Source organism: Janthinobacterium sp. BCJ23 (assembly GCF_059617945.1).
Window position 1 is genome coordinate 169,158 of the sequence record NZ_JCAQAW010000002.1, and the last position, 920,457, is coordinate 1,089,614.

Genomic DNA, 920,457 nt, shown 5'->3' on the forward strand with positions numbered 1-920,457 from the left:
CGCCCAGGAAGTTTTTCAGGTTCTTGCCGGGAATGGTCGCCAGCAGGGCCGGGTCCGCTTACGCCTTGTCCAGCACGCGGCGGTACAAGGTGGCAGCCGGCTCGCCCAATGCCGCGTGACAAGCCGCATCCGCATCGCAGCGGGCCAGTACCTGCATGCCGACCGTGTTGACCACGTGCGAGCGCTGGCTCAAGTCCCAGCGCGCATCCGTTTGCGGCGGCACCAAGGAGTCGAGGATGATGCCCTGGACGGGCAGCGGCCCCAGCTGCAAGGTGCGCAAGACCAGCTGCGTGCCATACGACACACTGTATACATACACGGGCGGCTTCTTCTTGCCCTGTTCGCCTTCGATCAGGGCTTTCAAGTCGCGCGCCGCCATCGTGATGGAAAACTGGCCCGCGTATTCCGGCACCAGGTTGATGCCGGCAAAGCAGCTGCCCCATTCGGCCCCGGCCAGGGCGCGGCCGCCGGGACTTTGTTCGGATTCTTCCACCTTGCACAGGCGCGAAGAATGGCCCGTGCCCCGGTGGTCGGGAATCAGGAATTCAAAGCCGGGAAAGCTGCGGCGCAAGGTGGGCAGCAGGCTGTAGAACGCGGCGCCCGATTCGCCGGGACCGCCCGCCACCAGCCACAGAGTGCCTTTGGCCGGCTTGCCGGCAGGCACATCGGCGGCAAATTTGCGCACGAAGACGTGCATGGCATCTGCGTCGCCGATGGCGCGGCCCTGGGCATCGTAGCTGCCGGGAACGTTCAAGCCCGAGCACAGGCTGCCGGGCGCGGCCGTATCGGAGCAGAGCGTGAAAACGAGGGGTTCGGCATGCAGGCAGGTGCTGGCAAGCAAGGTAGCCAGCAGGGTCAGGCGGGGCAGGAGGGTCATCGGCTACTTTGGCGGCGGTGGAGATCAAGCGCCAAAGTAGCGTTTTTTACAGCAATTGTCCAGATGGAAATATTTCTGCTAGGGACTATGCTTGCTGGCTCTTGCGCAGCAAGCGCAGGCCGTTCGCCACCACCAGCAGACTGGCGCCCACGTCGGCGAACACGGCCATCCACAGGGTTGCCATGCTGGCCAGGGCCAGGCCGAAGAAGACGGCCTTGATGCCGATGGCAAAGCTGATGTTTTGCACGAGGATGCTGCGTGTGCGCTGGCTCAGGCTGATAAATTCAGGCAATTTGCCCAGTTCGTCATCCATCAGGGCCACGTCCGCCGTTTCGATGGCCGTGTCGCTGCCGGCCGCGCCCATGGCAAAGCCGATGTCGGCTTGCGCCAGAGCCGGGGCGTCGTTGACGCCGTCACCGAGCATGGCGACCACGCCGAACTGCTGCTGCAAGGCCTTGATTTCATCGAGTTTGTTTTCCGGCAGCAACTCCGCCTTGACCAGGCTGACACCGACTTCGGCGCCGATGCGCTGCGCCGTCAGCGCATTGTCTCCCGTCAGCATGACGGTGGTGACGCCCAGCGCATTCAATCTGGCGATGGCGGACGCCGCCGTCGGGCGCAGCACGTCGGCCACGGCGATCACGCCCAGCGCGCCGGCGGAGGTGGCCAGCACCATGGCCGTGTACGCCTGCTGCTCCAGCCGCACCAGGATGGCTTGCAGTGCCGGCGTCAGTATCTTCAATTCCGTCATCAGGCGGGCATTGCCCAGGTAATACGTCTGGCCATTGATCGTGCCTTGCACGCCGCGTCCGTGCAGGGCGGCAAACTGGGTCACGGGCAAGTGGCTGCCGGCGGGCGGACCGGCCTTGACGATGGCGGCGGCCAGGGGGTGGGCCGAGTTGGCATCGAGGCTGGCAGCCAGCAGCAGGATGGTGTCGCGGCTGCTGCCTTCCATGGCCACCACGTCCGTGACCGCTGGTTTGCCCATGGTCAAGGTACCTGTCTTGTCGACGGCGATGGCCTTGATCCGGTAGCCCGTTTCCAGGAATTGCCCGCCTTTGACCAGGATGCCGCGCCGCGCGGCCGCCGTCAGGCCGCTGACGACGGTCACTGGCGTGGAGATGACGAGCGCGCAAGGGCAGGCGATCACCAGCATCACCAGCGCTTTGTACACCCAGGCCATGAACGGCTGGTCCAGCAGCAGTGGCGGCAGTACGGCTACGAGGATGGCGAAGACGACGACTGCCGGCGTGTAGTAACGGGCGAAATTGTCGACAAAGCGCTGCGTGGGCGCCTGTTTGCCCTGGGTTTCCTCGATCACCTTGACGATTTTCGCCAGGGTGCTGTTGCCGCTGTTGGCCGTCACCGTGACGTCGAGCAAGCCCCGTTCATTGATGGTACCCGCATACACGACGTCGCCCACGGCCTTGTCCACGGGCATGCTTTCACCCGTGATCGGCGCCTGGTTGACGGACGATTCGCCGCTGGCCACCACGCCATCGAGCGCGATGCGTTCGCCCGGCTTGACGCGCATCAAGGCGCCGATGGCCACCGTGGCGACGGATACCTGCTGCCAGGCGCCGCTGGCGTCGGCCACTGTCGCCGTGTCGGGCGCCAGCTGCATCAGGCTGTGCACGGCGTTGCGCGCGCGGTTCAGGGACAGGCCCTCGATCAGTTCGGCAATGGCGAACAGGAAGATGACCATGGCCGCTTCCGGCCACTGGCCGATGGCGACGGCGCCGAAAACCGCCAGGCTCATCAAGAAATTGATGTTCAGCGTGAATGTTTTCAGGGCAATCCAGCCCTTTTTCAGGGTCGGCCAGCCGCCCGTGGCGATCGACAACAGGGCCAGGGCGATGACGAGTGGCGAACTGTCTTCATGCGTGGTCCACGCCAGCGCTTCGGCGGCGGCGGCAGCCAGGCCGGAGACGACCAGCAAGCCCTTTTGGAGGCCGCTCAGGCTGCCTTCGTTCGGATCCCGCGCGACAGTAGCGTTCGCTTCCATGGGAATGGCCTGCATGCCGATGCCGTGCAGGGCCGCTTCCACCGTGGCCAGCGAGGGCAGCGTGTGATGCACGTCGAGCACCCGGTTCATCAGGTTGAAATCGAGGCCCACGACGCCGGCCATATTGCTTAGCTTGTTGCGGATCAGCCGTTCTTCCGTGGGGCAATCCATGTTGGCGATGCGGTATTTGGCCGTGTTCGCGCCGGCAATGGCGGTGCTGGGGAGGGCCGGGCCAGACGGGGCGACAGGCGTGGACGAGCACGCATGCTGGCTGGAACAGCAGCTGACCGCCTTGGGCGCATGGTCATGCTTGTGCTCATGTTTGTGATCATGCTGATGGTCGTGCTTGTGCTCATGGTCGTGCGCATGGGCGTGGTCGTGATCGTGGCTATCGTGTGGCATCGCATCGTCCTTCCGGTTTCGTGTATGCTTCCATTAGAAACCCTGTAGCCGCTACAGGGTCAAGCGCAATTTGCGCGAAAGAATGAAAGGGGATGCCATGCGTATCGGAGAACTGGCCAAACGGACGGATTGTGACGTGGAAACCGTGCGTTACTATGAAAAGGCGGGCTTGCTGCAGGAACCGGGCCGCAACAGCGCTGGCTACCGCGAATACCGCGAAGAACACCAGGAACGGCTGCAATTCATCCGCCATTGCCGCTCGCTGCAGATCGGCTTGACCGATATCCGCGCCTTGCTGGAATTCAAGAATAATCCGGCAGAAGGGTGCCAAAGCGTCAATGAATTGCTCGACCACCATATCTTGCGCATTGCCGAGCAAATGGCGAATTTGCAGATATTACAGCAGCAACTCGTGACCCTGCGCCACCAGTGCGACCAGCCGCAGCCGTCGCAAGACTGCGCGATCCTGCAAAACCTGTCCGAGGCGGCCAGCGGCCACGACTGCGCCTGCCATACCGAACTTCATTGACGATTGCTGCATGCTGAAACTGACACCTGGAAGAACTTTACTGGCTTTATCCCTGCTGTCGCCGCTCAGCCATGCCGCCGATACGCCTGCGGCAGCCGGCCACTACCTGACCCTGTACGCCGCGCCCGGCGTGCCGCAGGACGATGACCCGTATACGTGGAGCACGGCTGGCGGCAAGCAGCTGGCGAAAGGCGTGACGAAGGCCGACGGCCGCGCCTATGTCAAAGGGGAGGAGGGCGAAGACACGTATATTCTGAAAACCGTCAGCATGCGCTGGCAGTTGAAGGTGCCCGCCGCATGCTGGCAGGGCGCGCCGGACGCCTTCCAGCAATGCATGCAACTGGCCAAGACCACGAGCCGCTATGACGAAGAGCAAGAGGCGCGCAAGCTGGCGGAGCAGCAGAAAGAAGTCAAGATGCAGGCCAGGATCGCCGCTTATGCGGTGCAGGCCCGCGCCAACGACGATGATCTGGCTTGGCTGGGACGCTTGCCTTCGAACTGGACCCTGGAAAGCTATGGCAAGCGCCTGCTGGGCATCGGCGACAAGGTGGCCGGGCAGATTGCCAGCGCGCTCAAGGATGGCGGGCTTGATGCGCGCCAGTTCGTCTGCCGCGCGCCCGCTGACTATGGCCCCGTGCCGGAACAGGCCTTTGTTGAAGCGTGGATGGCATTGCCGGGCGATGTGCGCAAGGTGCGCGCCGGCCCCGCCTGGGATGCGCTGGTGGCGGCCGGCGAAAAAGGCAACTGGATGGCCCGATTGGAACTGTATTACGCCTTGTCCAGCGTCAATGTTCACGCACTGAGCCTGCTGGAACAGTACCGCATCGTGCAATTGATGGAATGGTTGCACAAGAAACAGGTGGGCGGCCTGTATGGCTACTTCAGCATCGGCATACCTGTCACCCCCGGCAATCTCCCCAGCGCCACCTGGCGCAAGCAGGACCAGGCCTCGCTGTATGCGGCCATGCTGGGCAGTTACGAGGATCAGAACAGCCGGGGCAGCGCCTTGCAGACGGACCCGGACCCCGCGCTGGCCGAGGCGGGCAGGAAAATGCTGGCCTGCGCCAAGGCTGCCATGCCGCAACGTTACTGACGCGGCAGCAACGGCGGGCCGCCATCGCCCAGGCGGAAGGCGTCAACCACGCGCAGCAAGTCATGCGCCTGGTCTTGCATGCTTTGCGCGGCGGCGGCCGATTGTTCGACGAGGGCGGCATTGCGCTGGGTCAATTCGTCCATTTCCGTGATGGCATTATTGACTTCCTCGATGCCCTTGCTCTGGCGCTGGCTGGCTGCCGTGATGTCGTTCATGATCTCCGTCACCTGCTGGACGGAGGCGACGATATCTCCCATGGTGCGCCCGGCGCTGTCGGCCAGCTCGCTGCCCGTTTCTATCCTGGCGACGGAATCCTCGATCAGTTGCTTGATTTCGCGCGCCGCCGTGGCTGAACGCTGGGCCAGGCCCCGCACCTCGGTGGCGACGACGGCAAAGCCGCGCCCCTGTTCGCCCGCGCGCGCCGCTTCCACGGCCGCGTTCAGCGCGAGGATATTCGTCTGGAACGCGATGCCGTCGATGACGGCGATGATGTCGACGATGCGCCCGGAGCTGGCCTTGATCGAACCCATCGTCTCGACCACCTGGCCCACGACGCGGCCGCCCTCGAGCGCCACATTCGACGTCGACAGCACCATCTGGTTGGCCTGGTGCGCATGGCTGGCATTCTCGCGCACGGTATCCGTCAAGGCATGCATGGAAGACGCCGTTTCTTGCAAGGAATGGGCTTGCGACTCGGTACGGGCCGACAAGTCCGCATTGCCCAGCGCGATTTCACTGGCTTCCACCGTGATGGTGGAGCCCGCCTGACGTATGTCGCCCAATAAAGTGTTCCAGTTCTTCAGTACGGTGGCCAGGGCCCGGGTCAGCTTGCCCACCTCATCGTCGCCCCGGGCTTCGATGCGCGTGGTCAGGTCGCCGGCGGCCAGGCTTTCGGCCGCGCGGCAGGCATCATCGATGGGCCCTACCACGGAGCGCGCCACCCACGTGGCAATCAGGGCCAGCAAGGCAAAGCCGACAGCCATGGTGCCCAGCGATAGCCAGCCGGCGCGCTGGCCCGCATTTTTTGTTTCCTGCAAGGCTACAACCGTGCGCTGGTCGAGGTTGAGCAGTACCTGGCGCAGCTGTCCGCGCACTTGCTGATAGTGCCCAGCGGCATTTTGCATCGCGGCCACGCCCGTGTTCGGGTCCATGGACGCCAGGTCCAGTGCCTGCGCCACGCTGGCACGGTAGCGCTCGACACCGGGCAGCGCCTGACCCGCTTCCGTGGCGGCGCCCGAGAATTTCTGCAGCTCCTTCAAGCCTTGCGCGATGGCGTTCAGCTGGCCATCCGTTTGCGCGCCGAATTGCTTGAACTGCTCTTCGGACAGGCTGGCCGCGATGGCGATCTTCGCGTACACGTCGGCATGTACCTGGCCCAAGGCAATAGCTTGCTGGTTAGCAAGCCGTTCGGCCGTCAGGGTGACGTCTTTCAGTTCATGCATGCGCTGCTCATTCTGCTGCATGGCGAAGTAGGACAAGGCACCCATGGCCAGCAGGCAAGCCAGCGCGACCACCGGGACGATCAACATCTTCTGTGCGATTTTCATTGAGGCCCGTAGCGTTGAAAAGTTCGTTGAGAAATTCGTTGAAAGCTTCGTCGAGAGATCGGCGTGCCATCCCGGCGCTGGCCGCGCGGCGGCCGGCTACAGGTAGATGCCGCCGCAGACGACGGAATCGGCCAGTTTCTCGCAGTACATCACCTTTGGCTCGATCTTCTTGGTTTCCGGGTTCGTGAATTTGTATTCCTGCCAGAACGTCCCCTTGCTCTTGGCCAGGTCGACTCGTTCCTTGACGAAGGCCTTGCCGTCGATATCCTTCAGCTCGATCAAGTTCTTGCCGACCATTTTCGGGTTGGCGCCATGCGCGGCGACCGTGCCGTCGAGTTTATAGACGACCAGGTACAGGTCGTGCAGGATGAATTGGGGTGACTTGGCCGTGATCTCGCCATACGCCTTGGCGTCGCCGGCGCTCTTGATATAGGCCACGCCTTTCTTGACCATCGCTTCGGCATCGGCGCGCGTGGCGCCGCCTTCGGCAGCGCTGGCGATACCGGGCAGCATCGCGGCGGCAAGCATGGCCGACAGGCAAATGGCAGGGGTGAACTTGGGCATGAGAATCTCCTTCACATTGCGGCAGGGGGAAGCCGGCGGGGAACCGGTGCGGTGAGGCGGCGCCTATCGAAGTGCCGACGTTTCATAGTAGCGCGATGCCAGCAGACATGCGCTGGTGCAACAGTATTTTTTTGAGTGGGGCGTTTTTGCAACGTCGCGTGCAGATGGCCGCAATCGCGTTCACAGAGGGAAAAAACGGCTGGAAGCTATCGTATCGATAGTGTGGCGGCCGCGCCGCGCTACCAGCTGGCCGGGTCTTCCGCCGCAGCGCGCGCCAGGTCGTCGTGCCAGCCCTGCTGCACCAGCCGGTAAATGTCGGCGAAAAAGGCACGCGGATCGTCCATTTCATCCCACAAGGCGGGCAGGGCGTATGTGCTCTCGGGGTCGTGCTCGAGGATGGCCTGGAAATCGAAAGCGGGGTCTTGCAACGCCTGCGCCAGCACGGCCACCAGCGCATGGCGGTGGCGGTAGCTGAGTTCCTTGTATTGGGACGTGATGTCGCGCCGTATCAGCGCCGCGCGCTGGACCGGGTCGTTCATGTTCCAGGTGGCGAGCTCCGCGCCCAGGGTGTGTTCACGGTCATACACGTCGAAGGGACCGAGGAAATGGTAAAGCGTGGGCTCATATGGCACGTCGACCCAGGGGCTGCGCAGGCCCTTTGGTCTTTGCGTGCTCATCGACCGTTCACGCGCATACAGGCAAGGTCCAGCCTTCGTCACCGAGGTCGGTCGGGTAGATGGCGCGGGTCTGGTTCTCGCCCCAGCGTGCATGGTCGAGGATGCCGTCTTCATGCATGTCGAGCACCCATTCCGTGCTTTCCAGCAAGGTGCCATCCTTGTGGTAGACGCGGAAGAAGGTGGATGTGCTCAGCGCGCGCACGATGTTCTGCGGCACGCCGTTGCCGTAGTGCGGCACATAGGTCTTGATCACGCACGTGCCCTGGTTGTTCCACTGCTGTGCATACACGGTGGCATTGCGCGCCGCGCTGACTTTGATGAAGAGCCAGCCTGCCAGCAGGAAGATGAGCAGGAAGGCGGCGGCGATCAGGCCGGTTTTCTTGAGTAGCTGCATGAGGTCATGGCATGGCCGAAAACGAAGTTGCCGCATTGTATGTCAAGAGCAGACATGCTTGCCGTACGGCACGTACAGCAAGCATGTCCCCGCTAATTGCCGTCAACTTGGCTATTTGCCCACTGCCGCATGCAAGGTATTGGCCATTTCCAGGTGATGTTGCAACGCTGGCAAGGTCTTCGCGGCAAAGGCCTTGATCTCGGGATCGCTGGCCTTTTGGCTGGCATCCGTAAACAGTTTCACCGCGTCCTTGTGCGCCGCCACGCCGATGGTAGCCGCATATTCCTTGTCGAACTGCGCACCTTCCAGGCGGCTCAGCTTGTCGATCTGCGCCTGGTGTTTCTTGCCGGGCTGATCGCTGACCTCGATCTGCTTGCTGCTGGCCAGCTGTTTCAGCTCGTCAGCGACTTTCGTGTGATCCGTGACCATGGCATCGGCGAATTTCTTCACTTCCGCATTGGAGCTCTTGCTTTGCGCCACTTTGCTGGCGGCAATTTCCGTGCTGCCCGCGTCAGCGGCCTTGCTGAGGAATTGCTTGTCGTACGCGCCCGGTGCGGCAGCGGCGATGCTGTTGATGGCGATGCCGCTCAACAAGGCCACGGCGGCGCCGATGGCCACGCTTTTCAGGGAGGGGGTACGGGAACTGGTGGTAGGGATAGGCATGGCAAATCCTTTCGGGTGTGGTTTTTTCTACAAGCTGATGACAATGTTAAGCCAGCAGCCTGCGCACACCCATAGGACAGTCGCGATTATGCCCGTAGGACTAGTCCTGTTCGTTAGCGCACAATTCGACTTGTTTAAGAGCAAACAAAGCGGTGATGCCCGCATCGCGGCGCCAGGCGGGCATGCCGATATCGAGCCATTCTGCCATCGCGTCCAGGTGTGATGGTTCCGAAACGCTGTGTTCGAGTTCATCGAGCACCGTGTCGCGGTCGATGTACAGGCTGTCCAGCCAGGCGTCGAACGATGGCGCCAGTTCCATCAGGCCGTGGGCGCGCTTGCCCGTCCAGTCCGGCAATTCCTGCACATAGGCCAGCACGCGGCCGCCGCCTTCGTCCGTCAGGTCCAGGTAGACCATGGAATTGCCGCCATCGCGGGCGAACGGCAGGATGCGCACGGGCATGTCCGTGTGCTTGCGCGCGGCGCGGATTTCGCCGACCAGTGTTTCATCGCAGAAATCGCCTTCATCGGCGCTGAAGAAGGTATTGAAGCCCATTTTTTCCACGCCGCCATTGCCGTCCGGCACATCACAGGTGTAGTCAAAACAGGCGCCGTTGGCCACTTTCAAGAACGCCAGGAAGGCCGCCGGCAAGGGCGCTTCCAGCAAGGCCTCGATGGCGGCGATCTGCCGCGCCGTGGGGGCTGGCTTGGCGTCCTCGATCGCCAGGTGGCGGTAGCGCGTGTAATAGTTGCTCATTGATTATCCTTGTATTTATTCTTGTATTCCACTGGCGCCACATCGTTGCAACCCGTCTCCACCTTGGCCAGCGCATCGACGAGGCCCGCGCGCAGCACGGCCATCGAGCGTGCCTTGTCATCGATCTGGGCAATTTTCGTTTCCAGCATAGCTCGTTTGGTCTGCGCATCGAGCGCGTTTTCCTGCCAGACGGCAATCACGTCGGCGATTTCCTTCAGGGTGAAACCCAGCGCCTTGGCGTGGCCGATCAGCTCGATGCGCCGCAAGGCTTGCGCCGAATATTCCTTGTAGTTATTCGTCAGGCCCGGCTGCGGGGCTTCATCCAGCAGCCCCTGGCGCTCGTAAAAGCGCACCGTGTCCTTGCTGACGCCCGTCAGGCGGGTGATTTCTCCGATACGCATGGTTTTTTGACTTTCTACTAATTTGCGGGACGCGAAAAATGTGCAGGGCAAGCCTATGCAACGCAACCAGGTGCACTTTTTTGCATTTCACGCTTGACCGTGGACTAAAGTCTACAGTTTACATTGAAAACTTCTTCTACTCCACACCACTGCCATGACCGCTTTCAATTACACCAACCAGACCGTGCTGATCACGGGCGCTTCGTCCGGCATCGGCCGCGTCTTTGCGGAAACCCTGGCCGCGCGCGGCGCCCATTTGCTGTTGCTCGCACGTTCCGGCGCCGTGCTCGACAGCCTGGCCAAAGAACTTTCCCAGCGTCATGGCATCCGCGCCCATGCGCTGGTGGCCGACCTGAGCCAGCCCGGCGCCGCTGCACAAGCTTATGCGCAAGCCTGGTCGCTGGGCATGGCGCCCGACGTACTGATCAATAACGCGGGATTCGCCACGCATGGCCGCTTCGAAAGCATCGACCTGGCGCGCCAGGCGGCTGAAGTGACCGTCAATTGCACTGCGCTCATGGAAATGACGCACTGCGCCTTGCCGCACATGCTGACCAAAGGGCGTGGCGCCATCATCAACGTGGCCTCCACGGCGGCGCTGCAGCCCGATCCCTACATGGCCGTGTATGGCGCCAGCAAGGCTTTCGTGCTGTCGTTCTCGGAAGCGCTGTGGGCGGAAAACCGCAGCCGCGGCGTGCGCGTACTGGCCCTGTGCCCGGGCGCCACGGAGACGGCCTTCTTCGACGTCGTGGCCGCGCCCGAAGCGGCCGTGGGCAAGCGCATGGATCCGCAAGCCGTCGTCGATGAAGCGCTGCGTGCGCTGGACCAGGGCCGCAGCAGCCATGTGGCGGGCAGACCCAACCGGCTGCTGGCGTGGCTGCCGCGCTTGTTGCCGCGCCAGACCGTGCTGGGTATCGTGGAAGGCATGCTCAAACCGAAGGCGGGCTAGGGTTCAGAAGGCCATGATGCGCTCGCGCAACCAGCGGTGCGCCGGGTCCAGGTGCATGCGCTCGTGCCAGACCATGGCCATCTCGTAATCGGGCAGGCTGACGGGCGGCTCCCATGTGCGCAGGCCGCCCAGCGCGTTTTTCAGCAGGCGCGACGGCAGCAGGGCCACCATGTCCGATGCTGCCAGCAAGGGTGGGACGATGAGGAAATGCGGCACGGACAGCACCACCTTGCGCGTTCGGCCCAGCAATTCCAGTGCCGTATCGACATTGCTGCGGAAACCGCCGCCGTTGGGCGAGACGACAATGAATTCCAGCGTGCAAAATTGATCGAGGTCGGGAGCTGTTTGCAGCAGCGGATGGTCGCGGCGGCCCGCCAGCACGTAGTGTTCGGTAAACAAGGTGCGGTGGCGCAAGCCGGGTGGCGCTTCTTCCTGCGCCAGAAAGCCCAGGTCGACCTGGCCATTTTCCAGGTCTTGCGCCATGCGCGCCGGCACGGCCTCGAACACGGCCATGCGCGACAACGGCGCCTGCGCGCGCAAGGCGGGCAGCATGGGCAGCAGGATCGCATATTCGGTGGCGTCGGCCGCCGCCAGGTTCCAGCGCACCTCGGCCGTGGCCGGGTCGAACGCCTGTTCCGGCTGCAAGACTTGCTCCAGCTGCGCCAGCACGGCTTGCAACGGTGCGAACAGAGCCAGCGCGCGCGCCGTGGGCAGCATGCCGCGCGGACCGGGCAAGAGCAGCGGATCGTCGAAAGCGGCGCGCAACTTGCCCAGCTGCACGCTGACGGATGGCTGGCTTAAGTGCAGCCGCGCGGCTGCCCGCGTCACGTTGCGCTCGATCAGCAAGGCATTCAGGGTCAGCAGCAGGTTCAAGTCCAGCTTGTGCAAATCCAACTTATGCAGATTGTTCATGACTATACCTTGTATATTAACTATTCATTTCCACTATGATAGCGCAAGCCCTACAGTAGTTCCTGTGATTCTCACTCTTCATCTTTTACAGGAACTAACCGATGCAACTCCATGAATATACGAGCTTTGATGGTTTGGGGCTGTCCCAGCTAGTGCGCGATGGCGCCGTCTCTGCGGCTGAATTGCACGATGCGGCCGTGCGCGCCTGCGCCGCCGTCAACCCGCACATCAACGCCGTGGTCGAGTTGTGGCCAGCCGATTTCACACACATCGACCACACGGCGCCGTTCGCCGGCGTGCCATTTTTGATCAAGGATGTGGCCGTCACCATGGCAGGCAAGCGCAGCGAAGCGGGCAGCCGCCTGGGCGCCGGCCACATCGCCGCGCTGGATTCCCACCTGATGACGCAGTTCCGCCAGGCCGGGCTAATCACCTTTGGCCGCACGAGCACGCCGGAAATGGCCTTTGCCACCACCACGGAACCCGTGCTCTACGGCGTCACGCGTAATCCCTGGAACGTGTCATTAAGTGCGGGCGGCTCCAGCGGTGGCGCGGCGGCGGCCGTCGCGGCCGGCATCGTGCCGCTGGCACATGCGACGGATGCGGCCGGATCCATCCGCGTGCCGGCTGCGTCGACGGGCCTGTTCGGCTTGAAACCGAGCCGTGGCCGTGTCTCGAACGGCCCCGCCATGGATGAAATTTTCAGCGGCCTGGGCGTGCAGCTGGGCGTGAGCCGCACCGTGCGCGACAGCGCCGCCTTGCTTGATTGCGTGCAGGGTGTGCTGCCGGGCGAGCCATATGTGACGGCTGCGCCCGGCCACAGCTGGCTGTCGCAAGTGAGCGTGGCGCCGGGCAAGCTGCGCATCGCCGTGCAGCGCGCCGCGTGCAATGGCGCCCATCCCGTGCCCACCATCGATGCCGCGCTGGACACGACCGTGCGCCTGCTGGAAAGCCTGGGCCACCACGTGGAAGAAGTCCCGCCCGCGCTGGGCGTGTCGTGGGAAGCGTTCGTGCAGGCGAACGCCAGCATCTGGTGCGCCAACCTGGTGCCGTGGATAGACGCCCTGGCGCAAGAGAGCGGGCGGACCGTGTCACTCGACACCCTGGAAGCGGCGACCCTGGCCTGCTATCGTCATGGCCAAACGGTGTCGGCCGTCGACTTCGTGGCCGCCCTGGACGTGCGCAACACGGTCACGCGCCAGGCCGGCGCCTTGTTTGGCCAGTACGACGTGCTGCTGACGCCCACCATGCCGGATGTGCCATGGCAGCTGGGCCGCTATGGCGAAAAGGAGGAAAAACTTGACGGTGTTGGCTGGACAGCGCGCCTGTTCGAGCATTCGCCGTACACGCCGCTGGCGAACGTGGCGGGCTTGCCAGCCATGTCCGTGCCGCTCGGCATGTCGAATGACGGTTTGCCGATCGGCATGCAATTCATGGCCGGTTATGCGAACGATGGGATCTTGCTGCGGCTGGCGGGACAGCTGGAGCGGGCGGCGCCGTGGGGGCAAAAAAGGCCTCCCGTGTGGGCGGGCAAGGTGTCAGCATGCCATGAAGGCGGCTGAAACCGGCTGCCATATCGGCTTTAGCCTACGGCAAGAAGCCGGGGTCGGACCCGCCGGGTCCGGCCCCAGTCCTTGTTTTTGGGTGAAAAATATCAGGTGGGCAGCGTCGCCAGCGGCGCCGCGCTGCGGCTTTCCAGGCGAAAGCGGGCTTTTTCCCACAGCCGGTCGTGGAAGGGCAGGACGATCACATTGCAGATCGGCTCGACCACGGCCAGCAAGCCCCCAAACGCCAGGGAACCGGTGGCCCAGTACATGACGCCGAACGCCACGCCCATGTGCAGGGTCGTCTGGCTGAGCTTTTCACCGGCAAGGGCGGCAAAGCCCAGGCGGCTGGCGGCGTAGCGGCGGCGGATCGCGTGCCAGGCTTTTTCATGCCATGGCAGCAGGGCAACGTTGATGACCGGTTCGATGATTGCTGCCAAGCCACCGAGCGCCAGGGAGCCCGTGAGCAAATAGGCGAGGCCGAAGGCGATCGACATATGCGTGCAAACCTGGCTGAATGTTTTGATGGCTGTGAACAAGGGAGGCTCCTTTCTGTTGAATTCGCTTATCCTTGATTTAGATAGTAACGATTCTCATTTGCAAAAGGAAGCAAAATATTTTAACCGAATCAATAGAAATAAACTATCAACATCTGGCATTTCATTATATTTTCACGAAACCGGGCTGATCCCGTCCAAAACGCGCATTTGCTACCTACACAGTAAACCAGCATGTGCTGGGGTTTCTGGAGAACAGCATGCCCACCCTTTTTGACGATGTACTGACCACGCCACAGCCCTGGTCGCAGCAAGTGATTGCCGAGTGGCGCGACGTTTTTCCTGCGCAACACGGCGCCAATCTCGATGATTTCGTCGTGCGCGAGTGCCTGCGGCGCAACGCTCTCATGGACATGCGCAGCGTCGTCGGCCAGTCGGACCACTATGCGGGCCAGTCGTGGTGCGACGCGGCGCTGGCACCGCAATACAAACCGGGCAAGATGCGCGCCGTTTTTGCTCAATATGAACGCAATCCGGACTACTATTTCAACGGCGAACTCGACAATGGCATCGTGCTCAGTTCCATCGATGGCCACGATTGGTACACGGACGGCGGCGGCAATCACCGCACGGTGCTGGCGAAGTTCGCCTGCGACCGCATTGCGCGCCGCACCGGCCGCTATCCGCTGGTGCAGGGCGTGTCGACCTGCCGCTATGAGCCGGACATGCAGGCCTGGCGCCTGTTCTGCCAGCTGCAGCAACGCCATGCGCAGCTCATTTCCGTGGCCGTCACGCGTGAAGACAGGCAAAGAACCGATGTGGCCGGCGCGACGGTCATCACCTGGCGCCTGCGGTTCTTCGTGCTGGACCGTCGTTTTGGCGGTATCGGTATTCCTCGCGCCGGGCATCTCGACGCTGCCTGCTTTTGCGCCTATGCCCGCCATGTGCTTGCCCATGACGGCAAGCCAAGCTGGCGCGACCGCATGCTGGACCGCCTGATTGCCGACCCGGACCGTCTCGTGTACCAGCCCGTAGCGTAAGCACGCCTATCTATATAGTATGCAGGCCGGAGGAGGTGAGTGCTCGTCCGGCCTGTATGCTCCGTTACGGCAAGGTCTTCAGCACGGTCTTCGTCGGCACGGAGAAATTATAGTTGTCGTGGCGGTCCCAGTTGATCGACCACGTCATTACGCCGCGGAAGTCCGGATACGCCTGCAGCGGCTTGATGGTGCCGCAGTTGAGCAGACGCGTCAGGCAATTGAGGGCGTTGCTGACGTCGGCATTCGTCGTGAAACCCGAACCGGCCGAGCTGCGCCCTGACGGCACGCCGAAGCCCACCTGGTCCGGACGCAGGCCGGCGAAGGTATTGCTGCCGTAATTGAAACCTTCGATCAGCATGCGCGCCGTGGCCACCAGTTGGTCGGCCGAGCCGGCCTTGATGGGCCCCGTGGCGTACGGCGTATAGATATCGCCATTGTTGTAGTACTGCGGGTGCAGCACCGTCAGCTCCGAGCGCAGGGCGTTGATGATGGGAATATAGGCGCCCCAGATGCTGCCGTAACTGGTGTAACCACCTTCCACGTACACCCATTCCGGCGCCATCGACAGGTAAAAACTGCTGCCGACCTTGGTTTTCAGGTTTTTCACGGCGATCGGCAGATAGGTCTGGATGGCCGCGCCTTGCGCCACGCCGTTTTCCAGGTCCAGGTCGATGCCGTCGAAGCCATATTTGGTGATGATGGCGTACAGGCTGTTGGTGAAATTCGTCGCTTCGGCCGTGTTGCCGACGGAAACGGAGCCGTTCTGCCCGCCCAGCGACAGAATGACTTTCTTGCCCTTGGAACGCTTGGCGGCCACGTCGGCGATGAATTGCGCTTCCGTGCCGGCGCCCGGATCGATGGTCAGGCTGACATTGCCGCCGCCCGCGTTGTCGCCGAACGAGACGACGATCACGTCCCAGTCGTCGCTGACTTGGCTGATCGGATACGTTGCGCCGCTGGGGTTGGTGAAGTTGTGCCAGTAGCCGATCAGCGCGTGTTTCGCCAGGCCCGTGGGGGTAGGCGTCGGTGTTGGAGTAGGTGTCGGTGTCGGTGTCGGAGTTGGCGTCGGTGTCGGGGTGGGAGTCGGCGTAGGTGTTGGGGTAGGCGTTGGTGTCGGAGTTGGCGTAGGAGTCGGTGTCGGCGTACCGCAGTCTCCCACTGCGGTCCAAGGCTGGCCGCTGCCGGCGCCGCCGCTGCTGGTCGACGGGTTATTGCCTTGCGTCCACCAGTTGGCCGTGTAATTGACGTTGTTGTAGCTGGCCCGGCCGCCACCGTTGTAGGCCGTGCCGCTGTTCCACGGCGCGTAGCAGGCGACCGCTTGCGTGGCGCCGGCCAGCAGCTGGCTGGCGCCTGCGCTGGATCCTTCGCTGCCTCCGCCGCAGGCTGCCAACGTTCCCCCGAAGAGGGTAATGATGAGGGTATTCATGACTGTCCGGTTCATTGCGTCTCCTTGTGTATTTTTTTGCCGGCCGGCTGGACACCGTCCGATTTTTCAGAGTGCAAGCATTGCAGGTGGTAGTCAACTGGTTTTATTCTTTGCGCAAGATCACAATACCAGTTGCCACCTTTCCCCAGTAGACGGGCGATGCGGGCCATACCAGTGGCTGTTTTCCGGCGTGCTGGTATGGTGCCAGGAATGGCGCCGGGAGCAGGGTGGGGAAGGGAGGTGGACGCCATGCAGAGCGGCTGGGGCAGCGTCTGCCCAGGGCACGGTGACAGTTGTTGTAGATTTTCATTGTGACAATAAACGTATTTCCACGCTCATCTTCGGCGTATCGTTGCGCATATTGTTATTGCCTCAACACAGGGGATAAGAATGAAAACACTGCGCCCGCTGATCTTGTGGCTTTGTGCCATCGCCGCAAGCGCCATGCTTGCCGGTTGTGCAAGTTTGACTCCCGAGTTGACTCCCCAGCAAAAAAAGCTGGTCGGCGACGCGCAAGGCAGTTGTCCTGGCCTCACGGGAAAGGACGGCCGGCTGGCGTTCCAGCTCAAGCCTGTCATCGAGGGCAAGGAAATGAACCCCATCACGTCCAAGTGGAGTTCAATGGGCGTCGGTGACGAAGCCCTCGTCAAAACCCTGTTCGCGCAGCGTCTGTGCATCCTGGAAGAAGTTGTCGCGCGGCCTGACCAGGCGGCCATGACGCAGGTACATGAGCGATATATGGAGGAGATTTCCAAAGGCATCAATGCCTGGCCCGCCTACGATGCGGCGCAGTACGAGCAGCAGCTGGCGCGCTTGTCCGAGCAAAAAAAGGCGCACAAAGCAGCCGTCAACGCCAGCTTTTCAAACAAGCGCCATGAGATTGATTCCGTCGTGCTTGTTGCTGCGATTCCTTATTATGATTTCCTGCACATCAAGGAAGTGGATGTGGAGTGGAAAAAAGGAAGCTCGGCAAGCGGAACGAAAACAGTAAGTTCGGCTGCCAAGGTGTGTTTGACCAAGGACGATTTTTCCGTCGCCATCCGGCCAGCGCTCGACCAGACGCGCGCGATTGTCATCGGTCTGGGCATGGGAAAGTATGACGAAGCCCAGGCGCTGCGCCTGATGCTCGAGCAGATTTATGAGGCGGGCGGCCAGCGCCTGGTCAACGCCCGCGACGCCAGCAAGAATGCGCCGGCCGTGACATGCACGGTGTCCGGCGGCGAGAACGCCGTGGCCGCCGGCCTGGTCGCCAAATAATGAGTCCCTACCTGGAAGTGATCATCCCGGCGGCCCTCGCGCTGTATGCGGGTTTCCAGCACGAAGGCCGCTGCAGCATCGAACCGGCCGTGCATCCGCTGGCAGAAAACATGTGCCAGGGCTTGCGCGCCGCGTTTGAAGATGGCTGCAAGACGCTGCTTGAGGTACCGCTCGGCAAGACCGGTATCTATCTGGCCGGTTCCTATTCCATCAAACCGGTTGCGTTTGCGCCGCTGGTCAGGGAGAAAGTCCAGGAAGGTTATTCGGCTTGCGTCGGCTTCTGGAGCGGTTCGATCGACTATGACACCTATCAAACGGCGCTGGAACAAAAAGCCAGCGTCTTGAACGCGATGTTCAAGGCCGTGGGCAAACCGGGCAGCGCCGCACCGGTTCTCGACGCCGCCGTCGCCAACGGCGCCCGGCGCGACGACGTGTTGGACGCCAAGGTGGCGGCAGGGGACTTGCGGCAAGATTGCATGGGCCCGTCGGCCATCAAATGCGGGCACATCACGACGCCGCCGACAGACCCGGTGTTTATCCCGCCAGACCCGCAGACCGTCGATCGCCTGTCCGCCGCCGTGGCCGACCTTGCCCAGGAGATCAAACGCCAGAACGAGCGCGGCGCGCGCATCGTCGCCGGCGGCTCCGGAAAATGGACGTTGGCAGCCGAAATCAGCTTCGCGACGGGCAGTTCGACACCCAGGCAGGAAGAATGCGCACGGCTCGCCGCGAACGTGACAAAAGCGTCCCCGAACGCCCAGCGCGTGCAGATTGCCGGCGCCGCCGACGAGCGCGGCACACCGGCCGCCAACAACGCGCTCAGCCTGCAACGCGCCGCATCGGCAGCACTATGCCTGGCCACGCATGCGCCGGCGAAACGCTGGAGCATTGAAATTACCGGCGCAGGCAGCCTGGCCACATCGCCAGCCGAATACGCCAGAGCACGCCGCGCAACCGTGTTTGTTTGGGAGCCGCAGCCGTAGTGGCACGCGTGGACAGGCCTACGGGCGTGCTGGACGATCTGCGAAGCGCGACGCAAAGCAGCCGCCGGAAGCGAACTGGAACAGCCAATACCAAAGATCGGGGAACGTACGCGCTGTGTTCGAGCTGGGCGGTGCATCGAGGCGCGAAGGAACCGTGCAAAAAGCCATGGCACCACAGCAGTGCGTAGAAGGCTGAAATCGCATTTGCGATTATACAAGTTGCAAAATGAGGGATTTGACGAAACCATCCATGACTTCGCATAATTTATATTATGTCAAATTATGGGCGGAGGTGGGCGACACTTTTAGTACATTCAGACTCTCTTACGCATCACAAGAAAAGTAGCCAGGCGTTTGGACCTTTTGTCATCATCACCCAGCGCCACCTCGCCCTCATGAAAACCTAAAGAATGCCAAAATATAGAAAAATTTCTCAGCCATTGAAAAAACCTAATGGCCGAGAACCATTGCACCAACCTACTTAGGCAGCAGCCAACTTACGACGATTAGTAAAGTCAGTGCGCCACTGCTTAAGTAATTCAATATCTTCCTTCAATTCAACCGCTTCTGGAATGAAAGCTGGAACTTCTTGAGATTGGCTATGCTCATAAAATGAATATTTGGTCATCAATCTATCAATAAGATGGCAATCTTCCGCTTCAATTGAGTGTATTGTCCCAAGCCGGTTATCAGTTGTTATGCTTCGACGATGACGTTTAACGACCTCGTTGAAAAGATCGTCTTCGACAGTGCGCTCTAATAACTTCCGGAAATCGCTGCATATCCCCTGAGCTAAACCGCGATACGTCTCAGCACCATCCACATCACCGATCTTTTTTGCCGCATCAATTCGAGTTGTTAGTATATTATTTGCCTTCTCAGTCTTCCCATTCCATACGGCTTGTTCAACAGGATGACCCGCAGCACCCGAAAATGCTTCAATGCATAACTGAGTGAAATTTTTCTTTTTCCAATCTTCGCCTATTTTCTTTGCTGCGTCATCCATTAATCCATACAGTGAAAGTCTATGTGTAAACACCAAAACTTGTCGACTTTTTGCTAGCTCAGCCAGACGCACAGCAACGTTCCATTCAAAATCATGATCCAAAGAGGAAATAGGATCATCAAAAATAAATGGGGCAATTTGCGGCTTCTCCGCCACATCTGCTAAAAATGCTGCAAGTGAAATAATTCTTCGTTCACCTTCACTCAGGATGGCCTCAGGCATTGCTTGATCATTTTTTACGCCCTTCAATCTTAGCTGATGATATACCTTGGCTCGACTCGTTCGACTTTTCACAAGCTCAATTTGAATTCTCCGTGCGCCTAGTGCTTGCAATTCTTTATTGAACCTCGCCACATATGCTTGAGTAATGAACTTTTCTGAAACATCACTTGCTTTAACGGATATTTTCCTCGAATTAGTCAGCGCCTTCCAAGATTCATAGATTTTGATTTTCTTCAACCGCTCGATTTCTATAAGAACAGCTGCCGCCTGTTGCGATACCCATTTCTGTGCTTCCAACTCTAATTTGGCGTTTTCAGCTTGACCTCGATCAAATCCCATTGCATCCATATCATAGCGTTGAGCTTCCGACTCTAGCTGCAAAACATAATCACGAAGTATGCGTAAGTTCTCAGTCTGCTCATCAACAGGAATAGCTATTTCATTTGCTTCATCAGTCAATAAACTATTTCGAACCTGTATAACCATAGTCCAAAAACTGTAAAAATTCTGCTTCCATTCATCAGTACTAACGCCAGCGGCCTCACACTGCGTATCAATCTGTTGTTGATTTAAAGCAACAGGAAGATTTTTTAGTACGTCACCATAAAGTATCTCTGCAGACTTAGCCTCGGCTTCCAACTTGCTATGTACAAACGCCTCAAAATCTTTAAGTCGTTGTTGGGCGTCGATGTTTAACTCTTGATGACACAAGACACAAAATGCATCGTTAGTTACTGGAAAAACCTGTTGGGGATATGCGGTGGCAGAATATGCTTTTGCTGCAAGCCAGAGAGCGCGCCAGGTGGGTGATCCAACACCATCTAATCTTGCAGATACAACTTGCGCCGCTTCAGTCGCAATTTTCCGTTTAGCCCATGCGTCGCTTCGAAGCATTCTCACAAGTTCAATATGAGCCAAACCATAATTTTTCGTGGCGTGATTTAGGTTGGTGATTAAATGTTCCACCTGCAATTTTGTTGCTCTCTTTTTCCTGGCAAGTGCTGCTGGATCGACTACCTTTAAGCGCTCAACTAGTTCATCGAGCTTATTTCCATCCAGTTCTGTCCAACTAAGCAGGTTTTTGAGCGCTAATTCTTTTATCCCTTGGAGCGCTAGATACTGCTTTGCACACACAGTTGGAAGGAAATTAGCAGGAACTTTAGGAAGCACACTAATCAATCGATCCTGCTCTGCTTGCAAATAATCTTTAATACTATCGCTTGCGGAAGCCAACGATTCAAACATGGCCACCATAGGCGGTGTGTATGCCGCAGCATTTTCCTTGCTTAAATAATATCCAGCCTCGTCGCTATCAAAAATATCCGTGGCGCGAATTCTGTCAATTACTTCACCATTGGCAATCCATTCGATTGCGGTATCTTCGCCGCTGTACTTATAAGAAATAGTACATTTTTTATCGATAGGTATAGGCTGAAACACGTTGTGTTTTAGGTCTGTTGCCCTAGGCTTCCCAGATGCTCTTTTAAGAATCCGAGAATAACTAGATTTGCCCGATCCATTGTGGCCATAAATTATAGTTAAATTTCCTGGCCCAAAAACCAACGGCTGTCTCGGACAAAGATTTTCGATGCCGACAACGCTACCGATAGAATTCAGACGAAGTTCATGTCCACCATCTCCTCCGACAATCAGTCCTTCGAATATCCGATTTTTAGTGACGAGTTGACCGGCAGGAGTCTTGAGAATGGCCGTAATTTCCAACATATCGTCATCACTGAGTACACCTTTTCTCATTAGCCTATCAGCTGCGACTTGAAGCCACTCCTGTTGCGTCAAAAGCCATTCATGAACATCCTCTTGAATTGTCGACATCAAATTTTCCTTTATGGTATTTCATAAATTGGCATTAAAATTTCTATCATCTCAATTTTACTTAGTAACGATATCCATATTATCAGAAAAAAAACTAAGTCCGTGAGACAAATAATTTAATTTGCACAGATTTCAAAATCCATAAAGAAATAAATATGAACCGGTGGTTTTATTGCAACAATTTGTTGTTCTATTGAAATCAATATACATGCATACAATTGCAAAAAAAGTTATTTATTGAAGTCACCTCGTCTTGCGCGTTCAGAAATTCCATGGCAGCGAAACTCGTCCTTAAAACATCGCTCACATACCCGTAGACGCAAACAGTAACGTGCTTGTTGCCCCCCCCATTTCGGTACCCCAAGCATGTACATAAAATCTCCAAGCATCCTAGTCCGGTTGACCGCCCGCCAGTTGGTGCGCCTAGAATTGCGAATGATCCAGTACTGGTTGCGGAATTCATCCTCAATTAACTCAAGTATCCGCAGTGAATTAGCATCAAAATTTGCCATATCACGTCCCTCCTCCTCATCAATCAAGGTGGATAAACTGTCAGAACGGACAATCGTCCACCACTTGTGGCAATCCCGGAGCTGTCGCCAGGTACACGACGCCGAGATTGTTGTTGCACCAGGTCTGCAAGCCGTCCATGCAATGGCCGGAAAGCGCCTGAAATGCGACCTGTGCGGCGCGCAGCATGTTTGTACAGAACGGCACCCGCCATACGTCGACTTCCGGCACACGATGCCCCTGGAGCGGAAGTAGCGTTTCTGGTCAAGCGCCCTGCACTGCATTTCCTTGCCGCAGTATTTCGCTATGTAGCTGGCGATCTTGTGCGCGCCGGCCACGCCGAAGCCGAAACGATGCGGGTCACGGACGTGGACTTGCCCCATTTGTTCGCCGTTCGGGCCGCGCCCCAGGATGCCTTGCCAGATGGAGCGCAGCAGTGCATACATTTGCCGCCCGGCGACGGGCTACACCGACTATGCCCCCTATGAAGAGAGGCGCCGGCAATCAAACGAAAAAGACTACCTCAGGTCCTTGCGCAACCGACAGTTGATCCTTGCAAAGCGAAGCCAAATCGGCTTCTCGACCAGCATTCAGAGCACCTCATGCCAGCAAATATAGAACGTAATGATTCTCATTTATAGTATAGTGCGCACAGTTTTTCTTCTTATAACCTTGCGCCCATGCCATCGATGCCATCCTCACGCCCTACTCCATTCCCTGCCCATCATCCCCTCGCCGCCCGCCTGATCCTCGCCGGCCTCCTCATTGCCAGCGTGCCACCGTCCGTCTACGCGCAAGCAACGTCCAGCGCGCCCAACCCGCTTGCCACTGTGGTCGTCACAGGCCAGGCCGAAGCGGATGCCGGCGGGCAGATTGCCAAGAGTGCGCGGGCTGGCTTGCTGGGGGAAAAAGACTTGCTCGACACGCCGTTCAGCGTCAACAGCTACACCAGCCAGCGCATGCTGGACCAGCAGGCGCTGACTCTGGCCGAGGTGCTGGGCGGCGATCCGTCCACCCGCTTCACGGGCCAGATCGGCGGCGTCACGGATTCGTTTTTCATCCGCGGTTTTCCCCTCAACGAGGGCAATCTGAGTGAAGTGGCGTTCGACGGCGTGTATGGCGTCTCGCCCAATTACCATTTGTTTACGGAATACCTGCAAAGCGTCGAGGTGCTCAAGGGGCCGGCCGCCTTGCTGTACGGGATGTCGCCGAATGGTGGCGTGGGCGGCGTCGTCAATGCCGTGCCGAAACGCTCGCTGCCGCGCGACTTGACGCGTTTGACGCTCGATTACGGCTCGGGCTCGCAGGCTGGCGCGGCCATCGACGTCAGCCGCCGTTTCGGTGAAGAGCGGCGTTTCGGCATCCGCTTCAATGGCTTGCACCGCCAGGGCCATACGCCGCTCGACTACCAGACTTCGCGCGCGGAAGTGGCGGCCGTCGCCCTCGACTACCAGGGCCAGCGGCTGCGCGCCTCGCTCGACGTGATCGAGCAATACCAGTGGATCGACGCGCCCACGCGCCCTTTCCTCGTGGCCGCGCGCCTGCCCGTGCCCGAGGCGCCGGACGGCCGGCGCAACATCGCCCAGTCGTGGGGCTGGTGGAAGTCCAACGACCTGGCCACCTTGGGCAAGATCGAATACGATGTGAACGATAAAGTGACCGTGTTCGCCGATCTGGGCGGCACGCGCTCCGACGTGTCGCGCTATTCGGACCAGACGCCGACGATCACCAGCGCGGCCGGCGACATGACGGTCACGCCCATGAACTGGAAATTCCGCGTGCGGCGCGCCAGTGGCGACACGGGCGTGCGCACACGCTTTCGCACGGGCGGCGTCGAGCATGCGCTTGTCGTGATGGGCAATGTCTACCGCGACGAGTTTGGCAGCGTGAGCAATTCAGGCAAGCTCATCACCTCGAACATCTACCATCCCGTGGCCGTGCCCGACCCCGGCATTGCCGCACCGGCCCGCGTGCCGAAACTGTCCGCGTCCACCATCTCCAGCCTGGCCGTGGCCGATACGCTGGACATGCTGGACCAGCGCGTGCAGTTGACCCTGGGCGTGCGCCGCCAGCTGGTCGAATCAAAAAACTACAACGCCATCAGCGGCGCGCTGACCACGCACTACAAGCAAGGCGCCTTGACGCCGCTGGCCGGCATCGTCGTCAAGCCGCTGCGCCACGTGTCGCTGTATGCGAACTATATCGAGGGCCTGAGCAAGGGCGATATCGCCCCGAACATCGCCGACAACGCGGGCCAGGTCTTCGCGCCCTACAAGAGCAAGCAATATGAAGTGGGTACGAAGGCCGATTTCGGCGTCGTGCTGGCGACGCTGGCCGTGTTCCAGGTGACCAAGCCCAGCGGCCAGTTGTATGGCAAGGTCTACAGCATGGATAGCGAGCAGCGCAACCGGGGCCTGGAGCTGAACCTGTCCGGCGCCGCCAGCAAGGCCGTGCGCCTGCTGGCCGGCATCACCTTGCTCGACGGGCGCCTGGTAAAAACCAACAACGCCGCCACCATGGGCAAGCGCCCCGTGGGCGTGCCGACGTCGATGGCCAACCTGGGCGGCGAATGGGATCTGCCGTACTGGCCGGGCCTGACGGCCACGGGCGCCGTCAGTTACACGAGCAAGCAGTTTGTGGATCAGACGAATCTGCAATCGGTGCCGTCGTGGACCAAGGTCGACCTGGGCTTGCGCTACCGCACGGCCATCGCCGGCAAGGCGACGACCTTGCGCGCCGGCTTGATGAACGCTTTCGACCGCCATTACTGGGCCGGCGTGGCCTCGTATGGCACCGTTTCGCAGTCGGCGCCCCGCACCATGCAATTGTCGGCCGCCGTCGATTTCTGATTTGTCGATGCGCTTGCCGCGGGCTTGACTATCTTTCCTTGGTTTAATTTTTACTGCCTATGCCCATGCTTTCCATGACCCTGGCTGCATTGTCCTTGCAGTCCACATCGTCCGGTTTTGCATCGATCAGTTGAATCAGGGATAAAAGATGGGCCTTGTTCTGCGCCAATCGCACTTCCAGCGATTCGATATCGGCAATCTTCTTTTTCAGCGCGGCCATCAGCTCATCATGTTTCCATGATGAGCTATCCTCGGGCAAGACTTGCTTGATTTCGTCCAGGGAAAAGCCCGCCTGCTGCGCGTCGCTGATAATGGACAGTACCGCCACCGCTTCCAGAGGATAGTCGCGGTAGCCATTCGATTGCCGGCTCACGGCTTTCAACAAGCCCCTGGATTCGTAGAACCGAATCGTGGAGGCCGCCAAGCCGCTGCGCTTGGCCAATTCACCAATTTTCATCACTTCCCCGCTGATTTTTTGTGCTTGCCTGTCCGTGTCATCAGGACGCCATGCTCAACTATAAGCTTGAAGCCAGCTTCAATGTCAAGCGACGGGTGATGGCGCAAGGGAGATTGCAATTTTTTCGATTCAGGGCTTGACCTTCAAGTTAGCTTAAAGCTTATCGTGAGGCTATCGCAACCTTGGAGATCAGCATGAAACCCTTTACCGCACTGACATTACCGAATGGGACCGTCGTTCCGAACCGTCTTGCCAAGGCCGCCATGGAAGAGAACATGGCCGACAAGGACCACGCTCCCTCGGACGAGCTGATACGCCTGTACCAGTCGTGGGCGGACGGTGGCGTGGGCCTGATGATCACCGGAAACGTGATGATCGACCGCCGCGCCATGACGGGCCCAGGCGGCGTGGTGCTTGAGTCTGACGAATTTGGCGCGCGCTTCGAGCAATGGTCGCGCACCGCCCGTTCACGCGGCGCGCAGGTCTGGATGCAGATCAACCATCCAGGGCGCCAGATGCCCGCCGCCCTGGGACAGGAAACCATCGCGCCGTCAGTTGTGCCCATGGACCTGGGCAACTTTTCAAAGCAATTTTCGGCGCCGCGCGCAATGACGGAGGCCGACATTGCCGACGTGAAGCAGCGCTTTGTCAACAGCGCCCGGCTGGCGGAGCGCTTTGGCTTTACGGGCGTGCAAATCCATGCCGCGCACGGCTACCTGATCAGCCAGTTCCTCTCCCCTCTGACCAACCAGCGCACCGACCGCTGGGGCGGTTCGCTGGAAAACCGGGCGCGGCTGCTGGTTGACGTCGTCAACGAGGTGCGGCAAGCCGTCGGCAAAGGCTTTGCCGTTGCCGTGAAGCTCAATTCGGCGGATTTCCAGAAAGGCGGATTCAGTTCGGATGACGCCAAGCAGGTGGTTTCCATGCTCAATATCCTGGGCGTCGACCTGATTGAATTGTCCGGCGGCAGTTATGAAGCCCCTGCCATGCACGGCCAGACCCGCGACGGACGCACCCTGGCCCGCGAAGCCTATTTCCTCGAGTTCGCCAAGGATATCGCCACGGTGGCAAGCATGCCCATCATGGTGACGGGCGGCATACGCCGCTACCAGGTGGTGCAACAAGTGCTGGACAGCGGCATTGCCATGGCGGGCATGGGGACGGCCTTGGCAATAGACCCGCAACTGCCTGAAGCATGGCGTTCCGATCAATCGGCAAGCCCCTTGCTCCGGGCCATTACGTGGAAAAACAAGGTGCTGTCGTCCATCGCCTATATGGCAATGGTCAAGTATCAGCTGCGGCGCCTGAGCCAGGGCAAGCATACCCGGCCCAACGTGGCACCTGCGCTGGCGCTATTGATACAGCAATGGGACACCGCCATCCGGAACCGGCAGTATCGCCGCCGGATGCATAGCGGCTTTTAATGGAGTTTTTCCCAATCAAACATGGAAGGTGCAAGCAATGAACATGAAAATCGCCGCGGCGGTATCCGCATTGGTATTGAGTATTGCCACAAGCCCGTCCCGGGCGGAACACGCTGTCGAAAACAGGCAGCTCATCATTGATATCGCGGGACATGCCGTCCCGGTGGCCGCTGGCGGCCTGTATCACCGCTTTCGCTCGAATCCGCCTTTGTCCGTCATCGCAGCGGAAGCGCCGGAGCTTGACCTGAGCTGGTTCAAGGAGATGCAAAAAGAAAAGGTGTCCATCGGCTTTGACTCGTATTCGCCGAACTTCTATTACAGGAACCGCAAGATCACGGCCGTATTTACGGCCGACCTCGCGCGCTTGAAGGAGCTGATGCCGGCAGACATACTGAAGCAAGTCCAGCCGCTGCAAGTGTGGCCAGGCCGGGGCGCGGTGGCATTGACGGCCTATGCGTATGAGTATTGCGACAACGACAGCTACAATGAAATTTCATTGGCGATTGTCACCAGCAAGCCGGGCAGCGCCAGCTTTGGCCCGTTCACCTTGCTGGGCCAATCGCTGTCCAAGGATTTCTGGGGCTATGTGCTCAAGCTTCCCGTCAACACGGAACTGGCCAGGGTGCGTGGCGTGGTTGGCTACAATCTGCCCAAGTGGCTGACCGGTATCGAGGTGAAGGAAACGGACGCAAGCGTTTCCTTTGAAGTCATCGATAGCGCAACGGGCAAGCTCGATTTTGTTTTTGCAGGCAAAAAACTGGGCGACCTGTCGCACACGGCCGATGTGGTGAGCAACAGCTTCACCAACAAGGATGGCGCCGGGAAACTCACGTATGGCTATGCCGTTTCCCGCCAGTTGAGCCACGCGTCGAGCACGAGCGCGGAATCGGTCGGCCTGCAACTGGGCGACGGCAGCTTTTCGACCTATCTCAAATCATTAAAGCTGGGAAAGATGATGAAATATGAATACGTGCCGGAATTTCAAAGCGCGCTGTATGCGCCGAAGCCATTATTGTCAGGTCATTAAAAATAGGCCATTAACAGCCTACTTGCCCGGCGTTTCGTGATCCATGGCCGCCGTGGCAAGGGCGCGCACCTCTAGCGGCATGGACTCCTTGCGCTCGCTGTAGCGGCTGGTCAGGTAATCGGAGCGGTCGCGCACCACCAGGGTGAATTTATACAGTTCTTCCATGACGTCGACCAGGCGGTCGTAGTATGGCGACGGCTTCATGCGGTCGTTGTCGTCAAATTCCTGGTATGCCTTGGCAACGGACGACTGGTTCGGGATCGTCACCATGCGCATCCAGCGGCCCAGCACGCGCAAGCCGTTGACGGCGTTGAACGATTGCGAGCCGCCCGACACTTGCATCACGGCCAAGGTACGCCCTTGCGTGGGACGCACGCTCCCCATTTCCAGCGGCAGCCAGTCGATCTGCGACTTGAACACGCCCGTCACGGCGCCATGGCGTTCCGGGCTGCACCAGACCTGGCCTTCCGACCACAGCGACAGTTCGCGTAGCTCCTGCACCTTGGGATGATCGGGGCTGACGCTGTCGACCATGGGCAAGCCATGCGGGTCGAACACCCGCGTCTCGGCGCCGAAATGCTGGAGCAGCCGCTCCGCCTCCAGGGTCAGCAAGCGGCTGAACGAGCGTTCACGCAGCGAGCCATACAGCAAGAGGATGCGCGGTGGATGCGTGGCCACCGTCGGCGGCGCAAGTTTATCGAGGGTCGGCGTATCGAGGTGGGCGTCGCTGATGTTGGGCAAGTTATTCATGGTAAATCCTTTCTTGATTAGCTCAGGCGTAGTGCCGGCCAACGCGGCGATAATTAATTCTATAATTCCATAATAATCGAAACATGAAATTGATGTAAACCTGTTTTTCTGCGTACTTGGTACCTGGAAAGACTGTTTGACATGGGATCCGTCGAGACCAAGTGCAGGCCTCGACGAAGCGCCGCATTACATTGTCACAACATCGCCATCGCGGCGAATTTCGTCTGCCTGCACACTTTCATGCTCACACTGGTCTTTTGCCTTCGGGGCGAAACGCAGAATCAGGCAAGCAACGATGGCCGACAGGAGAGAGCCAAGCAGGATGCCGATCTTGGCTTCCTCGACATACGCTGGATGGCCAGGAAATGCCAGCCCACTGATGAACAGGCTCATCGTAAAACCGATACCACAAAGCATCGAGACCGCATAAATTTGCAGCCAGGTGCTGCCGCGTGGCTTGCCAGCAAGTCCACTCTTGACCGCCAGCATGACACCAGCGAACACGCCCAGTTGCTTGCCGAGGAAAAGACCTGCGGCAATGCCAAGCGGGAGCGGCGCCCACATGGCTGATGGCGAGAGTCCGGCGAACGAGACGCCAGCGTTGACGAAACCGAATACCGGGACGATCAGGAAACCGACCCATGGATGCAAGGCGTGTTCGAGCCGGTGCAGGGGCGAATCAGGCGCATCCGGCGTGCCTGGGGATGGAATGTAGGGGATCAGGAAGGCGCCCACCACGCCGGCGATCGTTGCGTGCACGCCCGAGAGCAGCGTGACATACCAAAGCAGGGCCAGGCCGATCAGATACGGCCATAGTTTCATCACGCGAAGCTTGTTCAAGGCAAATAACACCACGACGATGGCGGCCGCGGCGGCAAGTGCGCCGGCATTGATGGAGGCGGTATAGAAAACGGCGATGATGGCGACAGCGCCCATGTCATCGATAATGGCCACTGAAACAAGCAGCAATTTCAAGGACAAGGGGGCATGGCGTCCCAGCAGCGCCAGCACTCCCATGGCGAACGCGATGTCCGTCGCGGCAGGTATCGCCCAGCCATTCATCAGCAAGGGCTGTTTCGCAGTCAGTAAAACGTAGATCGCGGCCGGGAATGCCATCCCCAGCAGTGCGGGCAATGCCGGCAGGCGTCGCTGCTCCCACGTCGAGAGCCGGCCATCGACCAGTTCCCGTTTGATCTCGAGCCCGACCAGGAGGAAAAAGACCGCCATCAGCCCGTCGTTGACCCAGAGGTGGGTTGTCATCGGGCCCAGTTTGTCGCTGAGCACGGGACCTGTTTGCCAATGCAGAAAATGCTGGTAGGCGCCGGCCAGCGGACTGTTGGCGATAATCAGGGCGGCAACGGCCGCTGCCATCAACAGGATGCCGCCCGCCGCGTCACTGGCGAGGAAGCGCTGTAGAACGGAATGGTGTTTCGGTGATGTAGTGGTGCTCATGCCGCATGCTCCTTGAACGAATGGATGCCCACGACGCACCAGGCCCTCCGGGCGCAAGCACGCTCGGCGAGGTCAATGACGGACGAAGTGCCAATACAAGCGCAAGCACAAGCAGGCCGGGCAGGCGTAGACGAGGAGTGGGAAAGGAAAAAGACAGCGCCCGCGGAAAGCGGTGCTTCAATCAGTTGACGCCAATAGAGATGGAACGCTGCGCGCATCATAAAACCTCACGGAAAACGAAAATGTCGTTCTCCGTATTCGGGGTAGCCCCGGGCGCACGCAGCACACGCCGAGTTGTCATTATACCTCAGGCGGGGCTTTCCTTCAACGCGACAGCAGCGGACTGAATCGTCCTTCAAGGTGGCTGGCTTCCCGCTCAGTATGTTGATGTAGATCAATCAATTTTTGTATCGTGTGCAGCAGAATATGATCATTCGCAAGCTTCTGTTCAGCAAATCATGGCTTGCGCCCTGCTCTACGCCCTACCTACTTCATAAGGAATACCATGACACCCACTACCATGAAAGCCGCCGTTGTCGAGCAACTGGGCCAGCCGCTGGTGCTGCGCGATGTGCCTGTGCCGGTGCCCGGCCCCGGCCAGATCCTCGTCAAGACGGAAGCGTGCGGCGTTTGCCACACGGACTTGCATGCGGCACGCGGCGACTGGCCCGTCAAGCCGTCGCCGCCGTTCATTCCGGGCCACGAAGGCATCGGCCTGGTGGTGGCCGTGGGCACGGGCGTGACGGAAGTGCAGCTGGGCGACCGGGTCGGCGTGCCCTGGCTCTATTCGGCTTGCGGCCATTGCGAACATTGCCTGGCGGCCTGGGAAACCGTGTGCGCCGAAGCGCAGTTCGGCGGCTACACCAAGAATGGCGGCTTTGCCGAATACATCCTGGCCGACCCGCGCTACGTCGCGCATATCCCGGCGGGCCTGTCCGCCGTGCAGGCCGCGCCCATCATCTGCGCCGGCGTGACCAGCTACAAGGGCATCAAGGAAACGGGCGCGCGGCCGGGCGAATGGCTGGCCGTGTCCGGCATTGGCGGACTCGGTCACCTGGCCATCGAATATGCGCTGGCCATGGGCTTGCGCGTGGCGGCCGTCGACATCGATGACGGCAAGCTGGAGCACGCACGCGCCCTCGGTGCCGAAGTGACCATCAATGCGCGCCAGGGCGACCCCGTCGCGGCCCTGCGCGAAGCGACCGGGGGCGGCGCCCACGGCGTGCTGATCACGGCGCCGTCGCTCGACGCTTTCCAGCAAGGCGTGGCGATGACGCGCAAGCGCGGCACCTGCGTGCTCGTGGGCTTGCCGCCGGGCGACTTCCCGACGCCGCTGTTCGACGTCGTCGCCAATTGCGTGACGATACGCGGCTCTTTTGTGGGCACGCGCCAGGACATGGCCGAGGCGCTTGCCTTTGCCGCCACGGGCAAGGTCAAGGCCGACGTGGAATTGCAGCCGCTGTCGGCCATCAACGACATCTTCAGCCGCCTGGAACACGGCAAGGTTGCCGCGCGCGTCGTGCTCGATTTCAGCGCGAAGTAAACGCGACGCCAGCATTCCGGTGTGTCGTGCGACGGCAATTTAATTGCCGTTGTTATGATGACTTATCATAAAAACACAACGAGGACACACCGATGAAGCAATCCCTCTCGCGCCTGCTGGCCTGCGCCGCCCTCGCCTTCTCCATTTCGGCCAGCTGGGCCAGCGCGGCCGAGCCAGCCGCGTCGTCACTGCCGGGCCACTATTATCTGCAAGGCGTCATGGAAACGGGCTCCGAACTGCTGCTGAAAAAGGACGGCACGTTCGAATGGATGCTCAGTTATGGCAATACCGACCAGCAAGCGAGCGGCGAGTGGCGTGCTTCGGGCGACGTGGTGACCCTGGTGGCGGGCAATGGCGGCAAGGAACCGCAGTTCCGCGTGTTCGAGGAATCGGAAATGCGCATCCAGAAAGCGGCCGAAGCGGGACTGTGGGTGGCCATCGTCGGCTTCCCCCGGCTGGGGCCGATGGCCGGCGTGGAAGTGAAATTCGAAGCGCAAAGCGGCAAGACGGCCACGGCCGTGAGCGTGGCGAACGGCGACGCCATCGTCCGCATGCCGGCGTCGGAACGCTGGGTGCGGGCGGGCTTGCGCCGCCAGGGCTCGAAAGCCGACTATCAATGGCTGGCCGTGCCAGCGGAGCGCGCGCAGGAGCGCATCGCCGCGTTCGCCGTCACCGATCCCCAATGGCTCAGGGGCCAGGCATTCCAGAAGCTGGCCCTGCGTGTCGTCGAGGGCGGCCTGCAAGTCGACGATGCGGACAATGGCCTGGCCAGGGGCCTGTACGCGAAGCCGGCATCTGGCCAGTAGCACGCGTTTTCCGCCGTCCCATTCTCTGCCGCCTCCCGGCGCCTGGTCCGCACTATCGTCCAGGACAAGGTCCGTGCGCCGTTGACACCCCGCACGGTCTGTCCTATAGTCGCCGGGTTAACGACAAATGAGAATGAGAATCATGTTCAGTTCTATGAAGAAATGGCTCGTGTGCTATCCGCTCGTGGCCGCCAGCCTGTTGCTGGCCGGTGGCGCGCAGGCACAAACAACCGATCCCGGCGCCGGCGCCAAGCAGTTGTGGCAATTGATTGATTACGTTGCCGTCGATTACAGCGGCGCCGTCGAGCACGGCAAGGTGGTCAGCGAGGCCGAATACGCGGAAATGCTCGATTTCACGGACAACGCGACGACGCAGATCGCCGCCCTGCCCGCCCACGCCTCGCAAGCGGCCATTGCCGCCGCCATCGCCGACCTGCGCAAAGCCGTCGTCGCCAAGGGGGACGGCGTGGAAGTCAAGCGCCTGGCGCACCATGCGAACGGCTTGCTGATTGCCGCCTACCCGATACCCGTGGCGCCGAAAGTGCTGCCCAACCTGGCGCGCGGCGCGGCCCTGTATGCGGCCCAGTGCGCTTCTTGCCACGGCGTGGCCGGTGGCGGCGATGGTCCGCTGGCAGCCAGCCTGGAACCGAAACCGATCGCCTTCACGGATGGCGAACGGGCGCAGTCGCGCAGCCTGATGGCGCTGTACCAGGTCATTTCGCAAGGCGTGGCCGGCACGTCGATGGCCAGTTTCGGCCAGCTGTCCGAAAACGAGCGCTGGGACCTGGCTTTCTATATCGGCGGCATGTCGCACGATGCGGCGGCCAGCGCGCACGGTGAAAAGCTGTGGCAGGACGATCCACGGGCCAAGAAGCTGTACGCGGACTTGGCCGCCGTGACGACCCTGACGCAGGAAGCCGTTGCCGCCAAGCTGGGCGCGGACGAGGCCAAAGCGCTGACGGCGTATCTGCGCAACCATGCCGGCAAGGCCGAAGCGCACAAGCCGGCCGGCCTGGCCCTGTCGCGTCTGCGCCTGGCCGAAAGCCTGGCCGCCATGCACGCGGGCGACCGCGCGAACGCCACGCGCCTGGGCCTGTCGGCCTACCTGGACGGTTTCGAGCCGATCGAGCCGATGGTCGGCGCGCGCAACAAATCCCTGCTGCTGGCCGTGGAAAACGCCATGCTGGCCTACCGCTCCGCCGTGGCGAAGGGCACGGTAGCCGACGCCGAAGCGGCCGGTGAAAAACTGCAGCAACTGTTTACCCACGTGGAAGCGGAACTGGGCGACGCCAAGGCCGACCCGATGACCACCTTTATCGGCGCGCTGACGATCTTGCTGCGCGAAGGCGTGGAAGCGCTGCTGATCGTGATCGGCATCATCGCCTTCCTGCGCAAGGCCAAGCGCCACGACGTGCTCGCCTACGTGCATGCGGGCTGGGCCAGCGCGCTGGTGGCGGGCGGCCTGACGTGGGTGGCGGCGACGTATCTGGTGACCATCAGCGGCGCCAGCCGGGAAGTGAGCGAAGGTCTCGGTTCCGTATTCGCGGCCCTGGTCCTGCTCAGCGTGGGCTTGTGGATGCACCAGAAGAGCAGCGCCGGGCGCTGGCAGGAATACCTGCACGAGAAACTCACGGCCGCGATGAGCCGGCGCTCCGCCTGGGGCCTGTTCGCCCTGGCCTTCATCGCCGTCTACCGCGAAGTCTTTGAAACCGTGCTGTTCTATTCCGCCCTGGCGGCGGACGGCAATGGCGGCGCCCTGCTGGGCGGCTTCCTCGTGGCCATCGTGCTGCTGGTCGTGATCGCCTGGGCCTTGCTGCGCACGAGCGCCCGCATGCCGATCGGCAAGTTCTTCTCGTGGACGTCCGCCTTCGTGGCCGTGCTGGCCGTGATTTTGATGGGCAAAGGCGTGGCAGCGCTGCAGGAAGCGGGCTGGGTCGGCGTCACCCCAGTCGATTTCGTGCGCATCGACCTGCTGGGCATCCTGCCGACCATGGAAACCCTGCTCGCGCAGGCAGCCATCGTGGCCATCATCATCGCCGGCTATGGCTGGAACCGCGTTTCGGCAGGCAAGCGCAAGCTGGCCTGATCCTGAAATGCTGGCGTAGGCAGAGCCCACATGGCGCTGCCTACGCCTGGTGGATCGGTGCGAACGACTGGGCAAACAGATCGGGCTGATAATCGGCGGCACTGAACAGGTGTCCACACGATTCGTCGATCGCGGCGCGCAGTTTTGCCTGATCCACGCCCAGCACGACGCCACCGCGTTTGCGCACGCGCCCGCCAATGATGACGGTATCGATATTGCTGCGTTCAGCCGCATGCACGACGGTACCGATGGCGTTGTTGACAGGATATACATTGAGGTCGCCCGTGCGTATCAGCACCAGGTCGGCCTGCTTGCTTGGCCTCAAACTGCCGATGCGCTGTTCCAGTCCTGCCACCGCGGCGCCGTCTATCGTGGCGGCTTCCAGCAAGCGGAAGGCATCGGTGGGCGCCGCCGCATGGCGATGCCCCTGGCGATGTCCCATCACCCGCTGCAGGTAGAACGCCACGCGCATTTCCATGAACATGTCGCCGCTATACGAAGTCTCGTTGTCGACACTGAGGCCGGGGCGTATGCCGTGCTGGTGCGCCGCCTGCCAGGCGTTCATGCCATCCTCGATACCGTAGTGGGCATCCGAACGCGGGCATACATTGACGCGCACGCCCGCCTCGCGCAAGATGCGCCAGCCCGAATCCGGCAGGCAGGTGCAGTGGTTGAAGATATTGTCGCTGCCAAGCAGCCCCTGCCGGTGCAAGCCCTCCAGCTCGTCCGCCATGCCAGCGCCAAAAAACTCGGTCACGATGGGAATACCCAGTTTACGGGCGACGGCCCACTGCTCCGGTTCCAGCTGCGCCATCATGGCCAGCGTCACCAGGCTGTCGGGATTCGTAAAATACTTGGCTTGCAGGCGCGCCAGGTTGCCTGGCCAATGCGCCTTGTCCCACTCGCCCGAGACGGGCGCCCCCGAGGCGTGCACGGCGCGGATGCCCGCATCGAGCAGCGCTTCGACTGCCGCGTCGGCGTGCGCCCCCGTGCGGCTGTTATGGGAATTGTCGATCACGGTCGTGATGCCGGCATCGATGGCGCCCAGGGCCGTGAGCAGGTTGCCCACGTAGATGTCGCGCGGCCGGTAGTATTTGGCGAACGAGAAATGCGTGGCGTTGCAATAGTCCTCGAGCGTTGCCGCATTCGGGTTGATGCGGCGCAGCTGGCCTTCCCAGGCATGGCGGTGGGTGTCGACCATGCCGGGAATGGCGATCATCTGCGCGGCATCGATGACTTCGGCGCCGTCGGCTTGCAGATGCTGGCCGATGGCGGCGATTGCCCCATCGACAATCAGGATATCGCCCTTGGGCACATTGCCGACACTGCCATCCATGCTGATGATGGTGGCGCCTTTGATCAGCATCTTGCGGGGTGCCGGGGCCAGTGGCGCCAGTAGTTGATCTTGTTCAGACATGCTTGATTCCTGTTGTAGCTAATGAGTTGCACGCAGTCTAATGCAGGCAAACCTGCGGAAAAAGTAGCGCAGTGTGTTTTCAGCATGCAGAAAATCCGAATAATGTTGGGTTATAGTGCCGTTTCCCCTACTGCGACGAAGACAAGACATGGACCGCGTACAAGCAATGCAGGTATTCCTTCGCGTGGTCGAGAGCAGGAGTTTCGTGCGCGCGGCGCAGACCCTGGCTTTGCCCGCATCGTCGGTGACCGCCATCATCAAGCGGCTGGAAAAGCATTTGCAGACGCGCCTGCTGCACCGCTCCACCAGGAACCTCAGCCTGACACCGGAAGGCGAGCGCTACTTCCACCGCTGCCGCGAGATCCTCGATCTGATCGCCGATACCGAAGCGAGCCTGCAAGGCGCTAGCGAGCGCCCGCAGGGACGCTTGCGCGTCGATATGCCTGGCGGCATTGCCCATGCCGTGATCCTGCCCCAGTTGGCGCAATTCCAGCAGCGCTACCCCGACATCTACCTGATGATCGGCGTCAATGACCGCCAGGTGGACTTGATACAGGAAGGCGTCGATTGCGTGATCCGCACCGGCAGCCTGGAAGACTCGACCCTGGTCGCGCGCCGCCTGGGCGAGCTGCGCTGGATCACCTGCGCGGCGCCGTCCTACCTGGCCGAACACGGTGTTCCCGCAACCCTCGAGGATTTGCCGGGACACCGGGCCGTCCACTACTTTTTCAGCACCATGCGGCGCGGCAACGACCTGCATTTCATCGAAGACGGCACCAGCATCGCCATTCCCGTCCCCGGCACGGTCGCCGTCAACGAGACGGAGCTGTACATCGAGCTGGGCCTGGCCGGCCATGGCTTGATGCAGCTGGCCGAGATCCTCGTAAGCGACCAGTTGCAGGCAGGGGCACTGGTCGAGGTGCTGGCCGACAGGCGGCCGGCGCCCGTGCCCGTATCGCTGCTCTACCCGCATCAGCGCTTTCTCTCCCCGGCGATGCGGGCGTTCACCGACTGGACGGCCGGGCTGTTCTGAGCGCCTCGCGTGCACGCTGTTGAAAACTGCGATATGATGACCGTCATGCAGAACTCACCGAACAAACCGGCGGCGCAAAGCCGCAAGGAAGCCACCCACGAACGCATCGTCGAGGTGGCCACGCGCGCCATCCGCCGCAGCGGCTATGCGGGCACGGGCGTGGCCGACATCATGAAGGAAGCGGGCCTGACGCACGGCGGCTTCTATGCGCACTTCGCCTCGCGCGACGCGCTGCTGGCCGAAGCGGGCGACCGTGCGGGCGCCGAAGCGGTGGCGCTGGCGGCCAGGGTGGCGGCCGCCGCCCCGCCTGGCCAGGCGCTGCAGGCCATGCTGGCCGCGTATCTGTCACCCGAACACATCGCCGCCATCGAGGTGGGCTGCCCCGTGTCGGCGCTGGGCTCGGAAATGCCGCGCCAGGCACCCGAGGTGCGGCGCGCCGCCACCATCCATATCAAGGAAATGATCGACCTGTTCGCGCGCCAGTTGCCGAACTGGGGCCAGCCCGAAGCGCATGCGCAAGCGATGGCGACCGTGTGCGCCATGATCGGCACCACCATTCTCGCGCGCGCCGTGGACGAGCCGGCCCTGTCGGACGCGCTGTGCGCGGCCACCCTGGCGCAGTTTCAGACACCCAGCTAATTGCCCTGCCCGGGACCTTGATCTGTCCCGGGCTTTTTTTGAAACAACAATATGATGATCGTCATATACCATATCCAACGCTGTCAACCCCTGAAGGAATTGCCATGAACAACAAGAAGATTGCCCTCGTCACCGGCGCCTCGTCCGGCATCGGCGCGGCCACGGCCCGGCGCCTGGCGCAAGCGGGCTACACGGTGTACGGCACCAGCCGCCGCGGCGGACAAGCGGCCGCAGCCGGCCATGCGATGCTGGCGCTCGACGTCACCAGCGACTCTTCCGTCGCTGCCGCCGTGGCAGAGGTAATCCAGCGCGAAGGCCGCATCGACCTGCTGGTGAATAACGCCGGTTTCGGCGTGGCCCCGGGTGGCGCAGAGGAAAGCAGCGTGGCGCAGGCGCAAGCCATCTTCGACACGAATTTCTATGGTGTGCTGCGCATGACCCTGGCCGTGCTGCCGCACATGCGGGCCCAAGGTGGCGGGCGCATCCTCAATATCGGTTCCGTCCTGGGCTTTTTGCCCATGCCTTACGGCGCGCTGTATTCCGCCACCAAGCACGCGATCGAGGGCTACACTGAATCGCTCGACCATGAGGTGCGCGGCTGGGGCATCCGCGCCAGCGTCATCGAACCGGCCTACACGAAAACCACGTTCGAAGCCAATCTGCTGGCGCCCGATACGCCGCTGTCCGCCTACCGGCAAGTGAGCGCGGCCATCACCAGCCGGCTGCAAACGCTGATGGCCGGCGCCGACGACCCGGCCATCGTGGCCGACACCATCCTGGCGGCGGCGCAGGCAAGCAAGCCCAAGCTGCGCTACACGGCGGGGCCGCTGGCGGCGCGCTTGCGCCTGATGCGCCGTTTCATGCCGGCCGCGCTGCTGGATGCCGGCTTGCGCAAGGACCTGCGCCTGGCCTGAGCGCCGGCGCCTTTTCAGTCTTCAGAGAGAACATCATGCAAGCATTGCAACTCAAACAATACGGCGGCCTCGATTATGCGGCGTTTGCGGAACTGCCCCGCCCCACGCCCGGCCCCGGCGAATTGCTGGTGCGGGTGCACGCCGTGGGCCTGAACCCCATCGACAACCTGATCCCCAAGGGCGACTTCAAGCCGATCTTGAGAACGCGCTTGCCGGCCACCCTGGGCAGCGACCTGGCCGGCGTGGTCGTGGCCGTGGGCAGCGGCGTCACGCGTTTTACAGTCGGCGACGCCGTGTATGCGAGCATTTTCGACACGCCGCACGGCAGCCTGGCCGAATTTGCCATCGTGCCCGAACAGGCGGCCGCGCTGAAACCGGCCAACCTCGATTTCGTGCAGGCGGCGTCGATTCCCATGGTGGGCCTGACGGCGTGGCAAGCGATGCATGAGCGCATGCAACTGAAGCCGGGCCAGAAAGTGTTCATCCCGGCCGGTTCCGGCGGCATCGGCACGTTCGCCATCCAGCTGGCCAAGCACCTGGGCGCCCGCGTGGGCACGACCACCAGCACGGCGAACGTGGAACTGGTGCGCGGCCTGGGCGCCGATGACATCATCGACTACAAGAAACAGCCGTTCGAGGACGTGCTGCGCGATTACGACGCCGTGCTGGGCACGGTGCGCGGCAACGGCCTGGAAAAAGCCTTGCACATCGTCAAGCCCGGCAGCCGCGTCGTTTCGCTGGTCGGCCCGCCGGACGCCGCCTTTGCCCGCGCGCGCGGCATGAACGTGGTGCTGAAACTGGTGTTTGGTTTGCTCAGCCGCAAGATCATCGGCCTGGCGCGGCGGCGCGGCGCCAGCTATGCCTTCCACTTCGTGCGCCCCGACGGCGGCCAGCTGGCGCAGATCGCCGCCCTGATCGAGGCGGGAAGCATCCGCCCCGTCATCGACAGTGTGTTTCCTTTTCTTGAGGCGAAACAGGCGCTGGCTTACCTGGCGCAGGGCCGTGCACGGGGCAAGGTGGTGGTGCAGCTGCCCGTGTCCTGAGGCGTATCTGGCCTGCTTTCCACGCCGTGACCATGACTGTGACTATGTGTGAGTTTTGCGTTGGCAATTTGCTCCATACTCGTTGTCAACCCTGTGCCAATTGATACCGGTCAACCTCCATAAAGGTAGCTCATGCGCGTTTTCCCGGAATGCTGCTGGCTCGCTATCACCCTCGTGGCCGGCATGGTCCACGCCGCCGAACCGGGCGTCACCGATACGCACATCCGTCTGGGCATGGTCAATGCACAAACGGGCGCGGCCTCGGGGCTGGGGAAAGCCATGCTCGACGGCGCAACGGCCGTGTTCCAGGAAGCGAACCAGCGCGGCGGCATCCATGGCCGCAGCATCGAGCTGGTGGTCGCCGATGACGGCTACGATCCGGACCGCGCCATCAGCGAAACGCTCAGGCTGGTAGAGGAAAAACAGGTGTTCGCGCTGTTCGGCAACGTAGGCACGCCCACGACCAACGCCGTCATACCGATCGTCCAGGAAATGAAGGTGCCGCTGGTGGGCGCGTTTACGGGCGCGATGACCTTGCGCCGCCCCGTGGTGCATGAAATCATCAACTTCCGCGCCAGTTATGACGATGAGTCCGATGCCCTGGTGCAGTATTTCGCCAGCCGGGGCGTCAAGCGCTTTGGCGTGCTGTACCAGGATGACGGTTTCGGCAACGCCGTGCTCGACGGCACCGTGCGGGCCCTGCAACGGCGCGGCCTGGAACTCGTCGCCAAGGGTTCGTTCCAGCGCGGCACCACGGCCGTCAAGGCGGGACTGGCGGCCCTGATCGGACACGACCTGCAAGCGGTGGTCATGGCCGGCCCCTACACGCCGGTGGCGGCGTTCGTGCGCGAAGCCAGCCAGGCGGGGTTGAAGGCGGCCCTGTCCACGGTATCGTTTGTCGGCACGGACAGCCTGCTGCAACTGCTGGGCAAGGAAGGCAACAACATCGTCATTTCGCAGGTGGTGCCCCTGCCGGACGACCGCCAGCTGCCGATCGCCGCCGACTGCGCCGCGCTGCTGGCCAGGCATGTGCCGGTGGCCACGCTGTCTTTCGTCAGTTTCGAAGGCTGCATCTCGGCCACCCTGATGGTGGCGGCGCTGCGCCGCACGGGCGCGGACCTCACGCGCGAGCGCCTGATCCAGAGCTTCGAATCGTTCGACCGGCTCGATCTGGGCGGCATGCGGGTGACGCTGCGTCCCGACAACCACCAGGCGTCGACGGCCGTTTTCCTGACCCGCATCGCCGACGGCAAGATCGTGCCGGCGGACCCGGGGCCTGGCGCGAAGTGATGCGCACCCACTTTTCCAGCCCGCCCTGGAGCCAGGCATGAAAATCAGGACCAAGCTGATCATCAGTACCAGCGTCCTGCTGGCCGGCGTGGCGGCCATGGCGGCGGCCAGCCTGCTGCTGGTGAAAGGCATCGAAACCCATGTGCATGGCTTGACCGACCGGACCGTGCCGCTGTACACGGACGTCTTGCGCCTGCGCTACACCGTGCAGGACATGGCGTCGGACTTTTTTGAGCTGGGCAAGGCGGAAGACCTGGCGCAGCTGGAACAGGTGTCGGACAAGATCGTCGCCAATATCCAGGCCGCCGAGAGCATCCGCAATGAATTGCGGCGCCACGGCGAGCCGCAGGCGGCCCGCTATCACGCGGCCTTCGAACAGGAATTCCAGCGCATGCGCGTCGCCGTGCGCAAGCGCCTGGAAAACGAGGCCTACTACAAGGCGCAGGCGATGGAGATGGGCCGGGTCCTGGCGCAGATCAAGGCCGCCGCCAAGGCCGCGCGCGGCAAGATCCGCTTGGTCGACAGCCAGGCCCAGGCCACGGCAGCCGAAGTGCAGCTGCAAAGCCAGCGCCTGAACGAGAACGCGCGCTACCTGACCGACTTGCGCAAGAGCATCCTCGACATGCAGATTGCGCTGGCCGAAACGGAGGCCGTGAAGAACCGCTTCCGCATCGCACCCTTGCGCGAACGGCTGACGGCGGCCGTCGCCCATCTGCAGGGAAGCGGCGAGCGCGACATCAGCCCCGCCCAGCAGGCGCTGCGAACGACACTGCTGGCCACGGCGCGCCAGATGCTCGATCCCGCCGCCGGCTTGCTGGCCTTGCGCGCCGGGCTGCTGGCCGAGGCCGGCGCCAGCGCGGCGCAGCAGGTGCACTATGCCGCGCTCAAGGAGCAAGTCAGCGCCACCCTGGCCACCGCTCTCCTGCGCCTGGCCGAGGAACTCGATCCCATCGAACTGCAGCTGGCCATCGGACGCGACCGGTTGGCGCAGGCCAACCGCTACATGCGCACCTCGGCCCGCATCGAGGACGCCAGCGGCGAAATCAACCTGGCTGTCGACGCCATCAGCATCGACGTGGGCGAAGTCATGCTCGCCACGGCCGCTGGCGACGTCAAGCGCCTGGGCGCCGATATCGCGCTGCACATCGGCGCACTGCACCGCGACATGGGCACCATGCAGACCTTGCTGCAAAGCATAGGCCAGCTGGGCTTGCTGGCCGAAACACGCAGCGTCGACACCTACCTGGACGCGGTGGAACGGTCAGGACAGCGGCTGGTGCAAGCCAAGGGCAGCGTGCTGGACAGCCAGGCGGCGCTGGGCGAGGCCATCAACCACGTACGCGCCTTCGAACGCGAACAGGCCGCCCATTCCGCGCAGCAGGTGGCGCGCATCACGGGGCAGCAGCAGGATGCCGTGACCCAGGTGCGCGATGGCGTGCGCCATGCCTTCATGCTGATCCTCGGCATCGCGCTGGTGCTGCTGCTGGCCTGCGTGGCCATCACGGGACTGATCAGCGCATCCATCGCCAGGCCGCTGGCGCACCTGTCCCATGCGATTGCCCATATCCGCGGCGGCAAGCCGCTGTCGGTGCGCGTGGCGCAGCATGGCAGCGATGAACTGGGGCAATTGATCAAGGGCTTCAACGGCATGCTCGAGCACGTGGAACAGCGCGACCTGGCGCTCAAGCAGGCCAAGGCCGAGGCCGACGCCGCCAACCGCGCCAAGTCGGAATTCCTGGCCAAGATGAGCCACGAGATCCGCACGCCGATGAATGGCGTGCTGGGCATGACGGAATTGCTGCAGCGCACGGAACTGAGCCCCAAGCAGCAGCGCTTCGTGCACACGGTGCACCGCTCGGGCGAAAGCCTGCTCAGCATCATCGACGACATCCTCGACTTTTCCAAGATCGAGGCGGGCAAGCTGGTGCTCGAACATATCCCGTTCGACCTGCGCCAGGTGATCGACGATGTCGTGGCGCTGTTTGCCAACGGCATCCAGCGCAAGGCCATCGAATTTACCTGCCGCATCGCCTCCGACGTGCCGCAGCACGTGCGCGGCGACCCTGTGCGGCTGCGCCAGATCCTCACCAACCTGCTCAATAACGCCACCAAGTTCACGGAACGGGGCGAGATTTCCGTCGATGTCAGCTGCCCCGCCGCCGGCCAGATCCGCCTGGAAGTGCGCGACACGGGCATCGGCATGGCGCCGGAAGCGGCAGCGGCCGTCTTCCAGCCGTTCCGCCAGGCCGACAGCACCACTTCGCGCAAATACGGCGGCACGGGACTGGGCCTGGCCATCATCAAGCAGCTGGTGGAAATGATGGGTGGCAACATTGTGCTGAAATCCGTGGCGGGCCAGGGTTCCAGCTTCGCCGTCACCATCGCCGTGGGCATCGTGGCGCCCGAAGACGCGCCGCCGGCGGCGCCGCGCGTGTCGCTGGCCGCCTTGAACGTGCTGATCGTCGACGACCATGCCACCAACCGCAGCATCCTGCTGCAGCACGCGATCGAGTGGCAGATGGCCGCCGCCAGCGCCGCCGACGGCGCCGAAGCGCTGGACCTGCTGCAAGCCGCGCTGCGCGGCGGGCGCCCGTTCGACCTGGCCATCATCGACATGCGCATGCCCGTCATGGATGGCGCCGAGCTGGTGCGCGCGATCAAGGCCGACGCCGGCATGGCGGCCCTGAAAATTATCATGCTCAGTTCGCTGGACGCCTCGGCCGAGCTGCGCCAGCTGACGGCGCTGGGCGTGGAATACTGCCTGACCAAGCCCGTGCGGGCGATGGAACTGCGCCACTGCATCGAAGCTGTCTGCGGCTACGGCACCCTGGCGCCAACGAGTGCTGCCATGCCTGCCCTGCCCGCTCCAGCGGACACCGCGAACGCAGGCCAGGCGCCGCTGCGCATGCTGCTGGTGGAAGACAATGCGATCAACCAGGAAATCGCCCTGGCCATGCTGGAAGACAGCGGCTACGAAGCGACGCCGGCCGACAACGGCGCGCGCGCGCTGGCCCTGTGGGAGCGCTACCCGTTCGACGTGATCCTGATGGATTGCCAGATGCCGGAAATGGATGGTTTTGAAGCGACCCGGCGCTTGCGCCGCATGGAAAGCAAGCAAGGCCGCAGCCGCACGCCCATCATTGCCCTGACGGCCAATGCCATCCTCGGCGACCGCGAACTGTGCCTGGACGCAGGCATGGACGACTACCTGGCCAAGCCGTACACGCGCGCCGCGCTGCTGGAAGTCCTGGCCCGCTGGCGTCCGTCGCCTGCCGCGCCGTCGGCAGCGGAGTCGGTGGAGACGGTGGAGACGGTGAAGACGACAGAGACAGCGCCCGGCGCCATCCTCGACGCCGCCGCCCTGCAAAACCTGCGCGCCATGCGGCGTCCCGGCCGTCCCGACGTGCTGGGGCGCATCATCGACCTGTTCTACAGCGACGCCCCGCGCCTGCTGGGCCAGCTGGAAGTGGCCGCCGAAGCCAGCGATGCCGCGGCCCTGCAGCTGGCGGCGCATACGCTCAAGTCGAGCTGCGCCAACGTGGGCGCGCTGGGCTTGTCGGCCACCTGCCGTGAAATCGAACAATACGCGCGCGGTAATGACGTCGGCAGCGCACTGCACCATATCCGCGGCATCCAGCAAGAGCTCGACCGTGTCCTCGCTGCCCTGGCCATTGAGAAGGAAGCCATATGAATACCGCACTGTCCCCGCAAGCACTGGTCCTGGTGGTCGACGACGACACCATGACGCGTATCCTCGTGACGGAAGCGCTGGAGCCGGAAGGCTTCCGCATCGAGGAAGCGGCCAGCGGCCTGGAAGCGCTGGCCGCCTTCCAGCGCGGCGTGCCCGACCTGATCCTGCTCGACGTCGCCATGCCCGGCATGAGCGGCTTCGAATGCTGCCAGCAGCTGCGCCGTCTGCCCGGCGGCGCGCACGTGCCCATCGTCGTGCTGACCGGCAACGACGACGACGACTCCATCAAGCAGGCGCTGGAAGCGGGCGCCAGCGATTTCATTTCCAAGCCGATGCAATGGCGGCTGCTGGCGCACCGGCTGCGCTACCTGCTGCGGGCCAGCAGCGCGCTCACCGAATTGAGCCGTATCCAGGAAAGCCTCAACCACGCGCAGGCGCTGGCCCGCCTCGGCAACTGGGAATACCGGATCGCCGGCGGCGACGGCTACTGGTCGCCGGAGCTGTTGCGCATCCTGGGCCTGGATGCCGATGCGGGCCCCACCAGCTTCGACCGCCTGCTGCAGTGCCTGCCGGAAGACCAGCGGCCCCTGCTGCTCGATGCCTTCATGGAGCTGCATGCGAGCGGCACCAGCTATGGCCTCGAACACAAGGTGCTGCGGCCGGACGGCGGCGAGTGCATCGTCTTTCACCAGGCCGAAGCCGTGCGCGAAGGCCGCGAAGTGCTCTTGATGCGCGGTACCGTGCAGGACATCACGGACCGCAAGCTGCAGGAATTGCGCATTGAATACCTGGCCAACCACGACGCGCTGACGGACTTGTCCAACAGGCAATTGCTGAACGACCGCATCGGCCAGGCCATCGCCCATGCCCGCCGCACCCGCTTGCACCTGGCCACCCTGATGATGGACCTCGACCGTTTCAAGTTCGTCAACGACAGCTATGGCCACCCCGTGGGCGACGCGCTGCTGCGGGAAGTGGCCCGCAGGCTGAAGCTGGCCGTGCGCGAGGGCGACACCGTGGCCCGCCAGGGCGGCGACGAGTTCGTCATCCTGCTGACCGACCTGCCCGACATCGAGACGGCCGAACAGATCGTGAAAAAGGTGCTGGCGGTGTTCTCCGATCCTTTCGTCCTGGGCGAACATACGCTGCACGTCAGCACCAGCATCGGCGCCAGCGTGTTTCCATCCGACGGCGACAGCGGCGACATGCTGCTCAAGACGGCCGATGCGGCCCTCTACAGCGCCAAGGACAAGGGCCGCAACGGCTACCAGTTCTACAATCACAAGATGGGCGTGCTGGTGGAAGAGCGGGCCGAAATCGAACATGCGCTGCACCAGGCGCTGGCGCTGGGCGAGCTGGAATTGCACTACCAGCCCAAGGTCGACCTTACCAGCGGCAAGATCTATGGCATGGAAGCGCTGCTGCGCTGGCGCCGCGACGGCATCGGCCTGGTGCCGCCGGACCGCTTCATCCCCCTGGCCGAGGAAACGGGCATGATCGTGCCCATCGGCGAATGGGTGCTGCGCACGGCGTGCGCGCAACTGGGCGTCTGGCATGCCTACGGCTTTACGCACCTGACGATAGCCGTCAACGTGTCGGCGCGCCAGTTCCGCCAGGTCGACATGCCGCAACTGGTGCGCGAAGTGCTGGCCGACAGCGGCGTGCCGGCCCACTGCCTGGAGCTGGAGCTGACGGAAAGCGTGCTGATGCAGAACCGCGACCTCGTGGTGAAGGCGCTGGAAGAATTGAAGGAAATCGGCGTGACCTTGTCGCTGGACGACTTCGGCACCGGCTATTCGAGCCTGTCCTACCTCAAGCAGTTCCCCATCGACGTCGTCAAGATCGATCAATCGTTCATCCGCGACGTGACCGACAGCGTGGATGGCGCGTCGCTGACCCGCTCCATCATCGCCATGGCCAAGTCGCTGCACATGACGACGGTGGCCGAGGGCGTGGAAACGGAGGGACAATTGGGATTTCTCAATACCAACCAGTGCGACGCCATGCAGGGCTATTATTTCAGCCGCCCGCTGCCCGGCGCCGAGATGGATCTGATGTTGCATGCGGGCACCCATTTGCCGCCCGACAGCTGCCATGCCGAAACGCCGCAGCGCGTGCTGCTGCTGGTGGACGACGAAGAGCACATCCTGTCCGCCCTGCGCCGCTCGCTGCGCAAGGAGGGTTACCAGATACTCAGCACCAGCAAGCCGCAGGAAGCGCTGGAACTGGTGGCCGCCCATGCCGTGGGCGTGATCCTCACGGATGCGCGCATGCCGGGCATGTCCGGCAATGAGCTCTTGCGCCGCATCAAGGGTATCTATCCGGAAATCGTGCGCGTGATGCTGTCCGGCTACCCGGAACTGCATTCGGTCACGGCGGCCATCAATGAAGGCTCGGTGTACAAGTTCATCACCAAGCCCTGGGACGAGACCTTGCTGAAAGACCATTTGCGCGAAGCCTTCGTGCGCTTCGAATCGGGCGTCCAGCGGCCACCGGTCGGCCCGCATGGTATCGAGATCAGCAACCGTGCCGCCTAGCGCGCCACCAGGAGCCGCCATGCAGGATCAGCTGTTCTTCGAAGGCTTGCGCGCGCTGGCCGAAGCCGCCTTCCCCAAGCATTGCGCCTGTTGCGGGCGCGAATTCGCCACGGCGGACGATTTCATTTTGCAGACGCAATCGATGCGCCAGAATGTCTCGGGGCTGAAACAAAGCTTCGACGACAACAACGTGGCCATCGTCGAGGTCTACCGCAACTGCCTGTGCGGCTCGACCCTGATGGATTTCTTTTCAGACCGGCGCGACACCTCCGAGGCATCGCTGCAGCGGCGCCAGCTGTTTGAACGCCTGTTGCCGCCGCTGATGGAAAAAGGCATGGAACGGGCCGCCGCGCGCGAGTATCTGCTGCACATCGTGCGCGGCCAGCTGCCGTGACGGGGCGGCTGGCCGCTGGCCGCTGGTATTACCAGTAGCCCAGCACCTTCCACCACGTCGTGCCGACGACGGCAAAGATCAGCAATTCGATCACGCACATGATGAAGCCAACTTTCCACCAGTTGCCCATCGTCACGAAGCCGCTGCCGAAGATGATGGGCGAAGTGCCCGTCGCGTAGTGGGTCAGGGTCATCATGATGGCCGAGCCGGCCGTCATCATCAGCATGAACGGCACGTGGTATTCGGCCGGGATCAGGTGCAGGCCCACCGTCAGGAAGGCCAGCAGCATGGCGCTGATGTGGGCCGTCGTGCTGGCGAAGAAGTAGTGCGAGAAGACAAACACCAGCACGAGCACGCCGGCGATCGGCAGCCAGTCCATGCCGCTGGCAACGATGGCCGCCTTCATGCCGGCCGAGAACCAGGCGATCACGCCCGTCTTGTTCAGCTGCTCGGCCATCATGACGAGCGCGCCGAACCACACCAAAGTGTCCCAGGCGCTCTTTTCCGACAGCACGTCGTCCCAGTCGATGGTGCCGGTAATGATCAGCACGAACAAGCCGACAAAGGCGACCACCGTCGCATCGAGCGAAAACGCGGGGCCGAACAGCATGGCCGGCACGTTGGCCCACAGCAGCAGCAACAGGGCGAAGGTGCCCAGCATGACTTTTTCCGACGGCGACAGCGGGCCCATGCCTTTCAGTTCGGCCTTGGCATAGGTGACGGCGTCGGGCGTGGCTTTGAGTTCCGGCGGCGACAGCCAGTAGATAATCAGCGGCATCACCAGCAGACAGACCAGGCCCGGCAGCAGCATGCACAGGGCCCAGGTGGTCCACGTCAGGTGGAAACTCTGGCCGCTGGCCTTGGCCACGAAGTCGACCACGAGCGGGTTGGGCGCCGTGGCCGTGAGGAACATGGCCGAGGTGATCGGGTTGGCGTGGTAGTTGACGAGGGCCAAGTAGGTGCCGACCTTCTTTTCCGTGCCCTTGGCCGGGTCCGAATCGAAGGCGTTGGCGATCGATTTCATGACGGGGTGGACGATGCCGCCGCCGCGCGCCGTGTTACTCGGCGTAAAGGGCGCCAGCACCAGTTCGCAGATAGCCAGGCCGTAGCCGATGCCCATGGTGCGCTTGCCCAGCAGGGAGATGAACAGCAGGCCGATGCGGCTGCCCAGCCCCGTCTTTTTCAGGCCGCGCGAAATCAGGATCGCCACGACGATCAGCCAGATCAAGGGATTCGAAAAACTGCTGAGCGCATCCGTGATGGCGCCCTTGGACGAGGTCGACGTCACTTGCGACAGCGAAACGATGACGATGGCCATCATGGCCATCACGCCGATCGGCATGACTTTCAGGATGATCGCCAGAATCGTGGTGAGGAAAATCGCTACCAGGCCCCAGGCCTTGGGCGTCAAGCCATCGGGTGCCGGCAGCAATAGCATGCTCACCAGCAAGGCCGTGCAGATCAGGGCGGGGACGAGGCGGAATGGGACGGCTTCCTTGAAATGCAGGAACAGGTCGCGCACTGTTTTATACATCATGATTTCCTTTGCTGGACAGGCATCCTGGCGGGCGGTCGCCCGCGTGGATTGGTGATAATTCTTTTTAGCAACATCATACAAGCTCATGCGCCACTACCCTGCTCCGTTACGCCTGCGCGTGCCAGGAAATTCCCGAATCGTTGACTTGAGCGGTATCAGAGTGCCGGTAAATATTGTTGAGCAGTGACAATGGGTGACTTTTTTGTCAATTTTTCTCTGTATCTTTCCCGTAGCTGCCGCCAGATATGCCACCAGGATTGCCAACCTTTCAGGGGAAAACTTGATGAATAGCACGGAACAGTACTCGATACACCCATCGATCGGCGTTGCCCGCGTGGGCAACAGCCATGATTCGTTTTATCTGGCGCCGGAAACGATCGGCGGGCTGCCGATCGAAGTCGACAGCAACAACGATCCGCAGCTTGTCGATGGCAAGCCGGTCCGCGTTACCCAATTCAAGGATGCGGCCGGCCGCGTGCGGCGCCAGGCAGCCGGCTTCCGCATCTACAAGTCTGTGGCGGGACGTCCCGGCGAAAAAGTCCTCGTCGACCTGCAAGACCCGAACATTGCCAAGATCGAGTGGACGGTGCACGTGGCAAACAAGAAGGCAGCGTGGTGGAACTTCATTCCCCTGCTGGGCGACCTGATGTTTGGCCCATACAACAGCTATGAAACCTGGGAAAAGACGCCGCCCGCCTGGAATCTGACGCCCACGTCCTGGACCAATCTGCGCAATGACACCGTCAAGGGAGATGAGGCACGGCAAAAACTGATCGTCGATCCGGGACCGCGCACACTCGATGCGCCGCTGGGCAAGGCCCATTTCGACAAGGATGGCGCCGGTTCCTATGCGCACGTGTCCTTCCCCGATCCGCACGCCATCACGCAAGGCTATCCGGTGCGCACGCTCGGTGAAATGCGCACGGATTCACGCGGCAACCTGCTGGTGATCGGCGCCTATGGCCGCGCGGGCGGCTCCGAAAGCATCACGGGCTTTGGCGGCGGCGATACGTGGAATGACGACGTGGGCGATGGCCCCGTCAGCGCGACCATCCATTTCACGGATGGCAGCCCGTCCGTGGAACTGAAAGCGTGGGTCGTCATCGGCTCACCGAAGTTCGCGCCCGAGCTGGTGAATATTTCCACCTGGGATGACGTCGTGGCCGACATGGCCATCAAATACAAGAACGCGCTGCCCGAGGCCTACGACACGGCCCGCTGGAGCGGCAGCGATGGCTGGAATCCCGACTATGTCGTCAATTACGGGCAGGACATTCAGCCCTTCCTTGCCAGGATAGGCGATTACCAGTGGGTGGCGACGGTGCCGTCGATGACGGCCTTCATCCGCCCTAACTTCGACGTGGCCGATGCGTCGGAAGCGAACCGGCCGCAGCGCGAAAAATTCTTCAGCTATTTCAGGAAGCCATCGGCCATCCGGCCCGGCACGGAGGAGCAGGCGCCCGGATTCACCGGTGGCCAGGGCGGACAATTGTTCAGCGAAGCCACCACGGAGAACCCCGCCGCCGGCATTCCTCTCGTGCCCTTGAATTCAGGCAGCAATTCCGTGCGCAACAACGTCATCAGCAAGTTTTCCGTACTGACGGATACGCAATACTTTGCCCTGCAGCAATGGGCGGCCGGCAAATTCGCCCCTGACGCGCCGGGCCTGGCCTTGCCCGGCATCGACCCGCTCGATCAGGCGGCCATCGGCAATTGCGTGGGCGAACCCATGTGCCCCGGCATCGAAGTGACGTGGAGCGTACGCAATCCCGTCATCTATGCGAAACCGTACGCCATCCTGCACCGCGTGGATGCCGACTACGCAAAAAACGGCCTGTCGGCGGGCCGCGACGAGTGCGAACCGCTGGACTGGAACGATCCGACCGTCGGCACCGGCTGCGAACCGGGCGACCTGACCAAGCGCATGGCCATCCCGTGGCAGGCCGACTTCTATGACTGTTCCGTGCAGATGATCAACTTCGACAATCCGGACCTCGTCAAGAATCCCGACACGCTCATCCCCGTGCCGCCCACCTATTACGCCTACTGGTGGCCGCCGCAAAGCCCGTGGAACGTGATCAATGGCGCCACCACCAAGGAAGAACAGGCGCTCGCCGGCGTGCCGGCCGGCATGCAGGTGATGTACAGCCGCGGCATGAACAGTTTTTCGCAAATGATCAGCTCATGGCACTACCTCGGTTTCATCGTGAACCAGAACCAGGATGCCGAGTCGGGCCGCCAGTACCCGTACTTTGTCGAAAAGGAGCGCAATCACGCCAAGTTCGTGGCCGCCAGCGTCGGGGTCGGCAATGCCAGCAGCTTCATCACGGGCGACGATTCGAACTACCTGCCCGCCTGGTTCCTCAAGGACGAGGAACCGCAGACGGCGCCCGAGAAGGCATCGCAGCTGTTTGCCACCGGCGGCGCGCAAGTAGCCGTGCATGACACGCCGAAGAAAATCCAGCCTGCCAACCGGCGCCGGTTTTCCCATTGAGTGTCACGCCAAGCACGTCGTCATCGCGCGGCTACGACGTCGTCATTGTCGGCGGCGGTGCCGCCGGCACTGCCGCCGCCCTGACCCTGGCCCGCTACACGGGCTTGCGCATCGCCTTGCTGGAAAAGCAGCTGTTCGACGATTACCGGGCCGGCGAAACGGTATCGTCGTCCATCTTCTCGATGCTGGACTTCCTGGGCGTCGGCCGCGACCTGCTGGACGGCGCCCAGCTGCCCGCGTTTTCCCATGCGGCCGCGTGGGGCAGCGCGGAGCTGATGTCGCGCGAAGCCGTCTTCAGCAGCCACGGCCACGGCTTGCACCTGGACCGCCGGCAATATGACGCCATCCTGCTCGAACAGGCGCGCCTGGCAGGCGTGGCGTTGCTGCGCCCGGCGCAACTGGTACAGCTCGAACACGGCGACCCGTGGCGTCTGCGCGTGGCGAGCGAGGGGCAGGAAACGGACCTGACGGCCCGCTACCTGATCGATTGCAGCGGCAAGCAGGCGGCCATCGTGCGCCAGCGCAAGCGTCCGATCCACACGGAAGACTCGCTGGTGGCGCTGTACGCCTATTATCAGCTGGACGAGCCGCAATTCCTGCCGCACCGCACCCTGGTGGAAACGACGGAACATGGCTGGTATTACGCCGCGCCCCTGCCGGGCGAGCGCGTGGCGCTGGCCTTCATCACGGATGCCGACATCCTCAAGCGCCTGCGGCTGAAGGAAGCGGCGCCCTGGCGCGAGGCCGGCATGGGCACGCGCCATGTGGGCGACATCCTCGCGCGCCTGCCCCCGCCGAGCGCCCTGCGCCATTACGCCATCCACAGCCGGGTGGCGTCGCTGCCGGCCGATGAAAACTGGACGGCGGCGGGCGACGCGGCCGCCTGCTTCGACCCGATCTCGTCGCTGGGCATCGGCCAGGCCATGGCCTCGGGCATCCATGCGGCGCGGGTGGCGGAAGCTTATCTGGCCGGCGAGCGGGGCATGGCGGCCGGCTACCGGCGCAGCGTCTTCGCCGCGTTTGAAACCTATCTGCAGATGCGGCGCGGCTTCTACGGCGCCGAGCAGCGCTGGCGCGATGCGCCCTTCTGGCAGCGCCGGGCCGCGTCTTGACGCGTCCGGCAAAAAAACTGAGCCAGGTCAAGAGAGCGCATGTCCACGGCCCGTTTCCGGGCCAATTCCAGCCCCGCCTTGCCATTCGCACTATAATGTTGGCACCGTGTGCGGCAGCATTGGCGGCGATAGACGGTAACAATTTCGTGTGGAGGCCGGTACAATAGCGTCTGGGCCTACACAGGGTTTCACTTTTGCCAGCAGTTGCCAGCAACTAACCATTTTTTTGACCAGCCAACAAATACTATGAGTTCGATGAATGAAGAGCGCGTTTTAAGCGTGCACCACTGGACGGATACCCTGTTCTCCTTTACCACCACGCGCGACCCGTCGCTGCGTTTCTCGAATGGCCATTTCACCATGATCGGCCTGCGCGTCGACGGCAAGCCATTGCTGCGCGCCTACAGTATCGCCAGCGCCAATTACGAAGACCATCTGGAATTTTTCAGCATCAAGGTGCCGGGCGGCCCATTGACGTCGCGTTTGCAGCATTTGCAAGTGGGCGACACCGTCATCGTCGGCCGCAAGCCGACGGGTACCCTGGTCTCCGATTACCTGCTGCCAGGCAAGCGCCTGTACATGCTGTCGACGGGCACGGGCCTGGCGCCTTTCCTCAGCATCGTGCGCGATCCGGACATCTACGAGCGTTTTGACCAGCTGATCCTCGTGCACGGCGTGCGCCAGGTCGATGAACTGGCTTACCACGACTTGCTGGAAGAGCATTTGCCGAAGCATGAGTTCCTCGGCGAAATGGTCAGCGACAAGCTGCGCTACTACCCGACCGTGACGCGCGAAGACTTCCGCAACATGGGCCGCATCACGGAACTGATCGAGAACGGCAAGCTGGCCGAAGACCTGGGCGTGCCGGCATTGAACCCGGCCGAAGACCGCGTGATGATCTGCGGCAGCTCGGACATGCTGCGCGACCTGAAGGAAATGCTGGAAGCGCGTGGCTTCAAGGAAGGCAATACCTCGACGCCTGGCGACTTCGTTGTCGAGCGCGCGTTCGCCGAGAAGTAATCGACAGCAAACTCGCAGCAAATACAGGGGCCCGGCCCCGCCGCTTCCCGCGGCGGCGCCGGGCCTTTTCATTGCAACTTGTGCCATCAACTTGTGCCATCATTTCCTGCGCGCTCCTGACAGAAATTGTCAGTACTTTTTATTATGATTTCGGCACCCGCTGGCTAGCAAGCCAGTACTATTGATATCTCCATCTGCGACAGGACTTTTCATGACACGTGCCATCACCATTCTGACCGAGAACTTTGCCGATTGGGAAACCGCCCTGCTCAATTCCACGGCGCGGCTCTACTACGGCTTTTACACGCAGTTCGCCACGCCCAGCGGCTTGCCCGTCACCTCGTCCGGCGGCATGCTGGTCACGCCGCAACTGGCGCTCGAAGAGATCGTGCTCGACGAACTCGACTTGCTGATGGTGTGTGGCGGCAGCTTCTGGCAAAGCGGCAAGGCGCCCGACCTGGGTCCGCTGCTGCGCGCGGCCCGCGACAAGGGCGTGGTGCTGGCCGGCATTTGCGACGGCACGCGCGTGCTGGCGCAGGCTGGCGTGCTCGACACCGTGCGCCATACCTCGAATTCGGCCGAGAACCTGATGGATACGGACTATGCGGGCGCGGCCCTGTACCAGGACGTGCCGTGGGCCGTGGCCGACCAGCGCGTCATCACGGCACCGGGCACGGCGCCTGTCACCTTCACCAGGGAAGTCTTGCGCGCCCTCGGCATCGCTGATGACAACCTGGCCGCTTACCTGGCCATGCACGGGGCCGAGCACGGCCAGGCAGCCCGCTAATTGGCACCCAGCACGCGTAGGCGCGCCACGGCGTGCGCATTGCCCGGGTCCAGTTCCAGCGAACGGCGGTAATGCGTGACGGCCAGGGCCTTGGCGCCGTCCGCCTCGTACGCTTCGGCCAGGCTGTCGTGGCCATTCGCCCCTTGCGGGTACAGTTGCACACCCAGCTGGAAGACGGCCACGGCCTGTTTCGGCTGCTGCCGCCCCAGCAGGCGGTAGCCCCAGGCATTCAAGTCGTCTTCCGTGGGTTCTGGCAAGCCGTGCTGGCGCAGGATGGCAGCCAGTTTCTTGTCCAGCCCGTCGAAACCGGCGCTCGCCGCCTGCTTGCGCAGCAAGTGCGCGGCATACGCGCCGCCGCGCTGCTGGCGCAGGGCGGGAAGATAGAAGCCGGCGACGGTATCGATCAGCTGTTCCGGCTGGCCGCCAGCCAGGTTGCTGAGGATAATGACGGCCAGACCATCGTTCGGATACACATAAAAGGCCGAGCGGCCACCGCCGATGCCGGCCACGGCGCGGTGGCCATCGCGGCCGATGGTGGGCCAGCCCAGCGCCCACGGCGCCGGTTTGCCGTCATTCAAGCTGGTCGGCTGCCACAGCCGTTCCACACCGGCGGGCGCCAGCAAGCGCCCCGACTGCAGCGCGATGAGCCAGTTGGCCAGTTCGCCCGCATTGCTGTTGATGCCGGCCCCGGCGCGCATGAACACGGGAAAGTCTTCGATCACGTTGCGGTAGCCCTTGCCGCCCCGGTCCAGCACGTAGGAACTGGCCTTGTTGGCGACCACATCCTTCGCGTCGCCAAAGCCGCTGTGCCGCATGCCGGCCACGTCGAACTGCCGGCGCTGGATAAAAGTAGTAAAGGGCTGGCCGCCTAACCGCTCGACCAATTGCGCCAGCAACACATAATTGGTCTGGTTGTAGCGGTAGCGCTGGCCTGGTGGAGCTTCCACGGGCAGCGCCTGCACGGCTGTCCACGCCGCATCGGCGTCGTCCGGCAGCGGACCCACCAGCTTGCTGCTGCGCTGGTCCAGCACGTCGGGCAAGCCCGAGGTATGGTTGAGCAATTGCGTCACCGTCACGGCTCGCCAGGCGACAGGCAAGTCCGTCAGGTACTGGCCAACCGGTGCGGCCAGGTCGACCTTGCCCTCTTGCACCAGCTGCATCACGGCCACGCCCGCAAATGCTTTCGTTGCCGAGTTGATGGAAAACAGGCTCGTGTCCGTCACGGGCACCTGGTATTGCAGGCTGGCCAGGCCAAAGTTGCGCTTCAACACAACCTTGCCATGCTGTATCACGGCCAGTTGCAGCCCTGGAATCTGGCGCTCCTGCATTTCGCTGCGCACGAAGGCGGCAATATCGTGTTCGGCACGCGATGCCTGCGCATGGCTGGCGGGAACGGCGGCAAGCGCCATGACGAGCAGGACGGACGGCAGGCATGGCTTCACGATGCGGCTTTCGGCAAGAGAAAACGGAACCGCAGCATCCCATACCTATTTGTCAACGTCAACGATAATCTTGCCAGTCAGAAAGTTACTCGTCCAGCCACACATCCTCGTACCCTTCCCGGTCGAGAATGAACTTGGCACCGCTGGGCAAGGCCAGGTAATCGACCACCTGCGGCAGCATCTCGTGCAGGTGTTCCGCATGCAGGGGCTGGTAAAAGCCGCTGGCGTCGTCGTGTTCACCGCAATGGATAAACCAGCTGATCGTGCCGTTTTCCGGTAGCTCGATGCGCGTGCCGTAGATGGGCGATTGGTCCAGGCTGCCGATGGCCAGGGCCACCATGGGTTCGGGCGCCTGCGCCGGCAAGCCGAATTTGTCGCAGATACGCAGCTGTTTTTCGCTGATCAGTTCAGTCAGGTTCTTCATCATCTTGTTCTCAGGATCCGATGTAGCGGTAATGGAGGCGCAGCGCGCCATCGTGGCCGGACATTTCCAGGTGCAGGATCGCTTCGCCAGGCTTGCCATCGGCCAGCAGCAGGCACTCCAGGCCCAGCGGTCCCGCCTCGGTGGCATACACGTCGACGGCGGGACGGCCGCCCTTGCCCGGTACGAAAGCTTGCGCCAGCGGCGCCAGGGACAGCGCCTGGTCCGCCGCAAAATAGCTGTCGAGCATTTCGATGATCTCGTCGGCCACGGCCGGCGACAGGCCCCAGTCGCGTTGCAGCGCAACAGGATCGCGCCCGTCGAGCGTCTGCACGAAGGCCGCGGCCTGCGCATATGCCAGCTGACGCAGGCTGTCGGTAACTGCCATTTCCATCATGTGGCTCCTGCCCTGTCCATTCAACAGGCGCCATTATAGTGCGTGGCCGCGCGCCTAGGCTATCCGTTTGCCATCCATAATCAGACCGCTTGCCGTTCATTTAAAACGCCATCCTTATTATTTATCGCACTGCAATAATATAAATGGACCGCGTGATATTTGGTGAGTATTCCCAAAAGATAATCGCGAATACGATTGATTTTCAATTGACGCTTATTTATTCCGGCGCTAATATCGAATAGCCATAGACCATGGCATACAGTGCAAGCAGTACTTAACCATCACAAGAGGATAGTACAATGCAAAATCAAACCAAGTTGTTCGCATTCAAACTGGCTGAAAAACAGGTACAGAAACAGGCGGCGCCCGCAACTGCCTGGAAAGTGCGCGACGGCGTCGCCGTGGCTGGCTGCACCGCCGTCGGCACCCATGATCAATATCGCGACTCTTCGCGTCTCAGGCCGAACGACAGCGGCCAGTATTGCTGATCTTCGCAGCACCCTGGAACCTCGCCCTTGGCGGGGTTTTATTCCAATCCCGACTTGATGAATTGGCGCCAATTGCGGCGCAGTATATTTCTGCGCGCGGCATTCATAATAAATACCAACATTAACTGATTCTTTATCGACGAAGAATTTTAAAATCCGGCATTTAAAAACCGGCGCCACTGGATACTCAATAAGCGGCACTTAACCACGACAAGAGGATGACAATGCAAAAACAGAATCAAACCAAGCTGTTTGCTTTCAAACTGGCGGAGAAAGAAGCAGACAAGGAAGTCAAGCAACCATGGCAGGTGCGCGATGGCGTAGCCGTGGCCGGCTGCACGTATTACGGCGATCCGGAAGATTACAATCTGCGCGACAGTTCGCGTTTTTCCCCAAACGATACGGGCGTGTATTGCTGATACCCTAGCCAACTGAAGGCCTTGCCACGGCAAGGCCTTTTACTTTCCTTCCCCGCAGGCCCCTGAATGCATAAAAAGGTATTGATTATCAGCCATAGCGGCGATCTGCACGCCGACCTGGTCGAAGCCATCCTCGCCGAGCGCGGCCATACCCCCTTCCGTATCGATCTCGACGCCTTTCCCCGCGATTACCAGCTGTGCCAGCGCCTGCTGGACGGCCGCGCCAGCGCGCGCCTGCGCCGCTTGCCCGATGGCGACTGGATAGATTTGCAGCAAGTGGGCGCCGTCTGGCTGCGCAAACCGGCCGACTATGCCTACGTCAGCGCCGACCTGACCCCGCAGGAACGCGCTTATGCCCAGCTGGAAACGGAGCAAGCGATCTTCAGCGTGCTGTACAGTCTCGATTGCTACTGGCTCAGCCATCCGCTGGCCCTGCGCGGCGCCCAATGGAAAGGCGAACAGCTGGCGCGGGCCGCGCGCATGGGTTTTCGCGTGCCCGCCACCGTAATCACCAACGTGCCCGACGACGTGCGCGCTTTCCGCGCCATCGTCGGCGGCCCCATCATTTTCAAGAGCATGTCCACGCCCAGCCTGGCAGCCGAAGCCGTCGAAGACGTGGACAGGGTCAGCGCCGGCATCGGCACCACCATCGTAGACGACGCCATGCTTGACAGCCTGGACGCCGTCAGCGAACTGAGTTGCCAGTTCCAGGAATATATCGTCAAGCAATATGAATTGCGGGTCACCGTAATCGGCCAGCAACTGTTTGCCGCGCGCCTGTATTCGCAGGACGATGTGCGCACGGCCATCGATTCGCGCGACATGTCGGCCCCCATCCGCTATGAAGCCGCGACCTTGCCCGATGACATACGGCAACGCTGCCTCGCTTTCGTGCACAGCTATGGCCTCGAGTATGGCGCGCTGGACCTCATCGTCACGCCCGAAGGCGAATATGTTTTCCTAGAAAACAATCCTGTCGGTCAATTTTTGTATGTACAACAACTGGTGCCCGCCTTGCCCCTGCTGGAAAGCGTGGCCACTACCCTGATCGAAGGAGCCTTATGCCGCAGCCCGACCTGAGCCAGATCCCCGTCCAGCTGCGCGAACTGGAACTGGCGCGCGACAGCCGCGCCATCGTCCTGGCCGCCTCGCACCTGGACATGGAACTGCTGCCCGCCCTATATGAACTGTGCCAGGGCATCGGGCCCGTGGCGCGCCTCGACGTGGTGCTGCACGGCCGCGGCGGCATCGTCAACGCGGCGCGGCGCATCGCCCTTCTGCTGCGCCAGCATGCGCGCCACCTGAGCTTTATCGTGCCCTTCCACTGCCAGTCGGCCGCCACCCTGCTGGCCTTGGGCGCCGATGACATCATCGCCGGCGACCTGGCCCTGTTCTCGCCCATCGACCCGCAGCTCGACGGCGCCGACGGTGGCTCCATGTCCAGCCTGGACATCAAGGTGTTTGGCGACATGGCGCAGCAGTGGTTCGGCGTCGATGCGGCCGAGGCGCGCCAGCAATCACTGTCCTTGCTGTGCGGCAGCATCTTCCCCCCTTCCCTGACGGCCTTTTACCGTACCACCCTGGAGCTGGCACAGATCGGCGAGGAATTGCTGGCCTGGCAATTGCCCGATGCCACGCCAGAAGCGCGGCGCGCCATCGTCGCGCAACTGGTGACCGGGTACCACTCGCATAACTATGCGTTGACGCGCGAAGAGCTGGCCCAGTTGGGCTTGAACATGACGCGCGATGCCCATGCCGAACGGCTGGGCTGGGCCATCTCGACACAGTTGCAATCGAGCATAGGCGGCGCCCTGCGCAGCGCGCCAGACGAACCGTGGAACGATGCCCTGCTGGCGTCGCGCGACGGCGTGCAGCTGCGGCGCCAGCGTCCGGGCGGCTTTGCGCCGCTGTGGAGCACGCAATGCTGACAGCACTCCCCTTTTTGTCCGATATCGCACGCTATGTCATCGCCTTGCTGTTGCTGGCGGCCAGCGTGGGCAAGCTGCGCAGCTACAGGGAATTTCGCGGCAACCTGGCCACCTCGTTCGGCGTGCCGCCCGCCGCCGCCCAATTCGCTGCGCCAGCCCTGGTGGCGGCGGAACTGCTGCTGGCCGGCTGGCTGCTGGCGGGCGGCACGCAGCTGCCGATGCTGCTGTCGCTCGTGCTGCTGAGTACCCTCACGGCCGTCCTGGCCTGGCGCTACTTCACGCACAGCGTGGTGCGCTGCAGCTGCTTTGGCGAAGCGGCGCGGCCCGTCTCGCAATACGACCTGCTGCGCAACGTGCTGGCGGTCGGCATCAACGGCGCCTATTTCGCATCCGAGCAGACGGCATCCCTGCCCGTCGCCACCTCGGTCCTGGCCGCCGGACTGGCGGCCATCGTCTGCGTGGCCGTGATTTCCCTGCACGACATCGCCACGTTGGCAAGGGCCGGCTGATGGATGATACGACCTTGCAACTTGTGCTGGCAGCGCTGGCCTTTGCCCTCGCCGGCAATATCTGGCTGACCCTGGCCGTGCTGCGCGCCAGCCGCCGCGAACGCATCGCGCCTGCGGCGCTGGTGCCGGGCGAGCCCCTGCCGGCAGTGCAAGCCCGTCCCCTGGCTGGCGGCGCGCGTTTCCAGCCGGGTGCCGCGGGCCAGGCGGCCGTGCTGCTGTTTTTGGCCAGCCGTTGTCCGAAATGCGCGGAAAAGCTGGCTGGTATCGAACAGCTGCTGCCGCTGGCGCGGGACGCCGGCCTGGCCCTGTGGCTGATCAGTGAAGAACCGGCCCGCCGGCTGCGCGCCTTTTTGCCCAGTAGCATCTTGCGGGAAGCCACGGCGCGGCTGACGCTACGCGACTACCGGCGCGTGAACCCGCTGATGAGTTCGCCTTCCTATGTGTTCGTCAATCACGAGGGCACGGTGGAAGCGGCCGGCCTGATCGGCGATGAAGACTGGCTGGCCCTGGCCGAACAATTGAACGCCGAACCGTCGCAGGAGCGCGCCGCATGAACCATGTAAACATCGGCCCCCATCTGGAACGCCTGCGCCTGCTGTACCCGGTGCGCTGGCGCATCGCCGCCGGCCTGCTGTGCATGGCCCTCACCGTGGGTGCGCAGCTGGCCTTTCCGCAAGCCATCGCGTATTTCATCGATAACGTGGCGGAACTGACGCGGCGCGGCGTTACGCCGGGCATGGTGGCCGCCATGCTGGCCTTCAGCCTGCTGTATGCGCTGGCCTCGGCCGCCCGCTTCTATCTGCTGCAATCGGGCGGCCACATGATCGTCATGGGCGTGCGCCGGCGCTTGTTCGACGTGGTAATCAACCAGCCCATCGCCTTTTTCGACAAGCACCATGGCGGCGAGCTGAACAGCCGACTCACGTCCGACGTGTCGGCCCTGCATGAAAGCCTGACGATCGGCGCGGCCAATGCCTTGCGCTCGCTGTGCGTGTTTTTGGGCGGCATCGCCATGCTGCTGCATCTGTCGCCCATGCTGAGCTTGCCGCTGGCCCTGTTCATTCCCATCAGCCTGTATCTGGGCAAGTTATCAGGCAGTAATTACCGGCAGCGCGCGCGGGCCATTTCCGCCACCCTGGCCGCCAGCGGCAAGGTGGCGCAGGAATACTTTGCCCATGCGCGCCTGGTGCAGGCGTTCAACCAGCAAGGCGGCGCCATGGCGCGCTACGCGCAAGCGATGCGCGAACTGCTGGGCGTGTCATTGGCCGGCACGCGGCTGCTGGCCGTGTTCCAGGGCGCGCAGGGCTTGCTCGCCTTCGTTGCCCTGCTGACCACCTTGTGCTTCGGCGCCCACCTGATCGGCCAGGGCCGCTTGAGCGTGGGCGAGCTGACGGCCTTTGTCATCTATGCCAGCATGGTGACGGACACGGCCGGCTCCATCAGCGAATTCTGGAACACGTGGATGCGCACGATGGGCTCGACCGACCGCATCTTCGAGATCCTGCGCAGCCACCGCGCCGTGCCCGAGGCTGCGCCGCAGCCGCCGCTGGCCGGCCAAATCGCGCTGCGCGACGTACGTTTTTCGTATCCCGAGCGCACGCAGGTGACGGCCCTCGACGGCGTCAGCCTGTTCATTCGCGCGGGCGAGAAAATCGCCCTCGTCGGCGCTTCGGGCGCGGGCAAGTCCACCATCGCCAGCCTGGTGCTGGGCCACTATCAGATAGACGCGGGCAGCCTGCAGTTCGACGGCATCGATGCGCACGTGCTGGGCGTGACGCAGCTGCGGCGCCAGATGGCCGTGGTGGAACAGGAGCCGGCCCTGTTTTCCGGCAGCATCGCCGACAATATCGCCTTTGCCGTGCCGGACCGGGTCGTGGCGCGCGAAGCGATGGTGGCGGCGGCGCGCCTGGCGCATGCCCACGAATTCATTGCGGCCTTTCCGGACGGCTACGAGACCCTGGTGGGCGAACGGGGCGTGCAATTGTCCGGCGGACAGAAGCAGCGCATCGCGATTGCCCGCGCCATCCTGCGCGCGCCGAAAATCCTCATCCTGGACGAAGCGACGAGCGCGCTCGACGCCGCCAGCGAACAGCAGGTGCAGCTCGCGCTCGATACCTTGATGCAAGGGCGCACCACGATCATCATCGCCCACCGCTTTTCCACGATTGTGAAAGCGGACCGCATCATCGTCATGGACAAAGGCCGGATTTGCCAGCAAGGCACGCACGCCGAGCTGCTGCGCGCGGGCGGCCAGTATGCGCGGCTGATGCAACAGCAGCTGTCGCAATTCCAGCAGTTGCATGACAGTGCGGCAACCCTGTAAAGTGGGCTGCATGAAAAAAACCTACCATGGCAGTTGCCACTGCGGCGCCGTGCGCTTCGCGGCCGAGATCGACCTGGCGGCCCCCAGCCTGCGCTGCAACTGTTCCTACTGCCTGAAAATCCGCTGCTGGGCCAGCCTGGTCCCGCCCGCGGATTTTCGCCTGCTGGCCGGTGAAGGCGAGCTGAGCGAATACCGTTTCGGCGCTCGCCGCGAGCGCCATTATTTTTGCCGCCATTGCGGCGTGCGCCCGTTTGGCCGCGGCGATTCGCCCCGCAGCGGCCCGTTCGTCGGCATCGGCGTCAACTGCCTCGATCACGCATCGGCGGCCGAGCTGGCGCAAGTGCCCGTCACCTTTGTCGATGGCCGGCATGACGAGTGGAATAGGCCGCCGCAGGAAACGCGGCATCTGTAGTAGCAATCTAGAAATGGTTGTCATCCACCACGGAGTTTTCCTACGTGGCGACAAGTCGTGTCCCTATGGCTAAGCCCGACGCAGGCAGCGAGAATGGTCTCAACGGTGCAGCCAATGTTGAACCGGATGATTACGCAAACCAACCATAGGGGACATGACCATGACTTCGAACAGCAACGACAAATCGGGCGGCCAATCGGACAAACAGCAATCGGGCCAATCGGGCAGCCAGCAGTCGGACAAACAGTCCGGCACCCGCCAATCGTCGGGCGGCACCCAGGGCGGCACGCACGAGCAGCACGTCGAGGCAGGCCGCCAAAGCCACAAGAATGACGGCGACAAGCAATCGGGCTCGCAGCAATCGGGCCAACAGTCGGGCCAGCAATCGGGTTCCGGCACCGGCACGCGCGGCGGCACGCATGAGCAGCACGTGGAAGCGGGACGTCAAAGCCACAAGAATGACGACAAATCCTGATCCCGGGGACATGGCCAGAGGCGCCTTCTCAACATGAAAGCACTGACGGCCATGCTGTGCGCCGGGCTGGCCATGGGCCTAGCCGCCTGCGGCGCCAGGAATACGGCATCAAACGTGGAGGCTCCGGGCGCACCGGCCGGGGTCTCCACGCGCGTGCTGGACGCGGGCGCCGACGCATTGCAAGCCCGGCCGCCGATTGCGGCGCTGAACGCCTATCTTGACGGTTTTCATTTCTATAATGGCAATCTGCGCGGCCAGATGGAAGCGCATCATTATTGCGCCATCGTCAATGAAGAACTGATCCAATGTGTGATCTACGATGGCAATGTCAAAGATGCCAAGCTGATGGGCGTCGAATACATCGTCAGCGCCAGGCTGTACGAAGGTTTGCCCGCGGCGGAAAAAGCGCTGTGGCACAGCCACGTGCATGAAGTCAAATCAGGCCAGCTGATCGCCCCCGGCATTCCCGCCGTGGCCGAGAAGGCCTTGATGCAAAAACTCGTCGCCACGTATGGCAAGACCTGGCATACGTGGCACACGGATGTACACAAGACCTTGCCCTTGGGCGTGCCGCAACTGATGATGGGATTCACAAACGATGGCCAGGCCGACGCCGCCATGGTTGCCGCGCGCGACCGCCGTTTCCGCATCGATTCGGCCGAAAAACGCCGCCAGCGGGCCGATATCGCCGCGCCCGCCATCATAGACGGGGCCGATGCCTGGCAGCACGGCACGACCATTCAGCTGGCCGACCCGACGGGAACGCAGCACGGTTCCTCATCACTACCGTCACCCTCCACGCACACGGCCGAACCCGCCATTTCGCGTCCGGCCAGATAGCCGGCACGCGAAAGGCCGTTGTCTGTAACCGCATTCTGGGCGATAATGACGGCCATGAACGATACCACCACCTTACCCCCATTGCCCGATCGCCTGTCGATCGACCCTAGCAGCCCTTATCACGTTGCAGCCGTGTTCGAGAACGACGTCGGCATCCGCTTCAACGACAAGGAACGTCTTGACGTGGAAGAATATTGCATCAGCGAACGCTGGATCAAGGTCGCTTCCACCAAGTCGCTCGACCGCCGCGGCCGTCCGCTGCAGATCAAGCTCAAGGGCAAAGTCGAAGCGTTTTACCGTTAAGCAATACTTGTACTGACCATCGAGGCCGATTTTCATCGGCCTTTTTTGCGTGCGCCGCCGTCCGCTCACGCATCGACCGCGACCAGCCCCGCCGCGGCCGCCATCGGCAGCCACAGCATCGTGTCGGCCAGCACTTCGTCCGGCGCCCTGCCACTGGACTGCGCCGCCTGCCGCGCGCATTGCGCGAGCGGCGCGCCGCCGGCCAGCGCTTGCAGGCAGTAGAACTGCCACGGCGGCAACTCCTGCATGGCAAGCCGGTAATGCAGGCGCGAGATGGCGACAAAGGCGGGAGCGGCCACGGGCTGGGCCGGCACGGCGTCGTCGGGCGCCGCTTGCGCCTGCTGCCAGAAAGCACACAGGGGGAACGACAGCGCCAGCAGCCGCGTGCACGGCGCCAGGCGCCAGGCCGGCGCCATTCCCAGCATCAAGTCCAGGCCGGAAGGCAAGATTGGCGGCGGCCGTTTTTCCAGCCCCGGCGCCCTGCCCGCTTCGCTGCGCGCCCGCTCCAGCTGCGCCAGTTCGACGGCAAAGCGCAAGGCGTCTCCCTGTGCCCCGGCGCCACGCTGGCTGGCGGCGAGAAAATCGGCAAAACCGCCGCCCAGCTCATACAAGGTGGGGGAAGCGGACGGGTGGCGCCACACATAGGCGCGGGCAAAGAAGGCGAACAGCTCGTCGCCCATCACCTTGCGCAAGACGGGATAGTCGGCCTGCAGGCATTCGAGCAGGCGCTGCACGTAGCCGTCCGCATGGATGTGCAGCGGCGCAGGCCCACCCCGCGCCCGTTTCAATACTTGCTCCTGCGTCAGGCCGTGGCGCTCGCTGGCCAGCTGCGCCCCGTGCACGGCACCGCCGGGCGCCGTCGTGGCCGTCAGGAACCACGCCTGCAATTGCGCCAGCGGCGCGCCATTACCGTGCATGGGCCGCCTCCAGGTGAAAGCCCAGCGGCGTGGAGACGGCGGCGGCAACCTTGGCTGGCGCGGCGTCCGCGAATTCGCCCCGCACCGCCGCGCGCGCCTTGTCCAGTTCGACCAGCAGTTGCGGATACGGGGGAATCTCCGCATCCCATTCCAGCAGGGCCGACACGCCGCCCGTCAGCTGCTGCGCCAGCGCGTACAGGCGCCAGACGGCGGCCGGCACGGGCGCATCGTGGGTATCGATCAGCATGGCGCCGCAGACGGTCGGCCCGGCCAGGTGGATCTGCACGATGTGGTCGTGCGGCAACTGGCGGATGTAGGCGGCCGCCTCGTAGCCGTGGTTATGCGCACTGACGTGGACATTATTGACGTCGAGCAATATCCCGCAGCCCGTGTCCTCGGCCAGGCGCCCCAGGAATTCCCATTCCGGCATGCTGGACTGGGCAAACTCCACGTAGGTGCTGGGGTTTTCCAGGATCAGGGGACGGCCGAGGAATTCCTGCACTTGCCGCACGCGCGCGCCCACGTGGCGCAGGCTGGCCTCGTCCAGCGGCAGCGGCAGCAAGTCGTGGCTGTTGAGCGAGGCGGCGCCCGTCCAGCACAGGTGGTCGGAAATCCACATGGGCCGGATCTCGGCGGCCAGCTGGCGCAGCTTGCGCAGGTAGGCCAGGCTCAGGGGATCGCTGCTGCCGATCGACAGCGACACGCCATGCATGACGATGGGCACCTGCGCCGCCACCTGCTCGAGCACGTGCCGCGCATAGCCGTGGTTGTCGATGAAATTTTCGCTGATGATCTCGAACCAGTCCACCTGCGGCCCGTGGCGCAGGATGTGCTCGTAGTGCGGCGGGCGCAGCCCCACGCCCAGGCCCAGATTAGGCAGGCCCAGGCGCGGCCGCGCCTCGTGCAGGATGCCCCGCATCAGGTCGACGGCGGCAAGGCCAGGCGCAGGTCGGTGGGCGCCGGGGGCGCTCCCACTGGCGTGCCGCGCGCCGCCATCACCTTGCCGTAGGCTTCCCAGGCCTTGTCATAGACGTTGTCGCCCAGCGTAAAGCTCATGGTCTGGCCCAGAGGCTTGCTGCGGTGCTCGGGCGCGGGGCCGAAATCGTACAAGATCATGGTGGCGGGCTCGGGCGGTTCCTTGCCCGTGGTGTTCGGATACAGCTGCGAGGCCGAAATCGGCACGGCGCAGCCGCCGAAGCTCGCGCATTTGTTGTCGCTGGGCGCGCTGTAGACTTTATCGTCCGCCGGCGGAGGTGGCGGCACATAGCATGGCGAGCCCGGCGCTGCGGCGGCCTTGACCGAATGGCCGCAGGAGGAGCCGCCCGTGTCGGCCTGGGCAAAGCCGCAGCCGCCCTGGGCGTGGCAGCCGTTGGAGCCGCGGCACGTATGGTAGACGGCCAGCGCGGCGCAGGTGGACGACGCTTCGCCCTCGAGGTGCATGCCTTGGCAAGCGTGGTACAGCACGCTCTTGTCGGCCAGCGGCACGCCCGTCGCCAGGTTCGGCGCCTGGCCCAGCACGGCCCAGCAAATGGCCATGCGGTCGCCCGCGCCCACCATCGACGGATACGGGAAGTCCAGTTGCTGGTTCAGCCAGTACTGGTCCAGCACGGAAGTGATGCCGTAGATGGCGCCCGTTGCCACCGTGCTCAGCATTCCTAGGGTGCCGCTGGTATCCTTCAGGCGGTTCAGGGCGCCCGCCACGTCGGCCGGCGCGGGGATGTTCTTCGGTGCGGTGGCCGGATTGTAGCGCTCGTTGGTCAACATGGCTTCGCTCCAGCGCTGGCCTTCCCTGTGCCAGCCGGCCCAGGTCTTCACGGGCAGCATGGACTTGACTTTGCCGAAGCGCTCGTAATGGTCGAACGGGGCGCTGTCGTGGCGCGCCTGCGCGTCGCGCGATTCGGCCTCCTTGCCGTTGTTCGCGTAGGACGGGTAATCGCACTGCAAAGCGGCCAGGTCCTCGCGGTAGTCGGGCTGCACGGCCATCAGGCGCTGCGCCGCGTCGCGCCGGTAGCGCTGGATGGCCGCTTCGCTGCCCTCGCCCTGGTCCGTGATGGCCGCCATCATGTCGATGGCCTTGTTGAACGAACCCGTCTGGCCGCTATCCTGGTCCTGCGGGCCGAAGCAGGTGTCGAAGCAGGGAAATTCCGCCCGCGCATGGCCCTGGACCCGGCTGTTGAACATGTCCTGCTGCACCGAGCCGTTGACGAACAGTTTTTGCCACAGGGTCTGGCCATCCGTGTATTCGATGCTGATGTAGCGCGCATAGCATTCGTACATGTAGCCGATGGTGCCGAACAGGGGCAGATCGTGCACATGCTTGCCCGGCGTCCAGCCCGGCAGGGGCACTTCCGGGAAGTATTTCGTGTGGTCCTGGCTGTCGAACTCGGCCAGTTGCGCGCGGGCCTGCTGTTCCGGTTGCTCGATGGCGAGGAACAGGTCGCACTGGTTGTCGTTCAGTTCTTCCAGGTTGACGCGCACGTGGCGATAGCCGGATGTGTCCTGCAAGTCGACGATGTGCGGGATCACGGTGCAGTGCTCGCCGTAGCAGGTCCAGCCATGTTCCTGCGATTGCAGCTCCGACCCCGTGAAGCATGGCGCCGTACCGATGGCCGTGGCCAGGTTGGCAGCCATCTGCAGGTGCAGCATTTCCTGGATGAAGACGCTGAAGATGATATTGAAGGCTTTCTGCTCGGCCAGTTCGGGACGGGCTGTCGTGCCCATGCCCGGCCACTGGCGGCCTTCGTAATACGTGATGCCTTTCGAGTTGATCTGGTGCGTGCCCTGGATCGAATACATGGTGGCCATGTACAGGGGAATGGTGAACAGTTCCACGCTGACGGCCGCCTGGGCGATGGCGCGCACGGCCGCCGTATCGGTGGCCAGCATGTCGAGCGGACGGTTGCTGATGGCGGGCTGGGTGCTTCCTAAAACGGGCATTTTCATTCTGTCTCTCCACAGGAAGGATGCGTTTCGGATATCGGGCCGCACCGCGCCATCTGCGCGCGCTGATTACGGCAAGAAATCATACGCCTGGGAAAGATACTTTTGCGGCAAGATTTATGCGCTGATCAAGGGTCAATGCAGACCGCCTTACACCGTGAAAATAGGCGTTTTCAGCTGCCATTCGATGACAATTGAATAGAATCGGCAAAAGCTGTGCGTGTATAAGCGCCGCACCGGCAGGCGCCGGCGCGTGGCTTGCATGGTGATAGTCAGGCGGCGGGCGGCGGCTGGAAGGCGCAAAAGCCGGGCCACTGCTCGCGGCTGTCGCATACTTTCAGGCAGCCTTTGTTGTCCTTGAACGTGGCGACGACCTTGATGGGAAAACCATAGTGTGGCGTGGTGGCCAGGAAGGCCGATGAGCAGCTTTGCTCGTTGCTGAAGCGGAAAGTGATTTCTTCGCGGCGGCCCTTGCGCTCAAAGCTCAGCATGAAGGTTTCATTGCTGTTCCACTGCGCCTTGCCCGGCACGCGGAAGCGGTAGCGCGGGTTGCCCGCCTGCTGGCCATCCAGTTTCTGGCCAAAGACGCGGCTGCTGGCCGTGGCCGTCTCGACCTTGGCAACCGGATACACGACGCCAAAGATATAGGTGCCGGCAAACCCCTGGTCGAAGCCGAGTCCCTTCTGGTAAAACGGCACGACGATGTGCGGCGCGCCCGTGTACTCGACGGTATTGCGCGCCGTCACGCGCGACGTCAGCTTGTCATCGGGCTCTTTGCCGAAGACCACGTCCAGTTCCAGCAAGGCTTGTTGCTTGTCGATATCTTGCGCCAGATAATCCTTGGGGAACATTTCGCCGTGCACGCAGCCGGCCAGCAGGGAGGCGGCGCAGCAGCCGGCGATCAGTTTGGATATTGTCATGGCTGTTTTCCTTCCGGCGGCGCGGAAATGAGGCCCAGCCCCGTCACTTGCAAGCCGTTCTTGCCTTGTTTCCATTGAAATTGCTGGCCGAACCAGGCCAGTTCCAGCTCGCGCCGGATACGGATCGAATCCGTGCGGCCCTTGCCCGCCTTGATGGCGGCGCCCGCCTGCGCGGAAGCGGTCTCGGACAAGGGTTTCAACCACCGTTGATAGGTATCGGGCGGCAAGGCCAGCACGCCGGCCACGCCGTCGTCGCGCGTGGCGACGATAATCCCCACCTTCGTCAGCGCATTCGTCAGATAGGCGCCGCGCCGCCCGTCTGGCGAGACGGAAACCAGCATGGCACGCGGATAGTCGCCGCTGACGTTGCCCGGCACGTCAAACCACAGCAGCTCGCCCGTGCCCGTATCGAGCGCGCGGCCGTCGCGGGGAAACAGCAGCATCTCGGGACGGCCCGGCTGCGGCACGCCCCATTCGGGGTCGCGCTCCGTGCGCACCATATTGTCGCGCTGCAAGGGACTGATGGGGCGCATCAGCGGTTCGCCATTCTGCACGCCGATCAGTATCGTGCCCTGGCCCGTATAGCCCTTGGTAAAGGCCAGCAGCATGGGCTGGCCTTCGCGCGTGGCCTTGATGGGCCGCACTTCCACCACTTCGCGCGCGCCGCCGGGCCAGTAGCCGTGCCGGCGGAAAGACAAGGTGACGAGAGCGTCGTAACGGCCATTCGTGACGGCAAAGTCGCCGTATTGCCTGACCACCGGCATGTTGGGCGTCTGCGCCTGTGCGGCGGGCCAGATGGCGGCAAGCAGGCTGGCGACGGCCGCCAGGCGGCATAAAGAGAGGGACAGCATGGCATCCTGTAAAGGTCGCACTGGGCGAAGAATCAGAATTCTAAACGATTCCTCGCCAGCAACACTGCCCAATTGGAAACATCAACGGCGCTGGATTTCGATCAGCTCGATCTCGAACAGCTTCGGCCACAGTTTGCCCGTGACAAACAAGCGTTTGCCCCGTGCATCCCAGGCGATACCGTTGAGCACGGCATCGGGATTGGCCGTGCCCCGCTGTTCCGGCGGCAGCAAGCCTGTCAGGTCGATCCAGCCGACAACTTTACCGCTGGCCGGATCGATGCGGGCGATCACGTCCGCGCCCCACACATTGGCGTACAGCTCGCCGTCGACTATTTCCAGTTCGTTCAGGCGCTCGATGGCACGGCCTTCCGCCTTCACCTCGAAGCGGCGCACCTCGGCCAGGGTTTTCGGATTGAGCACGCGGATGGCGGAGCTGCCGTCGCTCATGTAGACGAACTTGCCATCGCTGGCCAGGCCCCAGCCTTCGCCCTGGTAGCTGAAGGTGCGCTTGAGCTTGAAGGTTTTATGGTCGAACACATAGCCGGTCTTCGACACCCAGGTCAGGCCCAGGATTTCATCGCCCACGTCCGTGATGCCTTCGCCAAACACTTTTTTGTCGAGCATGCTTTTCTGCAGCACCTTGCCCGTCGCCAATTCCACCTTGCGCAAGGAAGACTGGCCGTTCTGGCCCGTGCTTTCATACAGATGGCCATCCTTGAACAGCAAACCCTGGGTAAATGCTTGGGGGTCGTGCGGATAGGTATTCTTGACGAAATAGCCATACACGGGGATGGCGGCCTGGGCATAGCCCATTTCGCTCATCAGTCCCACCGTGCATAACAATCCCAGCAGCAGCGAGCCTGCCGTGCGTTTCAGTCTGGTTTTACCTGTGTTCTTCATATGCTTGGCGGTGGTTGGCGAGCGGCTATTGTAATCGCCCGGGCTGCGCCATGCGCACCCTGACGAGCTCGAGCCAGGCGCGGGCGGCAAACGACAGCCGCCCTCCGCGGCGCCAGGCCAGCATCAGATTCCACTCCACAGGGGGACCATCGAGGGGAATGACTGTAAATTGCGTTTGATCCAGGGTATCGCAATACATCTTCGGCAGCAGGCATATGCCCACGCCCAGCTGCACCAGCGAGGCAATGAAATCCCACTGCCCGCTGCGGCCCGTGATGCGCGGGGCGAAACCGGCCCGCTGGCAGGCGTCGAGCACGATGTCGTTCAAGGCAAACGCGGCGCCGTAGAAAATGAAGGGACTGTCGGCCAGCTCGGCCAGGGCCACGGAAGCGCGCCCCTGCCACGGCGAGCCGGGCGCGGCCAGCAGGCACAGCGGCGAGCGCACGAGGGGCAAGGCTTCGAAATCCTGCCACGTGGCCGCATTGCCCGGGTAGTCGAGCATGGTGCCCAGTTCCACCGTGCCGGTGCGCAAGTCGCGCTCGATCGCCTGTGTGCCGCTTTCATACATCTTCAGCTCGATACCGGGATAGCGCTGATGGTACTCGGCCAGCCACGGCGCCAGGGTCGAGTGCGTCTGCGGCGACACGCCAACGCGCAGTTCCCCCCGTTCCAGCTGCTGCAAGTCGCGCAATTCCACCTTCAGTTCCGCGTGCAGGGCCAGCAATTCATGCGCGCGCGACAGCACCACCTTGCCCGCGTCCGTCAGGGTAAAGCGCTTGCCCGCGCGGTCCAGCAAGGCCAGGTCCAGCGACTGTTCCAGCTGGGCGACCATCTTGCTGACGGTGGGTTGCGTCACGTGCAGCCTGGCGGCCGCGCGCGTAAAACTGTTCTGTTCCACCACTTCGACGAAGTAGCGCAGGGAGCGGATATCCATGATGCATTCCAAACTCGAATGATAATCATGAGTTTAAGTCATTTTATCTTTTGATGCGGGGTCCCTACAATGAAACCTTCCCCCTGCCGCTAGAAAGCCTGCCGTGAAAGCCGTCCCTTATTCCACTACCGCCCCACTCTCCGTCCCTGCCTGGCGCCAGCCCGCGCAGACCGTGTGGCAAGTGGGCATCTTGATCGCCGCCTGGTGGCTGGCCGACGAGGCCGCCTCCGCCCTGCACCTGCCGTTTTCCGGCGGCGTCGTGGGTCTGTTCGTGCTGGTGGCCTTGCTGCTGGCAGGCTGGGTGCGGCCCGCCGCCATCGAACTGGGCGCGAACTGGCTGCTGGCCAATATGCTGCTGTTCTTTATCCCGCTGGTCGTGTCGGTGGTGCAATTTACGCAGCTGTTGAAGTCACAGGGTGTAATGCTGTTCGTAAATATCGGTCTGGGCTTTGCCAGCGTGATGCTGGCCACGGCGTTCACCGTGGAATGGGTGTGCGGCTATGAACGCAAGCTGCGCCTGCAAAAACTGCTGCGCCAGCGCGCAGCGAGGGCCCAAGCATGAACACCGTGCTCCTGTCACTGCTGTTCTTGCTGCTGACCCTGGTGCTGTTCTACGCCAACCAGGCGCTGCACCGCCGCCATCCGCACTTTTTGCTCACGCCCGCCATCTGCACCTCGGCGTTACTGATCGTCATCGTGCAGGCCACCTCGACGCCGTTCGCCACGTATTTCGGCGAGACGCACTGGCTGCCGTGGCTGCTGGGACCGGCCACCATCGCCTTCGCGCTCCCGATCTTCCAGGAGCGCAAGCTGATCCGCAAGCACTGGCTGGCCCTGTCGCTGGGCAGCTGCGCCGGCATCGTCGCGTCGGTCGCCGCCACCCTGCTGCTGGACCGCTTGCTGGGCGTGCATGGCGACATGGCGCGCAGCCTGCTGGCCCGTTCCGTATCGACGCCGTTCGCGCTGGAAGCGTCGCGCCATATGGGCGGCTCGGCCCAGCTGACGGGCATCTTCGTCGTCATGACGGGCCTGTTCGGCCTGATGCTGGGCAAACCGCTGCTGAAACTGCTGCCCTTGCGCATGCGCATCGCCCGTGGCGCGCCGTATGGCGCGGCTGCGCACGGCTTTGGCTTGTCCGTGGCGCGCCGGATCGGCACGGAAGAAGGCGCCGTGGCCAGCCTGACGATGATTTTTTCCGGTGTCGTGACGGTGCTGCTGGCGCCGCTGCTGGGGCGCTTGCTAGCTTAACGTTCCCTCGGCTCGATTGCGGCAGGTCAAAGCGGCAAGCGCGGGTTGGGCGATAGTGTGCGGACTCCCGTTCGCCCACCCTCCCGGAAACCCTATGGCAAGCACATCCAATCCAGGGCCGCAGGCCCTGCAAGTCGACTATTTTTCCGCCAGCGACCAGTTCCTGTTCACGCAGACGGCCGCCGATCTGCTGGAGCAGCAGGCCAATCTCGACCTTGATGCCCAAGTCGATGCCGGCCTGGCCTACCAGGTCAGCCAGTTCCAGTCGCAAATGAAGAGCCGCGCGATGACCGCCGGCGACCGCATCTTGCCCGCCTACATCGGTTTGCTGAGCCAGGCGACGGCCTTTGCCGCGCTATGGAACGCCGCCTACCAGCTGCAACGGCCCCGGCTGGCGCAAGCGGCGCTGGATGCCGGCACACGCGCCGACATCGCGCAGGTCTACCGGCAACTGGCCGTGCAATCGGGGCACATCAACCAGCAAGCCCAGGCGCTGACGGGCGACATGCGCGTCAGCGCCGGCGAACTGGCGCCGCTCAACGCGGGCTTCAATACGGCGCTGTCCGCCACCATCGCCGCCCTCGGCGCCGCCGCCAGCGCGTCATCGGCCAGCATCGACCAGCTGAAAGCCGCCATCAACACGAATATCGCCGATATCGTCGCCGGTGCCAACAAGACGGGCGCTGCCGTGACGGAATTGATCGTCAAGACCATGACCACCATCAGCGATGCCCAGGGTGATGGAAAGACCGCGCCATCGGGCGACTTCGTGGTGCAAGGCATCGATGCGGCGGAACAGGGCGTGGCCGAAACGGCCCAGGCCCGCGCGGCCCTGAACGCCAACAATGCCCTGCTGGCCAGCGCCTACCAGCAGCTGGCCGGCGCCGATGCGCTGGTGGCCGTGGCCAAGGTGGTGCAGGTACAGAACAGCCAGTTCAGCAGCGCCTTTCACAACGCACTCGACACGGCCCAGGTACTGGCCGAGGACTGGGGCCAGTCGCCGCAAGCACCGCCAGCGACGGGCATCAGCGCCGGTCTGGCCGCCTTTGCCGATGCCGTCGCCGGCATGGCCAGCAGCGCCGACACCGAAACGCTGGGCGGGCAGCTCGACTACGCCAACACGGCGTGGCAGCTGCTGGCCGCCAGCTTGGCGCCGCTGGAGCAAGCCATGACAGGCGCTTCCTGAACGGTGCGCCACCGCTTGTTTATCCGACCGCCCACACAATGACCCATCCGACCAGGAGCCGCGCATGTCGAATCAAAACCAGGCAGCACAAGGCATCAGCACCGCCAACAAATCGCAGTGTTCACAAGCGCTGCTGATACAAACCTACGCCAACAGCATCAACGAGCAGCCCAGCGTGGATTTTTCGGGCGACGCCAATTTGCTGAAATACCAGTCGCAAATCAACGATGGCCTGAGCCAGGCGCAAACCCACGCCACGGCCTACCTGAATGTCATCCAGCCCACGATCATTGCCAACATCGCCAATATCGGCAATTACTACGCGCTCAACAACGCCGTGCTGACGGCCTTGCCAACCGGCTCGACGGAGGCGCAATGGATCGCTACCCTGACGGCGCTGCAACAGCAATCCCAGCAATACCAGACGGCCGCGAATGGCGTCGTCAGCGCCCTGCAGACCTTGCACGACAACCTGACCACGGATTCCGCCTCGTTTTCCACCACCGTCAGCGACTTGAACGCGGCCGTGAATGGCGACAATGGCGTGCTCAGCTCCATCAATAGCCAGCTCAGCACCATCCAGGGGCAGATCGACGGCGCCATTGCCGGCACCGTGCTGAGCGGGCTGGCCATCGTCGGCGGCACCTTCATGGTCGTCGTCGGCGGCGTGGCCGATTTCGTCACGGCAGGCACGTCGACGCCGCTGGTGGTGGCCGGTGTGGCCGTCGTGGCCGCCGGTATAGGCGGCGAAGTGGCGTCGGCCATCACCCTGAAAAACCTCAACGATGAAAAGGCGACCCTGCTGGGGCAGGAAGCGTCGCTGACGGCCGAAGTCAAGCTGGCCACCGGCATCAGCAGCGGCTATGCCAGCCTGTCGAACCAGGTGCAGGCGGCCGTGCAATCGGCCACGCAGATGGAAAACGCGTGGGAATTCCTCAGCAGCGACCTGGGCAGCCTGATCAGCGACCTGCAGCAAGGCATACAAAACACGGACACCATCCGCACCCTGTTCCTGACGGCCGCCAACACGGAAATGCAAGCCGTCACCACGGACATCACCACCATCAAGGGCCAGATGACGGGCGTCACCAGCATCGTGGCGCCCAAGGGCCAGACGGTGGGCGAAGCGGCCGTTGCCGCGGCGGCGTGAGCGCCATGGCCGGCCTGCTGACGCAAACCCTCGCCAACCTGCTGGCCGCGCAGCAGCAGATCGCGGCCCTCGGTGGCTTGCCGCCAGCCGCCCAGCAGATCCAGGCCGGATGCAATGCCTTGATCCAGCCCATGGTGATGCAGACGCGAACGCTGCAACAGGCTGTTGCCGCCTTCGTCCAGGCGGCAACGCCGCAGCTGGCGCAAGTGCAAAGCATGCTGTCGGCGCAGGCGCCGCTGCCCGATATCAAGGCGGCGATGTCGGCCCTGCAGCAGCAGGCACGGCAGCTGCAGGGCACGGCCAATGGCACGGCCGGCACGCTGACGGCGCAAACGGCGCAATTGATGGGCTATTTCAACCAGCTTGCCGGTGTCGAAGCGGGCTTGCAAAGCCAGGTCACGGCATTGCAGGGGCAACTGGGCGACGCGCAAAGCGAACTCGATGCGGCGCAGAAGCGCTATTACTATCTGCTGGCGCTGGGTCCGTTCGGCCTCGTCGGCCTGGCCGTGGCGCTGGGCCTGTACTTGAAATGGAAGTCCGATGTCAGCGACCTGCAAGGCCAGATCGGCGGCTTGAATGGCCAGATCGGCGCCTTCAATGGCATGAAGGCGGCGTGCCAGCAGCTGGGCACGGATTGCCAGGGCCTCGCCGCCAGCATGTCGGGCGTGCGCAACGCCGTCAATTTTCTCGTCAGCGACTTGCTTGAGGTCAGCGGCGACCTGGACGCGGGCGATGCCGCGGTCGTCATTGCCCTGATGGCGACGGCCGCCAGCACGGAACTGGCCACCCTGGGCACGGATGCCGCTTGAGCCGCCTGAGGTCCATTGCTTGCAGGGACTGACGGCACGGGCGTTTATCGGGGATAATACGTCTTTCCCCTTGCCAGCACCCGCGCCACGATGAAATACCCCGCAGTTCAGCCTTTCAGCGATATCCTGCCCCGCTTGAGCGAGTTCGATGCCATCATCGATGTGCGCAGCCCGTCCGAGTTCGCGGAAGACCACTTGCCAGGCGCCATCAACCTGCCCGTGCTCGACGACGAACAGCGCGTGCGCGTCGGTACCTTATACAAGCAGACTAGCGCGTTTGAAGCGAAGAAGCTGGGCGCGGCGCTGGTGGCGAAGAATATTGCGCGGCATATCGAAGACGGTTTGCTCGGCCACCCGCAGCACTGGAAACCGCTCGTCTACTGCTGGCGCGGCGGCAACCGCAGCGGCGCCATGGCGCACATCCTCGCGCGCATCGGCTGGCCCGTCACGCAGCTCGAGGGCGGCTACAAGGATTACCGGCGCCACGTGAACGCCGAGCTGGCCACCCTGCCCGAGCGCTTCGACTTCATCAATGTGCTGTGCGGCCCCACGGGCAGCGGCAAGAGCCGCTTGCTGCAAGTGCTGGACACGCAAGGCGCGCAAGTGATCGACCTGGAGCAATTGGCGGCCCACCGCGGTTCCGTGCTGGGCGGCTTGCCCGAGGAAGACCAGCCATCGCAAAAAGCGTTTGAAAGCGCGCTATGGCAGCAACTGCGCACTTTCGACCCGCAACTGCCCGTGTTCATCGAATCGGAAAGCAAGAAAGTGGGCCGTTTGCGCGTGCCCGATGCGCTGATGGACAAGATGCGCGCGGCCGATTGCACGGACGTGCTCCTGGCCACGGACCAGCGCGTGCAATTGCTGATGCAGGACTATGCGCATTTCGTCGGCGACCCGGCCCGCCTGAACGTGCAGCTGGCCCTGCTGACGCAGCTGCATGGCAAGGAGAAAATTGCCCACTGGCAGCAACTGGCCACCTCTGGCCGCATGGCCGAGCTGGTGGAAGAATTGCTGGTCCAGCATTACGACCCCGTCTACCGCCAGTCGATCGCCCGCAACTTCAGCCGCTACGCCCAGGCGACGCCGCTGGTGCTGCCCGACATTTCAGAACATGCCTTTGAGCAAGCCGCGCGTGCATTATGTGCTATCGTCGGCGGCAACCGTACTGCCAGCGCCGCGTGATGCCTGGCTTGCCACCCAATTACCTATTTCAGCAGGATGAAGACCATGTCCGATAGCGCAGCAACACCTAATACACCGATCCGATTGACCGAATTTGCCCATGGCGGCGGCTGCGGCTGCAAAATTGCGCCGGGCGTGCTGGCCGACATTTTAAAGGGCAGCGGCGGCTTTCCCCTGCCGAAGGAATTGCTGGTCGGCATAGAAACCTCGGATGACGCGGCCGTCTACCAGCTCAACGACGAGCAGGCGCTGATCGCCACGACGGATTTCTTCATGCCTATCGTTGATGATCCGTTCGACTTCGGCCGCATCGCCGCCACCAACGCCATTTCCGACGTGTACGCCATGGGCGGCACGCCCATCATGGCCTTGGCCCTGGTCGGCATGCCGATCAACAAGCTGCCCGTGGAAACCATCGGCCTCATCTTGAAAGGGGGCGAAACCATCTGCGCCCAGGCCGGCATCCCCATCGCGGGCGGCCACACCATCGATTCCGTCGAGCCGATCTATGGCCTCGTCGTGCTGGGCCTGGTCCACCCGTCGCAGGTAAAACGCAATGCGGGCGCGCGCGCCGGCGACAAACTGGTATTGGGCAAGCCGATCGGCGTGGGCATCCTGTCGGCCGCGCTGAAGAAGAATGCGCTCGATGCGGGCGGTTACGCTTCCCTGATCGACAACACCACCAAATTGAATACCCCGGGCAAGAAACTGGCCCTGCTCGATGGCGTGCATGCGCTGACGGATGTGACGGGCTTCGGCTTGCTGGGCCATACCCTGGAACTGGCGCGCGGCGCCAAGTTGCAGGCGCGTATCGCCATGGATGCCGTGCCGCTGCTGCCGCAAGTGCAGCAACTGGCGCAAAAAGGCAACATCACGGGCGCCTCCGGCCGCAACTGGCAGGGCTACGGCGCGCAAGTGGCGCTGGCCGACAGCCTGAGCGCCATCGACAAGGCGATTCTGACGGACCCGCAAACGGCCGGCCCCCTGCTGGTGGCCTGCGCGCCGGAAGCCGTCGAGCAAGTGCTGGCGATTTTCCGCGCAGAAGGTTTTGCCGACGCCACAGTGATTGGCGACGTGCTGGAAGGCACGACCGGGGTTTCCGTATTTTAATGAATAATTTTTTAAAGGCAGTCCCATGACCACATTCTCGAAATTTCCCGCCATCCTGGCCACCGTCGCCGCCACCCTGGCCATCCACAGCGGCCTGGCGCAAGCGCAGCAAGTGTTGCGCGTGTCCGCCATTCCCGACGAAGCGCCGACGGAATTGCAGCGCAAGTTCAAGCCGCTGGGCAGCTACCTGGAGAAAAAGCTGGGCATGAAAGTGGAATTTACGCCCGTCACCGATTACGCGGCGTCCGTGGAAGGCTTGATCAATAACAAGCTCGACATGGTCTGGTTCGGCGGTTTTACTTTCGTGCAAGCGAACGTGCGCAGCGGCGGCAAGATCGTGCCGCTGGTGCAGCGCGAGGAAGACACGAAATTCCGCTCGGTTTTTGTGACCACCAGCAAGGACATCAACCAGTTGTCCGACCTGAAAGGCAAGAATTTCACGTTTGGTTCGGAATCGTCGACCTCGGGCCACTTGATGCCACGCTACTACTTACTGGCAGCCAAGATCAATCCTGACACGGACATGAAGCGCATCGCGTTTTCCGGCGCGCATGACGCCACCGTGGCGGCAGTGGCCGGCGGCAAGGTCGATGCGGGCACCTTGAACATTTCTGTTTGGGAAAAACTGGTCGAAGCGAAAAAGGTCGATCCCAGCAAGGTGCGCGTGTTCTACACGACACCAGGCTACTACGACTACAACTGGAGCGTGCGCGCCGACATGAACCCCGCCGTGCGCAAGAAGCTGACGGACGCCTTCCTGGCGCTGGACCCGTCTACGGCCGAAGGCAAGGAAATCCTCGAATTGCAGCGCGCCACCAAGTTCATCCCGACCAAGGCCGAGAACTACAAGGATATCGAAGCGGCCGCGCGCGATGCGAAGCTGTTGAAGTAACTTTATTGCCGAACCTGTCGGATTACGTCCTGCGGACTAATCCGACCTACGCTGTCCGTTGTATGGCGTAGGTCGGATTAGCGGCGCAGCCGCGTAATCCGACACCGCCCCAAAAAAAACCGAAACATCGCATGACATTCCAACTTCACAAGGTCAGCGTCCACCACGCGGGCGCGCCCGGCAATGCGCTGGCCCTGCGCGAGCTTAGCCTGGACGTGGCCCAAGGTGAACAGATCGCCCTGATCGGCCCTTCCGGCGCCGGCAAGACCAGCTTGCTCCATACCCTGGCGTGTGCGCTGCGCCCCGAATCGGGCATATTGAACATTCTTGGCACTTCACCCTGGCAAGTCGCCAGCGCCGCGCGCCACCGCTTGCGTGCGCGCCTGTTCCTGGCGCCGCAAACGCCGCCGCTGCCGCCGCGCCAGCGGGTCGTCAACGCCGTGCTGGCAGGCCGCTTGCCGCAATGGAATTTGTGGACGGCCATCCGCTCGCTGCTGGCGCCCATCGACCCGCGCACCGCGTGGGAAGCGCTCGGTAAATTCAACCTGCAAGACAAGCTGTATGCGCGTGTTGACCGCTTGTCCGGCGGCGAACGCCAGCGCTGCGGCATGGCCCGCGCGCTCGTGTCGAACGCGGAAGTCTTCCTCGTCGACGAGCCCTTGTCCGCGCTCGATCCCACACTGGCTTTGCAGACGATCCATGTGCTGCAGGCCGAAGCAACGGAACGCAACGCCACCCTGATTTGCAGCTTGCACCAGGTGGAGATCGCCCGAGCCTGCTTTACGCGCATCGTCGCCCTGCGCGATGGCCAGATCGTCTTCGACTTGCCTGGCGCCGAGGTCAGCGACGCGATGATCGCAGCGCTGTACCGCAACAAGGCCGACCCCGCGCCGCAATTCGAGGCCGTGGAAACAAATCTGGACGCCGCGAGGCCCCTTTGCTGAAGAGCACCGCCATGCCGCGCGACCCCTCCTGGCGCGGCCGCCTGACCGGCGCTGCCGTCGTGCTGCTCGTGCTGTGGCCGATGCTGGTGCAGGCCGAATTCAAGCCGTGGATCTTATGGGATGCGCAAAGCCTGGCCGCCACCTGGCAATTCATCGCCAGCTTCGTGCCGCCCGCCCACTCGCTGGAATTCCTGCAACTGGTAGCTATTTCCAGCTGGGAAACCATTGCCATGGCCACGGCCGGCATGGCGCTGGCCATGCTGGGCGCCATCCCATTGACCTTGCTGGTGACTGAGCGGCTGTCGATTTCGCGCATCGGCTCTGGCCGAGTGTCGCCGCTGGCTGCCAGCGTGCGCCACGCCGTGCGCGCGCTGCTGGTGCTGCTGCGCAGCGTGCCGGAACTGGTCTGGGCCTTGCTGCTGGTGCGCATCGTCGGCCTGGGACCGACGGCGGGCGTGATCGCCATTGCGCTCACTTATTGCGGCATGCTGGGCAAGATCTACGCGGAAATCCTCGAGTCGTCGGATGCGTCCGCCTGCAACGCCCTGCTCCACAACGGCAGCGGCCGCTTGAAAGCCTTGCTGTACGGCGCCTTGCCCGAGTCGGCCGCCGAACTGGTGTCGTACACGATTTACCGCTGGGAATGTGCGATCCGCGGCTCCGTCGTCATGGGTTTTGTCGGCGCGGGCGGCCTGGGCCAGCGCATGGATGAATCGATGAAGATGATGGCGGGCAGCGAACTGGCCACGATGCTGATGGTGTTCGTGCTGCTGGTGGCGGGTGCAGACGCCGTGTCCGCCATGCTGCGCCGGAGGCTGGCATGAAGCATCACCTTGACGCCATGCTGCCCACCCCGTCGCCCGTGCGCTGGTCGACCTGGGCCTTGCTGGCCGGTTTGCTGCTGCTGGTCATCGCCAGCTTCGCCACCCTGCCCCTGAAATGGGGCGAATTCTTCAGCGCCGACGCCGTGCGCACGAGCGCCGACTTCCTGCACGGCTTCGCCCCGCCCGAGCTGGCGCCGAACTTCCTCATGAAAGTGGGCGTCGCCACGTTCGAGACCCTGGCCATGTCGGCCATCGGCACGGTGATCGCGACACTCGTGGGCGCGCTGCTGGCCCTGCCCGCCAGCGGCCGCTTTGGTCGCTTGGCGCGCAATGCCACGCGCGCGATACTCAACGTGCTGCGCTCGATTCCCGAACTGGTATGGGCTTCGATTCTGCTGATCGCCGCCGGCCTGGGCCCGTTCGCGGGCACCCTGGCGCTGGCGCTGCATACGATGGGCGTGCTGGGCCGATTGTTTGCCGATGCGTTTGAGAATTGCCCGCCCTTGCCCGCCGCCACCTTGCGCATCAATGGCGCGCGTCCTGCCGTGGCGTTCCTGTACGCCACCTTGCCCCAGTGCGGGCCGCAGATGATGTCGTACACCTTGTACCGCTGGGAAAACAATATCCGCGCCGCCGCCATTCTCGGCGTCGTCGGTGCTGGCGGCCTGGGGCAAATGCTGAAATACCATCTGTCGCTGTTCCAGATGCAAAACGCCGCTACCGTCATCGTCGCCATGCTGCTGATGGTGGCCGCCGTCGATGGCCTCAGCTACCTGCTGCGCCGCGCCATGACCCGTTAATTTTTTACTTTTCACAAGGAAAACCCATGTCAGGCTGGTGGACCATTATCTCGACAGACACGCCGGAGCAAATGGCCGACATGACGAAAGTCAACAAAGACGCTTTTCTCGCCACGTGGGAAGCGGGCCTGTTCGGCGCCGACTGGATCGCCCAGCTGTGCCACGATGGCAAGGCAACCCAGCTGTCGTCGAACGGCTTTCCCAACCGCTACACGGCGCCGGCGAACGTCGTCGTGCCCCTGCTGCAGGCGGGCATCGCCGAGGCGCAGGATGGCGAATTTCCACAGGACCGGCTCACAGGCTGGCCCGGCTGCATTACCGTGCACCAGGACCGCATCGCCGCCTGTGAACCCGGTCAACTGCTGACCATCGAAGTGTGGGATCAATCGTAAATGATGATCAAAGGCAAATGGTTTAGACTGATGCGCAGCCGCAACTAGAGGAGTTCATGATGGGATTGGCAATTTCGGTCGGCGCCCTTGCCGACCTGCAGGAAGAAGACCCGGAAGGCGCGCAGTGGCTCGTCACCGCTTTGGAAGAAGCCAATCTGCTGCTGCAAAAGGCGGGGCTGCCACAGCACAACGAACCGGCCACGCTGCCGCAACTGGACTCGCGCGTCATGCTCGATTCCTTTCCATACAGCTTCCTGCACACGCTGCGCCGCGCGTATGCCCATGCACGCCTCGATGCGCAATGGCGTGCCACGCCACTGGCCGACGGCGAGGATGCAACGGAGGATCCGGTGCTCGATGCCGCGCAGGATGACTTTGACAGCCACCTGATCTGCCATTCCGATTGCGAAGGTTTTTATTTCCCCCTCGTCTTCGAGGAAGTCATTTTTGCCGATAAGGAACACGCGCTGCTGGGTGGCATGCTAGGCTCCTCGTACAGCCTGCGCGCTGAACTGGTCACGGTCGCGCCCGCGCTGGGCATATTTCTGCTGGGCGACGAACTGAGCGATGAAGAAGCGGCCCGCATCAATGCGCGCATCGACGCGGAGGACGGCCTGGAACGCGAACTGGTCGCCTGGCTGGCCGCGTACGAGGCATGCCGGCTCAGCATCGAGCACAAGACGGCGATCGTCTTCAATTGAGTATGCTGATACGCACCACCACCGCCGCCGATTGGCCGGCACTGAAGTCCACGCGCCTGGCCGCCCTGCTCGACGCGCCCACGGCCTTTGGCGCCAGCCACGCCAGCGCCGCCGGTTTTTCCGATGCCGACTGGCAGCAGCGCGCCACCAGCACGCCCCAGCGCACGTTTTTCCTCGCCTTTGATGGAGAACACCCCATCGGCCTGGCCGCGCAAGTGGTGGCCGGCAATGGCGAGTGCCACCTGATCGCCATGTGGGTGCATCGCGAATATCGGGGCATGGCCGTGGCGCAAGGCCTGGTCGACGCCGTGAAACAATGCGCTGTCGGCAATGGCCATCGTCGGCTGGTGCTCGACGTGGCACCGGAAAATGCACGCGCGGCCGCGTTTTACCGGAAACAGGGCTTTGTCTTTTTACCGGAGTGGGAAGCGCTGGAAAGCCATCCGCATATCCAGGTGCAGAAGATGGAGTGGCTGGCGCCGGCATAGGTATTAATCAGTACAAAGGTGCAAAGTGATGCTGCGATCTATTTCCACACTCCTGATATTGACCGCCCTTGCCGGCAAGGCGAGCGCAGCGAATATTCCCGATATCGTTCTTGAATATGCCCATGCGTTTGCGCAAACACAGGCGGCGGACAAGCAAGCATCCACGCCGCCAGCCGACTACGCGCAATGGTTCTTTGAGGGCTTGACCCATCCCTCCGGCGGCATCGTGACGCAATCGGCCGCCATGCGAGATGCCTACGTGAATGGCCAACGCTATTGGCGCGATCATCCGTCCGAACGGACCAACATCATGGCAGGCTATGGCTACCGTGCCGTCGAGCGCGATGGCGTCTGGTCGCGGGGCTTTGAAAAGAGCGTTTTCCAACCGGCCCATGTTGACCTGGACGGTGACGCCGGCGCATGGTGGTTCAACTCCTTCGGCAGCGTCGCGTGGCGGGACGTCGGCCTGGTGGCGCCCAATTCAAGCTATGAGCAGCCGCGCGTGCATATTGCCGGTTATCTCAGTCCCAAAGGCCATTACGGCCATCTGGGCGCCTATGAACATGAAGTCCTGGTCACGTCGGGCGTCGCCGTGCAAGCTGCGGATCATTGATGGTGAATCCGGATAAACGCGATTTCAGGCACTCCATTCATCCCGATTGACATCCTGTCTTAAAAACCACCTGGCGCCTGTGTTTTTTTCTACACTCTGCCAAGGTGAGATTACTTGGGATTCAAATGAACAGGATGAATATGCGTGCAATAGCTGGTCTTATGCTGTGTTTATACGGCGCCGCGGTACAGGCCCAGGCGGATACGGCGCAAGCCACAGAGCCATCCGTGCAGGATGAGACAGCGTCCGTCAATGTAAAGGGCATCCGCGACCCGGACTGGAAGCCCTACAGTGCCATGCTCAAGGGCGTCAAGCGCTTCGAGGAAAAACAGGCGCTGGCGCCAGGCGCGCAGCTGCGCTTCATCCTGGAGCCGCGCCGTGCCGATGTCGACATGCACGCCATCGCGCTGCGGCTGGAAAGCGATGAAGCGGCTATGGCCATACCGCTGGGGGAGCGCAATATCTTCACCTTGCCCGTCGAACAGGGGCTGCTGTATGAGAAGGCCGAGCTGACCGTGAACCGCAAGGCGGGCTCGGTCAGGTGGATTCCCTACGTCAGGAGCGCGGCGGCCAGCGACACGTTGCGCCGCCTGGGCGACCTGCGGCTGGCGTGCGAAGTCCATTGGGCCATCGACAAGGACACCTTGCCTTTTGCCATGCGCACGGCGATGGGCGCATTGGGCGGACCCTGCAATTTCGTGTCGCAAAAGGGCACCTACAGCTTTTCCGAACCGCGGCGCATCACGGCCGCGACCATCAGTTACAACGGCAAAAGCGCGCCCGTGCCCTTCAGCGGTTCGTCGTTCACGCCGCCATTGCGGGAGCAGGATTGGAGCGATGACAGCGTTGTCGAGCTGACGTTCGACAATGAACAAGCTGCGCGGTGATTATTTCACCCGCTGCTTTTCCAGCTTCCTCGCCAGCGTACGCCGGTGCATGCCGAGGCGGCGGGCCGTTTCCGAGATATTGAAATCCGTCTCGGCCAGCATTTCGTGGATGCGTTCCCATTCCAGGGTCTTGATGTTGGTGGCGCGGTTCGTCAGTTCGATGTCGGCGTTGCCGGCCACGTGGCCGAAGGCAGCTTCGATGTCGTCCGTGTTCGACGGTTTCGCCAGGTACTGGCAGGCACCCAGCTTGATCGCTTCGACGGCCGTGCCGATGCTGGCGTAGCCGGTCAGCACGACGATCAGCATCTCCGGGTCGTGCTGGTGCAGCATCTGCACGCAGGCCAGGCCCGACGTATTGCCGTTGAGTTTCAGGTCGACGACGGCGTAGTCGGGGCAATGCTGTTCCAGCAAGGCGCTCGCTTCGTCGAAATTGGTGGCCAGGATGACCTGGTAGCCGCGCCGTTCGAACGAGCGGCCCAGGGTGCGTGCAAACGCGGCATCGTCTTCCACGATCAGTAACAGACGGTCATCCTGCATGGTGGTCGCTTTCTCTTTCCAGTTTGATGGCCGCCAGCGGCAAGGCCAGGTGCACCACCGCCCCGCCCTGCACCCGGTTGCGTGCCGTCACCGTGCCGCCCAGGGTACGCGCGACATTGACCACCAGGAACAAACCGAGGCCGCCGCCGGGCTTGCCCTTGCTGCTTTGGTACGGCTTGCCCAGGTGCGTCAGCATCGACGGCTCGAAGCCAGGGCCCGCATCGGTAATGACCAGGTGCAAGGCGTCCGCTTCGCGCGTCGCTTCGAAACGCAGCCACTCGGGCGATGCTTCCAGCGCATTGTCGAGCACATTGCAGATGGTTTGCTTCAAGGTCGAATCGAAGACGACGGGCACGTCGTGCTCGATGCGGTTATCGTACTCGAAACCCTGGATCGGGCGGCTGGTGCGCCACTCGTCGACCAGGTCGTTGAGGAAGGTATTGATCGTCGTTTTCACGGAAGATTCCCCGCGCGCCTCGCCCGCGGACAATAAAATGCCGCTGACAATGCTCTTGCAGCGCTGCAACTGGGCCTGCATTTCCGTGATTTCTTCCAGCAATTCGCTGTTCTTGCTCAATTCCGGCATGCGGCGCCAGTCGCCGAGGATGACGGAGAGTGTTGCCAGCGGCGTGCCCAGCTCGTGCGCGGCGCCCGATGCCAGCAAGCCCATGCGGATGATGTGCTCTTCTTCCGCCGCGCGCTGGCGCAAGTCCGCCACCTTGGCGTCGCCGGCGCGCTGGTTGCGGTTGATGCGCGTGATGAACACCACGAGCAAGGCGGCGTTCAGGATGAAACAGATCAGCAAGCCCTGCACGTACAGGCTGGAAAAGCCCCGCTCGGGGTCGATCGGCAGAATCAAGGGGCCGGGCAGCAAGGCCAAGCCGGCCAGGCACAGGCTCGTAATGGCCACCATGATCCACGTCGACCACACTTCCAGCAGGACGGCGCTGAGGATGACTTGCAACAAATACAGGAAGGCAAACGGATTGCTGATGCCGCCGCTCAGGTAGAGCTGGGCCGTCAACACGGTGACGTCGACCAGCAGCGCGAGGAACAACGCCGTGTTGGAGACGGGCTGGCGTTCATGCCAGCGCAGCAGGCTGGCAAGGTTAAAAGCGATGAGGCAGGACAACACTTCGAGCATGTAGGGCACGGGCAAGGCGATGCCCAGTCCCACGCCCACGCCGAAGATCGTGCTGATCTGGCCGATCACGGCCAGCCAGCGCAGCTGGATCAGCAGCTTCATGTTCTGGTGGCCGGCCGGATGTTCCATCTCGGCCGCCACCGCGCCGCGCTCTAACACTTCGCGGTTGGGCAGGATCTCAATCCTGCCCGGCATGGTCGCTCTCTTGCGTGCCTGCGCGACGGCGCGCGCGGCGGCGCTTGTCTTCGCGCACGATCCACCACGTGATGCCGGCCACCATCAGGGCCAGCGCGAACCACGTCAGGGCGTACACGAGGTGGTTGTTGTGGAAGGAAATCACGGTCAGGCCGCCGACCGGTGCGTCGCTGGCCGTTTCCGATTTTGCCTTTGCGTCGACAAAATATGGCGCCACGTTGGTCAGCATGTGCGAGGCGCAAATGGCGGCCACGTCGCGCGAATACCAGTGCTGCGTGGCAGGACTGTTTTCGCGCAAGAAACCGCCGCCCGTTTCGCTGACGCGCAGCAAGCCGTCGACGTGCACGATGCCGGCCGGCGTGCTGGCGGCGATGCCTTCGCGTTTCGGCACGAAGCCGCGGTTGACCAGCACGGTGCTGCCATCGGCCAGACGCAAGGGCGTCATCAGCCAGTAACCGCTGCCCAGTGCCGTCGTTGCTTGCACCAGGGTATTAAAAATGGGGAGATAGGTACCGGAGAGTCGCACATGGCGGTATTCGTCCGTTTGCTGCGTGATGCTGGCCCAGGCTGCGGGTCCAGGGGCGTCCGTTGCGGGCGCATGTACGCGTTGTTCGACGCGCTCGATCAGGTCAAGCTTCCAGAACAGGCGCTTGACTTGCCAGGTGCCCAAGGCACAGAAACCGGCAAACAAGATCCCCGCCAGCAAGGCTAATGCGTAGCGCACAGCCATGCCGCGTGGGCCTGGCGCGGCATCTTGCGATGCGGCGCCAGGGGCGCGCCCGGTGTTGCTTGGGCGCGTATTACTCATCATGGAGCCGTTTTCGTATGCATGTACTCAGGCATCAGATCCGGCATCATGTTGTGGTTCATGTGGTACATGACCCACAGGGAGCCGGCCATGGCAATGCCCACGATCATGATGGTGAAGATCAGCGCCATCATGTTCCAGCCGCCTTCGGACTTGGTGTTCATGTGCAGGAAGTACACCATGTGTACCACCACTTGAACAGCCGCGAACGCCAGCAGGACCAGGCCCATGGTGCCCGAGTTGGTGATGGCTTTCGTCATCACCAGCCAGAAAGGAATGGCCGTCAGGATCACCGACAGGATGAAACCGATCGTGTAGCTTTTCAGGCTGCCATGATCGTGGTTGTCATGGTGGTGGCTATCGCCGTGTGTGTGGTGGTCGCTCATGGCAGCACTCCCATCAGGTAGACAAAGGTGAAGACGCCGATCCAGATGACGTCCAGGAAGTGCCAGAACAGCGACAGGCACATCATGCGGCGGCCGTTTTCCGGGGTCAGGCCATGCTTGTTCAACTGGAACATCAAGGTCACGAGCCAGATCACGCCGAACGTCACGTGCAAGCCGTGGGTACCGACCAGCGCGAAGAACGACGACAGGAACGCACTGCGTTGCGGACCGGCGCCTTCGTGGATCAGATGAACGAATTCATACATTTCCAGCGACAGGAAGGCCAGGCCGAACAGGCCCGTGATGCCCAGCCAGACCAGGGTGCTGCGCAATTGCTTGCGCTGCATGGCCAGCATGGCGAAGCCGTAGGTGATCGACGACAGCAGCAGCATGGCCGTGTTGACGGCCACCAGCGGCAGGTCGAACAGCGCGGCGCCCGTCGGGCCGTCCGCGTAGCTGCGACCGACCACGGCGTACGTGGCGAACAGACAGGCGAAGATCAGGCAATCGCTCATCAGGTAGAGCCAGAAACCCAGCAGGCTGCCGTTTTCCGGGTGGTGCTCGCGCACAAAGTAGCTGCGCGTGCTTGGTGCGGCGCCAGCGGCGCCGGTGTTATGGGCGATGGTATCAGACATGGCTGCTCAGCAATTTAGTATAAGCGTCTTCGGTACGGACCACTTCTTCCGCAGGAATGTAGTAATCGCGCTTGTAGTTAAAGGTATGGACGATGATGGTAACCATCATGATCACGAAGCCAATGCTGGCGACGAGCCACATTTGCCAGATCAGGCCAAAACCGACCAGTGCGGACAGTGCGGCGATCACGAAACCAGCCCAGGTGTTCTTCGGCATGTGGATCTTCGTGAAACCGGACGTCGGACGCTGGTAACCGTGTTTCTTCATGTCAGTCCATGCATCGAGTTCGTGCACTTGTGGCGTGAAGGCGAAATTATAGTCTGGCGGTGGCGACGACGTCGACCATTCCAGCGTACGGCCACCCCATGGGTCACCGGTCACATCGCGCAGGGCGTGACGGTTACGGTAGCTGACGAAGAACTGGATCAGCATGGAAGCGATACCCAGTGCGATCGAGACGGCGCCAAACCAGGCGATGATGGTCCAGATTTGCAACGATGGATCTTCGAAGTGATTGACACGACGGGTCACGCCCATCAGGCCCAGCACGTACAGCGGCATGAAGGCCAGGTAGAAGCCAACGAACCAGAACCAGAACGAGCACTTGCCCCAGAACACGTCGAGCTTGTAGCCGAAGGCTTTCGGGTACCAGTAGTTAATCGCAGCGAAGACACCGAAGACCACGCCGCCGATAATCACGTTATGGAAGTGGGCGATCAGGAACAGGCTGTTGTGCAGCACGAAGTCAGCTGGTGGTACGGCCAGCAATACGCCGGTCATGCCGCCGATGGTGAAGGTGACCATGAAGCCGATCGTCCACAGCATAGGCAGTTCGAAGCGGATACGGCCGCGGTACATGGTAAACAGCCAGTTGAAGATCTTCGCGCCCGTCGGGATCGAGATGATCATCGTCGTGATGCCGAAGAAGGAATTGACGCTGGCGCCCGACCCCATGGTGAAGAAGTGATGCAGCCATACCAGGTACGACAGGATCATGATGACGCAGGTGGCGTACACCATCGAGGCGTAGCCGAACAAACGCTTGCTGCTGAACGTGGCGACGACTTCCGAGAACACGCCGAACAGCGGCAGGATCAGGATGTAGACCTCTGGGTGGCCCCAGATCCAGATCAGGTTGACGTACATCATGGCGTTGCCGCCCAGTTCCGTCGTGAAGAAGTTAAAGCCTGCAACGCGGTCCAGCGACAGCATGGCCAGCACAGCCGTCAGCACCGGGAAAGCGGCGACGATCAGGATGTTGGTGCACAGTGCCGTCCAGGTGAAGACGGGCATTTTCATCCAGGTCATGCCTGGCGCGCGCATCTTGACGATGGTGGCGATCAGGTTGACACCGGACAATAGCGTCCCGACCCCGGCAATCTGCAAGGACCAGATGTAATAGTCTACCCCCACGTCCGGACTGCCGACGATGCCCGACAGCGGTGGATACGCCAGCCAGCCCGTGCGGGCGAATTCGCCGACGAACAGCGACGCCATGACCAGGGCGGCGCCCATGGTGGTCATCCAGAAGCTGAAGTTGTTAAGGAATGGGAAAGCCACGTCGCGCGCGCCGATTTGCAGCGGCACCACGTAGTTCATCAGACCCGTCACGAAAGGCATCGCGACGAAGAAGATCATGATCACGCCGTGGGCGGTGAATATCTGGTCGTAGTGATGCGGTGGCAGGAAGCCGGCATTGTCGCCAAAGGCGACGGCCTGCTGGGTACGCATCATCAGCGCGTCGGCAAAGCCGCGCAGCAGCATGACGAGACCCAGGATCATGTACATGATACCGATTTTTTTATGGTCGATACTGGTGATCCAGTCGCGCCACAGGGTACCCCAGACGCGGAAATACGTCAGTGCCGCAACGAGTGCGATACCGCCCAGGGCAACCATGGCAAAGGTCACCAGCAGGATAGGTTCGTGAAATGGAATTGCATCCCAAGTCAGACGGCCGAATATAAGCTTCGTCAGATCAATATGGTCTAGCATTGTTACTCTCAGAGAAAAAAGGGAGGCGCCAGGCAAACGGCGCCAGTATCTGCAGCGCAATGCGCTGCGGGATTCATGCAGTTGTTACTTGGCTTGAACGCCCTTTTCAACCACTGCATCGCTAGCGACTACTGCCGTTACGGCCGCTACCGGGCTATTTGCCATCGTCAACTTATATGGCTGGACCGGCGTCACGCACAGGGCGTCGGAAACGATGGTGCGGTTCAGGATTGCCTTGTACAGGTCGTTAGGCACGGCGCTGTAGCGGCGGACCGGATCGCGTTCGCTAGGCTGGGCCAGCGACAGGTAGTCGTCGCGGTTCAGCGCGCCGCCACCGGCACGTGCCGATTCCACCCATTTGTCGAAGTCCGCATCATTGACACCGTGGAACTTGAAGCGCATGCCCGAGAAACCGGCACCGCTGTAGTTCGCGGAGAAGCCCTTGTAGACACCAGGCTTGTTGATGACGGCATTCAACTGCGTTTCCATGCCCGGCATGGCGTAGATCTGACCTGCCAGTGCGGGGATGAAGAACGAGTTCATGACGGACGACGCGGTGATCTTGAAGCGGATTGGACGATCGACAGGCGCGTACAGTTCATTCACGGAAGCGATGCCTTGCTCCGGGTAGATGAACAGCCATTTCCAGTCCAGGGCCACGACTTCGACGATCATCGGCTTGTGGCTGGCAGGAATAGGACGGTTGGCGTCGATACGGCTCAATGGGCGGTATGGATCGAGGGTGTGGGTACTGATCCAGGTCAGCAGGCCCAGCACGATAATGATCAACAGGGGTGCGCCCCAGATAATCAGCTCGAGGCGAGTCGAGTGGTCCCAGTCCGGCTCGTATTTGGCCGCGGTGTTGTTTTTTCTATAGCGCCATGCGAAAAGCAGGGTCAGGGCGATTACCGGAACGATAATCAACAGCATCAGCAATGTCGAGATGACAATCAAATTGCCTTGCTGAACTGCGATGTCACCAGACGCATTCAGTACCACCGTATTGCAACCAGCCAACAATGCGAGAGGTAAAAGAAGCAGTCCGCGACGAACTTTTAATGAAAACATACAGGAAAGTCCAGTACAGGGGATGAAGATATGGTACTGTATTCTCACTGGAGCGCGTTGGCAATTGGACGTTTTGTCCACCCCCTTGCTCGGATTTTCACTGGGTGGTTGCGGAGTTTTCCTACAGCTATCTATTGAATAGTCCTACTCCGGGCGTGAGACACCCGGGGTATGTTACGCGTTGGCCGAACTCGAAACTATATTGGAGACGATCATCATGTCCAGCACGCGCATACACAGCGGGGATGTACCCGCCGACTTTTCCCCCCACTCCCTGCGCGACGCACGCGGGGCCGGCACGGTCGAATCGCATATCGACCCCGGTGAGATCGCCGTCGGCGTGATCATCGGCCGCGCTTCCGAATACTTTGACTTCTTTGTCTACGCCATCGCCTCGGTGCTGGTGTTTCCACGCGTCTTCTTCCCGTTTGAAGAACGCCTGGAGGGTACATTATATGCATTCCTGATCTTTTCGTTCGCCTTCATCGCCCGTCCGTTCGGCACCGTGATCTTCATGGAGATCCAGCGCCGCATGGGACGCAGCGCCAAGCTGACATTCGCCCTCCTCCTGCTGGGCGTGTCGACGGCCGGCATCGCTTTCCTGCCGACGTATTCCCACCTGGGCTTTGCCGCCATCATCTGGCTGTCCGTGCTGCGCATTGGCCAGGGCGTGGCGCTGGGCGGTTCGTGGGATGGCTTGCCTTCGCTGCTGGCACTGAACGCGCCGGAAAACAAGCGCGGCTGGTACGCCATGTTGGGCCAGCTGGGCGCACCGGTCGGATTCCTGATCGCCGCCGGCCTGTTCTGGTTCATGCTGACCACCCTGACGGATGAAGACTTCCTCGACTGGGGCTGGCGCTATCCTTTCTATGTGGCTTTCGCCATCAACGTGGTAGCCCTGTTTGCCCGTCTGCGCCTCGTGTCGACGAATGAATATGCGCGCCTGCTCGACGAACGCGAACTGCAGCCCGTGAGCGTGTTTGAAATGAGCCGCGGCCAGGGCCGCAACGTGCTGATCGGCGCCCTCGCCGCGCTGGCCAGCTACGCGCTGTTCCACCTCGTCACCGTGTTCCCGCTGTCGTGGATTTCCGTCTACCAGACGCGTTCGGCCTCTGACTTCCTGCAAATCCAGATGCTGGGCGCCGTGCTGGCCGCCGTCGGCGTGGTGATTTCCGGCGTGCTGGCCGATAAAGTGGGCCGCCGCACCACGCTGGGCGTGCTGGCCGTGCTGATCGCCATCTTCAGCGCCTTCGTGCCGACCCTGATGGGTGGCGGCAATACGGGCCAAGACGTCTTCATCCTCGTCGGCTTCAGCCTGCTGGGCTTGTCCTACGGCCAGGCAGCCGGCGCCGTGACGGCCAACTTCCCTGCCCGCTTCCGCTACACGGGCGCGGCCCTGACGTCCGACCTGGCCTGGCTGGTCGGTGCCGGCTTCGCCCCGCTCGTGGCGCTGGGCCTGTCGGCCAACTTCGGCCTCGCCTATGTCAGCTTCTACCTGCTGTCGGGTGCCGTCGCCTCTCTGGCCGCGCTGAGCCTGAACCGGGCGCTGGAAATCCGCGACTGACATATAGACTGACATATATATAGAGGCAATCCGGGTGGCAGCGCGCCGCCATCCGGAACACCCCAAAAAACACCCCAAAAACGCCGGCACCGTCCGGCGTTTTTTCGTAGGTCGGCTTAGCCCGCAGGGCGTAAGCCGACAGGCGCCGCCACGAAGATGGCCGGATTGCGCTGCGCTAATCTGACCTACGCAGCTAAAACCCGGCCCGGCCCGGCTCACTGTATCGACAGTTGCCGCCCACCCGTGCCTTCCTTCTTCGGCAAGTCCAGCAACAGCACGCCATTTTCATAGCGGGCCTGCGCGCCGGCCTCGTCCACCTCGTGCGGCAGCACGAAGCTGCGGTATTGCTGGCCGTACTCGCGTTCGCTGCGCACGGTCTTGCCACCGCCATCGCGCGTCACTCGCTCATCCTTGAGTTCGGCGCTGATGGAGACGCGGTTGCCGTCGATGGAGACTTTGATATCGTCCTTGTTGACGCCGGGAATGTCCGCCTGTACCTGATAGGCTTGTTCGGTTTCGGAAATGTCGACACGCATGCGTGCCGAACCGCCATCGCGCAAGCGCAAGGCGGGTGCGAAAAAGTCGTGCATGAATTCTTCCATGTCGCTGAACGGGTCGAAACGTGCCAGCGGGTTTTGCGGATCGCGACGGATCAGTTGATTAGCCATGATGTCCTCCTGCATGGGCTGGTTTGCACACGGCGGCCGTCTGCTTGGACGTCGCCACCTCCTGCATCTTAGGATGTCAACAACCAATCTCTTTGATCTACCTCAATCGTGGCCAGCTTGATTTTTCCTCTACCTTCATCTGTGCGCTGCCCCGCATTGCACTACCTTGCGCCTGCGAAAAATGCCCCAAGGCTGTTATGCTAGCGCACGCTATGCTTGACCACCAGAAATCTTGCATTTCAATTAAAATTGATTTTTTCGCGACAGCCTTACACGGACATGATGAATACCAAGACCCCGATCGACTCCTTCAGCTTTCGCCGCATCCTCGCCCGCAACGTGACCTTGCCACTGGTCATCGGGGTCGTCACGGCCCTCGTGTTCGTCGCCCTGATCGCCTACCTGCTGTCGGCCCTGCGCTCGGTCGAGCATTCCGAACGGGTGATCGGCAATGCGAATGAAGTCATGAAATTGTCGGTCGACCTGGAAACGGGCATGCGCGGCTATCTGCTGACGGGCGATGAAACGTTTTTGGCGCCATATAAATCGGGCAAGGCCAAGATCGCCGTGGAAATGACCACCCTGCTGGATCTGGTATCCGACAGCCCCATCCAGGTGGACCGCTTGCGCCGCATCCGCGCGTTGCAAGGCCAGTGGCTCGATTACGCCGAAGGCGTGATCGCCCAGCGCCGCAACAACCAGGAATTCCTTGCGCGCGTGCGCCAGGGCGAAGGCAAGCTGGAATTTGACGAAATCCGCCGCGAATTCCTCGCCTTCCTGTCCATGGAACAGCGGCTGCGCCAGGAACGGGCCGATACGGCCGAAAGCCGCACCATGCTGGCCGTGGTCGTATTCCTCATCCTCAGCTTGGGATTGTCGGGCTTGCTCGCCTACCTGGGACGGCGCGAACTGCTGCGCCTGTCCGATATCTACAACGATGCGCTCGAGCAGCGCGGCAAGGACAACGATGTGCTGCAGGAGCAAGCCTGGCTGCGCACGGGGCAGACGGAACTGGCGGCCCACACGAGCGGCCAGCTGGGCTTGCCGCAACTGGGACGGCACGTGCTCGATTTCCTCGCCCACCGCCTCGACGTGGCCATCGCCACCCTGTACGTCGTCGACGAGGATGGCAGCCTGCGCCGCACGGCCGTGTACGGTTTCAACGAACAGGGCGTCAAGGAAAAACAGGTGTTCAAGCTGGGCGAAGGCCTGGTGGGCGAGACGGCGCGCGAAAAACGCCTCAAGCATGTGCAGCAAGTGCCCGAGAATTACCTGACCGTGACGTCGAGCCTGGGCCGCGGCGCGCCGCTGGAGCTGGTCCTGGCGCCCGTCAACAATGAAGGCGTCGTCAACGGCGTCATCGAACTGGGCTTTACGCATCCCGTCAGCGCCCGCGCCAAGGAGTGGCTGAACCTGATTGCGGCGAACGTCGGCACCTCGCTGGAAGCGGCCCTGTACCGCCAGCGCCTGCAAAACGTGCTCGAAGAAACCCAGCAATTGAATGAAGAACTGGAAGTGCAGCAGGAAGAACTGCGCACGGCCAATGAAGAGCTGGGCGAACAGTCGCGCGTGCTGGAACAGTCGCAAGCCCACCTGGAAGAGCAAAAGGCGGCGCTCGAGCAGTCGAACGGGCAGCTGGCCGTGCAGGCGCTGTCGCTGGACCAGAAAAACATGGCCATCGTCCAGGCGCACGCCCAGCTGGAAGCGCGCGCGGAAGAATTGCAGCGGGCCAGCCGCTACAAGTCCGAATTCCTGGCGAACATGTCGCACGAGCTGCGCACGCCGCTGAACAGCTCGCTGATCCTGTCGAAACTGCTGTCGGACAACACCAGCGGCAACCTGACGCCGGAGCAAGTGACGTTTGCGCAAACCATCTATTCGGCCGGCAACGATTTACTCACCCTCATCAACGATATCCTCGACATTTCCAAGGTCGAGGCGGGCAAGCTGGAATTGACGCCGGAAAGCGTGCCTTTCGACGAACTGCTCAGCAGCATGAAAATGCTGTTTGGCGCCCAGGCCCAGCAAAAGAAACTGACACTGAGCGTCAAGGTAGCGCCGGATACGCCGCCGTCGCTCGTCAGCGACCGCCAGCGCCTCGAGCAAATCCTGAAAAACCTGCTGTCAAACGCCATCAAGTTTACGGATACAGGTACCGTGAGCTTGCACGTGAGCAGCGGCGCGGATGGCCAGGTGCGCTTCCAGGTGCAGGATTCGGGCATCGGCATTGCCGACGACCAGCAGCACAAGATTTTCGACGCCTTCCACCAGGCCGACGGCACCACCAGCCGCCGCTATGGCGGCACGGGCCTGGGCCTGTCGATTTCGCGCGACCTGGCCGCCTTGCTGGGCGGCAGCATCGAGCTGGCCAGCACGCCAGGCCAGGGCAGCACGTTTACCCTGGTACTGCCGGCCGTCATGCCGGAGCGCGCCGTGGAAGCGGCGCCGGCCCCGGCCGCAGTGCCGCAAGCGCCTGCAAAAATCGCGGCCGCCGCGCCCAAGCCGGCGCCCGCCGCCAAGCCCGTGCCGCTGCCCACCTTCCAGGATGACCGCGACAGCGTGCCGGCCGCCAAGACGGGCCAGCGTTCCGTGCTGGTGATCGAGGATGAACCGTCGTTTGCCGGCATCCTGTTCGACCTCGCGCATGAAATGCAATACCGCTGCCTGGTGGCGCACGGCGCCGATGAAGGCTTGCGCCTGGCCGAGGAATTCCTGCCCGACGCCATCCTGCTCGACATGGGCTTGCCGGACCGCCCGGGCTTGCTGGTCTTGCAGCAGCTCAAGGAAAACCCGCTGACGCGCCACATTCCCGTGCACATTGTGTCTGGCAACGACCAGATCCAGGAAGCGATGCAGCTGGGCGCCATCGGCTACGCCACCAAGCCGCGCACGCGCGAGCAGCTGAAGGAAGTGTTCCGCAAGCTCGAATCGAAATTCACGCAGCAGATGAAGCGCATCCTGCTGGTCGAGGACGATGAACGCCAGCGCGAAAGCGTGGTGCACCTGATCAGCGACGACGACGTGGAAATCACGGCCGTGGCGCTGGGCGAACAAGCGCTGGAATTGCTGAAAACGCAGATCTTCGACTGCATGATCATCGACTTGAAGCTGCCCGACATCCAGGGCAACGAATTGCTCGAACGCATGGAGCATGAAGAGCTGTGCTCGTTCCCGCCCGTCATCGTCTACACGGGCCGCAACCTGAGCCGCGAGGAAGAAGCGGACCTGATGAAGTATTCGCGCTCGATCATCATCAAGGGTGCCCGTTCGCCCGAACGCCTGCTCGACGAAGTCACCCTCTTCCTGCACAAGGTGGAATCGGAACTGTCGAGCGAGCGCCAGGGCATGCTGCAGCAGGTGCGCAGCCGCGAACGCGTGTTTGAAGGACGCAAGATCTTGCTCGTGGACGACGACGTGCGCAATATCTTTGCCCTGACGAATGCACTGGAACAGCGAGGCGTGGTGGTGGAAATCGGCCGCAACGGCTTCGAAGCCATCAGCAAGCTCAACAGCGTGGACGATATCGACCTCGTGCTGATGGATGTCATGATGCCGGGCATGGATGGGCTGGAAGCGACGCGCCTGATCCGCGCCGATGGCCGCTACAACAAGCTGCCGATTATCGCCATCACGGCCAAGGCCATGAAGAATGACCAGGAAGAATGCCTGCAGGCGGGCGCGTCCGATTACCTGGCCAAGCCGATCGACCTTGATCGTTTGTATTCGCTGCTGCGCGTGTGGATGCCGAAGATGGAACGCATCTGATGTCCCAGCGCACCACGGACGCGCAGCTGCAGGCGCTGATGGAAGCGCTGTACCAGCGCTACAGCTATGATTTTCGCGACTATTCCCTGCCCTCGCAGCGGCGCCGCCTCAATCATGCGCTAGACCGCTTGCATTGTGCAGATGTGCCTGCCCTCCAGCAGCGCGTGCTGGACGACCCGGCCGCCTTTGGCGACCTGCTGCAGATTTTGACCGTGCCCGTCACGCAAATGTTCCGCGACCCGGCATTTTTCCGCGCCTTGCGTGAACACGTGGTGCCCGTGCTGAAAACCTACCCGTCGCCGACCATCTGGGTGGCCGGCTGCTGCACGGGGGAAGAAGCGCTGTCGCTGGCCATCGTGCTGCACGAGGAAGGCTTGCTCGAACGCAGCACGATCTACGCCACCGATATCAATCCGCAAGCGCTGGCCACGGCCGCACGCGGCGCCTATCCGCTGCACCGGCTTGAAGAATATGGCGCCAACTACCTGGCTGCGGGCGGCTTGGGCCAGCTGGCCGACTATTACATGGTCGAGCATGCCACGGCACGTTTCCAGCAGCGTCTGCTCGACAAGATCAACTTTGCCGACCACAGCCTGTCCACGGACAGCGTGTTTATTGAAACGCAATTGATTTTGTGCCGTAACGTCTTGATTTACTTTAATAAAACCTTGCAGGAACGGGCCTTGGGCCTGTTCCACGATTCGCTGTGCCACCGGGGATTCCTGGGACTGGGCAGCAAGGAAAGCACGCATTTCACGCGCTTTGCCCCCGACTTCGAGCCATTGCCGGGTCCTGAAAAGCTCTACCGCAAGCGTGCGCCGTCGCACGCCGCTTCCCACTACGCTGGACGGCACATGCCAGGAATGAAACATGATGAATGAAACAAGCACCAAACTGCTGATCGTCGACGACTTGCCGGAGAACTTGCGCGCGCTCAACGCGCTGATACGCGAGAGCGACCGCAGCGTCTATCAGGCCTCGTCCGGCGAAGAAGCGCTGGCCCTGCTGCTCGAGCACGATTTCGCGCTGGCCATCCTCGACGTGCAAATGCCGGAGATGGATGGTTTTGAGCTGGCGCAATTGATGCGCGGCACGGAAAAGACGCGCCACATCCCCATCGTCTTCGTCACGGCGGCCGGCAAGGAAATGAATTTTTCCTTCCAGGGCTATGAAAGCGGCGCTGTCGATTTCCTGCACAAGCCGCTCGACATCAATGCCGTGCAAAGCAAGGTCAACGTGTTTGTCGCCCTGCACCAGCAGCGCAGCGAGACACGGCGCCAGGTGCAGGCGCTCGAGCACAGCCGCCAGCAGCAGGAAGCGTTATTGAAGGAATTGCGCGCCACGCAGGCTGAACTGCAGCGCTCGCTGCGCCTGCGCGACGAATTCATGTCCATGGTGGCGCACGAACTGCGCACGCCGTTGAACACGCTGTTCCTGGAAACGCAGATGCGCACCGTCAACCTGGAACGGGGCAACCTGGCCGCCTTCGAGCCGGACAAGCTGGGCAAGATGGTGGCGCGCGACGGGCGGCAAATCCGCAGCATGGTGCGCCTGATCGACGATATGCTCGACGTGTCGCGCATCACCAGCGGCAAGCTGTCGATCCGCCGCGAAGCCGTCGACCTGACCTGCCTCGTGCGGCGCGTGGCAGACGACCTGGGCCCGTATGCGGCCGCCACGGGCAGCGTGCTGGAAGTGATGGCCTTCGAGCCCATCCACGGTTTCTGGGACGCCTTCCGCGTCGAACAGATCGTTGTCAATCTGATCAGCAACGCCGTGCGCTACGGCCAGGGCCAGCCCGTGGAAATCAGCCTGGCGCACACGCAGAACAGCGCCGTCATCGAAGTGCGCGACCATGGCATCGGTATCAACGCGCGCGACCAGGAACGCATTTTCGATGCCTTCGAGCGCGTCATCCACCAGGACCGCACGGGCGGCCTGGGCCTGGGCCTGTTCATCACCAAGCAGCTGGTCGATGCGCATGGCGGCGCCATCACCCTGCAAAGCCAGCCCGGCAATGGCGCCCTGTTCAGCGTCACCCTGCCGCTGGCCGGCAGCTGAGGCCGGCATGACCAGCACCCCCGTCCCCCGCAGCCAGGCCGGCGCCAGCGGCGTCGCCTTTTTGCTGCAACTGGAACGCCGGCTGCGCCTGCTGCAAGACACGGGCGAGATCCTTTCCCTGTCGGCCCAGCTGCTGGGACAACGCCTGGGCGCCCAGCAAGTGGCCTGTTTCGATATCGACCAGACCCTGCAGTGCCCCACCTTGCAGCATGCGTGGAGCGATGGCCTGGCGCCGGGCGCCGCCGGCGAGTATTTCCTCGGCGATTACGCGGCAGGCCTGGCCGATGCGCTTGCCGCCGGCCAGGCGCTCGCCGTCAGCGATGTGGCAAGCGACCCGCGCACAGCCATGCCGGCCGCGCTGGCCGCGTTCGCGCGTCTGGGCATCCGTGCCTTCCTGAACATTCCGATTGCCAAGGATGGCCAGCTGGCGGCCCTGTTCGTCGTGCACAGCAGCGCGGCACGCCTGTGGCATGCGGACGAGATCGAACTGGCCGTGCAAGTGTCGGAACGCGTCTGGTCGACCATTTTGCGGGCTCGGGCGGAATCGCGTTTGCGCGCCCTGACTGCCAGCATGGAAACGCAAGTGGCCGAGCGCACGCGCGAATTCGGCCGCACCTGGAACGTCAGCCCCGACTTGCTGGGCGTGCTTAACCTCGACGGCTATTTCGAACACTCGAACCCCGCCTGGCAAGCCACCTTGGGCTGGTCCGTGGAGGAAATCCGCACGACGAAATTTTTTGAACTGATCCATCCGGACGACTTGCCGCGCACCTATGCGGCCTGGGATGCGGCCAACCAGGGCCAGCCGGCGCTGCGCTTCGAAAACCGCTACCGCCACAAGCTGGGCGGCTGGCACTGGCTGTCGTGGGTGGCCGTGCCCGAGGGCGAGAAGGTGTATTGCAGCGCGCGCGACATTACCGTGGAAAAGAAGCTGGAAGCGGAACTGGCCGCGCGCAACAGCGAGCGCGAGCGCCTGTGGCGCAGCGCGCAAGACCTGATGGTGGCCATCGATGCCGAAGGCTGCTTTGCCGCCGTCAACCCGGCCGCCGGCGCCATCCTGGGCTGGCTGCCCGAGGAAATGCTGGGCCGCAGCCTGTTCGACTTCGTGCTGGCCGAAGATGCGGCCGCCACGCGCCAGGCGCTGGCGCAAGTGACGCAAGAGGCCAGGCCCAGCTTTGAAAACCGCTACCGGCACCGCGATGGCGGCCACCGCTGGCTGTCGTGGGTGACGGCCACCGAAGGCGACCTGATATTTGCCACCGGGCGCCATGTCACCCTGGAAAAAGAGGCGCAAAACACCTTGCGCCTCATGCAGGAATCGTTGCGCCACAGCGAGATGGCCCTGCTGCAATCGCAAAAGCTCGAAGCGCTGGGCAAGCTGACGGGCGGCGTGGCCCACGATTTCAATAACGTGCTGCAAATTATCTCGGGCAATCTGCAGTTGCTGCAACTGAGCCTGGACAGCGACCCGCTGGCCGCCAAGCGCATCGCCAGCGCCTCGGCCGCCGTGGAACGGGGTGCCAAGCTGTCGGCCCAGCTGCTGGCCTTTGCGCGGCGCCAGCCATTGAAACCGCTGGTGACGGACCTGGCGCAGCTGCTGCGCTCGACGGAAGAGCTGCTGCGGCGCGCCACGGGCGAAACCATCGAAACGCGCTGGCTGCTGGCCGACGACTGCTGGCGTGCCCTGGTCGACCCGCACCAGCTGGAAAACGTCATCCTCAACCTGGCCATCAATGCGCGCGACGCCATGGATGGCCAAGGCCAGCTGACCATCGAACTGAGCAACATCGTGCTGGACAGCGATTACGCGGCCCGCCATGCGGACGTGGCGCCCGGCGACTACGTGCTGCTGGCCGTCTCGGATACGGGCGCGGGCATTCCGGCCGAGCTGCTGGACAAGATTTTCGAGCCGTTCTTCACGACAAAGAAAGAAGGCGAAGGCACGGGCCTGGGCCTGTCCATGGCCTATGGCTTCCTGCGCCAGAGCGGCGGCCACCTGACGGTGGACAGTCTGCCTGGCCATGGCAGCACCTTCCGCATCTACCTGCCGCGCTCGCTGGAAGCGGAAACGGAACTGCCGCTGCAGTTGGACGGCCCCGTGCTGGGCGGCAAGGAAACCATCCTCGTCGTGGAAGACGATGTGCAGGTGCAGACGACAGTGGTCGACATGCTGCGCGGCCTCGGTTACGTCGTGCTGCGCGCCAGCGATGGCGAAAGCGCACTGGCCGTCATCGGCAGCGGCGTGCCCATCGACCTGCTGTTTACGGACGTGGTGATGCCAGGCAAGGTGGCCAGCACGGCGCTGGCGCGCCAGGCCCGCGTGCTGCTGCCGCAGCTGGCCGTGTTGTTTACCTCGGGCTACACGCAAGACGCCATGATGCAGGGCGGCCGGCTGGAACCGGGCGTGGAGTTGTTGAGCAAACCGTACCGGCGCGAAGACCTGGCGCGGCGCATCCGCCACCTGCTGGCCAATGGCCGCCACGTGACGGCCCTGCACCAGTACCGCGCGCAACTGGCGCCGCCGCAACCTGCTGCACCCGCACAGCCGGCGGGACGACATATTTTGTTGGTGGAAGATAATGCGGACGCGCGCGCGATGACAGGCGACCTGCTGGCCATGCTGGGCCACACGGTGCTGGCCGTGGGCACGGCCGAAGAAGCCTTGCCCCTGCTGGGCACGCCGGGACTGGAACTGCTGCTGACCGATATCAGCCTGCCGCGCATGTCGGGCGTCGAGCTGGCCCAGTTGGCGGCCCGCGAGCAGCCGCGGCTGGAAGTGGTGTTTTCCACCGGCCATGCGCCGGCCAATTCCGGCGTGCTGGACCCGCAAGCGCGCTTCCTCGTCAAACCATTTAGCGTCGAGCAGTTGCAGCAAGCCTTGCTGACACCAAACTAGTAAACGTCGAGCCGGCGCGCCTTCAGTGCGCTGGCCAGCTCTTCCAGACCAAACGGCTTGCGCAGGAAACGGGCGCTGGCGTCCTGCATCAGGCTGGCGCCCCAGTCGTGTCCGGAAGCAAACACCACGTCCAGCTGCGGCCAGTGCGCGCGCGCATGGCGCGCCAGTTCTAGGCCGGACATCGTGGGCAGGCTGATGTCCGTCACCAGCACGTCCAGGCCCGGCATGGCCAACAGCGGCATGGCCGCTTCCGCGCTGGCCACGCCGTGCACGGTGTGCCCCAGCATATTGAGCATTTCCGTCGTCATTTCACGCGCATCGTCATTGTCTTCCACCAGCAGGATGCGCCGCCCGGACGGGTCGGGCGCGCCCACGAGGCGGCGGTCGGCCAGCAAATGGCGGATGCGCCGCGCCAGGTCTTCGCGCTGGTACGGTTTGCTCAACAGCTCCACGCCCGGATCCAGCCGCCCGCCCTGCATGATGGCGTTGTGCGTGTAGCCCGAGGTAAACAATACGGCCAGTTCCGGCAGCAGCAATCTGGCCTGCTGCGCCAGCTGCTTGCTGCTGACGGGACCGGGCATGACCACGTCCGTAAACAGCAGGTCGATGGCCACGCCCGTGCCCAGAAGGGCCAGCGCCGAGGCGCCGTCATCGGCATGCAGCACGTCGTAGCCGAGGCCGCGCAGCATGTCGACCACCGTGTGCTGCACGGGTGCATCGTCTTCCACGACGAGGATGGTCTCGCCACCGCCCAGCACGGGGCCCGTCAGGCTCGGCGGCGGTTCGGCCAGTTTTTCCAGCGAACGGGGCAGATAAATCTTGAACGTCGTGCCGGCGCCCGGCGCGCTGTGCACCTTAATGTGGCCCGCGCTCTGGCGGATGAAGCCGTACGCCATGGACAGGCCCAAGCCAGTGCCCTCGCCTTCGCGCTTGGTGGTGAAGAAGGGCTCGAAGATCTGGTCGATCACGTCGCGCTCCATGCCGTGGCCCGTGTCGGTGATGGTCAGCAGCACGTATTGCCCTTCCAGCACGTCCGCATGCTGGCTGGCGTAGGCGGCGTCGAGTGTGACGTTGCTCAGGGTAAAAGTCAGCCGCCCGCCCTTGTCCATCGCATCGCGCGCGTTGATGGCCATGTTCAGCAGCACGTTTTCCATCTGGTTCGGGTCGACCAGCGTATGCCACAGGCCGTCGCTGATGAAGGTTTCCTCGGTAATCGCTTCGCCCAGCGCGCGGCGGATCAGCTCATGCATGCGGCGCAGCAAACGCCCCAGGTCCGTCACCAGCGGTTTCAACGGCTGGCGCCGCGCAAAGGCCAGCAGCTGCGACGCCAGCTTGGCGCCCCGGTCGACGGCCGAGGCGGCGGAATCGAGGCGGCGGGCCGCCTGCGGATTGTCGGCCACCGTCAGTTTCAGCAACTGCAAATTGCCGGAAATGATTTGCAGGACGTTGTTGAAATCGTGGGCCACGCCGCCCGTCAGCTTGCCGATCGATTCGAGCTTTTGCGCCTGCAATAAAGCTTGCTCACTGCGCACCAGCGCCAGCCGCGCCTCTTTTTCATCGGTGACGTCGCGGCCGATGGCATGGATCAGCTTTTGCGCCGGCACGGCCGTCCAGGAAATCCAGCGGTAGCCGCCATCGCGGCGCCGGTAGCGGTTTTCCATGCGCAAGGTGGGCGCGCCATGGGCCAGGCGCGACAAGTCCTGCAAGGCCACCATGCGGTCGTCGGGATGCACGAGGCTGATGAAGTCCATGCCCAGCGATTCGACTTCCGGGCGCTCGAGGATCTTGCTCCAGGCGGGATTGACGGCGATGATCATGCCGGACAGGTCCGCCACCAGCATGATGTCGGTCGACAGCCGCCACATGCGGTCGCGGTCGGCCGTGCGGTTGGCCATTTCCACTTCCAGCGAGGAATTCAGGTAGGCCATCTTTTCCAGCACGTTCTTCTGTTCCTGCACGTCCGTATTCGTGCCCACCCAGCGCAGCACCTTGCCCGCCTCGTCGAACAGGGGCAAGGCGCGCGCGAGGAACCAGCGGTAGGCGCCATCGCTGGCGCGGCGCATGCGGAACTCCTGTTCATAGGCGCTGGCGGTGGCGACGGCCCGGTCCCAGCTTCTCTGCGTGGTCTGCACGTCGTCTGGATGCACGCAGTGGCGGAAACCGCTGGACACGAGCGACTTCATCGATTGTCCCGTGTATTCGCACACCTGTTCGTTGACCCAGTAGGTGGCGCCGCTGCCATGCGCGAGCCAGGCCTGGTTGGGCATGGTGGACGCGAGCGAACGGAACTGCGCCTCGCTGTCTAGCAAGGCATTGCGCGCCTGCCAATGTTCGTCGATATCCTCGCACGAGCCATACCATTTCACGGCCTGGCCGCGTTCGTCCCGGCGGCAATATGCGCGCGAATGCACCCAGCGGTACTGGCCATCCTGCTGGCGCACGCGCATTTCCTGGTCGAAAGGCTGGCCGCTGCCCACCGCTTCGCTCCAGGCCGCCAAGGAATGGGGAATGTCTTCGGGGTGGATGGCTTCCAGCCAGTTGGTGCCCAGGCCGTTGCCGCCCGTCCATTCGCGCCAGCGCTGCGCGACATAGTCGAGCTTGCCGTCGATATCGGCCGTCCACAGCACTTGCGTGTTCAGTTCGATGGCGTAATGAAAGTGTTCGCGGCTGTCGTGCAGCGCCTGTTCCAGCTGGCCCCGCTCGATGACATGCGCGGCCACGCGCGCGGCCAGCGCCAGCAGTTCGATCTCCGGTTGCGTAGGGTGGCATGTCGCCTGGAAAAACAGGCCCAGCACGCCCAGGATATGCCCCTTGGCGCCAAAGACGGGGGCGACCCAGCAGGCGCGGTAGCCGTGCAGCAAGGCTTCCTTGCGTCCCGCGCTCCAGTGCACGTCGCGCGTGATGTCGCCGCAATACACGGGCGCGCCGGAAAAGGCCGCCGTGCCGAACGGGGATGGCTGGTCGCCGCCGTGGCGCAGGGCCAGGCACAGGTCTTGTGGCAAGCTGGGCGCGGACAAGCCGCAAAAGCGGTCGGACTCATCGATCAGCACGAGGCAGGCATGTGCGCCGCCGTCGGCCAGCGCTTGCAGCGCCAGCAACAAATGCTCCAATGCATGGGCCAGGTCGGCGCCTGCCGCGATGCTGCCCAGCGCACTATGCTCGGCGTCCAGCAAGGAAAGAATGTTGTTTGCGTGCACCGTGTCGATAAGGGGAAAACTGATGCCCGGAATATACCATGTGGCAACCCTCTTGCAGGAGGAAACAGCGCATCGCTTGATCTCTACGTGCACCTGCCCCTATGCTAAAGTGTTGCTCTCTTCTCAAGCGAATTCCAGCATGCCTACTTCCCTGCCGTCCTCCCTGATCGCCACCGCCCTGCTCGCCTCAGTCCACGGCGCCGTCGCCGCCCCCATGAGCCTGGACGACTACCTGGCCCTGAACGGCCCCCCGCCCAAGGCGCAGATCCCCTATGGCCCCGCGCCGTCGCAATACGCACAGCTGTTCCGGCCCGAAGGCAGCGGACCGTTCCCCGTCGTCGTGCTCGTGCATGGCGGCTGCTGGACGGTGGCCTTCGGCGGCATCAAGCAGATGCGCAACGTGGCCGGCGCCCTCGTCGCACAAGGGATCGCCGTGTGGAATGTCGAGTACCGGCGCGTCGACGAGCCGGGCGGCGGCTACCCGGGCACCTACGAAGACATGCACGCGGCACTCGACAGCCTGCAGCAGCACGCGCCCCAATACCAGCTGGACGTGAATCGCATCCTGGCGATGGGCCACTCGGCCGGCGGCCAGCTGGTGCAATGGATCGCCGGACGGGAAAAACTGCCAAAGACCAGCCCCCTGTACCGCGACAAGTTCCTGCCAGTCAAAAACATCGTCAGCCTGGGCGGCCTGGCCGACCTGCGCCATGAAAAGGACTTGATCAAGACCAGCTGCGAGCGCGACATCGCCCAGCTGGCAGGCCAGCCCAGCGCAACGCGCCCCGACATCTACAGCGACACCAACGCCGCCGACCTGATCCCCAACGGCAGCCGCACTGTGCTGGCCACGGGAGAACTCGACACCATCTCCCCTCCCCGCGTGGCGCACGACTATGCGGCCAAGGCCACGCTGGCTGGCGACCATGCGGAAGTGCTGATTTTGCCTGGGGCAAGTCATTATGACGAGATTGCGGCGACGTCGAATGCGTGGGGGATGATTTTGGTGGTGGTTCGGGGGATGTTGGGGATGGAGGCGCAACGATGAAAGCGCGGCCTGAAGCGGGTGGCATAAGCCGTGCATTTGTAGTTCTTTAAACTTTTTCTTTAGTGCCACCCAGCGTAACAATACGAAAATAGATCAGGTGCTACCGGCAAGGCGAGGCCGTGAGATGTGAAATTTAGATCAACAAGAACTTTTCAAATAAATCGGAATCATACGAATGTCAAGCTTTGATCAAACACCATTTTCGGCTAGAAATAGAGGCGTGCACCGCAAAATCGATACGGAATTTCCTCAAAGTGCGCAAGTAGGGCTATTGCATCTTCTTTTAGATTTAATAGACCGTGATTATATTGCCGGGTGGGCCCCATTGGCACGAGAGATCCAACGTATCGCACGTCTACCACCTGTCGAGTATAACAATTCGAAGTCCGCTAGTATTCAACAAGCGAAAATCGACGTTGAGGTAGCGCTTGCTACGCTAAGTTGGGACAAAAACTATGACTTTTGTGAGCGTTTACATAACCACTTGGCAAAGGAAGTTGGGTATAGCTACAACGACATATACGAAGTGACCACTCCAAAGTCCGAAGTGCAGGCATTTATCACGGCTGAATTACAGCGGCTATTTTCGGAAGAGGAATTGGCTTTTGAATTCACAGAAGGATTAGTTCGCAGGAGAGGCAGAAAACATACTGTTGAGGTGACTACTAGGGCACAGGTAGTTCTCGGTGATAGCCGGCTCGCAAGTGCTCGTCGACACTATGACAAGGCAATGCAATTCTTTCGCAGTCCAGCAAAGCCGGACTATGAAAATTGCGTGAAGGAGGTAGTTTGTGCTGTCGAAGCAGCGGGGAAAATTCTATTCCCTGCTGCGAAGGCTGCTACATTGGGAGACCTAGCGAAATGGTTCTCGTCAACAAAAGACGTTTCAGTACCTAAAGCAATTGCTCAAACCATAACTGGAATTTATGCATATCGGAGCGGAGGAGATGGAATCGGGCATGGAGGCGCAGCGGGAGGTATTGCAACAGCGGAAGTGGCTGAGTACGTATTAGCAGTTTGCGCATCGCAGATTATTTATATGGTTGATGTGTCAAACCATTACGAAGGTGAAGTCCCATTTTAAATGTGCCAGGTCTGCTCCGCTATCACGCTATAGGTGCGGCGCGAGCTTCAAAAATGCTACCTGGTTACTTCAACAAGGTGCTTTGGCGTATAAACGCTCTTCAACAAAAAACATATCCAAGATCAATACGAATAGGCTCCCGTCCCAAACTCAGGCTCCCCGGGCCCAGCGGGCCTGAAAAATGGCCAGGGCAAGGCGCGCGGGCGAAGACAGTACGCATGTACGGCGAGCCCAAGCAACGCAGCCATGGGCATTTTCTCAGGCCCGCGGCTCTGGCCCGCTGTTCAAAACAATACGATCACTGAACACGCGCCAGGTACTGGGCCAGCTGGGCGAAGGTCGCCTTGAACCCCTGCGTCATCGACTCAAACCCCTGCTTGAAAGTCTCATGCTGCTCATCCGTCGCCTTGTGCGGCGTCGACCGTAACGTCATCGTCGTCTTGCCATTCTCTTCGCTAAGCGTCATGACATTGAACGATTCCAGCGGCCAAGTAGCGCTGACGGGGTGCTGCACGGCATTCCCCTGCTTGTCGGCAAACGACAGGATGGAAACGATGCGTTCGGGCGCTTCGATAGACTGGTAGGTGAACTTGCCCCACATCTCGTAGCCATTGTCCGCGCGCATGCCGTAGTGGAAGACTCCGCCCGGTTTGAGGTCCAGCGCCAGCACGCTCAATTCGAAACCGACGGGGCCCCACCATTGCGCCAGGCGCTCGGGCTCCACCCACGAGCGGAACACGAGATCGCGTGGTGCGTCGAAAGTCTGCGTGATGACAAAGTCGCTGCTGTCGCGGTGCTGTCCTTCCTGCTTCTGTTCTGCGGTGGCCATGCTCTCTCCTGTGTTGGTGGACTGGCAGTTAATGTAACAGTGGCGCCGAAAATGGGAAAGGCCCGTACGCCATCTTGAGCGTAGGTCGGGTTAGCGCACAGCGCGTAAGCCGACACCATCACCAGCGGCTCAGGCCAACGATGGTGTCGGATTACGGCCCGGAGGGCCTAATCCGACCTACCCGACCTACTTTGCCTTGCCAGCAGATGCCACCTGGTCGAGGATATGCTTGGGCACGGCCGCATAGTGCTTGAATTCCATCGTGTAGGTGGCACGGCCCTGGGTCAGCGAGCGCAGGCCGGTGGAATAGCCGAACATTTCGGCCAGCGGCACAAGCGCCTTGACGATGCGGCCCGCGCCGCCGGGAACGTCGTCGACGCCCTGCACCATGCCGCGGCGGGCCGTCAGGTCGCCCATAACGTTGCCCATGAACTCTTCCGGCGTTTCCGCCTCCACCTGCATCATCGGTTCGAGCAGTACGGGATGGGCTTTGCGCATGCCATCCTTGAAGGCGATGGAACCGGCCATGCGGAAGGCGTTTTCGTTCGAATCGACGTCGTGGTAGGAGCCGAACGTCAAGGTCGCCTTCACGTCGACGACCGGGTAGCCGGCCAGCACGCCCGACTTCAAGGTTTCGACGATGCCCTTGTCGACGGCGGGGATGAATTCGCGCGGCACCACGCCGCCCTTGATGGCATCGACGAACTGGTAGCCGGTGCCTGGCGGCAAGGGTTCAAGTTTGAGCACCACGTGGCCGTACTGGCCCCGCCCGCCCGATTGCTTAACGAACTTGCCCTCCACGTCTTCCACCGCGCGCGTGATGGTTTCGCGGTAGGCCACCTGCGGCTTGCCGACATTGGCTTCCACGCCAAATTCACGGCGCATGCGGTCGACCAGTATCTCCAGGTGCAATTCGCCCATGCCCGACATGATGGTCTGGCCCGATTCCTCGTCCGTATGCACCCTGAACGACGGGTCTTCCTGCGCCAGGCGGTTCAGGGCGATGCCCATCTTTTCCTGGTCTGGCTTGGTCTTCGGTTCGACCGCCTGCGAAATCACGGGTTCCGGGAAGATCATCTTTTCCAGCACGATGATGTGGTCGATGGCGCACAGAGTGTCGCCTGTGGTGACGGCTTTCAGGCCCACGGCGGCGGCGATGTCGCCCGCATACACTTCCTTGATTTCCTTGCGCTCGTTCGCATGCATCTGCAGGATGCGCCCCAGCCGTTCGCGCGCGCTCTTGGTCGGGTTGTAGACCATGTCGCCCGAGTTCACCACGCCCGAATACACGCGGAAGAAGGTCAATTGCCCCACGAACGGGTCCGTCATGATCTTGAAGGCGAGCGCGGCAAAGTGCTCGTCGTCCGTCGGATGGCGCTCCACCTCGTTGTCGTGTTCGTCATGGCCCATGATGGGCGGCACTTCCATCGGCGACGGCAGATATTCGATGATGGCATCGAGCATCGCCTGCACGCCCTTGTTTTTAAACGCGCTGCCGCACAGCATGGGCACGATTTCGTTGCGGATGGTACGTGCGCGCAAGGCTTGCTTGAGTTCGGCTTCCGTAAACGTGTCGCCATTCAGGTAGCGTTCCGTCATCTCCGTGCTGGCTTCGGCCGCGTGTTCGACCATGTGCTCATGCCACTGCTGTGCCTGCGCCTGTAGCTCGGCGGGAATCTCGCCATAGCTGAACTGCACGCCCTGGCTGGCGTCGTCCCAGGTGATGGCGCGCATTTTCAACAGGTCGATCACGCCCGTGAAATGGTCTTCGGCGCCGATCGGCAACTGGATGGGCACGGCCACGCCCTTCAGGCGGTCGGCGATCTGCTTGCGCACGCGCAGGAAATCCGCGCCCACCCGGTCCATCTTGTTGATGAAGGCGATGCGTGGCACGTGGTATTTGTTGGCTTGCCGCCAGACGGTTTCCGACTGCGGCTGCACGCCGCCGACGGCGTCATACACCATCACGGCGCCGTCGAGCACGCGCATTGAGCGCTCGACCTCGATCGTGAAATCCACGTGGCCGGGCGTATCGATGATGTTGATGCGGTGTTCGGGGAAATTGCCGGCCATGCCTTTCCAGAAGGCCGTGGTGGCGGCCGAGGTAATGGTGATACCCCGTTCCTGTTCCTGCTCCATCCAGTCCATGGTGGCGGCGCCATTGTGCACTTCGCCGATCTTGTGATTGACCCCCGTATAAAACAGGATGCGCTCGGTGGTGGTGGTCTTGCCGGCGTCGATATGGGCGCTGATGCCGATGTTGCGGTAGCGCTCGATAGGTGTTTTGCGGGTCATCACAATCTCCATGGCTAGCCCCGGCACCCGGTTTTCCAGTGTAGCAGACATCGATTTGGCCGGCACGGCAGCGGGCTGTTTACCATGCACGCAACACTGGCAGGCGCACACACGTCAGGCGCACGGAGACTAATTGCGGATTCGGCTATACTTCCAGACGTTAATTTTTGAACTTTAATTCAACAAAGATTAATAAAAATCAATACGCATGGCATCCGGCCATGCAAGGCGACGCCGCCGGCATGCAGCCCAGGTGCGCACCGAACGACATGCCCTACTCAGCCTATGACTATCCAACTAAGAAAAATAATCCTCTCTTCCCTGCTGGCATCGCCGGCGCTGGCCATGGCCGGCGAACTGGAACAGCAAATGCAGCGTTGCGCCGTACTTGGCGACGCCAGCGCCCGCCTGGGGTGCTTCGACACCCTGGCCAAGGCGGCGGAAAAAGCCACCATCGCGGCCGGCGGTGATTCCGCCACCGCGGCCGTCACCCTGGCAGCGGCAGCCGAGGCCGCCCCCATCACTCCCGTCAGTCCGCCTGGCGTGGCCACGCCGGACGCTGTCAACGCGGCCATTCCTGCCGTCGCACAGACAGGCGCGGCGCCGCCGGAAGCGCCGATTTCGCGCACCCAGCAATCGTGGGAACTGAACGAGGCCTCGAAACGCGGCCTGTTCAACTTCCGCCCGCACCGCGACACCTATCTGCTGCTGGCCAATTACAGCGATGCGTCCAACGACGAGCCGTTCCAGGATTTCACGCCGGCCGGCATCAAGAGCCAGCATGTGGAACTGACGTTCCAGCTGAGCTTCAAGATGAAGCTGCTGGAAGACATCGCCGGCACGCCGCTCGACATGTGGTTTGGCTACACGCAGCAAAGTTTCTGGCAAGCGTATAACCGCAAGGCCTCGAGCCCGTTCCGCGAGACCAATTACCAGCCGGAACTGATGCTGATCATGCCGATCAACAAGAATTTCGCGGGCGTGGAATTCAATTACCTGAACTTCGGCCTCGTGCACCAGTCCAACGGTCAGACGTCGACGCTATCTCGCAGCTGGAACCGCGTGTATGCCGAACTGGGCATGGAAAAAGACAATCTGGCTGTCACGGCCCGTGTCTGGCACCGCCTCGACAATGGCAAGACCGACAATGACAATATCGACATCACCGATTACCTGGGGCATGGCGACTTGCGCGTGAGCTACCGCAACAAGGGCCACGAGTATGCCGTGACGGCCCGCCGCAATTTCAGCAAGAAGCATGGCTCCATGCAGGCAAGCTGGGCTTTCCCATTGAAGGCCAACCTGAAAGGCTATCTGCAACTGTTCTCCGGCTATGGCCAGAGCTTGATCGACTACAACTATTCGCAGAAATCGATAGGCGCCGGTTTCATGGTCGACCTGTAAGCCAAGCAGTACCGCAAACAAAAATGGCGCCGAGGGCGCCATTTTTTATGGAAAATATCTGATTTATCGCGGGCTGCCACCCAGCACGCGGGCAGGCAGCATGACGATGGCGCGCAGCAATTCGAACACGCCTTCGACGCCGATGCCGATCAAGCGGAATGGCAGCAACAGCAGCCAGGCCAGCGGATACAGCACGAGGGCCAGCAAGGCCAGGGGCCAGCACACGAGCAAGAGCAGCAGCCACAGCACAAATCCCAGCATTGCGTCCCCCTAGAATGAAATGTGCGGAGCAAGCCGTGCTTGCCCCGCTACCGTGAGGCCACTATATGCAAGCGCCGCCACGGCGGCAACGGCCTTGCGATGAACTGCGTGCTGGGGGGATGAACGGTGCAAAAACGGGAATGAACGGCGCCTGCGGAGACTTTTATTGACCGACGCAAATCACTTTCGTGATGTATTCATGGGCGTTCGGCTTCTTGCTGGTGGCCCATTTGATGGCCTGGTTGGCATCTTCGATGGTCAGGATCGAGGCCTTGTCCTTCGACTTGATGAAGGACACGCCTTCAAACACGCCTTCCTTGCTGCGCATTACCTTGGCAAACACGGGCGGCTTGGTCTCGCCATCGCTGATTTTGTTCTGTTGCACGAGGTAACGCTGATCGATCTGTTCCATGATAGTAAAGCTGTCCAGTGGGTAAAAGACGAAATATACCCTGAATGGACAAACGCCGCAGGACGAAATCGCTGCGGCGTTGCCTTTACGTTAATGACACTCAGGCATAGACTGCGTTCTGCGTAACAGGCTGCAGATTCACGTCATAGATCACCTGCGCGCGGATCGACGTTTCCAGCGAAGGAATCGAGCCGCCGGCGCGGTACTGGAAGCTCACTTGCAGCACGTCGCCCGCCTTCACGGCGACCGGCGTGGCCAGAGGCAAACACATGTAGTGGTTCAGCCAGTCGATCGTGGTCGAGCGCTCGGACACGACGGCCAGGATGTTCTTGGTGACGAAACGCAAGGCATTCAAGGTGCCGCTGCGCTCGACGACGAACTTGCCGTCGAAGCCGAAGACGCTGTCCGTCAGCTGGCTGAAGTCGATGATGCTGTACACGGAGGGCGGCGCCAGCTCCTGCACGCCCGGGTGGATGGCCGTGGTTTCCTGGAATTGCACGATGGGCGCATAAAAGCCCTCGAAATCGTATTCCTGCTGCATCGGCTGCACGGCCATGATGACGGCTTCGGGCAGGAAGATGGGCAGCGGGCCGCCAAAGCGGGCCAGGTAGCGGCGCTTGAACGATTCGATCACTTCCACCTGCTTTTCGCGCAGCATGCCCACATGGATCATTTCACAGATGACCACGTCGACGGGCTCGGGCGGCAGGTATTCGAAGGCGTCCGCGTGGACGACTTCGACTTTTTCACCGTTGGGATTGAGCGCCAGCATCTTGCGCGCTTCCTTGACCATGTCAGGATTGAACTCCACGCACCACACCTTGTCGGCGCGCGCGGCCGCAAACCACGACAGCACACCCGTGCCGCCGCCCAGCTCCAGCACTTTCATGCCAGGCTTCACCGCGTAATCGATCGCCGACTTGAACCCGTGCATGCGGTTCTGGTCCATCAACATATTGTGGTGGTAATGGACGGGGATAAATTGCCCCAGGTAACAACTCTCGATTTCTCGTTCATTCAGCATGTCTGTCCTCTTGGAGTCTGGCTCCGATGGCCGATCGGTTTTGTCATTCCAGAAAGCAGTGTTATCGCACGGGCTGCACGAGGGGCGGCGACAAACCAGCCGGCGCCTGACGTTGATGTGATTGCCCATGCGAAAAATCTCCTGATTAATGCGACACGATCATTATCGTTAATCGGCACGGAGAACAAAGGGCTGAGCTGAGAGGCAATTCCATGCCAATTTCAGCGCTGGCATGGAAAATATTGCTAGAAGATTACTTTCGGGCCGCGCGCGCCTTCTGTGCCGCTTCGATGATGGCAACCACGCCCGGCTTGTCGCCGGCCTGGGCGAACTGCGCGGCCGTCCAGCCATGGTCGCTTTTCAGGCTGGCGTCCGCACCCCAGGACAGCAGCAGCTTGACGGCGCCCTCCTGTCCCTCGCGGGCGGCAAACATCAACGGCGTGACGTTGGCGGGCGCACGCGCATCAACGGCGGCGTCGCGGTCGAGCAAGATCTTCATGATCGGCAGGTCGCCCGCCGAAGCCGCATAGTGGAGCGCCGTCCAGCCGCTCTGGTTGACCTTGGCGCCCTTGGCCAGCAAGGCTTCCACGGCATCCTGCTTGTGTTTATAGGCGGCCATCATCAGCGCCGTGTTGCCGTTGGCCGAACGGGCTTCGATGTCGATGCCGGGTGCGTCGAGCAGCACCTTGAAAACCCGGTCCGCATCGTCGCGCAAGGCCAGCACGAGGGGAATGTCGCCGCGTTGCGCGTCGGGCTGGTTCGGGTTCATGCCCTCGGCCAGCATGTCGCGCACGCCGCTGGCGTTGTTGACGGACACGGCGCGGAAGAAGGCATCCGGTTCCGGCGCCGCCTGGCTGGCGGTGGCGCAGCACAGCAGCATCGCCAGCGCGAGTTTTTTCATCATGTCTGACCTTAAGAAGTTATGGCAACTGATTGAATAACTTGAAGAAATTGCCCGTCGTCTGGCGTGCCACCTGCTCCAGCGGGATGCCTTTCAGGGTCGACAGGTATTCCGCCACGTGGGCTACATAGCCCGGTTCGTTCATGCGGCCACGGAATGGCACGGGCGCCAGGTACGGCGAATCCGTCTCGATGAGGATGCGCTCGAGCGGCACTTCCAGGGCCACGGCTTGCAAATCCTTGGCGCTCTTGAACGTGACGATGCCGGAAAACGAAATATAGAAACCCATGTCGATGGCGGCGCGCGCCACTTCCAAGGATTCCGTAAAGCAATGCATGACGCCGGCCACGCCGCCGTCGGCCACGCCAGCGCCCTCTTCGCGCATGATGCGTATCGTGTCTTCACTGGCCGCTCTTGTGTGAATAATCAAGGGCTTGCGCGTGATTCTTGAAGCTTTGATGTGAGTGCGAAAACGCTCGCGCTGCCACTCGAGGTCGCCCGTCAAACGGAAATAATCGAGGCCCGTCTCGCCGATGGCGATGATCTTCGGGTGGTCCGCCAATCGCACCAGGTCTTCCACGGACGGTTCAGGCGTGTCTTCATAGTCGGGATGCACGCCGACGGACGCAAAGATATGCGGATACTGCTCGGCCAGGGCCAGCACCTGCGGGAAGTCCGGCAAGTCGACGGACACGCACAGAGCGTGCGTCACCTTGTTCTCCGCCATCTTGGCGAGGATCTCGGGCATGCGAGCGGCCAGCTCGGGGAAATTGATATGGCAATGGGAATCGATATACATAAGGCGGGATTGTACCGGAGGGAGAGAAAACTGGCAGGGGAACGGCGGCGGCGCGCATCCCCTGCCGGAGCGGTTCGGAGGCTTGCAGCCGATTACATCTGCGAGGCCGGGTGTTCCGCGAGCGGCACGAAGTTGCCGGTCGACTCGTCGAGCGCGTCGAGAGAACCGTTCTCGATGTCGTACACCCAGCCGTGCAGGGTCAGCCGGTGTTGCGCCATGGCCAGCGCCACCGAAGGATGGGTGCGCAGGTTATTGAGTTGCGCGACCACGTTGGCGCGCACCATGCCGTCGATGCGCGACTGCTCCGTCGGATGGTCGACCGATTCGTTGATCATGCGCGCCGCGTCCGCATGGTGCAGCCAGCTGCGCACGGCCGGCATGTGATCGAGGCAGGCACAGGTGGCGATCGCCTTCATCGCGCCGCAATCGGAATGGCCGCAAATGACGATGTCGCTCACGTTCAAGGCGGACACGGCAAATTCGACCGTGGCGCTGACGCCGCCCGGTTCCGGGCCGTACGATGGCACGATGTTGCCCGCGTTGCGGATCACGAAGAGTTCGCCGGGTTCGCGCTGCGTCACCAGTTCCGGCACCATGCGGCTGTCCGAGCAGGAAATGAACAGGGCCTTCGGGGTTTGTCCCGTGGCCAGGGTCTTGAACAACTCGCGGCGCTCAGGAAAAACCTCTTTTTGGAAGCGTAGGAATCCAGCAATAATGTCGCGCATAATAAATAGGGATCGTTATCTGAGCCGGTATTATCGCTGAACGAGGCAGGTTCCGCCTACTGCCCCTGTGGCGGCTGCCACAGCTCCACCTTGTTGCCTTCTGGATCGATGACCCAGCCGAACTGGCCATATTCCGAATCGGGCGCCTTGTCCAGCACCGTGCAGCCTTCATCGCGCAAGGCTTGCAACAGCGCATCGAGGTCGTCGACCCGGTAATTGATCATGAAGGAAGCCTTGCCGGGCAGGAATTGCTCGCTGCCCTTGGCTGCTACGGACCAGATGGTGGTGCCCGCCGTGGGCTGGCCGTCCGCATCCGTCCAGCTAAAGGCGGCGCCGCCCCACGGCTGCACGTCCAGACCCAGGTGGCGCTGGTACCAGGCGCGCAGCGAGGCCGGGTCTTGCGCCTGGAAAAAGATGCCGCCGATGCCAGTGACTCGTTTCATGCACGCCTCCATTGCTGTCCAGTGCCTTGACTGTAACACCAGGGGCCAAGCGTGGCAAACGAAACAAAGAGAAGTTACATTAAATCAGCAACGCAAGCACTTGATTTTATTGGCAACTGGAAGCGTAATCGAGCAGCATATCTTCGAGGAACAGCTTGGGCGACAAGGGGTGCTCGGCAATCGCCCGGCGCTCGTTCGCCGCCTTGATAGCGGCCATCAAACGGCTCACGTTGATGCGTCCTGCCAAGGCTTCCAGTTCGCGCCTGTGGCGCGGGTAGTAGCGGATGGTGCCCGACAATTTGACGGAAAACACATCGTACAGCCAGCGCTGGAGCGATGCCACCAGCGGCGCCAGCGGCGCCTTCTGCAATTTGTCGGCAGCCTTCAGGGCCGCTTCGACGCCGGGATTGGCCAGCACTTGCAGCAACTGTTCCGTCTCTTCGCGGCCGCCCGACTCGGACTGGGCCAGCGCGGCCAGCGGTGCGCCGCCCTGCTCGCGCAGCCAGCTGTCCGCATCGTTCAAGCCTTGCTGCTTGAGCCACGTCAAGGCCTGCTCGTGGCTGGGCATGGGCAAGGCGAATTTCCTGCAGCGCGACAGAATCGTCGGCAGCAAGCGGTCCAGGCTGTTCGAGGCCAGCAGGAACAAGGTACCCGGCGGCGGCTCTTCCAGCGTCTTCAGCAAGGCGTTCGACGCGGGCGTGTTCAGCGCCTCGGCCGGGTACAGCACCACCACGCGCAAGCCCTGGCGGTGCGTGGAAATGTTCATGAAGTCGGCCAGGTTGCGGATCTGCTCGATCTTGATGTCTTTCGACGGCGTCTTGGTCTTGGCGCTTTTCTTCGCGCCTTCGCCCTCTTCGCCGTCGTCGGCCACCTCGTCTTCCAGCGCTTCCGGACGGACCCGGCGGTAATCGGGATGGTTGCCCTGGCTAAACCAGCCGCACGAGGCGCAAGCGCCGCAGGCATGGCCGTCGGCGCGCACGTCTTCGCACAGCAGCGCTTGCGCAAAATGCTCGATGAAGTCGGCCTTGCCGATGCCCTGCGCGCCATGGAACAAAATGGCGTGCGGCATGCGCGGGCGCAAGGCTTGCAATTGCTGCCAGGCGTCCTGTTGCCACGGATAGAGAGAACTGGTCATTTTATTCTTTGTAAATCAGCGTGTTACAGAGCTTTGTTCGAGCAAAGCATCAAGCAATTTTGCCAGCTGCACTTGAATGTCGGCAATGCTTTGCGTCGAATCGATGATGCGGAAGCGCCCGGGGAACTGGGCCGCGCGGCGCAGGTACTCGTTGCGCGTGGCGGCAAAGAAGTCCGATCGCTCCTGCTCGAACTTGTCGAGCGCGCGCGTGGCGTCCAGGCGGGCGCGGGCGACAGCCAGCGGCACGTCGAATAAAAACGTCAGGTCCGGCTGCAGATGCGGATGCACCCACGCTTCCAGCGCTTCCATCTTGCCCAGGTCCATGCCCCGCCCGCCGCCCTGGTAGGCGAAGCTGGCATCGGTGAAACGGTCGGAAATGACCCACTCGCCCCGCTCCAGGGCGGGTGCGATGACTTGCGCGATGTGTTCGCGGCGGCTGGCGAACATCAGCAAGGCTTCCGTTTCCAGATGCATTTTTTCATGCAGCAGCAGTTCGCGCAGCTTTTCGCCCAGGCTGGTACCGCCCGGTTCGCGCGACGAGACGAGGCTCACGCCCCTTTGCCGCAGGTAGTCGGTGACAAAGCCGATATGCGTCGACTTGCCCGCGCCATCAATGCCTTCGAAGGTGATGAAGCGGGGTTGATAGTGTTGTGTCATGAAACTCTTAATCTTGTGATGATATTAACGCTGATACTGGTTCACGGCGCGGTTATGGTCGGGCAAGTTGGCCGAGAACTGGCTGGTGCCGTCGCCGCGCGCGACGAAATACAGCGCCTGCGTGCGGGCCGGTGCCAGCGCCGCCGTCAGCGATTGCGCACCGGCCAGGGCGATCGGCGTGGGCGGCAAGCCGCCGCGCGTGTAGGTATTGTACGGGGTGTCCGCTTCCAGGTCGCGTTTGCGGATCTTGCCCTGGTAATTGTCACCCATGCCATAGATCACGGTCGGGTCCGTCTGCAGCAGCATGCCCATCTTCAGGCGGTTGACGAACACGCCGGCGATCATGGCGCGCTCGGACTTTTGTCCCGTTTCCTTTTCCACGATGGAAGCCATGATCAGCGCTTCGTACGGGTTTTTATATGGCAAGGCCGGATCGCGCTTGTCCCACGCTTCGGACAGGCGGCCGATCATGGCCGTGTGCGCCTGCCTGAAAATCTGCATTTCGCTGGCGCCCTTGGCAAACAGATACGTGTCCGGGAAGAACAGGCCTTCCGGCAGCACATATTCGGGGCTGATCTTCGCCATCAGTTCCTTGTCGGACAGGCCCACGGTATCGTGCTTGAGGCCTGGATGATTGGCCATGGCCAGGCGCATCTGCTTGAACGTCCAGCCTTCGATGATGGTCAGCGACTCTTGCGCGAACTCGCCGCGTGCCAGCTGCGTGATCAAACGCTGCGGCGTCGTGCCCGGTTTCAGCTCGTAGGAACCGGCCTTGATCTTCGACGTCTTGCCTTCGATGCGCGCCAGCATGTTGAACAGGATGGGCACGATGGGCACGCCCGCGTCCGCGATCTGCTGGCCGGCCGCATGCGCGCCACTGCCCGGGCTGATCGTAAACGGGATCGCTTCGCCGTCCGTGGTGATGGGCTGCTGCGCCCAGTACACAAAAGTACCGCCCACGCCGATGGCGGCGATGACTGAACTGACTACAAGTTTTTTAAAGAAAGCCATTGTTCCGATTCTTGTGATGCGCTCGCTGGCAGGCAGCGCGCGCTTGTTATGATCGTTCATTTGTGAAGCAAGTGCGCGCAAAGCGGCGCCAACACTGGCAATCTTGCCGCTGCCGACGCAATTTGCGCGACATCACTATAATGAACCCGTAATGATAATGCTTAATCGCTGATCTAATGGAAATTATGAATAACTGGAATCAATTTTTAACCGCTCAAGGCGCCCGCCCCGTTGCCGCCGATGGCGCGCCTGACGGCACCGCAAACTCCCCTGTCGCCGATTTCGGCCAGTCCCTGACAGTGCCCCAGCTGCAAGAAGGTTTTGTCGCGGCCATCACGGACCGGGGCTTGATCGGCTTGAACGGCGACGATGCAGCCAGTTTCCTGCACGGCCAGCTGACCAACGACGTGGAACACCTGAACCAGGAGCAAGTGCGCCTGGCCGGCTACTGCACGCCGAAAGGCCGCCTGCTGGCCAGTTTCCTGATGTGGCGCAACGCCACCACCATTTATCTGCAATTGCCGCGCGCCATACAGCCGGCCATCCAGAAGCGGCTGCAGATGTTCGTGCTGCGCGCCAAGGCCAAGCTGCACGATGCGTCCGCCGATGATGCCAATCAAGTCGTCCTGGGCCTCGGCGGCAAGCAAGCCAGCGCGGCCCTGTCCGCCTGGTTCCCGGCGCTGCCCGCCACGCCGTTCAGCAAGGTCGAGCATGCACTGGGTACCCTGCTGCGCATGGCCGATGCGTTCGGCAGCGCCCGCTATGAATGGCTGACGTCCGCCGCCACGGCGCAGGACGTGTGGCCGCAGCTGGCTGAAACTCTCGCCAAGGGCGGCAATGACGCCTGGCAATTGTCCGATATCCATGCGGGCATCCCGCAGATCACGGCCGCCACGCAAGAGCAGTTCGTGCCGCAGATGGTCAACTTCGAGCTGCTGGGCGGCGTCAATTTCAAGAAAGGCTGCTACCCGGGCCAGGAAATCGTCGCGCGCAGCCAGTACCTGGGCAAGCTCAAGCGCCGTACCACCCTCGTCAGCATCGCCGATCCCTCGGTAGTGGCCGGCGGCGAACTGTTCGCCGTCAGCGACCCCGAGCAACCGTGCGGCATGGTCGTCAACGCGGCGCCGAACGGCGTGGGCGGCATCGACGCCCTCGTTGAAATGAAGCTGGGGGCGATCGAAGAAGGTTCAAGCGCCGCCGGCGCCGTGCGCTACGGCTCGGCCCAGGGCGTTGCCGTGCAATTCCTGCCCATGCCTTACGTGCTCGACGCACTCGACTTGTGAGAATGCCATGAAAGATCTGTACGTTTACTATCAGGTAAAAGAAGAGCACGCCCAGGCGCTGGAAGCCCGGGTCCGCGCCATGCAGGCGAAACTGGCGGCCGCGTCCGGCGTGGCGCCGCAGCTGAAGCGCCGTCCGGAAGCCAAGGATGGCTTGCAGACGTGGATGGAAATCTACCCTGTCGTCGGTGAAGGTTTTACGGAGCTGCTGGCCGGCGCATCCGACGAAGCGGGCTTGCTGTCGTTGACGGCTGGCGCGCGCCATACGGAAGTGTTCATGGATTTGCCTCCATGTGCCTGATCGTTTTTGCCTGGAAAGTCAATCCGCACATCCCGCTGATTGCCGCCGCCAACCGCGACGAATTCTATGAACGCGCCAGCGCCCCCGCCGGCGCCTGGCCCGAACATCCGCAAGTGTATGCGGGCCGCGACCTGCAGGCGGGCGGCAGCTGGATGGGCATCACCCAGGCCGGCGGCGGCAGCTCGCGCTTTGCCGCCATCACGAATATCCGCAGCCCGCAAGACCGCAACCCGGACGCCCCCTCGCGCGGTGCCCTGGTGGCCGACTATTTGGCCGGCAATATGTCGCCGCAAGACTACATCGCGCAAATCCGCCCCGGCAGCGGTGCCTACAACGGTTTCAATCTGGTGCTCGGTGACGCCGATACCCTGATCTGGTTTTCCAACCGCGGTGATGGCGATGCGCGCAATGGCCAGCCTTTGGAACCGGGCATCTACGGCCTGTCGAACGCCCTGCTCGACGCGCCGTGGCCGAAGGTCCTGAAGACCAAGGCCCAGTTCGCCAGCCTGCTGTGCCAGGGTGCGCCCGATGAAGCGTATTTCGACATGCTTGCCGACACCACGCGCGCGCCCGACTTCCGCTTGCCGGACACAGGCGTGCCGCTCGACCTCGAGCGCGTGCTGTCCGCCGTCTGCATCGAAACGCCGGGCTACGGCACGCGCACGTCCACCGTCGTGAAACTGTTCCCGGAGTCTCCCGGCGAATTGCATGAGCTGGTGATACAGTAGGTCGGGTTAGCGCGCAAGCGCGTAACCCGACACCACCACCACACTCAACCGGCATCACGGTCCCCAACGTCGGATTACGCGCGCCTGCGGCGCGCTAATCCGACCTACGCCCGCTTCCCGACTCGCATCAAAAAACCTCTATCCATCCGCACGCACAAAAAAGAAAGCGCTTGCGCAAGCGCTTTCTTTTGTTTACGATAGATTCAAACGCGGCGACACAGCCGTACTCAATCGCAGCACACAATAATAATAAAACCATCAGGAGACACCATGGCCACCATGGAAGATGTAGCGCGGGCGGCGGACGTATCGCTGTCGACCGTCTCGCACGTACTCAACGGCACCCGCAAGGTCAGCCCGAAAACCGTCGCCGCCGTCAACGCGGCCATGCAGCAGATCGGCTATGTGCCGAACATGCTGGCGCGCGCCCTCGCCGGTTCCTCTTCTGGCACCATCGGCGTGGCCATTTCCGCCTTCACCAATCATTACTTCAGCGAAACCGTGCGCGCCATCGAGGCGGCCTGCACGCGCCACGGCTTGATGATGCTGTTTTCCGATACGCATGACGATCCCGAGCAGGAACTCAAAGTGGTGCAGAACTTGCACCAGCGCCGGGTCGACGGCATCGTGCTGGCGCCGTCGGGCGACACGCACCACCGCACGCTCGACTATTTGACCAGCAACAAGATCGCTTCCGTGCTGGTCGACCGCATGTCGGCGCAGCCGTTCGACCAGGTGGGCGTGGAAAATATCGAGGCGACGGCCGGACTGGTCGGCCACCTGATCACCGTCCACGGCCACCGCCGCATCGGCTTCATCGCGGGCGCGCCCGGCCTGTCCACGACGGACGAGCGTATCGATGGCTACCGCCTGGCCTTGCAGCGCGCCAATATCGTTTTCGATACAGCGCTGCTGCGCTCGGGCGACTCCAACCTCGAGCGCAGCGGCGCGGCCACGCGCGAATTGCTGGCCCTGCCCGCCGGACAGCGTCCCACGGCCATCGTTGCCGGCAATAACCTGATGACCATCGGCACCATGCACGCCTTGCGCGACGCGCACATTGCGGTACCGCAAGACGTGTCCCTGGCAGGCTTCGATGATTTCGACTGGGCCGATTATTTCAGCCCCCGTCTGACGGTGATGGCGCAGCCGCTCGAAGAGCTGGGCGCCATGGCCGTCGACCTCTTGATTGACCGCATCGCCAATCCGGGCCGCGCCCGGCACGTGCAGCGCTTGTCGCCGACCCTGCGCGTGCGCAATTCCTGCGGCTGCCCCTGACCTTTTACAGTAGATCAACATGCATCCAGCGATTTCCCTCGGTATCGATCTCGGTACCTCCGAACTGAAAACTGTGCTGATGGACAGCATGGGCACGGTATGCGGCCAGGCTTCCGTGCGCATCGATACCAACCGCCCGCAGCCGGGCTGGTCCGAACAAGCGCCGCAGGACTGGTGGGCCGCCTGCGTCAACGCGCTGGGCCAGCTGCGCGCCGGCTGGCCGCAGGAATACGCGCGCATCGCCTGCATCGGCCTGTCGGGCCAGATGCATGGCGCCGTACTGCTCGACAGCAACGACAACGTGATCCGTCCCGCCATCCTGTGGAACGATGCGCGCGCCGAAGCCGAAGCGGCCAGTCTGGCGCGCGACTATCCCGCCTATGCGGACGTGACGGGCAGCCTGCCCATGGCAGGCCTGACGGCGCCGAAACTGCTGTGGCTGCAAACGCACGAGCCTGACGCTTTCAATGCCATCGCCTGCCTGCTGTCGCCCAAGGATTATCTGCGCCTGCAGTTGACGGGCAACAAGGTCACCGACATGTCCGACGCGGCCGGTACCCTGTGGCTGGACGAGGCCAAGCGCGCCTGGTTCGCCCCCATGCTGGCCGCCTGCGGTTTGATGCCGGAACAGATGCCGGCGCTGGCCGAAGGCGACGCCGCCACGGGTACCGTGCTGGCCGCCGTCGCGGACAAGCTCGGCTTGCCATCGGACGTGGTGGTGGCAGCCGGCGGCGGCGACAACCCCGTCTCGGCCGTGGGCATCGGCGCCGTCAATGGCGGCGATAGTTTTATCTCGCTGGGCACCAGCGCCGCCATCGTTTCCGTCACCGAAGCGCCTTTGGGCAACCCGGCCGGCGGCGTGCACAGCTTTTGCCACGCCCTGCCCGGCCGCTGGTATGCGATGGGCGCGATCCTGTCGGGCGCCAGCTGCCTGCGCTGGTCGACCGGTGTACTGGGCCAGCCCGACGAGGCAGCCCTGCTGGCGCTCGTGGAAACGGGCTTTCCGCTCGACGCCCCCGTCGCGCCGTCCGCGCCCTTGTTCCTGCCCTACCTGTCGGGCGAGCGCACGCCCCATAACGACCCGCAAGTGCGCGGCGCCTTCCTGCAGCTGGGCCACGACAGCACGCCGGCGCAGCTCGGCTATGCTGTGCTCGAAGGCGTGGCCTTTGCCTTGCGCGACGCCATGGCGGCCGTCACGTCGACGGGCGCCGTCGTTCCCCACTGCATGCTGGTGGGCGGCGGCGCGCGCAGCCAGTATTGGGCACAGTTGCTGGCCAATGTGCTGGGCCGCGAGATGCGCACCTTGCACAACAGCGAACTGTCGGCCAGCCTGGGCGCGGCCAAGCTGGGCTTTGCCGCCATCGGCCAGCGCCAGTTGCTGGCCACCAGCTTACCCATCAAAAACACTTTCCTGCCCGATGCCGCGCATAGCGCAGCCTTGAGCATCCGCTACGCTCGCTACCGTAGCCTGTTTCCCGCCGTGCAAGCCTTGCACCAACTCAGTGATAAGGAATAGTAATGAATCAGCTGCAACAACTAAAACAGTACAGCACCGTCGTCGCCGACACGGGCGACTTCCTGCAACTGGCGCGCTTCGCGCCGCAAGACGCGACCACCAACCCGTCGCTGATTTTAAAAGCCGTGCTGCAGCCCGATTACGCGCCTTTGCTGGAAAGCACGGTCGCTGCCCACAAACATGCGTCGCTCGACGATATCGTCGACCAGGTGCTGGTGCGCTTCGGCCTGGAAATCCTGAAAGTGGTGCCGGGCCGCGTGTCGACGGAAGTCGATGCCCGTTTGAGCTTTGACCGCGAAGCCACCGTGGCCCGCGGGCGCCGCCTGATCGCCTTGTACGAACAAGCCGGCATCAGCCGCGAGCGCGTGCTGATCAAGGTCGCCGCCACCTGGGAAGGCATCCAGGCGGCGCGCGAGCTGGAAAAAGACGGCATCTTTTGCAACCTGACCCTGCTGTTCGCGTTTTGCCAGGCCGTCGCCTGCGCCGATGCGAAAGTGCGCCTGATTTCGCCATTCGTGGGCCGCATCTACGACTGGCACAAGAAATCGATGGGCGCGGCATGGGACGAAGCGGCGCGCAGCCTGTCCAACGATCCGGGTGTACAGTCGGTCACGCGCATCTTCAATTACTACAAACAACATGGCATCGCCACGCAAGTGATGGGCGCCAGCTTCCGCAACGTGGGGCAGATCACGGCCCTGTCCGGCTGCGACTTGCTGACCATCAGCCCCGACCTGCTGGCGAAACTCGAAGCATCCGACGTGCCATTCGAGCGCGCCCTGGGTGCCGACCTGGGCGCGGCACAGCCTGCCGTCACGTATGACGAGGCGGCTTTCCGCTACGCCTTGAACGACGACGCGATGGCGACCGAAAAGCTGGCTGAAGGCATCCGCGGCTTTGCCGTCGACGCGGGCAAGCTGGACGCCATGATCGAGAAATTACGCAATCAATAAGTTTGCACGCAGTTTTTTACCCGTAGCACCGTTTGCTTTTGACAATAAAAACCCTTGGAGATCCTCATGAAAAAAGTCATTACCGCCTCCCTGTTGCTGTCCGCCGCCTGTGGCGCTTTCGCCGCTGACAAACCGCTGAAATCCATCGGCGTGAGCGTGGGCGACCTGGCCAACCCGTTTTTTGTCGCCATCGGCCGCGGCGCGGAAGAAAGCGCGAAAAAGCTGGGCGGCCCTGGCGTGAAAGTCACCACGGTGTCCAGCAAGTATGACCTGAACACCCAGGTGGACCAGATTGAAAACTTTATTGCCAACAAGACCGACATCATCATCCTGAACGCCGTCGATTCCAAGGGCATCGCCCCAGCCATCAAGAAAGCGCGCAATGCGGGCGTGGTCGTGATCGCTGTCGACGTGGGCGCCGTGGGCGCTTCGGCCACCGTGATGTCCGACAACACCATGGCGGGCGACGTGTCGTGCGCCTACCTGGCCAAGCAGATCGGCGGCAAGGGCAATGTCGTGATCCTCAACGGCCCGCCGGTCACGTCCGTGATCGACCGCGTCAACGGCTGCAAGAAAACCCTGGCCGCGTTCAAGGATATCAAGATCCTGTCCGACAACCAGAACGCGGGCGGCAGCCGCGACGGCGGCATGACCGTGATGTCGAACTTGCTGACGGCCTATCCGAAGATCGACGGCGTGTTCGCCATCAACGATCCTACCGGCATCGGCGCCGAACTGGCGATCAAGCAAGCGAAGCGCACGGACGTCAAACTGATCACGGCCGTCGATGGCGCGCCCGATGGCCAGAACGCCCTGAAAAACAAGGCCGGCCTGTTTGCCGCCACCTCGGCGCAAAACCCGTACCGCATGGCCACCGACGCCGTGCAAATGGGCTACGACATCATGAACGGCCGCACGCCGAAACAAACGATGGTGCTGTTGCCGACCCCGGCCATCACCAAGGAAAACGTCGCCACCTACACGGGCTGGGTAAAGAACTGATCTGCCTGACCTGAACCACGTGTTGCCCGCCCCGGCCCCGGGCCAAGGGCGGGCAACAGTTTCAAAAGCAAGGAAGGACAGTCATGAGCGACAACATTATTTTTGAAATGCGCGGCATCGAGAAGCGCTTTGGCGCCACGCGCGCGCTTCGCGGCGTGCACCTGACGGTGCGCAGCGGCGAAATTCATGCCGTGATGGGCGAGAACGGCGCCGGCAAGAGCACCCTGATGAAGATTTTATCGGGCGTGTACACGCCGGACGCGGGCGAGATCATACTCGACGGTAAACCGATCCGCATCCGCAACCCGGGCGAGGCACGCGCGCTGGGCATTAACCTGATCTACCAGGAACTGAGCGTGGCCAAGAACATGACGGTGGCGCAGAACGTCTTCATGGGCAGCGAGCCGAAAGGACCGTTCTGGACCGTCAAGGGCGGCGAAATGCGCGCGCGCACGAACGCCATCCTGGCCGACCTCGGTTCCCGTTTCGACGCCGACACCATGGTCTCGACGCTGTCGATCGCCGAGCAGCAGCAGGTGGAAATCGCCCGCGCCCTCGTGCACGAAAGCCGCATCCTGATCATGGACGAGCCCACTGCCGCCCTGTCCGACCGGGAAACAGAACAATTATTCCGCATCATCGAAGAGCAGCGCGACAAGGGCCTGGCCGTGCTCTACATCAGCCATCGCATGGCCGAGGTGGAACGCCTGGCGCGCCGCATCACGGTGCTGCGCGACGGCGCCTATGTGGGCGAGCTGGGCAAGGATGAACTCGATCAAAAGAAAGTCGTGCAAATGATGGTGGGCCGCCCCGCCGACGACTTTTATTCGCACCAGCGGCGCACCACGCGCGGCGCCGAACGCTTGCGCGTGGAAAACGTGGGCGGCGGCAAGGTCAAGCCGGCCTCGTTCACCCTGCATGCGGGCGAAGTGACGGGTCTTGCCGGCCTCGTCGGCGCAGGCCGCACGGAACTGGCGCGCCTGATCTTTGGCGCGGACAAGAAACAAACGGGGCAAGTATGGCTCGACGGCCAGGAAGTGCACATCCACCGGCCGCTGGCCGCCATCCGTCACGGCATCGGCTACCTGCCCGAAGACCGCAAGAGCCTGGGCCTGTTCATGCAATTGTCGGCCATGGAAAACATGTCGATGAATATCCTGTCCAAGCATGCGACGGCGGGCGTCGTCAACCGTGGCGCCCTGACTCAGCTCACGCGCGAGGCGATAGCCAACCTCAACGTGAAAGTGTCGGGACCGGACGGCATCGTCGGCGGCCTGTCCGGCGGCAACCAGCAGAAAGTCTTGCTGGCGCGCTGGCTGGCCATCGCCCCGAAAGTGCTCATCCTCGACGAACCGACGCGGGGCGTGGACGTGGGCGCGAAGAGCGAAATCTACAAGATCATCCACCAGCTGGCGGACGCGGGCACGGCCGTGCTGTGCATTTCCAGCGAACTGGCCGAGCTGGTCGGCATCTGCGACCGCGTGATGGTGATGTGCGAAGGACGCATGACGGGCGAAGTCACGGGCGACGATATCACGCAGGAAAACATCCTTGCTTATGCCACCCATCTGGAAGCGGCATAAGAACGCACAACAAAACCTACTGCGCGTCGCGGGTCGCGGTTTCCGATGCTCACTGTGCATTCGCACAGTTCCGCTTCTCAACCACAACTCGCTTCCGCTCGCTACGGTTTTGTTAGGCGTTCCAAGAATAGTATTAGCATAATCATTCAGGAGATAAACCATGACAACGAGTACCACCAGCGGCGCCGCGCGCGCCGGCGAACCCTTCAATGCCTCGAACCTGATGCGCCGCCTGGGCATGCTGCCCGTGCTGGTGGTGCTGTACCTGGCCATGTATGGCCTGACCGTGTATTTCTCTGCCGACGGCACGTCGACGTTCATGACCAGCAATAACACCATGAACATCTTCCGCCAGGTGTCGATCAACATCGTGCTGGCATCCGGCATGACTTTCGTCATTCTGACCAGCGGCATCGATCTGTCCGTCGGTTCCGTGCTGGCCGTCTCGGCCGTGGCGGGCATGCTGATGTCGCTGTCGGCCCAGTTCGCCGGCTTTTCGATTCCCACCTTCCTCATCGTCGGCCTGCTGCTGGGCGCGCTGAACGGCGTGCTGGTCGCTCTCGTCGGCCTGAACCCCTTCGTGGTGACTTTGGGCACCATGACGGCCCTGCGCGGCGCCGCCTACCTGCTGGCCGACGGCACCAGCGTGCTGAACACGGAAATCCCTAGCTTTGAATGGATGGGCAACGGCAGCTTCCTGGCCGTGCCCTGGCTGATCTGGCTGGCCGCGGCCGTGGTGCTGCTGACCTGGTTCATCCTGCGCAAGACGACACTGGGCCTGCATATCTACGCTGTCGGCGGCAATATCCAGGCGGCACGTTTGACCGGCATCAAGGTTGGCCTCGTCCTGATGTTTGTCTACACGATCAGCGGCCTGTTCGCCGGCCTGGGCGGCGCCATGTCGGCCAGCCGTCTGTATGCGGCCAACGGCAACTGGGGCACGGGCTATGAGCTCGACGCCATCGCGGCCGTCGTGCTCGGCGGCACGAGCCTGATGGGCGGCGTGGGCTCCGTCTGGGGCACCGTCATCGGCGCCCTTATCATCGGCGTGATGAACAATGGCTTGACGATTTTGGGTCTGTCGTCGTTCTGGCAGTATGTGGCCAAGGGTGTCGTGATCGTGCTGGCGGTGATCCTCGACAAATGGCGCCAGTCGCACGCGCAGAACTGATTGTGACGTGGTGCGTCGGGTTACGCGCTTTGCGCTAACCCGACCTACCATTGACGTAACAGGTCGGCGTAGACAACACCCGAAACACTGCTTAAAACACCAGCCGCATCTCCACATGCGCAATCCCCGCCTCTTCAAATTGTTCCCCCTGCTGCACGAAACCGTGGCGCGCATAGAATGGCGCGGCCACGGTTTGCGCATTCAGCACCACCGCCTTGTCGCCCCGCTCGCGGGCTTTGTCCATCAGCAAGATCAAAATGGCGCCGCCCACGCCCGTGCCGCGGCCCGGCTGGCGCACGGCCATGCGGCCGATGTGGCCGTCTGGCAATAGCCGGCCCGTGCCGATGGCGGCACCAAAGTCGTCATAGGCAACGGCATGCAGGCAGACGGCATCCATGTCGTCGAGTTCGATCTCGGCCGGCACTTTCTGTTCATCGACAAAGACTTCAAAACGGATGGCGGTAGCGTCGGGGCCCAGGGTGGCCCAGTCGCCGAGGCGGATGATGTGCTTGGTCATGGGTGTACGGTAATAAGAAACAGGCCACCATTGTCGCACGGCCTGCCACGCCTTGGCAGCCGGTGCGGCTCAAGCGTTCGATTTCAGGTAACGTCCAGGTGTTTCACCGAGTATTTTGCGAAACATGACGACAAAATTGCTCGCGTTCTCGTAGCCCAGGCCCTCTGCGACATGCTGGACCGTGGCGCCCCTGGCCATCCATTGCAAGGCGAGCAGGATATGCAGTTGCCTGCGCCAGCGTCCGAAACTCATGCCGGTTTCCCGGGACACGAGGCGTGACAGCGTACGCGCACTGATGCCCATCCGCTGCGCCCATGATTCGATGTTGCCGGGATCGGACGGACGCGCCATGATCCACTCGACCAGTTTGCGTAGCCGCTTGTCTGTCGTCAGGGGAAGATGAACCTGGCCGGGCTGCGCCAGCGCCATTTCGTCGAGAAGCAGTGTCATCAGTCGTGACGCCATGCCGCCCTCTTCATAGCGCATCGGCAATGCCGCTGAACGGATCACCAATTCACGCAGCAGCGGCGTGGTCGACAAGGTGCAGCACTCCCGCGGCAAGGCGTCGTCCACCGCAGGGTCGACATACACGACATAACAATCGACCGTGCCGGCCCCATCCATTCGATGTTGTGTGCCGCCTGGTACCCAAATGGCGCTCCCCGGCGGCACCAGCCAGAAGCCGCCGTCGACCTCGCAGGTGAGAACGCCGCGCATCCAGAGCAGGAACTGGCCTTTTCGATGCTGATGGAAATCCTTTTCCTGGCGGCTATCCATCTCGCGGCCAACGGCGCCAAGCGTGACCACCGGCCTTGGCACGCAGTCGGGATCTTCCCAGTCGCTGGACGAATCGTCGCTGAAAACAGGCATCGGGCACCTTTCAAGGGTCAGAATCAGTGGCAAGAATTCAATATAATATGGCCTGTTGGCTCATTGTGACCAACACGTGGCGCGCCTAAGATGGGCGCTGACATCACAACCACGAAAGCTGTCATATGGAACAAACAAAGAAAATCCTGATCTGCGGCGGCGGCATCGCCGGCCCTGCGTGTGCCTGGTGGCTGACCAGGTACGGCTACTCCGTGGTGCTCGTCGAAAAGGCCGGCGCGCTCAGGGTCGGCGGGCAGAACGTCGATGTGAAGGACGCCGCGCAGCAGGTCATCAAGCGCATGGGTTTGACGGAACAGGTCGAGGCACGCGACACGCTGGAATGCGGACAGAAGTGGCTCGACGCGGCCGGCAAGGTGGTGGCTGTTTTTCCCAAAGGTAGTATCGGTGGACTGACCTGCGATTTCGAAATCCTGCGCGGCGATTTCGCCCGTATTTTGTTCGATGCGACCCACGGCACCTGCGAATACCGTTTTGGCACGTCCGTCAGCGGCGTTGAAGAGATTGAAAATGGTGTGCGGGCAACTTTTGCCAATGGCACGGCAGAGGACTTCGCGCTGGTGATCTGCGCCGACGGCGTGAGCTCGCCGACCAGAGACCTGGCGCTGGCCGCTGAAACGCGCATGCGTTACCTCGGCGCCTACATGGCGTTTTTCAACATTCCCCGGCGGCCGGAAGACGACTTCTGGGCCTGCTCCGTCAACGGCATAGGCGGTACGATGATCAACCTGCGGCCAGGTGGCTTGACGGAAACTACCGTGCTGATGACCTTTCCAGCCGCTGAGCCTGGTGTGCGGAGTCCGACGGCGCCGTTGCCGCGCGAGATGTTGCGCACGGCACTGGCAGGCCGGGGCAAGGTGGCCGATCGTATCATCGCCGAGCTGGATACCGTCCAGGACTTCTACTTCGGACCGATGAGCCAGGTGCAAGCATCGACCTGGTCAAAGGGCCGGCTGGTCTTGCTGGGCGATGCGGCGCATTGCCCGACGCCATTCACGGGCAAGGGCACGGCGCTGGCGCTGATGGGAGCCTACGTGCTGGCGGGGGAAATCAAGAGGTGCGCGACCCACACCGAGGCTTTCCAGGCATATGAACGCATCCTGCGCCCGTATGCCGAGCATACGCAGCAGGAGCTGAGCCCTCGCCTCATCCGGCTCATGCACGTGCGGACGCGGTTCGGCATAGCCATCGCGCATCTGCTGCAACGGTGCGTCGGCAGCGCCCTGATCCAGTCGCTGTTGCAAGCGAACGCCAAGACCAGGGCGCGCAGGATCGACGAGGATTTCACGCTGCCGATGTATTGAAAGCATTGCTGTGCTACCGGGCGCAGCCGGGCAAGGAACTGGCGGCGCGCTCGGTCATTTCAAAACAGCCCGCTTACAACTTCACCAGCTGCTTGCCGAAGTTGCGCCCTTTTAAGAGGCCGATGAACGCTTCCGGCGCGCTGGCCAGGCCATCGGCCACGGATTCGCGGAATTTCAGCTTGCCCGTCGCCACCAGGCTGCCCAGTTCCGCCAGTCCCTGCGGCCAGAATTCTGGCTGCTCCGAGACGATGAAGCCGCGCACGGTCAGGCGGTTGGTGAGGATCAGGCGGGCATTGTCGAGCGGCGTCGGTTCGCCGTTGTAGCCGGCGATCCAGCCGCACACGGCCACGCGGCCAAACGCATTGGTACGCGCCAGCGCCGCATCGAAGATCGCGCCACCCACGTTTTCAAAGATGGCGTCGATGCCGTCGGGCGTCGCCGCCGCCAAATCGGCCTCCAGATTGCCCGCCTTGTAGTCGACGCAGGCATCGAAACCCAGTTCCTCGACAACATAGCGGCATTTCTCCGCCCCGCCCGCGATGCCGACGACCCGGCAGCCTTTCAATTTCGCCAGTTGGCCCACGACGCTGCCCACGGCGCCGCTGGCGGCCGACACGACCACCGTTTCGCCCGCCTTCGGCGCCATGATCTGGTTCAAGCCATACCAGGCCGTCATGCCCGGCATGCCGACGGAACCGAGGTAAGCCGAAGCAGGAATGTGCGTCGTATCGACCTTGCGCAGCATCGTGCCGTCCGATACAGCCACTTCCGTCCAGCCCAGGGTACCCACGACCATGTCGCCCACGGCGAACTTCGGATGCTTCGACTCAAGCACCACGCCCACCGTGCCGCCGATCATCGTTTCATCAAGCGCCTGCGGTGCCGCATAGCTTTTATTGGCACTCATGCGCCCGCGCATGTAAGGGTCGAGCGACAGGTACTGGTTACGCACCAGCAACTGGCCATCCGTGATGGCGGGCATCTCTTTCGTTTCCAGGCGAAAATGTGCCGGGTTGACTTCCTCCGTGGAGGCGGGGCGCGAGGCGAGGACGATGCGTTGGTAGGTGGTCATGGTGCTCCTTGACGATAGAGAAGATCAGCGGAAGACTGGGGTCAGACCCGCCGGGTCTGACCCCGGGTGTCTGTTGCGTAACGACTAAATCTCGTAATCCATGCATTGCCGCGCTTCACGCACCGCCCCAAAGAACGGCTTGATTTTCACGTGCTCTGGATGGTTCTGGTAGGCGTCGAGCGCTTCGCGGCTGGCGAATTCGCTGTACAGGACGATGTCGTAGGTCGCTTCCAGGCCCGGCTGGGCCACGGCCGCTTCGAATTTCAGGATGCCGGGCACCAGGCCGGAACAGGAATCGAGCAGGGCCTTGAGCTTCAAGGCATTCGTGGCGCGGTCGGCGCCTTCGGCGTGGTCTTTGAGTTTCCAGAAAACGATGTGCTTGATCATGGTGGCAGGGCTGCTTGTTTATTAATGAAGCATTACTGTAACCGCTATCGGCGCATCTTGCAGGAACCGGGCGCCCAATGCAAACGGGCGGCCCTGGAAGCCGCCCGCAGACTGGGTTCACGCAAACATCACAGCACTTCGAACAGCCCGGCCGCGCCCTGTCCGCCGCCGATGCACATGGTCACGACCACGTATTTGACGCCGCGGCGCTTGCCTTCGATCAAGGCGTGGCCCGTCAGGCGGGCGCCCGACACGCCGTACGGGTGGCCGACGGCAATTGCGCCGCCGTTGACGTTCAGGCGGTCCATGGGGATGCCCAGGGTGTCGGCGCAGTACAGCACTTGCACGGCGAACGCTTCATTGAGTTCCCACAGGCCGATGTCGGCGACAGTCAAGCCCGCCTTTTTCAGCAGTTTCGGAATCGCATAGACGGGGCCAATACCCATTTCATCGGGTTCACAGCCGGCCACGGCAAAGCCGCGGAAGATGCCCAGCGGCTGCAAGCCTTTCGCTTCGGCCACTTTGGCGCTCATGACGATGGCCATGGACGCGCCGTCGGAAAATTGGCTGGCATTGCCGGCGCTGATGACGCCGCCAGTAATGGCCGGGCGGATCTTCGCCACGCCGTCATACGTCGTGTCGGCACGGATGCCTTCGTCGGCGGCAATCGTCACTTCGCGTGACACGAGCATGCCGCTGGCCTTGTCGGCCACGCCCATGATGGTGGTCATCGGCACGATTTCCGCGTCAAACAGGCCGGCCGCCTGGGCCGCGGCGGCACGCTGCTGGCTTTGCGCACCATAGGCATCCTGGCGCTCGCGCGAAATCTGGTAGCGCTTGGCGACGGTTTCGGCCGTCTGCAGCATGGGCCAGTACAGTTCCGGCTTGTGCTGCTGCAGCCAGACTTCGCGGTACATATGCGTATTCATTTCATTTTGAACACAGGAAATCGACTCCACTCCGCCCGCCGCATAGATATCGCCTTCGCCGGCGATGATGCGCTGCGCCGCCAGGGCGATGGCCTGCAAGCCCGACGAGCAGAAACGGTTGACGGTCATGCCGGCCGTCGTGACGGGACAGCCGCCGCGCAAGGCCACCTGGCGCGCGATATTGCCGCCTGTCGCGCCTTCGGGAAAGGCGCAGCCGACCAGCACGTCTTCCACTTCCTCCGCCTCGATGCGCGCGCGCTCGACGGCGGCCGCCAGCACGTGGCCGCCCAGGGTGGCGCCATGCGTCATGTTGAACGCGCCTTTCCAGGACTTGGCCAGGCCCGTGCGGGCGGTCGATACGATGACGGCTTCATTCATGCTGTGTCTCCTTGTGGGGATATTATTGGGTGGGGTATCTGCGGAATGAGAATAGCACATTTAAGTACGGTCGTTCGCAAAGTTCTGCCGGACTTCGATTTGTAAGCTTGGTGTAAGTTTCAAGCAAGCATGACGTAAGGTTCGGAGAACACACTCGCCTCCAGCTGTTGCAAGAATGGTCAAAAAGACCGCGGCAACGGTTCACTATAAAACATAGGGAGACAAACCATGGCATCACCATCCGGCTCGGCCGACGTACGGAAAATTTCCACCAAGGGAACGCCGATCACGCCCGAGGAACGCAAGGTCATCTTTGCATCCTCGCTCGGCACCGTTTTTGAATGGTACGATTTTTATCTGTACGGTTCGCTCGCTTCCATCATCGCCAAGCAATTCTTCATCGGCGACCCGACCACCACCTTCATCTTCGCGCTGCTGGCCTTTGCCGCCGGCTTCATCGTGCGTCCGTTCGGCGCGCTGGTCTTCGGCCGCCTGGGCGACATGATCGGCCGCAAGTACACCTTCCTGATCACCATTCTGATCATGGGCGGCTCCACCTTCATCGTCGGCTTGCTGCCGGGCCATGCGTCCATCGGCATCGCCGCACCGATCATCCTCGTCATCCTGCGCATCCTGCAAGGCCTGGCGCTGGGCGGCGAATATGGCGGCGCAGCCACCTATGTGGCCGAGCACGCGCCTGAAGGCAAGCGCGGCGCGTTCACGGCGTGGATACAAACGACGGCAACCCTGGGCTTCTTCCTGTCGCTGATGGTCATTCTGGGCACCCGCCTGGCGACCGGCGAGAAGGATTTCGAAGCATGGGGCTGGCGCATTCCCTTCCTCGTCTCCGTCATCCTGCTGGGTATTTCCGTGTGGATCCGACTGGCCATGAATGAATCGCCGGCGTTTTCCAAGATGAAGGCCGAGGGCAAGACCTCGAAAGCCCCGCTGACGGAAGCATTCGGCCAGTGGAAAAACCTGAAGATCGTCATCCTGGCCCTGATCGGCCTGACCGCCGGCCAGGCCGTCGTCTGGTACACGGGCCAGTTCTACGCCCTGTTCTTCATGATCCAGACCCTGAAAGTGGACCTGGCAACGGCCAACGTGCTCGTCGCCATCGCCCTGCTGCTGGCCACGCCGTTCTTCCTGTTCTTCGGCAGCCTGTCCGACCGCATCGGCCGCAAGTACATCATCCTCGGCGGCTGCCTGATCGCCGCTGCCACCTACTTCCCGATCTTCAACGGTCTGACCCACTTCGCCAATCCGCAGCTGGAAGCGGCACTGAAGAACTCGCCAGTGGTGGTCGTGGCCGATCCTGCTTCCTGCCACTTCCAGTTCAACATGACGGGCACGAAGAAATTCCCATCGTCGTGCGACATCGCCACGGGCTTCCTGTCGAACAGCTCGGTGAACTACACGAAGGAAGACGCACCGGCCGGCAGCATCGCCAAGGTACGCATCGGCACGAAGGAATTTACGTCGTTTAACGCCGTCATGACACCGGACGGCCTGAACTTCGATGCGGACAGCAAGGCAAAAGAAGGGGCACTCAAGAAAGAACTGGGCGCCGGCATCAAGGAAGCGGGCTACCCTGCGAAAGCCGACCCGGACCAGATCAACAAGCCGATGGTCGTCTTGCTGCTGTTCATCCTGGTGCTGTACGTGACCATGGTGTACGGCCCGATCGCAGCCATGCTGGTGGAAATGTTCCCGACGCGTATCCGCTATACATCGATGTCCCTGCCCTACCATATCGGTAACGGCTGGTTCGGCGGCTTGCTGCCGACCACGGCCTTCGCGCTGGTGGCTTTCAAGGGCGATATCTATTACGGCCTGTGGTATCCGATCGTCGTCGCCCTGGCGACTGTCGTGATCGGCACCCTGTTCGTCAAGGAAACGAAGGACAACAATATCTACGCCGACGACTGATACGGCGCAAGCCCCGGCCGCAAGGCCGGGGTCCGCAAAGCAAAACGCCGCTGACTGGTCAGCGGCGTTTTTTTATGTGGTTGCAAGCTTACTTGTCGCTCTTGCTCTTTTTCAGCTGGTCGCGCTGCTGCACGTATTCCTGGTAGCTGGTCTGGTTGCGCTTGCGGCAGGCATTGCGGTCGTCGAAATTATTGAGGCTGTTGCAGTACTCGCCGATCTTGTCCCGGTTCGCGTCATACAGTACTTCGCAGCCGGTCATGGCCAGCAAGAAGGGAACGATCAGATATTTCATTGCTACTCTCATGGATAGGAACGGGATTGCGCGAAAAAACACCAGATTGCCCGCTGGATAAGCAAGCAGCTTTATCTTAACGCGATCCCGGCGGAAAGTACAAGCGCTCGGTATTACTAAATGGAAAGGATTCCCGGCGCAACGAGCTGACCGGCGCCGGCATCCTCGCTCAACAGCGGATTGCCGGCCGCGAACGCCGCCAGGTGCTCGAGCAGCACGCGCACGCGGGCCGGCAGATAGCGCCGCTGCGTCCACACGGCGTACACGTGACGCGGCTGCGGCATCCAGTCGGGCAAGACGCGCACGAGGCTGCCACTGGCCACTTCGTCGCGGCATTGCAGAAGCGGACACAGCAGGATACCAATGCCCGCGTCGGCCATCTCCACGGCCAGGCGCATTTCATTGACGCGCAGGCGCGCCTGCGGTTCGATCACCATTTCGGCGCCGTCGCCGGGCCGGCGCAAGCGCCAGCTGCGCAGCGGCTCGGCCACGATCAGCTCGTGCTTTTCCAGTTCCTGCAAGTCGCGCGGCACGCCCGCGCGCGCCAGGTAGGCTGGCGCGGCCACCATCACCAGCGAAGCGCTGCCCAGCCGGCGCTGCATCAGCGAGGAATCGTCGAGCGCGCCAACGCGGATGGCCAGGTCGGCGCCGCTGCCCACGAGGTCTTGCAGCAGGTTCGACAGCTCCAGTTCCAGGCGGATGTCCGGGTACTGCTGCATGAAGCTGACCCAGGCCGGCGTCAGCAAGCCGCTGGCGAAGTTGACGGGCGCCAAGACGCGGATGCTGCCAGAGACGGCCGACAGGCTGGCGTCGAGCTGCTGCGTCGCCTGCCGCAAGGCGTGTACCAAGGGACGGCACTGCTCGTAGTATTGCCAGCCTTCCGCCGTCGGCTGCAGGCGGCGCGCGCTGCGGTTGAGCAAGCGGTAGCCAAGCTGGCTTTCCAGCTTTTGCAGCCGGCGCGTGACGGTAGCGGCGGGCAAGTCTTCCTTGACGGCCGCCGCATGCAGGCTGCCCGCCTCGACAATGGAGACAAACAGGGCTAAGTCATCAAGCATGATTCGTCGAGCATGATTGCATTTTCGGAATTTGAAATTAAAAATATGGCTCTAGTATAGATTGCTGCAAGTCGTTACGCTGCCATATCTTCACCATTTGAAAGTGCTCCATGTCCGAAGCCCTGCGTTTGCGCTGCGTATTTGCCTTCCTGATGTCGCTGCTCATGACCCTGCTGATGAGCGCCTGGGTCACCTGGCTCAATATCGGCCTGCAGGCCGATTTCCTGCCCCGCTGGCGCCATGCCTTCTTTGCCGCCTGGCCCGTGGCCTTCTGCGCCGTGATGCTGTTCGCCCCCCGCGTGCAGCTGATGAGCCGCAACATCGTGGCCCGGCTCGCCAGCAGCGCTTGACCGGCAGTCGTCCGCCGGCAGTACCACTCGGTCACTCCCGCCCACGGCCGCCCTGATCCGGGCTATGCTATAGCCGTCTTCTTTACTGCGGAGTGCCCATGCTCGATCACGTTTCCCTCACCGTCAGCGACCTGGAACGCGCCGAGCGCTTCTACGACGCCGTCTTCGCCGCGCTGGACGTGCCCAAGGTGGGCAGCGACCACGCCAACGCCTGGATAGGCTACGGCGAGCGCAGCGACGCGCAGCATCCTGAGCGCAGCTACTTTTCCGTGCGACTGGGCCCGCAGCCCGACGACGCGCCGCGCCGCCATTGCTGCTTCAAGGCTTCCTCGCGCGCGGCCGTGGAAGCGTTCTGGCAGGCGGGTCTGGCGCATGGCGGCATCGACTTGGGCGCGCCCGGACTGCGCCACTATCACGCCAGTTATTACGCGGCCTTTTTGTTCGATCCGGACGGCAACCGCATCGAAGCCGTCTGCCATCGCGCCGACGCCGGCTGACAGGACGGGAAACCCGGCTCTGTTCGGCATTTCCACTTCGGGACGATTTGCCTATAATGGCTGGCACGCCATACCGGTCCGTGAACAAAGAAGGAGATTCATGCATCATCTATTCGTCGGCCGCCCCGCGCGCACCATGCTCCTCTCCAGCGCCGGCTTGCTGCTGGCAGGCTGTTTTTCCGGCTGTTCCCTGTTGCCATCGTCGCCAGTCACGCCAGGCGTGCCCGCGACGGCGGCCCTGCCCGACGCCAGCATCGCCTATACCTTGAGCGGCCAGGGCGGCTTGCCCGTGGTCTTTCAGTCGGCCATGGGCGACGGCAAGGACGTGTGGTCCAAGGTCGTGCCCGAAGTGGCCAAGCAGCACCGCGTGCTCGTGTACGACCGTCCCGGCTACGGCGACAGCCAGAAAACCACCACGCCGCGCGATCCCTGCACCATCGCCGCCCAGCAGCGGGCCCTGCTGGCGCAAGCGGGCCTGAAGCCGCCGTATGTGCTGGTCGGCCATGGCTTGGGCGGGCTGTACCAGTATGTGTATGCCAGGTTGTACCCGCAGGACGTGGCCGGGCTGGTCCTGCTCGATCCCACGCACCCGCAGCAGTGGAACCGCCTGCAGACGGACGCGTCCACTTACGCCATGCTCGTCAAAACGCGGCGTAAACTCATGTTCAACAGTACGGAATCGACCGAATTCGATGCCCAGACGCAGTGCCTGCAGCACGTCGACATGAGCAGCCCGCTGCGCGTGCCCGCCATGCTTCTGGTGCGCGACAAGTTCGGCATCGAGGAAATGGGTTCGTTCGAGAACGTGGTGCGGGCCCAGGAAAAGGATTGGCAGCGCCTGTCCGGCGCACCCGCCATCGAGCGCATCACGGGCGCCGGCTATTACATCCAGAAAGACAACCCCGTCATCGTCAACGAGGCGGTCAAGATGGTGGCGAAGAAGAAGTAAACATGGTTGCTGGCGTCCGTGGTGGTGTCGGATTACGCGCTTGCGCGCTAATCCGATCTACCCGGCTCTTGAGCCCTCGTAGAGGCGTAGGTCGAATTAGCGCGGCAAAGCCGCGCGTAATCCGACAATATTGTTGGCGTCGGCTTAGCTATTAAACCCCTTGCCCTCGCCCGCCAGCTTCACCAGCAGCGGCGCCGGCGTCCACGCTTCGCCGTGGCGGCCCTTGGCATAGCCGGCAATCGTGTCGAGCACGTTCGGCAAGCCGACCGTGTCCGCATAGAACATCGGGCCGCCGCGGAACAGCGGGAAGCCGTAGCCCGTCAAATACACCATGTCGATGTCCGAGGCGCGCAGGGCGATGCCCTCTTCCAGGATGCGCGCGCCTTCATTGACGAGCGCATACACGAGGCGTTCAACGATTTCCTGGTCGCTGATCTTGCGCCGCGCCACGCCGATGTCGGCGGAGTGCTGGATGATCATGGCGTTGACCTGCTCCGATGGATACGCCTTGCGGTCGCCCGGCTTGTAGTCGTACCAGCCGGCGCCCGTCTTCTGGCCGTAGCGACCCAGTTCACACAGCAGGTCGGCCGTCTTCGAATACGTGACGTCCGGTTTTTCCACGTAGCGGCGCTTGCGGATGGCCCAGCCAATGTCGTTGCCGGCCAGGTCGCCCATGCGGAACGGGCCCATGGCGAAGCCGAATTTCTCGACCGCCTTGTCGACCTGTTCCGGCAGACAGCCTTCTTCCAGCAGGAAACCGGCTTGGCGGCTGTATTGCTCGATCATGCGGTTGCCGATGAAGCCGTCGCACACGCCCGAGACGACGCCTGTCTTCTTCAGCTTTTTCGACAGCGCCAGCGCGGTCGCCAGCACGTCCTTGCCCGTTTCCTTGCCGCGCACGATTTCCAGCAGTTTCATGACGTTCGCGGGGCTGAAGAAATGCGTACCGATGACGTCTTGCGGGCGTTTGGTGAACGCGGCGATCTTGTCCAGGTCCAAAGTCGATGTGTTCGAGGCGAGGATGGCGCCCGGCTTCATGACGGCGTCGAGCTGTTTGAACACGGTTTCCTTGACGCCCAGCTCTTCGAACACGGCTTCGATGACGATGTCGGCTTGCGCAATGTCGGCGTAGGCCAAGGTACCGGAAACGAGCGCGATGCGCTGCTCGGCCTTCTCCTGCGTCAGCTTGCCCTTCTTCACCGTGTTCTCGTAATTCTTGCGGATCGTGGCCAGGCCCTTGTCCAGCGCTTCCTGTTTGGTTTCCAGCAGCATCACGGGGATGCCCGCGTTGGCGAAGTTCATGGCGATGCCGCCGCCCATGGTGCCGGCGCCGACGATGGCCGCGCTGGCGATCGCGCGCACTGGCGTGTCGGACGGCACGTCGGGCACCTTGCTGGCGACACGCTCTGCAAAGAAGGCGTGGCGCAGGGCTTTCGACTCGGGCGACTGCACCAGCTGCATGAACAGTTCGCGCTCGTACTTCAAGCCGTCGTCGAATTTCATCGTCACGGCGGCCGCCACGGCATCGACGCATTTGAGCGGTGCGGGGAACGGACCGGACATGGCTTTGACGGTATTGCGCGAAAACTGCAAAAACGCTTCGTGGTTCGGGTAGTCGACCTTGCGCTCGCGCACCTTCGGCAGCGGACGCACGTCGGCCACTTTCGTGGCGAAGGCCACGGCGGCGGCCAGCAAATCGGCGCCAGGCGCGATGACTTCGTCGAACAGGGCCGTGCCGGCCAGTTTTTCGGACGCGGCGGGCGTGCCCGAGACGATCATGTTCAGGGCCATTTCCAGGCCCAGCACTCGCGGCAGGCGCTGCGTGCCGCCCGCGCCCGGCAAGATGCCGAGTTTGACTTCCGGCAAGGCCATCTGCGCGCCAGGCGCGGCCACGCGGTAGTTGCAACCGAGCGCCAGCTCCAGGCCGCCACCCATGCAGACGCTGTGGATGGCCGCCACGACCGGCTTGGTCGATTGTTCGACGACGTTGATCAGGGTGTGCAGGGTCGGTTCCGTGAGCGCCTTGGGCGAATTGAATTCCTTGATATCGGCGCCGCCCGAAAAGGCCTTGCCGGCGCCCGTGATGACGATGGCTTTGACGGCCTCGTCGGCCAGCGCCTGGCGGATGCCGGCCACGGCGGCCGTGCGCGTCGCCAGGCCCAGGCCATTGACGGGCGGGTTGGCCAGGGTAATGACGGCAACGGCGCCGTTTACTTGATATTCAGCACTCATGTCTCTTCCTTATTGATTTTTGCTCAGCGATGAGGTGGTTGCAAGGGATGAAGCTTCACTATACCGCATAAAAGAACGCTCGTATTATTTTTGTCGTGACGCGCCCGGCGCCAGCATGCTACGCCATGGTACAACATCGTTTGCGGAAAGATTCTCCTGCAAGCGGCAAGCTCTTGTAGAAGCTATCACTTGGATATTCATTTAAATAATAAAACCACAACAATAATAACAACGTTTTATTATGTAGAAGAATGGGTTTGTTATATGCCGACATGGGGCAATTACGACAGTTTTTACATTATTTATTCCCGCCCCTTGTTTTTCGCCAGACGCTGGGGAATAATAAAATTGTTGATTCAAATCAATACTCTACAATTTATCTACTAAAGGCAAACCGCAGGGCGAACACTGGCGGCCGTTGATCGCGCACATTCTCACCGATTATCACCAGATGCCGGCAATGCAATAACATCGCCGCCTTAATCCCTGCCTTAAACCGATAGCGGAAAAAATAATAACAGCAGCCTTATCGTTCCCATTCCTCTTCTCACCCCGAAGGAAATACTATGGACGCAGCCAGCCATGTCAGCCACTCGCAGGATCTGGACTTACAAGCGATAAATACTGCATTGAACCGTGTCCAGGCCGTCATCGAATTCGAGCTTGACGGCACCATCCTGCATGCGAATGACAATTTCCTGCGCGTCGTCGGCTATACCCTGGCCGAAGTGCAAGGCAAGCACCACGCCATCTTCTGCGACCCCGAGTATGTCAAAACGGACGAATACAGCAACTTCTGGGCCAAGCTGGGACGCGGCGAATTCGACCAGGGCGAATACAAGCGCCGCGCCAGGGATGGGCGCGAAGTGTGGATCAATGCTTCCTACAATCCCATCCTCGACGCGGACGGCAAGCCGTATAAAGTCATCAAGTTCGCTACCGACATCACAGCCCTGAAAAAACGCAATGTCGAATACGAAGGCAAGGTCAGCGCCATCGGCAAGGCGCAGGCCGTGATCGAATTCGACATGCAGGGCAATGTGCTGGACGCCAACGACAATTTCCTCGCCGTCATGGACTACGACTTGAGCGATATCCAGGGCGAGCACCACCGCATGTTCTGCGAACCCGAGTATGCCAGCAGCACCGAGTACAAGAAATTCTGGCAAAAGCTCAACCGCGGAGAATTCGACGCGGGCCGCTACAAGCGACTGGGCAACCATGGCAAGGTGGTGTGGATACAGGCCACCTACAACCCCATCCTGGACCTGAACGGCAAACCGTATAAAGTGGTCAAGTTCGCCATCGACATCACGGACCAGGTGAACCTGGAAAACAGCATCCAGGCCAAGGCCGCCAACGACAGCCGCAAGGTCAATGCCCTGCTCGACTCGGTGGCGCGCGCGGCGCAAGGCGACCTGACCTGCAATATCGTGCCCGAAGGCAGCGAACCGATCGATTTGCTGGCCGGCGGCATCAGCAAGATGATCGTCGACTTGCGCGGCGTGATCGGCAACGTGGTGTCGGCCGCCAACGGCTTTGCCGACGCGTCGAACGCCATCGCCGAACGGGCCACGGGCGTCGCCGTGGGCACGCAGGCGCTGGGCGCCACGGTGGAAGAAATGAACGCGTCCATCGACGGCCTGACGTTTTCCATCAATTCCATCGCGGAAAACACCTCGAACGCCGATTCCCTGGCGAAAGCCACGCAGCAGGAAGCGGAAGCGGGCGCGCGCGCCGTCGCCAAATCGATCGAAGCGATGGACTTGATCAACCGCTCGTCGGAAGACATCGGCGAAATCGTCAAGGTCATCAGCGAGATCGCCAACCAGACCAACATGCTGGCCTTCAACGCGGCCATCGAGGCGGCGCGCGCGGGCGAACACGGCCTGGGCTTTTCCGTCGTCGCAGACGAGGTGCGCAAGCTGGCCGAGCGCTCGTCGCAGGCGACCAAGGAAATTTCCAAGCTGATCAACGAATCCGTCAAGCGCGTGTCGACAGGCAGCGAGATTTCACGCCAGGCCAGCGACGCCTTCGACAAGATCGTCTCGGGCGTGGCGAAGACCACCCTGGCCATTTCCGACATCTCGAAGGCGGCCAACGAGCAACTGCTGACGGCGCGCGAAGTGTCGACGGCGATCCAGTACATCGCCGAGGAAACGGAAAAGTCGGCCGCCAACTGCGACAGCATCGCCCGCTCGACCGATGGCTTGAACGAGCGCGCAGGCAGTCTGAACCAGACTGTCTCCGGCTTCGTGGTGTAGGCGATGAGCCACGCGGCCACCTTGACGCCCGAGGTGCTGACGACCCTGATCGCGCTGGTACGCCAGCACACGGGCATCGCCATGACGGCGCGCAAGAGCGTCTTGCTGGAACGGCGTTTGCAGCCACGGCTGCAGGCACTGTCCCTGCACAGCTACCAGGCTTACCTGGAGCGCGTGGCCAGCGACCGCGACGAGGTGGCCCATTTCATCGACCTGGTGACCACCAACGACACGCTGTTCTTCCGCACGCCGCAGATCTGGGATTACTTCCGCGACCGCTACCTGCCCGCCTGGGCGCGCGCGCATCCGGATGGCTGCCTGGCCATCTGGTCGGCGGCGGCGGCCAGCGGCGAGGAGCTGTATTCGATCGCCATGCTGTGCGAGCAATTCAGGCTGCAAGCGCCGTCTTTCCGCTACCAGATCCTGGCCAGCGACATTTCGCAGCAGATCCTGGGCGCGGCGCGGGCGGGCCAGTACAGCGGGCGCTCCGTCGAGCGCATCCGCTTGTCGCACCCGGACTTGCTGCGCAAATATTTCACGCCAGCACCGTATGGCGTCCAGGTCAACGAGGAATTGCGGCAACACGTCAGCTTTGCCCAGCATAACCTGCTCGAAGCGCTGCGCCCGGCGCGGCAGTTCGACCTGGTGTTCCTGCGCAATGTGCTCATCTATTTCGATGCCGAGCACCAGGAAACCGTGCTGCGCCAGGCGCGCGTGAGTCTCAAGGATGAAGGCCGGCTGATCCTGGGCGAATCGGAAACCATCACCCGACTCGGCACCGGCTACCAATTCGAGTTTCCCATGATTTATAAGGCGGGTACCGCATGAGCATCATCATCGATCATCGCCTGCCGCTGCACCATGTCGGCATGGGCCAACTGAGCGTGGGCACGCACGGCGAGCAGCTGCAAGCGTTGCTCGGCTCCTGCATCGGCATCGGCTTCATCTGGAAAAATGGCCCATGCTGCGGCCTGGCCCATTGTCTGTTGCCGGAAGCGCCCGGCGCCGACAGCGCCCCTGGCGCGCGCTATGTGAGCCAGGCCGTGCCTTCGCTGCTGCGCCTGATGGGCGTGCGCCAGGCCGATTACGCCGACATTGACGTGGTGCTGGCGGGCGGCGCCAGCATGTTTGGTCCGCGCAACGGGCGGCTGCAGATAGGCCGGCAAAACGCGGAAGCGGCGCAAAAATACCTGGACCAGTGCGGCTTGCACGTCAGCTTTTGCGCGCTGGGCGGCCGCCACGGGCGCCAGTTGCTGATCGATTGCGCCCGGCACAGCTACGCCGTCACCGATGTGGTGGCGCAACCTGAATTGATTCCACGCAAGGAAGGCGCATATGGATATGCATGAAGCGACGGGCTTGCAAGCGCAGGGCACAAGCGACACGGCCACCGAACTGTTCGGCTCCTTCCACCTGGGCGGCGATGAATTCGCCCTGCCCGCCAGCTGCATCCGCGAAGTGGTGAACTATCCCGCGAAAGTCACCGCCCTGCCCCTGTCGCCCGCGTATCTGGAAGGCATGTTCACCTTGCGCGGCAGCGTCATCCCGGTGGTCAACCTGGGCCGCTTGTTCCGCGCCGATGCGCCACGCGCCATGGCCACGGACAAGATCGCCATTCTGGACTTCCAGCAAGTGCTGATCGGCATCGTCTTCCAGGATACGGGAGAGATCCTGCGCGTGCCCGCCAGCGCCCGCAGCGCCCTGCAATATGCGGCCGGCGACAGCCACGCCGTCATCGCCGGCACGATCCTGCTCGATGGCGGCGCACGCCTGCTGCAGGTGCTCGACCCGCACGCCCTGCTGCGCATTGAAAACGTGCCCCATGTGCTGGCCCTGCAGGCAACGGGCGCCAAGCTGAGCACGGCCCGCTACCACGCGCAAAGCGAACGCCGCCAGTGCGTCAGCTTCCACGCGGCCGGCGCCACGTTTGCCTTCGAAATGCTGGCCATCCAGGAAATCATCCGGGTGCCGGAACTGCACAGCTCCCTGCTGAACAGCGAACTGTGCCTGGGGCGCATGCATTTCCGCGGCAGCCAGGTGGCCGTCGTCGACTTCGGCGCCCTGCTGCAGGCGCCCGCATCCGGCACGGCGGCGACTGGCGACCAGCGCGTCATCGTCGTGCGCCTCGAGGATACGACCGTGGGCTTCCTCGTCGACTCCGTCGACAGCATCGTGCATTTCTTTGGCGACGAGGTCTTGCCGATTCCCCTGCTGAGCAAGGCGCGCGCCGCCATGTTCGCCGGCTGCATCACCAAAGAAGGCCTGGGCGACATCATTTTCCTCGACCACAAGGGCATCCTGTCGCAGGCCGAGATCGTCGAAATGCGCGACGGCCATGCGCGCCTGTATCCGGCCGAGACGGAAACGGCGGCCGCCACGCACAAGGCGCAGCGCCGTGTCTACATTACGTTTACGGTGGAAACCCGCTTCGCCGTGGAAATCGGGCAAGTGCGCGAAATCATTGATTTCAGCGGCGCCATCACGCCGCCGCCGGGCATGCCGGCCTGCATGCGCGGTATGCTGAACTTGCGCCAGCAAATGATCAGCATCATCGACCTGCGCCAGCTGTACGCGATGCCGGCCTTGCCGGACGATAGCACCGGCAAGATTCTGATCGTGGAACGGGGCGCCGAGCGCTACGGCTTCCTCGTCGACCACGTCGACAACATCATGACCATCTCCGACAGCCAGCGCTTTGCCGCGCCGCAAATCATCCGCACGGGAGAACATGAGGACTTGCGCAGCGAAATGGATGAGATGATCGATATCGGCACGGATGCGCAGCGCCAGACCCTGTCCGTCTTCCAGTGCGACCATCTGCTGGAAAAACTGGGGGCGGCGCTGCCGCAGGCGGCCTAGCGCTACATGCCGGGCAGCTGGTGTCCCTTGAACTGCTCGCGCAGCTTGTTCTTCTGGATCTTGCCCGTCGCGCCCATGGGCAAGGCATCGATGAACAGCACGTCATCGGGCGTCCACCACTTGGCGATCTTGCCTTCAAAAAATTGCAATAGCGCTTCGCGCGTGACCGTCATGCCGGGGCGCAGCACCACGACGAGCACGGGGCGTTCGTCCCATTTCGGGTGGAACACGCCGATGCAAGCCGCCTGCAGCACGGCCGGGTGCGCCATGGCCAGGTTTTCCAGGTCGATGGTGCCGATCCACTCGCCACCCGACTTGATCACGTCCTTGCTGCGGTCCGTGATCTGCATATAGCCGTCCGTGTCGATGGTGGCCACGTCGCCCGTGGGGAACCAGCCATCCTGCAATACGTCGCCTCCCTCATTCTTGTAATACGCGGAAATGATCCACGGCCCTTTCACCAGCAGATGGCCATACGCCACGCCATCCCACGGTAATTCCTTGCCATCGTCGTCGACGATCTTCATGTCCACGCCGTAGATCGCATGGCCCTGCTTTTGCAGGATCTTGCGCTGCTCGTCCTTCGGCAAGTCCAGGTGCTTGGTCTGCAAGCCGCCCGCCGTGCCCAGCGGCGACATTTCCGTCATGCCCCAGGCGTGGATGACTTCCACGTCGAACTTGTCGATCAGGGTATCCATCATGGCTGGCGGACACGCCGCGCCGCCGATCACGGTGCGGCGGAAGGTGGAAAATTGCAGATTATTCTGCAAGGCATGGTTGAGCAGGCCCAGCCAGACGGTAGGCACGCCGGCCGAGAACGTTACTTTTTCCGCCTCGAACAGTTCATACAACGACTTGCCGTCCAGTGCCGCGCCGGGAAACACCATGCGCGCGCCGGACAGGGGCACGGAATACGGCAAGCCCCAGGCATTCACGTGGAACATGGGCACGACGGGCAGCACGGTGTCCGAAGCGCGCACGTTCAGGGCGCTGGGCATGGCCGACGCGTACGCGTGCAGCACGGTCGAGCGGTGCGAATACAGGGCGCCCTTGGGGTTGCCCGTCGTGCCCGACGTGTAGCACAGGGTGGCGGCTGAATTCTCGTCGAACAGGGGCCACGTGTAATCGTCGGAATGCGTGGCGATCAAGTCTTCATAGCACAGCAGATCGGGGATCGTGCTGGTGGCAGGCATGCGTTCGCGGTCGCACATCAGCACGAAATGGCGGACGAAGGTGCAGTCGGCGGCGATCTTTTCCACCACGGGCAAAAAGGTCAAATCAAACAGCAAGACCTGGTCTTCCGCATGATTCGAGATATAGGCGATCTGGTCGGGAAACAGGCGCGGATTGATCGTGTGCAGCACGGCACCCGAGCCGGACACGGCATAGTACGCTTCCAGGTGGCGGTAGCCATTCCAGGCCAGGGTGGCGACGCGGTCGCCCATGCCGACACCGAGGCCATGCAAGGCGTTCGCCAGCCGGCGCGCGCGCTGGTGGCAATCGCGGTAGGTATAGCGGTGCATATCGCCCTCGACCCGCCGCGAAATGATTTCGCTGCCCCCATAATGACGCGCTGCAAACTCGATAAGGCTGGAAATCAGCAGGGGCTGATTCATCATCTGGCCCATCACTGGACTCAAGGGGAATGCCGACATCGTGTCTCCTGGGTTGGATACTTGCTTATTGTTGGAAATTAAAGATTTTCCCTAGTTTCGTACGGTCGTGCGGAAATCGTCAACGCATTTCGATATTGCGATGCAGCATGGAATTTTCGGTTCCGTTTTTTGCCGTGCGGATACCCACTACCGCGCCCGCCACGCGCCTTGGCGCTGTGCGGTAAAATCGCATTCCAGGCTGGCGCACCGTGCCAGTCCATCTTACTGACTGGAATTGCCATCACCGCTCATACCTTACCACTGGATAACGCCTTTGCGGCCTTGCCGCCCGCGTTCTATACGCGCTTGATGCCCACGCCCCTGCCCGCCCCGTATTTCGTGGCCGCGAGCGCGCCAGCCGCGGCCCTGATCGGCCTCGATGCGGCGCGCCTGGCCGAACCCGACTATGTGGCGCTGCTGAGCGGCAATGCCGTGGCCGAGCGTTCGATGCCCCTGTCGGCCGTGTATTCAGGCCACCAGTTCGGCGTCTGGGCCGGCCAGCTGGGCGATGGCCGCGCCATCCTGCTGGGCGATATCGCCACGGCTGATGGCCCGATGGAACTGCAGCTCAAAGGCGCCGGCGCCACGCCGTATTCGCGCATGGGCGATGGCCGTGCCGTGCTGCGCTCGTCCATCCGCGAATTCCTGTGCTCGGAAGCCATGGCGGCGCTGGGCATTCCCACGTCGCGCGCGCTGTCCATCATGGGTTCGCAGCAAGGCATCATGCGCGAAACAGTCGAGACTGCCGCCGTCGTCACGCGCATGGCGCCCACTTTCGTGCGCTTCGGCTCGTTCGAACACTGGTTTTACCGCAAGCAGCCGGACGAGCTGAAAATCCTGGCCGATTACGTCATCGACAGCTTCTACCCCGACTTGCGCGCCGCATCAAATCCATATCAAGCCTTGCTGGCCGAAGTATGCGTGCGCACGGCGCACATGATCGCGCAGTGGCAAGCCGTGGGTTTCATGCATGGCGTCATGAATACGGACAATATGTCGATCTTGGGCCTGACCCTCGATTACGGTCCCTTCGGCTTCATGGAAGCGTTTGACGCCGAGCACATCTGCAACCATACGGACCAGCAAGGCCGCTATTCCTACGCCAACCAGCCGCAGGTGGGCCACTGGAACTGCTATGCGCTGGGCCAGGCGCTGCTGCCCCTGATCGGCGAAGTGGCATTGGCGCAGGCGGCGCTGGACAGCTACCAGCCCGCTTTTGCGGAGAAGATGAATGCCTTGCTGCGCGCCAAGCTGGGCTTGCGCACAGTGCAAGACGACGACACGACGCTGTTCGACAGCATGTTTGCGCTGATGCAAGCCAATCACGTGGATTTCACCAACTTCTTCCGCGCCCTGGCGACACTGCAGGTGGCCGCGCCCGAGCACGACACCGTGCTGCGCGACATGTTCATCGACCGCCCCGCCTTCGATACGTGGGCGGCACAATACCGCGCGCGCCTGCGGCAGGAGCACAGCATCGATGCCGAGCGGCAAGCGGCCATGAACCAGGTCAACCCGAAATACGTGCTGCGCAACTACCTGGCGCAAGTGGCCATCGAGAAAGCCCAGCAGCAGGACTACACGGAAGTGGCGGCATTGCTGGAAGTTTTGCAAAAGCCATTTGACGAACAGCCCGAACACCAGCACTATGCGGCCCTGCCGCCCGACTGGGCCAGCCACCTTGAAGTCAGTTGCTCATCCTGAGGAGTCATTATGACCACGAATAAAGTCAAGAAAACCGACGCCGAATGGCGCGCCATGCTCGATTCGATGCAATACGAAGTCACGCGCCACGCGGCCACGGAACGGGCCTTCACGGGCAAGTTCTGGGACCACCATGAACACGGCGTCTACACCTGCGTCTGCTGCAACACGCCCCTGTTTGCTTCGGACACCAAGTTCGACTCGGGCTGCGGCTGGCCCAGCTATTTCCAGGCACTCGACCCGGCCAACGTGACGGAAATCGTCGACCGCAGCCACGGCATGGTGCGCACGGAAATCGTCTGCGCCGTCTGCGACGCCCACCTGGGCCACGTGTTCCCGGACGGCCCGCCGCCAACCGGCTTGCGCTATTGCATCAATTCGGCATCGCTGCGCTTCGATCCGCAACCGTGAGACACTGGAATGGCGGGCGGGCATCTTGCTCCTAAGCCATTCCTAAGATGAATGTAACAAGACCCGTGTAAAGTCTCGCCATGAAATTTCTATTCGACCTATTCCCCCTGCTCGCCTTCTTCGCCGCCTTCAAGCTGGGCGGCATGTATGAAGCGGCCACGCACGATTTCGTGCAGCAATATCTGTCCGGCTTCGTGTCAGGCGGCTTGATCAAGGCCGACCAGGCGCCGTGGATACTTGCCACCCTCGTCGGCATCGTCGCCACCGCTTGCCAGGTCAGCTATCTGCTGCTGCGCGGGCGCAAGGTGGACGGCATGCTGTGGCTGTCGCTGTTCATCTTTGTCGTGTTCGGCGGCGCCAGCATTTATCTGCATGACGATTTCTTCCTGAAATGGAAGCCGACCCTGATCTACTGGCTGTCCGGCCTGGCCCTCTTGATCGCCCACGTGGGTTTCAAGAAAAACCTGATCCGCAAGACCATGGAAGCGCAAGTGCAATTGCCCGAAGTTGTGTGGAACCAGCTGCTGGCCGCATGGATCATCTTCTTTGGCGCCATCGGCGCACTGAACCTGTTCGTGGCCTTCGTGCTGTACAAGGGAGACATGGCCGCCTGGGTCAGCTTCAAGGCGTTTGGCGCGACGGGCATCTTCTTTGCCTTTATCGTGGCGCAAACCCTGTTCCTGGCAAAACATATCAAGGAAGACGCATGATGAACTCCACCACCGAAAACACCGCGCCGGAAACGCGCATGCAGCGCATTCGTACCCGCCTGGAAACGGCACTTTCCCCTCTGGAATGTGTGCTGGAAGATGACTCGGCGCGCCACCGGGGCCATGCGGGCGCCGCCTCGGGCGGAGGCCATTACAATCTACGCATAATTTCTAGTCAATTTGAGGGGCTCAGGCTCGTCATGCGCCATCGACTGGTGTATGATTCCGTGCACGATATGATGCATAATGAGATACATGCATTGGCGATTGTGGCCCTGGCGCCGTCCGAAGTAGTGTAAGGACGGCGTTTTTGGCGTACCGGGGCAACCTGGTATGCCGTTTGCCGCAAGCGCCATGCACGCGTTTTCTTCCCATGCGTTTTTTACGAAACTTTCCCTAACAGGATTTAATAATGACTTTTAAGCCAGCCCGCTTGCTGATCGCACTACTCGCCGTTGTCGCGGTACCTGTTTTTGCGCAAAATGTTGCCGTTGTTAATGGCAAGCCTATCCCATCGTCGCGCGTTGATGCAGTCGTCAAGCAAGTCGTCGCCCAAGGCCAGCAACCGGATTCGCCGCAACTGCGCGAAATGATCAAGAAAGACTTGATCGGCCGTGAAGTGCTGATGCAAGAAGCGGAAAACAAAGGTTTCGGTAAAGATGCAGCAGTCAAGCAGCAAATCGAGAACGCACGCCAGGCCATCGTCATCAACGCCCTGGTCGGCGACTACCTGAAAAAGAACCCGGTCAACGACGCTGAAATCAAGGCCGAGTACGACAAGTTCGTGGCCCAGACCGGCGACAAGGAATACCACGTGCGCCACATCCTGGTCGGCACCGAAGCGGAAGCGAAAGACATCATCGCCAAGCTGAAAGGCGGCGCCAAGTTCGAAGATCTGGCCAAGCAATCGAAAGATACCGGTTCGGCCGACAACGGCGGCGACCTGGACTGGGCAGCCCCATCGTCGTTCCCGAAAGTATTCTCGGACGCCTTCGTGAAACTGCAAAAAGGCCAGGTCACCGACACCCCGGTGCAAACGCCTAACGGTTTCCACGTGATCAAGCTGGACGACACCCGCGCGGCAAAACTGCCGACCCTGGAAGAAGTCAAGCCACAGATCGCCGAAGCGCTGCAGCAAAAGAAACTGCAAGCGTATCAGGAAGAAATGATCAAAAAAGCGAAAGTTCAGTAAGAACTGACCTCCCCGGCGCCCTTTTCGGCGCCGGTCGTGTATTCTGCGCCTGAATGCGCACTGCGCGACAGCCGCGCGTATCGATTTTTAGTATATTTATTAGGAATGAACATGATTTTGAAGCCAGCCCGTTTGATCTTAGCCCTGGTCGCCGTTGTAGCGATCCCTGCGTTCGCGCAAAACGTCGCCACCGTGAATGGCAAGGCCATCCCGTCGTCGCGCGTCGACCAGGTCGTCAAGCAAGTCGTCGCCCAAGGCAAGCAAGCGGATTCTCCGCAATTGCGCGAAGCCATCAAAAAAGACCTGATCGGCCGTGAAGTGCTGATCCAGGAAGCCGACAAGCAAGGCTACGGCACGCGTCCGGAAGTCAAGTCGCAGATCGACAATGCCCGTCAAAGCATCATCATCAACGCCCTGCTGGCCGACTACGTCAAGAAGAACCCTGTCAAGGACGCTGAAATCAAGGCAGAGTACGACAAGTTCAAGGCACAAGCGGGCGACAAGGAATACCATGCACGCCACATCCTGGTGGCCACCGAAGCGGAAGCGAAAGACATCATCGCCAAGCTGAAAGGCGGCGCCAAGTTCGAAGAACTGGCGAAAGTATCGAAAGACGGTTCCGCAGCCAATGGCGGCGACCTGGACTGGGCTAGCCCAGCTTCGTACGTGAAGCCATTCTCCGACGCCATGGTTGCTTTGAAACCAGGCCAGGTCACGCAAACGCCAGTGCAATCGCAATTCGGTTTCCACGTGATCAAGCTGGAAGAAACCCGTCCGACGAAGCTGCCGGCACTGGAAGAAGTCAAGGGTCAAGTGGCCGAGTCGCTGCAACAGAAGAAACTCGCCGCTTACCGCGATGAGCTGATGAAGAAAGCAAAAATCCAGTAATATCGGATGAAGATGAAAAGGCGCTCCACGGAGCGCTTTTTTTACGTCTGAACATGGGAAAACAGCATGGACTTGCACACGGAATTAAAAATCGCACTCGAAGCTGCTGCCGAACCGGGCCGCGCGGCGCCCATGCAGGCGTATATGCGCGACCAGTTCGTTTTCCTGGGCGTTGCAGCGCCGCTGCGGCGACTGGCCGCCAGGGACTTGCTGGCGGGTCTGAAGGGCATCGATGCCGCGACCTTGCTCGAGCACGCGCAGCTGCTGTGGCAACAGCCGGAACGCGAATACCAGCACGTGGCACTCGACATGCTGGCCCTGCACTGGCGCCAGCTGAACATCGGGCAAATCCCCGCCCTGCTCGGCCTGGCACGCCAGCGCGCGTGGTGGGACAGCGTCGACGGCATGGCGGGTATCGTCGGCGAGGTGCTGCAGGCGGAGCACCAGCGCGGCGGCGACGGCCATGCGCACATGGATGACGCGCTGCTCCATGAAGACTTCTGGCTGCGCCGCATCGCCATGCTGCACCAGCTGGGCTGGCGCGCCGACACAGGTGCCGGCTGGCTATTCGGCGCGGCGCTGGCGCTGGCCCATGAAGACGAGTTTTTCATCCGCAAGGCCATCGGCTGGGCCCTGCGCGATTACGCGCGCCACGCGCCCGAAGCCGTGACGGCGTTTGCCAACGCGCACCGCCAGCAACTATCGCCGCTCAGCTACCGCGAAGCGTTGAAGCACCAGCCACGGTGAACGCCTGCCCGCCGCAGCTTTACAACTGCTTGTGCATGCGCGCCAGCGGCAGCTTGATGTCATCGGGCAAGTCGAGGTGAAACTCTTCCGTCACGGCAAAGCCGCTGGCCAAATACAGCGGCACGCCGGGCAAGGTGGCGGCCAGTTCCAGGGCGGTAAAACCGGCGGCCAGCGCCTGGCGTTCGCAATGGCGCATCAGCATGCTGCCCAGGCCCTGGCGGGCGGCGCCTGGATCGACAAAGAAGGCGCGGATGCGGCCCGGCTGGCTGGCCGGATCGAGCAGCGGATCCGGCCCGCTCTTGGCGCGGTCGGCGCCATACAGGGTGGCGCGCTGGCTCCAGCCGCCGCAAGCCAGCATGGCGCCATCGCGTTCGATCACGAAATACGTCCGGTCCGCCACGAGCTGCGTATCGACGCCGAACACGTGGCGCGTCACGGCCTCGGCCTGTTCCTGCGTATAAAACCCCGCGCTCAGCGCCACGCCGGAACGGGCGATCAGCGCATTCATTGCCGGCACATCGGCCGGCAGCGCCACGCGCAAGCGCGTCAACGCGCCAAAGTTGAACCAGGCACGGTTGATGCGTCCCTGCTCTACCTCATACGTCGCCACCAGTTCCTGTGCCGACACGCCATCGTCCGTATCGCCATGGACGATTTCATGGTCGATCACCAGCTTGCCGCAGGCTATACGATTGAGCAACTGCGCCCGCGGCCGGCTTGCCGCGAAACGGGCCGTGAAACGGGGGCCGATCTGCGCGCCGCCCTGCGCCAGCAAGGTATCGGGGTGCTGGAATTGCTGCGCATCATCTGCGTAGATGGCCAGCAAGGCCGGCACGTCGTGCGCGTTGTAGGCGTCCAGTTGCGCCTGGACCACCGCCGTTGGCGAAATGAGTGTATCGTTGGCAAGCGCCATGCGTGTACCTGTTGTGGAGTGGGTGGAAAGTTGCAAAGGGTAACATTGTCACCTCTTTCGCGACGCAGTTTACTGCGATAATAACAAGATTCGTCGCAAGAAACATATTCAGGCGTCACCAATCAATCGCAAATCGCAGCAGGAGTAAATATCATGAAATGGGAAGGCAATCGCGAAAGCGACAATGTGGAAGATCGCCGTGGCGAAGATGGCGGCGGAGGCGGCGGTGGCGGCTTTGGTTTTGGCGGGCGCTCGATCGGCATCGGCACCATCGTCATCGCCCTCGTCGGCTCGTATGTACTGGGCGTCAATCCCTTGACCTTGCTCAATCTGCTCAGCGGCGGTGGCGGCCAGGTCAGCACCCAGCAAAGCCAGGCGCCGGCGCGCCAGCCGCCCGAATCGGACGAGATGGCCCGCTTCGTGAAAACCGTGCTGGCCGATACGGAAGACACGTGGGGCGCCCTGTTCAAGGCCGAGGGCGGCAGCTATGTGAAACCCAAGCTGGTGCTGTTCTCGGGCAGTATCCCGACGGCCTGCGGCACGGGCCAGAGCGCCAGCGGGCCCTTCTACTGCCCCGGCGACCAGAAAGTCTATCTGGACCTCGATTTCTTCAACCTGATGCAGCAGCGCTTCAAGGTCTCGGGCGAATTCGCGGAAGCGTACGTGATCGCGCATGAAGTGGGCCACCACGTGCAAAACCTGATGGGCCTGTCGGAAAAGGTCGACAATGCGCGCCGCACGCAATCGGAGCGCCAGGCCAACGCTATGTCCGTGCGCCTGGAGTTGCAGGCCGACTGCTTTGCCGGTGTATGGGCGTATCACGCGAACAAGGACCGCAAGATCCTGGAACAGGGCGACGTCGAAGCGGCCCTCAAAGCGGCCACGGCCATCGGCGACGACGCGCTGCAGCGCCAGGCGCAAGGCCATGTCGTGCCGGACTCATTTACACACGGCACCTCGGAGCAGCGCGTACGCTGGTTTACCAAGGGCATCGAGAGCGGCCAGATTGCCCAGTGCAATACCTTCGAGGCACGCCAGTTGTAAATGATTCACGAGGACCCACGCATGCCGCCCTGCCGGCCGGCATGCGTCTATCAGGGCAAGCTGACGTCGTAGCGCTTGCCCAGTCTTTTCAGCTCGCCCGTCTCAATCAGGTTATTCAGTTCCTGGTCGAACTGCACACGCAGCTTGTCGAAAGTGGGCGAACGGGGGAAGGCAAAATAGCCGTTTTGCAGTTCGATGATTCTGGGCAGGGGTTTCACCTGGCGTCCATAGCCGAGGCGGGCGATGACGGGATCGGTATTGCGACGGTTGCTGACGAACACGTCGACGTGATTGTGCACCAGCATCTTCAAGCCATTTTCCACGTTGTTGGCCACGCTGACCTGCAAGCCGGGCCGCACGCGCTCCCATTCCGCGCCATAGGCCCAGCCATTGAGCAGCACCACCCTGCGGTTCTTCAGCACCGCGTAGTCGCCGTCCCAGCTGAAGCTGGCGTTCTGGCGCGTATAAAAAACCATCTGGTCCTGGTAAAACGGCTTGTCGGAAAAGGCCATGCTGGCAATGCGCTCGGGCGTCTTGTAGGGACCGATCAAGATATCGGCCTGGCCCTGCACCAGCATGGCTTGCGCGCGCGCCCACGGCACCATGCGAAAACGCACGGTGTTACCCGTGCGTGCCGCCATCAGGCGCAGCAGTTCCGCGCCCAGTCCGCCATACTCGCCACCCTCCTGGTATTCGAACACGCGTTCGAACTGCGCGCCCACGGCCAGCAGCTCGCGTGCCTGCAGGGGCACGGCAAATGCCGGCCACAGCAGCGCCAAGGCCAGCAGGCGCCGCCCTGCTTTTTTCATCAGCCGACGATGCGCAAGGAGTAATCGGTGGCCCGCACATCCTTGGTCAGGCTGCCGATCGAGATGCGGTCCACGCCCGTTTCGGCAATGGCGCGCACGGTGTCGAAATTGATGCCGCCCGACGCTTCGAGCAAGGCGCGGCCACCGGTCAAGGCCACGGCTTCGCGCATCATGTCGTTGCTGAAGTTATCGAGCAAGACGGAGACAGCGCCCGCATCGAGCGCTTCGCGCAATTGCGCCAGGGTTTCCACCTCGATTTGCACGGGCACGCCCGCGTCGAGATTGCGCGCGTTTTCCAGGGCCTGGCTGACGCCGCCCGCGGCCGCGATATGGTTTTCCTTGATCAGGATGCCGTCGTACAAGGCCAGGCGCTGGTTCTTGCCGCCACCGACGCGCACCGCATACTTTTGCGCCAGGCGCAGGCCTGGCAAGGTCTTGCGCGTGTCGAGAATGGACGCTTTGGTGCCGGCGATCACGTCGACATACTGGCGCGTGGCCGTGGCCACGGCGGACAGCAGTTGCAGGAAATTGAGGGCGCTGCGCTCGGCCGTGAGCAAGGCGCGCGCCGGCGCTTCAATCGTGCAGACAACGCTGTCGGCCGTCATCATGTCGCCTTCGGCGTAATGCCAGGCAATGTCGATGCTGCGATCCAGGCTTTTCATGATGCCTTCGAACCACGGCGCGCCGCACAGCACGGCCGCTTCGCGCACGATCACACGGGCAGTGACGATGTGGTCGGGCGGCACCAGCTCGCCCGTCAGGTCGCACTGGCCCACGTCTTCCAGCAAAGCAGCCAGCAAATTGCCTTCGAACGCGCGCGCCAGGGCCGGATCGAAAGGGGCGAAAGAATTAACGAGGGTACTCATGCTGGACCGATTCCTTGGAACAATGTGGTTTCTTTTGCCAGGTCCGCGCCCGGCTTGAGGCCCGCCTTCTTGGCGGTGGCGAAGTCGAGCATGCGGTTGATCGAGCGCACGGCAAGCTGGCCGACGGCAGGATCGACGTGGATTTCGTTGTGCATATTTTCCAGCGTCTGCGCCAGGTTCAGCAAGCCGTTCATGGCCATCCACGGGCAGTGCGCGCAGCTCTTGCAGGTGGCGCTGTTGCCGGCCGTGGGCGCTTCGATGAAACGTTTTCCTGGCGCGGCCGCGCGCATCTTGTGCAGGATGCCGTTGTCGGTGGCGACAATAAAAGTGTCCGTGTCCATGGTTTGCGCTGCCGCAATCATTTGCGACGTGGAACCCACCATGTCGGCCAGCGCCACCACGTTCGCGGGCGACTCCGGGTGCACGAGCACCTTGGCTTGCGGATACTCTTCCTTGAGCAGATCGAGTTCGATGCCCTTGAATTCGTCATGCACGAGGCAGCTACCCTGCCATAGCAGCATGTCGGCGCCCGTTTGCTTCTGGATGTAGGAACCCAGGTGCTTGTCAGGTGCCCAAAGGATTTTCTTGCCCTGCGCATGCAGGTGGGCCACGATGTCGAGGCCGATGGACGAGGTCACCATCCAGTCCGCGCGCGCTTTGACGGCCGCGCTGGTGTTGGCGTACACCACCACCGTGCGGTCCGGATGGGCGTCGCAGAAGGCCGTGAATTCATCGACCGGGCAACCGAGGTCGAGCGAACAGGTCGCGTCGAGGTCGGGCATCAAGACGGTTTTCTCGGGACTGAGAATCTTTGCCGTTTCACCCATGAAACGCACGCCGGCCACGACGAGGGTCTTGGCCGGATGGTCGCGCCCGAAGCGGGCCATTTCCAGGGAATCGGAGACGCAGCCGCCCGTGGCTTCGGCCAGGTCTTGCAGGTCGGCATCAACGTAGTAGTGGGCAACGAGCACGGCTTCGCGCTCGATCAGCAGGCGCTTGATGCGCGTGATCAGTTCGGCTTTCTCGGCCGGGGACGGCGTCGCTGGCGTGCGTGCCCAGGCGTGGGCAGTGCAGCTGGCTCCGTCTTGTGGATGTTCGTACTCGACGGATTTGATGGCTAAAGTTTGCATGGCTGTGTCAAACAAAAACGGGATAGACCGGCACGATTGCAATAAAGCAGTTGCGCCGGAACGAATGGACCGCGGCGCGTCGGTGTGGTGCTGGGTGGCCTCGCTGGCCGGAATTGTCGGATTACGCTCCGCTAATCCGACCTACATGGCCTGCCTACTAGCGTAGGTCGGATTAGCGCACAGCGCATAATCCGACACAACGTTACCCTACAAATTAATCAATACCCTGGCTCTTCAAATAGTCTTCGTAATTGCCACGGTAATCAACCACTTCATCTTCCTTGATCTCGATGATGCGGTTGGCCAGCGAAGAAACGAATTCGCGGTCATGCGACACGAAGATCAGGGTACCCGCGTATTTTTCCAGCGCGATGTTCAGGGATTCGATCGATTCCATGTCCATGTGGTTGGTCGGCTCATCGAGCATCAGCACGTTGTGGCGGCCCAGCATCAGCTTGCCGTACATCATGCGGCCTTTTTCACCGCCGGACAGCACCTTGACGGCCTTCTTGACATCGTCGCCGCCGAACAGCAAGCGGCCCAGGATGGAACGCACGGCCTGGTCGTCGTCGCCCTCTTTCGTCCACTGGCCGATCCAGTCGGTCAGGTTCGTGTCCTTGGCGAAATCTTCCGTCGGGTCTTGCGGCATGTAGCCGACGTTGGCGTTTTCCGCCCACTTCACGCGGCCTTGGTCAGGCTGCAGGCCGGCGATGTCGCCCGCGATGCAGCGCAGCATGGTGGTCTTGCCGGCGCCGTTGGCACCGATGATGGCGATGCGTTCGCCCGCTTCCACCATGATGGAAAAGTTCTTGAACAGCTGGCGGTCGAAGCCTTTCGAGATGTTCTCGACTTCCACGGCCAGGCGGTGCAATTTCTTTTCGCCGTCGAAACGCACGAACGGATAGGCGCGCGACGATGGCTTGATGTCGTCGACCTTGATCTTTTCGATCTGCTTGGCGCGCGACGTGGCCTGGCGGGCCTTCGACTTGTTCGCGGCGAAGCGGCGCACGAATTCCTGCAGCTCGGCAACCTTGTCTTTCGCTTTCGCGTTGTTGGCCAGTTGCTGGTTGCGCGCCTGGGTCGAGGCGAACATGTATTCGTCGTAGTTGCCTGGATAAATCTTCAGGGTGCCGTAGTCCATGTCGGCCACGTGGGTGCACACCTGGTTCAGGAAGTGGCGATCATGGGAAATGATGATCATGGTGGAGTTGCGCTCGTTGAGCACGTCTTCCAGCCAGCGAATCGTGTTGATGTCCAGGTTATTCGTCGGCTCGTCGAGCAGCAGGATGTCCGGGTTCGAGAACAGCGCCTGCGCCAGCAGCACGCGCAGCTTCCAGCCTGGCGACACATTGCTCATCGGGCCTTGATGCAGGTCGATGGCGACACCGGCGCCCAGCAGCAGTTCGCCGGCGCGCGATTCGGCCGTGTAGCCGTCGTATTCGGACACTTTTCCTTCCAGTTCGGCCGCCTGCATGTAGTCGTCGTCCGTCGCTTCCGGGTTCGCGTAGATCGCGTCGCGCTGCTGGATGGCGGCCCACATTTCCGTGTGGCCCATCATGACGACGTCGAGGACGCGCATGTCTTCAAACGCGAACTGATCCTGGCGCAGCTTGCCCAGGCGTTCGTTGGTATCGAGCATGACGTTGCCGCCCGACGGGTCCAGGTCGCCGCCCAGGATCTTCATGAACGTCGACTTGCCGCAGCCGTTCGCGCCGATCAAACCATAGCGGTTGCCGTCGCCGAACTTGACGGAGATATTCTCAAACAATGGCTTGGCGCCAAACTGCATCGTAATATTTGCTGTAGATAGCATGTGATATTGGGTCTTTATTCAGTTAAAACAGCTAGTTAAATACTTTTCTCCCATTATACAGCACCCACCCTCATCACTCTATAGTGGTCCGCCGAGGGCGCCCCGAGTGCATGCGGAGAAATAATGGCAAGAAAATATGATTGCCGTATTTCCATTTAGCAGATACGCTGCGTGCCATCCATTTTCCACCCTCCACCTAGCAGGCTTCACTTGAAAAAAATCACCATTGCCGCGGCCGTGGCCATCGTTGCCATCGCCGCCACCGCCTATGCCTCGCCGTATTACGCCTTGCACCAGATCAAGGCTGCGCTGGCCGAGCGCAACGCCGAAGCCCTGGCCGAACACGTGGACTTCCCCGCCCTGCGCGCCAGCGTCAAGACGCAGCTGGAGGCCAGCATGGAGCGCAGCATCGCAGCGACCGCCGGCAGCGACAACCCGCTGGCCGCCCTGGGCCAGTCGATCGCCAGCGCCATGCTGGGCAAGATGGTCGACACCATGGTCTCGCCTGCCGGCGTCGTCGCGCTGGTCAACAAGAGCGCCGTCAGCCCGCAGGCGGATGCGAATACGAACGCGGATGCACCCGCCGACGGCGCGCAGAAAAAGGCCGGGTATTCGGCAGGCTATGCCGGCTTGAACACCTTCGTCGTGCGCGCGAAGGATGGTAATGCACAGGAAGGTGCGCTGGTCCTGCTGCGCCATGGCGTGTGGGGCTGGAAACTGAGTTCGATCGAGATTGCGTCGGCGATGGCTGCACGTTAACCGGGACATTTCATGCTGAAACACCCAGCTTTATCGCTGGCAATCGCCCTTGCCAGCGCCACGTCACTCGCCCATGCCCTCGATGGCACGGCCGGGAGCAGCCACTCTGTCGCCTCGCGCATGCGGGCGGAAACATCCAGTGCGGCCGATCCCGACGCGCCCGCGCCGCTGCCCGTGCCCAGCGACATCTCGCTGGCCGAACTGGAGCGCCGCCTGGCGCTGGGTCAGGCGCAGGCCGTTGAAAAACACCATACGAGCGCGCTCGATCCGGCAACGCTGACCGGCCTGGCGCGACAGATGGGATGCCAGGATATCGTCGGCGTGCAACCGTTCGGTTTCCCGCTCGATCCAGCGCAGCCCACCGTCCTCAGCGGCGCCCACCTGCTGGCCCGCTGCCCGGACCGGGCCTACGTGACGATCACGGCGATGTCGATGGCGGGCAAGACGGGCAAGCGCGCCAGCATGGCGGCGCAATCGTTCAAGCAGACGGTGGATGGCAGGCCCGCGCGGCGCCTGTACTACAAGGCGCCCAACGGCCGCCAGAAGGAAACGCTGACCATCATTGATGGCAGCTATGCGTATGCGCTTGAGTACTGGTCGCTCGACGACAGCCAGCAAGGCGGCATGGTCGGCAAGCGCCGCATGGACACATTGACGTTGCAATAATAAGCGGGCGAAAATAGTCAAAATACTGTATATTTATACAGTTATTTACTATTTGCCTGCCCAGCATGCCTGCACACCCGCTCAGCGAATTACCCTACACCATCTGTGTCAGCGCCACGATCGACGCGGAGGTCGAACAAACCATCCTCGAGGGCTTGAACGCCTATAACGATGCGATCACGGGATACCAGGACAGGCAGGTATTGAGCGTGGTCGTGCGCGACCGCGACAGCCAGCGGGTGCTGGGCGGCGCCATGGGCCGGACCTCGCTGGGCCTGCTGTTTCTCGATTTGTTTTACTTGCCCGCCGCCTTGCGAGGCTTGGGCCTGGGCAGCCAGATACTGGGGCAGTTCGAAGAAGAAGGACGCCGGCGCGGCTGCGGCTCGGCGGTGCTGTACACCATCAGTTTCCAGGCGCCCGAATTTTACGAGCGCCGCGGCTGGCGCCGCTTCGGCGACATTGCCTGCAGCCCCGAAGGGACGAGCCGGGTGTTCATGAGCAAGACCTTGTAGGCTGTAAACAGCAATGGCTGGCGGCAAAACTGCCGCCAGCCATTGTCAACCACGGTCAACAAGCGCTGCTTACATGCCCAACGACTTGAGCAGGTCGGCGTTGTCGTCGTCTTCCGGTTCCGCCGCAGGTGCCGGGGCGGCGTTACGTTCGCGGTTCGCGAATTCGCCATCCATCAGCGAGTCGGCATCGACTTCGCGCGAATCGAAATCGTGCAGCTTGATGAACTCGGTACGGTCGATCGCCAGTTCCAGATAGAAAATATTGTTCTTTTCCGTGTAGAAAGTGACGCGGCGCATTTCCGGGCGGTCCAGCGGGGTGTCGACGCTGAGCATCACCTGCTTGTTCAGCACCAGCATCTTCGGTTGGCTCTGGGTGATGTTCGTTTGCAGTTCGCGGCGTACCTTGCCCGTGAAGTCGCCCACGATCTGGTTCATCAGCTCGCCCATGATGTTCGACACTTCGTCCGACGTGTAGAAGCTGGCCAGCTCCGACTTCGGCATACCCATGTGCAACATGTAGCGCTCGTAGATTTCCATCGCCGTATCGGCGGCAAAATTGAGCACGACCAGGCCCGTGAAACCGCCATCGAACATCACGAAGCAGCCGATGTCCGGCTTCAGGCCCGTCTTGGTGATGCGCTGCACCATGCCCGAATAATTGACCTTGCTTTGCGTTGCAACGTTGAGCACCCGAACCACCGAGTTGCACAAACTCATCAACAAATCTTCTGTACCGTACACAACATCCTTTTCTGCATCCATGAGCAACCTCTCCTACTATTTTAAAGATGACAGCACTGTTCCCTGCCCGCCGCGAGCCGAAACACGACCGTTTCGCTCAGCAAGCGGACGACTTCACCTTTGCATGCCTGACCTTGCGTGGCAGCGCGCGCCGCGTTGCCGCCGGCCCGAACCGCCCTCTTACCTTTTTCTGTATAGAAATAAGTATCATGCGCAGAATACCGAGATGTAACATTTCCGTCCAGCCATACCTGCATTTACTTGACGATCTGTGCGGAAATACCATACCTGGCCAAGGCGCGCGCATCAGCGCAGGAAAAAGTGACTAGAAATCAAGGGCGCGCAAGACCACGCCGCTGACCAGCAAATCGCGGCTCAGGTAGGCGAAGGCGCGCTGGCCGATGCGCAGGCGATGGGTGTCGAAAATGGCCAACAAGTCGCCGCCCTGTCCCTGATCCAGGCTGCGCAATGCCGTGACAGTGATACGGCAAGTCTTTTCCACCCCGAAGACGGACAAATGGAAGCGGATGGCGTCACCCGCCTGCTCGAGCGCGATGCTTTCGCGCAGAATTTCATAGGGCATGGGCAGACCTCCCGTTCATGTGGCAAACATGGAGGCCGGATCGGCATGCCGTGGCAGGTCGATGATGAAGACGCAGCCATGACCAAGGACGCTTTCCACGCTCAACACGCCGTCATTCGCCTCCACGCTGCGCCGGACAATCGACAGGCTTAATCCCGGGCCGCTATTGTTCGCGCCGCCTTGCGTAAATGGCAGAAACATGTCATCCGCCGCCTCTGGCGACAGGCCGGCGCCGTTGTCCTCCACCTCGATCTTGAGCCGCTCGCCGCTGGCATACGCGCGCAGAACCACGGTGCCATTCCGCGCGCCGAACATGAAGGCATTCTGCAGCAGGTTCCCCACGGCGGAGAGCAGCAAATCCTTGTCCGCATTGAGCCGCAGCAAGGGGGCGACCTCTTCCACGACCAGGGTGCAGCGTAGCAAGTCCGCTTCCAGGCGAGCCGAATAGCTCAGTTCACTAATGAAGTTGTTCAAGAAAAAAAACGAACGTTGCAAGGTCAGGCCCGCCTCGACCCGCACGTCCGCCAGGGAACGGTCAATCAGGGTGCGCAAACCCACCAGACTGCGGTCGAGCACGGCGCCAGTCGCGCCCGACAGACCCATGCCACCGTGCTTGAGCGCGGCGACGGCGAGGCTGGCCGTTCCCAGGTGATTGCGCAGTTCATGGCCCAGGTAGCCGATGCGCTGGCTCAGTGCCAATGCCTGTTCGTCAGCGATCAGCACATCGCGCCGCTGGATAAATTCGGACACGGCTTCGGCGATGCCGTTGTCGAGGCAACGGTTCAGCGTCCTGAATTCCTCGACGGAGAATTGCTCCTCCATGACCACGGCAAGGTCGCTGACAGCCTGGCACAGGTCGCCGTAGTCGTGTACGACCTGGCTGACGGAATAGCCGAGCGCCAGCAATTGCCCGCCGTGCGTCGCGGCACTGTGGGCCAGTTCCGATGTGCCTTTCGCACTGCCATCGGCGGGGCCGGAAATGGCCAGGCTTTGCGCTATCTTGCCTGCTTCTTCCGCCCTCAGGGTACGGATCAGCTGATCGAGAAAGATGGGAACGCCATGTTGCAACTGACGCTCGCTCGGCAAGCGCAAGGGCCTCTTGGCGACTTTTTCACGGCAACGGCGCTCAAGCTCGGCGCGATTATCCGCTAGGAATAAATGCATCATGCTGTTTCCTGCTATCTATAATGACTGACAAGCAACCAAGACTACCGGTAGCACACGCAAGCCACCGTCTGTTACCGAACATAGTTGTTTACCCGCATATCGTTGCGCACAGGACGCATCCGGCATCCCCATATGCTATTGTCATCGGACACATCACCAGGCAGGAGCCATGCATGAGCAACATCGTTACCAGCGTCTCGTTCCGCTACATCGATCCGCGCCACAAGGAACCGGGCCCGAGCAGGGAATTCATCAATCAAAACATCCTGCTGCCGCCAGGCGCCCATCTGCCGCGCATGGGCGAAGCGATCGAACTCATGCACTGGGACTTGAACCGCGACATGAAATCCGGCGTGTATTCGGTCCTGTTCGTCCACACGCGCATAGCTTTGTTTGATGGCAACGACAAGCCTTCCGGCTGGCATACCACGATCACCGTGGGACCGCAGTCCGATGAAATCGACGAGCGCTTCCTCACCGCCCCCTCCTGACAACCGTGCGGCCCTTGTTGCGATCAGGTCCGGCCACCTAAAATAATGCTTTATATTAAACATGATCGTGACGGCAACCGGTGGCGCTGCCGCGCGCAATGCAAGGAAGTCAATGAGCACACTGTTAGAGCAGGCAACACAAGAAATGACGACGGCCATCCACGCCTGGTTCGATGAGCGCCTGCAGCGCACGGACCTGGAAGACGCTGTGAACCGGACCACCTTGCAGATGGGTGTCTTCAATGATTTATTACTCGACTACAAACCGGGCCGCACCACTGCCGATGAAATCGACCTGGGCTTCGGCGACGACGTGCGTCCCCGGACGCCGGCGCGCCTTGATGATGCGCAAGTGCGTGACTTGATCGCGCCACAGTTGGTGGCGCTGGTGCAAGCCCGCCTGGCGCCGCTGGTGGACACGCCGATGATCGACTACCGCTTCACCTTGCGCGGAAAGTTCCAGACGGCGCAGGGCAAGCTGCACCTGACCTTGCTGGAACACGTCAACGACGGCAAGCGCCAGGCCTTGCTGAAAAACATACATGCGTATATCGAACAAAAGCTCACGCATGGCAGCAGGCCGACGAAAAAGCTGGAAACCTTCTTCCTGACGCGCCACCTGCTCGATCCCCAGCTGTTTCCGCAGCCCGATATCGCCTGGACGATCGCGCAATTCGAACGCATCGAGCAGCTGAACAAGTCACGCCCGCAGGCACTGACCGAACATCGCGGCGATATCATCCGGGCCGTGTCGGCGTGGGCGGAAAAACAGTTCCTGCCGCGATTTTATGATGTGCAGAAATCAAGCTACCGCAGCGCGGAGTACACCTTGAAAGCGGACACGGCGCCCGATGCGCAAGCGCTGCCAGCGATCGACCTGCTGCTGTATGGCGCTGTGATGATCTTGCGTCACGAACCGAGCTATGCCAAATCGACCGGCCTCACATTCCTGGAAATCGCGCGCGAGCTGGGCAGCGAACGGGCCGTGCGCATGCTCAAGGAAGGCAGCGGCACCTTCCCCGATGCCGACATCCACGTAAAAAATACGCTGCTGGAATGCCGCGCCAACGATGTGTTTGCCACGATCAACATCACCATCACGCAGGAAGAAGAAGGCGCGTATGCGCAGGCGCTGGCCTTCATCACGCATTTGCTGCAAGCCGGTTTCCCGAAAAGCTACCAGATCAAGCTCAAATCCAAGGCCAAGGCCTATTTGCCGATCAAGGGACTGGCGAAATCCGACACGCACCGCTTCTTTGCCAACGCCCTCGCCCATGCGTCCCTGCAACCGCAGCTGGAAGCGTATGCGCGCGCGGCCATCGAGCAATTCGAATTCTATGCCGACACGGAAGGCGAAAAGAATTGCATGCCTGGCAGTTACGCCGTGTTTGGGCTGGGCTTGCTCGATGCCCGCTATTTCCCGCTCGTGCAGCACTACATGGCCAACGTCGACGAGGAACACCAGTCCGTGCAGGACCAGTTCACGGCGGCCTTTGCCGAGCAACACGGCGTCACGCGCGACTCCGCTCCGGTGCTGGCGGCGTGCCTGCGCGTATGCACGGATAACGCAAAGGTCAAGATCCAGGCGGAACTGGAGGAGATGGAAAAATTGGAGCTGTTCTGCCAGCAACTGCAAGGGCTGGACGGCTATCTGGTGGAACACATGCTGTATCCCGTCTGGGGCAAGCTGGAAAAACTGGCTGCCCTGGCGCGCAAGGCGGAAGGACGGCGCAAGGAGCTGCTGCTGTCCTTGCTTGAAGCGGCCAGCAAGGGGGACGCCTAAGGTGTGCAACGTTATGACTTTCACCATCTATAATGCGCGCGCCAGAGTTGCTATGGAGCATCTTTTGGCTCCTGACATTGAATCGTGGAGAAAATACATGCACAAGCAATTCCCTGCCGCCAGACTGCTGGCTGCCACCTTCGCCGCCGCGCTGATGCAGCCCGCCATGGCCGCCGACGCCGCAGAGCTGGCGCCGCTCGAAGTGACCAACCTGTACATCAAGACCATCATCAACCAGGATGAAGCCAGCGTCGCCAAGCTCAACGCCTACCTGCGCCCTACCCGTCTGGCGGGTCAGCAAAGCGCCGAGTATGCGTCGTACAGCGCCCTGAAGGAAGCAGACGCCCAGTTTCCAACGCAAACGGGCAAGCTGATCGCGGACCTATTCCCCGCCGACATGCGCGCGGCCCTGACGCCGACCGCTGAACTGCTGGCCGCGAACGTCATCGCTGCCAAGAATGGCGCCGCCTGCCAGGCCACCAAGGCGGACCCTGTGACGGTGGAAAACGGCATGCAGACGGCCGCCGTCAGCTTCGAATGCCAGGTCGTCAAGGTCCCGGTGGCATGGGCAACCGCCGCCCAGCAACTGGCGAAGAGCGGCTGCAAGGTCGAGCAATGCAAGGCCGGCCTGGAAAAGATCGCCGCGACCTACACGAGCTCGCCGAAGCAGACGTGGCGCGCCGTGTTTGCCGTCAGCCGCGAAAAGAACTCGGAAGCGTGGCGCAACGATTTCGCGCGCGAAACCTTCGATGAAATCTGGGAATACCTGTAATCCTTTACGGAGCTCTAAACTGCCGATGGACAAGCCCAAACTGACCCCAGTCGCCCAGCCAGCAGGCCTGGCCTTGCTGCGCATGCTCGCCCCCGAGCATGTGGAGGTCACGCTGGGCGCGCAAGTGCTGGCGCAAGATTTAACTGCGCTGCACGGCAAGCAATTGCTGGCGCTGCTGCGCCGGCTGCGCGCCGCTCAATCCAACCAGCAGCACTATGCGGGCGCCAGCGTCGAGCAGGCCGAACAACTGTTCGGCGCCGCCATCGCCGCCGTCAAGGCCGAGCTGGCCATGCGTCCGCACATCCCCAACAAGCAGGAAGCCAAGGCCTTGCGCCAGGCGGCGGCAAAAAAGCGTTAATCGAGGCGCAAGCCGGACGTTCCGTGCGCGCTTGCACGCCAGCCCCCTTCTATAATCGGCAACTCTTGTTTCCGCTATTGAAAGACGTCCATGCTCACACGATTTTCCCGCCACGTATTTTGCTGCGCCATGCTGGCCTTATCCAACCTGGCGGCCGCGCAGGCGGCCAGCCTCCCGCCCATCGGCCCCATCGACGCGCGTGCCGTCTGGCAGGAACGCTCGCTGTCGGCTTGCCGCAGCGAACAATCGCCCACGACGCCCGACGTCTGCCTGCTGCGCACCATGCAGCGCAGCGGCGCGCATCCGCAAGCCATCGCCGCCGCCAGGATGCTGGTGAAGGCAAACAAGGCCGGCTTCATCTCGGCCTGGCGCCCGCTGGGCAAGGCGGCCCTGGCTACCGTCACCTATCCATTCCGCGCCAACACGAACGAAGGCACCTTGCTGATCGGCAGCGATGGCGCGGCCATCGACGTCGACGAAGGTTCCGTGCGCGAGGAAGACCGCGCCACACAGGCCTGGCGTGCGTTTGCCGCCGCCCATCCGGACTCTGTCCCGTTTGCGCCCGCCGATTTCGTCGGCAGCACGGCCACCGACGATGGCGGCCAGCGCCTGCTGTTTTCCACGCCCCTGATGACCTGCCATGCCTGCGCCGAGGATGGCGCGCTGCTGATTGCCTACACGGTCGACAAGGCCGGCATCGTACGCGAGCGGCAACTCTTGACGATCAAGTAATGCTGCATCAAAGATAAGATAGAATCGCCCGATGGCATGTTCATACGCGTACATGCCATCGATCCAACTATTATCACAGGAAAACATGCGCCGCCCCTGCCTTGCACTGCACCTCACCGCCGCCCTGCTGCTGTCCAGCCCCTTACATCTCGCCACTGCCGCGCCCACCGTTACCGCGGCCTCCAGCGCGGCCACGCCGCTCGTCATCGGTGAAAGTTTCAGCATCGATTCGCAGGCGCTGCAGGAAAAGCGCCACATCAATGTGTACATGGCGCGAGCCTGGGATACCGCGCCCGATGCACCGCTGCCCGTGCTGTACATGCCGGACGGTGGCGTTGCGGAAGATTTCCTGCACGTGGCCGGCTTGCTGCAAGTGTCGGTAGCGAATGGCACGATGCGCCCCTTCATGCTGGTCGGCATGCAAAACACGCAGCGCCGGCGCGACTTGACGGGGCCGACGAACAGCGCCGAAGACCGCAAGATCGCCCCCGTGGTGGGCGGCGCGTCCGCCTACCGGGCCTTCATCCGCGATGAACTGATGCCGGAAATTGCGCGCCGCTACCGCACGACGGGCGAAACGGCCATCGTCGGCGAATCGCTGGCGGGCCTGTTCGTGGTGGAAACGTATCTGCTGGAACCGCAGCTGTTCGACCATTACCTGGCATTCGACCCCAGCCTGTGGTGGAATCGCGGCGCCCTGCCGCGCCAGGCGGCAGCCTTGCTGGCCAAGGGCAAGCCAGGCAAGCGCAGCCTGTACCTGGCGTCGAGCAGCGAGTCAGGCATCGCCATCGAAGTGCAGCGCCTGGCCGACGTGCTGGAGAAACAGGCGCCGTCCGGCTTGCAATGGCATGTGGAAAAAATGCCGGAAGAAACCCATGGCACGATCTATCACCCGGCAGCCCTGAAGGCTTTCCGCGCCGTGTTCAAACCGCAATAAGCAGCCGGGCAGCAAGACATGGACAAACTGTAATCTGGCGCAAGGGGCCAGCACGGGACCTGGCAGGTAAAATCGGCGGCCCTTCTTTCCCCGCCCGATTACCGATACCCATGAGTTTTCTTCAACTATTTATTCTTTCCATCGTCCAGGGCTTCGCCGAGCTGCTGCCCGTGTCCAGCTCCGCCCACGTCATCATGGCGGAGAAATTGATGGGGCTGGACCCGACATCGCCGGAACTGACCATGCTGCTGGTGATGCTGCACACAGGCACCATGTTCGCCGTCATCGTGTATTTCTGGGCATCCTGGCGCGCCACGTATTTCAGTTCGGCCAGCGCTTTCCGCAGCAACGTCCTGCTGCTCGCAGCGTCCACGGCCCTGACGGGCATCGTCGGTTTCGGCTTGCTGAAGGGCATTACGCACGTCATGAGCAAGGATGCGCCCGGCTTTGAAATCGAACACCTGTTCGGCAATGCGAAACTGATGGCCGCCGCGCTGGCCGCCGCCGGCGTGCTGATCATTGTGTCCTCACGCCAGCAAGCGCGCCAGCATGGCACCTTGTCCATCGGCAAGGCGATGGTGATCGGCGCCGTGCAAGGCCTGTGCCTGCCCTTCCGGGGATTTTCCCGCTCGGGCGCCACCATTTCCGCCGGTATCGCCATGGGCGTGCCGCAGCGCCGCGCCGAGGAATTCAGCTTCGCCCTGGCCGTCGTACTGACGCCGGCCGTGCTGGCCAAGGAAGGCTGGCGCTTCTACCAGGCCGTGACAAATGGCAGCCTGGACCATGTGGAACACGGCAACAGCCTGCTGCATCTGCTCGGCCCCAGCCTGCTGGGCATGCTGCTGTCGTTCCTGGCCGGCTTGCTGGCCCTGCGCTGGCTGTCGCGCTGGCTGGAACAAGGACGCTGGCATTTCTTTGGCGCGTATTGCCTGCTGGCCTCCTTGGTGGTGCTGTACGTAGGGTAAAATCGCCGGGTTTGCAATTTTCAACCATCCATCCCAGCCAGGTTCTACTGAAAGCCAACGATGAATTTCGCCGCCACCGCCGCCCTCTCGCTTGCCATGTCCACCGATGCCTTCGCGGCCGCCGTGGGCAAGGGCGCCGCCCTGCACAAGCCGCAATGGCGCGAGGCGCTGCGCACGGGCCTGATCTTTGGCGTCATCGAAGCCATCACGCCCATCATCGGCTGGGCCCTGGGCAGCGTGGCAGCGCCCTACGTGGAAGCGTGGGACCACTGGATCGCCTTCAGCCTGCTGGGCATCATCGGCTTGCTGATGATACGCAATGCCTTGAGCGATAGCGACGAAGAGGAAGCGCCGGCCCAGTCGCACTCGTTCTGGGTACTGGCCATCACCGGTCTGGCGACCAGCATCGACGCCATGGTCGTGGGCGCGGGCCTGGCCTTGCTGGGCGCGAATATTGTCGTCACAGCCGCCGCCATCGGCTTTTCCACCTTCGTCATGGTGACCCTGGGCGTGATGCTGGGCCGCGTGCTGGGCACGGTGGCGGGCCGGCGCGCCGAACTGATGGGCGGCCTCGTGCTGATCGTCATCGGCTGCGTGATCCTGTACGAGCATATCGGCCATCCGGCCTGAGGTCCGGACAACCGATGCGCGCGGCCCCGGCGGCGCGCTTTGTGCTACATTCAATGCTCTGCATTCCTGTCTCACAAGGTGACCATTATGGAAACTATTGAGCTGCTTTTTGCCTCGCTGGTGCGCGAAACGGCCGAATCGATACGCGACCACCACGTTCCTTTTGCCATCAAACACGACGAGCGCGCCTATTTCGAGTGGATGGATGGACACCCGATCAATGGCTATATCCAGGAAGCGTATCGGGAGATCGAGGAAACCGCCCAACAGATCCGAGCCATTCGCGCGGGGTGAGGACGCTTGCCGCAAGCTACTGCGCGGGGCGCCTTGCGGCTGGCGATGCTCACCGCACTTCAGTGCGGTTGCGCTTCTCAGCCACACATCCCCTCCGCTCGCTACGCTTGCGGCAAGCATCGATACGTTCGTTAAAGCTTTTCTGTAAACGTATTGATTCAGATCAAACACTCAACCATTCCAATCAAATGGATAGTCCAAAGCCATGACAATCAGGTCTGGAGGCGGGAGACATGGATCAGGGACAAAAACACCAGATCAGGGGCTATGAATTTCATGTCGCGGGGGCGCTGGAAAAGGATGGGCGCTACCGGGGCATGATTTTGATCAGCAAGCGCGGCGATACGCAGCAGGTATATGCCAAGCCCGTATTGATAGAAACGGCGAGCAGTTTCAAGTCCGTGCATGCGGCCTTGATCGAGGCCTCGGCGTATGCGCAGGAACTCATCTATAACGGCGCCATCAAGGCCTTGCTGCCGGCCGACGGCCAGCTAGCCGGAAAACAGGCGCCGCAGCCGCCGGATTTCGTCGGCAATTGACGCAGGCAAGCCCGTCCGGTTATTCGGGACGATGCGTATAATGACGCGCTTTCCCGGATGAAAACTCAACACCATGGAATTTGTGAATTTACCGCTGGTCTTCCTCGTCGGCTGCGCGCTGATCGCCTTGCTGGCCAAGAAAAACGGCTACTCGTGGTATCTGTTTTTCTTCGCGATTGCCGTGCCCGCTCCCCTGCTACTGCTGGCCTTGCCCCATGTGCTGGGCGTCGAGACCGCATCGCTGACCTCCGTACGCCTGGGCGCCGCCCTGCTGCTGCCGCTCGCCGGCCTGGTGTTGGCCCTGCGGGGCAAGCGCTAAGGCCGGTTCAGCGTGCCGGCACGCCATCGGCCAGGCGCCAGCCGATCGACAAGGCCAGTTGCTGCGCTTCTTTTTCATTGCTGCAATCGTCATAGTCGCAGGTGTCCGCATAGGCGCCGCACGCCTGGTTCTGGCTAACATACGAGCCGACCCAGCGGCCATCGCGGCGCTGGCTGGCCGTGGCGCTGATAATAAAACCTTTGTGGATGGTGGGATTTTCAAAAGACATAATTCCTCCGATACAAGAATAACGTCAGGAACCTGACTGGCCTCCACTGTGCGCCGCCTGTCGCAAGCAGTCTGTACGTTTGACCACACACAGAAAGCACGCACGCGCCTGCCTCTCGGCGCCCGGCAATCGGGTATGATTTCAGCATGTGTGGACGACTCGATCAAAATGGTACGGCGCCCGAGCTGGCGTCATCGTTCGGCTGGACCGACGCGGTATTCGACAGCGAGGCCGAGCCGCACCTGAACGTGTCGCCCGGCACTTACCGGCCCGTGCTGCATATCCAGGATGGCGTGCACAGGGTCGACGATGTCTTCTGGGGCTACCGCCCCGCCTGGGCCGCGCAAGCCGTGCCCGCGCCCGGCAAGAAAAAAATCCCCATCGCCATCAATGCCCGCCTGGAAAAACTCGCGGGCGCCTATTGGAAACCCTTGCTGCGCGCGGGGCGCGGCATCGTGTGCGTGCATGGCTGGTATGAATGGACGGGAGAAAAAGGCAGCAAGCAGCCGTGGCACATCCACCGCAAGGACCGCGCGCCCCTGTTCCTGCTGGCGCTGGCCCAGTTCGGCCCGTACAAGCACAGCCGCGAAGAAGCCGGTTTCGTGCTGGTGACGGCCGACAGCCTCGGCGGCATGGTCGATATCCACGACCGCCGCCCTGTGGCCGTCAGCCTGGAAGACGCGCACCGCTGGCTCGACCCCGCTTTGACACCGGAGCAGGCGCTGCACCTGGCGCGCACCTGCATGCACGACGTGGAGCTGTTCGAATGGCATGCCGTCGACAATCCGCTCGTGCCATCGGCCAAACCCAAGCCGCCGCCACCGGCCGCGGCGCAAGGCGCGTTCGACTGGGGCGACTAACTCAGGCGGGCAACCGCGCCAGCCGGCGCCACAGCGCTTCCATCGGCCCCTGGCGGAAGTGTTGCAGCCAGTAACGGCTCAGCAGCACCTGCCCCGCCATGATCAGCACGGCCAGTCCCAGCATCTCGGCCGGACGCAGGCTTGCCCCCCAGCCCAGGCCCGGTCCCTGCAGCAGCCAGGTGCCGATCAGCGATTGCAGCAGATAATTGCTGAGCGCCATGCGTCCCACGGGCGCCAGCCATACCGCTAGCCAGCGCAGCATGAAAGGACCGGCCAGCATCAGCGCCGCCACATAGCCGGCCGCCAGCACGGGGCCGCCGGCGAACAGGCCCACTTCGAACAGGGCCGTGTCGAATACGGTTTGATACGGATCGGCCACCTGCCACGCGACGGCGCCCGCCGCCAGCAGGTTGAATGGCAATCCTACGCCCAGCCCCACGGCGCGCACGCGGCGCCACAGCAGCTGGTGGCGCTGCGGCTGCGTCAGCCAGCCCAGGCGCACGGACAGGATGCCCAGCAGGAACAGCACGATGATGTGCGGCAGCATGACGATGGCGTACAGCAAGGAGACAAGAAAATCGTTGGCGCGCAGTCTGGCCACGGCCAGCACATTGCCCTGCGTGTAGATGGCGTAGCGGTCCGCAAAACCTTGCAGGTCGCGCGCAATGTCCGGCGCGCCGCCCTGCTGGCCCACGGGAATGAGCAAGCACATGAACAGCAGGAAACCGGCGGCCACCAGCCAGGCGCGGTTGCGTATGCGGCTCAGTTTGGCCGCTGCCAGCGGCAGGATCAGCATGCCGGCCACCGCATACGAGGTCAGCACGTCGCCGCTCCAGATAAGGAAACCATGCAGCAGGCCAAACACGAGCAGCCAGCGCAGCCGGCGCCGATAGGCCGCCTGCGCCGGCTCCCAGCTGCCCAGTTGGCGCTTCAGGGAACGTGTCTGCAGGGCAAAGCCGGCGCCGAACAAAAAGGCGAAGATGGGATAGAACTTGAATTGCGCCAGCGCCGCCACGCCGAAAATGACGAGCTGGTCCAGCACGGGCGGCTGCGCCGGCAAGGTACCGTAGCGCAGGGACAAGGTGCCCCAGGCAAAGCCCCAGATATTCACCAGCAGGATGCCAAACACGGCGATGCCGCGCAGCACATCGAGCTGCAGCAGCCTGCCGGGCTTGGCGGACATGGAGCTCAAGGCGTTCAGGGGCGCGCCAGGGTCGGGTAGTCGGTCACTTGCAGACTGAAGCCGGACGCATCCGATTGCAACTGCGCGTGGCCGCCGAACGGCAAGGTGACACGGCGGCGGATATGGCCGAACTCGAGCCCCGTCAGCACGGGCACGGGCAGGCGTTCGCGCACGTAGGCCAGCATGGCGTCGAAATCGTAGCCATTGTCCATCGGACTCAATTTATAGGCGGAAAAATCACCGAGCACCACGGCTTGCTGGCGGCCAATCACGCCCGCATGCAGCAATTGCAACAGCATGCGCTCGACCCGGTACGGGTGTTCGTTGACGTCTTCCAGGAACAAAATGCCGCCATCGATCTCGGGGAAATACGGCGTGCCAAGCAAGTGGACCAGCATGGCCAGATTGCCGCCCCACAGCTTGCCTTGCAGCGCGACCTGCGGATTGCCCGCCGCCGTGCCCGTGACCGTGTGCGTAGGGCCGGCCAGGCACGACCACAGTTGATCGAGCGTAAACTGCTCGGGCTCGTCACGAATGAAATCGTCGCAGATCATGGGGCCGGCAAAGCTGGCGCGGCCCGTTTTCGCCATCAAGCCCATGTGGAAGGCCGTGAAGTCGCTGTAGCCGACAAACAGTTTGCCGCTGTCGGCCATGGCAGTAAAGTCGATCTCGGGCAGGATGCGGCTGATGCCATAGCTGCCGCGCAAGGCGATCACCACTTGCACGTCCGGGTCGGCGGCGGCCGCGTTCAGCTGCGCCAGACGGCCCGCATCCGTGCCGCCGAAGCGCTGGAATGTGTGGTCGGGGTCGTAGTAATTGTGGACGGTGGCGCCTTGCGCCTGCAAGCGGGCGATGCCGCGTTCCAAAGCCGCCGCGTCGGGCGCATAACCGCCCGGCGCAACGATGGCGATGCCAATCTCAGGTGTCTTCAAAATGCCCGTGCCTTCAAAAAAATGGTGGCGCGCCTAGGCTGGCTGGGAGCGCATCTGGGGCGCCATCTTACCTTGCAGATGCACATCGATCAAGGCAAGCAGGCGCTCGATCAGCTGGGGCGGCATGTCGTGCCCCATGCCTTCGATCACCTCGAGCCGGGCGCCCGGGATCAGCGCCGCCGTATCGATGCCGCAGGCGACGGGGATCAAGGGGTCGGCCGCGCCATGGATCACCAGCGCCGGACAGCTGATACTCGGCAACAAGTCCGTGCGCTCGCCCGAGGCGGCGATGGCCACCATCTGCCGCGCCACGCCTTCGGGGCAGCTGCCGCGCTGCAGCGCCGCTTCGATGCGCTGGTACAGCAGTTTTTCCGACACGGGATAGGCGGGGCTGCCGATGACGCGCACGGTGGCCGCCATCTGCGCCATCAGTTCGGCGCGGCTGGCATTGCGTTTCGGACGTTGCAATAACGCATTGCGCGCGGCCCGCGTCGGGCCGGGCAAGCCGCGCCGGCCGCTGCTCGACATGATGGACGTCAGGCTGAGCACCTGCAGCGGCGCGCGCGCCGCCATCACTTGCGCGATCATGCCGCCCATCGACACGCCGATCACGTGCGCTTGCGCAATGCGCAGGGCCGCCAGCAAACCGAGCGCGTCGTCCGCCATGTCGTTCAAGGTGTAGGAAGTTTTCAGGGGCCAGCCCAGCAAGTTTTTCACGTAGGCCAGCGGCAGATACGGTTTGCCCGCCAGCGCCATCTTGCTCGACAGGCCGCTGTCGCGGTTGTCGAAACGTAGCACGTGAAAACCTTGCTCGACGATGCCTTCGACGAAGTCCGCCGGCCAGGCAATCAGTTGCATGCCCAGGCCCATGACCAGCAGCACGCACGGATCATTGGGGTCGCCGTGGCTTTCATAAGCTATGTTGAGGCCGTTCGCCATGATGGTTGCCATGATTGCCTCTCTTACAGGAACCAGCACGCAGGCACGATCGCTGCGGCCTTGCAACCAGCATACCACTATTGTGCTTCAGACATGAGACCGGCACGCGGCACTCACACTGAAGTGTTGCTCTGCTTGCACATGACAGAACCTACTGCGCGTCGCGACTTGCGGCCTGCGATGCTCACCGTACCTAAAGTACGGTTGCGCTTCTCGACCACAATTCGCTTCCGCTCGCTACGGTTCTGTCACGTGCTGATACTCATCAACTTGCAAAAAACATTATTTTTCCTTTGGCAGGCTGTCAGCCAAGTCCACCCACGCTTGCGGCTGCGGTTTGCCGCGTTCGCGCACGCCGAAGAAGGAGACCACTTGCGTGCCTTCCTTGTCGAAGAATTCGACGGAAGTCACGCCGCCGCGCTTGACGACCCAGCCGCTGCGCAGGGCCGTGTCGCGGATGTGCAGGTTGAAGTCCGGGTCCAGCACGTTGAAGAAGCCGCCGACGGCCATGGTTTTTTCGATCTTGCCGCTGTAGATCTGCGTCAAGCCTTCATTGCCCAGGAACACCATGATGGCGACCTTGTCCTTGGCCGCGTTTTCCAGCAGGGTGCGCAGCGCTTCCGGCGTCACGCGCTCGACCACGCCGGCCGGCGCCAGGCGCAACGCCTGTTCGCGCGACATATGGAATTCGCGCATGATTTGCGCAAACTGGTGCACGTCCGTCATGTCTTTCCAGGCCAGCTGGAATTCCTTGACGTCGATCTCTGCGTCCGGCTTTTCAGCGGCCTTGGGCGCCACGGCCAGCACGTTCAAATCCGCGCTTTGCTGTGGCATGCGGAACGTCGCCACCAGCTTGTCGTAGACAGGCACGCCAGGCTCGTTGCGCAGGTATATCTTGTGCACGGCCGTGCCGTTGGCATCAAAAAATTGCAGGCTGCGCGTCGGCTTGCCGTCGCGGCCCGCTTGCTCCACGGCAAATGCATATTTCCAGTTTTCAAAGTGGAAACGCAGGTCGATCTGGCCGCCCAGGTAGCCACCCGCGATATTGCGCTGGCGCGCTTCCGTTTCCGGATCCTGCTTGGCGTCGGCCTGTTCCGACTTGTCGCCCGCCTGCTTGAACTTGCTGGCGACGCCCGTCGTTTCGATGACGCCGTTTTCATTGCGCGTGATCGCTTGCACGGTGCCCAGGTCCAGGGCGGCGCGCATGATTTCGCGCGGCTGGTTGCCGTCGGCTTGCAGGCGCGTGACGCCTTTGCCGATGTTGGTTGCCAGCAATTGTGCTTCGGACACACCCAGCGCGCGGGCCGCGTCGCGGATCTGCAGCTTCGGCTGTTCCGTGCGCAAGGTGGACCAGCGTTCCGCCAAAGTGGCTGGGGCCGCGGTTGCGTTTGCGATCAGCAGGCTGCCTAGCAGGGATAGAACGAGTTTGGATAACTTCATAGAGAGACCATTCAATCAAACATGGAAAAACAGAGGGGCAAGCACCCCTCCCCGGTAAAAAATTTAGAAGTTCAGGCTCAGGCTGGCCGCCACATTGCGGCCCGGCTTGGCGTAGCGCTCGATCTCGGCACGGCTGGCGGCCGTGGTGCCGGCGGACAGGCTGCGCGAAGCCGCGTAATCCCAGTACTTGCGATCCGTCAAGTTGTACACGCCGACGACGATCTTCGCGTTCTTGTGCACGTTCCAGAAAGTCGACAAGTCGAAGATGGTGTACGACGGCACCTTGAAGCGCGGCGCGGTCGTACCCATCAGCAAGTCGTTCGGCGCCTGCTTCTCGCCGGCATGCAGCGCCGTCAGTTCCAGGCCGAACAGCATGTTGGTGTGGTCGTAACCGAAGGTCAGCGCCGTCTTGGCTGGCGCCACCGAGGCCAGGCCGCCGCTCTCGCCCGTCCGGGTATTGAAGGAGCGGCCCTTGACCACGCCCGTGGCCAGGTCGACGCGATAGCCCTGCATGGCGGGTGCCCAGGCGCCCAGCTCCGCGCGCAGGGTCAGCTCCCCGCCCCAGGTACGGGCATCGCCGATGTTTTCCGGGCGGAACAAACCCTGCACGATGGTGGGATAGTTCACGGGATCATCTTCCTGCATCACGTACTCGATCATGTTCTTGTATTCCGTCTGGTAGACGGACGCGTGCATGCTCAAGCCCTTGACGATGTCGCCCTTCAAACCCAGTTCATAGGCCTGGCTGGTTTCCTTGCGCAAATTCGCATTGCCCAGCACGGCATAGCCCGTCCCCCTGCCCGTGTAGCTGAAGGAATCGTAGGTACCGGTGCGCTCGGCCGCCGTCGGCAGGCGCGTGCCGCGCGTGAAGGTGGCATACGCGTTCATTTGCGGCAACACTTCCACGGACAGGCTCAGGCTCGGCGTGAAATACGTGTCGCTTTCCTTGCGCACTTCCTTGGCCGCGTTCGGCACGGCGATCACATAGTTTTGCAGATTTTTCGGCTCGTTCTTGCGGTAGTCGGCACGCAAGCCCGGCGTCAGTACGGCTTTCTTGCCGGCCAGATTGAAACTGAGATCGTCGCGCACGTACAGGGCCAGCTTGGTCGTGTCCATGTCGGCCATGCGGTTCTTGTTGGTGATCTGATGCTGGCCCGTGGCAATGATGACACGGTCTTCGCGCCACGGACGGCGCGTTTTCAGCTGTTCCAGCTGCACGCCGTACAGCAGCGCGTTGTCCGCATTGAGCTGCTTGAACGCTTCCGACGTCAGGCCGATGCTGTCGTTCTTGAAGCTGGTGTCGATGGTACGCTGTGCCGGGCTGCCGAAGGTGTAGAGGCCTTGCGTCTTGTCATCGGTTTTCGCATTCTGCAGATACACTTTCGACGTCAGGCGGTCGAACAGGGCGAAATCCTTGAGCACCACGTCGTGGCCCAGGCTGACGCGCGTGCGCTTGGTGATGGAATCCTGCTGCACGCCCGTCGGATAATACGTGCTGACCTTGTTGCGCAGATCGCGCTTGTTCTTGCGCTCGAACATGTCGACCGTCAAGTCCAGCTTCTGTTCGCCAGGCAAGGCCCACACCAGTTTGGACAGCAAGGCGTTCGAATGCCAGTCGTCGGGGTTGACGCTGGCGCTGCCGCGGCTGTCAAGCTGCTCGCCATCGCGGTGCACGTACACGGCCAGGCCTTGCAGGCTGGCACCGAGCTTGGCGGCGCCCGTCAGGGTGTGCGCATTGCTGCGGTCGGCCGTGGCGCGGCCGTATTTATAGGCCACGTAATGGTCTTGCCCTTCACCCAGATAATCCTCGGGCGACTTGGTGACAAAGGCCACGCCACCGCCCAGGCCAGGGCTGGCGCCGCTGATGGCCGTCGTGCCCGAATCGATGCGTACTTCGCGGAAGGTTTCAGGATCGAAATAATCACGGCCCGTGCCGAAGGCGTTGAGGGTATTGCCATCGGGCTTAGGTGCCGCGTCGGGCAAGGAAATGCCATCGACGTCCAGGCTGACCCGGTTGCCTTCCAGGCCGCGGATGTTATAGCCAGTGTTGCCCGAACCATCCCACACGCTGCCGCTGCCCGAAGCCGCTGCCGGCGCGCTGATCAATGGCAAATAACGCACGATGCCGCCCATCCCCGTGACATTGCGGCGCTCCAGGTCTTCCGCCGTGACGACCGTCTTGGTGCCGGCGCGGCGTTCGTAGTCCTGCTTGGCGTTCACGACGATTTCCGGGAAAACCGGCAGCTTGGCCGGTTCCTGGGCTGCCGTGCCCGCGTTGATGGCGGCATTTTGCGCAACGGCAGGCAGCATCGGCGCTGCGAACAGGCCCAGCAAGGCGGCGCGCAGCACCAGGTTGTGGCGGCGGGCAGGCTGATGGGCTGAAGATACGACGGGTGCAGCGGTGCGCTGCGGAAGCACAGTAGTCATGATGGTCCGGTCTAAGAGTAAAGGCTGGCTCTTGAACCCGGATCGATAACGATGCGCAAGGGAAGTTTGCTGGCGAAAACAATACTGTAACACGAATCATTCTCATTTGAGAATGACAATTGGTCTAGACAGATGTTATTTCGCAACAATTATAAAAATGCCAGCCTGGAGGGCTGGCATGGCTGGCATCTTGGGCTGATGTCAGGCTGGCGGATGGGCCAGCTTGCGCGCCTCGGCCTGCGCGCGGCGGCGCTCGGCAAAGAAACGCTTGAGAAAAGCGCCGCACTCATCGGCCAACACGCCGCCGACGATGGCCGTCTGGTGGTTCAGCGCCGGCTGCTCGAACAGGTTCAGCACGGAACCGCAGGCGCCCGTCTTCGGGTCGCCCGCGCCATACACCACGCGGGCCAGACGCGCATGCAGCATGGCGCCCGAACACATCACGCACGGCTCCAGGGTCACGTACAGCTCGCAGCCGGGCAAGCGATAATTGCCGAGCTTTTCGGCGGCCGCGCGCAAGGCCATCACTTCCGCGTGCGCCGTGGGATCGTGGCGGCCGATGGGCTGGTTGTAGCCGACGGCGATGACTTCGCCATCCTTGACGACAACGGCGCCGACGGGCACTTCACCGAGGTCCCACGCATGCTGGGCCTGCTCCAGGGCCAGCTGCATGTAGCGCGCGTCCTGCGCGCTAGCGTGCGTTTCAGTCATCGGTGACTTCTGCCCAGCAATTCGGTGTTTCATGCAGCACCAGCTTATGCAGGTGCAAGCCCGTGCCGAAATGGTCGGTAAATGCGGCCTTCAAAATATCGAAGGCGATGCGCGCCAGGTTTTCCACGGTCGGGATGCGGTCGATGACGACGGTTTTATGGTCGGGCAGGCTGGCCAGGAAGTCGCGCACGGCCGTGTCTTTTTCGTAGACGAGGAAGGCGTGGTCCCAGACGTCGACCAGGTGCTGCTTGGCCAGGGTTTTCACGTCGGAAAAGTCCATGATCATGCCATTGTCGGAATTGCCTTCCGCTTCGATGACCTTGCCGACCAGGGTGATTTCCACCGTGTAGCGGTGGCCGTGCAGGTTGCGGCACTGGCTTTTGTGGTCGGGAATGCGGTGGCCCGCGTCGAATTCGAGCTTGCGTGTGATAGTCAGCATATGTGTTGTTAAGGTATTTGCAGGAGTTTATGGGTTTGCAGGCTCAGCTTCCACTTCGGGTTGCTTTTGCACGTTTCGATGGCCAGCTTCATGTTGTGCGCGGCCAAAGGGCCATCCATCGCCTGCACGAAGAAGTTCTCGAAATCCAGTTGTTCGTAGGCGGCCAGGTCTTGCTGGAACTGGGGAATGACCACCTTGATTTCATTGCCTTTGTGGACGACCAGTGTCGAACCCATCTTCGGGCTGACGCAGATCCAGTCCACGCCGGCCGGCACGGGCAAGGTACCGTTGGTTTCGATGGCGATGGTAAAGCCGACCGCGTGCATGGCGTCGATCAGGGCCGTATCCAGTTGCAGCAGCGGCTCGCCGCCCGTAAACACCACGTATTTGCTCGGTGCGTAGCTGGCCGGCCACAGGCTGTCGATCAGCGCGGCCAGGTCCTCGGGCGTCTTGAATTTGCCGCCCAGTTCGCCGTCCGTGCCGACGAAATCCGTGTCGCAGAACTGGCACACGGCCGTGGCGCGGTCGCTTTCGCGGCCCGTCCACAGGTTGCAGCCGGAAAAGCGGCAAAACACGGCCGGGCGGCCCGCGTGCGCACCTTCGCCCTGTAGGGTGTAAAAAATCTCTTTGATGCTATAAGTCACTGTATTTCCTAAGAGCTGGCTGGCGTCCTCGCGCAGGGCGTACGCAGCGATGCCGGCGCATACCGCCGGAACCGCAAAAGCCGATTGACAACCCTCTATTATATGCCGCCACGACACTTCCCGTGCAAATGCCGTGCCCATCACCCGGCCGTGCGGCGCCAAAGGACCAGAAAGCCACGGCGAAAGGCATAACTGCGCGGCTTTTGCGTTTAGACAATATAAATAGCCCACAGTTAATATATTTTCTGTAATAAGATTGCCTTCTGGAAAACATTTAGGGAGCGAGAAATGATGCAACGCTGGCTACGCCTGCCGTACCGTCTGAGCATTCTGGCCTGTCTGGCGGCCAGCGCACTCGCCACCCTGCACGCCGGATACGCGGCCGGGCCAAAGCTGCCGGCCGGTGCGCCCTCCCCTTTGATGCTGGCCTGCGCTATCCTACTCGGCGCGCTCGCGCTGCTGCTGTGGCGCCAGCACCGCCTGGCGCTGCGCCTGCAGGCGCTGGAACAGCTGCGCGAAGAGGCCGAGCAGGCGCGCCTGACCAGCGGCCAGCAGCAGGCGCGCGAACAGGAACGCCTGCGCATCGGGCGCGACATTCACGACGACCTGGGCCAGCATCTGCTGACCCTGAAGATCGACCTGTCCATGCTGCAGACCAGCACGCATGAGGCGGCGCCCCAGCTGGCGCAACAGCTGGCCGTGATCGCGCGCAATGTCGACCTGACCATCGCGGCGCTGCGCTGCGTCATCCATGACCTGCGCCCGCCTGCCCTCGACGCGGGCCTGCAAGCGGCATGCGATGAACTGCTGGCCGACTTTACGCGTACCACCGGCATCGGCTGCGGCTGCGACTACCAACTCGACGCCGCCGCCGGCCGCACGCATGGCGCCTTGCTGTATCACGTGGTGCAGGAAGCGCTGGCGAACATTGCCCGCCATGCGCACGCCACGCATGTCCAGCTGTGTCTTCAGCAAACGGGCGCCACCGTGGCTTGCCGCATCAGCGACGACGGCATCGGACTGTCGGGCTCGCCGCCGCGCCTCGGTTGCGGCCTGTCCGGCATGCATGAGCGCGTCGCCGCCGCCGCCGGCAGCCTGCACATCGACAGCCGCAGCGGCGCCGGCACCACCTTGCGCGTGTCGCTGCCCCTGCCGGTCTGCCACGACGAAGCAATGGTCCATCACTGAAAATATTGCTCAATATCAACACCATCGCTACCCCACGCTGCATCATGGCCAACGAGCCAGCCCCATTCACGCCCAAGAAGGATGCTTTCATGCCGGATAGCCACGCACATGCCAGCCCATCGCCGTATGGTGAAGCCCAGGGTTTCGCCGTCAAGATGATGGAATTGCTGGTCGTGCCCACCTTTGTACTCGATGTGCATGGCAAGGTGATGATCTGGAACCGCGCCTGCGAGCAGCTGACGGGCGTGCCGGCAAGCGAAGTGCTGGGCGCACGCGAGCCAGGCCGCTGCTTTTACAACGACGAGCGCCCCACCCTGGCCGACCTGCTGTTGGCCGGGCGCGGCGGCGACATGCGCGCCCTGCATACCCAGCAGCAATACCGCAGCAGCACGGGTAGCAACCTGTGCGCGGAAAACTGGTGCGACATGCCGCGCACGGGACGGCGGCGCTACCTGGCCGTCGACGCCAGCCCGATTTACGGCAATCACGGCGAACTGATCGCCGTCGTCGAAACCCTGCGCGACATGACGGACGAAAAGCGCGCGCACGTGGAACTGGAACGCCTGGCCACGCGCGATGGCTTGACGGGACTGGCCAACCGGCGCTGCTTCGACGACACCATCCTGGCCGAGTGGCAGCGCGCCCAGCGGCAGGAGCAGCCGTTGTCGCTGCTGATGGTCGACGTCGACAATTTCAAGGAATACAACGATAGCCACGGCCACCAGGGCGGCGACCTGTGCCTGCGCAAGGTGGCCGGCGCCGTGGCCAGCGAAATGCGCGCCAACGACCTGGTGGCCCGCTACGGCGGCGAAGAGTTTGCCGTGATCCTGCCAAACCAGTCGCTCAAGGGCGCGGCCATCGTGGCTGAACGCATCCGCCAGCGCGTGGAGCGGCTGCAACTGCCGCGCAAGCGTCCGGACGGCGCCTGCGTCACCGTCAGCATCGGCGCCGCCACGGCCCTGCCAGGTCCCGGCACGGAACTGGGGCAGCTGATCCATACGGCCGACTGCGCCCTCTACCGCGCCAAGCACCTGGGCCGCAACCGCATCAGCCTGCCGGAAACGACGCTGACGTAAGCAACAAGTACCAGCATCAGGAAACACGACCAAATTTGGTGTATATTTGGTCCTGTCACAATTTTTCGCATCCGGAGCCGCCATGAACCTCAAGGAACGCATCAAGCCGATTTCCTACCTCAAGGCCAATACGACGGAGATCGTCAACGGCTTTGACGCTGGCCAGGACGAGCCCATCATCATCACGCAAAATGGCGAAGCGAAAATGGTCGTGCTGTCCATGCACGCGTATCAGGAAGGCAAGCGGCAAGCGCAGCAGATGCAGGAACAGCATGCGTTCATGAAACTGATCGCCATGGGCAACCAGGACATCGCGCGCGGCGACGTCGTGTCCGAAGAAGATTTCCTGGCCAGCCTCGACCAGGCTTGAGATGACGCGCATCGTCGTGCTGAAAAGCGCGCAAGCCGATTTCAATGAGCTGCGCAGCGATTTCAGGGCGCGCCACACTGCCGCCGCCCATGCGCAGTTCATCGTCGCTTTCCGGCAATTATTCTCTGATCTGAAAACCTTTCCCGACAGCGGCACGCCCGTCGAAGCAGCCCGCGAAGTCGGCATGGATGTGCGGCAACGCCTGTGCGAAGAGATCCGCGTCGTCTACCACCATGACCGCGCGCACGACATCGTGTACATCCGCATGTTCCTGCCCACCCGGCGCGATTTTCTCAGCCATCTCACGGCCCGCATCCTGCGGCCCGACTTGTAGCCCCTATGCAGGGCGGCACGAATATTCTATGCTGCGGCGTTGCACTTTCCACATTTCCAAAAAAGAAGGAGCCCCCGTGTCAAGAATCATGCCCGTTTTATTACCCGCTTTCGCCCTGGCCCTGTCGGCCATGGCCTCGTCGAACTTGGGCGCCGCGCCCGTCAAACCGGCCGCCGCGCATAGCGCCGCCGCCAGCAAGGCCGATTTGCTGCCGTTCAAGGCCACGGAAAAGACCTTGCCCAACGGCTTGAAGATCATCATCGTGCCGACCGGCTTCCCGAACCTCGTTTCCTTGCAGATTCCCGTGCAGACGGGTTCGCGCAATGAAGTCGAGCCAGGCAAATCCGGCTTTGCCCACTTCTTCGAGCACATGATGTTCCGCGGCACCAAAGCGTATCCGCCCGAAAAATACCAGGAAGTGATCACCCGCGCCGGCGCACGCCAGAACGCGTATACGAGCGACGACCTGACCAATTACCACACGACGTTTGCCAAGCAGGACCTGGAAACCGTGCTGAAGGTGGAAGCGGACCGCTTCCAGCACCTCGACTATGCGGAAGACGCATTCAAGACGGAATCGCGGGCCGTGCTGGGCGAATACAACAAGAACAGCGCCAATCCCGTCTCGAAACTGTTCGAAGTGATGCGCGACAGCGCCTACACGACGCATACCTACAAGCACACGACGATGGGTTTTATCCAGGACATCGAAGACATGCCGAACCAGTACGCGTATTCGAAGATCTTCTTCGACCGCTGGTACCGTCCCGAGCGCACCACCATCATCATCGCCGGCGACGTGGAACCGCAGCAAGCCATCGCGCTGGTGGAAAAATACTGGAGCGGCTGGCAGCGCGGCAAGCAGCAGGCGGCCGTGCCCGTCGAACCCTCGCCGCGCGGCCCCGTCTACAAGCATGTGGCCTGGCCCACGCCGACCCTGCCATGGGTGGCCGTCGGCTTCCACGCGCCCGCGTTTTCCGTGAAGGACAAGGACCAGGCGGCACTGGCAACGTTGCTGTCGCTGTCGTTCGGCCGCACCTCGCCGCTGTATAAACGCCTCGTGCAAAACGAGCAAAAGGTCGACCAGCTGTTCGAGATGACGCCAGACCGGGTCGACCCAACCCTGGCCGTGCTCGGCGCGCGCGTGAAAAACATCGATGACGCCGTCTACGTGCGCGACGCCATCCTGGCCACCGTGGCGCGGCTGCGCGACACGCCAGTGAGCGAAAAAGACCTGGCGGACGCCAAGTCGGCTGAAAAATACGGTTTGATACGCTCGCTCGACAACACGGAGCAGATCGCCGGCACCCTGGCTTCCTTCGTGCATTTCGACCGCTCGTATGCCACCATCAACCAGTACTACCGCCTGATCGATACGCTCACGCCGGCCGACCTGCAGGCAGCCGCGCGCAAATACCTGACGGACGAGGGCCTGGTGGTCACGACCCTGTCGCATCAGCCAATGGCCGCCGCCATCGCCACCACGCCGAAGCTGGCCAGCCTGCTGCCGGCCGCCTCGAGCGCGAAGTTTGACGTGCTGGTGCAAAAGTCCGCGCTGCCGCAAATCCGCTACAAGCTGCTGTTTATGGCAGGTTCCGCGCAAGATCCGCAAGGCAAGGAAGGTTTGGCCGCGCTGACGGCGTCCATGGTGGCGTCCGGCGGCTCGTCCGAGCGCAAGATCGACGAAGTCAACCAGGCCCTGTTCCCGCTGGCCGGCAGTTTCAGCCAGCAGACGGACAAGGAAATGACGACGTTTACGGGCTCCATCCACAAGGATAACTGGACGCAGTTCAACACCATCGCCCTGCCGCTGCTGCTGTCGCCCGGTTTCCGCGAAGACGACTTCCGCCGCCTGAAAGATGCGCAAAAGAACGCGCTGCTGCTGGACCTGAAAGACAATAACGAAGAGGAATTCGCCAAGGAACGCCTGCAAACGAATGTGTATGCGGGCACGCCGTACGGCCACCCGGTGCTGGGCACGGCCGCCGGCATCGACGCCATCACCCTCGACGACGTGAAACAGTTCTGGAAGAGCGCGTATGCGCAAGGCGCCGTCAAGGTGGGCATTTCCGGCGACGTCTCCGAGGCCATGACGGCGTCACTGACGCAGGCGCTGGCAAGCTTGCCGGCCGGCCCAGGCTTGCCTGCCACAGTGAAACCCGCGGGCCGCAAGGCAAACGGCCTGGAAGTGGAAATCATCGAGAAAAACACGCGCGCCACGGCCATTTCCTTCGGCCTGCCTTTGGAGGTGACGCGCACGCACCCGGACTTCCCCGCCTTGTGGCTGGCGAAGACATGGCTGGGCGAGCATCGCGCCTCGAATTCCTATCTGTACCAGCGCATCCGTGAAATCCGCGGCATGAACTATGGCGATTACGCGTACATTGAAGCCTTCCCGCGCGGCATGTTCCAGTTCTTTCCGAACCCGAACCTGGGCCGCAAGGCGCAGCTGTTCGAAATCTGGATCCGCCCCGTGGCGCCGGACAACGCCCACTTCGCGCTGCGCGTGGCCCTGACGGAATTGGGCAAGCTGATCGACAACGGCCTGACGCAGGACGATTTCGCCACCACGCGCGACTACCTGATGAAGAACGTCTTCGTCATGACGTCGACGCAGGACCAGCAACTGGGCTATGCGCTCGATTCGCAATGGTATGGCACGCCCGAGTTCACCAAGCTGATGCGTGATGGCTTGTCGACACTGACGCTGGCGGACGTCAACCGCGCCATCAAGCAGCATTTGTCGGCGAAAAACCTGTCCGTCGTGATCGTCGCCAAGGATGCGGCCGGCCTGAAGGAAAAGCTCGTCAGCGACGCGTTTTCCCCCATCAAGTACGACGGCAACAAGCCGCAAGCCTTGCTCGATGAAGACAAGGTCATCGGCGCGATGAAGCTGAACATCCAGCCGGCAGCCGTCACGGTGACACCGGCGGCGCAGGCGTTCGCGAAGTAAGCGCAGCAAAAAATAACGCACCAAGTAAATGCAATCATGGCCGCCAGCATAAAGCTGGCGGCTTTTTTTATGCACAGAAATGGCGCATCGCAACATCAGATTACGATTATCTGCCGATATTATCTCGCCTCGCCGGGAACATCATAGAGGCTCTGCCGCCGCACCAGAATAGTGCATCTGCAACATATTACAAATGTAAAAGTTTGCAACTTGAATGGACATCCGCAGAACAACAAAAAGTAACAATGACAGAGAATAATTTTAAATTATTCCTTATAAAACAATAAGTTAATAATATTCTGTTGTGTCTTTTTCATTAATTATTTATCAATTTCAAGACATTTCTTAACATAAAATCTTTTTCCTGCCATCAATTTTTTACCAAATATGTAAGCATAAAAATATTCTGTATAAACTGTTGTGTCAACGTGACAATGTTGAAAAAAGCATGGCGCAACTTTTCTGAAAATGTTTTGATAAAGGTCTAGGCAATACTGTTTATACGGTTTTGCAACAAAAATCGCTGAAGCGATCCACTAGACCGGGAAAGTCGCGCATCGTACAACGATGTCCGACCATGTGTTCAGCAGTTGAAATTCGATGGAGAATATTTTGCTTAAAAAAATAGTCTTAAAACAAAGTGTGATCGCAGTCGCCTTGACCTTGTCTTCCTCGCAATTGGTCTACGCGCAACTGGCACCGCAGGAGCCAGCGCTGCAAAAAATTCTCATTACCGGTTCGAACTTGAAGCGGGCCGACAAGGAAGGCACCTCCCCTGTCGACGTGATTACCGCCAAGGATATCAAGGACAGCGGCGCATCGACCGTTGCCGAACTGATGAAACTGGTGCCATCCATGGGCACCGATACCAACCAGGACCAGCTCGGCGGTTCCGGTTTTGCCAAGGGTGTCGCCACCGCTTCGCTGCGCGGCCTGGGCTCAAGCTCCACCCTGATCCTGTTGAACGGACGGCGCATGACGCCATCGGCCTACGCCGACCCGAACAACGGCAACTCCACTCTGTATGACTTGAACAGCATCCCGTTGTCCGCCCTGGACCGCGTCGAAATCCTGAAAGACGGCGCATCGGCCGTCTACGGCTCGGACGCCATCGGCGGGGTCATCAACTTCATCACCAAATCGAACTATCGCGGCGCGCAAATCGCCGGTAACGCGGGCGCCAACGACGATGGCCTGTTCCGCCGCAAGAACGTCAGCGGCTTCTTCGGCACGGGCGACCTCGAAACCGATGGCTACAACGTCTTCGTCGCAGCCGACTTCTCGCAGCGCGACCGCGTTGCCCGCCGCGACGCCAAGGATATCGCCTACTCGACCTACCAGGACTTGAACGGCCGCTTCCGCTCCAACTACTCGAGTTCCATCTCGAAGTACGCGACCGTGTACCGCGAATCGTCGCCAGGCTCGCGCAACTTCGGCGTGACCCAGGCGAACGCGCCACAGCGCGTGACGTTCAATCTGGGCTGCGACCCGTCGGAACGCATCACGGGCGGCACCAAGGATGGCCTGCTGCCGACGAGCATCCTGATTGGCCGCACCTTCTGTAATTACGATGCCGACCGATTCCTCGAAAGCCAGGGCGACGGCCGCGATGCCAGCGTGCTGAGCCGCGGCACCTTGAAGCTCAGCAGCAGCGTCACCGGCTACGCCGAAGCGGCTTACACGCGCTCCTCGCGTTCGTACACGGGCGTGCCGATCACCCTCGGCACGACCTCCGTCACCAACTACATGGCGACGGGCCTGGCCGATCCATTCCAGGCCATCCTGCCGATTGGCCATCCGGACAATCCGCTGACGAATGCCCGCGCCTCGGTTGCCTACCGCTTTGAAAACCTGCGCGGCGGCTCGGAAACGGTCAACCAGAACATGCGTTTGCTGACGGGCCTGCAAGGCGATCACTTCGGCTGGAGCTGGGACACCGGCCTGCTGTGGAACCGTTCGGAACGCGATGAAACGCAATATGGCCGTTTGTACCTGCCTACCTTGCGCAAACTCAATACCGGCACATCGCTGGCCCAACTGGCTGCCGACCCGACCATCGGCTACGATCCGAAAAGCGAAGGCTTGGCGGAAATCTTCCAGCTCGACGGCAAGGCCAGTACGGAATTCGGCAAGCTGGGCGGCGGTGCCATGGGCTTGGCCGTCGGCTTCGAACTGCGCCAGGAGAAAATCCGCATAGATCCGGACAGCAAGGTGGCCAAGGGCGAGATCTACGGACAGTCGAATACCATTATCGACGGCCAACGCAACGTCAAGTCGGCCTTCGTCGAGCTGCGTACGCCATTCACCAAGAGCTTCGAGATGGACTTTGCCGGCCGGGTAGACAAATACCCTGGCATCAAAACCAACTTCGTGCCAAAAGTGGGCGCCAAATGGACCGCTACGGATACGCTGGCCTTCCGCGGCACGTATGCCGAAGGTTTCCGCGCTCCGGCACTGTCGCAAGTGACACCAGGCGGCGCGCAATTCTTCCTGTCCGGCGTGTGGGATCCGAAACGCTGCCAGGAAGATGAAAGCACCCCGCGTCCAGGTGGCGTGACGGCCGACTGCAGCAAATCGATCTCTGGCGTCGGTGGCGCCAATCCGGACCTGAAGCCGGAAACGTCGAAAAGCTACTCGCTGGGTCTGATCTACTCGCCGACTTCCAACATCGACTTTGTCGTTGACGTGTATCGCGTGCGCAAGGAAAAAGAAGTGGCGCTGGGTACGGCCAGCGAAGCGCTGAAGAACGAAGACCGCGCGCCGGAAAACGTCCTGCGCGATCCGAATCCAGCCAACTTCATCACCGATGCGAACGGCAATGCGATTCCCGGCACGGGCACCTTGCTGTCGGTCAAGACTCCTTGGTCCAACCAGGGTTCCACCGAACTGCGCGGCGTGGACTTTGAAACGCGTCTGCGTAACAAGCTCGGCGAATGGGGCTCGCTCAGCACCGCCTTGCGCGGCACCTACGTCTACAGCTACAAGCTGGAACAGCATGAAGGCGACACGGTCAGCAACGTCACCGGTACGCGTCCAGGCATTTATGACTGGCAATTGTCCACCGGCACCGACATGCCGAAGGTCAAGGCTTCGCTGACCACCAACTGGACGCGTGGCGACCATAGCGTCAATGCTTCGCTGAACTTCGTTGGCAGCGTATCGCTCAAGCGCAACCGCGACGGCGCCGAGACCTACGACCAGCCTTTCTGCTACTACGGCACGAAGAAGCCTACCGACGCGGCGCCGGATCGCAATACTACGATCCCTGGTTATGAAGCAGCCTTCCCGGACTGCAAAGTCGCCAGCTGGACCACCGTGGGTCTGGGCTATACGTACACCGGCTTCAAGAACCTGAGCCTGGGCATCAATATCCAGAATCTGTTCGACCGCGCCGCACCATACGATCCAGCCTACCCACTCGAGGGTTACAACGAAGGCTTGCATAACGCCTATGGCCGTTACTTCACCTTTAATGCGCGCTATACGTTTTAATTAACAGCACGCAGAGACCAACGCCTCCTTCGGGAGGCGTTTTTTGTGACCACTACTCGAAGGGATTGGCCACCGACGTCACCTCGGGCGGCGGCAGCTGGTCAGGCAGTTCCTGCTTTTCCAGCTGCGCCACCACGTCGGCCAGCAGTTTTTGCAGCTGTTTGGCCAGGGCCAGGCCCGGCTTGTCCAGGGTCAGGTCGATGTCGCCGCTGATGCTGATGCGGTCGATCCGGTTTTCGATGGTCAGGCTGCCGATTTCCAGCACATCGCTTTCATTGGCATACGGGACGAATTTCTTTGCGCACATGGGATTTCCTTTTTGACGGTCTTATTTTTTGGACTTGCTCTTCACCTTGGGCAAACTCAGCATGCGCAGCTTTTGCTGGCGCGTCAGCGACGGTAACAGATCGATGCCGATCCTGTCTTCCAGTTGCGCAATGCTCAGCACTTCATACGTCTTGGTATCGACGTTTTCAATGAAGTAGGCGGCGCCGGCGCGCTGGCGCGGGCTGTACACGGCCTTGTACAGATGGCTGGGCACGATCACCCGGCCCACCTTGCGCAAGTTGCCGCCAATAAAAGCCGGCCCCGTGATCACGTACAGGTCGCCTTCTTTTTTCGCCATCTTGCGCACGGCGCCTTCGATGCCGGCCCACACATAGCGGTTGTTGCGCGAATCTTGCGGTACCATGTTGGCCAGGGTAAAGCTGTCGCGCTGGCTCTGGCGGTCCGGCATGTCGCCGTTGGGCGCCATGTGGCCACGGTCGAAGCCGCTGCGCGCATAGTCGGCCAGCTCGGCACGCTGGGCGGCAGGCAGCTTGCGTTCGGCGTGGAAGGAGTTTTCGCGCGACAAATCCTGCGCCACTTCGAGGTTGTTCGCCGTCAAGTGCTCGGCCGACCACAGCGGCGTGCGCGTGATACCCGAGTGCATTACGCCAAACACGTTGTAGCACAGCTCCTTGGTCGCCACGTCCAGCTTGGGGTTGGTGATTTCCGGCTTGCGGCCATCGACGTAATGGGCCGGACAGGCATCGGCATGCGCCAGGTTCGCGGCAAAGGCGGAAGCCAGCAAGCCGCACGCCAGGGTCAGCCTGGCGATCGATCGTTGAATCATATTTCCCTAAGTGAAATCTTTGCAGGCCAGCATTCTAGCGGACGGCGGCCGTCACCACAAACCTGCATAACCTGGCGTGCGCACCTGTGCGCGACGTGCAGATGGGCGTACGGGCGGCTCTGCGCAGAGCTGGCGCAAATAAAGGCCAACAGGCCGCGCACAGCCATTCATATCTGCTAAGATTGCCTAGATTCGTTCGCATCGACCATTCAAGATTTGGAGAGCATATGATCAAAAAAACCCTGCTGCTGATCGTTGTCGTCGTCGCCGCCATCCTCGGCTATGCCACCACCAAGCCCGATACTTTCAGTGTCCAGCGCGAAATCACCATCAAGGCCCCGCCCGAGAAAATCGCCGCCCTGATCACGGACTTCCATTACTGGGCCGCCTGGTCGCCGTGGGAAAAGCTCGATCCCGTCATGCGCCGCACGTTTACGGGTCCGGCCAATGGCCTGGGCGCGCAATATGCATGGCAAGGCAATGACAAGGTGGGCGCCGGCCGCATGGAAATCACGGAAGCGGCCCAGCCCGAACGCACCGTCATCAAGCTGGACTTCCTCAAGCCCTTCGAAAGCCACAACACCACCACGTTTACCATGACGCCCGAGGGCGACGGCACCAAGGTGAACTGGACCATGACGGGCCCCAGCCCTTACGTCAGCAAGGTCATGACGGTCTTCGTCAGCATGGACAGGATGATCGGCAAGGATTTTGAAAAAGGCTTGAACAACCTGAAGGCGGCCGCGGAACGCTAAGCCCGCTCGCAGCAAATGGAAACAGGGCCCGCGTGGCCCTGTTTTATTTGGCGCCGGCCCCTTGCGGGCCGGACTGATCAGAACTGCTCGATCCAGGCCGCCAGGTGGTCTGGCGTAAGCGCCGGTTCAGCCTGCACTACCTTGCCCTGCAAGCCCAGTTCCGTCTTGCTCAACTGCAGGGACCAGCCGCGCCGCGCCAGCCACAGCAAGCTGGCCAGCCAGAACGCGTGGATGGCTGAAACGGGCGTGGTGGTCGGCGTTTCCAGGAATTCCGTCAGCAGCCGTCCATCGAGGAACAGCGCCGTGCCGCCCTGGTTTTGCAGCGCCGCGCCGAACACGGGCAGCAGCATGTCGATCGCCTGCTCCACGCCACGCCCCGGATGCTCGCGCTCGAGCGTGTCGAGCTGCTGGCGTACGGCGGCGGCAAAGGCAGTGCCGCGGAACGCTTCCGAACTGACCAGGTCGGCATAATCCATCAGCAGCCAGTCCGGCTCGGGCGGCGTGACGCCGGCCGTCAAGGCCGCCGACAAATACGCTTCCACGGGCAGTTGCTGTTCCGGACCGGCCAGGCTGGCGCACAGGGCGTACAGGGTGCCGATGCGGTTGGCGACGGCTTGCCGCTGGCGTACCATCAGCTTTTCACGCAGCAACTGCGCGTGTTCATTTCGCAAGCGCGCCAGCTCCAGCGCCTGCTTGAGTTCCATGCGCAGGGCCGCGATATCCCACGGCTTCTGGATGTAGCGGTGGATCTGCCCCTGGTTGACGGCTTCCACCGTGTGCTCGAGTTCGGAATACGCGGTGGTCAGAATGCGCACGATGTGCGGATGGCGGTCCCAGGCGTACGACAGCAATTCGTTGCCGTAGGCGCCAGGCATGCGCTGGTCCGACACCAGCACGGCGATGCGGTCGGCCTGCTCGTCGAGGATGCGCTTGCCCTCCTCGACCGAGGTGGCCGTCAGCACGTCGGCCAGCGGCGCGATGGCGCGCTGGAAGTATTTGAGGGCGTTGGCCTCGTCATCGACATAGAGTATCGTCGGCAAGCCTTGCGCCGGCTCACGCTGAGCCGGTAAACGCAGATTGGCGTCAATCATGCTCGTTCCTTATATGTACTGGAAAATTCAGGGTTACCGTGGTGGACGTGCCAAACTCGGTGGCGATATCGAGGTTGCCGCCGAACGACTGCATCATGCGGTGGCAAAACACCATGCCCCAGCCCTTGCCCTCGCCGCCGCCGGCACTGACGGGGTCGATCAACAGCTGTTCCACAATCTCGGGGGCGATGCCGGCGCCATTGTCGCGCACCGTGATGCGGCCGGCATCGATGCGGATGCCGATCGCAGGCCGGGCTTGCTCGCCCGCCGAACGCAAGGCATTCGCCAGCACGGACGATAATATCAGCGCGACGCAATTGGGCGACTCGGCTATGGAAAAATCTTCGCCCACTTCGACCGTGATGGCGGCGCGCTGGGCCGCGCTCAAGGGATAACTGTCGAGCAAGGCGTCCAGCAGCTGGCGCGCGCTGCCGGCGCGGCGTCCGCCCTGCATGCCAGGTCCGGCGCTGGCCAGACGCACCGTGTCGATAAAGCTGGCCAGGACCGACAGGCAATAGCGCGCATTGTCGTGCATCAAGGCGGCCGCTTCGCCGATCTCGGCCTGCGGCGCGGCGTCCGCCTGCGCGCGCCGCGCGATGCCGCGCGCAAAATTGGCAATGGCCGCCAGCGGCGTATTCAATTCATGTGCGAGGAAAGCCAGCGATTCCTCCATCGCCACCAGGCCCTGGCGGCGCGCGGCCCGTTCGCGGCCCGTCTGCACGGCCAGCTGCAGCGCCGTTTGCATGGCGGCCAGGTCGAGCGGCTTTTCCAGCAAACGGAACAAGGTGCCGCCATTGATCAGCTCGAGCAGCACGTCCTTGTCCGCATAGGCCGTCACCAGCATGCAGACGATGTGCGGATAGCGCTGCGCCACTTCCTGCAGCAATTCGCTGCCCAGGCGGTCCGGCATGCGGTAATCGGTGACGAGCACGTCGATCTGGCCGGCCTCGTCTTCCAGCAAGGCCAGCGCCGCATCGACGCTCTGCGCCGTCAATACGCGGTAACGGGGACCGACGGCGCGCTCGAAATACTTGCAGGCGAGCGCTTCATCGTCCACGTACAGCACGCTGGCGCGGCTATCGCTGTCCATGCTAGCGGCCCTCCCAATCGGAGCGCTGCAAGTCGAAATTCATGCTGGCCCATTTGCCCAGCTCGCTTTCGGCGCTCAATGTTCCGCCGTGGCGCTCGATCACGCCATAGCTGATGCTCAAGCCCAGGCCCAGGCCCTGCCCCACTTCGCGCGTGGTAAAGAACGGCTCGAACACACGCGCCAGGTTTTCCGGGGCGATGCCGGGGCCGTTGTCGCGCACGCTGATGCGCAGGCGCTTGTCATCCCAATGGGCCGTGATGCGGATCTCGAACGGCGGCGCATTGCCCTTGCGCATGGACAGGACCGCATTGCCCAGCAAGTTGATCAGCACGCCCACGATGGCCGCCTCGTCGCCGCGCACCAGGGTGTCGACCGGCAAGTCGTGGCTGATGCTGACATTCTTCGTTTCATGCCCCACCAGGCGGATGGCCGCGTCGAGCGCGCTGCGGAACTGGAAGTGTCCCGTTTCCAGCTGGTTGCCGCTCTTGCGGTAGGCAAAGGTCTTCAAGTCGGACACGATGTGCTGCACGCGCAGCATGCCCTGCTTGGCGTCGGCCAGACATTCGCTGACCAGCGCGCTTTGCTTGGCGACCGGGTCTTCGATGGCCACTTCGATGGCCATCATGCAGAAATTCACGGGGTTATTGACTTCATGCAGCATGCCGGCGGCCAGGGTGCCGATGGCGGCCATTTTCTCCTGCTGCAGCATCTGCCCTTTGATATCGGCCAGGCTTTTGTTGGTTTCTTCCAGCTGCGTGTTCTTTTGCGCCACTTCCGCCTTCAGCTGGAACAGCATGAAGCGGGCGCGCTCGTTGAAATACGTAAAGACGGCGCTGATGCTGGCCGACATGATGAGGAACAGACAGTTGACGACAAACGTGCCCGGCAAGTCGAAGCCGCCCGCATGCCAGGCGCAGGCGCCCACGTACAGCAGGCAGGAGATGGCGCCAAAGACCATGTTTTGCCACAAGCCGAAAGCGAGCACGATGCCCGACGAATAGATGGCCAGGGTCATGCCCACGTAATAGATCGAAGTGGCGCCTTCCGTGATGGCGATCATCCAGGCGATCATGATTTGCGGCAGGATCAGCCAGACAAACGTCAGCCCCTGGATGCGGTCTTGCGCCCAGCGCGTGCGCATGGCCAGCACGACACAGAAGATCAGCACGGAGACGACGATGCGCGCGCTGGTAAACGCCGACTGCTTGTCCGGATACAGGGCCGAATCGAGGCCCATGCCCAGCAGGATCAGCACGATGCCCGTGTACGCCCCGCCGCGGCTGAATTCCAGGCGGAAGTCGCGCAAAACGGCCGTGTAGCCGGCGTGCAGGCCTGGGGTATCCATCAAGGAATGCTCACTTCCGCGAACACATTCACGCCCGTCGCGTCGACATAGATCAGCGGATCCGTCGCGTGCTCGGGCAGCAAGGCCGACAGGCCCGCTTCATTGCGATAGATCAAATGCCATTCGAGCAAATGCTCCATGCCGAATTTGCCCGGATTATTCGCATGCACATTGGTGACGAGCAAACGTCCGCCCGGCCCCACGCGCGAGGCGAAGTGCATCAGCAGGCGCGCGCACACCTTGTCGGACAGGTAGTCGAACAGGCCGGCGCAATACACGGCGTCGAAACTGCCGGGCAAGCCCGTGATGCCAGAGCCATGGCGGCGCTTGAGCAGGTTATGCACGGAGTCGTGCACATAATCGATCTCGACCACTCTCCCCGTGCGCTGCATGATGGTGGTCAGGCGCGCGCGCGTCCAGTCCAGGGTCTCGCTGCTGAAGTCGACCAGCTCGAAGGCCAGCCACTGCGCATCGGGGCACGTCTCGAGAAAACGCTGCACCTCGATGGCCGGGCCGCAGCCCACGTTGAGCACCTTGTACACACGCCCGGCGGCGCGCGCTGCGGCCGCCTTTTGCGACAGGAATTCCGTCAGGATATCGATGCGGTTGCGGTGCGCGGTGGCTACGGCCGCCTGCAAGAAGGCCGCATTGACGATCTGAAAATACGTGCTCGGACCCTGGCGCGGATCGTCGAGCAGCTGGTTGACCATCTGGTAATCGCCCGCATAGCCGAGCGGCTTGGTAAACGTGCGGAAGACGAACGGCGCGCGCAGGATCAAAGGATGCAGCGCCGCCTGGGCAAATGCGCGGTGGGCCGGTGCCCGCTCTTCCTCGACGAGCGAGGCTTCTACCTCGAGCTGGCGCAAGTAAAGCTGGGTCTGCTCCATCAGCGGCAAGGCCAGCTCATCGAAGATATCGGGGCGCAGCCGGCCGTTTTCCTTGGGCAGCGAGTCGGACAAGTCGACCTGTTCGACCCAGCGCGCCACTTCCGACAAAAAGGCGCGCATTTCGTTGACGACGATCTGGTAGTCGCGGCGGATGCGGAAGCGCTCGCCCCAGCCGGCGACAAAGGCGCTGGACTCTTTCAATACGGCGCCCTTGACGACGACCACGTCGCTCAATTCGCGCCACTCGTCGATCAGGGTCACGGAAACGATGGCGGTCAGGCCCGTATTGACGCTGCTGATGACGACGGCCTTGCCGACGTAGGCGTTTTTCGCCCCCATCCTCACCGTCACGTCATTGAGCACCTCGCTGACCTGCACAATCGAGTATGGATTGTAGATTTCCATGACCAGCGAATTGCGCTGCAAGTTGAAAATCGTGCCGCGCACCGCCTCACCCTGGGTGTTGCGGAAACTGACGACTGGATCGATCTGCGATTGTGAATACACGATTGAGCATTATCAAGTTGCCCGGTTTCCGGCGCACCACACTGGTGACACCAGATTCCAGGCTGGGTTAAGGCACGGCATACCGGTCGTTTGCCGCCGGCTCCGCCATCGCAATGGCGGTATTGCGGCGTCGCGCGACGCCGTGCCGGAGCGCCTCAAAGCGCATCTGTTCGCTCTCTGATCGAGTGTACTATGGATGTAGCAGAACGGGCAATTGTTCCCTCAGGAACGACTCTCCGTGGCGCTGGCGCGCAACGCCGGCGCTCATCCCGCAATAAACAGTGCCAGCGCATGACGCAGCAACTGTGGCGTTTGCCCCGTCCAGCGCTTGAACGAGCGGCGGAAGTTGGTGGCATCATGAAAGCCGAGATAGGCTGCTACGGCGTCGTTGTCGTAGCCATGCGCCTGGAACAGATAAATCGCCTTGTGCGCGCGCACCTGGTCCAGCTCGGCCTGAAAATGCGTGCCATGGCGCGCCAGGTGGCGTTTCAGGGTGGCGGGACTGACGCCAAACTCGTGCGCCGTGCGCTCCAGAGTTGGCGCGCAGCGGATATTGGCCAGCAGATAATCGTACAGCGCACCGAGCAGGCTCGCTGCCGGTATGGGCGCCAAGGCCGCCGCGCGCAAGGCCAGCGCGGCCGCGGTGGCATTGCCGCGCGGCCAGGGTTTGTCGAGCCAGCTGGAATCGATGAGCATGGCGTCGACCTGGCAATCGAAACGCAGGGACTGCCCCAGGTGCACTTCGTGCTGCTCGACGTGACGGGGCCGCGCGCGGTTGAAACAGAAGCGCCACGGCAAGGACTCTCCGGCCAGCCAGCGGCACATGGCCGCCAGCGCCGTCATGTGCATTTCCACGAGAAATGGCAGCTGGCTCGGTGCACCGAACGCGTCAACCCAGTACAGCACATGCATGTCGCCCGCTTCGCGCAAACGCGGTTGCAGCAGCGGACACAGCAAGGTATGAAAATCGCACAGGATGGTCAAGGCTTGGCGCAGGTTCTGTGCCTGCAGCAAGGCATGGCTGGCCGCGCCGTAATGGCCGGGCAGCATTTGCTGGCCCAGCATGAAACTCGTGTCGGCACTGTCCAGGCCGCGCGCCACGTTGGCCAGCAATTGCAGGTATTGCGCGGCGCTGACCTGGCTTTCCGCGGACGGCAGCGCACCGCCATCGAGGCCCGTGCCCTTGAGCAGCGGCGCCACGGGCAACTCGCGGCTGCGCGCGTAGTCGAGCACCAGCGCCGGCTGGTGGTGGGCTGCGATGCTGGGGTCGCTTTGCTGGTTCAGCGGCATCAGGCAGGCGCGGCGGTGCCGGCCCGGGGACCGGTGCTCCGGCCCGGCGTTTCCACGGCACGGCTCAGCTCGGCCAGCACCACTTCCGGCACGCCATCGGTGAGCGAGCAGGCATGGCGCAGGCTCAAGCGGATTTCACGGTTGTCGTTGGCGTGGTGGCGCATCTGCCCCACCATGGCGCACAGGTGGCGCGCCTTCACGGCTCCATCCTCGCGCGACACGCCCGGCATCAGCACGGCGAAGCGGTCACCCGCATAGCGGCACAGCAAATCGTCATTGCGCAGGTTCAGCAGCAGCATGTGGCCCACGGCTTGCAGCACGCGGTCGCCTTCGCGGTGGCCGTATTCGCGGTTAATCAGGTGAAAACTATCGATATCGAGCAAGACCAGCGCGCAATCGAGGCCGGGCCGGCGCTCCTGTTCCAGGCGCATCTGCGTGCGCAGGTAGCTGGCGTCGGCCAGCTGCGTGATGCGGTCGAAGGCGCGATGGTCGCGGAACAGGCGCTCGCGCTTTTGCAGGTGCTCGTTCAGGCGGAACTGTTCCTGGCGCCAGTAATACATGCCGATCGTTACCAGCAGCATGCCAAACGGAATCAAGCCTTCGAGCCAGTTATCCCACACGGCACTCTTGTCGACGGCGAAGAATTCGTCGAGGCAATCAGCCCAGGAGCCCAGCATGATGGCGCACAGGCCGCCGGCGATCAGGCTCGTCACCAGCCCGCGCGGGCGGCTGCTGAGGGTAAACAAAAACCAGATGCCCGCCATGACGGCCGTGCCGCCTTCGCAGACGATGTCCATCCACTTCCAGATGGCAATCGGTTTAGGGTGCCCTAACGTGGCGTACAGGAACAAGAACAGGGGCAAGGCCAGTGCGGCGGCAATCAGGCTGTTACGGTGCAATGGCAGCATGTGGGAAAACCTTTAAAAGTGGTGCTGTCGCCACGATAGCGCCCGCCCATGACGGCACGATGACATGCCCCGCGCCCGTGCGGCAGGTGCAAACGGCTCAGCATTACCATGGCCTCCCATGCAAATCCGGCTAGCCATTGCCCATGCGCCCTGCCGTGGCAGGTCATTTCAGCTCACCACGGTCCATTTCCAGCCGGAAAGCGTTCACGGGCCGTTGTTTTCAGGGTGGCAAGTCCTTGCCTGTCACGCAACCGTCATATTTGCTGCCTAGAATCCGCCCGGTTCCTTCCCCTAACCGAGCTCTTCATGAAAACCATGCACACTTCCTTACCCTCCCCGCTGCGCCTGACGGCCCTGGCCCTCGGCATCATGGCCGTCTTCAGCGGTCAAAGCCATGCGCAAGTGCAAGATGCGGATGGCCAGCCAGCCGCCACGGTGGTCGTCAGCGGCCAGCGCGCCAGCCTGCGCAACGCCATCGCGGCACAAGAGAAAGCCGACAACATCATCAGCGTCATCAGCAGCGACGATATCGGCGGCTTGCCCGATAAAAACGCGGCCGAAGCACTGGCCCGCTTGCCGGGCGTGTCCGTGCAGCGCGACCAGGGCGAAGGCCGCTACATCACGGTGCGCGGCCTGGGCCCGGATTTGAACGCCGTTACCATCAACGGCGCCCTCGTGCCATCGCCGGAAGCGGGCCGCCGCGCCGTGGCGCTCGATATCCTGCCAGCCGGCCTGATCCGAACCTTGGAAGTCTCGAAGACCTTGCTGCCGGAAATGGACGCCAACTCGCTGGGCGCCACGGTCGAAGTGAAATCGCTGTCCGCCTTCGACTTGCCGGGCAAGCTGCTGTCGGCCAACGTGGGCGCCAGCTACGATGAAAAGACGGGCAAGACCAGCCCCAGCGGCGGCGCCCTGTGGGCCCAGCGCTTCCTCGACGGCAAGCTGGGCGTGGCAGCCGGCCTGAGCGCGGAAAAGCGCTCGTTCGGCTCCGATGACGTGGAAACGGGCGGCGCCTGGAGCAAGGGGAAATTGTCCAGCCTGGAATTGCGCGACTACCTGCCCGTGCGCAAGCGCGGCGCCCTGGCCGTCAATCTCGATTACCGCCCCGAAGCGGGCAACAGCTGGTTCTTGCGCTCGTTCGTCAGCGAATTTTCCGACAATGAAGTGCGTGACCGCCTGACCATCAGCAATATCGCGGGCGGCAGCCTGGCCGAAGACCAGACGGCCAGCGCGCGCGCCGAGCGCCGCATCCGCCAGCGCAAGTACACGCAGCAAGTGCGCTCGCTCGTGCTGGGCACGCAACAGAAATCGGGCGACTGGACCCTGGACGTGAAAGGCGGCATGAGCCGCGCCACGGAAGACACACCGGAATCCCTGAACGATGGCCGTTTCCGCGGCACCAGCAATTTCGCCGGCATCAGCTTTACGGATACGCAGGAGCCGAAACTGAGCGGCCCCGCCTCGTTGTACGACCCGGCCAGCTACGCGCTCAACGCCATCACCCTGCAAAAGCGCTACTCGAAGGACAATGAACACCATGCGCGCATCGACCTGGCGCGCAAGTTCGACATCGCCACCCTGAAATTCGGCGCGAAGGTCAGCCGCCGCGAAAAGACCAATGACACGGATCAATGGGCGTATAACAGCAGTAAGGCGACCAGCGGCAATTACTGGGGCACCGGTTCCACGTCGATGAGCAATTTCGTGCAGGGCCACAATCTCGACTACGACCTGGGCAACATCGGCGTGGCGCTGGACCCGGCCCTGATACGCGCCCGCGTCGCGGGACTGGACCGCGCCAAGGCGCGCCTTTCCACGGAATCGATCATCAACGACTACCGCATGCATGAAGACATCAACGCCATGTATGTGCAAAACAGCTACGACTTCGACGCCTGGCACATCCTCGGCGGCGTGCGTGCCGAACGTACCAGCTTTGAAGCGGCCGGCTCGCAAGTGGACAGCGCCGGCGTGGCAACGCCCTTGACGCGCGAGCGTTCGTACACCAACTGGCTGTCCAACCTGCAAACCCGTTATGACGTCGATCAAAAGACCAGCGTGCGGGCTGCCTGGACGCAAGCCGTCGTACGCGCCAACTTCAGCCAGCTGGCGCCGGGCATCAGCCTGGCCAGCAATACGGAAGCCGTGATCGGCAACCCGGACTTGAAACCGTTGAAGGCGAACAATCTGGACCTCGGTATCGAGCGGGTGCTGGGCAATGATGGCGTGATGTCGGCTTACGGCTTCTACAAGGACATCAAGAATTTTACTTACACGACGAACCTGGCCGGCACGGGCCAGTGGGCGGGCTACACGACGGCGACATCGTATGCGAATGGCGACGCGGCGAAAGTGAAAGGCATCGAACTGGCCTATATGCAGCCGCTGCGCATGCTGCCTGCACCGTTCAACAAGTTTCTTGTCGGCGTGAACGGCACCCTGAGCACGTCGAGCGCGCAAATCGGCCGTTTCGACAAGGCGACGAACAAGCAGCTCAACCGCGACATCCGCCTGCCGGGCCAGTCGAACCAGGTAATGAACTTGATGCTGGGCTATGAAACGGGGCCTGTCAGCGCCCGCCTGGCCCTCAACTACAAGTCGCCGTATCTGCTGGAAATGGGTAACGATATCCTTGACCAAAGCCAGGACCATATCGTCGCCAGCCAGAAGCAGCTTGATTTTTCGCTGTCGTACCAGATCAACAAGCAGTTCCAGGTACTGTTCGAAGCGGCGAACCTGAACAACGAGAAATACTATGTCTACCAGGGCACGAAGCAATACAACGTGCAGAACGAACAATACGGCCGCACTTTCAAAGTGAGCCTGAAAGCCAGCGCCTTCTGATGATGATTTCAACTAACATGAAAAAAAACGTACTCTGCGGCGCCTTGCTGGCCGCCTTCTGCGCCACCGGTGCCGTCTTCGCCGCCCCCGCCAACACTTTGCCTTCCTTCACGCAAGAGGCCGAGGAACTGGCGCGCCTGCCTGGCGGCGGCTGGCTGACCCTGGACAAGCACGGTTTGCGCCTGCTCAACGCCAGCGGACAGGAGCAGGACCGTATCGCCGTGCGCGCCAAGCAGCTCGACACGCGCATCAATGGCGGCAAAGTGCTGGCCGTCTTCCTGGAAGCGGACACGCAGCGCCCGCTGCCCGTCTCCGTCGACGTGCAGGCCGGCAAGCTCAATCGCCTGGCGCCGTTTCCCATTCCCACGTTCTCCGTGGAAGCATCGTGCTTGTACCGCGACGCCCAGCAACTCGACCATCTGTTCTTGATCGGCAAGGATGGGCAAGCGGAACAGTGGGTGATGCAAGGTGAACAGCGCAGCCTGGTTCGCAAACTCGCTTTGCCGCCCCATGCCAAGCATTGCCGCGCCGACGATGGCGCCCGGCGCCTGCTGGTCAGCGAGGCCAACATGGGCGTGTGGTCGTATGAAGCTGATTCCGAAGGCATGGGCAAGCGCGAAGTGGTGGCCCTGCGCAAGCCGTATGGCCAGCTGGATGGCGGTGCCGGCGCCCTGGCCGTGCTGCCGGGCGGCGTGGCCGTGCTCGACGGCAAGGCGGAAAAACTGCACCTGTACTCCCATCAGGGAAGTAAATGGACGGCACAGCCAGCCCAAGCCGTCGCCTTGAACGTGCGCAAGGGCGACAGCCAGCTGGCGCTCGACGGAAATTCCTTGATGTTGCGCGGCAAGAACGGTTGGCATGCGCGGCCCTTGAAATGGGCTGGCCAAGCGGAAACATCGCCTGCGGTGGCCATCATCGCTCCGCAAGCCCAAACGGAACCGATGGCGCGCCAGGGCGACGCGGCCGACGATCCGGCCATCTGGCTGTCCAGCAACCCTGCCGATGCGCGCATCCTGGGCACCAACAAAAAGCAGGGGCTGCTCGTCTACGACCTGCAAGGCAAGCAGACCCAGCTGCTGGAAGTGGGACGCCTGAACAACGTCGACTTGCGCCAAAACATCAGCCTTGGCGGCGGCAAGGTCGACCTGGCCGTCGCCACCCAGCGCGACGACAACAGCATGATGCTGTTCACCATCAATGCCGATGGCGTCGTGGCGGAAGCGGGCCGTTTCCCGACCGGACTGAAAAGCATCTACGGCATGTGCTTGTACCAGCCAGCCAGCGGCGGCGTGGAAGCGTTCATCAACGACAAGGACGGCACTTTCCAGCAATACAAGGTTGAAATGAGCGGCATGAGCGGCAACAAGTTCAGCGCCACCCTCTTGCGCAGCTTCAAGGTCGCCACCCAACCGGAAGGCTGCGTGGCCGACGACGCCAACGCCAGATTGTTCCTCGGCGAGGAAACGCGCGGCATCTGGACCACCTCGGCCGACGCCGCCAAACCCGATGCCCTCGCCATGGTCCTGCCCGTGGGCGCACAGTTGACGGCCGACGTGGAAGGCATGGCCATCTACCGCCAGCCTGGCGGCAAGGCTGATTCCGGCTACCTGATCGTCTCCAGCCAGGGCGACAACAGCTACGTGGTGCTCGACGCCAAAGCCCCCTACAAGGTGCGCGGCCGCTTCAAGGTGGGCTTCAACCTGCCTGCCGGCATCGACGGCACCTCGGAAACGGATGGCCTGGACGTGACCTCCGCCAACCTGGGCGGCGCATATGCACAAGGCATGCTGGTGATTCAGGACGGCTACAAGCGTCTGCCTGATGGACCGCAGAACTTCAAGTATGTGGCGTGGGGGGATGTGGCGAAGGCCTTGAAGCTGGAGTAATCACCATGGGGCGGCTAGCAATGGCTGCCCCATGTACGATAGGAGTGTTAAAGATTGCCGCTACCTTGTACGCGGCATATCGATGACAAAAGGCAGACTTTTTCCAAAAAAGTCCACGCTGCCCGTCACTGCCAGGCGTTGTGCCGACAATTCCTCCAGGCGCAGATCCGCGACATCACGGTATTTCATCATGTAGAGCGCGGATTCACACTGTGGATTGCCGGCATCGACGGCAAGCATCTGCACGGGCGCGGCATCCGGTCCCGCGACGAGCAAGCCCTGCAAAGAGAAGGACGGCGGATACAGCGCCCACGACCAAGGCGCATCGTCCTCTTCCGTCAGCCGCATGAACACGTCGTCGTCGGCCTCGATCGTGATATTAATTTCCCGCATGCCATCGGCGCGCGCCTCAAGGCTGATCCGGGATTTCGCGACATCCACTTCAAAATTGGTGTCGCCGATACTAAATATATACATTGCCCTTCTACTCCTGATTGACACGTTAATGCACTGCTCGACAGGCCAGCAGATTAGCGAAGCGCTCTGCCAATATGTTCACATTTCGCTGAGATCGGCATCAGCGTTCAATGCATAGGCCTTGCAATAGGCAAGCAGCTCTTCCCTGCGCGTCTTGCCGAGCGAAATGGTCCCGATTCCATACGGCATCCATGCCGTGACATGCGCCAGCTGTTTAGCCATGTGATCATATTCCTCGTCGCAACATGGCCCTGTTACGTGCCGGAGCTGTGCTTGACGAGTTGATAGGCGGTTTGCCACCGAGATCGTCCCATCGGTTGCAGCACATCGCATAGACTTCAGTCCATGAACTCACGCATTCCCGCCCAAGCCCGCACCACCCCGAAGATCCGGCAGGAAATCAAGGACTCCGGACTGTCCGACCGCGAAGCCGCCAAGGTCTTCAATATCACCCGTGCACGGCTGCCAAGTGGCTCAAGCGGGACGATGTACAAAACCATTCGCACCGGACCCATACACTGCATACCACGCTGAGCGCGACGCAGGACATGATCAAATGGGACTGGACAGTAACAGTCTACATGGAAAGATTACAGCTAAATTTCTTGCCATAAACAGGAATAATCTTGGCTGCGTTACTTTTAGGGATTTTTATTGCCTTCCCATTAAACTTCACAACGGCATTTCCTTTTCTCAGATTCTCCAGCAAGGAAATAAAGTTATTATCACCTGCGCGGCTGTCGGCGCTGAATGGCCCATCATAAGAAATGCCATTGACGTCAACGGTAAATTTCTCAACTTCCTTATTATTATTCAATTGCGAAAGCGATACGCTCGATTGGGATTCTGCACTGCCATCTTGCGTTGGACAGCCAATATACAGCCGCATTCCATCCTGATCGATAAAGTAATCGAGATTTCCCTGCCCAAAACCTTCAGTCCACCGCCCCTGAGCCGCAAACGAGTTAACGCAAATGATGGTACCAGCGAGACCCACGGCAATTTTTCCAACCTTACTCATTTTACTGCTCCTTTTTCTACAATATCATGACACATGCACAGCCGTCCCGACGACCAGTGCAGCAGCGAAAAGGGTGCTCCGAATAATGCAAATGGCGCACCACAGCTTGAGCATGAGGTGTTAGACTTTTTCAAAAAACAATCTTGTAATATATCTTTCTCAATTGCAAGCATTGTGACAATATTAAAGGATAAATATCGCCACGAGAGCGACTCTCGCAAGCTGTCGCCCCGCCGCACGCGATTGCAAGCAAGGATTAATGGCTGCCTGATTGGCACGAAATGGGGTTGATAGCAGGACTTGTAACCCGCCGGCCTCGCAGACTTGGCACTTTCATACGCCACTCGCGTATGAACACATGCTGCCCAGTTTAAGTGCACTGGGTATTACCACTTATTACACAAATAATATTATGATAATAAAATCTTTGTTCAAACGCGATGCAGCAAACCCATCCATTGCGTTCCGACCTTCCGTCCAGAAAATCGCGACGATTATCCGCTTCTTGCAAAAAACGGAGGCGTTTGGAAAGAATTGGTTTCTGTCGCAGGAGACAGAAGCAAAGTCGTTTCTGTATCCGGTTTTCGATGCTTCGGGCGAACTCACCACTGCGGCCGAAGCCGTACTCGAGGCCGAGTTCAAGGATGAACAATTTCGATATCTCAGTGCTTGGAATGGCGAGCTCGCAGACGGTGAGGGTGCAAGTATGGCGCTTGGGTTCAGCGACAGTGATTGGCCCGCCCGGACTTTCAAGATCAGCGATTACGGTCAAGCCGCCAGACGGCTCGGCATTGATGGTGTGAAAGAACTGCTATCCATTATCGGTGGCTCCCTACGGCCGGTCTTGATCACGGTTGCACGTAATCAGTATTTTAAAAAACAAGTCTTCAAGGATCGTCCGGGTGTGGGCTGGATGTTGTACTTGCCGCGTGTACTGACGATCCAGCAAGTACCAGAAGCCCGCGCCTTGATCCCCGTGATGGCGATGGACGAGCAAGGTGAAGACCAGCAGATCGGCACCGTCATCGTCAGTGTCACCGACGAGCCTTTTTCTGATGAGAACCCCGAGCATGTCAGGATCGCCAACGCCATTGAGATTCGTCTGGTCGAGCAGAACTTGCTGCCTCGCTATGTCGATATTTAATGAAGGATAACTCGTTTTGTCCGCAGGGAAATACCCTGCCATGCCGGCAGTGAACACCAAAACGACTGGCATCGCCATCCATCTGCAATATCGGCTGCCAGTACAGGCCAATAAATTACGGTCGCTTGCATGTCTACCAGCGACTGGCGGCCTGTTGCGTATTAAAATGGCGTCCCATGACCTCCCCCGCCTCGACCTCTTCCCTCCCCGACAGCATCCTGCTCCCTTCCCTGGCCGTATTGGGAGGGCAGATTTCCGTCAACCTGGGGGCGGCGATTGCGAAGAATCTGTTTCCTGTCATCGGGGTCGAGGGGATTACGGCGTACCGGGTGGGGTTTTCTGCGCTGATCCTGCTGGCTATCTTCCGGCCGTGGCGCTACCGGCTGACGCGCAAGGATGTGCTGAACTTGCTCGTCTACGGTTCCGTGCTGGGGTTGATGAACTTGCTGATTTACCGGGCGTTTGCGCTGATACCGATTGGCATCGCGGTCGCCATCGAGGTGACGGGGCCGCTGGCCGTGGCCATGCTATCGTCGCGCCGGCCGCGCGATTTGCTGGCCGTGGCGTGCGCCGTGTTCGGCTTGTATTTGCTGCTGCCCCTGCAAGGCAGCCCGGGCAGCCTGGACCCTGTCGGCGCGGCGTATGCGCTGGGGGCGGCGCTGTGCTGGGCGTTGTACATCATCTTCGGCAAGCGGGCATCGACCTTGCAAGGCGGCCAGGCCGTGGCCTGGGGCATGACGGTGGCAGCCATGGTGACGGTACCCATCGGCGTCGCGTACTCGGGTACGGCACTGCTGGCGCCATCGATTGCGCTGATGGGCCTGGCCATCGCCATGCTGTCCAGCGCCCTGCCGTATTCGCTGGAAATCTTTGCCCTGCGCCGCTTGCCGCAAGGCGTGTTCGGCATGTTCAGCAGCGCGGCGCCGGCCGTCAGCGCGCTGGCCGCCATGGTGGTGCTGGGAGAAATGCTGAGCTTGACGCAGTGGCTGGCCATCGCCTGCATCGTGTTCGCGTCGGCCATGGCGGCGCTCGGCGCACAGGGCGGCAAGCGCTAGCGGTGCTCGACGGGCAGGCAGGTTTTGATGCCCGCCTGTAAAATGCGTCATTGCTTGCCATATCGCGCACTCTGTCCCACCGATGACATCGACACTTCTTTTTCGCCTGCTCTCCCCTTTCGCTGCCGCAGCCGTGCTGCTGGCGCCAGCCGCCGTCGCGCAGGCTGCCGCTCCGGCCGCCCTCAAGGGTAATGCGGAAGCAGGCAAGGCAGCGTTTCGCAAGTGCGCTTCCTGCCACCAGGTGGGACCATCGGCGCGCGGCGGCTTTGGCCCCAAGCTGACGGGCGTGATCGGCCGCAAAGCCGGTGCCACCACCGACTACAAGTATTCGGCGGCGATGAAAAACGCGAATATCGTCTGGACCGAGCAAAACCTGGCCGGCTTCCTGAAAGCACCGAGCGACTTCATTCCCGGCAATAACATGCGCTTCTGGGGCATCGGCAATGCGCAGCAGGTGGCCGACTTGCTGGCTTACCTGCGCACGCAGTAAGCCCAGCCCATAACGCATGCACGGACAGGCGCACATCGCATCCAGCCTTTGACGCCGGATCAAGCTTCCAGCGCCTGCAGCACGCCCTTGCGCTTCTTGTGCGCCGCTTCATAGGCACGCAGCCGCTTGCGCTGGGCGGTGGACAGGCCATCGAGCTTGTCGCGGATCTGCGCCACCGTCAATTGCTGGTAGCCGGCGATGGGCAAGTCCGGCGATGACGCATCCGAGGCAGCGCCGCCGGCTTTTTTCCGCCCCTGCGCTTCCTTCGCTTCACCGGACTGCGCCCTTTGCTTGTTCACGATGCGCGCCGCGACTTCTTCCTCGCGGCCCGGATAGCGTCCTTCCTGCTTGAAATCCCGTTCCAGCTTCTTGAATTCGCGTTCACGCTTGGGGCTTGCACCGACAGGCATGTCCCCTCCCGTCTACGTTTTGGCCGGCAACTTGCGCAGGCACAGGTAAATGGAATACAGCGCCGCCAGTCCCACCAGTACATACACGCCGCGCGAAGCGGCCGTCATGGCGCCGAGGATGCTGGCCACGATGTCGATATCGAACAAGCCCACCAGCGCCCAGTTCAAGCCGCCCACGATCAAGAGGATCATCGAGATCCAGTCGACCACGTTCAAGCGCTTTGCCGACATTTCCTGTTTTGCCGCACCGTCCGATCCTGCCTGGATATTCGCCATATCAGCCTCCTGTAAGAAGAAAGGACCCGCCGCCGGGTCTATCAAGGAACAGTGTAGGCGCGGCACCGGCACGCGCCAGTCGGACGATGCCGGGCATTCAAGTAGGAAGACTCTGTAATCAGGCGGGTGATTTTATCTGGCAACAAGCCAGACGGCAGCGCGCATCGGGTAACTGCAGCTCATTGCCGCAGCTGCTTGTACATGATGGTGGTGGCATCCAGGCGGTTGCCGTCCGGCGCCAGCGCATAAGCGGGGATGCTGCCGGCCACCAAGTAGCCGAGCGACAAGTACAGCGCTTGCGCATGGTCGCCGCTGCGCGTGTCCAGGGTCAGCAGGCTGCGCGGCAACTGGCGCGCCTGTGCTTCCAGCGCCTGCATCAGCTGGCGGGCGATGCCATGCCGGCGGAAAGCGGGCGCGACCAGCAGCTTGCGCACTTCGGCCCGGTGCGCCTGGTTGGGATTGGTGTCCCAGTCCAGCTGCACGGCGCCCGCCACCTGGCCATCGACTTCGGCCACCAGCAACAGGCGCACGCCGCGCGTGACGGCCGGCAACACATTATCGGTCCAGAACGCCTGGCTGGCCGCCGTATCAAAGGGCAAGATAAAACCGATGCTGGCGCCGTCGTGCACGCAGTCTTGCAGCAAGACGCCCAGTTCCGGCAAGCGTTCACGGATATCGGTGCATGAAAAATGGCGTAGCGATGCGGACATGGCGACCTCAGACAAGAAAGAGAAAATAGCGGGCGCCGCTGTCTGGCGGCGTCGTGAACGCGCTGGGGCCGTGCAGCTGGTAGCGCAGGCAGTCGCCGGCCAGCAAATCGTACGCGCGGCCGTCGACGGTCACGTTCAGCTTGCCTTCCTGCAGCAACAGATGGTGTTCCATGCCGGGCCGGGGCGAGGCGGCATAAGTGATCGTCACGCCCGCATCGAGCTCGCATTCGAGCGCTTCGCCGACCAGCGCGCGTGACGGGGGCGAGACGGAGCGGCGCCGGAAACCCGTGTCCGGGTCCGTCCATACGCTTTGCTGAACCCGCCGCAGCAGCGGCGGAAAATCGTCTTCCACCATGCGCAGCAGGCGCGACATGGCCAGGCCATACGCGGCGCACAGCTTGCCCAGCACGCTAGTCGTCGGGCTGACTTCGCCATTTTCCAGGCGTGACAGGGTGGCGCGGCTGACCTGGCTGGCACTGGCCAGCTGGTCCAGCGACCAGCCCTGCTCCACGCGCAACTGTTTCAAACGCGCGGCCAGCCGCTGTTCCGTCTCGTTATCAGTCAATGTTGGATTTTCCATATATGGGAATTTATCCCACAAAAGAGAATTTGGCAAGCAGTTGCTGCACAGTTGTTCAGCGCACAGACCAGCAAGCCCTCCCCAGGCACGATACGCCATCACTTCAAGGAAAAGCCATGGCCTCCACTCCCGCCACTCCCCAGCCACGTCTGGGCCAGGCGCCCGCGCCGCTGGGCAGGGTCGAATTCCATTTGCAGTTCATTCGCTCATATGCCGATCCCGCGTTCGACGCCGTGCGCGGCGCCTTGGTGCAGGTGGAAGAAGTGGCGTGGAAGAATTACCAGGAAGGCCGCAAGGCGCCCGTGACACAAAAGGCCGGGCCCGGTTTTCTTGACCCCGATTACGACTTGTCCGTGGAGTGGAAAGCCACGCGCGACCGCCTGCTGGCCGCCGAAGCGCGCCAGAAAGATCCCGCCACGGCATCGCGCGTGCTGCTGATCTGCGGTGCGGCGCGCAATGACGGTTCTTGCCCTGGCGAGATGTCGAAAACCTGGCGCATGACGCAATGGACCAGGGAAGTACTGCAGGCCGATAATATCGAAACGGACGTGCTGGACCTGAGCCTGCTGACCTCCTCTTATGATTTGCACATTCACCCGTGCAAGGGCTGTGTCTCGACGGCCATGCCCCTGTGCCACTGGCCATGCAGTTGCTACCCGAACCATGGCGAACGGCAGACGAATGACTGGATGGCGGAGATTTACGAGCGCTGGACTGCCGCGCACGCCGTCATCATCCTCACGCCCGTGTACTGGTACCAGACGCCCAGCGTGCTGAAACTGATGATAGACCGGCTCGTGTGCGCCGATGGCGGCAATCCCGATCCCACGTCCACGCACGGCAAGAAAGCCATGGAAGCGAAGGCCCTGGAGTTGCAAGGCTGGAATTACCCGAAACACCTGGCCGGGCGCGCGTATGGCCTCGTCGTGCACGGCGACGTGGCCGGCATCGAAGGCGTGCGGCGGGGCCTGTCCGACTGGCTGGACTGGATGGGTCTGGTTGACGCAGGCGCCAAGGCGCGGTTGGACCGCTACATCGGCTATTACGACAGTTACGCGCAAAGCCACGATACTCTCGACCATGACACCAATCTGCAGGAAGAAGTGCGCAACGTGGCGCGCGCCGTGGCGGTAGCCGTCCAACGGCTGCACGCAGGCACGCTGGCGCCGCCCGATGCGGAACTCCAGCCTCCACGTCCAAAATAAAACCCGGCACCACTACCCCGCCATGCGCGATGCGTGGCGGCACAGTTCCAGGAAACCGGCCAGGCGCGGCGACAGTATCTTCTTGGACTGGCGGATCAGATAAAAGTTGCGCTCCAATGGCGGCAACATGGTTTCCAGTTCCACCAGTTGCCCGCTAGCCAGCAAATCGGCCACGACGACGCGCGAAAGGCAGGCAATGCCCAAGCCCGCCGCCGCGCCATATTTGATCGCTTCCGAATTGCTGAATTCGCCTGCGGCGCGCAGATAGTGCAGATACGGCACCAACGCCTGCTCCACGGCTTCGCGTGTGCCCGAGCCCGCTTCGCGCAACAGCCAGCCTGCCTGGTTCAGTTCCGTAAAGCTGAGCAGATGGCGCAGTTGCGCCAGCGGATGCGTGGGTGCGGCCACGATCAGCATCTGGTCCGTCAGCCACGGCTCGACCAGCAAGCCCGCTTCGTGGCACGGCCCTTCGATCAGGCCGATATCGACACGGAACTCCGCCACGGCGGCGGCGATGTCGGCCGTGTTGGCAATCGTCACTTGCGGAATACTGCGCCCGTATTGCTGCGCCGCCTGCGCCAGGATCTGCGGCAGCAAATAGATGCCGATGGTGGTGCTGGCGCCAATTTGCAGGCTGACGGGCACGGACGGGTCGGCACCCGCAAACTGGCGCTCAATGCTGGCGGCGCCGTCGCGCATCTGCCGCGCCTGCGGCAACAGCAGGCGGCCATTGTCGTTGAGCAGCAATCGCTTGCCCACACGGTCGAACAATTGCGCGCCCAGCAAGGTTTCCAGCTCATTCAGGGATGCGCTGGTGGCCGATTGCGACAGGGCAATCAGGTCGCCCGCCGCGCTGGTGCTGCCCGTGTCCGCCACGGCGAGGAATATCTGCAACTGCCGCAAGGTCAACGCCATCTCATCTACCTATTTTTTCAGTTAAACATACAAAAACAATCCGTTTTACCATTTAATCAGCGAACTGTACAGTCATGGCATACGAATACAGAACACGGAGTACGGTATGTCATCCCTCTCAACAACGAACACAACAAGCTTCAGCGACCGCTATGGCCGCCTTCTGCCTGGCCTGCTGCTGAGCGGCGCAATCGCTTGGGGCGCCATTCAGTTGGGCAAGCTGGAATGGATGCAAAGCCACGGCATGAGTGCCCTGACCCTGGCCATCATGCTGGGCATCGTGCTGGGCAACAGCATGTATGGCCGCCTCGCGCCCACTTGCGGCGCGGGCGTGGCCTTTTCTAAGCAGACTTTATTGCGACTTGGCATCATCCTGTACGGCTTCCGTTTGACCTTCCAGGATATCGGCCAGGTCGGCCTGGCCGGCATCGCCATCGATGCGCTGGTGCTGGCGTCCACGTTTGGCCTGGCCATGTTCCTCGGCACCAGGGTGTTCAAGCTGGAACGCAACAGCGCCATTTTGATCGGCGCGGGCAGCTCGATCTGCGGCGCGGCGGCCGTGATGGCGACCGAACCCGTCGTCAAGGGACGCAGCGAGGATGTCACCGTGGCGGTTTCGACGGTCGTGGTCTTCGGCACCATCGCCATCTTTTTATATCCTTTGCTGTACCAGCTGAACCTGGGCTGGCATGTACTGGGTGCCACACCTGCCGCCTTTGGCGTGTATATCGGCTCGACCGTGCATGAAGTGGCGCAAGTGGTGGCGGCCGGCAAGTCGATCGGGCAGGAAGCGGCGAATGCGGCCGTGATCGCCAAGATGGTGCGCGTGATGATGCTGGCACCGTTCCTCGTCATCCTGTCGGCCGTGCTGGCGCGCGGCAAGGCCAAGGCCGGTGGCAAGGAAAAAGCGGCCAAACTGGCCATCCCCTGGTTCGCCTTCATCTTCATTGCCGTGGTCGCCTTCAATTCGCTGGGCCTGCTGCCAGAGGGCACCGTGGCCACCATTACCGAACTCGACACCGCCTTGCTGGCCATGGCCATGGCGGCCCTGGGCTTGACGACGCATATGTCGGCCATCCGCCGCGCCGGCATCAAGCCCCTGCTGCTGGCCGGCCTGCTGTTCTGCTGGCTGATCGCCGGTGGCGCCGCCATCAACCACGTCGTCGCCAGCCTGTTTGCCTGATCTCGAGCCGGATTCAAGCCGGGGCCGCTGACGCGGGAGCCGAAAACTTCGTACAATACAGGTGTTTTGACTCTCAAACCGGCTTCGGCCCCATCCAGGAACATCCATGCACCTCTCGAACTGGCTGCTTTTCTGCAGCGTCGCCCTGCTCGTCACGTTTTCTCCCGGCCCGGCCGTCTTGCTGGCCATCTCGAATGCCATCGCCGTCGGCCCGCGCCGCGCGATGATCAGCAGCATGGGCAATGGTTTTGGCCTGTTCATCATTTCCGGCGTGGCCATGGCCGGCATGGGCGTCGTGCTCGCCACCTCGGCCACGGCCTTCATGCTGCTGAAACTGGCTGGCGCCCTGTACCTGGTCTATTTGGGCATCAAGCAATGGCGCAGCAAGACCAGCGTCGTGGCCGATGCCCCTGTGGTGGCTGGCGCGGCGAATCCGAATTCCTTCTGGAAACTGTTCCGCCAGGGCTTGACGGTGGCGCTGACCAATCCGAAAGCCATCCTGTTCTTCTCGGCATTGTTCCCGCAATTCATCACGCCGGGCGAACCCGTGGCCATCCAGTTCACCGTGCTGACGACCTCGTTTGTTGCCTGCGCCATGCTGGCCCACTTGTTCTACGCCAACCTGGCGCGCCTGCTGAAAACCCAGCTGGCCACGCCGGGCCGCGCCAAGCTGTTCAACCGCATCACGGGCGGCGCCTTCGTCCTGCTGGGCCTGAGCCTGCTGCGCCTGCGCAGCAAGGCCGCGTAATTACGCCAGTAGAAACGCCTCGATGCTGGCCGCCAGGGCCAGCGGCGTTTCATTCATCGGATAGTGTCCCGCATTGCCCAGCACCTCGAGCCGGGCTTGCGGGTACCACGCCAGATACGTGCGGCGCATCAGGGCCGCATCAAAACGGGGGTCATGCTCCCCCACCAGCGCCAGCAACGGTAGTTCCACGCGCGCCGCCTTGATGTCTTCACTAAAATCCGTCCCGCTCCACGCGAGAAAATAGGCGGTAAACGCGGTCGGATCCGCACTTTCCCAGGAGTATTGCGCCTTCCAGTCCAGCCAAGCGGCCGGCAAGCGTTCGCCCGTGCTGCGGTCGATGATGGCGCGCCGCGCCTGCACATTGCCACTGGCGTCGAGAAACAGTTGCCGCACCGCCCCATCGAGCGCCACGCCGCAGCTGGGCACGGGTGCCACGGCCACCAGCTTGCGCAGGCGCAAGGGCGCCAGCAAGGCCAGCCGTTCCAGCGCCATGCCGCCCATCGAGTGACCGACCACGCTGAACGTGGCAAAGCCGAGCGCATCGGCCAGGGCCAGCGCGTCGCGGGCGACCTCGTCCATCGAGTAGCTGCCATGTGCGCCGCGCATGCCGCCATAGCCGCGATTGTCCATGAAGACATAGCTGAAACTGGCGCCATCGAGGGCCGCTTCCATCGGCCCGAACGCGTGCGCGTCGCCAAACCAGCCGTGCAGCACGATGACGGCGTGGGGGCCATGGCCCACGCGAAGATAGGTGTTGTGCATATTCACTCCTGAAAAAGAGTGTGATGGTAAGCGGCCAGCCGTCGGCCCGCCTTCGATGGCAGGTCAAATACTGTAGAGTACGGGCCATGGATGATTTTTATACGGAAGTGCCGCGCCCCTTGATCGTCACGGCGCGCGACTATGGTGCAGGCGCGATGTTTCCTAGCCACAGCCATGCACGCGGGCAATTCGCGTATGCGGCGCACGGCGTCATCAGCGTGCACACGCCGCAAGGCAGCTGGCTGGTGCCGCCGCAACGGGCTTGCTGGGTACCGGCCGAGCTCGTCCACGGCATGCGCATGCATGGCGCCGTGACCATGCACAACGTGTTTATCGGCGCAGCCGCCATCGACGGGGCCGGCTTGCCGCCCCACTGCCAAGTGCTGGGCACACCGCCGCTGCTGCGCCAGTTACTGGCCGAGGCCGTGACCGTCGACGCCCTGTATGCGGAACAATCGCGGGCAGGACGATTGATGGCCTTGCTGCTCGATGAGATTGCTGCCGCCAGGCCCCTGCCCCTGAGTGCGCCCCTGCCGCAGGAACCGCGGCTGGCAAAGCTATGCATGGATATGCTCCAGCAACCGACCCTGGACAGCAATCTCGATGCGATGGCGGCGCAGGCAGGCATGAGCCGGCGCACCTTTACGCGGCAATTCCGCATCCAGACGGGACTGGCCTTTGCCCAGTGGCGCCAGCAAGCGTGCCTGCTGGCCGCCATCACACGGCTGGCCGAGGGACAAGCCGTCACCCGAATCGCACTCGACCTCGGTTATGCCAGCCCCAGCGCCTTCACGGCCGCCTTCCGCCGTGTGCTGGGCCAGACGCCCAGCGATTATCTGGACTAGGAGATGATGGCGGCGATGCGCTGCGCCAGCGCCAGCGCCAGTTTCTGCACATGGTAACCGTCAACAAAGCCATGGTGGGCTTGCGCGGAAAACGGCACGCGCATACGGCCATCGTCCTGCGCGGGGCCGAACTTGCCCCAGGTAAAAGTCGGGATGTCGGTGTCTCGGTGACGGTAAATCGGGTGCTCGATGGCCGCCAGTTCCAGCCATGGCAGGCAGGTGATGAAGATATTGTTGCGCTGCTCGCGCTCGGTTTCTCCCTCACCCGTGTTGATCAGCGCGCTGCTCGCTTCGGCCAGGCGTTTCGCTTCCAGGCTGCGCGCGATGAATAGATCGAGCTGGTCCGTCATCGCGAAGCGCGTGTAGTTGAGGTTCTCGTCGCCGTTGATGACGGTGTACGAGGCGGGGAAATCATCGATCCTGATCACTTCGCCCTGGTGGATGCGGTACATGAAATTGTCGATCTCCCTGACTGTATTGAGCAGGCAGAACAGGAAAAAGTGGAATACGGGGATTTTCCGTTCCTTGCACCAGGGCCGGAAGTCCGGCACGTCGAGCTGGAAGTTGATGTTGACGAGGGGATTGTCAAACGCCCGGAACAAGTCATAGCGGTCGCGCCGCTTTTCAAAATTTTTCATGCGGCGAGTGTAGACGATGGGGTGATCGCGGGCAAGCTGTGCTGCCATCGCCCCGGATGGTTCAATTGGAAAACGGCAGGCAGACAAAGTATTCGCTGCCGACGTCCTGGAACAAGGTAACTTCTTCAGCGCCTGCCTGCCTGGTGAACGCAAAGCTTGCATATTCACCCGAACGGGTGCCATCGGCATGCGCCATCTCCTGTGCATAGCGCATCGCATACACGGCCTTGATGTCGCTCATATTTGGCACATTCGTGAGCCGCCGGATGCGCCCCCTGTCCAGCGAAACGCCGAGCGTCCAAAACGATCCGGCACGAAACTCCGCCAATCCGGCCTGGTCCGAGTAATGCAGCAACAGGACAGGCGCGATGCCGCTGTTGCCGAATACCGGTTTGCTGCCCAAGGCAGCAAGAAGACGGCCGCAGAGCAAATTATCGCCCTCATGAAAGAACATATTTTTGTAGAACAATTCCTTTTGCGCAAGTATATGCGCGCAGGCCAGTTCAGCAGCCTGGGCATCCCCAATGTTAGCGAGTTGTGGCATGTTTAGCTCTTGAAATGCGTCAAATGATAATTTAAAGGCAATTTTCCATACCCCTCAGTTTGCCAAACCCCGCTGCACCTTCCACGCCAGCGGCAAAGTGAGCAGCAATACGGCCGCCAGCGCCAGCAAGGCCGTGTTCACGCTCGTATGGTCGCCCAGCGCGCCGAACAGCACGGGCGACAGCGCTCCGCCGCCGATGCTGCCCGTGTAGAACAGGGCAAACGCGTGCTCGCGCTTGCCGGGCTCGGCCAGTTCCGGCACGGCGCCGTACAGCACGGACGAGGTGCCGTTCAGCGCCAGCCCCAGCAGGGGCAGCATGGCCATGACGCCGGCCAGCGGCAGCCACAGGGCCAGCACGATCAGCAGCGAGGTCATCGATTCCGTCAGCCACACGGTCTTCATCATGCCGATGCGCGCGCCCAGATAGCCGCACAGCAGCTTGCCGAAGGCGCCGCCCACGAACAGCATTGATAAGGCCACGCCGATGCCGGCCGTGCCCGCCCCCTTGCTTTTCAGCAGGAATGGCAGGAAAGTGAGAAAACCCATGCGCACGGCGCTGTCCAGGGTGCCCGTGGCCAGCAAGGCGCGGAAACTCGCTGGCGAGCCATTACTCGCGATGGGCTTGCTGACTTTTTTCTGGCTGGCCTGGATGTCGCCGGGCTTGGGCAGCAGCCACCACAGCAAGCCGGCCGCCGCCAGCCCCAGCAAGCCCAGCAGCGAGACGCTGGCTTGCCAGCTGCAGACCAATAACAGCAAGCCTACCAGCGCGGGTATCAAGGTCTTGCCGATATCGCCGGCAAAATTGTAGTGCGACAGCGCTTCCTTCACGCCGCCGCCCGCCTCATGCGTATCGGTGACGATGGACGAGGCCAGCGGATGCTGGGTGCTGGCGCCCAGACCGCCCAGCAGCAAGGCGAACAGCAGCACGGCCAGGCCGCCCGCCTGCCCCGCGACCAGGTAGGCGACGCCGGCCAGCGCCGTGCCGCCCACGAGCAGGCGCTCGCGTCCCCAGCGCCTGGCCATGCGGCTGGCCAGCAACTGGAAACCGGCCATCATGCCCGAGTACGAACCGCGCAACAGCCCTACCATGGCATAGCTGATGGCAAACTGCGCCTGCCAGATGGGCAAGAGCACATAGATCACGTCCGTCAAGCCGTCATGCACGGCATGCGCGCTGCAGGCGGCGAACAGCGAACGGCGGCGCAGGGACTTGTCGGTAGCGGTGGACGTGGCGGACAGCGCGGTGGCGGAGGGGTCGGTCATGAATGACGATACATGCGGGAAATCACGAGGCGATCAGCTTACACCAATCGGCGCGGATCATCTTGATTTGGCAACGCCAAGCAAGCTTGCGCCGCACTAGCATTGATTGCCTAGCGCCTGGCGCCACGCCTGCTCGAAGTCCGCCTGGCAAATTTCCACCCCGGAAAACTCGGCATGAGCATTGATCTCGTCTAGCGGTGGGACTGGCACGCTCCCCAGTTCGACAGCCATCGATGCCGCTGTAACATGGGCGAAACCGACGCCGCCACCGATGAAAAATTCCAGTTTGCGCGTTTCATAACCATTACGGTCAAGCTCGGACATCAGGCGCACCGGATCAGCCTTGTTCTCATGGAACCATGTGACGTCGATATAGCGCATCGGAAAATTCCCGCATTGAGAGAAAGATAATGCAAATATAGCATGCCCCAATGGAACTCTGATGCAACTAGCGTCGCTGTCAGCTTCGGTCGAGGCTGACAGCGGCGCAAGGCAAGCCGCCTTACTTATCCTTACTTGGCCATCGCATCCTTGGCCATGCCATCTTTCTTCATTTCATCCTTTTTCATGCCGTCTTTCGCCATGCCATCCTTGGCCATGTGATCCTTTTTCATGTGTTTCTTGGCCATCGGCTTCTTCATACCGTCCTTGCCCATAGCATCCTTGTGCATGGCGTCGGCCGAAGCATCCTTGGCCATCGGATCTTTTTTCATGGCGTCCTGGGCGAAAGCGGCGCCCGACATGAGGATGGCGGAAGCGATGATGGCGGTGATGGTGGTTTTCATGATAAGTCCTTGTCTCAGTGTGGGATGGGCGAGATTGCCCGGTGGTAAAGCTGTTGCTGTGCTACAGGTGTTGCCAAAAGTAATCAAGAGCCGCCGAACCAGTTGTATCCCTGATTCTCCCAATACCCTCCCGGGTAGGAATTCGTGACGAAAATCGCCTGGATGTGCTTGGGGTTCTTGTAGCCCAGCTTGGTCGGCATGCGCAGCTTCATCGGGTAGCCATACTTGGGCGGCAATTCCTGGCTGTCATACGTCAGGGCCATGATGGTTTGCGGATGCAGGGCCGTGGCCATGTCGATGCTCGTAAAATAATCGTCGGCGCACTTGAAGCCGATGTATTTGGCCGTCGTGTCGGCGCCCACCCGTTTGAGGAAATGGGAAAACGGCACGCCGCCCCACTTGCCGATGGCGCTCCAGCCTTCCACGCAGATGTGGCGCGTCACCTGCGTTTCCTGCGGCAAGGCGCGCAGCTGCGGCAGGGTCCACGCTTTCTTGTCGGCGATCAGGCCGCTCAATTCCAGGCGCCAGGCCTCGCCGTCAACTTCTTCCACTTCATCCTCGCCGTAATACGCGTTGAAGGGAAACGGTCGCGTGATCATGGAATCGGGATACGTGGGCGCCAGCTTGCTCGGGTCGAACAGCCAGCCTTGCACCTTGTCATTGAAGCGCGACACCGCCGTCAAGGCTGTCTCGATGCCGGTCGGGTCGCTGGCGTTGCAGCCCGTCAGCAAGGACAGGCCGCCCAGGGTCAAGCTGCGCTGCAGGAAAAGGCGGCGCGACGGCTGCTTGATCTGGCGCAAGGCGTCGGCCAGCATGGCCTGGCCCTGCTCTTGCACGATGATGGTTTTTTTCATGCTCATCTCCTTAGCGGCCGCGCAGCATGGCGACCAGGGTGCGCGGCACCAGCGCCACCATCAGCAGGTGCACGCCGACAAAGCCCGTCAGCAGTGCCATGGCGATGAAGTGGACCCTGCGCGCGCTCTCGTAGCCGCCCATCAGCTCGCGCAGCAGGGGAAATTGCACGGATTTCCACAGCACCAGGCCGGACAGCACCAGCACGATGCAGTCGAGCATGACGAACAGGTAGGCGGCGCGCTGCACCATGTTGTAGTGGCGCGGGTCCGCATGGGCCAGCTTGCCCTTCAGCGCGGCGATGAAATCAGCCAGCAGCAAGCGCGGCGACAGGGGAAAGAACTGGCGCCGCAGCCGCCCCGAGACGATATTGATGATCAGATACAGCAAGCCATTGGCCACCAGCAGCCACATGGCGGCGAAATGCCATTGCAGGGCGCCGCCGAGCCAGCCTCCCAGGGTCAGGACGCGCGGCAGTTCGAACGGGAAGAACGGCGCCGCGTTATAGATGCGCCAGCCGCTGGTGGCCAGCACCACGACGGCCACGGCGTTGAGCCAGTGCGTGATGCGCAGCCAGGCTGGATGGATCACGCTTGCTTGTCCGTTCATCACATCGCTCCCTTCGCGCAGGATGCCGTGCTGACGGCTTGCAGGATGGCGCTGCTGTCGCTGCGCTGCACGAAGGCCACCGCTTGCAGCTGCTCCGGGCGCCAGCTGGCGGGCAGCTTGACTTCACGGCGCAGCTGGGCACGGCCTTGCTCCAGCGCAACTGGCCCCAGCCACAGGCGCACGGCCGCATCGTGATGCAGGGTGGCGCCGCGATTTTCGCCGCGCAGCACTTTGGACACGATGGCGCTTTCGCTGATGGCCACGTACAGTTGGCCGCTCGTCTGCGCGTCCGGCGCGCTGGCATTGGCTTCAAGCACCAGTTTCCCACCGGGCCCCGGCGTGGCGGACAGGCCGATGTTGACGGGCGCGGCGGTGGCGTTGATGCGGCGGATGGCGGCCGGCAGTTGCGTATCCCAGCTGCGCAATTCCGTGCCGCCCACAAAAAACTGGGGCGTGTAGGCCACGTGGCGCGGCTGGTGGCGCAGCAATTCGGCCTGGCGCGCATCAAATTGCGCCTGCGCCAGCGGGTCCGTCCAGCCGATCTGGTCCCAGTAGGTGACGTGCAAGGCCAGCGGCACGATCAGGCTGGCCGCTCCCGCTTCCTTGCGCAAGGCGCTCAGGCGCTGGTCGGCGGGTGGGCAGCTGGAGCAGCCTTCGCTGCTGTAGAGCTCCACCAGCGCCGCCGTCTGCGGCCCGCTTTGCACGGCGCAGCGCTGGCCGACTGCCATTTGCGCCATGGCCGGGGCGACCACAGCCATGCTCAGTACGGGTAAAAGCAGTGTTGCAAGGCGGTGCTTGATGTCCATGGTCGTTACCCGGTATATTGAATTAAGAAGCGTGCTTGCCTGTCAATTCGCCGCATGCCGCGGATTGGTTACAGCCACCCTCCATTATTTTTTGAATTTATTTTTTTCAACGCCTGTCACCAAAGGCCTGCATGCAACGAATACCTGTAAGCGAACACCTGCATGGCACGGAATTGCGGCTGCATGGCTTGATGCTGCGCGGGCTCGATGGCGATGCGGCGGCCTACCGCAGTTTTTTGCAGGCAAGCAGCCAGCACTTGCGCGCGTTTTTCCGGCGCCGCCTGCTGCGCTGGCCGGACGAGGTGGAAGACCTGGTGCAGGAGTGTCTGCTGGCCATCCACAACCAGCGCCTGACCTACGATACGGGTGTGCCGCTGACGTCGTGGATCCATGCGATCGCGCGCTATAAGTTGATCGACTGGCTGCGCCGGCATGGGCGGCGCGAGGCGCAGCACTTGCCGTACGACGAAGAAGATAGCGCGCAGGAACTGTTTTCCAGCGCCGATGCCGAGGCGGCCGAGGCCAGCCGCGACCTGGGCAAGCTGCTGACCACCTTGCCGGCGCAGCAGCGCGACGCCATCGTGCATACCAAGCTCGACGGCTGGTCCGTGCGCGACACGGCCGCGGCCATGCAGATTTCGGAAGCCAGCGTCAAAGTGGCAGTACATCGCGGCTTGAAGGCACTGGCAGCCAACTTGAGGATAACGACACCATGAAAACCGATGACTTGATATCCATGCTGGCCAACGGCCCCGACGTGGCAGCCGCCCCGCCCCCGGGCACGCACTGGCGTGCCGCGTCCACGTTGGGCGCCGGACTGCTGGCCAGCGTGACGCTGATGGTCATGCTGCTGGGCGTGCGGCCCAATTTGGAACAGCTGGCCCTGCTGCCCGACTTCTGGATCAAGGTCGGTTTCGTCATCTGCCTCTCCCTGGCGGCCTGGCACGTCAGCCGCCGCCTGTGCGTGCCGGGCGCCGCCACGCGCGCCCTGCCCCTGCTGCTCGCCATGCCGCTGCTGCTGATGTGGGCGCTGGGCGCCATCATCCTGCAGGCAGCCCTGCCCGAACAACGCGCCGAGCTTTTCTGGGGCGCCACCTGGCGCAGCTGTCCCTTGCTCATCGCCCTGCTGTCGCTGCCCATCCTGGCCGCTGTGCTGCGCCTGATGCGCCAGCTGGCGCCCACGCGCCTGCGCCTGGCCGGCGCTGCCGCCGGGTTTGCCGCCGGCGCCATGGCGGCCCTCGTGTACTGCCTGCACTGCCCCGAGCTGGCCGCCAGCTTCGTCGGTTTCTGGTACGTGCTGGGCATGCTGGCGCCGACTGCCATCGGCGCGGCCATCGGCCCCAAAGTGCTGGCCTGGTAAGCGCACTCTCCCCGCAAGCGGGGCGCCGGTCAAGCGGATTTCGAGCGTCTATCGTCTCCATATCCGCATACTCAAGCATTCCCACGCGCCCCGTGCACGCCTTCGCAGACACTGCGACATAGCGCAACAGGCTATCGCCATCACTGGCGGCGGCGTCTCTTCTTGTCCACAAAATATTTTTTCTTACTGACGTGCAATATCCACGTAGATTCGACCTCGTGCGCCAGCCCCCTGACGATCGACGGCCGTTCATTCCGCTGCCTAAAAATAATTTGCAAGAAATGAATCCGATCGTGCTGGCGCCCCGTACAACTGATGCAGCCCCGTAATTCCCGCTAGTCCTACGTATGCACATAACAATCAGGGAGAATCGACATGTCATTGTTACACTCGAAAACCGCACTGGGCGCCGCCCTCCTGGGCAACCTGCTGGCCTTGGCGATTGCGCCATCGGCCTTCGCTTCCAGCCACCGCGAAGCACCGTTCATCACGCAAAACCCCAAGGTCGACGCCACCGACTTCTATATGTTCCGCAGCTATGAAACGGGGCGCGGCGCCTACACCACGCTGGTGGCCGACTATATTCCCCTGCAGGATGCTTACGGCGGGCCGAATTACTTCGCCATGGACCCGAACGCGCTGTACGAAATCCATATCGACAACAATGGCGACGGCAAGGAAGACCTCACCTTCCAGTTTCGTTTCACCAACACCATCAAGGATGGCCAGTTCACCGTGGGCGGCAAGAAGGTCTCGATTCCGCTCGTCATCAACGGCGGCGCCATCGATTCCGTCAACCCGGCCGGCCTGAACGTGCGCGAAACCTACAGCGTGACGGTGGTGCGGGGCGACCGCCGCACGGGCACGCGCAGCAGCGTCACGAATGCCACGGGCGGCGGCACGACCTTCGACAAGCCCGTCGACAATATCGGCAACAAGGCCATTCCCAACTACGCCGCATATGCCGCTCAGCATGTGTACGCCGTCAATATTCCCGGCTGCGCCACGCCGGCGCGCCTGTTCGTCGGCCAGCGCAAGGACCCGTTCGTCGTGAACTTGGGCGAAACGTTCGACTTGATCAACATCAAGGCGCCCGCCACGGAGTTTGCCGCGAATGCGGAGTCGGCCGCCAAGGATGACCTGGCCAAGAAAAACGTCACGGCCATCGAAATGGAAGTGCCGACCGCCTGTCTGACGGCCGGTGCCGACCCCGTCATCGGCGGCTGGACCACGGCCAGCCTGCGCCAGGGACGTTTGCTGAATCCTGCTCCCGGCACGGCCACCGCGGCGTCGAAGGAAGGCGGCGCGTGGGTGCAAGTGTCGCGCCTGGGCATGCCGCTGGTAAATGAACTGGTGATCGGCCTGAAGGACAAGGACCGCTTCAACGCCAGCAAGCCGTCGGGCGACGCGCAATTTGCCGACTATGTCACCAACCCGACAGCGCCAGCCCTGGTGGAGGTGCTGTACGGCTCGGCCGGCGCCAAGGCGCCCACCAACTTCCCCCGCAACGACCTGGTCGCCACCTTTTTGACGGGCATCAAGGGCGTGAACCAGCCCGTCACCGTGACGGCATCGGAAATGCTGCGCCTCAATACGTCCATCGCCGCCACCAACGTCGGTGCGCAGAACCGCCTCGGCGTCATCGGCGGCGATAACGCGGGCTTCCCGAACGGCCGCCGCCCTGGCGACGACGTGGTCGACGTCGTCCTGCGCGTGGCCATGGGCAAGCTGTGCACCCTGAACATCGGCTGCGCCCCGGCCGACGCTCCAGCCGGCGGCTTGCACTTCACGGATGGCGCCTTCCTCGACGAAACGTCGTTCACGGCAGGCTTCCCCTACCTGAAAAATCCCGTGGCCGGTTCGCCGCAGCTGTAACCAGGAGAACGCGATGAAAAAGCTCTATGTATGCGGCGCCCTGGCGCTCACGGCCCTGCTGGCCGGCTGCGGTGGCGGCGGTAGCAGCCACGGTGGCGATAATGGCGACGGTGGCGTCAATCCTCCCCCCGTCGTCCTGCTTGACGCATTTTATGTGGCCGTCAGCAACGTCATCCTGACCACCAGCGATGACAAGGATGGCGTCGGCATCGACGCCATCATGGCGACGTCTCCGGACAATACGGAGCCGGTGCCTCTGTAAGCCCCATCGGGCGCCGGGGAGTCAGCTCCCCGGCGCCCGTACCCATTCCCGTCGATGGCGTCCACGATGAAAACACCGATTTCCCTGCTGTGCGCCTGTTTGCCCTTGCTGGCATGGGCCGCGCCCTACACGCCAAAAGATGGCAGCGCCGTCATCGAACAGCTGCCGCGCCGCGCCGATGCCACGCAGCTGGCCCTGCGCGGCCTGCGCCAGCAACTCGACGCCAAACCACAAGACCTGGCCCTGGCCAGCGGCCTGGCGCAGCGCTACATTGCCCTGGCCCGCAGCGACACGGATCCGCGCTACCTGGGCTATGCGCAAGCGGCGCTGGCGCCGTGGTGGCGGCAACCGGCGCCGCCCGTCCCCGTGCGCCTGCTGCGCGCCACCATCTTGCAAAGCACCCACCATTTCGGCCCCGCGCTGCAGGATCTCGACGCCGTCATCGCGCAGGAGCCGGCCAACGGGCAAGCGTGGCTGACGCGCGCCACCGTGCTCACCGTGCAGGGCGACTATGCGAAAGCGACCGCCAGCTGCGCCCGGCTGTCCGCCTTGACAACGCAGCTCGTCACCGTCACCTGCCTTGCCAACATCGCCAGCGTCACGGGCCGCGCCGCCGCCAGCGAGCGTTTGCTGGACCTGACCTTGCAGCGTAGCGCCGGCGCGGCGCCCGAACTGGAAAGCTGGGCCGCAACCCTGCTGGCGGAAATGGCCACCCGGCGCGGAGAGTGGGCGCTGGCCGAAGCCCGCCACACCAAGGCGCTGGCGCAGCAGCCGCACGACAGCTATCTGCTGGGCGCCTACGCGGATTTCCTGCTCGACCGGCAGCGCCCGCAGGAAGTCGCCAAGCTGCTGAAAGAGCAGCAGCGCATCGATGCCCTGCTGCTGCGCTACGCGCTGGCCCTGCAGGCGCTGCCCGGCCAGCAGCCGGCCTTCCTGGCGGCGAAAGCGGAGCTGGCGGCCCGCTTCAACGCCGCCATGCAGCGCGGCGACACCGTGCACCAGCGCGAACAGGCCCGCTTCGCCCTGTTTTTGCAGCAGGATGTTCCCGCCGCCCTGCAACTGGCGCAGAAAAACTGGGCCATCCAGAAGGAAGTGCCCGACATGCGCATCTTGCTGGAAGCATCGCTGGCCGCGCGCAACTATACGGCGGCACAACCCGTGCTGGCCTGGATCGCGGCCAATGGCGTGGAAGACGTGGCCTTGCAGCGCCTCGTCAGGCAGCTGGGGCCACAGGATGGCGCAAAAATCAGTGCTGCGAAGAAGGCAGGTGTACTGTGAAGCGATACCTGTTCATCCTGCTGCTGTGCGCCTGGCTCTCTCCCGCACAAGCCCACAAGCCCAGCGACAGTTACCTGAGCCTGGAGGTCCACGGCCAGCAGATCGAAGGACAATGGGATATCGCCCTGCGCGACCTCGATTTCGCCATCGGCCTCGATGGCAATGGCGATGACGCCCTGACCTGGGATGAAATCCGCGCGCGCCACGAAGCCATCGCCGCGTACGCGCTGCAGCGCCTGCAAGTGGCCAGCGACCAGGGCGCATGCCCCTTGAAAGCCGTCGAGCAGCTGATCGACAACCATACCGACGGCGCCTACAGCGTGCTGCGCTTCCAGGCCAGCTGCCCCGGCGCTGCGCCGGCCAGTCTCGCCATCGGCTACACCTTGTTCGCCGACCTCGATCCGCAGCACAAGGGACTCGTCAAAATCGATAGCGGTGGCAATACGCAAACGGCCATCTTCGACCCGGACAGCCCGCGCCAGACGCTTTCCCTGGCCGCGCCCGACCGCCTGGCGCAGTTCGGCGCCTATGTGAAACACGGCGTCTGGCATATCTGGATCGGCTACGACCATATCCTGTTCTTGCTGTCCTTGCTGCTGCCAGCCGTGCTGCTGCCTCAAGCCCACCAGTCCACACGCTCAAACGTGCCGCAGAATCCGTTGCCCCCCGCAGCGGAGAGCCGGGGTCGGACCCGGCGGGTCCGACCCCAGGTCTTGAGCTGGGTGTTAAGAGGCGCATTCATCGACGTACTGAAAGTCGTCACCGCCTTCACACTCGCCCATTCCATCACCCTGACCCTGGCCAGCCTGTCGCTCATCTCGCTGCCATCGCGCTGGGTGGAATCGGCGATCGCCGCCTCCGTGATCCTGGCCGCGCTGAACAACCTGCTGCCGCTGTTCCGCGGCAAGCGCCCCGTAGCCGCCTTCGCGTTTGGGTTGATCCACGGTTTCGGCTTTGCCAGCGTGCTGCGCGACCTGGGCTTGCCGCAGGGTTCCTTGCTGGCCAGCCTGCTGGGCTTCAACGTGGGCGTGGAACTGGGCCAGCTGGCCATCGTCGCCGCGTTCCTGCCCGCTGTCTGGCTGCTGCGCAAGACGTGGCTGTACCGGCAAGTGCTGACCGTCGGCTCGCTGGCCATCGCCCTGGTGGCGGCCGTCTGGCTGGTGGAGAGAGTGGTCGACATCAAGCTGATTTCAAGCTGATGGCGTTGTTGGACAGCCACTAGCCGGCCACAAGCCGGCCACAAGCGCGCACAACCGGGCTACAATACGAACAATTCTCAATCGCATCAAGGCCTGTTTGTCCGCGGACCATGGCATGGAAAGGTTGCATGCTACGCCCCGAACTGGAACTGCACCGGCAAATCGAAGTGCTCTACAGCGACCACCACGGCTGGCTGCAGGGCTGGCTGCGCCGCAAGCTGGGCAACGCCTTCGATGCGGCCGACCTGGCGCACGACACGTATCTGCGCATCCTCGCGCGGGGCCGCGCGCCCGGACGCGACGAATCACGCCAGCACCTGGCGCAGATCGCCAATGGCCTCGTGGTCGACCTGTTCCGCCGCCGGCATATCGAATCAGCCTACGCGGACGCCATCGCCGCGCAGCCGGAAGCGGCCGCACCCACGCCGGAAATGCGCGCGCTGATCGTCGAGGCACTGATGGAAATCGATGCTATCCTCGCCAGCCTGCCCGCTAAAGTGCGCGACGCCTTCTTGCTGTGCAAGCTCGAAGGCATGGGCTACGCCGACATCGCCGCGCGCCTGGACGTTTCCGTCTCGTCGGTGGAAAAATACATCGCCCGCGCGCTGCTGGCCTGCTGCGCGGCGCAATTCGCATGAGCTCCCAGCTGGACAGCGCCCCCATCGCCCCCGCCGCGCTGCAGCGCGCCGCCGAGTGGATGGCGCGGCTGTGGGCGGAAGACGCCAGCGCGGCCGATGCCGACGCCTGCGCCGCCTGGCGCGCCGCCCACCCCGAACACGAACGGGCCTGGGCCCGGCTGCAGCGCTTCGCCCGGCAATTCGACACTTTGCCGCGCGACGTGGCGCGCAGCGCCCTGGCGCCGGCGCCGCGCCATGCCGCCGGCCGCCGGCGCGCCCTGCAACTGCTGGGGCTGATCGCAGCGGGCGGGGGCACGGCCCTGCTGGCGCACGAAACGGACTTGTGGCAGCGCGCCGCCAGCGACTACCGCACGTCGGTCGGCGAGACGCGCACCATCGTGCTGGCCGACGGCACGCAAGTGGTGCTCGACACGGCCAGCGCCATCGACGTGCGCTACGGCGCCAATGAACGGCGCATCGTGCTGCACGCGGGCGCCATCCTCGTCACCAGCGCGCACGAAACGGCGCCCGTCTACCGTCCGCTGCTGGTGGCAACGCCGCAAGGCACGGCCACGGCGCTGGGCACGCGCTTCAGTGTGCGCCTCGATGACGGCGACAGCCGTGTCGCCGTGTTCCAAGGGGCAGTCGCCCTGCAGCCGATGCAGGACGGCGCCCCCTCGCTGCACCTGCAGGCGGGCCAGCAGGCTGGCTACACGCGCCTGGAAGTACAAGATGTGACGAACGTCGAAAACAGCGCCGCCGCCTGGACCGATGGCAGCCTGGTGGCCGAGCGCATGCCCCTGGACGAGCTGCTGGCCGAGCTGGGACGCTACCGCCACGGCATGCTGCGCTGCGACGAATCGATCGCCGGCCTGCGCGTGACGGGCGTGTATTCGCTGCGCGACACGGAACGCTCGCTGGCCAACCTGGCCGCCAGCCTGCCCGTGCAGCTGGTTTACCGCACGCGCTACTGGGTCAGCGTGGGGCCGCGCCAGGCCGCCTGAAAAAATAAGTGAAAAAACGTTGAGGGTTTTGGCTTTTCGTTCGGAATACGGGAAGAACCGATTTTTTCCCGCCACTTTCCAAGGATTTGCACCATGCCCCCTCGCCTGACCGCACCCGCGCACAAACTGCGTCCGTTTCCCCTCGCCGCCGCCATCCAGGCCTTGTTCCTCGCAGGCGCCGCCGTGGGCGCCGTCGCCGTCACGGCCCCTGCCGCCTGCGCGCAGACGGCCGACGCGACGCAAGCGAAGCGCCAGTACGCGGTCCCCGCCGGACCGCTGGAACGGGCCTTGACCACGTTCGCCAGCGCGGCCGGCGTGGAACTGTCGGCCGACGCGGCCCTGTTGCAGGGCAAGCGCAGCGGCGGCCTGGCGGGCAGCTACACGGTGCGCCAGGGTTTCGAGGAACTGCTGCGCGGCCAGGGCGTGCGCGTGGTGGCGGGCGCCAATGGCGCGTATGCGCTGCGGGCGGAGACTGCCCCTGCACCGGCAGCCACGCCGGCCCAGGCCAGCGCCACCCTGCCCGCCATCACCATCAATGCCAGCAGCGAACGCGAAACGGCGACGGGTCCCGTGCGCGGCTACGTGGCGCGGCGCGCCGGCTCGGCCACCAAGACGGATACGGCGCTCAATGAAAACCCGCAATCCGTGTCGGTGGTCACGGCCGATGAAATCAGCGACCGCAATGCCGAATCGCTCGACGAAACCCTGCGCTACACGGCCGGCGTGACGCCGAACCAGCGCCCGCTGGGCAGCGACGATTCCTCGCTGCTGCGCGGCTTCACCATCGAGACGAACGGCATCCTGCAAGATGGCTTGCGCAATTCGGGCCGCACTTTTGGCGCCTCGATCGAGCCATACGGACTGGAACGCCTGGAAGTGCTGCGCGGCCCCGCATCCGTGCTGTACGGGCAGATTCCGCCGGGCGGCATGGTCAACGCCGTCAGCAAGCGTCCCAGTGCGGACGCCGTGCGCGAAGTGGGAATTGAGTACGGCAGCTACCAGCGCCGCCAGCTGAAAGCGGACGTGGGCGGTGCGCTGGACGCGCCAGGCGCCTGGACTTACCGGGTCGTCATGCTGGGCCGCGAAGCCCATACGCGGCTGGACCGCGACCGCGACAACCGCCTGTACTTCGCCCCCTCGCTTACCTGGCAGGCAGGCCCCGCCACGCGGTTGACTTTGCTGGCCCGCTACGAGCAGGACAACCAGCAGTACGCGTTTCCGAATCAGCTGCTGGTGCCTGGCCCGCGCGGCCAGGTCGACCCAAGTGTGAACCTGATGGGCGACGATAACCGCTTCAAGCGCCGCAACACCATGCTGGGCTACGAGTTCGAGCACACATTCAACGATACCTGGTTGCTGCGCCAGAACCTGCGCTATACGCGCCTGAAGAACGACCGCACGGACATGTTCCCCGGCGGTCTGAACGACGACGGTACCGTTGATCGATATTTCTGGCCCGTCGACACGGACTCGAAAAGCCTGTTCGCCGACACGCAGCTGCAGGCGCGGTTTGCCACGGGCGGCCTGGCGCACCAGGTGCTGCTGGGCGTCGATTACGCGAACATCCGCAACACGGACGACTACCGCCACCAGCGGGGCTTCATCGAGCCGCTCGACCTGTACCAGCCCGTGTACGGCAAGCAGCCCCTGGTCCCGTCCAAGGCGCCCACGCGCGCCGATGCCCCTTCGCGCCAGCTGGGCCTGTACGCGCAGGATCAATTGAAATGGGACCGCTGGGTCGTCACGGCCGGCCTGCGCCGCGACAAGGCCACGCAATCGCGCGACGTCACGGACCTCAATACCGGCGCCGTCAAACCCGACTACCACCAGTCGCCATCGGCCACCACGGGCCGCCTGGGCGCCGTCTACCTGTTCGATGGCGGCTGGGCCCCGTATGTCAGCTATGCCAGTTCATTCTCGCCCGAACTGGGCACGGCGATGGGCGGCGGCGCCTTGAAACCGTCGCGCGGCAAGCAGTTTGAAGCCGGAGTCCGCTACGAACCCGTAGGCCAGCGCGCCAGCTATACGGCAGCCGTGTTCGACCTGGTGCGCGACAATGTCTCCACGTCCGACATCGGCAATCCGGGTTTCCTGCTGCAGACGGGCCAGGTCAAGTCGCGCGGCGTCGAACTGGAAGCGCGCACGGAGTTCGCCAGCCGCCTGAGCCTGATCGCCCAATACACCTACCTCGATACGGAGGTCACAAAGAGCAACAATGGCGACCTGGGTTTGCAGCAAGCGGGCGCGCCGCGCCATAGCACCTCGGCCTGGGCCCGCCAATCGTTCACGCTGGCCGGCAGCCTGCCCGCGTATGCGGCGCTGGGCATGCGTTTTCTCGGCGCCATGCGCTCGAATTCCGATGGCGAAAACCTGAACATCCGCAATGGCGGCATCACGCAGTGGGATGCGGCGCTGGGCGTGTCGCGCGGGCCGTGGCAGTTTGCCCTCAACGTCAACAATGTACTGAACAAGCAGACCCTGTATGACTGCGGCTACCTGCCTAACCTGTGCTACCGCAATGCCGAACGCACGGCCAACGTCAGCGCGATGTACCGCTTCTGATGCCATCGCTGCACATGCGCCCCGTCCTGGCGGCGCTGCACCGCTATGCCGGCCTGCTGATGGCCGGCTTCCTCATCGTGACCGGCGTGACGGGCAGCGCGCTCGCGTGGAAGGATGAACTGGAGGCGGCCATGCTGCCCGCCGTCTTCCGCGTAGCGCCGCCAATGCACGACGCCGCGCCGCTCGACGCCCTGCAGCTGCGCGAGACGATCGCCGCGCGCTTTCCCCAGGCGCAGGTCAGCTACGCGCCGCTGTCTGCGCCACAAGGCCACAGCATGGTGTTCTACCTGCGCCAGTCCGGCAATGCGCCGCTGGCCAGCGACGAAGTGTTCGTCGATCCCTACACGGGGGCCGTGCTGGGCCAGCGCCGCTGGGGCGAGATCACCGAGGGCGCCATCAACCTGCTGCCCTTCATCGAGCGCCTGCATTACGCGCTGGCGCTGGGCGACACGGGCTTGCTGATGTTCGGCCTGATCGCCATCATCTGGACGGTCGACTGCTTCATCGGCGCCGCCCTGACCTTCCCCGCGCGCCTGAAAAAACGCTCGCCGGGCAGCAAACCTTGGCTGCTGCGCTGGCGCCCGTCATGGCTGCTGCGCCGCCATGGCGGCAGCTATAAACTGGTGTTCGACCTGCACCGCGCGGGCGGCCTGTGGCTGTGGGCCATGCTGCTGGTGTTTGCGTGGAGCGGCGTCGCCTTCAACCTGTACGGTGCGTATGCGGCCGTCATGCATCCGCTGTTTGCCCACCAGGGTGCCGAGGAAATCGTCGCGCGGCACACGCCGTCGCCGGGGCCGCAGCTGGACTGGCCTGCCGCGCGCACGCAGGGCCGCCAGTTGATGGACGCGCTGGCGCGCCAGCACGCATTCACCATCATCGAGGAAAACGCGCTGGCCTACGAACGCGCGCTGGGCGTGTACAGCTACAACGTGCGCAGCAGCCGCGACGTGCGCGCCCACAAGGGCCTGACCACCGTCTTTTTCGATGCGGCCAGCGGCCGGCAGCTGGCCACCTGGCTACCCACGGGTGCAGCGAGCGGCGACACCATCCGCAGCTGGATCAGCGCCCTGCACATGGCCTCGATGTGGGGCTGGCCTTTCAAACTGTTCATTTGCGCCATGGGCGTGCTGGTGGCGGGCCTGAGCGTGACGGGCGTGCTGATCTGGCGCCGCAAGCGTCAGGGGCAAGCCAGGGCCAAAGCGCTAAGTCATTAATTAGTCAGGGAAAGCCGATGAAGGCCACTGGCACTGCCGGCGTCAGCCACACGCCATTGTCGGACACGTAAAACACGTGGCCCTGCGCCAGCATGGCGGCCGCATCCACCGTCAGCACGACGGGCTTGCCATGGCGCGCACCGACGGCCACGGCCGTTTCGTGGTTGCTGGACAGGTGCACGTGGTTGCGCGATCCCGGCAGCAAACCGCCGGCGCGGATCGCGTCGACAAAGCGGCTGGCCGTGCCGTGATACAGCACGGCGGGCGGCGTGGACGGCGGCAAGCCGATATCGACGGCGGACAGCGAATGCCCCTGGTTGGCACGGATGCGCAAGCCGTCATCGCTGATGGCATAGCGCGTCTTGCTGTCGCGCGCCACCACCTCATCCAATTGTTCACGGGAAAGGCGGCGGCCATGTTGGGCCGCCAGCGCCAGCAGCTGGCCGATGTCGGCCCAGCCCTGGGGATCGAGCGCGAGGCCGATTTTTTCGGGCGCGTGGCGCAGTATGAGGGAAAGGAATTTACTGCTATTTACCAAATGATCTGTCATGCCGCAGTGTAGCCTTGTCAGAACGCATATGACAAGGTCAGGCGCACGGAGCGCGGCTCCACCGGATGGAAATGCCGGTCGTTCACGCCTTCCGCTGCTTCCCCAGGCAAACGCGACGCATAGTAATAATCAATGTCGCTGGCGCGCTTGTCGAACAGGTTGAATACGTCGAGCGAGACGCGCGTCTTGCGGTTGAGCTGGTAAGCCACTCTTGCATACGCAAGGGTGGTCGAGGCCGAGCGCACGCTGTTGTCCTCGATCAGGGGACGGGGGCCGAAGTAACGCAACTGGACGGCGCCCGACCACGGCCCCTGGTCCGTCACGGTCACGCCGAACGACGCCACCTTGTCGATGGAGCCTGGAATAAAATTGCCGGCCGGATCATTTTCCGTGTAGCGCGAGCGCGAAGCGGCCAGGTCCAGGTCGAACAGCAGCCACGGTGCGGCAATATAATGGTTGTTCCATTCGATGCCGTGGCGGCGGCTGGCGCGGCTCGCTTCCGTCTCGCCCGCGTCGCCGACGAACAGCAGTTCCGACGCGATGTCGAGGCGCCACAGGGCCAGCGAACTTTGCAGGCCCGGCAGCCATTCCGTGCGCGCGCCCAATTCCATGCCTTTCGTCGGCACCAGCGGCGTGACGGGCGTGGATGGCGTGCCGTCGGACAAGCGCGTCTGCGTCGTGCCGCGCGCATCGTTGCTGTGGAATCCCTTGCCGTAGTTGATAAAAAATTCCGTCTTGCTCCACGGCCCAAGTATCAATGACAGTTTCGGCGACACCACGTGGTCGTTCGCCGAGCCGCTGTTGCCGTCTATGCTGCTGTCCACCTTGAAACGGTAGGCGTCATAGCGCACGCCCGCCACGGAGCGCAGCCAGGGCAGCCATTGCACCGTGTTTTCGCCGTAGAGACCGATGCTGCTTTCGCGCACCCGGTCTTCGCGCACCGTGCTCTGCCGCACGCGCTCCACCGTGTTGTACAAGCCCACGGGCGACAGCCAGTCAAAACGCGCCTGCACGCCCAGCTTGTTGCGCAGGGGAAGACCGAACAGCTCCATGGTCCAGCTTTCGCTGGCGTTCACGCCGGCCACCGTGCGCCGCTCGCTTTGCTGGAACTGGTCGCCCTGTTCCGGATCGGCAAGGAAATACGTGAAGTCGCTGTTGAGTTCCAGCTGCGAGCGGATCAGGTAGGCGTCGAGCTCGAACAGCCGGTTGTCCGTGCGCTTGCGCATCGCGTACGACAGGCTGTAGCGCGAGGTGTCGCCGCCGTCGCTGGGCGCGAGGCTGCCGAAACGGCCGATCTGGCCCGATTCCACGGCGCGCAGCGGCACCTGGTCGGTGGCGTTCCAGCTGTTTTTATAGGCCATGCCCGTCACGCTGAAGCCGTCGTCTTGCGTGCCCTGGCTGTAGCGCAGCACGCCGCTGTATTTACGCACGCGCTCCGGCACGTCCCAGGGACCGCTGTTGCGGTGCACTTCCAGGCCAACCAGCAAGGTGCCTGACCCGGCAGAGAACGAATCGGCGACGACGCCGCGCACATAACCGTGCTGGCCGACGGAGACGCTGGCCTGCCCCTGCGGCAATTTGTCGGCCAGGCGGATGCGGGCGCTGCCTGCCGAGGCGAAATCGCCTTCGCCGGCGAAATACGGTCCCTTCTTGTAATCGATGCGCTGTACCAGCTCGGGAATGAGGAAATTGAGGTCGGAATAGCCTTGCCCGTGCGCATGCGTGCGCATGTTGACGGGCATTCCGTCGACGTAAGTGGCGAAATCCGTGCCATGGTCGAGGTTAAATCCGCGCAAGAAATACTGGTTGGCCTTGCCGTCGCCGCTGTGCTGGGTGACGATCAGCCCGGGCACGAATTCCAGCAATTCGCCCGTGCGCAAGGCGGGCCGGTTGACAATCAACTCAGTAGTGATGACGCCCTGGCTGGCCGCATCCGACGTGCCGACGGCGTTGTCGTAGTGGCCAGTCACGCGCACGGTGCGTGTTTCATCGGCAACTGGAGCCGCCTCGGACTGGGCCTGGGCCGCCGCCTGCCGCCCCAAGCCCAGCAATGCCAGCACACAAGCTGCTACCAGTTTGCGTTTTCTCAATCGCATCGCGTCTCCAGTTTTTATGATGTCAGTATGGGTCCAGGGCTTGGTCTAGCCTACCGGATATATACGCGGCCGGCTGCTTGTTTGGATTCAGCATTTTTCAAGGAGCGACCGTGGAACTGAGCGACAGTGCCGGCAAGGCAACGAAAACCGCCGCCGCGGCCGTACGCAAGCGCGATGCGCTCCCCTACATCCTGCTGTTCATCCTGCTGGCGGGCTTGCTGGCCGTGACGGCGGGCGCCCTGCTGCCGCCCTACTACCAGGCCGTGCCGGCCCTGCTGTGGAGCCTGGGCTTTTGCGTCAGCGGCATGCTGCTGGGCTTTTTGTTCGGCATCCCGCGCAGCCTGCCCTCTGGCACCGTCAGCGCCGCCCCTCCCGACGAGCGGAACAATGGCAAGAGCCGTCCTACGGACGAGCCACCGGCCGCAGGGACCGACACGGCCGCCGCCGCCCCCAGCAATACGCTGTTCCTGGGCACGCCCACGCCCATGGAAATCAATTCGAATCTGGTGGAAGTGTCGGACTGGCTGACGAAAATCATCGTCGGCGTGGGCTTGATCGAACTCAAAAGCCTACCCGGCAGCGCACGCAGCATGGCCGCCTTTATCGCGCCCAGCCTGGCCACGGATACGGCCACGGCGATGGCGGTGGTCGGCGGCATCATGCTGTTCTTTTCCGTGCATGGTTTCCTGATCGGCTACCTGCTTACACGCATCTACCTGTCCATCATGATCAAGCGGGCCGACAGCATGGTCAAGAACGAATCCGTGCGCCTGGAGAGCGGCAAGGAAATCGAGGTGACGGAACTGAGCCGCTTGCAGCAAAAGTCGCTCGACGACATGCAGGAAGCCGTCACGCAGCTGCTGCTGGCCTACCCGTCCGATGGCGGCGCGCCAGTCACGGCCCTGGCCGGCGTGCCGACGGGGCAAAAGCCGTCCAGCCTGGTGCTGTGGCTGGACGACCATCCGCGCAACAATACCTTGCTGGTGGAACAGCTGGAACGGGAAAACATCAAGGTGGACCAGGCCGTGTCGACGCGCCAGGCACTGGCCATGCTGCAACAGAAACCGTATGCGCTGCTGATCACGGACATGGCAAGGGTGGAAAACCGCCGGCGCATCAAGGATGCGGGCGTGCGCACGGTGCGCGAAGTGCGCCAGACCTTGCCGGAACTGCCCATCGTCGTGTATTGCAGCAAGGATACGGTCGCCAGCTACGGCACGGAAGCGCAGGCGGCCGGTGCCCGTTTCATCACCACCTCGGGCACCAGCCTGCTGGCGGCAATCAACAAGTTACTGCATGAGCAACGCGAGGATGGTGTTCAACCACCGGCGTAGGCGTAGCTGCCCACGTAATGGAGCGAACTGCGCTGCGGGTGCGCCAGCTGATTCGGCGCAAACACGCAGACGGCCGTGTCGGCCAGCAAGCCCTGCCCATCCGCGTCCGCGCACGCCTGCGCCAGCCAGCTGTCGGGATACGACACGCCATCGAGCAACTGCGCCAGCGGCACTGGCGACGCCAGCATGGCGCTTTCAAAACAGGCCGGCTCATAACACGTGAGGCCCGTTTCGAGGATGAATGGCGATGGCACGGCATCGCCATCTTCCGTGTACGTGGGCGACAAATATGCCTGCAGCGCTTCCCAGCTGGGGAAACGGCCGCTGCCGGCAAACACGTGGACGATGGGCAAAGTAGTGGCCAACTACAGCTTCTCCATCTTTTGCCGCACGGCCGGCGCCGTCGCCGCCGTCGGCGCCAATTCCAGATAGGTTTTATAGGCGGCTTTGGCCTTGGCCGCATCGCCAGCCTTGGCATACGCGTCGCCCAGGTTCAGATAGGCAATGGCGCGCGACGGGTCCATCTTGACCGTGTTTTCAAACCAGCGGGCCGCTTCGCGGTATTTTTCCTGCTTGTAGAAAACAAAGCCCAGGTTGTTGGCCGCCAGCGCGAAATCGGGACGCAATTTCAGCGCTTCCGTAAATTGCGCTTCCGCCGCCGCATACTGTTTCTCCTTGTACAGCTGCAAGCCACGGTCGTTGGCTCGCTGCGCCAGCTGGCGCGTCGAGCTCGGCACGGCGCCCGGCGTGACGATCTTCTGTTCGCCGCCCTGCAAATCCTTGACCGTCACGCTGGCCGCCGCCGGCTTGGCGTCGAGCTTGCTGTTCAGGGCAATGGCTTCCGTCGACAGCTGCGTCGTGTTCGGGCTGAGGAATTCCGTCTCGCCTGGCAATTCGAAGACGAAATCGCCCCCTTCCGAACCGGGCAAGCTGCCAAACGCGGGCGTCTGGTTCGATACGCTGGACACGGCCGGCGCCACGTAGGCCGCCAGTTCCGTCGCCGTGATCAGGCCGTCGCCGTTCAGGTCGCCCTTGCCCGCCAAACCTTGCAGCAGGGTCCACGTGAACACAGAGTGGCCGTTCGGCCCGCCATCGGCCACGAGCTGATCGCCGCCGCCGGCCGTCAGCATTTGCCGGCCGATGCGCTTGGCGTTGTCGCGCAGGAAGGAGCTGGAACCGGCGCCACGCGTCAGGCCCAGGCCGCTATAGCAGGCGTCCATGACGAAGAAAGCGTGCTTGGCCGTCAGGGACTCCGCGATATTCTGGATTTCCGTCATCGGGATCGCATCCGTGGCGAACTGCGCCGGGTCGGAATCGACAGGCACGATATAGCCGAGGTCGCGCCCCGAGCTCAACTTGCGCGTGGCGCCGTGGCCGGCGAAGAAGACGAAGATACGGTCATTCTTTTGCACGCCGCCATGGGCCAGCTTGTCATGGAAGGCGGCCAGGATGTTGTTGCGCGTCGCTTCGCCATTCTTCAGGGTGACGACACGCTCGGGCGCGAACGCAAACTTTTCGATCAGGGTTTCGCGAATGCCTTGCGCGTCGCGCACCGCATATTGCAATTTCGGCCATTTCGCATAATCGTCGATGCCGATCACGACGGCCCAGGAATTGGCGTAACCGGTGGTGACGGGCACTTTTTCCGGCGCGGGCGCCGTGCTTTTCGCCACCTGGAAGCTCGTGCCATCCCAGCCTGCGAATTGATAGCCTTCGGCGATCAGCTTGTCGAGCACAGCCGGCAAGGCTTTGACCGTGCGTTCGTGGATGTCGTGGAACAAGATGATGCCGCGTCCCGCCTTGTCGACGGACGCCAGCACCCGGTTCGTGATGGAACTAGGCACGGGATCGGCCCAGTCCAGGGAATCGATATTCCACATCACGGATTTCAAATGCGCATCGGCCAGCGCGGCCATGCCTTCGCTGTTGCGCGCGCCATACGGAAAGCGGAACAGCGCGGCCCGCTCGGGGCTGATGGCTTTCAATAAAGTGTCGGTGCCGAGGATTTCGCCTTTCAGCTTGTCGCCAGTCTGCTTGGATAACTGTGCGTGGCTGAAACTGTGGTTGCCCACGGCATAGCCCTCTTTCATCAGCTTGCGGCTCACTTCCGCGCCCGCGTTCAGCTTGGCGTGGCCTTCCGCGTCCAGGCTGCCCAAGTTGCGGCCCACGTTGAAGAACACGGCCGGCACGCCATATTGTTTCAAAATGGCGCTGATTTCTTCCGTGTAGCGACGGTGCGGGCCATCGTCAAAGGTCAGCACGATGGTTTTCTTCGGCAAACCGAGGCCAAAGATTTCCGCCTCATCTTTTTTTGGCGCCGGCTTGGCTTCCGGAATGGAACCGGCCGGTGGCACGGTGTAAGGCACGACGATGCCGTTTTCCTTCAAAATCTGCTCGCGGCTGTAGAGTTTTTTCAGCTGCGCCACGTAATCGTCCCACCGTTCTCGCTTGAGCTCGATGGCGCGCTGGCCCAGGTTGCCGAAGATCTGCCGGATTTCCTTTTCGTAATTGCGCTCGATCTCGCCCAGCGCATCGAGGTCTTCGGAAATACGCTTGTGCAGCTTGATCGCCGGCAAGGACGAATCCTTGGCCACGTCGGCCAGCATGCTTTGCAGCAGTTCGCGGAACGCCAGGCGGTCCGCGTCGTACAGGCCCGGATCGGACTCGATATACGTCAATAAACCGTCGAGCGCCTCGAAACGGCCCGGATTGGTGGGCGCCGTCAGTTGGTCGAGCGCGGCATCGAGCTTGGCGATGCGTTCCTGGTTTTCATGGAACAGCGCCTGCCCCACCTTGCGGGCTTCGTCGCGCGCGCCTTCGGGCAAGCTTTGCTCGTCGGCCAGCAGCACGATGATCTTGCGGAAATTGCCCAGCAAGTCGCGGAACTGGCTGGCCACGGCGGCCGTATCGACGGTGGACTGGGGCGCGGCGGCCGGGGTGCCCGAGGCCGGGGCGCCTGGCGTGGCGGTGGCGGCTGGGCGGGTAAACGTGTAAATGCCGGCCCCAGCGGCGAGCGCCACGACGACGGTGGCGGCGATCTTGATCGGCTTGGAAGTCACAGGCTTGTCATTCCCTTCACATACTATGCATAGAATTCGGATGGCGCGGATGCGCAGATGCATAATTGTAAAGCACGCCTGGCACATGCTCAGCCCGCACGCTGAATTTCGGCAATAATATGACGGCAAACCTTCAGCGAACGTAGAAACGGAAAAGACGATGCACAAGAAACTCTGCGCCGCGGCGCTGATGCTGGGCGTGGCCCTGATGCTGCTGCAACTGCGCGCGCATGCGGGCGACGACGTGATCAATGTGGCGGGACGCGTGTGCTTGCCGCACTGAACCACGCCCCACGGCCGCACTACACCTTGGCCGGCTCCCAGTAATTGGCCAGCCCCAGCTTTTTAAGTCCTGCAGCGACAAAACGCGGTTCCAGCAATTCTTCCGCCGTCAAAGGCTGGCGGATCAGCTTTTGTTCCTGCGCAAACGCCAGCACCCGGCGGTAATGGCGGTACACGGCGTCGTCGTACAGGGGCGACCAGCGCTCCTTCCACTGCAAGCCCGGATCGTCGTAGCTGCGCCGCACCACGCTGTCGGGCGTGCCGTTGCGCGTGCCATCCTTGATGATCGCTTCGCGGTTGCCATCGAGCGCAGCCCAGTGCTGGGCCCGCAGCCAGGCCGTGGCCACCAGTTCGGCGATATCGGGATGGGCTTGCGTAAAGTCGCGCCGCGCCCACAGCTCCGCCCGCATCTTGCGTTCCGGCAGCCCCTTGCTGGACCAGATGATGCGGCCGATGCCCTTGTCTTCCAGCGGATAGCCATTGATCATGAACAAGGCATCGACGGCGCCCGTGGCCAGCGCGGCCGTGCCCGGTTTCAAGTCCATATTGATCAAACGAAAATCCGTGGGTGACATGCGCTGGTCGGCGATCAGCTGGCGCAAGCCCAGTTCCCATGGCCGGCCCCGGTGCACACTGATGCGCTTGCCCTTCAGCTCGGCTAGGGACGTCGCGCGCGAACCGCTGGGCACCAGCAGGAACTGGTCCGTGCCCCGCCCCGCCGGCACGATCACCTGCGTGCGCACGCCGCCCGCGTTGAGGATGACGGACGGCAAGTCGCCGTACGCCGCCATGTCGATGCGCCCACTGGCGAACGCTTCATTCATGGTCGCGCCCGTGTCGCCCGTGACGGGCAGCCATTCCAGCCGCACGCCCCGCTGCTTCAGTTCGCGCGCCAGCCAACCTTCTTGCTGTACCCGGTAAGCGATGCCGCCCAGCTGCGCCTTGCCGTTTTCCGCAAAGCCCGTCGAGGCGATGCGCAGGGCCGCCGGCGGCGCCCCCGCCCCTTTCGCTGCCGACACCGCCGACACCGCCTGCCCCGCCAGGGGCAGCAAGGCCAGCCCGCCCATCACCGTGCGTCGCCGCATCGCATTCTCCTCATCATCGAACATGGCCACTGTTGACGTGCTTCCCGCTCAGGCCGCACGGCGCGTCTGCGCCAGCGCCGCCTCGAAAGGACGGGGATCGATCCAGGCGCGCACGTCGACCTTGCTGGGCAGGAAATTCCAGCGGAACAAAAAGTCGCTGAAATCCTGCAAGCCGGCGACCGACGTTTCCGCCAGGTCCGTGTCCAGCCGCAGATGGGCATCCTTGCCGTACGCCACTTGCACCCAGTGCTCGCTGGCATTCGATTCGCGCGCGAGGAAACGCCGCGTCTCGTCCGCATGGCCGCGCGCCCACGCTTCCGCCCGCAGCACCTGGTCGACCAGGGTCACGGCGGAATTGAAATGCCTGTCGAGCAGGTGCGCATCGACGCTCAAGGTGCGCGGCGTGCCGTTGTTGGCGCGGATCAAGGGTTCCGGATGGATGCCCGTGTCGATCACCGTGTGCAAGCCGAATTGCTGCGCCAGCTGCGCGGCAGACGCGCCTTTCAGGAAGATGGCGTCCACCTCGCCCCGCAGCAGCCCCAGCAGTTCGGGGCTTTGGCCGCCGCGCCGCGTACCGCTGAACAGATTCGTTGCCGCGCCCTTCTCCGGCGCCGTTTCGCTCTGGCCCGTGTTGACCACATAATCGACCAGTTCCACGTCGGCAACCGCCAGCCCTTCCAGGCTCAGCGCGTTTTCCAGCCCACGCAAGGCTTGCGCGCGCGCAAAGTCGATCTGCGCCTTGGCCCATAATGGCAAGCCGAAGCGCCGCCCCTTCAAGTCGCGCACGGTCTGGATGCCGCTGTCGGGCAGGGTCAATATCAGCTGCGTCTCGTCCGACCACGACAGTCCGATCACGCGCGTCTCGCGTCCCGCCGCGCGCGCCCACAGGGCGGGAATGTTGCCACCGTGACGCACGGAATTTTGCAAGGTATGGTCAAAATGCGATTCGCGCACGGCTTCCTGGTCCGATTCGCGCAGCGAGCGCAAGCTGGTGCCTTCGGCGCGCAACGCTTCTTCCAGCCAGCCTTGTTGCAAGGCTATCCCCAGGCCAGTGGGAACGGGGCAGCGCGTGTACCACAGGGTGTCGAGTGCTTGCTTTTCTACTTGATTTTCATTGCTCATCTTATATCTCCAGAGTGGGTGGACCAGTCAAAAAGGGAACTACAGCGCCATCCTGCGCGCCCATTCATTGCCATCCCACAAGCTGCTGGGGTGTTCTTCCTGCGCCACCGGCGCATGCGATTCGTCGAGGTCGCTGAAATCCGCATGCAAGCCATCGCGGATGGACACAAAACCGGGCGAACCGCGCTGGCGCGGGTGAGCCAGCGGCACGTCCTGCACCCGGCGCACCTTGCCGGGACGCGCATCGAGCACGACGATGCGGTCGGCCAGGTAGACGGCTTCATCGATGTCATGCGTGACCATCACCATGGTGATGCCCTCGTCCTGCCACAATCGGCGCAATTCCTGCTGCAAGCGCAAGCGCGTCAACGCGTCGAGCGCACCGAGCGGCTCGTCCAGCAGCAGCACGTCGGGCCGCCCCACCAGGGCGCGGGCGATGGCTGCCCGTTGCGACATGCCGCCCGATAACTGATGCGGATAGGCATCCGCATAGCCATCGAGGCCCACGCGCGCAATTTCCGCCGCCACGCGCGATGCGCGCTCGGCCAGCGGCACCTTGGTATTGCTGAAGGCCACGGCCACGTTCTGCTGCACCGTCAGCCAGGGAAACAGGCGGTGATCCTGGAACACGAGGCCCCGGTGCAGATCCGTGCCACGGATCGGCACGCCATCGTGCAGCAGCAAGCCCGTGTAATCCGTATCCAGGCCCGCCAGCAGGCGCAGCAAGGTGGACTTGCCGCAACCGGACGCGCCCACGATGGCGACGAATTCGCCCGGGGCGATGGTCAGCGAAATATCGTCGAGCACGGGCAGCGGCGCACCTTTCAGCGAAAACGACTTGCTCACGTGCTGCACTTGCAAGCCGCCGCTCAGATGCTGCTGTTGCGGCGACAAGGCCGAGGGGGAAACAAAATCATTCATGGCGCACTCTCTGCGGTGGGGGCGAGGGAAGGAATGGCGGCGGGCGGCGCCCGGCGCAGCCAGCGGCTGCCGTGGAAAACCAGCCAGGCGGCCAGCCACGGAGCCAGCCAGATCAGGAACACATTGCGCAAGCCCGTCAGGTCGGCCAGGCGGCCCGCAGCCAGCGCGCCAGCCGTGCCGCCCACCATACCGAACAGGGTCAAGTGGGCCGAGACCCTGGCCTTGTCGACGGGCGCGCGGGCGATATTGTCCGTGTTGACGAGGTTATTCACGCCCAAGCCCAGGCCCAGCAGTATGGAGGCCGCCAGGTAGGCAATGCTGTTCGGCCACAGACCGAGGATCAGCAAGGCGGCCATGATGGCCAGGTGCGCACCGCCATACATTTGCTCGCGGTAGCGGCTGGCCAGCACGAAGCGCCCCAGGAACAGCAGCACGAGCACGCAGCTCAAGCCCTGCACGGCCATCAGCCAGACGGAGTGATGCGCAGGCCAGTGCAGCACGCGGATGGCCAGCAAGATGGAAAACACGCCCACGCTGGAGGCCGTAAAGCTGGCGAGAATTTCGAACAGGTACGTCACGCGCACAACAGGCAGGCGCAGCAGTTCGCGCAGGCTGGCCGCGCCGGGCAACAAGGCCTGGCCTTCCAGCTTGCGCGGTGCTGTATTGTCAGGCAACACTTGCCAGCCCAGCACGGCCAGGATGGCGAACATCAGGGCGGAAATGAAGAAGCCCGCCTTCAGCCCCAGCTGCGCGATCAGGTAGTTGCCGCACAAGGGTCCGAGGAACTGCATGCCCAGGATCAATGTGCCCTTGTACCAGCCCGCCTTGCCCTGCCCCAATTCCGGCAAGCGCACGAGAAACACGGTGCTCATGGCTACAATGCGCAGCGAGATGCACAGGCCAACCAAGAACATCAGCAAGGCCACCCATTGCCAGCCGGGCAGCCACGGCAGCACGCAGAAGGCCAGTGCCAGGCTCAGGCTCACACCCGCGTACAAATGCTTGGGGTTGCCGCGTGACAAGATATAGCCGGCAGGAATGGTACCGAGCGCCATGGCCAGGGTTTCCGCGCTGCTGATCGCAGCCAGCTGGAAATTGCTCACGTGCAGATGTAACCCCAGCAAGGTGGCCAGCACCTTGTTCATGCCGATGGTCACGCCCGACAGCAGGGTCAAGCCGATGAAGCGCAGCAAGAAGGCGCGCAGCTCGTCTTCGCGCGCGCTGGCGGCCGCGTCTGGCTGGAATGGCAACGATTCACTCACTGCTGCGCCCCTTCACCAGCAAACGCGCGAGGCGCGCAAACGCCACGTTCATCGCTTGCGCCAGCAAGGCGATCACGAGCACGGCTAGCAGGACGACGTCCACGCGGCCCGACACTTCGCCGTTGAGCAGCAAGGAACCCATGCCGGGGCCAGCCGAAAACAGCAGTTCGCCGCCCAGGCAAGCGAGCCAGGCAAACGCCAGCGCATGCGTAACGCCCGTGACGATGGCCGGCATGGCGCCCGGCAGCAAAATCTGGCGCAGGGTCTGCCAGCGCGTCAGGGTCAGCACCTGCCCCACTTCGCGCAAGCGCCCTTCCACCTGCCGCATGCCCGCATACGTGTTGAGCACGGTCGGGTAAAAGGCGGCGATGGCGATCACCAGCAGCTTGGCGCCATCGCCATTGCCTACCCACAAGCCCAGCAAGGGGATCAGGCCCAGCAGCGGGACTTGGCGGATGCTGTGGAACAGCGGGCCGATCAGCCGGTCCGCCAGCGGCGACTGCGCCATCAGCGCGCCCGTGACGATGCCGGCGCTGCCGCCCAACAGCAGGCCGGCCAACGTCCTGCCCAGGCTGGCGCGCAAATGCACCCACAGTTCGCCCGTCAAGACCAGATCGCGCAAGCTGTGCGCCAGGTCACCCAAGGAGACAAAAATGTAGGCGGCCGCCGCACCCTGGCCGGACGCCCATTGCCAGGCGCCCAGCAAGGCCAGCGGCAGCAGCGCGCCCTTGATGATCAGTACTAAACGCTGCTTCATTTGGACTCTCCACCGCGTTTCCAGCGCATCAGCCACACTTCCAGCGCGTGGCAGAGCCGGTCCAGGCCAAAGCCGATCACGCCCGTCAGCACCACGCCCACCATCACTACGTCGAGGCGGAACATTTGCCGGCCCATTTCCATCATCTGGCCCAGGCCGCTGTCGGCGGCCAGCAATTCCGCGCCCACCAGCACCATCCACGAGCGCGACAGGGCGATGCGCATGCCCGTCAGCGCGGCCGGCACGATGGCGGGCAAGACGATCAGGCGGATGCGCTGCCAGCGCGAGAAGCAATACACTTGCGCCACTTCAAAATAGCGCGCAGACAGGTTGCGGATGGCGTCATGCACGGCCAGCGCGACGATAAAGAAGCTGGCCTTGGCGACGATAAACACCTTGAAGCTCTCGCCTATGCCGAACAGCAAGATAAACAGGGGGATCAGGGCCACCGTGGGCAGCTGGCGCAAGACATTGAAGGTGGGGTCGACATAGCTGCGCAAACCAGGCGACAAGCCCAGCACCACGCCAAACGCCAGGCCCGCGCTGGCGCCCAGGCCGAAACCGGCCAGCAGGCGGAACAGGCTGATACCCAGGTGCTGGCCCAGTTCGCCGCTCTCGGCCAGGTCGCGCGCTGTCAGCAGCACTTGCCATGGCGACATCAAGATGTGCGCAGGCATCCATTCGAAGGTGGTGGCGGCCGTCCACAGCAGCAGCAAGACCAGCGGCGATGCCCACACGGACCAGGGCGAGCGCACGAAGCGCCGCAGCCAGGGAACAGAAGCCGCACACGTTGGCGCAGTGGCGCGCGGCAAGGCGATAGTCAAGGAAGTCATGGCGCCCAGTAAGTTTGCAATTTTAGCTGCGCCAGCGCCTGGTTGACGAACTGGGGCGCGAACAGGCTGTCGACCTGCAGGGGCCGCGCTATCAGCCCCGCGCTCTTCGCATACGCCGCCTCGCCCACGTAATGCTGGCGCAGGCTGGCCGTAAACAACGGCGACCAGCGCGCCTGCCACGGCGTATGGTCGCCCGCCAGTTCGCGCCGCACCACGCTTTCCACCTGGCCCGCAGCCGCCTCGGTGCGCACATACTCATCTTCGCCGCCCGCGCCGGCGGCCCGGTGGTGCTCGTGCACATAGGCCGTCACCACGAGCTGGGCCAGCTGCGGATAGCGTTGCAGGAAACCGCTGTCGGCCCACAGCTCGGCGCGCATCTTCCAGTCCTGCGGCGGCGCCTTGCTGGCCCAGATGATCTTGCCGACCTTTTTATCTTCGAGCAAAAAGGCGTCGCTGAGGGTGAAGAAGGCGTCGGCGCCACCCGTGGCCACGGCCGCCGCGCCCGCCTGCGGATTGAGGTTGAGAATCTTGACGTCGCGCAGGGTCATGCCATTGGCTTCCAGCAGGCGCGCGAACGGGTATTCCCACGGCCGGCCACGATGCAGGGCGATCTTCTTGCCCTTCAAGTCCTTGATCGACTTGGCCGTGGAGCCGTTCGGCACCACCAGATAGGTATTGTTGGCGCTGCCGCCGGGCAAGATCAGCCGCGTCTGCAAGCCCGAGGCATTGGCGATAATCGATGGCAGATCGCCATACTGGGCCAGGTCGATCGAATGGTTGGCAAACGCTTCGTTGACTTGCGTCGCCACGGAATTGGTCGTGACGGGCACCCATTCCAGCTTCACACCCAGCTTGCCCAGCTCGGCCGCCAGCCAGCCTTGGGATGCCACCTGGGCGGCCGAGCCGGCAAACACGGTCTTACCGGACGGCGCCGTACGGGCCACGACGGCGATGCGCACGGCGGCCGGCAACGGCGCGGCGGCAGCCGCGATCGTTGGCGCCAGCAAGCTGGCCACCACGGCGGTAGCGAGTACCTTGCGCCAGCGCAAACGTAAGAAGTTCAATGACATCGGGGGCCTGTTCTTGAAAGGGTTACACCAGGTCGGTGGCGGGCAATAACGACAAGGCGCGCGCCGTGTCGATCAGCTTGCTCATCTTCCATTGCTGCAGCAGCACGCCGGGACCGAAATCGCGCGAACCGCCGATGGCTTCGGCCGCGATCTGTATCTGCGCGCCTTCTTCCAGCAGCAGGATGAATTCGGCCAGCTTCAGCAAGCCCTGCTTGCCCCACACGGTGGCGCCGCCGTTCGCCTCCAGGATGGCAGTGGCATGCGTATTGCGCGCGATTTCGCCGAGGATGAAATCGACTTCCGGCTGGCGGCGGTCGATATAGATGGGAATTTCGCGGATCAGCTGAAAGCGCTGCACGGGCACGTAGCGGATCGGCAACGTGCGGTGCGTCTGCGCCCACGCGCCCAAGGACGGCGAGTGGACGTGCGAGATAGACGTGACCTCGGGCCGTTCGCGGAACAGTTTTAAGTAACGCGCGCCGCCGTTGTTCGCGTCACCCACGATCACCGTGCCATCGAGCGCCAGCACGGCCGCCTTCAATGGCTGGCCGCGGCGGAACGGGCCCGGATCGTTGACCACCACGACCTTGTCGCCGCCAGGGGTGCGCTCGACAAAGCCCACCGTGCCGTTGGCCGTCAGGCTGCCAGTCTCGCGCAAGCCATCGAAGGCGATCTGCGCATCGCGCCGCACCTGCTCGACGAAGGCCAGTTCGGCCGCCGTCAACTCCTGTGCCTGTACTTGTTGTGCTTCCGCTTGTGCCACATCCGTCATGTCATGCTCCATTTGCTTGGGGTTGGAATACGGGTCAGTCATGCCTCTACTTTTGCAAGACGCGTGCCAGCGCCAGGGCCGGGGAAATGGTGGAGCGCTGCTGCCTGCGCAACAGCCGCTGCTGGCGTGGCAGCAGTGGCGTGCGCACGCGCTGTCGGCAAGCCAGCAAGCGGCGCGGGCACGTTTCCTGCACGGCTCAAGGCTTCACCCACCACCAAGGAATCCCATGACTACCGCACCATCTTCCGCTGTCGATACCGTCTGGTTCACCCGCTGCCCCGTGCCCACGGCCACGGGCCTGGCCTACAAACTGGGTTGGCTGGACGAAGAATTCGCCCGCGACGGCATCACCTTGAAAACCCTGCAGGAAGTGGGCGGCGAACTGGCGCGCCACCATTACGACCACGGCCTGTCCACGCTCGTGCGCGAAGGCGGCAACCTGCTGGCCCTGCCCGCGCGCGCGCAAGGGGCGCCCACGCGCCTGATCGGCCTGACGTGGATCGATGAATGGCAAGCCATCCTCGTGCGCCCCGGTTCCGGCATCACGACGCCGGCGCAGCTGCAGGGCAAGCGTCTGGCGCTGCCCGTCTTCCGCGCCGAGGACTTGCGCGAAAACCGGCGCGGGCGCAGCATCGCGCGCGGCATGAGCCTGGCCGGCTACAAGGGCGTGCTGGCGTCGACCGGCCTCACGCTCGATGATGTACGGCTGGTGGAAGTGGGAGCCGACGCCCAGGCATCGGCCAATCTGGGCGCGGGACTGTGGCAAGGCATCGCGCCGCTGCTGCGCGGCGAAGTCGATGCCGTCTACGTGAAAGGCGCGGCGGCGGCCGAGGCGGCCCGCGCGGCGGGACTGGAAGTGGGGATCGACATCGACGCCCTGCCGGACCGGCGCTTCCGCGTGAACAACGGCACGCCGCGCCCGATCACCGTACATGAAACCATGCTGGAACAGCATTTCGAGCTGGTCGTGCGCTTTTTGACGCAGACGCTGCGCGCCGCGCACTGGGCCCGCAGCCACCAGGCCGACGTGCTGGCCATCCTGCAGGGCGAAACGCGGGCCGGCGCCGGCGCCGTGGCCGAAGCTTATCGGGACGGTTTTCATCTGACCCTGGCGCCCGACCTGTCCGATGAAAAGGTGGCGCTGTTCCGCCAGCAGAAGGATTTTCAGCTGCAGCACGGTTTTCTTGACCGCGACGTGGATATCGAGAGTTGGATCGACCGGCGGCCGCTGGAGGAAGCGCAGCGGCGGCTGGAGGCGCTGCTGAGGGTGGCGGCCTAGTTTGGTGTTGTCGGCTTACACTGCGCTAAGCCGACCTACCGCTGCGCCAGGCCGGCCATTTTTACATCAATCAATCGCCATCAGAACTGGATCGTGTAGGACGCCCCCACCGTGCGGCCCTGGCCGATGATGACGGTGTCGCCGTTGACGGCGCCCGGCACGAAGCTGGTCAAGGTGTGGTTGCGGTAGACCTTGTCGGCCAGGTTGTTCGCATACGCCGTGATGCGGTGCTTGCCGCCCGGGAGCACATACGACAGGCGCGCATTGGCCAGCGCGAAGCCGCCCTGGTTCAGCAGGTCGCGCGCGGCGTTTTGCGGGTCGACATAATAGTACTGCTTCGACGTGTAGCGTACGTCGCCGCTGAAGACCAGCTGCGCGCCATTGCCCAGCGGGTAGCGGTAATCGGCCGCCAGCAAGGCCGTCACGTGGGGCGAGCGCACGAATTCATTGCCGGAGCGGTCGCCGCCATTGTTCTGGATGGCGAAATCGTCGAATTCCGTGCGCAGCAGGCCGATATTGGCGTTGATGTGCAAGTTGTCCGTCGGCTGCGCCTCGATCTCGAATTCCGCGCCATTCACGTGGGCCTTGCGCACGTTCTGCAGGTAATTGACGCTTTGCGTGGGGTCGCCGTTGTACACGCCCGTGATATTGACCTGCACGTTCTTGTAGTCATAGTGAAAAACGTTGGCGTTGAAATTCAAACGCCCGTCCAGCCATTCCGACTTGATGCCCGCCTCGAACGAGTTCAGGGTTTCCGGCTTGACCGTGTTCAGGGCCCTCACGTCCGTGGCGCTCGTGTTGTAGCCGCCCGACTTGATGCCGTGTGCGTATTTCAGGTAGCCGCGCAAGGTGCGGCTGAAGCGGTATTCGGGTGTCACGTCGTAGGTCAGCGCGTTCCACGTGGTCGAAGGATTCGACGTGAAGTTATTGTTGGCCACCGAGGCGGCTGCGTAATTGCCGCCGCGGACCGTGTTCCACCAGCTGGCCGCATCGCCAAACGTCACCGTGTTCGATGCGGCCTGCACGCGCTGCAAGTCCAGGTCCTTGGTTTCCGTCGTCCAGCGCAAGCCGAACGTGGACAGGAACTGTTCGCTGAAGTTGACGGTCGTGCTGCCGAAGATGGCCGCGCTGCGCGCCTTGTGCTGGTAGATGGTGCGGTTGTAGCCGACAGGCTGGGTGCTGCCCGCCAGCGCCGGCACGGTGCCGTTGGGCAGGCGCGCGCCGGCCGAATCGGAATCGATCTTTTCATTGAAGTAGAACAGGCCCGCCACCCAGCTCACGGCGCCGTTTTGCGGCGACGTCAGGCGCAGCTCCTGCGACACTTGCCGGCTGCTGGCCTTCGAGCGGCTGCGGCCCACTTCCAGCGGCGTGTTGTCGCTGTCGCCCGTCGCTTCGTTCCTGAAATTTTCATAGCCGGTGATCGACGTCAATGTCAGCTCGCCCAGCGCATATTCCAGGTTCAGCTGCGCGCCGCCCTGTTTCACGTCGCTGTCGGCCGGTGCGTTCGTGCTCACGTCATCGGGACTGGTGCTGGGGATGTAGCCATTGCGGTACACGCCATTGGCGCCATAGCTGGCCACCGTCGTCGTGGCGCCCTTGGTCGTGTAGTCGCGGTAATGCAGGTTCAGGTTCGCCGTCAGGTCGCGCCCGATCAGGGCCTTGAGCTGGCCGCGGATGGCGCTGTCCTTGAGTTTTCCATCGCGCTCGCCCGTAAACTGGTTGTGGAAGCGGCCCTTGTCCTGCTGCTCCGTGTGGAAAGACAAACGCCCCGCCAGCACCTCGTCGACCAGCGCGCCGCCAATGGCGCCTTCGGCCAGCTTGGTGTCGTAGCTGCTGTAGTCAAGCTTGGCGTAGCCACTGGACTTGAACGAAGGCTTGCGCGAAATGACGTTGATGGCGCCGCCCGTCGTGTTCTTGCCCCACAAGGTGCCTTGCGGGCCGCGCAGCACTTCCACCCGGTCCAGGTCGAACAGGGGAAAGCCCGTGGCGCTGGAATTGCTGATGTAGACGTCGTCGAGGTAAAAGCCGACGGGATTCGGGAAATCGATCTGCTGCTGGCCCGCGCCGACGCCGCGTATCCACCAGCGGGGGCGGCCATGCTGCTGCGTGCCGGCCGAGGCGTTCGGCACGTAGTTGAGGATTTCGCTGGCCGAGCGGCCGATGCCCGTGTCGAGCAGCTCCTTGCCACCGAGGACTGTGATCGCGCTCGGCACCTTCTGCGCCGATTCCTCGCGCTTCTGCGCGGTCACCGTCACCGATTGCAGGGAGGCGCCCTCGCCCCCGCCGTTCGCGTCGGCCGCGGCAATGGCATCGGCGCCGGGCGCTTCGGCATGGGCCATGCTGGAAGCGAGCATCAGGCCGCCGATGGCGAAGGCCGAGCGCAGCGCGCGGCGCACCGGCGTCAAATGAAAGGGGAAAGAAGAAACGGCGGCGGGGGCAGTCGAACGGCGCATGGGTAATTATCCTTGAGTAAAGTCAAAACGCGAGATGGTGATGACCTGTATTGCAAGGCGCATGCCCGCTGCCGCAGCGCAGCAAAATCGTGCTCAAGTGATTGATTTCAAAGGAAGACTATCATCATGATAGTGCTGTTGATTTGGCAGCAGCGGCGCTGCCGCGTGCTGCCTGCGCGACAGCAGGCGGTGACGCTGCTGTCGCGCCAACAGGGAAAGGATCAGGCAGCGCGCAAGAGTGCCGACGTGTGTCCGCGCACGAGCGGCAGCACTTCCTCGCCCACCCGGTACGCTTCTTCCAGGTGCGGCGTGCTGGCCAGGATGAAGGCGTCGGCACCCAGCTGCACCAGTTCGTCGAGGCGTTCGGCCACCTGCTGGTAGCTGCCGACGATGCCCTGCGTCTGCCCGCCGCGCAGCAAGTTGAAGCCGGACCAGATGTTCGGCGCCGTGATCAAGTCCTTATAGCTGTTCAGGGTCGTCGGGCGGTTGCCCCGCTGGCGCGCCGCGCCCACGGAATCGCCGCCATCGGCGCCGAGGAACTGGCGCAGGGTGGCGGGGTCCACGGCGTCAAAACCCTTGCGCACTTCGTCCCACGCTTCTTCTTCCGTGGCGCGGGCCACGATGTCGACGCGCACGGCGCATTTGATCTTGCGGCCCAAGAGCGCCGTCTTTTCATGCACGCGGGCGAATTTCTCGCGCAGCTGCTCGAACGGTTCCAGCCACGTCAGGTAGTAATCGGCATGCTTGGAAGCGGAACCGAGGGCCGCGTCGGATGAGCCGGAAAAATAAATCTCGGGGAAATCCTGCTCCGACAGCGGTGTGGCCAGGCCCGCGTCTTCCACCTGATAGAACTTGCCCTGGTAGGAAAACGGCCCGCCGCGCCACACGCCGCGCACCACGTCGAGAAATTCCGTCGTGCGCGTGTAGCGGTCGTCGTGACCGGCCGAATCGCCCCACCACAGCTGCGCCGGACCGCCTCCGCCCGTGATCACGTTGTACAGGGCGCGGCCGCCCGTAGCCCGCTGCAGGCTGGCCGTCATGCGCGCGGCCACCACGGGATTCAAAAAACCGGGCTGGAACGGGATCATGAAGCGGAAGGTGCTCGTCTCGCGCGCCAGCAGCGCGGAAATGGCCCACGGTTCATCCGTCATGGGGAAAGACGGAATCAAACCGCCCTGGAAGCCCGACAGCTCGGCCGCGCGGGCGATCTCCGCCAGATAGTCGATATACGTAAAACCGTCGGCGCCGCCGCCACCGAGGCCGGCCTGGCGCAGGTTGTCATTGCCGGGAAACCAGTCGCCGCGAAACGGCGTGCGGGCGCGGTGCGAACTCGGTTCGCCATGCGTGGGGATGCGCCAGAAAAAATCGATTGCCATGTAGTGGTACTCCTTCAAATTAGGGGATTCAGGCCGCTTGCCGTTGCGTGTTCAAAGCCACCCGCACCAGCGGCAGCACGTGTTCGCCGATACGGTAGGCTTCCTCGAAATGGGGGATGGCGGCCAGCACGAAGCTAGAGATTCCCGCCTGCGCGTAGGCCTCGAGCGCAGCGCTGACCTGTGCATAGCTGCCGACCAGGGCGCCACGGGCGCCCGTCTGCGCTTGCGCAAAGCCTGGCCAGAAGGCTGCGGCACCGGCATCGAATGGCGCATCGTCAGGCAGTCCTGCCCCGCTGCGGTAGCGGCGCGCGTCGCGCAGCGCTTCCTCGAACGTTTCACGGGCCAGCACGTCGATGCGCACACCCGCCGCCACCGTGCGGCCCAGCTGGCGCGCCTGCGCTTGCAGACTGGCGATGGAAGGCTGCAGGGCCTCCACGGGCGCCGCATCGAACACGTGCACGTCGGCCTGGCGCGCCGACAGGGCCAGCGCCTCCGACGACTCACCGGTCAAATAGATGGTGTTAACGGGGTGGTTCGCCAGCGGCCCCTTGAAGCCGCCGTCCTGCACCTCGAAGAACTTGCCCTTGAAGCTGAACGGTGATGTGCTTTGCACGCCGCGCGCCACCGTGATGAATTCATCGATGCGGGGCAGAATATCGGCGTCCGGCACGGTATCGCCCTGGCGCCGGCGCGCTGCCGCATCGCCGCCGTGACCGATCTGCCAGGCAAGGCGCCCGCCCGTAAAGCGCTGGAAGCTAACGGCATTCTTCGCCGCATACACGGCCGAACCCCAGGCCGCGTCGAATTCTGCGATCAGTTTCAGGTGGCGCGTGCTGCGGGCCAGGTAGCCAGCGACGATCCAGCTTTCATCGCCCTGCGTATCGTGGCGTATCTGGATGCCATCGAAGCCCGAAAGATCGGCCGCGCGGGCGATCTGGTGCAGGTAATCGAAATAATTGAAGGGCGGACGCACGCCGCGCGGGTCACTCACGCCCGCCTGTAAGGGACTGGGCGCGCCAGCGGCTCGCTCGCCCCGGCGAGAAATGCCGGGCGCCGCGTAACGGCCATCGCCGCTGGTGGGCAATTGCCAGATGAATTCGATGGTCATGCATGGACTCCTGTCGTGGGTCAAAGAAAAGGTCGCGGCGCATCGTGCGTGGCGATCTGCCCTTCCCTCCTCGCAGAAAACATGCCATGCGCTGGCTACCCATCGGCGCCCGAAACTGCTGCTTGCGCAGCAATCGGCTGCAGCCACGGCAGCAATGTGTTGCGCGCGCAGCAGCCATGAAAAAAGCCGGAGCCGCATCACTGCGGGTCCGGCTCCGGGAAGTCCATCGAGCGCCTAGTCGATGGCGCCCGCCTTTTTCAAAAAGGTGCGCAAGATGTTGCGGCTCAGGTTCAAGTGCCTGGCCGTGCGTACCTGGTTGCGCTCGTTGCGCTCCCACGCGGCGCGCACCAGTTCCTGCTGCATGGCTTCGAACTCCACGGCTTCGCCCGAGTCGAGCAAGGCTTGCCAGGCGCGGGCAAAACGCTCGGCGGCCAACAAGTCGTCCTGGCCGGCCGCGCCATGGGCCGCATACGCGATATCGGCGCCGCCGGCCCACGCATCTGGAACAGGTACAGAGACAGGTGCGGCGGCAGGCGCGCGGTGCCAGCCAGACAAACTCAAGTCCTCGTCCCGCACGACGCCGCTGCGGCAGACGAGCAGCGCGCGGTGGATGACATTTTCCAGTTCGCGGATATTGCCCGGCCATGGATAAGCGAGCAAGGCCTGCTGCGCATCGGGGCCCAGTTCCACCTCGCCCAGGTGCAATCGCTGCGCATAGATGGCCATAAAATGGCGCGTCAGCGGCATGATGTCGCCCGGACGCTCGCGCAAGGGGCGCAGCGGCAGGCCGATCACCTGCAGCCGGTAATACAGGTCTTCGCGGAAGCGCCCTGCCCGCACGGCTTCGGCCAGGTCCACGTTGGTGGCCGCGATCAGGCGCACGTCGATGGGGATGGCGCGCCGCGCGCCCAGGCGCACCACTTCGCGCTCCTGCAGCACGCGCAGCAGCTTGACCTGCATCGCCAGCGGCAAGTCGCCGATTTCATCGAGGAACAGGGTGCCCCCGCTGGCCGTCTCGAACCAGCCCGGCTTGCCCTGCTGCGCGCCCGTAAACGCGCCTTTTTCATAGCCAAACAGCTCGCTCTCGACGAGGGTTTCGGAAAACGCGCCGCAGTTGATCGCCACAAAGGTCTGTTCGGCGCGCCCGCTCAAGCCGTGCACGTGGCGCGCGATCAGTTCTTTTCCCGTCCCTGTTTCGCCTGTGATCAGCACCGTCGCCTCGCTGGGCGCGATGCGCTCGATCAGTTCGTGCAGCTGGCGCGAACGAGGATCGGCAAAGACAAAGGCCGTGGCGCGCACCAGCAAGCTCATTTGCTGCGGGTCGCGGAAGGCGACCAGCGCCTCGCTGTCGCCGTCATCGCCGGCGCCACGGGCAAGGTGGGCGCTGCGCGCGAAATCGCTGCTGAAATTGTGGGCTAAGAGTTCCATGGGCCGACTATACCGCGCTCCATCTCCCGGCGTGAACGAATGGTGCCGCGCTAGCTTATCCGGATTTTGCATATGCGGGGCGTGGGCCCGAACCTTGCTGCGGCAAAGGCGCGGCAATGTGGCCTGCCCGGCAACCCGCACACGCTGGCGCGGGCCGCTTGACCGCCGTTTGACTATGCCTGGTCCGGATCGAAATGCTTGCGCAAGCCTTGCCAGCACTCGAAATAGTCATTCTGCAGCAGTTCGCCGTTCAAGGCGAATGGCGTCGGCTTGAGGATGGTGCGCGTCTCGAACATGAAGGCCATGGTATCGGCCACCTTCACGGGCGCGCTCGTGTCGCTGTGCGAGGCCTTTTCAAACGTCTGCGCATCGGGGCCATGGCCGGACATGCAGTTGTGCAGGCTGGCCCCGCCCGGCACAAAACCGGCCGCCTTGGCGTCATAGACGCCGTGGATCAGCCCCATGAATTCGCTGGCTACGTTGCGGTGGAACCAGGGCGGCCGGAACGTATGTTCGGCCGCCAGCCAGCGCGGCGGGAAGATGGCGAAATCGATGGCGCCCAGCAGCGGATTTTCGCTCGGTGCCTGCAGCACGAGGAAGATCGACGGGTCGGGATGGTCGTAGCTGATCGAACCGATGACGTTAAACCGGCGCAAATCGTATTTGTAGGGCGCGTAATTGCCATGCCAGGCCACCACGTCCAGCGGCGAATGGTCGAGCGTTGTGCGCCACAGATGGCCGCCGAACTTGGCCAGCAATTCGCATTCTCCGTCGATATCTTCATAAGCCGCGTGCGGCGTGAGGAAGTCGCGGCTGTTGGCCAGGCCGTTCGAGCCGATGGGCCCCATGTCGGGCAGGCGGAAGGCCGTGCCGAAGTTTTCGCACACATAGCCGCGCGCGGTGCCGTCCGGAAGGGTCACGCGGAAACGCACGCCGCGCGGGATCACGGCGATTTCCTGCGGTTCCAGCTCGATCAAGCCCAGTTCCGTGGCGATCGCCAGCCGGCCTTCCTGTGGCACGACCAGCAATTCGCCATCGGCCGAGTAAAAGAAACGCTGCATGGAGCGGTTGGCCGCATACACGTGGACGGCGCAGCCGCTCATCGTTTCGGCGCTGCCATTGCCGGCCATCGTTTGCCAGCCGTCGATGAAGTCCGTTGGCGTCGCGCTGTCGGGCAGCGGCAGCGGATCCCAGCGCAGCTGGTTGGGTGGCGTGGGCGGCATCGCATGGAAATCGCTGACGATGCGGGTGTTTTCCACCAAGGTGAATGGCGGATGCTGGCTGGCGGGACGGATGCGGTACAGCCACGAGCGCCGGTTCTGCGCGCGCGGCGCAGTGAAGGCCGTGCCCGACAATTGCTCCGCGTACAGGCCCAGTGGTGCCCGCTGCGGCGAATTCTGCCCCTGTGGCAAGGCGCCGGGTACGGCTTCCGTGGCAAATTCGTTGCCGAAGCCGCTCTGGTAGCCGGCGCCTATCATGCCGGCTCCGCCAGGCCATCGGCCGCGTCGCGCAGCAAGCCTTGCACCACGTCGGCATTGCCGATGGCGCCCATGGCCAGCAAGGCAAAGCGTGCCAGGAACAGGGGTGAGCGCTGTTCGCCCAGGCCACCCATGGTGTGGCATAGCTCGGTGTAAAGATTGTCCAGTTCGATGTCGGTCATGCTATCTCCTTAATAACTTTTACTGACCCGCTGCGCAAAGTGCTGGGGTCAGACCCGGCGGGGGTGCACGCCCCAATGGGGCGCGTACCGCTCCCGAAGGGACTGACCCCGGATTTAGCCAGCGCTGCTGCCACCTGCTCCGCCTGCACTTGCCGCCAGCGCCCCAGCACATGCCCATCCGGCCGCACGAGGTAAAAACTGCCTGGCAAGGCATCGAACAGCGGGAATACCTGCGCCGTGTGGTCCCACGCGTCCCCTTGCGCCCCGCTGCGGGCGATCGCCACGGTCGTCAACGGCAATGTATCGCCCAGCGCCAGCAATTCCGCAGGCACGCAGCCATCGTCGCTGAAGTACAGCCCCGTGAAATCGCCATCAGTGCGGTTCACCAGATCGGTAATATACCCCGCTTTCTGCCCGCCGTTGTGCAGCAGCGCCAGCGGACACTCGGGCAAGACCGTGCCCGGTGCGGGACCGGCGGCAAACGTCGCACTATCTGGCGTATTCAAGGCCGACTGCGCATACGCGATGGCGCTCGTCTGGCGCGGGTTGATCAAGGAGCGCACGTGCGCGTGCTTGCCCGCCAGCCCCAGCACGGCCGTGCGCATGAGATCGAAGGCGAACGTGGGCGGCGCCATGAATTCCGTGCTTTTGGTGCCGTGGCGCAGGTTTTCATGAGCGGCGTACACGCGCTCATCCGAATAGCTGTCCAGCAAGGCATGCGGTGCCTGGCCCCTGACCACGTAGGCGAGCTTCCAGGCCAGGTTATCCGCATCGTCGATGCCGGAGTTCGCTCCGCGCACGCCGAAGATGGGCACCAGATGGGCCGCATCGCCTGCGAACAGCACGGGGCCGTGCCGGTATTTTTCCAGCGTCAATGCGTTGGCTCTATAGATGGTGATCCACACGGGATGCCAAGGCTTTTTCTCCCCCATCATGGCCAGCAGGCTGTCGACACGGGGCGCCACGTTTTCCAGCAGCACGGCCGCCTGCGCATCCTCGTCGTCGCGCAACTGGTAGTCGATGCGCCAGATATCGTCGGGCTGCTTGTGCACCAGCACGGTGGAGCCAGGATTCGACGGCGGATCGAAATACGCGAGGCGCTCCGTCGGGCGGTCGCTCTTCAGGTGGATATCGACGATCACATAGCGCCCTTCATAGCTGGTGCCCTGCAATTTCAAGCCCAGCGCCTCGCGCACGACACTGCGCCCGCCATCGGCCGCCACCAGCCAGTCCGTGTCGATCCGGTAAGTGTCGTCAGGCGTGGCCACCGTGACCGTGGCGCCATTGGCGCGCCGATCCACGCCAGTGACCCGCGTTTGCCAGCGGATATCGATCAGTTCAGGCTGGCGTTCGGCCGCATCGAGCAGGAATTGCTCGATATGGTATTGCGCCAGGTTGACCATGGGCGGCAGCTTCTGGTTCGCGTCTTGCGGCATCGTGAAGTGCAGCACTTCCTCGTCGCGGTAAAAACTGCGCCCACCGGCCCACGGCAATCCTTTGCTGATAAAGCCGTCGAGCGCGCCCAGGCGTTCGATGATTTCCAGGCTGCGCCGCGAGATGCAGATGGCGCGGCTGCCCGTGCAGACGCCATCGTCCGCTTCGATCAGCACGCTGCGTACGCCGTGGCGGGCCAGGCCTAGGGCCGTAGCCAGGCCGACGGGGCCGCCGCCGACGATCAGGACAGGGACGTGCTGGATGCCAGTGCCCGCCGGCTTGCCGGGCGGATACACCTTCGGCACATGGGGATAAGGGTGGAACATGTCGCTCATGATAGGTCCTCTTCAATCAAGATTGTTCTTTGCCGCCACGGGCGATGGGCAGGGTCAGCACGATGGCCGCGCCCGCCACCAGCAGCACGCTGGCGTACAGCAAGCCCGTGGCAAAGCTGTGCGTGAAATCCTTCAGCCAGCCCACGACGACGGGATTCAGGGCCGAGCCGATATTGCCCGTCGCATTGATGACGGCGATGCCGATGGCGCGCGCCCCCAGGCTCAGGGCACGGTCCGGCGTGGTCCAGAAGACGGACATGGCCGTGTACGCGCCCGTCGATGCCATGCATACGCCCAGCAACTGCACGATGGGATTGGCCGAATACGCCGTGAAGAGCCAGCCGGCGGCCGACAGCAGCATGGGCCAGACGATGTGCCAGCGGCGTTCCTGCAAGCGGTCCGAGCGGCGGCCCCAGGCAATCATGCCGATGACGGTGCATACTTGCGGAATGGCGGCCAGCAGACCGATCTGCGTGTTGCTGGCATTGCTGTTAAAACTTTTCACGATCAGCGGTGTCCACACGGCCACCATGGCCAAAGTATTCACCAGGCAAAAATAAGCGACGCCGAATTTCAATACCGTGGGCGACAGCATTTCCGCCAGCACCGAGGTGTTCTGCCGCAGCGCCACCGGTTTGTGCTCGGCCGCCAGCATGCGCTCCAGCACCTGCTGTTCCAGCTTGCTCAGCCAGTTCGCCCTGTTGGGCGAGTCGTCGAGGTAACCATACACGGCCAGCCCCAGGAATACGGATGGCATGCCTTCGAGCAAGAACAGCCATTGCCAGCCCTTCAAGCCCCAGTGACCGTCGAGCCCCAGGATCAGGCCCGACAAGGCCGAACCGATGGCGGCCGTGACGGGCATGGCGATCATGAACAGGGCATTGGCGCGCGCCCGGTAGGCGCTGGGAAACCAGTACGTCAGGTACAGCAGCATGCCGGGCAGAAAGCCAGCCTCCGTCACGCCCACTAAAAAGCGCAGCGCATACAGGCTGACAGGGCCGCTGGCGAACAGGGTCGCCGTCGAGGCCAGCCCCCACGCGATCATCATGCTGCCTATCCATTTACGCGCGCCGATGCGGGCCAGCACGATGTTGCTGGGGATGCTGCAGGCGATATAGGCGATGTAAAACAGGGTGGTGGCAAAGCCGAACTGGGTGCCGGACAAACCCAGGTCCTGCATCATGGTCAGGCCGGCAAAGCCGATATTGATGCGGTCCAGAAAGGAAAACACGAACAGCAGGAACAGAAATCCCAGCAGGTGGCGCGATACCTTGCGCATCACCTGCTGTTCCAGTTGATTGGCGGCCACGTCAGGAACGGGCGCGGTGGCGGCGGGGGTGGCGATGGTCATGCTTGTCTCCATAAGGTGTCGCCCTCCCCTTGTTATTGTTCTTGGGTGAGAGCGGCCGGGTGATCCCGGCTTGAAACACAGTATGCAGACGGCGATGCCGCCGGTTGTCCCCATTTTGGGGACATTTTGCGGCCAAAACAGTCAGAAAGGCGGAGCCATTGCTACGTCCAAGGAACTAGACAGGCGCTGGCGCCATGCACAGGGCGAACAACTGGCGCTGGCTGGAAATGCCCAGGCGCTTATAGGCGCGCTTCTGGTAAGTCGTCACGCTGGACGGTTGCACGCCCATGATCTCGGCGATTTCCACGGCCGTGAGGCCTTCAAGCACGCAGCGCAATACGTCCAGTTCGCGCTTGCTCAAGGCGGGGCAATGCTGGCGCAGCCTTGCCAGCATCATGGGCGCGACGCCCTGCGTATTCTGGCCGTTCAGGCTGTAATGGTGCTTGACGGCATGGGCAAACAGCGGCGACAGGGTTTCGATGCCGGCTACTTCACCGGCCTGGAACTGGCCCTGGCTGCTGTCGCGATAGAAATTGACGGATAGCCAGATATCGCCGGCCGGCTGCACCAGCAGGGATAGCCGGTCCGAGACATTCGGTTTTTGGTAGCAGGCGGCGCGGTAGCCGGGATGGTCGATCTCGTCGCTGGCCTGCTGGTGCAGCACGATGGCGGGATCGATTTTCCGTCCCGGCGCCGGCGCGATCACGCGCTGGTTGCCATCGAGCGCGTAGTAATGGCGCGCGTAGCTGTCGGCAATATCTTGCAGGAAACGTCCGCCGCGCCGGTCGGCCACGGCGACAGTGCGTGGCCGGTTGCCGAATTCATAGGCAAAGATCGTGCACTGGGCAATCGGCGCGACCGTGCTGACCGTCTTCAGGATGGCCCCGGCGACGGCATTCACGTCGGCATGGCCAATGGCAGCCATCAGCTCCAGGGTACGCCCGAAGTCCAGCTGCCCTTCCCCCTGCCGCCGCTCGACGCGCCAGTAACGCATATCTGCGTCCTTACTGCCCGCGCTGCGGCAACACCCAGTCCGGCCGGATGTAATGGCAGGTGTAGCCGTGCGGCAAGCGCTGCAGATAATCCTGGTGCTCGGGTTCCGCTTCCCAGAACGGGCCGGCCGGCGCCACTTCCGTCACCACCTTGCCGGGCCACAGGCCGGAGGCGTCGACGTCGCGGATGGTGTCTTCGGCCACCTTTTTCTGCTCGTCGCTCGTGTAATAGATGGCTGAGCGGTAGCTGGTGCCGCGGTCATTGCCCTGGCGGTTTTCCGTGCTGGGATCGTGGATCTGGAAGAAGAATTCCAGGATCTTGCGGTAGCTGATGGTGTTCGGGTCGAAAATGATCTCGATCGCTTCCGCATGCGTGCCATGGTTGCGGTAGGTGGCGTTGGCCACGTCGCCGCCGCTGTAGCCCACACGCGTGGCGATCACGCCCGGATAGCGGCGCAGCAAGTCTTGCATGCCCCAGAAGCAACCGCCGGCCAGGATTGCCGTTTCATTGTCTTGTGCCATGGTCTCTTTCCCGTTCTATCTAGTCAGAAGCAGCTATCTTACCCTGTCACGCGACTTTCTTCAGCGGGCCAGCAAGCGCTTGAGCTGCGCCGCCTGGTAGGCGCCGATGGCGTCGTTGAACAGGCAGCGGATCAGCGGGTCGTCGACGATGTCGGCTTCCGCCAGCTCCGCCCGCGCTTCGGCATCGAAAGGGCCATCGTTGATGCGCATGTACATCGACGTCAGCGATTCACCGAGCACCAGCGCCGCATGGCATTTCACCAGCGGCACCTCGGTGGTCCAGCCGGGCGCCTCGTCCGTCTCCGGTACGAGGTCGATCAAGTCGCCGTGCGTGCGGTAATGCATGACGGTGGCCGCACCGTCATGGCCGTACAGCGACAATCGCCACAAACGCGGTTGCTGGAAGTAGCTGTCCTCGGGCAGTTCCATGTCACGGTAGCGTTCAAGCAAACCGTGGCGGCAGAAATCGAATACCAGCGCTGCGTCGGCATCGCTCAAGGGCGCGAAACGGCGCGCGATGTCCGCCGTGGCGGGCGGCGGCGCCTCGGGGCGGTAGTCGAAATCCACGTCTTGCGGCCCCACGGGTACCACCCAGGGCAAGGGTTCAGCGCTGCTCACGCCGTGTGCGTCGAGCAGCACGGCCGTCGATGGATCGAGGCGGAAGATGTGCGCCTCGGGCAGCGCGGCGCCGATTTCATCGGCAAAGCGGCGGTAGGTAATCGGGAACATCGCGTGGTTGTACCAGGACCAGTCTTCCTGCACGAACTGGCAAGAGCTGGGCACGATGTACCGTGGCGCCAGCGCGCGCAGCTGCGGCACCCAGTCGTCGGGAAGCTCGACGGGGCCAGGCTGCGCTTGCGACGGCGCGATGACGGCGATCTCGCGCATGGTCTGGAATGGCCACAGCACCATGTCCCACGGCGCAAAGGCGGCCAGCTGTTCAAGCGTCTCGGGGCCGATCCAGGAATCGACAACGTTCAGCACGTTCAGCCCGTCCGCGCGCACCTGGAACAGCGAGTCGACATCGTCATCGAGCGCGCGGCGCGGAATCACCTCGATGGCACCCACCTGCACGGGCACGTCCACGTGCAGGCGCCGCACCTGTGTAAAACCCAGCGCGCGCAGCATCGCGAACAGTTCGTCGAATACGCAGTACAGGTAGATGGGCGTGGCGCGGTCGAGCACATCGAGGCTGTCGAGCGAGCAATGGTCGTCGTGGAAGTGCGAGATGAAGACGGCATCCCAGCGCAGCCGGCGCACGGCGTCCAGGTCGAAGCGCACGGACGGAAACGCGTGGCAGTTGCGGCTGAACGGATTTTCGACGATGGGATCGAAGGCGATGGCCGTGCCTTCGCATTCGAAGACATAGCCGGCGTGCAGGATGCGGGAGATTTTCAGGGGCATGGGAGGCGGGGAATGCAGAAAGAACCCCAACAGCGTAAATGCTGGGGTCAGACCCGCCGGGTCTGACCCCGGAATTTGCTTTCGGGGTGAGAAAAACGCCGGGAATGCTCAGTACGGATTATTCAGCACATCCATCGCAAAATACGTAAAGATCATGTCCGCGCCCGCGCGCTTGATGGCGCCCAGGGTTTCCTGCACCACGCGGCGCTCGTCGATGGCACCGGCTTGCGCGGCGAACTTGATCATCGCGTATTCTCCGCTGACCTGGTAGGCGCCGATCGGCAAGCGCGTCACTTCGCGCAGGTCGCGGATGATGTCCAGGTAGGCGCCTGCCGGTTTGACCATCAGCGCATCGGCGCCTTCGGCTTCGTCGATCAGGGACTCGCGCACGGCTTCGCGGCGGTTCATCGGGTCCATCTGGTAGGTCTTGCGGTCGCCCTTCAGGGTGCTGCCGGCCGCGTCGCGGAACGGGCCGTACAGGCCCGAGGCGAACTTGGTCGAATACGCCATCACGGGCGTGTCGTGGAAGCCGGCCGCGTCTAGCGCGCTGCGAATGGCCGCCACCTGGCCATCCATGGCGGCCGATGGGGCAATGATGTCGGCGCCCGCTTGGGCCGCGATGACGGCTTGCTTGCCCAGGTTGAGCACCGTGCTGTCATTGTCGACCGTGTCGCCATGCAGGATGCCGCAATGGCCGTGGTCCGTGTATTCGCAGAAGCAGGTGTCGGACATCACCACCATTTCCGGCACGGCGTCCTTGATGATGCGCGACATGCGCGCCACCAGGCCGTCCGGGTTCAGGGTGTCCGTGCCGTGGCTATCCTTGTGGTGCGAAATGCCAAAGGTCATGACGGAGCGCAGGCCGGCGCGCGCGTAGCGCTCCACTTCCTGCGCCAGTTTCGCTTCAGGAATGCGGCGCACGCCGGGCATGGACTTGATGTCGATGAAATCGCTGCTGCCTTCGTCGACGAAGATCGGCAGGACCAGGTCGCGCGGATTGATCTCGGTTTCGCGGAACAGCTCGCGCAGTTGCGGGGTCGCGCGCAGGCGGCGCATGCGCGAAGTGGGGAATTGTGCTGGCATGGGGTGACTGGCTTCAGGTTAACAACGCCGATAAGTATACGCCGATCGCGCCGCTTGCGCCGGACCGCCCGGCAAAAAAGCCGCACAGGTCAAAAAACCCGCCCCGCGCCGTCATTGCGCGTGCAGCAGGGCCGCCACTTGCCAGCGCATGTCGGCCGCCAGTTGCACCAGCATGGCGCCGCGCCGGCGCGCATCCGCCCGCTTTTTCGACGGCACCAGGGCCAGGTCCGGCATCCGGCAGGGCCCGCACGGCAGGCGGAAATTGCCGTCGCTGGCGGGCTGCGCATGCAGTTCACGCCACGCCAGGTCGTAGTCGCACGAGATATGGCGGCGCCGGCGCCAGTTCAGCGCGATGCGGTTGGCGTTGCTGACCAGTTCCAGGTGGCCGCAGCCGAAGAAATCACCGAAGTCGCGCAAGGCGGCCACCATCAGGTTTTTCGGCCGGCAGCCATGCAGCGCCCGCGTGGCCTCTTTCACCGCCTGCGCGCCAGCGGGGGAACGCAAGCCCTGCAAGGCGCCCAGCTGGATGACGGCGCCGCCTGGCTGGGGGTGGAACAGGAAACTGGCCAGGTACAGCGGCACGCCGTCGCGTGTCAGGCGCAGGCACAGTTCCCCTTCGCGGTGGCTGTCGCGGATGGCCGTCAATTTCAGGCGGTAGGTGGCGCCATCCTTGCCTTCGATGGCGGCCAGCACCAGCGCGCGCCGAGCCGCGTATTCCACCAGCGGCCGCGCGCCCGCCTGCCACAGGAAGCGGTAATGCCCGCGCAGCAGGTCCACCCGCGCCGCGCAGCCGAAATGGCGGTTGGCGTAGGGACGATAGATCTTGTACAGCAGGCTGGGATGGGCTTGCGCCAGCGCCGGCAGTCCCGGCGTCGCGGCGATGAACGCTTGCCAGCGCGCGCGCTGCCGGGGAAAGACGATGGCCCCCAGCGCGGCCTTGATGCGGTGGCCATGCTGGCGCAGTGGCGCCTGCTGTGGCGCGGCGTTGTCGCCGGTGGCGGTAAAAGTACGCATGCGAACGGCTCTATGACGGGTCTGATGAACGGGACACGGCGACGGCCGCAGGCAGCCCGGAACAGGCGGCTGCACGCTGGCAGCCGCTCCACGCCGGGTAGAGCGGATGATAGGGGGAGGTGAAAATGAAGGGGGTTACAAGTTGGTAATGTGCCGATACGCCACGCTGGCCATGCTAGCGCAGCAGCCGCAATTGCAGCCGCAAGCCCGGCGCCGCATCCTCGATCTCCAGGTTGCCCCCGTGCAGCGCCGCGATGGCCGCGACGATGGACAGGCCCAGGCCATTGCCAGGCAGGTGGCGGCTCTTGTCCAGGCGATAGAAGCGCTGCGTCAGTTTTGGCAGTTCTTCCTTTGGTACACCGGGGCCGTTGTCGCGCACGGCCAGCCAGCAGCCGCGCTCATCGCTGCCGGCCGACACTTCCACCGTGGCGCCCGGCCCCGCATATTTGATGGCGTTGTCGACCAGGCTGGCCAGCGCGCTGCCCAGCAGGTTGCGGTCGCCGCGCGCCGGCACGCCCTCGCCATACATCTGTACCAGCAGCACCTCCTGCTCGTCGGCCGTGGCCTCGTACATTTCCACGATATCGGCGCCGATCTGGTGCAGGTCGATATCGTCGAAATTCTCGGGACGCATGCCCGATTCGGCCGCGGCGATCTGCAGCAGCTTGTCGAACACGCGCGTGAGGTCGTCGATGTCGTCGATGGCCGCCTGCGCCGCGCTCTCGTAGCCAGCCACGCCCTGCTGCTGGCGCAAGGCGCCATCGAGCTTGTTGCGGATGCGGCCCAGCGGCGTGCGCAGGTCGTGCGCGATGGCGTTCGACACGTGGCGCACGCCTTCCATCAGGTGTTCGATACGGTCGAGCATGCGGTTGATGTCGCGGCTCAGCAAGCCGAATTCATCTTCGCTGAAGACGGGAATGCGCCGGCTCAGGTCACCCGCCTCGATTTCGCCCGCCGTGCGGCGAATCTGCCCGATGCGCGCCTCGAGCTGGCGGCGGAACAGCCAGGCCCCGGCCACCACGAGAAGGATGGCTGCCCCGCCGCCATAGGCCAGCGAGCGCAGCACGAGGGCGCGGATCGACCTGCCCTCCTCCATGTCGCGCCCGACGAACAGGCGCGCGCCGCCATCGAGGTCGCGGATCAGCATGCGCGCGGGCACCCTGCGCCCTTCGCGCGTGACGTCGCGGTGCAGCAGGTGGCCCACGGGGCTGCCCACGTCGGGCCAGGACGTCAGATTGCCCGCCACGCGGCGGCCATCGGCATCCACCAGCAAAAAAATCTCCGTGTCGCTGTCGGTGCGGTCAGTCAACAAATGGGCGATTTCCGCCGTCGTGCGACTGCTGCCGCCCTGTTCGTACAGCGCGGCGAGGCGCTCCGAGAGCAGGGCCAGCTTGCGGTCCACGCTGCGATCGAGCACGCCGATGGTGCCGAAATAGAACACGGCGCAGACGATGCTGATCGACACGACCACCAGCACGCCATAGCCGAGCGCCAGGCGGGCCGCGATCGAACGGTGCAAGTTACGCACTGTCGATCACGCCCAGGGTATAGCCGACGCCGCGCACCGTGTGGATCAGCGGCGGCGAAAATTCCTTGTCCACCTTGGTGCGCAAGCGGCTCACCTGCACGTCGATGACGTTCGTCTGCGGGTCGAAATGGTAGTCCCACACGGCTTCGAGCAGCATGGCGCGCGTGACGGACTGGCCCTGGTGGCGCATCAGGTATTCGAGCAAGCGGAATTCGCGCGGCTGCAGAGCGATCTGCCGGTTGGCGCGCGTCACGCGCATGGTGCGCATGTCGAGCACCAGGTCGGCCACCTGCAGCTGCGTCGATTCGGGTACGGGCGCGGCGCGGCGCAGCAGCGCCTCGATGCGCGCCAGCAGTTCGTCGATGGCGAACGGTTTTGACAGGTAATCGTCGCCGCCGCTGCGCAAGCCGCGCACGCGCTCGTCGACGCTGGACAGGGCCGACAGCACCAGCACAGGCGTGTTGCGGCCCATGCCGCGCAGGCGCGCGACGATGGCCAGGCCATCGATCTCGCCGGGCAGCAGGCGGTCGAGCACCAGCGCATCCCAGTCTTCGCCGCAGGCCAGGCGCATGCCGTCGATGCCATTGTCGCATGCGGTAACGTCGTGGCCCGCCTCGCGCAGGCCGGCACAGATATAGCGGGAAGTTTCGGCTTCGTCTTCGATGACCAGGCAGCGCACGGGAATTCCTTGTAAAGATCAGGCAGCAAATAGGCGCAGCATACGCCAGGCGCGCGCCACTTGCCAGCCCCGCCGCGTGCGACGCGCGATCACAGGGTCGGGTACAATACAGCCTCGACAATGTTTGGCCGCGCCCGCGCGCGCATTTTTTATCGGCGCCTCCCGGCTTGCCGCGGCCTGCAAACCATCACTGCCACTAACGAACATCAGGCGCGCCTGGCGCGCGCCACAAACCGATACAGCCATGAAATCGACCCACTCTCTCGCACTGGCGCTGGCCATGGCCATCACTTGCGGCAGCGCCGCCGCAGCAGATACCAAACAAAGCATGCTGTTCGATGAAATCCCCATCGGCAGCTGGAGCACTTCCGCCGAACTGGGCGCCATCACCACCTCGGGAAACACGGTCGGCACTTCCGTCACGGGCAAGATCGACGCGCGCCAGGAACTCGATGACTGGAGCAACCAGTACATCTTCAGCGGCTATTTCAAGGAAGACGAAACGACGAATGACGATGGCGAGAAAGTGCGCGAACGCTCGGCCGAACGCTTTTCCGCCTCCGCCAAGGCGGCCTACAAGCTGATGGCCGACCATGAAAAGCTGTTCGTGCTGGCCTCGCACGTGAACGACAAGTTCGGCGCCTACACCAAGTACTCGACCCTGGCCGTCGGTCATGGCTCGCGCTGGTACCAGTCGACAGACAAAAGCGTCGACGTGGAATTCGGTCCTGGCTATTTCAGCGGCACCAACGACGCGGGTGAGTCGGAACACGGCCTGACGGTGCGCGGTGCGGCCGCAATGAAGTGGAAGATCAGCCAGTCGGCCATGTTCACGCAGACGGTCAGCGTGGAACGGGGCACCTCGAACACCCACTCGATCGCCGAAACGGCCCTCAGCACGAAAATCAACGGCACCATGCAGATGAAGGCCGCCTTCAGCGCCCGCAACGACACGCGCGTGCCGGACGACAAGAAGAACACGGATACGCAAACCTCGCTGACCCTGGTCTACTCGTTCTGACATGCGGGCCACGCTGATGCGGCGCCTGCGCCTGGGCGCCCTGCTGTGCGCGGCGGCGCTGCTGAGCGGCTGCGCCGCCGTCACCGTCAGCTCCATTTCACCGGCCGACTATCTGCAGCAGCGGCGCGGCGACATCCTCACCACGGGCAAACTGAGCGCCTCGGCCAGCGAGGTGCTGCGCATCATCGGCAGCGACATCGCCGCCTGCGAAGCCAATACGGGCAGCTGCCGCGCCGACCTGGCCCGCTCCGAACTGCTCAGCGACGAGCAGCGCCTGGCCACCCTGTCCGAATTGTGGCTGGAAAGCGCGCTGGCGGAAGAAAAACAGGGCGGCCATCCGAGCGCCGAAACGCTGGCCGCATGGCTCGAATCGGCCCGCTACGCGTATGCCTACCTGTTCTACACGACGCGCACGCCGGGCCAGCGCGCCTTCGAGGAACGCCAGACGCAAATCCGCGACTACTACAACTATGCCGTGCAAAAGGCCGTCGGCAATCTGTTCCGCCACCGCGGCGAGTACCGGCCGGACGGCAATGTGATCCGCGTCGCCGGCTGGCAGATCGACAGCGAATTGTCTGCCCTGCGCCTGCCCGACGACGGCGCCCTGCCCGACGAACTGCTGCCGGCCACCTCGCTGTCGTTTTCCGGCCTGCGCAATGTGTACCGGCGCGACGGCTTCGGCGCCGACCTCGTGGCCGTCATGCCCAAGCCCCGGGCGCCGAAAGGCGAGTATGTGCCATACCAGGAGACGCGTTTCCCCGTCGTCACGGCGCTGATCCGCTTCGACGGCAACAGCCTGCAGGAGGTATTGGCCACGCAGCAGCTGCTGGTGATGCTGGTCGATCCGACGCGCAGCGAATCGACGCGCATGGCGGGACAGGAACTGCCCGTGGCGGCCAATTTCACGGCCGGCTATGGCCTGTGGCTGGCCCGCTCCGGCTTCGGCGTGCAGGCGTTGCGCACCCTGTTCGGCAGCGCCGACGGCATTTCGCGCCCGCAGGTGCACCTGATGCAGCCCTACGATCCGAACAAGCGCACCATCGTCATGCTGCACGGCCTGGCCAGCAGCCCGGAAGCGTGGATCAACGTGGCGAATGAACTGATGGGCGACGAACAGCTGCGCCGCCGCTACCAGATCTGGCAAGTGTACTACCCGAGCAATGCGCCGCTGGCCGCCAACAACGCCGCCATCCGCAAGGCGCTGAACGCGACCCTGGCGCAGTTCGACCCTGCCGCCAAGGCCGACGCGGCCAACGACATGGTCTTGATCGGCCACAGCATGGGCGGCGTACTGGCGCGCTTGATGGTCTCCGACGCCAGCAACACCCTGCTCGACGCCATCACGGAAGAATACAATTTGAAGGGCAAGAAGGCGGAAAAAGTCCGTGCGGGACTGGCCCCCTATCTGAATTTCACGGCCATGCCGCAGGTAAACCGCGCCATCTTCATCGCCGCGCCGCACCGCGGCACTTCGTTCGCCAACCACAAGGTGGCGCGCTGGATCGCCAACCTCGTCACGCTGCCCATCACCATGCTCGACCAGTTGTCCGACGCGGCCGGCAGCCTGGCGCAGCTCGACACGGGCAGCAGCGAGCCGCTGCGCATCCCCAACAGCATCGATAACCTCAGCGACAAGGACCCGTTCGTGCGCCTGGTAGCCGACCTGCCCATCAGCCCTAACGTGCGCTACTACTCCATCATGGGCAACGACACGCCAGACCTGCCGCTGGCGGAATCGAGCGACGGCGTCGTGCCCTACGCCAGCGCCCACCTCGACGGCGCACAGTCGGAAAAAGTCATCCCCTCGTGGCACAGCGTGCAGGAAAGCCCGCAGGCGATTCTGGAGATACGGCGGATTTTGCGGCTGGCGGACAGCCCTTAAACGCCATCAAGCCAAGGCAGCCAGCGCAATGCGGGCCACGGCCAGCGCCGTCTCCGGCGGTGTGCCATCCTCCAGGTGCCAGGCGGCCGATAGGCCGGCCCATGCGGCCACCCACGCCAGCAGGCGCGCGCGATCAAGGCCAGCTTCACGGGCGATCAGCGCCACCTGCCGGTCCAGTCGGCCCGGCGCCGTCGCCATCGCCGCATCCGGATTGCACAGCACATTGGCAAAGTCAAACCCCCGCTCACCCACATAACCTTTCGGATCGATGGCCAGCCAGCCGCGCGCACCGCCATCAAGCACATTCTCGTGATGCAGGTCGCCATGCAGCACGACGATATCTTGCGGCGCCGTCAGCAGTTCGCGGGCCACGCCGTGACAATCCGAGAACACGCCGCCGTGCAGCGGTGCGGCGGCAGCCAGCGCGGCGAAACAATCGGATAAGGGCGGCAGCGCCGGCGCCATGGGCCGCGCTGCATGCAGGTGCGCGGCCACCGCGCACAGGATGCGCGTCGCAGCCGCATCGCCCGCCTCGTCCGAGCGCGACAGCCCGGTCAGCGAACGAACCGAAATCACCCGCTCCAGCAGCAGGACGTCATCATCCGGGGACGCAGCCAACACCTGTACGGCCCCGTCGCCATCCCACCAGCGCAGCACGGCGCCAGCACGCCGTTCATCGTCGCCAGTCGACAGCTTCAGCATGGCCGGCTGGCCACCGTGCAACACGGGCAGCAGGCATGCCGCGTGCGTGTGCAAGGGCAAACCATCGGCTTGCAACGACCATTGCCGAAGAAAGTCGGCAATGCGGTTCTGGAAATCCATGGGTAATCCTGTGATGACGGTCAGGGCGCCACTATAAACGAGATGTGGAAGTGCGGGCAGATTAGGCCGTGCGGATAGTCGACGGGACTTACGATCTTGCCAATGATAAAGTTGCGAAACATAAGAATCTTGTATATGATATTCCTTATTACACTTGCGCACAGAGATCATCATGACCGTATTGCCGCCATATGAACTGTTTTCCGCCATTGAACGGCAGGCATTGAAAAATGCTTTCGAACACTTGCGCGTACTCGATACTATCGAGCAGGAAAGTGGCGTCCTGGCTCAGGTCAGGCAAGCACGTCTTCGTGCAGTGCAATCGATGCAGCGCTTTCGCGAGAGCTACCTGCGGTTTTTTGAAGCAGTAACGAACGCCAGAATGACGACGGAAGGTTCTCGCCTCAAGCATATAGTGCAGAAGTACTACATGCGACTGCTAATCAAGCGCGACAAAGATCGCTTGCTCGTGGCGACATTGCAAAAACTGCTACATTGCGTACCGACTCAAGGCCTGGTGCTCTCCGGGCGGGTTTGGCGAATTACAGCAACGCATCCTTCGATCGCACCACCCGCCTTTGCCTGAGGAAACAAGATGACACCGAATCTGGATTACGGCGTTCTGACGCCCGAGCATCGGGAATTGACAGACAACGACCTTCGGGTGATTGAACAATTCTCGCAGCTCGTAGCCGCGCGCTTCGATATCTTGGCGCAAGGTCCCGAGCGTAGCCACATGATCGATCTGGCCAAGCGTGCGCTGAATGAAGCACGCGCTTCGCTTGGGGCCACGCCGTCTGCGATACCGGTCCAGCTTCCCGTGTCAAAACTCAAGGTTTCGGATGTGATCGAACAAGGATGGGTGGCGCTTTCGCAAGCGTCGCTGTATCGCGCGGTGGATAGCAAGCGGTTTTATTGCGTGACACCCAAAGGGCGCAGTATCGGCAAGGAGTTTCCGGCTTGGCAATTTGTCCAACCGGTGCCAGAACTGATTGCGCCAGCGCTCGCCATTCTTGCCGACCAGCCGAGTAGTGAAATCCATGCCTTCTGGATCAGCAGTGCCGACGAATTCGACGAATTATCGCCAGCAGAGATGCTTGCAGGAAAATCGTTCGAAACGCGGGCCGAGGTACATCCCAGTCAGCAAGCGCTGCTGGATCTGCCGGCACGCGAGAGGGTTCGCAAGGTTATTGCGGCGGCAACGTGGCAGCACAGGGGCATGGCCGATATCATAGGCTAGCATGGCGCATCAACTGAGAGAAACACCCGTCCCGCCAGAAGTGGCGGCACATCTGCCAGCGCTCGAATCGCTGCGCACGGAATTATTAAGCAATATCGTCACCATTCAATCGGGCCAGCCCCTGGTACGCGCAGCGTGGAACGCGGCATCCATCTGGCCTGCAAAGGTCGAACGCACGTACCGCTTCGGCCCGCCTGCCACGCTGGCCAACGCCGACGGCTTCCCCTATCACTGGGTCTATATCGCGGAAGATACCTGCACGGCTGCCTGGGAAGCCCAGCTTTGCCGCAACGACGTCACGCGCCCGGGCACGTTTTACATCGCGCACAGGGCGGAACAAGCGCTGATCGCGACCTTGTCATTCAGCGCCCCGCTGCAATTGCTCGATCTGACAGGGCTTGCCGCCAGCCGGCTCGGCATTTTTGACCAATTGCGCAGCCCCGATCACGGCTGGTGCCAATGGCTGGGCTGGCAGCTGGATCAGATCATTGCACAGGAAGCCGGCGCGATTCACGGTTTCATGTATCCATCGCGCCGCCAGCCCGGCAAACTTGCGTATGCCATTTCATCGCGCCACATGGCAACCTTGGGCCAGACCATGGCGTGCTCACAGCTGGCATTCGGCGACAGCGCTGCGTATGCACAGTTGCTGGCCGATCGCCTGCGCGTGGATCCGCCCTGAGCTGAGATTCCCTATACCGGCTCGCGCCACTTGTCCTTGATCTCCAGCATGGCTGGCAGCTGTTCCACGAACAGCGCCAGCAGCTCCGGGTCGAAGTGCGTGCCGCTGTCGCGCTGCATGGTGGCGATGGCTTCGTCGATGGTCCAGGCGCGCTTGTACGGGCGTTCGCTGGTGAGGGCGTCGAAGACGTCGGCGATGGCGACGATGCGGCCTTCATGCGGGATTTCCTCGCCCTTCAAGCCTTGCGGATAGCCACTGCCGTCCCATTTCTCGTGGTGCGTCAGGGCGATGGTGCGCGCCATTTTCAGCAAGCCGCTCGCGTGCTCGCCGATGATGGCCGCGCCGATTTCCGCGTGGCGGCGCATGACTTGCCACTCGTCCGCATCGAGCTTGCCCGGCTTTTGCAGGATGGCGTCGGGGATGCCGATCTTGCCCACGTCGTGCATGGGCGCCGCATTCAATAGGTCTTCCGCCCTGCCCGCGCTGTAGCCGGCCGCGAGCGCCAGCTGGCGCGCGTAATAGCTCATGCGGATGACGTGCATGCCCGTCTCGTTATCCTTGTATTCGGCGGCCTGGCCCAGGGTCTGGATCACCTGCAGGCGCGAGCGGCGCAACTCCTCGGCGTCCACCAGCGACAGGTGCGTGCGCACGCGGGCGCGCACGATGGGCGGGCTGACGGGTTTCGTGATGTAATCGACGGCGCCCGCGTCAAAACCGTCCGCCTCGTCCTTCACGTCGCACAGGGCGGTAACAAAGATGACGGGAATGGGCGCGGTGGCCGGCATGGCCTTCAACTGGCGGCACACTTCATAGCCTGTCATCGCGGGCATCATGATGTCGAGCAGGATCAGTTCGACGGGGTTGTTCTGCGCCAGCTCCAGCGCCTTCTCGCCATCCTTGGCGTACAGCAGGCGGTAATCGTCCTGCAGGATCTGGCGCAGCACCTGCAGATTCGTCGCTTCATCGTCGACCAGCAGCAGGATCGGTTTGTCTTCGTGTAAGGTCATCGTTAGCCCAATATCAGGAAAGGTCGGCCGGCATAGGCGTTTCCAGCCACGCCAGCAGCTGGCGCAGCACGTCCGCGGCGCGCGCAAATTCAAAGTCGTCGATGGCGCTGGCCAGCGCCTGCAGTCGCTGCTGCTGGCCGTGCGGCGCCAGCATGGCCGCGATCTGCGCCATCAGGGCGTCGTCGAGCTGCCCGCCTTCCAGGCTGGCGATGGCTTGCCGCAGCAACGCGCCAGCGGCGTCGGCATCGAGTGGCGCGCCGGCAGCCGGCGTACCCACTGCCACGGCCGGCATGCCCGATTCTTCCAGTTCGCCGGCCAGCGCCATGAAGGCGGCGGCCAGCTGCACCAGCAATTCGGTCGCCGGCAGCTGGCGCGCGATCGCCTGTTCGATGCGGCCCAGCAGGCTTTCGACCTGCACCAGGCACAGGTTGCCCGCAGCGCCCTTGATACGGTGCAGCAAATGGCCGGCCACGCTGCTGCCGCCGCGTTCCAGTTCGGCCGCCAGCATGGCGGCGCAGTCGCCATTGGCCTGCACGAAGCGGCCAATCGCCCGCTGCAAGGCTTCGCGGCCGCCCCACAGGGCGATGCCGCGCTGCCAGTCGACCTGGCCGGCGGCCGCACGCGCCGCCGCGCCGGCCGCCGGCGGCGGCATGGACACGGCGATATCGAGCAGGCGGGCGATTTCCGCCGTCAGCTTGTGCATTTCCAGCGGCTTCGAAGCAAAGCCGTTCATGCCTGCCGTCTGCGCGGCGCGCCGGTCCTGTTCCAGCACGCTGGCCGTCAGGGCGATGATGGGCGTCGCCTTCAAACCCTGTTCGCGCTCATGCACGCGGATCAGACGCGTCGCTTCCAGGCCATCCATGCGCGGCATCTGCACGTCCATCAGGACGACATCGAAGCTGCCCTTGCTGAACTCGCGCACGGCGCTCTCGCCATCGCTGGCGGCGATCACCTGGTGGCCGGCCGCGCCCAGGCTGATCAGGAGCAGCTCGACGTTCTGCGGCACGTCGTCGGCCGCCAGGATGCGCAGCGGCGGCAAGGCCACCACGGGCTGCTCGCTGCGGCGCGACACGGCCTTGCCCGGCGCCAGCGGCAGCAGCACGTGGAACACGCTGCCCACGCCCAGGGTGCTTTCCACCGTGATGGTGCCCCCCATCAGCTCGACCAGCTGCAGCGAAATCGTCGTGCCCAGGCCCGTGCCGCCAAAGCGGCGGCTCATCGAGGAATCGGCTTGCGTGAAAGGAGCGAAGATTTTGTCCAGGCGGTCGGCCGGGATGCCGATGCCCGTGTCGTGCACGGCGATATGCACCTGCTCGCCCTGCATGCCGACGGCCACGCGCACATGGCCCACTTCCGTGAACTTGACGGCGTTGCCGATCAAATTCGTCAGCACCTGCTGCACCCGGCGCGCGTCGCCCAGGAAGAACTGGCCCATGCCGGGATCGACATCGACATGCAGCACGAGGTCGCGCGCATGCGCCGTGATGCGCAGGGACGCGGCCACGTGGTCGACCAGGTCCGGCAGCGAAAAGTCCACCAGTTCCAGCTCGGTCGCGCCCTTTTCCAGCTTGGCCATGTCGAGGATGTCGTTGAGCAGTTCGAGCAGCGAACGGGCCGACTGGCGCACCGTACCCAGGTGGCGGCGTTGCAGGCTGTCCAGGGCAGTCCCCAGCAGCACTTCCGTAAAGCCGATGATGGCGTTCATCGGCGTGCGGATTTCATGGCTCATGTTGGCCAGGAAGCTGGTCTTCGATTCGGCGGCCAGTTCGGCGCGGTCTTTCGCCGCGCGCAGGTTTTCCTGCATGGCGCGCCGCTCGCTCACGTCGGTGGCCAGCTTGACCACCTTGAACGGCTTGCCGTCCGTGTTGAAGATCGGGTTGTACGAAGCTTGTATCCACACTTCCTTGCCATGCTTGCCGATGCGCTTGTACTCGCCCGTATTGAATTCGCCCTGCGCCAGGTGCTGCCAGAACGCGACGTAGTCGGGCGAGGTTACGTAGCCCGGCTCGCAGAACACGCTGTGGTGCAGGCCCAGCACGTCGTCGAGCTGGTAGCCGGTCAGGTCGAGGAAGTTCTGGTTGGCCGCCAGGATGCGTCCCTGCAGGTCGAACTCGGCGACGGCCGTCGCGCGCGAGATCGCCGTCACCTTGCCTTCGTATTCCGCGTTGCGCAATTCGCTTTCCGTGATATCGAGGATGACGCCGTCGATCCAGCGCACCACGCCGTCGTTATCGAGCACGGGACCGCTGCTTTCGCGCACCCAGCGCTCGCGCCCGTCGCGGTGGATCATGCGGTAGACGTTCTCGAAATCGCGCCGTTCGCCGGCCGCCTGCACGCAGGTGTCGTTGACGCGCTGGCGGTCGTCTGGATGCACGAGGTCGAACAGCCTGACCCGCCCTTCGGCGAAGTCCTGCGGCAGCCAGCCCGTCAGGTTGAAGACGGCGTCGCTGATGAAGATCATCTTCCATTCGGGCGCGAAGCTGCAGTGGAAGGACACGCCTGGGATATTGCGGATCAGGGTGCGGTACTGGCGCTCGCTGTCTTTCAGCGCCTGCTCCATGCTGCGCGACGAGCGCATGTCCGTGACAAACGCCACGAACAGGGGCTGGCCCGGCGTATCGATCTTGCCGATCGCCACGCGCATGGGCAGCACGGCGCCATCCTTGTGGCGGCCATCGAGTTCGCGTCCGCTGTCGAGGATGCGCGAGGCGCCCGTTTCCAGGTAGTCGCGCAGATAGCCTTCGTATTCGGCCGCGTCGGCCGGCTGCAGCAGCACGCTGGCGTCGCGCCCCACGATCTGCGCTTCGCGCCAGCCGAACAGGCTTTCCGCGGCGGGATTGAAGGAGCGCACCTTGCCTTGGCCATCGATGGTGATCAAGCCATCGGCCGCCGTATCGACGATGGCGCGCAGGCGCGATTCGCTGACGCTGGCGTGGCGCAGCAGCTGGCGATAGCGCAGCAAGCCGTTCGCGGCGGCCACGAAGACGGTCAGGGTGACAGTGATCAGGGCCACGGCCAGGGCCACGAACGAAGCTTGCACCGTAATCGTGTTCTCGCCTGCCGTGGGCGTGCCGGAAAAACGCGCCGCCAGCATGCCTGTGTAGTGCATTCCGGAAATGGCCAGGCCCATCACCACGCTGCTGAGCAGCAAGGATGCCAGCGGGCTCAGGCGCTGGCGCATGGCGCTCAGGCCGAAGCGTACCCACAGCGCCAGCATGGCCAAGGTCACGGCCACCAGCAGCGACAGGGCGAACAGCCAGGGTTCGTAGCGCAGGGCCAGCGACGTCTGCATGGCGGCCATGCCGCTGTAATGCATGGAGCCGATGCCCACGCCGACGAGCACGCCGCCCACCACCAGTTGCCGCCAGTTGATGCTCGGACGCGCCAGCAAGTGCAGCGCCACCCACGAAGCGGCCATGCCAGGCAGCATCGACAGCAGGGTCAGGCCAGGGTCGAAGGACACCCGCGTGCAGATGTCGAAGGCCAGCATGCCGATGAAGTGCATCGACCAGATGCCGCCACCGAGCGCGATGGCGCCCGTGATGATGGCCGTCTGGCGCTGAAAGCCGCGCTCGCTGCTGCGCGCCATGCCGGCGATCTGCAAGGCCATGAACGAGGCAAAGACGGCGATACCGATGGAAAACAGCACCAGCCACGCATTGTGCGTGCCATAGATGTACTGCATGGTATCGGTCGATACGGCAAAGATGGAACTAAACATACTGTCGTGGCATAAGAGAGTGAAACCTAACGTCGCAAAACATGACGGCACACCGCGCGCCGTCGCCAGGCTTTTTACTAAAGCGGCAATACAGCGGAAATGACAACGGTAGCAGTCGACCAGGGCAAGGCTCGGTCATCACGCCCGCGCCTGCCGCGCGGGGGAAAGGTGCCCGTTCAGAGAGAACAGGCGGAATGCGTACGAACTCTGGCGCGGATGTCTGGCCGCCAGCGTGACGATGATTTTTTAAAGAGCCACGAGTATAGTTGCTTTGCGAAAATATTCATAGGACTTCAGCAATATAGTTGCCAAAAGAAAACTATTCTGCGGCCGCGATGCGACAGGCTCAGGAAAGCAGGCGCTCGGCCATCATCTCGCCATCGCCGTCGAGCCCTGTTTCGACGAAGCCGGACTGCGCATACAGTTGCCGGGCACGCGCGTTGGCGGGCACGTAGTATAGCACCACCCTGCCCGCCCCGCGCGCGCGCATCTCGGCCAGCAGCAGGGCCAGGGCCGCCCGGGCAAATCCCTGGCCCTGCCACGGCGCCGCGATCATCAAGCGGTACAGCACGTGCGTATCCTGCCGCCCCGTACTGCCCGGCAGCGCATACATGGCAAAGCCGATCAGTTCGTCGCCGGCATAGATGGCGCGCGGGTGCATGTTGGCGTGACTGGCGGCCAGCGCCAGCGACTCGGCATTGCTGGCAATAAAATCGCGTTGCGCCGCATGCAGCGGCAGCCCGATGACGGCCTCGGCGTTGGCGGTGCACACGGGACGCAGGGTCAAGGCAGCGATGCCGGTCATGCTATTTTCATTGCGCTCAGGCGTTCTGCCCCAGCATGCGGCGGAACCATGCCAGTTGCTCGCGCGTCAGGTAATTGGCGCCATCGCCGTGCAGGATGACGATTTCGATCTCGGCGGGAATCGAGGCGACCAGTTGCGCGCCCGTCACGGGAATCTTCGGAAACGCGATGCCGGCCAGGAAGGCCAGGTCTTCCGCTACCGTCACGCACTGGCGTTCGGGATTGGGCGACGGCACGAGGAACAGGTCGATCTGCTCGCTCTGCCCGCCGATAACGACGTGCAATTGCGCGGCCAGCAGTTCGGGCAGGATCAGCTCGATGTTATTCTCGGTGCGCGATTGCTGGAAAGCGCTTTTCAGGGGGGTGAGGACAGGAGTAGCGGTCATGGCAAAGTGAAAAGATAAAGACGGCGGCAGTGTAGCAGAGGCGCCGCAAGGGACGCGCTCTGCTGGCGCAACGGCTACATCTTGTAGTGCAAGGACAGCAGCACGCTGCGCGGCGCGCCGTAACGCTCCAGCCCGCCCGACCAGGCATAGCCAAGCGCCTGGTAGTAGCGGCGGTCGAGTACGTTGTCGATATTCAGGCGCAGCTGCAGCTGCTCGCTGATGCGGTAGCCGGCCGTCAGCCCGACGATGGCGTAGCCGCCCTGCCGCGTCAGGTAAGCCGTGTCGCGGCGCTCAATCTTGTCCTGCGCATAGACGGAGGCGCCCACATTCCATTGCGCCAGGCTGCCACCCAGCTGTACGTTCGTCATCAGCTTGAACAGCTGCTTCGGTTCGTCCGTGGCGATGCGCTGGCCGATATTCGCCGCCACGCTGTCCTGCGTGTACTTGGCCAGTACATAGGTGTAGCCGCCCGCGATCTGCCAGCCCGGCAATGGCGAGCCCGACAATTGCAGATCGACGCCTTCGCTCCGCACCTGCCCGGCCGCACGGGCGCAGTAGATGGCGCCGCCCGTGGGACAGTTGAGCTCATCGGCCATGGCGCGATTATTCTGCTTGATGCGAAACAGCGCGCCGCTGGCATTGAGCCGGCCGCCGAAATACTCGCCCTTGACGCCCACCTCCAGGTTGGTGCCGCTCAACGGCGGCAAGGTGTTGCCACCCACATCGAGTGAACTTTGCGGCTCGAAAATCTGCGTGCCGCTCGCATACACGGAGTGATGCCGGTCCACATCGTAGACGAGGCCCGCGTAGGGCGTGAATTTCGCATTTTCCGTCAGGCCGCGGCGCCAGGCGGGATTGGTGGCATACCAGCCCGTGACATCCTGCGCATACCAGCCAAAGCGCCCGCCCAGCACCAGGCGCAGCGGATCGGCCAGGCTGAAGTTGCCGGCCGCATACACACCCTTCTCGTCCGTCTTGCGGCCCCAGTTGTAGGGCTCGAACGGCGCGCCGCGCATCGGGTAGGCGTAGGGATTCCACTGGCGGATATCGATCACGCGCGTGGCCGCGCCTTCCCAGCTCTGGCCCGCGTCCGAATCGTCGTGGCGGTAGCTGGCGCCGACGATCACGTCGTGCTTGCGGCCGAACCAGGTGACGGGGCCGCTCAGGCGCCAGTCGGCCACGACTTGTTCCGTGTTGTACTTCCAACCCGTTTCCGACTGGCTCAGCTTGTATATTTCGCCATCGATGCGGCTGTTGGTGGTGTTGCGCGTGCTGGACGAGGCATCGATGCGCGTGATGGCGAAGCGGCTGCGCCAGCCCTGCTCCAGCTTTGTTTCCAGGTCGGCGAAGACGACGTTGTTGTCGCGCTTCTGGAACGAGTCGGCATTGTTCAGGAAGGTAGAGCGGGGCAATTCCATGTGACGGCCGTCAAGCATGGTCGGCAAGCCGACAAACACGCCGTCCGTGCGGCTGTGCTGGCGCGAAAAGCCGATACCGGCCGTGGTCGACGGCGTCAAGTCCGCCTCGACGATCGCATACACGGTGCTGTTCTTGTTGTTGACCACATCGACGAAGCTGTCACTGTCGCGCCAGCTGGCCGCCACCCGCCCCCGCACGCTGCCCGATGCGTTCAGGGCATTGCTGGCGTCGACCGTCAATTGCTTGTCCTTCCAGCTGCCCAGGTGTGCCGAGGCGTTCAGCAAGGGCGTGGCCGTGGGCCGCTTGCGTATCATGTTGATGCTGCCCGAGGGCGCGCCCGCCCCTTCCATCAGGCCCGTGGCGCCGCGCACCACTTCCACCCTGTCATACATCAGCATGTCGGCCGAGACGTTGCGTTCATTGAAACCCGTGACGTCCAGCGGCAAGCCATCGACGTTGACGTGGCTCAAGGCAAAGCCGCGCGCGAAATACGTGGTTTCCTGGTCGGACACGCCTTGCGTCTTGCCATAGATGCCAGGCGTGGCGCGCGCCACGTCCTGCAAGGTGGTCAGATCGAAATCTTCCATTTGCTGGCGCGAAATGACGCTGACCGTTTGCGGCGTGTGGCGCTGCGACAAATTCAGTCCCGTGGCCGTCGACATATTCCTCGACGTGTATAAACCCGTGCCTTCCGTGGCGCGGTCCGCCTCGGCGCTGACGACAACGGCCGGCATGCTGGCCAGGCCGCCATCGGCCATGTTGGCATTGATCTTGCGCAGCAGGTAATTGCCATTGCCGCCGTCTATCGCTTCCAGGCCGCTGCCCTGCAGCAGTTTTTGCAGGCCGGCCGTGACGCCATGGCGCCCCTGCAAACCCCGCGTCACCAAGCCGTCGAGCGCCACACCCTGGGTGGACAGGTTGATTCCGGCGGCGATGGCAAACGCGGGTAAGGCATCGTGCAAGCTGCCGGCGGGAATGTTGTACTCGCGCACGGTGGCGGCCCGGCTGACCTCGGCGGCCTGCGCCGTTTGCGGCAAGCTGGCGCCGGCCGCGCCCACGGCAAGCAACAGGACCAGCGCGGCGCGCACGGCGCCGGTGGTGGGATGGAGCGTCAAGCGTGCTGCTGTAAAGTTACGGTGCTGCAAAGCCATGTGGACCCTTTCGATGGTTCGGATTGTTCGTTGTCTACCTTGTATGACGAAGCAATCCGGAAAAAGGGACAGGGGAAATGCAAAATAAGCGGCGCGCGTCGGCTTGGCGGAACATCGTAGGTCGGCTTAGCGGGGCGCAGCCGCGCGTAAGCCGACAAGGCCAGCCCACATTGCCTGTCGGCTTACGCCCTGCGGGCTAAGCCGACCTACACAAGCACACCAAGCTGCTCATATCCGCACAAACCGTAGGTCGGCTTAGCGGGGCACAGCCGCGCGTAAGCCGACAAGGCCAGCCGGTATTGCCTGTCGGCTTAAGTCCTGCGGGCTAGCTCAAACCGCCTCGACAATGATCCAGTAGCGCGTGCGGTACGCCAGCCGGATCGGCAAGGAGCGCTGCAGCAACAGCAGGATGTTGTCGGGGTCGCTCAACTGGAAGATGCCGTCCACGGGCATGGCCGCCAGCGCGGGATCGCAGCGCAGCACCCCATAGCGATAGCGCGCCACCTGTTCCAGCAGCTCGCCCAGCGGCATGCGTTCGGCAATCAGCACGCCCCGCAGCCAAGCGTCCGCATGCGGCGCCAGCGGCGTCAAGGCAGAAACGGCACGGTCATCGAAACTGCCCTGCCGGCCCGCATCGATCCTGCACAAGGCGCCAGGAGCTTCGCCGGGCTGGATTTCGACGGCACCCTCGCTGACGCTCACCTGCGTGCGTGGCGCCAGCATGTTGTCAAGGTGGCGCACGCTGAAGTGCGTGCCCAGCGCGCGCACGGCGCCATTGCTGCTGCGCACGAGGAAGGGGCGCGCGGGCACGGCTGCGTCGTGCGCCGTGGCGACGTGGATTTCCCCCGCATGCAGCAAGACCTGCCGCGCTGCGTGGTCAAAGTGGACGTCGATGGCCGTGTCCGTATTGAGCACCAGTTGCGTGCCGTCGGGTAATGTCATGTGGCGGATCTCGCCCCTGGCCGTGCGGATGGTGGCGCGCCACGCTTGCCACGGCGCCGACTGGCTGGCCAGCCACAGGACAGGTCCGGCCGCGATCAGCCCGGCCAGGCCGTAAAGCACGGCGCGCCGCTGCGGTGACTGCGGCAACGCGTCCGCCGTCTGGCGCAATGCAGGCGGCACGCTGGCCAGGGTGCTGCACACCAGCTCGGCCCGCTGCCACGCCGTTTCGTGCGCGGGATCGCTGGCGCGCCAGGCCTGGAACGCCAGTTGCTCGTCCGGAGTCAAAGCACCGCCGTGCAGGCTCACCAGCCATTGCGCCGCAGCGCGGGCGGCGCGTGGGTCGATCGCGGCGTTCACAGGATCAAGAGGATGCAGCGCTCGAACGCCTGCACCATGTAACGCTTGATGCTGCGCTCGCTCACGGCCAGGCGCCGGGCGATTTCCCCATAGCCGAGGCCGTCGACATGGGCCAGCAGGAAGGCGCTGCGCACGAGCGGCGGCAAGCCGTCGAGCATGGCATCAATGCGCTGCAGAGCTTCACGCACGAGCAGCCGCTCTTCCGGCGATTGCATCAGCAATTCAGGTTGCTGCGCCAGCGTTTCCAGCCACGCCTGCTCCAGCGACAGGCGCCGGTAATGGTCGATCAGCAGGCGCTGCGCCACGGTGGTCAGGTAGGCGCGCGGTTCGCGCAAGGTTTGCCGGTTCTCGGGCGGCGCCATCAGCAGGCGCACGAAGGTGTCGTGCGCCAGGTCGGCCGCATGGTCGGCGCACTGCAGCTTCGCGCGCAGCCAGCGCATCAGCCAGCCATGATGGTGGCTGTAGATACCGGCTATCGACTCGCTGGACTGCGCAATGTTCACTGGGACTCCGATGCGCGCAAGGCAAGGCGCGGCCAATTGATAATAATTCTCATTATCACAAATCATTGCCTCCGGCGTCAATGCCGGCGCCCGCCTATCCCAGGAAACTGTTGTTTCAGCGTGGCTGCGCTCTTCTAGCGGTCGGTATACAAGCTCTTCATCACCATGCCGCCGCGCATTTTCTTCGCGCCCGGCGCCAGCCCCGCCGGACAAGCGCCCTGGAACACGGCAGCCAGTTCCGTGCGCTGCACTTCGCTCTTGCCATTGACTTGCACGGTGGTGTCGGCGCTCAGGGTATATGCCTTGGCCAGGTCTCCCTTGAAGGTGCCGGCCAGCCTGGCGTCCGGGCAGCTGGACGCGAATTGGTAGCTGTCGCCCTGACGGCTTTGCGACTCGATCTTGCATTCCTGCTCGAAGCCGGACCACAGGTCGTCGTCGATCAGGCGGTCGCGCGCGTGGTCGACGCAGATTTCCCAGGAAAATGGCGAGGTGGCGGGCGTCACCTTCCACAGCCCCGTGGCGCGTTGCAAGCGCTGCACAGGCTCGGCCGCCGAAGCGAACGTGGCCGCGCACAGGGGGAAAATAGTCATCAGGAGCAAGGTGGCGCTACGCTTCATGGGCATTCCTCTAGCTAAAAGTTTGAATATAGCAAAGAGGAATGCGCGCAGGCCACACGCTTAGCCGTACATCCCGGGCTTTGCAGCCAGCACGAAGGGAATGGCAAACGGCCCCAGGAAAGTCACCAGGATGGCACGGATGGCCGTTATTCGTAAGGCGCGGCGTTTGGCAATGAAGAGGCAGGCGAAGGCCGACAGCGACCAGATCAAGGCAGGCAGGTACTCGGTCATCATGAACTCCGGAGGCGCCCTGGAAGGCAGGAAAACCATGCTGACACGGAAATGCGGCCACCGCAATGGCAGATTGGGCATCTGCCATTGCGGTGGATAGGGTCGTAATACGATCAGTGCTGGCCGATCTTCATGATTTTCAGCGCGTTCGTGCCGCCAACCTTGCCCATCGGCTCGCCCCAGGTCAGCACGACGGTGTCGCCCTTGGCCACGACTTTATGTTCGACCAGCAAATCTTCCGCCTGCTGCAAGACCTTGTCGCGGTCCGTGCCGGACGTCAGTTCCAGGGTACTGACGTTGCGGTACAGGGCCAGCTTGCGGCGCGTGCCCACGCTCGGGGTCAGCGCCACGATGGGGATGTCGATGTTGCAGCGGCTCATCCACAGTGCCGTGGAGCCCGATTCCGTCAGAGTGGCGATGGCCTTTACGCGCAGATGGTGGGCCGTAAACAGGGCGCCATACGCGATCGACTGGTCGATGCGCGAGAACGTGGCGTTGAGGAAATCGGCGTCCAGCTTGCAGGTATCCCACTTTTCCGCGTCCAGGCAGATGGCGGCCATCGCTTCCACCGTTTCGATCGGGTAGCGGCCCGACGCCGTTTCCGCCGACGTCATGACGGCATCCGTGCCATCGAGCACGGCATTCGCCACGTCGGACACTTCCGCGCGGGTCGGCACGGCGTTGACGATCATCGATTCCATCATCTGCGTGGCCGTGATCGCCAGCTTGTTCGATGCGCGCGCCATCTTGATCATGCGCTTTTGCAAGGCCGGCACGGCCGCATTGCCCACTTCCACGGCCAGGTCGCCGCGGGCTACCATGATGCCGTCGGACGCGTCGAGAATTTCTTGCAAGGCAGGAATGGCTTCCGCGCGCTCGATCTTGGCGATCATCATCGGCTTGTGGTCCCACGCTTCGCCGGCGATATTGGCCAGCTGGCGCGCCATGACCATGTCGGTGGCGTTTTTCGGAAAGGACACGGCCACGTAATCGGCCTGGAAACTCATCGCCGTTTTCACGTCTTCCATGTCTTTCGCCGTCAGGGCCGGTGCCGACAAGCCGCCGCCCTGGCGGTTGATGCCCTTGTTGTTCGACAACTCGCCGCCGATCTTGACGGTGGTGTGGATTTCGCTGCCGACGACTTTGTCGACCGTCAGCACGATGAGGCCGTCGTTGAGCAGCAGCACGTCGGCCGTGCGCAAGTCGCGCGGCAATTCCTTGTAGTCGAGGCCGCAGCGCTCGATGTTGCCCAGTTCGCCGTTCTCGCCCCATTTCGCGTCGAGGATGAACTTGGCGCCGTTTTCCAGGAAAATCTTGCCTTCTTCAAACTTGCCGACGCGAATTTTCGGGCCTTGCAAGTCGGCCATGATGGCCACTTCGCGGCCGCACAGGGCTGCCGCTTCGCGCACCATGCGGGCGCGGTCGATATGGTCTTGCGCCTTGCCATGCGAAAAGTTCAGGCGCACGACGTCGACGCCGGCCTTGAACATGCGGACGAGGGTATCGATATCGTTCGAAGCGGGGCCGATGGTGGAAACGATCTTGGTGGCGCGTTGCTGTACTTGCATGGTCATGGTTGCTGCTTTCTAAAATAAGTTGCTACAAGGGCCAGCCTTGTGGGCCGGCCGTCCTGGTGCGCTGGATCAGCGGTACTACGTTCTTACTTGGCCGCCATCAGGGCGACCGTCGTGTCGAGCATGCGGTTCGAGAAGCCCCACTCGTTGTCGTACCACGACGACACTTTCACGAGGCGGCCCGAAACCTTGGTCAGGGTCGAATCGAAATTCGACGAGGCCGGGTTGTGGTTGAAATCGATGGAAACAAGCGGTTCCGTCTGGTACGTCAGGATGCCCTTCAGCGCGCCTTCCGACGCCGTTTTCAGCAAGGCATTCACCTCTTCCACCGTCGTATCGCGCTTGGCGATAAACGACAGGTCGACCAGCGAGACGTTGATCGTCGGCACGCGGATGGCGAAACCATCGAGCTTGCCATTGAGTTCCGGCAAGACCAGGCCGACGGCGGCAGCCGCGCCCGTCTTGGTGGGAATCATCGAATGCGTAGCCGAACGGGCGCGGCGCAAGTCCTCATGCATCACGTCGGACAGCACCTGGTCATTCGTGTAGGCGTGCACGGTGGTCATCAAGCCCGATTCGATGCCGATGGCGTCGTTGAGCGGTTTTACCAGCGGCGCGAGGCAATTCGTCGTGCACGAGGCATTCGAGATGACCGTGTCCGTGGCTTTCAGCACGTGCTGGTTGACGCCGAACACAATGGTGGCGTCCACGTCCTTGCCACCCGGCGCGGAAATGATGACTTTCTTTGCCCCACCCTTCAGGTGGGCCGACGCTTTTTCCTTGGTCGTGAAGAAACCCGTGCATTCGAGCACCACGTCGACACCGAGCTCGCCCCACGGAATCAGGGCCGGGTCGCGCTGCGCGAAGACGCGGATGCGGTCGCCATTGACGAGCATATTGTCGCCGTCGATGGTGACGACGCCGGGAAACTTGCCGTGCACCGTGTCGTAGCGCGTCAAATGCGCATTCGACTTGGCGTCGCCCAGGTCGTTGATGGCGACGATCTCGATATCCTGCTGCTTGCCGCCTTCATAAAATGCACGCAAGACGTTGCGGCCGATGCGGCCATAGCCATTGATGGCAACTTTGATGGTCATGCTGTCTCCTTGATGTTTTCTGCTGAGTTCATAAAGCCAACCCAAGTGCAACTGCTGGGGTCAGACCCGGCGGGTCTGACCCCGGATTTTCGGCGGCTCTGCCCTAAAAATTAACCGCTGTTACGCAACCCTGCCGCGATACCATTGATCGACAAATGAATCCCCGTGCGCGCCGCCGCATCCTGCTTGCCCTCACGGAAGCGCTTCAACAGCTCCACCTGCACGTGATTGAGCGGGTCGATATACGGGAAACGGTTGCGTATCGAACGCTGCATCAGCGGATTGGCCTGCTGTAACTCTTCCTGGCCCGTGATCAGCTTCAAGGCGTCCAGCGTGGCCGCGTATTCGGCGCGGATGCGCGTAAAGATGGCGTCGCGCAAGGCCTTGTCCTTGACCAGTTCCGCATACTTGCCGGCAATGGCGATGTCGCTCTTGGCCAGGACCATATCCATGTTCGACAGCAAGGACGTGAAGAATGGCCAGTCCGTGTACATGCCGCGCAGCACGTCCGCGCCATCGGCGGGATGGGCGGCCAGGTAGGCTTGCACGGCGGAACCGAAACCGAACCAACCCGGCAGCATCAAACGGCATTGCGCCCAGCTCAAGACCCACGGAATCGCGCGCAAATCCTCGATGGACGTGGATTTCTTGCGCGAAGCGGGACGGCTGCCGATGTTCAGCGCGGCAATCTCGGCAATCACCGTCGATTCCCAGAAATACTTTTCGAAGCCTTCTGTGCCGTACACGAGGTCGCGGTAGGCGTTCAGAGCAGTGCCTGACAGCTCTTCCATCGCGGCCAGATGGCCGGCACCGGCCGAAGCCTTCGGCTGCAGCTGGGCCTGCGGCAGCAAGGTCGACTGGATGGTGGCGGCCACCAGCACTTCCAGGTTGCGGCGCCCCACTTCCGGGTTCGCATACTTGGCCGTGATGACTTCACCCTGCTCCGTCAGCCGGATCTGTCCCTGCACGGCGCCGGCCGGCTGGGCCAGGATGGCTTCATAGCTGGGTCCGCCGCCGCGTCCCACGGAACCGCCGCGGCCGTGGAACAGGCGCAGCTTGATCTGATACTCCTTGAAGACGGTCACCAGTTCGATCTCGGCCTTGTAGAGTTCCCAGCCGGACGTCAAAAAGCCGCCGTCCTTGTTGCTGTCCGAATAGCCGAGCATGACTTCCTGCTGGTCCGCGCGCGACTCGAGCAAGCCGCGGTAGAACGGCAAGCCGAACGCGCGCGCCATGATGGCGGGGCCGGCGCGCAAGTCGTCGATCGTTTCGAACAGCGGGATGATGTTGACGTCCGCTTCGCGGCTGTCCTGGCGCAGCAAGCCCACTTCTTTCAGCAGCAAGGCCACTTCCAGCAAGTCCGACACGCTGGCCGCCTTCGAGATGATGCAGTTCGGCACCGATTCACGGCCGTATTTGACGTGGGCTTCGCGCACGGCGCGGAAGATGTCGAGTTCGGAAGTCGTTTCTTCCGAATACTGCGCATACGGCGACGTCAGCAGGCGTGGCGACTCCAGCTCGGCCAGCAGCAAGCTGATGCGCTGCTCTTCGTCGAGGTCCAGGTAGACGAGGCCCGGCTGGGCGCCCGCGAACAGTTCGCCCACGACACGCTCATGCACGTCGGAATTCTGGCGCAAGTCGAGCGGCGCCAGAGAAAAGCCGAAGACCTTGACGGCGCGGCGCAGCTGGCGCAAGCGGCCCCGTGCCAGTGCGCGCAAGCCATTGCTGACAAGCGAATGCTGGACCACGTCCAGGTCGGCCAGCAGTTCGGCAGCCGCGGCGTAAGGCTGCACGCCGTCGGCTTGCTTGCCCTTGCCGGAAAGAACCACGCGCGTGTTTTCCAGGCGCGCATGGATGCCGTGCAGGGCGCGGCGGTATGGCTCGTCCACGCGGTGCGGCGAGGCATCGGCCGAGCGTTCGGCCAGCGCGCGCAGCGGCTCGCTGCAGGCGTTCAGTATTTGCGCCAGCGACAGTTGCGAAGCGAGCTTGCGCAATTCGCCGAGGTAAAAGTCGAGCACCTTGTCGGCCTGCGTTTGCAGGGTGCTGCGCAGGATGTCGGCCGTGACGAACGGGTTGCCGTCGCGGTCGCCGCCTATCCAGCTGCCGACCTTCATGAAATTCGGTAATTCCGCATCTTCCCAACGGGCATCGCGCTGGGCCAGCATGGTTTCCAGCGAAGAATACAGTTTCGGCAATTCGCGCAAGATCGTGTGGTCGTAGAACGACAGGCCATTGGCCACTTCATCCATGACGGACAGCTTGCTCGTACGCAGCAAACGCGTCTGCCAAAGGGTCACGATGCCGCGGCCCAGCGCTTCTTCGTTCTGTTCCGCCTCTTCCGGTGTCATCTGCACGCGGTCGCGCTCGCTCAACAGGCGGGCGATGGCCATCTGGCAATTCTGGATGCTCTTGCGCTGCACTTCCGTCGGATGCGCCGTGAAGACGGGGCTGACGAACGCATCTTCAAAGAAGGTTTCCAATGCATCTGCCTTGCCCGCGTCAAACACATTGCCGACGGCATGGCTGAGGCTACCCTGGCGCGGCGGCGAGCCGGCGATCAAGTGGGCGCGCGTGCGGCGGATGTGATGCTGGTCTTCCGCAATATTGGCCAGCAGCGAGAAATAGCTGAAAGCGCGCGTCAATTGCGTGGTTTCTTCCTGCGACAGCGCTTGCAGCGCGTCCGACAGCTGCGCGCGCGCCGCTTCATCATTGTCGCGGCGGAAACGGATGGCCAGCTGGCGCACATGTTCGATGCGCTCGAAGGCGGGGTCGCCCAGATGGTTGCGGATGGCGTCGCCCAGCAGACGGCCCAGCTGGCGGATATCGCTGCTCAGCAGCTCGTCTTTCACTTCATTCATTTGCATGGTATGTATTTCCTGGGGCGGCCACGGCGGCACCGCACAGATTGCGTAGTTCGCGCTTCCCGGCCCGGGAAACGCCCATCGTCGAATTTGTAGTAAATTTACCTTATTGCTTCACCATCCTCTTGATTTCCATCAAAAAAAATCCTACTCAAAGGGTAAACAAGGGCTTGCAAGCTGTTTGCCAGGGCAACAATATGAAAATTTACTACGCATTTAAGCGAAAGGCAATCAACTTTTGTCTTTCGAGGCGGAAAAGTGACGGCGCAACACACACGGCCGGCGCTCTCCTGTATGCTGCGGATGAAACAAGGATGTAATCCACATCTTTCACACACCTGACAAAAACGTAGCGAGCGGATGAGAGTTGTGGCCGAGATGCGCAGCTGTGCGGATGCACAGTGAGCATCGCAGGCCGCAAATCGCGACGCGCAGTAGCTTTGTCGGGTGTTTACTCTCTACTCCCATGCGACTGACTGCCTATACCGACTACACCCTGCGCACCCTGATGTACCTGGGCGTGCACCGCGACCGCCTCGTCACCATCCAGGACATCGCCGACCTGCATGCCATCTCGAAAAATCATTTGATGAAGGTGGTGCACCAGCTGGGCCTGTCCGGCATCGTGGAAACGGTGCGTGGGCGCAATGGCGGCCTGCGCCTGGCGCGCGATCCGGCCGAGATCAATATCGGCACCGTCGTGCGCGAGACGGAAAACGATTTTTTCATGGCGGAATGTTTTAACAAGGAAAACAATACCTGCCCGCTGACACCCGATTGCCTGCTGAAAGCCAAGCTGGGCCAGGCAACGGCCGCCTTCCTGGCCGTGCTCGACACGGTGACCCTGGCGTCGATACTCGAAGCGACGCCGGGCGCCCCCGCGCTGGCGGCCGGCGTGATTCCCCTGCGCGTGGCAAAGTAGGCGCGCCAAAAACAACAATGCCCGGCGAACCGGGCATTGTTTCCTGCAGAGACTATTTAAAACATCAATGCGCGCTGGCGCCTGCCGCGCCGATGCCCGTCTCCGAACGCATTTGCTGCGCTTCGTAGCCGGCGCGGTCGATGCGCGCGCGCGGGCTCTTGTCGAGCACCGAGAACAGCCAGATGCCGACAAAGCCGGCCGTCATCGAGAACAGCGCCGGCGAGGCGTAAGGAAACAGCGCTTCGCCATGGCCGAGCACGTCGACCCACACGGACTTCGACACCACCGTCAGCGCGACGGCCGTGGTTAAGCCGAGGAAGCCGCCGATGGTGGCGCCCCGCGTCGTGCAATCCTTCCACAGCACCGACATGAACAGTACGGGGAAGTTGGCCGAGGCGGCAATGGCGAATGCCAGCGAGACCATGAAGGCGATGTTCTGCTTTTCAAAGGCGATGCCGAGGACCACGGCGATGATGCCCAGCACGATCGTCGTCACGCGCGACACTTTCAATTCGTTGGCGCCCGTGGCCTTGCCCTTCTTGATGACGGTGGCATACAGATCGTGCGACACGGCCGACGCGCCCGACAGGGTCAAGCCCGCCACGACGGCCAGAATCGTGGCAAACGCGACCGCCGACATGAAGCCGAGGAAGACGTTGCCGCCCACGGCCTTGGCCAGGTGCACGGCCGCCATGTTGTTACCGCCCAGCAGCTTGCCGGCCGCATCCTTGAACTCGGGATTGGTGCTCACCAGCACGATGGCGCCAAAGCCGATGATGAAGGTCAGGATGTAGAAATAGGCGATCCAGGTGGTGGCCCAGAACACGGATTTGCGCGCTTCCTTGGCGCTCGGCACCGTGAAGAAACGCATCAAAATGTGCGGCAAACCGGCCGTGCCGAACATCAGCGCCATGCCGAACGAGATGGCCGAGATCGGGTCCTTGATGAAGGAACCAGGGCCCATGATGGCTTCCTTGGTGGCGTGCACGTCGACCGACTTGGCGAACAGCGCTTCCGGGCTGAAGTTGAATTGCGCCAGCACGGCAACGGCCATGAAGGTGGCGCCGCCCAGCAGCATCACGGCCTTGATGATCTGTACCCAGGTGGTGGCCGTCATGCCGCCGAACAGCACGTAGATCATCATCAAGGTACCGACAAGGACGACGGCGATCCAGTATTCGAGGCCGAACAGCAGCTTGATCAGCTGGCCCGCGCCCACCATCTGCGCGATCAGGTAAAACGCCACCACGACGAGCGTGCCGGACGCGGAAAAGATGCGGATCGGCGCCTGCTTGAAGCGGTAGGCGGCCACGTCGGCAAACGTGTAGCGGCCCAGATTGCGCAAGCGCTCGGCCATCAAAAAGGTGATGATGGGCCAGCCGACGAGAAAGCCGATGGCATAGATCAGGCCATCGTAGCCGTTCAAAAAGACGGCGGCGGAAATGCCGAGGAACGATGCGGCCGACATATAGTCGCCCGCGATGGCCAGGCCGTTCTGGAAGCCCGTGATGCCGCCGCCGGCCGTGTAGAAATCGGAAGCCGACTTGGTCTTCGCGGCCGCCCACTTGGTGACGAACAAGGTGAAGATGACGAAGGCGGCGAACATGATGATCGCCGTCCAGTTGGTCGGTTGCTTGACTGCCTGGCCGAGGTCGGCACCGGCCGCAAACGCGGCATTGCTGGCACCCAGCAAGGCCAGGACGCTCAGACAGGACACGCCGCGCAGCGCATGCTTGGCGGCGCTCATGCCTGCACCCGTGCCTGGATGGCGTTGCTCAGGTCGTCGAATTGCTTGTTGGCGCGGCGCACATAGATGCCGGTGACGAGCACGGTAAACACGATGACGAACAGGCCGATCGGCATGCCCCAGGTCATCACGCCGGCGCCCGTTTTCGTGGCCAGGAATTCCTTGTTGAAGGCGATGAGCAGGATGTAGCCGTAGTACACGAGCATCATCAGGCCCGTCAGCGCCCAGCCGAAGCGGGAACGCACCTTGACCAGCTGATGATAGCTGGGGTCGCTCTTGATTTTTTGAACCAGATCGTCATGCATTGTGTTGCCTCCTGTTATGTAAAAGCGTGCTCTTTTGTGCGAGCTTGGATTCACAGTACAGCGCGAGGCTTACCCGCCCCTTACGGCAGCGTTTTTTCTCGCGGGGACAACACAAGGCAGGCAGAAAAATCAGTTCAAGGCGGCAGCCGGTCCGAAGAATTCATGGTGCGTCTGCTGTTCCGGCACGCCCAGTTCGCGCAAGTATTGCTTGACGGCCCGCATGAACGGCTGCGGTCCCAGGAAATAGGCGTCGACGTCACGCGAGGCTGGCAGCCAGTTTTTCAGCTGCTCTTTATTCAGCAAGCCGACGGCATCCGGCGCATCGTGCTCGCCACCATGTTCCGCATAGCAGTAATAGCGCTGCAACTGCGGGTGCTGCGCGGCCAGCTCGTCGATCTGCGCGCGAAACGCATGCACGCCGTGGTTGCGCGCCGCGTGGATGAAGTGCACGGGACGCTTGCCGCGCAGGGCCGCCGTCAGCATGGCCAAGGTCGGCGTGATGCCCACGCCGCCGCTGATCAGCACCAGCGGCTTGTCGCTGTCTTTCAGCACGAAGTCGCCCGATGGCGGCGTCAGCTGCACAGTGTCGCCCGCCTGCACGTGGTCGTGGAAATGGTTCGACACCTTGCCGCCCGCTTCGCGCTTGACGCTGATGCGGTACGTCTGGCCATTGCTGGCGGCCGACAGCGAGTATTGGCGGCGCATGGGCACGCCATCGACGGTGGCCAGCACGCCGATGTACTGGCCGGGCGCAAAATCCAGCACGGCCTGGCCATCGGCGGGCGCCAGCAGGAAGGACGTGATCTCGCCGCTTTCCACCGTCTTGCTGCGCACGGTAAAGTCGCGCGCGCCGCTCCAGCCGCCGGGCGCGGCCGCCTGCGCCTTGTAGATGCGCCCTTCTTCGCCGGCCAGGATGTCGGCCAGCTGGCCGTAGGCCGCGCCCCAGGCGTCGATGACGGCATCGCTGGCCACCTCTGCGCCCAGCACTTCGCGGATCGCTTGCAGCAGGCTGGCACCGACCAGCGGATAGTGCTCGGCGCGAATTTGCAGGGCCACGTGCTTGTTGACGATGGTGGCCACCAGGTCACCCAGCGCATCCAGTTGATCGATATGCTTGGCATACATCAGCACGCCATTGGCCAGCGCGCGCTGCTGGTCGCCGCTGTGCTGGTGCGCCTGGTTAAAGTACGGCAGCACTTCCGGATGGTCGCGGAACAGATTCTTGTAGAAGTGGCGCGTCAGCGCTTCGCCACCCTGCTCGAGGATGGGCACGGTGGCCGTGATGATGGCGCGTTGTTCTTGGGTCAGCATGTAAAACTCCTGTGTGGATATGGGTAAGCGGTCTCAGGCCAGCGTCTCTACAGCTGGATATAACTCATGGTCTTCGCGGCGCATGCGCTGGAACAGCGCGTGCAGCACGGTATTGGCTTCGCTGCGGAAGGCTTCCGGTTCGGCTTCCAGGCGCACGGGCGTATTCCAGCGGCCGGCGAAATCGAGATAGGCGCCGGCGATGCCGTGCATCTCGTTTTCGTACTGGCGCCCCAGCTGGGCCACCTTGGCCACGCCGGACGCTTGCGCGGCCGGATACAGGTAGCGCTGCTCGACGGCCAGGTGCAGCTTGATCAAGCCGCTCATAGCGATGATCTGTTCGGCAATGGCCTGCGCCTGCGCGGCCACACCGCCGCGCGCCAGCTGGCGCAAGTCGTCGATGGCGGCCAGGATGGCCAGATGCTGCTGTTTGAATTTGTCGATATTCATGGCGTTTTTCTCTTGTTGAGTGTAGCCAGTGTAGCGGAATTGGCATAAACATGCAAATTACATGCATCTTTAAAGCTTCAACGTTTCCTGGAGGAATGTAAATCGACATGTGCCACTATGTGCGGCACAGAACACAAGCTTCCGCGATGCCTGCCTATAATTTGCTCATCACAGCGCGGGCCCGTTTGCGGCCGTGCCGCACCCTCCACTCAAGCCAAGGATGAGCATGAAAAACAAAACGGGCACGGGCCAGGCGCAGCAACTGGCCGGCATCATCAACGAACACCACACGGAACTGCTGGATGGCTGGATGGCCGGCCTGATCGCCCGCCTCGTGCGGCGCGACAAGATCGCGGAAAACGAGCTGCGCCAGCAGGCATCGCAATTGCTGCCGCTGCTGGCGGGCGCGCTGGAAAGCGGCGACTCGTTCGACATCGAAGGCGGCGCCTGGGACGATACGCGCCAGCTGATCGCGGAAATATCGCAGTCGCGCGTGCGCCAGGGCTATTCGCCGATCGACACGGCCAGCTTCATGTTCGCCCTCAAGGAACCGCTGTTCGGCTACCTGCGCAAGGCGATCACGGCGCAGCCGGAGCAGCTGGGCGATGCCATCGTCAGCACCAGCAAACTGTTCGACGAGCTGGGCCTGCTGACCGTCGCCATCTACCAGAAGGCGCGCGAACAGGTGATTCTGCGCCAGCAGCAGGAATTGCTGGAACTGTCCACGCCCGTCGTGCAACTGTGGCAAAACGTGCTGGCCCTGCCCCTGATCGGCACCCTCGACAGCGCACGCACGCAGGTGGTGATGGAAAGCCTGCTGCAAAAGATCGTCGATACGGGCGCCCTGATCGCCATCATCGACATCACGGGCGTGCCGACCGTCGACACCCTGGTGGCGCAGCACCTGCTGAAAACCATCGCCGCCGCGCGCCTGATGGGCGCCGACTGCATTATCAGCGGCATCCGCCCGCAGATCGCGCAAACGATCGTGCACCTGGGCGTCAACCTGGAAGACGTGATGACCAAGGCCACTTTGGCCGACGCCTTCGTCGTGGCCCTGAAACGCACGGGCTCCAGCATCAGCTACCAGCAGCAAGCACACTGAGGAGCCTATGGAAAGAATCCCCATTTTACGCATGGGCCGTCTGCTGCTGGTGACGATACAGGTGGACATGCACGACCGCCTGGCGATGACCTTGCAGGACGACCTGACCACCCGCATCGTGACGGACCGTGCCACGGGCGTGCTGATCGACATTTCCGCGCTCGACATCGTCGACTCCTTCATCGGCCGCATGATCAGCAACACGGCGGCGATGGCGAAAATCCTCGACGCGCGCACCGTCGTCGTCGGCATGCAGCCAGCCGTCGCCATCACCCTGGTGGAACTGGGGCTGACCCTGGAAGGCGTGAGCACGGCGCTCAACGTGGAGCTGGGCATCAAGATGCTGGAACGGGGCGGCGCATGCGCATGACGGGGGCGCCATGCTAGGCGCGCAGGCACAGGAGCGGACGCAGGCGGGAGGGCCGCAGACGCAGCAGATCCTGCCCCTGCACAGCGACGAAGACGTCGTGCGGCTGCGCAAGCAGGTGCGCGACAGCATGGTCGCCATGGGGTTTGGCCTGATCGAACAGACCAAGATCATCACGGCGGCCAGCGAGCTGGCGCGCAACACCCTGCGCTACGGCGGCGGCGGCGAAGCGCGCATCGCGCGCGTCTGCGATGGCGCGCGGCAGGGACTGGAGCTGCGCTTTGTCGATGCGGGACCGGGCATCGACGATATTCCCCTGGCGCTGACCGATGGCTACACCAGCGGCGGCGGGCTGGGACTGGGGCTGGGCGGCGCCAAGCGCCTTGCCGACGCATTTCACATCGACACGGCGCCCGGCGCGGGCACCACCGTCACCATCGCGAAATGGAAGCTGTTTTGAACCACCAGGAACCACAGCCTGACATTCTCAGGCAAAGAAGTTTTCCCATCGGCGAACCGAGCGAGATCGCCGCGGCCCGCCGCGCCGGCAACGAGCTGGCGCGCCGCATCGGCTTCGACGACGTGCGCACGGGCCAGCTGGCCATCATCATCAGCGAAGCGGCGACCAACATCGTCAAGCACGCGCAGCGCGGCGAAATCCTGCTGCGCAAGGTGCTGCGCGGCGGCACCAGCGGCATCGAAGTACTGGCCATCGACAATGGCCCCGGCATGGCCAATGTACGCCAGCACATGCAGGATGGCCATTCCACCACGGGCACCTACGGCGTGGGGCTGGGCGCGATACGCCGCCTGGGCCAGGAATTCGACCTGTACACGGCGCCCGGCAAGGGCGCGGTGCTGATGGTGGTGGTCTGGGGGCAGCACGCCAGCAGCGCCATCCCCGCCCATCCGAACTGGCGCATCGGCGCCGTGTGCCTGCCGCTGGCGTCGGAACAGGTGTGCGGCGACGCCTGGAATGTGGTCTGCGAAGGCCATGAACTGAGCCTGATGGTGGCCGATGGCCTGGGCCACGGCCCGTTGGCGGCGCGCGCCTCGGAACGCGCCAGCGCCCTGCTGGAAACCGACACGCCCGGCTTGCCGCCCCTGCCCGCGCCCTTCATCGAACTGGCCCACGGCGCCCTGCGCACGACGCGCGGCGCGGCCATGGCCGTGGCGCATATCGACAGCGCGCGCCGCGAATTGCGCTATGCGGGCGTGGGCAATATCGCCGCCTGCGCCTTCGATGCGCAGCAGCGCCGGCATCTGCTGTCGCATAACGGCATCGTCGGCAGCAACCTGCGCAAGGTGCAGGAGTTCTGCTATCCATGGCAACAGGGTGCAACCTTGATCATGCACTCGGACGGCTTGCACACGCGCTGGGACCTGGAACAGTATCCGGGCCTGGCGCAATGCCACCCCAGCCTCGTCGCCGCCGTGCTGTACCGCGATTTTGCGCGCGGGCGCGACGACGTCACGGTGGTGGTGCTGCGCGAACATGAGGAATGCCAGGCCGTCACCGCGGAAAGGAGCGAAACAACATGACGCAACGCATATTGACGGCCCATATCGGCAGCGAACTCGATGTGGTGGGCGCTCGCCAGCGCGCGCGGCAGATCGCCGCCCTGTGCGGCTTCGGCGTGCAGGACCAGGTGCGCATCGCCACGGCTGTGTCGGAACTGGCGCGCAACGTCTACAACTACGCCGGCAGCGGCAAGGTGCATTTCGCCATCGACGGCCAGACGGCGCCGCAGGTGCTCAGCATCCGCATCGAGGACCAGGGCCCCGGCATCGCGCAGCTAGACAAGATACTGGCCGGCACCTACCGCTCTCCGACGGGCATGGGCCTGGGCATCCTGGGCGCCCAGCGCCTGATGGACCGCTGCCATATCCACAGCACGCCCGGCGAAGGCACGCAGATCACGCTGCACAAACTGTTCCCGCGCGACGCGCGCCTGCTCGACGGGAGCATGATCGGCACGCTGTCCGGCAGCCTGCAGGCGCTGCCTTCGGATATCACGCTGTCCGAAGTGCAGCAGCAGAACCGCGAGCTTTTGACCACCCTGGCCGAACTGAAGACGCGCCAGGACGACCTGCTGCAGCTGACGCGCGAACTGGAAGACACCAACCGCGGCGTGGTGGCGCTGTTCGCGGAACTCGACGAAAAAGCCGACCACCTGCGCCGCGCCGACCAGATGAAATCGCGCTTCCTGTCGAACATGAGCCATGAATTCCGCACCCCGCTCAGCTCCATCCGCGCCCTGTCCAAGCTGCTGCTCGACCGCATCGACGGCGAGCTGTCGGAGGAACAGGAAAAGCAGGTGATGTTCATCCTGCAAAGCGCCGTCAGCCTGAGCGACCTGGTGAACGACCTGCTGGACCTGGCCAAGATCGAAGCGGGCAAGGTCGACGTGCACGCCAACAATTTTCAAGTCGCTGATCTGTTCAGCGCCCTGCGCGGCATGCTGCGCCCGCTGCTGGTGTCCGAATCGCTCACCCTGACCTTCATCGACCCCGACCCGGCGCTGCACATCCATACGGATGAAGGCAAGCTGTCGCAAATCCTGCGCAACTTCATCTCCAACGCTCTGAAATTTACCGAGGCCGGCGCCATCGTCGTCAGCGCCACGCCCTTGCCGGAGCAGGACGCCATCCGCTTTTCCGTCTCCGACACGGGCCTGGGCATCGATGCCGAAGACGTGCAGCTGATCTTCGAGGAATTCAGCCAGGTGGAAAACCACATGCAGCGCAAGGTCAAGGGCACGGGCCTGGGCCTGCCCCTGTGCCGCAACCTGGCCACCCTGCTCAATGGCACGGTGTCCGTGGAAAGCACACCGGGCCACGGTTCGCTGTTTTCCGTCGTCCTGCCCACCAGCTACCATGCGCCCGAAGGCAGCCTGCCGCCATGCGCGCCGGCCAACGACAATGGCAACGACCAGCGCGTCGCCGTGCTGGTGGTGGAAGACAATCCGCCCGTGCGCCTGCTGTATGAAAAATTTTTGGCCGGCAGCGAGTTTCGCGTCGTTCCCGCGCGCAGCGTGCGCGAAGCACAGGAGCGCTGGGAACAGCAGCGCCCCGCCGCCGTCATCCTCGACATTATGCTGCACGGCGAAACGGCCTGGCACTGGCTGGCCGAGCTGAAAAACGACCCGCTGCGGCGCCAGGTGCCCGTCATCGTCGCCACCGAGATCGACGACGTGCGCAAGGGCCTGGCCCTGGGCGCCGAGGCCTACTACATCAAGCCGCTGTCGCGCCAGCAATTGCTGGCGACCCTGCGCGCGCTGATCGGCAATACACATCACCGGCAAGAGCCGGCTCCGCCGCAAGGCACAACCACATGGGACAATGCGCATGCTACCGGATAACAACAGCGATGCTCTGATCCTGAACGTCGATGACAGCGACGGCGCACGCTACGCCAAATCGCGCATCCTCAAACGCGCCGGCTTCAAGGTCATCGAAGCGTCGAACGGCGGCGACGCGCTGCTGCGCGCCCGCCAGGACCGCCCCAACCTGATCCTCCTCGACGTCAAGCTGCCCGACATCAACGGCCTGGAAGTGTGCCGCCAGCTGAAGGGCGGCGCCGAGACGAACACCATCCTGGTGCTGCAAACGTCCGCTTCCTGCATCGGCACGGCCGACAAGATCCGCGCCCTTGATGGCGGCGCCGACAATTACCTGGTCGAGCCGATCGAGGCCGATGAACTGATCGCCAACGTCAAGGCGCTGCTGCGCCTGGGACGGGTCGAGCGCGCGCTGCGCGACGTGGACCGCCGCAAGGATGAATTCCTGGCCACCCTGGCGCACGAATTGCGCAATCCGCTGGGCCCCATCCGCACGGCGCTGGCCCTGCTGTGCAAGCTCGACCCCGTCGTGCCGGCCGTGCAGGACAACGCACGCCGCACCATCGGCCGCCACACGGACCACCTGGTGCGTCTGGTGGACGACCTGCTCGACGTGTCGCGCATCTCGCAGGGCAAAATCTCGCTGCAATGGGAAAGCGTGAGCCTGGCCAGCGTCATCCGCAGCGCGCTGGAAACGAGCTCGCACAGCGTCGAAGCGCGCGGCCATGCGCTGGACGTGAACCTGCCCAAGGAAGAACTGTGGGTCTGCGGCGACGCCGTGCGCCTGTCGCAGATCGTCGCCAACCTGCTGCTCAACGCGGCCAAGTTCACGGCGCCGGGCGGGCGCATCGCCATCACCGCCGTGCGCGAAGGCGACAATGTGCGCATCCGCCTCAGCGACAACGGCATCGGCATCGCCGCCGCCAGTATCGACAGCATCTTCGGCCTGTTCGAGCAAAGCGGCCACTCGCCCGACCGGGTGCAGGACGGCCTGGGCATCGGCCTGTCGCTGGTGCGCAATCTGGTGACCTTGCACGGCGGCCAGGTCAGCGTGCACAGCCCCGGCGTGGGACTGGGCAGCACCTTCGAAGTCATCCTGCCGCTCGACGCCAACCTGCCGCAGCCGGCCGCGCCAGCGCCGGAGACGGCCGCCGGCGGCAGCCAGCGCATCCTCGTCGTCGACGACAACTGCGACGCGGCCGACACCCTGGCCGAATTGCTGGAAATGTACGGCCACACGGTGCGCACGGCCTACACGGGCACGCAAGCAACCGAGCGCACCCTGGAATTCAAGCCCGACATCGTCTTTCTCGACATCGGCCTGCCCGACATGAGCGGCTACGACGTGGCCGTCAAAATGCGCCAGCTGCCGATACCGCAGCAATTCCTGCTCGTGGCGCTGACCGGCTATGGCCAGGAACACGACCGGCAGGCAGCCCTGGCTTCGGGTTTCAACGAACACTTCGCCAAGCCCGTCGATTTTGGCAAGCTGGCCATGCTGGGATTGCATATCGCACCGTGAGCGCGGTGGCGGCTGCGTGTTGCCAGGGCGTCCGCTATAATCGGCGGCCGCCCCACCACTGGAATCACGCCATGAAAACCCGCACGCCGCTGCTGCGCATCACCATGATACTGGGCGCCCTGCACGCCCTGCTGGGCTGGCTGCTGCTGCCTGCCCTGCCCGTCGGCCTGGCCGGCTGGCTGCTGGGCGGCGCCGTCTTGCTGGCCTCGACCATGCTCATGCCGATGACCATCTTCGCCCGCGCCGTCACCAACGATGGGCGCCTGGCCGACCGCTTGAGCTGGGCCGGCTCGCTGTGCATGGGCTTTTTTTCCTCGCTGTTCGTGCTCACCGTGCTGCGCGAACTCACCCTGCTGATTCCCGCCGCCCGCCAGCACGCGCAGGCGTCCGCCGTGCTTGTCCTGCTCTTGGCACTGCTGGCCACCGCCGTCGGCTACCTCAACGCCCGCAGGGTAGCGCGCGTGCGCGAGGTCGACGTGCCCATCGCCGGCCTGCCGGCCGCCTTGCAGGGCTTGACCATCGTGCAGCTGAGCGACATCCACGTGGGCGCCACCATCAAGCGCGCCTACGTGGAAGCCATTGTCGCGCGCGCCAACGGCCTGCGGGCCGACATCGTCGCCATCACGGGCGACGTGGTCGATGGCACGGTGGCGCAGCTGGGCAGCCATACGGCGCCGCTGGGCGAGCTGCGTGCGCGCCATGGCGTCTTCCTCGTGACGGGCAACCACGAATACTATTCGGGCGCCGCGCCGTGGGTGGCGGAATTCCGCCGCCTGGGCTTGCGCGTACTGATGAACGAGCACACGGTGCTCGAACACGACGGCGCGCGCCTGGCGCTGGCCGGCGTCACCGATTTCAACGCGGCCAGTTTCGACCCGGCCCAGGCAAGCGACCCGCAAGCGGCCATCGCCGGCGCGCCCGCCGATATCCCCCGCATCCTGCTGGCGCACCAACCACGCAGCGCGCCCGAGGCCGAAGCGGCCGGCTACGACCTGCAATTGTCGGGCCATACGCACGGCGGACAATTCTGGCCCTGGAATCTGTTCGTGCCGCTGCAGCAGCCGTATGTGGCGGGCCTGCACCGGCAAGGGCGCTTGTGGATTTACGTCAGCCGCGGCACCGGTTACTGGGGCCCGCCGAAACGCATCGGCGCACCGGCGGAAATCACGAGACTGAGGCTGGTGGCAGCGTAGAATCTAGTCGGCCCAACTGGCCATCCACGCTGCGAAACGCGCCGCCACGGCCGGCGGATTCAATCGTTCCATCGCGCCTTCCACCGCTTCGCTGTCACTGACCTCGAACAGCAGCACGAAATCGTCGCGCTGCGCGCCCATACCAAAACAGCCTTCGGCATCGAGCTGCGCCAGCGCCGCGATGCAGGCGTCGAACACGCCGCTGCGGAAGGTGTCGAAATCGACGTCGAAGGGCAAGTCGCGGTGCGCCTGCAGCAGCAAGCGGTAGGCGCTGTCGAAGTACGCGACCCCGTCCTCAAACACCCATTCCGCCGGATTCCACAGCATCTCTTCGCCGTACTCCGAGGCCGCCAGCGCTTCGCGGCTGTTGGCCGCCGGGCCGATGGTCATGGCGCTGTCGTCGCTGACCAGCGCAAAAGCGTTGATGTGCTGGTCCGGATGGGTACGGCGCACGGCAGCGAAAGCACTGCGGGCGGCATCCGCAACCAGTGTTTGCAGCAGCGCGAAATCAAAGACGGCCGGGTCGATGAGCATGGCGCGCGCCAGGGTATGGCCATCGGCGACAGCCGCATCGCAATGGGCCAGATAGGCGGCCTGCGCTTCGGCTATGCTCGCATACTGCGTGCGCATCTCCTCGCCCCAGGTCATGGCCGCGCCGCTGGCCGTCCACACGGTGGTGCCGAACACGCGCGCTTCCTGGAAGCGGGCCGGCTGATCATGGTCAAAGGTGTAAAACAGGCTGTAGTTGTCAGGCATAAGATTTTTCATTGATTAATCGGGCCGTATCTGCGCGGCGAAATCGCGCTGGCGGAACTGTTCCAGCAAAAAATCGACGAACACGCGCGTCTTCGCGGGCAGCAGTTTCTTGCTCGGATAGTACACGGACAGGGGGCCGGAATCGGCATGCCAGCCGGGCAGCAGCCGGACCAGGGCGCCGCTGCGCAAATGGGCCAGCGCGTGCGGCATGGGCAGCAGCGCCACGCCAACGCCAAGGATGGCCGCCTGCGCCATCGCTTCCGGATCGTCGAAAATGGCGCGCGGACGGTATTCGGCCACGCCTTCGCCGCCCACGCCGTCGCGCAGTATCCAGCTGCGCAATCTGCCGCTGCCGGCCGAGCGGCGCGCCACGCCGTCGAAGTGCGCCAGGTCCGACGGGTGCACGGGCATGGTTTTGCCCCGCATGAAGGCGGGCGACGCCGTGGCGACGATGTGGGCGTGGCCCAGTTCGCGCGCCACCACGCCCGGCGTCAATTCGATGCCGCCGCCGATGGCCACGTCAAACCCTTCGCCGACCAAGTCCACTTGCCGGTTGTCGAAATGGCAGTCGGGGATGACGCTAGGGTAGCGCGCGATGAAGTCGCCCAGCAGGGGCACCACATAGCTGCGCCCGAACGACGGCGCCATGCTGATTTTCAGTATGCCGGCCGGCTGGCCGCCCTCTTCCGCCACGCCGGCGATCGCCTCACGCAAGGTGGACAGGGCGCCGCCTATCTGCTGCAGAAAGCGTTCGCCCCCTTCCGTCAAGGTCAAACGGCGCGTGCTGCGCTGGAACAGCCGCAACCCCAGGCTCGCTTCCAGCCGCGCCACGTTCTTGCTGACGGCCGCAGGCGTCAGCCCCAGGCGGCGCGCGGCGGCCGAAAAACTGCCCAGCTCGGCAGACAGCACGAACGATTGCAAGTGATTGAGGGCTTCCATGCGCCTATTCTACCCGCTCATTTGATACTCAAGGTTGAAAGTGATTGTAGTGATTCATGGCTAGCGCGGCAGGAATGAAAGGCAGATACTGAATTCCTCTACTCCCCACTCAGAAAGCTCATCATGCAAACCCAAGCCACCACCAGCACCTCCCTGCCACTGCAAGACAAGATCGCGTTCGTGACGGGCGGCTCGCGCGGCATCGGCGCCGCCATCGTGCGCCGCCTTGCCAGCCAGGGCGCCAACGTCGTCTTCACCTATCAAAGCTCCGCCGCCGAAGCGCAGGCGCTGGCCGCCAAAGTGGAGGCGGCCGGCGGCAAGGCCCTGGGCGTGCAGGCCGATGCGGCCGACGCCTCCGCCCTGACGGCCGCCATCGCCAAGGTGGCGGCGCAGTTTGGCCGTGTCGACATCCTCGTCAACAATGCGGGCGTGTTCCTGCCTGGCGCCATCGACGATTTTTCGCTGGAAGACTTCGACAAGACCTTGAACGTCAACGTGCGCGCCGTCTTCGTCGCCATCAAGGCGGCCGTGGCGCACATGCCGACGGGCGGGCGCATCATCAATATCGGCAGCACGAATGCGCACCGCATGCCGTTCGGCGGCGCGGCCGCCTACGCCATGAGCAAATCGGCGCTGAGCGGCCTGACGCAAGGCCTGTCGCGCGACCTGGGCCCGCGCGGCATCACCATCAACAATGTGGAACCGGGCCCCGTCGCCACGGACATGAACCCGCCGACGGGCGACTTCGCCGACCTGATGCACGGCCTGATGGCCCTGCCCCGCCATGGCACGGCCGATGAAATCGCCGGCATGGTCGCTTACCTGGCCAGCGCGGAAGCGGCGTTCGTCACGGGCGCCGGGCTGAAGATCGATGGCGGTTTTGCCGCCTGATCGAGTCCGAACATCAGTGAACGGTGCGCCGCCACGCCCGCCATGGCGCCATCGGCCACCGCAAACGCCACGCTGCCCGCCATGCGGCCCGCGTCACCGCAGCAAAAGACACCAGGCACGCTGCTGGCCTTTTGCTCGTCGGTGCGCACGAACGGTCCCATGAGCCCCTCTTCCAGCGCGCAGCCCAATTCGCCGGCCAGGGAACTGGCCAGGCGGGTGCGGGTCGCCACGAACAGGCCGGCCATCGCGTGGCGGCTGCCATCGGCCGTGACCACGTCGGCCACCGCGTCGATCCGCGCCACTGGCGTGCGCACCAAAGTTACGCCGCGTGCCTCCAGTTGCGCCAGCTGCGCCGCATCAGGCTCGAACGCGCCATTCAGGAAAAAAGTGACCGTGCCCCAGTCGGGCAGCATCAAGGCATGGTGCATGGACAGGGGGCCGGTGGCCAGTACGCCGATGGCGCCCTGTTCCAGTTCATAGCCGTGGCAATACGGGCAGTGAAAGACGCTGCCGCCCCAGCGCTCGGCCAGGCCATCGACGGGCGGCAGTTCATCGATCACGCCGGTGGCCAGCACGAGGCGGCGGCCGTGCACGACATAGCCATCCGCCAGGGTCACATCGAAGCCATCGCCATCGCTGCTGGCCGCGGCCTGCACGGCCATGCCGTCCCGCCAGGTGACGCTGGCATACGCCATCAACTGCGCCTTGCCCTCGGCCGCGATGGCGGCCGTGCCGCTGCCGTCCTGGGTCAGGAAACCGTGGGAATGGCTGGCGTAGCGGTTGCGGCGCTGGCCGCCGTCGATCACCAGCACGCGGCGGCGGGCGCGCGCCAGTTGCGTGGCGGCGGACAGACCCGCGTAGCTGCCGCCAACGATGATGGCATCGAACGGGATGCCAGGCGATTCAGGAATGTGCATGTGGTGCTCCTTTGTGGGTGGCGTATTGTTGGCTGAAACGGTCGGCCAGGTCAGCCAGGGTGACGGCGCCAAAGCGCTGGATCAGCAGCGCCTCGGCTTCATCGAAGGCGCCGGCCAGCGACTGGTTGACAACCTGCTCGACGAGGCAGCCCGGCTGATCGACACGGTTGCCCATGGCGAAGATGGTGGGCGATCCCACAGCCACATAGATGTCTTGCAGGGTCACCTGGTGCAGGTCGCAGACGATGCGCCAGCCGCCGCCATGGCCCTTGTCCGACGCCACGTAGCCGCGCTCGCGCAGGCCGGCCATCACGCGCCGCACCAGCACGGGGTTCGTATCCAGATAGCCGGAGAGTTCCTCGGACGTCATCGGGCGTCCAGCATGGGCCATGTGCAGCAACACATGGAGGATCGATGATAGTTTGCTGTCGCGTCTCATGTAACTAATGATAGTACATAATTCACGCAGATGCAAACCAGTTGCAAAATCCTGCACAAAAAAAGGGTCAGACCTTGTCGGGTCTGACCCCAGCCTTTGCTTCAGGGTGTCTTTTTACGCTGTCGATGTTTCCTTGCGCCGCCGACCCCGCCACCACAGCAGCAAAGCCAGCAGCACCAGCACGCCGACAATGATGCCCGCGCGGGCCAGGCCGATCAGGTTGGACGGCGCGCCGCCGTTGCGCAAGGTCGTCACCTGCTCGGCCGTCACCTTGATGGCGGGATTGCCGTACATCCGCTGCACGTAATTGCCGAGGGTGACGATCTGCTCGTCCGACAGGGTCTGGCGAAACGCGGGCATCAGGTGGCCGGCATGGCTACCCTTGCCATCCTGCCGCTCCACGCCATCGAGGATCGCCATCACCAGGTTGTTGCTGTTGCCGCGGCCCGTCGCCGAGTTGTGGAACAGGGGCGGCAAGCTGCCATCGAAACTGCCCTCGCCCTTGGCCTGGTGGCAGCTGGCGCACTGCGCATCGTACAGCTGCGCACCCGACATCGTGTTCAGGTTTTGCGGCAGCGGCACACCGCGGATGCTGCTCAACTCGTCGCCCGCCTGGCCCCATTGCGTCACCGGTTTCACGTCCGCCTTGTCGCGGATGGCAGGCACGCTCTTGATGTAGTGCGCGATGGCGTTCAAGTCCGCGTCGCTCAGGTGCTTGAGGCTATGGTCGATGGCCTCGGCCATCGGGCCTGCCGCCTGGCCCCGGTGCGCGGCGCGGCCCGTGCGCAGGTAGCCGGCCAGTTCCTGCTGGCTCCAGCCTCCCACGCCGCTGTTGACGTCCGACGTGATGTTCGGCGCATACCAGGTGCCCAGGTCGGCGCCGCCCAGCTCCTTCGACAGCTGCTCGGCCATCAGGGCGTTGCGCGGCGTGTGGCACGTGGTGCAGTGGGCCAGGCCTTGCGCCAGGTAGGCGCCACGGTTCCACTCCATGCTTTTCGACGCATCGGCCACGAACGGTTTTTTATCGAGGAAGAGCAGATTCCAGCCCGCCATCGACAAACGGATATTGAACGGGAATGGCAAGTCCGTCTTTTGCGCCGGCGCCGTGTCCACCGCCGCCACGCCATGCATGAAGTAGGCGTACAGGGCGGCCATGTCGTCATCCGTCACCTTGGCGTAGGCCGTATAGGGCATGGCCGGGTACATGTGTGCGCCATCGGCCCGCACGCCATGGCGCACGGCGGCGGAAAACTGCGCCAGCGTGTAGTTGCCGATGCCATGCGTTGTCGACGGCGTGATGTTGGTGGCGACGATGGCGCCCAGCGGCGTGGCCAGGGCCAGGCCGCCCGCCATCGGCTTCCCGCCAGGCACGCTGTGGCAGGCGATGCAGTCGCCGGCCGTGGCCAGGTAGCGGCCACGTTCGATCGCCTGCACGTCCGCGCCCGGCGCTTGCGCCGCCAGCACGGGCAAGGCCAGGGACAGCAAGGCGGCGCCGGCAGCCAGTCTGAAGATCGCCATCATGCCGTGCCTCCCTGTTGTTCGTCGAGGATATGCTTGACGGTGCGCAGCGCCACGGCCAGGCCGTTTTCCGTCGAATTGCAGGTGCCGGACGTGGGCAGCACACCCGTGCTGCACAGGAACAGGTTGGCATGGTCGAATGTGCGGCCCCACTGGTCGCACACGGCCTTGGCCGGGTCAGAACCCATCGACAGGGTGCCGCAGATGTGCTGGTTGTTGGCGAACACGCCTTCCTTGCTGTGACGCAGATTGGTGCCGCCCATCAGCTTGGCGATGCGCTCGAAATCCTGCTTCGAACGCTCGTGGCCCCGCTTCGTGTACTCGTCGATCGCGTAATGCGCCTGCGGCTTGGGAATGCCCATGGCGTCTTTTTCGCTGCTGAGGGCGATGCGGTTTGCCGGGTTCGGCAGTACTTCCAGCACGTTCTTCAAGCTCATTTCACGGGCCGAGCGGAAACGCAGCTGCTGTTCGAATGCTTCGCCAAACACACCCTTGCCGATCAATTCCCTGGTGGCGCCATCGACTCTCGAGATGTTCGTGAAATCCAGGCGGTACGGCGAATGCCGGCTGCGGAAATCGCCATCGCGCATGGTGTTGATGGAATTGGGGCTTTGCGGCCCCCGGCCCAGCCACAGGTCTTCATCGGCGTCGAAGGTGATCGAGGTGCTCGGGTGGTCCATCAGGTTGCGGCCCACCATGTCGCTGCTGTTGGCCAGGCCGTTCGGGTATTTGTCCGAGGCGGAAACGAGCAGCAAACGGGGGCTTTCGATGCCGTTCGCGGCCAGGATGAAGGTCTTGGCCGTGACCCGGTGGCTGTTCTTGTCGACGTCGTAGTACAGGGCGGCCGTGATGCGGCCCTGCGCGTCGTGTTCCAGCTTGTAGACGTTGGCGTTGCAGACGATCTTGACGCCCGCTGCTTCCGCCTGCAGCGCGGCGATGCCGCCATGGTATTGCGCGTCGATGGGGCAGATCGGCTGGCAGCTGTTATTGCCACAGCAGGCCGGGCGGCCATCGTAGCTGACGCTGTTGCGCGCCACCGTGTTGCCCACCACCTTGAACGACGGGTCGAGGCGCTCGCGGATGCGGCGCATGGCGTACGGTTCCGTCACGGAGTCCATCGGGAATGGCTGCTTGCGCGGCGAACCCGTGTTCTCGGCACCCGAAACGCCCATGATCTCTTCCGCTTCCTGATAGAACGGCTCCAGGTCTTCATAGCTGATCGGCCAGTCGACGCCCACGCCATACAGGGTATGGATGCGGAAGTCGTTCGGCACGTTGCGCCACGCCTGCGCAGCCCAGTGCCACGAAGTGCCGCCGAACTGGCGGATGTATTCGGCCGGGTATGGATACGGGCCGGCCTGCACCAGGTAGCCGTTGTCCTTCGGCTGGTAGATCGGGTGCGGTGCCGTGGCCACCGATGGATACGGCGACATCCAGTCGCTGCGGCGCGTCGTGTTGCGGAAACGGGCGACGATTTCGCCGCGCGACACGCGCGGGCCCGCTTCCAGGATCAGCACCGAGGCGCCGGCCAGCGCCAGCTTGCGCGCGGCCAGGGAGCCGATGATGCCGGAGCCGATCACGAGATAATCGGCGGAGAGTTCTTCAGCCATGATGGCTCCTTAAATTGGTTTTCTGGCCCAGCTGCCGTAGGCGCCGTAGGAATACGTGGGAGGTTTGAGCACGTCGGCGACGACGGCCGCGTTCAAGGCCTGCTCGTAGGCGACGCAGACGGCCGCCTCGCCCGTGCCGACGATGCCCAGGTACCAGGCGCTGGCGATCTGGTGCGGCAAGGCAGCCAGCGGCGACTGGGCCGGGTCCAGTGCATCGAGCGCTTCCTGCAGGCCGGCCGCCTGCAATCCCTGCGCATTGATCAGCGCCAGCAGCGCGCGCACCTTCGCGGGGAAGGCGGCGTCCTGCGCCACCAGCGCGTCATACAGGCGCTTGGCCAGCACGGGGTCGAGCACCTGGCGCCCGACCAGCATGGCCGACACGCCGAGGAAGGCGCCCTGCTCCGCATTGGCGACCGGTTCGGCCAGCGCCCAGGGAATCAGCGCCGCGGCCGAAGCCGACAGCAGGCCGGCCAGCACCATGCGGCGGCCGGGATTCAGGGGGCCGCGGCCCTCCTTATTATGTGTAGCGTCCAATTGAAGCTCCCGTGAGTTCAGCAACCGTTCAGAAAGAATGCTTGAGACCGACCATCACCACCGTCTGGCCGCCGTTCGACGACGGCGTGCCGTTTTGCGAATCGCCGACCGAGGCGACGGCGTTGACGATCGCACCGTCCTGCCCCAGGGTCTGGCCGCGCGCCAGCTGGCGCGCTTCAATCAGGTAGATCGCCGTGCGCTTCGACAGCGCGTAATTCTGCTCGAACGACAACTGCCGGTAGCGCGCGCGGTCGGCGATGCCGTTGGCGTGGCTGGCGAAGGTATCGCTGTAGCCGGCGGACAGGAACCACTGCGGCGTCAGCTGGTAGCTCGAGATCAGGCCGGCCGTGTTGAAGATGGCCGTGTCGCGGAAGGCCGAGCGGCTGCCCGCCTGGTATTGCACGTTGCTGGCATTGGCGCCTACCATCCACTTGCCCATGGTGTAGCGCGCGCTGGCGGCGATGAATGCTATGCTTTCGGCCGAGGCGTAGCCCTGGTTGAGGGCCGAGATACCGAAGCTGCCCGATGCGTTGTCGCTCCAGCCGGCGCCGTTCTGCCCATTTTTCAGTTTCAGGTAGCCGAGCGCGAATTCGGCTGGCGAGGTGCTGTACTTGACGGCGGCGCTGAAGCTGCTGCCCACGGCATTGCCGTCGGCCGCTTCGCCAACGCCGTATTGCGCGCTGGCCTGCAAGCCGCGCCAGGCGGGCATGCTGTAGCTGACGGAATTGCTGATGCGCACGGTCGTATCGAGGCCGTCGATGTCGCCCGGGTGGGCGCCGGTCGCGCCCGTCAAGACGTTGCTCGATGCCAGAGAACCCACGAGCAGGTAGTACGGCGTGTACTGGCGGCCCGCCGTCACCGTGCCGTAGGCTGTCGATTGCAAGCCCACATAGGCCTGGCGGTTGAACAGGGCGCTGGCCGAACTTTGCGCGCCTGTATCGCTTTCAAAGCCGTTTTCCAGCAGGAACAGCGCCTTCAGGTCGCCGCCCAGGTCTTCCACGCCCTGGAAACCGATCTTGCTGGCGGACAAGCTGCCGCTGCGCATATAGGTATTTGAATTGCCGCCCTGGTTGCTCGCGTACGCGGTGGCCGCGTCGACCACGCCGTAAATGGTGGCATTGCTCTGGGCGCAAACGTTTGCGCCGATGAGCGTGGAGACGGCCAGCGCCGCAGCGCACATGCATGGTGTGTTCATTTTTTTCCTGACTTTGCTGTTTTATCTGGCGAAATACGGGCGTGGCGCCACGTTGCCGCCCCATCCATGGATATGGGCGTCCGCTGTTCTTCTTGATCTGGATCAAGTGAAGCAAATTATACGCTTATTTACTCACATGTAAGTGATTGACTGTAGGGCTTAGTCTTATAGCAAAACTTTCTTGTGTCTTATAGCAAATCCGGCAGACATGCGGACGCACGCCCCGCAGCACGGGGAAATCACAGGAACAGGCATGGGAAAAGCAGCGGCGGCGCATGCTGAAAAACACGCGCCTGATGGCCGTACGGAAAGGGAAAGATGGGAGCGGGGTTGCCGCTCAGCGCAGGATGGCGGGCGCCACCGGCAGGGTTTCAAGGGCAATAAACGCTTCCAGGGCGCGGCGCATGTCTTCAAACACCTGCTTGCCGTAAGCCGCTTCCAGATGCGCATATTGCAGGTCGATCAGCTTACCCATCTGCATCAGCAAACTGGCGCCCGCTTCGGACAGGTGCACCTTGCGGCGGCGCTGGTCGCCTTCGAACTTGCTGCGCCCGATCAGGCCGATCTCTTCCATGCGCGCCAGGATGCCGCTCATGCTGGGGCTCGAAATCTGGCAGATCTCGCACAGCTCGCGCGGCTCCAGGGTCGGGCTTTCATTCAGCGCGCGCATGATGCGCCACTGCTGCTCCGTCACGCCGAAGTGATTGAGGATAGGGCGGAAATGCTGGAGCAGGCTGTCGCGGGCCTTCAGCAGCAGTTGCGGCATGTTCGGATAACGGATCGGTAGCTGCAAGTGGAACTCCTGGGTGGGCCAGCACAATGAGCGTCATTATACGACTGGCCCGCGGAGAATAGCGGCAAAATTCCCCTTCCCTGCCGCTCCCGTGCCATGGCGTCAGCTTTTGGTTTTTCTCTGCTCGGGGATGAAGTGTTCGCGCACGGCCTTGGCCAGCAAGTCCGGCGGCAGCAAGCCCTGCCCCAGCAGGAAGTTGTTGAAGGCCAGGCGGTCGAATTTCTCTCCCAGCGCCAGCTCCGTTTCCGCGCGCAGCTGCAGGATGCGCGTATAGCCATAGAAATAGCTGCCCGCCTGGCCCGGCATGTTGAAGGTGTAGCGGTCCAGCTCCTGGCGCGCCATCGGTTTCGACAGCATCACTTCATCCGTCAGGATGCGCCCCGCTTCCTCGCGCGTGACCTGCCCCAGGTTCAGCATCGGGTCGAGCATGGCGCGCGCCGCGCGCAGCATGCGGAATTGCAGCGCGATGAACTGGCCCTCGGCTGGCTCGTACGGAATCATCTCCGCTTCCGCGTACAGCGCCCAGCCTTCCACGTTGACGCTGTTGAACGCGTACAGGCTGCGCGCCTGCGATACGCCCCGCTCCACCATGGCGCTGAACTGCAGCTCGTGGCCAGGGCGGCCTTCGTGCGCGCTCAGGGTCCAGGCGGCGCCCGCGAAATTGAAATCGTCATACGCCTCGCCCTTGCCGCTGGCGGCCGGATTGCTGACGGGGAGGACGAACTGGCCGTGCTCGCCCGTATTGCCGATCAGCGGAGGCGGACGCATATGCGGCGCCGGCTGGGCCGCCGATTCGGCGGCGGACGCCAGGCGCATGGTCATGGCGCGCGCAGGAATATCGACCACGCGCTGCCGGGCGATGCGCTGTTCCAGCTGCGTATTGACACCCTTGTAGTGCGCTTCGAGCTGCTCGTTGGGGATGGAATCGCTTTTCAGCGCGCGCAGCACCTGGCGGTAGTCCGTGCCGTCGACGCCCTTCAAGGCCAGCTTGGCCGCCACCACGGGCGCCAGCGCCTGCATGGCGGCGCGCGTTTCCAGATAGGCCACCTGCGCCCGTTCGACCAGCGCGCGCGGCTCGATGTCGATGCCCACCTGTTTCAGGCGGAATGCATACAGCTCGGGCGCCATGCGGAAATCCGTGCGCGACAGGGGCAGCACCACTTGCTTTTCCCATGCCGCATACTCGTTCAGCTGCTGCTCCATGGCCGCCAACGCGCTTTCTGCCCCCGTGATCTTCATGTCGGCGAACAGCTTGCGGATGCCGGCGATATACGTCGGCACGTTTTCCAGCGACTGTTCCACCTGCAGGCGCACGGGGCCCGCCAGGCCAGGCTGGCCGATCTTTTCCGTGAAACGCGCCTTGGCCTGCGCCGTGATCGGCGTGCTGCCCGGGAACTGGCCCACGTAGCGTTGCAGGCGTTCGAGTGCCTTGGCGCGGCGCGCTGCCGGACGCTGCTCCTGCAGCAGGCTTTGCATGCTGCCAAAGACCATTTGCGGCACATCGACCCACGGCAGGGTGTATTTGGCTTCCAGCTGCGTGCCCATGATTTCCTGGTCGACGGCGCCGATCAGGATTTCCAGGTCCTGGCGTATGCGCTCGTCGCGTTCCAGTTCCAGCTTTTGCTGCAATTGCGCGCGCGCCTTCTGCATGGCCGCCACATGGCGCTCGGTGATGTTCGGCCCCAGGTCGGCGGCCAGGCCGTCGTACTGGGCCAAGCCCGTGTCGGAGGCGTCTTCGGGCGAAAACTGCGCCTGCGCCGCCAGCACGATGGCCGCGTTGCGGTTGCTCGCATCAACCCAGGCCGATGAAGCGCCGGCAGTTGCGGGGACGGCGGCCATGGCGGGCATGGTAAACGCGATGGAGAGTGCGGCTACCAGCACGGTCTTGCACAATTGCGGAGTGACGGACATCGGGGGATTCCTTCCTGAGGTGAACGATGAGCGAAGCGGCGAGTATCGGCCAGCCCCGGGTAACTGTCAATTCACCCCGTTCAGCGCGGCAGGTTCCATGGCGTGACGATCTGGATGGCGGACAAGGGCGGCACCTGCGCCAGGGCCGGCAGCGCGCCCTGCGCCCGCAGTATCTCTTGGCAGGCGCGGCGCATGTCCTGGCCCAGGTCATGGTGCAGCACGGCCTGGATGGCGCCCGACTTGAGCAGCGCCACGTTGTCCGTATCGAGGTCGTGGCCGATGAAGACCTTGCACGGCCGGCCCGCCTGCGCGAATGCCTGCACGATAGCGGCATTGCCGCCGCCGATCGAATACACGGCGGCGATGCCTGGATGCGTAGCCAGTGCTTCACGCACCAGCGCCCCCGTGGCGCCATCGATGCCGTGGCCTTCGCTCACTTCGACGATGGATAAATGGCGGTGCCGTTCGCGCAGCGCGCGGCGAAAGCCGATCTCGCGCTCTTCCTCGCCATGAAAACGGTTGCTGCTCAGGGTGACCAGCACTTGCTGTTTCCTGGGCCGCTGGCCCGCGCCCAGCCACTGGCCGATCAGACACGCGGCCGTCTCGCCCGCCGCGCGGTTATCCATGCCCACGTAGCCGCGGCGCGCGGAAGCTGGCAAGTCCGTCACCAGGGTCACCACGGGAATGCCGGCCGCCGCCAGCCGGTCCACCGCCTCGGCCACCGACGGCAAGTCCGGCGCTTTCAGCAGCACGCCGTGGCTGCCGTTCTTGCGGATGCGTTCCAGCTGGTCGACGATGCCGTCCACTTCCAGGGTTTCATGCAGGTGAAAGCGCGAGCGCAGCACGGCCGGATGCAGGGACGGCAGTTCCGCTTCCAGCGCGGCGCGCACGGCGTCCGTAAAACGGCACGGCGCCACCATCAGCACGTCGAGCATGAACTTCCTGCCGGCGAGGCCCACCTGCGTGCTTTGCCGCGCCAGTTCATCGAGCGCCTGCATCACGCGGCGCACCGTATTGGCGTGTACGCCCCCGCGCTGCTTGATCACGCGGTCGACGGTCGCCACGCTGACGCCAGCCTGCAGCGCCACGACCTTGACGGGAAACGGATGCGTCATGCCATGTCCAATCCATTGATGGTTTTTTGATGGATTTCCTGATGAAAAATGCGGATTTTCATCCCTATACTGATTCTACAACGTAAAACTCAGGAGACACCGCATGACCACCCAAGACGCCGCGCCGCCCGCCCCCTTCTGGCTGTCGCCGCAAGACTGCCAGCTCGATGATTTCATCCACACTGTCAGCCAATGCACGGTGCTGGCCGACTATCCCCACGCCGCTGCGGTGGAAGACAATATCCTCGTCTACGACTGCGACCAGGTGCGCACTCTGGCCGCCAGTACCGCGTCGCTGCGCGCGCTGCAGGCAGAATGGGGCAAGGCGCTGATGGATGGCCCAGGCGTCATCGTGTTCCGGCGCGCCGTCGACGACACGGCGACGCTGGAACAGGCCAGCGGCGTGTTTCGCGCGCTGATCGCCGAACAGCACGCGAGCGGCCAGGCGGGCGGCGACCATTTCGCCAAACCGGGCGCGAACGAGCGCATCTGGAACGCCCAGCAAAAACTGTGTCTGCGCGCGCCCGAAGCGTTCGCGCGCTACTACGCCAATCCCGTGTTTGCGTGGATCGCCGAGGCGTGGCTGGGCCCCGCCTACCAGATGACGGCACAAGTCAACGTCGTCAACCCGGGCGCCGCCGCCCAGGCGCCGCACCGCGACTATCACCTGGGCTTCCAGAGCGCCGCCAGTTGCGCCGCCTATCCCGCTCCCGTGCACCAGATGTCGGCCTTATTGACCTTGCAGGGTGCCGTCGCCCACTGCAACATGCCGGTCGAATCCGGTCCCACCCTGTACCTGCCGTATTCGCAGCGCTACCAGGCCGGTTTCCTCGCCTGGCAGCAACCGCCCTTCCGCGATTATTTCGCCCGGCATTGCGTGCAACTGCCGCTCTCCCAGGGCGACGCCGTCTTCTTCAATCCCGCCCTGTTCCATGCGGCGGGCCATAACCGTTCGTCCGACATCCGCCGCATGGCGAATTTGCTGCAAGTGTCGTCGCCGTTCGGGCGCGCCATGGAAGCGCTGGACCGCCGCGCCATGAGCGCCGCGCTGTATCCGGCACTGCAGGCGCTGCGCGACCAGGGTGCCCTGTCCGGCGACGGCATCGGCCACGCGATTGCCGCCTGCGCCGAGGGCTATGCTTTCCCCAGCAACCTCGATCGCGACCAGCCCATAGCCGGCATGGCGCCGCCCACGCAGCAGCAGCTCATGCACGAAGCGCTGGCACAGGACTGGCCCGCCGCCCGCTTCCTCGACGCCCTGGACAGCCATGCCTGGCGCCAGCAAGCCTGAATCCCCTACCGCGACAACCTCGGAGACTCCCTATGCAAGACATCAACATCGGCCTGATCGGCGCTGGCTACATGGGCAAGGCGCACACCATCGCCTACAAGGCCGTGCGCAGCATTTTTCACACAGCCTTGAACCCCGTATGCGAGTGCATCAGCACCAGCAGCGCGGAAGGCGCCGCCCGCAGCGCGCAGGAACTGGGCTGGAACCGCTCTACGGGCGACTGGCGCGCGCTGGTCAATGATCGCGCCATCGACGCCATCATCGTCGCCACGCCGCCGGCCACGCACAAGGACATCGTGCTGGCCGCGCTGGCCCTGGGCAAACCCGTGTTTTGCGAAAAACCGCTGGGCATGACGGCCGCCGAATCCCTGCTGCTGGCGCAGGCGGCGGAAGCGGCGGGCGTGGCCAACATGGTCGGCTATAACTACATCCGCACGCCGGCCAGCCAGCTGGCGCGGCAGATCATCGAATCGGGCGAAATCGGCGAGATCATCCACGTCGCCGCCGAACATGTGGAAGACTATCTGCACGACCCGCGCACGCCTGCCTCGTGGCGCACGCGCGAAGCGACGGCCACCAGGGCAGGTGCGCTGGCCGACGTGGGCTCGCACCTGCTCAACCTGGCCCTGCGCCTGGGCGGCCCCGTCGACTCGCTGGTGGCGGACATGAACACCGTGCACGCGCAGCGGCAAGGGCCGGCTGGCATGGAAGCGGTGGAGAATGACGACCAGGGAAATGTGATGCTGCGCTTTGCCAGCGGCGCGCTGGGCGCCCTGACCTTCAGCCGCGTGGCGGCCGGGCGCAAGATGGGTTACACCTACCGCATCACGGGGACGAAAGGCGCGCTCGCCTTCGACCAGGAAGACCAGAATGCACTATGGCTGTACGACGCCGGCCGCCCCGCGCAGCGCCAGGGTTTCCAGCGCCTGCTGATGGGCCCCGCCCACCCCGACTACCTGGCGTTCAGCCAGGGCGCCGGGCACGGCACCGGCTACAACGAGCAAATCGTCATTGAAGCGCGCGACTTTCTGCAGGCCATCGCCAGCGGCCAGCCGGTCTGGCCCACCTTCCGCGACGGCTACGAGGTGGACCGGCTGATAGCCGCGGCGCGGCGCTCCATGCAAGAGCGCAGCTGGATTACCGTACGTTGAACGGCGTTTAGTAGCCCAAGCCGTAACCGAACTTGTACAGCGGATGCGCCGTGTCATACGGAACGTCCGATTTCTGCACCTGCACTTCGGCCATCGACGATGGCAGCTCGAACGGCAGCTTGCCTTGCGGCTTAGCCTTGCCCGTCAGGACATCGAACAGCGCGCCGTCGCTCACGCCGAAGTTGGCGACGATGGCGCTGGCCTTGTCCTGCACGTTGCCGAGGATGGCCGGGCGGTCCAGGTACACGGTGACCACCGTCTTCGGCGCGAATTTTGCCGCGTTCTTGATCGCCTCGTAGTCAGCGTCGCCGTCGACATAGTTCAGGCGCCCTTCATGCTGCATGCTGCCGAAGATGTAGTTCGGGTGCAGGATTTCATACGGCGCGGCCACGCGCAGCAGGGCCACGTCCGCTTCCTGCGGCGTGGCGACCACCGTGTAGCCATACTGCTTGGCCACGGCCGCATCGATGCCGTACAGGTAGACCTTCTTGACGGTGGCCGCCAGCGGCAAGACCTTGTCCTTGTTTTCCAGCAAGACCAGCGAGCGGCGCTGCGCGTCCAGGCCAGCCTCGATGAAGTCCGCCTTGCCCACCGTGGTGGCCGCCTTGGCCGCATCGACGAACGGATGCTCGAACAGGCCCTGCTTGAATTTCTGGATCAGGATACGGCGCGCCGACGCGTTGATGCGCGCTTCCGTCAGTTGGCCGCGCTGCACGGCTTGCGTCAGGTACGGCGCTTCCGTCACGCCGCCAAACTGGTCCATCCCCGCCGTCACGGCCTTCACGTAGCGCTCGGCCTTGGTGGCGTCTTCCATGCCCCACGGCGTGCCAAAGCCCATGAAGGAAGGCGCGACGCCAGGCGCCGTGCCGTTGCGGCAGTTGGCGTCGCAGTCGGAGGTGATGCCCCAGTCGGACAGGATCACGCCTTCAAAACCGTATTTGCCGCGCAGCAGATCCGTCAGCATGGTCTTGCTGAAGCCGGCCGCCACCTGTTCCAGGGTGATGCCGTCGATCGTGATATTGCCGTCCGGCAGAGCATAGGTCGGCATGACGGAAGCCGCCTTGGCCGTGAAGGCGCCTTCGAACGGTTTCACGTGGTAGGCGAAGTTGTTGCCCGGATAGGTCATGTAGCGGCCATAGTAATTGTGGCCGTCGTAACCCTCTTTCGTGGCGCCGTAGCCGACCCAGTGCTTGACGACGGCCACCACGCTGCCGTCATGCAAGCCCGTGTTCCCGTCCTGGAAGCCCTCGATATAGTACTGCACCATGCGCTTGGCCAGGTCCGCGTCTTCGCCAAAAGTGCCGTTGATGCGCGACCAGCGCGGCTCGGTGGCCAGGTCAGCCTGCGGCGACAGGGCCTGCGTGATGCCGACGGCCAGGTATTCCTGGCGCGCGATGTCGCCGAAGCGGCGCACCAGCGCATCGTCGCCGATGGCGGCCAGGCCCAGGGTTTCAGGCCATTGCGAGAAGCCCTTGGTGCCGGCGCTGGCGCCCACCGTGTACTGGAAATGGTGGCGCGGGTCCGTGCTGATGGACACCGGGATGCCGTGGCGCGATGTTTCGCTCAGCGCTTGCACCTTGTTGTACTGGGTCGCCATGTTGGCCGTGTCGCCCGCCATGCGCGTGATGAAGGTGTTGACGTACTGCTTGACGATCAGATCTTGCAGGGCCGTCAAATCATACGCGCCGCCCTGGCCGATGCCGGTGGGATCGGCCACGGTGGGCGCCGTACCGTGCATCATCAGCCCCGCTTTTTCATCGAGGCTCATGTGCGACAGCAGATCGTCGGCGCGCACCTCGGCCGGCAAGCGCCAGTCTTCATACGGCTCGATCTTGCCGTTGCGGTTCATATCCTTGAAGGCATAGCCGTCGACCTGGATCTGGCTGTAGGTGGTGGTGCCGAACACGGGCTGCTTGTATTCCACGCTGCCGTTATTGCCGCAGGCGGCCAGGGCAAGCGTGGCGACGCAGCCGGCGACCATGCGGGCCATCGGTTTCAAAGTGCAATTCATCATTATCTCCAAGACTGTTTTTGTAGGTATCAAGGCGCGGCAGCAAGGCCGGCCGAAAACAATATAGCGTGAGAATGCGTGAGTTTCTTGACCGCGCAGCACGCGTTTTATACCCGCGAGAACAATTTTTGGTTAGATGGCACAACAACCAACAATCTCCTACAAAGTGCTAATATTTGTGAAAAATTACTACAACAAGCAGGATAAGCAGGAGACAGCCTTGCACAAACCCGACACGCGTACGGTTTCGAACCGGATCGCGCAGCAATGCGCGCGCGCCATGCAGGCCGATGGCCACGATCCCGCCGAGTTTTTTCAGCGCACGGGCATCACGCCGGCGCAGCTGGACGAACCGGGCGGCCGCATCAACGCCGAGCGGCACCGCCGCATGACGGCCTACGCCCAACAACTGCCGCAGCACCGCGGCTTGCTCGACCTCGACGTAACGCACTGGTTCGCGCATTACTCGGGCATCGCCCACGTCTGCTTCAACCGCCCCACCCTGCGCAGCGCGCTGCACGAGCTGCTGCACTTGCGGGGATTGATCGGCGAATTCGATTTCATGCTGATGAGCGAAAATGGTACGCGCATCGAGATCGAATACCTGTCCGAGTTCTGCCCGTCGGGCGGCGCCATGCAGGCGCTGGCCAATTTCCGCATGCTGTCGCTGGTGGCGCGCGCCTACGACGATGGCGCGCCCACCGCCTTCCGTGCCGGCTTCCAGGGCAAGGCGCCATGGTTCGCGCCGGCCATTTCCGAGTGCTTCGGCGCCGCCGCCACTTTTGGCCAGGCGCGCAATACATTGACGTTCGACGCACCGGCGCTGGACCGACCCTTCGCCCAGTTCAACGCCATGCTGGCGCCGCACGCGCTGCGGCATGCGCAGGGGCAATTGCAGCAGCTGCAGGGGGCGCAGCTGTTTTCGGCCCGCGTGGAGCAAGCCATCATCGATCTGCTGGGCCGGCAAGGCGCGGGCGACGCCGATAGCGCCTCGCTGCTGCCGGCCCTGTGCGACGGCCTGGCGATGAACCGCTGGACCCTGCAGCGCCAGCTGCAACAGGAGCAGACCTCGTTCCGCGCACTGGAACTGCGCGCCAAGAGCCGCGAATCGCGCCGTTTGCTGCGCGAAACAAGCCTGAGCGTGGCGGAAATCGGCGACCGCCTGGGCTTTTCCTCGCAAAGCGCGTTCACCCGCTTCTTCAAGAACCAGTTCGAACTGCCGCCGGCGCGCTACCGGCAGGATGCAACTGGCGCCTAGAGAAAGAGACAAACAACAAGCAACAAGAAACAAGAAACAAGAAATAAGAAACAAGCAAACCGGCAAACCACGAAACGGCCCAAGTCCAAAACCCAGGCTCCCCGGGTCAAGCGAGCCTGAAAAATGCCGAGGGCAAGGCGCAGCGACGCAGACAGTACGCAAGTACGGCAAGGAAGCTGCAACGCCGCCCTCGGCATTTTCTCAGGCCCGCGTCTCCGGCCCGCTGTTTTCAATCTCCGCCACCGTTGCCTGCCCCCGTATCCGGAACCATATCGCATACATGGCGGGCAAGAACACCAAGGTCAGCACCGTGCCGGCAAACGTGCCGCCGATCAGGGTATAGGCCAAAGTACCCCAGAATACCGAATGGGTCAGCGGGATAAACGCCAGAATGGCCGCCAGCGCCGTGAGGATCACGGGACGCGCGCGCTGCACGGTCGCTTCCACCACGGCGTCGAACGGCGCCAGGCCGGCCGCCTCGTTCTGGTGGATCTGGCCGATCAGGATCAGGGTATTGCGCATCAAAATGCCCGACAGCGCGATCAGGCCGACCAGCGCATTGATGCCGAACGGCTGCTGGAACAGCAGCAAGGTAGGCACCACGCCGATCAGGCCCAATGGGCTGGTCAGGAACACCATCACCATCGCCGAGATCGAACGTACCTGCAGGATGATCATCAGCAAGGTCAATGCCAGCATGATGGGGAACAGCGGCAGCATGGCTTGCGTGGCCTTGGCCGATTCCTCGATGGAGCCGGCCTGCTCGATGCGGTAGCCGGCCGGCAGCTTGTCGATGACCGTTTGCAGCTGCGCCGTGATGGCGCCCGAGACGTCGGGCGGCTGCATGCCGTCGGCGATGTCGCCGCGTACGGTAATCGTCGGCTGGCGGTCGCGCCGGCGCATCACCGGTTCTTCCGAGCGCACCTCGACGCTGCCAACCTGCGACAGCGCGATGCGCTCGCCATTCGCGCCGGCCAGGGTCAGGTCGGCGATGCGCGCCGGGTCCAGCCGCACGTCGCCGGCCGCGCGCGCCACCACCTGCACCGTGCGGATATCTTCGCGCACGGCCGTGACAGGCACGCCGCTGAGCAGGAACTGCAGTTGCTGCGCCACCGCGGCCGACGTCAGGCCCATCGCCTGCAAGCGCTCCTGCTGCAGGCTGAAATGCAGGGTCGGCGTACGCGTGCCCCAGTCGGTATTGACGGTGCGCATCAAGGGGCTGGCCTGCATCACGGCTTGCACCTGGCCGGCGATGCCGCGCAACACCTCGGGATCGGGGCCGCTGACCCGGTAGGCGACGGGAAACGGCGAATACGGGCCGAACACCAGTTGCGTGACGCGCACCCTGGCCTCGGGCGCCAGCCCGGCGGCCACCGCCACGCGCAAACGCTGCTTCAGGGCGTCGCGCGCCTGCTGGCTGTCGGTGCGCACGACGATCTTGGCAAACGACGGGTCGGGCAATTCTGGCCCCATCGCCAGGTAAAAGCGCGGCGCGCCCTGGCCCACATAGGCCGTGACGATCTTTGCCTCTGGCTGGCGCGCCAGCCACGCTTCCACCTTGGCCGCCGCGCCGCTGGTCTGCCCGATCGCGCTGCCGTAGGGCAGCTGCACTTCGATCAGCACTTCAGGGCGGTCCGAGATGGGAAAAAACTGCTTCTTGACGATGGCCATGCCCAGCACGGCCAGCACGAACAGGCCGATCACGGTGCAGAACACCAGCCATTTGCGGGCGATCACGCGCCCCAGCAGCCGGCGAAAACGGTGGTAGCGCGGCGTATCGTACAGCGCGTCATGGCCGCCAGCGACGTGTTTGAGTTCAGGCAGCAGCTTCACGCCCAGGTAGGGAGTGAACACCACCGCCACCACCCACGAAGCGATCAGGGCGATGCCGACGATCCAGAACATATTGCTCGTGTATTCGCCGGCGCTCGAACGCGCAAAGCCGTTCGGCATGAAGCCCACGGCCGTGACCAGGGTGCCGGCCAGCATGGGCGCGGCCGTGTGGCTCCAGGCATAGGCGGAGGCGGCGATGCGGCTGTAGCCCTCTTCCATCTTCACGACCATCATTTCGATGGCAATGATCGCGTCGTCCACCAGCAGGCCCAGGCCCAGGATCAATGAACCCAAGGTGATGCGGTCGAAGTTCTTGCCCGTCGCCGCCATCACGATGAACACCACGGCCAGGGTCAATGGCACGGCGGCTGCCACCACGATGCCGACCCGCCAGCCCATGCTGATAAAGCACACCAGCATTACCACCAGCAGCGCGGCGAGGAACTTGAGCATGAATTCATCGACGGCCGCGCCGATATTGACTGCCTGGTCGGTGACCTTAGCCAGGCTCATGCCCAGCGGCATGGCGTCGCCGATGGCCGTCACTTCCCCGTCCAGTGCCTTGCCCAGGTCCAGCCCGTTCCAGCCGTCGCGCATGACTACGCCCAAGAGCAGCGCGGGCTCGCCGCCATTGCGCACCATGAAACTGGCCGGATCTTCCTGGCCACGGCGCACGGTGGCGATATCGGACAGCGTCAGGGTGCGCCCCTGCGCCGCCACGGGCGTATCGCGGATCTTTTGCAGCGCGTCGAGCGCGCCGTCGAGGCGGATGAATACCTGCGGTCCGCGCGTTTCAACGGAGCCGGCCGGGCTCAAGGCATTCTGGCCGTTCAGCGCGGCAAACACGTCCTGCGCCCGAACGCCCAGGGTGGCCAGGCGCTCCTGCGAAAACTCCACGTAGATGCGTTCGGCCTGCTCGCCGATGATATTGACCTTTTTCACGCCCGGCACGTGCAGCAGCCGCTGGCGCAGGGTTTCCGCCTCGCGCACCAGCAGGCGCTGCGGCTCGCCCTTGGCTTTCAGCGCATACAGGGCAAAGGTGACGTCGGCGTATTCGTCATTGATCATGGGGCCGATCACGCCGGCCGGCAAATTGGCCGCCTCGTCGCCGGCCTTCTTGCGCGCCTGGTAAAACTCGGCCTGCACCTGGTCGGGCGGCGTGCCGTCGAGCAGGGTCAGTGTGGTGAAGGCCAGGCCAGGCGTGGTATAGGTCTCGGCCCGTTCGTACCAGCGCAGCTCCTGCAGGCGCTTTTCGATCTTCTCGGCCACCTGGTCCTGCATTTCGCGCGCGCTGGCGCCTGGCCAGGCGGTGACGATGGTCATCACCTTGACCGTGAACGCCGGGTCTTCGGCGCGCCCCAGCTTGAAGAACGACAGCAGGCCGGCCAGCGAAATGAGACAGATCAGGAACAGGGTGACGGAACGCTCGCGCACGGCCAGCGCGGACAGGTTGAAGCCGGCCGCGCTCATGGACGCGCTCCCGCGGCGGCGGCCACTGGCGCCTGTTCGACCCTGACCTGCTCGCCCTGGCGCAGCAGATGGGCGCCCAGCGCGACGATGCGTTCGCCCGCCTTCAGGCCATTCACGTCGGCGCCATCCTCGTGCAGCCGCAGCAACCTGACGGGCCGCCAGCTGACCTGCGACGGCGCGCCGCCGATCACCCACACGCCCTGCCCCTTGCCCGCGTCATGCAGGGCCGCCAGCGGTACTTGCACGCTGGCGGCGCCAGCTTGCGCGCCGGGCAGGCGCAAGGTGACGGTGGCACCCAGCGGCGCACTTGACAGCGCCGCATCGAGCACATAGCGCGCCTCGAAGGTGCGCGTTTGCCGGTCCGCCGTCTGCGACAGCTGGCGCAAGGTGGCCGGCACGCTGGCACCCGGCCTGCCGAACAGGGTAGCCTGGCCCGTGGAGCCGAGCGCTGGGCGCAAGGTTTCCGGCAGCTGGATCGCCGCTTCGCGCCGGCCGTCATGGGCCAGGCGCACCACCACCTGCCCGGCCGCGACCACCTGGCCCGGTTCGGCCAGGGTATCCATCACGATGCCGTCGGCGTCGGCCAGCAGCACCGCATAATGCAGCGCATTGCGCGCCACGCCGGCCTGGGCTTCGGACGCCTTGAGCTGGGCGGCGGCCGCGTCAGCCGCCGCCTTCACCTGGTCGTAGCTGGATGCCGAGATGGCGCCCGTGCCGCGCAAGTCGCGGTAGCGCGCTTCTTCATCCGCCGCCTGGCGCGCGCGGGCGCGGTCAGCCGTGACGGCGTCCTGCCGGGCCTGGAACAGCAGTTGCAAGTCGTCCGCGTCGAGGCGCATCAATGGCTGGCCACGGCGCACGGCCTGGCCGGCGTCGACCAGCCGTTCGCGCACCTTGCCGGCCACGCGAAAACCGAGATCGCTCTGCACGCGCGGCGCGACCACGCCCGTGAAGCTGCGCGTGCCCGCTTCGGCGCCCTGCACCGTGACGGCACGCACCAGCGGCGTGGCCGTGCGCGGATCGGCCTGCGCCTTGTCGGCGCAGGCGCTCAACACCAGGGGTAAAGTGGAAATGACAACAGATGAAGCGAGGCGGCGCCAGCGCATAGGAATTCCATGAATGAGTGATCAGAGCCCTCATTCTGGTACTAGTGACCAATTAAGTCAATCGTCACTTATCATTGAAGCGGCTATGGCGACAAACTGCGCAACACCAGACTGGACAGCTGCACCACGGCCGTTTCGCTGCTGTCGACGCTGTGTTGCAGCAGCAAGGGATTGACATAGGGGCGCATCACCAGGTAGATCGCGCTGGCCGTTTCGTCGAGCGGCGTCTTGCGTTCGAAGTCGCCCGTCTTGCGCCCCTGCTGCAAGATATCCTGCAGCAAGGCCCCCATCGCCAGCTCGTAGGCCTGCACGGCCGGCCAGCGCTCGGTGGCGGCCGAAGCGGCGATGTCGTACAGCTTGCGGTCCTGGAAAAACAGCCGCAAGCTGGCCTCGACGCTGGCCTTGAACATGCGCCGCAGCTGCTCTGGCGGCCGCCCGGCCGCCGCGACAGCCGCCTTCACCTCGGTCTCGATCTGGTGCAGGCAGTTGCCGCAGATATGCTCGCCGATCGCTTGCTTCGATTCGAAGAATTTGTAGATATAGGCCTTGGAAAAGCCGATTGCCCTGGCCAGGTCGGAGACGGTCGTCTTTTCATAGCCGTAGCGGCTGAAGTAATCGGTGGCGGCGGCAACGATCTGGTCGCGCACGTCGTGGCCGGCGGGGCCGCGTGCTGGGCTGGGTGTGTCGGGTGTGGTGGAATTCATGGCGACAGCTTAACGCGCCGCGCCGGAATGCACAATAAGTGACCAAACTGTATTATAGTCACACATTATTCTCTTTTGAACTGGAAGACCACCATGCCACTGCCACGCCTGCGCCTCCCCTTTCTGCTGATCGCTGCCGGCCTGGCCGCCACCGGCTGCACCGTCGGCAACGATTACCACCGGCCCGAGCTGCCGCAAGCGGCGCAATACCTGCACCAGGCGGCGCTCGGCGCGCGCCAGGACGCTGACTCTGCCGAACTGCGGCAGTGGTGGACGGCCTTCGGCGACCCGCGCCTGACCCGCCTGGTGACGGTGGCGCTCGCGCAAAACCTCGACCTGGCGCAAGCGCAGGCCAGGGTCAGCCAGGCGCGGGCGGCCATCGGTGCGGCCGACGCCGCGCTGCTGCCGTCGGCCAGCCTTGGCGGCCAGGCGGCGCGCGCCTACCAGTCCGTGCAAACGCCGCTGGGCCAGGTCTTGAACGCCACGCCAGGCTATGAACGCGCCGGCAGCGCGCGCGAATTGAACCTGCAAGCATCGTGGGAACTCGACCTGTTCGGCGGCCTGCGCCGCGAACGCGAAGCGGCGCGCGCCGATTACGCAGCGAGCGAAGCGGGATGGGCCGCCACGCGGCTGGCCGTGGCGGCGCAAACGGCCGACCTGTACCTGACGATCCAGGGGCTGCAGGTGCGGCTCGACCTGGCGCGCCGGCAGGTCGGCACGGACGCGGCGCTGCTGGAACTGGCCACGCTGTTATATGACAAGGGGTTGGCGAACGAGCCGGCGCTGCGGCAGGCCGAAGCGTCGCTGGCGCAGGCGCGCGCCGTCGTACCCGGCCTGGACACGGCACGCGAAGTGGCGCTGCATGCGCTCGACGTCATGCTGGGCGCGGCGCCAGGCACTTATGGCGATGACATGGCAGCCGCCGGCGTGATGGCGCGCGCGCCGCGCATCACGGCCGGCGGCTCGCCGGGCGAACTGCTGCGGCGCCGGCCCGACCTGATCGCCGCCGAACGGCGCCTGGCCGCCGCCAGCGCGCGCACCGGCGCGGCCGTCGCCGAGTATTACCCGAAACTGAGCCTGGGCGCGCTGTTTGGCAGCGCCACGGCCGGCGGCGCCCTGTTCGGCAGCGGCTCCGGCCAGGCCGCCGGCATGCTGGGCCTGCGCTGGCGCCTGTTCGATTTCGGCCGCATCGACGCGCAGATCGAAGCTTCCCGTGGCCAGGAAGCCGAACTGCTGGCGGCCTACCGGCTCGCGGCGCTGCACGCCGCCGAAGACGTGGAAAACGCCGGCTCGGCCCTGCTGCGCCACGAAGAGCAAGCTACTTTACTGGCGCAAAGCGTGGAATCGCTAGAGCGCGCCCGCGCCGCCTCGCTGGCCGCCTACGAGAAAGGCGCGGTCAGCCGCTTTGACGTGCTGCAGGCCGACTCCCGGCTGCTGCGCGCGGCGGACGCGCGTGAACAGGTGCAAACGGCGTCGGCGCGCGCTGCCGTCGCCACCTACCGGGCGCTGGGCGGCGGCTGGCAGGCGCCGCAGGCGGGGACGGAGGCTGTGGCAGCCCGGTAAATGCCGATGGCGGCCATGCCATTATTGTTCCACCGCTGCCTGGCGCGGGCGGTGGAACAGCATTGCCTTTTGAGTAAGTTTTCCGCATACTCGTACGCCCTACCTTTTCATTGCCTTTGAACATGACCATCAGCCTGCGCGCCGTCACGGCCGACAATTTCGACATCATCAGCGAACTGCCCCTGCTGCCCCAGCAGCGCGACTATCTGGCCAGCAACGACTATTCCATCGCGCAGGCCTGCTTTTACCCCGCCACCATGCATACGCGCGCCGTGTATTGCGCCGAGGAGGTGATCGGTTTCCTGATGTTCGTCTCGCCTGACGACGAAGATCCGCCCGGCCACTATCAGATCTGGCGCTTCATGGTCGACCACCGGCGCCAGGGACAAGGCCATGGGAGGGCTGCGCTCGCCCTGGCGCTGGCGGAAATCCGCGCCCGACCGGATGCGCGCAGCATCGAGATTTGCTACAAGCCAGGCAATGCCAACGCTCAAAAATTCTATGCCAGCATGGGCTTCGTGGAAAAAGGCATGGATGCCGATGGCAACGACATGCTGGCAGTCATCGAACTGGCTTAACTGTCCTGCGCCGCGTTCGCATCGGCCCTGGCATCGAACGCCAGCCGCGCCGCATCGATGGCATCGCGGTGGCCATGCGCCCAGGCGCCCAGCGCGCTGATGGGTATCAGCAGCGAACGTCCCAGGTCCGTCAGCGCGTAGTCGACGCGCGGCGGCACGGTGGGAAACACGGTGCGCGTCACGAGGCCATCGCGCTCGAGCCCGCGCAAGGTCAACGTCAGCATGCGCTGCGAAATGCCGCCGATCAGGCGGCGCATTTCGTTGAAGCGCTTGGTGCCATTGCCCAGCAAGATCACCACCATCACGCTCCATTTGTCGCCCACGCGCGTGAGGATGTCCGTGATCGGGCGGCAGGAAGCGGCCACGCCCGCATGGCCGCCCTCGTCGCGCATGCGCCGTTCCAGCTCCGCCCCTTGCGCGGCGGCGTCGCCAATAGTCACATCCGTGTGCCTCAGTGTGGAAAAAGTGCCTTCTTGTGCGTTCATTTGATAGTCACTATATTTACCTCGGTTACAAAAACATACCACCCGATCATACCACCCAAGAAGGCCCATATGAACATCCTGCATATCGATTCGAGTATCCTCGGCGAGCATTCCATCAGCCGCCAGTTGTCCGCCGCCATCGCCGCCCGCCTGCAAGCGGCCGCGCCTGGCGCCACCGTCCACTACCGCGACCTGGCTGCGCAACCGTTGCCGCAATTTACGACCGCGCCCAGCGACGCCGACGGCGCGGCGCTGGCCGGCGCGCTCGAGCAAGTGCTGGCCGCCGACGTCATCGTCATCGGCGCGCCCATGTACAACTTCGCCATCCCCAGCCAGCTCAAGTCGTGGCTCGACGCGCTGGCCGTGCCAGGCAAGACCTTCCAGTATGGTGCCAACGGTCCCGAAGGTTTGCTGGGCAGCAAGCGCGTGATCATCGCCTCGACGCGCGGCGGCTACTACGGCGCCGACACGCCGATGGCCAGCCTGGAGCACCAGGAAAGCCATCTGCGCGCCTTCCTCGGTTTCCTCGGCATCACGCAGATCGAGATCGTGCGCGCCGAAGGCGTCAAGGTCAGCGATGCGGCCAGGGCGCAGGCATTGACGGGCGCTTTCGAGCAGATCGGCGCGCTGCAAGCGGCCTGAGAAATGCCAACTGCGCCGCACGCTGTTGCGGCGCAGCCCCATGGTAACCGGCCGGCAAGGAAGCGCCAGATACGCTAAGCTGCCGGAACCCCAACCACAAGGACCACCATGACCCTGATCATCGTCGCCACCATCGATGCCCAAGCCCAACATATCGACGCCGTGCGCGCCGCCCTGGAAGCCGTCGTAGCACCGAGCCGCGCGGAAAGCGCCTGCCTGCGCTACGAACTGCATCTCGACAACAAGATTCCCACGCGCTTCATCATGCTGGAAGAATGGGCCGACAAGGCAGGCCACACGGCGCATGAAGCGACGCCGCACTTCAAGACGCTGGTCGCCGCCGTGGGCGACAAGGTCGTCAAGATCGACATCGCGGAATTGAGCAAGCTGAAGTAAGGCCGGCGCGCCGCGCTAGCGCGTGGCCGTATTAGAAAGTTGCCATCTATAATATGGCAACTTTTCTTTATGGCCATCATGACTCCATTTTCCTGCATACGCGGCGCCGCAGCGGCTGCCGCCTTGACCCTCTGCATCAGCGCTTCGGCGCAAGCTCCCCTTCCTTTGACCAAGCTGGTGGGCGAATACAATCTTGCCTCGTCGGCAACCGTGCCGGCCAGCACCTGGGGCTATTCCAAGGGACGCATTTTGGTCAAGCAACTCGATGAGCGGCATCTGATGATCGTCCTGTCCTGCGAGTGGAAACGCGAACCGAAGGCCGTCTGCGGCGATTATTTCTATGCCCAGCAACGCGACGACGGCCTGTATCTGCAGGACATGAACACCTTCGCCATGCGCCTGTACTTCGATCCCGCCTCGCGCAAACTCACCATCATTTCGCGCGGCGCCGACGCGAAACAGAGCGTGCGGCATGACGTATTCGCCGCCACCACCGCGCCGCTCACGGACCCCGCCCTCGTGCGGCGCATGAAGCGCGAACTGTCGAATGCCGACAGCAAGGAAAACCGGCGCGTGTTCGGCCCTTACACCAAGTGGGACTACCAGGAAAACCGCATCGAATTCCAGCGCCAGGATTTGACGGCGCCGTGATGGCGCGCCTGGGCGGGCTTGAGACGCGATACGGTCTGGCCCGCAATGGGCCTGGTCGGCCGACGATGGACCTAGCGTTTTTCAATTCCGATCATTTTTGGCGGCGATGGATCTTTTCTGCGCTCGCATACCAATACGCGCAATGCGACAGCTAGCGACACGCCATTTGTGTGCAAGTATTTTGCCGCCACAGCGGTGCCAAGCATTTCTTGGAAGATAATCGCCACATCTATTTTTTGTGCGGTCAATGCGTCGATCCGCCTGGGATGATCAAGCTCCAACTGCACGAGGCCACCGATGTAATTTTTATTTACCATGTAAATTCATGTCAAGTATGGAACAGGCACCGTAACCTCCCGCTTCGGGACTACCGTAGTTCGGCAGCCCCCCTCATTGATCTTTTTCCAGTATCTTACGTATCTCTGCCCTTACTCTGTGAATACGGCTTCGCACAGTTCCCATCGGGCATCCCATCCTTATTGCAATCTCGTCATAGCGCATACCTTCATCCTCGCGCAACAATAATGCCTTTTTCAAGGGCGCCGGCAAATTGGCGATTAATCGAATAATTTCCATCCCCGTTTCCATTGCACTGCATATCTCTTCCGGACTATCTTCATGAACCATTTTCAATGCACCAATGGAATAATCCGTATCATCAATTAAATCAAGCGAACTTGATTTAATTTCCCCGTCACCACGATAATCAGACCTTATACAGCGCATGGCCATTGAATATAACTTTGGATAAAACATCGAACACCCACAACCTCTTTTAAACCATAGAAAAACATTGAAAAATATAAGCTGAACCATGTCATCAATATCTTCCTCGCGAGGAATGGACTGACTTACCAAATTTCTTATGCGGATACGATATCTGATATACAGCGCATGAAATGCCGATGCAGTATTCACACAATTAATTTCTAATGAGAAATTTTCATTTCCATCGGACATGTATCACTCACTGTAGCCAAAGTTGATCTCATATCCTAGCAGCAAGAATATATCCTCAAGCTAACACCCAAAAGAACATTGATTTATATCAATACATGCAATACAAGATATTTAATATTATAAAAAAATAAATCTATATTCCCTCAAGAAATAATTAACCACGAAATGTTTTTTATGCACGTAAAAATAACACTGTTCCAGACTTGATTAAATCTATTGAGGTAATTAATGTTTCCTTATAGAAATTTTCTATTGATAGCTTATTGACGTGTTCGCCTTCGTGCGCAAGGATAAATGTTTATGTAGTAATATTAAAAAAATATTCAAAGCATTTTGGGTGAGCATTCCTGATGAGTAAAAAAACAAGCACTTCATACGTCATCGAGTTTACGCAGCGAACGACGCGGGTATTGAGGTCGCTCAATGTGGAGTCTGGACGAATGAAGATTGACATCAAAGATACGGCGATGCCGTTCGACACCCGAATAGTCGATGCCTGGATCAGCATCGAAGACGGCATCCTGTGGCTGGAGCATGAAACGGGAGATGAGTATACGGTGAGAATCAGGCTTGCCACAGTGCTGCGCTGGTCACGTCAACCCAAATGGTAGCCAGGCTGCCGGCGCCACGCGGCAGTTTTTGCCACCTTCTCTGCTACAGTTTCTTCATGCCACCCTGCTGAAAGCGGGGTCGGGCGCAATACCCTCCGAGCAGGTCGCGGGCCATATTGCCTGGCGTTACAGGGAATCGAGCCTGGCCAGCATCGTGGCAGCCTGCTGCCGGAAAGCCGCGATTGTCGCCTCGTCCATTTTCTCCAGCTGGCGATACGCCATGCCTATGCGGGGATTGCGCTCCAATGTGTCCGCGTTGCGATGGAAAAAATCCCAGTACAGGGCATTGAAGGGACAGGCGCGCTCGCCGATGCGCGCCTTTTTATCGTAATGGCAGCCTTTGCAATAGTCGCTCATGCGGTCGATATACGCGGCGCTCGAGACATACGGCTTGGTGGCCAGCAGCCCGCCATCGGCGAACTGGCTCATGCCGGCGGTGTTGGGCAGTTCCACCCATTCGAAGGCATCGATATAAATGCCCAGGTACCAGCCATGCACCTTGGCCGGATCGAGGCCGGCCAGCAGCGAGAAATTGCCGATCACCATCAGGCGCTGGATGTGATGCGCGTGCGCCTGTTCCAGCGACTGGGTAATCGCCCGCGACAGGCAATGCATCTTCGTCTTGCCATCCCAGAACCATGACGGCAGCGGGCGCGCATGGCCAAAGAAATTCTTTTCGGCATACCCCGGCATCTGGGCCCAATACACACCGCGCACATATTCGCGCCAACCCAGGATCTGACGTATAAAGCCCTCGACCGCAGCCAAGGGGGCATGGCCGGCGTGATAAGCCGCTTGCGCCCTGGCGACGACTTCGCGCGGATTAAGCATTTTCACGTTCAGCGCGAACGACAGCAGGGAATGAAACAAGCGCCACGCCTTGACGCTCATCGCATCCTGGAAGTCGCCAAAATGCGGCAAGGCCCGCTCGATGAAGGCATCGAGCTGCTGCAGCGCCTCATCCCGGTTCAGCGCCCACGCCAGGCGGTCCGCACGCGGCGCGCCGAAGCTTTTCACGCCGGCCGCGACGATGCTTTCCCATAGCCGAGAATGGTCATGCACGGTGCGCGGGTCTGGCGGCTCGGCGGGCGTGCCGCGCCAGGGCTTGCGGTTATCGTGATCGAAGTTCCACTGCCCGCCCATGGGCTTTTTCGCGTCCTCCATCAGGACTTGATGCGCGCTGCGCATCTGGCGGTAGAAGAACTCCATCAGCCATTGCTTGCGTCCGGCGAAAATATCGGCTGCCTCGTGGCGGGCCGTGTAGAAATGGTCGCTGTCGACCATCCGCCATGGAATGCGCGAGCGGCGCCCGGCCTGGTACAACTGCTGGTCAAGGCGCCACTCGTCTGGCGCCTGGTATTCGAAGGCGCAAGCGTCATAGCGAAGAATCAGCGCTTCGATATTCTCCGGTATCGAGCGCGTGCTCGCCACCTCGTCGATGGCGATGTAATGCACCGTGTGGCCGCGCTGGCGCAACTGGCGCGCCAGTTCGCGCATGGCAGCGAAGATCGCCAGGATTTTCTGCGCATGGTGCAGCACATAATCGGTTTCCTGCCGCACTTCCATCAAGACATAAATGGTGGCGTCATCGACTTCGGTGAACCAGCGGTGCTGGGCATTGAGCTGGTCACCGAGTATCAGGCGCAGCGTGGGCTTCGGTGAGGTCATGGTCATTCTTTGCAACGGTTGCATTCGCCATGGCGGCGGCGTTTATCCCTGCGGTGCCGGCACCGGCTGCGGTACGGGAGCTGGCGCGGGCGCAGGAGCAGGAGCAGGCTCCGGCACCGCCTTGCCATGCGATTCCTGCCCGCCATCGCCTTCGGCCGGCATGGCCAGCGGCGCCGGCGGCGCGCCCTCTTGCAGCAAATCTCCGGGCTCTTCCACCGGTTCATCCTGTGGTTCCTCGACCGGTTCCACGTGGCGCAGCGGCGGTGGCGGCTTGCCGCCGGGGAAGATCGCGTCGCGCGACAGTTTTCCTGTGTCGAGCGCCGTCTTGAAGAAGTCGCCCACCACCAGCACGGCGTTGTGGCCGCCCTGGCCCCAGTAATTGCTGCGCATGGTGACGCGCGCGTCGTTGAATCCGACCCAGGCGCCGCCCACCAGTTCCGGGTGCATCAGAATGAACCAGCCGTCCGCATTGTTTTGCGTCGTGCCGCTCTTGCCGGCCACGTCGGAGCGGATGCCGAAACGGCTGCGGATGGCCGTGCCCGTGCCGCGGTCGATGACGCCGCGCATCATGTCCGTCAGGGTGGCCGCCGATTCGGCCTGCATGGCGCGCTTGGGCTTGTCTTCGCCGAAACGGGCGATGACCTTGCCTTCGCGGTCCGTGATATGCGTGACGACAAACGGCAGGCGCGCTTCGCCCTGGGCCGCGATGCTGGCGTAGGCGTTGACCATTTCCAGCAAGGTGACGGGACTGGTGCCCAGCGCCAAGGACGGCACTTTTTCCAGCTTGCTGTCGCGGATACCGAGCGCGCGCGCCAGCTTGATGATCGGCGGCAAGCCGACGTCCTGCATCACTTGCGCCGTGATCGTGTTTTTCGAGTAGACGAGGCCGTCGCGCATGGTCATGTCGCGCCCCGTCGTGCCGCTCATGTCCGTCGGACGCCATTTCGTGCCATCGGCCGCCTTGATATCCATCACTTCATCGCGATAGACGTGCTCGGGGCTCAAGCCCTTTTCCAGCGCCGCACCGTACACGATGGGTTTGAAGGTGGAGCCGGGCTGGCGCGCCGCCTGCGACACGTGGTCGAACTGTTCGCGCGCAAAGTCGCGGCTGCCCACCCAGGCGCGCACGGCGCCCGTGGCCGGGTCCATGGCCGTAAAGCCCGCTTCCAGCCGCGTCTTCGACTTGCGCAGGGCTGCCATGAAGGCGCGGTCGCCCTTCAGCTGCGCCAGCGCCGCCTCGGGCGTGCCGCCGGCTGCCGTCAGCTTGCGGTAGTCGCCCGATTCGCGCACGAAGCTGTCGAGCAAGCCAGGATGCGATTTCCAGAAATAATCAAACGCCACGCTACCGCCCTGCATACCCGCGTACATGCCCGTCGAGGTGGACGACGGCACGCCGGCGCGGCTCCATTCCACGTCGGCGATCGCCTGCAAGGCATTTGCCTGGCGCTCAACGGCGCGCTCGGCCGCCTGCTGCAAATCGTAATCGAGCGTGGTGTGCACCACGAGGGCATCGAGTTCCAGGTTGTAATCGTTTTCGTCAGCCCACTCGATCAGCCACTTGCGCACGTAGGCCGTGAAGTGGCTGTCCGATTGCGCCCGCTCGCTCTGGCGCTCGAAATGCAGGCGCAGCGGCCGTTTCACCAGCTGCTTGTAGCGCGCCTCGTCGATGACGTCGTGCTTGCGCATTTGCCCCAGCACCACGTTGCGGCGCTGCAGCGAGCGTTCTGGATTGCCGACAGGATTGTAGTAATTCGTGCCCTTGAGCATACCGACCAGGGTGGCGCTTTCGAGGATATCGAGGCGCGAAGCGGGTTTGTCGAAATAGGTGCGGGCCGCCATCTCGATGCCGTAGGTGTTGTACAGAAAAGGCACCGTATTCAAATACGCTTCGAGGATTTCCGTCTTGCTGTAGGTGGCCTCGATCTTGAGGGCCGTGATCAGCTCCTTCAGCTTGCGGTTCAGGTTGCGCGAGCGGCCGATTTCTTCGGGGAACATATTGCGCGCCAGCTGCTGCGTGATGGTGGAACCGCCCTGGGGGTTGCCGCTCGCCGTGTGCAGGATGGCGCCCGCCGTGCGCGTGAAATCGACGCCGTGGTGGTCGTAGAAACGGTGGTCTTCCGTCGAGATCAAGGCGCTGATCACGTTCGGCGAAATCTGTTTTAACGTGACCCGTTCCTGCAAGCCCTGGTCGAAGCGGGCCAGTTCCTTGCCGTCGGCGCTGACCATGGCGCTCGGCGCGGCCGCGCGCGCCTGGCGCAAGTCGTGGATGCTCGGCGTCAGGGGGATCAGCAGCAGCATGTACAAGGTCAGCAGCGCCAGCACGGCCAGGAAAGACCAGAGCCCCAGCACCAGCGCGCGCCGCACGGGCGGCAAGATCATCAAGTGCGCGTGACCACGCCGATACAACGCCACCGCCCTCATCCACGCCGCGCTTCCCACCCGCAATGCCTGCGCGCGCGTCCACATCCATGCCTGCCTTGCTTTTTCCTGAAACTGCTCCATGCCTGATGCCATGCCTGTAACCTTGTCTGATGCCGGAAAATCCGTTTCAGCAAGTATATAGGGCGGGCAACAAAGCGGGCCGGAATTTACGCCAAGCAAGCATCGAGGCGTGCCACCGTGACGCCGACATACGCGCCCACGCAGCGCGCATCATGCGTCGTAAACGGGTTTTCCAGTTGCAGCAAGCCACAATCGCAGATGACGGGATCGACCTGGGTCACGACGCCCAGCGCCAGGTAGCGCCAGCCGTCAAGCCGGCGCAGGCCCTGCTCCCGGCCAGGGTTGGCACGGAAGATGGCGTCCCAGTCGTCAAGCTCGCCGGGCATGGGCCACAGTTCGAGCTGGACTTGCGTGCCGGCGGCCATCTGCGCGCCGCCAAACTCGTCCATCACGTGCAGGCGTTGGCCGCCCACTTCGATGACGGCTTCCAGATACTCGCCTTCGGAAGCGATGAAGGTGGCGGCAACGATGCTGGCCGTCACTTCTGCGCCTGCTCCAGCAGGGCCGGCAATTCTTTCAGCATCGCTTCGCGCGTGCGCAGGCCTGCCGACTGCTGGCCCTTCTGCTCGTCCTGCACCAGGCGCGCGAACACGATGCTGCGTTCGCCCTTGCTGGCCCAGCCCACGAACCAGCCGTAGCCATGCGCTTCGTCGAAGCTGCCGTCGGCCTTGCGCGGGAAGGCAGCGCCCGTCTTGCCATGCACTTGCCAGCCGTCCACGTCGGCCAGGCGCGTCAGGCGCCGCGTCTGCTCCATGGCCTGTTTCGACACGGGCAATTGATCGTTGACCAGCTTGCGCAGGAAGCCCAGCTGCTCGAGCGGCGAAATCTTCAGCGAGGAGCTGATCCACGAGCGTTCCAGGCTATTGTCCTTGCCCTTGTCGCCCGACACGTCCGCATTGCCATAGCGCAAAGCCTTCGCGTATTTCTGGAAGCGCTCGGCGCCCAGCGCCTGCGTGATCTGCTGCGAATACCAGACGACGGAATACTGCATCCAGCGCGACGGGTCCGTATCCTGGCGCCAGGCCTCGCCGCCCCAGTCCACATAGCCCTGGCGATATGGCAGGCTGGGCTTGTGCTCGTCCTTGAGGAAGCCGGCGTCATAGCCCATCAGGCTGAGCGCGATCTTGAACGTGGATGCGGGCGTGACTCTGTCGAGGCAATTACCCTCTTGCAGCAAGACCGTGCCTGTTTTGGCGTCGGCCATGGCCGTGCAGATGGTGGCGGCCTGGGCCGCCGTAATAGAAAAGGCCGACAAGGCGGCCAGGAACGCGCTCTGCAAAGAAAGATTCATGCGTTTATTTAAATAAAAAATGGTCGTCAGTGCCCGGCAGAATGCATGGCCGGGAGCCGGTAGGCGGCACACGCCGCCTACCGCTATTCTACATGCCGATATTGACTACACCCTCGGCGGAACTGCGGTAAGTTGCACTACCCGGCGGCGCCTGCGCCAAAACCAGCTGTTCCCCATCTGGCGTCGCAACCCGGCTCAACAAAAAGTCCGTGTTCGGCAACAATCCGGTCGCCAAGATGGTGCCAGCCGAGGCCGGCGCATTCCAGCTCATGCGTGCCGATGGCGCCGCGTCGCGGTTGAACGCCACCACCGTCTGCGTACCGATCAGCACAGCTTCCGTATGGCTGTCTGCCACCAGACGCTGCGCCGAACCAGTGCCCGCACTGCCGCTGCCCAAGTCATTGTCCGCCACGTGCAGGGCATGCAGGAAATACTGAACCGCTCCGGCAGGCACGCTCCCCGAAGCCTGTACCTCCAGGCGCCAGGCGCCGATGTCGCCCGTGACGCTGGTATCGGTGGCATCAGCCACGGCCCTGGGTGGATAATTGCGCCATTTATAGCTGTTATCCGCCTGCAAAACCCGTACTGTGTAACGGCAATCACCGGTGGGCCCGCCAGGTAATAAGGTACCAGGTCCGAAGGCAGAATCGGCGTTGATCTGGTCGCATTGCCCACCCGCGTTCAGTCCTCCAACCTTGGTAATTACGGCCGTCTCAGGCAGCAAGGTTTGCGCAATCAGCATGCCGCCGCCATTGCGAATGGTAATGCTACGCGCATCGGTGGCAGCATAATTAAAACGGTATTGCCCATTACCAAGTGCGGTGGCCGCCACTGCCGTGGCGGGTTCGTTGACCGTATGCAGCAAGAAGGTGGCGGGTGCGGCATTTGTACGCACACTGTCGAAAGTCAGGACAATGGGCAGGGAACCGGTCGCCGGCGCCGGCAGGTAGACGACGCTGCGCAAGAATCCATTCGCCTGATCCAGTTTGGACGAAGCATAGGCTTTGCTCGCGTTGCCGCGAGCATAAGTATAGCCAGGGGCATATTCATAATTGACAATGCCACCCAGAGCGTTCATCGCACCAGGCTGGATTTCTTCCAGGGTTGGGTATGCCGCACGCGCGCTGCCCACCCATTGTCCACCGTCATTGCTGAAGTCCACCTTGCTCGTCCCGCTGCCAGCCCGCTGAAAGCGCTCATTGGCATCAAACGCAATGATTGTGTTGTGGGCAATGCTACGCGTATAGTAATTGGTCCAATGAGCGCTGCCATAGCTGTCATACCTGCCGGAATCGACCAGCAACGGCCCCTTGTAATTGAGAGAAATGCTATTCTGATCCAAATGATGGTGGTTATCAGTGATAAATGATGTGGACTTGAACTCCAGCAAGGTCGCGTCCGGGTAAGCCCAACGGTCGCGCATCAGCACTTGCCCCGAACGGCGGAAGTGGCGCGACAAATCCAGATCGACAGGCTGATGCAAGCTTGCCTGATCGACGGGCCAAAACAATTGCTCCAGGATGTAGGGGTAGCGATTTGGCGTATAGCGCTGGCCATGCACCTGTTTCTGGTAATAATCCCAGGCATTGCCATCCCTTGCATGGGCAGCGGCCCATAGCGCAATGCTGCCCACCAAGGGAAAACTTGACAATGTGGCAAAATTGTCGCCACTGGCTGGATAACTTTTATCGTCACGCTGTCCATAGATGTACGGATAGATGGTTTTTGGCAGCCATTGCGAAGCTTGCCCCATGTCGCCTGCATTTTGCGTAGCGGTATTCCACAGCAGCAGGCGGGACGGCAAGTCGGTCAGACTATAAGAAAATCCTGAGTGGTATCCGCCATCGATGGAGATATCGCGCCGCACCGCCAGAAAACCCTCGTTAAAATGGCTATACGCCGTTTCTATCATCGGCAATACGTCGTCATTCTCCGGTCCGACGATGGCCAGCAAGCCGACAGCAGCACCATATACGCTGCTGAAATTCATGCCAGCCATATAAGCAGTTGCGATGGATGGCTGGGACGGCGAAGCATGGCGGTTCCAGTTACTGAAGATGGGCTTGACAGCGCAGTCGAACGAGGAGATTGCCATGCCTTGCTGGCCACAAATTTCACTTAGCAGATTGGTGCCGCCGGGTGCCGCCTGCGCCGTAATGGTATTGCGGATAGTGGCAGCCATGGCCGTCCGATAACTGGCCTGTGCAATATCATTCGGCACAGCGCTGGTGCCCAGCTCCGTGTATAGCCAGTCATACAGAATTCCCAGTGCAATCACACGCCCGCCCATGGACATGTCGCCGCCAGCATTTAAGGGGACGATACGTAACTTGTCGATATAATTTAATATCGCCGCATAAAAATCTGGATCTTTCGTTATTTTATACACCAGTGCCAATTGCTGCGCAGATTCGACAATCCCATTGCGATGTCCGCTGGCGGTATTGCACACTTTCGGCTGCGTCCAGGGTGAGGCAGCGGTTGGGCACATACTCAACGATGTCACATCCGATTTGACAAGCCGTGTCAAATCAAACCAGGCGGTGGCCAGTTCCATATCGAGTTTACCTAGATAACTGACAAGGATATTTCCCTGGCCGTCCTTCAACACGAAATTACTGATAGGTTCATTTACCCTGCCCGGAAATTGAAAAGCGGTCTGGTCAGGTGAAAATTCGACCTTGCCTGTGGATGTCTCACTCAGCCATTCCAATCCCATCGCCACGTTGACATCACCAATTTTCAGGCTGGTGGTTTTCGTACTGCTATTCCAGCTGAACTCGATCCGTGTAGCCACGCCGATTGGCATCTCGATCGTCTTGTAAGCGATGTAACGCGCAGGGCTCGTACCGATTGCTTTTTGCAGCATACCAATCTGAATTCTGGAAATCCCCGGCGTATCGCCATCAATATGCCGTATGAATATGCCATTTTTACCATTGTTGACATTCATTTCGCCAAAAATGAACTGCTCGGCAGCATCCACCGCCGGATTTCTTTTCGATGCAGTAAAATCAAATGCGATGCTCCCAGCCGCGCCAGGAAAAACCGCTGGACCCAAGGGTAACCGACTCTTCAAATTATCTATTGCAAGTTGCGTCGTTAATATGCGCGGATGTTGCGGAGAAATTGAAAATGATGTTGCGCCGACATTCAAGCTGAGCAGACACAAAGAAGAAAGCAATAATAATTTCCCTTTTGCACTCTTTTTTTGAACAGGCAACCCACTCCAGTCTTGCATGCAATTCCAGACTCCTGACATATACTTCCCCATATTGAGCACTATTAAATAATCAGATATTCACCACTTGCAAGGACGATATCATTTTTTTAAGTGCATGGGAAATTATTAATATGCCATTATCTTCAAACGGAGCAGCCTGGCTACCCCTTGAGCTTGTTTAAGGACTCCCGTTTCAGCCGCTCCTCTTCCAGCTCGTCCATACCGAGCTTTTCCTCGTCGATCAGCGCATGGTCGCGCCGCTCTCGCTCCACTTGCTCTTCCAAGCTGTCTTCGTCAGGCTCCTGCGCGATTTTCTCCGGCATGCTGTCTACCTCCACGGTGGTTGAGTGAAAAGCTCAGGCAAGCTTGCCCGCCTGCGCCACGGCATCGTGCGGATGCAGGCTTTCCATATGCCGTACGGTAACACGCGCCTGCGCATAATGTTGCGCCAGCGCCGCCTGCACGCGGCGGGCCGCGTCTTCCACATACATCAGATTAGCACCATTCAAGCGCGCGAACGCCTGCTCGTCCGCCCTTCTCACGGCAGTCTGCAGAGGCGGCGCCATATTGCAAGTAGCTTGCATTAATATGATGCGATATTTTTCTTGACGCGCTAACACATGTCAGATAATGTTGACACATGAAAGACATAAACACACCACCGACGGGCGAGCGCTTGCTGCTCATGCTGGCGGCGCTCGACAACCCGCACCGGCTGCGCATCATCGCGGCGCTGGCCAGCGGCGGGCGCAATTACATCAGCCAGCTGGCGCGCGACCTGGGCATCAGCCGTCCCCTGCTGCATTTGCACCTGCAAAAGCTGGAACACGCGGGACTGGTCACCAGCCAGCTGGAGCTGTCGCACGACGGCAAGGCCCTCAACTATTTCGAGGCCAGCCCATTTGAATTGCGGCTGACGCCGGCCAGCATCGCCGCGGCGGCATCCTCGCTCACTCCCAACCCGGATCAATCCTGAACTGTAGAGGTCATCATGTCTGAAAATATCTTTTTTGCCGCCTTCTTCTTCCCCTGCACGGCCGCCGTCATCATCTTCGCCCTCAAATACACGTCCGGCATCGTGCAGGCGCGCGCCAGGCTGGCGCAGGACGGCGCCTACCAGGAGCTGGCCAAGTCGATGGCCGCCGCACAGGTGGAAACGGCAGCGTCGCTGGCCGCCTTGAGCGCATCCGTGGCGCAGATCCAGGCGCGCCTGGGCAGCCTGGAAACCATCCTCAAGGAAGTCGAATAAAGCCCTTCATCGCCCCCCATGACCAGGAGACCGCACCATGAATACCGTATCGACCGCCCGTCTGTATGCGCTGCGCGCCATGTATCTGCTGGTCGTCCTGGGCCTCGGCAGCGTGCTGTGGCCCGGCATCGTCACGCCGCACGCGCCGTGGGAACTGATGCGCGGCACCGTGAACTGCATGCTGGCCGCGTTTTCATTGCTGTGTTTGCTGGGTTTGCGCTATCCGCTGCAGATGCTGCCCGTGTTGCTGTGGGAAGCGCTGTGGAAGACCCTGTGGCTGCTGCTCGTGCCGCTGCCGCAATGGCTGCACGGCGGGGTAGATCCCGCCACCATGCAATATGTGTTTGAAATATCGTTCGTCGTGCTCGTCTACCTGGCCATTCCGTGGCGCTACGTGCATGCCCAGTACGTACGCAAGCCAGGTACGCCATGGCGCCAGCTCAGGCAGCCTTGCGAAACGTCAAATTGATGCGCTGCGCGCCCAGCACCGCGTGTTCGCCTTCCTTCAGCGGCGCCACGCCGTGGAAGCGCAGGCGGTCGGCGCCGCCCCATACCACCACGTCGCCATGCAGCAGGCCGATGCGCGCCGCTTTGTCGCTACGCTCTGCGCCGCCGAACAGGAAGGTGGCGGGCAAGCCCAGCGAGACGGAAACGATGGGCGCGTTGAAATCGCATTCATCGCGGTCCTGGTGCAAGGCCATGCGCGCTCCGGGCGCATAGCGGTTGACCAGGCAGGCGTCGGGAACAAAACCAGGATAGCCGGCGGCCAGCGCCGCCTCTTGCGCCAGGCGCAGGAATACGGGGGGCATCGGCGGCCAAGGCAAACCGCTGGCCGGATCGAGGCGCGCGTAGCGGTAGCCGCGCCCATCCGTGACCCAGCCAAGAGGGCCGCAATTGCTCATGGCGACCGACATGCGCAAGCCGCCCGGCGTGGCCATGTGGCGCAGGGGCGCGGCCAGCACGATGGCGTCCAGCGCCGGCAGCACCTCGTCCAGATAAGGCAGCGCAAAACCGCGCAGCAGGATGGACGCGGACGAGCCCGGCACCAGCGGCACGGGGCCGGCCGGGACTTGCTCTTCATCGGCGAACAGGGACAGGTTCATGTTGCCTATTTTAGCCGCGCCACACAAAAAGCGCGCGCGGCTGTCCCGTGGTGCGCTACAGTAGCGCTTCCAGCCACTACCGCCCTCTTTCACGATGGATCATTACGCCGATTTGCTGCAAACCCTGGCGCAACAGGAAGAATCCCTGCAATTCGAACGCTTCGACAACGATGCCGCGCTGGCCGTGGGCCTGTGGATCGTCGAAGAAGTGCGCAAGCGGGGCAAGGCCGTCACCGTCAACATCACGCGCAATGGCCAAGTGCTGTTCCACCACGCCATGACGGGCGCCACGGCCGACCAGGCGGACTGGATACGCCGCAAGAACAACACGGTGCAGCGCTTTTGCCGCAGCTCCTACTACATGGGCATCTCGTATAAAAGCCGCGGCAGCACCTTTGAAGACGTGAAATACCTCGATGACATCGAGTACGCGGGCCACGGCGGCGCTTTCCCCCTGCTGATACGCGGCGTGGGACTGGTGGGCACGGTGACCGTGTCCGGCCTGGCGCAGGCCGACGACCATGCGCTCGTGGTGGCCGCGCTGCAGGCGCAGCTGGAACGCTAGGTTTCCAGCGCCCGGCGCAAGGCCGCGCGCGCCAGCAGCCGCGTGGAGTCCAGGGCCGGCAGCGGCGAATTGGCGTCGCTGATGATCAGCGGGATTTCCGTGCAGCCGAGGATGACGGCGTCGCAACCCTGCTCGCGCAAGCCGCCAATGATGGCCTGGAAGCGCGCCACGCTGTCCTCCTTGATCACGCCCGGCACCAGTTCTTCCATGATGATACGGTTGATCTCGCTGCGTTCGTCCTCGCCGGGCCGCACGCACCCGATGCCGCGCGCGCCCAGCTTGTCCGGATACACGGCGCTGTCGACCAGCCAGCGCGTGCCCGTCAAGCCCACTTTCTGGAAGCCACGCGCGGCCGCTTCGGCGGCGACGACGTCGGCGATATGCAGCCACGGCAGCGGCGAACGGGGCGCCATCAGTTCGAACGCCTGGTGGATGGTGTTGTCAGGACAGATCAGGAACTCGGCGCCGGCCGCGTGCAGCTTGCGCGCCGACGCCAGCATCAGCTCGGCCACGCCGGCCAGGTCGCCCCCGTTCAGGCACTCCACGTAGCGCGCCAGCGGCGGCGTATGCATCGATACTTCCGGGTGTTCATACGCGCCCAGCGCATGCGCGCCCTCTTCGCAGATCGTGCGGTAGCACAGGGCCGCGCCTTCGGCCGAACAGCCGACGATGCCGATATGTTTGCTCATGCTCTTCCTCCTAGATTAAATGCGCTGGCCGCCGTCGATGGGAATTTCCGCGCCCGTGATGTACGAGGCGCGCTCGCTGCACAGGAACTCCACCAAATCCGCCACTTCGGCAGTCGTGCCCAGGCGGCGCAACGGGATTTGCGTGTCGACGATGTGCGAGGTGCCCGGCGACAGGATGGCCGTGTCGATCTCTCCCGGCGCGATGGCGTTCACGCGTACGTTCAGCGGCGCCATGTCGTTGGCCATTTCGCGCGTCAGCGATGCCAGCGCCGCCTTCGAACTGGCGTAGGCGGAACCGGCAAATGGGTGCACGCGGTAGCCGGCGATCGAACACAGGTTCACGACGGAGCCATGCGCGTTCGACAATTCCTGCGCAAAGCCGCGCGTCAGGGCCAGCGGCGCAAAGAAATTCGTGTTGTACATTTCCTGCCACGTCTGCATGTCGGTGGTCAGCGAATTGACGCGCGAACCGCCCGGCCCCTTCGGCGACACGCCCGCATTGTTCACCAGCGCGTGCAATTTGGAGTCGCCCAGCATGGGGCGCAGGGTGTCGACCATCTGCCCGATCTGGCTCAGGTCCGACAAATCCATGCACACATGCGTGTTGTGCTCCTGGCTGCGCGGACAGCCGCCGGGAATCGGGCTGCGCGAGACGGTGATGACCCGCCAGCCCAGGCTGCGGAAGCGCTCGGCCACCGCATGACCGATGCCGCGGCTGGCACCGGTGACGATGGCGGTTTTCTGTTCAATTTTCTGTTCAATCTTGTGCTTCATGTTCTTCCTCGTCCTTTTCTTTCTGTGTTGCCCCGGCGTGCATGCGCTCCTGCCGCATCACATACGCGAGCATCTGCGTCCCGCCGTCGAGAATGTCCTGTTCGATGGCGCGCCGCGCGGCCGCGCCGTCGCGCTGGCGCAGCGCGCTGATGATGGCGTGGTGGTGGCCCACCCGCATGTCGGGCGAAAAGCTCGCGTAGCCGGCGGCGATCAGCGGCGCCGTCTGCATCCATAAATGGTCGACGAAGCGTTTCAATGTCGGCATGCCGGCCGCCTGCGCCAGGCCCAGGTGAAACGCCTGGTTGCATTGCAGGGCCGCCGGCAAGTCGTGGCGCGCGATGGCTTCTTCGTTCGCCTGCAGCAGGCGCTCGAGGTCAGCCAGGGTGGCGTCGTCGATGCGCTGCGCCGCCTCGAACGCGCCCAAGCCTTCCAGCTCCAGGCGCAGCGCACGGATTTCCAGGTAGCGCGCCACGCTCAGCACGGGCACGCGAAAGTCGCGCGGCGAGCGCAGCACCAGCGCCTCTTCCTGCACCAGCTGCAGCATGGCGTCGCGCACGGGCGTGACGCTCGTGCCCAGCTGCAGCGCCAGTTCGCGGATGCGCAGCCGGTCGTTGGGCTGGAAGCGCCCGGCCGCCAGCGCATCGCGCAGCGTCGCATACACGGACTTGCCCAGATTGACGTGCACCAGGCTGTCCAGGGGATGGTTCATAGTGGTTTTCAGATTCAAAAAATTATGATGCATCATACATCAAGGGATAAAACAGCGCTTTTCCATGCGTGCGCCGCAGACAGGACGCAGCGCAAGCACGTACAATCAGCCGCCACCGTATCGAAAGGAACGCACTTGAACTGGGATTATCCGCACGCCCACACCCTGCCCGTCACGCCGGAACCGGACGACATCGACGGCTTGCAGCACACGAACAACGCCGTCTATGTGCGCTGGTGCGAGCATATCGCCTGGCATCATTCGGCCACCTTGGGGCTGGACCTCGACGATTACCGGCGCCTGGACCGGGCCATGGCGATACGCCGCGGCGAATACGACTACCTGCTGCCGACGCGGGCCGGCGAAGCGCTGACCCTGGCCACCTGGCTGTGCGCCAGCGATGGCCGTTCCAGCATGGAGCGGCGCTTCCAGCTCGTGCGCGACAGCGACGGCGCCACCGTCGTGCGCGGACGCTGGGACTTGATCTGCATCGAACTGAGCAGCGGCCGCGCGCGCCGCCTGCCGCCCGAGTTCCTGGCCGTGTACGAACCGGCCATCGTCGCGGCCGGCGCGTAAAAGCAGACGCCTGGGCGGCCGTTTTGCGCACCGTTCGGCGAAGATGCGGGGCTTTTCTTGCGCCTCCGCAGTGCAACATGCATTTCGCTCCTGCTTTGCCCGTCCATGCTTTAGAATCAGCGACCTCAGCCCCGTAAAAACAGGATAAAACATATGACGGCAGTCGGGATTACCGAACCACAAGAGCTCAAGCGCGGCCTGAAAAGCCGCCACATCCAGCTCATCGCCCTGGGCGGCGCCATCGGCACCGGCCTGTTTCTGGGCATCGCGCAAACCATCAAGATGGCCGGACCTTCCGTGCTGCTCGGCTATGGCATCGCCGGCGTCATCGCCTTTTTGATCATGCGCCAGCTGGGCGAGATGGTGGTCGACGAACCCGTCGCCGGTTCGTTCAGCTATTTCGCCGACAAATACTGCGGCCACCTGCCCGGCTTCCTGTCGGGTTGGAATTACTGGGTGCTGTATGTGCTCGTCAGCATGGCCGAACTGACGGCCGTTGGCATCTACGTGCAGTACTGGTGGCCCGGCGTGCCGACCTGGGTCTCGGCCCTCATCTTCTTTTGCGCCATCAACGCCATCAGCCTGTTGAACGTGAAGGCCTTCGGCGAGATGGAATTCTGGTTCGCCATCATCAAGGTGGTCGCCATCATCGGCATGATCGTCTTCGGCGCCTACCTGCTCGCTTCCGGCGACGCGGGTCCGCAGGCGTCGGTAGCCAACTTGTGGCAGCACGGCGGCTTCTTCCCGAATGGCTGGCAGGGCCTGGTGATGGCCATGGCCGTCATCATGTTCTCGTTCGGCGGCCTGGAACTGGTGGGCATCACGGCGGCCGAGGCGGACGATCCGAGCACGACGATCCCGCGCGCCACCAACCAGGCCATCTACCGCATCCTGATCTTCTATATCGGCGCGCTGGGCATTTTGCTGTCGCTGTATCCGTGGCAAAACGTCGTCACCGGCGGCAGCCCCTTCGTGCTGATCTTCCATGCACTCGACAGCAACCTGGTGGCCACGGCCCTGAACGTGGTGGTGCTGACGGCCGCCCTGTCCGTGTACAACAGCGGCGTGTACTGCAACACGCGCATGCTGTTCGGCCTGGCCAAGCAAGGCAATGCGCCGCGCGCGCTGCTGCGCCTGAACCGCCGCGGCGTGCCGCTGGCGGCGCTGGGCGTGTCCGCGCTGGCGACGGGCGCCTGCGTGGTGGTCAATTACTTCATGCCGGGCGAAGCGTTCGAAGTGCTGATGGGCCTCGTGGTTTCGGCCCTGATCATCAACTGGGCCATGATCAGCTGGATCCATTTGCGCTTCCGCGCGCAGAAGAAGGCCGAGGGCAAGACGACCCTGTTCCAGAGCCTGGGCTACCCGTTCACCAACTACCTGTGCCTGGTCTTCCTGGCCGGCATCCTGGTGATCATGTATTTGACGCCGGGCCTGCGCATCTCCGTCTACCTGATCCCCGTGTGGCTCGCCGCGCTGGGCATCGGCTACTGGATCAAGCAAAACAAGGCCAAGGCATAGGCTTGCGCAGTATTTTGCAATCGGCAACAAAAAGCCCGTCTTCGCAGACGGGCTTTTTGCATTCAGCGCGCTATTGCTAAGCGGTGGCGGCCACATTCTCTTCCGGCTGCACATCGGTTCGCCACAGGCCGATGCTCTGGCCCGCATACGATTGCAGCAGCACGTCGTCGCTCAAGGTCAGCATCGCCTGCTGGCGCTGCTCCGCCTTTTTCTCGGGAGTCATGCCCAGTTCGCCCGTCTTGTACGGCCCCAGCACAGGCAGTAAATCGCGCAGCACGGAATAGTTACCTGGCGTTGTCTTGTCCGATTCCAGCTTGCCCAGGAAATACTTCATGACATGCTCGGACTGGTTGCCCTCCTGCCGCAAGCTCGCCTTGACCATCTTGCCATCCTTGTAGGCCACCTGCGCGTCGCTGCTGGCCGTATCTTCGATCTGGTGGTAGGTATAGTTCTGCGATTCCGTACTGTCCAGCAAGCGCAGCGGCACGCCGGGGACAAGCGTCTCATGGAAACTGGCGCTCAGCTTCGATTGCTGCTGCTGCCTGACCGAACGCTCATCCTGGCTGGCGCCGGCCTGCAGCGTCTTTTGCGACACGTCATAATTGAAGCCATCCTTTTCCGAACTGCGCATGGGATTGCTGAATTTCACGGCCTGCGACACGGAGGCGCTGAAATCGGCCAGCCCCGTCAGGATGGACTTGTCTTCGGCCGCCAAGCGCCACTTGCCCGTCTCGGGACTCTCTGCGGCCACCTGCGGCGCGGCGGTATTGCTGTGCAAGGCCGCAAAGCTATCCTTGAGCATGGCCACCAGGCCCGCGTCTCCATGGCCGCGCGACGCGGCCTGGTCGAACTGCTTCATGTAGCTGCCCAGCGCCTTCGCCTGCTTTTCCTTGCTGCCCAGGGTATTGAGCTGACTGGCATCGACCTTCAGGTCCAGGCTGCCGGCCTCGCCGCTGAAGCTGACCTTGCGCTGCGCGCCATCGGCCTGGAAGTCCAGGGTTTGAATACTTTCCGGCTCGCCGCGCACCTTGACTTCCGCATGCAGTTTCACCGAGGCCAGCTGCTGCTGGTCAAACTGCATCAAGCCTCCCAGCTTGATTTTCGGCGTACTTTGTCCCATGCCGTCGATGGCTTCCTGGAAGCCCTTCGCCAGCTCGCCCAGGGCGCTCGCCTCAGCGTCGCTGAGGTCGCCACTGGTCGTCATGCTCACGGCCAGGCCGTCGCCCTGGCTGTCGAGCGACAGCTTGACTTCCACGCCGCTCTTGGTCGTGATGCTGAGGGAAACCCGGTCTTCGCCATTGCCATGCAGGCTGCCGGGCGCGATACCGGACGCCGCATAGACATTCGGCGTGGCGCTCGGCGGCGGCTGACGCATCGCCTGCGAGAAATTGTAGTTGCCCAATTTGGCCTGTCCCAGCATGGCAGCGCCCAGGCCGCTGAAGCGGCCGCCAAACGCATACGAGGAAAAACTCTTCGTCATCGCGTCGCTGACCTTGTTGCGTGTCGCGCTTTCCCACACCATCGGCGGCTTCACGAGCGCGGCCGGTTTGCTGTCGTTCACGCTCTCCGGACTGAGGGCAACGATGGAAGACGGCGTGGAGGGGGACGACGGCGATGCTGCCTGCGTGCGGTTCGGCGTGGCGGAGGAAGCCCCTGACGGGGCGCTATTCCAGTTTGACAGTGGAGAAATGGAGGTCATGGCGCTGTAACCTTGCAAGTGGCGAGTAGGGGCATCATAAAAGTTCGATATGGTTAGTTTTTTTGCAATCACCTGGCGCCAGGCAAGCCTTGTGTCACGTTATCTGACGTGGTGGCAAGTACTGCGTGGCAATACTGCTATAACGGCAAGAAACGGCAAAGCATGAGTGTCGGGGAAATGAAACATTTTCATACGGATGACCCAGCCGCCCCGCAACAAGTTGATTCACCGCCGGGAATGTCTCAAAATGTATCGTATGGAACACAAGATTCTGCGCGCGCCGCTGGCCAGCTTTACCGACTTGTTGCTCGACGCCGTGTGCATGGTCGACGTGGACGGGCGCTTCGTCTTCGTCAGCGCCGCCTGCGAGCGCATCTTCGGCTACACGCAGCAGGAAATGGTCGGCAAGCAGATGCTCGACCTGGTCGCTCCCGCCGACCGCGCCCGCACCCTGGCCGCCGCGCGCGCCATCATGGATGGCCATGCGCAGACGCATTTCGAAAACCGCTACCTGCGCAAGGATGGCAGCCTGGCGCACATCATGTGGACGGCCCGCTGGTCCGCCGCCGACCAGCTGCGCGTGGCGGTGGCGCGCGACATCACCCTACTGAAACAGGCGCAGGCGAAGCAGGCCGCGCTGTACGCCATTTCCGAAGCCATGCAGGCGACGCAAGACTTGCCCGCCTTGCTGCACCGTATCCAGCACATCATCGGCGAACACTTGCCCACGCGTAGCCTGACCTTGCTGCTGCATGACGAACACGGCGCCCAGCCTTTGATGACCTGCCATGCCGGCGACAGCGCGCCGCAGCCAACGTCTTCGCTGGCCAGCCTGCTGTGCGATGAAGTGCTGCGCAGCGGCCGCCCCCTGCTGCTGCAGGCGGGACAACTGGCCGGCCTGCCGGCTGCGCTGCAAACGGCGGCCGGCGCCCTGTCCTCGTACTGGCTTGCCGTGCCGCTGTATTGCTCCATGGGCAGCATCGGCGCGCTGGCCTTGCAAGGCGGCCAGGACGCCGCCATCGGCACGGAGCAAGACCAGGATTTGCTGCAGTTTGTTGCCAAGCAACTTGCCACCGCCATCGAGCGCCGGCAGTTGCAGACGCAAATGCAATTCATGGCCATGCACGATGAACTGACCCGCCTGCCGAACCGCCGCCTGTTCCACGACCGCCTGCACACGGCATTCGCGCGCGCGCACCGCCAGGAAGGCCGGCTGTCGCTGCTGTTCCTGGACTTGAACAACTTCAAGCGCGTCAACGACGACCACGGCCATGCCTGTGGCGACCTGCTGCTGCAAACGGTGGCGAACCGTCTGCGCGATTGCATGCGCGAAACCGACACCTTGGCCAGGATGGGCGGCGATGAATTCGTCGTGCTTCTGGAAAGCAATGTCACGCCGGCCGATGTCAGCCTGATCGAGCAAAAGATCCACGCGGCCCTGGCCGCGCCGCTACACCTGGGCAATGGACAGCAATTGCAGATCGCCGTGAGCATCGGCGTGGCCCACTATCCGGAAGACGGCGATACCATGCAGCTGCTGCTGCGCCATGCGGACCGGGCCATGTACGCGTCGAAGGTGCTGGCCGCCGCCTCGCGCTAGCGGATGCCGCTCCTGGCGACAGTGCCCCCATGCTATACTTTCCCGCGATGCTGAGACTCTTCAAAACATGGCTGATCCTGCTGTTGATCACGGCGGTGCCGCTGCAAGCGGCCGCTGCGGGCGCCACGCGGCTGTGTGCGCCGCTCGCTGCCTCGCCTGCCGCCGCCATGACGGCCGCCTGCCAGCATCACGATGCACAATCATCCACCGTCCCGGACAGCGCCAGCGCGCCAGAAAACAGCCAGTCTCCTGCCAAGCACCCCGCGTGCGGCGCCTGTTCCAGCTTTTGCCTGGGCGCGCTGATGCCGCCCTGTTTCCCCCTGCCTGCCGCCGTGCTCAACGGCGCGGAACACGCCGCCGTAGCCAATGCCACCCTGCTGACGGGATTCATTCCCGACGGCTTGCGCCGGCCTCCTAGACCGCTTTCCGCTTAAATAAAAGCAGGCCACCAAGGTGGCCACGATAGACCTACTTCGTCTGAAAGCAACACATGATCAAACATTTATTAGTGCGCGGCGCCTTCGCCGCCATGCTGGGCCTGCCCACGTTCGCCATGGCGGCCCTGCCCGTCATTGAAGTCTACAAGAGCGCCTCGTGCGGCTGCTGTTCCGCATGGATCAAGCACCTGGAATCGAACGGTTTTACGGTGCGCGCGAAAAATGTCGAGATGCCGGCGCAATACCGCAAGCTGGCCGGCATTCCCGACGCGCTCGGTTCCTGCCACACGGGCCTCGTCAACGGCTACGCCATCGAAGGCCATGTGCCGGCCAGCGAGATCAAGCAGCTGCTGCGCGAGAAACCCAAGGCGAAAGGCCTGGCCGTGCCGGCAATGCCGATGGGTTCGCCTGGCATGGAAGGACCGCGCAAGGATGCGTATGACGTCTTGCTGGTCAAGAGCAATGGCAGCACCGAGGTCTACAAACACTACAAATAGACACTGAGGAGAAATGAAAAACGCCGCCGGAATCGCTTCCGGCGGCGTTTTTTTATCAGGCAGCAAAGAACCTGCCGCCTGTCAGGACTGCATCAGATGCTGTCCAATACCGCATTCAGGCTGGCGCTAGGACGCATGACCGCTTCCGTCTTCGCCGGATCTGGCAGGTAATAGCCGCCGATATCCGTTTCCTTGCCTTGTACTGCTTTCAGCTCGGCAACGATCTTTTCTTCGTTGTCGGCCAGGGCTTTGGCCACTGGCGCAAAATGCGCTGACAGTTCCGCATCGTCCTTCTGCGCCGCCAGGGCTTGCGCCCAGTACATGGCCAGGTAGAAATGGCTGCCGCGGTTGTCCAGCTCGCCGGTACGTGGCGATGGCGACTTGTTGTTGTCCAGCAGCTTGCCGGTGGCTTCATCGAGGGTTTTTGCGAGGATTTTGGCCTTCGCATTGCCCGTCTTGATGCCCATGTCTTCCAGCGACACGGCCAGGGCCAGGAACTCGCCCAGCGAATCCCAGCGCAGATGGTTTTCTTCCACCAGCTGCTTGACGTGCTTAGGAGCCGAACCGCCGGCGCCCGTTTCGTACATGCCGCCACCGGCCATCAAAGGCACGATCGACAGCATCTTGGCGGACGTGCCCAGTTCCAGGATCGGGAACAGGTCGGTCAGGTAGTCGCGCAGGATGTTGCCGGTCACCGAGATGGTGTCCAGGCCGCGGAAGGCGCGTTCCAGGGTGTAGCGCATGGCGCGCGTTTGCGACATGATCTGGATGTCCAGGCCCTTGGTGTCGTGATCCTTCAGGTAGACCTGTACCTTCTTGATGACTTCGTTCTCGTGCGGACGGTAGGAATCGAGCCAGAACACGGCAGGCATGCCCGAGTTGCGCGCGCGCGTGACGGCCAGCTTGACCCAGTCGCGGATCGGCGCGTCCTTGACCTGGCACATGCGCCAGATATCGCCCTCTTCCACCGTTTGCGTCAGCAGCACTTCGCCCGTTTCCAGGTCGGTGATGTTGGCGATGCCGCCTTCAGGCACTTCAAACGTCTTGTCGTGCGAACCGTATTCTTCCGCTTGCTGCGCCATCAGGCCCACGTTCGGCACGGTGCCCATGGTCTTCGGATCGAAGTTGCCATGCCATTTGCAGAAGCCGATCATTTCCTGGTAGATGCGCGCGAAAGTCGATTCCGGCATGACTGCCTTGACGTCTTTCGGACGGCCATCGGCGCCCCACATCTTGCCGCCGATACGGATCATGGCTGGCATCGACGCGTCGACGATGATGTCGTTCGGCGAATGGAAGTTGGTGATGCCCTTGGCCGAATCGACCATGGCCAGTTCCGGACGGTGCGCGTGGCAGGCGTGCAGGTCCTTGAGGATTTCATCCTTTTGCGACGCTGGCAGCGTGTCGATCTTGTCGTACAGGTTGCTCATGCCATTGTTGACATTCACGCCCAGTTTGTCGAACAGCTCGGCGTGCTTGGCGAACGCGTCCTTGTAGAAGATGCGCACGCAGTGGCCGAAGACGATCGGGTGCGACACCTTCATCATGGTGGCCTTGACGTGCAGCGAGAACATCACGCCCGTCTTGAACGCGTCGTCGATTTCCTTCTCGTAGAACTCCAGCAGCGCTTTCTTGCTCATGAACATGCTGTCGATGATTTCGCCCGCTTGCAGGGAAACCTTCGGTTTCAGCACGATGGTCTTGCCCGAGGCCGTGACCAGTTCCATCTTGACGTCGCGCGCCTTTTCCAGGGTCAGCGATTTTTCGCCATGGTAGAAGTCGCCATGGTGCATGTGCGAGACGTGGGTTTGCGACGATTGGCTCCACTCGCCCATCGAGTGCGGGTGCTTGCGCGCGTACTCTTTGACGGCCTTCGGTGCGCGGCGGTCGGAATTGCCTTCACGCAGGACCGGGTTGACCGAGCTGCCGATGCACTTGCCGTAACGGGCCTTCAAGGCTTTTTCTTCTTCCGTCTTCGCATCTTCCGGGTAGTCCGGCAGCTTGTAGCCACGGCCTTGCAATTCGCGCACGCAAGCGATCAGCTGGCCTTGCGAGGCGCTGATGTTCGGCAGCTTGATGATGTTGGTGTCCGGATTCTGGGTCAATTTGCCCAGTTCAGCCAGGGTGTTCGGGACTTTTTGCGCGTCCGTCAGGAATTCGGGAAATTCGGCCAGTACACGTGCCGCCACCGAAATATCGCTGGACACCACGTCCACGCCGGCCGGCGCGGTGAATTTTTTGATGATTGGCAGCAGGGAATACGTCGCGAGCAGCGGCGCCTCGTCAGTCAGCGTGTAGATGATTTTGGATTTTTGTGTTGCCATGTTCATTCCCTTGTATGCGGTGATGCCTGGTGGTTAACTTTCTTCATTCCAAACACAGGACGGTTAGCCTTGCTTTGGACGGCTAGTGTGCCGGCGGTGACGCCGTGCTTGCCCACCACGTATTTTAGACTGTCCTGCCGCTGTTTGTGTATCCGATGGCGTCGAATCTTATATAAGACAGCAAATATCTGAGACAGACGGGAGAATATGGCGGTTTTCCGCAAGGAAATAGATGCAAGCAGGCCCACAGGCCATGTATGCACCAATGGAAACAAATATGTAAACGGAAATATATTCGAGCAAATCCTGTCCCGCTCACTCGTTTTTGACGATCCCTCGCACGTTCGTCAACGCCAGGCAGACATTCAGGACGATCAGGGCCCAGGCCCCGTCATGCCAGCCCCAGCAGACCCACAGCACATTGCTGAACAGAAAAACCCAGAAGCCGGCAAAGCGCCGCGCGGCCGCGCGCGACCCCACGAGCCAGGCCGCCAGCAGCGAAGCGGCCATGGCGGGCCATTGCAACAGTTCGATGATGTCGGACATGGCGCCTCCCGTTTGCGAGCAGCGTAGCAATATTTCCGCGATATCAGCGCACGCTTGGCAGACGGCAACTACATTGATATTTATCAAATTGACAGCCCGATGCCTGGGCTAATGTCGGTGCCATCTTTGATTTGAAACAGAAACTCTGCTGCCAAGACTCAACCATTCCAGACACAACGCCAGTTTTCGCCAGGCTCTTCATTCCCCAGCTGATAACGCTCGCCAAGTGCCGTAACACGCAGCGTCCCATCCCTTGCGTACACGTGCAGGGACAACTTTTTCTGGCGATTTTGCAGCCTTTTGATTAATGAACGTTAAAAAGGAATTTCGTATGAGCACGTATTCTGACATTTGCATTGTTGGCGCCGGCATAGGCGGCTTGACTTGCGCCAACCGCCTGATCGGCGCCGCCGCCGACAGGAAGCTGCGCATCCGGGTATTCGACCTGAATCCCACCGTGGGCGGCCGCATCCAGTCGCGGAAGATAGATGGCGAGGAAATCGCCGAACTGGGCGCCGCCCGCTATTCGCCGCAGCTGCATCCGCATTTCCAGCAACTGATGCAGGGCAGCGGTCTGCCGCATGCGGTCTACCCGTTCACCGAGGTCATCTCCCACGATAGCGTGCTCGACGAGCTGAAGGCGACGCTGGATGAGCTGAGCCCGAGGCTGACAGAGCATCCTAACCTCTCCTTCCTCGATTTCGTCAGCCATTACCTGGGCGCCGCCAAGGCCAGCAACATCATCAAGGCGACCGGCTATGACGCCTTGCTGCTGCCGATGGTGTCGGCGGCCATGGCCTACGACATCATCAAGAAACACCCGGAAACGCAGCACTTCACGGAAAACGCCACCAACCAGTGGCACTACGCCACCGATGGCTACCACGCGCTGCTGTGCCAGTTGCAGCACCAGGCCCAGGTCGCCGGCGTGGAATTCCAGCTCGAACATCGCTTGCTGTCCGTTGAAAAATCGGGCACCGACCATGTGCTCGCCTTCGGCCACCACGGCGACACGCAGATGCACCGCACACGTCATCTGGTGATGGCGATCCCGCCATCCGCCATGCCGCGCCTGAACCTGGATTTCCCGGCCGCATGGAGCCCGTTCCAGTACGACTCGCTGCCCCTGTTCAAGGGTTTCTTCACGTTCGACACGGCCTGGTGGGACGCGCTTGGGCTGACCGACAAGGTGCTGATGGCGGCAAATCCCCTGCGCAAGATCTACTTCAAGAGCGACAAGTATGTGCTGTTCTATACCGACAGCAAAAGCGCCACCTACTGGCGCGACAGCCTGGAACTCGGTGAAGACGTGTACCTGGAGCGTGTCCGCAGCCACCTGGAAGAAGTCCTGCCGCTCGATGGCCAGCCGCTGCCGCGGATCAAGGCGCACTTCCACAAGTTCTGGCCGCATGGCGTCGAGTTTTGCGTGGAACCGGAAGCCGAACACCCGGCCGTGCTGCTGCACCGGGACGGCATCATTTCCTGCTCGGATGCCTATACCGCGCATTGCGGCTGGATGGAAGGCAGCCTGATCAGCGCCCAGCACGCCAGCGGCCTGTTGCTGCAACGGCTAGCTCAACTGGACGAGGTCGCGGCCGCCAACGATACCTTCATCACTTCCTCGACCGAGCGCGCATGAGCCTACTTGACTTCCCCCGCCTGCACTTTCGGGGATTTGCCCGCGCCAATGTGCCGACGGGGAATCGCAATACGCACGGCAACATCGATATCGCCACGAATGCGGTATCGATGGCGGGCGAGGCCGTCGACCTGAGCCGGCCGCCGTCCGAATTCCATGCACACCTGAAACAGCTTGCCCCCCGCTTCAATGCAGAGGGCAAGCCCGATCCGGACGGCATCTTCAGCCAGGCGGCAGGCTACAATTTTTGCGGCAACAACCATTTCTCGTGGGAAAACGCGCGGATCACGGGCGTCCAACTTGGCAGTGGCGAGGTCGATACGCAGGACGCGCTGGTGGGCGCCAAGCTGGCCCTGTGGGGGCACTACAACGAGTATCTGCGCACGACGTTCAACCGCGCCAGGTGGATCGACAACAATCCATCGCAGCCGGACACCACGCTGATCTACGCCGGCCAGTTTACCTTGAGCGACAAGCTGGCCACGCCCAACACGCCCACCTTGTTCACAGCCGATATCGCGCAGGCGCACTCGGTACGCTGGCTCGGCAGCGGCCATGTCACGGAACGCAGCGGGCATTTCCTGGACGAGGAATTCGGCCGCGCCAGGCTGTTCCAGTTTTCGGTGGCCAAGCAAGATCCGCATTTCCTGTTCAATGGGGATCTGCCGCTGCCGGCCAGCATGCAGGCCTTGCGGCAAGCCCTGGCCGACGACGCGGTGCTGGGTCTGACGGTGCAATATGCGCTGTTCAATATGTCGACGCCGCTCAAACCCGATTCGCCCGTGTTCTACGACCTGGCCGGCAGCATCGGCCTGTGGCGGCGCGACGAGCTGGCAAGCTATCCGGCCGGCCGCCTGCTGCAGCCGCGCCAGGCCAGCCTGGGACCGGTGCTGGTGAAAATGCATGCGGACCGCGTCGCGTTCAACATGCCGACGGCCATTCCCTTCACCACGCGCGACCCGCGCGCCGTCTCGGAACAGCATCCCACGCATGCCCTGGGCGACAAGCAGGCGCTCGGCGACCTGCTGCTGCAGGACGGCGCCGGCACCTTGCTGGCGCGGATACCCGAGCAACTGTACCGCGACTACTGGCGCCATCACGGCGTCTTCGACGTGCCGCTGCAGCACGCCGGCGCGGCCACGGGTTCGCTCAGCCTGGGTAGCGCGCAGGCGCAGTGGAACGAAACCGAATGGGTACTGCAATCGGACAGCAACCAGCTGTACCTGGAAGCGCCGAACCGCAACAAGCACGAGCAATTCCCGCAGACGATCACCGTGCAAAGCCGCTTCCGCGGCGAACTGTCGGCGCCTGCCCTCCTGCCGGCGCAGGCCGAGGACGGCGCGCTGCTGGCCGTGGAACAGCAGCCATCGCCGCTCGGACATGGCTACACGGCGCTGACCCTGACGGGGCGCCAGCCGGGCGCGACCAGGATCGTGCTGGGGGCAGGCAAGGATAAGCAATACCTCGGCGTGCGCGTGCTGCCCGACGACTGGGACCTCGACGACGTACCGGCCGAACAGGTCGACTACGCCTTCCTCTACCGGCATGTGATGAGCTACTACGAGCTCGTGTATCCATTCATGTCGGACAAGGTCTTCAGCCTGGCGGACCAGTGCAAGTGCGAAACCTATTCGCGCCTGATGTGGCAGATGTGCGATCCGCGGAACCGCGACAAGAGCTATTACATGCCCAGCACCCGCGAACTGTCGCTGCCAAAGTCGCGCCTGTTCCTGAAATACCTGACGCAGGTCGAGGCAAAGGCCAAGGCGGCGGTGCCGGAAGCGGCGGTGCCGCCTGTCATCGGCAGCAAGGCCGAGCTGATCGAGGAGCTGAAAAAGGCCATCGACCTGGAACTGTCGCTGATGCTGCAGTACCTGTATGCCGCGTATTCGATTCCCAACTATGCGCAGGGGGCGGCGCTGGTGCAGGCAGGCCGCTGGCTGCCGGCCGAGCTGGAACTGGCCTGCGGCGCCGAAGACCGGCGCCGCAACAGCGGCACGCGCGGCGCGCTGCTGGAGATCGCCCATGAAGAAATGATTCACTATTTATTGGTCAACAATGTGCTGATGGCGCTAGGCGAACCGTTTTATAGCGGCACCCCGGTACTGGGCCAGTTGGCGCGCAAGCGTTTCGGCCTGGACACGGAATTTGCGTTCGAGCCATTTTCCGAACACGTGCTGGCCCGTTTCGTGCGTTTCGAATGGCCCGACTACATCCCCACGCCAGGCAAATCCATCGCCACCTTCTATATCGCGATCCGCCAGGCCGTTGCCGACTTGCCCGGCCTGTTCGAAAGCGGCGGCGGCAAGCGCGGCGGCGAACACCATTTGTTCCTGAAAGAACTGACCAACCGCGCCTATCCCGGCTACCAGCTGGAAGTATCGGACCGCGACAGCGCGCTGTTTGCCATCGACTTCGTCACCGAACAGGGAGAAGGCGTGGCCGTCGATTCGCCGCATTTCGCCTCGTCGCACTTCCAGCGGCTGCGCGCCGTGGCCGGCAAGTTTTCAGCCTGCGGCAAACCGTTCGAGCCGGCGCTGCCGGCGCTGAAGAATCCCGTGCTGGAAGCGCGTGCGGACTGCACCGTGGTGACCGACCGGAAGGCGCGCGCGCTGATGCAGCTGTATCAAGGCTGCTACGAATTGACCTTTTTGATGATGGCGCACCATTTCGCGCAGCGGCCGCTGGGCAGCCTGCGCCGCTCGCGCCTGATGAATGCGTCCATCGACATCATGACCGGCCTGTTGCGTCCCCTGTCGGCCGCCCTGATGAACATGCCGTCCGGCGTGCCCGGCCGCCATGCGGGACCGCCCGTGCCAGAGCCGGTCAGCAGCCTCATCAGCAGCGACTACAGCCTGGGCTGCAACATGCTGGCGCAGAAATGCCAGGCGCTGGCGCAGTATGCGCGCGGCCTTGAGAGCGATGTCATCGGCATGGCGCCGATAGAGATGTTGGAGTTTTTTAATCAGCAACTTACCGATTTATCTCGGGGAAAGATGTCAAGAGAGGCTTGAAATGCATAAAATCATTATCGTCGGCGGAGGCCTGGCAGGTAGCCTCAGCGCCATTTATCTGGCGCAACGGGGACACGATGTCCACGTTATCGAAAAACGCGGCGATCCGCTGCTGGAGAATGCCGCCAGCTCCGACCCGGTCAACTCGCGCGCCATCGGCGTGAGCATGACGGTACGCGGCATCAAGGCCGTCCTGGCGGCTGGCATCAGCAAGCAGGAGCTCGACCAGTGCGGCGAACCCATCGTCGGCATGGCATTTAGCGTGGGCGGCCGGCACCGCATACGCGAGCTGACCCCGCTCGAAGGCCTGTTTCCCCTGTCGCTGGACCGCACTGCCTTCCAGCGCCTGCTGAACCGGCATGCCGCCCTGCACGAAGTGAAGTATTACTTTGAGCATAAATGCCTGGATGTCGACCTGGAAAGAAAGATCGTGCTGATCCAGGGCCCGGACGGCGCCGTGCAGCAGCTGCATGGCGACCTGGTCATCGGCGCCGACGGCGCCCACTCGGCCGTGCGGCGCGCCATGCAAAGCGGCGTGCGCCGTTTCGAGTTCAGACAGAGTTACTTCCGCCACGGCTACAAGACGCTGGTCTTGCCGAACGCGGCGGATCTGGGTTTCCGGAAGGATTTGTTGTATTTCTTCGGCATGGATTCCAAGGGCCTGTTTGCCGGCCGCGCGGCCACCATTCCGGACGGCAGCATCAGCTTCGCCCTGTGCCTGCCCTACACGGGCACGCCCAGCCTGGGCACGCTCAACCGCGAAGCCATGGCCGACTTCTTCAGCCGCTACTTCGGCAACCTGCCGCCGGACCGCCGCAAGGAGATGATCGACCAGTTCATGGCGCTGCCCAGCAACGACCTCATCAATGTCCGTTCCAGCACCTTCCACTACAAGTCCAATATCCTGCTGATCGGCGATGCGGCGCATGCCACCGCCCCCTTCCTCGGACAAGGCATGAACATGGCGCTGGAAGACGTCCACGTCTTCGTTTCCCTACTGGAAAAGCACGGCAATGCCCTGGGCCCTGCCCTGTCCGAGTTCACGCAGCAGCGCAAGGTGCAGGCGGACGCCATGCAGGACATGGCGATCGCCAACTATGAAGCGCTGAGCAATCCGAATCTGATTTTCTTCCTGCAGACGCGCTACACGCGCTACATGCACAAGAAATTCCCCCGTGTTTATCCGCCAGACATGGCGGAGAAACTGTACTTCACATCGGTTCCTTACGATGAATTGCAGCAAATCCAGAAGAAACAAAACGTTTGGTACAAACTTGGAAGGGTAAATTAATGAACATTCTCGTTATCGGCGCAGGCCCCGCAGGACTGCTCTTCGCCAGTCAGATGAAACAAGCCCAGCCCGGCTGGAGTATCAGCATCACGGAAAAAAACACCCCGGAAGAAGTGCTGGGCTGGGGCGTGGTGCTGCCGGGGCGCCCGCCGCGCCATCCCGCCAATCCGCTCTCCTATCTGGAGCAGCCGGAACGGCTCAATCCGCAGTTCCTGGAAGAATTCAAGCTCGTGCACCACGACCAGCCCAACCTGATGAGCACCGGCGTGACCCTGTGCGGCGTGGGACGCCAGGCCCTGGTGCAAGCACTGCGCGCCAAGTGCGTGGCGGCCGGCATCGCGATCAGCTATGAAACGCCGCCGGCGCCCCGGGCGCAGCTGGAAGCCGAGTACGATCTGGTGGTGGTAGCGAATGGCATCAATTACAAATCGCTGGAGTTGCCGCCAGCGCTGGCGCCGCACATCGATTTCGGCCGCAACAAATACATCTGGTACGGCACCACCCAGCTGTTCGACCAGATGAACCTGGTGTTCCGCAGCAATGAGCAAGGCATTTTCATCGGCCATGCCTACAAATACTCGGACACGATGAGCACCTTTATCGTCGAATGCAGCGAAGAAACGTACGCCAGGGCCGGCCTGGAAGCGCTGTCCGAGCGCGACGCCGCCGCGTATGTCGCCAAGACGTTCAAAACCGAGCTCGGCGAGCATGGGCTGCAGAGCCAACCGGGCCAGGGCTGGCGCAACTTCATGACCCTCAGCCGCGACCGGGCCTGCGACGGCAAGTTCGTCCTGCTCGGCGATGCGCTGCAATCGGGGCATTTTTCCATCGGCCATGGCACCACCATGGCGGTGGTGGCGGCCCTGCTGCTGGTCAAAATCCTCAATACCGAAGCTGGCACGGCCGCCGCCCTGGACAGCTTCAATGCCCGCGCCGTGCCTCTGATGCAATTGTTCAAGGACCACGCCAACGCCAGCCGCCTGTGGTTTGAAACCGTAGGCGAGCGTATCGACCTGAGCAATGCAGAGCTGACCGCCAGCTTCGACGCCCGCCGCAAGGACTTGCCATCGTTGCAGGAAGCGCTGATGGCCAGCCTAGGCTACGCGCTGGGCCGCTAGGGAGATACCATGCCGACACACGTCTCCCCGCCGCTGCTGCCGATGCAATGGAGCAGCGCCTATGTTTCCTACTGGACGCCGATGCAGGAGGACGACCAGATCACGTCCGGCTATTGCTGGTTCGACTATGCGCGCAACATCTGCCGCATCGATGGCCTGTTCAACCCCTGGCCGGAAAAGGAACATGGACACCTGCTGTGGATGTCGGAAATCGGCGACGCCCGGCGTGAACAAAGCCGCAAGCAGAAAGTGGCTTATGCACGGCAGGCGCGGGCAACTGGCGCACAGCTGCAGGGAACGGCGCTGGCCGACGAGGTGACGCCGTTTCAGGCGCTGTTCCTGCCGCAGGCGGTGCTGCTGGACGGCGGCGCCCGTCACGACGGCCGCCACAGCGTGCTGGGCCGCGAGGCGGATGCGTGGGTAGTGGAGCCAGCGGGCAAGCCGCCATCGGTGTTTTACCTGGAGGCCGATGGCAACCGCCTGCTGCGCATGGTCACAGGCAATGACCCGCAGCACCGTTCGGTACGCGACTTTCCCAACCTGTCTGTCGGCGACATTCCGGACAGCATCTTTACGTCTTGCAACACCTGACCAGGGCATGGCGCGTGCAAGGGCCGCATGCGGCCGGCGCGCGCGCCATCCCGGGCTAGGTTTTTTGTTATTACTCTCGAAGGATATTGCTATGCCGCTGGTTGTTTACATTCTGGGGTTGACGATCTTTTCGTTAACCACCTCCGAATTCATGGTGGCGGGCATGATGCCGTCACTGGCCCTGGCCATGGACGAACCGGTGACACGGATCGGCTATCTGATCTCCCTCTACGCCATGGGCATGGTCATCGGCGGGCCGCTGAGCACCGTCGTCCTGCTCAAGCTGCGCGTGCCGAACAAGCAGGGGCTGCTGTGGCTGCTGGGCTTTTATGTCCTGGCCCAATCCGTCGCCGCCTCCGCTACCAGCTATGACATCCTGGCCGTCGCGCGGATGGTCACGGGCGTGGCCGCCGCCACCTGCTTTGGCCTGTCCCTGGCGATCTGCGCCGATATCGTCAGCCCCAACGCACGCGGACGCGCCGCCGCCGTCGTGATCGGCGGCCTCATGCTCGCTTCGGTGGTGGGCGTGCCGGTCGCCACGCTCATCGACCAGCACCTGGGATGGCGCGCCAGCTTCTGGCTGGTGGTGCTGCTCGCGCTGATGTGCCTGGCGCTCATCACCGTGCTGGTGCCGCGTACCAAGCCATCCGAAGTCGTCAGCCTCGGCAATGAACTGGCAGAGTTCCGCAACCGCCACCTGTGGGCGGCGTATGCCAGCAGCGGCCTCATCATCGGCGCGATTTTCGCGGCGTTCAGCTACTTCGCGGCCATCCTGACGGAAGTTACCGGTTTCCCGGCCTCCGCTATCCCCTGGCTGCTGGGCGTCTACGGCATCGCCAACGTGGTGGGCAATGGCGTGGTCGGCCGTTATGCGGACCGCTACACCACCGTCATCATGGTCTGGGGCATGGTCATCCTGAGCATCAGCCTGGCGCTGTTCGCCGTCTTTGCGCACGACAAGACCATCAGCGTTGCCCTGCTGGTCGTCACGGGCCTGGTCGGCATGTCGATGAATCCCGCCATCATCGCCCGCGTGATGAAGACCGCCCATCCGGGGCCGCTGGTCAACACCGTCCATACCTCGGTCATCAACATCGGCCTGGGCGCCGGCTCATGGCTCGGCGGCCTCGGCATCGCCGCCGGCTATGGCTTGCGCTCGCCGCTGTGGGTCGGTGTCGCGCTGGCAGTGCTTGGTCTCATCAGCTTGCTGCCTTACCTCGGGCACAAGTCGCGCGATTCGGTACTGTCGCATTAGCAGCCGGCGACGTGTCTTGACGGCCAGGCCCAATCCCGGCAAGATCATGGTGCTGGCTGACAAGCTGCCGGCAACAGCTACCCTCTAGCGCTGGAGCCACCACCATTGAGCCAGGAATATTCCACGGCGATGCGCGACCTACTTGCCGCGCGTGACATCAGGCATGCCCGCACGCCGCCCGTCAGCGGGCTGGCGCAGCAGCACTTCAGCGTCGCCAGCGAGCACAAGGAACTGCAGCTACTGGCCTGGCGCGATTATCTGGGCCGGTTCCTTGACCTCCAGGTAAGGCGCCAGCAGCTGGGCAATGGTTTTCACGCAGAACTCGACACGTACTTGCTGCCGGACATGGCATATCTGGATAGCCGCACGGACGCGGTTACCCAGCTGCGCAGCAATGAGCGCATCTCCACCGACAGCATGCGCGATTTCGTCTTTCACATCGCCGTGCAGGGCATTATCGAGACCAGCACGGCGCGCCCCAGCGCAAAAGCGCTGCAATACACACCAGGCATACTGGCCCTGGACATGAACCAGCCGATGCGCATGGTGCGGCCGACGCGGGCGCATGTACTGGCCTTCTTCCTGCCCCGTGCCGCGGTCAGCGCGCACCTGCCCGACGCCGAAGCCATTCATGGCCGCATCGTCGGCTATACCACGCCACTGACGCGCATGCTGCCGGCTTACCTGAATATCCTATGCCAGCGCCTGCCAGCGCTGCCGGCAGACCAGCAAGAGCAGACGCTACGCACGTGCGCCCGGCTGATCATTGCCGCATTTGCCAAGCAGCAGCGCCTGGAAGAGCATGGGCGCGCTGTCGCCCGCGCCGCGCTGCAGGGACAGATCGAACACTATATCCAGGCGAACCTGCACGAGGAGCACCTGACGCCGGACGGCGTGATGCGGGCGTTTCCCGTCGCGCGCTCGACCATCTACCGCCTGTTTGAATCCCAGGGGGGCCTGGCCGCCTACATCCGCCATTGCCGCCTGCGCGACGCGGCACATGAACTGACCAGCATGCGCCATCTTGCCGTGACGCAGATCGGGCTGGGACTGGGCTTCAACAGCGCCTCCGATTTCTCACGCGCGTTCAGCCGCGCGTATGGCATGTCGCCGCGCGATTTTCGTGAACAATTCGGGAACAGTTCAGGCACAGTCCGGAATGATCTTTCCTCAAAATAATATTTTTGAAAAAGTGAAACAGGGTGTCAAGTCGGCATGAACCGGGGATGGAGAATCAAGTTCCCTACCCGCCCGCGACAGCTGCGGGACCAGTTCCTACTCTCGACGGAGTTCTGCACCCATGCGTAACGACAACAACGATGCCACCCTCGCCCCCGCCCTGGCTCCGTACAATGAAAAGGCGAACGCCGCCATCGTCAAGGCGGTGCGCGACAGGGACTGGACAAAGACGGCGGTGCGCTACGGTGAAATTTGTTTGACTTTGGCCAAGCCGGATGAGTTCACCGAAGTATGGAGCCAACTGGACCTGAGCACGTTCCCCCCCGACCTGAACAACATGCCGTGGATCGGCCTTTACCATTTCACGGGCAGCGGGCAGCGCGATGCGAATTGCCTGCCTGTCGGCGACATCGCGGTGTCCACCAGACTGGCTCCGCCGTATCAGCCGCCCCGGGCATCTCCCATGTTTTACCTGTCACCGTGCCCGGAAGCGCCGCCGTCCGCCCTAGGTCCCGCATTGGCGCATCCGACGGGGTTCCGTTTTCTGGTCAATGACAGAGGCTCCAAAAACCCCCGGGACATCTGCTATTGGCAGCCCATTGCGCCCGATGGCTATTACGCGCTTGGCATCTGCTTTAACGCCAGGGAACCGGACAGAAGCAAGTATTGGTGCGTGAGAAAAGACCTGTGCATTTCCGTCGACAAGATCCGCGTATGGCAAGAACACGGATGGCAAGGCAGCGGCAGCGTGGAAGCGCCGAAGGCGCGCCCGGACAAATGGAAGGATGTTCAGGATGGATACGTCCTTTTGTCGCCGCTGGCGTATACCTATGGCAGCTTGCCGGCATTTTACTTGCGCCTGCCCATGGCCTGCCTCGACGTGGAACCATTTGATTTTCCCGGCCCGCCACGGCCGGAGCTGGACCCGGCAATTGTGGTCAACCACAAGCTGAAGGCCGGCTTGAGCCCAGTCGTGATCGTCCCGTTTACCGCCATCCCCGGTGACGCCAGCAACGTACCCGACCAGCCATACACGTCACCCTTCTATTTCATCGCCGCCCAGCCGTATTACTTTTGCTACAACGTGTTATCGCCGACCGGGGGCGGCACCACGACGACAACCTACCGCGTCGGCGTGACCAAAGAAGAATCCACGACCTTCGAACGGTCGACGTCGATCACCACGAATGTCGAGGTCGGTGCCGTGTTCGAAGGTCCCACCGCCTCGGCATCCCTTTCCATGACCAACACATTTTCATTAACGCAGCTGAGCGGCCGCACGGAAGAGACCAGCGTCGAATACTCGGAACAGCTGATCTTCAAGGAAACGGCGCGTGTATGGCAATGGCAATTGCTGACCGACCTGGTGGTGACGCGCTCGGATGGGACGCAGATCAGGCCCATCGCCTACCGGAATCAGGACCGCACCAACATTCCCCCGCCGGACAAGGCGAGCCCGCCAGAAGCTATGGAAAATTGAATCGCCGTTCTTTCCCAGCAGTACAACAGTGTGTTTGACATTTCTCATCCAACCAGGAGGTTTATATGAAACTGCAACGTCTGTTTTGCCTTGTCGCCTTGATCTCGGCCGTTTCCATGGCGGGTGCCGCCAAGCAGGAGAAGGAAACACCCAAGGAAAATGCGGCGGCCAGCCCGGCCACCACCAAGGCAGAGAAGGATGCCGCCGCGGACCAGCAAGGCCACGCCCCTTGCTGGTCCGCGCGGCAATGCAGCGGCAAATCCAGGCCCAATCTCACGCTTGAAGCGTGCAAGCGGGGCAGCTTCGGCAAGTCGTGGGGACTCGCTCCCGGTCCGGGCTGCAGGACTTTCTGATGGCGATACCTTGATCCTGCCCGCATGGCGCAGGCGTCAATAGCCCCGCCCGCACCGCCTGGCCGGTTGCGCGGCGGCGTGTTTCGGCTAGTGCTAGCTGATGACCGGCCTGGCACGTCCCGCCCGCGTCGCCAGCCAGCACAGGATGGCGCCGCCGCACACCATGGCCGCGCCTTGCCAGAAGGCCAGCGACAGCGGCGTGCGCAGCAGCAGCGACGACAGCGCGGCAGACAGCACGGGGATGAAATACGAAGCGCCAGCGAGGATCGTGACGTTACCGTGAAGAATACCCACGTTCCACGCGGCGTAGCCAAAGCCCATGGCGCCCGCGGCCAGGACCAGATAAGTGACGGCCTCGGCAGTGAACGCCATCTGGCCGCCCCCTTGCAGCAAATACTTGACCCACAAGCTGATGGAAACGAGGATGAAGAACAGGGTCACGCCATTCTTGCCCTGCGCAAGGCGCGCCGTCACGGTGCAATACGCGGCCCAGATCAGCGCGCCCGCGAAGGCCAGGCCATAGCTGAGCGGGCTGCTCCGCACATTGGCCACGGTGCCGGCCAGGTCAAAGCCCTGCTCGCCGCCCAGCACCCAGCAGATGCCGACGACGGACAGCAGGAAACCTGGCACGATGAGGAAATTGCTCTTTTGCCCGTTGAACAGGATGGCCGCGACAATGGTGAAGGTCGGCCACAGATAATTCACCATGCCCACCTCGATGGCCTGACGCGCCGTGCTCGCATAACCGATCGATAGCGCCAGGCACAGCTCATAGGTAACGAACAGCACACTGCCCCAGACCAGGTAGCGTCGCGGAAATTCGCTCAGCCTCGGATAACCCACGGACAGCAGCAGGAACACTGACGCCACGCTGTACATCATCGCCGCCCCGCCCGTGGGTCCCAGCAGGTCAGTGACACTGCGGATCAGCCCGATAATGGCGCTCCACAGCAGAATGGCGCCCAGCCCGGTCAGGGTGGCCTTGTTGGTATTTTTCATGTGTATGTCATTCAGATGAGGCAATCAAACGCCCGGCGGCACCAGCCAGGCGCCGGGCTTGCGAGACCATACACGGTGTCGTTCGCCAGGGCAATCAGCGGTGACAATTATTGAGATTTCATCAATTATTTGCGGATACTATGTCTTTCAATAACTCAACTTAAACAGGTGCACTCATGTCCGCTCCCAAGTCAGTGTCCGCCAGCCTCGCCGTCTTGTTCTGCGCCACCGCAGCGGCCGGCACGCCCGCCTACCAGCCCTTCCCCAAAGGCTATGGCTATCTGGAACCGGCAGAAACCCGCGCGCTGCAGACGGCCGTAAAGACAGGCGACAACGCCGTCGTGCGCGCGCACGGCTGGCGTTTGTGGGCCGGCATCATGCAGCCAGCCGCCGGCCTGGACTGGCCGGTCTGGTACACCTGGCCCAACGGCACTGACGCGTTCGCCGACACCGCAGCGTTGAACGGCGATGCGGCAGCCGCCACGGCGGAGGTGAAGCCAGCCAAGCGCCGCATGGGCCGCCTGGGGGCGAGCACTTTGACTCCCGTCAACGTGCAAAACACACCGTTTTACCGCATCCCGGAACAGGTCATCACCGCATATCCTGGCGCCATAGTCCGCACGACGGAAGGGGGAAAAGTCAAAATCAGCATCCGCGACGGCATCCACTTCGCCTTCAACGGCGATATCATGATCGCGACGGAATCGCTGAGCAAGGAGGCGCTCGATTTCATCCGCGACCCGAAACAGCCCGTCTACAAGCAAAGCACGCTCGATGCCTTGTACAGCAAGGACGATCCAGCCAAGCGCGTGCACAATCTGAATGCGCCAGCCAGCTATGTCGTGACCAAGCACATGTATTGGCCCGTCAAAGCCAGGGGATTGACCGCATTGCCCGTGTGGCACGACGACTTCAGCGCCAAATATACCGGTTATGCGGGCTACGAAAAGTGGCGTACGGCCATTGCCATCGACCCGGACGGCAAGCAGGTGGGCCAGATGGCCAAGGTCAGCTACCTGCACGGCCTGTACCAGCACGATACCACCACGCCATGGCCCGTCATCACCAAAGCCGCCAAGGTATACGGTTTGCAGGACTTCTACCACCACAAGGTGAGTGCGGCCGACTGGGCCAGTTTCGATGAAGCCGACAAGGCCATCATCAACGCCGCCTGCTACTGGCTGAACGGCCAGCCCTTCGGCGCCGGCGACTACCTGGTCACGGTGGCCATGCACATCAATACCAAGGAAATCCCAAGCTGGGGCCTGCAAAGCGTGTGGTGGTCGGACCGCCCCGGCAGCATGCCGTATGCCGCCAACCGCCCGGCCGACATCCAGGCCACGGGACCGTGGAAACATTATCTGCTGACGGAAGCCTACGGCATCCCGGAAAAAGGCAACCCGGACCTGCTCCCCGTCGCCACCAACCCGTACATCGAACTGGTGACGCACCCGGTCGGCACCAGCTGCTACACCTGCCACGCCAACGCAGGCTGGCCCAGCAGCTTTAAAGCCATGACACCGGGCGTGGCCAGCTATCAAAATCCGCAATGCCCGAACCTGCGCGCCTCGCTCAACCCCAAGAGTTCGTGCCTGGCACCCTTCACCCTCACGGATTTCCAATGGATCATTCCGGATCGGGCCGTGGGCAATTAGCCTACGCCGAGCAATTGCCGCAGCCCGGCTTGATGCCGGGAGGCGCATATTAACGACTCAGCCCACCGCCCTGAACAGTCATCTTGTCGCGGCAATTATCAAAAGAAGACCATCATGGATAAGGAAATCATCAATCGATCGCTTCCGCAAGGCGCTGCTGACATTAAAAATATTATTCTGGTCGGCGGTGGCGCCTTTTTCTATCGAAAAGCACTGAAAACCGCGTTCCCTCATCACTAGTTGCAGGAACTCAAGGATCCGATTTTTGCCAATGTCAGAGGTTTTCAGTTTGCTGGAACAGAACTGGCCAAGCAGATATGAGCATCGAACACCACCTGGCACCGCCCCGGGATCCGCAAACGAACGGCATGGTTGAACGATTCAACGGCCGTATGAGCGAGCAAAAGCAGGCCTTCCCTAGCCATAACTGCCGGCGAAGGATGGCATAGCTGAGCGAGGCAACAGCAGAGCGCCTGCTTTTGAGCGCCATGACGGCACAGTTGGCTACGATAAACTAGCCGGTCATCTACTTCGTGCGCTCAGCCAGATCGGGGACTTTGCACGCTCACAGTGGACTGGTCATCATGAGCCTTCCAACCCGCTCAATTGCGAAAAGCAGGATTTTGATCGCCTGAAGAGCGTCTAGCGAACTTGTGGCGGTTCACTGCGGCAATTCGACCCGAACTCTTAAAGCGATAACGAGAGCAGCGAGCAGCATCACAACGCCAGCAATAATGAAAACGCCTGTCACTCCACCAAACCCGAACATCATGCCACCCAATGCAGCGCCGGCAGCTATTGAAGATTGCACCGCAGCGACGACCATGCCACCAGCTGTCTCCGCTTGATCAGGGACGGCACGGGCTACCCAGTTGGACCAGGCGACAGGTACGCCGCCGAACGCCAGGCCCCACAAAGCGACCAAAAGCATCAGGCCTGTTCCTTGGACTGGCAGTAAAATCATGGCGAATGCCGCCAAGCCCACCAGCGCAGGCATGAGCACTAAAGTAGCACGCAGGCTACGCTCCATTAGCCAGCCGGCCAGCAGCGTGCCAACGAAGTTGGCGACACCAAAACCCAGGAGCATCAGAGACAAACCGTTTACATCTATTTGGACAACGCTTTCAAGAGCGGGGCGAATATAGGTGAACAATGCATATTGCCCGGTATGGGCAAGTACGCAGCCCAGCATCCCGATCCCAATCCCCGGGCGACGGAGCAGTCCCAGTACCGATGTGGTGCGCATCATCGTGCGCGGCGCCATACGGGGCAGCGTGAACAATTGAAACAAAAGTGTTAGCCCTCCGACAGCCGCGGCTGCTATAAATGCACTGCGCCAGCCATATAGCCCCCCCAAGTAGCTGCCCAACGGTACGGAAACGACCGTCCCGATGGCGATGCCGCTGAATATGATGGAGAGCGCTCGCGGCACCAACTTTGCCGGCACCAGCCGCATAGCCACGGCTGCCGCCATGCTCCAAAAGCCGCCTAACGCGACGCCCAGAAGAATGCGCATCACCAACAATACTGTCAAGTTTGAGGACAACGCCACCAGCAGGTTGGAGGCGATCATCAGCACCGTGAAAGCCAACAAGACGACACGCCGGTCAAAATGACGCGTGAGACCTGGCACCAACAGCCCGGCGAACATGGCCACGACGGCCGTCACCGTCACTGCCTGACCAGCTAGTGCCTCCGATACGCCAAGATCGAAGGCCATCGGGGTCAATAGACTGGCTGGCAGGTACTCCGCCGTCAGTAAACCGAAAACCCCCATTGCCAGTGAAAACACTGCCATCCATGCTGCTGCCGCTGGCTCTAAAACAGACGCATCGTTCGCGTTGGGCGTTTGCCCGGTAGCAAAAACATCGTTGTTCATCTCTACAATCCCTAAAACAATCGGAGTCGAAAGTCTAGAGGTAAAATCCAGGATGATCTATGATGGTAAATCCTGATGTTTTGATCAAAACACCTAAAATGAGCAAGCAAAGTCAAATTTCTCCATCATCTAATCTCGTCAGTGAACTATTGACAGGCATGCGCCTGCGTGGAGTCCAGTACCGCCGCATTCAGACCGGTCCAGCTTTCGGCATAGGCTTTGAAGACAAGCCAGGCCACGCCTACTTCCACTTCCTGGCCGTTGGCACTGCCTTCATATGTACGGATGATGGTGAGTTGCATCAGCTGTCCGCCGGTAGCGCGGCGTTCCTGCCTCACGGTCGGAGACATCAGCTTCTATCGGATGCGGGTATTGCATTTCAGGACATCGCAAAGTTCGATGCCGCGCCCCTTGGTGAATCCGTTAGCGGAGTAGACACATGTCCCAGTACGCACCCCGTGCCCAGTGCGGTTATTTTTTACGGCTGCATGGAATTCGATCTCGGCGGGATGCAAGGGATCGGCAAGCTGATGCCAACCGTCATGGTGGCTGACACGCAAGCGCAAGGCTATCCTGGGTTACTGCCTGTTCTTGATTCAATGAAGCGTGAAATCTGCGCCGGCCGTATTGGCTTTGCAGGCATTCTGGCTCGCCTGGCGGAGGTCGCGGCAGCAATGATCGTGCGCGGCTGGATTGAATCCGGTTGTGAAAACGCTTCTGGTCTCCTCGCCGCCTTGCGTGATCCGCGCCTTGCTCGTGCCATATTGGCGCTGCACCGCCAGCCTGGTCGTGAATGGACAGTTGCACAGTTGGCTGCGGAGTGTCATATCTCCCGCTCAGTCTTCGCGCGACGCTTTGAAACCACCATCGGAGTGCCGCCCCTGCGCTATGCCACGGAATTGAGAATGCGTCTTGCCACACAATTGCTCACTCACGAAAGAGTATCCATCGACGTCGTCGCCCGACGCCTTGGCTATACATCTCAAGCCGCGTTCAGTCGTGCTTTCAAGCGCGTCATCGGCAAGCCGCCGGGTGCCTGTCGGCAAATGCTTTGAGGAGAATCGCTGAGGGAAGCGCGGATCAATCCATTTCAGCGACCTCTCGCCAGAAACGCAGCAGGCCATCGCGACCGCGCGCGCCGCTGGCCAGTTGATCGCCTCGACGTCGGGCAGCCTTGTCTTCATGAACGATGGTGCCGAGCCGAGCAGCGGCGAACTGGGCTGCCCTACCTGCGGAAGCAGCGGGCATGCCAATGATGTTAAGCCGGCAGGCGAACCTGCGGTTGCTCAACGCCGATCACCGACGCTTGACGCGCGCCGTTCAGCGGCGACCGATCCTGACACGCCTGCAGGAATACCGCAGCAATCATGCCGCAACCTGCCGTCAGTTGCATGATCGGCATACGGAGGCAACGTCCCAGCGTGCTGTAGCCCGGCAAATGATCGATGGGTTCAACCGGGAAATCGGTGAGACGGTATGTCAGATCCGAACACTGCACCAGCCTCTCACTCACCTCCCTCGTTCCCTGCGCGGGGACCGCGCTCCAGGGAGAGGGACAATGCCAGCTACTCTAACACGCCCGCTCAGCCCTTCCCATCATTCCCCAGCACAAACAATCACTGCGCCGCCTGGAACATGCCCAGCGCCAGCAAACCGAGGGACTGTCACAGCTGAACGCGCAAATCACAGCGCTTTTTGACGCCCTGCAACACTTGACCGAAGACGATCCGTACTTCCTGAGCCGGAATCGGGACGATCGCACGGCAGCCGGATCGATAATTTTTCCTCCCAAGGAAAGGATCAAGAGCGCTATCGCATCAGCAGATAACATCCCCGATAGCTGGAAAGCGTACTTGTCCTCAGTTGGAACGGGACACCACTGATGCACATCAACGATATTTTCAAAAAATTAATATTATTACATTTGAATAGTTTTTCTTCAGTAGAAACATATAGGATTTGTATTTCTTACATCCTGGAGCTACTCGCCAGACCTCAATTTGAGATACCAAACTCAACCATTCAACCAAGTCGAAAGGAACAAGATGAAATCCCAGATGCGCCATGCCGCAATGATCGTTTCGCTGTTGTCCGCCTCCTCCTGTGCTTTGGCGCAGGTTCCCAATCGATGCCCATCGCTGGCGTTTTATGGCAATGCCGCCACCAGCGGCCTCTGCAAAAGCCTGAGCCCTGCTACGCAAAACCTGCAAGTGTGTGAATTGACTGCCGCACAACCCGACGTTCACTTGACTTTCGGCCTCCAGCCAAATGGCGTGAACCCGCCCGTCCCTCTCCACCTGACAGTGCGCACTCAGGCCAACAACTGCGAACAAGCGACCAATATCGTCCAGAACGCTGCCGGAGCGTTTGTCGCGCAAAGCAACGCCCTGCTCTGTGGCGTCGACCCCGTCACCTATGTTCAACGCATGAACGCTCAAACGATTGTCCCGGGGAGCAACGGTCAAAGCGCTTGTCGCACAGCATTCATAAACGCACAGACGGGCGGCAAATTGACGCCCGCAGTGGCGCAAGGCTACCTCAACGCTTGCAACACCGGAGGCCTGGCGAATGCCGCATGTCCGTGATGTGAAGCGGCAAGCAACAAAGGCGACAAGAAATGAGCTGCATTCCGAGAAAGGCTAGCGGGTGTCCAGCAGACTCGTGGCGATTCACAGTGATCCGGAAAGGAGATAAAAATGAGCAAAGGTAGCGGTAATAACGGAGGCCGTAGTGGTGGGTCCCAGGGCGGTGGCAGTAAAGGTGGCGGAGCATCTGGCGGTGGCCGTGGGCAAGGAAATGGCGGAGGGTGGCCAAGTGCAACGGGCAAGCCATCTGGCGGAGGGCGCAGCAATGCACCCGCTGGCGCTGGCAACAAATAGGTCTGGCGCTGGTTTAGCTTAACAATTTCGTCGCAAGGAAGCGCCCGCAAGCTAAGCTTGTGTACTCGCTTGACGTGAAAACGGCCGCAGGAAGCGGCCGTATCGTTTGGGGCTGGACAGCGGGTTAACAACCCATTGCCCCAGATTTGCCCCAAGTTCCTATTCAGACAAGATATGAAATCCAAGTCTTTGAATACAAACTAAAATTTTGGTGGGAAGTGCAAGTTTCGAACTTGCGACCCCTGCAGTGTGAATGCAGTGCTCTACCCCTGAGCTAACCTCCCGAAGCGAGGCGAATTATCGCATAGGTGTTGCGGCATCTGCAAGGGCTGGCAAGAGGAAATTTACCTAGCCCCGCTTTTTCTCAGGCGGCCGCTGGCGGCGACGTGACGGCGGTCCAGATGCACTGGCCTTTGGCGGCCTTGTCGAGGCCGGCGATGGTGGCTTCGTGGGCGGCGAGCTCGTCGGCCGTGGCGCTCTGGAAGATGACTTCGGCCAGGGGCACGATTTCCAGCACGGCGCCGTCGGCGGCCACTTCCACTTCTTCTTCCATGCTCAGGCTGTTTTGCCCGCGCGTCATGGCCAGGTAGACGTCGGCCAGCAATTCGGAGTCGAGCAGCGCGCCGTGCAGCTTGCGGTGAGCGTTCGAGACGCCATAGCGGTCGCACAGGGCGTCAAGCGAGTTGCGCTTGCCCGGATGCATTTCCTTCGCCTGCACCAGGGTGTCGATCACGCCAACCACTTGCTCGTGGACTGGCGGCAGGTTCAGGCGCTTGAATTCCGCGTTCAGGAAGCCGATGTCGAACGGGGCGTTGTGGATGATCAGCTCGGCGCCGGCGATGTAGGCACGGAACTCGTCGGCGATTTCCGCGAATTTCGGTTTGTCGCTGAGGAATTCCGTCGTCAATCCGTGGACGGCCAACGCGCCCTCTTCCGAATCGCGCTCCGGATTGATGTAATGGTGGAAATTATTCCCCGTCAACATGCGGTTGTTCAGCTCGACCGCCCCGATCTCCAGGATGCGGTCGCCCGTGCGCGGGTTCAGGCCGGTGGTTTCAGTATCGAGAACAATTTGACGCATGGCAGATTCAGTCGTAAAAGCAAAAAGCGAAGGGCACAGTATAGCAAAACTGTGCCCTGCGATTACAACTCCCGAGCTTGGATATTCTTACGCACGTACCGTTTCCACGCCCAAGTTGGCCAGTTGATCGGCCCGCTCGTTGCCCGGATGTCCGTTATGGCCGCGCACCCAGCGCCACTCCACTTCATGCACGGCCTGGGCGATGTCGAGCGCCTGCCACAGGTCGACGTTTTTCACCGGCGCCTTGGCCGCCGTTTTCCAGCCGCGCGCCTTCCAGCCGTGGATCCATTCGCTGATGCCCTTCTGGACATACTGGCTATCGGTATACAACACTACCTGGCACGGACGTTTGAGCGCCGTCAAGGCTTCGATCACGGCTTTCAATTCCATGCGGTTATTCGTCGTATTCAGTTCCCCGCCATAAATTTCTTTCTTGGCGCCATCGGCCACCATCAGTGCACCCCAACCGCCAGTGCCGGGGTTGCCCTTGCATGCGCCATCGGCGTAAATCTCAACCTTATCCATCTTGCTGTTCCCGCCTTTTATTCGTGACCGGTGCGCCTGCGGGCGCCGTCGCCGGTTTCTTGGTCCACGCCGGACCGATCAAACGCATCCCTTTGACGCGCTTGATCGCCTGCACTATATACACTGCGCCCAGATATGGCCACCAGCGCGCACCCGCCTTGTCCATGAAAGCGTTGCGGCGCAGCCATTTTTCTGTCCTGCAGGCAGGTGCGTAGCAGCCGAAGTAGCTTTGACTGACGCCCATGTTGAGCAATTTTAACCAGTCTTTCATGCGCGGCATAGAGATCAGCTCGCCTGCCTGCGGCAGGTAGTGGCGGCCCGTGACCCGCCCCACCCCCTGGCGCATGCCCCACAGGCTGGCCGGATTGAAGCCGCAGACGATCACTCTCCCTTCCGGGATCAGCACGCGCTCGACTTCGCGCAAGACCTGGTGCGGCTCGGCGGCAAATTCGAGTACGTGCGGCAAGACCACCAGGTCCAGGCTTTGCGAATCGAACGGCAACTCATCGAAGGCCGACACGAGGGTCAGGCGCTTCTCTTGCGGCGGGCGCGGAGGCAAGCGCGCATCGAGCAGCCATTTGTTCGGCATGCGGTTGGCGGCCAGCGCGTTGAGCTGGGGCAAGCCGATCTGCACGGCATTAAAACCGAAGATATCGACGGTCAGGCTGTCGAGGCATTGCTGCTCCCAGGCGCGCACGTACAGACCGGCCGGCGTCTGCAGCCAGCCGTCAAGCGCTATAATGGATTTTTCGGATGCCACACTGTCCATTCAGTTTTCTCTTTTGCTCATGACACACTCCCCTGAACACGCTCTATCGGTACTTGCCGTGCCCGCCTTTGCCGACAATTACCTGTGGCTGATCCACGACGGCCGCCACGCCGCCGTGGTCGACCCCGGCGACGCGATGCCCATCCTCGATGCGCTGCAAGCCCATCAGCTGACCTTGTCCGCCATTTTACTCACGCATCATCACGCCGACCACACGGGTGGCGTGCCTGAATTGTTGCAGCATTTCGCCGTCCCCGTCTTCGGCCCGCGCAATGAGGCTATCACAGCCATCACGGAACCGCTTGCCGAAGGCGATGTCGCCCATGTGCCCGAGCTGGGTTTGCAGATGAACGTCATCGACGTGCCCGGCCATACGAAGGGGCATATCGCCTACGTGCGCCAGCGTGACGAGCGCAGCGGCGCACCATGGCTGTTTTCCGGCGACACCCTGTTTGCGGGCGGCTGCGGCCGCCTGTTCGAAGGCACACCGGGCCAGATGGCCGATTCACTGGGCAAGCTGGCCGCCCTGCCCGACGATACCGAGGTATTTTGCGCGCATGAGTACACCTTGTCCAATTTGCGCTTTGCCAACGCCGTCGAACCGGGCAATGTGGCCTTGCAGGAGCGCATCGCCATCGACACGGAAAAGCGCCAGCAAGGATTATCGACCGTGCCGTCGACCATTGCCCTTGAAAAGGCCACAAACCCCTTCCTGCGCTACCGCGAACCGGCGATCCTGACCAGCCTGAAGGTGGAAGGCAAGCTGACGGCAGATGCCTCGCCCGTGGAAGCATTTGCCGCACTACGGATGTGGAAGAATAGTTTTTAAGCTTCTGCTTCCAAAAAGAAAAATCCCGGCGATACCATCAGGTACTGCCGGGATTTTTTATTGATCTATTTGATCAGGATCAGATTTCCTCGTACAGCGGCAAAGTCAGGAATTCGGCGAACGATTCCGACGTCGACATTTCCTCGAAAATCTGGCCGGCGCGCACATAGGTCGGGCCGTTGCCACCTGGCGCATCGCGCTGCACTTTGGCCAGCTCTTCCGGAATCATGGCGCGCACCATCTCGGCCGTCACCTTGCGGCCATCTTCCAGCACACCCTTGCTCGAGCGGATCCACTGCCACACTTGCGAGCGGCTGATCTCGGCCGTGGCCGCGTCTTCCATCAGGTTGTGGATAGGCACGCAACCATTGCCGGCCAGCCAACTGCCCAGGTAGTGGATGCCGACGTTGATGTTGTAGCGCAAGCCCGCTTCCGTGATCGGCGCTTCCGGCTGGAAGTTCAGCAGGTCCGACGCTTTCACATCGATGTCGGGACGCTGTTTCTCGATCTGGTTCGGCTTGTCGCCGAGCACTTTGGTGAACTCGCCCATGGCCAGTTCCACCAGGCCCGGATGGGCCACCCAGCCGCCGTCGTAGCCGTCGGTGGCATCGCGCGCCTTGTCGTTGCGCACGCCGCCCATGGCGATGTCGTTCTTTTCCGGATCGTTCTTGATAGGGATCAAGGCTGCCATGCCACCGATAGCTGGCGCGCCACGCTTGTGGCAAGTTTTCAGCAACAGCAAGGCATAGGCGCGCATGAACGGTGCCGTCATGGTCACTTTCGCGCGGTCGGCCAGGCAGAAATCCTTGTCCAGCTTGAATTTCTTGATGCACGAGAAGATGTAATCCCAGCGGCCCGCGTTCAGGCCCGAGCTGTGCTCTTTCAGCTCGTACAGGATTTCATCCATTTCAAACGCGGCCAAAATGGTTTCGATCAGCACGGTCGCCTTGATCGTGCCTTGTGGCAAGCCCAATTCGTTTTGCGTCATGACGAAAATATCGTTCCACAGGCGCGCTTCCAGGTGCGATTCCATCTTCGGCAGGTAGAAATACGGACCGGCGCCGCGCGCCAGTTGTTCCTTGGCGTTATGGAACATGAACAGGGCGAAATCGAAAATGCCGCCGGAAATGCGCTTGCCATCGACCAGCACGTGCTTTTCATCGAGGTGCCATCCGCGCGGACGCACGACGAGTGTCGCGATCTTGTCGTTCAGCTTGTACGACTTGCCATTTTGCTCGAGCGAAATCGTCTTGCGCACGGCATCGAACATATTGATCTGGCCCGTGATCTGGTTGTCCCAGTTCGGCGTGTTCGAATCCTCGAAGTCCGTCATGTAGCTGTCCGCGCCCGAATTGAAGGCGTTGATGACCATCTTGCGCTCGACGGGGCCCGTGATTTCCACACGGCGGCATTCGAGCGCCTTCGGGATCGGCGCGATCTTCCAGTCGCCTTCGCGGATGTGTGCGGTTTCCGGCAAGAAATCAGGACGCTCGCCCGCGTCGAGGCGCTTGGCCCGCTCCACGCGCACGGCCAGCAATTGCTGGCGGCGCGGCTCGAATTCACGCGTCAGCTTGGCCACCAGCGCCAGCGCGGCCGGCGTCAAGATCTGTTCGTAGCCGGGATGGATGTCACCCGTGATTTGCATGCCTTCTGGAAGTGCGATCGTGTTCTGCGTCATGAAGTTCTCCGGTTTTTAGTCAATATAAGCAAAGGTAATCTGGTGATCCAAGTATAAGCTGAACGACTGCGCGAACAAGCTGGACAGAGGCGCAAAAACACTCTGCCGGGCGGCGCGTTTGTTCTATAGTATTGCACTATAAGGCATGGAAACGAGATTAAAAATCACTTCATCTATGCGTTTTTATCACAAGTGATGGCATCGCGGGAGCACAGCATGGGGCAGTTCAGACAAATATCAACGTTCGTGGAAGTGGTCGCCAAGGGCAGCCTATCGGCCGCCGCGCGCGCGGAAGGCATCGCGCCAGCCATGATAGGCCGGCGCCTCGATGCGCTGGAGCAGCGACTGGGCGTCAAATTGCTGCAGCGTACGACGCGCAAGCTGGCCTTGACGAATGAAGGCGCCGCCTTCCTCGAAGATTGCCAGCGCATCCTCGGCGAACTGGAAGAGGCAGAAGCGGCCGTGGCCGAGCGCAGCGTGAAGGCCAGCGGCCATTTGCTCATTTCCGCGCCGGCCGGCTTCGGACGCCAGCACGTGGCACCACTGATTCCCTCGTTTGTCGCCGAACACCGCGACGTGACGGTGTCGCTGAACCTGAACGACCGCCTCGTGGACCTGATCGGCGAAGGCATCGACGTGGCCATCCGCATCGCCAGCCTGTCCGATTCCTCGCTCGTGAGCACCAAGCTGGCCGACAACCAGCGCGTGCTCGTCGGCTCGCCCGCCTATTTGAAACGGGCGGGCACGCCCCGTATCCCGGCCGACCTGGCGAAACACAATTGCCTGGCGATCAGCAGCGAAGGCAGCCAGCGGGGCTGGACCTTCCGCGAAAATGGCAAGAACATCATTTTAAAGGTGGCGGGCAATATGGTCTGCAACGATGGCGAAGTGCTGCACGACTGGGCACTGGCAGGCAAAGGCCTGGCATGGCGCTCGATGTGGGAAGTGGGCGCCGAGATCGCCTCGGGCCAGCTGGTGACGGTGCTGGACCAGTTCGCCGCCCCGGGCAATGACATTTACGCCGTGTTCGCCCAGCGCCGCCACTTGCCGCTGCGCATACGGGCGTTCGTGGATTTTTTAAGGCACAGTTATTCGCAACCCGACTACTGGCGCGAACGGGCTATTTGAAGACGCGGGACCAAACCTGCTGCGCGTCGGCATAGGCGGCCTGTGATGCTCACCGTACTAGAGTACGGTTGCGCTTCTCGGCCACCTCTTCCTTCCGCTCGCGACGGTTTTGTCCGGCGTCGTGACGCATGAGGAAACAACAACTCCCGGATCAGCATTGGCAAGCGTAGGTCGGCTTAGCGCAGCGTAAGCCGACACCAGCCCACACATCTTGCCAACGCCACTCTTGTCGGCTTACGCGCAAGCGCTAAGCCGACCTACCTGATGACGCAAAGCACGCCGAAAAGAGCCGCGTAGCCCATAAAACACTCGCAAAACCGCTACTTCACGGAAATTTAGGCGAAAAAAAAATCCTCGGAGACCGAGGATTTCTTTATTTCGTTTGATCCAGCGTATTAGATTGGCTGAATGTTCGAAGCTTGCTTGCCTTTAGGGCCAGCGGTCACTTCAAAAGAAACGCGTTGGTTCTCTTGCAGGGACTTGAAGCCGTTCGACTGGATAGCCGAGAAGTGAGCGAACAGATCTTCGCCGCCTTCGTCAGGGGTAATAAAGCCGAAACCCTTCGAATCATTGAACCATTTTACGATGCCAGTTGCCATTACAATTTCCTATTTCAGTTAAGTTGGGCTTGCGCCCGTTATATCGTTTGAAGCAAGAAAGAAATGACAGACAAACTGCACTACTACCTCGAATCCAACGATGCCCAATTATACCAACAAAACTGAGAAAAACCATTCTTTCGCAAAATAAACTTACGAACACTACTTTAATAGCCAAATCCCCGTCTTGCGGCGCCCTGTACCAGCGGCATGGAGACACTATATCCTAATCTTCGACGCGGGTGCTTTGCGTTGTATCAAATGAATCATTGCAACCACATCTATATGGTGCGGTCGCTCACGCCGTGAAATGGGTGGCGGCGGCATCGCGTCCCGCCCAGTCCAGCAGCGCCGTCACTTGCGCCCGCACGCCGGGCCATTCCGCCACTGCTTGCGCAGGGGCATTGAGCATGGCGCGCACCAGCTGTTCGATGCGCCGGCATTCCTGGCCCAGCGCGGCAAAGCCGAAGGTGGCGGCCGAGCCGGCCACCGCATGCAGCGCGCGGTGCAGCTCCGTCAACGGTTCCAAACGGGGGCCTTCGCTGTCGCAGCGGCTGCTTGCCTGCGTGATCGCCTGCAACAGGGCCGGCACGCCAGCCGCATATTTTTCATTCAGGGCACGCAAACGCGCGCGAAAGTCCGGGTCGATCAAGGTTGCCATCGCAATACTCGCCTGACGCTGCTTACTTGGTGCCGAAGATGCGGTCGCCGGCGTCGCCCAGGCCCGGCACGATATAGGCGTGGTCATCCAGATGCGAATCGAGCGCGGCGCAGAACATCTTGACGTTCGGATGCGCGTTTTGGAACACGGTCACGCCTTCCGGTGCGGCCACCAGGGCCAGGAAGATGATCTGCTCGTCCGTCACGCCGCGTTTTTTCAGCACGTCGACGGCGTACACGGCCGAATTGCCGGTCGCTACCATCGGGTCGCACAGGATGAAGGTGCGCTCATTCAGGTCCGGCAGGCGCACCAGGTATTCCACGGGCATGTGCGTGGCCGGGTCGCGGTACACGCCGATGTGGCCGACGCGCGCCGATGGCACCAGGTTCAGCAAGCCATCGCTCATGCCGATGCCGGCGCGCAGGATGGGCACGATGGCCAGTTTCTTGCCGGCGATAACAGGCGCGTCGATGGTGACGAGCGGGGTCTTGATTTCGCGCGTCGTCAGCGGCAGGTCGCGCGTGATTTCATAGCCCATCAGCAGAGTGATTTCCTTGAGCAATTCGCGGAAGGTGCGCGTCGACGTGTCGTGCTCGCGCATGTGGCTCAGTTTGTGCTGGATCAAAGGGTGATCGGTAATGAACAAATTCGGGAAGCGTGGGTCTTGTTTCATATTGTTTTTCTTTCTCTACTGTCTGGCGCGGCGGCAAGCATGGCCGCAAGCGCGCTGTGTATCGATAAAATGATGGATTGCGGCATTATCCCAGCCCGCAGCCCGCCTGTGGCCGGAATTTTTGAAATAATCGGTTTTATTGAAATCAATACTCGCGCAGCGCGCGCGCCAGGATGGCCGCACAATCGGTGCCGGCGGGCAAGCGGCCATACGCCCCGCCCGGCGCCTGCACCAGCCGCGACTGCAGGAATGCTTGCGCAACAAACGGCGGCGCATGGCGCAGCAGCAAGGCCGCCTGCACGGCAAGCACGATGCGTTCGGACAATTGCCGGGCGCCAAATTCATCAGTCTGCGGCCCGTCCAGGTCGGCCAGCAGCAGCGCGCGGTAGGCAACAAAGGCGGCGTCATCATCGCCGGCCAGCGCCAGCTCGGCCGCCAGGGCGTCGCGCGCGGCCGGCGACTTGCCGAAGGCGCGCAAGACGTCGAGGCACATCACATTGCCCGAGCCTTCCCAGATCGAGTTGACGGGCAGTTCGCGGTACAGGCGCGCCAGCGGCGCGTCTTCCACGTAGCCAGTGCCGCCCAGCACCTCCATGGCCTCGAAGCCGAAGCCGGGACCGCGCTTGCAGATCCAGTATTTGCCGGCCGGCGTGAGCACGCGCGCCAGCATCGCTTGCCGCGGGTCGTCCTTTTCATCGAAACAGCGGGCCAGGCGCAGCGCAAAGGCCGTGGCCGCTTCCGATTCGAGCGCCAGGTCGGCCAGCACGTTTTGCATCAGCGGCTGCTCGGCCAGCGGCTTGCCGAACACGGCCCGCTGGCGCGCATGGTGCAGCGCCTGCGTCAAGGCGGCGCGCATGATGCCGGTGCTGCCCAGCACGCAATCGAGACGCGTATGGCTGGCCATTTCCAGAATCGTGGGTATGCCCCGCCCCGGCTGCCCCACGAGCCAGCCGTAGGCATTCGTAAATTCCACTTCCGACGAGGCATTCGAGCGGTTGCCCAATTTATCTTTCAGACGTTGCACGCGGATGGCATTGCGGCTGCCGTCGGGCAGGTAGCGGGGCAGGAAGAAGCACGACAATCCGCCCTCGTCCGCCTGCGCCAGGATCAGATGGGCGTCGCACTGGGGCGCCGAAAAAAACCATTTGTGGCCGACGATGCGCCAGACGCCATCAGCCTCGTCGCCGAACAGGGCTTGCGCCTCGGCCGCCGGCACGGGCACGGCGCGCGTGGTATTGCTGCGCACATCGGAACCGCCCTGCTTTTCCGTCATGCCCATGCCGACCAAGGCGCCCCGCTTCCGCTCCACGGGCAGGGAGCGTGGATCGTAGTCGCGCGACAGGATTTTCGGCAGCCAGCGCTGCGCGATCTGTGGCAGCTCCACCGCCTGGCGCAAGGCCGGCACCGAGGCATACGTCATCGTCACGGGACACTGCGTGCCGTTTTCCACCTGTCCCACTAATAGATAGGCGGCCGCGCGCGCCACCTGGGCGCCGGGACCGGGCTCGGCCCACGGCGAAGCGTGCGTGCCCGCACCCACGAGGATGGCCATCAGTTCATGCCAGACCGGATGGAACAGCACTTCATCGATGCGACGCCCGGCCCGGTCGAACTGCTGCAACTCGGGCGTATGGATATTGGCCAGGCGCGCCAGCGCATAGGTCTCGGCGCGACCCAGCTTCTCGCCCAGCGCGTCGAGCTCCTGCAGCGCCGCGCCGCCGCCTTCGCGCAGCAGCGCTTCGATCAGCGCCGGGTCGCAGGCAAACAGATTGACGTTTTCGAACGGCGTAGCCTGGTTGAAAACTTCATGTGTATCAAAAGCATTCATGGGGGTCTCCCGCGATTTGTTATCATGGCGCCCTTGCCGTCGCTGGCGCACTGTCAACACCGCCTGCCAGCCAGACTAGCGTAAAGCGCATGGCGGGGCAAGCGCGCCAGTGGAAGCAAGCGCAGATAAATGTTTCCATAGAGAATGAAAATGCCTGTGTGTGTCGCGTAGCATGATTTTTTTCATGGAAGGCAGGAATATTTACAAAACCTGAAGCAATGTTGCTCTATTTCATGTAATCGGGTGCTTTTCAATGATACATTTCGTGTGGATCGCGTTCCGATAGCCGCTCTTTCGGCCCCTATGGCGCGCGTCACGCACGACGCACTCTTTCCGTTGGCGCGCTGCCCTGCAGCGAGCGCCGGCACTGATAATAAAAAGGTAAAAGCCAGCACGATGTTTTCCAGTACCCCATCCGCCGCCCACCGCGAGGCCCGCCACGAGTTGGACAACCTCATGGAAGAGGCAGGCGACGTCGTGTTCCGGCTCGATACGGACGGCCTGATCCTGTTCGCCAGCAAGCGCGCGGCCACCCTGTTTGGCGCGCCATCGGGCCTGACCGGCCACTTGCTGCTGCCGCTGGCCACCGAAGCGTCGCGCGCGGCGCTGCAGGCTGCGCTGGAAGACGCGCTGGAAGAACCGGGCCGCCTGGAAGTGCGCCTGCAAACGCCGGACCAGGAAATCTGGTTCGAGCTGCGCCTGTCTTCTTATATGAACGCGGCCGGTGTGGCCGAATTGCTGGTGGTCGGGCGCGACACGTCGGCCCAGCACAATACGGAAGAAAGGCTGCGCCACATGGCCACGCACGATGCGCTGACCGGCTTGCCGAACCGTTTGCTGCTGTCGGACCGCATCCGCATGGTGATCGCCCAGGCCGCACGTTCGGGCCAGGGCTTTTCCGTCGCCACCATCGGCCTCGATGGCTTTAAAAAGGTCAACGATGGCCTGGGCCACCCCGTCGGCGACGCCGTGCTGCGCCTGGCCGCCGCGCGCCTGCGCAAGACCCTGCGCGACAGCGACACGCTGGCGCGCGTGGGCGGCGATGAATTCGTCGCCGTGCTGCCCGGCAGCGCCACGGACGCGCAGATCAAGCTGGTGACGGGCCGCCTGCTGGCCACCCTGCAGGCGCCATTCGAAGTCGACGGCCACACGATCTACGTGGGCGCCTCCGTGGGCGTGTCGATCTATCCGCTGCACGCGGAAGATGAAGTGCGCCTGGTGGCGCTGGCCGATGCGGCCATGTCGCGCGCCAAGGAAACGGGCAAGGCCCGCTGCCTGGTCTACAGCCCGCGTTTGAACGGCCCGTCGGAACACGACATCTCGCTGGAAGCGGCCATGTTCCAAGCCGTGCGCGAAGGCGAATTCCTGCTCTTTTACCAGCCCATCGTCGATGCGCACACGCGGCAAATCCAGGGCTTCGAAACCCTGATGCGCTGGAAGCATCCGACCCTGGGCCTGGTGCCGCCCGTGCGCTTCATCCCGATTGCCGAAGCCAATGGCCTGATCAATCTGCTCGGTGCCTGGGCATTGAAGGCGGCCTGCGTGCAGCTCAAGCAATTCCAGGAAGTGGCCAAGCGGCCGCTGTACATCTCCGTCAATATCAGCCCGCGCCAGTTCCGCAACGACAAATTCCTCGACGTGCTCGATGACGCGATCGCGTTTTCGGGACTCTCGGGCGAACACCTGGTGCTGGAAATCACGGAAGGCACCTTGATGATTGACCCCGTGCATGCGGAAACCATCCTCGTCAAGATGACGGAGCGCCGCGCGCGCATCGCCATCGACGATTTCGGCACCGGCTATTCTTCGCTCGCGTATCTGAAGCGCTTCCCCATTTCCGTGCTGAAGATCGACCGCACCTTCATCAAGGACTTGCCCGCATCAAGCAAGGATGCGGCCATCTGCAACACCATTCTCGACCTGGCCAAGCATTTGAATTTGTCCGTGGTGGCCGAAGGCGTGGAAACCGAAGAGCAGATGCATTTCATCGAGTCGCGCGGCTGCCAGTACGTGCAAGGCTACCTGACGGGCAAACCGATGCCGGCCCATGCCGCGCTAGCGGCCTTGAGCGACAAAACCTATGCGGCGCTGGTGCCTGTGCCGTCTGCCAATGAACCGCGCGGAGGGGTGCAATGAATCCAGGTCATTTCACGGTACCGACACAGCTGGGCAAGAACACCCTCGACCTGCTGTGGGCGCGCACGCGCCAGCAGGGCGACATGCCCGGCTTCGCGAAAGCCATCAGCGCCATCCTCGGCGCCATGCGCGGCGAGGACGACCACGAATTCGACATCACGCAAACGGTGCTGTCCGACCCTGTCCTCACACACAAGGTGCTGCGCTTGGCCAACAGCGGCATGTATTCGGCCTTCGGCCAGCGGGTCAACACGGTGTCGAAGGCCGTGCTGGTGCTGGGCATCGACGCCATCGGCCATCTGGCGCTGGGCCTGAAGCTGATCGAAGAGCTTTCGCAGGCGTCGCCCGATTCCGTCAGCGCCCATGTGGAAATGGAAAAGGCCGTGCTGGCCGGGATGGTGGCGCAGCAGGTGGCCACCAGCGCTGGCAGCCTGCAGGCGGAGCAGGCCGTCGTCTGCTCGATGCTGCACACCCTGGGCCGCATGATGGTGACGTTCTACATGACGGACTTCTGGGCGCGCATGCAGGCGCATGCGGGTCCCGGCAACGAGGCTGCCGCCGCGCGCGAAATTTTAGGGCTGTCGCTGCCCGAAGTGGGCTATGCCACGGCCGCCCACTGGGGCTTGCCGCAGCACCTGATCAACGGCATGCGTCCGATGGACCCGTCGCCGGACAACTCTCCCGTCAGCGGCGCCGACTGGATGGCGGGCCTGTCGACGATGGCGGCGCGCTGCGCCGACTCGCTGTGGCATGACGACGCGGCCGGCGCGGCGCAAGTGCACGCGCTGATCGACGATTATGCGGGCACCCTGGGCATCACGGCGACCGACCTCGTGGTGGCCGTGGACAAGGCCAAGGCGATGGCGGCGGCCGACCTGTCGATCGCGCCCCTGTCGAAACCGGCCGAACGGCGCGCGCGCCAGCTGGCGTCGACGCGCATGCGCGCCGAAGGCAACCGCGTATTGATCGGCGGCCTGGCCGACCTGCGCAGCGCCATCGGCAGCGCCAGCCCGGGACAGATGGTCTCGATGGCGCTCGAAACGCTGCACCAGGGCTTCGATTTTTCGCGCTCGGTGGCGTTCGTGCGCAACCACAGGGATCATCTGTATTCGGCGCGCATCAGCATGGGCGAAGGCATGGCCGACTTGCAGGATTTGATGGTGTTTGGCGACGCGTATGAGCCGAACGTGTTCCACGCGGCCCTCAATAGCGACCGCGTGATCTTCATCGACAATGCGCGCGACCCGAAATTTGCCGCCAAGCTGCCGCAATGGTGGAAAGCGACGTTGTCGGAAGCGCGCAGCTTCGTCGTGCTGCCGCTGTCGGCCAACGGCCATCCCACGGGATTTTTATATGGCGACTGGGACGACAGCTTCCCGCCGATCCAATTGAACCAGACGGAGTTCAACCTGATCAACGATATCCGGGCTTTGCTGGTGCAGTCGGTGGAGATGCGGCACCAGCTGGAATTGGTGGCGAATAAAGTGGCGTGAAATTCACAACCCGACGGCAGCCGCGTAGGTCGGGTTAGCCCAAAGGGCGTAACCCGACATCACCGCAGAGACAACAATGTTGTCGGATTACGCGCAAGCGCTAATCCGACCTACGTCTGCTCTTACGCCGCGAGCTAAAATTTACTTCAACTTCGGCGTACTCACCGACACATCGCCGCATTGCGCGCGGTGCATCAGGGCGTGGTCGATCAGCACCAGCGCCAGCATGGCTTCGGCGATCGGCGTGGCGCGGATGCCCACGCACGGGTCGTGGCGGCCGAACGTTTCCACCATCACGGGATTGCCTTCTTTATCGATAGAGCGGCGCGGCGTGCGGATCGACGACGTCGGCTTGATGGCGATCGAGACGCTGATATCTTGCCCCGTCGAAATGCCGCCCAGTACGCCGCCCGCGTTATTGCCGATAAAGCCTTCCGGCGTCAGTTCGTCGCCATGCTCTGAACCCTTCTGTGCCACCGAATCGAAACCGGCGCCGATTTCCACACCTTTCACCGCATTGATACCCATCATGGCATAGGCGATGTCCGCATCGAGCTTGTCGTAGATGGGCTGACCCAGGCCGACCGGTACGTTTTGCGCGATCACGTCGATGCGCGCGCCGATGGAATCGCCATCGCGGCGCAACTGGTCCATCGCTTCTTCCATGCGCGCGATCAGGTCCGCGTCGCCGCTGGCGGCAAAGAACGGATTCGCATGCACGTGTTCCCACGACTGGAATGGCACGGGAATGTCGCCCAGCTGGCTCATGCAACCCTTGAACGTGGTGCCGTATTGCTGCAGCAGCCATTTCTTGGCAATCGCCGCCGCACCCACCACGGGCGCCGTCAGGCGCGCCGACGAGCGCCCGCCGCCGCGTGGATCGCGCACGCCGTACTTGTGCCAGTAGGTGTAGTCGGCGTGGCCGGGGCGGAAACTTTCCGCGATATTGCCGTAATCCTTGCTGCGCTGGTCTTCATTGCGGATCAGCAGCGCGATGGGCGTACCCGTCGTCACGCCCTGGTACACGCCGGAGAGGATCTCGACCGTATCGGATTCCTGGCGCTGCGTCACGTGGCGCGACGTGCCCGGCTTGCGGCGGTCCAGCTCGGGCTGGATATCGGCTTCCGACAGGATCAATCCCGGCGGACAGCCATCGATCACGCAGCCGATGGCCGGACCATGCGATTCGCCGAAAGTGGTAACAGTAAACAGCTTGCCAAAAGAATTGCCGGACATAGTAGGAAGTGTGAGGACTGGAAAACTCAATTCTACCAGCCTGCGGGGCATGCCATGCCGCTAATGCCACACCGAGGCCCGATATTCCCCCGCCCAAATCGCCATTTTTTAATCCCGTGTATTTTTTCACACAAAAACACCAAATATGAGTTGCAATAATGCAAAACAAGAAATATTGCTCCACAGAATAGATTTAAAAAAACATTTTGCTTATTAAATAGCTATATACTTGGATCAAAGCGCGCCACACAATACTGGTTATCAAACCGATTTGGATTGCGCCGAGAGCACGTCACAAATGCCCAGGGCTAGGCGCGTTGCCGAAGACAGTACGCAAGTACGGCGAGACAACTCAACAACGCCATGGGCTTTTGCGACGCGCTCGTATAAACATCGAGTCATCCTGGAGAAGCTATACATGCCCGCACCGATCATCCCCCTTGACGCCAACAAGGACGATCACGACGACCTGGTATTCCTCGATGAGCAACCGGCTGCGCCCCTGACGGCCGCACCGCGCAGCGTCTGGCGGGTGATGATCATCGACGACGATGAAGACGTCCACTCCACCACCACTTTCGCCCTCGGCAACCTGGAAATGCAGCACCGCCCGCTGGAATTCGTGCATGCGTATTCAGCCGGCCAGGCGCGCGAACTGCTCAGGCACGAAGACGACATCGCCGTCATCCTGCTCGACGTGGTGATGGAACAGGATGACGCGGGCCTGCACCTGGTGCGCTACATCCGCGAAACCCTGAAAATGACGGACGTGCGCATCATCCTGCGCACGGGCCAGCCAGGCTATGCGCCGGAAATCGACGCCATCCGCGATTTCGACATCAACGATTACAAGACCAAGTCCGAACTGACGCGCATCAAGCTGTTTACGACGGTGACGGCGGCCATCCGCTCATACGAGCAGATCCGTTCGATCAACAGCAGCCGGCGCGGCCTGGACCGTATCGTCCACGCCAGCACGCAGCTGATGGCGCTGCACGGCGTGCAGAATTTCTCGGCCGGCGTGCTGGCGCAGATCGCCGACCTGCTGGGCATCCGCGCCGACGGCGTGCTATGCGTGCAGGACTTGCAGGACAATGGCAGCAAGGAGCTGCTCGTCTCGGCCTGCACGGGCAGCTTTTCCAGCCTGCCGCACAGCGCCCTGTGCGGCTTGCAAAACCCCCGCGTCATGGCCGCCATCGAGCACACGCTGGCGCAGCGGCGCAATGTGTATGCGCACGACTACGCCACCCTGTACTTCGCGGGCAAGGCCAGCCGCGATGCGGCCGCCTACCTAGTGCTGCCACGCCCTCTTTCCGCCATCGATGAAAGCCTGCTGGAAGTCTTCTGCAGCAACGTTGCCGTGGGCCTGGACAACGTCGAGCTGGTGTCGCACCTGCACAATGCCGCCTTCTACGACCAGTTGTCGAAGCTGCCCAACCGCACGCGCCTGGTGGAAATCCTCGACGCCACCTTGTCCGGCCCCGCGCGCGACGACGCCACCTTGTCGCTGGTCGACCTCGACCACTTTGCCGAGACCAACGACGCGCTGGGACACCAGTTCGGCGACACCCTGCTGATCGCCGTGGCGGGCCGGTTGCAAACCCAGCTGGGCCCCCAGCTGACGGTGGCGCGCCTGGGCGGCGACATCTTTTGCGTGCTGGGCGACTCGTCGCAAGTCAACCCGAACAATATCCTGGCCCTGTTCCAGCCGCCGTTCTGCATCGATGGGCAAGACGTGCAGCTGTCGGCCACCCTGGGCCTCGTGCGGCTCGGTGAACATACGGGCACGGGCGCCGATGCGCTCAAGGATGCCGATATCGCCCTGAAGCGGGCAAAAAGCCAGCAGCGCGCCGGCCACTTCTATTTCTCGCGCAGCATGGGCATCGAAATCCGCGAACGGGTGCGCATGATGCACGCGCTGCGCACGGCTTTCAGCCAGGACCAGCTGTTTGTCGTCTACCAGCCGCAGATCGACCTGACGACGCGCCGCCCCGTGGGCGCGGAAGCGCTGCTGCGCTGGCAGACGCCGGACGGCAAGTTCATCTCGCCCGACCGCTTCATCCCGATCGCCGAGTATTCGGGCATCATCATCGACCTCGGCGAATGGGTGCTGCGCACGGCCTGCCGCGAACTGGTGCTGCTGCGCGAGCAGGGCCACCGCAACTTCGTCATGTCCGTCAACGTGTCGCAAGTGCAGTTCCGCCACCCGCTGTTCCTGGAAATGCTGCGCGCGGCACTCGAAGAGACGCAGGCGCCGCCCGAATTCATCGAGCTGGAAATCACGGAATCGATGGCCATGGAAGAGCCGGACCTGCTGATCAAGATGCTGTGGCAGATCAAGCAGACGGGCGTGAGCATCGCCATCGACGACTTCGGCACGGGCTTTTCGTCGCTGTCCTATTTGCAGCGCCTGCAGGTCGACCGCTTGAAAATCGACCGTGCGTTTGTGACGGAAATCACCGGTTCCGCGCGCGGCAGCAGCATCGCCGAGATGGTCATCCAGCTGGGCCGCAACCTGGGCCTGGCAGTGATCGCGGAAGGCGTGGAAGACGAGCGGCAAGCGCAAATCTTACAGGCGCTGGGCTGCCCCATGGCACAAGGTTTCCTGTTCGCCCGCCCCATGACGGCCACGGCGCTGGGTACCTGGCTGAACAATGAGGCGCTGCAGGGTGCGGCGTAGGCGCCACCCTGGATAGCCAATGTAAAACGCCGGCAGTTGCCGGCGTCGTTTTTACAGCATGCTGATATCAGTCCGTCGTTTCGGCAGGCCAGTCGCGGATATACGCTTTGAGCATCTGGTTTTCAAAGCTTTGCGCTTCGAGCACGGCGCGCGCCACGTCGTAGAAGGAGATGACGCCCAGCAGGGTCTTGGCGTTCATGACGGGCAGGTAGCGCGCATGTTTTTCCAGCATGATGCGGCGCACTTCGTTCACTTCCGTGTCGGGGGTGACGGTGATCGGGTGGTCATCCATGTGCTTGCGCACGGTGCCGCCGCCGATCTGGCCCGCGTTTTCATGCAGCGCGTTCAACACTTCGCGGAAGGTCAGCATGCCGACCAGGTCGCCAAATTCCATGACCACCAGCGAACCGATGTCTTTTTCAGCCATGGTATTGGCCGCGTCAAGCAGGGGCTGGTCAGGCGTGACCGTGTAGAGAATATTGCCCTTGACTTGGAGAATTTCAGATACTTTCATATTGGCCGTCCTGTCCGCGTGATTGGTATTTTAGTTATTCTAGCCCTTACTGCGACTGTAGCCTATGCCTGCGGAAAAATCCAGCCTTGCGCGCAATCAAATCGAGGGGGATTGCGCGCCACCTTCCATCACGCGCGGCGGCGGAACCACCCTGCGATGGAGAGGCGCTGGCGAGCCGTCGGCAGCACTTCGTGCAGCATCTCGCCCGACATGAACATGGCCATGCGGCCCGCTTGCGGCAGGATGTCCACCACGGGCGCGCCTTGCGGATGCAGACGCAGCGCGCCGCCGTGCTCGGGCAGCCAGTCGTCGTTCAGGTACAGCACGACGGACACGGTGCGCTTGTCGTCGTCGCGGAAACGGTCAAGATGGGCCCGGTAAAAGGCGCCCGGCGCGTACAGCGCGAAATGGCTTTCGTATTCTTCCAGCCCCAGGAACAGCTCGCGGTTGAGCATGCAGCGCAGCGTTTCCATGTGTGCCAGGTAGCGGTCGCACGCCTCGGAACGGCCTATTTCCAGCCATTCGATATGGTCGCCGCGGATATCGGGCTGCAGCAGCGGCGCATGACCGCTGCCCACGCCGGCACCTTTCATCTTGCCGCTGAGCATGGATTGCACGCATTCGGCGGCCAGCTGGCGGCTCAGTTCAGGGGAGATAAAATGCTCTTGCATGAGCCAGCCTGCCTGGCACAGGCCGTCGACGATAGAGAGTCCGGGAACGGCAAGGGAGCCGTCGAACGATATTGCGGGCATAAAATCTTTCCTGGTGGACTTGCGATGAGAGTTCGCCTGAAGCCCAGGAATTCGCTGGCACGTAGCCGCCTTCCCTGCGGCGCGGCGCACGCGCACAGGTCAAACAGCCCGAATATCACTGATCCGGTATCCTACCACCGCCCTGCCTTGCTGGTCACTTTTTTTACACTTCAGGTTACACGCCCTGCCCGCCAGCACGGCGCCATGCGCCCTGCACAGGAGCCCTTTTGCTCCGCTGCAAATCAGGTTACGATCTTGCCACTATAAAAACTTGGCGGAGACACCATGAGCGGCCCGAAATACCCCGGTTTCGATACTTTATCCCTGCATGCGGGCGCCGCGCCCGATCCGGCCACGGGCGCACGCGCCACGCCCATCCATTTCACGTCCTCGTTTGCCTTCAAGAGTTCGGAACATGCGGCTTCGCTATTCAATATGGAGCGGGCCGGCCACGTCTATTCGCGCATCTCGAATCCCACGAACGCCGTGCTGGAAGAGCGCATCGCCGCACTGGAAGGGGGCGTGGCCGGCATCGCCACGGCCAGCGGCCAAGCCGCCATGCACCTGGGCTTGTCCACCATCGCCGGCGCCGGTTCGCACATCGTTGCCTCGCGCGCCCTGTACGGCGGCTCGCACAACCTGCTGGCCTACACACTGAAACGCTTCGGCATCGAGACGACCTTTGTCGACCCGCGCGACGTGGACTCTTGGCGCGCCGCCATCCGCCCGAATACCAAGATACTGTTCGCGGAAACCCTGGGCAATCCAGGTCTCGACGTGCTGGACATCCCCCGGATTGCCGCCCTCGCGCACGAACACCACTTGCCACTGATGCTCGATTCGACGTTTACCACGCCGTATCTGCTGCGCCCTTTCGAACATGGCGCCGACCTGGTGTTCCACTCGGCCACCAAATTCCTGTGCGGGCACGGCACGGCCATCGGCGGCTTGCTCGTCGATGGCGGCACCTTTGACTGGCAAACGGCGTACGACAAGACGGGCCGTTTCGCCGAACTGTGCGAACCGTATGAAGGCTTCCACGGCATGGTCTTCGCCGAGGAATCGACGGTGGCACCGTTCGCCCTGCGCGCGCGGCGCGAAGGCTTGCGCGATTTCGGCGCCGTCATGAGCCCGCACAATGCCTTCGCCATCCTGCAAGGCGTCGAAACCCTGGGCCTGCGCATGGACCGCCACGTGGCCAACACGCGCAAAATCATCGACTTCCTGCTGGCCAATCCGGCCGTGGAATCCGTGTCCTATCCTGAACTGCCGTCACACCCCGATTACGAGCTGGCGAAAACCCTGCTGCCGAAAGGCGCGGGCGGCGTGTTCACGTTCCGCCTGCGCGGGGACCGCGCGGCGGGCCAGCGCTTTGTCGACAGCCTCAAGATTTTCTCGCACCTGGCCAATGTGGGCGACGCCAAGTCGCTCGTCATCCATCCCGCCTCCACCACGCACTTCCGCGTGCCCGACGACCAGCTGGCGCAGGCGGGCATCACGCAGGGCACCATGCGCTTGTCCGTGGGACTGGAAGACGCGGACGATTTGATCGAAGACCTGGCCCGTGGCCTGAAACTGTCGCAGAAAGGCGCCTGAGATGCTGTTCACCATCGACAATACCGTCGCCTACTGCTACACGGGTGGCAAGGCTTTTAACCCACACCAGCCCACGGCCGCCTTCATCCACGGCGCGCAGAACGATCACTCCGTGTGGGCGCTGCAAACGCGCTATTTTGCCCACCATGGCTGGAACGTGCTGGCCGTCGACTTGCCGGGCCACGGGCGCAGCCTGGGCGCGGCGAAAAGCAGCGTTGAAGAGCTGGCGCGCTGGATCCTGGCCGTGCTGGACGCTGCCGGCGCGGCCAAGGCCATGCTGATCGGCCACAGCATGGGTTCACTGATCGCGCTGGAAGCGGCGCACCTGGCGCCCGATCGGGTCAGCCACCTGGCCATGCTGGGCTCCACCTATCCGATGAAGGTCTCGCCGGCGCTGCTGGAAACGTCATTGAACGACGAACAGGCGGCCATCGACATGGTCAATATCTGGTCGCACTCGTCAATCGCGCAAAAGCCGTCGTTCCCCGGCCCCGGCTTCTATGCCATGGGCGGCGCGCGGCGCCTGAAACAGCGCATCGCCGCCCTCAACCCCGATCACGTGTTTCACACGGATTTTTATGCCTGCAATGCCTATGCGAACGGCGAAATCGCCGCCGCTTCGGTACACTGCCCCACTTTATTCATTTTCGGCGCGCGCGACATGATGACGCCGCCCAAGTCGACCCGGTTGCTGACCACGTCAATAGCGCATGGCACGGTGGTGCAGGTCGACAGCGGACACGAATTGATGGCCGAGCAGCCGGACGCCGTGCTCGACGCGCTATTTGCGTTTACGCAAACGGCAGCGGCATGAACGCTTTTTTTAGGATAGATGCACATGTTGTTGAATACCCTGTTCGATGAATTGACTGGCCGCGGCAGCGGCACGGAAGCGGCGCGGCACGAACGCTACAACTGGCTGGAACAGCTGCGCTGCGCCAACCCGCAAGCGGACGAAAACGGCCCCATGGCGGGCATCCCCGGCCACCACTGGTACCGGCTGCCGCAGGCGCTGGCCGTGGCAGGCCAGCAAACGGACCTCCTGGTCGGCACCCTGAACGCGCAATACCTGGTCTTCGCGGGCCGCCACGCGGCGGCATTCGCGGCCGAACTGGGACTGCAATACGACGCCAACAACCGCATCGACCGCCCCGGTGGCATCGATGAACTGCTCGACGCCTATGAAGAACAGGCCGACGGCAGCTGGACCACCTTGCCGAATGAACCGCCAGCGCCACCGCTGGCCGGCTGGGACGATGTGTACTTCCGCGTGCGCGACCTCAGTGACGGCAAGGCCATCCAGAGCGTAACCACCATCGCCTACGAAAGCAGCCGCTTTCCCGGCTACACCCTGCTGGGCACGACCTTGGTGGGCGCGGGCGCAATTGCGCACGACGACGAGACGGCGCAATATCTGCAGCAAGTGTTCGCCGACTGGGCCATCCAGCGCGCTTGCGCCGACGCCTGCCCGGTTTCGTCCACGCCCTGGCCTTGCACGCCGCGCCAAACGCCGCCCGCACCGTTCGATTTTGCCCGTAACCTCGCCTACCTCGACGCCTTGCTGGCCGCCTACGCACGCGCACAGGTGCAGGCGGAAAACGACGGCGGCGACGCCGCCTACTGGGCATGCGCGGCCGCCAGCACGGCTTACCAGGTATTCTCGCTGCGCTACACGGCTGGCTTGCCCTTGCCGGAAGTGGAGCCAGCGCTGGAAGCGGCCGTCGTCGCCTGCGAAACGGCGCGCGCGGCCCTGGCTGCGGCCTACGATGACGATACCTTGCCCGCCTTCGACTTCGAACAGTTGACCGATTACGCGCGCACCCTGCAGCTGCTGGGCGCTACCCTGCTGTTCGGCCGCCGCGACCTGGCCATGTGCCTGGCCGCCCTGCAAACGGCCTTCGATGGCGAAGACGGCGTGTACGAAGCGCTGCTGTCGGCTGTCGACCCGCAGCGTCCCGCCGTCGACGAATGGTATTTCGCCGAGCCGTATACCGCCCTGTACGACTGCCTGGACGCAGAAGACCCGGCGCAACAGCTCGAGCACTTGCGCCACTACCTGGCCAGCTGGCACGGTGCGCTGGTCCACGAGGACTGGTTCAACGGCCATTTGCGCGCGCAGGGACTGGGCGGCTACTACGGCCTGTGGGCCTTCGAGGCAGCCGCCGCGGCCAAGCAGCTGGGCCTAGAGCGCGGCGCACTGGCGCACTGGCTCATGCCGCCGTCGCCCTGATCCCCCAACATTTTTAACGAAGAGACATGATCAATACCGCAGCCCTGTTCAGCACCTCCTTTTTACCCGGCCAGGCCGGCTTCGATACCGACGCAATCACGGGCCTGGCCGAGTGGCGGCTGGACGTACCTACGCTGTTCAAGCTGCTCGTCGGCGCCGGCACGCAAGCTGTCGCCTGGCCCATCTACGGCGATGGCGAAGACTGCTCCTGCGTACTGGCCGCGCCGATGGCGCAGGCGCAGGCCAGCTGGCACGCCTTATCCGCCCTGATGGACAGGCCGCGCGACGCGGCCGCCATCGTCGCGCGCGGCGCCATCAGCGCCCTGCTGGCGGGCGGCCAGCCGTGGCTGATCCTCGATGGCGTGCAGCTGATCGCGCACGATATCGGCACGCCGGACTACGCGGCCGGGCTCGACGCCCTGCGCGCCGAGGCGCAAGCCTTGCACTCTGCCCTGCTGCGCGGCGACCGGGACGCGCTGGCGCCGTTGCTGACCATCGGCGCCGCGTCGCCGGCCACCGGCTACTGGTCGGCCACGGCCAGCGCGCAGCTGGCCGATGTCGAGGAACTGGGCGCGGACGAACTGCCGTTCCTGCAAGGCCTGGAAGTGGTGGGCTGGGAAGAAGACGCGCTGTGCTATGAAGTGAGCACCGCTGGCGAACCGGACGTCACCGGCCTGGTCACGCCGTATGGCCGCTGGATCGTGCCGCTGTCGCAGCGCTATGTGGACCTGGGTGTTTACTATGCGGACGATGGCTGGATCACCTTTGCCACGGCGGACGCGCCCGACGCGCACGGCGTCATGGACTTGAATGGCACGCTGGTGCTGCCGCCCGCCCCCGGTGCCCTGTACGTGATCGGCCCCCACCTGCTGCAGAGAATCGATCCGGACGGCGCCAGCCGCCTGCTGCGCCTGCCCGACGGCGCGCTGCTCATCGACAGGGTGGATAACATATGCCTGCGCGAAGATGGCTTGATCGACATCAAGCGCCAGACAGACCAGGCTGACGATGACAACAAACGCAATGTGTATGGCGTGGTCGACAAGATGGGCAAGGTCGTGGTGCCGCCAGCCTACAGCTCCGTGCAGGATTTCGGCACGAAGAAAAAGATCGCCATCGTCAGCCAGCGCATCGACGGGCGCTTCCTGTTTGGCCTGGCGAATAACCAGGGCGAACTGCTGGCGCCGTGCCAGTACGAAGCCATCGATTGCGCCACCACCTCGTCGCCACCGAAGCTGCGCAAGAACCGGATCTTCGCCATCGATGCGCAAGGCCTCGCCTGCATGCTGACCCTCGATGGAAAACCGGCTTTCACGCCGCTGTACCCACCGGCCCACCATCTGCGCGGCGTAGCCGTGCAAAGCGACTTTTTATATGTGGTGAAAGATGGCATGGCCTGGAGCATGGATTTCACGGGCCAGCTGCTGGAACAGTTCGACACCGTGGAGAACTTCAAGGCCAACATCACGGCGCAGCTCAGCGAAGCCATGGGACTGGGCAAAAAGAAACCGGCCAAGCGCCGCAGCTTCACGCCCGCGCAAATCCTGGCCAAGGCCGACCGCGGGCAATTGCGCAGCATGGCCGCCCTGCTCTTACAAGGCGATGCGGACCTGGCCGCGCGCTGCGTGGACATCACGCTGGAAGCGCTAGCGGAGGACGACCCGGAAGAGGAATACGAAGGCGACTCGCCCGAAGCGGCCTGCTTTTTCCTGCTGTGGTCCACGGCCGCCGATACGCTGGGCCACGGCACCACCCTGGACTGGAAATCGGTCGAACAGATCGCCCTCATCGGCCAGCATATCGGCCTGCCCGCGCTGCGGGACTTCCGCTGGGCGGATCAGCAAGACGGCGACGCCATGGCCGAGGGACTGGCCGCCATTGCCGCCCACCTGGCGCCGCACCAGCTTCGCCTGGTGAACATGCAGGACGGTGAGGATACGTATTATCTGGGCGTGGTGCGGGCGCAGGATGCGGAAGCGTTCAAGGCAGTGGCGCTGCAGGCGGCCTTGCGGCCGGTCCTGCTATGAGGGATTGCCGGCCCGTCGTCTTTATTTGGCGGAACGATCAAATATCGCCTTGTCAAAACGCAGGGTAATGACTTCGGTGTCGTCCGGTTTGCCTGGCTTGCGGCCGTCTTCACCCGGGTAGTTCGTGTCGATTGCCACGACCAGCGTCTGGGCATCAAGTACTTCCACGCTCTCCACCGAGTCGAAAGGCATGCTGAACTTACCCACGGGCATATTGCTCGCCTGCCCGCCTATGCCTTTGGGGTCGGAGATGTTCAGCAAGTCCACCAACAGCGTTTTCTTGAGCGCGCCGTCAGCGTCTTTTTCTTTCAGGTCCACCAGGTACAGGCGCTTGATCACGGCCTTGGCGCCCCAGAAGCCATCGCGTTCGATCAGCACGAACTTGCTGCCGCCAACATTGGTCATGTCGCCGATCACGACGCCATTGTCCTTGGCCGCGCCATCCTTGCGGTACACGAGGTTCTTGCCCGTGTAGCGCATGGTGCCAGGGTCGAACTCGAAGATGTTCAGGTAGCGCTCATCGGCTGCGACGGGCCGCAGCGACGGGTCGCTTGGCGCCGCTTCCGGCACCGCGTAGAGCAGGCTGCGGTCGGCGTTGTAGGCCAGGCTTTCGAAGCCGCGGCTGCCTGACAAGGTGATGCTGGCGCCCTTGCCCAGCACTTCCGGATTGGCCGGGCTGCGCAGGAAAGGATGGGGAACCGGGTCGCCCATCAGCGTGCCGTTTTTGTCGAAGTGCAGGATATAGGGGCCGAATTCCTCGCCCACGAAGTAAGTACCGTCGATAGCGCGCGCGAACGACTCGATGTCGAAATCAAAACCGGTCAGCAAGCGGCCAGCGCGAATGCGCGCATCCACGGCGATACCGCTGTCGGCAAAGACCAGGCCACCGGTGGTGTTGCTGGGGTAGTTGACGTAGTCGGCCGTGATTTTCTGGTCAACGCCCTTGCCATCGTTTAAGAAACCCTTGGCGTCGTTGAAGGCCAGGAAGCTGTTGAGCTTGATGCTGCCAGGCGTCTTGCTGGCGTCAGCGGCCGTGCGGAAGTTGATGCTGGCGTTATACAGGCCGAGCACGAAATCGGCCGAATTGCCCTTGGCGCCATAGCCATTGTCGGCCATGGCAGTCCAGCTGCCGTCGTCATTCCTGAGCAGCGCGGAAAAGCCGGGAATCGGCACGCCACTGGCAAACGGCGGGGTGACGCCCAGCACTGCGGCTGTGAACTGTCCCGTAACCGGCCCTGGCCAGCGCGCCGTGTCAGGCAACGCTGCCCAGCCGGCAAGCTGGTGCGGCAGGCCTTCCCCGTCCTTGGGCGCAGCCTCAGGAGCGGCAGAGGAACTGCCGCCGCAGGCAGCGAGCACGCCGCTGACCACCACGATGGCCAGGCCGCGGCACACATTCAAACCGCTCAAATGACAACGCATATTTGCTTCCTCAACAAGATGAATGAAGAGGAAAGCTTACCGGCCTTCGGTGACCAGTTTATGACATGCTCGCCCTATCGTGCGGGGCATAGGCCGGCAAGGAAGCACGCGGCCGGGGCCCGTCACGCGCAGCGCACCTCCCCAAAATGCTGCGCCAGACTCAAGCCCAAGCCCTGCTCCACGGCGTTTTCCACCTGCGCCGCCAGCGCGGCCGCTTCTTCGGCCGCCTTGATGTCGCGTTCATTCGTGGAACCGGCCGGATAGCCGGAGTTCACGCGCATGCCGCCGAAGACGAATAAACGATAGACATCGGCCAGGCTGATGCGGTTGACGTTGCCCAGCAAGACCCAATGGTCGGAACTGTCGGCCACGCGCTTGCCCCACTGCACGCGCACGGCGCCATCCACGTTGACTCGTCCCACCCAGCCCTGCTGCACCATCTTGTCGAGCAGGGTTTCCATTTCTTCGAAACCCAGGCGCGTGCTGCGGCGGATCTCGGCCGCGCCCACCAGGGCCGAATCGGCGCAGTGGCAAGCCTGGTGCAGCACTTTCAGGATGGCGACGGCGTCGACGAACTCGCTGCCCGGCGCCGCTTCGTACCACCAGCGTTCATATTTTACGACGGGCAAGGCGGCCACCAGCAAGGCGCCCACCAGGGTAATCATCCAGCTCAGGTATATCCACACGAGGAACAGCGGCAAGGCGGCCAGCGCGCCGTAGATGCGCGAATACGTGGGGAATTCCTGGATGAATTCGCCGAAGCCGCGCTTGGCCACCTCGAACGCCAGCGCGGCCAGCAAGCCGCCCCAGGCCGCGTCGCGCCAGTCCACGTCGCGGTTCGGCACGGCGATGTACAGCAGGGTAAACGCCAGCATGGTCAGGCCGATCGACACCAGCGTATAAAACACGGCGCCGATGAAAGGCACGGCGCCCACCACGCCGCTGGTGGCCATGAAGAGGCGCGAGGTCACCGTCAGCGACACGCCCACCAGCAGCGGCCCCAGGGTGACGATGGCCCAGTAAACCAGTAGACGTTTGGTCCAGCGGCGCTCCTGGCGCACGCGCCAGATCCGGTTGAAGACGCGCTCGATCAAGCCCATCATGCCCACCGACGTGACGATCAGGGCGCCCGCGCCGATGGCCGACAGGCGCGTGGCCTTCGAGGCGAACGTGGTCAGATAATCGAGGATGGTGTTCGATATCCCCTTGGGCATCACGCTTTGCACGAAATAATCTTCCAGCGCGTGGCGGAAGGTATTAAACAGGGGGAAGGTGGTGAAGATCGCCAGGGCCAGTGTGAGCAGCGGCACCAGCGCGAACACGGTGGCGAACGTCAGGCTGCCGGCCACTTGCGGCAGGCTTTCCTCGCGCACGCGGCGGCGCGCGAACTGCAGCAGGTCGCGCGTTTCGGACCACGTCAGGCCGCGCACAATGTCGGCACCGACGTGCAGGGTGCGCCACAGGTATTGAAAGAACGGGAATATATATTTTGAAAACATGTGCAAAATCAGAACGGCGCCATGACAGCAGTCGTATCAGGCTGTAAAGCGCCCTATAATACCAATGATGAAGCCAACCAATCTGATTATTCTCGTATTGTTTTATTCACGCCATGGCGCCACGCGCCAGTTGGCCGAGCTGATAGCCCAGGGAGTGGAAAGCGTGCCCGGTTGCGATGCGCGCCTGCGCACCGTGCCCGCCGTCTCGACGGTGGCCGAAGCAACGGCGCCCGAGGTGCCGCCCGATGGCGCGCCCTATGTGGAACTGGAAGACTTGCAGGAATGCGCGGGCCTGGCCCTGGGCTCGCCCACGCGCTTCGGCAACATGGCCGCTGCCATGAAGTACTTCTGGGATGGCACGGCCAGCGACTGGCTGGCCGGCAGCCTGTCCGGCAAGCCCGCCTGCGTATTCACGTCCACGGGCAGCCTGCACGGCGGCCAGGAATCGACCCTGCTGTCGATGATGATCCCCCTCTTCCACCATGGCATGCTGGTCATGGGCCTGCCCTACACGCATCCCGAACTGATGACGACGTCCACGGGCGGCTCGCCGTATGGCGCCACGCACTGGTCGGGCATCGACGGCGACAAGACCCTGAGCGACGATGAAAAGCGATTGGCCATCGCCCTGGGCCGGCGCCTGGCGGAAACCGCCGCGAAACTGGCAGGCGCATGATGCACGGCGTACTGCACAAGTATTTTCACTGGGGCGCCATCGCCAGCCTCGTCACCCTGATCGTCTGGTGCGTGCTGTGGGAAACCGTCGTCGCCCCGCTGCAGCCGGGCGGCTCCTGGGTCGTCCTGAAGGCCGCGCCCCTGCTCATCCCACTGTACGGCGTCATCAAGCGCGACGTCTATACCCTGCAATGGTCGTCGATGGTGATCCTGCTGTACTTCACGGAAGGCGTGGTGCGCGGCTACAGCGACACGAACGCCACCTCGGCCCTGATGGCCTGGGGCGAAGCGGTTATCGTCTGCATCTACTTTGTCTGCGCCGTGCTGTATCTGCGTCCGTATAAAAAGGCGGCCAAGCGCATGGCCAAAGAGCTGCTGGAAAAAGTGAATAAAGTGAGCATCAAGAAATGACTGACCAAACAGATTTCCTCGCCGCCTGCCGCGACCTGCTGGGCGACAGCTACGTACTGACGCAGGACGCCGATACGGCACCCTTCCTCACCGACTGGCGCGACCGGTTTACGGGCAAGGCCCTGGCCGTGCTGCGTCCCGCCACGGTGGAACAGGTGGCGGGCGTGCTGCGCGCCTGCGCGCAATGGCAGGTGCCCGTCGTGCCACAGGGCGGCAACACAGGTCTGGTGCTGGGCAGCATTCCCGACGACGCCGGCACGGCCGTCGTGCTGTCGCTGGCGCGCCTGAACAGCATCCGCGCGCTCGATCCCGTCAACCGCACCATCACGGTGGATGCGGGCTGCATTTTGCAAACCATCCAGGAAGCGGCCAGCGCCGCCGGCTGTCTGTTCCCCCTGTCGCTGGCGGCCGAAGGCAGCTGCACCATCGGGGGGAATTTGGCGACGAACGCGGGCGGCACGGCCGTGCTGCGCTACGGGAATACGCGCGAGCTGTGCCTGGGCCTGGAAGTGGTCACGCCGCAGGGCGAGATCTGGAGCGGCTTGCGCGGCCTGCGCAAGGACAATACCGGCTACGATCTGCGCGACCTGTACATCGGAGCGGAGGGTACCTTGGGCGTCATCACGGGCGCGGTCATGAAGTTGTATCCACAGCCGAAAGCCTGCATCACGGCGCTGGCCGCCATGCCTTCGCCCGCCCACGCCCTGCGTTTATTAAGCCTGATGCAGGACCATTGCGGCGCCAGCCTGACGGGCTTTGAACTGATGTCGCAATACTGTTTGCAACTGGTGGCGGAACAGTTCCCGCAACTGCCGCGGCCTTTCGCGGAGCAGCATGGCCAGTACGTGCTGCTGGAATTATCGAGCAGCCAGTCCGAGGCGCACGCAGTGGAACTGCTGGAAGCGAGCATCGGCGCGGCACTGGAAGACGAATTGATAGCCGACGCCGTCGTCGCCAGCTCCGGGGCGCAGTCCGAGGGACTATGGCAGCTGCGTGAACACATCCCGCTGGCGCAGGCGCAGGCGGGCAAGAACATCAAGCACGATATCTCGCTGCCGATTTCCTGCATCGCCGACTTCATCGCCGTCACCGATGCGGCCCTGGCAACGGCCTTCCCCGGGTGCCAGCTCGTGTGCTTCGGCCACCTGGGCGATGGCAACCTGCACTACAACGTGGCGCCGCCCGCCGGCATGGCGGACCGCGACTTCCTGGCCAACCAGGATGCGATCAACCGCATCGTGCATGACCAGGTCCACGGCTTTGGCGGTTCGATTTCGGCCGAACACGGCATCGGCGCGCTGAAGAAGGACGACCTGGCCCGCTACAAGTCGCCGCTGGAACTGCAGCTGATGCGCGCTGTCAAACAGGCGCTGGACCCGCAGAACATCATGAATCCAGGGAAGATATTGTGAAATCGCCGTCCCTCCTGCTATATGCCATGGTCTTGCTGGCCGGCTCCGCCGGTGCGCAGGACGTCTACAAATGCGTGCAGGATGGCCAGACCAGTTACAGCGCCACGCCCTGCACGGGTGGGCAATTGCAGATACTGGAAGTCCCCTCGCCTCCGCCCGCCGTCGACAAGGGTGCGGCCACGCGCCAGGAACGGGTGGCCAGTCAGTTGGAGGCGGCACGCAAGAAGCAGGAAAATCTGGCTGACCAGGCGCGCGAACGGGCCGCCAAGCAGAAGGAAACGCGCGACAAGCATTGCGCGCAGCTGCGTCTGGAACAGAAATGGGCGGCACAGGACGCCGTCGGCGCGGGCGATAAAACCCGCGACGCGGCGCAATTGAAAGCGCGGCGCGCCGATGAACGCCTGGCCGTCGAATGCCTGAATTGAGTGCGCCGCTGGCCAGCCCGGCGACGACGCGCCTGCTGTCGCGCTGGCTGCTGCTGGGCGAATGGCGCTTTCACCCCGTGCGCGCCCTCGTCGCCATCCTGGCCATCGCCATCGGCGTGTCGCTGGGCTTTGCCATCCACCTGATCAACGCGGCGGCCTTCAATGAATTTTCCACGGCCGTCAAAAGCCTGTCCGGCCAGGCCGACGTCCAGGTGGCCGGGCGCGAAGCGCTGTTCGATGAAGCCATCTACCCGTGGCTGGCGCAGCGCGACGGCGTGGCCGTGGCCTCGCCCGTGCTGGAGCTGCAAGCCACGGTGGCCGGCAAGAAGGACGGCGGCCCGCTGCACATCCTGGCGCTCGACGTCTTCCGCGCCGGCTTCATCTCGCCCGATCTGATCGGCGCGCCGGCCGAAGGCCAGCCTTTCGACACCTTGGCCGACGACGCCGTCTTTCTGTCGCCGGCCGCCTTGCGCTGGCTGGCCGTGGCCGAAGGCGGCCAGGTCGCCCTGCAATCGGGCACGGGCACGGTGTCCCTGCGCGTGGCCGGTTCGCTGCAGGGCGCGCGCGCCGGCCAGCGCATCGCCGTGATGGATATCGGCGCGGCGCAGTGGCGCTTCAACAAGCTGGGCAAGCTGTCGCGCATCGACTTGAAACTGCGCCAGGGCGTGAACCGCGACGCCTTCCAGGCGGACCTGGCGCGGACGCTGGAAGCGCAGTATCCGGGGCGTTTCCAGGTGGGCCAGCCCAATGACGAAAACCAGAATAGCCGCAACAATAACCTGAGCCGCGCCTACCGCGTCAACCTGACGGTGCTGGCCCTCGTCGCCCTGTTTACGGGCGCCTTTTTGGTCTTTTCCACGCAGGCCCTGTCCGTCATCCGCCGCCGCGGCCAATTCGCGCTGCTGCGCGTGCTGGGCATGGAGCGGGGCCAGTTGCTGCGCCAGGTGCTGCTGGAAGGCGCCAGCCTCGGTGTCGTCGGTGCGGCTCTCGGCATCGCCGGCGGTTACGCCATGGCCGCCGTGGCCCTGCGCTTTTTCGGCGGCGACCTGGGCGCCGGCTATTTCGCGGGCGTGCAGCCGCAGGTGCAATTCACGCCCGTCGCCGCCTTCGTCTACTTCGCGCTGGGCCTCGGCGTCGCCTTGCTGGGCTGCGCCGCGCCCGCGCTGGAAGCGGCCCGCGCCGCCCCCGCCATCGCCCTGAAATCGGGCAGCGAGGAAGTCGTGACGACGCGCCTGGCAAAAACCTGGCCGGCGCTGGCCTGTTTGCTGCTGGCCGGCGCCTTGACCTTCCTGCCACCCGTGTTCGAGCTGCCCCTGTTCGGCTACCTGTCCATCGCGCTGCTGCTGATCGGCGCCATCGCCCTGATGCCGCAACTGGCCGCCGTCGTCTTCCGTTTTCTGCAGCGCGCCTGGCTGCGCACGGAAACGAGCAAACATGCGCCCGTGCGCAGCCTGACCCTGGCGCGCCTGGCGAACGCCTCGGGTCAGGCCGGCATCGCCCTCGGCGGCGTGCTGTCGAGCTTTAGCCTGATGGTGGCGATGGCCATCATGGTGTCGAGTTTCCGCGTCTCCGTCGATGACTGGCTGCTGCAGATCTTGCCCGCCGACGTGTATGCGCGCACGGCCGCCAGCGGCGGCACGGCAGGCTTGAACCCGCGCGAACAGGCGAGCATCACCGCCTTGCCCGAGGTGGCCAGGGTGGATTTCCAGCGCGTGCGTTCGCTGTCGCTGGCGCCGGACCGCCCGAACGTGGCGCTGCTGGCGCGCCCCATCAATTTGCAAGACCCGGGCAAGAGCATGGTGCTGGTGGGCGACACCCTGCCCGTGCCCAATGGCGCGAAACCCGTGTGGCTATCCGAGGCGGCAGCCGATCTGTATAACGTCAAGCCTGGCCAGCAGATCGCCCTGCCGCTGGCGGGCGGCTCGCACCAGTTCTTCGTCGCCGGCATCTGGCGCGACTATGCGCGCTCGTCCGGCGCCATCCAGATGCCGCTCGACGATTACCGCGCCCTGACCGGCGACAATGACGTGAGCGATGCGGCCCTGTGGCTGGCCAAGGATGTCACGGGTGACGAACTGCAGCAGCGCCTGAAAAGCCTGCCGTTTGGCGCCAGCCTGGAAGTGTCAAACCCGTCGGCCATCCGCGCCCTGAGCCTGCAGATTTTCGACCGCAGCTTCGCCGTCACCTATCTGCTGGAAGCGATCGCCATCGTCATTGGCCTGTTCGGCGTGGCCGCCACGTTTTCCGCGCAAACCCTGGCGCGCGCGCGCGAATTCGGCATGCTGCGCCACGTCGGCGTGACGCGCGGCCAGATCTTGTCCATCCTGGCGCTCGAAGGCGGCGCGCTGACGGCGCTGGGCATCGCCACCGGTTTTGTCCTGGGCCTGTTGATCAGCTTTGTGCTCGTCTTCATCGTCAATCCCCAATCGTTTCACTGGACCATGCAGCTGCACCTGCCGTGGCCCCTGATCGCCACGGTGGCCGGCGCTCTGCTGACGGCGGCCGCCGCCACGGCGCTGATCGCGGGCCGCCAGGCACTGTCCGCTGGCCCCATCCGCGCCGTCAGGGAGGACTGGTAATGCGCCATACTTTCATCTTGTTGCTTGCGCTGGCCTTGCCTGCGTTGGCCGCGCCGCCCGCCTTCGCCCCCGTCACGCCGCTGCCGGCCGGCCAGACCCTGCGCCTGCCGCACGACTTCGGCGCCCATCCCGCCTATAAAACGGAATGGTGGTATGCCACGGGCTGGGTAAAAACCGCCGGCGGCGAGCAGCTGGGCTACCAGGTAACCTTCTTTCGCAGCGCCACGGCCACCGACGCGGACAACCCCAGCGCGTTTGCACCGAAACAGCTGATCATCGGCCATGCGGCCCTGTCCGACCCGAAGGTGGGCAAGCTGCTGCACGACGAGAAAAGCGCGCGCGAAGGCTTCGGCCTGGCCTACGCCAAGGTGGGTGACACGGACGTGAAGCTCGACGATTGGCGCATGCGGCGGCAAAAAGACGGCAGCTACCGGGTCAGCCTGGCCGCGCGCGAATTCAACTTGCAGCTGACCCTGGCCCCCACCCAGGCCGTGCTGCTGCAGGGCGAGAACGGTTATTCGCGCAAGGGCGCGCGGCCCGCGCAATCGAGTTACTACTACAGCGAGCCGCAGCTGCGCACGACGGGCACGATCGCGCGCGCGGGCGCCAAGCCGGAAGCCGTGACGGGCACCACCTGGCTCGATCACGAGTGGTCAAGCCAGGTGCTCGATGCAGATGCCAGCGGCTGGAACTGGATAGGCGCCAACCTCGATGACGGCGGCGCCCTGATGGCCTTCCAGATCCGCAGCAAGACAGGTGCTAAACTATGGGCGCACGCGACATGGCGCGATGCCTCCGGTAAGATGACGCAGTTCGCGCCTGGCGACGTCGATTTCACGCCCACGCAGCTGTGGCGCTCGCCCCGCACGCAGGCAGAATACCCGGTCGCCACCGAGATCCGCACTGGCCCCACGCGCTGGCACATCAAGCCGCTGCAGCCGGACCAGGAACTCGATTCGCGCCGCTCGACGGGGGCCGTGTACTGGGAAGGCGCCGTGACGGTGGAGCGCGACGGCCAGCCGGTGGGCCGCGCCTACCTGGAGATGACGGGCTATGTCCAGCCGATGAAGTTATAAGCACTACCGAATATGTAAATCAAAGCGAAAAACAATGACAACCAGCACAGAAACAGGCAGCACCAGTTCAACAACCGCCGCAAGCACCGCACCCACGCCCGACACTGGCACCAGCCGCGAACTGAAAAAAGGCAGCCTGGCCGCCTTCAAGGGCTTGATGCCTTTCCTGACGCCGTACCGCAAGCAGTTCTTCCTGGCCGGTATCGCGCTGGTGGTGGCCGCCGCCTCGACCCTGGCCATTCCTGCCGCTTTCAAGCAGATGATCGACCTCGGTTTCGGCGGCGCGGCCGGCTCGAGCAGCATACAGCACGTCGACCTGGTCTTCCTTGCCCTGTTTGGCGTGGCGTCCATCCTGGCGCTGGCCACGGCCGCGCGCTTCTACACGGTGTCGTGGCTGGGCGAACGGGTCACGGCCGACATCCGCAGCGCCGTGTACCGCCACGTGGTCACGCAAAGCCCCGCCTTCTTTGAAACGACGCAGACGGGCGAAGTCCTGTCGCGCATCACCACCGACACGACCCTGATCCAGGCCGTCGTCGGCACCAGCATCTCGATGGCGCTGCGCAATGTGCTGCTGTTCCTCGGCGGCCTGGTGATGCTGTTCGTCACCAGCGCCAAGCTGGCCGGCATCATCATCGGCCTGCTGATCCTCGTCGTCGTGCCCATCATCGTCTTTGGCCGCCGTGTGCGCAAGCTGTCGCGCGATTCGCAAGACCGCATCGCCGACGCGTCGGCCATGGCCGGCGAAATCCTCAACGCCATGCCCACCGTGCAGGCATTCACACACGAGAAAATCGAATCGAAGCGCTTCGGCGACTCCGTCGAAGGCGCCTTCATGACAGCCATGCGCCGCATCCGCGCCCGCGCCCTGCTCACCATGATCGCCATCCTGCTCGTCTTCGGCACCATCGTGTTCGTGCTATGGCTCGGTGCGCGCGCCGTGCTGGAAGGCTCGATGACGGGCGGAGACCTGGGCCAGTTCATCCTATACGCCTCCATCGTGGCCGGCGCCATCGGCGCCCTGTCCGAGGTGATGGGCGAAGCCCAGCGCGCGGCCGGCGCCACCGAGCGCCTGCTGGAACTGATGGCCGTCAAATCGGAAATCGAATCCCCGGCCACGCCGCTGCCGCTGCCCGCGCGCGCCGCCACCGGCGCCGCGCTGTCGCTCGACGACGTGATGTTCTCGTACCCGTCGCGTCCCGATACCCACGCGCTCGACCACGTCAGCCTCGACATCCGCGCTGGCGAAACGGTGGCCGTCGTCGGCCCGTCCGGCGCCGGCAAGACCACGCTGTTCCAGCTGTTCCTGCGCTTCTATGATCCGCAAAGCGGCAGCATCCGCCTCGATGGCGTCGATATCAAGCAGCTGGACCTGCACACCCTGCGCGACGCCATCGGCATCGTGCCGCAGGATACCGTGATCTTCTCGGCCGACGCCATGGAAAACATCCGCTATGGCCGCGCCGGCGCCAGCGACGCGGAAGTGATCGCGGCCGCGAAGATGGCGGCCGCCCACGAATTCATCGAGCGCCTGCCGAACGGCTACAAATCGTTCCTCGGCGAACGGGGCGTGCGCCTGTCCGGCGGCCAGCGCCAGCGCATCGCCATCGCCCGCGCCCTGCTGAAAAACCCGCCGCTGCTGCTGCTCGACGAAGCGACGAGCGCGCTGGACGCGGAATCGGAACGCCTGGTGCAAAAGGCGCTGGAAGCGGCGATGGTGGGGCGCACCACGGTCATCATCGCGCACCGCCTGGCCACCGTCCAGCGGGCCGACCGCATCATCGTCATGGAAGACGGCAAGATCGTCGAGACAGGCACGCACGCGTCACTGGTCGCATTGGGTGGCATCTATGCGAATCTGGCGGCCCTGCAATTCCATCACGTACAACTCAATTAAACAGAACCATCATGAACGCACTTTTCCACGCCAACCTGGGCATCACCGATTTCTGGACCTTTTTACTGGGGACGATTTTCATCGTCATCCTGCCCGGCCCCAATTCCATGTATGTGCTATCGGTCGCGGCCCAGCGCGGCGTGCGCACCGCCTACCAGGGCGCCTTCGGCATCTTCGCCGGCGACCTGATATTGATGGTGCTGTCGGCCTGCGGCGTGGCCTCCCTGCTGAAAGCCAGCCCTGCCCTCTTCTACGTGGTGAAATACATCGGCGCGGCCTACCTGGGCTGGATCGGCCTGCAAATGCTGATCGGCTGCTGGCGCAAGCTGCGCGCGCCCGCGCCGGCCGACGGTGAAGCGCCTGCCGCGCCAGCGCCCGTGAAAGAAAGCGATCCATTCCGCAAGGCGCTGATCATCAGCCTGATGAATCCGAAAGCCATTTTGTTCTTCATCTCGTTCTTCATCCAATTCGTCGATCCGGCCTTCCCGAATCCCGTGCTGTCCTTCGTCGGCCTGGGCCTGATTTGCCAGGTGATCAGCTTTAGCTACCTGACGGCCATCATCTTTGTCGGCGCCCGCCTGGCCGACACCTTCCGCCGCCGTCGCCGCCTGTCGGCCGGCATGGGCGGCGGCGTGGGCGCCATGTTCATCGGCTTTGGCGCGAAACTGGCCACGGCCACCTTGTGAGGAAAACACCGTGAACGAGCTTGAGCTGCGCCAGCGCTGCCATACTGTCCTGCCCGGCCACCGCCAGCCAACGCCAGCGGCCACCTTTACCGCCATGGCCGCCTGGTGCGACGCCAACGCTGTTGCACACGACACCTATGGCGAAGGCGCGCTGATCGAACAGTTCGAGAACAAGATCGCCAGCCTGCTCGGTTTCGAGGCGGCCGTGTTCTGCATCACGGGCACCATGACGCAGGTCACCGCCTTGCGCCTGGCGTGCCAGGACCGGGGCTCGCGCCTGGTGGCGCTGCACCCGACCTCGCACATCCTGCGCCACGAGCGCGGCAACCACGAATTGCTCGACCACTTCAAAGGTCTGATACTGGGCGACCCGCACCGTCCGTGGACGGTGGACGACCTGCGCGCCGTGCCCGATGCCTTGGGCGCCGCGCAGGTCGAGCTGCCGATGCGCGAAATCGGCGGCCAGTGCCCGTCGTGGGACGCATTGAACGACATCAAGCGGCACTGCCGCGAGCAGAACATCCATTTGCACATGGATGGCGCGCGCCTGTGGGAAGCGCAAGCGGGTTTTGGCCAGTCCCTGCCCGCCATCTGCGGCGGCTTCGATTCCGTCTACGTGTCGCTGTACAAGGGCATCGGCGGCCTCGGCGGCGCCGTGCTGGCCGGCAGCCGCCCGTTTGTCGAACGGGCGCGCGAGTGGTTCCGCCGCCAGGGTGGCAATATCGTGCACCGCACGCCCTACGTGGTGGCCGCCGCCATGCAGTTCGACGCGCGCCTCGCCGCCATGCCGCAGTATTTTGCGCGCACGCAGTGGCTGTACGCGCTGCTGCGCGATTTTCCATCGATTGCCGTCAATCCCGCCGCCCCGCAAGCCAACATGCTGCACCTGCACTTGCCAGTCTCGCGCGAGCGGGCCATCGCGATCCGCAACCAGGTGGCGGAAGACCACGGCATCTGGCTGTTCGGCCGCGCCAGCCACGCCGCCCTGCCCGGCCACAGCGTGGTGGAATGGTATGTAGGGGATAACTTGCTGGACCTGCCCGACGACACCGTGCGGCTGGCCTTGACCCTGCTGGACCAGGCGATGCGCATCAAAGCCTGAACGGGGTCGGTCGGGTTAGCGCGCAGCGCGTAAGCCGACAACATCCGAAAACCCATGAAAGGCTGGGGTCAGACCCAGCGGGTCTGACCCCGAAAAAAAAGCGCCCGAAGGCGCTTTTTTCATTTCATGGCGACCGGGTCGGCCGCCACTACCTGCTTAGAACTTGTAGTTGTAAGCGAGACCGATCAACTGCATGCGGGTCTTGAACAGGCCCTTGGTGGTTTCACCGTTGCCGGTGCAGCCAGGGGTCACCGGCGAGCAGTCATTCTTGTAGTTGACGTTGGCATCCTTGAAGTCGATGAAGCTGTAAGCCAGGTCGAGCGAGGAATTGGCGTTCAGCTTCCAGTTCGCGCCGATCGAGTACTGCATGCGGTCGCTGTCCGGCAGCGCTGGATGACGCAGCTCGGCGCTGCGCACTGGCGCCTGGTCGTGGGCGATACCGGCGCGCAGCAGCAGGTTTTCGCTGTACTTGTAGTTGGTGCCCAGCGAGACGCGGTAGGTGTTCTTCCACTGCTGGCGGATGCGCTCGGCGCCTTCGGCCGTCGGCGGGAACTGGATGTCCAGGTTCTGCAGGCGCGAAGTGCGGGTCCAGGTGACGTCGCCCATCAAGGCCCAACGGTCATCCATCTGATGGAAGGCGTTGATCGACAGGGTTTCCGGCGTGCGCACTTCCACCAGCGCCTTGGAATTGACCTTGTTCGATGCCTTGGCGATGAAGGCATTGACGGCGGCGTTGTCCGACACTTGCGAGAAGTCCCAGATCGTGTCGCCTTTCAGCTTGTGCGAAATCGACGAACGGTAGGAAATACCGAAACGCGTGCCTTCATTCATCTGGTACAGGTAGCCCAGGTTGAAGCCGAAGCCCCAGTCGTCGCCATCCATCGATGCGTGGCCATCCTTGGCGCCCTTCAGCGCGGCGCCGGCTGCCTGCGCGGCGGCCAGTCCCTGCGTCTTGGCGATATTGGCCAGGAAGGCTTGCGACGCGGCTGGCGCGTGCTGGGCCAGGAAGGCCACGGAACCCGGCACGTCAACCGCTTGGCCCAGTTCCGCCTTCATGTGTTCAGCGGTGACGCCGAAACCGAAGGAATGGTGTTCATTGACCTTGAAGGAAACGGAAGGATTCAGGGCGATCGCTTCGAGCTTGATGTTGGTGATCGCATAGCGGCCGCTCCAGTCATTGCCGTAATCGAGCTTGGCGCCGTACGGCACGAACAAGCCCATGCCGACGGTCCATTGCTCATTGAGCTTCTTGCTCGCATACAGGGCTGGCGCGAAGACGGCGTCCGGCGCGTAGTCCTTGGTCGTGCCGCCCGGATTGCGGCCGGTGAAAGTCTTCGAACCCGTGTCCTGGTAAGTCGAATGCGGTACCACCAGGGTGCCGCCGCCCAGGAATTGCGTGCCTTCCAGGCGCGACATGCCGGCCGGGTTGTAGAAAATGGTCGATGCGTCGGCCGCTTCCGCGCCGCTGGCATCGGCCGAGCCTTGCGCGGAAACGCTTTGCGAGCCAAAACGGTAGCCCGATGCTTGTGCGGTGGAGGAGATGCCGGCGAACGCGGCAACGATCAGGAGGGGCAGATATTTATGTTTCAAGTTAGTCTCTCTTTATTATATGAAGGTCTTCGGCACACTGTCGCGGGCATCTCAAGCCGCCCCGTCTTGCACTTTTCTTGCCGCCGTGAACTCCAATTCACTGACGGCATGAGCGAAGCATATAATATTTTTTAGAAAAAAGCGAACGTTCGCTCTTTTTATGAAACAGCGTTGTTTTCCACACCAATCACGGCGTTCTACAGGGCCAGCGCCGGGGCTGGAAGCGGTATCAGAAAGCGCTGGTGCATCAGCGCCAGCATCTGTTCGGCGGGTACGGGGCGCGAGATGAAATAGCCCTGCACTTCGTTGCACTGCAGCGTGCGCAGGATGTCGAGCTGCTCGCGCGTCTCCACCCCTTCGGCCACCACGCTCATGCCCAGCGCATGCGCCATCGACAGGATGGCGCGCACGAAGACTTCGCCCTGCTCCGAGCGGCCCAGCTCCATGGTGAAGGCGCGGTCGATCTTCAAGCCATCCATGGCGAACTTCTGCAGCTGCGACAGCGACGAGTATCCGGTGCCGAAATCGTCCACCAGCAGGCGCACGCCCAGCGCGCGGATGGCCGACAGCTGCTCCACGGCGCGGTTCTGTTCATCCATCATGGCCGATTCCGTGATTTCCACCTCGATCAGGCGCGCATCGATGCGGTGGCGCGCCAGCGCGGACGCCAGCACCTGGTGCACGTCGCCACGGCCGAACTGGCGCGCCGAGACGTTGATCGACACGGGCACCAGTTCCAGCCCGCTGGCCTGCCAGCGCGCCATCTGCAGGCACACCTTCTCGATGACGACTTCGCCCAGCTGCGAAATCAGGCCGCTGCTCTCGGCCACGGGGATGAATTCCAGCGGCGGCACCATGCCGTGCTGCGGATGGTGCCAGCGCACGAGCGCCTCCATGCTGCACAGCTGCCCGCTCATGGCGTCGACCCGCGGCTGGTAGACGACGAGGAACTGGTCCTGCTCCAGCGCCGCCACCAGGCTTTGCTCGAGTTCGCGGCGGCTGCGGATGGTTTCGAACAGTTCGGGCTGGAAGAAGCGGTGATGGCCCTTGCCCGCCACTTTGACGGCATACATGGCGATGTCGGCGTTCTTCAGCAGCACGTCCGTTTCCGCGCCATCGCGCGGATACAGGCTGATGCCGATCGAGGCGCCCATCTTGTGGCGCTCGCTGCCCAGGTAGAACGGCTCGTCGAAGGCGATGGCGATGCGCTGCGCCACCTGCTCGGCGCGGCTGTCGTCTTCCACGGGGTCGAGCACGACGACGAATTCGTCGCCGCCCAGGCGCACCACGTGGTCGCCCGGCCTCAGCACGGCCTTCAGGCGCAAGGAGGCGGCGCGCAGCACTTTATCTCCCTCGGCGTGGCCCTGCGTATCGTTGATATCCTTGAAGCCGTCGAGGTCGATGAACAGCAGCGCCAGCATGCGCCGCGCGATGGCGGCCCGGCCCAGGGCGCCGGGCAGGAATTGCTGCAGCCAGTAGCGGTTGGGCAAGCCCGTCAAGCCATCCTCGTTGGCCAGGCGGCGCAAGTCGTGCTCGTGCTCCTTGGCCGTGCTGATGTCTTGCAGGGTGACGGCCAGGCGGTCGCCGCTGCGCACCACGCGCCGGCGTATCCAGCGCAGCTTGAAGGGGTTGCCTTCCGGCAGCTCGATCTCTTCCTCGGAAAAACCGGAAACCATGGCGGCCCGGTAATTATGGATCAGGTCGCGGAAATACGGCTCATGGGCGCGCGACTGCAGGCGCATGCCCAGCAATTGTTCGCGCCGCACGCCAAAATAGCCGGCGCCCGGCTCGTTGCAGTCGACCATCTCGAAATCGAGGATGCTGCCGTCCGCGCCGCGCAGGGCGGCAATGATATAAAAGCCGTCGCTCGTGCCTTCGGTGGCCATGCGGTAGGCATTGCGCACGCCTTCGGACTGGTGGTGGCGCCACGCCAGGCGCAGCGACAGCATGGTGGCGATGGCGGTAAAGGCCAGCAGCAGCATGGTGACGGCCAGGGCGATGCCGATATAAATCGTGCGCGTTTCCTCGTAGGGATGCAGCATTTCGCCGTCCGACAATCCGACCACGGCCGTGAACGGATAGGCTTTCAGCGCCTGCCATCCCACGTAGCGGCTTTGCTTGTCGGAAAAAGCGATCCTGCCGCCCGAATGCAGGGCGCCGCTCTCCGTTTCCAGGAAGCTGGTGTCGAGGAATGGCGTGCCCTGGGCGCTTTGGGCCGGCAGCACGCGCGAGCCGAGACGTGTGCTGAACAGCTCGCCCTCCTCGCCCACCATGGCCGACATGCCGAACTTGCCGAAACTGACGCTGTTATAGAATTCGGAAAAATAGCCGGAATGAATCGAGATCAGCAGCACGCCGTCGAAATTGCCATCCTCGTCTTCCAGCCGGCGCGTGAAATGCACGAGGCTTTCGTCGGCGCCGGGCACCGTGGCCTGATCGTTCACATTGGCGGCATTGGCCCGCCCCAGCGCGATGCGCAGGGCGCTGGAATTGCTGCGCCAGTGCCGCAGCAGGAAATCGCTGCGCTCGTTGACCCGCAGGCGCTGCAGCGGCGCCGTGGCCGTCACGGGATGCCCCTTGCGGTCGAGGATGGCGACGATGGCAAATTGCGGCAAGGCATACATGCCCTGCGTCTTCAATTGGTCGAGCCGCAGCTGGCCGCGCGAATTTTCCCATTCATACTTGAGCTGCAAGGTCAGCTGGTCCATCTGCTCCAGGGTGCGCAGCAGATACTGGCCATACGCTTTCGACAGCGAAGACACGCTGTCGAGCGCTTGCTGCTGCGCCACCTTCTTTTCCGCCTCCAGCTGCAGCAAGGTGGCCGTCCACAGCACGGCGCACAGCACCAGTCCCAGCAGGGGCCAGGCCAGGATCAGGCGCAAGTTAGCCTTGAGAAAATCGGCCCTGCTCATCTCCACCATGGCGCCGTTATTATTGTTTACAAATTGTCGCAAGAACATGGTGCAGCGTCTGCCGTTTCTGTGTATTTCTTTAAGGACACACAAATTACCACAGAGTCATGTTTGCAGGTAAGACAGCAGCGTAATTATGTACGTGACCCGCAGCCCGCCTGTCGCGCCTGCGTTACAATCACCATCCTTACCGTTGGAGAAATACATGCAGCAATACCAAGATTTGATCAAGACCGTGCTCGAAACGGGCAGCTGGCAAGACAACCGCACGGGCATCCGCACCCTGAGCGTGCCCGGCGCCATGATGCGTTTCGACTTGGCCAACGGCAACTTCCCTGCCGTGACGACCAAGAAACTGGCTTTCAAATCCGTGATCGGCGAATTGTGCGCCTTCCTGCGCGCTTCGCGCAACGCGGCCGAGTTCCGCGCGCTGGGCTGCAAGGTCTGGGATCAGAACGCCAATGAAAATGCGCAATGGCTGGCCAACCCCTACCGCGAAGGCGAGGATGACCTCGGTCCCGTGTACGGCGTGCAATGGCGCCAGTGGCCTGCGTATAAACTGCTCGACGCCGCCCAGCCCGCGCAAATCGCCGACGCGCAAGCGAACGGCTTTGCGCTCGTTGCTCCCATCGTCGAGGACGGCGTGCAAAAAGTGCTGCTGTACAAGGCTGTCGACCAGTTGCGCGAATGCCTGGACACCATCATGACGAACCCGGGCAGCCGGCGCATCCTGTTCCACGGCTGGAACCCGGCCGTGCTCGATGCCGTCGCCCTGCCCGCCTGCCATGTCTATGTTAGGTACAAACGTTTCGCGCGGCCACGGCGCCCCGCAAACACAAGCGGTCGGGGGAAGCGTGCGCTGATAACGTTTCGCGCGTGCTCGGCGAGTGCTCCCAAGGCCGCAGGTACGTGCTTACGATGCGAGTCTTAACATTGAACATCCTAAAGCTGGCACATCGAACCCTTAACCTACCCTCGTCAGCATTTGGATTCTGAGCTGGCAACGACAACGAAATATAAAATGAAACAATACTTAGAGCTAATCAACACCATTTTTACTACAGGTACTTGGCAAGAGAACCGGACTGGAATTCGGACCTTAAGCATACCAGGTGCGATGATGCGTTTCGACTTGCAGAAGGATGGGTTTCCTGCAGTCACAACTAAGAAGCTGGCCTTTAAATCAGTGATTGGCGAATTAGTTGGTTTCTTGCGCGCCACGCGGAATGCGTCAGAATTTCGAGCCCTAGGCTGCAAAGTGTGGGACCAAAATGCAAATGAGAACGAGCAATGGTTGGCGAATCCATACCGTCTGGGTCCGGATGACCTTGGTCCAGTGTATGGCGTGCAATGGCGTCAGTGGCCAGGATATAAACTAATTGACTCCAAGAGCACAGAGCAAATTTCCCACGCAAAAGAGCGCGGCTATCGAGTAGTCTCGATTATTCAGGACGAAGGTGTCGAGAAGGTTCTATTGTACAAGGCCATAGACCAAATTCGGGAATGTCTGGACACCATTATTAAGGACCCCGGCAGCCGGAGGATACTCTTCCACGGGTGGAATTGCGCCGACCTCGACTCGGTCGCTCTTCCCGCGTGTCATCTTTTGTATCAATTTATTCCAAATACCATCACGAAGGAAATTTCACTTTGCTTATATATTAGGAGTAACGACGTTGGTTTAGGTACACCGTTCAATTTGGCCGAAGGTGCAGCTTTATTACACTTAATTGGTCGTTTGACGGGATACCAGCCACGATGGCTCACCTATTTCATCGGCGATGCCCATATTTACGAGAATCATGTAGAGATGCTAAAGGAGCAATTAACTAGAGAACCTCTACCGCCACCGAGACTTGTAATTTCGGACCGAGTACCCGAATATGCGGCAACTGGAAAATATCAGCCGGAATGGTTGGAATTAATTACGCCAGAAGACTTTAGCCTTTTCGAATATAATCATCATCCTGCCATTAAAGCGCCAATGGCAGTGTAGTCAACATCACCCCATTGCGGCTGACAGATACTTGTCCATGAAATTGTATATTAAATTAATTTTAATGTTCTCTATTTAATGCAATGGGGTTTGTTGGGGAACTGGTGATGGAATCACCTAAGTTGCTTTTGCTGTCGAGCCTTAAGCTCCTGGTCCAAATAGTATTTGAGCGAATTTAAGTTGCTATGACCTACTATTTCTGATACCCGCAATAACAAAAGCTCTACCGAAAGCATATTCAGGCTGCCATGTAGCTCTATATGTTCGTCAAGAAATTTAGCGACTAGCTTCGTTATAAATCGCGCGCGTGCGCGATGTACAGTCAAATGACGCTCCGAATCGGAAAACGCTTTGGAGAGGATACCGCTCACGTACGGTAAGCTCAACGCTCTACCGCTGGTATGTGATATAAAAATACGGTCTATTTGGATGGGCGCCGGGTATGCCTCGACCACCTGTTGCCTCCATGTTTCTACATAGTCTAGGGTATTGACAATCAACTCGGGGTGGACGGGAACAACTCTTTTTTTATTTCCTTTGCCTATCACTTCAATTTGGTAGGTCAACCCTTGCCTGTCGAGGGCTAGAATTGTTCCCATGGTTGGAAGTTGGGTAACAGATAATGATAGAAATTCCGCACGCCGCAGTCCCACAGCCGCGGCCCAACGAAGCATTAGGATATTCCTCTCTGCCAGCCCGGGGTTCTTTGAGCGCGAAAGGACCGCAAACGCGTCATCCATCTCGCTGGATGTAGGGACAGGCTTAAATTTCTGCCCGGGGACTCGATAAAGGAGATTTGAGCTAATCCTCGAAAAATCTCCATTGCCACCTGATTCCAATGAAATAGCAGGCCTATAGCATAAGGCGAGAGAAGGAATGCCGATTACTTCAAATATATAATTGTTTGACTGCGCCCACAGATAGAATCGATACACCGTCGTTAATTTTGCGTTGACCGTTCTACGTTCTAAATTGTTTCCAATCTCTCCGTCAAGATTTCGCCATTTCTTTAGCAAGCTATCGTTAGCGTCCGTCCAGGCGCGACGTCTCGAAATTAGAAAATTCCAATAGTTGGCCATCGTATATGCGTATTGATGTACGCTCGCCAATTCCAAATTACCTGTCAAAAGATGTCTAAACCAATCCGTCACGGCATCAACGATATTAAAGTCCGGTCCGATTAGAGCCGGAACATTTGCATAATAATTTCCATCAAGGCAACAAGTACTGTCAGAGAAGATAATTTTAGCCTTTTTCATAGTTTCTTATTTTATTCTAGTTATAGACGGCACCCCCCGTTTGAGGACCGAAACATTCTTTCTAAGCTCCGCTATTTCGCGCAGCAACGTGGCGTGATTTTTCTCTCTGCTCTTATGTTCAACTGCTAGTATTTCAAGTTGGTTACGTAATTCGTGAACACGCGATACGAGAGCATCGTTCATCCTCTTTAATACGGAATTGGCTTCCCCTAAATTTTCTATCACTTGAGTTGCCGATGGTCTCGGCTTCTTAGGCTTTTTTTGCTGGCGACGTAGCCTCCCCAAGAGGCCATCGAGTTCCATTATTTTGTCGTGATTTTGGGGCGAGCTTTTTAAATTTAGCGTATTTGGACTACCGATTAAATTCAGCTCTAATGATTCATCTGACCATTTTCGAAATTGTGTCATACTTGTTGGAACGAACGCTCCAGGAGGAATCCCTTCGAGCACATATTTCCTTAATACAACCAACTTCTTCTCAATCTCATTCCGGGCCGCCAGGCGCCGGCCAGCATTAGACGATGGCAAATTCATTTGTCAATTCTTATTTATAAAGAGTTTCGCAAGAATGATTTAATTACAGCCAAACGGCTTGCCAAAACGTTCCTAATAATCTTTGAGAAAAACAGATTCTCCACTTTAGCCGTTAGGTCACGTTCTAGCTCGGCCCAATGCTCCAATTTAGTATTATCCGTAAAATGAAAGAAACATCCCGCACAAGTTGTCTCGTCTGAACCTGATGTGTCTGGAGACCCGTCAGGCTGCAATCGCCGGCTAGAGTTTTCCTCTCGTTGACAGTTTGAACGTCGGATGTTCGACAACGATGACGACGCGCCACAATACCCCCAGGGAGTGCCCTTAAAATTTAAGTTTCGGTCTTCCACCATGCGTATTATTTTCCGCTCCATATCGGTTGAATCCATTATGTCGACACTCTTTCTCATACGTTCAATCAATCGATTCAGTGACTTACCGAAGGTACCCGTGGGTTGAATATCACCACCCTCAATAGATTTAAGTTTTTCGACGGTTAAACGATGATACTCCTCACCGAGTATTCTTCTCATTTCAGTATCTCGAACATACACCATGGTCATCCTAATATTAAAATGACGAAGGTGATAACTGAGCGCTCCCAAATCTCCTCGCTCAAACCTCCACACAAATAAAATAGCGAATATCCGTCTAAATTGATGAGGCGCAAATTTCCACTCATAAAATACTCCTTCGCGCTCAATTTTCGGGACCTTCACGAAGCGCGCGAATGACTGAAGCGAAAATTTTATCGAAAACTCTGTATACGTCTTTGTTTTACCATTTATCACTGGTGTTATAAATAACCTATTTATCTCCTCCTTGCCTTGGATAACGCTTCTTAATCTATCCATTATAGCGACAGCCGAAGCCACCAACTTAGGGCAAGGAGTATAATCGAATCTGCGTAACGTCTTTGCAATCAGACTTCTTAACCACAACCCGTTTTCAATGGAACCAGTAATCGGGTTTACCTCTAAGTTGGATATTTCAATATTTCGGCGCGCCGTTAATATAGCGATAACTATGTAACATGCAGTGGGGAGGTAGCAGTTTAGTAAGGTGTGCAGAGTTACTGTGTCTTCACCTTTATTTTTCTTTAGCACAACACGCATACCGACCAATTCGCCGGCCTCCGACCCATTAAATTCCTTTAGGGCTGCTACGGTAGCAGTTGCTCTAGCGTTTCCCTTTGCATCGAGATTTATAGCGTGCAATGTTGCCCTCAAATCGAGTAAGCTCGGACCAATCTTAAGCACCCACTCGGTGGCTCGCTCCGCGAGAAAAAAGGCGGTAGCTACCGGAATTGTTTTTGTGTGTCCTCCATCCTTACCTATTTTTTTCAAATACTTTACTAAGCCATTTGGAAAGGGTTCAAAGTCCAACGGGTCGCTGATTTCGGCTTTTAATTGCCAAAGCAATTCGATTGGTCTGGCCTTACCGTACAATGTGTTCTTCCGCAGTGGCTCAAGCTCGGGTAGCTTACCGGAGTATCCTACTTTACTTGGATTTGCTTCATAACTATGTGGGGCAAATTTTTTCTGAAAATTAAAAGTTCGCATCTTAAATGCAGAGAAATGTGCTTTGGTTCGAGGCATCTTTGGATTTCTAGACCAAGGTATTCCGGCACATGTAAATGCCGCTTTCACCGATATGCTCTCTAAGGGAACTCCTTCTATTAAAAGCGACTCCATTGCGCGCTCTATCCGTCCAACGGTATCAAGACATTCTTCGTATCCGCGTGAACATGCGCGGAGATATCTGTTAATAGAGATGCTGTCCAATGTAGAAAATCGATAAAGTCCGTTCAATATCATCCAGGACACCAGCTGCACAAATGCTTTAACCAAACTCGCCTGTTGAGCTCCGTTATTTATGGTCGCTGATTTCCCGGACCTGCAACTGAAGGCGATGTACCGAATAGTTTCAAGCCAATGGTGGTTAACGGAATCCGAAAGAAACGTTCCATCCGGCAGTGCTTCATTGAAGTATATGGTGACTGTTTTACCGTAACTATCATATACCCTCCATGTTGGACTCTCGTAATCGCTTAAGAGCCAAGGAGCAGTTTGCAAAAGGCGAGTCGTAACTTTTAACTGGCCTTGCGCATCTGTTAAATTATTATCGTCTAAGTTTTTCATATGGTCACTCCTTAGATTGGCAGGACCCACCCCTCTGAAAGAATTTTTTTGCTCTCGAATTTCGCGGACTTCAATAGTTGCGCATGGCGGCTACGGCTTACCTTCTCTATGATGACTGTTACAAAGGCAAGTAAAGGAAGATAGACAGACTCCCATTTCGCCGGGACCTGAGCCTCTAATTCCGTCCGCCGCTCAGTCAGGCCTTCATACATCAAAATAGCATCTACAAGGTTCTGATGAGTTATGTGGACCAATTTCATTTCACAAGTCGGACACTCACCAACTCTCGCGCATGTGTTTTCGAAGTCAACGCTTCGTTCTGGTACTGACATAGCCTGATTACAACTGACACCTACGCCCGTCCTATCCGATTTAGTGAGAATTTCCTGCGCCCTAAAAACGCTTGTCCCGAATTTAGCGCTTGCATCGTCTACTCCAAAAATCATTTGTTGCTCCAACGATTCGTTAAACTCACGAATACGTTTAACGTAAAGGACACGGACCGGCCAGCGCAAAACGTATCCTTCGGCTACACCTCCACCAGACGCATGGTCTGCGAGAATCTCTGCGGTCAAAATATCTCCGTCCCCAGACAGTACGTGCTTCAGTAAGAATGAAACACGAATAGCACCAGGCGTCAGATGAGCAGTCTCTAACTTTGCATCTCGCTGGAAGTATCTTAAGCGGTTTGCAAGGAAATCCGAATTGGCAATAGATGGGGTACCGCGGAAGCAGTGGATGAATAACATCTCGCTGAAAACCGCCGCGCTCCTACGGGCGTGATAGGTTGCTCTATAAATTCCACGCATCGCCTCGATTGAAGTCACTCGGACCGTGACGTCTTTTTCTGGTAAATTGGAAATAATCGGCTTGTAACCAGCGCGGTCCTTTACAGAGCGAACTTTATACCATCCGGGGTCATCAGTCGGCCATTCGAAGTCTCTTGGAATTTCAAGTGCTACGGAAACATTAGCCCCGGAGTCTACTAGGTACATTAATATTGTCGCCGCAATCGCATCACTGTGTGCATTTAACATTGCTCCAACGTAATGCTTACCCCCGAACATTTTCATGATTTTAGCGAATAGCGGCACATTTCCGAATATCTTCGCGGTAGGAACCATGCCCTCAAAATTTACGATACATATCTGTAGAAAATTCGCCAAACCCTGTTCCACGTCATGCGGGGGAAAAAGACGATTAAGTATTAGCAGACGTTCGCGGCCCGATATCGCTAGGGCAGATGCTAAAACCTTATGGGATTTCTTGCCTCCCTGCTTTAATATTATCTGCCCATAACTATAAACATTCATCCAATACAAGAACTTATCCTCGGCCATATTTCGTATTAGCGACAATAACTCGGTAGTCTTTCGAAGCATCGCATCTGCTAGAGCGTCATCGGTAGCCAAAGCATCAACGCTATTCGTGCTCAACAATGTTCTGATAACGCCGTCGACTTCATCTTCTTTTATATCGGGGTCTAGCGCTTGAATTCTTTTCTTAATAGCATCAGTAATTTCATTACGTCCTTGATATATACCTCCTAATTCTGCCAACGATTTCTTACGTCCTTTCCCGTTGTGGTAATTCTTTGGCATTGAATATTGTTTGAATTTCGGAAAAATTAAAGCTGCTGCTAACGCATCAAAACATCGATTAATATTGTTAACCTTTTCACCTAGTGTAGTCAGACGCCCTTGGTGTAATATTTCCCGCGACTCCGCCCATTTGTGGACAGCAACTTCTAGGACATAGATGGAGGTCGATATCTTTTGTTCAGCGAAATCGTGAAACATTGCTTTAAGAGTCGCTTGGCCAGCTATCCATATCCATAATTCTTTAAAATTGCTAAACCTACCAATAGACGTTCTCCGCTTAAACCGGGAAAAAAACTCACCCAACGCAATTGTAATTTTTAACGCTATTTCATGATGAAAAACATCTCTTAGAAAATAGAAATCAAATTTCCTATTTATAATTTCGACATGAATTTGCAATGTCTTTTCATCTACAACGATAGTGCCAGTCCGCGCCATCTTGATATCTGTATTTTTCGATTTTGTCTTCATTCCATTTTTCACTGCCTGTTAGATTCGCATCATGATTTCAAGAAAATATACCATAGTGAAATTGATTCGTATAGAGATATCTAATCAATATTAATATAGCAATCGGCATTTTAAAATGTAAAATTAATCTCTGTGAAATATGGAATAAGCAATTTTATATATTGCTTTCGTGAATATCACATGGGAGGAAAACTCTCACGCCCTAAGGTCGGCGGCTCACCATTCGAACAATCGGGCGCAGTGATGTATTGAGGGGCTTCGCCTAGCGAATTGAGAGGAACCTCAGGCACGACATGCCGTCGGTACGGAGGTAAGAGCACCGAATGCTGATGGCGCACAAGTGGAGATGAGCCCAGGTGGCCGAATTGCCGCTGCTCAGGGCCAAGAGCACAAGGCCATGCGCGGTATCGCTCTGCGGTTCTTTAAAGGTATATTTGTAGGCTCACGCAAGCAACGAGTTGGGAAATGGCTGACTACCGTCACCGAGTCGTCGTACGCTCCGCCGAGGTGTTCCTTAGCAACTGGGATGCACAGCTCGAAACCATCGCAAAAGGTTCGCAGCCGGCCGTCTGTCTAGGTCTTAACAACATCAAAGACTCGAACAAGAGGCGACCTGGTGCGTTGAAGATGCAGGGCAATTCAACCATTTGAAAACACATTCGACCTCGCAGCACGGGCAAATCTAAATGCAGGCCACCTTAACGCACTGGCGAGCGCATATGCCTTGGAATCGCTGTCAGGCAATCGACGCCAAGCACTGTGGGAGGCGTTGCTATCGTGCCGGACAAAGGGCTACTACAGTCCGCCACTGTCAGTGAAGAGCCGGTCGAGATGGACACGCCGAGTGAAGCCGAAAATATCTTGGCCGACTACCGGCACTTGGGCCTAACGCTAGGACGGCATCCACTTGCACTCTTGCGCCAGAGGCTCGCTTCCATGAGGTTCCTCCCCGCAGAAATCTTGCACCAGTTTGACAATGGCATGCTCGCCCGTGGTTGTGGCATCGTCACGGTTCGCCAGCGACCCGTGACCGCCAAAGGTGTGATTTTCGTGAAGATTGAAGATGAATCAGGCACCGTAAACGTCATTTGCTGGCTCAACCTGCTGGAACGGTAGCGCAAAGAGGAGATGGGCGCCAAGTTACTGGGAAGTCTATGGCGTTTGGCAGTGCGAGCGCAATGTACGGAATGTTGTTGCCAAGAGGCTAGTGGACCTGAGTCAAATGCTCGGGGAGCTGGACATCCGGTCGCCGGATTCTTCGATATAAATGAATATCCAAAGCCCCTTCAGCTCTTTCTGAAGTGGTATTGGCCAACGAGCGGATGCAACACCTTGCAGCCGCTCTTCGAAGTAAGGATGTAACGACATAGTAGCGACCACTTAGGCGACGTTCATCATACTCGGCAAGTCGGGTTGCCTAATTAAGAACAAAGTCGAGCACGAACAAAAATAGGCGAACTTATGTTAATAATTTCCTCCTTCCCACCAGAATTAATCTTTATAAGTGGGGGCTGAACGTCAACGACCGTTCTAGCCGGATAGGTCGTGATGCAGGTATCACCATTGTGGTCAACTCCATCGTTCATTTCGATGTCATATTTCTTTCCAGCAATAAACATGCATACTCCCTTGTATGTTGAACTATTGGTCCGTCGACTGGCAGCTATTTTCCACTGGGTTACGCAAACAGGCCAGCATTTGGCTAGCATGCGTCAAGTAATGTAAATGCAAATACCTAAAGAATATCTCCCCATCCAAGCAATGTCCAGAAATCAATTTTCCAGCACTTAAAAACAGCAACTCGACGAATAGGTCTCAGCTCTGCCTTGTTCCCATGGTCCGCTTCTTCGAACCGAACTGGGGCCAACCCGCGCACGTGCGGTTTTCCATCGGAATGGCCACCGGTAAACTATCTGCCGTCCCGGGCCTCTATCGGGAATGAAAAGAAGCGAATGGAAAGAAGTGGATTTTGTTCACCCAGCGACCCTTAACGCCGACGACCATTCTTTCATAGGGTGCTTCCATCGTCCAAGCGAGGACGAGCGCTCGCTGGTCATTGTCCCGAGCGCTGACTATGACGCAAGACTTACGCAATCCACCGAGCAGGAGTCGCGATGGACCGCGTCATCGCAGCCCCCACGCCGGAAACGAAGCGCCAGGCAGCGCGCTGGGCCAGGGCGTGGTTTGCTGCTGGGGGAAGTCCATCGGTAGCTAAGATGTCCCGTAAGGTACATGCTCATAGAAGCCTTCTAGACCCACAACTCGACGCTCGAGTATGATGGCGAGAGGCTAATATCGATGCAAAAGGCACTATGAATATTGAACTCGGCGATGAGCCGCAAGACGAGTCAGAAGCGGCGCTCTTCGCCGCGCTGCCATCAGATTTCCCACGTCCAACCAATCTAAGCGCCGTTTCAGGCGCCCAGCCTAAATTCTCCATGAATCGGTACCAAGGCCGATTCTACAGTCCTGGCTGCTCGCCGCCGGAGCTGCTCGAGCGCTGGAACAACTGCGAAGACCTTGCACAACAGTTGTCCGTAACGTCCCTTGAGTCCAAAGCCGGGAAACGCTCACATATGTCTGAGACTGAGATTCTCGACCAGTATTTGCCGAGGCTGATTGCAACGGGCTGGGTATCCGAGCCAGAGGCCAAGTGGGTAATGCGTCGAACCGCCGAACTGGTTGGATGGCAGGTTCCTCCATCTGCGTCTCCGTAACTTGCTTCATAACAGGAGCACATGGCGATAATAATCCGACCTCATCCGTACCAATCCGCCGCAAGTTAAATGAAAGCCGCACTTAGGCGGCTTTATCTTTTATGCCTTGCCGATTACTTTACTGTCTTTGTACCACTCCCAGCACATAAAGTCCGGGAAACGACGATAAAGAGAGCGCTTTCCATTAAGTTTTGACATTTCGTCCGCGAGTTCAGTAAAGTGATGACCTATGTCATCAATCCGCTCCACGGATTCATTGATTTTTAAACTTTCCAGCAACTTATCAATTGTTGTTGTTTTTCCATTTAGATTTTTAAGCATTCCTAATATACATGCAACAAATAACAGAACATTTGATAGCTCAGTAAATTTCTCCCCTGTCTCCTCTTTATATAGCGCAGCCCCAACGTTTAAAATAGCAAGCACCCGTGAAGGAATCGGAGGATGAGTATTCTTAGATAATACTCCTAACGTTACATTATCCAGGTCGGAAATAAGACAATATAGTCCAATCGAAATACCGGCTAAGATGACGAACCAACGATTATTTGAGCTCGTCAAGAAGTGTTTCCATACAACGCCCATTTTGTCATTCTCATCTACCTCTATTTTTTCGAATCGAGACGCTTGATAGTTCATAAATTGAAGGGTGTATCGTAAGCCATTTAAATCCGCGTCCGCCTCCAGCGCTTGGCTGGATAGGGATGGTCTCTGCAATGTACTATGCGACTCCGATGCTCCAAGCGCGAGCTCATCCATAAACCAGTCATCATCTCCTCCTTGAACTGTAGGCCCTTCACTAGCAGCACCTACATTTCTAATACCTTCATGTCCTAGGCCAAGGTGTGATAATTCGTGATGAATGATGAAAGAGAAAGCGATATGTGCGAGAAGGCCGCCAAAACTTTCATAGTCATCATTCTGGAAAGGAATGCCTTTCCACAAGTCCCGCAGAAAATTTTCCTTCCCCCCGTCAAGGGTCAAAATCTGCTGCATCATTCTGTCTACTTGGCCACATACAGATTGAATATTTTTAACTAATCCAGTTGTAATTATTACCCCATCACATTGCACACCATAGAGAGCCCACGCTCCTGGCAGTGAAGTATTCAAAATTGCAAACTGAACGTCCTTCGGGTGCTCCATGGTCTTCTGCAGACGCATAACCAACGACTCACCTAGCTGCGAAAACTGATGCTGTTCGGCGGAAAATGTTCCATTTACACCTAGAAGATGGGGTGCAGAATCCCATTTAGAATTCAATCTCAAGTAATTCTTTTTAATCCAATTAGTTAAGTATAATTTACTCACATGCTCCCCATTAAATATAAAATTACCTATGATGCAAGTGGATTTTAATGTAAGTCGTCATTTTTTAATTTAATTCAAACGGTGTATACTGACTCTGAATGTCTGGTAAATTTGCTCTTTCTCTGTAGGCATAGGACCATTATTTTTCCGAATTCATGGGCCGATTTCAGCCGCAAACGGCCAATAGTGGCAAATTTCTGTGCGGAAAAATCCACACAGTCTCATCATAAGGGCGAGCGTCCGCTTGTGTTAATGTGGCCGATTGCAGACAGTCCTAACCACGAACAACAAACGCAGTGCTCATCAACCATGCAGGCCTGCTCCAATTGAATAAACTCGCAACTGTGCCAATCAACGAAGATAAATTCCTTCCGAGCTTACCGTTTTCCCTACGCGTATGTTAGATTTCGCGTATATTCACCCTGTTTAAATCATTTATCTATTGGAGACACTATGACGTCGTACGCAGAGTATGTGGAACAAATCGCAAAATTGCAATCCTTGGCCGAAGCTGCCCGCAAGGATGAACTCAGTGGTGCAATTCAAAAAATTAAGGACTTGATGCAATTGCACGGCATCACCGTGGAAGACATCACCACCGGAGGACGCGTGAAGCCGGCAAAATTTAAGGGTACGGTCGCGCCGCAATTTAAGAACCCCGGAACAGGTGAGACCTGGACTGGCCGTGGTCGCGCACCACGCTGGCTTGATGGCAAGGATAAGGAAGACTTTCGCATCAAGGACTAAGGCATACGTTTCTGCAAAGCTAGGACAACAAAGCAAATCAACAATGTGAATGGCAACACGCTAGCAAAGTTGGTCACCACTAATTTATCTCGCACACTTTGACTATGAGCACTCGAAAACCCATCAAACCCTACCCGATTTCCGAAGCACAGCTCTTGGGGTTGAAGAATGAATTGTATAGTGCACGCCGCACAATAATTAATTTGATTCCCGACGAGACGCTTCGTAGCATTCTACTGAGCTATCAAGAATGTAAAGTTGGTGACAATGCATGGGCATGGGCTCAGTCGATGTCCGACAAGATTACAAATTTAGCGAAGGCGCGCCCGGCTGCAGAAATGGGCGACTTCCCGTCCAACTCTCCTCGAGCCTGTTGCCCACTTTGCGGTGGAGAAAGCGAAGCCGTCGCAAAAGGAATTAGCGGTTTTGCGGTCCCAGAAGGTCTTAAACGACATCTTTTGGGTAGCCATATGACCGGTCAATGTAAAGTACTCGCGGCAGCGATGCAGTTATGTCGAGAGCACCTGGATGAACTTGATGCGCCGAGGTAGTTTGAGTAACACCCAGTGCTCCGAAGCACTAGGCCATGAAGCTGGCCAATGTGAGCGTTTGTGACGCGCTGCTGTTTCTGCAACTCAACCAGATGTGTGTAGAAATCACGCTCACCTCGCTTAGAAGGGACAAATGGCAAAAGGACGTACGGTGCTTCGCGAACAATGCACCCTCAGCATTCCTCGTCCAAAACAGACTCAAATGCAGCAAGTAGTTCTAGCGCATCCGCAATTTCAGCATCTTGAACGCAACCGGCCCCTTCCCGATAGCAACGCGCATATCTCTTTATTGAAACTGGCTGCAAACTCCGCGCCGCTTCCTTTAAATGCACAAACGCTCTCTGTTCGTCGCGTGCACCGTCCAGCCCGTCCAATAACACCATCCCTAGATTGTGGTGGCCAGCCCAAAAATTTTGCTGTGCCGAGAAATCGAACCAGTACTTCGCTATCGGCCCATACAGCCGAGCATCATCAAATACGCGATTCTTTCTTCGGCCGAAGGAGAGCATCCACCCAACGGCATTCTGCTCAACAGGATTACCGTTTAATGCGCCTTCCCATGCGGCAATGTCCTTAGAGTCACGTGCCTCCAGATAAAGGCTGAAATCTCTAAAAACCAAACCAGTATCAGGGCTGCGATGCAGCAAGACTGCCTTCCAAACTCCATTAAACGGTGGTGTCGATTCAATTAGCACGACTTTTTCAAAATCATATCCGCCGCAGAGGGCAAGTGCGCCCACAAAGTAAAATAGGCGCTCGTCGCCAACGTCCGTTGCCACTCCCCTGACCGAAAGAATGCCATTCTCATGATGAATACTGACGTGCTTCAACGCGCGCCATTTCTGTGCGCCGGGCTTTTTAGGAACCGGTTCATTGCAAGGCAGGACCGTATTTTTTTTTGCTACAGGGTTATCGGTGCATGGGTGTTTAGGCCATGGTGAGCCTACGTCGTCGAAGAAGACTCGCGCTCCAGACTCGGACTGAAAAAAATAAACGGGTGCATTGCAGACAGGACAACGTGCATTGGGATTCATGTAACCATGAGGAAGCAATGCTGATACGCCAACGGTACTTGCAAACACATTCGGGTTTGCAGTGGCACAGGAAATTTGTACCGAGCCTCCAAGCGCCCCACCTCTCCCAGTCCCCGTGCCACCACTTCCCCGATGGCCGTCTCCCCCCCATCCACAAGTACACCCCGGCGGGTGATTCCAAGAATTGCACATCTCAAGCCTCTCGTCAGAGATTTTATTGACTTCGTGAGGTAATAATAAACGCGACTAATACAAACAACCCTGTTCAGCAATCGCCGAACAGAGTTTTTACCACCTATCGGTTCACTTGGCCAATGCGGGAGTAGCGGTTGGCTGTCCGGCGAGCGCCGCATCCTCGCCCCTCTCCCCGTCCTCAAATACCTTTACCGTGACTACCCGATTTTCAGCTGGAGGTCCGAAAATGCTCACTCCTTGTTGGCGCCCCAACGTCACGACGTAACTTGCGGGCACATGCAGTTCGAAAATAAGGTAATCGCGCACCTCTTCAGCGCGAGCTACGCTAAGGCGTGCGTTCTTCTGCACGTTGCCGGTGGCGTCGGCATAGCCCATCACCTCAACTCGCAGTTCGCGAGGGAACGGCCCTTTGACGACGGAATTGAGGTCTTGTTTGGACTTCCCGGACAGGCCTGACTTGCCGAGCTCGAAATACACTTTCGTCGCGCCCTTAGTCTGCCAGTTTCGATACCGTTGCGATACTGAGACTATGCCCAGGCCTCCCAAGCTGCCCTCCACCGTCCCAAGCCTGGTCTGAACATTGCCTAGAGCAGCCATGACTTCGGTTTTTTGCGAGACTAGCATAGTAGCTAGCGACCGAAGGTCGGGAATATCAGGCACTGGCACGATTGGCGGCTCACTCGGCCCGCCTACGTCACCAACGCGCTTCGGATTTTGGTTCGTATTGACTGGGAGGTTCACTCCAGAAGCAGCCGCAGCGGCGTTCTTGTGAATATCCTCCAGCGACTGGGTTGGATTGGCCGCCTGTGCAACAGCCGCGTTGAGCCTGGACGTGGCATTGTCGGGGTTGAATGTCGACCCGGAACGCATCTCGGCGATTTTAGCGGTGAGTTCTTTCAAAAGACCAGTAGCCTCGGTCAACCGCGCCTGCGCCTCCGGGTTGTCACTGCGCGCCAGGGGTGCAATACTGGCCAAGGCAAATTGCACGTAGATATCGGACCATTTATCATCCGATATTGCGCCCACCGCCCAAGCCCGGCAGAGCCTGTCCATCTGAATTTGTCGCTCCGCAGCCTCGGGCGACAAGACTACTCCCGTTTGACTCCAGCCCCCACCGAACCCGCCAACGAGCAATTTCAGCTTACCGCTGACTTCGTAGTTCTTGCCGATGACATTGCTGATGGATGTGCATCGCTCGGCTACACGTGCAGTAGTTGCCATACGCTCGGGGCTCCAGGGCATCCATGCACAGCCGGACATGAGCATCAGGCACGCCAGAGCCACTGACCCAGTACTGAACCTCGGCCCGAGGCTTATCATGCTGCACAAAAGCCGGCGAGCGGCTTGTTCTCGGGCTTCGCCGGAGCTGTAACACTAGCGGCAGAGGCCGCCTCTGCATAAATCACAGTCATGGCCGACTTGACGCTTGCGGGCTTGTTCGAGAAGTAGGTATTCAGCGTGGAACGCATAGCCGCAGCGAGCCGTTGCACTATGTAGGCATTTTCGGCTAATGCTGCTCGAATGTACCGACCACATGCGCTGGCTTCAATACCTCCGAAAGTCCCAGTCAGATAGCCGGTATAGGAGCTAGCCTTGAGGAACGAATCGTCCGAAATCCCTCCATACGCCTTTTGTAGATAGGGTTGTGGAATTTGAGCAGCCAGCGCTAGCGGGGGAAAGGCAGCTAACGTTGGACGCATATTCATCGCAACATCAAATTTTTGCGAAGCATAGGCGGGAAAATAGTTAGAACCCGCAGCAATGATTTCGTCCACCGCATCTTGAAATGCTGCTTTATAGGTGTCCTTGCTGGCCTGCGTCAAAGTTGCGTCTTCGTCGATGACCTTGTTGAACCGGCAGGCATAGTTCTCGAGAACAGTGCGAATCACTGTCGGCCCCATTGCCCCGTACATCGTTCGGACATATTCCGCGCCTGCGTTAACGTTCGCCAGCTTTGGAAGACTGTCGGCCTTTTCGAAGGCAGCGGGCATCGTCACGCGTACCATTCCACCATATTCTTTAGCTTCAACAGAGAATGGAACCAGGGGGCAATTAATGAGCGCGGCTGGCGCTGGAGTAGCTGCAGGTGCAGCCGGAGCCGCAGGTGCAGCTGGAGCTGCCGGCGAGGTCTGGGCGCAAGCAAGCGACGGGAATACGAACGCGGAACAAATCAGAAGAGCTCGAATCATATATCTTCCCCAGTTATTTTTGACTAACGGAACCCCTTAACGATATATCGGTACTTCACAACTTCTCTGTAGCGCTCTGAAAAGATGTTCGCATGAAAATATCTTTATGGCAAGAAAATATATTGATAGTTGTTGGTTTTACCACACTCATTTGCCAGAACGTGTCCCCGAGTTAAGACTAGCTCACACGTCGGGATGCGTTCTCGGCAAATATCGATTCCATAATCGAAGTCGGCCCAGGGGGGTTGTCGGCCGGCCTCTACAAATTACCGAATTGGTTGGGGAAGTAACGTCATTGGTATCGACCTGCTGGAAGCGTAAGAGGCCGTGATGGCGGCGGCCGGTTCTGTGGGCGTGGATGATGCTGTGGTCAAAGCGGATGTGCGGGCGGTGATTGCGGCGAGCCCCAGTGGCGGGGGCGAGTTTGTTGGGCGCGTGTTGGGGCGGCAAATTGCTGATTAAAGAAGGGGCGCTGTGTTTTGCTGAGCGAGCTCGCAAGCGCCTCCAGTTATCGCACGGCGAATGTTGCCCCAAAGATTCGGACGTGCGATACTATCTTATTAACATTCCTAACTAGAAGGCGAGCTATGAATAAAGGTGCCACATGGGGCAAGTGGGACTTGCACATTCATACGCCAGCCTCGTACGAGTGGAGAGGCGGTCGTCGCCTTCGCGACGTCAATTCCGCTGATGAACGCAAAGTACTTCTTCGCGAAGTAATAGAAGGTATCAATGCGTCTGGGTGCGTAGCCGTAGCTTTGATGGACTATTGGACGTTTGACGGCGTAACGGCTCTTCGAGATTATTTGGCGCAAAGCGACGCAATAGCCTGCAAAGCGACGATTTTCCCAGGGATGGAACTTCGCATGGTCTCGCCAGGAGACTTTCGGCTGAACATGCATGTGCTGCTGAATCCGACACTTTCGACCGAAAAATTACAAGCATTCAAGGCCCAAATTAGGCTAAGCGTTACCGGGAAACCGTTGACCGACGAGTACCTGATTGAGTTTGCTCGGGAACATATATCAGAACAGCGTTTGGGTGAATTAGGGACTTCAAAGGCCAAGGTGTTGGGTAGCAAGGCTGCCGCGCTAGATGCAGCATCCAAGACAGCGGAGGTAACCCCAGATTCAGTCATTACGGCGCTCGAATTGTTCGGGCACAGTGAAGCGATTCTCTTTATTCCATTTGACACTAACGACGGTGTAAAGAAGATTCGGTTCCGTGAACACCATGCGTTTCCGACCGAATTACTCGCCATGGAAGCAATTTTCGAGGTGTCGAATCCAGGCACCAGAGACGCTTTTGTTGGCATTCAAACAGAAGCAAACAAAGCCTACTTCAACGAATTTCAGGAAGCCATTAAACTGCCGAAGCTGGCGGTCCGCGGCAGCGATGCGCACACTATTTCCGAATATGGAAAGTTCCCAAGTGGGCGAATTACATGGATTAAAGCTGCACCCACCTTTCAAGGACTTCTACAAGCCTGTAAGGAGCCAGCAAACCGGTCATACGTTGGCTCGCTACCGCCGAAAGTCGATTTTGTCACCAACAATCCTCATCTTTTTATTGAGTCGGTCCAGGTACGCAAGCGCCCAAACTCTCCAGAGTTGGGAACCTGGTTCGATGGCATTGACCTCCCACTCAACCAAGATTTGGTCGCACTAATCGGTAGGAAAGGCAGCGGAAAGAGCGCACTAGCGGATGTACTTGGACTTCTTGGCGACACGCCAAATGGGCGCCATTTTTCGTTTCTTTCTGAGCACCGGTTTCGATTGCAGAAGGACAATAAGGCAGCGTCATTTGAGGCGAAATTGAACTGGCGGCAGAATACCAAAGTTCCGGAATGGAGACAGCTCTCAACCAGTCGTCCGGCGTCCGCAGTTCAACGAATCAAGTACCTGCCGCAAAGGTACTTTGAGGAGCTTTGCAATGACCACGTTCAAGGTGATGACACACTCCTGCAGGACGAACTGCGGGAGGTAATTTTCTCGCACATCCCTTACGACGAGCGCGACGACTCACGTTCGCTGGACGAACTCATCGATAAACGCAGCGAAGGAATCGAGCGCCAGATTGCAGAACTCCGCAGCCGACTCAAAACACTAAATTCGAGAATTCTGACCTTGGCGAACGAAGTGACTACGGACGCGCAAAAGGCACTACGCGAGTCGGTTCGACTGGCATTATTGCGATTGAAGGCGTTACGTGGTAATCGCCCGTCTGTGCCTGAGGTCCCATCAAATGGCGATATCGGGACCCAACTGGCCGCTGAGAAAGTAGACAAGCTCAACGCCGACATTCAGGTTTTAGAAGAACAGAGTCGTACGGCGGAAACCCAGGTAGAACTCCTAAAAAGTACCGTTCGAACAATAGACGATGTCACAGCGCATTTGGACAGGATTGAAAAATACATTGAAGCGGAGAAGGCACTTTTAGCCCCGAAACTTCAAACACTACGATTCAATGTTCACGACATAATCAAGCTTGGTATTGAACGTGAAAGATTTTCCATCCTCAAGGCCGAGACTGAACTTCGATTAGAGGAGCTGCGAATCACTCTTGACCCGGCGACCAAAGGGGCACTCGTCGAAAAGTTGACAATACTTCGGCAGTCAAAGACAGATGAGCAAGCAAAGATGAATGAGCCAATGCGGCTTCACCAAGAAGCGCTGGCGCGCGCCCAGTCGTGGAAAGAGGAATGGGACGATGCAGTCGGAACCCAGGAACGGCCCAGCTCATTTGTCGGCCTCTGGACGCAAATGCGCGCAATGGATACCCGTCGCAACGAACTTGCCGAATTGCTAGAACGCCGGCTCACGATTGCAGTGGATATTCAAACTTGCCTTAAGCAACGCGCCGAACTGCTTCGCACACTGTTCGCGCCAGTGCAGGCACTTATAGACGATGAGCCACAAATCAGAGATGCGCTTGGTGTGCGGTTCTCAGTACGTTTTTCGTTTGATGCGTTTGCAGTTCGGCTCTTCGACTTCGTAAAGCAGAGCGTAGGGTCATTTGTAGGAGCAGAAGAATCCAAAGCACTTGCCCAGACTCTCCTCGCTACACATGACCTGGAGACCGACACTGGTCTACGTTCCTTTCTCGCCGCTGCATACACAAAACTTACGGCCACGGCCGCAGGAAAACCCGTACCACTCACGTCGCTATTGAAATCTGGTCGCACCGTAAATGAGCTACTGGATTTCTTATTCGGCCTACAATACGCTGAGTTGAGTTATGGTCTTAAGCTCGGGAATGTTGAACTTGAACGCCTGTCGCCTGGGCAGCGCGGAGCGCTGCTCCTTATATTCTATCTATTGGTCGACCGTGAACGCATCCCAATTGTTCTAGACCAGCCAGAGGAGAATCTCGACAACGAAACTGTATATCAATTACTTGTTGGGGTGATTACGCGTGCAAAACAACATCGGCAAGTCATCATGGTCACGCACAATGCTAACCTTGCCATCGCGTGTGATGCTGAGCAGGTAATAGTTTGTTCAATGGACAGGGATGGCTCAAATCGAATAACGTATCTTTCCGGAGGCATTGAAGATTTAGAGTTAAATCGTGCAGCCGTAGATATTCTAGAAGGCACAAAACCTGCCTTCGAAAACCGCCGTCGCAAATATCAATAGATTCTCTGAAAACGTAAAATATTCACAGAATACGCAAGCAACATCAATCATTTAACTATTCTTAAACAATGCCGAGTAAATATAGTCCGTATCCAAACATTTTATTTCATTTCACGGGCTCTCTTGGGCTTAGAGGAATAATATCTGAGCGGCGTTTCAGGTTAGCTTACGCAAAGGAAAAAATAGAAAATAACTCAACAACTCGAACTTTCGGCGTACCTCAAGTATCCTTTTGTGACCTTCGCCTTTCCGAATTGCCGGTTCACATGAAGAAATATGGCAAGTTTGGAATTGGACTTTCCAAAGAATGGGCTTTAAGGAGTGGACTCAATCCGGTAGCCTATGTGAACAAATCGAGCGAATTCACAAATAACTTACTTAGTGGAATAGACACTCTCTTCAAGCACTTGGAAACTATAGATGACCATATTGAGTCTAAGGAATTGAATTCGGCCTACATGAAGATATTTAACGTGATTCGACATATTAAAAACTACGAAGGTGAACTCATCCGAAATAATAAAAATATGGGGTCATATCGCTTCGCTGACGAACGTGAATGGCGGTACGTCCCATCACTGAATAGTAATTCATTCCCGGTGCAACCAGAAAATAGAATTGACACGAGAGAGAAAAAGAAAGCACTGGCAGAGCTCGCTTTGCCTCTCGCTCTACCTTACGCAGCTAAAGACATAGCATATATCATCGTCCCAGCTGAAAAAAACATTCAACCTATCAAACGCCTAATTCATAACTGCTTTGAAGATGATGCGGCAACGATGGAACATCTTTTAGCCAGGATACTGACAGCGGAACAGATTTCCGCTGACATGTAGAGGCTTCTGCTACTTCAGACGCTTAGACCCTCAGAAATGCGTTTACTCGACGCCTAGTGCTTTGAAAACCGCATCCACCGGGTCCGAGTAAAAGCTTGTTTGAAACTTGGCAAACAACTCGCCGGGGACCGTCGCGATGTCGGACACACTCGACATTGGCAACAGGATGCGCTTAGCCCCGGCATCAAACGCCACCTGCATGCATTCCGCCAGGTTGCGCACTTGCACAATAGTGCCGCCCAAGCTCATATCTCCCATGACAGCTAGCTGTGACTGTACCGGTTTCGCCAAGGCTGCAGAACATAGGGCAATGAAACTTGCAAGGGTGAGTGCCTGCGGCGCGCCGCTGTTCTGCAGCTCAACCAAATGAGTGTGGAAGTCACGCTCCCCCGGCTTGATAGACGCACTGACGCGGGATGAGTTGGCTTTGAAATAGTCAAACGCCACCCGTACCGCTTCACGCGGCGCCACTCCTGATACGTTTGCTTTACCCGTGCCGGGGATAGATTGAATCTCCAGTCGGTAGATGCCGGGCATCTCGGATGAGCCCATGCTGATGGTGTGCAAGGTGCCGGGGTTCAAGCGCCCCTCCGGGACCAGCGCGCCGCCCGATTGTTCGGGCACGGTCACAAAGCGCTCAACACCATCCTCGAGGTCGATGTAGCTGAAATGCACGTCGTAAAACTCCATGCCGCCGATTTTCTTTAGCTGCTCTTTGATTCGGCGGCGTGCCTCCAGCGCATATTCCAGGCACTTGCGCACCGAATCCTTGGTGTATTCGCCGTTCGGGCACACCAGCTTGAGCAGGCCTGAAGTCGTACGCCTCACAGCGATGGTGTCGCGCTGATTCAGGTTGTTGCCCAGTTTAAACCACTTATCGATGGCGTCCGCAAAGCTTTGCTTGCGCATCTCGCGCAAGTATTCAGCGAGATAATCGACAATCAGCCCATACTGGTTGGTGAAAAACTCGGGCCGCATTTTAGGAATTTCCCAGCCTGGCACATAAGCGTGGAAGCGGTCGAAAAATGCGGAATCTATCATCGCTTCCGGGAATGGCGCCAACAGGTGCGAGGTCTTGACCAGCGACTCTACGCTCTGGTTGATGTTGCCCACAAATACCATTGCGGCGCTGGCATTGATGGACTCCCTCCCCCGGCTGAAAGAGCCCGAAGCCATGTAATCCTTCATGATTTGCACGCCATCATGGTCTTTAAAGTTGATGCCCGCCACTTCATCGAACGCCACAACGTCCCACAAACCGACCAGACCAACCTTGCGCGCGCTCATGTTGTAAAACAGGTTGGCCACCGTGGTTTGGCCGCCCGATACCAGAATGCTGTTCGGACTGATTTCCTTGTAGATGTGGCTTTTGCCGGTACCGCGTGGGCCGAGCTCGCAGAAGTTGTAATTGTTTTCCACCAGCGGGACCATGCGTGCGAGCAGGTGCCACTTGACCCGTTCCTTGAAGTGGCTGGGCTCCATGCCGGTCGAACGAATCAAGGCATCAATCCACTGCTCATCCGTAAACGACTTGCGCGCCTCGAACAGGGCCGCCATGTCCATGTTGGGCATCTGAATAGGCTTAAGCTCCGTTACCGTAAATGGTGACCCCTTCTGGTCCTCTTCATAGAAGTACTTCAGTGTGACGATGCACCAGATGCCACCGACGAGTAATTTTTCGAACTGGCGCACATAACTGCTGGAAATCTCGGCGTTCTTTACACCGAGGTTGGACAGCAGCGCCTCGTACACATCCCGCTTTTCATTGAGCTTGACGGTGACCTTGTCGATGACCTTGTAGGTACCGCTTTCGCGGACCTTGGATTTGACCTTTTCCGCCTCGTCCGCGCGCACGTAGTTTTCCGTGAGAATGCGCTTGACGTTGACAAGACCGTTCTGGATGACGGCTTCATCATTGCTTGCGCAGTACATGCCCAGCAGGTACTCCAACACATACACTGGCACGTTCGCCCCCTCTTTAATCAGCTTGGTCAGGTCTTTACGCACGACCTTGCCAGCAAAGTGGGTGTTGAGCAGCGTGTCCAGACTGCTTTCCGTCAGTTCATGGGCGGATGTGTCGGCGGGTGTCGAGTTTTCCATCATTTCAATCTTCAAAAGTCATTACCAAAGGCTAAGTCTACCTTGACGGGCAGGCGCAGCACTTCCACGTTGCTCACGGCATCGCGCATCACCAGGTCATAGTGCTTGTGCGGGTCATGCGCGCCGGCCAGGACGGTCAACAGAATCGAACGTTTACGTTCATCGAGCAACTGTGATGTGCTGTCAAAAGTGATGGATTGCACGTTGCTGATGGGTTTGTCATTATCCGAGCCATCGCGCAGCGAGACCACCACGGAACGCGCCAGCACCCGCTCCGACACCGCATCGGTCTGAATGAATTCGAAGCGCTGGGTGTTGGTCACCACCTTGTTCACGGCACCCAACAGGCTGACGCTCACGTATTTTGTCTTTGCATTTTCCGCTTCGCTGACCCGCACGGTGATGACCGGCACAACAACCTCTTGCGGCATGGCGCTGCCATGGACGAAGCGTGCCCCTCCGGCAAAGTGGAACCGACTGGCTCCCTTGGGTACCCAGAAATCCAGACTGCCTTCCAGTGTGGTGCCCGCCGTCACCGCCGTATTGCCAGACCAGGCTTTGGGGGTAGTTCCCAAATCACGGCCAATCAGGTAGCGCTTCTTGGCTTTCAATGTTCCAGCGGGTTTGTCGTCCAGCGTGGACTTGTCCGATTCATCCAGCGCCGATTCCTGGTACATGAACCCATGGTCAGCCGTGACCAGTACCGCAGAGCCATTGAGGCTATGGATGATGAAGCCCAGCACGTTGGAGAGCTCCTGCACGGTTTGTGCAGCCGCCTCAAAAGTCTTGGTCTCTGACGACTGCTTGTCGCCAGTCATGTCGATGCGGTCGTGATAGACGTAAATCAGCCGCTGGTCGCGCACCAGTTCCCGGCCCTTCTCTTTGCCCAGTCCCATCAGGTCTTCGGCCTTGATGGCCAAGCCGCCAAATCGTTGAAGGTGTTCGCTACGTTGTTCCAGCGTCGCCACGGCATGCCCATCGGCAAGCACATCCAGGTTGGCGCTCTCTTTGTAGGCCAGCGTCTTGTGCGGCAGCAGCGCGGCCATGCCCAGCGCCGTGTAGCTCGGCAACACACCCAACATGCCGTCCAGCGACGCCTTGAAGCGACTCTTGCTGTTTGTGTGCTGCACCAGCTCCTGAGCCACCTCGTACCTAAATGCGTCGGATATCAGAACGAAGACTCGCTTCACCCCGCCGTCAAACAGCGGCAGCACCTTGCGCTCATAGAATGCCTGTTGTGGCGTCACCTCAGGTAGCGTCCAGTGCTGGAGCAAGCCCTGCGGCCCCTCTACCACTTTAGACCAGGCAGTGCTCAAGTGCGGAATGAACCAACCGGAATACACGCCCTCAATCGTCTCGCGCAACTCGTGCAGCACGGCCCACCCGGTGGGTTCGACCGCGTCAGCCGCCGTGTGAAAGTGCCGGTACAACTGGTCAAAGCGGAACAGCTCATCGCGATAATGTGCAAATGCGGTGCCTGCGTCAGCAAAACTGAAGCCTGCGGCATGGGTCGATTTCAGACTGAAGAAATCGGCAGCAGCGGTCAAGGCATCGTAACAAGCAGCCAGCGCGCGGGTGCGTTCGTTAGCGCTGGCCAGCAAGGGATTCGCCCAATGCCCATCGCGGCGGCGCGCCATTAGCGCGCGCACCACATCCATGTTGGCGCCGGCACCGGCAACGATGCGTTTCTTAAGCTCTTGCACCATCCGCAATTCGACATCTTCAAACGTCATGCATTCCACCAGTTGCTCGGCAGACTGGCTCGACAACAAACTTACCAGCTCAAGTTCATTGGCCACAGCCTGCGCCAGCGCGTTGTAATTGCCAAACTGCGCAATATCCGAGCGCCAACGCCCGACAAACACCGACGCATTCGCAGCCAGGGTGCGGTCAGGCAGCACAAAGTGCGCCAATTGAGGGGGCGCATCACCCTGCAGGCCACGGCAGAAATCCGTCACCAGAATACGGAACAACAGGTCGCGCAAGCTAGGATTGGCCTCAAGATAGCCCAGTTGCAGTTGCACCAATTCCCAGAACGCAGGCGTCAAATCGTTGGCAGCGATATCTTGCCAGACTTTCGGCTCAGCCGACAAGTCCGCCACGCCATCCACCACCACGGCGCCGTACAGGCGCTGCAACATGGCAAACAACTCGGCTTGGTCGGCACGGGTCAGTACCGCTAACATCTTGCGGTCGAGGTCCTGTGCACCATCGCCCGGTAGCACCATCCGCTTGAGGCGGTCCACCCTGTCTTTGGCACGCAGGAATTTGGCGCGCTCTTTCAGGTGCTGACGCAGCCCTTGCGTGGTCAAGCCCAAGTCTTCCAGCAAAATGGAGGTGGTATCCGCCCGGAACGACTTACTGCGCATGCGCACATCGAGCAGCCAGTCTTTGGTCGGCTCCGGCTCGGGCTTGGCGCTGTAAATCAGCCAGCGCTGGTCCGGGGCCCCCTCAATGTCGAGCTTCACCCGTAGCGCTGGCATGTCGTCCAAGCGCACCAATTGCACGCCGTCGAGCCGCAGACTATCCACTACGGAAGCAAATTCGGCCTCCATGTCATGCCAAAAAACCACCGGATGGGTAGAGAATAAAGTGGTCAAACTATCAAACAGGCGTTGTTGGCTCATCGGCAATTCTTCTATTTATGTTCATTCGGCAACGCGTTCAATCATCACCTTGCAACTCTGCCTCAATCTGTTCAATGCTAGGCAGGTATTTCGCAAGGTCTTCGGGTAGTTGCAGCCGGTATTCGGCAATACCAATGGGCTGGGTCATGCCGCGCAAGGCGTATTCCGCTACTACCCGATGTTGCTGCTTGCAGAGCAATAACCCCAAAGTAGGCTTGTCTTCCTCGCTCTTGATTTTCTCATCCACCAGCGTGACGTAAAAATTAAGCTGGCCGACATGCTCCGGTTTGAAATCTCCCGCTTTAAGTTCCACGACCAAGAACCGATGTAGTCGGTAGTTGTAAAACAGCAGGTCAATGAAGAAATCTTGCTCATCCACCGTCACATTCACCTGGCGCCCCACAAAGGCGAATCCTTCACCCAATTCCATCAGCAATTTGGTCACATGGCGGGTCATTGCGGTTTCAATGTCCCGCTCGTGTGCGTCGTTTGAAACGCCGAGAAAGTCAAACAGGTAAGGGTCTTTCAGCGTCTGCTGCGCCAACTCGGACTCTGCAGCAGGCAATCGTTCTTTAAAATTGGTGACCGCGTTACCGGAGCGTTGCTGCAATTGCGTCGAAATGTGGTGCCACATCACATTGCGCGACCAACCATGCTCGATTGCTTTTGCCGCGTACCAAACCCGCTCTTCACGGGTCTTGAGCTTGGTCAGGAGCAGCAGGTTCTGCCCCCACGGCAAAAGTGCAACAGCCTGTTGCACAAATTCGACATCAGGCCACTCTTCGGCAAAACTGCGCATGTAGAGCAGGTTTCGGCGAGAAAAACCCTTCATATCCGGGAAGGCGGCCGTTAAATCGACCGCTAGCCGGTCGATTACCTTGGCCCCCCAGCCCTGAGCTTGTTGACGCTCCAGAATATCGCGTCCAATTTGCCAGTACAGCAACACCAGTTCGCGGTTGACCGCCAACACTGCGCGCTGCTGGGTGACGAGAATACGCTGCTTCAGGCTGGTAAGCCAATTGGGGTAGTCAGCAGGAAGCACTACCAGGTCAGTCATCGCTTGCCCCTCCCGTCACGGCCTTCACCTCTGCCAGCAAATTCCCGAACTTGCCATAGTTGACTTTAACACCGTCGTCCAAGTCGAGTGTGATGCGCATGTCGGCGTGGTGACGCAGTTGTTCATCGTAGGCCAGCAACTCGACGTGTTTCTTCTTGAGCTTTTCGACTTCCTTGGCCAATTTATTGCGGGCGGCGGTGCTGGCGGCGGCAGCCGCATCTTTCTCCAACATGTCGATGCGCGACTGAATCTTACCGGTCAACGGCACGACGTATTCCGCGCGCATACGGGCCAGCGTCCCCTCTTGGTAGCGGTGTAAATATACTAACGCCTGAAAGGCCCCCTGTTTTCCGCTGGAAAAGAGCCAGTAGATAGGGCGCTTTTTGTAGGTTTGCAGATGGTCTCTATAGAACTTGTCAGCAAGGTAACGGCGGATGGTCTCATCCGGGGTTTCACCGGCTTTGGTACCTAGGCTTTCCGCCAGCCATGCCATGTTTTCAGCCAATGTGTCGGCACCCCAGACGGCGAGCAGGAATTCGCGGATGCGGCTGGCGGCTTCGTCGTCGAACCAGAGTTCATCGGTCAGCGGCACGATGCCGTCGGCGTCGGCGGGGAAGCTGGCATAGCGGCTGTCATCGAAGCCGACGTTGCCAGCGTTGGCATAAATCAGGCCGGGCGCGTCGAGGCTGTAGCGGCCCATCATGCAGCCGATGGCGTAGGAAATCAGGCGTTGGCAGTCTTTTGCGCGGTCCGCTTTGGCCAGGGTAACTTCGTTTGGTGACACATCTGCCGACAAAACGCCCTCCAAACCATATGCCTGTATGAAGTAGCGATTATTCTCAGTCTCCAAGCGAGTTACGGTAGAGCGAGCAATTTCAGATTTCTCCTGCCAACGATTCCAATCGCTTCTAATTGTGAGTGCCTTCGCACCGTCAATAATTGGTGGATTCTCGAAACCCCAACTGGTTTCTTGATAATTCCAATCTTTTCTGGAGATTTCTATCAACTCAGCCACTGATTCAAGATTGCCATTCAAAATAACTGGCATTTGCTCTAAGTAACCTGGTGGGAGGTTAATTGTAGGGTTCAAAGCTGGCAACAAATATGAAGAAATCTTACTATTTAACAGCCCCAATAGTGCGTAGTTATTTTCCGAGAAATTGGCTTGTAGAAGCCCTGCTGCGGAATCGAATAGAAACCCATTGTCGTGATATCGAAATGAATTTACGGTGGAAGCAATTACGTTCCAACAAACTGCCGGCTTAAATATTTCGTTTAAGTTGAAGTTATGGGCCCATAGACGCTTCCCGGAAGGATGCAGTGTATTTCTCAAAAGCTCTCCATCGTTTTGCCAATTTACAACTATATCGACATTACCGTACCATCGACGAAACCCACCGCCTTTTGCGTAAGGAAACCACCTATTACCACTTGCCATTGCATTTTCGCGGCTTAATCCAAAACCAATCTTATTCAAAGCAACTTCATGCCAATATCTTACGTATAAGTCGTTTTTTCCTGTAGCCATTCCAATTCTGGCACGCCCAAAATTAGAAATATTCGCTAAATTCTCAAAAGAAGTGAAAGCGGCAGCATCGAGCCAGTATGAAATTGGATTGCCTGGAATTTTCCAAAAATCATCGCTTCTTGTATTGTAAAACCAGCCGCACGCACGATTTGAAATTGCCTCCAGAGTTTTGGGACCCTGATTTTCAGCGCCGCGAAAATCCGACAATCTCACAAACGACGCCTCATAATTTGCAATGTGATGCGCGTTGAAGATAAAAGTACACAAATGGGCTTTGGCATCCTCGAAGGCATCATATTCAAGCTGGATAAGCGACACCAGAGTTCTTTCTCGAAGAATTTCCTTCCGTAGCTCCTCAAAAGAAGAAATAAACATCCAAGTAAAAGAGGTCACAATTCCAACCACCCCGCTACTCTTGCAAAATAACGCGCTCCTTGATATGAATGCAGAAAAAAGGTCTTTATCGCAGGTTGAGTGATATTTATTCAAGTATTTTTTTACGTCGGGGTTAAAGAATTGCGCACCCATGTAAGGTGGATTCTCAACGACTGCGTCAAACCGATTACCTAATATTCTCGCTTGCAACACTAACGGCATCAAATCCTGCGCAGCCACTTTAGCGTAAAGGTCGCCGCTCAGGAGTGCTTGGTGCAAATGCTCAAACAGTTTCGCCAATTGTGAATTCAGCGTCTGCGGAATTTGAATCAATGAGCCAAAAGTCTTGGCCTGTGCAAATGTGGCGATGAGTGAAGCGATTGTTGCACGCGCCGAGTCGCCCTTGCTGTTGACTGCAAGGGACTCTTCCAAACTTCCCTGCGGCAGGGAGCCAGAAAAGAGGTCATCGGCACCAAATCCCCCTATAACAGCGGTGCCTACGGGCTGTGCAGCGGTGGGTTCCACGACCGAATATAGCCCCTGGACCAGTTCATCAACATCCAAACCTCTACTCTCCTGCAAAGAGAGAACGTTTAATTTGATAGGAGAATCAAAGAGACGCCGGTCATCGGCACGGGCCTTCATCAGCAAAGCAAATCCTGCCATTTGCGCCGCCCGGTCGTCAATGTCCAGACCGTACAGGTTCCTTTCCAGAATCAGACGCGGTATGGAGCGTGGCTGATAGCCGCGCTCCAGGTAGATGGCTTTGAACACTTCGTAAGCTTCCACCAGAATGTGGCCGGAGCCGCAGGCCGGGTCCAGCAGGGTGATGGACTCGGGATTCAGGCTGCCACTTGCCCTCACCCCTGCCCCCTCTCCCCGAGGGAGAGGGAAATCCTCATCCACGCGGGTCTGAATCAGGGCGTCGAGCTGGGCTTGCACTTCAGGGGTTTGGTCGGCGGGAGCGATGTAATACGGCCACTGCGCTTGCAAAGTGCTGGCCGGGTTGGCCATCAACCACAATCGCCCGACGCTGTTTTGCACCAGGTATTGCACTATCCAGTTGGGCGTGAATAGCTGGGTGGCGGCAGGGATGTCTTCGCTTTTGACGACCTTGCCAATGACTTCGTCTTTTTTCTCGCTGATGTAGAACTGGTATAGCCAACCGATGATTTCGACCTCTTTCCAGTCGTCTTCTTCAATGCTGGCAACGAGCTTGGCAATGACGGAATCGGTGCGCAGCAGGTTGTCGGGCAACAGCAACTCGGTTTCGTCATCGATGCGCTCGAACAAAAATGGCATGACGTTGCTGAGCGCATTGCACTGGGCAACCAACAGCATGCTGTACAGCTCACCGTCGCGGTTGCCGGCCAACTTCATCTCGACAACCAGCGCGGGCTTCAGCCCCGGTAATCCGCCGTCACCGGCGCCATTCTGCGCCAAGTCGGCGGCGTGGGTCAGTATGTCTGGCAGCGTTCCTTCCAGGCTGGAAAGCGCGCGGTGGCCGTGGCCCAGGTAATCGTGCAACTCCATGTAGCGCAGTGCCGCAAAGCGGTTGAACCAAGTGTAGGCCACCGCTTCCATGGTCTGGCTAAAGCCATCTTTTTGGATGCGGGTAATGAGTTGCTGACGCTGGCCGTGGACTTTGACGGGCCAAGCTTGGCCTGCAATCACGGTCGCGTCGCCCTGCGGCTGGCTGATAGCTACTTCCAGCTTGCCCGCCTTGCTTGAGATGCCGAGCAAGTTGGCGCGAGCGGTGACGGCGGCGATGAAGTCTTTTCGGGCTTGCGGGGCGTAGGACTTGAGTTTGGCTTTGTTCATGGGTCAGATAAGATTTCTCAGCTGCCCCGTGCATGGCACGCGGGCAGCTGTTGAGTAAGGTAAATGAAGGCGATAGCGCTTTAGCGACTGCCTTATTGAATCCGCGCTATTTGACCGGCGCGCACGGTGGTCAGCAGCGCGTCTTTCAGTTTGCTTACGTAGGCGTCCACGTCGGCTTCGGTTTCCAGGTAGGACTTGCTGGAAAGTTCGGCGGCACGGATGACACGCGTGGTCTTGGCGACGGGCGCGGGCGCGGGCACATTGGACTGGCCAGTCTGCAGTGGCTTGGCAGTATTGCCGGGCATCGCAACATGGTCGGCGACTTTGCTCACAGCGGCTTGAATAATATTCATGGCATCGTCCATGGCATCGCCGCCCGCCCCTTGCAGCAGCATAATCTGCGCAATGCTGGTCTGGCTGGCGATGCGCGCTTTCAAGTCTTGCAGCGGACGCAGAGCTTTATTGCTGAGGTCAGGCGTGGCAGCGGCTGTTTCAAGTTTGGCTTGAACTTCAGCCAACTTGGCATCTAGCGACTGCAAGGCTCTTTCACGTTTTTCTTGCGCCAGCTGCTCGTTGATGACGGTGACCGAGGCCAGCAGCGGCTCGATGTGCTTGACTTGGCTGTAAGGCTTGGGGTTGTCACGAATATTGGCCAGGTCAATCAGGGCAGCAAAGGCTAGCGGCACTTTGCTCAATGCTTCACGATTGCTTTCGAATGTGCTCAGGCCATCGAGCAGCTTGCGCCAGGCGGCAATCTGGGTCTTGTAGAAATTGACCAGGTCATGGATATCGTCCGCGGCATCGAGCCACTCGTTCTTGGCGACCAGCAGGGCGCCGATGAAGGCAAAGCTGTCACGTATGCTGAGTTGCTGGGCAATGCGGGTGAGCGCGACGTCGATGTCTGACTTGCCGGGGTGGTGCGGCGCGGCGGCAGTGTGGCCATAGCTTTTGAGTTCGGCCTGCCAGTCCGTTAAACGGGTGCGGAAATCGGCGACCAGGCTGTCCTCTTCCTCACGACCCATTTTTTGGAACAAGTCTTTGTACAACTCGCGGGCGCGTTTGATTGCGGTGGCATCGGCAGTCTTGCGCTTGAGGATAGACACCTGCTTGAAACGGACGGATTTGGTGAGCGGGTCGACTGCGGATGCGGGGTCGAGGTCAGAGCCTTCGAGCATGAGCTTGATTTCGCCAGACATGAACAGGCGGGCGATAAGCAACACGGTTTCCCAATCGGGTTTCCACCCCCAGGGGATGCCAGCAAAGCGGTCCACTACGTCTGACAGCAAGACCCGGTTCTGGCTGGCAGCCAGTTGCAAATATTCACGCATTTCTTTGATGGCGAGTGCGTTGCCGGCCTCGCCGTCCAGGCCTAACGAATGCTGGCCCAAGTCGTCTGCGTTGAGCACGGCCTTGATTTCGCCTATCGGGTCAACTTGGCGCACTTTGAGATACGGCAGCTTGCTGTAGGTATTAGTGATGAGGTAATTGAGCAAATCATCGAGCACCTTGTCGGTGCTGGTGGACTTGATTTGCACAGGCTGGCCCAGGGCATAGAAGTCACCCGTGGTGATGAGTTCCGACAACTGATGCACCAGGCGCAGCCGGCGCTCGCGGTTCTCGTCCTTGCGGTCGGCCAGGATGCGCTTCAGAGACGGCGAAGCCTGGTCCGCCTTGGGGCTGATGATGTATTTTTCGATTTGCAGATAGAGCGCCAACTCAATGTCCAGGCGCTCGCCCTCGCCCAAGCGCACCAGGGCCCGGCCATTGCCCTCACTACTACGCAAAATGCAACGGGCCGGCTGGAGGCGCTCATATTCGTCACCTAGCGGGGTCAGCACTTCAAGGCTCAGGGCGTGGCTGGCCGACCGCCACGGAGCGCCGTCAAGCAAACGATTAAATTCATAGTCAGCCTTGGTGTCGCGGTGGCGCACCTTGGTTTGGTCCTTGAAAATATCCTCAAAAATTAGTTTGGCCAATTCGCGAGACTTTTCAGCAGCGGAGACCTCTACATGGCCGATTTCGCGCGCAACATCACGTTCCTCATTGGTCAGGAAGAACCACAGGTCACCGTTGCGACTGACCAGGCGCTCTCGTTCCAGGCGCGCCAGACTTTCCTGAATCTTGCGCTTCAGTGCGAGCTTGTCCGCGTCAATCTGGTCTATGCACAGCGTGGCAAGATTATCGATGGACGGCTTGACGATGTCGGGGATGTAGCGAATGAGGAACATCGCCTTCAGCAGCAGACTGTCGTAGTTCTGCAAGCCGGGATTGTCCGGCGCCTGGTCTATCGAGCGCTTGGCGACACCGTCGATGAAGCTCTCGATAGCGGGATAGAAATCGTACAGCGGAACCAGGATATCGATGCCGTGGGGCGCATTGCGCACGGCCGCAGACTGGAAGGCGTCGAGCAGCGAACGTTCGCCCCGTGACAAGTGCTTGCCGGTAGCGCCCACCTTGCGGATGGATTCGAAAATCTTCTGCAGCAGCGTGAACTGGTATGGCGCGAACGGATAGCAGGTGACGAATTCAGCGGCGTCCTTGTAACCACGCAAGGTCACCGAATTGCCCGAGAAGCCGAGCTGATTGTTGATGACGTCGCTCTTGCTGGCGAAGGCATCGCGCAGAGCAACGTGGGCAGCCTCCGTCTTGGACAGCAGGCGCTCGCCGATGACTTCGTCGGTGTTGCTGCTGGCCAGCGACAAACGGGTGTGAAAACGGGCTTGAATCTTGGAGAAGTCCTGGCCCTTGGACTTGTTGTCTTCACCAATTGCCGCGTCGATGTCTTCCTGACTCGTGACGATGACCCACGCGCGGCCCTTGCACTGGGCACCGAGCTGCTCGGTGATTGTCTGCAGGTTGAGCATGAGCGGGGAGCTGGCCCCGATGAATTGGCCTACTTCATCGACCAAAAAGATAACCTTGTGGCTGGGTGGTCGAGTAGTTAGGTAATCGTTGACGACCTTGGCGAACCCTTCAAGGGTAATGCGATAGTCATCTCTTGCATTGTCGAACCACTTGCCAGCGGATTCAGGCGTCATTTTCAAGGCTTGCGCAAGTGCCGTCACAATGTCGTCGCGATAAAATGCGACCGCATCACTCTCTTGCTCCCAGGCGCCACCGTTGGAGGCGGCAAAGGCGGCCTTGAAGGTATCGAAAGCCCCCTTGGCTATCAGGTGACGTTCCATGTCCGCGATGTACGGCGTATCGCCCGACAAGCCCACCTTCTCATTGAACACGCGCAAGAAGACTTGCAAGATGGCGTCAGGGTCAGACTTGTTGGCCTTGGCGTCGATATTAAACAGGATGACGTCGGCGGTGCCTTGCACCGCGCGCTGAATGTCGGCGTGCAGCATCGCGTCTTTGATTTTTTGGTGGTCAAAGAACTGGGCGGCGTTACGCTTTTCCCCGGTCTCAGGATTTTGAGCCGCGATGTTTTCCAGCAGATAGGAAAGTATCTTGATGAAGTGCGACTTACCCGAGCCGAAGAAGCCGGACACCCAGACACCCATGCGGTCGGTGATGGCCGCATCATGCGGACGGTCGATGGCCGCCAAGTAGGCGTCAAAGAACTTGCGCAAGTATTCACTTATCTGTTTGGTAACGACATACTCTTCCAGTTCTTGCCAGACGCTGGCGGCGTCCATTTGGTCGGCTTTGATGACGCCATTAATTGGGCGGTCAATGGGCTTGAGGAAAAGTTCGCTGATTTTCATATTGTGATGGTTCCGTGATTGACTGGAATGTGCTGGCGGGGCTACTCTACGTGTTCTCTGGCACTAGACGGAAGGCGCGGTAATAGTGGTCTTCGGCCAATGTGTTGAACAGTCGTAATGAATGGCCGTCGTAGCGGCCGGGAAAGAACATCAGCAAGGGCGTGTTGCCCATGATGGGATGCAGCGCAGACAACAAGGTATGCGTGCGTAGCATCGGATAAACGGCGCCAACGCCAGTCAAAATTAACAGGTCAAGGTTGGCGATATCATGTTGAGATGCGATTTTCTGGGCAATCTTGTCCTCTTTGAGAACCGAACGCAGCGCAGCCAGCGCGCTGTCGTCACCTTTGCTGAGCTGCATATCCATGGCTTTGTCGAGCAGGTTGCGCTCTTCCAGCAACCCTTTCACCAGTTGCAGCAAATCGATACTCGCCGCGCGCAGAGCCGGCACATGTTTTGTCAACGCGGGCAGCACTGTCCCATGGAGAAAGCTGCGCATATCCAGCTCGCGGGCGGGCGGGTAGTCAAAAATCCAGAAGCCAATTTCATTGCCCAGGCCCTTGCTGTCCAGGAAATCACGCGAGGTTACACGAGGCAGGATTTGGTTGAGGCGTTCGTCAAAGCTCAGATTCATCTCACACGTTCCAGACAATCAAGGACATAGGTTTCATTATGTGCGCTCAGATAACGCCACACATCGGGATGCAAGGATTGGGGTGTCAACTTCATTGACTTGGAACTATCAATGTACTTCGCCTCGACCAAAATTCGCAGGATGACCTGAAGCATCTTGTCCTTCGTGGATTGAGGCCATCCCGCTAGCGACGAGTCATGATGTTCACATTCGGCCAAGAAATCCTGCCAGTCGGACCGGGCCAGAGCTGGCTCAAGTCGTCGCTGGCGGTTCGCATAGACGCGAAGCAAAAAGTCGCCCAAAAGAAGGCTATGTTTGACAGCTGCAGCCATGAGCATCTGGATGACTACTTCGCTCTCGCGTTCGGCAATCATCTTCCAGCCCTCTGCATCCAACGTCGTCAACCGACGACGTAGCAGTCTGGCCTGTCGAGCCGCTGTGGCTGCGGTCCTTTTCTGCAGGATATTTTCTATCTCGATGGCATGCGTCCACGCTCGCTGGTCCGGTTCGGTCAGCAGCAATTGCGCAATGCGTCGGCTCTCCAGCGGCAGCAAAGCGCCTACATAGATTTCTGCGTTATACCGCGTCATACAAATGCTGTAGTTGGGTGGTGGTGACCTGCTTCATAGCCTTCAAACGAATTGTTCTTTGAGCTGACCAGTCTAACTGAAGGCATTCCGCTAGTGCAATGTCATCGGCGCTATTCCATAGACGTTTCCGGCAAGAAAACGATGAAATTCGATTAATTCCCGATGGAATCCACGCGCCACGGAGATTACGAGCAATTCTATCCAATAATCACCGCCTAAAATCGCAGGAAGCGCGGAGTTCCCGGCGCACTCCCGAGGCATCGAAACACCGAGAAGATGACCAGGAAAAAGCTTTATACTGCGGAGTAGTCGCCATGATGATTCTAAAGCCGGGTGACATCGCGGCGGTGATACCGCCAAAGGTCAAGCACTGTACGTGGTTGGGTGCGGCCAGCGACAACGGAGCCTCGCTCCGTGCACGACGGTAGGCAAAGAGAAACCGCCCTACTGTGCCTTGGCAACGGCCCTGAAACTAAAATTTTAGCTAAAAAAAACCCGCCAACTGAGGGCGGGTTGAATCCAATTCTTGGAGGATTTGGAGGAGACAGGTCAATTATGCTGCACTGCGCCATATTTCGCCAATCATCATTTGTAATGAGATGTATCACGGGTGGTAATGACGCTCTCGACTGGCATGGACGTGTTTGGGTCCTTCGGGGGGACAGGTAGCATTTCGAATGTCGGCCCAGCAATTGCGCAGAAAATGGCAAATGAATTTGTCCACAGATGGCGTGGACAGCACTGTGGACAACTCCATCGTACGCACCGCAAACCGAGTGCAGGTGTGGGTTTCCTATGCCTGCTCAAATTTCCGTCAGGCACCCGGTCAACGGCTCTTGACGGTCGAGGTGTTGGCTGACCGCAGGGAACATCGCCCTTGCCTTCGGCCAATTTTGAAGACGCCCCTCGCCCAGCACGGTTATCCGCGCTATTCGCGCAGTACTCCCTGGGTCTGCTTTCAGAGCGATTAGCCGCCTACACGCGGGAATTTCTTTGGCGGACATCAAAGCATCGCTGTGCATCGACTAGCCGGGGCGCGGAGGGGTCCGAATCTTCAAAACGAGCCCGAGCCTCTCAAGTAAGGACATCACATCTTCTTTCGGAACTCTCCATTCCTCCAGAATTTCGGCGCACTCAAGCGGGTCGTTCGGTCGACTAAACGGAGTAATTTCGTGAAGTAGCGCGTCAGGATAGTGCCCGTGCGAGGAAGCGGCCAGAAGAGCCACTACCTCATCAGCAATATCACACTACTGCGGTCAGCCTGCCCGCCCGCCATATCCAGCGCTCCTTCAGGGCAGGCAATTGCGCCGGTGCCACCTCTGCAGGAACAGCAAGCGGATTGCCGGGCGGAGTTCGCGTCCGCTCAAGGCGTGCAGGCGGGTCGAGTGCTCCGTGGACGACGCTGTAGCCCTGACTCTCATAAGGGTTGCACGAGAGCTTTTTCAGAAAGCCGCATGCAGCGAGGTAGCCGAGATAAAGGCGGACCTCAGCGCGCACAGACTCGGGCGAGCTGCGTCCAGTTTCGAACCTTTCCAAAATCCACTGAATGACCGAAGTCTGCTTGAGTTCGAAGCTGCTGTTCGCTCTCTGGAATATAAAACGGCTGAACAGTGCCGCCTGCCAAATCATTGCTTGCTCTGCGATTGCACTAGCGCCATCGCCTTTTTTGCAAAGGTAGTAGGGCCATCGCCCGGCGATTCCCAGACGCTCGCGCAGGTCCCGTTCTTTGTCTTCGTGCGACATTTGGCGGTAGCGTTGGTTAGCCGCCTCGCGACGCTTACGGTCGTTCTCGAGTTTTCGATGTCGAGTTGCTTGTCTCCTCTGGTCGGCTGCCTGCTCGACTTGGTGCTCTCTATTTGCTCGCTCAATTCGGACAGCCAGGCCCGCCAACAGTCTCTGCCGCTCCTGCTCTTCATTTGGGAAGAACAGCCAAGTCTTATATGCTGTCTCGTGAATTACTCGCTGCGCTATTGCGTCAAAGCCCGTCGAGACGTCTAGGTCAGAGAGGTCCACCTCTATTGTCGGCAACTTGAGCTTGCCAATTTTCCGGCGCTTGTTCTCGTCGACACGGTGACGAAAGTACATTTCGACGAGAAGCCTGCGCTCCCCTCGATAGCCCACAACGTCAGGACGAATACCGTCTTCCCAGACTTCCGCGCAGGTGCGTTCGAAGCGTACAACACGCTCCTCCGACAGCACGCTCGATTCTTCCAACGCTTGACCGGACGTCGCTTGGCCGTAAACGACAACGCGCATGCCTGGCAGGCGGAGCCAGTTGTGTTCAAGCAGAACTTGTTTCGCGGCTGCGTGAATAGCTGACTCTGCGCAGGACTCGCCGATTTCAACGTTGTGGTGGGCAAAATGCCAGCGCTTTTTCGCACCCTTCTTAGCAACGAGTGTGGCGCCACACCCAATACAGGTACATCCGCAAGCTAGCCCACATTGGACGTCCGCAGGTGCGCACATCCGCCCGTCCTTAAGTCCGAAAGCGGTTTGAGTGGACTCCGCAATGTCTACCATTGCCACTACCATCGACGTCCACAGCGCCCGACGCTAGCGCGGCGGTGGGCTTTCAAAGAATGCTTACCAGTCATCAGTACGCCCTCATCATTTTTTTAAAGCCCCGCTGCTCGTCACGAGCTAAAGACACCACCACAATTTTCTAGCGCTGCAAGGGTGCAATGAGCAAGCCCCAAAGCAACTCGGCTGCACCTTGCTCGGACAGCCGCTGGTCTTGACGCCCGCCGAATGACTGCATGCCCTGCGACCTAAGGTACATGGCCTGGCTGTCGCACTCGACATTCAGCATCTCGTTTGAGCTGCCGTCCTGAGCGCTGGCGTCGTATGAAAATGAGATGCACTGGCTTCGACTGCCCATGCTGTCGATACGAACGATGCATTGCGCAGCTGTTTTCCCATCGCGGTAGATGATTGCAGTAAACCGTCTTGTATCAATTTTCCTGTATCGACAATCGATGCCGGAATTACGCGACGCGAGTTCCGCTAGAGATGATTCAAAAAATCGCCCCATGAAATCGAATGATGTATGGATAAACTCGTCTTTGTCCAGGTCGCTGAACTCCTTGCTGAGCCGTAAATTGCTTGAGCGCTGTAACTCTACGGCAGATTCCACTGCGGCCAGCAATGTGGTGCCGTGCTTTGGCTTGAGTGCGGCTGGAGCAGAACTAGGGCCCAAACTGCTAACTGCTTTAAAGACACGTGCATTCATCGCTTCGACGGCAATTCTGACCTGACGAACGACATCGGTGAAGGCTTCGTCAATGTTAGGCCATGTTGTGATGGCCTTCCCATCTCGTGGCGTTGCCATCAACATGCCAAATGGAGCAGAGTGCCAGTCGCAAGACCGTAGAATTACAGGGATAACATGTGCTTCGCCAGCGTTATGGCGCTCAATAGCCCGGTGCATCTCTTTGGAGTAGCAATAATCAGAACCGATGAAATTTGCGCTTATGAGCAAAAGAATAACGTCAGCGCTTTCAAGACTATCTTTGATAGCGGGGTCGAGCTCGTCGCCGGCGAGGATACGCCTGTCATGCCACGCATCTACATGCCCTTGCCGCCTTAACAATGAAAGATGCATCTCGAGTTGGTCTCGAAGTGCCTCGTCGGCGTGACTGTAGGAGAAAAAAACTATCGCCATGGGGGAATTCCTATTTTTATCGACAAGATACTGTATTAAAACCGCAATTCATTCAGGGTACAGCAGTGCGAGGCCGGATTCGCGGCGCTACCCCGAAAATATCTGGTCCCGTTCGCACCCTCCGCAGGCGGCCGTTAGGTCGAGGGGCCTTCAACTAAGGGTTGACTCGGAGAGTTGCCTATATTGGGCTTACCAGGTCTCCAAAATCGCGCAAGTCATCCTCTTCACACCATGTTTCAAATAATTTGATAATAAAGCAATTGCGTGTTGCAAGAATGGGATAGCCATTATGGATGCTCTCGCCGTACATGTTGGTACAGCGCGCTAACGACGGTCTAGTAGCTATGAAAACTCGTACAGAAATGGAAGTTGCCTGTATGATACTAAGCAATGACATTGCCAGCTATTAGCCCGGAGCAAAAAATGCAAACAAGCGTACTGCAGGACTTTCTGACCCTGCGATTGTTGAATATCGGAGCAGAGGACTCTCGCCTTGAAAAATTGGTTGGCGCAGCCCATGAACTGGCTCAACAGTATGCGCGCAACCCTAAGGCCGCCGTTGCATCACTCCTCGCCGCGTGGGACCCCGTCGCAGCCCCACATCAATCCCTTCTTGATATCGGTGAGCTACTGCAAAAACACTGGCCTACTTTTCGAGCGGCGTTCCAAGACGAACCGCTGACTCTGTACCGCGCCATCATTCTCGAAGCGGTTATGGGGGCCATGGAGCAGCAAGGTACATTGGCGGTTGCTGTGGACTTAATTGGCGCCAACGTGTTACCGCACTTGAACGTGGGTCTGGAAGAGAAGATTTTGTCGAGGATTTTGGACCGCGCTCGTAAAATCAAATCGGAACGCGTAGCGCGCCTTTGGCCAACCAAGTTGCCCTCTGCATCCAGCGCTGCCCTGAAGGCACCCGCAATACCTGTTCTAAAAGCTACGGAACCGACCGCCTGGTACAAAGAAGTGGCCGCTTCAGCGGGGCCAAACCAGCGAGACGGCGCGCCTCTTCCAAATTCTAATCCCCACTGGTCTAGCCAGCAGCAGAATTGGTCGTATGACTTCGCGGACCGTATGGCCCCAATTCTTGCGGACGTCCACGACAAGGCCGCTAACGCTGCGCTGAAGGCAAGTGCTCAAGCATTTAAGGCACTCGGTGAATCAGTCTTAGCGAAACTAAACGAGTTCGTCCACTCCGAACAGACGCGCAGCAATCAACTGAACATTTCAAACAAGCTGCTATGGTGGCGGCAAGCCCTGTACTCTGAGACCGCAGCTATCCCGTATCGCCAATTGGAATTACCACTTGTCGCACTTCATACAGCATTTGATGTGGCGGAACTGCTGCCGGAGGTTTACCCGCCGGCAGTCGAATCGCTAGTAAGCGAAGCAGTGCTCGCAGTCGCTGGTAGCAAAAACGAAGAGCATATCAATACCAAGGACTTGCTGGAAGCTCTGATGAAGTCTACAGAGGTTTCTGGCGATAAGTGGCTCCAAGAACAGCGCATGGCTTCGGGCATTAGAATTCTGTTCATTCAAGCACTAGCGAACTCATCTCTGTCTGGGAAAGCAGAGCTGTCCCAGATGAGCATCGCGCCGGAAATTAGCATGACACTCGCTGAGTGGTCAATCTGGCTCTTGCGGGAGGTTAAAGTATTGGACGCTTTGGCTAGACCAGACGAGATTCCGGAAACTACGGAGGAAGCGTGAACGGACTCTGTGCTCAATTAGCCTGTATCGCTCCAGACGAGGTTGGATGCCTTGAAGGCGAATCCGCGCCTCACCTTTGCAAGCACTGGCAGAAGAAGGGTGAAGCAGAGGTCCGCGAAGCATCCAATGCGTTGGAGGACGGAGCAAGGTTGCCTTGGACTGGCAACGCTTTAGGCTCTTTGGACATCGGGTTCTTGGCGGGTAGAGCCAGAACGCGGCTTGTAGGTATATTTGGTGCCTCTGATAGCGGTAAAACTTCCTTACTAGGAGCTTGGTATCTACTGGTCGGGCGCGGCATTTGCCCTGATGGCATCTCGTTCGCCGGCTCACTAACCCTGGAGGGTTGGGAGAATATTGCAGGGAGCCTTCGTTGGAGCTCAGTGCGTGGCCCTGCGTTTCCATCGCATACATCGAGTGGAGCGGGCCGACATCCAGGTCTCCTCCACCTAGACTTGAACATTCATCGCGCCCGACGCGATATCCTTTTCGCTGACACGCCTGGCGAATGGTTCAGCCGTTGGGCAGTGCGCCGCGATGCAGATGATGCTACTGGCGCACTTTGGCTTTCTGACGCGTCAGATGTCCTTATTGTTGTGGCGGATTCCCAAGCGCTTGGCGGGCCCAAATTAGGTGTGGCAAGGTCTAACCTCTTTTCGCTACTTCGGCGTGTAGCTGCTGAGCGGCGCGGCCGGCCTGTCGCTTTAGTGTGGACAAAGGCAGATATCGACGTTGAACCACAAATGCGGCAGGCAGTGACTCAAGCGGCAGACTTGGTTCTCGGTAGCTATCAGACATTTAGCGTAAGCATGCATTCTGCCCCTGGTCAGGACCCCTACAACAAAGGGCAGGGACTAATTGAACTTTTCGAATGGGTGCTGACAGTGCCGGAGGCGCCGTTCCGAGGGGCGTCTGACGCACAGCCCGAACGGGACATGCTACGTCAACTGCGAGGAGTCTATGCCTGACAACCCTCTTAAAATAGCTGTTTTTGGCGAATCCAATGTTGGCAAGAGCCACTATGGTGCGCAACTTATAGGTCGTTTGAACGCCGAAACAGGGATGTTACGGATGCGAGGAGCAGCGCCTGATTTGGCAGCGTTTGATGATGTTGTTCAGTCACTTAGCGGAGGAGTTCCGGGAGCGCATACAGCGGCAGGAAGCTACATTGAAACCATTTTGCCTGTAGTAACCGAAGGTCATGTGGCGATTGATTTGAGTTGGCCAGACTATGCAGGCGAGCAGGTCAGCTCACTGCTGGAAGAACGTCTTGTTCCAGCCTCATGGCATCAGCGCGTTGAGGCTGCAGATGGATGGATATTGCTGGTTCGACCCAAGAGTGCGCCGTTGGCAGATGACATATTCTCGAGACCGCTCGGAGACCTGAAATCATCTCGTCCAGAGGGATTCTCGATTGAACCCTCGTCGCAGGCACGTCTTGTCGAACTGCTGCAAATCCTGCTTTACACACGCCGTTCACGTACAGGCAAAGAGAAACCAGCACTTGCGGTGCTTCTGACGTGCTGGGACGAGCTTAGACTCCCAGAAGGTACGAAGCCTGCACAAGTGCTACGCGAAAAACTACCGCTCTTAGCAAATTTTTTAGAAAACAATTGGGATGAAAGCGACATTCTAATCTTCGGTCTCTCCGCAACGGGAGTCTCCCTTACGAAAGAATCACCAAATACGGACTTCATCTTCAAAGGCGCGGAACATATGGGGTGGGCGATTTGTAATGATGGAACACAAACGACAGACCTCACTCTGCCTATCGCGGAACTTGCAAAAGCTGTGCACGACTAATGCGTATCCATAAAGCGTGGTATGGCCCCAAGGGAGGACACTCACTCCTGTCCTCAACGGACCCTGGTTTGCAAGCCGTGTTTCGACAAGCAGCTTGGCTCACAGACCTCCCTGTCACTGCTCCGACAGGTCTGCAATGGCAGCCTTACTTTCGTACAGCCATTCATGAGGACTACTTCGTCCTTATTCATACCAAGAGCAGCCGCGACACAACGCGAGCCGGGATGGTCGATTCGGTCGCCGCATTTATTCCCTTAAGCGAACTCCCACTTGTGCCGGACTTTATCGCGTTGGCCAACAATCTGAGGGAGTCCCACGATTCCGTAGAACGTACCCCCTTTGTTGCAAATGCCCAAGCCTCTGCACCGCAAGTGAACATGCAGCAACCACTGCTGCTAGAATTGGCTGGTGCGCTCATCTCTGGCAAACAACGGCCAGCCATTCATGTAGGGCAGTCGGGGTTCGACGACATCATGTTCAACTTGCTACAAGTTGTTCCTCGTACGCTGCGACGCGAAGTCCTTTTCAGTTTGAGTTTTACTGTGGAAGACTCGATGGCATGTGCTGCAGTCGCAATTCCGACAGAACTGGCCTCGCGCTATCCCCAAAAGCAGCTGCTTTCAGCATTAGACAACCCGCCAAGCATTGGTGTTGCTGCGCTTCTTAACATGCCTGAAGGTCGTCCCCTGCTGGACTTCGGTGAAGCGGCTGCCTTCGATTTACAGTCTGTAGCCTCCCTTATTTTGTTGGAGCAAGCCTTCCGTCTCTGGAAAAATCCGGACGGAGTCAGTGATGCGATAGGCTTGGTCCGCTTATTAGCAGCCAAGTCAGGCGACTCCCAACAAGCGAGCGAAATGCGCCAGTCTGCTTTAGACAGGCTCATTAAGACGTCTCTCGAATGGCAGCCGACCGACATCCTCTCAATGCGTAACTTACAGTTAGAGCGCTTTGACGCAAATAGACTGAGCAATACCGTGAAAGACTGGATTCGTAACCGCGTTGACGAAGTGAGCCTGACTGAGGCTGATTGCCAGCTTTTTGACCAAGCAGCCCGTGGAGCAGCGCAACAAGTTTGGTGGAATACCGACGTACTTGCCGGCTATATCGACACGATTAAACCCGATAGCTTAGGCATCGGTTGTCTGGCATGGGAGACTATCGACAAGCATTCAGCGAGCCTTTTGCCAGTACTAAATCTCTTTGATGCCAAAGGGCATCTCGATGGATTGACGAATACTATTTTCTTAGGCCTATCCACCGTCACAATCGACGCGGTCGCTGAAGAGAGCGCGAAGCGCGGAGCGTGGCAGCTATGCGGAATTGCGTTAGCCACCCGCTACGATGCCTCTCGGGCTCTGCTCGATGTATTAAAATATTGCCCACCCAAGACAGCTCGGCATACCGCTGTAGAGTCCGCTCTTTCAAGGGCTGCGCCGAATGAGCTCATAGAAATTGCAATCCGTGAAGATATTGAAGAAGTTACGAGTCTCGCAGCGGATGTCGTAAAAAACGAACCGAGACTTCTGCGTAATTTTAATTGGAATTCTCCAGTATGGTTTGACATCTTGGACAAAGTAGTTGCAAGTAACCTGAGTGCAGGTAACGAGATAGAAAACAGAGCACAAGGCCTTCAAACCATCATCCAGCGCGGCGAGCGTTCAGCACGAATCTGGGGGCCATTAGTTAGAGCAGAACTCGCGGACCTGTTGCTTGTTCCAAACAGAGAGCATGCTTGGGCGCACATACCCGACTCGCTGTTTGCAAAAGTCGTAGGGCAAACAGCCAAGGCTTGGCTTGCGGTCGTATTAGATGGCCAAGTCATCGCAGCGGCTATCGAGGAGCCGTTACGGAGCGAAATCAGGACCACTCTTAAAGCCGGGCCTTCAATGGCGTCTCTTGCGAAAAATGCGCATTTAAATTTCATTAAAATCATCGATACGATTTACCCTGCAAATGACCACGAATGCGTCAGTCTCCTAGACTCACTAGCGCATACGCCCGCCTATCGATTTCCACAAGCTCCTGCTGCAGCCATAGGAAAGCTGATTCAATCCCGTGGGTGGACGTCGGCGGCATCGCGGGCGGCTAGCCATAGCTCCTTCCGCGACGACTTCTTAGTAATCGCTAAAGAGTGCGTGGGTGTCATGGGTGTCTGGGATAGTTGGGCGGTGAGTTTTCGAACCGGCAGGCCGGGTCAAATTTCCACAGACGATGCCTGGAAAATGTTTGAAGAGTCTTTGTCAGAGCTTTACCCACATGGCCCCACCGACCAAGAATTTTGGAGTCGCAGCGGAGGCAAAGATAATCAGCTAATCGCAGAAGGTAATGGACTCGCACAGTGGCATCGCTGCATTAAGCAAGTGCGTGCAGGTCTCGGTCCGTCAGCATCTGACCTCCTGCGCATCGCCCTGCGGGACTTCAGCGGAAACCTTGTTCTGAAGATGCTGCGAGATAGTCACGTGCTAGAATAAAATCATGAACAAAACATTTCAAAATGGTAGAGCCCTCGTTATTGGAGTCGGCAAATATGACTTACTTTCTTCGCTCGGTTCCGCCCCAATATCAGACGCGGACGATGTCGCGAAACTTCTCACCAGTCCTGCCCATTGCGGCTATCCGGTCGATAACGTACAAGTTCTTCGCAACGCCGAAGTATCTCGCACGGCCATCTTGGATGGCCTCAAACAACTGGCGGCGAATTCGCAGGTTGGTGATACGGTAGTTGTCTACTTCTCCGGTCACGGCGCGCAATGGACCACTGGGGGAGACCCTGGAACGTATCTGTGTCCTCCTGAGTTCGACACTTCTCTACCACGCGAGACCGGCATAGAAGCTGAGGAGCTTTCCGAGCAGCTTAACCAAATTCCCGCAGGACGGCTACTGGTTCTCGTTGATGCCTGCCACTCGGGGGCCGCCGCCTCGCTCAAGGGAAACACCGAAAACCTCACCAAATGGGCGTTCGGTGGCCCGAAGCTTGAAGCGCTGGCGCAAGGTAAAGGTAGAGTCATCATTTCAGCAAGCGCATCTGAGGAAAGCTCCGTTATCCTTCCAAATCATCGCAACAGCCTTTTTACGGAAGTTCTTCTTAAAGGTCTTCAAGGAGCCGTGGACGACCGTTCTGATGGGCTAATTCGAGTCTTGGACCTATTCCATTATTTGTCAGAGACTGTTCCTGCTGCCTACTCTAAGCAGAACCCCATACTGACCACGCGCACGCAGGATAATTTTCCTGTGTCATTGCGCAAAGGAGGTTTTCTCAAGTCTGCGGAAAACCAAGTGGCAGAACCACCGCCAACCATCTCGACAAATCCTCGTGAACTAGAAGAGCTGTTAGCTTCGCTATATCCTCAGGGACCTTTGGACCAGGAAATCTGGTCTCGGGCAGGTGGTAACGTTGCTACCTTAAAACTTGGCAGTAATGGCCGCGCGGCTTGGCATTCTGCTCTGCGCCTATTAAACCAAGGTGGTGGTGGGCCCGCCATTACCATTCGGAGTCTCGTCACCGAAGCATTATCTGAGTTCGGCTCTAACCAAGACCTTAGACGCCTCCTCAATAATCTTTAGTTGCAGCCCGGTCAGCCATGGCTTGCTGGCTAAAGCATCTGCAAACCAGCAACTATGCTGAATGCGGGTGCACGAAATCTCTTAATACTTAAATTCATCGTCAATTTGCGTATTAGTCGACCTTGCCAGCTAAGGCTAACCGCGCCATCGAAACCCTCGCACCAATCATCGCCAGGTTGGAAATCGCGCGTACGGCATGGTAGAAACGGCTGGACCGGCTGTGGAAAGTATTCCAGAAAGACTCAATGTTTTATCTGGAATACTTGGGCTAATCCTAGGGCGAGTTGCGTACGATACCAGGAGTCGCCTCGAATTGGGCCGACTACTTGGTGCCAACTGTGACGACGATGCGTATTCCAGATAATCTAGAAACCTGTTCCACCGCAAACTGGAAAATCGTTCCAGACCAAATGGGACACTCTGGGCGCAACGGCATGGGATTTGGTTTTACTCCAGACGGGACAAGCTTGTCAAATTGACCCGCCTTTTCCGCAGCAAATCCGCTTTGAAATTGATTTGGTGGGTGGCGTGAACCAGACGGTCAAGGATAGTCTCAGCCAACGTGGCAAAGAATGCGACCGGTACACAGTCGCTTTTTGGGCCACACCACCCACCGGCCCTGAATAATTATTTAACAATGCTATCATCTCCGCCACCCCATCATAGTCCGTCGGCGACGCACCTTAAACCCAAGCCAGTCGCCACCTTATAACGGCAAACCCGAGTCACTATTGGCTGCAGGTAAGCTATTTAGGGCGCTCCTGGTGAGCTCTCTTTTCTTAAACTGGCAAGATACGAATCAATGACTCTCGCGCGCATGAAAAGTGAGGTTTATAGAATTTACCTTTCGAGAAGCCCGCGTGTTTGCAAATCGAGGACTACCCAAAGAATTTCTGCCATATTGGTGCGTAGCGAGTTCCCTTTAGACCATTGCCGACGTTGTCCAGTCCGCGGACTACGACATAGAGCCCACCTAGAACCTGAAGACCAGAGGCAACCACGTCAATTCCAAGCTGCAAAGGAAACGCGTTGACCGAAATCCAAACTCCAATCACGGTCTCGACCATCCCGTACGATGGCCGATATTTTTGACGAAACCAGTACAACAGCGTACCGCTTGCCAGAGCTGCCAAAGCAAGAAAGACATGCGGTATCGCCGCAAATAGGGAAAAGATTTGCTGATACTTGTACCAAACAACAACCGCGATTCCTATAGCTAAACCGCCAATCGCAATCACTCGTTTAATATTGGAGAGTTCAAACTTTTCATACTTCTTAACCTGCTCTTCGACCTCGAAATTAGTGGCGGTATCCGGGGCCTGGGCGCCTTTCATTGTCGGCTTATCAAGAGCTTCCTGTAACTCACCCAGCGAAATTGCCTTTAGTCCAAGCTGAATCGCAGCCTTGCGCAGAAGTCTATCTTCTGTGACGAGACATACTGTACGCGATGTGTCAGATTGCAACTCTAGAAGTACCTCTAGAATTGCTACGTCGCACTCGTCAAGGCGAAAGTTATCTGATGTAGGTAAGTACAGCGGCGACGTGTGAGATGACTCAATTACTTCCACGCCAGAGTTAGCGGCTGCAAAAAGGACACGATGCAGTGGTCCGGCACTCATTCCGTGGTCGCGATTCGAGAGTTGGTTAATAGCGACGGTTGGAATTAAAAATAGCTCAGCAGCGTCACTGCGCGCGAGTAGCATCGGCTTTCTAAGGAGAACATTTGTGTCAAGCAGATATTGTAATTTCGTGCCGTTAGCCATTTCATTCCCTGAATTTTTACTTTATAGGCACCGGTGAAGCGCCACATACTCCCGGTACCTAAATCATTATTACTAATCTTTTAGCCTAGGCCGAAATTTTCGCTTCCACTAGGTAGGCTCCTGCCGAAGATATCATCTTGCCACGGTGAAATGTTCACACTCTGTCACAGCGTGCATATTCGCTTAAATTGACAACCGGTCTAGTTTAGGTTGATTTCCACGGGTCGTGCAAGCATATCCGGTGGTTGGTTCGCCGCGTGGCCAAGCTGTCGACGGGGCCAATACTATACGCCTGCGTAGCAGCTCACTTCACGCGCTTAGCATTGCGCCTATCGATGTTTTGGACATATCGATTCAAGTCTTCATGCATTATTAGCGTTTCACGCCTCCAAGATTTTCCGGCTTCGTCAAAAAGGTAATTGTACGATTCCAAGACCGGACTCATTGAAAATCTACCATCATTGCTGATGGTCAAAATATCCCTGTCAAAGAGCCTGTGCAGGTCGGCCCGGAGAACGATGCCGTTCTCAAAACTATCACTGCCTTCATTTTTTACGTCACAAATATGTGCAGCTTCGAGTACTCGTCTATCGGTTTCACCAGTCACGAGGCAGTGCGGATTATCTCCAAGAATTAGATTTCTGAACCGTGCGTCCCGTACGAGTGCCTTGACCTCTTTTCGGTCTCGAACCTCATCCGAAAGTTTGCATACTATTTCAATTTGCATCTGTGGATTGTTATCTCCGACCCACTGACAAACCCATTTAGATTTGCCGGCCACATTGAATTTTCGGTAGTGGGCCGTACCCAAGTCTCCATCAGCTGACCGAAGTTCACCGATGTCATCGACCCAGTGGCCCCCATCCGTGTAAGTCAGGGTAAATCCATCCGGCATCCGAGCCAGTTTGGGCTCGTAGACAACATCACGCGCCTCTTCGGTGCGGAACTCTGTAGTCTCTATTGTCACGTCGGTACCTGGTTTGAGGACAGCTAGTGCAGCTTCGATAGTCTGAATGTCGAGCGTCTCTTCACCTGACCCCCAGGTCACAATTAGAGCCAAAGGGTTAGTTTGAGTAGCTGATTGATGTAGTGAGCGGGATTGTGGCATGTTTGGAAATCGCCTTTCGTGAGGAAATCTGCTATGCAGTGGAGGAATCAATAGATTACAAGGAGACGCGAATGGCCACGGGAATATCCGGCCCGAGGTGAAGTTGAAATCACCGCCCACAATGATGAGCGCGGCGCCTAGATGGGGCGGATGCTGGATGCGTCAACCGCGTGCGACTGGAGGGAATAGCAATCGGTGTCAAAACATGAGGGGCATACTACCTGTATATCCCTCATCGAATTAATTGCTTAAATATCATTCAATCTCAGTTCCTTGCCTCCTCGGCCCATCTTCCGGCGCACGCCGCGTAGCGGATTTTCTTGCATCTTGGAGCGCGTAGAAACTCTTCCGTGCAGTCTGGTGGGCAAGTTCATATGCTGCGTCAGCGGTTTGGTTTACCGCTTGGGCCGCACCCTGTTATGGCAATTAGTCTGTGATGGAAAGGATTATATAGGTCTTCATCTTCATGAAACCTATTATCATTTTAAGGTCGACTTTTTCTATCTGCAATCTGTTATCCTCGTTAAAGACCACCAGATAATCCAGAACGTGGCAAATGCACGTAGGCTTAGCTGCACCGTGGTTCGAGTTTAATGAAATGATGGGGCACTTCATTGCTAAAACCACTCCAAAGCCACTTTGAGCGTGCTGCGCGTGAGATGGCTGCACACGGCGACAACGACACGCTGCCATTCGATTTAGACGTTAGGTTCTGCGGCGACCAGGCCGCAGCCCTTGGCTCCATTGCGTTCGGCTTTTACCAAGAGTTGCGGGACGGGCCAGCGAAAGAGAATCAAGAGCGAATCGCTGCAATGCACGTCCTTAGCGAACGGCTCATCGCACCGTCAGGACCAGCGGGTTTTCGAGTAGTTACCAAAATTCAAACCTTTTGGAATATTTATTTGAACGGCTTGTCCATCGCGATAGCGGAGGCAATAGAGCCTCGACGTGAACCCAATGCCCACTCGTACAGATATCTGCCTGATGGGGATGAGCAACTTTTTGACCCGACCCGTTCGTGGCGGGCATTCAAGGAGAGTACGGTCTCCGCCGCTGACGATGCCGGCCCGAACGCAGTCATTGTCCAGACAGATATCTCTAGCTTCTACGAACATGTATCTCATCATTACATTGAGAACTTTATTAACGACCTCGGGGGAGATTGTGAGCGGGTGTCCAAGCAGGTTAATGGGCTACTTGCAAAAATTTCCGCCGGAAGGTCATTCGGGCTTCCTGTTGGAGGACAAGGTGCTCGTATTCTCGCTGAATTATTTCTCAATCAGGTCGATTGCGCGCTCTCTGCAGCCGGCATAAATTGGAATCGTTATGTCGATGATTATGTTTTGATTGCCACCGACACCGCTGATGGTTACCGCGTGCTGGGAGTGCTGGCGCAGTGTTTAATGGACTATGGTTTGAGCTTGAACAAATCGAAAACCATTTTGCTCTCATCGAAGCACTATCGAGATTACGTTCGTTCGCAACTTGGAGCCGGTGATGATGAGGCGGGCAAACTTCGGACAATCGACTTAAAGTTTGACCCGTACTCCGACACGCCGTCGGAGGACTATGAGTCGCTCAAGGAGACGGTAGAAACACTTGAGGTTCGCCGTTTGCTCAATCGAGAACTCGAGAAGGCCCTTCCTGACACCTTCCTAGTTGCTCAGATTGGTCGAACGATGCGTTTACATGAACCAGAAATAGCGCTGGACATCGCATCTACTTTGTTGAAGGGCCAGAATCTTCACGCATTTCGTTCGTCATTCTCCACAATCATGCGCGGTATCGCGAACTTACGCGCCGACGTTCGGTTTGTCACCATCCACGACAGCATCGATTCCGTGCTTGATGCCGTGCCAGAGCATTCGGCACATCTCCTTATTGTTGACACCAGCCTACTACATTACTTGCGCTGCCTGCGATTTCGCAGCACCGCGCAACGTGTTCGGTACATTCGGAATCTATACGATACCACCCAACACGACACCGTTCGACGCGCATGTCTAGACTGCTGGCGAAACTGGGGGGATAGAGCTGCTTTCAATCAGCTGCGCAATCGCTGGCAACAGATGACAGCTGAGGGGCAACGCCTCTTCTGGCTTGCCACGTACAAATTTGGCGACGAAGGTGAGGCAGCTCGGCGCCAGTTCCGCCACGCGATTTCGCAAGCATGGGCGTTGGGAGTTGAGGTGCCATTGGACGAGAAGAAAGATAAGGAGAAACTCAAAAAACATCCTCGGGGAGGTGAGCCACGATTTGCTGCCGTATATGAAGCTTGGGCGTCGGAGGTGAAAAGTGCAGGTTGACCCTCGTACCGTCGCGCGCGACATCCCTGGAATTTTTGATGAGGTTTTTCCGCAGCTTACGCCCGGGATAGTCGCACACTTCAACTCCAACGCCACTCAATTCGAGGTACAGCCATTACCTTCCGCCTTGCTTTGCCAGTCAAAGCTACAGAAAGCTATGCTGTTCGAGCTAGGATACGCGGTTGCAGAGCAACTTTTAACTGGAGCCGTACTCGACTGGCCAGAATGTACCGCGACCGCCCTCCGGAGGCAGACGGTATACTTTGATGCGAAGCTTCCCGCACAATTCGAAGCAGCGGACCAACAGTTGGCCGAGATAGTCGGCCGAAATCTGTCAAATGCACTCCAAGCAGAAAGCATCGCCGCCAGTATGCCAATCACATTGCGTCCCGGAATTCCAGGACTAGAGTGGATTTCGAACGGAAATGGCGACTTTGCTCTCGGACTCACTCTAATCGAAGTCAAGTGCACAGCCAAACGCTTTTCGGCGTCGGACTACCGACAGGTTGCCATATATTGGCTCCTAAGCTATGCGGCGGACATTGAGGGACGCGGCGAGCAATGGCGCGATTTTTTGCTATTAAATCCGCGAAGGGGCGAGAGCGTGTCGATGCGATTTGACGACTTCCTCTCGGCCATTAGCAGTGGAAGGACCAAAGTCGATATATTGCAATTGTTTCAATCGCTTGTAGGTTCTCGGCTTACGCGATAGGTCAGATAAATCTGGTCCGGCACGTCTAACTCGTGCGTCAAATCCTTTGACTTTGGTGCCGGAACCGCCGTCAATTCATCCTGTGAGCAAACACAAGGCGTGGCCAACCATAGGCTATTCCTTCTACAGATTGTAGGGTATGGAAAGTGCGTCAGGAAGGTCAAGCTCGACATAAGAAATCGTTGGCTCGCATAGCATAGACAGTTCCGGCGTTACGGCTTCGAAGCCCTACAGCGTCAGGAGACGAAAGCCGCTAGCCCGTCGGCGTGCAAGAGCGTCACGACGCCCAGGAGGCATGGAGAGTCGCTCGTGAATGCGTTTTTTCGCGCCAAGCTGGCAGGATTGGGTTCACCCTTGCCACCCAATTTCGATGACGCGGCCCTGAAACGGCTGCTGTTCCCGCCCTGCTAGCCGTCGTCCGTGCAACGGCCGGCGCCTGCCTGGCCGACGACGCACAACGAACTGCGCCGCAAAGGCGTGACTCTGGGCTCTGGCAGGAGTACAAGGTCGAGCGACCGGACGGTTACCTGGTCGCGATTCAGGCGCGCATCGGGCATTTTTTCGACAAAGCCATTCCACGGCAAGATGACGAGCCAGCTTACTTACTCACCGTGGAATAGCCTAAGAGAACGAGTCGATGTTAATTAACCTGGACGCTGAGAATTTTCCGCATCGACAGTTTCGCTGTTTGCATTAACGACTCTAACGGAGAATCGCTTTCCGCCCCATCGTTCGCCTGGTCTCTCAGCCACTTCAAGGTTTCACGGAGCCGTGCCGCAAGATGGTCAATCATTGCCTCCCCGAGCGCGCATTCTGGCTTCAACCAATTGTGCCCATCGTCGCCTCGCTCACGCTCAAAAACATCAAAGACGATGTCCCGAACATCGTCAAAGTCCACCGCCCATTCTTTCGCCGACAAAGGGTCAAAGGACTTCAGAATCTGCTCGACAATAGCTTGGCTGCAAGGTTCAATTAGGGCACCGAAATGCCGAGCAAAGACTTCGTCCTCTTTCTTATTGCCCGCTCGAGAATTAGCGGCGAATATTTCAAGGCTCTGGTGCGTATCCACTCCCGCCAAAGTGTTGACAGTAATGGCGACCAAGTCAGCGCTTGAACGGAGCCAAGCTACTTCGTGCTCCTCGGCGCCGATGAAACGCATATTGCTAACCGGCAGATAGCCTGCATTTTTTGCGTCCATAATTCCTAGCCCCGTTTGGTCCGAGCAGGCGCTAATGAGGCAGGTCTGTTCGCGACCTCCAATAAACGTTATAAGTTTGGCCATGCTGATTGAAAGCTTTGGCAGGTCCTCGCGAATTGCCCTCGCAAATAGGTCGGCCGCGGCCTGGCTGTCAACCTCCCGACTCCGCGCACCAAGCTTCGCCTGGATACTTTCCTCCGTGATAGGCACCGCGCAGATGTGACCCTGTCCATTTGCGCAAGCTACCGCGGCAGAGAAATTCTTCCCCACGACAATTTGAGCCCATGTATTTTGAGTCGCGCTAAAGGGCAGTTCAAGACCCATCTCTTTGAGGGAATCGCTGAACCGCTTGGATGTGCTGGTGAGTGTTTGATGTGTGAATTGCATCGTCAACCTTTCTTCGTCCGATTAGATGACCTGGCCGTTTAAGAAATCGAACGTAGTTAACGAGGAAATTCAGTACCAAATTGAGTATGAATAGTGTACTGGTCGGCCAGAACCAAGGAACCACCCTTCGAGAAGCGCACGCATGCACCTTTCTCCTGACGAAAATTCTACCTCAAGGTCGTAATCAGGGAAAGAAGTATTTGACGGCTGCAATCAAGCGCTCGTTCGGTTGGGCAGTCCAACTTCCATCCGCTCACTCAACCGTTTCAATCAGCTTGGCAAAGCATCAATCGGTCGTGATGATTATCGTACCAACAATACCCGAGGTCGCCTCCGGTGACGAGGCAGCTGCGACTTTGGTGCCATCGTGGTCACCATCGCTAGTCTTTCCTCCAATCGCTCTTCCGCGTCCGGTACCGTTGACGCGCACGCGAAGAGCAACTCATCGTCAAGATGGTGCCATGTAACAGTCCTCGCCAAACCTACCTCCGCATATAAAACCATCCGCTACACGTGCCGTCACTCAATGACGCATACCGGCATCTGTCGGCGCCCAGCTCATTCTTTTGGCGCCTCGGGTGCTTCACATAATTTTTTGGAGAACATATGGAAAATTCAATTTTGGATTTGGCCGACTTGGCCGACTTGCTCGGCCGTAGCCCGGAAACAATTAAAAAAGACATCCGCCGCAACCGTCTGGCCGTTCCTCCTCGCCTGTATATCCCCGGAACGCGGCTCCTGCGATGGCGCCGGGTCGACGTTGATGCCTGGCTCGCAAGCCACGTCGAGTCTCGCGTAAACGCGACAAGCGGCAGATAGCAACTAGAAGATTCAAGTCCCAATTCGAGCACTCATTACTTCACCATGGAAATCATAAACATGAACCCTACCGCCTCCCGCGCCCCAGTTGATTTTAAGGTCACAAACGACAATGCACTTTCCCTTCTCGCCGGTTTCAGTCGCGCCGCTCGTGCTGCCGGTTGGACCGACGAACAGATAAAGGAAACAACCGAGCGAGCAATGTTGAGGGAGTACCGGCTTTTACAGGTCACGCTCGCCGCATACACTGCGGAGTATCTCACCGAGGGCTAAGGCAGCATACCCAGCTTGCTTGCCTTGGTTCGTTTCAGAAGTGCATTATCAGTTCAATGAGCCCTCATGGTCGCCTGCCTTTTAATTGCGATTCTCCGTCAAATCTGCGCCTGCCAGGGCCTACTGAAGCGTATAGCCGCCTTGATTTTCCATTTTTCGGACGGGAAAAAATATTTTCAACGAATATAACAAGATTCGGTCCCTTGTGCCTATACCAAAGGTAGGTGCTTCCTGCGCCCCGAAAATAATTGCCCAAAGGACAAAATTATGCTGACAATCTCTGACGTGTCGAACCTTGTAAAGCTCGAAACTGAATACAATACCGCAGTCGAACACCGTACTGCGGCAAGAGAAGCCGCAAACTTGGCCGACTTCCAGTATCGAGCAAATTTAGAGGTGTGTGAGCACGCAATCAATTTGAAGCACGCATTGGAGAAGAATAGATTTCATGAAGTTCATGACGCGTTTACCCCTGTTCACCGTATGCTGATGGATATGCAGAGGGAGACCGAAGCTTTGTACCAGCATGCTGACGCGGCGTATAAAAACGCCCACACAGCCGCAAAGAAGAGTTTTTACGCGGTCAAAGAAGCACGCGTGTCTGCAACTTCAGGTGCGCCGCAAACTCATTCAGGCACCGATGAAATCTTGTTGAAAGACATTTCATAATTTGATGAGGGGCATGCTACCAGCATGCCCCTCATATTTTCTCGCGCCCGTCGCCACTCCCCTTGATGTATCCCACTGCATCGGACGAGGACAAGTCATGGGTTTGGTGGGTGAAGCTGAGGGCCGTCGGTGTGCAAAAGTGTCATGGCGCGATGGAGGCTTTGAGCGCCGCCAGTGCATTTATTTTTCCGGAAACCGAATGTACTTCGGAGGGACGTTCGGCATCAACCACACGCCGTTGTCCGAGCACCTGAATCGGTACCCGTCACGGAGCAGTGGAAATGTTTCCACGAGGAGCACGACCGGCGTACCCCGACGCGCACCTACCTCTGACGCAGTTTGTTTCGTTGCAGACAGATGTACGTCTCGCCGCGTGCCTGGCAGCAGACCCTGCCGGCGAATCGATGCGATAAACTTTTGTACCGTACCGTGAAATAGCACCGGAGGCGGGGTTTTGACTGGAAGCTTCAGGTCAACATCAACAGAGTGCCCTTGTGCCGCGCGGATACGCGTTCGGTCCTCACTCAACGAAAATCTCTGCTTATCGTTTTCGTCCACTATTTGCATCAGCTCGTCTTGACTGAGTGCGACGCCGGCACCCGCTGATTTCAAAAGCAACTCGGCAACGTCCACCCATCCCCGTTTATCGATTTCAAGGCCTATAGCGTCCGGCCGGTGCCGAAGCCAGCGGGACAACAATTTGCTTTTCTGTTCCAAAGTTGTCATTTTGTTTTTCGCTTTCAATTCATAAACGGGCCTGCATTTCTCGGAATTCACATGGAGCTGCTGCTGCCGTCCGACGAACAGTCGTTCGTGCAGCGGTTGGCATCAGCTCAGCCGACCGTACACAACGAACTGAGGCGCAACGGCGTGACACTCGAACTGCCGTGGGAGGAGTACTAGGCCGTGCTACCGGACATCCACCCGTGTTTGAATCAGGGGCGTCCGCGTTACAGCGATAATCTCGGCGGCGTTAGAACGAGGCTAAGACCTTGCGAATCGCGTCCTGCACGCCGATGTCGCTCAGCCCAAGATGGTCTTCCGTTTTAATGAGATGGTCTCTGCACCACGCTGGCCAGCCCCGGTCATCATTATCAATCGCGAACCACTTTGTTGGCTTGCGGCGCTCGACGTCCCGCCACACCTGCAGGCCTCTCGGCATCAGGTCGAAATCCAGCTTTTGGGTTACGCGATTGTCGAAGGTTGCACCAACCACTCTTGCCTGAAGTGCTGGGGGAAGCTGAGCCTTAGCAAACTCAAGACTTCGGGCGCGCACCCACGATGTACTGAGTACGAGTTCAACTTCTGGGAATGGTTGTAGCAGCCGTTCCAAAATCGGTGCCCATTCGAAAAGTTCGTGTCCGTGCGCCGTCATATGAATCCCACGGCTGGAGCTAACGTAGACAGAGTCAAAATGCGTTACTCCGTCGAAGTCGCAATAGCAGACCCATAACGGCCCCCCAGGCACATCGTCATCATTATTCAACTGTCGCATTTCGTCGCTCCAGTAAGGCAACAAAAGTGGCGAACGGCAAACCGCTATCGGTTACGACGTCCGTTGGGCTCGGAGAATTGCTACTGCACGCTCCAGTTGGATTCCTGTAAATCCCACCCATTCATCGCAAAATACGGTATGCGGTTCCAAGACTGAACCGACCAGAGTGCGGCCGCTCGATAAGTCGTCGAGGATGACGTACGCGATTGGTCGCGTGGCACCGTTTGTCCTCAACCACGCAGCGATATCTGTAACACGATATGAGCCCACCTCGGTTGCGCTCCGCCAGTTTGAATGTAACGACGCGGCGACGAAACCTAGCCCCCCTCGAATGAGCACCTCCTGTATTTCGTCGCGTGACAGATACGTCGACCAGGTCGAACTGATTACGTAACTAGGTTCGAACTCATCGTGAAGCCGGCCAAGGTTAGCCCTGAGCTCCTGATGAAACACGTTTTCCCAAATTTCGGTTGCCAGATGCGGTTTGCCGGACCTGAGCGTTGCCAGAACCACTCCTGACGTGTAGTCAGGGTGAATAGCAACGACATCGTCAAAATCGAGAAATACCAGCGGCTTCACAGCTCTCCTTTGATTTGGTTTTTATTGCGGGCGGGCCACAGGGCGCTTCCGAATATCGCTCCGCCGGGATGGCAGCCGCATCGTGCCTGACCTGTTACTTCATTCGAGTGCTATTGTTCGTTGCGACCCGCGCTTTGAGTTCAGCAATGCGCTGCGCTGCCGCGCTGCAATCAGCCGCGAACATTTTGCCTTGAGCGTCAACCTGGTAGAAGGGATAGCGGCTAGTGAAATACAGCGATGCAGTGCTACGGCACGCAGTATCCATAGTGAAGTCCATAACCAGGTAGCGACTCACGTACTCGTTAAGGCGACGGCCGACGCTAGTGCCTGCAGGCCCCGCTACTTTTTGCGCATCAGGAGTTTTCGCGTCCCGTAGCGACTTCAGGGTCGCTGTCGCGCCGGGGCTAAATGTGCTGTTCGCCCATGTCCCGACACTGATGGGCATGCCCGTACCATCTACATTGGCCAACGCGTAACTACTCTGAGCTGCGGCGCCGACCGCCTTGACCACCGCCTGGGCTGGCAGGTCCAGCATCACGCCGAGATACTCCAGCCCGTTAAGGAGTTCCTGGCCTTGCAATGATTGGGCACCGTAATATGTTGTGTCGCTCTTGACCGCCCCTTTCAACACATTCAGGTAGACCGACTTGTCCTGCAGGAAAACGACGTTTGCAACGTCTAGTTCGAGCAGGCGCTGCATGCCCTCGACGAATGCGTTGGCCAATGTCGCGCCGCTCCGTGCGCTCGATGCCATCGCGTTAGCCGCGATATCGGTTAGCGGGCTAATTTTGAAGTTGTTGTACTCGGTTGTCACGAACGGCGTTATCAGCTCAAGTGAGCCACCGGGTTGAATAGTGTTGTCTGCAGCGCGCGCTACTGTTCCACCAACCGCCACGAGGCGCACCGGACCCAATGGTGCAGCGGTTGCTGTGATGACGAACAGGCCGTTGACATCGGCAGTGGCAGCTGCCCCCAAGGCCGCACCGGAGCTGCCATCCGCCTGTACGCTATAGGCGGTCACGGAGGCGCCTACGTATGCAGTCCCGCGAATAGTCTGGGTGGCGACGCCAGGCGCAGCGGTGCCGGTCAAAATATTGGCTATGGTCGTAGGCGTCGCCGTTACTGGCGGCGTCACCGTTGTTGGTAGCGCGGACGGGCCGGCATTGCTACTGGAACCCCCTCCGCCGCATCCAGCAATGATAAGCATGGCGGCGGTTGCTGAAATTTTTTGTATAGTTTTCATTTTTCTTAAGGATGGACAAGCGTAGGCCCTCGCGGGCAGATGTAAGACTTTTGTAGCTGAGGTCATCGGTGAAGAATTGTTTCGCTTAGGGCAGCTGCGTACTTCGGCTAGCATCCATCTGGTTTCCAATCCCATTTACCACTAAAGGGGTTGTGGCAATACTGGGCTTGGAACCGCTGCGTGCAGCCATTTTCAAACGTACGTACGCAGTCGCCGTTACTGCACTGGTAGGTAGACCGAACTGTTCGTCCCGGTGGCGGGCCGCAATTCGACTTTGCCTCTCGTTTCGGCGTATTTGACTGGATATATCCGGTCTCGTCCCACCAACTGGTGATATCAGTAGTTTGACAATCACCTAACTTTTTTTGCTCACATTGGCGAAATGCCCGGTCTACGGCATCCTGCTGTGTGTCGACGCCTGTGCTCATTGCGCATCCTCCTACCCCGCACACCATCGCACCGCCACCGAAGCCTTTTTGCCTATGTATTACGGCGCACGTTGCTGCTTTTTTAGCAAGACCGCTTTCTTTTGCATAGGCTCTACATCCTTTTACTGCAGCCAAGTCAGCCTCCTTTTGATTTGCGTAACCCCACGCGGCGTAAATCGTGCCGTGTGGTGTCCCGTCGACCTGTGCAATGGCTGTGTAAGCTTGGCTGAACAAAGGCGTGAGGGAAGCAAGTAATAGCAGCAGAAACCGCCGGCCCCTTCTAGCAAAGTCATGGTGATGATTGCATGCTTCGCGTTCCATCCCGGCGTCGGCAAGATTGGCGGATGTGCAATGAGAGTGAGCTCCGGCACGCCGTGTCATAGGCTTAACCTCGTTTTAGGTACTCGTCTTCGAAACTGCTTTGCTGCCAGCAGCACCTGCTCAAGTTTCTGCTCGTACTCTATGGCGTCAGCGTGCTCCCCATTAGTCGCCAATATTTTTAAAGGTGTCTGATTGCCCAATTCTGCGTTCTCAGTTGTGAAAAAACGAAACTTACGAACTCCGTCAATGCCAAGCAGTCCTTTTGAGACAGCGGCCAGACAGCCCGAGTCGTACTGTGATTCAGCGAAAAAAGCAGGGTAATAGTCATCACCAAAAACACCGTCAACCCAGTGCGGCATCGTGAAGACTTTTCGTTCACGTACCAACTTGAGTAGATGCGCTTCAGCGGTGCCTGTACGAAGGCATAGCTCAGTTGCGGTGATTAAGGTTCCATCATCGATTAACTCGCGTCCACGTCTCCCCATGGCACGGTCGAGACGGAATTCAGCGGCATGTATCTGGGTCAGGTTATTTGCAAAGCACTCAGGCTGCGTAGTTACCCAATGCAGGTACTCGGTGATGCATGCCAAGTCTGACCGAGCCAGTCCTCTAGTCGCGGCCTTGAACGCGTTTGCCACCGCTTTGCTATCGGCGTCGGTGCGGCCCGGAGGCAGGCCTGCACGGAATGCACCCACTGCAGCTGAAAAAATGCAGTAGGAAGAAAGGAATTGAGCTGAAGTCATTTCGTAGTTAAAAATTGCGTTGGTCAAAACGTTATGTGGATGCGTTCTGCTAGTAAACGAATAGGAGCAAACCTGCCTTACCCATATTGATGGCAGTAAAAACAGAAGATAAAAATGACGCGTAAGCCCGCAGCAAGCGCGGTTTGCCGCAATGTGAAATATTGTATCGTATACTTTATAGACCGAGCAAAGTATATAATTCATGCTACGGCTGTCATGAGCAGCCATTACACAGTCAAAACCGCCCGAGAACGACTCGCTCGTAATCTAAAGGATTGGCGTGTAAAAAGAGGTATGAGCCAGGATGTTCTGGCGGAGCATTCGGGTCTGTCCCGCGTGTTTCTTTCTCGCCTCGAGGGAGCTCTCGAGACCGTGTCTCTCGACAATATCGAGAAATTGGCCGACGTGCTGAAGATTGATATCCTGGATTTGTTACATCATTAGCATTCCCATGACAGGTGAGCTTGTCAATTCGTGGATAACGTTTTATGAGAAACTCCTGCACCCAACAAAACCATTTGCTGTACCAGTTCATCCCGAACGCCAGCACGCGCGAAATCTCGCTGTGTTTATATGTGCGCAGCAACGACATCGGCTTGGGCACGCCGTTCAACATCGCCGAAGGCGCCGCCTTGCTGCACCTGGTGGCGCGCCTGACGGGCTACACGCCGCGCTGGTTCACCTATTTCATCGGCGACGCGCACATCTATGAAAACCACCTCGACATGGTGGAAGAGCAACTCAAACGCACGCCCTTCCCGGCGCCCAGGTTTGTCATTTCCGAGCGCGTGCCCGACTACGCCAAGACGGGCAAGTACGAGCCGGAGTGGCTGGAAAAGATCGAGCCATCGGATTTCTCGCTAGAAGGCTATAAACACCATGCGCCGATCAAGGCGGCGATGGCCGTCTGATGGCGGCCGCACCGCTGGCAGCACTGCACCGCAAGCTGTTTGACGAAACGGACGGCAACAAGTTCGCCCGCCTGAAAGACCGGCTGCTGAAAAAGCATGGGGCCGACGAGCGGCAAGCCGTGCTGGCCATCCTGATCGCCTATGCCAGGGAAGGCCAGCTGCTGCACTGGCGCGCCTTCCTGATGACCGATATCGTCGCCCTGGCCGAGCCGGGAGAATACGGCGACTTTTTCAGCTGGAGCCTCGATATCGACGGCCTCGCCTACTGGGGCGTGGATGGCATGCTGAAAAGCATGGGCAAGGAAGCCTATGCCCGGCTGGTGGCCCTGGCCACGGCGGAAGATGCCAAGCTGAGCGTGCGCGCCAAGGCCGTCAAAAGCCTGGCCGTGTTCAGCCGCCAGCCTTTCGATGCCGGTTTGCCGCAGGACCCCGGCCACTGGAAGGCCGAGCAACTGCGGCTGGACGCCGTGCTGACATGGCAAGCGGACGGCTACCTTGACGGCGCAGGCTACAGGGCGCCCGCCACGCATTACTCGTTAACCCAGCCGCTTTCGCGCCTGGAAATGGCAGCCGCCTTCCTGGAACGAAAACTGGCGCCGCGGCGCCAGCACGAACAGGACCTGGCCCAACCGTCGAACTGGCTGACGATCGCCAGCGCCATGGACATGGCCGAGATCGACACGCACTGGGTCTTGCCGGAAATATACCGCCGCTTCCTGGAATGGTATTCGCCGCTGCGCGTGCATGTCGACGGCAAGCGCTTCCCGCAGGGCCTGCATCTGTACGGTGCGGCCGAGCTGGTGAAGGCACAGCACGGTTACTCCGTCCATGCGGTGCACCATCACCAAATCGCGTCCTGGCCACCGAAGCTGGTGGTGATTGCTGACGCGGGCGGCGACCCGTACTGCGTGCATCTGGAAGAAAGAAGCATCGACGGCGACTTGCCCGTGTACCGCGCCAAACATGGCGCGGGCGAATGGCGCTTCGAGCTTCATACGGACGATTTCATTGACTTCCTGCACCAGATCGCGCTGGCCGCCTAGCCCGGTTCGCCTCCCGGTCCGCCCGGACCGGGACCGCCAGGGCCGCCTGGTCCGCGTCCACCCGGCGGACCGAAGCGCGGTTCCCGTTCGCCCTCTTTCGCCGCCGACGTGGCGCCGCCCAGGCGGTACGACAGCCCCACATAAATCATGCGTCCATCGAAGCGCCGCGTGCTCGTCTCGCGCAAGGAAGCGCTGTTGATGACGGTTTCCATCTTGTTGCTGCTGAACACATCGGTCACATTCATGACCAGGCTCAGCTGCGGCGTCACCGTGTGGCGCCAGCTCATATTCAGGGTATTGTTCGGCGAGCGGTAGCCCTGCCCGGACAGCATCTTGCCCTGCATTTGCAGGGCCAGCTGCAGCTGGTTGGCGGTGTTGAACTGGTAATTGAGGCGCGCGCGGCCGCTCAGGGCGTTCGCCGTGCGCGTGCTGCGGTTGCCCAGGTCGTCGGAACTCGTCTGCTGGCTGCGCGCCAGGTTGCCGCTCGTGTTCAGGGTCAGCGACGGCGTCAGCTTGCCGCTGAGGCTGAACTCGAGCCCGCTCGAATGGCTGCCCTCGCCGTTTTCCCGCGTGGTCAAGAGCACATTGTCGCTGATAAAGTAGCGATAATCGACGATGGCGTCCGTGTCGCGGCGGTGATAGGCGCGCAAGCTGCTTTCCAGGCCAGCGATTTTCGTTTCATAGCCGATCTCGAACGAATCCGTCTGCGTGGGTTTCAGCTTGGGGTTGCCGGCCGACACATTGAACTCGTCGCGGTAGACCACGTACGGATTCAGGTCGCCCGCGTTCGGCCGGCGGATGCGGTGCGCATAGCTGAAGCGCACATTGCTCTCGTCGCTGACCTTGTAGGTGGCGAACAGGCTGGGAATGTAGTTGACGTAATTGTTGCTGGCCTCGATGCCGCTCGTGATCTGGCGTACGTTCAAGTCCGTGTATTCGGCGCGCAAGCCGGCCAGCGCGCCCCAGCGCTCGGTCAGGCGCATCTGGTAGGAGCCGTACAGGGCAACAGTGCGCTCGTCGAGCTCGAAACGGTTGCTGCGGATGGGGTTGACGATTTCCGCCAGGCTGGCCGGGTTGATGTCCGTATATAAAGTGTCGAAGCTGCTCTTGTTGTCGGCCACCTTGTAGCCGAGCTTGGCCGTGCCGCCCGCCAGCGGACGCTCGTAGTCGCCGCTGAAGTCGACGATGCGGTTGCCCGTTTCGCTGTGCTGGCGCGCTCGGCTGTCGAAAGCATTGACGGCCGTCACCGCGTAGGTATTGGCGTAATCGCTGTCGCTCTCGTTGGTCGACGACGACACGCGCAAGTCGATTTTAAGGGTTTCGCCCGGCAATTCGCCCTTGTGGTCGTAGCGCGCGCCCCAGCTGTAGTTGCGGCTGTCGCCATTGCGCACGGTGCTGCGCACATAGTCGCCGATGGTGCTGCCCGTGCTGTCGCCATTGATGTAGCGGTCGAGCGAGCGCTGGTCGTTGCTGCGCCCGTTATACGACACGCTGGCGGCCAGGGTATCGTTGGCGTTCAGGTTGTAATTGACGGTGCCGTGCAAGCCCAGCGAGTCGTTCAAGCCATTGTTGGTGGATTGCTGGCTGCTGGGGGAAAATGCCCCCGTGCTACGTTCCAGGCGCTCGCGGCTGACCTCGCCCACGGAATTGCGGCCGTCATGGCGCACATTGATGCCGCCCTGGTAGCCCCACGGGCCTTCGTTGTAGGTGCCGGACACGGCACTGTTGTAGCGCCCCGCGATGCCCGCGTTCGCGTTGACGGTGGCAAAGCCGCCCGGCTTGCGGTTGCGCCGCATCACCAGATTCAGGATGGGGCCGCCACCGGCCTCGTTGCCGAACTGGGCGCCGGGATTGTTGATCACTTCCACGGATTCGATATCGTCGGCCGCCATGGCATTCAGGGTGGCGCCGCGCGAGTCGCCCTGCAGCATGGCCGACGGTTTACCGTCGATCAATATCTGCACATTGCTGCTGCCGCGCAAGGATACGGAACCATCGGGATCGACGGCCACCGACGGCACATTGTTCAAGGCATCGGCCGCCGTGCCGTTGCTGCTGCCCACGTCGGACTTGACGTCGTAGACTTGGCGGTCGATACGGCCCGTGGGACGTTCGGCCGTCACACTGACGGAAGGCGTAGAATCGGCGGCGGGCGCCTTGGCCGGTGCGGGCTTGACGACGGTGTCGCCGCTGATAGTCGTGGTTTGGGCCTGGACAGCGGCGCCGGAGACGAGCAGGCTGCCGCCCGCCAGACAGTGAAAGAGGATTTTATGCATTTGCTTAAAAAATAATGGAGACGCTACGGATGAGGCACTACGCCGCGGCGTGAGGGCACAGGTGTGGGCACAGTTCAAGCATGCCACGACTCCATTACGCAAAGCAAATGCGAACCATTGTTATTTACTTCAATTTACAAATCTCTTGCACTTGTGGTCATACAGCCTCATCCGATGACCACTACCTCAGCAAGCCATTGCCGCGTGCCAATTTCAGCCAGCCCGGATATTCCGTCATCAACAAGTCATACAGTTCCGCATCGCTGTGCTCGTCGGGCGAGCTGACGGAAAAGTAATTGGCATTGTCGACCAGGCGTCCCTGCAATTCGTCGAGCTTTTCCAGGAACGGGAAATCGGAATCGGCAAAGGCGGAAAGAAACTTGCTTTTCGACTTGCGTCCCTTGCCGATGCCCATGAATTGCCAGAAGATGGGTTCATTGCTGGCCCAGCGCAATTGCTTCTCCGTCGTCGCCTGATCGCTCGTGCCGCCATCGGTGACGAACATGACGTACACGGGCACCTCGGCCGCGACGGGCCGCGTGCGCTCGCCGCCGGCCTTGTCGGGGAAATAGAACGCGCGGATCGCCTGCATGGCGGCGCCATAGCGCGTGTCGCCTTCGAGCGGATGGCGCTGTATCGCCTGGCTCACATAGGTATTGCAGTTGCTCAAGGCCATGGGCGCCGGATGGTGGACGTTCTTGCCGAACAGGAAAACATCGATCTCGCCATCGTCATCGAACTTGCAGCCCAGGGCCAGGATGCGCTCGGCAAAGCGCTGCACCAGCCCCTCTTTATACAGCCGTCCCATGGAACCGGAAATATCGAGGCACAGACACACCTTGGCGCGGTGATCAAGCAGCCCCACTTTTTGCAGGGACACGCCCGCCTGCTTGACGAGGCTGACCAGTTGCGGCGCTTCGCGTTCCACGCGCTTTTCCAGATTGATCTTCGCCTGCATGACGGCCGAGGCCGCTGCGGGGGCAGCCTGCTCGACTTCACCGCCGAAGTGGCGCACGAGCGCATCGAGTCCGCCATTGAAACCTTGTCCCACGGCCATGCAGCGCCAGCCGCCATCCTTGCGGTAGAGTTCAAGCAGCATGACGGCTTTTTCCTCTGCAAAATCCGCACCGGCAAAGGCAAAGCGGGCCAGCTCGCGTGCGCCCGCCTGCAGGCGCACGTGGCCAGCTTGCAGCTGCGACATCACGCCGCCGCCATCGATGGACGCCGTCACGACGAGGCGGTCTATGCCGGCTGGCAAGCGCGCCAGCTGCAAGGCAAACTCGGTCGTGTCGCCGCCGCTGCCGGTACGCGCTTCCACGCCGCCGCACGGCGTGCGCGGCTGGTTGAAAAAAGTCATGTAGCGTTCGTCGGACAGTTTGCCGGCCGCATCGAGGCCGAAGCAGGCTACGTCGAGCGCCAGCCCCTGCGCGGCCACGCCGATCTGCAGCACGCCATCGGGAACGAGATTGGCCAGCGGCAAGCGCTGTCCCTTGGACAAGGTTTCCATCAGTGTCTCCTAGGCGATGTAGCGGCGAGGATTGTCGGCATTGCAATCATCTTCGTCTTCCTTGTCCTCGCCCTTGAAGACGACGGGACCGTTGAAGGCCAGCTGCAGGTTCTCACCCTGCCAGATCAGCCACGGCGTCGCTTCGCTGCCCGGCTCCGACGTCTTGCCGGATGGCTCGAGGATGATGCTGTCGTTCGTGATGCGCGCCATGCCGATCACATAGGTGTAGACGGAGTCATCGTCGGCCGCCTTGGACAGGCGGAAGTCGAACGCGCACTCGACGATCTGCTCGCCATATTGCATGACCATCTTCGGCCGCATGGACGCGACCGAGACGGCGCCATTGGCCACCGCCGAATACACGCTGAAGACGAGGCCCACCGTGCCGCCGTAATGCTGCGCCAGCGCGGGATTGACTTCCACTGTTTCCGTGGCCGGCTCCTTGCCCGCCGCGCCCGCCACGTCGCCCAGGTGGCGCACGTAGGGCATGGCGTCGAAGCTGCCTGCCGTGTCCGGCGCCTGGATGAAGCGCATCTGGCCATTCGGCAAGAGGATGCCGACACGCAAATCGAGGTCATCGTTATCGTCGTCGCCATCGCCGTTATCGACCCAGGTGGCCTTGACGGTGAGTTTCTTCGGCGCACCCGCGCCCTTTTCCAGCGACACCTTGTGCGTCTGGCCCGCCTTGGTCAGCGAAATTTTGGACAGGGAAATCTTGGGCGCCGGCGCCGGTTCCGCTACCGCCGGCGCCACTTCGCCGCCGAAATGCGCGACCAGCGCATCGAGGCCGCCATTGAAACCCTGGCCCACGGCCATGAAGCGCCAGCCGCCATCCTTGCGGTAGAACTCGCCCAGCATGACGGCTTTTTCTTGCGCAAAATCAGCGCCTGCATACGTATAGCGGGCCAATTCTCTCCCGCTGTCGAGCAGCCGCAGGTAGCCGCTGCCCAGCTGCGCCATGGCGGCATCGCCATCGATGGCGGCCGTGACGACCAGGCGCTCGATGGACGCAGGCAAACGGTCGAGCTGATAGCTGAAACCGGCCGCATCGCCGGACGGCGCCGCGGTTTCCACGCCGCCGCACGGCGTGCGCGGCTGGTTGAAGAAAGTCATGTAGCGGTCATCGGACAGCTTGCCGGTGGCATCGAGGCCGAAACAGGCGAAATCCAGCGTCACGCCGGCGCTGGCCAGACCCAGTTGCACAATATTGCCCGTGACGAGGCCGGACAGCGCCAGGCGCTGCCCCTTGATCAGGTTTTCCATGGAGTCAGGGAGAAAGATGGGAGAGACAGAACCGGGCGGCGGTGCCACCCGGCACATTTACGCAAACAACTGGTTGTTAAGCATTAATACCGAACGAGCGGGCCAGAGGGCCCAGGCCGCCTTTGAAACCCTGGCCGATCGCCTTGAATTTCCATTCGCTGCCAGCACGGTAGACTTCGCCGAAGATCATGGCCGCTTCCGTCGAGCCGTCTTCCGACAGGTCGTAGCGGGCGATTTCCGCGCCGTTGTCGCCGTTCAGGCAGCGGATGTACGCCTTGCCGACCATGCCGAAGTTCTGCTTGCGGTTTTCCGCGTCGTGGATGGTGACGGCCACGGCGATCTTGTCGATGTCGGCAGGCACGTTGGCCAGGTCGACAGCGATTTTCTCGTCATCGCCATCGCCGCCGCCCGTCGTGTTGTCGCCCGCGTGGACGATGGAGCCGTCGGCCGACTTCAGGTTGTTATAGAAAATGAAATCGGCATCGGAGCGGGCCTTGCCATCCGTTTTCAGCAGGAAGGCGCTGCCGTCCAGGTCAAATGCGGCGCCATCGGTGGCGCGCGGGTCCCAGCCCAGGCCAATCACGATTTTCTTCAAGCCAGGAGCTTCCTTGCTCAGGTTGACATTGCCGCCTTTTTGCAAACTGATCGCCATGGTGTTTCCTCTTTGTATAATTAGTGGGTTGCATTCGGTGTTTCAGGTCACGTCGCCGGTACCCTGGCTTGATGAGCCATGAGCCTACCATAAAGTGACTGCTTGCCAGCCGCGCACTATTGAAAATAATGCCATGCAGAAAATACCATGCCGCTGTCCCAATACGCAAAATGACGGATAATGCCGCTCGACAAAAATTTTCCCAACCAAGCTTGCCCTTGAACAATACCAAGATACGGCTCGACTGCATCCCCGGCACGCTGTGCGACGAACGCTTGTGGTCGCGCCTGGCCCCTGCCCTGGGCGACGCCTTTGATCTGCGGCACGTGCCTCTGCACGAGGCGCGCACGCGCACGCAGATGCAGGCACTGATCGCCAGCCACAGCGCCCAACAGGCCCATCTGGTGGGCTTTTCGCTGGGCGCCTATCTGGCGCTCGAATACGCGCTGGCGCACCCGCAGCGTGTCCAGTCCCTTACTTTGATCGCCAATTCGGCCAAAGGTTTGCTGCCGGCGGAAATCGAAGCGCGCCAGCGCATCGTCGCCATGCTCGAACGCAATGCCTATGCGGGCATCACGCGCCAGCGCCTGCGCGAACTGCTGCACCCAGCGCACTTGCAGGACACCGGCATCACGGGCCTGATCCAGCAGATGGGTCTGGACCTGGGCAAGGACGTGCTGCTGGCGCAATTCATCACCACCATAGCCCGCCCGGATCTGATGGCGCGCTTGCCGGAACTCGGTTTCCCCGTGCTGATCGTGGGCGCCGAAGACGACAAGCTCGTCAATCCCGACGACCTGCGCGCCATGGCCGCCCGCTTGCCGCAGGCCACCCTGCACCTGCTGAAAGAGAACACCGGCCACATGATTCCGCTGGAGGCGCCGGGACCGCTGGCCGGCGCCATGCGTGTGCATCTGGAGGCAGCGGGCAATTTCAACGATAATGACGGGCATCGGGCATCGCCCCCACCACTTTGACAGAACCAATGAGCCATCTGACCATCATCGTCGCCACCGACCAGCAAGGCGGCATCGGCATCGACAACACCCTGCCGTGGAAACTGCCGGAAGACATGGCGCGTTTCAAGCGCTTGACGACGGGCCATCCCGTCCTCATGGGACGCAAGACCTTCGACTCCATCGGCCGTCCGCTGCCAAACCGCCGCAACATCGTCATCTCGCGCAACCCGGACTGGCGCCATGAGGGCGTGGAAGCGGTATCGTCGGTGGAAGCGGCCATCGCCCTGCTCGATGGCGCCGAAGGTTACGTCATCGGCGGCGCGGAAATCTATAAGCAGTCACTGCCCCTGACACAGCGTTTGCTCATCACGGAAATCGGCCAGACATTTGACTGCGACGCGTTTTTCCCCGCCGTTGACCATACCGTGTGGCAAGAGACCGCGCGCGAAGCGCATGTTTCGGAGAAATCCGGCCTGCCTTACGCCTTTGTCACGCTGGAACGCAAAGCCTGATAAGGTTGAGAATTATGGCCAGAATGTTGCTGTAATACCCCTGTCACACCCATGCGTCACGCTAGCGTACGCTTGTGACGCTTTACTACGATATTTTTTTCCCGCAGAGGCCGCATTTCTGCGAGAATCCCGTTCTTATTTTTTTTCTGCGGCTGCCGGCTTGTATCACCGCCTGAGGTCGCGCCCTAGTCCGCCCCTTCACATCTGTCAGGGGCGGCTTGCTTTTTTGGAGACATGCATGAAATTTCGTTTCCCTATCGTCATCATTGACGAGGATTTCCGTTCTGAAAATACGTCCGGCCTGGGCATTCGCGCCCTTGCCGCCGCAATGGAAAAAGAAGGCATGGAAGTGCTGGGCGTGACCAGCTACGGCGATTTGTCGCAATTTGCCCAGCAACAATCGCGCGCGTCAGCCTTCGTGCTGTCGATCGACGATGAGGAATTCGGCGGCGGTTCCATCGAGGAAACCGACCACGCCTTGAAATCGCTGCGCGCCTTCGTCGAGGAAATCCGCTACAAGAACGCCGACATCCCCATCTATCTGTACGGCGAAACGCGCACCTCGCGCCATATCCCCAACGATATCCTGCGCGAACTGCACGGTTTCATCCACATGTTCGAAGATACACCGGAATTCGTCGCGCGCCACATCATCCGCGAAGCGAAATCCTACCTGGACGGCCTGTCGCCGCCGTTCTTCCGCGCGCTGGTGCACTACGCCAACGACGGTTCCTACTCGTGGCACTGCCCCGGCCACTCGGGCGGCGTGGCCTTCCTGAAGTCGCCGATCGGCCAGATGTTCCACCAGTTCTTCGGTGAAAACATGCTGCGCGCCGACGTCTGCAACGCCGTCGAAGAACTGGGCCAGCTGCTCGACCATACGGGTCCTGTCGCCGCGTCCGAGCGCAATGCGGCGCGCATCTTCAATGCCGATCATTGCTATTTCGTCACCAACGGCACGTCGACTTCGAACAAGATGGTATGGCACTCGACCGTCGCGCCAGGCGACATCGTCGTCGTCGACCGCAATTGCCACAAATCGATCCTGCATTCGATCATCATGTGCGGCGCGATTCCCGTGTTCCTGATGCCGACGCGCAATCACCTGGGCATCATCGGCCCTATCCCGCTGCATGAATTTACGCCGGAAAGCATTGCCCGCAAGATCGAGGCGAACCCGTTCGCGCGCGAAGCAAAGAACAAGAAGCCGCGCATTCTGACCATCACGCAATCGACCTACGATGGCGTGATCTACAACGTGGAAACCCTGCGCGAAATGCTGGACGGCAAGATCGACACCCTGCACTTCGACGAAGCATGGCTGCCGCACGCCACCTTCCACGATTTCTACAAGAATATGCACGCCATCGGCAAGGACCGTCCGCGCGCCAAGGAATCGATGATCTTCTCGACCCAGTCCACGCACAAATTGCTGGCCGGCTTGTCGCAGGCATCGCAAATCCTCGTGCGCGAATCGGACACGGTCAAGCTGGACCAGGACGCCTTCAACGAGGCTTACCTGATGCACACCTCGACGTCGCCGCAGTATTCCATCATCGCCTCGTGCGACGTGGCCGCGGCCATGATGGAAGCGCCAGGCGGGACGGCCCTGGTGGAAGAGTCGATCATGGAAGCGCTCGATTTCCGCCGCGCCATGAAGAAGATCGACCAGGAATGGGGCCAGGACTGGTGGTTCCAGGTCTGGGGTCCGTCCAGCTTCAACGACGAAGGCATGGGCCAGCAGGAAGACTGGATGATACGCGCCGAGGATGACTGGCACGGCTTCGGCGACCTGGCTCCCGGCTTCAACATGCTCGACCCGATCAAGGCGACCATCGTCAACCCGGGCCTGTCGCTGGACGGCCAGTTCGGCGACACGGGCATCCCCGCGTCCATCGTCACCAAATACCTGGCCGAGCACGGCGTCATCATTGAAAAATGCGGCCTGTACTCGTTCTTCATCATGTTCACCATCGGCATCACCAAGGGCCGCTGGAATACCCTGCTGACCGCGTTGCAGCAGTTCAAGGACGACTACGACAAGAACCAGCCGATGTGGCGCATCCTGCCGGAATTCGCGGCAGCCAACCCACGCTACGAAAAAATGGGCTTGCGCGACCTGTGCCAGCAGATCCACGATTTCTACAAGGCTTACGACGTGGCGCGTCTGACGACGGAAATGTATCTGTCGGACATGATCCCGGCCATGAAGCCGTCGGACGCGTTCGCCAAGATGGCGCACCGCGAAATCGAGCGCGTGGCCATCGACGAACTGGAAGGCCGCATCACGTCCATCCTGCTGACGCCGTATCCGCCGGGCATTCCGCTCCTGATCCCGGGCGAACGCTTCAACAAGACCATCGTCGACTACCTGCGCTTCGCGCGCGACTTCAACGAGCGCTTCCCTGGCTTCGAGACGGATGTGCACGGATTGGTGAAACGCGAAGTCGATGGCAAGCGCGGATATTTTGTTGATTGCGTGAAATTGGATGAGAACGTCTAAAAACGTTGACCTTCGTTGAACTTCATTAAATAGCGCCGCCTGATGCAAATCAGGCGGCGTTTTTCATTTGATGCACTACCGCGCACGCTTGCGCCAGATCAAACGGCTGGGGTATCGGGCCTCTAAGATGGGCCACTCGTGCCCTCGTGATGGCTGGCATATGACGCTCAAGGTGTGGCTGGAAATCGTGCAGCAGGCGGCGGCTGGCAGTGGCGCCTTGCTGATGACGGCCTTGAAGCAGGCTCAGGTAACTGTAGCCCGGCGGCACGATGGCGAGGAAGATGGGGCGGGCATCGTCCTGTTTGCCGAGGCCAATGCCGCGCTGCTGCAAGCGCTGCCAGCACTGTGCCGCCATGCCTCCGTGCTGGCCATTGCCGCCTGCGGCCAGCCTCCCAGCTGCGCGCAAAAGCGTGCCCTGCTGGCGGCCGGCGCGCTCGATGTGCTGCTGTGGCCGGCCGGTAGCATCGATGCGGGCCAGGTGCTGGCGCGCCTGCAGCGCTGGCAGGCCGTAGCGCAGCTGCTGGCGTCCGGCGCCGTGCGCCAGCAGCTGGTGGGCGAGAGCGCGGCCTGGACCGCCTTGCTGCACCAGGTGGTGGAAATGGCCGCCTTCAGCCAGGCGTCGATGCTGATCACGGGCGAGACGGGCACGGGCAAGGATTTACTGGCGCAACTGGTCCACCGCCTCGGCAACTGCAGCGGCGACTTCACCATCCTCGACTGCACCACCCTGTCGCCGGACCTGGCTGGCAGCGAACTGTTCGGCCATGAACGGGGCGCTTTTACAGGCGCGGCGGCCGCGCGCGATGGCGCTTTCGCCCTGGCCGACGGCGGCGTGCTGTTTCTCGACGAAGTGGGCGAACTGCCGCTGCCCTTGCAGGCGCAGCTGCTGCGCGCCATCCAGGAGCGCAAATACAAGCGCGTGGGCGGCAATACCTGGCAACCGACCCAGTTTCGCCTCGTCTGCGCCACCAACCGCGAACTGGAACATGAGGTGGCGCGCGGCACCTTTCGCGCCGACCTGTATTACCGCATCGCCGGCTGGCGTTGCCAAACGCCACCCCTGCGCGAGCGCCAGGACGACATCCTGCCGCTGGCCCGGCATTTCCTCGCCGAGCTGGCGCAGCGCCCTCCGCCCGCGCTGGACGCGGCCGTGCGCGAATACCTGCTGCTGCGCGACTATCCGGGCAATGTGCGCGAGTTGCGCCAGACCGTCACGCGCATCTGGCACCGCCATTGCGGCCCCGGCCCCATCACCATCGGCGCCCTGCCGCCAAACGAACAGCTGCTGGCACCGCACTGGCCTGACCAGTATTTCGAAGCGGCCGTGCGGCGGGCCCTGGCCCAGGGCTGCAAGCTGTCGCACATCACGCGTTGCGCCACCGACGTGGCCATCCGCCTGGTGCTGGCCGAGGAGCACGGCAATAACCAGCGCGCGGCCGCCCGCCTGGGCGTGACCGACCGCGCCCTGCAGATACGCCGCAAGGCGGCTACCTGCGCGGAGCAAGCCGCTACTGCCGCGACACCGCCGGCTGCCTTTTGATCTGCCTCACGCCAGCCGCGCCAGCCGCAAAAAATTGCCGCCCGTGACCAGCGCCGCATCGAGCGGCGGCAATCCCAGCAACTCGATCTTGTGCAATTCCAGTCCCGGATGCAGCCACGGACCGTCCGAGCCGAACAGGACCTTGTGCGGCCCCGCGCGGCGCACGGCCTGCTGCAGCAAGTCGAAGCGGCGCACGCCCGAGCTGTCCGTATGGATATTCGGATGGCGCACAAGGTGGTCGATCAGCGCCAGCTGCGCCGCCCAGTCGTCGCCAAAGCTACCCAGGTGCGGCAAAATGAAATTGACGTCGGGATACTGCTGCGCCAGCAGCTCGGCCACGGCCACCTCGCCGGCCGGGTCGTACAGCACGGGCAAACCGAAGAAGCGCGCCGCCTCGCACAGTTCGCCGCTGATGCGCGCGTCAAGCCGGTGCGCCTTGATGCCGACAAAACCGTAACGCTCGACGGCCGTGCGCACCATGTCCTGGATGCGGCCCCGGTCGCGCCGCGCATGCACGAAGGCAAAGCCGTAAAACCGCTGCGGATCGGAGGCGACCAGGCGCGCCACGCCATGGTTGGCGATGGCGTAGTCGGAGTGAAAGGTGGCAAACAGCACGCTGCGGGCGATGCCGGCCGCCTGCGCGCGGCGCAAATAGGCCTGCAGCGGCGCATCGCTGTCCCACGGCCCGCTCAAGCCGTCTCCCGGACCCGCATGGCAATGGCAATCGATGATCATCGTGCCACGCTATTGCCAGTCGCCCATGACGACGATGCGGTTGCCGCGCCGGCGCCAGCGTCCGCTTTCCTCTTCCTGCTGCGGCGCAGGCGAGCGAAAGTGCGGCAATTGCTGGTGCAGGGCCCGCGTCAGCGCGCTTTCCACGGCGCGCGCGCTGCCATCGCTGTCGCCGGCCAGGCGCGCCGCCTGTCCCGCGATGCGCACGAAGCGGCGCGCCAGTTCCAGCTCGCGGTCGGCCGGCGCCGCGTTCTCCATTTCGAGCTCCAGCGCATTGCTGGCCGCGCGCCCCAGGGCCGAACCGAGCGCCGTGCCCACGCCCGGTATCGGGATCATCGAACCGAGGGCGCCGCCGACAAAGGGCAAGGCCGTCTTGGCCACGGCCTTCAAGGCGCCGCCCAGCGGCTTGGCCACCTTGGCGATCGTAGCGCCCACTTTCTTGACGCCCTTCCACACGCTCTTGAAGACATTGCCGAGAAACTGCTCCAGTTCCTCCTCGCTGGCCACTTCCAGCAATTCCATGGCCAGCTGCATTTCTTCCTCTTCGCTGAAGACGGCCGGCGCGCGGCCCTTGCCGGGCCACTCCCGGCCGAATTCCAGCACTTCAAACGCGGCGCCGGCCCGCTGCCGGCATTGCCCGCATTCACATTCGAGTTGGTGCATGATGCTCTCCTTCACAGTCGTCAAGCTACTGTCGTCGTCAACCCCACATTTCGCCCAGCACGGCCATTTCCAGTTCGCGCCGCTGGTTCGTCAACACGCCGCGCCGGTGGGTAAACATGTCGCTGTGGATACCCTTTTCCAGAATGCGCCGCTGTGCGGCCGACGATAGCGGCGCCACATAGACGTCATGCGCGCTCATGTCGATGCCCATCATCTTGCCGCACAGATGGTGCTGTTTCAGGCGCCGCCGCAAATCGTCGGTCTGGCCGCTGTAGGCGCGCCGGCCATCCTTGGTGTCAAACTCGATCACATACAGGCCCGGCCCCGTGGCGTTCGCATCGTTGACGGCCTGCGGAATCGCGCCCACCGCCTGGTAGCGCAAGGCGGCCGCGCCCGGTACGCGGCCCAGGGTGGACGCCAGGATGGGCGGCACTTCGCCCTGCATCTGGCCGTCATCCTGGTCCGGGTTTTGATCCGCTCCTTGATCCTGCCCCTGGTCTTGGTCTTGATATTGGCCCGTGTCCTGATACGGCGCCGGATAAATGGTGGGATAGATGGCGCCATAGCCGCCCCAGCCCCGGTAGCGTGGCGGATACGGCAAGGGCGGCGGCGGATAGCGCGGTGGCCGGCGCCCCTGGCCCTGGTAGCGTGGCGGCGCGGGACGGCGCGGGCCCCGCAGCGGCGGCCTTGCGCGCAGGCCGCCACCGCGCATGGCGCCGCGCCCACCGCCAGGGCGCGCACGCTCGCCTTCCCATTCGCTCTCCCATTCACCTTCCCACTCGCCCTCGTCCTCCCCCTCTTGCGTCCCTTCTTGCGACCACTCCTGCGACCATTCCCCCAGCCACTCCTGCTCGCCGGCCGCTCCCGCCTGTCCCCCAAAGGGCAGCATTTCAAACGCTTCGTTCATATCGCCTCCTCGTATGATGTTCAAGCAAGTTCATTGCCTGTTCCAGTTGCCGGGGCGTCTGGTCGGCCCGCAGCAGAAAAGTCAGCGCGCCGGGACCGTCCCCCGCTTGCGCCAGCGCCAGCACGCCCGCGGCGCGCAAGGCTAGCTGCAAATGGGCGCGCCCGGGCAGGCGCTGCACGGGAAAGCTGCCGCCCCGGCAAGCGATGCCGGCCGCCGCCATTCCCGCCCGCCATTGCGCCACCCTGTCCGCCAGGCTGGCGCGCAAGGTGTCGCCATGGCGCGCGTTGAGCGCCAGCGCCCGCCGCGCCGCCGCCAGCACGGCGGCCGAAGGCGGACTGGCATGCACGCGTGTCTGGCTGTGCGCCGCGAAGCGCCGCAGCAGCTTGCGGCTGCCGGCCAGCACGGCCAGCGGCACGCCGAAGCCCTTGGCCAGCGAGGCGCCGATGATCAGCGACTCCCCTTGCAAACCATGCAGCCGCGCCGAGCCGCCGCCCTGTGTACCCGCCACGCCCAGCACCTGCGTGTCGTCGAGCAGCAGATAACCGCCGCCCTGGCGCGCCAGCGTCGCATAGCCGGCCAGCGGCAAGACCTGTTCGCTGCCAGGCACATAGCCATCGGCCAGTATCAATGGACGCCGCCCTTGCCTGCCCCAGGCCGCCACCAGTTGCCGCAGCGCCGCCATCTCGCCGCTGGGAAACACTTGCTGCGGCAAGCCCAGGGCCTGCGCCCGCTCGGCGCCCCAGCGCGCGATGGCGTAACTGCCGCCATCGACAAGGATCACCAGGCGCTCGGCAGCCAGCATGCCGAACAGGTCCCAGAACAGGTGCAGGGTCGACGGCAGCACGCAGGCCGCCTCGCAGCCTTGCAGAGCCGCCAGATCCGCGGCCAGGGCCGGCGCGCCGGGCAGCTCCTGCAGCGCCGCCGGCTGGCCCAGGGTCAGGCTGCTCCACGGCGCCAGCGCGGCGGCCGGATGGCGCATGCCCAGATACAGGGCACTGGTAAAGTCGAGCATGCACGCGCCCCGCTCCCGTCCTAGACGCTGCGCAGCTGCTGGCTCAGGCGCTGGCGCAACAACACCGAGGGCATCGTCGATTCGACCACCGGGTCGTTGCTGTCGACGGACAGGTCGACCCCGGTGGCGGCACGGTAGCCGTGGATATAGCCCTGCACTTGCGGGCGCCAGAAACGCGCCCAGTTGAACGCCTGGGTCGGCTCATAAATGTCGCTCCAGTTGCCGTAGCGCACGGAGAGCAGCAATTGCTCGCCAAAGATGGCCAGGTTACGGAAATGCATCACGCTCGTATCCGTCCAGCCCTGCAGTTTTTTCATGGCGTCAACCCTGTCCATCCACGGTTCCGGATACGCGACCATCACGCGCGTCGGTAAAAATTCACGGAATTCGGGGCGCGCCAGCATCCACTGCTGCATCAGCATCTCGATGCGCGCCGTCGACGGCAAGTCGCCGAACTGGTTATGCGCGCCCTGCGACAGGATCAGGTGGATTTCCTTCAAGGCATTGAGCACGGGGAAGGCGTCGGCCTTCACGGTGGTGTCGTCATCCTGCTTGTAGAACGAAGTCAGCAGGCGCAGCAAGTGGTGGAACGCTTCCAGGAATTTGGAGCGGCTATCGGCTGGCCGGAAGTGCTGCACTGCCTTGCCGTCCAGGCGCACACCGTAGTGATGGTCATACTCATAGTTCCGGCGCATCACGGTCAGCCGATGCTGCTCATCCTGCGTGTATCCCCACAGCAAATTATTCAGCGGACGCAGCATATCGATTTCCGTGTTCGACAGGGGATCGAGATGGTTGCCCGGCGCGCGCAGGTTCTGGAAGCGTTGCGCGATGGCGTTCATGGTTTGCACCAGCATGCCCTCTTCATGCCAGTACGACCAGATCAGTTCCAGCAGGCAAGGATTGGCCAGCTTTTCCTGGATGATGCCAAAGCACAGGTCCACTTCGCCTTCCTGGCCGCGCGGGATGCTGATGGGAATGTCGGGCAGCTTGCGGCGGATCACGGCCAGGTAGGGCAAGGTCTGGAAGCCGTCGATGTTTTCCAGGTAGTCATTGCGCAGCACAGTTTCCAGGTCACGCCCCTGGGGGATGTCGCGCCGGTCCAGGTAAGCGTTGTCTTCGGCCGGATTGAAGGCTAGCGGCTGGTTCAGCACGCCGCAATTGACCATCACGAACGCTTCCGTCGCCACTTTCAGCACGCGGTAGGAATCGGCATCGGAAAACGGCAGCGCGCGGCGCTGCTTGAGCTGCTGGAACATCTCCGTCTTTTTGACGAAGCGTTCCTGCTCGAAGCCGTGCACGCTGGCCAAGTCGCCGCAAAACAGGCTGTCCATGAAATGCAGGTAATTGGTAAACGACATCGCCTCGGTGCTGTTGCGTATCAGGGTCCACAGCGGCAAGTCTTCCGTCGGCTCCGTTTCCGTGCGCGTCAGCGACACGCCCACATTGCCCGAGATCGGTTGCGGCTGGCGCTCTTCCGTCTCGTATTCCGCATCCAGCGCCAGCATGGCGTTCGGGCTCAGCCCTTCCGGCACGGGCAAGGCGCTGCGCAGTTCGGGCCGCTGCGACAGCATCATCTGCCCCATGAAACGGTGCATGCCGGCGCGCCGCACCGGGGTGGAGAAAGCGTTCGGCGTGCCGCGCAGGGGTACCCAGGGCGCGGCGGCCAGCACCTGCACCTGGTCGCGCCCGTCGGCGCTTTGATCGCCGTCAAACGAGATCGTGGCCACGGCGCGGTCGCCCACCCTGCCGAAATGGCAGTCGCTGGGATGGCAGTCGGCCGTTTCAAACGCCAGCGTCACCTGCGGATTGAGCTGTGGCGTGAAGCACAGCACGGCGCTGCAGCCGGCCTGCACCGTCACGCACTGGGGCGGCGTGGCGGGGAAATTGCCATACACCCCCACGTAGCTGCCCGTCGCCAGGTCGGTAAACACGGTGCCGCCACGCCCGTCCGTCCAGCGCACGCCCACCAGCATGGCGGGGTCGGGTACCCAGGTGGCGGCATTGAACAGATGGCAATCAGCATCATTGCCCCGGTACAGGCTGATGGCGGCATTGACGACCATGGCCCCGCTGTCCTGCTCGTGTACGGTGACAGCGATGCTGCCGCCGTGGTGTTTCGGACCCGCCTGGCCCGCCCCTCTGTTCTTGCCACCCATATTGCTGCTCGTCTTGCTGCTCATGTCATTCTCCTCAATGGATAATCAAACGGGATGCCAGGGGCGGCAGCGGCCTGCCGGACTGGCGGCCATGCCGCACGACATCGGCGCACAGCTCCGACGTGTCCAGGGTGCTGCGCAGGGCCCAGTGGGTCAGCAAACGCCCCAGCAGCTCGCTTTCGTCTTCCGGGCTCAAGGTGCCGCTGGCGCGCGCCTGGCCCAGCACGGCGAAGACCAGGGTCGGCGCGGCCTGGTACATCTGCGCCGGCGCCAGGGTCCAGCTGCGCAACAGCTGCGCCAGCACGGCCGGCTGGCGCGTGTGCACGGCCATGGCCTCGGCCAGCGAGCCACCGCGCAAGGCCGGCGGCCGGTGCTGCACTAGCAAGCCCACGAGGGCCGCCATGCTGGCCTGCAGCTGTTCCAGCAGCCGCTGCCGGGCCGGCGGCAGACCAGCCAGCGGGTAGTACGACAGCCACAGCTGCTCCAGGCGGTCCCATTGCGGATGCGGATACAGGGCCCGCCCCATGGCGCAGCTCAGGCGCACCCGCAGCCATGGCACCGGGTGCGGATCGTCGATATTGAGGCGGAAAACAAACACGCGCGGCAGGCTGACCACGCCGATCAGGCCCAGGGTGGCGGCCACGCCGACCCGCGCCAGCGACCAGAAATCGGCCACGATCTCGGAAATCCACCGTTCCCACAGCTGCCACACGTGCACGGCACCGCTGCCGCCGTGCTGCATGGCTTGCAGCACGGGCCGCAAGGACGCCACCAGGTCCAGCAGCGCCGCGCCCTGGTGGCCCACCTCGTGCACGAGCGACGAGGCGATGCTGCTGCCGATCATGCGTTCGCGCGGCAGGCGGATGATGGCGACGGGATTGTCGCCGCCGCCGGGCAGGCGCGTGCGTGCGCGGCGGATGGCCGCGCCCGGCCCCCGGTCCAGGTAGCAGATCACGGGCGGCGCCTGGTACACATTGCCGGGCAGCGCCAGCGCGTCGGCGGCAACGATGTCGAGGCCGGCCAGCCACACACCCGTCTTGTGCTCGCTGCGCTGCGTGATGACTTCGTTGAACAGGTCGAACTGGGTCAGCGCGGCATTGAATTTCAGGCGCAGGAAGGTGAAGCGGCGCTGTGCCTCGGCGGCCGTGGCCATGCTGGCGCCGTCGGCGTGCTCGCGCCGCAGCCACCACTGGAACTGGGCCACCATGCGCCGCAATGCGCGCCGGCCCTGCACCAGCTGGCTTTCGATGGCCGACTGGGCGCTGGGCATCAGGGCGGCCGCCAGCACCGTCGGCTCGATCAGCGCGAACGGTTCCAGCCGCGCCAGCCGCGTCAGCAGCGAGCGCGCCTCCTGCGCCAGCATCCAGGCTGCGTAAGCGCCGATGGCCATGATGTCAGACGCCGTACAGGACGATTTTGTGGCCCTGGCGCGCCCAGCGTCCGCTGGCCGGGCGCATGCCGCCCTGGCCCTGGCCGCGTCCGACACCCTGCGTCATGCCGCCGCCCGCACCGGCGCCGCTGCCGTTCTGCGTGGCGACCTGGCTGCCGGGGCGTCCCAGCAAGCCGGGCGCGAACTGGCGCGCCGCCGCGCTGGCGGCCGCCTGGGCGATGGCGCGCGGGTCGCCCGAACCGCGTGCCTGCGCGGCGCGGTTGACGGTGTCGGCGGCCAGGCGCACGAACTGCTTGGCGCCCTCGAATTCGCGGTCTTCGTTCGACGACGCCTCCGCTTCCAGCCCCAGCGCGTTGCCGGCGGCCGAGGCCAGGCCGCTGCCGATCTTGGCGCCCAGCGGGCCGCCGAAATAGCCGCCGATGGCGCCGCCGGCCAGGGGAATGGCTTTTTTCGCTACGCCCTTGAGCACGCCGCCGATGGCTTGTCCCACGGGCGACTTGATGATGCCGCCCGCCACCGAGGCAGCCTTGCGCAGGAAATTGCCGAGAAACTGTTCCAGTTCGGCTTCATTGCTGACCGACAGCAGTTCATTCGCCAGTTCCATTTCCTCGGTCTCGGAAAACATGGCGTTCGCGCCCCCCTCGCCGCTCCACTCGCCCTGGCCAAACTCGAACTGTTCCGCTTCAAAGCCGGACATCTCCTGCCCGTATTCCAGGGTCGTACGATCTAAGTCATGCATGATGAGCTCCTAAAAGTTAGCACCTTGGTTGAGACCTCAGTTGACACTACAGCGCCGGACAGATGGCCGTCCGGCTAACAATCGAGCACGACGATGTGCCCGCCCTCGCGGCGCCAGCGGCCACCGTCCGGCCCCGGCGTTTGCGCCGCCTGCCTGAGCAGGCCTGGCGCCACGCTGCGTGCCACTTGCAGCAAGGCCGTTTCCACCCTCGCCCTGGGCGTGCGCGCGTCCGTGCCGCCGTCCTGCGCCAGCGCCGTATTGACGGCATCGATCAGGTGCACGACCTGGCGCGCCAGTTCGAATTCCTTGTCTTCCGGGCTCAATCCTTCCAGTTCCATGCCGAAGATGCCGGCCGCGCGCCGCTTGAGCGCCTGCGGCGAACCGCCATGCAGGGGCAGCAGGGGCGCCACCACCTTGCCCAGCAGCTGGCGCAGCGGCCCTTCGAACGGCGTGCCGCGCACTTGCTGGCCCGCCGCCGTGGCACCCAGCTGGCGCGCCAAAAAGCCATCGAACTGGGCCGGCGCCTGCAATTCCAGCAACTGCGCCGCCAGTGCCAGTTCATCTTCCTGCTGCAAAGGCAGCATGCCCGGCGCTTCAGGCAATTCCATTTCGGGACGATAGGCGAGCAGACGGCTGGTCATGGCAGACTCCGGCAACAAGGGAAGGCACGCGGCCCATGCCCTGTTATCGCAAGGGCCGTGCCAGCAAGGACAAGGGAGAGGAGCGGGTAGCGGCGAACGGCGTTTCGCCGATAGCGTAAAAACCATGGTTTCCGGCGAAGCTGTTTTCGCTCTGTCCATGAGCTTTCAAACAAGCTTAATTCGATGAAATTGATTACGTCGCCTATCCGCCACAATGGCCGCGATCGGCAAAAAATATTTTTTATTTTCAAACAGTAAAGTTCGCTCTACAGCTTCAAAAACAACCACAACATCACGCCAACGTCCGGCAACTGAAAACGTAGCCAACACGTAAATAGTTAATTGAAAACAGGATTTTGGTAGCTAAGGCCTACAATTAACGGGCTAGAATTTGATTGCCTGAAAGAAACTTAATGACTGATCCTACTTTGCGCCGTTTACTGGCCATCACATTGTTCAGCCTGCTTTCCGCCTGCGGCGGTGGCGGCGACAGCAAAACCGGCTCCATCCAGAACCCGGACGTCTCGGTCGTGCCGCCAGCGAACGACGCCTCCGACAGCTCGGCGGGCGATACCATCCCGCCTCCCCCCCTGACCACGCCCCCAGCCAGCCGGACGGCCGTCACCTTCACGCGCCAGGAAGCGTCGCGTTTCCTGGGCCGCGCCACGTTCGGGCCCAATATGGCCGCCATCGACGCGCTGGCCGCCAGCGACAGCGAAGCGTGGTTCCGCGCGCAGTTTTCCAAGCCGCAAACCTTGCACCGGAAATATATCGACGCCATGCTGGCGACGCAGGCCGCCGGCGGGCAAGCGGTCGGCTTTACGGGGATGTATGAAACGTTCTGGCAGCAGGGCATCCGCGGCGAGGATCAATTGCGCCAGCGCATGGCCTTTGCCCTGTCCGAAATCTTCGTCATTTCCATGCAGAACGAGTCCGTGCGCCCAAGAGTGCGTGGCGTGGCCAGTTACTACGACATGCTGGGCCAGCATGCTTTTGGCAACTTCCGCAATCTGCTGGAAGGCGTGGCCCTGCATCCGATGATGGGACTGTACCTGTCCCACCTGCGCAACCAGAAGGAATCGGCGACGCGCACGCCCGATGAAAACTTCGCCCGCGAAGTGATGCAGCTGTTTACCATTGGCCTGTACCAGTTGAATGCGGATGGCAGCCTGAAACTGTCCGGTGGCAAGCCCATAGACACGTACACGCACGATGACGTGGCAGGCCTGGCTCGCGTCTTTACGGGCTGGAGCTGGGCCGGTCCGGACCAGAGCGACGCGCGCTTCTATGCCAGCACGACCGACCCCGACCGTGACTGGAAGCCGATGCAGAACTACGCGGCCTTTCATTCCAGCGGCGACAAGCGCTTCCTGGGCCAGAGCATCTCCGGCGCCAGCAGCGGCCAGGCCGACCTGAAACTGGCGCTCGACACCTTGTTCAACCACCCCAATACGGGGCCGTTCTTTGCCCGCCAGCTGATCCAGCGCCTGGTCAGCAGCAATCCCAGCGCCGCCTACGTGGGCCGCGTGGCAGCCGTGTTTGCCAACAATGGCAGCGGCGTGCGCGGCGACATGCAAGCCGTCATCCGCGCCGTGCTGCTCGATCCGGAAGCGCTGGCCCCAGGCGGCACCACCTTGCGTACGGGCAAGCTGCGCGAACCGCTGCTGCGCCTGGCTGGCTGGATGCGCGCCTTCGATGCCAAGCCGGCCAGCGGCCGCTACACTCTGTATTACCTCGACGACCCTTTGAGCGGCCTGGGCCAGAGTCCCTTGAATCCATCCTCCGTGTTCAGTTTTTTCCGCCCCGGCTATACGCCGCCCAACTCCGCCCTGGCCGGCGCGGGCCTGGTGGCGCCGGAACTGCAGATCACGGCTGAACCATCGGTGACCGGCTATCTGAACTTCATGCAGGAAGCCATCAACAGCGGCGTGGGCGACGGCCGCGCCATCAAGCCCGACTACACGCGCGAACTGGCGCTGGCCGCCGACCCGGGCGCCCTGCTCGACCGCATCAACCTGCTCCTGATGCATGGCAGCATGCCCGCCAGACTGCGCGGGCAAATCCTGACCGCCGTCAATGGCATCAGCATCCCTGCGGCCACGGCCAGCAATGCCGCCCAGGTAGCCGCCGCCCAGGCCAGCCGCGTCAAGCTGGCCATTTTCCTGACCATGGCCTCGCCGGCCTACCTGGTACAAAAGTAAGAGCGATCACATGCAAAACACCCCATTTTCCCGCCGCCGCTTCCTCGGCTCCATGCTGAGCCTGGCCGGCACCACGGCCGCCCCCTTCGCCCTGAACCTGGCCGCCATGGGCAATGCCGCCGCGCAATCGGCCGGCGACTACAAGGCCATGGTCTGCCTGTTCATGGCAGGCGGCAACGACGCCTTCAACACGGTGCTGGCCACCGATCCCACCTCGTGGGCTGAATACACGCGCTTGCGCAACACGGGCGGCGGCGATTCCATCCATCTGCCCGATGTGGGCCAGACGGGCGGCGTCTTGCCCATCGTGCCCGCCACCGCGCAAACGGGCCGCGCCTTCGCCCTGCATCCCCAACTGGCGCCCCTGAAAGGCCTGTTCGACAATGGCCGCGCCGCCATCGTGGCCAATGTGGGCACGCTGATCCAGCCGGCCACCCTGGCGCAATACAAGGCGGGCAGCGTGGCCTTGCCACCCAAGCTGTTTTCGCACAACGACCAGCAATCGACGTGGCAGTCGGGTTCGCCGGAAGGCGCCACCGTGGGCTGGGGCGGCCGGGTGGCCGACGTGGCCGGCTCGCTGAATACGAATGCCATGTTTACGGCCATTTCCGCTGCGGGCAATACCGTCTTCCTCAGCGGGCGCCAGGTGCGCCAGTTCCAGGTGGGCCAGGCAGGCGCCGTGCCCATCCGTGGCATGAGCGGCAGCCTGTATGGCAGCACGGGCGGCGCGGGCGCGCTGCAAGCCATCATCAACGAGGCGGGCAGCGACCTCATCGAACAGGAACACGTGGCCGTCGTGCAGCGCGCCATTTCCAGCCAGAGCGTACTGAGCGGCGCCATGCTGGCGGCCGGCACGGGCGGCGTGCCCAATCCGCCGCCCTACATCAATCCGAACACGGGCGCGTCCGGCGTCAATCCGCTGGCCGTGCAATTGCAGACGGTGGCGCGCATCATCGGCGGGCGCGGCGCCCTGGGGGCAAAACGGCAAGTGTTTTATGTGACCCTGGGCAGCTTCGACACGCATGACCGGCAAAAAGTGCTGCATGGCGACCTGATGGCGCGTCTGGCCCATGCGCTCGCATACTTCGACACAACCCTGGCAGCTCTGCAGGGTGTGGATCTACGGCGCCAGGTGACGACGTTTACGGCGTCGGACTTCGGCCGCACCTTCAGCAGCAACGGCGATGGCACGGATCACGGCTGGGGCGCCCACCACTTTGTCGTGGGCGGTGCCGTGAAGGGCCGCGACATCTATGGCGCCTTCCCCGTCACGGGCGTCGGCCATGCGCTGGACGTCGGTTCCGGCGCCCTGCTGCCGACCACGTCCGTCGACCAGTACGGCGCCACCCTGGCCAAATGGTTCGGCGTGGCCGACAGCCAGCTGGCCGAGGTGTTCCCGAACATCGGCAACTTCAGCCGGCGCGACCTGGGTTTCATGACGGTGACTTAACCGTTCACGGCGATCACCAAGGTGGCGACGTAGCCATCGGTGGCATTGCCCGTCACCGTGGCCATCTGCAGGCGGGTGCCGTCGCTGAAAACGTTGTCGCTCGCATAGCTGATCTGCGCCAGGTTGCGCACGCTGGCCGTGTAGCCGCTGGCCGCGTAGGCCTCGTTCAAGGTTGCCATCGGGAACGTGAATTGCGAGGTCTTGATGCGGTTCGAGGCAGAGGCCGCCCTGGCCAGGCTCGGGTAGACCTCAAGATGCACGTGCGGCATGCGTCCCGCGTAACAGCCGGGAAAGATGGTCGTAAAGCTGAGGTTGCCAGTACTGTCCGTTTCCTGCACGCCGCGCAGGTAATTTTGCGCCGTGACGCCGCTCGAATACAGTGAATACAGGCCGTCGCGGTCGCAATGCCATACATATACGGCGTAGCCGGCCAGGCTGACGCAGCCGCCGCTGGCGTTGAGCAACTGCAATTGGATGGTCAGTGGCACGCCCGCCGCCACACCGGTGGCGCCATTGAAACTGGCGCGGATATCGCCGCGCACGACGCCCGACTGGTTCAGCACGTTGACGATGCTGCCGCCATGCGTGTTCGTGCCATCGGCCGGATAGGGCCCGCCCGTTTCTTCGGGGATCACCGTGCAGGCGCCCGTGGCGGGTGTCGCCAGCGTGCCCGTGCTGGCGCCGTTGCCGGCCGCCGTGGTGCCGGCGGCCGAACCGCCGCCGCAGCTGATCAAAGGCAAGGTGGCGGCGCCGGCCAGCAGCCAGCGCAGCACTTGCCGCCGTTCAGCCGCCTGCCGGCGCATCATTTCGAGGTCGGATGCCAGACCGTGATCATGTAATTCCATATATATTCCATCAAATGGGGCAAGCCCGCCAGGGCGGGGCTCAGGCTGGCGCACAGGTACAACACCTGCGTGGTCCGTCGCGAAAGCGCCTGGATGCGCATGCTGGCTATCCCTGTGCTCGCGCCGGCCGCTTACTCGGCGCGCTCAAGGTGGCGCGGGCCCTGGCGGCCGTCGTGCCGCTGCTGCGCCTGCTGGCGCTGTTCCGGGGTCAGCACGGCTAGCAATTGCTGCTCAAGGCGCGCATGGGCGTAGGTGGCGGCAAAAACCTTGTCCTGCTGTGCTTCGTTCAGCCCGATGCCATGCAGAAACGGCGGCAAGCCGGGCGGCGGTCCTGGCTGGGCCAGCGCCAGCAAGGGCATGCTGCAGGCGGACAACAGCAACAGGGATAGCATGATGCTCAGGTATTTCATCGGGATTTCCTTTCGTAACGGTCAGCCCTGATTGTCGGCGCCTGGCGTGTAAAGCAACGTCAGGGCCGCGTAAAAGCACGTAAAGGAAGGGCAGCAAATGTAAGCGAACGTGTGTAAAAGCGGGTAAAACCACGCTGAACAGCGCCTGTTGACTGCTATCATCGGACGATATTCACCCGAAAAAAGCACAGGCATGAGCAAGGTTTTGTTAATCGATGACGACGTGGAACTGGTCGGCATGTTCCAGGAATACCTGACGCAGGAAGGTTTTGACGCGCGCGCCGTGCATGACGGCGAAAGCGGCGCGGCCGAAGCGCTGACGGGCCTGTACGCGATCGCCATCCTCGACGTCATGATGCCGCGCATGAATGGCCTGGAAACCCTGCGCCGCATCCGCGCCGGCAGCAACCTGCCCATCCTGATGCTGACGGCGCGCGGCGACGATACGGACCGCATCGTTGGCCTGGAGCTGGGCGCCGACGATTACGTGACAAAACCGTGCACGCCGCGCGAGCTGACAGCGCGCATCCGCGCCATCCTGCGCCGCGCCCAAGCGGCGCCGCACGATGCGTCGGGCCTCGCGCCCCTGACCGTGGGGCAACTGACGATGTGGCCCGAACAGCGCCGCGTTGCCTGGGCCGGCGCGCACCTGGAGCTGACGAGCACGGAATTCAATTTGCTGGAAGTGCTGGTGCGCCATGCGGGCAAGCCCGTGAGCAAGAATCAATTGTCGGAACTGGGTCTGGGCCGCCCGATGGCCCGCTTCGACCGCAATATCGACGTGCACTTGAGCAGCCTGCGCCGCAAGCTCGGCAGCCTGGCCGACGGCCGTTCCTGCCTGCAGACCGTGTACCGCCTCGGCTACCAGCTGATCAAGGAGTAAGCGTGGGCCGTTTGTTCTGGAAGTTTTTTCTGTGCATCATGCTGGCGCAAGTGACGGCCACCATCGGCATCGGCGGCACCTTCTGGCTGAAAAACCGCGCCGCGCAGCAGGAGCGGGCCCTCGACATCGACACCAGTCCGCCCGCGCAAATGATCATCGAGGCCGCCAGCGCCACCCTGGAAGCGGGTGGCAGCCAGGCATTGCGGCAATTCCTCGGCAAGCTCGAACGCATGCGCGTATTTGCCGTCGATGCCAAAGGACAAGAATTGATGGGCCGCACGGTGCATGCCACCATGCTGGCCAAGGCGCGCGCCATGCTGGGACAGGGAGAGGGCCAGGCCCATCCCGTCGTGCGCGACGCGGCCGGCAGCGACGGCAAGCGCTACCTGCTGTTCCTGCCCTCGTCCGAACGCTTCCGCAATGCCGAGGCGGGCGCCGCGCGCGACACGCTGAACGCCGTCGCCATGAGCGGCCCGCGCGCCATGGGACCCGGTCCGCAGCCCCACGCAGCGGGCGCGCCGCCGCCGCGCGGCGAATTCAGCCGCGGCCCGCCCCCGCGCATGGACACGCCCTACCGCACCTTTATTCCCCTGGCCGCCGCCATCGCCGCCAGCCTGCTGTTCTCTTTCCTGCTGGCCTGGTATTTTGCGCGCCCCATCCGCGACCTGCGGCAGGCGTTCGAGGCCGCCTCGCACGGCAACCTGGCGCCGCGCTTTCAGGCCAACGGCAAGCGCGGCGATGAATTGACGGACCTGGGCCGCGATTTCGACCGCATGACGGGCCGCCTGCGCAACCTCATGGATAGCCAGACGCGCCTGCTGCATGACGTCTCGCACGAACTGCGCTCGCCGCTGGCCCGTTTGCAGGCCGCCATCGGCCTGGCGCACCAGCAGCCGGAAAAGATGGCTGCCTCGATGCAGCGCATCGAACGCGAAAGCGAACGCATGGATAAACTGATCGGTGAGTTGCTGACCCTGTCGCGGCTGGAAGCCGGGGCCGGGCACACGCACAGCGAAGACGTCGGCATCGCCGACCTCGTGCACGACATCGTGGACGACGCCCGCTATGAAGCGCGGGCGCGCCAGCTGGACATCGCGCTGGCGGGCGACGCGGCCATGGCCGACGCCAGCGTCACGGGCCAGCCCGAATTGCTGGCGCGCGCCGTGGAAAACGTCGTGCGCAATGCCATCAAGCACAGCCCCGATGGCGGCACGGTGGAAGTGGATCTGTCGCGCCAGACCGGCTGGCTGCGCATCGCCGTGCTGGACCGGGGCCCCGGCGTGGCCAGCGCCGATCTGGCCCGCATCTTCGAACCGTTCTTCCGTGCCAGCAATACCCAGCACAGCACGGATGGCCACGGCTTGGGCCTGGCCATCGCCCAGCACGTCATCAGCGCCCATGGCGGCCGCATCGGGGCCAGCTTGCGCAGCGGTGGCGGCTTGTGCGTGGAAATGCTGCTGCCCGTCAAAACGCCAGGCTGACCTGTCGGCGAGCCTGGCGTCTTATTTGTGATGTGCTGTTAGGCCTGCGTATCGATGATGCTGCCCAGGGTCGACGCGCTTGACCTGGCCGGGCTGGCCGCCGTCTCGGCGCTGCCGGCCGTCTGAGCATCCTGTTGCGCCGCCTGTTGTGCGGCCGCCGCTTGCAACTGAGCAATCTGCGCCTGCAAGGCCTGGATTTGCTGCGCCAGCTGCTGCTGCAGCTTTTGCGACGCCTCCGTCTGCTCGCCCTTCTGCGATTCCGTCAATTGCTTTTGCGCCGCCGTGATCTGCTTTTGCAGCGCCGCGATCTGCGAGCCGCTGCCCGTACTGGCGCTACCGGCCGCGCCGACTGCGCCGCCCGAACCGATTGCCGCTACCATACTGCCTCCTCAGTGTTTCGATACCAAGGTTAACGGCAGGCATGGGGCGCGGAACTAGTGCGGCCGGTGTAAAGGCAGGTAAAGGCATGTAAAGAAGGCGGTCACCCCGCCCTGTGCCGCAATCAGGTCTTCGGCAATGTCACCCCGACCTGGCCCTGGTATTTGCCGCCACGATCCTTGTACGACGTTTCGCACACTTCATCGGACTCGAAGAACAGCACTTGCGCCACGCCTTCGTTGGCGTAGATTTTCGCCGGCAGCGGTGTCGTGTTGGAAAACTCCAGCGTCACATAGCCTTCCCATTCCGGTTCGAACGGGGTGACGTTGACGATGATGCCGCAGCGCGCATAGGTACTCTTGCCCAGGCAAATCGTCAGCACGTTGCGGGGAATGCGGAAATATTCCACGGTACGGGCCAGCGCAAACGAGTTCGGCGGGATGATGCAATAGCCCTTGCCCGACACGTCGACGAAATTGTTCGCGTCAAAATCCTTGGGGTCGACGATGGTCGTGTTGATGTTGGTGAACAACTTGAACTCGTCGGCGCAGCGGATGTCATAGCCATAGCTGGACGTGCCGTAGGAAACGATGCGGTTGCCGTCGCGTTCCTTGACCTGGCCCGGTTCGAACGGCTCGATCATGCCCGTTGTTTCCGCCATGCGGCGTATCCATTTATCGCTTTTAATCGTCATCGCAGGGGTATCTTTCTAGAATATCGGAATGGCTGGGGCCGCACGCCTGGTGCAGGCGCGGCCCGGATGGCAGGATTTTACGCGAAAATCCGCCGCTGTTGGCCCCCATCCCCTGAAAATCCTCGGCGATATTCTATTGTTTCGCCAGCAATGCCGTGATCATCTCGCGCACCACTTGCGCCGTCAGCTCCGGGTTTTCCATGGGAAACAGATGGCCGCCCGGCACCTGGCGGAAGAACTTGCCGACCAGCTTGCGCGTAGCCGTCAAGCCCGCCTGGCGGCATTCCACCGATTCCGTGCCGCCAATAAAGCCGATGGGGACAGGAAAACCGTCCTTGACGAGGCCGCCGATATGGTGCGGCAAGCTGCGATACACCTGCGTTTCCACTTCCCGCGTAAAGCGCAGCTGCACCCCTTCCGGATGAGGAACCAGACCGCTGTTGATGTAGTCGCGCAACACCTGCGGCGCCCAGATGGCGAACATGTCCTTGGCCGCGAAGTGCTCATACGCGGCTTGCGCATCGGGCCACAGCTTGCGCCGCCTGGCGGAAAAACGTGACGGCGAGAAGCGCTCGCCCAGCGCCGTGTTGCGCGCCAGCCGCACCAGCAAGGCGCGCCAGCCCGCCACCACGGGCGAATCGAGCAAGACCACGCAGCGCACGAGGTCGGGACGCTGCTTGGCCACCATCACGCTGAGCATGCCGCCGAGCGAGTGGCCGACGAGGATCACGGGGCCGCTGTAGCGGCGCTCGAGGTCGTCGATATACTCGCGCACCAGCTCGGGCCAGCCCGTGCTGACGGGGTATGCGGGGTCGTGCGCATGCATATCGAGCGCCTGCACGGTGTAGTGCTGGCCCAGCAAGCCGAACAGCTTGCGGTAGGTGCCGGCAGGATAACTGTTGGCGTGGGCAAAGTGCAGTTGCGGGAGGGTCATCGTGGGGCGGTGCCGGTGAATGCGATAGGCAATTGTAATGGCATGCCGGCAAGACGGATCAGAGGAAGGCCTCTAATTGCCCGTGCGCCGGCGCCATGCCGGGCACGAACGAGGCCAGCACTTCGCCCAGCTCGGCCATCGATTCGACTACACAAAATGCCCCATCAAACGCATGCTCGCGGTTCATGTGATTGCGCACGATGATGCATTCGAGCCCCGCTGCATTGGCGGCGCGCAAGCCGCGCGGCGAGTCTTCCACGGCCACGCAGTCGGCGGCGGCCAGGCCCAGGCGCTGCAAGCCCAGCTCGTAGCCGTCGGGCGCCGGCTTGCTTTCGCCATACATTTCACGCGTTAGCACGAAGTCGAAGTGCTTCAGCAAGCCCGTGGCCGCATGGCTGATCCGGAAATGCTGTTCGTAAGCACTGGTGACCACGCCCATGGCCACGTGCGGACGCAGCGCCGCCAGTACTTGCCCGATGCCGGGCATGGCCAGCCGGCGTGCCTGGCGCAAGCGTTCGGCAAACAGCTCCGTGCGCTCGGCCCGCAGGCGCTCGACCAGTTCGATCTCGTGGCCTTGCCCCAACAGCAGGTGCCAGGCGCCGTAGTTATTGTCCAGGAACCAGTCAAAGAATTGCTTTGGCGTCAGGTCTATGCCGTAAGGCAAGAGCAAGTCGCGGTTGCTTTCGTAAAACAGCTGTTCGGTATCGACCAGCACGCCATCGTTGTCCCACAGCACGCCCTGGATGGTTTTCATGGCTTGTTGTCGCTCTTGTTATCTATCAATACTTACTTGAAGAAGATGTCGTAGGACAACTTGACGATCAGCAGCACCAGCAACACGAGGAAGAGGATGCGCACGAAGGCGGCGCCGCGGCGCACGGCGATCCAGGTGCCCGTCAAGGCGCCCAGGATATTGCATACGGCCATCGGTGCGGCCACCGCATACACCACGTGGCCGGCGGGAATGAAGAAGGCCAGCGCGGCCACGTTGGTGGCGATATTCACCAGCTTCGAGCAAGCCGAGGCAAGGATGAAATCGAAGCCGAAGACGCGGATGAACAGGAAAATCAAAAAGCTGCCCGTACCTGGCCCGAACAGGCCGTCATAAAAGCCAATGGCGCCGCCGATGACGATGGCGAGGATGCGTTCGCGCGGACCGATGGGACGCGCTTCGCGGGTCGTGCCGAAATCCTTCTTGATGAAGGTGTAGATGGCCATGATGATGATCAACACCAGCACCATCGGGCGCACCACTTGCTGCGGCACGTAGGACACGGCCGCCGCGCCGATGAAGGACATGACGAAGGCGCTGGCCACGGCCGGCAGCACCAGCAGCCACGGGATATGCACCTTGCCGACAAACGAACGGGCGGCAAACGTGGTGCCGCAGGCGGACGCCAGTTTATTCGTGCCCAGCAAGGACGTCGAGGCCATGTTCGGCATCAGGTTGAACAGGGCCGGCAGCTGTATCAGTCCGCCCCCACCCACGGCGGCATCGATGAGGCCGGCAAAGAAGGCAAATAAACACAGCAGCGAGATGGTCAGCATGATAGGCAATATGGAATGATCGACAGCGGCAGTATAGGCGCCGTGGATTTTTTCGGATGCAACTTCAAATTGCGGAAAACGCAATCAGGCGTAACGCTTGACGGAATGCGCCCCATGCGGTCTACTGGCCTCTTTTGCCGGGAGTCACGATGTCGATGAAACTGATGTGGGAGATCCGCGCCTTCTGCACCGTGGTGGAAAAGCGCAGCTTCATCCACGCGGCGCGCATGCTGGGGCGCTCGCCGTCGGCCGTCACGCGCGCCATCCAGTTCCTCGAGGAAGCCATCGGCGCCGAGCTGATCCTGCGCACGCAAAAGCAGTTCACCCTGACGACGGCTGGCGAAACGTATTACGCGTCGGCCAAGCACTTGCTGGAAACGCAGGCCGAGGCGGAAGACCAATTGGCTGAGCTGAGCAACTCGCCGCAAGGCTGGGTGCGCCTCTCCGCGCCGGAAATTTTGTCGCTGGGCTTCTTGCCGAAAGTGGTAGCGCAATTTTCGCGCGACTACCCGAACGTCTCGGTGGACATCCATTTCTCGGACAAATCGATCGACCCCATTCAGGAAAAGCTCGACTTTGCCATCCGCGGCGCCTTTCCCCAGTCGAGCGAGCTGATCGGCTACCCCCTGTGGAATTACCGCCGCTACATGTACGCCTCGCCCGACTATATCGCCCGCATGGGCGCGCCCGAGGAACCGGAAGAGCTGGCCGGCCACGACATCATCATGCACTCGGCCCCCCGCATCCTGCGCGACTGGCATTTCGTCTCCGGCGAACGCAACGTGCGCTACCAGGTGCAGCCGCGTTTCCGCTTCACGTCGGGCATCGCCACTTTTCAAGCGGCCTTGGAAGGCGCCGGCATCGTGCGCCTGGCCAGCTGGCTGGCGGAACCCGCCGTGGCCGCCGGCACCCTGCGCCGGGTTTGCACGGCCTACCGGCTGACGTCGTCAAAGGAGCTCGATCCCAGCATCCATGCCGTGTATGGCACGTCGAGGATGGCCAAAGGAGCGCGACTGTTTCTCGAATATGTGCGGCAGCGGGGGCTGGAAATACCGGACGAGCGGCATGGCTGACGCTGCGCCGATGAATGGCGGCTATGGCTTGATGCGAACAGAAACAGGGGTTTTCAAGACCCACGCCACATCATAAATCGGCGCCGTGCCACGAAACGATATCGCGATGAGCTCCAGCGGCGTCACCGTGCCATGCGCGATAAAGGTTTCCACATAGCCGTCGGAACCCACATGGTGATAAGCCACCTCCTTCGCTTTCGCCAGCGGCGCCGGCCCGACACTGACCTGCCCCTGAAAGCGAAAAACCAGCACGCAGCCGGTTCTTTCCGCCTGCGAAAGTGCCCCCTGCAATCCCTGCGACAGCGTCACGTAGGCAAAAGCGCCTTGCAGCTGCCGCTGCTTCACTATGGCCTCGGCGGTTGGCACGTCCGTTACATGATACAAATACGGATGCTGCAGGCGAACGGCGTCTGCTTGCCGTCCCTGCAAATCATATGACAGCGTCTTCGACTGCTTGCTTTGGGAACGGATCCGCGCCTCAAAGCCGATCGCTGGCACGGCCGCCTTTTTCTTCCAACTAAACCAGCCCATCTTTATCCTTTCAGAATAATCCAGGCAGCTCCCGGGCTGCCTAGCCTGCCAAGCCATGACCGATATATACCATTAATGCAGCAGCGTCCGCTAGCGCCCATGCCAATACCGCGGCCGGCTGGCCCGATACCGCGTCACGTCGATATTGCCCCCGAACTCCAGCACCACCGCCCCCGTCACATCCGTGCGCAGCCGGGCAATGCCCATGTCGCCATAGCGCGCATACACTTGCGGCTTCGGATGTTTATAGCGATTCCTGTGTCCCACCTGGAAAATCGCCAGACTGGGATGGACAGCACTCAAAAATGCCGGCGTCGAGGACGTACCGCTGCCGTGATGGGGCGCCAGCAGCACGTCGGCCGCCAGTTCCCCCTCGGCAGAACGGGCCAGCAATTGGGCCTCCTGCGCCGCCTCGATATCGCCGGCCAGCAAGATCGAGTGCTTGCCAGCCGTGATTTTCACGGTGCAGCTGCGGGCGTTTGGCTTCAGGGCAATATCCGTGTGACTGGCGGGCAATGGGTGCAGCATGGCGAAGTGCACGCCTTCCCAGGTCCAGCTCTGGCCCGCCGTGCAGTGCAGATAAGGCCGGTGCGATTCCCGCTGGAACTCGACGGCCGGATGGCCATCGAACAGCGACGAGGCCAGCCAGCCCACCTGCACGTTCTCGAGCAGGGACATGGCGCCGCCCGCGTGATCGAGGTCGCTGTGGGAAATGATGACGCCGTCAAGTTTGGCGATGCCGCGTGCGCGCAAATAAGGCACGATGACCCTGCTGGCGCCATCGGAATCGAGGCTGTAGGCGGGTCCCGTGTCGTACAGCAGACGGTGGCCATGCGTTTCCACCAGCACAGCCATGCCTTGTCCCACGTCGAAGGCCGTGATCCACATGTGACCCTGTGGCGGACTGGACGGCAAGGCCGTCAGCAGCGGCAGCCAGCCCAGCATGCCCGCCCAGCGGTGTGGCCATCCGCGTGGTGCCAGCAGCCATGCCGTGCCAAACAAGGCCCAGCAAAAACTCCACATTGGCGGCGCGGGCGCCGTCCACACGGCAAAGCGGCGCGCGCCCAGCCATTCGAGCACCTGCGCCAGCATCTGCACGATGGCGTGCGCCAGCAGCAACAGTCCATCGGACAAAGGTGCAGGCAGCAGGCTGCCCGCGAGCGACAAAGGCGTGACGACCAGGCTGATGACGGGAATGGCCAGCGCATTGGCCACGGGGCTGACCAGCGACACCTGCGAGAACAGCAGCATCGTCAACGGCACCAGCCCCACCGTCACCACATACTGCGTGTGCGCGCCCAGCGCCACGGCCGCGCGCAGGCGGCGCCAGCGGCCAGCCTGCGGCGGCATGGGCGCCGTGGTGCGGCCCGCCGTCGCGTACAGCATGGTGGCGACGGCGCCGAACGACAGCCAGAAGCCGGGCCACAGCACGGCCCACGGGTCAAGCAGCACAACGGCGCCCAGCGCCAGGCACAGCACGTGAACGATGCTGGTGATACGCCCCAGCCACAGGGCCAGCGCCACCACCAGCAACATATATAGAGTGCGCTGCGCTGGCACGCCGAAGCCGGCCAGCAACACGTACAGGAACGCGGCCAACGCGCCGGCCAGCGCCGCCACCTTTTGTGCCGGCAGCCGCAAGGGCAGTTGCCAGTCGGTAAAGAATGAACGGCGCCACAGCGCACCCGCGCCCAGGGCGAACAGTCCCGCGATCATGGTGATGTGCAAGCCGGAAATCGAAATCAGATGGCTGACGCCCGTGCGGTTGAACACTTGCCAGTCCGACTGAGGAATGGCACGCTGGTCGCCCACCACCAGCGCCACGATCACCCCCGCGTACTGCTTGCCTTCCAGGCTGCGGGCGATGCGTGCGCGCAGGGCTGCGCGGCTGGCCTCCACCACGTTGCCGAAGCCGGGCACGAAGGCAGTCACGCGCGCGTTGGGCGTATCCGCGCGCGGCTGCGGCCGCACATAACCGGTGGCGCGCACGCCCTGCTCCAGCAGCCACGCCTCGTAATCGAAACCCATGGGATTCGCATTGCCGTGCGGACGCTGCAGCCGCACCGTGAGGCGCCAGCGCTCGCCCGGCTGCACGTCGCCCACGGCGTTCGTCACTGCATCGCGAAAACCCGCATACCAGGACAGGGCGATCAAGGGAGGCACCTTCGCCCCAACCGCCTTTTCCACGGCAAAGTTGAAGCGCACGCCCTGCTCGAAGCGGTAGGGCAAGCTGGCAATGGTGCCCGTAACAACGATGTCCTGCCCTTCGTCAGCCAGCGCCAATTGCGGCGCCATGGCCGCCTGGGCCAGCCACGCAGCCCAGTAAAAGCCGAGGCCTACGCCAGCGGCGAGCGCAACAACGCAGCGCCAGCGCGCGTGGCGGCGCAGCGCCAGACTAGCCGTCAACCCTGCACCAGCAATCACCCACAGCAGCGTGCCCGCGTGCGGCGGCAAGCTTGCCTGCGTCTGCAACCAGGCGGCGCCAGTGGCAAAGCCGAGTATCAGGGTGCGCATGGGGAGGCAGAATCAAGGCAGAATCAGCTCGCGGCGAAAAGGGCTCAGCTACTGTGATCGCTTTCGACTGTTTGCCGTCTGATCTGGCGCAATGATGCCAAGGATAGAAGTTCAGTATGCCATCCGGCACCACCGCAGGCGAAACTTCCCCCATGCTAAGATGGCCATCCGGCGCCTGGGCGCCGCCACTTAGCGAACCTGGCATGACCCCACTGACAGCAGCCGAGACCTATTTGCAAGACTTTCACCAAAGACAAGTCGGCGCGACCAGCGCCGCGTTTGCCCACCTGCCGGCCAGTTCGCCTGCCGGGAGTTGGGCTTCGTCCTACGAAGTGTTGACCAGCCTGGTACCGGCCGTGGACACGCCCTTGACCGTACTCGACCTGGCCTGCGGCGATGGCCATCTGCTGGGTTTGCTGGCAGCGCGGCAACAGGCGCAGCTGCAACTGCTCGGCATCGACATGAGCCAGGGTGAACTGGCTGCCGCGCGCGCCGCCCTGCCCCCGTCCGTGCGGCTGCTGCATGGCCGCGGCCAGACGCTGGAACTGCCATCGGCCAGCGTCGATTATCTCGTCTCGCACATGGCGCTGATGCTGATGGACGACATCGAACAAGTCATGCGTGAAATCCGCCGCGTGCTGCGTCCCAATGGCCAGTTCGCGGCCATCGTCGGCCGCACTTTCCTGCTGGGCGAAGTCAACGACGTTTTCATGCGCGTGTTCAAGCCGATCGCCAGCACCGAGCTGCCGCCGCTGCGCTTTGGCGACCGCCGCACAGGGTCCGAAGCGGGCTGGCGCGAACTGCTCGATGGCGCGTTTGCGGACGTCGAATTCGACGACATCGACGTACCATGGACGCCCACGCCGGATGAACTGTGGACAGCCCTGCTGGATACCTACGACATCGACCGCCTGGACGACGGCGCCAGGCAACGCCTGCGCAACGCGTTCATGGACGCCTTGGCCCCGCTGCAAACCGGTGACGGCTTGATCGCCACCGGCTGGGGGCTACGCGCCGTACGCGCACGGGCGGCCTGAACTGCCATCGTCGCCAGTGACTGCCCGCGTCACCGGCAACAGGCCGCGATAGTGGCTGCCACGGCGCGCAGCACTGCTACTGTCCATTGCAGGTTTGCTGGCAGGCGGACCGTTCGGCGTTGCACTCTGCTTGAGCTGTACCGCCAGCAATGCAAGCACGCCATTCGGCAGCACAAGCGCTAGCGCAGCTTGCAAAGGCTGGCGTCGCAGTCACAGCCAAACCGAGGCCGGACGCAAAAAGAAATGCAGCGAGCTTTTTATTCATGGTGTTCTCCCAAAGTCGGATGGCTGATGAATCCCTGCGCGCGCCATCGACTGGCGCAGGGCCACATACACAAGTATGTCGGGTGTCATCGCAAGCTGGCAGAGCGTCAGCGCGAAGTGAAAAGTTCTGCGGCCGCCAGCAGATACTGGAGCACCGCCAAATCAAAGCCGTTCATATAAACGCGGCGCGTCCCGGCCGATAGCCAGACCAGCAGCCATAATAATGCCGCGCCTCGCCGTCAATTTCCGATATGTTGAAAACATGCCAAAATTTCCCTGGCGAAATCTGAGGCCATGATCAGCTCACCATTATTAATTGTCAAGACAATTCAATTCATTTCGTACTATCGGATAATTTCTCGCGCAATGAAAAATACGGTCGCAATAAATCGATAGAATGGGAAGGTTCGCTCAGTCATGCTGGCTACTGCTGGCGCATGGGAGCGCGACGACAACGACTCACTGCCTGGCAGACGCAAGAAAACAATCTGCTCGTGATACGAATATCATCACTGTGGATATCAATAGAAACTTACTCTTTGTCATTATCGGCAGTTAAATCTTCATAATCAAATTCACAGAATAAAACAAACTTAATAAAAATACATTCGCGAAATTTCCAAGCGAATAAAATTCATAAAAGAAACTGATAAACACAAAGAACCAGATACCACGCTCCGTGCTCAAGCAAATTGAATTCGACATTATGGAAACGCCGGGCTCAATGCCATTCAGTTTTTTATCCGGGCCATGGAAGCATCACTTTAAAAATCAGCGTTTCCGCAACAGCCACTCCGTGCGCTGCAAAAAATCTTTGCCCGGCGCACGGTATAATCGGCCTCGCTTACTTCAACACCCAGGCACGACATGACTTCCTCCCCACTTCCTCCCGATACTTCCACCGATATTTCCGACAGCAGCGAAGACAATAACGACGCCACCCTCGTCGCGGAACTGGGGGAGCTGGCCGAGCATATCCGTCTCGTCAAGATGGAAGGCCGCGTCTTCGTACGCTTTTCCGGCGTGGTCAAGGCGGGCCACCTGGTGGTGCCGTATGCGCTGGTGCCCGCACAGGGCGTGCTGGCGCGACCGGCCAAGTGGCGCAAGATGGACCGCGAGGCCAAGCTGGCGCTGGTGCGCGAACGGGCCAGCGCGGCCGTCTTCGAGGAGCTGCGCCAGCACGTGATCGATTTCGTCGCCGATATCGCGGGCCTGAGCGAGGACGTGGACACGGACCCGATGGTTTTCCTGCACACCCTGGCCGACATGCAGACATCCGAGCCGGCGGGCATGGTGTTCGACCGCATCCGCCAGCGCTTCCATCACGCCATCGAACGCCAGCAGGAAGAACAGCACGCGGCGCGCACGCGCCAGAGCATCAACCTGGCCGAATACCCCGCCTCGTTCGAGATGGCGCGCCGCCTGCCGCGCCGCTTCATCGCGCTGCTGGGTCCCACCAATTCCGGCAAGACGCACCGCGCCATGGAAGCGCTGGTCAAGGCAAAGAGCGGCATCTACCTGGCGCCCTTGCGCTTGCTGGCCCTGGAAAACTACGAGCGCCTGCAGGAAGCGGCGGCGCACGGCAAACCGCTGGCTGTGAGCCTGATCACGGGCGAGGAGCGCCGGGTCGTCGACGGCGCCACGCACGTGGCCAGCACGGTGGAAATGCTGGACACGAAAACCGTCGTCGAAGTAGCCGTCATCGATGAAATCCAGATGCTGGCCGACCCTGATCGGGGTGCCGCGTGGACGGCGGCCGTGTGCGGCGCGCCGGCTCACACCGTGTATCTGGTAGGAGCTCCCGAAGCGCGGCGCGCCATCGAGGCGCTGGCCGAGCGCCTGGAATGCCCGCTGGAAGTGCACGTATTAAAACGCATGGCGCCCTTGTCGATGGAGCCGACGGCCGTGCGCAAGGTGCGCAACCTGCGCCGCGGCGACGCCGTCATCGCCTTTTCGCGCCGCGAAGTGCTGATGTGGCGCGACATGATCACGGAAACGGGGCTGTCGGTGGCCACCGTCTACGGCAACCTGTCGCCCGAAGTGCGGCGCGCGCAGGCGCAGCGCTTCCGCGACGGCACGGCCGATATCGTCGTCGGCACGGATGCGCTGGCGATGGGACTGAACATGCCGATCGCGCGCATCGTGATGACCACCTGCGTCAAATACAATGGCCGCGAAGAGGAAGAGATTTCAGCCGCGCTGGCGCGCCAGATCGCCGGGCGCGCTGGCCGCTACGGCGTGCATGAAGAGGGCCTGGTGGCCGGCTACGACAACGAAACACATGAAGTGATGCGCGCCCTGCTGAAGGAAAAACTGCACCCGCTGAACACGAGCGGCTTTGCCGTGGCGCCGTCGCTCGAACATCTGCACCGCATTTCATCGGTGACGGGCGAACTGTCGCTGTCAAAACTGCTGCGCCGCTTCATCCACAATATCGACGTGCCGGACGGCTTCTTCTTCCCCCGCATCACGGAAGACCAGAAGGAGCGCGCTGTCTGGCTCGACACCCTGCCCCTGTCCGTGGCCGACAAGTTCACCCTGTCGCTGGTGCCGATATCGAGCAAGGTGCCGTCCTTGCAAACGGCGTGGGAACACTGGGCGAAGAATCTGTCGCAGGGAAAAGTCAGCACCCTGCGCCAGCATGCGTACGGCGGCGGCACCCAGAATCTGCAGCAGGTGGAAGACACTTGCCGCTACTACTCGGCGTATGCGTGGCTCAGCTACCGCCTGCCCGAATTCTTCCCCGATATCGCCGTGGCGCAAAACCTGTCGCGCGATGCGTCGGAGCGGGTCGATTCCATCCTGCGCGCGCACAATGCAGCGTCGCGGGGACGCTCGAAGAAATTCAGGTAAACGTCAACGAAGTGGCCAGAACCAGACCTCGCCACAATCCCAGTAGCATTCGGTGCCGCACACCTTCATGCCGATGGAGGGCAGCAGGATGTCGATATGCCCACCGGCGCCACCCAGGTAGCCGGGAATGCGGAAGAAGGCGACGAGGCCCTGGCGCTGGCCGATGCCTTCGATGGCCGCATTGGCAGCGAATTTTTCGGGCGCGCCAAACATCGACGGGCTGGCCAGCATGTGCGCGAGCTTGGCCTGTCCCGGTTCGATCAATGCACCCTTGAACGGCCCTCTGCGGATGGCCATGCGGCCCTTGAGCTGGACGCCGGCCTTGATCAGGGCCAGGCTGACGCGGATGGCGCAGGTGTTGGCAAAGCTGTCCTTGCCGATCAAGTCTTCCCAGCCGATTTCGCGGAACAGGGCCGCCTGGTCGACGGCCGCCACGCTCGAGTAATTTTCACGCAGATTGATAAATGCAGGTTTCACGCCAGCCTCCCGTCGTCCCTGGTCGACAGGGAACATCAGGCCGATTGTAGGACGATGCAGCAGCGCCGCACTGAGCGAGGTCAAGCGTAAGCCGACAACACCTGTAACGCCAACAATGATGTCGGATTACGCGCGGCGTTGCCCCGCTAATCCGACCTACACGTACGAAACCGGTGAAAATTACGGTTTGCCCGGCGCCGCATAATGCAGTTTCAGCACTAACCCATTATGGTCGTCGGCCATATAGATATCGCCATCCTGTCCCAGTTTCACGTCGACGGGTGCGCCCCTGCCCTGCTTGCCCTTGCGCTCCCAGTTGCTGATCAAATCGACGGACTTGCCCAGCGGCGCACCGGCCTTGTCGGGCAGCAGGGCCACCAGGCGGTGGCCATTGCTGCGGTAGCCGTGGTAGCCGATGATCAGGCTATTCTTGTACAGCGCCGGGAAGCGGCTGGCAGTGTAAAAGGTCATGCCCAGCGGCGCGGCGTGGCCTGGCAGCAGGCGCTCGGGCGCCGCATATTGGGCGTCGCAAGCCGTCTTCGGATATTCAGGACTGGCGACATTGTCGTCGTAGCAGTACGGCCAGCCGTAGTGCCGGTCGGACTTGATCAGATTCAGTTCCTCGTGCGGCAGGTTCTCGTCGCTTTTCAATTGCGGCATGGCGGCCTGGATGGCGTCGCGCGAGTTTTCCGCCTGCCACAGCTCGCCCGTCGCAGGGTGAAAAGCCAATGCCATCGAGTTGCGTAAGCCGCGCGCATGCGTGCGCCAGCTCGTCACCGTGCCGGCCGGCCAGGCCATCGTGTATTCGCGGATGGCGCCCAGCGCTTCCAGTCCCTCCGCCGAAGGACAAGCCTTGGCCGGATCGGGCGCCTTGCCATCGTTCTCGCAATGGTCGGTGCTCGAGCCCACGTTCACGTACAGGTCGCCCTTGGGGCTGAAGCGCATATTCGTCAGCAGGTGCAAACCGAGGCCCGGCAGGCGCGGCGTCTTGGCCGTGCCGCCGATCACGTCGGTGAGGGTGCGCTTGGTGTCGCGCAGGTCGAAGCGGAAGATGCGCCCTACTTCGCCCACGTAGACCATGCCGTCCGGCCCCTGCACGATGCCGTTCGGGCGATCGAGTTTGTCGAGCAGCAGCTTGCGCTCGTAGCCGCCACCGGCCGCCTTGGGCTGCAACAGCCACAATTTACCCTGATTCGGCGCCCATCCCACCATGTCGGTGACGAGGATGTCGCCATTCGTCAGCGGCAGCACGCCGCGGGGGAATTTTAGGCCGTCGGCCAGCACGGCCACGCAAAAGCCGGCCGGCGTGGCGACGTCGAGGCGCGGCAAGCCATCGCACTGGGCGCTGGTCGCCGCCATAACGGGAGCGAACGCGCCGGACAGGCAAGCGGCCAGGATGATCTTGTTGTTCATTGTGGTCTCATTCCATCAAAGGTAATCGGGGCATCACGGCGCGCGCGTTGGCGCTGGTGGCAATGGCCACGTCGGCCAATGCCAGGCCGCGCAGTTCGGCCAGCACGGCGCCGATGCGCGGCAATTCTTCGGGGCTGTTGCGGCCAGGGTGCACCCAGGCCGGGGAAATATCGGGCGCGTCCGTCTCCAGCACGATGGACGCCAAAGGCAATTCCGTGGCCATGCGGCGTATCTGCAAGGCGCGCGTAAACGTCATGGCGCCGCCGAACCCCAGCTTGAAACCGAGGTCGATATAGCCCTGCGCCTGCTGGAAGCTGCCATTGAACGCATGGGCGATGCCGCCGTTCGGGCGGATCTGGCGCGCGTGCTTGAGGACGATGTCCTGCGAGCGGCGCACGTGGGTGAGTACGGGCAGGTCGAAGTCGCGGGCGATTCTCAGCTGCTCGCGCAAAAAATGCTCCTGCTTGGCGCGCATGGCCGGTTCGCACAGCATGGGAATGAAGAAATCGAGGCCGATTTCGCCGATGGCGACGAAGCGCGGGTCATTCATGGCCAGCGCCACGGCCTCGCGCAGCGCGATCAAATCGTCATCGGTGGCGTGCGGCACGTAGATCGGGTGGATGCCCAGCGCATAGCAGGCGTTGGGCGCAGCTACCGCCAAGTCGCGCACGATGGCTAAATTGGCCCGTTCGACGGCGGGAATGACGATCATGCCCACGCCCTGCTGCTGCGCGCGCGCCGCCACCTGCAGCGATTCGCTGCCGAATTCATGCGCGTCGAGGTGGCAGTGCGTGTCGATCCACAGCATGGCGGCTCCTTAATATTGGTACGGTTGCAGCCCTTCGTCCGTCAGGCGCAGCACGCGGTCGCAGCGCTTGGCCAGTTCGATATCGTGCGTGACGATGACGAAGGCCGTGCCCAGGGTGCGCGACAGTTCCAACATCAGGTCGAAAATCTGTTCGGCCGTGGCGTGATCGAGATTGCCCGTCGGTTCATCGGCCAGCACGCAGGCCGGCTGCGTGACGAGGGCGCGGGCCAGGGCCACGCGCTGGCGCTCGCCGCCCGACAATTCACCGGGCGTGTGCGTGACCCGCTTGGCCAGGTTGACGCGCGTGAGGATCTGCTGCGCCAGCTCGGTGGCGGGTGCGCGCTTCATGCGCCGTATCATCAGGGGCATGGCGACGTTGTCGAGCGCGGAAAACTCGGGCAGCAGGTGGTGGAACTGGTAGACAAAGCCCAGCGAGGCGTTGCGCAAATCGCCGCGCGCCTTTTCGCTGAGATTGGCGAAGTCCTTGCCCAGCAAGGTGACCTTGCCGCTGGTGGGCGTATCGAGGCCGCCCAGCAGATGCAGCAGGGTCGATTTGCCGGAACCGGAGGCGCCGACGATGGCGACGCGTTCGCCACGGTGAACGTCGATATCGATGCCGGCCAGTACCTGCACCTTGTAGCTGCCCTGCGTGAAAGTCTTGCCCAGGCCGCGGCAGGAAAGGACGGCGGAATCGGCGGAAGCGCCGTTGGAGGCAGGTTTGTTCAGATCGGTCATGGTAGTCGTCAGTGGTTTATTCATAGCGCAGGGCTTCCGCAGGTTTCACGCGGGCAGCCCACCAGCTTGGGTACAGGGTCGCCAAAAAGGCGAGGATCACGGCCAGCACGCCGATCTTGGTGACGTCGGGCCAGCGCAGGTCGGACGGCACGGTGCTGATGAAATAGATGTCCTTCGAGAGGAACTGCACGCCCAGCAGATGCTCGATAAAGGGCACGATGACGTCGATGTTCATGGCCACCAGCACGCCGCCGCCCACGCCCAGGATCGTGCCCAGGATGCCCACCAGCGCTCCCTGGATCATGAAAATCTTCATGATGGAACGGGGCGACGCGCCCAGCGTGCGCAGAATCGCGATATCGGCCTGCTTGTCCGTCACCGTCATCACCAGGGTCGAGACCAAGTTGAAGGCGGCCACCGCGATGATCAGGGTCAGGATGATGAACATCATGCGCTTTTCCGTCTGCACGGCGGCAAACCAGTTGGCGTTCAGCTTGGACCAGTCGCGCAGCCACAGGTCGCCCGGCATGGTTTTTTTCAGCTCCGCCGCCACTTGCGGCGCCTGGTTCATGTCGGCCAGGCGCAGACGCAGGCCCGACGGGCCGTCAAGGCGCAGCAAGCGCTGGCCGTCTTCGATATTGATGAAGGCCAGGCCCGCATCGAATTCATTGTGGCCCGCCTGGAAGATGCCGCTGACGGTAAAGCTGCGCATGCGCGGCAGCACGCCGGCCGGCGTGACCTGGCCCTGCGCCAGCATCAAGGTGACTTTTTCGCCAAGGTTGACGCGCAAGGCGCGCGCCAACTCGATGCCCAGCACGATATTGAAGGTGCCCGGCTGCAGCGCCTTGAAGCTGCCCATGCGCGTCTGGCCGGCCACGTCCGAGACATTCGGTTCTTCCTCGGGCAGCACGCCGCGTACGATGGCGGGTCGCAGCGCATCGTCGCGCAGCAGCATGCCCTGTGTTTCCACGAACGGCGCGGCGCCCTTCACGGCCGGATTCTTGAACGCTTGCGCAGCTTCCGCGCGCCAGTCCGGCATGCTGCCGCTGTTGTCGAACACTTCCACGTGGGCCAGCACGGACAGCATGCGGTCCGTCACTTCCTTCTGGAAGCCGTTCATCACGGACAGCACGACGATCAGCGCCGCCACGCCCAGGCCGATGCCGGCCATGGAAATGAGCGAGATAAAGGAGATAAAACTGTTGCGGCCACTGCGCTTGCCGGCCCGCGTGTAGCGCAGGCCGACCAGCCATTCGAAAGGAAGATTTTTTAACATGCTCATTGATTCGTTAATTCTAAGGGGTCTGACCCGCCGGGTCTGACCCCGGCAGTTTGTTGATCAGCCAATTACTCATACCGCAGCGCCTCGGCCGGCTTGACACGCGCGGCGCGCCAGCTTGGGTAGATGGTCGCCACCAGTGCCAGGCCAAAGGCGATCAGGCCGATCTGCGCCACGTCCAGCCAGTGCACGTCGGACGGCACGGCGCTGATCTGGTAGATTTCCTTCGAGATGAAGTGCAGGCCGAAGATGCCTTCGATGAAGGGCACGATGACGCCCACGTTCAGCGCCAGCACGACGCCGCCGATCACGCCCAGCGCACTGCCCAGCAAGCCGACCAGCGCGCCCTGGATCATGAAAATCTTCATGATGGAGAATGGCGAGGCGCCCAGGGTGCGCAGGATCGCAATGTCGGCCTGCTTGTCGGTGACCGACATCACCAGGGTCGAAACGAGGTTGAACGCGGCCACGGCGATGATCATGCTGAGGATGATGAACATCATGTTCTTCTGGCTTTGCACCAGCGCATACCAGCTGGCGCTGGCGCGCGACCAGTCGCGCATCCACAGCTGGCCCGGCATCGACGCTTTCAATTCACGCGCCACCTGCGGAGCCTTATTCATGTCGTGCAAACGCAGACGCAGGCCGGACGGGCCGTCGAGCTGCAGCAGCTGTTCGGCGTCCTGCATGTTGACGAAGGCCAGGCTGCCATCGAGTTCATTGTGGCCCGCCTCGAAGATGCCGGCGACCTTGAGCGCGCGCATGCGCGGCATGACGATGCCATTGGCCGGATCGCCCGCCCTCGGCTCGCGCTCCAGCATCAGGGTGACGTTCTGCCCCACTTTCACGTCGAGCGCCTTGGCCAGGTCGATGCCCAGCACGATGTTGTACGAACCTGGCGTGAGATCGTTGAAACTGCCCTGCTTCATCTGGCTCGCCACGCTGGAGACGGTGGCTTCCTGCTGCGGCAGCACGCCGCGCACGACGGACGGGCGCATGGTTTCGTCGTTGAGCAGCATGCCCTGGGTTTCCACGAATGGCGACACGGCTTTCACTTGCGGGTTGGCGTAGGCGGCGCGTTCCTGCGCCTGCCAGTTCGGCATGGAGCCGCTGGTGTCGAACACCTCGACGTGGGCCAGCACCGACATGAGCCGGTCCGTGACTTCCTTCTGGAAGCCGTTCATGACGGACAGCACGACGATCAGGGCGGCCACGCCCAGGCCGATGCCGGCCACGGAAATGAGGGAGATGAAGGAAATGAAGCTGTTGCGGCCACTGCGTTTCCCGGCGCGCGTATAGCGCACGCCGACCTGCCACTCGAAGGGAAATTGTTTGATGATGCTCATGCGCTCCCGCGACAACGATGATATGCGAGCGCGCAGTGTGCCACACAATGGGCATTTCATGCATCAAGTCTGCGTGATCCATGTGTGAAACCGCGCACGCCGGCCCTATTTTGCCTCCTGCGCCAGGCCGAACACGGCCAGCAACCGCCCCGCCAGCGCATATTGCCGCATCTGCGCCAGGGTCAGACGGTGCAACTGGTCGCTGCGCCGCTGCTGTATCGTGAAATAGCTGTCGCGCGTCTGGATGACCTGCTGCAGATTGCGCCGGCCCGCCTCGTACTGTATGGTCCCGCCGCGCACGACGAAGGCCATCTTCTTTTCCTGTTCGTCGAGCAGGGCCAGGGTGCGCTGCGCATTGGCGATGCGCGGCAGCATGCTGGCCAGGTCGGCGCGCGTGCCCTGCTCGGCGCGCGCCACGTCCGCCTCGGCCGCCTGGGCACGGCTGATGCTCTCGTCGCGCTGCGCCAGGCTGCCGCCGCCCAGCGGGAATTCCCAGGAAACGCCCACCGACCAGCCCCGCTGCTGGATGGTCGACGGCGGCGGCGTGGTCTTGTTATTCAGGAGATGGCTGACATTCAGATCGATTTTCGGGGCCAGGGTGGCCGCCACGCCACGCACGCGCAACTGCGCGGCCGCCGCCCGCTCGCGCGCGGCGCGCAACTGCGCATGCTGCGTGTCGGCGTGTTCCAGGGCCTGCGCCGGCAGCGGCGCAAAGGCGAAATCGGCAAACTGCGCCACCGGCTCGAAGGCCAGCGCTTCGAGCTTGATGCGCGCCGCCTGCTGGTCCGTCAGCAAGCCATCGTGCACCAGTTCCGCGTCCAGCTGCGAACTTTGCGCCAATTCGCGGTCCACTTCCGACGCTTTGCCCAGTTCCGCCTGGCGCGTCACCTGCCGCACCAGCTGCGTCACGTCGCGCAGGCGTTCCTGCGACTGCAGCAAGCTGCGTTCCAGGCGCTGCATGTCGAAATACGCTTCGGCCAGCTTTTCCGCGCTGTCCGCGCGCGCCCGTTCCACGTCGAAAGCGGCGCCCGCCATGTCGCGCTCGGCCGCATCGAGTTCGGCGCGGTCGGCGCCGCCGTTGTAGACATTCCAGCGTACGCTCGCCTCCACCTGGTGCGTGCGGCGTTCCACGTCCAGGGTGCCATCGAGGTCATTGCTGCGCCCCCGCGTGGCCTGCAGCGCCGCCGTCGGGAACAAACGCGAGCGGGCCTGCTTGTAGCGCGCTTCGGTGGTGGCCAGCGCCGCCTGCGCCGCGATCACCTGCGGATCGCGCGGCACGGCGCGCGCCAGCAAGGCGGGCAAGCCGCGCGCGGACTGCGCCTGGAAAGCGGCCGGTGGCGTAGACTGGGCGACGGCGTTTGCGCAGGCGAATGCCATGCAAAGTAAAAAAGCACGCATCACCGCTCCTGCAGGGAAGACTGCAAGCCGCGCAGCACGGGCTTGAACACATATTGCAGCACCGAGCGGCGCCCCGTCAGGATGCCCACGTCGACGGGCATGCCGGGCGTAATCGGCAGCACCTTGCCGTGCGCCGTCAGCTGGCTGCGGTCGGTACTCAGCTGCACCTCGAAATACGGCTCGTTGCGTTCGTCGGGAATCACGTCGGCCCCCACGCGCACCACCTGCGCCTGCATGCGTCCATACGTGGTGGCGTCATACGCCAGCACATTGGCCGATGCACGCTGCCCCACGTGGATGAAACCGATGTCCGACGGCTTGACGCGCACGGAGATCAGCATTTCCGAATCGGCGGGCACAATTTCCAGGATAGGTTTGCCCGGCTGCGCCACGCCGCCGACGGTTGCCACCAGCACGCGGTTGACGACGCCGTCGACGGGCGCCGTCACATCGCGCCGGCTCACCTGGTCTTGCTGGCCCTTGACGGTGCTGGCCAGGGCGCCGGCCTTGGTTTCGTATTCGCTGCGCTGGGCGCCCCACTGGCCGCGCATGCGCGCTTCCACTTCGCCGGCCTGCGCCTGCGCCTCGGCCAGGGTGGCCGCCAGGCGCGGCACGGACGCGCGCAGACTGTCGAGTTCCGTGCGCTGCTGCTGCACGCGCTGCTGCGCATTCAGGTAGTCGCCGCGCGAACCGGCGCCCTCCTTGAACAAACGCTCTTCGATCGACAGGCTTTCCAGGGCGATTTTGAGGCCCGTATCGAGTTGGGCGATGCGGCTGTGCGCCTCGGCCAGCTCGCCGCGCCGGCGCGTCACGCCTTCGTGCGCGGCCGCCGTGGCCGACGCGAATTCGCGCTGGCCGTCGCGCCACAACTGCGTTTCCTTGGCGATCAGCTCGGGCGCTTCCTGCTGCCATTCCGGCGCAAACCGGGGCCTACCGCCGGACAGCAGCGCGTCGAGGCGCGCCCTGCCCGCCAGCGCGGCCAGGCGATTCTGCACGCTGGCGCCCAGGTTGGCCTCGTACTGTGCCGTGTCCAGGCGCAGCAGCAAGTCGCCGCGCCGCACGCGCTGGCCCGGTTTCACCAGCATTTCGCGCACGATGCCCCCTTCCAGGCTTTGCACTTCCTGCAGATGCGACGGCGGCGTGATGGCGCCACGGCCATTCACGGACACGTCGAGCTGGGCGAAGGTGGCCCAGGCCAGGGTCAACACCAGCAGCACGGCGATCAGCGCCAGCATGCACAGAACAATGCGCTGCGGTTCGCGTTCCGGGTCCGGGTGGGCTGTTGGCAGCGGTCGGGCGTTCAGGGCGCTCATGCCGCCACTCCCTGTTCCGCCGCAGGCCTGGCCGCCTGGCTGTTCAACACGCGCATGACCTCATCGCGCGGGCCGTCGGCCACGATGCGTCCCTTGTCAAAGACGATCAGGCGGTCGACCAGCGCCAGCATGGCCATGCGGTGGGTGACCAGCACGATGGTCGTGTCTTTCAAGGTGCGCAGCCGGCCGATCAAGCGCTGCTCGGTGGCCGGGTCGAACATGCTGCTCGGTTCATCGAGCAGCAGCATCGGCGGTTTCGCGAGCAAGGCGCGGGCCATGGCCACGGCTTGCCGCTGGCCGCCGGACAGGCGTTCGCCCCGCTCGCCCACTTCCGTCGCCACGCCGTTGGGCAGCTGGGTAATGATGTCGTCGAGGCAGGCCAGGCGGATGGCGTCGAGCAGGCCCGCGTCGTCGGGCTGGCTGCGTCCCAGTTCGATGTTTTCGCGCAGGGTGCCGTGGAACAGGGTCACGTCCTGCGGCACATAGCCGATCTGGCGGCGCAGGCTCAAAGGTTCGAGCTGTGTGCTCGCCAGGTCGTCGAACAGCACGCTGCCGCTTTGCGGCCCGTACTGGTTCAACAGCAGGCGCAGCAAGGTGCTCTTGCCGGAACCGAGCTTGCCGATCACGCCGACCCGTTCGCCGGGGCGGATGTGCAGGTTGAGTTTATCGAGCAGCGGCGGCGAATTCGGGTAGGCAAAGCCCACGTCGCGAAACTCGATGCGCCCGGACAGGGGCGGCGCCTGCAGGCTGGCCGCGTCGTCATCGGTCGGCGCTTCCATGATTTTATTCAGAGCGTGGTAGGACAATTTGGTCTGCTCCCAGCGCATGATCAGGCCCGCGATCTGGCTCACGGGCGCCAGCGCGCGGCCTGTCAGCATGCTCACGGCGATGATCTGGCCCAGGGTCAGCAGGTGTTCGCCCATCAGCAAGGCGCCCGTGGCCACCACGGCCACGCCGGACAGGGCCAGCACGGCCGTGTTGATGTAATTGACGCGGCTGACGATTTCGCGCGTCTCGACGCTGTTGGCGGCGATGGCCACCGTCAGGCTCTCCCATTTGCGCCGGCTCCACGCTTCGGCGCCCAGCGCCTTGATGGTGTCGAGGCCATTCATGGTTTCAAACAGGTGCGCCGTGCGCTGCGCGCTTTCCTGCATCGAGGCGGCCACGTGGCGCGCCAGGGCCGCGCGCGAAGCAAAGGCCACCAGCAGCAAAATCGGGATGACGGCCAGGGGCACGAGCACGAGCCAGCCGCCCACCAGGGCGATCACCAGCAGGAACAGCAGCAGGAACGGCAAGTCGCCCAGGGTCGTCAGGGTGGTCGAAGCAAAGAATTCGCGCACGGATTCGAAATCGCGCACGGTATTGGCCAGGGTGCCGCCAGAGGCCGGCCGGCTGGCCGCGCGCAGGCGCAAACACTGGGCAAAGATGTTCGACGACAGCGCCACGTCCATGCGGCGCGACGCCGTTTCCACCAGTTCGCCGCGCAACAGGCGCAGGGCCAGCTCGAAACCCGTCAGCACCACGACGGCGATCGTCAGCACCCACAGGCTGGACGTGGCATTGTTCGGGATCACGCGATCGTACACGGCCATCGCATAGAACGGCACCAGCGCGCCGATGATATTGAGCACCAGGGTGCCCAGCAAGGCCCAGCGGAAGACCCAGCGGTTGCGGTTGAAGACATCCCAGAACCAGCGCCCCGCCACCGGCATGCTGTAGAGCAGGCTGCGCTGGTCGAAAAACAGTACGGGCCGCACGGCCACCCAGCGTGCATCGGGCACTTCCTGCACCAGCGCGGCCGCGTCCAGCCAGGCGCTGCCGTCGATGCCGGGCACGTGGCATTCGTATTTGCCGTCAGCAATAGTCAGCACCACCAGCGCCTGCCCTTCCCCGTTGAGCAGCAAGGCCGGCATTTCCGTAGCGCGGCGCGGCTTGTCTGCAGGCAACGCTGTGCCGGCCAGGGTGGCTTGCGCCAGCGCCTGGTCGAGGAAATCGGCGGCGGCCGCTTCACCATGCGCGGTCACGCTGGCGCGCAGGCGCTCGGCCTGCACGGCCACGCCGAAAAAGCGCGCGAGGAAGACGATGGCGTCGGCGATGGTATCGGTGGACGCGCCGGCGGACGCGATGGAAGTATCGGGGGGTGGGGTCATGATGGATTCACAATAAAACGCTGCGGCGGGCCGGTCGGGCGCGCCGCAGCGGGAACGCTATCGCTTGCGCGATGAGCGATGAGTAATAATTAAATCAGCGCGGAAGCGCCCTTGCGGCGGCGCGCCATGAAGCCCAGCAGGCCCAGGCCCGCGACCAGCATGGCCCAGGTTTGCGCTTCCGGCACTGGCGACACGGAAAGCAGGGTTTGCGAAGCCGGGTTGACGCTGCTCAAGCTCGTATAGTTGTACAGGTTCTGGATGGCGCCATTGCCCGTGGCCACGCCCAGCATGGTGTTGGCCTGGCTGACGACGGCATTGCTCAGGCTTTTGAAGCGCAGGTCGCCCGTCAGCAGGTTCGTGTTGTCATTATTCAATTCCCACAGGGCCAGCTGGAAGGCAGCGGCGCTGTTGGCGCTGGTCGACACACTGGAGACGGACGAGGCGTAATAGCCTTCATACAGGCGTTTGACGGCATCGCTGGCGGCGAAGACGCCGCTGCTGTAGCTGTTCGAATTGTTGCTCAGTGCGACATGGGGATCGAGGCAAAACGCCAGGAAGGTGTTGCTGTCGTATTTGACTTCCCACAAGGTCGGCGAGATGGCGCTGCCCGAGCCGAAGGCGCCGCCGGTAGCCGTAAACAGGCTGACGCTGTGCGAATCGACGACTTGCAGGTTGGAGGCGGCCAGGGCGCTGCCGCTGGCCAGGGCGAACGTGGCGGCGGCGATGGCGCCGCGGACGAACAGGTGCATGGATTGTTTCATATTGGTTTCCCTATTTCTATTATCAAGTGTGGAAAAAGCGTGGAAAGCGCCGGCGCCCCGTGACGGGTGCGCCGGTGCGGCATTGCCGGGCAGGATTACGGGCCGGCAAGGGACATCAGGCAGCCATTTCCTGGGGCTGGACATTCGCGTGGGCCATGGCGCGGCGCAAGAGGTCGGCCATCTCGCACTGGGCCTGGGCTTCGGCAGCCGGGGCAGCCTGGGCGGCAGCGACCGTGTTGACCGTGCCGTCCTGGCCCAGCACCACATCGAGCGTGCTGTCGTCGCGCAGCAGGTCAGCCATGCTCGGCAAGGTCACGCCGGCGGCGGCCGCATCCTTGGCATCGACGTTGAAATACACATCCGTCATGTCGACCGTCTTGCCGTCGGCCAGGGTGGCGCTGCTGCGCTCGAGGTGCAGATTGCTGTTGGCGTCGAGGAAAGGCAGTTCCGTGTAGCTGACCGTCAGGCTGGCCACGCCGGCGTCGTGCAAGGACATCAGCTCGCCATCGTCCGTCACGCCGTTGCTGTTGGCGTCGCGCCAGATGCGCAGTTCCGCAAACTTGTCATCGTGCGCATCGACCACGCCGTCGCCGTTCGAGTCATGGCTGGACAGCTTGGCAAAGCCCGTGCCCTTCTCGTTGCCGCCGAACAGTTCGGAGATGTTGTCGATCTTGCCATTGCCATTGCCGTCGATCGCCAGCAAGCCGTCCTGGGCCGAGACCCAGCCCGTCTGGATGGCGCTGCCCGTGCCCAGCAAGTCGAAGCTGCCATGGAAGTCGGCGCGGGCGATCGTGTGCACGCCGTCACCGTTGAGGTCGATGACGATGGGCGTGATGGCCGCATCCCAGCTCATGTCGTTCTGGCCCGACGCCAGTTTCAGGATGTCCGTGTAGACCACGTTGCCCGTCGTGCCATTGCTGTTGACGTCCGAATCGATGTTATCGTTCGTGCCCACGTTCTTCGCGCCCCAGCGCCACGTATCCATGGCGTAGCCCGCGTGGTACACGCCCGACTTGTCGAATTTGAGCGAATAGCTGCCCGGATCGAGGTTGCTGAACAGGTAGTTGCCGTAGGCATTCGTGTAGGTGGTGGCCAGCAGCACGCCGCTGCCCGAGTACAGCTGCACCTTGATGTTGGCGATGCCCGCCTCGTTGTAGTCCTGCACGCCGTCATGGTCGGCGTCGCGCCACACCTTGTCGCCCAGGCTGGCCTTGCGGTAGATGCCCGCATCCCAGCTCATGTCGTTCTGGCCTGCGGCCAGGTTGATCAGGCCCGAGCGCCCCGTGCTGACATCGACGTCGGAATCGGCCGTGTCAACGCCCACATTGGCCTTGGTGTAGTAAAAGCCCGATGGACGGATGACTTCCACCTTGTAGCTGCCGGCCGCCAGTTCGCTGAACAAGTAATTGCCGCTGGCATTCGTCGTCGTCGTGGCGATGACCTGGTTGTACGCATTGAGCAGGTTGACTTTCACCCCCGCCACGCCCAGTTCGCCCGCCTCCTGCACGCCGTTGTAGTTCCTGTCTTCCCACACGCGGTCGCCGATGGATGCCGTGTTCAGTTTCACCAGGCCCGCATCCCAGTCCAGCTGCACGTCGCCCGACTTCAGGGTGGTCCACGTGGTGGTGAAGCCGGTGGCCGGATTAACGTCCGAATCGGTGGCGTAACCGCCGATATCGGCCTTGGTGAAGCCGTAGCCGGCCGGCGGCACGAAGCCCAGATAGTAATTGCCTGGCACCAGGTTGCTGAACAGATAATTGCCGCTGGCATCCGTGGTGGCGCTGGCCACGACGGCACCTTGCGCGTTGTACAGGTTGACTTTCACCCCACAAACGCCCGCCTCGCCCGCATCCTGCGTGCCGTTGCCGTTCGCGTCGAACCACACGCGGTCGCCGATGGACGCCGTCTTGTACAGGCCGGCATCGAGATCCCTGTAGTTCTGGCCGGCAGCCACCGTCACCTGGCCGCTGTTGCCCAGCGTATTGATGTCGCTGTCGAGCGCATCGTTGCCGCCCGCGTCCTTGACCGTCGTCAGATAGCCGGCTGGGGCGACGACGGCGATCGAATACGTGCCAGGATCGACATTGAAGTTGTAATAGCCGGTGGCGTCCGTCAAGGTCGAACCGATCACGCTGCCGGCCGCGTTTTTCAGCTGCACGGTGACGCCGACTATGCCGGACTCGCCCGCATCCTGGATGCCGTTCGCGTTGCTGTCGTGCCAGACCCGATCGCCCAGGGTGGCTGGCAAGGCGACGATGCCGGCGTCCACGCTGTGATTGCTGTCGCCCGAGGCCAGCAGCACTTGGGCCGTGCGGCCGTCGGCATTGGCGTCCGAGTCACGCTGACCGTCGCCGCCCTGGTACTGGCCCGTGAAGGCGTAGCCGGATGGCAAGGTGGTTTTGTCGAACTGCACGCTGTAAGCGCCTGGTTTCAGGTTCGTGAACAGATAGTTGCCATTTGCGTCCGTGATGAGCGGGCTGCCGACGGCGTTGCCCGACGCATCGAGCAAGGTCACTTTCACGCCTGCGGCGCCCGCTTCACCCGCATCCTGCACGCCATTCTTGTTCGTATCGAACCAGACGCGGTCGCCCAGCTCGGCCGTGCGGTACAGGCCCGCATCGAGGGTCAAATTGGTCTCGCCCGGCGCCAGGGTGACGGGCGCCATCTTGCCGGCCGCATCGATATTGCTGTCCTTGGCCGTGTCGCCGCCCTGGTTCGCCGCCGTCGGCACGTAGCCGGCGGGCGCCACCACGGTCACTGAATAGGTACCGGGATTGACGTCGAAGTGGTAGCCGCCGCTGGCGTCCGTCGTGGTGGAGGCCACCACATTGCCGGCCGTATCCTTCAGTTGCACGACGACATTGGCGATGCCCGCCTCGCCCGCGTCTTGCACGCCGTTGGCGTTCTTGTCTTCCCACACGAAGTCGCCAAGGTGGGCCATCGGCACCTTGAAGGTCAGGTAATGGGGCGCCAGGCTCAGGTCTTGCGCATTGCAGCCGTCCATGCCGCCATCATCGCGCACCTTGAAACCGAGGTCGAAGTCGCCGGCCACGGTCTGGCTGGGCACGAAGACCAGGTGGCCCGCGCGGATATCGTCGATGGAGACTTCCGTGCCCACCGCCACGGCCACGCCGTTGAGCAAGACCTGGCCCGCCGTGGTGGTATTCGTGATGACGATGGACTTGAAGCCATCGTGCTCGACGTCGTCGTGGAAGCCGAAATCGCTTTCGCTCAGCACGACGCTGGCACCGTCGGCCAGAGTGAAGGTCTTGTCGGCCGCATCGGGCGCATCATTGACGGGATCGATGATGACTTGCAGGCTCAGCTGGACGATATCGCCATTGCCCTTGTCGATCGTCACCTGGATGGTCGAGAAGCTGCCATTGTAGTTGGCGGCCCAGTCGCCGGGACGCACGTACACGGTATCCGCGTCGAGCATGCCGAACAGCGGCGTGTTCTCCGTCGATTCCATATCGTCCGGCAACAAAACCGTGAAATTCTTGATATTCAGTTCGCCTTGTACCGAGTAGCCGGCCTGGATCAGCAGGTCGCGGATGTCGAAATTCTTGTTGATGTCTTCGCAGACGTGGACCGTGGTCGACAGGTTATAGGTAGTCATGCGGCCTCCTGACGGCATGCCACGGCGGCTGCAGGAGCGGAAATACGGAGGGCCAGGGCGCGATCAGCCTGGCCGCGCAAAGCGGCGAATGTATACATAGGTGGGCTTCCAAGAAGGGACTTGTTTAAAAAAATGAAGCCGGCAGATCTTGTATACAGTTTCGAGGGACACAGGAGCCAGACGACGCAACCACGCAGCAAGGGGTGATTGTCTTTCTAATATTTAAGTTGTCGCAATTATATCCAGTATATTTTCAAAAGCAAATTGATTTCCAATAATATCAATAAAATTTTTATAATTTTTTGCACATACCCAGCACGGGCGGTGTTGCCATCGGGGGCCTGAAAATAGATGCACCTTCTCGGCCCCCACCACAATCGCCTACAATCTCGGGATGAATCAACTTACCCTCGTCCTGCCCTTCGCCTTGCCCACTGCCGAACTGGCTGCCGACCTGCTCAAGGTCTTGCAGGCGCCCGCGCTGGCGGCGCTGCTGTCGCGCACCTCCACTTGCAATTTAGAAAATTTTGACAACGCCAACCGCCTGCTGCCGCACGAAGCGTGGCTGGCGCACGCCTTGAGCCTGTCGCCCGCACCCAACGGCGAGGCGGCGCAATCGGCTTTTGCCGCCCAGTCCATGCGCGGCTACGGCCTCGTGCCGGAACCGGGCGCGCGCTACTTCCTGCTGCATCCGGCCCACCTGGCCATCGCCCGCAGCCATATCAGCCTGGAAGACTTGCGCCAGCTCAAGCTGAGCGAGGCGGACGGCCGCGCCCTGTTCGACATTGCGGCCCCGTATTTCGACGAGATCGGCCAACCCCTGGCGTATGGCGACGCGGGCACCTGGTTCATGCGCGCCGACGCCTGGTCCGACTTGCAGTGCGCCACGCCGGACGCCGCCACCACGCAAGACCTGTCCGTGTGGATGCCGGAAGGCGAGCATGCGCGCGCCGCGCGCCGCCTGCAAAACGAAGTGCAGATGCTGTGGCATGAACATCCGGTCAATGCGGCGCGCGAAGAGCGGGGCTTGAAAGCCATCAATTCCTTCTGGATCTGGGGCGGGAGCCTGGCCACGGCCGCACCTGCATCGGCGCGCTGCGCGGCCAGCCTGCATACGCAGGACGCACCGGGCTGGCTGGCCGCGCTGGCGGAACCGGCGCAGCGCGATGCCAGTCCAAACAGTGTGCTGGCAAGCGAACAGGACGCGATCGTCGTGCTCGGCGGCCTGACCGAAGCGGCGCAGGCGCAGGAATGGGGCATGTGGCTGCAGCAGTTGCAAGCGCTGGAAGCGGACTGGTTCGCGCCCCTGCTGGCGGCCCTCAAGGATGGCCGTCTGGGCCAGCTGCGCCTGGTGCTGAGCCACCGCGACGCCTGGCTGGACTGCACCACCAGCAAGAATGCGCAGCGCAAATTCTGGCGCGCGATTACCCTGAACAAGTTGAAAGCATCATGACCCGTACCCGCATCGCCACCCGTCCCTGTCCCTACCGCGAATCCGAATTGCTGCGCCAGGGCGGCATCCACCCCGTGCTGGCGCGCTTGTACGCGTCGCGCGGCCTGTCCGACGCGAAAGAACTTTCGATCGAGCCGAAAGACTTGATACCGCCGTCCGGCTTGCTGCACATCGGCGCGGCCGGCGTCTTCCTGGCCGACGCGATTGCCGCCAAGAAGCGCATGGTCATCGTCGCCGACTACGATTGCGACGGCGCCACCGCCTGCGCCGTGGCCATACGCGGCTTGCGCGCCATGGGCGCCGACGTCGATTTCATCGTGCCCAACCGCTTTGAGTATGGCTACGGCCTGACGCCGGAAATCGTCGAACTGACGGCGCGCGAAAAGTCGCCCGACATCATCATCACCGTCGACAATGGCATCGCCAGCATCGACGGCGTGGCCGAAGCGAACCGGCGCGGCATCCAGGTGGTCGTCACCGACCACCATTTGCCGGCCGACACCCTGCCCGACGCGGCGGTCATCGTCAACCCGAACCAGCCCGCCTGCGGTTTCCCCAGTAAACATCTGGCGGGCGTGGGCGTCGTGTTCTACGTCTTGCTGGCCCTGCGCGCGGAAATGCGCCGGCGCGGCCTCTTTGATGCGCAAACGCAACCGAAGCTCGACAACCTGCTCGACCTGGTGGCCTTGGGCACGGTGGCCGACGTCGTGCGCCTCGATACGAACAACCGCATCCTCGTCGCGCAAGGTCTCAAACGCATGCGCAAGGGCCATATGCACGCGGGCGTGGCCGCCCTGTTCCGCGTGGCGGGCCGCGAAGCGCGCAGCGCCACGCCGTTCGACCTGGGCTTTGCCCTGGGACCACGCCTGAATGCGGCCGGCCGCTTGCAAGACATGTCGCTGGGCATCGAATGCCTGGTCACGGACGACGAAGGCCGCGCCTGGGCGCTGGCGCAGCAATTGAACGACATCAATCTGAAGCGCCGCGAGATCGAAGCGGAAATGCAGGATACGGCCCTGCTGCACCTCGACGCTTTCGAGCCGGCCAACAGCAGCACCATCAGCGTCTTCGATGAATCGTGGCACCAGGGCGTGATCGGCATCGTGGCCTCGCGCCTGAAGGAAAAATTCTACCGCCCGACCATCACGTTTGCGCCCGGCGCTGACGGCTGGATCAAGGGCTCCGGACGCTCGATCCCCGGCTTCCACTTGCGCGACGCGCTCGACCTCGTGTCGAAACGGGCACCTAGCCTGATCGACAAGTTCGGCGGCCACGCCATGGCGGCAGGCTTGACCATCCGCGCCGACGCCTTCGATGCGTTTTCCAAGGCTTTCGAAGCCGTGGGCCAGGCCTGGCTCAGCCAGCAACAGCTGGAACGGGTCGTGGAAACGGACGGCCCGCTGGAAGACGCTTATTACACGACGGCCTTCATCGAGCTGATGGATGGCCAAGTGTGGGGCCAGGGCTTCGCCCCGCCCGTCTTCTGCGACGAGTTCCGCGTCGTCAGCCAGCGCATCCTCAAAGAGCGCCACTTGAAACTGCTGCTGGAAAAGAACGGCGTGCGCTTCGACGCCATCTGGTTCGGGCATACGGATGCCTTGGGCGAACGCACGAGGGTCGCGTTCAGACTCGATGCGAATGAATACAATGGCACGACAAAAGTGCAATTGATGGTGGAGCATGCGGAGCCTGTCTGATGGCACCTGAAAGCAACACCATGTTGACCGGCCTGAACCACCTCACCCTGTCCGTGCGCGACCTGGCGCGCAGCGTCGCCTTTTACCGCAACACCTTGGGCCTGCGTCTGCATGCGCGCTGGGACAGGGGCGCGTATCTGTCGGCCGGGGAGCTGTGGCTGTGCCTGTCGCTTGACGCGCAAGACACGCCTGTGCTGGCCAGCCCCGGCTACACGCATTACGCGTTCTCCATCGCGTCCGCCGACTTCGCCCCGTTTGCCGCCCGCCTGCGCGCCGCCGGCGTGCCCGAATGGCAGCAAAACCGCAGCGCCGGCGATTCCCTGTACTTTCTCGATCCGGACGGCCATCAGCTGGAAGCCCATGCGGGCAGCCTGGCGCAGCGGTTGGCAGCCTGCCGGGCGGCGCCCTATGCTGGCATGCAATTCTTTGACGGCTAAGGGTATAGGCGCGCACATTTGGACGAGGACAGCACAAATTCCCGAAAAGGAGTAATATTATTCCATAAAAGGAGTTCATCATGAATCTTGCCTACGCCTACCCCAAGAGCCGCTTCGAACCGGCCGTGCTCGTCGACCTGAACGCCAAAGCCGAGCGCGAGCGATTGTCGCAGGCGGCCTTGAAGGGCTTTTTCAAGCTGGCCGCCGCCTGGAAACTGCGCGACGACGATGCGCGCGAACTGCTGGGCGGCCTGTCCAGCAGCGCCTATTACGAGTGGAAGAAACACCCGGACCGCGTGCTGGAAGTGGACCGTATCACGCGCATTTCCTACTTACTGGGCATTTATAAAGCCCTGCACATCCTGTATGGCGACAAGCTGGCCGACGAATGGGTGAGTTTGCCCAACAAGAATCCCGTGTTTGGCGGCCGCACACCCCTGTCGCAAATGCTGGCCGGCGGCTTGCTGGCCATGCAGACGGTGCGCAAGCTGCTCGACGCGCGCCGCGGAGGACTGTAATCGTGCCTGCAGCCCCGAATACCCACCTGCCGCCGCTGGCCGCGCTGCGCCAGATCGACACTTGCCGGTTGATTCCATCGCGCTTCGCCGACATGGAAGACTCCGTACTGGCGCCGCTGGCCGAGGATGACGATCACCTGCGCGAGCTGTTCGAACTCGATAACGCCACCAACGCGCGACTGGTCGCCGAGTATGGCGGCGCGCCAGGAATTGGCGTGGACGAACTGGTTTTTGGCGTGCCACACTTTCGCATCATCAACGCCGCGTACACCTATGCCCGGCCGGAAGGGGCGCGCTTCAACGATGGCGAACGGGGCGCTTGGTATTGCGCCTTCGACATGAAAACGGCGCTGGCCGAGATCATTTTCCACAAGACCGTGGAATACCAGGAAATCGATTATTTCGGCGACAGCGTCAACTACCAGTCGCTGCTGGCCGATTTTTCCGCCAGCTTCCACGACTTGCGCGGCCAGGAGCGCTATGCGGCCTGCCTCGACCCGGCCAGCTACATCGCCTCGCAAGACCTGGCAGCCATCCTGCTCGAGGCCGGTTCCATGGGCATCATCTTCCCCAGCACGCGGCTGGCGGGCGGCACCAACCTGGCCTGCTTCCGCCCTGCTCTGGTCGGCAATGTTCGCAAAGGCACCGCCTATCGGTTAACATGGCAGGGTACGCCGATACCGCGCGTGGAAGCCCTCCCGGGCAAATAAACCGCGCGCATCGGCACCCGACTCACCGCAACCTGATCTCACATGCAAACCAATCCTGAAAAAGACACCGAACTGCGCCTCAAAATCAACAGCGAAACGGCCCGCCTGGCCTGGAGCGAACTGGAAAAGCACTTCGCCCAAGGCAACGTCGTCTGGGTCGCCAACGAGCTGGACCTGGTCGAAGTCGCCGTGCGCATCTCGCACGACGACAAGGCCACCATCACGCAATGGATGGCCGATGGCAAAGTAGCCAAAGTCTCCGACCAGCAGGCGCTGGACTGGCAGGCGGCCGACGCGGCGCTATGGGCCGTCGTCGTCAGCCCGTTTATTCTGGTGCAGCAGGAAAAGCCGACGAAACACTGACGCTGACAGGCTGCGCCAGAAACAAGGAAAATGTGCGACCAACTAAATTCGGTACTTAATTTGGTCATCCGGTGCTATCATCGGCCTGCCAACTTATGGAGGGGAGTATGAATTTTCTAAACATTCAGCCAATTAGTTACTTGAAGACCAACACCAGCGACGTGGTCAAACAGGTACTGGAGACGCATGACCCGGTAGCCATCACGGTAAATGGCAGAGTTCAGGCAGTTGTGCTAGACCCCGTTAGCTATCAAAAGACCCAAGATCAGCTTGCCATGCTCCGCATCCTTGCTCTCGGCCGCAAGCAGATTGAGCAAGGTAAAGTCATCGGTCATGATGACGTTGTGGCCCTTCTGGAAGCTGAAGACGACGACAACTGATTACGCAAATGAAAATCATTTGGACTCAATACGCCCTGAACGATTTACAGGACATTCGCTCCTATCTGAAGCAGAGCGAATCCCTTGCTTTTGCCAGGAAGGTGACGCAAGAGATTCTGGCTGAAGTCAGTTCACTCAAAGATTGGAACATTAAAGGTAGCTTTGTTCCTGAACTTGAAGACCTTCACTTGACGACTCACCGCCAACTGTTGGCCGGCCAGAATCGTATCATCATCGAGTACGGACATAACGATATCGTCTATGTTCATATGATTGCCCATACCAGCCGTGACCTGGAAGCATTGATTCGCCATCGCCTGCTCAATTCGTAGCCGGCAAGTCCTGCCAGGCACACGGCTGTATTGGATTTGACAATGCGCAGCAAGCGCATTGTCAGGCCATCATCAATGCCCTCCCCCCAAATACGCCGCGATCACCTTCGGATCGGTTTTCAGGCTTTCCGCCGGGCCGTGCACGGAAATGCTGCCGTTTTCCAGCACATAGCCGTAATCGGCCACGTTCAGGGCGGCGGCGGCGAATTGCTCGACCAGCAGCATGGTCACGCCTTCGGCCTTCAATCGCGTGATGATGCGGAAGACTTCTTCCACCAGAATCGGCGCCAGGCCCATCGACGGCTCGTCCAGCAGGATCACTTCCGGGTTCAGCATCACGGCGCGGGCCATGGCCAGCATCTGCTGCTCGCCGCCCGACAAGGTACCGGCCAGCTGGTCGCGCCGCTCCTTCAGGCGGGGGAACAGCTCCAGCGCCTTGTCCAGGTCGCGCTTGATATCGCCTTTCGGGCGCGCGCGCGTGAAGCGGGGAAAGGCGCCCAGCAGCAGGTTGTCCGTCACCGACATCGAGGCGAACACCCTCCGTCCTTCCGGCGAATGGGCCAGGCCGGCGCGCGCGATCTTGTGCGAATCGAGGCCCGTGACGTCCTTGCCGCCCAGGGTGACGGTGCCCGATTTCGGCTTCAGCATGCCGGAAATGGCGCGCATGGTGGTGGTCTTGCCGGCCCCGTTCGAGCCGATCAGCGTCACCAGCTTGCCCTTCGGGACGTCGAGCGAAATGCCGTGCAGGACTTCGACTTTGCCGTAGGCGGCGTGCAGATTACTAATGGTCAGCATGGTCTTCCTCTCAGTGCGCCGCTGGCGCCAGGGTTTCGGCGCTGCCGCCCAGGTAGGCTTCAATCACTTTCGGGTCGCTCTGGACAAGCGCGGGTGCGCCTTCGGCGATCGTCTGGCCGAAGTCCAGCACCGTCACCACGTCCGACAGTGCCATCACCACGTCCATGTGGTGCTCGATCAGGATGATGGTGATGCCATGCTCGCGGATCTTGCGGATGATGGCCATCAGCTCCTTGATGTCGGGCGCCGTCAAGCCGGCCGCCGGTTCATCGAGCAGCAGCAAACGCGGGTTGAGACCCAGCGCGCGGCCGATTTCCAGCAGCCGCTGCTTGCCATACGGCAGATTGCGCGCCTCTTCGTTGGCCAGGTCGGCCAGGCCCACGAATTCGAGGATGCTGGCGGCCCGCTCGCGCGCGGCCGTCTCTTCGCGCTTGTAGCGCGGCGTATGCAGCATCACGTCGAGCACGTTCGACTTGAAGGTGTTGTGCAGGCCCACCAGCACGTTCTCGGTGGCCGTCATCTCGCCGAACAGCTGCACGTTCTGGAAGGTACGCGCCACGCCGCCCAGCGCGATCTCGGATGGCGTGCGGCCGGAGATCACGGCGCCGGCAAATTCCACCTTGCCCGCCGTCGGCTTGTAGATCCCCGTGAGCACATTCATCATCGTGCTCTTGCCCGAGCCGTTCGGCCCGATCAAGCCGTGCACGGAGCCTTGCGTGACGTTCAGGTCCACCTGGTTCAGCGCTTTCAGGCCGCCGAACTGCATCAGGGCCTGGTCCACGCGCAGCAGGGTCGCGCCCTGCTGCCCGCCCTGGGCGTGGTCGAACGGCGCCACGCCGTGGGAAGCGACGGCTTGCACATGGCGCCGGCCCTTGCCGATAAAGCTCATCAGGAAACCCACGATGCCGTCCTGCAGGTAGTACACGACGAACAGGGTCATCAAACCGAAGATGGTCAGGCGCCAGTCGACCATGTTCTCCAGCTTGTAGGAAAACGCGGCCAGGCCGATGGTGGCCACCAGGGGCACGATCACGCCGCGCAAGGTGGAGCGCTTTTTCGCCAGCATGAAGGCGGAACCGATCACGCCCAGCACGGCGGCGCCGACGGCGATCTTGCGGAACAATTCGATGTCCGACAAGAGGCTGGGCAGCATGACGACGATCAGGGCGCCGATCAGCGCGCCCGAACGGGTCTTGCGTCCGCCCATGATGACGGCCAGCAGGAACAATATCGTCAGCTCGAAGTTGTAGGTATTGGGTGAGATATACTCTTCCGAATACGCATACAGGCTGCCGGCCAGGCCCGCGAAACCGGCGCTGATGACGAAGGCGTACACCTTGTAGCGGTACACGGACACGCCCATGCAGTCCGAGGCGATGGGGCTGTCGCGCAAGGCTTCGAACGCGCGGCCCAGGTTCGATTTCAAGATGCGGTGCACCACCACCAGCGAGATCACCAGCAGCGCGGCGACCATGTAGTAGTACTCCACTTCCGTCAGTTTGTGGCCGAACAGGACGGGCTTGTGGATCTTGATGCCCATCGGCCCTTCCGTCAGGAAGCTCATTTCATTGATCAGGATTTGCACGATGGTGCCGAAGGCCAGGGTCACCATGGCCAGGTAGGGCCCCGTCACGCGCAGGGCCGGCAAGGCCAGGATGGCGCCAAACACGGCCGCGCCCAAAATACTGGCGGGGATGGCCAGCCAGAACGACACGCCCAGCTTGAACACCAGCACGCCCGTGACGTACGAGCCGATGCCGAACAGGCCCGCGTGGCCCAGCGATACCTGCCCCGTGTAGCCGACGACGATATCGAGGCCGAACAGCAGGATGGCGTAGATCAGGATGGTTTCGGCCAGGTGGATGTAATACGGGTTCGGGATGACGATGGGGAACAGTGCGAGCGCGGCCAGTCCCGCCGCGCTCAGCGCCAGCATGGTGATTTTCTTGTTCATGTCGTCCTCAGACTTTCTTGATCGCGGCTTTGCCGAACAGGCCGGACGGCTTGACGGCCAGCACCAGCAGCAGCAACAGCAGGCCAGGCACTTCCTTGTAGCCGGTGGAGATGTAGTAGCCGGTGGTCGTTTCCGCGATGCCCAGGATCAGGCCGCCGACGATGGCACCCACGCCCGAGGTCAGGCCGCCGATGATGGCCACGGCAAACGCTTTCAAGCCCAGCGAGGCGCCCATGGTGGCTCCGGTCAAGGTCAGCGGCGCCACCAGCACGCCCGCAAAGGCGGCCGTGGCCGACGACAGCGCGTAGGAGAACGTGATGACCATGCCCGTGTTGATGCCCATCAGGCCAGCTGCGTCGCGGTCGTTGGCCGTCGCCACGACGGCCTTGCCGTAGATCGATTTGCGGTTGAATACTTCGACGGCCAGCATGATGGCCAGCGCGCCGACGATGACGGCCACCTGCATCTGCTGCACGTTGGCACCAAACACCTGGAACGGCGCGGCCGACAGCGGCGACGGGAACATCAGGTCATCCTTGCCCCAGATGTTTTCCGCCACATTTTTGAAAATGATCGCCAGCGCGATGGTCGACATGATCCAGCCGAATTCGGACTTGATCTTGATGGCGGGCCGCACGCCTATCCATTCGACGAACACGCCCTGCAAGGCGCCGAAGACGATGACAATGGGTATCATCAACAGATAGCTCATGTAAGGGCCACCGTGGATGGTGCCCACCAGCGAGAGGCCCACGAGCGCGCCCAGCATCAGGGATTCTCCCTGGCCGAAATTGAGGGTGCCGGAAGTGGCAAAGGTCAGCTGGTAGCCGAAGGCGATGACGGCATAGATCATGCCCAGCGCGATGCCGCTGAAGACGAGCTGCAGGAAGATTTCCATGGTATTCCCCGGAAGACGAACGATGAAAAAATGGCCAGTCCTGATTCCTCAAGGCTGGCCACTGCGCGGCGAATGTCTGCCAGGCTTATTTCGCGAGGACGACTTTGCCGTCCTTGACTTCACCGAAGACTGTCAGCTCGGCCGTGATCGCTTCATGGTTGGTTTTGCTGAACGGTTTGTTGTAGGTGGTGACGGCGCCTTCCACCTTCTCATTCAGGTTTTCCAGCGCGGCCCGCACTTTCGGGCCATCCGTGCCGCCTGCCTGCTTGAAGGCGGCTGCCAGCAGGTAGATGGAATCGTAGCCTTGCGCGGCCGAGACGGCCGATGGCATGCGTCCGCCCGATGGCTTGTAAGCGGCCACGTAGGCGTCGATGAAGGCCTTGCGCTTCGGCGTGCTGGCATCCTGGATGAAGGTTTGCGGCATGCGCGTGCCATTGCCGTTCTTGCCCGCGTTGTCGATGAAGTTACCCATGGCCAGGGTCCAGCTGCCGATCAGCGGCACTTTCCAGCCCAGTTTTTCCATGCCGTTGGCAATCTGCGCCAGTTCCGGGCCGATGCCGTAGGTCAGCACGACTTCCGCACCCGCCTGCTTGGCTTTCAGCAGCTGGGCCGTCATGTCGACGTCCTTGATGTTGTATTTTTCAACGACGACGGGCTTGATGCCCTTCTTGTCGAGCGCCTTTTCCAGGTCTTCGCGGCCCAGCTGGCCGTAGTTGGTGGAGTCGGCCAGGATCGCTACTTTCTTGAACTTGCGGTTCTCGATCGCCTCATGCACGATCATGCCGGACTGGATGGTGTCATTGGCCGCATTGCGGAAGACGTAGTTTTCCGGCTGGTCGGCGAATTGTTTGGTGACGATGGAACCCGTCGCCACATTGTTCATGACGGGAATTTTTGCTTCCTGATAGAAGCGCTGCGAGGCCAGGGCCACGCCCGTATTGATATAGCCGACGGTGGCGGCGACCTTTTCCTTGTTGATGAGTTCTTGGGCGATCTGCACGCCGCGTTCATTCTTCGCTTCGTCATCGCGCTCGATCAGCAGCAGCGAACGGCCCAGTACGCCACCCTTGGCATTGATTTCGGCGACGGCCAGCTTGACGCCGTCGCGCATCGACACGCCCATCGGCGCGGAACCGCCCGTGAACGGACCGGACACGCCGATCTTGATGGGGTCGGCCGCGACTGCCGCCTGCGAGAAACCCAAAACCAAACTTGCTACAAGCAATTTCTGTTTCAAATTCATTGTCATCTCCTCTGTTACAACGTTTTTAATGCCACTTATTTTTATTGTCGTACGCTGGATAACCGCCCCATCGATAAATCATTGTAGGTGAGTAAACATGCCCCAGCAACAACTACATATGACGCGTCGCAACATGCGAAAAAGACCAGATTGCTGGCCCGATGTCAGTCTTTTGTAAGGAAAATATGGCGCAAATTGACACAGCTGCTGCACATTGACACACAGTACAGGTATCTGATCTGCGTCAAAGTATGGTGAGGCAATGGTGATATGGTCATTGAACCAGGGTCAACCGGCCATGGCGGCAATCCCTTCCTTACCATGGAGAACCTATGCGCCAGCCCATGACAACCATCTGCGCCTGCCTGCTGATCGGCGGCATCAGTAGCGCCTGCAAGAACTTCACGCCGGTCGACAAGTTCGCGGGACAGACGGTGGCGGTAACGGAAGTATTCAAACCCATGCTGACGCACTCCATGAGCAGTTGCACCAATAATGTACGGCGCAACAGCATCATCACCGACCGCCCCTACGTTGCGCAGGAAACGGAGCAGGACCTGCTCCGGCGCTGCAAGGACTATGCAGCCCAGTTGGCGGGTACGGCCGAACTGAACGATGTATTGAAACGCTACGCGGAAGTACTTGCCGCACTGGCCAACGACAAGCTGGCAAACTACAAGGAAGAGATCGGCGCCCTTGGCGGTTCGCTGGGCGCCTTGCAGCAGTCCAGCGGCATGACGCCGGTGCTCAACGCCGACCAACTGGACAAAGTCACGCGCCTGAGCGCGCTGATCAGCCAAATCGTGACGCAGCACAGACAGCAGTCGGGCATCAACGAACTGCTGGCGCGCGAAGAAGATATTTATATCATCAGCAATGCGCTGAAAAAATATGCGCAGCAAAACTACCAGGCCAATCTGCACGACGAGAGCCTGACGCTGGCGTCCCTGAACCGCTCGCTCGACAATGCCGCCGGCAGGGAGCCCGTTGCCAGCAACTATCTGAAAGCCAAGCTCTACCTGGACGGACGGCAACTGCAGGAGCGTGGCAAGGTCATCGACGCCTATATTGCCGCCATGACCGAATTGCAGAACAGTCTGAGCACCTTGCGCGCCAAGTCCATGAAAGACCCGGCATTGGAGCGCCAACTGGACACCTTTGCCAAGCAGGTCGATACCCTGCAAAAGCAGGCAAGCCATTATTCCCCCTCACCCTGGTAGGAGTAAAACATGGGCAACGCTATCGCACTCGATGAAAAACAAACCACGGAAATCGCCGACAAGCTGGCACAGGCCTCAAACCAGGTACTGGAGCTGCGCATCGCGCTGACCGACCGCACGCCGCCAACGCCGTCAGCCGTGCTGCAGGATCTCAAGCAATATGAAAGCCACCTGGACCAGATGGTGTCCTTTTTCCGCGCCCATGGCATCTACCTGATTAACCAGGGCGCGCAGCAGGCATTGGCCAATGTGAACTCGGCCATCGAGCAGGGCAGGAAAACCGTCGCCGACATCCAGCACACGCACGCGGCCATCAAGGCAGCGGCAGGCCTGCTGGACCTAGCTGCCGCCCTGCTGTCACGCAACCCGCTGGCCATTGCCGAGGCGGCGAACAGCCTGCGGACCTGACCTGGGGGGCCGTTACGGCTCGGCGGCCCGATGCCCCATAGCATGCGTCGCCATCTTCAGATACAGGAACGACTGCTCCTCGTTGTGCGCATAACCCATCTGCCCCTCGGCCAGGGCCACGGATTTCTGCTGCAGCGCTTCCGGGTAGTCGAGGTCGCAGGCGGCGTCGAGCCAGTAGCGCGCCCGGGCTTCGTCGCTATCGAGCAGCATGTTCGCCACGATGAACATGGCCGGCGCCACGCCACGTTGGGCGGCCTGTTCCAGCCAGCGCAGCGCGGCGGCGCTGTCCTGCGGGCCGCCCATGCCGTTCTTGTGCATCAGGCCCAGGTAATATGCGGCCGGGCCGCTGCCCTGCCCCGCCGCCTGTTCGAACAGGGCGCGCGCCTGCGGCTGGGTCGCTTCTCCCGCGCGCATCAGCACCTTGGCCCGGGCCGTGACATCGGGGGCGGCCGCACCGGGCGACGCCAACGCGGCGGCCAGCAGCAAGTTTGCCAGCATCATTTCGACAGGTCGAGCTGGTACAGCGCAAAGCCCTTGCCAGCGCCGTCGTCAGCCTTCAGCTGAGTGACGTTGTCGATGCCGGCCGCTTTCGCCAGGTCGATCACGTTCGGCGCCGAGCGGAAGACCACGGGGCCTTTCGTGGCGGCCTTGGCGAAGCGCCAGCTGCGCGCCGAGCCGTTTTTCGCGCGTGTCAGGTTTTTCTGCTGCGTGACGTAAGCGATCAGGAGCTCACGGTTGTTGTCGGGCGAGGCCACCACCGTCTTGCTGCCATCGAGGCCGGGGAAGTTGCCGCCGCCGCTGGCGCGGTAGTTATTCGTCGCGATCAAAAATTCCTGGCTGGCGTCCACCGGTTTGCCCTTGTAGCTGAGGCCCTTGATGCGCTGGCCGGGCTTTTGCGTGACGTCGATCTGGTAGCGCACGTCGGCGCTCGTGATCGCGTCGAAGTTGTAGCTCGGATGGGCCGTATTGACCAATTCCTGCGCTTCCAGCTTGTTCGGGTCGATGGTATTGAAGCGCTGCGCCGACTGTTCCAGCCAGGCTTTCAGGTCCGCGCCATTCATCTTCACGCCGTACAGCGCGTTCGGGTACAGGTACAAATCAGCCGCGTTATTCAGCGCCACATTGCCCGCCTTGACGTCCGTGTAGTCGGACACGCCGGCCGAGCCGCTCTTGAACGGGGACGACATCGACAGCACGGGCAGGTGCGCGTACTGCGGCAGGTTCGCTTTGACGTAGGCAGCCAGATAGCCCGTTTGCGCCTGGTTCACCACCTCGATGGCGCTCACGTCGCCCACGTCGGCAAAATACGTCGACATGCGGAAGTCCGTGGCGCCCACGGGCGTCTGCACGTAGGCAATCGTCGCCGCGTGTTCCTCGGCCACCAGCTTGGCGATGGCCGCATCGGGCTGGACGTAACTCTTGTCCGCGTTCTGGATGCCGCGCGCTTCCACCGTCGTGGCGCTCTTGTCGACGACCCACTGCTTGCCGTCATGGCGCAAGCGCAGGCCGATCACGCCCAGGTGCTTGCCCCACAAATTGGCCATCACGGTGGGCACGCCATTGACCAGGCCACGGGCCTTGTCGACGCCGAGCAAATTAAATTGCGGCACCGTGCTGCTCGCGTTCGGGAACAGCTGGTGCGAGTGGCCGATCAGCATGGCGTCCACGCCCGGCACTTGCGACAGGTAGTAATTACCGTTTTCCATGGTCGGCGAGTACGGGCTGTCATCGAGGCCGCCGTGCGAGATCGCCACCACCAGTTCGGCGCCCTTGGCGCGCATCTCAGGGATGAATTTTTCCGCCGTCTCGCGCACGCCCTGCGTGTAGACGCGCCCTTCGAGCCAGCGCTTGTCCCAGGCCATGATGGTGGGCGGCGCAAAGCTGATGATGCCCACCTTCACGCTGCTGGTGATGGCCTTGCCATCGGGGCCGGTGGCCGTGATCTGCTTGTCGATGATGTGGTATGGCGCAAACAGGGGTTTACCCGTCTTGACGCTGTAGACGTTGGCCAGCACTTGCGGGAACGCGGGACCGGCGCAGCGCGGTTTGCTGGCATCGACACTGTCGACGTCGAAGCGGTTGCCCGTCACCTGACTCAGGAACGCCAGGCCGTAGTTGAATTCGTGGTTGCCGATGCCGCCGCCGTCCACTTTCAGCACATTCATCGCCTTGTAGATGGCCAGGGTCTGGTCGCAGGCCAGCGGTTTCACGAGGGCCTGGTAGTCGGCCAGCGCCGTACCCTGAATGGTGTCACCGTTGTCGAGCAAAAGGTTGTTCGGGAACTGCGCGCGCGCCTGGGCGATCAGGGCCGCCGTGCGTTCCAGGCCGATCGACGGCTCCGCCTGCAGCTTGTAGTAATCATAACTGAGCACATTCGCGTGCAAGTCCGTCGTCTCCAGCAGGGCCAGGACGGCGCTGCTGCCGGCCGGCGCGGCCGATGGCTGGACCGGACCGGTGGCGGCGGGCGGCAAGGCGCCGCAGCCGGCCAGCAGCAGCGGTAACAGGGCGAGACGGGGAAGTTGAAGCATGATGTATTCCTGTGGAAAGACAATATCGCCAGCATCATACGCAGCACGGCAGCCCCTATCAAGGCAAAAATATTGTCGCAAATACAGCGAAATGACGATTTTATTGCCCTGTCCAGCATCGATTCGGCGCCCCCGGCATCAGAAACGCGCCGCGCTCGCGTATAATTCAGGGTTTGATTTCACCATAGAAGACCAGAACATTATGGAAGCCGAACGCATCAATATCATCTCCGCCCTGCTCAACGACCTGACGGTCCGCGAAGCCGAACTTCGGAGGTATCTTTGACTTCACTGTCAAGTCGGAGAAACTAGAGCAAGTCAACGAAGAACTGGAAGATCCAACCGTCTGGAACGATCCCAAACGCGCCCAGGACCTCGGTAAAGAGAAGAAGGCGCTGGAAGCCATCGTCTTCACCCTGGCCAAGGCCGATGCCGACCTGCGCGACACCCGCGACCTGTTCGACATGGCCCGCGAAGAAGGCGACGACGACACGCTCGAAGCGATCGAGCAGGACGTGCAGGAAATCCGCAAGGTCATCGAAAGCATGGAATTCCGCCGGATGTTCAACAATCCGATGGACCCGAACAACTGCTTCATCGACATCCAGGCCGGCGCCGGCGGCACGGAAGCCCAGGACTGGGCCTCGATGCTGCTGCGCCAGTACCTGCGCTATTGCGAACGCAAGGGCTTCAAGGTCGAAATCCTCGAGCAGTCCGACGGCGAGGTCGCCGGCATCAAGACGGCCACCCTGAAGGTCGAGGGCGATCACGCCTACGGCTTCCTGCGCACGGAAACGGGCGTGCACCGCCTGGTGCGCAAGTCGCCATTCGACTCGGCCAACGGCCGCCACACCTCGTTTACGTCGCTGTTCGTGTATCCGGAAGTCGACGATTCGATCGAGATCGATGTCAACCCGGCCGATATCCGCGTCGATACCTACCGCGCGTCGGGCGCCGGCGGTCAGCACATCAACAAGACCGACTCCGCCGTCCGCATGACCCATGCGCCGACCGGCATCGTGGTGCAGTGCCAGAACGACCGTTCGCAGCACCGCAACCGCGCCGAAGCGATGGAAATGCTGAAAGCGAAGCTGTACGAGCATGAACTGCGCAAGCGCATGAGCGAACAGCAAAAGCTGGAAGACTCGAAGACGGACGTGGGCTGGGGTCACCAGATCCGCTCCTACGTGCTGGACCAGTCCCGCATCAAGGACTTGCGCACCGGTTTCGAGACGGGCAATACCAAGGGCGTGCTCGATGGCGACATCGACGACTTCATTTCCGCCTCGCTCAAGCAAGGCGTATAAGGATGAACGCACCCGCTCCAGCGCAGCGCGCCTTCCTGTTCGACATGGATGGCACGATCGTCGACAACATGGCCTTCCACACGACATCGTGGCTGGCGTTCTTTGAACGCCACGGCCATGCGCTGGATGCGGACGCCTTTTTCCGCGACACGGCAGGACGGCAGGGACATGAAATCATCGCCAAATACCTGGGCGAAGATGCCGACCACGTCACCCTGCTGGCTGAAAAGGAAATCGTCTACCGCGAACTGTATGGCCCGCACCTGGCGACAGTCGCCGGTTTCGACCGGCTGATCGCCAGCGCGCGGCAGGCTGGCGTGGGGCTGGTGGTCGGGACGGCAGCACCGGCCGAGAACATCGCGTTCACGCTCGACGGCCTGGACCTGCGCCACCGCTTCGACGCCATCGTCGGCGCCGCCGACGTGGAACGGGGCAAGCCGCACCCGGACGTTTTCCTGAAAGGCGCGCTGCTGGCCGGCGCGCTGCCGCACAACTGCATCGTCTTTGAAGACGCGCCACTGGGCGTGGAAGCGGCGCGCCGTGCCGGCATGCGCGTCGTGGTACTCACCACCACCCTGCCGGCCGAGGCATTTGCCGCCTTCGACAACGTCATTGCCATCGTGCCGGATTTCTCCTCGCTCGACGTCGACGCACTGTTTGCCAGCGTGGCGCCAGCGCTGGCACCACATCATCAATAATCACCAACGAAGAACACCATGACTACGGATATCCAAGAACAAGCCGCCGCCCCCGATGAAAACAAGATCATCGCCGAGCGCCGCGTCAAGCTGGCAGCACTGCGCGAACAAGGTGTCGCCTTCCCGAACGATTTCCGCCCTGAGCACAAGGCGGCCGATCTGCACGCGCAATACGGCGGCAAGACGCGCGAAGAGTTGGAAGAAAACCCCGTACACGTGGTGCTGGCCGGCCGCATGATGCTCAAGCGCGAAGCTGGCAAGAAAGCCGCCTTCGCCACCCTGCAAGACGCATCCGGCCCGAAAGCCGATGGCCGCATCCAGATCTACGCCACCTTGGACCTCACCGGCGAAGCGGCCATGGCCGCCCTGCACCATTATGACCTGGGCGATATCCTGGGCGTGCAAGGCACCTTGTTCAAGACCAAGACGGACGAGCTGACCATCAAGGTCACGGAACTGCGTCTGATCACCAAGTCGCTGCGCCCGCTGCCGGACAAATTCCACGGCTTGGCCGACCAGGAAACGAAGTACCGCCAGCGCTACGTCGACCTGATCATGAACGAAGAGACGCGCCGCACCTTCAAGGCGCGTACCGCCGCCATCTCGTCGATCCGCCGCTTCATGGAAAAGAACGAATTCATGGAAGTGGAAACGCCGATGCTGCACACCATTCCTGGCGGCGCGGCGGCCAAGCCGTTCATCACGCACCACAATGCGCTGGACATGCAGATGTTCCTGCGCATCGCGCCCGAGCTGTACCTGAAGCGCCTGGTCGTGGGCGGCTTCGACCGCGTGTTCGAGATCAACCGCAACTTCCGCAACGAAGGCGTGTCGATCCGTCACAATCCTGAATTCACGATGATGGAATTCTACGCGGCCTACACCGACTACAAATGGCTGATGGATTTCACGGAAGCCGTCATCCGCCAGGCCGCCATCGACGCGCACGGCACCGCCACCCTGACCTACGGCGGCCGCGAGCTGGACCTGGCAAAACCGTTCCACCGCCTGACTATCGTCGAAGCGATCAACAAGTACGCGCTGGGCTACACGCCGGAGCAGCTGAACGATGCGGACTTCATCAAGGAAGAGCTGAAGAAATTCGGCGTCAAGCCGTTCGCCACGGCCGGTCTGGGCGCGCTGCAACTGGCGCTGTTCGAAGAAACGGCTGAAGCGCAGCTGTGGGAACCGACCTACATCATCGACTACCCGGTCGAAGTGTCGCCACTGGCGCGCGCGTCCGACACGGTGGCCGGCATCACCGAACGCTTCGAGCTGTTCATGGTCGGCCGCGAGATCGCCAACGGATTCTCCGAGTTGAACGATGCGGAAGACCAGTCGGCCCGCTTCCTGGCACAAGTGGCCGCCAAGGACGCCGGCGATGAAGAGGCGATGTTCTACGACGCCGACTACATCCGCGCGCTGGAATACGGCATGCCGCCAGCCGGCGGCTGCGGCATCGGCATCGACCGCCTGATGATGATCATCACGGATTCGCCGAACATCCGCGACGTCCTTCTGTTCCCTCATCTGCGCCGCGAAGAGTAATCACGGACGCAAGCCGATAAAAAGCCGCCTGATTTTGCGATCAGGCGGCTTTTTTACGTCTGCGGCCGTGTCAGCCGGCCAGGGTCACGCGCTGGTGGCTGCGGCTGGCCTGCTGCGCCGCCAATGCCGTGGCCAGCGCGCGCATGCCGTCGTCACCGGTGGCGGCCGGCTGTCCTTCGCCGCGCATGGCGCGCTGGAAGGCGCGCACCGAGCGCACGTACAGGTTTTCATGCTCGACGGGGATATCGATGCTGCCGCCGTCGCGCGTCAGGCTGATGGTGCCGACGGGGCGCTGCGTCATCACGCCGGTGGCGAAGATGGTGCCCTTGGTACCGATGATTTCCACTCCGGACAGCGAATGCGGCGCGTTGAACGCGTCGTGCACCTGCACCAGGGCGCCGTTGTCGAACTCGATGACGGCCATCAGCCCCTCTTCCAGCCCGGCCACCGTCATGCCGCCGCTGGTGGCGCAAGCCGTGACGTGGCGCGGTTCCGCGTCGAGCAGGAAGCGCAAGGTATCGACATCGTGTACGAACATGTCGAGCGTGACGCCGCCCGACTCGGGCGCGTCCAGGCGCCAGCCGCGCAAATGCTGCGGCAGATTGTTCGCGTGCAGCACGCGGCCATACAGAGGCTGGCCGATCTCGCCCGCGCGTATCAGCTCGCGCACCTTGCCGTGGCTGGCCGCGTTGCGCAGGTGGTGGTTAATCCCCAGCACCACGCCCGCTTCGGCGCAGCCATCGACCATGCGGCGGGCGTCTTCCAGGTTCAGCGCCAGCGGCTTTTCGCACAGCACGTGCTTGCCCGCGTGCGCCGCCAGCAAGGTCTGCGCCATGTGCAGCTCGTTGGTGGTGCTGATGTACACGGCGTCCGCGCCCGGATGCGCGAGCGCCGCATCGAGGTCCGTGTAGCTGGCGGCGATGCCGAACTGTTCGGCAAAGGCGGCGCCGCGCGCGGCGTCGCGGCTGACCACGGCCAGCACTTCGGCGTCGCCCTGCTGGCGGATCGCGTCGACCATCCATTCGCGCGCCACGGTGCTGGCGCCGACCAGTATCCATCCGGTTTTCTTCATTCGATTCTCCCCTTAAAAAGTGTGGCGCAGGCCCAGGTTCCAGGCCTGGTTGCCGGTGCCGTTGTCGGTAGCGTTGCCCACCACATAGGCGGCGCCGTTGCGGTTGTCGATATGCGCGTAGGCCGCATACAAGGTGCTGCGTTTCGACAGCGCATAGGTGTAGCCGATGCCGATCTGGGTAGCGTCGCCGTTGGCGGCACGCCTATCGTCGCGCCGCACGTACGAGAACAGGACTCTGTGCGGCCCGACAGGCACGGTGGCGCCCAGCATCAGGTCCGCGCTGTCGACCGTGGTGGCGGCGCCCGCCGTGCTCTTGCTGACGGCAACGGCACCATGCGCCTTGACCACGCCGAATTCCCAGGTGGCGCCCAGCACCGTGTTCCTCGTCCTGCCCGCCACCAGCGCGGTCGACAGCGTATTGGCGTCCTGGTGCGCCATGCGCACATACAGCGGTCCGCTGGCATAGGTGGCCGCCGCGCCCGCGTAGCGTTTGGCCGAGGCGTCGCCCGGTACTTCACCGAAGCCGTACGCCAGTTCGCCGGAGAGTCCCCCGCGCACGGGCGAGCTGTAGGTGATGCTGTTATCGACCCGGCTGATGTAGCCGGCCGTGAAGACATTGCTTATCCTGCCCGCGAAACCCAGGTAAAACGGGTCCAGCGCCCCGAGGCTGCTGTCGATGAACGTGTACTGGCGGCCCAGCCGCAGCGTACCCGCCGCGCCGCTCAAGCCGACGAAAGCCTGGCGTCCGAACAGCAGGCCGCCCTGGGCCGATGCGCCCGTGTCGGCCAGGATGCCCGCATCGAAGGTAAATATCGCCGTCGTGCCGCCGCCCAGGTCTTCGCTGCCCTTGAAACCGAGCCGCGAGCCGTTGGCGATGCCGCTCGTCAGCTTGAGCACCCTGCCACCGGGGCCGCCATTCTCGGACACCACGCCCAGGTCCGCGATGCCATACATGGTGACGTTCGACTGCGCGCTACACAGGCCGCCGCAAGCGCCCGCGCCAATGATGATTGCTCTTGCTACCTTGTTCTTCATTTTTTCCCTGTCTGTGGATACTGTTCTTGGCCGACCAAGTGGCGCGGACGCTCGCCGCGCAAGCCGGCCAGCAGGTTGTCCACGGCCTGCTGCGCCATGGCGTAGCGCGTTTCGTGCGTGGCCGAGCCGATATGCGGCAGCGCCACCACGTTGGCCATGTGCGGCAGCGGATTGTCCGGCGCCAGCGGTTCGCGCTCGAACACGTCGAGACCGGCGCCGTGGATGGCGCCCTGCCGCAGCGCCTCGATCAGCGCCGCCTCGTCGACGATGCGCCCGCGCGAACCGTTGATGAAGATGGCGCCGGGGCGCATCAGCGCGAACTCGCGCCGGCCCATCATGCGTTCCGTCTGCGCCGTCAGCGGCAGCACCACGCAAACGAAATCGGAGCCAGCCAGCAAATCGTCAAGCGCCACCTGGCGCGCGCCCAGCGCTGCTTCCACCTCGGGCACCGCCTCGCCATTCACGTACAGCACCTGCATGCCGAAACCCAGCGCGGCGCGGCGGGCGACGGCGCGGCCGATGCGGCCCATGCCCAGCATGCCGATGGTCTTGCCGTGCACATTGACGCCGTACTGGCTTTCGCCCACGCTGCGCGTCCAGCGCCCGGCCTTGACGAATTCGGCCAGTTCGACAACGCGCCGCGCGCTGGCGAGGATCAGCGCGAAGATCGTGTCGGCCGTCGTTTCCGTCAGCACGTCCGGCGTATTGGCCAGCAAGATGCCACGTTCGCGCAGGTAATCGACGTCGAACTGGTCGACACCCACGGAAATGGTGGAAATGATGCGCAGGTCAAGGGCCGGGTCCAGCAGTTCGCGGTCCAGGCGCACGCTGGCGCCCAGCAAGCCGTGCGCGCCGCGGATGGCGGCGGCGAACGCGGCGCGGTTGCCCGCGTCGATCGCCTCGAAATACGTCACCTCGCATTCGGCGCGCAGGCGCGCCAGCAGCGGCTCGGCCAGCTTTTTATAGACAACCACATGTTTTTTCACGAGTGTTTCCCCTGTACGGTTCAAGATGGGACCAGCGCGTCGAGCTGGGCGCGGGTCGGCAAGCCTTCCATGTCGCCGGCCACCTGGATGGCGAAGGCGCCGACCCGGTTGCCGCGCCCTACCGCCTGCGCCAGCGGCAAGCCTTCCAGCAAGGCGCTGACCAGGCCCGCCGCGAAGCCGTCGCCGGCGCCCACCGTGTCGACCACGTTGGCCACGCGCTCGCCCGCCACCATGCCGCTGTCGCCATCGGCCGTGCGGTAATAGGCGCCCTCGGCGCCCAGCTTGATGACCACGAGGCGCGCGCCCTGCTGCAGATAAAAGCCGGCGACGTCGTGCGGCAGATCGTGGCCGGTGAGGATTTTTCCCTCCCCCAGGCCGGGAAGCACCCAGTCCGCCTTGGCGGCGAGGCGGTTGATCTGTTCCACCATGACGGCTTTCGACGGCCACAGCGAGGGGCGCAGGTTCGGGTCGAACGACACGGTGCGGCCGTTGGCGCGCATGAAGTCAAGCGCCTGGCTGGCGAACGCCAGGCTGGTCTCGGACAACGCCGCGGCCACGCCCGTGGCGTGCAAATGGCGCGCGGACAGGAAATAGGCGGGATCGAAGTGCTCGGGCGCCAGCCGGCTGGCGGCGGAACCCTTGCGGAAGTATTCGACCAGCGGATCGGCGCCGTTCTCGGCCTTCTCCTTGAGCAGGAAGCCGCTGGACTGGCCGGCGACGGCGACGACCCGGCTGCAATCGACGCCCTCTGCCTGCACGCTGGCGCGGATGAAGCGGCCGAACGAGTCGTCGCCCACGCGGCTCAGCCAGCCGACTTTCAAACCCAGGCGCGCCAGGCCGATGGCGACATTCGTCTCGGCGCCGGCCAGGCGGCGCGTAAAGTGCGCCACGGTCGCCAGGTCGCCCGTTTGCTCGGCAACGAACATCGCCATTGCCTCGCCATAGGTAACAACGTCAAGCTTCATCATGCAGCCTCCAGTATCTGAATATAGCGGCCCGTTTCGGCCACCAGGTCGGCGCCCTCGAGCGGGAATTCGATGGCCCGCTGCACGGCCGGCGCAAAGTGCGCGAAGACGGCGCGCCAGGCCGGATCGGCGTCGGAAACGGCGCAGGCGGACAGCCGGCCCCCGTCGTCCAGGACCGCCTTGCAGTGCACATAGCGCACGTACGGCGCCAGCAGGCGCGCCGCCTGCTGCGCGTCCTCGCCCACCCAGCGCCAGTTGCCGATATCGAAGGTCAGCCCCACGGGCAACCCGATGTCGCGCGCCGCCGCCAGGAAGCGCGCCATCGTCGCGAGCTTGCCGCCGTGGGCCGTCTGGTCGTTTTCCACCAGCAGCGCCACGGGCGCGGCCTCCAGCTTGGCCTTCAAGGCCGGCAAGTCCGGCGCGGCCGGGTAATGGCCCAGCGACACCTTCAGGTAGCGCGCGCCCAGGCGCGCCGCCTCGTCCAGCATCTGCCGCAGCAGTTCGTGTTGCAACCGTCCATCCTCGTCCCATAATTCGATGGGCGTGGAATACACGCAGTACAGGCCGCGCGCGGCCACCGCCGCGCCCATGCGCGCCAGGTCCGGCAAGTCGGACGTGAACAGTTCGCGGCGGATCTCGATGCCTGCACCGCCCGCATCGGCCACCACGTCGATGAAATGGCTTTGCCCCAGCTGCCTTACCCTGCTTGCGCCGTAGGCCGACGCCGCCACCAGGACGGGGCTCACTTGATCGCTCCCGCGCCGACGAACTGGCGCGCTTCGGGCGTTTGCGGGTTGCTGAAGAAGGCTTCCGACGGCCCGCTTTCCCACACCAATCCCTGGTGCATGAAGACGGTGACGTCGGCCATGCGCCGCGCGAACTCCATCTCGTGCGTCACCAAGAGCATGGTCATGCCAGCCTGCGCCAGCTCTTCCATCACCTTCAGCACTTCCTGCGTCAGTTCCGGGTCGAGCGCCGAGGTCACTTCGTCGAACAGCATCACTTGCGGCTCCATCGCCAGCGAACGGGCAATCGCCACGCGCTGCTGCTGGCCGCCCGACAGCTGCTCGGGATAGGCTTCGCGCTTGTGGTCCAGGCCCACCTGCTTGAGCACGCGCAGCGCCGTGGCGCGGCCCTGGACATCGGGGACCTTCTTGACGATGCGCGGCGCCAGCATGACGTTTTCTTCCACTGTCAGGTGGGGGAACAGGTTGTAGCTCTGGAAGACCATGCCGACATCCTTGCGCAAGTCGAGCAGGTGTTCCTGGCGCGCCGTCAGCGTGTGGCCGGCCACGACGATGCTGCCGCTGTCGATGGTTTCCAGGCCGTTGATACAGCGCAGCATGGTGCTCTTGCCGGAGCCGCTGCGGCCGATCACGGCGATCACCTGGCCACGCTCGACGGCGAACGACACGCCCTTGAGCACGTGATTGGCGCCGAAGCTCTTGCTGATATTGTCGATTTCAACGATGGGCATGGAATTTCCTTTCCAGTGAATGGCTGTAGCGCGACAGCGGATAGCACATCGCGAAGTAGATCAGGGCGACGATGGGGAAGACGATGAACGGCAGGAAGGTCGCATTGCTGACCAATTGCCCTGCCCGCGTCAGTTCCACCACGCCGATGATCGAGGTGATCGAAGTGTTCTTGATGATCTGCACCATGAAACCCACGGTCGGCGGCAGCGAATGGCGCAGCGCCTGCGGCAGGATGACGTAGCGCAGCTGCTGGTAGCGGTTCAGCGCCAGCGCGGCCGATGCTTCCCACTGCTGCCGCTGCACCCCTTCGATGCAGCCGCGCCAGATCTCGCCCAGGTAGGCGCTGGCGAAGATCGTCATCGCCGCGCCGGCCGCGATGACCGGCGACAGCTTGTAGCCGAACAGGGCCAGGCCGTAATAGGTCAGGAACAGCACGATCAGCACGGGCGTGCCCTGGACCAGCTGAATGTACAGGGCGCTGATGAAACGCAGGAAGGGGCTGCGCGCCGTGCGCAGCAGCGCCACCGCGAAGCCGGCGATGCCGCCCGTGATGAAGACGATCAGCGACAGGCCGATGGTCCAGCGCGTGGCCTCGAGCAGGAATTGCAGGTTATCCCAAGAAAAGTCACTGATCATGTCATGCTCCCATGCGCGCCGCGCCCAGACGGCGGCGGCGTTTGAAGACGATCTGGCCCAGCACCCAGAAGCTGAAGCGGAACAGCAGAGCCAGCAGGATGTACAGCACCATCACGACGATGTAGATCTCGAAGCTGCGGAAGGTTTCCGAGTCGAGCAGATGCGCGGCGGCAGTCAGCTCTTCGGCGGAAATGGCCGACACGACGCTCGAGGCCAGCATCATCAGGGTGAACTGGCTGGCCAGCGCCGGATACACTTTTTCCAGCGCCGGCAGCAGCACCACGTGGCGCATCACCTGCCAGCGCGTCATGCCCAGCGCCTGCGCTGCTTCCATCTGCGACGGATGCACGGCGCCGATACCGGCGCGCACGATTTCCGCCGCATAGGCGCCCAGGTTGACCGTCATGGCGACGAGTGCGGCGCCGTTCGCATCGAGCTGCAAGCCCAGCGACGGCAAGCCGAAGTAGATGATGAACAGCTGCACCAGGAACGGCGTGCTGCGGATGATCTCGACATAGGCGCGCACCACCGCGCGGGCATAGGCGGGACCGCTCTTCAGGATGACGGCAGCACACACGCCCACCGCCAGCCCCAGCACCATGGACAGGGCGCTCAGGCGTACCGTCAGCGCCGCGCCCCACAACAGGCGGTCCAGCGACTGCATGACGAGTTCGAAATGAAATTCATACGGCATACTCAACTCCTTTCTACGTGCGCGTCCCCGGCCGCGCCACCATGGCGGCGCGCCGTGCGGACGAGCACTATCGCTGTGCGGGTGGCGGTATCAGAAGGTCGGCAGCGCCGGCAGCGGCGCGCCGCTCCACTTGCGCGCGATGGCGTCGAGTTCGCCGTTCAGCTTGACGTAGTAGATGAAGTTGTTGAGCCACTGGTGCAGCTCGAAGTCGCCGCGGCGCACGGCCATCGAGTTCGGTTGCAGCGAGTAGGAGAAGCGGACCTCGATCTTGCCCGCGCCGCGCGTCTTGATGATGTCGAGCGCCATCGTGCTGGGAATCGAGACGGCGTCGACCTGCTTGCTGAGCAAGGCCTGGGTGACGGTGGCGTCATCCTCGAAACGCACGATGCTGGTGCCGGCCGGCGCCATGCGGCTCAGCGCCGTGTCATTCGTGGTGCCGCGCGTCACGCCCACCTTCTTGCCCTTCAGGTCGGCCAGGGCCTTGAATTTGCCGCCGACCGGCGCAACGATGGCCAGCTCGAACGCGCTGTAGGGCATGGTGAACATCAGGGTCTTGGCCCGTTCCGGCGTGGGCGCCAGGGTCGCCACGAGGAAGTCGACCTTGCCCGATTCCAGCGACGGTACGCGAGACGGCGCCGTCAACGGGACGATTTCCACGGGCAGGTTCAGGTATTTTCCGATCAGGTTGGCGACGTCGACGTCATAGCCGACGGGCACGCCCTTGGCGTCGATGCTGCCAAACGGCGGCGTGCCGCTGACGACGCCGATGGTCAGCTTGCCCTTCTTGATCAAGTCGCCAAGCGTCTGGGCGCCGGCATCGGCCGCCGCACCGAAGGCGCATGTTGCTGCCAGCGCGCAGGCCACGATTTTCGCGTAAAACAGTGTCGTCATCTTCATGCTTCAGTCTCCTGTGATCCCGGTACCGGCCTCGTCGAGGCGCTTCCGGGAATATTGTCAAATGGACGATTCAGATCGTCTCTTGCCGTGTCATTACAACTTCATGCCAACTTCGTGCAACCATTGTCCTGCCTGTCTATCCATGCCCCTTTCCTGGCTGAATACAATCTATGAAACCGGTTCCATAACCTTCCCAAAAAAAAGGGCAAGGCCCTCTTCCCCGTCAATCGCCGCCCCGGGTGGAGTTGCGCACAATCAGCTTGCCCGGCAACAGCACCTCACGCGGCGGGCACTGCTCGCCCTGCAGGCGCGACAGCATGCACGTCATCGCCGAAAACCCGATCTCGTATGTCTGCTGCTCGATCGTGCTCAGGCCCGCCAGCGGCGACCATGGCAATTCGTCAAAGCCCAGCAAGCCCACGTCCTGCGGCATGCGCAATGCGAGGCGCTGCAGCATCAGTGCCAGTTCCAGCGCCACCATGCCGTTCGAGGCCAGCAGCGCCACCCGGCGGCCGCGCCATTGCGCCAGGCATAGACGCACCTGCGCGTCGATGGAGGGTCTGTCGTCCAGGTCCACCGCCAGTACTTCGCCCACGCAGCCCGGATGCTCGGCCATCACGGACTGGAAACCGTCGGCGCGCATCAGGCGCGAACTGACGCCCGTCAAGGGCGGCGCGACAAAGGCGATGGCGTCGAAACCCTGCTCGATCAGGTGCGCGGTGGCCAGCCGGCCCGCCTGCACATTGTCCAGGCCCACCAGGTCGAAATCGGCGCCCTCGATGCGGCGGTCGACGAGTACGATGGGCATGTCCGCCTGCTGCAAGTCGGACGACTCGATATTGCGTCCCTGCGTGTTGACGATCAGCCCTTCCACGCTGTACGAGCGCAGCGCGGCAAGCGACTGGCGTTCGCGCTGTTCGTCATTGCCGGTATTACATAAAATCAAGGTATAGCCATGCTGCTGGCAAGCCGCTTCCACGCCTTGCAGCACGGCCACCGTGTAGGGATTGAGCATGTCCGCCACGACCATGCCGATCAAACGCGTGCGTCCCCGCTTGAGGCCGCGCGCCATCTGGTTCGGCTGATAGCCGAGGCGCGCGATGGTGCTGGTGATCTGCTGGCGGATGTTCTCGGACAGCGCATCGAGTTCGCCGCCGAGAAAGCGCGACACGCTGGTCTTCGACACGCCCGCCTCGCGCGCCACCTGGGCGATGGTCACGGGCCGCGCCGGCTCGCCGGACACTGTTTTTTTATTGCCGTGTACTGAATCCAAGCTTGTTCTCCACTACCTGTTGACCTGCATATTTTTATTTTGGAACCGGTTCCAAAGATAGCACCCACGAATCGATGACGCAAGCGATTTGATTGCCTGTGGCGGCGAAGGAACAAGATGGGGGCATCAATGTAAAGGCGCCGCCCGCCCCTTGCAAACGCAGGGGACGGGCGGCGCGGTGGTTTCAAGACTGTTTACTGGACCACGGTGTAGCACGGCACGTAAGCGGTGCCCGCCAGTTTCATGCGGTGCTGCGCCACGAATGAAGCGAGCAGCGCATCCATGGGGCCGGCGATGGATTTGTCGCCGTGGATCTCGAAGTTGCCGTACTTTTCGATCGAGCGGATGCCGTCATCCTTGACGTTGCCCGCCACCACGCCCGAAAACGCGCGGCGCAGCTGGGCTGCAAGCAAGTGCGTGGGCTGGTTCTTGTGCAGGCTCAGGTTGCGCATGTTTTCATGCGTGGGCTGGAACGGTTTCTGGAACTCGTGGTCTATCTTCAACAGCCAATTGAAGTAATACGCGTCGCTGTGCGCCTTGCGGAATTCGCGCACCTGGCGGATGCCTTCGAGCATTTCGCGCGCCACCAGTTCCGGGTCGTCGATGATGATCTTGTAGCGCTGCTGCGCTTCCGGGCCCAGGGTGTCGTGGATGAACTGGTTGATTTGCACGAAGTATTCGCGCGACGTTTCCGGGCCCGTGAAGATCAGCGGGAAAGGAATCTCGGCATTGTCCGGATGCAGCAGGATGCCGAGGATATACAGAATCTCTTCGGCCGTGCCCGCGCCGCCGGGGAACACCACGATGCCGTGGCCGGCGCGCACGAACGCTTCCAGGCGCTTTTCGATGTCCGGCATGATGACGAGGTCATTGACGATGGGGTTCGGCGACTCGGCCGCGATGATGCCCGGCTCGGTGATGCCCAGGTAGCGGCCATTGTGCAGGCGCTGCTTGGCGTGGCCGATGGTGGCTCCCTTCATGGGGCCCTTCATGGCGCCGGGGCCGCAGCCGGTACAGATGTCGAGGCCGCGCAAGCCCAGCTGGTAGCCCACTTCCTTCGAATAGTTGTATTCGGCGCGGTTGATCGAGTGCCCGCCCCAGCACACGACCAGGTTCGGGTTGAGCTGGGTTTGCAGCACGTTCGCGTTGCGCAGGATGTGGAAGACGGCGTCCGTCACGCCTTCCGTGCTCTGCAAGTCGAATTTCGGGTTGCCCGTCACTTCATCGCTGACGAAGATAATGTCGCGCAGCACGGCAAACAGGTGCTCGTGGATGCCCTTGATCATCTTGCCGTCGACAAAGGCGATGGCCGGCGCGCCCTTGATGTCGAGCTTGATGCCGCGCTCGCGCTGGATGATCGAGATTTCAAACGACTGGTAGCGCTCCAGCAGGGCGCGGCCATCGTCGATGGTGCTGCCGCAATTCAAGACCGCCAGCGCGCAGCGGCGGAAGGTGTTGTACAGGCCGCCCTGGCTGGTGTCGAGCAGTTTGTTGACTTCAGTCTTGGAGAGCACGTCCAGGCGGCCTTCCGGTGAAACCAGAGTATCGATAACGTCGTGTTCCATAATGCGAAAAATCCCTTTAAAAATCGATGCTCGAAGGTCTTGCAGCCTTAATATACGACAAGTCAGGCAAGTTGTGCTGTGCCGCCGCAAAATCGCCGGGCCCGCCCTTGCCTGCAAACCGGTTTGACTAATATGAAACAGTCATTCTTGCTAATGCGAATCGAAACCTTCGCTCAGCGCAATTTGTAGATTAGAATGCCAGCCTATTGGAATTCCCGTGCGTGAGGTTCTTCATGAGAGTCCCCGCCGCCCGCAGACTTCCATAAGTTTGTTGTATCGATTGACTATAATAATTTTTCAGGAGGAACCGCATGAGCGGTGCGACTACGCCCAACAAGGAAGCCGTTATTCCCGAGTTCAAGCAGATTATGGGCCATCCAAGCCCATTGTGGATGTTGTTCATGACTGAATTCTGGGAACGCTTCGCGTTCTACGGAGTTCGCTGGGCGCTGGTCCTGTACATCGTGGCCCAGTTCCACGCTGGCGACGGTTCGGGACAGGCAGCGGCCAACCTTACCTACGGTTCCTTCCTCGCGCTGGTGTACGCCGGCGCCCTGTTCGGCGGCTACATCGCCGACCGTGTCATCGGTTACCAGCGCTCGATCCTGCTGGGCGCCGTCTTCATGGCTGCCGGCCTGTTCTGCATCTCGGTACCGAACCAGGACATCTTCAACCTGGGCCTGGCCACCATGATCGTCGGCAACGGCATGTTCAAGCCGAACATCTCGACCATGGTCGGCAAGCTGTACACGACAGCCGATCCGCGCCGCGACAGCGGCTTCACGATCTTCTACATGGGTATCAACATGGGCGCCATGGTTGCCCCTGTCTTCACCCAGTGGCTGGCCGAGTCGATCTTCGGCACCAGCGCCATGCCGTCGTACAAGATGGTCTTCATGGCCTCCGGTTTCGGCATGCTGATCAGCCTGGTATGGTTCGCCATCGGCCGCCGCGCCCTGAAAGGCATCGGCGCTCCGGAAGCCGGTTCCGGCAACCCGATGCGCGTCGTCTGGGTGGCCGTCGGTTCCCTGTGCGTGATCCCGCTGATGTACTTCCTGCTGACCGTCGGCGCTGAAAAGCTGCAAATCGTCCTGACCGTGCTGTTCGTCGGCCTGGCCGTGATGCTGATGATCGAAGGCATACGCAACGGTAAAGTTGCGCGTGACCGCGTCATCGCCATGCTGCTGATCTTTGTCTTCAACATCCTGTTCTGGATGTTCTTCGAACAGGCAGGCAGCTCGTTTACCTTCCTGGCCGACAAGATCGTCAACCGCGACCTGGGCTTCTGGATCTTCCCGACCGCCTACTTCCAGACCGTCAATTCGGTCGCCATCATCGTCTTCGCGCCGATCATCGCCGCCATCTGGGTTTTCCTGGCGCGCCACAACGTCAATCCTTCGATTCCGCGCAAATTCGGCCTGGGCTTGCTGGGCAATGCGCTGGCCTTCGGCCTGCTGATCTTCGCTCTGTCGAGCCTGGTTGGCGCCGATAACAAGATCCCGTTCTGGACCCTGACCACCGTGTACGTGCTGCAATCGATCGGCGAGCTGTGCCTGTCGCCTATCGGCCTGTCGATGGTCACCAAGCTGGCGCCAGTGCGCCTGGTCGGCCTGGGCATGGGCGGCTGGTTCCTGTCGACCGGTATCGGCAACAACCTGTCGGGCATCTTCGCCAGCCACGTCAGCGGCACCAGCGGCATGTCGGTGCAGTCGGCCCTGTCCGGCTACACCTTCGGCTTCTGGTCCCTGCTGGGCGCCGGTGTCGTGCTGTTCCTGATCGCACCGCTGATCAACAAACTGATGCACGGCGTGAAGTAAGCTACTGCCTTAGCTGACAACGGCGGCCTGCGGGCCGCCGTTTTTCATTCCAGCGCCGGTTTTTGCCCGGCCGGGCGGTACAATACGGCCAGGGCCGCCGGCCACTCCACCCACATCACCAAAGAATATTATGTCCAGCATCTCCACCACCACGCCCCTCTCCGACGACGAATACGCCGAACTCGACACCCTGCTGGCCGCGCCTGCGCTGGAAAACCGCGCCATGGATGTATCGATGCTGGAAGGTTTTCTCACGGCCGTCGCCCTGAGCCCGAAACAGATCGCGCCGGAACAGTGGCTGCCGTGGGTGTGGGACAAGGCGACCGGCAGCGTCTTGCCAGCACAGGACGAGGCCAGCGAACGGGCGGCCAGCCTGGCGCAGCGCCACCATGCCTACATGGTCGAATGGCTGGCGAAGGACCCGGACAGCTTCGAGCCCATCTACGTCTGCGGCCCCGAATGGAGCGTACCCGCCTGGTGCGCCGGTTTTGTGCTTGGCACGAGCCTGGACAAGCCCCAGTGGGCGGCCCTGGCCGTCAGCCATCCGCAATACCTGGCGCCGTTCCAGCACCTGGCCACGGCCAGCGAACTCGATGACGATGCGGCTGAAACAGCCATGGATGGCGTGATTCCCGCCGTCATCGCCATCAACGCGGCCTGGGCGCGCCAGCGCCACCTGAAACAAAGCCAGCCCGGCGCCACGGTCTTGCGCGAACTGCCGAAGACGGGCCGCAACGACCCGTGCCACTGCGGCAGCGGCAAGAAGTACAAGAAATGCTGTGCCGACGCCGATAGCGCGGCGACCTAAGGCGATTCCTCCTTGCGCCAGCTGCTGACGGCCATCCTGCGCTTCCTGCTGCGCCACGCGCTGCAGTTCGCGCTGTTCATCGTCATCCTGCTGGCCGGACGCATGCTGCTGGCCGAATGGCGCGCCTACAGCGCCGGCAGCGAGGCCGTAGGTGCACTGAGGCTGGCCGCCGACGGCGCCGATCATCATGGCGCCGGCCTGGCCGCTGCCGCCACGGCGCGTGTCAACGCCTTGCAAAAAGCCTCGCAAGCGGCCATCGCCACCCGCCTGGCGCAAGTGCAGGCGCAACTGACCACCTTGCGCGCGCGGCAGCAACCGTCGCTGTTTACGCTTCCCCTGCCCGACACGCACACCCTGGCCCTGCATGCGCAGGAAGAAGCCACGCACCGCGTGGAGATCGAAGTGCTGGCGCAGGAAGCACGTTATCTGACCGCCCTGCAAGCGGCGGTCAACGGCGAAGATGCGCGGCAGACCCTGGCGCGCCTGCACGCGGAACATGTGCGCGCGTATGCCGCGCTGCAAGCCAATCTGCGCCAGCGCCGGGAACTGGAAGCGCGGCACCCGCTGGCGGCGCGCCTGCCCGGCAGCGACGCCTACGCGCAGCTGTCGCAGCTCGAAGCGCAAGGCCAGCGCTTGCGCGAGATCAACTTGCAAGCCTATCAGGCCTGGACAACGCAGCGCGCGCGCACCAGCGCCACCCACTCTTCCCGCCCCGCCCCATTCGCCATCGACACGCAAACCTTGGCCGGCGCGCTGGCGCCCGTGCAGGTGGCCATCGCGGCGGGAGAGGAACAGCTGGCGCGCAACTGGATCGCCCGCTGGCGCGCACCCGTCATGGACGTGGCGCCCACGGCCGCCCTGCTGGTGCTGTCGGCCATCTTGCTGCCCGTGGCGATCAAGGCCTTCTTTTACTTCGTGCTGGCGCCCATTGCTGCCCGTTTGCCGCCGCTGTCGATCGCGCGCGAGCTGCAGATCAATGGCACCTCCCTGCCCCTGCCGCCGCAGGGCGAATCGCGCATTTCCGCCGTCTCGCAGGCATTGCTGCTGCAGCCTGGCCAGCGGATGCTGATCCATCCCGAATACCTGCAATCGTCGCCCGTCAGCAGCACCAAGCGCACGCAATGGCTGCTGGACTGGCGCTTCCCGTTCACCAGCCTGGCCGCCGGCATGGTGGCGCTGACCCGGCTGGAAAGCGGCGAGCCGGCATCCGTGACGATATCCGCCAGCGACGACCCGCTGCTGGAAGTGGCGATCGTCCACCTGCCAGCCGGCAGCGCCCTCGTGTTCCAGCCACGGGGCCTGGTCGGATTGATTGCCGATGCGGGCCAGCCTTTGGCGATCAGCAGCCACTGGCGCCTGGGCAGCCTGCACGCCTGGCTCACCCTGCAGCTGCGCTTCATCGTCTTTCGCGGCCCCGTCACCCTGATCGTGCGCGGCTGCCGTGGCGTGCGCCTGGAGCGGGCCGGCCAGGGACGCTCCATCAGCCAGTCCGCCACCCTGGGTTTCAGCACCGACGTGCTGTACTCGACCCTGCGCAGCGAAACCTTCATCCCCTATCTGCGCGGCCAGCAGGCGCTGCTCAACGACCGCTTCGACGGCGGCAACGGCGTCTACCTGTACGAGGAAACCCCGCGCCACGGCAAGCATCCGGGCAAGGTGGGCAGCTGGTTCGAGGGTTTCACGGACGCGATCTTGAAAGTGTTCGGTATCTAGCCGGCCAACCATTCTATGTTGGCAATCCCATCGTCAATCTGGCGGACAGGAACGCTGGCAAGGCGGCACGCATCGTGCAGCAATGCCCGCATGAATTCGGTCACGGCTACACGAGCTTCGAGCAAGCGATCGAGCTGGCCGTCGGCGATGGCCACCGCCCGGCGCGGGAAAAGATCATCGTGCTGACCTTGACGCAGGCAACGGCGCAAAGGGCCGAGGATGAACTGCGGGCGTGGTTTATGCCCGGCTAAAGGCCACACCCTCCGGCACAAAATCCGGCTGCAGCAAACCAAAGACGTGCAGATCGACAAACACGCCATTTAACAGCTCCCCCTGCCGCAGCACGCCTTCGTGCGTAAATCCCAGCCGCTCGGCCAGCGCCATGCTGGCGTGATTGCCGGCCGCGCACTGCAATTCGATGCGGTGCAACTGCAGCGCGCCAAACGCATGCGCCAGGACGGCGCGTACCGCAGCGCTGGCGATGCCCCGGCCCTGGTACTGGTGTCCGAGGTAGTAGCCAATTTTCGCTTTCCGGTCCGCTGTATCGATGTCTTTCAGGCGGATGCTGCCGCACAAGGCCGTGCCGGAGAAAACATGCCATTCCAGGACTTCCCCGTTGGCCGCGCCCGCGGCAGCGGCCTGCAGATAGGCCTGCGCCTCGCCGAACGAGTCCAGCTGTACCACGGCGGGCAGATAAGCTTGCAGGTGCTCACGGTTTTGCGCCACCAAGGCGGCCAGCGCTTCGGCGTGTTCAGGCAAGGTTGGAACAATAGAGATATCAGGAAATGCTGAAACAGTCAGATGCATATGTCCCTGGCGGGCCGGTAAAGTGAAAGTAGAAACACACAGCGTATCGCTACGCCGCAATCGAATGCGACACCGTCAGCCACTCGCCCGGCTGCAGATTCGCCGCCGCCTCGCGCGTGGCCAGCACGCTGTCGGGGTCCAGGTCGGAGCGTTTCAGCTTGTAGGAATAGGCGAAATCATCGGCATCGAATGCCTGCCCTGCCTTGACGTAATACTTGAAGCCGACAAAGGAATCGGGATTGGTGACGACCGAGTACTCAAGCGTGACATTGTTCATGGCGGGCCTCGTCAACGGTGGTGAGGCGTCCATTATGCGTCAATTCCGGCGGCGGCGATGCGGCGGCTGATCCTTGCGGCAAGTCAATAGCCGTGCCGGCTGCCGGCGCTACAGTAGCCGGAGCCCACCACTACGCCATCACTGCCATGCGCACCTTGCTCACGAAAATCCGGAACACACTGGCGCCGCAGGCAAGCCTGCCGGCGGCCGCGCGCATGGAGCGGCTGTCGGACCGGCGCGGCCTGCCCGCCCTTGACCCCGGGCCTCAAGCCGTCGTCAAGGCTTGCACGGCCTGGCTGTGCGCGGCGCAAGACCATTCCAGCTCAAAGGACGGCGGTGTCGCGCGTGACTACAGCCTGCTGACAGGCTGGTCGAGTTCCTACCCGGAGACCACCGGCTACATCATCCCCACCGTCATCGCCGTGGCACGGCGCACGGGCGACGATGCCCTTCACGGGCGGGCGCGCCGCATGCTCGATTGGTGCGTGGCCATCCAGTTCCCCGAAGGCGGCTTCCAGGGGGGCAAGATCGACTCCACCCCGCGCGTGCCCGTCACCTTCAACACGGGGCAGATTTTGCTGGGCCTGGCCGCCGGCGTGGCAGCGTACGGCGCGGCCTACCAGGACGCCATGCACCGCGCGGCAAGCTGGCTGCGCGACAGCCAGGATGGCGACGGCTGCTGGCGCCGCCATCCGACGCCGTTCGCCAGCGCCGGCGACAAGGCCTATGAAACGCATGTGGCGTGGGGTCTGTTCGAAGCGGATCGCGTCGCACCGGGCCACGGCTATGGCGCGGCCGGCCTGCGCCAGGTCGACTGGGCACTGACGAAACAGCGCGCCAATGGCTGGTTCGCTTCGAACTGCCTGGACAATCCGCTGCTGCCCCTGACTCACACCATCGGCTACGCCTTGCGCGGCCTGCTCGAAGCGCATCGCTTTTCCGCGCGCGCCGGCCTGCTGGACGCCGCCGCGCGCACCGGCACGAGCGTCGCCAAGGCCGTGGCGGCCGACGGCTACCTGGCGGGCCGCCTCGGTCCTGACTTCCAGCCGGGGGCCGGCTACGCCTGCCTAACGGGTTCCGCGCAAAACGCGCATTGTCTGTTCCTGCTGTACCAGCTCACGGGCGAGCGGCGCTACCTCGACGCGGGGCGCCGCCTGAACCGCTTCGTACGGCGCTCCATCAGCATCGACGGTCCCGCGCACGCGCGCGGCGGCGTCAAGGGCTCGTTTCCCGTCGATGGCGACTATGGGACATGGGCTTACCTGAACTGGGCGGCCAAGTTCTGCATCGATGCCAACCTGCTGGAAATGGAAATCGGAGATGCTTGACGAGGCCAAGCGCGCCGCCAGGGCCGCACTGGAAGCATGGCGCCGCGCCGCCAGCGCCCGGCACGTGCGCCAGAACGCGCCCCATGTGACGCGCGGCGGATTGGCCGCCGATCTGGCGCGGCTGGGCATCGCGCACGGAGATACGCTGTTCATCCATTCATCGCTGAAAAGCCTCGGCTACGTGGAAGGCGGCGCGCCGGTCGTCGTACAAGCCCTGCAGGACGCCGTCGGCCCGCAAGGCACCCTGCTGCTGCCCACCTATTATCTGCCGGGCGGCACGGTGCGCGCCACCTGCGCCATGCCCGACTATGTGTTCGACCCGCGCCGCCATGGCACGCACATGGGCCGCCTGCCCGAAGCCTTCCTGGCCAGCGCCGGTGTCCGGCGCAGCATCCACCCCACTCACTCCGTGTCCGCGTGGGGCCGCCATGCCGTTCACCTTACCGAAGCGCACCACCACGCGCCCTCGATCTTCGGCATGGACTCGCCGTGGCAGCGTTTCATCGGCTGCGAGCAAGCGAAGGTGCTGGGCCTCGGCATTTCCATGGGATCCGTGACGTTCTATCACGCGCTGGAAGACGCCATGGGCGACGCCTTTCCCGTGCGCGTATGGGAAGACGATACCAAGCTGCTGCCTTGTCTGGACCATGACGGCCGGCGCTGGGACGTGCCCGTGCGCCCTTTCGACCAGGCAGTCGCCCAGCGCCGCATCGACCATCCCGGCCGCGCCGACCTGCGCGACTACTTTCACCGTGAATTCGACGCCGCCGGCCTGCGCGTCAACGGCCAAGTGGGCGACGCGGCGTCGTGGTGCATATCGGCGCAGGCATTTTATGCGCACCTGGGCCGGCTCGCGTCCGACGACGTGACGATCTACGCCACAGCGGCGCAGTTGGCGGCACGGCCGGTGAGGCCGTGACACGCCCGCGACTACTTGCGCTGCAGGTCATACACACCACCCCCATTGGCGACAAAATACAGGGTGCCACCGCCGTCATTCACCTCATCTTCGATGGGGCCATCCGTGCCACGCTTGCTCACCGTCCAGCTTCCCGCCTGCAAATCCGCCACCAGCACCTGCATGGACCCGCTGTATGCCGGCAACTCGACGTTGACAGTCCCGCCCAGCGGCAAGCCGCTTTTGGAAAACAGCACCACGCGGTCCTGGATCTTCACGCCGGCCAGCAGGGCCGAATCGATGGCCGTCGTCGGCAGCGCAGGCAGCGTGCTGCTGGCATCCATCACCTGCATCACGTTCAGGAACACATCCGTTTCGTTCCCGCTCGGCGGCGACACTTCCAGCCGCCACGCGCCCGCTTCCTCGGTCGAATAATCGGCTTCAGGCTGGATAGGATAGTTCGTGCCGCCGACGCTGAATTCATTGCCGCTGCCGCCGACCTTGGCCAGCAACGCATTCGCCGGCAGCAAGGTGCGGTTGATCAGCTTGCCGTTGTACTGCAAGGTGCTGTTGTAATCCCAGTCCGTGCGCTGGATAAGCACCGTGTCGCCGCTGATTTGCGGCTCAAACTGGCTGTGCAGCAGCCAGGTCTTCTTGAACCCCGCGTCGCTGGCGCTGACTTTGTCGAACACGATCAGGGCCGCCGGGTGATCCGTATTCTTGAGATTCAAGAACACGAATGAGCGCTGGAACTGGCGCACCTTGCTGCTGTACGCGGCAGTCAGGTCGCCCTTGATGTAGCTGAAGTCGGGCGCCCCGGCCGCGCCGCCGACCTGCTGCTGGCGCAGGACAGTGGCCACCTTGTAGCCATTGGCCAGTTCCGCCACGGATGACGGCTCGTCGCCCGGGAAGCGCTGCCCGCCGTCATTGGCATAGCCGTCGAAATTCTCGTCCGGGTCATGCACCAGCATGGTGTTGTGCGCGATGCTGCGCTTGTGATAATTCATGTCGTGCGCACTGCCGTATTCCAGGGGGATGCTGGGATCGGCCACATCCCTGCCGCTATAAATACCCGAATCAATGGCCAGGCCGCCCTTGTAGTAAATCTGAAAATGCCCGGCGTCATAATGCTCGTGGTTGCCGAACCAGTCGCCGCCGAGCTTCATCGTCGCCACGACATTGCCTGACTCCACATGTATGCCATCGGTCCACCCCGTGCGGGCGATCATCAGGCCGGCGGGATCCGGAAAATATTTGGTCAAGGGCAACGCAGCTGGACTCGGCGCGCTCCCCATGGCCGTATTGCCTAGCAGAATAGGCCAGATGCTGTCCTTCGGGTGGATAAAGCTGGTCGACGGCTGCAGCGACTGCTTCAAATACTCATGCTTCAAGGTGGGATTGTTGTAGTAGGTGGCGGGCAGCATAAAGGCCAGCGGTTCGCTCCAGTACTCCCTGCTGTTGGTGTAGGAGGAGTGATAGACGTCGCCATCACGCATCCATTGTCCGTCGGGGCGGCGCGTGTACAGCCAGTGATACGGCGTCATCTGCTGCACGGGATCGAACACGGGCGCGGCGCCCATGCGCCGGAATATCCATGCGGCGTACATATCCGCCAGGAAACGCACCGTGCCATACGACGCACCCTGGTGATACGCTTGCGCCGCGTAGGCATAGTTACGCGGCGCGATATAGTCGGCAAAGAAGCGCCCGGCAACGATATTGTAGACCAGCGGCGCCTCGTCATAGAAGGCGATGGCGGCCGACAGCTGGTCGCGCAGCAGCTGGTTGTCGCTGCCATGGCCGACGACGGGGCCTTGCCGCGATGGCGGAAAGCCGATTTCCATCGTGGCCGCCAGCTGCGTAAAACGCGTAACGACATAGGCGCGCTGCTGCGCACTCATCAGATGGAAGCACCAGTCATACACCATGGCGCTGGCCAGGATGATATCGCCTTTCTCGTTCGGGTGATTGTAGCCAGGCGCAAACTGCACGGCCGCCAGGTAGTCGAGCAGCATCTGCACGGCTTCCCGGCCCCGCTGCGCCTGCGCCGCCGAACCGCCGCGTTCGTACAGCAGAGAGTACAGCGCCTTCGCCTTGATCGCGCTCACGGCATCGACCTGGTGATTGCTCCTGGCCGGGCCGCCAGGCACGAACACGGGCAACGCCACCACCGCCGGTGCCGCGACAAACCCGTTCAGGACAGCGCGATGCTGCACCATTTCCTGCGCGCCGGACTCGAAACGGCTACGTATCGCGGCCAGGTCCCCCACCCGGGCAAACACGCGCGGATGCTCGCCGGCGGGCGGCAGCACGGTGGGCAGCGGATACACGCCATAGCCTTGCGGGACAAAATCGGCCAGCGCCGTGACCAGCAAGCAATCGATCCCCAGGCCGCCCTCGCGGTACTGGAGCTTCAGTTCGCGCTCGCCCGCCGCGAGCCAGCGCGTGACGGGCAGCCAGGTCCACTTCGGCGGCTGGCCGGCGGTGAACGGCACGGATGCACTGGCATAGGCGCCATTGTCGACCGCCAGGTACAAGGACGCGGCGTTCGCCGCCGACGCCAGCACGCGCAGCCAGATCGTATAGTTGCCATCGCGGGGCACGGTCACTCTGTACGACAATTGCGCCGCCGCGCCTGGCGACTCGGCACGCGCCAGGTCAGCCGGCGTACTCAGATAGCCGCCGCCGGAAACCACGTTGCCGCCCTGGCTTTCCAGCCCCCATGGCGCGCCAGGCGCCGTACTTTCCGCCTCAAACATGGCCTCGACGGGAAAAGGCGTGGCATGCAGGGCAGGACTGGCTGCCAGCAAGGCAAAAGAGATAAAACCGCGTTGCAGTGGGGACATGAGGAGAACTCCAGATTGTTGTATTTTAAACAGCAACAACAATACACCACCTGGCGATATTTGATTTCATTTTTATAACAAAAATACCTGAGCCGGCCGGCGACGGGCAAAAAAAAACCGCCCGGATCGTCATGACACCGGGCGGTTCTCATTGGGTTGGCTACAACATCAAGCCTGCGGGCGGTCCGCCTTTTTCTCGCGCGCCACGATATACAGCAGCACGATGATGACGGCATACGGCAGCAGCGACAGCGCGTCCGAGTGCAGGCCCGCGTAGAACGGGTTGCCGTGCTCGGCCCAGTCGGCCATCATCTGGTCGAAGTGCGTGAGCACGCCGGCCGTGATGGCGATGATGATGCCGGCCAGCGCGCCGCCGGCGATGTAGCCGGAGGCCAGCAGCACGCCCGAGCTGCGGTCGCCCGCCAACTGGCGCTCTTCCTCGTTCAGTTTCGCATTGTGTTCCAGCTTGTTGTTGCGGCGGTCCGCCAGCCAGCGCACCAGGCCGCCGACGAAGATCGGCAAGGTCGATGACAGCGGCAGATACACGCCCACGGAAAACGCCAGCGACGGGATACCGGCCATTTCCAGCACCACGGCGATCATCACGCCGAACAGCACCAGGGTCCAGGGCAGTTGCTGGTCGAGGATGCCCTTGATGATGTAGGACATCAGCACGGCCTTCGGCGCATCGTATTTCTTCACTTCCGAACCGTCCGGACGCTTGCTGTAATGGCCGTTAATGCCCGGATCGACCAGGTAAGCCAGCTGGCCATCTTCCTTGACGAAATACTTGCCGGCCGGGCCACCCACGGTGTCCGTCTTTTGCCAGACTTTATACGTATTGTGGTCGGTATCGGCTTGCGGGCCGTGCAGCTCGCCCGTCACCGTCAGCTTAGACGCGTCGACCGTCAGGCCGGGCGCCACTTGCGCGGCCGGCACGTAGACGGTGCTCGCTTCGTTCAGTTTCAGCAGAATCGGACCGAGGATCAGCGCGGACGACAGCGCGCCCGCCAGGATCGCGTACTGCTGCAGGCGCGGCGTGGCGCCCACCAGGTAGCCGGTTTTCAAGTCTTGCGACGTGGTGCCCGCATTGCTGGCGGCGATGCAGACGATGGCGCCCACCGACAGGGCCGTCACATAGTAACGCCCGCCCGTCCAGCCCATGATCAGGAAGATCAGGCAGGTAAACAGCAAGGTGGCCACGGCCATGCCGGAGATCGGGTTCGACGACGAGCCGATTTCACCGGTCAGGCGCGACGACACGGTGGCGAACAGGAAGCCGAAGACGAGGATCAGCAGCGCGCCGAGGAAATTCATGTGCAGCGGCGTGGCGAAGGTGATCACGGCGATGATGGACAGGCAGCCGATGACGACCCATTTCAGGGGGATGTCCTGGTCGGTGCGCAGGGTGGAATTGCTCTTGACGCCCTTGCCGATGCCTTTCAGGCCGGCCGACAGGCTACGCCAGATCATGGGCATGGCGCGCACGAGGGAAATCAGGCCGCCGGCGGCCACGGCGCCCGCGCCGATGTACAGCACGTAGGCACTGCGCACGTCGTCCGCGCCCATTTCGCTGATCAACTTGGTGCCAGGCGAGAGCACGGTGGTCAGGCTGTCGCCGAAGAACTTGATCATCGGGATCAGGAGCAGGTAAGACAGCACGCCGCCAGCCGCCATGGTGGCGGCGATGCGCGGACCGATGATGTAGCCCACGCCCAGCAATTCAGGGGAAATCTCGGCGCCGATGGAGCCGCCCTTGAGCGGCGCGGCAAATTCCACGCCCGGCGTATCCTTCCAGCCCTTGAACGAGATATTGAACACCTTGTACAGCAAGCCGACGGCAAAACCGCCGAAGATGATCTTCGCGCGGCGCTTCGCGTCCAGCGCGGCGGCCGAATCCTTCTCGATGCTTTCGCCGGCGGCGATGCGCGATTCTTCCGTGGCGGCCGCCTTGAGCACTTCGGCGCACGCCGTGCCTTCGGGGAATTTGAGTTCCTTGTGCTGGTCGACGATCATGGTGCGGCGCATCGGAATCATCATCAGGATGCCCAGCAAGCCGCCGAGGATACCGACCAGCATGACCCGCGAGATTTCCAGGTCGAAGCCGAGGATCAAAATGGCGGGCATGGTCACGCCCAGGCCGAAGGCCAGCGATTCGCCGGCCGAACCGGCCGTTTGCGTGATGCTGTTTTCCAGGATCGACGAATCCTTGCCGCCCACCTTCTTGGCCAGGCCGAACAGGGTGATGGCGATCACGGCGACGGGAATCGACGCGCTGACGGTCAGGCCCACTTTCAGCACCAGGTACAGCGAGGAGGCGCCAAAGACCATCCCAAGGATGACGCCCATGAATAGCGCGCGGAAGGTCATCTCGGGCAGCTTCGCATCGGCCGGAATGTACGGCTTCACGACGCTCGGTGTTGCATCTTTTGCCATGGATATTTCCTTAATTTTTAAAAATAAACAGCCCGGATTGACGCCCGGGCTATTTTCTTGAAGCCGAGACTATCGCACAGCCGCGTTTCGATGAAAAGGTTTTTTGCTCCCGGTCCCGGCGGCCAGCCCTGGCACCCCGCCCGCGCCGGAACGGCTGGCGCATTGGTCTATAATCGCTGCCACCGTGCCCTGCACGCTCACGTGAGACTGCCTTGACTGCCAAACGAACCGGATTCCCCTGGCCTTCCCGCCGCGCCACCGTGCGCGCTATCATCATCGCCGGCTGCGCCGCGCTGGCCGCTGCCCTGCTGCTGGCCGCCTACCTGTTCCTGTACGTGCGCCCCCGCCTGCCCGAACTGGGCGTCATCACCGACTACCAGCCGAAGATACCGCTGCGCGTGTACACGGCCGACAATGTGCTGATCGGCGAATTCGGCGAAGAGCACCGCGACTTCGTGCCGATTGCGCAAGTGCCGGAAATGATGAAAAAGGCTCTGCTGGCCATCGAGGATGGCCGCTTCTATGAACACCACGGCATCGACTTCGTGCGGGCCGGCGGCGCCGTGCTGTCGAACCTGCGCCACGGCTTCGGCCACGGCGGCGGCTCCACCATCACCATGCAGGTGGCGCGCAATTTCTTCCTGACGCGCGAAAAAGTCGCTTCGCGCAAGCTCAATGAAATCATGCTGGCCCTGAAAATCGAGTCGGCCCTGTCGAAAGACCAGATTCTCGAGCTGTACATGAACCAGATGTACCTGGGCCAGCGCTCGTTCGGCTTCGGCAGCGCGGCGCAGACCTACTTCGGCAAACCGCTCAATGAACTGTCGATCGCGGAAATGGCCATGCTGGCGGGCCTGCCGCAAAACCCGTCGCGCCACAACCCGATCAGCAATCCGAAAAAGGCGCACGCGCGCCAGCGGCTGGTCTTGAAACGCATGCGCGAACTCGATTACATCAGCGAAGGCCAGTACCAGCAAGCGCTGGCCCAGCCGCTGCATATCAATAGCCGCGGCAAGCAGGGTTTCGATACGCACGCCGAATACGTGGCCGAACTGGCGCGCCAGGCCGTCTACGCGCAGTTCAAGGAAGACAGCTACACCAAGGGCATCAGCGTCTACACGACGATCCTGAAAGCGGATCAGGACGCGGCCTATGCTTCGACGCGCCGCAACGTCATCGCCTACGACCAGCGCCACGGCTACCGCGGCCCGGAAACCTTCATCGACATGCCGGCCGACCCGGAGCAGCGCGACGACGCCATCGATGCGGCGCTGCAAAAACGCCCGGACAGCGACGGCCTGATCGCCGCCGTCGTCACGGACGTGGCCAGCGGCAAGGTGGTGGCCGATACGGGCGACGGCGACGCCAAGACGATCACAGGCGATGGCTTGCGCTTTGCCGCCCCCGCCCTGTCCGCCAAAGCGAGCGCCGGCATCAAGCTGCGCCCGGGCGCCGTGATCCGCATCACCAGGGATGGCAAGGACAACTGGGCCATCACGCAAGTGCCGCTGGTGGCCGCCGCGTTTGTGTCGCTCGACGCGGACACGGGCGCCTACCACGCCATGGTCGGCGGCTTCGACTACAACCTGCAAAAGTTCAATCACGTCACGCAGGCCTGGCGCCAGCCCGGTTCGGCCATGAAACCGTTCGTGTATTCGGCGGCGCTGGAAAAAGGCTTTTCGCCGGCCACCCTGATCAATGACGTGCCTTTGGAAATGCAGGCGGGCGGCAAGGTGTGGGCGCCGCAGAACGACGACTTCAAGTTCGACGGCCCCATCACCATGCGCTATGCGCTGGCGCAATCGAAGAACGTGGCCTCGGTGCGCATCCTGCGCGCGCTGGGCGTGTCGTACACGCACGACTTCCTGGAAAAATTTGGCTTCGACCCGGCCCGCCAGCCGAACAATCTGACCATGGCGCTGGGCACGGGTTCCGTCACGCCCGTGCAGATGGCGGGCGCCTACGCCCTGTTCGCCAATGGCGGCCACCAGGTGGAACCTTACCTGATCGACCGCATCGTCGATGCCAAGGGCGCCATCCTGATGCAAACCAAGCCGCCCGCGCCGAACGACGACAAGACCCTGGCGCTGGACCCGCGCAACGCCTTCGTGATGGACAGCATGCTGCGCGAAGTGGCGCGCACGGGCACGGGCGCGGCGGCGACAAAAAAACTGGGCCGGACTGACATCGCCGGCAAGACGGGCACCACCAGCGACGCCGTCGACGGCTGGTTCGCCGGCTACAGCGGCGGCATCGTGGCCGTGGCGTGGATGGGCTACGACGAGCCCAAGTCCCTGGGCGGACGCGAATTCGGCGCCACCCTGGCCATGCCGATCTGGATCGACTACATGCGCACGGCCCTGTCGACGCGCCCGCAAGTCACGCGCGCCGTGCCGGATGGCCTGAGCCAGGTCGACGGCGAATGGCTGTACGACGAATTCATCGACATGAACGGGATCAGGACCCTGGATATGGAAGCGGAGACGCCGACGGACCCGGCAGCCGTGCCGGAGACGCTGCCGGTGGAAACCACGAACTGATGAACCCGTAGGTCGGGTTAGGAGGAACGACGTAACCCGACAAGCCACAGTCGGCTCTTGTCGGATTACGCTTCGCTAATCCGACCTACTTCCGGCGCCTTGACCATGCTCAAATACCCGCGCGCCGTACTGACGACGCTATCGGCGAAATCGTCGACATTGACCTTCGCGGCGCGGTACTTCCAGCGTTTCACGTACCAGTCCTGGAACAGGGCCAGGCAGTGCGCGGCCAGCAAGGTCGGATCGCCCTGCGGCTTCGGTTCGATTTCGGCGATGGTGGCCGCGATCAGGGTCTGCACATACAGTTCCGAATTCTTCGCCATGCTGCGCTGCTCGACCTGCAGCACGCGCGAATCCATGAAGACGAAATAAAACCACGGCTGCAGCACTTCGGACAGGTAGATCGACGAGCGTATCATCGCTTCGAGGCGGTCCAGCGGCGACTTCACGTCGACGAACAGCAGCGGCAAGGCTTGCGTGGCGTGGCGCACCACGTCCTCGATCATTTCGGCCAGTTGATCCTTGCTGGTGATGTAGCCATACAGGCCGCCCATCGACAGCCCCGTCTCGCGGCACAGGTCGCGCAAGCTCATGGCGCGGAAGCCCACGTCATTGGCCAGGCGGAAGGTGGCGACGAAGATGCGTTCAAGATTTTCCAGCGCCGGCTTGCGGCGCTTGACGCCGATACGTTCCGCGTGGCGGTCAAGAATATATTCCCAGATGTTTTCGCCATTTAAAGGCGTCATCTGCTGAAACTGTTCAAAATTAAAATGGGTCGACAAGTGCATTCCCAAATAACGGTGTAAGAGCGATATCCATGCAATGCCTGGGCAAGGCACTGCAAGACGGCGGGACGGCTGATGCGGGGCCGATTATAGCTCAGGAAAACAACTATTTTACTTTTCAACTATGCAATGGGCGCATAAGCCACGCCAAATACCCACAGTTATTGCGCTGCATCATGCAATTCAAATGCAATTTACATCGAGCGGTGCTACATTTAAAAAACCGAGCGCTCGCTATTTTTAATGCATCGAGAATGCAAGGAGTGCACGGTTCACCGCTACAGCATCGACATTTCCATATTATTCAAATAACGGAGACAAAATGAAGACTCGCTTTTGGCAACTGCTATCCACCCTGCTGTTCACCCTCGCCATCCTGCCCGGCAGCGCCAGCGCCGCCGGCTACACGCAAACGAAGTACCCGATCGTGCTCGTGCACGGCCTGTTCGGCTTCGACAAGCTCGGTCCCGTCGATTATTTTTATGGCGTCTCCGACGCCTTGCGCAGCGGCGGCGCACAAGTGTATGTGACTACCGTGTCGGCCGCCAACAGCACGGAAGTGCGCGGCGAGCAGCTATTGTCGCAGGTGCGGCAAATCCTCGCCGCCACGGGGGCAAGCAAGGTCAATTTGATCGGCCATAGCCACGGCGGCCCCACGGCCCGCTATGTCGCCTCCGTGCGCCCCGACCTGGTGGCGTCCGTCACCAGCGTGGCCGGCGTGAACAAAGGCTCCAAGGTGGCAGACATCCTCAGCGGCGCCATTCCCAACACCAGCAACGCGTTGGGCAATGCGCTGGCCTCCCTGATCGGCATTTTATCGGGCAACAAGGGATTGCCGCAAAACGCGGGCGCCTCGCTGGCGTCGCTGTCCACGGCCGGCTCGCTCGCTTTTAATAGCCGCCATCCGCAAGGTGTGCCCACCTCCGCCTGCGGCGAAGGCGCGTACCAGGTACAAGGCGTGCACTATTTTTCCTGGAGCGGCGCGCAACCGTACACGAACGTGCTCGACGTGGGCGACCCGGTACTGGCAGCCATCAGCCTGGCCTTCGGCGGTGCCAAGAACGATGGCCTGGTCAGCAGCTGCTCCAGCCACCTGGGCAAGGTAATCCGCGACGACTACGCCATGAACCACCTCGATGAAGTCAACCAGTTCGTCGGCATCGTCAACCTGTTCGAAACGAACCCCGTCACCGTCTTCCGCCAGCAGGCCAACCGCCTGCAAGGCCTGGGACTGTAAGGAGAAGCGCATGCACGCGAAATCGATCATCGGCGGCAGTCTGGCGGCCCTGGCCCTGTACCTGGCGCTACGCCCTGGCGAAGCGCCGGCCCCGCCGCCGGAAAAGGCGGAACCGGACCTGTTCGCGTTCGTGCGCTCGATGGAAGGCACGCGGCCCGACGGCAACGTGACGGTGGCCACCGGCGACAAGCTGGTGGTCGACGCGGAACTGGCGCACCTGTTCGACTACTACCTGGCGGGCCTCGGTGAAAAGCCGCTGGCCGCCATCCGCAGCCAGATCGAGGCGGAACTGGACCGGCGCCTGGCGCCAGTCCCCGCCCGCGAAGCCAAGCGCCTGCTGGGCGCGTATCTGGCCTACAAGCAGGCGCTGGCCGGCGCGGAACAGGCGTTGCCGGCGCAAGCCGATGCGGCCCTGGCGGCGCGCGCGCGCCTGCAAGCCATGCGGGCCTTGCGCGGCAATTACTTTACGCCAGAGGAAAGCGCGGACCTGTTCGGCGCCAGCGACGCGTACGACGACGATGCCGTGGCGCGCATGGCCATCCTCGGCGACACGTCGCTCGATGAAGCGCAGCGCCAGTCGCAACTGGCGGCGCTCGATCAAAAAATGACGCCCGCCCAGCGCGCCGCACGCGACGCGCCGCTGCAGGTGGCGCAGCTGGACGCCTCCGTCAGGACCTTGCGGGCGCAGGGCGGCGGCGAGAATGAAGTGTACCGCCTGCGCGCCAGCACCTTCACGCCGGCGGCAGCGGCGCGCCTGGCGGAACTGGACCGCGAAGAATCGCAGTGGCAGCAGCGCATCATCGCGTATCAAGCGCTCAAAGCCCAGAAAGCCAGCCTGCCCGGCGGCGCGCAGGATGCGGCAGCCCTGCAGCAGCTGCGCGACGCCAGCTTTACCCCGGACGAACAGCGCCGGCTGGGCGCCTACGAATAGAGTTCAAGCCAGCTGCGCCAGCAAAGCCGCCGCCGCCATCACGTCCGTCGTATCGCGCCCCTGCCGGTAGCCCGCATGGACGGGAGCCAGCACGGCATGCGCGGCGGCGCGGCGGCCTTGCGCCTGCAGCACGGCCGCCAGACTGGTGGCGCAGCGCAGCTCCCAGCCAGGCGCCTGCTGGCCCCTGGCCAGCCGCAGCGCTTCTTCCAGCTGCACCCGCACCGCTTCCAGGCCCGCCGTATCATCTTGCGCCAGCGCCCGCCAGCGGTGGTGCGCGTCGCGGCGCAGCACTTCCGGCGCGCTCCACGGCGCCATGCCCATGCGCGCGCGCCGCAGCGCCTGGCTATCGGCGGCCGCGTCGTGCAGGGTGGCCATCAGATCGACCTGTATCGGCCAGCTGCGCACCGCGGGCCAGGGGAACTGCGCCAGCGCCTCGCCCCCATCGAGCAGGCGCTGGTAGGCGGCGCCCCAGGCGCTCCAGTACAGCAAGCCATAGCGGGCCGCATGCTCGCACAGCAGGCAAGTCCACGCATGCGCCAGTTCCCGCTGCCCGCACCATAGGGCGACGGGAATGGCATTGACGGCCAGCGCCACGCACAGCGTGACGCCATTGTGTTCGAAGCCCACCGCCACCGCCTCGCGCACCAATTCCAAGGCGTCGTCGGGACGGCCCTGCATCCACAGGCAGCGCGCCAGCGTGCCGCGCAGGCACACCTGGTGATCGGCCAGCAAGGCATGATTGAAGCCGAGCTGCCGCGCGCCCTCGGGATGGGCGAGCACCATGCGTGCCAGCGCCGCCGACTGCGCGTAGCGTCCCTGCACATACTCGCCTACGGAGCGCATGCGCGCCAGTACCAGCCGCATCGGCGCGTCATCGCGGGCCTCGCGCGCGTCGCACAGGACGGCAAGCTCGGTGGCGTAACTGTCGGCGCGCTGGAAATCGGCCAGCTTCAGGCAGCAGATCCACATGCCGCAAATCGCCTCACAGCGGCGGCTGCCATCGTCCGTACGCATGGCCAGCGCATAACCGTGCTGGAACGAACGCAGCATGGTGCCGGTGATGCCCTGCGTATGCAGCAGCAGGTGCGCCTGCGAGGCATGCAGCCGCATCTCGCTGTCCGGGTCGTCCAGCCCACGCGCGGCCATGCGCTCGAGCGCCCGCCCGACGCGCACGCGGTATTCGTCCATCAGCGACAGCTGATAGAACAGGGTTTGCGCGGCCAGGGTCAGGGACACGCCCAGCGCCACGTCGCCCTCCTCGCCGAAAGCCCAGTCGATGGCGGCGCGCAGGTCGTCGACATGGCGGCCGTAGCGCGCGCTCCATTGGGCCGGCGGCATGCCCGCCCAGTCGGCGGCGATGCGTTGGGCCAGGCCCAGGCAATGGCGCGCGTGGCGCAGCAGCACGGCGCCCGCATCCCCGCCCGCCGACAACAGCGCGCCGGCATAGGCGCGCGTGGTGTCGAGCAGCCGGTAATACACATGCTGGCCGCAAAACTCGATGCTGACGAGGGACTTGGCCGCCAGGTCGGCCAGGGTGTCGAACACGTCGCATCCGGCCACGGCGCTGGCCGACTCGAGGCGGAAGCGGCTCCTGAACACGCTCAGCGCCTGCAGCACCTGGCGCTCTTGCGCGTCGAGCAGGCCATAGCTCCAGTCCAGGGTGGCGCGCAGGGCCTGGTGGCGCAAGGGCATGTTGCGCGCGCCCCGCGTGAGCAAACGAAAGCGGTCATCAAGCTGGCGGCGCAATTCGTGCAGGCCGAAATGGCCGATGCGACCGGCCGCCAATTCCAGCGCCAGCGGGATGCCATCGAGCCGCCGGCAGATGTCCACCACCACGGGTACGTCGGCGTCGGCCAGCACGAAAGCATCGTCGACGGCCGCGCAGCGTTCGCAAAACAGCTGCACCGCGGCGAAATGGCGGGCTGCCGCCGCATCGGGCACGACATCGGCCGGCGGCAATTCCAGCGCGGGCAGGCGCTGCAACTGCTCGCTGGTGATGCGCAGCGGCTCGCGGCTGGTGGCCAGCACGTGCAGCAGTGGCGCACCCTTGAGCAAGGCGTCGGCCAGCGCGGCGGCCGCGCCGATCACGTGCTCGCAGTTATCGAGCACGATCAGCATGTGGCGCGGGCGCAGGTAGGCCAGCAGCACCGGCATGGCGTCGCCGGCCGCCACGGCCACGCCCAGCGCCGTGGCCAGCGCCAGCGGCACCAGGCGCCCCTCGTCCAGCGGCGACAGGTCGACGAAACACACGCCGTCGGCATAGCGGCGCAGCACGCGCGTGGCCAGGACGACGGCCAGCGTGGTCTTGCCGATGCCGCCCGGGCCGGCAATGCACAGCAGGCGCAATTGCAGCAGCTGGTTGGCCATCGTCTGCAGCACCTCGGCGCGACCCAGCATGCGCGTGAGCATGACGGGCAGGTTGTGCCGCGGCTCGGCGCCTGCCGCACCGGGCGCCGGCCGGCCCGTGTGCGCCAGCGGCGCCAGGAAGCCGTAGCCGCGCCCGGGAATGGTGGTGATGTAGCGCTGGCCATCGCGGCCATCGCCGAGCGCCTTGCGCAGCGCCGCCAGATGCACGCGCAAGGTCGCGTCGTCGACCACGGCATTGGGCCAGACGATGGCCACCAGTTCATGCTTGTCGACGATGTCGCCGGCGCGCTCCAGCAGGGCCAGCAGCAAGTCCATGGCCCTGCTGCCCAGGCGCAGCGCGCGTTCGCCCTCGAACAGCACGCGCTCCAGCGGCAAAAGGCGAAACGGGCCGAAGACATAGGCCGGGGCAGGACTGTTTATCATTCTTGCGTGGGGGAGTAGGTGTTAAAGCACGCGGCTTGCAGTGGCCATATTTTACTGAGCATCCGCGCCATGCCGCATGGCGCCATGTTTCGGCACTGTTACAGGGCCGGCCGGCGCGCCAGCGGCCAGCAGCGCGGCCACGTCGGCCGCCGGCGCCGGGCGGTGCAGGTAAAAGCCCTGTACCTGGGGGCAGCCCAGCCGCCGCAGCTGCGCCAGCTGTTCACCGTTTTCCACGCCCTCGGCCAGCGCCTGCAAGCCCAGTCCCCGCGCCAGCGCCAGGGTCGAGGCGACGATGACAGTGTCACAATCTGCGCTGCCACCGCTGCCCAGGTCGCGGATGAAGGAGCGGTCGATCTTGATGGTGTGAATCGGCAGCAGCCTGACATGGCTCAAGCCCGAATGGCCGGTGCCATAGTCGTCGAGAGAAATGGACAGGCCCAGCGCGCGCAGCCGGCGCAATCCCTGCGTCGCCTGCGCCATGTCGTCGATGCAGCAGCTTTCCGTCACTTCCAGCTCCAGCAGGCCGGCAGGAATGGCGTGACGCCGCAGGCAGCCCAACACGAAGTCAGGTAACTGCGGCTGGCACAGCTGGCGCGCCGAGACATTCACCGCGACCGGCACCACCGGCAGGCCCTGCGCGCGCCACTGCGCCAGCTGGCGGCAGGCCGCGTCGATGCCCCAGTTGCCCAGCGCGGCGATGGCGTTCGTCCGCTCGGCCAGACCGATGAATTCGTTCGGGTAGACGAGGCCGTGGCGCGGATGGTTCCAGCGCAGCAGCGCTTCCAGGCCGACCAGGCGCAGCCGCGCCGTATCGAACTTGCCCTGGTAATGAAAGCAGAATTCGCCGCCGACGATGGCCCTGTCCAGGCGCCCCTGCAACTCCCGGCTGCGCGCCGGCGCCCGGCACAGCAGCGCCAGCGCGCCGTGCCAGAACCTTGACAGGCCCGCCACTAAGCCAGCAGGCGCGGCACGGCAGGCGCAGGGCGGCCCGCCAGAACCGCCGGCCCCTGGCGCAGGCGAAACACGCTGACCACCTGCAGCAGATTCGCCGCCTCGCCTTCCAGCGATTGCGACGCGGCCGCCGCTTCTTCCACCAGGGCCGCGTTCTGCTGCGTCACTTCATCCATCTGCACGACCGCCTGGCTGACCTGGCCGATGCCCGTGCTTTGCTCGGCGCTGGCCGCCGTGATGTCGGCCACCATCTGGCTCACGCGCCCCACGGCCGCCACCACTTCCTGCATCGTGGCGCCGGCTTGCGCAACCAGCGCCGCGCCCGCGTCCACCTGCTGCGTCGAGGTGGCGATCAGGGCGCGGATATCGCGCGCCGCCGCCGCGCTGCGCTGCGCCAGGTTGCGCACTTCCGTTGCCACGACGGCAAAGCCGCGCCCCTGCTCTCCCGCACGCGCCGCTTCCACGGCTGCGTTCAGGGCCAGGATATTCGTCTGGAAGGCCAGCATGTCGATCACGCCGATGATGTCGGCGATCTGCGCAGACGACGCGCTGATGGCGTCCATCGTATGGATCACCTGGCCCACGGCTTGCCCGCCGGCGCCGGCGATGTTCGCCGCCTCGACGGCCAGCACACTCGCATGGCGGGCATTGTCCGCGTTCTGCTGCACCGTGGAACTCAGTTCCTCCATGGCCGACGCGGTCTGTTCGAGCGAGCTGGCCTGCTCCTCGGTGCGCGACGACAGGTCGATATTGCCGGCCGCGATCTGCGACGAGGCCGTGGCGATGGTGTCGGTGCCGCTGCGCACGCGCTGCACGATGTCGAGCAGGTTGCCGTTCATGATGCACAGCGCGTCGAGCAGCTTGCCCGTTTCATCGCCGCCGTGACGGCCGAAGGCCGACGTCAGGTCGCCGGCCGCCACGGTCTGCGCCACGTTCAAGGCATGGCGCAGCGGATCGACGATGCTGCGCGTCACCAGCCAGGCGGTAACGAGCGAAAAGAGCACGGCCAGCGCGCTCAGCGCCAGCATCATGTTGCGCGCCGTGACGTATTCGTGATGCACTTGGGCGCCCGCCTCTTCCATCAGCGCATGCTGGTATGCGATCAGGCTTTCCAGCGCCGCCATGTAGCGCAGCTGCTCGCCGCGCACCGTACCGAGCAGCAAACCGGTCGCTTCATCGCGCGCGCCCTCTTCCAGCAGGGCCAGTACCTTGTCGCGCCCGCCGTTGAACGCGGCGCGCGCCTGCGTCACGGCCGCCATCAGCTCGCGACCCTGCGGCGACTGCACCGCCTTTTCCAGCTGCGCCAGTCCTTTTTCCGTGTCGCCGCCCGCCCTGGCGATGGTGGCGCGTTCCTGCGCCAGCTGCTGCGGCTCCGTCATCAAAAGCAGGTTGCGCGAGGAGCGCGCGATGATGTTGACATTCTTGATGATGTCGTTGGCCAGCACGGTTTTCGGATATTTGTCATCGATCACGTCGCGCATGCGCAGTTCCAGGCTGGACAGGCGCAGCATGCCCAGCACGGCGGTCGCCAGCAGCAGCAAGGTCAATAATGCAAAGGCACAGCGCAAGCGCGTGCCGATTTTCATATTTGCCATCTTTATTCGCATCCTTCAGTGTGGTACATCGGTCATCGTGCCGGGCTCGCATGCAAGGCTGACGGCAATGGCTGCCGCCTGCCAGGTATGGCCGGACGCAGCAGGCGGAAGGGTCAGCCGGGATGTGGCCGAGGCGGGAACAAGGGCGGTACGGCTGGCAGTGTGAGTTATCTCACAAGCAATGTCGCGTTAAGTTTTGCAAAGATTTGCTTAGATGGCAAAACAGCTATTTTAATAACGCTGTTTTTTTAGTAAGTAGTAACCGCAGTTCGAACCGGAGTGCGCCCCTGCGCACGCATGTGAAAACGGCCGCGCAAGGCGGCCGTCCGGTAGCGCATGCGGGCGCCGTCAATCGATCAAAACACTTCCCACTCGTCGTCGCGCGGCGCGCTCTGGCGCTGGGATGGCACGGCGTGCAGGGCCGGGCGGCCTGCGGCGGGGCGCGAAGCAGGACGCTTCAGCGCGGCGCTGGCCGCCACGGTGCGTGGCGCGGCCGGCTTTGCGTTTGCGTGCGCGGCAGGCGCCTGCGCGCCATCGAGCTTGAAGACGCTGACCACCTGGGCCAGCTGGCCCGATTGCTCCTGCAGCGATTCGGCTGCGGCGGCCGCCTCTTCCACGAGGGCCGCGTTTTGCTGCGTCACCTGGTCCATCTGGCCGATGGCCTGGTTGATCTGGTCGATGCCCGAGCTTTGCTCCTGCGTGGCCAGGCTGATTTCCGCCATGATGTCCGTCACGCGCTGCACGCTGGCGACGATTTCAGCCATCGTGCTGCCCGCCTCGGCCACCAGCTTGCTGCCCGTGTCGACGGCCACGACGGAGTCGCCGATCAGCGTCTTGATTTCCTTCGCTGCCGCCGCCGAACGTTGCGCCAGATTGCGCACTTCCGTCGCCACCACGGCGAAACCGCGTCCCTGCTCGCCCGCGCGCGCCGCTTCCACGGCGGCGTTGAGCGCCAGGATATTCGTCTGGAAGGCGATGCCATCGATGACGGAAATGATGTCGACGATCTTGCGCGACGAGTCGTTGATGGCGTCCATGGTCTCGACCACCTTGCCCACCACGGCGCCGCCCTTGACCGCCACGCCCGAGGCGTTCAGCGCCAGCTGGTTCGCCTGCTGGGCGTTGTCGGCGTTCTGCCGCACGGTCGAGGTCAGTTCTTCCATCGACGACGCCGTCTCTTCCAGCGAACTGGCTTGCTCTTCCGTGCGCGAGGACAGGTCCAGGTTGCCGCTGGCAATTTCCGACGAGGCCGTGGCGATGGTCTCCGTGCCGCTGCGCACCTGGCCGACGATGCTGACCAGGCTGGAATTCATGTCTTTCAGCGCCCGCAGCAGCTGGCCCGTTTCTTCCGTCGTGTGCACCTCGATCTGGCTCGTCAGGTCGCCCGAGGCCACCGTCTGCGCCACTTTCACGGCCGCATTGATCGGCTGGGTGATGGCGCGCGTGATGTAGGCGGCGCAGCCGATGCCCAGCGCGGAGGCCAGCAAGCCGAGGATGACCATCAGGCTTTCCGAGCGGATCACGGCCGCGCTGCCATCCTTGACGCTGGCATCGGCCACGCCGTTATTGAGCTTGATGATCTCGTTGAGCGTGCCTTCGGCCTTGCCGAACAGCGCACGCGAATCCTGGTACTGCTTGTAGAATGCCGCGAACAACTCTTTCTGCCGCGGCTCGTCGCGGTTGTCGGCCAGCTGGCGCAGGATGGCGCGCACCTTGTCGTCATCGCCCTTCCAGGCCGCCCACTCGCCCTGGAAGCGCTGCCACAGCACGGCTTCCTCGGGGGTTTGCGGCAGCGGCTCGTACAGCTTGCGGCCCGCCTCGATATTCGTCCATGCCTTGGTGCGCAATTGCAGCGCTTCCGCGAACTTGTCCTGTGCCTGGTAATTGTTTTCATACATGGCGGCCGTCAGGGTGGCGGCGGCGACGGCCGTCTGGCCTTCGCTCATCATCATCAGGCCCTGGATCGACGGCAGGCGCACCACGCCGATTTCATTGACGGCGCGCCCGACGGTGGCGATGCCCGAATAGCCGCTGACGCCCACCACCAGCAAGGCCGCCATCATCACGGCGACAAGCGTCGCCAGCTTCCATTTGATCAGTAAATTCTTAAACATGGCTAGGTCCTTTATAAAGTCACGAAGACTGCTGGCGAAGTTGGGGCTGGCATGTTCGAGTAAAACAGCTGACACTTGTATAAAGGTGGCGGGGATAGGGCGTACGCTTCGTTACAATTGGCGAGATTTCATAAGTGGAAGCATAGTGGAAAACAAGCGTGCTGGCTGTCAAATACTTGATACAAGACAAGATTTATTTCTTTACTGTGGCGCGTATTGCACAGCGGTCAAAAAAAATGACAGGGCGCCCCGCTTTGGTGCAAAAAATCCCCGTGCCTCACTATTGGCTACGCAGTTGATAGTCGTATAAGATGAGCAACAAGCAAACAACAGGCAGACCATGGCTTATCCTATCGAACACAAACTGGTGATCGGGGTCGCTTCCAGCGCCCTGTTCGACCTGGCCGAATCGCACCAGGTCTACCTCGACAACGGTCCCGAGGAGTACCGCAAGTACCAGGAAACGCATATCGACACGGTCCTGCCGCGCGGCGTGGCCTTCCCCTTCATCCGCCGTTTCCTGAACATCAACAAGCACTATCCGCGCCAGTCGCCAGTGGAAGTGGTGCTGTTTTCGCGCAATTCGCCGGAAACGGGCTTGCGCGTCATGCACTCGATCGCCCACTACGGCCTGGATATCTCGCGCGCCGCCTTCATGACGGGCAAGTCGCCCTACCCCTACCTGCCCGCCTTCAACGCTTCGCTGTTCCTCAGCGCGAATGAAGGCGACGTGCGCAGCGCGCTGGCCTGCGACTACCCGGCCGGCCTGGTGCTGCCGTCGCGCACGGAAGACGACGAGGACGACGAGGAATTGCGCGTGGCCTTCGATTTCGACGGCGTGATCGCCGACGACGAAGCGGAAACCGTCTTCAAGCGCAACAACGACGTCGACGAATTCCACGCCCATGAAACCCTGAACGTGGGCACGCCGCACCGCCCCGGACCGCTGGCCGGCCTGTTCCAGAAGCTGGCCACCATGCAGCGCCTGGAAGAAAGGGCGCAGCGGCGCGACCCCGGCTATAAAAAGATCCTGCGCATCGCCATCATCACGGCCCGCAACGCGCCCTCGCACGAACGCGTCGTGACGACCCTGAAAAGCTGGGGCGTGGCGGCCGACGAGACGTTTTTCCTTGGCGGCATGGACAAGTCGCGCGTACTGGCCGTGTTCAAGCCGCATATCTTCTTCGACGACCAGTTGAGCCACCTCAAATCGGCGGGCGGCACGATACCGATGGTGCATGTTCCCTTCGGCGTTGCAAATATGCGCACATGATAAAACCTGCTGCGCGTCGTGCTTTACGGCCTGCGATGCTCACTGCCTCGGCGGCCCCGTGCAAAGCACAGTTGCGCTTCTCGACCGCAAATCACTTCCGCTCGCGACGGTTTTCTCAAGCGCGGAGATATAGGCGATGGTCTATAATCCTGCCTGTCAGCGCCGTCACTGGCGGCGCGGCGCGCACCACAGCTGTCCCACTCAACTGCCTCTGCCACTAGTGTCATCGCCTGCATGTCCTTAGACTTAACAAAAGCCCTCCCCAAGCCCGGCAACCGCTATGCGCTGCCCGCCCTGTATGGTTCATCCGACGCCTATGCCCTGGCGCTGGCCGCTTTGGCCTTGAAAGCGCGGGGCCAGATGCTAGCCGTGGTGGTGGCGCAGGCCAGCGACGGCCAGCGCCTGCTCGATGAAATCCCGTGGTTTGGCGGCAAGGAACTGCGCTGCCACCTGCTGCCGGACTGGGAAACCCTGCCCTACGATGCGTTTTCGCCGCACCAGGACCTGGTCTCCGAGCGCCTGGCCACCCTGCATGAAATCCAGACGCGCCAGTGCGACGTCCTGATCGTACCAGCCACCACGGCGCTCGTGCGCCTGGCGCCGCCATCGTTCCTGGCCGCCTACACCTTCTTCTTCAAGAAGGGCGAAAAGCTCGATGAAGCGCGATTGAAGTCGCAGCTGACCCTGGCCGGCTACAGCCATGTCTCGCAAGTGATGTCACCGGGCGAATACTCGGTACGCGGCGGCCTGCTCGACCTGTTCCCCATGGGGTCCGCCCTGCCCTACCGCCTGGACCTGTTCGGCGACACCATCGAGACCATCCGCACGTTCGATGCCGACACCCAGCGCTCGCTGTATCCTGTGCATGAAGTACGGCTGCTGCCGGGCCGCGAATTCCCCATGGACGAAGCGGCGCGCACCACCTTCCGCAACCGCTGGCGCGAACAGTTCGAAGGCGATCCATCGCGCTCGGTCGTCTACAAGGACATCAGCAGCGGCATCGCCTCGGCCGGCATCGAATACTACCTGCCCTTGTTCTTCGAGCAGACGGCCACCCTGTTCGACTACCTGCCGCCCGACGCCTCGCTGGCCCTGGTGGGAGAAATCGACGCCGCCATCGGGCGCTTCTGGACCGATACCCAGTCGCGCTACCGCTTCCTGAAGGCGGACCGCGAGCGGCCTATCCTGCCGCCCGAATCGCTGTTCCTGTCCGACGAGCAGTTCTTCGGCCTGGCCAAGCCGTATGCGCGCCTGGCGATCGCCAAGTCGAACGATGCGCTGGCGTCCGAACTGTCGGCGCCCGTGCCGAACATCGCCGTCAACCGTCGCGCCGACGACCCACTGGCCAACCTGCGCAGCTATTTGCTGCAATCGGGACGCCGCGTGATGATCTGCGCCGAATCGAACGGCCGCCGCGAAACCTTGCAGCAGTACTTCAGCGAGTACGATCTGCACCTGACGCCCGTGGAAGGCAGCGATGGTTTCCTGCAATCCGACGCCAAGCTGATGCTGGGCGTGGCGCCGCTGCATGCGGGCTTCGAGCTGTTTACGCCCGAGGGCAATCTGGCCTTCATCACCGAAACGGAGCTGTACGCGGGTTCCGGCCGCCGGGTCGGCAGCAAGAAACAGGAAGGCGTGACGCAGGTCGAGTCGATGGTGCGCGACCTGTCGGAGCTGAAAATCGGCGACCCCGTCGTGCACATCAATCACGGCATCGGGCGCTACATGGGCCTGACCAGCATGGACCTGGGCGAAGGCGAGACGGAGTTCCTGCACCTCGAATACGCGAAGGACACCAAGCTGTACGTGCCCGTGTCGCAGCTGCACGTGATCTCGCGCTATTCGGGCGCCTCGCCGGAAGACGCGCCGCTGCACTCGCTCGGCTCGGGCCAGTGGGAAAAAGCGAAGAAGCGCGCGGCCGAACAGGTGCGCGACACGGCCGCCGAGCTGCTCAACCTGTATGCGCGCCGCGCGCTGCGCCAGGGCCACTCGTTCGAATTCTCGTCGCACGACTACCAGCGCTTCGCCGACAGCTTCGGCTTCGACGAGACGCCGGACCAGGCCGAGGCCATCCACAACGTCATCAAGGACATGACTTCCGGTAAACCGATGGACCGCCTCGTCTGCGGCGACGTCGGCTTCGGCAAGACGGAAGTGGCGCTGCGCGCCGCGTTCATCGCCGTCATGGGCGGCAAGCAGGTGGCCATCCTGGCGCCCACCACCCTGCTGGCCGAGCAGCATGCGCAAACCTTCGCCGACCGCTTCGCCGACTGGCCCGTGCGCATCGCGGAATTGTCGCGCTTCCGCAGCGGCAAAGAGATCACGCAGGCGTTCAAGGGCATGGCCGACGGCACCATCGACATCGTCATCGGCACCCATAAACTGCTGTCGGACGACGTGAAATTCACGCGCCTGGGCCTCGTCATCATCGACGAGGAACACAGGTTCGGCGTGCGCCAGAAGGAAGCATTGAAAGCCTTGCGTGCGGAAGTGGACGTGCTGACCCTGACGGCCACGCCGATCCCCCGTACCCTGGGCATGGCCCTGGAAGGCTTGCGCGACTTTTCCATCATCGCCACGGCGCCGCAAAAGCGCCTGGCCATCAAGACTTTTGTCCGCAGCGAAGGCGAAGCCATCATCCGCGAAGCGTGCCTGCGCGAACTCAAACGCGGTGGCCAGATCTACTTCCTGCACAACGAAGTGGAAACCATCCAGAACCGCCTGGCCATGCTGACGGAACTGCTGCCAGAGGCGCGCATCGCCGTGGCGCATGGCCAGATGCACGAGCGCGACCTGGAAAAAGTCATGCGCGACTTCGTCGCCCAGCGTTTCAACATCCTGCTGTGCACGACGATCATCGAGACCGGTATCGACGTGCCGACGGCGAACACCATCATCATGCACCGTGCCGACAAGTTCGGCCTGGCGCAGCTGCACCAGCTGCGCGGCCGTGTGGGACGCTCGCATCACCAGGCCTACGCCTATTTGCTCGTGCACGACGTGCAGGGTCTTACCAAACTGGCGCAGCGCCGCCTGGACGCCATCCAGCAGATGGAAGAACTTGGCAGCGGCTTTTACCTGGCCATGCACGACCTGGAAATCCGCGGCGCCGGCGAAGTGCTGGGCGAGAGCCAGTCGGGCGAGATGACGGAAATCGGCTTCCAGCTGTATTCGGACATGCTCAACGAAGCCGTGCGCTCGCTGAAAGCGGGCAAGGAGCCGGACCTGGCCGCGCCGCTGGCGTCGACCACCGAGATCAACCTGCACGTGCCTGCCCTGCTGCCGGCGGACTTCTGCGGCGACGTGCACGAGCGCCTGTCGATCTACAAGCGCCTGGCCAACTGCGCCACGCAAGAGAAGATCGACGATATCCAGGAGGAGCTGATCGACCGCTTCGGCAAGCTGCCCGACGCCGTCAAGGCCCTGGTCGAGACGCACCGGCTGCGCATCGCAGCGAAAACCGTGGGCATCGTCAAGATCGATGTGCATGGCGAGGCGGCCACCCTGCAATTCATGGCCAAGCCACCGATCGACCCGATGCGCATCATCGACCTGATCCAGAAAAACCGCCATATCAAGCTGCATGGCCAGGACAAGCTGAAAATCACGGCCGCCATGCCGGACCTGGCCGCGCGCGTGACGCAGATCAAGACCACCATCAAGCAATTGACGGTGTAGACCATTTCGATAATTTATGCAGGACTGCCCCATGACCAATACCAAGACCATCACCATGAATCTGATCCTGCAGGGCCTGGACGGCGATAGCGCCCGCCTCGAACGCATCGCTGCGCTGGCCGCGCCGACGTCCGTCACGCGCCTCGGTCCGAACGCCGTGCGCTGCGAACAGATCGCCTATTCGCCCGCGCTGCGCCCCACGATCGAAGTGGCGGCCCAGGCGGCGCAGCTGGACGCCACCTACATGATGGGACAGCGTGAACTCAGCGAATTCAAGCTCGTGGCGATGGACATGGATTCGACCCTGATCACCATAGAGTGCATCGATGAAATCGCCGACATGCAGGGCCTGAAACCGCAGGTGGCGGCCATCACGGAAGCGGCCATGCGCGGGGAACTCGATTTTGCGGCCAGCCTGAAACAGCGCGTGGCTCTGCTCGAAGGCCTCGATGCATCGGCCCTGCAGCGCGTCTACGACGAGCGTTTGAAACTGTCGCCGGGCGCGGAAGCCATGCTGACGGCCGTGCAAAAGGCCGGCCTGAAAACCCTGCTGGTGTCGGGCGGCTTTACCTTCTTCACCGAACGCCTGAAGGAACGCCTGGGCCTCGACTACACGCATGCGAACGCACTGGAAATCATCGACGGCAAGCTGACGGGCAAAGTCCTGGGCGGCATCGTCGACGCCGAGGAAAAACAGCGCACGGTGGAGCGCGTGTGTGCGGAACTGGGCATTACGCCATCGCAGGCCATCGTCATGGGCGACGGCGCCAACGATTTGAAGATGATGGGCATCGCCGGCCTGTCCGTGGCTTTCCGCGCCAAGCCCGTGGTGCGCTCGCAGGCCGACGTGGCGCTGAACTTTGTCGGACTCGATGGTTTGCTCAACGTCTTGAGCTGAGCCGGCGCCAGCTTAGCGCTATCTGGCGGGCGGTGCGCGCACGGCGGCACAAATTTGCTATATTGCAAACTTGTGATCATCCCGCCAGCCCATCGTGAAAGAACACCGCATGCCGCCACCGCTGCCAGAAGAAATACAACGCCACCTCGATATATTCGTCGCCGCCGCGCAAACGGCCTTCGGCGCCGACCTGGCCGCCGCCGTGCTGTTTGGCTCGGCCGCCGATGGCCAGCTGCGCGCCACCTCCGACGTCAACCTGCTGTTGCTGCTCAAGCGCTTTACGCCACAGGCGGCCGATGCGCTGCGCGGCCCCTTGCGCCTGGCGCACGCCGCCATCGATTTGCAGGTGATGTTCCTGCTCGAAAACGAATTGCCGCAGGCCGCCGACGCTTTCGCCGTCAAGTTCGCCGACATCATCGCGCGCCACCAGGTGCTGCATGGCGTAGACCCTTTCGCCAGCCTGCACACGAGCCGCGACGCCGTGCTGCGCCGCCTGCGGCAAGTGCTGCTGAACCAGCAGCTGCGCATGCGCGAACGGTATATGCTATTGAGCCTGAATGAAGAACAGCTGGGCGGCGCCATCGCCGACGCGGCCGGCCCGCTGCGTTCGGCGGCGGCCTCGCTGGCGCAGCTCGAGGGCAAGTCTGCACAATCCGGCAAGCAGGCGCTCGAAGCGTTTGTCGACCAGCTGGGCGACCCGGCCCTGCACGCGGCTTTGTACACCATGTCGGCCGCGCGCGAAACGGCGCGCCTGGCGCCGGGGCAGGCCCTGCCCGCCTTTACGGGCTTGATGGCGATTACCGAACGCCTGCGCGAACACGCGGAGCAGATGCGGTGAACGGCTACAATCCTTTTGACTGGAGCGGGCCATCGTTCCTGCTGGCCTACCTGATCTTCGGCACGCTCGTGTACTACCTGGCGCGCGAGCTGCTGATCCGCCAGGAGCTGCGCAATCCGCACGCCCAGCTGTCGCTGGCCGATGATCCCTACCGCATTGCTTTTTTGCGCGGCGGCGCGCTCGAAGCCGTGAAGATCGCCGCCATCGTGCTGGTCGACCGCGGCTTGCTGCGCGCCGACGGCCCGCTGCTGGAAACGGCCAGCGCCGACAGCCTGCGCTTTGCCAGCCACGACATCGAACGCGACGTGCTGCGGCTGTACCTGGGGCGCCAGGGCCACAGCAAGGAACTGGCCGTGCAGGCCGACATGCTGCCATCGTGCCGCGCCTACCAGGAGACGTTGACGCGGCAGGAATTGCTGGTCGGCCCGCCGCTGCTGCGCCGGCGCGAACGCATCACCTGGGTCGCGCACTGGCTGCTGCTGACGGTGGCCGGCGTCAAGGCCGTCATCGCCATCAGCCGCCAGCACTACAATCTGCTGTTCCTGGCGGTCCTGCTGGCGATTTTTCTCCTCATGCTGCGCGGCTTGCGCACCCAGGCGACCAGCTGGAGCGCGCAGCGGCTGCTGACCGACCTGCGCATGCTGTTCGGCCGCCTGAACATGCGCTCGGCGCGCCTGCAGGCGGGCAGCAGCAGTGCCGACATGGCCCTGCTGGCCGCCATCTTCGGTATCGGTGCCCTGCCCTTGTCCGTGTACGCCTATGTCGCCGAGCTGTATCCGGCGCCGCGGCAAAATGGCGGTGGCGACTCCTCGTCCAGCAGCACGGGCGACTCGGGCGACTCGTCATCGGGCGGCGGCGGTGACGGCGGCGGCAGCGGCTGTGGCGGTTGCGGCGGTGGCGGCGGCTGTGGCAGTTAGCCAGGACGCCACGCGCGACCGCGTCGGCCTGGGCTGGCGCGGCGAACTGGCTGCCAGCATCCTGTCCAACCTGGCGCGGATCGACGTGCTGGAAGTGATCGCCGACGATTATTACGGCGCCTCGCGCGCCGGCATTTCGGCCTTGCGCAGCCTGGCGCGCCAGGTGCCGGTCAGCCTGCATGGCGTGGGCATGGGGCTGGCCTCGACGATTGCAGCCGACCCGCGCCGCCTGCATGCGATGGCGCGCCTGATGCAAGCGGTGCAGGCGGAATCGTGGTCCGAGCACCTGAGTTTCGTGCGTGCCGGCGGCATCGAGATCGGCCACCTGGCGGCGCCGCCGCGCACGCCGCACAGCGCCGCGGGCACGATTGCCAATATCGCGCTGGCCACGCGCATCGTCGGCAGCGCGCCGCTGATGGAAAACATCGCCACCCTGGTCCAGCCGCCTGCCAGCACCATGGACGAAGCCGAGTGGGTGGCGCAGATTATCCACGGCGCGCAAGTGCCGCTGCTGCTCGACCTGCACAACCTGTATGCGAATGCCGTGAATGCCGTGAATGCCGGCGAGGCGCCGCAGGCACTGCTGTTGCGCCTGCCCCTGGACAGGGTCGGCGCCGTGCACCTGAGCGGCGGCCACTGGATCGCTGCGCCGGGCGGCGGCCAGCGCTTGCTGGACGACCATCTGCACGACGTGCCGCCCGAAGTCTTCGATCTGTTGACCGTGCTGGCGCGCCATGCGCCGCAACCGTTGACGGTGATCGTCGAACGAGACGGCAATTACCCGTCGTTCGAGCATGTGCTGGGCCAGCTGGAATTGGCGCGCGCGGCCTTGCGCGCGGGGCGCAGCGCATGAGTTCCCCCGCACTGGAAACCTTGCTGGCAAGGCTGTACACGGACGACGCCTTGCGTGCCGCCTTCCTGTTTGAGCCACTTGCGCAAGCCTTGCAGCATGGCTTGTCGCAGCAGGAAGCGGAGGCGATGGCCGCAATGGACGGCATCGGCCTGCAGATGGCAGCAGCGAGCTACCGCGCCAAGCGCGCCGGGCGCGGTGGCCAGACGAAACCAGCGCAACGCTGGTGGCGCCGGCTGCTGCAAATGTGGCGCTAAGCGCCCGCTACAGCTGCCACATACGCAGCGGCAGCAAGCCCCACCAAGCCAGCACCAGCAGCAGTTGCAAGGCAGCCAGCAAGGCCACCCAATCCCATTTCGCCAGCGAACCCGCCTCGGCCGCCGTGCCGCGGCTGCGCCAGCAGCGGCCCAAACCGAACGCCGTCGCCAGCGGCAGCGCGCCCGTCGTCAATGCCAGCAACACGCTGGCGATGGTGACGTCGCCCAGGCGCAGGTAGGACTGGAAATAGAAAAACGGCAGCGGCAAGAGCAGCGCCAGCATGGCCAGCAAAGGCGCGAACAGATGGTCGCCCCGTTCCAGGCTGCGCCGCGCGGCGCGCCACACGCCCACCAGCAGCACGTACAGCAAGCCGGCCGCCCCGAGGGCCAGGCTGCCCCACAGCACCAGCATGCGCAGCATCGACGCGCGCTCATAGCTGCGCAAGCCGTCGCTGAGCACATGCTTGCCATCCTCCTGCATCAGCACGTGCGATGGCGTGCTGCGGTCGCTGGCGCGGAACAGCAGGCCGCCCACCGGCTCCAGTTCCTTCGGTTCGCCCTGGAACGGGATCAGGAACAGCGACTCGCCATCCCATTTAAGGCGAGTAAAGCCGAAGACGGCGTCGACCCAGGCCATGCTGGCCATGGGGCTGGGCGACGGCACGTAGACGCCCTGCCAGTTTTCCACCGTGGGCGCGGGCGTGCCGCGCGGGGCCGGCGCGCGCAGCGGCAGTTCCAGGTCGCGCAGCAGCAGGCGGTTGAAGCGTTCATAGTCGGCCTGCTCCGCATCCGTATTGAAGGCCACGAAGAATGCGCTGTCCTGTTCCGGGTAGATGCACAGCATGGCGCGAAAACCGACAGTCGTGCCGGGATGGCAGGCACCCACCACGTTATGGCGGTCGCGTACGGCCAGCGCCAGGCCGTGACCCGTTGCCAGGCCCGCCTGCGCCGCATCCGTGCCGGCCGGTTCGGACAAGGCGCCCATCAGCGCCAGGTCGATGAACTGCGTGCCCTGCAGCTTGCCATCGCCCATCAGGAACTGCGCCAGCTTGCCCATGTCGGCCGCTGTAGTGGTAAATTGCGCGGCCGGACGCAAATACTGGGGCACGGCCGGCTGCGCCACGCCATGTTCGAAGTGGCCCATGGCCAGACGCGGGTCCGCATGCGATCCCGCCTGGGTGCTCATTTGCGTAACATAGGCAAACGTGCTGTCCGCCATGCCCAGCGGTTGCAGCAGCTGCGCATCGAGGTAGCGTTCATAGGGCTGGCCCGTGACCTTCTCGATCACCATGCCCAGCAAGCCATAGCCCATGTTCGAGTACGCATAGCGGCTGCCGGGCCGCGCGCGCACGCGCAGCAGATTGCGCCCACCGTCAAAGCCCTCGGCCAGCGGCGTCTCCGGCGCCGGGTTCAGGCTGAAGGCCTGCCAGAAGCGCACGTTATCGAGGCCCGACGTATGCGCGAGCAGGTGGCGGATGCGCACGGGGTCGCTGGCCTGCCACGGATTTTTCAGCGCCAGTTCCGGCAGCACCTGCTGCAATGGCGTGTCGAGCGTGAGCTTGTCTTCGCTGACCAGGCGCAAGACGCCCAGCGCCAGCGCCACCTTGCCCACGGAGCCCACCTGCATGCGCGTGTCGGTCTGCATCGGTATATTCTTGGCGGCATCGCGCAAGCCGGACGCGCCGACTTTGACTATTCCGTCAGGCAAGACTTCACTCCAGACGGCGCCCGCCAGGCCCTCGTCCTTCAAGCCGGCGGCGAACTCCGCCTCCAGGGTGGGGCCGGCCGCATGGGCAGCCGTGACACACAGCAGCAAGGCTGGCACGGCGCGCTGCAGCCATGACCTCGCGCGCGCGGCCACGGTAAGATATCGATCTCGTTTCAACAATGTATTCTGCCTTTTTCCATGGACTGCGCTGCTGCGCCGCTTTGCTTGTTACAATTAAAAATTGAGCAACGACGGGAGCTTTCATGTCACAAGATATTATTTTGGATACCCAACTCCAGCAGACCAAAAACCTGGCCTGGTGGTTGTACCTGATACATGGCGCCAGCTTCGTGTTTTCGCTGGGCGCGTTTTCCTTCATTCCGCTCATCATCAATTACGTGAAGCGGGACGAGGCGGCCGGGACCTTCGTGTACAGCCATCACAGCTGGATGATCCGTTCCTTCTGGTGGTATGTGGCCTGGGTCGTCGTCGGCGCCATCCTGTGGGTCACGCTGATCGGCATTCCGCTGGCCATCATCGTGTGGGGCGTGGCCTGGCTGTGGAAAGCGTACCGCCTGCTGCGCGGCTTCCTCGACCTGAACAACAACAAGCCCGTGCCCATGTAACAAGTGCTTCGCGGCAAGCCAACGGCTTGCCGCCGCCTACATCGCCGCGAACGCCCGTTCGATATCGGCGATCAAGTCCTGCGGATCTTCCAGCCCCACGTTCAGGCGCACCAGCTGTCCCGGCAACTGCCAGCCCTTGCGCATGGCGGCGATGCGGTACGGCATCACCAGGCTGTTCGCACCACCCCAGCTGTAGCCAATCTTGAACAACTGCAAGGCATCGACGAAACGGTCCGTCTGCGCCTCCGTGTAGCGGGCATCGAACAGCACGGAAAACAGGCCGCCCGCGCCCGTGAAATCGCGCTGCCAGATGGCGTGGCCCGGGCAATCGGCGAACGCTGGATGCAGCACCGTGGCGATCTCGCCGCGCCCCTTGAGCCAGGCGGCCACCGTGCGCGCGCCCGCGTCGTGCGCGTCGAAGCGCAGCTTCATGGTGGGCAAGCCGCGCAGCACCAGATAGGCATCGTCCGCCCCCACGCCCATGCCCAGACGCATGTGCGCCTGCGCCAGGCGGTCATGCAGCGTCCGCTCGCGCGTAATGAGCGCCCCCATCAGTACGTCGGAGCCGCCCGACTGGTATTTCGTCAGCGCCTGCATGATGATGTCCACGCCCAGGTCGAAACCGCGCAGGGCCAGGCCCGCCGACCAGGTGTTGTCCAGGGCCACCAGCACGCCGCGCGCATGGGCGGCCGCGCAGATGGTGGGCAAGTCCGGCACTTCCATCGTCACGGAACCTGGCGCTTCGGTCCAGATCAGTTTGGTGTTTGGCTGGATCAGGGCGGCGATGCCTGCGCCGATCAGCGGATCGTAATAGCGGGCCGTGATGCCGAAGTCCTGCGCCAGCCAGCGTCCCAGTTCGCGGTTCGGGTTGTATATATTTTCCGGCAATAAAACGTCATCACCCGTTTTCAACAAGGCAAAATCCGCCATGGCGATGGCCGCCAGGCCCGACGGCGCCAGCAGGCAGTATTGTCCCCCTTCGATTTCGGCCAGCCGCGCTTCCAGGGTGAACGTGGTGGGCGTGCCGTGCAAGCCGTAGGTGTAGGCGTTCTTCTCTTTCCAGTCGCCCGAGCGCATGGCCGCGACGTCCTTGAACAGCACGGTGGACGCATGGTGGATGGCGTTCGGAAACGCGGCAAAGCCTTGCGGCGCCTGGTAATCGCTGTGGATCAGCGCGGTTTGCGGAGATTTGGGTGTGGTCATGGCGTCGGGAAATAAAAAAAGGCGGATCAGCCTGTGCTGGTCCGCCTTGATTGTAAGGGCTTTACGCCCTGCACGCCGTACGACTGTTACACCTGCTTACTCGGCAGCGCCCCACAGGTCATGCGCGTCGGCTGAGGTGATCGTCACATCGACGAATTGACCGACCGCCAGCTTGCGGTGCGGCTCGAATGGCGGCTTCACATACACGACGCCATCGATTTCCGGCGCGTCGGCGGACGAGCGGCCCACGCCGCCGGAGCGGGTGACTTCATCGATCAGCACGCGCACGGTCTTGCCGACCTTCGCTTGCAGGCGTTTCTTGGAAATTTCTTCCTGCAGCAGCATGACGCGGCCGCGGCGCTCTTCACGCAGCTCTTCCGGCACGGGGTTGGCGATGGCGTTGGCGGTCGCGCCTTCGACAGGCGAATAGGCGAAGCAGCCGAGGCGGTCGATCTGCGCTTCCTTGAGGAAGTCCAGCAGATACTCGAATTCCGCTTCCGTTTCACCTGGGAAACCGGCGATGAAGGTCGAGCGGATGGTCAGGTCCGGGTTGATGGCGCGCCAGGCCTGGATGCGGTCGAGGTTTTTCTCGCCGCTGGCCGGACGCTTCATGCGTTTCAGCACGTCAGGGTGCGCATGCTGCATCGGAATATCGAGGTAAGGCAGGATGTGGCCGCCGCTCATCATCGGGATGATCTGGTCCACGTGCGGGTACGGATACACATAGTGCAAGCGCACCCAGGCGCCGTAGGACTTGGCCAGCTCGCCCAGCGCTTCCGTCAGCTGCGTCATGTGGGTTTTCACGGGACGGCCATTCCAGAAGCCGGAACGGAATTTCACGTCCACGCCATACGCCGAGGTGTCTTGCGAAATGACCAGCAATTCCTTGACGCCGGACTTGAACAGGTTTTCCGCTTCGATCATCAGTTCGCCGATCGGACGCGAGACGAGGTCGCCGCGCATGGACGGGATGATGCAGAAGCTGCAGCGGTGGTTGCAGCCTTCGGAAATTTTCAGGTAGGCGTAGTGCTTCGGCGTCAGCTTGACGCCTTGCGGCGGCACCAGGTCGAGGAATGGCGCATGCGGCTTCGGCAGGTGCAAGTGGACGGAATCCATCACTTCGGCCAAGGCGTGCGGGCCCGTGACGGACAGCACTTTCGGGTGCACCTTCATGATGATGTCGTCGCCGGCAGCATCTTTCTTGGCGCCCAGGCAACCGGTGACGATCACTTTACCGTTTTCAGCCAGCGCTTCGCCGATGGCGTCGAGCGACTCTTGTACGGCGGCATCGATAAAACCGCAGGTATTGACGATCACCAGATCGGCGCCAGCGTAGGATTTCGCCGTTTCGTAGCCTTCGGCGCGCAGTTGGGTCAGGATTTGTTCGGAGTCGACCAGCGCTTTCGGGCAGCCGAGCGAGACAAAGCCCACTTTCGGCGCCGCACCTGGCATGGCCAGCATGGCCTCGGGCTGGGCGGAAGGAACAGGAATACGGTGAATTTCAGACATAGTTGGCAGCTAGTAAAATGATGAGGCGAATCGGCTATTGTACCCCGAGCCGCCCCTTGCTGGCAGAACTATGCTGTTTTGATGACGCCGATACAACTCACGGGCGATCAAATCGCCCGGTGAGCGTGTGGCATAGACTATTTCTTGTCCGTTGGCGGGACAGGCGGAACAAACGGGAACGTGCCGAACAGATTCTTGCTCTGGCTCTGCATCTGCTCCTGCATCTGCACGAACAGGCTCTTGCTCTGGTCGATGTAGTTGTTCATCATGCCTTGCATCATCGGGCCCTGGACATTCATGAACTGGGTCCACATTTCAGGGCTGAATGGCTTGCCTTCGAAGCTGCCGGCCGAGGTGCCCGTGAATTTGTGCTGGATATCGGTGAACGCTTGCACGTTCTTTTCCAGGTAGGATCCCATCATGCCCTGCATGGCGTGGCCATAGTAGCGGATGATCTGCGACAACACGCTGCTCGAGAACATCGGTGCGCCGTTCGCTTCCTCTTCCAGAATGATTTGCAGCAAGATGCTGCGCGTCAAATCTTCATTGGATTTGGCATCGACGACGGTAAACACCTCATTGTCCAACACCAGCTGCTTGACGTCCGTCAAGGTGATGTAGGAACTGGTTTGCGTGTCATACAGACGGCGGTTGGGATATTTTTTAATCAGGCGGTCTATACTTTTTTTTGCACTACTCATCACAAGTTCCACTTATTGCGCCGCAGCGCATACTGAGTTGATTCGAAAAAAAAGCGAACCAGGGTCCGCTTTCGCACCTGCCTACTTTTTGCATTATAGAGTGGAAAACAACTCCATTGCACATCAGGGTAGTAGATTCCCGCATTTATTGCAACGCAACTAAAAGTAGATTCCTGACAAGACCGGAGATTACGCCGGTCTTGCCAGCAAAAACGCTTTGTGAATTAATCCGCTCTGACTTTAACATACCGGCCCGGCGCCGCCTCGATAGCCGCGTGGCGCTTGTTGCCTGGCTTGCCTGGTGCCTTCACCTGGGTGCCGCCGTGTTCGGCAAGGAAGGCCGCCCATTCGGGCCACCAGCTGCCCACGTGTTCGGTCGCGCCTTCCATCCATTGCTCGGCGGTCAAGGGCTTGGCTTTCGCCGTGCGTGGCTTGTCATTGCTCCAGTAGCTGCGCTTTTTCTTCGAGGCAGGATTGATCACGCCGGCGATATGGCCCGAGGCACCGAGGATAAAGCGGTTGGCTTTCGGTTTTTTCGGATTCAGCAAGGCCGTGCTGGCGTAGGCCGCGCCCCAGGGCACGATATGGTCTTCGCGCGAACCGTAGATGAAAGCGGGCGCGTCGATGCTGCTCAGGTCGACCTTTTCCCCGGCCACCGTCAGCTTGCCCGGCACTTTCAGGCTGTTTTCCAGGTAAGTGTTGCGCAGATACCAGCAGAACATGGGGCCTGGCAAGCCCGTGCCGTCACCGTTCCAGTACAGCAGGTCGAACGCGGGCGGCTCCTTGCCCTTCAGGTAATTCGACTGCACGTAGTTCCACACGAGGTCGTTCGGCCGCAGGCTCGAGAAAGTGCTGCCCAGGTCGCGGCCCGTCATCAGGCCGCCCTTGGCCAGAGACTGCTCGCGCAGCGCCACTTGTGGCTCGTCGATAAAGACGTCGAGCGCGCCCGTATCGCAGAAATCGAGGAAAGTGGTCAGCAGTGTCAGGCTGGCGGCCGGATTCTCGCCGCGCGCCTTGAGCACGGCCAGCGCCGTCGAGACGATGGTGCCGCCCACGCAAAAGCCGAACATATTGAGCTTGTCCTGGCCGGAGATTTCCTGCGTCACCTTGATCGCCTCGATCACGCCTTGCTCGACGTAATCGTCCCACGTCAGGTGCTGCATGCTCATGTCGGGATTGCGCCAGGACATCAGAAACACGGTATTGCCCTGCTCCACTGCGTAGCGCACGAGCGAGTTTTCCGGCTGCAAGTCAAGGATATAGAATTTATTGATGCACGGCGGCACCATCAACAGCGGCCGCTGGTGTACCGTGGCCGTCGTCGGCGTGTACTGGATCAGCTGGAACAAGGCGTTTTCAAACACCACCGTGCCCGGCGTGGTAGCCACGTTGCGGCCCACTTCGAAGGCCGATTCGTCGGACTGCGAAATGCGGCCCTTCTGCATGTCGGCCAGCATATTGCTCAAGCCCTTGGTCAGGCTTTCGCCCTTGGTCTCGATCAGGGTTTGCTGGGCGTCGGGATTGGTGGCAAGAAAGTTGGCCGGCGACATGGCATCGACGATTTGCTGCACGGCAAACGCAATCTTTTGCTTCTGGTGCGGCGTCGCTTCCACGGCATCGGCCATGGCGCTGAGAAACTCCGCATTGAGCAGGTAGGCGGCCGCATTGAAGGCCGACAAAGGGCTGGCGTGCCAGGCGGGCGCGGCGAAGCGGCGGTCTTTCAATTCCGGCGCCTTGCCGGCCATAAAGTCGGCCCACAAGCCCGTCAGCTTGGCTACGTAGGCGTTTTTCAGTTGCTCGATCGCTTCCGGCTTGATGCTGGCGCCCGCATCCTGCAAAATGCCGGCAATCGGATTGCCCTGGGGCTGCGGTACCATGTTGAACCACGTCTTCCACTGCTCAGGATTGCTGATCTGCGCCATCCATTCTTTGGTCATCATTTGAGGATCGGGCATATTCATAGGTATATGTAAATCCATTCAAGAATTAATAAATAATTACTTCCGGGCCACCTGCATGCAAACTTTTACTGACTGGCAATACCAATGATGCTCATGACCGCTGTTGCCTGGATCTATGTCGTTGGCCTCATGGCGCTGACGGAACCGTCCATCGTCGCCGGGGTGATGACCTTCGTGCTGTACTGCGTCATCCCGCTGTCCATCCTATTCTATCTGACAGGCTCGCGGCGACGCAAACGCAAGGCCGTGCGCATCGCGGAACAGAAGGCGCGTGCCCAAGCATCAGCAGACGATAAAACAAAAACGGCAGACACATAAGTGTCTGCCGTGCAGATTATTTGCGCCAGATCAAGCTGGCCTGTCTTCCCGTGACGCCATCGCGCCGGTACGAGTAAAACTGCGCCGCATCGCTGACGGTGCAATATTCCCCGCCTGCCACTTGCGCCAGGCCATCGCGCAGCAGCATGGTGCGCGCCAGTGCATAGATGTCGGCCAGGTATTTGCCCGGCTTGCCAGCGATGGCGACGAAGGCGGCGCTCAGTACTTGCCGTTCAACATCATCACGCGCGCCATCGCGGAACGCTTGCAGCACGTCCTGACCCACTTCGAATTGCTGCGGACCAATGGCCGGCCCCAGCCAGGCGAGGATGTCCGTCGCGCCCTGCGCCCGCATGGCTGCAACCGTGCGCTGCAAGACGCCGCTGGCCAGGCCGCGCCAGCCCGCGTGGGCCGCACCGACGACGAAGCCATCGGTCGAACAGAACAGTACCGGCAGGCAATCGGCCGTCATCACCACGCACACGGCGCCAGGCAAGGCGGCGATACTGGCGTCGGCGTCCGGCACATGGCCGTCCAGCTTGCCAGCATCGGCCACGGCCACGCCATGCACCTGCGACAGCCAGGCCGGCTCGGCAGGCAATATGGCACCCAGCCGCGCGCGGTTGGCCGCCACGTGCGCGGGATCGTCGCCCACGTGCGTGCCCAGGTTCAAGCCGCCGCCGCCCTGCCCGTCACCGTACGGCCCTTCACTGACACCGCCCGCGCGCACGGTCGCCAGCGCGCCCACGTTCGCGGGCAAGCCGGGCCAATCGGGCATAAGGCAAGGCAACGGCGACGTCATCAAACCTGTTCCGGCTCGGGAATACCGGCGGTAGCGATCAGCTCGGCGAAATCATCGGCCAGCGGCACGATCCACTCGCACGCTTCCAGGGTGCCCGGATGCACGAGGCCCAGGCGGCGCGCCTGCAATGCCTGGCGCGAGAAGACAGACACCAGGTGCTGCTTGCCGTACACGTAGTCGCCGACCAGCGCGAATCCCAGATGCTGCATGTGCACGCGGATCTGGTGCGTGCGGCCTGTTTCCAGGCGGCATTGCATCAGGCTCACGGGACGGCGGTCGAGTTCGCCGCTGCCGATCAATTCATAGTGCGTGATGGCGGGCTTGGCGGTAAAGTTTTCCGAGACGGCCATCTTGACCCGGTCACGCGGGTGGCGCGCGATCGATGCATCGATGGTGCCCGCCATTTTCGGCGTGCCCCACACGAGCGCGAAATATTCGCGCTTGACGGTGCGCGCCTGCAACTGGCGCACGAGATCCGTTTGTGAAGCGAGTGTCTTGCCGACGACCATCAGGCCGCTCGTATCCTTGTCCAGGCGGTGCACGATACCGGCGCGCGGCACGCCAGCCAGCTGCGGACAGTGGTGCAGCAAGCCGTTGAGCAAGGTGCCCGACCAGTTGCCGGGGCCCGGATGCACGACCAGTCCGGCCGGTTTGTTGATGACGATGATATGCTCATCTTCGTGCACGATGTTCAATTCCATCGCTTCCGGCTTAAAAGCCTCGTCTTCCGGCGCGCTTTGCGGCAGAATGACGATCTTTTCGTCGCCATAGGCGGTCATGTTGCGTTTGGCAACTTTTCCATCGACGGTCACGAAACCGGCTTCCAGCCACAATTGCAAGCGGCTGCGCGAGTATTGCGGCACCAGCTTGGAGATGACTTTATCGAGGCGGTGGCCGCAGGCGTCCGGCGTCAGTTCCAATGTAATCGGGGCCATTTCCTCGAAGACGTCGTCGGCGGCAAAATCGCCGTCAAACGCCTCTTCGGCAGCATGGTCAGAAAGGGAGTCAAACGCGGGGTCAGCCAAATTAGGCTTCGGAGTTAATATCACAGCATTCCCATCGGCTATAATCAGCCTATTGTAAAATCTTGGTTAAAACCTTCTTGCAAAACGTCATGCAAAAAAAATTATCGTTGGTAGTCGCTTCAGTCGTTCTGCTCGGCATGTCCGCTTGCAGCTTGTTGCCTGAAAAAGTGGATGAGACCAAAAACTGGTCCGTTACGAAATTATACTCGGAGGCGCGTGAAGAAATGGCCGGGCAGCACTATGAAGCTGCAATCGGCCTGTTCCAGAAGCTGGAGGCTAACTATCCTTTCGGCAACTATGCTCTGCAAGCGCAGATGGAGATCGCTTACGCGTATTATAAGTCGGGAGACCAGGCGCAGGCACTGGCTGCCGTCGAACGCTTCATCAAGTTGCATCCGAACCACGCCAATGTGGACTATATGTACTACTTGCGGGGCCTGATCAGCTTTAACGACCAGATCAGCTTCCTGAACTTCCTGTACGAGCAAGATCCGACCGAGCGCGATCCGAAAGCCACGCGCGAAGCGTTTGCCGCCTTCAAGCAACTGGTCGACAAGTTCCCGAATAGTAAATATGCGCCCGATTCGCTGGCCCGCATGAACTATTTGATCGATGCGATGGCGAAATACGAAGTGCACGTGGCGCGCTATTACTACCGCCGCGGCGCCTACCTGGCCGCCGCCAACCGCGCGCAAACGACGGTCAGCGACTTCCGTGCCTCGCCGGCCATCGAAGAAGCGCTGTTCATCATGTACCGCTCGTATGACAAGCTGGGCCTGACTGACCTGCGCGACGACGCCTTGCGCGTGCTGACCAAGAACTACCCGAACACGGCATTCCTCAGCCCGGAAGGGGTGAACAAGGAACGCAAGTGGTGGAAATTCTGGCAGTAAGCTGCAATAAAAAACCGGGCTAGCCCGGTTTTTTTACTTATTCGCCCACTTTGCGCCGGAACACCCAGCTCGTATCGTTTGATGCTTCCGGCACATACGCGTAACCATCGACGTCGAACTGCTTCAGCTGCTCGGGATCGCGGATCTGGTTGACGGCCGCATAGCGGGCCAGCATGCCGCGCGCGCGCTTGGCGTAGAACGAGATGATTTTATATTTGCCATTCTTCCAGTCCTCAAACACGGGCGCGATGACGGGCACATCCAGCTGGCGCGGCTTGACGGATTTAAAATATTCTTCGGAAGCAAGATTGACCAGCACTTTCGCGCCCTGCTCCCTGGCTGTACGGTTCAGGCCGTTGGTGATGGTGTCGCCCCAGAACGCATACAAATCCTTGCCGCGCGCGGTCGACAGCCGCGTGCCCATTTCCAGGCGGTGCGGGTGGATCAGGTCCAGCGGGCGCAGCAAGCCGTACAGGCCCGACAGGATGCGCACGCGCGACTGGGCATAGTCGAGCTGGGCCGGCTGCAGACTGCGCGCCTCGAAACCGGCATACACGTCGCCATTGAAGGCCATGATGGCCTGGCGCGCGTCATCAAGCTGGGGTGTCCAGGACGCGTAGCGGGCCACGTTCAGGGCCGACAAGGCGTCGGAAATGCCCATCAGGCTGCCCACTTCGGCGGGCGAAAACTGGCGCATGCGGGCGATGAGCTGGGCGGAATGGTCGAGAAAATCGGGAGTGCTGTGCAACGAGGTTGTTGGCGGCGTCTCCAGGTCGAGACTCTTGGCGGGCGAAAGCACGATCAACATAAATTATCACTACAGAATAGAATTGCCGACATGATACCTGCTCCACAAAAACTCGTCCTCGACACCAACGTTTGCCTCGACCTGTTCGTCTTCAACGACCCGCGCTGGGCGGGGCTGCTGGCGGCCATGGAAAGCGGCGCCGTACATGCCATCACGCGCGAAGATTGCCGCGCGGAATATCTGGTAGTGCTGCACTACAAACATCTGCCGCTCGATGAAGCGAGCCGCGCCGTTGCCGCCGCCCGCTTCGACGCCCACATCACGGTCGTGGCGCCGCCCGTCTCCGGCGTGCGCCTGCCCGTCTGCACGGACAAGGATGACCAGAAATTCCTCGAACTGGCGCGCGACGCCAACGCCGACATCCTGATCACCAAGGACAAGGCGCTGCTGAAACTGGCCCGCAAGACGGCCAAGGCCGGCATGTTCAAGATCATGGTGCCGGAAGGCTGGGCATTGCCGGGCTGAGCCTTTAAAGCACCGTACGCAACGGGGCGCGCTGCGCTAGAATGGGACACGATTCCACTTTCCGCACCGCGCCCCTACCGTTCATGAACAGTCCGTCCCTGCCCTACACGACTCCCGCCCTGACCACCCGCTTGCCAGCTGTCGGCACCACCGTGTTTACCCGCATGTCCAGCCTGGCGGCCCAGCATGGCGCCGTCAACCTGGGCCAGGGCTTTCCCGACTTCGATTGCGCGCCTGAACTGGTCGACCGCGTCAGCGACGCCATGCGCGCCGGCCACAACCAGTATCCGATGATGACGGGCGCCGCGCCCTTGCGTGAAGCGATTGCCGCGAAGATCGCCAGCCTGTACGGCCACAGCTATGATGCCGGCACGGAAATCACCGTCACGGCCGGCGCCACGCAGGCGCTTACCACGGCCATCCTGTGCTGCGTGCACCCGGGCGACGAAGTCATCGTCATCGAACCGGCCTACGACAGCTATCTGCCCGCCATCGCGCTGGCCGGCGGCGTGCCCGTGCTCGTCTCCATGGAGGTGGGTGAGCACGGCTACAGCGTGCCGTGGGACAAGCTGGCCGCTGCCGTCAGCAGCAAGACGCGTTTGATCATCATCAACACGCCGCACAACCCGACGGGCACGATCTTGCGCCCCGCCGATGTGGCCGCGCTGGCCGACATCGTGCGCGGCACGCAAATCTTGATCCTGTCCGACGAAGTCTACGAACACATGGTGTACGACGGCGTGCCGCACGCCTCATTAAGCCGCAACCCGGAACTGGCGGCGCGCAGCTTCATCGTCTCCAGCTTCGGCAAGACGTATCACGTGACGGGCTGGAAGGTCGGCTATGTAGCCGCCCCGGCCGCACTGACGGCGGAGTTTCGCAAGGTGCACCAGTACAACGTCTTTACCGTCAACACGCCGATGCAGCACGGCCTGGCCGGCTACATGGCCGACCCGCAGCCCTACTTGGACTTGCCCGCGTTCTACCAGCGCAAGCGCGACTTGTTCCGCGATGGCCTGGCGGGCAGCCGCTTTACCCTGTTGCCAGCCGACGGCACGTATTTCCAGTGCGTGCGCTACGATGCCATTTCGCAAGAGAGCGAAGCGCAGTTCGCCGAATGGCTGACGACGCAAATCAAGGTGGCCGCCATTCCCGTGTCCGCGTTTTATGCGCAGGGCAAGGAGTCGGGCATCGTGCGCTTCTGCTTTGCCAAGAAAGACGAAACCTTGCGCCTGGCGCTCGAGCGCCTGCGCAGCATATAACCGAGCACTGAACATGGCTCCGCTGCGGCGGGGCAAAGGATGACAAGCATGGTACAGCGTCGCATCGACCCAGCCGATCTGGTTCCCGGCGAACCCCTGCCCTGGGATCTGTTTCTGGCTGACCACAGCGCCGGCCCGCAATTGCGCAAGGGACAGATCATCACGGATGGCGCGCAGCTGGGGCGGCTAATGCAGCTGGGCCTGTACGTGGGCGCGCCGGACCAGCCATCCGTCTTGCGCTTGCTCAACGAAGCGGCGCAGCGCCTGGAACGCTTGCTGCTGGCCTTGCGCAGCGAAAACAATGCCGAGCGCGACGTACGCGACATCGCCCGCGAACTGCTGCGCGCGCTCGAGCACGATGCCGATATCGCCCTGGCCAGCATCCTGCTCAACCAGATCGCCGGCAGCTACGCCGTGCGCCACTGTATCGAAACGGCCTTGCTGGCCATGCTGGTGGGCCGCAGCATGCACAAGTCCCACGATGAATTACTGTTGATCGGCGCGGCCGCGCTGACGATGAACGTGGGCATGCTGCGCCACCACGACAGTTTCCAGGACCGGCGCGGCCCCCTGAACGACGAAGAAATGCGCATCGTGCGCCAGCATCCACAGGAAAGCACGGAACTGTTGCGCTGCGCCGGCGTCGACGACGAGGAATGGCTGAGCTGTGTACTGCTGCACCATGAAAACGACGACGGCAGCGGCTACCCGCAGGGGCGCACGGCCGATGAAATCCTGCAAAATGCCAAGCTGATCGGCCTAGCCGACCGCTATTGCGCCCGCGTCTCGGCGCGCAACTACCGGCGCTCCATCGTGCCCGACCAGGCGCTGCAGCACATCTTCCTCGACCAGGGCGTACCTATCGATCCGCTGCTGGGAGAACAGTTCGTCAATCTGCTGGGCAAATATCCGCCTGGCACTCTGGTGCGCCTGCGCAGCGGCGAACTGGGCGTCGTCACGCAACGGGGCGCCGGCCAGGTCCACCCGCTCAGCGACCCGCTGGGCGCGCCGCTGGCCGCCGCCCAGCTATCGCAGATGACGCCGCGCGACACGGGCGACAGCCAGTTCGCCATCGTTTCCTCGCTGCATGAAGATGATGCGGGCGTGCGCTTCAGCATGCGGCATGTGTGGGGGGATGAAGCGCGGTTGTAGCGCTTATTGGCATGGGATCGCAATACGCGAATGCCTTGATGACAAGTTTCGCAGGCAGCCTGCAAAATTGATGATTCGAAGTGATCTTTACTATCTCAAAAGATTGCTATTCATCACTATTTCTCTTATTTTTATTTCAAAATAGTAATGAAGGGCGCTGTCTTCGCTGAACTGATTTTCCAGGACAACAACGTCGACATCTTTTTCAGGGAAATACATTTTGATTGATGCAAAGCCCAAGCCTTTTCCGGAGTGGCCGATGTACTTCATCGGCGTCTTGTCACTGACATAGACACCATAACCATAGCCATTTTTTTCAGCACCGAAAGCGACGTGCTGACTGGATATGTCATAATTTGTCATCAGCTTGTAGGTTTCCGGCTTTAAGATTTTCCCCTTATGAAGTTTTTCATCCCATGCATTCAAATCCCTTGCATTTGAAACAATGCCTCCAGCTGGGATAAAATCAACCCAGCCTTGCCCCTGAACCGGATGCACTTTCAATGCGAATACATTTTTCGAATTGACATAGCCATTGATAACGTTATTCTTCTTGCCTTCCTCATAGCAAAAACTATTGTCCATTGCCAGCTCTTTGAACAAGTCATTTGCCGCTTCGATATACTTTTTCCCGCTTACTTTTTCAAAAATATGTCCCAGCATGGCGTACGTTGTCACGCCGTATAAAAAATCCGTTCCGGGCAGGAAGCTCAGTGGCTGGTCAATCTCAGTGATTCCTGCCGAAAAGTTGAGCAGCTGATGCACGGTCACCTTGTCGGCCCACGCCTGCGGCAAATCAGGCAAGTATTTTCTAACGGGACTATGCAAGTCTATCCTGCCTTTTTCAACTTCCCGCAAAATCAGCGCTGCCGTGATCTGCTTGCTATTCGACATGATCCTGAAGTTATCGTCCAGCTTCAACGGCACCTTATTTTCAAAATCCGCATAACCATAGGCTTTTGAGTATATTGCTTTCCCATGTTGCGTGATGAGAATGACCCCATTGAAACTTCTTGGATTTGTTTCCTTGATCAAGCTGTCAATTTCAGCAGCGTAGTCACCCGACTTGTCCGCAGGTGAATGACTTTCAGCATGGGCATTGGCGAATACAGCGCTTGTCAATAGAAATGAAATCGCCAATATTTTCAGTGGCGAAGTCGCTTTTTTATCAGCATCAGAAGTTTTCATGGGGATATTGTCGTTTGGTTTACAACCTTCAACTGGGGAAATTATACCCCCGCCCACTGCGTGGCTGCGAATTCAAACGGCCAGCAACAGAACCGTCAGTTTGAAGACTTCAAATACTCGCGCAAGCCATGCGTCAGAATAAAGGGAAACACGCTCGCATGGTCTTCATCCTCGAACACGCGCAAGCGCGTCTTCAGGCCCGGGTACTTGTGCGATTTCAGCTTGCCATCGAACTCGCGCAGGTCGGCCAGCATGTCGGCCTCTTCCTCCAAACGCGAACGCTTCTTGCCCGCCGCCAGCTTTTCCAGGCCGCCGATGCCGAAGAACACGGATGCAGGCAAGTCCTTGTGGCTGGCCGCATATGCCTGCTCGCGGTCGAACATGACGCCGGCGTCGTACCACAGCGACGGGCTGCCGAGAATGTAGTGCTCGAAGGTGCGCGGTTCCGTCAGCAAAAATTGCAGACCCAGCAGGCTGCCGTAGGAATGGCCGATGAAGACCTTGCGCTGCATGTTGACGCGATAGTTACTGGCGATAAAGGGAAACACCTCGCCCGAGATGAACTGGCCATACGCCTTCGCTTCACCAAACGCTGGTTGCCGCCCCGGCATGTCCGAGCGGTAATCGTGCTTGCGCGGCGTGGTGGGCGTGTAGTCGCGGCGGCGGCTGTACACCCCGCCATCGCCGTTGGCGTACGACAGGCCGACCACCACGACTTCTTCCATCCCCGCATGCTTGTTCAGACGCTGCGCGATATTGCGCACGATGGGGAACGAGTAATTGGCATCCACGACGAACAGCACCGGATAGCGTTTATTTCCCTGCCGATAGGAATCGGGCAAGGCGACATATAGCTGATAGTCGCGTTTCAGGGCTTGCGCACGGATGTCGCGCACTTCCGTATTTTCCAGCACGTAGCTGGCTGGCGGGCTGGCGGGTGCGGCCAGGGCGCTGCTGGCCAGGCAGCACAGGACGACGAGCAGATTGCGAGGTTTCAAGCTGGTTTCTTTCATTGAGGTAAAAGTTACTTCGACACAGCCGCCGTCAGCTGCACCAATTTTCGCTCGACAAACGCCTGCAATTGCGGCGACAGGGTTTGCAAGCCCTTGGCCCGCTCGAACGCCTGGCGCGCCTGGGCTTGGTGGTTGTCCGCTTGCAAGGCGATGCCCAGGCCCATCCACCAGACGCTGTTGTCGGGCGCCGTCTGCAGGGCCTGCTGATACTGTTCCGATGCTTCGCGGTAGCGCTGTTCGCGCTGCAGCACGCCGGCCAGGAAGGCGCGGTATTCGCCGTTGTCGGCGGCGTACGGCAAGCTGCGCGTGAGGGTATCGAGGGCGGCCGCGCCGCCGTTGGCCTTGTCCAGCTGCAGACGGGCCAGCATCATCGCTTGCGCCGGCTGTTTCGGGTCCAATGCCAGGCTCAGCTGCAACTGGCGGGCCGCCTCGTCGGGGCGCTGCGCTTCGAGCAGCAGACGCACCAGGGTTTCGCGCGCGCCCTGGTGGCGCGGGTCCAGCTGCAGGGTCTGCTGCAAGGCCAGCATGGCGTCGGAGACGCGGCCATCCTGCAACTGGGCCAGCGCGCGCCGGTGTTCATTCTCCACGCGCTGCTGGGCAGTGACGTGCTTGCCGTCGATGATGCGCTCGCTGGCGGCCGGTGCGGGCGTTTTTACCACGGACGCAGCGGCAGGCTTGGCCGCTTTTTCCACGATGCGGCGCATTTCGGCGGGCCGCGCCTTGGCGGGCGCGGGAGCAACTTTCTCGGCCTGGAACACGGGTTCGGGTTCAAGCGCCACGACGGGCGCAACTGGTGCAGCCACCACGGGAGCCGGTGCAACGACAGGCACCGGCACTGGTAAGGGAGCCAGAACAGGCGTACTGGCCACATTGATCAGCACGGGCGGCACGGCCGGGCGCTTCAGGTAGACCCAGCCCAGGGCGATGGCGGCGGCCGTCAAGCCGGCAGCGCCGCCAAAGACCAGCGCGCGCGGCAGGCCCCGCTCGCGTTCGGGCACGGAGCGGATACCGGCCGCGTCGCCGCGTCCATCGGGGGTGCCGCGCGCATCGAGGTCTTGCAACATCTTGTTAATCAGGCTCATCTACAGGCTCATCTTCGTCATCGGTTCAATAAAGTCCAGCTCACGCCGCAAGCGGCGGCCAGCACGCCGGCGCCGGCCAGCCATGGCCAGGGCTTCTGCCAGAAGCGCGGCTTGCTGGCCAGGGTATCGCTGGCGGCCAGCGCCACGTGGCGCCCGCTGACCTGCTGCCGGCCTTCGCCATACGCCACCATCAGCGCCTTGTGCGCCATGATGTTGATCAGGCGCGGGATGCCGCCGGAAGCCTGGTACAGCTTGCGCACGCCGCCACGGCTGAACAGGCGCGCGCCATCGAAGCCGGCCACGCGCAGGCGGTGCGCCACATAGAAATCCACGTCGTCGCGCGACAGCGGACCCAGGTGGTAGTGAAAGGTGATGCGCTGCGCCAGCTGGCGGATTTCCGGCAGGGCCAGCTTGACATCGAGTTCCGGCTGGCCAAACAGCACGATTTGCAGCAGCTTGCGCTTTTCCGTTTCCAGATTCGTCAGCAGGCGCAGCGCTTCGAGGCTGTCGACGGGAATCGCCTGCGCTTCGTCCAGGCACAGCAGCACGCGCTTGCCTTGCGCCGCCAGGTTGAGCAGGCGCAGGTTGAGGGACTTGAGCAACTGATGCTGATCAGCATCTTTCTCCAGCAGCACATCGAGGTCGTCCGCCAGCGCCAGGATCAGCGAACGGGGCGGCAAGTTCGGATTCGGGATGTAGGCCGTGACGAAATCCGGCCCCAACGATTGCATGAACTTGCGGCAAAGAAAAGTCTTACCAGTCCCCACTTCGCCAGTGATCTTGATGAAGCCCTCGCCATTGCGCGCCGCCACCAGCAAGGTATTGAGCGCCTTTTGCGACTGCGGGCCGTTGAAGAAGAAACTGGTATCGGGCGTGAGGCCGAACGGCGCCTCGCGCAAGCCGAAATGGGCCTGGTACATTTAGCGCCGCTCCGACGGTCGGCGCGGGTCGAGCGCCTCGATGCGCTTGCCCGAATCGAGCAAGTCCTCGTTCCAGCTATTGGCGCCATCGACGATGGTCGGCTTGATCAGCACCACCAGCTCGCGCTTCTGGATCACCTGCCCCGTGTTGCGGAACAGCGCGCCCAGCACGGGAAGATCGCCCGCGCCCGGCACCTGCGAGCGGTCCGCCGTGGTGGCCTGGCGCATCAGGCCGCCGATGGCGACGATGCGGCCATCCTGGCTGCGCACCATGCTGTCCATCTCGGACGTGCTCGATGCGGCCAGCGGCAGTTTCAGCGAACCGGCGCTGCCCAGGTCGATTTCCTTGCTGATGGTCGACACCTGGCTCACGGACGGATGCACGTGCAGGATGATATTGCCATCCGCGTCGATCTGCGGCGTCACGTCCAGCACCACGCCGGAAAAGAAGGGCTGCAAGGTCACGTTGGGGCTGGTCGTCGCGCCGCTGGCCGTCGTGTTCGTCGTGGTAGACACGCCCGTCACGTAAAACTCGTCCGTGCCGATCTTCAGCACGGCCTTCTGGTTGTTCATGGTGGCGATGCGCGGGCTCGACAGTACATGCACGGAACCCTGCGATTCCAGGAAAGAAATCATGGCGGCGAAATTGGCCGTCTGGAAAGCCAGGCCGAACATGGAACCGGCCGCGTTGGCCGCCGAACTGAGGCCAAAGCCGCTGCTGGCCGTCAAGCCATTGCCGGTGGTCATGTTCGGCGGCTGGCCGCCGTTGAACGGCAGCGGCGCCAGGGTGCCGCCCGGCTGGATGAAGCCGGTCGAGATGCGGTTCGTGTGACCGCTCTTGATCGAGGCGAACGAGGCCCAGTTGATGCCCGTCTGCGTGTTGTCGTTGAGCTCGACTTCGAGGATTTTCGCTTCCAGGATCACCTGGCGGTCGACGGACAGCTGCGTGGCCTTCAGGTACATGTCGACATTGCGCAACTCTTCCGGCATGGCGCGGATGACGATCACGCCCGACTGCGGGCTCAGCACCACTTGCCGCCCGCCTTCGCTGCTGCCGACGATGGCTTCCAGCGCCGCTCTCAATTCCGGCCAGAAATCGGCCGTCGACGAGGTGGTCAGGTTGCTGCTGTCCAGGGTGCGGCCGCCCTGGCCGCCATTGGTTTGCTGGTTCTGCTCGTTATTCTGGTTGTTGCCCTGGTTGTTGTTGCCGCCATTGCCCGAGCCGCCCGAATTGGTCGAGCCCACCGAACCCACGGACGTCGACGAGACGCGCAGGTTGGAACTGCCGCGGCGCGCGCCCGTCAGGTAATTGACGTGGAACAAACGCGTCTGCATGGTCAGGGGCTTGATGTAGATCTGCGTCCCCTCGACCTTGTAATCGTAGCCATACAGTTCGCGCACGGCATCAAGTGCCTGGAACAGGGTCACGTCCTTCAGGTTGGCGGAAATGGTGCCGCCGATGTCGGGGTGGACCAGCATGTTGTAGCGCGTGCCGGCCACGATGGAAGTGAAGAACTGGCGCGCAGGCACATTGTTGAATGCCACGTTGAAGCGCTCGTCGAGCGCGGCGCGGGCCTTCGGCAATTGCTGGGCCAAGGCCGCCACGGGTGGCAGCAGCGCCGCTTCCACGGCATCGGGCTGGGCCGCTGGCGCCGTGGTGGCCGCCGCGCCCTTGACGGCATCGGAGATCGCATTGTAGGTGTCGCGCTTGACGGGCGCGACATTGCAGCCGCCCAGGCCCAGGCTGACGCTGATGACAGCCGCCATCGTACTGATCTTGAACATGCTCGCCTTGTGTTGATTGAGTTGCTTGGCCACTTCTTCTACTCCTGCTTGCTGCCGGTCTTGCTATCGGTCTTGCGATCGGCCTTGTTATCGGTCTTGCTGCTCGGGTACAGCTTGAAGGTTTCCAGTGATTTGCCACGCCGCAACAGCACTGCCGTGTCGTGGATCTCCGTCACCACGGCGTCGCCCACCTTGCTGCCGACCTTGACCGTCTGGCCATCGATGACGGCCAGGCGGCGTCCGCCCGGCTGGGTGGAAATGAGCACCGATTGCAGCTGAGGCCGGGCCGCAACGACGGGCGCGGCGCTGGCAGGCGCCCACAGGGCCGCGGGCGGACGCGTCGGATCATCGAGCGCCTGCGCCTGCGCGCCCGGCCATGCCAGGCTCAACGCAAGAAAAGGCGCCAGCAGCGCGGGACCAAAGGTCAGAGTGCGATCCATGTGTCGTCCATGCTGAGGGTATGTAAGGTCAGGGTCAGGGTGGCGCTTGGGTAGCTGGCAGCGTCGAGGTGAGCGGCGCCCCAGAAGACGCGCGTCGGCATCGCTTGCAGCGCCTGCATGTATTGCACCATGTCCGCATAGCTGCCCTGCAGCACCACTTCCACGCCATGCTGGTGCAGCAACGGCGCCGGGGCCGGCGCCTTGGCGGCATCCGCCTTGGCTGCCGGCTCGCCGTTCGCGGTTTCGGCCTGATGTGCGCCGACTGCGCTGCCGGGCAAGGTTTTCAGCGACACCAGGCGCAATCCCGCGTGCCGGCGCAGCAGGTGCTCAAGCAAGGTAACCATGCGCTCGGGCGCCACCAGGCCATGCTGCTTCTCGCGCAGCGCCTGCGCCAGGGATGCCGTTTCCGCCTGCAGGGCCAGCAGGCGCGCGCGCGCTTCCTTGTCGGGATCGGTGGCATGGGCGAGCATGGTCAGCTCGATTTCCTTGTTCGTCGCGGTCAACAGGCTTTGCTTTTGCGCAATGCTCGCTTCCAGCGCTGCGTGCTTCGCCAGCAAGGGATTGAGGCTCATGAAATAAAATACGAACAGAACGGCGGCCGCACCGGCGCCAAACACCATCAGCCGCTCGCGCCGGCTGAGGGCATCGAAGGCGGTGGCCCATTTCTTCAGCAAGGGCAGCATCAGCGTGTTCCTCCCGCAACAGGTTTGGGCGGCGTGACAGCACGCTCCGCCGACTGCAGGCTGAACGCGACGTAAGGCAGGCTGGCCGCCTTGCCCTCGGCCACGGCCGGCTGCTCAGGCTGGCTGATGTCGAGGCTGGCAAAGCTCTTGCCTTTGAGTATTTCCTGCTGGCCCAGGCGCGTGATGTACGCGGGCAGCAGCGACGCGTGCAAGGCGCGGCCCTGCAAGCCAAAGTCATTGCCGGCGCCGGCGATGTCCACGCCCGTCAGCCATACGCCTTCGACCCTGGCCTGCGCCAGCGCGCGGAAATAGCCGGCATAGCCGAGGATATTGCCCAGCTTGCCGCTGTCCAGCATGCTAGCCGCGTCTTGCAGCAACTGGCGCTGCGCCTCGACGGCCGCCAGTTCCTGCGCCAGGGCCGGCTCTTTCTTGCGTGGCGGGTAATCGCGCAAAATCTGGTCGCGCTTCGCCTCGACTTGCGCCAGTGCCGCCTTGACGCCCGCTTCGCGCTGTTCCAGGCCGGCCATTGCCTGCCGGGCCAGCACACCCAGGACCAGCAAGACGAGTGCCAGCGCGCTCAGGCCCAGGCCGGCCGTGCTCGCCGACATATGGTGTTTTTTCAGTTCAAACTGGGGATTGAACAGATTGATCTGCTGGCTCATGCGCCCTTCCCTTCATGCTTGCCCGGGTGCGGGCCAAGCTCGCGCAAAGCCGCGCCGATGGCCAGGAAGTAGCGCGCCTGCATGGCGGGGTCGCGCAATTCGGCGGCCTGCGACAAGTCCAGCACGGTGGCCAGGTCCAGCTGCTCGACGGGCATGTAGAGATTGTCGGCCAGGTAGGCGTGCAAGCCGTCGCTGGCGCCCGTCATCAGCATCAACCGGGCCAGCGAAATGAAATGGAACTGGCGGTCGAAGTGGTCGAACGAGCGCTGCAGTTCCAGGGTAACGCGGTCGTAGTACTGGCTGGCGTCGGGCGACTGCAATTGCGCCAGGGTCACGTCGATGCGGCGCGCCTGGTACAGCTCGCCATTGAAACTCATGGTCAGCAAGCCGCCGTCGCCATCGAAGAACAGCACGGCGATGCCGCGTCCCGGCGTTTCCAGCAAGGTGGCGATATTACGCTGCGCCATTTCGGGGATATCGATCACGGACAGGCCAATCTTGCATTCGGCGTACTGCGCCTGGCGTCGCGACACGGCGCTGTTGCGCGCGGCGACGGCAAACACGCTGCTGCCCCGCTGGGTGCCGTTCGGGTCGCCGGGAATGTCGAACACGTCGATGGTGGCGTCGGCCAGGGGAAAGTCCAGCATGTCCTTCAAGCGCCAGCCCACGGCCGTCTTCAACTCCTCGCGCGGCACGGCCGGCGCTTCCAGCGACAGCAGCTGGTATTCGCCGCCAGCCAGCACGCTGGTGCAGTGGCGCGCTGGGGCCTGCAGTTCCTTGCCCAGTTTTTCCAGCACCTCGGCCGGCGCCGGCCGTGCGGCCGCCTGATAGCTGGCACGCAGCACGCGCGGCATGCCGCCGGCGGGACGTTCGACCACGACAGCGCTGACGCCCTCGCGGCCAAACGCCGTGGCCAGCCAGCCATCGTACTTCTTTGCTCTTGCGAATAAACCCATGCGAACTATCCAGTGTAAGTGCCTGCCCGATCTTGTCGCGCAGTTAATGCATCCAGCCAATTTTAATTCATGAAGCCAACTTTATTGTGTAAAAACAATAAATTAGCGATCTTTTTTTCACGCAGTTGACCTTACTGCGACAACACGGCTTGCAGGCGGCGCTGGACGTAATCGGGGTTATTGCCCGCGTTCGGGCAGCCGGCAGGCCCAGGCTGGTTGCAAGCGGTGGCCGTGATGGTCCAGCTGGTCAAGGTGCCGGGTCCCGTGGCCGTGTTGCATTGCACGCTGACGCTGAACGCCGACAGGGTCGTGCCAGGTGGCAAACTGAACGTGGTGGCGCCGATGCACGCCGCACCGGCGGTCAAACCGGCGCTGATCTGCCGCTGCAAACCCCATTCAAGGCCGGCGCGGGCGGCCTGCTCGGCGCGCACGCCCTGCACGTCCATCGCCGATTCCGTCTGCTGGAAGGTGGACATATTCACCATCACGGCCGCCAGCGCGGCCAGCACCACGAGCAGGAAAATGGCCGTGACAAGGCTGAAACCGCGCATGCGGCGCGCGTGGTGGCGCAGCAAGTGCGTCATGGCGTATTCCTCGCCTGCACCTGTTGCACCAGGCGCAGCACGCCAGTATTGCTGTTCGCCGCGCCCAGGCTCAGGCTGATATTCACCAGGCCCCGCTGCACATTGGCCAGCACCGTATAGCTGAAAGCGCACGCCGTCACCTGGCGCGCCAGCAGGGCGCCATTCGCCGCCACCAGCGGCGCGGTGCCTTCCACAGCCGGCTGGGCGGCCTGGATCACATAACCGTCGTAACGGGTCAGGGTCCCGGTCGCCAGATTGCAGGCATAGGTGACGGGCGTCGACACCACCTGGAAACGGTTCGACGGCGACGGCAGCGGCGCGGGCGCCGTCGTGAAAGGATAGCTGCCCAAGGTGACGACACGGCCGGCCACGCCCGTGACGGGCGCGCGGTTGCAGCCATTTACCGCGCTGCACGCATACGCATTGTTCGGCGCGAAAGCTCCACCCAGGTTGTAGACGACGATCTGGTCGCCCACGCTGATCGCCTGGCGCGCGCCCAGCGCATTGGCGGGCATGGCGCCGACGACGGTGAAGCTCGCCGGAACGCCGGCGGCGGGAGGGGTCTCGAAGCTCAACACATTGCCCAGACCGGCCGGATCGCTGTCGCTCAGGTAGCGCCCGCCCGTCTTGGTCAGCAGCAATTCCAGGAACTGGCCGCCGCCCGTCACGCGCACGCTGTTCGGCAAGGCCAGGCGCACGTCGCGCGTCAGGCGGCGCGCCGCCGTATCGGCCGTATCGGCCAGCGCCGCGCGCGCGGTGGTGTCGATATAGCCTTGCACGGGCACGCGGATGAAGACGGCGACCATGGCGCCGATGATGCCCGTGATGACGATCACGATGACCATCTCGACAAGGGTAAAGCCGCGCGGGCGGCGCCTGGTGTCAAGGAAATTTTTCATGGAATACTGTTCGGCGCATAGCGCACGCGATAGCCGTCGAGCACGACCTGCTGGTCGGCATACGGCACGACCACCTGGATACGCAGGCCTTCCGTGGCAGGTAAGCCATTCAGGGCTACGGGAGTGATCGTTACCGATGCAACATATGTCTGGGGGGAGCCGGCAGCCCAGACGGCGCCCTGCGCATCCGTCTTGTAGTCCGTGGCTGCGCCATACGCGCCCACGTAATCATTGACGTTATCGAAAGGACGCCCCGCGCCGCCCGCCTCTTGTCCGGCCACTTCCGGGATAGCGCAGCCGGCGGGGTTGGCGGCCGTTTCCGCGGCCGGGTCTTGCGGATCGCAAAACGTAAACCGCGCCAGCTGGATTTCTTCCAGCATGCTTTCGGCAATCGCCAGCGCCTGCTTGCGCAGCTGCGGGTCGGCGCTGTGTTGCGTCGTCAGGCTCATCACGCCGAGGATGGCGGCCGAAGCCAGGCCGACGATGACGATGAATAGCACCAGTTCGATCAGGGTCACGCCACGTTCACGCTGGCGACGCTGGCTAATGGACATAGCCGGTCTCCCCTTCAACCGTGACGGTACGCGTCAGGCCATTGCTCTGGATGCTGATTTGCAGCGGGCCCGGGAAGGTCGATGCGTCAGGAAACACATTGGCCAGCGCATATGGCTGGCCCAGCGCGTCGAAATAAAAACTTGCCGACTTGACGGGATCGGTGGACATGGTAACGCCGGAAGGACGGCCTTCGCACAGCCAATTGCTACCCAGGCAATGCTGTAGCGTCTCCTTGCTGCCGCTGTTGTTGCCCGTCGGCGGCACCACCTTCTGCTCATCGCTGCAGCCGGCGTCGAAGCACAGGGCCACCTTGTTGGCATCGATGCTGACAAACACGGCACGGTTTTGCGCCACAGCCAGCTTTTGCCCGTAGCGCACGATATTCGTCACCTGGTCGGCAAAACCGCGCGCGTCGAACGTGTCGCGCTGGAAAAACCGGTTGACGGCAAAGGTCGCCAGCAAGCCCGCGATCACCATCACGGCCACCAGTTCGATCAAGGTGAAGCCGCGCGCAGGCGTACGCCTCAGCGAGCCTGGCGGCACTGCGTGGCGATGCGGACAAACTGTCGGTGGCTGCTGCAATGGATGGCCCGTAAAAAAGCCCAACGGGCTGGCGCCTGGGTTGGGCTGGTGGTGCGCAAGGAAGGCTGGCGTGGCCTGACTTTCCTTGTTGTGTGCTTATATGTTTAGCCGCAATTTTCGGCTTTTGCATTGACCGTGATAACAGGTGCTCCGCCTGCAGCGGCAGGCGCCGTGTACACTACCGAGCAGCTGGCGCGTGTCGTGGCCTTGTCTACCGCAACGGTCATGACGGAGCCGGCAAAGGTGACATTGTAATCATCAACCGACAAGCCAGCAGCTTCTTGTATGCCGTCAGCACTGGCCGCAGGATAGCCAAACGCATCCTTGATGGTCTTCCCTTCCATCACGACCGCTTTAGTCGAGTCGCCGTTGACCAGGTATTGCGCATGGTACAGCGCCGCACCCGCCTTGACGGCGCCAGCGGCCGCATTCATCTTGGCCACGCGCGCATCAGTCGACATGTCGATAAATTTAGGAATCGCCGTCGCCGCCAGGATGCCGAGGATCACGATGACGACGATCAGTTCGATCAGGGTAAAACCTGCCTGGGCGCCGCTTTTCATACTACGTAAAGACTTATTCATACCTGCTCTCCAAAATCAAATAAAAACATCAAAACCAACGCCATGAAACTGTCGCTGCACCAGACCAGGAAGCGCGTCAGTTTGCTGCCGAGTCCGGCGATTTCCACACCACGATATCGGGCTCCCGGGAGAGCTTGTCAAGATCGGCGTCCGCACCCGGCAAGGTTACCTTAAATTTCACTGAATCAACCCTTGTAGTGGGAAAAATATTGCCATTACTAAACAAATAGATAATTTTTTGTTCTTTTTTGTCGTACAACCAATTCCCTGCCGGTAATTTTGCAAGGTCCGGCTGCGCGAACTCGCCTAGGTAGTTGGCCGGTTTATCCATCAGCCAGTCGAACGGGTTTTGCCGCGCCAGCGCCGGCATTTTGTCGCGCCGGTCCGCCAGGTACAGCTGCAGCACCTGCACCCGCAAGCTGGTGCGCAAGACGCCGAGCATCTGGGCCACGGCCACCTGCTGCGCCTGCTGCTGGTAATAGCCGACCCGGTTCAACAATACCGCCACTAGGATGGCGAACACGCCCGCCACCACCGCCAGCTCGAACAGCGTGAAACCGCGCTGGCGGAACGGCTTTGCCATCAGTGCAGGGCCGCCCGGCCCAGGTCCCAGATCGGCAAGAAGATGCCCAGCGCCAGCACCAGCACCATGGCGCCGAGGAAGACGATCAAGATCGGCTCGATCTGCGCCGACAGGGTCTTCAATTCATAGTCGACTTCGCGTTCGTACATGTCCGCGATCTCGTCCATCAGGTCGTCGAGCGAACCGGATTCCTCGCCCACGGCGATCATCTGCAGTACCACGGGCGTAAACACGCTGGCCGCGACCGAGGTGCGCAAGATGCTTTCGCCGCGCTCGACACCGTCGCGCATCTGTTCCACGCGCGCGCTCAGATAAGTATTGTCGACCGTTTGCGACACCACGGTCAGTGCCTGCACGATGGGCACGCCGCTCGTGCTCGACAAGGCGAAGCTGCGCGCAAAGCGGGCCATCGTCCCCTTCAGGATGATCTTGCCGGCGATCGGCAGGCGCAGCTTGGCGCGGTCCCATTTATATAAGCCCTCTTTCGTGCGCAGCCAGGCGCGCCAGCCGAAAAAGCCGCCCACGCCCAGCATCAGCAGGATGGGCCAGTACGCCACCGTGAAGCGCGACGTGCCGATCAGGATGCGCGTCATCAGGGGCAGTTCCGCGTGGAAGCTGGCGAACACTTTCTCGAACTGGGGAATGACGAAGATATTCACCACGATCATGGCGGCGAGCATGGCGAAGACGACGAAGGTCGGGTAGCGCGTCGCCGTTTTCACGCGCGCGCGCATGTCGCGGTCGAATTCCAGGTGGTTGAACAGGCGCAGGAACACTTCGTCGAGGCGCCCCGTCATTTCGCCCACGCGCACCATCGATAAGTAAAACGGCGTGAAGATCGTGGGATGGCGCGCCATGGCGGCCGACAGCTCACGCCCCGCGTCGAGCGACTCGCGCACATCCTTGATGATGCGTCCGAACGCTGGGCTGATGGCGGACTCCTGCAAGCCGGCCAGGCCGCGCATGATGGGCACACCCGCCTTGAGCAGGGTGTACAGCTGGCGGCTGAACAGCTGCACGTCCATGGGCGTGACTTTTTTCTCGGTCAGCCTGGCCCACCAGCCCAGCTGGTTGGCGCCGGCCTTCGTCACCGTCTGTTTCGTCGCGCTGATATCGACGGGCGTGCTACCGCCCGCCATCAACTGGTCGGCCACGGCGCCGCTGTCGGCGCCTTCCATCACGCCGGTCAGCAGTTCGCCGCTGGCGCTACGTGCCTTGTAGGAGAAAAACGGCACCTCAATCCTCGCTCTGGTTGCTGATGCGCATCGCTTCCATCACCGTCGTGCGGCCCTGTACCACCAGTTGCACGGCGTGGCGGCGCAAGGTTTCGCCCGCCATCTGCGCCGTCGCCACCTTCATGAAATGCGATGGGTCGGCATGGTTGGCGGCATCGGCCACGGCGCGCGTGATTTCCAGCAATTCGTACACGCCTGTGCGGCCCCGGTAACCCATGCCGTTGCAATGCGAACAGCCCTTGCCGTGGAAATACTGGTTGCGCTCGACCAGCTCGCCCAGTTCCAGGCGCAGCCATTCGTATTCGTTCGGCGTGGGCTGGTACGGCGTGCTGCAGCTTTCGCAGATCACGCGCACCAAGCGCTGCGCCAGCACGGCTTGCAGCGAACTGCCCACCATGTAGCGGGGTACGCCCATGTCCATCAGCCGCAGCGGCGTGCTGATGGCGTCGTTCGTATGCAGGGTCGACAGCACCAAGTGGCCCGTCATGGCGGCGCGCAGGCCGATTTGCGCCGTTTCCTGGTCGCGCATCTCGCCGACGAGCACGATGTCGGGATCTTGCCGCAAGGCCGAGCGCAGCACCCTGGCAAAGTTCAGCTCGATCTTCTCGTTCACTTGCACCTGGTTAATGCCGGGCAAGCGGTACTCGACGGGGTCCTCCACCGTGATGAGCTTTTTTTCCACGGAATTGAGTTCGGACAAGGCGCAATACAAGGTCGTCGTCTTGCCGCTGCCGGTCGGCCCCGTCACCAGCACGAGACCGTTCGGGCGGCTGACGATGGCGCGAAACTGCTGCACCAGCTTGGGCGGCATGCCGATGGCGTCCAGGCGCAAGGTCGTGCCGCCCTGGTTCAGCAGACGCATCACGACGGATTCGCCGTACTGCGTCGGCATGGTCGAAATACGCACGTCGATGCGCTGGTTTTTCACGCGGATGGCGAAGCGGCCATCCTGCGGCAGGCGCTTCTCGGAAATATCGAGGTCCGACATCAGTTTCAAGCGCAGCGCCAGCGAGCTGGCGATCTTGCTGTCCGCTTCCGTCTGCAGGTGCAGCACGCCGTCGATGCGGAAACGGATTTGCAGCCGGCCTTCCTGCGGCTCGATGTGGATGTCCGAAGCGCGCACCTGCGTGGCATCCTCGAACACCGATTGCAGCAGCTTGACGATGGGCGCCTCTTCCAGGCCCGGATTGGCTGCCAGCGCGCCGAAGTCGACGGACACGTCGCCCAGGTCCTGCTCCAGCTCGCGCGTCAGGGTCGAGATATCTTCCGTGCGGCGGTAGATGCGGTCGATGGCGGCCAGCACTTCCGTCTCATTGACCACAGCCAGCTCGATCTGGCGCTTGACCAGGCGCGAAATTTCATCGTACGCGAACAGGTCGGTCGGATCGGACATGCCGACCAGCAAGCCTTCGCGGCGGTCTTCCAGCACCAGCGCGCGGAAACGGCGCGCCTGGGTTTCCGGCAGCAGCCGCACCAGTTCGGGATTGATGTTGAAAAACTTCAGATTGATGTAGGGAATGTCGAGCTGGCGCGCCAGCGCGCCCGAAATCTGCTCTTCCGTGACGAAGCCGTGCTCGACAAAAACGCGGCCCAGCTTGCGTCCCGAACGCTTCTGTTCCGTCAAGGCCTGGCCCAACTGTTCTTCCGTCAGCAGTTTCTGCTGCACCAAAATTTCACCGAGCCGGACTTTCTCTGGCCTTGCCATTGCATACTCCTCGACAAACAAATTCCACAGACGATACACGCCAGCGGCGCGCGCAGGTATTTTATTCCAGAACCTGTTGTTTCTTAAAGAAAATACATTCCAACGTTTGATTTTTGCGCATTTCAACACACTGCAAGGAAACGCTTGCCGCCCACCTGCGCCCGTGGCAATAATGGCGGTCGTTCACCGCCTTTCCTGCCGACCATTGCCCCTATGAACGCCTGCGCCATCGAGTTCCACAACGTGCATCTGCAACTGGCGGGCAGCGCCGTGCTGCGCGGCGTCGACCTGCAGGTGCGCGCGGGGGAACTGTTCGGCCTGGTTGGCGTGAATGGCGCGGGAAAGACGAGCCTGCTCAAATGCCTGCTGGACTTTTGCACGCCAGAGCGGGGAGATATCGCCATCTTCGGCCAGCCGCACCGGCACGGCGCGGCGCGCCAACCGCTGTCGTTTCTGCCGGAACGCTTCCAGGCACCGTATTACCTGACGGGCGGCGATTTCCTGCGCTACCTGTCGCGCCTGCACGATGTGCGCCCCGATACGCAAGCCGTGCAGCAAGCCCTGGATGCGCTGGACCTGGCGCCGGACGCCCTGCTGCGCCCCGCACGCGCATATTCAAAAGGCATGATGCAGAAACTGGGACTGGCCGCCTGCCTGCTGTCGGGCAAGCGGCAACTGGTGCTCGATGAACCGATGAGCGGACTCGACCCGAAAGCGCGCGCGCAATTCAAGCAAGTGCTGCGGCAAGCGCGCGCGCAGGGCCGTGGCGCCCTGCTCACTTCGCATGCGCTGGCCGACGTGGAAGAATTGTGCGACCGCATGGCCATCCTGCATGCGGGCCGCATCGTGTTTACAGGCACGCCCGCCGAATGCCGCGCCCGCCATGGCGGTGCGGCCGGCACCAGCCTGGAACAGGCTTTCCTCAATTGCATCGCGGCATGAACACCGGCACGCAGGTTTCCAGCCACTACGCGCCATCGCCGCACGGCATGTATCTGCGCCATTTCGGCTTGCGCACGGCGCCGTTCGGCATCACGCCGGACCCGGCCTTCTTTTATACGGGCAATACACGGGGCGAACTGCTCGACGCGCTGCTGTATGCCGTCACGCAAGGCGAAGGCATCATCAAGCTGACGGGCGAAGTGGGCAGCGGCAAGACCATGCTGTGCCGCATGCTGGCCGAGCGCCTACCGCCCCAGGTCGACGTGCTGTATTTGCTCAATCCCCGCCTGGAGCCGGACGAAGTCCTGCACGCCATCGCCGCCGAACTGGGCCTGGAACTGGACGACTGCCGCGCCGATGCCGTGCTGCGCGCCCTGCATGGCGAGCTGATCGCCCGGCATGCGGCGGGGCGCCAGGTGGTACTGCTGGCCGAAGAAGCGCAAGCCATGCCGGGCGCCACCCTGGAAGCGCTGCGCCTGCTGACGAACCTGGAAACGGCCAGCCACAAGCTGCTGCAGATCGTCCTGTTTGGCCAGCCGGAATTGCAGCACACCTTGGACTTGCCCCAGTTCCGCCAATTGAAGGAGCGCATCACCCACAGTTTTACCGTGCCGCGCCTGCCGCAAGCCTTGCTGAACGATTATCTGACATGCCGCCTGAGCGCCGCCGGCCGCACGGCGCCGCTCGTCTTCACACCGTCCGCCCTGCGCCGGCTGGCGCACGCGGCGCAAGGCATCGTACGCAGGGTCAATATCCTGGCCGACAAGGCCTTGCTGGCCGCGTTTGCGGACGATTCGCAGGAAATCGGCGCGCGCCACGTGCGCCTGGCCATTGCCGACAGCCCATTTCACCGCCCGCCGTGGCATGCGGGCAAGCTGGTGGCTGGAGTCCTGAGCGCACTGATGCTGCTGCTGGCCGCTGCGCTGCTGTGGCAATGGCTAGCGCCGGGGACGACAGCGGCGATCCCGGCCGCGGTCCCGCGCGCGCCGCTGCCCGCGCCGTCGACGCTGCTCGACAGCAAGCTGGCCGAATCGCGCGGCTGGCTGGCGCGGCAAGGACCGCTGCAACTGGTGCTGCACATCACCAGCCTGCCCGCCACCGAAACGGCCGCGGCGGAAGCTTTCCTGCAGCAGGCACAGCAAGCCATCGGCTTGCGCGACCTGCACGTTTTTCGCCTGCCCGGCGCGGCGTCCGCGAGCGCCGCCGGGCGCCTGGATATCGTCTACGGCAGCTTCGCCGACCGGGCCAGCGCCGAAGCTGTTTGGGCCCGGCTGGCCCCAACGTCGCCACAGAAAATATTGCTGTACGACATAGACAGTATCCGTGCGGAAATGAAAGCCGCGACACCGGCACAAACGGGACGTGGCGCCCCCTGACTTTATTTCGGTATATTGCCTTCCTGGCCCGCACAGCCGATTGCTTTTAGGCGATCATGCTGGGTAAAATTACAAAAGCACAACACGACTTCAAGGGCGAACTTTTCATGAATCAACACCCTATTCCTGTGCTGGCCTCCTGGGTCGCCCTCGCCTGCAGCACCGTGCTGGCCGGCTGCGCCACGCATCAAACGCCGCTGTCGCCTGCCCACATCAATACCCCGCCCCGCCCAGCCGGCGCCATTCCCGAACCGGTGCAGCAAAGCAGCGCGCTGGCCGCGCCCCTGCCAGCACCCAAAGTGGAAACTTACAGCGTCACCGTGCACAAGGTGCCCGTGCAATCGCTGCTGTTTGCGCTGGCGCGCGACGCGGGCATGAATATCGACATCCACCCACAGATCGAAGGCAGCGTCACCCTGAATGCGCTGAACCAGACCCTGCCGCAACTGCTGACGCGTATCGGCAAGCAAGTCGATATGCGCTACGAAATCGATGGCAAGAACCTGACGGTGCTGCCCGACGCGCCCGTATGGCGCAATTACAAGGTCGATTACGTCAACATGGCGCGCAGCACCAACAGCAGCGTGAATATCGCCACGCAAATTTCCACGGCGGGCGGCGGGTCGAACAGCGCCAGCAACCCCGTCGGCGGCACGCAAGGCAGCGGCGGCAACGGCAATAACAACTCGACCACCCTGGTCGTGAATCGTTCGGAAAACAATTTCTGGTACAGCCTGGAAAAGAATATCCGCGACCTGCTGCGCGAGACCACACTCAACGATGTGCAGGTGGACCCGCTGGCGCAGCTGAACCAGCAGTTGACGAGCATGCCCGGTCAACAAGGGCAGCAGGGACAGCAGGGACAGCAAGGCCAGCCTTTCCAGCAGCAGAATCAGGCCGGCAATCAATACGGCAGCCAGGCGCCGATGCAGACTGGCGGCCAGTCTGCGCCAGGCCAGCAGCAGGGCAATACCAACGCAAACCCGTCCCAGCCGCTCGACGCGAACGGCCTGCCGCTGCTGAAACTGGCCAACAAGGGCAGCCCCTCGTCGGTCGTCGTCAACGTGGAAGGCGGCCTGATCGCCGTGCGAGCCACGGGCCGCCAGCACGAAAAGATCGCCGAATTCCTCGATGCGGTATTGCATAGCGCCAAGCGGCAAGTGCTGATCGAGGCGACCATCATGGAAGTGCGCCTGAGCAATGAATACCAGCAAGGCATCAACTGGTCGCGCCTGACGGGCAGCTTGCAGTTGCGGCAGCAGCAAGTGGGTACGACTGCCCTCAGCAGCGGCGTCACGCCCGGCGCCACGCCGGGTATCTTCGTGCTCAATTATCTGAAGGACAGTTTCAGCACGACCATCCAGCTGCTCGAGTCGTTCGGCAAGGTAAAAGTGCTGTCCAGCCCGAAGATCAGCGTGCTCAACAACCAGACGGCCATGCTGAAGGTGGTCGACAACAATGTCTTCTTTACCATCAAGGTAACGCCTGCCGTGATCAGCTCGACGGGCACCATCACCACGCCCGCCACGTATGAATCGAAACTGGAAACCGTGCCCGTCGGCTTCGTCATGAGCGTCACGCCGCAGATTTCCGACAGCGATGAAGTGACCCTGAACGTGCGCCCCACCATCACGCGCATCGTCGGCTATGAGCAGGACCCGAATCCGGCCCTGGCCGCGCTAAACGTGCGCAACCGCGTGCCCGTGATCCAGGCGCGCGAACTGGAGTCGATCATGAAGGTGGGCAATGGCCAGATCGCCGTGATGGGCGGCCTGATGCAGGACTCCGTCGACAATGCCAAGGATGGCGTGCCGGGCCTGTCCAGCCTGCCCCTGGTCGGCAATTTGTTTACCTATCGTAATGAAGCAAGCAGCAAGACGGAACTGGTGATCTTCATGCGCCCCGTCGTCGTCAAGGATGCCAGCGTCGAGGGCGATTACCGCGACTACCGTTATCTGCTGCCCGGCCAGGCGCCGCTCAACAGCCAGCCGTACACGGATGGCCCGCCGGCGCCCGCAGTCCAGCCGCAGGCACGCCTGCAGGGAGACGTCCCATGAGCTTGCTGATGCAGGCGCTCAAGAAAGCCGAGCGCGCCAAGCAGAACAGCCTTTCCGACGAGGAACTGGAAAAGCCGTCCGAAGCCTACGACCAGGTGCTGGAACTGGCGCCGGCCGACGCCCCGCCGCCCCGTCCCGCGCCGGTTGCGCCACCGCCCGTGCAGCCGGCAAGCACCCTGCGCCTGGAACCGCTGCCGGACGCTCCGGCGCCGCAGCCCGAGCCGAGTAGCGCCCAGCCCGGTCCGCAAGCCGGCCCGCCCCCCGAGCCACCGCGCGCCCGTCCGGAACCACCGCCCGCCAAGCCACGCGCCAGCCGCAGCAATCCGCCACCGAAAGGTCCCACCGGTCCCATCAGCGTCGACCCGGCCACCGTGCGCCTGGCCGTGCTGCTGGCGATCCTGCTGCTGGTGGCCGGCTCCATGGCGTACTGGTACTGGCGCGCCAGCAGCAGCCCCGGCGCGGGCGCCAACCTGCCCGGTGTACCCATGCCGCTGACGGACGCCCCGGGCACGTCCGGCGTTGCCGGGCCCATCGTGGTGCTGCCCGGGGCCGGCGGCGCCCTGCCGGATGCCACGGCGCCCGCACCGCTGCCGCAGGACATGCCGCGCGAACAGCGCCAGCCGGCCGGCGCGGCGGAACAGCAGGCGATGATACAGGCCGCCGCGCAAGCGGCCGTGGCCTCCCAGCTGGCGCAACTGCAGCCGCCTGCGCCGCCCAGCCTGCCACCGGTGGCCGCGCCCGACAACAGCCAGATTCAGGTAGTACGCAACGATACGGCGCCGCAGATCAACCCCGGCGTGCAGCAAGCCTACCAGGCTTTCAACGGAGGCCAGCTGGGCGCGGCGCGCCAGCAATATGAAAGCGTGCTGCAGCAGGACGCCAACAACCGCGATGCGCTGCTGGGCCTGGCAGCCGTGGCCCAGCGCGAGAACCAGGGCGCGCAGGCGGCGTCGCTGTACGTGCGTTTGCTGGAAATCAATCCCGATGATGGCGTAGCGCTGGCCGGCCTGATCGGCCTGCGCCAGGGCGACGTCGTGCAGAGCGAGGCAAAACTGAAAGCCATCCTGGCGCGTACCCCCGACAGCGGCCCCGTGCTGTTTGCACTGGGCAATGTGTACGCCAAGCAGCGCCGCTGGAACGAAGCGCAGCAGCAATTTTTCCGCGCCTACAGCGCCGCGCCCGGCAATCCCGACTATGCCTTCAACCTGGCCGTGGGCCTGGACCGGCTGAACCAGCCGAAACTGGCCGCCACCTATTACCAGCGCGCCTTGACCCTGGCGCAGACCACGCCGGCCGCGTTCGACCAGGCCGTCGTGCAAACGCGCTTGCGCGAACTGGCCGAGCCGGCCACCATCACACCCCGTCAGGAATAAGCATTACATGGCAGAACAGGCAAAACTTCCGCTGGGCAAATTGCTGATCCAGAAAGGCGTGATCAGCGAAGACCAGCTGCGCATCGCCCTGATCGAGCAGCGGCGCAGCAGCGAACCGCTGGGCAAGCTGCTGATCACGCTCGGTTTCGTTACGGAAGCCACCGTGCGCGAGGCGCTCAGCGAAAACCTGAAACAGGTCAGCGCGGACCTGTCGAGCCTGGTGGTCGACGCCATCGCCCTGAAACTGATCCCGAAGGACGTGGCCAAGCGCTATCGCGTCTTCCCCATCGTGTATGAACGGCAGGCGGACAATCTGATCCTGGCCATGGCCGACACCAGCAACATCGTCGCGCTCGACCAGATCAGCGCCATGCTGGTCAAGGGCATCACGATTTCCACCGTGCTCGTCAACGAGTCGGACATTTCGCGCGCCATCGACCAGTACTATGGTTTTGAACTGTCGATCGACGGCATCCTGCATGAAATCGAAACGGGCGAAGTCAGCTACCAGAGCATGGCCTCGCCGTCGGACGAGTACAGCCAGCCCATGGTGCGCCTGATCGATGCGCTGCTGGCCGATGCCGTGCAAAACGGCGCCTCGGACATCCATTTCGAACCGGAACAGTCGTTCCTGCGCATCCGCTACCGCATCGACGGCATCCTGCGGCAAATCCGCAGCCTGCACAAATCGTACTGGCCGGCCATGGCCGTGCGCCTGAAGGTGATGTCGAACATGAATATCGCCGAGGCGCGCGCGCCGCAGGATGGGCGCATCAGCATCAAGTTTTCCGGGCGGCAAATCGACTTCCGCGCGTCGGCGCAGCCCACCACGCATGGCGAAAACTTCGTGCTGCGCGTGCTGGACCGTCAGAAAGGCATCGTGCCGCTCGATGCCCTGGGCCTGGCCGAGTCGGAACTGAACTTGCTGAAACTCATGATCGCGCGGCCCGACGGCGTGATCCTCGTGACGGGTCCGACGGGCAGCGGCAAGACCACGACCCTGTATTCGATCATCAATCACATCAATACGGAAAGCGTCAACATCATGACCTTGGAAGACCCGGTCGAGTATCCGATGAACATGATACGCCAGACCTCCGTCAACGAATCCGTCAAGCTGGGCTTTGCCGACGGCATCCGCTCGATGATGCGGCAAGACCCGGACATCATTTTAGTTGGCGAGATCCGCGACCGCGAAACGGCGGAAATGGCCTTTGCCGCCGCCATGACGGGGCACCAGGTGTATTCCACCCTGCACACGAACTCGTCCATCGGCTCCATCTCGCGCCTGCTCGATATCGGCATCCTGCCCGATATCATGGCCGGCAACATCATCGGCATCGTGGCGCAGCGCCTCGTGCGTCGATTGTGTCCGCACTGCAAGGAAACCGTGATCGCCGACGACGTCGAGCGCCGCCTGCTGGGCCTGGCGGCAACCGATGCGCCCGTGTCCATCTGCCGCGCCGTCGGTTGCGAGCGCTGCGCGCACCAGGGCTACAAGGGCCGCCTGGCCATCATGGAAATCCTCAAGATGACGGCCGAACTCGATGAATTGACGGCGCGCCGCGCCAGTTCGCGCGAATTGAAAAACGCGGCGCGCGCGGGCGGCTTCAAGGGCATCGTCGACGACGGCATGCGCCGCGTGATGGAAGGCGTCACCACGCTGGAAGAAGTGGGCCGCGTGGTCGACCTGACGGAAAGGCTGGCCTGATGGCGCAATATGTCTACCGCGCCATGGATGCCGCCGGCACACTGATTCCCGGCAGCATGGAGGCGGCCAACGTGCCGGACCTGGAAGCGCGCCTGCACCGCATGCAGCTCGACTTGATCGACTGCAAGATCACGGGCCAGTATCTGGTACTGCTGGGCAAGCGTGTCATCCACCGCCGCGACCTGATCAATTTCTGCTTCCACATGGAGCAATTGACGGGCGCGGGCGTGCCCATCCTGGATGGCTTGAACGACTTGCGCGAAAGCACGGACCACCCGCGCCTGCGCGAAGTCGTCACGGATCTGATCGAAAGCATCGAAGGCGGTCTGCCCCTGTCGGGCGCGCTGGCCCAGCATGGCGACATCTTCGACGCCACGTTCACCAGCCTGATACTGGCGGGCGAACAGAGCGGCAAGATCGCCGAAGTCTTCAAGAACCTGTCGGAAAGTCTGAAATGGCAGGACGAGCTGGCCTCGCAGACGCGCAAGATCATCATGTACCCGGTCATCGTGGCCATCGTCGTGGCGGCCGTGACGTTTTTCCTGATGATCTATCTGGTGCCTCAACTGACGGCGTTCATTCGCAACATGGGCGGCGAGCTGCCGCTGCACACGCGCGTGCTGATTGCCGTGTCGAATGTCTTCATCAATTACTGGTATGTGCTGCTGGCCTTGCCCGTGCTGCTGTTCTTCGGGCTGCGCGCGCTCATCCGCCGCAGCGAGGCGGCCCGCTATGCCTGGGATGGCTTGAAGCTGCGGCTGTGGCTGGTCGGACCCGTGCTGCACAAGATCATCCTGGCCCGCTTCGCCACGTTTTTCGCCCTGATGTATGCTTCCGGCATCACGATACTCGAATGCATCCGCCTGTCCGAAGGCATCGCCGGTAACCAGGTGGTGGCGGCAGGCCTGCGCCGCGCCGCCCAGCTGATCAGCGAGGGTTACGGCGTGACGGCCGCGTTCCAGCACACGGGCATCTTCCCGCCGCTCGTGATCCGCATGCTGAAGGTGGGCGAGGCCACGGGATCGCTGGACACGGCCTTGCGCAATGTCAGTTACTTTTACAACCGCGAAGTGAAGGAATTGATTGAAAAAGTGCAAGCCATGATCGAGCCGACCATGACGGTCATCCTGGGCCTGCTGCTGGGCTGGATCATGCTGTCGGTGCTGGGGCCGATCTACGACACCATCAGTACAATCAAGACCTGAGGCCGCCGTGTTCCGCAAACAATTACTCTACATCACCAGCGACGCCCTGTGCGCCTACGACTGGGACCACGGCGTGCTGGGCCAGGGCCAGGCCTTTCCCGCCAGCGCAGCCGGGCTGGACGGTTTCGCCGCGTGGCTGGAATACCCGCAGGCGCACCGCCTCGACGTGCCCGCCTACCTGCTGACGGACTTGATCGAAGAGGATTTCCAGCGCCAGCTGCTGCCCCACGTGCGCGGCAAGGCGGGCCGAGCCTTGCTGGAGCGGCGCAAGCAGCAACTGCACCGCGATACGCCCTACCGGGGCAGCACCCTGCTGGGCCGTGAAAGCACGGGCCGCCACGACGACCAGGTGCTGTTCTTCGCCCTGACCAACCCATCCTTGCTGCAGCCGTGGACGGAGGCGCTCGAGCACCTGCGCGTGCCCGTGGCCGGCATCTATTCGACCAGCCTGCTCAGTATCGCGCTGGTCAAAAAGCTGTCGATCGCGCATGAACACTTGCTGCTCGTGACGCAGCAGTCGGGCGGCTTGCGGCAAAGCTACTATGAAAAGGGCCAGCTGCGCTTTTCGCGCCAGACGGCCACCATCGCACTCGACGGCGTGGCCGTGAATATTGCGCTGGAAACGGAAAAGACGCGGCAATTTCTGACCAGCACGCGCATGCTGGCGCGCGGCGACGTCTTGAATACCGTCATCCTGGCGCCGGCCGCGCAGATCGCCAAGCTCGAACTGCTGTGCGACAACGGCGTCGAAGTGGCTTACCACTTCATCGACCTGCAGCTGGCCGCCGAAAGAGTGGGCTTGCGCAAGACGCCGGCGCTGGCCGATGAATTGCTGCTGACCTTGCTGGGCAAGCATCCGCCGTCCAGCCACTATCCGCCAGGCGCGCTGGCCCGCTACTACCACTTCCAGCGCGCGCGCAAGACACTGTATGGCGCCAGCACGCTGATCGGCGCGTCGGCAGCCCTGTGGTGCGCGATTAACTTGCTCGGCGGCATAGCCGACGGGGCCGCCATCCAGCGCCTGGCGCAGGAAACGGCGTCCTACCAGGAACGCTACCGCAGCGTCATGTCGACCCAGCCGCCGGCGCCAGCCAAGACGCAGAACATGAAAGTGGCCGTGACCCTGGGTCACATGATCGCCAGCCAGGCGCCGGAGCCGGGCCGGCTGCTGGGCATGCTGAGCGCCGCACTGGACCAGGCGCCGCAGGTGGCGCTCGGCCAGCTGCACTGGCATGCGGGCCAGGCGCCCACGCGCGTAGCCGGCAATCAGCCACCGCAACAGCAGCAGCAACAAAGTACGGGCGGGACGACCGGCAGCGCCCTGGCCGGCATTCCCGTCGCGCCGCCGCAGGCGCTGCGCCTGGAAGCGGACGTGGCCATGCCGAACAACGATTACCGCGCGGCCCTGGCCGCCATCACGGCCTTCGCGCAAACCCTGGCGCGCCAGCCGGGCTTGCAGGTGACGATCGAGGAAACGCCGCTCGACCTGCGCCCCAGCGCGGCCCTGTCCGGCAAGAGCGCCGTGCCGGCGCCAGCCAGCCAGGCCCGCTTCACCCTCTTGCTGGCGTGGCAGCCATGAGCGGCCCCGTCAAGCAGCCGCCCCTGCCCGGCATGCAGCGGACCAGCACGCCCGCGCGCGCCCTGCCCGCCTGGCTGGGCGAACTGCACCTGATACGCCGCGCCCTGCTGTGCTTTACCCTGACCATGCTGGCCAGCCTGGTGCTGCTGAGCCTGAGCATCGCCTACCGCGAACGCGAGGCGCAGCAGCTGGACCTGGCCCAGCGCACGCGTTCGGCGGCCGCCATGCTGTTCAACCACGTGGAAGCGGAGAAGCAGGAAATCCGCGCCTATGAACCGCGATTCCTCGCCTTGCGCCAGCGCGGCCTGATCGGCGAGGAAAACCGCCTCGCCTGGATCGACGCCATCCGCCGCAGCCAGGAACAGCGCAAACTGCTGCCGATCAGCTATGACATCAGCCCGCAGCAAGGGCTGCAAGTGCCATTGCCCATGGTGATGGGGCAATATCATTTGCGTGGCAGCCGCATGCGCCTGCAGATGGATTTGCTGCACGAGATGGATTTGCTGAACCTGCTGGACGATTTGCGCCAGGCTGGCTATTTCGCCGTGCAGGATTGCACGTTCAAGCGCCATGCCACGGCCGGCGCCGGGCCAGGCAGCGGCGGTGCGAGCGGGGCGGCGCCCACCTTGGGCGCCGAATGCGAGCTGCTGTGGCTGACCCTGGGCAGCACGCCCGTGCCGGGGCGGCCATGAAGCGCACCCTCGTCCTGTGTGCGCTGCTGGCTGGCGCGGCGCTCACGGCCCAGGCGCAGCCACCGCAACTGGGGCGCTTGTTCCTGTCGCCCGAGCAGCGCGCCCAGCTCGACGCGCAGCGCTACGGCCCGCCGGCGCCCGATCCGGCCCTGGCGGCACCACCGTCCCCGCCGCCGCCACCGCCGCCCGCCCCGCCCGTGGAATTGAATGGCGTGGTACAGCGCAGCAGCGGCCGCACCACCGTCTGGCTGAACCAGGAAGCACAGAACGAACCGCACAACCACCTCGCGCGCGACAAGTCGGGCACGCCTGGCACCCTGACCTTGCGCCTGTCGAACGGCCAGGTGTTGCTGCTCAAACCGGGCCAGCGCTACGATCCGGCCAGCGGCACGGTCACCGAGGCGCCGCCATGACGCCGCGCCAAGCGCATCGTCAACCTCGTCGCCAGCGCGGCGCCGCCCTGTTGCTGCTGGTGGCCGTGCTGGGCCTGGGCACGGCCAGCCTGCTGATCAGCGCCTTCGGGCGCAACACGGGCGAAGCCGAACGCCAGCAGCGCACCCTGGCCACCCTGGCGCAGGCGCGCGACGCCTTGCTGGGCTTTGCGGCGACCAATGGCCGCCTGCCCCGTCCGGCCGCCTCCGCCCTCGACGGGCGCGAACGGGCCGCCGACTGCGCCAACGATACCGAGTGCAGCGGCTTTTTGCCGTGGGTGGCGCTGGGCGTGGATGGCGTGGATGCCTGGGGCAAGCTGCTGCGCTACAGCGTCACGCCGGAAATGGCGCGCGCGCCCATCGTCTCGTTTTCCGCCGTCGCCAACAGAGTCGTGCTCACGCGCGACGGCCGCGGCACCTTCGCCTTCGTGGCAGGACAGGAGCAGTGCGACGTCAGCGCCCAATGCCTGCCCGTCGTGCTGTTCTCGCAAGGCAAGGATCACTATGGCACGGCCGCCAGCGGCGTGCCGCAGATCAATACGGCGCGCGGCAATATCGATGAAGCGGCTAACGACAGCGCCAGCCGCAGCTTCATCACCCGCCCCGCCACCGGACTTGCCACGCTGCCCGGTGGCGCCTTTGACGACATGCTCACCTGGATTACCTTGCCTACCCTGTACCAACGCATGCGCGCCGCGCGCAACCTGCCATGAGCGCCCGCCATCCGCGCCGCCAGGGCGGCTTTTCCCTGATCGAGATCGCCATCGTGCTCGTCATCGTCGGCCTGATGATAGGCGGCCTGGTCACGCCGTTGACGGTGCAACTGGAACAGCGCAAGGTGGCCGAGACGCAGCAGGCGCTCAATGAAGCGAAGGAAGCGCTGACGGGCTACGCGCTGCGCTACGGCTATCTGCCGTGTCCCGCCATTTCCGCAATGAGCGGCCTGGAAGACCGGCGCGGCACGCGCTGCACGGGCGAAAAACGCGCGGGCTTCCTGCCCTGGGCCACCCTGGGGCTGCGCCAGGGCGACAGCTGGAACAATCTGTTCCGCTACAGCGTCACGCCGGCCTTCAGCGACAGCGAGCAGCAGTTCAACCTGGGCACGCCGCGCGACATCAGCATCGTCACGCGCAACGGCGGCGCGCTGCTGCAGGCGACGGCCTTGCGGGACATCCCCGCCATGATCATGTCGCATGGGAAAAACGGCTTCGGCGCCACGGGCGTGCAGGGGCAGCGCCAGGCTGTGCCTTTCGGTAACAATGTCGACGAGCGCAACAATGCATCGAACGCCACCACCTTCATCAGCCGCGCCGCCAGCGGCCCGCAGCAGCCGGGCGGCGAGTTCGACGATATCATCGTCTGGCTGTCGCCCAACATCCTGTTCAACCGCATGGTGGCGGCGCAAAGGCTGCCCCGCTGATGCCCATGCTCTTGCCCTCGTTCACCATCGCCCGCTACACGCTGCTCGAAGCGTTGCGCAGCCGCCTGCCGTGGCTGTTCGTGCTGGTGGCCTGCGCTTGCGCCGGCCTGGCCGGCTTCCTGCAGCAACTGGCACTGACGGAAAGCGGCGCCGTGCAAACGTCCCTGCTGGCAGCCGCCTTGCGCCTGGCCAGCGTCTTCCTGCTGGCCACGTTCATCATCACCAGCATGGCGCGCGAAGCGGCCGACCGGGGCCTCGAATTGCTGCTGGCGCTACCCATGCCGCGCGCGGCCTACCTGCTGGGCAAACTGCTGGGCTACGGGGCGCTGGCGGCCGTGCCCGCCATGCTGTTCGGCCTGTTGATGGCGCTGTTCGCCGCGCCCGCGCAAAGCGCGCTGTGGGCGCTGTCCCTGCTGGGCGAACTGTGGATCGTCGCCGCCTTCAGCCTGCTGTGCGCGGCCAGCCTGCATCAGGCCTTGCCTGCGCTGGCCGCCACGGGCGGCTTCTATGTGCTGGCACGCATGCTGGGCAGCCTGCAACTGCTGGCGCACGGCCCCCAAGCGGGCGAGTCATGGCCGCAGCGGGCCACGGCCGGCGCCATCGACGTGCTGGCCCTGCTGCTGCCCCGCCTCGACGCCTTTACGCGCACGGAGTGGCTGCTGTACGCGACTGGCGACTGGCAAGCCCTGGCCGGCGTGGCGGCGCAAACGGCCATCTATGTGGCCTTGCTGGCCAGTTGCGCGCTGTGCGACTTTTACCGCAGGAACATCTGATGGCCGCCGCCCAGCGTCCCTGGAGCAGCGTGCCGCGCCCCCTGTGCTGGCTGCTGGCGGCCTGCCTGCTGCTGCAGCTGGGCTGGCGCCTGGCGCAGCAGCACGCCCCCGCACAGGCACGGCCCCTGCCCGCCGCGCCGCCGGCAAGCGTGGCGCGCCTGGTCAGCCTGGGCGAACCGCTGGCCATGTCGAAGGCCATGCTGCTGTACCTGCAGTCGTTCGAGGACCAGCCCGGCGTCAGCCTGCCGTGGCGCGCGCTCGACTATGACCGCCTGGCCGGCTGGCTGGAGACGGCGCAAACGCTCGATCCGCGCAGCCGCTACGCGCTGGTGGCCGCCAGCGAAGTGTACGCGGGCGTGGCCGATCCACAGCGCGCGCGGCGCATGCTGGCCTTTGTCGCCGCCAGCTTCACGGTAGACCCGCAGCAGCGCTGGCCCGCCATGGCGCAGGCGGTGCTGGTGGCGAAGCACCAGCTGCACGACCTGCCGCTGGCGCTCGGCTATGCGCGCGCGCTGCGCCAGCTGGCGACGGGGCCGCACGTGCCGCCGTGGGTGCGCGAAATGGAAGCGTTCATCCTGGAAGACATGGACCAGCTCGACAGCGCCCGCCTGGTGATTGGCGGCCTGATCGCCAGCGGCCAGATCAGCGACCCGCACGAGCTCGCTTTCCTCGCGCGCAAGCTCGACGAACTGGCCAAAAAGAAAGCCAGGCCATGCGCGCGCGGCGCCATTTGCAGTAAACTGCCATTCTGAAGACGCCACACCAGGCACCAGCACTTTTTTCCAAGGAAATCCCATGCTCCCACGCCGCCAGCACGGCTTTACGCTCGTAGAAATCGCCATCGTCCTGGTCATCATCGGCTTGCTGCTCGGTGGCGTGCTCAAGGGACAAGGCTTGATCGACAGCGCCAAGGTGAAAAACATCATCCAGCAGTCGAATGCGCTGACGGCCGCCGTCAACGCCTACCAGGACAAGTTCCGCGCCCTGCCCGGCGACGATATCCAGGGCACCGTGCACGTGCCCAATTCGGCCGGCAACGGCAATGGCGATGGCCAGATCGGCGACGGCCAGCCGCGCGAATTCACCCTGGCGCCGCAGCACCTGGCGCTGGGCGGCTTCATCACCGGCTCGTTCAACGGCACCTCGCAATTCATGACCAGCGCCCAGGGCGGCGCCGTCTACCTGTACAACGACGAAGTGGGCGGCCGGGCCGGCAACGGCATCCGTTTCGACAACCTGCCTGAGAGCTACGCCGAGCAGATCGACAGCAAACTCGACGATGGCGTGGCCAGCACGGGCAGCGTCCGGGCGAACATGCCCTATGGCAATGCCGGTGCTATCATTCCCCGCACCGCCGTATTTTTCTGAGCCACCAGTCACTATCAAAGGAATACCATGCCAATGCACCGCACACTCATCGTCTCCCTGGCCGCCTGCGCCGCGCTGGCCGGCAGCGCGCAAGCCCAATACGTGGGACCGACGGCCGGCCCGGCCGCGCCCGCCAGTGTGGCCGCCATCCTGAAAAATCCCGTCGACGACCAGGCCGTCGTACTGCGCGGCAATCTGCTGCGCAAAGTGGGCAACGAGAAATATACGTTCTCCGACGGCACGGCGGAAATCCGCGTGGACATCGACGACAAGGTCTTCATGAACCGCAAGATCGACGCCAAGACCCGCGTGGAAATCCGTGGCGAAGTGGAAAAAGATTTCATGGAAAGCCCGGAAATCGACGTCGACGTTCTGACAGTCGTCCCGTAAGCTGCCTTGCCATCCCGCCGCCACGGCGGGGTGGGTGTCACCCTCTTCTGTATGCCTTGCGCAACCTTTTTTCCATTCCAGAAACTAGGCTTGTCAGAACAATCAATTTCGTCTAGCATCTTTTCATTCAAGGTCAGCCAGCGCCAGCGTGAGCCTGCCTGTCGACTCATCCATTCTGGGAGCTTTCCGGGTGCAAGATTTGCCTTCGATACGCTCAAGAATTTCATGGCTGGTGCTTGCCTGGGTCATTCCGACGGCCCTCGTGTTTCTCCTGCTCGTGGCGCAAAGCTACACGCGCGAACGCGACCATGTCGTCAGCGAAACGGCGCAGGCGGCGCGCGCCGTCACGGCCGCCGTCGAACGCGACTTGAGCGGCGCGCAGATGGCCGCGCGCATCCTGGCCGCCTCGCCCGCCCTGCAAAACGACGACATCGGCGCCCTGCGCGCCCTGGCCGGCAGCCTGCTGCAGCCGGGCCTGGCCGTCAGCACCTTCATCGTCTCCGACGCCAAGGGACGCCAGCTGGTCAATACAGCCCTGCCAGCCGGTCAGGTGCCGCCCCCCTTGCCGCAGAAATGGGCCGCCAGCATGGAGCGCACGCGCGACTCCGGCAAGCCCCGGCTGACCAGTTTGCTCATCGCGCCGGACGAGGTGCCGCGTCTGGTCCTGAACCTGCCCTTGCCGCGTGACAAGGGGCCCGCCTATGTGCTGACGGCCCTATACCCGCCCGACTACCTGCCCTTGCTGCTGCGCGAGCTGCACCTGCCCGCCTACTTGGGCGCGGCGATCGTCAATGCCGACGGCATCAACGTGGCGCGCACCCTGGCGCCGCAGCGCTATGTAGGCCAGCGCAGCTCGGCGTCCTTGCTCGAGCAGATACGCCAGGCGCGCGAAGGCGTGCTGCGCCATACAACCCTGGAAGGCCTCGACGTATATACGGGCTTTCGCCGCGCGCCCGACGACGCCTGGACGGTGGCCGTTACCATGCGCACCAGCACGGTGGCCGAAGCCCTGCTGGGCTCCGTGGTCACCGGTTCCCTCATCCTGGCCCTGCTGCTCGGTGCCGGCTTTGCCCTGGCCTGGCGCGTGGGCGGCCGCCTGGCCCGCACCCTGCAGGAACTGACACAGCAGATCCACGCGCTGGCGCAGGGCAAGCCCCTGCTCTCGAACCGCCATGCGGACCGCGAATCGGCCGACATGGCAGGCGCCCTGGGCGCGCTGGAACGCGACTTGCGGCGCCACCGCACGCAGCTCGAAAGCCTGGTGGCCGAACGCACGCTGGCCCTGGAAAAATCCACGCGCCTGCTGGAAACCGTGTACGCGACGGCGCCCATCGGCATGCTGTTCGTGGGCCTGGACTTGCGCATCGTCATGATCAACCACTATCTGGCCGCCATCAGCGGGGCCAGCGTGGCGCAGCATCTGGGCCAGCCCGTGGGCGCCATGCAGTTCGACGACGCCGTGCGCATGGAGGTGGAGCGCTGCGTGCGCCAGGTGATTGAAACAGGATCGCCCATCGTCGACCTCGAATTACAAGGCCATGGCGGGCGGCAGCGCGAGCATCCGAGTCACTGGATCGTCTCGTTTCACCCGATCTTCGGCCCCGAGCAGCAGTTGCTGGGCGTGTCGGGGCTGTGGCTGGACATTAGCGAACGCAAGCGCAGCGAAGCGGAGTTCCGTCGCTCGAAACATCTGTTCGGCACCATCATCGAAAACATCCCGGCCATGGTCTTCGTCAAGCGCGCCGACAAGCTGAGCTTTGAAATGATTAACCGCCACGCGGAACTGACCCTGGGACGCTCGCGCGAGCAATTGCTGGGCAAGACCGACCACGATTTCTTCCCGCCGCAGCAGGCGTCCGCCTTCGTCAGCGCCGACCGCAAGCTGCTCGCCACGGGGCAGATGGTGGAAATCGAACAGGAAGCGATCAACACGGCCGACGGCACGACGCGCCACTTCACCACGCGCAAAGTGGTGTTGCGCGACGATGCGGGGCGCGCCAGCCATGTGCTGGGGGTATCGATCGACATCACGGAACGCAAGCGCGCCACCGAGGTGCTGCACGCCACCACCTTGCGCCTGGAACAGAGCGAGCGCTTCATCCGCACCGTCACCGACAACCTGCCCGGCATGGTGTCGTACTGGGGCGCCGATCTGCGCTGCCGCTTCGCCAATAATTTCTATAATGAATGGTTTGGCCGCAGCAGCGCCGAGATGGTCGGCATCCACATGAGCGAATTGCTGGGGCAGGAACTGTTCGACGTGTACGCGCCCCACGTCGAGGGCGTACTGGCGGGCCGGCCGCAAAGCTTCGAGCGCGACCTGCTCGACCCGACGGGCCAGGTGTGCCACACGTGGACCAATTACATTCCAGACCTCGACGACGGCGGCGGCGTGCGCGGCTTCTTCGTGCTGGCCTCGGACGTGTCCGAACTCAAGCGCACGGAATTGCGCCTGCACGAACTCAACGAGCAAATGGTGCGCGCGCGCGACAAGGCCGAGGCGGCCAGCACGGCGAAGAGCGAATTCGTCGCCAACATGAGCCATGAAATCCGCACGCCGATGAACGCCATCATCGGCCTGGCGCGCCTGCTGGAAGAGTCGCCGCTGGAACGGCGCGAGCGCAGCTATGTCGGCAAGATCCAGATGGCCACGCAGTCGCTGCTCCATATCGTCAACGACGTGCTCGATTTTTCCAAGATCGAGGCGGGACAAATGGTGCTGGAACAGCGCCGCTTCCAGCTCGAACGCATGCTGGGCAGCGTTGGCGTGCTGCTGGCCAGCAGCGCCTGGGCGCGCGGCGTGGAGCCCGTGTTCGTGCTCGATCCGGGCGTGCCGGACGAACTGATCGGCGACGCCCTGCGCGTGGAACAGATCCTCATCAACCTGATGGGCAACGCCGTCAAGTTCACCTCGCATGGCGAAGTGGTGCTGGCCATCACCATGGTGGCCGAGGATGCGGCCAGCGCCACCCTCGAGTTTTCCGTGCGCGACACGGGCATCGGCATCGGCGCGGCCGAGCAGGAACACATCTTCGACGCGTTTTCCCAGGGCGACAGCGGCACCAGCCGCAAATACGGCGGCACGGGGCTGGGGCTGGCCATCTGCCGGCGCATGGTGGAATTGATGGGCGGTCAGCTCAGCGTGAAAAGCACGCTGGGCCAGGGTTCCGACTTCCGCTTCCGCTGCCGCTTCGACAAGGTGGCGCCGCCGCCCGAGCCGCACGGCAAGGGCGCGTCCAGGGCGCTGTCGCTGCTGATCATCGACGACAACGCCAGCGTGCGCGCCATGCTGGAAGACTGGTGCGCGGCGCAGGGCTGGCGCAGCCGCAGCGCCGACAGCGGCGCGGCCGGCCTGGCCCTGCTGCGCGCCCAGGCCAGCGGCGAAGCGGCGGCCGATCTTGTGCTGCTCGACGCGGCCATGCCGGGCATGGATGGCATTTCCATGCTCACCGAGGCGCGCACCGGCGAACACCTGGCGCTGCCGCCCGTGATCATGCTGGTGGCCGACCAGGACAGCGAAAACCTCGAACGGCTGGCCGACAGCCTGATGCTGGCCGGCATCGTCTCGAAACCGGCGACGCCAGCGCGCCTGCTGGCGGCCGTCACCGCTGTGCGGGATGGACGCAATGCCCGCAGCGCGCCATCCATGCTGCCCGTGTCCACGCCCCTGTCGGGCTTGCTGGAAGGCATGCGTGTGCTGCTGGTGGAAGACAATGAAATCAACCAGGAAGTGGCGCAGTACATCCTGCTGCACTCGGGCGCGCGCGTAGCCGTGGCCACCAACGGCAGGCTGGCCGTCGACATGCTGGCGCACAGCCCGCAAGCGTGGGACGTGGTGCTGATGGATTTGCAGATGCCCGTGATGAACGGCTACGACGCCACCCTGGCGATCCGCGCGCTGGGCTTGCCGGACTTGCCCATCGTCGCCATGACGGCCAATGCCATGGACGAAGACCGCCTGCGCGCCATTGCCAGCGGCATGAATGCGCACGTGGCCAAGCCCATCGATGTCGACGACATGATCGAGACCCTGACGCGGCTGGTGCCGGCGCACCAGGCTGGCGGCAGCAGCGCCGCGCAGCCAGGCGGCGCCGCCACGGAGGTGCTGGAAATGCCGGCCTCGATACCCGGCATCGACCTGGCGGCGGCCCTGCACCGCTTCGGCGGCGACTATGGCGCTTTCCTGGCGCTGCTCAAGCGCTTTGAAAATTCGCAGGGCGACGCCGTCGAGGAAGCACGGCGCCTGCTGGCCGCCGGCCAGACGCCGCAGGCGGCGCAGCTGCTGCACCGCGTGTGCGGCGTGGCGGCCAACCTGGGCGCAGCCCATGTCGCCAGCCTGGCCGCCGAGACGGAAAAAGCGCTGAAGACAGGGCAATCGCACGCCACGGCCGCCTTGCTGGAACAGCTGGCATTGGCGATGGCCGAAGTCATCGATGCGGCGCGCACCCTGCCCTCGCCCCTGCGGCGCGGGCAGCCGGCACAGGCCGCGTCCGGCAGCGCACCGGTCGACCTGCACGCCGGCCTGGCCGAGCTGCTGGTCTTGATCCGCAACAATAACCTGAAGGCGCTGGCCCAGTTCCACGTCCTGCACCCCGCCCTACAACAATCAGACCGGGAAGCGGCCCTGGCGCTGGCCAACGCGATCGAGACCCTGAATTTTTCCGCTGCGGAAAAACTCGTGCTCGATCAGCTGAAACGAGAGGAAAACAAGTGAGCTGGACCAACCTTGCCATGAACGGGCGCATCCTCATCGTCGATGACGCCATGGAAAACATCCAGATCCTGCACCAGCTGCTGCGCGAGGAACACGACGTGCTGTTCGCCCTGAGCGGCGAGAAGGCGCTGGAAATTGCGCACAATCAACTGCCGGACCTGATCCTGCTCGACGCCGTCATGCCCGGCATGGATGGCTATGCCGTCTGCAATGCGCTGCGCGAGTCGGCCATCCTCAGCGCCATTCCCGTCATCTTCGTCACGGCCCTGAACCAGCCCGAAGACGAAACGCGGGCGCTGGAAGCGGGCGCCGTCGATTTCATCACGAAGCCGTTCAACGCGGCCGTCGTGCGGGCCCGCGTGCGCAGCCAGCTGACCATCAAGCGGCAGGCCGATGCCATGCGCGAACTGTCGCTGACGGATTCGCTGACGGGCGTGGCCAACCGGCGCAGCTTCAACGACACGATGGACAGCGAATGGCGGCGCTGCGCGCGCGACGGCGTGCCGATGGCCCTCATCATGGCCGATATCGACCACTTCAAGGATTACAACGACACGTATGGCCACCAGGCGGGCGACCTGTGCCTGCAACAGGTGAGCGCCGCCCTGCGCCGCTGCGCCGTGCGCCCGCCCGACCTGCTGGCGCGCTACGGCGGCGAGGAATTCATCATCCTGCGGCCGCAGGAAACGCGCGACGGCGCCGAAGTGGTGGCCCAGCGCATCCTCGATGAAGTGCGCGCGCTGCAGATTCCCCACGCCAGGTCGAGCGTTGGCCCGCACGTCACCGTCAGCCTGGGCATGGCCAGCGTCATGCCCACCGAAGGCATGGACCCCAGCGCCCTGATCCGCGCCGCCGACGCCCTGCTGTACCGCGCCAAGCATACGGGGCGGGACAGGTATTGCGCGTCGGAGGGGGAGTGAAGAGGAGGCGCGCGCCTGCTGCATGCCTGCCTGCGTCGGCTTACGCCCTGCGGGCTAAGCCGACCTACGCCAACCTACTCAGACCTACGCGGCGAGCCAGGCTTATCGCTCAGGGATAGCAGCGCATCAAAAACTCCGCCACGCACACGGGTTTCGTGTCGCCTTCGCGCTCCATGGTGACGGCCCAGTTCACTTGCGCGCCTTCCGGCAAGTCGTCGACGGACAGGATGTCGAGCCGCGCGCGCAGGCGGCTGCCGACGGGGACGGGGGCGGGAAAACGCACCTTGTTTAAACCGTAGTTGATGGCCATGCGGATGCCGGCCATGTGCAATGCTCCCTGCAACATGGCAGGCAGCAGCGATAACGTCAGGAAACCGTGCGCCACCGTGCAGCCGTACGGCGACTCGCGCGCGCAACGTTCCGTATCGATGTGGATCCACTGATGGTCGTCCGTGGCGTCGGCAAAGGTGTCGATGCGCTGCTGGGTGATGGTGAGCCAGTCGGAGACGGCCACGTGCTGTCCCGCCAAGGCCTGAAAACCGGCGATGCCGGCGATATCACGCATGCTGCTCTCCGGCAAGACGGCGGCCGAACATGCCCATGCCTTCGACTGTCGTCACCACTTCGCCATGCTGGTTGCGCACGCTCCACACGGAAATGACGATGCCGCGGTCCGGTTTCGACGTGGACGGGCGCACTTCCTTGACCTGGTAGGTCAGCTGCAAGGTGTCGCCCGCGCGCACGGGTTTGAGCCAGCGGATGCTGTCCAGGCCGGGCGAACCCATGCTGGACGAATGCTTGAGCAGATTGTCCACCACCAGGCGCATCATCATGCCGCACGTATGCCAGCCGCTGGCGATGACGCCCTTGAAAATGGTCTTTTCGGCGGCGTCATGGTCGACGTGAAATGGCTGGGGGTCGAAATCCGTGGCAAAGGCGATGATTTCCTTTTCCGTCACATGGCGCTGGCCCAAGTCGATTTCCAGGCCTTGCGTAAAGTCTTCGAAATACCAGTGTTTCGGTGTGATGGCAGGCGATGCGGTCATGCGGTCTCCGTCGGCAAGAAGCCCGGCTGGGCGATAAAGCGCTCGATATGATGGTCCACGTCGCCCAAGGTCAGGGCGATCATGGAGAGGCGCTTGAAATGGTGGGCGGCAGGCAATTCGTCCGTGACGCCCATGCCGCCATGCAATTGCACGGCTTGCTGGCCGACAAAAGTGGCGGCCAGTCCCACCCTCGCCTTGGCGGCCGAGACCGTGCGGCGGCGTTCAACCGCATCGTCGCTGTCGGCCTTGGCGGCGGCCAGCATGGCCATCGAGCGCGCCTGCTCCAGGTGGATGAACATGTCGGCCATGCGGTGCTGCAAAGCCTGGAACTTGCCGATCGGCGCGCCGAACTGCTGGCGCGTCTTCAGGTACTCGAGGGTGGCGGCAAAGATGGCGTCCATGGCGCCCACGGCTTCCGCACACAGCAAGGCGGCGCCGTAATCCACGGCCGCGTCGAGCACGGGCCAGCCCTGCCCCGTTTGGCCGATCAGGGCCTCATGCCCCAGCACCACTTGCACGAGGGTGACGGTAGCGGCGCGCTGGCCGTCGATGGTGCGGTAGTCGCGCACGCTGACACCGGGCGCGTCGGCGGGCACGAGGAACAGCGAGATGCCATCCGTATCGCTCTGGCCGCCGCTGCTGCGCGCCGAGACGATCAAGGCGCCCGCCTGGGCGCCGTGGATGACGACGGTTTTCTCGCCGTCGAGCACGAAGCCGTCGCCGCTGGCCTTGGCCGTGGTGGCGATAGCGTGCATGTCGTGGCGCGACTGGCGCTCGCCCAGCGCACACGCGAGTTTGAGGCTGCCGCTGGCGACCTGTTCCAGCATAGCATCGTGGCCGCCCGCCAGGCTCAGGAAGCGCGCGCCCAGCACGGTGGCCAGATAGGGCTCGACCACCAGGCCGCGGCCCAGTTCCTGCATCACCAGCAGCATGTCGACGGCCGTGCCGTCGAAGCCGCCCGCGCCGGCCGGCAGCGGCAAGGCCGTCATGCCCAGTTCGGCCAGGGTAGCCCAGGCAAGGTCGGAGGTACCCGTGGCCGAGTGGACGATCTGCTTGCGCGTTTCAAACGGGTAATCCTTGTCGACCCAGCGCCTGAGCGCATCGGCAAATTGCTGCTGTTCCTGATTAAATTGGAAGTCCATGTCGTCTCCTTCTGGCTTACAGGCCCAGGATCATCTGCGTGATGATGTTTTTCTGGATTTCATTCGAGCCGCCATAGATCGATGTCTTGCGGTAATTGAAGTAGTACGCGGCCAGCGGCGCGGCCAGGTCGTCGCCGCCAGCCCCGTGCGGCGCGCTGCCGTCGAGGAAGTCAGGATCGAACGGCAAGGCTTGCGGACCAATGGCTTCAAGCATCAGTTCCGTCAGCAGCTGCTGCAGTTCCGAACCACGCACCTTCAGCATCGACGCCTGCGGTCCCGGTCCCTTGCCTTCTTCGCTGATGACGCGCAAGACCGTCATTTCCAGCGCCATCAATTCGATTTCCAGATGGGCCACCTTGGCGGCAAAAGCGGGATCGTGCAGCAGCGGCGCGCCGCGCTTGCTTTGCTGCATGGCCAGCTGCTTGAGGAAGGTCAGCTCGCGCTTCGAGCGGCCGACGGCAGCGATGCCCGTGCGCTCATGGCCCAACAGGTATTTGGCGTAGGTCCAGCCCTTGTTTTCCTGGCCGACCAGGTTGCTGACAGGCACGCGCACATTGTCGAAGAAGACTTCGTTCACTTCATGTTCTTCATCGAGCATGATGATGGGGCGCACGATAATGCCCGGCGTTTTCATGTCGATCAGCAAGAAGCTGATGCCTTCCTGCTTGCGCACCGTGCTGTCCGTGCGCACCAGGCAAAAGATCATGTCCGCGTGCTGGCCCAGGGTCGTCCAGGTTTTCTGGCCATTGACGATGTAATGGTCGCCGTCGCGCTCGGCCGTGGTTTTCAGCGAGGCCAGGTCGGAACCGGCGCCCGGCTCGGAGTAACCCTGGCACCACCAGTCGTCACAGTTCAAAATGCGCGGCAAGTAGTATGCTTTTTGCTCGGCGCTGGCGAAAGCCATGATGACGGGCGCCACCATGTTCACGCCGAATGGCAGTATCGGCGGCGTGGCGGCGCGCGCGCACTCGTCTTCCCAGATGTGGCGCTGCACGGACGTCCAGCCCGTGCCGCCATATTCGACGGGCCAGGCCGGCGCGGCCCAGCCCTGCTGCGCGACAATCTTGTGCCAGCGCACGTAATCGTCGCGGTTCAGGCGCAAATGCTGGCGCACCTTGCGCTGCAAATCCGCTGGCAAATGGGTGTCGAGGAAGGCGCGCACCGTGTCGCGGAACGCCATCTCCTCGGCCGTGTAATGCAGGTCCATGTCTGTCTCCTTGTTCTTATCGGTTGCCGTGATAACTGCACGCAAGGAAGCTCAGCGCACAAAAAAGCACGACCGTTCTCAAGGATTGTACAACAGATTGCGAGCGGCGCCAGGCCTTTTACAATGGCTGGCGCGGCAAGGCAAGCGGGTGGAATCGGCTGGCTGCCGTGGCGCCGCGCCTATGTGTGCGACAAAATATTAATGAGCTTGCCGAACGGGTCGCGCACGAAAAACCGCCGGACACCCCAAGGTTCATCGGCAGGGCCATATTCAATAGGAAACCCTGCTCCGGACATGCGTTCGAAGGCGGTATCCACGTCATCGACTTCAATGGAAAGGTCAGGCACGGCAGTGTTCGAGCCGCCTTCCGTCGCAAAGCTCACTTGAACGCTCATCTCGGCTTGCGAACCATACGTCATGATCCAGCCATGGTCCATCAACAGGCTCAGGCCCAGCACGTCCTCGTAAAACGTCCGCGCCAGGCCCGGATCCGACGCCGGGAAATTTGCAACGATACGCGTGACTTGCATAGTTTTCCTCCGTGTCAATATAAGCTTCGACCGCCATTTCCCCACCCTGCTCAATATCGTCATCCCTGTCTCCGGGCATGTCCGCTACTGGCGAGATTAGCACTTTTCGCGACTACCTTTTCAGCAACAGCCCGCGTAACAGCAATTCCAATGCCGCCACTGCTTTTACCAGGCGCGCATTGCCTTCGTCGCCGTCGGCGATCCAAAACGCCGCTTCGGCCAGGCTGCCGTAGATCAGCGATGCCAGTGCCTGCGGGCAAGCGTCGGCCACGATGCCCTGGTGAATCAGCTGCTGGATAAGCGCTTGCATCGAGTCGAGGCAATGGCGCTGCGAGTCCGGGGAAGCGCCGCCCAGGACCGCCCTCGCATCGCGCAAGACGATGCGCTGAATTTCCGGTTCCAGGGCCATCTCCAGATAGGCACGGCAGCGATGGCGAAAGCCATCCCACAAGTCTGCGGCGCTGTCGGAGATGCTCTGCAGGCGGCCATCCATCTCCGCGTCGATCTGCTCCACCACCGCCAGCAGCAAACCCTTCTTGTCGCCGAAGTGATGATACAGCGCACCACGCGTCAGCCCTGCCTGCGCAGTGAGGTCGTCCATGGACGTGTCGGCATAACCGCGCTCGCTGAACACTTTGCGGGCGGTGGCCAGCAGCGAGGCGCGGGTTTCTTCCATTTCCACACGGGTGCGGCGAACCATTGCTTTCTCCTTACATACGTAACGTATGATTGTTTACATTCACTGCGTATGTATATATACTTTATTCATACGCGATGTATGTATTATCGCTGCGACCTATCCCCGTTGCAAGCGGGGCACACCCGTTTATCGCCTGATCACATGAAGGATATGCACCATGAGTACATCTTCCTGCGCTGCCGCAGAAACTTCTGCCCGCCATCCATGGCTGGCGGTCACCGCTGTCGGCATGGCCACCTTTTCCGTCGTGACGACGGAAATGCTGCCGGTCGGCCTGTTGACGCCGATTGCCGACACCCTGGGCACCTCCACGGGAACGGCCGGCCTGATGATCTCGCTGCCCGCATTGCTGGCGGCCTTGTTCGCGCCGCTGGTCGTGCTCGCATCGGGACGCCTGGACAGGCGCAAGATACTCTGCGGTTTGCTGACGCTATTAGTGATCGCGAACATTGCCTCGGCCCTGGCGCAGAACATGACCTGGATGCTGGCGGCGCGTGTTCTCGTCGGTTTCTGCATGGGCGGCATCTGGGCCATCGCCGGAGGCCTCGCTTCCCGGCTGGTTCCTGCCCGTTCGGTTGGCCTGGCAACGTCGGTCATCTTCGGCGGCGTGGCGGCCGCTTCCGTGCTGGGCGTGCCGCTAGGCGCACACATCGGCGACCTTGCAGGATGGCGCTGGGCTTTCGGCGTCATGGCGCTGTTCAGCGGCCTGGTACTGGTGCTGCACCTGGCCGTCATTCCCGCCCTGCCCGCTGCCGGCTCGACGACCTTGCGACAATTCGGCCAACAGCTGCGCAACAGGCAGTTGCAAGCGGGACTGCTTCTGACCCTATTGCTGGTGACCAGCCATTTCATGGCCTTTACCTTCGTGCGCCCGCTACTGCTGTCCGTGTCGGGGTTCGATACGCAATGGCTGGGCGCACTGCTGTTTTGCTATGGCTTCGCGGGCATCATTGGAAACTTCCTGGCCGGTGTCGTCGCGGCGCGGCGCACGGCGGCTACCATCATCGCCATCTCGTGCGGCCTGCTGCTCACGCCACTGCTGTTCCTGGCTGTCGGCGACTCCGGCACAGGCGGCGGCGTGGTGTTGCTGGCCTGGGGACTGGCCTACGGCGGCGTATCGGTCGGCCTGATGACCTTGATGATGAAGGCGGCGCCCGGGGCCGTGGAGATCGTCGCCGCGCTGTATGTGGGCGTCTTCAATATCGGCATTGCGCTCGGGGCGTGGACCGGTGGCCAAGCCGTGGACAGGCTGGGCCTCTCCGCCAACCTGTGGCTTGCCGCAGGATTTGCCGCTGCCGCCTTGCTGCTGTCGTTTGGCATCAGCTTTATTGATGCAAACAAGCAGCCTGGCGCTGCAAGGGATTGACGGTGTCCGCCATCAGCCATACAAGTGCAGCAACACCTGCACGGCCACGATCTTGACGATGGTCATGCTGGGGAAAATCATCGCATAGCCGAGGTTCGGGCGGTCCGACTTGGCCAGGCGGTTGGCGAACACGAGCACGGCCGGGTTGCCCGTGGCGCCGGCCGCGATGCCCAGCAGTTCGGGAAACGGCAGACGCAGGAAGACCTTGCCGAGGATCACGACAAGCGCCACCACCACCAGCACCGTCACGGCACCGAGCGCCAGCATGGGCAAGCCGTCGGCGCCCACTTGCTGCACGAAGGGCAAGCCGGACGCCATGCCGACGGAGGCGAGGAAAATCGTCAAGCCATAGTTGCGCATGACCAAATTGGCTGACAGCGGCAAGCGCCAGCTGATCTTGCCCACTCGGCCCAGGCGGCCCAAAATCAGCGCCATCACTAGCGGCCCGCCAGCCAGACCCAGGCTGAACGAGCCTATCCACGGCAAGGGGATAGGCACCAGGCCCAGCAGCACGCCCAAGACCATGCCCATGCCCAGCGAGACATAGCTGAACTCGGCCGTGGCCGTGATGGAGTTGCCGAACAGCTTGCGCACGTCGGCCGCATGTTTGGCCGGTGCGATGGCCATCACGCGGTCGCCAAATTCCAGGGTCAGGAACGGATGGGGCAAAATCATGGCGTCGCCGCGGCGAATGAAGGCGATCTGCAGCGGGAAATCCTTCGCCAGATTCAGTTCGCCCAAGGGCACGCCGACGATTTCCGCATCCGACACGAACACTTCCGTACCGTCGAAATCGCTGCGGTCCTTCATCAAGCGGCCCGGGTCCAAATGGCCCAGCGCCGTGCGCGCCGCTTCCACACCCGCCACCGTGCCCGACACCATCAGCGCGTCGCCCACGCCAAGCACGAGGCCAGGATCGGGCAAGCGGTTCTGGTGACCCTGGCGCACACCGATCACTTGCAGGCCAGCCAGCGGGCCATCGGCCAATTCGGACAGGGCCGCGCCCGCCAGTTTGGCTGCATCGATGGTGATTTCGGAGACGACGATGGGCGTCGGCGGCGGCGTCAGCACGGGTTTCAAGATGCGCCCGGCCAGGTACAGGCCCAGCATGGGGCCGACGACGCCGAACGGATACGCGACCGCATAGCCGACTGCCGCGTCGCCATTGCCGTGCGACGCTTCCAGCGCCGCCTGCAGGGCGGCCGTGCTGGTCATGGCGCCGGCAAACACGCCGCTGGCCATGCGCAGCGAGATATCGATCCACTGCCCGCCCCAGATCGAGACGGCCAGGCCGCCCATGACGGCGGCAAAGGCAATCAGATTGTGTTTCTGCCCCGCGCCGCGCAAGCCGGCGAAAAACTGCACGCCGTACTGCACGCCAATGCCATACAGGAACAGCAGCAGGCCGATGGAGCCGACCATCGGCGGCGGCACGGAACCGGGAGCAAAGGCGCCCAGCGCCAGCCCCGCGAACAGCACGCCGCCCACGCCCAGCGAAAAGCCGAACACGCTGATGCGCCCCAGCGCATAACCGGCGCCGATGACGAGGAACAGGGCAAGGATGGGCGTGGACTCCAGCGTGTGGCGAAATAATTGAAGCATCAGGAACCTTGGTCTGGTGATGGCCCAGTTTAGCATGCACAAAAGCAACACGATGGCGATGATGACAAGCAAGCGTGCGCAGCTTTATGCCATAAAAACGGGCAAAAAAAAGCCCGCTGCGGGAGCGGGCTGAATCTAATTCCTGTGAGGAAGTAGAGGAGACAGGTGCATGATGCCGCATCGCAGCATATTCATCCAATTCTATGTTGTGATGATAGAAATTCGATTTATCAATATCTCATTGGGACTGCCGCTGCGCCTCGCAACGAATCGCTTCGCGCACGGCTGGCCTATCGCCTATGCTGGCCAGCAGCGCCCTCACCTGCGGGAAAGCACCGAGGTCGACTTTGGCGACCTCCGACCAGCTGAGGACGGTATACAAATACGCATCGGCCACCGTAAACGTGTTCCCCAACAAGTACTGCCGACCATCGCCTAGCTGCCGCTCCACATAATCGAGGCGTGCGGCCAGGCGCGAGCGGGCCACGTCCTGTGCCTGCGCACCGTATTCCGGATGGAACAGCCAGGGGCTGAACACCTTGTGCAGCTCGGTGGCAATAAAACCCAGCCACGACTGCAGCTGTACGCGCGCCATGGTCCCTGCCGGCGGCGCCAGACCGCTGGCCGGTGTCAGGTCGGCCAGGTACTGCACGATGGCCGTGCCTTCCAGCAAGATCGCACCATCGTCCAGCACCAGCGCCGGCACGTACAGATTCGGATTGATGCGCGCATAGTCGGCGCCAGTTTCCGTGATGCGCGGGATCTTCCGGATATCGACACGTTCCAGTTCCAGCGCAATGCCCGCCTCGATGGCCACGATGTGCGGCGACAAAGAACACGTTCCCGTTGCGTAATACAGTTTCATGATCACTCCTCGAAAAGTTACACGGACGCGGGATCCAGTTTTTCCACGTCGATGCCGTATTTGGCGATGGCTACACCAATCTTGCTGCGCGGCAGCTGGCCCCCATCGGCCAGCGCCGTCAGCGCGGCCAGCACGATGAAATGGCGGTCCACTTCAAAGAAGGTGCGCAGCGATTCGCGCGTATCGGAGCGGCCGAAGCCATCCGTGCCCAGGGTGATGAAGCGCCGGTTGTGCACAAATGGGCGCACCTGGTCGCCGACGATTTTCATGTAGTCGGTGGCCACCACCACGGGGCCTTGCCGGCCAGCCAGGCATTGCTCGATATACGGCACGCGCGGTTCGCTGTCCGGATGCAGCATGTTCCAGCGCTGAACGGCCAGGCCGTCGCGCCGCACTTCCGTCAAGCTGGTGGCGCTCCACACGTCGGCCGCCACGCCGAAATCCTGCCGCAGCAGCACGCTGGCGGCCAGCACCTCGCGCAGGATGGAACCGCTGCCCATCAGCTGCACGCGCGGCGTGGTTGCCGTGAGGGCTTCCGGGCTTTCCTGCAGCAGATACAGGCCCTGCAAGATGCCCGCCTCTGCTCCTGCCGGCATGGCCGGGTGCGGATAGTTTTCGTTGAGCAAGGTGATGTAATAGAAAATATCCTCTTGCTCGGCAAACATGCGGCGCATGCCGTCGTGGATGATCACCGCCAGCTCATACGCGAACGTGGGGTCGTACGAGATGCAGTTGGGAATCACGGACGACAGCACGTGGCTGTGGCCATCGTCGTGCTGCAGGCCTTCCCCCATCAGTGTCGTGCGTCCCGACGTGGCGCCCAGCAAAAAGCCGCGCGTGCGGGCATCGGCCGCCGCCCAGGCCAAGTCACCCACGCGCTGCAAGCCGAACATCGAATAAAAGATGTAGAACGGGATGGTAGCCAGGCCATGGTTGCTGTACGACGTGCCGGCGGCGATCCAGGAAGAAATAGCGCCCGATTCGTTGATCCCTTCCTGCAAGATCTGCCCATCCTTGGCTTCCTTGTAATAGCTGAGCTGCCCCGCATCCTGCGGCGTGTACAGCTGGCCCAGGTAGGAATGGATGCCGATCTGGCGGAACAGGCCTTCCATGCCAAACGTGCGCGATTCGTCGGGCACGATGGGCACGATGATCTTGCTCAAGGCAGGATCTTTCAGCAAGGTGCCGAGGATGCGCACGAAGGCCATGGTGGTGGACGCACCCCGCTCGCCACTATCCTTGAGCTGGGTGGCGAACGCGGACAGCGGCGGTATGGGCAAAGGCGCCACCTTGCTGATGCGGGCGGGAATGTAGCCGCCCAGCTGCGTCCGGCGCGCGGCGAAGTAACGGCCTTCCTCGCTGTCCGGCGCCGGTTTCAGATACGGCATCTCTTCCAGCTGGGCATCGCTGACGGGCAGCGCGAAGCGGTCGCGAAACGCGCGCACGGCGTCGGCGCTCATCTTTTTCAGCTGATGGTTGATGTTCTGCCCTTCGCCCGCCTCGCCCATGCCGAAGCCCTTGACGGTCTTGGCCAGGATCACGGTGGGACGGCCCGGCGTGCGCATGGCCTCGACATACGCGGCGTGCACTTTTTCCGGGTCGTGGCCGCCGCGCGTCAGCTTCCAGATGTCATCGTCCGACATGTGCGCCACCAGCGCCAGCAGTTCCGGATACTTGCCAAAGAAATGCTCGCGCACGTAGGCGCCATTCTGCGACTTGAAGGTCTGGTAATCGCCGTCCACGCATTCCATCATGCGCTGGCGCAACAAGCCGCTCGTATCGCGCGCCAGCAAGGCATCCCAGCCGCTGCCCCAGATGACCTTGATCACATGCCAGCCCGCCGCGCGGAACGTGCCCTCCAGTTCCTGGATGACCTTGCTGTTGCCGCGCACGGGACCGTCAAGGCGCTGCAGGTTGCAGTTGACGACAAAGATCAGGTTATCGAGGCGCTCGCGTCCGCCCAGGGAAATGGCAGCCAGGGATTCGGGCTGGTCCATCTCGCCATCGCCGAGGAAGGCCCATACCTTGCGGCCCTGGTGTTCCTTCAAGCCACGGTACTCGAGGTAGCGCATGAAACGGGCCTGGTAGGCGGCCGTCAGCGGGCCCAGCCCCATGGAGACGGTGGGAAATTGCCAGAAGTCGGGCATCAGCCGGGGATGCGGGTACGAGGACAGGCCCTCGCGCCCCGCTTCGCGGCGGTAATTGTCCAGCTGCGCTTCCGTGATACGCCCTTCCAGATAGGCGCGGCCATAGATGCCGGGCGCGGAATGACCCTGGATGTAGACCAGGTCGCCGGCGAACTGGTCCGTGCGGCCACGGAAGAAGTGGTCGAAACCCACGTCGTACAGCACGGCCGCCGACTGGTAGGTGGCGATGTGGCCGCCCACGTTCGAATGCTTGGCCGCGCGCAAGACCATCACCATCGCATTCCAGCGGATATACGCGTTCAGGCGGCGCTCGATGGCCAGGTCGCCCGGATATGCACCCTGGCGCTCGGTGGCGATGCTGTTGGTATACGCGGTGGTGACGCGGCCATGCATGCCGCCGTGCTGCGCGGAATCGGAATCGACGAGTTGGTCAAGCAAATAATGGGCGCGCGGGCGTCCTTCCACCGCGACGACGGCTTGCATCGCCTCCAGCCATTCTTTGGTTTCCTGCGGGTCGATATCGGGCACGGCAAGGGATGTGGTCATGGCGGTCTCCTGGGTTGGGAATTCAATACGCGAATAATTGCTTATGCAATCATTGCATTTGCAATCGTTACGGCGGCCATTGTATAGCGCTATAATTGCATTTGCAACTGTGATCGATCTGGAGGAATACCGATGTCTGAAACTGCGCCTGAAATTGGCACGGCCCCTGCGCCCGACCTGTGGTTCGCGTTCGTGCGCACGCACCGTTTGATGATCCGCGAGATCGAGCGCCGCCTCGCCGCCGCCGGCCTGCCCGTGTATGCGTGGTATGACGTGCTGTGGGGACTCGAAAGCGGACAGGACGGTTCGCGCCGCATGCATGAACTGGCCGACGCTCTGGCCATCGAGCGCTACAACCTGACGCGCCTGGTGGACAAGCTGGAAACGGACCGACTGGTGACGCGCACACGCTCGATGGAAGACGGGCGCGCCGCCTTCGTTTCCATCACGGAAGACGGGAAAATCCTGCGCAAGAAGATGTGGGCCGTCTACCAGGCTACGGTGGCCGACCTGTTCCTGACGCAATTTGACGGCGGCGAGCAGCAGGACTTCAGCGCCGCCCTCGCGCGCGCCGCCGAGGCGGCACGCGGCGCCACTCAGAGCAAGGCGTAACGCCGCAGCGCGTACTCGACGAACTGCACCGGCAGCGCGCCGTCGTCGGCCAGGGCTTTCAAGGCCGTGACGGCCAGCCATGGCGCGCTGACCTCCATCATGGCGTCAGCGCCGACGGCGATGAAACGCCCGCGCACGTAGCCGCCGATCTGGCCCGCGATGTGCTGTCCATAGCCGGTGACGGCGATGACGGGCGCGGCACTGTCATCGAGGCAGCGCCGCACATGGGCCAACCTTGGGACGGCGCGCGGATGACGCAGGTTCCACTGCTCCGCCGCCTGCGCATCGCGCGCCAGGCGCGTGTAGCTGGGGCAACTCCACACTTGCGCGGCGATATCCCAGTCGTCCTTCAGCAAGCGGGCCGCATCGGCAACGACGGCCAGCATCGTTCCCGCTCCACACAGACGCACCCGGCATGGCGCCGGATCCGGCGGCGACACGCGGTACATGCCAAGGCTGGCCGCTGCCGCATCGGCGTCCGACAAGGGCGTGGCCACCGCACCTTCGTCCGCATTTTCATCCGCACCTTCGTCCGCCTCTTCGTCATGTATGGCCAGGTAGTAATAGCCTGCCTGCTGTTCCAGGTACAGCGTTTCCAGTGCCGAGCGCAGGATGGCGCGCACTTCCTCGCCCGTCGCCGGGTCGAACGGCGTGCAATTGTGCTGCGCGGACAGCCAGGCGGGCAGCGTGGGCTGCACGCCTTTCGGCCAGCGAGAAGATTGCGTTTCCGCATCGCTGCAAACGATGCCACGCTCGCGCGCATCGACCAGCACGCCATTCAATGCCTGGAGCGAGGTGGGGCGGCACAGATACAGCAGCGGTTTGTCGGCGCCATAGCGCAGCGGCCAGGCACTGGCGGACACCGTCACATTCCAGGCATCGTCAGGCCGCTGCGTCACTTCCGCGCGCACGACGCGGATGGCATTCGCCGCACCCGGACCCGTCTGCAAGCTGCCCACCATGGCACCCAGCGCCCGGCGCGGCGACACCTGCCGCAATGGCAACGCCGGCGGTGCCGCCAGCGCGGCCAGGCAGGCATGGGCGGCGTGGCGCGCGGCGTCCAATGGCTGTGGAGGAAATAAAGGGGACGAATGCATGCAGGCTCCTGTCGCAACAATGCTTGCGCAAGGCAGACATTGCCTATACGATTGCAAATGCAACGATTGTAGTTGCAATCCTTTGCGCGTACAAGTGACGCGAGCCAAGCGAAATCTGTCTTCGAGGTGAAAAATGACGCTGAACAATCCTGAAACCGTGCGCATGGCCTATGCCGTGAAACTGACGAATGCGCAAGTCGAGGCGGCCAAGCGCCTGTATGCCGCGCATTTCGGCGGCACGGACAACCCGCAGGCGATGGCCGCCATCATCGCGGCCCTGGCGCGCAACTACAGTTCGGCCGTGGCGGCGAATGTGCTGTAGCGCAGCACGTGCGGCGCCGGCAAAACCGCGACGCAAGCGGGCCTAGCTCGTTCCAAAAATGATGAGTTTTCGATGTGATCTTTGTTCACGTGTCACCAGCACGCGGGCTTGCTCCACGGTCACGCAAGTCTGCGGCGCAAACCCCGCTGGCACTGTTTCCGCATCGCGCGCGATGAGTTGGGGATCATTGATCACGTCATAATCGCCGCGCTTGAAAAGCAATTGCTCGATACCGGCGTCCCCTTCGGACATCGGTGTGACGGCGATCAGCGACCAAAGGCCTTCATCACCCAGAAATTTCTTTTGCTTCAGGAATGCGTTAACGCGGTCTGCATGCGGCGCCGAATCGCTCAGCTCGCTCTGATAAATTCCCATCGGGCACAGCATCGTGCCGGCCGGCCACCCCATATCGGGCAGTGCTGCGACCGTGACCGGACGCAATTGGGCCAAATGGCGGTCAAACGGGGGCTTCTCCGCCGAACAGGCACCGAGCGCCATCAGCGCCAGCGTGCCGGCGGCGCGAAACAAAGGCATCATCAACTTGTCTCCTTGCATGTTTATGTTTAAACAAGCTTATCTTAAACGATAAGGTCATCGAAGCAGGCAAAAAAAAGCCCGCTATGGAAGCGGGCTGAATCTAATTCCTGTGAGGAAGTAGAGGAGACAGGTGCATCATGCCGCATCGCAGCATATCTATCCAATTGCATGTTGTGATGATAGAAATATGATTCATCAATATCTGCGGCAGGCACGGTATCTCAAGCACTGGCCCGCGCGATCAGCTCGTAGGCCAGCGGCGCCAAGGCCGGTGGCGCGGCGCCCTCGTCCACTTCGCCCAGGCGCTGCAGGATGGCTTGCGCGGCCAGGCGGCCGATGTCATAGCGGGGCACGCGTATCGTCGTCAGCGCCGGCATGAGTTTTTCCGAGAACGGGAAATCGCCGAAGCCCGCCACCGCGCATTGCTCGGGAATACGGATGCCGAGGCGCGCCGCTTCATAGATGGCGCCGGCAGCCATGTTGTCGTTGGCAAAAAACAGGGCGTCGGGCCGCTCGGCGCGCGCCATTTGCTCGCTGAACACTTGCCCGCCCGCATCGAGCGGCGCCGTCACCGACGCTTGCACGATTTCCGCACGCAAACCCAACTGCCGCATGGTTTCCTCATACCCCTGGGCCCGCTTGCGCGCGCGGAAATCGCTGCCGATGCCGCTGTCGACGTAGACGATGCGCCGGTAGCCTTGCCCGTGCAAATACAAGGTCATGTCGCGCCCCGTGGCGATATGCGAAAAACCGATCTGCGGATACGGCCGCTCGGGGTGGATATCCCACGTTTCGATGACGGGAATCTGCAAGCCCGCCAGCAAGGTTTCCGTGGCCGCGCTATGGTCGGCGCCCGTCAGCACCAGCGCGCGCGGCGACCAGCCGAGAAAGGCGCGCACGACCTTCTCTTCCGTCTCGATCGAGTAATCGTGGGTGGCCAGCAGCAACTGGTAATTGTGCTGCGACAAGGTGGTCGACAAGCCCTGGATGGTTTCCGCAAAGATGGAGTTCGACACGCTGGGCACGATGGCGCCCACGATGCGGCCCTGGGTCGAGGCCAGGCCGCCGGCCGCCTCGTTGCGGATGTAGCCGAGCTGGTCGATGGCGCTCTTGATACGGTCGCGCGTTTCCTGCGACACGCGGTCCGGTTCCTTGAAATAGCGCGACACGGAAATAGCCGAGGTCTGTGCCAATTTGGCCACATCGAACACGGTGCTGCGGCCGAGGCCGCGCCGCTTGCGTACTGGGTCGTTCATGGGTACTGCCTTCTCAAAAATCGGTAATCACCACGCATCATGCCATGGCCGGGCGCACGGTGGACGCCAGCGTAACGCCGGCGCTTTACGGCTCTTCGGCTGGGCCGCATAAATTCTATTCTGGAAATTGGCGTCAATGAAATCATGCCGATAGTGTAAGGGCTGCGCGCCTGCACCCTGCATTAAATCTGTTGACAGCCCCGTGCGATTCAAATTATATTTCGCTGTACTTGCAATGTTAGCGCTAACAAAGGCGGCAAGCAAGACCCGAGACAGCAGCACTGGAACGCCATCCGCAGCGCGCCAGGCAACCGAAAAGGACACACATTGAGCTCCGCTACTTCCCGCCGCACGCTGGAATCCCTGCGCAGCCAGCGCTGGCTGGCCCCAGACGACATGCGCTCGTTCGCCCACCGCCAGCGCCTGCAGCAGATGGGCTTGCGCCGCGAGGAATTCCTCGACCGCCCCGTCATCGCCATCATCAATACCTGGAGCGACCTGTCGCCGTGCCACTCGCACCTGCGCGAACGGGCCGAAGCCGTCAAGCGCGGCATCCTGCTGGCCGGCGGCTTCCCCGTCGAGCTGCCTGCACTGTCCTTGGGCGAAGTGATGGTCAAGCCCACCACCATGATCTACCGCAACTTCCTCGCCATGGAAACGGAAGAACTGCTGCGCTCGCTGCCGATCGACGGCGCCGTGCTGCTCGGCGGCTGCGACAAGACGACGCCCGGCATGCTGATGGGCGCCATCAGCATGGATATCCCCGCCATCTTCTGCCCTGCCGGCCCCATGCTCAACGACCGCTACCGCGGCCAGAGCGTGGGCGCGGGCACGCACACCAAGAAATTCTGGGATAACTACGTGGCCGGCGACATCGCCAAGCCCGAGTGGATCAAGCTGGAAGCGAAGATGACGCGCTCGCCCGGCACCTGCAACACCATGGGCACGGCCTCCACCATGACGTCCATCGTCGAGGCGATGGGCTTTACCTTGCCGGGCGCCACCAGCATTCCCGCCATGGACGCCAATCACGTGCGCATGGCTTCGCAATGCGGCGAGCGCATCGTCGGCATGGTGTGGGAAGACTTGAAGCCGTCGCGCTTCTTCACCCGCGCCGCGCTGTCGAACGGCGTGGCCGCCTACATGGCGCTCGGTGGCTCGACCAATGCGGCCATCCACCTGGTCGCCATCGCCGGGCGCGCCGGCTTGGCCCTGTCGCTCGATGAAATGGATGCGATGGCGCAAAAAGTGCCGGTCATCGCCAACCTGTTCCCGTCCGGCGACAAGCTGATGGAAGATTTCTTCTATGCGGGCGGCATGCCGGCCCTGCTCAAGGAAATCGCGCCGCAGCTGGATTTGACGGCCTTGACGGTCACGGGCCGCAGCCTGGGCGAGAACATCGCCGACGCCGTCTGCCTCGACGACAGCGTGATCCGCAAGGTGTCGCAGCCGGTGGCCGACGGCGCGGCGCTGGCCGTGCTGCGCGGCAACCTGTGTCCTGGCGGCGCCGTCATCAAGCCGTCGGCAGCGAATCCGAAATTTGCCAAGCATCGCGGACGCGCCCTCGTGTTCGACTCGAACGCGGAGATGCTGGCGCAGATCCACGCGCCCGACCTCGACATCGATGAAAACACGGTGCTGATCCTGCGCAATGGCGGCCCCATCGGCGCGCCCGGCATGCCGGAATGGGGCAATCTGCCCGTGCCGAAAAAGCTGCTGCAACAGGGTATCCGCGACATGGTGCGCATCTCCGACGCGCGCATGAGCGGCACCCACTACGGCACCTGCGTATTGCACGTGACACCGGAAGCGGCCGTCGGCGGCCCGCTGGCCCTGGTGCGCAACGGCGACATGATCGAACTGGACATCGCCGCGCGCAGCCTGAACATGGACGTGACGGACGAGGAACTGGCGCGCCGCCGCGCCGAATGGCAGGCGCCGGCGCAAAAATATGCGCGCGGCTACACCAAGCTGTACATGGAGCACGTGACGCAGGCCGACCAGGGCTGCGACCTGGACTTTTTGCTGGGCAACGCCGCCACACCCGAGCCGCCGATCTTCTGACGCCGCCGTCTTCCCTACCTATATAGAGAGCACAACTATGGATATCCTGGACAACCCATTCCGCGCCCTGCTGGCGGACAAAGCAGTACCACTGGGCAGCTGGCTGATGGCCGGCACGTCCGTGACGGCCGAAGCCATGGGCTGCGCCGGCTTCGACTGGCTGGTGCTGGACATGGAACACGTGCCCATCGACTACCAGGACGCCTACCAGATCCTGCAAGCCGTGGGCGGCACGCCGGCCTGCCCCGTCGTGCGCCTGGCCTGGAACGACCTCGTGCAAATCAAGCGCGCGCTCGACATCGGCGCGCAAACCCTGATGTTCCCGTTCGTGGAAAACGCCGCTGAAGCGCGCAGCGCCGTGGCCGCCACCCGCTATCCCCAGCCGGGCCAGGCTATTCCCGGCACGCGTGGCTTTGCCGCCATGCACCGCGCCAGCCGCTATGGCACCGTGCCCGACTACGCCGCCCGCGCCAACGGCGCCGTCTTCTCGATTATCCAGCTGGAAACGCCGGCCGCCCTGGCGCAACTGGAAGAGATCGCCGCCGTCGATGGCGTCGACGCCCTGTTCGTGGGACCCGGCGACCTGTCGGCAGCCATGGGCCATATCGGCAATATCGGCCACCCGGAAGTGCAGGCGGCGATTGCCGACGCGGCCCGCCGCGCCCGCGCCATTGGCAAACCCATCGGCATTGTCGGCCCCTCGCCGGAAATGGTGCACACTTTCATTAGTTACGGCTATGACTACGTGGCCATCGCCTCGGACATGGGCATGATGATGCGCCAGGCCAATGCCTTTATCACGGCCCTGAAACCGTCGCTGGCGAAAGCCCTCGACACGGGCGCCTACTAATCTATTTCTGTTGCAACGCACGTAGCGCGCTCAGACGCGTCATTCGCATCTTTTGGAGACAAACATGTCAGGTGTAAAACTGGAAAAGGTCGTCAAGAAGTACGACAACGGCGTCGAAGTCATTCATGGCATCGACCTGGAAATCAAGCAAGGCGAATTCGTCGTCTTCGTGGGCCCTTCGGGTTGTGGAAAATCCACCCTGATGCGCATGGTCGCGGGGCTCGAGACCATCACGGGCGGCACCATCTCCATCGAGGGACAGGTCGTCAACGACTTGCCGCCGCGCGAGCGCGACATCGCCATGGTGTTCCAGGACTATGCGCTGTATCCGCACAAGTCCGTGTTCGACAACCTGGGCTTTGGCTTGAAGCTGCGCAAGTTTCCGAAGGCGGAAATCGAACAGCGCGTGCGCGCCGCAGCCACCATCCTGAAAATCGACCACTTGCTCGACCGCAAGCCGCGCGCCCTGTCCGGCGGCCAGCGCCAGCGCGTGGCCATGGGCCGCGCCATCGTGCGCCAGGCCAAGCTGTTCCTGTTCGATGAACCGCTGTCGAACCTGGACGCCCTGCTGCGCTCGGAAATGCGCACGGAAATCAAGAAGCTGCACCAGCGCATCGGTGCCACCACCATTTACGTCACGCATGATCAGGTCGAAGCGATGACCCTGGCCGAACGCATCGTCGTACTGTCCGGCGGCAACATCATGCAGGTCGGCACGCCGGACCAGATCTACAACGAACCCGTGTCGAAATTTGTCGCGGGCTTCACGGGCTCGCCGCCGATGAACTTCCTCGGCGCCAAGGTGGCACGCAATAGCGCCGGCCAGACCGAGATCGTGCTGGGTTCAGCCCGCCTGGCCCTGCCGGCCGAACGTCAGGCTGCCTGCGGCAAGCTCGATGGCCGCGCCGTGGAATTCGGCATCCGCCCGGAAGACATCACCCTGGAAGCGGCCGGCAGCGCCAGCGCCGCCCTGGCCGCGACAGTCGTGGTGGTCGAACCGCTGGGCGCGGAAACCCTCGTCATCTTCCAGTGCGAAGGCGGCGAATTGACGGCACGCCTGCCGCCCACGTTTGCGCTGGCGCCAGGGCAGCAAGTCACGGTACAGCTGGACATGGAGAAATTCCATCTGTTCGATCCGCAGGGCGGCGCGGTACTGCCATCCCGATAAGCCGCGCACAAGCGGCATACCCATTCCAAAAAACAGGAGACAAGCATCATGCGTATCAAATCCCTCGTCCTGGCGCTCGGCGCCACCTTCGTCCTCGCCACCAGCGTTCATGCGCAAACCGTCAAGGTCTTTGTCGGCGGCCAGGAGCGCCCCGAAGTCATGCGCGAACTGTTCGCCAAGTTCATGGCCGCCAATCCCGGCGTCAAGATCGACCTGGAAACGGGCGGCGCCACCTCGGAATTGCAGCAGAAATACCTGAACACCGTGCTGTCGGCCGGCGACACCACCCTGGACGTGTTCCTGATCGACATCATCCGCCCGGCCCAGTACGCGTCGGCCGGCTGGATCGAAAGCCTGGATAAATACCTGGGCGCCGACCGCGACAAGATCATGGGCCAGTACCTGCCCGCCTACAAGCAAGCGAATATGGTCGACAACAAGGTCGTGGCCCTGCCCGCCTTTGCCGACGCCATGTTCCTCTACTACCGCAAGGATTTGCTGGCCAAATACAAGCTGGCGGCGCCGAAAACCTGGGATGAGCTGGCCACCGTGGCGCGCACCATCCAGGCCGGCGAAAAGAATCCGGAATTGCAAGGCATCAGCTTCCAGGGCAAGGCCATCGAAGGCGCCGTCTGCACCTTCCTGTTGCCGTACTGGAGCCAGGGTGGCGAACTGGTCACCAACGGCAAGCTGACCCTGGACAAGCCCAAGGCGGAAGCGGGCCTGGCCATGTGGCGCAAGCTGGTCGACCAGGGCGTGGCGAAAAAGAACATCGCCGAAGTGGCCACCGACGATACGCGCAAGGAATTCCAGGCCGGTAACGTCTTGTTCGCCGTCAACTGGGGTTATGCCTGGAATCACTTCCAGGATGGCGCCGACAGCAGTGTGAAAGATAAAGTCGGCGTCGTCAGCCTGCCGGCCATGGCGGGTGGCAAACCTGCCTCGTGCATCGGCGGCTGGCAGTGGGCCGTGTCCTCGTTCTCGAAGAACAAGGAAGCGTCGGCCAAGCTGGTGCGCTGGCTGTCGAGCCCGGAAGTGTCGAAGCAGCTGGCCATCAAGGCCTCGAACCTGCCCGTCTACCCGTCCGTCTACCAGGACAAGGAAGTACTGGCCGTCAATGGCTGGTTCGCCGATGCGCTGCCGGTCGTGCAAAGCGCCCGTTCGCGCCCCGTCACGCCGCGCTACAGCGAAGTGTCCGAAGCCGTGCGCGTCAACACAAATGCCGTGATGGCGGGCGTGAAAACGCCGGCGGCCGGCGTGGCCGAGATCGAAAACCGGGTCAAGCGCATCTTGCGCTAACCGGCATGCGCCCGTGCCGCCACGACGGCGGCCCGGGCGGCACACGTATACGCACACCGCAACAGACGAGGAAATCATGAGGCAACGCACCCTGAAAAGCCGCATCACGGACCCCAGCGAAACGACGCTGGCCTGGGTCCTGCTGACGCCGGCGATTCTGTTTTTACTGCTGATCGTGGCCTACCCGGTCAGCAAACTAATCTACAACAGCTTTTTCGACATCCGCCTGTCCGGCGGCAGCCTGCCCAGTTTCGTGGGCCTGGACAACTACAAGATGGCGCTAGAAGACAGCCTGTTCTGGAAGTCGCTGAAAAACACCGTCATCATCACCGTCGTCACCGTGCCGGGCGCGCTGGTGGCGGGCCTGGGCCTGGCCATGCTGGCCAACATGCCGTTCAAATACCGCTGGCCCGTGCGCCTGGCGCTGCTGCTGCCGTGGGCCTTGCCGCTGGCCTTCGTCGGCCTGATCTTCGCCTGGTTCTTCCACAGCGAATACGGCCTGGTGAACGACATCATCCGCCGCATCGACCTGCTGATCCCCGGCCTGGGCTGGGAACCGCAAATCTGGTTCAATTCGCCCGCGCTGACGATGGCCGCCATCTGCATCACGACCATCTGGAAAACCTCGTCGTTCATGGCCCTGATTTTACTGGCCGGCCTGCAAACCATTCCCGCCTCGCTGTATGAAGCGGCCGAGGTGGACGGCGCCAGCAAGTGGAAGCAATTTACGGAAGTGACCCTGCCGCTGCTGGTGCCATCGATGCTGGTGGCGCTGATCTTCCGCACCTTGACGGCCATCCAGTCCTTCGATATTCCGTACAACATGCCTGGCCCTGGCGATGAAACCAAGACCCTGGCCATGTACATCCAGTCCAATACGGTGGACTACCTTGACGTGGGCTACGGCTCGACCCTGGCGGTCTTTATGTTCCTGCTGTCGATGGCCACCACGTTCGTGTATCTGAAATATGTAAGAGGAGACAAAGAATGAGCGGCCTGTTTTCATCGAAGCGCCTGCGCTGGTTCGCCGCCGCGATCGTCATCCTCAACGGCGTCTTCCCCGCCCTGTGGATTTTGTTCACCTCGCTGAAAACCGAGAGCGAACTGACGCAAAAGCCGATCACCTACTGGCCGCACGAACCGACCATCGGCAATTTCATCTCGGCCTTCCAGGACCAGCCGCTGCTGACGTTCCTGACCAACAGCCTGATCGTGGCCGGCCTGTCGACCCTGCTCAGCCTGTTCATCAGCGCGCTGGCCGCCTATGCGATCGCCCGTCTGCGCCTGCGTTTCCGTGGCCTGATCCTCACGGCCATCATCGGCGTGTCGATGTTCCCGCTGGTGACCCTGATGGTGCCGCTGTTCGAAATCATGCGCAGCCTGGGCTTGCTCAATTCCTACTGGGCGCTGGTGCTGCCGTACACGGTGCTGAACCTGCCGATTTGCACGCTGATGATGGTGAGCTTTTTCCAGGATATCCCGCGCGACATCGAGAACGCGGCCATGCTTGACGGCTGCACCCGCCTGAGCGCCCTGTGGCGCATCGTGCTGCCGCTGGCCGCGCCTGGCGTGGCGACGGCCGCCATCCTCGCCTTCGTCAATTCCTGGGACGAGTTCCTGCTGGCGCTGTCGATGAATTCGGCCGTGGCTTACCGCACCCTGCCCGTCGGCATCCAGCTGTACCAGGGCGAATTCGCCTTCCCGTGGCCGATCATTTCGGCGGCGCTGGTCGTGGCCATCGTGCCCATCGTCGTGCTGATCGTGATCTTCCAGGAAAAGGTCGTCAGCGGCCTGACCTCGGGCGGCTTGAAGGGCTGAGGCTGAAAATGAACCACCAGCTTCCCTTCACCCTCGCGCATGGCGACTGCCGCGCCGACGTCCACCCGGCCACGGGTGGAGCGCTGGCGGCGCTCCGCTGGCGCGGGCGCGACATCCTGCGCGCCGCGCCGGCCAGCGCCGGTGTGCGGCAGATGGCCTGCTATCCCTTGGCGCCGTATTCGAACCGCATCGGCAACGCCGTGCTGCAGGCGCCGGGACAGACGCATGCGCTGCGCACCAACTTCCCGCCCGAGCCGCACAGCATCCACGGCTTCGGCTGGCAGCGCGCCTGGCACGTGGCGGCGCGAACAAGCGACAGCGCCGAACTGCTGCTCGTGCATGGCGGCGACGCGGACTGGCCATTTGCCTGTACGGTGCAGCAAACCGTGCTGCTCGACGAAGCCGGCCTGCGCCTGACATTATCGGTGCGTAATGACGACGCGCGCACCATGCCCGCCGGCCTGGGTTTTCACCCCTACTTCCCGCTGGCCCCTGGCCTGCGCCTGCAGACGCAGTGGGATGGCGTGTGGAGCATGGGCGACGACCACTTGCCGGCCGGTCTGGCGCCCGTGGCGCAAGCATCGCCATTCGCCACGCCGCAGCCGGTGGCCGGCTGGCAGGCGGACAATTGCTACAGCGGCTGGACGGGCCGCGCCAGCCTCGATTACGGAGACTATGCCGTGCACCTGTCGGCCAGCGACAATTGCGGCCACCTCGTGTGCTTCGCGCCCGACGACGAGCGCAGCTTCATTGCGCTGGAACCCGTCACGCACGCGAATAACGCGTTTGCGCTGGCCGCGCGCGGCGCGCGGGGCACGGGCATGCGCTTGCTGGCGTCCGGCGAAAGCCTGCACATCGCCATGCGCCTGGCAATCGAGGAGAAACAGCATGCGTGAATGGCAAGCCGAACTCGTGCTCGATGCGCGTGCCCAGCTGGGCGAATGCCCGCTGTGGAGCGTGGCCGAGCAGTGTTTATATTGGATCGACATCGCCGGACGCCGTGTGCACCGCTACGATCCGGCGACAAACCTCGACCGCGTCTGGTGGGTGCCGTGCGAGCCGGGCTGCATCGCCCTGGCTGAAAAAGGCGGCCTGGTGGCGGCCCTGCGCGACGGTTTCTACCGTTTCTATCCGCAGGAAGGCTTGCTCGACAAGCTGGCCGATGCACCGTACGACAGCCGCGACATGCGTTTCAACGATGGCCGCTGCGACAGCGCCGGGCGTTTCTGGGCCGGCGCCATGTACGAGCCGCGCACGGCGGAACTGGCCGCCATGTTTTGCCTGGAACGGGGCGCCACGCGCCTGGGCTGGGGGCCGCAACAGGATCTTGGCGTCAAGGTCAGCAACGGCCTGGCCTTCGCGGAAGATGGAGCATCCCTGTTCCAGTCCGACACGCCGAATCACGTGATCTACCGTTTTCAATTCGATGCGGCCAGCGGCCAGGTGGGCGAACGCCATGTGTTTGCCCGCCTGCCCGTCAAGGGCGAAGAAGCCGTGTACGGCGGCCGTCCCGATGGCGCGGCTTTGGACGCCGAAGGCTGCTACTGGAGCACGCAGTACGAAGGCGGCCGGGTGCTGCGCTTTTCGCCGCTGGGCGAGATCATCGGCATCGTGCGCGTGCCCGTCACGCGCCCCACCATGATCGCCTTTGGCGGCGCCGACCTGCGCACCCTGTACATCACCAGCGCGCGCGAAGGCGCGGCGGACGACGAACTGGCGCGCCAGCCTCAGGCCGGCGGCCTCTTTGCCGTGCGCCTGGACGTGGCCGGCCAGCCCGAACCCCTTTACCGGGATTGATACCCCGATCTCACCCCGAGGACAGCATGAACGCCAACATCACTCTCTACCCCAGCCTGCAGGACCGCGTGGTCTTCGTCTCCGGCGGCGGCTCCGGCATCGGTGCTTCCATGGTCGAGCATTTCGCCCTGCAAGGCGCGCAAGTGGCTTTTTGCGACATCGACCGCGACGCCAGCGCCGCCCTGGCCGCGCGCCTGGCGCCCCTGTGCCGCCACGCGCCCTGTTTCGTGTACAGCGACATCCGCGACATCGCAGCCTACCAGGCCAGCCTGGCCGACGTCGAGGCGCGTTTCGGCGCCATCCGCGTGCTGCTCAATAACGCGGGCCGCGACGACCGCCATTCGCTGGCCGAACTGACGCCCGAGTACTGGGACAACTGCTTGGCCCTGAACCTGAAACACCACGTGTTCGCCATCCAGCAGGTGGCGCCCGGCATGGCGGCCGCCGGCGGCGGCTCCATCATCAACCTCGGCTCCATTTCATGGATGCGCGGGCGCCCCAACCTGGTCGGCTACACCACGTCCAAGGCCGGCATCGCGGGCCTGTCGCGCACCCTGGCGCGCGAACTGGGCGAGCAGAATATCCGCGTCAACGCCATCGCCCCGGGCGCCATCGCCACGGACCGCCAGACCGCGCTGTGGCGCGATCCGGAAGAAGACCGGCGTTTCATCGAACTGCAATGCCTGAAATACCGGCTCGACGCGGGCCACGTGGCGCGCACGGCCCTGTTCCTGGCGGCCGACGATTCGGACGGCATCACAGGGCAGAACATCATTGTCGACGCGGGGCTGGCCCAAGTCTCGGTCGCCGGATAAGCAGCATCCCCCATTCAAGGAGAACCCTCATGTTGAACCTGCAAGACGCAAGCCTGTTGAAACAGCAATGCCTGATCGATGGCGCCTGGTGCGACGCCGATGACGGCGCCACCATCGATGTCACGAATCCGGCCACGGGCGCCGTCATCGCCACCGTGCCGCGCATGGGTGCGGCCGAGACGCGGCGCGCCATCGCCGCCTCGCATGCGGCCTTCCGCCTTTGGCGCAAGCAGACGGTGAAGGCGCGCGCCACGGTGCTGCGCGCATGGCATGCCTTGATCTTGCAGCACGCCGACGACCTGGCGCTGATACTCACCAGCGAGCAAGGCAAGTCGCTGGCCGAAGCGAAGGGCGAGATCGTCTCGAACGCGGCCTACCTGGAATGGTTTGCCGAGGAAGGCAAGCGCGCATATGGCGACGTCATCGCGCCGCCGTCGAACGACAAGCGCATCGTCGTCATCAAGCAGCCGATCGGCGTGTGCGCGGCCATCACGCCGTGGAATTTCCCGAACGGCATGATCACGCGCAAGGCCGGCCCTGCCCTGGCGGCCGGCTGCAGCATGGTCTTGAAACCGGCGTCGCAAACGCCGCTGTCGGCCCTGGCCCTGGGCGAACTGGCGCTGCGCGCCGGCGTGCCGCCCGGCGTGTTCAATGTGGTGACGGGCGCCGCGCAAGCGATCGGCTCGGAACTGTGCCACAACGACCTGGTACGCAAGATCACGTTTACGGGATCGACGGAAGTGGGCGCCTGGCTGTCGCGCGAAGCGTCCGGCACGATCAAGAAGCTGTCGCTGGAACTGGGCGGCAACGCGCCCTTCATCGTCTTCGACGACGCCGACATCGACGCGGCCGTCGAAGGCGTGCTGATGTCGAAATACCGCAACAGCGGCCAGACCTGCGTGTGCGCCAACCGCATCTACGTACAGGACAGCATCTACGATGACTTCGCCGCCCGCCTGGTGGCCAAGGTGGCCGAGCTGAAACTGGGCAATGGCCTGGACGCTGGCGTCACGCAAGGCCCGCTGATCGATGAAAACGCCGTGCGCAAGATCGAGCAGCATATCGCCGACGCACTGGCCAAGGGCGGCAAGCTGGCCATCGGCGGCAAGCGCCACGCGCTGGGCGGCAGCTTTTTCGAGCCCAGCGTGGTATTGGAAGCGAACAGCGACATGCTGGTGGCCACAGAGGAAACCTTCGCCCCGCTGGCACCCCTGTTCCGCTTCGGCAGCGAAGACGAAGTCGTCGCCATGGCCAATGCCACGCAATTCGGCCTGGCCGGCTATTTCTACAGCCGCGACCTGGGCAGAGTCTGGCGCGTGGCCGAAGAACTGGAAGTGGGCATGGTCGGCATCAACACGGGCATGATCGCCAATGAAATGGCGCCGTTCGGCGGCGTCAAGCATTCGGGCATGGGCCGCGAAGGCTCGCATTACGGCATGGACGACTTCCTCGATATCAAATATTTGTGCATGGGAGGGATTTGATTATTTAATGTAGGCAAGGCAGGGATCAGCAACAATACACCTATAAAAACACAGGAGACAGGATCATGCAAACGACATTACGCAAGACCACATTGGCCGCGGCCATCACGGGCGCCCTTTTCTCGGCGTCATTTGTTAGCGCTAACGCGCACGCCGACGAACTGAGCGACATGAAAGCCATGCTGGCCCAATTGCAGGACCGGGTAGCGCAGATGGAAGCGAAGGCGGCCCAGCCAGCAGCGCCAGCAGCAGCGATGGCGGCCGCACCGGCATCATCGGCGGCGGCACCCGTGAAACCCGTCACCGGCTTCAACTGGAAGCTGTACGGCCGTGGCGACATCGGCTACACGGTCTCGCGCGGCAAGGATGCCAGCGGGCGCCAGCTGACGAACCACCGCCTGAACCAGGGCGAGATGGCCAGCCGTCTGGGCCTCACGGGCGCCTGGGTCTTCAGCGATGAATACAAGGCCATCTTCGGCGTCGAGACGGGTTTGAACCTGTTCAACGGCAATGCGGGCGGCGGCACGCAAAACAACACCACCTCGTCCGTGCTGTTCAACCGCGGCTCCACCGTCGGCTTTGCCTCGACCACCTGGGGCTCGATCGAAGGCGGCACCATGTACATGGCGCCGTTCTGGGTCTCGCTGGGCGCCGACCTGGCGTCGGCGCACAATTACGGCGCGAATGACTTCAGCGCCCTGTTTTCGCTCACGCGCCCCGAATCCCTGGGCCGCTACCTGAAAGACCCCGTGACGGGCAACGCCAGCAAGACGACGAGTTTGGCCGGCAACAACTCGGGCACGGCCCTGTTCTATGGCAACGCCCTGCGCTATCGCAGCCCCACCTGGAACAATATCTCGGCCGAAGTATCGTATTCGGCCGGCCAGCAGGCGTCTTCCGCCACCGACCTGGAAAACGATGGCCGCAGCTGGGCCGCCAACGTGCTGTACAAAAAGGGCGACCTGTTCCTCGGCTATGCGCACATGGATTACCAGCAGAGCAACGACATCAGCACGGCCGGCACGCCGAATTTCATCAAGCGCAACCAGGTCACGGACATCGTCGGCGCGCGCTACAAGTGGAACGACTTTACCTTGGGCGGCTCCTACACCTCCTACCGCGTGTCGAACGCGGGCGGCTATGCGGCCGACGCCTTCGGCGTGTCGGGTGCGTATGACCTTGGCAAGCACCGCATCGAAGGCAGCCTGGCACACATCAGCTATGACGGCGCCAACGCCAGGGGCGCGTTCGGCGCGAACACGGGCGACGGCGTGGGCAAACCGAAGTCGACCGCCTACTCGCTGGGCTACCTGTACAACTTCCAGCCTACCCTGTCGTTCTATGCCTATGCCACGCGCATCGCCAACAACAGCCACGCCAAGCTGGGCGTATTGCAGTTCCGGGGGGACAATAACTACTTCGGCTACAGCCCCGTCGAGCTGACCGCCGGCATGTTCCTCGTCTTTTAATTAGTACTTAATTGTTGATGCACCGCCGGCCCGCCCGCATGGCCGCCATGCGGCGGCCGGTTTTCACAGGAGTTGATCGTCATGCAGTACACACTACACCAGGAAAATGACAGCGTCGCCCTGCGCTGCGCCGGCCGCTTGCTGCTGCGCCACAGTGCCGCTGCGCCATGCGTGTTCGTCGGCCAGGGCCGCGAAAGCATGGAAATGTACCGAGGTAATTTCGAGATCGAGGATTACGTCGAGGAGCGCAGCGCCCTGCGCGCGCTGGCCGTCACGCAGGATGGCGACGCCGCCACCCTGAGCTTTGCGCGCCATGCGGGCGACGCACCGCAACTGGTGCTAGCCGTGCAAGCGACGCCGCATGGCGTGCACCTGGTGGTGCAGTACGCGGCGCCGGGCTGGAACCGGCTGTGGCTGCGCCTGCCTGCGGAACAGGACGAGCATGTATGGGGCTGCGGCGAGCAGATGTCGTACTTCGACCTGCGCGGGCGCCACTTCCCCCTGTGGACGTCGGAGCCGGGCGTGGGCCGCGACAAGTCGACGCACTTGACGTGGCAGGCGGACGTGACGTCCAAGTCGGGCGGCGACTACTATCACACAAATTATCCGCAACCGAGCTTCATCTCTTCGCAGCGCTATTGCCTGCATGCGGAAACGACGGCGTATGCGGACTTCGATTTCCGCCAGCCCGATTTCCACGAACTGCAATTCTGGGCCATGCCCGAGCGCCTGGAATTCATGCTGGCCGACACCTTCGTCGACCTGGTCGGCGTCGTCTCGCAGCGCTTCGGCCGCCAGCCTCACCTTCCGACTTGGCTGCAGAATGGCGCCATGCTGGGCCTGAAAGGCGGCGAAGAGCACGCGCGCACCATCCTGGCGCAGGCGCAGGAACATGGCTTGCCCGTCAGCGCCCTGTGGTGCGAAGACTGGGTCGGCTTGCGCCAGACCTCGTTCGGCAAACGCTTGTTCTGGGACTGGCGCTGGCAGCCGCAGCGCTACCCTGACCTGAAGAACTGGATCGCCGACCTGGCCACGCAGGAGATCCGCTTCCTCGGCTACGTCAATCCCTACCTGTGCAACGACGGCACCCTGTACCAGGAAGCGATGCAGCAGGGCTTTTTGGCAACAAGCATGGATGGCGGCGCCTATCTGGTGGACTTCGGCGAATTCGATTGCGGCGTCGTCGACTTCACCAATCCGGCCGCCGCGCTGTGGTTCGAGGAACGCATCCTGCGCCAGGAAATGCTCGATTTCGGCCTGTCCGGCTGGATGGCCGATTTCGGCGAATACCTGCCGATCGACCTGCGCCTGCACAATGGCACCGACGCGCGCCTGATGCACAACGCGTGGCCGACCCTGTGGGCCGAAGTCAATGCGCGCGCCATCGAACGGGCCGGCAAGACGGGCGACGCCACCTTCTTCATGCGCGCCGGCTACACGGGCGTGCAGGCGCACTGCCCGCTGCTGTGGGCGGGCGACCAGTCGGTCGACTTCAGCCGCCACGACGGTTTGCAGACGGTGATCTGCGGCGCCCTGTCCTCGGGCCTCCTGGGCAACGCCTACCACCACAGCGATATCGGCGGCTATACGAGCTTGTTCGGCAACCTGCGCACGGCCGAACTGTTCCAGCGCTGGACGGAGATGGCCGTATTCACGTCGATGATGCGCACGCACGAAGGCAACCGTCCCGACGAAAACTTCCAGTTCTACCAGGATGAAAACGTGTTCCGCCACTTCGCCCGCATGACGCGGCTGCATGTGGCGCTGGCGCCCACCATCCGCGCCTTGGCCGAAGAGGCCGTGGCGCGCGGCCTGCCGCTGCAACGCCCGCTGTTCCTGCACTATGAACACGACCGCGCCACCTACGCCATCCAGGACCAGTACCTGTTCGGCCCCGATCTGCTGGTGGCGCCCGTGCATGCGGCCGGGGCCGCGCGCTGGAGCGCCTACCTGCCGCAGGGCGACGCCTGGATCCACCTGTGGAGCGGCGCCGTGTTCGACGGCGGCCAGCGCGTGGAAGTCGACGCGCCGCTGGGCCAGCCGCCCGTCTTCGTGCGGCGCGGCTGCGCGCAGCAGGACTTCTACCTGTCGCTGGCGAAATGAGCCTGGCATGAGCGTGGCGTCGCACTTGCTGTTCCTGGCCTGCGTGGCGCTGGCCAGCGTGGCGCAGAACCTGACGGGATTTGCCTTCGGCCTGATCCTGCTGGGCCTGACGGCCGTGCTGCACCTGGCCAGCCTGGGCGACGTCGCCAACGTGGTCAGCGTGCTGGTGCTGGTCAACGCGGCCATCACGTTTGGCCGCACGCGCCCGCAACTGGCCTGGCCCGTGTTCGGCCCTTCGCTGGCCGTCAGCCAGCTGGGCGTGGGCGCGGGCGTGGCCCTGCTGGGCTGGTTCAGCGCGCAGCAGGTGAGCGTGCTGCGCTTCCTGCTCGGCTGCGCCATCGTCATCTGCGCCTTCATGCTGGTGCTGCGCGCCAGCGCGCGGGCGCGGCAGTCAAGCCTGCCCGCGTTTCTGTTCTTCAGCGGCGTGTCCGGCGTGATGGGCGGCCTGTTCGCCAGCGCCGGCCCGCCCATGGTGTACCACCTGTACCGCCAGCCATGGCCGGCCGACATGATCCGCCATTCGCTGATCGTGCTGTTTGCCGCGAATGCCGTGCTGCGCCTGGTCCTCGTGCTGGCGCATGGCCAGTTCAGCATGACGGCCCTGTGGCTGACGCTCGAGGCCTTGCCGCTGGTGATGGGCTTGACGTGGCTGGCGCGCCGCCACCCTTCGCGCCTGCCCATCGAACACGTGCGCCGCGCCGTCTTCGTGCTGCTGCTGATCGCCGGCCTGGCCCTCGTGCTGCCGCCCGTGCTGTCGCTGCTCGCCTGAGGCGGCACCTTTTCCCTTTTACTTTTACAAGACGAACCTTCCATGTCCGCTTCCCGCTTTTCCTCCCTGCCCGCCCACTGCGACCTGCTCGTCGTCGGCGGCGGCATCAATGGCGCCGGCATCGCGCGCGACGCGGCCGGCCGCGGCTTGCGCGTGGTGCTGTGCGAACAGCACGACCTGGCGCAGCACACCTCGTCCGCGTCCACCAAGCTGATACACGGCGGCCTGCGCTACCTCGAATACTATGAATTCAAGCTGGTGCGCAAGGCGCTGCAGGAACGCGAAGTGCTGCTGCGCGCCGCGCCCCACATCATGTGGCCGATGCGCTTCGTCATGCCGCACGACGCCGCCCAGCGCCCCGCCTGGATGATACGCGCGGGCCTGTTCCTGTACGACCACCTGGCCAAGCGGGCCTTTTTGCCCGCCTCGCAAGGCATCGCGCTGGACAAGCACGCGGCGGGCGCGCCGCTGAAGGCCGGCTACCGCAAGGGCTTCGTGTACTCCGACGGCTGGGTCGACGATGCGCGCCTGGTGGTGCTCAATGCGCTCGACGCGCAGGAACACGGCGCGCACATCCTCACGCGCACGGCCTGCGTCGATGCGCGCCGCGATAGCGGCGCCTGGCAAGCCACCCTGCAAGCCGAGGATGGCCAGCGCAAGACGCTGCGCGCGCGCGCCATCGTCAACGCGGCGGGACCATGGACGGCGCAATTTGCCGGTGCGGCCGGCGGCGGCAAGACGCAAGGACTGCGCCTGATCAAGGGCAGCCACATCATCGTGCCGCGCCTGTTCGAGCATCCGAACGCCTACATCTTCCAGAATCCGGACCAGCGCATCATCTTCGCCATTCCCTACCAGGATGACTTCACCCTGATCGGCACCACGGACGAGGAATACAAGGGAGAGGTCAGCCAGGTCAAAATCAGCCAGGCGGAGATCGATTATCTGTGCCAGGCCGCGAACCGCTATTTCAAGCGCGAGATTTCTCCCGCCAATGTCGTGTGGACGTATTCGGGCGTGCGTCCGCTGCTCGACGACAGCGCGCAGAACGCGTCGGCCGTCACGCGCGACTACCTGCTGGAAGTGGCGCGCGGCGAGGCGGCGACGGGCGCGCCGCTGCTCAATATCTGGGGCGGCAAGATCACCACCTACCGCAAGCTGGCCGAGGAAGCATTGGGCTTGATGGCACCCCTGCTGGACAATACCGCCGCGGCATGGACGGCCGAGGCGCCCCTGCCCGGCGGCGACCTGCAGCAGGCGAACCGACTGGTGGACAGCCATGATTTCGACGGTTTCCTCGCCCGCTTCCAGCACGACCACGCCTGGCTGCCGCCCGCGCTGGCGCGCCGCTATGCGCGCGCCTACGGCAGCCGCGCCACGCGCCTGCTGACGGGCGCCACCTCGATGGCCGACCTGGGCGCGCAGCTGGCGCCCGGCCTGTACGAGGCCGAAGCGTGCTATCTGATCGAGGTGGAATGGGCCAGGAGCAGCGACGACATCCTGTGGCGGCGCAGCAAGCTGGGGCTGCGCTGCGCGCCGGCCGACGTGGCGCGCGTGCAGCAGTGGCTGGCGGTCCATCTGGCGCAAGAGGTGGCGGCATGACCTACCTGCTGGCCCTCGACCAGGGCACCTCGAGCTCGCGCAGCATGGTGTTCGATGAATCAGGCGCCATCGTCGCCGTGGCGCAGCGCGAGTTTCGCCAGCTCTTCCCCCAGCCGGGCTGGATCGAACACGACCCGATGGAAATCTGGCACAGCCAGATCGAGACGTGCCGCGAAGTGCTGGCCAAGACGGGCTTGCAGGCCGATGAGCTCGGTGCGCTGGGCATCACCAACCAGCGCGAAACGACGGTGGTATGGGACCGCGCCACGGGCGAACCCGTGTACAACGCCATCGTCTGGCAAGACCGCCGCACGGAAGCGCTGTGCGAGGATTTGCGCGCGCGCGGCCTGGCCGGCGCCATCCACGCGAAAACGGGCCTGGTGCTCGACCCGTATTTTTCCGGCACCAAGCTGCGCTGGATACTCGACGCCGTGCCCGGCGCCCGCGCGCGGGCCCTGCGCGGCGAACTGGCCTTCGGCACCATCGATACCTGGCTGGCGTGGAAAATGACGGGCGGACGCCTGCACGTAAGCGACGTCAGCAACGCTTCGCGCACCATGCTGTGGAACCTGCATGAAGGCTGCTGGGATGCCCAGCTGCTCGACTGGCTGGGCATTCCCGCCAGCCTGCTGCCATCCGTCCATCCATCGAGCCACGTATATGGCGAAACGGATGCGGACGTACTGGGCAGCCCCGTCATCATCGGCGGCATCGCCGGCGACCAGCAGGCGGCGCTGTTCGGCCAGACCTGTTTCAAGCCGGGCATGGCCAAGAATACCTATGGCACGGGCTGCTTCCTGTTGCTGAATACCGGCGAACAGTGCGCGCAATCGCAGCATGGCCTGATCAGCACGGCCGCCTGCCAGGTGGGCGCGCAACCGACATATGCGCTCGAAGGCAGCGTCTTCATCGGCGGCGCCGTGGTGCAATGGCTGCGCGACGGCCTCGGTGCCATCGGCCACGCGGGCGAAGCGGAAGGCCTGGCCGCCTCCGTGCCCGATTCGGGCGGCGTCGTCTTCGTACCGTCGTTTACGGGACTCGGTGCGCCGTACTGGGTGCCGTCGGCGAAAGGCGCCATCCTGGGCCTGAGCCGCGGCAGCACGGTGGGCCACATCGCCCGCGCGGCACTGGAAGCGATCGCCTTCCAGAGCGCCGCCCTGCTGGGCGCCATGACGCGCGACGCGCAAGCACCGATCACGGAACTGCGCGTGGACGGCGGCGCCTGCGCCAACAACCTGCTGCTGCAATTCCAGGCCGACTTGCTGGGCATCCCCGTCGTGCGCCCGCAAGTGATCGAAACGACGGCATTGGGCGCGGCCTACCTGGCGGGCCTGGCCATCGGCCTGTATCAAGGCACCGATGAACTGGCGTCGCACTGGCGCGCCGACCGGACGTTCTTGCCCACCATCGGACGCGACCAGGCGGCCAGCCTGATGCAGCAGTGGGAAGTGGCCGTGCGGCGGTTTACCGGTACCGGGGAACACTGACAAACGTCGGGCCCAAAAAAGGCTCTGTCATCGGCAAGTAGGGGAAATGCCGGAATCTTCCCTTGCTTGTGTTGTCTGACTCTGCATACTCACCACGCAGGGAGCAGATCATGCAGCCAGCCGAATGGATCAGCTTTATCGCGCAGTTTGCGCAGTTGAACCGGCGCCAGCGGCAGGCAGGCATTGCCCTGCTGCGTGGCAACGCGCCACACGACGCGACCGTCGCGCTGCTGGAAAGTGTGGCGCAGCCGCGATTGGTCTGTCCCGCCTGCCACTCGGCGCACCTGCACCGGCACGGCCATGCGCACGGCCTGCAGCGCTACCGCTGCGTGCCGTGCGGGCGCACCTTCAATGCCTTGACGGGCACGCCGCTGGCCCGCTTGCGCCACAAGGCGCTGTGGCTCGACTACGCCGATTGTCTGCTGGCATCGGATTCCGTGCGCAAGGCGGCGTTACAACTGGGCGTGCACCGCAATACCACGTTTCGCTGGCGTCACCGGTTTTTATCGCTGGCAAAGACGGATCGGCCGCATGGCCTGCATGGCATCGCCGAGGCAGACGAGTTATATCTGCTGGAATCGGAAAAGGGATCCAGAAACATGACGCGTCCGGCGCGCCGCCGGGGCGGCCATGCCCACAAACGCGGCATTTCCAATGAACAGGTCTGCATTCTGGTGGCGCGTGACCGCACGGGCCAGACCTTGGACTTCATCACGGGCAAAGGGGCGCTGACCAAGGCGCAGTTGCATCATTGCCTGTTACCTGTCATCGACAAGGACGTGCTGCTGGTCACCGATGGCCATGCCGCCTACCGGGATTTTGCCAGGGAGGCTGGCATCAGCCACCAGGCCGTCAACTTGCGCGCCGGCATCCGCGTACAGGGCGCTGCCCACGTGCAGAACGTCAACGCCTATCACAGCCGTTTGCGGCAATGGCTGGGGCCGTTTCACGGTGTGGCGACGCGCTACCTGCCGAATTACCTGGGATGGCGCTGGATACTCGATGCCAGGCGCATCCGCTCGCCAGAAACGTTATTGAGAGCAACGCTGGGAGGATTCCCACATCTGACGGTGACATAGCCGCAAAAAAAAGCCCGCTGCGGGAGCGGGCTAAATCTAATTCCTGTGAGGAAGTAGAGGAGACAGATGCATCTTGACGCATTGCGGCATATCACGCCAATCATGTGTTGTGATGAGCAAGATAAGCCCCAGCGATATCTTGGCGTGATGCCCTGGTTGATTACTTGACGCTGCCAGCCGCTTCCTCGATCAGCTTGGCCACTTCCGCTGGGTGCGAGCTCATCACCACGTGGGAAGCACCGTCGATCACGACGGTTTTCATCGCGTTGGCGCGCTTGGCCATGAAGGCCAGCGCTTCTGCGGGAATATTCTTGTCTGCCTTGCCGTAGACAAACCAGGACGGGATACCCTTCCAGGCTGGCGCAGGCGAGGCTTCGTTCAGCGCCGCATCCGTGATCGGACGCTGGCCGACCGCCATCAGGCGCGCCTTGGCCGCCGGCAAATCGGCGGCGAACTGGTCGTGGAACTTGGCCTGATCGATAAACAGGTCGTTACTGCCATCGGCCAGCGGTACGGGCTTGGCCAAGGCCGTACCCAAGGTGCCGCCCGGATATTTGCCCGACAGGCCAGCGGCCGTCTCGCCGGCATCGGGCGCAAAAGCCGCCACGTAGACCAGCGCCTTGACGTTGCCGCCTGCCTGGGCAGCCGCGCTGATCACCGAACCGCCGTAGGAGTGCCCCACCAGCACAACGGAGCCAGGCACGCTGTTGACGACGCGGGCCACGGAATCGGCGTCACTCTTGACGCTGCGCAGATGATTGGCCGCGCCGATGACGGTGTAGCCGTCTTTTTGCAGGATGGCGGCGACGCCGTCCCAGCTCGATGCATCGGCAAACGCGCCATGGACCAGGACGATGGTGGGCTTGACGGCGCCCGCCGCCGAAGCCGGGCTGGCAGGAACGACGCTGGCGAACAAGGTACCCACGACGGCGGCAATGGACAATGGCTTGATGAATGAGGTCATGATGATTCCCGATATTATTGGAGAGTGGTGACGAGCTGCCCGCATCGGCAGGCGAGTCGAAATACTAGCACTCAACAATGTCATTTTTGCAGCTTTGGCGGCGACCTGATCTTCTTGCAGGGGCAAGGCCTGGCCCGATGGGCTGGCGGCGGGCCGCTGGTGTTGCCGGCGGCAGACAGCGGCGATGCTGACGCGCAAAAAAAAAGCCCGCTGCGGGAGCAGGCTGAATCTATTTCCTTGGAGGAAGATAGAGGAGACAGATGCATGATGCCGCGTTGCAGCATATAAAACCACTTTATATTCGTGATGTCAGAAATACGTAATAGTGATATTAGGGGCAACGAAGCATTCCATGCGGCAACTTTTATGCCGCCGCTTCCGTTTTCCCGTCGCCGGAACGCAACATATTCTTGATACCCCGCAGCGCCTGCCGCACGCGAGCCTCGTTTTCGATCAGGGCAAAGCGCACGTATTCATCACCGTATTCGCCGAAACCGATGCCGGGCGACACGCTGACCTTCGCTTTTTGCAGCAGCAGCTTGGCAAATTCCAGCGAGCCCAGGTGGCGATACGCTTCCGGGATATGCGCCCAGATATACATCGACGCCTTCGGTTTTTCCACCATCCAGCCCGCTTCATGCAAGCCTTTCACCAGCACGTCGCGGCGGCGCTGGTATTGCGCGCAGATGTCCGTCACGCAGCTTTGGTCGCCTTCCAGCGCGGCAATGGCCGCCACTTGCACGGGCGTGAAACTGCCGTAGTCGTGATAACTCTTGATGCGCGCCAGGGCCGCCACCAGTTCCGCATTGCCCACCATGAAGCCGATGCGCCAGCCCGCCATGTTGTAGCTTTTCGACATGGTGAAAAACTCGACGGCCACGTCGCGCGCACCGGGCACTTGCATGATGGACGGCGCCTTCCAGCCATCGAAGGTGATGTCGGCATACGCGAGGTCATGCACCACCAGAATATTGTGCTGCTTCGCCAGCGCGACGACTCTTTCAAAAAATTCCAGCTCCACGCATTGCGCCGTGGGGTTGGACGGGAAACCGAGCACCATCATCTTCGGTTTCGGGTAGCTTTCGCGGATCGCCCGTTCGAGTTCAGCAAAGAAGTCCACGCCCGGCCCCATGCGCACTGAGCGGATATCGGCGCCCGCGATCACGGCGCCCCAGATGTGGATCGGATAGCTGGGATTGGGCACCAGCACCGTGTCGCCACGGTCGAGCGTCGCCAGCATCAAGTGGGCCAGGCCCTCTTTCGAGCCGATGGTGACGATGGCTTCGCTGTCCGGGTCGATGTCGACCTCGTAGCGCTTCTTGTACCAGTGCGCAATGGCGCGGCGCAAGCGGGGGATGCCTTTTGACGCGGAATAACCGTGCGTGTCGGGGCGTTTCACCGTCTCGACCAGCTTGTCCACGATGTGGGCCGGCGTGGCGCCATCGGGATTGCCCATCGACATGTCGATGATGTCCTCGCCACGGCGGCGCGCGGCCATCTTGAGCTCGGCGGTGATATTGAAAACGTAGGGGGGAAGGCGATTGATGCGCGAAAAGCTGCGCGGAGCTTGGCTGTCGGTCATGGTATCTCTATACGTAAGCGCCCGGATCCGTCCGAGCGACGTCGGCACAATGCGTGTGCCTGCAACGATACTAACCCGGCTTCGCAAGAACTGGCAAGTGTGTAGTCAAGCCGTTACAATGCAGGCTGATCGAAAATGAGCGCACCGGTTGGTAACCCGGTAAGTGCCCGGCACAGTCCGGCATGCTCCCGCCCACGCGGACCCACGGCGCTGACCTCTGACTGTTACACCAGCCGGGGAGGTGTTCTGGTTCGTGCATTTTCCCGCCGCGCCATCCTCCCCTGTTTTTTTACTTTAGGAATTAGACGGATGGCAACACACGACACCGCAGTAACTGGCATGACCCTGGACCGCACCGGCATGGAACAGCAACTGGCCTTGCCGGTACGCCACTTCATCGATTGCGCGTTCGACGGCGAAGACTTGTCGCGCCTCGATTTGCAAGGCTGCACTTTCGAGCGCTGCACCTTTGCCGACACCAACTTGTTCGCCAGCAAGCTGGCGCGCAGCACTTGGCGCCGTTGCCGCGCCGGCAGCGCCGATTTCGAATCCGTCGACGCCGTTGACGCCAGTTTCGAAGGCTGCGACCTGAACAACACGAAATGGCGGCGCGCCAAGCTGGCCTCGGCCACCTACCGTGGCTGCAAGCTGACGGGCGCGTCTTTCGAGGAAGTGGCCCACCTGGGTCTCACCTTCGAAGACAGCCTGCTGGTGGGCGCCGACTTGCGCGGCTTCTCATTCCGCAAGGCGACATTAAAACAGCTGGATTTTTCCGATGCCTACCTGGCCGGCTGCGACTTTCGCGAAGCCGTCTTCGAAGGCGGCAGCCTGCGCAATGCCACGATCAAACTGGCGAAGTTCCAAGGCGCGGACTTGCGCGGCGCCGATATCGACGGTTTCAAATTGAGCGAAGCGGCGCTGCTGAAAGGCGCCGTCATCACGCATGCGCAGGCGGCGAACTTCATGCGCGCGCTCGATCTGGTGGTGATTTGATCTGAACAGGCAAAAAAAAAAGCCCGCTACGGAAGCGGGCTGAATCTATTTCCTTGGAGGAGATAGAGGAGACAAGTGCATCTTGCGGCATTGCGGCATATCACGCCACTTTATCTTCATGATGATAGAAATACTCATCAGTGATAATGAGGCCCCATCAGGGTTTCAAGCCGTGCGGCGCGTGGCCTGCGGTAAAAATTCTCCCAGCCACACCAGCAAGGCCAAGCTTGGAAACGCCATGCCGGTCAGCAATGTTGCCTGCCAGCCGTAGCTGGCATATACCCAGGCGCCGATGGCCGAGCCGGCCGCGCCGCCGGCGAAGAACAGCGCGAAATACAGGCCATTCAGACGGCCCCGCACTTCCGCGCCCAGGCTGAAGATGGCGCGCTGACCCAGCACCAGATTGGCCGCCACGCCCATGTCGAGCACAATTGATGCGACCACCAGCAGCCCCAGCGCCACATGTTTCGATTCAGGCGCAAACATCGGCAAGGCAAACGCGACGATGCCCAGCGCCAGCGCAACGGCCGTGGCCGGCAAGGTGTGGCCCGCATCGGCCAGGCGGCCGGCGATGGGCGAAGCGACGGCGCCAGCCATGCCCACCAGGGCAAAGATGGCGATGCCCGTTTGCGACAGGCCGAACGCGGGGCTGGACAGCACCAGCGGCGTGACGGTCCAGAACAGGCTGAAGGCACCAAACAGGCCCGCGTGATAGGCGGCGCGGCGGCGCAGCACGGGCGTGCCCAGCAGCAGATGCCACAGCGAAGCCATCAGGGCTGGATATTTCATGCTCGACACGGGCTGGCGCACGGGCAAGGCGCGGCGCAGGACCAGCGCCAGCAGTACCATCAGCACGGCGGCACCGCCAAACACCACGTGCCAGCTCGCGTGCGCAGCCACCAGCGAGGCCACGGGGCGGGCCAGCATGATGCCCAGCAATAAACCGCTGACCACCTTGCCCACCGTCTGGCCGCGCGTCGCTTCCTGCGACAGGTGGGCGGCAAACGGCACGATCACTTGCGCCGCCACGGAACCGAGACCGATGGCCAGTGCGGCGGCCAGGAACACGATCGCGCCCGTCGAGAGGGCCGCCACCACGAGAGCCGTGGCCGTCACCAGCAAGGCAGTGACGATCAGGCGGCGATTTTCCAGCAAGTCGCCCAAAGGCACGACAAACAGCAGGCCCAGGGTATAGCCGACTTGCGTCAGGGTGACGATGAGACCGGCCGCCTTGGCCGACAGGCCCGTCGAGGCGCTGATGGGCCCGACGAGGGTTTGCGCGTAGTACAGATTGGCGACGATCAGGCCGGAAGCGATGGCCAGCAGCAGCACCATGGCGGGTGAAATGTCGTGGGGAGCAGACGGTGAGGCCTTGTTCATGTTGTTTCCTCGGTTCGGTAGAGATGTTGCCATTCTAGGCAAAACTGGAGCAAAGATAATTAGGGCATAATCGACTTATACTTTTCACATAAGATGAACAATCACCATGGACAAGATCAAGGCCATGCAAACCTTCGTGCGCATCGTCGAGGCCAACAGTTTTTCCAAGGCGGCCGAAACATTGAATTTACCGCGCGCCGCGTTGACGGCCACCCTGCAAAAGCTGGAAGCCTATCTGGGCACGCAATTGCTGCAGCGAACCACGCGCCGCCTGTCGCTGACACCGGAAGGGGCCGAGTACTTTCGCCACTGCATCGAGATCCTGAAAGCCGTCGATACGGCGGAACTGGCGTTTCGCGGCCCCGACGCGAAAAAACCGCGCGGCTTGCTGCGTATCAACCTGCCCAATACCGTGGGCCGGCGCCTGATCGTTCCCCATATCGCGCAATTCCATGCCGCGTATCCCGACGTGCAATTGCAGCTGAGCCTGACTGACCGCCTGATCGACCTGACGCAGGAAGGCATCGATTGCGCCTTGCGCGTGGGCACCTTGCAAGATTCCGCCTTCATCGGCAAGCAGGTCGGCCTGATGCGCTTCGCCACGTGCGCCTCGCCCGCCTACCTGGCGCGGCACGGCACGCCGCACACCCTGGCCGACTTGGCCGTGCACAGCGGCATCATGCATTATTCGGGCCGCACGGGACGCGCCTTCGACTGGGATTTCCAACAAGGCAAGGAAGTGGTGCGCGTGCAGATGGCCGGACCCATCGCCGTCAATGACGCCGACGCCAGCGTCGATTGCGCGCTGCAAGGGCTCGGTGTGGCGCAGGCGGCCATGTACCAGGTGCGCCAGCACCTCGACAGCGGCGCGCTGGTGGCCGTGCTGCCCGACTGCCCGCCGACGCCGATGCCGATGTCACTGCTGACGCCGCAAGGCCGCCTGGCCACGCCCAAGCTGCAGGCGTTCGCCGGCTGGATCACGGCCTTGCTGGCCGCCCACCCCGACGTACAACTGTCCACGCACAATATCTGAGGCAAAAAAAAGCCCGCTACAAGGAGCGGGCTGAATCTATTTTCTTGGAGGAGAATAGAGGAGACAAATGAATTATGCTGCATCGCGGCATATCAATCCAATTGATTGTTGGAATGATAGAAATACGCGAAACGAATAACTACTGTTTACCCCAAAGCAAAAGCTGGGGTCAGACCCGACGGGTCTGACCCCGCATTCATTACTTCGCTGTCGCCGCCACCGGCGTCGCCTTCACATCAGCGGCATACGGCAAGACCTTGGACGCCAGACGGGTGTCGGCCTTGATCAGCGCCACTTCGTCGGCCAGGATGCGTGCCGCTTCGTTCAGCAGCACGTCCTTGGCACTCTTGGCGGCCGTTTCGGCATCCAGCTCGGCACTCAGCGCACGTTCGTCGCCCTGCAGGCCATCGTCGGTGCGCAAGGCGCCCTTCACGGCGGCGATCTGCTTGGCGGTCTTGTTGGCCGCTTTCGCGCCCTTCAGCACGTCCTTCGGATCGGGAATTACCACCAGGTCGTCGGCAGGATTCGAAATCTGCGCGATCAGGCGTTTTTCACGGGCCTTGGCGCGCGCTTCCTGGGCATCGCGCTCCTTGCGGCGCACGGTCTCATTGAGCGAAATCTGGTTTTCCTTGCGCTGCTTGACGACGAGAGCGATGTCATCGAGCAGGTACTGGAAATCCTTGTCCTTGGCTACGCGCGCTTCATGCTTCTTGTCCAGCAGCGGCACGATATCCTTCAGGTCGCCAGTTGGCATGTACGGCGCCGGCTTGATGGCCACCCATGGCAGGGCATTGTCATAGCTCGATTCGCCGAAGTTTTCCGTGTCCGACATGGCGGGCAGCTTGATGTCGGGAGTCACGCCGCGCAACTGCGTGGTGCCGCCATTGATGCGGAAGAACTGGGCGATGGTCATTTTCAGCTCGCCGAAACGGGCTTTCTCGCTGCCGCCGAAGCGGTCGAGGTTGAACAAGGTTTGTACCGTACCCTTGCCGAAGCTGCCTTCGCCGATGATGACGCCACGGCCGTAATCCTGCACGGCGGCGGCGAAAATTTCGGATGCCGAGGCGGAGCCGCGGTTGATCAGCACGCCCATCGGGCCATCCCAGGCCAGGCCGGTATTGGTGTCGCTTTCCACGTCGACCTTGCCTTCGGCATTGCGTTGCATCACGACAGGGCCCTTGTCGATGAACAGGCCCGTCAGTTCGACGGCTTCGTTCAGCGAACCGCCGCCATTGTTGCGCAAGTCGATCAGGACGTTGTCGACCTTATCCTTCTTCAACTCGGCCAGCAAACGGCTGACGTCGCGCGTGGCGCTCTTGAAATCCTTGTCGCCACGGCGGCGCGCTTCGAAGTCCTGGTAGAACGTCGGCAGGGCAATGACGCCGATGCGGCGCTTGACGCCGTTGTCGCGCACTTCGATGATCGATTTCTTCGCCGCCTGCTCTTCCATGCTGATTTTCTTGCGCACCAGCGGCACGATCACGTGCTTGGCGTCGGGGCCGGCGTCGGCCGGCAGGATGTCGAGGCGCACGACGGAATCTTTGGCGCCGCGGATCAGCTGCACCACATCGTCGATGCGCATGCCCAGCACTTCGGTGATGGGGCCGCTTTCGCCCTGCCCCACACCGACGATGCGGTCGCCGACTTTCAGCTTGCCCGACAAGCCGGCCGGGCTGCCAGGCACGACTTCGCGCACGACCGTGTATTCGTCGCGCGTCTGCAGCACGGCTCCGATGCCTTCGAGCGACAGCCGCATGGCGATGTCGAAGTTGTCCGACGCGCGCGGGCCCAGGTAATTGGTATGCGGCTCGATCGACATGGCGTAAGCGTTCATGAAAATCTGGAACACGTCTTCGCTGTTGAGCTTGCGCGCACGGGTCGTGTAGCTTTCATAGCGCTTGTCCAGCGTTTCGCGGATGGCCTTGTCTTCCTTGCCTGCCAGTTTCAAACGCAGCCAGTCGTTCTTGACGCGCTTGCGCCACAGGTCGCGCACTTCCTCGTCATTCTTCGGCCAGGCGGCTTTTTCGCGGTCGATCTGGTAGCTCTCGTCGGCGGCAAAGTCGAACTTGGTTTTCAACAATTCACGCGCATACGCCATGCGCTCGTCGAAACGCTGCTGGTACAAGTTGTAGATGGCAAACGGCGACGTCAGGTCTTCATTGATGATGGCGTCGTCGAGCTTGGTGCGCAGCGGGGCGAAACGGTCGATGTCGGCCTGCACGAAAAACAGTTTTTCCGCGTCCAGGGATTTGAAATAGCGGTCGAAGATTTTCTCGGACATGGCGTCGTCGAGCGGCATGGCCTTGTAATGGACGCGCGTCAATACGCGCGATGCCCACAAGGCGGCCTGCGTTTGCTGGGCCAGCGGCTTCATGGGTAGCGGAGGAGCGGCGCTCTTGTCCGTCTGGGCTGCGCCAGCGTTGGCTGACAGGGCAAGCACCAGGGTGACCAGCATCATTTGCTTCTTCATCGGCTTCTCCGAAAATTAGTTGAATCAATTCCAGGCGGCGCAGCTATTCATGCGCCAGCCAGCAAGACAGTAAGGGGAATACACGACTGGTCTGCATATTATTCTACAGGATACGGCCTGGCAGTCTCCCAAGGAATATCAGTTTCTTCCCGGAAGCTTAAACGCGGATTAAGGATGGCGTCTCATTCATTACAAAGTGAAACATTCGTGACAAAAATTGCATCACCGCTCAGCGGCGAAGACCAAAGCGCTTTATTGGAATCAAAAAAGTCAATGGGCTGTTTTTCCGATTCTTGATGTGGATGATGTTTTTACGCGAAAAATTAATTCCTGCGGGAAACACTTAGTAACAAAACGCAAGCAACATGCTATCATCGCGCCCTGAAATCCAGCTTGCCCGTGCGCGGCTCCCACAGCCGGCGCGCCTCCGTTTCAGCAGTATCCCCACCAGATCCCCTCCCCGCGTGTCATGTCATGACCAGGAATGGCCGAGCTGATTACCCTTTGCCAGACTCAAACTATGCCTACAATTTCGTTCTCCCCCCGCCACTGGAGTGTCGGCGGCAAGATTACCGTGTTCACGTTTGCCCTCGTCAGCCTGATCCTCGCCAGCCTGACGACCTTGATCAGCATCCGCACCTCGACCGCCCTGGAACAGCGTGCCGAAGCGGCCGTCACCAGCGAACTCAATAGCGTCATGACGACCACGCAAGTGTTCCATACGGCCATGGTCAACGAGGCGGCCAGCTTCGCGCGCCTGTTCGCGGCCGAATTTCCCGGCCCGTTCACGGTCGACGCGGGCGCCATGGTGGCCGTGGCTGGCAAAGCCACGCCCGCGCTGGCCAACGGCGGCAAGGTGCTCAACCTCGACACGGCCCTGGTCGACCGCTACACGGCCCAGACAGGCGTGATCGCCACCATTTTTGCCGCCAATGGCGATGAATTCGTGCGCATCAGCACCTCGCTGAAAAAGCAGGATGGCGAACGGGCCATCGGCACCCAGCTCGACCACAATCACCCCAGCTATGCGCCGCTGCGCGCGGGCCAGCGCTTTGTCGGCATGGCCACCTTGTTCGGCAAGCAATACATCACGCAATACGATCCCGTGCGCGATGCGGGCGGCAAGGTGGTGGGCGTGCTGTTCATCGGCCTCGATATCAGCAAGAATCTGGCCATGCTGAAAGAGAAGATTCGCCAGGTCAAGATCGGCCAGACGGGCTACATCTATATCGTCGACACGGCCCCCGGCGCCAACTACGGCCACCTGGTGCTGCACCCGAACAGCGAAGGCAAGAGCGCGCTCGAGTTCAAGGCCAGCGACGGGCGCCTGTTCATCCAGGACATGCTGGCGCAAAAAGACGGCGCCATGCGCTACACGTGGACGGCGCCCGGCGAAACGGCTGCCAGCGCGCGCGAAAAGCAGCTGTATTACCGTCAATTCAAGGATTGGCAATGGATCATCGCGGGCGGCACGTTCACGGACGAGATCACGGCGGAAGCGCGCCAGATGCGCAACCAGCTGGCCGTTTCCGGCTTCATCGCCCTGCTCGTCTTCGCCCTGCTGCTGTACTGGCTCGTGCGCACCCTCGTGTCGCGTCCGCTGGCCGCCGCCGAAACGGCCGCCGCGCAAATCGCCGCCGGCGACCTGACGGTGCACCTCGACACCAGCAGCCTGGATGAAATCGGCCGCCTGCTGCTGGCCATGAACCGCATCAGCGACAACCTGTCGCAAGTGGTCGGCAACGTGCGCGGCAGCGCCGGGCAAATCGCCACGGCGTCCGGTGAAATTGCCAGCGGCAATCTGGATCTGTCGAGCCGCACGGAACAGCAAGCCAGTTCGCTGGAAGAAACGGCCGCCTCGATGGAGGAACTGAGTTCCACCGTGCGCCAGAACGTCGATCACGCCCAGCAGGCAAGCCGGCTGGCGCACGACTCGTCCAGCCTGGCGGCGACGGGCGGCGCGGCCGTGGCGCAGGTGGCCAGCACCATGGACGCCATCCGCAGCTCGTCAAGCAAGATCGCCGACATCATCGGCGTCATCGACGGCATTGCCTTCCAGACGAATATCCTGGCCTTGAACGCGGCCGTGGAAGCGGCCAGGGCCGGCGAGCAGGGACGCGGCTTTGCCGTCGTCGCCACCGAGGTGCGCACCCTGGCGCAGCGCTCGACGGCAGCGGCAAAAGACATCAAGGACCTGATCCAGGCGTCCGCCAGCACGGTGGACCTGGGCCACGCCCAGGTGAGCCAGGCCAGCGCCACCATGGATACCGTGGTGGCCAGCGTGCAGCAAGTGAGCACCATCATGGCCGAAATCGCGCAGGCCAGCGAAGAGCAGCGCAGCGGCATCGAGCAAGTCAACCAGGCCATCGCCCAGATGGACCAGGTGACCCAGCAGAACGCGGCCCTCGTGGAAGAAGCGGCCGCGGCCGCCGACGCCTTGCAGGAGCAGGCGCAGGAGCTGAACCAGGTGGTGAGTGTGTTCAAGCTGTAAGGTCATGCCTGGTGCTAAGATGGGGGGGAAATCCACATTGCCAGGAGACACGATGCACGACGACTACGTTTTAATAGCCCGGCTGATGATCCCCACGGATGCGCACGTCATCCGCGGCTGCCTGGCAGCGGCCGGCATCGACGTGCTGCTGACGGACGACCAGCACATGCAGGCCGACATGCTGCTGGCGGCCGCCATCGGCGGCGCCCGCGTCATGGTGCGCGAACACGACGTGGCGCGCGCCAATGACATCCTGGCAGCCTTCGAGCGGGGCGACCTGGCGCTGTCGGATGATGCCGATGTAGGTGCGCCCGTCGCTGATTAATTTACGAGTAGAAACAGCGCCCGCACGCCTGGCGGTAACTTTCGTTGCCGCCAATACTGATCTGCTCGCCTTCCTTGATGCGGCGGCCCTGCTCATCCACGCGGATGTTCATCGTGGCCTTCTTGCCGCAAGTACAAATATTCTTCAATTCCTCGATATCGTCGGCCAGCGCCAGCAGATAGGCCGAGCCGGGGAACGGTTCGCCCTTGAAATCCGTGCGCAAGCCGTAGCAGATGACGGGCACGCCCTTCACTTGCGCCAACTGGTGCAGTTGCTGCACCTGGGCCGTGCTGAGAAATTGCGCCTCGTCCACCAGCAAACAGGCGACCTGGGGAATATCGTCGAGGAAATTCGTGTCGGCATGGAAGATATCGACCTGGCGCTGCGGGCCCAGGCGCGAGGTGACCCGGCCCACGCCGTAGCGGCTGTCGATGGCGGCCGTGTACAGGCGCACCTGCTGGCCCTGCTCTTCATAGTTGTGCGCGACCTGCAACAAGGCCGTCGACTTGCCCGCGTTCATCGCGGAATACCGGAAATAAAGTTTTGCCACTGCCGCCTGCCCTGTCTGTCTGATTATTCTGGATACTGTTCAGCATCTTTTCGAGGCGTGATTATAAATCGCAATGGCGCGCTTGCGGCAGCTTAATAGTCGCGCCATTGGCGCGGCAAGCGGGCAAAAAACGGCGCATACTCGCATCGCGAACCTTGCCGCCGATATGCGAAGCGCGCATATGCAAGCATATAAACATTCGTTCGCCGCACTCGTCCGCCCGCCTACACTGCGCGGCACGGAAGGCGGCTCGGGACACAATCCGGAGCCGTTGTTTCTCTGACAGGAGCCACCATGAATGATCGAATGCCATCCCCATCCCAGCCGCCAGCGCTATACAAGCTGATCGGCAATACCCCGCTGGTCGAAGTGACCAGGCTCGACACGGGCCTGTGCCAGCTGTTCCTGAAACTGGAATCGCAAAACCCCGGCGGTTCCATCAAGGACCGCATCGGCCTGTCCATCATCGAGGCGGCCGAAGCGGACGGCCGTTTGCAGCCGGGCGGCACCATCGTCGAGGCGACGGCCGGCAATACAGGCATCGGCCTGGCCCTGGTCGGCCGCATCAAGGGCTACCGCGTGATTCTCGTCGTACCCGACAAGATGTCGACGGAAAAAGTGCTGCACCTGAAAGCCCTGGGCGCGGAAGTGCACACCACGCGCTCGGACGTGGGCAAGGGCCATCCCGAGTACTACCAGGATTACGCGGCGCGCCTAGCGCGCGAACTGCCGGGCGCCTTCTTCGCCGACCAGTTCAACAATCCCGCCAATCCATTGGCCCACGAAACGACGACGGCGCCCGAAATCTGGGAGCAAAGCGGCCATGACGTGGACGCCATCGTCGTCGGCGTCGGCTCGTCCGGCACCCTGACGGGACTGACCCGCTACTTCCGCAAGGCGCAGCCGAAGCTCGAATTCGTGCTGGCCGACCCGCAAGGCTCCATCCTCACGGAATACATCGACACAGGCAAAGTAGCCGACACGAGCGGCTCGTGGGCCGTCGAAGGCATCGGCGAAGATTTCATCCCGGCTATCGCCGACATGGACAGCGTGACGAAGGCCTACACCATCACGGACCAGGAAAGTTTTGATTCCGCGCGCGCCCTGCTGCGCGCCGAAGGCATTTTAGGTGGCTCGTCCACCTGCACGCTGCTGGCCGCCGCCCTCAAATACTGCCGCGAGCAGACGACGCCGAAGCGCGTCGTTACCTTTGTCTGCGACACGGGGACGCGCTACCTGTCGAAGGTCTACAACGATGGCTGGATGCGCGACCAGGGCCTGTTGCAGCGCGCCGTGTCCGGCGACTTGCGCGACCTGATCGGGCGCCGCTACGACGAGGGCGACGTCGTCAGCGTGGCCCCGGACGATACCTTGCTCACGGCCTTCAACCGCATGCGCGCCAGCGACCTGGCGCAACTGCCCGTCATCGATGGCGGAAAACTGGCCGGCATCATCGACGAATCGGACTTGCTGCTGCACGTCTCCAGCGACGCCGCCCATTTCGCGTCACTGGTGGGCGCCACCATGACAACGCAGATCGAAACCCTGGCGCCGTCAAGCGGCTTGCCCGCCCTGCGCGCCACCCTGGACCGGGGCTTGACGGCCGTCGTTGCCGACGATGCCGCCTTCTATGGCCTGATCACCCGCTTCGACCTTCTCAACCACTTACGCAGGACACTATCTTGAGCCAGGAAACCACCCGCAAGAGCCGCCTCGCCACGCGCGTCATCCACGCCGGCCAGTCGCCCGACCCGTCGACGGGCGCCATCATGCCGCCCATTTACGCCACCTCCACCTTCGTACAGGACAGCCCCGGCGTGCACAAGGGCCTCGACTATGGCCGCTCGCACAATCCCACGCGCTGGGCGCTCGAGCGCTGCGTGGCCGACCTGGAAGGCGGCAGTGCCGCGTTCGCGTTCGCCTCGGGCCTGGCCGCCATTTCGTCCGTGCTGGAATTGCTCGATGCAGGCAGCCATATCGTCGCCGGCGACGATATGTACGGCGGCACCTACCGTTTATTCGAGCGCGTGCGCCGCCGCTCGGCCGGTCACGAATTCAGCTATGCCGACCTGACCAATCCCGAGAACCTGCTGGCCGCGCTGCGCCCGGAAACGAAGATGGTGTGGGTCGAGACGCCCACCAACCCGATGCTGAAGCTGGCCGACTTGCGCGCGATCGCCGACATCTGCCGCGCACGGGGCATCATCGCCGTGGCCGACAACACGTTTGCCAGCCCGCTGGTGCAGCGCCCTTTGGAACACGGCTTCGACATCGTCGTCCATTCGACCACCAAGTATCTGAACGGCCACTCGGACATCATCGGCGGCATCGCCATCGTCGGCGCGGAAGAACGCCAGGCGGAATGGCGCGAACAGCTGGGCTTTTTGCAAAACTCCGTGGGCGCGATTGCCGGGCCGTTCGACAGCTTTTTAGCGTTGCGCGGCGTGAAAACCCTGGCCATCCGCATGCAGCGCCATTGCGAAAGCGCCCTGGCCCTGGCGCAGTGGCTGGAACAGCAAAAGGAAGTACGCAAAGTGTTTTATCCGGGACTGGCCTCGCACCCGCAGCACGCGCTGGCGCAGCGCCAGATGGACGGTTTCGGCGGCATCATCTCGATCGACCTGGACACGGATTTGGCCGGCGCGCGGCGCTTCCTCGAGCGCTGCGAGGTATTCGCCCTGGCCGAAAGCCTGGGCGGCGTGGAAAGCCTGATCGAGCACCCCGCCCTGATGACGCATGCCAGCATCCCGGCCGAACAACGGGCAAGGCTGGGCATCGGCGATGGCTTGATCCGGCTTTCGGTGGGGATCGAGGATATCGAGGATTTGCGGCATGATCTGCGCACGGCGCTGGATGCGATTTGAGTGGGGGATTGTCGGATTACGCTGCGCTAATCCGACCTACTGCTGCGAACTTGATGCGATTTAATGCGGTGCTTGTCGGATTACGCTACGCTAATCCGACCTACGGTATGCCGTGGCAGGTAGGTCGGATTAGCCCGCGAGGGCGTAATCCGACACCTCACCAACTTCACTCCCCCGGCCGGTACCTGCGCTCCAGGTGCCTGCTTACGTCTTCGGGATAAAACAGCACCTCCTTGAATTCGCCGCGTGCATACATGGCCGTCTGGTCCTTGAAATGGGGCGACGTCGGGTCGCCGCTCTGGCCACCGGCAAGGATGCTTTTCGCCTTGATGCGCGGGCCGAATTCCACGGCCGCGACAAAGCTGTTGCCACGCTCGCCGTAAATCCTGCGCGTGGTGCTCTTGCTGCTCTGTCCATACGCGGCCAGCGCGCCCCAGTTGCCCGACGCATAAGGCACGGGCAAGCTGGCTTGCGCATCGTCGAACGGCTGCACCACGTCGCCCGTCAGGCGCTGGAAGCGGTTGATCTCGCCCCAGGGCGTTTGCCAGTTGCCGAAATCGCGCTGCAGTTTATCGGCCGCCGTCGCCAGGGCGGCCAGCCGCTGTGCCGCCGTGACCTTTTCCGTTGCCAGAAAATCGACCACGGGTACGCCCTGCTCGCGCGCCTGTTTCCCTGCCAGTTCGGCCAGCTCCTGGCCCCAGAACACGGCCAGCGAGGTGGCGGTGGATGTCAGTGAATAGCGCCAGTCCCAGCCTCGCAGCAAAGCCACCTTGTCGGCCAGCGCCAGCTTTTGCGCGTCGCCCGCCGGCAGTGCATCGTATGCCGCGAACAGCGGCGGCAGCAGTGCTTCGAACGCCGTCAGTTCACTGTCGTACGAGGCGGCGATCAGGCTGTCGAGGGTAAAACCTGTTTTATTCTGGAAGACCTTGACGGCGTGCAGGCCGCGCGCGTTTTCGCCATACACGGACATGTAGGCGGGATAATCGTGCTGGCGCGGGCTGTTGGCGCCGGCCGCCGAATACGGCCAGTTGTTCGTGTTCTGGATCCAGCCATTCTGCGGGTTGAACAGGGTGATCGTTTGCGCCACCGTGTGCAGTCCTTTCCATTCCGTGGCCGGGTCGCTGCCGTCGACAGGCTGCCTCCAGTTGAAGCGCGGGTCGCGCACGGGGATGAAATTGCCGTGAAAGTAGGCGATATTGCCGTCCGCATCCGCGTACACGGTATTGTTCGAGGAATTCGTGCGCAGTTCCATGGTCTGGTAGAACGCGGCGTAATCGCGCGCCTTGGTGCGCGTGTACGACTGCGTCAACGCCTTCAACGGTTCGTTCATCAGGCGCACGGCTACCCAGCGTCCATCCTGGGCACGCACGATGGGGCCATGATGGCTGTAATAGACGGTAATGGTTTTCGAGCCCATGCCGCCGTTCGCCAGTTTATATGGCAAGGTAATCGGCACGGATTTCAAGGCGCGCAGGCCGCCGTCATAGCGGTAGAACCAGGCGCCATCCTTGTCGACGATGCTTTCCAGGTATTCGTCGATGACGTCGCCGCCACCCGAGGTATGCATCCAGCCGAGGCGGTCGTTAAAGCCCTGGTAGACGAAGAACTGGCCCCAGGTAACGGCGCCATATGCATTCAGGCCTTCGCCGCTGGTCACTTGCACTTCGGGACGGAAGTAGAACGAGGTGTGCGGGTTGATCATCAAGAGCGCATGGCCATTTTTCGTGATCGCGGGCGCGATGGCGAAACCGTTCGAGCCGCTCGGCTCCGGCTCCAATCCAGTTTCCACGCTGGCCAGCACCACGGTGGCGGGCCTGGTCTGCTGGCCGTAAAACGCTTCGAGCTGCGCCAGGTTGATCGATTCGATATCGCCGCCGATGCTGCCCTCGCTGAAACTGAGGGCCATCCACGGCTCGAAATGCGCGATCAGCCTGGGTTTGACGTGCGGATGCGTGGCCAGGTAAAAATTCAATCCATCGGCAAACGCATCCATCAACTTGCGCAGCCACGGCGGGCTGGCGCGGTACTGCGCCTGCAGCTCAAGCGGGTCGATGAAAAGCTTCATGCGCAGGTCGCGGTACAGCTCCCGTTCGCCCTCCACTTCCGCCAGCCGCCCCATGGCGTTGATGTAATTGAGTTCCACGCGCGGGAAATCGTCCTCGGCCTGCGCATACATCAGGCCAAAGACGGCATCCGCATCCGTCTTGCCCGTCACATGGGGCACGCCCCAGGTGTCGCGCGCGATGCTGACATGGGCAGCCTGCGCCTGCCAGCGGGCCATGTCTGTGACAGAAACGGCGGGCGCCGCCAGCACCGGGAGAACGGCAACGGCGCCGCAAGCGATGGCGGCAAACAAGGCACAGCGAGCTGGCATTCACTACTCCAATAATCAGGATGCGTCGATCAGGGCGGCAATCCGCTGGCTCAACTCGGTATTTTCCGCCTGCAGCTGCGCCACCTTCTGTTTCAGGCTGGCGATCTCGCCGCGCAGGCGCTCCGCCTCACCAGGTGCCTGGGCTGCGTTGTCCGCCCACGGCTCGTTACCCGTCTCCGGCGTATCCTGCGACACGTGAGGCACCTTCGGCTCGCGCGGCGTGCGCGTGGCGGCGCGCTGTTCGCGGATTTCCTTGGCCGCTTGGCGTAGCAGTTTTTTACCACCGGCGACGGCCGCCACCTGTTCTTCCGGCGGCAGGGACGCCACGGTGGCCGCCGCATTGATGGAGATCGTTCCGGAACGGACGGCTTCCACCAGTTCCGGCGACGCCGCTTTCTGGATTTTCTCGATCTGGCTGATCTGGTTGCTGCTCAGGCGGGCCACCTTGGCGACTTCTTCGCGCGTGCTCATGGGGGGCTTGGGCGCGTTTTCGCCTTCGGGCGCATCGGCCGCGCTGACGGGTGCCGGGCTGCGCGCGGCGACGATTTCCTTCTTGCGCAGGGCCAGCACGCCGCGCTGGAAGTCCGACACGCTGCGGCGCGCCAGGTGATTGTCGATCATCCACAGCATGACGTCGTCGAGCGAGCTAAAGCTGGTGTTCTGGATAGTCTTGAATTCGATGCCGTGCTGGCGGCAGATGGCGTAGCGGTTATGCCCGTCGATCAGCACGTCGTTCCACAGCACCAGCGCATCGCGGCAGCCTTCGGCCAGCAGGCTGCGCTCGAGCGCCGCGTACTCGCTGGCGGTGAGCGGGTCGATATACGACTGCAGCACCTGATTGATAGTGATATTCATGGTTGTCCTCAATATTGCGGCGCGATGGTCCGCGCCGGCACGAATGCTACACCATCCGACATGCCTGGCCGGGTAAAATCACGGCGGCACAGCTCATACAAAAACACGGACCATGAAAAGAAAGTACGCCACCGCGATCATTTTTGGCGTTGCCGCCATCGGCTTCACCTGGGTCAGCCCCTACATCGCCATGTACCGCATCAGCATCGCGGCAAAATCCGTGCGCCTGGAAACCCTGGCGCAGCAGGCCGACCTGCCCGCCGTGCGGGCCAGCGTGGCGCGCCAGCTGCGGGCGGCCGGCGAAACGGCCAATGAAGACGATTTCAAGGAAATGCTCGACACCATCGTCTCGCCGCCCGGCATCACGGTGCTGATCCTGCACGGCAAGCAGGGGGCGGACGGCAAGCGCCACGACTTCGGCATGGCATACCGCTCGTGGAATGAAGTGGTGCTGCGGCGCAGCGGCGCCGGCTCTGCGGCCAGCCAGTTCCTGCTGCGCCGCCATGGCATCTGGGACTGGAAACTGGCGGACATTACCTTGCCGCCGGAATTACTCTGACGAAACTTGATCTAAAACAACACTTACCTAAACCGCCATATTGATTTTGGGAAATATTATGTAGAATGCCAACACTTCAGGCGCACCGGGTCGCCAGGGATCCGAGAGATCGCAGATGAAAAGAATGATGCTTCTCGCTGTAGCGGTACTGGTCGCGCTGGCCGGCGTCTTCTATGGCAGCCCGTATTTCACCATGGACAAGATCCGCGCGGCCACCATGGACGAGGATAGCCAGGCTCTGGCTGCACAGATCGACCTGCCACAGCTGCGCGGCAGTCTCGGGCAGCAACTGCATGCCCTGTTCTCGGCGCCGGAAGTGGCCGACGACATCAGACCCGACGTGATCGATCCCTTGCTCGACACCATGCTGATGCCCGAAGGCATCGTCGCCTTGATGAAGCTCAATGACCGCTACGAAAAACCACTCGCCAAGGTCAGCGACATCAGCGGCCGCAAGCGCAACACCAAGCCCGACTACAAACTGCGCTACACCTCCTGGAACAGCGTCGTGGTGCAGCGCGCCCACAGCAAAAGCCATATCGGCGAATTGACCCTGAAGCGCGATGGCCTGTGGAGCTGGAAACTCACGTCGGTGGCGCTGCCCAAGAATCTGCTGGCCGACGCTTAAAACGGCCGCGCACTGCTATCATCTGCCCAACCACATTTCTTTGGAGGCAGCATGTCAGACCTGGTACAACACGCCCTGACCCACGCAGGCAAACCGGCCACCACGCCCTGGGTGGTGACCTTGATCAACGGTGAAAAACTCACCGGCCCCATTTCCCCGCTCAGCGACGGCTGCTACGCCATCGGCTTGGGACAGATCAAATACTTTTCCAGCGACAAGGTCGCCTGCCTGAATGTATCGGGCGCCGGCGCGTTTCCCATCTGATGACGGGGCCGGAGGGGCCGGACGCCACGGATCTGGCGGCACATCTGCAGGCGCTGGAAGCGGCGCTGCAAAGCCAGGCCGTGCGCGCCGACAGCGCCAGGCTGGCGGCATTGCTGGCCGACGAGTTCATCGAATTCGGCAGCTCGGGCACGCTGTGGACGCGCGCGGCGACCCTGGCGGACTTGCCGGCGGAGGACTTTTGCCCGCGCAGCATCAGCGATTTTCAGGCCCGCTTGCTGGCCGACGATGTAGCCTTCGTGACCTACCGCTCGCAGCGCCACGCCAGCGGCGCCCTGCCCTCCGGCGCCAGCTTGCGCAGTTCGCTGTGGAAGTGGCGCGATGGCCGCTGGCAGATGACCTTTCACCAAGGTACGCCGATACCTGTCTGAACAAGTATCCCATGTCGAAAAGTTGTTTTTTGACACGCAAAATCTGATTGATTTAATGAATTTTTTGTGTAACAATGAATTTAATAAATAAAACAAATAAATTATCTAAATCGGTTTTTTGAATTAATTCGATCCTCACACCACGAATCCGTGTTCTGGATAGAAAAGCACTGCGTAAGGCATGACCCGCTGCCAGGCAAGCGCCTGCCACTGGTCCCACGCAAGCCCCCTTTCTAATCGTCACCACGTATTTTGGGAGAGACATCATGGATAAATTCACCGTACGCACCCAGCTCACTCTGGCTTTCGGCCTGCTGGTCTTTTTCCTCATCGGCATCTCGATCCTGTCCGTGCGGAGTTTCTCCACCTTCAACGCCGGCTTTGACCAGTATGTCAACGGCATCACGGCCCGCGCCAATACGGCGCACCGCGTGCGTGACGCGATCGACATGCGCGCCGTGGCGGCCAGGAACCTGGTGCTCGTCACCAAGCCGGAAGACTTGGAAATCGAACGCAAGCAGGTCTTGCAGGCGCATGCCGATGTTGTCAAGAACATGCAGCAGCTGCTGCAACTGGCACAGCTGCCGGAAGTATCGGACGAGGTGCGCGCCATCATCAGCAAGATCGACAGCATCGAGAAACGCTATGCTCCCGTGGCGCTAGGCATCGTCGACCTGGCGCTGCAAAAGAAAACCGAACAAGCCATCGTCAAGATGAACGAGGAATGCCGTCCCCTGCTGGCCGCCCTCGTCGCCGCCAGCGATGAATATTTCGCCCTGACGGACAGGCACTCCGCCGTCATCTTGCAGGAAGACAAGGAGCACTACATTCTCAACAGGAATATCCTCATCGGCGCCAGCTTGCTGTCCATCGTGCTGGCGGGCCTGGCTGGCTGGCTCATCACGCGTAGCCTGCTCAAGGCGCTGGGCGCAGAACCGAAACAGCTGTGCGACGCCGTCAGCCTGCTTGCCGCCGGCGACCTGACAGGCAAACTCAGTGTTGCACCGACCGATAGCGTCAGCGTGCTGTCGGCACTGCAGCGCATGCAGGAGTCGCTGACCACGGTCGTATCCTCCGTGCGCCAGGATTCCGACACGGTCTCGCTTGCCGCCGAAGAAATATCGACCGGCAATGGCGACCTGTCGCTGCGCACGGAACAGCAAGCCAGTTCACTGGAAGAAACCGCTTCCTCGATGGAAGAACTCACGAGCACCGTGCGCAAGAATGCGGAAAATGCCCGCGAAGCCAATGTGCTGGCCACGACCGCATCGGACGTCGCCAGCAAGGGCGGCGCCGTGGTGGGCCAAGTGATGGGCACCATGGACCTGATCAGCGAGTCGTCGCGCAAGATTGTCGACATCATCAGCGTCATCGACGGCATCGCCTTCCAGACCAATATCCTGGCCCTGAATGCGGCAGTGGAAGCGGCGCGTGCCGGCGAACAGGGCCGCGGCTTCGCCGTCGTGGCCACTGAGGTGCGCGGCTTGGCGCAGCGCAGCGCCAGCGCGGCCAAGGAAATCAAGGCGCTGATCGATGATTCCGTGAGCCGCGTCGATGCGGGCTCCAGGCTGGCAGCGCAAGCGGGCACGACGATGTCCGAGGTGGTCGCCAGCGTCGCCCGCGTCAGCAACATCATCGCGGAAATCACGGTGGCCAGCCAGGAACAGTCCACCGGCATCGAGCAGATCAACCAGGCTGTCGCCCAGATGGATAGCGTCACGCAGCAAAACGCGGCCCTGGTGGAAGAGGCGGCGGCGGCGGCCGAATCGCTGCGCGACCAGGCCAGCCATCTGGTACAAACCGTGAGCATCTTCAAGACGCACGACAGCCATGTGGCGGCACCCGCGCCAGCACCTGCGCGCGCCAGCCGCAAGCCGCTGCGCCTGGTACCGGCGGCGGCCAGCAGCCCCGTCAAGCGCCAGGCCGCACCGGCAAAACACCGTTCCGTACAAGCGGAAGCCGTGACGGCCGGCGACTGGGAAGAGTTTTAATTGACCAGACCGGGCATGCGGCCACGCATGCCCCACGTCACACGCACAGGGAGATAGTCGCAGGCGGCGCCTCCCTGTCGCGCAGCAACAACAAGCCCCGTTCCAAAAAATCCGCGGCAGCTGTTGTATTTCCCGTGCCCGGGCACGGTCAGCGCCGCAAAAACCATCGCTCTGTTTGCGCTCCCGCAGGAAACCCCATCACCATGCCAGGCCGCTGTTGCGCTGGCACAAGCCTGCCGGCACTCCACTATGCACCCACCAGATATTGACGACAAATACGATTTTATTCGTGTATTCAGTCGAAACAGATATGAATAGCCGCCGCTGGAAAATGGCATGAATACCAAAACTTTCCGTGCTAGCATGATTTTTCGTTCAGCTGGCCAGCGCCAGCTTGCATGCCCCCAACAACCTCGACCGACAGGAGCCGTTTCATGATGACACCGCATGCCAGCACAGTACGCCACACCCTGATTGCCCTGGCAATCGCTGCCGCCTTCCCCTTGCAGGCGATGGCGCAGGCACAGGACAACGTCCCGGCGCCGGCCGCCGACGCCCCTGCCGCTCCAGCGGCACAGGCCGGTCCTGGCCAGCTGGAAACGGTGATCGTGACGGCGCAGCGGCGCGCGGAAAACATCAAGGACGTACCCATGTCGATCGCCACCCTGAAGGGCGACAAGCTCGACACCCTGACGGCCGGCGGCGCCGACATCCGCTTCCTCAACAGCCGCTCGCCCAGCGTGTCCGTCGAATCGGATTACGGCCGCACCTTCCCCCGCTTCTACATTCGCGGCCTGGGCAATACCGACTTCGACCTGAACGCCTCGCAACCGGTGGGCCTGGTGATGGATGATGTGGTGCAGGAAAACGCCATGCTGAAAGGCTTTCCCGTCTTCGACGTCGACCAGGTCGAGGTGCTGCGCGGCCCGCAAGGCACCCTGTTCGGCCGCAACTCGCCGGCCGGCGTGATCAAGTTCGATTCCGCCAAGCCCGTCTTCAAGACGGAAGGCTACCTGAGCGGCGGCTTCGGCAAAGATGGCATGAAGAACCTGGAAGGCGCCTTCAACGTGCCCGTCAGCGACACGGTCGCCCTGCGCTTTTCCGGCCAGACGCAGCGCCGCGACGACCGCGTGCACAACCCGCGCCCCACCGGCACGCGCGACTTCGAAGGCTATGAAGACAGCGCCGCCCGTCTGCAGGTGCTGGTCAAGCCCACGCGCGACTTCAGCGCCCTGTTCAACGTGCATGCGCGCAACCTCGATGGCACGGCCACCTTGTTCCGCGCCAACATCCTGAAACAGGGCACCAACGACCTGGTCGACGGCTTTGATTACGATAACTACCCGACCGACGGCATCAACCGCCAGCACCTGAAAACCAAGGGCGGCAGCATGCGCCTGAAATGGGACTTGCCGGGCGTCACCCTGCATTCGATCACCGGCTACGAAAAACTCGATTTCTTCAGCCGCGCCGACGTCGACGGCGGCTATGGCGCCGTATACGCGCCGCCGATGGGCCCCGGCTTCATCCCCTTCGTCGTGGAAACGGCCGACGTGATCCCCAACCACAAGCAGATTTCGCAGGAATTCCGCGCCGAGTCGTCTGCCCGCGGCCCGCTGCAATGGATAGGCGGCCTGTTCTATTTCAAGGAAGATATCCAGATCGACAGCATCGGCTTCAACAGCCTGGCGCCCGGCAATCCGCAAAGCCCGAACTACGCGACGCAAAACCAGAGCTCGAAGTCGTACGCGGCCTTCGGCTCGCTCAACTACACGGTCTCGGACGCCCTGAAACTGCGCGCCGGCCTGCGCTACACGACCGACAAGAAGGATTTCTCGGCCAAGCGTGTGGAAGCGACCACGGCCGGCCCCTTCAACCTGAACGACACGTCGCACAACGTCAGCTGGGACTTGAGCGGCACCTATGTGCTCACGCCGGAAACGAATGCCTACGCGCGCATCGCCACCGGCTACCGCGCGCCGTCGATGCAGGGACGCCTGAACGGCCTGGCCGACCGCCCTTCGTTTGCCGGCGCCGAGAAAGCCTTGTCCGTCGAGGCAGGCATCAAGCAGGACCTGTTCGACAAGCGCGCACGCCTGAGCCTGGCCGTGTTCCAGTACCGGGTCAAGGACAAGCAATTGACGGCCGGCAGCGGCGCTGTCAACATGAACCAGCTGATCAACGCCGACAAGGCCACGGGCCGTGGCGTGGAACTCGATTTCCAGGCTAACCTCAGCGATTCGCTCAGCATGACCCTGGGCGGCAGCTACAACCACACGGAAATCCAGGACAAGAAGCTGTTCGTGCAAAGCTGCGGCAACGCGCAAAACAACCCGGCCAGCGGCTGCACCGTGACCGACCCGCTGGGCCCGTTCAAGGGTACGGCCTACATCGACGGCAACCCGCTGCCGCGCGCGCCGGAATGGCAAACCAACTTCACCCTGAAGTACAGCATTCCCCTCGCCAATGGCGAATTCTACGCCTACACGGACTGGGCCTACCGCACCAGCTACAACTTCTTCCTGTATGAAGCGAAGGAATACAAGGCCAAGGAATTGCTCGAAGGCGGCTTGCGCGTCGGCTACAAATGGGACAAATACGAAGTCTCCGCATATGGCCGCAACATCACCAACCAAGTCCAGTCGCTGGGCGCGATCGATTTCGACAACCTGACGGGCATCGTCAACGAACCGAGGACGTATGGCGTGCAGTTCAAGGCGACGTTCTGACGGCCGGTAGATAAAACCGCGCTGTCCGGCGCAAACCGGACAGCGCGGCTCAGGCACAAGATGGCGTGATGCACATCACCTGTGCTAGAATCTCGCCGCGCTGCCCGGATGGTGAAACTGGTAGACACTGGAGACTTAAAATCTCCCGCCTGTAAGGGCGTGCCGGTTCGATTCCGGCTCCGGGCACCAGCGCACAGAATTTGGAAACGTCAGAAAAGCCATTAACTCCCAAGGGGTTAGTGGCTTTTTTTACGCCCTGGCATTTCTCTTGATCGAGAGTAAACCGGCAAAAGCCAGCGGCTAACAACTCTTATCAAAACCGCCTCGGACGGAAGGAAGTTGTGGTCCAGAAGCGCAACTCTACGAAGTACGGGGCCGCCGGAGCAGCAAGCATCTCAGGTCATAAATTACGACGCGCAGGAGGTTTTGACAAGCGTTCTATGCCAGATAGAATTCATTATCAATCATGCAAATTATACATTATTGAAATTTAAGCTATACCCATATGCTAAATTGATCCGATCTTCTTGAAGCAAAGAGCGCAATCGTGATAACGCACTCCACTTCTTTGGAGAAAATCAAAGGGATTTTCAATATTAAGTTTTCAACAGAACATATTGCGCCAAATTATCCATGGCCATGCTGCGGAAACGAATACTCGAATTGATCCGGATAGACGATAATCAGTACCACTTATTAAGCGACGCAAAACCTTGGCAAAGGCGGCAAATCGGTCTGCAAGTGTGGAGGAAAATGAAGGATCAGGTCATTTTTCATCCACTGCCGGCGCTTCGCAGTGGTCAAGTGGCATGAGGCGCCATGATGGTTTCCATGCTAAAGAGCTGCTTTACATCAACATTGTCGATTGCCGCAAGAATAGACTTCAATGCAGAACACAGTAATTGTATGCATGGCGAGCCGGTACTTCTATTTCGGTTGATTGCACATCGCAACAAACGTCATTCTCATTACCAGATGCCAGGCATTTTTCCTGCGGGTCTACCCACTCATCTTCCTAGATGAAATTTAGAGATTTCATTCAGTTTTCTTAAGGAAGCATTGATTATTTCACCGGTCGCCATTCCCTACGACGCATTGATCTGAGACAATATCGATATCACAATAGGCCGCCATTGATCATGCAAAAAAGCTTTTCCGACCTTGAATACGCCGCCCAAAAAAAACTGCCCCGGCGAATGACTCGCCGTTCGACCATTTGGCACGTCAACCTCGCCAGGAAAGGGAATTGATCAGCATTTCCCTGGCTAACGGTATTGCGGTGCAAAGCAAATACCCATGAACAAACCTGCGACAGTGGCCAAGACTGGGTAATCACACGATGCACCCAGGTAGGTCGTTGCGTTTGCAATCAACTTTTTGCGTACTCAAATGAAAAAAACTTTTGCAACCTTGTGCCTTTCGCGCGACCGCTTCCAGCGCGTATTGCCATTGTCACTGCTATGCGCACTCGCAGCCTGTGGCGGCGGAGGCGGAACTTCGGCGTCGACCCCGGCTCCGATCCTGGTTCCGGGCACGACTCCGTCAACATGCGAGAAATCGCAGTGCGCCCCCTCTCCCTGACGCCATGAACGCGAATCGTCCGATTGGCATCCAGGATAGACGTGCCAGCCCGCGTCAGCTTCGCCAAGCAACCTTTGCCACCTGATCATCTATCCACCAAACATCGCGCCCTGCAGCCACTCCACCATGTCCACAAACAATTCCAAACGCACGTTCCTGCGTAATTCGTTCGGTACGATGGCGTCTATTGCCGCATTGTCCGCATTCCCACCGGCAATCCGTCGTGCCCTGGCGATCGAAGCCAACAACGTCACCGGCACGATCAAGGATGTTCAACATGTCGTCATGATCATGTTGGAAAACCGCTCATTCGACAGCCACTTCGGAACCTTCAAGGGCGTTCGGGGATACGGTGACCGGTTCGCAGCACCATCGCCGAACGGGTACAACATCATGTACCAGACCTATACTCAGGCAAAACCTGCCGGAACGTATATTCCCTTCCGCCTTGATGAAACCAAGGGCAATGCGCAACGCGCCGGCAGCACACCACACACATGGGCCGACTCGCAGGCAGCGTGGGACCACGGCCGGATGAATCGTTGGCCAGACGCCAAGGGCCCCTTGTCCATGGGATATTTCGATACAGCGGAAGTGCCGTTTCAACGCGCGCTAGCCGATGCCTTTACCGTCTGTGACCACTATCACTGTGGCATGCACACGGGGACAATTGCAAACCGGCTATTCTATTTTACGGGCACAAACGGCCCCAACGGCCGGAGCCCCATCGATGGCAAAAAAGTGGAGATCGCTGTACTCAACAACCAGTACAACGGAGGCAATGACATCGGGCCTTCGAGCGAAGGATGGACTTGGACCACCTATGCAGACCGCCTGGAAAAGGCCGGGGTCCGTTGGAAGGTCTACCAGAGTCTGATCGACAACTTTGGTTGCAATGAGATGATGAGTTTTCGCCACTGGCGCGCTGAAATTGAAAAACTGCCCGCCAGTCGCCGTCCACTCCATGTTTCCGCAGTCGACATCACCCAGGATGTCACCCGCGCAGGTCCATTCTATGAATCCAGCATCGACGACGCCCTCAGCCCGTTGGCGAAGGGATTCCACAACACCATGCCCCATGGCTTTCTGGAAACCTTCCGCGAAGACATCAACAAAGGCAAGCTGCCAGCCGTTTCATGGATCATTGCACCTTCGGCCTACAGCGAGCATCCTGAGTGTTCCAGTCCTGCCCAGGGCGGCTGGTATGTCCAGCAGGTTCTCGATGCGCTCACGGCGAATCCGGATGTATGGAGCAAGACCGTTCTGCTGATCAATTTCGACGAGAACGACGGTTTCTTCGACCACCTGCCACCGCCGTGCGCACCATCGGTCAATCCTGACGGCAGCGTCGCAGGTGCCACCACGCTCAGCAAGGCCGACATCGCGGCCGAGTACCACAACCACAAGCCGGCAACCAATCTTCAACCGGGCATTGATGGCCGGCCATATGGGCCAGGACTGCGTGTGCCGATGTGGGTCGTTTCACCGTGGAGCCGTGGCGGCTGGGTCAACTCGCAGGTCTTCGACCATACCTCCGTGCTGCAATTTCTCGAGAAGCGGTTCGGCGTCCTCGAGCCACAGATCAGCGCTTACCGGCGTGCCGTCTGTGGTGACCTGACCTCCTGCTTTAATTTTGTCACCCCGAATGCCGGAGTGTTGCCAACACTCCCCGGGCATGGCAGCAAAGCGGATGTCGACGCGCTGGCACTAAGCCAGAGCACTGCCCGTACCCTGGCGAGACCGTTGGCGTCTACAACATCGAGGTTACCAGTGCAGGCTGGTGGTACCCGCCCATCGCGTGCCCTGCCGTATGTACTGCATGTGACGGCCCGCGCCGACTCCGGCGCAAAAAAAGTGACGCTGGTGTTTGCCAACGACAGCGGCAACCAGGCCGGCGCGGTGTTCCATGTGTATGACGAGCTGCATCTCGACCGGATCCCGCGGCGCTATGTCGTAGAGGCCGGAAAGACACTGGAGGGAAGTTGGGAAGTTGCGTCCGATGGGGGAGCGTACCGCCTGTGGGTGCTCGGTCCCAACGGCTTCCACCGCCACTTTATTGGCGACCTCAAGGAACAGGGCGATCCGAGAGGCCCGGAAATTCAGGCCTGCTATATGACGTGCAGCCCTACTGAACTCGCGCTCAAACTGCACAACAAAAGCAGCGCGCGCTGCTCATTCATAGTAGCGGCAGAAGCATATCGAAGCGACGGTCCCTGGATGGTAGAGGTACCCGCCGGCGAGGTGAGAACGCTTAACTGGTCGTTGGCCGACAGCGGCAACTGGTATGACTTCTCGGTTACCTGCAGTACTCAGAAGACTTTCCGGCGTCGTGTCGCAGGGCGAATCGAAAATGGCAAGGATTCCGTGAGCGACCCGTCGCTGGGAGTTTCATAGCTCAAAAATTGATCCTGAAGGTACAAATAAGACTGCGGCGTATACCCCACCCGGTACGGGGATGCGCCGCAAGTTCGTACTGTCATCACGATAAGTTCCCGCCTCCGCACTAACCTCTCCACTGGCATTTTTACAACACCCCCCATCAGCCCGCTGGCTCCCCCACAGCCCCCTGCTGATATAATACTTACAATCAAGTAATATTCCGAAATGTGCGCCTTCCGGCTCCCGCAACCGTCTGTGTACTGCTAGCCCAGCCCATGCGCTCCCTTTTCGATCACGAGATCATCAAACAGCTGCACAGCGGTGCCCGCTCACGGGTTTACCGCGCCAGGGCTGCGGATGGTGCCGCGCTGATCGTCAAGAAACCCAATCAGCCGTTCCCCTCCTTTCAGCAACTGGCGCAATTCAAGCGCGAGTATGCGATCGCGCGCCGCTGCCGTCATCCTGGCGTGGCGCATCCGCTGGCGCTGCAGCTGCACGGCGGGTGCTGGACGATGGTCCTCGAGGATACTGGCGGCCAGGCGCTCGACCACGTATTGCGCGCGCAGGTGGCGGCGCGCAGGACGCCGTCGCAGCCCGCATTGGCGCTGGACGACTTTTTCGACATCGCGCTGCAACTGTGCGCGGCGCTGGAGGAGGTCCATACGCATGGCGTGATCCACAAGGACATCAATCCCTCCAACCTGGTGTGGAATGGCGAGCGGCGGCGGCTGCAACTGATCGATTTCGGCATCGCCTGCGAACTGCCGTACGAAAGCCACGGCATCGTCAATCTGCAAACGCTGGAAGGCACGCTACGCTACATGGCGCCGGAACAGACGGGGCGCATGAACCGGCGGGTCGATTGGCGCGCCGATTTCTATGCGCTGGGCGCCACCTTCTACGAACTGCTGGCCGGCCAGGCGCCGTTCGAGACGGGCGACGAGATGGAACTCGTGCACTGCCACATTGCGCGCAGTCCCGACTGGTCGCACCCGGCGCTGGCAAGCCTGCCTGGCCAGCTGCTGCCGATCATCCAGCGGCTGCTGGAAAAAAATGCCGACCAGCGCTACCAGAGCTTGCAGGGCTTGCGCAGCGACCTCGAAGCCTGCCGCGCGCAAGAGCCGGCGCTGTCGCTCAAGCTGTCCGACCACAATGGCCGCTTCCTCGTGCCGCAAACGCTGCATGGGCGCGAGGATGCCATCGCCGAGCTGCTGGCGGCGTTTGAGCGCAGCGCCGCGGGCAGGTGCGAGATGCTGCTGGTGGCCGGCCATTCGGGCATCGGCAAGTCGGCGGTCATCAACGAAGTACAAAAGCCCATCATCGCCCGGCGCGGCTGTTTCCTGTCCGGCAAATTTGACCAGCTCCAGCGCGACGTGCCGTATGCCTCGCTGATCCAGGCCTTCCAGGGGCTGGTGCGCCAGCTGCTCGGCCAGCCCGAGGAAACGCTGCGCCAGTGGTCAGCCAAACTGCACGCGGCGCTGGGCAGCGGCATCGGCATCGGCATGCTGGTCGAGCTGATTCCCCAACTGGCGTTGATCGTCGGCCCCACGGACCCGATCCCCGCGTCGGCGCCGGCACAGGCCCAGCTGCGCCTCGACCGCCTCTTCCCCCGCTTCGTCGAAGTATTCGCCTGCGCCGGGCATCCGCTGGTGCTGTTCCTCGACGACTTGCAATGGGCCGATGCGGCAACCTTGCGAATGATCGAACTGCTGATGGCCTCGTGCGACAAGAGCTGCATGCTGTTCATCGGCGCGTACCGCGATAACGAGGTGAGTCCCGCGCATCCGCTCATCGCCCTGCGCGACAAGCTGCTCGCCCGTGACGTACGTCTGTCGACACTGTCACTGGGCGCACTGACCGAGCCGCAGGTCGCGCAAATGGTCTCGGCCACCGTGCGCGTGGCGGCCACCGACTGCGCGCCACTGACCAGCATTTGCTACCGCAAGACGGCCGGCAATCCGTTTTTCCTCAACCAGTTTCTCGCTTCGCTCAATGAGACGGGCCAGCTGCGCTACCGGGCCGCCGACGATTGCTGGGACTGGGACTTGCCCGCGATAGAACAGGCCAGATATACCGACAACGTGGTCGAGGTGCTGCTGGAGAAAATCCGCCGCCTGCCCATCGCGACGCAGCACCTGCTGCAACTGGCCGCCTCGTGCGGCAACCGCTTCGCACTCGACACGCTCGCGCTGGCAGTGGACCGCGCGCCCCGGAAAACGCAGCAAGACCTGTGGCCGGCGCTCAGTGCAGGCTTGATCCAGCCGCTCGACGAACGCTATAAATACGTGAGTGGCGACACCGATGCGGCCAACAGCGGCGTCAGTTACCGCTTCCTGCATGACCGGGTGCAGCAGGCCGCCTACCTGGTCGCTGACGACGATGCGCGCGCGGCCAACCATCTTCTCATCGGCCGCCTGCTCCTGCGGCATGCGACGCCGGAGCGTCGGGACGAGACACTGTTCGAGATCGTCGAGCAGCTCAATGCCGGCCGCGCGCTGATCAACGATGCGGACGAGCGCGCGCAGCTGGCGATGCTCAATCTCCAGGCCGGCGTCAAGGCACGGCGCTCCGCCGCATTCCAGTCCACGCTGGAGCACATGCGCACGGGTCTCGACCTGCTGTCGGCGCAGGCATGGAGCGTCCACGCCGACCTCTGGCTCGACCTGCAGCTGGGCGCGGCCGAAGCGGCCTATTTGTACGGCCAGTTCGATGCGGCCGAGGCGATCTACCCGCAGGTGCGCGCCCGTACCCTGATTCCCTTGCTGCAGGTGCGCTGCATTGCCATCCAGGCGCACCAGTATCAATTGCAGGGCCGCCTGCTCGACGCCATTGCCGTCCAGCGCGACGGCCTGGCGCTGCTGCACATTGACATTCCGCACGATGTGACGCAGATGAAGGCGCGCTTCGCCGATATCCTCGCCGACATCGGGCGGCAGCCCGGCGCGCAGGCGCCCGACACCTTGCTGGCGGCCGATGAGATGTGCGAGCCGGACGCGGTGGCCGCGATGCAGATGATGCAGGGCCTGTGGATGGCCAGCTATTACGCCGGCCAGCAGGATCTCAGCGCGCTGATGGTGGTGTCGATGACGCGGCTGTCCATACAGCGGGGGAACAGCGATTTCAGCGCCGTCGCCTATGTCGGCTACGCGATGATGGTGGCGCTGTACAGCGGCGACATCGCGCGCGGCTACGCCTTCGGCGCGATGGCGATGGCGCTGGCCAGGCGCCGTGCCAACCTGCAGACGCGCACGCTCACGGGCCTGATGTTCGGCGCGCTCAGCAACCACTGGACGCAGCCGCTGCGCAGCTCCGACGCCCTGTACGAAGAAGCGTTTGGCTGGGCGCTGGAAATCGCCGATTTCGTGCAGGTCGGCGTGGTGGCGGCCGTGCGCGCCACCGACCGGCTCATCCTCGGCGACTACCTGCCACACCTGATGCACGACATCGAGCATGACTTGGCGCTGATGCGCGCCAACGGCCAGCAGGCGATGGCCGATTGCTGCGTCGCCGCCGCGATCCAGCCGATCAAGTGCCTGATGGGTCTCCTGCCCCGCCACGACAGCTACGACGATGGGGCCTTCAGCGAGGCGCGCTTCCTCGATCAGTATGGCGGCTCGCACCTGTACCGCGCCTACTTCTTGCAGGGGAAGATACGCAACGCCTACCTGTTCGACGGCGCCGACGCCGAACAGCTAGCCGGCCAGCTCGGCAACGTCACCCAGATCATGCGCGGCCAGGCCAAGGTTGTCGAGTGCAGCTTCTACGCCGCGCTGATCCTGATCCGTGCCTTGCGGCGCGATCCTGCGCGCCCCGATGCGGGCGATATGCTGACCGTGATCGGCACGCTGCAGGCGAGTCTCGCCAAATGGGCCAAACAAGGCTCGGACAACAGCAAAGCCAAACACCTGCTGGTGCAGGCCGAGATGGCACGCTACCGGGAAGAGCTGCAACTGGCCACACGTTATTATCAACAGGCGATCGACGCGGCAGGCCTGGCCGGCTACGTCAACATGCAGGCGCTGGGCAATGAACTGTGCGGCGAATGCTGGTTCGACCAGGGACATGCGCGCGTGGCCGGCGTCTTCATCCAGGACGCCATCGCGCATTACGGCCAGTGGGGTGCGCAGGGCAAAGTGGCGCAGCTGCATGCGCGCCACGGCGTACTGCTGTCAAGGATGGAAGGCCGCAGCACCCAGCGGCATTCTGTCTCCCACACGCACGGCAGTTCCGCGCTCGACCTCGTGTCGCTGCTGAAGGCGTCGCAGATCCTGTCGAACGAGGTGGGCCTGCGCAAGGTGCTGACGCGCCTCATTGCCATCGTATGCGAAAACGCCGGTGCGCAGGTGGCGCGCCTGCTGCTGCTGTCCGAAGGCAGCTACCAGCTGGAGGCCAATATCGATGGCGATGGCGTCACCGTTTTGCAATCGCGCCAGCTCGACCTGAGCGCCGCCAGCGACCCGCAGTTCCCGCTATCGCTGCTGCGCTACGTCGTGCGCACCGGTGCCGAGGTGATCGAAGACTGCATCACGGGCGCTTCGCGCTTTGCCGCCGACCCGTACGTGCAGTTGCACCTGCCGCGCGCCGTCATGTGCCTGCCGATCCGGCACGGCGGCCAGGTCGGCGGCATCCTGTACTTCGAGAACCGGCTTGCCGACGCCTCGTTCACGGAAGAACGCGTGGCGTTCCTGCGCATGCTCGGCGCGCAGGCGATGATCTCGATTTCCAGCGCCAGGCTGCATGACAGTCTCGAACGGCGCGTTGCCGAACGCACGGAACAGCTGGAGGACGCCAACCGCAAGCTGGCGACCCTGTCCATCACCGACGGCCTGACGGGCCTGGCGAACCGGCGCCATTTCGACGACGTGCTGCGCGCCGAATGTGCGCGTGCCACGCGCGTCGGCCAGCCGCTTGCCGTCGTCATGCTCGACGTCGACTATTTCAAGCGCTTCAACGACCGTCACGGCCACCAGGCCGGCGACGCATGCCTGATCCGGGTCGCGCAGGCGCTGGCGGCCGGCATGCGGCGCGCGGGCGACCTGACGGCGCGCTACGGCGGCGAAGAATTTTCGATCGTGCTGCCAAACACCGGGGCGGACGAAGCGCGCCAGATCGGCGAAGCGCTACGGCGCGCCATCGAAGAGCTGGGCATCGCCCACGTGAACGCGGATGCACTGCAGGTAACGATCAGCGTCGGCATCGCGGTCCAGTCGGCACCGGGTGCCGCCGATCCGGACGCCCTGCTGCGCCTGGCCGATGCCGCGCTGTACTACGCCAAGGATGCGGGGCGCAATTGCGTGGTGCTGAGAATTCTGCCGCCCGGCTAATCCGCGTTCACGGCGTGGGGCGACTCCTCAATCGCCGCCATGGCTGTTCTCGCGCGCCTGCTCCTGCGCCTTTTCCTGCGACACCAATCCATTGAAGAACAGATTGAGCAGCACGGCAACGATGGCGGCCAGCAGGATGCCGCTGTGCAGCAGCGGCGACAGGGCTTTCGGCATGTGCTGCGCGTACTGTTCCGCCACCAGCGGCAGCATGCCGAAGCCGATCGACAGGGCTACGATGAACAGGTTGTTGCGGTTGCTCTTGTAGTCGACGCCGGCCAGGATGCGGATGCCCGTGGCGGCAACCATGCCGAACATTACCAGCCCCGCCCCGCCTAGCACGAACGCCGGCACGGCTTCGGCCGTCTGCGCAACCTTCGGTATCACACCCATGACGAGCAGGATGACGCCGGCCGCCACGCAGACCCAGCGGCTGCGCACGCCCGTCACGCCCACCAGGCCCACGTTTTGCGAGAACGAGGTGTACGGGAAAGTATTGAAGATACCGCCGATCAAGGTGCCCAGGCCATCGACGCGCAAGCCGCGGCTGATGTCGGCCTGCTCGATGCGCTTGCCAGTCATCTCGCCCAAGGCCAAAAACATGCCCAGGGACTCGATCATGACGACGATCATCACCAGGCTCATGGTGACGATGGCCACCACGTCGAAAGTCGGCATGCCAAACTGAAACGGCGTGACGACGGCAAAAGCCTTGGCGCTGGCCACCTTGGCGAAATCGGCCTTGCCCAGCGCAAACGACAGGGCCGTGCCGGCGATGATGCCGATCAATACGGCGATATTCGACAGGAAACCGCGGCCATACTTAGCCACCAACAAGATGACGGCCAGCACGAAGAAGGCGATGCCCATGTTGTCCAGCGCGCCATAGCCGGGGTTGGCGATCATGGGCACGGGACCGGCTGGCGCGGGCAGGCCAGCCGCCGTGGCGGTGGAGGCCATCTTGAGAAAGGCGGGATCGGCGATCTGCGCCATGGCGGGCGGCCCGCCCATGGCCCAGTTCACGCCCACGCGCATCAGCGACACGCCGATCACGGCGATGATGCTGCCGGTAACCACGGGCGGAAACAGCGCCAGCAATCGACTGATGAAGGGCGCGATCAGCATCGAGACGACGCCGGCGCCGATCACGGCGCCAAAGATACCGGTGATGCCCAGGGCCGGATTGTTCGCCATGGCCAGCATGGGACTGACGGCGGCAAAGGTGACGCCCATCATGACGGGCAGGCGGATGCCGAAATGCTTGCCTATGCCCAGGGACTGGATCAGGGTCACGAGACCGCAGCAGAACAGGTCGGCACTGATCAGCGCCGCCACCTGCTCGGGCGGTAGCTTGAGGGCGCGCCCGACGATCAGCGGTACGGCGATGGCGCCCGCATACATGACGAGCACGTGCTGCAAGCCCAAGGTAAACAGTTTGCCAGCTGGCAGGATTTCATCGATGGGCGATTGCGCGGCAGGCGTACTGCCGGGCACGCTGCGGTGGATGGATTTCAGACGGGGAGAGGCCATTTACGCTCCACTTCCTGGGTTACCGCGGCCCGGATGGGTGCAGGTGAAAGGGAAAAGCAAGACAGAAACGGGACGACAGGAACACACTGGTGGCAGATGATGCATGCGAAGCTCCTTGGAATGGGACGACCAAGGTAGCCATGCACGCTTCGTGCCAGGTAGATTGTATACAGGAATTGTGCCGAAAATCAGCAGAGATCGGCTAATGATACGGTGGATGCACCGTTTTCTCGCATGCCGCGCCGCACCTGCACCAGAAGGCGGCGGCGCTGGGAGGCCGCTGATGAATGATGACTGCTGCCTGGAACGCCAGTCAAAACCTGTTACCCACCGCAATTTGTGGCCTGAGATGCTCATCGCCTCGGAGGCCCCATACCTCGTAGAGCTGCGCTTCTTGGGCACGCTGGGCGTTGAGCCTTCCTTCCGCCCGCCACGGTTTTATCAGACATTGCCAGGCATTGTTAGCCGCCTGAGCAGGCATCGAGCAGCGCTTCCAGCTGGCGCATATGGGCGGCGCGCAATTGCTCGCGCGCCAGCAAGGCTTGCACTTGCTCAAAGATGCCGTGCGATGGCACCGCTGGCAAAGCGGGCGCGACGGGGCGCGTGGCTACGCACGGCGCGCTCACGGGCCAAGCTTCCACCTGCGATGCCGGCGCCCAGGCCGCGCAGCCGGTCAACAAGCTCACCAGCAATAAAGTAGCTAGCCTGCTGGCGAGGCCGCCTGCAGGCCTTACAGCACGTTCGCGCGGCGGCCTCATGGCATTTCGCTGGCGATCAGCGCTTCGGCGGCACGGCAGGCGTCGCCTTCGGGCTGCAGCGTCAAGATGCGCGCCGCAGCCGCTTGCGCGTCTGCCTGCCCGGCCTGCGCCGTGGCCAGCGCCTGCCGTACCTTCGCCGACCGGCGGGCGCCATCCTCGCGCATTGCATTGAGCGCCTGGCTCTGGCGCTGCAACACGGCTTGCACCTCCAGCACTTGCGCCGCACACGCGGCACGGCCCGCTTCGCGGCCCCAGCGCTGGGCGCAAAATACGGCAGCTCCCAGCAACAGCAGCATGGCCACGATGCTCAACGACGGCTTCATGACAGCACCTTGCGCGCTGCCTGGTACAAGGCCAGACGCTCGGCCAGGCCGTTCACGCCGCCGTTGACACGGCGCGTTACCCTTTCCTGGTCGCCCGCGTCGGCCAGACGGTTCAAGCCGCGCGATTGCCAGAACCAGCCCGCCGAGCGGCAAGCGAAAAACGTCTGCTCCAGCAGTTGCGGCGCCGCCAGCAAATCCAGGCCCAGCGCCACGCCGCACGCCGCATAGTTGGCGCGCCCCGTCACCTGCAACAAGCCGCGCCCCTTGAAACGCACGCCATCACCAGCAATCACATTGCCCAAATCCGCCCGTCCTTCATACGCCGCGCCGCTGGCCAGCTCGCGCACATAACGCAGTTGGCCCGATTCGTGGCCCACTTGCGCCAGGAACGCCGCCTGGCGCAGCGGCGTATCGATGCTGAACTCAGCCATCGCCGCGTTCAGGGGCGCCAGGAACAGCGTAGCGCGGCGGCCTGCCAGCGGCATGATCTGCATCAATTGGGCGCCTGTCACAGCATGCCCCGCACATCCTTGACGGCAGCGGCCGCGTCAGCCGCCAGTTCGCCGATATCCTTGCCGCGCCGCTTGTCGAACCAGCGCACGCAGGCGCCCAGCACCCACCAGGCAGGCAAGCCGGCCGCCACCATCACTGGGGCGGCGATGAATAAAAACCCCGTGGACGGGTCGCCGCCATACAAACCCGCCACGGTCTTCGCGCTGTCGAACAGGCTGGGCCACCACGACAGCACGACGGCCACGAGCACAGGGCCGAGAAAGGTGGAAATGATGATGCTGGAACAAAAACGAATAAATGCCTCCTTGGTGGATCGGGGCCACATGAACATGAAGCCCAGCGATGTGGCGGCGGCGCCGGCCAGCACGGGCACGCCAAACAGTTTGATCAATGCGCCGCCGGCGGCGGTGGTTTCGAGGGCCATGGTTGCCTTTCAGGTGGTGGGTGTGAGTTTGTAGCTGCGGAGGAATATCTGATGCCGACAGTCCAAGCATGGCTGTCTCATTTCTAGGGAAGGTGAGACAGTATTTGTGAAAGCGATTGGAAATGAAAAAGCCGCCCGGAGGCGGCTTAATTTCTGTAAGTCAACGACGTGGAATTACGGAACTGCGCTTTCTAGAGCAGCGAGCCGGGCTTCGATCGCGGTCTGGCGGGCCTCCAATCCTGCCGCGATAAATTGATTCAACTCGTCATAGCGAAATGCGTAGCGGTCGCTGGCGGGAATCGTTTCTGTCCATGCTGCCTGCATTTCCCTGTCGTCTGTCGCCTCTATGGCTGCATGCTCGATGGTTTCACCCTTCCACGAGTCGTAGCAGATGAATCCGTAATTGAACGGGTCGAGGCCGTGAGATTCCATGATCTTTATCGCGGCCTGGACGGTCGGCCCGATATGTTCGCGGGCGCCGCCACCCTTTATCGCTATTGCGGTTTTCCAGCGATATACTCTAATCGCCCGTGCGATGTCGGCGGCCGCAGCAATCTCTACGGCTTCGAGCGCACGAAACATATCTTTTTCACGTGCGTCTGATGTGATGGTTGGAGCGACCGAAAAATAGGAGTTCCCCCAGCGATAATTGGATAAGCCAAGATTGTGTGCGTCGTCAACGCGCGGGCGAACTACCCCGCCGTCCGATGCTAAAATCAAATGGCTCGTGCCGCGGAGCACAAAATTTTCACCGGTGCCTCCAATTACCAATGCCCCCCCATCTGAGCCGAGATATCCGATTTGCAATGAGCTGCCCCCTTTTATAAAGGCCATGTAGGAGTTCCCGACAATGTCGGATCTGAATACCCCCCAGGCAGAGGCGCCTGAACTCAACGATAGCGGCCCGCCGGTATGGGACCAAGTGCCAGTGGTGGTCGGATTTGCTATATTCACCTTGGAGTTGAGGGCGGCCTGTTGCAGGGTACTCACAGGTTTAGCGGTATCGCTGGTGTTGTCCACGCTGCCCATTCCCACCATCGTCTTTGTTATGCCGTTGACAGCCCCTGTAAATGTAGCGCCTGAAAGCGAAGCCTTGCCTGCTAAAGCGCTGGCGGTGGCCGTGCTGACTGGCTTACTCGCGTCGCTTGTATTGTCCACGCTATCCAGGCCAACATCGGCCTTGCTGCCTGACGTGGCCACCGCCGCAAACTGTGGTTTACCAGTAATGCTGCCCCAGGTCGGCACATATGAGCCCGGCAGGGCGTCAGTAATGCCATAGCCAGCCAGCGTCATCGCGCGAGCCGCTTTTTTGGCATCCAATTCGGCCAGCGCCGCCTGCACGTCCGTCGCAACGATCCCGCCCGCCGGCGTGCTGCTTATCTGCGACGCCAAGTTGGCTGGAATCGTTACCCAGGTGCCAGCCTGGAATACGCGCAGGCAGCCGCTGTTCAGCACCGTGTCCCAGTAGGTCGCGCCGGCCAGCAGCGCATCGCCATTATTGTCAACGTCCGGCGGCAGCGTCTTAGCGCCGAGATAGCGCGCATCGAGCGATTTGAGCGCAGCCGCAGCCTTTGACGCAGCGGTGGCGGCAGTGCCGTCCGACTCCGCAGCCGCAGCCGCTGCAGCTGCAGAGGCAGCAGCACTCGCGGCCGCCGCCGCGGAATTATGCGGGATATCGACGATATCCTTCGCCTTGGCCAACTGGTTGAGCTGATAGATCAGATCCTGTTGGCCATATTTAAAAACATCAGTCATTACAGCTCCTCGACTTCAATGGTGGTGGCATATGTTTGGTAATACGGCGTGGTGATGGCAGCCAGGTTGGCCAGACGCCCATACACCTGATGAGTCTGCTCGAGCTCGACGTCTTCGCTGTCTGGAAACAGGCTGACGAGTAGCGGGTGCGACAGGCCATTCCCGCGCACGATGCGCCACAGCTCGGCCCGGTCCAGTGGCGTCATGTGGTCAAGCGAAATCGACAGTTTTCGGTACAACGCACCGCGCTCGACCTTCTGCTCGCCGGCGCCATTGCGGTATTGGTTGCTGGTATCGCCTGGCGTGACGCCGGCGCCGTAAGATGCGTTCTGCTCGGGACTCCACCAGGCGCCGGCCACCAGGCGCGCTGCCTCGATGTAGCCGGCAGGGTTGTCCGGATCGACCAGGTCGATTACCAGTTTCTTGACACTGCGCATCTGGAACCAGCAGCGGCCGTAGGTTGTACCACCATAGCTGAAGGCATTCACCCCCAGCGGCAGCGCACCCCAGTTCCACATGCCCAGGCGCGCGTACTCGCATGCCGGCACGGTGCCGGTATCGAAATCGGACACGGCGTCCCCTGGCTCGACGTAGCCGCGAACGCGAATCGTCGCCGTCGGCGTCAGGTTGCAAAATGGCAGGGCCACGCCGCCGATGATCTCCGGCGTTGGCCAGGTCGCCGTAATGCTCAACTGAGTGCCAACTGAACGGAGCACCGAGGACTTGTCTTCGCGCTGTAAGTTGGCGGGTCCCAAGGTTCCGGCCTGGCTGGATGCGCTCAAGGCCGCGCGGTCGCCGACATTGTCGTGGATGATGCGCAAATTGTTCATTTCACTACCTCTACTGGCCAAACAATAGCCTCAAGCTGTCCGATGGTCTCCGCCGTTGCGATCAGTTCGCGCAAGCCACGCGCGATGACGAACGCACCCGAGACCTGTGCGACCAATGCGGCACCAACAGCGATCATGCCGGCGGCATCAAGCGCCACCGTCGTGTTATCGGATAACGTCCAATCAATGCTATATGGCAGGCCTGCCGCTTGCGCCAACAAGGCTACATGCGCTGCACCGGTGATGCGTGCCTTGTCGGCCTGGTACCGCAATCCGGCGCATGTAAAATCAGAAAGCTCGGCTGCCTCGCGTGCCAGCTTGATGCGTACCCAGGTAGATGTCCTGGTGCCCTCCAACGTTTTGGTGTCTATCCACAAATCGGCACCAGCGTCGTAGATGTGATGCGCGCCAGGCCGGGGTGGCAACGTCTTTCCTGTGCGTTCGTTAGTCTGAGTGCCATCACTGTTGATAACGATTGTTTCCATTAAAAATTCCTTGCGATCACAATCGCCTGACATTGTTTAACATAAAGCTTGCCCATATTCGCTGCGCCAAGGTCAGCATTGGTGCCGGAAACTCCGAACTGGACGGTGTCACCCACGTTGATGTTCAAGGTAAGTCCGTAGACCGTTGCGGCAGGGGCATCGCCGTCCTGCCGCTCCTGGACACCACTCATCCACAACCACGCCCCGTCATTGACGCGGTACCAGATGCTCAACTGGTCATCCACCACCGCAGTACAAATGATCGAGAAAAATACAAAACCGGAGCGAATGCGGCGCTCGGCAGGCCACCCTGGCGCGTTATGCTTGAACAGAACCTCGGGAGACGTAAATACAGACGCTGAATTAGACGATTCGCCGACGATGAATACACCGGCTGCGGACGACTGCAGCGATACCGACGGATAGTCCGGCTCGAAAAACGCCGTTGCCTCAGTTGCAGTGCCGACGGACACACGCGCAGATGAAAGGTCGCCAGAAAATGTACCTTTCACAGCATCCAACTCACCGGAAAATTTTCCCTTGGCGGCATCGAGGACACCAGAAAAGCTGCCCTTTGCCGCTATCAACTCTCCCGAGAACGTACCCTTGACACTGTCCAGCTTGCCGCTGAAAACTGCGTGGCCATTGACGATGGAAAAGCCAGGCGCATAGATATTGCCTGCCGCATCGATCTGCATATACTTTCCCAGTGCAGGATTACCAAACAGCAATCCGCTCTCGCTCAAGTGGAAACCGCTACCGCCGTTGCTTGGCCATGCATAGGCACTGCTGGGATAGCCAGTACCGCCGTGCACTGTCGCGCTGTAAATGTCGCCCGCCGTGACCTTGCCAAGGTCGGCACTGATTGCGCTCAGCTGCCCCACCTTGAGTGCATTCAAATACGGCGCCGCCCACTTGGTAGTGCCACTGGCCGGATTAAAAATTCCATCGGACCGGTACAGCGATTCTCCGGCACCGAATGCCTGTGGCGAACCTTCCCACACCGTGCCGGCCCCCCAGGTGTTAATTGGCGGAAAGGATGCATCGCCCTGCGAGCTGATGGTCGCCGGCGTGCTCCCCAGCGACGCCAGGCCTGTCCTGCTGTAGGCGACGCGCGAAGAATTGCCCGTCACGCCGTCAAAAACCTTGCTGACCGTCTGGCTGGCCGTGTAAGTGAGGCTATCGACTACAATCGTGGCCGTGACCGTGACGCTATCGCCCACCATGCCGGCATACGCCAGCGTGGCCACGTTGCCGACGCGCGTCAGCACGCTGGCGTTACTGGCAGAAAACGCCACCTGCCCCTGCATATTCACCAAGCCTGCCGTAAAGTCGATGCTTGCCGGCGCGGCAAGCGTGGTGGCGGCCACCTTGAACGCCTGCGCCGTGGCAGCGAGCAGCAGCACGCGGTCGTTGGCCGGCGCGAAGCGCGGCACGGTATTCATGATCAGCCTGTCGCGTTCCCCCATAATCGCGCTCATACGAGCACCCCCACCGTCACTCTGCCCGTCAGCCAGAAGCGCGACAGCAGCACCACCACGCCCGGCACGCCGTCCTGCAAGCCAAAGCGTTCAGCGCGCAGTTGCACGGGCTGCCCCAATTCCAGCATCATCATCTCGGGTTCTCCATCGAATTCATAAATGGTGCGCGGCACCTTGTTCAGGGCCAGGCGCCGCAGCGCTTCCGCGCGGGCGTCAGCCCGCGTCTTCAGGCACGTATCGATCTGCACCGGGTCGTCGGAGAGGCGGTAACGCGTGCGTACCGCCGCGTCGATGACCGTATCCGTCAGCCATTCCGTGGTATACAAATCCGCATGCGCGGGCGGAATGCTGGTCGTCAGGCCTGCCTGCAGCGTGTAGTTCCGGTCGAAGCCGATCTTCACGGCGGCAGTCACCGGCAGGCGCTGCGCGGGGCGCAGCGAACGTTCGCGCATCTGCTCCGGGCCGATCGCCAGCGGCACGCCAGCGGCAGGCAAGGCGATCTGCACCAGGCGCAGCTGGCCGGTGCGCGACATGATCGCCTGGGCGCCCACGCTGGCCGCCAATTGCTGGATGGCCTGCGCCTGGTTCGTACGGTCCGCAACGTACAGCCCCACCGGCTGCGGGTGAGACGCATCGAAAGCGGCCAGGTTGGCCAGATCCAGATCGGCCTCGGTAAAACGGTCGGCCGCCTTGCCGTAGGCGGTGGCAATGCGCTGCACCAGCGGCGCGATGCGCGGCGCATAGCCGCCGCCCTTGTCGCCCTGCACGCTGGCCGTGATCGTGGTGGAAAACGGGTCGGTGGTCAGGTTGAAGCGGCCCGCCAGGTCATTCAAGGCCACGGCGATCGGCTTGCCGTTGGTGCGCACTTCGAACGTCGCTTCGACCGTGCCGAGAAACCCGTATTCCAAGGTGGCGGGGTTGGTCAGCAAGGGCGCCACGTTGTGACATTCGCCGAACGGAATCGGCAAGATGGCGTCCTTGTTCGGCGTCGTGCCACCCAGCTTCGCTTCGGAGATCGGCGTATTCAGGCGCTGCAGCTTGTCGCGCAGGACCAGATTGACCGACTCGCGTCCTGCACTGGCCACGTCGGCGATGATGCCGTCGAAGACCAGCTGGAAGTCGGCACGCGGCCAGGAAGGATCGCCGGCCCAGGCCTTGACCGGCCGGTTCATCCACACGTCTCCCAGCCAGCCATCGAGCGCGCCATCGGCGTTATCGAGTTCGATATCGCCGCCCGACAGGCCCGCCTCGCCGGACAGGCTGACCTGTTCCGTGAAGGCCAGGCCGCCCTTGGCCAGCGGCTGGTACGCGGTATTGGCCGGTACTTCGCGCGGCCCGGTGACATAGGGCCGCGAAGCGATATACCGCGTCACCTCGCTGCCTCCCACATTCACTTGCGCCTCGATCAGCACCATGCGGATAGCCGACGGGCTTTGCAGCCATTCCTGAAATTGCGCATCGGTCATGCGTATTCTCCTTTCACTGCATTGGCCCAGGCGGATGCCCGGGACGATTTGTCCACGCCATCGACCACCGTCCTGGCGGCGTTGGCGTTCGATTCAAAGGTGGCCTGGATGGTGGCACCCGTTTGCGCCCGCTGGTCGGCACGCAAGCCTTCCAATTCCACGCGCATGGCCTGGTTGTCCTCGCGCAGGCCGCGGATTTCGGCCACCAGCACCTCGGAGCCGACGTTCGCAGCCGACGAGTAGCGCACGGGGTCGAAGACCGCCGCTGTCACGGGAGAAGTCATCGCGGCCAGTGCTGCGACCACGGGAGGATTACCGAGTTGCACGCCCAGGTCCGCCGCACCGCCCATCGCCGCCCGCAGACCTGCGATGGCCTGCGCCACCGTCAGCACGCTGTCGTTAATGGTGATCAGGCCCGACACCTGGGCATTGAGCGCATCCAGGCTGGCCTGCTGCACGTCGACCTGCGCGGCTGCCCATTTCAACGCTTCCTTGTTCGCTTCCACCACGCGGGCATAGTCCGCCGCATAACGGGCGTCGGAGGCGTTGACCACTTGCGATGCCGTCAGAAACGCCTGTTCGGCGGCCGACAGCCCCGATTGCGCCGTCGTGTCGCCCGCATTCGCGGCAGCCAGGGTTTTCTCGAACTGCGCCCGCGCTTCGGCATATTTTTGCTCCGGCGTCAGCGTCGACTGTGCGCCCAGCGCCATGCTGGAATTCAGGCCATTCAAGGTCGTCACCCACGATTTCGACTTCTCCAGCGCCGACTTGGCCGCCACGGATTCCGTCTCGTAGGCTTTGGCCAGCGCATCCTTCGCGCTGGTCACCGCCTTGACGGCCTGGATCTGGTCGAATAATCCGCGATTGGCATCGGCGACGCCGGCGCGCTGGGCAGCCAGCAACTGCGCTTCTGTTTTCGTCAGTTCGTTCAACTGCTGCTGCATGTCCTTGCGTTCGCTGGCGATGTCGCTGGCCGTCTTGTTCACTTCGGCCAGTTCACCGGTGGCGGCGGTGAGGTCGGCCGCATAATCGGCCGCCTTCTTGAACGGTTCGGCGATGGCAAGCAGCTGCACGTACATGTTCTGACCAGCAGCCGTGTTCAAGTCCTGCGCCAGCACCAGCGCCTTGAATTGCTCGCTCGTCGTCACGCCGGACTGTCCCAGCGCCGCCATGGCGCTACGCACCGACTTGGTGACCGGGTCCATCTGCTCGGCCTCGGTCAGGAAATTCTGCACGAAGAAGCTGGTGCCGCTGGTCAGGGTATCGAGGTCGCCCGCCGCTTGAATCAGGCTTTCGCTCAGCGCCACGGCGGAAAGACCGGAGCTGTTGAACGACTTGCCCAGCACGGCCAGCACATCCGACACCTGCATGTAGTTGTTGGCCACACGCGCCAAGGTTTCCAGATAGCCCTCGCCCACGGCCTGGTATTTTTCCAGCCCCCCAACGCCGAACTTCGCCATGTCGTCACCCAGCTTCGAAAAGGCCGCTTCCAGGGCCTTTTGCACTTCCTCGCCCTTCAAGTCCTTCAGGCTGATCTTGCCCAGGCTGACGACGAAGGAATTCAAGCGCGCGGTGAAGGCATCGCCACCGACACCCAGCAAGTCGGCCGCAGAGACGATACTCGTGCGCAGACCAAGCACGATTTTCGTAAACTGGTCATTCGTTTCCGTCCCCATGGCCGTGAGATTCGTGGACTTCTTGTCGCTGGAAAACCAGCCGCCGGACTTCTTGAGATCGACATAGGAATTCACGTTGAAGCGCTTAGTATCAAGGTCGCCCAGGCTCGACGAGTTGGTGACTATCCCCACATCCTGCACCGTGGTCTTGCCGCCAAAGATGCTGCTGACGACATTGCCAATGACGCCGCCGCTGGAACTGCCTTTGGTGCCCAGCGCGGACGTCAGGATGTCCGAACGCACCAGCAAGCTGCCCAAGCCACCGATGCCCGAGACGATCTGCTTGAGCGAGACCACCATCGACGAGGAATACGCGAGGCCCAGGCCGGAGTTTTTCTCCATGATTTCCAGGCTGTTTGCGATCGACGCCGATTTCGCGGATGAATCACCAAGCACCGTGCCGGTGCCTGTTGCAGCCTGCCGGTCCTTGGCGGTGGTATCGGCACCGCCACCGCCGCCAGAAACGGCAACGCCGATTGCTAGCAGCATGCCGGCCACCATGGCAAATGCGCCGATATTGGCAGGAAACGGCGCCGCCAAAGCCGATGCCAGCGCCGACACGCCATACGCGCTGGACTTGGCCGTTTCCGCGGCGGTTACCGGTCCGACCGATGCCGCCGCGCCTGCGACTTCCGCCGTCGTCGCGGCAGTTTTTGCCGTCGTCACAAGGGTGATACTCGTCAGTTTTTCAAACAGCGACTTCGTATTCATGGCGAATTCATAGGCGCGGAAGCCTTTTTCCACCTTTTCCATGAGTTCATAGCCGGCCGACTTTTCTTTGAAAAAGCCCTTCGCGGCGGTCGCCATGTCGTGATACTGCTTGACCGTGGCCTTTTTCTTGTTTTCCTGTGCCTTTTCCTGCCCTTTTTCGGACGGGTCCTCCTTCACTTCCTTGGCAAAGGTAAAATCGATATCGTCCTGCGCCTTCCCGAATCCCAGCAAGGCAGTGGTCATTTTGCCGATGGTGCCGCCGACATTGCCAAAGGCCTTCTCCAGTTTTGTCGCCAATTGACCGGCAAATTCACCTGCCTCCTTCCACTCCGCCTCGCTATATTTGCGCGTGGGCGCCTCCGGTGACGCCTTTGCCTTGGCATCGGCAGCCTCTTTGCCTGCGGTGTCCAGCTTGTCCTGGCGCTGCTCTTCAAACGCAAAAGCGCCATATTTGGCGCCTGCGCCGGCTGTGGCGGGGCTACCTGCGGCGCGGAAAGCCGCCAGCCGCGTATAGGCATTACCCAGACCGTTGACCACCTTGCTGGCATCGGCCAGCGACTTCGCTTCGCCCGCATTCGATGCCCCAAGGGCCTTTGCGGCGGCGGTGGCATCGCGTGCCTGCTCCGCCTGGGCGCGCAGCAACAACGCCGACGATTCCGCCTCCGTATTGACGACTTTCAGGCCTTCGGCCGCGGCCAGGCTGGCCTCGCTGATTGCTTTCAGCACTTGCACCGTGTCCGTTGCCTTCGTCAAGTCGATGACAAGTTTTAATTCTGTTATCTCTGGCATGTTTGGCCCCTAAAAAAGGCCGCGCATGGCGGCCGGGTTGGAAAATGCGGGTCAGCCCGCCGCATGCTGATGCGACAGGAACAGCGCGTCGAGCTGGTCGAGCAGCTGGTGCTCGAACGGCTCGATGGCGATGGCGTGGCGCGCCTGCCAGGCGAGGATTTCCGTGCTGGCGATGGGGTTGACGGCCATGCCGTTCTGCCGCTTGCGGTTCAATTGTGCGAACCATTCCCACACGTGGGCCAGCTCGAACGGCATCGGCGGCGTCGCCTCCTCGGGTGGCGCGCGGTACAGCGGATGGCGCCGGGCGGCATCGATATGCTCGCCCTTGGCATGGCCATCGGCCGCGCGCGCGCCGCGCTCGAACTGGTGCCCGGCGTAGCGCAGCAGGCTGGCCGTCAGAGTTTCAAAAAATTCGACTCGTTTTCCAGCGCGGTCGTGACCTTTTCCTGCCAGGTCGGGTACTTTTCAAAGGCCGCTTCCAGCAGCGCCGGATCGAGCGGCACGGGTGCGCCGTTGCTGGTGAAGCCGTACCAGCCCGTGACCACGGCTAGTGCCAGGCGCTTCTGGTTGCCGTCGATGGCTTGCACCAGCAGTTCCGCGCCTTCGTCGGTGGACGCGTCGATGGCCGTCTTGCGGCGTGCCGATTTCTTGTAGCCTTCGGCGCGCACGGCGTTGTTGGCGACGCGGTATTGGTCGCTATTCTTGCCGACGATGGTCAGGCCGGCCACCGCTTCGCCGTCCGCATCGAAGATGACGGGCACGTCGAAGGTGACGGGCGTGACCGCCGCGTGGATATTGCCGATGTCGAAACCTGCCTGGATTTTTTGCGCGTTGTTCATGTGTGATGCTTTCTGGATGAAGTAGAAAAATATAAAAAAAAGGCCGCCATCGCGGCGGCCCCGGTGCAGGCGCTGGCTGCTTACAGCGCGCTGTCCTGGATGGTCAGGGTGGTCGCTTCGTGCTGCGCGTCCGTGCCCTTGTAGCGCAGGACGTCGAAGGCGCAGGTGACGATCTTGTTTTTCTCGCCGTCGTCGATCTTGGCCGAGGTGATCTTGATGCGGCCCATGGCCAGCGCCAGCACGTCGGCTGCCGGCGCCGTGCCCGACGCCATGGCGTAGGCCAGCGGGATTTCCGTCTCGGACTTGAAGTAGTCGAGGTAGGTGGCGTCCTGCAGCAGCACCGTGAACTGGCCCGAACCCATCACCTTGCCGCGCGAGGCTGCCGTGGCGTACTTCGAGCCGATCACCGGGTCGACCTTGACCTGGCCGTCGAGCGAGACGGACATGCCGGTGCAGATCTGCGACGGGATGCCGTTCACCGACAGCATGGCCGTGGCGCCGGAGAATTTGCCCGTGCCCGGCGCGGCCAGCGGCGTGGCGAAATGCGGCACGGCCGTGGTCGGGCCTTCCGACTTGCCCATCAGGGTGAAGTCCAGGCTGGTGATGCCGTTCGGCTGCACGGCGATATCCATCTTGCTGACCAATTGGTCGACGAAGCTGCGGTGCACGCCGATGTTCGGGTCCTGCACTTCGGCCGTGAACCAGTCCGTGGTATGGCCGGTCAACGGGGTGAAGCTGCGCTTGCCGATGGCCGCCACGCCGACCGAGTCGCCGGCCGCCTTGACGATCATGGCCGAGCCGTCCATGAACTGGCCATTCAGGTTGGTAGCTGTCACCGACGTGACGAAGAAGTTCTTCGCGTTGTTGGCGGCCGCCGGTGCCGTCATGCCGGTGATGCGCACGACGCTGCCGGCGCGGAAGCCTTCGGCCAGCCAGGAACCGGCGCTGCGGGTCAGGCCGGAGGCGGCAGCGGCGATGGTCGTTTGCGCGGCAGCCACGCCGCCCGCCGTGAAGTCGCGGCGCAGCAGCGCGGCCATCAGCGGCGCATACGTGCCGCACGCAGCTTCGGCCTTGATGGCGCCCGTGGTGCGGAAGTTGCCCAGGCGGGTATCGCCCTGCTGCTGGCTAGCGTCGATTTCGGCGCTCGCGTATTTGTCCGCCTCCGTGTCGAAGGTGGCCGTCACGCGGGGATAAATCTGGCCGCCGCCGGCGGCGGCCTTGCTGCCTTCGGCGCTTTGTTTGCTGATTACGATCACGCTGTCGATGCCGTTTGCTGTCAGTGCCATAAGTAATACCTTTCGTGGGATGAAAACCGCCGGGGCGGTCTTGTGGGAGAAACTGAAAAATGGGAGATAAAACGAAAAAGCCCGCGCGCGGTAAGGCGGCGGGCTGGCGTCCGGATGGCATGGGGCCATGCCGGATGGATGTTGGGCGAAGGGGCCATGAAGGCCGTTCGCTGCGCTGATTTCCCCTATCGGTGTCGCGCCGAAAGCGCGTCTATTACGAGTGGAGAAGCATGTGGTGTAATGCGGTATTGCCGGTGTTTCTGTTGCTGCGTGATCGAGACTCTATTGTAGGGGCGTTTTTTTCAGTGCCAGGCATATTGCAAAAAAATTTCAGTGACCGAGACGGCGCATGGCGCGGGCGCCGTGCGACTGGAAGATGCCTTCCAGTTCGCTGACCATGTCCTTGATGCGTTCAAGCTCAAAGCCGCCGGAGCAGCTGATGGCCGCTTCGCCGCCACCGTGGCACGCCTTGCAAACGACAGGCGCGCCGGCCTGCATGGCGGCGACGACGCCCGTGCCGTGGCACACCTTGCATTTGCTGTCGAGCCAATGCGCGAGCGACGCTTCGGCCACGCGACGGTACAAGGTATTGGCCGCCTGCATGTCCCAGGCCGTATGCGCCTTGACCCAGCGCCGCGCGCGGCCCTTCTGCGTCACGGCGGCCGTCCAGGCGCGCAGCAGCTGCGCCAGGTTGCCCGCATTGCCTTCGAACAGACGGCTGACGGTGCCATCCGCGTATTTGACACGGCACAGCAAGGCGCCCATGTCGCCGGCCAGCGCGGCCGCCGCGATCACGTCCAGGTCGTGGTGGACGGCATCGTCGCGCAGGTTTTGCGACGACAGCGATGCGATGAATTTTTCTGCGAATCCCATGATATCTCCTCGTTCCTCGTTGATACTAATCGTTGTTACTTGCCGGGCCAAACAGCGCCGCCACCAGCGGATCGCGGCTGGCCGTGCCGCGTGCCCAGCTGGCCGTGCGGCGCACCTGCGGCGGCAGTTCGGCCCAGCCGTCGACCTCGTCGTCCTGCTCGCCCAGCGCGTACAGGGCGGGCCGCTGGCGACCCGGCTCCGTGCAATGGCGCTGCGCCAGGTGGATCTGCCCCATGCCGCACATGTGGCGCAAATAGCGGCTCATGGTGCCCGCATCGAGTCCCAGCAAGGCGGACAACTGCGCCGCGCTGGCCTGGCCCTGCTCGCGGATGTACTGCGCGATGCGGGCGATATGCAGCTGCGACTTCTTGCTGCGTCCCTGTAGCTGGCGCCCCTGCCGTGGCGCCGCCCTGCTTTCAACCAACTGACTGCTGTTCAACATCTGCCTGACCTCCCGTGGTGTCGCCAACCGGCAGACGCTGTAGTGCGTTTGCGACAGGCAACAAGTGGACTTTATCAATTGCTAATGTTAAAGTCAAGCATTTGGTAATTTATCAAACGGTAAATTTCAGGTTTAATGTGGAGATGAATATGTATCAATACAGACGCGACCGCCTGCTGGCCCTGATCCGCGAGCACTACGACAACACGCGCAAGAAGATTTCCGACGTCAGCGGCTGGAGCGAGGCGCGCATCTCGCAAATCCTCTCGCCCACCTACCGCGAGGGACGCGCGTTCAGCGAAAAGATCGCGCGCAAGCTGGAAGCGGATCTGCAGCTCGATAGCATGTACTTCGACCAGGGCGCGGCGCCCGACCAGGCGGCCATGGCCGCGCGCGCGCTGGCCGGCGCGCAGCCCGTGGTGGTGGAAGATGGCGAGGATGCGCGTTTTTACCCGATCCGCAAGGTGAAATTGCGGCTGTCGGCCGGCATCACGGGCTTTGCCATCGAACCGGAAACGCACGACGGCAGCACCATCAGCGTGCCGCGCAGCTGGGTCGAGCGCAATGGCTACCACCCTGAAAAACTGGTGGCGATCAAGGTCAAGGGCGAGAGCATGGAGCCGGCCCTGTACGAGGATGACGTGGTGATCATCAATACGGCCGATAACCGGCCGGCCGACGGCATCGTGTTTGCCATCAATTACGAAGGCGAACCGGTGGTCAAGCGCATGGCGCGCGATATCGGCGAATGGTGGCTGACATCGGACAATCCCGACCAGCGCAAATACCACCGCAAGCTGTGCCGTGGCAATGAATGCCTGATCGTGGGCCGGGTCGTGCGCAAGGAAAGCGACCGGATTTGAAAGCGAAGTTTATCGATTGATAAACTTCGCTTTCATCATGGCGCTTATGCCAGCGCTGCCTGGATCTGCTGCAGCGATGCCGGGTCATCCATCGACGTCAGATCGCCCGGGCTGCGTCCTTCGCAGATGGCCTGGATCGAGCGGCGCAGCAATTTGCCCGAGCGCGTCTTCGGCAGCTGCGCCACGAACAGCACGCGCGCAGGCCGCGCCACGGCGCCCAGCTGGCGGTCGACGACGGCCATCACTTCGCGTTCCAGCACCGCTTTCGCTTCCACGCTGTCGAAGCCTTGCGGGTCCTTCAGGATCACGAAGGCCATCGCCACCTGGCCTTTGAGCTTGTCTTCCACGCCCACGACGGCCACTTCCGATACGTTCGGATGGCTGGTGATGCTTTCCTCGATTTCACGCGTGCCCAGGCGGTGGCCGGCCACGTTGATCACGTCGTCCGTACGGCCCAAAATGAAATAATAGCCGTCCGCATCGCGCACGCCCCAGTCGAAGGTGGAATACACTTGCCGGCCGCTGAAAGTGGACCAGTAGGTGTCGACAAAGCGCGCATCGTCGCCGTACACGGTCTGCATGCAGCCCGGCGGCAGCGGGCCTTCCAGCACCAGCACGCCCTTCTCGTTGGCGCCGCACTCCTCGCCCGTCGCTTCGTTGAGCAGCTTGACCTGATAGCCGTACATGGCCAGGCCCGGGCTGCCAAGGCGCGTCGGCGTGTCGGCCACGCCTTTCGCCACCGAAAGGATCGGCCAGCCCGTCTCCGTCTGCCAGTAGTTGTCGATGATGTCCACTTTCAGTTCATCGGCGATCCATTGCGACGTGGTTTCATCGAGCGGCTCGCCCGCAAGGTACAGCGCTTTCAATGACGACAGGTCGTGCTTGCGCATCAGCTCCACCGGGTGCTTGCGCAGTACGCGGATGGCCGTCGGCGCCGAGAACATGCGCGTGACCCTGTATTTCTCGACGATGCTCCACCAGATGCCCGCATCGGGACAGACGGGCAAGCCCTCGTACAGGATGGTGGCCATGCCGGCGATCAGCGGGCCATACACGATGTAGGAATGGCCCACCACCCAGCCGATATCCGACGTGGCAAAGAAGGTTTCGCCTGGCTTGCCGCAGAAGTTGTACTGCATCGACGACGCCAGCGCCACCGCGTAGCCGCCCACGTCGCGCTGCACGCCCTTCGGTTTGCCCGTCGTGCCCGAGGTGTACAGCACGTACGACGGCTCGTTCGATTCGAGCCAGATGACAGGTACCTGAGCGTCCAGGTGCCGCTCGCGCAAGGCCGCGTAATCGACGTCGCGGCCCGGCGTCAGTTCCATCGGCACGAGATGGCGGTCGACCAGCAGCACCTGCCGCGGCTTGTGCGCGGCGATACGGATGGCTTCGTCGAGCAGCGGCTTGTAGGCGATTGCCTTGCCATTGCGCGAACCGGCATCGGCGGAAAACACCAATTTTGGCTGCGCATCGTCGATGCGGCTGGCCAGGCTGTTGGCGGCAAAACCGCCGAAGACCACGGAATGCACGGCGCCGATACGGGCGCAAGCGAGCATGGCAAACGCCGCCTCGGCGATCATCGGCATGTAGATCAATACCCGGTCGCCCTTGACCACGCCCAGCGACAGCAACATGGCGGCGCAGCGCTCCACTTCGCGCTGCAGCTCGCGAAAGCTGTAGCTACGCTCCGTGTCCGTTTCGGTGGAAATGGCGATCAGCGCGGCGGCATCGCCCTGGCTGTCCACCCAGCGGTCAACGGCGTTGTGGCACAAATTCGTGGTGCCGCCGACGAACCATTTGGCGAACGGCGGCCGGGAATAATCGAGCACTTGCGAAAACGGGGTATGCCAGTCGATCTTGTCCGCTTCCTCGCGCCAGAAAGCGTCTGGCGTGTCGATCGAGCGTTGATAAAAACTTGCGAAATTCATGTCTCCTCCGGTGGTGGTTGTTTTTCATGCTTCTTTACTTATCTGTTCATCTGCGTCCCCCGGCATGGCCATGCTGTTCAGCCAGCATCTGCCTGGCAAACAATCCTGGCTGCGCGGCCACGCAGCTGCCGCGTTCCTGCGCGATCCGCGCGCGGTTTTCCTCCAGTCTGGCAGCATCGAGCGGCATGCCGAACTGCCCGTCGTCCGGTGCAGTTTCCTGTGGCGACATCAGGCGCCGCAGCACGATGTCACCCAGCGCCTTCTTGAAATGCCCCGCTTCCCAGTACCAGCGTGTGGCCTTGCTCCGCTCATTGGCGGCGGGTATCGGCTCGCAGTTGTACGCGCCATAGCCGCTGAAATCAGTCAGGGAAATCCGCGCGTCCGGGTACTGCGCCCTGACCGCGCCCATTTCCTGCACCAGCTGCGCTTTCCATTCCTCGAACAGGGGCCACAGCCCCGCATCTTCGAACATGGCCAGCATTTGCGCGTGATACGGATAGATCACCAGCTTGATGTCGGCCTGCGTGGCCGCCATCGCCAGCAAGAAGGTGCGCAGCAATTGAAAATCTTCGGTGGCGAGGCCGCGCGTCGATTTGCGGCCCAAGTTGGCGGCGCTTTCCCGCGCCCGTTGCGCGAACATCTTGTGGTAGCCGTCACGGCGCGCATGGGCGCCATAGTCGAGCAAGGGATTGAAGCCGTCGGCCGACATGGTCGCCGCCTCGCCGTCATGCTGGATGCGCAGCGTGTGCACGGCATCCTTGACGGAGGCCAGCGAAAAGAGCGCATCGAAGCGCCAGTCAGCGCGGCCATGCGTGGGCGCAGCGGTTGCTGGTGCTTGGCGTACGGCTGGCGCAGCGACGGGATTGAGAAAGTCGATGAACTCCATGCCCACGATGACCGTGCGCGGCTTGACGCCAGCCTGGCGCAATTGCGCGAACTGGCTGGCGGATGTGGCCAGGCCGGTACCAGGAATCGCCAGGTTGTAGCCGGCGCCCAGCGCTGACAAGGCGCTGGCGCGCGGATCGAAGCCGATCTCGGCGCGCGAGTTTCCCAGGATGATGAATTGCGGCCGCAGACGCAGCGCATGTTCCTGCTTGATCTGGCTTTGGTAGCGGGTCAGTCCCGGCTTGACGGCATTGAAATGGTCGCGGCGCACGATCCCATACACGCCATACGGGTCGACGATGAGCACAAAAGCGCAAACGATGATGGCTCCCGACACCAGCAGGAGCAGCATCGTGAGCAGATAAAACCTGAATGGGGAGCGTGTCATGGCGGTCCCTAAAATTGAAAGTACAGGAACTCGGCGGGCCGGTTCAAGGCCAGCGTGCTCGCCAGCGCCAGCGCGGCGATGGCGGCTGCCCACGCGGGCGACGCGCGCCAGGTCAGCCAGCGCAAGACGCCCAAGCCGCCCAACCCGCCCGCCCCTGCCGCAGCCTGGCCATCCTGGAAGTCCAGCGCCGGCTCGAAGCGCCGCATGATTTGCTGCGTATTGGGCATGGCGAAAACCAGCACGGCCGCCATCGCGATCCACGTCCAGCTTTCCACAAATGCCGTGCCGCCGCCCAGATAAAAGGACACGCCCATCGACGCGAGCACGGGCTGCAGATAGGAAGCCAGCGCATCGGGCAAGGCCAGACCGTAGCCGCCGGCCATGCCTTTTAATATTGTCAGGGCACTGGCCATATCGGAAGCGCGGAAGAAAACCCAGGCGATGCAGACGGCGGTAAAAGTAAGGCAAGTCGCCACGACATTACCCGCGCGCGTATCGGACGGCAGGTGAAGCGTGCGCGCCACCGTGCCCCAGCCCTTGTGGATAGCCAGGTAAGCGCCATGCAGCGCGCCCCAGACGATGAAATTCCACCCGGCGCCATGCCACAAGCCGCCCAGCACCATGGTAATCATCAGGTTCAGGTAGCGCCGCGCGGGCCCGCAGCGCTTGCCACCCAGCGGGATATACAGGTAATCGCGCAGGAAACGCGACAGGGTCATGTGCCAGCGGCGCCAGAATTGCGCGATATTGCGCGCTTTGTAGGGCGAGTCGAAATTGAGCGGCAGGCGCACGCCAAATAATCTCGACAAGCCGATGGCCATGTCGGAATAGCCGGAGAAATCGAAGTACAGCTGGAACGCGTACGCCAGTACCCCGCCCCAGGCGGCCAGCAGCGATGGCGCGGCGGGATCGCTGAATAAGGGCGCTGCGTACGGGCCGATGTTATCGGCGACCAGTACTTTTTTCGCCAGCCCGATGATGAAAATCGTCGAGCCGATGGCCACATTCCTGGCCGAGAGCCGGAAGATCCGCTTGTCGGCGAACTGCGGCATCATCTCCTTGTGGTGCAGCACAGGGCCGGCGATCAGGTGCGGAAAATACGTGACGAACAGCAGATAGTGGACAAAGCGGCTTTCCCGCGCCTTGCCCTGGTAGGTATCGACAAGGAAGGCGATCTGCGTAAACGTAAAAAACGAAATCCCGATCGGCAGCACCACGTGCAGGACGGGCATCGGCTGCGCCAGTAATTGCGCCAGGCTGGCAACGAAGAAACCCGCATACTTGTAATAGGCGAGCATGCCCAGGTTGGCGGCGATGGCCGCGATCAACAGGCCCTTGCGGTGGCGGATGCGTCCCGGCCCCAGCAAGGTGGCGCAGCCATAATTGAAGACGATGGAGCCGAGCAGCAGCGGCAGGTAGCGGTAGTCCCACCAGCCATAGAAAAACAAGGAGGCGCCGGCCAGCCAGGCGGCGGCCCATGACTGGCTGCGTCGTCCCAGGATGAAAAATCCCGCCACCGTGATGGGCAGATACGCAAACAGGAAGACGTAGGAGTTAAATAGCATCTGTTCACCAGTCAGGAAGTGTGGGAGGCGGCCAGCGCCTGCACTACGCTCACGCGCATCGCGGCTGACGCTCCCCCATTTTCCTTGTCGCTCTGTTTCTTTGCTAGCAGAAATATCAACTGATCTGCATGCGCATCCGCCTGTTTCGCCTGGCAGCTTAAAACGCGTCGCCGGGAATGCGCACGGCACCTTCCATCAGCACGCGCGCGCTGCGGCTCATGATGGCCTTGGTGACGCTCCATGCGCCATCGGCCTGCGCCGCTTCCGCGCCCACCATCAGGGTGCCGGACGGGTGGCCGAAGCGCACCGAGTTGCGGGGACCGCCGCCGGCCGCCAGGTTGACCAGGGTGCCGGGAATGGCCGCCGCCGTGCCGATGGCGACAGCGGCCGTGCCCATCATGGCGTGGTGCAGCTTGCCCATGGACAGGGCGCGCACCAGCAGGTCGATATCGCCCGCGTCCACGTTCTTCCCGCTGGACGAGACATAGCCGGCCGGCCTGGCGACAAATGCCACTTTCGGCGTGTGCTGGCGTTTCGCCGCTTCATCGAGGTGGGAAATCAATCCCATGCGCAGCGCGCCATGCGCGCGGATGGTCTCGAAGCGGGCCAGCGCGGCCGGATCGCCATTGATGGCGTCCTGCAGCTCCGTGCCCGTGTAGCCGATGGCGTCCGCGTCGACAAAAATGGTCGGGATACCGGCGTTGATCATCGTGACTTTCAAGACGCCGATGCCGGGCACGTCAAGGTCATCGACGAGGTTGCCGGTAGGGAACATCGCGCCACCGCCGCCCTCTTCCTCTGCGGCCGGATCGAGGAATTCCAGTTTCACTTCGGCGGCCGGGAAGGTCACGCCATCGAGCTCGAAGTCGCCCGTTTCCTGTACTTCGCCATCCGTCATGGGGACGTGGGCGATGATGGTCTTGCCGATATTGGCTTGCCAGATGCGCACCGTGGCGATACCGTTCGCAGGCACGCGGGCGGCGTCCACCAGGCCACTGGCAATGGCGAACGAGCCGACGGCGGCCGACAGGTTGCCGCAGTTGCCGCTCCAGTCGACAAACGGCTTGTCGATGGACACCTGGCCGAACAGGTAGTCAACGTCGTGCTCCGGCTTGGTACTTTTCGCCAGGATCACCGTCTTGCTGGTGCTCGAGGTGGCGCCGCCCATGCCGTCGATCTGCTTGCCGTACGGGTCGGGGCTGCCGATCACGCGCAGCAGCAAGGCATCGCGCGCCGCGCCCGGCACTTGCGCGCTGGCGGGCAAATCCTGCAGGCGGAAGAACACGCCCTTGCTGGTGCCGCCGCGCATGTAGGTGGCGGGGATTTTGATTTGGGGGGTGTGGGTCATGTCACTCCTGGAAAGAGGTAGGTCGGATTAGCGGGGCAGCGCCACGCGTAATCCGACACATTGTTGGCGGGTTTCACAAATAACGTCGGATTACGCTGCGCTAATCCGACCTACCCGTCAGGCTGCCTTGGACGACTCGAGGAAATCCTGCGCAAACCGTTGCAGCACGCCACCGGCCTCATAGATCGACACCTCTTCCGCCGTATCGAGGCGGCAGGTGACGGGCACTTCGACCGTTTCGCCGTTCTTGCGGTGGATGACGAGAGTCAGGGTGGAGCGCGGCGTGCGCTCGCCGACGACGTCATAGGTTTCGCTGCCATCCAGGCCCAGGGTCTTGCGGTTCACGCCAGGGAGGAATTCCAGCGGCAGCACGCCCATGCCCACCAGATTGGTGCGGTGGATGCGTTCAAAACCTTCGGCCACGATGGCTTCCACGCCGGCCAGGCGCACGCCCTTGGCGGCCCAGTCGCGCGATGAACCCTGACCATAGTCGGCGCCGGCGATGATGATCAATGGCTGCTTGCGCTCCATGTACACCTCGATGGCTTCCCACATGCGCGAGATTTTGCCTTCCGGCTCGATGCGCGTGAGCGAACCCGCCTTCACTTTGCCGTCCTCGATGACCATTTCGTTCTTCAGGGTCGGGTTGGCGAACGTGGCGCGTTGCGCCGTCAAATGGTCGCCCCGGTGCGTGGCGTAGGAATTGAAGTCTTCCTCCGGCAAACCCATTTTCGCCAGGTATTCGCCGGCCGCGCTATCGAGCATGATGGCGTTCGATGGCGACAAGTGGTCGGTCGTGATGTTGTCGCCCAGGACCGCCAGCGGACGCATGCCCTTCAATGGACGCGCGCCAGCCAGCGCGCCTTCCCAGTACGGCGGACGGCGGATATACGTCGTCTGCGGACGCCAGTCGTACAGCGGGCTGACCTTGATGCCGTCGTCCGCCTGCGCGGCAAACATCGGAATGTACACCTTGCGGAACTGCTCCGGCTTGACGCTGGACGCGACGATGGCGTCGATTTCCTCGTCCGACGGCCAGATATCCTTCAGCAAAATCGGCTTGCCGTCCGCATCAATCCCCAGCACATCCTTCTCGATATCGAAGCGGATGGTGCCGGCGATCGCATACGCCACCACCAGCGGCGGCGAGGCGAGGAAAGCCTGTTTCGCGTACGGGTGGATGCGGCCGTCGAAGTTGCGGTTGCCCGACAAGACGGCCGTGGCGTACAGGTCGCGCGACACCACTTCATCCTGGATCACGGGGTCGAGCGCGCCCGACATGCCGTTGCACGAGGTGCAGGCGAAAGCCACGACGCCGAAGCCCAGAGTTTCGAGCTCCGGCATCAGGCCCGCTTCCTGCAGATACAGTTCCACGGTTTTCGAGCCTGGCGCCAGCGACGATTTCACCCAAGGTTTGCGCGTGAGGCCCAGGCGGTTCGCATTGCGCGCGATCAGGCCGGCGGCGATCATGTTGCGCGGGTTGTTCGTGTTGGTGCAGCTGGTAATGGCCGCGATGATAACGGCGCCGTCCGGCATCTTGCCCGGCTCGTTCTCGACCACGCCGGAAATGCCGCGCGCAGCCAGTTCCGACGTCGGTACGCGGTTGTGCGGATTCGACGGCCCGGCGATATTGCGCACGACGGACGACAGGTCAAACGTCAATACGCGCTCATACTGCGCGTCGACCAGGCTGTCGGCCCACAGGCCCGTCTCTTTCGCGTACAGCTCCACCAGTTTCACCAGTTCGTCGTCGCGGCCCGTCAGTTTCAGATATTTGATGGTTTGCGCATCGATGTAGAACATGGCGGCCGTGGCGCCAAATTCCGGCGCCATGTTGGAAATCGTGGCGCGGTCGCCCAGGGTCAGGTGCGATGCGCCTTCGCCAAAGAATTCCAGGTAGGACGAGACGACCTTCTGCTTGCGCAGGAACTCCGTCAGCGCCAGCACCGTGTCGGTAGCCGTGATGCCGGGTTGCGGTTTACCCGTCAGCTTGACGCCGATGATGTCGGGCAAACGCATCCACGAGGCGCGGCCCAGCATCACGCTTTCCGCTTCCAGGCCGCCCACGCCGATGGCGATCACGCCCAGCGCGTCGACCATCGGCGTATGTGAATCCGTGCCGACCAGGGTGTCGGGATAGGCCACGCCGTCCTGCACCTGGATCACGGGCGACATGCGCTCGAGGTTAATCTGGTGCAGGATGCCGTTCCCCGGCGGGATCACGTCGACGTTTTTAAAGGCTTTCTTGGTCCAGTCGATGAAGTCGAAACGGTCTTCGTTGCGGCGGTCTTCGATGGCGCGGTTCTTGGCGAAGGCGTCGGGGTCGAAGCCGCCGCATTCGACGGCCAGCGAGTGGTCGACCACCAGCTGCGTCGGCACGACGGGGTTGACGAGCGCCGGGTCACCGCCCTGGGCCGCGATGGCGTCGCGCAAGCCGGCCAGGTCGACCAAGGCCGTCTGTCCCAGGATGTCATGGCAGACGACGCGCGCGGGGAACCAGGGAAAGTCGAGGTCGCGGCGGCGTTCGATGAACTGGCTCAGCGAGGCATCCAGGGTGGCCGGGTCGCAGCGGCGCACGAGGTTTTCGGCCAGTACGCGCGAGGTGTAGGGCAAGGTGGCGTAGGCGCCTGGCTGGATCGCATCGACGGCGGCGCGCGTGTCGAAGTAGTCTAGCTGGGTGCCCGGCAAGGATTTGCGGTACAGGGTATTCATGGGGGTGCTCATTATTTGCGGTCCTTGATCGGCACGAATTCCAGGTCTTCCGGGCCCACGTAGTTGGCGCTCGGACGGATGATCTTGTTGTCGATGCGCTGCTCGATGATGTGGGCGGCCCAGCCCGAGGTGCGCGAAATGACGAACAGCGGCGTGAACATCGCCGTCGGCACGCCCATCATGTGGTAGGACACGGCCGAGAACCAGTCCAGGTTCGGGAACATGTTCTTGATTTCCCACATGACCGATTCCAGGCGCTCGGCGATGTCGAACATTTTCGTGGAGCCGGCTTCCTGCGACAGCGAACGGGCCACTTCCTTGATGACCACGTTGCGCGGGTCGGAAATCGTGTAGACGGGGTGGCCGAAACCGATCACCACTTCCTTGTTGGCGACGCGCTCGCGGATGTCCGCTTCCGCTTCGTCCGGGTTGTCGTAGCGTTTCTGGATCTCCAGCGCCACTTCATTCGCGCCGCCGTGTTTCGGGCCGCGCAGCGCGCCGATGGCGCCCGTGATGGCCGAATGGATGTCCGAACCCGTGCCGGCGATCACGCGGCTGGTGAAGGTCGACGCGTTGAATTCGTGTTCCGCGTACAGGATCAGCGAGGTATGCATGGCTTTTTCCCACGACGCCGACGGTTTTTCGCCATGCAGCAGGTGCAGGAAGTGGCCGCCGATCGAATCGTCGTCCGTTTCCACTTCGATGCGCTTGCCGTTATGGCTGTAGTGGTACCAGTACAGCAGCATGGAGCCGAACGACGCCATCAGGCGGTCGGCGATATCGCGCGCGCCCGGCGCGTTATGGTCGTCTTTTTCCGGCAAGGTGCAGCCCAGCACGGACACGCCCGTGCGCATCACATCCATCGGGTGGGCGGCGGCCGGCAGCGCTTCGAGCGCCAGTTTCACGGCCGACGGCAAGCCGCGCAAGGATTTCAATTTGGCCTTGTAGCCTTTCAGTTCGGCGGACGTCGGCAGCTTGCCGTGCACCAGCAGGTAGGCGATTTCCTCGAACTCGCAGCTGTCGGCCACGTCCAGGATGTCATAGCCGCGATAGTGCAAATCGTTGCCGGTCTTGCCGACCGAGCACAGCGCCGTATTGCCGGCGGTGACGCCGGACAGGGCGACGGATTTTTTAGGCTTGAAAGTGGCGGCTTGCGGTGCGGTCATTGTGTTCTCCAAAAATTGACTAGTCTCGGTTGCATCACTGCGGGGCCGGCATGCGGCCCCTGCTTCTGTTTATTTCTTTTGCGCGGCGAACAGCGCGTCGAGTTTTTGCTCGAAATCGTGGTAATTGATCGATTCATACAGCTCCATGCGCGTCTGCATGGTGTCGAGCACATTCTTTTGCGTGCCGTCGCGGCGCAGCGCCTGGTAGACGTTTTCCGCCGCCTTGTTCATGGCGCGGAAGGCGGACAGCGGATACAGCGCCAGGCCCACGTGGGCGCTGCGCAGTTCGTCCAGGGTGAACAGCGGCGTGGAACCGAATTCCGTGATGTTGGCCAGGATCGGCACGTTGACGGCCTTGGCGAAGGTGGCGTACATGTCCAGGTCCGTGATCGCTTCCGGGAAGATCATGTCGGCGCCCGCCTCGACGCAGGCGACGGCGCGCTCGAGCGCCGCTTCCAGGCCATCGACGGCCAGCGCATCGGTGCGCGCCATGATGACGAAGTTCGGGTCCGTGCGCGCATCGACGGCCGCCTTGATACGGTCGACCATTTCTTCCTTGCTCACGATTTCCTTGCCCGGACGGTGGCCGCAACGCTTGGCGCCCACCTGGTCTTCGATGTGCAGGGCGGCCGCGCCGAACTTGATCATCGATTTCACCGTGCGCGCCACGTTGAAGGCGGACGAACCGAAACCCGTGTCGGCGTCGACCAGCAGCGGCAGGTCGCACACGTCGGTGATGCGGCGGATGTCGGTCAGCACGTCGTCCAGGCTGGAAATGCCCAGGTCGGGCAAGCCCAGCGAGCCAGCCGCGACGCCGCCGCCGGACAGGTAGATGGCCTTGTAACCGGCGCGCTTGGCCAGCAAGGCGTGGTTGGCGTTGATGGCGCCGACCACTTGCAACGGGGATTCTTCCTGGACGGCCTTGCGGAATGCGGCACCTGCGGAGTATTGAGTCATGTGTTCACCTTATGGGTTTCGGATGGTCCCGAATGTTTCACGGAGTGGCTATGAGCATCAGTATTGCAAATGCCGTGCCAGGCCCCTTCAGGCTGGGCGGAAAACGCCGAATGCAGAGTGAAAAGGCAGGCAAACGGCCACGAGGCCACGCACGGTGCGCTGTGACGCAGCGGAACAGCGATGTCACGTTTGGCGTCAAAAATGTTTCAATATTGTTTCATGAAACTTATTTTGGAACATTTATTGAAACGCGAAACAGACGGGTAGACAAGGCGATGAAAGCCCAGGCTGGCAAGACGCGCAATAAAAACAGCCGGCGAGCGCCGGCTGAGCTGAGTTATGCAACTGATACAACTGATACTGCAAGGGCAAACTAGGCCAGCCGCACCAGCGGATTGGCGATGATATTGTCGATCTGGCGCACGGCTTCTTCGCAGGCGGCGGCAATGGCGCCCTCCTCGTCGTCGCGCACGAACTGCATGGTCGAGCCTTCGAACACTTCCAGGCCTTCCGCCGTGGCGCGTTCGATGTCGCAACTGGCCGACCATTTGCCGTCGGTGGTGGGCACGGCCAAGGGAACGATTTCCCAGCCTTTATAGTGAATTTTAGAACTGCTATTCATGGGGTGCCTCCTTGGTGACTGACTCAATACTGGAAATCGTAGCATGAAGCGCGACTGGCAGCGACGTGTTTCACGCGCCGGCCATAGCCAGGCGCACTTTCGGGCTAAACGATTTACGCTGGCTCAAGGGCGCAGCAGATTATCCACTTCCGTCCTGGCCACTTCCAGGCCCGCCGTGCAAGCCGTCTCGGGCGCCGCATAGCCGCCCAGGGTGCGGCTGCGCGTGATCGCCTGCGCCTCGGGTTCACCTTCGCGCTGCAGGCGGTAGGTAAAATCCCATAAGTCGTCGTTATCCTTTTGCGGGGTCACGGAAATCGTAAAACCGCGGTATTGTTCGCTGCGTGCAGTGATATCGTTCATGAATTCCTCCTTGGAAGAATGAGGTTAGCACGCGGCAAGACACAGGGTGCGCACGGTAGTCGCGCGCGGCGCCCGCCCCCTTATCTGTTTTTCGCATGTTAAATGTTAATTTTCAACATTTTTTGAACGAACTCTGGCGATATAATGTTATTCCCTGCCTGTCCCCTGCCGCCGTGATGACTCCACAAATCCAAGCTTTTTTCGACTCCGCCACCGCCACCGTCACCTATGTTGTCTACGAGGCCGATGGGCGGGACTGCGCCATCATCGACTCCGTGCTCGACTACGACCCGAAGGCGGGCCGCACCTCGACCGCCTCGGCCGACAAGGTGATCGCCTTCGTGCGCGAACACGGCCTGCAATGCCGCTGGCTGCTGGAAACCCACGCGCACGCCGACCATCTTTCCGCCGCACCCTATTTGCAGCAGCAACTGGGCGGCGACGTGGCCATCGGCGCCGCCATCCAGACGGTGCAGCAGGCGTTCGCGGCCGTCTACCACCAGGATGGCGCCAGGGCCGACGGCTCGCAGTTCGACCAGCTGTTCGCGCCGGACCAGGTATTTCATATCGGCCTGCTGGAAGTGCGCGCCCTGCACGTGCCCGGCCACACGCCGGCCGACCTGGCCTACCAGATCGGCGACGCCGTGTTTGTCGGCGACACCCTGTTCATGCCGGACGTGGGCTCGGCCCGCTGCGATTTTCCCGGCGGCTCCGCTTCCCTGCTGTACCGCTCCGCGCAGCGCTTGCTGGCGCTGCCGCCGCAGACGCGGCTGTTCATGTGCCACGACTACCCGCCCAACGGCCGAGAGGCGCGCTGGGAAGTGACGGTGGCCGAACAGCGGGCCAGCAATATCCACTTGCGCGACGGCATCACGGAAGAACAGTTCGTGGCCATGCGCACCAGCCGCGACGCCACTCTCGACATGCCGACCTTGATCCTGCCCGCCATCCAGGTCAACATCAATGCAGGCAAGCTGCCCGAACCGGAAGACAACGGCGTGCGCTACCTGAAGATACCGCTCAATGCGATCTAGCCTGGTGATGTAGTTCCCTCACATGGCGTCAGACGCAACAACACAATGCACATGCTGCGTCTTCCGCCATGCCAGATCCCTCAGTACCATGTGGTGACCCTATCCGAGGATCCGCCACGCCATGCAACCACCGTCAAAATCCGCACCACACGAGCAGCAGGCCATCACGCTACCCGTGCGCGGCGCGCTTGCCAGCCTGTCGCTGGCCATGCTGCTGCCGGCGCTGGGCACCAGCATTGCCAACGTGGGCTTGCCCGACATGGCCACGGCCCTGCATGCGCCGTTCCAGGATGTACAATGGATCGTGCTGTCCTACCTGCTGGCCATCACCGCGCTGATCGTCAGCGTGGGCCGTCTGGGCGACATGGTCGGCAGGCGCCGCCTGCTGCTGGCCGGCATCGCCCTGTTTGCCGCCGCCTCCATCCTGTGCGCGCTGGCCCCCACCTTGTGGCTGCTGGTCGCCGCGCGCGCCCTGCAGGGACTGGGCGCCTCCGTCATGATGGCACTGACCATGGCCTTTGTCGGCAGCACCGTGCCCAAGGCCAAAACGGGCATCGCCATGGGCCTGCTCGGCACCATGTCGGCCGTCGGCACCACGCTCGGCCCCGCGCTGGGCGGGCTGCTGATCGCGCGCTTCGGCTGGCAAGCCATTTTCCTCGTCAACGTGCCGCTGGCCGGCGTGGCGCTATTGCTGGCCTGGCGCTACCTGCCGGCCGACCAGCGCGGCGCCAACGCCAAACGTCCCGTGTTCGACCACCGCGGCACCATGCTGCTGGCGCTGACCCTGGCCGCATATGCGCTGGCCATGACCCTGGGCCACGGCCATTTCGGCATGCGCAACGTGGCGCTGCTGCTGGCCGCCTGCGTGGGCGCCATCGTGTTCGTCCGCGTTGAACTGAAAGCGCCGGCGCCGCTGATACGCCTGGCCATGCTGCGCGCGCCCGTGCTCAGCGCCGGCCTGGCAACGAGCATGCTGGTGTCGACGGTCATGATGTCCACCCTGGTGGTCGGCCCCTTCTACCTGGCGCGCGGCCTGGGCCTGGGTACGGCCGCCACCGGCATGGTGCTGGCGGCCGGACCGCTGGTGGCGGCGTTCTGCGGCGTGCCGTCCGGCTGGCTGGTGGACCGCTACGGCGCGCAGCGCATGGGCGGCGCGGGCCTGTGCGGCGCCACCGGCGCCTGCCTGGCGCTGGCCCTCTTGCCCGCCAGCCTCGGCATTCCCGGCTACGTCGCACCGATCATCCTGCTGACGGCCAGCTACGCGCTGTTCCAGGCAGCCAACAATACGGCCGTGATGGTCGATATCGTTCCCGAGCAGCGCGGCGTCATTTCCGGCATGCTCAATCTGTCGCGCAATCTGGGGCTTGTCACGGGCGCCTCCGTGATGGGCGCCGTCTTCGCTGCCGGCGCCAGCGATATCGCCAGCGCCAGGCCGGCCGCCATGATAGCCGGCATGCACGCCACCTTTGGCGTGGCCAGCGTACTGATACTCGCCGCGCTGGCCATTTTCGTGCTCGGGCGCGCCATGAGCAAGGCTGGAAAGCCCGCATGATGCGCGCGGCGGCATCAGCCCGCGTTGATCCGGGCCGCGCAGGCGTCGACCACGCAGCCGCGCAGCCAGCGGTGGGCCGGGTCCGCATCCATGCGCGGATGCCACATCAATGACACGGTCAGCTCCGGCATGCGCAGCGGCAGCACAAAGGTAAACATGCCGGCGCGCAGATTGCCCGTATGCCGCTCCGGCACGGTGGCAATCAGGTCGGAGCCGGCCGCCAGTGCCAGCGCCGCCGTAAAGCCGCCGACGATGCTGGCGATCGTGCGCTGCAGTCCCAGGGCGGCCAGCGCGTCGTCCATCGGTCCCGTATCCTGGTCGCGCCGCGCCACCAGCACGTGCTGGCCGGCCGCATAGCGTTCGGCGCTGATCTCGCCCTGCGCCAGCGGATGTCCGCTGCGCACCACCCCCACGAAACGGTCGCCGAACAGCCTGCGCGTGCGCACTTCCGGGCTGGTGAGACTGCCGATCACGCCCGTTTCCAGGTCGATGCTGCCCTCGCGCAGCTGCGCGCTTTCGCGGTCGAGCTTTTGCACGAAGCGCAGGCGCACGCCAGGCGCCTGCGCGCCGATATGCGCGAGCAGCGCCGGGCCGAAATTTTCCACGAAACCGTCGCTCGAACGCAGCGTGAATGTTTGCGCCAGCTGGCGCGGGTCCAGCTGCTCCGCCGGTCCCAGCACGGCCAGCACCTCGCCCAACAGGGGCCCCACCCTTGCGCGCAGCTCCAGCGCGCGCGGCGTGGGCACCAGTTCACGGCCGGCGCGCACCAGCAGCGGATCGCCCGTCGTCTCGCGCAGGCGCGCCAGGGCGCGGCTCATGGCCGATGGACTCAGGCGCAAGCGCCGCGCCGCGCGCGTGACACTACCCTCGGCCAACAGGACATCGAGGGTAATCAACAGGTTCAGGTCGGGTAGCGACATTGGCGCTTACTCGCCCTGCTCCGGCGCGCGGCCGATCTCGCCGTCGATATTGGCCAGGAACCAGGCCAGCGACGACATCAGCGCCACGTTGCGCTTGAGGTTATCCGGGTCGACCTTGTCCAGGGTGTCGGCCGGCGTATGGTGGTAGTGGAAGTAGCTGTGGCTGTCGACCAGCGGCTCGAAGCTGGGCACGCCGCCCGTTTCCAGGCGGTGCAGGTCGCCCGTGCCCAGCGCGTCGCGGCGCGTGAACGCGTGCGCGCCCATCGGCTGCAGGGCCGCCAGCAAAGGCGTCAACAGTTTTTCCGCTTTCGGTCCCACGCTGGCCTTGATGCCGAACGGGCGGCCGGCGCCGCTGTCCATCTCGATGGCCGCATATTGTTTGCCGAGCGCCTGCTTGTGGGCTTCGAAGTAGGCCTGGCCGCCACGCCCGCCGTTCTCCTCGTTCATCCAGGCGATCACGCGGATGGTGCGGCGCGGGCGGTAGTCGAGCTTTTTCAGGGTTTCCACCACACCCATGGCCGCCACCACGCCGGCGCCGTCGTCATGCGCGCCCGTCGCCAGGTCCCAGGAATCGAGGTGGCCCGACACCACCACCACTTCGTCAGCCTTGTCCGTGCCCGGCCAGTCGGCGATGACGTTATAGCTGTCCGCTTCCGGCAGGTTTTGCGGCGTCAGGGTCAGGTGCATTTTCATGGGGCCGCGCGCGGCCAGGCGGCCGATCAGCAAGGCGTCTTCCACGGTGACGGCGGCGGCCGGAATGCGCTTATTGCCGTCCAGTCCCGTGGCACCCGCGTGCGGGATGCGGAAGTTCGCGCCGCCGACCGAGCGCACGAGCGCAGCCGCCGCGCCCAGGTTGGCCGCCGCCTTCGGTCCGAGGAAGCGCGAGCGCGAACCCTGGCCATAGGTGACGCCGGCCAGGCCCCGCTCGGCCATCTCCTGGTCGAACGGCGTGTCGATCAGCACGATGGCGCCCTTCACTTCCGGCGCGCGTGCCTTGAGTTCTTCCAGGCTCTTGACGATGATGAGGGGAGCCGTCAGGCCGGCGGCCGGCGTCGCGCCCGAGCCGCCCAGGGCCGTGAGCACCACGCGCTGCGACACGCCCTGCGGACGGCCCGCATAGTCGACGATTTCCGCCGTTTCCACGCCGCGTACCCAGTGCGGCACTTTCACGGGCTGCAGGGTGACGGTGGCGCCCAGTTGGCGCATGGTGTTCGCCACTTGCTGCACGGCGGCGGCCGCGCCGGCGGAACCGGACAGGCGCGGGCCGATCAGATCCGTCATGTCGGCCAGGCGGGCATACGCCCAGTCGCTTTGCAGCGCCGTGTCGCGCACCTGCGCCAGCGCTTGCGGGGTATTGCCTGGCGCTGCGGCAAAGGCCCCGGCGCTGACGATGCAGCCAAGGGCGATGGATAAAACGGAACGGCGCAGTGGCGCGCCAGTCAGGATGGTAGGCATGTGATGTCAGTTCCAGTCAACGAGGTCGAAGCGGGTACGCCTTGGTCATGGGCAAGGCGCGGCTTTCTACGATAGCGTATTTGTTCTGTCATTGCAGCAACTTTTACGGGATCGATTGCCTGTTTCCCCCAGAGTCGATTACCATCAGGATTCGTGATCGCTACCGGAAACCGACATGCTCAAGGGAACCCTCTGCACCATCCGGCATTTGCAGGCCGCCGACCTGAATACCTATATTTCCCTCGTCAACGACCTGCCCTCGCGCGGCGAGTTTTTCTCCATGCAATTCAAGTCGCCCGAGGCCATGCGGCGCGACTTCCTGCAATCGGGCTTTGTCACCGAGGACAGCGAATTGTTCCTCATCGAAGATCACTCACAGCACATCATCGGCACGATCACGCACTTCAAGAGCCGGACACCGTCCTCGCGCGAGATTGGCTACCGCCTGTTCGACCGGCAGCGCGACGGACAAGGCTACATGAGCGAAGCGACTCGCCTGGTGGTCGATTACCTGTTCAGCGCCTATCCGTATCACCGGCTGGAGCTGCTGATGGACCCGCTGAACATCGGCTCCGAGCGCATCGCGCAAAAGAACGGCTTTACCCAGGAAGGCTTGCTACGCCAGGCCTTCTTTATCAATGGCGTGATGCGCGATGTCAAAATGTACAGCCTGCTGCGTCCCGAATGGCAGGCGCGCCGGCGCTGACTTGTTACGGCCGGGGTAGGATTGTAATAAGTTGTATTAGACGTGGAACAAGCTTGCGGCAGCAGATATAGTCCACTTCATGCAGATCATTGTGATCTCGCCGGAATGGAAGGAAATGCCATGTTGAACAAGAAACTCCTGGGTGCGGTAATGGTAGCGGCAGTGGCTGTGTCTTCGGCCGCAGTCGCCGGTGACCGCGACTTCAATACCGTTGCAGGCGCTGTTGTCGGAGCGGCCATTGGCAACAGCACCGGCGGGCGCAATGGCGCGATCGTCGGTGGCGTGCTGGGCGCCGCCGTCGGCAACAGCATCAGCACGAATGACCGCTATTACGACCGTGGCGGCTATCGCGGCGGCTACCGCGAAACCTATTACGCGCCTGCGCCGCAACCGGTGTACTACGCCCCGGCGCCGCAGCCCGTGTACTACGCGCCGCCACCGCGCTACTATGGCCCGCCGGCTGTCGTCTACGTGCAACCGGGCCGCGGCTACTACCGTGATTATGACCGCCGCGACTACTATGACCGTGGCCACGGTCACGGCCACGGTCACGGCTGGGGCCATCGCCGTTAAGCACCGCCCTGCACTGCACCATGAAAAACCTGCGCCAGCCTGCTGCCGCAGGTTTTTTTGCGAAATAGGCAAGGTATCGCTCCCGCATGATTTCGGCTAAGCTGTGTCCTATGATCAACATTGCTGGCCGCGTGGACCGCAACAACCGATGCATTTAATCAAAGACGGGCTCGACTTCGGCCCCTGGCTCGACGCCGCCGCCGGCACCAGCGTGGGCGCCGGCCCCATGCCGCGCCGCGAGAACCAGGACAATTTCCTGCTGATCGATGCCAGCGGCCACGCCGTCTGCCTGTCGCAGCAGGCGCCATTCCACTGCCAGGTGCCGGGCTGGCCGCGCGGCCATGTGCGCGCCGCCGTGCTCGATGGCATGGGCGGCCACGGACATGGACGCGAAGCGGCGGAAGCGGCCGTGCAAGGCTTGCTGGCCATGCCCGCCTGCCTCGACACGGCCAGCCTGGCGGCCTGGCTCGACCAGCTGCACACGCGCTTACAGGACACCTTCGCCAGGACGGCGCCAGCCCAGGCGCGTCCGCCCGGCACCACCCTGACCTTGCTGGAAGTGCCGCCCGGCGAAGCGCCGCTGCTGTATCACGTGGGCGATTCGCGCCTGTATGAAATTGCCGACGGGGTGGCCAGCATCCTCACCGTCGACCACGTGCCGGCCACCGTGTACGCCATGCGCGGCTCGCTCGACGAGACCCGCTGGCGGGCCGCCGTGCATGGCGAACACCATCCGCAAATCTCGCAGGCCTTTATTTTAGGCAACGCCATCAGCGACAGCTTGCAGCTCGCCAAGCCTTTAATGGGCCTCGACGCGGCCACCTTGCCGCCCTTCCTCGCGCACCTGGGCGACCGCCGCGTGCTGCGCGTGCGCCCCGGCGCCCACTATCTGCTGGCCAGCGACGGTTTCTGGGCCTGCGAGGATCCGCTCGCCCTCACAGCCCGCTGGCCCGCCCTGTGCGCCGGCAGGACTGCGGCGCAGGCCGTCAGCGCCGTGTTCGACGACTTCCTCTTGCATCCGCCAAAAGGCTTGCATAGCGACAACATTACCATGCTGGCGCTGCGCTTCGATGCGGAGTTCAGCGCCCCGACCGGCTAGCGACCAGGTAGCCGGCCGTTGCCGACACGGCCGACAGCACACTGCCCCAGGCCATATCGATCGCCGTCAAGGCCAGCGGCCAATCGCGCAAGGTCGCATAGTTGCTCAAATCATAGGTGCCATAGGCAAGCAGCCCGAGCAGCGCGCCCAGCGCCGCCGCCGTGCGTCCGCGGCGCGCCCGCAAGCCGGGCAAGATGGCAAACACCACCAGCCCCGCCACGTACAGCAGATAAAACAGCACGGCCGGGGCCCAGCGCGGTGTGTCCGCCAGCAGCGGCCCCAGCGCCGCGGCGTACACGGGCTTCATCAGTACCGCCAGCCACAGGGCATCGATGGCGAGAAATACGCACAGGGTGGCGCCATAGGCAATGGCAAGCTGGAGCGGGCGTTGGGCAGGCATGGTCATCTCTCGGCGTCAGGCAGCGTGGGGAAACAGTTGCGCCAGCATAATGCAAAACGCCGCCACGCTCACGACGGCCTGTATGAATTGAACCATGCCCATGGCGCGCGGTCTGAAGGATAGACCTCTCCAACGTCAGGAGCACGCCATGAGCAACACTATCCCGACACCGCAGGCCGCCGCAAGCGCGCCCGACTACGCCGCCATCAAGCAGCGCCAGCAAGCGAGCTGGGCCAGCGGCGACTTCGCCATCATCGGCGTGACCCTGCAGCCGGTTGGCGAATTGCTGGCCGAGGCCGCCGATATCCGCGCCCACGAAGACGTCATCGACATCGCCGCCGGCAATGGCAACGCCACCCTGGCGGCCGCGCGCCGCTTTGCCCGTGTCGTGTCCACCGATTATGTGCCGGCCCTGCTGGACAAGGGCCGCGCACGCGCCGAGGCGGAAGGGCTGGCCGTGACCTTCCGCGTGGCTGACGCCGAAGCCCTGCCCTTCGCCGATGCCAGTTTCGACGCGGCCCTGTCGACCTTTGGCGTGATGTTCGCGCCCGACCACCAGCGCGCGGCCAGCGAAATGCTGCGCGTGCTGCGCCCCGGCGGACGCATCGGCATGGCCAACTGGACGCCGGACGGCTTTGTCGGGCAACTGTTCAAGACCATAGGCAAATATGTGCCGCCCCCGGCAGGCATGGTGTCGCCGGCCCGCTGGGGCGAAGAGGCGTATGTGCGCGACCTGTTCGGCCAGGGGGCGGAGCAGGTGCACGGCCAAAGCAAGGTCTTCAATTTCCGCTACGCTTCCGCCCAACACTGGCTGCAAATCTTCCGCGATTATTACGGCCCCGTCCACAAGGCGTTTGCCGCGCTCGACGCGACTGGCGCCGGAGCGCTGGAACAGGAACTGCTCGCCATGCTTGAACGCCTGAATACGGCCGGCGCCCACTCGCTGGTGGTGCCGGGCGAGTACTTGGAAGTCATCGTCAGCAAACGGTGCGGCTAAGACACTCTTGGCAAAATAACATATCCAGAAAGATATAAAATGTGTTTTTAGGCAATAGTTTCCATGACATGTATGACAAGGTGTGACCAGGGGCATGAATTTGGGCAAAAAGAGCGCATTCCGGTGTCGCGAAAGTTGCCAAGCAGGCGCAAAAGCGCGTAAGCTCTCATGTATAACAGAGGGCAAAATGTCCCCGCTCGATTCGAGTCAGAATGTCATGAAAAAATGCAGCAACCCGGAGCACCCGCACTGTACGTTCTGGGTCTTGCCTGGGGAAACAGTCTGCGCGGGCAACCACCCGCAAGCGACGACTGCCCCCAGCAGCTACGACCTGTTGACCGCACTGCGCAGCGCCCGTTCCGAGCCATCGGCAACGGCGCTTCCGCACGCCCCTGCAGATGATTCTGATATTCGCGATGCTGTTATTCGCGATGCCGTTATCCGCGATGCGGCCATTCAAACGGTAAGCCGCTCCGTGGGGGCCTCTGCCGCCACCCCGGCGTTCACGCCAGCGCCCGTTGCGCCGCCAACGGCGCCATCAGCTTACCAGCCCGTGCAAGCCCACCTGCACATCAGCGGCTTCGATCCGCGCGCGGCAGGCGGACGGCAAACATTAAAAATGGAATTGCGCGGCATGAGCGCCGCCTGCGCACCGCAGCTGACCTTGCGCCTGCGCTCGGACCTGATCCCGCGCGGCCACGTGCAGCATGATTTCGTACGCACCACGCGCGGCGACTGGCGTCCCGTGTTTGTCGAGTTTTCCTCACGCAACAAGGAACACGGGCAATACCAGATCGAAGTGGAAGTCCACAGCCATGTCGACGGCGCCGTGGCGCAGAAGTGGGTGTGCACGTTTGTCATCCTCGTGCCGCGCCGCGACGCCACCCTGACGGAAATCCACCAGATCTTCCTCAGCACGCACAAGAACGTGCGCGTGATGGCCGACGACGCCTCGATCGCCCGCGTGACGGGCGGCGACGGCTGCAATCTCGACGTGACGGCGCGCAATGCCGGCATCGCCCACGTGGATCTGTCCGCGCCGCAAGGCAAGATCGACATGGGTTTTACCACGATTGCCTGGGACGAGGAGTTGATCGAAGTCGACCTGCCCGCCGCCAGCCACTGCCATCCGCACCCGAGCCAGGCCGCTTGCCTCGTCAATGCTGCGCCGGAAGCGGGCGAACAGCGCCAAATCCGCCTGTTCGCGCTGGAAGAATGCATGCTGGGGCGTTTCGAGCTGGTGGACCCGGAAGCCGATGTGCTGCTCAGCCATTTCAGCCCCGACGGCCAGGACAACAATGGCTTGACGCGCCGCCTGTCGGGCCGCCACGCCATCATCCGGCGCAGCCAGCACCAGCAAGGCTTTGAAATCGAGGACGTGTCGCGCTACGGCCTGCTGCTCGACGGCGTCTGGCCCGGCAAGCACAAGCCCGTGCCGCTACGCCTGGGCATGCGCATCGAACTGTCTGCCAGCATCAAGGGCATCGTCGTGCTCAGCGTCACGGCCCTGCTCGCGCACGGCGTGATCCTGCACCGCATCGACCACGGCGCCCGCGCCGAGTGTTTTTACCTGCTGCTGCCCGACACCCAGCCCACGCCGGCAAGCCACCTTGCCACGCCGCAAGCAAGCTGCCTGCCCGTGCTCTTCCACCGCAACGGCGGTTTCTGGCACTTGGACACGGCCAGCGGCAAGGAAACGGCGCTGGCCCCCGCCACCGCGCTCGACAAGCTCAGCGGCTTCGCGCGGCACAACCGCTTCGCCAGCGAACCGTATCCGGAATGCTGGATCATCCGCACCGAAGGCGCGGCGCTGTGCGACAGCACAACCATGCAAACGGCCTGATACAGCACCTCCTGACACCTGACCGCTAGCGCGGTACCAGCACCAGGAAAATCAGCGACAAGCCAATAATGAACACCGCTTCCAGCGAAAACACGAGGGCGGGAATCTGCAATTCGCGCGGGATTTTCATGGCGACACCTCCTCAAAACGTCAAACTGCTTTCAGCATAGCGCGCCCTGCGCCAATTACATTATCAGCCGCACAACACAATTGACGGGACGGCATGGCTTGCCGAGTCCGCTGACCAAGCCATCCCGACACACAATTTAACAAATTATCAGCAGATATTCTGCAAATAACACCCCTCCACGCCCTTGCATACTGTATATTCATCCAGTTAATATCCCCTGCATTTCATACAACGCCGCGCATGGCGTTTTACATTTTCTATGGCTTCCAACAAAGCGCATCATGCGACCGGTTGGGCTGCCGGCGTGATCGCTGCGGCCCTGGTCGCGCACGCTGGCGCCGGTGGTCCCTATCAAGTGCTGAGCGTGCTCGCCTTTGTCATGGGAGCGCTGGGCGGCACGGCGCCGGACTGGCTGGAAGTGGCCTGGTGGGCGCGCACGCACAAGCTGTGGATCACGCACCGCACCTGGACGCACTGGGGCCTGGCCTGGATCGCCCTGCTCGTCTACACGTATCTGCAATTGCCGTACCACCTGTGGGCGCCGCCCCTGTTCGGCTTTGCGGCCGGCGGCATCATGCATCTGCTGGCGGACTGGCCCAATCCGCTGGGCGTGCCGTGGATTTTCCGCCGCCACTCGCTGCGCTGGTGGAAAAGCGGACGCCACGACATTATCGTCATCATCGCCGCCTGGCTAGCCGCCACCATCGTGGCCGACCACGTGTTTTTTGACGGCATCCACTGGCAGCGCAGCGTGCTGGCGCTGGACAGCCTGCTGCACTGGTCCGGCGCTGCCCTGCAGCAAGCCTGGGCGGATCTGCAACAGTGGCAGGAGCGCTGGCGTCTCGGTGGCTGACGCCGATTGACGGGGGCCGCATGGCAATGTGATAATGAGTATCATTCTCAAACAGCCCAGCCAGCCGGCACCCCGCGTTCCGTCAGCCCAGCTCTTCCCTTGCCTGGAGAACGCAGTGAGTACCGTCAGTCCCACCCATGCCAATCACCTGAGGACCCTGTACAGCGAGCATCACGGCTGGCTGTATGGCTGGCTGCGCGGCAAGCTGGGCAACCGCGCCGAGGCGGCCGACCTGGCACAGGACACGTTCTTGCGCCTGCTGGGCAAGCGCGAGGTGACACCGCTGGCACCGCTGCGCGAACCGCGCGGCTACCTGGCCACCATCGCGCGCGGCTTGCTGATCGACCGCTACCGGCGCCAGGCGCTGGAACAGGCCTACCTGGAAGCGCTGGCGCAGCAAACCGAGCCGATATCGATCAGCGCCGAAACGCATGCCATCATCATCGAAACCCTGCTCGCCATCGACCGCCTGCTCGACCGCCTGGGTGCGCGCACGCGGGACATCTTCCTGCTGGCGCAAATCGAGGAGCTCAGCTATGTCGACATCAGCCGGCGGCTCGGCGTGTCCCTGCCCACCGTGAAAAAGCACCTGGTGCGCGCCTACACGGAATGCCTGATGCTGGCGGCTAACTGATGTTCGGCGCATCCTCGTCCACTCCCATCGCCCGCAAGGTGCTGGCCGCCGCCGCCCACTGGCATGTGGAACTCCAGTGCGGCGGCGCCGACCCGGCCGCGCTGCAGGCATGGCGCGACGCCAGTGCCGAGCATGAACGGGCCTGGGATCTGCTGCGGCGCATGGACGGCCAGCTGGGCGCGATACCGGCGGCGCTGGCGATGCCTGCCCTGCAGGCGGCGCAGCAGCGCCGGCGCGCCGCCGCGAAAGTGCTGGCCATGCTGGTGGCGGCCGGCGGCGGCATCGCGCTGGGCCAGGCGGGCCTGCAATCCGCCCCATGGCAAGCCCTGACGGCGTCTTTGCGCACGGCGCCGGGCCAGCGCCGCCACGTGACCCTGGCCGATGGCGGGCGCATGGAAATGAACACTGATAGCGCGCTCGATGTCGCTTACGGCGCCACGCACCGCCGCATCCGCCTGCACCATGGCGAAATCATGATCACGACGGCCTCCGATGCCCGTCCCTTCCTCGTCGACACGCCGCACGGCGTGATCCGCGCGCTCGGTACGCGCTTCGGCGTGCGCTGCGATGCGCAGGGCAGCACGGTCAGCGTCTACGAACACGCCGTGGAAGTGCGCTGCGCGGCGCGCCCGGACGCCGTGCGCCGCCTGGAAGCGGGCCAGCAGCTGCGTTTCAGCGCAAGCGGCTCGGAGGACGTACTGGCCATGCCCGCGCACCAGGACAGCTGGCTGCGCGGCATGCTGGTGGCCGCCGACTGGCCCCTGCAGCAACTGGTGCAGGAGCTGGCGCGCTACCGGCGCGGGCGCCTCGCGTGCGACGCGTCCGTGGCGCGGCGTCCCGTCACGGGCACTTACCGGCTCGACGATATCGACGCCGTGCTGGAAAGCCTGTGCGCCTCGCACGGACTGCAAGTGACGTATTTCACGCGCTACTGGGCCACGGTGTCGGCCCGGGCCACATAATTATTTTCAGTTTTTTTGCGCCAGGGGTTGGTGTTTCGCTGCGCTGCTTCGGCTTCCTAGATAAGTAGCCAATTCACGTAGCCGATTCACACGCCAATTCTTATCCCTTAGAGCAGAAAGACCGAGCATGCAGCTGACCACCCCCGTCCTCCATCCCGCCGCGCGCGCCATCCGCCTGGCCGTCCTCGCCATGGCTTGCGCCGCCCCCGCCGCCGCCTTTATCGCCGCACCCGCGCTGGCGCAAGGCCAGGCCGCCACCGCCCAAGCGTTTGCCGTACCAGCCGGCCCGCTGGCCACCGCCCTTAACGATTTTGCCGTGGCCGCCGGCGTCAGCCTGTCGACCGACCCGGCGCAGACGCGGGGCCTGCGCTCGCCCGGCGTGCGCGGCAGCTTTGGCGTAGCCCAGGGCTTTGCCCAGGTGCTGGCCGGCAGCGGCCTGGAAGCCATGCAACTGCCAAACGGCGCCTACGTGCTGCGCCAGGGGGCGCCATCGTCCGCAGCGGCGGCCGGCGTGGAAAAGACCATGGCGCCCGTGACGGTCAGCGCCAGCATGGAGCGCGACCCCGTCAGTGAACACAGCAACTCGTATGCGGCGCGCGCCGTCACTGTCGGCAAGGGCGTGCAAACCCTGCGCGAAATTCCGCAATCCGTCAGCGTCGTCACGCGCCAGAAAATGGACGACCAGAACCTCAACACCATCGACGCCGTGCTGGCCAACACCACCGGCATCACCATGTACGACAGCCCCATGGGCGGGCGCTATGTGTATTCGCGCGGCTTCATGGTCGACACTTACCAGTTTGATGGCGTGAACCGCGCCATGTACTACCCGCAGGCGAACAGCTTTACCAGCAACACGGCCGTGCTGGACCGCGTGGAAATCGTGCGCGGCGCCACCGGCTTGCTGCAGGGCACGGGCTCGCCGGGCGCCGCCATCAACATGGTGCGCAAGCGCCCGCTGGCGGAAAAGCAGGTGCAGCTGGCGCTGAGCGCAGGCCGCTGGAACGACGTGCGCGGCGAGGTCGACGTCACCGGTCCGCTGAACGCATCGGGCAGCATCCGCGGCCGCGCCGTGGCCGCGCACGAGCAGCGCGATTATTTCTATGACGTGGCCGACAGCCGCACCGACGTGCTGTACGGCGTGCTGGAATTCGACCTGGCCCCGGGCAGCAAGCTGACGACGGGCGCCAGCTACGAGAAACTGCATTCGACGCCGTTCTTTTCCGGCATGGCCCGCTACCGCGATGGCAGCGACCCGAAACTGCCGCGCGAAACCTTCCTCGGCGCCGACTGGAACCGCTGGAATAGCAAGCAGACGGCCGTCTTCGCCGAATTCGAGCACCGCTTCGACGCCGACTGGTCGCTCAAGGCCAGCGCCAACTACACGCGCGAGCGGCATGACGTGAAATACATGTTCAGCCAGGGCGCGATCAATCCCGCCACCATGGCCGGCATGATGATGTATGGCGGCGTGTTCGACTACGGCAGCACCAACAAGGGACTCGACCTGTCGCTCGACGGCAAATTCAACGCTTTCGGCCGCCGCCACGGCTTCAGCGCCGGCATCAACACGAACCGCCTGGAAAGCGACAGCGATTTCAGCCTGGCCTTGCTGCAGCAGCCGAACAACCCGCTGCGGCCCAATCACGGCGTGGCCGAACCGAGCGACGCCTGGTTCCGCGAGAACAGCTACCGCGGCGATCCCAGCTTGACGAAAATGACGCAGACGGGCGCCTATGGCGTGGCCCGCTTCAGCGTCAGCGATCCGCTCACCGTGGTGGCCGGCGCGCGCGTATCGAATTACAAATGGAGCAGCGTGTACCGCGACACGGGCGAGGTATACATCGACCCGTACCGCGAAAACGGCGTCGTCACGCCGTATGGCGGCGTGATCTACGCGTTCGACAAGCGCTGGTCCGGCTACGCCAGCGTGTCCGACATCTTCCAGCCGCAAAACCAGCGCACGGCCGAAGGCGCCCTGCTCGACCCGCTCAAGGGGCGCAACCTGGAAGTGGGCGTCAAGGGTGAACTGTTCGACGGCAAGGTGAACACCTCGCTGGCGCTGTTCCGCATCGAGCAGCGCAACCGCGCGGAGCTGGACCTGGTCAACACCTGCTCCAGCGGCACCGAATGCTATTTCTCGGCGGGCAAGGTGCGCAGCGAAGGCCTCGACGCGGAAATCAGCGGCGAAGTGGCGCCGGGCTGGCAGCTGTTCGCCGGCTACACCCTGAATAACTTCAAGTACCTGGAACAGACGTCGAATGCGGGCGTGATGTTCGCCAGCACCTACTCGCCGCGCCACATGCTGCGCGCGTGGAGCGACTACCGCCTGCCCGGCGCCTTGCAGAAGTGGAGCGTGGGCGGCGGCGTGAACTTCCAGACGGAGAGCTCGCGCGTGACGCAGAACGTCACGGTGGCGCAAGGCGCGTATGCCTTGTTCAGCGCGCGCGGCGCCTACCAGATCGACCGCAACTGGACGGCGTCGCTGTCCGTGACGAACTTGCTCGACAAGCGCTACTACCAGACGGTGGGCGCGCCTGCATGGGGCAATTTCTATGGCGAGCCGCGCAAGGCGCAACTGACCTTGCGCGCGCGGTTCTAGACGAAACGCTTATGCCGGAGGACGCAATGGCGCCTTCGGCAACGGAATGAATTCCGTCTCGCCCGGCACTTGTCCCATGCGCTGGGCGGTCCAGTCGTCGGCCGCCTGCGACAATCGCTCCTTGCTCGACGAGACGAAATTCCAGAACAGGAAGCGGTGGCCGTCCAGCGGTTCGCCGCCGATGACGACAAACTGCACCGGACCGCCGCCTGCCGTTACGACAGGCACCGTGCCCGCTTGCACGGCGCCCGCTTCCAGCAAGGCCATGGTGTGCGGCACGAGCGCCACGCCATCGACCAGCACGTCCCCGCTGACCGGATAAATCGCCGCCTCCGGCGGCAAGCCTTCCAGGCGCAACTCGCGCCCCGCCTGCAGCGCCACGTCCAGGTACACCGTTTGCATATAGGTGCGCACGGGCGAGGTCTGGCCAAAGGCCGTGCCGATCAACACCTTCACCACGGCGCCATCGAGCGGCACGATGGGAATGTCGGCTTGCGGCGTGTGCATGAAACTCGGTTCGTCCTCTTCGTGCGCCTTGGGCAGCGCGGCCCACAGCTGCAAGCCGTGCGTGCGGTGCGGCTGGCCGGCCAGGTCGTGCGGCGTGCGTTCCGAATGCACGATGCCGCGCCCGGCCGTCATCCAGTTGATGGCGCCCGGTTCGATGCGCTGGTACGAGCCGATGCTGTCGCGGTGGTCGATCGCGCCTTCGAACAGATAGGTGACGGTGGCCAGGCCGATATGCGGATGGGGGCGCACGTCGTGATTGGCGTCGGGGGCCACGTCGATGGGGCCGAAATGGTCGAAGAAAATGAAAGGGCCGACGGCCTGCTTGGCCGCGGACGGCAACAGACGCCGCACGACGAAGCCGCCGCCCAGGTCCTTTTCGTGGCTTTTCAGGATGGCCGCGCTCATGCCAGCACCGTCGTGATTTCCGTGGTGACGGCCGTCATCAGCTTGTGGATCGGGCATTTGCCGGCCACGGCCAGCAATTCCTGGCGCTGCGCATCCGTCAGCTCGCCCGTCAGGTGCAGGGTGGCCGCCAGGCGGTACACGCCCTTGCGCTCTTCGCTGGCATCGCGCTCGGTCGACACTTCCACGTGCTCGAGCGGGATGCCCTTGTGCCGGGCGTACCAGACGACGGTGAGCGCCTTGCAGGCCGACAGGGCCGCGTCGTACAGGTCGTGCGGCGAAGGGCCGGCGTCACCGCCACCCTCCTCCACCGAGGCGTCGGCGGAAATGATGTGATCGCGCACGTGCACGATGTGGCGCATGGCTTGCGACTGGTCGCGGATGGCTTTGATGGTCATGGCGTTCCTTGGTGCGTTTGGAAAGCCACAATTTACACCGTTTGGCCGCTTGGCGCAGCCCGCTGCCCTGCTACCTGGTCATTTGATACGGAACACGGCATCGACCGTCTGCCCCATCTTGAGGACGGTGACCATCAGCATGTCGTCGGGATTTTGCCGCTGGCGGCTGTTGGCGCGCTGGTAGCGGTCGGACGGCACCAGGCCCACCGCATTGCCCAGGTTTTTCAGCTGGTCCGACGAGATGCCGGCCACGGCGCCCACGCGCTTGCCGAAGCCGCGCGCCATGGCGTCGGCCTTGCGCTGCGCATCCTTGACGGCTTCGCCCATCAGTTCCTCTTCCAGGCGGATGCGCTGCGTGGCGCCGAAGGTGACGGCAAACGCATCGAGGTTGGGCATGGCCAGCAGCGGGCCCATGACGGCGGGCCATTTCGACAAATCGGCCACGTTGATATGCACGCTCGCCTTGATCTGGTACTGCGGATTGGCCGGGTCCTGTTCCGCGCCCTTGCGGATTTCCTTGCGCACGTCGCGCACCTCGATGCCGGCGGCCGCTTCCGGCAAACCCTGCTCCACCAGCAGCGCCCTGATTTCCGTGATGCGCGTCTTCACCAGCGCCGTGGCCATGTCCGGCGCCGGGTCGAAGGCACTGACGTCGAAGTCGATCTCGCCCAGGTCCGGCGTGACGAAGCTGTAGGCCGTGCCCGTCGCGTGGATGAAGGGGTAGGAAGGCAAATCGCCGGCCAGGGCGGAGATGGGCAGGCAGGCGAACACGATGGACAGCAGGCGGCGTTTGAACACGGACACTCCAGCACGGTTAAGGTGCATGAAGTATCCGTCAAGATGAGCAATATAACAATGGATTAGTCGAGCGTGCGCGCCACGCGGAAGCCCACGATATCGTTCGACAGCACGGTGGAAAAGCCGTTGCGCAGGGCAGAACGCAAATAGCGCGGGTGGTACAGCCACGAACCGCCGCGCAGGATGCGCCGGCTGCTGTCGCTGCCCTCTTCCCACGCGCTGCCATCGACTGGCGCGCCTTCATAATTGTCGTGCACGACGTCCTGCACCCATTCCCACACATTGCCATGCATGTCGAACAGGCCCCAGGAATTCGGCGCGAAAGTGCCCAGCGGCGTCGTGCCGCCCCGGTACACGCCGCGCGGGCCGCCGTTGTAGACATACAGGCCGTCGTAGTTGGCTTGCTCGGTGCTGATCGTGTCGCCCACGTTGAAGGCCGTGCGCGTGCCGGCGCGGCATGCGTATTCCCATTCCGCTTCGCTGGGCAGGCGGTAGTGGCGGCCCGTGCGCTCGCTCATCCACGCCAGGTACAGCTGCGCGTCATTCCAGCTCACGCCCACCACCGGGTGCTGGTCGTTCTGCACGAAGCCGGGATTGTCCCAATCCGTTTCCGATCCGCCCGCCCAGCCGGTCGCCTTGACGAAGGCGCGCCATTCGCCCACGCTGACGGGGTGCCGCGCCAGCGCGAACGGGCGCTCGATGCCGACCCAGTGCTGCGGCATTTCGCGCTCAAGCCACGTCTGCTGCGAGCCGGCCTGGATGGCGGCCTTGTGTTCCGTCTCGTGCGCGCCCATCTGGAAGCGGCCGCTGGGAATCAGTACCAGTTCCGGCCCCTGTCCCGAACCGTCGAGGAAATCGTCGCGCAAGACGCCTTCCGCATTGGGCACCGGTTCCACGTGCTCGGCTTCCGGCGCCGGCGCGGATGGCGGCGCAGGGACAGCTGCTGCCGCGGCACGGCTGGCCTGTTCCTTGCGCGCGCGTTCCTGCTCGGCGCGATAGGCCGCCTCCGCCTTGGCGACGATGGCCTTGCGCTGCAATTCCTGGTGCTCCTGCAAGGCGGTGGCCGCATCGGCTTCGCGGCGCGCGCGCAACTGGCCGCGCAGCGCTTCCTTGCGCAGCTTGCGCGCCTCTTCCGCTTCGAAATGGCGCTGCGCCTCCTGCTCGCGGCGCAGCTTGTCCTGCCGCTGCTTTTCCAGCGCGGCGGCCTGGATCTCGGCCTTGCGGCGCTGGTCCAGTTCTTCCTGGCGCACGCGCGCCTCCTTGAGCGCTGCCTCGCGGGCCTGTTCGGCGGCCAGCGCCGCTTCCCGTTGTTGCTGCGCCGCGCGCACCTGCTGCTGGCGCGCCTGTTCCGCCAGTTCTTCGGCCGACGGTCCGGCAGCGCGCTCCAGGTTTTCCAGCAAGGCTTGCACGGATTGGGGCCGCAATTCCGGCGTCAGCGAAAAACCGTTCTGCAGCACTTGCCACTGCTGCGCGTTGAGCGCTTGCGGCGCGGACGGCAAATGGCTGGCGCTGCGCGTGTCATCGAACGGCATGCGCCCTTCGAGCATCTGATAGATCATCACGGCCACGGCATACACGTCCAGGCGCGGGCTGGGCTGGCGCTGGTTGGCGCCGGCCTCGGGCGCCCGGTAGCCGTGCGTGCCCGCATTCGGCATGTCCACCGCCAGGCTGCTGTCCGCATTGCGCACGCGCGATGCGATGCCGTAGTCGAGCAGCTTGACGTCGCCCTTCGCCGTCAGGAAGACATTGCCCGGCTTGATGTCGCGGTGCACGAGCTTGTGCTTTTCCCACGCATACGACAGGGCGTCGGCCACCGGCTGCAGCAATTCCTGCACGGTGGACAGGGGCAGCGCGCCCTCGCGCGCCAGATAGTGCTCGAGGTCTTCGCCATCGAGGCATTCCATGATGATGAAATAGCTGGCCGTGGCCGGGTCCTGCGCCCACTCGTAGACGCGGACGATGTTTTCATGCGCGAGTTTGCGCGCCTGGGTCGCTTCCTCGATCAGCAGCTTGGCGTGTGTGGCGCTTTGCGTCAGCTGCGGCGGCAAGATCTTCAGCGCCACCATTTCGCTGCTGCCCAGCTCTGCGTGCGTGGCCAGGTCGGTCGCTTGCCACACCTGTCCCATGCCGCCCGTGCCGATCAGCCGCTCGAGCCGGTAGCGGCGGTTTTGCGGGCCGATTTCCTGGCCCGTCATGAAGCCCAGCTCCGTGCCCTGGCGTACGGGCAGCGGCGCCGACACAGGCGCGGCGCCGGGCGGCGCGTATTCGGCGTCGAGGATGGCGTTCTTGCGGCGTTCAAATTCCTGCTCGCTGAGCAGCCCGTCGTCGTGGAGGGCGCGCAGTTCCCGCAGTTTGTCTCGTGCTTTTTGCATCATCTGAGGTGAAACGCTTCCATCAAGGCTGCAAGGCGACGCCGCAGACGGCGCAGAATTTATCTTCCGGATGGCCCGCGCGCTGCGCGTGGCCGTTCTTGCAGCGGACCGGCGCTGCTGCTGCGGCGGCGCCCGGCTGCAGCGCCTGCGCCACGGCCACGCCCAGCTGCGCCTGCGCCGACAGGCCATGCGCGTGCGCCGCGTTCTGCAGGTTGATCAGGTCGAGCTGCTGGCGCCGTTCGCGTTCCGCCTGGCCTTCCAGATAGCTGCGCTCCTGCGCCACGCTGTCCTGCGCCATGCGCATGGCGTCCAGCGGCGCGACGCTGTTCTCGGCCGCCGCCAGCGCCGCCAGCGCGTGGATCTGCTCGGCGCTCATGCCCGCTTGCAGCTGCGTTTTCAGCACTTGCGCCAGCACGGCCGCGTTCTGCCCGGCGGCCATGGCCACCTTGCCCGTGTCGCTCAGCGAACCGATTTTCTCGATGCGGTCGATGTCGATGCGCGCCAGTTCGGCCGCATGCGCCTGTTGCGCCAGCAGGGCTTCATATTCGCCTTTCCAGCGCGCGTAATCGCTTTCGCGCTGCTGCGCCATGGCCAGCAAGTCGCGCTGCCATTGTGCTTCCTGTTCCAGCTGGCGCAGCTGCTGGCGCTGTTCCTCGATGGCCAGCGCGTCGAGCTGCGCCAGCTGCGTTTGCTGCTGCAACTGGCGCGCGTGCACGCCGTCGGCCTCGATGGTGCGCAGCAGCTTTTCCTGCTGCGCGATGGCGTCTTCGCGCGCGCCGCCGCGCCGCAGCGCCGCCACTTTTTCCGCGATTTCCGCCGCCTGCACCTGGGCCGCTTCATCCTTGTGCGCTTCGGCGCGCAGCAATTCGCGCTGGCGCGCCAGCTGCATCTGGTCTTCCCACTCCTGCACCCGCTCCGCTTCGCGCTTGCGCGCCGCATTCGCCAGCATCAGCCCCTGCCACGCGGCCTGGTGCTGCTCCGCCTCCAGCTGCGCCTCGCGCTGGGCCGCATCCGCTTCCGCCTGGCGCAGGCGCGCCAGCTGCGTGCGGCGGCCCGTCTCATCGTCGATCAGCAGCGCGCTTTCCACTTGCTGCGCGATCGACTGCAAATGGACTTGATGCGTAAAGCGCTGCTGCGCCAGCTGGATCTGCTCGCGCCCGTGCAGCTGCGACAGTTCCAACTCGCTGCGCATCTTGATGGCGGCCAGCGCCCGCACGTGTTCCCAGTTGGCCGCTTCATCGGCCCGCTGCGCACCCTTCTGCGCCAGTTCCTGTTCCAGCTCGCCCAGCGCCAGCGCGGCGCCATGGTCGAGCGCCTGGCGCCGCGATTTCGCTTCCAGGATGCGGCCATACAGGTCGATCTGGCGCCCGCGCAACGCTTGCAGGCGCTCCGCTTCCTGATGGTTCAGCTCCGCCTTTTCCACCGCCGCATCCTGCCGCAGTTCGGCGCGGCGGTGCGTATGGCGCGCCGCCAGTTCCTCGCGGCGGATGCGCTGCCACTCTTCCTCGTCATACAACTGGTCGAGCTGTTTCATGCGCTCCAGGCTATGCTGCTCCAGTTCCTGCGCCGGCACGCCGCCCAGCCACAAGGTGCCGATGGCCGCATCGCCGCCGCCCTCGCGCTTGTCGTGCCGCAGGCTCAGCGTTTCCACGCGCGCCACGGCCAGGCCGCTGGGCGCCAGGCGCTGCGTCAGCGCCGATTGCAGGCGCTCGTTCAATTCGGGCCGCAAGTCGGCGTTCGCGTCCATCTCGCGCAGCGCGCGGCTACCGATGAATTCCAGCGCGATCTGGCGCACGGACGGCAGCAGCAAGGCGTGCAAATGGGCGCGCGTGACGGCGCCCGGTGCGCGCATGAACTGGCGCGCGAAAGCATCGGGCTGGCCCAGCGCGATGTCGACACGCAAGGACGCGGCGACGTTCAGCAGTTCCGTGCTGGCCAGGGCCGGCAAGTCGAATTCCAGGCTGACGGCGTCGGCGCGCGCGATCAGCACTTCTGCCGGGCGCGCCGGCAGCAGCGCGGGCAGGCGCGCAAAGAAGGCGGCGCTGTCGTAATCGCCAGCCGGTATCAAGGTGAAAGCGTCCGATTGCACGATCCAGGCGCGCGACTCGGCCGGCACCTGCAGGCGGCGCGCGGCGCTGCCGAACAGCGAGGACAGTTCGCGCACGCCAAAGAACAGGGCCAGTTGCCCATCAGCAAGATGCCATTGATTGGCATGCAGCACCGCGTCGCTGTCGGGGGCGCCCAGCGACAAGCCGCATTGCGCGCAATAGCCGGCGGCGGCGCCGTTCTTGTGCTCGCAGCGCGGGCAACGGGCGCCGCCAAAACCAAACAATTGGAACATGTGTGACTCCTGATGAGAATAATGGTGTGCGCAACACGGCTGCCATGCCGATTCTAGCAGGATAGCCGGGCCTCACTTGCCGCGCACGGCATGGGCACAGCATGGGCACGGCCGTGCGCAGCATCAGATAATGCCATAGGGCAATTGCATTCATATGCGCGGATACAGGGCTAATTAGGCCTCAATTCAAGCCGTCGCCTGCCCGCGCCGCGCGCAGGCATTTCAGCGCCGTTTTTTTGCAGGCCATCCCGCCAAAACCACGGCTGGTCGCATGCGCATGGCGCGCCGGCCCGCGCATGGCTACAGTGCATGCATACCCACCCGCCACCCGAAAGGAACGATCATGAAAACCCTGAAAAACATGGAAGCCATCTTTACCGTCGCCGTCGCCATCGCCTGCGGCGCCAGCTATGCCAGCTTCAACCAGCCACAGGCCGCACAAACCGCCGCTGCTGCGCAAGCGAACGCCATCCCCGTCGTGGTGGTCAGCGCCAAGCGCCTGACGGAACAGGAAAAGAAAATCTCGCTGATCGAAGAACGGCAAGCCTTGCTGGGCAACGCCACCGCCAGCACCCTGTGAGCCAACTATGCTGACACCACGCCGCCTGGCGCCAGTTTGAATACCGCCGCGCCAGGCCGCCATTTGTATCTGCCACGGATACACGGACACCCAGCATTGTGTCAATTGTAATAAGTTGAATCAAAGGCGATCTGCCCGCCTGCAAGCGCCTATAGTCCATTTCAAGCAATCACCGAAATGGAGCACATCATGAAACCCATCACACTCTACGCAGCAGCCATGCTTGCCATCAGCACCGCGGCCTTCCTGCCTGCGCAAGCGATGGCACAAAATCAGCTCGGCGTCAGCATTGTCATCGGTGACGCCCCGCCTCCGCCACGGTTTGAAAGCGCGCCAGCGCCGCGCGCCGGCTATGTCTGGGCGCCAGGCTACTGGAACTGGGATGGCCAGCGCCACGTCTGGACCGGCGGCGAATGGCTGCGCGAACGGGGCGGCAACCAGTACCGCCGCGCCGCCTGGATACAGGAGAACAACCGCTGGCGCCTGGACCGTGGCGGCTGGGTCGCCGCGCAAGTGCAGCCCGTGCGCTATGACGATATCCGCATCGCACCGCCGCCACCGCGCCGCGAAGCCATCCCGCGCGCGCGCCACGGCTACGTCTGGGCGCCCGGCCACTGGGAATGGCGCGGCCAGCGCTACGCCTGGACGCCAGGTGTATGGATCGCCGAACGCCGCGGCTACGTGTATGCGCCGCCCGCCTGGAACCAGCGCGACGGCCGCTGGCAGATGGAGCAAGGCCGCTGGTCGCGCGGTCCGAACGGCGACCGCGACCGCGATGGCATCCCCAACCGCTATGACCGCGACAATGGCAACCGCCACGACCGCGATGGCGACGGGGTCCCAAACCGCGACGACCGCCGCCCCGATAATCCGCATCGCAACTAGTAACACCTGATATAACCTGCTGCGCGTCGCGCTTTGCGGCCTGCGATGCTCACCGTGCTTTAGCACGGTTGCGCTTCTCGGCCACAAATCACCGCCGCTCGCGACGGTTCTATCAAGCGTTACTGCGAAAGTTACCTACCAAGGCCACCCATCGCGGTGGCCTTGTCATTTTCCCGACACATCCGTGTATTAACATCGCGCGACGATCAATCACACTGCACGAGAAAGATTCACGATGGCGATGGAAACTGCCGGTTTTACCTACGGCTCGGACACCTCGGGCCTGGTCTGGGGCTTCTTGTTTGGCCGCGACGGGCAGCCACTGGCGCTCGACTCGACGGCGGCACTGGCCTGGCTGGCCGATGGCGCGGCGCGCCCGGCGCAGGAATTCGTCTGGCTGCATTTCAATTTGTCGCATGCGGCCAGCGAAAAATGGCTGATGACGCATACGCAGCTGGCCGACGAATTCTATGAAACCCTGCACCAGGGTTCCCGTTCCACGCGCATCGAACAGGCGGAAAACACCCTGATCGCCGTGGTCAACGATGTGGTGCACAACTTCTCGTTCGAGGCGTCCGACATTTCCACCATGTGGGCCAGCGTGGCGCAAAACCTCGTCATCACGGCGCGCCGCGCACCGCTGCAGTCGATCGAGCGCCTGCGCCAGGCCGTCATCAAGAATCACGAGCCGATACGCTCGTCGGTGGAATTGCTGATCCATCTGCTGCGCGACCAGGCGGACGTACTGGTCAACATCGTACGCGACGCCGTGGCGCGGGTCGACGATATCGAGGATCACTTGCTGGCGGGGCGCCTGGTGCCGAAACGCGAAGACCTTGGCGCCATGCGGCGCGTGCTGGTGCGGCTGCAGCGCCTGCTGGCGCCGGAACCGGCCGCCCTGTTCCGCCTGCTGCAACGCCCGCCATCGTGGGTGTCGGAGCTCGACAGCCTGGAACTGCGCCAGTCGACGGAGGAGTTTTCGGTGGTGCTCAGCGATATGTCGTCCTTACAAGAACGCATCAAGCTGCTGCAGGAAGAGATCGCCGCCAGCGTCAACGAGGAAAACAGCCGCAGCCTGTTCGTGCTGACCATCGTCACCGTGCTGGCCTTGCCGATCAATATCATCGCCGGCATGCTGGGCATGAATGTGGGGGGTATTCCGCTGGCCCAGCATCCGCAGGGCTTCTGGATCATCGTCGCCATCATCGTCACGTTTACGGTCGTGGCGGGATGGCTGGTGGTGCGCGTGCAGCGAAACAGTTAAGTCCCGGCACGGCCTGGCAGGCGAACGGCAGGCGCCGTCCGCCGTCACTGCTTATCGGTGGTATTCGCCGGCCCGTTCAGGCTGGTAAACGATTTCCTCGATCTTGACTTTGACTACGCCGCCCGGCATGGGCCAGGCGATGCTGTCGCCCACGGACAGGCCCAGCAGCGCGCTGCCGACGGGCGCCAGTACGGAAATACGGTCGGCCTGGCCTTCCACGTCCTTCGGATACACGAGCGTCAGGCAGAATTCCTCCTTGTTTTCCACCGTGAAGCGCACGGTGGAATTCATCGTCACGACGGTCGGGGGAATTTCTTGCGGCTCGAGCACCTCGGCGCGGCCCAGCTCATCGAGCAAGGCGGCCTTGTCCGGCGATAAGTTATTACCCAAGGCATACAACAACGCTTCCAGTCGTTCCAGGTCTTGTGACGACAAAATAATTTTTGGTTTTTTTTCCAAGATATCCTCACTATTGATCATCAGGGCGACGTCCGGCTTTACTGGCGGCTGCTGACTTGGCCGCGGCAGACAAAACAAACAGCATCAGGACGTCCATCATCAGCGGATTATGGACGAACTCGCGGAGCAAGGCCATAGCGTTCGCGCATTCTTCATTAAAATTTATAAAAATCAATGACTTGCAATGGCTGATATAGTCAAAAAGTTTATCCGTGCCGCGATGGCCGGGTGCATTGAAGTTATTCTTGCTGGTATTTTGTTTACCATCAGCATTGTTTTAAGAGAAAAAAACGGCGGGCAAAAAAAGGTTTAAAATTCAGCATGAATTATTATTAGAAAGACACGTCCTCCTTTTCCGCCTGTCTTGTCGCCTTGCCTGCTGCCACCGGTGTGCCGCATGGATATAAATTGCCGCACGCCCTGTACTTTCACGCTGCAAAATGACAATATGTCGGCCTTAGCAACACTTGGCAACACGTTGAGAGTTCCGGCTCACTTCGGTTTTCATCAGACTGGAACGTAAAGTATGGCAGGGCGAGGCGCGATCACACGGGGCGGCGGCAAGCGGGGCCGGCAGGAAGAAGCGTCATGATGACGCCATTGATACTGCCGTCCGTGCAATTGCGCGGCGACCGGATAGCCCGGCTGAACTTGCTGGCCGCGGCGGCCATGCTGGCCACGGCCAGCCTGCTGTTGACCCTCTTTCAATTGTTTTCCCTTCAGGCATCCTTCCAGCGCAACCTGCACATCCAGGCAGACATGCTGGCACCCGCCGCCGCCCAGGCCATGCGCGAGGACAATCGTCTTGCAGCGCAACAACTGCTCGCTCCCCTCGCCGCCGCCCCGCATGTCCGGCAAGCCCTGCTCTACAGCCCCTATGGCACACCGTTTGCCCGCTACGCGCGCAGCGGCAACGACGCCGTGCCGGCGGCGCCGCGCAACGGCCTGCACCTCGATTACCTGGACGGCAGCGCCGCGATATTGAAGGCCCTGCCCGGCGGCGGCGCGCTCTACCTGCGCGCCAGCCTGGCGCCGCTGTATACGAGCCTGGCGCAATTTGCCGCCTTCACCGTGTTTGTCTGCCTGTGCGCGTTCGGCCTGACGTTCCTGATGGTGCGCCGCACGCGCACCGCCGCCCAGCATGCGGAAAACCATTTGCACTACCTGGCCCACGTGGACTCCGTCACGCAGCTGCCGAACCGCCATGAATTCAACGACGCCCTGGCCTACGCGCTGGCGCGCGCCGACCGCCAGGACAGCAGCGTGGGCCTGCTGCTGCTGGACCTGGACAACTTCAAGGTAGTCAACGATACGCTGGGCCACCATTGCGGCGACCAGCTGCTCAAGCTCGTCGCCGAGCGCCTGGTGGCCATCCTGCGCGGCACCGACATCATCTGCCGCATCGGCGGCGATGAATTCGTCGTCATCGTCGAACCGGCCGACGACGCCTCGGAAATGGCCAGCGTGGCGCGCAAGATCCTCGCCGTGCTGGCCGCGCCGTTCGACCTCGAAGGCCACCAGCTGTATGTCAGCGCCAGCATCGGCGTGAGCCTGTATCCGTTCGACGCGCAGGACGTGGCCACCCTGACGCGCAATGCCGATACGGCCATGTACCACGCCAAGCACCAGGGCAAGAACCGCTACGCCGTGTTCAAGGCCGAAATGGAAATGCGCGCCCAGCGCCGCCTGCGCATGGAAGCGAACCTGCGCCGCGCGCTGCAAAACGAGGAACTGTATCTGCATTACCAGCCGCAGATCGACTTGCGCAGCGGGCGCATCGTCGGCGTGGAAGCGCTGATACGCTGGAATTGCCGCGAGATGGGCCAGCTGAGCCCCGCCGAATTCATCCCCGTGGCCGAGGAAAGCGGCATCATCGTCGACCTGGGACGCTGGGTGCTGCAAAGCGCCTGCCGCCAGGCGGCCCTCTGGTGCAAGGCGGGCCTGCTCGATTCGCTCGAGCACGTGGCCGTCAACCTGTCGGCCTGCCAGGCGCGCGATCCGGGACTGATGGACGACATCCGCGCCATCCTGCACGAAACGCAGCTGCCGCATGGCTTGCTGGAGCTGGAAATCACGGAAGGGGTCTTGATGGACAATATCCACGCCAACGTGGAATTGATGCGGCGCCTGCAGGAGACGGGCATCCACCTGTCGATCGACGATTTCGGCACCGGCTATTCGTCGATGTCCTACCTGAAACGCCTGCCGATCGACCAATTGAAGATCGACCGCAGCTTCGTGCACGACCTGCCCGGCGAGGGCGAAGCCATCGTCACGGCCATCATCGCCATGGCGCACAGCCTGCATCTGAAAGTGGTGGCCGAAGGGGTAGAGACCTTGCGGCAGGTGGAGTTTTTGCGGACAGCGGGCTGCGACAACGTGCAGGGCTTCTTCTTCGCGCGCCCGATGACGGCGGCGCAGCTGACGGCATTGCTGCTGGAGCGGCGCGACTGGAGCACGCGCACGATCTTGCCGGCTTGAGTTACCGCCAACGATGGTTGTCGGATTACGGCCGTTGGCCTAATCCGACCTACGCCATGAACAGGTAGGTCGGCGTAGGTCGGGTTAGCGCAAAGCGCGTAACCCGACATCACCACGCTACATCAAGCCAATTTCGCCGAATGCTCGCGCGTCGCGTGGAATTTCAGCTTCGGCCAGCGCTCTTCCGTCAAGCGCAGGTTGACGCCCGACGTGGCCAGGTAGGCCATGTTGCCGGCCGCATCGTAGGCCACGTTGTGGCCCAGCGCGTTTTCGAAATCCTGCAGGATGCGCTTGTCGTCGCAGCTGACCCAGCGCGCGCTGCTGATGCTCGTGCCTTCGAACACGGCATCGACGCCATACTCGTTGAGCAGACGGCTGGCCACCACTTCGAACTGCAGCACGCCGACGGCGCCCAGTACCAGTTCGCCGCCCTGCACCGGTTTGAAGACTTGCACCGCGCCCTCTTCGCCCAGCTGCTGCAAGCCCTTGTGCAGCTGCTTGATCTTCAGCGGATTACGGATGCGCACGGAGCGGAAGAAGTCCGGCGCGAAATACGGGATGCCCGTAAAGGTCAGCATCTCGCCTTCGGAAAAACTATCGCCGATCTGCATGTTGCCGTGGTTCGGCAAGCCGATGATGTCGCCCGCGTACGCCTCTTCCACCTGTTCGCGCGAGGAAGCCATGAAGGTCACCACGTTCGACACCTTGATCTCGCGCCCCAGGCGCAAATGCTTGACCTTCATGCCGCGCTCGAAACGTCCCGAGCACACGCGCAAGAAGGCGATGCGGTCGCGGTGGGCCGGGTCCATGTTCGCCTGGATCTTGAAGACGAAACCGGTAAATGGCTGCTCGGACGGGGCCACCGAACGCACGGTCGCATCGCGCTCGCGCGGCGCCGGCGCCCAGTCGACCAGCGCGGACAGGATCTCGCGCACGCCGAAGTTGTTGATGGCCGAACCGAAGAACACGGGCGTCTGCACGCCAGAGAGGAATTCCTCCAGGTTGAACGGGTTCGATGCGCCATGGACCAGTTCCACTTCCATGCGCAACTGGTCCATCTCGAGCGGGAACATCTCCTGCAGGCGCGGGTTGTCGATGCCCTTGATGATTTCGAAGGCGCCGTCGGCCTTTTCTTCGCCGGCCTTGAACAGCATGATCTCGTCGTTCAGCAGGTGGTACACGCCGCGGAAGTTCTTGCCCATGCCGATAGGCCAGGTGACGGGCGCGCACTGGATCTTCAGCACGGATTCGAGTTCGTCGAGCAGGTCCAGCGGATCGCGCGTCTCGCGGTCCATCTTGTTCATGAAGGTGACGATCGGCGTATTGCGCATGCGGCACACAGCCAGCAGCTTGATCGTCTGCGCTTCCACGCCCTTGGCCGCATCGATCACCATCAGCGCCGAGTCGACCGCCGTCAGCACGCGGTAGGTATCTTCCGAGAAGTCCTGGTGGCCGGGGGTGTCGAGCAGGTTGACGACGTGGTCGCGGAATTCGAACTGCATCACCGAGGACGCGACGGAAATGCCGCGCTGCTTTTCGATCTCCATCCAGTCCGACGTCGCGTGGCGGCCCGATTTACGCGCCTTGACGGTACCGGCCATCTGGATCGCGCCCGAGAACAGCAGCAGTTTTTCCGTCAGCGTGGTCTTACCCGCATCGGGGTGGGAAATGATGCCGAAGGTACGGCGGCGCTGCACTTCGCGCGCGATCACGGCCGGCGCCTTGCTGCTCGCTGGCGCTGCTGCGCTGTCCGCGTTGTCGCTGGAATCGGGGGTGTTGATGTCGTTCTCGTTGGCCATATTGGTGACCATAATATGGCCCTCGCAAAAAACCCTCGATTTTACAGAAGGATCGGCCTTCCGTGTGAACTGCTTCACTCTGGCGAACGGCAAAAATGACCGCATCAGGGCGCACTTCATCAAGGGGTCACAATCCGCAGGCAACATTGCACTGCAGAAATGTTGTCACCCTACCCTGGAAACCCGATGAAAATCTTCCTCACCCCCGCCATCCGACTCATGCAGCGCTTGCGCCTGCTGCCCAAATTCATGCTTGTCTGCCTGGTCTTCCTGCTGCCGTTGGCGCTGGCGACCACCCTGCTGATCTCGGAGCTGGGCAAATCGCTGGCCCAGGCGCAGGATGCGCAGCGGGGCGTGGCCTATGTGCGCCAGCTGCAGGAAGGCACACGCCTGCTGCAGCAGCGGCGCGGCCTCGAACATTTGCGCCTGAGCGGCAAGGCGGGCATGGACAACACGGCCCTGAACACACGCATCACGGCCGCGCTGGCGGCCCTGGCACGCCTGCCTGCCGGCGCCGGGCTGCCGCAGGCGGCCGAGCTGACGAAACAGTGGCAAGCCCTGCTGGGCCGCCAGGCCGGTCTCGCGGCGCGCGACAGCTACGCGGCGCATACGGCGCTGCTGCGCCAGGCGGCAAAACTGGGCCAGCTGGTGGCCGACCGTTCGCACCTGAGCCTGGACCCGGACGCGGGCGCCAACCACCTGAGCGCCGTCTTCACCGCCACCCTGCCCGACCTGGCCGAAAGCCTGTCCGACATCGCCGGGCGCGGCGCCGCCTACATCGACACGGGCCTGTTCGAGGCGAATGAAGATCAGCTCGTCAACGCCAACGCGCTGATCGCACGCCACGAACTGGAGCGCCTGCCGGCCCGCTTCGACGAAATCCTCACCAGCCGGCCGGAACTGCGCGCCAGCGTGCAGCCGGCCCTGAAAGCCGTGCCAGCCGCGCTGGCCTTCCTCGAACGCACGAAAAACGAAGTGACGAATTCCTACGACCAGACGTCGGGCGCGCAATTCCATGCGGCCGGCATGCAGGCGATCGACGCCCTGCAGGCGCTCTCCGGCACTTCCGCCGGCGCCCTGGACGATTTGCTGGCGCAACGCATCGCCCGCGACGAGGCGCGACGCGCCCTGATCCTGGCTGCCATGCTGCTGGTGCTGCTGGCCGCCGCCTACCTGTGCGCGGGCTTTTATGCCGCGTTCGCGCGCGACGTGACGCAATTGCGCGTGGCCGTCGGCGCGGCGGCGGCGGGCGACCTGTCGCAGCGCATCACCTCGCAGGCGCACGACGAGATCGGCGACCTGGTGCGCGACTTCGGCGCCATGACGCACGGCCTGGCCACCCTGGTGCAAGAAATCCGCGGCGGTGCGGCCGTCATCGCGGCGGCCGGCGCCGATATCGCCCAGGGCAACGCCGCCCTGTCCGGCCACACGGCCACGCAGGCCGATGCGCTGGGCGCCACCGTGGACTCGATGCGCGAGCTGACGGCCACTGTGGGCCGCAACGAGGCGCACGTAGGACAGGGGCGCACCTTGGTGGCGACGGCGGCCGACGTGGCCCTGCGTGGCGGCCAGACCGTGGGCGCCGTGGTCGACACCATGGCCTCGATCAAGGCCAGCTCGCACAAGATCGTCGACATCATCGGCGTCATCAACGGCATCGCCTTCCAGACGAATATCCTGGCCCTGAACGCGGCCGTGGAAGCGGCTAGAGCCGGCGAGCAGGGACGCGGCTTTGCCGTCGTCGCCTCCGAAGTGCGCAGCCTGGCGCAGCGCTCGAACGAGGCGGCGCTGGAAATCAAGCGCCTGATCGGCGATTCCGTCGCCACCGTGGATGCGGGCGGCGACCTCGTCAATGCGGCCGGCGACACCATGCGGCAAGTGGTCGATGCGGTGCAGCAGGTGGCCGTGGTCATCGGACGCATCAGCAGCGCCGGCGCCGAGCAGAATGGCGAGATCGCCCGCATCAACCAGGCGCTGGCGCAAATCGACGACATGACGCGCCAGAACGCGGGCCTGGTCGACGAGGCGCGCGCCGGTTCGCAGCGCCTGCACCAGGAAGGCGAAGCGCTGACGCAGGCCGTCAGCCGCTTCCGCCTGGGCGAGCACGAGGCGCCAAACCCGCGCCAGGCGCCGGCCGCAGCCGTGCGCGACGGCTTGCCCAGCGTGCGTCCGGCCGGCCTGTGGAGCGCCAATAAACCGCGCGTCATATCACAAAATCGCGCAGAACGGCGCAAGGCTAGCTAGTCAAAAGTGTGAACGTAGGACAAGGACTACAATTCCACCTCAAATGAGACTACAAAGTGGCGACTGCTAATCTTATGTTCGCCACTTACATAAGCTTTTAAAGTAGCTACATCGCGATCTGCACCGCGCGGTCGAACAAAACGCCGTTATCACATGAGCACGGTAGCTTCTTTGACCAGCAACGCGGCAGTCGCACTCCGATGTAAAAAGCCTGTGAGGAATACTATGAACCAAACTCAACTTAGCACCCCGGTCCAGAAGAACCAGTTGCTGCCGCGCGCCATGCCGGCGGCCGGACGGGAAATCAAGCTTGCGTCGCGGGTTAGCCTCAGCAGTGCCCAACAGAATGAATTGCTGGCCGCCCTGCCGCGCGCCGCGCTCGAATCGCTGTTCGAAGATCTGGAACTGGTGGAACTGCCGTTCGGCAAGGAATTGTATGCCTACGGCAACAACCTGGAATACAGCTACTTCCCCACCACCGCCATCATTTCGCTGCTGTATGTGATGGAAGATGGCGCCACGACGGAAATCGCCGTCGTCGGCCATGAAGGCGTGGCCGGTGCCTCGCTGCTGGCAGGCGAGCGCGCCATGTGCACGGCTGTCGTGCAAAGCGCCGGTTACGGCTACCGCCTGAAAACGCAAAGCCTGCGCGACGCGTTCAATCAAGGCGGCGCCCTGCCCCAGTTGCTGATGCGCTACACCAACGCCCTGTTTGCGCAAATGGCGCAGAACGCCGTCGGCGGCCGCCACAGCTCGATCGAACAAAAGCTGTGCCGCTGGCTGCTGGACCGCCTGGACCGTTCGCCATCGAATGAATTGAAAGTCACGCAAGAGCTGATCTCGATCATGCTGGGCGTGCGCCGCGAAAGCATCACGGCCGCTGCCGGCAAGCTGCAGGAAGAAGGCTTGATCCACTATCGCCGCGGCAATATCACGGTGCTGGACCGCGCCGGCCTGGAATGCTATGCGGGTGAGTGCTACAAAGTGGCCAAGACGGAATACGACCGCTTGCTGCGCGACGTATCACGCTGCTGATGCGCTGCTGATCATGCAAGATAAATAAAAAATGGCCGGGCTGCATGCCCGGCCATTTTTTTATCTCAAAGAAAATTACGCTTCGATATCCGCGTCGATGTCTTCCGGCTCCGGCGTCAGCGGCAGCGGAATCACGGCTTCCACGCATGTCCCCTTGCCATCCGGTCCCTGGCGCACGGTGAGAGTACCTCCCAGCAGCAAAGCCCGTTCGCGCATACCGAGCAAGCCGTGCGACATCGGTTTTTGCAGCGCAGCTTCCGTGATGCCGATGCCGTCGTCGATCACGCGCAGCACCAGGCCGTGTTCATTGCGTTTCAAGGTCACGCTGACCATGCCGGCACGCGCATATTTCATGATATTCGTCAGCGATTCTTGCACGATACGGAACAGGGCAATCGTCAGGGTAGCCTCGCGGTTGTCGATATTGATGGCCACGTCCGTTTCGCAACGAACCGAGCTCATGCGCGCAAAATCCTCGCAATAGCTTTCGATGGCGGCGCACAGGCCCAGGTTGTCCAACAGACTCGGGCGTAAATCCTCGACGATGCGGCGCTTGAGTTCCACCGTTTCCAGCAAGGTCGCCTTGGCACGGCGCAATTGCGTCGCCAGTTCCGGCTGCGTGTGCGCCAGTTGCTGCGTGACGGCGCCCAAGTCCATGCTGATCGACGTCAAGTTGGCGCCCAGCTCATCGTGCAGCTCACGCGCCAGCCGCGCTTTTTCCACTTCATTGACGCTGATCAAATGACGCGACAGCACGGATAACTGCTCGGTACGCTTGCTGACCGTCGATTCCAGGGTGTCGTTAGCATTTTGCAATGCATACTCGACGGCCGCGCGGTTCTGGAAGCTGCGCCGCACCAGCTGGTAAAACATGATCAACACGAGAATGGCCAGGGCATTGATGCCGATGCCGAGCAGCACGGCTTTCTGATACTCATGATAAAAGGCGGCGCTGCCGGTCGACAGCGCTTCATTCTGCTCGCGCGTCATGATCACCACCTGCAGGCGGATCTCGTCCATCGTGGCGCGGTCATCGGTGACACGGGAAATGTTGACGATCTCGGCCAGCCCGCCCTGCTTGTAGACGTCGATTGACTGTTGCAACATCGACATCTTGCGCCGGATCAAGCTTTTCAGCTGACCCAGGTTTTTCAGCTGGGTGGGACTGCCCGCGAGCAAGGTTTGCAGCTCGTTGAATTCGTTTTCGATTTCGGTGGTGGCGGTCTTCGACGGCCCCAGATAGGTTTCGGAGCCGGAAATGAAATAGCCGCGCAAGCTGCTTTCCGCATCGAGCACGAGCACATTCAAATACTGCAGGCGGTCGGCCACACGGGCGCTCTGGCTGAGCAAGGCATTCGTGCCCTTCAGCGACTGCAGGTTGTGATAAAGACTGAAGCCATTAAGTACAAGCAACAAGGCGCACGTCACGCACAGAATCGTCTTGTACAGGGGCAGGCGGTGATTCGGGGCCGGTTCAGCGGTGAAATACATCCTGATGTGCATCCTTAGCAAGGTTCGGCGCGGGAGAGAGCGCCGGCGCCGGCCAATTATAGTCCTCGCCACAAACTGCTGCACTGCACAAGTCGTGCTGGCTAGCTGGCTGAGCGATCATGTTTCAATGATCGCACCGCAGCGCTAGTCAAGCAAATTGTTTTTCATTGCGTAATAGGTCAAGTCGCTGTTAGATTGCAAGCCCATTTTTTCCATGATGCGCGTACGGTAGGTACTGACCGTCTTGATGCTCAGCGATAAGGCCACGCCGATATCGGACACGGTGGCACCACGCGCCAGGCGCAGGAAGACCTGGAACTCGCGGTCCGACAATTCCGTATGCAGCGCGGCATTCGTGTCGCGGTCAAACGACTGCGCCAGCAATTCGCCCACGGTCGAGCTGACATAGCGGCGTCCCTGGAATACGGTGCGCACGGCCGTCATCAGCTCGTCGGCTTCGCATTCCTTGTTCAGATAGCCGTTCGCGCCCATCTTGAACAGGTTCAGCGCGTACTGCTGCGCGGGATAGCCGCTGAGTATCAGCACGGGCAATTCCGGCTGGCCCTGGCGGATCGTGCGCAAGGTATCGATGCCGCTTTGATCGGGCATGGCTATATCGAGCAGCAATACATCGCAAATTTCGCGGCGGGCGATATCGAGCGCTTCGCGCCCCGTACCGGCTTCCGCCACCACACTGAAATCGTCAGAAGACGAAAAAATCTGTTTGAATCCAGCTCGTACTATTTGGTGATCATCACAAATGGCAACGCGTATCATTGTTTCCCCTTAAATTTTCCTGGCCTGGGAAAGACTACCGGAACCTGAACGCTGCTCCGGTTCAGCGTCACTAACAAAAACGCAACATTAACATTATATTCAAAATATGGCGCGCCGTACGGTAGCGTCAACGCCAAGGCGGAGCATCCATGCAGTATAGTCAACTTGGCCAACCGCTAACGGACAACCCCACCTATATTGGTACAAATCTTATTTTAGCAAGTTTAAAATCGCCATTAATTCATTGCGTATCCACACGCGGTCCAGCGGCGCTTCCTGCGGCACGGCAGGCATGGCCGGCAGCACTGGCAGCTCGTCGGCGATGCCATGCGAGGCGCCGCGGCTGTCGAGCTTGTTGCGCGCGCCGCTGATGGTAAAGCCCTGCTCGTACAGCAATTCGCGGATGCGGCGTATCAGCAGCACCTCATGGTGCTGATAATAACGGCGGTTGCCACGTCGCTTGACCGGTTTGAGCTGGGAAAACTCCTGCTCCCAGTAGCGCAGTACGTGCGGTTTGACGCCGCACAACTCGCTCACCTCGCCGATCGTGAAATAGCGTTTCGCCGGAATGGGCGGCAAGGCGATCAACTCGGTTTTACTGATGCGCTCGTTCATCGCCACTCACTCAGGCAGCACGTGCCAGCGGACTGGTCTCTTCGACCATGCTTTTCAGCTTCTGGCTCGCATGGAAGGTCACGACACGGCGCGCCGTGATGGGGATCTCTTCGCCCGTCTTCGGATTGCGGCCCGGCCGCTGCGGCTTGTCGCGCAACTGGAAATTGCCGAAACCGGACAACTTGACGGCCTCGCCACGCTCGAGCGCGTTGCGGATTTCGTCGAAAAAGGTCTCGACCATATCCTTCGCTTCGCGCTTGTTCAGGCCCACTTGCTCGAACAACAGTTCGGCCAGTTCCGCCTTGGTCAAGGTCGGTAAATCTTTTTCCGCTTCCTGGCGCACTTTGGCAACCAGCATGGCCCGATGCAAATCGGCGGCCAGTGCGGATTGCAGTACGGCGGAATCAACGTCGCTGTTATTAATTTTCCTGCCCTGCCTTTTCTGTGCGCCCGAGCTCGCCACATGGCAAGCTCGTCTACGATTGACGACGGAAAGACCGTCACGCAAGGCGACGGCCAGTCCGATAATTACGAACGCAGTTTCGCGTCGTGGCCCTGCTTGGCAGCATCGATCAGGACAGCCATCAGGCCATCGACGACATCGTCTTGCAGGGTGTTTTGAGTATCTTGCAAGCTAATCCGGAAAGCAAGGCTTTTTTCATCCGCTTCCAGACCTTTTCCACGATATTCATCAAATAAAACAATGGCTTGCACGATACGCGCTGCCGGGCTCGCCTTCGCTGCCGCGTGGAAGCTGTCGAGCAGATCCTGCACGGCCACCGATTGCTTGACGACCACGGCCAGGTCGCGGCTGGCGCCAGGGAATTTCGAGATTTCCTGGTATGCGGGCACGACTCTTTGCGTCAAGGCAGCGGCGTCGACTTCGAACAGCACGGGTGCCAGCGGCAAGTCATACTTTTGCATCCAGCGCGGGTGCAATTCGCCGATGAAACCGATGACCTTGCCATCGAGCTCCACGTTGGCCGAACGGCCCGGATGCAGTGCCGGATGCTCCGCCTTGGTGAAACGCAAGACCAGCGGCGCGAACAGCGCTTCCAGGTCCGCCTTCACGTCGAAGAAGTCGACCGTGCGTGCGGCCTGGCCCCACTGCTCGTCGGCAACCGCGCCGTAGGCCATGGCAGCCACGCGCTTCGGCTGGGCGTAGCCAGCCACCGACAACGGGCCGTTTTCCACGCTGTCGTCGCGCTGGTAGATGGCGCCCACTTCGAAGATGCGCACGCGGTTCGTCTTGCGGTTCAGGTTGTAGCGCACATTGGCGATCAGGCTGCCGATCAGCGAGGAGCGCATCACGCTCATCTGGCTGGCGATCGGGTTCTGCAATTTGATCGGATTCGTGTTGCCCGAGAAATCGCGCTCCCATGCCGTATCGACAAAGCTCATGTTAACCACTTCCTGGAAGCCCAGGTCGGCCAGTTCATGACGTACCGCAAACAAGGAGCGGGTATTTTCCGGTGCAATCTGCATCACGTTCGCGGCCACGGGCGGCAAGGTCGGGATGTTTTCAAAACCGTACACGCGCGCCACTTCCTCGATCAGGTCTTCCTCGATCTCGATGTCGAAACGGTAGCTGGGCGAGGTCACGGAAAACACGCCGTCCGCCAAGGTGTATGGCAGGGCCAGGCGCGTAAAGATATCGGCAATCAGCTCATCGTTGAGCGGCACGCCGATGACTTTTTGCGCGCGCGCCGTGCGCATCGATACGGGCTGGCGTTGCGGCAAGTTCACCACGTGGTCGTCGACGGGGCCGACGGTGGTCGCTGGCGTGCCGCAGATTTCCACGATCAGCGCCGTGATGCGCTCGATGTGCTCGACGGTGGTGGCGAAATCGACGCCGCGCTCGAAGCGGTGCGCCGCATCGGTCGAGAAATTCAAACGGCGCGCGCGGCCTTGAATGGCGTTCGGCCACCAGAATGCCGCTTCCAGATAAATGCTGTCCGTATCATCCGACACGGAACTGGCGTCGCCGCCCATGATGCCGGCCAAGGATTCGATTTCTTTATCGTCAGCAATGACGCCGATCCACTCGTCGACGGCGATGGTATTGCCGTTCAACAGCTTGACGGATTCGCCCGCCTTGCCCCAACGCACGTCGAGGCTGCCGTGGATCTTGGCCAGGTCAAACACGTGGCTGGGACGGCCCAGTTCCAGCATGACATAGTTCGAGATATCGACCAGGGCCGACAGCGGACGCTGGCCGCTGCGCTCGAGGCGCTGCCTCATCCAGTCCGGCGTGGCTGCCTTGGCATTCAAGCCGCGGATGACGCGGCCGGTGAAACGGCCGCACAGGTCCGGCGCGCTGACTTTCACGGGCAGGATTTCGTCGCTGGAAACAGGCACGGTGCGGAACTGCGGCGCATTCAGGGGCACGCCCGTGAGTGCCGACACTTCGCGCGCCACGCCCAGCACGGACAGGCAGTCCGCCTTGTTTGGCGTCAACTTGATGGTGAATTTCAAGTCGTTGAGCGCAAAGTAATCGCGGAAGTTCTGGCCGATCGGCGCGTCGTCCGGCAATTCCATCAAGCCGGCGTTTTCTTCCGACAATTTCAATTCGCGCGCGGAGCACAGCATGCCTTGCGACTCGACGCCGCGCAGCTGGCCCACCTTGATTTCAAACGGCTTGCCATCGGCGCCAGGCGGCAGCACGGCGCCGGCCATCGCGCAGACGACTTTCAAGCCCGGGCGCACGTTCGGCGCGCCGCAGACGATGTTGAGCATGGTGCCCGTGCCGACGTCGACCTGGCATACATTCAGGCGGTCCGCGTTCGGATGTTTTTCCATCTCAAGGACCAGACCCACCACCACGTTCGAGAACGGGGGCGCGACAGGATCGACGTCTTCGACTTCGAGACCGGACATGGTCAGCAGATGGGCCAGTTCGTCCGAAGTCATCTTCGGATCGACCATGGTACGGAGCCAGTTTTCGGAAAATTGCATAATCAAGCCTTCAAAGGGTCAAAGCTCACAGCGCGAGCGCACAGGCGCTCAAGCGCCATGAATCAAACGGAACAACGCTTAGTTGAATTGCTTCAAGAAACGCAAGTCGCCTTCATAGAACAGGCGCAGGTCGTTGATGCCGTAACGCAGCATCGTCAAGCGTTCCAGGCCGGAGCCGAAAGCGAAACCGATGAATTTCTCGGGATCGAGGCCGAAGTTCTTCACCACGGTCGGATGCACCTGGCCGGCGCCCGACACTTCCAGCCAGCGGCCCTTCAACGGGCCGGAGCCAAAGGCGATGTCGATCTCGGCCGACGGTTCCGTGAACGGGAAGTACGATGGACGGAAGCGCACCTGCAGGTCATCTGTCTCGAAGAAGGCCTTGACGAAATTCAGGTACACGCCCTTCAGGTCGGCAAAGCTGATGTCTTCGGCGATCCACAGGCCTTCGACCTGGTGGAACATGGGCGAATGGGTGGCGTCGCTGTCGACGCGGTAGGTGCGGCCCGGCGCGATGACCTTGATCGGCGGCGTATGCGTGCGCGCATAGCGCACCTGCATCGGGCTCGTGTGGGTGCGCAGCAGCAAGGGCTTGCCATCGGTGTCGTTGCCATCGATGTAGAACGTGTCTTGCATGGAACGGGCTGGGTGGTTTTCCGGGCTGTTGAGCGCCGTGAAGTTGGTCCAGTCGTTTTCGATTTCAGGGCCGTCGGCCACGTCGAAACCGATGGAGCGGAAGATTTCCTCGACCCGCTCCCACGTGCGCATCACGGGATGGATGCCGCCTGGCATGCGGCCACGGCCTGGCAGGGTCACGTCGATCGCCTCGGCGTTCAGACGGCCTTGCATCTGGGCATCGGCCAGCGCATCACGGCGCGCCGTCAGCGCGTCTTCGATCTGCACTTTGACGGCGTTGATCAGGGCGCCCTGCGCCTTGCGCGCGTCCGGGTCCAGCTTGCCCAGGCCCTTCATCATTTCGGTAATCTGGCCAGTCTTGCCCAGGTAGCGGGCTTTGGCGTTTTCAAGTGCGGCAGCGTCTGCGGCGGCGATAAAGTCAGCCTGGGCCGAGACGACGAGTTCTTCTAGGGAGTTCATGCGGCATTTCCTGTTTTGGACATCAATTCTGGACTCGATTAGCAAAAGTCCAACAATCAAAAACGGAAACGGGGCATAAGGTTCACACCCCTGCCCCGCTCTTTATGACGTCACCCTACGGATGACGTTGTGCAATGACCGATGCTTACGCAGCGATTTTTGCTTTAACTGCGTTGACAATCGCAGCGAATGCTGGCTTGTCCATCACAGCCATATCGGCCAGGACTTTACGGTCCAGTTCGATATTTGCTTTTTTCAAGCCGTTCATGAATACGCTGTACGTTACGCCATGCTCACGGGAAGCGGCGTTGATACGGGCGATCCACAGGCGGCGGAAAACGCGCTTCTTGTTGCGGCGATCGCGGTAAGCGTATTGGCCAGCGCGCATAACTGCTTGCTTGGCAACACGGTATACACGGCTGCGGCGACCACGGTAGCCTTTAGCTTGAACAAGAATCTTCTTATGACGGGCACGAGCTGTAACCCCACGTTTTACTCTAGGCATAGTAACTCCTTAAATTGAGTGTGAGATTAAGCAGTCGGCATCATGCGCATGACGGATGTGACATCCGATGCGTTGATGTTACGGGTACCGCGCAACTGACGTTTGTTTTTGGTGGTTTTCTTGGTCAGGATGTGGCGTTTGAACGCGTGACCCGACTTGACTGTTCCACCTGGACGCACGCGAAAACGTTTTTTCGCGGAGCTTTTGGTCTTCATTTTAGGCATAGCAATCTGTCCTCTTACGGACAGCTCCATTTATAACAGGATTGCAGGTGGCAACACGACGCTGCGCTTAGATGCCTGCTTTCACATGTTGTGCAGCGGATGCGAGTCCACTACAGTTCACGCGGCCCGGGCATTGCTGACCGGGCCGCGCAAATTCTGCCTGGAATCTGGTGTCGCACCCATGCAGGCACAAACCACGTCGATCCACAGTAAAACGCTATTGTATCTTACTTCTTCTTCTTAGGCGAAAGAACCATGATCATTTGGCGGCCTTCCATCTTCGGGAACTGCTCAACCTGGCCATACGGCTCCAGATCGGCTTTCAGACGTTCCAGCATGCGGAAGCCAATATCCTGATGCGCCATCTCCCGACCGCGGAAACGCAAGGTGATCTTGGTTTTATCGCCATCTTCAAGGAACTTGATGAGATTACGCAACTTGATATTGTAGTCACCATCATCAGTCCCCGGACGGAATTTGACTTCCTTCACGAGGATGATCTTTTGCTTCAATTTGGCTTCGTGAGCTTTCTTTTGCTCCGAATACTTAAATTTGCCGTAGTCCATCAAACGGCACACCGGTGGCTGCGCGGTAGGCGCAATTTCCACCAGATCGACGTTTGCCTCTTCCGCCAGGCGGAAGGCTTCAGCCAAACTTACGATACCGAGTGGCTCGTTATCGACCCCGCTTAAACGCATTTCAGGGGCAGTGATTTCGCCATTGATGCGATGTGACTTGTCAGTAGCTATTGTAATTTCCTTTAAAAATCTTGTAAGACGGTCGTGCAGCGAGTTTCCTCGTCAGGCCTTGGTGTCGACTTCATGTTTGAGTCGCTCTATCAGGGCATCGACGGACATCACGCCCAGATCGACATTGCCCCGCGCCCGCACGGCCACTGTATTCGCATCCCGCTCTTTGTCGCCAATCACTAAGATGTAAGGCAATTTTTGTACGGAATGTTCACGTATTTTATAGGTAATCTTCTCGTTACGCAAATCAGCCTGTACGCGCAGCCCTGCTTTGCGCAGTTTTGTTGTAACTTCCTGTACATAGTCGGCTTGAGCGTCGGAAATATTCAACACCGACACTTGCACCGGCGACAGCCACAACGGCATGGCGCCCGCATAGTGTTCGATCAGGATGCCGATGAAACGTTCCAGCGAACCGACGATCGCGCGGTGCAGCATGATCGGCACCTGGCGCGTATTGTCCACGGCCACATATTCGGCACCCAGGCGGCCCGGCATCGACGGATCGATCTGCACGGTGCCCACTTGCCATGCGCGGCCCAGGCTATCCTTCAGGTGGTATTCGATCTTCGGACCGTAGAACGCGCCCTCGCCCGGCAATTCCGTCCATTCCACGCCGCAGGCGCGCAGGGCCGAACGCAGGGATTCCTCGGCGAAATCCCACGACTCTTCCGTGCCGATGCGGTTATCAGGACGCAAAGCCAGTTTCACATCGATATTCGTGAAGCCGAAAGCCGTGTACACATCCATCGCCTGCTGGTGGAACGCCGTCACTTCGCCGGCGATCTGCTCTTCCAGGCAGAAGATGTGGCCGTCATCCTGCGTAAAGCCGCGCACGCGCATCATGCCGTGCAAGGCGCCCGACGGTTCGTTGCGGTGGCATTGACCGAATTCGCCGTAGCGCAATGGCAGGTCGCGGTAGCTGCGCATGCCATTGTTGAAAATCTGGATATGGCCAGGGCAATTCATCGGCTTCAGCGCATAGGCGCGGTTTTCCGATTCCGTGATGAACATGTTTTCACGGTAATTGTCCCAGTGGCCCGTTTTTTCCCACAGGCCACGGTCGAGAATTTGCGGCGCCTTGACTTCCTGATAGCCGTTGACCTGGTACACATTGCGCATGTATTGCTCGACTTGCTGCCAGATCGACCAGCCTTTCGGATGCCAGAAGATCAAGCCTGGCGCTTCTTCCTGGAAATGGAAGAAATCGAGCTGCTTGCCCAATTTGCGGTGATCGCGCTTTTCCGCCTCTTCCAGGTTGTGCAAATACAGTTCCTGATCTTCCTTCTTGGCCCAGGCCGTGCCATAGATACGCTGCAGCATCTCGTTTTTCGAGTCGCCGCGCCAGTAGGCGCCGGCCAGCTTCATCAGCTTGAACACTTTCAGCTTGCCCGTCGATGGCACGTGCGGGCCGCGGCACAAATCCGTGAACTTGCCTTCGGAATACAGCGACACTTCCTGGTCGGCCGGGATCGAACCGATCAGTTCAGCCTTGTACGCTTCGCCGATGCCTTTGAAGTACTCGATGGCTTCGTCGCGCGCGACAACCTTGCGCGTGACTTGCTCATCCTTCTTGGCCAGTTCCGCCATTTTCTTTTCGATCGCGATCAGATCTTCGGGCGTGAACGGACGCTTGTAGGCGAAGTCATAGTAAAAACCGTTGTCGATCACGGGACCGATGGTCACTTGCGCGTCGGGGAACAATTCCTTGACGGCATACGCCAGCAAGTGGGCCGTCGAGTGGCGGATCACTTCCAGGCCATCGGCGTCCTTGTCCGTCACGATCGCCAGTTCCGCGTCTTGCTCGATCAGATAGGAAGTATCGACCAGCTTGCCATCGACCTTGCCGGCCAAGGCAGCCTTGGCCAGGCCGGTACCAATATTGGCCGCAACCTGGGCCACGGTGACCGGACCGTCGAATTGACGGGCGGAACCATCGGGAAGTCGGATTGTAAGCATATTGATCTCCATATCGGCGCTGGCGCCAGGTAAAACTGCAATGTGGTGTGGACTGAAAAACTGAAAGGAAAACGCGGACGCAAAAAAACGCGGACTAGCCGCGTTTTTCACTTTCTTGAGACAAAGGAAACCCGTTCGACTAGCGTCACTCCCAAAGCTTGGTAGTAGTTCGCGGTGTCATAACCGGTTTACCCTTTCTCTCTAACTGCATTCTGGTGGGCGGTGAGGAATTCGAATCCCCGACCCCTTGGATGTCGACCAAGTATTCTAACCAGCTGAACTAACCGCCCGTAAAACTTTTTTATCGATCACTGCATCAGCAATCGTCTTTAAAACCATCTACTGCCAAATTCTGGTGGGCGGTGAGGAATTCGAATCCCCGACCCCTTGGATGTCGACCAAGTATTCTAACCAGCTGAACTAACCGCCCCGAAGACCAGCATTATAGAGAGGCTTTCCCAGAATGACAAGGGCTGTTTTACAGGAAACTTTAATCATTCTCCGGGCGTCAGCCTCCTTTATATGGAGAGGGCCCGGCGCATGCGGAATGCCGCTAGAATCGGGGCATGAATTCCACCATACTAACTTGGCTGAAAACCCTGAGCCGCATTTGCGGTTTTGAAACGGCCGACTCCTTCCCGCCCCATCATCCGTACGCGCGTACGCGCTGGGACGCCGCGTATTTCGATATCGCCTCCGACGTGAAGCCCGACGAGATCGAGCGGCGCATCTGCGCGGCCATCGCCAACACGCCGAGCGTCTTCGCTTACATCACCAATCCCACGCCGCGCATGCAGCGTGCGCTGCTGAACGTGATCCACGGCCGGTTGCGGCGTCAGCCCGGCGCAGGCGCCACGGACCTGGTCTTGTTATTGATCAACGCCTACGCCAGCGACCACATCACGGAAGCCGTGCCCGGCCTGCGCAACCTGATCTTCAACACGGAACACGAGGACACGAATCTGCGCGTGCATGCGATCCTGGAATTGCTGGTGGGCACGCCGCGCGGGCTCGACGTCATCGATATGTAAATCAGGCGTGGGTGGCGGGAACGTAGCGCGCCCGCAAGCGCATGAACGGCGTTTCCACCAAAGCATATAAAAGCCAGCCTGTGGCGATGCTGGCAGCAATACTGGCCAGTATCGCTGTGAGGCTATCGGCGCCATGGCCAACGTCTTGCAAATAGGGCCGCAATAAAATGCACAGCTGCTTGTGCAGCAAGTAAATCGCATACGACCACAGGGCCAGGCTGGCCGCGCCCGGCACGCGCAGTCGATAGAGTGCGCTGGCTGGACTGAGCGCCGCGATCAGCAGCAGGGTAAAACTGGCGGCCAGGGCCGGATAACCGAACACCGTCACCCAGTAGCCATAGTGATCGTTCAGGAACACATAAAACATCAGCGCCGTGCCGACAATTCCGGCCAGCAAGCTGCGGTTGCCATGGGATGTCAGGCGCGTCCAGGCGGCCGGATGGTAATTCTTCAGCAGCGCCAGCGCCACGCCCGCCACCAGCTCGTCGAAACGACACCACGACGCGTAATAAATATACTTGTAATAGCCAAGGCCGCCGCGCGGCACTTGCACATACTCATCCCACAAATAGGCGCGCACCAGCATGCCGACGATAAAGCTGGCGGCCACGGCCAGCCAGGCCCACAGCAGGGACTTGCGGCAGGCGGCGATCAACAGCGCCACGGCCGGCAGCAGCACGTAGAACTGTTCTTCCACGCACAGCGACCACGCATGCGAAAACGCCGTACCCGGCGTCAGATTGATATTCTGCGTAAAGGTCAGGAATTTCCACAGCGGCAATAACGCGCTATCGCCGCGAAACGCGGGCCACAAGTAATACAGGGCCAGCACGGCGTAGAAACTGGGCAAGGTGCGCAGGAAGCGCCGCGCATAGAAACGCGGCAAGGAAAAGCCGTGCTCGCTGCGCAAGGCCGCAAAGATCTGGTTGCCGATCAGGTAGCCGCTGAGGGCAAAGAACAGGTCCACGCCCGTCCAGCCGATTTCGCCCCAGAAACCGAACGCCCCGCCCTCGCTGACGAACAGCAAATAATGGTTCATGAAGACGAGTACGATGGCCAGCGCACGCAGGGTATCGAGGCCGTAAAGGCGGGAAGGATGGGAAGTGCTGGGCATGGAATCGGCAAGGGAAAACAACGGTGGCGCCGATCATGCCATGCCGGGCCCGACGATGCGCACATTTTTACGAGAGGCTGTGGCGAATCCCGCTAAAATATGCCGACCCCGCTTTCCCTTCCCTGATACACAATAGGATATGTCCAGCATGAGCAGCGCACTCCACTTCAAGTCCATCAACTACACGGGCCAGGGCAGCGGCCCGCGCCTGATCGTCACCGGCGCCGTACACGGCAATGAAACCTGCGGCACCAAGGGCATCCACCGCGTGATGGCTGAACTCGACAGCGGCGCCCTCTCCATCGTGGCCGGCAGCGTCACGTTCGTGCCCATCACCAACCCGCTCGCTTACGCCAAGGGCGTGCGCAGCGGCGACCGCAACCTGAACCGCAACCTGTTCCCCAACGACAATCCACAGGATTTCGAAGACCGCATCGCCAACTGGCTATGCCCGCTGCTGGGCCAGCACGACGTGCTGCTGGACTTGCACTCGTTCAATGCCGACAGCCAGCCCTTCGTCATGGTGGGACCGCGCAACAACGATGGCCCGCTGCAACCGTTCAAGCACGAAGACAAGGAACGCGCGCTGGCACGCCGCCTGGGCGTGCGCCGCTTCGTCGATGGCTGGCTGCAAACGTATGGCGCCGGCGTACAGCGCCGCCTGGGCACCAGCGACCAGGTGGGCATGGTCTTGCGCTACGGCGTGGGCACGACGGAATACATGCGCTCGACGGGCGGTTATGCGCTGACCCTGGAATGCGGCCAGCACGCGGACCCGGCCGCGCCGGACGTTGCCTACCGCGCCATCATGAACACGCTCGCCTTCCTCGGCTTCATCGACGCGCCGCAGCCCGAACCGATCGCCGATGCCGACATGGAAGCGCTGAACATGGTCGTCGTGCACGACAAGCGCGATGCGGGCGACCGCTTCATCAAGACCTGGTCCAGCTTTGACAAGGTGCAACAGGGCGAGCAGATCGGCGTGCGCGCGGACGGCACGCCCGTGACGGCCGAGTTCGACGCCTACATCCTGTTCCCGGACGTCAACGCGCAAGCCAATGCCGAGTGGTATTACCTGGCGCGGGTTGCCAGCAGTTTCTGATTAGAGCCTATTCCAGTAGGGAGCGTCATCTGCTGGTAGTTCATCAGGAGCGCGGACAAGGCGTGAGGAGGACGCGTGGCGAGCCACGCGACGACGATCAACGCAGTCCCCGCTTCTGAGGGGCGCCAGCAGGGGATGTATTCATCTACTGGGATAGGCTCCTAGTGCCCGACGGACTTGGAAAACAAGTTAATCACGAGCACGCCGGCAATGATCAGCCCCAGGCCGATCAAGGCCGGCGTATCGAGGCTTTGCTTGAACCAAAACCAGCCGACGGCGGAAATGAGCACGATGCCCACGCCCGACCAGATCGCATACACGATGCCGGTAGGAATGACCTTCAAGGTCAGGGATAGGCACCAGAAGGCGATGCTGTAGCCAACCACGGTGATGACGCTGGGCCACAAGCGGCTGAAGCCCTCGGACGCCTTCAAGGCGCTGGTGGCGATCACTTCGGCGATGATGGCGATGGCCAGGTAGAAATAGGTCATGGCGAGACTCATGCTGGCCTCCTTATTGTGGGCTGAGCAGTTTCAAGCCCAGGATGCCGGACACGATCAGGGCGATGCAGGCGATGCGCGCGGCGCTGGCCGGCTCGCCCAGCACCATGATGCCGAAGATGGCCGTGCCAACGGTGCCGATGCCCGTCCAGATGGCGTAGGCCGTGCCCAGCGGCAAGGTGCGCAAGGCCAGGCCCAGCATCACCACGCTGCCCACCATGGAAACCGCCGTCAGCACGGAGGGCACGAGCCGCGTAAAGCCGGCACTGTACTTGAGGCCGATGGCCCAGCCGATTTCCAGCAAACCCGCCAATACCAGAATGATCCATGCCATACTTTTCTCCCGAGGCGGCAGGGTCGTCCCCGCCATACAGCCCCCACATCGAGCGGGGTCGTCCCCACAGGAGCAAAGGGAAAAGTATACCATTGGGTGAAAAATCTTGCCCCAAGCACACTTTGCGCTAGTACCATCGCTCTAGTCGAAAGTTGCCAAAAAACATGCACTTGGCAGCATAATTGCCGCATCCATTCACTTTCGGGAACAACAATGCTGCTACTGGCCCAAATCCTTACCGCCCTCATCCTGTTGCTGCACGTGTATATCGTGCTGCTGGAAACCGTGCTGTTCGATGCGCGCGGACGCAAGGTGTTTGGTCTGTCCAAGGAAAAGGCGGAGATCGTGCGTCCCGCCATGTCGAACCAGGGCTGTTACAACGGTTTTCTCGTCGCAGCGCTGGCACTGGGCTTTTTTCACCCGGACGCGGCCATCGCTTATGCATTCACCGTGTTCGGCCTGGCCTGCATCGCCGTGGCCGGTGTGTGGGGCGCGGCCACCGTCATGACGCGCATCCTCTACCTGCAAACGGTGCCTGCCGTCATCGCCTTGCTGCTGTTCCACTTCGCCTGATGCCTGCCGGGGCGGCCAGCCGGCCGCCCTTCCCCGCTCCGTGCTGCCTGCGCATACCCCATATGGGTGATGTTTCCAAAAAACATGCCCGATACAATTCCTTGTAGCAATAAAAAAGATACCACCAGATACATGGTGGCACGTCACAGTCCACAGGGGAAATCATGCAAGCACATCCAACCACCTTTGCCGTCACTTTACTCGGCTGTCTCATGCTGTCCGCCTGCGGTGGCGGCGGCAGCGACGACACCAGCTCAGGCAGCGGTTCCACCAGCGCCGGCGGCACCAGCGGCACCTCGGCAAACTGCCAGTACAGCAATCTGATCAGCGACGCGGAACGCAAGCAGGCCAGCGCCTGCGGCATCCAGGTGTCAGGCAACTATGCGCAGGCCGATTCCGGCTATGACAGCGTGATCGCCGCCTGCAAGCTGGGAGAAAAAGCCAAGGCCGATGCCTACTACAGCGGCACGTACCAGAAAATGGTCGACTACGCGCGCAACGTGAGCAAGGAACTGGGCTGCGGGCAAAACAATGGCACCACCTTGCCCAACAACACCACGGCAAGCAACTACAATTTCTGTGTCAAAAGTACCACCGTCAATGGTAAGCTCAGCTATGAAGGCGCTTGCTACGGCCCCGTCAAATCGGGCGAAGGCGGCTGCGGCAGCGGCTATAACTATGTGAGCCAGTACGCCAGCCTCAGCACGTGCACGTCCGGCGGCAAAAGCTGGCTGGAATCGCGTTAAGAAAGCCGGGCGGCCGAAGCAAAGGCCGCCCTTGTTTGTCTTGCCCACCGCTTGCCGCCATGAGGGTCGCCAATGACGCCATCGCTCGCCGTCGCCAGCCAGGCACTGATTACCCTGATCTACGAAGCGGCCACACAACATGGTGCCTGGTCGAAATTCCTGGCCGCCCTGGCGCAACAGTTGCAGTCGCACGCAGGCTTGATCTGGGCCAATGATTTCAGCAACCGCTCAGTCGATGTCCAGCTGCCGGGCAGCGGCCTGGCCGCCACGTATGGCTTCGAATCGGATGCCATGGCCAGCTTTGCCAGCTATTACGGTGCGCGCAACGTCTGGCTGGAAGACGCCTCCCTGCACCGTGAAGGCGCCGTCGTCACCGGCTCCATGCTGTTTCCCGACCATTGCCTGAAGAAAACCGAATACTGGACGGACTGGCTGCGCCCGCAAGACATCTTTTATACGGCGGCGGCCATCGTCGAATTGCGCGCAGAACGCTCCACCAACGTCACCGTGGTGCGCCGCGAACGGGCGGGCGCCTACGATGCGGGCGAGCTGGCGCTGATGCGCAAGCTGATGCCGCATCTGCAAACGGCGTTTGCCCTGCAGCGCAAGCTGCGCCGGCTGGAAGTGCTGTCCCAGAGTTCCACCCAGGTACTGGAATTGCTGCCGTTTGGCGTGCTGCTGCTCGACGCCACGTCGCAATTGCTGTACGCCAATGAGCGGGCGCTGGCCATGACGGCTTCGACGCGGCTGCTGCAGCTGCGCGAAGGCGCGCCCCTGTATTGCCCGCGCGAAGCGGACAACGGCGCGCTGCGGCGCCTGCTGCACGAGGCCGCGCAAACGGGCACGACGGCGGCAGGCGGCCCCGGCGGCGTGCTCAATCTGAACGGACTGACGGGCGAGCAGCTGCGCCTGCGCGTCACGCCCCTGCCCTCCTGGCACAGCCCATTCGGCTCGGCCAGCGCCATCGCCGTTTTCCTCAGCGACAGCAGCGACTTGATCACCTCCCTGGCCGCCACCTTGCGCAATTTCTATGGCATGACGGTGGCCGAGGCGCGCCTGACGGAAGCGCTCGTCAACGGCTATTCCTTGCAGGAATACGCCGAGCGCCAGCGCATCTCCATCCACACGGCGCGCACGCAGATCAAGAGCGCCACCGCCAAGGCCGGCGCCCAGCGCCAGGTGGACCTGGTGCGCATCGTGCTGACAGGTCCGGCCGTGCTGCAGCGCAATCCCCTTCCCGCCTGAACCCTTCAAAAATGCGTGCCGCCAGCACGCTTTTCATTTATATCGTAAGATAGCCATATCGTAAAAAAGCGATATTAAAATTGAACAGTCACGATATATACATCGCTGAAAAGCGAATCGTATATTCAGGAGAAACAATATGGATATCGACGCCATCCACAAGGCGCTGGCCAATCCCGTGCGACGGCAGATCCTGCAATGGCTGAAGGAGCCGGAACAGTATTTCCAGGAGCAGGATCACCCGCTGCACCTGGGCGTGTGCGCCGGCCTGATCGACCGGCGCCTGAACCTGTCGCAATCGACGGTGTCGGCACACCTGGCCAGCTTGCAGAAGGCGGGCCTGATTTCGGCCACCAAGGTGGGCCAATGGAGTTTCTTCAGCCGCAATGAAGCGACCATCCAGGCCTTTCTCGATCACATGCAGCAAGGTTTGTAACAGCAACCCCATCCACATCGCCGCACGCGGCACTCTCGACAGGAAAGACAACCATCATGGCAACTTTATTCGATCCCATCACCATTGGCAGCCTGCAACTGAAAAACCGCATCATCATGGCGCCGCTGACGCGTTCGCGCGCCGGCAATCCGGGCCGCGTGCCCAACGCCCTGATGGCCGAGTACTACACGCAGCGCGCTTCGGCCGGCATGATCATCTCGGAAGCGACGGCCGTCACGCCGCAGGGCGTGGGCTATGCCGACACCCCGGGCATCTGGTCCGAGGAACAGGTGGAAGGCTGGAAACACATCACCAAGGCCGTGCATGACGCGGGCGGCCTGATCGTGCTGCAACTGTGGCACGTGGGCCGCATTTCCGCACCACTCTTCCTCGACGGCGACCTGCCCGTGGCGCCCAGCGCCGTCAAGCCTGCAGGCCATGTAAGCCTGGTGCGCCCGCAACAGGAATTCGTCACGCCGCGCGCGCTCGATGCGGAAGAGATTCCCGGTATCGTCGCGGCCTACCGCCTTGGCGCGGAAAATGCGAAAAAAGCGGGCTTCGACGGCGTGGAAATCCACGGCGCTAACGGTTATCTGCTCGACCAGTTCCTGCAAGACAGCACCAACCTGCGCACCGACAACTATGGCGGCTCAATTGAAAACCGCGCCCGGTTGATGCTGGAAGTGACGGACGCATGTATCGAAGTATGGGGCGCGGACAAGGTCGGCATGCATCTGGCGCCGCGCCGCGATGCGCACGACATGGGCGATTCCGACCCGCGCGCCACCTTTGGCTATGTGGCACGCGAACTGGGCAAGCGCGGCATCGCCTTCATCTGCGCGCGCGAAGCGCTCGGCGACGACCGCCTGGGTCCGTACCTGAAACAGGAATTCGGCGGCGTGTACATCGCCAACGAAAAAATGGACAAGGCGGCGGCCGAAGCCCTGCTGGCCAAGGGTGAAGCCGATGCCGTCGCCTTTGGCCTGTGGTTCATCGCCAACCCCGACCTGCCCATCCGCCTGCACAGCGACGCGCCGTTGAACCCGCTGAACCCGGCCACCCTGTACGCGCCGGACGCAGCCGGCTACACGGACTACCCGGCGCTGGCGGCCCACGGCTGAACGGCGCCCTGAGCGGCACCCTGAGCAGCAACTAGCGGCTCCCCCCAGCGGCGGGCGCAACGATACCAACGCAAAGGACTGCGTGACGATCGCGGCGCCCGCCGTTTTTTCTGCCCTTCAGCGCCATCGGCGCCGAGCTGGCCTTGCCGGACGGCGCGCCTGCACGCTGCTGAAGACACGGCGTATCACCTCGGCCGGCACCGCGTGCTCACGCAGGTAGGCCGTCGCCACCGTTCGCCCCAGCGCATGATGAAACGCCACGCCACGCTCTACGAGCTCGGCCATCACTTTGTCCGTTCGGACTTGCTGCCCATGTCCATCATCGATATTGTTTTTCATGCCATGGCTCCCTATCGGGTGGATCAACCTTGCATCAAGTTTTGACCACATTGTGCGCATTTAGTGCCCGACACCGTGGCAAAGCATCGTTAAAATAGGGGCAGCAACGGCCGCGGCACCGCATGAATAGCGGCTTCGGCTGCTTGTCGCCACCGCCAGCCCCGTATAGAATGCCTGCGCAGAATTTTTGCTTCAAGGAAAATGGCCACCAGCGCCATCCCATTAAGAACAGTGTCACTGAAGGGTATCAATGGACGATTTATTTGTACAAGCGGGCGACTTGCCGACCTGGCACCAGCGCTGCGCGCTGCGCGTACTTCACCTGTTTGGCTGGCGCATGCGCTTTCGCCCCTTGCCAGGGCCGCGCGGCATTGCCGTCGTCTACCCGCACACGTCCAACTGGGATTTCATCGTCGGCCTGTTCGGCAAATGGGCGCTGTCGCTGCCGTTCCGCTGGCTGGCCAAGGATTCGCTGTTCCGCGGTCCGATGGGCAAGGTGCTGCGCTACCTGGGCGGCGAACCCGTCGACCGCAGCACCACCAGCGGCACGATACAGCGCCAGGCCGAACGCATGCTGGCGGCCGACTGGTACTGGCTGGCCATCACGCCGGAAGCGACGCGCAGCTACCGCCCGAACTGGAAAAGCGGCTTTTATCACCTGGCCGTGGCGGCCAAGGTGCCCTTGCTGCTGGTCTACATCGACTACCCGAACAAGGTGCTGGGCGTCGTCGACCATTTATATCTGACGGGCGACAAGGACGCCGACATGGCGGCGATTGCCGCCGTGTATGCGGGCCACCAAGGCTTGCACCCTGAAAAGGCGGCGCCCATCGTGCTGTCGGAACGCCGCCCCGGCGCCTAAGCAACTCCCATCAGCACCACGCCGGCAGCCGTCAAGGCCACGCCGGCCACCCGCAGCATGCGCTCGGCCAGCACCTGGCCGGTGAAACGTCCGGCCCACAGCAGGATGGCCGAGGCCAGCATGAAGCCGCAGGCGGCCGAGGCGGCCGGCAATTCCTGGCCGTGGGCATTGCCATGCGCCAGCGCAAACACGCCCACCAGTCCCATGCCCAGCCAGTTCGGCAAGGCCAGCGCCAGCGCGATAGCCAGGCCTACCAGCGCCACCGTGGCGGCGATGCCCGTTTCCAGCCCGGGAATGCTCAAGCCCGCCATGCCGGCCAGCGCGCCAAGCAGCATCATGCCGAGGAACGTGGCGGGCTGCGCCAGGCCGCGGCGCTGCTGGCCGCCCCAGATGCCCACGCCCAGCATGGCCAGCAAATGGTCGATGCCCGTGAACGGATGGGCGAACCCGGCCAGGAATCCCACGCTCTCGCCATGGCCGGGATGGGCCATGGCGGGCATGGCCAGCAGGCACAGGGTAAACACGGCAGCCGTTTTCTTCATCAGTCTTGCAGTCATTGCAGCTCCTTGCCTGGTTGATCGAGCAAACCTTGCTCGCGGATAAAATCGATGACCACCTGCACGCCGTCGCCGCTGCGCAGGTTGGTAAATACGAAGGGGCGCGCGCCGCGCATGCGCTGGGCGTCCTGCGCCATGATGTCGAGATTCGCGCCCACGTATGGCGCCAGGTCCGTCTTGTTGATGATCAGCAAATCGGAACGCGTGATGCCGGGCCCGCCCTTGCGCGGGATTTTTTCGCCGCCCGCCACGTCAATCACGTAAATCGTCAGGTCCGACAATTCCGGGCTGAAAGTGGCAGCCAAATTGTCTCCGCCCGATTCGACCAGGATCAAATCGAGGTTGGGAAAATCCGCCTGCATGCGCGCGATCGCTTCCAGGTTGATGGACGCATCCTCGCGGATGGCCGTGTGCGGGCAGCCGCCCGTCTCCACGCCCATCAGGCGCTCGGCCGGCAAGGCATCGGCGCGCAGCAGGATTTCCATGTCTTCCTTGGTGTAGATGTCGTTCGTGATAACGGCCATGTCGTAGCGCTCGCGCATGCCCTTGCACAGCATTTCGCACAGGGCCGTCTTGCCCGAGCCGACGGGCCCGCCGATGCCCACGCGCAGCGGATTGGAGGTGATCGATGTCATAGTATGGTCTCTCGTTATAGTGTTCAGGAACGGTACAGGCGGCTGTACTGCACTTCGTGGCGCATCGACAGCAGCGACAGGCCGGGCGCCCAGTTGCCCATCTCGTCGTCTTGCAAGGTTTGCGCAGTGAGCGCCGCCGCTTCCAGGTCGGGCCGCAGCGACAGCAGCAATCGCTGCCCGGCCACCTGCCCCAGCGGCACGGATTTCACGCAGACGAGCACCTGGTTTTCCGCCCAGGCGAACAGCATGGCCAGCAGCGCCTCTTCGGGGGGAATCGCCAGTGCCGCCACGGCGCAGGCATACGCTGTCGGCAAGGCCACTTCCGGCTGGCCCTGCAGCATGTCGATCAGGACGCCGTCGGCCACGCCCAGTTCGGCCAGCAATTTGGTCAGGGAATAGCCCATCTGGATGGTTTCGGCGCGAAATTCCGCCGTGTCGCGCGACGCGATGAAACGCTCACTCCAGCGCTGCACGGCGCGCAAATCCTGCGCCTCAAACGCCTGCATCAGCCGCCAGCACAGGGGCGCTTCCCAGCGCGCCACCACCTGCGCCAGATGCTCGGCGATCCATTCGCGCGCCGTGGCCGCGTCGTGCACCAGGCCGGATTCCAGCGCCGCTTCCAGCCCCTGCGAATAGCTGTAGGCGCCGATCGGCAAGGCCGGACTGGCGAACTGCAGCAAATGCAGCAGGGCCGAGGCCTGCATCACGCAGCGCCTGGCACATCGCCGGGACGGTGGATCTTCTGCCGCAGCGGCACGGGCGCCAGCAAGTGCTGGCCGTGGCCGTCGTGGTGGCCATGGCCGCCGCCGTACGCACCCGCCTCGGGCTCGAACGGCGCGCTTTCTTCCGTCACCATCGCCTGCAAGCCTTCGAGCATCTCCTTCAGCACGACGTCCTTGCGGATGCGCAAAAAGCCGTCGCCCACCTGCGCCTGCGTGTGGCGGTTGCCCAGGTGGAAAGCACAGCGCAGCAGGGTGTGCGCATCGGCGCACCGCACCAGATAGGTCGGCTCGCGCGCGGCAACGATCCGCACCACCTGCCCTTCCGGCCCCGTCATGCGCTCGCCGTCGCGCAGCACCGTGCCGCGCACGGTGAACACGGCCACGTCGTCGCCATTCGACAGTACGGCGCGCAGCCGGCATTTTTCGCGCTGATCGTAGGGCAGCACAAGTTGGGCAAACGGCGTACGTTCATCGCCAGGTCCCAGTTTGGTATGCAAAGTCAGCATGCTTGTCTCCTGCTTAAAATAGAAAATAGCGCTGCGCCATCGGCAGCACGGCGGCCGCTTCGCACACGACCAGCTGGCCGTCGGCGCGCACGGCGTAGGTTTCGGGGTCCACTTCCATGTGCGGCGTGGCGCTGTTGTGGATCATGTCGTGCTTGCGCAAGCCGCGCATGTTCTTCACGGCGATGACGGATTTGTTCAGTTTCAGCTGATGCCCGATATCGAGGTCGTAGGCCGCCTGCGAGACAAACGTAAACGACTTTTTCAGGCCGCCGCCGAAGGCGCCGAACATCATGCGGTAGTGCACGGGCTGCGGCGTGGGAATCGACGCGTTCGGGTCGCCCATCTGCGCGGCCGCGATCATGCCGCCCTTCAGTATCATCGACGGCTTGACGCCGAAAAACGCCGGCTTCCACAGCACGATGTCGGCGATCTTACCCGCCTCGATCGAGCCCACCACATGCGCAATCCCGTGCGTGATGGCCGGATTGATCGTGTACTTGGCGATGTAGCGCTTGGCGCGGAAATTGTCGCTGCGCGCCGTATCGGGCGCCAGCGCACCCCGCTGCACCTTCATCTTGTGCGCCGTCTGCCAGGTGCGCATGATCACCTCGCCCACTCTCCCCATCGCTTGCGAGTCGGACGACATCATCGAGATGGCGCCGATGTCGTGCAGGATATCTTCCGCGGCGATGGTTTCGCGGCGGATGCGCGACTCGGCAAACGCCACGTCTTCGGCAATGGCCGGGTCCAGGTGGTGGCACACCATCAGCATGTCCAGGTGCTCGTCGAGCGTGTTGACGGTGAATGGTCGCGTCGGGTTGGTCGACGAGGGCAGCACGTTGGCTTGCCCCACGGCGGCGATGATGTCGGGCGCATGGCCGCCGCCCGCCCCTTCCGTGTGAAACGTGTGGATGGTGCGGTCCTTGAAGGCGGCCAGCGTGTGCTCGAGAAAACCGCCCTCGTTGAGGGTATCGCTGTGCAGCGCCACCTGGATATCCATGCGGTCGGCCACCGACAGGCAGTTGTCGATGGCGGCCGGCGTGCTGCCCCAGTCTTCGTGCAGTTTCAGGCCGATGGCGCCCGCGCGCACCTGTTCTTCCAGCGGCAGCGGCAAGCTGACGTTACCTTTGCCCATGAAGCCCAAATTCATCGGGAAGGCGTCGGCGGCCGCCAGCATCGCGTGCAAATGCCACGGTCCCGGCGTGCAGGTGGTGGCGGCCGTACCCACGGCCGGTCCCGTGCCGCCGCCCAGCATGGTGGTTACGCCGCTCATCAGCGCTTCCTCGATCTGCTGCGGGCAGATGAAGTGGATGTGCGTGTCGACGCCGCCGGCCGTGACGATCATGCCTTCGCCGGCGATGATCTCGGTGGCGCCGCCGATGGCCAAAGTGACGCCGGGCTGGATGTCGGGATTGCCCGCCTTGCCGATGCCGAAGATCAGGCCATTCTTCAAGCCGATATCGGCTTTGACGATGCCCCAGTGGTCGAGGATGACGGCATTCGTGATGACGGTATCCATCACCTCGGCCGCGCAGCGCTGCGACTGGCCCATGCCGTCGCGGATCACCTTGCCGCCGCCGAATTTCACCTCCTCGCCGTAGATCGCATAGTCATGCTCGATCTCGATGAACAGTTCCGTGTCGGCCAGGCGGATGCGGTCGCCCTTGGTGGGGCCGAACATTTCGGCATACGCGCTGCGGGGAATGCTGGCCATCTCAATCCTTTCCCGGTGGAGTGTCTTGCAGTTCGCCCATCACTTCGCCATTGAAGCCGTAGACCTTGCGCTCGCCCGCCAGCGCCACCAGTTCCACGGTGCGCTGCTGGCCCGGCTCGAAACGCACGGCCGTGCCGGCCGTGATATTGAGGCGCATGCCGTAGGCGCGCCAGCGCTCGAAAGCCAGCGCCGGGTTGACTTCAAAAAAGTGGAAGTGCGAACCGACCTGTATTGGCCGGTCGCCCCGGTTGGCCACCACCACGGTGGCCGTGGCGCGCCCGGCATTCAAGCTGATTTCGCCTTCTTCCAATTGGTATTCGCCTGGGGTCATGACGGACTCCTTCTCAAAAAAAACTACGGTATCGGGTGGTGCACGGTCACCAGCTTGCTGCCATCGGGGAAGGTCGCTTCCACCTGGATGTCGGGGATCATCTCGGCGATGCCGTCCATGACGTCGGCGCGCGAGAGGATCTTGGTACCATCCGACATCAGCTGCGCCACCGACTTGCCATCGCGCGCGCCTTCCATGATGGCGGCGCTGATCAGGGCCACCGCTTCCGGATAATTCAATTTCAAGCCGCGCGCCAGGCGCCGTTCGGCCAGCAGCGCGGCCGTAAAAATGAGCAGCTTGTCTTTTTCGCGGGGAGTCAGGTCCATGTTCTTCCTTCTTCAAGTATTCCAGATGCGGGGCACGACGGCGTCGCGTCCCAGCATGGCGGGGCGCAGCAGCTGCCAGGCGGCCAGCATGACGCGGCGCGCCGCTTCGCTGTCACCGCACAGCAGGCGCACCACCACCAGCGATTTCATGTGCGAGGCGCCAAACGCGGCGCCGGCCGGCACGGCGATCCCGCGCACGGCCGCCAGCACGGCGGCAGGAACGGGGGCGCCGACGGCGATCAGGGTGGCGCACACGGTGTGCCCCGCCAATCCCAGTGGGCTGGCCATCAGCGCGCCGCCGGCGGCCAGCACGCCCTGCTCCCACCACAGCAGCTTGCCGCCACGGCGGATCTGCACCTGCTGGCTGATGCTGCCCGTATTGAAAACTTCGCCCGAGGCGCTGCGGCCCAGGCAGACGATGTCGCAGCCGATGTAGCTGGCGTCCGGCGCCAGTTCCACTTCGTGGCGCAGGCGCACGCACGCCTGGTCGAAGAAAATGCTTTCCTGCGGCAGCCACTCGATGGCCGCGCCGCTACCGGCGCGCAGCACGATGTGCTGGCCCGAGACGTGGCCATTCGCGCGGTACCACTTGGCGGCGCCCGGCGACGTGAGCAAGGCGTGCGCGCCCTCGCCCACCGTGGCGTCGACGGCCAGCTGGTCGCCGCCCACGACGCCGCCGGGCGGATGGATGATGATGGCGTGGCAGACGGCACCCCCTTCCGGATACAGGGGCTTTTGCACGCGCAGGGGGCCGCTGTGCGTGCGCTCGACGAGGCGGCTGACGCCATCGTGCAAGGCAAAGCCCAGGCGCAGGTGCGCCTGCCAGGCGCCGTGCGCGCTGGCTGGTAAAGGCGTGACTGGTCGGGTGCTGTCTGGCATGCGGGGCAATCGCGTAAATAAGCGATTACCTAAGCAGGATATGTGCCAGCGTCAGGGGAAGGAAAAGTGAGAATCGTGCACCGCGCTGCGGCGGGCGCACCGGCATGGTGCATCTGCCGCACCGCGGCGCTTAGGCCACGGCCACTGTCACTGTCACGGCCAGGGTGCGCCGTTCGCGCAGCAAGGCCGTGAAGGCTTCCGCGGCCAGGGGGCGGCTGAAAAAATAGCCCTGCATTTCATCGCAGCCGTGTTCCGTCAGGAAGTCGACCTGTTCGCGCGTTTCCACGCCTTCGGCGATGACGCGCATGTCGAGGTTGTGCGCCAGCGAGATGACGGAACGGGCGATGGCCGCGTCGCTGCTGCTGGTGGTCACGTCATCGACGAAGGATTTGTCGATCTTCAGCACGTCGATGGGAAAACGTTTCAGGTAGCCGAGGCTGGAATAGCCGGTGCCAAAATCGTCGAGCGAAATGCCCACGCCGATATCCTTCAGGCGCGTGAGGGCTGCCACGGCCTTGTCAGGGTCGCCCATCACCGTGCTTTCCGTGATCTCGATGCCGAGGCAGGCGGGCGCGATGCCGTATTTGCGCAAGGCCGCCTCGACGAACGGCACCGTGCGGTCCTGTGCGAACTGTTTGCCGGACAGATTGACGGCCACCTTGATGCTGCCCAGGCCAGCGTCGTGCCAGGCGCGGATTTGCGCACACACGCTTTCGAGCACCCATTCGCCGATGGCCGTGATCGAGCCGTATTCCTCGGCCAGCGCGATGAACAGGCCGGGTGGCACCTTGCCCAGCACCGGGTTATCCCAGCGCAGCAGGGCTTCCGCGCCCAGCAAGGCACCCGTGCGCAAGCACATCTGCGGCTGGTAGTGCACTTCGAATTCATCGCGGCAGATGGCGCCGCGCAGCTGCTGCTGCATCGCCAGGCGGGCGCGGATATCGCTGCCCATGCGCTCCGTGAAGAAGGCGTAATGGTCGCGCCCCATTTCCTTGGCGCGCACGAGGGCCGTGTCGGCGTGGCGCAGCACGTCGTCGAGGCTGTCGCCGTCGGCCGGGCACATGGCGATGCCGATGCTGGTCGTCAGCGCCAGGCGTTCGCCATCGACGCTGAGTTCCTCGCGCAGGCCGGCCAGGATGGTTTGCGCCAGCCCCAGGGTACGCCCCAGCAGGGCATCGTCCTGCAGCAGGATCTGGAATTCGTCGCCGCCCTGGCGCACCACCGTGTCGCCTTCGCGCACGCAGCCGGACAGGAAACGCGCCACCACTTGCAGCGCCTTGTCGCCGACGGCCTGGCCGTGCGAATCGTTGATATTCTTGAAACGGTCCAGGTCGAGGCACATCAGCACCACCTGCTGGCCGTCGCGCACGGCGTTCGCACGCGCCTGCTCGAAGCGCTCGCGCAGCAGCACGCGGTTCGGCAAACCGGTCAGCGCATCGTGGTAGGAAAGGAAATCGATCAGATGCTGCTCGGCCTTGCGTTCGCTGATGTCGAGGAATACGCCGATATAGTTGACGACGGCGCCATCGGGTCCGTGCACGGTGGAGACGCTGAGCAGGCAGGGATAGGTATCGCCGCTCTTGCGCCGCGTCTGCACCTCGCCCGACCAGCAGCCGCTGCTGCGCAAGCCCTGGCGCAGGGCCAGCAGCACCGCTTCGCCCGTGTATTCGGCGTGCAGGCGCATGATGTCCGTACCCACCACTTCCTGCGCCGCGTAGCCGGTGATGCGCGTAAAGGCGGGATTGGCCGTGACGATGACGCCGGCCGCATCGGTGATCAGGATGGCGTCCTGGGTCGCTTCGAAGACCTGGCCCGACAGGCGCAGCAATTCTTCATTCGCGCGGCGGATCTGCACTTCGCGCGCCAGTGTGCTGGCCACTTGCTCCAGTTCGGCCGTGCGTTCGGCCACCCTCCGCTCCAGGTTGGCGCGCTCCTGCGCCAGCTGCAGCTGCGCCCGCGCCAGGCGCACGTGGGCGTCGGTGCGGGCGAGGATTTCCTCGGCCTGGAAGGGCTTGGCGATGAAGTCGACGGCGCCCAGCGCAAAGCCGCGCACCTTGTCGTCCGTATCGTACTGGGCCGACAGGAAGATCACCGGCACCTGGCGCAGGGACGGTATCTCCTTCAGGCGGCGGCACACTTCAAAGCCGTCGAGGCCGGGCATGCGCACGTCGAGCAGGATCAGCTCAGGCGGGCGCGCCTGGGCCGTCCACAGGGCCAGTTCACCGTTCGGCGCCTGGCGCACGGCATAGCCGGCGCCGCCCAGCAAATCGCTCAACAGCTTCAGCGAAGCCGGCGTATCTTCAACGATCAGTACTTCGCCCTTCGAGTTCACTTCCGAAAAATCGCGGTGCATGTAGCAGTTCTCTCAGCTTTGGATGAGGCGCGGCGGTCGGTTGCCACGCTGGACAAGACATTTCTTTGCGATGAACTACGTACTATCATCATAATCTTTATTGCAATTTAGCACCATCCATCGACGGTACTTAGTCGTTCTTTTCAGCGAATCCGATGTTGTCAGCCCACACTTTCAAGCGTGCGCCAGCGCCCCCTCAATCTCCAGCAAGTCGCATAGCTGGCGGTACTGATGCTGGTCAAGCATGGCTTGCAGCGGCGCCAGCAACGGCGCCGCCACTGCGGGCAGGGCCGCCAGCAGCTGCGCCACCCTGGCCAGGTTCAATTCGCGCAGCGCCACCAGCAAGGCGGCGCGCTCTTCCCCGGTCAACAGCAGCAAATCTTGCGCCCGCAGTGCCGGCCGCGCCTCGGGCGCCGGCGACACGGGCTGCGGCACGGGCACCTGCAGCGGCGCCTCGGCCGCCTGCGCGGGAATGCTGAAGCTGAAGACGGCGCCCTGCCCCGGCGTCGATTCCACCGTCAGTTCGCCTTCCATCAGCTGCACGAATTCGCGCGAGATGGCCAGGCCCAGGCCCGTGCCATCCTTGGGTCCCGCGCTGTCGGCCTGCACGAAGGGCTCGAAAATGCGCTGCTGGTCTTCCGGGGCGATGCCGATACCCGTGTCGCTGACGGCGAACGACAGCATCCATTGATCGCCATCGCGCCGCTCGCCGCGCACGCGCAGGGTGACTTCGCCGCCGCCGGCAAACTTGACGGCGTTCGACATCAGGTTCAGCAGCACCTGGCGCAAGCGCGTCGCGTCGAGCAGCACGGCCTCCGGCAGGCCCGCGCAATCGAGGCGCAAAGCCAGCCCCTGCTGCTCGGCGCGCATGCCCAGCATGTCCATCACTTCCTGCAACAGGGGCGCCAGCGCCACCACGGCCGTCTGCGCCTGCAGGCGCCCCGCCTCGCCCTTCGACAGTTCGAGGATTTCATTGATCAGGGTGAGCAAATGATTGCCGGAGCGGTGGATGATGGCCAGGTTGCGCTTTTCATCGTCGTGCATATTGGGCGAGGCGGCCATCAGGCGCGAAAAGCCGATCACGGAATTCAAGGGCGTGCGCAGTTCATGGCTCATGTTCGCCAGGAAGGTGCTCTTGGCGCGGTTCGCCGCCTGCGCCTGGCTGACGGCCACCGACAGGGCGCTCGTGCGCTCGGCCACCAGTTCTTCCAGGTGATGGCGGTGGCGCAGCAGTTCCAGTTCGGCCTCGCGGTGCGCCGTGATGTCGTAGTTCGACCCCACCAGGCGCATGGGCTGGCCCTGCCCGTCACGGAAGATCACGGCGTCGACCTTAATGTAGCGGATGGCGCCATCGGGCCACAGGATGCGGTATTCGTGCGTGAACGCCTGGCCGGCGCCCAGCGCGGCGCGCAGGGCCTCCTTGGCGGCCGGCACGTCGTCGGGCATCAACGCCGCGCGCCAGATCGCCGCCGGCGCCGTGCCGCTGTCCGCATCTGCCCTGAACTGCGCGTACATCTGCTCGTCCCACTGCAAGGCGCCGTTGATCACGTTCCAGTCCCAGATGCCGATGCTGGCCGCGCCGGTGGCCATCTGCACGCGTTCCTCGCTGCGCTGCAAGGCGCGGTAGCGGCTGTCGAGCAGCGCCACCATGTCGCGGATGGAACGGTACAGCGTGCGCAGCTCGCCCAGGAACCACGCTTTCGGCGGCGTGCCGAACGCTTCACCCTGCCCTGCCTGGATGCCGGCCGCATACTGGCCGATCGCCTTCAGGGGCTTGAGCATCAGACACCACATGAGCAGCCATATGCTGGCCACGAGGATCACGTCGAGCGCCACGATCATGGCGCCGATGCCCAGCGCGCGCTGCCGCAGCTGCGCGTGCAGCAGGGCAGGCGTCGCGTACACGGCCACGCTGCCGATGACTTGTCCGCCCATCGTCACGGGGCGCCGCTGCACCAGCCAGTCCGGCTCCGCGGACAGCGAGGAAAAACTGCCGATGGCGCCTTCCGCGGTGCGGCGCAGGACCAGCGCTTCCTTGCCGATGCCCGGCGTCAGCGAGCTGGCCATCAGGTCGCGCTTGCCCAGCATGCTGCGCATGATGGCCTGCATCTGCTTTTCATCGAGATTCCACAAGGGCAGTTCGATGGCCACGGCCAGCTGGTCCGCGCTGACGGACAGGCTGCGCTGCAGCTGCTGCCAGCGCTGCTCGCGTTCGGACTGGTAAAACAGCACGGCAAACACCAGCAGCAGCGCGGTGACGACAAAGGTCAGCGCCACGCTGACGGCCAGCACGATGGACACGCCGCCCAGGCGCGCGCCCTTGGATGGGTGAAGCGTCATGCGTCTTCGCCCTGAGGCTCGCTGGCCAGCTGCGCCAGCAAGGCGCACAGCGGCTGGTATTGATGCTGTTCCAGCATGGCGGCGATGTGCGCGGCCAGCTGCGGCAGGCTGGTCGCCACGCCGGCCAGCACGATGGCACTGCGCCGCAAATCGAGGGCTTGCACGGATGCGAGCAGCGCCTGGCGCTCGTCCGCGCCCAACTGGCCCAGCGACTGCTGCAGGTCAAATGGCGCGACCGGCACGCGCGGCGGCACGGCGCCGGTGCGCTGGAAGCGCACGCCCAGCTGCTGCTCCAGCATGGCGAACAGGTGTTCCTGCTCGATCGGCTTGCGCAGGAAGCCGTCGGCGCCGGCCGCCAGCGCTTCCTGCTTTTCTTCCTCGAAGGCGGAGGCGGTCATGATCACCAGGCGCGGCTGCACCAGCGCCGGCTGCGCGCGCAGCCAGCGCGTCAGCGCCAGGCCATCCATGTCCGGCATGCGCCAGTCGCTGAGCACGATGTCGTAGCGCTGCGCCGCCAGCATGGCTTGCGCCTGCACGCCGCCCGCCGCCTCCTGCAGCTGGAAGCCCAGCGGCTCCAGCAAGCCGGTCAGCAGCTTGCGGCAGTTGTCGTCATCGTCGACCAGCAGCACCGTGCGCCCGCGCTGCGCCGCCGGCAGGCGCGCCACGCGGCCCGGCGCCAGCGGCGCGACGGCCGGGCACTGTACGCAGGGCGCGCGCAAGTCGAAATGAAACATGGAGCCGGTCCCCAAGGTCGATTCGACGCGCAGCTCGCCGCCCATCAGGCGCACGAATTCGCGCGAAATGGTCAGCCCCAGTCCCGTGCCGGCCTGCGCCACGGCGCTGTCGGCCTGCACAAACGGTTCAAAGATGCGCTCCAGGTCCTCTTCCGCGATGCCGCTGCCCGTATCGCGCACGGCAAAGGCCAGCGCCACTTGCCCATCGTCCTGCGCCTGGCAGGCCAGCGACAGGGTCACGCTACCCTGCTTAATGAACTTGAGCGCGTTCGACAGCAAATTGAGCAGCACCTGGCGCAGCTTGGCGCCATCGAGGCGCACCAGCGGCGGCACGCCAGCACGCTCGAGCCGCAGCGCGATGCCCTGGTCGCTCGACCGCATGCGCACCATCTCGAGCACTTCGTCGAGCAAACCGTTCAAGTCCACGGGCCCCGCTTGCAGCTGCATGCGGCCCGCCTCGATTTTCGACAATTCCAGGATATCGTTGATCAAGGTGAGCAAATGGTGGCCGGCGCGGTTGATAATGGCCAGGTTATGCTTTTCTTCCTCGAACATGCTGCTCGAATCGGCCATCATCTGCGAAAAGCCGATCACGGAATTCAAGGGCGTGCGCAACTCGTGGCTCATGTTGGCGAGGAAGACGCTTTTCGCGCGGTTCGCCGATTCGGCCTCGGTGACGGCCACCGACAGGGCGGCCGTACGCTGCTGCACCAGTTCCTCCAGGTGGTCGCGGTAGCCGAGCAGTTCCTGCTCGCTTTGCTTGCGCTCGGAAATGTCGACGATACCGCTGCGCACCAGGCGCCGCCCTTCCATCGGCAAGCGCACCAGCCGCACTTCGCAAGGGAAGATGCTGCCGTCGGCGCGCCGCACATTGCGCTCGACAAGGATGGGTTCACCGAGCATGGCGCGGCGCAGATGCTCTTCCATCATCAGTCCCAGCGGCAGACCATCGGGCTGCTCGCCCGTGTACAGGTCGAACGGCCCGCGCGCCAGCAGCGCTTCGCGCGACATGCCCAGCATGCGCTGCGCACTGCTGTTGGCGTCGATAAAACGGTCCAGATCCAGGTCATACACGACGATGGCTTCGGGCGCATGCTCGACGAGGATGCGGAAGCGCTGCTCGCTTTCACGCGCCTCGCCCTCGGCGCGGCGCAAACGGCGGCGCTGCAGCAGCAAGGCGCTCAGCATGCACGCCATGGCGAGAAACACGGCGCCAGCCGACAGCACGGCCGCGCGGTGCTCGTGCCACAGCTGCGGCGGACGGTTGAAGAACAGGGTGTTCGGCGGCAGCCGGCTGATGTCGGCATCCCAGCGCTGCAGCTGCTCCCAGTCATACATGGGCACGGGACGGACCGGCGGCAGCAAGGCGCCCGGTGCGGCTGGCGCCTTGCCGGCCAACACGGCCAGCGACATCCGCGCCACCTGCTGCGCGGCCCCTTCGATGTGCAGGATGGAGCCGCCGAGGATGCCCTTGCCCACGTTCGTGTTGTACATGCCGAAGGCGGGCACGTTCGCCAGCCGCGCCAGTTCACCGGCAAACTGCACGGGGGTGGCGATGGCACCGTCCACGTCGCGGTTGACATTGCCCGTCACCAGCAGCGTATCGGCGGGCAGGCGCGCCACCTTCGCGCGCATCTGCGCCAGGGTCAGGCCGTCGAGATACTCCATGAAAACGATACCCTGCCACGCCTGCGCCGCCTGCTGCATGCTGCGCTTCAAGGCCTGGTCGGCCTCGCTGGCACCGACGGCCATGACGATGGTCTTGGTTTCAGGGAACAGCGCCATCGCTTGCGCCAGGGTGCCGGGAAAATCGACGTTCGCCTTTTGCTGCCAGATGGCCAGCGGGCTGCCTACCGGTAAAGCCTTGCCCGAGGTGTTAATCGCCAGCACGGGCACGCCGCGCGCCAGCGGCGCCAGGTCCGACAGCAAAAAATCGAGCGCCGGCTGCTGCATGGCAACGATCAGGTCAGCCTTGCGCCCCATCATCTGGGTGTATCTTAAAAGCAACAAATCACGCATCTCGTTGCGCAGCGCCGGGTCGCCCTGGGTATTGAGGTTCAGGTGCTCGACCATGATGTCTTCGCTGGCCAGGCCCGCTGCGGCCATGGCGGCCACGTAAGTGCGCGTGTACGATTCCACGCCGGCGCGGCCGTAATCGTAGGCGTTGAGGACCAGCACGCGCTGCCCCTGGTGCGGCGGTGCCGCGCCTGCAGCCAGGGCCGGCGCGGCCGCGGCGACGCATAGCATCAACAGCAATGCGCGGCCACAGCGGCGCACCGCTGCCCTGCCCATCCCGCCACCAGGCACATCACGCATCATTCGCCATGCCCATGCTCACTCTCGCTGTCACCATGTTTCACCATTGCGCTGACTGCTCAGCGACCGACACTTACAAAAACATGATAACGTCAACTGCTGGGGCAAGTCTATTGCTTAGGGCAATCTTTTGCCAAAACAACCATCGTTACGCGGCGGTACCGCTGATGCCGAACAATTCCAGCTTCAGCCCTTTTATGCCAGACGGCACATAAATCGCAATCGCCTGGGCCTTGATCATGCTGTCATAAATGCTGCCCTTGTTATCGATCGAAAAGTAATAGGTATTAGGCCGCACTGGCACTTCAGCAGGAACCTGGGCCATATGACGCAAGTCGGCACCCGGAAGTGCCCTGCCAAGCAATAGTTCGATATTATCCGGAGACGATATTTTGAACTGCAACGGCACCGTGGCAACCAGTTCCAGCGCCGGCATATCGGCGTTGACCGCAAGGCAGAGTTCAGTCTGACGGTCAATCCGCTTGGCATCGAGCAAACCGTGATAGTGGGTGTTTTGTTGCGTGTCGTTGGACAGTGGAATCGGGAAGTAACGCGACAGGAGCACCGTATCGATCAAGTCGCGAATGATGCCATCGAGCTTGCCGAAACCGGGAGCCGCGTCATCGTGACAATACGCCGGCAAGTCGCTCAGCGTGTACTTTTTCGAGAACGTCATCAAGCCGCCGGCCAATGCCATCAATTTTTCAAACAAATACACGGGATGGTGGCGCCGGTAACTGGCGCAATGACTGAGCGTGGCGCTGGCCGTGCTCAATGTATTGAGCATCCAGAATGAGGACACATCCCCGCCATGAAATTCAACCGTATTGTTACCGGGTTGACGGTGGCGGCTGTACAGCGCCTCGATTTTCGCGCCCATGCGGTCGATCAGCGAATCGAGCATTTTCTGCAGCGAAGACTCGGCGCAGATGGTCAGACCAGGCGGAATGAAGGAGGCATCGATTTCAAAGCTGCCATTGCCAGCGCGGTACAAACGGATCACCGGGATGGCAAGATAATCATGGAGCGGATCCAGTTGCGACAGCAGATACACGCGCTTCTTCAGGTAAGCCACATCGATGCTGACTGCCTCGCTGTACAGATCCGGGGTTTCGATATCCGCCTGAACATAGCGCGCGCCTACGGAGCTCACATTGCCGCCGTGTGCCTGCAGCGTCGGCAACGCGGCGTAAAAAGTAAAACTATGTTCGCTGGAAGGCAGCTTGGACAGGTCAACTGCACTGGGCAATACATCGCCGAGAGGCGCCTCAAAGAATTCTCCATCCTGAAAGACGAGCGACATGGCGTCCGCCCGCAGGCTATTGTTGGCCAGTGCATCCGCATTCCAGCTGACGCCGTGCACACCCCATAGATGTGGATTGATGAGTGAAGCCAGACGCTGCAAGCGCGCTTCATGGTAGCGGTCCAGCTGCTGGAATTGCTGGGGGCCGATGGCCAGCCCCTCGGACCACAGTAATTTGGATGGCAATGTCATGACGTTCTCCATGTTGACCGTTGGAATCATGCTGCCTTGCCAGTCTGATGTTGCCAGCTTGAAAGTCCTTGATGTTGCGCAGCAACCCTGTTCAATTATTGCGCAAACGCAATTTACCTTGGAGCAAACGCTCGGATACTGGCCATTCCGCCGCAAAGACACAGGAAAAGAGAGATGGAGGACTTGCTGCCGTATTTCGAACGCGAGCTGGTGATGCTGAGGCGGCATTGCCGTGAGTTCTCCGAGCGCTATCCGAGAATCGCCGGAAAATTGCACATGTCCGGCGAGTCTTGCGAGGATCCGCACGTCGAACACTTGATCGAATCGGTGGCCATGCTGGCGGCACGCATCTCGAAACGGCTCGATGACGACTACCCGCAATTTACCGAAGCCCTGTTCGAAGCCCTGTTTCCACATTATCTGCGCCCCTTTCCATCGTGCACCATCGTCCATCAGTCTGTCCCAGCGGCTGGAGCGGGTGTAATGCACCTGCCGGCCGGCAGTGAAATGGACGCCACGCCGGTACGTGGCGTACGCTGCCGCTTCAAGACGGTCTACGACATGACGATCGGAGCATCGGTACTGGAAAGCGCGGTTTTCGATGCGATGATCAAGCCGCCGCCAGGCGTACGCCTGCCAGCATCAGCCAGTTCCTCGCTGAACATCGGCATCCGGCATCTCGATGCGGCGCCCGCATCACTGCGCATCTTCATCGATGGCGAAGCTTCTTTTTCCGCCGCCTTGCGCGATGCCCTGTTCATGCATGCAGTCTGCGCTTTTGTGTCGATCGACGCGGCGCAGTGGATGGCCCTGCCCGCCGTCCCCTTGGCGCCCGTCGGCTTCGCCGACACGGATGCCTTGATACCTTTCGGTGCCCGTTCGCAACCGGCCTACCGCATCCTGAGCGAGTATTTTGCGTATCCGGAAAAATTCAATTTCTTCGACATCGATATCGCGGCGCTGAGCGCTGCCCTGCCGCTTGGTTGCCAGCGCTTTACCCTGCATCTGTGCATGGCCGGTTTGCGCTCCGATTGCGCTGCGGCGCGCATGTTGTCCAGTATTTCCAGCGACAACTTAAGGCTGGGCTGCAGTCCGGCGGTCAACCTCTTCCGCCAGGAAGGCGTGCCGATCGCCATCACCCGGCAAAAAATCGACTATTCCGTGCTGGCCCATGCTACCCATGCCCATGGTTACGAAGTCGTCACTGTCGATGCCGTGCGTTTGCTGCGCCAACGGGGAGGCGAAAGCACGCTGACCGAATTTCGCCCGCTGTACAGCCTGCGCCATGGCGAGGGCGCGGGGCAACAAGGCCATTACTGGATCGTGCGCCACGACATGGCTTTGGCCATGAAAAGTCCTGGCCACGAAAAGAAAATCACGCTGGTCGATAGCGACTTCAATCCCTTGATCAACGAAAAAGCCAGCTTGTCGCTGTCGCTGACCTGCAGTAACCGCGACCTTCCGCTGTCGCTCAAATACGGCCAGCCGCAAGGAGACTTGCAACCGTGCGGCGGCGGACCTGCACTGCACATGCTGCGACGCCCCAGCCAGCCGCGATGCTTTTCACCCGGCGCGGGCCTGCACTGGCGGCTGATTTCGCACCTGACGCTGAATCATCACGCGCTGGTTCAGGAAGGTCTGCCAGCACTGCGTGAAATGCTGACACTGTATGACCTGTCTCAATCGGCAAGCTCGCAACGCCAGATCGGCGGCATCGTCGCACTCGCGCACTCGCCGGCCACGACATGGCTGCGGCACAAGCGCGGTACCTCGCTGGCGCATGGCGTGGAGGTGCGCATCACGCTGGACGAAGAAGCGTTCGTCGGCAGCAGCATGCACCTGTTTGTGCAGGTGATCGATCTCTTTCTTGGGCTGTATGTGCAAATCAACAGTTTCATCGAACTGGTGGTGCTGTCAGGGCAAAGCGGAGAGGAGCTGATCCGATGCAAACCAAGAAGCGGACTGCAGAATCTGGTGTAGTACAACACCTGCTGGCCGAACCGTACCGCTACCAGTTTGTGCAGGCGGTGCGAATTCTGCTGTGCTGGCTACGCGAGCAGAACGTGTCCCATGCGCAAGCCTTCGGCCAGGTGTTGCGCTTCAAGAACAGCTTGTCCTTGAGTTTTCCCGCCAGTGAAATCGAACAGCTATCGCTCGACGGCAATGAACAGCTGACCCTGACGCCGACGTTCATGCGTTTTCTCGGCGTCGGCGGCACCCTGCCCTTGCACCACTCTGAACGCATCGCCGCCTACCGTTTTTCGAGCAAAGATGCTGGCGTCTCGGCCTTTCTCGATATCTTTTCACACCGCATGCTCACGCTGTATTACCAGGCATGGGAAAAGTATCGGCTGGAATCCACGCTCCAGACCCAGGCAAGGGATGTACAACTGCCTTTGCTGACGGCACTGGCCGGCGTGCGGCGCGGTGCGCTGCCGTCGAACGGCGAAGCTGACGCCGTGACGCAGGATGTCGCGGCCTGGTACGCGGGTCTGCTGCGCTGCCGCCCTGTCTCCGCGCAGGCGATTGGCCCCGTGCTGGCCGAGTACTGCGGCGTACCCGTCACCGTGCAACAATTTCTCGGTGGCTGGGACTATCTGGAAAAAAACCGGCGCAGCCTGCTGGGCAGTGTCAACTTTACCCTGGCGCGTGGCGCAACGCTTGGCCTGCGGCTTTGGCGTCAGGACATGCGTGTCTGCCTGCATCTCGGCCCGCTGGATCCCGCCGGCCTGCAGCGTTTCCTGCCGCGCAGTACCGGCGCGGCGGCGCTGGCAAAGATACTGGCGCTGTTTGGCGTACCAGACCTGCAATATGAAGTGCGGCTGATATTGAGTCCGCCATGCATTACCCCCCTGCTCCTGAGTTCCAACCCGTCAGAAAGACGACGTCTTGGCTGGACGACGTTCTTGCAGACAACACAAGGCAAGGTACGCGGCGCCGAAGTGCGTTATCTGCTGCAACTGACCTGAGCAGCCCATCACTGGAAAGCGAGGCAAGCATGAAACATACGGGACGCGGCGTCATCCGGCTCGGAGACGCAACCGATCACGGCGGCAAGGTCACCAGCGCCTCATCAGGCAGCACCGTGATGGGGAAGACGGCGGCGCTGGCCGATGACACCACCTTCTGCCCCAAGTGCAAGGGCAACTTCCCGATCAAGCCCGATGGCGCCGGCGCAAAACACATGGGCAAGCCGTACGCCTATGACGGCGACGTCACCGCCTGTGGCGCCCACCTGATCACATCCCTGTAACGGAGGCAGGCCATGCATGCAAACATCCAGGCGGCACTGTCGGCCTTCGACCTCGCCGCGCAAGAACGGCGCCTGCTGAAGATCGACTTTCCCCATGAAGATGGACCTGCCGGCGCCATCCTGCTGGTCAATTCGCTGACCGCCAGGGAGGAAGTGTCGCGCGACTTCCGTTTCGAGGCCGAATTACTGTCCGATGATGCGCATATTGCGCTCAAGGCCATGATGGGCCGCATGGTGACCATTTCCATGGTGCGCGACGATGGTACGCTGCGCTACTTTAACGGCTATGTGGGCGAGTTTTGCCTGCTGCGCGCCGATGGCGGCTTTGCGTGGTACCGGATGGTGCTGCAACCATGGCTGGCCTTCGCCAGGCTGCGCCAGGACAATGTGTCCTTTCATGGCCAAAGCGTAATGCAGCTGACCGAAACGACGTTTGCCCACTACGAGCAGCGCGACTGGAAAACCAGCATCCATGGCGACGATCCGCAGATCACCTGCGCCAACCAGCACAATGAAACCGACTACAACCACCTGCACCGGCGCTGGGAAGCGCTGGGCTGGCACTACTGGTACGAGCACCGCGCCGATGGCCATACGCTATGGCTCGCAGACAACAGCACCCTGGCTGACATGATCGCCACGGCGTCCGGCGACGGCGCCATGCGTTTTCACTCCGAGTCGGGTTCCATGGAAGACGATGGCTTGCAACAGTGGCAAGCCGTGCGCCGGATCGGCTCCGGGCAACTGACCTTGGCCAGTTTCGACTATAAAAATCCGCAACCGCGCCTTGCCAGCGGCTACTCGCTGAATCGCCAGGGTGATGTATTTGCCCACGAACTGTATGAAAACACGGGCGCCTATGGCTATAAGGATGTCGATGCCGGGGAAGCTCTGGCACAGCGCCGCATGGAAGAAAGCGACCATTTGCGCCAGTATTTCGAGGCGGCCGGCAATCACCGTGGCGCGCAGCCCGGTCTTTGCTTCCGGCTCAATGGACATTTCAGCGCCGAGGAAAAGCGCTATCAGCCTGGCGAGGAACGCCCGGACAGTATTGCCGAACGCGAGTACCTGATCCTGTCAGTCGAGCATAGCGCCAGCAATAATTATCAGGTCGGCCCGAACGCACCCTCCCACTATGTCAACAATATGCTGTGCGTGCGCCGGGACATCCGCTGGCGCCCGGGACGCGGCTACAACAGCACGCCATGCATCGTTGCCGGTGTACAGACGGCGCTGGTCGTCGGACCGGCCGGGGAGGAAATCCATACCGATGCACTGGGGCGTATCCGCCTGCAATTTCACTGGGACCGCCTCGGTGAATTCGATGAGCGCAGCTCGCCTTGGATACGGGTCATGATGCCGATGGCGGGTCCGCAGATGGGACAAATCGCCCTGCCGCGCGTGGGCCAGGAAGTCGTCGTGCAATTCCAGGACGGCAATATCGACCATCCGATTGTCATTGGCGTGGTCTACAATAGCGCCAATCTACCGCCTTGGCAACTGCCGCAGCAACGCGCCCTGTCCGGCTTGCGCAGCCGCGAACTGGGCGCCCGCAGCGCCAACCACCTTGTACTCGACGATACCAAGGGCGCGATCCAGGCGCAGTTGCGCAGCGAGCACCAGGATAGCCGCCTTTCACTGGGCAACATCACCCGCATCGACGACAACGCCGGCCGCAGGGAAGCGCGCGGTGTGGGCTTTGAATTGGCCAGCAGCGCCTGGGGCGCCCTGCGCGCAGCCAAAGGCATGCTGATCACCACAGAAACATCAACAGGAACGGGATCAGTCAAACAGCTCGACGAAACACAGGCCCGCCTGGCGCAGGCACGCCAACTGCAGCAGGGCTTGGCCGGCATGGCCATCGACGCGGGTGCGCAAGACAGCGCAGCACAACAGGGCGCCGTCGCTGAATCCATCCAGCGGCAAAACGCCGCCATCAAGGGTGCCGGCGGCGATTTCCCGGAGCTGTCCGAACCGCATTTGCTGCTAGCCAGTCCGGCCGGCATCGAGCTGAGCACGGCCCAGTCCATGCACCTGGCCGCCAGCGAGCATGTGGCGCTCACCAGCAGCAAGCATATTTCACTTGCCAGCGGTGACAGCATGTTTGCCAGCATCGCCAAGACCTTCAGCCTGTTCGTGCACAAGGCCGGCATGAAACTGATTGCCGCCAGCGGCAAGGTGTCCATCCAGGCCCATAGCGACGAGGTGGAAATCCTCGCCCAGAAAGTCCTGTCGCTGATCAGCGAAGCGGACTGGGTCAACATCAAGGGCAAGAAAGGCGTACGCCTGCACGGCGCCAACCACATGCTGGAAATCAGCGACAAGGTGCAGTTCTTCACCTCTTCCCCCGTGCTCTTCAACGGCAACCTGGAAACCTTGGCGCCGAAGAGCGTGTCGCAGGAATTTAATGAGCGGCCACACAGCAGTTTTGATCAGGAGGTCTTGCTAGTGAATGCCGACGATACGCCGGCCGTTGGCATTGCTTTTGAAATCCTGCGCGATGACGGCAACATGGCCGGCAAAAGCGCGGAAGACGGTTCCACGCAACTACAAAAATCCACCGGCATGGATAGTTACATTATTCGCTATAAGGGAGAACTGCCATGAGCAAATGTGATGACTTGAATAACCGCGGCAATCATCCTGCGAAGTTTAGTCAAGGCGTGGGAGGCTGGGCGGAACTCACCGTCTTGATGACGGAAACAAAAGATACCGCGCGACATGACGTCACCCTACCACCAGGCAAAGTAATTCCTGTCATTTTCTTACCAGGCGTGATGGGCAGCAATCTAAGGATGAGCAAGCTTCGCCAGGAAGAATTGCGCCGTTCAGACAATCGGGCCTGGCGACCAGACGATATGATGGGTGCGGGAGGCAAGACGGCAGTCCTCACAGGCAATGGCTTGGGTGGCTGGTTCAAAGATGCGTCGCCACGGCAGCGTCAATTGGTGTTTGACCCCACTGAAACAGAAGTCGAGTACTACCACTATACGGAGAGCAACAGCCGCTTCGATCCGGATGGCGCGGAAACCAAAGCTGCAGACGCACGGCATCAAAATGTGCCAGACAGCTTTACACCCATTCCTCCTTTGATGGGAACTAACAGGGTCGCGACAACAACAAGCCCGAATCAAGGTAAAGCTTGTTCATATCAAAGCCCAGCACAAATAGCCCGTTGGCGAGGATGGAGTGAAGTGTTATTTGCTGGTGCATACGGAACAATGTTGCGGGCCGCTGAATTACATCTCAATAACATGATTTCCGACGGTAAGCCACATCCGGTCTGGCGTCAAACAAATGGTCTTGGCACACTGCTTTTGCAAGATCCAACAAATTTTGGCGCGTCATCTGGCAAAGCCATTACCGTAAGCGATTTAAAGAAAATTTCTCCTTGCTGGTACCCCGTGCATGCGATGGGCTACAACTTTATCAAGAGCAATGGGGTATCCGCAGTCACTATTGCAGAGCGACTACGCGGCCTGGTCAAAGGCTACCAGGAACGCGGATTCAAATGTAACGAAGTCATCATCGTCACGCATAGCATGGGGGGCTTGCTGGCCCGTGCATTGATACACCCCAGCTATGGGAAGATGCTTGATGATAAAGATGTGAAAATTCTGGGCATTTATCACAACGTGATGCCAACCATTGGTGCCGCAGGGGCGTATAAACGCATGCGTTTTGGCTTTCAGGAAAGGGAAGGCTCCATAGCCGAAATAGAGGCCAGCGTTCTAGGCATCAACGGTATGCATGCCACCGCCATTCTAGCAAATGCACCGGCGCCACTGGAAATGATGCCTGGTGCGGCATATGGCCAGAATTGGCTGAAAATCGTAGATGCACAGGATAAAATTCTATGGAGCTGGCCTCGCGATAAGGCCACTGCATTGGAAAGCATTTATCTTCAGCCAGCCAATGCATGGTGGAGGCTAATCAATCCAAACTGGGTAAACCCTGCGGACCTCCCTTATGAAAAAGGCGGGGGTATAGAAAGAACAATGGAGCGAATAAAATATGCTTCAAAATTTCTATCGTCCATAGAGAAAAAATTCCATCCAAACACTTATGCAAGCTATTGCGATTCCAGAAATTTTTTAAGTTACGGCGATGTCGTATTTAAATTAATTGACGGTCTTTACAGCGGCTCTAACGATCCGTGGAATAAATTTGAGCCGCTACCTGAAAAATGGAAATTACTTGAAGATGATAGCAAGGGCCAACTCCTGGTTCAGGCCGGAGGAAAAAACTTAAAATTAAAGCTACAGCCAGCCAGTGCGCGCGGTGATGGGACGGTACCGTCAGACCGTTCTGCACGGCACATCACAGGCACACTTTTCGTACATGGCATGACGGAAGCGAATGGTTATGACCACCAGAACAGCTATGCCGATACAAATGTTATGGCATCCATGCTGTATTCCATCGTACAAATTGCCAAGACGGCAAAATGGGATTAATCCATGAATAATAAGATAAAGAAAACAATTTTTCTCACGATCACAGTTATTGCGATGGGATTCCTATCCGCCTACGCGAAAAAAAATTCAGCCAAGGAGATCATAATGCCTGAAAATTTCAAACTCAGCAAACGCCTGGAAACACTATTTTTAAAAACAAAAATTGTATGTTTCGGGCGCTATGCCCTAGAGGTTCCGCAAGAAGCACAACTCATATCAGGAGGAACAACAATTCTTTCAGAAATTAAAACCATACCAGGCGGAGTGACAGAAAAAAACGAACGCATTGCAGAAGAAATTGAAAAAATAAAAAAAAATGACCCAACCTCTGAAATTACATATAATGGAAAAGGTCCAATAGAAAATAGCTGGCAACTTCAATACTATGATGGAGAATTCGCCAAGGAAGATGGTCATTTAATTTTCAAGACATATATTATAAAAGGAAATCATATATTTATTCTTGATGGATCAACGAGAAAAGGTGAAACAATAGCAGATTCCATAGGAAATCAAATGGTCCGCGCTAATAACTTACGTCTGCACGATGAAAATGAAGTTCCCAAGGAACCCGGCTATTGCATCGAACATGGCTTCATGAGCGACAACAAGTATGAAAGTCAGGAGATGGCGGATGCAGGCCTGTATTTCCCCAGCTTTCCAGACGTGACTTTTTCCATTACATCGAATAAAAATGCATACGGTGACTACCCTCCGGCTGAATATGATGCAAAAGTACGTGGGGAATTATCATTACTTGCCCGCATCCAGCAGGCGAAAGATCAACAAGGCAAGAATTATCCTGCTCGCACGCTGCTACGCGAAGGCAAGCGTGACGTGCAGCACTGGCATGGTGAGGAATCGTTGATACGGCGTACCGATGGCGTGCATGATTTTGAATGGACACTGGTGGGTACGCCGCGCGATATCGCCTATCCATCGGTGCTGGAAGCATCCATGTACACCAAAGTCGCCCACAACATGGTCGGCGCCGCCGAAGCATCGTCGCTGACCGATGAGGAGGCGATTGCATTGTGGGACAAGCTGTTGTCCGGCCTGAAGTTCCGGGTGAAAGTGCCGGGTGCGCCGCCGGGTTCGTACTACATCGATCCGGACAAGCCAGCGCAGTGACAGCTGAATAAGCTCATGCTGGCGTGATGCAAGCCATTGCGCTAGCATGTTTCTTTTGCCCCGGAAGCTTCCATGCCCATCACCCTGCGCCCCGCCCTGCCCCTTGATATCGACGCCCTGTGGGCCCTGCGCACGGTGGCCGTGCGCGTCAGTTGCGCGACGCATTATGCGCCGGAGCAAATTACTGTGTGGACGGCTTCGCTCGTGCCGCCAGCTTATGCGGCCATGCTGGCTGCCGGTGGCGGCATCGTGGCGATGCAGGGCGAGGCCATTGCCGGCTATGCCATGCTGGACGTAGACAAACACGAAGTCGATGCCGTGTTTGTCGATCCCGCGCGCGCGGGGCTCGGTATCGGCAAGCGGCTGCTGGCGGCGCTGGAGCAACTGGCGCGCGGACGAGGCATTGCGCGCCTGCACCTGTCCGCGTCGCTCAATGCCGTGCCGTTTTACCAGGCCGCAGGATTTATCTCCTTGCGCGAGGAAGCGTATGCGCATCCGAGCGGCATCAGCCTGGCGAGCGTGGCAATGGAAAAGCAGCTGGTGGCGGCCTGAGACGTCAGTCTTTGCTGGCAGCAGCTTCGGACTCGGCCAGGCATTGCTGCAGCTTCGCGATCAGGGCGCACTTGCTCGTCGTCCAGGTCCAGCGGGTTAGCATTTCAATCCGCTTCCCACGCAATGCCAGCCGGTCGCGCGCCGCCCGTCTTGAAAAACGCGACGATAGCCCGCTGGCATTGTTCCACATCCACGCACCATGTTTCCGGATACACATCCACCTGGCCATTGGCCAGCAGATAGCTGCATTCGCCCGTTTCCTCTTCGTCTCCCAAGGAGTGAAAACTCAGGTCGTCCTGTCCCGACAGATACATCAGCCAGGCATTGCCGCCATTGCGCAGCATGCACAGGGCCGGGCCCTGCTCCGCAACTTCGGCCATGGTCAGCCACAGCTCGCACTGGGCCAAGGTGCGCGCTTCCAGCAGCGCCTGTTCCAGCATAGGGATGCTATCGACCACACGCGGCTCGCCATGCAGATTCAGTTCCATCGTCATGCTTTTTCCCCCCTCAGGTCATCCATGGCCAGTGCCGTGCTCAGGTACAGCTTGCCGCTCAGGTCGTGCAGCAGGCTGCTCTGGCGCAGGCGGTCCATCACGGGCCCCTTTACTTCGGCCAGGTTCAGGCTGATGCCGCGCTTGATCAGCGTGCTGTTGAGTTCGATCAAGCCCAGCAAGGCCGTGCTGTCGATCTGGTTGACGGCCGACAGCACCAGCACCAGGTGGCGCGCCGTCGGGTGTCCCCGCAGCTCGTCTTCCACGCGCTCCGTCACGGCTTCGACGTTGCCGAAGAACAGACCAGCATCGATGCGCAGCAGCAAGACGTCGGGCAGGGTTTGCGCTTCATAGCGCTCCACGTTGCGGAAGTGCTCGCTATTCGGGATACGGCCCAGCACGGCGATGTGCGGGCGGCTGGCGCGCCAGATCAGGGTGCCCATCGACAGCAGCACGCCAATCACCACGCCCGCTTCCACGCCCAGCACCAGCACGCCGGCCGTCGTCGCCAGCAGGGCCAGCGCATCGCTGCGGTCGTAGCGCCACGACAGTTTCAAGGTGTCCCAGTCCAGCAGGCTGCTGACGGCAAAGATGATGGTGGCTGCCAGCACGGGCAGCGGCAGCAGGGCCAGCCAGCCCGTGGGCGCCACCAGCGCCAGCGCGAGCAATCCCGCCGTGATGATGCTGGCCAGCGGCGTGTTGGCGCCCGCCTGGAAATTGACGGCCGAGCGCGAAATCGAGCCCGTGACGGGGAAGCCGCCCGACAGCGCGCTGGCCACGTTGGCCGCGCCCAGGCCCAGCAGTTCGCGGTTCGTATGCAGCTTTTCACCGCGTTTTTGCGCCAGGGTCTGGGCGGCGGACATGCTCATCAGGAAGATGATGAAGGCGATCAGCAGCGCCGGCGACAGCAAGGTGCGCCAATGGGCGCTCGAGGTGGCCAGGTTCAGGCCCGGCAAACCGCTGGGCACGTGGCCCGTCGTCTGCACGCCCATCGCTTCCAGGCCGCCATAGGCGACCAGCGCGATGCCGGCCAGCACCAGCGCCATCGGCGCCAGGCGCGCGCCCACGTCGGCCGCCACCTTGTTCAGGCCGCAGCGTTGCAACAGCCGCGACAGATAGCGCTTGGCCAGCCACAGGAACAGCAGGCCGGACAGCCCGAGCACGAGGCTGGGCGTGTGCCAGTGGGGCCAGGTGGCGCCCAGGAGCGGCGTGATCTGGCCCCAGATGATCAGGATCGCGGCGCCATTGCTGAAACCGCTGATCACGGGGCGTGATAAAAAACTGGCCATGAAGCCCAGGCGCAGCACGCCGCACAGCAGCAGGACGAGGCCGCTGATGAAAGCCAGCTGGGCGGCCAGCACGATATACAGGGAGGAGCCGGGATCGGCCAGCGGCGCCAGGGCGGCGGCCGTCATCAGGGAAACGATGGCCATCGGGCCCACTGATTGCGTCATGCTGCTGCCGAACAAGGCGTACAGCACGGGCGGCAGGATGCTGGCGTAGATGCCCACCACGGGCGGCAAACCCGCCACCAGCGCGTAAGCCATGCCTTGTGGCACCATCATCATGGCGACGACGATACCGGCAGTGATGTCTCCGGCCAACAGAGGACGCCGGTATTGCCTGAGCCAGAGCAGCATGGATGATCCCAAAATCTGAAAACCGAAGCCTATCATGCGACGAGGCCGGCTGACAGGGGGACGTACTTACTCTTGCAGCAATTGCGCCTTCACGGCGTCGAGGATTTCCGCCGATAACACCTCGTCATCGACGCAGCGCGCCAGCACCATGGCACCCACCATGGCGGCGAACGTGGCGATCGCCTGCTGGCGCCGCTCTTCCGGTGCGCCGTCGGGCAGCAAGCCTTCCAGCAGCGCGAACTGCTGCTGCGTCGCCTTCGTAAACACGGGACGCGCGCCGGGCGACATGCGCGCCGCATCGACGCCCATGGCGGCCGCCGGGCAGCCGCCGCCGGGCTGGTCGCGGTGCCGAGTGGTCAGGTAGTTGTCGATAATCGCCGGCAGCGCCCGCTCCGGGTCGCTGGCGGCCTTCGCCCGCCAGCCTTCCAGCGATTTCTCCAGGGCATGCTGGCACGCCTCGATCATCAAGTCTTCCTTGGACGCGAAATGGCCGTAGAAGCCGCCATGCGTGAGGCCCGCGTTCTTCATCAGGTCGGCCACGCCGATGCCGTCATAACCCTTTTCGCGGAACAATCTGGCCGCCACCTCCACGATGCGCTCGCGGTTCAGCGCCGCCTGTTCCCTGCTCACTTTCATGCTGCCCTCCCATATTTATGTCAATCATCATATAACTTTACGCCCGTTTTCGCCACTCTGTTAGCGAGCGCACCGTTTGATGCGGGTGCCGCGCCGATACTGGATCTTCGTTTACAAGGAGGCCAGCATGAACGAGAACAAGGACCAGTCCGCCGGCAATTTGCAGCGCAGCATCCAACAGGAGCAGGATCAGCACGATCAGCAGCACGATGCCGCCAAATCCGGCCAGGAAAGCAAGCCGCCCGTGCAGACGGGCCACCGCAGCCAGCCTGCTCCTCCCCTGCCCGCCCAGCACCTGGACAAGCCTGGCATCGAAGGCGAGATGCAGTTGCAACCGCGCTTCCTGGCGCCCGATTACTGCGGCAGCGGCAAGCTGGCCGGCATGGTGGCCGTCATCACGGGCGGCGATTCGGGCATCGGCCGCGCCGTGGCCGTGCTGTATGCGCGCGAAGGTGCCGACGTGGCCATCATTTACCTGAACGAACACGCGGATGCCCACGAAACGAAGCGCTACGTGGAAGCGGAAGGCCAGAGCTGCCTCCTGATTCCCGGCGACGTGCGCGACCAGGGCTTTTGCCAGGAAGCCGTCAGCCAGGTGTTGGCCAAGTTCACGCATATCGACGTGCTGGTGAACAACGCCGCCTTCCAGGAACATGCCGAGTCGCTGCTCGACCTGAGCGAGGAACGCTTCGACCTCACCATGAAAACCAATGTCTACGGTTATTTTCACATGGCCAAGGCCGTGCTGCCCCATTTGCAGCGGGGCGCGTCCATCATCAACACGGGCTCGGTGACGGGCTTGCAAGGCTCGAAGCACTTGCTCGACTATTCCACCACCAAGGGCGCCATCCATGCGTTTACCATGGCGCTGGCAGGCAACTTGCTCGACAAGGGCATCCGCGTTAACGCCATCGCGCCCGGCCCCGTCTGGACGCCGCTCAATCCGGCCGACAAGTCGCCCGAGGACATCCAGAAATTCGGCCAGGATACGGACATGCGCCGCCCGGCCCAGCCGGAAGAACTGTCGCCCGCCTACGTCTTCCTGGCCTCGCCCGCCTGTTCCAGCTACATCAGCGGCATCGTCCTGCCCATCACCGGCAGCGTGGGGGAATAAGCGATGGCGCGCGCACTGTGGAAAGGCGCCATCAGTTTCGGCCTCGTGCACATCCCCGTCGAGCTGATTTCCGCCAGTCTCGACCATGAACTGGACTTGTCCATGCTGGACCGGCGCGACTTCGCCCCCATCGGCTACAAGCGCTACAACAAGAAGACGGGCAAGGAAGTCGAGTGGGACGACATCATCAAGGGCTATGAATACAAGACGGATGAGTACGTGGTGCTGTCCGAGGAAGATTTACGACAAGCCAATGTGAAGGCCACGCAAACCATCGACATAGACACCTTTGTCGATGCGGCCGAGGTGCCGCTGACCTTTTACGAACACCCGTATTATTTGCTGCCCGCCAAGGGCGGCGAGAAAGTCTATGCGCTGCTGCGCGAAACCTTGCGCAAGGCCAACAAGGTAGCCATCGCCAGCGTGGTCATGCGCACCAAGCAGCATTTGTGCGCGCTCGTGTGCGTGGGCGACACCATCGTGCTCAACACCCTGCGCTACGCCGATGAAATCCGCCCCACGGATGACCTGGACTTGCCGCCCAACACCATGAGGGCGGCAGGTATTTCCGACAAGGAACTCAAAATGGCACTGTCGCTGGTCGAAGGCATGAGCGAGCAGTGGGAACCCCGGCAATACCACGACAGCTACCGCGAAGACGTGCTGGCGCTGGTGAAGAAGAAAATCAAGGCCAGACAGACCAAGACCATCACGCCGCCCGCGCCCGAGCGGGAAGAAGAGCAAGGCAGCAACGTCATCGACCTGGTCGCCCTGCTGCAGCAAAGCCTGGGCAAGAAAACGCCCGCCGCACCGGCCCGCAAGCGCGCGGCCTCGTCCACTGCCCGCAAACCGGCACCATCGAGGCGCAAGGCAGCCTGAACCACCCATGCGGCCCGGGAGAGTCCTCAATAATATAAATGCATTGACTTTGATCAAGCTTCTCGCTACGTTATGCACAGGCCTGCCACCCGGCAAGCCCTGTCATGCGTGCGGGAAAAAATGGATGCCGAGTTAGATCAGCTTATCCTCAACGGCGCCCCTGGCGGCGTTGTCATCACGAACGAAGAGCATGCCGTCGTGCGCTGGACGGCCGGGGCGCAGCGCATTTTCGGCTATGCCAGCGACGAAGCGCTGGGCCGCACGCTGTGGGAACTGATTTCCTTGCCCGGACAGGCGGAAGCGTCCCTGCTGATCAACGAGCAGCTGACCGTGCACGGCAGCTACGACCGCGAATCGCTGCGGCGGCGCAAGGATGGCGAGCTCATCTACGTCGATGTCGCGTGCCAGACGGCACAGGCCGGGGTGGACGCCCCCCGCTACCTGATTTCCACCATGAAGGACACGACCTTGCTGAAGGCGGCGCGCGACGCCCAGTTCGTCGACGTGCGCTACCGCGTGCTGTTCGAATCGACGCCGGACAGCGTCATCATGGTCAATGCCACGGGCGCCATCGTGCTGGCCAACCAGCAGGCGCAACGCCTGTTCGGCTACGCGGAAGGCGAATTGAACGGCAGGCAAATCGATAGCCTGCTGCCGCAACGCCTGCGCCATTCGCACGTGGCGCACCGCTCGCGCTATTTCGACCAGCCGCGCACGCGCACCATGGGCGCCGACCTGGAATTGCTGGGCTTGCGCAAGGACAACATCGAGTTCCCCGTCGAAATCAGCCTGTCGCCGATCCAGACGGAGATCGGCACCTTCGTCATCAGCGCCATCCGCGACGTCAGCGACCGCCGCCGTGCCGAGCAGAAGTTCCGCGGCTTGCTCGAATCGGCGCCGGACGCCATCGTCATCGTCAACGGCGATGGCGAAATCGTGCTCGTCAATTCGCAGACGGAACGCCTGTTCGGCTATTCGCGCGCGGAGCTGCTGGGGCGCAACGTGGAAGTACTGATTCCGGCCCGCTATGCACACGATCACCCGCGCCACCGCCAGTCGTTTTCCACGGCGCCGCGCGCCCGCTCCATGGGCGCGGGCCTGGAACTGTACGGCTTGCGCCGCGATGGCACCGAGTTTCCCGTCGAAATCAGCCTGTCGCCGCTGGAAACGGACGAAGGCGTGCTGGTCTCGTCGGCCATCCGCGACATCACCGAGCGCAAGCGTATCGAACGCACGCTCAACGAACAAAAAATAGAACTCGAGCGGGCCAGCCAGGCGAAAGACCGCTTTCTCACCAGCATGTCGCATGAACTGCGCACGCCGCTGAACGCCATCCTCGGCTTTGCCCAGCTGCTGGCCAACGAATCCTTGCCCGCCACCGTGCCGCAAAAGCGCGCCTTCGTGCAGAACATCGTCACCTCGGGGCGCCACCTGCTCACCCTGATCAATGAAATCCTCGACCTGGCTAAGATCGAATCAGGCAGCCTGAGCCTGTCGATGGAAGCGGTGACGCTGCCCGCGCTGATCGAGGAAGTGCGCGTGATGGTGGAAGAGCAGGCGCAGCAGCGTCATATCCACCTGGTTTTTCCCGCTTGCGAGCCGCTCACGGTCCGGGCCGACCATACGCGCCTCAAGCAAGTGCTGCTGAATCTGCTGTCGAACGCCATCAAGTACAACCGCCCGGACGGCAAGGTGGAGCTGGAAATTTCGCAGCCCGATGCGCAGCACGTGCGCATCGCCATCCGCGACACGGGCAAAGGCCTGGACGAGGCGCAGGTGGCGGAACTGTTCCAGCCATTTAACCGCCTGGGACAGGAGGCGGGCAGCGAGGAAGGCACGGGTATCGGCCTGGTCGTCACCAAGCGCCTGGTCGAACTGATGGGCGGCAACATGGGCGTGCACAGCTGCATTGGCGTGGGCAGCGTGTTCTGGATCGAACTGGGCACCACGGCCGCGCCGCCCGCCAGCCGGCAGCCGGACACGGAATATCTGCCCGAGCCCGCCGGCGACAGCGGGGACGATGACGGTGGCCAGGCGCTGCTGCTGTACGTGGAAGACAATCCGGCCAGTCTGCGCCTGGTGGAAGACATCGTCAGCTTCCTGCCCCACCTGCGCATGATCTCGGCCACCGACGCGCGCCAGGGCATCGCGCTGGCGCTGGAACGCCATCCCGACGTCATCCTGATGGATATCAATCTGCCCGGCATGAATGGCAACCAGGCGCAGCGCATCCTGCGCAACGATGCGCGCACGGCGCACATCCCCGTCATCGCCCTGACGGCCAACGCCATGAAGGGCGACATCCGGCATGGCCTGGCCTCGGGCTTTTTCCGCTACCTGACCAAACCCGTCGAGATTCCCCAGCTCAACGCTGCCATCGAGGAAGCCCTGCAACTGGCGCGCGCCACCCTGCCGCTCAAGCCGGAGGCGTAAAAGCCAGCTTTTTCATGGCCGCGTCGAGGCCTTTCGCGCTGCGCGCATAGCCGTCCCACGGGGTATTGCCCACGCCGAGACGGCTGTGCACATTGCCCACGTTCCACTGGTCGCCCGCCTCCAGCTCGTCGAGTTCCTCCCAGGCCAGCGGCACGGAAATGCCCAGCCCCGAGCGGGTGCGGGCCGACCACGCGCACACGGTGGTGGCGCCCCGGCCGTTGCGCAAATAATCGATGAAAATCTTGCCGACGCGATTTGCGGGACCGCTCTTGACGACAAACCGCTCCGGGATGTGCCGCGCCATGTGCGCCACGATGGCTTGCGAAAACGCTTTTACCGTGTCCCAGTCGTGCTTGGGCCGGATCGGCACGACCACGTGCAAGCCCTTGCCGCCGCTGGTTTTCAGCCAGGCGGGCAAGCCCAGTTCCGTCAAGAAGGCGCGCAGCAGCATGGCCGCTTCGCGAATGGCGGGCCAGGCCACGCCCTTGCCCGGGTCCAGGTCGAACACCAGGCGGTTCGGCGTGTCATAGGCGCTGGCCAGCGCGTTTTGCGTGTGAAATTCCACCACATTCCACTGCGCCGCGGACAACAGCCCTTGCAGGCTGGCCACTTCCAGCATGGGCGGGTGCTCCGGGTCCAGCCGTGCATCGAGCTGTTTGATGCCAGGCATTGTCGAAGTGTCAACATGTTTCTGAAAAAATAGCTCGCCTCCGACGCCAGCGGGTGCACGCACCAGCGACACGGGACGCCCGCGCAGGTGTACAAGCATCAGCTTGCCCACCAGCGCGTAATAGCACACCAGGTCGATCTTCCTGGCGCCGCTGTCGCTGTCGATCACGCGATCCGCATGACTGACCTTGAAACTGGCCGGCAAGGCACAGTCCGGCATGGATTTGCTCTCCATTGTCTTCTCCTTCTCGATTCGCCGCGCCCGCTCGCGCACGATGACGGCCGGCTTTTTATCTTCACGCATGCCGTGAAACACGGCATGGCGCACGGCGCCGCCACTGGTCCATTGCGCAAAACTCACTTCGGCCACCAATTGCGGCCGGACCCAGATGGGCTGGCGCACGCCGCCCGCCTTGCCTTCAAACGGACTCGTCTCGATGGCCAGCGCATCGAGCCGGCGCCGCAAGTCGCGCAGGCTGGCATCGTCAAAGCCGCTGCCCACATTGCCTGCATAGCGCAGCTTGCCCTGCTCATCATGCACGCCCAGCAACAGCGAACCGATCCCTTCGCGCGCGCCCTGCGGCGCCGTATAGCCGCCGATGACGAATTCCTGGCGCAGCCCGCATTTGAGCTTGATCCAGTCGCCCGAGCGGCGCATGACGTAGGGCGCGCCGCGCCGCTTGCCGATCACCCCTTCCAGTCCCAGGCGGCAGGCGTGGTCCAGCAGCCGCTGCGGGGCGGCATCGAGCGCGTCGCTGAAGCGCACCAGGGGCGACGCGGGCAAGCTCTGCAGCAGCCCTTGCAGCAGCGCCCTGCGCGCCTCGACGGGCTGGCCCCGCAGATCGTGGCCATCGAAGTACGGCACGTCGAACAGGTAATACACGATCTCGCTGGTCGTTTCCGCGTCGAACGCGCGCTGCAAGGCGCCAAAATCCGGGTGCCCGCTGGTATCGTTGACGACGATTTCACCGTCATACCAGCCGGGCGGCAAGCTCAACTGTTCCAGCGCCTGCCGCAACTTCGGCAGTTTTGCCGTCCAGTCATTGCCATTGCGCGTGATTAACGCAATATGATCGCCATCGCAACGCGCGAGGATGCGGTAGCCGTCGAATTTCACCTCGAAAATCCAGTCTTGCGCATCCGGCGGCGGTGCATCGACGAGGGTGGCTAGCTGGGGCGACAGGGTGGCGGGCAACTCGGCAGCCGGCGGCGCGGCAGCCACCTTGCGCTTGGGCATGGCCTTGTTCCTGACGCTGTCGGGGAACTCGTCCACGACAGAAAATTCCTGTGCTGGCCGCGCATAGTCGTCTTTTTCCTTGATCAGCAGCCAGGCAGGCTGCTTTTCGCTGCGTTTGTCTCCCCGGCCCTTCATGCGCACCAGCACCCACTTGCCATGCATCTTGTGGCCATGCAAGGTGAATTTCAGTTCGCCGGCCGCCAGCGCCTTGCGCGCATCGGGCGTGGCTGGCTGGGGCTGCCACGTCCCTTTATCCCAGATGATGACCTTGCCCGCGCCATACTGTTTTTCGGGGATCGTGCCTTCAAAGCTGGCATACGCAATCGGATGGTCTTCCACCTGCACGGCCATACGCTTGTCGCGCGGGTCGTAGCTGGGGCCTTTCGGCACGGCCCAGCTTTTCATCGTGCCGTCGAGTTCCAGCCGAAAGTCATAGTGCAAACGGCTGGCCCAGTGCTTCTGGATGACGAAGGTGAGCACGTCGTTTGCATCCTCGTCGCCACCTGCAGGCTCGGGCGTGACGGCGAAATTGCGTTTGGCTTGATACGTTTTCAAGGCGGCTTTCATGGCGGCCCCATGCGGTGATGATGGCTTCGAGTCTAGTCCGCTGCAGGTCATGGCGCGGTACGCCAGCTAACAGAGTGCCTGCCGCGGCAAATGTAAGTGTTTGTAATTAGAAAAAAACGTGTCAACGGTATTGCCGCACGGCGCGTTTTTGCCTCAGTGACAGGGGACTGATCTCCTGAACTACAACCCCACTTCTTGAGGAACTGCATCATGAAAAAACGCATTTTCAACTTGACCGCTACTCTGATCGCCGGCTTGTTCGCTACCGCAGCCTTTGCTCAAACGCCAGCCGCGCCTGCCAAGGCCGAAGCCAAGCACACCAAGGAAGTGGCAAAAGCGGAAGCCAAGGAAACCAAGGCCGTAGTCAAAGCCGATGCCAAGGAAGCGGCCGTCGTCGCCGATGCGAAAGCCGATGTTGCCAGCGCCAAGGCCGACGCCAAAGTCACCAAGGAAAAAGCCCATCACAAAGCGAAAAAAGCCAAGGCCAAGGCTGACGAAGCCAAAACTGAAGCGACCGCAGCAGCAGCCAAATAATCCATACAGCGCGTTTCATGCGCCATGTAAAAAGACAGCTTCGGCTGTCTTTTTGCATTTTTACACCGCCTTCTTCAATTAACGTCGCTTAAATCAGCCGATTGTAAGAAAGTGTAAACAAGGTCAACGGTAAGCTTCCGGGCCGCGTTTTATGCTCAGTGACACGGGAATCATCCCTGCACCAACAGACATACCAGACAAACCACCACTGAGGACTGCACCATGAAAAAACGCATTTTCAACCTGAGCGCTACCCTGATCGCCGGCCTGTTCGCAACCGCAGCCTTCGCCCAAACCCCGGCAGCTCCTGCAGCCGCTCCTGCAGCCTCGGTTCCTGCCAAAGTGGAAGCGGCCCATACCAAGGCTGTCGTGAAAGCGGACGCCAAGGAAGCGCAAGCCGTCGTCAAAGCGGATGCCAAAGAAGCGAAAGCAGTCGTCGCCGCAAAAACGGACGTGTCCAGCGCCAAAGCGGAAGCGGCTACCACGAAAGCCAAGGCACACCACAAGGCCAAGAAAACCAAGGCCAAGGCTGACGAAAAGCTGGCATCGGCCACCGCCGAAGCAGCACCAGCCGCACCTGCATCAGCCAAGTAATTCCCCACACAATCGCTTATCACTCGCCAGGAAAATACAATGAAAAAAGTTATCGCCACCCTCATCGCCGGCCTGTTCGCTACCGCAGCCTTCGCTCAAACCCCTGCCGCTCCGGCAGCCTCGGCTCCGGCCAAGGCGGAAGCTGCCCACACGAAAGCCGTGGTCAAGGCTGAAGCCAAGGAAACCAAGGCCGTCGTGAAAGCCGATGCAAAAGAAGCGGCCGTCGTCGCCGATGCAAAAGCAGACGTGGCCAGCGCCAAGGCCGACGCCAAAGTCACCAAGGCCAAGGCCCATCACAAGGCGAACAAAGCCAAAGTAAAAGCGGATGCGGCGAAAGCGGCGGAAACCGTTCCGGCAGCACCGGCAGCGCCAGCGAAGTAAGCGCGAACGACGCCACGCAAGCGCATCCGCCGGGTCTGCGCTTGCGTGGCCACTTCGCCCGCATTCCCAGGGACAGCTTCGGCTGTCCTTTTTGCATGGCGCGCCTTCATGCAAACTTCAGCGAACAAAGCAGCTTGTGCACGACAAAGCGGCGCAGATGGTGGACACTGGCACTCCAACCATCGCCGCGAAGCCTATTCCATGCGCCACCTGCTGCTGATTACCGCCCTGTCCCTGCCTTGCGCCGCCAATGCGCAAAACGCCCCCACCGCCCTCGAGCAAGTCCTGCTCGCCCAGGACCATGACAGCCATGGCGACTTGCGGGCCGTCGTCGTGCTGCGCAATGGCGCCATCGTCGCCGAACGCTATTACAACGGCGAGACGGCCGACACCCTGCACGACATCCGCTCGACAGGCAAGAGCATCACCGCACTGCTGGTGGGTGCGGCCGTGGCGCGCGGCCAGCTGGTGACGACAAAGACGGTGGGAGATTACTGGCATGAAGTGGCTGGCAGCCCGGCAGGCAAGGTGCTCATCGACGACCTGCTGACCATGCGTTCGGGCCTGGCCGCCTTCGATGAAGACGAGCAGTCGCCAGGCAATGAAGACAAGCTCGATGCGGCGCCCGACCCTGCCGCCTTCGTGCGCGGCGTGCCGTCTGCAACGGCGCCGGGCAGCACGTACCGCTACAACTCGCTGGGCGCGTATATCGCGGGCAGAGTGGTGGAAAGCGCCAGCGGCGCCGACCTGGAAGATGTCGCCGCCAAGGCGCTGTTCGCGCCGCTGGGCATCACGCGCTGGCGCTGGGGCCGCGACGTGGCCAACCATCCGAAGGGCCAGGGCAATCTGTCGCTGCGCGCACGCGACACGGCAAAAATCGGCCAGATGGTGCTCGACGACGGCGTAGTTGACGGCAAGAGGGTGATCGATACGGCCTGGCTGCACGCAGCGCTGGCGCCGCGCGTGGCCATCGGCGCCGGCGACCGCTATGCCGACAGCTACGGCTATTTCTGGTACGCGAAGACGCAGGACATCGGAGGCCAAAAGATCGCCGTGCATTTCGCCTCGGGCAATGGCGGCAACAAGATCTACGTGATACCTGCGCGCCGCATGGTGGTCAGCATCGCGTCCGACGCGTATGGCAAGCCCTATGGACAGCGCCGTTCGGAAGACATCCTGAAGGCCATCCTGAAGGCGGGTGCCACGCAGATGTAAGCGTTTGTAATGACCGTCAACGGCAGCGATCCCGGGCGCGTTTTATGCTCAGTGACACGGGAATCATCCCGGCACCAACAGACATACCAGACAAACCACCACTGAGGACTGCACCATGAAAAAAGTAATTGCTACCCTGATCGCCGGCCTGTTCGCAACCGCAGCCTTCGCCCAAACCCCGGCAGCACCTGCAGCCGCTCCTGCAGCCTCGGTTCCTGCCAAAGTGGAAGCGGCCCATACCAAGGCTGTCGTGAAAGCGGACGCCAAGGAAGCGCAAGCCGTCGTCAAAGCGGATGCCAAAGAAGCGAAAGCAGTCGTCGCCGCAAAAACGGAAGTGGCCAGCGCCAAAGCGGAAGCGGCTACCACGAAAGCCAAGGCACATCACAAGGCCAAGAAAACCAAGGCCAAGGCTGACGAAAAGCTGGCATCGGCCACCGCCGAAGCGGCACCAGCAGCAGCCAAGTAATTCCGACACTCTTTACTGACCACACATACCAAGGATTTCATCATGAAAAAAGTTATCGCCACCCTGATCGCCAGCCTGTTCGCCACCGCTGCTTTCGCCCAGGCGCCAGCCGCTCCTGCCGCCACGCCAGCGACGCCTGCCGTCGCAGCCACGCCAGCAGTCAAGGCAGAAGCGCCGGCAGCCGCCGTCAAGCCAGCGGCGCACAAGAAAGCCAAGCATCACAAGGCGAAGAAAGCCGCGCCAGCCGACAAGGCAGCACCTGCGGAACCAGCGGTGCCGGCAACGCCAGCAGCGCCAGCCAAGTAATCGCGGCGGCACGAATGAAAAAGACAGGGTTTTCCCTGTCTTTTTTTTCGTCCGTTTTTCGCCCGCTTATTTAGGCATCAGCACCGAGTCGATCACATTGATCACGCCATTCGACTGGTACACGTCGTAGGTGCTGATGCTGGCGCTGTTGCCGCCCTCGTCCATCACCACGATGTTGTGCATGCCGTTCATGGCGAACATCAGCTTGCCGCCGCTGGCCGTGGGCAAGGTGGCTTTACCGTCGTGCATCTTGATTTCCTTGGCCAGCGCCTTGAAGTCGTATTTGCCGGGCACCACGTGATAGGTCAGGATTTTCGTCAGGGTCGCCTTGTTTTCCGGTTTCACCAGGGTCTCGACGGTGCCGGCCGGCAGCTTGGCGAAGGCCGCATTCGTCGGCGCGAACACGGTGAATGGGCCCTTGCCTTTCAGGGTATCGACCAGGCCGGCCGCCTTGACGGCGGCGACCAGCGTCGTGTGGTCGGCCGAATTGACAGCGTTGTCGACGATGTCCTTGGACGGATACATGCTCTGGCCACCGACCATGGTCGTCATGTCGGCGGCAAACGTGGCGCTGGCGGCCAGCATGGAAGTAATGAACAGTGCTGCGGGAACGAAGGTGCGCATGATGGTATCTCCTGGATGACGGCGTTTGCATGATTGCAGGAGTATTTACGTGGTGGGTCGGGGATTGGATTCAATTTATTTTTTTGGTCTGGCCTTGATTGAGGACGCGGGTGGTGTCGGCTTACGCGCGATGCGCTAAGCCGACCTACCGCGCTGCGTGCCAAGCCGGCCTGCGCAAGCCATAAAAAAACGGCGCCGTGCAAAGCACGACGCCGTTTTCGGCAGGCTTATCGCCGCGGACCGGAAACTAGTTGGCCGCGACCTGCGGCTCCGTCTCGCCCCAGCCGCCGCCCAGGGAGCGGATCAGCGCCACCGTGGTGACGGCGCGGTTGCCGCGCAATTGCACGGCGTTGCGCTCGATGGCCGCCAGGTTGCGCTGCGCGTCGAGCAGGTCCAGGTAACTGGAACGGCCCGCGTCGTACAGCTTTTGCGCCAGGTCGGCCGAACGGCGCGCCGAGACGACGGCTTCGTCGATCTGCTGCGTCTGGCCCGACAGGATGCGCAGGCCGGCCAGGTTGTCTTCCACCTCGGCGAAGGCCACCAGCACGCTCTGGCGATACGTCGCCACCGACTCTTCCAGCTGCGCTTCGCTGCGGCTTACGGCAGCTTTATTACGGCCACCGTCGATGATCGGCATCGACATCAGGGCGCCCAGCAGCCAGGAGCGGCTGCTCCACTTGAAGATGTCCGAGAAGGTATCGGACGCACCGCCGCCGGAGGCGTTCAGGGTCAAGGCCGGGAACATGGCCGATTTCGCCACGCCGATGCGCGCATTCGACGCTTCCATGGTGCGCTGCGCCGACGCGATGTCGGGACGGCGCTCCAGCAGGGACGACGGCATGCCGGCCGGGATCACGGGCAGGAAGCCGCTATCCCGCAGCGGGTTGACGGTCGCCGTGAAGCTGGCGGCCGGTTTGCCCAGCAGGACGGCCAGCGCATGTTCGCTGGTGGCGCGCTGGCGCTGCAGGCCGATGGCTTCGGCGCGCACGGTCGACAGCTCCGTGCGGGCACGCGACAGATCGAATTCGCCGATGTCGCCCAGGTCATAGCGGCGCTGGTTCACATGCACGCTTTCTTCACGCAGGCGCACCGTCTGCTCCAGGGTCGCCAGTTCGGCGTCCGTGGCACGCAGCTGGAAGTACGTTTGCGCCACGTCGGCCTGCAAGGACAGCAGCACCGAGCGGTAAGTCGCTTCCACGGCCAGCGCATCGCTGCGCGAGGCGCTGACGTTGGACGCCACGCGGCCGAACAGATCGACTTCGTAGCTGGCCGTCAGGTTGGCCTGGTAGACATTCGTGGCCGCCACCGGCGCGCCGTTCGGCAAGCCGAGCGACACGGCGGAAGCGCGGTTGCGCTGGCCGCCCACGTTCACGCCTACTTGCGGGATGCGGTCCGCTTCGGCGATGCCGGCAATCGCCCTCGCCTGCTTGACGCGGGCGGCGGCGATGGCCAGGTTGGCATTCGCTTGCGTGGCTTCGTTGATCAGACCAGTCAAAGCAGGATCATTGAACGCCAGCCACCACTCGCCGCGCGCCTGGCGCTCGGCCGGCACGCCCTGCTTCCAGCGCGTGCCGTCGGCCGCCGTCTGCACGGCGGGCAAGGTTTGCGCTTCCTTGAACGCGGCCGGCGTCTCGATCTGCGGCTGCTTGAACTCCGGCGCCGCGCAAGCGGCCAGCAGGACTGCGGCAGCCATGGCGGTCAGCACGGGCTTGACGCGCCAGATGATTTCCTTGGTTTTCAATATATATCTCCTTCCAGATCCAGCGCTGGCGCGGCGACAGGCTTGGCGGCAACGGCGGCTGGTTTTTTCTCAAAACGCTGCGCCAGGGTGCGCAGCAGTACGTAGAACACGGGCGTCAGGAACAGGCCGAAGAAGGTCACGCCCAGCATGCCGGCGAAGACCGCCACACCCATGGCATGGCGCATTTCCGAACCGGCGCCGTTCGAGAACACCAAGGGCACCACACCCATGATGAAGGCGATCGACGTCATCAGGATCGGACGCAGACGCAGACGGCACGCTTCCAGCGCCGCTTGCACGACGGTACGGCCATGCTCTTCCAGTTCGCGGGCAAATTCCACGATCAGAATCGCATTCTTCGACGCCAGCCCCACCAGCACGAACAGCGCGATCTGGGTAAACACGTTGTTGTCGCCGCCGGTCAGTTTCACGCCCAGCAGTGCGCAGAGGATCGACATCGGCACGATCAGGATCACGGCCAGCGGCAGGGTCCAGCTTTCGTACTGGGCGGCCAGCACGAGGAACACCAGCAGCACGCACAGCGGGAACACATAGATCATCGTATTGCCGGACAAGATGTCCTGGTAGGTCAGCTCCGTCCATTCATACGAAATCCCCTGCGGCAGCACTTCCTTGGCGATGCGTTCCAGCGCGGCTTGCGCCTGGCCGCTCGATACGCCAGGTGCTGCGCCGCCATTGAAGTCGGCTGCGGCATACGCGTTGTAGCGCTGCACGCGGTCCGGGCCATAGCTGTCCTTGACGCGCATCAGCGACGACAGCGGGATCATCTCGCCCTTGTCGTTGCGTACCTTCAGCTGCGCGATATCCTGCGCATGCGAACGGAACGCCGCATCGGCCTGCACGCGCACCTGGTAGGTGCGGCCAAACTGGTTGAAGTCATTCACGTACAGCGAACCGAGATTGATCTGCAAGGTCTGGTAAATCGTTTGCAGCTGCACGCCCATCTGCTTGGCTTTCACGCGGTCGACGTCGGCGAACAGCTGCGGCACGTTGATCTGGTAGCCCGAGAACACGCCCGCCAGTTCCGGCGTCTGGTACGCTTTCGCGGCCAGCGCCTGGGTGGCGTTGTACAGCGCGTCGTAGCCGAGATTGCCGCGGTCTTCGATCATCATCTTGAAGCCGCCGATGGTGCCGAGGCCGTTGACCGGCGGTGGCGGGAAGACCATGATGAAGGCGTCCTGGATACCGCCCAGACGCTTGTTGATCTCGGCCGCGATGGCGCCGCCCGACAATTCCTTGCTGGTACGCTCGTCGAACGGTTTCAGGGTGGCGAAGACGATACCGGCGTTCGGCGCATTGGTGAAATCGTTGATCGACAGGCCGGGGAAGGCGATGGTCGATTCGACGCCAGGCACCGACTTGATGACGTCGGACATGCGGCGCACGACATCTTCGGTGCGGTCCAGCGACGCGGCGTCAGGCAATTGCGCAAAGCCCACCAGGTATTGCTTGTCCTGCGCTGGCACGAAGCCGGCCGGCACGGACTTGAAGGTGAAGATGGCGGCAACGACCAGCAGCGCATACACACCCAGCGAAGCGCTCTTGCGGCCCAACACGCCTTTTACGCCAGCTTCATAGCGGTGCGAAGCGCGGCCGAAGAAGCGGTTGAACCAGGCGAAGAAGCGGCCGAAGACCATGTCCATGCCGCGCGTCAGCGCGTCTTTCGGCGCATCGTGCGGTTTGAGCAGCGCGGCCGACAGGGCTGGCGCCAGGGTCAGCGAGCTGAAAGCGGAGATCACGGTCGAAATGGCGATGGTCAGCGCGAACTGGCGGTAGAACTCGCCCGACAGACCAGGCACGAAGGCGATCGGCACGAACACGGCGCACAGCACCAGGGCGATGGCAACGATAGGACCGCTGACCTCTTTCATGGCCTGGATGGTGGCGTCGCGCGGCGACAAGCCCTCTTCGATATTGCGCTCGACGTTTTCCACCACCACGATGGCGTCATCGACGACGATACCGATGGCCAGCACGAGGCCGAACAGCGACAGGGTGTTGATCGAGAAGCCAAAGCCCAGCATCACGGCAAAGGTGCCGACGATGGAGACGGGAACGGCCAGCAGCGGAATGATCGATGCGCGCCAGGTTTGCAGGAAGATGATCACCACCAGCACCACCAGGGCAATCGCTTCGAGCAGGGTATGGATCACGGCTTCGATGGACGAACGCACGAACTGCGTCGGGTCGTACTCGATCCGGTATTCCACGCCTTGCGGGAAGTCTTTTTTCAGTTCGTCCATCTTGGAGCGCACGTCGGAAGACAGTTGCAGCGCGTTGGCGTTCGGCGCTTCGAAAATACCCATGCCGACGGCCGGATTATTGTTCAGCAGCGAACGCAGCGAGTAGCTGTTGGCGCCCATTTCCACGCGCGCCACGTCCTTCAGGTGCGTCACGGCGCCATCGGCATTCGTGCGCACGATGATGGCGCCAAATTCCTCGGGCGTCTGCAGACGACCTTGGGTATTGACGGTCAGCTGGAAGTCCGAGTTCTTCGCTGGCGAGGCGCCGATCACACCGGCGGCCACCTGCACGTTCTGCTCGCGGATCGCGTCGACGACGTCATTGGCCGTCATGCCGCGCGCCGCCACCTTTTGCGGGTCGAGCCAGATGCGCATGGCGTAGTCGCCGGCGCCGAAGATCTGGATGTCGCCCATGCCGGGCAAACGGGCCAGTTGATCCTTGACGTTCAGCACCGCGTAGTTACGCAAATACATATCGTCATAGCGCTTGTTCGGCGAGACCAGATGCACCACCATGGTCAGGTTGGGCGAGGACTTGACGGTCGTCACGCCGATCTGGCGCACTTCCTCGGGCAGGCGCGGCAAGGCGCGCTGCACGCGGTTCTGCACCTGCGTTTCGGCCTGCTCGACGTTGGTGCCGATCTTGAAGGTCACGGTCAGCATCATCGCGCCATCGGACGTGTTTTGCGAGGACATGTAGAGCATGTTCTCGACGCCGTTGATCTGCTCTTCGAGCGGCGCGGCCACGGTTTCGGCGATCACTTTCGGGTTGGCGCCCGGGTACTGCGCGCGTACCACCACGGATGGCGGCACGACGTCGGGATATTCGGAGATGGGCAGGCCGAAAATCGACAGCAGCCCGGCCACGAATATGACGATCGACAGCACCGCCGCGAAAATCGGCTTGTCGATGAAAAAGCGGGAAAAGTTCATGTTTATTCCTTGGAAGTCGATGCTGCTTTCGCGGCGATCTTGGCATCTTTTGCTTCAGGTTTTGCAGGAGCGGCAGGCGCGGTCGGATCGAAATCCATGGCCACTATCTGCGGCGTCACCGGGGCGCCCGGGCGCACGCGCTGCAAGCCGTTGACGACGATTTTCTCGCCCGCCTTCAAGCCTTCGCGCACCACGCGCAAGCCGTCCGAAGTCGGGCCCAGCTTGACGGCGCGGTATTCGGCCTTGTTGTCGGCGCCCACCACGTAGACGTATTTGCGGCTTTGATCCGTGCCGACGGCGCGGTCGCTGATCAACAGCGCCGTGCTTTGCGCCTGCGGGCCGTTGCCGCCGTCGAGCTGGATGCGCGCGAACAGGCCAGGCACCAACTGGCGCTCGGCGTTGGCGAAGGTGGCGCGCATGCGCACGCTGCCCGTGGCCGGGTCGAGCTGGTTGTCGACGAATTCCAGCTTGCCTTCATGCGGGAAGCCCGTTTCGTTGGCCAGGCCGACCTTGACGGTGACGGGCGTGCCCTTTTGCGCCGTGCCGGCCACGCGCAGATAGGTATCTTCATCGCCGTCGAAGCTGGCGTAGATGCGGTCCGTCGACACCACCGAGGTGAGGATGGCGGAAGCGTCGATCAGGTTGCCGACGGTGATTTCCGCCTTGCTGACGCGGCCGCTGATCGGCGCCTGCACCTGCGTGTACGACAGGTTCAGTTTCGCCGCTTCATACGCGGCCTGCGCCGAACGGACATTCGCGTCCAGCTCTTTCAGGCCCGACGCCTTTTCATCGAATTCGCGCTGGGCGATGGCTTTTTCGGCCAGCAGCTTTTCAGCGCGCGACAGTTCCAGCTTGGCCAGTTCCGCCTTGGCGCGGGCCGAGGCGGCAGTGCCTTCGGCGCGCGACACTTCGGCCTGGAATGGGCGCGGATCGATGACGAACAGCACATCGCCCTTTTTCACTTCGCTGCCCGGCTTGAAATTGACGGCCGTGATGAAACCGCCGACTCTCGAGCGGATTTCCACGCGCTCGATCGCTTCCAGGCGGCCCGAGAATTCCTGCGTTTCCGTGATCTGTTTTTCAACGACGGCGGCGGCCGAGATGGGCGGGCCGCCGGCCGCTGGCGCGTCGGGCACCTTGCTATTGGCCGAATCGCAGCCGGCCAGGCTCACGGCCACCAGTCCCGCCAGCGCGAGCGAGGCAGCCAGGGGCTTCAGCAGAGTGGAAAATTGTTGAACGTTTTTCATTTTATTTCCCTGTTTTATGAAAATTTCTAATGGTATGGGCGGCAGGAAGCAACCCAACTGAAAAAGTGAATGGTGGTGCCATGGCGCCCGACGGCGCTCGATCAAAGGTAAACAGGCCGCCAGCTATTTAAAAGCGGACGGGGACGACAAAGCTGGCTGTGCGATCGCACAACTCAGGCAAGATGGGAACTACACTCCGTAGTGTAACAACCAAAACTCAAAAAGTAAACTGATTAGTGTAAGTTTTTTGCGGTGCCGCGGATGGCGGCGTCATGACTCGGGCTCCTGCCCCAGTCCGGCGACAAAGCTGGCAATCTCGTTCAAGGCATGCACCTTGCAAGCGCACTCATTACGCGCGCCCGCATCCTGCAGCGGCGCGGCGGGCATGCGCCGCACGGTGGTCTTGATGCCGCAGGCGATCAGCTTGCTGCCGTATTGTTCGGCCTCGTCGCGCAATGGGTCGTCTTCTCCGGACAGGATGAGCGCCGGCGGCAGGTTCTTCAGGCGGCTCGACTGCAATGGCGACGCGTACGGATGGGTACGGTCAGCGGCATTTGGCAGGTAGCCACGGTAGGCGGCGGCGCATTGATCAGCCACTTCCGCCAGGTCTGGGCACGTCGGCAAGTTGCGCATCGAACAGGTCGACAGGCCGGGGTCGAGCATCGGCATGATCAGCACCTGGCCCGCGAGGGGCGGTCCGCCCCGGTCGCGCGACATCATGGCGCACACGGCAGCCAGGTTGGCGCCCGCTTCGATGCCCGACACCACCATCTGCTTGCCCGTCCAGCCCAGCTTGGACTTGTTCTTTTTTGCCCACAGCAGCACGGCATGCGCGTCTTCCACGGCGGCGGGGAATGGCCGCACCTTCGCCAAGGTGTAGTTCGCGGCCAGCACCACGTGGTCGGGGTTGCTCAGCACGAGGCAGCGCAGGAAGTCGTCCGCGTCGTCCAGGTCGCCGTCAACAAAGCCGCCGCCATGGAAGAAGACGATCAGGCTCGACTGCTTGGCGCCCGGCACGCCGGCCGTGTAGACGCGCGCGGCGAGCGCATCCTGCGCGCCCTGCACCTGGATATCGCGTATCTTCAGCGCCTGGCCAGGAGCCAGTTCAGCCACGGTGCCGGCAACGCTCATTGCGCCACCACCGGCTGCACCGCAGCATCGAGTACCGTGTCGTTCAGGCACAACAGGGCGATGCCGCCCACTTCATGGGTCAGGGCGCTGTAAGCACTGGCTTCGCTTTGCGCCGCCAGTGAATACGCATCCGTCGATACCATCGCGGCCAGAGCGAGCGAGCTCATAGCGAGAGCGAGCACTGCAAAGATTCCATTCCGATAAGCCATGATGTTTCTCCTGTTGTCCTGCCTGCGGCATCACATTTATGCTGCAGTACAACAACTATAGACTTGATCTACAATCTGATAAAGAGTGCAATGACGAATTGATTGTTCAGGATTCTGAATAATCACGGATAAAGTGACAGGAATTCAAGTGAACAAGCTGCAAGCAATGGAAGTTTTCATCCAAGTCGTCGATGCGGGCGGCTTTACGCGCGCGGCGGAAAACATGCAGCTGCCGAAAGCCACCGTGTCGACCCTGATCCAGTCGCTGGAAGCGAGCCTGTCGGTTAAATTGCTTAACCGCACCACGCGCCACGTCAGCATCACGTCCGACGGGGCCGCCTATTACGAACGCTGCGTGCGCATCCTGTCGGACGTACGCGAGGCCGAGGAATCGCTGTCGCGCACGCGATTGAGCCCCAGCGGGCGGCTGCGCGTGGATGCGCCCACGGCCCTGGCCAGCGAACTGATCATCCCCGCCCTGCCCGATTTCTTTGCCCGCTACCCGGACATCTCGCTGGAGCTCGGTTGCAGCGACCGCCCCGTCGACCTGATCGAGGAAGGCGTCGACTGCGCCGTGCGCGGCGGAGAACTGGGCGACCTGAACCTGATCGCGCGCAGGGTCGGCGTGCTGCACTTCATGACGTGCGCCTCGCCCGGCTACCTGGCGCACCACGGCACGCCGCTGCATCCGAACGACTTGCCGCGCCACCGCGGCGTGAATTTTTTCTCCGCCAAGACGGGTAAAACGTTTGACTGGGATTTCACGCGCGCCGGCGAACGCATCCAGATCGCCATGCCCAGCCATATCGCCCTGAACGATTCGAATGCCTACTCGGCCGCGGGCCTGGCGGGCCTGGGCATCGTGCAAATGACGCATTTCATGCTTGCGCCGCTGATAGAACAGGGCAAAATGGTGGAATTGCTCAGTGAATGGGAATCCGACCCGCTGCCCATCCACGTGATCTATCCGCCCAACCGCCATCTGTCCGCCAAGGTGCGCGTGTTTGTCGAATGGGTCGCCGACATGTTTACCAACCACCCGGCTACGCAGCTCAAGGGCAAGAACGCCAGCCCGAGCCCGCGCGCCACCCTGACCGAGGCCCAGCCATGACCGCAGCAAGCACATCGCCCCACCGCATCGTCTTTCTCGACCGCGACAGCCTGATCGCCACCGTGCGCCCACCCGCCTTCGCGCACAGCTGGGAAGAACATGCGCACACCAGGGGCAGCGAACAGACGGTGTCCCGCCTGCAAGGCGCCACCATCGCCATCACGAACAAAGTGCCGCTGCACGCGGCCGAGCTGGCGCAGCTGCCCAAGCTCCAGATGATCGCCGTGGCCGCCACCGGCACGGATATTGTCGACCTGGCCACCTGCCGCGAGCGGGGCATCGTCGTGGCGAATATCCGCGACTATGCGCGCGCCACCGTGCCCGAACACACCTTGGCCCTGATGCTGGCCCTGCGCCGCCAGCTGCTTGCCTACCGCGCCGACGTGGAAGCGGGCCTGTGGCAGGCATCGGACCGCTTCTGCCTGTTCGGCCACCCGATCCGCGACCTGGCCGGCAGCCGTTTGGGTTTGCTCGGCTACGGTGCGCTGGGCAAGTCCGTCGCGCAGCTGGGGCGCGCCTTCGGCATGCAGGTGCAAGTCCACAACCGCTCTCCCATCGATGAGGACGGCGTGACGCAAGTGACGTTCGACGAGCTGCTGGCCACGTCCGACGTGCTCAGCCTGCACCTGCCGCTGACGGACAAGACGCGCAACATCATCGGCGCGCAAGAACTGGCGCGCATGCAGCCGACGTCGCTGTTGATCAACACGGCGCGTGGCGGCCTTGTCGATGAAGCGGCGCTGGCTGAAGCATTGAAAAACGGCGTGATCGCCGGCGCCGGCTTCGACGTGTTATCGAAGGAGCCGCCGCTGCCCGACAATCCGCTGTTGAATTTACGCCTGCCCAACTTCATCCTCACGCCGCACACGGCCTGGGCCAGTGGCGAAGCCATGCAAAAGCTGGCGGACATCCTGATCGGCAACGTGGAAGCGTTCGAACGGGGCACGCCCACGAACGTGGTGGCATGAGCGTATTGCACGAACTCGATGAACTGCTGTGCGGCGACGACGAGGAATACGACCGCCTCGACCTGTTTCACGAAGCGGACGAGCTGATCGGGCAACTGCGGGTGGCCGACGTGCCCGCACTGCTGGCCCTGTGGCAAGCGCGCAGCCTGTGCTGGCAGCAACGCTACACGCAAGCGAGCGGCTCCATCGACGGCGCCGTGCTGCGCGCCCTGCTGGCCGGTTTGCTGCAGGTCAAGGAGGCCCCACACGGCGTGTTCGAACTGATGAACCGCCTGCCTGCGACAGCCGACGCCTCCCCGCTCAGCGACGCCCTGCTCGATTACGCCGAGCAAGCCTGGCATGCGAACCCGGCACGGCACCGGCAAATCCAGATCAGCTGCTGGAGTTGCGGACTGTCGGGCCGGCTGCTGAAACGGCTGGGGTTTTCCGCCTGGAAGGAAGCGGGACTGTAGTTCTTACGATGCGACTGGCGTCTCGAAGGAAAATCCCGGCGCATACGCGTGATAGCCATCGAAATCGCCCTTGCCGATGCTGGCTCCCTGGCTGCGGGCAATCGCATACGCCATGCTGAAGTGGAAATAGAAATTCGGCAGGATATACAAGTTCAAATATTCGCCGGCCGGCAGCGCGATGTCGGCAAAGCCGGCGCGGTCGCGGCAGATGCGTTCGGGCGGCCCGTCAAAACGTTCCGTAGGAATGTCCTTGAGGTAGCGCGTGGTCTGTGCGATCTGCTCCTGCAGGCTGGCGGCGGCGCTGAAATCGGCCACGTCCAGCCCCGCCAGCGGGCAGCAGCCGCGCAGGGAAAAGCTCACGGCCGCGCGCACCTGCTGGGCAAATGGCAACATGTCCGGATGCAAGCGCGCCGCCAGCATCTGCGGCGCGGTGCCGGTCTTGTCGAGCATGGCGGAAAGCTGCGCCAAGGAGCGGCAGAATATGGTGACGGGGTGGCTGTTCATCATTTCCTTGTGCAAGATTCAATATGACAAGAGTGTGCCACAGGCAACCGCGTCCCCGTCACCTTAACGCCGGTGCTTGCTGAAAAATTCCCAGATGACGTCATTCGCATCGACGGCGCGCGTGGTCTTGCCGATGGGCAGCCCGACATTGAAGGCATCGGCGCCAGGCCACGTGTGGCCGCCATCCTTGACGGTGAGCAAGGCAACGCTGGCGCCGCCGTCATCGCCACCCTGCTCCAGCCAGCTTACTTGCGTCGTATCGCCAGCCGGGCCAGGAATCAGGCGCGGCTGCGGCGGGGCGCCATCGATGCCGTTGTGCTTGCGCCAGTAATCAAAGGTGCCCTGCGCCGACAGGTAGCCGGCGGCCTTGCCTTCGTACAGCACGACCTTGTCAGCCGTCCCCTGTATCAACAGCATGCCGACCTTTCCGCGCTGTTGATGGTGCCGCACCACGGGTTCCGGCATGGGCGCGCCCACCGAGGCGACTGCGGCAAACTGCTGCGGCAGCTCGGCCGCCAGGCGCAGGGCAAAGAAACCGCCGCGTGACAGACCCGTCGCATAGATCCGTTTGTCATCGATGCGGTAATCCTGCTTGAGTTTGCTCAACATGGCTTGCGTGAAACCGACGTCATCCGTGCCCGCCAGGTAATCCATGCCGAAGCCCACGTTCCAGTCCTGCTTGATGCCTTGCGGATACACAACGATGAATTGGTGCCGATCCGCAGTCTTGTTCATTTGCGTGTACAGCATTTGTTCCGCCATGCTCATGCCGCCGCCATGGAAATTGAAGACGACGGGAAAGGCTTGCTGCGGCGCGCTTTGGTAAGACGGCGGCGTGTAGACGATGTAGCGGCGCTTGTCTTCCTTGTAGACGAGGCTGCTCACCTGGGCCGGCGCGGATGTGCACACACAGGACAGGATCAACAGGCTGATGGCGATTTTCATGGGCTTCCCTTAAAGTCAAAGAGCAGCCAGCATAAGCAGAGGCAGGTGAAATCGCGGTGAAATCCGCTGACTTTATTAAGACTGGGTGGGAACGATCGCGACACGGTACTGCGTCGCGCCGGGGTGGAAAGCAATGTCCCAGCGCATCGCTTGCGCCAGGCGCAGCAGCAGGTTCTGTCCATGCGCGAAACCGTGGACGCGCCGTGGCTGCCCCGCCTGCACGGTATTGACAATGTTCAGGTGGCCTTGCGCAAACGCAATGCTGATGCGGCAATCGGGGCCGCCATGAAACAGCGCATTCGCCAGGCAATTATTGATGAGCAACATGACCAGCTGCCCGTTGCCGGCCACGTCCAGCCGCTCGGGCAAGTCCAGGGTCAGCAGGCTGGCGTCCCACGGATGTTCGTCGAGCAGGCGCAGCAGGCATTGCTCCATGCAGCCGCGCAACTCCACCACGTCGCCGGGCAGTTGCTCTGCCCGTGCCAGCGCGAACAGCACGTCGATGGTAGCGCGCATCTCGTCCGAGGATTGCCGCAGCTGCGCCTGCTCTTGCCTGCCCAGGGGCCGCGCCTCGGCCAGCGCCAGCGTGTTGTGCATCAAGGTCAGCGGCGTGCGCAGTTCATGGCTGACGTCGCGGGCGAAGGCCTGTTCGCGCTGCAACACCGCCTGCAGTTCGGCAAACGTGGTTTCCAGGCGGTGCGCCAGGAAACCGATCTCGTCGGGGCGATCGCGCTCGCTGAAATGGACGGTGCTGCCGGGCGCCAGCTGGCGCGCTTCCTGGGCCAGGCGCTGCAGGGGCAGCACGAGGCGCCGCGCCAGCCAGTACGCCAGCAGCAAGGCCAGGGCGATCAGCGCCAGCGCCACGCCCAGCACGACACCCCCCACCTCCCGCGCCAGGCGCTGCACCACCAGCACGGGCGCCACGTCGGCCAGCAGATAGCTGCGCTGCGGCTGGCCAGCGGCGACGAGGTCCAGCGCCAGCACGTGGTAATGCTGGCCCGTCGTGGTAAACACTTCCCCGCGCGGGGCTGACGGCAGCACTTGCTCGCGCACCACTTGAGGCAAATCATGGTAGCTGGCGTATGTCTTGATGAGGTCGCTACCAGACGGCGTAAGCTCACCGTGCTGGCGCAAATGCTGGCTGACCACCACCGCTTCGCGCTCGAGCAGGCGCTGCACCAGCATGTCTTCCGTCACGTAGGCGATCACCAGCGCCAGGCCCGTGTAGCACAGGCACAGCAACACGGTGAAACCGGCCAGGGCCGCGAACAGGCGCTGCCGGATCGATTTGCTCATGATGACGCCGCGGAACCGAAGGCAAGGCGGTAGCCCAGCTGCGGTATGGTCACCAGCAAGCCCGCCGCGCCAGCAAGCTCAAGCTGCTTGCGCAACGCGTAGATGTGCGATTTGAGCGCGTCGCTATCGGGCGGCTGGCTGCCCCACAGATGCTGCAGCAAGGCCGAACGTGACACGGCGTGCGGATGCTCGCGGCACAGCAGCAGCAGGATTTTAAAACCCGTCTGCGTCAGCGGCAGCGCCACGTCACCGAGCCGGGCGCGCCCTTCGCGCGTCTGCAAGGTAAAGGGGCCCACGCGCATTTCCTGGTGCACATGCAGCTGGTGCCGGCGCGCCAGCGCTTCGCAGCGCAAGGCCACTTCGCGCAAGTCGAACGGTTTGCTCAGGTAATCGTCGGCGCCGTCGCGAAAGCCGCGTGCTTTGTCTTCATACGCATCGCGCGCCGTCAGCATCAAGATCGGCACATTGCTGGGTGCCCCCGCCTTGATGGCGCGGCACACTTGCAAGCCATCGATGTCGGGCAGGTTCAGGTCCAGCAGCACCACGTCATAGTTGTTGCGCGTGGCCAATTGCACGGCCAGCGCACCCGTGCCCGCATGGTCGGTCTGCCAGCCCAGGCCGTCGAGGAAGTCGAGCACCTGGCGCGCGATGGCCAGGTGGTCTTCCACCAGCAGTATGCTCAGGGGCAAGCGATTCATGGAGTGTGGGCAATGCGCGCATACAGCCAGAAATTGCCGGACCTACCGCGAATTTGCCGGTAGCAGCGCAGATAGCCTTCGCGCTCGAAACCGCAGCGCTCGAGTACGCGGATCGAACGTTCATTGCTCTCCAGCACAGTTGCCTGGATGCGCAGGAAGCCCAGGCGCTGGAAGCCCCAGTCCATGACCGACGCGGCGATGGACGTGGCCACGCCCTGCCCCCATACGGCAGGAGACAGATCGTAGGCGATTTCGGCCGTGCGGTGCTGCGGGGAAATCGCATTGAAGCCGATCGTGCCCACCAGCTGGCCGCCCTCGCGCAGCACGATGGCCAGGCGGATGGACGACGCTGGCTGGGCCGAGGCGTAATCATCGAAATTGGCCTGCAGATCGTCGGCGCAACGCAAGTCCCAGCTCGTGTGTTCCACGACAACAGGATCGGCCAGATACACATACCAGGCGGGCGCGTCGCTACGTTCCAGCTGGCGCAACGTCACCAGTGGATGGGCTGAAACGGGTAAATCGGCAGCTTTCATTGCTTGGCATCCTCCTCAATCCAGCGGGCAATCAGCGGCCAGCCAGGACATGAAATCATCGGCAGCAAGTTCGAAATCGTCGCGCTGCATCGATCCATGCCCGACCAGGTACACGGCGCGGTCGCCATCATCGAGGGCCAGCATGACGGCGCGCCCGCCGCTGTCGTCGCCGATGGTGATGTAGCCTGGGCAGGATTGCTGCGTGTCATATGTTTCGTTACGCTCCACCAAACTTTCTGCGCCATACAGCAATACCTGTTCGCCACGGAGACCTTCCTGCCAGTCCTGGAGAAAGCGCAGGTAGTACGCCGGCAAGGCGCGGCCCAGCCAGCTCTCGAGCGCTTCGGTTTCCTGCTGGCTCACGCGGCGCCTTTGCGCCGTGCCTCCCACGTACGCCGCAGCAAGCCGTACAGGGCCGTATCGCTGACGTGGCCGCCGACGATCCAGCGTTCGGGCAAGAAACCTTCCTTGCTGAAACCCTGGCGTTCCAGGGCGCTGGCCGAAGCCGTATTGAGCGGATCGATATCGGCTTCCAGGCGGTTCAGGTCGCGCTCGATGAACGCGTATTCCAGCAGCGCCGACAAGGCTTCCTGCATATAGCCCTTGCCCCAATGCGGGCGCGCCAGCGCATAGCCGATTTCGGCACGGCGGTTCTGGCGGTGTTCGGAAAACAGGCTGCAGCTACCCATATATTCGCCCGTCGCCTTCAGCGTGACGGCGAAGCGGAAGAATTCCTCGCTCTCGAAAGCGGCGATGTCCTCGGCAAGCTTGCGCGCGGCGATGCTGGCATCCTGCCATGGCGGCTCGCTGAAATAGCGCATCACTTCGGGATCGGCATGCATGGCGAAGAAGTCCGCTTCATCTGATGGTTGCGGCTTGCGCAGGATCAGGCGTTCAGTGGTGATGGTTTTCGTGTAGGCCATGCGACTCCAATCAAAGGTTCAAAGGGGCAATGCTTATTATTCCATGCAACTATAACGAAGTGGCAATTTTGTGACGGTGCTTTTAATGTAGTATGGCAATATTTCCACCATATCATTGATGCAACTTCATGATCCGCTTATGCACGCAACAAAAGAAGCAGCAGATACCGATGCCATCCCGGCGCAGCCCGAGGTCTTGAGCAAGCACAAGCGGCCAGTGATCGTCTGGGCCAGCATCGCCTTCTTTTGCATGTGCGCCATGCTGCTTGGCATGACCATCTGGATCGTCTGGTCTTCGCGCGAAGTGCGCTTGCACGAAGCGAGGGCGACGACGGAACACATGGCGCGCACCCTGGCGACCCAAGCGTACATGGAGCTGGAAGTCGCCGATGTGATGCTGGAAGATATCGTCGAGCACATCCGCAACGAAGGCAATAATGACGCGACCGGCGAGCGGCTGCAATCGCATCTGCAGCAGCTGTCGAAGAATATCGTGGAAATTGCCGGCGTCTTCATTTTTGACAGCCGCGGAGACTGGCTGGCCAGCTCGTCCGGCGCCGGGCAGGACGGCAACAATGCGGACCGCGACTACTTTACTTATCACAAGACGCATGCGCAGCTGGGCAGCCGCATCAGCGCGCCCGTACGCAGCAAATCCAGCGGGCAATGGGTCTTGCCCGTGTCGCGCCGGGTGGAATTGGCGGACGGCTCCTTTGCGGGCGTGGTGCTGGTCACCCTCGGGCTCGCCTCCTTCGAACGCATCTACGATAGCCTCAACCTTGGCAATACGGGCACGGCCTTTTTTGCCCTCGACGACGGCACCTTGATCTACCGCCGGCCATTCCAGCCCGGCGTCATCGGCATGGATATTTCGTCGGGTGCAGTCCTGCGCGCCTACCGAGAAAAAGGGCCTGTCGGCACGGCCATGATGACGGCGAAGGTGGACGCAATCGAACGGCTGTACAGCTATCGCCACCTGCAGCGCTTTCCCGTCATCGTGGCGGCGGGACTATCGGAGGAAGATATTTTCGCCGAATGGCAGCGCTTGAGCATGCAAATCGTGCTGGCGTCGCTGGCGGCAGGCGCGGCGCTGATCTACCTGTTCCGCAAGCTGATGCGGCAGATTGCCGTACGCGACCATATCGAAGCCAGCCTGCGCGTGGCCACGACGGAGCTGCGGCACGCCAATGCGGACCTGGCGGCGCGGGCCTCGCAGGACGGCTTGACGGGGCTGGCCAACCGCCGCTGTTTCGACGAGACCTTGGCGCATGAATTGAAGCGCGCCCAGCGCAGCGGGCACGAAGTGTCGCTGATCATGCTGGACGTGGATTTCTTCAAGAAATTCAACGATCAGTATGGCCACGTGGCGGGCGACGAGTGCCTGCAGGCGGTTTCCGGCGCCGTGGCGCGCAGCGTCGGCCGGGCCGAAGACCTGGCGGCCCGTTACGGCGGCGAAGAGTTCGCCGTCATCATGCCCGGCACCGGCGCGGCGGGCGCCCTGGAAGTCGCGCAAGCGATCCGGGCGGCCGTGGAAGGCTTGCAGATTCCCCACGCGGCCAGCGCGAACGCAGTCGTGACCGTCAGCCTGGGCGCGGCCACGCTCCAGCCTGGCCAAGACCGCCCCACAGATAGCAGCGAGCTGATACGCGAGGCCGATGCCTTGCTGTACCAGTCGAAAAACACGGGCCGCAACCGCGTCAGCGGCGGCGTAGCAGCAGCATGAGGCCGCTTATGTCCGGGAAAAGAATCGCTCTCACCATGCCGCTGTCCCTCATCGCACTGGCCGTCTGGCTGGGCTTGAGCATGGGCGGCCGCTGGCTGGAAGCCGCCGGCTACGCCTTGCCGGGCGCAGCCGTCACCGGCCGTATCGGCCTGTCGTGGGCGCTGGCCGCACTGTTCGCGCTGGCGCTGCTGCTGGCGTCGCGACAGCTCCGCGAAGCGGGCTTGTGCGCGCCGCAGCCGTGGAAAACGCTGTGGCTCGTCTGGCCACCCCTGCTGTATGCGCTGCTGATGCTGTTGCTGGCCTGGGCCGGCGGCTGGCCGCAGCCGCGCGTGCTGCTGATCGTCGCGTGCAATGCGGCGCTGGTGGCCATCTCGGAAGAACTGATGTTCCGCGCCATCTTGCTGCAGGGCATGCTGGACCGCTACGCCGTCTGGCCGGCCGTCCTGATTTCTTCGGCGCTGTTCGGCCTGGCCCATACGGCCAACGGCCTGGCCACGGGCGACGTCAGCGGCGCCTTGTGGCAAGCTGTGGCCGCCACCTTGCAGGGTGTCGGCTATGCGGCCATCCGCCTGCGCACCCGTTCGATATGGCCGATGGTACTCGTGCATGGGATATGGGATTACGCACTGGTGACGGCCACCTTGCCGAACCCGGCCGAAGACGGCGCGTCCATCCTGCCGTATATCGCCCTGCTGGCCGTGCTGCCCTTGTGCCTGTATGGCGTCTACCTGCTGCGGCCCAGCCAGCGCGCGGCCATATCGCAACCGCAGCCATAATGTCGCGACAAGCTTTCCATCCATGGACCAAGAAAATGGCCGCGCATAAGGGAGGCTTGACAGCGCGGCCCATCGCATGGCATCGTTGCCCCATGCAATCGCCACTCCCTCCCCTGCCATCGATTATTGCCGCCATTCCAACGATGGTGGCTTAGCAGCAGTGTGATTGCCAAAGCCGCCTGAGAGGCGGCTTTGATGTGCAGTCACTGGTCAAACCGTCTCGCAGGTTTCATTTCTTTTTTAGCGAGCGACCATGCCCCCAACTTCCAGCACCCCCGCTTCCCCCACCCTGCACCTCGTCTGCGGCAAGATCGCGTCCGGAAAATCCACTCTGACAACCCGGCTGGCCAGCGCGCCACAGACCGTGCGCATCAGCGAAGACAGCCTGCTGGCGCAGCTGTATCCGGGCCAGATCGCCAGCTTGGCCGATTACGTGGCGTGCGCTACGCGGCTGCGTGCGGCCATCGCTCCTTTGGCCCTGCAGATGCTGCAGGCGGACGTGTCCGTCGTGCTCGATTTCCCCGCCAATACGCCGGCCAGCCGCGCCTGGATGCGCGAGCTGTTCCAGCAGGCGGACGTGGCGCACGTGCTGCACTATCTGGACGTGCCGGACGAAGAATGCAAGGCGCGCTTGCGCCAGCGCAATGAAAGCGGGTTGCACCCGTTTTCCACCAGCGACGCTGATTTTGACGCCATCACGCGCCACTTCGTGCCGCCAGATGCTTCGGAAGGTTTTTACATCGTTCAAACAAGCCGTTAATGTTTCCTGGCTGGCTGTCGGCAAGAGCTTGTGTACTTTCGACCAGGATGCTTTTTTTGACATGTCTTCGTTTCGGCTGATACTCTGCATGTCTCACAATAAGAAACAGGACAGCACTCCGTGAAAATAATGAAGTTCGCCGGCAGCGGCCTGGCCATTCTGCTTGCCTTGCTGGCTGGATCCGCACAGGGGCAATATGCGCCGGTCGATGCCGCGCGGACAAAGAACGAGGCAGCGGCCAAATTGATGCTTGAGTCCTTGAAACAGACCAGGTATTGGATCGTTCCCAATCCACAAGCCATCTCGCGCTATGAGTTCCAGGAATTGGACGAGGACGGGAATCCCGCTGGAAAAAAGTTTGTCGTCACGGAAACGACGAGTTTCACCGTGCATAGCTATGTAGATAAAGACTTCCGGCACTATGCGCGGATCGTCTTCGAAGATGACAAGGACGCGGCGCTGGAACTCTCCTTCTATCTATTCGAGTCCAGGCCGGGACCGCTGACGCTATTTCGCAATGTCTACGATCCGGCCAAACGCTCGCGGTTGGATTTTGTCGAGTATCTTTTCACCTCGCCGCCCAAAGATATCGAGATAGCAGAGGCCAAAGAAGGCATCCTGGAAATTATCTTCGAGACCGCCCTGCGAGCAAAAGGCGACGTCAACATTGGCATGAGCGCGAAGCAGGTACGCGCCTCCGGCTGGGGAAAACCTGTCAGCATTCACAAAAAATCCGATGCGGCCGGCGCGCACGAAGAGTGGCTATACGAAAGCAGGCGTTCCTTGCTTTTCACAAATGGCAGACTGGCCTCCATCCGGCGCTGATACGCGACAGCACGGCCAGGCAATTGCCGCCCCACTGGCCTTAAAACGTGCCCGGCAGCAGGATCTTTTTATCCACCTGCTGCAAGTCGCGCAAGCCGCAAAAGGCCATCGTCAGGTCCAGCTCGTTGCGGATGATGTCCAGGCATTTGGTCACGCCCGGCCCGCCCATGGCGCCCAGGCCGTATAAAAACGGGCGGCCGATGTACACGCCTTTCGCGCCCAGGGCCACGGCCTTGATCACGTCCTGGCCCGAGCGGATGCCGCCGTCCATGTGCACTTCGATCTGGCTGCCGACGGCGTCGACGATGGCGGGCAAGGCTTCGATCGACGATTGCGCGCCATCGAGCTGGCGACCGCCGTGGTTCGAGACGATCAGCGCGTCGGCGCCGCTTTCGACGGCCAGGCGCGCGTCTTCGGGGTCCATGATGCCCTTGATGATCAGTTTGCCGCCCCAGCGCTGCTTGATCCATTCCACGTCCGCCCACGACAGGCTCAGGTCGAACTGCTGCTGCGTCCATGCCGACAGCGACGACATGTCGGACACGGACGTGGCGTGGCCGACGATGTTGCCAAAACCGCGCCGCTTCGTGCCCAGCATGCCCGCCACCCAGCGCGGCTTGGTGGCCATGTTGAGGATGTTCGGAATCGTCAGCTTCGGCGGCGCCGACAGGCCGTTGCGCAAGTCCTTGTGGCGCTGGCCCAGCACCTGCAAGTCCAGGGTCAATACGAGCGCGCCGCACTTGGCCGCCTTGGCGCGGTCGATCAGGCGGTTGATGAATTCACGGTCCTTCATCACGTATAGCTGGAACCAGAACGGCTTTGTCGTGTTCGCCGCCACGTCCTCGATCGAACAGATGCTCATGGTCGACAGGGTGAACGGCACGCCGAAGCGCTCGGCCGCCTGGGCCGCAAGGATTTCTCCATCCGCATGCTGCATGCCCGTCAGGCCTGTGGGCGACAGGGCTACCGGCATCGATACGTGCTGGCCCACCATGGTCGAAGCCAGGCTGCGGTTTTCCAGGTTGACGGCCACGCGCTGGCGGAATTTGATCTTGGCGAAATCGCTGTTGTTGGCGCGGTACGTCGACTCCGTCCAGGAGCCGGAATCGGCGTAGTCGTAAAACATGCGCGGCACCCGTTTCTGGGCCAGCACGCGCAAGTCTTCGATGCTGGTGATGATACTCATGCGTTTCCTCGGTCGATGGCAAGTCAAGCCATGATCGTGCATTTGCCTGCAATTGTCTATCCGGCAGGCAATGCCGCCATACTTACCAAGCGCGCGCGCCGAGAATTTTCCCGCCCAACTCCGTCAGGCGCGCTTGCGGATAACGCAGCTTTTCCTTTTCCTCGGGGTCGCCGGGAAACGCATAGCCCTGCGGCGCGCTGCGCTCGCGCCAGCTTTGCACCCTCCAGTCGCGCAGGGACTGATTGTCTTCCTGGGCCGGCGTAAAGGAAATGTATTGGGCCAGGCGCACCTGGTCCGTCGACGTATTCGGGCGGATGCCGTGCGCCAGCAGGCTGTTGAAGATAAGTAACTCGCCTTTCTTCATGGCGATGAATTCCATCGGGTACGGCACGGTCGCCAGGTCCGGCTGCCATGGATTGCGATCCGCCGGCACGGTCTTGCGCCACGCCAGCAAGTTGTTGAACAGTTCCGGATAGCATTGAAAACCGCCGCTCTCGGGCGACGTATCGGACAGGGCCAGCACGCCTTGCACGTTGACGGGCAGCGGGTCGAGCGTGGTGTCGGCATCCCAGTGGATGAAGCCGCCAAACTTGCGCTTGCCATTGTTCGGCGTGTTCAGGTTGGCGCGGTCGATCGTCACCCACAGGTCTTCGCGGTCCCAGATGTCGACAAAGGCGTCATAGACGCGCTGGGTCTGGCGGTTGTCCCACAGGGTCTGGTTGTGATACGCCTCGACCATGCCGGAACCGTTGAGTTCCTTCATCGCGTGGTCGCGCAACTGGTCCCGGTTCCAGGTGGCCGGGTCGTTCTCATCGAGTCCCTGGAATTCCCACAGAAAGTCCGTTGTGCGGCGCACCTGCTCGGGCGATACGGCATCCTTGACGATGACGTAGCCGTAGGTTTGCCAGTGCAAGAAGTCGCTGTCGGACAGCACGCGCAGCGGCAGCTGTTTCCGGATGTCGCGCAACTGGGTTTGTTCCGTGTAGGCCACGGACGGGTTGCCGGGCCGGTCTTCGCCGTACTGCGGGTTTACATACTGAACCTGGTCTTGCATCGCTGTCTCCTGTATTGGTGTGAGACAGATTGTGCGACGGAAGATTAGAGGGAAATGCGTGCGGAGCGACCAATACTGATACTATCCTGATCATCCATAGCTAATAAACGTCACGATGACGCCTTTATTCGAACAAGTCACGATCCCGACGGGCCACTCCTGGGGCTTGCTGTGGCGCGAACTCGATGCCATTCCCTTCATCTGGCATTACCACCCGCAATTCGAGCTGACCCTGACCGTGAATGCGCGGGGGCAGCGCTACATCGGCGACCATCTGGGCGACTTCGAACCGGGCGACCTGGTGCTGCTTGGGCCGAATTTGCCGCACACGTGGTCGGCCAGCGAGCGCATCGACAGCGCGCAACCGATGCTGGCCCTCGTCGTGTGGTTTTCGCTCGAGTGGGTGGAGCAGCTGGTGGCCTGTTTTCCGGAGTTGCACGGCGTGCGGCAGCTGGCGGCCCGTGCCGGCCCGGCCCTGCATTTTTCAGCGGACGCGAGCACGCGCTGCGCCCATCAACTGCTGCAACTGAATGCCCTGCCCGTGCCGCAGCGCCTGCCGCTGCTGCTCGACGTGCTGCTGGACCTGGCGGCCGATGGCACCGCGCGGCCGCTGGCCTCGACAGCACAGGCGCCGATGCATGCCGATGGGCAGCAAAAGCGCATGGCCATCGTGTTTGACTTCATGCACGCGCATTTCCGGGAAGAGATCGCACTGGAAACCTTGGCACAGCGGGCCGCCCTGTCGCTGGGCGCGTTTCACCGCTGCTTCAAGCGCCACGCGCATTGCACGCCGGGCGAGTATCTGGCGCGGCTGCGCATCGGGCGCGCCTGCCAACAGCTGATCGAAAGCAATCTCGCCATTGCCGTCATCGCGCAAGAGGCGGGCTACCGCAACCTCGCGCATTTCAACCGCCAGTTCCGCGCCGCCAAGCACGTCACGCCGCGCGCGTTTCGCCTGCAATACCGGCACGGCGCCAAAGACTTGGCGTAAATCCGTTCGGAAACGAAAAAGGGGATCAGATTTTACAATCTGACCCCCAATATTCTGGTGCGGCTGGCAGGAATTGAACCCACGACCCCTTGGTTCGTAGCCAAGTACTCTATCCAGCTGAGCTACAGCCGCCTAAGACAAGATTATAGCAGGGCTTTGCAGAATGGCAAAGGGCGTCGTGCGGATATTTCACAATTGCCCAGGCTGCCAGCGTGGTCGCTGCCAAGGCACCGTCAGGACGAAAAAAAACCCGGAAAGCGAACTTTCCGGGTTTTTTCACTACTGCTGATACTGGTGCGGCTGGCAGGAATTGAACCCACGACCCCTTGGTTCGTAGCCAAGTACTCTATCCAGCTGAGCTACAGCCGCAAACTCTGACACACTTCGCCGGACGGCGCGAAGCTTGAAACTTTCATCAAGACGAAGCAAACTTCATCTTGGCAATACTGGTGCGGCTGGCAGGAATTGAACCCACGACCCCTTGGTTCGTAGCCAAGTACTCTATCCAGCTGAGCTACAGCCGCAAAACTTCTACAACATTCCATTAACAACATGGAGGTGAAACTTGTTACAACAAAACCAGGCAAAGTCTGATTTTCAGTATTCTGGTGCGGCTGGCAGGAATTGAACCCACGACCCCTTGGTTCGTAGCCAAGTACTCTATCCAGCTGAGCTACAGCCGCGCAGGCAAACATTATAGCGTATTCATTTCGCTTTGAAAAGTTCGATTTTTCAATCGCTTAGCTGATTTTGCAGAATACCGCCCCGCTCCATCGACTACCTTTTCACTGCCAAAAAGCGCACGCCTTTTTATCGGTGGACACTTCTGCTTTCACAGTGGCGCCCAGCGAATCGAGAAGTTGCTGTCTCGAAAGAAGCGGGATTATAGGGACTGCTTTCCAGCCTGTCCAGTGCTATCTGCAGGCGGCGCGCAAGCGTGCGGTGGCGGCGCGCCGCTTGGGGCTACAATACCAGCCAGACAGGGGCGTTTGTGCCTCCCCTAATGCATGACGGCGGGCATTGAGCATCATGACCTATTTAACTGAGCTTAGCGGCGGCCCGGCGGGGCAAGTGCCCGTGCGGCAGACTCACTGTTGCAGGATTTCCGATGGCCAAGCATGACCGCGAGCAAGACCTGCTTCCCCCATCAGCGCCGCTGAGCCTCTCCGACGAGCGCCTGTCCAACTTACTAGAAAGTATTACCGACGGCTTTTGCCTGCTCGACCGCGACTGGACCATCCGCTACCTCAATACGCGCGGCGCCGCCATGCTGGCGCCGCAGCACGCGCCTGGCGCGAGCCTGACGGGCAAGAACCTGTGGCAAGCCTGCCCCGACCTGCTGGGTACGGAACTGGAAACGCAGTACCGGCGCGCCATGGCGCAGCAGCACAGCAGCAGTTTCGAACTGCTGTATCCGCCGCTGGGACGCTGGCTGGACGTGCGCATCTTCCCTTCCAGCGACGGACTGACCACGTATATCCAGGACATCAGCCAGCGCAAGGCGACCGAGGAAACCTTGCGCCACAGCGAGGAAGACTTGCGCGCGCTGGCCAATTCCATCCCGCAACTGGCCTGGATCGCCAGCTTCGACGGCACCATTGCCTGGTACAACCAGCGCTGGCACGACTACACGGGCACCACTGCCGAGCAGATGGCGGGCGACGGCTGGAGCATCGCCTATGAGGCGCAGCACCTGCCGCCCATGCTGCAAGCGTGGAAGGCCGCCTTGCGCGATGGCACGCCCTTCGAAATGGAGTTCCCCATCCGTGGCGCCGACGGCCAGTACCGCTGGTTCCTGACGCGCGCCAATCCCGTACGCGACCAGGGCGGCCAGCTGCTGCGCTGGTTTGGCACGAGCACCGACGTCGACCAGGTCAAGCGCGCGCAGGAAGCCTTGCGCGATGAAACGCGCGTGCTCGAGTTGCTCAACAATACGGGCGCGGCCCTGGCCAGCACCCTCGATTTGCCGGCCCTGCTGCAGGAAACCGTCGATGCGGCCACGCGCATCAGCGGCGCGCGCTTCGGCGCCTTTTATTATGACGATGCGGGCGAGGTCCACGACAGCGTCGCTCCCCTGCCATCGGCACGCGCCGTCAACGGCATCAGCCTGCGCGAGGCCGATGCCATCGCCACGGAACTGCGCCAGGGAGCGGCCATGCGCCAGAACGACTTGCTGGCCGCGCCCGACGCCAGCGCCGGCGCCGCGCCGCCGCTGCGCAGCTGCCTGAGCCTGCCCGTCAGTTCGCGCTCGGGCCTGTTGCTGGGGCGCTTGCTGCTCGGCCATCCGCAAGCGGGCATGTTCAGCGCGCGCAGCGAACGCATCGTGTCGGCCATCGCGGCCCAGGCCGCCGTCGCGCTCGACAATACGCGCCTGTACGCGGCCGCCACGCGCGCCGCCGAAGAGCGCAAGGTGCTGCTCGACAGCGAACGCGAGGCGCGCGCCGACGCCGAGCGCACGAACCAGCTGAAAGACGATTTCCTCACCACCTTGTCGCACGAACTGCGCACGCCGCTGTCGGCCATCCTGGGCTGGGCCCAGGTGCTGCGGCGCGGCACGCGCGACCAGGCCGACCTGCACCGGGGCCTGCAAAGCATCGAACGCAATGCGCGCGCGCAGGCGCAACTGATCGAAGACTTGCTCGACATGAGCCGCATCACCTCAGACAAGGTGCTGCTGGACCTGCAAACCATCGTGCCCGCCAGCATCATCGCCTCGGCCATCGAAACCCTGCGCCCGGCGGCCGACGCCAAGCACATCGCCATCCACAGCAACATCGCCAGCGATGCGGGCACCATCACGGGCGACCCCAGCCGTATCCAGCAAGTGATCTGGAACCTGCTGTCGAATGCCCTGAAGTTCACGCCGCAAGGGGGGCGGGTCGAGATCGGCGTGCGCCGCGAGGCGAGCCGCCTGGCCATCACGGTGGCCGACAACGGCGTCGGCATCAAGAAAGACTTCCTGCCCCACGTGTTCGACCGCTTCCGCCAGGCCGACGCCTCCACCACGCGCCGCCATGGCGGCCTGGGGCTGGGGCTGGCGATCGTCAAGCACCTGGTGGAGCAGCATGGCGGCACGGTCACGGTCAGCAGCGCCGGCGACATGCAGGGCGCCAGCTTTACCGTGCGCCTGCCACTGGGGACGCGGGCCGCACCGGCGCGCCCGAAGGGCGGCGAGCTGTCCGCCAGCCACGACTTGCGCGGCGTTACGGTGCTGCTGGTCGATGACGAGGCCGATGCGCGCGAACTGACGGCGCGCATCCTGCGCGACAGCCACGCCGACGTGCATGGCGCGGGCAGCGTGGCGCAAGCGCTGCAACTGCTGGACCAGGTGCGCCCGCATGTGCTGGTCAGCGACATCGGCATGCCCGACGCCGACGGTTTCGACTTGCTGGCGCAAATCCGTGCGCATGCCTCCCCCGATGCCGCCAGTCTGCCGGCACTGGCGCTGACGGCGTTCGCGCAACCGCAGGACCGCCAGCGGGCGCTGGCCAGCGGTTTCCAGGCCTGGATCTCGAAACCGATAGACCCGGCAGAACTGCTGGCGGCCGTGGCGCAGCTGGCCGCGCAGCGCGGAACGCCCCCCCGCCCTGAACAGGGCCGCAATACACCACCCTAAAAAGATGATGCAAAGAAATACATAGTGCAGTACAAAATGACTATTTTCATGGGTTAGCCTTCCTACTTTCAGACGCGGCACTGTCCTACAAGCAACTAAGCGAAAGTTTGCTACACTGAAATGCAGAAGCACACCTGCACGGCAGGCCGGAGACGGCGGCCCTGGCCGGCGAGAACGGCAGAAGCGAACTCATGCGCTGTTGTGCGCCCTATCTTGTTGCAAGGCGCTACTATCTTTCCACAGCCGTCAGCCTATCATCTGCGGTAGAAGCCAGCGTTGCATAGACCGTATAACCGAGACCTTACATGCCCAGCCAAGATGAGATTTTGAAAGCCAAAATTTTGGTCGTCGATGATTCACCCGACAATGTTGACCTGATGCTGGAAATCCTGCGCGATGCCGGCTATACCAATGTGACGGCCACCATGCGTCCGGCCCAGGTTTGCCCCCTGCACCGGGAGCATTGCTACGACCTGATCTTGCTGGATCTGCAAATGCCGGAACTCAATGGTTTCCAGGTCATGAAAGGCTTGAAGGAAATCGAGCATGGCGGCTACCTGCCCGTGCTGGCCCTGACGGCCCAACCGAGTTTCAAGATCGCCGCCCTGGAAGCGGGCGCGCGCGACTTCATCAGCAAACCCTTCGACCTGATGGAAGTGCACAAGCGCATCCACAACATGCTGGAAGTGCGCCTGCTGTACAAGGAACTGGCGCAATACAGCAAGCAGCAGCAGGAATTGGCGCTGCACGACCCGCTGACGGGCTTGCCGAACCGGCGCCTGCTCGAAGACCGCATCGAGCATACCTTGCAGCAATCGGCCCGCAGCCGCGGCAAGTCGGCCATCCTGTACCTGGACCTGGACGGCTTCAAGGCCATCAACGACAGTTACGGCCACGGCTATGGCGATGAAATCCTGAAAATGGTGGCGGCCCGCCTGGTGGGCGCCTCACGCAAGGAAGATACGGTGGCGCGTATCGGTGGCGACGAGTTCGTCATCGTGCTGGGCAACCTGGCCGGCAAGGGCGACGCGCGCGAACCGGCCGCCAAGCTGATCGAAGTCATTTCCGAGCCGTATTTCATCAACGACCTGACCCTGCGCCTGTCGACCAGCATCGGCATCGCCATCTACCCGGACGACGCCAGTACCGTCGACTCGCTGCTGGGAGCGGCGGACACGGCCCTGTACGAAGCCAAGCGTGCCGGCAAGAACCGCTTTTGCTGCATCCCGCACGAGGTGATCGCCGCGCAGTCGCAAGTAAACATGCAAAAAAACAACATCCCGTCGATCGCCTGAGTTTTTCTTACCGCACAGCACGCAAAAAAACCGGCAAGCCTTCACGGCCAGCCGGTTTTTTTATGCGCAGGATGCGTTATTTCTTGCCAGCGGCTGCCTCATGCTGGCCCGCATGCTGGTGGTCCGTTTGCGCATCGACCGTTTCCGGCGGCACTTCGATGCGCGTGATACCGGCATCGACGGAAATCGGATCGCTGGCGGGGAAGGTCATTTCCACGGCGTCGTCGAGCAGCTCTTCCTTGGCCCGCTCTTCGCCGCTCATGCCCTCTTCATCGGCCAGGATGGCCAATGCGCTGGCCCATTTGACGAAATTGAGGTTGGCCAGTTCGCGCACGGTGTGCACGCCAAACGCTTGCTGCAAGGCCTTGGCATCTTTCGGGCTGACGCCGCGCAGGGCGCTGATGGGCGCATTGACGATGTCGCGGAAGCTTTTGTCGGCGTATTCCTGGTCGACGATGGTATCGATATTCATGGCATGTCCTTTCGTTTCGGTAAGCGGGCCTGTGCTGCATGGAGAAAATGCATGACACCACTATGGCAGTGTGCGGCGCCCCGGTATGTGCGCAGCCGTACGTAACGGCAGGAACGGCAGCTGCTGGCGCAAACGATAATATTGCCTACAATATAAAAGTGATGGAAGGAGATCAAAATTGCCGAAAAGACAGAAATTTTCCATCCATGCGCCCCGCGATGAAATCATCATGTATGATCCACAACTTGAATTTGGTCCACCTTTCACCATTCACGGGGCGCTATGTCCGCACAAATAGATCCGAACAAGGAAACGGCCCAGGCCGATGCGGAACGCGCCGCCGATCTCAGCGAGTTGCTCGGCCATGTCAACACCAGCTGGGACAATGAACGGCGCGCCCTGTCGCGCCAGCTGCACGACAGTCTCGGCTCGTCGCTGACGGCACTGACCATGCACCTGTCGCTGCTGACGCAAAAGATGCCGCAGGAAGCAGCCTTGCTCGACCGCGCGGCGACCATGAAGCAATTGCTGCTCAATGTGATCGAGACCAACCGCCAGATGCAGATGAAGCTGTGGAACGACAAGCTCGAGTTTCTCGGCGTGAATGTCGCGCTGGGCGAGCTGGCCACGCAATTTGCCGAACAGCACAACATCACCGTGCGCTGCAGCCTGCCCGAAGATGAACTGATTTGCCCGCGCAACGTGGGCGTGGCCCTGCTGCGCACCCTGGAAGAAGCGCTCGGCAACATCGCCGCGCACGCCAATGCCACGCAAGTGGACATCATCATCGACGACAATGACGAAGCGCTGATGATGACCGTCAAGGATGACGGCGTGGGCTTGCCCGCCAGCGAGCCCGTCGAAATGAGCAAGCACGGCCTGCGCTCCGTGCGCGAGCGCGTGCATTACCTCGGTGGCAGCCTGAGCCTGGCGGCCAATCCGCAAGGCGGCACGGCCCTGACCGTCGTCTTGCCGCGTGTGGCTCCGAAAGAATAGTCTTTGCCAGGCCACATCAAGCCAGAACACTGCCGGGGCACCCCGGACCGCAGAACGATTCGACGACAGGAGACCGCATGCAAGGACTGATCCCCACCCTGCTGGCAGCGCTGCTGGCCATGAGTACCGCCCAGGCCGCCGACAATACCGTGCCGCCGCCGGAAACCGTGGACAAGCTGGCCTGGCTGGCTGGCTGCTGGAACGTCGACGGCGCCGAACCCGGTTCCGGAGAACAATGGAGCACGGCTGCCGGCGGCACCATCCTCGGCACCAGCCGCACCGTCAAGGGCGGCAAGACGACGGCGTTTGAATTCGTGCAGATCCGCCTCACCGAGCCGGGCCAGCTGGCCTACATCGTGCAGCCGTCGGGCCAGCCGCCCGTGATCTTCAACCTGCTGCGCCAGGACAAGCCGAATGAATTCATCTTCGCCAACCTGGACAATGACTTCCCGAGCCGCATCATCTACCGCCACGACAGCGAGCGCATCTTGCACGCCAGCATTACCGGCACCTTGAAGGGCAAGCTCACCACTATCGACTTCCCCATGACACGGGGCCGCTGCGAAGCGGCGCCAATTCCGCGCAGCAAATAACAACCGGCGTCAAGGCAGGAACCAGGGCTGCATCTTGCGGCCCTTCTTGCGTCAAGGCTGCAAGCGAACGCCCGCACCCACAGGAGGCGGCATGGTGAAGGCGGCGGCCATGCCCAGCCAGCCAGCGAACCAGGCAATGAAGGCCGCCACGTGGCCATACTCCCAGCGTGCACGCAGGCGCGCATAGGCTGCGGCGAACTCCGCCTGGCTCACGTCGGCGCTACTCCCCCACTCCCCATTGACGGGGGCGACAAGGAAAGCCCACAGCAGCAAGGAGGCAAGCAGTGCGGCTGCCGAGGCAGCCAGCAGGCTCCCCTGGGGCAGGCGCCTGGAGCGAAAAGCCAGCACGGCCACGGTCACCATGGCGGCCATTTGGACGGCGCCCCCTACCGGGCCAAACAGGGCATACAGCGTGCTTGTCATCTGCGCATACAGCGCTGGCGGATACGCCAGCTTGACGGGCAGTTCCAGCAGATGGGCGGCACCCGGCGCGAGCCCCAGGGCCGTCAAGGTCAGGGCAATGACTTGCAGTAAGCGTGATGGCATGCCTGCCTCCCCTCATCAAGCTGTCCGCTCATGGCGCGTGTGCTTGCCCTTGTTATGACCGCGGGACGGCGCTGCGGTTCCCGGCCAACGCCACTCGCGCAATGCGTACGCTCCCATAAAAAACGGGGCCCTGCGGCCCCGTTGGATTTCCCTACTTACCGCACATCAATGCAGCTTGACCTGCGGCGTGCTGCGCTTGATCAGGAAACGGCCCATGGCCATGACGGCCGTGCGCACGCTGCCCAGCACGGCATTGTGGTGCATCAGGTGCAGGCTCACATACATCATGCGCGCGACAAAGCCTTCGACGAACCAGCTCAGGCCCTTCAGCGATCCCATCAGGGTGCCGACGGAGGTGGTGCGGCCAAACGACACGAGCGAACCGTAGTCCAGGTATTCGTATGGCTTCGTTTGCGGCGGCTTGCCCTTCGCTTGCAGCAGGAATGTTTTCAGCAGGTAATCGGCTTGCTGGTGGGCAGCCTGGGCGCGCGGCGGCACCAGCTTGCCGTCCGGCCCCATACAGGCAGCGCAGTCGCCCAGCGCGAAAATATTCGCATGGCCCTGCACGTTGAGCATGCCCGTCACTTCCAGCTGGCCGGAACGGTTGGTCGGCAAGCCCAAAGTGGCGAGGAATTCCGGCGCGCGGATGCCGGCGGCCCACACGCAGATGTCGGCCGCATAGCTGGTGCCGCTGGCCACCGTCACCTTGTCCGCTTCGATCGTGGTGACGCGCGTATCGGTCACCACGGTGATGCCATGCTGGTGCAGCAGTTTCGAGGCGGCAATGGAGACGCGCTCGGGCAGCGGTGCCAAGATACGCGGCGCCCCTTCGAGCAGGGTGATGCGTACATCCTTGATGGCGTTGAGATTCTGAAAACCATACGCGGCATACACGCCGCTCGCTTCGCGCAATTCGGCCGCCAACTCGACGCCCGTGGCGCCGCCGCCGATGATGACGATGTCGACACCGGGATGGCCCGCGTCGCCCTGGCGCTGCTCGGCCATGGCCAGCAGTTTCAGCAGGGTCAGACGGAAACGTTCCGCGTCTTCCGTGGCATTGAGGGAAATCGTGTTTTCCTTGGCGCCGGGCACGCCGAAGTAATTCGACGTGCTGCCCACGGCCAGCACCAGCTGGTCATAGCTGACAGTGCGCTGCGGCAAGAGCTGCTCGTCCTTGTCCGTGGCGATGGCGCCCACGGTGAGGCTGTTCGAGCCGGCGTCGAGCGCGATCAAGGGACCATAGACATAGGTAAAACCATTGTCATGCGCCAGCATCTGGTACGACAGGCCCTCTTGATGAATGTCCAGGGTGCCGGCCGCCACTTCATGCAGCGACGGTTTCCAGATGTGGTACAGGCGGCTGTCGACCAGGGTGACCTGGCCGGGGCCGAGCTTGCGGCTGAGTTTGCAGGCCAGCTCCAGGCCGCCCGCACCTCCTCCTACGATAACGATTTTACTATGCAAATATCCTCCTGCCTGTTAATCCTTGTGCCCGTTGCCGTTGCCGCGGCCATTGCCGTTGCCATGGCCCTTGCCCGGATGGTCATCATGCTTGTCGCGCTTGCCTTCATGCTTGTCGCGCTTGTCATCATGCTTGTAGTCGTGACGGCCGCGGTCGCCGTAATCGGGACGGCCATGGTCGCCATGCTGCTGGCGGTAACGGGGCACATATTGGTTGTTATACCAACTATCTTGGACGAAATATACCTCTTGGTTACAGGCATTATACTTGCGGCAGTGCTTGGACCAGTGTTTGGCATGGCCGGGCGGCACGCGCAGATAGATCGGACGGGCCGAATAGTATTGCGGGCGCTGTACGATGACGGGCTGGGCATAGATCAGTTGCGGCGCGGGATAGTCGCCGATATCGAGGCGTCCGTAAAAGCCTGGCTGGCCGACGGTAACGGAGACGCCGACCTGGGCGACGGCAGCGGTAGCTGCCGACAGCAAGGCGGCAGCAAGAATCAGGGTTTTCATGGTGACACTCCTTTTAGTTATGCCGTCATTGTAGACCTTGTGTGACTAACTGTTTGTTCGCAAGGACACATAAGGAACTCCGTCGCAATCTCACCACAGTTTGCCCAAGGGCACGACCACACCGCTGAACAGCGACCAGTCCGGCGACGCCGCCGTCAAGCCGCGCGCCATGCCGATATCGATGGCCAGCCGTGGCGTGGGACTGTAGGTGGCGGCCAGCAGCAGCTGCGCCGTGGACGGCGCACCGCGCAGGCGCGTGCCCGACACTTCGGCCGTGGCGCCCCAGCGGCCGCTGACGGGCGTGGAAAAAGAGGTCGCCCAGCCCGTTTGCACCCTGCACGTATCCGGGTCGGACGCCCCCAGGCGCGTGGCGTTCAGGTTGGCGTCCACGTGCACGGCGCCCAAGTCGCGGCTGACGATGCCGTTCAGCGACACATCGCTCTTGCCGCTGCCGATGCTGTCCTTGGCCGTCGGCAACTTCCAGCCCAGCTCCAGGCCCAGCGCCGTGGCGCTGTCGAGCAAAAAGGCGCGCTTGAGCACGACCGTCGTGTCGCCCACGCCCGTCTCGCGCCGCCCCGTGTCATCGCGCGCGCGCACAACACCCTCGCCTTCGAGCAGCACGCCCCATTCGGGCGTGAACGCCAGTTTGAAAGCGTAAGGCAGGCTGGCGCGGCGCGTGTCGTCCGTTTTCGACAGCAGTCCGCCGGCCTCGAATTCCAGCTGGCCCGGCACGGGCAGCTGGGCGGGACTGGCCACGGAAGGCCGGTAAGGCAGGACGGGATCACCCTGCTGCGCCTGCGCCAGCGGCGCCAGGGACAGCAGCAGAGATAAGCAAAGCAAGCGGGGAGACGGCATGAAAGATCCGGAAGTGGCAAACGCGCAATAGCGACAGCCTACCACCGCCGCGCCGATTGCGCCCGGGCCCGCCGTTGTCAGGCCAGGCGCCGCACGTCCTGCCTGGCGGCCGGCGCTGAGCGGCGCAGCGGCGTGACGTTGCTGGCCGCCGGCACGGCCATCTGTTGCGCTTGGGCATGCAGGCGGAATACGCCCACCAGTTCCGTCAAGGTCTGCGCCTGGTCTTGCAGCGATTCGGCGGCGGCAGCCGCCTCTTCCACGAGGGCCGCGTTCTGCTGCGTCACCTGGTCCATCTGCAGCACGGCCTGGTTGACTTGCTCGATGCCGGCGCTTTGCTCGGCGCTGGCGGCCGTGATTTCCTGCATGATGTCGGCCACCTGGCGCACGCTGGTGACCACCTCATCCATCGTCTTGCCCGCGTCATGCACGAGTCTGGAACCGATTTCCACCTGCTCGACGGAGTCGCCGATCAGGGTCTTGATTTCCTTGGCGGCACTGGCAGAGCGTTGCGCCAGGTTGCGCACTTCCGCTGCGACGACGGCGAAACCACGTCCCTCCTCGCCCGCCCTGGCCGCTTCCACGGCCGCGTTCAAGGCCAGGATATTCGTCTGGAAGGCGATGCTGTCGATGACGCTGATGATGTCGACGATCTTGCGCGAGGACGCATTGATCGATTCCATCGTCTGCACCACCCGCCCCACCACGGCGCCGCCCTTGCCGGCCACGTCGGACGCGGCGCCGGCCAGCGCATTGGCCTGGCGCGCATTGTCCGCGTTCTGCCGCACGGCCGACGTCAGCTGCTCCATCGACGACGCCGTTTCTTCCAGCGAACTGGCCTGCTCTTCCGTACGGGACGACAAGTCGAGGTTGCCCTGGGCGATTTCGCCCGAGGCCGTATTGATGGTGTCCGTGCCCGAGCGCACCTGGCTGACGATGCCCACGAGCTTGTCGCGCATGGTTTTCATGGCAAACAGCAGGCTGGCACTGTCGTGGCTTGCCGTGCGGATCTCGACGGTGAGGTCGCCCTCGGCGATGGCGCCAGCGATCTTGACGGCATACGCCGGTTCGCCACCGAGCTGGCGCGTCAGTCCGCGCGTGATCAGCGCCCCGAGCGCCAGACCGGCCGCCACGCTGCCCAGCACGAGCGCGATCATGAAGCTGCGGCTGGCCTGGTACACGCCCGATGCCTGCTCGGCAGCCGCCTTGGCCCGCGCTTCCTTCTGCAATGACAATTTATCGAGCACGCCGTCCAGCTCATCGGCGTGCTGGCGCGTCTTGGCCAGCAGCGCCGTCAGCTGCGCGCTGCGCTGCGCCAGCGGCTCGGCCGCCGCCAGCGCCAGCGACTGCTGCAAGGTGCTCACATACTCGGCCTCAACGGTGACGAAGCGGGCAAACAGCTCCTTGGCGGCCGGCGTGACGAACAGCGGCTGGGCCTTGGCCAAGTTGTTCCTGTTCTCTTCCAGGTATTTGGCGATATCGGCCTGGCGCCCGGCGCGCTCTTCGCTGGTGGTAGCCAGCAGGAAATTGCTGCGCGCGCGGCCCACCTTGATCAGGGCGATATTGGCTTCCTTGATGTACGACAGCCCCAGCAACTCATGGTTGTACATCTGCCCCGCCATGGTGTCGATCTTGCCCATGTTGAAAATGCCGATGCCGGCCACGATGGCCCCCATCAGCGCGACGCAAAAGAAGGCCGCGAGCAGGCGCGTCCCCACTTTCATTTGATTCAACATGTTTCCTCCTAGGCAAGACGATAGCCAATAATTCAAGCGTATGACTTGAATATAAGGAAAAAACAGTCACTAAAATGCTCGGATTGTCACTAAGCAACAATTCATTGATTTGAAGCAACACACCCAGGGGCTTGCCGTGTTAGCAAGTCCCCGGGAAGGGGCGCGTCAATGCCCGCTGTGCCCACCCGGTTTGCGGACCGTCATCTCCACGCCGCTTTTTGTCACCGGCTTGCCCGCGCCCTGGCCGCGCACCGGTGCCGGCAAGGCGCCCGTCCATTCATGGGCCACGCTGCCGGCCGGATGCTTGTACCAGCCCGGGTCGCGGTAGTCGCCCGGTTTCTGGTCCTTGCGCACCTTGACCGTGGTAAACATGCCGCCCATGCCGATGGCGCCGAAGGGGCCGTCTCCGGCCATCATCGGCAGGGTATTGTCGGGAATCGGCATCTGCATTTCACCCATGTCGGCCATGCCCCGTTCGCCCATCACCATGTAGCCGGGCACGAGCTGGCTGATCTTCGCCGCCACGCCCTGGTGGTCGACGCCGATCATGGTGGGCACGTCATGTCCCATGGCATTCATCGTGTGGTGCGATTTGTGGCAGTGGAAAGCCCAGTCGCCGAGGTCCGTGGCGGTAAACTCCACGGCCCGCATCTGGCCCACGGCAATATCGGTCGTCACTTCGGGCCAGCGCGATTCGGGGCGCGTCCAGCCGCCATCCGTGCCCGTCACCTCGAATTCGTGGCCATGCATGTGGATCGGGTGGTTCGTCATGGTGAGATTGCCCACGCGCACGCGCACCTTGTCGCCCTGGCGCACGACCATCGGGTCAATGCCGGGGAAGACGCGGCTGTTGAAGGTGAACAAATTGAAATCCGTCATGGTCATGATCTTCGGCGTGTAGCTGCCGGGATCGATGTCGTAGTTGCTGAGCAAGAAGACGAAATCGCGGTCCACCTTCATGAAGTTCGGGTCTTTCGGATGCGTCACCCAGAAACCCATCATGCCCATGGCCATCTGCGTCATTTCATCGGCATGCGGGTGATACATAAAGGTGCCGGGCCGCTTGGCAACGAATTCATAGACGAAGGTTTTGCCGGGGGCGATGCCCGGCTGGGTCAGGCCCGTGACGCCATCCATGCCGTTCGGCAAACGCTGGCCATGCCAGTGCACGCTCGTGTGTTCCGGCAATTTATTCGTGACAAAGATGCGCACGCGGTCGCCCTCCACCACTTCAATCGTCGGCCCTGGCGACTGGCCGTTATAGCCCCACAGGTTCGCTTGCATGCCGGGCGCCAGTTCGCGCACGACGGGTTCGGCCACCAGATGGAATTCCTTGACGTTGTTGTTCATGCGCCAGGGCAAGGACCAGCCGTTGAGGGTGACGACGGGGTTGTACGGACGCCCGTTCGGCGGCGGTGGCGGCGCCTTGGTATCCGCGCCGGCCATGCTGACGGCTTCCGGCAACGATGCCGCACCGACTCTGCTGACGGCCGCGGCACTGAGGGCGACGGCGCCCGCATTCATGAAAAAGTTTCTACGTGTAATCATCATTATTCCTTGTTGGCTGGGCCGCTGCCATTGATGGCTGACTGCAATTCGGTTTGCGCGATCCAGAAATCGCGCTGGGTCTCGATGGCGCTGTTCACGCTGGCGACCTGCTCACGCGCGTCGGCCAGCAGCTCGAAGACGCTGGCCAGCATGCCGTTGTAGCGCAGCAGCACTTCGTGCGAGATCGTCTTGCGCAGCGGCACGACTTCATCGCGGTAATGGCGCGCCAGGTCGTAGGCCGTGCGGTAGCTCGAATACGCTTCGCGCACTTCCGAGCGGGCTTTGACAGCCGTGCCCGCCGTGCGCTGCAGCGACTGCTCGTACAGCGCTTGCGCCTTCGCATTGCGCGCCGAACCCCAGTCGAACAGCGGCAATTCCAGCGACACTTCATAGCCGTTTTCGCGCGGCGCCTCGCTGCTGCTCTTGTTGGTGTAGCCCACGTCGAGCACATTGATGAAGCCCGTCACCTTGGACAAGCCCAGCGCATCGGCCGTCGCATGCGCGTCGAGTTTCGCTCTTTGCACGTCGAGGCGCTGCTCCATCGCCTGCGCCTCGATATTGCCCGCGTCCGCCGCCTGGGCCGGCAAGTCGGGCAAGCGCGACGGTAAAGTAAAGCTGGTCTGCTTGCCCCACAGGCCCAGCAAGCGCGTCAGGTGCTCGCGCGTCACCAATGCCTGGTGGCGGGCGCGGGCCAGGTCGCCGGCGGCGTCCGCGTAAAACACTTGCTGGCGCGCCTGGTCGAGGCGGCTCCAGTTGCCCGCCTGCTGCAAGCGCGTGGCCAGTTCGGCGCCAGCCTCGGCCGACAGCAGCGCGCGCTGCATGAACGCTTCCGTCTGTACGGCGGCCACGGCGTTGAAGTAGGCGCGGCGCGTGTCGGATGCCAGTTGCACGGCGCTGCTGGCGGCCTGCAGCTTGGCTTGCTCGAAACGCCCCCGCTCGATGTTCACGCGCATCGGCATCGTCAGCAGGCCGGCCAGGTCGAAGCTGACGCCGCGGTCGATTTCATTGCCGTGGCTGCCGTGCGAGCGGCCGAACGACAGGCCGGGATTGCGCAAGCGCCCCGCTTGCACGAGGTCCGATTCGGACGCGCCCAGCTCGGCCAGCGCCACCTTCATGCCGTGGTTGTTCATCAGGGCGATGCGCACGGCGCTGTCGGCGTCCAGGGGCTGGGCCAGCAATTGCGTCAGCTTGTCCTCGCCGCCCTTGTCCGCCAGCGCCGCCGGGGCGCCCGTGCGGGCGTCGGCCAGCGCGGAGACCGTCTGCATGCCGCCATCCTGGCTGAAGCTGGCGCAGCCGCTGAGCAGCAGGACGGCCGCCAGGGCCAGCGGCGTGAGGCCATACGGGTTCTTGAAACGCGTCATGTCAGTGTCCTTCATGCTGGTGGTGCTGATGTTGCGGGGCGGGCTTGGCATCCGGCTTGGAGCTGGGGTTGGGGTTGGGCTGGGCCATCGGCATCTTGTGCCCTTCCATCTTGTGCCCTTCCATTTTGTGGCCATCCATCTTGTGGCCATCCATTTTCATCATGCCCATATGGCCGCCGGCCTTGCCGACTTTGTCGTTGACGGCGCGCCAGGTCTGGTCGGGCGTGGCCTCGTCCTCGGCGGCGGAACGGTAGCCGGCGAAGGCGGAGCGGTAGGTGGTGGCCGGCACGGATGCTTGCGCCTCTTGCGGGGCGGGCTGGGACTGCGCTGCGGCAGCCAGCGGCAGCACAGCCAGCGCGAAGCTGAACAGGTGTTTCATGGTATTCCTTGAATGACAGGGTATGGCGCGGCGGGCGCGCGACTGGAACGCTGGCGCGGCCGGTGCAAGGCTCAGGATGCTGGGACGTGCGACGGCGGCACCGCCAGGTTCAACGGGCGGTCAGGCGGAGCGCGTGCTTCTCGGGGGGCGTTCGGGACCAGGCGGAATATGCCCGGCGAACAGGGAATCGGGCGCCAGCGCCGGAGTCGGCGCGCGCAGGGTCAAGGCGTGCAAGGCAGGCATGCCGGGCGGCGCCGTGGCGCCCACGGTACAAGCGCCATGGTTGCTGCAATCGTGACCGTGGTGCGTGGCGCCGCCAGCGTCCATGGCCATTTTCATCGGCTGGTCCTGCATCTGCATATCCGCCATGTCGTGGCACGGGGGCGCCTCCATTGCGGCAGCAGTGACCGTGACAGCGACCGCCAGCTCATCCACGCAGCAGCTGCGCATGGCCGACGCAAAGCCCTGCAAGGGCAGCGTGACGGCCAGCAACCAGAGCAGCGAGCGGGCGAGAAAGCGGAAAAAGGCACGGTTCATGGCACAACTATAAACCTTCCCACATGAGGAAGGTCAAGCCCCTATTTACGGACGTAGCCGTGCGTCAGCCAGATCACGTACACACCGTAGTAGCCCTGCCCTTCGAATATGACCTGACCATCGGCAAAAGAGACTGTCTCCACTTCATTGACGATGAAATACGCGCGGTTGTCCGCCGCCTCCACATCGCCCCAGTAGCGTGGAACCTGGCTCCGGTAGCCGCTGGCTCGCCCGATCGCGTCCATTAAATCGCTGATCATGAAGTCGTACAGCATTTCGGCCAGCAGCTGCCGGTGGCCTGCCAGCATGGCCGTGATGTCGGGATAGCCCGCTTCCTTGAGCGCGGGCAAGTCGCTTTCCTCGTCCTGCAGGTCATCCTCGCGGCAAGTCTGGATAAAACTGTTGAACGGCTCGTCGAGCAAATCCGCCAGCGCCGCTTCCGGCACGCTCAGGCGGAACGGGTGCAGCGGCAGCACACTGTGCTGGCCATAGTTGAGTCCGCGGCAGCCCAGATAGGCCAGCGGGTGCGGCTGTCCAGCGACTTCGCAGCGGATGCCAAGTGCTTGCTCAAACGTCATCAATATCCATCCCTGCCATGCCCGTTGTCCTCGTTGTAGCTGATCAGGGTCACATGGTAAGCGCTGGCGGGCAAAGCGGACAGGCTCAGATGCAACAGAAAATAGCGGATCAGTTTATCAGGCAGGCTCCGTGATGCCCACGCAATTGCGTCCGTTTTCCTTGGCCACGTACAGCGCGGCATCGGCAGCCAGCAGCACGGCGTCCGCACCGCCCACCTTGCCCGCTTCCTGTTCCGACGACACGACGCCCAGCGAGACCGTGATGGCGCCCGCGCCGGGAATCACGGCGGCGGCCACCCTGGCGCGCAAACGCTCGGCCACCTGCAGGGCCGCGTCGAGGTCGGCGTCGGGCAGCAGCATGATGAATTCATCGCCGCCAGTACGGCACAGCACGTCGGCATCGCGCGAACAGGCGCGCATCAGCTGCGCCAGGCGCAGGATGACGTCGTCGCCCACGGCATGGCCCCACTGGTCGTTGACTTGCTTGAAATGGTCGATGTCGATGGCGATGACGGAAAACGGCCGCGCCTGCGCCTGCCAGACGTCGAGCGCCGCCGCCATGCCGCGCCGGTTCGACAGGCCCGTCAGCGGGTCTGTCTGCACGTCGGTCTTCAACTTGCCGATCTTGTTCTGCAACAACGCCAAGCCCTTCAGCAGGGCTTTCTTGATTTGCGCCGCCTCCACATACCAGGCACGGATGCCGGCGATGTGCTCGGCCGTGCCGGGCGCATCCATGCGCCGCGCGCCGTCGGCCAGCTGCATCAGGGGGCGTGAAATCAGGCTGGCCAGCCACCAGATGAATGGCAGGCTCAGCAAGGCGATCGGCAGCGAATGCCATATCGTGTTGGCCATCAGCTGGTTCAGCGGGGCCAGGGTCATGGCCGTGGGACGCTGCGCCACGATGCCCCAGCCCGTCGACGGCATGACGGCGTAGCCGGCCAGCATGTCCACGCCCAGGCTGTTGCTCATGCGCCGGTTGCCGCCGCCCTGCTGCGCGACGATGGTGTCGATGACGTCATTCTTGCCGGCCAGGTCGCCCAGGCGCTCGGGGTCCGGGTGGTACAGCAGGCGCCGGTTCTGATCGACCACGTACAGGTAGGAACCGTCGCGGTAGTAATGCTGGCCCAGCATGGTGTACAGGATGTTTTTCTGTTTCAGGTAGATGCTGCCGCCCACATAACCGAGGTAGCGGCCATCCTTGCCAATGATGGGATGCGAAATGAAGACCACCAGGTTGCCGGCCGAGGAGACGTAGGGCTGCGTTACCAGCGGGCGCCGTTCGCGCAGCGCCTGCACGGCGCCGACGGAGTCGAGCGTGCGGTTTTTCAGGGCCAGCGTTTCCGGCGACACGCCCAGCACCTTGCCGTCCGCATTGACGATGAGCACGGAATTGAAGCTGTTCGTTTGCAAACGCAGGCGCTGCGCCTCGTCCGTCAGCCAGGCATCGTCGCCCATGCGCGATGGCAGGCTGCCGGCGCTGTAGGCCAGTTGCTGGCGCGCCGACTGCAGGAAATCCTCGGCCGTGCTGGCCAGCTTGCTCGCATACGCGTGGTTCGCTTCCAGGGTCGTATCGATCAGCAGCTGGCGCTGCACGCTGTAGCTGGCATAAAACGTATTGGCCAGGGACACCAGGGCGCTGATAAAGGCCACGAGCACGATCAAACGGCGCAGATTCATGCGCAGAACAGGTTTAGTCCACATGGGGTCGGCAAGAAATTGGAAAGTATTGCGCTAAAGAAAGAGCGCATTATACCGAGACGCCCGTGCCAATATTGAAATGTTGGCATCCATGGTCAAAGAAAATGTACAAGCGGCAACGCAGAACGCTGCCGCTTTGATCTGCATCAAGCGTGGATAGCGTGCTTGCGGACCCAGTCCACGTAGCGCTGCATCCAGCCCTGGAAGAAACCGAGGCTGGCCGGACCGATGCCGCCATGCTCGTCAAACAGGCCATCCTTGGCCTGGATAAACATCTCGGGCTGTCCCAGCAGCGGCACGTCCAGGTAGGACAGCACATTGCGCAAATGCTGCTGCGCCAGGGCCGTGCCGGTGGCACCGACGGACACGCCGAGCACGGCACCCGGCTTGCCGCCCCACACGCTCTGGCCATACGGACGCGAACCGTGGTCGAGCGCATTTTTCAGCACGCCGGGAATCGAGCGGTTGTATTCGGGAGTGAGGAAGAGCAAGGCTTGCGAGGCGGAAATGTCGGATTTGAGGCGCAGCACCTGCTCGGCCTGCGCACCATCGTCATCCTGGTTATACAGCGGCAAGTCGCCAATTTCGATGTGCTTGAAGGAAAATTCGGGCGGCGCCAGCTTGACGATGGCGTCGGCCAGCTTGCGATTGAAGGAATCCTTGCGCAGGCTGCCGACGATGATAGCAACGTTATATTGGCTCATATATATCCCCGATGATGGTTAAAAAGAAGCCCCGGAGTGGAGTTCACACCGGGGCTATCTTGCCACACAATCATGGGTTTCGCGCTGTTTAGCGTGCGCCAGCCAATCCCTGGTATTCGCGGTAATAGCGCCCGCCCAGGTTCGTCAATACCTCGTAGCCGATGGTATTGGCCATGGCCGCCACGGCGTCAACCGGGTGTTCGGCGCAGATCAGGTCGACCAGGCTGCCCGGCGCGACGCGTTCTTCGGCGATGGCGCTCACGTCCAAGGTGATGGAATCCATCGAGATGGCGCCGATTTGCGGCACTTTCACCCCGTCGACGATGGCCAGGCCCTGGTTGCTCATGCTGCGCAGCCAGCCATCGGCGTAACCGACGGAAACAGTGGCCACCTGGCGCGGCTCGCTGGCCGTATAGCGGCGGCTATAGCCCACGTGGTCGCCGGCGGCAATCGTGCGCGTCTGCAAAACCTTGCCTTGCAGGCGCACCACGGAGCGCAGGGGATTCGGCTCGCCGCCCTGCGGCCCGATGCCGTACAGGGCGGCACCGGGGCGCACCAGGTCGAAGTGATAGTCGGGCGACAAAAAGATGCCCGAGGAATTGGCCAGGCTGGCGCGGTATTGCGGCAAACGGGCGCGGATGGCCGTGAAACGTGCCAGCTGCTCGCCATTCATCGGGTTGCTGCGCTCGTCGGCGCAAGCCAGGTGACTCATGAGGTAGCGCACTTTGATGCCGTCGAGAAAGTGCGGGTCCAGCAGCCAGGCGTCGATTTCCTGCGGCGACAAACCCATGCGCGACATGCCCGTGTCGACCTGCACATTCGCTTCCAAGGTTTTGCCCAGCGCCTTCGCATGCGCGCGCCAGCCAGCCACCTGCGGCTCGCTGTTGAGCACGGGAATCAGGCCATGGGCCGTGAATTCGCCTTCCGTGCCGACGGGCGGACCGTGCAGCACGAAGATGTCCGCGTCGGGCGCCACGTGCGGGCGCAGGCTGATGCCCTCTTCCAGGTGCGCCACGAAGAAATGGCGGCAGCCTTCTTCATACAGGGCCGCGCCCACTTGCGCGGCGCCCAGGCCATACGCGTCGGACTTGACGACGGCCGAGCAGGCGGCCGGGTGCGCCTTGTCGCGCAGCAAGCGGTAGTTGGCGCGCACGGCGTCCAGGTCCACCGTCAGGATGGCGCCGCTACGTTCCTTCGGAGGCATGCTGGCCCCCATCTCAGGCCGCCGCGTGCTGCAGTTTGCCATGTCCCTGCGCGCCGCTGTAGCGGCTGACGGACAGGTCGTCGGCCAGGATGGCCGGCTTCTTCGACGACATCAGGTCGGCCAGCAACTGTGCCGAACCGCAGGACATGGTCCAGCCCAAGGTGCCGTGGCCCGTGTTGAGGAACAGGTTGCGCAGCGGCGTACGGCCGACGATCGGCGTGCCGTCCGGCGTCATCGGACGCAAGCCCGTCCAGAACGTGGCTTCCGCCGTGTTGCCGCCGCCAGGGAACAGGTCGTTGACGACCATTTCCAGGGTTTCGCGGCGGCGCGGGTTCAGGTTCAGGTTGTAGCCGGCGATTTCCGCCATGCCGCCCACGCGGATGCGGTCATCGAAACGGGTCACGGCAATCTTGTAGGTTTCATCGAGGATGGTCGACACGGGCGCCTTGGCCGCGTTGACGATCGGCACGGTGATCGAATAGCCTTTCAATGGATACACGGGAATATCGAGCAGCGGCTTCATGAAGCCCGTCGAATAGGAACCGAGGGCCACCACATAGGAATCGGCCTTGACGATTTCCGCGCCGCACTGCACGCCGGCGATTTCATCACCCTGCGTCAGCAGCGCGTCGATCGATACGCCATAGCGGAACTTCACGCCCAGTGCCACAGCCATCTCGGACAGGCGCGTGGTAAACAGCTGGCAATCGCCCGTTTCATCGTTGGGCAGGCGCAAGCCGCCGAACAGCTTATCCTTGACGGCTTCCAGGGCCGGTTCGGCGCGCGACAGTTCGTTGCGCTGCAGTACTTCGTACGGCACGCCAGCGTCTTTCAACACTTCGATATCCTTGGCCGCATCGTTGTATTGCTTTTCGGTGCGGAACAATTGCATCGTGCCTTGCTGGCGGCCTTCATAGGTGATGCCCGCCTCGGCGCGCAGCACCTTGAAGCAGTCGCGGCTGTATTCGGCCAGGCGCACCATGCGTTCCTTGTTCACGGCATACGCTTCCGGTGTGCAATTACGCAACATCTGCCACATCCATTTCAGCTGAGCGGCGCTGCCGTCGAGCGAGATGGCCAGGGGCGCGTGGCGCTGCATCATCCACTTCACGGCTTTCAGGGGAATGCCGGGCGCAGCCCATGGCGAAGCGTAGCCGGGCGAGATTTGCCCCGCATTCGCGAAGCTGGTTTCCAGTGCCGGGCCCGGCTGGCGGTCGATGACGGTCACCTCATGTCCTGCCTTGGCCAGATAGTAAGCACTGGTGACGCCGATGACGCCGCTACCCAGAATCACGATACGCATAGTTTCCTCATTATATTTTTTTAGGCTGACGCCAGATTAACCGCTATCATATTGGGAAAGAGCCAGTATTTGTTCACGTATAAATCGAGATATTCAGCAATAAATCATGAGAATCCTTAAAGAATCGGCACGTGGCCTCGACAAGCTGGACCGCCACATCCTGCGCATCCTGCAACAGGATGGCCGCATCTCGATGAAAGACCTCGGTGAACAGGTGGGACTGTCCATCACGCCCTGCATCGAGCGGGTCAAGCGCATGGAGCGCGACGGCGTCATCACGGGCTACCATGCCAAGGTGAACCCGGCCGCGCTGGGCGCCAAGCTGCTCGTCTTTGTAGAGATTACGCTCAATCAAAAATCCGCGTCCGCCTTCGAGCAATTCCGCCGCGAAGTGCTGCAAATTCCCGAGGTGCAGGAATGCCACCTGGTGTCGGGCGACTTCGATTACCTGATCAAGGCGCGCATCCATGAAATGGCCGAATACCGCAAGCTGCTGGGCGACATGCTGCTGCAGCTGCCCGGCGCCGCGCAATCGAAAAGCTATGTGGTGATGGAAGAAATCAAGGAAACCCTGGCGCTGTCGACCGACGTATTGCAGAGCCGATAAAAGTACCGTCTGCCGGAACCAAAGGCATCGTTTTTTGCACCTTTGTATAATTTTGTAGCACTTTACCTGGTTCGCAAGCACACTCCTCTCCTGACATCACGCCCGTCCCCTCTGAGATTGGAAGCAGTGATGCACACTGGGAGTCCCTATGAACACATTGATCAAACTGGCAGCTTCCTGCCTCGCGGGCCTGGCCGTGGCCATGTGCACCGCCAGTGAATACAAGGTCAACCGCGCGCCGGACAATGGCGCCATCTATCAAAACATCAAGGTCGGCAAGACCACCCGCCTCGACCTCGACGCGGCCCTGGGCAACGCCACCGTCGTCAGCTTCGATCCCGGCTATGAAGTCTGGGTCTACAAGAACCAGCTGCAAGCGCCCAAGGTGACGCGGCTGATCCCACTGCTCGGCGAAAAAGGCACGCGCGAAGTGGCCGTCATGTTCGACCAAGCAGGTATCGTCAGGAAATTCCGGATACACGAGCCGCGCAAGTAGGCGGCCTGTGCGCCGCGGCGCATGCCGCCACGCCTGCCAGCAACAGCATGGTGGCAGCTGCCTCGGCCAGCGTAGGCCAGCGCTGCTCCCACAAGTAGCCGTACAGCAAGGCAAACAGGAATTCAAAGACGATCATCTGTCCCATCAGGGTGAGCGGCAGCACGCGGCTGGCATGGTTCCACAAGCCATTGCCGACGACGGAACACAGCAGCGCGACACCCATGACGACACCCGCAAACTGCAGCCAGGCCGTGCCGCCATGCGCGGCAGGTGCGGCAAGCGCGACGGGAATGGCCAGCAGCAGCGCGGCAGCGCCCGTCACCACGCCCGTGAGCAAATTCCACTCCTGCGCCGAAACCGAGTGCAGCCGCCCCAGCCAGCGGCTGTTGCCGACCGCATACACCGTCCACGACAGCAGCGCCGCCAGCGCACACAGCAGCCCCAGCAGGGACGCATGACGGGGGCTGGCCAGCGACTGCCAGCTGATGCAGACCAGCCCGCCCGCGCTCAGCAGCAAGGAAGGGATCAGGCGCCGCAGCGGCACGGCATGCCGGTCGCGGCTGCCCACGAGCGTGACGACCAGCGGCAGCAAGCCGATCACCATCGACGTCATCGCCACGCCGCCAGTCTGCACGGCGCTGGCCAGCAGCACGTAATACACGATATTGCCTGTCAGGCTGAGCCAGACGAGCCCGCGCCATTCACGCCAGCTCAAGGCGCGCAGCAGGCGCCGCCACGACGGTGCAACGAGCACGGCCGCGATCAGGCCATACGCCAGGTAGCGGCCCACGGACAGTTCCAGCGGCTGGAAAGCGGGGATCAGCGCCGGCGCCAGGAATACCAGCCCCCATAGCGCGCCTGCGGCGATGCCAGCCAGCATGCCCAGCCGGCTCTTGTTTTCTTGATGCATGGTCAATCTCCTGAAAAGGAGATTGTGGCAAGTCTGCCGCGTCGATTCTTGGCGCCAGCTACTGCCTTGTTGACCGTTTCTCCCATTTATCGCGACATGCGCGCCGATAGGCCGCTGGCGTGACATCCATGCTGTCGCGCATGGCGCGCGTCAATGCGCTCTGTTCGGAAAAGCCGGCCGCCAGCGCGATCTCGGCGAGGCTGGCATCGCCGGCGGCAAGCAAGTCGCAGGCGCGTCCTAAGCGCTGCTGCAACAGCCAGGCATGCGGGCTGGCATCCATTTCTTCACGAAACAGCGCGTGCAGGCGGCTGACGCTGAGATTCGCAAAGTGCGCCATCGACGCCGTCGACCACGGCAAGCCCGGCTCGGCTTGCACACGGGCAAGCAGTGCGCCCAGGCGCGAACGGGGCTGCGGCTCTCCCAGCAACAAGGTATCGAGCAACAGCGGCGTCCAGCCCGTGACGATGGCCGGCGTCAGCGCCCGCTGCTGCGCCATGACGCCCAGGTAATCCATCAGCTTGCGGGCGCCCGGCCCGATCGCCGTGTAGGGACCGTCCAGCAGGCGTTGCCAGCCGCTGTGCGCCACGGCGGCCGCGTCCACGTCGACAATGATGGAATGATTGGCCACCTGGCTATGCTGGACATGCCAGGCGTGCGCCGGAATTACGACGCCCTGCTGCGTATCGACTTTCCCCTGCCTGCCATCAATTTCCAGCAATAGCTGTCCGCTGATGGGCAGCACCAGCTGCACGAAATCGTGGCGGTCCGGAGCGCCGATGTGCGCATAGCTGCGAAAGCTGAGGCCGATGGCAGAATGTGATGGACTGGACATGGCGAGACCGCCTGGGCGAAGAAGTCTCCATTTTATCAGCTCAGTGATCGCTTGCTGATGCGCAGATGCGCGCGCCCGCCGCGTCCTCTTGCCCTACACTGGCGTTTTCTCCTCCGGTGCTTCCATGCAATTACCCGCAAGCCTCGCCCACATCTCGGCGGAACAAGACTGGCAACACACGACTGCGTATCCACCGCTCGGTTTCACCCCGTTTGCAGAAAGTGCACTGGGCAATGGCGACACGTTCGGCCTGTACTGGCCCATCGGCCGCGAAGCGAGCGAACCCATCGTCGTCGAAACGTGGCACGACGAGTGGCGCATCCAGCCGCACTTTTCCAGCCTGACGGCGTTTCTGCAAGCCTACGCAGCAGCGGAGGATGAGTATGTCGGCACGCCATCACTGGCCGACGACCCCGCTTCGCCGCGCGCCGTTTTCCTGGAAGCCAAGGAACAGATCGCGCAGCGCAAGCCGGAGGCGGCCATCGCCTTGCTGGAAGCGGCGCTGGCCATCGTTCCCGAATATACGGACGCCCTGATACTGCTGCACGGCCAGTACGTGCGCGCGGGAAGAACCGCTGATGCCGTCAAAGTGGCCATCCAGGCCATCATCTCGCCCCCGTCATTCGGCGGCCCGCCCCTGAAAGCCTTGCAATGGCTGCGCACGCAGCCGGTGCCGGAGGGGGAGCTTGACCCCATCTGGCGCGCCTGCGGGCAGTTGTCGTTCCACTTTGGCGGCAGCAAGGAAAATGGGGATTATCGCGTGCTGCTGGCCGCCATCGACGACTACCTGGCCCAGGGCGACCCGATACGCGCCTCGACATTGATGCAAACGTATGCCGAACTGATGAGCGCGGAAACCGTCTCGTTCCAGGAACGCTACGCCTTCGATCCAGCCGCCTTCATCGCGCGGCAAATCGCCGTCAGCGCGATGCTGCCGCACGGCAGCCGGGACCCCGCCATGCTATGGTCAGGCGACCTGGCCTAGCTGCTGCCGGAACAGCTTGCGATACGCCGAAGGCGACGTCTGCAAGTTCGCGCGGAAATGCTGGCGCAGCGACAGGGCCGTGCCGAAGCCGGCCTCTTGCGCGACGATGTCGATCGAGGCCGCGCTCTTTTCCAGCAAGCCTTGCGCATGCGCCAGGCGCTGGTTCAGCAGCCACTGCTTGAACGATGTGCCCATGGCCTGGCGGAAATGGCGCGTGAAATTGCGCCGGCTCATGGCAGCCTGTTCGGCCAGCGCATCGATGCTGTGCGCCTGGCCCAGGCTCGCCGTCACGCCAGCGAGCACGTCGGCAAAGCGCCCTTCGCTGCCGGACACGGGCAGCGGACGCTCGATGAATTGCGCCTGCCCGCCCTGGCGGTGCGGCGCCACGAGCAGGCGGCGCGCCACCCGGTTCGCCACTTCGGCGCCCGCCAGCTGGCGCAGCAAATACAGGCAGCAATCGAGGCCGGCCGCCACGCCGGCCGACGTCAGCACGGCGCCATCGTCCACGTACAGCACTTCCCGGTCCACCTTGACCTTGGGATAGCGGGCCGCCAGCCGGTCCGCCATGCCCCAGTGCGTGGCCGCGCTCTTTCCGTCCAACAAGCCCGCCTGCGCCAGGGGAAACGCGCCCAGGCACAGGCCCACCATGCGCGCGCCGCGCCGGCTGGCCGCCTGCAGCGCCGCGACCAGGGGCGCGGCCGCATCGCGGCAATCGTCGTGCCAGGCCGGCATGATGACGATATCAGCCCCGTCCAGTCCTTCCAGGCCGAACTCGGGCGTGATGCCGAAACCGGCCGCCGTGCGCAACGGTGTGGGATCGGCGGCGCACACGCGCACGTGGAAAGGCGGCAGATCGGCCTCGTCGGTCTGGGCGCCAAACACGAGGCAAGGCACGGACAGGTGAAACGGCGTCATGCCGTCGAAGGCGATCACGGCCACCGTCAACGGAGCGGCAAAGGCAAGAGAAGTAGTCATGGCCCGATTTTATCTTAGATAGGCCTTCGGGCCACTTTTTATTTACGCCCCGCAGCTTGAAAATGGCTGTATCGAGGAACTGTCTCCTCTTTCAACCGCTCAAGGAGAACCCATGTCCAGCACCCCACGCCGCGCCCTGCTCGTCATCGACGTACAAAATGAATACTTCACGGGCGACATGCCCATCGAATATCCGTCCGTCGACATTTCCCTGCCCAACATCGTCCAGGCCATGGCCGCCGCGCGCGCCGCCGGCGTACCCGTGATCGTCGTCCAGCACGACGCGCCGGAAGCCTCGCCCATTTTCGCCAAGGGCAGCGACGGCTGGCAGCTGCATCCGCAAGTGGCCGCCTTTGCCGCAGACCACCGCATCAACAAGACCATGGGCAGCGCCTTTGCGGGCACGGACTTGCGCGCCTGGCTCGATAGTCACGGCATCGACACCCTGAGCGTCATCGGCTACATGACGCACAACTGCGACGCGGCCACCATCTACCAGGCCGCGCACGATGGCTTGCAGGTGGAATTCCTGCAGGACGCCACCGGTACCCTGCCCTACGCCAATGCGGGCGGCACGGCCAGCGCCGAGGAAATCCACCGCGTCTTCAGCGCCGTGTTCCACTCGAATTTCGCCGCCGTCGCCAGCACGCAGGACTGGCTCAAGGCCGTAAGCGAAGGCAAGCCGCTGGAAATCGACAATATTTATCTGTCGAACCAGCGCGCGCGCAAGGCTGCGTCCGTCTGACGCGGTAACTAAAAGCGCCGGTGCCCGTCATCGGCGTCGCAGCGCCCGCTGAACTTGATCACGCCGTCGACCGTGATCACGCCGCTGCGGCGGTTGATCACCACGGTGGGACGGTTCAGGCTATTGAGCTGGAACGGGCCACGGATGTCATCGCGGCCGATGAGGATATCCATCCGGAGGTCATTCCTGATCGCAGGCCAAGATCTTTGGGTGCAATCGCTTCATCCATTTTGAATGCAGATACACCTAGTTAACCTCGCGGGCTCCTGGGCATATGGTAAAAATGCAATGATCACTTGGGAATATCAATTTATTGTCCAGATAAAAACTTTCTTGCGGTATTCTATTATTACCACAATGAACTAGGGATATGACATGGGCCGACGCTCTGGATTGGAAGGTTTCATCCGTGCCACGAGCAGAGCTATCGCAGCTGCCGAGAGAGAGCAAGCAAGACAAGCACGAGGCGCAGCCACGATACGGCGGGTTCATGAACGCAACGAACGCATGGCTGCTGCGCAATCGATGCGCGATACAAAGGCGGCAGAAAAGCAGGCAAAGATCGACTATCTGGATTTGAGGCAACAGGAGGTCGCAGACAAGAATGAAGAGATTGAGGATTGCCTCGCTGGTTTGCGCGGCGTGCTGGCCCACACCCTTGATGTCGACGATACGATCAGTTTCGACAGTCTTCGGCCAACAGAAAAATTCGCCCCGTTTGAAATATCCCCCCGTTTATTCAGCACCTCCGCTCCGGAGGAAGTTCTGCACCACCCGCCTCCTTCATGGTCAGCATTCATGCCCCATGTAGCAAAACGTCATGAACTTAAAATAAAAAATTCAACAGAAAACTATCACCGGCAGTTAATCGCTTTCAGTATCCAGGAAATCGCCAAACAATTTTTCAAAGATCAAGAACGTCGCGAATACGATGCGCGAAAAGCGGCCTTCCATGCTGGCCAAGCCGAAAGGAACAGTGCAATTGATCAGTTCAAGGCGGAATATTTCTCGCACGACTGCGATGCCGTGGTCACCTATTGCGACATGGTGCTATCCAGATCAGAATACCCACTGAACGACTTTCCCCAGGAATTTCGCGTCGCCTATGACGGTTTGAATGGCACACTGGCTGTCGAATATGAGTTGCCCTTGATTTCCATCGTGCCGACGACAAGCGAATTTCGCTACGTCAAAAGTAAGGACAGCATCGAATCAAAGATCCGCAAGCCATCGGAAATTCAGGATATTTACCGGCAGCTGATCGCTGAAATCGCCCTGCGCACCATGCATGAACTGTTTGAGGCGGATCAGGCATCGGCAATCAAAGTACTCGCCTTTACGGGAATCATTAATACCCATGACCCCGCAACGGGCCATGACATCCGCGTGCCCGTTATTTCAGTGCGTACGGCGCGTGACACGTTTCTTGCCATAAATTTGCAGCGGGCGGATCCCGTTGCATGCTTGCGCACCTTGGGCGCCCATGTTTCACCCCGTCCCGAGGAACTGCTCGCGGTCAAACCTATCATCGAATTCAACATGGTCGACAAGCGCTTCATTGTGCAGGGCAATTCCTTGAACGAGTTGGAAAACCGCTCCAACTTGCTCGAACTAAGCCCATCGCAATTTGAAGACCTGGTCGCCAATTTGTTCAGCAAAATGGGACTCGAAACCAAGCTCACCCGCGGTTCGCGCGACGGTGGTGTAGACGCCGTGGCATTTGATATCCGTCCTGTGTTGGGTGGCAAGGTGGTCATCCAGGCCAAACGATATAAGGATGCGGTTGGCGTGAGCGCCGTTCGCGATTTGTACGGAACCATGCTGAATGAAGGTGCGAACAAAGGCATATTGGTTACGACCAGCCGCTATGGACCCGATGCCTATGTTTTTTCATCTGATAAGCCGATCGAACTGATAGACGGATCAGCCTTACTGTACCTGTTGCGCGAGCACGCCGATGTGCATGCCAGGATTGTCCCGCTGAACTAAGTTGCAACTTTACTTGGCCGTTCACCGCGCCTGCAGAACTGACACATGCAGGAGTGGGCGCGTATGATGCGTCCACGACAAGTTTCACCATCAACGATGCGAAAAATCATACTCCTGAGCTTGAGTGCTCTTGCTGTTTTCCTCCTGGCCACCGCCGCCCTGGTGCTGGCGGGACTCAACGACAAACTGGCCCCTGCCGACGTGATCGTCGTGCCGGGCAATACGATCCTGTCAGACGGCACGCCCAGCCCCCGGCTGCAGGCGCGACTCGACGTCGCGCTCAAGCAATTTCAGGAACACAGGGCGCCGCGCATCCTCGTCAGCGGGGCGACGGGCAAGGAAGGTTTTGACGAGGCCGCAGCTATGGCCCGCTACCTGCAATCGCGCGGCGTGCCGGCCAGCGCCATCATCGAAGATAATCAAGGCTGGACGACGGACGCCACGGCCCGCAACGCGGCGGCCCTGATGCGCCAGCACGGCTGGCACACGGCCATGGTGGCCACGCAATACTTTCACGTGCCCCGCTTCCGGCTGGCGCTGGAGCGCAGCGGCATCACCGTCAGCGGCAACGTGCACGCGCCCTATTTCGAGCTGCGCGACGTGTACTCGGTGCCGCGCGAAACGGTAGGTTACGCCGTGTATTTTGCGCTGCACTGAGCCAATACATTTACTCGCTCCAGTCGCGCGACCTTTCCACGGCGCGCTGCCACTTGTACAGCCGGCTCAAGCGTTCATCGGCCGCCATCTTCGGCTCGAAACGGCGTCCCACCTGCCACTGGGCGGCGATTTCTTCCTGCGATTCCCAGAAACCCACGGCCAGGCCCGCCAGGTAGGCGGCGCCCAAGGCTGTCGTTTCCGTTACCACGGGGCGCACCACGGGCACATTTAATATGTCGGCCTGGAACTGCATCAGCATGTCGTTGCGGGCCGCGCCGCCGTCGACGCGCAATTCGGAAAGCGCGATGCCCGCGTCGTCCTGCATGGCGGACAGGACGTCGACGTTCTGGTACGCCACGCCCTCCAATGCCGCGCGCGCGATGTGGGCCTTGCCCGTGCCGCGCGTGATGCCGATCAGGGTGCCGCGCGCATACGGGTCCCAGTATGGCGCGCCGAGGCCAGCGAATGCGGGCACGAAGACGAGGCCGCCCGAATCGGGCACGCTGGTGGCCAGCGCTTCCACTTCGGACGAGTCGCGGATGATGCCGATGCCGTCGCGCATCCATTGCACGGCCGCGCCCGCGATGAAGGCGCTGCCTTCGAGCAAATAATCTGTCTTGTCGCTGCCCGCGCCCAGGCTCCAGCCCACCGTGGTCAACAGACGGTTTTTCGATGGCAAGGGGCGCTTGCCCACGTTCATCAGCATGAAGCAGCCCGTGCCGTAGGTATTCTTGGCCATGCCCGGCTTCAGGCACGCCTGGCCGAACGTCGCCGCCTGCTGGTCCCCCGCGATGCCGGCGATCGGTACGGAGATGCCCAGCAGTGCCGCATGCGTGTGCGCGGCCACGCCGCTCGAGGGCGCGACGTCGGGCAGCAGGGAGGCGGGAATGTCCAGCAGCGCCAGCAAATCCGTGTCCCATTGCAAAGTATGAATGTTGAACAGCATGGTGCGCGACGCGTTGCTCGTGTCCGTCAAATGGGCGCCGCTCATCTTGTAGATCAGCCAGCTGTCGATGGTGCCGAAGGCCAACTCGCCCCGTTCGGCGCGCGCACGGGCGCCGGGAACGTTGTCGAGCAGCCATTTAAGTTTGGTGGCGGAAAAATAGGCGTCCAGCACGAGCCCCGTCTTTTGCTGGATCACGTCCGCCTTGCCCTGCTCGACCAGTTGCTCGCAATAGGCCGCGTTTCTGCGGTCTTGCCAGACGATGGCGTTGGCGACGGGTTCACCCGTGGCGCGGTCCCACAGCACCGTCGTTTCGCGCTGGTTGGTGACGCCGATGGCGGCCACGTCGGACGCGGCCACGCCGCTGTCGCGCAGCACTTGGTGCAGCACGCCCTCTTGCGAGGCCCAGATTTCGTTCGCGTCATGCTCGACCCAGCCCGGCTGGGGGAAAATCTGGCGAAACTCGCGCTGCGCGCTGGCGTGCGGCCGTCCCGCATGGTCGAACAGGATGGCGCGCGAACTGGTGGTGCCCTGATCTAAAGCAAGTATGTATTTGGTCATTGTCTGGTGGTGCGAAAAACGGGTAAAAACAGGCACGGAGCCATCAAGCTCCGTGCCCTCAGCACTGCGGCGGCAGTTTACCTTACCTTGCCTTCTTTCCAGGCTTGCAGCAGCTTGTCGTAGGCTATCGTTTCACCCTTCGGCTTTTCATTCGCCAGCTTTTTCCATGGAGCGTGCTGGTCCGACAGATACTGGTTCGGATCGACCTTGGGATTAAGCTTGGGCGCGCAGGCCTTCATGCCGGCACGCTGCAAACGCGCCATGACCTGGTCCATTTCCTCGGCCAGGTTATCCATGGCCGCTTGCGGCGTTTTTTCCGCTGTGATCGCCGTGGCCACGTTCTTCCACCACAGCTGCGCCAGCTTCGGATAGTCGGGCACGTTGTTGCCGGTCGGCGTCCACGCCACGCGAGCGGGGCTGCGGTAGAACTCGATCAAGCCGCCGTATTCGTTCGCGTGTTTCGTGAAGTAATCGTGGCGGATGTCGGAATCGCGGATAAACGTCAGGCCGACGATCGATTTCTTCAGCGACACGGTTTTCGACGTGACGAATTGCGCGTACAGCCAGGCGGCGGCCTTGCGGTCATCCGGCGTGGACTTGAACAGGAACCAGGAACCCACGTCCTGGTAGCCGTTCTGCATGCCCTCTTTCCAGTACGGGCCGTGCGGCGACGGCGCCATGCGCCATTTCGGCGTGCCATCCTTGTTGACCACTGGCAAGCCCGGTTTCGTCATGCCGGCCGTAAACGCCGTGTACCAGAAGATTTGCTGGGCGATTTCGCCCTGCGCCGGCACGGGGCCCGATTCCGAGAAATTCATGCCGTTCGCCTGCGGCGGCGCGTATTTCTTCATCCAGTCGATGTATTTCGTCAGCGCAAAGACGGCCGCCGGCGAATTGGTGGCGCCGCCGCGCGACATGGACGCGCCAACGGGCGTGCACTTGTCAGCCGCGACCTTGATGCCCCACTCATCGACAGGCATGCCGTTCGGAATGCCCTTGTCGGCCGCGCCAGCCATCGACAGCCACGCATCGGTGAAGCGCCAGCCCAGCGACGGATCTTTCTTGCCATAATCCATGTGGCCATAGACTTTCTTGCCGTCCAGTTCCTTCACATCATTCGTGAAGAAATCGGCGATGTCTTCATAGGCGGACCAGTTTTGCGGCACGCCCAGCTCGTAACCATACTTGGCCTTGAACTTGGCTTGCAAATCCTTGCGCGCGAACCAGTCGGCGCGGAACCAGTACAGGTTGGCGAACTGCTGATCAGGCAGCTGATACACCTTGCCGTCCGGCGCCGTGGTAAAGCTGATGCCGATGAAATCTTTCAGATCCAGGCCGGGATTGGTGAATTCCTTGCCCTTGGCGGCCATGTAGTCGGACAGCGGCTCGACGGCGCCATAGCGGTAGTGGGTGCCGATCAGGTCGGAATCGGAAATCCAGCCGTCATAGATGCTCTTGCCGGACTGCATCGACGTTTGCAGCTTTTCCACCACGTCGCCTTCCTGGATGATGTCGTGGCGCACCTTGATGCCCGTGATTTCCTCGAAGGCCTTGGCCAGGGTCTTCGATTCGTAGACGTGGGTGTCGATGGTTTCCGAGACCACGGAAATTTCCTTGATGCCCTTGGCTTTCAGCTTGGCCGCCGCATCGATGAACCATTTCATTTCAGCAAGCTGCTGCTCCTTGCTCAGGCTGGATGGCTGGAATTCCTTGTCGATCCAGGTTTGCGCCTGCTTGGCGTCGGCCAGGGCCGCATTCGACACGAGCATGGCCGCAGCCGCGAAGACCGTGAACTTCAATTTCATCGTGAATCTCCTTTTATAGTTTTTACCGGCCGCCTGCTGGCGGTACGGCATCCATCAACACCGGCAAGCCGGTTATCCCCAACGCATGACAATCAACAACAACACAAAACTGATGGCAGCACCAATCGCCTGCTGCATTTCCGTAAACCCCGCCCACGCCAGATTCACATAGGCCGCCGTGAGCAAGCCGATGAACAAACGGTCGCCGCGCGTGGTCGGCATGGGCAGGAAACCCTTGCGCTCGATGCTGGGCGAGCGGATTTGCCACACCGTCATGCCGGCCAGCATCAAGCCGATGCAAATAAAGAAGATGGCCACTTCCGGCGTCCACGCCATCCAGCCGAACAGGCTGGCCGTGCTATCGGTATTTTCCATGTCACACCCTCCCCATCGCGAAACCCTTGGCAATGTAATGCCGCACGAACCAGATCACCAGCGCGCCGGGCACGATGGTCAGCACACCGGCCGCCGCCAGCACGCCCCAGTCCATGCCGGCCGCCGACACGGTGCGCGTCATGGTGGCGGCAATCGGCTTGGCATTGACGGACGTCAGGGTGCGCGCCAGCAACAGTTCCACCCAGCTGAACATGAAGCAGAAGAAGGCCGTCACGCCCACGCCCGACTTGATCATCGGCAAGAAGATGCGGATGAAGAAGCGCGGGAAGCTGTAGCCGTCGATATACGCCGTTTCGTCGATTTCCTTCGGCACGCCGGACATGAAGCCTTCCAGTATCCACACGGCCAGCGGCACGTTGAAGACCATGTGCGCCAGCGCCACGGCCAGGTGCGTATCCATCAGGCCGACCGTCGAATACAGCTGGAAGAACGGCACGAGGAAGACGGCGGGCGGCGTCATGCGGTTGGTCAGCAGCCAGAAGAACAGGTGCTTATCGCCGACAAAGTTGTAGCGCGAGAAAGCATACGCGGCCGGCAGGGCGACCGTGACCGACATCACCATGTTCAAGGCCACGTAGATCATGGAATTGATGTAGCCGCTGTACCAGGACCGGTCGGTAAAAATCGTGTGGTAGTTGGCGAACGTCAATTGCTGGGGCCACAGGCTCAGCACGCCGACGATTTCCTCGTTGGTCTTGAGCGACATGTTGAGCATCCAGTAGATGGGCAACAGGGACGCGAGCAGGAAGACGACGAGGATGGTGCTGCTCATTTTCTTGTGCATCATTTCTGGTCTCCCGTGCCAACGCGCTGCATCCACGTGTACAGCACAAAGCAGAACAGCAGGATGATGAGGAAATAGATCAGGGAAAACGCGGACGCCGGCCCCAGGTCGAACTGGCCCACGGCCTTTTGCGTCAGGTACTGCGACAGGAACGTGGTGGCATTGCCCGGTCCGCCGCCCGTCAGCACGAACGGTTCCGTGTAGATCATGAAACTGTCCATGAAGCGCAGCAAGACGGCGATCATCAGCACATTGCGCAGTTTCGGCAGCTGGATGTAGCGGAACACGGCCAGGCGCGAGGCGCCGTCGATGCGCGCCGCCTGGTAATACGCGTCGGGAATGGCGCGCAAGCCCGCATAGCACAGCAGCACGACGAGCGGCGTCCAGTGCCAGATATCCATCACCATCACCGTCAGCCACGCGTCGAGCGAATTGCCGTTGTAGTTGTAGTCAAATCCCAATTGATTCAGGGTATAGCCCATCAGGCCGATGTCGCCGCGGCCAAAGATTTGCCAGATGGTGCCCACCACGTTCCACGGTATCAAGAGGGGCAGCGCGATCAGCACCAAGGCGAGGGACGCCTTCCAGCCATCGGCCGGCATGCACAGGGCGATCAAGATGCCCAGCGGAATCTGGATGGCCAGCACGGAGCCGGAAAACAGCAACTGGCGCAGCAAGGCGCTGTGCAAGTCGCCGTCCAGCATGACCATGCGAAACCACTCCGTACCCACGAACACCTTTTGCGTGGGGCTCAGGATATCCTGCACGGAATAATTGACCACCGTCATCAGGGGCAGGATGGCGGAAAAGGCCACGCACAGCAGCACGGGCAAGATCAATAGCCAGGCGCGGCGGTTGTTATCGGTTTTACCGTTATGTATCATCAGGCCACCCGCTTATCGTTGACATAGTAAAGGGTGCGTTGCGGCGGAAAGCGCAGCCGCACAGCATTCCCGGCGACGGCATCGATGGCGCGCAGCTTGGCCGCCACCGTCGCGCCGCCCAGCTGAAATTCCGCCAGGTAATGCGTGCCCATATTGCGCACGGCCGTGACCGTGGCGTCCAGGCAATGGTCGCCACCCTCGCCCGCTTTCACGCATTCGACAAATTCCGGCCGCACGCCCACCGTGATTTTCCCTTGCGCGCCAGACAGCGCCGCACGGGCGGCAGCGGACACGGCCAGCAGTTGTCCCGCCACGCGCACACCGCCGTCGTCCAGGGTGCAATCGAGCAAGTTCATGCCCGGGTTGCCGATGAAATAGCCGACAAACGTGTGCTCGGGCTCCTCGAACAGCGCTTGCGCGCTGCCCGTCTGCACCACTTCGCCCTGCGTCATGACGACCACCTGGTCGGCAAAGGTCAGCGCTTCCACCTGGTCGTGCGTGACATAGATCAGGGACAATTTCAGTTCGTGGTGGATTTCCTTGAGTTTGCGGCGCAACAGCCATTTCAGATGCGGGTCGATCACCGTCAGCGGTTCGTCGAACAGCACGGCCGCCACATCGGGGCGCACGAGACCGCGTCCCAGCGAAATCTTTTGCTTGGCATCCACGGACAAGCCGCTGGCGCGCAATTTCAAGTCGCCCGTCAATTCCAGCATCTGCGCCACCTGCTGCACGCGCTTTTTCACCTCGATCTCTTTCCAGCCGCGATTACGCAGCGGAAACGCCAGGTTGTCGTGCACGGTCATGGTGTCGTAGATGACGGGAAACTGGAACACTTGCGCGATATTGCGCGCCTCGGTCGGCAGTTGCGTGACGTCCTTGCCATCGAACAGCACCTTGCCATGCGACGGCTTGACCAGGCCGGAGATAATGTTGAGCAGAGTCGTCTTGCCGCAGCCGGACGGCCCCAGCAAGGCATAGGCGCCGCCGTCATGCCACGCCATGCTCATGGGCCGCAGCGCATAGTCGGCGGGGGCCGTCGGGTTCGGTTTGTAGGCGTGGGCCAGGTCGACCAGTTCGATGCGCGCCATGTCAAACCCCTCCTTGCGCAGGAGCGAACAGCAGGCCGCCATCACTGGCAAAAATCAGCAAGGCATGCGGCTGGCAATACACGGTGCAGGCGCTGCCGATCTCCAGGTTGTGCACGCCGCCCAGCTGCGCCACCAGGGCCAGGTCGCCGCGGCGCGCATGCACATAGGTTTCCGAGCCGCTGATTTCCGCCAGGTCCACCGTAGCTGCGATAGCCACGTCGCCATCGGACTGCGGTGACAAATGCAGGCTGTGCGCGCGCACGCCGAGGATCACCTGCGTGCTGCCGCCCAGGCGGGCGCGCTGTGCGCCGCTCAAATGGATCGACAGGCCATCGGCCGCCTGCGCCACGCCGCTCGCATCCACGCGGGCGGGGATCAGGTTGATGGGCGGGTCGCTGAAGGTGCGCGCCACGTCGATGGAATTGGGGGCGTTGAAGACGTCCAGGGTCGGCCCCTGCTGCAGCAAACGTCCCTCGTGCAGCACGGCCACGTGGCCGCCCAGCTGCAGCGCTTCCAGCGGTTCCGTGGTCGCGTACACGACCGTCGTACTGCCGCTGGAAAACAGTTCCGTCAATTCGCGGCGCAATTCCTCGCGCAGCTTGTAGTCGAGGTTCACCAGGGGCTCGTCGAGCAGCAGCAGGGACGCATCCTTGATCAGCGCGCGCCCCAGCGCCGTGCGCTGCTGCTGGCCGCCCGACAATTCTCCGGGTGTGCGCTGCAGGTAGGGCGTGATGTGCAGGCGCTCGGCCAGCGCCAGTACCTTCGTGCGGATCTGCTCCTCGGGTACCTTGCGCAGGCGCAAGGGCGAGGCGATATTATCGTAGACGGTGAAGGCCGGATAGTTGATGAATTGCTGGTACACCATGGCCAGGTTGCGTTTGCTGACGGGCACGCCCGTCACGTCGACGCCATCGGCCGTGACCGTACCCCCGCTGGGCTTGTCCAGGCCCGCCATCACGCGCATCAAGGTCGTCTTGCCGGCACGCGTGGTGCCCAGCAAGACGTTGATGGCGCCCGGCACCAGGGCCAGCGACATCGGATATAAAAAGTCGTCAGCCCCCTGCTTCCTGCTGATCTTGTCCAGTACCAGTTGCACGCGCTTCTCCTCCAGTGATGTATCTTATTCTTCGCCGCACCCTCTGCGGGGCGCGGTCGCCAACGTGTCCGTCTTACTGCGACAACGGGTGCTGCAACAGCCAGGCGTCGAGCGTGTCCGCCGTCTCGCGCGGCAGGTGCAAGCCCAGCTTGGAGCGCCGCCACAGGATATCGGCCGCGCTGACGGCCCATTCATGGCGCCGCACATAATCAACTTCCGCCGCGTACAGGCCGGCGGCGATTTCCTCGCCCATGGCCGCCACGTCCGCCCGCCCTTCGAGCAGCACGTGGATGCGCGTGCCGTAGGCGCGTGCATAGCGCGCCACCAGCGCCGCCGGCAGCCACGCATACTCGCGCTGCAAGCCTTGCACGAACTGGCCGAACTCGCGCACGGCCCGGTTCTGCGGCACGGCGCCATACACGTCGCCGCCGGGCAGGCAAGCCTGCTCCGTCCAGGCAGGACGCGCGTTGCCCAGCAAGGGCGCCAGCATGTCCATCGCTTCCTCGGCCAGCTTGCGGAAGGTGGTGATCTTGCCGCCGAAAATACTGAGCAGCGGCGCACCTTCCCGGTCCAGCTCGAAACGGTAATCGCGCGTGACGGCCTTGGCGTCGGCCGCCGCGTCTTCCACCAGCGGGCGCACGCCCGCATACGTCCAGACCACGTCGGCCGGCACAATGGGCTTGCTGAAATAGTAACTGGAAAGCTCGCACAAGTAACGAATTTCCTCATCATCGATTTCCACCTTGCCACGGTCGCCTTGGTAGTCGAGGTCGGTGGTGCCGATCAGGGTGAAATCGTGCTCATATGGAATGGCAAACACGATGCGCCCATCCGGATGCTGGAAGATATACGCGTGATCATGCTCGAACAGACGCTTGACGACGATATGGCTGCCCTTGATCAGGCGCAAATGCCGGCCCTGCCCGCCCGGTGCCGCCTGCTGCAGGAACTCGGCCGTCCACGGCCCGGCCGCATTGACGACGCTGCGCGCGCACACAGTCGTCTGCGTGCCGCTGGCGTGCTGCAAGGTGGCCAGCCAAGCGTCGCCTTCGCGCGCCAGCATCGTGCAGCGCGTGCGCGTCAGCACGTGCGCGCCGTTGTCGGCCGCGTCGACGGCGTTCAGCACCACGAGGCGCGCATCGTCGACCCAGCCGTCGGAATACACGAAGCCGCGCTTGAACTGGGGTTTTAATGGTGTGCCGGCCGCATGACGCGTCAGGTCGATGCCGCGGGAGGCCGGCAAGATTTCCCGCTTCGCTAGCATGTCGTAGAGGAACAGGCCGGCGCGTATCAGCCAGGCCGGGCGCTGGCCCTTGGCGTGCGGCATGACGAAGCGCAGCGGCCACATGATGTGCGGCGCCGAGCGCAGCAGCACTTCGCGCTCGATCAGCGCCTTGCGCACGAGGCCAAATTCATAGTATTCGAGGTAGCGCAGGCCGCCATGTATCAGCTTGGTGGAAGCGGACGAGGTGTGGGAAGCCAGGTCGTCCTTTTCGCACAGCACCACGGACAAGCCCCGTCCCGCCGCGTCGCGCGCGATGCCGGCGCCATTGATGCCGCCGCCGACCACCAGCACGTCGCATTTGATCGCTGTCTCCACACCCTGCTGTGCTGCGGCCATCGGGACTCCATGTCTGTCGTGGACACGCCGGCGAGGAAAGACTAGGCATCGCCGGCGACTGTCGTTAAGATCACCATTTCGTAATACGCATGCAATATGAATAAGGTTACGCCAGAATACGAACCCATAGCAACATATTTTTAGTACTATTTGTTCGTTTCTGTTCGTTTTGTGATTTTTAAAGAGAGCACCATGATCTTGAATCCCCGCCAGCGCCGCCTGCTCGAAGTGGTGCGCCAGAAGGTCACCATGTCCGTCGAAGAGCTGGCCCAGCAGCTGGACGTGACGCCGCAAACCGTGCGCCGCGACGTCAAGCAGATGGAAGAAGCGCGCCTGCTGGCCCGCTACCACGGCGGCGTGGGCTTGCCCTCGTCCGTGGAAAACATCGACTACAGCCAGCGGCAGGTGTTCAACAGCGACGCCAAGCGGCGCATCGCGGCCGCCGTCGCCGCGCAAGTGCCGCACGGCTGTTCGCTGCTGATCAATATCGGCACGACGACCGAGGAAGTGGCGCGCGCGCTGGGCCGGCACACGGGCTTGCACGTGGTGACGAACAACCTCAATGTGGCCGCCATCCTGGCCGACAACGCGGCCTGCGAAGTCATCGTGGCCGGCGGCGTGGTGCGCGGGCGCGACCGCGGCATCGTGGGCGAAGCGACCATCGACTTCATCCGCCAGTTCAAGGTCGACATCGGCATCATCGGCATTTCCAGCATCGACGAGGACGGCAGCCTGCGCGACTTCGACGCGCGCGAAGTGAAGGTGGCGCAAGCGATCATCGAGCAGTCGCGCGAAGTGTGGCTGGTGGCCGACCAGCACAAATTCGGCCGCAAGGCGCTCGTGCGCCTGGCCGACCTGGCGCAAATCGACATCTTGTTTACGGATGCGCCACCGCCGCCCCGCTTTGCCGAAGTGCTGCGCGAAGCGGGCGTGAAGGTGGTGCTGGCCTGAGCCGGCCGCATTTCCGCAGTAAAACTGCGCGCTGTCGCGTGGGTAATACGTCTTGTGTGGGCCAGCATACAGAATGATATGAAATATTTATCAATTCGGCAAAAATGCTGTTACCATTGATGCAACATGAGTTATTTTTTTAATCTTCCTCTCTCGCAATACGATTATTTGCTTGATATTGCTTTTTATTTATCTAGAGTAAGGAAAAAGGAAAAAACTCTTTGCCGCTGAGTGATTTCCTGTGAAAACAGTGTTAAAAATACCTCAAGCACGATGATTGTTCCCAAACAAACCACTCGACAGCAAGCGTGAAGGCCTTAACCATGCCGGCAACGCCGCCCAGTGAAGGAAGAGAAATGAGCCATAATTTTGAATCGGCCGCCATGCCGCAAGCCGCCCATCCCAACAGCGTCCCCGTCAGCGAGCTGGAAGCCCACCTCGGTTACTGGCTGCGTTTCGTTTCCAACCACGTATCCCACAGCTTCCAGAAAAAAGCCGAAGCCAATGGCGTGACCGTGTCCGAATGGGTGGTGCTGCGCGAAATGTTCCGTCTCGGCTGCACCTCGCCCACGGTGCTGGCGCAAGTGTCCGGCATGAGCAAGGGCGCCGTCTCGAAACTGATCGACCGCCTGGAAAGCAAGGGCATGGTCAGCAAGTCCATCCTGCTGGCCGACCGCCGCCAGCACTCGATCGAGCTGACGACGGAAGGCGAGGCGCTGGTGCCCGTGCTGGCCGAGATGGCCGACCAGAACGACGAGGAATTCTTCGGCAAGCTGCCGCGCCAGCTGCGCGACGACCTGCTCGAAGCGATGAAGGAAGTGGCGCGCACGCACCAGCTCAAGAGCGCCCCGCTGAACTAAGTCAATACCGGCAAGGGTGACGCGGCGGCGCGCGCGCTTCGGCTATGATGCTGGCCTGACTGTTTACCAGGAACACGCATGGCCCTGCACATCGAAACTCCCTTGCTCAACTCGCGCGCCCTGAGCCTGCACAGCGAGCGCGCCATCTGGCTCAAGCTCGAAGCCTTGCAGCCGCCCGGCTCCTTCAAGATCCGCGGCATCGGCCTCGCCTGCGAAGAATACGCGCGGCGCGGCGCCAGCCGTTTCATCTCCTCTTCCGGTGGCAATGCCGGCATCGCCGTCGCCTATGCGGGACGCCAGCTGGGCATTCCCGTCATCGTCGTCGTGCCGGAAACGACGAGCGAACGGGCCAAGGCCCTGATCGCGCAGGAAGGCGCCGAAGTCATCGTGCACGGCGCCGCCTGGCAGGAAGCCAATGCGCTGGCGCAATCGATGCTCACGCCGCAAGACGCCTTTTTGCACCCGTTCGACGACCCGCTTCTGTGGCAGGGCCATGCCGGCATGATCGATGAAGTGGCCAGCGCGGGCCTGAAACCGGACGCCGTGGTGCTGTCGGTCGGTGGCGGCGGCCTGCTGGCCGGCGTGGCCGAAGGCTTGCAGCGCAACGACTGGGATGACGTGGCCATCGTGGCCGTGGAAACGCAAGGCGCCGCCTCGCTGTCGGCGGCCGTGGCCGCGCGCGAACACGTGGCCCTGCCGGCGGTCAACAGCATCGCCACCTCGCTGGCCGCGCGCCAGGTATGCGCGCAGGCGTTCGCCATCAGCCAGACGCGCCTGCTCCACAGCGTGGTGGTGTCCGACCGGGCCGCCGTCGATGCCTGCCAGCGGTTTATCACCGACCAGCGCCTGGTGGTGGAACCGGCCTGCGGCGCGGCGCTGGCGGCCGTCTACGGCAAAGTACCGGAACTGGCGCCCTACCGCAATGTGCTCGTCATCGTGTGCGGCGGCGTGACGGCCACCACGCAGCAGCTCGACCACTGGAGCGCCACCCTGTAGCCGCTACGGCGCCGCCTCGAGCAGCGCCACGCCATCGCGGCCCTGCCCCTTGGCCGCGTACAGGGCCTGGTCGGCCAGGTCCAGCAGCTGCGCCGGCGTCAGGGCGCCTTCGCGGAAGATGGCGATGCCGATGCTGGTCGTCACCGGCAGCGGGCCGCTGGCCAGCTCGAAGGGCTGGCGGATGGCGTCGACGATCTTGGCGCCGACCTGGCGCACTTCGGCCGCGCCGTTCACGCCTTGGAGAATGATCACGAATTCATCGCCTGCCAGGCGCGCCACCAGGTCGCTGGCGCGCACGCTGCGCACCAGGCGCGAAGCGAATTCCTTCAACACCTCGTCGCCCGCCTTGTGTCCCAGGCTGTCGTTGATGGCCTTGAAACGGTCGATATCGAGATAGGCGAGCGCCATCGGCGCGCGCGCGGCCCGCGTGCGCTGCATGCTTTGCGCCAGCTGCTCGTCAAAGCGGCGCCGGTTGGCGATGCCCGTCAGGGTATCGGTGGCGGCGGCGAACTGCAGTGCCGTGTGCATCGCCTTGGTCTTGGTGATTTCGTGAATCAGGCCATACACGCCTTCCACCGCGCCGCTCTCGCCCACATCGGGCACGTAGCTGGTATGGAAGGTGCGCTCCCCCGCCTCGTTGTCGACCGTGAACTCATAGTCAACCTCCTCGCCCGCGAAGGCGCGCAGCAGGTGCTGCTCGCGCAGCTGGTAGGCTTCCTCGCCCAGCACCTCGCGCATGGAATGCATCAGGCTCTCCCTGGCCGAGACGCCGAACCATCGCTCAAACGTCGCATTGATGAACTGGTAGCGGTGTTCGCGGTCGATATACACGATCACCACGGGCACATGGTCCGTCAGCAGTTTCAAGCGCCGCTCGCTGTCGCGCGTTTGCGCCTCGGCGATTTCACGCTCGGCCACCAGCGAGTAAAAATCACGGCTCAAGTCGCCGATCTCGTCGCGCCGCTCGATTTGCAGCGCCTCGATGCCCAGGCGCTGGCGGCGGATCTGGTGCACCTGGCGGCGCAAGCGCTCCAAAGGCTGCAACAGGCGCAGCACGATGCGCCAGCCGGCCAGGCCAGCCAGCGCCGCCAGCAGCACGGCGGCCAGCAGGATCTTGCTGCGGATGGCGTGCAGCGGCGCAAAGGCCTCGCTCATCGGATACACGGACGCCAGTATCCAGCCCGTCGAGGCGATGCGGTGGTAGGCGAACAGGGCATCGACGCCCTGCGTAGTGGTCCCCGTCATCCAGCCTTCGTAGCCCTGCATGGCGCTCCGCGTGGGCACGCTGACGGGGCCATGGGCTTCGATATGCTGCATGATGCGCGACTTGTCCGGATGCTCGACGATGACGCCTTCGCTGGTCATGATGTACAGGTAGCCGCCAGGGCCCGGCTTGAGGGCGCCCAGACGGCCGAGGAAATCGGGCTGGCGCAGGTTGACGCTGGCCGCCAGTACATAGCGCACGCCGCCGTGCGCGTCGAACACGGGCTGCGTCACCACCACGATGGGCATGCCGGAAATGCTGCCGTTAAGCGGCGAGGAAATCACCGAACGCCGGGTCGCCAGCGTCTGTTCAAAGTAAGGGCGGCCCTTCACGTTCAGCCCCGCCTGCGGCTTGAAGGGACTCACGCTGGCCAGGACGATGCCGTCGGCACCGACCACGCCGGCCGAATAGAACTCCTTGCCCAGCACCGTTTGCGCGGCCAGGAAGCGCTGCAGGCTGACGCCGTCGTGCGCACCGCTGGCCGCCAGGCTGTCCGCGATCGCGCGCAGCACATTGCGCTTCGCGTCGAGTTCCTCGTCGATGAAGACGGCGGCGCTGGCCAGCGATACGTACTGCTGGCGCCCCATCACGTCGCGCATGCCGCGCTCGGCCACGGCCAGGGTGGCCAGCGCCAGCGAGGCGACCGCGCCCAGCACGAGCAGGAAGACGACCATGCTCATGCGCGCCTTCAGGCTGGCGGGCAGGCGCCGGCGCAGCTGTTTTCGCCAGTTCGTCACGTACGTCGCTGAAGGTAGTGGCACAGGCGCTCGACCGATTCGTCCAGCGCCAGGGTGCCCGTGTCCAGGGTCAGCGCGGCCGCCAGCGGCGCCTCGTACGGCGCGGAAATGCCCGTGAATTGCGCGAGCTGCCCCGCGCGCGCCTTTTCATACAGGCCCTTGGGATCGCGCGCCTCGCACACGGCCAGCGGCGTGCTGACGTGGACTTCGATGAAATGCGCAGCGCCGATGATGGCGGCGGCCGTGGCCCGGTCGGCGCGGTACGGGGAAATGAAGGCGGCGATGACGGTCAGGCCCGCCCCGTTCATCAGGCGCGCCACTTCGGCCGCGCGGCGGATGTTTTCATGCCGGTCTTCGGGCGTAAAACCGAGATCGCGGTTCAAGCCATGGCGCAGCTGGTCCCCGTCGAGCACCGCCACGGCGCGGCCCTGCGCCTTGAGCTGGCGCGCCAGCGCGCCGGCGATGCTGGACTTGCCGGCGCCGCTCAAGCCCGTCAGCCAGACCGTGTCGTGTTGTCCTGCTGTCATCACACTGCCTCTCTCCTGTAGAGCTGGCAATATAACAAAGCCGCGCAGGAAAGGACAGACTATCAGGCAGCGCTGCGTGCCTCAAGCAGCAACTGTCGTATCTCCGGCACGCAGGAGCCGCAATTGCCGCCCGCCTTGACGCAGGCCGTCACCTGCGCCGTCGTCGTCAGTTTTTGCTCCACGATGGCCGCGCAAATGGTGTTGCGCCCCACGCCAAAGCACGAGCACACGGTGGGGCCGGCGTCCACGCCCTTGCCGATGGGCTGGCCCAGCAGCACGCCGGCGCGGTCGGCCGCATCCATCTGCGCGTGCGCAAACAGGCCCGCCAGCCAGCTGCGCGACGGCAGGTCGGGACGGGGCGAGACATACACGCATTGCGCGATGCGTCCCTCGTCCAGGTGCACGGCGCGGTACACGCCGGCGCTGGCATCCGCGTAATCGAGCCAGTCGGCGTTGTCGTCCGTGACGCCGAGCAGCGCGCGCGCCCAGGCGCCCAGGTCGTCGATGCGCTGGCGGCCGGCCAGCTCGTAGCGCAGGAACTGCTCGCCCTGGATGCGCGTCCAGTGCGCCACGCCGTCCAGGCCCAAGGGCGTGCGGCTCAACACGAACGCATGCCAGTGCACGCGGAACTGCTCGATGCGCACGGGCGTGTGCTTGAATTCGGGTTCGCCCGAGACGGGGTCGACAACGGGATTGACGACGGCGCCCACGCGCGCGTCGGAGGCATTCGCGTCGCTCCAGTGGATCGGCACGAAGACCTGGCCGCGCGCGATGCCGCCGCCATGCACGACCCTGGCCACCATCGCGCCCCAGGCGCTGGACACGCGCGCCAGCTCGCCTTCGCGCACGCTGTACAGCAGCGCATCCTGCGGGTGGATATCGATGAACGCTTCGGCGATATGGCCCGACAGTTTCGCCGCCTTTCCCGTGCGCGTCATCGTATGCCACTGGTCGCGCACCCGGCCCGTATTCAGGATGAGTGGATAGTCTTCGTCGGGTATATTGCGCGGCGCGCGCGGCGCCGTCGGTACGAAGCGCGCGCGGCCGTCCGCATGCGCGAAGCGGCCATCGCCGAACAGGCGCGCCTGGCCCTGCGGCCACTGCTGCGGCGCAAGGGCGTCGTAGCGCGCCGCATCCAGGCCCGCCAGGTGGCCCAGGTTGAACAAACGCTTTGTGGCCCCGTCATTGCGGAAGGCGGACAGGCGCGCGTGTTCATCGAAGATGGCTTGCGGCGCCGTGAAATCGAAGCCGGCATACCCCATGCGGCGCGCCACGTCGCACAGCACGTCCCAGTCGGCGCGCGCTTCGCCGGGCGCCGGCAAGAAGGCGCGCTGGCGCGAGATGCGGCGCTCGGAATTGGTCACCGTGCCATCCTTTTCACCCCAGCCCAGGGCCGGCAGCAGCACGTCGGCGTGGGCGTTCGTGTCCGACCCGGCGCTGATGTCGGACACCACCACCAGCTCGCATTTGGCCAGCGCCCGGCGCACCTGGTCGGCGTCCGGCATGCTGACCAGCGGGTTGGTGGCGATGATCCACACGGCCTTGACCTTGTCCGCCTCGATGGCGTGGAACAGCTCCACCGCCTTCAGGCCAGGCTTGTCGGCGATGCGCGGAGAGTCCCAGAAGGTTTGCACGGCTTCGCGGTGCGCCGGCTTGTCGAGATCCAGGTGCGCCGCCAGCATATTGGCCAGGCCGCCCACTTCGCGCCCGCCCATGGCGTTCGGCTGGCCCGTGAGGGAAAACGGCCCCATGCCGGGCTGGCCGATGCGCCCCGTCGCCAGGTGGCAGTTGATGATGCTGTTGACCTTGTCCGTGCCGGAAGACGACTGGTTGACGCCCTGCGAAAAGGCCGTGACGACCTTGCGCGTGGCGGCAAACGCCTGGTAGAACGCCAGCAAGACTTGCGGGTCAACCTTGCAGATTTTCGCCACACGCAAAGGATCGGAACAGTCGACATGGGCGGCGGCCAGCGCCTCATCGAGGCCGCTGCTGTGCCGCGTGACGAAATCATCGGCGATCACGCCTTCCTTCGCCAGATAGCACAGCAAGCCGTTGAACAGCCACACGTCGGTGCCCGGTTTCACGGGCAGGTGCAGGTCGGCCAGCTCGCAGGTGGCCGTGCGGCGCGGGTCGATCACCACCAGTTTCATCTCCGGCCGGGTTTCGCGGATGCGGGCGATGCGCTGGAACAGGATCGGGTGGCACCAGGCCGTGTTCGAGCCCACCAGCACCACCATGTCGGCCAGTTCCAGGTCTTCATAGCAGCCCGGCACGATATCCTCGCCAAACGCGCGCTTGTGGCCGGCCACGGCCGACGACATGCACAGGCGCGAATTGGTGTCGATATTCGCGCTGCCCACATAGCCCTTCATGAATTTATTGGCGATGTAATAGTCTTCCGTCAGCAGCTGGCCCGAGACGTACAGGGCGACGGCGTCGGGACCATGCTTGTCGATGATGGCGCGCAGGCCGCCGGCCACCTGGTCCAGCGCGGCATCCCAGGAGGACGGCTGCAGGACGCCATCGACGCGTACCTGCGGTTGCAGCAAACGGTTCTCCAGGTCCAGGGTGTCGCCGAGGGCCGAGCCTTTCACGCACAGCTTGCCCAGGTTGGCCGGGTGATTGGCATCACCGGCGATGCGGATGGCGCCGTCGGGCAGGCGTGTCGCTTCCACGCCGCAGCCGACGCCGCAATACGGGCAAGTGGTTTTCACGGGCGTGCAAGTGGTCATGGGGGTCCTGTTGGTCGCTGTCAGGCGGCCTGGGCGCACAGCGCCTGGCCAAACAATAAATGGGCGCGCAGCTTGCTGATGTCGCGGCGCTGCTGGATCAGGTCGAAATACCAGGGGCCGTCCTGCACGTCGCCATACAGCACGGCGCCGGCCAGGCGGCTGCCCTGCACCACCAGGCGCTTGTAGACGCCGCGGCGCGGATCGCGCAGCACCAGGTCTTCGCTGCCCTCGCCGCCGATGATGTCGCCGGCCGAGTACAGGTCGATGCCCGTCACTTTCAATTTGGTGGCGCTGGCCTGCTGCACGTAGCGGCGGTGCCCTGCGCCGGCCAGGTGGGCGCCGCACACGCGCGCCTGTTCCCAGATGGGCGCGACCAGGCCAAACGTGGCGCGCCGGTGCTGCACGCATTCGCCCACGGCGTACACGCGCGGGTCGTAGCTTTGCAGGCAATCGTCAACGACGATGGCCCGTTCGCAGTGCAGGCCGGCCGCTTGCGCCAGCGCGATGTTCGGGCGCACGCCGGCCGTCATCACCACCAGGTCGGCGGGGATCGACGTGCCATCGGCAAAGCGAACTCCCTGCACGCGGTCGGTGCCGAGGATTTCCGCCGTTTGCGCATGCATCAAAAACCGCAGGCCGCGCGCTTCCAGCGCCGATTTCAACAGCATCGACGCGGGTGCGTCCAGCTGCTGGTTCATCAGGGCGCCGCTCATGTGCACGACGGTGACGTCCATGCCCTGGCGCTGCAAGCCGTTGGCCGCTTCCAGTCCCAGCAAGCCGCCGCCGATGACCACCGCGTGGCGGTGCGTGCGCGCCGCACGCAGCATGGTGTCGACGTCGCTGATATCGCGAAAACCGATCACACCAGGCAGATCATGCCCGGGCACGGGCACGATGAACGGCGTGGAACCGGTGGCCAGCAGCAGGCGGTCATAGGCAACCGTGATGCCGGACAGCGATTGCACGGTGCGCACCTTGCGGTCGATGCGTACGACGGGGTCGCCCGCGTGCAGGGTAATGCCATGCTGCGCATACCAGTCGCGCGTGTGCAGCATGATGTCGTCCACCGACTTCTCGCCGGCCAGCACGGGCGACAGCAGGATGCGGTTGTAATTGCCGTGCGGTTCGGCGCCGAACACGGTGATGTCGTACAGGTCCGGCGCCAGTTTCAAGAGTTCCTCGACCGTGCGCATGCCGGCCATGCCGTTGCCGACGACCACGAGCGAGGGACGCGCAGTGGCCTTGACTGGCGGATTCACAGGGCCACCCACACCATGTCGGCAAACACGCGCGCCGGCCAGGCGGCGACCGAATGCTCGGGCGCTTCGATGCACTCGCCGCTGGCCAGGTCGAAATGCTGTTTGTAGATGGGCGAGGCGACGACGACGCGCTCGCCGATGCTGCCGACGAGACCCCGAGACAGCACGGAAGCGCCCGCATTCGGGTCGATATTGTCGATGGCGTACACGCGCGGCGCCGCATCGCCGACGCGGAACACGGCCACGTGGCGGCCACCCAGCAACGCGCACACGCCCGTGTCGGGCACGATGTCGGCCAAGGGACAGATGGCTACCCAGTTGTCGGCGGTGGCGCCGGAAAGTTCATTCATCGCATTCATGGCTCACGCCTCCACGGCAAGGATGGGGATCACGGTGCTGCGGCGTTCAGTTTCGGTGGCGGGCCGGATCTGGCCCCGCTCTTCGACGAACACCACGTTTTCATCGCTCTTCTCGCTGTTGACGAAATGGCGGAAGCGCTGGCGCACGGCGGGGTTGGAAACGGCTTCCTTCCACTCGCAGGCATAGGTGTCGACCACGTGCTGCATGTCCGCTTCCAGCTCGTGGGCGATGCCCAGGCTGTCGTCGATGATGACGCGCTTCAGGTAATCGAGGCCCCCTTCCAGGTTGTCGCGCCACACGCTGGTGCGCTGCAGGCGGTCGGCCGTGCGCACGTAAAACATCAGGAAGCGGTCGACATAGCGCACCAAGGTGGCTTCATCGAGATCGGAAGCGATCAGTTCCGCGTGGCGCGGCTTCATGCCGCCATTGCCGCACACGTACAGGTTCCAGCCCTTTTCCGTGGCGATCAGGCCGATGTCCTTGCCCTGCGCCTCGGCGCATTCGCGCGTGCAGCCGGAGACGCCGAACTTGATCTTGTGCGGCGTGCGCAAGCCCTTGTAGCGGTTTTCCAGCTCGATCGCAAAGCCCACGCTGTCGGCCACGCCATAGCGGCACCAGGTGGAGCCGACGCACGATTTCACCGTGCGCAAGGATTTGCCGTAGGCGTGGCCCGATTCGAATCCGGCCGCGATCAGTTCTTCCCATATGGCCGGCAACTGGTCGACGCGCGCGCCGAACAGGTCGACCCGCTGGCCGCCCGTGATCTTCGTATATAAGCCGTACTTTTTCGCCACCATGCCCACGGCGATCAAGCCGTCGGCCGTCACTTCACCGCCCGGCATGCGCGGCACGACGGAATACGTGCCATCCTTCTGGATATTGCCGAGGAAGTAATCGTTACTGTCCTGCAGGCTGGCGTGCACGGGAGACAGGACGAAATCGTTCCAGCACGAAGCGAGGATATTCGCCGCCACGGGCTTGCACACGTCGCAACCGAGCCCCTGGCCATGCGCGCCCAAGAGTTCGCCGAAGCTGCGGATTTTGCCCACGCGCACCAGATGGTGCAATTCCTGGCGCGAGTACGCAAAGTGCTCGCACACGTGGTTGTTGACGGCCAGGCCCTGCTTCTGCATTTCCGCCTTCATGATCTGCGTGACCAGCGGTACGCAGCCGCCGCACGCGGTGCCCGCCGTGGTGCAGCTTTTCAGGGCGCCGATGGTGGTGGCGCCCTCGGCGACGGCCGCGCACAGCGCGCCTTTCGACACGTCGTTGCACGAGCAGATTTGCGCCGACTCGGGCAAGGCGTCCACGCCCAGGCCCACCTTTTGCTGGCCATCGGCCTGCGGCAGGATCAGGAATTCGGGGGATGCCGGTAGCTCGATCTTGTTGAGCATCATCTGCAGCAAGGTGCCGTACTCGCTGGCGTCGCCCACCATCACGCCGCCGAGCAGGTATTTGCCGCAATCGGAAACGACGATTTTCTTGTAGATCTGCTTGCGTTCATCCATGAACTGGTAGGAGCGGCTGCCCGGCGCATTGCCGTGCGGGTCGCCCAGACTGGCCACATCCACGCCCATCAGTTTGAGCTTGGTGCTCATGTCGGCGCCCTTGAACGATGCTTCGCCCTCTTCCTGCAACAGGTGGCGCGCCGCGATGCGGGCCATCTCGTAGCCGGGCGCCACCAGGCCGAAGACCAGGCCGCCCCACAGCGCGCATTCGCCGATCGCATAGATGTCAGGGTCGGAGGTGACGCAGCTGTCATCGATGGCGATGCCGCCGCGCGGGCCCACGTCCAGGCCGCAGGCGCGCGCCAGTTCATCGCGCGGGCGGATGCCGGCCGAGAAGACGATCATGTCCGCTTCCAGGTGGCTGCCGTCGGCGAACTGCATGCGGTGCGTGGCTTCTTCGCCGTCGACGATGGCCAGCGTATTTTTTTGCGTGTGCACGGTCACGCCCAGCTCTTCGATCTTGCGGCGCAGGACGCGCGCGCCGCCTTCATCGACCTGCACGGCCATCAGGCGCGGCGCGAATTCCACCACGTGGGTATCGAGTTTCAAATCGCGCAAGGCTTTCGCGCATTCGAGACCCAGCAGCCCGCCACCGATCACCACGCCAGTTTTGGATTTGCCACCCCAGGCCAGCATGGCTTCCAGGTCTTCGATGGTGCGGTAGACGAAGCAGCCTTCTCTATCCTTGCCCGGCAGCGGCGGCACGAACGGCGTCGAGCCGGTGGCGAACACCAGCTTGTCGTAGGCCAGCACTTCACCGGTGCTGGCCGTGACGGTTTTCGCCGCGCGGTCGATCGAGACGGCGCGCGCATTGAGTTTCAGGACAACGTTGCCCTTGTCGAAAAAGCCGGGTGCCACCAGGGACAGGTCGTCGGCCGATTTGCCGCTGAAAAATTCGGACAGGTGCACCCTGTCGTAGGCGGGTCGCGGCTCTTCGCACAAGACCGTCACTGACAGGTGCGGCGCGTTTTCCAATGCCAGGCGTTCGAGGAATTTATGCCCGACCATGCCATGGCCAAGGACGACGATGTTCAAAGGGTGAGTCATTACTGTCTCCTCAGGCCGCGGCCATGTTCGGTTCGGCCGCTGCACGGGTAAAACGCACGGCGATGGCGCACAGGGCCGAGATCACCACCAGCGCGCTCAGGATGATCAATGTCTGGCGGATGTCGCCCGTGCCCTTCATCAGGAAGCCGGCCGCCACGGCGCCCACGTTGCCGCCCGCGCCGATGATGCCGGCCACGCCGCCCAGCGCCTTGCTGTCGATGAAAGGCACCAGCGCGTAGGTGGCGCCGCACGCCATGTGGGTGAACAGGCCGAAGACCAGCATGGCGATGACGGCCCAGGTGACGCTGTCGACCTTGGCAAACCACAGCAGGCCCACGCCTTCGCCGATCATCAGCATGAACAGCAGGGTCACGCGGCTGTTCAAGTTGCCGCGCAGGGCCAGTTTGTCGGACATCCAGCCACCCAGGGCGCGGGCAAACAGGGCCAGCAAGCCGAAGCTGCCGGCGGCCAGGCCGGCCGATTTCAAGGATAGGCCAAAATGGTCGACGTAGTACACGGCGGCGATGTTGTGGATGAAAATCTCGATGCCGAAGCAGGCGCCGTAGGTGACGAACAGCAGCCACACGCGGTAGTTGGAGCTGGCCGCCTTGAAGCTGTCCCAGCCACCCTTCTTGCCACCCTCAATGGCGATGCCGGCGGCGCGCAAATCCGAATAATTGCCTTCAGGGCAATCCTGCGTATAGCGCCAGTAGAGAACGGCCATCACCAGCATCAGCACGCCCGGCACCAGCAGGGCCACGCGCCAGCCCAGCGATTCGGACACGCCCAGCATCAGCACGGCACCGAGCAGCAGCGGCATCAGCGCCTGCGCCGCGCCGCCGCCCGCATTGCCCCAGCCGGCGGCGGCGGCATTCGCCGTACCGACAACGCGCGGAGCGAACATCACGGAGGTGTGATATTGCGTGATGACAAAGCTGGCGCCGACGGCGCCGATGCCCAGACGGAAGAACAGAAAGCTTTCATAGCTTTGCGACGCGGCCACGCCCAGCACGGGAATGGCGCCCAGCAGCAGCAAGCCCGTGTAGGTCTTGCGCGGGCCGTAGCGGTCGCACAATGGCCCGACGATCAGGCGCACGAGGATGGTGATGGCGACGGCCGCGATATTGATGTTGGCCACTTGCGCCAAGGAAAGGCCGAACTCGCCCTTGATGACAGGCATCAGGGGAGCGCAAGCGAACCAGGCGAAGAAACACACGAAAAATGCCATCCACGTCAGGTGGAATGCGCGCATGGGTGGCGTGGCGAGGGAGAAGAGCGCGATGCGCGTTGCTTTTTGGCTGGCCATGATAGGTTCCCGAAATATCCCGTTGATAAAACAAAACGGCGCCCGCCCCGCCGATGAAAAATCAGCCTGGGCGGACGCCGTTGTCCATGTGGTCCGTCGTTGGACCGTTGTTCGTTTATTCAGGGGATCGCCGTTGATCCGTACCTTCTGTTTAGCAAGCGCCGTGCCAGCTTGTCTGACGGGCAAGCGGCACCATTCGCACTGGCTTTGCGCCAGATCATGGCCAATCACGGTGCAAGTACGCCACTTGCTGGTGCATGCGGGAACCAGTACGTGGCATTTCTTGTCTAAACCACATCTGAAGCAGTAGCGGGAGGCCACGATGGTCAAGACACTGCGACGACGACGCCTAAGGCCACTTCGACCGCCATGGCTGACATGTGCGTGCGCCGGACTGTTGCTGATGTCATGGAGCAACACTGCGGCCGCGCAAGAGACCAAGGAACACAGCGAGCTCGATGCCACCGTTGTCGCGCCCTTTCACGCCGCGCGCGGTGAGCGTGTCACGCAGGCGCGTACATTTGTCGTGCGGCTCACCTATCCCGACGAAGGCCGCAGCCATGCCGTGCGCTGGACCTTGACACTATCGGGCCCCGGCCCGCAAGGCGCCGTGCTGCGGCGCTGGTCGGGCACGGAACAGGTGGGGGCCAACGGCAAGAGCGTGAACCTGCCCTGGGATGGCCGCGCCGACGCCGATACGCGCGAGCGGCGCATGCTGGCACAGGACGGCTTGTATCAGTTACGCCTGCTTGCGGTGGCGGACGCGGGCACGCCGCATAAAGCGCAGGTGGAACAGCAGTGGCACATCCAGGTGCAACGGGACGCAAGCACGGCGCCCAGGGTACCCGCCTTCCAGGCTGGCCTGCAACAACTGCCCGGCCTGGAAGGCCAGCCCGGCTACCGCATCGTCTACGCCAACCTGCACAGCCAGACGCGCCACAGCGATGGCGGCGCGGCGCTCGACGCCTGCCATGGCGCGCAAGACCCGCAAACGGCGCCCTACGGCCCCATCGATGCCTACAAGTATGCGCAAGAACACGGGCTCGACGTCCTGCTGACATCCGAGCACAACCATATGTACGACGGTTCGGACGGCACGAATAGCACTGCCGCCCCTGCCGAAGCGATCGCGCTGTACCAGACGGGGCTGGCTGAAGCGGCCGCTTACACTGCCGCCCATCCCGGTTTCCTGGCCCTGTACGGCATGGAATGGGGCGTCATCAACAAGGGTGGCCACCTGAATATCATCAACAGCAGGCAATTGCTGGGCTGGGAAAAAAATGCCCGCGGGGAATTGCTGGCCGACGTGGAAACGCCGAAGGGCGATTACGCGGGCCTCTACAAGCTGATGCGCGAACGGGGCTGGATCGGGCAGTTCAATCATCCTGCCCAAACGGGCCAGTTTCTCGTCAATGAGCAGCCGCTCGGCTACACGCCGGACGGCGACGCGGCCATGGTGCTGTGCGAAGTCATGAATACGTCCGCGTTTTCCACGAACGACGCGGAAACGGAAACCCGGCGCAGCAATTACGAGGCGGCCTGCAACCGGGCCCTGGCGGCCGGCTACCACGTGGCCTTCAGCAGCAACCAGGATAACCACTGCGCCAACTGGGGCGCCTCGTACGGCAACCGCACGGCCGTGCTGGTGGCCGGCCCGGCCGCCGGCACGCCCATTTCACGCGACAGCTTCCTCGACGCGCTGCGCGCGCGCCGCGTCTACGCCACCATGGACAAGCATGCGCAACTGCTGTTCACGGCCAACGGCAAGCTGATGGGCGAGCGCTTCGACAACCACGGTCCCTTGCGCCTGGCCACCAGTTTCAGCAACAGCGCCGGGCGCCAAGTGGCCGCCATCGCCATCTTCCACGGCGTGCCGGGCGGCAACGGTTCCGTCATCCCCATATCGGACCAGGCCGAGCTCACCATCACGCCCGCGCCCGGCCCCCATTTCTATTACGCGCGGCTGACGCAGGACGACGGTAACATCGTCTGGTCGGCGCCCGTGTGGGTCAATCAGTTGCCGTGATGGCGGCAGCGCGGGCGGAATGCCGGGCCATCAATTCAGCCACCCAGTCGATAAAGACGCGCAGTTTTTTGCTGACATGGCGGTTTGGCGGATAGGCGAGATAGAGCGGCATGGGATCGACCGTCCATGCTTCGAACAGCGGCAGCAGCTCGCCCCTGGCCACGTGCGGGCGCGCCATATAATCGGGCAGCCACAGCACGCCCAGCCCCGCCACCCCGGCCGCCAGATAGGCGTTGCCATCGTCGATCGACAGCACATACTGGCCATGGATCTTCACGCTCTTGCCCTCGCGGTGCATCACGTAGGGAAAGCCGTTGCCGCTGCGTCCCCAGCGAAAGCGCACGATGCGGTGCGCGCTGTCCTGCAAGTCCAGCGGATGCAAGGGCGTGCCCACCCGTTGCAGATAGGCCGGCGCCGCATACACGCCCAGTGGCAAGTCGGCGAGCTTGCGCGCCATCAGCGACTGGTCGGTGATGTCACCGCCGCGTATCACGCAATCGACATTGTCGGCGATCACGTCGACCATGCGGTCGCTGGCGCCCATGTCGAGCACGATATCGGGATACAGCGCATGAAACGTGGGCAGCGCCGGCACCAGCAGCAAAGCGGCGAGCGGACTGGGCACGTCTACCCGCAACTGGCCCCGCGGCAAGGCGGCGGCATGCGGCAAGCTCGTTTCGATTTCTTCCAGGGTATCAAGCACTTGCACGATGCGCTCGTAATAAGCCGCGCCATCGGCCGTCACATTGACCTTGCGCGTGGTGCGGTTCAGCAGTTTCAGGCGCAGGCGCGCCTCGAGCTGCTGCACCAGTTGCGTCACCGTGGTGCGGCTCATGTGCAAGGTCGCGGCTGCGCGCGTAAAACTGCCCGTCTCGACCACCCGCACGAACGCCTTCATCGCATCAAACCTGTCCATCCACGCCTCCGCCATTTGATTGTTTGGATTATACAAATAGTCCAGTCCGATCTGGCCGCTTTATCCGCAGGTTGGTAGCAGATAAAGTGTTCTCCAGGCAGCAACTTCGCTGCATCAACAAGGAAAGCTGATGAAACGCGACGTCGTATTCCCTCCGGGCCGCCAAGCCCTGTATGAACAGAACCGCTATTCCCCTGCCGTACGCGCCAACGGCCTGCTGTTTGTGTCGGGACAGGTTGGCAGCCGCGAAGACGGCTCGCCCGAACCCGGACTCGACGCCCAGGTCCGGCGCGCCTTCGACAACCTGAACGCCATCTTGCACGCCGCCGGCTGCACCTTCGACGATGTGCAGGACGTGACTATTTTTATCGTCGATCCACAATCGCACTTCCAGCGCATCTGGGATATCGTACAGACAGAGTATTGGGGCCAGGCACCGCACCCGACGGTCACGGCCGTTGGTGTGACGTGGCTGTATGGTTTCCAGTTCGAGATCAAGGTGGTGGCCAAGCTGCCGGGCTAGAACACGGCGTCCGCCAGCGTGCAGGGAAATGGCAGCAGGCTTTCCCTCGCACGATTGCCCGCCGCAAGGTGCGCTGGCACTGATCTATGGCAACATTGCGCAACCGACGCATGCCAGGAAACGCAATGAAACCAAAAGCGCTGATCATCGCCAATATTGAAGCGTACTTGCTGGAGCCGCTGAGCGCAGCGGGCTTCAAGTTCTCGCCTAGCCAGCTGACCTTCAAGCGCACGCAGAACGAATTCGTCCAGGCCATCCATTTCCAGGCCAACCGCCATAACGAAGAGGATGTCTGCGCAGCATTCTGGAGCCACTATCAAGTCTCGTCCAGATCCTATGCAACATGGCACACGGCGCGCTACGACCATGAACCTGTCAACAATATCGTTGGCGGCGTGGCGGACTGGAGTATCAGAAACTGGCAATTCCCTATCCTCGATGGCAAGCAGGACAAAGAACACCAGCTCGTCGATCCGTCCCATCGGGCAACGGTCATGGCCTGCCTGCGGGACAATCTGCTGGAGTTGGCCGTCCCCTGGCTTGAGCGCCTTTCCAATTGGGAAAATGCGGCCCTGGCTCTCGTCGAAGCGCAAGAATCGCATGCGAAGGCCTGCGATTTTTATCTGATGGCGGGCAAGCAGGAAAAAGCCTTGTGGGCCTTGAACGAAGGCATTGCCTATTGGCAGAAAAATCCCGCAGCCTCTTTTCCGGAAGAAAAAGAAGAGATCGCTTTGCGGATGGAGAAATACGCCTATGCTTGACATCACGTGCCCCTACGATGGCGACTGCGGGCGCCACTTCGACAGCAGCGCAATGGATGCCTCGGATGGCGCGTTCTTGAAAACGGCCATCGGTAAAAAAATGACGTTCATGTTCCTGCACTGCCCCGCATGTGCAAGGATGTTCCAGTTCAATCCAGTCGCCTGGACAGCGCAGGCGTGCGAAGCCGTCGCGCCCAAGGCCGTCCGCGTAGCGAAGAAAAGCGGCAAGCAGCTGGAAAAATTGCTGGCCAGGGAAAAAGTGGCCCTGCCCCAGGCCTATCTCGCTCACCTCCGCAGCGCAAAGCCACGTCCCGACGTGGCGATTTTCACCGATGAAGAACCCTTCACGCTGTACAGCCTGGACGCGCTGTGCAAAGACGTCGAGGTGGATGGAACAAGCTATCTGGCAGTCAGGCAACTGGCTGGCTTTGCGCAGGCGCTGGCAGAAGCGGCGGGAACGGGGTCGAAGCAGGCTGCACCGTTCAGTCCTGCCGAGCTGGCGGAGTGCCTGGCCATCGGCGAGGAAAACACGCGCATCCTGTTCATCGACAGCCGCGACAACGATGTCTTATGGATTTATCACTGCGACGGCGGCGATGTCGAACAGACGCGGCTCACCGTAACTTCGCTGATGGGGCCTGGCGTATCCTGAAGGGGGCAGTACGCCGCAGATTCTGCGGCCAGCTTCCAATCCAGCAAACAATATTGGAAAAGTAATTATTTTTTAAGTAGCCGTCCATAGACACTGGTTCCTCGCAGCAATCCATGGCACCATGGCTGCGCCGTTTTGCCCGCAACGCGGCCTCCATCGGACCAACCAGGAACCCTATATGTCGTCATATCGTACCTTCGCCGGCAGCATGCTGCTCGGCCTGGCCGCAGCGGGCATCGCCCATGCGCAAGCACCCGCGCCTGCCGCCGCCAACACCGATCCCCATTTGTGGCTGGAAGAAGTCCTCGGCGACAAGCCGCTGGCCTGGGTCAAGCAGCACAATGCCGTCAGCACCAGGGAACTGGAAGCCCAGCCCGGCTTCCCCGCCCTGCAGGCGCGCCTGAAAACCATCCTCAACTCGAAGGAGCGCATTCCCTACGTCAGCAAGGAAGGCGAGTTTTACTATAATTTCTGGCGCGACGCCCAGCACGTGCGCGGCATCTGGCGCCGCACCACCCTGGCGCAATACCAGCTGGCCGAACCTGTCTGGGAAACCGTGATCGATCTCGACCAGCTAGCGGCCGGCGAGAGTGAAAACTGGGTCTGGGGCGGCGCTTCCTGCCTGTATCCGAAGGGCGAACGCTGCCTCATTTCCCTGTCGCGCGGCGGCGGCGACGCCAAGGTGGTGCGCGAATACGACGTGGCCAAGCGCGCCTTCGTCGAGGGCGGCTTCACCTTGCCCGAAGCGAAGGGCAGCACCAGCTGGATCGACCAGGATACCCTGTTCGTGTCCACCGATTTCGGCCCCGGCTCGATGACCAGCTCGGGCTACCCGCGCATCATCAAGCAGTGGCAGCGCGGCACGCCGCTGGCGCAGGCGAAAACGCTGTATGAAGCCAAGCCCGACGACCTGAGCGCCAGCGCCTACAAGGATTTCACGCCAGGCCACGAACATCAATTTATCGAGCGGCAAATCGATTTCTACAGCGGCGAGATGTTCCTGCGCGACGGCGCCGAGTTGAAGAAAGTGCCGAAGCCGGACGACGCTACGGCCTTCACCGTGCGCGACCAGCTGGTCATCACCTTGCGCTCGGACTGGAAAGTCAACGGCAAGACCTACCTGCAAGGCTCCTTGCTGGCCACCGATTTCAAGGCCTTCATGCAGGGCAAGCAGGAGCTGGAAGTGCTGTATGCGCCCACGGCCACGTCGTCGCTGGACAATGTGACGGCGACCAAGTCCGCCATCCTCGTCACCACCCTGGACAAGGTCAAGAACCGCCTGACGGAACTGCGCCACGTGAACGGCAAGTGGCAGCGCCGCGCAGTCGATGCGCCCAAGCTGGGCACCCTGGCCGTCAGCGCGCTCGACTCCGTCGACTCGGACCAGTACTTCCTGACGGTGACCGACTTCCTCAACCCGACCACCCTGTATCTGGCCACGGCGCAAAGCGACAAGCGCACGAAAATCAAGTCGCTGCCCGCCTACTACGACGCCACGCCATACAAGGTGGAGCAGTTCGAATCGACGTCGAAGGATGGCACCAAGGTGCCATATTTCGCCATCATGGGCAAGAAGACGAAGTTCGACGGCAGCAACCCCACCGTGCTGTATGGCTATGGCGGCTTTGAAGTGTCGCTCAAACCAAGCTACAGCGGCACCACGGGCGTGGCGTGGCTGGAAAAGGGTGGCGTGTATGTGCTGGCGAACATCCGCGGCGGCGGCGAGTTCGGTCCCCGCTGGCACCAGGCGGCGCTGAAGGAAAACCGCCAGCGCGCGTATGACGACTTCATCTCGGTGGCGCAGGACCTGATCAAGCGCAAGGTCACCAGCCCGCGCCACCTGGGCATCATGGGCGGCAGCAATGGCGGCCTGCTGACGGGCGCCGTGCTGGTGCAGCGTCCCGACCTGTTCAACGCCGTCGTCAGCCAGGTGCCGCTGCTCGACATGCGCCGCTATAACAAGATGCTGGCGGGCGCCTCGTGGATGGGAGAGTACGGCGACCCGGACGTGCCGGAACAATGGGCGTACATCAGCAAGTACTCGCCGTACCAGAACGTCTTCAAGGACAAGAAATATCCGCGCGTGCTGTTTACCACTTCGACGCGCGACGACCGGGTCCACCCTGGCCATGCACGCAAGATGGTGGCGAAGATGGAAGAGCAAGGCCACGACGTGATGTACTGGGAAAACACGGAGGGCGGCCATGCGGGCGCCGCCAATAACGACCAGCAGGCGCTGATGTGGGCGTTGACCTACACCTTCCTGTGGGAGCAGCTGAAGTAATGTGGTGGTGTCGGATTACGCGCTCACGCGCCTCGGCGGCCCCGCTAATCCGACCTACCCGGCATGTCGGTCCCCAAGGCCGTAGGTCGGGTTAGCCCAGCGGGCGTAACCCGACAAACATTGTTGACATGGGCCGGTGGCAAAATATCCTTACTTCGCCTGCGCGCTGGGGCGTTCCGCGATGCGGTCGCGGTAGGCCTGCAGGTTGGCCAAGCCTTCCGCGCCGGGCCGGTACTTCATCAGGCCGCGCACAAATTCCAGCGCGCAGAAGGCCGTGATGTCGGCAACCGTAAACCGGTCGCCGGCGATGTAGGGCTGGTGAGCCAGCACCTGATCCAGCCATTGCGCCGTCTCGCGCAGCTTGCCCGCCTGCGCCGTGGCGAAATCGGGAAACTGCGGGTTTTCCAGCGCCACCAGGGCCGGATGGCCGTGGCGCACCCAGTTGGCGGCTGCGCTGAACAAATGCAGTTCCACGCGGCGGTCTGCCATTTCAATGAACGCGCGCTCCTCGTAACCTTCGCCCATCAGGTTCGGCTGCGGCTGCAAGCCTTCCAAGTAAGTGCAGATGGCGCGCGTCTCGGTCAGCACGCGCCCGTCCGCCAATTCCAGCACGGGCACGCGGCCCAGCGGGTTTTTCGCCAGGAAGGCGGGATCGCGATGATGGCCCGCCATCAGGTCGAGCGCCACTTCCTCGATACCGGTGATGCCCTTCTCGGCGA

At 62.4% G+C, this 920,457-nt stretch carries 817 protein-coding genes, 8 tRNA genes and 4 pseudogenes (1 of these 829 cut by a window edge); 383 read left to right on the top strand and 446 right to left on the bottom strand.

Annotated elements, in window-relative coordinates; translation table 11 throughout:
* Positions 1-58: 58 nt before the first annotated feature.
* Together AC54AG_RS06800 and AC54AG_RS06805 are read right to left on the bottom strand one after the other, a co-directional pair.
* Entirely contained in the window at positions 59-877 is an 819-nt protein-coding gene (locus tag AC54AG_RS06800) for an alpha/beta fold hydrolase (protein WP_496629837.1), read from the bottom strand.
* A gap of 85 nt (positions 878-962) precedes the next feature.
* Positions 963-3,284 carry a heavy metal translocating P-type ATPase gene (locus AC54AG_RS06805; protein WP_496629838.1) on the bottom strand — a complete coding sequence of 774 codons (2,322 nt, stop codon included), beginning with the start codon at positions 3,282-3,284 and terminating at the stop codon, positions 963-965.
* 97 nt (positions 3,285-3,381) lie between these two features.
* Here AC54AG_RS06805 and cadR point away from each other — a divergent pair, with 97 nt between their 5' ends.
* Positions 3,382-3,813 carry a Cd(II)/Pb(II)-responsive transcriptional regulator gene (gene cadR, locus AC54AG_RS06810; protein ID WP_034748257.1) on the top strand — a complete coding sequence of 144 codons (432 nt, stop codon included), beginning with the start codon at positions 3,382-3,384 and terminating at the stop codon, positions 3,811-3,813.
* Between the two features lie 10 nt (positions 3,814-3,823).
* The gene (locus tag AC54AG_RS06815; protein WP_496629839.1) at positions 3,824-4,906 is read left to right on the top strand and encodes a hypothetical protein; all 1,083 of its coding nucleotides are present in this window, start codon (positions 3,824-3,826) and stop codon (positions 4,904-4,906) included.
* Here AC54AG_RS06815 and AC54AG_RS06820 read toward each other — a convergent pair.
* From AC54AG_RS06820 to AC54AG_RS06850, 7 genes are all read right to left on the bottom strand, one after another.
* On the bottom strand, positions 4,900-6,453 hold the full coding sequence (locus AC54AG_RS06820; RefSeq protein WP_235194178.1) for a methyl-accepting chemotaxis protein: 1,554 nt from the start codon (positions 6,451-6,453) through the stop codon (positions 4,900-4,902). The two genes, AC54AG_RS06815 and AC54AG_RS06820, sit on opposite strands and share 7 nt — an antisense overlap.
* 96 nt (positions 6,454-6,549) lie before the next feature.
* Positions 6,550-7,017, bottom strand: a complete 468-nt coding sequence (locus AC54AG_RS06825; RefSeq protein WP_034748249.1) for a cache domain-containing protein — start codon at positions 7,015-7,017, stop codon at positions 6,550-6,552.
* Between the two features lie 239 nt (positions 7,018-7,256).
* On the bottom strand, positions 7,257-7,694 hold the full coding sequence (locus tag AC54AG_RS06830) for a hypothetical protein (protein ID WP_219329068.1): 438 nt from the start codon (positions 7,692-7,694) through the stop codon (positions 7,257-7,259).
* A gap of 7 nt (positions 7,695-7,701) precedes the next feature.
* Entirely contained in the window at positions 7,702-8,088 is a 387-nt protein-coding gene (locus AC54AG_RS06835; RefSeq protein ID WP_128141487.1) for a hypothetical protein, read from the bottom strand.
* Between the two features lie 111 nt (positions 8,089-8,199).
* Positions 8,200-8,751: a DUF4142 domain-containing protein gene (locus tag AC54AG_RS06840; protein ID WP_034748240.1), complete on the bottom strand. Its 552-nt coding sequence runs from the start codon at positions 8,749-8,751 to the stop codon at positions 8,200-8,202.
* Positions 8,752-8,851: 100 nt separating this feature from the next.
* Positions 8,852-9,505, bottom strand: coding sequence for an SMI1/KNR4 family protein (locus AC54AG_RS06845; RefSeq protein ID WP_070301692.1), 654 nt, complete (start codon positions 9,503-9,505; stop codon positions 8,852-8,854).
* Positions 9,502-9,906 carry a MerR family transcriptional regulator gene (locus tag AC54AG_RS06850; RefSeq protein ID WP_051990904.1) on the bottom strand — a complete coding sequence of 135 codons (405 nt, stop codon included), beginning with the start codon at positions 9,904-9,906 and terminating at the stop codon, positions 9,502-9,504. Before AC54AG_RS06850 ends, AC54AG_RS06845 begins: the two co-directional genes overlap by 4 nt.
* Before the next feature lie 154 nt (positions 9,907-10,060).
* Here AC54AG_RS06850 and AC54AG_RS06855 point away from each other — a divergent pair, with 154 nt between their 5' ends.
* Positions 10,061-10,855 (top strand): SDR family NAD(P)-dependent oxidoreductase, encoded by a 795-nt coding sequence (locus AC54AG_RS06855; RefSeq protein WP_496629840.1) that lies wholly within the window; start codon positions 10,061-10,063, stop codon positions 10,853-10,855.
* Between the two features lie 3 nt (positions 10,856-10,858).
* Here the strand turns inward: AC54AG_RS06855 and AC54AG_RS06860 are convergent, their stop codons facing one another.
* Entirely contained in the window at positions 10,859-11,767 is a 909-nt protein-coding gene (locus AC54AG_RS06860) for a LysR family transcriptional regulator (RefSeq protein WP_338678706.1), read from the bottom strand.
* A gap of 101 nt (positions 11,768-11,868) precedes the next feature.
* Between AC54AG_RS06860 and AC54AG_RS06865 the strand changes: the two genes are divergently transcribed.
* Complete coding sequence (locus AC54AG_RS06865; RefSeq protein WP_496629841.1) at positions 11,869-13,329, top strand: amidase; 1,461 nt, start codon at positions 11,869-11,871, stop codon at positions 13,327-13,329.
* A 92-nt stretch (positions 13,330-13,421) separates the two neighbouring features.
* Here the strand turns inward: AC54AG_RS06865 and AC54AG_RS06870 are convergent, their stop codons facing one another.
* Positions 13,422-13,850, bottom strand: a complete 429-nt coding sequence (locus tag AC54AG_RS06870; protein ID WP_034748226.1) for a DUF2061 domain-containing protein — start codon at positions 13,848-13,850, stop codon at positions 13,422-13,424.
* Between the two features lie 218 nt (positions 13,851-14,068).
* Here AC54AG_RS06870 and AC54AG_RS06875 point away from each other — a divergent pair, with 218 nt between their 5' ends.
* Positions 14,069-14,848: a hypothetical protein gene (locus tag AC54AG_RS06875; protein ID WP_496629842.1), complete on the top strand. Its 780-nt coding sequence runs from the start codon at positions 14,069-14,071 to the stop codon at positions 14,846-14,848.
* A 64-nt stretch (positions 14,849-14,912) separates the two neighbouring features.
* On the opposite strand, the gene AC54AG_RS06880 is transcribed toward AC54AG_RS06875, so the two are convergent.
* Complete coding sequence (locus tag AC54AG_RS06880) at positions 14,913-16,274, bottom strand: chitinase (RefSeq protein WP_496629843.1); 1,362 nt, start codon at positions 16,272-16,274, stop codon at positions 14,913-14,915.
* Positions 16,275-16,664: 390 nt separating this feature from the next.
* Between AC54AG_RS06880 and AC54AG_RS06885 the strand changes: the two genes are divergently transcribed.
* Positions 16,665-17,531: a hypothetical protein gene (locus tag AC54AG_RS06885; protein ID WP_496629844.1), complete on the top strand. Its 867-nt coding sequence runs from the start codon at positions 16,665-16,667 to the stop codon at positions 17,529-17,531.
* Positions 17,531-18,514, top strand: coding sequence for an OmpA family protein (locus AC54AG_RS06890; protein WP_456130912.1), 984 nt, complete (start codon positions 17,531-17,533; stop codon positions 18,512-18,514). The genes AC54AG_RS06885 and AC54AG_RS06890 overlap by 1 nt, the downstream gene beginning before the upstream one ends.
* 481 nt (positions 18,515-18,995) lie before the next feature.
* Here AC54AG_RS06890 and AC54AG_RS06895 read toward each other — a convergent pair whose 3' ends face one another.
* A complete protein-coding gene (locus AC54AG_RS06895; RefSeq protein ID WP_496629845.1) occupies positions 18,996-21,575 on the bottom strand; it encodes an AAA family ATPase in 2,580 nt (859 codons plus the stop codon).
* 230 nt (positions 21,576-21,805) lie between these two features.
* Positions 21,806-22,531, bottom strand: coding sequence for a hypothetical protein (locus AC54AG_RS06900; protein WP_496629846.1), 726 nt, complete (start codon positions 22,529-22,531; stop codon positions 21,806-21,808).
* Positions 22,532-22,774: 243 nt separating this feature from the next.
* Here AC54AG_RS06900 and AC54AG_RS06905 point away from each other — a divergent pair, with 243 nt between their 5' ends.
* Entirely contained in the window at positions 22,775-24,934 is a 2,160-nt protein-coding gene (locus tag AC54AG_RS06905) for a TonB-dependent receptor (protein ID WP_496629847.1), read from the top strand.
* A gap of 43 nt (positions 24,935-24,977) precedes the next feature.
* Here AC54AG_RS06905 and AC54AG_RS06910 read toward each other — a convergent pair whose 3' ends face one another.
* Entirely contained in the window at positions 24,978-25,391 is a 414-nt protein-coding gene (locus AC54AG_RS06910; RefSeq protein ID WP_070301678.1) for a MerR family transcriptional regulator, read from the bottom strand.
* Positions 25,392-25,585: 194 nt separating this feature from the next.
* Between AC54AG_RS06910 and AC54AG_RS06915 the strand changes: the two genes are divergently transcribed.
* Together AC54AG_RS06915 and AC54AG_RS06920 are read left to right on the top strand one after the other, a co-directional pair.
* The gene (locus AC54AG_RS06915; protein WP_496629849.1) at positions 25,586-26,815 is read left to right on the top strand and encodes an NADH:flavin oxidoreductase/NADH oxidase family protein; all 1,230 of its coding nucleotides are present in this window, start codon (positions 25,586-25,588) and stop codon (positions 26,813-26,815) included.
* A gap of 208 nt (positions 26,816-27,023) precedes the next feature.
* Positions 27,024-27,842 carry an acetoacetate decarboxylase (ADC) gene (locus tag AC54AG_RS06920; protein WP_496629850.1) on the top strand — a complete coding sequence of 273 codons (819 nt, stop codon included), beginning with the start codon at positions 27,024-27,026 and terminating at the stop codon, positions 27,840-27,842.
* A gap of 18 nt (positions 27,843-27,860) precedes the next feature.
* On the opposite strand, the gene arsH is transcribed toward AC54AG_RS06920, so the two are convergent.
* Complete coding sequence (gene arsH / locus AC54AG_RS06925) at positions 27,861-28,592, bottom strand: arsenical resistance protein ArsH (RefSeq protein WP_496629852.1); 732 nt, start codon at positions 28,590-28,592, stop codon at positions 27,861-27,863.
* Positions 28,593-28,778: 186 nt separating this feature from the next.
* Entirely contained in the window at positions 28,779-30,044 is a 1,266-nt protein-coding gene (gene nhaA / locus AC54AG_RS06930; RefSeq protein WP_496629853.1) for a Na+/H+ antiporter NhaA, read from the bottom strand.
* Positions 30,045-30,549: 505 nt separating this feature from the next.
* Between nhaA and AC54AG_RS06935 the strand changes: the two genes are divergently transcribed.
* The 3 genes from AC54AG_RS06935 to AC54AG_RS06945 all read left to right on the top strand — a co-directional run bounded on the left by AC54AG_RS06935 (position 30,550) and on the right by AC54AG_RS06945 (position 34,479).
* A complete protein-coding gene (locus tag AC54AG_RS06935; protein ID WP_331776595.1) occupies positions 30,550-31,587 on the top strand; it encodes a zinc-dependent alcohol dehydrogenase in 1,038 nt (345 codons plus the stop codon).
* A 92-nt stretch (positions 31,588-31,679) separates the two neighbouring features.
* Positions 31,680-32,393 carry a hypothetical protein gene (locus tag AC54AG_RS06940; RefSeq protein ID WP_070301671.1) on the top strand — a complete coding sequence of 238 codons (714 nt, stop codon included), beginning with the start codon at positions 31,680-31,682 and terminating at the stop codon, positions 32,391-32,393.
* 142 nt (positions 32,394-32,535) lie between these two features.
* Positions 32,536-34,479 (top strand): FTR1 family protein, encoded by a 1,944-nt coding sequence (locus AC54AG_RS06945; RefSeq protein WP_496629854.1) that lies wholly within the window; start codon positions 32,536-32,538, stop codon positions 34,477-34,479.
* 40 nt (positions 34,480-34,519) lie between these two features.
* On the opposite strand, the gene AC54AG_RS06950 is transcribed toward AC54AG_RS06945, so the two are convergent.
* Entirely contained in the window at positions 34,520-35,896 is a 1,377-nt protein-coding gene (locus tag AC54AG_RS06950) for an amidohydrolase family protein (RefSeq protein ID WP_496629855.1), read from the bottom strand.
* 148 nt (positions 35,897-36,044) lie between these two features.
* On the opposite strand from AC54AG_RS06950, the gene AC54AG_RS06955 reads away from it, so the two are divergent.
* The 8 genes from AC54AG_RS06955 (at position 36,045) to AC54AG_RS06990 (ending at position 47,437) form a co-directional block, all read left to right on the top strand.
* Positions 36,045-36,929 carry a LysR family transcriptional regulator gene (locus tag AC54AG_RS06955; protein ID WP_496629856.1) on the top strand — a complete coding sequence of 295 codons (885 nt, stop codon included), beginning with the start codon at positions 36,045-36,047 and terminating at the stop codon, positions 36,927-36,929.
* A 33-nt stretch (positions 36,930-36,962) separates the two neighbouring features.
* A complete protein-coding gene (locus tag AC54AG_RS06960) occupies positions 36,963-37,568 on the top strand; it encodes a TetR/AcrR family transcriptional regulator (protein WP_219329040.1) in 606 nt (201 codons plus the stop codon).
* Positions 37,569-37,672: 104 nt separating this feature from the next.
* A complete protein-coding gene (locus tag AC54AG_RS06965) occupies positions 37,673-38,482 on the top strand; it encodes an oxidoreductase (RefSeq protein WP_331776590.1) in 810 nt (269 codons plus the stop codon).
* A 35-nt stretch (positions 38,483-38,517) separates the two neighbouring features.
* Entirely contained in the window at positions 38,518-39,525 is a 1,008-nt protein-coding gene (locus AC54AG_RS06970) for an NADP-dependent oxidoreductase (protein WP_496629857.1), read from the top strand.
* A gap of 132 nt (positions 39,526-39,657) precedes the next feature.
* Complete coding sequence (locus AC54AG_RS06975; RefSeq protein ID WP_496629858.1) at positions 39,658-40,815, top strand: ABC transporter substrate-binding protein; 1,158 nt, start codon at positions 39,658-39,660, stop codon at positions 40,813-40,815.
* Between the two features lie 37 nt (positions 40,816-40,852).
* Positions 40,853-44,506: a response regulator gene (locus tag AC54AG_RS06980; RefSeq protein ID WP_496629859.1), complete on the top strand. Its 3,654-nt coding sequence runs from the start codon at positions 40,853-40,855 to the stop codon at positions 44,504-44,506.
* Entirely contained in the window at positions 44,503-47,043 is a 2,541-nt protein-coding gene (locus AC54AG_RS06985) for an EAL domain-containing protein (protein ID WP_496629860.1), read from the top strand. The genes AC54AG_RS06980 and AC54AG_RS06985 overlap by 4 nt, the downstream gene beginning before the upstream one ends.
* A 19-nt stretch (positions 47,044-47,062) precedes the next feature.
* Positions 47,063-47,437, top strand: a complete 375-nt coding sequence (locus AC54AG_RS06990) for a hypothetical protein (RefSeq protein WP_070302402.1) — start codon at positions 47,063-47,065, stop codon at positions 47,435-47,437.
* A gap of 28 nt (positions 47,438-47,465) precedes the next feature.
* On the opposite strand, the gene AC54AG_RS06995 is transcribed toward AC54AG_RS06990, so the two are convergent.
* Entirely contained in the window at positions 47,466-48,971 is a 1,506-nt protein-coding gene (locus tag AC54AG_RS06995) for an anion permease (protein ID WP_034748161.1), read from the bottom strand.
* A gap of 286 nt (positions 48,972-49,257) precedes the next feature.
* Between AC54AG_RS06995 and lodA the strand changes: the two genes are divergently transcribed.
* The 4 genes from lodA (at position 49,258) to AC54AG_RS07015 (ending at position 54,387) form a co-directional block, all read left to right on the top strand.
* Positions 49,258-51,468, top strand: coding sequence for a CTQ-dependent lysine 6-oxidase LodA (gene lodA / locus AC54AG_RS07000; RefSeq protein WP_496629862.1), 2,211 nt, complete (start codon positions 49,258-49,260; stop codon positions 51,466-51,468).
* Positions 51,465-52,580, top strand: a complete 1,116-nt coding sequence (locus tag AC54AG_RS07005; protein WP_496629863.1) for a tryptophan 7-halogenase — start codon at positions 51,465-51,467, stop codon at positions 52,578-52,580. The genes lodA and AC54AG_RS07005 overlap by 4 nt, the downstream gene beginning before the upstream one ends.
* Before the next feature lie 246 nt (positions 52,581-52,826).
* Positions 52,827-53,600: a ferredoxin--NADP reductase gene (locus AC54AG_RS07010; RefSeq protein ID WP_034748152.1), complete on the top strand. Its 774-nt coding sequence runs from the start codon at positions 52,827-52,829 to the stop codon at positions 53,598-53,600.
* A gap of 211 nt (positions 53,601-53,811) precedes the next feature.
* Positions 53,812-54,387, top strand: a complete 576-nt coding sequence (locus tag AC54AG_RS07015; RefSeq protein ID WP_496629864.1) for a type 1 glutamine amidotransferase family protein — start codon at positions 53,812-53,814, stop codon at positions 54,385-54,387.
* On the opposite strand, the gene AC54AG_RS07020 is transcribed toward AC54AG_RS07015, so the two are convergent.
* The 3 genes from AC54AG_RS07020 to AC54AG_RS07030 all read right to left on the bottom strand — a co-directional run bounded on the left by AC54AG_RS07020 (position 54,384) and on the right by AC54AG_RS07030 (position 56,647).
* Positions 54,384-55,829: a serine hydrolase domain-containing protein gene (locus tag AC54AG_RS07020; protein WP_496629865.1), complete on the bottom strand. Its 1,446-nt coding sequence runs from the start codon at positions 55,827-55,829 to the stop codon at positions 54,384-54,386. The two genes, AC54AG_RS07015 and AC54AG_RS07020, sit on opposite strands and share 4 nt — an antisense overlap.
* Positions 55,830-55,914: 85 nt before the next feature.
* Entirely contained in the window at positions 55,915-56,253 is a 339-nt protein-coding gene (locus AC54AG_RS07025) for an immunity protein Imm33 domain-containing protein (protein WP_496629867.1), read from the bottom strand.
* A gap of 10 nt (positions 56,254-56,263) precedes the next feature.
* Positions 56,264-56,647, bottom strand: coding sequence for a hypothetical protein (locus AC54AG_RS07030; RefSeq protein ID WP_496629868.1), 384 nt, complete (start codon positions 56,645-56,647; stop codon positions 56,264-56,266).
* Between the two features lie 299 nt (positions 56,648-56,946).
* On the opposite strand from AC54AG_RS07030, the gene AC54AG_RS07035 reads away from it, so the two are divergent.
* The 11 genes from AC54AG_RS07035 (at position 56,947) to AC54AG_RS07085 (ending at position 64,344) form a co-directional block, all read left to right on the top strand.
* Positions 56,947-57,135, top strand: coding sequence for a hypothetical protein (locus AC54AG_RS07035; protein WP_034748143.1), 189 nt, complete (start codon positions 56,947-56,949; stop codon positions 57,133-57,135).
* Between the two features lie 224 nt (positions 57,136-57,359).
* Entirely contained in the window at positions 57,360-57,554 is a 195-nt protein-coding gene (locus tag AC54AG_RS07040) for a hypothetical protein (protein WP_034748139.1), read from the top strand.
* A gap of 66 nt (positions 57,555-57,620) precedes the next feature.
* Positions 57,621-58,634 carry an ATP-grasp domain-containing protein gene (locus tag AC54AG_RS07045; protein WP_496629869.1) on the top strand — a complete coding sequence of 338 codons (1,014 nt, stop codon included), beginning with the start codon at positions 57,621-57,623 and terminating at the stop codon, positions 58,632-58,634.
* Positions 58,616-59,482: an SDH family Clp fold serine proteinase gene (locus AC54AG_RS07050; protein ID WP_496629871.1), complete on the top strand. Its 867-nt coding sequence runs from the start codon at positions 58,616-58,618 to the stop codon at positions 59,480-59,482. Before AC54AG_RS07045 ends, AC54AG_RS07050 begins: the two co-directional genes overlap by 19 nt.
* Positions 59,476-59,991, top strand: coding sequence for a MauE/DoxX family redox-associated membrane protein (locus AC54AG_RS07055; RefSeq protein WP_070302386.1), 516 nt, complete (start codon positions 59,476-59,478; stop codon positions 59,989-59,991). The genes AC54AG_RS07050 and AC54AG_RS07055 overlap by 7 nt, the downstream gene beginning before the upstream one ends.
* Positions 59,991-60,545 (top strand): hypothetical protein, encoded by a 555-nt coding sequence (locus tag AC54AG_RS07060; RefSeq protein ID WP_496629872.1) that lies wholly within the window; start codon positions 59,991-59,993, stop codon positions 60,543-60,545. Before AC54AG_RS07055 ends, AC54AG_RS07060 begins: the two co-directional genes overlap by 1 nt.
* Positions 60,542-62,314, top strand: a complete 1,773-nt coding sequence (locus tag AC54AG_RS07065) for an ABC transporter ATP-binding protein (protein ID WP_496629873.1) — start codon at positions 60,542-60,544, stop codon at positions 62,312-62,314. The genes AC54AG_RS07060 and AC54AG_RS07065 overlap by 4 nt, the downstream gene beginning before the upstream one ends.
* A 10-nt stretch (positions 62,315-62,324) precedes the next feature.
* Entirely contained in the window at positions 62,325-62,726 is a 402-nt protein-coding gene (locus tag AC54AG_RS07070; protein ID WP_456130874.1) for a GFA family protein, read from the top strand.
* 160 nt (positions 62,727-62,886) lie between these two features.
* Positions 62,887-63,201 (top strand): hypothetical protein, encoded by a 315-nt coding sequence (locus tag AC54AG_RS07075; protein ID WP_051990946.1) that lies wholly within the window; start codon positions 62,887-62,889, stop codon positions 63,199-63,201.
* Between the two features lie 33 nt (positions 63,202-63,234).
* On the top strand, positions 63,235-64,041 hold the full coding sequence (locus AC54AG_RS07080) for an OBAP family protein (RefSeq protein ID WP_083292617.1): 807 nt from the start codon (positions 63,235-63,237) through the stop codon (positions 64,039-64,041).
* Between the two features lie 54 nt (positions 64,042-64,095).
* Complete coding sequence (locus AC54AG_RS07085) at positions 64,096-64,344, top strand: DUF3297 family protein (protein ID WP_010398340.1); 249 nt, start codon at positions 64,096-64,098, stop codon at positions 64,342-64,344.
* Between the two features lie 65 nt (positions 64,345-64,409).
* Here AC54AG_RS07085 and AC54AG_RS07090 read toward each other — a convergent pair whose 3' ends face one another.
* The 7 genes from AC54AG_RS07090 to AC54AG_RS07120 all read right to left on the bottom strand — a co-directional run bounded on the left by AC54AG_RS07090 (position 64,410) and on the right by AC54AG_RS07120 (position 71,806).
* The gene (locus AC54AG_RS07090; protein WP_496629874.1) at positions 64,410-65,261 is read right to left on the bottom strand and encodes an HvfC/BufC family peptide modification chaperone; all 852 of its coding nucleotides are present in this window, start codon (positions 65,259-65,261) and stop codon (positions 64,410-64,412) included.
* Positions 65,251-66,180 (bottom strand): MNIO family bufferin maturase, encoded by a 930-nt coding sequence (gene bufB / locus AC54AG_RS07095; protein ID WP_496629875.1) that lies wholly within the window; start codon positions 66,178-66,180, stop codon positions 65,251-65,253. Before bufB ends, AC54AG_RS07090 begins: the two co-directional genes overlap by 11 nt.
* Positions 66,180-68,204 carry a ferritin-like domain-containing protein gene (locus AC54AG_RS07100; protein WP_496629876.1) on the bottom strand — a complete coding sequence of 675 codons (2,025 nt, stop codon included), beginning with the start codon at positions 68,202-68,204 and terminating at the stop codon, positions 66,180-66,182. Before AC54AG_RS07100 ends, bufB begins: the two co-directional genes overlap by 1 nt.
* A 269-nt stretch (positions 68,205-68,473) precedes the next feature.
* A complete protein-coding gene (locus tag AC54AG_RS07105) occupies positions 68,474-69,121 on the bottom strand; it encodes a hypothetical protein (protein WP_331776568.1) in 648 nt (215 codons plus the stop codon).
* Positions 69,118-69,972 (bottom strand): hypothetical protein, encoded by an 855-nt coding sequence (locus AC54AG_RS07110; RefSeq protein ID WP_496629877.1) that lies wholly within the window; start codon positions 69,970-69,972, stop codon positions 69,118-69,120. The genes AC54AG_RS07105 and AC54AG_RS07110 overlap by 4 nt, the downstream gene beginning before the upstream one ends.
* Positions 69,973-70,053: 81 nt before the next feature.
* Positions 70,054-70,872, bottom strand: coding sequence for a glutaminyl-peptide cyclotransferase (locus tag AC54AG_RS07115; RefSeq protein ID WP_217653633.1), 819 nt, complete (start codon positions 70,870-70,872; stop codon positions 70,054-70,056).
* A gap of 25 nt (positions 70,873-70,897) precedes the next feature.
* Complete coding sequence (locus AC54AG_RS07120; RefSeq protein WP_496629878.1) at positions 70,898-71,806, bottom strand: LysR family transcriptional regulator; 909 nt, start codon at positions 71,804-71,806, stop codon at positions 70,898-70,900.
* A gap of 103 nt (positions 71,807-71,909) precedes the next feature.
* Between AC54AG_RS07120 and AC54AG_RS07125 the strand changes: the two genes are divergently transcribed.
* From AC54AG_RS07125 to AC54AG_RS07200, 16 genes are all read left to right on the top strand, one after another.
* On the top strand, positions 71,910-72,368 hold the full coding sequence (locus AC54AG_RS07125; RefSeq protein WP_496629879.1) for a CidA/LrgA family protein: 459 nt from the start codon (positions 71,910-71,912) through the stop codon (positions 72,366-72,368).
* Positions 72,365-73,054: an LrgB family protein gene (locus AC54AG_RS07130; protein WP_070302365.1), complete on the top strand. Its 690-nt coding sequence runs from the start codon at positions 72,365-72,367 to the stop codon at positions 73,052-73,054. Before AC54AG_RS07125 ends, AC54AG_RS07130 begins: the two co-directional genes overlap by 4 nt.
* A gap of 94 nt (positions 73,055-73,148) precedes the next feature.
* Positions 73,149-74,240 carry a hypothetical protein gene (locus AC54AG_RS07135; protein WP_070302363.1) on the top strand — a complete coding sequence of 364 codons (1,092 nt, stop codon included), beginning with the start codon at positions 73,149-73,151 and terminating at the stop codon, positions 74,238-74,240.
* A gap of 64 nt (positions 74,241-74,304) precedes the next feature.
* A complete protein-coding gene (locus tag AC54AG_RS07140) occupies positions 74,305-75,390 on the top strand; it encodes an HBL/NHE enterotoxin family protein (protein WP_496629880.1) in 1,086 nt (361 codons plus the stop codon).
* Between the two features lie 5 nt (positions 75,391-75,395).
* Positions 75,396-76,199, top strand: a complete 804-nt coding sequence (locus tag AC54AG_RS07145; protein WP_331776561.1) for a hypothetical protein — start codon at positions 75,396-75,398, stop codon at positions 76,197-76,199.
* Between the two features lie 90 nt (positions 76,200-76,289).
* The gene (gene mnmH, locus AC54AG_RS07150; protein WP_072453573.1) at positions 76,290-77,381 is read left to right on the top strand and encodes a tRNA 2-selenouridine(34) synthase MnmH; all 1,092 of its coding nucleotides are present in this window, start codon (positions 76,290-76,292) and stop codon (positions 77,379-77,381) included.
* A 45-nt stretch (positions 77,382-77,426) separates the two neighbouring features.
* Positions 77,427-78,491 carry a selenide, water dikinase SelD gene (gene selD / locus AC54AG_RS07155; protein WP_496629881.1) on the top strand — a complete coding sequence of 355 codons (1,065 nt, stop codon included), beginning with the start codon at positions 77,427-77,429 and terminating at the stop codon, positions 78,489-78,491.
* 25 nt (positions 78,492-78,516) lie between these two features.
* Positions 78,517-79,383, top strand: coding sequence for a putative selenate ABC transporter substrate-binding protein (locus tag AC54AG_RS07160; protein ID WP_219329010.1), 867 nt, complete (start codon positions 78,517-78,519; stop codon positions 79,381-79,383).
* A gap of 131 nt (positions 79,384-79,514) precedes the next feature.
* Positions 79,515-80,327, top strand: coding sequence for a phosphonate ABC transporter ATP-binding protein (locus tag AC54AG_RS07165; protein WP_331776559.1), 813 nt, complete (start codon positions 79,515-79,517; stop codon positions 80,325-80,327).
* 11 nt (positions 80,328-80,338) lie between these two features.
* Positions 80,339-81,151 carry a PhnE/PtxC family ABC transporter permease gene (locus tag AC54AG_RS07170; protein ID WP_496629882.1) on the top strand — a complete coding sequence of 271 codons (813 nt, stop codon included), beginning with the start codon at positions 80,339-80,341 and terminating at the stop codon, positions 81,149-81,151.
* A complete protein-coding gene (gene phnE, locus AC54AG_RS07175) occupies positions 81,148-81,951 on the top strand; it encodes a phosphonate ABC transporter, permease protein PhnE (RefSeq protein WP_496629883.1) in 804 nt (267 codons plus the stop codon). The genes AC54AG_RS07170 and phnE overlap by 4 nt, the downstream gene beginning before the upstream one ends.
* A gap of 26 nt (positions 81,952-81,977) precedes the next feature.
* Positions 81,978-82,343 carry a hypothetical protein gene (locus tag AC54AG_RS07180; RefSeq protein ID WP_331776556.1) on the top strand — a complete coding sequence of 122 codons (366 nt, stop codon included), beginning with the start codon at positions 81,978-81,980 and terminating at the stop codon, positions 82,341-82,343.
* A gap of 56 nt (positions 82,344-82,399) precedes the next feature.
* Complete coding sequence (locus tag AC54AG_RS07185; RefSeq protein ID WP_331776555.1) at positions 82,400-83,044, top strand: putative DNA-mimic protein; 645 nt, start codon at positions 82,400-82,402, stop codon at positions 83,042-83,044.
* Positions 83,045-83,046: 2 nt separating this feature from the next.
* Entirely contained in the window at positions 83,047-83,532 is a 486-nt protein-coding gene (locus tag AC54AG_RS07190; protein ID WP_072453568.1) for a GNAT family N-acetyltransferase, read from the top strand.
* A 28-nt stretch (positions 83,533-83,560) separates the two neighbouring features.
* Positions 83,561-84,145 carry a hypothetical protein gene (locus AC54AG_RS07195; protein ID WP_331776554.1) on the top strand — a complete coding sequence of 195 codons (585 nt, stop codon included), beginning with the start codon at positions 83,561-83,563 and terminating at the stop codon, positions 84,143-84,145.
* 227 nt (positions 84,146-84,372) lie between these two features.
* The gene (locus AC54AG_RS07200) at positions 84,373-85,032 is read left to right on the top strand and encodes a hypothetical protein (protein WP_331776553.1); all 660 of its coding nucleotides are present in this window, start codon (positions 84,373-84,375) and stop codon (positions 85,030-85,032) included.
* On the opposite strand, the gene AC54AG_RS07205 is transcribed toward AC54AG_RS07200, so the two are convergent.
* From AC54AG_RS07205 to cyoA, 7 genes are all read right to left on the bottom strand, one after another.
* Complete coding sequence (locus AC54AG_RS07205; protein WP_034788474.1) at positions 85,033-85,569, bottom strand: response regulator transcription factor; 537 nt, start codon at positions 85,567-85,569, stop codon at positions 85,033-85,035. It abuts the gene before it with no gap.
* Positions 85,559-86,908, bottom strand: coding sequence for an ATP-binding protein (locus AC54AG_RS07210; RefSeq protein WP_034748064.1), 1,350 nt, complete (start codon positions 86,906-86,908; stop codon positions 85,559-85,561). Before AC54AG_RS07210 ends, AC54AG_RS07205 begins: the two co-directional genes overlap by 11 nt.
* The gene (locus AC54AG_RS07215; protein WP_331776552.1) at positions 86,892-87,719 is read right to left on the bottom strand and encodes an SURF1 family protein; all 828 of its coding nucleotides are present in this window, start codon (positions 87,717-87,719) and stop codon (positions 86,892-86,894) included. The genes AC54AG_RS07210 and AC54AG_RS07215 overlap by 17 nt, the downstream gene beginning before the upstream one ends.
* Complete coding sequence (gene cyoD, locus AC54AG_RS07220) at positions 87,716-88,102, bottom strand: cytochrome o ubiquinol oxidase subunit IV (protein WP_034748058.1); 387 nt, start codon at positions 88,100-88,102, stop codon at positions 87,716-87,718. The genes AC54AG_RS07215 and cyoD overlap by 4 nt, the downstream gene beginning before the upstream one ends.
* Positions 88,099-88,737, bottom strand: a complete 639-nt coding sequence (gene cyoC / locus AC54AG_RS07225; protein ID WP_034748055.1) for a cytochrome o ubiquinol oxidase subunit III — start codon at positions 88,735-88,737, stop codon at positions 88,099-88,101. Before cyoC ends, cyoD begins: the two co-directional genes overlap by 4 nt.
* A complete protein-coding gene (gene cyoB, locus AC54AG_RS07230; protein ID WP_034748052.1) occupies positions 88,730-90,733 on the bottom strand; it encodes a cytochrome o ubiquinol oxidase subunit I in 2,004 nt (667 codons plus the stop codon). The genes cyoC and cyoB overlap by 8 nt, the downstream gene beginning before the upstream one ends.
* An 84-nt stretch (positions 90,734-90,817) precedes the next feature.
* Positions 90,818-91,801 (bottom strand): ubiquinol oxidase subunit II, encoded by a 984-nt coding sequence (cyoA, locus tag AC54AG_RS07235; RefSeq protein WP_046682726.1) that lies wholly within the window; start codon positions 91,799-91,801, stop codon positions 90,818-90,820.
* Between the two features lie 217 nt (positions 91,802-92,018).
* Here cyoA and AC54AG_RS07240 point away from each other — a divergent pair, with 217 nt between their 5' ends.
* Complete coding sequence (locus tag AC54AG_RS07240; protein WP_496629885.1) at positions 92,019-93,365, top strand: MFS transporter; 1,347 nt, start codon at positions 92,019-92,021, stop codon at positions 93,363-93,365.
* A 215-nt stretch (positions 93,366-93,580) separates the two neighbouring features.
* Here AC54AG_RS07240 and AC54AG_RS07245 read toward each other — a convergent pair whose 3' ends face one another.
* Positions 93,581-94,033, bottom strand: coding sequence for an Hsp20/alpha crystallin family protein (locus AC54AG_RS07245; RefSeq protein ID WP_034748582.1), 453 nt, complete (start codon positions 94,031-94,033; stop codon positions 93,581-93,583).
* A 282-nt stretch (positions 94,034-94,315) separates the two neighbouring features.
* Here AC54AG_RS07245 and AC54AG_RS07250 point away from each other — a divergent pair, with 282 nt between their 5' ends.
* The 4 genes from AC54AG_RS07250 to AC54AG_RS07265 are packed head-to-tail and all read left to right on the top strand — an operon-like array spanning position 94,316 to position 102,755.
* A complete protein-coding gene (locus AC54AG_RS07250) occupies positions 94,316-97,798 on the top strand; it encodes a response regulator (protein ID WP_496629887.1) in 3,483 nt (1,160 codons plus the stop codon).
* Positions 97,798-98,679 carry a CheR family methyltransferase gene (locus AC54AG_RS07255; protein WP_496629888.1) on the top strand — a complete coding sequence of 294 codons (882 nt, stop codon included), beginning with the start codon at positions 97,798-97,800 and terminating at the stop codon, positions 98,677-98,679. The genes AC54AG_RS07250 and AC54AG_RS07255 overlap by 1 nt, the downstream gene beginning before the upstream one ends.
* Complete coding sequence (locus tag AC54AG_RS07260) at positions 98,669-99,859, top strand: hybrid sensor histidine kinase/response regulator (RefSeq protein ID WP_496629889.1); 1,191 nt, start codon at positions 98,669-98,671, stop codon at positions 99,857-99,859. The genes AC54AG_RS07255 and AC54AG_RS07260 overlap by 11 nt, the downstream gene beginning before the upstream one ends.
* A gap of 7 nt (positions 99,860-99,866) precedes the next feature.
* Positions 99,867-102,755, top strand: coding sequence for a hybrid sensor histidine kinase/response regulator (locus AC54AG_RS07265; protein ID WP_496629891.1), 2,889 nt, complete (start codon positions 99,867-99,869; stop codon positions 102,753-102,755).
* Here AC54AG_RS07265 and AC54AG_RS07270 read toward each other — a convergent pair.
* Positions 102,752-105,952: a PAS domain-containing protein gene (locus AC54AG_RS07270; RefSeq protein ID WP_496629892.1), complete on the bottom strand. Its 3,201-nt coding sequence runs from the start codon at positions 105,950-105,952 to the stop codon at positions 102,752-102,754. The genes AC54AG_RS07265 and AC54AG_RS07270 overlap by 4 nt on opposite strands.
* 139 nt (positions 105,953-106,091) lie before the next feature.
* Between AC54AG_RS07270 and AC54AG_RS07275 the strand changes: the two genes are divergently transcribed.
* Positions 106,092-107,000: an alpha/beta hydrolase gene (locus AC54AG_RS07275; protein WP_496629893.1), complete on the top strand. Its 909-nt coding sequence runs from the start codon at positions 106,092-106,094 to the stop codon at positions 106,998-107,000.
* Positions 107,001-107,175: 175 nt separating this feature from the next.
* Positions 107,176-108,084 carry a hypothetical protein gene (locus AC54AG_RS07280; protein ID WP_331776546.1) on the top strand — a complete coding sequence of 303 codons (909 nt, stop codon included), beginning with the start codon at positions 107,176-107,178 and terminating at the stop codon, positions 108,082-108,084.
* Positions 108,085-108,382: 298 nt separating this feature from the next.
* Here the strand turns inward: AC54AG_RS07280 and AC54AG_RS07285 are convergent, their stop codons facing one another.
* Both AC54AG_RS07285 and fusA read right to left on the bottom strand, forming a co-directional pair.
* A complete protein-coding gene (locus AC54AG_RS07285) occupies positions 108,383-108,913 on the bottom strand; it encodes an SRPBCC family protein (protein WP_319991588.1) in 531 nt (176 codons plus the stop codon).
* Between the two features lie 186 nt (positions 108,914-109,099).
* Complete coding sequence (fusA, locus tag AC54AG_RS07290) at positions 109,100-111,208, bottom strand: elongation factor G (protein ID WP_496629894.1); 2,109 nt, start codon at positions 111,206-111,208, stop codon at positions 109,100-109,102.
* Positions 111,209-111,493: 285 nt separating this feature from the next.
* On the opposite strand from fusA, the gene AC54AG_RS07295 reads away from it, so the two are divergent.
* Complete coding sequence (locus tag AC54AG_RS07295) at positions 111,494-112,612, top strand: phospholipase A (RefSeq protein ID WP_070302464.1); 1,119 nt, start codon at positions 111,494-111,496, stop codon at positions 112,610-112,612.
* 63 nt (positions 112,613-112,675) lie between these two features.
* Here the strand turns inward: AC54AG_RS07295 and AC54AG_RS07300 are convergent, their stop codons facing one another.
* The 10 genes from AC54AG_RS07300 to mltG form a co-directional block, all read right to left on the bottom strand.
* On the bottom strand, positions 112,676-112,873 hold the full coding sequence (locus AC54AG_RS07300) for a hypothetical protein (RefSeq protein WP_034756168.1): 198 nt from the start codon (positions 112,871-112,873) through the stop codon (positions 112,676-112,678).
* Positions 112,874-113,036: 163 nt separating this feature from the next.
* Complete coding sequence (locus tag AC54AG_RS07305) at positions 113,037-113,285, bottom strand: hypothetical protein (protein ID WP_034756165.1); 249 nt, start codon at positions 113,283-113,285, stop codon at positions 113,037-113,039.
* Positions 113,286-113,385: 100 nt separating this feature from the next.
* The gene (locus AC54AG_RS07310; RefSeq protein WP_496629895.1) at positions 113,386-114,309 is read right to left on the bottom strand and encodes a class I SAM-dependent methyltransferase; all 924 of its coding nucleotides are present in this window, start codon (positions 114,307-114,309) and stop codon (positions 113,386-113,388) included.
* Positions 114,310-114,562: 253 nt separating this feature from the next.
* Positions 114,563-115,213, bottom strand: coding sequence for an ankyrin repeat domain-containing protein (locus AC54AG_RS07315; protein WP_496629896.1), 651 nt, complete (start codon positions 115,211-115,213; stop codon positions 114,563-114,565).
* 16 nt (positions 115,214-115,229) lie between these two features.
* Positions 115,230-116,009 carry a TatD family hydrolase gene (locus AC54AG_RS07320; RefSeq protein WP_072453554.1) on the bottom strand — a complete coding sequence of 260 codons (780 nt, stop codon included), beginning with the start codon at positions 116,007-116,009 and terminating at the stop codon, positions 115,230-115,232.
* A 92-nt stretch (positions 116,010-116,101) separates the two neighbouring features.
* The gene (locus AC54AG_RS07325; protein WP_034756156.1) at positions 116,102-116,734 is read right to left on the bottom strand and encodes a carbonic anhydrase; all 633 of its coding nucleotides are present in this window, start codon (positions 116,732-116,734) and stop codon (positions 116,102-116,104) included.
* A gap of 56 nt (positions 116,735-116,790) precedes the next feature.
* Positions 116,791-117,177 (bottom strand): VOC family protein, encoded by a 387-nt coding sequence (locus AC54AG_RS07330; RefSeq protein ID WP_034756595.1) that lies wholly within the window; start codon positions 117,175-117,177, stop codon positions 116,791-116,793.
* A gap of 106 nt (positions 117,178-117,283) precedes the next feature.
* Entirely contained in the window at positions 117,284-118,312 is a 1,029-nt protein-coding gene (locus AC54AG_RS07335; protein WP_070302470.1) for a DNA polymerase III subunit delta', read from the bottom strand.
* A gap of 15 nt (positions 118,313-118,327) precedes the next feature.
* Entirely contained in the window at positions 118,328-118,969 is a 642-nt protein-coding gene (tmk, locus tag AC54AG_RS07340; RefSeq protein WP_496629897.1) for a dTMP kinase, read from the bottom strand.
* 24 nt (positions 118,970-118,993) lie between these two features.
* Positions 118,994-119,980, bottom strand: a complete 987-nt coding sequence (gene mltG, locus AC54AG_RS07345; protein WP_496629898.1) for an endolytic transglycosylase MltG — start codon at positions 119,978-119,980, stop codon at positions 118,994-118,996.
* 176 nt (positions 119,981-120,156) lie between these two features.
* Between mltG and ygfZ the strand changes: the two genes are divergently transcribed.
* The 9 genes from ygfZ (at position 120,157) to AC54AG_RS07390 (ending at position 129,792) form a co-directional block, all read left to right on the top strand.
* Positions 120,157-121,263 carry a CAF17-like 4Fe-4S cluster assembly/insertion protein YgfZ gene (ygfZ, locus tag AC54AG_RS07350; RefSeq protein WP_496629900.1) on the top strand — a complete coding sequence of 369 codons (1,107 nt, stop codon included), beginning with the start codon at positions 120,157-120,159 and terminating at the stop codon, positions 121,261-121,263.
* A gap of 7 nt (positions 121,264-121,270) precedes the next feature.
* Positions 121,271-121,561 carry a DUF4936 family protein gene (locus tag AC54AG_RS07355; protein WP_070302473.1) on the top strand — a complete coding sequence of 97 codons (291 nt, stop codon included), beginning with the start codon at positions 121,271-121,273 and terminating at the stop codon, positions 121,559-121,561.
* Positions 121,552-122,289 (top strand): NRDE family protein, encoded by a 738-nt coding sequence (locus AC54AG_RS07360; RefSeq protein ID WP_456130840.1) that lies wholly within the window; start codon positions 121,552-121,554, stop codon positions 122,287-122,289. The genes AC54AG_RS07355 and AC54AG_RS07360 overlap by 10 nt, the downstream gene beginning before the upstream one ends.
* A 270-nt stretch (positions 122,290-122,559) precedes the next feature.
* Complete coding sequence (locus AC54AG_RS07365) at positions 122,560-123,567, top strand: LacI family DNA-binding transcriptional regulator (RefSeq protein ID WP_496629901.1); 1,008 nt, start codon at positions 122,560-122,562, stop codon at positions 123,565-123,567.
* 31 nt (positions 123,568-123,598) lie between these two features.
* Positions 123,599-125,083, top strand: a complete 1,485-nt coding sequence (xylB, locus tag AC54AG_RS07370; RefSeq protein WP_496630381.1) for a xylulokinase — start codon at positions 123,599-123,601, stop codon at positions 125,081-125,083.
* A 2-nt stretch (positions 125,084-125,085) separates the two neighbouring features.
* Positions 125,086-126,036 (top strand): transaldolase, encoded by a 951-nt coding sequence (gene tal / locus AC54AG_RS07375; RefSeq protein ID WP_496629903.1) that lies wholly within the window; start codon positions 125,086-125,088, stop codon positions 126,034-126,036.
* A 66-nt stretch (positions 126,037-126,102) separates the two neighbouring features.
* Complete coding sequence (locus AC54AG_RS07380) at positions 126,103-127,038, top strand: ABC transporter substrate-binding protein (protein WP_161781521.1); 936 nt, start codon at positions 126,103-126,105, stop codon at positions 127,036-127,038.
* An 83-nt stretch (positions 127,039-127,121) separates the two neighbouring features.
* Entirely contained in the window at positions 127,122-128,621 is a 1,500-nt protein-coding gene (locus tag AC54AG_RS07385; RefSeq protein WP_496629904.1) for a sugar ABC transporter ATP-binding protein, read from the top strand.
* A gap of 160 nt (positions 128,622-128,781) precedes the next feature.
* Positions 128,782-129,792 carry an ABC transporter permease subunit gene (locus AC54AG_RS07390; RefSeq protein ID WP_034756126.1) on the top strand — a complete coding sequence of 337 codons (1,011 nt, stop codon included), beginning with the start codon at positions 128,782-128,784 and terminating at the stop codon, positions 129,790-129,792.
* Positions 129,793-129,883: 91 nt separating this feature from the next.
* Here the strand turns inward: AC54AG_RS07390 and AC54AG_RS07395 are convergent, their stop codons facing one another.
* Together AC54AG_RS07395 and AC54AG_RS07400 are read right to left on the bottom strand one after the other, a co-directional pair.
* Positions 129,884-130,309, bottom strand: coding sequence for a GNAT family N-acetyltransferase (locus AC54AG_RS07395; RefSeq protein ID WP_496629905.1), 426 nt, complete (start codon positions 130,307-130,309; stop codon positions 129,884-129,886).
* A 69-nt stretch (positions 130,310-130,378) separates the two neighbouring features.
* A complete protein-coding gene (locus AC54AG_RS07400) occupies positions 130,379-131,179 on the bottom strand; it encodes an AraC family transcriptional regulator (RefSeq protein ID WP_496629906.1) in 801 nt (266 codons plus the stop codon).
* Positions 131,180-131,304: 125 nt separating this feature from the next.
* Between AC54AG_RS07400 and AC54AG_RS07405 the strand changes: the two genes are divergently transcribed.
* The gene (locus tag AC54AG_RS07405) at positions 131,305-132,501 is read left to right on the top strand and encodes an FAD-dependent monooxygenase (protein WP_496629907.1); all 1,197 of its coding nucleotides are present in this window, start codon (positions 131,305-131,307) and stop codon (positions 132,499-132,501) included.
* Positions 132,502-132,574: 73 nt separating this feature from the next.
* On the opposite strand, the gene AC54AG_RS07410 is transcribed toward AC54AG_RS07405, so the two are convergent.
* From AC54AG_RS07410 to AC54AG_RS07420, 3 genes are all read right to left on the bottom strand, one after another.
* The gene (locus tag AC54AG_RS07410) at positions 132,575-133,573 is read right to left on the bottom strand and encodes an NADP-dependent oxidoreductase (protein ID WP_496629908.1); all 999 of its coding nucleotides are present in this window, start codon (positions 133,571-133,573) and stop codon (positions 132,575-132,577) included.
* Between the two features lie 84 nt (positions 133,574-133,657).
* Positions 133,658-133,960 carry a Dabb family protein gene (locus AC54AG_RS07415; RefSeq protein WP_070302488.1) on the bottom strand — a complete coding sequence of 101 codons (303 nt, stop codon included), beginning with the start codon at positions 133,958-133,960 and terminating at the stop codon, positions 133,658-133,660.
* A 128-nt stretch (positions 133,961-134,088) separates the two neighbouring features.
* Positions 134,089-135,267 (bottom strand): acetyl-CoA C-acyltransferase, encoded by a 1,179-nt coding sequence (locus tag AC54AG_RS07420; protein ID WP_496629909.1) that lies wholly within the window; start codon positions 135,265-135,267, stop codon positions 134,089-134,091.
* A gap of 228 nt (positions 135,268-135,495) precedes the next feature.
* Here AC54AG_RS07420 and AC54AG_RS07425 point away from each other — a divergent pair, with 228 nt between their 5' ends.
* Positions 135,496-137,196 carry an MFS transporter gene (locus tag AC54AG_RS07425; protein ID WP_496629910.1) on the top strand — a complete coding sequence of 567 codons (1,701 nt, stop codon included), beginning with the start codon at positions 135,496-135,498 and terminating at the stop codon, positions 137,194-137,196.
* Between the two features lie 88 nt (positions 137,197-137,284).
* Here the strand turns inward: AC54AG_RS07425 and AC54AG_RS07430 are convergent, their stop codons facing one another.
* Both AC54AG_RS07430 and AC54AG_RS07435 read right to left on the bottom strand, forming a co-directional pair.
* Positions 137,285-137,488, bottom strand: coding sequence for a hypothetical protein (locus tag AC54AG_RS07430; RefSeq protein WP_046682764.1), 204 nt, complete (start codon positions 137,486-137,488; stop codon positions 137,285-137,287).
* 116 nt (positions 137,489-137,604) lie between these two features.
* Positions 137,605-138,543, bottom strand: a complete 939-nt coding sequence (locus AC54AG_RS07435; protein ID WP_496629911.1) for a LysR family transcriptional regulator — start codon at positions 138,541-138,543, stop codon at positions 137,605-137,607.
* A gap of 110 nt (positions 138,544-138,653) precedes the next feature.
* Between AC54AG_RS07435 and AC54AG_RS07440 the strand changes: the two genes are divergently transcribed.
* From AC54AG_RS07440 to AC54AG_RS07450, 3 genes are all read left to right on the top strand, one after another.
* Complete coding sequence (locus tag AC54AG_RS07440) at positions 138,654-138,893, top strand: DUF2798 domain-containing protein (protein ID WP_070302497.1); 240 nt, start codon at positions 138,654-138,656, stop codon at positions 138,891-138,893.
* A gap of 98 nt (positions 138,894-138,991) precedes the next feature.
* On the top strand, positions 138,992-139,390 hold the full coding sequence (locus tag AC54AG_RS07445) for a VOC family protein (RefSeq protein ID WP_219328978.1): 399 nt from the start codon (positions 138,992-138,994) through the stop codon (positions 139,388-139,390).
* Positions 139,391-139,490: 100 nt separating this feature from the next.
* Positions 139,491-140,339 carry an alpha/beta fold hydrolase gene (locus AC54AG_RS07450; protein WP_496629912.1) on the top strand — a complete coding sequence of 283 codons (849 nt, stop codon included), beginning with the start codon at positions 139,491-139,493 and terminating at the stop codon, positions 140,337-140,339.
* 144 nt (positions 140,340-140,483) lie between these two features.
* Here the strand turns inward: AC54AG_RS07450 and AC54AG_RS07455 are convergent, their stop codons facing one another.
* Entirely contained in the window at positions 140,484-142,571 is a 2,088-nt protein-coding gene (locus AC54AG_RS07455; RefSeq protein ID WP_496629913.1) for a 3-hydroxyacyl-CoA dehydrogenase NAD-binding domain-containing protein, read from the bottom strand.
* Between the two features lie 566 nt (positions 142,572-143,137).
* On the opposite strand from AC54AG_RS07455, the gene AC54AG_RS07460 reads away from it, so the two are divergent.
* The 4 genes from AC54AG_RS07460 to AC54AG_RS07475 are packed head-to-tail and all read left to right on the top strand — an operon-like array spanning position 143,138 to position 147,694.
* On the top strand, positions 143,138-144,835 hold the full coding sequence (locus AC54AG_RS07460; protein ID WP_034756094.1) for a methyl-accepting chemotaxis protein: 1,698 nt from the start codon (positions 143,138-143,140) through the stop codon (positions 144,833-144,835).
* A gap of 3 nt (positions 144,836-144,838) precedes the next feature.
* The gene (locus tag AC54AG_RS07465; protein WP_331776529.1) at positions 144,839-145,663 is read left to right on the top strand and encodes a CheR family methyltransferase; all 825 of its coding nucleotides are present in this window, start codon (positions 144,839-144,841) and stop codon (positions 145,661-145,663) included.
* Positions 145,660-146,184 carry a chemotaxis protein CheD gene (locus AC54AG_RS07470; RefSeq protein WP_331776528.1) on the top strand — a complete coding sequence of 175 codons (525 nt, stop codon included), beginning with the start codon at positions 145,660-145,662 and terminating at the stop codon, positions 146,182-146,184. The genes AC54AG_RS07465 and AC54AG_RS07470 overlap by 4 nt, the downstream gene beginning before the upstream one ends.
* Entirely contained in the window at positions 146,171-147,694 is a 1,524-nt protein-coding gene (locus tag AC54AG_RS07475; RefSeq protein ID WP_496629914.1) for a chemotaxis protein CheW, read from the top strand. Before AC54AG_RS07470 ends, AC54AG_RS07475 begins: the two co-directional genes overlap by 14 nt.
* Positions 147,695-147,696: 2 nt before the next feature.
* Here AC54AG_RS07475 and AC54AG_RS07480 read toward each other — a convergent pair whose 3' ends face one another.
* A complete protein-coding gene (locus tag AC54AG_RS07480) occupies positions 147,697-149,349 on the bottom strand; it encodes a 3-(methylthio)propionyl-CoA ligase (RefSeq protein ID WP_496629915.1) in 1,653 nt (550 codons plus the stop codon).
* Between the two features lie 225 nt (positions 149,350-149,574).
* On the opposite strand from AC54AG_RS07480, the gene AC54AG_RS07485 reads away from it, so the two are divergent.
* The 7 genes from AC54AG_RS07485 to AC54AG_RS07515 all read left to right on the top strand — a co-directional run bounded on the left by AC54AG_RS07485 (position 149,575) and on the right by AC54AG_RS07515 (position 155,001).
* Entirely contained in the window at positions 149,575-151,053 is a 1,479-nt protein-coding gene (locus AC54AG_RS07485) for a protein adenylyltransferase SelO (RefSeq protein ID WP_496630382.1), read from the top strand.
* A gap of 9 nt (positions 151,054-151,062) precedes the next feature.
* The gene (msrB, locus tag AC54AG_RS07490) at positions 151,063-151,464 is read left to right on the top strand and encodes a peptide-methionine (R)-S-oxide reductase MsrB (protein ID WP_034756083.1); all 402 of its coding nucleotides are present in this window, start codon (positions 151,063-151,065) and stop codon (positions 151,462-151,464) included.
* A gap of 80 nt (positions 151,465-151,544) precedes the next feature.
* Positions 151,545-152,174 carry a septation protein A gene (locus AC54AG_RS07495; protein WP_496629916.1) on the top strand — a complete coding sequence of 210 codons (630 nt, stop codon included), beginning with the start codon at positions 151,545-151,547 and terminating at the stop codon, positions 152,172-152,174.
* Positions 152,171-152,473: a BolA family protein gene (locus AC54AG_RS07500; RefSeq protein ID WP_235194306.1), complete on the top strand. Its 303-nt coding sequence runs from the start codon at positions 152,171-152,173 to the stop codon at positions 152,471-152,473. The genes AC54AG_RS07495 and AC54AG_RS07500 overlap by 4 nt, the downstream gene beginning before the upstream one ends.
* Before the next feature lie 113 nt (positions 152,474-152,586).
* The gene (locus tag AC54AG_RS07505; protein ID WP_034756076.1) at positions 152,587-153,366 is read left to right on the top strand and encodes a peptidylprolyl isomerase; all 780 of its coding nucleotides are present in this window, start codon (positions 152,587-152,589) and stop codon (positions 153,364-153,366) included.
* A gap of 111 nt (positions 153,367-153,477) precedes the next feature.
* A complete protein-coding gene (locus tag AC54AG_RS07510; protein ID WP_034756072.1) occupies positions 153,478-154,254 on the top strand; it encodes a peptidylprolyl isomerase in 777 nt (258 codons plus the stop codon).
* A gap of 66 nt (positions 154,255-154,320) precedes the next feature.
* Entirely contained in the window at positions 154,321-155,001 is a 681-nt protein-coding gene (locus AC54AG_RS07515) for a DNA alkylation repair protein (protein ID WP_496629917.1), read from the top strand.
* A 19-nt stretch (positions 155,002-155,020) separates the two neighbouring features.
* On the opposite strand, the gene AC54AG_RS07520 is transcribed toward AC54AG_RS07515, so the two are convergent.
* Complete coding sequence (locus AC54AG_RS07520) at positions 155,021-155,914, bottom strand: GNAT family N-acetyltransferase (protein WP_081368020.1); 894 nt, start codon at positions 155,912-155,914, stop codon at positions 155,021-155,023.
* Between the two features lie 153 nt (positions 155,915-156,067).
* On the opposite strand from AC54AG_RS07520, the gene ypfJ reads away from it, so the two are divergent.
* Positions 156,068-156,958 carry a KPN_02809 family neutral zinc metallopeptidase gene (ypfJ, locus tag AC54AG_RS07525; RefSeq protein WP_139089187.1) on the top strand — a complete coding sequence of 297 codons (891 nt, stop codon included), beginning with the start codon at positions 156,068-156,070 and terminating at the stop codon, positions 156,956-156,958.
* A gap of 50 nt (positions 156,959-157,008) precedes the next feature.
* Here the strand turns inward: ypfJ and AC54AG_RS07530 are convergent, their stop codons facing one another.
* The 4 genes from AC54AG_RS07530 to AC54AG_RS07545 all read right to left on the bottom strand — a co-directional run bounded on the left by AC54AG_RS07530 (position 157,009) and on the right by AC54AG_RS07545 (position 161,576).
* A complete protein-coding gene (locus AC54AG_RS07530; RefSeq protein WP_496629918.1) occupies positions 157,009-157,767 on the bottom strand; it encodes a substrate-binding periplasmic protein in 759 nt (252 codons plus the stop codon).
* Positions 157,767-158,633 (bottom strand): carboxylating nicotinate-nucleotide diphosphorylase, encoded by an 867-nt coding sequence (gene nadC, locus AC54AG_RS07535; protein ID WP_070302518.1) that lies wholly within the window; start codon positions 158,631-158,633, stop codon positions 157,767-157,769. The genes AC54AG_RS07530 and nadC overlap by 1 nt, the downstream gene beginning before the upstream one ends.
* The gene (gene nadA, locus AC54AG_RS07540) at positions 158,630-159,763 is read right to left on the bottom strand and encodes a quinolinate synthase NadA (RefSeq protein ID WP_070302520.1); all 1,134 of its coding nucleotides are present in this window, start codon (positions 159,761-159,763) and stop codon (positions 158,630-158,632) included. The genes nadC and nadA overlap by 4 nt, the downstream gene beginning before the upstream one ends.
* Before the next feature lie 214 nt (positions 159,764-159,977).
* Complete coding sequence (locus tag AC54AG_RS07545) at positions 159,978-161,576, bottom strand: ABC-F family ATPase (RefSeq protein ID WP_034756044.1); 1,599 nt, start codon at positions 161,574-161,576, stop codon at positions 159,978-159,980.
* 210 nt (positions 161,577-161,786) lie between these two features.
* On the opposite strand from AC54AG_RS07545, the gene AC54AG_RS07550 reads away from it, so the two are divergent.
* The 3 genes from AC54AG_RS07550 to AC54AG_RS07560 all read left to right on the top strand — a co-directional run bounded on the left by AC54AG_RS07550 (position 161,787) and on the right by AC54AG_RS07560 (position 163,513).
* Positions 161,787-162,335, top strand: coding sequence for a DUF2939 domain-containing protein (locus AC54AG_RS07550; RefSeq protein ID WP_319991556.1), 549 nt, complete (start codon positions 161,787-161,789; stop codon positions 162,333-162,335).
* Between the two features lie 12 nt (positions 162,336-162,347).
* Positions 162,348-163,001, top strand: a complete 654-nt coding sequence (locus AC54AG_RS07555; protein ID WP_496629919.1) for a hypothetical protein — start codon at positions 162,348-162,350, stop codon at positions 162,999-163,001.
* 65 nt (positions 163,002-163,066) lie between these two features.
* Entirely contained in the window at positions 163,067-163,513 is a 447-nt protein-coding gene (locus tag AC54AG_RS07560; protein WP_319991554.1) for a GNAT family N-acetyltransferase, read from the top strand.
* A 69-nt stretch (positions 163,514-163,582) separates the two neighbouring features.
* Here AC54AG_RS07560 and AC54AG_RS07565 read toward each other — a convergent pair whose 3' ends face one another.
* The 3 genes from AC54AG_RS07565 to AC54AG_RS07575 form a co-directional block, all read right to left on the bottom strand.
* Complete coding sequence (locus AC54AG_RS07565) at positions 163,583-164,275, bottom strand: DUF3334 family protein (protein WP_034756036.1); 693 nt, start codon at positions 164,273-164,275, stop codon at positions 163,583-163,585.
* 304 nt (positions 164,276-164,579) lie between these two features.
* Positions 164,580-164,837, bottom strand: coding sequence for a DUF1488 family protein (locus AC54AG_RS07570; protein ID WP_070302528.1), 258 nt, complete (start codon positions 164,835-164,837; stop codon positions 164,580-164,582).
* Positions 164,838-164,852: 15 nt separating this feature from the next.
* The gene (locus AC54AG_RS07575; RefSeq protein WP_496629920.1) at positions 164,853-166,004 is read right to left on the bottom strand and encodes a sensor histidine kinase; all 1,152 of its coding nucleotides are present in this window, start codon (positions 166,002-166,004) and stop codon (positions 164,853-164,855) included.
* A gap of 173 nt (positions 166,005-166,177) precedes the next feature.
* Between AC54AG_RS07575 and AC54AG_RS07580 the strand changes: the two genes are divergently transcribed.
* The 11 genes from AC54AG_RS07580 to AC54AG_RS07630 all read left to right on the top strand — a co-directional run bounded on the left by AC54AG_RS07580 (position 166,178) and on the right by AC54AG_RS07630 (position 173,824).
* Positions 166,178-166,495 carry a hypothetical protein gene (locus AC54AG_RS07580; RefSeq protein WP_070302530.1) on the top strand — a complete coding sequence of 106 codons (318 nt, stop codon included), beginning with the start codon at positions 166,178-166,180 and terminating at the stop codon, positions 166,493-166,495.
* A 112-nt stretch (positions 166,496-166,607) separates the two neighbouring features.
* Positions 166,608-168,278 (top strand): DUF6138 family protein, encoded by a 1,671-nt coding sequence (locus AC54AG_RS07585; RefSeq protein ID WP_058048152.1) that lies wholly within the window; start codon positions 166,608-166,610, stop codon positions 168,276-168,278.
* A 97-nt stretch (positions 168,279-168,375) separates the two neighbouring features.
* Positions 168,376-169,050, top strand: a complete 675-nt coding sequence (locus AC54AG_RS07590; protein ID WP_070302531.1) for a hypothetical protein — start codon at positions 168,376-168,378, stop codon at positions 169,048-169,050.
* Positions 169,051-169,075: 25 nt separating this feature from the next.
* Positions 169,076-169,408, top strand: a complete 333-nt coding sequence (locus AC54AG_RS07595) for a hypothetical protein (protein ID WP_496629921.1) — start codon at positions 169,076-169,078, stop codon at positions 169,406-169,408.
* Positions 169,409-169,537: 129 nt separating this feature from the next.
* Complete coding sequence (locus AC54AG_RS07600) at positions 169,538-170,140, top strand: hypothetical protein (protein WP_496629922.1); 603 nt, start codon at positions 169,538-169,540, stop codon at positions 170,138-170,140.
* An 85-nt stretch (positions 170,141-170,225) separates the two neighbouring features.
* On the top strand, positions 170,226-171,077 hold the full coding sequence (locus AC54AG_RS07605) for an alpha/beta hydrolase (RefSeq protein ID WP_496629923.1): 852 nt from the start codon (positions 170,226-170,228) through the stop codon (positions 171,075-171,077).
* 110 nt (positions 171,078-171,187) lie between these two features.
* Positions 171,188-172,042: an undecaprenyl-diphosphate phosphatase gene (locus AC54AG_RS07610; RefSeq protein WP_070302535.1), complete on the top strand. Its 855-nt coding sequence runs from the start codon at positions 171,188-171,190 to the stop codon at positions 172,040-172,042.
* Between the two features lie 60 nt (positions 172,043-172,102).
* Positions 172,103-172,672: a manganese efflux pump MntP gene (mntP, locus tag AC54AG_RS07615; protein ID WP_070302536.1), complete on the top strand. Its 570-nt coding sequence runs from the start codon at positions 172,103-172,105 to the stop codon at positions 172,670-172,672.
* A gap of 87 nt (positions 172,673-172,759) precedes the next feature.
* Positions 172,760-172,966, top strand: a complete 207-nt coding sequence (locus AC54AG_RS07620) for a hypothetical protein (protein WP_034756014.1) — start codon at positions 172,760-172,762, stop codon at positions 172,964-172,966.
* 233 nt (positions 172,967-173,199) lie between these two features.
* Entirely contained in the window at positions 173,200-173,505 is a 306-nt protein-coding gene (locus AC54AG_RS07625) for a hypothetical protein (RefSeq protein ID WP_034756011.1), read from the top strand.
* 73 nt (positions 173,506-173,578) lie between these two features.
* Complete coding sequence (locus AC54AG_RS07630; protein WP_034756010.1) at positions 173,579-173,824, top strand: hypothetical protein; 246 nt, start codon at positions 173,579-173,581, stop codon at positions 173,822-173,824.
* Between the two features lie 7 nt (positions 173,825-173,831).
* Here the strand turns inward: AC54AG_RS07630 and AC54AG_RS07635 are convergent, their stop codons facing one another.
* Positions 173,832-174,053: a hypothetical protein gene (locus tag AC54AG_RS07635; RefSeq protein WP_034756009.1), complete on the bottom strand. Its 222-nt coding sequence runs from the start codon at positions 174,051-174,053 to the stop codon at positions 173,832-173,834.
* A gap of 146 nt (positions 174,054-174,199) precedes the next feature.
* Between AC54AG_RS07635 and AC54AG_RS07640 the strand changes: the two genes are divergently transcribed.
* Complete coding sequence (locus tag AC54AG_RS07640) at positions 174,200-174,913, top strand: SOS response-associated peptidase (protein ID WP_496629924.1); 714 nt, start codon at positions 174,200-174,202, stop codon at positions 174,911-174,913.
* Position 174,914: 1 nt separating this feature from the next.
* On the opposite strand, the gene AC54AG_RS07645 is transcribed toward AC54AG_RS07640, so the two are convergent.
* The 8 genes from AC54AG_RS07645 to queE all read right to left on the bottom strand — a co-directional run bounded on the left by AC54AG_RS07645 (position 174,915) and on the right by queE (position 183,628).
* Complete coding sequence (locus AC54AG_RS07645) at positions 174,915-176,096, bottom strand: DUF418 domain-containing protein (protein ID WP_496629925.1); 1,182 nt, start codon at positions 176,094-176,096, stop codon at positions 174,915-174,917.
* 14 nt (positions 176,097-176,110) lie between these two features.
* Entirely contained in the window at positions 176,111-177,028 is a 918-nt protein-coding gene (gene ldcA, locus AC54AG_RS07650; protein WP_496629926.1) for a muramoyltetrapeptide carboxypeptidase, read from the bottom strand.
* Positions 177,029-177,061: 33 nt separating this feature from the next.
* Positions 177,062-177,979: an alpha/beta fold hydrolase gene (locus tag AC54AG_RS07655; protein WP_496629928.1), complete on the bottom strand. Its 918-nt coding sequence runs from the start codon at positions 177,977-177,979 to the stop codon at positions 177,062-177,064.
* Between the two features lie 270 nt (positions 177,980-178,249).
* Positions 178,250-179,407 carry a hemin-degrading factor gene (locus tag AC54AG_RS07660; RefSeq protein WP_496629929.1) on the bottom strand — a complete coding sequence of 386 codons (1,158 nt, stop codon included), beginning with the start codon at positions 179,405-179,407 and terminating at the stop codon, positions 178,250-178,252.
* Positions 179,408-179,470: 63 nt separating this feature from the next.
* Positions 179,471-181,834 (bottom strand): TonB-dependent hemoglobin/transferrin/lactoferrin family receptor, encoded by a 2,364-nt coding sequence (locus tag AC54AG_RS07665; protein WP_496629931.1) that lies wholly within the window; start codon positions 181,832-181,834, stop codon positions 179,471-179,473.
* 201 nt (positions 181,835-182,035) lie between these two features.
* Positions 182,036-182,545: a tRNA adenosine(34) deaminase TadA gene (gene tadA / locus AC54AG_RS07670; RefSeq protein ID WP_034755999.1), complete on the bottom strand. Its 510-nt coding sequence runs from the start codon at positions 182,543-182,545 to the stop codon at positions 182,036-182,038.
* The gene (queD, locus tag AC54AG_RS07675; protein WP_034755997.1) at positions 182,538-182,984 is read right to left on the bottom strand and encodes a 6-carboxytetrahydropterin synthase QueD; all 447 of its coding nucleotides are present in this window, start codon (positions 182,982-182,984) and stop codon (positions 182,538-182,540) included. The genes tadA and queD overlap by 8 nt, the downstream gene beginning before the upstream one ends.
* An 8-nt stretch (positions 182,985-182,992) precedes the next feature.
* A complete protein-coding gene (gene queE / locus AC54AG_RS07680; RefSeq protein WP_496629932.1) occupies positions 182,993-183,628 on the bottom strand; it encodes a 7-carboxy-7-deazaguanine synthase in 636 nt (211 codons plus the stop codon).
* A gap of 288 nt (positions 183,629-183,916) precedes the next feature.
* On the opposite strand from queE, the gene AC54AG_RS07685 reads away from it, so the two are divergent.
* The 6 genes from AC54AG_RS07685 (at position 183,917) to AC54AG_RS07710 (ending at position 193,041) form a co-directional block, all read left to right on the top strand.
* On the top strand, positions 183,917-184,816 hold the full coding sequence (locus tag AC54AG_RS07685) for a sensor histidine kinase (RefSeq protein WP_496629933.1): 900 nt from the start codon (positions 183,917-183,919) through the stop codon (positions 184,814-184,816).
* 89 nt (positions 184,817-184,905) lie between these two features.
* Positions 184,906-185,892 carry a sensor domain-containing diguanylate cyclase gene (locus AC54AG_RS07690; RefSeq protein WP_496629934.1) on the top strand — a complete coding sequence of 329 codons (987 nt, stop codon included), beginning with the start codon at positions 184,906-184,908 and terminating at the stop codon, positions 185,890-185,892.
* Between the two features lie 82 nt (positions 185,893-185,974).
* Positions 185,975-186,262, top strand: a complete 288-nt coding sequence (locus tag AC54AG_RS07695; protein WP_070302789.1) for a type II toxin-antitoxin system Phd/YefM family antitoxin — start codon at positions 185,975-185,977, stop codon at positions 186,260-186,262.
* Between the two features lies 1 nt (position 186,263).
* Complete coding sequence (locus AC54AG_RS07700; protein ID WP_331776501.1) at positions 186,264-186,596, top strand: type II toxin-antitoxin system RelE/ParE family toxin; 333 nt, start codon at positions 186,264-186,266, stop codon at positions 186,594-186,596.
* A gap of 76 nt (positions 186,597-186,672) precedes the next feature.
* Complete coding sequence (locus tag AC54AG_RS07705) at positions 186,673-189,549, top strand: M16 family metallopeptidase (protein ID WP_496629935.1); 2,877 nt, start codon at positions 186,673-186,675, stop codon at positions 189,547-189,549.
* Positions 189,550-190,206: 657 nt separating this feature from the next.
* A complete protein-coding gene (locus AC54AG_RS07710) occupies positions 190,207-193,041 on the top strand; it encodes a TonB-dependent receptor (RefSeq protein ID WP_496629936.1) in 2,835 nt (944 codons plus the stop codon).
* A gap of 52 nt (positions 193,042-193,093) precedes the next feature.
* Here AC54AG_RS07710 and AC54AG_RS07715 read toward each other — a convergent pair whose 3' ends face one another.
* Both AC54AG_RS07715 and AC54AG_RS07720 read right to left on the bottom strand, forming a co-directional pair.
* The gene (locus AC54AG_RS07715; RefSeq protein ID WP_070218411.1) at positions 193,094-193,348 is read right to left on the bottom strand and encodes a nucleotidyltransferase family protein; all 255 of its coding nucleotides are present in this window, start codon (positions 193,346-193,348) and stop codon (positions 193,094-193,096) included.
* A 21-nt stretch (positions 193,349-193,369) separates the two neighbouring features.
* Positions 193,370-194,155 (bottom strand): DNA/RNA non-specific endonuclease, encoded by a 786-nt coding sequence (locus AC54AG_RS07720; protein ID WP_496629937.1) that lies wholly within the window; start codon positions 194,153-194,155, stop codon positions 193,370-193,372.
* Positions 194,156-194,382: 227 nt separating this feature from the next.
* Between AC54AG_RS07720 and AC54AG_RS07725 the strand changes: the two genes are divergently transcribed.
* Positions 194,383-194,910, top strand: a complete 528-nt coding sequence (locus AC54AG_RS07725) for an SRPBCC family protein (RefSeq protein ID WP_496629938.1) — start codon at positions 194,383-194,385, stop codon at positions 194,908-194,910.
* Between the two features lie 77 nt (positions 194,911-194,987).
* On the opposite strand, the gene AC54AG_RS07730 is transcribed toward AC54AG_RS07725, so the two are convergent.
* The 6 genes from AC54AG_RS07730 to AC54AG_RS07755 form a co-directional block, all read right to left on the bottom strand.
* Positions 194,988-196,001 carry a response regulator gene (locus AC54AG_RS07730; protein ID WP_051991733.1) on the bottom strand — a complete coding sequence of 338 codons (1,014 nt, stop codon included), beginning with the start codon at positions 195,999-196,001 and terminating at the stop codon, positions 194,988-194,990.
* Positions 195,994-197,091: a hybrid sensor histidine kinase/response regulator gene (locus tag AC54AG_RS07735; RefSeq protein WP_331776499.1), complete on the bottom strand. Its 1,098-nt coding sequence runs from the start codon at positions 197,089-197,091 to the stop codon at positions 195,994-195,996. The genes AC54AG_RS07730 and AC54AG_RS07735 overlap by 8 nt, the downstream gene beginning before the upstream one ends.
* Position 197,092: 1 nt before the next feature.
* The gene (locus tag AC54AG_RS07740; protein WP_034755965.1) at positions 197,093-198,436 is read right to left on the bottom strand and encodes a sensor histidine kinase; all 1,344 of its coding nucleotides are present in this window, start codon (positions 198,434-198,436) and stop codon (positions 197,093-197,095) included.
* Positions 198,436-199,830 carry a class I SAM-dependent methyltransferase gene (locus AC54AG_RS07745; RefSeq protein WP_072453508.1) on the bottom strand — a complete coding sequence of 465 codons (1,395 nt, stop codon included), beginning with the start codon at positions 199,828-199,830 and terminating at the stop codon, positions 198,436-198,438. The genes AC54AG_RS07740 and AC54AG_RS07745 overlap by 1 nt, the downstream gene beginning before the upstream one ends.
* Before the next feature lie 264 nt (positions 199,831-200,094).
* A complete protein-coding gene (locus AC54AG_RS07750; protein WP_331776498.1) occupies positions 200,095-201,120 on the bottom strand; it encodes an AraC family transcriptional regulator in 1,026 nt (341 codons plus the stop codon).
* Positions 201,120-202,028 carry a GGDEF domain-containing protein gene (locus AC54AG_RS07755; protein WP_070302561.1) on the bottom strand — a complete coding sequence of 303 codons (909 nt, stop codon included), beginning with the start codon at positions 202,026-202,028 and terminating at the stop codon, positions 201,120-201,122. The genes AC54AG_RS07750 and AC54AG_RS07755 overlap by 1 nt, the downstream gene beginning before the upstream one ends.
* Before the next feature lie 315 nt (positions 202,029-202,343).
* On the opposite strand from AC54AG_RS07755, the gene AC54AG_RS07760 reads away from it, so the two are divergent.
* Positions 202,344-204,872 (top strand): TonB-dependent receptor, encoded by a 2,529-nt coding sequence (locus tag AC54AG_RS07760; protein ID WP_496629939.1) that lies wholly within the window; start codon positions 202,344-202,346, stop codon positions 204,870-204,872.
* 17 nt (positions 204,873-204,889) lie between these two features.
* Positions 204,890-206,758, top strand: coding sequence for a phytase (locus AC54AG_RS07765; RefSeq protein ID WP_331776496.1), 1,869 nt, complete (start codon positions 204,890-204,892; stop codon positions 206,756-206,758).
* Positions 206,759-206,818: 60 nt separating this feature from the next.
* Here AC54AG_RS07765 and AC54AG_RS07770 read toward each other — a convergent pair whose 3' ends face one another.
* Positions 206,819-207,235, bottom strand: coding sequence for a hypothetical protein (locus tag AC54AG_RS07770; protein ID WP_331776495.1), 417 nt, complete (start codon positions 207,233-207,235; stop codon positions 206,819-206,821).
* 78 nt (positions 207,236-207,313) lie between these two features.
* Positions 207,314-207,457: a hypothetical protein gene (locus AC54AG_RS07775; RefSeq protein ID WP_331776494.1), complete on the bottom strand. Its 144-nt coding sequence runs from the start codon at positions 207,455-207,457 to the stop codon at positions 207,314-207,316.
* Between the two features lie 123 nt (positions 207,458-207,580).
* Between AC54AG_RS07775 and AC54AG_RS07780 the strand changes: the two are divergent.
* Positions 207,581-207,843, top strand: a pseudogene (locus AC54AG_RS07780) (IS481 family transposase); the annotation flags it as partial.
* Here AC54AG_RS07780 and AC54AG_RS07785 read toward each other — a convergent pair.
* The gene (locus AC54AG_RS07785) at positions 207,813-208,256 is read right to left on the bottom strand and encodes a YfjT/YkfB family phage-associated protein (RefSeq protein ID WP_496629940.1); all 444 of its coding nucleotides are present in this window, start codon (positions 208,254-208,256) and stop codon (positions 207,813-207,815) included. The pseudogene AC54AG_RS07780 and the gene AC54AG_RS07785 overlap by 31 nt on opposite strands.
* Positions 208,257-208,614: 358 nt before the next feature.
* On the opposite strand from AC54AG_RS07785, the gene AC54AG_RS07790 reads away from it, so the two are divergent.
* From AC54AG_RS07790 to AC54AG_RS07800, 3 genes are all read left to right on the top strand, one after another.
* Positions 208,615-209,400, top strand: a complete 786-nt coding sequence (locus AC54AG_RS07790) for an immunity 52 family protein (RefSeq protein ID WP_331776492.1) — start codon at positions 208,615-208,617, stop codon at positions 209,398-209,400.
* Positions 209,401-209,576: 176 nt separating this feature from the next.
* Positions 209,577-210,455, top strand: a complete 879-nt coding sequence (locus AC54AG_RS07795; RefSeq protein ID WP_331776491.1) for an EamA family transporter — start codon at positions 209,577-209,579, stop codon at positions 210,453-210,455.
* Between the two features lie 82 nt (positions 210,456-210,537).
* On the top strand, positions 210,538-210,945 hold the full coding sequence (locus AC54AG_RS07800; RefSeq protein WP_496629941.1) for a c-type cytochrome: 408 nt from the start codon (positions 210,538-210,540) through the stop codon (positions 210,943-210,945).
* Between the two features lie 59 nt (positions 210,946-211,004).
* Here AC54AG_RS07800 and AC54AG_RS07805 read toward each other — a convergent pair whose 3' ends face one another.
* The 4 genes from AC54AG_RS07805 to AC54AG_RS07820 form a co-directional block, all read right to left on the bottom strand.
* Positions 211,005-211,355 carry a hypothetical protein gene (locus AC54AG_RS07805; protein WP_496629942.1) on the bottom strand — a complete coding sequence of 117 codons (351 nt, stop codon included), beginning with the start codon at positions 211,353-211,355 and terminating at the stop codon, positions 211,005-211,007.
* 12 nt (positions 211,356-211,367) lie between these two features.
* A complete protein-coding gene (locus AC54AG_RS07810) occupies positions 211,368-211,631 on the bottom strand; it encodes a DUF378 domain-containing protein (protein ID WP_070302572.1) in 264 nt (87 codons plus the stop codon).
* Between the two features lie 179 nt (positions 211,632-211,810).
* A complete protein-coding gene (locus AC54AG_RS07815) occupies positions 211,811-212,341 on the bottom strand; it encodes a GNAT family N-acetyltransferase (RefSeq protein WP_496629943.1) in 531 nt (176 codons plus the stop codon).
* 7 nt (positions 212,342-212,348) lie between these two features.
* Positions 212,349-212,921 (bottom strand): helix-turn-helix domain-containing protein, encoded by a 573-nt coding sequence (locus AC54AG_RS07820; RefSeq protein ID WP_496629944.1) that lies wholly within the window; start codon positions 212,919-212,921, stop codon positions 212,349-212,351.
* A gap of 116 nt (positions 212,922-213,037) precedes the next feature.
* Between AC54AG_RS07820 and AC54AG_RS07825 the strand changes: the two genes are divergently transcribed.
* Positions 213,038-214,126, top strand: a complete 1,089-nt coding sequence (locus tag AC54AG_RS07825) for a flavodoxin family protein (protein ID WP_496629945.1) — start codon at positions 213,038-213,040, stop codon at positions 214,124-214,126.
* A 12-nt stretch (positions 214,127-214,138) separates the two neighbouring features.
* On the opposite strand, the gene AC54AG_RS07830 is transcribed toward AC54AG_RS07825, so the two are convergent.
* Positions 214,139-215,041 (bottom strand): LysR family transcriptional regulator, encoded by a 903-nt coding sequence (locus AC54AG_RS07830; protein ID WP_070302580.1) that lies wholly within the window; start codon positions 215,039-215,041, stop codon positions 214,139-214,141.
* Between the two features lie 106 nt (positions 215,042-215,147).
* Here AC54AG_RS07830 and AC54AG_RS07835 point away from each other — a divergent pair, with 106 nt between their 5' ends.
* Both AC54AG_RS07835 and AC54AG_RS07840 read left to right on the top strand, forming a co-directional pair.
* Positions 215,148-216,224 carry a YeiH family protein gene (locus AC54AG_RS07835; RefSeq protein ID WP_496629946.1) on the top strand — a complete coding sequence of 359 codons (1,077 nt, stop codon included), beginning with the start codon at positions 215,148-215,150 and terminating at the stop codon, positions 216,222-216,224.
* A gap of 106 nt (positions 216,225-216,330) precedes the next feature.
* The gene (locus AC54AG_RS07840) at positions 216,331-216,972 is read left to right on the top strand and encodes a LysE family translocator (protein ID WP_034755914.1); all 642 of its coding nucleotides are present in this window, start codon (positions 216,331-216,333) and stop codon (positions 216,970-216,972) included.
* On the opposite strand, the gene AC54AG_RS07845 is transcribed toward AC54AG_RS07840, so the two are convergent.
* Positions 216,973-217,734 carry an alpha/beta fold hydrolase gene (locus AC54AG_RS07845; RefSeq protein WP_496629947.1) on the bottom strand — a complete coding sequence of 254 codons (762 nt, stop codon included), beginning with the start codon at positions 217,732-217,734 and terminating at the stop codon, positions 216,973-216,975. It abuts the gene before it with no gap.
* 86 nt (positions 217,735-217,820) lie between these two features.
* Here AC54AG_RS07845 and AC54AG_RS07850 point away from each other — a divergent pair, with 86 nt between their 5' ends.
* On the top strand, positions 217,821-218,579 hold the full coding sequence (locus tag AC54AG_RS07850) for an AraC family transcriptional regulator (protein ID WP_496629948.1): 759 nt from the start codon (positions 217,821-217,823) through the stop codon (positions 218,577-218,579).
* On the opposite strand, the gene AC54AG_RS07855 is transcribed toward AC54AG_RS07850, so the two are convergent.
* The 8 genes from AC54AG_RS07855 to AC54AG_RS07890 all read right to left on the bottom strand — a co-directional run bounded on the left by AC54AG_RS07855 (position 218,576) and on the right by AC54AG_RS07890 (position 224,076).
* The gene (locus AC54AG_RS07855) at positions 218,576-219,217 is read right to left on the bottom strand and encodes a CatA-like O-acetyltransferase (RefSeq protein WP_496629949.1); all 642 of its coding nucleotides are present in this window, start codon (positions 219,215-219,217) and stop codon (positions 218,576-218,578) included. The two genes, AC54AG_RS07850 and AC54AG_RS07855, sit on opposite strands and share 4 nt — an antisense overlap.
* Positions 219,218-219,278: 61 nt before the next feature.
* Entirely contained in the window at positions 219,279-219,761 is a 483-nt protein-coding gene (locus AC54AG_RS07860; protein WP_331776481.1) for a hypothetical protein, read from the bottom strand.
* 54 nt (positions 219,762-219,815) lie between these two features.
* A complete protein-coding gene (locus AC54AG_RS07865) occupies positions 219,816-221,024 on the bottom strand; it encodes an MFS transporter (RefSeq protein WP_331776480.1) in 1,209 nt (402 codons plus the stop codon).
* A 96-nt stretch (positions 221,025-221,120) separates the two neighbouring features.
* Positions 221,121-221,405, bottom strand: coding sequence for a DUF6881 domain-containing protein (locus AC54AG_RS07870; protein WP_331776479.1), 285 nt, complete (start codon positions 221,403-221,405; stop codon positions 221,121-221,123).
* Between the two features lie 131 nt (positions 221,406-221,536).
* Positions 221,537-221,809 (bottom strand): pentapeptide MXKDX repeat protein, encoded by a 273-nt coding sequence (locus AC54AG_RS07875; RefSeq protein WP_046682828.1) that lies wholly within the window; start codon positions 221,807-221,809, stop codon positions 221,537-221,539.
* Positions 221,810-221,892: 83 nt separating this feature from the next.
* Positions 221,893-222,669: a molybdopterin-dependent oxidoreductase gene (locus AC54AG_RS07880; protein WP_496629950.1), complete on the bottom strand. Its 777-nt coding sequence runs from the start codon at positions 222,667-222,669 to the stop codon at positions 221,893-221,895.
* A gap of 4 nt (positions 222,670-222,673) precedes the next feature.
* The gene (locus AC54AG_RS07885) at positions 222,674-223,270 is read right to left on the bottom strand and encodes a cytochrome b/b6 domain-containing protein (protein ID WP_338678819.1); all 597 of its coding nucleotides are present in this window, start codon (positions 223,268-223,270) and stop codon (positions 222,674-222,676) included.
* On the bottom strand, positions 223,270-224,076 hold the full coding sequence (locus AC54AG_RS07890) for a DUF1223 domain-containing protein (protein ID WP_072453487.1): 807 nt from the start codon (positions 224,074-224,076) through the stop codon (positions 223,270-223,272). Before AC54AG_RS07890 ends, AC54AG_RS07885 begins: the two co-directional genes overlap by 1 nt.
* A gap of 131 nt (positions 224,077-224,207) precedes the next feature.
* On the opposite strand from AC54AG_RS07890, the gene AC54AG_RS07895 reads away from it, so the two are divergent.
* The 10 genes from AC54AG_RS07895 (at position 224,208) to AC54AG_RS07940 (ending at position 235,447) form a co-directional block, all read left to right on the top strand.
* A complete protein-coding gene (locus AC54AG_RS07895) occupies positions 224,208-224,792 on the top strand; it encodes a sigma-70 family RNA polymerase sigma factor (protein WP_051991721.1) in 585 nt (194 codons plus the stop codon).
* Positions 224,789-225,436 carry an NrsF family protein gene (locus tag AC54AG_RS07900; RefSeq protein WP_072453486.1) on the top strand — a complete coding sequence of 216 codons (648 nt, stop codon included), beginning with the start codon at positions 224,789-224,791 and terminating at the stop codon, positions 225,434-225,436. The genes AC54AG_RS07895 and AC54AG_RS07900 overlap by 4 nt, the downstream gene beginning before the upstream one ends.
* 375 nt (positions 225,437-225,811) lie before the next feature.
* Entirely contained in the window at positions 225,812-227,311 is a 1,500-nt protein-coding gene (locus tag AC54AG_RS07905; protein WP_496629951.1) for a DUF4331 domain-containing protein, read from the top strand.
* 13 nt (positions 227,312-227,324) lie between these two features.
* Positions 227,325-227,573, top strand: coding sequence for a hypothetical protein (locus tag AC54AG_RS07910; protein ID WP_128143105.1), 249 nt, complete (start codon positions 227,325-227,327; stop codon positions 227,571-227,573).
* Positions 227,574-227,639: 66 nt separating this feature from the next.
* On the top strand, positions 227,640-228,851 hold the full coding sequence (locus tag AC54AG_RS07915) for a tetratricopeptide repeat protein (protein ID WP_496629952.1): 1,212 nt from the start codon (positions 227,640-227,642) through the stop codon (positions 228,849-228,851).
* Positions 228,848-230,050, top strand: a complete 1,203-nt coding sequence (locus AC54AG_RS07920; protein WP_496629953.1) for a HupE/UreJ family protein — start codon at positions 228,848-228,850, stop codon at positions 230,048-230,050. The genes AC54AG_RS07915 and AC54AG_RS07920 overlap by 4 nt, the downstream gene beginning before the upstream one ends.
* Positions 230,051-230,178: 128 nt before the next feature.
* Positions 230,179-230,688 carry a sigma-70 family RNA polymerase sigma factor gene (locus AC54AG_RS07925; protein WP_219328914.1) on the top strand — a complete coding sequence of 170 codons (510 nt, stop codon included), beginning with the start codon at positions 230,179-230,181 and terminating at the stop codon, positions 230,686-230,688.
* Positions 230,685-231,671 (top strand): FecR domain-containing protein, encoded by a 987-nt coding sequence (locus AC54AG_RS07930; RefSeq protein WP_496629954.1) that lies wholly within the window; start codon positions 230,685-230,687, stop codon positions 231,669-231,671. The genes AC54AG_RS07925 and AC54AG_RS07930 overlap by 4 nt, the downstream gene beginning before the upstream one ends.
* Before the next feature lie 93 nt (positions 231,672-231,764).
* Entirely contained in the window at positions 231,765-234,233 is a 2,469-nt protein-coding gene (locus AC54AG_RS07935; RefSeq protein WP_496629955.1) for a TonB-dependent siderophore receptor, read from the top strand.
* Entirely contained in the window at positions 234,233-235,447 is a 1,215-nt protein-coding gene (locus AC54AG_RS07940; RefSeq protein ID WP_496629956.1) for a PepSY-associated TM helix domain-containing protein, read from the top strand. Before AC54AG_RS07935 ends, AC54AG_RS07940 begins: the two co-directional genes overlap by 1 nt.
* Before the next feature lie 4 nt (positions 235,448-235,451).
* Here AC54AG_RS07940 and AC54AG_RS07945 read toward each other — a convergent pair whose 3' ends face one another.
* Both AC54AG_RS07945 and AC54AG_RS07950 read right to left on the bottom strand, forming a co-directional pair.
* Complete coding sequence (locus AC54AG_RS07945; RefSeq protein WP_496629957.1) at positions 235,452-235,997, bottom strand: RNA 2'-phosphotransferase; 546 nt, start codon at positions 235,995-235,997, stop codon at positions 235,452-235,454.
* Positions 235,998-236,014: 17 nt separating this feature from the next.
* Positions 236,015-238,093 carry a TonB-dependent receptor gene (locus AC54AG_RS07950; protein WP_496629958.1) on the bottom strand — a complete coding sequence of 693 codons (2,079 nt, stop codon included), beginning with the start codon at positions 238,091-238,093 and terminating at the stop codon, positions 236,015-236,017.
* Between the two features lie 110 nt (positions 238,094-238,203).
* Between AC54AG_RS07950 and AC54AG_RS07955 the strand changes: the two genes are divergently transcribed.
* Complete coding sequence (locus AC54AG_RS07955; RefSeq protein WP_496629959.1) at positions 238,204-239,427, top strand: response regulator; 1,224 nt, start codon at positions 238,204-238,206, stop codon at positions 239,425-239,427.
* On the opposite strand, the gene AC54AG_RS07960 is transcribed toward AC54AG_RS07955, so the two are convergent.
* On the bottom strand, positions 239,412-239,792 hold the full coding sequence (locus AC54AG_RS07960) for an immunity 22 family protein (protein WP_496629960.1): 381 nt from the start codon (positions 239,790-239,792) through the stop codon (positions 239,412-239,414). The genes AC54AG_RS07955 and AC54AG_RS07960 overlap by 16 nt on opposite strands.
* Positions 239,793-242,486 (bottom strand): polysaccharide deacetylase family protein, encoded by a 2,694-nt coding sequence (locus AC54AG_RS07965; RefSeq protein WP_496629961.1) that lies wholly within the window; start codon positions 242,484-242,486, stop codon positions 239,793-239,795.
* Between the two features lie 160 nt (positions 242,487-242,646).
* On the opposite strand from AC54AG_RS07965, the gene AC54AG_RS07970 reads away from it, so the two are divergent.
* Positions 242,647-242,769: a hypothetical protein gene (locus AC54AG_RS07970; protein WP_255206395.1), complete on the top strand. Its 123-nt coding sequence runs from the start codon at positions 242,647-242,649 to the stop codon at positions 242,767-242,769.
* Between the two features lie 19 nt (positions 242,770-242,788).
* Here the strand turns inward: AC54AG_RS07970 and AC54AG_RS07975 are convergent, their stop codons facing one another.
* Genes AC54AG_RS07975 through AC54AG_RS08010 form a run of 8 tightly spaced genes read right to left on the bottom strand, consistent with a single transcriptional unit; the run spans position 242,789 to position 250,632 of the window.
* Positions 242,789-243,853, bottom strand: coding sequence for an ABC transporter substrate-binding protein (locus AC54AG_RS07975; RefSeq protein WP_456130787.1), 1,065 nt, complete (start codon positions 243,851-243,853; stop codon positions 242,789-242,791).
* Positions 243,854-243,901: 48 nt separating this feature from the next.
* Complete coding sequence (locus AC54AG_RS07980) at positions 243,902-244,975, bottom strand: ABC transporter substrate-binding protein (RefSeq protein ID WP_496629962.1); 1,074 nt, start codon at positions 244,973-244,975, stop codon at positions 243,902-243,904.
* 39 nt (positions 244,976-245,014) lie between these two features.
* The gene (locus tag AC54AG_RS07985) at positions 245,015-245,896 is read right to left on the bottom strand and encodes an ABC transporter ATP-binding protein (protein WP_496629963.1); all 882 of its coding nucleotides are present in this window, start codon (positions 245,894-245,896) and stop codon (positions 245,015-245,017) included.
* On the bottom strand, positions 245,893-247,158 hold the full coding sequence (locus AC54AG_RS07990) for an MFS transporter (protein WP_496629964.1): 1,266 nt from the start codon (positions 247,156-247,158) through the stop codon (positions 245,893-245,895). Before AC54AG_RS07990 ends, AC54AG_RS07985 begins: the two co-directional genes overlap by 4 nt.
* The gene (locus AC54AG_RS07995) at positions 247,151-247,915 is read right to left on the bottom strand and encodes an ABC transporter permease (protein ID WP_496629965.1); all 765 of its coding nucleotides are present in this window, start codon (positions 247,913-247,915) and stop codon (positions 247,151-247,153) included. Before AC54AG_RS07995 ends, AC54AG_RS07990 begins: the two co-directional genes overlap by 8 nt.
* Positions 247,912-248,748: an ABC transporter permease gene (locus AC54AG_RS08000; protein WP_331776461.1), complete on the bottom strand. Its 837-nt coding sequence runs from the start codon at positions 248,746-248,748 to the stop codon at positions 247,912-247,914. Before AC54AG_RS08000 ends, AC54AG_RS07995 begins: the two co-directional genes overlap by 4 nt.
* Positions 248,745-249,818, bottom strand: coding sequence for an ABC transporter substrate-binding protein (locus AC54AG_RS08005; RefSeq protein ID WP_331776460.1), 1,074 nt, complete (start codon positions 249,816-249,818; stop codon positions 248,745-248,747). The genes AC54AG_RS08000 and AC54AG_RS08005 overlap by 4 nt, the downstream gene beginning before the upstream one ends.
* 22 nt (positions 249,819-249,840) lie before the next feature.
* A complete protein-coding gene (locus tag AC54AG_RS08010) occupies positions 249,841-250,632 on the bottom strand; it encodes a class II aldolase/adducin family protein (protein WP_496629966.1) in 792 nt (263 codons plus the stop codon).
* A gap of 184 nt (positions 250,633-250,816) precedes the next feature.
* Between AC54AG_RS08010 and AC54AG_RS08015 the strand changes: the two genes are divergently transcribed.
* Positions 250,817-251,869, top strand: coding sequence for an ABC transporter substrate-binding protein (locus AC54AG_RS08015; RefSeq protein WP_331776459.1), 1,053 nt, complete (start codon positions 250,817-250,819; stop codon positions 251,867-251,869).
* An 80-nt stretch (positions 251,870-251,949) separates the two neighbouring features.
* Here AC54AG_RS08015 and AC54AG_RS08020 read toward each other — a convergent pair whose 3' ends face one another.
* The 15 genes from AC54AG_RS08020 to AC54AG_RS08090 all read right to left on the bottom strand — a co-directional run bounded on the left by AC54AG_RS08020 (position 251,950) and on the right by AC54AG_RS08090 (position 270,236).
* Positions 251,950-254,322, bottom strand: coding sequence for a TonB-dependent receptor (locus tag AC54AG_RS08020; protein WP_331776458.1), 2,373 nt, complete (start codon positions 254,320-254,322; stop codon positions 251,950-251,952).
* Between the two features lie 221 nt (positions 254,323-254,543).
* Positions 254,544-255,698, bottom strand: coding sequence for an LLM class flavin-dependent oxidoreductase (locus AC54AG_RS08025; protein WP_034755824.1), 1,155 nt, complete (start codon positions 255,696-255,698; stop codon positions 254,544-254,546).
* A 28-nt stretch (positions 255,699-255,726) separates the two neighbouring features.
* The gene (locus tag AC54AG_RS08030) at positions 255,727-256,806 is read right to left on the bottom strand and encodes an LLM class flavin-dependent oxidoreductase (protein ID WP_496629967.1); all 1,080 of its coding nucleotides are present in this window, start codon (positions 256,804-256,806) and stop codon (positions 255,727-255,729) included.
* Positions 256,807-257,040: 234 nt separating this feature from the next.
* The gene (locus AC54AG_RS08035; protein ID WP_219328707.1) at positions 257,041-258,234 is read right to left on the bottom strand and encodes a sigma-54 interaction domain-containing protein; all 1,194 of its coding nucleotides are present in this window, start codon (positions 258,232-258,234) and stop codon (positions 257,041-257,043) included.
* A 173-nt stretch (positions 258,235-258,407) separates the two neighbouring features.
* Positions 258,408-259,712 (bottom strand): homogentisate 1,2-dioxygenase, encoded by a 1,305-nt coding sequence (gene hmgA / locus AC54AG_RS08040; RefSeq protein ID WP_496629968.1) that lies wholly within the window; start codon positions 259,710-259,712, stop codon positions 258,408-258,410.
* Positions 259,709-259,894 carry a hypothetical protein gene (locus AC54AG_RS08045; protein ID WP_219328709.1) on the bottom strand — a complete coding sequence of 62 codons (186 nt, stop codon included), beginning with the start codon at positions 259,892-259,894 and terminating at the stop codon, positions 259,709-259,711. The genes hmgA and AC54AG_RS08045 overlap by 4 nt, the downstream gene beginning before the upstream one ends.
* Positions 259,891-261,663, bottom strand: a complete 1,773-nt coding sequence (locus AC54AG_RS08050) for an FAD-dependent oxidoreductase (protein ID WP_496629969.1) — start codon at positions 261,661-261,663, stop codon at positions 259,891-259,893. The genes AC54AG_RS08045 and AC54AG_RS08050 overlap by 4 nt, the downstream gene beginning before the upstream one ends.
* Positions 261,664-261,679: 16 nt before the next feature.
* Entirely contained in the window at positions 261,680-263,014 is a 1,335-nt protein-coding gene (locus AC54AG_RS08055) for an MFS transporter (protein ID WP_496629970.1), read from the bottom strand.
* A gap of 175 nt (positions 263,015-263,189) precedes the next feature.
* Positions 263,190-264,008, bottom strand: coding sequence for a helix-turn-helix domain-containing protein (locus AC54AG_RS08060; protein WP_034755811.1), 819 nt, complete (start codon positions 264,006-264,008; stop codon positions 263,190-263,192).
* A gap of 10 nt (positions 264,009-264,018) precedes the next feature.
* Complete coding sequence (gene msrA, locus AC54AG_RS08065) at positions 264,019-264,528, bottom strand: peptide-methionine (S)-S-oxide reductase MsrA (RefSeq protein ID WP_034755806.1); 510 nt, start codon at positions 264,526-264,528, stop codon at positions 264,019-264,021.
* Between the two features lie 60 nt (positions 264,529-264,588).
* Positions 264,589-265,932, bottom strand: coding sequence for an MBL fold metallo-hydrolase (locus AC54AG_RS08070; RefSeq protein WP_496629971.1), 1,344 nt, complete (start codon positions 265,930-265,932; stop codon positions 264,589-264,591).
* 108 nt (positions 265,933-266,040) lie between these two features.
* The gene (gene hemB / locus AC54AG_RS08075) at positions 266,041-267,015 is read right to left on the bottom strand and encodes a porphobilinogen synthase (RefSeq protein ID WP_035819309.1); all 975 of its coding nucleotides are present in this window, start codon (positions 267,013-267,015) and stop codon (positions 266,041-266,043) included.
* A gap of 111 nt (positions 267,016-267,126) precedes the next feature.
* Complete coding sequence (locus tag AC54AG_RS08080) at positions 267,127-268,029, bottom strand: VirK/YbjX family protein (RefSeq protein ID WP_496629972.1); 903 nt, start codon at positions 268,027-268,029, stop codon at positions 267,127-267,129.
* Between the two features lie 175 nt (positions 268,030-268,204).
* Positions 268,205-269,557, bottom strand: a complete 1,353-nt coding sequence (locus AC54AG_RS08085; RefSeq protein ID WP_496629973.1) for a sensor histidine kinase — start codon at positions 269,555-269,557, stop codon at positions 268,205-268,207.
* Positions 269,550-270,236, bottom strand: a complete 687-nt coding sequence (locus AC54AG_RS08090) for a winged helix-turn-helix domain-containing protein (protein ID WP_034755791.1) — start codon at positions 270,234-270,236, stop codon at positions 269,550-269,552. The genes AC54AG_RS08085 and AC54AG_RS08090 overlap by 8 nt, the downstream gene beginning before the upstream one ends.
* A 244-nt stretch (positions 270,237-270,480) precedes the next feature.
* Here AC54AG_RS08090 and AC54AG_RS08095 point away from each other — a divergent pair, with 244 nt between their 5' ends.
* Positions 270,481-271,257, top strand: a complete 777-nt coding sequence (locus AC54AG_RS08095) for a DUF481 domain-containing protein (protein ID WP_034755788.1) — start codon at positions 270,481-270,483, stop codon at positions 271,255-271,257.
* Between the two features lies 1 nt (position 271,258).
* The gene (locus AC54AG_RS08100; protein ID WP_496629975.1) at positions 271,259-273,139 is read left to right on the top strand and encodes an esterase/lipase family protein; all 1,881 of its coding nucleotides are present in this window, start codon (positions 271,259-271,261) and stop codon (positions 273,137-273,139) included.
* 6 nt (positions 273,140-273,145) lie between these two features.
* Here the strand turns inward: AC54AG_RS08100 and AC54AG_RS08105 are convergent, their stop codons facing one another.
* On the bottom strand, positions 273,146-273,961 hold the full coding sequence (locus AC54AG_RS08105) for an aminoglycoside phosphotransferase family protein (protein ID WP_331776448.1): 816 nt from the start codon (positions 273,959-273,961) through the stop codon (positions 273,146-273,148).
* Between the two features lie 172 nt (positions 273,962-274,133).
* Here AC54AG_RS08105 and AC54AG_RS08110 point away from each other — a divergent pair, with 172 nt between their 5' ends.
* Genes AC54AG_RS08110 through AC54AG_RS08120 form a run of 3 tightly spaced genes read left to right on the top strand, consistent with a single transcriptional unit; the run spans position 274,134 to position 275,883 of the window.
* Positions 274,134-274,547 (top strand): hypothetical protein, encoded by a 414-nt coding sequence (locus AC54AG_RS08110; RefSeq protein WP_331776447.1) that lies wholly within the window; start codon positions 274,134-274,136, stop codon positions 274,545-274,547.
* Positions 274,548-274,556: 9 nt separating this feature from the next.
* Positions 274,557-275,201, top strand: a complete 645-nt coding sequence (locus AC54AG_RS08115) for a hypothetical protein (RefSeq protein WP_331776446.1) — start codon at positions 274,557-274,559, stop codon at positions 275,199-275,201.
* A gap of 1 nt (position 275,202) precedes the next feature.
* Entirely contained in the window at positions 275,203-275,883 is a 681-nt protein-coding gene (locus AC54AG_RS08120; RefSeq protein WP_331776445.1) for an RES family NAD+ phosphorylase, read from the top strand.
* 11 nt (positions 275,884-275,894) lie between these two features.
* On the opposite strand, the gene AC54AG_RS08125 is transcribed toward AC54AG_RS08120, so the two are convergent.
* The 12 genes from AC54AG_RS08125 to ppc all read right to left on the bottom strand — a co-directional run bounded on the left by AC54AG_RS08125 (position 275,895) and on the right by ppc (position 292,556).
* Positions 275,895-276,890, bottom strand: coding sequence for a response regulator (locus AC54AG_RS08125; RefSeq protein ID WP_331776444.1), 996 nt, complete (start codon positions 276,888-276,890; stop codon positions 275,895-275,897).
* 13 nt (positions 276,891-276,903) lie between these two features.
* Entirely contained in the window at positions 276,904-280,611 is a 3,708-nt protein-coding gene (locus AC54AG_RS08130; RefSeq protein WP_496629976.1) for a PAS domain S-box protein, read from the bottom strand.
* 346 nt (positions 280,612-280,957) lie between these two features.
* Positions 280,958-281,416, bottom strand: a complete 459-nt coding sequence (locus tag AC54AG_RS08135; protein ID WP_496629977.1) for a GNAT family N-acetyltransferase — start codon at positions 281,414-281,416, stop codon at positions 280,958-280,960.
* A 16-nt stretch (positions 281,417-281,432) separates the two neighbouring features.
* Entirely contained in the window at positions 281,433-281,801 is a 369-nt protein-coding gene (locus tag AC54AG_RS08140; protein WP_070302650.1) for a hypothetical protein, read from the bottom strand.
* A 74-nt stretch (positions 281,802-281,875) separates the two neighbouring features.
* Complete coding sequence (locus AC54AG_RS08145; RefSeq protein WP_496629979.1) at positions 281,876-284,335, bottom strand: TonB-dependent siderophore receptor; 2,460 nt, start codon at positions 284,333-284,335, stop codon at positions 281,876-281,878.
* Positions 284,336-284,701: 366 nt separating this feature from the next.
* Positions 284,702-285,670: a FecR domain-containing protein gene (locus AC54AG_RS08150; RefSeq protein ID WP_496629980.1), complete on the bottom strand. Its 969-nt coding sequence runs from the start codon at positions 285,668-285,670 to the stop codon at positions 284,702-284,704.
* Positions 285,667-286,239 (bottom strand): sigma-70 family RNA polymerase sigma factor, encoded by a 573-nt coding sequence (locus AC54AG_RS08155; protein WP_496629981.1) that lies wholly within the window; start codon positions 286,237-286,239, stop codon positions 285,667-285,669. Before AC54AG_RS08155 ends, AC54AG_RS08150 begins: the two co-directional genes overlap by 4 nt.
* 68 nt (positions 286,240-286,307) lie before the next feature.
* On the bottom strand, positions 286,308-286,790 hold the full coding sequence (locus AC54AG_RS08160) for a DUF3617 domain-containing protein (protein ID WP_034755759.1): 483 nt from the start codon (positions 286,788-286,790) through the stop codon (positions 286,308-286,310).
* Between the two features lie 60 nt (positions 286,791-286,850).
* Positions 286,851-287,021, bottom strand: a complete 171-nt coding sequence (locus tag AC54AG_RS08165) for a hypothetical protein (protein WP_496629983.1) — start codon at positions 287,019-287,021, stop codon at positions 286,851-286,853.
* A gap of 113 nt (positions 287,022-287,134) precedes the next feature.
* On the bottom strand, positions 287,135-288,595 hold the full coding sequence (gene pyk, locus AC54AG_RS08170; RefSeq protein WP_080698726.1) for a pyruvate kinase: 1,461 nt from the start codon (positions 288,593-288,595) through the stop codon (positions 287,135-287,137).
* Positions 288,596-288,681: 86 nt separating this feature from the next.
* The gene (gene gap, locus AC54AG_RS08175) at positions 288,682-289,692 is read right to left on the bottom strand and encodes a type I glyceraldehyde-3-phosphate dehydrogenase (protein WP_092708981.1); all 1,011 of its coding nucleotides are present in this window, start codon (positions 289,690-289,692) and stop codon (positions 288,682-288,684) included.
* Between the two features lie 110 nt (positions 289,693-289,802).
* On the bottom strand, positions 289,803-292,556 hold the full coding sequence (ppc, locus tag AC54AG_RS08180; RefSeq protein WP_496629985.1) for a phosphoenolpyruvate carboxylase: 2,754 nt from the start codon (positions 292,554-292,556) through the stop codon (positions 289,803-289,805).
* 463 nt (positions 292,557-293,019) lie between these two features.
* On the opposite strand from ppc, the gene AC54AG_RS08185 reads away from it, so the two are divergent.
* Entirely contained in the window at positions 293,020-293,475 is a 456-nt protein-coding gene (locus tag AC54AG_RS08185) for an RrF2 family transcriptional regulator (RefSeq protein WP_070291511.1), read from the top strand.
* A 64-nt stretch (positions 293,476-293,539) separates the two neighbouring features.
* Here AC54AG_RS08185 and AC54AG_RS08190 read toward each other — a convergent pair whose 3' ends face one another.
* The 4 genes from AC54AG_RS08190 to AC54AG_RS08205 all read right to left on the bottom strand — a co-directional run bounded on the left by AC54AG_RS08190 (position 293,540) and on the right by AC54AG_RS08205 (position 297,285).
* On the bottom strand, positions 293,540-295,222 hold the full coding sequence (locus tag AC54AG_RS08190) for a cation acetate symporter (protein ID WP_331776435.1): 1,683 nt from the start codon (positions 295,220-295,222) through the stop codon (positions 293,540-293,542).
* Positions 295,219-295,527, bottom strand: a complete 309-nt coding sequence (locus AC54AG_RS08195; protein ID WP_034755744.1) for a DUF485 domain-containing protein — start codon at positions 295,525-295,527, stop codon at positions 295,219-295,221. Before AC54AG_RS08195 ends, AC54AG_RS08190 begins: the two co-directional genes overlap by 4 nt.
* 129 nt (positions 295,528-295,656) lie before the next feature.
* A complete protein-coding gene (hmpA, locus tag AC54AG_RS08200; RefSeq protein ID WP_319991464.1) occupies positions 295,657-296,838 on the bottom strand; it encodes an NO-inducible flavohemoprotein in 1,182 nt (393 codons plus the stop codon).
* A 33-nt stretch (positions 296,839-296,871) separates the two neighbouring features.
* A complete protein-coding gene (locus AC54AG_RS08205) occupies positions 296,872-297,285 on the bottom strand; it encodes a hemerythrin domain-containing protein (protein ID WP_070302663.1) in 414 nt (137 codons plus the stop codon).
* 226 nt (positions 297,286-297,511) lie between these two features.
* Here AC54AG_RS08205 and AC54AG_RS08210 point away from each other — a divergent pair, with 226 nt between their 5' ends.
* The 7 genes from AC54AG_RS08210 to AC54AG_RS08240 all read left to right on the top strand — a co-directional run bounded on the left by AC54AG_RS08210 (position 297,512) and on the right by AC54AG_RS08240 (position 304,813).
* A complete protein-coding gene (locus AC54AG_RS08210) occupies positions 297,512-298,390 on the top strand; it encodes an STAS domain-containing protein (protein ID WP_496629986.1) in 879 nt (292 codons plus the stop codon).
* Positions 298,391-298,397: 7 nt separating this feature from the next.
* The gene (locus AC54AG_RS08215; RefSeq protein WP_034755734.1) at positions 298,398-298,760 is read left to right on the top strand and encodes an STAS domain-containing protein; all 363 of its coding nucleotides are present in this window, start codon (positions 298,398-298,400) and stop codon (positions 298,758-298,760) included.
* Between the two features lie 10 nt (positions 298,761-298,770).
* Positions 298,771-299,217, top strand: a complete 447-nt coding sequence (locus AC54AG_RS08220) for an ATP-binding protein (RefSeq protein WP_051991706.1) — start codon at positions 298,771-298,773, stop codon at positions 299,215-299,217.
* Complete coding sequence (locus AC54AG_RS08225) at positions 299,214-300,299, top strand: ATP-binding SpoIIE family protein phosphatase (protein ID WP_496629988.1); 1,086 nt, start codon at positions 299,214-299,216, stop codon at positions 300,297-300,299. The genes AC54AG_RS08220 and AC54AG_RS08225 overlap by 4 nt, the downstream gene beginning before the upstream one ends.
* The gene (locus AC54AG_RS08230; RefSeq protein ID WP_496629989.1) at positions 300,296-302,119 is read left to right on the top strand and encodes an ATP-binding protein; all 1,824 of its coding nucleotides are present in this window, start codon (positions 300,296-300,298) and stop codon (positions 302,117-302,119) included. The genes AC54AG_RS08225 and AC54AG_RS08230 overlap by 4 nt, the downstream gene beginning before the upstream one ends.
* On the top strand, positions 302,106-303,620 hold the full coding sequence (locus tag AC54AG_RS08235) for an ATP-binding response regulator (protein WP_496629990.1): 1,515 nt from the start codon (positions 302,106-302,108) through the stop codon (positions 303,618-303,620). The genes AC54AG_RS08230 and AC54AG_RS08235 overlap by 14 nt, the downstream gene beginning before the upstream one ends.
* A gap of 71 nt (positions 303,621-303,691) precedes the next feature.
* Positions 303,692-304,813, top strand: coding sequence for a metallophosphoesterase (locus AC54AG_RS08240; protein ID WP_496629991.1), 1,122 nt, complete (start codon positions 303,692-303,694; stop codon positions 304,811-304,813).
* Positions 304,814-304,816: 3 nt separating this feature from the next.
* Here the strand turns inward: AC54AG_RS08240 and AC54AG_RS08245 are convergent, their stop codons facing one another.
* On the bottom strand, positions 304,817-305,569 hold the full coding sequence (locus tag AC54AG_RS08245; RefSeq protein ID WP_496629993.1) for a DUF4303 domain-containing protein: 753 nt from the start codon (positions 305,567-305,569) through the stop codon (positions 304,817-304,819).
* Positions 305,570-305,584: 15 nt separating this feature from the next.
* Positions 305,585-306,508 (bottom strand): LysR family transcriptional regulator, encoded by a 924-nt coding sequence (locus AC54AG_RS08250; RefSeq protein WP_496629994.1) that lies wholly within the window; start codon positions 306,506-306,508, stop codon positions 305,585-305,587.
* Between the two features lie 123 nt (positions 306,509-306,631).
* Here AC54AG_RS08250 and AC54AG_RS08255 point away from each other — a divergent pair, with 123 nt between their 5' ends.
* Entirely contained in the window at positions 306,632-307,399 is a 768-nt protein-coding gene (locus AC54AG_RS08255) for an SDR family oxidoreductase (RefSeq protein ID WP_070302671.1), read from the top strand.
* On the opposite strand, the gene AC54AG_RS08260 is transcribed toward AC54AG_RS08255, so the two are convergent.
* The 9 genes from AC54AG_RS08260 to AC54AG_RS08300 all read right to left on the bottom strand — a co-directional run bounded on the left by AC54AG_RS08260 (position 307,327) and on the right by AC54AG_RS08300 (position 317,431).
* Positions 307,327-308,316 (bottom strand): NAD(P)/FAD-dependent oxidoreductase, encoded by a 990-nt coding sequence (locus AC54AG_RS08260; protein WP_496629995.1) that lies wholly within the window; start codon positions 308,314-308,316, stop codon positions 307,327-307,329. The two genes, AC54AG_RS08255 and AC54AG_RS08260, sit on opposite strands and share 73 nt — an antisense overlap.
* Positions 308,303-308,755: an RrF2 family transcriptional regulator gene (locus AC54AG_RS08265; protein ID WP_496629996.1), complete on the bottom strand. Its 453-nt coding sequence runs from the start codon at positions 308,753-308,755 to the stop codon at positions 308,303-308,305. The genes AC54AG_RS08260 and AC54AG_RS08265 overlap by 14 nt, the downstream gene beginning before the upstream one ends.
* 114 nt (positions 308,756-308,869) lie before the next feature.
* Entirely contained in the window at positions 308,870-310,276 is a 1,407-nt protein-coding gene (locus tag AC54AG_RS08270) for a c-type cytochrome (protein WP_496629997.1), read from the bottom strand.
* Positions 310,273-311,883, bottom strand: coding sequence for a GMC family oxidoreductase (locus tag AC54AG_RS08275; protein WP_496629998.1), 1,611 nt, complete (start codon positions 311,881-311,883; stop codon positions 310,273-310,275). Before AC54AG_RS08275 ends, AC54AG_RS08270 begins: the two co-directional genes overlap by 4 nt.
* 9 nt (positions 311,884-311,892) lie before the next feature.
* Complete coding sequence (locus AC54AG_RS08280; protein ID WP_496629999.1) at positions 311,893-312,417, bottom strand: sugar dehydrogenase complex small subunit; 525 nt, start codon at positions 312,415-312,417, stop codon at positions 311,893-311,895.
* A gap of 28 nt (positions 312,418-312,445) precedes the next feature.
* Entirely contained in the window at positions 312,446-313,612 is a 1,167-nt protein-coding gene (locus tag AC54AG_RS08285) for a porin (protein ID WP_496630000.1), read from the bottom strand.
* 337 nt (positions 313,613-313,949) lie between these two features.
* Entirely contained in the window at positions 313,950-314,405 is a 456-nt protein-coding gene (gene hpaR, locus AC54AG_RS08290; protein ID WP_223278727.1) for a homoprotocatechuate degradation operon regulator HpaR, read from the bottom strand.
* A 102-nt stretch (positions 314,406-314,507) separates the two neighbouring features.
* Positions 314,508-316,316, bottom strand: coding sequence for a DUF885 domain-containing protein (locus tag AC54AG_RS08295; RefSeq protein ID WP_496630002.1), 1,809 nt, complete (start codon positions 316,314-316,316; stop codon positions 314,508-314,510).
* An 80-nt stretch (positions 316,317-316,396) separates the two neighbouring features.
* A complete protein-coding gene (locus AC54AG_RS08300) occupies positions 316,397-317,431 on the bottom strand; it encodes a LacI family DNA-binding transcriptional regulator (RefSeq protein WP_496630003.1) in 1,035 nt (344 codons plus the stop codon).
* Positions 317,432-317,534: 103 nt separating this feature from the next.
* Here AC54AG_RS08300 and AC54AG_RS08305 point away from each other — a divergent pair, with 103 nt between their 5' ends.
* Together AC54AG_RS08305 and AC54AG_RS08310 are read left to right on the top strand one after the other, a co-directional pair.
* A complete protein-coding gene (locus tag AC54AG_RS08305) occupies positions 317,535-318,722 on the top strand; it encodes a phytanoyl-CoA dioxygenase family protein (RefSeq protein WP_331776420.1) in 1,188 nt (395 codons plus the stop codon).
* A 32-nt stretch (positions 318,723-318,754) separates the two neighbouring features.
* On the top strand, positions 318,755-319,873 hold the full coding sequence (locus AC54AG_RS08310; RefSeq protein ID WP_331776419.1) for a Gfo/Idh/MocA family protein: 1,119 nt from the start codon (positions 318,755-318,757) through the stop codon (positions 319,871-319,873).
* Positions 319,874-319,880: 7 nt separating this feature from the next.
* Here the strand turns inward: AC54AG_RS08310 and AC54AG_RS08315 are convergent, their stop codons facing one another.
* Positions 319,881-321,887: a glycoside hydrolase family 3 protein gene (locus tag AC54AG_RS08315; RefSeq protein WP_331776418.1), complete on the bottom strand. Its 2,007-nt coding sequence runs from the start codon at positions 321,885-321,887 to the stop codon at positions 319,881-319,883.
* Positions 321,888-322,104: 217 nt separating this feature from the next.
* Here AC54AG_RS08315 and AC54AG_RS08320 point away from each other — a divergent pair, with 217 nt between their 5' ends.
* On the top strand, positions 322,105-323,142 hold the full coding sequence (locus tag AC54AG_RS08320; protein ID WP_219328745.1) for a helix-turn-helix transcriptional regulator: 1,038 nt from the start codon (positions 322,105-322,107) through the stop codon (positions 323,140-323,142).
* Positions 323,143-323,343: 201 nt separating this feature from the next.
* Here AC54AG_RS08320 and AC54AG_RS08325 read toward each other — a convergent pair whose 3' ends face one another.
* The 3 genes from AC54AG_RS08325 to AC54AG_RS08335 all read right to left on the bottom strand — a co-directional run bounded on the left by AC54AG_RS08325 (position 323,344) and on the right by AC54AG_RS08335 (position 328,252).
* A complete protein-coding gene (locus AC54AG_RS08325) occupies positions 323,344-326,445 on the bottom strand; it encodes an efflux RND transporter permease subunit (protein ID WP_496630004.1) in 3,102 nt (1,033 codons plus the stop codon).
* On the bottom strand, positions 326,442-327,548 hold the full coding sequence (locus tag AC54AG_RS08330; protein ID WP_496630005.1) for an efflux RND transporter periplasmic adaptor subunit: 1,107 nt from the start codon (positions 327,546-327,548) through the stop codon (positions 326,442-326,444). The genes AC54AG_RS08325 and AC54AG_RS08330 overlap by 4 nt, the downstream gene beginning before the upstream one ends.
* Positions 327,549-327,631: 83 nt before the next feature.
* Positions 327,632-328,252: a TetR/AcrR family transcriptional regulator gene (locus tag AC54AG_RS08335; protein WP_331776415.1), complete on the bottom strand. Its 621-nt coding sequence runs from the start codon at positions 328,250-328,252 to the stop codon at positions 327,632-327,634.
* Positions 328,253-328,345: 93 nt separating this feature from the next.
* On the opposite strand from AC54AG_RS08335, the gene AC54AG_RS08340 reads away from it, so the two are divergent.
* Positions 328,346-329,815: an efflux transporter outer membrane subunit gene (locus AC54AG_RS08340; RefSeq protein WP_496630006.1), complete on the top strand. Its 1,470-nt coding sequence runs from the start codon at positions 328,346-328,348 to the stop codon at positions 329,813-329,815.
* A 122-nt stretch (positions 329,816-329,937) separates the two neighbouring features.
* On the top strand, positions 329,938-330,393 hold the full coding sequence (locus AC54AG_RS08345; RefSeq protein WP_496630007.1) for a GNAT family N-acetyltransferase: 456 nt from the start codon (positions 329,938-329,940) through the stop codon (positions 330,391-330,393).
* Here AC54AG_RS08345 and AC54AG_RS08350 read toward each other — a convergent pair.
* Entirely contained in the window at positions 330,390-330,785 is a 396-nt protein-coding gene (locus tag AC54AG_RS08350; protein ID WP_128143357.1) for a winged helix-turn-helix transcriptional regulator, read from the bottom strand. The genes AC54AG_RS08345 and AC54AG_RS08350 overlap by 4 nt on opposite strands.
* Before the next feature lie 162 nt (positions 330,786-330,947).
* Here AC54AG_RS08350 and AC54AG_RS08355 point away from each other — a divergent pair, with 162 nt between their 5' ends.
* The 3 genes from AC54AG_RS08355 to AC54AG_RS08365 all read left to right on the top strand — a co-directional run bounded on the left by AC54AG_RS08355 (position 330,948) and on the right by AC54AG_RS08365 (position 332,567).
* The gene (locus AC54AG_RS08355; protein ID WP_496630008.1) at positions 330,948-331,520 is read left to right on the top strand and encodes an FMN-dependent NADH-azoreductase; all 573 of its coding nucleotides are present in this window, start codon (positions 330,948-330,950) and stop codon (positions 331,518-331,520) included.
* Positions 331,521-331,628: 108 nt separating this feature from the next.
* Positions 331,629-331,916, top strand: coding sequence for an antibiotic biosynthesis monooxygenase (locus AC54AG_RS08360; protein ID WP_490491349.1), 288 nt, complete (start codon positions 331,629-331,631; stop codon positions 331,914-331,916).
* Positions 331,917-331,994: 78 nt separating this feature from the next.
* A complete protein-coding gene (locus tag AC54AG_RS08365) occupies positions 331,995-332,567 on the top strand; it encodes a hypothetical protein (RefSeq protein ID WP_070302807.1) in 573 nt (190 codons plus the stop codon).
* A gap of 71 nt (positions 332,568-332,638) precedes the next feature.
* On the opposite strand, the gene AC54AG_RS08370 is transcribed toward AC54AG_RS08365, so the two are convergent.
* Together AC54AG_RS08370 and AC54AG_RS08375 are read right to left on the bottom strand one after the other, a co-directional pair.
* Positions 332,639-332,884 (bottom strand): hypothetical protein, encoded by a 246-nt coding sequence (locus tag AC54AG_RS08370; RefSeq protein WP_070302697.1) that lies wholly within the window; start codon positions 332,882-332,884, stop codon positions 332,639-332,641.
* A gap of 73 nt (positions 332,885-332,957) precedes the next feature.
* Positions 332,958-333,527, bottom strand: coding sequence for a sigma-70 family RNA polymerase sigma factor (locus AC54AG_RS08375; protein ID WP_331776411.1), 570 nt, complete (start codon positions 333,525-333,527; stop codon positions 332,958-332,960).
* A gap of 440 nt (positions 333,528-333,967) precedes the next feature.
* Here AC54AG_RS08375 and AC54AG_RS08380 point away from each other — a divergent pair, with 440 nt between their 5' ends.
* A complete protein-coding gene (locus AC54AG_RS08380; protein ID WP_161781518.1) occupies positions 333,968-334,138 on the top strand; it encodes a hypothetical protein in 171 nt (56 codons plus the stop codon).
* A 126-nt stretch (positions 334,139-334,264) separates the two neighbouring features.
* Here AC54AG_RS08380 and AC54AG_RS08385 read toward each other — a convergent pair whose 3' ends face one another.
* The 7 genes from AC54AG_RS08385 to AC54AG_RS08415 form a co-directional block, all read right to left on the bottom strand.
* The gene (locus tag AC54AG_RS08385) at positions 334,265-335,806 is read right to left on the bottom strand and encodes a cryptochrome/photolyase family protein (protein WP_496630009.1); all 1,542 of its coding nucleotides are present in this window, start codon (positions 335,804-335,806) and stop codon (positions 334,265-334,267) included.
* Positions 335,807-335,848: 42 nt separating this feature from the next.
* On the bottom strand, positions 335,849-338,320 hold the full coding sequence (locus AC54AG_RS08390; RefSeq protein ID WP_496630010.1) for a penicillin-binding protein 1A: 2,472 nt from the start codon (positions 338,318-338,320) through the stop codon (positions 335,849-335,851).
* A gap of 74 nt (positions 338,321-338,394) precedes the next feature.
* Entirely contained in the window at positions 338,395-338,790 is a 396-nt protein-coding gene (locus tag AC54AG_RS08395; RefSeq protein WP_083292648.1) for a hypothetical protein, read from the bottom strand.
* A complete protein-coding gene (blaOXA, locus tag AC54AG_RS08400) occupies positions 338,787-339,599 on the bottom strand; it encodes a class D beta-lactamase (RefSeq protein ID WP_070302701.1) in 813 nt (270 codons plus the stop codon). Before blaOXA ends, AC54AG_RS08395 begins: the two co-directional genes overlap by 4 nt.
* An 88-nt stretch (positions 339,600-339,687) precedes the next feature.
* Complete coding sequence (locus tag AC54AG_RS08405; protein WP_496630012.1) at positions 339,688-342,840, bottom strand: heparinase II/III domain-containing protein; 3,153 nt, start codon at positions 342,838-342,840, stop codon at positions 339,688-339,690.
* Positions 342,841-342,983: 143 nt separating this feature from the next.
* The gene (locus AC54AG_RS08410; RefSeq protein WP_175444527.1) at positions 342,984-343,145 is read right to left on the bottom strand and encodes a hypothetical protein; all 162 of its coding nucleotides are present in this window, start codon (positions 343,143-343,145) and stop codon (positions 342,984-342,986) included.
* Between the two features lie 33 nt (positions 343,146-343,178).
* The gene (locus AC54AG_RS08415) at positions 343,179-343,442 is read right to left on the bottom strand and encodes a GTP cyclohydrolase, FolE2/MptA family (RefSeq protein WP_496630013.1); all 264 of its coding nucleotides are present in this window, start codon (positions 343,440-343,442) and stop codon (positions 343,179-343,181) included.
* Between the two features lie 20 nt (positions 343,443-343,462).
* Here AC54AG_RS08415 and AC54AG_RS08420 point away from each other — a divergent pair, with 20 nt between their 5' ends.
* The 3 genes from AC54AG_RS08420 to AC54AG_RS08430 are packed head-to-tail and all read left to right on the top strand — an operon-like array spanning position 343,463 to position 344,540.
* Complete coding sequence (locus tag AC54AG_RS08420; protein ID WP_070302703.1) at positions 343,463-343,798, top strand: ArsR/SmtB family transcription factor; 336 nt, start codon at positions 343,463-343,465, stop codon at positions 343,796-343,798.
* 15 nt (positions 343,799-343,813) lie between these two features.
* Positions 343,814-344,071 carry a hypothetical protein gene (locus AC54AG_RS08425; protein WP_046682902.1) on the top strand — a complete coding sequence of 86 codons (258 nt, stop codon included), beginning with the start codon at positions 343,814-343,816 and terminating at the stop codon, positions 344,069-344,071.
* A gap of 37 nt (positions 344,072-344,108) precedes the next feature.
* Positions 344,109-344,540, top strand: coding sequence for a hypothetical protein (locus AC54AG_RS08430; protein WP_034755659.1), 432 nt, complete (start codon positions 344,109-344,111; stop codon positions 344,538-344,540).
* Here the strand turns inward: AC54AG_RS08430 and alkB are convergent.
* Positions 344,512-345,174 (bottom strand): DNA oxidative demethylase AlkB, encoded by a 663-nt coding sequence (gene alkB, locus AC54AG_RS08435; RefSeq protein WP_496630014.1) that lies wholly within the window; start codon positions 345,172-345,174, stop codon positions 344,512-344,514. The genes AC54AG_RS08430 and alkB overlap by 29 nt on opposite strands.
* 94 nt (positions 345,175-345,268) lie before the next feature.
* On the opposite strand from alkB, the gene AC54AG_RS08440 reads away from it, so the two are divergent.
* Positions 345,269-345,739 carry a heme-degrading domain-containing protein gene (locus tag AC54AG_RS08440; RefSeq protein WP_046682905.1) on the top strand — a complete coding sequence of 157 codons (471 nt, stop codon included), beginning with the start codon at positions 345,269-345,271 and terminating at the stop codon, positions 345,737-345,739.
* Here AC54AG_RS08440 and AC54AG_RS08445 read toward each other — a convergent pair.
* Genes AC54AG_RS08445 through AC54AG_RS08455 form a run of 3 tightly spaced genes read right to left on the bottom strand, consistent with a single transcriptional unit; the run spans position 345,736 to position 347,911 of the window.
* Positions 345,736-346,428, bottom strand: a complete 693-nt coding sequence (locus AC54AG_RS08445; RefSeq protein ID WP_496630015.1) for an aspartate/glutamate racemase family protein — start codon at positions 346,426-346,428, stop codon at positions 345,736-345,738. The two genes, AC54AG_RS08440 and AC54AG_RS08445, sit on opposite strands and share 4 nt — an antisense overlap.
* Before the next feature lie 15 nt (positions 346,429-346,443).
* Positions 346,444-347,202 carry an SDR family NAD(P)-dependent oxidoreductase gene (locus AC54AG_RS08450; protein ID WP_496630016.1) on the bottom strand — a complete coding sequence of 253 codons (759 nt, stop codon included), beginning with the start codon at positions 347,200-347,202 and terminating at the stop codon, positions 346,444-346,446.
* On the bottom strand, positions 347,186-347,911 hold the full coding sequence (locus tag AC54AG_RS08455) for a GntR family transcriptional regulator (RefSeq protein ID WP_070302809.1): 726 nt from the start codon (positions 347,909-347,911) through the stop codon (positions 347,186-347,188). The genes AC54AG_RS08450 and AC54AG_RS08455 overlap by 17 nt, the downstream gene beginning before the upstream one ends.
* A 135-nt stretch (positions 347,912-348,046) precedes the next feature.
* On the opposite strand from AC54AG_RS08455, the gene AC54AG_RS08460 reads away from it, so the two are divergent.
* Together AC54AG_RS08460 and AC54AG_RS08465 are read left to right on the top strand one after the other, a co-directional pair.
* Positions 348,047-348,487, top strand: a complete 441-nt coding sequence (locus AC54AG_RS08460; protein WP_319991430.1) for an acyl-CoA thioesterase — start codon at positions 348,047-348,049, stop codon at positions 348,485-348,487.
* Positions 348,488-348,640: 153 nt separating this feature from the next.
* Positions 348,641-350,005: an amino acid permease gene (locus AC54AG_RS08465; protein WP_034755636.1), complete on the top strand. Its 1,365-nt coding sequence runs from the start codon at positions 348,641-348,643 to the stop codon at positions 350,003-350,005.
* 76 nt (positions 350,006-350,081) lie between these two features.
* Here the strand turns inward: AC54AG_RS08465 and AC54AG_RS08470 are convergent, their stop codons facing one another.
* Positions 350,082-351,704 carry a hypothetical protein gene (locus tag AC54AG_RS08470; protein ID WP_496630017.1) on the bottom strand — a complete coding sequence of 541 codons (1,623 nt, stop codon included), beginning with the start codon at positions 351,702-351,704 and terminating at the stop codon, positions 350,082-350,084.
* 256 nt (positions 351,705-351,960) lie between these two features.
* Here AC54AG_RS08470 and AC54AG_RS08475 point away from each other — a divergent pair, with 256 nt between their 5' ends.
* The 3 genes from AC54AG_RS08475 to AC54AG_RS08485 are packed head-to-tail and all read left to right on the top strand — an operon-like array spanning position 351,961 to position 354,238.
* Positions 351,961-353,304 carry a sensor domain-containing protein gene (locus AC54AG_RS08475; protein ID WP_072453416.1) on the top strand — a complete coding sequence of 448 codons (1,344 nt, stop codon included), beginning with the start codon at positions 351,961-351,963 and terminating at the stop codon, positions 353,302-353,304.
* 47 nt (positions 353,305-353,351) lie between these two features.
* Positions 353,352-353,738: a hypothetical protein gene (locus tag AC54AG_RS08480; RefSeq protein WP_496630018.1), complete on the top strand. Its 387-nt coding sequence runs from the start codon at positions 353,352-353,354 to the stop codon at positions 353,736-353,738.
* A 56-nt stretch (positions 353,739-353,794) separates the two neighbouring features.
* Entirely contained in the window at positions 353,795-354,238 is a 444-nt protein-coding gene (locus tag AC54AG_RS08485; protein WP_496630019.1) for a DUF411 domain-containing protein, read from the top strand.
* 92 nt (positions 354,239-354,330) lie between these two features.
* On the opposite strand, the gene AC54AG_RS08490 is transcribed toward AC54AG_RS08485, so the two are convergent.
* On the bottom strand, positions 354,331-356,562 hold the full coding sequence (locus AC54AG_RS08490; RefSeq protein WP_496630020.1) for an NADP-dependent isocitrate dehydrogenase: 2,232 nt from the start codon (positions 356,560-356,562) through the stop codon (positions 354,331-354,333).
* Positions 356,563-356,877: 315 nt separating this feature from the next.
* Positions 356,878-357,108, bottom strand: a complete 231-nt coding sequence (locus tag AC54AG_RS08495; protein WP_072453413.1) for a hypothetical protein — start codon at positions 357,106-357,108, stop codon at positions 356,878-356,880.
* 331 nt (positions 357,109-357,439) lie between these two features.
* On the opposite strand from AC54AG_RS08495, the gene vioA reads away from it, so the two are divergent.
* The 9 genes from vioA to AC54AG_RS08540 all read left to right on the top strand — a co-directional run bounded on the left by vioA (position 357,440) and on the right by AC54AG_RS08540 (position 369,028).
* The gene (gene vioA / locus AC54AG_RS08500; protein ID WP_496630021.1) at positions 357,440-358,747 is read left to right on the top strand and encodes a flavin-dependent violacein biosynthesis tryptophan-2 monooxygenase VioA; all 1,308 of its coding nucleotides are present in this window, start codon (positions 357,440-357,442) and stop codon (positions 358,745-358,747) included.
* Complete coding sequence (gene vioB / locus AC54AG_RS08505) at positions 358,744-361,761, top strand: iminophenyl-pyruvate dimer synthase VioB (RefSeq protein ID WP_496630022.1); 3,018 nt, start codon at positions 358,744-358,746, stop codon at positions 361,759-361,761. Before vioA ends, vioB begins: the two co-directional genes overlap by 4 nt.
* Position 361,762: 1 nt before the next feature.
* Positions 361,763-363,052, top strand: a complete 1,290-nt coding sequence (vioC, locus tag AC54AG_RS08510) for an NADP-dependent violacein biosynthesis oxygenase VioC (protein WP_496630023.1) — start codon at positions 361,763-361,765, stop codon at positions 363,050-363,052.
* On the top strand, positions 363,052-364,170 hold the full coding sequence (gene vioD / locus AC54AG_RS08515) for a flavin-dependent violacein biosynthesis monooxygenase VioD (protein WP_496630024.1): 1,119 nt from the start codon (positions 363,052-363,054) through the stop codon (positions 364,168-364,170). Before vioC ends, vioD begins: the two co-directional genes overlap by 1 nt.
* 9 nt (positions 364,171-364,179) lie before the next feature.
* Positions 364,180-364,761, top strand: a complete 582-nt coding sequence (gene vioE, locus AC54AG_RS08520) for a violacein biosynthesis enzyme VioE (protein WP_496630025.1) — start codon at positions 364,180-364,182, stop codon at positions 364,759-364,761.
* A 91-nt stretch (positions 364,762-364,852) separates the two neighbouring features.
* Entirely contained in the window at positions 364,853-366,016 is a 1,164-nt protein-coding gene (locus AC54AG_RS08525) for an MFS transporter (protein WP_496630026.1), read from the top strand.
* A gap of 129 nt (positions 366,017-366,145) precedes the next feature.
* A complete protein-coding gene (locus AC54AG_RS08530) occupies positions 366,146-367,195 on the top strand; it encodes a helix-turn-helix domain-containing protein (protein WP_496630028.1) in 1,050 nt (349 codons plus the stop codon).
* A gap of 121 nt (positions 367,196-367,316) precedes the next feature.
* The gene (locus AC54AG_RS08535; protein ID WP_338678892.1) at positions 367,317-368,675 is read left to right on the top strand and encodes a Vps62-related protein; all 1,359 of its coding nucleotides are present in this window, start codon (positions 367,317-367,319) and stop codon (positions 368,673-368,675) included.
* A gap of 65 nt (positions 368,676-368,740) precedes the next feature.
* Positions 368,741-369,028, top strand: coding sequence for a hypothetical protein (locus AC54AG_RS08540; RefSeq protein WP_034755607.1), 288 nt, complete (start codon positions 368,741-368,743; stop codon positions 369,026-369,028).
* Between the two features lie 93 nt (positions 369,029-369,121).
* On the opposite strand, the gene yddG is transcribed toward AC54AG_RS08540, so the two are convergent.
* Positions 369,122-370,027, bottom strand: coding sequence for an aromatic amino acid DMT transporter YddG (gene yddG / locus AC54AG_RS08545; RefSeq protein WP_496630029.1), 906 nt, complete (start codon positions 370,025-370,027; stop codon positions 369,122-369,124).
* Positions 370,028-370,203: 176 nt separating this feature from the next.
* Here yddG and AC54AG_RS08550 point away from each other — a divergent pair, with 176 nt between their 5' ends.
* From AC54AG_RS08550 to AC54AG_RS08560, 3 genes and pseudogenes are all read left to right on the top strand, one after another.
* Positions 370,204-371,682, top strand: a complete 1,479-nt coding sequence (locus AC54AG_RS08550; protein ID WP_496630030.1) for a hypothetical protein — start codon at positions 370,204-370,206, stop codon at positions 371,680-371,682.
* 114 nt (positions 371,683-371,796) lie between these two features.
* The gene (locus AC54AG_RS08555) at positions 371,797-371,922 is read left to right on the top strand and encodes a hypothetical protein (RefSeq protein ID WP_496630032.1); all 126 of its coding nucleotides are present in this window, start codon (positions 371,797-371,799) and stop codon (positions 371,920-371,922) included.
* 80 nt (positions 371,923-372,002) lie between these two features.
* Positions 372,003-372,083 (top strand): annotated as a pseudogene (locus tag AC54AG_RS08560) (integrase core domain-containing protein); the annotation flags it as partial.
* A 260-nt stretch (positions 372,084-372,343) separates the two neighbouring features.
* Here the strand turns inward: AC54AG_RS08560 and AC54AG_RS08565 are convergent.
* Positions 372,344-373,561 (bottom strand): MFS transporter, encoded by a 1,218-nt coding sequence (locus tag AC54AG_RS08565; protein WP_496630033.1) that lies wholly within the window; start codon positions 373,559-373,561, stop codon positions 372,344-372,346.
* Positions 373,562-373,620: 59 nt separating this feature from the next.
* Between AC54AG_RS08565 and AC54AG_RS08570 the strand changes: the two genes are divergently transcribed.
* Positions 373,621-374,616, top strand: a complete 996-nt coding sequence (locus tag AC54AG_RS08570) for an AraC family transcriptional regulator (protein WP_072453403.1) — start codon at positions 373,621-373,623, stop codon at positions 374,614-374,616.
* A 203-nt stretch (positions 374,617-374,819) separates the two neighbouring features.
* Here AC54AG_RS08570 and AC54AG_RS08575 read toward each other — a convergent pair whose 3' ends face one another.
* Complete coding sequence (locus tag AC54AG_RS08575; protein ID WP_496630035.1) at positions 374,820-375,074, bottom strand: hypothetical protein; 255 nt, start codon at positions 375,072-375,074, stop codon at positions 374,820-374,822.
* A 532-nt stretch (positions 375,075-375,606) separates the two neighbouring features.
* Between AC54AG_RS08575 and AC54AG_RS08580 the strand changes: the two genes are divergently transcribed.
* Positions 375,607-376,146 (top strand): hypothetical protein, encoded by a 540-nt coding sequence (locus tag AC54AG_RS08580; RefSeq protein ID WP_139143344.1) that lies wholly within the window; start codon positions 375,607-375,609, stop codon positions 376,144-376,146.
* A 503-nt stretch (positions 376,147-376,649) separates the two neighbouring features.
* On the opposite strand, the gene AC54AG_RS08585 is transcribed toward AC54AG_RS08580, so the two are convergent.
* From AC54AG_RS08585 to AC54AG_RS08600, 4 genes are all read right to left on the bottom strand, one after another.
* Positions 376,650-376,724, bottom strand: a tRNA-Val gene (locus AC54AG_RS08585).
* An 80-nt stretch (positions 376,725-376,804) separates the two neighbouring features.
* Positions 376,805-377,521 carry a DNA polymerase III subunit epsilon gene (dnaQ, locus tag AC54AG_RS08590; protein ID WP_034755584.1) on the bottom strand — a complete coding sequence of 239 codons (717 nt, stop codon included), beginning with the start codon at positions 377,519-377,521 and terminating at the stop codon, positions 376,805-376,807.
* Positions 377,522-377,608: 87 nt separating this feature from the next.
* Positions 377,609-378,046, bottom strand: a complete 438-nt coding sequence (gene rnhA / locus AC54AG_RS08595) for a ribonuclease HI (protein ID WP_034755581.1) — start codon at positions 378,044-378,046, stop codon at positions 377,609-377,611.
* Positions 378,039-378,815: a class I SAM-dependent methyltransferase gene (locus AC54AG_RS08600; protein ID WP_496630037.1), complete on the bottom strand. Its 777-nt coding sequence runs from the start codon at positions 378,813-378,815 to the stop codon at positions 378,039-378,041. The genes rnhA and AC54AG_RS08600 overlap by 8 nt, the downstream gene beginning before the upstream one ends.
* 19 nt (positions 378,816-378,834) lie before the next feature.
* Here AC54AG_RS08600 and gloB point away from each other — a divergent pair, with 19 nt between their 5' ends.
* Positions 378,835-379,644, top strand: a complete 810-nt coding sequence (gene gloB, locus AC54AG_RS08605; protein ID WP_496630038.1) for a hydroxyacylglutathione hydrolase — start codon at positions 378,835-378,837, stop codon at positions 379,642-379,644.
* A gap of 79 nt (positions 379,645-379,723) precedes the next feature.
* Here gloB and aceB read toward each other — a convergent pair whose 3' ends face one another.
* Positions 379,724-381,322: a malate synthase A gene (gene aceB / locus AC54AG_RS08610; protein WP_496630039.1), complete on the bottom strand. Its 1,599-nt coding sequence runs from the start codon at positions 381,320-381,322 to the stop codon at positions 379,724-379,726.
* A 216-nt stretch (positions 381,323-381,538) separates the two neighbouring features.
* On the opposite strand from aceB, the gene AC54AG_RS08615 reads away from it, so the two are divergent.
* Positions 381,539-382,450: a LysR family transcriptional regulator gene (locus tag AC54AG_RS08615; RefSeq protein WP_034755572.1), complete on the top strand. Its 912-nt coding sequence runs from the start codon at positions 381,539-381,541 to the stop codon at positions 382,448-382,450.
* A 395-nt stretch (positions 382,451-382,845) separates the two neighbouring features.
* Here the strand turns inward: AC54AG_RS08615 and AC54AG_RS08620 are convergent, their stop codons facing one another.
* The 4 genes from AC54AG_RS08620 to AC54AG_RS08635 form a co-directional block, all read right to left on the bottom strand.
* Positions 382,846-383,049 carry a cold-shock protein gene (locus AC54AG_RS08620; RefSeq protein WP_010398811.1) on the bottom strand — a complete coding sequence of 68 codons (204 nt, stop codon included), beginning with the start codon at positions 383,047-383,049 and terminating at the stop codon, positions 382,846-382,848.
* A gap of 298 nt (positions 383,050-383,347) precedes the next feature.
* Entirely contained in the window at positions 383,348-383,710 is a 363-nt protein-coding gene (locus tag AC54AG_RS08625; protein ID WP_072453374.1) for an Hpt domain-containing protein, read from the bottom strand.
* A gap of 22 nt (positions 383,711-383,732) precedes the next feature.
* The gene (gene upp / locus AC54AG_RS08630) at positions 383,733-384,383 is read right to left on the bottom strand and encodes a uracil phosphoribosyltransferase (RefSeq protein ID WP_046682928.1); all 651 of its coding nucleotides are present in this window, start codon (positions 384,381-384,383) and stop codon (positions 383,733-383,735) included.
* A 145-nt stretch (positions 384,384-384,528) separates the two neighbouring features.
* Positions 384,529-386,211 carry an isovaleryl-CoA dehydrogenase gene (locus tag AC54AG_RS08635; protein ID WP_496630040.1) on the bottom strand — a complete coding sequence of 561 codons (1,683 nt, stop codon included), beginning with the start codon at positions 386,209-386,211 and terminating at the stop codon, positions 384,529-384,531.
* Between the two features lie 396 nt (positions 386,212-386,607).
* Here AC54AG_RS08635 and AC54AG_RS08640 point away from each other — a divergent pair, with 396 nt between their 5' ends.
* Both AC54AG_RS08640 and AC54AG_RS08645 read left to right on the top strand, forming a co-directional pair.
* A complete protein-coding gene (locus AC54AG_RS08640; RefSeq protein WP_034756356.1) occupies positions 386,608-388,347 on the top strand; it encodes a putative bifunctional diguanylate cyclase/phosphodiesterase in 1,740 nt (579 codons plus the stop codon).
* On the top strand, positions 388,344-389,840 hold the full coding sequence (locus tag AC54AG_RS08645) for an HDOD domain-containing protein (RefSeq protein WP_070302727.1): 1,497 nt from the start codon (positions 388,344-388,346) through the stop codon (positions 389,838-389,840). Before AC54AG_RS08640 ends, AC54AG_RS08645 begins: the two co-directional genes overlap by 4 nt.
* A 141-nt stretch (positions 389,841-389,981) precedes the next feature.
* Here the strand turns inward: AC54AG_RS08645 and aroC are convergent, their stop codons facing one another.
* A complete protein-coding gene (gene aroC, locus AC54AG_RS08650; protein ID WP_046682932.1) occupies positions 389,982-391,076 on the bottom strand; it encodes a chorismate synthase in 1,095 nt (364 codons plus the stop codon).
* A gap of 418 nt (positions 391,077-391,494) precedes the next feature.
* On the opposite strand from aroC, the gene AC54AG_RS08655 reads away from it, so the two are divergent.
* Entirely contained in the window at positions 391,495-393,756 is a 2,262-nt protein-coding gene (locus AC54AG_RS08655; RefSeq protein WP_070302729.1) for a putative bifunctional diguanylate cyclase/phosphodiesterase, read from the top strand.
* A 67-nt stretch (positions 393,757-393,823) separates the two neighbouring features.
* Here the strand turns inward: AC54AG_RS08655 and AC54AG_RS08660 are convergent, their stop codons facing one another.
* Together AC54AG_RS08660 and AC54AG_RS08665 are read right to left on the bottom strand one after the other, a co-directional pair.
* A complete protein-coding gene (locus AC54AG_RS08660; protein ID WP_010398828.1) occupies positions 393,824-394,270 on the bottom strand; it encodes a CBS domain-containing protein in 447 nt (148 codons plus the stop codon).
* Positions 394,271-394,398: 128 nt separating this feature from the next.
* Positions 394,399-395,022 (bottom strand): 2OG-Fe(II) oxygenase, encoded by a 624-nt coding sequence (locus AC54AG_RS08665; protein WP_072453371.1) that lies wholly within the window; start codon positions 395,020-395,022, stop codon positions 394,399-394,401.
* A gap of 285 nt (positions 395,023-395,307) precedes the next feature.
* Here AC54AG_RS08665 and AC54AG_RS08670 point away from each other — a divergent pair, with 285 nt between their 5' ends.
* Genes AC54AG_RS08670 through AC54AG_RS08685 form a run of 4 tightly spaced genes read left to right on the top strand, consistent with a single transcriptional unit; the run spans position 395,308 to position 400,875 of the window.
* The gene (locus AC54AG_RS08670) at positions 395,308-396,618 is read left to right on the top strand and encodes an O-acetylhomoserine aminocarboxypropyltransferase (RefSeq protein WP_456130718.1); all 1,311 of its coding nucleotides are present in this window, start codon (positions 395,308-395,310) and stop codon (positions 396,616-396,618) included.
* 1 nt (position 396,619) lies between these two features.
* On the top strand, positions 396,620-397,432 hold the full coding sequence (locus AC54AG_RS08675; protein ID WP_496630042.1) for an alpha/beta fold hydrolase: 813 nt from the start codon (positions 396,620-396,622) through the stop codon (positions 397,430-397,432).
* 24 nt (positions 397,433-397,456) lie between these two features.
* Positions 397,457-398,848 carry a PoNe immunity protein domain-containing protein gene (locus AC54AG_RS08680; protein WP_496630043.1) on the top strand — a complete coding sequence of 464 codons (1,392 nt, stop codon included), beginning with the start codon at positions 397,457-397,459 and terminating at the stop codon, positions 398,846-398,848.
* A gap of 26 nt (positions 398,849-398,874) precedes the next feature.
* Entirely contained in the window at positions 398,875-400,875 is a 2,001-nt protein-coding gene (locus AC54AG_RS08685; protein ID WP_496630044.1) for a WG repeat-containing protein, read from the top strand.
* Between the two features lie 21 nt (positions 400,876-400,896).
* Here AC54AG_RS08685 and AC54AG_RS08690 read toward each other — a convergent pair whose 3' ends face one another.
* A complete protein-coding gene (locus AC54AG_RS08690) occupies positions 400,897-402,294 on the bottom strand; it encodes an esterase-like activity of phytase family protein (protein ID WP_496630045.1) in 1,398 nt (465 codons plus the stop codon).
* 122 nt (positions 402,295-402,416) lie between these two features.
* The gene (locus tag AC54AG_RS08695) at positions 402,417-403,793 is read right to left on the bottom strand and encodes a YihY family inner membrane protein (RefSeq protein ID WP_496630046.1); all 1,377 of its coding nucleotides are present in this window, start codon (positions 403,791-403,793) and stop codon (positions 402,417-402,419) included.
* 67 nt (positions 403,794-403,860) lie between these two features.
* Between AC54AG_RS08695 and wrbA the strand changes: the two genes are divergently transcribed.
* The 9 genes from wrbA to AC54AG_RS08740 are packed head-to-tail and all read left to right on the top strand — an operon-like array spanning position 403,861 to position 414,056.
* Positions 403,861-404,469, top strand: a complete 609-nt coding sequence (gene wrbA / locus AC54AG_RS08700; protein WP_338682310.1) for an NAD(P)H:quinone oxidoreductase — start codon at positions 403,861-403,863, stop codon at positions 404,467-404,469.
* On the top strand, positions 404,469-404,879 hold the full coding sequence (locus AC54AG_RS08705) for a DUF2069 domain-containing protein (protein ID WP_070302812.1): 411 nt from the start codon (positions 404,469-404,471) through the stop codon (positions 404,877-404,879). The genes wrbA and AC54AG_RS08705 overlap by 1 nt, the downstream gene beginning before the upstream one ends.
* Positions 404,876-406,291, top strand: coding sequence for an FAD-binding oxidoreductase (locus AC54AG_RS08710; protein ID WP_496630047.1), 1,416 nt, complete (start codon positions 404,876-404,878; stop codon positions 406,289-406,291). The genes AC54AG_RS08705 and AC54AG_RS08710 overlap by 4 nt, the downstream gene beginning before the upstream one ends.
* Positions 406,288-406,716, top strand: coding sequence for a DUF4124 domain-containing protein (locus tag AC54AG_RS08715; protein ID WP_496630049.1), 429 nt, complete (start codon positions 406,288-406,290; stop codon positions 406,714-406,716). The genes AC54AG_RS08710 and AC54AG_RS08715 overlap by 4 nt, the downstream gene beginning before the upstream one ends.
* Positions 406,704-409,295 carry an FtsX-like permease family protein gene (locus tag AC54AG_RS08720; RefSeq protein ID WP_496630050.1) on the top strand — a complete coding sequence of 864 codons (2,592 nt, stop codon included), beginning with the start codon at positions 406,704-406,706 and terminating at the stop codon, positions 409,293-409,295. Before AC54AG_RS08715 ends, AC54AG_RS08720 begins: the two co-directional genes overlap by 13 nt.
* Positions 409,295-410,371 carry a lipocalin-like domain-containing protein gene (locus AC54AG_RS08725; RefSeq protein WP_496630051.1) on the top strand — a complete coding sequence of 359 codons (1,077 nt, stop codon included), beginning with the start codon at positions 409,295-409,297 and terminating at the stop codon, positions 410,369-410,371. The genes AC54AG_RS08720 and AC54AG_RS08725 overlap by 1 nt, the downstream gene beginning before the upstream one ends.
* Positions 410,372-410,405: 34 nt before the next feature.
* On the top strand, positions 410,406-412,268 hold the full coding sequence (locus AC54AG_RS08730) for an ABC transporter transmembrane domain-containing protein (RefSeq protein WP_219328886.1): 1,863 nt from the start codon (positions 410,406-410,408) through the stop codon (positions 412,266-412,268).
* An 11-nt stretch (positions 412,269-412,279) separates the two neighbouring features.
* Positions 412,280-412,954, top strand: a complete 675-nt coding sequence (gene leuE / locus AC54AG_RS08735) for a leucine efflux protein LeuE (RefSeq protein WP_072453360.1) — start codon at positions 412,280-412,282, stop codon at positions 412,952-412,954.
* 10 nt (positions 412,955-412,964) lie between these two features.
* Positions 412,965-414,056, top strand: a complete 1,092-nt coding sequence (locus AC54AG_RS08740) for a threonine aldolase family protein (protein ID WP_338678993.1) — start codon at positions 412,965-412,967, stop codon at positions 414,054-414,056.
* A 156-nt stretch (positions 414,057-414,212) separates the two neighbouring features.
* Here AC54AG_RS08740 and AC54AG_RS08745 read toward each other — a convergent pair whose 3' ends face one another.
* Both AC54AG_RS08745 and AC54AG_RS08750 read right to left on the bottom strand, forming a co-directional pair.
* On the bottom strand, positions 414,213-415,646 hold the full coding sequence (locus tag AC54AG_RS08745; RefSeq protein WP_331776378.1) for an OmpP1/FadL family transporter: 1,434 nt from the start codon (positions 415,644-415,646) through the stop codon (positions 414,213-414,215).
* A 197-nt stretch (positions 415,647-415,843) separates the two neighbouring features.
* The gene (locus AC54AG_RS08750; protein ID WP_051991671.1) at positions 415,844-418,606 is read right to left on the bottom strand and encodes a bifunctional diguanylate cyclase/phosphodiesterase; all 2,763 of its coding nucleotides are present in this window, start codon (positions 418,604-418,606) and stop codon (positions 415,844-415,846) included.
* Between the two features lie 157 nt (positions 418,607-418,763).
* Here AC54AG_RS08750 and AC54AG_RS08755 point away from each other — a divergent pair.
* Positions 418,764-419,360: pseudogene (locus AC54AG_RS08755) on the top strand (thymidylate synthase); the annotation flags it as partial.
* A 219-nt stretch (positions 419,361-419,579) separates the two neighbouring features.
* Positions 419,580-420,554: a thymidylate synthase gene (locus AC54AG_RS08760; RefSeq protein ID WP_496630053.1), complete on the top strand. Its 975-nt coding sequence runs from the start codon at positions 419,580-419,582 to the stop codon at positions 420,552-420,554.
* Between the two features lie 113 nt (positions 420,555-420,667).
* Here the strand turns inward: AC54AG_RS08760 and AC54AG_RS08765 are convergent, their stop codons facing one another.
* The 4 genes from AC54AG_RS08765 to AC54AG_RS08780 are packed head-to-tail and all read right to left on the bottom strand — an operon-like array spanning position 420,668 to position 426,560.
* The gene (locus AC54AG_RS08765; RefSeq protein WP_496630054.1) at positions 420,668-421,813 is read right to left on the bottom strand and encodes a tyrosine-type recombinase/integrase; all 1,146 of its coding nucleotides are present in this window, start codon (positions 421,811-421,813) and stop codon (positions 420,668-420,670) included.
* A 6-nt stretch (positions 421,814-421,819) separates the two neighbouring features.
* Positions 421,820-422,347, bottom strand: coding sequence for a hypothetical protein (locus AC54AG_RS08770; protein WP_496630055.1), 528 nt, complete (start codon positions 422,345-422,347; stop codon positions 421,820-421,822).
* Between the two features lie 14 nt (positions 422,348-422,361).
* Positions 422,362-424,488 (bottom strand): site-specific integrase, encoded by a 2,127-nt coding sequence (locus tag AC54AG_RS08775; RefSeq protein ID WP_496630056.1) that lies wholly within the window; start codon positions 424,486-424,488, stop codon positions 422,362-422,364.
* Between the two features lie 11 nt (positions 424,489-424,499).
* Positions 424,500-426,560: a hypothetical protein gene (locus AC54AG_RS08780; RefSeq protein ID WP_496630057.1), complete on the bottom strand. Its 2,061-nt coding sequence runs from the start codon at positions 426,558-426,560 to the stop codon at positions 424,500-424,502.
* Positions 426,561-427,496: 936 nt separating this feature from the next.
* On the opposite strand from AC54AG_RS08780, the gene AC54AG_RS08785 reads away from it, so the two are divergent.
* Entirely contained in the window at positions 427,497-427,676 is a 180-nt protein-coding gene (locus AC54AG_RS08785; protein WP_496630058.1) for a hypothetical protein, read from the top strand.
* A 1,196-nt stretch (positions 427,677-428,872) separates the two neighbouring features.
* On the top strand, positions 428,873-429,277 hold the full coding sequence (locus AC54AG_RS08790; protein WP_496630059.1) for a hypothetical protein: 405 nt from the start codon (positions 428,873-428,875) through the stop codon (positions 429,275-429,277).
* 99 nt (positions 429,278-429,376) lie between these two features.
* On the opposite strand, the gene AC54AG_RS08795 is transcribed toward AC54AG_RS08790, so the two are convergent.
* Positions 429,377-430,588, bottom strand: coding sequence for a hypothetical protein (locus AC54AG_RS08795; protein ID WP_496630060.1), 1,212 nt, complete (start codon positions 430,586-430,588; stop codon positions 429,377-429,379).
* 453 nt (positions 430,589-431,041) lie between these two features.
* Here AC54AG_RS08795 and AC54AG_RS08800 point away from each other — a divergent pair, with 453 nt between their 5' ends.
* Positions 431,042-431,335, top strand: a complete 294-nt coding sequence (locus AC54AG_RS08800; RefSeq protein WP_496630061.1) for an H-NS histone family protein — start codon at positions 431,042-431,044, stop codon at positions 431,333-431,335.
* Between the two features lie 724 nt (positions 431,336-432,059).
* Here AC54AG_RS08800 and AC54AG_RS08805 read toward each other — a convergent pair.
* The 3 genes from AC54AG_RS08805 to AC54AG_RS08815 all read right to left on the bottom strand — a co-directional run bounded on the left by AC54AG_RS08805 (position 432,060) and on the right by AC54AG_RS08815 (position 435,112).
* Positions 432,060-432,968, bottom strand: coding sequence for a tetratricopeptide repeat protein (locus AC54AG_RS08805; protein WP_496630062.1), 909 nt, complete (start codon positions 432,966-432,968; stop codon positions 432,060-432,062).
* 255 nt (positions 432,969-433,223) lie between these two features.
* Positions 433,224-434,336, bottom strand: coding sequence for an OmpA family protein (locus AC54AG_RS08810; RefSeq protein ID WP_496630063.1), 1,113 nt, complete (start codon positions 434,334-434,336; stop codon positions 433,224-433,226).
* A 95-nt stretch (positions 434,337-434,431) separates the two neighbouring features.
* Positions 434,432-435,112 (bottom strand): hypothetical protein, encoded by a 681-nt coding sequence (locus tag AC54AG_RS08815; protein ID WP_496630064.1) that lies wholly within the window; start codon positions 435,110-435,112, stop codon positions 434,432-434,434.
* Between the two features lie 779 nt (positions 435,113-435,891).
* Here AC54AG_RS08815 and AC54AG_RS08820 point away from each other — a divergent pair.
* Together AC54AG_RS08820 and AC54AG_RS08825 are read left to right on the top strand one after the other, a co-directional pair.
* Positions 435,892-438,942, top strand: coding sequence for a TrlF family AAA-like ATPase (locus AC54AG_RS08820; protein WP_496630065.1), 3,051 nt, complete (start codon positions 435,892-435,894; stop codon positions 438,940-438,942).
* A 68-nt stretch (positions 438,943-439,010) separates the two neighbouring features.
* Complete coding sequence (locus tag AC54AG_RS08825; RefSeq protein ID WP_496630066.1) at positions 439,011-439,778, top strand: abortive infection system antitoxin AbiGi family protein; 768 nt, start codon at positions 439,011-439,013, stop codon at positions 439,776-439,778.
* A gap of 42 nt (positions 439,779-439,820) precedes the next feature.
* Here AC54AG_RS08825 and brxL read toward each other — a convergent pair whose 3' ends face one another.
* The 9 genes from brxL to AC54AG_RS08870 all read right to left on the bottom strand — a co-directional run bounded on the left by brxL (position 439,821) and on the right by AC54AG_RS08870 (position 457,884).
* Positions 439,821-441,881: a protease Lon-related BREX system protein BrxL gene (gene brxL, locus AC54AG_RS08830; protein ID WP_496630067.1), complete on the bottom strand. Its 2,061-nt coding sequence runs from the start codon at positions 441,879-441,881 to the stop codon at positions 439,821-439,823.
* An 8-nt stretch (positions 441,882-441,889) separates the two neighbouring features.
* Positions 441,890-444,505 carry a BREX-1 system phosphatase PglZ type A gene (gene pglZ, locus AC54AG_RS08835; protein WP_496630068.1) on the bottom strand — a complete coding sequence of 872 codons (2,616 nt, stop codon included), beginning with the start codon at positions 444,503-444,505 and terminating at the stop codon, positions 441,890-441,892.
* A gap of 37 nt (positions 444,506-444,542) precedes the next feature.
* The gene (locus AC54AG_RS08840; protein ID WP_496630069.1) at positions 444,543-445,562 is read right to left on the bottom strand and encodes a PDDEXK nuclease domain-containing protein; all 1,020 of its coding nucleotides are present in this window, start codon (positions 445,560-445,562) and stop codon (positions 444,543-444,545) included.
* Positions 445,555-449,286, bottom strand: coding sequence for a BREX-1 system adenine-specific DNA-methyltransferase PglX (gene pglX, locus AC54AG_RS08845; protein WP_496630070.1), 3,732 nt, complete (start codon positions 449,284-449,286; stop codon positions 445,555-445,557). The genes AC54AG_RS08840 and pglX overlap by 8 nt, the downstream gene beginning before the upstream one ends.
* A gap of 92 nt (positions 449,287-449,378) precedes the next feature.
* Positions 449,379-452,999, bottom strand: a complete 3,621-nt coding sequence (gene brxC, locus AC54AG_RS08850; protein WP_496630071.1) for a BREX system P-loop protein BrxC — start codon at positions 452,997-452,999, stop codon at positions 449,379-449,381.
* A 46-nt stretch (positions 453,000-453,045) separates the two neighbouring features.
* On the bottom strand, positions 453,046-453,633 hold the full coding sequence (locus AC54AG_RS08855; RefSeq protein ID WP_496630072.1) for a DUF1788 domain-containing protein: 588 nt from the start codon (positions 453,631-453,633) through the stop codon (positions 453,046-453,048).
* A complete protein-coding gene (locus AC54AG_RS08860; protein WP_402720617.1) occupies positions 453,630-454,223 on the bottom strand; it encodes a DUF1819 family protein in 594 nt (197 codons plus the stop codon). Before AC54AG_RS08860 ends, AC54AG_RS08855 begins: the two co-directional genes overlap by 4 nt.
* Positions 454,224-455,465: 1,242 nt before the next feature.
* The gene (locus tag AC54AG_RS08865) at positions 455,466-456,743 is read right to left on the bottom strand and encodes a competence protein CoiA family protein (protein ID WP_496630073.1); all 1,278 of its coding nucleotides are present in this window, start codon (positions 456,741-456,743) and stop codon (positions 455,466-455,468) included.
* A 142-nt stretch (positions 456,744-456,885) separates the two neighbouring features.
* The gene (locus tag AC54AG_RS08870; protein WP_496630074.1) at positions 456,886-457,884 is read right to left on the bottom strand and encodes a toll/interleukin-1 receptor domain-containing protein; all 999 of its coding nucleotides are present in this window, start codon (positions 457,882-457,884) and stop codon (positions 456,886-456,888) included.
* A 390-nt stretch (positions 457,885-458,274) separates the two neighbouring features.
* Here AC54AG_RS08870 and AC54AG_RS08875 point away from each other — a divergent pair, with 390 nt between their 5' ends.
* From AC54AG_RS08875 to AC54AG_RS08895, 5 genes are read left to right on the top strand one after another with little or no spacing between them, the layout of a single operon-like run.
* The gene (locus AC54AG_RS08875) at positions 458,275-459,594 is read left to right on the top strand and encodes a GTPase-associated system all-helical protein GASH (RefSeq protein WP_496630076.1); all 1,320 of its coding nucleotides are present in this window, start codon (positions 458,275-458,277) and stop codon (positions 459,592-459,594) included.
* A complete protein-coding gene (locus tag AC54AG_RS08880) occupies positions 459,591-460,559 on the top strand; it encodes a TRAFAC clade GTPase domain-containing protein (RefSeq protein ID WP_496630077.1) in 969 nt (322 codons plus the stop codon). The genes AC54AG_RS08875 and AC54AG_RS08880 overlap by 4 nt, the downstream gene beginning before the upstream one ends.
* Entirely contained in the window at positions 460,552-461,394 is an 843-nt protein-coding gene (locus AC54AG_RS08885) for a TRAFAC clade GTPase domain-containing protein (protein ID WP_496630078.1), read from the top strand. Before AC54AG_RS08880 ends, AC54AG_RS08885 begins: the two co-directional genes overlap by 8 nt.
* Positions 461,394-463,865 carry a GAP1-N1 domain-containing protein gene (locus AC54AG_RS08890; RefSeq protein WP_496630079.1) on the top strand — a complete coding sequence of 824 codons (2,472 nt, stop codon included), beginning with the start codon at positions 461,394-461,396 and terminating at the stop codon, positions 463,863-463,865. Before AC54AG_RS08885 ends, AC54AG_RS08890 begins: the two co-directional genes overlap by 1 nt.
* 4 nt (positions 463,866-463,869) lie before the next feature.
* Positions 463,870-464,958: a caspase family protein gene (locus tag AC54AG_RS08895; protein ID WP_230505675.1), complete on the top strand. Its 1,089-nt coding sequence runs from the start codon at positions 463,870-463,872 to the stop codon at positions 464,956-464,958.
* 878 nt (positions 464,959-465,836) lie between these two features.
* Here AC54AG_RS08895 and AC54AG_RS08900 read toward each other — a convergent pair.
* Both AC54AG_RS08900 and AC54AG_RS08905 read right to left on the bottom strand, forming a co-directional pair.
* Positions 465,837-466,721, bottom strand: coding sequence for a PIN domain-containing protein (locus AC54AG_RS08900; RefSeq protein WP_496630080.1), 885 nt, complete (start codon positions 466,719-466,721; stop codon positions 465,837-465,839).
* 304 nt (positions 466,722-467,025) lie between these two features.
* On the bottom strand, positions 467,026-467,829 hold the full coding sequence (locus AC54AG_RS08905) for an HNH endonuclease (protein WP_496630081.1): 804 nt from the start codon (positions 467,827-467,829) through the stop codon (positions 467,026-467,028).
* Positions 467,830-468,443: 614 nt separating this feature from the next.
* On the opposite strand from AC54AG_RS08905, the gene AC54AG_RS08910 reads away from it, so the two are divergent.
* Positions 468,444-470,135: an RNA-directed DNA polymerase gene (locus AC54AG_RS08910; protein ID WP_496630082.1), complete on the top strand. Its 1,692-nt coding sequence runs from the start codon at positions 468,444-468,446 to the stop codon at positions 470,133-470,135.
* A 1,352-nt stretch (positions 470,136-471,487) separates the two neighbouring features.
* Here AC54AG_RS08910 and AC54AG_RS08915 read toward each other — a convergent pair.
* Positions 471,488-472,432, bottom strand: a complete 945-nt coding sequence (locus tag AC54AG_RS08915) for a hypothetical protein (RefSeq protein WP_151096128.1) — start codon at positions 472,430-472,432, stop codon at positions 471,488-471,490.
* Between the two features lie 606 nt (positions 472,433-473,038).
* On the opposite strand from AC54AG_RS08915, the gene AC54AG_RS08920 reads away from it, so the two are divergent.
* The 3 genes from AC54AG_RS08920 (at position 473,039) to AC54AG_RS08930 (ending at position 474,193) form a co-directional block, all read left to right on the top strand.
* Entirely contained in the window at positions 473,039-473,251 is a 213-nt protein-coding gene (locus AC54AG_RS08920) for a helix-turn-helix domain-containing protein (RefSeq protein ID WP_496630083.1), read from the top strand.
* Positions 473,252-473,311: 60 nt separating this feature from the next.
* Positions 473,312-473,524 (top strand): hypothetical protein, encoded by a 213-nt coding sequence (locus AC54AG_RS08925; RefSeq protein WP_151096133.1) that lies wholly within the window; start codon positions 473,312-473,314, stop codon positions 473,522-473,524.
* Positions 473,525-473,791: 267 nt separating this feature from the next.
* On the top strand, positions 473,792-474,193 hold the full coding sequence (locus AC54AG_RS08930; protein ID WP_496630084.1) for a hypothetical protein: 402 nt from the start codon (positions 473,792-473,794) through the stop codon (positions 474,191-474,193).
* Positions 474,194-474,373: 180 nt separating this feature from the next.
* Here the strand turns inward: AC54AG_RS08930 and AC54AG_RS08935 are convergent, their stop codons facing one another.
* The gene (locus tag AC54AG_RS08935; protein WP_496630085.1) at positions 474,374-474,970 is read right to left on the bottom strand and encodes an RNA 2'-phosphotransferase; all 597 of its coding nucleotides are present in this window, start codon (positions 474,968-474,970) and stop codon (positions 474,374-474,376) included.
* Here AC54AG_RS08935 and AC54AG_RS08940 point away from each other — a divergent pair, their 5' ends adjacent.
* Positions 474,971-475,096, top strand: a complete 126-nt coding sequence (locus tag AC54AG_RS08940; RefSeq protein ID WP_496630086.1) for a hypothetical protein — start codon at positions 474,971-474,973, stop codon at positions 475,094-475,096.
* A 70-nt stretch (positions 475,097-475,166) separates the two neighbouring features.
* Here AC54AG_RS08940 and AC54AG_RS08945 read toward each other — a convergent pair whose 3' ends face one another.
* From AC54AG_RS08945 to AC54AG_RS08960, 4 genes are all read right to left on the bottom strand, one after another.
* Entirely contained in the window at positions 475,167-475,688 is a 522-nt protein-coding gene (locus tag AC54AG_RS08945) for an HAD domain-containing protein (protein WP_496630087.1), read from the bottom strand.
* Between the two features lie 51 nt (positions 475,689-475,739).
* The gene (locus tag AC54AG_RS08950; RefSeq protein WP_496630088.1) at positions 475,740-476,267 is read right to left on the bottom strand and encodes an HAD domain-containing protein; all 528 of its coding nucleotides are present in this window, start codon (positions 476,265-476,267) and stop codon (positions 475,740-475,742) included.
* Between the two features lie 94 nt (positions 476,268-476,361).
* Positions 476,362-477,510 (bottom strand): hypothetical protein, encoded by a 1,149-nt coding sequence (locus AC54AG_RS08955; protein WP_496630089.1) that lies wholly within the window; start codon positions 477,508-477,510, stop codon positions 476,362-476,364.
* Between the two features lie 805 nt (positions 477,511-478,315).
* Entirely contained in the window at positions 478,316-479,029 is a 714-nt protein-coding gene (locus tag AC54AG_RS08960; RefSeq protein ID WP_496630090.1) for a hypothetical protein, read from the bottom strand.
* A gap of 189 nt (positions 479,030-479,218) precedes the next feature.
* On the opposite strand from AC54AG_RS08960, the gene AC54AG_RS08965 reads away from it, so the two are divergent.
* The 3 genes and pseudogenes from AC54AG_RS08965 (at position 479,219) to AC54AG_RS08975 (ending at position 480,956) form a co-directional block, all read left to right on the top strand.
* A complete protein-coding gene (locus AC54AG_RS08965; protein WP_426073390.1) occupies positions 479,219-479,446 on the top strand; it encodes a helix-turn-helix domain-containing protein in 228 nt (75 codons plus the stop codon).
* A 71-nt stretch (positions 479,447-479,517) separates the two neighbouring features.
* A pseudogene (locus AC54AG_RS08970) lies at positions 479,518-479,913 on the top strand (thymidylate synthase); the annotation flags it as partial.
* Positions 479,913-480,956, top strand: a complete 1,044-nt coding sequence (locus AC54AG_RS08975; protein ID WP_496630092.1) for an SMI1/KNR4 family protein — start codon at positions 479,913-479,915, stop codon at positions 480,954-480,956. The pseudogene AC54AG_RS08970 and the gene AC54AG_RS08975, both read left to right, overlap by 1 nt.
* Here the strand turns inward: AC54AG_RS08975 and AC54AG_RS08980 are convergent.
* The 4 genes from AC54AG_RS08980 to AC54AG_RS08995 all read right to left on the bottom strand — a co-directional run bounded on the left by AC54AG_RS08980 (position 480,953) and on the right by AC54AG_RS08995 (position 486,654).
* A complete protein-coding gene (locus tag AC54AG_RS08980) occupies positions 480,953-483,232 on the bottom strand; it encodes a TonB-dependent receptor domain-containing protein (protein WP_496630093.1) in 2,280 nt (759 codons plus the stop codon). The genes AC54AG_RS08975 and AC54AG_RS08980 overlap by 4 nt on opposite strands.
* 181 nt (positions 483,233-483,413) lie before the next feature.
* The gene (locus tag AC54AG_RS08985; protein WP_496630094.1) at positions 483,414-484,739 is read right to left on the bottom strand and encodes a VWA domain-containing protein; all 1,326 of its coding nucleotides are present in this window, start codon (positions 484,737-484,739) and stop codon (positions 483,414-483,416) included.
* Between the two features lie 9 nt (positions 484,740-484,748).
* Positions 484,749-486,002 carry a TerD family protein gene (locus tag AC54AG_RS08990; RefSeq protein WP_496630096.1) on the bottom strand — a complete coding sequence of 418 codons (1,254 nt, stop codon included), beginning with the start codon at positions 486,000-486,002 and terminating at the stop codon, positions 484,749-484,751.
* Positions 486,003-486,078: 76 nt separating this feature from the next.
* On the bottom strand, positions 486,079-486,654 hold the full coding sequence (locus tag AC54AG_RS08995) for a TerD family protein (protein WP_034755514.1): 576 nt from the start codon (positions 486,652-486,654) through the stop codon (positions 486,079-486,081).
* Between the two features lie 218 nt (positions 486,655-486,872).
* Here AC54AG_RS08995 and AC54AG_RS09000 point away from each other — a divergent pair, with 218 nt between their 5' ends.
* The 4 genes from AC54AG_RS09000 to AC54AG_RS09015 all read left to right on the top strand — a co-directional run bounded on the left by AC54AG_RS09000 (position 486,873) and on the right by AC54AG_RS09015 (position 492,168).
* The gene (locus AC54AG_RS09000) at positions 486,873-487,631 is read left to right on the top strand and encodes an alpha/beta fold hydrolase (RefSeq protein ID WP_496630097.1); all 759 of its coding nucleotides are present in this window, start codon (positions 486,873-486,875) and stop codon (positions 487,629-487,631) included.
* Between the two features lie 8 nt (positions 487,632-487,639).
* Positions 487,640-488,125 carry a dihydrofolate reductase gene (locus tag AC54AG_RS09005; RefSeq protein ID WP_331776371.1) on the top strand — a complete coding sequence of 162 codons (486 nt, stop codon included), beginning with the start codon at positions 487,640-487,642 and terminating at the stop codon, positions 488,123-488,125.
* A 238-nt stretch (positions 488,126-488,363) separates the two neighbouring features.
* Entirely contained in the window at positions 488,364-490,628 is a 2,265-nt protein-coding gene (locus AC54AG_RS09010) for an arginine/lysine/ornithine decarboxylase (protein ID WP_034755510.1), read from the top strand.
* Between the two features lie 160 nt (positions 490,629-490,788).
* On the top strand, positions 490,789-492,168 hold the full coding sequence (locus AC54AG_RS09015) for a sigma-54-dependent transcriptional regulator (protein ID WP_254671544.1): 1,380 nt from the start codon (positions 490,789-490,791) through the stop codon (positions 492,166-492,168).
* Between the two features lie 6 nt (positions 492,169-492,174).
* Here AC54AG_RS09015 and AC54AG_RS09020 read toward each other — a convergent pair whose 3' ends face one another.
* From AC54AG_RS09020 to AC54AG_RS09055, 8 genes are all read right to left on the bottom strand, one after another.
* Positions 492,175-492,903 carry an amidohydrolase family protein gene (locus AC54AG_RS09020; RefSeq protein WP_331776369.1) on the bottom strand — a complete coding sequence of 243 codons (729 nt, stop codon included), beginning with the start codon at positions 492,901-492,903 and terminating at the stop codon, positions 492,175-492,177.
* Between the two features lie 9 nt (positions 492,904-492,912).
* Positions 492,913-493,563, bottom strand: a complete 651-nt coding sequence (locus AC54AG_RS09025; RefSeq protein ID WP_456130703.1) for a hypothetical protein — start codon at positions 493,561-493,563, stop codon at positions 492,913-492,915.
* Positions 493,564-493,600: 37 nt separating this feature from the next.
* Positions 493,601-494,470, bottom strand: a complete 870-nt coding sequence (locus AC54AG_RS09030) for a GIY-YIG nuclease family protein (protein ID WP_331776367.1) — start codon at positions 494,468-494,470, stop codon at positions 493,601-493,603.
* Complete coding sequence (locus AC54AG_RS09035; protein WP_331776366.1) at positions 494,454-495,482, bottom strand: aminotransferase class I/II-fold pyridoxal phosphate-dependent enzyme; 1,029 nt, start codon at positions 495,480-495,482, stop codon at positions 494,454-494,456. The genes AC54AG_RS09030 and AC54AG_RS09035 overlap by 17 nt, the downstream gene beginning before the upstream one ends.
* Positions 495,483-495,502: 20 nt before the next feature.
* Positions 495,503-497,665, bottom strand: a complete 2,163-nt coding sequence (locus AC54AG_RS09040) for a hypothetical protein (RefSeq protein WP_496630098.1) — start codon at positions 497,663-497,665, stop codon at positions 495,503-495,505.
* Between the two features lie 10 nt (positions 497,666-497,675).
* Positions 497,676-499,031, bottom strand: coding sequence for a hypothetical protein (locus AC54AG_RS09045; protein WP_331776364.1), 1,356 nt, complete (start codon positions 499,029-499,031; stop codon positions 497,676-497,678).
* Positions 499,032-499,035: 4 nt separating this feature from the next.
* Positions 499,036-499,770: a hypothetical protein gene (locus AC54AG_RS09050; RefSeq protein WP_496630099.1), complete on the bottom strand. Its 735-nt coding sequence runs from the start codon at positions 499,768-499,770 to the stop codon at positions 499,036-499,038.
* Between the two features lie 74 nt (positions 499,771-499,844).
* Entirely contained in the window at positions 499,845-500,411 is a 567-nt protein-coding gene (locus AC54AG_RS09055; RefSeq protein WP_152546519.1) for a hypothetical protein, read from the bottom strand.
* A 413-nt stretch (positions 500,412-500,824) separates the two neighbouring features.
* Between AC54AG_RS09055 and AC54AG_RS09060 the strand changes: the two genes are divergently transcribed.
* Together AC54AG_RS09060 and AC54AG_RS09065 are read left to right on the top strand one after the other, a co-directional pair.
* Positions 500,825-502,612: a DUF1800 domain-containing protein gene (locus AC54AG_RS09060; RefSeq protein ID WP_496630100.1), complete on the top strand. Its 1,788-nt coding sequence runs from the start codon at positions 500,825-500,827 to the stop codon at positions 502,610-502,612.
* A 10-nt stretch (positions 502,613-502,622) separates the two neighbouring features.
* On the top strand, positions 502,623-504,062 hold the full coding sequence (locus tag AC54AG_RS09065) for a DUF1501 domain-containing protein (protein ID WP_034755498.1): 1,440 nt from the start codon (positions 502,623-502,625) through the stop codon (positions 504,060-504,062).
* On the opposite strand, the gene AC54AG_RS09070 is transcribed toward AC54AG_RS09065, so the two are convergent.
* Positions 504,059-504,907 (bottom strand): dioxygenase family protein, encoded by an 849-nt coding sequence (locus AC54AG_RS09070; RefSeq protein ID WP_034755497.1) that lies wholly within the window; start codon positions 504,905-504,907, stop codon positions 504,059-504,061. The genes AC54AG_RS09065 and AC54AG_RS09070 overlap by 4 nt on opposite strands.
* Positions 504,908-505,038: 131 nt before the next feature.
* Entirely contained in the window at positions 505,039-505,317 is a 279-nt protein-coding gene (locus AC54AG_RS09075; RefSeq protein WP_034755494.1) for a hypothetical protein, read from the bottom strand.
* 193 nt (positions 505,318-505,510) lie between these two features.
* Between AC54AG_RS09075 and AC54AG_RS09080 the strand changes: the two genes are divergently transcribed.
* Together AC54AG_RS09080 and AC54AG_RS09085 are read left to right on the top strand one after the other, a co-directional pair.
* A complete protein-coding gene (locus tag AC54AG_RS09080; protein WP_070302760.1) occupies positions 505,511-506,200 on the top strand; it encodes a response regulator transcription factor in 690 nt (229 codons plus the stop codon).
* Between the two features lie 2 nt (positions 506,201-506,202).
* On the top strand, positions 506,203-507,681 hold the full coding sequence (locus AC54AG_RS09085; protein ID WP_219329889.1) for a sensor histidine kinase: 1,479 nt from the start codon (positions 506,203-506,205) through the stop codon (positions 507,679-507,681).
* Positions 507,682-507,719: 38 nt separating this feature from the next.
* Here the strand turns inward: AC54AG_RS09085 and AC54AG_RS09090 are convergent, their stop codons facing one another.
* The 5 genes from AC54AG_RS09090 to AC54AG_RS09110 form a co-directional block, all read right to left on the bottom strand.
* On the bottom strand, positions 507,720-508,061 hold the full coding sequence (locus AC54AG_RS09090; protein ID WP_331776360.1) for a FlxA-like family protein: 342 nt from the start codon (positions 508,059-508,061) through the stop codon (positions 507,720-507,722).
* Between the two features lie 122 nt (positions 508,062-508,183).
* The gene (gene dcd / locus AC54AG_RS09095; RefSeq protein WP_034755486.1) at positions 508,184-508,753 is read right to left on the bottom strand and encodes a dCTP deaminase; all 570 of its coding nucleotides are present in this window, start codon (positions 508,751-508,753) and stop codon (positions 508,184-508,186) included.
* A 133-nt stretch (positions 508,754-508,886) separates the two neighbouring features.
* Positions 508,887-509,687, bottom strand: coding sequence for an alpha/beta fold hydrolase (locus tag AC54AG_RS09100; protein WP_331776359.1), 801 nt, complete (start codon positions 509,685-509,687; stop codon positions 508,887-508,889).
* A 58-nt stretch (positions 509,688-509,745) separates the two neighbouring features.
* Complete coding sequence (locus AC54AG_RS09105) at positions 509,746-510,441, bottom strand: HAD family hydrolase (protein WP_331776358.1); 696 nt, start codon at positions 510,439-510,441, stop codon at positions 509,746-509,748.
* 32 nt (positions 510,442-510,473) lie between these two features.
* The gene (locus AC54AG_RS09110; protein ID WP_034756294.1) at positions 510,474-511,235 is read right to left on the bottom strand and encodes a sulfite exporter TauE/SafE family protein; all 762 of its coding nucleotides are present in this window, start codon (positions 511,233-511,235) and stop codon (positions 510,474-510,476) included.
* Positions 511,236-511,384: 149 nt separating this feature from the next.
* On the opposite strand from AC54AG_RS09110, the gene AC54AG_RS09115 reads away from it, so the two are divergent.
* Positions 511,385-512,308 carry a LysR family transcriptional regulator gene (locus AC54AG_RS09115; RefSeq protein WP_331776357.1) on the top strand — a complete coding sequence of 308 codons (924 nt, stop codon included), beginning with the start codon at positions 511,385-511,387 and terminating at the stop codon, positions 512,306-512,308.
* 21 nt (positions 512,309-512,329) lie between these two features.
* Here AC54AG_RS09115 and AC54AG_RS09120 read toward each other — a convergent pair whose 3' ends face one another.
* Both AC54AG_RS09120 and AC54AG_RS09125 read right to left on the bottom strand, forming a co-directional pair.
* Positions 512,330-512,839, bottom strand: coding sequence for a hypothetical protein (locus AC54AG_RS09120; protein ID WP_331776356.1), 510 nt, complete (start codon positions 512,837-512,839; stop codon positions 512,330-512,332).
* A 90-nt stretch (positions 512,840-512,929) separates the two neighbouring features.
* Positions 512,930-515,353, bottom strand: a complete 2,424-nt coding sequence (locus AC54AG_RS09125; RefSeq protein WP_496630101.1) for a DNA internalization-related competence protein ComEC/Rec2 — start codon at positions 515,351-515,353, stop codon at positions 512,930-512,932.
* Between the two features lie 203 nt (positions 515,354-515,556).
* Between AC54AG_RS09125 and AC54AG_RS09130 the strand changes: the two genes are divergently transcribed.
* Together AC54AG_RS09130 and AC54AG_RS09135 are read left to right on the top strand one after the other, a co-directional pair.
* Positions 515,557-516,390 (top strand): class I SAM-dependent methyltransferase, encoded by an 834-nt coding sequence (locus tag AC54AG_RS09130; protein WP_331776354.1) that lies wholly within the window; start codon positions 515,557-515,559, stop codon positions 516,388-516,390.
* Between the two features lie 1,131 nt (positions 516,391-517,521).
* Complete coding sequence (locus tag AC54AG_RS09135; protein WP_331776353.1) at positions 517,522-519,507, top strand: helicase-related protein; 1,986 nt, start codon at positions 517,522-517,524, stop codon at positions 519,505-519,507.
* A 3-nt stretch (positions 519,508-519,510) separates the two neighbouring features.
* Here AC54AG_RS09135 and AC54AG_RS09140 read toward each other — a convergent pair whose 3' ends face one another.
* The 11 genes from AC54AG_RS09140 to AC54AG_RS09190 all read right to left on the bottom strand — a co-directional run bounded on the left by AC54AG_RS09140 (position 519,511) and on the right by AC54AG_RS09190 (position 534,806).
* On the bottom strand, positions 519,511-519,984 hold the full coding sequence (locus AC54AG_RS09140; RefSeq protein ID WP_331776352.1) for a T6SS effector amidase Tae4 family protein: 474 nt from the start codon (positions 519,982-519,984) through the stop codon (positions 519,511-519,513).
* A 180-nt stretch (positions 519,985-520,164) separates the two neighbouring features.
* A complete protein-coding gene (locus AC54AG_RS09145; protein ID WP_496630102.1) occupies positions 520,165-521,397 on the bottom strand; it encodes a PQQ-dependent sugar dehydrogenase in 1,233 nt (410 codons plus the stop codon).
* A 7-nt stretch (positions 521,398-521,404) separates the two neighbouring features.
* Entirely contained in the window at positions 521,405-522,202 is a 798-nt protein-coding gene (locus tag AC54AG_RS09150) for a TatD family hydrolase (protein WP_496630384.1), read from the bottom strand.
* A gap of 12 nt (positions 522,203-522,214) precedes the next feature.
* On the bottom strand, positions 522,215-522,940 hold the full coding sequence (gene lolD / locus AC54AG_RS09155) for a lipoprotein-releasing ABC transporter ATP-binding protein LolD (protein WP_034788536.1): 726 nt from the start codon (positions 522,938-522,940) through the stop codon (positions 522,215-522,217).
* A gap of 16 nt (positions 522,941-522,956) precedes the next feature.
* Positions 522,957-524,222 (bottom strand): lipoprotein-releasing ABC transporter permease subunit, encoded by a 1,266-nt coding sequence (locus AC54AG_RS09160; protein ID WP_046682975.1) that lies wholly within the window; start codon positions 524,220-524,222, stop codon positions 522,957-522,959.
* A gap of 65 nt (positions 524,223-524,287) precedes the next feature.
* Positions 524,288-525,565, bottom strand: coding sequence for a lipoprotein-releasing ABC transporter permease subunit (locus tag AC54AG_RS09165; protein WP_034755457.1), 1,278 nt, complete (start codon positions 525,563-525,565; stop codon positions 524,288-524,290).
* Positions 525,566-525,670: 105 nt separating this feature from the next.
* A complete protein-coding gene (locus AC54AG_RS09170; RefSeq protein ID WP_496630103.1) occupies positions 525,671-526,963 on the bottom strand; it encodes a TolC family protein in 1,293 nt (430 codons plus the stop codon).
* Positions 526,963-528,276, bottom strand: coding sequence for an HlyD family type I secretion periplasmic adaptor subunit (locus AC54AG_RS09175; RefSeq protein ID WP_496630104.1), 1,314 nt, complete (start codon positions 528,274-528,276; stop codon positions 526,963-526,965). Before AC54AG_RS09175 ends, AC54AG_RS09170 begins: the two co-directional genes overlap by 1 nt.
* Complete coding sequence (locus AC54AG_RS09180) at positions 528,273-530,426, bottom strand: type I secretion system permease/ATPase (RefSeq protein WP_331776348.1); 2,154 nt, start codon at positions 530,424-530,426, stop codon at positions 528,273-528,275. Before AC54AG_RS09180 ends, AC54AG_RS09175 begins: the two co-directional genes overlap by 4 nt.
* A gap of 89 nt (positions 530,427-530,515) precedes the next feature.
* On the bottom strand, positions 530,516-531,187 hold the full coding sequence (locus AC54AG_RS09185) for a PEP-CTERM sorting domain-containing protein (RefSeq protein ID WP_331776347.1): 672 nt from the start codon (positions 531,185-531,187) through the stop codon (positions 530,516-530,518).
* Between the two features lie 115 nt (positions 531,188-531,302).
* Positions 531,303-534,806, bottom strand: coding sequence for an SdrD B-like domain-containing protein (locus tag AC54AG_RS09190; protein ID WP_496630106.1), 3,504 nt, complete (start codon positions 534,804-534,806; stop codon positions 531,303-531,305).
* A gap of 394 nt (positions 534,807-535,200) precedes the next feature.
* On the opposite strand from AC54AG_RS09190, the gene AC54AG_RS09195 reads away from it, so the two are divergent.
* From AC54AG_RS09195 to AC54AG_RS09230, 8 genes are all read left to right on the top strand, one after another.
* Positions 535,201-536,259 carry a hypothetical protein gene (locus AC54AG_RS09195; RefSeq protein ID WP_496630107.1) on the top strand — a complete coding sequence of 353 codons (1,059 nt, stop codon included), beginning with the start codon at positions 535,201-535,203 and terminating at the stop codon, positions 536,257-536,259.
* A complete protein-coding gene (gene recJ / locus AC54AG_RS09200; protein ID WP_034755437.1) occupies positions 536,256-537,956 on the top strand; it encodes a single-stranded-DNA-specific exonuclease RecJ in 1,701 nt (566 codons plus the stop codon). The genes AC54AG_RS09195 and recJ overlap by 4 nt, the downstream gene beginning before the upstream one ends.
* Before the next feature lie 20 nt (positions 537,957-537,976).
* Complete coding sequence (gene fos / locus AC54AG_RS09205) at positions 537,977-538,393, top strand: fosfomycin resistance glutathione transferase (RefSeq protein WP_034755435.1); 417 nt, start codon at positions 537,977-537,979, stop codon at positions 538,391-538,393.
* An 80-nt stretch (positions 538,394-538,473) separates the two neighbouring features.
* Positions 538,474-538,911, top strand: a complete 438-nt coding sequence (locus tag AC54AG_RS09210; RefSeq protein WP_034755432.1) for an MbcA/ParS/Xre antitoxin family protein — start codon at positions 538,474-538,476, stop codon at positions 538,909-538,911.
* Between the two features lie 2 nt (positions 538,912-538,913).
* The gene (locus tag AC54AG_RS09215) at positions 538,914-539,621 is read left to right on the top strand and encodes an RES family NAD+ phosphorylase (protein WP_496630108.1); all 708 of its coding nucleotides are present in this window, start codon (positions 538,914-538,916) and stop codon (positions 539,619-539,621) included.
* A gap of 42 nt (positions 539,622-539,663) precedes the next feature.
* The gene (locus AC54AG_RS09220) at positions 539,664-539,984 is read left to right on the top strand and encodes a DUF2288 domain-containing protein (protein ID WP_496630109.1); all 321 of its coding nucleotides are present in this window, start codon (positions 539,664-539,666) and stop codon (positions 539,982-539,984) included.
* A 107-nt stretch (positions 539,985-540,091) separates the two neighbouring features.
* Complete coding sequence (locus tag AC54AG_RS09225) at positions 540,092-540,364, top strand: type II toxin-antitoxin system Phd/YefM family antitoxin (protein WP_034756273.1); 273 nt, start codon at positions 540,092-540,094, stop codon at positions 540,362-540,364.
* 8 nt (positions 540,365-540,372) lie between these two features.
* Positions 540,373-540,696 (top strand): type II toxin-antitoxin system RelE/ParE family toxin, encoded by a 324-nt coding sequence (locus tag AC54AG_RS09230; protein WP_070304971.1) that lies wholly within the window; start codon positions 540,373-540,375, stop codon positions 540,694-540,696.
* A gap of 72 nt (positions 540,697-540,768) precedes the next feature.
* On the opposite strand, the gene AC54AG_RS09235 is transcribed toward AC54AG_RS09230, so the two are convergent.
* The 4 genes from AC54AG_RS09235 to AC54AG_RS09250 form a co-directional block, all read right to left on the bottom strand.
* On the bottom strand, positions 540,769-541,491 hold the full coding sequence (locus AC54AG_RS09235; RefSeq protein ID WP_046682988.1) for an ABC transporter ATP-binding protein: 723 nt from the start codon (positions 541,489-541,491) through the stop codon (positions 540,769-540,771).
* Positions 541,492-541,501: 10 nt separating this feature from the next.
* Positions 541,502-543,445, bottom strand: coding sequence for a branched-chain amino acid ABC transporter ATP-binding protein/permease (locus AC54AG_RS09240; RefSeq protein ID WP_496630110.1), 1,944 nt, complete (start codon positions 543,443-543,445; stop codon positions 541,502-541,504).
* A gap of 7 nt (positions 543,446-543,452) precedes the next feature.
* Entirely contained in the window at positions 543,453-544,343 is an 891-nt protein-coding gene (locus tag AC54AG_RS09245) for a branched-chain amino acid ABC transporter permease (protein ID WP_010398938.1), read from the bottom strand.
* Positions 544,344-544,428: 85 nt separating this feature from the next.
* Positions 544,429-545,586, bottom strand: a complete 1,158-nt coding sequence (locus AC54AG_RS09250; protein WP_034755418.1) for an ABC transporter substrate-binding protein — start codon at positions 545,584-545,586, stop codon at positions 544,429-544,431.
* Between the two features lie 344 nt (positions 545,587-545,930).
* On the opposite strand from AC54AG_RS09250, the gene AC54AG_RS09255 reads away from it, so the two are divergent.
* Positions 545,931-546,806 (top strand): hypothetical protein, encoded by an 876-nt coding sequence (locus AC54AG_RS09255; protein ID WP_152546518.1) that lies wholly within the window; start codon positions 545,931-545,933, stop codon positions 546,804-546,806.
* 9 nt (positions 546,807-546,815) lie between these two features.
* Positions 546,816-547,214 carry a hypothetical protein gene (locus tag AC54AG_RS09260; protein ID WP_034755413.1) on the top strand — a complete coding sequence of 133 codons (399 nt, stop codon included), beginning with the start codon at positions 546,816-546,818 and terminating at the stop codon, positions 547,212-547,214.
* Positions 547,215-547,226: 12 nt separating this feature from the next.
* Here the strand turns inward: AC54AG_RS09260 and AC54AG_RS09265 are convergent, their stop codons facing one another.
* Both AC54AG_RS09265 and AC54AG_RS09270 read right to left on the bottom strand, forming a co-directional pair.
* Complete coding sequence (locus AC54AG_RS09265) at positions 547,227-547,715, bottom strand: tetratricopeptide repeat protein (protein ID WP_496630111.1); 489 nt, start codon at positions 547,713-547,715, stop codon at positions 547,227-547,229.
* Positions 547,712-549,742: a bifunctional 2',3'-cyclic-nucleotide 2'-phosphodiesterase/3'-nucleotidase gene (locus tag AC54AG_RS09270; protein WP_496630112.1), complete on the bottom strand. Its 2,031-nt coding sequence runs from the start codon at positions 549,740-549,742 to the stop codon at positions 547,712-547,714. Before AC54AG_RS09270 ends, AC54AG_RS09265 begins: the two co-directional genes overlap by 4 nt.
* Before the next feature lie 91 nt (positions 549,743-549,833).
* Here AC54AG_RS09270 and AC54AG_RS09275 point away from each other — a divergent pair, with 91 nt between their 5' ends.
* The 4 genes from AC54AG_RS09275 (at position 549,834) to lysS (ending at position 553,295) form a co-directional block, all read left to right on the top strand.
* On the top strand, positions 549,834-550,028 hold the full coding sequence (locus AC54AG_RS09275; protein ID WP_496630391.1) for a hypothetical protein: 195 nt from the start codon (positions 549,834-549,836) through the stop codon (positions 550,026-550,028).
* Positions 549,945-551,049, top strand: a protein-coding gene (gene prfB / locus AC54AG_RS09280) for a peptide chain release factor 2 (RefSeq protein WP_115057524.1) whose coding sequence is annotated in 2 segments (ribosomal slippage) — positions 549,945-550,025 and positions 550,027-551,049 — 1,104 coding nt in all. Because the reading frame shifts where the segments join, the coding sequence is not laid out codon by codon here. The genes AC54AG_RS09275 and prfB overlap by 84 nt, the downstream gene beginning before the upstream one ends.
* Before the next feature lie 2 nt (positions 551,050-551,051).
* Entirely contained in the window at positions 551,052-551,747 is a 696-nt protein-coding gene (locus tag AC54AG_RS09285; RefSeq protein ID WP_331776339.1) for an HAD family hydrolase, read from the top strand.
* An 18-nt stretch (positions 551,748-551,765) separates the two neighbouring features.
* Complete coding sequence (lysS, locus tag AC54AG_RS09290) at positions 551,766-553,295, top strand: lysine--tRNA ligase (RefSeq protein WP_496630113.1); 1,530 nt, start codon at positions 551,766-551,768, stop codon at positions 553,293-553,295.
* Between the two features lie 70 nt (positions 553,296-553,365).
* Here lysS and AC54AG_RS09295 read toward each other — a convergent pair whose 3' ends face one another.
* The 11 genes from AC54AG_RS09295 to ppnN form a co-directional block, all read right to left on the bottom strand.
* Positions 553,366-554,367 (bottom strand): Gfo/Idh/MocA family protein, encoded by a 1,002-nt coding sequence (locus AC54AG_RS09295; protein ID WP_496630115.1) that lies wholly within the window; start codon positions 554,365-554,367, stop codon positions 553,366-553,368.
* A gap of 12 nt (positions 554,368-554,379) precedes the next feature.
* Positions 554,380-555,402: a porin gene (locus AC54AG_RS09300; protein ID WP_496630117.1), complete on the bottom strand. Its 1,023-nt coding sequence runs from the start codon at positions 555,400-555,402 to the stop codon at positions 554,380-554,382.
* Positions 555,399-556,388 (bottom strand): 2-hydroxyacid dehydrogenase, encoded by a 990-nt coding sequence (locus AC54AG_RS09305; protein WP_496630118.1) that lies wholly within the window; start codon positions 556,386-556,388, stop codon positions 555,399-555,401. Before AC54AG_RS09305 ends, AC54AG_RS09300 begins: the two co-directional genes overlap by 4 nt.
* Before the next feature lie 20 nt (positions 556,389-556,408).
* Positions 556,409-557,356 (bottom strand): sugar kinase, encoded by a 948-nt coding sequence (locus tag AC54AG_RS09310; protein WP_496630119.1) that lies wholly within the window; start codon positions 557,354-557,356, stop codon positions 556,409-556,411.
* Complete coding sequence (locus AC54AG_RS09315) at positions 557,353-558,099, bottom strand: sugar phosphate isomerase/epimerase family protein (protein ID WP_496630120.1); 747 nt, start codon at positions 558,097-558,099, stop codon at positions 557,353-557,355. The genes AC54AG_RS09310 and AC54AG_RS09315 overlap by 4 nt, the downstream gene beginning before the upstream one ends.
* Complete coding sequence (locus AC54AG_RS09320) at positions 558,096-558,830, bottom strand: amino acid ABC transporter ATP-binding protein (RefSeq protein ID WP_496630121.1); 735 nt, start codon at positions 558,828-558,830, stop codon at positions 558,096-558,098. Before AC54AG_RS09320 ends, AC54AG_RS09315 begins: the two co-directional genes overlap by 4 nt.
* Positions 558,817-559,467, bottom strand: coding sequence for an amino acid ABC transporter permease (locus AC54AG_RS09325; protein ID WP_034755387.1), 651 nt, complete (start codon positions 559,465-559,467; stop codon positions 558,817-558,819). The genes AC54AG_RS09320 and AC54AG_RS09325 overlap by 14 nt, the downstream gene beginning before the upstream one ends.
* A 1-nt stretch (position 559,468) precedes the next feature.
* Positions 559,469-560,161 (bottom strand): amino acid ABC transporter permease, encoded by a 693-nt coding sequence (locus AC54AG_RS09330; protein ID WP_496630122.1) that lies wholly within the window; start codon positions 560,159-560,161, stop codon positions 559,469-559,471.
* A gap of 90 nt (positions 560,162-560,251) precedes the next feature.
* Positions 560,252-561,058, bottom strand: a complete 807-nt coding sequence (locus tag AC54AG_RS09335; RefSeq protein WP_046683003.1) for a transporter substrate-binding domain-containing protein — start codon at positions 561,056-561,058, stop codon at positions 560,252-560,254.
* A gap of 223 nt (positions 561,059-561,281) precedes the next feature.
* Entirely contained in the window at positions 561,282-562,331 is a 1,050-nt protein-coding gene (locus tag AC54AG_RS09340) for a LacI family DNA-binding transcriptional regulator (RefSeq protein ID WP_496630123.1), read from the bottom strand.
* Positions 562,332-562,525: 194 nt separating this feature from the next.
* Complete coding sequence (gene ppnN, locus AC54AG_RS09345; protein ID WP_046683005.1) at positions 562,526-563,896, bottom strand: nucleotide 5'-monophosphate nucleosidase PpnN; 1,371 nt, start codon at positions 563,894-563,896, stop codon at positions 562,526-562,528.
* 368 nt (positions 563,897-564,264) lie between these two features.
* Here ppnN and AC54AG_RS09350 point away from each other — a divergent pair, with 368 nt between their 5' ends.
* The 4 genes from AC54AG_RS09350 (at position 564,265) to AC54AG_RS09365 (ending at position 568,485) form a co-directional block, all read left to right on the top strand.
* Positions 564,265-565,713 (top strand): peptide MFS transporter, encoded by a 1,449-nt coding sequence (locus AC54AG_RS09350; RefSeq protein WP_436969529.1) that lies wholly within the window; start codon positions 564,265-564,267, stop codon positions 565,711-565,713.
* A gap of 130 nt (positions 565,714-565,843) precedes the next feature.
* Positions 565,844-566,521, top strand: a complete 678-nt coding sequence (locus AC54AG_RS09355; RefSeq protein WP_496630124.1) for a UPF0149 family protein — start codon at positions 565,844-565,846, stop codon at positions 566,519-566,521.
* Positions 566,522-566,533: 12 nt separating this feature from the next.
* Positions 566,534-568,234 carry a hypothetical protein gene (locus AC54AG_RS09360; RefSeq protein WP_496630125.1) on the top strand — a complete coding sequence of 567 codons (1,701 nt, stop codon included), beginning with the start codon at positions 566,534-566,536 and terminating at the stop codon, positions 568,232-568,234.
* A 74-nt stretch (positions 568,235-568,308) separates the two neighbouring features.
* On the top strand, positions 568,309-568,485 hold the full coding sequence (locus tag AC54AG_RS09365) for a hypothetical protein (protein ID WP_496630127.1): 177 nt from the start codon (positions 568,309-568,311) through the stop codon (positions 568,483-568,485).
* On the opposite strand, the gene AC54AG_RS09370 is transcribed toward AC54AG_RS09365, so the two are convergent.
* Both AC54AG_RS09370 and AC54AG_RS09375 read right to left on the bottom strand, forming a co-directional pair.
* Positions 568,472-568,993: a GNAT family N-acetyltransferase gene (locus AC54AG_RS09370; RefSeq protein WP_496630128.1), complete on the bottom strand. Its 522-nt coding sequence runs from the start codon at positions 568,991-568,993 to the stop codon at positions 568,472-568,474. The two genes, AC54AG_RS09365 and AC54AG_RS09370, sit on opposite strands and share 14 nt — an antisense overlap.
* Positions 568,994-569,090: 97 nt before the next feature.
* Complete coding sequence (locus AC54AG_RS09375; RefSeq protein ID WP_034755374.1) at positions 569,091-569,318, bottom strand: hypothetical protein; 228 nt, start codon at positions 569,316-569,318, stop codon at positions 569,091-569,093.
* Positions 569,319-569,464: 146 nt separating this feature from the next.
* Here AC54AG_RS09375 and AC54AG_RS09380 point away from each other — a divergent pair, with 146 nt between their 5' ends.
* Together AC54AG_RS09380 and AC54AG_RS09385 are read left to right on the top strand one after the other, a co-directional pair.
* Positions 569,465-570,646, top strand: coding sequence for a prenyltransferase/squalene oxidase repeat-containing protein (locus AC54AG_RS09380; protein ID WP_496630129.1), 1,182 nt, complete (start codon positions 569,465-569,467; stop codon positions 570,644-570,646).
* Entirely contained in the window at positions 570,639-571,565 is a 927-nt protein-coding gene (locus tag AC54AG_RS09385) for an AAC(3) family N-acetyltransferase (protein ID WP_496630130.1), read from the top strand. Before AC54AG_RS09380 ends, AC54AG_RS09385 begins: the two co-directional genes overlap by 8 nt.
* Positions 571,566-571,576: 11 nt before the next feature.
* Here the strand turns inward: AC54AG_RS09385 and hepB are convergent, their stop codons facing one another.
* Positions 571,577-574,390, bottom strand: coding sequence for a heparin/heparin-sulfate lyase HepB (gene hepB, locus AC54AG_RS09390; protein WP_496630131.1), 2,814 nt, complete (start codon positions 574,388-574,390; stop codon positions 571,577-571,579).
* Positions 574,391-574,558: 168 nt separating this feature from the next.
* Positions 574,559-576,826, bottom strand: a complete 2,268-nt coding sequence (locus tag AC54AG_RS09395; RefSeq protein ID WP_058049920.1) for an OPT family oligopeptide transporter — start codon at positions 576,824-576,826, stop codon at positions 574,559-574,561.
* Positions 576,827-577,086: 260 nt separating this feature from the next.
* Between AC54AG_RS09395 and AC54AG_RS09400 the strand changes: the two genes are divergently transcribed.
* Positions 577,087-579,366: a penicillin-binding protein 1A gene (locus tag AC54AG_RS09400; protein ID WP_496630132.1), complete on the top strand. Its 2,280-nt coding sequence runs from the start codon at positions 577,087-577,089 to the stop codon at positions 579,364-579,366.
* A gap of 65 nt (positions 579,367-579,431) precedes the next feature.
* Here the strand turns inward: AC54AG_RS09400 and AC54AG_RS09405 are convergent, their stop codons facing one another.
* Positions 579,432-580,112, bottom strand: coding sequence for a TetR family transcriptional regulator (locus AC54AG_RS09405; protein ID WP_456130656.1), 681 nt, complete (start codon positions 580,110-580,112; stop codon positions 579,432-579,434).
* A 361-nt stretch (positions 580,113-580,473) separates the two neighbouring features.
* Between AC54AG_RS09405 and AC54AG_RS09410 the strand changes: the two genes are divergently transcribed.
* The gene (locus tag AC54AG_RS09410) at positions 580,474-581,388 is read left to right on the top strand and encodes a lipase family alpha/beta hydrolase (protein WP_496630133.1); all 915 of its coding nucleotides are present in this window, start codon (positions 580,474-580,476) and stop codon (positions 581,386-581,388) included.
* A gap of 10 nt (positions 581,389-581,398) precedes the next feature.
* Entirely contained in the window at positions 581,399-582,319 is a 921-nt protein-coding gene (locus AC54AG_RS09415) for a lipase secretion chaperone (protein ID WP_496630134.1), read from the top strand.
* Positions 582,320-582,322: 3 nt separating this feature from the next.
* Here the strand turns inward: AC54AG_RS09415 and AC54AG_RS09420 are convergent, their stop codons facing one another.
* From AC54AG_RS09420 to AC54AG_RS09435, 4 genes are all read right to left on the bottom strand, one after another.
* Positions 582,323-585,109: an ATP-binding protein gene (locus tag AC54AG_RS09420; protein ID WP_331776324.1), complete on the bottom strand. Its 2,787-nt coding sequence runs from the start codon at positions 585,107-585,109 to the stop codon at positions 582,323-582,325.
* A 51-nt stretch (positions 585,110-585,160) separates the two neighbouring features.
* A complete protein-coding gene (locus AC54AG_RS09425; protein WP_496630135.1) occupies positions 585,161-586,060 on the bottom strand; it encodes a putative bifunctional diguanylate cyclase/phosphodiesterase in 900 nt (299 codons plus the stop codon).
* Entirely contained in the window at positions 586,060-587,655 is a 1,596-nt protein-coding gene (locus AC54AG_RS09430) for a methyl-accepting chemotaxis protein (protein ID WP_496630136.1), read from the bottom strand. The genes AC54AG_RS09425 and AC54AG_RS09430 overlap by 1 nt, the downstream gene beginning before the upstream one ends.
* A 356-nt stretch (positions 587,656-588,011) precedes the next feature.
* Positions 588,012-589,769, bottom strand: a complete 1,758-nt coding sequence (locus AC54AG_RS09435) for a methyl-accepting chemotaxis protein (protein WP_496630137.1) — start codon at positions 589,767-589,769, stop codon at positions 588,012-588,014.
* Between the two features lie 340 nt (positions 589,770-590,109).
* On the opposite strand from AC54AG_RS09435, the gene AC54AG_RS09440 reads away from it, so the two are divergent.
* The 7 genes from AC54AG_RS09440 (at position 590,110) to AC54AG_RS09470 (ending at position 598,480) form a co-directional block, all read left to right on the top strand.
* Positions 590,110-591,042 (top strand): 5'-nucleotidase, encoded by a 933-nt coding sequence (locus AC54AG_RS09440; protein ID WP_456150167.1) that lies wholly within the window; start codon positions 590,110-590,112, stop codon positions 591,040-591,042.
* Between the two features lie 234 nt (positions 591,043-591,276).
* The gene (mfd, locus tag AC54AG_RS09445; protein WP_496630138.1) at positions 591,277-594,720 is read left to right on the top strand and encodes a transcription-repair coupling factor; all 3,444 of its coding nucleotides are present in this window, start codon (positions 591,277-591,279) and stop codon (positions 594,718-594,720) included.
* A 55-nt stretch (positions 594,721-594,775) separates the two neighbouring features.
* Entirely contained in the window at positions 594,776-595,618 is an 843-nt protein-coding gene (gene serB / locus AC54AG_RS09450; RefSeq protein WP_496630385.1) for a phosphoserine phosphatase SerB, read from the top strand.
* Positions 595,619-595,727: 109 nt separating this feature from the next.
* Entirely contained in the window at positions 595,728-596,456 is a 729-nt protein-coding gene (locus AC54AG_RS09455) for a hypothetical protein (RefSeq protein ID WP_496630139.1), read from the top strand.
* Positions 596,453-597,373 (top strand): TIGR04222 domain-containing membrane protein, encoded by a 921-nt coding sequence (locus AC54AG_RS09460; RefSeq protein WP_496630140.1) that lies wholly within the window; start codon positions 596,453-596,455, stop codon positions 597,371-597,373. Before AC54AG_RS09455 ends, AC54AG_RS09460 begins: the two co-directional genes overlap by 4 nt.
* On the top strand, positions 597,363-598,226 hold the full coding sequence (locus AC54AG_RS09465; protein WP_496630142.1) for an MbnB/TglH/ChrH family RiPP precursor modification enzyme: 864 nt from the start codon (positions 597,363-597,365) through the stop codon (positions 598,224-598,226). Before AC54AG_RS09460 ends, AC54AG_RS09465 begins: the two co-directional genes overlap by 11 nt.
* Positions 598,223-598,480 (top strand): hypothetical protein, encoded by a 258-nt coding sequence (locus tag AC54AG_RS09470; RefSeq protein WP_496630143.1) that lies wholly within the window; start codon positions 598,223-598,225, stop codon positions 598,478-598,480. Before AC54AG_RS09465 ends, AC54AG_RS09470 begins: the two co-directional genes overlap by 4 nt.
* 7 nt (positions 598,481-598,487) lie before the next feature.
* Here AC54AG_RS09470 and AC54AG_RS09475 read toward each other — a convergent pair whose 3' ends face one another.
* Positions 598,488-600,365, bottom strand: a complete 1,878-nt coding sequence (locus AC54AG_RS09475; protein WP_496630144.1) for a serine hydrolase domain-containing protein — start codon at positions 600,363-600,365, stop codon at positions 598,488-598,490.
* Positions 600,366-600,451: 86 nt separating this feature from the next.
* On the opposite strand from AC54AG_RS09475, the gene AC54AG_RS09480 reads away from it, so the two are divergent.
* Positions 600,452-600,814, top strand: coding sequence for a DUF4870 family protein (locus AC54AG_RS09480; protein ID WP_034755352.1), 363 nt, complete (start codon positions 600,452-600,454; stop codon positions 600,812-600,814).
* Positions 600,815-600,850: 36 nt separating this feature from the next.
* Here AC54AG_RS09480 and AC54AG_RS09485 read toward each other — a convergent pair whose 3' ends face one another.
* The 4 genes from AC54AG_RS09485 to phaC form a co-directional block, all read right to left on the bottom strand.
* Complete coding sequence (locus AC54AG_RS09485; protein ID WP_496630145.1) at positions 600,851-602,017, bottom strand: cystathionine beta-lyase; 1,167 nt, start codon at positions 602,015-602,017, stop codon at positions 600,851-600,853.
* A gap of 96 nt (positions 602,018-602,113) precedes the next feature.
* Positions 602,114-603,469, bottom strand: coding sequence for a 30S ribosomal protein S12 methylthiotransferase RimO (rimO, locus tag AC54AG_RS09490; RefSeq protein WP_128143344.1), 1,356 nt, complete (start codon positions 603,467-603,469; stop codon positions 602,114-602,116).
* 194 nt (positions 603,470-603,663) lie between these two features.
* Positions 603,664-604,227 carry a polyhydroxyalkanoate synthesis repressor PhaR gene (gene phaR / locus AC54AG_RS09495; protein WP_010399000.1) on the bottom strand — a complete coding sequence of 188 codons (564 nt, stop codon included), beginning with the start codon at positions 604,225-604,227 and terminating at the stop codon, positions 603,664-603,666.
* Between the two features lie 224 nt (positions 604,228-604,451).
* Complete coding sequence (gene phaC, locus AC54AG_RS09500; RefSeq protein WP_331776313.1) at positions 604,452-606,167, bottom strand: class I poly(R)-hydroxyalkanoic acid synthase; 1,716 nt, start codon at positions 606,165-606,167, stop codon at positions 604,452-604,454.
* 105 nt (positions 606,168-606,272) lie between these two features.
* Between phaC and AC54AG_RS09505 the strand changes: the two genes are divergently transcribed.
* The gene (locus tag AC54AG_RS09505; protein WP_319991331.1) at positions 606,273-606,506 is read left to right on the top strand and encodes a hypothetical protein; all 234 of its coding nucleotides are present in this window, start codon (positions 606,273-606,275) and stop codon (positions 606,504-606,506) included.
* Between the two features lie 16 nt (positions 606,507-606,522).
* Here AC54AG_RS09505 and pgeF read toward each other — a convergent pair whose 3' ends face one another.
* Both pgeF and AC54AG_RS09515 read right to left on the bottom strand, forming a co-directional pair.
* The gene (pgeF, locus tag AC54AG_RS09510; RefSeq protein ID WP_496630146.1) at positions 606,523-607,284 is read right to left on the bottom strand and encodes a peptidoglycan editing factor PgeF; all 762 of its coding nucleotides are present in this window, start codon (positions 607,282-607,284) and stop codon (positions 606,523-606,525) included.
* 23 nt (positions 607,285-607,307) lie between these two features.
* Positions 607,308-608,333: an RluA family pseudouridine synthase gene (locus AC54AG_RS09515; protein ID WP_034755341.1), complete on the bottom strand. Its 1,026-nt coding sequence runs from the start codon at positions 608,331-608,333 to the stop codon at positions 607,308-607,310.
* A gap of 89 nt (positions 608,334-608,422) precedes the next feature.
* Here AC54AG_RS09515 and AC54AG_RS09520 point away from each other — a divergent pair, with 89 nt between their 5' ends.
* Positions 608,423-609,226: an outer membrane protein assembly factor BamD gene (locus tag AC54AG_RS09520; protein WP_034755339.1), complete on the top strand. Its 804-nt coding sequence runs from the start codon at positions 608,423-608,425 to the stop codon at positions 609,224-609,226.
* 37 nt (positions 609,227-609,263) lie between these two features.
* Here AC54AG_RS09520 and yaaA read toward each other — a convergent pair whose 3' ends face one another.
* Positions 609,264-610,034, bottom strand: a complete 771-nt coding sequence (yaaA, locus tag AC54AG_RS09525) for a peroxide stress protein YaaA (RefSeq protein WP_496630147.1) — start codon at positions 610,032-610,034, stop codon at positions 609,264-609,266.
* Between the two features lie 30 nt (positions 610,035-610,064).
* Between yaaA and AC54AG_RS09530 the strand changes: the two genes are divergently transcribed.
* The 3 genes from AC54AG_RS09530 to AC54AG_RS09540 all read left to right on the top strand — a co-directional run bounded on the left by AC54AG_RS09530 (position 610,065) and on the right by AC54AG_RS09540 (position 612,913).
* The gene (locus tag AC54AG_RS09530; RefSeq protein WP_034755336.1) at positions 610,065-610,499 is read left to right on the top strand and encodes a putative toxin-antitoxin system toxin component, PIN family; all 435 of its coding nucleotides are present in this window, start codon (positions 610,065-610,067) and stop codon (positions 610,497-610,499) included.
* An 83-nt stretch (positions 610,500-610,582) separates the two neighbouring features.
* A complete protein-coding gene (locus AC54AG_RS09535) occupies positions 610,583-611,761 on the top strand; it encodes a pyridoxal phosphate-dependent aminotransferase (RefSeq protein WP_496630149.1) in 1,179 nt (392 codons plus the stop codon).
* A gap of 48 nt (positions 611,762-611,809) precedes the next feature.
* Positions 611,810-612,913: an HD-GYP domain-containing protein gene (locus tag AC54AG_RS09540; protein ID WP_496630150.1), complete on the top strand. Its 1,104-nt coding sequence runs from the start codon at positions 611,810-611,812 to the stop codon at positions 612,911-612,913.
* Between the two features lie 90 nt (positions 612,914-613,003).
* On the opposite strand, the gene AC54AG_RS09545 is transcribed toward AC54AG_RS09540, so the two are convergent.
* The 17 genes from AC54AG_RS09545 to AC54AG_RS09625 form a co-directional block, all read right to left on the bottom strand.
* Positions 613,004-614,101, bottom strand: a complete 1,098-nt coding sequence (locus AC54AG_RS09545; RefSeq protein WP_496630152.1) for a serine hydrolase domain-containing protein — start codon at positions 614,099-614,101, stop codon at positions 613,004-613,006.
* A gap of 95 nt (positions 614,102-614,196) precedes the next feature.
* A complete protein-coding gene (locus AC54AG_RS09550) occupies positions 614,197-615,099 on the bottom strand; it encodes an alpha/beta hydrolase (RefSeq protein WP_496630153.1) in 903 nt (300 codons plus the stop codon).
* A 26-nt stretch (positions 615,100-615,125) separates the two neighbouring features.
* On the bottom strand, positions 615,126-616,196 hold the full coding sequence (locus AC54AG_RS09555; RefSeq protein ID WP_496630154.1) for a tetratricopeptide repeat protein: 1,071 nt from the start codon (positions 616,194-616,196) through the stop codon (positions 615,126-615,128).
* A 17-nt stretch (positions 616,197-616,213) separates the two neighbouring features.
* Entirely contained in the window at positions 616,214-617,116 is a 903-nt protein-coding gene (locus tag AC54AG_RS09560; RefSeq protein WP_034755331.1) for an ExeA family protein, read from the bottom strand.
* Entirely contained in the window at positions 617,117-618,901 is a 1,785-nt protein-coding gene (mshL, locus tag AC54AG_RS09565) for a pilus (MSHA type) biogenesis protein MshL (RefSeq protein ID WP_034756218.1), read from the bottom strand.
* Positions 618,902-618,939: 38 nt separating this feature from the next.
* Positions 618,940-619,341 carry a hypothetical protein gene (locus AC54AG_RS09570; protein ID WP_051991629.1) on the bottom strand — a complete coding sequence of 134 codons (402 nt, stop codon included), beginning with the start codon at positions 619,339-619,341 and terminating at the stop codon, positions 618,940-618,942.
* Complete coding sequence (locus AC54AG_RS09575) at positions 619,326-620,024, bottom strand: type II secretion system protein M (RefSeq protein ID WP_496630155.1); 699 nt, start codon at positions 620,022-620,024, stop codon at positions 619,326-619,328. The genes AC54AG_RS09570 and AC54AG_RS09575 overlap by 16 nt, the downstream gene beginning before the upstream one ends.
* Positions 620,024-620,686: an MSHA biogenesis protein MshI gene (locus AC54AG_RS09580; protein WP_496630156.1), complete on the bottom strand. Its 663-nt coding sequence runs from the start codon at positions 620,684-620,686 to the stop codon at positions 620,024-620,026. The genes AC54AG_RS09575 and AC54AG_RS09580 overlap by 1 nt, the downstream gene beginning before the upstream one ends.
* Positions 620,683-621,642: a type IV pilus biogenesis protein PilM gene (locus tag AC54AG_RS09585; RefSeq protein ID WP_219329957.1), complete on the bottom strand. Its 960-nt coding sequence runs from the start codon at positions 621,640-621,642 to the stop codon at positions 620,683-620,685. Before AC54AG_RS09585 ends, AC54AG_RS09580 begins: the two co-directional genes overlap by 4 nt.
* A gap of 131 nt (positions 621,643-621,773) precedes the next feature.
* Positions 621,774-622,226: an agglutinin biogenesis protein MshP gene (locus AC54AG_RS09590; RefSeq protein WP_496630157.1), complete on the bottom strand. Its 453-nt coding sequence runs from the start codon at positions 622,224-622,226 to the stop codon at positions 621,774-621,776.
* Positions 622,223-623,125, bottom strand: a complete 903-nt coding sequence (locus AC54AG_RS09595) for a prepilin-type N-terminal cleavage/methylation domain-containing protein (protein ID WP_219329959.1) — start codon at positions 623,123-623,125, stop codon at positions 622,223-622,225. Before AC54AG_RS09595 ends, AC54AG_RS09590 begins: the two co-directional genes overlap by 4 nt.
* Positions 623,122-623,679, bottom strand: a complete 558-nt coding sequence (locus AC54AG_RS09600; RefSeq protein WP_070305050.1) for a type IV pilus modification PilV family protein — start codon at positions 623,677-623,679, stop codon at positions 623,122-623,124. Before AC54AG_RS09600 ends, AC54AG_RS09595 begins: the two co-directional genes overlap by 4 nt.
* A complete protein-coding gene (locus AC54AG_RS09605) occupies positions 623,669-624,223 on the bottom strand; it encodes a pilus assembly FimT family protein (RefSeq protein WP_070305075.1) in 555 nt (184 codons plus the stop codon). Before AC54AG_RS09605 ends, AC54AG_RS09600 begins: the two co-directional genes overlap by 11 nt.
* Before the next feature lie 143 nt (positions 624,224-624,366).
* The gene (locus tag AC54AG_RS09610) at positions 624,367-624,846 is read right to left on the bottom strand and encodes a type II secretion system protein (protein ID WP_070305051.1); all 480 of its coding nucleotides are present in this window, start codon (positions 624,844-624,846) and stop codon (positions 624,367-624,369) included.
* A 76-nt stretch (positions 624,847-624,922) separates the two neighbouring features.
* Positions 624,923-625,429: a type II secretion system protein gene (locus tag AC54AG_RS09615; RefSeq protein WP_331776302.1), complete on the bottom strand. Its 507-nt coding sequence runs from the start codon at positions 625,427-625,429 to the stop codon at positions 624,923-624,925.
* A complete protein-coding gene (locus tag AC54AG_RS09620; protein WP_219329961.1) occupies positions 625,429-626,664 on the bottom strand; it encodes a type II secretion system F family protein in 1,236 nt (411 codons plus the stop codon). The genes AC54AG_RS09615 and AC54AG_RS09620 overlap by 1 nt, the downstream gene beginning before the upstream one ends.
* Before the next feature lies 1 nt (position 626,665).
* Positions 626,666-628,369, bottom strand: a complete 1,704-nt coding sequence (locus AC54AG_RS09625) for a GspE/PulE family protein (RefSeq protein WP_070305056.1) — start codon at positions 628,367-628,369, stop codon at positions 626,666-626,668.
* Positions 628,370-628,582: 213 nt separating this feature from the next.
* Here AC54AG_RS09625 and AC54AG_RS09630 point away from each other — a divergent pair, with 213 nt between their 5' ends.
* The 17 genes from AC54AG_RS09630 to AC54AG_RS09710 all read left to right on the top strand — a co-directional run bounded on the left by AC54AG_RS09630 (position 628,583) and on the right by AC54AG_RS09710 (position 649,320).
* Complete coding sequence (locus AC54AG_RS09630) at positions 628,583-629,311, top strand: ABC transporter ATP-binding protein (protein ID WP_496630159.1); 729 nt, start codon at positions 628,583-628,585, stop codon at positions 629,309-629,311.
* Positions 629,308-630,687, top strand: a complete 1,380-nt coding sequence (locus AC54AG_RS09635) for an ExeA family protein (protein ID WP_496630160.1) — start codon at positions 629,308-629,310, stop codon at positions 630,685-630,687. The genes AC54AG_RS09630 and AC54AG_RS09635 overlap by 4 nt, the downstream gene beginning before the upstream one ends.
* Before the next feature lie 107 nt (positions 630,688-630,794).
* A complete protein-coding gene (gene mshL, locus AC54AG_RS09640; protein WP_496630161.1) occupies positions 630,795-632,744 on the top strand; it encodes a pilus (MSHA type) biogenesis protein MshL in 1,950 nt (649 codons plus the stop codon).
* Positions 632,741-634,117 carry a tetratricopeptide repeat protein gene (locus tag AC54AG_RS09645; protein WP_496630162.1) on the top strand — a complete coding sequence of 459 codons (1,377 nt, stop codon included), beginning with the start codon at positions 632,741-632,743 and terminating at the stop codon, positions 634,115-634,117. Before mshL (AC54AG_RS09640) ends, AC54AG_RS09645 begins: the two co-directional genes overlap by 4 nt.
* A gap of 7 nt (positions 634,118-634,124) precedes the next feature.
* A complete protein-coding gene (locus tag AC54AG_RS09650) occupies positions 634,125-635,828 on the top strand; it encodes a GspE/PulE family protein (RefSeq protein WP_496630163.1) in 1,704 nt (567 codons plus the stop codon).
* On the top strand, positions 635,828-637,033 hold the full coding sequence (locus AC54AG_RS09655; RefSeq protein WP_034755309.1) for a type II secretion system F family protein: 1,206 nt from the start codon (positions 635,828-635,830) through the stop codon (positions 637,031-637,033). Before AC54AG_RS09650 ends, AC54AG_RS09655 begins: the two co-directional genes overlap by 1 nt.
* A 7-nt stretch (positions 637,034-637,040) precedes the next feature.
* The gene (locus AC54AG_RS09660) at positions 637,041-638,612 is read left to right on the top strand and encodes a hypothetical protein (protein WP_496630164.1); all 1,572 of its coding nucleotides are present in this window, start codon (positions 637,041-637,043) and stop codon (positions 638,610-638,612) included.
* Positions 638,609-639,304, top strand: coding sequence for a hypothetical protein (locus AC54AG_RS09665; protein ID WP_496630165.1), 696 nt, complete (start codon positions 638,609-638,611; stop codon positions 639,302-639,304). The genes AC54AG_RS09660 and AC54AG_RS09665 overlap by 4 nt, the downstream gene beginning before the upstream one ends.
* Positions 639,301-639,717: a hypothetical protein gene (locus AC54AG_RS09670; RefSeq protein WP_070304935.1), complete on the top strand. Its 417-nt coding sequence runs from the start codon at positions 639,301-639,303 to the stop codon at positions 639,715-639,717. Before AC54AG_RS09665 ends, AC54AG_RS09670 begins: the two co-directional genes overlap by 4 nt.
* Positions 639,714-640,448: a hypothetical protein gene (locus AC54AG_RS09675; RefSeq protein WP_496630166.1), complete on the top strand. Its 735-nt coding sequence runs from the start codon at positions 639,714-639,716 to the stop codon at positions 640,446-640,448. Before AC54AG_RS09670 ends, AC54AG_RS09675 begins: the two co-directional genes overlap by 4 nt.
* The gene (locus AC54AG_RS09680; protein WP_139089609.1) at positions 640,445-641,155 is read left to right on the top strand and encodes a type II secretion system protein; all 711 of its coding nucleotides are present in this window, start codon (positions 640,445-640,447) and stop codon (positions 641,153-641,155) included. Before AC54AG_RS09675 ends, AC54AG_RS09680 begins: the two co-directional genes overlap by 4 nt.
* Positions 641,155-641,928, top strand: coding sequence for an ABC transporter permease (locus AC54AG_RS09685; RefSeq protein ID WP_496630167.1), 774 nt, complete (start codon positions 641,155-641,157; stop codon positions 641,926-641,928). The genes AC54AG_RS09680 and AC54AG_RS09685 overlap by 1 nt, the downstream gene beginning before the upstream one ends.
* Positions 641,928-642,680 carry a hypothetical protein gene (locus tag AC54AG_RS09690; protein WP_496630168.1) on the top strand — a complete coding sequence of 251 codons (753 nt, stop codon included), beginning with the start codon at positions 641,928-641,930 and terminating at the stop codon, positions 642,678-642,680. Before AC54AG_RS09685 ends, AC54AG_RS09690 begins: the two co-directional genes overlap by 1 nt.
* Positions 642,681-642,723: 43 nt before the next feature.
* Complete coding sequence (locus tag AC54AG_RS09695) at positions 642,724-643,296, top strand: prepilin-type N-terminal cleavage/methylation domain-containing protein (RefSeq protein ID WP_034755294.1); 573 nt, start codon at positions 642,724-642,726, stop codon at positions 643,294-643,296.
* A gap of 33 nt (positions 643,297-643,329) precedes the next feature.
* Complete coding sequence (locus AC54AG_RS09700; RefSeq protein ID WP_496630170.1) at positions 643,330-643,686, top strand: YgiW/YdeI family stress tolerance OB fold protein; 357 nt, start codon at positions 643,330-643,332, stop codon at positions 643,684-643,686.
* Positions 643,687-643,918: 232 nt separating this feature from the next.
* Positions 643,919-648,400, top strand: a complete 4,482-nt coding sequence (locus AC54AG_RS09705) for a PAS domain-containing protein (protein ID WP_496630171.1) — start codon at positions 643,919-643,921, stop codon at positions 648,398-648,400.
* A complete protein-coding gene (locus AC54AG_RS09710) occupies positions 648,397-649,320 on the top strand; it encodes a diguanylate cyclase domain-containing protein (RefSeq protein ID WP_496630173.1) in 924 nt (307 codons plus the stop codon). Before AC54AG_RS09705 ends, AC54AG_RS09710 begins: the two co-directional genes overlap by 4 nt.
* Before the next feature lie 109 nt (positions 649,321-649,429).
* Here the strand turns inward: AC54AG_RS09710 and AC54AG_RS09715 are convergent, their stop codons facing one another.
* From AC54AG_RS09715 to AC54AG_RS09740, 6 genes are all read right to left on the bottom strand, one after another.
* The gene (locus AC54AG_RS09715) at positions 649,430-649,885 is read right to left on the bottom strand and encodes a MaoC family dehydratase (protein ID WP_496630174.1); all 456 of its coding nucleotides are present in this window, start codon (positions 649,883-649,885) and stop codon (positions 649,430-649,432) included.
* Positions 649,878-650,366, bottom strand: coding sequence for a MaoC family dehydratase (locus AC54AG_RS09720; RefSeq protein ID WP_496630175.1), 489 nt, complete (start codon positions 650,364-650,366; stop codon positions 649,878-649,880). Before AC54AG_RS09720 ends, AC54AG_RS09715 begins: the two co-directional genes overlap by 8 nt.
* On the bottom strand, positions 650,363-651,508 hold the full coding sequence (locus AC54AG_RS09725) for an acyl-CoA dehydrogenase family protein (protein ID WP_496630176.1): 1,146 nt from the start codon (positions 651,506-651,508) through the stop codon (positions 650,363-650,365). The genes AC54AG_RS09720 and AC54AG_RS09725 overlap by 4 nt, the downstream gene beginning before the upstream one ends.
* 16 nt (positions 651,509-651,524) lie before the next feature.
* Complete coding sequence (locus AC54AG_RS09730) at positions 651,525-652,715, bottom strand: acyl-CoA dehydrogenase family protein (RefSeq protein ID WP_496630177.1); 1,191 nt, start codon at positions 652,713-652,715, stop codon at positions 651,525-651,527.
* A 179-nt stretch (positions 652,716-652,894) separates the two neighbouring features.
* The gene (locus AC54AG_RS09735) at positions 652,895-653,245 is read right to left on the bottom strand and encodes a VOC family protein (protein ID WP_338679078.1); all 351 of its coding nucleotides are present in this window, start codon (positions 653,243-653,245) and stop codon (positions 652,895-652,897) included.
* A 112-nt stretch (positions 653,246-653,357) separates the two neighbouring features.
* Complete coding sequence (locus AC54AG_RS09740; protein ID WP_496630178.1) at positions 653,358-653,945, bottom strand: TetR/AcrR family transcriptional regulator; 588 nt, start codon at positions 653,943-653,945, stop codon at positions 653,358-653,360.
* A gap of 157 nt (positions 653,946-654,102) precedes the next feature.
* On the opposite strand from AC54AG_RS09740, the gene AC54AG_RS09745 reads away from it, so the two are divergent.
* Positions 654,103-655,311: an MFS transporter gene (locus AC54AG_RS09745; protein ID WP_496630179.1), complete on the top strand. Its 1,209-nt coding sequence runs from the start codon at positions 654,103-654,105 to the stop codon at positions 655,309-655,311.
* Positions 655,312-655,323: 12 nt separating this feature from the next.
* Here the strand turns inward: AC54AG_RS09745 and AC54AG_RS09750 are convergent, their stop codons facing one another.
* From AC54AG_RS09750 to aceE, 3 genes are all read right to left on the bottom strand, one after another.
* Positions 655,324-656,913 carry an aspartate:alanine exchanger family transporter gene (locus tag AC54AG_RS09750; RefSeq protein WP_331776280.1) on the bottom strand — a complete coding sequence of 530 codons (1,590 nt, stop codon included), beginning with the start codon at positions 656,911-656,913 and terminating at the stop codon, positions 655,324-655,326.
* A 238-nt stretch (positions 656,914-657,151) separates the two neighbouring features.
* On the bottom strand, positions 657,152-657,778 hold the full coding sequence (gene gstA, locus AC54AG_RS09755; RefSeq protein ID WP_496630180.1) for a glutathione transferase GstA: 627 nt from the start codon (positions 657,776-657,778) through the stop codon (positions 657,152-657,154).
* Positions 657,779-657,795: 17 nt separating this feature from the next.
* Positions 657,796-660,471, bottom strand: coding sequence for a pyruvate dehydrogenase (acetyl-transferring), homodimeric type (aceE, locus tag AC54AG_RS09760; protein WP_496630181.1), 2,676 nt, complete (start codon positions 660,469-660,471; stop codon positions 657,796-657,798).
* A gap of 132 nt (positions 660,472-660,603) precedes the next feature.
* Between aceE and AC54AG_RS09765 the strand changes: the two genes are divergently transcribed.
* Complete coding sequence (locus AC54AG_RS09765; protein ID WP_331776277.1) at positions 660,604-661,083, top strand: MarR family winged helix-turn-helix transcriptional regulator; 480 nt, start codon at positions 660,604-660,606, stop codon at positions 661,081-661,083.
* On the opposite strand, the gene AC54AG_RS09770 is transcribed toward AC54AG_RS09765, so the two are convergent.
* Positions 661,068-662,180 (bottom strand): transketolase-like TK C-terminal-containing protein, encoded by a 1,113-nt coding sequence (locus tag AC54AG_RS09770; RefSeq protein ID WP_496630182.1) that lies wholly within the window; start codon positions 662,178-662,180, stop codon positions 661,068-661,070. The genes AC54AG_RS09765 and AC54AG_RS09770 overlap by 16 nt on opposite strands.
* Positions 662,181-662,313: 133 nt before the next feature.
* Here AC54AG_RS09770 and AC54AG_RS09775 point away from each other — a divergent pair, with 133 nt between their 5' ends.
* Positions 662,314-662,502, top strand: coding sequence for a hypothetical protein (locus AC54AG_RS09775; protein WP_046684175.1), 189 nt, complete (start codon positions 662,314-662,316; stop codon positions 662,500-662,502).
* Between the two features lie 42 nt (positions 662,503-662,544).
* On the opposite strand, the gene AC54AG_RS09780 is transcribed toward AC54AG_RS09775, so the two are convergent.
* Positions 662,545-663,039, bottom strand: coding sequence for a hypothetical protein (locus AC54AG_RS09780; RefSeq protein WP_331776275.1), 495 nt, complete (start codon positions 663,037-663,039; stop codon positions 662,545-662,547).
* 221 nt (positions 663,040-663,260) lie between these two features.
* Positions 663,261-664,295: a LacI family DNA-binding transcriptional regulator gene (locus AC54AG_RS09785; protein WP_331776274.1), complete on the bottom strand. Its 1,035-nt coding sequence runs from the start codon at positions 664,293-664,295 to the stop codon at positions 663,261-663,263.
* Between the two features lie 396 nt (positions 664,296-664,691).
* On the opposite strand from AC54AG_RS09785, the gene araD reads away from it, so the two are divergent.
* The 16 genes from araD (at position 664,692) to AC54AG_RS09865 (ending at position 684,099) form a co-directional block, all read left to right on the top strand.
* Positions 664,692-666,359 carry an L-arabinonate dehydratase gene (gene araD / locus AC54AG_RS09790; protein ID WP_442907225.1) on the top strand — a complete coding sequence of 556 codons (1,668 nt, stop codon included), beginning with the start codon at positions 664,692-664,694 and terminating at the stop codon, positions 666,357-666,359.
* Positions 666,360-666,396: 37 nt separating this feature from the next.
* Positions 666,397-667,209: an HpcH/HpaI aldolase family protein gene (locus AC54AG_RS09795; RefSeq protein WP_496630183.1), complete on the top strand. Its 813-nt coding sequence runs from the start codon at positions 666,397-666,399 to the stop codon at positions 667,207-667,209.
* Positions 667,210-667,273: 64 nt separating this feature from the next.
* Positions 667,274-668,377, top strand: coding sequence for an ABC transporter ATP-binding protein (locus AC54AG_RS09800; protein WP_331776271.1), 1,104 nt, complete (start codon positions 667,274-667,276; stop codon positions 668,375-668,377).
* 48 nt (positions 668,378-668,425) lie between these two features.
* A complete protein-coding gene (locus tag AC54AG_RS09805; RefSeq protein WP_338679085.1) occupies positions 668,426-669,676 on the top strand; it encodes an ABC transporter substrate-binding protein in 1,251 nt (416 codons plus the stop codon).
* 76 nt (positions 669,677-669,752) lie between these two features.
* The gene (locus AC54AG_RS09810) at positions 669,753-670,667 is read left to right on the top strand and encodes a carbohydrate ABC transporter permease (protein ID WP_034755235.1); all 915 of its coding nucleotides are present in this window, start codon (positions 669,753-669,755) and stop codon (positions 670,665-670,667) included.
* The gene (locus tag AC54AG_RS09815) at positions 670,664-671,494 is read left to right on the top strand and encodes a carbohydrate ABC transporter permease (RefSeq protein ID WP_034755232.1); all 831 of its coding nucleotides are present in this window, start codon (positions 670,664-670,666) and stop codon (positions 671,492-671,494) included. The genes AC54AG_RS09810 and AC54AG_RS09815 overlap by 4 nt, the downstream gene beginning before the upstream one ends.
* A gap of 8 nt (positions 671,495-671,502) precedes the next feature.
* Positions 671,503-672,390: an aldose 1-epimerase gene (locus AC54AG_RS09820; protein WP_496630186.1), complete on the top strand. Its 888-nt coding sequence runs from the start codon at positions 671,503-671,505 to the stop codon at positions 672,388-672,390.
* Positions 672,383-673,291 (top strand): SMP-30/gluconolactonase/LRE family protein, encoded by a 909-nt coding sequence (locus tag AC54AG_RS09825; protein ID WP_496630187.1) that lies wholly within the window; start codon positions 672,383-672,385, stop codon positions 673,289-673,291. Before AC54AG_RS09820 ends, AC54AG_RS09825 begins: the two co-directional genes overlap by 8 nt.
* A gap of 26 nt (positions 673,292-673,317) precedes the next feature.
* On the top strand, positions 673,318-674,106 hold the full coding sequence (locus AC54AG_RS09830; RefSeq protein ID WP_496630189.1) for an SDR family NAD(P)-dependent oxidoreductase: 789 nt from the start codon (positions 673,318-673,320) through the stop codon (positions 674,104-674,106).
* Positions 674,107-674,135: 29 nt separating this feature from the next.
* On the top strand, positions 674,136-675,590 hold the full coding sequence (locus AC54AG_RS09835) for an NAD-dependent succinate-semialdehyde dehydrogenase (protein WP_496630191.1): 1,455 nt from the start codon (positions 674,136-674,138) through the stop codon (positions 675,588-675,590).
* 65 nt (positions 675,591-675,655) lie between these two features.
* A complete protein-coding gene (locus tag AC54AG_RS09840; RefSeq protein WP_496630192.1) occupies positions 675,656-677,059 on the top strand; it encodes a porin in 1,404 nt (467 codons plus the stop codon).
* 81 nt (positions 677,060-677,140) lie between these two features.
* Positions 677,141-679,162, top strand: coding sequence for an alpha-glucosidase (locus AC54AG_RS09845; RefSeq protein WP_496630193.1), 2,022 nt, complete (start codon positions 677,141-677,143; stop codon positions 679,160-679,162).
* 7 nt (positions 679,163-679,169) lie between these two features.
* Positions 679,170-679,931 (top strand): TSUP family transporter, encoded by a 762-nt coding sequence (locus AC54AG_RS09850; protein WP_319991289.1) that lies wholly within the window; start codon positions 679,170-679,172, stop codon positions 679,929-679,931.
* 42 nt (positions 679,932-679,973) lie between these two features.
* Positions 679,974-681,533, top strand: a complete 1,560-nt coding sequence (gene glpD, locus AC54AG_RS09855; protein WP_496630194.1) for a glycerol-3-phosphate dehydrogenase — start codon at positions 679,974-679,976, stop codon at positions 681,531-681,533.
* A complete protein-coding gene (gene glpK / locus AC54AG_RS09860; RefSeq protein ID WP_496630195.1) occupies positions 681,530-683,020 on the top strand; it encodes a glycerol kinase GlpK in 1,491 nt (496 codons plus the stop codon). The genes glpD (AC54AG_RS09855) and glpK (AC54AG_RS09860) overlap by 4 nt, the downstream gene beginning before the upstream one ends.
* A 110-nt stretch (positions 683,021-683,130) precedes the next feature.
* Positions 683,131-684,099 (top strand): IS1595 family transposase, encoded by a 969-nt coding sequence (locus tag AC54AG_RS09865; protein WP_496630197.1) that lies wholly within the window; start codon positions 683,131-683,133, stop codon positions 684,097-684,099.
* A gap of 160 nt (positions 684,100-684,259) precedes the next feature.
* On the opposite strand, the gene AC54AG_RS09870 is transcribed toward AC54AG_RS09865, so the two are convergent.
* Both AC54AG_RS09870 and alaC read right to left on the bottom strand, forming a co-directional pair.
* On the bottom strand, positions 684,260-685,063 hold the full coding sequence (locus AC54AG_RS09870; protein ID WP_496630198.1) for an alpha/beta fold hydrolase: 804 nt from the start codon (positions 685,061-685,063) through the stop codon (positions 684,260-684,262).
* Positions 685,064-685,427: 364 nt separating this feature from the next.
* Positions 685,428-686,645 (bottom strand): alanine transaminase, encoded by a 1,218-nt coding sequence (gene alaC / locus AC54AG_RS09875; protein WP_034755193.1) that lies wholly within the window; start codon positions 686,643-686,645, stop codon positions 685,428-685,430.
* A gap of 309 nt (positions 686,646-686,954) precedes the next feature.
* Here alaC and AC54AG_RS09880 point away from each other — a divergent pair, with 309 nt between their 5' ends.
* Positions 686,955-687,638 (top strand): pentapeptide repeat-containing protein, encoded by a 684-nt coding sequence (locus AC54AG_RS09880; RefSeq protein WP_496630199.1) that lies wholly within the window; start codon positions 686,955-686,957, stop codon positions 687,636-687,638.
* A 165-nt stretch (positions 687,639-687,803) separates the two neighbouring features.
* On the opposite strand, the gene AC54AG_RS09885 is transcribed toward AC54AG_RS09880, so the two are convergent.
* Complete coding sequence (locus AC54AG_RS09885) at positions 687,804-689,018, bottom strand: MFS transporter (RefSeq protein WP_496630201.1); 1,215 nt, start codon at positions 689,016-689,018, stop codon at positions 687,804-687,806.
* 106 nt (positions 689,019-689,124) lie between these two features.
* Here AC54AG_RS09885 and AC54AG_RS09890 point away from each other — a divergent pair, with 106 nt between their 5' ends.
* Positions 689,125-690,051: a LysR family transcriptional regulator gene (locus AC54AG_RS09890; RefSeq protein ID WP_496630202.1), complete on the top strand. Its 927-nt coding sequence runs from the start codon at positions 689,125-689,127 to the stop codon at positions 690,049-690,051.
* 199 nt (positions 690,052-690,250) lie between these two features.
* On the opposite strand, the gene AC54AG_RS09895 is transcribed toward AC54AG_RS09890, so the two are convergent.
* Entirely contained in the window at positions 690,251-692,521 is a 2,271-nt protein-coding gene (locus tag AC54AG_RS09895) for a carboxy terminal-processing peptidase (RefSeq protein ID WP_034755182.1), read from the bottom strand.
* Positions 692,522-693,041: 520 nt separating this feature from the next.
* Between AC54AG_RS09895 and AC54AG_RS09900 the strand changes: the two genes are divergently transcribed.
* Together AC54AG_RS09900 and AC54AG_RS09905 are read left to right on the top strand one after the other, a co-directional pair.
* Entirely contained in the window at positions 693,042-695,012 is a 1,971-nt protein-coding gene (locus AC54AG_RS09900; protein WP_319991282.1) for a methyl-accepting chemotaxis protein, read from the top strand.
* 52 nt (positions 695,013-695,064) lie between these two features.
* Positions 695,065-695,337, top strand: coding sequence for a putative signal transducing protein (locus AC54AG_RS09905; protein WP_034755175.1), 273 nt, complete (start codon positions 695,065-695,067; stop codon positions 695,335-695,337).
* Position 695,338: 1 nt separating this feature from the next.
* On the opposite strand, the gene AC54AG_RS09910 is transcribed toward AC54AG_RS09905, so the two are convergent.
* Entirely contained in the window at positions 695,339-695,887 is a 549-nt protein-coding gene (locus AC54AG_RS09910; protein WP_034755172.1) for a thymidine kinase, read from the bottom strand.
* A gap of 294 nt (positions 695,888-696,181) precedes the next feature.
* Between AC54AG_RS09910 and AC54AG_RS09915 the strand changes: the two genes are divergently transcribed.
* Both AC54AG_RS09915 and AC54AG_RS09920 read left to right on the top strand, forming a co-directional pair.
* Positions 696,182-697,573, top strand: a complete 1,392-nt coding sequence (locus AC54AG_RS09915) for a pyridoxal-phosphate dependent enzyme (RefSeq protein WP_496630203.1) — start codon at positions 696,182-696,184, stop codon at positions 697,571-697,573.
* Positions 697,570-698,751: a trans-sulfuration enzyme family protein gene (locus AC54AG_RS09920; RefSeq protein WP_496630204.1), complete on the top strand. Its 1,182-nt coding sequence runs from the start codon at positions 697,570-697,572 to the stop codon at positions 698,749-698,751. The genes AC54AG_RS09915 and AC54AG_RS09920 overlap by 4 nt, the downstream gene beginning before the upstream one ends.
* 166 nt (positions 698,752-698,917) lie before the next feature.
* Here the strand turns inward: AC54AG_RS09920 and AC54AG_RS09925 are convergent, their stop codons facing one another.
* Positions 698,918-701,125, bottom strand: coding sequence for a penicillin acylase family protein (locus AC54AG_RS09925; protein ID WP_496630205.1), 2,208 nt, complete (start codon positions 701,123-701,125; stop codon positions 698,918-698,920).
* Between the two features lie 15 nt (positions 701,126-701,140).
* Positions 701,141-701,980: a hypothetical protein gene (locus AC54AG_RS09930; protein ID WP_496630206.1), complete on the bottom strand. Its 840-nt coding sequence runs from the start codon at positions 701,978-701,980 to the stop codon at positions 701,141-701,143.
* A 112-nt stretch (positions 701,981-702,092) separates the two neighbouring features.
* Here AC54AG_RS09930 and AC54AG_RS09935 point away from each other — a divergent pair, with 112 nt between their 5' ends.
* The 4 genes from AC54AG_RS09935 (at position 702,093) to AC54AG_RS09950 (ending at position 703,820) form a co-directional block, all read left to right on the top strand.
* Entirely contained in the window at positions 702,093-702,539 is a 447-nt protein-coding gene (locus tag AC54AG_RS09935) for a DUF2939 domain-containing protein (RefSeq protein WP_319991278.1), read from the top strand.
* A 124-nt stretch (positions 702,540-702,663) separates the two neighbouring features.
* Complete coding sequence (locus tag AC54AG_RS09940) at positions 702,664-703,167, top strand: DUF2939 domain-containing protein (RefSeq protein WP_496630207.1); 504 nt, start codon at positions 702,664-702,666, stop codon at positions 703,165-703,167.
* Between the two features lie 51 nt (positions 703,168-703,218).
* Positions 703,219-703,431, top strand: coding sequence for a hypothetical protein (locus tag AC54AG_RS09945; protein ID WP_034755154.1), 213 nt, complete (start codon positions 703,219-703,221; stop codon positions 703,429-703,431).
* On the top strand, positions 703,431-703,820 hold the full coding sequence (locus AC54AG_RS09950) for a nuclear transport factor 2 family protein (protein ID WP_034755152.1): 390 nt from the start codon (positions 703,431-703,433) through the stop codon (positions 703,818-703,820). Before AC54AG_RS09945 ends, AC54AG_RS09950 begins: the two co-directional genes overlap by 1 nt.
* A gap of 52 nt (positions 703,821-703,872) precedes the next feature.
* Here the strand turns inward: AC54AG_RS09950 and AC54AG_RS09955 are convergent, their stop codons facing one another.
* Complete coding sequence (locus AC54AG_RS09955; RefSeq protein WP_496630208.1) at positions 703,873-704,088, bottom strand: hypothetical protein; 216 nt, start codon at positions 704,086-704,088, stop codon at positions 703,873-703,875.
* On the opposite strand from AC54AG_RS09955, the gene AC54AG_RS09960 reads away from it, so the two are divergent.
* The 5 genes from AC54AG_RS09960 to AC54AG_RS09980 all read left to right on the top strand — a co-directional run bounded on the left by AC54AG_RS09960 (position 704,087) and on the right by AC54AG_RS09980 (position 717,824).
* Positions 704,087-705,811: a methyl-accepting chemotaxis protein gene (locus AC54AG_RS09960; protein ID WP_496630209.1), complete on the top strand. Its 1,725-nt coding sequence runs from the start codon at positions 704,087-704,089 to the stop codon at positions 705,809-705,811. The two genes, AC54AG_RS09955 and AC54AG_RS09960, sit on opposite strands and share 2 nt — an antisense overlap.
* Before the next feature lie 437 nt (positions 705,812-706,248).
* Entirely contained in the window at positions 706,249-708,540 is a 2,292-nt protein-coding gene (locus AC54AG_RS09965; RefSeq protein WP_083292933.1) for a TonB-dependent receptor, read from the top strand.
* A 102-nt stretch (positions 708,541-708,642) separates the two neighbouring features.
* Positions 708,643-708,729, top strand: a tRNA-Leu gene (locus AC54AG_RS09970).
* Positions 708,730-710,247: 1,518 nt separating this feature from the next.
* Complete coding sequence (locus AC54AG_RS09975) at positions 710,248-712,515, top strand: phosphocholine-specific phospholipase C (protein ID WP_331776200.1); 2,268 nt, start codon at positions 710,248-710,250, stop codon at positions 712,513-712,515.
* 260 nt (positions 712,516-712,775) lie between these two features.
* A complete protein-coding gene (locus AC54AG_RS09980) occupies positions 712,776-717,824 on the top strand; it encodes a diguanylate cyclase domain-containing protein (protein ID WP_496630210.1) in 5,049 nt (1,682 codons plus the stop codon).
* Positions 717,825-717,851: 27 nt separating this feature from the next.
* On the opposite strand, the gene AC54AG_RS09985 is transcribed toward AC54AG_RS09980, so the two are convergent.
* From AC54AG_RS09985 to AC54AG_RS10060, 16 genes are all read right to left on the bottom strand, one after another.
* Positions 717,852-719,351, bottom strand: coding sequence for a nucleobase:cation symporter-2 family protein (locus AC54AG_RS09985; RefSeq protein WP_496630211.1), 1,500 nt, complete (start codon positions 719,349-719,351; stop codon positions 717,852-717,854).
* Positions 719,352-719,812: 461 nt separating this feature from the next.
* Entirely contained in the window at positions 719,813-720,037 is a 225-nt protein-coding gene (locus tag AC54AG_RS09990) for a hypothetical protein (RefSeq protein ID WP_496630213.1), read from the bottom strand.
* 68 nt (positions 720,038-720,105) lie between these two features.
* Complete coding sequence (locus AC54AG_RS09995) at positions 720,106-720,432, bottom strand: hypothetical protein (protein WP_456130591.1); 327 nt, start codon at positions 720,430-720,432, stop codon at positions 720,106-720,108.
* Entirely contained in the window at positions 720,429-720,926 is a 498-nt protein-coding gene (locus AC54AG_RS10000) for a glycoside hydrolase family 19 protein (RefSeq protein ID WP_456130590.1), read from the bottom strand. Before AC54AG_RS10000 ends, AC54AG_RS09995 begins: the two co-directional genes overlap by 4 nt.
* Positions 720,927-720,940: 14 nt before the next feature.
* The gene (locus AC54AG_RS10005) at positions 720,941-721,369 is read right to left on the bottom strand and encodes a hypothetical protein (protein WP_331776196.1); all 429 of its coding nucleotides are present in this window, start codon (positions 721,367-721,369) and stop codon (positions 720,941-720,943) included.
* 174 nt (positions 721,370-721,543) lie between these two features.
* Positions 721,544-723,124: a tail fiber domain-containing protein gene (locus tag AC54AG_RS10010; protein WP_456130589.1), complete on the bottom strand. Its 1,581-nt coding sequence runs from the start codon at positions 723,122-723,124 to the stop codon at positions 721,544-721,546.
* Complete coding sequence (locus tag AC54AG_RS10015; protein ID WP_496630214.1) at positions 723,124-723,954, bottom strand: hypothetical protein; 831 nt, start codon at positions 723,952-723,954, stop codon at positions 723,124-723,126. Before AC54AG_RS10015 ends, AC54AG_RS10010 begins: the two co-directional genes overlap by 1 nt.
* Positions 723,951-724,439 (bottom strand): DUF4376 domain-containing protein, encoded by a 489-nt coding sequence (locus AC54AG_RS10020; protein WP_456130587.1) that lies wholly within the window; start codon positions 724,437-724,439, stop codon positions 723,951-723,953. The genes AC54AG_RS10015 and AC54AG_RS10020 overlap by 4 nt, the downstream gene beginning before the upstream one ends.
* A complete protein-coding gene (locus AC54AG_RS10025; protein WP_496630215.1) occupies positions 724,439-725,920 on the bottom strand; it encodes a hypothetical protein in 1,482 nt (493 codons plus the stop codon). The genes AC54AG_RS10020 and AC54AG_RS10025 overlap by 1 nt, the downstream gene beginning before the upstream one ends.
* On the bottom strand, positions 725,917-727,386 hold the full coding sequence (locus tag AC54AG_RS10030; RefSeq protein WP_496630216.1) for a hypothetical protein: 1,470 nt from the start codon (positions 727,384-727,386) through the stop codon (positions 725,917-725,919). The genes AC54AG_RS10025 and AC54AG_RS10030 overlap by 4 nt, the downstream gene beginning before the upstream one ends.
* Entirely contained in the window at positions 727,383-730,562 is a 3,180-nt protein-coding gene (locus tag AC54AG_RS10035; RefSeq protein WP_496630218.1) for a hypothetical protein, read from the bottom strand. The genes AC54AG_RS10030 and AC54AG_RS10035 overlap by 4 nt, the downstream gene beginning before the upstream one ends.
* 51 nt (positions 730,563-730,613) lie before the next feature.
* Complete coding sequence (locus tag AC54AG_RS10040; protein ID WP_496630386.1) at positions 730,614-731,015, bottom strand: phage tail assembly chaperone; 402 nt, start codon at positions 731,013-731,015, stop codon at positions 730,614-730,616.
* On the bottom strand, positions 730,958-731,401 hold the full coding sequence (locus AC54AG_RS10045; RefSeq protein ID WP_331776187.1) for a hypothetical protein: 444 nt from the start codon (positions 731,399-731,401) through the stop codon (positions 730,958-730,960). The genes AC54AG_RS10040 and AC54AG_RS10045 overlap by 58 nt, the downstream gene beginning before the upstream one ends.
* Before the next feature lie 80 nt (positions 731,402-731,481).
* Positions 731,482-732,687, bottom strand: a complete 1,206-nt coding sequence (locus AC54AG_RS10050) for a phage tail tube protein (protein ID WP_072453204.1) — start codon at positions 732,685-732,687, stop codon at positions 731,482-731,484.
* 330 nt (positions 732,688-733,017) lie between these two features.
* The gene (locus AC54AG_RS10055) at positions 733,018-733,560 is read right to left on the bottom strand and encodes a hypothetical protein (RefSeq protein WP_496630220.1); all 543 of its coding nucleotides are present in this window, start codon (positions 733,558-733,560) and stop codon (positions 733,018-733,020) included.
* Positions 733,561-733,585: 25 nt separating this feature from the next.
* On the bottom strand, positions 733,586-734,002 hold the full coding sequence (locus tag AC54AG_RS10060; RefSeq protein ID WP_128142745.1) for a FeoC-like transcriptional regulator: 417 nt from the start codon (positions 734,000-734,002) through the stop codon (positions 733,586-733,588).
* Between the two features lie 149 nt (positions 734,003-734,151).
* On the opposite strand from AC54AG_RS10060, the gene AC54AG_RS10065 reads away from it, so the two are divergent.
* Positions 734,152-734,865 carry a S24 family peptidase gene (locus AC54AG_RS10065; RefSeq protein WP_070304769.1) on the top strand — a complete coding sequence of 238 codons (714 nt, stop codon included), beginning with the start codon at positions 734,152-734,154 and terminating at the stop codon, positions 734,863-734,865.
* A gap of 44 nt (positions 734,866-734,909) precedes the next feature.
* Here AC54AG_RS10065 and AC54AG_RS10070 read toward each other — a convergent pair whose 3' ends face one another.
* The 7 genes from AC54AG_RS10070 to prpB all read right to left on the bottom strand — a co-directional run bounded on the left by AC54AG_RS10070 (position 734,910) and on the right by prpB (position 745,817).
* The gene (locus tag AC54AG_RS10070; protein WP_496630221.1) at positions 734,910-736,796 is read right to left on the bottom strand and encodes a propionate--CoA ligase; all 1,887 of its coding nucleotides are present in this window, start codon (positions 736,794-736,796) and stop codon (positions 734,910-734,912) included.
* 46 nt (positions 736,797-736,842) lie between these two features.
* Complete coding sequence (locus AC54AG_RS10075) at positions 736,843-738,069, bottom strand: hypothetical protein (protein WP_496630222.1); 1,227 nt, start codon at positions 738,067-738,069, stop codon at positions 736,843-736,845.
* Positions 738,070-738,077: 8 nt separating this feature from the next.
* On the bottom strand, positions 738,078-739,634 hold the full coding sequence (locus tag AC54AG_RS10080) for an MBOAT family O-acyltransferase (RefSeq protein WP_496630223.1): 1,557 nt from the start codon (positions 739,632-739,634) through the stop codon (positions 738,078-738,080).
* A gap of 157 nt (positions 739,635-739,791) precedes the next feature.
* Positions 739,792-740,982 carry a 2-methylaconitate cis-trans isomerase PrpF gene (gene prpF / locus AC54AG_RS10085; protein WP_496630224.1) on the bottom strand — a complete coding sequence of 397 codons (1,191 nt, stop codon included), beginning with the start codon at positions 740,980-740,982 and terminating at the stop codon, positions 739,792-739,794.
* 117 nt (positions 740,983-741,099) lie between these two features.
* Positions 741,100-743,694 carry a Fe/S-dependent 2-methylisocitrate dehydratase AcnD gene (gene acnD / locus AC54AG_RS10090; RefSeq protein ID WP_072454092.1) on the bottom strand — a complete coding sequence of 865 codons (2,595 nt, stop codon included), beginning with the start codon at positions 743,692-743,694 and terminating at the stop codon, positions 741,100-741,102.
* Positions 743,695-743,705: 11 nt separating this feature from the next.
* A complete protein-coding gene (gene prpC / locus AC54AG_RS10095; protein ID WP_034751888.1) occupies positions 743,706-744,860 on the bottom strand; it encodes a bifunctional 2-methylcitrate synthase/citrate synthase in 1,155 nt (384 codons plus the stop codon).
* 69 nt (positions 744,861-744,929) lie between these two features.
* Complete coding sequence (prpB, locus tag AC54AG_RS10100; protein ID WP_070304753.1) at positions 744,930-745,817, bottom strand: methylisocitrate lyase; 888 nt, start codon at positions 745,815-745,817, stop codon at positions 744,930-744,932.
* Positions 745,818-745,867: 50 nt separating this feature from the next.
* Here prpB and AC54AG_RS10105 point away from each other — a divergent pair, with 50 nt between their 5' ends.
* Positions 745,868-746,194 carry a hypothetical protein gene (locus AC54AG_RS10105; protein WP_496630225.1) on the top strand — a complete coding sequence of 109 codons (327 nt, stop codon included), beginning with the start codon at positions 745,868-745,870 and terminating at the stop codon, positions 746,192-746,194.
* On the opposite strand, the gene AC54AG_RS10110 is transcribed toward AC54AG_RS10105, so the two are convergent.
* Together AC54AG_RS10110 and AC54AG_RS10115 are read right to left on the bottom strand one after the other, a co-directional pair.
* A complete protein-coding gene (locus tag AC54AG_RS10110; RefSeq protein WP_034751890.1) occupies positions 746,191-746,439 on the bottom strand; it encodes a hypothetical protein in 249 nt (82 codons plus the stop codon). The two genes, AC54AG_RS10105 and AC54AG_RS10110, sit on opposite strands and share 4 nt — an antisense overlap.
* Before the next feature lie 123 nt (positions 746,440-746,562).
* Positions 746,563-746,799 carry a hypothetical protein gene (locus AC54AG_RS10115; RefSeq protein ID WP_070257673.1) on the bottom strand — a complete coding sequence of 79 codons (237 nt, stop codon included), beginning with the start codon at positions 746,797-746,799 and terminating at the stop codon, positions 746,563-746,565.
* A gap of 176 nt (positions 746,800-746,975) precedes the next feature.
* Between AC54AG_RS10115 and AC54AG_RS10120 the strand changes: the two genes are divergently transcribed.
* A complete protein-coding gene (locus AC54AG_RS10120) occupies positions 746,976-747,833 on the top strand; it encodes an MBL fold metallo-hydrolase (protein ID WP_496630226.1) in 858 nt (285 codons plus the stop codon).
* A 121-nt stretch (positions 747,834-747,954) separates the two neighbouring features.
* Complete coding sequence (locus AC54AG_RS10125; RefSeq protein ID WP_496630227.1) at positions 747,955-749,385, top strand: MFS transporter; 1,431 nt, start codon at positions 747,955-747,957, stop codon at positions 749,383-749,385.
* A gap of 14 nt (positions 749,386-749,399) precedes the next feature.
* On the opposite strand, the gene AC54AG_RS10130 is transcribed toward AC54AG_RS10125, so the two are convergent.
* Positions 749,400-750,305 carry a LysR family transcriptional regulator gene (locus tag AC54AG_RS10130; RefSeq protein WP_331776180.1) on the bottom strand — a complete coding sequence of 302 codons (906 nt, stop codon included), beginning with the start codon at positions 750,303-750,305 and terminating at the stop codon, positions 749,400-749,402.
* A gap of 6 nt (positions 750,306-750,311) precedes the next feature.
* Positions 750,312-751,760, bottom strand: a complete 1,449-nt coding sequence (locus AC54AG_RS10135) for a M20/M25/M40 family metallo-hydrolase (RefSeq protein WP_496630228.1) — start codon at positions 751,758-751,760, stop codon at positions 750,312-750,314.
* 175 nt (positions 751,761-751,935) lie between these two features.
* Here AC54AG_RS10135 and AC54AG_RS10140 point away from each other — a divergent pair, with 175 nt between their 5' ends.
* The 3 genes from AC54AG_RS10140 (at position 751,936) to AC54AG_RS10150 (ending at position 754,138) form a co-directional block, all read left to right on the top strand.
* Positions 751,936-752,466: a GNAT family N-acetyltransferase gene (locus tag AC54AG_RS10140; RefSeq protein WP_070304745.1), complete on the top strand. Its 531-nt coding sequence runs from the start codon at positions 751,936-751,938 to the stop codon at positions 752,464-752,466.
* A 120-nt stretch (positions 752,467-752,586) separates the two neighbouring features.
* Positions 752,587-753,039, top strand: a complete 453-nt coding sequence (locus AC54AG_RS10145) for a glycine zipper 2TM domain-containing protein (protein ID WP_046684114.1) — start codon at positions 752,587-752,589, stop codon at positions 753,037-753,039.
* Positions 753,040-753,187: 148 nt separating this feature from the next.
* A complete protein-coding gene (locus AC54AG_RS10150; RefSeq protein ID WP_331776178.1) occupies positions 753,188-754,138 on the top strand; it encodes a PP2C family protein-serine/threonine phosphatase in 951 nt (316 codons plus the stop codon).
* Here AC54AG_RS10150 and AC54AG_RS10155 read toward each other — a convergent pair.
* A complete protein-coding gene (locus AC54AG_RS10155) occupies positions 754,119-754,538 on the bottom strand; it encodes a DUF2177 family protein (protein WP_456130577.1) in 420 nt (139 codons plus the stop codon). The two genes, AC54AG_RS10150 and AC54AG_RS10155, sit on opposite strands and share 20 nt — an antisense overlap.
* Before the next feature lie 148 nt (positions 754,539-754,686).
* Here AC54AG_RS10155 and AC54AG_RS10160 point away from each other — a divergent pair, with 148 nt between their 5' ends.
* From AC54AG_RS10160 to AC54AG_RS10185, 6 genes are all read left to right on the top strand, one after another.
* Positions 754,687-755,535, top strand: coding sequence for a class I SAM-dependent methyltransferase (locus AC54AG_RS10160; protein WP_331776176.1), 849 nt, complete (start codon positions 754,687-754,689; stop codon positions 755,533-755,535).
* 217 nt (positions 755,536-755,752) lie between these two features.
* On the top strand, positions 755,753-757,378 hold the full coding sequence (locus tag AC54AG_RS10165; protein WP_496630230.1) for an FHA domain-containing protein: 1,626 nt from the start codon (positions 755,753-755,755) through the stop codon (positions 757,376-757,378).
* Positions 757,379-757,767: 389 nt separating this feature from the next.
* Positions 757,768-758,361: a metal-dependent hydrolase gene (locus AC54AG_RS10170; protein ID WP_496630231.1), complete on the top strand. Its 594-nt coding sequence runs from the start codon at positions 757,768-757,770 to the stop codon at positions 758,359-758,361.
* A gap of 115 nt (positions 758,362-758,476) precedes the next feature.
* Positions 758,477-758,995 (top strand): sigma-70 family RNA polymerase sigma factor, encoded by a 519-nt coding sequence (locus AC54AG_RS10175; protein ID WP_496630232.1) that lies wholly within the window; start codon positions 758,477-758,479, stop codon positions 758,993-758,995.
* The gene (locus AC54AG_RS10180; RefSeq protein WP_496630234.1) at positions 758,995-759,957 is read left to right on the top strand and encodes a FecR domain-containing protein; all 963 of its coding nucleotides are present in this window, start codon (positions 758,995-758,997) and stop codon (positions 759,955-759,957) included. The genes AC54AG_RS10175 and AC54AG_RS10180 overlap by 1 nt, the downstream gene beginning before the upstream one ends.
* 127 nt (positions 759,958-760,084) lie before the next feature.
* Positions 760,085-762,559 carry a TonB-dependent siderophore receptor gene (locus AC54AG_RS10185; RefSeq protein WP_496630236.1) on the top strand — a complete coding sequence of 825 codons (2,475 nt, stop codon included), beginning with the start codon at positions 760,085-760,087 and terminating at the stop codon, positions 762,557-762,559.
* 9 nt (positions 762,560-762,568) lie between these two features.
* Here AC54AG_RS10185 and AC54AG_RS10190 read toward each other — a convergent pair whose 3' ends face one another.
* The 5 genes from AC54AG_RS10190 to AC54AG_RS10210 form a co-directional block, all read right to left on the bottom strand.
* Positions 762,569-763,471, bottom strand: a complete 903-nt coding sequence (locus tag AC54AG_RS10190; RefSeq protein ID WP_496630237.1) for a pirin family protein — start codon at positions 763,469-763,471, stop codon at positions 762,569-762,571.
* Positions 763,468-763,866, bottom strand: a complete 399-nt coding sequence (locus tag AC54AG_RS10195; protein ID WP_230539349.1) for an OsmC family protein — start codon at positions 763,864-763,866, stop codon at positions 763,468-763,470. Before AC54AG_RS10195 ends, AC54AG_RS10190 begins: the two co-directional genes overlap by 4 nt.
* Before the next feature lie 78 nt (positions 763,867-763,944).
* The gene (locus tag AC54AG_RS10200) at positions 763,945-764,664 is read right to left on the bottom strand and encodes an SIMPL domain-containing protein (RefSeq protein ID WP_496630238.1); all 720 of its coding nucleotides are present in this window, start codon (positions 764,662-764,664) and stop codon (positions 763,945-763,947) included.
* Between the two features lie 62 nt (positions 764,665-764,726).
* Positions 764,727-767,039, bottom strand: coding sequence for an SUMF1/EgtB/PvdO family nonheme iron enzyme (locus tag AC54AG_RS10205; protein ID WP_496630239.1), 2,313 nt, complete (start codon positions 767,037-767,039; stop codon positions 764,727-764,729).
* Between the two features lie 19 nt (positions 767,040-767,058).
* The gene (locus tag AC54AG_RS10210) at positions 767,059-769,377 is read right to left on the bottom strand and encodes a coiled-coil domain-containing protein (RefSeq protein ID WP_496630240.1); all 2,319 of its coding nucleotides are present in this window, start codon (positions 769,375-769,377) and stop codon (positions 767,059-767,061) included.
* A 343-nt stretch (positions 769,378-769,720) separates the two neighbouring features.
* Here AC54AG_RS10210 and AC54AG_RS10215 point away from each other — a divergent pair, with 343 nt between their 5' ends.
* The 3 genes from AC54AG_RS10215 (at position 769,721) to AC54AG_RS10225 (ending at position 772,106) form a co-directional block, all read left to right on the top strand.
* Complete coding sequence (locus AC54AG_RS10215) at positions 769,721-769,957, top strand: hypothetical protein (RefSeq protein WP_034751908.1); 237 nt, start codon at positions 769,721-769,723, stop codon at positions 769,955-769,957.
* A gap of 189 nt (positions 769,958-770,146) precedes the next feature.
* Entirely contained in the window at positions 770,147-770,842 is a 696-nt protein-coding gene (locus AC54AG_RS10220; protein WP_496630242.1) for a YXWGXW repeat-containing protein, read from the top strand.
* Between the two features lie 235 nt (positions 770,843-771,077).
* The gene (locus tag AC54AG_RS10225) at positions 771,078-772,106 is read left to right on the top strand and encodes a transporter (RefSeq protein ID WP_175560449.1); all 1,029 of its coding nucleotides are present in this window, start codon (positions 771,078-771,080) and stop codon (positions 772,104-772,106) included.
* Between the two features lie 51 nt (positions 772,107-772,157).
* On the opposite strand, the gene rnk is transcribed toward AC54AG_RS10225, so the two are convergent.
* Complete coding sequence (gene rnk / locus AC54AG_RS10230; protein WP_162835757.1) at positions 772,158-772,565, bottom strand: nucleoside diphosphate kinase regulator; 408 nt, start codon at positions 772,563-772,565, stop codon at positions 772,158-772,160.
* A gap of 184 nt (positions 772,566-772,749) precedes the next feature.
* Here rnk and AC54AG_RS10235 point away from each other — a divergent pair, with 184 nt between their 5' ends.
* Together AC54AG_RS10235 and AC54AG_RS10240 are read left to right on the top strand one after the other, a co-directional pair.
* Positions 772,750-772,878: a hypothetical protein gene (locus AC54AG_RS10235; protein ID WP_496630245.1), complete on the top strand. Its 129-nt coding sequence runs from the start codon at positions 772,750-772,752 to the stop codon at positions 772,876-772,878.
* A gap of 275 nt (positions 772,879-773,153) precedes the next feature.
* Positions 773,154-775,046, top strand: a complete 1,893-nt coding sequence (locus tag AC54AG_RS10240; protein WP_496630246.1) for a putative bifunctional diguanylate cyclase/phosphodiesterase — start codon at positions 773,154-773,156, stop codon at positions 775,044-775,046.
* A 122-nt stretch (positions 775,047-775,168) separates the two neighbouring features.
* On the opposite strand, the gene AC54AG_RS10245 is transcribed toward AC54AG_RS10240, so the two are convergent.
* On the bottom strand, positions 775,169-776,845 hold the full coding sequence (locus AC54AG_RS10245; RefSeq protein WP_034751986.1) for a peptide chain release factor 3: 1,677 nt from the start codon (positions 776,843-776,845) through the stop codon (positions 775,169-775,171).
* A 186-nt stretch (positions 776,846-777,031) separates the two neighbouring features.
* Here AC54AG_RS10245 and AC54AG_RS10250 point away from each other — a divergent pair, with 186 nt between their 5' ends.
* Both AC54AG_RS10250 and AC54AG_RS10255 read left to right on the top strand, forming a co-directional pair.
* Positions 777,032-779,089: a methyl-accepting chemotaxis protein gene (locus AC54AG_RS10250; protein WP_496630248.1), complete on the top strand. Its 2,058-nt coding sequence runs from the start codon at positions 777,032-777,034 to the stop codon at positions 779,087-779,089.
* Positions 779,090-779,314: 225 nt separating this feature from the next.
* Complete coding sequence (locus AC54AG_RS10255) at positions 779,315-780,124, top strand: Crp/Fnr family transcriptional regulator (RefSeq protein WP_034751913.1); 810 nt, start codon at positions 779,315-779,317, stop codon at positions 780,122-780,124.
* Positions 780,125-780,199: 75 nt separating this feature from the next.
* On the opposite strand, the gene AC54AG_RS10260 is transcribed toward AC54AG_RS10255, so the two are convergent.
* The 12 genes from AC54AG_RS10260 to AC54AG_RS10315 form a co-directional block, all read right to left on the bottom strand.
* The gene (locus tag AC54AG_RS10260; RefSeq protein WP_072453148.1) at positions 780,200-781,615 is read right to left on the bottom strand and encodes a sensor histidine kinase; all 1,416 of its coding nucleotides are present in this window, start codon (positions 781,613-781,615) and stop codon (positions 780,200-780,202) included.
* 144 nt (positions 781,616-781,759) lie between these two features.
* Positions 781,760-782,392, bottom strand: coding sequence for a response regulator (locus tag AC54AG_RS10265; RefSeq protein ID WP_010399201.1), 633 nt, complete (start codon positions 782,390-782,392; stop codon positions 781,760-781,762).
* A gap of 210 nt (positions 782,393-782,602) precedes the next feature.
* Positions 782,603-783,007 carry a MerR family transcriptional regulator gene (locus tag AC54AG_RS10270; protein WP_034751915.1) on the bottom strand — a complete coding sequence of 135 codons (405 nt, stop codon included), beginning with the start codon at positions 783,005-783,007 and terminating at the stop codon, positions 782,603-782,605.
* Between the two features lie 10 nt (positions 783,008-783,017).
* Entirely contained in the window at positions 783,018-783,365 is a 348-nt protein-coding gene (locus tag AC54AG_RS10275; protein WP_010399205.1) for an integration host factor subunit alpha, read from the bottom strand.
* A gap of 170 nt (positions 783,366-783,535) precedes the next feature.
* Complete coding sequence (gene pheT / locus AC54AG_RS10280) at positions 783,536-785,962, bottom strand: phenylalanine--tRNA ligase subunit beta (protein WP_331776164.1); 2,427 nt, start codon at positions 785,960-785,962, stop codon at positions 783,536-783,538.
* Positions 785,963-786,040: 78 nt separating this feature from the next.
* The gene (gene pheS, locus AC54AG_RS10285; RefSeq protein ID WP_034751917.1) at positions 786,041-787,057 is read right to left on the bottom strand and encodes a phenylalanine--tRNA ligase subunit alpha; all 1,017 of its coding nucleotides are present in this window, start codon (positions 787,055-787,057) and stop codon (positions 786,041-786,043) included.
* Between the two features lie 145 nt (positions 787,058-787,202).
* Positions 787,203-787,562, bottom strand: coding sequence for a 50S ribosomal protein L20 (gene rplT, locus AC54AG_RS10290; RefSeq protein WP_010399214.1), 360 nt, complete (start codon positions 787,560-787,562; stop codon positions 787,203-787,205).
* Between the two features lie 26 nt (positions 787,563-787,588).
* Entirely contained in the window at positions 787,589-787,786 is a 198-nt protein-coding gene (gene rpmI, locus AC54AG_RS10295) for a 50S ribosomal protein L35 (RefSeq protein WP_038493025.1), read from the bottom strand.
* Between the two features lie 227 nt (positions 787,787-788,013).
* Entirely contained in the window at positions 788,014-788,574 is a 561-nt protein-coding gene (infC, locus tag AC54AG_RS10300; protein ID WP_205711303.1) for a translation initiation factor IF-3, read from the bottom strand.
* Positions 788,575-788,586: 12 nt separating this feature from the next.
* Positions 788,587-790,494 carry a threonine--tRNA ligase gene (thrS, locus tag AC54AG_RS10305; RefSeq protein WP_034751987.1) on the bottom strand — a complete coding sequence of 636 codons (1,908 nt, stop codon included), beginning with the start codon at positions 790,492-790,494 and terminating at the stop codon, positions 788,587-788,589.
* A 213-nt stretch (positions 790,495-790,707) separates the two neighbouring features.
* Positions 790,708-790,784, bottom strand: a tRNA-Val gene (locus tag AC54AG_RS10310).
* Positions 790,785-790,847: 63 nt separating this feature from the next.
* Positions 790,848-790,924 (bottom strand) — tRNA-Val (locus AC54AG_RS10315).
* Positions 790,925-791,060: 136 nt separating this feature from the next.
* On the opposite strand from AC54AG_RS10315, the gene AC54AG_RS10320 reads away from it, so the two are divergent.
* Complete coding sequence (locus AC54AG_RS10320; protein WP_331776163.1) at positions 791,061-791,525, top strand: hypothetical protein; 465 nt, start codon at positions 791,061-791,063, stop codon at positions 791,523-791,525.
* A 1-nt stretch (position 791,526) separates the two neighbouring features.
* Here AC54AG_RS10320 and AC54AG_RS10325 read toward each other — a convergent pair whose 3' ends face one another.
* Positions 791,527-792,639: an acyltransferase family protein gene (locus AC54AG_RS10325; protein WP_331776162.1), complete on the bottom strand. Its 1,113-nt coding sequence runs from the start codon at positions 792,637-792,639 to the stop codon at positions 791,527-791,529.
* A 139-nt stretch (positions 792,640-792,778) separates the two neighbouring features.
* Here AC54AG_RS10325 and AC54AG_RS10330 point away from each other — a divergent pair, with 139 nt between their 5' ends.
* The gene (locus tag AC54AG_RS10330) at positions 792,779-793,741 is read left to right on the top strand and encodes a M14 family metallopeptidase (protein ID WP_442907201.1); all 963 of its coding nucleotides are present in this window, start codon (positions 792,779-792,781) and stop codon (positions 793,739-793,741) included.
* Positions 793,742-793,902: 161 nt separating this feature from the next.
* Here the strand turns inward: AC54AG_RS10330 and AC54AG_RS10335 are convergent, their stop codons facing one another.
* Both AC54AG_RS10335 and sugE read right to left on the bottom strand, forming a co-directional pair.
* The gene (locus tag AC54AG_RS10335; RefSeq protein ID WP_070217979.1) at positions 793,903-794,232 is read right to left on the bottom strand and encodes an SMR family transporter; all 330 of its coding nucleotides are present in this window, start codon (positions 794,230-794,232) and stop codon (positions 793,903-793,905) included.
* Between the two features lie 22 nt (positions 794,233-794,254).
* The gene (gene sugE / locus AC54AG_RS10340) at positions 794,255-794,575 is read right to left on the bottom strand and encodes a quaternary ammonium compound efflux SMR transporter SugE (RefSeq protein ID WP_046684095.1); all 321 of its coding nucleotides are present in this window, start codon (positions 794,573-794,575) and stop codon (positions 794,255-794,257) included.
* A 213-nt stretch (positions 794,576-794,788) separates the two neighbouring features.
* On the opposite strand from sugE, the gene AC54AG_RS10345 reads away from it, so the two are divergent.
* From AC54AG_RS10345 to AC54AG_RS10365, 5 genes are all read left to right on the top strand, one after another.
* Entirely contained in the window at positions 794,789-795,148 is a 360-nt protein-coding gene (locus AC54AG_RS10345; protein WP_034751924.1) for a DUF1304 domain-containing protein, read from the top strand.
* 164 nt (positions 795,149-795,312) lie between these two features.
* Positions 795,313-795,894 (top strand): hypothetical protein, encoded by a 582-nt coding sequence (locus AC54AG_RS10350; RefSeq protein ID WP_319991186.1) that lies wholly within the window; start codon positions 795,313-795,315, stop codon positions 795,892-795,894.
* A 72-nt stretch (positions 795,895-795,966) separates the two neighbouring features.
* Positions 795,967-797,139 (top strand): helix-turn-helix transcriptional regulator, encoded by a 1,173-nt coding sequence (locus AC54AG_RS10355; RefSeq protein ID WP_331776160.1) that lies wholly within the window; start codon positions 795,967-795,969, stop codon positions 797,137-797,139.
* Positions 797,140-797,278: 139 nt separating this feature from the next.
* Positions 797,279-797,575 carry an ArsR/SmtB family transcription factor gene (locus AC54AG_RS10360; RefSeq protein WP_034751927.1) on the top strand — a complete coding sequence of 99 codons (297 nt, stop codon included), beginning with the start codon at positions 797,279-797,281 and terminating at the stop codon, positions 797,573-797,575.
* Positions 797,576-797,631: 56 nt separating this feature from the next.
* Positions 797,632-798,696, top strand: a complete 1,065-nt coding sequence (locus AC54AG_RS10365; protein WP_331776159.1) for an alkene reductase — start codon at positions 797,632-797,634, stop codon at positions 798,694-798,696.
* Between the two features lie 117 nt (positions 798,697-798,813).
* On the opposite strand, the gene AC54AG_RS10370 is transcribed toward AC54AG_RS10365, so the two are convergent.
* Positions 798,814-799,035 carry a hypothetical protein gene (locus AC54AG_RS10370; RefSeq protein WP_034751929.1) on the bottom strand — a complete coding sequence of 74 codons (222 nt, stop codon included), beginning with the start codon at positions 799,033-799,035 and terminating at the stop codon, positions 798,814-798,816.
* 250 nt (positions 799,036-799,285) lie between these two features.
* Between AC54AG_RS10370 and AC54AG_RS10375 the strand changes: the two genes are divergently transcribed.
* On the top strand, positions 799,286-799,897 hold the full coding sequence (locus tag AC54AG_RS10375) for a 1-acyl-sn-glycerol-3-phosphate acyltransferase (protein ID WP_034751930.1): 612 nt from the start codon (positions 799,286-799,288) through the stop codon (positions 799,895-799,897).
* Here AC54AG_RS10375 and AC54AG_RS10380 read toward each other — a convergent pair.
* The 12 genes from AC54AG_RS10380 to tssK all read right to left on the bottom strand — a co-directional run bounded on the left by AC54AG_RS10380 (position 799,894) and on the right by tssK (position 814,805).
* On the bottom strand, positions 799,894-800,454 hold the full coding sequence (locus AC54AG_RS10380) for a HupE/UreJ family protein (protein WP_496630252.1): 561 nt from the start codon (positions 800,452-800,454) through the stop codon (positions 799,894-799,896). The genes AC54AG_RS10375 and AC54AG_RS10380 overlap by 4 nt on opposite strands.
* Entirely contained in the window at positions 800,451-801,089 is a 639-nt protein-coding gene (gene ureG / locus AC54AG_RS10385) for an urease accessory protein UreG (RefSeq protein ID WP_219327223.1), read from the bottom strand. Before ureG ends, AC54AG_RS10380 begins: the two co-directional genes overlap by 4 nt.
* 23 nt (positions 801,090-801,112) lie before the next feature.
* A complete protein-coding gene (locus AC54AG_RS10390; RefSeq protein ID WP_496630387.1) occupies positions 801,113-801,793 on the bottom strand; it encodes an urease accessory protein UreF in 681 nt (226 codons plus the stop codon).
* The gene (gene ureE / locus AC54AG_RS10395) at positions 801,793-802,317 is read right to left on the bottom strand and encodes an urease accessory protein UreE (protein ID WP_496630253.1); all 525 of its coding nucleotides are present in this window, start codon (positions 802,315-802,317) and stop codon (positions 801,793-801,795) included. The genes AC54AG_RS10390 and ureE overlap by 1 nt, the downstream gene beginning before the upstream one ends.
* Positions 802,318-802,330: 13 nt before the next feature.
* Positions 802,331-804,031 carry an urease subunit alpha gene (gene ureC, locus AC54AG_RS10400; protein ID WP_496630254.1) on the bottom strand — a complete coding sequence of 567 codons (1,701 nt, stop codon included), beginning with the start codon at positions 804,029-804,031 and terminating at the stop codon, positions 802,331-802,333.
* Between the two features lies 1 nt (position 804,032).
* Positions 804,033-804,362, bottom strand: a complete 330-nt coding sequence (locus tag AC54AG_RS10405; RefSeq protein WP_034751935.1) for an urease subunit beta — start codon at positions 804,360-804,362, stop codon at positions 804,033-804,035.
* Positions 804,363-804,385: 23 nt separating this feature from the next.
* The gene (locus tag AC54AG_RS10410; RefSeq protein ID WP_034751936.1) at positions 804,386-804,688 is read right to left on the bottom strand and encodes an urease subunit gamma; all 303 of its coding nucleotides are present in this window, start codon (positions 804,686-804,688) and stop codon (positions 804,386-804,388) included.
* Positions 804,689-804,700: 12 nt separating this feature from the next.
* Positions 804,701-805,567: an urease accessory protein UreD gene (locus AC54AG_RS10415; RefSeq protein WP_496630255.1), complete on the bottom strand. Its 867-nt coding sequence runs from the start codon at positions 805,565-805,567 to the stop codon at positions 804,701-804,703.
* A 130-nt stretch (positions 805,568-805,697) separates the two neighbouring features.
* A complete protein-coding gene (locus AC54AG_RS10420; protein WP_496630257.1) occupies positions 805,698-807,920 on the bottom strand; it encodes a two-component system response regulator in 2,223 nt (740 codons plus the stop codon).
* A gap of 174 nt (positions 807,921-808,094) precedes the next feature.
* A complete protein-coding gene (locus AC54AG_RS10425; RefSeq protein ID WP_496630258.1) occupies positions 808,095-810,260 on the bottom strand; it encodes a sensor histidine kinase in 2,166 nt (721 codons plus the stop codon).
* Positions 810,257-813,241, bottom strand: a complete 2,985-nt coding sequence (locus tag AC54AG_RS10430) for a sensor histidine kinase (RefSeq protein ID WP_496630259.1) — start codon at positions 813,239-813,241, stop codon at positions 810,257-810,259. The genes AC54AG_RS10425 and AC54AG_RS10430 overlap by 4 nt, the downstream gene beginning before the upstream one ends.
* Positions 813,242-813,458: 217 nt before the next feature.
* A complete protein-coding gene (gene tssK, locus AC54AG_RS10435) occupies positions 813,459-814,805 on the bottom strand; it encodes a type VI secretion system baseplate subunit TssK (RefSeq protein ID WP_496630260.1) in 1,347 nt (448 codons plus the stop codon).
* A 174-nt stretch (positions 814,806-814,979) separates the two neighbouring features.
* Between tssK and tssF the strand changes: the two genes are divergently transcribed.
* The 7 genes from tssF to AC54AG_RS10470 all read left to right on the top strand — a co-directional run bounded on the left by tssF (position 814,980) and on the right by AC54AG_RS10470 (position 824,198).
* Entirely contained in the window at positions 814,980-816,785 is a 1,806-nt protein-coding gene (gene tssF, locus AC54AG_RS10440; RefSeq protein ID WP_496630261.1) for a type VI secretion system baseplate subunit TssF, read from the top strand.
* The gene (gene tssG / locus AC54AG_RS10445) at positions 816,749-817,774 is read left to right on the top strand and encodes a type VI secretion system baseplate subunit TssG (RefSeq protein WP_496630262.1); all 1,026 of its coding nucleotides are present in this window, start codon (positions 816,749-816,751) and stop codon (positions 817,772-817,774) included. Before tssF ends, tssG begins: the two co-directional genes overlap by 37 nt.
* 29 nt (positions 817,775-817,803) lie before the next feature.
* Entirely contained in the window at positions 817,804-818,058 is a 255-nt protein-coding gene (locus tag AC54AG_RS10450) for a PAAR domain-containing protein (protein ID WP_070304664.1), read from the top strand.
* A 12-nt stretch (positions 818,059-818,070) separates the two neighbouring features.
* Positions 818,071-820,665 (top strand): type VI secretion system Vgr family protein, encoded by a 2,595-nt coding sequence (locus tag AC54AG_RS10455; RefSeq protein ID WP_496630263.1) that lies wholly within the window; start codon positions 818,071-818,073, stop codon positions 820,663-820,665.
* Positions 820,662-822,515: an esterase/lipase family protein gene (locus tag AC54AG_RS10460; protein WP_496630264.1), complete on the top strand. Its 1,854-nt coding sequence runs from the start codon at positions 820,662-820,664 to the stop codon at positions 822,513-822,515. Before AC54AG_RS10455 ends, AC54AG_RS10460 begins: the two co-directional genes overlap by 4 nt.
* A gap of 3 nt (positions 822,516-822,518) precedes the next feature.
* Positions 822,519-823,646, top strand: coding sequence for a T6SS immunity protein Tli4 family protein (locus tag AC54AG_RS10465; RefSeq protein WP_254798354.1), 1,128 nt, complete (start codon positions 822,519-822,521; stop codon positions 823,644-823,646).
* 72 nt (positions 823,647-823,718) lie between these two features.
* Positions 823,719-824,198: a GNAT family N-acetyltransferase gene (locus AC54AG_RS10470; RefSeq protein ID WP_496630265.1), complete on the top strand. Its 480-nt coding sequence runs from the start codon at positions 823,719-823,721 to the stop codon at positions 824,196-824,198.
* A gap of 104 nt (positions 824,199-824,302) precedes the next feature.
* On the opposite strand, the gene AC54AG_RS10475 is transcribed toward AC54AG_RS10470, so the two are convergent.
* From AC54AG_RS10475 to AC54AG_RS10485, 3 genes are all read right to left on the bottom strand, one after another.
* Positions 824,303-824,692 (bottom strand): Imm1 family immunity protein, encoded by a 390-nt coding sequence (locus AC54AG_RS10475; RefSeq protein ID WP_331776146.1) that lies wholly within the window; start codon positions 824,690-824,692, stop codon positions 824,303-824,305.
* Positions 824,689-826,329 carry a SulP family inorganic anion transporter gene (locus AC54AG_RS10480; RefSeq protein WP_496630266.1) on the bottom strand — a complete coding sequence of 547 codons (1,641 nt, stop codon included), beginning with the start codon at positions 826,327-826,329 and terminating at the stop codon, positions 824,689-824,691. The genes AC54AG_RS10475 and AC54AG_RS10480 overlap by 4 nt, the downstream gene beginning before the upstream one ends.
* 66 nt (positions 826,330-826,395) lie before the next feature.
* A complete protein-coding gene (locus AC54AG_RS10485) occupies positions 826,396-826,965 on the bottom strand; it encodes a TetR/AcrR family transcriptional regulator (RefSeq protein WP_034751992.1) in 570 nt (189 codons plus the stop codon).
* 127 nt (positions 826,966-827,092) lie between these two features.
* On the opposite strand from AC54AG_RS10485, the gene AC54AG_RS10490 reads away from it, so the two are divergent.
* The 3 genes from AC54AG_RS10490 (at position 827,093) to AC54AG_RS10500 (ending at position 831,391) form a co-directional block, all read left to right on the top strand.
* Positions 827,093-828,079: an SDR family oxidoreductase gene (locus tag AC54AG_RS10490; RefSeq protein ID WP_331776144.1), complete on the top strand. Its 987-nt coding sequence runs from the start codon at positions 827,093-827,095 to the stop codon at positions 828,077-828,079.
* A 3-nt stretch (positions 828,080-828,082) separates the two neighbouring features.
* On the top strand, positions 828,083-828,958 hold the full coding sequence (gene ku / locus AC54AG_RS10495) for a non-homologous end joining protein Ku (protein WP_496630267.1): 876 nt from the start codon (positions 828,083-828,085) through the stop codon (positions 828,956-828,958).
* Positions 828,959-829,078: 120 nt separating this feature from the next.
* On the top strand, positions 829,079-831,391 hold the full coding sequence (locus AC54AG_RS10500) for a PAS domain S-box protein (RefSeq protein ID WP_496630268.1): 2,313 nt from the start codon (positions 829,079-829,081) through the stop codon (positions 831,389-831,391).
* Here the strand turns inward: AC54AG_RS10500 and ligD are convergent.
* A complete protein-coding gene (ligD, locus tag AC54AG_RS10505) occupies positions 831,375-833,864 on the bottom strand; it encodes a DNA ligase D (protein ID WP_496630269.1) in 2,490 nt (829 codons plus the stop codon). The two genes, AC54AG_RS10500 and ligD, sit on opposite strands and share 17 nt — an antisense overlap.
* Positions 833,865-834,074: 210 nt before the next feature.
* On the opposite strand from ligD, the gene AC54AG_RS10510 reads away from it, so the two are divergent.
* The 6 genes from AC54AG_RS10510 (at position 834,075) to AC54AG_RS10535 (ending at position 837,360) form a co-directional block, all read left to right on the top strand.
* A complete protein-coding gene (locus AC54AG_RS10510; protein WP_072453071.1) occupies positions 834,075-834,398 on the top strand; it encodes a hypothetical protein in 324 nt (107 codons plus the stop codon).
* A gap of 222 nt (positions 834,399-834,620) precedes the next feature.
* Positions 834,621-834,992, top strand: a complete 372-nt coding sequence (locus AC54AG_RS10515; protein WP_496630270.1) for a hypothetical protein — start codon at positions 834,621-834,623, stop codon at positions 834,990-834,992.
* Positions 834,993-835,031: 39 nt separating this feature from the next.
* Positions 835,032-835,373, top strand: a complete 342-nt coding sequence (locus AC54AG_RS10520; protein ID WP_034751953.1) for a hypothetical protein — start codon at positions 835,032-835,034, stop codon at positions 835,371-835,373.
* A 201-nt stretch (positions 835,374-835,574) separates the two neighbouring features.
* Complete coding sequence (locus tag AC54AG_RS10525; RefSeq protein WP_496630271.1) at positions 835,575-836,588, top strand: serine hydrolase domain-containing protein; 1,014 nt, start codon at positions 835,575-835,577, stop codon at positions 836,586-836,588.
* Positions 836,589-836,703: 115 nt separating this feature from the next.
* Positions 836,704-837,054 carry a hypothetical protein gene (locus AC54AG_RS10530; RefSeq protein WP_070304634.1) on the top strand — a complete coding sequence of 117 codons (351 nt, stop codon included), beginning with the start codon at positions 836,704-836,706 and terminating at the stop codon, positions 837,052-837,054.
* Positions 837,055-837,096: 42 nt separating this feature from the next.
* Positions 837,097-837,360, top strand: a complete 264-nt coding sequence (locus tag AC54AG_RS10535) for a hypothetical protein (protein ID WP_034751956.1) — start codon at positions 837,097-837,099, stop codon at positions 837,358-837,360.
* A 66-nt stretch (positions 837,361-837,426) separates the two neighbouring features.
* Here the strand turns inward: AC54AG_RS10535 and AC54AG_RS10540 are convergent, their stop codons facing one another.
* The 6 genes from AC54AG_RS10540 to AC54AG_RS10565 form a co-directional block, all read right to left on the bottom strand.
* Positions 837,427-837,984 (bottom strand): fasciclin domain-containing protein, encoded by a 558-nt coding sequence (locus AC54AG_RS10540; protein WP_442907199.1) that lies wholly within the window; start codon positions 837,982-837,984, stop codon positions 837,427-837,429.
* A gap of 247 nt (positions 837,985-838,231) precedes the next feature.
* Positions 838,232-839,677, bottom strand: a complete 1,446-nt coding sequence (locus AC54AG_RS10545; RefSeq protein ID WP_331776838.1) for an efflux transporter outer membrane subunit — start codon at positions 839,675-839,677, stop codon at positions 838,232-838,234.
* 44 nt (positions 839,678-839,721) lie between these two features.
* Positions 839,722-842,922 carry an efflux RND transporter permease subunit gene (locus AC54AG_RS10550; protein WP_034751959.1) on the bottom strand — a complete coding sequence of 1,067 codons (3,201 nt, stop codon included), beginning with the start codon at positions 842,920-842,922 and terminating at the stop codon, positions 839,722-839,724.
* A 2-nt stretch (positions 842,923-842,924) separates the two neighbouring features.
* Positions 842,925-844,169 carry an efflux RND transporter periplasmic adaptor subunit gene (locus tag AC54AG_RS10555; RefSeq protein ID WP_070304626.1) on the bottom strand — a complete coding sequence of 415 codons (1,245 nt, stop codon included), beginning with the start codon at positions 844,167-844,169 and terminating at the stop codon, positions 842,925-842,927.
* Positions 844,170-844,439: 270 nt separating this feature from the next.
* Positions 844,440-845,300, bottom strand: coding sequence for an alpha/beta hydrolase (locus AC54AG_RS10560; protein WP_034751961.1), 861 nt, complete (start codon positions 845,298-845,300; stop codon positions 844,440-844,442).
* Complete coding sequence (locus tag AC54AG_RS10565; protein ID WP_157808778.1) at positions 845,297-845,467, bottom strand: hypothetical protein; 171 nt, start codon at positions 845,465-845,467, stop codon at positions 845,297-845,299. Before AC54AG_RS10565 ends, AC54AG_RS10560 begins: the two co-directional genes overlap by 4 nt.
* A 190-nt stretch (positions 845,468-845,657) precedes the next feature.
* Here AC54AG_RS10565 and AC54AG_RS10570 point away from each other — a divergent pair, with 190 nt between their 5' ends.
* From AC54AG_RS10570 to AC54AG_RS10580, 3 genes are read left to right on the top strand one after another with little or no spacing between them, the layout of a single operon-like run.
* On the top strand, positions 845,658-846,620 hold the full coding sequence (locus AC54AG_RS10570; protein WP_034751962.1) for a LysR family transcriptional regulator: 963 nt from the start codon (positions 845,658-845,660) through the stop codon (positions 846,618-846,620).
* Positions 846,617-847,588: a D-2-hydroxyacid dehydrogenase gene (locus AC54AG_RS10575; protein ID WP_496630272.1), complete on the top strand. Its 972-nt coding sequence runs from the start codon at positions 846,617-846,619 to the stop codon at positions 847,586-847,588. Before AC54AG_RS10570 ends, AC54AG_RS10575 begins: the two co-directional genes overlap by 4 nt.
* Positions 847,585-848,040, top strand: coding sequence for a hypothetical protein (locus AC54AG_RS10580; RefSeq protein WP_138829146.1), 456 nt, complete (start codon positions 847,585-847,587; stop codon positions 848,038-848,040). The genes AC54AG_RS10575 and AC54AG_RS10580 overlap by 4 nt, the downstream gene beginning before the upstream one ends.
* Positions 848,041-848,043: 3 nt before the next feature.
* Here AC54AG_RS10580 and AC54AG_RS10585 read toward each other — a convergent pair whose 3' ends face one another.
* The 7 genes from AC54AG_RS10585 to AC54AG_RS10615 all read right to left on the bottom strand — a co-directional run bounded on the left by AC54AG_RS10585 (position 848,044) and on the right by AC54AG_RS10615 (position 852,942).
* Entirely contained in the window at positions 848,044-848,547 is a 504-nt protein-coding gene (locus AC54AG_RS10585) for a DUF1993 family protein (RefSeq protein ID WP_496630273.1), read from the bottom strand.
* Between the two features lie 60 nt (positions 848,548-848,607).
* Complete coding sequence (locus tag AC54AG_RS10590) at positions 848,608-849,489, bottom strand: extracellular catalytic domain type 1 short-chain-length polyhydroxyalkanoate depolymerase (RefSeq protein WP_496630274.1); 882 nt, start codon at positions 849,487-849,489, stop codon at positions 848,608-848,610.
* Between the two features lie 75 nt (positions 849,490-849,564).
* Positions 849,565-850,785 (bottom strand): sensor histidine kinase, encoded by a 1,221-nt coding sequence (locus AC54AG_RS10595; protein WP_496630276.1) that lies wholly within the window; start codon positions 850,783-850,785, stop codon positions 849,565-849,567.
* A complete protein-coding gene (locus tag AC54AG_RS10600; protein ID WP_496630277.1) occupies positions 850,782-851,483 on the bottom strand; it encodes a response regulator transcription factor in 702 nt (233 codons plus the stop codon). The genes AC54AG_RS10595 and AC54AG_RS10600 overlap by 4 nt, the downstream gene beginning before the upstream one ends.
* The gene (locus AC54AG_RS10605; protein ID WP_219327251.1) at positions 851,480-852,019 is read right to left on the bottom strand and encodes a GNAT family N-acetyltransferase; all 540 of its coding nucleotides are present in this window, start codon (positions 852,017-852,019) and stop codon (positions 851,480-851,482) included. Before AC54AG_RS10605 ends, AC54AG_RS10600 begins: the two co-directional genes overlap by 4 nt.
* Positions 852,020-852,034: 15 nt before the next feature.
* Positions 852,035-852,382, bottom strand: a complete 348-nt coding sequence (locus tag AC54AG_RS10610; protein WP_219327252.1) for an SMI1/KNR4 family protein — start codon at positions 852,380-852,382, stop codon at positions 852,035-852,037.
* Complete coding sequence (locus AC54AG_RS10615; protein WP_034751971.1) at positions 852,379-852,942, bottom strand: GNAT family N-acetyltransferase; 564 nt, start codon at positions 852,940-852,942, stop codon at positions 852,379-852,381. Before AC54AG_RS10615 ends, AC54AG_RS10610 begins: the two co-directional genes overlap by 4 nt.
* Before the next feature lie 139 nt (positions 852,943-853,081).
* On the opposite strand from AC54AG_RS10615, the gene AC54AG_RS10620 reads away from it, so the two are divergent.
* The 4 genes from AC54AG_RS10620 (at position 853,082) to AC54AG_RS10635 (ending at position 857,026) form a co-directional block, all read left to right on the top strand.
* On the top strand, positions 853,082-854,665 hold the full coding sequence (locus tag AC54AG_RS10620; RefSeq protein ID WP_496630278.1) for a diguanylate cyclase: 1,584 nt from the start codon (positions 853,082-853,084) through the stop codon (positions 854,663-854,665).
* A 35-nt stretch (positions 854,666-854,700) separates the two neighbouring features.
* Positions 854,701-855,441 (top strand): CPBP family intramembrane glutamic endopeptidase, encoded by a 741-nt coding sequence (locus AC54AG_RS10625; protein ID WP_496630279.1) that lies wholly within the window; start codon positions 854,701-854,703, stop codon positions 855,439-855,441.
* 253 nt (positions 855,442-855,694) lie between these two features.
* Complete coding sequence (locus AC54AG_RS10630) at positions 855,695-856,201, top strand: P-loop nucleotide/nucleoside kinase family protein (RefSeq protein WP_496630281.1); 507 nt, start codon at positions 855,695-855,697, stop codon at positions 856,199-856,201.
* A 120-nt stretch (positions 856,202-856,321) separates the two neighbouring features.
* Positions 856,322-857,026 (top strand): hypothetical protein, encoded by a 705-nt coding sequence (locus tag AC54AG_RS10635; protein WP_496630282.1) that lies wholly within the window; start codon positions 856,322-856,324, stop codon positions 857,024-857,026.
* Between the two features lie 40 nt (positions 857,027-857,066).
* Here AC54AG_RS10635 and AC54AG_RS10640 read toward each other — a convergent pair whose 3' ends face one another.
* Positions 857,067-858,212: an alpha-hydroxy acid oxidase gene (locus AC54AG_RS10640; RefSeq protein WP_139089746.1), complete on the bottom strand. Its 1,146-nt coding sequence runs from the start codon at positions 858,210-858,212 to the stop codon at positions 857,067-857,069.
* 82 nt (positions 858,213-858,294) lie between these two features.
* Entirely contained in the window at positions 858,295-859,266 is a 972-nt protein-coding gene (locus AC54AG_RS10645; protein WP_496630284.1) for a phytanoyl-CoA dioxygenase family protein, read from the bottom strand.
* Positions 859,267-859,381: 115 nt separating this feature from the next.
* Between AC54AG_RS10645 and AC54AG_RS10650 the strand changes: the two genes are divergently transcribed.
* Positions 859,382-860,257 carry a helix-turn-helix domain-containing protein gene (locus tag AC54AG_RS10650; RefSeq protein ID WP_496630285.1) on the top strand — a complete coding sequence of 292 codons (876 nt, stop codon included), beginning with the start codon at positions 859,382-859,384 and terminating at the stop codon, positions 860,255-860,257.
* 55 nt (positions 860,258-860,312) lie between these two features.
* On the opposite strand, the gene AC54AG_RS10655 is transcribed toward AC54AG_RS10650, so the two are convergent.
* From AC54AG_RS10655 to AC54AG_RS10670, 4 genes are all read right to left on the bottom strand, one after another.
* Positions 860,313-860,389: transfer RNA gene (locus tag AC54AG_RS10655), tRNA-Arg, on the bottom strand.
* Positions 860,390-860,549: 160 nt separating this feature from the next.
* A tRNA-Arg gene (locus AC54AG_RS10660) sits at positions 860,550-860,626 on the bottom strand.
* A gap of 78 nt (positions 860,627-860,704) precedes the next feature.
* Positions 860,705-860,781, bottom strand: a tRNA-Arg gene (locus tag AC54AG_RS10665).
* Between the two features lie 82 nt (positions 860,782-860,863).
* A tRNA-Arg gene (locus tag AC54AG_RS10670) sits at positions 860,864-860,940 on the bottom strand.
* 425 nt (positions 860,941-861,365) lie between these two features.
* On the opposite strand from AC54AG_RS10670, the gene AC54AG_RS10675 reads away from it, so the two are divergent.
* Together AC54AG_RS10675 and AC54AG_RS10680 are read left to right on the top strand one after the other, a co-directional pair.
* A complete protein-coding gene (locus AC54AG_RS10675; protein WP_496630286.1) occupies positions 861,366-863,873 on the top strand; it encodes a hybrid sensor histidine kinase/response regulator in 2,508 nt (835 codons plus the stop codon).
* Between the two features lie 305 nt (positions 863,874-864,178).
* Positions 864,179-865,168: a GGDEF domain-containing response regulator gene (locus AC54AG_RS10680; protein ID WP_034754992.1), complete on the top strand. Its 990-nt coding sequence runs from the start codon at positions 864,179-864,181 to the stop codon at positions 865,166-865,168.
* 76 nt (positions 865,169-865,244) lie between these two features.
* On the opposite strand, the gene AC54AG_RS10685 is transcribed toward AC54AG_RS10680, so the two are convergent.
* A complete protein-coding gene (locus AC54AG_RS10685) occupies positions 865,245-865,640 on the bottom strand; it encodes a hypothetical protein (protein WP_034754991.1) in 396 nt (131 codons plus the stop codon).
* Between the two features lie 282 nt (positions 865,641-865,922).
* Between AC54AG_RS10685 and AC54AG_RS10690 the strand changes: the two genes are divergently transcribed.
* Positions 865,923-866,636, top strand: coding sequence for a sensor histidine kinase (locus AC54AG_RS10690; RefSeq protein ID WP_331776125.1), 714 nt, complete (start codon positions 865,923-865,925; stop codon positions 866,634-866,636).
* Positions 866,637-866,713: 77 nt separating this feature from the next.
* Positions 866,714-867,229: a DUF6265 family protein gene (locus tag AC54AG_RS10695; RefSeq protein ID WP_496630288.1), complete on the top strand. Its 516-nt coding sequence runs from the start codon at positions 866,714-866,716 to the stop codon at positions 867,227-867,229.
* A 51-nt stretch (positions 867,230-867,280) separates the two neighbouring features.
* Here AC54AG_RS10695 and AC54AG_RS10700 read toward each other — a convergent pair whose 3' ends face one another.
* The 14 genes from AC54AG_RS10700 to AC54AG_RS10765 all read right to left on the bottom strand — a co-directional run bounded on the left by AC54AG_RS10700 (position 867,281) and on the right by AC54AG_RS10765 (position 881,652).
* Positions 867,281-867,775, bottom strand: a complete 495-nt coding sequence (locus AC54AG_RS10700; protein ID WP_496630289.1) for a hypothetical protein — start codon at positions 867,773-867,775, stop codon at positions 867,281-867,283.
* 165 nt (positions 867,776-867,940) lie between these two features.
* Complete coding sequence (locus tag AC54AG_RS10705; RefSeq protein WP_496630290.1) at positions 867,941-869,239, bottom strand: NAD(P)/FAD-dependent oxidoreductase; 1,299 nt, start codon at positions 869,237-869,239, stop codon at positions 867,941-867,943.
* A gap of 15 nt (positions 869,240-869,254) precedes the next feature.
* Positions 869,255-869,752, bottom strand: a complete 498-nt coding sequence (locus AC54AG_RS10710; RefSeq protein ID WP_070301995.1) for a hypothetical protein — start codon at positions 869,750-869,752, stop codon at positions 869,255-869,257.
* A gap of 90 nt (positions 869,753-869,842) precedes the next feature.
* Entirely contained in the window at positions 869,843-870,607 is a 765-nt protein-coding gene (locus AC54AG_RS10715) for a transporter (RefSeq protein WP_496630291.1), read from the bottom strand.
* Positions 870,608-870,684: 77 nt separating this feature from the next.
* Positions 870,685-872,340 (bottom strand): methyl-accepting chemotaxis protein, encoded by a 1,656-nt coding sequence (locus AC54AG_RS10720; RefSeq protein ID WP_496630292.1) that lies wholly within the window; start codon positions 872,338-872,340, stop codon positions 870,685-870,687.
* A gap of 165 nt (positions 872,341-872,505) precedes the next feature.
* Positions 872,506-873,888: a multicopper oxidase family protein gene (locus tag AC54AG_RS10725; protein WP_496630293.1), complete on the bottom strand. Its 1,383-nt coding sequence runs from the start codon at positions 873,886-873,888 to the stop codon at positions 872,506-872,508.
* Positions 873,889-873,890: 2 nt separating this feature from the next.
* Positions 873,891-875,249, bottom strand: a complete 1,359-nt coding sequence (locus AC54AG_RS10730) for a TolC family protein (protein WP_496630294.1) — start codon at positions 875,247-875,249, stop codon at positions 873,891-873,893.
* A gap of 1 nt (position 875,250) precedes the next feature.
* Positions 875,251-875,628 (bottom strand): hypothetical protein, encoded by a 378-nt coding sequence (locus tag AC54AG_RS10735; protein WP_496630295.1) that lies wholly within the window; start codon positions 875,626-875,628, stop codon positions 875,251-875,253.
* Positions 875,629-875,748: 120 nt separating this feature from the next.
* Positions 875,749-876,165 carry a hypothetical protein gene (locus AC54AG_RS10740; RefSeq protein ID WP_496630296.1) on the bottom strand — a complete coding sequence of 139 codons (417 nt, stop codon included), beginning with the start codon at positions 876,163-876,165 and terminating at the stop codon, positions 875,749-875,751.
* Between the two features lie 41 nt (positions 876,166-876,206).
* Positions 876,207-876,743, bottom strand: a complete 537-nt coding sequence (locus AC54AG_RS10745) for a hypothetical protein (protein WP_496630297.1) — start codon at positions 876,741-876,743, stop codon at positions 876,207-876,209.
* Between the two features lie 117 nt (positions 876,744-876,860).
* Complete coding sequence (locus AC54AG_RS10750; protein ID WP_496630298.1) at positions 876,861-878,444, bottom strand: sensor domain-containing diguanylate cyclase; 1,584 nt, start codon at positions 878,442-878,444, stop codon at positions 876,861-876,863.
* Between the two features lie 143 nt (positions 878,445-878,587).
* Positions 878,588-879,145 carry an NADPH-dependent FMN reductase gene (locus AC54AG_RS10755; RefSeq protein WP_034754982.1) on the bottom strand — a complete coding sequence of 186 codons (558 nt, stop codon included), beginning with the start codon at positions 879,143-879,145 and terminating at the stop codon, positions 878,588-878,590.
* Positions 879,146-879,233: 88 nt separating this feature from the next.
* Positions 879,234-880,349, bottom strand: a complete 1,116-nt coding sequence (gene alr, locus AC54AG_RS10760; RefSeq protein ID WP_331776117.1) for an alanine racemase — start codon at positions 880,347-880,349, stop codon at positions 879,234-879,236.
* Between the two features lie 13 nt (positions 880,350-880,362).
* Positions 880,363-881,652 (bottom strand): D-amino acid dehydrogenase, encoded by a 1,290-nt coding sequence (locus AC54AG_RS10765; protein ID WP_034754980.1) that lies wholly within the window; start codon positions 881,650-881,652, stop codon positions 880,363-880,365.
* Positions 881,653-881,758: 106 nt separating this feature from the next.
* Between AC54AG_RS10765 and AC54AG_RS10770 the strand changes: the two genes are divergently transcribed.
* Positions 881,759-882,259 (top strand): Lrp/AsnC ligand binding domain-containing protein, encoded by a 501-nt coding sequence (locus AC54AG_RS10770; RefSeq protein WP_034754979.1) that lies wholly within the window; start codon positions 881,759-881,761, stop codon positions 882,257-882,259.
* A 148-nt stretch (positions 882,260-882,407) separates the two neighbouring features.
* Positions 882,408-882,755, top strand: coding sequence for a hypothetical protein (locus AC54AG_RS10775; protein WP_034754978.1), 348 nt, complete (start codon positions 882,408-882,410; stop codon positions 882,753-882,755).
* Here AC54AG_RS10775 and AC54AG_RS10780 read toward each other — a convergent pair.
* Both AC54AG_RS10780 and AC54AG_RS10785 read right to left on the bottom strand, forming a co-directional pair.
* On the bottom strand, positions 882,721-883,665 hold the full coding sequence (locus AC54AG_RS10780) for a DMT family transporter (protein ID WP_072452989.1): 945 nt from the start codon (positions 883,663-883,665) through the stop codon (positions 882,721-882,723). The two genes, AC54AG_RS10775 and AC54AG_RS10780, sit on opposite strands and share 35 nt — an antisense overlap.
* Positions 883,666-883,723: 58 nt before the next feature.
* On the bottom strand, positions 883,724-884,497 hold the full coding sequence (locus tag AC54AG_RS10785) for a helix-turn-helix transcriptional regulator (RefSeq protein ID WP_072452987.1): 774 nt from the start codon (positions 884,495-884,497) through the stop codon (positions 883,724-883,726).
* A 124-nt stretch (positions 884,498-884,621) separates the two neighbouring features.
* On the opposite strand from AC54AG_RS10785, the gene AC54AG_RS10790 reads away from it, so the two are divergent.
* Positions 884,622-885,482 carry a tetratricopeptide repeat protein gene (locus AC54AG_RS10790; protein ID WP_072452985.1) on the top strand — a complete coding sequence of 287 codons (861 nt, stop codon included), beginning with the start codon at positions 884,622-884,624 and terminating at the stop codon, positions 885,480-885,482.
* Here AC54AG_RS10790 and AC54AG_RS10795 read toward each other — a convergent pair.
* Complete coding sequence (locus AC54AG_RS10795; RefSeq protein WP_419177886.1) at positions 885,465-886,427, bottom strand: GlxA family transcriptional regulator; 963 nt, start codon at positions 886,425-886,427, stop codon at positions 885,465-885,467. The genes AC54AG_RS10790 and AC54AG_RS10795 overlap by 18 nt on opposite strands.
* A 142-nt stretch (positions 886,428-886,569) precedes the next feature.
* Between AC54AG_RS10795 and AC54AG_RS10800 the strand changes: the two genes are divergently transcribed.
* Positions 886,570-887,202, top strand: coding sequence for a cysteine hydrolase family protein (locus tag AC54AG_RS10800; RefSeq protein ID WP_034754976.1), 633 nt, complete (start codon positions 886,570-886,572; stop codon positions 887,200-887,202).
* A gap of 8 nt (positions 887,203-887,210) precedes the next feature.
* Here AC54AG_RS10800 and AC54AG_RS10805 read toward each other — a convergent pair whose 3' ends face one another.
* Positions 887,211-887,375, bottom strand: a complete 165-nt coding sequence (locus AC54AG_RS10805) for a hypothetical protein (RefSeq protein ID WP_161781513.1) — start codon at positions 887,373-887,375, stop codon at positions 887,211-887,213.
* A gap of 202 nt (positions 887,376-887,577) precedes the next feature.
* Here AC54AG_RS10805 and AC54AG_RS10810 point away from each other — a divergent pair, with 202 nt between their 5' ends.
* Both AC54AG_RS10810 and AC54AG_RS10815 read left to right on the top strand, forming a co-directional pair.
* Entirely contained in the window at positions 887,578-889,191 is a 1,614-nt protein-coding gene (locus AC54AG_RS10810; protein ID WP_070302010.1) for a restriction endonuclease, read from the top strand.
* Between the two features lie 120 nt (positions 889,192-889,311).
* A complete protein-coding gene (locus AC54AG_RS10815) occupies positions 889,312-889,848 on the top strand; it encodes a YdcF family protein (RefSeq protein ID WP_254671506.1) in 537 nt (178 codons plus the stop codon).
* A gap of 10 nt (positions 889,849-889,858) precedes the next feature.
* Here AC54AG_RS10815 and glpK (AC54AG_RS10820) read toward each other — a convergent pair whose 3' ends face one another.
* From glpK (AC54AG_RS10820) to glpD (AC54AG_RS10855), 8 genes are all read right to left on the bottom strand, one after another.
* The gene (glpK, locus tag AC54AG_RS10820) at positions 889,859-891,352 is read right to left on the bottom strand and encodes a glycerol kinase GlpK (protein WP_496630299.1); all 1,494 of its coding nucleotides are present in this window, start codon (positions 891,350-891,352) and stop codon (positions 889,859-889,861) included.
* 77 nt (positions 891,353-891,429) lie between these two features.
* Complete coding sequence (locus AC54AG_RS10825; protein ID WP_034754970.1) at positions 891,430-893,157, bottom strand: ABC transporter substrate-binding protein; 1,728 nt, start codon at positions 893,155-893,157, stop codon at positions 891,430-891,432.
* 72 nt (positions 893,158-893,229) lie between these two features.
* A complete protein-coding gene (locus AC54AG_RS10830) occupies positions 893,230-893,505 on the bottom strand; it encodes a DUF2160 domain-containing protein (protein ID WP_034755012.1) in 276 nt (91 codons plus the stop codon).
* Between the two features lie 28 nt (positions 893,506-893,533).
* Complete coding sequence (locus AC54AG_RS10835) at positions 893,534-894,340, bottom strand: carbohydrate ABC transporter permease (protein WP_034754968.1); 807 nt, start codon at positions 894,338-894,340, stop codon at positions 893,534-893,536.
* A complete protein-coding gene (locus AC54AG_RS10840; protein WP_034754965.1) occupies positions 894,337-895,221 on the bottom strand; it encodes a carbohydrate ABC transporter permease in 885 nt (294 codons plus the stop codon). The genes AC54AG_RS10835 and AC54AG_RS10840 overlap by 4 nt, the downstream gene beginning before the upstream one ends.
* On the bottom strand, positions 895,221-896,312 hold the full coding sequence (locus tag AC54AG_RS10845) for an ABC transporter ATP-binding protein (RefSeq protein WP_496630300.1): 1,092 nt from the start codon (positions 896,310-896,312) through the stop codon (positions 895,221-895,223). The genes AC54AG_RS10840 and AC54AG_RS10845 overlap by 1 nt, the downstream gene beginning before the upstream one ends.
* A gap of 1 nt (position 896,313) precedes the next feature.
* Positions 896,314-897,408, bottom strand: a complete 1,095-nt coding sequence (locus tag AC54AG_RS10850; RefSeq protein WP_070302013.1) for an ABC transporter ATP-binding protein — start codon at positions 897,406-897,408, stop codon at positions 896,314-896,316.
* 73 nt (positions 897,409-897,481) lie between these two features.
* Positions 897,482-899,029 (bottom strand): glycerol-3-phosphate dehydrogenase, encoded by a 1,548-nt coding sequence (gene glpD / locus AC54AG_RS10855; protein ID WP_496630301.1) that lies wholly within the window; start codon positions 899,027-899,029, stop codon positions 897,482-897,484.
* A 192-nt stretch (positions 899,030-899,221) separates the two neighbouring features.
* Here glpD (AC54AG_RS10855) and AC54AG_RS10860 point away from each other — a divergent pair, with 192 nt between their 5' ends.
* From AC54AG_RS10860 to AC54AG_RS10870, 3 genes are all read left to right on the top strand, one after another.
* Positions 899,222-899,980: a DeoR/GlpR family DNA-binding transcription regulator gene (locus tag AC54AG_RS10860; protein ID WP_175444512.1), complete on the top strand. Its 759-nt coding sequence runs from the start codon at positions 899,222-899,224 to the stop codon at positions 899,978-899,980.
* A 356-nt stretch (positions 899,981-900,336) separates the two neighbouring features.
* The gene (locus tag AC54AG_RS10865) at positions 900,337-900,840 is read left to right on the top strand and encodes a MarR family winged helix-turn-helix transcriptional regulator (protein ID WP_046684031.1); all 504 of its coding nucleotides are present in this window, start codon (positions 900,337-900,339) and stop codon (positions 900,838-900,840) included.
* A gap of 78 nt (positions 900,841-900,918) precedes the next feature.
* Positions 900,919-901,836, top strand: coding sequence for a pyridoxal-phosphate dependent enzyme (locus AC54AG_RS10870; RefSeq protein WP_496630303.1), 918 nt, complete (start codon positions 900,919-900,921; stop codon positions 901,834-901,836).
* A 3-nt stretch (positions 901,837-901,839) separates the two neighbouring features.
* Here AC54AG_RS10870 and AC54AG_RS10875 read toward each other — a convergent pair whose 3' ends face one another.
* From AC54AG_RS10875 to AC54AG_RS10905, 7 genes are read right to left on the bottom strand one after another with little or no spacing between them, the layout of a single operon-like run.
* Positions 901,840-903,837: a diguanylate cyclase domain-containing protein gene (locus AC54AG_RS10875; protein WP_496630304.1), complete on the bottom strand. Its 1,998-nt coding sequence runs from the start codon at positions 903,835-903,837 to the stop codon at positions 901,840-901,842.
* Entirely contained in the window at positions 903,834-904,397 is a 564-nt protein-coding gene (gene cysC, locus AC54AG_RS10880; RefSeq protein WP_496630389.1) for an adenylyl-sulfate kinase, read from the bottom strand. Before cysC ends, AC54AG_RS10875 begins: the two co-directional genes overlap by 4 nt.
* 29 nt (positions 904,398-904,426) lie before the next feature.
* A complete protein-coding gene (locus tag AC54AG_RS10885; protein ID WP_496630305.1) occupies positions 904,427-907,096 on the bottom strand; it encodes a molybdopterin-dependent oxidoreductase in 2,670 nt (889 codons plus the stop codon).
* A 20-nt stretch (positions 907,097-907,116) separates the two neighbouring features.
* Positions 907,117-908,355, bottom strand: a complete 1,239-nt coding sequence (locus tag AC54AG_RS10890) for an NAD(P)/FAD-dependent oxidoreductase (protein WP_331776103.1) — start codon at positions 908,353-908,355, stop codon at positions 907,117-907,119.
* Positions 908,352-908,705 (bottom strand): nitrite reductase small subunit NirD, encoded by a 354-nt coding sequence (gene nirD / locus AC54AG_RS10895; protein ID WP_034754999.1) that lies wholly within the window; start codon positions 908,703-908,705, stop codon positions 908,352-908,354. The genes AC54AG_RS10890 and nirD overlap by 4 nt, the downstream gene beginning before the upstream one ends.
* Positions 908,706-908,717: 12 nt before the next feature.
* Positions 908,718-911,270, bottom strand: a complete 2,553-nt coding sequence (gene nirB / locus AC54AG_RS10900; protein ID WP_496630306.1) for a nitrite reductase large subunit NirB — start codon at positions 911,268-911,270, stop codon at positions 908,718-908,720.
* Positions 911,271-911,280: 10 nt separating this feature from the next.
* Positions 911,281-912,576, bottom strand: coding sequence for an MFS transporter (locus AC54AG_RS10905; protein WP_319991122.1), 1,296 nt, complete (start codon positions 912,574-912,576; stop codon positions 911,281-911,283).
* Between the two features lie 403 nt (positions 912,577-912,979).
* Here AC54AG_RS10905 and AC54AG_RS10910 point away from each other — a divergent pair, with 403 nt between their 5' ends.
* Complete coding sequence (locus tag AC54AG_RS10910; RefSeq protein WP_496630307.1) at positions 912,980-914,602, top strand: CehA/McbA family metallohydrolase; 1,623 nt, start codon at positions 912,980-912,982, stop codon at positions 914,600-914,602.
* Here the strand turns inward: AC54AG_RS10910 and AC54AG_RS10915 are convergent.
* Positions 914,586-915,518 (bottom strand): LysR family transcriptional regulator, encoded by a 933-nt coding sequence (locus AC54AG_RS10915; RefSeq protein WP_496630308.1) that lies wholly within the window; start codon positions 915,516-915,518, stop codon positions 914,586-914,588. The genes AC54AG_RS10910 and AC54AG_RS10915 overlap by 17 nt on opposite strands.
* 127 nt (positions 915,519-915,645) lie before the next feature.
* Between AC54AG_RS10915 and AC54AG_RS10920 the strand changes: the two genes are divergently transcribed.
* From AC54AG_RS10920 to AC54AG_RS10935, 4 genes are all read left to right on the top strand, one after another.
* Positions 915,646-916,041, top strand: a complete 396-nt coding sequence (locus AC54AG_RS10920; RefSeq protein WP_456132076.1) for a RidA family protein — start codon at positions 915,646-915,648, stop codon at positions 916,039-916,041.
* A 125-nt stretch (positions 916,042-916,166) separates the two neighbouring features.
* Positions 916,167-916,802: a DUF4304 domain-containing protein gene (locus tag AC54AG_RS10925; protein ID WP_034754942.1), complete on the top strand. Its 636-nt coding sequence runs from the start codon at positions 916,167-916,169 to the stop codon at positions 916,800-916,802.
* The gene (locus tag AC54AG_RS10930) at positions 916,795-917,454 is read left to right on the top strand and encodes a hypothetical protein (RefSeq protein WP_496630309.1); all 660 of its coding nucleotides are present in this window, start codon (positions 916,795-916,797) and stop codon (positions 917,452-917,454) included. Before AC54AG_RS10925 ends, AC54AG_RS10930 begins: the two co-directional genes overlap by 8 nt.
* 178 nt (positions 917,455-917,632) lie before the next feature.
* The gene (locus AC54AG_RS10935; RefSeq protein WP_496630310.1) at positions 917,633-919,738 is read left to right on the top strand and encodes a prolyl oligopeptidase family serine peptidase; all 2,106 of its coding nucleotides are present in this window, start codon (positions 917,633-917,635) and stop codon (positions 919,736-919,738) included.
* Between the two features lie 150 nt (positions 919,739-919,888).
* Here AC54AG_RS10935 and AC54AG_RS10940 read toward each other — a convergent pair whose 3' ends face one another.
* Positions 919,889-920,457, bottom strand: partial view of a glutathione S-transferase family protein gene (locus AC54AG_RS10940; protein ID WP_496630311.1) — the 3' portion only. 55 nt of this gene lie beyond the right edge of the window; 569 of the gene's 624 nt are visible here — the last part of the coding sequence; its start codon lies beyond the right edge, outside the window — the gene reads right to left on this strand; it ends in the stop codon at positions 919,889-919,891.

Excerpts from the sequence above, each read along its gene's own strand:
- AC54AG_RS06800 (WP_496629837.1), bottom strand. The coding sequence starts at position 877 with ATGACCCTCCTGCCCCGCCTGACCCTGCTGGCTACCTTGCTTGCCAGC.
- AC54AG_RS06805 (WP_496629838.1), bottom strand. The coding sequence starts at position 3,284 with ATGCCACACGATAGCCACGATCACGACCACGCCCATGCGCACGACCAT.
- cadR (WP_034748257.1), top strand. The coding sequence starts at position 3,382 with ATGCGTATCGGAGAACTGGCCAAACGGACGGATTGTGACGTGGAAACC.
- AC54AG_RS06815 (WP_496629839.1), top strand. The coding sequence starts at position 3,824 with ATGCTGAAACTGACACCTGGAAGAACTTTACTGGCTTTATCCCTGCTG.
- AC54AG_RS06820 (WP_235194178.1), bottom strand. The coding sequence starts at position 6,453 with ATGAAAATCGCACAGAAGATGTTGATCGTCCCGGTGGTCGCGCTGGCT.
- AC54AG_RS06825 (WP_034748249.1), bottom strand. The coding sequence starts at position 7,017 with ATGCCCAAGTTCACCCCTGCCATTTGCCTGTCGGCCATGCTTGCCGCC.
- AC54AG_RS06830 (WP_219329068.1), bottom strand. The coding sequence starts at position 7,694 with ATGAGCACGCAAAGACCAAAGGGCCTGCGCAGCCCCTGGGTCGACGTG.
- AC54AG_RS06835 (WP_128141487.1), bottom strand. The coding sequence starts at position 8,088 with ATGCAGCTACTCAAGAAAACCGGCCTGATCGCCGCCGCCTTCCTGCTC.
- AC54AG_RS06840 (WP_034748240.1), bottom strand. The coding sequence starts at position 8,751 with ATGCCTATCCCTACCACCAGTTCCCGTACCCCCTCCCTGAAAAGCGTG.
- AC54AG_RS06845 (WP_070301692.1), bottom strand. The coding sequence starts at position 9,505 with ATGAGCAACTATTACACGCGCTACCGCCACCTGGCGATCGAGGACGCC.
- AC54AG_RS06850 (WP_051990904.1), bottom strand. The coding sequence starts at position 9,906 with ATGCGTATCGGAGAAATCACCCGCCTGACGGGCGTCAGCAAGGACACG.
- AC54AG_RS06855 (WP_496629840.1), top strand. The coding sequence starts at position 10,061 with ATGACCGCTTTCAATTACACCAACCAGACCGTGCTGATCACGGGCGCT.
- AC54AG_RS06860 (WP_338678706.1), bottom strand. The coding sequence starts at position 11,767 with ATGAACAATCTGCATAAGTTGGATTTGCACAAGCTGGACTTGAACCTG.
- AC54AG_RS06865 (WP_496629841.1), top strand. The coding sequence starts at position 11,869 with ATGCAACTCCATGAATATACGAGCTTTGATGGTTTGGGGCTGTCCCAG.
- AC54AG_RS06875 (WP_496629842.1), top strand. The coding sequence starts at position 14,069 with ATGCCCACCCTTTTTGACGATGTACTGACCACGCCACAGCCCTGGTCG.
- AC54AG_RS06880 (WP_496629843.1), bottom strand. The coding sequence starts at position 16,274 with ATGAATACCCTCATCATTACCCTCTTCGGGGGAACGTTGGCAGCCTGC.
- AC54AG_RS06885 (WP_496629844.1), top strand. The coding sequence starts at position 16,665 with ATGAAAACACTGCGCCCGCTGATCTTGTGGCTTTGTGCCATCGCCGCA.
- AC54AG_RS06890 (WP_456130912.1), top strand. The coding sequence starts at position 17,531 with ATGAGTCCCTACCTGGAAGTGATCATCCCGGCGGCCCTCGCGCTGTAT.
- AC54AG_RS06895 (WP_496629845.1), bottom strand. The coding sequence starts at position 21,575 with ATGTCGACAATTCAAGAGGATGTTCATGAATGGCTTTTGACGCAACAG.
- AC54AG_RS06900 (WP_496629846.1), bottom strand. The coding sequence starts at position 22,531 with ATGTATGCACTGCTGCGCTCCATCTGGCAAGGCATCCTGGGGCGCGGC.
- AC54AG_RS06905 (WP_496629847.1), top strand. The coding sequence starts at position 22,775 with ATGCCATCCTCACGCCCTACTCCATTCCCTGCCCATCATCCCCTCGCC.
- AC54AG_RS06910 (WP_070301678.1), bottom strand. The coding sequence starts at position 25,391 with ATGAAAATTGGTGAATTGGCCAAGCGCAGCGGCTTGGCGGCCTCCACG.
- AC54AG_RS06915 (WP_496629849.1), top strand. The coding sequence starts at position 25,586 with ATGAAACCCTTTACCGCACTGACATTACCGAATGGGACCGTCGTTCCG.
- arsH (WP_496629852.1), bottom strand. The coding sequence starts at position 28,592 with ATGAATAACTTGCCCAACATCAGCGACGCCCACCTCGATACGCCGACC.
- nhaA (WP_496629853.1), bottom strand. The coding sequence starts at position 30,044 with ATGAGCACCACTACATCACCGAAACACCATTCCGTTCTACAGCGCTTC.
- AC54AG_RS06935 (WP_331776595.1), top strand. The coding sequence starts at position 30,550 with ATGACACCCACTACCATGAAAGCCGCCGTTGTCGAGCAACTGGGCCAG.
- AC54AG_RS06940 (WP_070301671.1), top strand. The coding sequence starts at position 31,680 with ATGAAGCAATCCCTCTCGCGCCTGCTGGCCTGCGCCGCCCTCGCCTTC.
- AC54AG_RS06945 (WP_496629854.1), top strand. The coding sequence starts at position 32,536 with ATGTTCAGTTCTATGAAGAAATGGCTCGTGTGCTATCCGCTCGTGGCC.
- AC54AG_RS06950 (WP_496629855.1), bottom strand. The coding sequence starts at position 35,896 with ATGTCTGAACAAGATCAACTACTGGCGCCACTGGCCCCGGCACCCCGC.
- AC54AG_RS06955 (WP_496629856.1), top strand. The coding sequence starts at position 36,045 with ATGGACCGCGTACAAGCAATGCAGGTATTCCTTCGCGTGGTCGAGAGC.
- AC54AG_RS06960 (WP_219329040.1), top strand. The coding sequence starts at position 36,963 with ATGATGACCGTCATGCAGAACTCACCGAACAAACCGGCGGCGCAAAGC.
- AC54AG_RS06965 (WP_331776590.1), top strand. The coding sequence starts at position 37,673 with ATGAACAACAAGAAGATTGCCCTCGTCACCGGCGCCTCGTCCGGCATC.
- AC54AG_RS06970 (WP_496629857.1), top strand. The coding sequence starts at position 38,518 with ATGCAAGCATTGCAACTCAAACAATACGGCGGCCTCGATTATGCGGCG.
- AC54AG_RS06975 (WP_496629858.1), top strand. The coding sequence starts at position 39,658 with ATGCGCGTTTTCCCGGAATGCTGCTGGCTCGCTATCACCCTCGTGGCC.
- AC54AG_RS06980 (WP_496629859.1), top strand. The coding sequence starts at position 40,853 with ATGAAAATCAGGACCAAGCTGATCATCAGTACCAGCGTCCTGCTGGCC.
- AC54AG_RS06985 (WP_496629860.1), top strand. The coding sequence starts at position 44,503 with ATGAATACCGCACTGTCCCCGCAAGCACTGGTCCTGGTGGTCGACGAC.
- AC54AG_RS06990 (WP_070302402.1), top strand. The coding sequence starts at position 47,063 with ATGCAGGATCAGCTGTTCTTCGAAGGCTTGCGCGCGCTGGCCGAAGCC.
- AC54AG_RS06995 (WP_034748161.1), bottom strand. The coding sequence starts at position 48,971 with ATGTATAAAACAGTGCGCGACCTGTTCCTGCATTTCAAGGAAGCCGTC.
- lodA (WP_496629862.1), top strand. The coding sequence starts at position 49,258 with ATGAATAGCACGGAACAGTACTCGATACACCCATCGATCGGCGTTGCC.
- AC54AG_RS07010 (WP_034748152.1), top strand. The coding sequence starts at position 52,827 with ATGAGTTCGATGAATGAAGAGCGCGTTTTAAGCGTGCACCACTGGACG.
- AC54AG_RS07015 (WP_496629864.1), top strand. The coding sequence starts at position 53,812 with ATGACACGTGCCATCACCATTCTGACCGAGAACTTTGCCGATTGGGAA.
- AC54AG_RS07025 (WP_496629867.1), bottom strand. The coding sequence starts at position 56,253 with ATGAAGAACCTGACTGAACTGATCAGCGAAAAACAGCTGCGTATCTGC.
- AC54AG_RS07030 (WP_496629868.1), bottom strand. The coding sequence starts at position 56,647 with ATGATGGAAATGGCAGTTACCGACAGCCTGCGTCAGCTGGCATATGCG.
- AC54AG_RS07035 (WP_034748143.1), top strand. The coding sequence starts at position 56,947 with ATGCAAAATCAAACCAAGTTGTTCGCATTCAAACTGGCTGAAAAACAG.
- AC54AG_RS07040 (WP_034748139.1), top strand. The coding sequence starts at position 57,360 with ATGCAAAAACAGAATCAAACCAAGCTGTTTGCTTTCAAACTGGCGGAG.
- AC54AG_RS07045 (WP_496629869.1), top strand. The coding sequence starts at position 57,621 with ATGCATAAAAAGGTATTGATTATCAGCCATAGCGGCGATCTGCACGCC.
- AC54AG_RS07050 (WP_496629871.1), top strand. The coding sequence starts at position 58,616 with ATGCCGCAGCCCGACCTGAGCCAGATCCCCGTCCAGCTGCGCGAACTG.
- AC54AG_RS07055 (WP_070302386.1), top strand. The coding sequence starts at position 59,476 with ATGCTGACAGCACTCCCCTTTTTGTCCGATATCGCACGCTATGTCATC.
- AC54AG_RS07060 (WP_496629872.1), top strand. The coding sequence starts at position 59,991 with ATGGATGATACGACCTTGCAACTTGTGCTGGCAGCGCTGGCCTTTGCC.
- AC54AG_RS07065 (WP_496629873.1), top strand. The coding sequence starts at position 60,542 with ATGAACCATGTAAACATCGGCCCCCATCTGGAACGCCTGCGCCTGCTG.
- AC54AG_RS07070 (WP_456130874.1), top strand. The coding sequence starts at position 62,325 with ATGAAAAAAACCTACCATGGCAGTTGCCACTGCGGCGCCGTGCGCTTC.
- AC54AG_RS07075 (WP_051990946.1), top strand. The coding sequence starts at position 62,887 with ATGACTTCGAACAGCAACGACAAATCGGGCGGCCAATCGGACAAACAG.
- AC54AG_RS07080 (WP_083292617.1), top strand. The coding sequence starts at position 63,235 with ATGAAAGCACTGACGGCCATGCTGTGCGCCGGGCTGGCCATGGGCCTA.
- AC54AG_RS07085 (WP_010398340.1), top strand. The coding sequence starts at position 64,096 with ATGAACGATACCACCACCTTACCCCCATTGCCCGATCGCCTGTCGATC.
- AC54AG_RS07090 (WP_496629874.1), bottom strand. The coding sequence starts at position 65,261 with ATGCACGGTAATGGCGCGCCGCTGGCGCAATTGCAGGCGTGGTTCCTG.
- bufB (WP_496629875.1), bottom strand. The coding sequence starts at position 66,180 with ATGCGGGGCATCCTGCACGAGGCGCGGCCGCGCCTGGGCCTGCCTAAT.
- AC54AG_RS07100 (WP_496629876.1), bottom strand. The coding sequence starts at position 68,204 with ATGAAAATGCCCGTTTTAGGAAGCACCCAGCCCGCCATCAGCAACCGT.
- AC54AG_RS07105 (WP_331776568.1), bottom strand. The coding sequence starts at position 69,121 with ATGACAATATCCAAACTGATCGCCGGCTGCTGCGCCGCCTCCCTGCTG.
- AC54AG_RS07110 (WP_496629877.1), bottom strand. The coding sequence starts at position 69,972 with ATGCTGTCCCTCTCTTTATGCCGCCTGGCGGCCGTCGCCAGCCTGCTT.
- AC54AG_RS07115 (WP_217653633.1), bottom strand. The coding sequence starts at position 70,872 with ATGAAGAACACAGGTAAAACCAGACTGAAACGCACGGCAGGCTCGCTG.
- AC54AG_RS07120 (WP_496629878.1), bottom strand. The coding sequence starts at position 71,806 with ATGGATATCCGCTCCCTGCGCTACTTCGTCGAAGTGGTGGAACAGAAC.
- AC54AG_RS07130 (WP_070302365.1), top strand. The coding sequence starts at position 72,365 with ATGAACACCGTGCTCCTGTCACTGCTGTTCTTGCTGCTGACCCTGGTG.
- AC54AG_RS07135 (WP_070302363.1), top strand. The coding sequence starts at position 73,149 with ATGGCAAGCACATCCAATCCAGGGCCGCAGGCCCTGCAAGTCGACTAT.
- AC54AG_RS07140 (WP_496629880.1), top strand. The coding sequence starts at position 74,305 with ATGTCGAATCAAAACCAGGCAGCACAAGGCATCAGCACCGCCAACAAA.
- AC54AG_RS07145 (WP_331776561.1), top strand. The coding sequence starts at position 75,396 with ATGGCCGGCCTGCTGACGCAAACCCTCGCCAACCTGCTGGCCGCGCAG.
- mnmH (WP_072453573.1), top strand. The coding sequence starts at position 76,290 with ATGAAATACCCCGCAGTTCAGCCTTTCAGCGATATCCTGCCCCGCTTG.
- selD (WP_496629881.1), top strand. The coding sequence starts at position 77,427 with ATGTCCGATAGCGCAGCAACACCTAATACACCGATCCGATTGACCGAA.
- AC54AG_RS07160 (WP_219329010.1), top strand. The coding sequence starts at position 78,517 with ATGACCACATTCTCGAAATTTCCCGCCATCCTGGCCACCGTCGCCGCC.
- AC54AG_RS07165 (WP_331776559.1), top strand. The coding sequence starts at position 79,515 with ATGACATTCCAACTTCACAAGGTCAGCGTCCACCACGCGGGCGCGCCC.
- AC54AG_RS07170 (WP_496629882.1), top strand. The coding sequence starts at position 80,339 with ATGCCGCGCGACCCCTCCTGGCGCGGCCGCCTGACCGGCGCTGCCGTC.
- phnE (WP_496629883.1), top strand. The coding sequence starts at position 81,148 with ATGAAGCATCACCTTGACGCCATGCTGCCCACCCCGTCGCCCGTGCGC.
- AC54AG_RS07180 (WP_331776556.1), top strand. The coding sequence starts at position 81,978 with ATGTCAGGCTGGTGGACCATTATCTCGACAGACACGCCGGAGCAAATG.
- AC54AG_RS07185 (WP_331776555.1), top strand. The coding sequence starts at position 82,400 with ATGATGGGATTGGCAATTTCGGTCGGCGCCCTTGCCGACCTGCAGGAA.
- AC54AG_RS07190 (WP_072453568.1), top strand. The coding sequence starts at position 83,047 with ATGCTGATACGCACCACCACCGCCGCCGATTGGCCGGCACTGAAGTCC.
- AC54AG_RS07195 (WP_331776554.1), top strand. The coding sequence starts at position 83,561 with ATGCTGCGATCTATTTCCACACTCCTGATATTGACCGCCCTTGCCGGC.
- AC54AG_RS07205 (WP_034788474.1), bottom strand. The coding sequence starts at position 85,569 with ATGCAGGATGACCGTCTGTTACTGATCGTGGAAGACGATGCCGCGTTT.
- AC54AG_RS07210 (WP_034748064.1), bottom strand. The coding sequence starts at position 86,908 with ATGCCGGGCAGGATTGAGATCCTGCCCAACCGCGAAGTGTTAGAGCGC.
- AC54AG_RS07215 (WP_331776552.1), bottom strand. The coding sequence starts at position 87,719 with ATGATGAGTAATACGCGCCCAAGCAACACCGGGCGCGCCCCTGGCGCC.
- cyoD (WP_034748058.1), bottom strand. The coding sequence starts at position 88,102 with ATGAGCGACCACCACACACACGGCGATAGCCACCACCATGACAACCAC.
- cyoC (WP_034748055.1), bottom strand. The coding sequence starts at position 88,737 with ATGTCTGATACCATCGCCCATAACACCGGCGCCGCTGGCGCCGCACCA.
- cyoB (WP_034748052.1), bottom strand. The coding sequence starts at position 90,733 with ATGCTAGACCATATTGATCTGACGAAGCTTATATTCGGCCGTCTGACT.
- cyoA (WP_046682726.1), bottom strand. The coding sequence starts at position 91,801 with ATGTTTTCATTAAAAGTTCGTCGCGGACTGCTTCTTTTACCTCTCGCA.
- AC54AG_RS07240 (WP_496629885.1), top strand. The coding sequence starts at position 92,019 with ATGTCCAGCACGCGCATACACAGCGGGGATGTACCCGCCGACTTTTCC.
- AC54AG_RS07245 (WP_034748582.1), bottom strand. The coding sequence starts at position 94,033 with ATGGCTAATCAACTGATCCGTCGCGATCCGCAAAACCCGCTGGCACGT.
- AC54AG_RS07250 (WP_496629887.1), top strand. The coding sequence starts at position 94,316 with ATGAATACCAAGACCCCGATCGACTCCTTCAGCTTTCGCCGCATCCTC.
- AC54AG_RS07255 (WP_496629888.1), top strand. The coding sequence starts at position 97,798 with ATGTCCCAGCGCACCACGGACGCGCAGCTGCAGGCGCTGATGGAAGCG.
- AC54AG_RS07260 (WP_496629889.1), top strand. The coding sequence starts at position 98,669 with ATGATGAATGAAACAAGCACCAAACTGCTGATCGTCGACGACTTGCCG.
- AC54AG_RS07265 (WP_496629891.1), top strand. The coding sequence starts at position 99,867 with ATGACCAGCACCCCCGTCCCCCGCAGCCAGGCCGGCGCCAGCGGCGTC.
- AC54AG_RS07275 (WP_496629893.1), top strand. The coding sequence starts at position 106,092 with ATGCCTACTTCCCTGCCGTCCTCCCTGATCGCCACCGCCCTGCTCGCC.
- AC54AG_RS07280 (WP_331776546.1), top strand. The coding sequence starts at position 107,176 with ATGTCAAGCTTTGATCAAACACCATTTTCGGCTAGAAATAGAGGCGTG.
- AC54AG_RS07285 (WP_319991588.1), bottom strand. The coding sequence starts at position 108,913 with ATGGCCACCGCAGAACAGAAGCAGGAAGGACAGCACCGCGACAGCAGC.
- fusA (WP_496629894.1), bottom strand. The coding sequence starts at position 111,208 with ATGACCCGCAAAACACCTATCGAGCGCTACCGCAACATCGGCATCAGC.
- AC54AG_RS07295 (WP_070302464.1), top strand. The coding sequence starts at position 111,494 with ATGACTATCCAACTAAGAAAAATAATCCTCTCTTCCCTGCTGGCATCG.
- AC54AG_RS07300 (WP_034756168.1), bottom strand. The coding sequence starts at position 112,873 with ATGCTGGGATTTGTGCTGTGGCTGCTGCTCTTGCTCGTGTGCTGGCCC.
- AC54AG_RS07305 (WP_034756165.1), bottom strand. The coding sequence starts at position 113,285 with ATGGAACAGATCGATCAGCGTTACCTCGTGCAACAGAACAAAATCAGC.
- AC54AG_RS07310 (WP_496629895.1), bottom strand. The coding sequence starts at position 114,309 with ATGCTGAATGAACGAGAAATCGAGAGTTGTTACCTGGGGCAATTTATC.
- AC54AG_RS07315 (WP_496629896.1), bottom strand. The coding sequence starts at position 115,213 with ATGATGAAAAAACTCGCGCTGGCGATGCTGCTGTGCTGCGCCACCGCC.
- AC54AG_RS07320 (WP_072453554.1), bottom strand. The coding sequence starts at position 116,009 with ATGTATATCGATTCCCATTGCCATATCAATTTCCCCGAGCTGGCCGCT.
- AC54AG_RS07325 (WP_034756156.1), bottom strand. The coding sequence starts at position 116,734 with ATGCGCGACATTATTGCTGGATTCCTACGCTTCCAAAAAGAGGTTTTT.
- AC54AG_RS07330 (WP_034756595.1), bottom strand. The coding sequence starts at position 117,177 with ATGAAACGAGTCACTGGCATCGGCGGCATCTTTTTCCAGGCGCAAGAC.
- AC54AG_RS07335 (WP_070302470.1), bottom strand. The coding sequence starts at position 118,312 with ATGACCAGTTCTCTCTATCCGTGGCAACAGGACGCCTGGCAGCAATTG.
- tmk (WP_496629897.1), bottom strand. The coding sequence starts at position 118,969 with ATGACACAACACTATCAACCCCGCTTCATCACCTTCGAAGGCATTGAT.
- mltG (WP_496629898.1), bottom strand. The coding sequence starts at position 119,980 with ATGGCTTTCTTTAAAAAACTTGTAGTCAGTTCAGTCATCGCCGCCATC.
- ygfZ (WP_496629900.1), top strand. The coding sequence starts at position 120,157 with ATGGAAATTATGAATAACTGGAATCAATTTTTAACCGCTCAAGGCGCC.
- AC54AG_RS07355 (WP_070302473.1), top strand. The coding sequence starts at position 121,271 with ATGAAAGATCTGTACGTTTACTATCAGGTAAAAGAAGAGCACGCCCAG.
- AC54AG_RS07360 (WP_456130840.1), top strand. The coding sequence starts at position 121,552 with ATGTGCCTGATCGTTTTTGCCTGGAAAGTCAATCCGCACATCCCGCTG.
- AC54AG_RS07365 (WP_496629901.1), top strand. The coding sequence starts at position 122,560 with ATGGCCACCATGGAAGATGTAGCGCGGGCGGCGGACGTATCGCTGTCG.
- tal (WP_496629903.1), top strand. The coding sequence starts at position 125,086 with ATGAATCAGCTGCAACAACTAAAACAGTACAGCACCGTCGTCGCCGAC.
- AC54AG_RS07380 (WP_161781521.1), top strand. The coding sequence starts at position 126,103 with ATGAAAAAAGTCATTACCGCCTCCCTGTTGCTGTCCGCCGCCTGTGGC.
- AC54AG_RS07385 (WP_496629904.1), top strand. The coding sequence starts at position 127,122 with ATGAGCGACAACATTATTTTTGAAATGCGCGGCATCGAGAAGCGCTTT.
- AC54AG_RS07390 (WP_034756126.1), top strand. The coding sequence starts at position 128,782 with ATGACAACGAGTACCACCAGCGGCGCCGCGCGCGCCGGCGAACCCTTC.
- AC54AG_RS07395 (WP_496629905.1), bottom strand. The coding sequence starts at position 130,309 with ATGACCAAGCACATCATCCGCCTCGGCGACTGGGCCACCCTGGGCCCC.
- AC54AG_RS07400 (WP_496629906.1), bottom strand. The coding sequence starts at position 131,179 with ATGCCTGTTTTCAGCGACGATTCGTCCAGCGACTGGGAAGATCCCGAC.
- AC54AG_RS07405 (WP_496629907.1), top strand. The coding sequence starts at position 131,305 with ATGGAACAAACAAAGAAAATCCTGATCTGCGGCGGCGGCATCGCCGGC.
- AC54AG_RS07410 (WP_496629908.1), bottom strand. The coding sequence starts at position 133,573 with ATGACCACCTACCAACGCATCGTCCTCGCCTCGCGCCCCGCCTCCACG.
- AC54AG_RS07415 (WP_070302488.1), bottom strand. The coding sequence starts at position 133,960 with ATGATCAAGCACATCGTTTTCTGGAAACTCAAAGACCACGCCGAAGGC.
- AC54AG_RS07420 (WP_496629909.1), bottom strand. The coding sequence starts at position 135,267 with ATGAATGAAGCCGTCATCGTATCGACCGCCCGCACGGGCCTGGCCAAG.
- AC54AG_RS07425 (WP_496629910.1), top strand. The coding sequence starts at position 135,496 with ATGGCATCACCATCCGGCTCGGCCGACGTACGGAAAATTTCCACCAAG.
- AC54AG_RS07430 (WP_046682764.1), bottom strand. The coding sequence starts at position 137,488 with ATGAAATATCTGATCGTTCCCTTCTTGCTGGCCATGACCGGCTGCGAA.
- AC54AG_RS07435 (WP_496629911.1), bottom strand. The coding sequence starts at position 138,543 with ATGCTTGATGACTTAGCCCTGTTTGTCTCCATTGTCGAGGCGGGCAGC.
- AC54AG_RS07440 (WP_070302497.1), top strand. The coding sequence starts at position 138,654 with ATGTCCGAAGCCCTGCGTTTGCGCTGCGTATTTGCCTTCCTGATGTCG.
- AC54AG_RS07445 (WP_219328978.1), top strand. The coding sequence starts at position 138,992 with ATGCTCGATCACGTTTCCCTCACCGTCAGCGACCTGGAACGCGCCGAG.
- AC54AG_RS07450 (WP_496629912.1), top strand. The coding sequence starts at position 139,491 with ATGCATCATCTATTCGTCGGCCGCCCCGCGCGCACCATGCTCCTCTCC.
- AC54AG_RS07455 (WP_496629913.1), bottom strand. The coding sequence starts at position 142,571 with ATGAGTGCTGAATATCAAGTAAACGGCGCCGTTGCCGTCATTACCCTG.
- AC54AG_RS07460 (WP_034756094.1), top strand. The coding sequence starts at position 143,138 with ATGGACGCAGCCAGCCATGTCAGCCACTCGCAGGATCTGGACTTACAA.
- AC54AG_RS07465 (WP_331776529.1), top strand. The coding sequence starts at position 144,839 with ATGAGCCACGCGGCCACCTTGACGCCCGAGGTGCTGACGACCCTGATC.
- AC54AG_RS07470 (WP_331776528.1), top strand. The coding sequence starts at position 145,660 with ATGAGCATCATCATCGATCATCGCCTGCCGCTGCACCATGTCGGCATG.
- AC54AG_RS07475 (WP_496629914.1), top strand. The coding sequence starts at position 146,171 with ATGGATATGCATGAAGCGACGGGCTTGCAAGCGCAGGGCACAAGCGAC.
- AC54AG_RS07480 (WP_496629915.1), bottom strand. The coding sequence starts at position 149,349 with ATGTCGGCATTCCCCTTGAGTCCAGTGATGGGCCAGATGATGAATCAG.
- msrB (WP_034756083.1), top strand. The coding sequence starts at position 151,063 with ATGACCACGAATAAAGTCAAGAAAACCGACGCCGAATGGCGCGCCATG.
- AC54AG_RS07495 (WP_496629916.1), top strand. The coding sequence starts at position 151,545 with ATGAAATTTCTATTCGACCTATTCCCCCTGCTCGCCTTCTTCGCCGCC.
- AC54AG_RS07500 (WP_235194306.1), top strand. The coding sequence starts at position 152,171 with ATGATGAACTCCACCACCGAAAACACCGCGCCGGAAACGCGCATGCAG.
- AC54AG_RS07505 (WP_034756076.1), top strand. The coding sequence starts at position 152,587 with ATGACTTTTAAGCCAGCCCGCTTGCTGATCGCACTACTCGCCGTTGTC.
- AC54AG_RS07510 (WP_034756072.1), top strand. The coding sequence starts at position 153,478 with ATGATTTTGAAGCCAGCCCGTTTGATCTTAGCCCTGGTCGCCGTTGTA.
- AC54AG_RS07515 (WP_496629917.1), top strand. The coding sequence starts at position 154,321 with ATGGACTTGCACACGGAATTAAAAATCGCACTCGAAGCTGCTGCCGAA.
- AC54AG_RS07520 (WP_081368020.1), bottom strand. The coding sequence starts at position 155,914 with ATGGCGCTTGCCAACGATACACTCATTTCGCCAACGGCGGTGGTCCAG.
- ypfJ (WP_139089187.1), top strand. The coding sequence starts at position 156,068 with ATGAAATGGGAAGGCAATCGCGAAAGCGACAATGTGGAAGATCGCCGT.
- AC54AG_RS07530 (WP_496629918.1), bottom strand. The coding sequence starts at position 157,767 with ATGAAAAAAGCAGGGCGGCGCCTGCTGGCCTTGGCGCTGCTGTGGCCG.
- nadC (WP_070302518.1), bottom strand. The coding sequence starts at position 158,633 with ATGAGTACCCTCGTTAATTCTTTCGCCCCTTTCGATCCGGCCCTGGCG.
- nadA (WP_070302520.1), bottom strand. The coding sequence starts at position 159,763 with ATGCAAACTTTAGCCATCAAATCCGTCGAGTACGAACATCCACAAGAC.
- AC54AG_RS07545 (WP_034756044.1), bottom strand. The coding sequence starts at position 161,576 with ATGCTATCTACAGCAAATATTACGATGCAGTTTGGCGCCAAGCCATTG.
- AC54AG_RS07555 (WP_496629919.1), top strand. The coding sequence starts at position 162,348 with ATGCTGAAACACCCAGCTTTATCGCTGGCAATCGCCCTTGCCAGCGCC.
- AC54AG_RS07560 (WP_319991554.1), top strand. The coding sequence starts at position 163,067 with ATGCCTGCACACCCGCTCAGCGAATTACCCTACACCATCTGTGTCAGC.
- AC54AG_RS07565 (WP_034756036.1), bottom strand. The coding sequence starts at position 164,275 with ATGGATGCAGAAAAGGATGTTGTGTACGGTACAGAAGATTTGTTGATG.
- AC54AG_RS07570 (WP_070302528.1), bottom strand. The coding sequence starts at position 164,837 with ATGCCCTATGAAATTCTGCGCGAAAGCATCGCGCTCGAGCAGGCGGGT.
- AC54AG_RS07575 (WP_496629920.1), bottom strand. The coding sequence starts at position 166,004 with ATGATGCATTTATTCCTAGCGGATAATCGCGCCGAGCTTGAGCGCCGT.
- AC54AG_RS07580 (WP_070302530.1), top strand. The coding sequence starts at position 166,178 with ATGAGCAACATCGTTACCAGCGTCTCGTTCCGCTACATCGATCCGCGC.
- AC54AG_RS07585 (WP_058048152.1), top strand. The coding sequence starts at position 166,608 with ATGAGCACACTGTTAGAGCAGGCAACACAAGAAATGACGACGGCCATC.
- AC54AG_RS07590 (WP_070302531.1), top strand. The coding sequence starts at position 168,376 with ATGCACAAGCAATTCCCTGCCGCCAGACTGCTGGCTGCCACCTTCGCC.
- AC54AG_RS07595 (WP_496629921.1), top strand. The coding sequence starts at position 169,076 with ATGGACAAGCCCAAACTGACCCCAGTCGCCCAGCCAGCAGGCCTGGCC.
- AC54AG_RS07600 (WP_496629922.1), top strand. The coding sequence starts at position 169,538 with ATGCTGGCCTTATCCAACCTGGCGGCCGCGCAGGCGGCCAGCCTCCCG.
- AC54AG_RS07605 (WP_496629923.1), top strand. The coding sequence starts at position 170,226 with ATGCGCCGCCCCTGCCTTGCACTGCACCTCACCGCCGCCCTGCTGCTG.
- AC54AG_RS07610 (WP_070302535.1), top strand. The coding sequence starts at position 171,188 with ATGAGTTTTCTTCAACTATTTATTCTTTCCATCGTCCAGGGCTTCGCC.
- mntP (WP_070302536.1), top strand. The coding sequence starts at position 172,103 with ATGAATTTCGCCGCCACCGCCGCCCTCTCGCTTGCCATGTCCACCGAT.
- AC54AG_RS07620 (WP_034756014.1), top strand. The coding sequence starts at position 172,760 with ATGGAAACTATTGAGCTGCTTTTTGCCTCGCTGGTGCGCGAAACGGCC.
- AC54AG_RS07625 (WP_034756011.1), top strand. The coding sequence starts at position 173,200 with ATGGATCAGGGACAAAAACACCAGATCAGGGGCTATGAATTTCATGTC.
- AC54AG_RS07630 (WP_034756010.1), top strand. The coding sequence starts at position 173,579 with ATGGAATTTGTGAATTTACCGCTGGTCTTCCTCGTCGGCTGCGCGCTG.
- AC54AG_RS07635 (WP_034756009.1), bottom strand. The coding sequence starts at position 174,053 with ATGTCTTTTGAAAATCCCACCATCCACAAAGGTTTTATTATCAGCGCC.
- AC54AG_RS07640 (WP_496629924.1), top strand. The coding sequence starts at position 174,200 with ATGTGTGGACGACTCGATCAAAATGGTACGGCGCCCGAGCTGGCGTCA.
- AC54AG_RS07645 (WP_496629925.1), bottom strand. The coding sequence starts at position 176,096 with ATGTCCGCCAAGCCCGGCAGGCTGCTGCAGCTCGATGTGCTGCGCGGC.
- AC54AG_RS07655 (WP_496629928.1), bottom strand. The coding sequence starts at position 177,979 with ATGGCAACCATCATGGCGAACGGCCTCAACATAGCTTATGAAAGCCAC.
- AC54AG_RS07660 (WP_496629929.1), bottom strand. The coding sequence starts at position 179,407 with ATGAAGTTATCCAAACTCGTTCTATCCCTGCTAGGCAGCCTGCTGATC.
- AC54AG_RS07665 (WP_496629931.1), bottom strand. The coding sequence starts at position 181,834 with ATGACTACTGTGCTTCCGCAGCGCACCGCTGCACCCGTCGTATCTTCA.
- tadA (WP_034755999.1), bottom strand. The coding sequence starts at position 182,545 with ATGACTGAAACGCACGCTAGCGCGCAGGACGCGCGCTACATGCAGCTG.
- queD (WP_034755997.1), bottom strand. The coding sequence starts at position 182,984 with ATGCTGACTATCACACGCAAGCTCGAATTCGACGCGGGCCACCGCATT.
- AC54AG_RS07685 (WP_496629933.1), top strand. The coding sequence starts at position 183,917 with ATGATGCAACGCTGGCTACGCCTGCCGTACCGTCTGAGCATTCTGGCC.
- AC54AG_RS07690 (WP_496629934.1), top strand. The coding sequence starts at position 184,906 with ATGCCGGATAGCCACGCACATGCCAGCCCATCGCCGTATGGTGAAGCC.
- AC54AG_RS07695 (WP_070302789.1), top strand. The coding sequence starts at position 185,975 with ATGAACCTCAAGGAACGCATCAAGCCGATTTCCTACCTCAAGGCCAAT.
- AC54AG_RS07700 (WP_331776501.1), top strand. The coding sequence starts at position 186,264 with ATGACGCGCATCGTCGTGCTGAAAAGCGCGCAAGCCGATTTCAATGAG.
- AC54AG_RS07715 (WP_070218411.1), bottom strand. The coding sequence starts at position 193,348 with ATGTGCGCAAAGAAATTCGTCCCGTATGCCAATGAAAGCGATGTGCTG.
- AC54AG_RS07720 (WP_496629937.1), bottom strand. The coding sequence starts at position 194,155 with ATGATTCAACGATCGATCGCCAGGCTGACCCTGGCGTGCGGCTTGCTG.
- AC54AG_RS07725 (WP_496629938.1), top strand. The coding sequence starts at position 194,383 with ATGATCAAAAAAACCCTGCTGCTGATCGTTGTCGTCGTCGCCGCCATC.
- AC54AG_RS07730 (WP_051991733.1), bottom strand. The coding sequence starts at position 196,001 with ATGATTGACGCCAATCTGCGTTTACCGGCTCAGCGTGAGCCGGCGCAA.
- AC54AG_RS07735 (WP_331776499.1), bottom strand. The coding sequence starts at position 197,091 with ATGGACAGCGATAGCCGCGCCAGCGTGCTGTACGTGGACGATGAAGCG.
- AC54AG_RS07740 (WP_034755965.1), bottom strand. The coding sequence starts at position 198,436 with ATGGATACCCCAGGCCTGCACGCCGGCTACACGGCCGTTTTGCGCGAC.
- AC54AG_RS07750 (WP_331776498.1), bottom strand. The coding sequence starts at position 201,120 with ATGCCGCTGAACCAGCAAAGCGACCCCAGCATCGCAGCCCACCACCAG.
- AC54AG_RS07755 (WP_070302561.1), bottom strand. The coding sequence starts at position 202,028 with ATGCTGCCATTGCACCGTAACAGCCTGATTGCCGCCGCACTGGCCTTG.
- AC54AG_RS07760 (WP_496629939.1), top strand. The coding sequence starts at position 202,344 with ATGCACACTTCCTTACCCTCCCCGCTGCGCCTGACGGCCCTGGCCCTC.
- AC54AG_RS07765 (WP_331776496.1), top strand. The coding sequence starts at position 204,890 with ATGAAAAAAAACGTACTCTGCGGCGCCTTGCTGGCCGCCTTCTGCGCC.
- AC54AG_RS07770 (WP_331776495.1), bottom strand. The coding sequence starts at position 207,235 with ATGTATATATTTAGTATCGGCGACACCAATTTTGAAGTGGATGTCGCG.
- AC54AG_RS07775 (WP_331776494.1), bottom strand. The coding sequence starts at position 207,457 with ATGGCTAAACAGCTGGCGCATGTCACGGCATGGATGCCGTATGGAATC.
- AC54AG_RS07785 (WP_496629940.1), bottom strand. The coding sequence starts at position 208,256 with ATGAGTAAGGTTGGAAAAATTGCCGTGGGTCTCGCTGGTACCATCATT.
- AC54AG_RS07790 (WP_331776492.1), top strand. The coding sequence starts at position 208,615 with ATGCTGCCCAGTTTAAGTGCACTGGGTATTACCACTTATTACACAAAT.
- AC54AG_RS07795 (WP_331776491.1), top strand. The coding sequence starts at position 209,577 with ATGACCTCCCCCGCCTCGACCTCTTCCCTCCCCGACAGCATCCTGCTC.
- AC54AG_RS07800 (WP_496629941.1), top strand. The coding sequence starts at position 210,538 with ATGACATCGACACTTCTTTTTCGCCTGCTCTCCCCTTTCGCTGCCGCA.
- AC54AG_RS07805 (WP_496629942.1), bottom strand. The coding sequence starts at position 211,355 with ATGCCTGTCGGTGCAAGCCCCAAGCGTGAACGCGAATTCAAGAAGCTG.
- AC54AG_RS07810 (WP_070302572.1), bottom strand. The coding sequence starts at position 211,631 with ATGGCGAATATCCAGGCAGGATCGGACGGTGCGGCAAAACAGGAAATG.
- AC54AG_RS07815 (WP_496629943.1), bottom strand. The coding sequence starts at position 212,341 with ATGTCCGCATCGCTACGCCATTTTTCATGCACCGATATCCGTGAACGC.
- AC54AG_RS07820 (WP_496629944.1), bottom strand. The coding sequence starts at position 212,921 with ATGGAAAATCCAACATTGACTGATAACGAGACGGAACAGCGGCTGGCC.
- AC54AG_RS07825 (WP_496629945.1), top strand. The coding sequence starts at position 213,038 with ATGGCCTCCACTCCCGCCACTCCCCAGCCACGTCTGGGCCAGGCGCCC.
- AC54AG_RS07830 (WP_070302580.1), bottom strand. The coding sequence starts at position 215,041 with ATGGCGTTGACCTTGCGGCAGTTGCAGATATTCCTCGCCGTGGCGGAC.
- AC54AG_RS07835 (WP_496629946.1), top strand. The coding sequence starts at position 215,148 with ATGTCATCCCTCTCAACAACGAACACAACAAGCTTCAGCGACCGCTAT.
- AC54AG_RS07840 (WP_034755914.1), top strand. The coding sequence starts at position 216,331 with ATGCACCTCTCGAACTGGCTGCTTTTCTGCAGCGTCGCCCTGCTCGTC.
- AC54AG_RS07845 (WP_496629947.1), bottom strand. The coding sequence starts at position 217,734 with ATGCACAACACCTATCTTCGCGTGGGCCATGGCCCCCACGCCGTCATC.
- AC54AG_RS07850 (WP_496629948.1), top strand. The coding sequence starts at position 217,821 with ATGGATGATTTTTATACGGAAGTGCCGCGCCCCTTGATCGTCACGGCG.
- AC54AG_RS07855 (WP_496629949.1), bottom strand. The coding sequence starts at position 219,217 with ATGAAAAATTTTGAAAAGCGGCGCGACCGCTATGACTTGTTCCGGGCG.
- AC54AG_RS07860 (WP_331776481.1), bottom strand. The coding sequence starts at position 219,761 with ATGCCACAACTCGCTAACATTGGGGATGCCCAGGCTGCTGAACTGGCC.
- AC54AG_RS07865 (WP_331776480.1), bottom strand. The coding sequence starts at position 221,024 with ATGACCGACCCCTCCGCCACCGCGCTGTCCGCCACGTCCACCGCTACC.
- AC54AG_RS07870 (WP_331776479.1), bottom strand. The coding sequence starts at position 221,405 with ATGCGCTATATCGACGTCACATGGTTCCATGAGAACAAGGCTGATCCG.
- AC54AG_RS07875 (WP_046682828.1), bottom strand. The coding sequence starts at position 221,809 with ATGAAAACCACCATCACCGCCATCATCGCTTCCGCCATCCTCATGTCG.
- AC54AG_RS07880 (WP_496629950.1), bottom strand. The coding sequence starts at position 222,669 with ATGAGCATGAAAAAAACCATCATCGTGCAAGAGCAGGGCCAGGCCATG.
- AC54AG_RS07885 (WP_338678819.1), bottom strand. The coding sequence starts at position 223,270 with ATGAACGGACAAGCAAGCGTGATCCATCCAGCCTGGCTGCGCATCACG.
- AC54AG_RS07890 (WP_072453487.1), bottom strand. The coding sequence starts at position 224,076 with ATGGACATCAAGCACCGCCTTGCAACACTGCTTTTACCCGTACTGAGC.
- AC54AG_RS07895 (WP_051991721.1), top strand. The coding sequence starts at position 224,208 with ATGCAACGAATACCTGTAAGCGAACACCTGCATGGCACGGAATTGCGG.
- AC54AG_RS07900 (WP_072453486.1), top strand. The coding sequence starts at position 224,789 with ATGAAAACCGATGACTTGATATCCATGCTGGCCAACGGCCCCGACGTG.
- AC54AG_RS07905 (WP_496629951.1), top strand. The coding sequence starts at position 225,812 with ATGTCATTGTTACACTCGAAAACCGCACTGGGCGCCGCCCTCCTGGGC.
- AC54AG_RS07910 (WP_128143105.1), top strand. The coding sequence starts at position 227,325 with ATGAAAAAGCTCTATGTATGCGGCGCCCTGGCGCTCACGGCCCTGCTG.
- AC54AG_RS07915 (WP_496629952.1), top strand. The coding sequence starts at position 227,640 with ATGAAAACACCGATTTCCCTGCTGTGCGCCTGTTTGCCCTTGCTGGCA.
- AC54AG_RS07925 (WP_219328914.1), top strand. The coding sequence starts at position 230,179 with ATGCTACGCCCCGAACTGGAACTGCACCGGCAAATCGAAGTGCTCTAC.
- AC54AG_RS07930 (WP_496629954.1), top strand. The coding sequence starts at position 230,685 with ATGAGCTCCCAGCTGGACAGCGCCCCCATCGCCCCCGCCGCGCTGCAG.
- AC54AG_RS07935 (WP_496629955.1), top strand. The coding sequence starts at position 231,765 with ATGCCCCCTCGCCTGACCGCACCCGCGCACAAACTGCGTCCGTTTCCC.
- AC54AG_RS07940 (WP_496629956.1), top strand. The coding sequence starts at position 234,233 with ATGCCATCGCTGCACATGCGCCCCGTCCTGGCGGCGCTGCACCGCTAT.
- AC54AG_RS07945 (WP_496629957.1), bottom strand. The coding sequence starts at position 235,997 with ATGACAGATCATTTGGTAAATAGCAGTAAATTCCTTTCCCTCATACTG.
- AC54AG_RS07950 (WP_496629958.1), bottom strand. The coding sequence starts at position 238,093 with ATGCGATTGAGAAAACGCAAACTGGTAGCAGCTTGTGTGCTGGCATTG.
- AC54AG_RS07970 (WP_255206395.1), top strand. The coding sequence starts at position 242,647 with ATGCACAAGAAACTCTGCGCCGCGGCGCTGATGCTGGGCGTGGCCCTG.
- AC54AG_RS07975 (WP_456130787.1), bottom strand. The coding sequence starts at position 243,853 with ATGCGGCGACGCACGGTGATGGGCGGGCTGGCCTTGCTGCCCCTGGCG.
- AC54AG_RS07980 (WP_496629962.1), bottom strand. The coding sequence starts at position 244,975 with ATGAGCAATGAAAATCAAGTAGAAAAGCAAGCACTCGACACCCTGTGG.
- AC54AG_RS07985 (WP_496629963.1), bottom strand. The coding sequence starts at position 245,896 with ATGAATGATTTTGTTTCCCCCTCGGCCTTGTCGCCGCAACAGCAGCAT.
- AC54AG_RS07995 (WP_496629965.1), bottom strand. The coding sequence starts at position 247,915 with ATGAAGCAGCGTTTAGTACTGATCATCAAGGGCGCGCTGCTGCCGCTG.
- AC54AG_RS08000 (WP_331776461.1), bottom strand. The coding sequence starts at position 248,748 with ATGACTTCCTTGACTATCGCCTTGCCGCGCGCCACTGCGCCAACGTGT.
- AC54AG_RS08005 (WP_331776460.1), bottom strand. The coding sequence starts at position 249,818 with ATGTCATTGAACTTCTTACGTTTGCGCTGGCGCAAGGTACTCGCTACC.
- AC54AG_RS08010 (WP_496629966.1), bottom strand. The coding sequence starts at position 250,632 with ATGACTGACCCGTATTCCAACCCCAAGCAAATGGAGCATGACATGACG.
- AC54AG_RS08015 (WP_331776459.1), top strand. The coding sequence starts at position 250,817 with ATGACTACCGCACCATCTTCCGCTGTCGATACCGTCTGGTTCACCCGC.
- AC54AG_RS08020 (WP_331776458.1), bottom strand. The coding sequence starts at position 254,322 with ATGCGCCGTTCGACTGCCCCCGCCGCCGTTTCTTCTTTCCCCTTTCAT.
- AC54AG_RS08025 (WP_034755824.1), bottom strand. The coding sequence starts at position 255,698 with ATGGCAATCGATTTTTTCTGGCGCATCCCCACGCATGGCGAACCGAGT.
- AC54AG_RS08030 (WP_496629967.1), bottom strand. The coding sequence starts at position 256,806 with ATGACCATCGAATTCATCTGGCAATTGCCCACCAGCGGCGATGGCCGT.
- AC54AG_RS08035 (WP_219328707.1), bottom strand. The coding sequence starts at position 258,234 with ATGGAACTCTTAGCCCACAATTTCAGCAGCGATTTCGCGCGCAGCGCC.
- hmgA (WP_496629968.1), bottom strand. The coding sequence starts at position 259,712 with ATGATAGGCGCCGGCTACCAGAGCGGCTTCGGCAACGAATTTGCCACG.
- AC54AG_RS08045 (WP_219328709.1), bottom strand. The coding sequence starts at position 259,894 with ATGACCGACATCGAACTGGACAATCTTTACACCGAGCTATGCCACACC.
- AC54AG_RS08050 (WP_496629969.1), bottom strand. The coding sequence starts at position 261,663 with ATGAGCGACATGTTCCACCCTTATCCCCATGTGCCGAAGGTGTATCCG.
- AC54AG_RS08055 (WP_496629970.1), bottom strand. The coding sequence starts at position 263,014 with ATGACCATCGCCACCCCCGCCGCCACCGCGCCCGTTCCTGACGTGGCC.
- AC54AG_RS08060 (WP_034755811.1), bottom strand. The coding sequence starts at position 264,008 with ATGCGTTACTGGCGCGTCGAGCGGCGGCAGGGGGAAGGGCAGCTGGAC.
- msrA (WP_034755806.1), bottom strand. The coding sequence starts at position 264,528 with ATGGCACAAGACAATGAAACGGCAATCCTGGCCGGCGGTTGCTTCTGG.
- AC54AG_RS08070 (WP_496629971.1), bottom strand. The coding sequence starts at position 265,932 with ATGCCCCTGAAAATCTCCCGCATCCTGCACGCCGGCTATGTCTTCGAA.
- hemB (WP_035819309.1), bottom strand. The coding sequence starts at position 267,015 with ATGCCAGCACAATTCCCCACTTCGCGCATGCGCCGCCTGCGCGCGACC.
- AC54AG_RS08080 (WP_496629972.1), bottom strand. The coding sequence starts at position 268,029 with ATGCGTACTTTTACCGCCACCGGCGACAACGCCGCGCCACAGCAGGCG.
- AC54AG_RS08095 (WP_034755788.1), top strand. The coding sequence starts at position 270,481 with ATGAAATCGACCCACTCTCTCGCACTGGCGCTGGCCATGGCCATCACT.
- AC54AG_RS08100 (WP_496629975.1), top strand. The coding sequence starts at position 271,259 with ATGCGGGCCACGCTGATGCGGCGCCTGCGCCTGGGCGCCCTGCTGTGC.
- AC54AG_RS08105 (WP_331776448.1), bottom strand. The coding sequence starts at position 273,961 with ATGGATTTCCAGAACCGCATTGCCGACTTTCTTCGGCAATGGTCGTTG.
- AC54AG_RS08110 (WP_331776447.1), top strand. The coding sequence starts at position 274,134 with ATGACCGTATTGCCGCCATATGAACTGTTTTCCGCCATTGAACGGCAG.
- AC54AG_RS08115 (WP_331776446.1), top strand. The coding sequence starts at position 274,557 with ATGACACCGAATCTGGATTACGGCGTTCTGACGCCCGAGCATCGGGAA.
- AC54AG_RS08120 (WP_331776445.1), top strand. The coding sequence starts at position 275,203 with ATGGCGCATCAACTGAGAGAAACACCCGTCCCGCCAGAAGTGGCGGCA.
- AC54AG_RS08125 (WP_331776444.1), bottom strand. The coding sequence starts at position 276,890 with ATGACCTTACACGAAGACAAACCGATCCTGCTGCTGGTCGACGATGAA.
- AC54AG_RS08130 (WP_496629976.1), bottom strand. The coding sequence starts at position 280,611 with ATGTTTAGTTCCATCTTTGCCGTATCGACCGATACCATGCAGTACATC.
- AC54AG_RS08135 (WP_496629977.1), bottom strand. The coding sequence starts at position 281,416 with ATGACCGGCATCGCTGCCTTGACCCTGCGTCCCGTGTGCACCGCCAAC.
- AC54AG_RS08140 (WP_070302650.1), bottom strand. The coding sequence starts at position 281,801 with ATGACCGCTACTCCTGTCCTCACCCCCCTGAAAAGCGCTTTCCAGCAA.
- AC54AG_RS08155 (WP_496629981.1), bottom strand. The coding sequence starts at position 286,239 with ATGATTTGTGATAATGAGAATTATTATCAATTGGCCGCGCCTTGCCTT.
- AC54AG_RS08160 (WP_034755759.1), bottom strand. The coding sequence starts at position 286,790 with ATGAAGCGTAGCGCCACCTTGCTCCTGATGACTATTTTCCCCCTGTGC.
- AC54AG_RS08165 (WP_496629983.1), bottom strand. The coding sequence starts at position 287,021 with ATGACCGAGTACCTGCCTGCCTTGATCTGGTCGCTGTCGGCCTTCGCC.
- pyk (WP_080698726.1), bottom strand. The coding sequence starts at position 288,595 with ATGACCATGCAAGTACAGCAACGCGCCACCAAGATCGTTTCCACCATC.
- gap (WP_092708981.1), bottom strand. The coding sequence starts at position 289,692 with ATGACCATCAAAGTTGCCATCAATGGCTATGGCCGCATCGGCCGCAAC.
- ppc (WP_496629985.1), bottom strand. The coding sequence starts at position 292,556 with ATGCAAATGAATGAAGTGAAAGACGAGCTGCTGAGCAGCGATATCCGC.
- AC54AG_RS08185 (WP_070291511.1), top strand. The coding sequence starts at position 293,020 with ATGCGACTGACTGCCTATACCGACTACACCCTGCGCACCCTGATGTAC.
- AC54AG_RS08190 (WP_331776435.1), bottom strand. The coding sequence starts at position 295,222 with ATGAGCGCCGCCAAGCATGCGCTGCGCGGCGTGTCCTGTCTGAGCGTC.
- AC54AG_RS08195 (WP_034755744.1), bottom strand. The coding sequence starts at position 295,527 with ATGCATGACGATCTGGTTCAAAAAATCAAGAGCGACCCCAGCTATCAT.
- hmpA (WP_319991464.1), bottom strand. The coding sequence starts at position 296,838 with ATGCTGACCCAAGAACAACGCGCCATCATCACGGCCACCGTGCCCATC.
- AC54AG_RS08205 (WP_070302663.1), bottom strand. The coding sequence starts at position 297,285 with ATGAATATCGACAAATTCAAACAGCAGCATCTGGCCATCCTGGCCGCC.
- AC54AG_RS08210 (WP_496629986.1), top strand. The coding sequence starts at position 297,512 with ATGAAAAACAAAACGGGCACGGGCCAGGCGCAGCAACTGGCCGGCATC.
- AC54AG_RS08215 (WP_034755734.1), top strand. The coding sequence starts at position 298,398 with ATGGAAAGAATCCCCATTTTACGCATGGGCCGTCTGCTGCTGGTGACG.
- AC54AG_RS08220 (WP_051991706.1), top strand. The coding sequence starts at position 298,771 with ATGCTAGGCGCGCAGGCACAGGAGCGGACGCAGGCGGGAGGGCCGCAG.
- AC54AG_RS08230 (WP_496629989.1), top strand. The coding sequence starts at position 300,296 with ATGACGCAACGCATATTGACGGCCCATATCGGCAGCGAACTCGATGTG.
- AC54AG_RS08235 (WP_496629990.1), top strand. The coding sequence starts at position 302,106 with ATGCTACCGGATAACAACAGCGATGCTCTGATCCTGAACGTCGATGAC.
- AC54AG_RS08240 (WP_496629991.1), top strand. The coding sequence starts at position 303,692 with ATGAAAACCCGCACGCCGCTGCTGCGCATCACCATGATACTGGGCGCC.
- AC54AG_RS08245 (WP_496629993.1), bottom strand. The coding sequence starts at position 305,569 with ATGCCTGACAACTACAGCCTGTTTTACACCTTTGACCATGATCAGCCG.
- AC54AG_RS08250 (WP_496629994.1), bottom strand. The coding sequence starts at position 306,508 with ATGGAAGCCCTCAATCACTTGCAATCGTTCGTGCTGTCTGCCGAGCTG.
- AC54AG_RS08255 (WP_070302671.1), top strand. The coding sequence starts at position 306,632 with ATGCAAACCCAAGCCACCACCAGCACCTCCCTGCCACTGCAAGACAAG.
- AC54AG_RS08260 (WP_496629995.1), bottom strand. The coding sequence starts at position 308,316 with ATGCACATTCCTGAATCGCCTGGCATCCCGTTCGATGCCATCATCGTT.
- AC54AG_RS08265 (WP_496629996.1), bottom strand. The coding sequence starts at position 308,755 with ATGAGACGCGACAGCAAACTATCATCGATCCTCCATGTGTTGCTGCAC.
- AC54AG_RS08270 (WP_496629997.1), bottom strand. The coding sequence starts at position 310,276 with ATGATGGCGATCTTCAGACTGGCTGCCGGCGCCGCCTTGCTGTCCCTG.
- AC54AG_RS08275 (WP_496629998.1), bottom strand. The coding sequence starts at position 311,883 with ATGGCTGAAGAACTCTCCGCCGATTATCTCGTGATCGGCTCCGGCATC.
- AC54AG_RS08285 (WP_496630000.1), bottom strand. The coding sequence starts at position 313,612 with ATGAACACACCATGCATGTGCGCTGCGGCGCTGGCCGTCTCCACGCTC.
- AC54AG_RS08295 (WP_496630002.1), bottom strand. The coding sequence starts at position 316,316 with ATGTCCGTCACTCCGCAATTGTGCAAGACCGTGCTGGTAGCCGCACTC.
- AC54AG_RS08300 (WP_496630003.1), bottom strand. The coding sequence starts at position 317,431 with ATGACGCATCCGTTTCCCGTCAAGGTCGTGGCGCTGCAGGCTGGCGTC.
- AC54AG_RS08305 (WP_331776420.1), top strand. The coding sequence starts at position 317,535 with ATGACCACCCAAGACGCCGCGCCGCCCGCCCCCTTCTGGCTGTCGCCG.
- AC54AG_RS08310 (WP_331776419.1), top strand. The coding sequence starts at position 318,755 with ATGCAAGACATCAACATCGGCCTGATCGGCGCTGGCTACATGGGCAAG.
- AC54AG_RS08315 (WP_331776418.1), bottom strand. The coding sequence starts at position 321,887 with ATGATGAATTGCACTTTGAAACCGATGGCCCGCATGGTCGCCGGCTGC.
- AC54AG_RS08325 (WP_496630004.1), bottom strand. The coding sequence starts at position 326,445 with ATGAGCGCGGCCGGCTTCAACCTGTCCGCGCTGGCCGTGCGCGAGCGT.
- AC54AG_RS08330 (WP_496630005.1), bottom strand. The coding sequence starts at position 327,548 with ATGCGCTGGCGCCGCCTCGCTTCATCTGTTGTCATTTCCACTTTACCC.
- AC54AG_RS08335 (WP_331776415.1), bottom strand. The coding sequence starts at position 328,252 with ATGAATTCCACCACACCCGACACACCCAGCCCAGCACGCGGCCCCGCC.
- AC54AG_RS08340 (WP_496630006.1), top strand. The coding sequence starts at position 328,346 with ATGCCACTGCCACGCCTGCGCCTCCCCTTTCTGCTGATCGCTGCCGGC.
- AC54AG_RS08345 (WP_496630007.1), top strand. The coding sequence starts at position 329,938 with ATGACCATCAGCCTGCGCGCCGTCACGGCCGACAATTTCGACATCATC.
- AC54AG_RS08350 (WP_128143357.1), bottom strand. The coding sequence starts at position 330,785 with ATGCGCGACGAGGGCGGCCATGCGGGCGTGGCCGCTTCCTGCCGCCCG.
- AC54AG_RS08355 (WP_496630008.1), top strand. The coding sequence starts at position 330,948 with ATGAACATCCTGCATATCGATTCGAGTATCCTCGGCGAGCATTCCATC.
- AC54AG_RS08360 (WP_490491349.1), top strand. The coding sequence starts at position 331,629 with ATGACCCTGATCATCGTCGCCACCATCGATGCCCAAGCCCAACATATC.
- AC54AG_RS08365 (WP_070302807.1), top strand. The coding sequence starts at position 331,995 with ATGACTCCATTTTCCTGCATACGCGGCGCCGCAGCGGCTGCCGCCTTG.
- AC54AG_RS08370 (WP_070302697.1), bottom strand. The coding sequence starts at position 332,884 with ATGGTAAATAAAAATTACATCGGTGGCCTCGTGCAGTTGGAGCTTGAT.
- AC54AG_RS08375 (WP_331776411.1), bottom strand. The coding sequence starts at position 333,527 with ATGTCCGATGGAAATGAAAATTTCTCATTAGAAATTAATTGTGTGAAT.
- AC54AG_RS08380 (WP_161781518.1), top strand. The coding sequence starts at position 333,968 with ATGAAGATTGACATCAAAGATACGGCGATGCCGTTCGACACCCGAATA.
- AC54AG_RS08385 (WP_496630009.1), bottom strand. The coding sequence starts at position 335,806 with ATGACCTCACCGAAGCCCACGCTGCGCCTGATACTCGGTGACCAGCTC.
- AC54AG_RS08390 (WP_496630010.1), bottom strand. The coding sequence starts at position 338,320 with ATGGCATCAGGCATGGAGCAGTTTCAGGAAAAAGCAAGGCAGGCATGG.
- blaOXA (WP_070302701.1), bottom strand. The coding sequence starts at position 339,599 with ATGAATCTTTCTTTGCAGAGCGCGTTCCTGGCCGCCTTGTCGGCCTTT.
- AC54AG_RS08405 (WP_496630012.1), bottom strand. The coding sequence starts at position 342,840 with ATGCAAGACTGGAGTGGGTTGCCTGTTCAAAAAAAGAGTGCAAAAGGG.
- AC54AG_RS08410 (WP_175444527.1), bottom strand. The coding sequence starts at position 343,145 with ATGCCGGAGAAAATCGCGCAGGAGCCTGACGAAGACAGCTTGGAAGAG.
- AC54AG_RS08420 (WP_070302703.1), top strand. The coding sequence starts at position 343,463 with ATGAAAGACATAAACACACCACCGACGGGCGAGCGCTTGCTGCTCATG.
- AC54AG_RS08425 (WP_046682902.1), top strand. The coding sequence starts at position 343,814 with ATGTCTGAAAATATCTTTTTTGCCGCCTTCTTCTTCCCCTGCACGGCC.
- AC54AG_RS08430 (WP_034755659.1), top strand. The coding sequence starts at position 344,109 with ATGAATACCGTATCGACCGCCCGTCTGTATGCGCTGCGCGCCATGTAT.
- alkB (WP_496630014.1), bottom strand. The coding sequence starts at position 345,174 with ATGAACCTGTCCCTGTTCGCCGATGAAGAGCAAGTCCCGGCCGGCCCC.
- AC54AG_RS08440 (WP_046682905.1), top strand. The coding sequence starts at position 345,269 with ATGGATCATTACGCCGATTTGCTGCAAACCCTGGCGCAACAGGAAGAA.
- AC54AG_RS08445 (WP_496630015.1), bottom strand. The coding sequence starts at position 346,428 with ATGAGCAAACATATCGGCATCGTCGGCTGTTCGGCCGAAGGCGCGGCC.
- AC54AG_RS08450 (WP_496630016.1), bottom strand. The coding sequence starts at position 347,202 with ATGAAGCACAAGATTGAACAGAAAATTGAACAGAAAACCGCCATCGTC.
- AC54AG_RS08455 (WP_070302809.1), bottom strand. The coding sequence starts at position 347,911 with ATGAACCATCCCCTGGACAGCCTGGTGCACGTCAATCTGGGCAAGTCC.
- AC54AG_RS08465 (WP_034755636.1), top strand. The coding sequence starts at position 348,641 with ATGACGGCAGTCGGGATTACCGAACCACAAGAGCTCAAGCGCGGCCTG.
- AC54AG_RS08470 (WP_496630017.1), bottom strand. The coding sequence starts at position 351,704 with ATGACCTCCATTTCTCCACTGTCAAACTGGAATAGCGCCCCGTCAGGG.
- AC54AG_RS08475 (WP_072453416.1), top strand. The coding sequence starts at position 351,961 with ATGGAACACAAGATTCTGCGCGCGCCGCTGGCCAGCTTTACCGACTTG.
- AC54AG_RS08480 (WP_496630018.1), top strand. The coding sequence starts at position 353,352 with ATGCTGAGACTCTTCAAAACATGGCTGATCCTGCTGTTGATCACGGCG.
- AC54AG_RS08485 (WP_496630019.1), top strand. The coding sequence starts at position 353,795 with ATGATCAAACATTTATTAGTGCGCGGCGCCTTCGCCGCCATGCTGGGC.
- AC54AG_RS08490 (WP_496630020.1), bottom strand. The coding sequence starts at position 356,562 with ATGGCAACACAAAAATCCAAAATCATCTACACGCTGACTGACGAGGCG.
- AC54AG_RS08495 (WP_072453413.1), bottom strand. The coding sequence starts at position 357,108 with ATGTCCGACATCATCGAACTGTTGCAATGGCCCGCCATGGCCGCTTCG.
- vioA (WP_496630021.1), top strand. The coding sequence starts at position 357,440 with ATGAGCACGTATTCTGACATTTGCATTGTTGGCGCCGGCATAGGCGGC.
- vioB (WP_496630022.1), top strand. The coding sequence starts at position 358,744 with ATGAGCCTACTTGACTTCCCCCGCCTGCACTTTCGGGGATTTGCCCGC.
- vioC (WP_496630023.1), top strand. The coding sequence starts at position 361,763 with ATGCATAAAATCATTATCGTCGGCGGAGGCCTGGCAGGTAGCCTCAGC.
- vioD (WP_496630024.1), top strand. The coding sequence starts at position 363,052 with ATGAACATTCTCGTTATCGGCGCAGGCCCCGCAGGACTGCTCTTCGCC.
- vioE (WP_496630025.1), top strand. The coding sequence starts at position 364,180 with ATGCCGACACACGTCTCCCCGCCGCTGCTGCCGATGCAATGGAGCAGC.
- AC54AG_RS08525 (WP_496630026.1), top strand. The coding sequence starts at position 364,853 with ATGCCGCTGGTTGTTTACATTCTGGGGTTGACGATCTTTTCGTTAACC.
- AC54AG_RS08530 (WP_496630028.1), top strand. The coding sequence starts at position 366,146 with ATGCGCGACCTACTTGCCGCGCGTGACATCAGGCATGCCCGCACGCCG.
- AC54AG_RS08535 (WP_338678892.1), top strand. The coding sequence starts at position 367,317 with ATGCGTAACGACAACAACGATGCCACCCTCGCCCCCGCCCTGGCTCCG.
- AC54AG_RS08540 (WP_034755607.1), top strand. The coding sequence starts at position 368,741 with ATGAAACTGCAACGTCTGTTTTGCCTTGTCGCCTTGATCTCGGCCGTT.
- yddG (WP_496630029.1), bottom strand. The coding sequence starts at position 370,027 with ATGAAAAATACCAACAAGGCCACCCTGACCGGGCTGGGCGCCATTCTG.
- AC54AG_RS08550 (WP_496630030.1), top strand. The coding sequence starts at position 370,204 with ATGTCCGCTCCCAAGTCAGTGTCCGCCAGCCTCGCCGTCTTGTTCTGC.
- AC54AG_RS08555 (WP_496630032.1), top strand. The coding sequence starts at position 371,797 with ATGGATAAGGAAATCATCAATCGATCGCTTCCGCAAGGCGCTGCTGAC.
- AC54AG_RS08565 (WP_496630033.1), bottom strand. The coding sequence starts at position 373,561 with ATGAACAACGATGTTTTTGCTACCGGGCAAACGCCCAACGCGAACGAT.
- AC54AG_RS08570 (WP_072453403.1), top strand. The coding sequence starts at position 373,621 with ATGATGGTAAATCCTGATGTTTTGATCAAAACACCTAAAATGAGCAAG.
- AC54AG_RS08580 (WP_139143344.1), top strand. The coding sequence starts at position 375,607 with ATGAAATCCCAGATGCGCCATGCCGCAATGATCGTTTCGCTGTTGTCC.
- dnaQ (WP_034755584.1), bottom strand. The coding sequence starts at position 377,521 with ATGCGTCAAATTGTTCTCGATACTGAAACCACCGGCCTGAACCCGCGC.
- rnhA (WP_034755581.1), bottom strand. The coding sequence starts at position 378,046 with ATGGATAAGGTTGAGATTTACGCCGATGGCGCATGCAAGGGCAACCCC.
- AC54AG_RS08600 (WP_496630037.1), bottom strand. The coding sequence starts at position 378,815 with ATGGACAGTGTGGCATCCGAAAAATCCATTATAGCGCTTGACGGCTGG.
- gloB (WP_496630038.1), top strand. The coding sequence starts at position 378,835 with ATGACACACTCCCCTGAACACGCTCTATCGGTACTTGCCGTGCCCGCC.
- aceB (WP_496630039.1), bottom strand. The coding sequence starts at position 381,322 with ATGACGCAGAACACGATCGCACTTCCAGAAGGCATGCAAATCACGGGT.
- AC54AG_RS08615 (WP_034755572.1), top strand. The coding sequence starts at position 381,539 with ATGGGGCAGTTCAGACAAATATCAACGTTCGTGGAAGTGGTCGCCAAG.
- AC54AG_RS08620 (WP_010398811.1), bottom strand. The coding sequence starts at position 383,049 with ATGGCAACTGGCATCGTAAAATGGTTCAATGATTCGAAGGGTTTCGGC.
- AC54AG_RS08625 (WP_072453374.1), bottom strand. The coding sequence starts at position 383,710 with ATGGCAACCTTGATCGACCCGGACTTTCGCGCGCGTTTGCGTGCCCTG.
- upp (WP_046682928.1), bottom strand. The coding sequence starts at position 384,383 with ATGAAACAAGACCCACGCTTCCCGAATTTGTTCATTACCGATCACCCT.
- AC54AG_RS08635 (WP_496630040.1), bottom strand. The coding sequence starts at position 386,211 with ATGAATGCTTTTGATACACATGAAGTTTTCAACCAGGCTACGCCGTTC.
- AC54AG_RS08640 (WP_034756356.1), top strand. The coding sequence starts at position 386,608 with ATGTTTTCCAGTACCCCATCCGCCGCCCACCGCGAGGCCCGCCACGAG.
- AC54AG_RS08645 (WP_070302727.1), top strand. The coding sequence starts at position 388,344 with ATGAATCCAGGTCATTTCACGGTACCGACACAGCTGGGCAAGAACACC.
- aroC (WP_046682932.1), bottom strand. The coding sequence starts at position 391,076 with ATGTCCGGCAATTCTTTTGGCAAGCTGTTTACTGTTACCACTTTCGGC.
- AC54AG_RS08655 (WP_070302729.1), top strand. The coding sequence starts at position 391,495 with ATGCCCGCACCGATCATCCCCCTTGACGCCAACAAGGACGATCACGAC.
- AC54AG_RS08660 (WP_010398828.1), bottom strand. The coding sequence starts at position 394,270 with ATGAAAGTATCTGAAATTCTCCAAGTCAAGGGCAATATTCTCTACACG.
- AC54AG_RS08665 (WP_072453371.1), bottom strand. The coding sequence starts at position 395,022 with ATGCCCGCAATATCGTTCGACGGCTCCCTTGCCGTTCCCGGACTCTCT.
- AC54AG_RS08670 (WP_456130718.1), top strand. The coding sequence starts at position 395,308 with ATGAGCGGCCCGAAATACCCCGGTTTCGATACTTTATCCCTGCATGCG.
- AC54AG_RS08675 (WP_496630042.1), top strand. The coding sequence starts at position 396,620 with ATGCTGTTCACCATCGACAATACCGTCGCCTACTGCTACACGGGTGGC.
- AC54AG_RS08680 (WP_496630043.1), top strand. The coding sequence starts at position 397,457 with ATGTTGTTGAATACCCTGTTCGATGAATTGACTGGCCGCGGCAGCGGC.
- AC54AG_RS08685 (WP_496630044.1), top strand. The coding sequence starts at position 398,875 with ATGATCAATACCGCAGCCCTGTTCAGCACCTCCTTTTTACCCGGCCAG.
- AC54AG_RS08690 (WP_496630045.1), bottom strand. The coding sequence starts at position 402,294 with ATGCGTTGTCATTTGAGCGGTTTGAATGTGTGCCGCGGCCTGGCCATC.
- AC54AG_RS08695 (WP_496630046.1), bottom strand. The coding sequence starts at position 403,793 with ATGTTTTCAAAATATATATTCCCGTTCTTTCAATACCTGTGGCGCACC.
- wrbA (WP_338682310.1), top strand. The coding sequence starts at position 403,861 with ATGAAGCCAACCAATCTGATTATTCTCGTATTGTTTTATTCACGCCAT.
- AC54AG_RS08705 (WP_070302812.1), top strand. The coding sequence starts at position 404,469 with ATGCACGGCGTACTGCACAAGTATTTTCACTGGGGCGCCATCGCCAGC.
- AC54AG_RS08710 (WP_496630047.1), top strand. The coding sequence starts at position 404,876 with ATGACTGACCAAACAGATTTCCTCGCCGCCTGCCGCGACCTGCTGGGC.
- AC54AG_RS08720 (WP_496630050.1), top strand. The coding sequence starts at position 406,704 with ATGCCTGAATTGAGTGCGCCGCTGGCCAGCCCGGCGACGACGCGCCTG.
- AC54AG_RS08725 (WP_496630051.1), top strand. The coding sequence starts at position 409,295 with ATGCGCCATACTTTCATCTTGTTGCTTGCGCTGGCCTTGCCTGCGTTG.
- AC54AG_RS08730 (WP_219328886.1), top strand. The coding sequence starts at position 410,406 with ATGACAACCAGCACAGAAACAGGCAGCACCAGTTCAACAACCGCCGCA.
- leuE (WP_072453360.1), top strand. The coding sequence starts at position 412,280 with ATGAACGCACTTTTCCACGCCAACCTGGGCATCACCGATTTCTGGACC.
- AC54AG_RS08750 (WP_051991671.1), bottom strand. The coding sequence starts at position 418,606 with ATGTTCTTGCGACAATTTGTAAACAATAATAACGGCGCCATGGTGGAG.
- AC54AG_RS08760 (WP_496630053.1), top strand. The coding sequence starts at position 419,580 with ATGAAACAATACTTAGAGCTAATCAACACCATTTTTACTACAGGTACT.
- AC54AG_RS08765 (WP_496630054.1), bottom strand. The coding sequence starts at position 421,813 with ATGAAAAAGGCTAAAATTATCTTCTCTGACAGTACTTGTTGCCTTGAT.
- AC54AG_RS08770 (WP_496630055.1), bottom strand. The coding sequence starts at position 422,347 with ATGAATTTGCCATCGTCTAATGCTGGCCGGCGCCTGGCGGCCCGGAAT.
- AC54AG_RS08775 (WP_496630056.1), bottom strand. The coding sequence starts at position 424,488 with ATGAAAAACTTAGACGATAATAATTTAACAGATGCGCAAGGCCAGTTA.
- AC54AG_RS08780 (WP_496630057.1), bottom strand. The coding sequence starts at position 426,560 with ATGAAGACAAAATCGAAAAATACAGATATCAAGATGGCGCGGACTGGC.
- AC54AG_RS08785 (WP_496630058.1), top strand. The coding sequence starts at position 427,497 with ATGAGGTTCCTCCCCGCAGAAATCTTGCACCAGTTTGACAATGGCATG.
- AC54AG_RS08790 (WP_496630059.1), top strand. The coding sequence starts at position 428,873 with ATGAATATTGAACTCGGCGATGAGCCGCAAGACGAGTCAGAAGCGGCG.
- AC54AG_RS08800 (WP_496630061.1), top strand. The coding sequence starts at position 431,042 with ATGACGTCGTACGCAGAGTATGTGGAACAAATCGCAAAATTGCAATCC.
- AC54AG_RS08810 (WP_496630063.1), bottom strand. The coding sequence starts at position 434,336 with ATGGCAACTACTGCACGTGTAGCCGAGCGATGCACATCCATCAGCAAT.
- AC54AG_RS08820 (WP_496630065.1), top strand. The coding sequence starts at position 435,892 with ATGAATAAAGGTGCCACATGGGGCAAGTGGGACTTGCACATTCATACG.
- AC54AG_RS08825 (WP_496630066.1), top strand. The coding sequence starts at position 439,011 with ATGCCGAGTAAATATAGTCCGTATCCAAACATTTTATTTCATTTCACG.
- brxL (WP_496630067.1), bottom strand. The coding sequence starts at position 441,881 with ATGATGGAAAACTCGACACCCGCCGACACATCCGCCCATGAACTGACG.
- pglZ (WP_496630068.1), bottom strand. The coding sequence starts at position 444,505 with ATGAGCCAACAACGCCTGTTTGATAGTTTGACCACTTTATTCTCTACC.
- AC54AG_RS08840 (WP_496630069.1), bottom strand. The coding sequence starts at position 445,562 with ATGACTGACCTGGTAGTGCTTCCTGCTGACTACCCCAATTGGCTTACC.
- pglX (WP_496630070.1), bottom strand. The coding sequence starts at position 449,286 with ATGAACAAAGCCAAACTCAAGTCCTACGCCCCGCAAGCCCGAAAAGAC.
- brxC (WP_496630071.1), bottom strand. The coding sequence starts at position 452,999 with ATGAAAATCAGCGAACTTTTCCTCAAGCCCATTGACCGCCCAATTAAT.
- AC54AG_RS08855 (WP_496630072.1), bottom strand. The coding sequence starts at position 453,633 with ATGAATCTGAGCTTTGACGAACGCCTCAACCAAATCCTGCCTCGTGTA.
- AC54AG_RS08860 (WP_402720617.1), bottom strand. The coding sequence starts at position 454,223 with ATGACGCGGTATAACGCAGAAATCTATGTAGGCGCTTTGCTGCCGCTG.
- AC54AG_RS08865 (WP_496630073.1), bottom strand. The coding sequence starts at position 456,743 with ATGGTAGACATTGCGGAGTCCACTCAAACCGCTTTCGGACTTAAGGAC.
- AC54AG_RS08870 (WP_496630074.1), bottom strand. The coding sequence starts at position 457,884 with ATGGCGATAGTTTTTTTCTCCTACAGTCACGCCGACGAGGCACTTCGA.
- AC54AG_RS08875 (WP_496630076.1), top strand. The coding sequence starts at position 458,275 with ATGACATTGCCAGCTATTAGCCCGGAGCAAAAAATGCAAACAAGCGTA.
- AC54AG_RS08885 (WP_496630078.1), top strand. The coding sequence starts at position 460,552 with ATGCCTGACAACCCTCTTAAAATAGCTGTTTTTGGCGAATCCAATGTT.
- AC54AG_RS08890 (WP_496630079.1), top strand. The coding sequence starts at position 461,394 with ATGCGTATCCATAAAGCGTGGTATGGCCCCAAGGGAGGACACTCACTC.
- AC54AG_RS08895 (WP_230505675.1), top strand. The coding sequence starts at position 463,870 with ATGAACAAAACATTTCAAAATGGTAGAGCCCTCGTTATTGGAGTCGGC.
- AC54AG_RS08900 (WP_496630080.1), bottom strand. The coding sequence starts at position 466,721 with ATGGCTAACGGCACGAAATTACAATATCTGCTTGACACAAATGTTCTC.
- AC54AG_RS08905 (WP_496630081.1), bottom strand. The coding sequence starts at position 467,829 with ATGCCACAATCCCGCTCACTACATCAATCAGCTACTCAAACTAACCCT.
- AC54AG_RS08915 (WP_151096128.1), bottom strand. The coding sequence starts at position 472,432 with ATGCAATTCACACATCAAACACTCACCAGCACATCCAAGCGGTTCAGC.
- AC54AG_RS08920 (WP_496630083.1), top strand. The coding sequence starts at position 473,039 with ATGGAAAATTCAATTTTGGATTTGGCCGACTTGGCCGACTTGCTCGGC.
- AC54AG_RS08925 (WP_151096133.1), top strand. The coding sequence starts at position 473,312 with ATGAACCCTACCGCCTCCCGCGCCCCAGTTGATTTTAAGGTCACAAAC.
- AC54AG_RS08930 (WP_496630084.1), top strand. The coding sequence starts at position 473,792 with ATGCTGACAATCTCTGACGTGTCGAACCTTGTAAAGCTCGAAACTGAA.
- AC54AG_RS08940 (WP_496630086.1), top strand. The coding sequence starts at position 474,971 with ATGGAGCTGCTGCTGCCGTCCGACGAACAGTCGTTCGTGCAGCGGTTG.
- AC54AG_RS08945 (WP_496630087.1), bottom strand. The coding sequence starts at position 475,688 with ATGCGACAGTTGAATAATGATGACGATGTGCCTGGGGGGCCGTTATGG.
- AC54AG_RS08955 (WP_496630089.1), bottom strand. The coding sequence starts at position 477,510 with ATGAAAACTATACAAAAAATTTCAGCAACCGCCGCCATGCTTATCATT.
- AC54AG_RS08965 (WP_426073390.1), top strand. The coding sequence starts at position 479,219 with ATGAGCAGCCATTACACAGTCAAAACCGCCCGAGAACGACTCGCTCGT.
- AC54AG_RS08975 (WP_496630092.1), top strand. The coding sequence starts at position 479,913 with ATGGCGGCCGCACCGCTGGCAGCACTGCACCGCAAGCTGTTTGACGAA.
- AC54AG_RS08980 (WP_496630093.1), bottom strand. The coding sequence starts at position 483,232 with ATGCATAAAATCCTCTTTCACTGTCTGGCGGGCGGCAGCCTGCTCGTC.
- AC54AG_RS08985 (WP_496630094.1), bottom strand. The coding sequence starts at position 484,739 with ATGGAAACCTTGTCCAAGGGACAGCGCTTGCCGCTGGCCAATCTCGTT.
- AC54AG_RS08990 (WP_496630096.1), bottom strand. The coding sequence starts at position 486,002 with ATGGAAAACCTGATCAAGGGGCAGCGCCTGGCGCTGTCCGGCCTCGTC.
- AC54AG_RS08995 (WP_034755514.1), bottom strand. The coding sequence starts at position 486,654 with ATGGCGATCAGTTTGCAAAAAGGCGGCAATGTCAACCTGAGCAAGGAA.
- AC54AG_RS09005 (WP_331776371.1), top strand. The coding sequence starts at position 487,640 with ATGAGCCATCTGACCATCATCGTCGCCACCGACCAGCAAGGCGGCATC.
- AC54AG_RS09010 (WP_034755510.1), top strand. The coding sequence starts at position 488,364 with ATGAAATTTCGTTTCCCTATCGTCATCATTGACGAGGATTTCCGTTCT.
- AC54AG_RS09015 (WP_254671544.1), top strand. The coding sequence starts at position 490,789 with ATGACGCTCAAGGTGTGGCTGGAAATCGTGCAGCAGGCGGCGGCTGGC.
- AC54AG_RS09020 (WP_331776369.1), bottom strand. The coding sequence starts at position 492,903 with ATGATCATCGATTGCCATTGCCATGCGGGTCCGGGAGACGGCTTGAGC.
- AC54AG_RS09025 (WP_456130703.1), bottom strand. The coding sequence starts at position 493,563 with ATGCACCAACTCGAATGTGAATGCGGGCAATGCCGGCAGCGGGCCGGC.
- AC54AG_RS09030 (WP_331776367.1), bottom strand. The coding sequence starts at position 494,470 with ATGAACGAAGCGTTTGAAATGCTGCCCTTTGGGGGACAGGCGGGAGCG.
- AC54AG_RS09035 (WP_331776366.1), bottom strand. The coding sequence starts at position 495,482 with ATGCTCGACTTTACCAGTGCCCTGTATCTGGGCATGCGCCATCCGGCC.
- AC54AG_RS09040 (WP_496630098.1), bottom strand. The coding sequence starts at position 497,665 with ATGAGCAGCAAGACGAGCAGCAATATGGGTGGCAAGAACAGAGGGGCG.
- AC54AG_RS09045 (WP_331776364.1), bottom strand. The coding sequence starts at position 499,031 with ATGGCCATCGGCGCTTACGCAGCCTGGATGCTGGCGCAGGAGGCGCGC.
- AC54AG_RS09050 (WP_496630099.1), bottom strand. The coding sequence starts at position 499,770 with ATGCATGACTTAGATCGTACGACCCTGGAATACGGGCAGGAGATGTCC.
- AC54AG_RS09055 (WP_152546519.1), bottom strand. The coding sequence starts at position 500,411 with ATGACCAGCCGTCTGCTCGCCTATCGTCCCGAAATGGAATTGCCTGAA.
- AC54AG_RS09060 (WP_496630100.1), top strand. The coding sequence starts at position 500,825 with ATGACTGATCCTACTTTGCGCCGTTTACTGGCCATCACATTGTTCAGC.
- AC54AG_RS09065 (WP_034755498.1), top strand. The coding sequence starts at position 502,623 with ATGCAAAACACCCCATTTTCCCGCCGCCGCTTCCTCGGCTCCATGCTG.
- AC54AG_RS09070 (WP_034755497.1), bottom strand. The coding sequence starts at position 504,907 with ATGGAATTACATGATCACGGTCTGGCATCCGACCTCGAAATGATGCGC.
- AC54AG_RS09075 (WP_034755494.1), bottom strand. The coding sequence starts at position 505,317 with ATGAAATACCTGAGCATCATGCTATCCCTGTTGCTGTTGTCCGCCTGC.
- AC54AG_RS09080 (WP_070302760.1), top strand. The coding sequence starts at position 505,511 with ATGAGCAAGGTTTTGTTAATCGATGACGACGTGGAACTGGTCGGCATG.
- AC54AG_RS09090 (WP_331776360.1), bottom strand. The coding sequence starts at position 508,061 with ATGGTAGCGGCAATCGGTTCGGGCGGCGCAGTCGGCGCGGCCGGTAGC.
- dcd (WP_034755486.1), bottom strand. The coding sequence starts at position 508,753 with ATGACGATTAAAAGCGATAAATGGATACGCCGCATGGCGGAAACAACG.
- AC54AG_RS09100 (WP_331776359.1), bottom strand. The coding sequence starts at position 509,687 with ATGACCCTCCCGCAACTGCACTTTGCCCACGCCAACAGTTATCCTGCC.
- AC54AG_RS09105 (WP_331776358.1), bottom strand. The coding sequence starts at position 510,441 with ATGAAAACCATCCAGGGCGTGCTGTGGGACAACGATGGCGTGCTGGTC.
- AC54AG_RS09110 (WP_034756294.1), bottom strand. The coding sequence starts at position 511,235 with ATGCTGACCATCTCGCTGCTGTGTTTATTTGCCTTCTTTGCCGGCCTC.
- AC54AG_RS09115 (WP_331776357.1), top strand. The coding sequence starts at position 511,385 with ATGTCGATGAAACTGATGTGGGAGATCCGCGCCTTCTGCACCGTGGTG.
- AC54AG_RS09120 (WP_331776356.1), bottom strand. The coding sequence starts at position 512,839 with ATGGGCTGGTTTAGTTGGAAGAAAAAGGCGGCCGTGCCAGCGATCGGC.
- AC54AG_RS09125 (WP_496630101.1), bottom strand. The coding sequence starts at position 515,353 with ATGCGCACCCTGATACTCGGCTTTGCCACTGGCGCCGCCTGGTTGCAG.
- AC54AG_RS09130 (WP_331776354.1), top strand. The coding sequence starts at position 515,557 with ATGACCCCACTGACAGCAGCCGAGACCTATTTGCAAGACTTTCACCAA.
- AC54AG_RS09135 (WP_331776353.1), top strand. The coding sequence starts at position 517,522 with ATGACTTCCTCCCCACTTCCTCCCGATACTTCCACCGATATTTCCGAC.
- AC54AG_RS09145 (WP_496630102.1), bottom strand. The coding sequence starts at position 521,397 with ATGAACAACAAGATCATCCTGGCCGCTTGCCTGTCCGGCGCGTTCGCT.
- lolD (WP_034788536.1), bottom strand. The coding sequence starts at position 522,940 with ATGACCGATCTGAACAAACCTGCCTCCAACGGCGCTTCCGCCGATTCC.
- AC54AG_RS09160 (WP_046682975.1), bottom strand. The coding sequence starts at position 524,222 with ATGAGCATGTTAAAAAATCTTCCTTTCGAATGGCTGGTCGGCCTGCGC.
- AC54AG_RS09165 (WP_034755457.1), bottom strand. The coding sequence starts at position 525,565 with ATGAGCATCATCAAACAATTTCCCTTCGAGTGGCAGGTCGGCGTGCGC.
- AC54AG_RS09170 (WP_496630103.1), bottom strand. The coding sequence starts at position 526,963 with ATGCGTGCTTTTTTACTTTGCATGGCATTCGCCTGCGCAAACGCCGTC.
- AC54AG_RS09175 (WP_496630104.1), bottom strand. The coding sequence starts at position 528,276 with ATGAGCGCCCTGAACGCCCGACCGCTGCCAACAGCCCACCCGGACCCG.
- AC54AG_RS09180 (WP_331776348.1), bottom strand. The coding sequence starts at position 530,426 with ATGACCCCACCCCCCGATACTTCCATCGCGTCCGCCGGCGCGTCCACC.
- AC54AG_RS09185 (WP_331776347.1), bottom strand. The coding sequence starts at position 531,187 with ATGAAACAATCCATGCACCTGTTCGTCCGCGGCGCCATCGCCGCCGCC.
- AC54AG_RS09190 (WP_496630106.1), bottom strand. The coding sequence starts at position 534,806 with ATGACTACCTATAACCTGTCGACCACGGTCCACGTCTGCGAAGACATC.
- AC54AG_RS09195 (WP_496630107.1), top strand. The coding sequence starts at position 535,201 with ATGAATCAACTTACCCTCGTCCTGCCCTTCGCCTTGCCCACTGCCGAA.
- recJ (WP_034755437.1), top strand. The coding sequence starts at position 536,256 with ATGACCCGTACCCGCATCGCCACCCGTCCCTGTCCCTACCGCGAATCC.
- fos (WP_034755435.1), top strand. The coding sequence starts at position 537,977 with ATGTTGACCGGCCTGAACCACCTCACCCTGTCCGTGCGCGACCTGGCG.
- AC54AG_RS09210 (WP_034755432.1), top strand. The coding sequence starts at position 538,474 with ATGAATCTTGCCTACGCCTACCCCAAGAGCCGCTTCGAACCGGCCGTG.
- AC54AG_RS09220 (WP_496630109.1), top strand. The coding sequence starts at position 539,664 with ATGCAAACCAATCCTGAAAAAGACACCGAACTGCGCCTCAAAATCAAC.
- AC54AG_RS09225 (WP_034756273.1), top strand. The coding sequence starts at position 540,092 with ATGAATTTTCTAAACATTCAGCCAATTAGTTACTTGAAGACCAACACC.
- AC54AG_RS09230 (WP_070304971.1), top strand. The coding sequence starts at position 540,373 with ATGAAAATCATTTGGACTCAATACGCCCTGAACGATTTACAGGACATT.
- AC54AG_RS09235 (WP_046682988.1), bottom strand. The coding sequence starts at position 541,491 with ATGCTGACCATTAGTAATCTGCACGCCGCCTACGGCAAAGTCGAAGTC.
- AC54AG_RS09240 (WP_496630110.1), bottom strand. The coding sequence starts at position 543,445 with ATGAACAAGAAAATCACCATGCTGGCGCTGAGCGCGGCGGGACTGGCC.
- AC54AG_RS09245 (WP_010398938.1), bottom strand. The coding sequence starts at position 544,343 with ATGGAAATCTTCCTGCAGCTCGTCTTCAGCGGCATCGCGCTGGGCATG.
- AC54AG_RS09250 (WP_034755418.1), bottom strand. The coding sequence starts at position 545,586 with ATGAATTTGAAACAGAAATTGCTTGTAGCAAGTTTGGTTTTGGGTTTC.
- AC54AG_RS09255 (WP_152546518.1), top strand. The coding sequence starts at position 545,931 with ATGACAACCATCTGCGCCTGCCTGCTGATCGGCGGCATCAGTAGCGCC.
- AC54AG_RS09260 (WP_034755413.1), top strand. The coding sequence starts at position 546,816 with ATGGGCAACGCTATCGCACTCGATGAAAAACAAACCACGGAAATCGCC.
- AC54AG_RS09265 (WP_496630111.1), bottom strand. The coding sequence starts at position 547,715 with ATGATGCTGGCAAACTTGCTGCTGGCCGCCGCGTTGGCGTCGCCCGGT.
- AC54AG_RS09270 (WP_496630112.1), bottom strand. The coding sequence starts at position 549,742 with ATGCTTCAACTTCCCCGTCTCGCCCTGTTACCGCTGCTGCTGGCCGGC.
- AC54AG_RS09275 (WP_496630391.1), top strand. The coding sequence starts at position 549,834 with ATGACGATTTTATTGCCCTGTCCAGCATCGATTCGGCGCCCCCGGCAT.
- AC54AG_RS09285 (WP_331776339.1), top strand. The coding sequence starts at position 551,052 with ATGAACGCACCCGCTCCAGCGCAGCGCGCCTTCCTGTTCGACATGGAT.
- lysS (WP_496630113.1), top strand. The coding sequence starts at position 551,766 with ATGACTACGGATATCCAAGAACAAGCCGCCGCCCCCGATGAAAACAAG.
- AC54AG_RS09295 (WP_496630115.1), bottom strand. The coding sequence starts at position 554,367 with ATGAAGAAAACCGGATGGATACTGGTCGGCGCCAGCACCGTGGCGCGC.
- AC54AG_RS09300 (WP_496630117.1), bottom strand. The coding sequence starts at position 555,402 with ATGAAGAACAAGGTAGCAAGAGCAATCATCATTGGCGCGGGCGCTTGC.
- AC54AG_RS09310 (WP_496630119.1), bottom strand. The coding sequence starts at position 557,356 with ATGATGAAGCTTGACGTTGTTACCTATGGCGAGGCAATGGCGATGTTC.
- AC54AG_RS09320 (WP_496630121.1), bottom strand. The coding sequence starts at position 558,830 with ATGCCCATCGTTGAAATCGACAATATCAGCAAGAGCTTCGGCGCCAAT.
- AC54AG_RS09325 (WP_034755387.1), bottom strand. The coding sequence starts at position 559,467 with ATGATCAGTGACTTTTCTTGGGATAACCTGCAATTCCTGCTCGAGGCC.
- AC54AG_RS09330 (WP_496630122.1), bottom strand. The coding sequence starts at position 560,161 with ATGCCGTATGAATTTCATTTCGAACTCGTCATGCAGTCGCTGGACCGC.
- AC54AG_RS09335 (WP_046683003.1), bottom strand. The coding sequence starts at position 561,058 with ATGAAGATGACGACACTGTTTTACGCGAAAATCGTGGCCTGCGCGCTG.
- ppnN (WP_046683005.1), bottom strand. The coding sequence starts at position 563,896 with ATGGAACACGACGTTATCGATACTCTGGTTTCACCGGAAGGCCGCCTG.
- AC54AG_RS09350 (WP_436969529.1), top strand. The coding sequence starts at position 564,265 with ATGGGCCATCCAAGCCCATTGTGGATGTTGTTCATGACTGAATTCTGG.
- AC54AG_RS09355 (WP_496630124.1), top strand. The coding sequence starts at position 565,844 with ATGTCCAGCATCTCCACCACCACGCCCCTCTCCGACGACGAATACGCC.
- AC54AG_RS09375 (WP_034755374.1), bottom strand. The coding sequence starts at position 569,318 with ATGAACAATGTCACGCTTGAGTACTCGGTCGTCACCAATCCCGATTCC.
- AC54AG_RS09380 (WP_496630129.1), top strand. The coding sequence starts at position 569,465 with ATGCGCACCTTGCTCACGAAAATCCGGAACACACTGGCGCCGCAGGCA.
- AC54AG_RS09385 (WP_496630130.1), top strand. The coding sequence starts at position 570,639 with ATGCTTGACGAGGCCAAGCGCGCCGCCAGGGCCGCACTGGAAGCATGG.
- hepB (WP_496630131.1), bottom strand. The coding sequence starts at position 574,390 with ATGTCCCCACTGCAACGCGGTTTTATCTCTTTTGCCTTGCTGGCAGCC.
- AC54AG_RS09395 (WP_058049920.1), bottom strand. The coding sequence starts at position 576,826 with ATGGCAAAAGATGCAACACCGAGCGTCGTGAAGCCGTACATTCCGGCC.
- AC54AG_RS09405 (WP_456130656.1), bottom strand. The coding sequence starts at position 580,112 with ATGACGCCTTTAAATGGCGAAAACATCTGGGAATATATTCTTGACCGC.
- AC54AG_RS09410 (WP_496630133.1), top strand. The coding sequence starts at position 580,474 with ATGAAGACTCGCTTTTGGCAACTGCTATCCACCCTGCTGTTCACCCTC.
- AC54AG_RS09415 (WP_496630134.1), top strand. The coding sequence starts at position 581,399 with ATGCACGCGAAATCGATCATCGGCGGCAGTCTGGCGGCCCTGGCCCTG.
- AC54AG_RS09420 (WP_331776324.1), bottom strand. The coding sequence starts at position 585,109 with ATGATAAACAGTCCTGCCCCGGCCTATGTCTTCGGCCCGTTTCGCCTT.
- AC54AG_RS09430 (WP_496630136.1), bottom strand. The coding sequence starts at position 587,655 with ATGGCAAATATGAAAATCGGCACGCGCTTGCGCTGTGCCTTTGCATTA.
- AC54AG_RS09435 (WP_496630137.1), bottom strand. The coding sequence starts at position 589,769 with ATGTTTAAGAATTTACTGATCAAATGGAAGCTGGCGACGCTTGTCGCC.
- AC54AG_RS09440 (WP_456150167.1), top strand. The coding sequence starts at position 590,110 with ATGGCTTATCCTATCGAACACAAACTGGTGATCGGGGTCGCTTCCAGC.
- mfd (WP_496630138.1), top strand. The coding sequence starts at position 591,277 with ATGTCCTTAGACTTAACAAAAGCCCTCCCCAAGCCCGGCAACCGCTAT.
- serB (WP_496630385.1), top strand. The coding sequence starts at position 594,776 with ATGAATCTGATCCTGCAGGGCCTGGACGGCGATAGCGCCCGCCTCGAA.
- AC54AG_RS09455 (WP_496630139.1), top strand. The coding sequence starts at position 595,728 with ATGCCGCCACCGCTGCCAGAAGAAATACAACGCCACCTCGATATATTC.
- AC54AG_RS09470 (WP_496630143.1), top strand. The coding sequence starts at position 598,223 with ATGAGTTCCCCCGCACTGGAAACCTTGCTGGCAAGGCTGTACACGGAC.
- AC54AG_RS09480 (WP_034755352.1), top strand. The coding sequence starts at position 600,452 with ATGTCACAAGATATTATTTTGGATACCCAACTCCAGCAGACCAAAAAC.
- AC54AG_RS09485 (WP_496630145.1), bottom strand. The coding sequence starts at position 602,017 with ATGACCACACCCAAATCTCCGCAAACCGCGCTGATCCACAGCGATTAC.
- rimO (WP_128143344.1), bottom strand. The coding sequence starts at position 603,469 with ATGCCAGGTGCGGCGCCGAAAGTGGGCTTTGTCTCGCTCGGCTGCCCG.
- phaR (WP_010399000.1), bottom strand. The coding sequence starts at position 604,227 with ATGAGTAGTGCAAAAAAAAGTATAGACCGCCTGATTAAAAAATATCCC.
- phaC (WP_331776313.1), bottom strand. The coding sequence starts at position 606,167 with ATGATGACCAAAGAATGGATGGCGCAGATCAGCAATCCTGAGCAGTGG.
- AC54AG_RS09505 (WP_319991331.1), top strand. The coding sequence starts at position 606,273 with ATGATGCTCATGACCGCTGTTGCCTGGATCTATGTCGTTGGCCTCATG.
- pgeF (WP_496630146.1), bottom strand. The coding sequence starts at position 607,284 with ATGCCCGATTGGCCCGGCTTGCCCGCGAACGTGGGCGCGCTGGCGACC.
- AC54AG_RS09520 (WP_034755339.1), top strand. The coding sequence starts at position 608,423 with ATGCAAAAAAAATTATCGTTGGTAGTCGCTTCAGTCGTTCTGCTCGGC.
- yaaA (WP_496630147.1), bottom strand. The coding sequence starts at position 610,034 with ATGTTGATCGTGCTTTCGCCCGCCAAGAGTCTCGACCTGGAGACGCCG.
- AC54AG_RS09530 (WP_034755336.1), top strand. The coding sequence starts at position 610,065 with ATGATACCTGCTCCACAAAAACTCGTCCTCGACACCAACGTTTGCCTC.
- AC54AG_RS09535 (WP_496630149.1), top strand. The coding sequence starts at position 610,583 with ATGAACAGTCCGTCCCTGCCCTACACGACTCCCGCCCTGACCACCCGC.
- AC54AG_RS09540 (WP_496630150.1), top strand. The coding sequence starts at position 611,810 with ATGGTACAGCGTCGCATCGACCCAGCCGATCTGGTTCCCGGCGAACCC.
- AC54AG_RS09545 (WP_496630152.1), bottom strand. The coding sequence starts at position 614,101 with ATGAAAACTTCTGATGCTGATAAAAAAGCGACTTCGCCACTGAAAATA.
- AC54AG_RS09555 (WP_496630154.1), bottom strand. The coding sequence starts at position 616,196 with ATGAGCCTGATTAACAAGATGTTGCAAGACCTCGATGCGCGCGGCACC.
- AC54AG_RS09560 (WP_034755331.1), bottom strand. The coding sequence starts at position 617,116 with ATGTACCAGGCCCATTTCGGCTTGCGCGAGGCGCCGTTCGGCCTCACG.
- mshL (WP_034756218.1), bottom strand. The coding sequence starts at position 618,901 with ATGTTCAAGATCAGTACGATGGCGGCTGTCATCAGCGTCAGCCTGGGC.
- AC54AG_RS09570 (WP_051991629.1), bottom strand. The coding sequence starts at position 619,341 with ATGGATCGCACTCTGACCTTTGGTCCCGCGCTGCTGGCGCCTTTTCTT.
- AC54AG_RS09575 (WP_496630155.1), bottom strand. The coding sequence starts at position 620,024 with ATGCTGCCCTTGCTGAAGAAATGGGCCACCGCCTTCGATGCCCTCAGC.
- AC54AG_RS09580 (WP_496630156.1), bottom strand. The coding sequence starts at position 620,686 with ATGAGCCAGCAGATCAATCTGTTCAATCCCCAGTTTGAACTGAAAAAA.
- AC54AG_RS09585 (WP_219329957.1), bottom strand. The coding sequence starts at position 621,642 with ATGGGTTTATTCGCAAGAGCAAAGAAGTACGATGGCTGGCTGGCCACG.
- AC54AG_RS09590 (WP_496630157.1), bottom strand. The coding sequence starts at position 622,226 with ATGACGCACTTGCTGCGCCACCACGCGCGCCGCATGCGCGGTTTCAGC.
- AC54AG_RS09595 (WP_219329959.1), bottom strand. The coding sequence starts at position 623,125 with ATGAAAAATTTCCTTGACACCAGGCGCCGCCCGCGCGGCTTTACCCTT.
- AC54AG_RS09600 (WP_070305050.1), bottom strand. The coding sequence starts at position 623,679 with ATGTCCATTAGCCAGCGTCGCCAGCGTGAACGTGGCGTGACCCTGATC.
- AC54AG_RS09610 (WP_070305051.1), bottom strand. The coding sequence starts at position 624,846 with ATGAATAAGTCTTTACGTAGTATGAAAAGCGGCGCCCAGGCAGGTTTT.
- AC54AG_RS09615 (WP_331776302.1), bottom strand. The coding sequence starts at position 625,429 with ATGGCAAAGCCGTTCCGCCAGCGCGGTTTCACGCTGTTCGAGCTGGCG.
- AC54AG_RS09625 (WP_070305056.1), bottom strand. The coding sequence starts at position 628,369 with ATGGCAAGGCCAGAGAAAGTCCGGCTCGGTGAAATTTTGGTGCAGCAG.
- AC54AG_RS09630 (WP_496630159.1), top strand. The coding sequence starts at position 628,583 with ATGAACGCCTGCGCCATCGAGTTCCACAACGTGCATCTGCAACTGGCG.
- AC54AG_RS09635 (WP_496630160.1), top strand. The coding sequence starts at position 629,308 with ATGAACACCGGCACGCAGGTTTCCAGCCACTACGCGCCATCGCCGCAC.
- mshL (WP_496630161.1), top strand. The coding sequence starts at position 630,795 with ATGAATCAACACCCTATTCCTGTGCTGGCCTCCTGGGTCGCCCTCGCC.
- AC54AG_RS09645 (WP_496630162.1), top strand. The coding sequence starts at position 632,741 with ATGAGCTTGCTGATGCAGGCGCTCAAGAAAGCCGAGCGCGCCAAGCAG.
- AC54AG_RS09650 (WP_496630163.1), top strand. The coding sequence starts at position 634,125 with ATGGCAGAACAGGCAAAACTTCCGCTGGGCAAATTGCTGATCCAGAAA.
- AC54AG_RS09655 (WP_034755309.1), top strand. The coding sequence starts at position 635,828 with ATGGCGCAATATGTCTACCGCGCCATGGATGCCGCCGGCACACTGATT.
- AC54AG_RS09665 (WP_496630165.1), top strand. The coding sequence starts at position 638,609 with ATGAGCGGCCCCGTCAAGCAGCCGCCCCTGCCCGGCATGCAGCGGACC.
- AC54AG_RS09670 (WP_070304935.1), top strand. The coding sequence starts at position 639,301 with ATGAAGCGCACCCTCGTCCTGTGTGCGCTGCTGGCTGGCGCGGCGCTC.
- AC54AG_RS09675 (WP_496630166.1), top strand. The coding sequence starts at position 639,714 with ATGACGCCGCGCCAAGCGCATCGTCAACCTCGTCGCCAGCGCGGCGCC.
- AC54AG_RS09680 (WP_139089609.1), top strand. The coding sequence starts at position 640,445 with ATGAGCGCCCGCCATCCGCGCCGCCAGGGCGGCTTTTCCCTGATCGAG.
- AC54AG_RS09685 (WP_496630167.1), top strand. The coding sequence starts at position 641,155 with ATGCCCATGCTCTTGCCCTCGTTCACCATCGCCCGCTACACGCTGCTC.
- AC54AG_RS09690 (WP_496630168.1), top strand. The coding sequence starts at position 641,928 with ATGGCCGCCGCCCAGCGTCCCTGGAGCAGCGTGCCGCGCCCCCTGTGC.
- AC54AG_RS09695 (WP_034755294.1), top strand. The coding sequence starts at position 642,724 with ATGCTCCCACGCCGCCAGCACGGCTTTACGCTCGTAGAAATCGCCATC.
- AC54AG_RS09700 (WP_496630170.1), top strand. The coding sequence starts at position 643,330 with ATGCACCGCACACTCATCGTCTCCCTGGCCGCCTGCGCCGCGCTGGCC.
- AC54AG_RS09715 (WP_496630174.1), bottom strand. The coding sequence starts at position 649,885 with ATGCGTGATATCGCCGGCATCGCCGGTTTTCAGGCCTTGGCGGGACAG.
- AC54AG_RS09720 (WP_496630175.1), bottom strand. The coding sequence starts at position 650,366 with ATGACCGCATCGCCTGCCATCACACCGAAACACTGGTATTTCGAAGAC.
- AC54AG_RS09725 (WP_496630176.1), bottom strand. The coding sequence starts at position 651,508 with ATGGACTTCCAATTTAATCAGGAACAGCAGCAATTTGCCGATGCGCTC.
- AC54AG_RS09730 (WP_496630177.1), bottom strand. The coding sequence starts at position 652,715 with ATGGACCTGCATTACACGGCCGAGGAGATGGCGTTCCGCGACACGGTG.
- AC54AG_RS09735 (WP_338679078.1), bottom strand. The coding sequence starts at position 653,245 with ATGCAAGTCACGCGTATCGTTGCAAATTTCCCGGCGTCGGATCCGGGC.
- AC54AG_RS09740 (WP_496630178.1), bottom strand. The coding sequence starts at position 653,945 with ATGGTTCGCCGCACCCGTGTGGAAATGGAAGAAACCCGCGCCTCGCTG.
- AC54AG_RS09745 (WP_496630179.1), top strand. The coding sequence starts at position 654,103 with ATGAGTACATCTTCCTGCGCTGCCGCAGAAACTTCTGCCCGCCATCCA.
- AC54AG_RS09750 (WP_331776280.1), bottom strand. The coding sequence starts at position 656,913 with ATGCTTCAATTATTTCGCCACACGCTGGAGTCCACGCCCATCCTTGCC.
- gstA (WP_496630180.1), bottom strand. The coding sequence starts at position 657,778 with ATGAAACTGTATTACGCAACGGGAACGTGTTCTTTGTCGCCGCACATC.
- aceE (WP_496630181.1), bottom strand. The coding sequence starts at position 660,471 with ATGACCACATCCCTTGCCGTGCCCGATATCGACCCGCAGGAAACCAAA.
- AC54AG_RS09765 (WP_331776277.1), top strand. The coding sequence starts at position 660,604 with ATGTCTGAAACTGCGCCTGAAATTGGCACGGCCCCTGCGCCCGACCTG.
- AC54AG_RS09770 (WP_496630182.1), bottom strand. The coding sequence starts at position 662,180 with ATGCATTCGTCCCCTTTATTTCCTCCACAGCCATTGGACGCCGCGCGC.
- AC54AG_RS09775 (WP_046684175.1), top strand. The coding sequence starts at position 662,314 with ATGACGCTGAACAATCCTGAAACCGTGCGCATGGCCTATGCCGTGAAA.
- AC54AG_RS09780 (WP_331776275.1), bottom strand. The coding sequence starts at position 663,039 with ATGATGCCTTTGTTTCGCGCCGCCGGCACGCTGGCGCTGATGGCGCTC.
- AC54AG_RS09785 (WP_331776274.1), bottom strand. The coding sequence starts at position 664,295 with ATGAACGACCCAGTACGCAAGCGGCGCGGCCTCGGCCGCAGCACCGTG.
- araD (WP_442907225.1), top strand. The coding sequence starts at position 664,692 with ATGCGCTCGTTCGCCCACCGCCAGCGCCTGCAGCAGATGGGCTTGCGC.
- AC54AG_RS09795 (WP_496630183.1), top strand. The coding sequence starts at position 666,397 with ATGGATATCCTGGACAACCCATTCCGCGCCCTGCTGGCGGACAAAGCA.
- AC54AG_RS09800 (WP_331776271.1), top strand. The coding sequence starts at position 667,274 with ATGTCAGGTGTAAAACTGGAAAAGGTCGTCAAGAAGTACGACAACGGC.
- AC54AG_RS09805 (WP_338679085.1), top strand. The coding sequence starts at position 668,426 with ATGCGTATCAAATCCCTCGTCCTGGCGCTCGGCGCCACCTTCGTCCTC.
- AC54AG_RS09810 (WP_034755235.1), top strand. The coding sequence starts at position 669,753 with ATGAGGCAACGCACCCTGAAAAGCCGCATCACGGACCCCAGCGAAACG.
- AC54AG_RS09815 (WP_034755232.1), top strand. The coding sequence starts at position 670,664 with ATGAGCGGCCTGTTTTCATCGAAGCGCCTGCGCTGGTTCGCCGCCGCG.
- AC54AG_RS09820 (WP_496630186.1), top strand. The coding sequence starts at position 671,503 with ATGAACCACCAGCTTCCCTTCACCCTCGCGCATGGCGACTGCCGCGCC.
- AC54AG_RS09825 (WP_496630187.1), top strand. The coding sequence starts at position 672,383 with ATGCGTGAATGGCAAGCCGAACTCGTGCTCGATGCGCGTGCCCAGCTG.
- AC54AG_RS09830 (WP_496630189.1), top strand. The coding sequence starts at position 673,318 with ATGAACGCCAACATCACTCTCTACCCCAGCCTGCAGGACCGCGTGGTC.
- AC54AG_RS09835 (WP_496630191.1), top strand. The coding sequence starts at position 674,136 with ATGTTGAACCTGCAAGACGCAAGCCTGTTGAAACAGCAATGCCTGATC.
- AC54AG_RS09840 (WP_496630192.1), top strand. The coding sequence starts at position 675,656 with ATGCAAACGACATTACGCAAGACCACATTGGCCGCGGCCATCACGGGC.
- AC54AG_RS09845 (WP_496630193.1), top strand. The coding sequence starts at position 677,141 with ATGCAGTACACACTACACCAGGAAAATGACAGCGTCGCCCTGCGCTGC.
- AC54AG_RS09850 (WP_319991289.1), top strand. The coding sequence starts at position 679,170 with ATGAGCGTGGCGTCGCACTTGCTGTTCCTGGCCTGCGTGGCGCTGGCC.
- glpD (WP_496630194.1), top strand. The coding sequence starts at position 679,974 with ATGTCCGCTTCCCGCTTTTCCTCCCTGCCCGCCCACTGCGACCTGCTC.
- glpK (WP_496630195.1), top strand. The coding sequence starts at position 681,530 with ATGACCTACCTGCTGGCCCTCGACCAGGGCACCTCGAGCTCGCGCAGC.
- AC54AG_RS09865 (WP_496630197.1), top strand. The coding sequence starts at position 683,131 with ATGCAGCCAGCCGAATGGATCAGCTTTATCGCGCAGTTTGCGCAGTTG.
- AC54AG_RS09870 (WP_496630198.1), bottom strand. The coding sequence starts at position 685,063 with ATGACCTCATTCATCAAGCCATTGTCCATTGCCGCCGTCGTGGGTACC.
- alaC (WP_034755193.1), bottom strand. The coding sequence starts at position 686,645 with ATGACCGACAGCCAAGCTCCGCGCAGCTTTTCGCGCATCAATCGCCTT.
- AC54AG_RS09880 (WP_496630199.1), top strand. The coding sequence starts at position 686,955 with ATGGCAACACACGACACCGCAGTAACTGGCATGACCCTGGACCGCACC.
- AC54AG_RS09885 (WP_496630201.1), bottom strand. The coding sequence starts at position 689,018 with ATGAACAAGGCCTCACCGTCTGCTCCCCACGACATTTCACCCGCCATG.
- AC54AG_RS09890 (WP_496630202.1), top strand. The coding sequence starts at position 689,125 with ATGGACAAGATCAAGGCCATGCAAACCTTCGTGCGCATCGTCGAGGCC.
- AC54AG_RS09895 (WP_034755182.1), bottom strand. The coding sequence starts at position 692,521 with ATGAAGAAGCAAATGATGCTGGTCACCCTGGTGCTTGCCCTGTCAGCC.
- AC54AG_RS09900 (WP_319991282.1), top strand. The coding sequence starts at position 693,042 with ATGCCTACAATTTCGTTCTCCCCCCGCCACTGGAGTGTCGGCGGCAAG.
- AC54AG_RS09905 (WP_034755175.1), top strand. The coding sequence starts at position 695,065 with ATGCACGACGACTACGTTTTAATAGCCCGGCTGATGATCCCCACGGAT.
- AC54AG_RS09915 (WP_496630203.1), top strand. The coding sequence starts at position 696,182 with ATGAATGATCGAATGCCATCCCCATCCCAGCCGCCAGCGCTATACAAG.
- AC54AG_RS09925 (WP_496630205.1), bottom strand. The coding sequence starts at position 701,125 with ATGCCAGCTCGCTGTGCCTTGTTTGCCGCCATCGCTTGCGGCGCCGTT.
- AC54AG_RS09930 (WP_496630206.1), bottom strand. The coding sequence starts at position 701,980 with ATGAATATCACTATCAATCAGGTGCTGCAGTCGTATATCGACCCGCTC.
- AC54AG_RS09935 (WP_319991278.1), top strand. The coding sequence starts at position 702,093 with ATGAAAAGAAAGTACGCCACCGCGATCATTTTTGGCGTTGCCGCCATC.
- AC54AG_RS09940 (WP_496630207.1), top strand. The coding sequence starts at position 702,664 with ATGATGCTTCTCGCTGTAGCGGTACTGGTCGCGCTGGCCGGCGTCTTC.
- AC54AG_RS09945 (WP_034755154.1), top strand. The coding sequence starts at position 703,219 with ATGTCAGACCTGGTACAACACGCCCTGACCCACGCAGGCAAACCGGCC.
- AC54AG_RS09950 (WP_034755152.1), top strand. The coding sequence starts at position 703,431 with ATGACGGGGCCGGAGGGGCCGGACGCCACGGATCTGGCGGCACATCTG.
- AC54AG_RS09960 (WP_496630209.1), top strand. The coding sequence starts at position 704,087 with ATGGATAAATTCACCGTACGCACCCAGCTCACTCTGGCTTTCGGCCTG.
- AC54AG_RS09955 (WP_496630208.1), bottom strand. The coding sequence starts at position 704,088 with ATGATGTCTCTCCCAAAATACGTGGTGACGATTAGAAAGGGGGCTTGC.
- AC54AG_RS09965 (WP_083292933.1), top strand. The coding sequence starts at position 706,249 with ATGACACCGCATGCCAGCACAGTACGCCACACCCTGATTGCCCTGGCA.
- AC54AG_RS09975 (WP_331776200.1), top strand. The coding sequence starts at position 710,248 with ATGTCCACAAACAATTCCAAACGCACGTTCCTGCGTAATTCGTTCGGT.
- AC54AG_RS09980 (WP_496630210.1), top strand. The coding sequence starts at position 712,776 with ATGCGCTCCCTTTTCGATCACGAGATCATCAAACAGCTGCACAGCGGT.
- AC54AG_RS09985 (WP_496630211.1), bottom strand. The coding sequence starts at position 719,351 with ATGGCCTCTCCCCGTCTGAAATCCATCCACCGCAGCGTGCCCGGCAGT.
- AC54AG_RS09995 (WP_456130591.1), bottom strand. The coding sequence starts at position 720,432 with ATGAAGCCGTCGTTGAGCATCGTGGCCATGCTGCTGTTGCTGGGAGCT.
- AC54AG_RS10000 (WP_456130590.1), bottom strand. The coding sequence starts at position 720,926 with ATGCAGATCATGCCGCTGGCAGGCCGCCGCGCTACGCTGTTCCTGGCG.
- AC54AG_RS10005 (WP_331776196.1), bottom strand. The coding sequence starts at position 721,369 with ATGGCCCTCGAAACCACCGCCGCCGGCGGCGCATTGATCAAACTGTTT.
- AC54AG_RS10010 (WP_456130589.1), bottom strand. The coding sequence starts at position 723,124 with ATGACTGATGTTTTTAAATATGGCCAACAGGATCTGATCTATCAGCTC.
- AC54AG_RS10015 (WP_496630214.1), bottom strand. The coding sequence starts at position 723,954 with ATGAACAATTTGCGCATCATCCACGACAATGTCGGCGACCGCGCGGCC.
- AC54AG_RS10020 (WP_456130587.1), bottom strand. The coding sequence starts at position 724,439 with ATGGAAACAATCGTTATCAACAGTGATGGCACTCAGACTAACGAACGC.
- AC54AG_RS10025 (WP_496630215.1), bottom strand. The coding sequence starts at position 725,920 with ATGAGCGCGATTATGGGGGAACGCGACAGGCTGATCATGAATACCGTG.
- AC54AG_RS10030 (WP_496630216.1), bottom strand. The coding sequence starts at position 727,386 with ATGACCGATGCGCAATTTCAGGAATGGCTGCAAAGCCCGTCGGCTATC.
- AC54AG_RS10035 (WP_496630218.1), bottom strand. The coding sequence starts at position 730,562 with ATGCCAGAGATAACAGAATTAAAACTTGTCATCGACTTGACGAAGGCA.
- AC54AG_RS10045 (WP_331776187.1), bottom strand. The coding sequence starts at position 731,401 with ATGAACAACGCGCAAAAAATCCAGGCAGGTTTCGACATCGGCAATATC.
- AC54AG_RS10050 (WP_072453204.1), bottom strand. The coding sequence starts at position 732,687 with ATGGCACTGACAGCAAACGGCATCGACAGCGTGATCGTAATCAGCAAA.
- AC54AG_RS10055 (WP_496630220.1), bottom strand. The coding sequence starts at position 733,560 with ATGGGATTCGCAGAAAAATTCATCGCATCGCTGTCGTCGCAAAACCTG.
- AC54AG_RS10060 (WP_128142745.1), bottom strand. The coding sequence starts at position 734,002 with ATGTTGAACAGCAGTCAGTTGGTTGAAAGCAGGGCGGCGCCACGGCAG.
- AC54AG_RS10065 (WP_070304769.1), top strand. The coding sequence starts at position 734,152 with ATGTATCAATACAGACGCGACCGCCTGCTGGCCCTGATCCGCGAGCAC.
- AC54AG_RS10070 (WP_496630221.1), bottom strand. The coding sequence starts at position 736,796 with ATGAATTTCGCAAGTTTTTATCAACGCTCGATCGACACGCCAGACGCT.
- AC54AG_RS10075 (WP_496630222.1), bottom strand. The coding sequence starts at position 738,069 with ATGACACGCTCCCCATTCAGGTTTTATCTGCTCACGATGCTGCTCCTG.
- AC54AG_RS10080 (WP_496630223.1), bottom strand. The coding sequence starts at position 739,634 with ATGCTATTTAACTCCTACGTCTTCCTGTTTGCGTATCTGCCCATCACG.
- prpF (WP_496630224.1), bottom strand. The coding sequence starts at position 740,982 with ATGACCCACACCCCCCAAATCAAAATCCCCGCCACCTACATGCGCGGC.
- acnD (WP_072454092.1), bottom strand. The coding sequence starts at position 743,694 with ATGAATACCCTGTACCGCAAATCCTTGCCGGGCACCCAGCTAGACTAC.
- prpC (WP_034751888.1), bottom strand. The coding sequence starts at position 744,860 with ATGACCGCACCGCAAGCCGCCACTTTCAAGCCTAAAAAATCCGTCGCC.
- prpB (WP_070304753.1), bottom strand. The coding sequence starts at position 745,817 with ATGACTCAATACTCCGCAGGTGCCGCATTCCGCAAGGCCGTCCAGGAA.
- AC54AG_RS10105 (WP_496630225.1), top strand. The coding sequence starts at position 745,868 with ATGAGCATCAGTATTGCAAATGCCGTGCCAGGCCCCTTCAGGCTGGGC.
- AC54AG_RS10110 (WP_034751890.1), bottom strand. The coding sequence starts at position 746,439 with ATGAATAGCAGTTCTAAAATTCACTATAAAGGCTGGGAAATCGTTCCC.
- AC54AG_RS10115 (WP_070257673.1), bottom strand. The coding sequence starts at position 746,799 with ATGAACGATATCACTGCACGCAGCGAACAATACCGCGGTTTTACGATT.
- AC54AG_RS10120 (WP_496630226.1), top strand. The coding sequence starts at position 746,976 with ATGACTCCACAAATCCAAGCTTTTTTCGACTCCGCCACCGCCACCGTC.
- AC54AG_RS10125 (WP_496630227.1), top strand. The coding sequence starts at position 747,955 with ATGCAACCACCGTCAAAATCCGCACCACACGAGCAGCAGGCCATCACG.
- AC54AG_RS10130 (WP_331776180.1), bottom strand. The coding sequence starts at position 750,305 with ATGTCGCTACCCGACCTGAACCTGTTGATTACCCTCGATGTCCTGTTG.
- AC54AG_RS10135 (WP_496630228.1), bottom strand. The coding sequence starts at position 751,760 with ATGCCTACCATCCTGACTGGCGCGCCACTGCGCCGTTCCGTTTTATCC.
- AC54AG_RS10140 (WP_070304745.1), top strand. The coding sequence starts at position 751,936 with ATGCTCAAGGGAACCCTCTGCACCATCCGGCATTTGCAGGCCGCCGAC.
- AC54AG_RS10145 (WP_046684114.1), top strand. The coding sequence starts at position 752,587 with ATGTTGAACAAGAAACTCCTGGGTGCGGTAATGGTAGCGGCAGTGGCT.
- AC54AG_RS10150 (WP_331776178.1), top strand. The coding sequence starts at position 753,188 with ATGCATTTAATCAAAGACGGGCTCGACTTCGGCCCCTGGCTCGACGCC.
- AC54AG_RS10155 (WP_456130577.1), bottom strand. The coding sequence starts at position 754,538 with ATGCCTGCCCAACGCCCGCTCCAGCTTGCCATTGCCTATGGCGCCACC.
- AC54AG_RS10160 (WP_331776176.1), top strand. The coding sequence starts at position 754,687 with ATGAGCAACACTATCCCGACACCGCAGGCCGCCGCAAGCGCGCCCGAC.
- AC54AG_RS10165 (WP_496630230.1), top strand. The coding sequence starts at position 755,753 with ATGAAAAAATGCAGCAACCCGGAGCACCCGCACTGTACGTTCTGGGTC.
- AC54AG_RS10170 (WP_496630231.1), top strand. The coding sequence starts at position 757,768 with ATGGCTTCCAACAAAGCGCATCATGCGACCGGTTGGGCTGCCGGCGTG.
- AC54AG_RS10180 (WP_496630234.1), top strand. The coding sequence starts at position 758,995 with ATGTTCGGCGCATCCTCGTCCACTCCCATCGCCCGCAAGGTGCTGGCC.
- AC54AG_RS10185 (WP_496630236.1), top strand. The coding sequence starts at position 760,085 with ATGCAGCTGACCACCCCCGTCCTCCATCCCGCCGCGCGCGCCATCCGC.
- AC54AG_RS10190 (WP_496630237.1), bottom strand. The coding sequence starts at position 763,471 with ATGAGCGCGGCCATCCTGAAAAGCCACGAAAAGGACCTGGGCGGCGGC.
- AC54AG_RS10195 (WP_230539349.1), bottom strand. The coding sequence starts at position 763,866 with ATGACCATCAAAGCCATCCGCGACCAGTCGCAAGCCATGCGCCACATC.
- AC54AG_RS10205 (WP_496630239.1), bottom strand. The coding sequence starts at position 767,039 with ATGATGCAAAAAGCACGAGACAAACTGCGGGAACTGCGCGCCCTCCAC.
- AC54AG_RS10210 (WP_496630240.1), bottom strand. The coding sequence starts at position 769,377 with ATGTTCCAATTGTTTGGTTTTGGCGGCGCCCGTTGCCCGCGCTGCGAG.
- AC54AG_RS10215 (WP_034751908.1), top strand. The coding sequence starts at position 769,721 with ATGAAAACCCTGAAAAACATGGAAGCCATCTTTACCGTCGCCGTCGCC.
- AC54AG_RS10220 (WP_496630242.1), top strand. The coding sequence starts at position 770,147 with ATGAAACCCATCACACTCTACGCAGCAGCCATGCTTGCCATCAGCACC.
- AC54AG_RS10225 (WP_175560449.1), top strand. The coding sequence starts at position 771,078 with ATGGCGATGGAAACTGCCGGTTTTACCTACGGCTCGGACACCTCGGGC.
- AC54AG_RS10235 (WP_496630245.1), top strand. The coding sequence starts at position 772,750 with ATGGCTGATATAGTCAAAAAGTTTATCCGTGCCGCGATGGCCGGGTGC.
- AC54AG_RS10240 (WP_496630246.1), top strand. The coding sequence starts at position 773,154 with ATGATGACGCCATTGATACTGCCGTCCGTGCAATTGCGCGGCGACCGG.
- AC54AG_RS10245 (WP_034751986.1), bottom strand. The coding sequence starts at position 776,845 with ATGGCCAACGAGAACGACATCAACACCCCCGATTCCAGCGACAACGCG.
- AC54AG_RS10250 (WP_496630248.1), top strand. The coding sequence starts at position 777,032 with ATGAAAATCTTCCTCACCCCCGCCATCCGACTCATGCAGCGCTTGCGC.
- AC54AG_RS10255 (WP_034751913.1), top strand. The coding sequence starts at position 779,315 with ATGAACCAAACTCAACTTAGCACCCCGGTCCAGAAGAACCAGTTGCTG.
- AC54AG_RS10260 (WP_072453148.1), bottom strand. The coding sequence starts at position 781,615 with ATGTATTTCACCGCTGAACCGGCCCCGAATCACCGCCTGCCCCTGTAC.
- AC54AG_RS10265 (WP_010399201.1), bottom strand. The coding sequence starts at position 782,392 with ATGATACGCGTTGCCATTTGTGATGATCACCAAATAGTACGAGCTGGA.
- AC54AG_RS10270 (WP_034751915.1), bottom strand. The coding sequence starts at position 783,007 with ATGAACGAGCGCATCAGTAAAACCGAGTTGATCGCCTTGCCGCCCATT.
- AC54AG_RS10275 (WP_010399205.1), bottom strand. The coding sequence starts at position 783,365 with ATGCTGGTTGCCAAAGTGCGCCAGGAAGCGGAAAAAGATTTACCGACC.
- pheT (WP_331776164.1), bottom strand. The coding sequence starts at position 785,962 with ATGCAATTTTCCGAAAACTGGCTCCGTACCATGGTCGATCCGAAGATG.
- pheS (WP_034751917.1), bottom strand. The coding sequence starts at position 787,057 with ATGAACTCCCTAGAAGAACTCGTCGTCTCGGCCCAGGCTGACTTTATC.
- rplT (WP_010399214.1), bottom strand. The coding sequence starts at position 787,562 with ATGCCTAGAGTAAAACGTGGGGTTACAGCTCGTGCCCGTCATAAGAAG.
- rpmI (WP_038493025.1), bottom strand. The coding sequence starts at position 787,786 with ATGCCTAAAATGAAGACCAAAAGCTCCGCGAAAAAACGTTTTCGCGTG.
- thrS (WP_034751987.1), bottom strand. The coding sequence starts at position 790,494 with ATGCTTACAATCCGACTTCCCGATGGTTCCGCCCGTCAATTCGACGGT.
- AC54AG_RS10320 (WP_331776163.1), top strand. The coding sequence starts at position 791,061 with ATGAATTCCACCATACTAACTTGGCTGAAAACCCTGAGCCGCATTTGC.
- AC54AG_RS10325 (WP_331776162.1), bottom strand. The coding sequence starts at position 792,639 with ATGCCCAGCACTTCCCATCCTTCCCGCCTTTACGGCCTCGATACCCTG.
- AC54AG_RS10330 (WP_442907201.1), top strand. The coding sequence starts at position 792,779 with ATGTCCAGCATGAGCAGCGCACTCCACTTCAAGTCCATCAACTACACG.
- AC54AG_RS10335 (WP_070217979.1), bottom strand. The coding sequence starts at position 794,232 with ATGACCTATTTCTACCTGGCCATCGCCATCATCGCCGAAGTGATCGCC.
- sugE (WP_046684095.1), bottom strand. The coding sequence starts at position 794,575 with ATGGCATGGATCATTCTGGTATTGGCGGGTTTGCTGGAAATCGGCTGG.
- AC54AG_RS10345 (WP_034751924.1), top strand. The coding sequence starts at position 794,789 with ATGCTGCTACTGGCCCAAATCCTTACCGCCCTCATCCTGTTGCTGCAC.
- AC54AG_RS10350 (WP_319991186.1), top strand. The coding sequence starts at position 795,313 with ATGCAAGCACATCCAACCACCTTTGCCGTCACTTTACTCGGCTGTCTC.
- AC54AG_RS10355 (WP_331776160.1), top strand. The coding sequence starts at position 795,967 with ATGACGCCATCGCTCGCCGTCGCCAGCCAGGCACTGATTACCCTGATC.
- AC54AG_RS10360 (WP_034751927.1), top strand. The coding sequence starts at position 797,279 with ATGGATATCGACGCCATCCACAAGGCGCTGGCCAATCCCGTGCGACGG.
- AC54AG_RS10365 (WP_331776159.1), top strand. The coding sequence starts at position 797,632 with ATGGCAACTTTATTCGATCCCATCACCATTGGCAGCCTGCAACTGAAA.
- AC54AG_RS10370 (WP_034751929.1), bottom strand. The coding sequence starts at position 799,035 with ATGAAAAACAATATCGATGATGGACATGGGCAGCAAGTCCGAACGGAC.
- AC54AG_RS10375 (WP_034751930.1), top strand. The coding sequence starts at position 799,286 with ATGGACGATTTATTTGTACAAGCGGGCGACTTGCCGACCTGGCACCAG.
- AC54AG_RS10380 (WP_496630252.1), bottom strand. The coding sequence starts at position 800,454 with ATGACTGCAAGACTGATGAAGAAAACGGCTGCCGTGTTTACCCTGTGC.
- ureG (WP_219327223.1), bottom strand. The coding sequence starts at position 801,089 with ATGACATCGATCACCTCCAATCCGCTGCGCGTGGGCATCGGCGGGCCC.
- AC54AG_RS10390 (WP_496630387.1), bottom strand. The coding sequence starts at position 801,793 with ATGCAGGCCTCGGCCCTGCTGCATTTGCTGCAGTTCGCCAGTCCGGCC.
- ureE (WP_496630253.1), bottom strand. The coding sequence starts at position 802,317 with ATGCTGACTTTGCATACCAAACTGGGACCTGGCGATGAACGTACGCCG.
- ureC (WP_496630254.1), bottom strand. The coding sequence starts at position 804,031 with ATGGCCAGCATTCCCCGCAGCGCGTATGCCGAAATGTTCGGCCCCACC.
- AC54AG_RS10405 (WP_034751935.1), bottom strand. The coding sequence starts at position 804,362 with ATGACCCCAGGCGAATACCAATTGGAAGAAGGCGAAATCAGCTTGAAT.
- AC54AG_RS10410 (WP_034751936.1), bottom strand. The coding sequence starts at position 804,688 with ATGGACCTGACTCCCCGCGAAAAAGACAAGCTGCTCATTTTTACGGCC.
- AC54AG_RS10415 (WP_496630255.1), bottom strand. The coding sequence starts at position 805,567 with ATGCCAGACAGCACCCGACCAGTCACGCCTTTACCAGCCAGCGCGCAC.
- AC54AG_RS10420 (WP_496630257.1), bottom strand. The coding sequence starts at position 807,920 with ATGCACCGCGATTTTTCGGAAGTGAACTCGAAGGGCGAAGTACTGATC.
- AC54AG_RS10425 (WP_496630258.1), bottom strand. The coding sequence starts at position 810,260 with ATGACGCTTCACCCATCCAAGGGCGCGCGCCTGGGCGGCGTGTCCATC.
- AC54AG_RS10430 (WP_496630259.1), bottom strand. The coding sequence starts at position 813,241 with ATGCTATGCGTCGCCGCGGCCGCGCCGGCCCTGGCTGCAGGCGCGGCA.
- tssK (WP_496630260.1), bottom strand. The coding sequence starts at position 814,805 with ATGACATTGCCATCCAAATTACTGTGGTCCGAGGGGCTGGCCATCGGC.
- tssF (WP_496630261.1), top strand. The coding sequence starts at position 814,980 with ATGGAGGACTTGCTGCCGTATTTCGAACGCGAGCTGGTGATGCTGAGG.
- tssG (WP_496630262.1), top strand. The coding sequence starts at position 816,749 with ATGCAAACCAAGAAGCGGACTGCAGAATCTGGTGTAGTACAACACCTG.
- AC54AG_RS10450 (WP_070304664.1), top strand. The coding sequence starts at position 817,804 with ATGAAACATACGGGACGCGGCGTCATCCGGCTCGGAGACGCAACCGAT.
- AC54AG_RS10455 (WP_496630263.1), top strand. The coding sequence starts at position 818,071 with ATGCATGCAAACATCCAGGCGGCACTGTCGGCCTTCGACCTCGCCGCG.
- AC54AG_RS10460 (WP_496630264.1), top strand. The coding sequence starts at position 820,662 with ATGAGCAAATGTGATGACTTGAATAACCGCGGCAATCATCCTGCGAAG.
- AC54AG_RS10465 (WP_254798354.1), top strand. The coding sequence starts at position 822,519 with ATGAATAATAAGATAAAGAAAACAATTTTTCTCACGATCACAGTTATT.
- AC54AG_RS10470 (WP_496630265.1), top strand. The coding sequence starts at position 823,719 with ATGCCCATCACCCTGCGCCCCGCCCTGCCCCTTGATATCGACGCCCTG.
- AC54AG_RS10475 (WP_331776146.1), bottom strand. The coding sequence starts at position 824,692 with ATGACGATGGAACTGAATCTGCATGGCGAGCCGCGTGTGGTCGATAGC.
- AC54AG_RS10480 (WP_496630266.1), bottom strand. The coding sequence starts at position 826,329 with ATGCTGCTCTGGCTCAGGCAATACCGGCGTCCTCTGTTGGCCGGAGAC.
- AC54AG_RS10485 (WP_034751992.1), bottom strand. The coding sequence starts at position 826,965 with ATGAAAGTGAGCAGGGAACAGGCGGCGCTGAACCGCGAGCGCATCGTG.
- AC54AG_RS10490 (WP_331776144.1), top strand. The coding sequence starts at position 827,093 with ATGAACGAGAACAAGGACCAGTCCGCCGGCAATTTGCAGCGCAGCATC.
- ku (WP_496630267.1), top strand. The coding sequence starts at position 828,083 with ATGGCGCGCGCACTGTGGAAAGGCGCCATCAGTTTCGGCCTCGTGCAC.
- AC54AG_RS10500 (WP_496630268.1), top strand. The coding sequence starts at position 829,079 with ATGGATGCCGAGTTAGATCAGCTTATCCTCAACGGCGCCCCTGGCGGC.
- ligD (WP_496630269.1), bottom strand. The coding sequence starts at position 833,864 with ATGAAAGCCGCCTTGAAAACGTATCAAGCCAAACGCAATTTCGCCGTC.
- AC54AG_RS10510 (WP_072453071.1), top strand. The coding sequence starts at position 834,075 with ATGAAAAAACGCATTTTCAACTTGACCGCTACTCTGATCGCCGGCTTG.
- AC54AG_RS10515 (WP_496630270.1), top strand. The coding sequence starts at position 834,621 with ATGAAAAAACGCATTTTCAACCTGAGCGCTACCCTGATCGCCGGCCTG.
- AC54AG_RS10520 (WP_034751953.1), top strand. The coding sequence starts at position 835,032 with ATGAAAAAAGTTATCGCCACCCTCATCGCCGGCCTGTTCGCTACCGCA.
- AC54AG_RS10525 (WP_496630271.1), top strand. The coding sequence starts at position 835,575 with ATGCGCCACCTGCTGCTGATTACCGCCCTGTCCCTGCCTTGCGCCGCC.
- AC54AG_RS10530 (WP_070304634.1), top strand. The coding sequence starts at position 836,704 with ATGAAAAAAGTAATTGCTACCCTGATCGCCGGCCTGTTCGCAACCGCA.
- AC54AG_RS10535 (WP_034751956.1), top strand. The coding sequence starts at position 837,097 with ATGAAAAAAGTTATCGCCACCCTGATCGCCAGCCTGTTCGCCACCGCT.
- AC54AG_RS10540 (WP_442907199.1), bottom strand. The coding sequence starts at position 837,984 with ATGCGCACCTTCGTTCCCGCAGCACTGTTCATTACTTCCATGCTGGCC.
- AC54AG_RS10545 (WP_331776838.1), bottom strand. The coding sequence starts at position 839,677 with ATGGCTGCCGCAGTCCTGCTGGCCGCTTGCGCGGCGCCGGAGTTCAAG.
- AC54AG_RS10550 (WP_034751959.1), bottom strand. The coding sequence starts at position 842,922 with ATGAACTTTTCCCGCTTTTTCATCGACAAGCCGATTTTCGCGGCGGTG.
- AC54AG_RS10555 (WP_070304626.1), bottom strand. The coding sequence starts at position 844,169 with ATGAAAAACGTTCAACAATTTTCCACTCTGCTGAAGCCCCTGGCTGCC.
- AC54AG_RS10560 (WP_034751961.1), bottom strand. The coding sequence starts at position 845,300 with ATGAGCGTTGCCGGCACCGTGGCTGAACTGGCTCCTGGCCAGGCGCTG.
- AC54AG_RS10565 (WP_157808778.1), bottom strand. The coding sequence starts at position 845,467 with ATGAGCTCGCTCGCTCTGGCCGCGATGGTATCGACGGATGCGTATTCA.
- AC54AG_RS10575 (WP_496630272.1), top strand. The coding sequence starts at position 846,617 with ATGACCGCAGCAAGCACATCGCCCCACCGCATCGTCTTTCTCGACCGC.
- AC54AG_RS10580 (WP_138829146.1), top strand. The coding sequence starts at position 847,585 with ATGAGCGTATTGCACGAACTCGATGAACTGCTGTGCGGCGACGACGAG.
- AC54AG_RS10585 (WP_496630273.1), bottom strand. The coding sequence starts at position 848,547 with ATGATGAACAGCCACCCCGTCACCATATTCTGCCGCTCCTTGGCGCAG.
- AC54AG_RS10590 (WP_496630274.1), bottom strand. The coding sequence starts at position 849,489 with ATGAAAATCGCCATCAGCCTGTTGATCCTGTCCTGTGTGTGCACATCC.
- AC54AG_RS10595 (WP_496630276.1), bottom strand. The coding sequence starts at position 850,785 with ATGAGCAAATCGATCCGGCAGCGCCTGTTCGCGGCCCTGGCCGGTTTC.
- AC54AG_RS10600 (WP_496630277.1), bottom strand. The coding sequence starts at position 851,483 with ATGAATCGCTTGCCCCTGAGCATACTGCTGGTGGAAGACCACCTGGCC.
- AC54AG_RS10605 (WP_219327251.1), bottom strand. The coding sequence starts at position 852,019 with ATGAAAGCTGCCGATTTACCCGTTTCAGCCCATCCACTGGTGACGTTG.
- AC54AG_RS10615 (WP_034751971.1), bottom strand. The coding sequence starts at position 852,942 with ATGGCCTACACGAAAACCATCACCACTGAACGCCTGATCCTGCGCAAG.
- AC54AG_RS10620 (WP_496630278.1), top strand. The coding sequence starts at position 853,082 with ATGCACGCAACAAAAGAAGCAGCAGATACCGATGCCATCCCGGCGCAG.
- AC54AG_RS10625 (WP_496630279.1), top strand. The coding sequence starts at position 854,701 with ATGCCGCTGTCCCTCATCGCACTGGCCGTCTGGCTGGGCTTGAGCATG.
- AC54AG_RS10630 (WP_496630281.1), top strand. The coding sequence starts at position 855,695 with ATGCCCCCAACTTCCAGCACCCCCGCTTCCCCCACCCTGCACCTCGTC.
- AC54AG_RS10640 (WP_139089746.1), bottom strand. The coding sequence starts at position 858,212 with ATGAGTATCATCACCAGCATCGAAGACTTGCGCGTGCTGGCCCAGAAA.
- AC54AG_RS10645 (WP_496630284.1), bottom strand. The coding sequence starts at position 859,266 with ATGCAAGACCAGGTTCAGTATGTAAACCCGCAGTACGGCGAAGACCGG.
- AC54AG_RS10650 (WP_496630285.1), top strand. The coding sequence starts at position 859,382 with ATGACGCCTTTATTCGAACAAGTCACGATCCCGACGGGCCACTCCTGG.
- AC54AG_RS10675 (WP_496630286.1), top strand. The coding sequence starts at position 861,366 with ATGGCCAAGCATGACCGCGAGCAAGACCTGCTTCCCCCATCAGCGCCG.
- AC54AG_RS10680 (WP_034754992.1), top strand. The coding sequence starts at position 864,179 with ATGCCCAGCCAAGATGAGATTTTGAAAGCCAAAATTTTGGTCGTCGAT.
- AC54AG_RS10685 (WP_034754991.1), bottom strand. The coding sequence starts at position 865,640 with ATGAATATCGATACCATCGTCGACCAGGAATACGCCGACAAAAGCTTC.
- AC54AG_RS10690 (WP_331776125.1), top strand. The coding sequence starts at position 865,923 with ATGTCCGCACAAATAGATCCGAACAAGGAAACGGCCCAGGCCGATGCG.
- AC54AG_RS10695 (WP_496630288.1), top strand. The coding sequence starts at position 866,714 with ATGCAAGGACTGATCCCCACCCTGCTGGCAGCGCTGCTGGCCATGAGT.
- AC54AG_RS10700 (WP_496630289.1), bottom strand. The coding sequence starts at position 867,775 with ATGCCATCACGCTTACTGCAAGTCATTGCCCTGACCTTGACGGCCCTG.
- AC54AG_RS10710 (WP_070301995.1), bottom strand. The coding sequence starts at position 869,752 with ATGAAAACCCTGATTCTTGCTGCCGCCTTGCTGTCGGCAGCTACCGCT.
- AC54AG_RS10715 (WP_496630291.1), bottom strand. The coding sequence starts at position 870,607 with ATGCCGTCTCCCCGCTTGCTTTGCTTATCTCTGCTGCTGTCCCTGGCG.
- AC54AG_RS10720 (WP_496630292.1), bottom strand. The coding sequence starts at position 872,340 with ATGTTGAATCAAATGAAAGTGGGGACGCGCCTGCTCGCGGCCTTCTTT.
- AC54AG_RS10725 (WP_496630293.1), bottom strand. The coding sequence starts at position 873,888 with ATGATTACACGTAGAAACTTTTTCATGAATGCGGGCGCCGTCGCCCTC.
- AC54AG_RS10730 (WP_496630294.1), bottom strand. The coding sequence starts at position 875,249 with ATGACGCGTTTCAAGAACCCGTATGGCCTCACGCCGCTGGCCCTGGCG.
- AC54AG_RS10735 (WP_496630295.1), bottom strand. The coding sequence starts at position 875,628 with ATGAAACACCTGTTCAGCTTCGCGCTGGCTGTGCTGCCGCTGGCTGCC.
- AC54AG_RS10740 (WP_496630296.1), bottom strand. The coding sequence starts at position 876,165 with ATGAACCGTGCCTTTTTCCGCTTTCTCGCCCGCTCGCTGCTCTGGTTG.
- AC54AG_RS10745 (WP_496630297.1), bottom strand. The coding sequence starts at position 876,743 with ATGACGTTTGAGCAAGCACTTGGCATCCGCTGCGAAGTCGCTGGACAG.
- AC54AG_RS10750 (WP_496630298.1), bottom strand. The coding sequence starts at position 878,444 with ATGTGGACTAAACCTGTTCTGCGCATGAATCTGCGCCGTTTGATCGTG.
- AC54AG_RS10755 (WP_034754982.1), bottom strand. The coding sequence starts at position 879,145 with ATGAGCCAATATAACGTTGCTATCATCGTCGGCAGCCTGCGCAAGGAT.
- alr (WP_331776117.1), bottom strand. The coding sequence starts at position 880,349 with ATGCCTCCGAAGGAACGTAGCGGCGCCATCCTGACGGTGGACCTGGAC.
- AC54AG_RS10765 (WP_034754980.1), bottom strand. The coding sequence starts at position 881,652 with ATGCGTATCGTGATTCTGGGTAGCGGCGTCATCGGCGTCACCAGTGCT.
- AC54AG_RS10770 (WP_034754979.1), top strand. The coding sequence starts at position 881,759 with ATGAGAATCCTTAAAGAATCGGCACGTGGCCTCGACAAGCTGGACCGC.
- AC54AG_RS10775 (WP_034754978.1), top strand. The coding sequence starts at position 882,408 with ATGAACACATTGATCAAACTGGCAGCTTCCTGCCTCGCGGGCCTGGCC.
- AC54AG_RS10780 (WP_072452989.1), bottom strand. The coding sequence starts at position 883,665 with ATGCATCAAGAAAACAAGAGCCGGCTGGGCATGCTGGCTGGCATCGCC.
- AC54AG_RS10785 (WP_072452987.1), bottom strand. The coding sequence starts at position 884,497 with ATGTCCAGTCCATCACATTCTGCCATCGGCCTCAGCTTTCGCAGCTAT.
- AC54AG_RS10790 (WP_072452985.1), top strand. The coding sequence starts at position 884,622 with ATGCAATTACCCGCAAGCCTCGCCCACATCTCGGCGGAACAAGACTGG.
- AC54AG_RS10800 (WP_034754976.1), top strand. The coding sequence starts at position 886,570 with ATGTCCAGCACCCCACGCCGCGCCCTGCTCGTCATCGACGTACAAAAT.
- AC54AG_RS10805 (WP_161781513.1), bottom strand. The coding sequence starts at position 887,375 with ATGGATATCCTCATCGGCCGCGATGACATCCGTGGCCCGTTCCAGCTC.
- AC54AG_RS10810 (WP_070302010.1), top strand. The coding sequence starts at position 887,578 with ATGGGCCGACGCTCTGGATTGGAAGGTTTCATCCGTGCCACGAGCAGA.
- glpK (WP_496630299.1), bottom strand. The coding sequence starts at position 891,352 with ATGACCAAATACATACTTGCTTTAGATCAGGGCACCACCAGTTCGCGC.
- AC54AG_RS10825 (WP_034754970.1), bottom strand. The coding sequence starts at position 893,157 with ATGAAATTGAAGTTCACGGTCTTCGCGGCTGCGGCCATGCTCGTGTCG.
- AC54AG_RS10835 (WP_034754968.1), bottom strand. The coding sequence starts at position 894,340 with ATGATGCACAAGAAAATGAGCAGCACCATCCTCGTCGTCTTCCTGCTC.
- AC54AG_RS10840 (WP_034754965.1), bottom strand. The coding sequence starts at position 895,221 with ATGATACATAACGGTAAAACCGATAACAACCGCCGCGCCTGGCTATTG.
- AC54AG_RS10845 (WP_496630300.1), bottom strand. The coding sequence starts at position 896,312 with ATGGCGCGCATCGAACTGGTCGACCTGGCCCACGCCTACAAACCGAAC.
- glpD (WP_496630301.1), bottom strand. The coding sequence starts at position 899,029 with ATGGCCGCAGCACAGCAGGGTGTGGAGACAGCGATCAAATGCGACGTG.
- AC54AG_RS10860 (WP_175444512.1), top strand. The coding sequence starts at position 899,222 with ATGATCTTGAATCCCCGCCAGCGCCGCCTGCTCGAAGTGGTGCGCCAG.
- AC54AG_RS10865 (WP_046684031.1), top strand. The coding sequence starts at position 900,337 with ATGAGCCATAATTTTGAATCGGCCGCCATGCCGCAAGCCGCCCATCCC.
- AC54AG_RS10870 (WP_496630303.1), top strand. The coding sequence starts at position 900,919 with ATGGCCCTGCACATCGAAACTCCCTTGCTCAACTCGCGCGCCCTGAGC.
- AC54AG_RS10885 (WP_496630305.1), bottom strand. The coding sequence starts at position 907,096 with ATGACCACTTGCACGCCCGTGAAAACCACTTGCCCGTATTGCGGCGTC.
- nirD (WP_034754999.1), bottom strand. The coding sequence starts at position 908,705 with ATGAATGAACTTTCCGGCGCCACCGCCGACAACTGGGTAGCCATCTGT.
- nirB (WP_496630306.1), bottom strand. The coding sequence starts at position 911,270 with ATGACTCACCCTTTGAACATCGTCGTCCTTGGCCATGGCATGGTCGGG.
- AC54AG_RS10905 (WP_319991122.1), bottom strand. The coding sequence starts at position 912,576 with ATGGCCAGCCAAAAAGCAACGCGCATCGCGCTCTTCTCCCTCGCCACG.
- AC54AG_RS10910 (WP_496630307.1), top strand. The coding sequence starts at position 912,980 with ATGTCATGGAGCAACACTGCGGCCGCGCAAGAGACCAAGGAACACAGC.
- AC54AG_RS10915 (WP_496630308.1), bottom strand. The coding sequence starts at position 915,518 with ATGGACAGGTTTGATGCGATGAAGGCGTTCGTGCGGGTGGTCGAGACG.
- AC54AG_RS10925 (WP_034754942.1), top strand. The coding sequence starts at position 916,167 with ATGAAACCAAAAGCGCTGATCATCGCCAATATTGAAGCGTACTTGCTG.
- AC54AG_RS10930 (WP_496630309.1), top strand. The coding sequence starts at position 916,795 with ATGCTTGACATCACGTGCCCCTACGATGGCGACTGCGGGCGCCACTTC.
- AC54AG_RS10935 (WP_496630310.1), top strand. The coding sequence starts at position 917,633 with ATGTCGTCATATCGTACCTTCGCCGGCAGCATGCTGCTCGGCCTGGCC.